The sequence below is a fragment of the Grimontia sp. THUN1695 genome (assembly GCF_059704325.2).
This window is the reverse complement of the sequence record NZ_AP046577.1, coordinates 1441785-2364530: the sequence shown is the minus strand read 5'-3', so window position 1 is coordinate 2364530 and position 922746 is coordinate 1441785. Positions and strand designations below refer to the sequence as shown.

Here is a 922746-nt window from a genome sequence, read left to right as displayed (position 1 = left end):
ACCTGGGTATCAATTTGTATTGATTCCGTTTTGGAAAAGAACTTGTCACCGATGCGGGTCACAATCAGCTTTTCGTTGGCACTTTTAGGCTGTACCAATTGAGTGAACAGGCCGTTTTCATCGAACCCTAAATGGATTTCGTCACCCACCTTCAAAGACGCTAAAGACTGGGTGTTTTTATCACTGTTGATCAGGCGGTAAAGGGTTGTTGGGCTGATCCCAACACGGTTAAAGATGACCGCCAGACTATCCCCGGTCTGCACTTTGAATTTGTGCCATTCCAGCGGCGCAAAAGCGGTCACCGGCTGTTGCTCGCTTTCGGGCGGCAGTAATGACAGGGTATCTAAGGGGATCGGGTATTGTTTACCTACTTCAAACCTGGCTTCCGGGTGTGGAACCGGTGTTTCTGAGGGGAGCAAAATCAGCAGTACTATAAAAGCACTGATCGCCATAATCGAGACTTGGTGTAGTCTGGGTAGCGCAACAATATGTTTAACAGGCATTAAAAAAATAGTCGTTAAGAAAATGGATTGTGTTGGGATGTGCCAATTCCCTTTAAAAATAGATATGGCGTAGTCATCCCTTTTGCTTCTATATCCTGAAACGTCAGGGAGTTCTGATATATCAAGTCTAACTGGTTTCAAAAACCATCGCTATTCAAGTAGTATGTCTGCTTACGAAAAAATGCCGATTCTGTGGGAGCGTTAAAATATGGCAAGCATTGAAGCCGCGCTGGCTGAAATTAAGCGTGGTGTTGAGGAGTTGATTCCTGAAGAGGAACTGATTGCAAAACTGAAAGAAAACCGACCTCTTCGTATCAAGTTGGGCGCGGATCCAACTGCACCGGACATTCACCTGGGTCACACTGTGATCATGAATAAACTGCGTGCTTTCCAGGAGCTGGGCCATGAAGTGATTTTCCTGATCGGCGATTATACCGCGATGGTGGGTGATCCAAGTGGTAAGAACACAACACGTCCACCGCTGACCCGCGAACAGGTTCTGGCAAATGCTGAAACCTATAAAGAGCAGATCTTCAAGATTCTGGACCCGAATAAAACCCGCGTCGAGTTTAACTCAAGCTGGCTGGGTGAACTGGGTACAGATGGCATGATCCGTCTGGCAGCAAGCTCAACCGTTGCTCGTATGCTTGAACGCGATGACTTTAAAAAGCGTTACAGCAACAACCAACCTATCGCGATCCACGAGTTCATTTATCCGCTCCTGCAAGGTTATGACTCTGTCGCGCTGGAAGCGGATGTTGAGCTTGGCGGTACCGACCAGAAATTCAACCTGCTGATGGGCCGTGAATTGCAAAAGCAAAACGGTCAGCCACAACAGGTAGTGATCACCATGCCTCTGCTGGTGGGTCTGGATGGCGTGAAGAAGATGTCGAAATCGGCGAACAACTATATCGGTATCAGTGACGCGCCAAATGAAATGTTCGGCAAAATTATGTCGATTTCTGACGATCTGATGTGGAACTACTACGAACTGCTGTCTTTCCGTCCACTGGAAGAGATTGAAGGTCTGAAACAAGAGATCGCCAATGGCCGTAACCCACGTGACGTGAAGATCTTGCTGGCAAAAGAAATCATTGCACGCTTCCACTCTGAAGCTGATGCTGACGCCGCAGAAGCTGACTTTATCAACCGTTTCCAGAAAGGCGCGATGCCTGACGAAATGCCAGAGTTCTCTTTTGCACAGGGTGTGGCAATCGCCAACCTGTTAAAAGATGCTGATCTGGTAGGCTCGACGTCTGACGCCATGCGTATGATCCGCCAGGGTGCGGTGAAAATCGACGGTGAGAAAGTGGATGACACCAAGCTTATACCGGCAGCAGGTACAGCGGTTTACCAAGTTGGTAAGCGTAAATTTGCCCGTATCACGCTGGCATAATCCCCAAAAAGGCGCCGATTTGGCGCCTTTTTTCTCTCTTCCCTTTATCTCCCTCTTCAAGCTGTTAAAGCAAATAGTCGTTACGGCTTTCGAGGGAATCGGTCAGGTATTCGATGAATTCCCATTCCATACCATCGCTATCGGGAAAATAAGCCCGCTTGCGGGCAGGGTGGGTTTTATCAAAAGAGACTTTCTGATAGCCGGCTTCACGTAGACGATTTGCTGCTTTTTCTGCATCTGCCACCACAAAACCGATGTGATTGACGCCAAGCTGGCGGTAAGGGATACGCTCGACCGCTTTGTTGATCACCACTTCCTGCAGGGCAATGTAAGAGGTGTCAGTACCTAGGTGGCACCAACCGTGATCGTCACTATAACCTTTCCCCCGGACGACAAACTCAGGCATGGCGGTTTGTAAAAACTGGATCGCATTGTCCAGATTGGTGACGGTGATGTTGGCGTGTTCGACATAACTGTTCATAGGGTACTCCCGATTGATATTTGTGAGATAAGTAAAGTTATTTGTTTACATAGTGGTTGAAGAGTTACTTAAGTAAACAAAAGGCTTTACTTAAAAAGCTGAAGGTATGATGGGATTTGGTAATCTGGAAGCAGTGTTGGCTTTTTAGTGAAACGGTGTGAGAAATTTGATGTGAGGATGAAAAGCGCACCAGTCGATGCGCCTAAACGTCAGTAGTGGTTTATTTGCCCGAGCTGAAGACGGGTAAAGAGAGGTGCCAGCGAATAGCCGCGAGGCGGATAAGCAGTGTGGTGATCATTCCGGCGACGGAAGCAAGCTCAATATCAATATTGGCCGTCAGCATCAAAGTATGCATTATGCCACCCGCAATACAGGCAGTCGCATACACTTCGGTACGGAAGATCATTGGAATTTCACGGGCAAGGACATCACGGATAATACCGCCACCGCACCCGGTGACGACCCCCATAATGACGGCGACCATTGGGGAGGCGCCATAACTCAGCGCCTTATCGACGCCAATAGCAACAAAAACCGCCAGACCAATGGCATCTGCCACCGGCAGGACGTACCAGGGAAGACGGCGGGGCTGTCGGATCAATAACATGGAAAGGGCACAGGTCGCGAGTATCACCCACAGGTATTGCGGTTGGTTGACCCAAAATACCGGCGTGGCCCCCAGTGCCATATCGCGGATAGTGCCACCGCCAATCGCCGTTACCATAGCCAGCACGACCATGCCGAAGGGATCCATCCGCAGTTTACTGGCTAGCAATATGCCTGATATCGCGAAAACAACCGTGCCAAACATGTCCAAGATATATAGAAGCATAATGCGCAATTTTATCCATAAAAAACACAGGGCAGCGCGATTCTACGTGAAAGTCGCAGCCTTACCATCCACCGTTTGGAAGCGGTGTCATTAATCGTGAGCGGGATCGTTTCTCACTTTATCCAAGGCGGCGCAGATCTGCTTCACTGCCTTCAGTGCACGTGGGGTGGGTCGGTTTAACCAGTCTCCGGTCACTGCGAAAATGGCGTTGTTTTTCACTGCAGGAATAAACGCTTGCCATTTTTGCCAGCTTTCCAGCGGCTTGGCTCTGTCAGCGGGATAGAAAATGGCTTTAGGTTTTCTTACCACAATCTGCTCCATGCCCACTTGTGGGTAGGGGGCGGCGCTGTCAGCAAAAATATTCTCTCCCCCGCACAGGCTAAACAGCGGCTGCGGCCAGTGCTCGCCGTTATTGGTTAATATCGGGGTCACACTGAGCTGGTAGAAATAAGGCACTTTGCTTTTTCCCTGCTGACTGGCTTCAATGCTCGCAAGTTCCTGCCTCACAGCATCAGCACGGGCTTTGGCAAGCGCCGGGTTGTCTGACCACGCGCCCAGCTTCTCTATGTTGTCCGCGGCATCATAAAGGGAGTGCGGATTGGAATAGAACACCTTGATGCCGAGCTTTTCCAGCTTGGCGAGCTCCTTATCCGGATTGCCTCCTTTCCAGGCAAGCACCAGATCCGGTTTCAGCGTTACTACCCGCTCTATATTAATTCCGCGATAGTTAGCTACCTGCTCCAGTTTCAGCGCTTCAGGCGGGTAGTCACTGTGTGCGCTGACTGCGATCAGGTTGTCGCCAAGACCTGCTTCGAAGGCAAGCTCTGTGGTATGCGGAGAAAGGCTGATCACCCGAAGTGGGGCAGCAGACGCCAATGCGGGCAGCAAAAGGAGCAGGAAAAAAAATCGGAACATCATAATAATCCGTGGGCAAACCACATCAGAAAACTTTGGATCACAATCCAGAGCAGGGCTTTTTGCCTTAGCGTCTGGTTCAACAGGGCGAGATGAAGGGAGGAAGGGCTGATTTCCCCACCGATACTTGGGCGGACGCATTTTTCATCGTCATAAATCGCCGGTCCTCCAAGGGCAAGCTGAAATTTGGCGCCGGATGCAGCGAGCAGCCAACCGGCCCCGTTTACTGACCAGTTTTGTCCCTGCTCCCGAATGGCGGTAAGTGCAGGCTGGAAGCGGTGCCCGGCAGCGATCAGTAAGGCAAAAAGCCTGGCAGGTAGCCAGTCCAGCATACTGAGCATGGCAGACGTCGGCAGGCCAAACTGTGTGTATTCCTGCTTTCTTGGTGGCCAGGTACGGGCAAGCTGGGCAACCAGGGCATAAAGAAATGCCCCAATGCCGCCTGCCACCGCATACCAGAACAGGATACCAATCAAGCCTCTTACATACCCGACCAGCAGGGTTTCACAGCCAGCTTTGGCAATGCCAACCGGGGAGAGTGAATAGGTTTGCCGGTTAAGGGCGGTCGCGAGTAGGGTTCGGGCCTGTGGTTTTTCGTCACGGGACAGGGCGCGCTCTACTTCTAGTGCCAGATTGGTTACCGGTTTCCAGCCAAGTGCCAGCCACAGCAGCAACAATTGAAACAGCCAGTCTACCCAGACCAGTTGTTTTAAGGCAACCAGCAACACCGCAACCGTCAGCCACATGATGGCGAGTGATAATGCACCGGCGAGCCGCTGCTGCTCGGGGGTGTCTTCGGCATGGTTGACTTTGTCGGAGATGGCATCTGCCACGCGGCGCCACAGGGTGAGGGGGCTGATATCGCTGGGGACAGGAAAAAACCAGTGCAAAAGAAGGGCTCCCCACATCGCCAGCAAGGTGGTGTGTGCCAGTAAGGCATCCAGTGGTGTGAGGAGCTCTTTCATTACATTATGCGTTCAGCAGGTCGACCATCTTCTCCACCATGGCGCTTGAACTTTTCGCTGCCAGCGGCAGGAACTCGTCAAACGTCATCGGTGATTCTTTATCGGCCACATCAGAAATGGCACGGACAACCACAAACGGTACCTTGAACTGGTGACAGGTCTGGGCAATCGCTGCCGCTTCCATTTCAACTGCAATCACTGACGGGAAGTGTTCACGGATGTAGTTCTGGCGCTCTGCGGTGCAGACAAACGCATCGCCTGTGCAGATAAGGCCTCGGACGGCATGTGGCGCAGGGTCCATCGCCGCCAGCGCCTGCTCTGCCACGTCCATCAGTTTTGCATCAGAGGTAAATGTTGCTGGCTGGCCTGCCATCTGGCCCATGGTGTAACCAAACGCGGTCACGTCTGCATCGTGGTAGGCGACATCGGTAGAAATGACCACATCACCTAGGTTCAGGCTGCTGTCAAAACCGCCGGCAGAGCCAGTATTGATCACGGCGGTTGGCTTGAAGCGTTCAAGCAGAATGGAGGTGCCCACTGCTGCGGCGACTTTCCCAATGCCTGATTGCAGTAGCACCACATTCACGCCATTGAGATCACCCGTATAGAATTTACTGCCACCGATTTCCTGGAGTTGGCAGTTGTTCATTTTGTTTTTCAGCAGGGTTACTTCCTGCTCCATGGCACCGATAATACCGATTTTCATCTCGTCGCTCTTAAAGAATTAGGGAATAGTCAGAGTGTATCACGGGCAAAAAATGGGGCGAAAAAAAAGTGCCTTTGCAGGCACTTTTCTGTCGGCTTGGAGGCCGCTTAGACTTCAAGGTAATCGAGGATACCTTCCGCCGCTTTGCGGCCTTCATCAATGGCGGTGACCACCAGATCGGATCCGCGTACCGCATCACCACCTGCGAAAATTTTTCTGTTGGTGGTCTGGTAGGCGTACTCTGATTGCGCCGGCGCTTTGATGCGTCCCCATGGGTCGAGCTCAACGCCAAACGGTTCCAGCCATGCCATTTTGTGAGGCTGGAAACCGAACGCCATGATCACCGCATCGGCTGGCAGGACATGTTCACTGCCTTCGATGGGCTGTGGACGGCGGCGACCGGCTTCATCTGGCTCACCCAGTGCTGTTTTCACCACCTTGACGCCGCTGACTTTACCGCTGCTATCCACTTCTATGCCAAGGGGCTGTAGGTTGAACATAAAGTTCACCCCTTCCTCACGCGCGTTTTTCACTTCGCGGCGGCTGCCCGGCATGTTGGCTTCGTCGCGGCGGTAAGCACAAACGACGTGCTTGGCGTTCTGGCGGATAGAGGTGCGGACACAATCCATGGCGGTGTCACCACCACCCAGAACAACCACCTTCTTACCTGCCATGTCGATGTATTCCGGCGGGTTTTCCTTCAAATCCATCACCCGGTAGGTGTTGGCGATTAAAAAGGGCAGGGCATCAAACACACCCGGCGCATCTTCATTTTCCAAGCCTGCACGCATGGACTGGTAGGTGCCGACACCGAGGAATACCGCATCGTATTCATCAACCAAAGACTGCAATTCGACATCTTTACCCACTTCGGTATTGAGCCTGAACTCGACCCCCATTTCGGTAAACACGCGCTGGCGGTTGCGCATCACCTCCTTTTCCAGTTTGAAGGAAGGGATACCGAAGGTAAGCAGGCCGCCGATTTCCGGGTAGCGGTCAAACACCACTGGTTTGACGCCGTTGCGCACCAAGATGTCTGCACAGGCAAGCCCGGCAGGGCCCGCACCGATGATAGCGACTTTCTTGTCGGTCCAGGTGACGCCTGACATATCCGGCTTCCAGCCCATCTCGAATGCTTTGTCGGTGATGTATTTTTCCACATTACCAATGGTTACCGCACCAAAGTCTTCATTCAGGGTACAGGAGCCTTCACAGAGCCTGTCCTGCGGGCAGACCCGGCCACACACTTCCGGCAAGCTGTTGGTCTGGTGAGACAGTTCAACGGCCTCCAGAATGCGTCCTTCCTGTGCAAGCTTCAGCCACTGTGGGATGTAGTTGTGTACCGGGCACTTCCACTCACAGTAGGGATTACCGCAATCGAGGCAGCGGTCAGCCTGTGCAGAAGCCTGCTTGTGGGTGAACGGTTCGTAGATTTCCACGAACTGGTTTTTACGCGTTTTGATCGGCTTTTTTCGCGGATCAATACGCTGCACATCAATAAATTGGTATACGTTCTGGCTCATAGGGTCTTCCGTTACTGTGCCTGGACACGCAGCTCTGCTGCGCTCCGGCTTTGGTGACCCAGCAGGGAACGCACGTCCGCCGCTTTTGGTTTCACCAGGTAGAATTTACAGATCCATTGTTCAAAGTCGGCGAGGATCTCCTGCGCTCGGCACGAGCCTGTCAGCTCTAAATGTTGATCAATCAGACCACGGAGGTGTTCCTGATGAATCGGCAGCTTGTCGAGTGACAAAGCCTCCACCAGTTCTGGGTTGACGCGGCCGGCAAAATCGCCCGCTTCGTCGAGGACATAGGCAAAACCACCGGTCATGCCGGCACCAAAGTTAACCCCGGTGCGACCAAGGATCGCCACAATACCGCCTGTCATATATTCACAGGCGTTATCGCCCGCGCCTTCGACCACGGCCTGTGCTCCGGAGTTACGTACTGCAAAACGCTCACCGGCCTTACCGGCCGCAAACAGCTTGCCGCCTGTTGCGCCATACAGACAGGTGTTACCAATAATGGTGGACTCTTCAGGTTTGAAGGCTGACCCCACCGGCGGTTTGATCACGATATTACCGCCGGCCATACCCTTCCCGACATAGTCGTTAGCATCTCCGGTCAGGGTCAGGTTCACGCCGCCTGCGTTCCACACGCCAAACGACTGGCCAGCAGTACCTTGCAGGTGAATATCAAGTGGCGACGCCACCATGCCCTGGTTGCCATAGCGTTTGGCGATTGCTCCTGAAAGTGATGCGCCCACAGAGCGATCCGTGTTGCGGATGTCGAGGTAGCAGCTTGCAGGGCTGCGCGTTTCAATGGCGCTTTCAAAGGTCTCCAACAGTTTCCGGTTAAGCTCCGCTTTATCAAACGGTGCATTCGGCTCGCTCCAGTAAACAGTTTTCCCCGGTTTGGGCTGCGGGCTTTCCAGAATGCCTGAGAGGTCAAGTTTTAGCTGCTTGGCCGTGAAACCTTCCACCGCTTCCAGCAAATCGGTGCGGCCTATCAGGTCGGTGAGTTTTTCAACGCCAAGCTGTGACATCAATTCACGCACTTCCTCGGCGAGGCCTTTGAAAAAGTTCATCACCTGCTCTGGCAACCCTTTGAAATATTCGCGGCGCAGGGTGTCATCCTGGGTGGCAACACCGGTGGCGCAGTTATTCAGGTGGCAGATACGCAGGTATTTACAGCCCAGCGCGACCATAGGCGCGGTGCCGAAACCAAAGCTTTCTGCACCCAGAATAGTGGCTTTAATGATATCGAGGCCGGTTTTCAGGCCGCCATCCACTTGCAGGCGGATCTTGTGGCGAAGGCCATTAGTCACCAGCGCCTGCTGGGTTTCCGCCAAGCCAAGCTCCCAGGGGCTACCGGCATATTTCACCGATGTCAGCGGGCTTGCGCCTGTACCGCCGTCATAACCTGAAATGGTGATAAGATCTGCATATGCTTTGGCGACACCGACGGCGATAGTGCCTACCCCCGGCTCGGACACCAGCTTCACTGAAACCAACGCCTCCGGATTGACCTGCTTCAAATCGAAAATCAGCTGCGCCAAATCTTCAATGGAGTAGATGTCGTGATGTGGCGGCGGTGAAATCAGGGTTACGCCCTGCACCGAGTGGCGAAGACGCGCGATTTCTGCCGTGACTTTATGGCCTGGCAGCTGACCGCCTTCACCCGGTTTCGCGCCCTGTGCTACCTTGATTTGCAGCACATCAGCGTTGGTCAGGTAGTGCGGAGTGACACCAAAACGTCCTGAAGCAATCTGTTTGATGCGCGAGTTACGCTCGGTATTGAAACGGCGTGGGTCTTCGCCGCCTTCACCGGAGTTGGAGTTACCACCAAGGCGGTTCATCGCAATCGCCAGCGCTTCGTGCGCTTCGGGGCTCAGGGCACCGATTGACATAGCCGCAGAGTCAAAACGTTTGAAGAGCTCCGTCGCCGCTTCTACTTTCTCAAGAGAAATAGGCTTATCGGCGAATTTCAGCTTCATCAGGTCGCGCAGTGACGAGACCGGGCGTTTGTTTACGGTGTCAGCATAGGTTTTATAGTCCATCGCTTCGCCGGAGCGAACCGCTGATTGCAGGGTGCTGACCACATCCGGGTTGTAGGCATGGTATTCGCCGCCATGGACATATTTTAGCAACCCTCCATGTTCGACAGGTTTGCGCTTTAGCCATGCACGACGGGCAAGATTGACAAGATCTTGCTGGAAATCATCAAAATCTGCACCCTGGATCCGGCTTGCCACGCCTTTAAAACAGAGGTCGACAACCTTGTCGCTCAGGCCGACCGCTTCAAAAAGCTGGGCACAGCGGTAAGAGGCAATGGTCGAGATGCCCATTTTGGACATGATCTTGAACAAGCCTTTGTTGATCCCGTTGCGGAAATTCAGCATGGCATCGGGCATCGATTGCTGGATGACGCCTTTTTCCACCATCTTAGCAATGGATTCGTACGCCAGATATGGATAAACCGCCGTGGCACCGAAGCCAAGCAGTACCGCAAACTGGTGCGGATCCCGGGCGGATGCGGTTTCTACTACAATGTTGGCATCACAGCGAAGCTGGGCATCGACCAGACGTTTCTGCACAGCACCGACGGCCATCGCTGCAGGAATGGGGAGCTTGCCTTTGGCGATACCACGGTCAGACAACACGACCAGCACGGTTCCGTCACGTACCACACGCTCAACCTGATCGCAGACATCTAAAATCGCCTGTTCGAGATGTTTATCGTCCGGATTGAAGTTGATGTCGATGATGCTGTTGCGGTAGTGCTCATCGTCCAGTTCCAGAAGCTGAACCATGTCGGAGTACAGCAATACCGGGCTCTTGAACGCGACGCGCTGCGCATGACCATCGGTTTCCGAGAACACGTTCATCTCGCGGCCAATACAGGTTGCCAGTGACATGACGTGATTTTCGCGCAGCGGATCGATAGGTGGGTTGGTGACCTGGGCAAATTTCTGGCGGAAATAATCAGCGACATGGCGCTCTTTTGATGAAAGTACCGCCATTGGGGTGTCATCTCCCATAGAACCTGTGGCTTCCTGCCCGATATCGCCCAGCACCCGCAGCACCTGATCCTGCTCTTCGTTGGAAATGCCGAACAGCTTTTGATAAACCAACAGCTCGTCATCATCCATGCTGCGTTGGCCAGCGTTGTCATCGGTCTTACGCTCTTCGAATGGTGTCAGCTGCTTCACGTTGTTTTCGAGCCACTGTTTGTAGGGGTGGCGGCATTTCAGTTCATTGTCGATATCTGCCGAATGCCACACTTCGCCTTCGAATGTGTCGATAACCAACAGTTCGCCTGGCCCGACACGGCCTTTTTCTGCCACTTCATCCGGGGCATAGTCCCAGATCCCGACTTCAGAGGCCAGGGTGATGAGTTTGTCTTTGGTCACCACATAGCGGGCAGGGCGCAGGCCGTTGCGGTCAAGATTACAGGCAGCATAGCGGCCATCTGACATTACGATGCCTGCAGGGCCATCCCACGGCTCCATGTGCATGGAGTTAAAGTCGTAAAAGGCGCGCAAGTCCGGATCCATGTCCGGATGGTTTTGCCAGGCGGGCGGTACCAGCATGCGCATCGCACGGAAGAGATCCATGCCACCGGCGAGAAACACTTCCAGCATGTTATCAAGGCTTGAGCTGTCAGAACCGGTTTCATTGACAAAAGGCGCTGCTGCTTTCAAATCGGGCAGCAGGGGTGAATTGAATTTGTAAGCACGGGCCCGCGCCCACTGACGGTTTCCTTCAATGGTGTTGATTTCGCCGTTGTGGGCAAGGTAGCGGAACGGCTGTGCCAGCGGCCATTTTGGTGTTGTATTGGTAGAAAAACGCTGGTGGAACAGACAGATAGATGCTTCCAGCCGCAGGTCTGCCAGATCCAGATAAAAGCGTGGCAGATCGGCCGGCATGCACAGACCTTTATAAACGATGGTGCGCGTTGACAGACTGGTGATGTAGAAATCGCTATCTTCAGCAAGTGTTTTCTCAGCGCGGCGACGGGCGATATAAAGACGGCGCTCCAAATCGCGTGCCCGCCAGCCGGCAGGGCCGTTGATAAACACCTGCTCGATATGCGGGACGCTGCTGGCGGCGATTTCGCCCAACACGTCCTCGTTAGTGGGGACTTCGCGCCAGCCCACAATAGACAGGGTTTCAGCGGCAATTTCCTTTTCAAACACCGCTTTGGCATGTTGCGCTTTCGCGGGGTCTTTACTGAGGAAAATCATCCCTACACCATAGAGTTTACTGAGGGTCCAGTTATTCTCTTCAGCGATGATTCGGAAAAAGTTATCGGGCTTTTGAAGTAATAAGCCGCACCCGTCACCGGTTTTCCCATCGGCGTTAATCGCGCCGCGATGGGTCATTCGGTCAAGTGCGGAAATCGCGGTCCGGACAAGCTTGTGGCTGGCTTCACCCTCGGTATGGGCAATAAGGCCAAAGCCGCAGTTGTCTTTCTCCAGCGTCGGATCATACAGCGACATTGAAATTCTCCCTTGCGACTGCCCCAGGCAGTGACTGCAGTTTTTCTTGCCTTCCTGGCACCCAATTATCCGTGTCCTCCTTCCTGGAAGTATGTTTTAGCGGAAAATCAGGTTCGAGTTAGCTCGGTTAATTTATACCGACCTTTCACGTTATCGGTTAATGGCGAAGAGGTCAAACTTTGTCATATTGCATTAACTTTGCAGACTAATAGGTATATATGTCGAAAACTCTGTCTGCATACAGCATTTTGTGGCGGTTCTTTTCACTCAGTCGCAAAGATTAATGGGGTTCTTCTGAAGGGTTATTTGAAAAAAGTTGTTAATTTTTGGTCGGTGAGGCTTTGATGTGAGTTCAAAGTGAAAAAAGCCAGCCGCAGAGGGCTGGCAAAACGGGAAGATCACACTTGTTATTGTTACGCGGAAAGCATCAGTGAATCTGCTTTGGCTTCAAGATTGGTGCTGCCCATCAAGTAAGCATCGATAGCGCGGGCACATTCGCGACCTTCGTTGATACAGCGTACTACCAGAGACTGACCGGTTCGCATATCACCGGCAGCGAATACTCCTTTCTGGTTGGTCTGGAAGTCCTGAGTAGCCACATTGCCACGGTCATCCAGTGCGACATCAAGCTGTGCCAACACGCCATGCGGTTCAGGATGCAGGAAGCCCATCGCCAGAAAAGCCAGATCGCAGGGGATGTCACGCTCAGAGCCCGGCACTTCTTCAAACGTTGGACGTTCGCCCGGCGCGGCATCTTTCCACACGATGTCAGCCATGCGCAGTGCTTTCACATTACCGTTATCGTCGCTGATAAATGCTTTGGTCAGGATATTCCAGTGACGCTCACAGCCTTCTTCGTGAGAGGTCGAGGTGCGCAGGAGCATCGGGTATTGCGGCCAGGGCATGTTGGCGGGGCGCTTCTCCGGTGGCATCGGCATGATTTCAACCTGGGTAATGCTGGCTGCACCGTGACGGTTGGAGGTACCGACACAGTCAGAGCCGGTATCACCACCACCAATCACCACCACATGTTTGCCTTTGGCATGGATCTCTTCAGTTTTCAGATCCATGTTGTTGGCACGGCGGTTATTCTGCCCCAGAAATTCCATCGCGAAATGAACGCCTTTCAGCTCACGGCCCGGGATAGGCAGGTCGCGTGGCACGGTAGAGCCGCCGGTGAGCAGCACCACATCGTAGTCCTGACGGATTTGCTGGGCGTTCACGTCGATCCCCACATGGGCATTGACTTTAAACTCGATACCCGCTTCAGCCATCAGGTTGATTTTACGGTCAATCACATCCATGCCGAGTTTGAAGTCCGGAATACCGAAGCGCAGCAGACCACCGACTTTTTCATCACGCTCAAACACGGTCACGGTATGCCCTGCGCTGTTGATCTGTTCGGCTGCCGCAAGACCGGCAGGGCCTGAACCGATGATCGCCACCTTTTTGCCCGTGCGGGAGGTGGGTGTTTTCGGCTTGGCATAGCCTTCACGGTATGCGGTTTCGACGATGGTTTTTTCAATATTACAGATAGTGATTGGATCCTGGTTGATCCCAAGGACACAGGCACTTTCACAGGGAGCCGGGCAAACCCGGCCTGTGAATTCCGGGAAGTTATTGGTCGAACTCAGGATGTTCCACGCTTCTTCCCAGTTATCGCGGTAAACTGCGTCGTTAAACTCAGGAATGATGTTCCCGATTGGACAGCCGTTGTGACAGAAAGGCACACCACAGTCCATGCAACGGGCCGATTGCTGGTTAATTTTCTCACCGAACTCGTCATTCAGCACAAACTCCTTGTTGTCCTGAATACGAACGGCAGGGTCCTTCTTGGCCGGCAGCTCGCGGCCAAATTCTAGAAATCCGGTTGGCTTACCCATTTACAGCCTCCACTTCTTCCTTGTTAGCGGCTTCTTCTTTGCGCTGTAGCAGCACAGCTTTGTAATCTCGCGGCATGACTTTGACAATGAACTTGAGGTTTTCCTCAAGATTTGCCAAAAACGTTTCCGCCACAGTACTGCCTGTTAACGCATGATGTTTGGTGATCATCGCTTTCAGCAAGGTAACGTCTTCTTCATCCAATGGATCCAGGTCGACCAGCTCAGGGTTGAGCTTGGACTCGAAGTCGTTGAACTGATCCCAGACGTATGCCACACCGCCACTCATACCGGCGGCAAAGTTTCGGCCCGTCTGACCCAGAACAATCGCAACACCACCGGTCATGTATTCACAGCCATGGTCACCGATGCCTTCAACCACCACTCTCGCGCCGGAGTTACGCACACAGAAACGCTCACCAGCCACGCCGCGGATGAAAGACTCGCCCGAAGTCGCGCCGTAGAAACAGACGTTACCGACAACAATGTTGTCTTCGGCGATGATGTCGCTCTTCGCATCTGGGTAAAGCACCAGCGTACCGCCGGACAGACCTTTACCCCAGTAGTCATTCGCATCACCTTCAACCGTGAACGTCACGCCTTTTGCGAGGAAGGCACCAAAGCTTTGACCGGCAGAGCCTTTGAACTTCACGCTCATTTCTGCCGGCAGACCTTGGTCTTTGTACACTTTCGAAATTTCGTTCGACAGCATGGTACCGGCGCTACGGTCGGTGTTGACAATCGCGAATTCAGCGTCGACCTTACGGCCCTCTTTGAGTGCGCTGGAAGCCGCTTCAATCAGACGGCGGTCAAGAACCGTTTCCAGACCGTGATTTTGCTCGCGCTGGCAATACATGGCATCGCCTTCGCGTGGCTCTTCTTTGTGAAGTACTACGTTAAGATCCAGATTCTGGTATTTCCAGTGACCGACATCAGAGCGCACTTTCAGGTGCTGTGACTGACCGACCATCTCGTTGATGGTGCGATACCCCAGCTCTGCCATGATTTCACGCAGACCTTCCACCATGTAGGTGAAGAAAGTCACAATGTCTTCCACGCGGCCGTCGAAACGCTCACGCAGGGTCTTGTTCTGCGTTGCGATACCGACCGGGCAGGTATTGAGATGACACTTACGCATCATGATACAGCCTTCAACCACCAGTGCTGCTGTTGCCACACCCCATTCCTCTGCACCCAGCAGGGTTGCGACAGCGAGGTCACGTGGAGTTTTCATCTGACCGTCTGACTGAACCACAATGCGGTTACGTAAGCCGTTTTTCAGCAGCGTCTGGTGCGTTTCTGCCAGACCCAGTTCCCATGGCAGACCCGCGTGCTTGATAGAAGACAGTGGTGATGCGCCAGTACCGCCGTCGAAGCCTGCAATCAAAACCACGTCGGCTTTTGCCTTGGCAACGCCGGAGGCGATAGTGCCGACACCCGCTTCAGAAACCAGCTTCACGTTAATACGTGCTTTGCGGTTGGCGTTTTTCAGGTCGTAGATAAGCTGCGCCAAATCCTCGATAGAGTAGATATCGTGGTGTGGCGGTGGCGAAATCAGGCCAACTCCCGGCGTGGAGTGACGGGTACGGCCAATCCAGTCATCGACTTTGTGACCGGGCAGCTGACCACCTTCACCTGGCTTTGCGCCCTGTGCCATCTTGATCTGAATTTCATCAGCATTGGTCAGGTAGTAAGACGTGACACCGAAACGGCCAGATGCCACCTGCTTGATGGCAGAGCGTTCCCAGTCGCCGTTTTCTTTTCTCTCGAAGCGTTCTGGGTCTTCACCGCCTTCACCAGAGTTTGATTTCGCGCCAATACGGTTCATGGCCACCGCCAGCGTAGAGTGCGCCTCGTAAGAGATAGAGCCAAAGCTCATTGCACCGGTTGCGAAGCGCTTCAGGATGCTTTCGACAGGCTCGACCTCTTCCAGAGGAATGCTGCCTGCCGGGTTTTTCACAAAGTCGAATTGGCTGCGCAGAGTCGCGGCGTTATCGCCTTGACTGTCTACTGCATGGCAGTATTCTTTAAACTGCTTTTTGTCCTTGTTGCGGGTGGAGTTTTGTAACAGATGGATAGTTTCAGGGTTGAACAGGTGTTTCTCACCACGCTGTTTCCACTGGTAAACACCACCGACATCCAGCATCTGAACCGGAATTTCACGCGTCGGGTAACCCAGACGGTGACGGATCAACACTTCTTTGGCGATGTCATCAATTGACAGACCCTGAATACGGGAAACCGTGCCGGTAAAGTATTTATCGACCACCGTTTTGCTGATACCCAGCGCTTCAAAGATCTGCGCACCGTGATAAGACTGCAGGGTAGAAATGCCCATTTTCGAGAAAATTTTCAGCAGGCCGGCGTTGATGGACTTGCGGTAGTTTTCAAACAGCGCGTCGACATCGGCTTCTGGATCCAGCTTCTTGGTGCGCTGTAAATCGACCAGCGTTTCGTAGACGAGGTACGGGTTAACAGCATTCGCACCGTAGCCAACGAGTGTGGCGAAGTGATGGGTTTCACGCGCGTCACCGGTTTCGATGACGATGTCGGCTTTTGCACGCAGGCCTTTGCGGATAAGGTGGTGGTGAACCGCACCGACGGCCAGCATTGCAGGGATAGCGGCGTGGTTCGAGTTCACGGCACGGTCGGTCAGCAGAATAATAGAGTAACCATCAACAACTGCATCTTCCGCGTACTGACAAATGCGCTTCAGCGCACGCTCCAGTTTGCCAGGCTCGCCACTGGCTCGGAACACGATATCCAGGGTTTTGGCCTGAAGATGATCGTTGTCGATCGCGCGCAGTTTTTCCAGCTCGCCGTTACTCAGAACCGGTGACTCCAGCTCAACCTTGCGGCAATGCTCCGGCGATTCGGCCAACAGATTCTGATCTTTACCCAGATAGGTTTTCAGCGACATCACCATGCGCTCACGGATTGGGTCGATGGGCGGGTTGGTGACTTGGGCAAACAGTTGCTTGAAATAGTTAGACAGGTGCTGCGACTGGTGCGAAAGCACTGCCAGTGGCCAGTCTGCCCCCATCGCGCCAAGCGGCTCTTTGCCGTCTTTGGCCATAGGCACAATAATTTCGTTCACTTCTTCTGAGGTGACGCCAAATGCCTGTTGGTGATGCAGCAGGCGATCAGGAGATGGTTGTTGGTGTTTGGAATCGGATTCCGGCAGCTTGTCCAGTTGCAGCAGGTTCTTTTCTACCCACTCCTGATAAGGCTGCGCAGAGGCGATCTCGTTTTTCACTTCTTCATCAGAAATGATGCGGCCCTGCTCAAGGTCAGCAATGAAGATACGACCGGGTTGCAGGCGGCCACGGAACTGGATGTTTTCCGGCTCGATGTCTACGACGCCGGATTCCGATGCCATGATGAGGTAATCATCTTTGGTCACGGTGTAGCGGCTGGGACGCAAGCCGTTGCGGTCAAGGGTTGCACCGACTTTCACGCCATCGGTGAAACAGACAGACGCTGGGCCGTCCCAGGGTTCCATAATATTGGCATGGTACTGGTAGAACGCGCGCAGTTTCGGATCCAGCTTGGCATTTTCCTGCCAGGCTTCCGGTATCATCATCATCAGTACATGTGGCAGGCTGCGGCCGCTGAGCACCAGAAGTTCCAGCGCCATATCAAAGTTTGCGGAGTCTGAAGCCCCTTCCTGACAAACCGGCAACAGCATCTTCAGCTCCTGCTCAGAAAACAGTTTGGATTCAAGCAGGGCTTCACGTGCCTTCATCCAGTTCAGGTTGCCACGTACGGTGTTAATTTCGCCGTTGTGGGCGATATAACGGAAAGGCTGGGCTAGACGCCAGCGTGGGAAAGTGTTGGTTGAGAAACGTGAGTGAACCAGCGCCAGCGCTGTGACCATTGATGGGTTTTGCAGGTCAAGGAAGTATTGTGGCACTTGCTCTGTGGTTAATTGGCCTTTATAGACCAGTGTCTTGGCAGAGAATGAATTGATGTAGAAATCGTCGCCGATATTGGAAACGCTTTCCAGACATACGCGGACAGTGTAGTTGCGCAGTACAAACAGTTTGCGCTCAAGTTCGTCAAGGGACAGGTGGTCACCACCGGTCACAAACGCATGTTCAAACTGTGGCTCAGTGCTGAGCGGGTCTGCACCGATCATGGAATTGTCAGTTGGCAATACACGGTAGCCAATCACTTCCAGATCCAGGCGTTTGGCATTGCGCTCGAAGATATCACGGCATTGATGGCGCTTGTTCTCGTCTTTCGGGAACAGCATGACGCCGACACCGTATTTGTCTGCTGATGGCAGCTGAATACCCAGTTTGCGGGTTTCTTCGAGTAAAAATTCGTGGGGTTTTTGTAAAAGAATACCGGCACCGTCACCACTGCATGGGTCGCAGCCTTGTCCGCCACGGTGCTCCATGCGTGCCAGCATATCAAGTGCCTGGCTCACAATCGCGTGGGACTTTCTGTTCTTCAGGTGGGCGATGAAGCCGATACCACAGGCGTCGTGTTCCATTTCGGGCACATAAAGCCCCTCTGTGCGTAGCACTGAATCAGTCATGTTTACGTCCTTCCAGTTGACACAAATGCCTGGGAGGCATTTGTCTTCCCTTGTTGTACCTGTTGCGGGCACAACTGAGCGGTCGCCAAGTTTAAATCAACAAAAATGTATGTATTCGCGGCAACCAAACCCGGTTGCTGTTTAACAACAGCGACCCTCTCTATCTTTGCAATCCTATGCAAAAATGCTGCGCTTTCTTTTATTGGCCAGATAACGCACTAAAAAAGAGGCTTATATAGCAAATATTATTGCTCACAATTTAGGCGAAGCTGTTGCTATCCTACATATTCGGAAAATTAATTACCATAAAAAGTTAACGTTAACGGCATGGTAGTTAAGTCTAAAAGGATTTGTTTCGCGATTATTTTGAATAGAAATGCAAATATTGGTGTTTGTGGTGAATGAGGAGAAAATCCTTCGTAGACAACAGGTTTGTCGCGGTGAAAGAAATGTAATTTATTTTCAGTGGGGTGATAAAAACTTAAACCAACATTGATTTGGGCGAGGTTTTCACTGCGGGTTTGATGCTAATATTGCGCGCCTTTTTCTTTTACCCAGAACTTCAGGCGGTCGGTGATGGAACTTCATCAATTGGTGAATACCTTTGGTCAGGATCTACAACGCAGGTATGGCGAAAAAGTACACAAACTGACATTGCATGGCGGTTTTAGTTGTCCAAACCGGGATGGCACACTGGGACGGGGAGGCTGTACCTTTTGCAATGTGGCGTCGTTTGCAGATGAGAGTGCCCAACAGCTTTCGGTGACCTCCCAGCTGATGCAACGGGCCTCAGAGGTGAACCGGGCCAGACGCTATCTGGCATATTTTCAGGCTTACACCAGCACCTACGCGGAAGTGGAAAAGCTGCGCATCATGTATGAAGATGCGTTGAAACATGCAGATATCGTCGGCCTTTGTGTCGGCACCCGTCCGGATTGTGTGCCGGATACCGTGCTTGAACTGCTGGCGGGATATCAGCAACAAAGCTACGAAATCTGGTTGGAACTGGGACTTCAGACCGCCAATGATAAAACCCTGCAACGCATCAACCGTGGGCATGACTTTGCCTGTTATGATGCTATCACCCGAAAAGCCCGAGCGTTAGGGCTGAACGTCTGCACCCACCTTATTGTCGGCCTGCCGGGCGATACCAAGGCTGATCACATTACTACTATTGAGCGTGTGATTGAGACCGGCACGGATGGTATCAAACTTCACCCACTGCATATTGTCGAAGGCTCTGTCATGGCGAAAGCATGGCGGGCTGGGAGGCTAGACGCGATGTCGCTGGAAGCGTACGTAGACAGCGCGTCAGAAATGATCATCCGGACACCGGCAGAGGTGGTTTACCATCGTGTGTCAGCCAATGCCCGAAAGCCGACACTGCTTGCACCAGAGTGGTGTGAAAACCGTTGGCTGGCAATGACCGCAATCGCAAAGGCACTGAACGAGAAAGGACCACAAGGTAGTCTGACTGAGCGTTGTTTTTATTTCCATCAATAATGTGACTCACGTTTGATACCTCGAAAAATCAATGAGGTCTGTTCGTTTTCTTTCATAACCGTGTGGCAAGATGAAGCGTGATGTTTATACAAAAAATGATTGCTTCTTCAAGGATGTCGGGCAAAAGGTGGAAGGATGAATGAGTGGTTACCAATCGCAGCATTGTTGCTTTTGGTAGGGTTTCTGTTGGGGATGGTTTGGGTGTTTCATCGCCGTGTCATATCGATGAAAACCTGGCAGCTTTACTTATCGAACCTTCATTCCCCCAAGGCGATAATCAACCACAGTGACGGCAGTATTCTGTATGCTAACAGAAGCTTTGTACGTCTGTTTAATGTCGATGTACAAGGTTCACGTTACCGTATCCGTGGCAATCGCGAAAAGGAAACCATTGGTGCCTTGCTAGCTTCCCGCCAATGGCCACACCCATTTGTTGAAATGACAGCAGACTTCCGAGCGGTGTCTGATCACCGTACCCCACGGCATGCACGTTTTTCCGGTTTGCCAGTCTGGTCGAGTGGCAAGCGGGTCTGGATTGTGTCGCTGGAGCCAAAGTCTGAAGCGGTTTATAGCGAGCCCTTTGCCAATAACGACAGCCAGATCTTTCGCAGCGTGATTAACTCGCTGGCCGAGCTTGTCTGTTTTCAGGATAAAGAGGGCCGGATCGTCGGGACAAACCTTGCCTATGACCGCTTCTGGAAAGGCCGAGAGCAGGAAGGGCTGATTTTTTCTGCCGATGAACATGCCCGTGGCAGGCGCACCCAACAAAGCTGGACCACCAACCCTAATGGCGACAGTTGCCTGCTGGAAACCAATCAAACGGTTTTGCTGGATGATGAGAGTGAGGTTTTCGGTACCCTCAGTATCAGCCATGATGTGACTAACTGGCACATGATGCGTCAGTCGCTCGAACAGGAGATTAAAGCGCGCCAGGATGTTGAGCAACAACTGAAAAAGCACAGCAATGTACTGACCTCGATTTTTAAAGCCAGCGTGGATCCTATCGGTATCTATAACAAGGATTATGAGTTTTTGGGCGGCAATGCTGCGTTTGCCGAAGCCATGGGGGTGCCCCATGATGATTTGGAGGGGGAGCTTGCCGATGATCTGATGGAGCCGGAAGTACTGGCACAACACAAGAAGACTGATTTACCGGTGTTGGAAAAGGGTGACACCATCAAATACGAAGATTTGGTGATGAAGCGAGACGGGTCCATGGTGTGGTACGAGCTGACCAAAACCCAGTTCAGCGATTCCACGGACGATACTATCGGGGTTTTGGTCATCGCCCGCGATGTGACAGAGCGTAAGGCAACACAGCAACAATTGGCTGATGCGATCATGGAGCTGGAAGAGCTCAGTTTCGTTGATGGTCTGACTAAGGTGGCAAACCGCCGTAGTTTTGATGAACAACTGGTTAAAATGTGGCACGCCCATATCCGTGAGAAAGAGCCCCTTTCCTTAATCTTCTGCGACATTGACTATTTCAAGCCTTACAACGACAACTATGGGCATCAAAAGGGGGATGAAGCATTGAGACAGGTTGCAGATGTGTTCCAACGCGTGACCCGCCGTCCCTTGGATGCAGTGGCCCGCTATGGTGGTGAAGAGTTTGCTATTCTGCTGCCGAATACTACCGAAGAGGGTGTATTGGTGGTTGCGCAGAATATTGCGGAAGAATTGCAAAAGGCGGCTATTCCACACGCGTTTTCAAAGGTGGCTGACCGGATTACTCTCAGCCAGGGTATTGCCACCTTGCGTCCGGTAGCGGGCCAGGATTACGGCGATCTGGTGTCACTGGCGGATCAGGCACTCTATTGCGCGAAAAATGCAGGGCGGAATCAGATAGTATCGGGTGGAGCCCTCATCGAAGCATAAAAGGCAGGCATCGGGTGGCGGTGTCGAAATACTTTGTCGGGGGCAGGGGAATGCGCCCCTTTTTCTTTAGCTTCCTTTGCGGCAACGTTATTATTTTGCCTGACTGACCCGCTGTAGCAGGAAACGATACAGCCTCCTCCTTTTACGTTGATCTGGAAGTTCAATGAAACACATAAAACTCTTAGCGCAGTACTACGTCGATCTGCTGGTCAAGCTTGGCTTGGTACGTTTCAGTATGCTGCTTGCACTGGCATTGGTCGCGCTGGCAGTGGTCGTTCAGGTTGGCATTACGCTGGTATTAAATGGCACCGTGCATGATGCGGATATCGTCCGCTCTGTCTTCTTTGGTCTGTTAATCACCCCTTGGGCAGTGTACTTCCTTTCTGTGGTGGTAGATCAGTTGGAAGAATCCCGCCAGCGTTTGACTAAACTGGTTGTTAAGCTGGAAGAAATGCGGGCCCGTGATATGGAGCTGAACCGTCAGCTTACCGAAAACATCAACCAGTTGAACCTTGAGATTGAAGAGCGTAAGCGGGCAGAAGAAGCGCGTGAAGAAGCCATGGTCGATCTGGAAAATGAAGTCTATCAGCGTGAAAAAGCCCAGGTTGAACTGGCAGAGCAGACGGCCCTGTTGCGGTCCTTTATTGATGCCTCTCCCGATCTGATTTACTACCGCAATGAAAAAGGTCAGTTTTCCGGCTGCAACCGGGCCATGGAGGATTTGACCGGCAAGAAAGAAAAAGAGCTGGTGGGGCTGACACCGTGGGATGTTTATCGTGAAGACATCGCCAGTAAGGTGGTAGAAACTGACCAGCAGGTGTTCGATAACAATGTGTCGCTGACATACGAACAGTGGCTGGAATACCAAGATGGCCGCAAGGCGTACTTTGAACTGCGTAAGCTGCCTTTCTATTCCAGAGGTGGTCGACGCTTGGGGCTGGTCGGTTTTGGCCGCGAGATCACTGAACGCAAGCGTTATCAGGATGCCCTGGAGAAAGCCAGCCGTGATAAAACCGCCTTTATTTCCACCATCAGCCATGAACTTCGTACTCCACTGAATGGGATTGTCGGGCTGAGCCGTATGCTTCTGGAAACCCGCCTGTCAGAAGAACAGTTGGGTCATCTCAGGACTATCCATGTCAGCGCCATTACCCTTGGAAATATTTTCAACGATATTATTGATTTGGATAAGTCTGACCGACGCCGTTTAGAGTTGATGCCACAGCCGGTAGACCTACCAGACTTTGTCTCTGAGATTGAGAGCATCAGTGCCCTGATGGCACAGCAAAAAGGGCTGCGTTTTACCCTGGACAGGCTTACTGACCTGCCGCCAGCAGTCAAAGTCGATGCCACCCGCCTTCGCCAAATCCTCTGGAACCTGGTGGGTAATGCGGTGAAATTCACTAAGCAGGGGGCGGTGAACGTCACGGTAAGCTGTGACGTGGAAGAGGACACTGCGCACCTGCAATTCGAGGTGGAAGACAGCGGTATCGGTATCCCGCTGGAAGAGCAGGACAAGATTTTTGCCATGTATTATCAGGTAAAACAGGGAGAAGATAACCTCCATGCTGTGGGTACAGGGATTGGTCTGGCTGTGTCGCGCAAGCTGGTACGCCTGATGAACGGGGATATTACGGTTGACAGTGAAGTGGGTGAAGGCAGTATTTTTACCGTGACACTGGCGGTGCCGCTGTGCGAAGCGAAAGCGAATAAAGATAAAGTGACAGCAGAGCAAAGCCCGTTGCACATCTTGCTGGTGGAAGACATTGAGCTGAACATTACGGTGGCTACCAACCTGCTGGAAAGCCTTGGGCACAGTGTGGTCGTGGCAAGGAGTGGCAGGGAAGCCCTAGAGCTTTTCCCGCAGGCGCAATACGACATGTTGTTGCTGGACATTCAGTTGCCGGACATGACGGGCTTCGATATTGCCAACCAGCTCCGTGCGAGCGGGGAAGCACTGCCACCACTGGTCGCACTGACCGCCAATGTGATTAAAGACAAAACTGAATACTTCAACAACGGCATGGATGACGCGATCAGCAAACCTATCAGTGTGTCTGCGGTGAAAGAAGTGATTGAGCGTCTGGCACTGCAATGCCCGGTTGCGACTGAAGCTGCGGAAGTGAAAAAACAGAAAAAGCCGGGTAATGAGATGCTGGACACCTTGCTTGACTTGGATATGTTGACGTCTTATGTCGATATTGTCGGACCGGAGCCAGTTTTCCAGAGCATTGCCATGTTTGAAGAGCTGATGCCTGAGTACCTCCATATCCTCGACAGCAACATGACCGCCAAAGATCAGGATGGCATTGCCAGTGAAGCCCATAAAATCAAAGGTGCGGCAGGCTCGATTGGTCTTAAACATATCCAAAAGGTGGCGCAGAAAGCGCAATCCCCGGAGCTACCGGCATGGTGGGAAAATATTGCTGACTGGGTGGATGAAATCAAAGAAGGCTATGTGAAAGATTTGGCCGTGCTCAAGCAATGGCTTGAGGATTACAGCAAACAATAACGCTTGGCATCCATCGATTGATGGTCGTTTAGCTCAGACAACAAAAAGGCCTGCAATGCAGGCCTTTCAACGCATCATGGTGTGGAGAAAGGAGAAATCAGATTTCTTCCAGTTCACCACAGAAGCGGTAGCCTTCACCGTGAATGGTCGCGATGATTTCCGGTGTGTCACCGAAAGATTCAAAGTGCTTGCGGATACGGCGGATAGTGACGTCTACCGTACGGTCGTGTGGTTTCAGCTCACGACCAGTCATCTTCTTCAGCAGGTCTGCACGGGTCTGGATTTTGCCCGGGTTTTCACAGAAATGCAGCAGCGCACGGAATTCAGAGCGAGGCAGCTTGAATTGCTCGCCACCTGGGCTGATCAGCGAGCGGCTGTTGATGTCCAGCGTCCAGCCATTGAATACATAACGGTCAACAGAGCGCTTATCGTCTGGCATTGCACCTTGGCTCATTGCACGGGTCAACAGGTTACGGGCACGGATAGTCAGTTCGCGAGGGTTAAAAGGTTTGGTGATATAGTCATCTGCACCGATTTCCAGACCCAGGATCTTGTCAACTTCGTTGTCACGGCCTGTCAGGAACATCAGCGCCATGTCGCCTTGTTCACGCAGTTCGCGTGCCAGCAGCAGGCCATTTTTGCCAGGCAGGTTAATGTCCATAATAACCAGGTGAACCTGATTGTTAGAAAGCACTTGATGCATTTCTTCGCCATCATTCGCTTCCAGGACGGTATAACCTTCAGCTTCGAAGATGCTTTTCAGCGTGTTACGAGTTACGTGTTCGTCTTCAACAATCAGAATGTGAGGGGTTTGCATTGGCGTTACCTAATTTCTTTAAGGATTCTGGTACTGGGAAGCGAGCGTTCTTGGCGGGCTCCCAATCAATCACAACGTCTGTTGACTTTGTGAAGAAAATTTACAAACAGGAAAAGTATATCAAAGGTGTTCTTCATACTTACGGACATACTTTCCTGATACAAACGCCATCCCTAGAGAAGCTAGTTGCAGATGCGAGTTGCCGCCCTGCATGTTACTGGCCAAGTCAATTTGACCAGCTAATCCTTTGGATAGCGTTGATTGTATTCATTTAACAGCGTGCTAACAATATTTAGTAATAAATCAACGCAACTTTTTTCAATTTTTATTGATATACGTCAATCCCAATTTCCGTGGTCGCAAAACATGGAAATTTGCCGGAATTTCCGTGCAGGATATTACAAAGATACATTAACCTTTTCGTACTATTACCACAGGTGTGAAAATTATGTAAAAACACTTTATCAGACCATGTTGCTTCACGTCGGTCAACTCGCTGAATCCTGCATTTTCAGGTTGTTTGGGTATATTGTGACTGAGAGTTTTTTTTAATTCGATCTGATGTTTCCTTTTATAACAGGGGAACAGCTTGTTTAATCAGATAAAAATACGATTAATTACACCAAAGTTTGAGTGAGCCATGCCTACTTTATGAAAGTTGGTAACGCTGAAATGACGGGATCTTGCTAGGTTTATAGCCAAGAAATGAGATGCTCAACAGGCTGGTGGATGTCATCAGGATTTAACGCAAGGTGACAGTGGTTAAATTTCAAACAAAGGAGCGAGCATGGAAGATTTACTGCCAGATATCAGTGATGCACATGGTGATGACGTGTTGTGGATCCCCGTGCAATGGCGAGACTTTGGTGGGAAAACTGTGTTTTCCGGTCGGGTGGAAACCTTGCGTTGTTTTGAAGATAACTCCAAAGTGCGCGACATTCTCGGTAAGCCCGGCGCTGGGCGGGTGCTCGTGGTTGATGGGCACGGTAACTTGAACAAGGCACTGCTGGGGGATCTCCTGGCAGAGCGTGCGGTAGAAAATGGCTGGGAGGGTATCGTGGTTTATGGTGCAGTGCGCGACGCCTGGGCGTTGGGCAAAATGAACCTAGGGGTAAAGGCCTTGGGTGTTTGTCCAATAAAAACCGAAAAGCGTGGGTTGGGGGATGAAGATGTTCAACTGCGTATTGAGGGGATACCGATTTCGCCTGGCGATTATCTGTTTGCTGACCTTAATGGCGTCATGATAAGCCAGCATCCGATAGAGTTTGGTGAGCAACCCTAAACACAAAAACCGCCTGATGGTGGTTTTTTCTGGGAAATGGCAAGTGAAACTTGTGTCAACAGACGTTAGAAACGAAAGCCTACGCCAAGCTGATAGGTTGTAGACGCGGCAGGCGTCTGGTTCAGGTTATAATCGACCTTGGCTTCAAGGTTGAGTTTGTCGGTAAGCCTGAATTGGCTGCTCATACCCACCACACCAATGGTTTCCTCGTTTATCCGTTCTGCCTGAACAGTACTGCCAATGCTGAGGGTATCAGTGAAGTTGTATTGGATGCCACTCAACAGACCTTTGCTGCTGGCGGTATAGGCTGTTTCTGTTGTCATCTCGGTGCCAAGGTACACGTTAACATTTTTCAACAGTGGATAATGATAGCCTGAACTGATCGTCCAACTGTCGAACCCCTGGTTTCCGGTCGTTATCGAGTTAGAAAACCAGGGTTTCTGATCTCCTTCATAATATTCATACAGCGGTAACGAACTCTGCGCGAATGCGATAAAAGCCACTGATTGCAGGGTGACGGCGATAAGGATGTTTTTCATTGTGCCACCTTCCCTGATTCGTTCTTGTTGGACTGAATGTTCAGTCTAGCCCATCTGTTTTATTTTTGAGAAAGCAGAAATGGGATTTTTCGACTCCTCTTTCAGGTCCCATCATTCAGTGGCAACGGTTTACCGCTGAATGGATTGGTTGAAATTTAAGCAAATGGTGTGCCCAATGTATGGCAAAGTTTTGACGTCAGCGTGTCGGGATCACACTTTCACTGATTGGTAAACCGATAGGCCTCACTGTAAGGGAAGACATCATTAAATTGTCCTTGCTGGATATTTTCCTGCAGGCCTTTCCAGTAGTCCGGCTCAAAAAGATCGGAATGCAACTCATCAAACAGCGCCCGGATTTTGGGGTTGATCAGCAGGAAGGTACGAAATTCTTCCGGGAATACGTCATATTCACCCACGCTGTACCAGGGCTCTGCCGCCATTTCATCTTCTGGTGTCCGCGGGGGGGGGATACGGCGGAAGTTGACTTCCGTCAGGTAGGAAATCTCGTCATAATCGTAGAAGATCACGCGGCTGTGTCGGGACACGCCAAAGTTTTTAAACAACATATCGCCAGCAAAGATATTCGCAGCAGCCAGTTGTTTGATGGCATCGCCATATTCCTGAACGGCATTTCTCAGCTCTTCATCGTCAGCCTGCTCAAGGTAAATGTTTAGCGGGATCATGCGGCGTTCCATGTAGAGGTGGCGGATGTGGACTTCTCTGCTGGTAATCTTGATGTTTGACGGAGCGACGTCGAGCAATTCCTCGATCAGCGCATCACTGAACCGCTCTCTGGGAAAGATAAAGTTGCGGTAATCCAAGGTATCGGCCATACGGCCTACACGGTCATGCTCTTTAACCAACTGGTACTTCTCTTTGACCATGGCATGGGTAATGTCTTTTTGCGGGGCGAACCTGTCTTTAATGATCTTAAAGACAAAACCATAGGAAGGCAGGGTGAATACGGACATCACCATCCCTTTTATCCCTGGTGCAATAATAAACTTGTCATCTGATGTTTCGAGGTGATACAGAAACTCGCGATAGAGTTCAGTCTTACCATGTTTTTGACACCCGATGGCGGTGTAAAGCTGCGCCGGAGTTTTATGGGGCATCAACTGATTGAGGAAATCGACCAATGCCGCAGGCACCGGGGCATACACCATAAAATAAGAGCGGGCGAAGCCGAAAATCACACTGAGTTCGTCTGCATCAGTGATACAGGCATCAACATAGAGTTCATTTTTTGAGTTCACCAGAATAGGCAAAACAAGAGGACGAACCTGGTTTGCCATGTCGATTCGGCCAATCAGGTAAGCGGCTTTGTTCCGGTAAAACGGTTCCCGAACCATGTCGATGGTGATTTCATCGGTTAACTGTGGGCCTAGCCTGCGTTGCATCGCTTCGACAATCCGATGGATATCCCGGGTCTTGTTCACCCAAGAGAGAGTAAGGGGGGTGTCATCCAGGATCCGCGCAATGGTGTGGATAAGAGATGGGTTGGAAGCATAACGTTTCAGCAGGGGCGTTGGGTATTTCGGGATACGCCCGCCCTGTGAGCTATTGACGAACAGTTTTTCTCGCCGGATATTACGGTGATCAAACATGCGGCAGTAAACCGAATTAAAGAAGCTTTCTGCAATATCATAACGTGGGTAGTCATCCAGCAACCGACTGTATTCCGCTTTTACTGCTTTGAGGAAGGTCCGGGTAGCATGCTGTTTATCCAGCATGGTTTTTAATTGTTGGCTGACAAGGCCGACATGGTGATCATAAAAGTTAATGCGGGTTCTTAGCGCCTTTTGCACACTTTTCCAGTCGCGAGCCTCAAAACGCTCCTGTGCCCCAGCGGTGACATCCAAAAAACGGCCATACATCGCATCAGAACCTTGCAATATGGTCTGGGCGACTAATTCCTCCATTGCAACTGCCATGGTTCCCTCCTTCGCGGTTGCTGAATTTCTGTTCAATTCAAGTCACTATGTCCTGCATATGTAAACGGTGCAAGAAGTAAGCGTTGGAATATAGGGGTTTCTCATCTTTTGATTCCATGAGTTAAGAGTTGCGAATAGCCGCGTTTTTTGAGGGATAACTTAAATTTTTGTTGACCTTGGTACCTATGTTCGGTAAAGGTTATAAAAACGCAGCACGTAAGGTGAAAAAGCCATGCTTAAAACAGCCGGCACCACAACCATTATCACCATTATTACCAACACCACTGGTGCGGGTGCGGGCTGATATGCACTGAATTTAGAAGAAGAGCCCGTACCCTACAAGGTACGGGTTTTTTTTACCCATTTATGACTGAATTGACGAGTTTTGAAGGAGTTGGAGGAAAGGATGCGAGTTTTAAAGTTTGGTGGTACTTCGCTGGCAAATGCTGAAAGGTTCAGCCGTGCCGCAGAGATCATCACTAGCAATACCTGTCAAAGTGAGGTGTCGGCAGTTTTGTCCGCCCCGGCCAAGATCACTAACCTGTTAGTCGATGTGATTGATAACACCGTCAAGAACGGAGAAGCTGATCGCCAGGTTGAGGAAATCAGGAAGATTTTCTCAGCGCTGTTTGATGGCCTGGAAGCGATGGAACCGGGCATTGATAAAGCCGCGCTGTATGAAAAGCTTGAACGCTCGCTAAACCAGCTGAAGCAATACATTCATGGCATTGCGCTGCTTGGGCTATGCCCTGACAACATTTACGCCCGTATCATCAGTAAAGGCGAACGCCTTTCTATTGCAACCATGTCTGCGCTGCTAAACGTGCGTGGATACAAGACGTTCGAAATCGACCCGGTGGAATACCTGCAAGCAAAAGGGGATTACCTGGAAGCGATGGTGGATATTGAAGTGTCCTCTGAACGTTTCGAAAAAGCCCCTATCCCTGCTGCACATATCGGCCTGATGCCTGGCTTTACTGCCGCCAATGAACAGGGTGAACTGGTTACGCTTGGCCGCAATGGTTCGGATTATTCTGCGGCGGTGCTGGCTGCCTGTGTCCGTGCGGAATGCTGTGAGATCTGGACTGACGTTGACGGTGTTTATAGCTGTGACCCGCGTCTGGTGCCAGATGCAACATTGCTGAAATCCCTGAGTTATCAGGAAGCGATGGAACTCTCCTACTTCGGCGCGAAAGTCCTCCATCCAAAAACCATTCTTCCCATCGCACGTTTCCATATTCCATGTCTTATCAAAAATACCGCCAACCCTCAGGGTGCCGGTACTTTGATTGGTAATGACAGCGGTGAGGACAATCTGGCGGTAAAAGGCATTACGACCCTGAGCAAGCTGAGCATGGTGAACGTATCCGGTCCCGGCATGAAAGGCATGGTTGGTATGGCTGCAAGGGTATTCGGAGCCATGTCTTCTGCCGGTGTTTCTGTTGTGCTGATCACCCAGTCCTCTTCTGAGTACAGCATCAGCTTCTGTATTGAAGCGGAAGATAAGCCGATGGCGCAGCGCGCCCTGCAGGAAAGCTTCGAGCTGGAGCTGAAAGATGGCTTGCTTGAGCCGGTAGAGTTTGTTGATAACGTCGCGATTGTGTCGCTGGTCGGTGATGCGATGCGCACCTCGAAAGGCGTTGCTTCCCAGTTCTTTACGTCTTTGGCGGAAGTGAACGTCAATATCGTGGCTATCGCGCAGGGATCGTCTGAGCGCTCCATCTCTGCGGTTATCCCGGATGACAGCGTGTCAGAGGCCGTGAAGGCATGTCATGAAAACCTCTTTAACTCCAACTACTATCTGGATGTGTTTATTGTTGGCGTCGGCGGAGTTGGTGGTGAACTGGTTGAGCAAGTAAAACGCCAGCAGGCGAAATTGGCTGGACAGGGCATTGTCATCCGTGTCTGCGGTCTGGCGAACAGCCGTGGCATGTTGCTCAACAGCAAAGGTGTGGATCTCAATAGCTGGCGTGACGAGCTGGCGAAAGCAGACGAGCCTTTCAGTCTGGAACGTATGGTGCGTCTGGTTCAGCAGAACCACATTATCAACCCGGTGTTCATTGACTGTACCTCTGAACAGGCGATTGCTGACCAATACGCCGATTTCCTTTCGGCCGGCTTCCATGTGATCACCCCAAACAAGAAAGCCAATACAGCAGGCATGGCGTATTACCAGCAGCTTCGCAAGGCGGCGCGTGCTACCCGTCGTAAGTTTATGTATGACACCACGGTAGGTGCAGGCCTGCCGGTGATTGAGAACCTGCAAAACCTGATTGCAGCGGGTGATGAGCTGGAGAAATTCAACGGTATTCTGTCAGGGTCGCTGTCTCATATCTTTGGCAAGCTTGATGAAGGCCAGAGTTTCAGTGACGCCACGACAGTTGCGCGTGAAAGCGGCTTTACCGAGCCGGATCCGCGAGACGATCTCTCCGGGATGGATGTGGCACGTAAGCTCCTTATCCTTGCGCGTGAAGCCGGGATGCATCTGGAGCTGGAAGATGTGGAAGTGGAGCCAGCGCTGCCACCGGGTTTTGACGCCTCCGGTGATGTAGAAAGCTTTATGGCAAAATTGCCACAGGCAGATGCGTATTTTGAAAAGCTGGCCGCTGATGCCCGGGCCGAGGGTAAAGTGCTGCGTTATGTTGGTAGTATCGAGAACGGTCAGTGCTCGGTGAAAATCCAGGCGGTGGATGCTGACGATCCGATGTTTAAGATCAAAGAGGGTGAAAACGCTCTGGCATTCTACAGCCGCTATTACCAGCCAATCCCTCTGGTGCTGCGCGGTTATGGTGCGGGAACAGCAGTGACAGCAGCCGGTGTTTTCGCTGATCTGATGCGCACACTGGGTTGGAAACTGGGAGTATAACAATGAGTGTGGTTGTTTACGCGCCGGCGTCTATTGGTAATGTGAGTGTCGGCTTTGACGTACTGGGCGCGGCGGTGTCCCCAATTGATGGCTCCTTGCTCGGAGACAGGGTGAAAGTGGAAGATGGCGGCACTACGCCATTTACCCTGAACTGTGTCGGCGGATTTGTTGATAAGCTGCCTGAAAATCAGGAAGACAACATTGTTTACCAAAGCTATCGGGTATTTTGCCGTGAAATGGAAAAGCGCGGCCAGCCGGTGCACAACGTTGCCATGACCCTGGAAAAGAACATGCCTATCGGTTCAGGGCTGGGCTCCAGCGCCTGTTCAATTGTGGCAGCGCTCGATGCACTGAATAAATTCCATGGAGAGGCATTGGATGAAACTACCCTGCTGGCCCTGATGGGAGAAATGGAAGCGGCGATTTCCGGTAGCCTGCACTATGACAATGTGGCGCCATGCTACCTTGGCGGCCTGCAACTGATGGTCGAGCAAATGGGGATCATCAGCCAGCAGGTGCCGTGTTTTGATGAATGGTACTGGGTGATGGCGTATCCGGGGATTAAAGTCCCGACCGCTGAGGCCCGTGCTATTTTGCCCGCACAATATCGCCGTCAGGATGTGATTAACCATGGCCGACATCTGGCGGGCTTTATCCATGGCTGTTATTCTGGCCAGCCACAGTTGGCGGCAAGCATGATCAAAGACGTGGTGGCAGAACCGTATCGCGAAAAACTGCTACCCGGCTTTGCCGAAGCAAGACATTACGCTGAAGATGCCGGTGCTCTGGCAACCGGGATTTCTGGCTCAGGGCCAACGCTGTTCAGCATCACAGATGATATGGCTGTGGCTGAGCGTGTCGCCAGATGGCTACAGGACCATTACGTTCAAAACGAAGAAGGATTTGTCCATATCTGTCGATTGGATGTGAAAGGATCGACAGTGACAGGAAGTGAACTATGAAGCTTTACAACATCAAAGAAAACGACGAGCAGGTCTCGTTCGGTCAGGCAGTAAAACAAGGTCTTGGCCGTAACCAGGGGCTGTTCTTCCCAAGCGAACTGCCAACATTTGACGACATTGATGCGTTGCTTGAAAAAGACTTTGTCAGCCGCAGCAGCGACATTCTTTCGGCCTTTATCGGTGATGAACTGACGCCGGACACTGTGCGTAGCATGGTGGAAAATGCGTTTCAGTTCCCTGCGCCAGTAGAGAAAGTGACGGACCGGATCAGTGCCCTTGAGCTGTTCCATGGTCCAACACTGGCGTTTAAAGATTTCGGTGGCCGTTTTATGGCCCAATCGCTGGCAGCGGTGTCAGACGGCGGTAAAGTGACCATCCTGACCGCGACCTCCGGTGATACCGGCGCAGCAGTTGCCCATGCTTTTTATGGCATGGAAAACATCAATGTGGTGATCCTGTATCCGAAAGGCAAAATCAGCCCGTTGCAGGAAAAGCTGTTCTGTACTTTGGGTGGCAATATCCACACTGTGGCAATCAATGGCACCTTTGATGACTGTCAGGCGATGGTGAAAAACGCCTTTGATGACGCGGAGCTTCGCGCCGCTATCGGCCTGAACTCAGCGAACTCGATTAACATCAGCCGCCTGATGGCACAAATCTGTTACTACTTTGAAGCCGCTTCCCAGCTGACTAAAGCGCAACGTGAGAATCTGGTGGTGGCGGTACCGAGTGGGAACTTCGGAAACCTGACTGCCGGACTGCTGGCCAAAGCCATTGGCTTGCCAATTAAACGTTTTATTGCTGCCACCAATGTCAATGATACGGTGCCACGTTACCTGCAAACCGGTGAATGGACCCCGGAGCCAACCATTCCTACCTTGTCTAACGCTATGGATGTAAGCCAGCCCAACAACTGGCCGCGAATCGAAGAGCTGTGCAAGGTAAAAGGTTGGGGCCTGAATGAACTGGGTGCTGGTGCGGTGACAGATGAACAGACCGCTGAGACGCTGAAAGCCATGTTTGATGCCGGTTACCTGTGTGAGCCGCATGGTGCGATTGCTTATCGTGTGCTGGATGAGCAGCTCCAGGACGGTGAATATGGCCTGTTCCTGTGTACGGCACATCCGGCGAAATTTAAAGAATCGGTGGATGATATTCTGGGACAGGACATTCCGCTGCCGGGCCCCCTGGCGAAACATGCGGCGATGGAACTGCTTTCTGTTGAGCAAGACGCGGGTTTCGCCCAGCTTCGCGAATACCTGATGAAAGTGGCTGTCTAACAGCCCAGAAAAAACAAAAACCGGCCATCAGGCCGGTCAGATTGCTGACTAACCCCGCTTTTTCAAGCGGGGTTTTCTTTTGTTAGTGGCCGAAGGCCGCGATCGCGCTATTTTTCCATATTGTTATGTTCAGGCTGCTTTTAGCCCATAGACGCTAAATTGCGTCACTATCTGGACTATTTGCCGTGTATTGAGCCCGATTTTGCGAAGATAAGCCTCCAGTAAGGCTATCTTCTTGATGTTTTGCGCTGCTGCCGCCAACCAGCATTGGATTTGTACTTTCAACAGACCACGGAACCTCGCATAGCGATGGCCATGATGTTGTTTGGCATCTGCGAAGCTTCGCTCCACCGTCTCTGCCCGTCGTCGGTACACTTTCTTTCCCCAGGCTGTCAGCCTCAAGGCATTGGCATTCTCTACCGATTTCTCGAACAGGTGCCGGGTTATCACCCGTTTGTGATTCTTGCTCTTGGTGCAATCATCGCGCAGCGGACAGGTTTTGCATATCTGTGGGTCAGAGTGATACTCGCGGTATGCCTGACGGTTGGTGGTCTTGTAAACCAGCTCCTGTCCCTGAGGACAGAGATAGCGGTCCGTCTCTTTGTCGTAATGAAAGTGCTTTTTCTTGATAGGATTCTTCGTACGGTGCGGCCGGCGGTATCCCATCACCGGCAGGATTTGGCGCTGCTCCAGTTCATGGCAGATAGTCGCGGTGAAGTAACCGGCATCAAGCCCGGCGGCAACAGGCGAGAGCGTAAAGCGCGCTAACGTGGTATCCAGACGGGCGATATACGGTTGGGCGTCATTCACATTGCCTGGCGTGACATGGGTGTCGAGGATGATGCCGTGTTTGCCGTCGACGGTGCGATGGTCAAGGTAGAAGAAGCCCTGTGGTTTTTGGTCCCGTGTCATGAACCCGCTGTCTGGGTCGGTGGTGCTGACTTTGGTGTTTTTCTCAATGTGACCATCTTTCGGTTTGAGTGGGCGTTTTCCTTCTGCTGCACGGTCAGCGTCAACCGCTTCATCTAACAGCTCGGCATAAGCACTGACGTTTTGTTTCACCAGTTCGTTACGGTATTTACGCTTGTTGGCATTGGCTTTCAGGTGAGTGCTGTCGGTAAATAAGACGCGTCCCTCGACCATGCCTTTGTTCATCGCCTGCTCGACGATGCGGATGAAGATGCGCTCGAACACGTCGGTATCGTTGAAGCGACGGCGGCGGTTCTGGCTCAAGGTGGACGCATCAATCACCTTTTCGGTTAGCGACATGCGAAGGAACCAGCGGTAAGCGACGTTGACCTCGATATCTTTGACGAGCTGGCGTTCACTTTTAACACCGAAGAGGAAGCCTAGGAGCAGGATTTTGAACAGGCGAACGGGGTCTATCGCAGGACGGCCATTGTTGTGGCAGTAGAGATGGGCGACTTCGTCGCGGATAAACTCAAAGTCGACGGCAGCATCGATTTTGCGAACAAGATGGTTTTTGGGAACCAACTGTTCGAGTGTCACCATCTCGAATTCATATTGCTGAGGGCCAGGGTCTTTAAGCATGTCACCACATCCATGATTGATTTGCTTATCCCTTATTAGATCAAAGCCCCAGCCAAATGGCCAGGGCTTTGTCAGCAGTCTGACCGGCCATCAGGCCGGTTTTTTTATGTGTTTTTAACTTTCGATTACAGAGAGTTAGTGAAAGTACGAGCGATAACGTCGCGTTGTTGTTCTGGGGTCAGCGAGTTAAAGCGTACTGCGTAACCTGATACGCGGATAGTCAGCTGAGGATATTTTTCTGGGTGCTTCGCTGCGTCTTCCAGCGTTTCGCGCTTCAGTACGTTCACATTAAGGTGCTGGCCACCTTCAATCTTTGCAGGTACTTCGATTGCGACTTCACGGCTCTCGTATTCGCCGAGATCTGCCGCAGGGATAACCTGATCTGCTTCGAAACCGGCTTTCGCTGCAACACAACGTGCCTGGTTGGTTTCGCTGTCCAGCAGCCAGATTGAGTTCAGCAGGTCATCATTGGCCGCTTTAGTAATTTGAATACCAGTGATCATTGTATTTCCCCTTTTTGATAGGCGTGTTGATGTTAATTTTCCATCAATAGATGAGCTGGGTACTTATATACCTTACTGCCTGTGAGGGTATTTTGATTTTAGTCAAAATACAATCAAAATGTGCGAAAATAACCCTGGCTATTTCTTGTTTTGAATCAAAGAATTATTAACTATTTGGTTTTGAGTGTTTTTTAAAAAAATTAGTCTTAAGTTAAAAATTACAAATGTAATTTTATTACTACATTTCCGGTGTTTGATCTGGTGATGTAAAGCGGTAACCTGGGGGAGCGATTGTGCTGGCCCAGCCAGTGCCCTGACGTGAATTGACCGAAATTAGGGGACAACACCCAAACCAGTAACCTACTATGTTGTCGGTTACGGCTTTTCAAAAGGAGAAATGATGAAGTATATCGGGGCACATGTGTCTGCATCTGGCGGCGTAGAAAATGCACCGGTGAATGCAGCGGCAATCGGTGCCAATGCATTTGCGCTGTTTACCAAGAACCAGCGCCAGTGGCAGGCCAAGCCGCTTGACGTAAAAAACGTGGCAGCGTTTAAAGCTAACTGCCAAAAATATGGCTTTGTGCCGGAAGCAGTATTGCCACATGATTCTTACCTTATCAACCTTGGCGCACCGGAAGAAGAGAAACTGGAAAAATCCCGCGCAGCCTTCATTGATGAGATGGCGCGTTGCCAGATGCTCGGGCTGCCATTGCTTAATTTTCACCCCGGCAGCCACCTGAAGAAAATCAGCGAGGAAGCCTGTCTTTCCCTGATTGCAGAGTCCATCAATCTTGCCCACCAGTCAGTGCCCAATGTTGTTGCCGTGATTGAAAATACAGCCGGGCAAGGCACCAATTTGGGATGGTCGTTTGAACAATTGGCAAGCATCATTGCGCAGGTGGAGGATAAATCTCGGGTGGGAGTCTGTATTGATACCTGTCATGCTTTCGCTGCTGGGTATGATCTCCGTACTCACACGGCGACAGAAGCGACGTTTGCGGAGTTTGATAAAACCGTTGGCTTTCAATACCTGCGCGGTATGCACCTCAATGACGCCAAAACTGCGCTTGGCAGTCGGGTTGACCGCCATCAGGCATTAGGGGAAGGAGAGATTGGGCTGGCCTGTTTTGAGGTCATCATGCAGGACAAGCGCTTTGACGGTATCCCCTTGATCCTCGAAACCATTAAGCCGGAAATGTGGGCTGAAGAAATCCGCCTGCTGCGGCAGTTTGAAGTCACAGCAAGCGGGCCTATTTCTGCGTAGAATAGCGTCCAAAGAGAATGATGAGGACTGGGAATTAAGATGACAAGCGCAATGACCTGGCATGATGTGATTGGCCAGGAAAAGGAACAAGACTATTTCAAGTACACCATGGCGTATGTTGCTAAAGCGCGTAAAGAAGGTAAGGTTATCTACCCCCCCAAGGAAGATGTGTTTAATGCCTTCCGTTACACCCAGCTGAATGAGGTGAAAGTGGTGATATTAGGGCAGGACCCTTACCACGGGCCGAATCAGGCACATGGTCTCTGTTTTTCTGTGTTGCCGGGCATTAACCCTCCCCCATCGTTGGTGAACATATATAAAGAGTTAGCGCAGGATATTGAAGGCTTCACCATTCCCCAGCACGGTTACTTGAAAAGTTGGGCAGAGCAGGGAGTTCTGCTGCTTAATACTGTGTTAACAGTAGAGCAGGGCAATGCACATTCCCATGCCCACCTCGGCTGGGAAACATTCACCGATCGTGTGATAGAAGCGGTTAACCTGCACTGTGACGGGGTGGTATTCTTGTTATGGGGCTCTCATGCGCGGAAAAAAGGGCGGGTGATTGACCGCCAGCGTCACCATGTGCTGGAAGCGCCGCATCCTTCGCCGTTGTCTGCTCACCGGGGCTTTCTGGGTTGTAAGCACTTTTCAACGACCAACCGGATTTTACGTCAGGCAGGTAAGACACCAATTAACTGGCAACCTGAACTGGACTGAACCCATGGCATTTTTGTCATTTCTTACGCCCGTGACACTGGTCGCGGGCTTTTTCTTTTTTTTGGCACACGTGGTGGAAATGCACAAAAAATGACCATGCTCAATTTAAGTGACATTTTGAGGGGTAGACTGAAGTTAAGGTAGGATTAATGAAGAAAGGGAGGCGCTATGTTAGTAGCCAGCATTCGTAGGGATCACCGGAACATCAGTCAGCTACTTAAGCTGCTGTCGAGAAAACTCAGGGCAATTCAGCAAGAGAAGCCGGTGAATTACGGCCTGATTAAGGACACGATGCTTTATTTGCAAGAGCATGCAGAAAAATACCACCATCCAAAAGAAGACCTGATTTACCACTACTATCTACAACATTATCCTGATGCGGAAGGCGTTGCCCGCCTTGATGATGAACACCAAGCATTGGCAGACCTGACAGCAGAGTTTGCCGACACGGTTGAGATGATTCTGATGGACGCTGTGATCCCATTGGACTTGTTTGTCGAAAAACTTAACCGTTTTGTCGGCTGCCAGAAAGCGCATTTGGATCTGGAAGAAAAAACCATTCTGCCATTATTGGAGCAGACCTTGACCACAGGAGACTGGACCTACCTGCAAAGCCAGTGGGAAGAGGAAACCGATCCCTTGTTTGGCGAGCAGGTGGCAGATCGCTTTAAGGAGCTTGCTGCTGCACTGTAAAAAGAAAAGACGTATTCGCAGACAAAAAAGGCATCTAAACGGATGCCTTTTTCAGAATTCCAATGTTGTTTTTGTCAGTGAACCTGATGGTTAACCCTATTAGCGAGTGCGTTAAAAATCGAAATCGCTGTCATTGACGTCGCCGAGCATATCAATGTCCTGAAGCTCTTTACGTAGGCGTTGTCTGTCTTTTAACGCCTCAATTTCTCTCCATTTACGTTTTACTGGTTTGGCTCGTCCACCGCGTTGTGGTCGCTCTTGATCTAGTACATCATCAAAGGCAAAGCTATCCATAATTCACCTCATTTTACCGTTGCGGTCGATATTTAAATATCAAACCTCCGACAAAATAAAATTGATGTATTTCTCATTTGTTGCACTTTGGTGAAGTTTTTATGGAGGAGAAATCACTTTTATTTTAAAGGTACTGAAAATATGTGCAGTTGCAGTACGTTAGATATCAAGACAGAAAGATCATAGCTTCTTACGGCCAATGTTTTCATTTAACCCTTGTCACAGCAATGGACCAGGGATTTTCAGGTTTTTTATTTCACCTTGAATAAAACATATTACCAGCAGCTACTGGGGTAAACAGCATGTTTACGTCATGTTGTGAAAAAAATTGTCGCCGATGATTAATCTACGGAGTGAGTGAAAAATAAGCACATTATTATGAACTTTGTTTCATATTGATTTTTAAAGTGGCTACCTGCATCATTTTGAAGAAATTTGCGGAATTAGCCGCAATACCGACACAATATTGGGATTTTCGCGACGTATTCTTCTCTGCGAGTTCCACATCCACTTTCGGCAGACGCCCTGTTTGCGTCAGTCGCATCTAATCGCATTTTCCCTGATTCGGGAACGTAGACATGGCGCATAAGTATATGCGCACAGAGAGGTAGGCTTGGTTAGTCTAATCAATTTTTTAAATGATCTGATCTGGGGATCAGTGCTGATCTATCTTCTGATCGGTGGTGGGATATTCTTTACCTTTCGCCTTGGTTTTATTCAGATCCGCCATTTTGGCCATATGTTCAACGTCATGAAAAGCAGCCGTCAGGCAGACAACGAGGGGATCTCTTCATTTCAGGCGTTGTGTACCAGTCTTGCCGCGAGAGTTGGCACGGGTAACATGGCTGGCATTGCTGTCGCCCTGACCCTCGGTGGTCCTGGTGCTATTTTCTGGATGTGGCTGGTTGCCATACTAGGTATGGCAACATCGTTTGCCGAAAGCACTCTGGCACAGCTTTACAAAACCCGCGACGATGATGGTAACTTCCGGGGCGGCCCTGCTTACTACATGGAGAAGGGGCTGGGGATGCGCTGGATGGGCGTGCTGTTCTCCGTACTGCTTATCATTGCATTTGGCCTGGTGTTTAACTCTGTACAGGCTAACTCCATTACCCAGGCAGCCTACGTGGCATTCGGTTTTGATCCCCTTTACGTGGGTATCGTTTTGGTTTGTTTGTCTGCGTTTGTCATCTTTGGTGGCATTCGCAAAATTGCCCGCACGGCAGAGATTATCGTGCCCGTCATGGCGCTGCTCTATTTGGGCTTGGCGATGTTTATCATGTTCACTAACCTGGAAAAGGTACCGGACGTTCTGATGCTGATCTTTCGTAGTGCCTTTGGCCTGGAAGAGGCGGCATCCGGCGCCTTGGGTTATACCGTGGCCCAGGGGATGGTTCAGGGGATCAAACGCGGCCTGTTCTCAAATGAGGCGGGTATGGGCTCTGCACCGAACGCCGCTGCCAGTGCGACACCGTATCCGCCACACCCAGCATCACAGGGGTATGTTCAGATGTTGGGCGTATTTGTCGACACCATTGTGATTTGCTCAGCGACGGTAGCCATCATCCTGATGTCCGGTGAATACATGCCAGGCAGTGATATCACTGGTATCGAACTCACTCAGCGTGCGCTGTCGAGTGCAGTGGGTGAATGGGGAGGAATTTTTGTGGCTGTGGCGATTTTCTTTTTCGCTTTTACCTCCATCATTGCCAACTACTCTTATGCGGAAACCAATCTGATTTTCCTCGAACACAACCATAAGGCCGGTCTGACTCTCTTCCGTTGTGTGGTACTCGGTATGGTGATGTTCGGTGCAATGGCTGAGTTGCCGGTGGTGTGGGTTATGGCAGATACTTCTATGGGCCTGATGGCTATCGTCAATATGATAGCGATCCTGTTACTTTCCGGTACAGTGGTCACACTGACGAAAGACTATAACCAGCAACGGGCAGGCGGCAAGGTGCCGTCGTTTAACAGCCGTAACCATCCTGATCTGTTGAACCAGATTGAACCCGGCGTTTGGGGGAAACCTGAGGTGGGTGAACCGGAAAACCGCCAAACTTTACAGTAGGTCATTCGGTTTCACCTATGGCAGTTATCGAAAAAAGCCACGTTTCATCGCGTGGTTTTTTTTCGTGTCAATGGTAACCTTTGAACCAGATAACAGATTGAAAGGAATGACACTATGTTGATCGTGGTTTCTCCGGCAAAAACATTGGACTACCAATCACCGCTGGCGACGGAGCGTTACACGCAACCTACGCTCACGGCGCATTCAGCTGAACTTATTGAGGTTTGCCGCCGGCTGACACCCGCGGATATTAGCAGTTTGATGAAGGTCAGCGATAAAATTGCCGGCCTGAATGCTGCCCGGTTTGCAGAATGGTCATCAGAGTTCACGACCGACAACGCGCGGCCAGCCATCCTTGCATTTAAGGGGGATGTCTACACCGGCCTTGAAGCCGAAACCTTCAGTGAGGAGGATTTCGACTGGGCGCAGGATCACCTTCGCATGCTGTCAGGACTCTATGGCTTGCTTCGTCCGCTCGATTTGATGCAACCGTATCGTCTGGAGATGGGCACCAAGCTTGCTAACGCCCGTGGAGCCAACCTCTACCAGTTTTGGGGGGATATCATTACAGGTGAGTTGAATGCGGCATTGAACGCACAAGGCGACAATGTGTTGATCAATCTGGCATCGAACGAGTATTTCAAGTCGGTGAACCCCAAACTGTTGGATGGACAAATCATTACGCCAGTGTTCAAAGATCAGAAAAACGGGCAATACAAGGTGATCAGCTTCTTTGCCAAGAAAGCCCGCGGTATGATGGCTCGCTACATTATCGATAACCGCATTGATTCGGTTGAAGCGCTGAAAGCGTTTAATATGGCAGGATACGGGTTCTGCGCAGAAGAATCGAATAGCAAGGAACTGGTGTTTAAGCGCGAAGAGCAGTGATCATCGTCTTGTAGCGGAAAAAGAAAAGGTTAGCCGCAGCTAACCTTTTTGTTTTTTGAAAAGTTAGGTTTACATGGTTGGGTTAACCGGTCTGCCAGACACCTCATCGGATGTTTCTTTATCCTGAGCGCGACGTGCTAGACGATGCTCCCAGTAATCGGCATTTTTAATGCCAAGCTTCACCGGATCAAAGGTGTATTCTTCCACGCCTGCCTTCTGCTGACGTTCATAGTCGAGCAACGTTTTCAGGGCTGGCTTGCTCAGGAAGAAGATGATGATAAGGCCAACGATGTTCAGCCATGCCATCAGACCAACGCCGATGTCACCCATTGCCCATGCCAGATTTGCTGTTTTTACCGTGCCGTAGAAAACAGCCGCCATCAGCACCACTTTCAGCACAAACATCATACCAGGAATATTCACTGTGCGGCGCAGGTACGCCACGTTGGTTTCTGCGATGTAGTAGTAGGCGAGAATGGTGGTAAAAGCAAAGAAGAACAGTGCAATCGCAATAAACGGCTTGCCCCATCCCGGCATCGTGCTTTCAATCGCCATCTGGGTGAATACCGGGCCGTTAGCTGCGATCTCTGCCGACACGTTCTGGATGATAAAGGCCTCACCCGCACCGTGAACGTTGTAGGCACCAGTGATGAGGATCATAAATGCCGTCGCTGAACATACCAACAGGGTATCAATATAGATTGAGAAAGACTGAACCAGACCTTGTTGAGCCGGGTGCTGGACGTTTGCAGCGGCTGCTGCGTGGGGACCTGTACCCTGACCGGCTTCATTGGAGTAAACTCCACGTTTAACTCCCCAGCCGATAGCGGCACCGACGCCTGCCATGGGGGTGAATGCATCACCGACGATCATGGCAATAATGCCCGGGATTTCTGTGATGTTAAGTGCAATGATAGCGAAAGCGATGATAATGTACGCCAGTGCCATAAAGGGCACCACAACCTGGGTGAAGCTTGCAATTCGCTTCACACCACCAAAGATGATGAAACCAAGCAAAATGGAGATAAAGGTGCCAGTGATGATTTTTGCCACACTGTAAGTACCCAATGCGGTTTCAATCATTTGACCAGAGCCGAAAGCTGTCTCAAATGCGTTACCGATACTGTTTGACTGGACACCAGGCAGCAAAACACCACAGGCAAAAATGGTGGCGATAGCAAAGATCCACGCATACCACTTGTGGCCCATCGCTTTTTCAATGTAGTAAGCCGGACCGCCCCGGAACTCGCCGTTGTCTTCCTCCTTATAGATTTGTGCAAGGGTGGATTCGGTGTACGCAGTTGCGGCGCCAAGGAAGGCTACCACCCACATCCAGAACACTGCGCCAGGGCCACCAAAGCCGATAGCGGCAGCAACACCGGCAATGTTACCGGTACCCACTCGCCCAGACAGGGAAACCGCCAGTGCCTGGAAAGAGGAAATGCCTTTCTCAGAACTTTTGCCGGAAAACAGCAGGCGAGTCATTTCTCTGAACTGACGAACCTGAACAAAGCGTGTCACGATGGAGTAAAAAAGGCCAGCACCCAGACAGGTATATATCAGGACTGGACTCCAGATAATGCCGTTCAAAAAATCTACAACAGATTGCATTACAAGATCCCTCTAAATAACAAATATTGGATAGATGATTTTTATCCAATGGCAGGATAATCCGAAATTTAAATAAATTGTTAATAATTTGTTTCATTGATGCGGAGGATTGTGAGCTTGATCTTTTGCCAACCATCCCTTGGCTGAACAAGATATTTATACCTAAACGACCTGAATTCGAGCGTCTTCAAGCGGTTTGAGGATATCTGGAAAGCATCTCAGGTAAATGAAAAAGGAGGTGTTACCCTCCTTTTCTAGCGTTATTGGACCAAAGAATCCAATAAAAGCGTGACTAAGTAGATTTCTTTGCTGCTTTTTTCGTCGCTTTCTTGGCTTTACCTTTTGCGACTTTGTTAGGGCGCTTTTTCTTTTTCTTCTTAAACTCTGGCTTTTTATGTTTAGGTTTCAGACCATCAATAAAGCGTTCTTTCACGTCTTCTTTCATGTAGCGGCAAATACGATCCATCATCGGTTGATCGTGTGCTTCTACCAGTGAAATCGCATTCCCCTTTTTACCGGCGCGGGCAGTGCGGCCAATACGGTGGAGATAGACGTCTGCCTTGCGGGGCAGATCAAAGTTGATCACGTGGTCGATGTCCGGCACGTCGATGCCACGTGCTGCTACGTCTGTGGCCAGTAACACGTTGATTTCACCTCGGGTGAAACGTTCAATCGCGTAAGTACGTTTTGCCTGTGGCATTTCTCCTTGCAACCAGGCGCATTTAATTTTTTCTGCGGTCAGGTACTCGCGCAGTGCCGCCAGACGCTCTCGGGTTTTCACGAAAATAATGGCGCGTTTTGCCTGTTCGGTCAGGATAGACTTCAGTAGGACATTTTTATGGGCCATGTCATCACAGCGGTAATACCACTGGGTGATTTTTTTACGCTCGCGGCGTGGTGGCTCCGCTTCCACTTCGACAGCATCGGTGAGCAGGGTCTTTTTGAAGCCTTCAATGCCACGACCTTCCAGCGTTGCTGAGAACAACATGCTTTGCTTACGCCAACGACATTCGCTGGAGAGGCGATCAACGGCTGGGCCAAACCCCATGTCCAGCATCCGGTCGGCTTCATCCAGTACCAGGCTTTCAATCGCGCGGCAGTCAAAACGCTCCGCTTCCACGTACTCCATCAGGCGGCCCGGGGTAGCCACCACGATGTCCTGGGTTTTCCCCAGGATTTCTGCGTGCTCCTGATAGGAGATACCGCCGGTGATGGTGATGATTTTCAAACCGGTGTATTTCGCCAGTGCGCGAGCCTGATCTGCTATCTGCATAGCCAGCTCGCGGGTTGGTGTCAGGATCAGGGCGCGTGCAGGACCCGGTTTCTGGCGGGGGAAGTCGATAAGGTGTTGCAGCAGTGGCAACACAAAGGCTGCTGTTTTACCTGTTCCCGTCGGCGCGGACGCCAGAATATCACGGCCATCCATACCATGAGGGATCACGCCAGCCTGGATCGCTGTTGGTCGCTCGAAGCCCATGTCATCCAGCGCTTGTAGCAGTTGAGGATCCAGTTCCAGTTCAGCAAAAGTTCGCACGCGTTGTCTCTCCACTCAAAGTTAGGGGGCGAATTATAGAGACTAATTCAGGTACGATCATCACATCTTGAGGTAAAAATCTTTGGTGAGCGCAATAAACGCATCGGTATACCCTGTCATCCCTTGAATCACCAGTGTTTTCTCTTCAACGTCAGCAGGACGGTTTTTTGATAGCGAGATCAGAAGGCGACTAACCGGTTTGCGCTCTGTCGGCTTGACCTGTACTTTCCGACAGCAAAACAGTTGGTGTGTTTGTGCCTTGGTGATCAGGCTTTCCCCTTCAACTGAAGGTAAGATCAAATGCGCTTCTCCATGGAGGGAAAGTCGCGCTTTTATCACGTTTAATAAGGTGTCGTGAGACAGGGTGTTGGTGTGACGAGCCTTTGCACGGCGTGCATCGTTGGCTTGCTCACCCGTCGTAAAATAGGGGGGATTACAAACAATGGTGTCAAACTGCGCGCTGCTTTCCCATGTACAAATGTCTTGATGATAGACATCAATGCGGTCATGCCAAGCGGACTGTTCTGCATTGAAACGGGCGGTCTCTGCCGCATGAGCATCAATGTCCAGTGCTGTAATCCTGGCGGTTGGAAACCGCTGTGCCATCATCAGGGCCAGCAATCCGGTACCGGTACCGATATCCAAAATGGTATGCCCATCTTTCGCCTCAGCCCACGCGCCAAGCAGCACACCATCTGTGCTGACAGGCATACCACAGCCCTGGTCTTCCACAGTAAAGTGTTTGAATCTAAAACCTTTCCCCACGATACCTCCAAGTGTCGTTTTCGCTGTTATTGTTGACAATTGCTCAATAAATGGATGGCTGTGTTGCATCAATGTTAACAACAAGTGAGTGGTGAATCTTCCTCATATGTTGTTTTTTGTTTTAATTGTGGTTTTAAATTCTGATTTTTAGTTTTAAATTGAATTTATAATCTATTTCTATTTGCACTATTGTCTACGTAGTGAAACTTCGTCATTATTCTGCTTAATCGGAAATGCACAGTAAAAACAACTAAAAGGCTAACCGATTGATTACATATTAATAAGCAAACACACATAGGTAATACGAAGTGAAAGAAAGTTTAAAGGTTAGCGATATACTCGCGCTAGGGTTTATGACCTTTGCATTTTTCCTCGGGGCCGGAAATATCATCTTTCCACCTCTGGCGGGCTTTCTGGCGGGAGAGCACACTTTTTCTGCGATGCTGGGCTTTTTGATCACTGCCGTTGGGCTTCCCCTGATTGGCATTGTTGCTGTTGCCCTTGCGGGCGGTGGCTGGAAAGGCCTGACAAAGGATTTACCCACATCGGTCGCTACCCTGATGGCAGTGCTGATTTTCATTATTATCGGCCCGGCATTTGCTGCACCCCGTGCAGGGCTGGTGGCGTATGAAATGGGCTTTAAGCCATTTTTTGATGCGCCCGGCCAGTTTGAATTGTCGCTATTCTCGGTAGTGTTTTTTGCCATTGCGATGTTCTTTTCGCTGTCTCAGGGCAAGCTCATTGACACCATCGGTAAACTGCTGACGCCTGCGCTGTTTGCCGCTCTGGTCGTACTGGCGATTGCTGTTGTGGTTAATCCACAGGGGGAGATCACTGCGGCGCAAGGTGCGTATGTTGGGCAAGCCTTTACCACAGGTTTTCTTGAAGGTTACAACACCATGGATACCTTTGCGGCGCTGATGTTTGGTATGCTGATTGTGGATGTGATCCGCAAAAAAGGGATCACCCACCAGGCAAAAACCTGCCAATACCTGATTTATGCTGGCATTATTGCGGCGGCAGGTCTGGCATTTGTGTATGTGTCGCTCTTCTACCTCGGGGCAACGGCAACGAGTGTTGCAGCAGGGGCGACAAATGGCGGCGCTATCTTGTCGGCTTATGTGCTGTCACTGTTTGGTCCAGCTGGCCAGATCATCCTGTCAACCATCATTGTGTTGGCGTGTCTGACCACGGTAATCGGTCTGGTATCTGCGTGTGCGGATTACTTCAGCACTCTGACTAAAATCACTTATCGTCAATGGGTAGTGATTCTGTCCATTGCTTGTGCAGTAGTGGCGAATGTGGGCTTGACCCAACTTATCGCGATCTCTGTTCCTGTACTATTTGCGCTGTATCCGGTGGCAATTGCGCTGATAGCATTAACGTTTGTTCGTCGCTTTTTGCCAAATCCACAACTGTCTTATCGTGTGGTGCTGGCGGTGTCTCTGGTATTTGCGCTACTGGATGCGGCAAAAGTGGCCGGTTTGGATGTGTCTGCGCTCGATGCTTTGCCGCTGTTTAATTACGGTATGGCATGGTTGCTGCCAACCGTCATTGCATTGTTTGTGGTGAGTTTTGCGGGGAAGCGTAAAAGCGAGACGGCGCACGCGTAAGTGAACGAAGATTAAAAAACCACCGGAAACGGTGGTTTTTTCTGTCTGGCGTTAAGTTAAAGAGTTTCCTGATATTCCAACAGTACCTTTTCACACCAGGCGGCAATACGCTTATCACTCAGTTCGTACTGGCTGTCTTCATCCAGTGCCAGACCCACAAAGTATTTTCCATCGTCGGTCAGTGCTTTTGAGGCTTCAAAGGTGTAGCCTTCATTTGGCCAATAGCCGATAAACTTCACGCCTGTTGGCAAAAGCGCATCATGCAGTAACCCCATGGCATCGAGATACCATTCGGCGTAGCCTTCCTGATCGCCAAGACCGAACAGCGCCACCACTTTTCCCTCCAGTTTGAGGCCGTTAAGCTGCGACCATACGGCTTCCCAATCCTCCTGTAATTCGCCAAAATCCCAGGTGGAGATCCCCAGCAACAGCAAGTCGTACTGGTTCATTTTTTCGACCGGCGTTTCTTTGATGTTATGAATATCCACCAGATCTTCACCCATAATGTCGCGGATTTTCTCAGCCGCCATTTCGGTATAACAGGTGGTGGAGCCGTAAAATAAACCTATTTTCATGTACTTTTCCTGCTGTCATGTCGCAATACTTAACCCAAGCTAGCAACGTATACCGTTGTGGCCAGGGCTTGAATTCTACCTCTCGTTGTGGCCTATCTCTACCCTCGGAAATCGCGGGGAGCTGGCGCTTTTTGCTGCAGTTGCTTTGTGCGGTGAGGGTAAACCTTGCATTCAGGCGAGGCTGAGGTAGTTTGGGAGCAGCAACAATCCATGTTAAGTGAGTAAATCGTGCAACAAAATACAGCATTGGTGGAACAGTTTCTGGATGCAATGTGGATGGAGAGGGGGTTATCTGAGAATACCCTGGCATCGTACCGCAACGATCTGACCAAGCTTTGCCTGTGGCTGGATAAAGATGGCGAGCTTTTGGTTACGGTGGCCTGTTATAAACTTCAGGATTACCAGCATTGGCTGTTCGACCAGAAGTATAAGCAAAGCAGCCGTGCCCGCATGCTTTCGGCCATGCGTCGCCTTTTCCAGTATTTGTACCGTGAAAAGCTGCGTGAAGATGATCCCACGGCGACGCTCATCAGTCCTAAACTGCCTAAGCGTTTGCCGAAAGACTTATCTGAAGCGCAGGTCGAAGCATTGCTGGATGCGCCCAATGTGGAAGATGTGATTGAGCTACGGGACAAAGCCATGCTGGAGCTGTTGTATGCCACAGGCCTGCGAGTTACGGAACTTATCAGTCTGACCACTGAAAATGTCAGTTTGCGTCAGGGGGTGGTGCGGGTGATTGGTAAGGGTGGCAAAGAGCGACTGGTGCCAATGGGAGAAGCCGCCATTGAATGGCTGGAGCATTATATGGCTCACAGTCGGCCGGCCTTGCTTGGGGAGCAAAGCTCGGATGTGTTCTTTCCGAGTCGCCGTGCTCGTATGATGACCCGGCAGACCTTCTGGCACCGCATTAAATTCTATGCAGCACTGGCAGGGATTGACGGTGAGATGTTGTCCCCCCACGTGTTGCGACACGCCTTCGCGACACACTTGCTAAACCATGGTGCCGATTTGCGTGTGGTACAGATGCTGCTGGGGCACAGTGACTTGTCGACCACACAAATTTATACCCATGTCGCGACGGAGCGATTAAAACAGTTGCATCAGGAGCACCATCCTCGGGCATAATGCAACCGAACGGACATTTTTAATGTGCTCGGGATTTTTTCTCTTTTTGACCGGTCTGAGTGTGTGACAATTTGTCCGCAACCCATTTTCAGGATTAGAACACTATGAATTTTAAACAACTGATGGCGCGTATCTTGATGGCCTCAGCCATGTTGTCATTCGGCGCCCAGGCCTCTGAAGATGCTGACAAAGCTTCCATTGCTGGCGTGCTGGCAAAATATCGCCTGAACATTGAAACTATTGAAAAAGCGCCCATTGATGGCTTGTATGAAGTGGTCACCAACGGTGGTGTGGTGTATTCAAATAAAGACGGTTCATACATTGTTATCTATGGCCAGCTGTTCCATACGACACCCACAGAATCGATTAACTTGACCAAAATCGCCCTGGCGAAACGCAATAAAAAACTGTTTGATGAGGCAGGCGTTGAAAAAGAGTTGATTGTCTATCCGGCGAAAGATGAAAAGTTTGTGGTGAATGTGTTCACCGATACCACCTGCGGTTTTTGCATGAAACTGCACAGTGAAATGCAGGACTATAACGATTTAGGGATCACTGTGCGTTATCTGGCATTTCCGCGCTCCGGTGAGCGTTCGCCAAACATTGGTCAGATGAGCGCAATTTGGTGTGCTGATGACAAGGCTGATGCCATGAATAAAGCAAAAACGGGTGAGTTTAGCCAAGAAGATAACGCGTGTAAGGATATTATTCGTCGTCATATGGCGCTTGGTAACGCGATGGGGGTGAATGGCACGCCGGCTATTATGCTGCAAGATGGCACCTTGTTACCCGGCTACATGCCAGCACCACAACTGCTTCAAATACTGATGCAAAAACAGCAGGGTTAATCTCTGCTACGATAGGATTCATGGGCGCTGGCGAAAGCTGGCGCCTTTTGCATTCGGCAAAAACAGGACGTGGGCTTTCCCTTTACCGGCCAGCCGCTACAATACAGCGTCAATCCGCATTCATTATCCAGGTAGCGAAGCTGCCGGACACAGGTTCATTCCATGATTGAGATTAAACGTCGCCATGCAGTACAGGGCGCTGTATTCCCTGCTTCTATTCCGCCGCTTCTTCAGCGTATTTACGCCAACCGCGGGATCACCAGTGAAAGAGAGCTGGAGCGAAGCGCGCGTGGTCTGCTCAATTACAGTGAACTGCACGGTATTGAACGTGCAGTGGCGCTGTTGGCATCAGCAATGGCTGACGGGCGACGCATTATTGTTGTCGGTGACTTTGATGCTGATGGCGCAACCAGCTCGGCGCTTTCTGTGACCGCGTTTCGTATGATGGGCTGTACCAATGTGGATTACCTGGTGCCAAACCGTTTCGATGATGGCTACGGCCTGAGTCCGGATGTGGTCGAGCAGGCCGCCGCAAAAGGCGCAGAGCTGATCATGACGGTGGACAATGGCGTGTCATCGATTGAAGGGGTTGCAGCGGCCAAAGCGCGGGGCATTCAGGTGGTGGTTACCGATCATCACTTGCCGGGCGAGGTGCTACCGGATGCCGATGCCATGGTAAACCCCAATCTCAATGAATGCGGTTTTCCCTCGAAATCGCTGGCTGGTGTCGGTGTGGCGTTTTACCTCATGCTGGCCTTGCGCGCCCACCTTCGCGACAGCGGCTGGTTTGCCAGTCGCGGTATTCCTGAACCCAACCTTGCGGAGTTGCTCGATTTGGTGGCGCTGGGCACCGTAGCCGATGTGGTGTCGCTGGATACCAATAACCGCATTCTGGTACATCAGGGATTAATGCGTATCCGGGCAGGTAAATGCCGTCCGGGCATTCAGGCGCTGATTGAAGTGGCTAACCGCAACATGGCAACACTGGTGGCCAATGATTTTGGTTTCGCCCTTGGGCCGCGTATCAATGCGGCTGGGCGTCTGGATGATATGTCTTTCGGTATCGAATTGCTGCTTTGCCAGAACCTGCAGGCAGCACGCCAGATGGCAAGCGAGCTGGATGCCCTGAACCAGAGCCGTAAGGAAATCGAGCAGGGCATGAAAGAAGAGGCGATGGCGATTTGTGAACGCCTCCAGTTCGGTGAAGGCAGCAGCCTGCCATGCGGCCTTTCCCTGTTCCAGCGTGAATGGCACCAGGGGGTGATTGGTATTCTGGCCTCACGGATTAAAGATAAATTCCACCGTCCGGTGATTGCGTTTGCCGATGGCGGTGAGGGCATGATCAAAGGCTCTGCCCGCTCCATTCCGGGACTGCATATGCGTGATACCCTGGATTTGATTGATACCCAGAACCCGGGGCTGATTAAGAAATTTGGCGGTCACGCCATGGCGGCGGGACTGACCATTGCCGAAGCCGACTTTACGCGTTTCTCCAAGCTGTTTGATGAGGCGGTCAGAAACACCATCAGCGAAGAGGAGCTGAAAGGCGTGCTGCTGTCAGACGGGGAGTTGCTTTCCAATGAAATTACGCTAGACGTTGCTGAAATGCTGCGCTCGGGTGGCCCATGGGGACAAGGGTTCCCGGAACCTCTGTTTGATGGCAAATTCAAGTTGCTGCACCAGAAGCTGGTGGGCGGTAAGCACCTGAAAATGATGCTGGAACCTGTCATGGGCGGCCAAATGGTCGATGCCATTGCCTTTAACATTGACCTGCGCCGCTGGCCGGATCCTTCAGTGCAAATGGTAGAGATTGCCTATCATCTTGATATCAATGAATTCCGGGGCAACCGGACAGTTCAGCTGATGGTTGAACATATGGCGGCGGTTTAGGGAAGGAAGAGCAGCCCTAGGAGGAGCAAGAGCTTTAGGTTCAGCCAAACAGTTCAAATACTGTAGGACCTAGGACCTTGAGCCTTTTCTCTCACTTTTATCCCAAAATTTCCCCTTTGATCCTCATCACACTCTGTATATTCCGTCCGCAATTCTGTAGAATTCGGCGGTCAAAACCCATTCCGAACATAAAAAGTGACCCATGTTTGAAATCAATCCGATCAAAAACCGCCTAGCGGACATTGCCGAGCGTGCCAATGTCCTTAGGGGGTATCTTTGACTATGACGCCAAGAAAGAGCGTCTAGAAGAAGTCAATGCCGAACTTGAACAACCTGACGTGTGGAACGATCCTGAACGTGCACAGGCACTGGGACGTGAGCGCGCATCGCTGGAAGCAGTGGTAGAAACCATCGACCAGTTGGCTCAGGGCGGCGAATACATCACCGAATTGCTGGAACTGGCCGTAGAAGAAAGCGATCAGGAGACTTTCGACGAGATCGAACCTGAACTGAACGATTTGGAAGACAAACTGGCGAAGCTGGAATTCCGTCGCATGTTCTCGGGTGATCACGATGCCTCTGACTGCTACATCGATTTGCAGGCAGGCTCTGGCGGTACGGAAGCGCAGGACTGGACATCTATGATGCTGCGTATGTACCTGCGCTGGGCGGATGCGAAAGGCTTCAAGACTGAAGTGATCGAAGTGTCTGAAGGTGATGTGGCTGGATTGAAATCTGCAACTGTCCGCATCAGCGGCGAATATGCTTACGGCTGGCTGCGCACCGAAACCGGCGTCCACCGTCTGGTCCGTAAATCGCCGTTTGATTCTGGCGGTCGTCGTCACACCTCCTTTGCTTCTGCGTTTATCTACCCGGAAGTGGACGAGAACATTGATATCGATATTAACCCGGCGGATTTGCGTATTGACGTATACCGTGCATCCGGCGCGGGTGGTCAGCACGTAAACACCACTGAATCTGCGGTACGTATTACTCACATACCCACCAATACCGTGGTGCAGTGTCAGAATGACCGCAGCCAGCACAAGAACAAAGATCAGGCGATGAAGCAGCTTCGCGCAAAACTGTTTGAACTGGAGCTGCAAAAGCAGAATGCAGAGAAGCAGGCGAACGAAGCCGCCAAGTCTGATATCGGTTGGGGCAGCCAGATCCGTTCTTATGTTCTGGATGACTCACGCATTAAAGATCTGCGTACCGGTGTTGAAAACCGTAACACCCAAGCGGTGCTTGACGGTGATCTCGACAAGTTTATTGAAGCCAGCCTGAAATCTGGTTTGTAATTTTTCACGTTTAATCAAAGGTTCACTTATGACTGACCAGTTACAAGACGAAAACAAGCTGATCGCGGAGCGTCGTGCAAAACTGAACCATATTCGTCAACGCTGTAAAGCAAACGGCCACCCGAACGATTTTCGCCGTGAGCACAAAGCGGCTGATCTTCAGGCTGAGTTTGGCGACAAGAGCAAAGAAGAGCTGGAAGCACTGGATCATAAAGTCAGCATTGCTGGCCGTATCATGGCAAAACGTGGCCCATTCCTTGCGCTGCAAGACGTGAGTGGCCGCATTCAGGCTTATGCATCAAAAGATGTACAAAAAGTGCTGAAAGAACAGTACCAGGGTCTGGATATCGGTGACATCATCGGGGTCAAAGGCGCGCTGCACAAATCAGGCAAAGGTGACCTGTATGTCAATATGGAAGAGTACCAGCTACTGACCAAAGCACTGCGTCCACTGCCAGAAAAATTCCATGGCCTGACCGATCAAGAGCTGCGCTACCGTCAGCGTTACGTTGATCTTATCGTGAATGAAGATTCTCGCAATACGTTCAAAGTGCGATCCAAGTTGATCTCTGCTATCCGCCGCTACATGGAGTCTAAAGACTTCATGGAAGTAGAAACGCCAATGATGCAGGTGATCCCTGGTGGTGCGGCGGCACGCCCATTCATTACCCACCATAACGCGCTGGATCAGCAAATGTTCCTGCGTATTGCGCCAGAGCTGTATCTGAAACGTCTGGTGGTAGGCGGTTTTGAGCGCGTGTTTGAGATCAACCGTAACTTCCGCAATGAAGGTCTGTCTCCGCGTCACAACCCGGAATTCACCATGATTGAGTTCTATATGGCGTACGCGGATTACAACGACCTGATTGATCTGACCGAAGACATGCTGCGTACTGTGGCACTGGAAGTGCTGGGCCAGACGTCAATGCCTTACGGTGAGCATACAGTGGATTTTGGTGGTAAGTATGCGCGCATGACCATGCTGGAGGCCATCAAGCATTACAATCCTGATCATGCCGATATTCAGGCGTTGACGGAAGAAGATGTGCAGGATCGCGATAAGCTGGTGGCTATCGCGGAGTCGCTGAAAATCTACGTTGAGAAATTCTGGACCTGTGGCCAGCTATTAGAAGAAATCTTCGGTGAAACTGCAGAACCGAAACTGATCCAGCCAACCTTCATCACGGGCTACCCGGCAGATGTCTCGCCGCTGGCACGCCGTAGCGATGACAACCCGTTCTTTACTGACCGCTTTGAGTTCTTCATTGGTGGCCGTGAAGTGGCAAACGGCTTCTCGGAGTTGAACGATGCGGAAGATCAGGATGCACGCTTTAAAGCGCAGGTAGACGCGAAAGATGCGGGTGACGATGAAGCAATGTTCTACGATGCAGACTACATCACTGCACTGGAGCACGGCCTGCCACCGACCGCGGGGCAGGGTATTGGTATCGATCGTCTGACAATGTTGTTCACCAACACCCACACGATTCGTGACGTGATCCTGTTCCCGGCAATGCGTCCACAAAACCAGAAGAAAGACTGAGTTGACTGGTTTTTAAACGAGCCTGAGAGGTTTCTGATAGATAAAAACACTGGATATGTCCGGTGTTTTTTTATGTTTGCTATCTATCTCGAAATCGTTTGCTCAATGTCACAACTTTTGCGACATAAAGCACGTTTTTGTTCCCGTTTTTACCCTGAGCGAAGATGATGCTCGTGACATCACTTGCTGCCTTTAACGGAAGATGACCATGTTGAAAAAAACATTTTTTTCTGCCGGTGTTGCCTTGGCAACGCTGGCCTCCCCTGCAGCGTTTGCCGCTGAGACTGCTGATTTGCTGATCAAAGATGCGATTGTGTTGACCATGAATGCTGACAAGACCGTTTACCCAAACGGTGTTGTTGCGGTGAAGGGCAACAAGATTGTTGCTGTAGGCGATGAAACGCTTGCCCAAAAATATCAAGCAAAGACGGTTCTGGATGTCGACGGTGATATTGTGATGCCAGGCCTGATTAACTCGCACACTCATGCATCTATGACCGTCTTTCGCTCTTTAGGTGATGACGTGCCGGATCGCCTGCACCGTTATATTTTCCCGCTGGAAAAGAAGCTGGTAAGCCGTGATATGGTGCGTATCGGTGCACAATTGGCGAATGTTGAAATGTTAAAAGGCGGTGTAACGACGTATGCGGATATGTATTATTTCGAAGATGAAGTCGCAAAGACCGTGGATAAGATTGGTATGCGTGCCGTATTGGGAGAGACGGTGATTAAATTCCCGGTGGCTGATGCGGCAAACGCCGAAGAGGGGATACAGTACGCGCTGAATTTTATTGACGCATATAAAGATCATCCGCGTATTACCCCAGCGTTTGCACCACATGCCCCATATACCAATACCACGGAAGTATTGCAGAAAATCACTCAGCTTTCGCTGGAGCACGATGTACCGGTAATGACGCACCTTGCGGAATCTGACCGTGAAAACGAGGTAATTGCAGAACGCAGTGGTGGCAAGTCTCCTGTGGCTTACATGGCAGAGATTGGTGCGTTGACCCCTAACCTTGTGGGTGCACACGTGATTAATGTCGATGAAAACGACATTGCGTTACTTAAACGCAATGATGTAGGTATCGCACATAACATGAGTGCAAACATCAAATCTGCCAAAGGTGTGTCTCCGGCACTTAAGATGTTTGACGAGGGGCTGCGCATTGGTCTTGGCACCGATGGCCCAATGTCGGGTAATACGTTAAGTACGATTGATGAGTTTAACCAGGTGGCGAAAGTGCATAAACTGGTGAATAAGGATCGTGCCGCTATGCCACCTGTGAAAGTCATTGAAATGGCAACCATAGGGGCTGCGCGTGCGTTGCATATGGAAGATAAGATTGGCTCATTGGATGTGGGCAAACTGGCGGACATCATCGTTATTGATACCAAAGCGCCCAATATGGTACCGATATATAATCCCTATTCAGCACTGGTGTATTCTGCGTATGCATCGAATGTTAAACACGCTATTGTAGATGGCCGCCTCCTGATGCAGGAACGAGACATCCTGACCGTAGATGAGGATGCCATCCGTGATGAAGCGTTGCAGTTTGCAGACAAAGTGCGTCAAACTGTGTTAGCCAGTGGTGAAGAGATACGTTGACTTTCCGTCACAACTTGCCTTAATCCAAAGACCGCGTCTTAACAGGACGCGGTTTTTCTTTTACCTGCATTGTGATGACTTCAAGAAAACGGATCATAGTCTATGATCTAAGAAAAATTAGAGAGAACTTAATTTTCTCAATAATAAGATATGCTCGAAGTGTTAGCCATTTTGAATTTTTTTTTTAGGCAATTTAAGGCGATCTATCCTATTAATATTAATAATGATTCTGTTAATTGGTTGATGTTTTTATTGTCAGTAAACCAAACAGCAAAAGTGTCTGATATGGGAATGATGCTGAGTTGAGAGCTACTTTGTATCTGTATTGAGACAAACCTGCTTGTCTTACTAAATATAATGATACTCACAACATTTTGAACACATGTCGTTAATGGATGACTTAAGGCAGGCATTATGGGTATGCAATTCAGATCTGAGGCAGTTCCAAGCTCTCTTGTTGTAGTGGGTGGGACCTATGAACCATGGTTGGCTACGTTGGAACAGGCTGGCTGGCGTTGTCACCGTTGCTATGACCTTAGGGCAGCACAATCCCTTCTTCAGGACATCGGTCCTTGTATCGGTATCGTGGACATCAGTCATGATGATTTCAGCCTTAACGGTGTCGCATCACTGGTTAATCGAAATAAGCAGGTACGCTGGTTGGCGCTGATCCGTGAAGATCAACTCAATAACGATGCCATTTGTCAGTTCATTGTGAGCTTCTGTATCGACTACTTCACTTCGCCAATTCCTGACAGCCAGTTGATGAGTACCATTGGACACCAGTTGGGTATGTTGAAACTTGAGCGTCATGTGTGGCCACAACTGGGCGATCATAGCGACATGGGCCTGCTGGGCAAAACGTCGGTGATGAAGAAGCTGCGCGATCAGGTCCGTCGTGTTGCACCGACAGATGTGTCCGTGCTTATCAACGGTGAAAGCGGTACCGGTAAAGAGCTGGTCGGTATGGCAATTCACAATGCGTCTACCCGCGCTAAAGGACCGTTTGTTTCCGTAAAATGCAGTGCACTGCCAGAAAGGCTTATCCAGAACGAGCTGTTTGGTGATGGTGACACAGAAGGTAAAGTGCAGCAGGCGCATCAGGGGACGCTGTTTTTGGACGAAATTGGCGATTTGCCATTGAATCTGCAGGCAAATCTCTTGCACTTGTTGCAAGATGGCACAGTCGAAACCCACGATGACAAATACTCGAAAGAAATCGATGTACGTGTGATTGCAGCGACACACATGGATCTGGAAAAAGCAGTATCAGAAGGCCAGTTTCGTGAAGATCTGTTCTACCGGTTGAATGTACTGCGTATTTCTGTACCGTCACTGAAAGAGCGCAGTGCTGACATTCCAGAGCTGGCTGAACACTTCCTGCTGAAGTTTGCACGCCAGTACAACACACAGGCCCGCACTTTCTCTGAGGAAGCAAACAAGATCCTGACCAACTACAGCTGGCCGGGTAATGTGCGTGAGCTGATTAACCAGGTAAAACGTGCCGTGCTTCTGGCGGATAATCTGGTGATTGAGGCAGAACATCTGGATTTGCCTCGTCAGGGGGATTACAAACAAAGCCTGCGTAAGATCCGTGAAGAATCAGAGCGTGATGCGTTGCTGGCAGTTCTTGAGAGCAACAACGGTCAGGTATCTGCTGCAGCGAAGGAGCTCGGAGTTTCCCGTGCCACTATGTACCGTTTGCTGAACAAGCACAGTTTGATCCCGGCGCCGCGCAGTTTTCGATAATACTCGCTAAGTTAGATAAAAACCGCCTGCACACTCAGGCGGTTTTTTGGTTTAGGGCTTATTCAGTTGCCAGTTTCCCTTCGGAGACAGGAAACAGTTTGTCGTATGCCAGATTATAGATATAGGCATAAACAAGATAGAAAACCACCATGCCGATATCCATCAGAAACGCTTGCCACAAACTGATGTTCAGCCACCAGGCTATCGCGGGTAGTGTCACCCACAGCAAACCAAGCTCAAACAGCACGGCATGGCTTTTGTTTTTTCTCGGTAGTACCGGTCAACTTCACCATGGCTTTGTCAAACCACAGGTTATAGATATAGTTCCAGCCCGTTGCGATGACAGAAAACGCAAGTCCCAGTACACCAGTGTGTGCAGCATCAAAACCAAACAGCGACAAAATGCCCACGATAAGAATTAGACCAATCACTTCAAAAGCGATAGCGTGTCGAATTCGGTCAGCAACAGATCTCATGGTGTATTTCTCTCAATCAACAGCGACATGATAACGAAAAATGGTGATTCTAGCCTTCATCATCGTGATGGTGGTATGAGATATGTGGATTGACCTGCCGATAATCAAGGAGTCAGAAAAAAGAAAGTCGGATTACCAACTAAAAGCAATATGTCCTTCAAAATAGGCAAAAAATAACCAGAAAACGATGAAAAATCGCACATACTGTTGGATTAAGCATATGACACTGAATTTGTGGCTATATCAAATAATACGTTGATATATTGATCCAGATTATTAGTGTTAACAATGACTTTGCAAGTGCGGAGCCCTCCGCAGGTTAACGTAGACAAGGAGACAAAAGATGACACATCAACTGTTTACATCCGTCATGACGATTGTCTCCGATCTGTGCGCAGATGTGCGAAAACCTGTACAGTAATCCGCCCCCTTTAGCAATGGGCCGCAGATATGACTGCGGCTCTGAGCGACACACTCCCTATCGATCTCTCACCTGCACTCTATCCAAGGCCTCCTGATACTCACAAGGAGTCCATCATGAACCAATCTGTTTACCTGCGCCTGGCTCTGTTTTTTGTCCGTATAGATATCAAACGTGAAGAAACTGCCTGGAGAAAAGCTCATCGTCGTATCCGCTACGCGGGTAAGCCGATGTCAGAACACCTGATGCGGGATATTGGCTTTGAAAAAGACGTTTTTTCTATCGGCCACACTGTTGCTCCTCAATTCAAGGCACAACGCGAAGTGGCCCGAATGCGCAGAAAACTCAGGATGAACCTCACGACGTAATGCTACTGGGAGCCATTTTTTGATGGCTCCCGGTGCATTGTGCAGACGAGGGGTAAAAAAGAAAAGCGTCGTTTGGCGCTTTTGCTTTGTTTATGAACGGTGGGCGTTATGGGCAGGGATTGGAATACCTTGCTCCAATCTCTTCAATGCGAATCAACAGCTCTTCTGGTAGCTCTACATGAATCGAGTCAATGTTGTTTTTGAGTTGCGTCAACGTGGTCGCACCAATGATGTTACTGGCCACAAACGGACGGGTGTTCACGTAGGCCAGTGCCATTTGGGCAGGATCGATGGAAAATTCGTTTGCTAAATCGACATAGGCCTGAGTGGCTGCCTGTCCTTGTTCAGTAAAGTAGCGGGCAAAGCGCTCCCAACGGGTGCAACGTGCACCTTCTGGTCTTGCGCCATTAAGGTACTTGCCAGACAACGCGCCAAATGCGAGAGGGGAGTATGCCAAAAGCTCGACCCCTTCCTGATGGCTGATCTCTGACAGGCCCACTTCAAAGCTGCGGTTGAGAAGGTTGTACGGGTTTTGGATCGAAACAATGCGCGGCAGGCTGTGCTTTTCTGCCAGACGGAGGTAACTCATTACCCCCCAAGGGGTCTCGTTCGACACACCGATATAACGGATTTTTCCTTCGCGGACCAACTCTGCCAGTGCATCTAAGGTATCAAGCAAGGTGACACCAGAGTTCTCCTCCTGGTGCTGGTAATTGAGCTTGCCGAAACTGTTGACGTGGCGTTGCGGCCAGTGTACTTGATATAAATCTATATAGTCTGTTTGTAACCGGGTCAGGCTATCGTTTATTGCTTGTCGGATATTGCGGCGATCCAGTGACATGTTTTCACGGAGATAGGGGACGCCACGGGGACCGGCAACTTTGGTGGCGATGATCACTTTTTCCCGCTTGCCGGATTTGCTGAGCCAGTTTCCAATGTATTGCTCGGTTAACCCTTGCGTCTCTGGTGTTGGTGGCACTGCATACATTTCGGCGGTATCAATGAAATTCACGCCATGATCAAGGGCGACGTCAAGTTGCTGGTGGGCATCGGCTTCTGTGTTCTGTTGACCAAATGTCATCGTGCCCAAGCAAATCTTGCTGACTTCAAGGCTGGTATGGGGAAGAGTGTGGTATTGCATCCTTTCTCCTTGGCTGCATCTCAGAATAGCTTCAATAAGATGTGCGGGGGTTTATTTTCCATCTTAGGATTTTTTCAGATCGGCACAAGGGAAAATTGCTGCAGAGCGGGGTAACCAGGAAGGCATTGAAATGTTGCCGCTGAAATTCGTGGACGCGATCAGAAATATCAATTTTAAACCTCCCACGTACTGCTGACACCTTATACTGAGGTTAACATTTGATTAACGAAATGGGTGGCAGATGAAATTAAAGCAATTGAAGAGCTGGATCCAGGCTCATCCCGATAATGTGCCCCATTGCTATGTGATTGCGCATGCCGGTGGTGCGCAATATGTTGTTGAAGTCGACGTCAAGCAAAAGTTGGAGCCACTCAAAGAAGACCACACGGATGAAGTGATGCACTTTGACAGTCTGGATCAGGTATCAGAAAAATTGCGTAAAATTGGCGTGAAACAGGCCACGTTACGACTGATGGATCCTTACGACGAGTTTGGCCCTGCAGAGGCTTCCTGCAAAGAAGACATGGACATCACCCTTTAAGAGGTTGTGCCGTCTGGTAACATAAAGTGACGGGCAAGGATCTTGCCGGTAAACTGGGGGCGTAGGTAAAAGCCGCGGGGGAGAGTTTTGATCGGCTGCCCATTCGCACCATAGGCTTCGGTTTTCGCTTTGCTGTTGGCGGCTTTGGGACGAAGCTGCAGGTATTCTCCATGTTTAGCGTTTATCTCGTGCACTTTCCCCAGCACGATAAACTCCATCAACTCTTCCCAATCCGCTTTCAGTTGCGCTTCTTCTTCAGCAGAAGGTTGCCACAGAAGGGGCATACCGATGTGACGTTCACTAACTGGGATTTCCCGCTCTCCTTCTACCGGGATCCACAGTACTTTCGACAGTTTGTTGCGGATATGGCTTTTTTCCCATGTCAGGCCATGAACGCCGGTAAGGGGAGCGACACAAACAAAGGTGGTTTCCAGTGGTTTACCGGTATGGCTGACGGGAATTGACTTCAGCTCGATCCCTAATTCTTGAAAATCCTGTTCAGGTTTACTGCCTGCCACGGCGCCCAGACACGTTTCCAATAACATACCGACCCACCCTTTTTCCCGACGGAGATCTGTCGGGCATTCGAGGCCATGTTGTGCAGCCAGCTCTCCCAGGGTAAATCCGGCAAGGGCGTAGGCGCGTTCAAGTAGTTCAGGCTCTGAGGTTGGGGCTGGGATCATAAGTTATCTTCATGGTTTGTCGCTAAGAGTGAACGCTATCAGCCAAACTATTTTGGATCCAGCCATTTTACAGGATGAGATGAGTTATCCACAATGATCATTCTGGATAGGGTATAAAAATAGATCATGGATGCTTGTACAGTGGTTACTCTTACAAAAATAGGCGGTTTATGGATCGTTGCGGTTGTAAAATGCACAAGTCGTGTGAGTAACTTTGTTTTTGATGGATCTTTGACCACTTTAAGATCGTTCTCTTTTCCAGTACAACTGCCTCATATTCTTATTACACTGACTTGGTTTATCTTATTGATATAAAAGAAATAATTAAGGAGATGGGACATGGGGAAATAATATAAAGAACGAAGGAGACGCAAGTTTTATCCAGTTAATCGTCTGTTCTGCACAAATCTATCCACAGAAAGCGTGAATAAATGTGCGCCTAGTCTCACTTGACTGTTTATAACTCTGGGTCGGGAATGGAATTATCCCTAAAGGCGGTTGAAGTCCCCAAAAAATGCGATTCATACACAATGTTTGTTTACCACTGTGCACATAGTGTGAAAAAATCACTGGTAATAGAGATTTATATTTGAGGTCGTCCAGTGATAGATGACGATGGCTACCGTCCCAATGTCGGGATAGTAATTTGTAACAGCCACGGTCAGGTTCTCTGGGCTCGTCGATACGGACAACATTCCTGGCAATTTCCTCAAGGTGGCATTGATGACGGTGAAACACCTGAACAAGCCATGTACCGTGAGCTTTATGAGGAAGTCGGGCTCACGAAGAAAGACGTCAGAATTCTGGCAACCAGCCGACACTGGTTGCGCTATAAACTGCCTAAACGTCTGGTGCGCTGGGAGTCCAAGCCAGTGTGTATCGGCCAAAAGCAGAAATGGTTTTTGCTGAAACTGGAATGTGACGAGTCAAAGGTGAACATGTTACGCGGGGGAACGCCGGAATTTGATGGTTGGCGATGGGTCAGCTACTGGTACCCTGTTAGGCAGGTGGTGTCGTTTAAACGCGAAGTTTACCGACGCGCAATGAAAGAGTTTGCGCCAATGGCTATGCCGTTTCGTGAACGAAAAACGAAGCGTAAAAGTAAACGGGGTTCAGCGAAAAATTAGAGGGATACGTTGGGGACGCGAATGCTGACGAAACTTAAGGATATCGTTAACCATGTTGCGTCGTCCACCGACGTCAAGCAGGCACTCAATACGTTGGTGCGTGAAACCTGTTCTGCCATGGAGACAGAGTGCTGCTCCGTCTATATCGCAGACCATGAGCGTAAACAATATGATTTAATGGCGACGCAAGGGCTGAATGCCCGGGCCCGTCGTGTTTCACTCTCTTTCAATGAAGGTTTGGTCGGTCTTGTTGGCCGTCGCGCCGAACCCATAAACCTTGCCCAAGCCAGTACTCATAGCGATTTCAAACATTTTCCGGATATTGGAGAAGACATTTTTCACGCCTTTCTGGGCACCCCTATTATTTACCGCCGCCAGGTACTTGGTGTTTTAGTGGTGCAGCAGCGCGATTCGCGCCAGTTTGATGAAAGTGAAGAGTCTTTCCTGGTGACGCTGGCGGCGCAGCTAGCGGTTGTGTTTGCCCATGCCAAAGCGCAGGGAGTTTGGCCGAATAACACCCAAGGTACGCTGCTTTTGGAAGGGGCAGCAGCATCTCCTGGCATAGCGATTGCCAAAGCCTGGTGCGATGTCTCTCAACCCAGTCTGGATCTAGTGTTTCCTGCCTCTTGTCTGGATATTCAAACAGAACGAGACCGTCTAGAGGGGGCGATCAGTGGCGCTATCACTGAATTTCGCCGTCTCAGAAAACGTTTTGACAGCGAACTTAATCAAGATACGTTGGCGATCTTCGACCTTTTTATCCACCTGCTAAACGATCCTATGCTGCGCAAGGCGATGAACGAGCATATCCAGGATGGTGATTTGGCAGAATGGGCCGTGAAGCAGACCATTGATGCATTTGTTGGGCGCTTCCAGAATATGTCGGATCCTTACCTTCGCGAGCGTGCGAATGACATCAACGAATTGGGTCAACGCCTGCTTTACTTTCTTGAAAACCAAGAAATAAAGCAGTGGAACATTGAGGAGCCAATCATTCTCTTTGCTCGGGAGCTGACGGCTGTGATGTTGGCTGCTATTCCCCGCGACTGTCTTGCTGGCGTTGTGGCGGAAGAAGGGGCCGTGAATGCGCATGCGGCGATTCTTGCCCGAGCTTTGGGCATTCCAGCGGTGATGGGGGTCGAGTTCAGTGCGCAACTGGTTCATCGAAAGCCGATTGTGCTGGATGGCTTTAAAGGCCAGTTGTTGGTTGATCCGACACCACAAGTCCTGAAAGAATACGAACGCTTGCGTGATGAAGAGCTTGAGTTGCAACAAGAGGTGGAAAATGCGTTCACCAGGCAAACAGCGACAGCTGATGGTGTGAGGGTGGAAGTGCACCTGAATGCAGGGTTGAGTGCTGATACCAGTATCGCCATTAACCGTGGTGTTGATGGGGTAGGTCTTTATCGCACAGAGGTCCCTTTCTTGATGCAACGTAGCTTCCCGTCGGAAGACGATCAGGTTAACCAATACAGCGCTATTCTCGATTGTTACCCCAATCAACCGGTAGTGATGCGAACCCTGGATATTGGGGGGGACAAACCATTGCCTTACTTGAAAATTGAGGAGGACAATCCGTTTTTAGGCTGGCGGGGGATCCGTTTCACTTTGGATCATCCTGATATCTTCCTGATACAGGTGCGTGCAATGCTGCGGGCAAGTGTGGGCCGGAACAACCTTGCTATTTTACTGCCGATGATTTCAGGCCTGTCTGAGTTGCTTGAAGCCAAAGCCTTAGTGGACAGGGCTTTTTCTGAAGTTATGGATATTTCCTGTATGCAGGGAGAAACACTGAAAAAACCGCGACTCGGCATCATGGTGGAGGTACCATCGGTGCTGTATCAATTGGATGCTATCGCTCCGCATATTGATTTTCTCTCTGTCGGTACCAACGACCTGACACAGTATTTACTGGCTGTAGACAGGAACAATGCCCGTGTTGCAGACGTCTATGACACATTCCACCCATCCGTGTTGGCGGTATTAAAGCATATCCTTGATACCAGCAAGCGCTTGAAACTTCCAGTGAGCGTCTGTGGAGAGTTTGCCGGTGACCCGATTGGAGCAGTATTGTTGGTAGGCATGGGTTATCGTCACCTTAGTATGAACACCCGGAGCGTGGCAAAAATCAAATATGTACTTCGCCATATTCCCTGCACGGCACTGGTAAAACACCACACAGCTGTTCAGCAACTGTCATTGGCGCGGGATATCAGGAACACGTCTGAAGCCTTTTTGGAGCAATACAAGCTTGGTGGTCTGATCCGGGTAGGAAAATAATTTGGGCTTCACAGACCCTCGTGGTTAAGTCAATGATTAACCAGTCAGGTCGCTTGGGTATATTGGGATTTTCTCACGCAACGTGCAGGTTAAATAGGAACTTTTTCATGTTTGAAGCCACATTGTGGTTGTTTGGTGTTTGTCTTTTAGTGGGGGGCGTTGTTGGGCTGTTGGCCGGTTTGTTGGGGATCGGCGGGGGCTTGATTGTGGTACCTGCGCTGAGTGTTTTACTCCCCTTGGCGGGAGTGTCTGACAATTTAGTTATGCCGATGGCGTTAGCGACGTCGCTCGCCAGTATTGTTATCACCTCCGCCTCCTCGGCGTTCACCCATTACCGGCTTGGTAATGTCCAACCATCGGTTATCCGATCCTTGCTGCCGGGCATTTTGGTCGGTGGTATGCTTGGCAGTGCGATTGCCGATAAGATGCCAACCCAGTATCTACCGAAAGTGTTTGGGGTGATTGTATTGATATTGGCACTTCAAATGGCGCTGTCCCTGCGCGTCCGGCCTGCCAGATCCCTACCGTCTGCTATTGGTAGCATGACCAGTGGCACCATGATTGGTATGATAGCGAGCCTGGCCGGTATTGGTGGCGGTTCGTTGACCGTGCCCTATCTCAATTATCACGGTGTTGAGATGCGAAAAGCCATCGGCTGTGCCTCCCTGTGCGGGGTGTTTTTGGCCTTGTCCGGCGTGGCGGGTTTTGTTTTTTTCGGGTTGAACCAACCGGAGACGCTACCTGTCTATAGTGTCGGTTACGTTTACTTACCTGCGCTGATGGGCATTGTCATCACGTCAGTAATGACAACACGTTACGGTGCAAGCCTTGCCACCCGGTTACCGACGCCGATCATCAAGCGCGTATTTGCCGTGTTTTTGCTTCTGGTAGGGGCAAGCATGTTTTTTAGCTAAGGAAGACGAATACATGTCTCTGACATTTCCCCAGATTGATCCCATCTTGATTGAAATTGGCCCTCTGGCGATTCGCTGGTACGGATTAATGTATTTGGCCGGTTTTGCGTTTGCCCTCTGGTTGGCTAATCGCCGTTCTGACAAACCTGACAGCGGCTGGACGCGAGATGAAGTGAGCGATCTGCTTTTCGCAGGCTTTCTGGGCGTTGTTTTAGGTGGGCGGATAGGTTATGTGCTGTTTTATCAGTTTGACGCTTTCCTCGCCAACCCTCTTTTCCTATTTAAAGTATGGACCGGGGGGATGTCGTTTCACGGTGGCCTGCTGGGTGTGATTGCAGCGATGGCATGGTATGCGCGTAAAACCAAGCGTACCTTCTTTGTGGTTTCTGACTTTATTGCGCCCTTAGTTCCTTTTGGTCTGGGGGCTGGCCGTTTAGGGAACTTTATCAATGGTGAACTGTGGGGACGTGCGACCGATGTGCTTTGGGGGATGGTCTTCCCAACCGGCGGGCCAGTTGCCCGTCACCCATCACAACTCTATGAGTTTGCGCTGGAAGGTGTGGTATTGTTTCTGATCCTTAACTGGTTTATTAAAAAGCCGCGCCCGGCAGGTGCCGTCTCAGGCCTTTTCCTGATAGGCTACGGGGCTTTCCGCTTTATCGTTGAGTTCTACCGCGAGCCTGATGCTCACCTTGGCCTGTTTGGTGATGCGATCAGCATGGGGCAGATCCTCTCCACCCCGATGATTATCGTGGGTGTGCTCATGATGGTTTGGGCGTATCGCCGCAACCCAGGCACGACACACTCAGCCTAAGCGTTGCACGTTAAGCCGCAGAACCCTGCGGCTTTCTTTATATTTTTGATTTGTCCTCCCGGTTTAGCGGGAAAAACGTAAGGAAAAACCATGAAGCAGTATCTTGATTTAATGCAGGATATCCTTGATAACGGCACAGACCGTGGTGACCGTACTGGTGTCGGCACACGTTCCGTCTTCGGGCGCCAGATGCGCTTTGATCTCAGTGAAGGCTTTCCGTTGCTGACCACCAAAAAGCTCTACACCCGTGCAATTATCCATGAACTGCTGTGGTTCCTTAACGGCGATACCAACATCAAATATTTGCAAGACAACAAGGTGACTATCTGGGATGAATGGGCGACTGAAAGCGGTGATTTAGGCCCGGTTTACGGGGCACAGTGGCGTTCATGGGCGTGCCCGGATGGTTCTACTGTTGACCAGATTGCCGAGTTGATTGAGCAAATAAAAACCAAACCAAACTCCCGTCGTCACATTATTACTGCGTGGAATCCGGCGGACTTACCGGATGAGAGCATCAGTCCGCAAGCCAATGCAGAGCAGGGCAAAATGGCACTGGCGCCTTGCCACTGCCTGTTCCAGTTTTACGTGGCTGATGGCAAGCTTTCCTGCCAGCTTTACCAGCGCAGTGCCGACTATTTCCTGGGCGTGCCATTCAATATCGCAAGCTACGCACTGTTTACCCATATGATTGCGCAGCAGTGTGATTTGGAGGTAGGAGAGTTTGTGCACACCTTTGGCGATGTTCATCTGTATCACAACCATCTGACGGATGATATCGTCTACGAGCAGCTCAAGCGTGAGCCGGGTAAACGTCCAACCCTGAAGATCAAACGTAAGCCTGCGTCTATCTTTGATTACAAACTTGAAGATTTTGAGATTGAAGGTTACGAGGCGCAGCCTACGATTAAAGCGCCGATAGCGATTTAGGGCTTAGGAAGAGCTGGTCCTGGGGAAAGCGAAGAGCGGTCCTAGGAATTTAAAAAGCGGTCCTAGGAAGAGCAAAGAGCTTGGCTTTCTCCAAGCGCGATCCAAAATCCTGCAGTACCCAGTACCTTCTCTATATCCCAAACACAAAAACGCCCATTAGCGGGCGTTTTCACATCAGTAGGTCAGCATTGCTTATTGCGTTATCAGCATGACCAGCGAAGGAATGGCGAGAAATACCAGACCCAGGTAAGCAGCAACGGCCAGTTTGCTTTTGGCTGCTGCGTTGCCCAGCATCTCTGCACATTTCAGTGGAATATCACGCAGGAACGGTGTGCCAAAGATCAACAAGGTAGCCAGTACGTTAAACGACAGGTGTACCAGTGCGATTTGCAGGGAAAAGACCGCGTTCGGACCGGTGACTGCCGTGGCTGCCAGAAGCGCAGTGATACAGGTACCGATGTTAGCACCCAGCGTGAAGGGGTAAACGTCACGTACTTTCAGTACATTGGTGCCAACCAGAGGAACCATCAGACTGGTAGTGGTTGAAGAAGACTGAACCAGAATGGTGACCAGAGTTCCGGACATAATGCCGTGAATAGGACCGCGACCGATCGCTTTGTGCAGCATCTCTTTAGCACGGCCAACCATCAGCGCACGCATCAGTTTGCCCATCATAGTGATTGACACAAAGATCAGCGCGATACCCAGCAGAGCCAGTACAATACCTCCCCAGCTACCAGGCAGGACAGATAGCATCTCTTTGGTGCCATTGACTAACGGCTTGGTCATTGGACCCATAAAGTCCAAGCCTTTCATGCTCAGGCTGCCTTCAAACATGAAAGGAGCAACCAGCCAACTAGAGATTTTGTCGAGCAGGCCGAACATCATTTCCAGCGGCAGGAAGATAGCGACAGCAATCAGGTTGAAAAAGTCATGAACTGTTGCACAGGTAAATGCGCGGCGGAACTCTTCTTTGCAGCGGGCGTGACCCAGGCTTACCAGAGTATTGGTGACGGTTGTCCCTATGTTTGCCCCCATCACCATCGGGATAGCTGTTTCAACAGGCAGGCCGCCAGCAACAAGACCAACAATAATAGACGTTACAGTACTGGAAGATTGGATAAGTGCAGTCGTTACGATACCAATCATCAAGCCTGCAATTGGATGGGATGCGAATTCGAACAGGTTTTTCGCTTCGTCGCCCGCAGCCCATTTGAAACCACTTCCAACCATGGACACTGCAAGCAGCAGAACATAAAGCATCAGCGCCAGGTTGACCCAACGTACCCAATTCTTAGAGCTGTTAATCGGTGCAGCAGTAGAAACTTGGGAAGTCATAAAAGGAATCTCCGTGACAAGTAAATGTCAGATTTGTGCCAGTGAAAAATTTGTCGCGGATATTAGGTAGGAAATATTTCACTAATATGACAGCTTGGATATTGTGTCACCACCCACGATAGGAAAGGATCTGAAATACCTCTTCCTTTTATTTCATCTCTTTAAAAATCATTGTATTACGATGTATTTGTTGAGTGGGCCAGTACAGAATAGAAAATCGCTACTTGAACCCTGTTAACGCTTATTGCAGGCTGTGAAGGTGAGTATTGTAACGAAGGTGTCGATTTTTGTTGCGAAAAAAGTAACTATTTTTGTTTTATAATTCGGTTATTCCGATGTTTAATCTCTGAAGAACCGATTTTTCTTTATCAATGTTCGGTGCCTAGACTAGTAGGAACCAATTAATGTTATGGAGTGCTATAAATGACTGATGCGATTCGTCAGTTTATGAAGATGGAATCAGCGGGCGGTTTAGTACTGATTGTTGCTGCAGTCCTGGCAATCATTATTGCCAACTCACCTTTGCAGCCATTGTATGACGGCGCGCTTCACAGCTATATAGCTGGTTTGTCTGTTGCACATTGGATCAACGACGGCCTGATGGCCATCTTCTTCCTACTGATAGGACTTGAGGTAAAAAGGGAACTGATCGAAGGGGCCCTGAATACCAAAGAAAAAGCGATCTTCCCTGCAATTGCAGCAATAGGTGGTATGTTGGCCCCCGCGCTGGTTTATCTGGCTTTCAATGCCGGTGACCCAATTACCCAAGCGGGCTGGGCAATCCCAGCTGCGACAGACATTGCTTTTGCTCTCGGTGTGATGGCGCTGCTGGGTAAGCGTGTCCCGCTGGCACTGAAAGTATTCCTGTTGGCACTGGCGATCATTGATGATTTGGGTGTGATCGTGATCATTGCGCTGTTTTACAGTAGCGATCTGTCGGTAACGGCACTGATTGTGGCCTTTATATCAACTGCCGTTCTTTTCCTCTTGAATGCAAAAGGTGTGACATCAACCAAATGGTATCTGTTGGTCGGTGCAGTACTGTGGTTCAGTGTGCTGAAATCTGGCGTACACGCGACACTTGCCGGTGTTGTACTCGGTTTTGCTATTCCGCTGGAAGGGGACAAAGACGATAAATCACCGCTCAAGAAACTTGAGCATGCCCTTCATCCCTATGTGGCATTCCTTATCCTGCCCATCTTTGCGTTTGCAAACGCAGGTGTGTCACTTGAAGGTGTTTCTTTTAACAGCCTGACCAATGCGTTGCCATTGGGGATTGCCTTTGGCCTTATGATTGGTAAGCCATTGGGTATTTTTACCTTCAGTTGGGTGTCAGTGAAACTTGGTGTGGCTCGCCTGCCTGAAAATGTTAACTTTAAACATGTCTTCGCGGTGTCTTTGTTGTGTGGTATCGGCTTTACCATGTCCATCTTCATTTCGTCGCTGGCGTTTGTGGGTGTAGACGAAAGCTACATTACCTTCTCTCGGCTGGGCATCCTGATTGGTTCAACGATATCGGCTGTTATCGGTTACACCTTGCTGAGTATGGTATTGCCGAAATCGAATGAGGAAGAAGACGGCGATGGGAAGAAAGTGAGTATTGACTATTAGCGCAGTTCTTTTCTCTGTGCCGACGTTAGCATTGGAGCAATACGCACACTGTTTCGAAGGCAGCTCAACAGCAGTGTGCAAAGCCTTTCTTGCGGGATTGGACATAACCCAATCCCGGCCTGAACGGGTTTAAAGAGCAGTGCAGGAATGCTCATCGAATGTCGATAAAGACACGCTTTTAGGCAGGGCGTTGGAACAACGCGCCGGTGGCCGGTATAAAACATCCACCATGACCCATAAAGATTAATCCATAACCCTGAACGCCAGATGCAATTCTGCATCTGGCGTTCTCCTCCATGAGTTCACATGTCACATTTAAACTATAACCACCTTTATTACTTCTGGATGGTCTGTAAGCAAGGCTCAGTCTCTAAAGCCGCAGATGCACTTTTTCTTACGCCACAAACTGTCACAGGACAGATCAGGGCACTTGAAGAACGGCTCAATGGTAAATTGACTAAACGCGCGGGCCGTACTGTTGAGCCTACAGAACTTGGTCAGCTTGTTTTCAAATATGCCGATAAGATGTTTGGCCTCAGCTATGAGATGCTGGATATCGTGAATTATAGCCAGCGGGAGAACCAGCTGTTTGATGTTGGGGTTGCCGATGCGTTGTCCAAAAGCTTGGTGAGTCGGGTATTATTAAAAGCTCTGCCCGCAGATGAAGGTATTCACCTACGTTGTTTTGAGTCGACCCATGAGCTGCTTCTTGAGCAATTAGCCCAACATAAGTTGGATATGATCCTGTCGGATTGCCCGGTGGGCTCTGCGCAAAATCCGGGGCTTTTCAGTGTCAAAATCGGTGAAAGCATGATGAGTTTCTTCTGCTCTGGAGAGGTGTCCAATAAACGCTTTCCTGCAGTGATTGAGGAGCACAAATTGTTGATCCCAAGCACGCGTACGGCGATGGGACGTAAGTTAATGCACTGGTTTGACAGCCAGGGGATCACGCCTACGATTTTGGGAGAATTTGATGACGCGGCACTGATGAAAGCCTTTGGCTCATACCATCAGGCCATGTTTGTCGCTCCCACGTTTTACTCGTCGGATGTACTGGAGTTACCCAATGTCCGTGAAGTGGCCAAAGTCGAAACATTGAAGGAAGAATATTATGTGATTTTTGCTGAACGGATGATTCAGCACCCTGCGGTAAAACGTATATGCGAGGCGGATTTCAGTAAGTTATTTCACTAATATTCAACATCTTTGCAGCATTCTTGCATGCAAACCATTGTGACTGCCCTGAACAGTGATAAACTTAAGTTAATAAACACAAACAAACCTTTAGACGTATTTTTGTAGCAGGCAGTCAATATGGAATTAACACAGATGCAAGAGGCTGGACCTAAAGCTGTGCAGTTGCTGAAAGCCATGGCGAATGAGCGAAGACTCTTCATACTCTGTTATTTGCTGGAAGGGGAAATGTCAGTCGGTACACTGAGTGAAAAACTTCAACTCAGTCAGTCTGCATTATCTCAACATCTGGCTTGGTTACGACGTGATGGTTTAGTGGCGACAAGAAAAGAAGCGCAGACGGTTTACTACTCGCTCAAAAGTGTAGAAGTACAAACTATCATGACAACATTACACCAGCTGTATTGCAGTAAGTAGTAATAATAGCAATAAAAAACCGGCATTAAGCCGGTTTTTTTATTTCAAATCGGAGCACTATTACAGCGCTTTGATTTGAGCAGCCAGAGCAGCTTTATGACGAGCAGCCTTGTTCTTGTGGATCAGGCCTTTAGTTGCCATGCGGTCCAGGATAGGTTGCGCTTCAGCAAATGCTTTAGTAGCCGCTTCTTTGTCGCCTGCAGCGATAGCTGCAAGGGTTTTTTTCAGGTAAGTGCGCATCATTGAGCGACGGCTTGCGTTGTGCTGGCGACGCTTCTCAGATTGGATTGCACGCTTCTTAGCAGATTTGATATTCGCCAAGGGTCTAACTCCCAAATCTTATATTCGGTGACAATTTAAGGCCGAGGAATATGCCTCGTTTTACCCGAATTGTCAATTCATTTGTGCAAATATCCGCCGCATTCACCGTAGGATTGGCGTGCTGCGAACATCGCGGTTAATATGGCGGCAGATTCTACCAGCATTCTTTACCTGAAGTAAGCCCCTTATCTTTGCTTTTGTTGCGATTCAAGGTGCCTTTTCGCGTTTTATAACCACAGAGGTTATGGGCGATACGGTGATAGGTTTACTTCCTTTTGTTTTTTAAGGGGATATCGGTGTCAAAGCGATTACTTCGCTCAGGATTGATTGTCAGTGCCATGACCATGGTTTCACGGGTAATGGGCTTGGTACGTGATGTGGTCATAGCCAATTTGATGGGGGCGGGAGCCGCTGCAGACGTCTTCTTCTTCGCCAATAAGATCCCCAACTTCCTGCGCCGTCTTTTTGCAGAAGGGGCTTTTTCACAGGCGTTTATACCGGTACTGGCGGAATATCAGGCCAGTGAAGATAAATCAAAAACCCGGGAGCTGATTGCTTACGTATCAGGGACGTTGGGGCTGTTAGTTACCCTGGTGACCCTGATAGGCGTCATCGCTTCACCGGTGATCACCGCACTGTTTGGGATGGGGTGGTTTCTGGATTGGGTAAACGGCGGCCCTTCGGCGCATAAGTTTGAGCTGGCGTCACTTATCCTGAAGATCACGTTTCCGTATCTGTGGTTTATCACCTTTGTTGCCTTGTCGGGGGCTATCCTCAATACCCTTGGCCGTTTTGCCGTATCGTCGTTTACACCGGTGTTTCTCAATATTGCCATGATTTTGGCGGCGATCTGGATTTCCCCCAGACTGGCACAGCCGGAAATCGGGTTGGCGATAGGTGTTTTTCTTGGCGGTTTTATCCAGTTTGCTTTCCAGATCCCGTTCCTTTTCCGGGAGGGAATGCTGGTGCGTCCGAAGTGGGGCTGGTCGCATCCTGGCGTGGCAAAAATCCGGACGCTGATGATCCCAGCACTGTTTGGTGTGTCTGTCAGCCAAATCAACCTGTTGCTCGACACGTTTATTGCCAGTTTCCTTGCTACCGGCTCTATCAGTTGGCTGTATTACTCTGATCGCTTGCTGGAGTTTCCGCTTGGCCTGTTTGGTATTGCGATTGCCACGGTGATCCTCCCAGCACTGTCAAAGAAACACGTTGAGCAGTCAGCCGGCCATTTTGCTTCCACCATGGATTGGGGGGTGCGCATGGTATTGCTATTGGGTGTGCCAGCCATGGTCGGCATGATTGTGCTCGCCAAGCCGATGCTGATGGTACTGTTTATGCGTGGCGAGTTTGGGGCGGACGATGTAACCGCCGCATCCATGTCGTTGATTGCCTATACCTTGGGTCTGCTGAATTTTATGCTGATTAAGGTACTTGCGCCGGGATACTTTGCCCGCCAGGACACCAAAACACCGGTGCGTTACGGCATTATCGCCATGGTGAGCAATATGGTCTTCAACCTTATTTTTGCTTACTTCTATGGGTATGTCGGGCTGGCGATCGCCACGGCATTGTCGGCGCTGGTGAATGCGGCCCTGTTGTATCGGGGGCTGCACAAACAACAGGTATACCGGGTGAGCCGGGAAACGGTGATCTTTACCCTGCGCTTGGTGTTAGGGGTTGCCCTGATGGGGAGTGTACTTTACTACCTGATGCCTGCCTTCGAGCAATGGCTGGCCATGAGCTTGTGGCAACGGGGGTATACGTTGGCAGGGTTAATTGCTGCGGGTGCAGGTACTTACGTCATCGCGTTGGTGATTTTGGGTCTGCGTCCGCACCAACTTCGTGCAGAAGGCTGATTGAACAGCAGGATTAGTATATAATCCGTCGGTTTTTAAGGGGAAAGCAGTGTTACCGCTATGGAATTGATTCGGGGTATCCATAACATCCGCGACAGGCACCGTGGTTGCGTGATGACAATTGGTAACTTTGACGGTGTCCATCTGGGGCACCAGGAAGTGCTGCGCCGTGTAGTGGAAAAAGCGGGCGAACTTGGATTACCTCCTACGGTGATGTTGTTTGAACCCCAGCCGCGGGAGCTTTTTGCAGGTGAAAAAGCGCCGGCGCGACTCACAAGGTTACGCGATAAGTACGTTCAACTCGCCAAATTGGGTGTTGAACGCCTTGTCATGGTGAATTTTAACGCTAAATTCGCTGCCATTACCCCCCATGACTTTGTTCATCGCTTGTTGGCTGAACAATTGGGTGTTAAGTTTCTCGTGGTTGGCGATGATTTCCGCTTTGGCGCAAGGCGTCAGGGCGATTTCTGTTATCTGCAAAATCAGGCTGCATTGGCCGGTTTTGAAGTGGTCAGCACCGACAGCTTCACTGTGTCTGAGCAGCGTGTCAGCAGCACAGCAATCCGTGAAGTGCTGGCCGCCGGGCAACAGCATGAAGCTGAACAAATGCTGGGGCGGCCTTACAGCATCAGTGGACGGGTTTCTCACGGCAAGAAGCTGGGGCGTACTATCGGTTTTCCTACAGCCAATGTGCCATTAAAACGCCGGGTATCCCCGGTGTCAGGTGTTTATGTGGTTCGTGTTGGCGGCATAGATAGTGGACAGTGGCAGGGAGGCGTGGCGAATGTTGGTACGCGTCCTACCGTCAATGGGGTGCGCCAGCAACTGGAAGTACACCTGTTCGACTTGGAGAAAGATCTCTATGGTCGCCAAATTGAAGTGCAGCTTCTCCACAAGCTGCGCGACGAAATGAAATTCAGCTCGCTTGATGAGCTGAAAGCCCAAATCGAAATTGATGCCCAGACAGCGCGTGCGTGGCTAGCTGGGCATGATATGAAATAATGTCTAAACGTCCATATACGGAATGAACAATCAATGAGTGACTTTAAAGATACCTTAAACCTGCCGGAAACCGCGTTTCCGATGCGAGGTAATCTTGCACAGCGTGAGCCACAAATGCTCAAGCGCTGGTATGACGAAGATCTTTACGGTGAAATCCGTAAAGCGAAGAAAGGCAAAAAATCTTTCATCCTGCATGACGGCCCTCCGTATGCAAACGGCAATATTCACATTGGTCACTCCGTAAACAAAATTCTTAAAGACATTATTATCAAGTCCAAAACCCTTTCGGACTTCGACGCACCTTACGTACCTGGTTGGGACTGTCACGGCCTGCCTATTGAACTGATGGTCGAGAAAAAAGTTGGCAAGCCAGGTCAGAAAGTGTCTGCGGCTGAATTTCGCGAAAAATGCCGTGAGTACGCCGCGCAGCAAGTTGAAGGCCAGAAGGCGGACTTTAAACGCCTGGGCGTACTGGGTGAATGGGACAAGCCATACCTGACCATGGACTTCGACACCGAAGCCAACATCATCCGTGCGCTGGGCAAAATCGCCGGTAACGGCCACCTGCACAAAGGCTTCAAGCCTGTTCACTGGTGTACAGACTGTGGTTCTGCGCTGGCAGAGGCCGAGGTGGAGTACTATAACAAGGTGTCCCCGTCGATTGACGTGATGTTCCGCGCGGTTGATGAGGCGGCGGTGCTGTCTAAATTCAACCTGAAAGAAGGCCATGAAGGCCAGGGTGAGGTGTCTATCGTTATCTGGACCACCACGCCTTGGACCTTGCCAGCTAACCGTGCTGTTGCTGTCTCTGATCACCTGGAGTACGTGCTGGTTCAGGTCGAAGGTGACACACCACGCCGTCTGATCATGGCATCAGAGTTGGCGAAAGAGGTGATGGACCGTGCCGGTATTGAGCATTTCCATAACCTTGGCTTCTGTAAAGGTGACGCGCTGGAACTGCTGCGTTTTCACCACCCATTCTACAGCTTCGATGTTCCTGTGATCCTGGGCGATCACGTGACGACCGAATCCGGTACCGGTGTAGTTCACACCGCACCTGGCCATGGTCAGGAAGACTTCGCGGTTGGCCAGAAATATAACCTTGAAGTGGCTAACCCTGTGGGGAGCAACGGTGTTTACCTGCCAGACACCGAACTGTTTGCCGGCCAGCATGTACTGAAAGCCAACGACAATGTTGTGGACGTGCTGAAAGCACACGATGCGTTGCTGCACTATCACGCTTATGAGCACAGTTACCCACATTGTTGGCGCCATAAAACGCCCATCATCTTCCGAGCAACTCCGCAGTGGTTTATCTCGATGGAGAAAGCAGGCCTGCGTGCCAAGGCGCTGGAAGAGATCAAAAATGTACAATGGATCCCTGAGTGGGGCCAAAACCGCATTGAAGCGATGGTGGAAGGCCGTCCTGACTGGTGTATCTCCCGTCAGCGTACTTGGGGTGTGCCCATTGCCCTGTTCGTTCACAAAGAAACGGCAGAATTGCATCCTGACACGGTTGAGCTGATTGAAAAAGTGGCGCAGAAAGTGGAGCAATCCGGCATTCAGGCATGGTGGGATCTTGATCCCGAAGAGCTGCTTGGCGCAGAAGCAGCAAATTACGAGAAAGTGCTGGATACCCTGGACGTATGGTTTGACTCCGGTGCGACGCACTACGCAGTGGTTAATCAGCGTGAAGAGTTTGCCGGTCAGGAAGCAGACATGTATCTGGAAGGCTCTGACCAACACCGTGGCTGGTTCCAGTCGTCCCTGATGACATCGGTAGCGATTAAAAACCATGCACCGTACAAGCAGGTTCTGACCCACGGCTTCACGGTTGATGGTCAGGGTCGCAAGATGTCGAAATCTATCGGTAACGTGATTTCGCCTCAGGACGTGATGAACAAGCTGGGTGGTGACATCCTGCGCCTGTGGGTCGCATCGACTGATTACACTGGCGAGATGACGGTTTCTGATGAAATTCTCAAGCGCAGCGCTGATGCATACCGCCGTATCCGTAACACCGCCCGTTTCCTGTTGGCAAACCTGAACGGTTTCAATCCGGAAACTGATCTGGTGGCAGCAGAAGATCTGGTGGTAGCAGACCGCTGGGCAGTCGGCAAAGCGCTGGAAGCACAGGAAGAGATCGTCAAAGCATATGATGAGTGCAACTTCCACGCAGTGACGCAGCGCCTGATGCAATTCTGTTCGGTAGAGATGGGCTCGTTCTATCTCGACATTATCAAAGACCGTCAGTACACCGCAAAAGCGGGTGCCCATGCGCACCGAAGCTGCCAGACTGCACTGTTCCATATCGTAGAGGCACTGGTTCGCTGGATGGCGCCAATCATGTCGTTCACAGCCGATGAAATCTGGAACGAAATGCCAGGCAAACGCAACAAGTTCGTGTTCACTGAAGTGTGGTATGACGGCCTGTTCGGTCTGGGCGAAGACGAACAACTGAATAACGCATTCTGGGCTGAATTGCTTCGCGTCCGTGGCGCAGTGAACAAGGTGCTGGAATCGGCGCGTAACGAGAAGATCATCGGTGGTTCACTGGAAGCAGAAGTGACGCTTTATGCAAAACCTGAGTTTGCAGCCAAACTGCAGGCCATGGGTGACGAACTTCGCTTCGTGCTGCTGACCTCGAAAGCTGACGTAGTTGCAACTGACAGTGCACCGGAAGTCGCGGTAGCGACGGAAGTGGAAGGCTTGTCTGTTGCTGTTGCCAAGTCAGGCGCTGAGAAGTGCGAGCGCTGCTGGCACTATGTTGCAGATGTGGGCACCATCGAAGGTCACAAAACCATTTGTGGCCGTTGCGTGAGCAATATCGATGGCGAAGGCGAAACGCGCCAGTTCGCGTAATGAGCAACGATAGGAAAGCTGGATGAAAGATCTGACAGCGAAACAATCAGGACTGCGCTGGCTGTGGCTGGCGCTTCTGGTGTTCGTGCTGGATATCGGCAGTAAATTGCTGGTGATGAATACGATGGGGTATGGCTGGCCAAACCGTATCGAGATATTGCCGTTTTTTAACCTGCTGTATGTCCATAATTATGGTGCCGCATTCAGTTTTCTGAGTGATGCTGGCGGCTGGCAGCGCTGGTTTTTTGCCATCATTGCCCTGAGTGTATCAGGCTTGCTGATGTACTGGATGCGTTCAACGCCTGCCAGTAACCGGATCCTGAACATTGCCTATGCGTTGGTGATTGGCGGTGCGATTGGCAATCTTTTTGATCGCCTGGTGCATGGTTTTGTGGTCGATTTTCTTGACTTTTATCTCGGGAGCAACCACTGGCCGGCGTTCAACCTTGCCGATACCGCGATCGTGGTGGGGGCGGGGTTGATTGTGTTGGAAAGCGTGATTGCCTCAAAAAAGCCGCAGGCTGAAGCGGAATAAACACCCTTCAGCACGATAAATAAAAATTTGGCGCTGGCTGCTCTGTGGCCGGCGCCAAGTCGTATAAAAAACGTGATAACCCAAATATATTTGGGGAGTTGGGGCGAATCCGCCCGATAACATAGGATGTGAGCCAATGTCGCAAATTAGCGCCAACAGTGAAGTGATCATGCATTTCACCATTAAACTCGAAGACGGTTCGGTGGCAGACAGTACCAAAACGTCAGGTAAACCTGCCAAGCTGGTAATGGGCGATGGCAGCCTGACACCGAACTTTGAAAAATGTCTGCTCGGTTTAAAAGAAGGTGAAGCCGCCAGTTTTACGCTGGAACCGGAAGATGCATTTGGTCACCCTAATCCAGACAATGTCCAGCACATGGACAGGCGCCAGTTTGCCAGTGATGCCCCTGCCGAGGAAGGCACGATTATTGCGTTTTCGGGCCCGGGTGGCCAGGAGATCCCTGGCTTGATCACCGATGTGACAGGCGAATCGGTCACCGTGGATTTCAATCACCCGCTAGCGGGCCACCGTGTTATCTTTGATGTTGAAATTGTCAGTGTTGCTTAAAAGGCTACCCCATGAAAATCATGCTCGCTAACCCCCGTGGGTTTTGTGCCGGTGTTGATCGCGCGATCAGTATCGTTGAACGTGCCCTGGAGTTATACCAGCCACCTATTTATGTCCGTCACGAAGTGGTGCATAACCGTTTTGTGGTGGAAGGACTGAAAGCACGTGGTGCCGTTTTTGTTGAAGAACTGAATGAAGTGCCGGATGACAGCATTGTGATTTTTTCGGCGCACGGCGTTTCTCAGGCCGTTCGCAACGAAGCGAAAGCGCGCAAACTGACTGTCTTTGATGCCACCTGCCCGCTGGTCACCAAAGTCCATATGGAAGTGGCTCGGGCGAGCCGCCGTAATATGGAAGTGATACTGATTGGTCATGCTGGTCACCCGGAAGTGGAAGGGACCATGGGACAATATGCCAGCGAAACCGGTGGCATGTATCTGGTTGAAAAGCCGGAAGACGTCTACAAACTGAACGTGAAAGACCCATCAAACCTCCATTTTGTCAGCCAGACAACCTTGTCGGTAGATGAAACCGCAGAAGTGATTGAAACACTGCGTAAGGTCTTTCCCGATATTCAAGGGCCGCGCAAAGATGACATTTGCTACGCGACTCAAAACCGTCAGGATGCGGTGCGCGATCTGGCAACGCAGAGTGATGTGCTGGTGGTAGTCGGCTCGAAAAACAGTTCCAACTCAAACCGCTTACGTGAGCTGAGTGAAAAGCTGGGAACGCCAGGTTATCTCACCGATTGTGCGGAAGATGTGAAGCCAGAGTGGTTTGAAGGTAAAAGCAAAGTGGGTGTGACGGCAGGGGCGTCAGCACCGGAAGAGCTGGTGAACCTTATCATTGCACGAATAGAGTCGCTGGGAGGCACGTCGGTGGAAGAGCTGAAAGGCCGTGAAGAGAACATGGTCTTTGAGGTTCCTAAAGAACTTCAGGTGAAACACGTAAACTGAACCCATGTTTGACTTTTGAGGGAGCCAAGGCTCCCTTTTCTATGCCTTGATGTTGATTCACATCACGCTTTGAAAAGGGTACAGTGGAGACAAAGTAGTGTTATCTCGCAGCGAAGGCTGCGTTGACAGGAAGTTAAAAGGGGAAAAAGATGGTTCGCATTGCAATTGCGGGTGCTGCTGGTCGTATGGGCCGACAGCTTATTCAGGCTATCGACACGATGGATGGTGCGGTATTGGCTGCCGCGAGTGAACGCCCAGAGTCCAGTTTGATTGGTACCGACGCAGGGGAGCTGGCCGGTATTGGCAAGCGTGATGTGTCGATTGTTGATGATCTGGCAAAAGTCGCCGATCAGTTTGATGTCATCATTGATTTTACTGCGCCGGTTGCCACACTGGCTAACCTTGAGCTGTGCCGTGAATATGGCAAACGTCTGGTGATAGGCACAACAGGTTTTACAGATGCGCAGCGCGCACAGATTGATGCTGCTACCAATGTGGGTATCGTCATGGCGCCTAACTACAGCGTAGGTGTGAATCTGGTGTTTAAGCTGCTGGAGAAAGCTGCCAAAGTGATGGGCGGTTATTGTGATATCGAGATCGTAGAAGCGCACCACCGTCACAAGGTTGATGCACCTTCAGGAACAGCAATTGGCATGGGTGAGGCAATTGCAGGTGCTATGGGCAATAAATTGAGTGATGTTGCCGTGTACGCGCGAGAAGGCATTACCGGCGAGCGTAGTCGTGATGAGATCGGTTTTGCGACCATTCGTGCGGGTGATATCGTCGGCGAGCACACAGCCATTTTTGCTGATATCGGTGAGCGCGTGGAAATTACCCACAAAGCCTCTAACCGTATGACCTTTGCCAACGGTGCTGTACGTGCGGCGATCTGGCTGGCATCAAAAGAAGCCGGTTTCTACACCATGCAAGATGTATTGGCGTTGGACTCCCTCTAAGTCTCGGTATTTCTTTTAGACGAAAACAGTATAACTATGCAGTGTGATGTTTTCTGCTGCATAGTTTTCCCTCCTGAATGTTCATTTCATTTATATCTTCATTTGCCTCAAAAAAAGCTGAAGTTAATTGGTGTAAAAATGTCACTGGGGCATTTTTGTGTTTATGCTGCGCAAAAGTATAGTTAAAGTGTTTCAGTAAAACGGTTGCGTGATAAGTTATCTGCATGTCTGTACCTTTAAATACAGGTGCAGGCGAAGAGATAACCTGTTTTAGGTTATTTAGGATCAATTTCAAGAGATAACCCTGATTTTTACCCCTTTGAATGATGAAATGGCAGCTTGTGCCTATAAGTAACATTCAATTTTGAAACGCTTATTGACAGGGATCGATTCGATCTCTAGAATGCGCGCAATTTGTCAAAAATCTGCTTTCGCATAATGCGACATAGATATGGAAAGCTTTAATGCAAAACTATATGCCTTTTTTGCATTTTTATTTATCTGGAGGTTATCTTGAGCAAGTCTGCGCTCTTAGTCCTGGAAGACGGGACTGTCTTCCACGGTGAATCCATCGGTGCTGATGGAACTGCTGTTGGTGAAGTCGTTTTTAATACCTCGATGACGGGGTACCAAGAAATTCTCACCGATCCTTCCTATTCCCAGCAAATCATTACCCTGACTTATCCCCACATTGGCAATACCGGTACTAATACCGAAGACGAAGAATCCTCCCAAATCCACGCCCAAGGCCTGGTCATCCGCGACCTCCCCCTTATCGCTTCCAACTTCCGAAATCAGCAATCCCTTTCTGATTATCTGAAAGCCCAAAATATCGTTGGTATTGCTGACATTGATACCCGCAAACTGACCCGCCTGCTGCGCGAGAAAGGGGCGCAGAATGGCTGCATCGTGGCAGGTGACAATATTGATGAAGCGCTGGCACTGGCAAAAGCAAAAGATTTCCCGGGCCTGAAAGGCATGGATCTGGCGAAAGAAGTGACTACCGCTGAAGCCTATGAGTGGAAACAAGGCTCATGGACACTGGAAGGCGGCTTGCCAGAAGCGAAAAGCGATAGCGAACTGCCATATCATGTGGTGGCTTACGATTTTGGTGCCAAGCGCAATATCCTGCGCATGCTGGTAGACCGCGGCTGCCGCCTGACAGTTGTGCCCGCACAGACATCAGCAGAAGACGTGCTGGCAATGAACCCGGACGGTGTGTTTCTGTCAAATGGCCCTGGCGACCCAGAGCCCTGTACCTACGCGATTGAAGCGACCAAAGTGTTCCTGGACAAAGGCCTGCCGATTTTTGGCATCTGTCTGGGTCACCAGATTCTGGCACTGGCAAGCGGCGCTAAAACAGTCAAAATGAAGTTCGGCCATCACGGTGCCAACCACCCAGTAAAGGATCTGGACCGCAATGTGGTGATGATCACCAGTCAAAACCATGGTTTTGCTGTAGACGAAGAAACGCTTCCTACAAATCTGCGCGCGACGCACAAATCTCTGTTCGACGGATCATTGCAAGGTATCCACCGCACGGATAAGCCTGCTTTCAGCTTCCAGGGACACCCTGAAGCGAGTCCGGGTCCGCATGATGCGGCACCGCTTTTCGACCATTTTATTGAACTGATCAAGCAACACAGCGCGTAAACCGGAGTAGCAGAGAATGCCAAAACGTACAGATATCCAAAGTATTCTTATCCTTGGCGCAGGCCCGATTGTTATCGGTCAGGCGTGTGAGTTCGACTATTCAGGTGCACAGGCGTGTAAAGCGCTGCGTGAAGAGGGTTACCGTGTCATTCTGGTGAACTCTAACCCTGCAACCATCATGACCGACCCGGAAATGGCTGATGCGACCTACATCGAGCCTATTCAGTGGGAAGTGGTCCGCAATATTATCGCCAAAGAACGCCCGGATGCGGTGCTGCCGACCATGGGGGGCCAGACGGCACTGAACTGTGCATTGGATCTGGAAAAACACGGCGTGCTGGCTGAATTTGGCGTGGAAATGATTGGCGCAACCGCGGATGCGATTGACAAAGCGGAGGACCGTTCACGCTTTGATAAAGCCATGAAGTCTATTGGCCTGGAATGTCCCCGTGCCGCTACGGCGAAAAGCATGGAAGAGGCATACAAAGTCCTCGATATGGTCGGCTTCCCTTGTATTATCCGTCCCTCTTTCACTATGGGAGGCACCGGCGGCGGTATCGCCTATAACAAAGAAGAATTTGATGAAATCTGTCGCCGCGGACTGGATCTTTCACCGACCAACGAACTGCTGATTGACGAATCCCTGATCGGCTGGAAAGAGTACGAAATGGAAGTGGTCCGTGATAAGAACGACAACTGCATTATCGTCTGCTCTATCGAAAACGTCGATGCCATGGGCATCCACACCGGAGACTCCATCACGGTGGCTCCGGCGCAAACCCTGACTGACAAAGAGTACCAGCTGATGCGTAATGCCTCGCTGGCCGTGCTGCGTGAAATTGGCGTAGAAACCGGTGGCTCTAACGTGCAGTTTGGTATCAACCCGAAAGATGGCCGTATGGTTATCATCGAAATGAACCCGCGTGTATCACGCTCTTCCGCACTGGCATCAAAAGCAACCGGCTTCCCGATTGCAAAAGTGGCAGCAAAACTGGCAGTCGGTTTTACCCTTGATGAGCTGATGAACGACATCACAGGCGGCGCAACCCCAGCGTCGTTTGAACCGACCATCGATTACGTGGTGACCAAAATCCCACGCTTTAATTTCGAAAAATTTGCCGGTGCGAATGATCGCCTGACTACTCAGATGAAGTCTGTCGGTGAGGTGATGGCGATTGGCCGTAACCAGCAGGAATCGCTGCAAAAAGCCCTGCGTGGTCTGGAAGTAGGCGCGACCGGTTTCGACGAAATGGTGGATCTGGATGCGCCGGATGCACTGACCAAAATCCGCCACGAGCTGAAAGATGCCGGTGCAGAGCGTATCTGGTACATCGCAGACGCATTCCGCGCAGGCATGTCTGTAGATGGCGTATTCAAGCTGACCAATATCGACCGTTGGTTCCTGGTTCAAATCGAAGAGATTGTGAAGCTGGAAGCCGAAGTCAAAGAAGGCGGCTTTGCCGGCTTAAATGCCAAGGTACTGCGTAAACTCAAGCGTAAAGGTTTCTCTGATGCACGCCTGAGTAAGTTGTTGGGTGTAGGCGAAGGGGAAATTCGCAAACTGCGTGACCAGTTCGATATCCACCCTGTCTACAAGCGTGTGGATACCTGTGCGGCAGAATTCTCCTCTGATACCGCGTACATGTACTCTACGTATGATGAAGAGTGTGAAGCGAACCCGTCAGACAAAGAGAAGATCATGGTGCTGGGTGGTGGTCCAAACCGTATTGGTCAGGGTATCGAGTTTGACTATTGCTGTGTTCATGCATCGCTGGCGCTGCGTGAAGACGGCTATGAAACCATCATGGTTAACTGTAACCCTGAAACGGTTTCCACGGACTACGACACCTCTGACCGTCTGTACTTTGAACCAGTCACGTTGGAAGATGTATTGGCTATTGCACGGGTTGAAAAGCCCAAAGGGGTTATTGTTCAGTATGGCGGTCAGACGCCACTGAAACTGGCGCGTGCGCTGGAAGCGGCCGGTGTGCCTATCATTGGTACCAGCCCGGATGCGATTGACCGCGCGGAAGACCGTGAGCGCTTTCAGGCAGCTGTTGAGCGTCTGGGCCTTAAACAACCCGCAAACGCCACAGTAACAGCGTTAGAGCAGGCAGTAGAAAAAGCACGTGAAATTGGCTATCCACTGGTGGTGCGCCCGTCTTATGTGCTGGGTGGCCGTGCTATGGAAATCGTCTACGACGAAAGCGATCTGCGCCGCTATTTCAACGAAGCAGTCAGTGTATCGAACGAATCGCCAGTTTTGCTGGATCGCTTCCTGGATGACGCAACCGAAGTCGACGTTGATGCGATTTGTGACGGTGAGCGTGTGGTGATTGGCGGTATCATGGAGCACATCGAGCAAGCGGGTGTTCACTCCGGTGACTCGGCATGTTCATTGCCTGCTTACACCCTGAGTCAGGACATTCAGGACGAAATGCGCCGTCAGGTTGAGAAGCTGGCTTTTGAGCTTGGCGTCCGTGGCCTGATGAATACCCAGTTTGCCGTGAAAGACGGTGAAGTGTACCTGATTGAGGTTAACCCACGTGCAGCGCGTACTGTACCTTTCGTGTCGAAAGCGACCGGTGCGCCACTGGCGAAAATTGCGGCTCGGGTAATGGCAGGCCAGTCTCTGGAATCACAGGGCTTCACCCAGGAAATCATTCCGCCTTACTACTCTGTGAAAGAAGTTGTTTTGCCATTTAATAAGTTCCCGGGCGTTGACCCACTGCTTGGCCCAGAAATGCGTTCAACCGGCGAAGTGATGGGGGTGGGCGATACCTTTGCAGAAGCGTTTGCAAAAGCGGACCTGGGTTGTGGTAAAACCTATACCGAACAGGGCCGTGCGCTGCTGTCTGTACGTAACAACGACAAGCAACGTGTAGTAGATCTTGCGGCTAAGCTTATCAAACTGGGCTTTGAGCTGGATGCGACTCACGGTACGGCGGTCGTGCTGGGTGAAGCAGGTATTAACCCGCGTCTGGTGAACAAAGTGCATGAAGGGCGTCCTCATATTCTTGACCGTATCAAGAATGGTGAATACAGCTACATCATTAACACCACCGAAGGCCGTCAGGCGATTGAGGACTCAAAAGTCCTGCGTCGCGGTGCGCTGGCTGAGAAAGTGAACTACACTACGACATTGAACGCGGCATTTGCAACCTGTATGGCGCATGCGGCCGCAGACCTGTCGAAAGTAAACTCTGTTCAGGAGCTGCACGCGCGCGTGGCAGAAAAATACGGCAAGTAACAGATAAATATGCCCAGACCACCTGGTTTCAGTTGGAAAGGGCATAAATCAATGAGCCGGAATCCAGATAAGCATCACACCCGCCTTCGTGGCGGGTTTTTTATTAATTTCCTGTCAGCGCATAGTGAGGCTTGATGTCAAAAGCGCCTGATACAATTCCCTCTCAAACTGGGTGATAGGGCTGGCGACATTGTCAGGACGTTCCTCAGAGTCCGGTATGTGGTAGTTGGTGACCAGTTGGACCACCAGCAGATCCTTCCCGAGATCGGTTTTTAATACGCCGGCAAGGTTATAACTGCCATACAGCGAGCCAGTTTTGGCGATTAGCCTTTGTTTAAGCGGCGCATGACGGACGCTGGCACGGTACTTCAATGTGCCATCAACGCCCGAAACTGGCAGCATAGCAAGCAGGCCAAGTTGGGGATGAGCATAAACATATTGGAGTACGTCCATCAATTGGGATGCCGTCATCCGGTTATTCCGCGACAGCCCTGAGCCATCCACAATCACTGCATGGGTCAAATCTATGCCTGTTTTCTCCAGCAAAATGGCTTTTATTGCCGCTGCTCCATTGGCAAAGGTCCCCGGTTGGTTGTAATAGCGGTGGCCAATTATTTTCAGCAGGTTATCGGCAATCAGGTTGTCCGAGCGTTTCAACATGGTTTCCAGCAGGGCATCGCGGTTGTCGGATCGGTGTTTTGCCAGTAGTGTGCGTGTTCCTGTAGGCGATCCAGTTTTTATTTTTCCGTCAACGATAATGGCGGCGGTTTTAAGTTCAGCCTGAAGGGTATCCTGCACATATTTTTGTGGATTCTGGATAGCAAACTTAAGCGGGAGGGGAGCACTGCGGTGGGCCAGACAACCGCTGAGCTGATAGTGATTGTTACTGTCATAATGCAACTCCAAGTCACACAGGTTTTGTTCCTGTTGTGATTGGGTGACCGCCATGGCGTCAGTGGTGACCTTAACAGGTTGGTGTTCAGGGACGAACACCCGGGTATGTGGCTGGTTTTTTTCGCTGTAGATTGCGCCCTGAACACAGTTTCGCTCCAAGGCAATCGCGCTGGATGGGGCGCTGTAGCACACGCCCAGAATATCCCACGGCCAGCCGATGGCACGTTCATAGCCACTGAATATGCTGCCATCCAACCAGATATCGCCACGAATATGTTGGATGCCTTTGGCTTTTAAGGCGCTGATCAGAAGGCGTATGTCGTTGCGGGTCAGGGTAGGGTCGCCACTGAAAGTGAACACCAGATCCTGACCAACTTGCTCCAGAGTAGTATCAAAGGTGAAATCTGGTGGTAAAGAAAGCGTCGCAGCCAGTGCTGTGACCACTTTTTGGGTACTGGCTGGGGGTAACAGGATGTCATTGTCTGCTGAGATAATTTCTGTGCCGATACTGACGTCATACACCGATAACGCTAATTGGCTGCCTGCCGGGAGCATGGCTTTGATTTTATTGAGTGGCACTGCGCTGGCAGCAAAAGAGAGAGGCAGCAACAAGAGGAAAATAAGCACTTGCACCATGGTGTCTCCGAGAAAGAAGGCCGATCCAGTATGGTACAAAAAACGCCTACACAGAGGTAGGCGTTTTCGGATCCTTATTAAGTTTTTAGCTTAACAGGGAATTAGAAGTCGTAACGCAGACCGAATACCAGCTCGTCTTCTGCATCAAGTTTGTGAAATACCTCTTTTTCGTCAAGCAGGTTGAAGTTGTAAGAGGCGTAGGCGCGGAAGTTGTCGTTGAAGAAGTGAGTCGCATCAATTGCGATTTGATCAACCGTATTTTGCTTGATACCTGATTTTTCTGCTTCCTGGTAGTTGTAGGTAGCAGTGAACTTAGTTTGGTTCATGGTGTAAGCTGCTGCCAATTCAAAGCCAGCTGCTTCTGCACGGTATACACCTTGGCCTGCTTCTATATCTGCGATCAGACCTGCAAAGTAGAAATCACCTACAGTGTAAGAGGCAGCAAGCATTACCTGGCTCTCTTCAGTGTTATTTTTACCTTGCTCAGCGTAGCCTAAACCCAGTGCCAGGCCAAAATCAAAGTTATAGATTGCAGATGCAGAGTAGCCGCCAACACGGTCAGTAATAACTGTGTTGCTAGAGCCTTCGCTCACAGTATCAAATACATAGTTGGCTTTAACGGTCAGACCACCGAACTCGCCCATGTAAGCTAAGTTGTTATCAGTACGGTCTGCAACAGCGATTTTAGTGCCTGCACCGTTACCGTGGTACGCCATGATATCGGTAAAGTCAGTGATTACACCCAGAGAGCCATCGTTTTTACCGTAGGTAACCAGGCCGTAGTCAGAGCCAATACCTGCAAACAGGTAACGGGTTTCATCCTTATCACCATTAAGAACAGCATCGTTAGTGGTGAACTCTTGTTCAAAGAAACCAATACCGTATGCGCCTTCTGAGATTTGGGTAGTACCCATAACATTCAGACGAACACGACTGTTGTCAGTTACATCACCGTCTTTGATAGCTGCACGTGCTTCAGCACGGCCACCGATAGCCAGAGATGAAGTACCGTCGTTAAAGATTTCAGCAGCAGATACAGAGGTAGACGCTACTGCCGCTACTGCAAGAGCAATCAACTTTTTGTTCATTATGTTGTCCTTTATATAAATGTGAGTGTCGGGACGTTGCCTCCAAACGTCGCGATGTCTTGTTTGTAACCGCTACCGATTTCTTACTGTTAGTAAAACAATCAAAAAACAAGTAGAAAACGGTGTTTTTTATATTTTTATGTATGTTTTTTCTGTTTTAAAACATGGTGATAAGTTTTTCTGCTGAGGTTCCGTAAGAGGTGATACTTTTATAAATTTTTATGTTTGTCGGCGATGGAAATATTCTTGCATTCTTTGGTTTGTGTGATTTGCGTTGGAGAAATGTTTTTGGGAATATGGTCGTCGTAATAAGGAAGTAGGAAGGTATTTCGTCAGAATGAATTCGTTGATGATCTAAACGGATAACTTGTTTACACTGAGATGAAACTTATTCGTCTGCTGCGCTCAAGCTTTGTCTGGGCGTGGCTTTGTTTTTGCCAAAACCTATGGTTTTGGTCACAGAGGTAATGTCATTTATGGATAAAGTACCAATGACTGTGCGTGGCGAGCAGCTGCTTAGAGATGAGCTGGACCGCCTGTTAAAACGCCGTCCGCTCATTACACAAGCAATTGCAGAAGCACGAGAGCTTGGTGACCTTAAAGAAAATGCCGAATACCATGCAGCCCGCGAAGAGCAAGGCATTTGCGAAGCGCAGATTCGTGACATTGAATACAAGCTTTCTGTGGCTCAGGTGATCGATATTGCAAAGATGCCAAACAATGGCAAAGTGATTTTCGGCGCGACTGTCACCCTGATTGATGCTAACACTGATGAAGAGGTGACCTACCAAATCGTGGGTGATGACGAAGCGGATTTCAAAAAGAACCTGATTTCCGTCAACTCACCCATTGCCCGTGGCCTTATTGGTAAAGAAGAAGGTGATGAAGTGGCGATCACTGTACCGGGCGGCGTCAAAGAGTTTGAAATCGAGAGCGTCAAATACATTTGATGATGGATGTCTGTTTCAACAAAAATGTTAGCGATTGTTACAGTCACCAAGGATAAAAAAGGCCGCTGAGCGGCCTTTTTTACTTCCGTGGCAATTCGATTTTGCGCTCTTCGCTTTGGCGGTAAAGTACCAGGATCTTGCCGATAACCTGTACTTTCTCCGCGTTCGTTTCACGAACGATTGCCTCTACAATCAAGTTCTTAGTGTCACGATCTTCTGATGCCACTTTCACCTTGATTAATTCGTGATGATCGAGAGCGATTTCAATCTCCGCAAGCACGGCTTCTGTCAGGCCATTTGCCCCCATAAGAACAACCGGTTTCAGGTTGTGCGCAAGGCCTTTCAGATACTGCTTTTGTTTTGTGCTTAGATTCATTGATGACTCGATTTATTGTTTTATCGGGGTTGAAAACGTGACATTCTACCGCCATCTCTATTCAAACTGAACAAATATCCCCCTGAGATTCGCCGTAAGACATTTTCGGCAGTGTTGTGGGTCAGGTAAAACATGAGCAAAAAGAAACACTCAGCGAGCTCTAGTCGCTGGTTGAAAGAACATTTTGATGATAAATATGTTCAGGAAGCCCAGAAAAAAGGCTTTCGTTCGCGAGCTATTTTTAAGCTCGAAGAGATACAAGGTAAGGATAAACTGCTGAAGCCTGGTATGACGGTGGTGGACTTGGGGGCCGCACCAGGAGGCTGGTCTCAATACGCCGCAGAGCAAGTCGGTGATAGTGGACAGGTGATTGCCTGTGATATTCTACCCATGGACTCGCTTCCCGGTGTCGCATTCCTGCAAGGTGATTTTCGTGAAGAGGCGGTGCTGAATGCGTTGCTTGACCGTATCCAGCCAGACATGGTGGATGTGGTGATGTCAGACATGGCACCCAATATGAGCGGCAATCTGGTTTCCGATCAGGCACGTGCCATGTACCTCGTTGAGCTTGCATTGGACATGTGTCGTGAAGTGCTAGCACCCAACGGTTCCTTTATTGTCAAAGTGTTCCAGGGAGAAGGCTTTGATCAGTACTTGGCCGAAGTGCGTAAGATGTTTAAAGCGGTTAAAATCCGCAAACCTGATTCCTCCCGTGCACGTTCGCGTGAGGTCTACATTGTGGCTACAGGGTATAAACTGTAGTACTCTACCATTATTAATATAGTTTTTGCGGGGCTAACACCTTGAGTGACATGGCAAAAAACTTGATTTTATGGCTGGTGATCGCTGTCGTATTAATGTCTGTTTTCCAAAGCTTTGGACCAGGCGACAGTGCTGGCCGTCAAGTCGACTACACTTCGTTCGTCCAAGAAATAGGACAGGATAAAATACAGGATGTACAGTTCAACAATCGCGAACTGAAGGTGACGCGTCGTGATGGCACCGGCTATGTCACCTACATGCCTGTGATGCAAGATCCTAAATTGCTGGACGACCTGATCAACCATAAAGTTCAGGTGCGCGGTACACCACCTGAAGAACCCAGCATTCTTGCGTCTATTTTCATCTCTTGGTTCCCGATGTTGCTGCTTATCGGTGTGTGGATTTTCTTCATGCGCCAGATGCAAGGCGGTGGCGGCAAAGGAGCGATGTCCTTTGGTAAGTCCAAAGCACGCATGATGAGTGAAGAACAAATCAAAACCACCTTTAACGACGTTGCTGGCTGTGATGAAGCCAAAGAAGATGTGAAAGAATTGGTGGATTACCTGCGCGATCCAAGCCGTTTCCAGAAGCTCGGCGGTAAAATTCCGACCGGTGTTTTGATGGTGGGTCCTCCAGGTACGGGTAAAACCTTGCTGGCAAAAGCCATTGCCGGTGAAGCAAAAGTACCGTTTTTCACTATATCAGGTTCTGACTTCGTTGAAATGTTCGTCGGTGTGGGTGCATCCCGTGTTCGCGACATGTTCGAACAGGCGAAGAAAGCCTCGCCCTGCATCATCTTCATTGACGAGATTGATGCGGTAGGTCGTCAGCGTGGAGCAGGCCTTGGTGGCGGGCACGATGAACGTGAACAGACACTGAACCAGATGCTGGTTGAGATGGACGGTTTTGAAGGTAACGAAGGCATTATCGTTATTGCAGCAACTAACCGCCCGGATGTACTGGACCCTGCGCTTCTGCGCCCTGGCCGTTTTGACCGTCAGGTGGTAGTAGGTCTGCCAGATGTTCGCGGCCGTGAGCAGATTCTTAAAGTTCACATGCGCAAAGTCCCGCTGGGTAGCGATGTTGAAGCATCACTGATTGCTCGAGGTACGCCGGGTTTCTCAGGCGCCGATCTGGCTAACCTGGTGAACGAGGCCGCCCTGTTTGCTGCACGTGGTAACAAGCGCGTTGTTTCTATGGTTGAGTTTGAACTTGCCAAAGACAAAATCATGATGGGCGCTGAGCGTAAGTCGATGGTGATGTCGGAAGAGACCAAAGAGTCGACGGCTTACCACGAGGCGGGACATGCGATTGTTGGCCGACTGGTGCCGGAGCACGATCCGGTATACAAAGTGTCTATCATCCCACGTGGCCGCGCGCTGGGTGTGACGATGTATTTGCCAGAGCAGGATCGCGTGAGTATGTCGCGTCAGCATCTGGAGTCGATGATTTCAAGCTTGTATGGCGGCCGTTTGGCGGAAGAGCTGATTTACGGCCCTGACAAAGTGTCTACCGGTGCGTCCAATGACATTGAGCGCGCAACCGATATTGCCCGTAAGATGGTGACGCAATGGGGCTTCTCTGAAAAGCTGGGGCCACTACTTTATGCAGAAGACGAAGGCGAGGTCTTCCTTGGCCGCTCAGTGACCCAGAGCAAACATATGTCTGATGAGACTGCGCGTCTTATTGATAGCGAAATTCGCGAACTGATTGACCGTAACTACACCCGCGCACGTAAGATTATCGAAGAAAATATGGACATCATGCACGCAATGAAAGATGCATTGATGAAATATGAGACAATCGATGCCGCGCAGATTGATGACCTGATGGCACGTCGTCCAGTTCGTGAACCTGCTGGCTGGAGCGCGAACGATAATTCAGACAACACGCCGAGCACGCCAAATGCAGAAGCCAGCACTGATGTGCCGCCATCCTCTTCTGGCGAAGTGGAAACAGGCAATAAGCCTGTAGATCCAGACGGCAAGTCGGAAGCGTAATTGTACGTTGAATATAACAAACCCCGGGATAACTCGGGGTTTTTCTTTTGCCAATAGAAATTTTTCACTTCGAACAAAGCCTTCTCATGAAACTTTTTAATCAATCCAAAATGCTTGATCTGTCATCACCTCAGGTGATGGGAATCCTTAACGTCACGCCGGATTCATTTTCTGATGGCGGTAAGTTTAACCAGCTGGATGCGGCATTGCGCCATGCGGAAAGCATGCTTGTATCCGGTGCCACTATTTTGGATATCGGTGGGGAGTCGACGCGACCCGGGGCGGCCGATGTGGCGGAACAAGATGAGCTGGACCGTGTCATCCCTGCGATAGAAGCCATTCGCTCCCGCTTTGACTGTTGGATATCGATTGATACAAGTAAAGCCTCAGTCATGCGTGAAGCCGTATTGGCCGGGGCAGATATGATTAACGATGTCAGGGCATTGAGGGAGACGGGGGCGTTAGAAACAGCTGCAGAAACAGACGTGCCAGTCTGCCTTATGCATATGCAGGGGCAGCCCCGTACCATGCAAGCAAATCCTACCTATCAAGACCTGTTTGGTGATATTTTCAGCTTCTTTGATGAACGGATAAAAGCATGTGAAGAAGCAGGGATTAACCGGCAAAAGATAGTCCTAGATCCCGGCTTTGGTTTTGGCAAAACCCTGACCCATAACTACCAGCTACTGGCTCAGCTAGACGCATTTCACCGTTATGGACTGCCTGTACTGGCCGGTATGTCAAGAAAGTCTATGATTTTTAAATTATTAGAAAAATCCCCGACAGATATTCTCGGGGGAAGTTTAGCTTGCGCCACTATCGCTGCAATGAAAGGGGCACACATCATCCGCGTCCATGACGTGGCTGAGACCTCTGATGTTATCCGTGTTGTACAGGCAATGCGGGAGGCGGCGGAATTTTTGGGAGAAACACAATGACAGAACGTAAGTACTTTGGCACCGACGGTGTTCGCGGTAAAGTGGGTCAATTTCCTATTACTCCGGATTTCATGCTCAAACTGGGCTGGGCTGCTGGTCGCGTACTGAGCCAACAGGGCACCAAGAAAGTACTGATTGGTAAAGATACCCGTATCTCAGGTTATATGTTGGAATCTGCATTGGAAGCTGGCCTGTCTGCTGCGGGTCTTCAGGCGGCATTTACTGGACCTATGCCGACGCCGGCTATTGCTTACTTGACACAAACCTTCCGTGCAGAAGCCGGGATTGTTATTTCTGCATCGCACAATCCTTATTATGACAATGGCATCAAGTTTTTCTCCTCTGAAGGCACCAAACTGCCGGACGAGATTGAGCTGGCGATTGAGGCCGAGCTTGAAAAACCCCTGACTTGTGTAGAGTCGTCGCAACTGGGTAAAGCCAAACGTATCGTGGATGCGGCTGGGCGCTATATCGAGTTTTGTAAAGGTACTTTCCCGTCAAGCATGAGCCTGAAAGGGTTAAAGATAGTACTCGATTGTGCTCACGGTGCCACCTATCACATCGCACCTTCTGTGTTTCAAGAGTTGGGTGCCGACGTGATTACCATGGGCGTTGAGCCAAATGGTACCAACATCAATGACCAGGTGGGCGCCACCGACGTACGCGCGCTGCAGAAACGTGTTGTTGAAGAGCAGGCGATGCTGGGGATCGCGTTTGATGGCGATGGCGATCGTGTGATCATGGTTGACCATGAAGGTAATAAAGTCGATGGTGATCAGATAGCCTATATCATTGCCCGTGAATCGCTTCGCCGTGGTGAACTGAAAGGTGGTGTCGTTGGGACGTTAATGACTAACATGGGCATGGAAGTGGCACTGAAAAACCTCGGTATTCCGTTTACCCGCGCAAAAGTGGGTGACCGCTACGTGATGGAGAAACTGTTGGAAAATGGCTGGACCATTGGCGCAGAAAATTCCGGCCACGTGATCTTGCTGGATAAAGTCACCACCGGTGATGCGATAGTAGCGGCATTGCAGGTCCTGGCGAGTGTTGTGGGCACTGGCATGTCACTGAAAGAGTTGTGTGATGGCATGAGCATGTTCCCGCAAGTGCTCGAAAATGTGCGTTTTAGCGGTGAAGCGGATCCACTTCAGTCTGATGCAGTCTTGTCAGCCAAAGCTTCAGTAGAAGCCAAATTGGGCGATAAGGGTCGCGTCCTGCTGCGTAAATCTGGCACCGAACCTCTGATCCGCGTTATGGTGGAAGGTGAAAACGCAGAAGCAGTTCAGGCATATGCACTGGAAATTGCAGAAGCTGTGAAGTCAAGTTGTTAAAAGCCTGACGGAGTCAGGCATTACACTGGAGCGGGAACGCTGGTTTGGTTACAAGATGTGCAAACGGAATGAAAAGTCCTGTTTTTTTCCATTTTCTACTTGTTTCACCTGCTGGCTTTGGTTAGTATTCTCCCGCTCCCAACGATGGGAGTTGCGCTAGTGAACTGAAACGATCATCTGGCTCAACAATTTGGAACATAGGTGGAACCCATGTACGAAATTCTACTTGTGATTTATCTGTTGGCTGCGCTTGGTGTCATTGGCCTGGTTCTGATTCAACAAGGTAAAGGCGCAGATATGGGAGCCTCATTTGGGGCTGGAGCATCAAACACAGTGTTTGGCTCTGGCGGCTCTGGAAATTTCCTCACCCGAATGACTGCAATTTTCGCAACAGTATTTTTTGTTCTCAGCCTCGTTTTGGGTAACTTGACTGCAAAGCAAACCGAAGTGGGCGGAGAATATGACGACTTGAGTGTGCCAGTAGAGCAGATTCAGTCAGGTGATGTGCCAGCTGCTGGTAACAACAGCGACATCCCGAACTAAAATTTTGCTGAGGTGGTGGAATTGGTAGACACGCTGTCTTGAGGGGGCAGTGCCTTAATTGGCGTGCGGGTTCAAGTCCCGCTCTCAGCACCAGTTGAAAAATCCTGAATAAGGTCATGGCACTTGAATTAGTGCGTGAGGCGACGATATAATGTGCGCCGTTCGGACGCGGGGTGGAGCAGTTTGGTAGCTCGTCGGGCTCATAACCCGAAGGTCGTCGGTTCAAATCCGGCCCCCGCAACCACTTTTAGATGATTGTTTATTGAGACCAAAACAGTCATCAGCCATGAGAAGTCGTGGCAATAGGGTCCAGTTACATTAAACCCCGACGTTCGGGGTTTTTTGTTATCTAAAGATGACCATTCGAATGGATAACTGGGCTTTTAGGCCCTTTTTTTATTTCTGGGGTTTGTATGACCGGACTAGAAAAACAGCTTCTTGCCTTGCTGGAAGCGCCTGTGAAAGCACTGGACTACGAATTGGTCGGGCTTGAGTTTGTTCGTGCAGGACAACACTCTACCCTGCGTATTTACATCGATCACGAAAACGGCATCACAGTAGAAGACTGTGCAGAAGTGAGTCGCCAGGTCAGTGCAGTGATGGATGTAGAAGATCCGATCACTGTGGCTTACAACCTGGAAGTGTCGTCGCCAGGTCTAGAGCGACCACTGTTTAAAGCTGAGCATTATCAGCGCTTTGTTGGCCATGAAGTCACGATTGTACTGAAAATGGCCATGCAGAACCGCCGCAAGTGGAAAGGTGAGATCCTTTCTGTCGAAGGCGAGACCGTCACCATTAAGGTCGATGGCAACGAAGAAGCGTTCGCCCTGAGCAATATTGCCAAGGCCAACCTGGTTCCTTCATTTTAAGGTTAAATGAGGCATTAGTTCATGAACAAAGAAATCTTGGCTGTCGTAGAAGCGGTTTCCAACGAAAAGGCAGTTCCGCGCGAGCGCATTTTTGAAGCACTGGAGACAGCGCTGGCTACAGCAACAAAGAAAAAATACGATGCTGACATCGACGTGCGTGTGGCTATCGACCGCAAAACCGGCGAATTTGATACATTCCGCCGTTGGTTAGTGGTAGAAGAAGTTACCCTTCCAACACGTGAAATCACCCTTGAAGCGGCCCAGTTTGACGACGAAACCCTGGAGCTGGGAAGCTATGTTGAAGACCAGATTGAGTCAGTAACGTTTGACCGCATCACCACACAAACTGCGAAGCAGGTTATCGTACAAAAAGTGCGTGAAGCTGAGCGCGCGCAAGTGGTTGAACAATTCATGGAGAACGAAGGTGAGCTGATCACCGGTGTGGTGAAGAAAGTAAACCGTGATGTGGTTATCGTAGATTTGGGTAACAACGCTGAAGCGGCAATTCAACGTGACGATCAACTGCCACGTGAAAACTTCCGCCCAGGCGACCGCGTGCGTGGTTTATTATATGCTGTACGCCCAGAAGCGCGTGGTTTTCAGCTGTTTATGACCCGTTCTAAGCCAGAAATGCTGATCGAGTTGTTCCGCATTGAAGTGCCAGAGATCGGCGAAGAAATGATTGAAGTGATGGGGGCGGCGCGTGACCCGGGCTCTCGTGCAAAAATTGCGGTTAAGACCAATGACAAGCGTATTGACCCTGTCGGTGCGTGCGTGGGAATGCGTGGTGCGCGTGTTCAGGCAGTGTCTGGTGAGCTGGGTGGCGAACGTATTGATATCGTGCTTTGGGACGACAATCCGGCACAATTCGTGATCAACGCGATGGCACCGGCTGATGTCGCATCCATCATCGTTGATGAAGATACCCACACCATGGATATCGCCGTAGAAGCAGACAACCTTGCGCAGGCTATCGGCCGAAACGGTCAGAATGTTCGTCTGGCTTCTCAGCTCACTGGCTGGGAATTGAACGTGATGACAGTGCAAGATCTGCAGAAAAAACATCAGGAAGAAGCGGGACAGTCAATTGAGCTGTTCAGCAAGCACCTGGACATTGATGAAGACTTCGCAGCCGTATTGGTTGAAGAAGGCTTTACCACACTTGAAGAAGTGGCCTACGTACCAGCAGCTGAACTGCTGGAGATTAACGGTCTGGATGAAGATACCGTAGAAGAATTGCGTAGCCGCGCGAAAGAAGCGCTGACCACCATTGCGTTGGCGAAAGAAGAAATCCTTGAAGGTGCAGAGCCCGCAGAAGACCTGTTGGGTCTGGAAGCTTTGGAGCGTGATTTAGCGTTCCGCCTGGCGGCGAAAGGCATCTGCACTCTGGAAGATCTGGCTGACCAAGGTACTGACGATCTTTTGGATATCGAGGGAATGGATGAAGTTAAAGCGGGTGAGCTGATTATGGCCGCGCGCAATATTTGCTGGTTCAGCGACGAAGCTTAAGCGCAGCAAAGGAGGAGCAGAATGTCAGAGGTTACAGTTAAAGCGCTGGCGAACGAAATTGATACGCCGGTAGAACGTTTGCTGAAGCAATTTCAAGATGCAGGCATTCAGAAATCGGCAGACGACAATGTAAGCCAAGATGAGAAACAAACCTTGCTGTCTCACCTCAAGCGAGAGCACGGTGATGATGGTAGCGCTCCAACTCGACTGACGTTACAGCGCAAAAAACGCAGCACGCTGAGTGTTTCTGGTGCTGGCGGAAAGAGTAAGGATGTTCAGGTAGAAGTACGTAAAAAGCGTACCTACGTGAAGCGCAGTGAATTAGAAGAACAGCGTGCAGCACAAGAAGCTGCACAACGTGAAGCTGAAGAAGCAGCGAAGCGTGAGGCAGAGGAAAAGGCCCGTCGCGAAGCTGAAGAAGCAGCGAAACGTGAGGCTGAAGAAAAAGCAAAACGTGAGGCTGAAGAAAAGGCCAAGCGTGAAGCAGAAGAAAAAGCACGCATTGCGGCAGAAAAAGCAAAAGCTTCGAACGAGACAGCTGAAGAGACGGCTGCTCGTCAAGCAGCTGAGGCGCAAGCGAAGAAAGAAGCTGATGAACTCAAGCGTCGCCAGGAAGAGGAAGCCAAGCGTAAAGCTGAAGAAGAAAGTCAGCGCCAGCTAGAAGAGGCACGCAAAATGGCAGAATTGAATGAAGAACGTTGGAGTCAACAAGAGGCTGCAGTTGTTGAAGTAATGGAAACAGCAGATCATCACACCACCACATCAAAATATGCACGTGAAGCGGAAGACGAAGCAGATCGTCGCCAAGAAGCTGCGCCACGTCGCCGTAAGAAGAAAAAATCAGCGCAAGAGAAAGACGAGGTGTCTTCTTCCCGTAGCCGTGGTGGTAAAGGCGGTAAATTAAAAGGCCGTATGGCGAAACCAACCTCTATGCAACATGGCTTCCAAAAGCCTGCGCAGAAAGTGACCCGTGATGTAGAAATTGGTGAAACTGTCACTGTTGCTGAACTGGCTAACAAGATGGCTGTGAAAGCGACCGAAGTGATCAAAACCATGATGAAGATGGGCGCCATGGCAACCATCAACCAAGTGATTGATCAGGAAACAGCGCAGTTGGTTGCGGAAGAAATGGGCCACAAAGTGGTTCTTCGCAAGGAGAACGAGCTGGAAGAAGCGGTGCTGTCAGATCGTGATGGCAACGCGAAGCTGGAGCCCCGCGCACCGGTTGTCACCATCATGGGTCACGTTGACCACGGTAAAACGTCGCTGCTGGACTACATCCGTAAAGCACACGTTGCATCGGGTGAGGCGGGCGGTATTACCCAGCATATCGGTGCATATCACGTTGAAACCGAAAACGGTATGATCACCTTCCTGGATACTCCGGGACACGCAGCGTTTACCTCGATGCGTGCACGTGGTGCGAAGGCAACGGATATCGTGGTACTGGTTGTTGCTGCAGACGATGGTGTAATGCCACAGACTATCGAAGCCATCCAGCACGCGAAAGCGGCGGACGTTCCTCTGATTGTCGCCGTGAACAAAATTGATAAAGATACGGCGAACCCGGATCAGGTGAAAAACGAGCTGGCACAGCACGATGTTATCCCTGAAGAGTGGGGCGGCGAGAACATGTTTGTTCACGTTTCTGCGAAGCAAGGCATCAATATTGACGCATTGTTGGAAGCTATTCTGCTGCAATCTGAAGTGCTGGAACTTCAAGCTGTTCGTGACGGTATGGCAAGTGGTGTGGTTATCGAATCACGCCTGGACAAAGGCCGTGGTCCGGTAGCAACGGTGCTGGTTCAGGAAGGTACGCTGAAGAAAGGCGATATCGTTCTGTGTGGCTTAGAGTATGGCCGTGTTCGCGCTATGCGTGACGAGAACGGTAAAGAAGTGGATGAAGCTGGCCCGTCTATTCCTGTGGAAATCCTGGGTCTGTCAGGTGTACCACAAGCAGGTGACGAAGCGACGGTTGTCCGTGACGAGCGTAAAGCACGTGAAGTAGCCCTGTACCGTCAAGGCAAGTTCCGTGATGTGAAACTGGCTCGTCAACAGAAAGCGAAGCTTGAGAACATGTTCTCTAACATGGCTGAAGGCGAAGTATCTGAACTGAACATCGTACTGAAAGCGGACGTTCAAGGCTCGGTTGAAGCGATTGCTGAATCACTGGTGAAACTGTCCACTGACGAAGTGAAAGTGAAGATTGTTGGCTCTGGTGTAGGCGCAATCACTGAAACTGACGCAGTACTGGCCGCGGCGTCTAACGCTATCCTGGTTGGCTTTAACGTACGTGCTGATGCCTCTGCACGTAAGACCATTGATACTGAAAGCCTGGATCTGCGTTACTACTCCGTTATCTACGCATTGATCGACGAAGTGAAGCAGGCAATGAGTGGTATGCTGGCGCCTGAGTTCAAGCAGGAAATCATGGGTCTGGCTGAAGTACGTGAAGTGTTCAAGTCACCGAAACTGGGCGCAATTGCCGGTTGTGTGGTGTCTGAAGGTACTATCAAGCGCAACAACCCAATCCGTGTACTGCGTGACAACGTGGTTATCTATGAAGGTGAGCTTGAGTCGCTGCGTCGCTTTAAGGACGACGTACAAGAAGTGGCAAAAGGCTACGAGTGTGGTATCGGCGTTAAGAACTACAACGATGTCCGCGTTGGCGACCAAATCGAAGTCTTTGAAGTGGTCGAAGTCAAGCGTACTATCGACTAATAACCGACGGTAACCGGTTGTTTATAAACACCATGGGGGGAAGTGCGTGGCACTTTCCCCCCATTTCTTATGAGAGAAGAGCGTTATGGCAAAAGAATTCAGCCGTACTCAACGCGTATCGCAGCAGCTGCAAAAAGAAATTGCACTGATCCTGCAACGCGAGATAAAAGACCCACGCATTGGTATGGTGACTGTTTCCGGCGTAGAAGTGTCACGCGACCTTGCCTATGCCAAAGTATTTGTGACTTTCCTGACCATGGGGGATCAAACCCCACAAGGCGGCCTGGAAGCACTCCAGGAAGCGACGGGCTATATCCGTAGCCTGCTTGGTAAAGCAATCCGACTGCGTGTTACGCCTGAAATTACCTTCTATTTTGATGCGTCACTGACGGAAGGTATGCGTATCTCCAACCTGGTTTCACAAGCGGTGAAATCAGATGAAGCGCGCCGCGGTGATGTGGATGGAGAGGAAGAGTAATGGGTCGCCGTCCACGTCGTCGCGGACGTCCTGTTGATGGGATTATCCTGCTGGATAAACCCACCGGCATTACGTCAAACGCAGCATTGCAGAAAGTTAAAAGCATCTACTTTGCGGAGAAAGCGGGTCACACAGGGGCGCTGGATCCACTGGCTACCGGTATGTTGCCGATTTGCTTTGGTGAAGCGACCAAGTTTTCCCAGTTCCTGCTGGACTCAGATAAACGTTACCGTGTGATCGCCAAGCTCGGCGAGCGCACCGATACGTCTGATTCTGATGGTGAAGTGGTAGAAACCCGTGAAGTGAAAGTCAGCCTTGGCGATCTGGAGCGTGCTATTGCCTCTTTCCGTGGCGAAACCATGCAGGTACCTTCGATGTTCTCGGCATTGAAGTACGAAGGTAAGCCGTTGTACGAATACGCCCGTAAAGGCATTGAAGTACCGCGCGAAGCCCGCAAGATCACGGTTTACGATATCTCATTGCTGCGCTTTGAAGGCCATGAAGTGGAAATGGAAGTGCATTGCTCGAAAGGCACTTACATCCGTACTATCGTGGATGATCTTGGCGAAATGCTGGGCTGTGGTGCCCATGTGACCATGTTGCGTCGCACCGGCGTCTCCCGTTATCCGTATGAAAAAATGGTGACGCTGGAACAACTGGAAGCATTGCTTGAACAAGCGCGTGAACAAGGTATCCAGCCACGTGAGTTGTTGGATCCACTGCTTCTGCCACTGGATACTGCGGTACAGGACCTACGTGAAGTGAACCTGTTACCGGTAGTAGCAAGTTATGCCCTGCAGGGCCAGTCGGTACAAATTCCGAATGCGCCTGCAGAAGGGGAAGTGCTTCGCATGACCGTAGGGGATGACCACACGTTTATCGGTGTTGGTGAAATCGATGCTGATGGCATGTTGAAGCCCCGCCGTCTGGTGCGTACGTCCCAGCAATAAATTTATGGTGTGATGAATACAACAGCGGTTGCCTTAACAGGGGAATCGCTGTAGAATTCGCCGCCTCGGGTGTTGGCTGAATCAGAGATTGGCTGACACAAATTAAAACCTTTTACATTTAGGAAATGACTATGTCTCTGAATGCAGAAACTAAAGCAGCAATCGTTGCTGAATACGCACAAGGCGCAAACGACACGGGTTCTCCAGAAGTACAGGTAGCTCTGCTGACTGCTTCTATCAACCACCTGCAAGGCCACTTCGCTGAGCACAAAGGTGACCACCACAGCCGTCGCGGCCTGCTGCGCATGGTTTCTCGTCGTCGTAAGCTTCTGGACTACCTGAAGCGTAAAGACGCTGACCGTTACCTGGCACTGATCGCTCGTCTGGGTCTGCGTCGCTAATAAGCCGCTGGCTTTTAAGCATCGCAATCTGAGAAGGAGCCTTGCGGCTCCTTTTCTTGTTTTATGTCTTGCCCGGTTTCCCTGCAATTCAGACTACAGTGTCAGCGTGCTTGTCACGTTCCCCGCATTGGCGGATAAACCACCAGCATCAAACGGATTATTGGGTTTTTGCGCACGAAACTTTCTGTCGCAAGTTAACGAAAATCAGATAGCCGTGTATAATGTTGGCGCTTTCATCGGACTCACAGTCAACCACGTCGACCATCAGGTCGCGACTATTGAGAAAGCTCTTCAACACCGTGAGAACTTTGTCATTAGTCGCGATTGGTGAGCCCGTTGAACGTTAAGTAATTCAGCGCAACCGTGCGCGCAACAACAAGGAATTTCTCGTGAATCCAATCGTAAAAACATTCCAGTACGGTAACCACACCGTAACGTTGGAAACCGGCGTAATGGCGCGCCAGGCGACTGCTGCCGTGATGGTGAGCATGGACGATACTTCTGTATTCGTATCAGTCGTTGGTAAAAAAGACGCGGTAGAAGGACAGGACTTTTTCCCGCTGACGGTTAACTACCAAGAGCGTACTTACGCGGCAGGTAAAATCCCAGGTGGCTTCTTCAAGCGTGAAGGTCGTCCTTCTGAAGGCGAAACCCTGACTGCACGTCTGATTGACCGTCCAATTCGTCCTCTGTTCCCAGATCACTTCAAAAACGAAGTTCAAGTGATTGCGACCGTTGTTTCTGTTAACCCGAACGTTAACCCAGACATCGTTGCGATGATTGGTACCTCTGCGGCGCTGTCTATCTCTGGTATCCCATTCAATGGCCCAATTGGTGCGGCGCGTGTGGGGTATATCAACGATGAGCTGGTTCTGAACCCAAGCAACAAAGAGCTGGAAGAGAGCCGTTTGGATCTGGTGGTTGCCGGTACTGACAATGCCGTTCTGATGGTTGAGTCTGAAGCTGACCGCCTGAGCGAAGAGCAAATGCTGCAAGCAGTCGTGTTCGGTCACGACCAGCAGCAGGTTGTTATCAACGCGATCAAAGAATTCGCAGCAGAAGTGGCGACACCTGCATGGGAATGGTCTGCACCTGAAGTTAACACTGAGCTGAAAGCACGTGTGGCTGAGCTGGCAGAAGCACAGCTGACAGAAGCGTACCAAATCACTGAAAAAATGGCGCGTTACACCCGAGTGGGTGAAATCAAGTCTGCGGTTGTTGAACAACTGCTGGAGCAAGACGAATCTCTGGATGCACGTGAAATCCAGGGTATGTTGAGCAGCCTGGAGAAGCAGGTTGTCCGTAGCCGTATCATCGCGGGCGAGCCTCGCATTGACGGCCGTGAGAAAGACATGGTGCGCGCGCTGGATGTCCGTACCGGTGTTCTGCCACGTACCCACGGTTCAGCGCTGTTCACCCGTGGTGAAACCCAGGCACTGGTTACCGCGACGTTGGGTACCCAGCGTGACGCGCAAATCATTGATGAAATCACTGGTGAGCGTACTGATAACTTCCTGTTCCACTACAACTTCCCTCCATATTGTGTGGGTGAAACCGGCTTTGTAGGTTCACCGAAACGTCGTGAAATTGGCCACGGTAAACTGGCGAAGCGTGGTATTGCGGCTGTTATGCCATCTCAGGAAGAGTTCCCGTACACCGTTCGTGTAGTTTCTGAGATCACTGAATCTAACGGCTCTTCTTCAATGGCTTCTGTGTGTGGCTCATCGCTGGCGCTGATGGATGCAGGTGTGCCCATCAAGAAATCTGTTGCGGGTATCGCAATGGGTCTGGTGAAAGAAGGCGACGATTTCGTGGTTCTATCTGACATCCTGGGTGACGAAGATCACCTGGGCGATATGGACTTTAAAGTGGCGGGTACTGACGATGGTGTGACTGCACTGCAGATGGACATCAAGATCGAAGGTATCACCAAAGAGATCATGCAAATTGCCTTGAACCAGGCGAAAGGTGCGCGTCTGCACATCCTGAATGTGATGGATCAGGCCATCTCTTCTGCGCGTGACGATATTTCTGAATTTGCACCACGTATCCATACCATCAAGATCAACCCAGAGAAGATCAAAGATGTGATTGGTAAAGGCGGCGCAGTGATTCGTGCCCTGACAGAAGAAACCGATACCACCATCGAAATCGAAGATGATGGCACGGTGAAGATTGCCGCGACCGACGGCGAGAAAGCAAAAGCGGCTATCGCACGTATCGAAGCGCTGACCGCAGAAGTGGAAGTGGGCCGTATTTACACCGGTAAAGTGACCCGTATCGTTGACTTCGGCTGCTTCGTGTCGGTGATCGGCACCAAAGAAGGTCTGGTGCACATTTCACAAGTGGCAGACAAGCGCATTGAAAAAGTGTCTGACTACGTAGAAATGGGACAGGAAGTACAGGTTAAAGTGCTGGAAATCGATCGCCAGGGCCGTATTCGCCTGTCAATGAAAGAAGCGGTAGAGCAAGCGCCGGACGCTTCTGAATCTGACGTACAGCCACAAGCTGACGCATAATAACGGTTTACGCTGTAGCGTGAAACACGGTATAAAAAGGGGGCGATGCCCCCTTTTTGTTTTTCAGGAGAAAAGCACACATGCGAAAATTTAACTGGCTGCCACTGACTATATTGGGATCGGCACTGCTGCTGTCTGGCTGTGCGGCCCCGTCGTCAGTGAGTAACAACCAGCCATGGCATATGTTGCCGATGGCGGTGCCTTTGCAGCCAACTACGCAGCAGGAAGTGCAACTCGCGCGCATCGACCAGATCTTGCTCAGGAACGATCTGACAGAAAAAGACCGGGCGCTGCTTTACTATGAGCGTGGCCTTATCAATGACAGCCTGGGACTTCGCGATCTGGCGCGTCTTGATTTTAATCGTTCCCTGTCCTATAACCCGGCACAATCAGATGTGTTCAATATTCTCGGGGTATATTTTACCCAAAGCGGTATGTATGACGCCGCCTATGAAGCGTTTGATTCCAGTCTTGAGCTGAATGAAAAACACCAGTTTGCTGAGCGTAACCGCGGTATTGCCCTGTATTACGGTGGCCGTTATGAACTGGCTATTCGGGATTTGCGCAAACATTTTCATGACGACGAAAATGATGCCTACCGTGCCCTTTGGTTATATCTGGCAGAGCTTGAGTATTTTGGGCCAGAGAAAGCAAAACAAGAACTGAGAGAGCGCTACAATCGCTCAGATAAACTCGACTGGGGCTGGCTGTTGGCCCGCATGTATCTCGACGATATCAGTGAAGAAGCGTTTTTCCAGAAAGTGATGAACGACAGTACAGACAACGCCCAGCTGGCGGGAAGGCTGTGTGAAGGGTATTTCTACCTCGCCAAGCGTTATCAGGCCCAGGGGGACATCAGTTCTGCTGTGGCGTTGTATAAACTTGCCATGTCCGGCAATGTGTATGACTTTGTCGAACATCGTTACTCGATGCTGGAGCTTAGTCGTATTGCCTATGAGCTGAACAACCCGTCCTGATTCGTCTTTTCCTGTTGATACAAAATGTTTTCCCATTGATAGAGAAAGAAAAAGCCGCAATGCGGCTTTTGTTGTTTCAGTGCGCAGGTTAAGACTGTATCGCCATACCTTCAATGCTGTGCCAGTAACCATTACAGAAATGGTTTTTGGGGGCGAAACCGGATTCGCCGCGTTTGAAACCGGCCAGTACATCCAGAGTTTGCATGCTTTGTGGGCTAATACGTATGACATCGACCAAACCCTCCATTGAGGCGATGTCTGCGCTGAGGTCATAACAATACCCGGATTGGGTCTGAATGCCGTTCAGGGTAAAGACGGGTTGGCCTTCCTGGCTTTTTACCTCCAATCCTTGTGGGTAGTTGATGCAGCAGGTTTCGCACTTGTCTTTCGGGCGGTTTTCTGCCCGGGCACTGAAGCAACGGGCAGAGTAGGCCAGCGGTAAGTGACCATAAGAGAACACTTCCACTTCAAACTGGTTGCGGATACCCATCGCATCAGCCTCAGCCAGCACTTTTTGCAGCCACTCACGGGACAGCTCTACTGGCATACACCAGCGGGTCATGCCTTTTTTGAGCATCACCTGCAACGCTTGTGCGTTGTAAAGGTTCAGCGCTGGGCCTGCGACAAACGGGATGCCTTTCTCGTGGGCAAGCTGAATGGCAGACACGTCGTTGGCTTCAATGATGAACTCCCCGTTGTCGATATAGGTCTGCATCACCCTGACTTCGCTCGGCGCTTCCAGCAGCGCCATGGTCGACAACACCACTTGCTTGCCGCTGGCAGCCAGTTCACGACCGAGGTTCATCCAGTCAGCAGGACGCATTTCACGGCGCTTCGAACAGACGGTTTCGCCCAGGTAGACGATATCAGCGTCGCTGCCTACCGCGGTTTGATAGAAGGTTTCAACATCGTTTTTAGGCCAGAAATAAAGAAGTGGGCCAAGTGAATATTTCATGGGTTACTCCCTTATTGCCATTGACGGTGATAGGCGCCAAGTGTGGTTTGTGCACCTTCAGAAACGCTGTCAAGGCACTGGTTCCATTGTGGCAGTACCTGATAGTTATCCGGATTGCGCTTGTAGCTGTCGATAGCCTGCCGCCAAGTGCGGGTGACCTGCTCAACATAGGCAGGGCTGCGCTGGCGACCTTCGATTTTCACCGAGGCAATATTGGCTTCAAACAGCTCCGGTAATATAGAAAGGGTATTCAGGCTGGTTGGTTCTTCAAGAGCATGGAAGGGCTCTCCATCCGTCACGAAACGGCCTTTGCACAGGGTGGGGTAGCCAGCATTTTCGCCTGCTTTATAGCGGTCAATCAAAATGTTATTCAGTCGCGATTCCAAACCGTCAGGGGTTTCCTGCCAGCGAACGTATTTGGCCGGCGAGCAGGCGCCTACTGTGTTCGGGGATTCACCGGTCAAGTAAGAGGAAAGATAACAGCGCCCTTCAGACATGATGCACAGGCTGCCAAATGCAAACACTTCCAGATCCACTTCCGTGGTGCGCGCCAGTTGCTTGACCTGATGGATAGAAAGTACACGTGGCAGTACCACGCGTTTGACATTGAAATGATCTTTGTAGAACTGGATAGCGGCACTGTTGGTGGCAGATGCCTGTACCGACAGGTGGATTTCCATGTCCGGGTGTTTGCGCTCAGCGTAATCGAGCACGGCGAGATCGGCAATGATCAGTGCATCTACGCCCAGATCGACCGCCGCATCGACGGCGTCCGTCCAGCGCTTGAATCCATCAGGATGTGCAAAGGTGTTCAACGCGACGTGAATGTGTTTGTTGCTATCCCGGACGTAAGAAACGGCTTTTTCCAGTTTCTTGCCATCAAAGTTCAGGCCTGCAAAATGGCGGGCATTAGTGCCGCCTTTGAAGCCAATATATATTGCGTCAGCACCGTTATCGATAGCAGTTTTTAAGGCAGGGAGGTTCCCTGCAGGACAAAGCAATTCCATATTTCTCCCCACGAAACGTGGTCAGCATCAAGCTGGTTGGGTGTTGAGATAAACCTCGGATTGTAAGGAGAGGTGACGGTATGGGTTTTGATATAAGGCAGGTTAAGGTAAAAAATTTGAGCTGGAGGTGAGAAAAAGGTGCGTGTTGCACCTTTGGGATTAAGAAGCCACTCTGGCTTTATGGTTATTAATCAGTAACGTCTCAAATTCGGCCTTTGGCATCGGTTTGTAGAAGTGAAAGCCCTGGATAGTGTCGCATTTCAGGTTAGCCAATACGCTGGCCTGTTTGCCTGTCTCGACCCCCTCAGCGACGACTGACATATTCAGTGAGCGGCCAAGGGTGATGATGTTCTCTATTAAGGTGACCTGTTTAGGGAAGGTTTCCATGTCACTGATAAATGCACGGTCGATTTTTATCTCATCGAGTGGGAATTTTGCCAGGTAGGAGAGAGACGAATAGCCTGTACCAAAGTCATCGATAGAGAGAGCGAAGCCCAGATCTTTAATGGCATTCAGCATTTGGATAGCATGCTCACCATCATTCATAACAGCACTTTCTGTCAGTTCAAAGGTAATGAGTGACGGAGCAATTTCTGTTGCTGCCTGCAGCTTTTTCATGTGTGAAGTGAGATTAGGATTGCGGAATTGTTGGGGTGACAAGTTGATAGCCACACGCCCCAGTAATATCTTCATATTTTGCCACCGTCGCACGGTTTGGAACACTTCGCGCATCACGTTGCGACCCAGCAGTTCAATCATGCCCGAGCGCTCTGCGACCGGAATAAAACGCCCTGGGGTGATGTAGCCTTCAACGGGGTGTTTCCAGCGCACCAGTGCTTCAGCACCATTGATGGTGTAATCCTTGGCGTTGACTTTGGGCTGATACCAGACTTCCAAGCCATTATTTTGCAGGGCTTTTTGCAGCTCTATTTCCAGCCATAGGCGCATACGTGCTTCTTTGTTCATGTGCTGGTTATACGTCACCAGGCGGTTTCGGCCTCGTTCCTTGGCCTCGTACATCGCAGTATCGGCGTTTTGCAGCAGACTGCGTGCATCTTTGCCGTCATCAGGGTACCTCACCATGCCGATGGAGCAGGCGAGGTATTTGCTGAAATGGTAAAGGTCAAACGGCTGGCTGATAATATCCACCACACGGCGTGACAGCTCATTGGCGACTTCATCGCTGCTGTGTTCTGGCAGTAAAATGGCGAACTCATCACCACCAAGATGACCGAGAATGGTGTCTGGCGGAAGTCGTTTTCGAAGACGCTGAGCAATGTCTTGAAGCACACGGTCGCCGATGTGGTGTCCCAGGGAATCATTGATGTTTTTGAAGTTATCAATGTCGAGATAAAACATCAAAAGGGGAGTGTTGCTGTTGATGAGTTGTACCAGACGGCGGGAAAATCCGTGGCGATTGTACAGTCCGGTCAGGGCATCAAACTGGGCCAGTTTTTCGAACGTTTGTTGATGATCTGGCACCGCTGCCGTGCGGGAGAGTGTGATAATGGCACCACTGCCACCAAGCAGGCTTACAGCACCGTAAGAGACATTCAGTGCCTGATTGCTGTCGGCCCCTCTGGCCTGACACACCAGTTGTTGTCCGGGCTTTAATGCATTGAGCGATGCCATCACGGATTGTCCCTTTACCGGAGAAAACAGCAGGTTTTCAATGTCTTCACCCAGGATTTCGTTATGGCTGTCAAAGCCGAGCAGCTTGCCTGCAATGTGGTTGGCACTCAGCACTACACCATCAGCAAGCACACAACACCCATCACCTACCAGTTGGCACAGGTTTTCAAACCGGCTCTCTGACGATTCCAGTGCACTGGTCAGTACCTGACGTTCTGAGGTATCTGCAGCGTGGAAAATGATCGCATCTTCTGGCCATTCACTTTCAGCCAGTGGCGTCACACTGAAGTGGAAACTTGAATCGTGTATCCCGTCGTTAAGTACAATCTCTCCCTCTGAGCTGTCACCACTGAAGGCACGCTCGTAGTGAGGTTTGAGTGCCTCGTAAAAATGGGCGCCGAGAATGTCCTTATCGTGTTTGCCGATCAACTTGTCATGTTCCAGCCCGCTTATTTCGCAATAGCGTTGACTTACCCAAAGGTAATGGTGATGTTTGTCCAGGACGGCAAAGAGAAACGGACTGTTTTGGGTAAGACGTGAGAACCAATAGGTCAACTGCTCAACGGGCATTTAGGCACCATACATCATAGCTTGTGTGGCTATATTCAATTTCGACTCCATGATTGAAACAACACTATATAATCTGAGGGCTCAGTGATAAACCTTTCTGGAATAGAGCTTTGTTTTTTTGACACAAGGCATGAAAAAAGACGCGAGCAGTGTCATACAATGTCGGTTACCTTCGACTGACTCTCAATTAGGATCCCACTTTGTTCGATAAACTTCATTCAATGCTGGTTCAACAGGCCCCCAATTTCCTGCGCTTTCCCGTTAAGCTTACGCCTGTGTCTGTCCAACAAAAAGTGATGTTGGAAGCCCTGAAACGTGTTTTTCGTGAGGCGCTGGATGATGGTGAGTTTGAGTTTCTTGAAGATCGCTGGTTGGAAGTGCATGTACGCGATATCGGCTTTAAAAGCTTTATCAGCTATGAAAATGAAAAGCTGGTGGTGTGCCATGACATTGAAACACCGGATGTACGCTTCAGTGGCGATATCAACGACCTGATCCTGATTGCTGCACGTAAGGAAGATCCTGATACCTTGTTTTTCCAGCGCCGTTTGGTGATCGAAGGGGACACTGAGCTGGGATTGGAAGTCAAAAACTTGATGGACAGCGTGGATCTGGAGTCGTTGCCCACCGCGATGCGCCAAGTTCTGTTTTCATTGGCAGATTTCGTGCAAAAAGGGCTACAATCGCCCCCTTCTGTTAACGAGGTCCATTATGCTCATAAGATCTGAAGCGCTTGCTGATCAGCTAGCTATCGACAGGTTGCTCAAACAGGTTTTCCCGACCGACGCTGAAGCGAAATTGGTGAAAGCGCTGCGTGAAAATGGCCACAATACCTTGTCTCTGGTTGCCTGCAATGATGAAGGCGAGGTGGTAGGACACCTGATGTTTAGCCCCGTATTGGTTGGTGGTGTAGATACAGGCATTCAGGGGCTGGCTCCGCTCTGTGTCCATCCAGATTACCGGGGGCAAGGCATTGCAGCTCACCTGGTTCGTGAAGGCTTTGATACCCTGAATGAGTTTGGTTATCCGGCATGTGTGGTGCTGGGCGATCCGGCTTATTATTCCTGTTTTGGCTTTAAACCGGCGGAAGAATTAGGCCTGAGATGTAAGTGGGATGTACCAGCTGGCGCTTTTATGGCGTTTGAATTTGTAGAGGATGCTTTCAATACCGCCCAAGGTCTGGTTTCCTATTGTGCAGAGTTTGACGCGTTATAACCTTCAACAATAAACCCCCACATTTTATAAAGGGCTGCATGTGCGGCTCTTTTACTTGGTGTTGTTTATTGCTGTGGTTTGATAGCATCTCTCCCGGATGGAAGTGAGTGAGACTGGCATGAACGATCTGCAACGATTAAAGGAAATGGGCATTACGGTTTGGGATATCCGCCGACCGGAATGTTTTCCAGATGTCACCCCAAAAACCATTTCATTGCCTGAAAGCTGCCAATTGTTGCTGGTGTCTGAGCATGTGCCTTCCGGGCAGGACGCCTGGTTGTTTGGTAAAGTGCTTGCCAGCATGAAACTGACACCGGAACAGGCGCTTCATTTACCGCCACAGGCACTTGGACTGCTGGGGGAACATCAATTAGTGTGGTGTTGGTTTGCCGGGGTAAGTGCGGTGAATCTGGATGGAGTGAACACCCTGACATCGCCTTCACTGGCTGTACTTGATAAAGATCAGGGGGCGAAAAAATCGCTTTGGCAACAGATAAAAAGATATGAATCCTGACATTCTTCCTATGGACAGCCAGTGGCTGGATGACGTCGTGCGCATCGAGCAGGCGGCCCACAGCCACCCTTGGGCTGAAAGCCTGTTAAGAAAACCGGAATCCAAGTTTGGTTGTAACCGTGTGCTGGTGGTTAACCAGACGCTGGTAGGGTATTTCTTTGCCCAATGTGTCGCAGGAGAAGCCTCTTTGCTCAATATTGCTGTCTCACCGGATTATCAGGGGCAGGGATATGGCAAAATCTTGCTGCAAGCTTTCCTCGATTGTATGAAAGAGATGGGTGGGGAGGAAGCCTGGCTGGAAGTGCGTGAAAGCAACAAGGCAGCCATCAGGTTATATGAATCGCTTGGCTTTAATGAATTTGACCGGCGGTATGATTATTATCCCTCGGCCACTGGTCGCGAGGATGCGCTCATTATGAGTTACTGGTTTGAGTAGAAACCGGATGAGTGAACGAAAGAAAACCCGCTGGATTGCGGGTTTTCTTCATTAGGCCGTTTGCTCGTGTTGCGGCAAAACGCACGGCGGGTGGATAAACCCCTGGTAAGCGTCGATGACATCAATATTGATTTTTGTCTTACTTTCTTCATCTTTCACGCCAGTGGCAATTACGGTGATATCCTGTGATTCTGCGATGTTGGCCAGCATGTCAATAAAAAGGCGACTTTGGGCATTCTGATCTTGGCTGAACGCGTGATCCAGTTTGACGTAATCCGGCTTCAGTGCGGTCAGGTATTCGACTTCCTGCAGGTAGCGGCCAAAGTGGTCAATGCCAATCTTCGCGCCGGCTTTTCGGATCCCTTCACTGAAGGCAATGCAGGCGCCCAGGTTGTTGCGTGCGCTCGCTTCGCTGATTTCAAAGCAGATCTTGTTCGCTGGCAAAGTGGTTGTCAGCAACGTCTGTAGCCAATTGAGAAATTCGCGGCTTTCCATACTGTCATTGGTCAGATTGAGGGCGACAGTTTCTGTGATGGGGAATGCGTTATGTAAATCTACCAGATGCTCAACGATGAGGCGGTCAAACTCTGCGCCCTTTTTGAATAGCTGGATATAAGGCATTAGGCGTCCGCCGGATTGCCAGTTTCCTTCGATATTTGCCTGAGTAAAAATCTCCCGGTGAAGTGCAATATTTTTGTTGCCAGACAGGGGGTAAACCGGTTGTGCCAGCAAGCGTATCGCCTTGTTTTTCAGTGCGTCATTGAGCAGTGAACGCCAGGTTTCACGGTCAATCACTTGCTCCTCGGAAGCGCGGTTAAACACGAATACATCATGCTGCTTGATTGCACGTTGCAAGGCATTGTCAGCAAGGGACAGCAACTGTGAGCCGGGAAGCCCATGACCATGCACTACGCCAATGTGGAAACCTTCATTGGTATTAAATCCTGCCATGGTGACTTCGTTATTCAGGGTGCTGATCAGGGTGTGCAGGCCTTGTTGGCATTGTTCTTCACTGCTTTGCGGCAAAATCAGGGCGATTTCGGTGTCACTGAGGCGGGCGATGCAGGCATTGGGATAAGCACGGAATGCCGATTGCAGTGAACCAGCCAACAGTTGCCAGGTTTCATCGCGTGCCACATAGCCGTAACGACGGTAAATAATATCCAGCCAGGACATGTTAGCGATAAAAACGGCGCCGGGAACACCGTCTTCCTCTGCCATCCAACTGCCCAGTTGGTGGATAAAGTACTGGCGGTTGGGCAGGCCTGATACGGGATCATACATCAGGCTGTTATTCAGGGCTTTCAACTCTTTATGTAAGGACAGTATCATCCGTTGGATGTGGCTTGCGAGGTTATCCAGTGCCATATCCAGCGATTTAACACCAGAACGTTGCTTTGCCTGCGGTGATGTAAAATCTTGCTCGGAGAGCCTGTCGAGTGTTCTGGTAACGCGTTTAATTGCCCTCTTGCTATGGTTAAACATAACAGTGAAAGCGATCAGCAAAATCACAACAGCCATCCCAAGTATCAGGGAAAACTGGTTAACCTCTCTGGCAACAACCTAGCTGGCGGCATGTGGTGAAAACGTCAATGTCAGTGAGGCAATGTCTGAGCCTTCATGAACCAGGGGAAAGGTACGTTTGACAGGCTGGATACCCATCACTGCTTCAAACCAGAGGGTGTTTACAGACGTTTCTGGGCTGGACCACTTGGTTTTCTCTGCAGTAACAAGGTCGGTGATCGCAATGGTGTTGAGCTCATTGGATAGGCTAGCTTTCACAATCCTTTGAATCGAATCCGTATCGTAGTAAGCAACAAAGGCAGGAAGCACTTGGGTCAGTTGGGTTTGCGCAGCATCTGCACGCAACGAAAGCTGCTTTTGCTGTTCATTTACACTGACAGTTATCTGAGCAAGCACCGACAGCAATATCAGTAGTAGGGCAAAGGCATAAATCCACACATTGGGCAGGCGTTTTTCAAACATAGAGCGTCTCTTGTTAGCGCACGATAAAAAGAGGCCGGTCGGTAAGACCGGCCTATACCGTTTATTCGACCGTAAAGATTGTCCAGCGCATGTCTGTCGTGCTGTAGCTTCCTGACAGGGTTGCCATGACGCGGCGGTTTACATCGTGTGCATATTCAGAGTCTTCATCAATCAAAGGCTCTGTGTCCCCATAACCAATGGCATCGACACGGGATGGTGCAATGCCGAAGTCGTTAATTAATGCCCGGGCGACGGCATTTGCACGGCGCTGTGATAGCGACAAGTTGTAGTCTGGATTACCCACCTTGCTCGCATGCCCTTCAATAGTGACATGGGCATCTCGCTGGTCATCCAAAAAGTCCGCCAACTGTTCGAGTTTTGCGTAGTTGCTGGGACGCAGGGCGGACGAGTCGTTGGCAAATGCCACATTCAGGCGAAAGCTTTGCTTCACCGTCTTATCGCGAGGGCAACCATCGTTGTCGACTGCTGCGCCACGAAGTGTTTCGTTACACTTTTCGCGGGCATTGATGACGCCGTCATAATCCAGATCACGAAGGTCATTCACCTGGGGAGAGGTGTCCTGCATTGTGACAATGTCTTGTGAGCTACAGCCTGCCAGCAGCAGAATAGAAACAATAGCGAGTGTCTTTTTCATTATTGAACACCTCCTTCGTCGTTTTCGTCTCCTTGCCAAACCTCAGGGGTAGTGACGCGCAATGATGCCAGTAATTGGCCTGTTGCATTCAGCAACCGGTACTGAGCAATAAGATCGTCGTATTCTGCCGTGAGATACTCGCGGCGTGCCTGGAACAGTTCGTTTTCAGCATCCAGTACATCAATCAGTGTGCGCTGGCCTAGCTTGAACTGATCTTCATAGGCATTTCGGGTTTCAGTTGCCGCCTCAACGTGCTGGCGAAGGTACTGCATTTGCTGTTTCAGGAATACGCGGGCATTCCACGCCAGCGTGGTGCCTTCTTCAATATCGCGATAGGCATTGAGCTGAATCGCTTTTGATTCATTGATGTTATAAGCCGCTTCGCGCTCACGGGCTTTGTCTGCACCGCCAGAGAACAGGTTGTAGTTGACACGTACCATGGCGAGGATTTCGTCATTGTTGCCGCCGACATCCAAACTGCTTCCTGGGGAGGTGCCATCGTTACCGTCAAGGTTGTCATCCCAGCTTGCAGAAAGATCAAAAGAGACCTCTGGGTAATAATTACCTTTTGCTGCTTCACGCTGGGCGTTGGCAGCACTGATATCACTGTCGGCAGCTTTCAATGTTGGATGGGCAGCTTTAGCCATTTCCATCGCCGATTCCAGCGAGGTTGGCAACATCACGGCATCTGGCACTGGGATACGGGTGTCTTCCGGTGTGCGGTTTACGATACGCTGATAGGAAATTCTGGCATCAGACAGGTTATTTTGTGCAGAGATAAGGTTTGAATGCGCGCGGGCGAGGCGGCCTGTCACCTGAGAAAGGTCTGCAGTTGAGCCTAGCCCTGAATCGGTTTTCTGTTTCACCTGCTCATAAATGATCTGGTGGCTTTCGAGGTTACGTTCGGCAAGCACTACAATCTGTTCAGCTCGCAGGAATTCAAGGTATGCGCGGGCAACTTCCAGGGCTAAATCTTCCGCTGTGGCGTAAAGCGCCCATTGGTTAGCGCTTGCTTCGAATGTCGTGCGTTTAATTTCATTGGTGGTTTGGAAACCGCTGAAAAGTACCTGCTGAAGCGATACGCCGATTTCGTGCCGGGTCATTTCTATTTCTTCGTCAGTATCAAAATTGGCAGCATCCCGTCTGGTTGAAGGGCTCTCTGTCCATTCACGGCCAATACCGGCATCAAAATCGATGGTTGGATAATAACCTGCACTGGCTTGATGAATCTGTTCTTCGCTTGCCTTAAAACGATTGAATGCCTGCCGGATTTTCGGGTTGGTATCGAGGGCTGTTGCTACTGCCTGCTCGAGTGATTGAGCAGCCGCTGCTGTAGGAAGTAAAGTCGCCGCGACTGCCAGGGCAGCGACACTTCTTCTGAGCGAATGGCCAACACTGTTTTTCATTACTCTCTCCTTGTTATTATCAGCGCTCTCGAAGCGCAGACTCTTTCGCTCTCAGTATCGGATTCAGTAAATATTCCAGCACTGTCCGCTTACCGGTAATGATGTCGACAGAAGTCAACATGCCCGGGATGATTGGCAGTTCACTGCCATCTTTTTTCTCCAGACTGGATTTTTCTGTCCGGATCCTCACCAAATAAAAACTGTTACCCTCTTCATCCTGCGTGGTGTCCGCGCTGATATGTTCCAATGTGCCATTAAGGCCGCCATAGCGCGTGAAATCGTATGCTGTTACCTTGACAACAGAAGGCAGGCCGGCGTGCAGGAACGCGATATCCTTCGGTGCGATCTTGGCTTCGATAAGAAGCTGAACCTCGGCAGGGACGATTTCTATCAAATCAACACCCGGTTGTACGACGCCACCAAGGGTATTGATGTGAATGGTTTTGATGGTGCCAGTGACAGGAGCGGTGATAACCGCTTTGTCTACCTTATCCTGTGCCCCGACCTGGGCCTGTGACAGGCGGGAAAAACGGGTTTCCAGCTCACTCATTTTGGCCCGGGTTTCATTGCTGAAAGCAAGTACAGCCTCGCGGCGTTTTAATATGGCCTCATCAACGCTTGCTTTGATTTTTGGTTGTATCAGGCGAAGGGAGTCCAATTCTCCTTTGAGGTCATTGACCTGGCGTTCGAGTTTGAGCAGATCAACTTCTGAAACGATGCCTTTTTTCGCCAGTGGAATAGTAATTTTGAGTTCACGCTTTATCAGGCCGAAGCTGTCTGACAGGGTGCGGATTTTCGATTCAACTTCCTGGCTTTCTTGCTGCTTTTGCAAAATCTGACGAGCCAGAATTTCGAGACGGTTTTTGAGATCCAACAGACGGCCTTCGTATTCCTGACGCTGACCTTCAATTAATGCCGGCTCTGACTCTTCAAGTTCGGAGGGAAATTCAAGTGGCGACAGGGTGATGGCAATTTGCTCCCGCCAGTTTGGGGCTGCAGGAGACAGCTTAATACTGCGTAGTTCTGAGCGCATGCGAATGATATTGGCACGTAGACTGGAGACCTCTTCTTCCTGCTGGGCAAAATCGGAGCGGAAACGGGTGTCATCGATACGTGCCAATGGCTCTCCCTGCTTCACCAACTGGCCTTCCTGCACATACATAGCCTGCAAAATGCCGCCATCCAGACTTTGTATTAATTGCACCTGGGAAGAAGGAATAACTTTGCCTTCACCACGTGTAACGCGATCTAGGGAAGCAAAAGCAGCCCATGTAATGATGGCTATAAAAAAAGCAAATACCCCCCAGATAACCAAGCGGTAGCGCACTGGTGCATCAGCCAGCATGGCACCGTAGACGTCATCGGTCATTTCAATGTCATCATGCTTGAGCGCATTAGTCATTCTGCCCTCCAGCATTAGCATTCAGACGCTCCAGCACCTTATCCCTTGGTCCATCCATCATAATACGCCCCTTATCCATCACAATGACGCGGTCAACCAATTGAAGCAGCGGCATTTTGTGGGTGATCATCACCAAGGTGCGCTCTTTTGAAGCGAACTTCATGGCATGGATAAACTGGTTTTCTGCGTGGGCATCGAGGCTCGCGGTGGGCTCGTCCATGATTAACAGGGGCGGGTCATTGAGCAGTGCACGGGCAAGGGCAACCGACTGTCGCTGGCCCCGGGAAAGGGCTTCTCCGCGCTCACCGACTTGCTTATCGAGTCCTTCGCTGTCCTGAGAGGTGAACGTTCCCACCCCAGAAAGTTGCGTAGCACGTATTAATTGATGCTCTGTCACCTGTCTGGTACCGAACATAATATTTTCGCGTATCGTACCGTGGAAAAGCGTTACATCCTGCGCCAAATAACCCACATTGCGACGCAGATCTGCTGGGTGGATCTGTTTTGCATCCACGCCGTCGAAACGTAAGCTGCCAGTTGTTGGTTGGTAAAGGCCTGCCAGCATTTTGATAAGGGTGCTCTTGCCAGTACCGTTTTTGCCCAGAATGGCAATTTTTTCACCGGCATTGATGGTAAAGCTGGTGGGGTGAAGGGTCGTTTTTTCAGACTCCGGATAGCGAAAGCCAATGTTGTCAGCGTAGATATCGCCTTTTAAACGCTTACGACTGATCAGGTGGCCTTTATCTGCAAATTCATCTTCCTGATCCATCATGGCATTAAGCTGGCGCATACCTGATTGGGTCTGGTTCCAGCGGCTCATAAGGCCTGCCAGTTGCGCCATTGGTGATACAGCGCGGCTGGAAAGCATCACAGCAGCAATAATCCCGCCCATGGTAATTTGGGCGTCAGCGACGCGATAGACACCCAGGACAACCACGGCAACTGACGTTATCTGGACAATGAAAGACGCAAAATAGGAGACTGAGTTGGTGATTTGCTTCACCTTGAGGTTCCAGTTTGCTGTGTGTGCGGTCATCTGTTGCCAGCTTTTCTGAACGATACCTTCCGCCACATTGGCTTTTATGCCTTCGAGTGCGGAGAGGCTTTCAATTAAATGTCCGTGCTTTTGGCTGGCGTATTTGTTTGATTCTTCAATGGCTGCTTTAAGTTTTGGCTGAACAAACAGGGCATAGCCAATAATCAGGATACCTGCCACGACCGGGACAACAGCGAGATCTCCGGCAAAGAGATAAATGACAAACAAGAAAAAGAGAGCAAAGGGTAAATCGACCAAGGTGGTGATGGTGGCAGAGGTCAGCATGTCCCGGATGCCATCAAACTCACCCAGTTGCTTAGCCATGCCGCCAACACTTTTGGCACGTTTTTCCAGTGGAATCCCCATCAGACGGGCAAACAAACGTGATGACACGATGATATCGACTTTCTTACCTGCAATATCAATCAGATAAGAGCGCATCTTTTTCATCAGAAAATCAAAGCTGAAGGCAATTAGCGCACCGGTTGCCAGTACCCACAGGGATTCAAAGGCGAGGTTAGGCACTACCTTGTCATACACATTCATCACAAACAGCGGTGAAACCAGTGCGAAGATATTCACCAGCACTGACGCTATCAATGCATCGCGGTAAATCGGAGAGGCATCTTTCACTGTTTGCCAGAACCAATGGATTTTTGTGTCGTGAAGGTGCAGATCGACGCTGTTGTCACCACGATACTGACGTTTAACTAAAAACGTATAACCGGTATACATGGCTTCAAGATCTGCCAGTGGCATGTCTTCCTCACCACCGGTTTCAGAGGTTTGGATGAGTGCCGTGCCTTCTTCGGTGCTAACTTCCCTGAGAATACAGGCTTTTTTATCAGTTAAAAGAAGTATGCAAGGCAATAAAAGCGTTGGCAGTGCCTTCAATTGTCGGCGGGAAAGTTTGGCGGTCAACCCTGCACGGGCTGCCGCCTGAGGAAACAGATCCGGTGTCAGCAGGGCGTCAGTCATCGGGAGACCTGCTGTTAAGGCATCCCCCGAGCACGGCGAACCATAGTGCTCAGTCAAAAATACCAAGCAATCTAACAACGGGTCGTCCACCGCTTGCGTTGACGCACTAATGCGCCACTGCTGCGGCTTGCGTTCGGCAATTGCTGCGTCAGTCACCTATTTCTCTCTATAAAAACGTAAACAATTAATAACAAAAGCCAAATAAGACATCGGCCGAATGGCCGATGTCTTTAGGGCTATTGTTAATCTTGTGGTTCTTGCTGTTCAACCAGTGGTTGGAAAGTAATTGAAGAAGTTTCACCTGACTGTGTCAGTGTCAACGTGCCCTTACCTTCAGAGTAGAGTGTGTTGATTTGCACTGAACCGTTATCCAGTGATAGGCCATCCAACACAATCTTTTGGTCAACACTGCTATCACCGTTCAGGTCGAGATTCAGAACGAGTGACTTATTGCCGTCTTCTCCGACTTCCTCAAACGAAACGATCTTACTGATATCAACAGCATCACCGCTTTCTTTGACGAGAAGGTCGGTCAAATGTAGTTTGTCTTCTGACGTGTTGAAGTCTTTAACGGTATCAACCCACAGTTCTCCTTCGACCGAATCTGCACTTCCCCAGACAAAAACATCTTCGCCAGCACCACCGATTAGCGTGTCATTACCTGCATCGCCGCGGAGCCAGTCATTGCCTGTGCCTCCATCTAAGATGTCATCGCCGGAGCCGCCTCTCAAAGCGTCGCTACCAGAGCCACCAAACAACCGATCTTCGCCTGTACCACCAGAGATGATGTCCGTTCCATCTTCACCAAAAATGGTATCGTTGCCTTTACCACCTTGTGCGACATCCGCCCATGCTTGGTACGATGCGTTTAACGTACCATCTTCCAGCTCCGCTGAGCTTGAGGATAGTGTGAAAAGCTCGGACTCTGAAGCTGCGACAAAACCAAGCATTTCCTCTTCGCTATATCCGGCGTTATCGCCGCTGTCGCCAAGATAAATCCAATCATCGCCCGCGCCACCTTCAACATGGTCATTGCCACCATAGGTGTAAATAGCATCGCTGGAATTTGAAACAAATTGCTCGCCCTCTGGCAGTTTATCCAGAGCAGGGTTGGTCAGTCCGGTTACGCCATTGAGTTGGTCCACTGAAATTAGCCCTGGGCCGGCGCCGTCAAAGATAACGTGGCCATTGACTTTGATTGGTGAACCACTTCCTGTGTCAATCATGTCTATGTTTCCATAGCCAGAGTGCAGCTTGACCGTGTCGTTGGAATCACCCGTTTCAATCTTATTGCTGGTGCCTGCAGGGACAATCGTCACCGTAACATCATCGGTATCATTGTCTCTGTCACTGGCCACCACTTTGAAGTTCAACTCCTCAGTAATTGGCGCAAGTTGTTCGAAACTCCAACTGCCAGAGGTGTCAAGCTGCAAATCGCCGACAACTATCGCCGCAGCGCCTGAGCCTAAGGTTACCTGCCAGTGAGTGTTTGAAACTTGTGAGAAGCTATAGATACTAGTGTTGCCTTCGATTGAGTCGAATTGAGTAATAGCAGGCGAAGCGCCCGCACCGTCAGCACCGTATTGAACATCGATTTGACCACTGGCGTGGGCGTAGATGCTCCCATCCTGCGTCATATCAACATCGACACCTTTAATAGTGAAATCACTGCCTTGGGTTGGAGTAATTCGGAACTCATCAAATCCTGTAGGTACATCAAAGTGCACATCGGCAGCTTGAGGACCATGGTAAGTTACGTCTCCTTTGTCGAAAGAGTATGACGCGACAGGTACCCCTTCTTTGTAGAAAGTCACAATGCCGAAGACAGGCTTACTGCCATGCATCAAGGCTGTGCTGTCATTGAGCTTGTAGAGTGAGAGCGACAAGTTGTATGCAACATCATCCTGAGCCAAAGAGCCAATAAGCGTTTCAGCTTCAGCAGAAGTAGATTGGATCTCGTGCTTGTTGTTTGTCCCCATCGAACTTGCAACCCCGAGACCTTGACCATTGTTCCAAGATGGTGTGACATCGTCTCCCGGTCCTTCAGCGCTAAAGCTGATGGTGGTCTTGCCGTTCAGGTCATAAATGTGGGTGCTGTCATCATAGTTTTGGAAGACGTTAACAGTCCCATTTGTTTGTGCTTGAGTTAATTGAGCGGTCACTGTGGTTTGGGAGGCTGACATATCCACCATATCGTCATGAATGCTCACTGACAGTGACGCATCAGTATTTGCTGTCACTTTGCCCGCAAGTTCATTTTGCCCCTCAACAACGATTTGCGGCTTGAGTGCGCCTAACGTATCTTCGCTATTGGTATCAGGGTGATCAATCGGCTTGTGAAGTATAACGCTGTAGGACGGCATTACTGATCCTACGCCTTGTGTCAGTGAAATGGTGAGCGCATCGCCTTCACTCGTAAAGCCAATCAGTGTTGTGTAGTCATCGCCATTTTGGCCACCAAATTTCCATTGAACCACTTCACCACCTGAAATTAGGCGGCCAATAGTATTGTCGCCGGTAGCGAAAACAGGTTGATTAGCGCCATCCACTTGGACGGACGCGAAGCTAACCTTGATGTCTTGGTATCCTGTGAATCCATCGATGAGCTCAACGTCAGATACAATGATATCGATGTTAGTTTGCTGAGCCGTCGGATTTTCTCCCGCTTCAACATTAGCGCCAGTAAGGCCTTCTTCACTCACTTCAGTGTGAACGCCAGATACTGTTAATACCTGCGGTGGCGTAGTGACAATATCCTTCACATTAATAGTGACGGTTGCGGTGTCTGTGTCTCCGCGCTCATCTTTGATGGTGTATTCGAACGAGACTTCATTGTTAGCACCCACTTCATCTGGAACGAACTTGAATTCACCATTTGGTTTGACATACAGGGTGCCACCCTCAATGTTATCTATTTTGTAGTAGCCACCAAATTCCTGATCAGATGCTGGTTCGGGGGTGAGTCCAGAGATAGCGGTTGTACTGATATGGGTGATGGAAAAATCATCGCCTTCAGGGTCAAAATCAGCATTCTCTCCACCCCAAAGCGTACCCGTAATAACGTCCGTTTTATTCGTCGTGAAACTATCATCGCCAGCTATCACCGCATTCACGTAGATATGGATGTTGGCTGCGTTAGACTTAACACCACCGTCTTCTACCTGATAGGCGATTTTTACAGGACCAGCAAAATCCTCATTTGGCGTGAACTTCACGTAATAAATTTCACCTTCCTGCACAATTTCAACGCTTCCATCTCCATCAATAACGCTAAGAGCACTTTCTATCATCTTGATGGAGGTGCTGTTGGTTGGGTCAAAGTCATTGTCAAATATCTCGCTGAGAGGAATTTTGATGTTGGCGTCATCCTCATTCATCGAGTAAGGGGTTACCTTGTCAACAGATATATTGTCAATGTACCCGCCATAAGTGTTGTCATTGGTGTTATCGCCATTGGCAAATGTAAGCTCAATGCCGCTCTCATCCTCTGTGTTGTATTCCGCAGTGATGGTGTACCAGCCGTTTGTTGATTCAGATATCAACACTGTTGGTGAGTTTGGTTGTTCGCTGTGAATACTAATCACGCCTGACGCATCCACAAGCACGGAATAGGTGTAGTTGCCAAAAGTAAATTTTATATCACTGTCAGCCTCGTGGTTTGGACGAGGTTTGAAATCAAACGATAGGGTATAAGTAGAGTCAGTCTCGCCATCTAAGGTTCGGGTAATGGTTGTACCTGTATTAACGCTTCCATGGCTATCTAACTCTGCATGGTTGTTCCCATGAGATGGACTGCTTTCACCCACGTTGCCGGTTTGAATTTCTAGGCCGTTAGTTACTTCCCAGTCATTGTAGGTGTTTTCTACAACGATCCACTTCCCTTCTTTTCCAATCCCCTCTGCTGGCGTGCCTTCCAATTCGAATGACTCGGTGAACAGGTTTTGCTTGCGGCTGTCATCGTAATCATCTCGGGCAACAGGCGCTGTGTCGTTATCAATGATTTCAGCCGTGGCAGAGGCTTCACCGGCGACAGGGCCGTTTTCCGTCAACTGACCTTCCAGAATGGATTCAAACTGGCCTTGGTCATTGATAACGGTGATGTTGGCGGTGAGCGACTCTATGCCTTCATCAAAGAGGTCATCTTTGACCGTTAAAACAATTTCTTTAGTTGGATTGTGGGCATTCAATGTCACAGAATCCGGAAGCGTCGGAATGACTGCAAAGTCATCAGAAGAAAGTGAGCCAGGATCTCCCAAATTCCAATTTAGAGAAATGACCACATCTTTTGGTATATCCAAAACTGGGGCCCCACTCGCATCAACCAGTTTTACGGTGTAGGTGATGGTGGGCTCTTGACCTTCCTGACGGGAGGTTTGAGAGACGTCAATGACGACGAAGGCGGTGTCTTCCGGCCCTGGAGGCGGTGTGGTGCCGGTGCCTTCATCGCTGACGTTGGCGGTCGCGGTGTCGCTACCTTCGCCGGACTCGTTGCCCGCCTTGTCGGTCTGGGTTGCGGTGACCGTGATGCTCTGGCCGTCAGCCGGCGTGTTCTCGGTGAAGGAGATGGTGCCGTTGTCGTAGCTGAAACGGTCATCACTCAGGGTGTTGCCGTTCAGGGTCAGCTCGACGTTCTCGATGGTGCCGCCGTTGTTGATGGTCAGGTTGACCTTGCCGCCATCGACCAGGTCGTCATGGTTCACAGCCACTTCAACCTGAACGTTGTCATTACCAATCTCGTCCTTGGTGAGCAGCGCATCGCCTGGGTTGCCGTCATCGACGATGAGCACGGTTGGTGCGGACGTCGCCGTGGTGTCGCCGACGGTGACCGTTACGGTGCCGGAGTTGCCTTCGGCGTTGGTGTACGTGAAGGTGTCTTCCCCAACGAAATCCGGGTTCGGCGTGTAGGTCACGGTGCCGTCGCTGTTGATGGTCACGGTGCCGTTGGCACCCTGGGTGACGGTCTCCACGGGCGACTTGCTGTCGACATCGGTGTCGTTGGCGATAACGTCAATGACAATGGCGGTGTCTTCTTGAGTGGTGGCGGTATCGTCGACCACGACGGTCGGGTCGTTCTCCGGGGTGACGGTGACGGTCACGTTGCTGGAGTCACTATCCTCACGTACCTCACGTGCAGTGAAAAAGCTTCTTTCTGCTGCTTCTGTCTCAAACCCTGCCTGGGCGATGGTTTCATCACCCGTGCGGCTAATAGATTGGAATCCCCATGAGCCTGCACCGGATGCAGCGTTTCCACCAGCAGCAGTGGCTTCTAATACTTCCGTCGGGTCAGCGCCGCCTTCAATCAATGCCTGAATAGCCGCGATTTCATCGTCGATGGGGGTGTCGAAAATATCTTGCGCAGGAGAGTCTTGTTCACCGACTGGCAGCAGGCTTCCATCTTCGAGAGATAGAAGTGCGTTGGCACCTTCAGGGAGAAAGATTTCAGTGCCGGCGTTCAGAGCTAAAGTGTCAGTGATAGGAATATCTTTCCCGTTCACTTTGACGAATGCGTCGCCGTTTGCCGAAATGACTTTTGCAGCCTGTTTGGTGATAATCGAATCCATGAATCTCTTCCTGCGAAAGGTAAAATAAATAATCTGCATCAATCATGATGCATATACATCATCCACAATACTATGCAATTGAGCTCACCATGTAGTTTGATGTTAAATAAAATTGCTAAAAAAGTGATGCAAATTGTAATTTTGCTATATTTCTCAACACTAAAGATCTGAACTAAGATCAATATTTTATTGCTTCCTGATGAGTTCTTGTTCAAAAAGCGACCAAGGGTGATGGGTTGATGTACCATTATTTAGATATTGGCAATGGTCCAAATGGGCACTTGTTTTTCTTGGAAAATTTTCTTCTGGGGTGATGGAATAAGGTTTTTTCCGCCTGGCGTTGAGTCTTAACCAGAGATCGTACAAAATACCTGCCGATCTGAATTCATCTATACTGCGTGCGGTCTTCCCTTTTTAACCGTTCGCTGTTTAACGCGGAAAAGCTTAAGCATGTCAAACTCTCCACTTCAGCAAGAAGTCGGCAAACGTCGTACGTTTGCGATTATCTCGCACCCGGATGCCGGTAAAACCACCATCACTGAAAAAGTGTTGTTATTTGGACGCGCAATCCAGACAGCCGGTACGGTGAAAGGCCGTGGCTCTAACCAGCATGCCAAGTCTGACTGGATGGAGATGGAAAAAGAGCGTGGTATCTCGGTGACCACCTCGGTCATGCAGTTCCCTTATAACGACTGTCTGGTGAACCTGCTCGATACCCCCGGGCACGAAGACTTCTCCGAAGATACTTACCGTACCCTGACAGCCGTTGATTCTTGCCTGATGGTCATTGATGCGGCGAAAGGTGTTGAGGATCGTACCCGTAAACTGATGGAAGTTACCCGTCTGCGTGACACGCCGATCGTAACGTTTATGAACAAACTTGACCGCGACATCCGTGACCCTATGGAGTTGATGGATGAAGTGGAAAGTGAGCTGAATATCGCGTGTGCGCCGGTATCATGGCCAATTGGCTGTGGTAAAGAGTTCAAGGGTGTTTATCACATTCACCGCGATGAAACGATTTTGTACCAAACCGGTCTGGGTCATACTATTCAGGACTCCCGCATCATCAAAGGTCTCGATAACCCGGAGCTGGATGAAGCGGTGGGCGAGAGCTTGGCAGAGCAATTGCGCGAAGAGCTGGAGTTGGTGCTGGGTGCATCGCACGAGTTCGATCAGGAACTGTTTCTGAAAGGCGAGCTGACACCGGTATTCTTTGGTACGGCGCTGGGTAACTTCGGCGTTGATCATATGCTGGATGGCTTGACCGAGTGGGCACCTGCTCCACTGGCGCGTCAGGCTCATGAGCGCGAAGTTGAAGCCGGCGAGGATAAATTCTCTGGCTTCGTATTCAAAATCCAGGCGAACATGGATCCGAAACACCGTGACCGTATTGCTTTTATGCGTATTGTGTCGGGCAAATACAGCCAGGGTATGAAAATGAAGCATGTTCGTATCGGTAAGACGGTATCGATTTCTGATGCGGTAACCTTCATGGCGGGTGACCGCTCACGTGCAGCGGAAGCCTATGCCGGTGATATCATTGGTCTTCATAATCACGGTACTATCCAGATTGGTGATACTTTCACCCAAGGCGAAGACCTGAAATTCTCGGGCATTCCAAACTTTGCGCCTGAACTGTTCCGCCGTATTCGCCTGCGTGACCCGCTGAAACAGAAACAACTACTGAAAGGGCTGGTACAGCTGTCTGAAGAAGGCGCGGTACAGGTGTTCCGCCCAATGACCTCCAATGACCTGATTGTAGGTGCGGTGGGTGTGCTGCAGTTTGACGTAGTGGTTGCGCGCCTGAAGTCGGAATACAACGTTGAGGCGATTTATGAGCCTGTTAACGTGGCAACGGCGCGCTGGGTGGAATGCAGTGATGCGAAGAAGCTGGATGAATTTCAGCGTAAGAACCAGACCAACCTGGCACTGGATGGGGGTGATAACCTCACTTACATCGCGCCAACTATGGTCAACCTAAGTCTGACCCAAGAGCGCCATCCTGATGTAATCTTCCGCGCAACGCGCGAGCACTAATACCTGCAAGGTGATAAAGAAAGCCGTCTTTCGGGACGGCTTTCTTGTATTCTCTATAGAGAGGCTAAGTTCAGGCATTAATACTATGATTGATACCCATTGCCATTTTGATTTCCCGCCTTTCTCCGATGATCCGGCCTACTGGGTTCAGCGATCAACCGATGCTGGTATCCAGCACCTTATCGTGCCTGCAGTAGCAAGGGAAAACTGGGACAGAGTGGCAACATTGGCAGCGTCATTTCCAGAGGTGTCTTATGCAGTTGGGTTGCACCCTGTCTGGATGGCGTCGCACCACAAAGACGATATTGAAAAGCTGGATGCGTTTTTGTCAGAGTCGCCTAAAGGCTGTGTGGCCATCGGGGAGTGCGGCCTGGATTTTGCCATAGAGAATGCCGATCCAGAGCGCCAGACGTGGTTTTTAACCGAGCAGCTCAAGCTGGCTGAAAAGTACCAGTTGCCGATAATTCTACATTGCCGGAAAGCTCACAATGAACTGCTGCAAATCCTGAATCGGTTTTCTGGTGTAAAAGGGGTGTTACACGCATTCAGTGGCAGTGAACAGATAGGACTCAGCTATATTCGGCGGGGCTTTTTGCTGGGTATTGGGGGCACTATTACCTATGAACGGGCGAACAAAACACGGAATGCAGTGAAAAACTTACCCTTGAATGCATTGGTGTTAGAAACAGATGCACCAGATATGCCTGTTTTTGGCTATCAGGGAGAGCCTAATTTGCCGGAAAGAATGCTACTTATTGCACAAACACTGGCTCATCTCAAACATCTGCCTGTCGAAGAAATTATTCATGTAACATCACAAAACTCGACAAGATATTTTGTCTTAGATGCTGATTATGCAGCGCTTGACTGAGCGGTTTTGTCGTGCATAGGTCACAAAAATAGACCATTGTCACCTTTTTGAGTGAATTACACCGAATTTTTCACATTAAGTGTGATTCATGCATTCCTTCGCAACCTGTCCCATGCGTATAATCGCCGCCGGAATAACACTCCCAATTTGTCGAGACGCCAAGATTTTTTTAGGAACCCCTTTTATGAGCCTGATTATGAGCATTGTAGGGATGGTTGTGCTGCTGGGTATCGCAGTGCTGCTATCTGACAACCGCAAAGCGATAAACCTACGTACCGTTGGCGGTGCGTTTGTCATCCAGTTTGTTCTGGGTGGTTTCATCCTGTTTGTACCTGCTGGCCAAGCCATTTTGAATGGCATGTCAAACGCGGTACAGAACGTCATTAACTATGGTAAAGATGGTATCGGCTTCCTGTTCGGTAGCCTGGTGAACTTTTCTGTTGAAGGTATCGGTTTTATCTTCGCGTTTCAGGTTCTGCCTACCGTTGTGTTCTTCTCTGCGCTGATCAGCGTGCTGTACTACCTGGGTATCATGCAGTTTGTTATCCGTATTCTGGGTGGTGCACTGCGTAAAGTGCTGGGTACTTCTCACGCGGAATCTATGTCTGCAACGGCAAACATCTTCGTTGGCCAGACTGAAGCGCCACTGGTTGTACGCCCATACGTGCCAAAAATGACCCAGTCAGAGCTGTTCGCAGTAATGTGTGGTGGTCTGGCATCAGTAGCCGGTGGTGTACTGGCGGGTTACGCAGCGATGGGTGTTCCTCTGGAGTACCTGATTGCAGCATCGTTTATGGCGGCACCGGGTGGTCTGCTGTTCGCGAAAATCATCAAGCCAGAAACGGATGAGCCCATTGAGCAATTCGGCAAAGACGCTGATGAAGAAGAAGACAAGCCTGCGAACGTTATCGACGCAGCAGCGGGCGGTGCATCTTCCGGTATGCAATTGGCACTGAACATCGGTGCAATGCTGCTGGCATTTATCGGTTTGATTGCACTGATCAACGGCATGCTGTCTGGCATCGGTGGCTGGTTTGGCATCGAAGGCCTGACACTGGAGTGGTTGCTGGGGAAAGCGTTTGCGCCGCTGGCATTCTTGATCGGTGTGCCATGGGCTGAAGCGGATCTGGCGGGTTCTTTCATCGGCCAGAAACTGGTGGTGAACGAATTCGTCGCTTACCTGAACTTCGTACCTTACGTTGGTGACGCACCACAAGTGGTTGCGGCAACCGGTGAAGTAATGAGCGCGAAAACTGCTGCAATCATCTCGTTTGCACTGTGTGGCTTCGCTAACCTGTCTTCTATCGCAATCCTGCTGGGTGGCTTGGGTAGCATCGCGCCAACGCGCCGCCACGACATCGCACGTTTCGGTGTGAAAGCAGTATGTGCAGGTACCCTGTCTAACCTGATGAGTGCAACTATCGCTGGTTTCTTCCTGACTCTGGCTGCGATGTAAGCATCAAGTAAAAGAAAACCCAAAAGCCGCCTCCCTGTGAGGCGGTTTTTTTTCGCCTCGACGTTATGTACTCAAACAACCTGAATCCGGCCCTGCAGGTTGGTTGATGGATATATGATCGACGAGGTGAAGCCAGCTCTTCAGGAAATAAGACATAGCTTTGGTCAGGCGCGACATATAGTGTGTCTGGAAAACTGATAGTGTTGCCAAGGTTTCCAGAGCAGGGAACAAAGTATTTTCAACATAAATAGTTAACGTCTGGTTTGGCTCTGGGAAGATTGATAAAATTGGTGAATGCTGTCAAAGTTTCAGTGATGGCCTTTCACTAATTTCATTACTGTTTCACAGGCAGCGGAAAGTGAAACATCAAACCTGACTCGAAGAGCAACGTAGTGCTTCCTGTCAGGTTGGCACCCGGCGAGATGCCAAAAGGGTGTGCGGCCAACAAGGAATGTTGATTGGTGCTGACAACGCAAGGCACCAAACTTCAAGGAGCCAAGTCCGCTCATCAGGTTATGTCGATCAACGCGTCGCATAGCCTGTTACTTGGTTTTGAATATTTACGACTGGAGAAAGTCATGAGCGATCTAAAAGCAGCAGCGCTTCGTGCCCTTAAACTAATGGATTTGACCACCCTGAACGACGACGACACAGACGCGAAAGTGATCGAACTGTGTAAGAGCGCGAAAACCCCGGTAGGTAACACTGCTGCTATCTGCATCTATCCACGCTTTATCCCTGTTGCGAAGAAACAGCTTCGTGAACAAGGCACACCTGACATCAAAATTGCAACTGTCACCAACTTCCCACACGGTAACGACGACATCGAGATCGCCGTGGCTGAAACTAAGGCGGCAGTGGCATACGGCGCGGACGAAGTGGATGTGGTTTTCCCATACCGCACCCTGATCGCAGGCGATGAAAAAACCGGTTTTGAGCTGGTGAAACAGTGTAAAGCTGCATGCGGCGACGTTTTGCTGAAAGTGATCATCGAAACCGGTGAGCTGAAAGACGCAGCACTCATCAAACGCGCATCTGAAATCTCTATCGAAGCGGGCGCAGATTTTATCAAGACCTCTACCGGTAAAGTGCCCGTCAACGCGACCCCAGAAGCCGCAGAAATCATGCTGACCGTTATCAAAGAAATGGGCGTTGCAGACAAGGTTGGTTTCAAACCGGCTGGCGGCGTGCGCACGGCAGAAGATGCAGCAGCGTACCTAGCGATGGCAGATCGTATTCTGGGTAGCGACTGGGCAGACAGCGCACACTACCGTTTCGGCGCATCAAGCCTGCTGGCGAACCTGCTTCACACGCTGGGTGAAGGCGAAAAAGCGGCGGAAGGTGGCTACTAGGCACTTTCCCTAGGGGGGGCTGACTGTTCTGGTTCCCCCTGTTTTTGATACCCAGTTTGTGAGGTCGATTATGTACCTTCCCCAGGAAATCATCAGAAAGAAGCGCGACAACATTGCGTTGACGTCTGAAGAAATTAACTTCTTTATCCAGGGCATTGCGAAAGAGACGGTTTCTGAAGGACAGATTGCCGCATTTGCCATGGCAGTGTACTTCAATGACATGACCATGGATGAGCGTGTGGCACTGACCTGTGCAATGCGTGATTCAGGCATGGTGATTGATTGGTCACACATGCATTTTGATGGTCCTATTGTCGATAAACACAGCACCGGCGGTGTGGGCGATGTGACGTCCCTGATGCTTGGGCCAATGGTCGCCGCATGCGGGGGCTATGTACCCATGATTTCAGGCCGCGGTCTGGGTCATACCGGCGGTACGCTGGATAAACTGGAAGCGATTCTGGGTTATAACATCACGCCGACCAACGACGTTTTCGGCAAGGTGACCAAAGAGGCGGGTGTAGCGATTATCGGCCAGACCGGCGATCTGGCACCGGCGGACAAGCGCGTGTACGCGACCCGTGATGTGACTGCGACCGTCGACAATATTTCCCTGATCACTGCTTCCATCCTGTCGAAGAAACTGGCAGCAGGTCTGGAGTCGCTGGTGATGGACGTAAAAGTCGGCTCAGGTGCCTTTATGCCGACGTACGAAAAATCCGAAGAGCTGGCGAAAACCATCGTTGCTGTGGCGAACGGTGCAGGCACCCGGACCAGTTCACTGCTGACTGACATGAACCAGGTGCTGGCATCAAGTGCGGGTAATGCACTTGAGGTGAAAGAAGCCGTACAGTTCCTGACAGGCGAATACCGTAATCCTCGCTTGTATGCTGTCACTATGGCGCTTTGCGCAGAGATGTTGATCATCAGTGGCCTGGCGAAAGACAAAGACGAAGCCATGAACAAACTGCAAGCCGTGCTGGATAACGGCAAGGCGGCAGAGTGTTTCGGCAAGATGGTAGCAGGCCTGGGCGGCCCGCTCGATTTCGTTGAGAACTATAGTAAATATCTGGCAACAGCAAACGTAGTGAAACCTGTGTTTGCCAGCCGCGCGGGGTTTGTCTCCGCGATGGACACCCGTGCGATAGGCATGGCTGTCGTTGGCCTTGGCGGTGGACGCCGTGTTGCAAGTGATATTATTGATTATTCTGTGGGCTTTAGCGATGTTATCCGTTTAGGGATGCACGTTGACAGCACCACGCCGTTGGCGGTAGTACATGCCAAGGATGAAGCAGCATGGCAACAGGCTGCAGCAGAACTTCAGGCTGCGATGCGCATCGAAGATGAAGCGCCACAAGCCACCCCTGAAGTGTACCGTCAGATCGGCCCACAAGACGTCTAAGGAGGCGATCATGAAACGAGCGATTATTTTGGTACTGGATTCTTTTGGGATCGGTGCAACTGAAGATGCCCACAAATTTGGTGATGTGGGCGCAAACACTCTGGGTTCTATCGCGAAAGCGTGTGCAGCGGGTAATGCAAACAATGACGACCGCCAGGGCCCGTTAACGCTGCCCAACCTCAATGCACTGGGGCTGGGTAAAGCGTGTGAAGAGTCATCAGGCTACTTCCCGGAAGGTCTGGATCCAAACGCTGAGATCATCGGTGCCTACGGCCACGCGGCTGAGCTTTCTTCCGGTAAAGATACGCCATCCGGTCACTGGGAAATTGCCGGTGTCCCTGTGCTGTTTGACTGGGGTTATTTCACCGACAAAGAAAACAGCTTCCCGAAAGAATTGACCGACCGCATTCTGGCGCGCGCCGGTTTGCCGGGCTTTTTGGGTAACTGCCATGCATCAGGCACCCAGATCCTTGACGATCTGGGTGAAGAGCACATGAAAACCGGCCTGCCGATTTTCTACACATCAGCAGACTCGGTATTCCAGATTGCCTGTCATGAAGAAACCTTCGGTCTGGATCGCCTGCTGGAGCTTTGCCAGATTGCCCGTGAAGAGCTGGAAGACTACAACATTGGCCGTGTGATTGCGCGTCCGTTTATCGGTCCGGGTAAAGGTCAGTTTGAGCGTACCGGCAACCGCCGTGACCTGTCTGTTGAGCCACCTTCAGCGACCGTGCTGCAAAAGCTGGTTGATGAAAAAGGCGGGGACGTGGTGTCTATCGGTAAAATTGCCGATATTTACGCACATTGCGGCATCACCAAGAAGGTGAAAGCAACGGGTCTGGAAGCCCTGTTTGACGCAACAAAAGCAGCAATTCAGGAAGAGGGTGACAACCAAATCATCTTCACTAACTTCGTTGATTTCGACTCACAGTATGGCCACCGTCGCAACGTGGCCGGCTATGCTGCCGCACTCGAGTATTTCGACAAGCGCTTGCCTGAGATCATCGAGATGCTGCGTGATGACGATATCCTGATCCTGACGGCAGACCACGGCTGTGACCCAACCTGGACAGGTACCGATCACACCCGTGAGCACATTCCTGTGCTGGTGTATGGTAAGCAAGTAAAAGCAGGCTCTCTGGGCCGCCGTGACACCTTCGCAGACATTGGCCAGTCTCTGGCGGCGTACTTCGGTACGTCTGACATGGAATACGGAAAATCTTTCCTGTAATTCCCACATTAAATTCCGGTCGCAGCCTGACGAAGTGCGCTGCGACCCGATAAGCATCGGTTACGGCCGACATTTGATCAAAAGGAAATAAAAAATGGCAACTCCACATATCAATGCCGAAATGGGTGATTTTGCAGATGTAGTTCTGATGCCAGGCGATCCGCTGCGCGCAAAATACATTGCAGAAACCTTCCTGGAAGACGTAAAGCAAGTTTGTGATGTTCGCAACATGTTCGGCTTCACCGGTACCTACAAAGGCCGTAAGATCTCTGTTATGGGCCACGGTATGGGTATCCCGTCTTGCTCAATCTACGCGACTGAGCTGATCAAAGACTTCGGCGTGAAGAAAATCATCCGCGTGGGTAGCTGCGGTGCAGTACGTGAAGACGTAAAACTGCGTGAAGTGATCATCGGTGTTGGCGCGTCTACAGATGCGAAAATCAACCGTACCCGTTTTGGCGGCCACGATTTCGCAGCGATTGCAGACTTTAACATGACCCGCAACGCGGTAGATGCAGCGAAAGCAAAAGGCATCAACGTACGTGTGGGTAACATCTTCTCAACAGACCAGTTCTACTCTCCAGAACCAGAATTCTTCGACACCATGGCGAAGTACGGCATCCTGGGTGTGGAAATGGAAGCCGCAGGTATCTACGGTGTGGCAGCGGAATACGGCGCGAAAGCACTGACTATCTGTACTGTGTCTGACCACATCAAAACTGGCGAGCAAACGACCTCTGAAGAGCGTCAAACCACGTTCAACGAGATGATTGAAATCGCACTGGAATCTGTTCTGCTGGGTGACGCAGAAGAAGCGTAAAGCCTGCTGACAGACCGCAATGAAAAAGGATGGCTTTGGCCATCCTTTCAGATTGCTGACTAACCCCGCTTTTTCAAGCGGGGTTTTCTTTTGTTAGCGGCCGAAGGCCGCGATCGCGCTATTTTTCCATATTGTTATGTTCAGGCTGCTTTTAGCCCATAGACGCTAAATTGCGTCACTATCTGGACTATTTGCCGTGTATTGAGCCCGATTTTTCGAAGATAAGCCTCCAGTAAGGCTATCTTCTTGATGTTTTGCGCTGCTGCCGCCAACCAGCATTGGATTTGTACTTTCAACAGACCACGGAACCTCGCATAGCGATGGCCATGATGTTGTTTGGCATCTGCGAAGCTTCGCTCCACCGTCTCTGCCCGTCGTCGGTACACTTTCTTTCCCCAGGCTGTCAGCCTCAAGGCATTGGCATTCTCTACCGATTTCTCGAACAGGTGCCGGGTTATCACCCGTTTGTGATTCTTGCTCTTGGTGCAATCATCGCGCAGCGGACAGGTTTTGCATATCTGTGGGTCAGAGTGATACTCGCGGTATGCCTGACGGTTGGTGGTCTTGTAAACCAGCTCCTGTCCCTGAGGACAGAGATAGCGGTCCGTCTCTTTGTCGTAATGAAAGTGCTTTTTCTTGATAGGATTCTTCGTACGGTGCGGCCGGCGGTATCCCATCACCGGCAGGATTTGGCGCTGCTCCAGTTCATGGCAGATAGTCGCGGTGAAGTAACCGGCATCAAGCCCGGCGGCAACAGGCGAGAGCGTAAAGCGCGCTAACGTGGTATCCAGACGGGCGATATACGGTTGGGCGTCATTCACATTGCCTGGCGTGACATGGGTGTCGAGGATGATGCCGTGTTTGCCGTCGACGGTGCGATGGTCAAGGTAGAAGAAGCCCTGTGGTTTTTGGTCCCGTGTCATGAACCCGCTGTCTGGGTCGGTGGTGCTGACTTTGGTGTTTTTCTCAATGTGACCATCTTTCGGTTTGAGTGGGCGTTTTCCTTCTGCTGCACGGTCAGCGTCAACCGCTTCATCTAACAGCTCGGCATAAGCACTGACGTTTTGTTTCACCAGTTCGTTACGGTATTTACGCTTGTTGGCATTGGCTTTCAGGTGAGTGCTGTCGGTAAACAAGACGCGTCCCTCGACCATACCTTTGCTCATCGCCTGTTCGACGATACGGATGAAGATGCGTTCGAACACGTCGGTATCATTGAAGCGACGGCGGCGATTCTGGCTCAAGGTGGACGCATCAATCACCTTTTCAGTGAGTGACATGCGAAGGAACCAGCGGTAAGCGACATTGACCTCGATGTCTTTGACGAGCTGGCGTTCACTTTTAACACCGAAGAGGAAGCCTAGGAGCAGGATTTTGAACAGGCGAACGGGGTCTATCGCAGGACGGCCATTGTTGTGGCAGTAGAGATGGGCGACTTCGTCGCGGATAAACTCAAAGTCGACGGCAGCATCGATTTTGCGAACAAGATGGTTTTTGGGAACCAACTGTTCGAGTGTCACCATCTCGAATTCATATTGCTGAGGGCCAGGGTCTTTAAGCATGTCACCACATCCATGATTGATTTGCTTATCCCTTATTAGATCAAAGCCCCAGCCAAATGGCCAGGGCTTTGTCAGCAGTCTGAAAGGATGGCTTTGGCCATCCTTTTTGCGTTCTGGGGAAAATTTCTTCTAGAACCTAGAACCTAGAACCGCTCTTCGCTCTGCTAGTCGTTACTCTTCAACAGAAACGTCGAGCGCCATAAATCGCGGCGGTTGGCAAAGGTGAAAATCAGCAGGGCACCGGTGGCAATGGCCACCAGTATCATCGCGCGCACCAGATTAATGCTTTGTTCAAGGCGGTTTGAGGCGGCCTTGATCACTTCCCCATGTTCCAGCGTGATCCGGATAAAGCCGGATATATTGCCGTTTTCGGCAATAGGTTCCACCAGTTGCTGGCGGCCAATGCTGGCGACTGATAGTGGGGTATTCAATCCAGTAAGCTCTTCCAGTGGCATCGCACTAAGCGAGCTTGCCACCCGTTTCCCCTTGATATCATAAACCGCTGCATCCAAGATCAACGGCTCGCTTTGCAAGTGGTTGACTAACGTCTGGAGTGACGCTACGTCGTCACTGACAAGTGCCGTGTGCGCTGTTGCCGCAGCCTGACGGAGAATGACGCGGGACAGTGATTCTGTCTGGTCATAAAGCATTTTGTAATTGCGGTTATTTAATTGATTACTGTACATAAACAGCATCATTACTGTGGAAAAACAGGCGACCACAACAATGAATTGCCAAAGCCTTTTTAGGCGTTTTCTATTTATTTGAAGCATAAACTGTCCAAGCTAAGGCGGTATCTAACGTGTCACCACAACAAAAAGAGTAGGGTGCTACACGCTCTGGCTCAGTTTGCGGTTCTGACTGGAAAAAAGCAAGCTGCCGCTGTGCTGTGATCACTGGCACTCTTTGTTATAGTAAGGTCATCTCTTAAAAAGGACTTTATGCAATGGGTGCACTATCTGCTTATCCGATCAAAAAGCACGTTAAATTGTTGAACCGATTTCCCGCTATCCGGGATTTTCGCACTTCCGATTGCCGTCTGGCGGGGTGGATCCTTTATGGTCACCATATCAGCCCGGGTGCACTGGAAGATCTGTCGTTTTTCCTTGGCGAAGACGTATTACCGCTGACAGGCTGGACAGTCGGTCCCTATGACGTATTGCTGATGCGCGGCCCGTTGACTCCAGAGGTGGTGAAGCTTTGTGATGTGCTGGCACTGGATTGTGCCGGGCTTGATAACATTCCGAACCTGTACGAGCCGGGACTGGCGCTGTTTGATATGGACTCGACCGCTATCCAGATTGAGTGTATTGATGAAATCGCCAAGCTGGCCGGCGTCGGCGAGCAAGTCGCTGAAGTGACAGAGCGGGCAATGCGTGGGGAGCTCGACTTTGAAGAGAGTTTGCGCCAGCGTGTTGCGACACTCAAAGGCACCGATGTTTCTGTACTTGAGCAGGTACGTGACAACCTTCCTTACATGCCAGGCATGAAATCGTTGACGGCCTCATTGCAAGCCAGAGGCTGGAAAGTCGCCATTGCCTCCGGTGGCTTTACCTGGTTTTCTGACAAGCTGAAACAAGACTTGTCACTGGCCTATGCCGAATCCAACCAACTGGTTATTGAGAATGGCAAGCTGACCGGAGAAGTAGCTGGCCGTGTGGTTGATGCCCAGCGTAAAGCGGATATTCTGGTCGATTTAGCAGAATGCTATGAACTGATGCCTGCCAATACCCTTGCGGTGGGGGACGGCGCGAACGATTTGGTGATGATGTCCGCAGCAGGCCTTGGTATTGCCTATCATGCTAAGCCGAAAGTGCAGCAGGCGGCGCAGGTAGCTATCCGCCATGCGGATTTAGGGGGCGTGCTTTGTGTGTTGTCGACGTCCTTGCTGCCTCAGCGCCTCGGATGGTAAGCACGTTTTGATGCAAAGCGGAAGGGATGTAGCGAGACATCTCTTTTTATCCCCAACGATGTGTTATCCGCCGATCTCCAGGCGGCGCAACACTTCATCAGTAATGTCGCTCATCTCGCCGTAGGCACAGAGAGCGGTGAATTCCACTTCAAGTTGCCGTGCCCGTTGTGTCGAACGGCGCAGCAGTGGTTCTAACGTTTCCGGTGTCAGCCATTGGTTGCCGTTATCCAGAGGTTGTAGCCAGTTTCTTACCGCAAAAAACTTACCGCGTTTTCTCGCCTGAGAGATAAATATCTTACGTGCTTCCGGCGAACTGAAGCTTTCCAGTGGGCGGGAAGTTATGTCAACCATGGTTCCGTCAGTAAACGTCGCCGCAATATAGAACTCATGGCATACCTGTGTCTGGCGGTTGCGCAGACGGGTTACTGGGGTAGCATATTTTGATAGATGCTCGCCAAGCACCGCGCTCAGCGACATCATGCCGGAACCTGCACTTTTTTGCAGAAGACGGCTTAACTCATTACCCGGGAAGTTTGCGCCAATGGCAGAGACGTGAAGTGTCTCGTTGCGGCGGGCGATAAAATACGGCGTGGCAGACAGGCGTGTCAGCAGCATCTGGTGCATAGCATGCAGCAGCGGCGCATCCGGCAGGTGTTCATTGTCAAGCAGCAGTTTGTGCTGGTTATGTTCAATCAGCCTTTGCAGGTAATGACTGCGGTGTTTGCTGTACCTGTCTTTTAACAAGGCCAGTTTGATATTGATTCTGTCTTCACTGATCTGCACGACTTTGTATGGCACGTTTCCGAGCGGTGCCGCTGGATCGACGCGTTTCAGTGCGGTAAACGTTACCGACACTTCCTGGAGTTTGCTGCCGGTGAACGGCTTGTCGAGCTCGACATTGAGGCCTAGGGTGGAAAAGTCGATGGTTTGTCCTTGCAACTCTCCGCTCAGATGATGAAGAAGGGTAATTTTAGTCCGGTGTTGATAGCGTGGTTCTTTACGCTGTGGCGCCAACATTGAAGGCATTGCCTCAATGGGCAAAATCGGGTCGCGTGGGTGCACAAACGGGTTGAGTTGTTTGGCAGAAAGTTTGGGTTTTACCGGGATACGGAAATCGCCGTTTATCGACGACAGGGTCAGATCCTGGATGGTCGCGATATGGGTCATTTCATCAATTTGTTGAATGTGTGCCGGTGAGGTTTCCTGTAAGCGGCGTGCATCTTCTTCGCTGATCCTGGCCATGGTCACACGAAGCACGCGCCATGACGGACGTGAACTGCCCACATGCCAGAAAAGGTGTCGCAGTTCTGTGTTCAGCTCTGTCGGACAGGCAGAAAAGAAGAAGAGTTTCTCCCCTTGCTGATGGCTAAAGCAATACACCAGGGTTTCACAGCTGGTCAGGCCATCCAGTGCAAGGTATTGCAAGCGCTTTTCAGAGAAAAGTTTGTCTATAACCGGTTGGTTACGTTCATCGTGCCAATAATCCCAAATCGCCCGATTCTGGTCGGTCAGCAGGCAGTATCTTAGCGTGTTACCGCCAAAAAACAGGGGCAGAGAAGGGGTCTGTTCCAGAAATACCTGCTCATACGCATGGGAGCGGGTTGTCAGGAACTTGTCTTCATTTTCAGTGCGCGAGGCCAAATTGCTCGTCAGGGACTTAATCTCAATGGCCCTTTTTACTGCGTCCGTACTGCTCGTCAAACGCAGGCGAAGCCGCTGAAAGCTGTCACCATGGAGATTCAGTTCAATCCCTACTACACGGTAATTCAGCCCGGTAAACAGCTCATGTAGTTGACACTCATCACCCAACTGTGGGAAATAGACCACCAGCATTGATCCGATTTCATAGTGGAAGGATGCGGGCAGTTTGATTTGCATGCCGGAGTTAGAGATATCAATTGTTGCACCGTTGACATCGGTACCATCCGGCAAAAAGGCTTGGATGCGGGTTGAAAGCTGGAGCCGGCTTTCACTGCGTGAGAGATAGTGACCAAAACGCAGCGGCACAGCAGCAAGGGTATTGGGTGACTCCAAAACCCGCATACTATTCTGGCGCTGGAGCTCGCGGTAGCTGTTTGGGGTGTTGTGGAGTTCTTCCCAAAGCCCCATTACCATTTTGCCTTGATAAATATCGACACGGCGGTGATACAGGTTGATGGCGACATCGTCCATCCAATGATTGATGCCATGCAGGAAATAACGGCGGCATTCGCCTACCACTTTCCCCCTCAGATCGACAGGTTTACGGCAAGGGGACATCAGGCGATATACTTCCATTTTAATGATTAGACGTTCGGAAGCGTTTTTATTGGGGGTGAGTTTTGACAGCATGGCATCAAAAGCTCCTTGCTCATACAGGGGGAGTAGCTGGTCAAACAACGCCTTATCGTGGTCCTTCATCTCATTAAAGTCTGCTAGAATCTTGCCATATTTAACGGCAAGCAGTGCCTACAGTTTACCCCTTTTCCCTTCTGGGACGTGAAGTTATGCGCAAATTTGTGTGCAAGACACGTATGAATTGATAACAGGAGACGTCATGGCGAAGACAAAACGTGCTTACGTGTGTAACGACTGCGGGGCGGATTACCCACGTTGGCAGGGGCAATGTTCCGCCTGTGGCGCATGGAATACCATCACTGAAGTACGTTTGGCTGCGTCCCCTACAGTGGCACGCACTGAAAAATACGCCGGTTATGCCGGGGCAACAGAGGCCAAGGTGCAGACGCTGGCGGCGATTGACCTGCAGGAAGTGCCGCGCTTTACCAGTGGTTTCAAAGAGCTTGACCGTGTGTTAGGCGGCGGCATTGTGCCTGGGGCTGCCATCTTGATTGGCGGTAACCCGGGGGCAGGTAAAAGTACGCTCTTGCTGCAAACTATGTGCTGGCTTGCCAGCCAGATGCCAGCGCTGTATGTCACCGGTGAGGAGTCGCTCCAGCAGGTGGCAATGCGTGCCGAGCGTCTCGGGTTGCCCAAAGACAAGCTCAAGATGCTGTCTGAAACCAACGTTGAGACCATCTGTTCGATTGCACGTATTGAGCAGCCGAAAATCATGGTGATTGATTCGATTCAGGTGATGCATTGCGCCGATATTGCCTCGGCACCGGGCAGTGTGGCGCAGGTGCGTGAATCGGCAGCGGCGTTAACGCGCTATGCCAAGCAGCACAATGTGGCGATCTTTATGGTGGGTCACGTGACCAAAGACGGTACTCTGGCTGGTCCGAAAGTTCTAGAGCACTGCATAGACTGCTCCATTTTGCTTGACGGTTCCAGCGACAGCCGTTTTCGCACCCTGCGCAGTCATAAAAACCGTTTTGGTGCAGTCAATGAACTGGGGGTGTTTGCGATGACTGGTCAGGGGTTGCGTGAAGTGAGCAATCCTTCGGCAATCTTCCTTTCGCGGGGAGAAGAAGCCACCTCTGGCAGTTCTGTGATGGTGCTGTGGGAAGGAACCCGCCCGCTGTTGGTTGAACTTCAGGCGCTGGTTGATTACAGCCAGCTTGCCAACCCACGTCGTGTGGCTGTCGGTCTTGAACAAAACCGTTTGGCGCTGCTTTTAGCGGTATTGCACAAACATGGTGGGCTGCAAATGTCAGATCAGGATGTGTTTGTCAACGTGGTGGGTGGCGTGAAAGTCACGGAAACCAGTGCCGACCTTGCGCTTTTGCTGGCACTTATATCAAGCTTTCGGGACCGGCCGTTGCCGCGTGATTTGGTGGTGTTTGGCGAAGTTGGCCTTGCCGGTGAAATCCGTCCGGTGCCCAGCGGTCAGGAAAGGTTGATGGAAGCGGCCAAGCATGGTTTTCAGCGCGCGGTGATACCGATAGCGAACGCACCGAAAAAAGAGATACCGGGCATGAAGGTATATGGCGTGAGCAAGCTTTCTGACGTGCTGACCGTGCTTGATGAAATGGACTAACCCATAACAGAAAGCCAAACGGGAAAAGTGCCATGTCAGATAGCACTTTTCTGGTTTTGCCGGTTACTCGGCTGATGCAATGGCCATGGTGGTGTTTTCGTCTCTTTTCGTGATCACAGTGCCTGTTTGGGTAGCCGCACCGGCAGCGAGTTGTACTTGGGTGGCAACCAGACTTTCTACGATCTTCACCAGGTTGGTCCACGTCACTTTTTCTTCTTTTTTGAACAGGGACTCGAAGCTATCCGGCGTCCAGGCAATAAAGTGTCTTGGGTCCAGCGCACGGCCCAGAAAACGGACCTCATAGTGAAGGTGAGGGCCGGTAGAGAGGCCGGTATTGCCTGACCAACCAATCAGGTCGCCTTTTTTAACGAACTGACCGGTATTGACGTTGAACTTATCGAGGTGCGCGTAAAGCGTCATAAAGCCAAAAGCATGGTCGATTTTCAGAAGGTTGCCATACCCTGTTTTGCGGCTGGGGCGCTTGTATTCCACCACGCCATCAGCAGGGGCATAGACCGGTGTGCCAATGTCTGCGGTTAAGTCCAGACCCAAGTGAAATTTTTTGTTGCCGGTAACAGGGTGGGTTCGCGAACCGTAGCCCGATGAACGGCGATAGCTTTCAATCGGTTTACCGCTTGGGATCAGTTGCAACATAGTGGCACGTACAGCGGAGTTGATAGCTGCGACATCCAGACGCTCGGCAAGCGGCAGTAGTCCATCACTGTCTTGTTCCAGCCCCAGTACTTCTTCCACAGAAGAGACGCGTAAGGTGAGGTAACTCAACTGACTGTCTTTTTCCTCGATGGTTTGCGCGTATTCTTCTTCTTTGTTGTTGATCAGTTGCTCAAGTTGTTGTCGCTGTTGTTTCAGATCTTCTAACTGACCGACGAGCTCAGAGCGCTTCTCCTCCATGTCTTTCAGTGTTACTTCGGCAGTGGTTGAACGGTAGTTGAGGTAATAAATGGCGGCAATACTTGCCACAATGCCCGCCAACAGGGTAACGAAAAGTGAAAGCAACACTTTTTTCAGTGATGGGGAAAGTACAAAGTGGCGGGAACCATTCGTATGAGAAATAGCAATTCGGATATTATGAGGCATGGTACGACTACTTCATGTCTATGCGCGTTGTTTGATCGCCGGGTTATACGGTATCTTTCAGGTCTGTCAGTTGCGCCAGTTCACGATGGAGCAAACTGTCATTGCCGACGTTGAGTTCAACCAGGCGTTTAAGGTGGCTGGCACTGTCGATATCAATGTGGTCTATCTGGAAGCTCAAGTATTCACCTCTCTCCTGGACCAGCTTGAGATCCATCTCCAGCTCGATATCTGATTCATGCAGCCTAAAGCGCACATCGTAGTCTTGATCGTTTCCAGCTTCCCAGTCTTTTGGCATAGCAAGCAGCGCCCCTTTCAGAGAAAGATCGAGTACATTACTTTCCCATGTTTGGTTGCCCTGACTGATGGTGGCCGGTGTACGGTATACCACGCGGGAATATCTACGACGTTCTGTCATCTCATTTATCCTTAAATCCATTTACACCAAGTGTAGGAGAGTCGGCGATATATCTCTACTTCGACGTTTCGTCTCCATGATGTTTTGCGTGTCTTAATGGTAAGTCGGCAGCGATGGGGTAGTGTCTCACTGATGTTTAGAAATAAAAAAGGGTCGAGAGAAACGACCCTTTTTAACCCGATGATCTTTATTTGGTCACGCGTTTGTATTTGATACGGTGTGGTTGTGCTGCCGCTGCGCCCAGGGTTTGTTTCAGCCACTCACTGTATTCAGCGTAGTTACCTTCGAAGAAGTTCACTTTACCTTCGTCACGGTAGTCCAGAATGTGGGTTGCGATACGGTCAAGGAACCAGCGGTCGTGCGAAATCACCATGGCACAGCCAGGGAACTCAAGCAGTGCTTCTTCCAGTGCACGCAGAGTTTCTACGTCCAGGTCGTTGGTTGGTTCGTCAAGAAGCAGTACGTTACCGCCTGCTTTCAGCAGTTTCGCCAGGTGAACACGGTTGCGCTCACCACCGGACAGCTCGCCGATACGTTTTTGCTGGTCACTGCCTTTGAAGTTAAAGCGTGAGCAGTACGCACGGGCAGGGATCTCAAAATTGTTGATGCGGATGATGTCGGCACCTTCTGAGATTTCCTGGTAGACGGTGTTGTTGTCATCCATATTGTCGCGGAACTGATCAACGGAGGCCAGTTGTACCGTTTCACCCAATTCGATCGTACCGCTGTCAGGCTGCTCAGTGCCGCTCAGCATCTTGAACAGGGTTGATTTACCCGCACCGTTGGCACCGATGATGCCGACAATCGCTCCTTTGGGTACGCTGAACGACAGATCATCAATCAGAACACGGTCGCCGAATGACTTGGTCAGGTTTTTCACTTCGATTACCTTGTCACCCAGACGGTTACCTGGCGGAATGAACAGTTCGTTAGTTTCGTTACGGCGTTGGTATTCCGTGGTGTTGAGCTCTTCAAAGCGCGCCATACGGGCTTTTGATTTTGCCTGACGGCCTTTCGGATTCTGACGAACCCATTCCAGCTCTTTTTCAATGGTTTTCTGGCGGGCTCTTTCAGACGCCGCTTCTTGTTTCAGGCGCGCTTCTTTTTGTTCCAGCCAAGAAGTGTAGTTGCCTTCCCATGGGATACCTTCACCACGGTCAAGTTCCAGGATCCAGCCAGCGGCGTTATCCAGGAAGTAACGGTCGTGCGTAATGGCAACCACGGTACCGCTGTAATCGACCAGGAAGCGCTCCAGCCAGCCTACAGATTCGGCATCCAGGTGGTTGGTCGGTTCGTCCAGCAACAGCATGTCAGGTTTTTCAAGCAACAGGCGACAGATAGCGACACGGCGGCGCTCACCACCGGACAGATGCTTAATTTTTGCATCCCATTCTGGCAGACGCAGTGCATCGGCGGCGCGCTCCAGCGCATTATCAAGGTTGTGGCCATCTTTCGCCTGGATCAATGCTTCCAGTTCACCTTGCTCTTTTGCCAGCGCATCGAAGTCTGCGTCAGGCTCTGCGTATGCGGCGTAAACGGCGTCAAGGCGCGCAAGGGCATCAACCACATCAGCCACTGCTTCTTCGACGGTTTCACGCACGGTTTTCTCTTCGTCCAGTTTCGGTTCCTGAGGCAGGTAACCCACTTTGATGCCCGGTTGGGCGCGGGCTTCACCTTCAATATCGGTGTCGATACCCGCCATGATGCGAAGAAGGGTGGATTTACCTGCACCGTTCAGACCCAATACGCCGATTTTGGCTCCAGGGAAAAAACACAGGGAGATGTTTTTCAGGATCTGACGCTTCGGTGGCACAATTTTGCCAACGCGCGACATGGTATAAACGTATTCAGCCATTCTGCTCGCGTTCTCTTGTCACTAAATGGAAATAATCAGCCCATTATTCTACCTGCTTCGCTGGCGCATTGTAACAGTGCAGGCCTTCAGTACTCACTGGATGTGGTTGAAGTATAGTTTTTGGGAACCATTTGCCAGGAAGATAAACAAAAGAGAGAGAGCTGTGTTTCAATATCCTATACCTAATGTCCAACTTGTTACTTTTTGGTTTTGCTTCAGGGGGATACATAAAAGAATGGGTCATTTGACGGGGAGGCCCCTAAATTCCGGTCGAATCAGGCACATTAGGTATAAGCTTTACCCTAACCGCAAAGGTCATCAGGCCCTTATAGAAAAACCAATAACGAAGAAGTGTATAAAAAGTCAGTGGATAGAATTTACCGTTCAGTGCCCATCGGTGTGGTGTTGTTTCTTGGCAGCATTGCTCCGGCATCGGCGCTCTCGGTTGATGAGCAGCGCACCCATTATGAAAAAGCCATTGCCGCTATTGAAAGAAATGATATAGCCACCTTTTCCCGTTTGAAATCCGACGTTACCGATTACCCGCTTTATCCGTATCTCGACTACCGCGATTTCATGCGTGACATTAACAATGTCAGCAGCGAAGAGGTGAATGCATTTTTGGCGAAATATCAAGACTTGCCTTTTACCAGCACGGTCAGGGCGCGGTATATCAGTGCGTTGGCATCGGAGGGGAAATGGTCGCAGCTGTTGGCTTTCCAACAGGATGCACCGCGTGGTGAAAGCTATCAGTGTCATTATTATTATGCCCACAGTCAGGCAGGAGATAAGGCGCTGGCGCTTTCCGGGGCAAAATCCCTCTACCTGTCAGGCTCTTCGGTTGACAGCGCATGTGACAAATTATTTGAATACCTCGATGATAACGGCAAGCTGACCGATAACCTGATCCTGGAACGCATGCTGCTGGCGTTTGAGAAGCGAAACAACGCCCTGATGCGTTATCTTGAAAAGACGTTGGGCAGTGCATCTGCCAAGCGCCGGGCTCAAGATGTAATCGCGCTGTATGACAAACCACAGGGCGTGGCGGATTTTTCCAAGAAAAGCAAAGTGACGGCGTTTAACCGCCATCTGACCAAAATCAGTTTTGAGCGCCTGGCCAACAGTGATCCCGAAGAAGCCGTCAGGCAGTTTACGCGCACGGTGGAAGGGCAACATTACGACAGGCATGAGCGTCAGAAGATGGCGGATTATCTTGCCGGCCGTTTGATGTCTACTGATGACAAAACACTGGCTGCATGGCGGGACAAGCAGCTTAAGCAGTCGGTGAACCCATCCCTGCTTGAACGCCGGGTAAGGGCGAGTCTGGTAGAAGCGGACTGGGATGAAGTCGGCCGCTGGATGACGGTGATGCCTGAGAAACAACGCGCTCAACTGAAGTGGCGTTACTGGCAGGGGCGAGTGTTATTATCACAAGGCAAAACGTCGCAAGCGAATGCTTTGTTTGAATCTATGCTGGGGGCGCGTAATTTTTACAGCGTTGCTGCTGCCATACAGCTGGACCGGCCTATCGATATTCCCTATCAAACTACGCCCTTGAATGTTGATGTCCTTGCGCCATTTAATGATGCCCTGATGCGCGTCGGTGAACTGTTAAAGCAGGACAAGCTGACTGCCGCTAAACGGGAGTGGCATTACATGCTCCAGCGTGCCAACCTGGCGCAGAAAGCAAACCTTGCGGCTTATGCGTCTGATAAGCGGTGGTATCACTTGTCTGTGCAGGCCACGATTGCCGGTAAGCTTTGGGAGCACCTGGAGTATCGCTTCCCTGTTGCACACCGTTGGTGGTTTGAGTTTTTCAGCAAAGAGCGAGAGCTGCCCCTGACAACCCTGCTGGCACTGTCACGTCAGGAAAGTGCCTTTTACACCGGTGCAGTGTCTCCGGTGGGGGCCCGTGGCCTGATGCAATTGATGCCGGCTACCGCCAAAGAAACGTCCAAAAAACTGGGTGTTCGCTACTTGGGGATACCGACTCTGCACGATCCTGGGGTCAACATCCGCCTCGGCAGTGGTTATTTGCGCATGCTGCTAGATGAGTTTGACCAGAACCGTATCCTGGCATTTGCTGGGTACAATGCCGGCCCACACCGCGCTAGGCGCTGGTTGGAAGAATCTGGCGGTAATCTCGATGCCATTGCGTTTATTGAATCGATTCCCTTCCGGGAGACCCGTGGTTACGTCCAGAATGTGCTGATGTATGACATTTACTACCGAAAACTGCTGGGGTTGCCATTGCAGTTTCTGACAGAAAGTGAGGTCAAGCGTCGCTATTAGCACACGAAAGCTAAGACTCTGACGTAGATAGGATATAATGCGCAGGTTGAGTAAACCTGATCCCCATGAGGTGACCATGAAAGCAACCCCGGAGTATTCTGACTGGCAAGACGTGCTGGATTTGATCCACAGAGCAAGTGAAACCGGGCGCGAAGCTGAATTGCTGAAAATGCTGCTGACCCAAGACGAACGTAATGCGTTGATCGCACGGGTGAACATCGTTAATGAGTTACTGAAAGGGGAAATGAGCCAACGCCAACTCAGCCAGATGCTGGGTGTGGGTATCGCCACTATCACACGCGGATCGAACGAGCTGAAACAGCTGGATGATACGCAAAAGCAATGGTTGCAGAAGCTGTTGGATAAGTAAAGTGCAGGAAGAGAAGGCCCTAGGAAAAAGAAAAATGCGGCAACTGTCTATTAGCAGTGTCGCTTTTTTATTCAATGTCGTCTGCAGGACCCAGGACCCAGGACCCAGGACCCAGGACCCAGGACCCAGGACCCAGGACCCAGGACCCAGGACCCAGGACCCTTGAGGTCTATTAGTGCTCTTCCGTTGGAAACAACCCCGGATTCATAAACGGAATCAATGCCAGGATCAGCGCCTGGTGGTAGACCGAACTTCGGGTCAGCAGGTGACCGGTTAACATGCCAATAGCCCCGCCTTTCTGTTTTACGTTCTGTTCATTGAACATTTCATCCATTACATCGCCGAGTTCTTTTCCTTCTTCCAGCATTTTCAGGGCGGCCGGTGGCAGGGGAACTGACGCTGAACGTGACTCGCCCACCCGGTTGGCTGATTCCACCACCACCCAGGCAAACGTGTAAGGGGCGTCTAAACCTGCTTCGACACCGACATAGAAGTTGCCGTCTATGACCTGTTTGGCGTTATGAATACGGTTACGTGCGCCCGCCAGCGTCTCTTCGCTGGTCATGGGCTGGTCGGCAACACCGCTGGGTACTGACACACCTTCGAAGGTCATGTCATTGTTGGGAAACACATCTTTGAAGGCAGCTTCAACGGCGGCGATTTTTGCTGGATTCAATGACGTGACGATCACTTTAGTCATGGGATTGTTGTCCTGGTTTCTCGTGTTGTCCGTTTTTCGGGGAATAGCTGAATAGCCGAAAAGGCAGCGCCAGCAAACCTGTCAGCCACACCACATGCTTTTCTTCCTGCTGGCTTTTTATGCCAATGGTCATGCTGTCGTGGCCGTCTTTGGGCTGTGCGCGGTAAGTGTTAAACAACCTGTCCCAGACAGCAAGATTAAAGCCGAAGTTGGAATCGCTCTCGTAACGATGGATAGAGTGGTGCACCCGGTGCATGTCAGGCGTCACGACTACTTTCCTTAGCCAGCGATCAACAGAAAGGGGCAGGGCGACATTGGCGTGGTTGAATAGCGCCATGCTGCTTAAGATTACCTCAAACAGGATCACCGCTACCGCAGGCACCCCCAGTATTGCGATGGCAACAAATTTGATCACCATGGAAAGCAGGATTTCGAGCGGGTGGAAGCGCGCGCCGGAGGTCACATCCAGATCGCGATCGGCGTGATGAACGGCGTGAAGCCGCCACAGTACCGGAATGGTGTGAAACAGTTTGTGTTGGAACCAGATAAGGCCATCCAGCAGCACAATGCTGAGGATCACTGACAGCCACAGCGGCAGGGGAACCAAGTTGAAAAGGCCGATTCCCTGGTCTGAAATCCAGACAGCGAAGCTGGCAGCCGCCACTGGAAAAATGAGGCGGACGGCCGCGGTATTCAGCATCGTCAGTGCAAGGTTATTCAACCAGCGCTTTGCCTTACTGACCGTCAGGATACGTTTGGGAAACAGCCATTCAACACTGGCCATCACTCCGAAGATGATAAGAAAGGTTAACAGCCTGAAAACAGCTTCTTGTGATTCAATAAAACTTAGCACGGATGTACCTGCGTTTGGATATATTGGGCAGCTTAACACAGATACAGGAACGGAAAACAAAACGGGTATTTTCGTCCGTGGCGTTGGTGATTTTGACATCGATATTGGCGGCATGCGCAGTGAGTGCGGTGCTCATTACCCATCAGAGTAGTCAGTTTTTCATTTTTTGCGCAATTGGGTCTGGCTGCTGTCTAAGCCTTCCTGGAGGCACGTCAGCTCAACATGGGTGACGACACGGTTCCGGCCCTGTTTTTTCGCCAGATATAGAGAAGAATCTGCGGCCTCTATCAGTGCTTCGACGGTGTCAAACTCCGGAAAAGTAGCTATCCCGGCGCTGAGTGTGGCGTAGAATGTTTCTGGGCCATTGGAAAACGGTGTTTTTGAGAAGGTGTTGCGGAATTCATCAATCAGGCGCAGGGCGATGTCTGCCGGAGTGTCAGGCAAGATCAGAGCAAATTCTTCACCGCCGTAGCGGGCACTGGTATCGGTTTTCCGGAAGCGATAGTTGAGCAGACGGGCTACCCCTTTGATCACTTTGTCACCAACCGGGTGGCCGTATTGGTCATTGATTGATTTAAAGTGGTCAATATCAATCATCACAAAGCTTATCGGTTTTTTATGCCGGCACGCACGGGACAGTTCCCGTTCAAGCGCCATTTTCAGGTTGGAGTGATTCAATAATCCGGTCAGGCTGTCCCTGTCCATCATTGCGCTTAATGCGCGGAACCGGCGCGCCCGGATAGAGACCGCCTGGGCCAGGTGGAGGTCATTGATGGGCTTGGTGAGAAAGTCATCAGCCCCGACCTGTAAGGCTTTCATCTGTAGTTTCAGATCCGTTTCGCCGGAAAGGTACACAATAGGCACATTGGTGTGTACGGCATGCTGGCGTATCACACTTGCTGCTTCCACTCCGGAGCAGGTCGGCATGTACAAATCCATCAGCACCAGATCGGGTTGGAATTCACTAAGCGCATTCAGCAGGTGCTCCGGATGGCTGACAACGCTGGTTTTTATACCAGCGCCTTGCAGCACTGTTGCGTAATGTTCCGCCAGTATGTGGTCATCCTCCACAATCAGCACCCGGTACTGCTCGTTGTGGGTGTCCCAAAGCGAGTCGAGAATGCTCAGTATGTCATCGTATTCCACCGGCTTTTGGAAGAAGGTAAATGCCCCTGCACGTGCTGCCTGGAGACGACATTCCCAGCAATCGTTGGCACTCAACACCACCAGCGGAATACCGCTGCTTTTTCGCCACACTCTAGTGACGGCATCAAGCAGGGTGAAGTCGTCCAAATCCACAATCAGGACGGAAGGCAGTACCTGGTCGAGTGCCTCTTTGAGCGCCTCGGCGCTGTCCAGAAGCAGTACGTCGTAATCGATATATTGCAGTTGCTCTGCCATTTCCCTTGCATTTTCAGGGGTTTCGGCGACCACATAGATACGTTGCCTGGCGCGTTCTTGCTCATGGATCAGGGTGACTTCGCCATAGGTGAGATTTTCCGGGTAGTTAGGTTCGATTTTCGCGATGTCATCCATACTGTTAATCAGTCGGGTGAGGTGGTTGGCTTTCTCTGGATGAATAGGTAAACCGTTGTCTTCGATATGCTGTTTAAGCAAGACTTCAATATCACGGCTACATTCGCCAAGGTCGACAAACCCAAGGGTGGCAGCGGTGCCAGCCAGCGTGTGGGTTTCTATCAACAGCGCTTCAAGTGCATTACTGTGGGGATCGTCAGGGTATTGGATTTTTTGCCATAAGGTTTTGATCCGATCGGTCCGTTTGGTCACTTCCCGGGCAAACTTGGCTTGCTGGTTCTGAAACTTTTTTATCTGGGATGGTTTCATACACTGTGCCCTGCCATGAGGTTTTTAATGTCTTCTGCCAGTGACATAGGATCAAACGGCTTGCTGATTATGCCGATAGCACCGCAGTCATGGTATTCCGCCATTTCAGAGGATTGTACTTTTGCTGTCATGAAAATCGCTGGTGTGCTTTCAAGGTGTGGTATTTCCCTGAGGTATTTCAACGTGGTGGGGCCATCCATGTCCGGCATCATTACGTCCAGCAATAACAAATCCGGGGCCGAGAGTGCCGCCTTTTCGATGGCTTCATTGCCACTCACACAGGACAGCAAGACGAAGCCATCGTCTTCCAGTGCCATTTCGGCAATGTCGCGGATGTCTTCGTCATCTTCCACGTAAAGCACGGTTATTGGTTTATCCATCACATTGCCTTTCTGGGAACTGTTTTCTTAATTATAAGACGGAGTTCTGACTTGAGTTGGTTAAAGTTAAGTGTTTGTTTTTCATAACAGGCCATCACAATGTCGGGCAGTGAGATATCTACCTCTTGATCGGTGAGTAATACTGTGGGTATCTGTTTGTTTTGCAGAAGATTCAAGGGGTTTTTCACTGCTTCCACAAAGGGATATTCGACGAAGGCGACATCAAAGGTCTGTTGCGTCATTGCGTGTTCGGCTTGAGAAAGGGTATCAACCCCTACAATATCCGCATGGTGCCTGAACTGTGTCCTGAGCATTGCCAGCAGTGTGTCATCTATACCGATAAAAAGGATTTGTTGTGCATTGAACTTGATGGTGCCTTCTGGCCTTATCTTTTCCGTAGCATGGTTCTCATTCGGCAAGGTGAAGAAAAACGTTGCGCCCTGTTTGGGGACAGAAAAAAAGTGCAGTTGTCCTTTATGTGCCTCAATGATGGATTTTGCGATGGCTAGCCCTAATCCTGTCCCACCCACACGGCGAGTGTCTGAACTGTCAGCTTGAGAGAAGCGGGTAAAAAGGTGTTCATGAAACTCGGGGGGAATACCGGCGCCGTGATCTGTGATCTCAACGCGAAAACTGCTCCCTTTGTTCGCCAACGTGACGTCAACTTCTCCGCCGGGCTTAGAGTACTTAATAGCATTAGACAGTAAATTAGCCATCACCTGTTGCATACGCGTGGAATCCGCGTTGATATAGGCTGTTTCGGTGTCGCTCTCAAAGGTGATTGTGATCTGGTGATGTTTGGCATACCCGGTATTGTCTTCGATAGAGCGGGCAATGATGGAGTAGAGGTTGCAACGGTTAAAGTGATATTGCATGGCGCCGGACTCCAGCTTTTCGATATCGAGGATGTCGTTGATAAGCAAGGTCAGACGTTCACAGTTACGCAGCGCCAGGGTCAGCATTTTCTGGGTTTTATCCGGTAATTCCCCGCTGAATTTTCCGAGGATGATTCCGAGTGCTCCACGGATAGAGGTTAAGGGGGTGCGCAGTTCATGGCTGACGGTAGCAACGAATTCATTCTTCATGGCTTCGTCTTTTTTACGCGACGTGATGTCACGAATGATGCCAGTGAACATGGGGTTCCCTGAGACCCGCATTTCACTGACAGACAATTCAGCAGGAAACGTGGACCCATCTTTTCTCATGCCAACCACTTCACGACCGATCCCGATGATTTTTGCCTGTTTGCCATTCATAAAACTTTCGAGGTAACTGTCATGCTCGCTGGCAAAAGGGGGAGGCATCAATATGTTGATTTTCTCGCCAATGACTTCTGTTGCGCGATAACCGAAAAGGCCTTCTGAGGCGGGGTTGAAGGTGGCGATGTAGCCATGGGCATCAATCGTAATAATGCTGTCTACAACAGTGTCAACGATGGCCTGTACCTGACTTTGGCCTGAGAGGCGCTCCTCTTTGATGTTCTGTTCATTGATACGGTTTATTTCCTGTGTCGCCAGGTTGAATGCATCAGCCAGTGTGGCGATCTCCTTATCAGCCTGAAGTGTGTTGATAGGATAATGTCCTTCTTTCACTTCTCTTGCCAACGCGACAATTGGCCATGCCATCTTGTTTCCAAGACGACGGGTGATAACGACAGCAGGTATCAGGGCAATCAGAGCCAGAATGCTGAAGCTGGTCAGCCAGGATAAGGTTTCTTTCAGCAGGGCGGAATAGGGTTCGCTGAGTGTAACGGAAATACCAAACGGGCTTATAATCAGTCCGTCGGGTGGGTGTTTTGATACCTGAATGCCCGGTTTCGTCATGTCGCCACCTGATACCATCCAGCTCTCATTGATTACGATTTGGTAGTTGTGGTCGATATTTTCCAACACTGGGGCCGTGAGGGCTGCCATGTTGATTCTTGCGATAATTCCTCCTTGCACGGCGCCGTAATAGACAATGGGCTCAACAATATAGAAATTGTCATTTTGGAGCATGATTTCACCGGTTCCCATCGACAGGGTATTTGAGACCATCAGGGCATTAAACCACTCGGCTTGTTGAGCGCTTTGAGAAAGGAAATTTCCGGCGTAATCGAAAAGGTGAGCTTCCTCAATGGCAGTATGCAAGGTGAGATCTTCAAGAGCATGTTCGAAGTAGTAACCGCCACCATTAATATCAATCAGGCTGTTAATTGATAACTGGCTTTGTGCAGTGCGTGAGACAGCACGTTGCTGTGTTGAAAGTTGAAAGTTGAGTAACTGTAACGTATTGGAGGCATCGGCATTCAGATCCTGTTCGAGCTGGCGCTGAATCCGAAACAGCTCTATCACTGTTGTTGCCCCTACAACCAACAACAAAAAGGTCACCAAAAGTGACAGGATAAGTTGTGAAAAGCGTGTTGAGATGCTTGGGTTGGCCGACATCAGCGAGAGGACTCCAGAGGATGTAAAGTCCCGTTTTTGTAAAACGCAAACAGGTAGTCATCTTTAGTCAACGCATCCTGGGTGCGTTTAAACGGAGAGTGGTAGGTTTTCATCACCCCTTGGTAATACTCAAGCTGGGTCATTTCCTTTTGTATCTCAGCCATGTCCGTTGAACCGGCCTTGTTGGCTGCGATGGCCAGCATGTGCATCAGATCGTAAGCATGCGCGGTGCCGGATGGGGCAAAGATATCTGTGCCTTTCGTTGTGCCATAACGGTCGTGGTAGCGCGCCATTAAGGCATGAGCGGCGGGGTTGTCATTACCGATAAAGGAAAAGGTTTGTAAGACCCGAAGATCTATCTTTTTTAGGGCATTGGCAGAGCGTTCTGCAAACGTTGAGCCAGTGATCCCCCAGTGGGAATAAACCACCGGAGGATTTTCATACCTGGCTAATGCCGTCACAAATTTTTCACCTTCCACGGCATTTCCCACAAAAATAATGGCCTTGGCACCTCTGTTAATCAGGTTTCGTACTTTGGTTTCCATGTTCTTTTCTCCCCAGTCGAACCACTGGACTCCTGTCGGCTGGTGTTTTCGTTTTTCCATCTCTTTTGAAAGCCCCTTGAAATTGCTGCGTCCCCAGCCGTTATTGACTAAGAAAAAACCCACTTTGTCAGACGCTTTTAAGGCACCTTCAAGTAAAAACTGCGCGGCATATTCGTCTCTTACTGAGACACGAAAAACAAAATTGGGAGCATATCCATTACTGACAATTGGGGTTGCTGCAGCCCAGGGGACAAGCATCAGCATTTTTCGCTCATGCAGAAGATTGAGCTCGGCCAATACCACAGGGCTGCTGATGCCGCTGAATACCGCAAGCACATTGGGGGCCTTGGAAAGCAGCGCAATGTTGTCGAGGCCACGGGAAGGAACCATGGAGTTGTTTCTGACCATCAGCCGGACTTCCTTTCCGAGAATGCCGCCTTGCTGGTTAATTTCCTCTAAGGCGAGTTCAATACCCCGGCGGATAGCCAGTCCTGATAAGGCAGCGCTGCCAAGCATGTCGGCATCAAGGGCAACAATCAGGTTGTCAGGGGGGAGGGTTTCCCAGTCTGTTTTTGCCTGAATGACTTGCTCTAGCATCGCAGTACCAAACTGCATTCTCTGGTGTTCAATCACATGGGCAGAAGCGGTTTTCATCCAGGCCAGCAGTGCGTTGGAGGGGACATTGATGACACCGTCTTCCCTCAGGCTGAGCAGTGCCAGTTTTTCTTTCTGGTGCGCGATGTCGTACTGGAACGTTGATGCAGCCTTCGCGGCATTGTCGATGATATGAAACAGCTGTTCGGGAAGCTTATTTTTCGTTTTGGAAGACATCATCAGCAGAAGCGTTTGGTGCCCATGGCGGGTTAAATTCACCTGCAGATTTGACTTTCGATGGGCGGACAGTTGGGACAGCGTTATTTCCTCGCCATCTAAATCCCCATTGGCATAGGCTTCGCTGACCCTTGCTTTTGAAATGGGTAGGGTAAGCCCACCCCAGCTACTGAACTGCTCGCGAAGTACGGTACTTTCCACGATCCTGAAGCGTTTGTTCAGAAACTGATCTTTGCTGCTGAGGGGGACGTTGGTGACGAGTTGCTTGAATCCACCGTCCCAGAAAGCTAGCCCAACCAGGCCGTAATCCTGGAGTTTGGCCAGCATTTGGCGGCTGGCGTTACTGGCGTAGACACGTCGAACTTGATGATGTTCGGTGAAGAAAAAAGGCAGATCAAACAGCTCAATGGCCGGATACAGGTGCGACACCTTGGCGCTGGGGACGACGGTGAAATCAATGTCCCCTTTCTTTAGTGCAGCAATCCGTTCACGCTGGCCTAATGTTGCTTTGCCGCTCAGCACATTGAGGACAAGTTGTCCGTTGGATTGTTTTTCTATCAGTGACGCAAAATAGTTGACGGCTTCGTATTCGGCAGCGGCGGAAGTCGATGATAACGCAATGGTTAATCTGTGTTTGGTAGGAAGTGCTTGTGGCGTGTTTGAGCCCGGTTTCGTTCGGCTATCGCAACCTGTTAATAATATCAACAGCATGATCAGGGTGAAGATGCCTTTCCCCACGGCGATGTTTTTCATGCCATACCCTCTGATGGTTGCGCACTCAGAAATTGTTCAATTTTTTATCAAAGATTAGAAATGAGGCAGATGTTTTTCCAGTGAGGAAGATTGAACGCGGTACGGTAAAAATTGGCGCTGGCTGGTGTTTCCATATATTTCCTGCATTGCAGGTGCATCCCTTATCACAAACCTGTGAACGGTGAGATCTGGGCTAGTATGTAAATGGGTGATTAGTCATTAACCCATGGCGACTGTGAAATCACCCTTAGTCAGATGAAGGGGTGATGTATGCTTTACCAACTGAATGCGACTTACATGGATGCTATTAAACCACTGAATTCTTGGGTGAAATTCATCCGAGATGTGAATGCGGCGCCATGGAATATCCTACGGACATCTTCCGTTACCCGCACACTGGATGCGTCTATGGAGCTGGTGGAACGGCTCACCGACTGCTATGACGAACCTGCCTGGGAGCTGGATACCACGGTCATCAATGGCGAAAAACTGGCAATCCAATACAATGTCATTGCGAATAAGTCTTTTTGTAACCTGCTGCATTTTCGCCGCAGCAAAGCCCAGCCCAACCAGCCTAAAGTCTTGTTTGTCGCACCACTGTCCGGTCACTTTGCCACTTTGTTGCGGGGCACCATCGACGCTTTCCTGCCGGATCATGATGTGTATGTGACAGACTGGCGAAACGTTCGCGATGTGCCGTTATCGCAAGGGGCGTTCCATTTTGATGATTATGTGGATTATCTGGTGGAGTTTTTGGAACTGCTGGGGCCGGATACCCATGCCATTGCTGTTTGTCAGCCCTGTGTGCCACTGATGGTAGCCACCGCCTTGATGTCAGCAAAGAATAATCCTGCTGTACCGACAACCATAACCTTGATGGGTGGTCCGATAGATACCCGCATTAATCCGACTGACGTGAACGATTATGCCAGCGGTAAGGATTTGGAATGGTTTGAGTCCAACGTGATATGTACTGTGCCGGAACAGTACCAAGGGGCAGGACAGCTTGTTTATCCCGGCTTTGTTCAATTGTCCGGGTTTATGTCGATGAACCTGGATACTCATGTGCAAAAGCACTTTAGGTTTTTTGGTGATCTGGTGAAAGGGGATGGGGAGAACGCCGAAGCGCACAGAAAGTTCTATAACGAGTATCTCGCGGTGATGGATTTGCCTGCCCACTATTACCTTGACACCATCCGCAAGGTGTTCCTAGAACACAAGCTTCCCAACAAAACCATGCTGTACCGTGGTGAGCCTATCGATTTGGATGCCATTACCCGCACCGCTATGTTGACCATTGAAGGTGAGCTAGATGATATCACAGGACGTGGGCAAACCTCCGCGGCACTGGATCTTTGTACCAAGCTGTCGGCATCGAAAAAAGTCCATTATGAGCAGAAGGGCGTAGGGCATTACGGCATCTTCAATGGCCGCCGTTACCGGGAATCGATAGCGCCAAAAATCAAAGGGTTTATCAAAAAGTACAACCCAAAAGTGGTGAAGGCGGCATAGCCTATTTTCGTCTGTCGGTGAGGAAAACACTTTTGCTTCAGGCGTGATTCTGTTCCTTCCTGATCGTCGTTATAAAGAAACGAAACGGTTAGAGAAGGAACAGCGGATGTTACGAAAAATACTTCCCGTCATCGTGATGTTGACAGGCTTTGTTGGCATATCTACGGCCAATGCCCATGGGCCATCAAGACTTAAAGTCTCCGAGTCTGTCACCATCAATGCTTCGGCAGGCAAAGTGTGGAAAACGGTGGGCGCGTTTGACAGTCTTTCCTGGCTGCCACCGGTGACGAAAGTCGTTATGGAATCGGGAAATCCAACCGAAAAAGGTGCCGTTCGTGTGGTGTATGTGGGCGATCAAAGTGTGACGGAAGAGATCAAAGGCTACAACTCTGATGCCATGATGATCAAATACAAAATCACCAAAGACAATACTGCCTTGTTGCCTGTTACCAATTACCAATCCACGATCAAGGTGAAGCCGGAGGGCGATAAGAGCGTGGTGACCTGGAAGGCAGGTTTCTACCGTGGCTACCCTAACAATGATCCACCGGAAAACCTCAATGATGCTGCTGCGATTGCCGCAATCTCTGGCCTCTACAAAGCCGGACTGGATAACCTGAAAACAGAAATGGAAAAGTAACGCTCACCCAATCTAACCCCATCCTGGCTTTCCTTTTTCAAAGGCGTCGATAACAAAGTCTTGGTGCATTGTCTAAAGGAAAAGGCGAGGAAGGGGCTAACTTTATATATAACCTGACATGGAACCTGTCAGCTCAGCTCTTGCGAACCGCCACCGCTCACTGTCAGTATCTGACCGCTCACCCATGATGCTGCTGGCGAGCACAGAAACAGTGCGGCCATGGCAATGTCGTCTGTTTTACCGAGACGTCCAAGCGGCGTGTGTTTCAGCATTGCGGTTTCGATATCCGGTGTCAGAACTTTCTCAAGAGCGGCTGTGCGAATGGCACCCGGCGCAATGGCATTGACGCGGATGCCTTTGCTGCCAAGGTCGAAGGCCACGTTGCGGGTCAGGTGATTAACGGCGGCTTTTGATGAGCCATAAGAGGCCATCATCCAGTTTTTGTTTTCTCCTGCCATGGAACTGATGTTCAGCACGGCACCGCCTCCGGCTTTTTCCATTTCCGGTGCGCAAAGCTGCATCAGACGGAATGGGGCGAAGACATTGAGCTGGTATGCCCATTCAAAATCAGACATTGGCATGTCAAATGGCTTAGGACCGCCACCACCGGCGTTGTTGGCAAGGATTGTGACTTTGCCGAAAGCAGCAATCGCCTGCTCTACCAGCGCAATGCGATCGTCTTCTTTGGTCACATTGCAGGCCACGGCAATGGCGTGTCGCCCGGTGGCGTTAATGGCAGAGGCCACTTCGTTGGCGGCGTCCAGATTCAGGTCACTGACCACGACCCTGGCACCGGCTTCGGCAAACACTTCTGCGATACGGCAGCCGATACCGGCTGCTGCACCGGTCACGATAGCGACCTGATCATTAAGGCTGAATTGATCAAGAATAGACAAGGGACTGTCCTCCTTCAGTTAAGATGGAATGAGCCTAGTTGCACCTACAACTTAACGCTGGTTCTTTCTTGATACAAGATTAAATAATGCATAGCGGCTTATAAAAACCGCTATATATTAACAAGTTAGGTTAGTGGTGTGTTAACTGGCGTAGCGAAAGTAATCCAGTCCTTCAACATTGCTGGTGATATTGTTACCGATGATTTGTGCCAGAAGATGACCGGAACCACAGGCCATGGTCCAGCCCAGTGTGCCGTGTCCGGTATTGGTGAACAGGTTGCTAAACGGCGTTTTACCGATCAGCGGTGTGCCGTCTGGCGTCATTGGCCGAAATCCTGTCCAGAACTCTGCCTTGTCGAAATCACCGCTGTTCGGGAACAAATCTTTCACCACCATAGAAATCGTCGCTTTGCGCTTTTCCGGAATAGATGGGTCGAAGCCTGCCAGCTCTGCGGTGCCTGCAACACGGATACGATCGTCAAAGCGGGTCAGCGCGACTTTATAGGTTTCATCCATCACGGTGGACGTCGGTGCCTGTGTTTCGTCCGTGATTGGCACCGTCAGTGAGTAGCCTTTTACCGGATAAACCGGGATGCTGAGACCAAGACCGGCCATAAACTGGGTGGAGTAGCTGCCCATCGCGACAACGTAAGCATCAGCTTCCAGCTCGCCCTTGTTCGTCACGACGCTGACTATGCGGGTGCCTTCGCGTTTTACCTCTTTCACGTCGGTGTCGAACATAAATGTTACACCGTGGGCTTTGGCAAGTTCGGTCATTTGCTGGCAAAACAGGTAGCAATCCCCGGTTTCATCATCTGGCAGGTACAGACCACCGGTGAGCTTATGGCTCACTGCGGCAAGCCCGGGCTCCTGTTTAATGCATTCTTCGACGGTCATGCGCTGGTAACGGGTGCCGCTTTGCTCCAGCAGGGCGATGTCTTTTTCCACCGCATCAAGCTGTTTTTCATTACGGAAGATTTGCAGCGTGCCTTTCTGGCGGCCCTGATATTCAATATTGTGTTTGTCGCGAAGCGCTATCAGGCACTCTCGGCTGTGATTGGCAATGCCCAGCATGCGGGATTTATTGAGCTTATAGCGATCAAGCTGACAGTTTGACAGCATTTGTGTTGCCCACTTAATAAGCTGCGGGTCGAGGGACGGTTTTACTTTCAGCGGCGCATGTTCTTCGAGCAGCCAGCGCACCGCTTTTTGTGGAATACCCGGCGCAGCCCAGGGAGAGGAGTAGCCATAGGAGATTTGCCCGGCATTGGCGAAACTGGTTTCCTCCCCCGCTTTTGACTGACGATCCACAACCGTGACTTGATAGCCTGCCTGCTGTAAATACCAGGCGCTCATCAGGCCAACCACACCGCTTCCCAACACCAATGCTTTCATGTTTGCTCTCCCTGTGATTAATGGCGCGAGTTTGCGGTGTTTACATAGTGATAACAATCGATATAAATTAATCGCTGTATATAGAATTTCTAAAGGCAGATATGCAAATACTCAAAGGCCAGCACCTTGGCGCGCTGTATACTTTCGCAGAAGTTGGCAAGCACAATACACTCACTCATGCAGCTAAGGTCCTGCACCTTACGACAGGGGCGGTGAGTCAGCAGCTGCTACAACTGGAGCAACAATTAGGTTTTGCCTTGCTTGAACGTCATTCGCGGGGTATTCGCTTGACTGAAAAGGGAAGACAGCTTCACCAAAATGTGAGTTTCCATTTAGCAGAGATTGATACAGAAATCACCAGTTTGCAGAAAGGAAGCGGTAAAAAACAGGAAATCCGCCTTAAGCTTACGCCTTCATTTGCGTTCAAATGGCTGGTGCCAAAACTCGAAAGCTTCCATCAGGTTTACCCAGATATTCAGGTGCAGATTTTTGCCGAAGGCGCACTGGTGAATGCCGAAACGCGGGACTTTGACCTTGCTATCGACTACCGACCACACCCTTTTAGACACCCCAGCGCCGAACTCTTGTTGGATGAATACCTGTTGCCGGTAATGAGCCCCAGATATCTGGCCCGTCACCCCTGGTTACAAAATGATGCCGGGAATACGGCGCACTGGCAGGCTGTCACCCTGCTGCACGATGCCATGCCATGGGAAAAGGCCGGAAAAGATTTGGAATGGCGAAACTGGGCAAAGGAAATGCAGCTTTCAGTGTCGACTGAGCGCGGCCATTTCTTCAACCGTACCGACATGGCAATGTCTGCTGCTGAAGCCGGTGTCGGGATTGCCATGGCCCGTATGGCGCTTATCGACAATGAACTGGAAACCGGAAGATTGGTTTCGCCGTTCTCGCCAATAAAAGCCAATGCTGGGTATTACCTTATCAGCAGCACCCAGAGTGACAGTAACGAAAAGTTCGTGGGCTGGCTGAAGCAAAATGCGTGTTCCTAAGCCTGTTGAAAAGCAGGGGGCAGGGCATATGTTGAACCTGTAATATGTCAGTTGCCATGATATGCAGGAAACACCTTAGTCTTTCTCATTGTCTTTTTGTAGCTGGGGCCACTCTTGGCTGTCGGTATCATGAGGGCCCGCCAGCCAGAGTTTCAGCATGTACAGCAAACGCTCTGCATTGAGCGGCTTGGTCATGTATACCCATTCAACTTGAAGATGCAGGATTGAGCACTTGAAAATTATCATTTATACGAGACGCTAAAGAGCCTGCGATTTGTGGAAGGATCACAGTGAAAAATCGGCCAATAGCCGCTTCAAAATCCCGTTTACTTTTGAAGTAGACATTGTTCCTTACCTGCTTGTTCATCACTTTCCAAAGCCGCTCTATCGGATTGAGGTTGGGACTGTAGGGCGGTAAATAGTGAAGCTCGATATTCAGCACAAAGGCGGCGTCTTTTACTAAGTCGCTTCGGTGATACCCTGCACCATCCAGAATGAGGTGGAGCTTATGCGTCAGTGGGTAGCTTTCTCTCAGCTTGCACAAAAACCTAACGATGTTTTCGCTGTTGATGCTCTCGTAATTATCGATAACAGTGCGGCCAATCTCAGAGAGATTTAATGCCCCCACAATGTTGAGGCGACTGCGGCTTCCCGTGGTTTCAATCGCTTTGTCCTGCTCAGTACGTATCCAGCCATGAGAGAGTTTGGTGGCCTGAGTGGGATGAACCGCATCCATGAACAGGATAGTTTCCTCTTTGCCGCAGCTGGACTTAAGTGCCTTGTAGGCTTCGACAAATTCTTGCTGTTTAGCCTCATCAAACCTGTGAGGGACACCTTTAGGCTTTTTATAGCGAAAACCTTGGTGATGCAGCCACTTGTTCATGCCAGCGACGGTATAGCAGACGCCGAATTGCGCCAGAACATAGGCAACAATCTGGTGAGTATGGTGATAGGTCACCTCTGTTAAGTGCTCGATGAGCCCCATCGTCTGTGAAGCCGATAAGCGACTGCTGGACCCACCATTTTCAGGTTTGAGTTTCTCGGACTGCGCGTAATCGTGAAGGTGACGGAGAACGGTGGTTTCGTGAATACGCAAGGCTTGAGAAATCATGTCAGTACTCCAACCTTCAGAAGCAAGCAGTACCGCTTTAATACGGTCACGCACTCGACCATCACGCGTTTTATCGTGCTGGTTTTCGAGTTCATGTTTTTGCTTGTAGGTCAGAGTCACTTTCATGGGGCGTAGCATGATCCTCATACCGATGAAAATCAAGCATCTTCAATGATCACGGGTATAGTTATGCTTTACTGGTAAATATAAATATACTGTAACTATCTTTAGATAAGGGGCTGCGATGCAACCCTCTGATAAATCACTTTATTCTTAAGAAGCATGGTTTACAAATTTCTAGCATTTTTGCTCTCAGATGTTCAACTTCTTTGAGAGTTAGAATTTGACTGTCTTCATGATTAGTTAAATTTAAAAGTTCCTTTCCATGCTGTTGGAGGTCTGAAATTGCATTCCTTACGACTTTTACATATTCATCTGCCACAAGATATTTAGTGTTTTTTTCTGTAAAAGACAGAATGCTTGAAAAGTCAGAATGGCGCTCTTTATATTGTCTTTTTAAATCTTCAAACTTATTATTTTTTTTGATTAGAACCTTTAGAGTCACCTCTAGAATCGCTCTTATCATAAGAGAAGATGAATATAAGTTTGTTTTAAAATTTAGTTTTTGTGCTTCTTGGCATAGGTTAAGTAATTTAACATTTCCATTTGGAGTTATTATTTCTGTAGGAATTAATTTTTCATAATATCTTCTAGGTGTATTTTTGATTTTATTTTCTTTTTCCCCGGTTTTATCCTCGGTTGAGTTACTATTTTTTCCGCTAGAAGTAGTGTCCCTTTCCGGATCTTTAGACTTTTTTGATTTAGTACTGAAAATAATATCTGTATTATCTGCCGAAATGTTAGAGAACTCAGCATTAAGAATTCCAATTATGTTGTCTATATACTCTGACATCATTTTTTTGTCTTCTTGACGAGTATTTAGTTTGTTTCCTAATAATGCATCCCTAGCTAATATTTCAAGTAATCGATCGAGAGAATCTTCAGTAAGTGGAGTCTTGGATGTATCTTTTACTGAGATGTTTAACGTTGCATTTTCAGATATCTTTATATCGAAAACAAAATTAATGAAATAGGAAGAGGATACTAATCTTATTATTGCGCCAATATTTAACTTGTCTACTTCGGATGTAAGGAAGTCAATTTCTTGCTCATTCCAACAATCCAGAGTGAATATTTTCTCTGCGATAAGATATACCATTATCCTTTTTCTTATGTCAGATTTACTAATCGAATTATTTAGTATATATTTTACAGCAGATATGGTTGAAAATTCTTCAATGAAGCTATATAAATATGCCCCTTGAGTATATGGACTCCATCTTTTAATTGAGTCAGAAGTATGTTTTGAGGCTAAGTAAGAAGCTGCGTCATATCTACTTTTTAAGGTTACGACTGATAGTCTATCAATAGATTTCAATGCTTCCAAATAATTATCATGCTTAATTAGTCTTTGAATTTTATTATAGTGGGGAGTGCCTTTTAAAATATGCGGCTTTTGAAGAATTTTACATGCGGAAAGCCTGCGGTTACCCTCAATTACAGTAACTCTATTTTGTTTTCCTTCTTCATTATCAATGACGATTAACACTTCATCTGGATGAAATCCATTCTGTACAATAGACTGGCATAAAGATATTATTTCTGCATTTTTTGCCAGTGCAATGATAGCTTCTTTTTGGCTTGTTATATCGTGTCTCTTAATAACTCCAGCAAGGCGAGGGTTTTTGAGATCCAAATCAATTGATTTCACTGTTCTAGTTGATTTTTTAAATTGAACGTTCACGGAATAACCGCCTCAATCAGAATGTATGACTTTCTAGCTATTCTATGGTTTTTAAGCATGCTGTAAAAGAGATTACACGTCAAAGTTTCAATAATTCAGAGTTCAATCACTATAATGATCATGATATAATCTGAAGCATAACTTTATAGACTGTTTTATGTTGATATGCGTTTTCTGACACCCCTACGTTACCCCGGTGGTAAGGGCAAACTGGCGAGTTATGTTAAAGAAACATACAAAGCTAACAACATTTGTGATGGTCATTATGTGGAGCCATACACCGGAGGTGGGGCCGTAGCGCTTGATCTGCTGCTTAGTGGATTAACCGAGCATATTCACATGAATGATATTGATCCAGCCATCTTCTCCTTTTGGCACTCAGTTCTTCATCAAACAGAAGAACTCATCGAGCTTATACATACTACAGATGTGACAATAGATGAATGGCTAAGGCAAAAATCCATTCTTGAGGAGATAAAAACTAGTCCGGGAGAGGCTTCTCTATTATTGGGCTTCTCTGCGTTCTTTTTAAATAGGACGAATCGTTCTGGGATTCTCAAAGCCGGTGTTATTGGGGGTAAAGCTCAAAGTGGACATTGGAAATTAGATGTAAGATTTAACAAAGAAGATCTAATTAAAAGGATAAAAAGAATATCTTTATTTTCAGATAGAATATCCTTATATCAACTTGATGCAGTTGAGTTAATTAGAGTCCTGGATGGAGTAATACCTTCACAATCTTTACTTTATTTGGATCCACCCTACTATATAAAAGGGCAAGGTTTATATAGGAATTACTACTCTCATGAAGATCATATAAAAATTAAAGATGTACTTTGTGAGTCTGGTTTTAAAAATTGGCTAGTATCTTATGATAATGCTGAAGAAATAAGAGATATATACAAAAATTTCAATCAAGAAGCATATTCTTTGCAATATACAGCTCAAACCAAAGCTGTAGGATCAGAAATTATGATTTTTTCTGATGGCATAATTAAGCCTGAAACAAAACTAGGTAAAGCGGCATAAAAAAGCGCCAACCCTTTCGAGTTGGCGCTTCCCAAACGTTTGGTGGAGCTGGCGGGAGTTGAACCCGCGTCCAAAATCAGTCTAACTAATGGCGCTACATGCTTAGTCTATCTTTAATCTCGCCAGTGTGCTGCGGGTAGACACGCCACACAAAGACATACCCGAATTATCTTTAGCGCTTCAGCTCTCGAGTCAAAGCATCCACGCGATCCTGTTTGGGTTTGACTGCCCTTGATCCCCGTCCTACAGGCGGAGGCTAGGGAGGGCAGGCTCTGAGCAGGTTATTAAGCTGCTAGTGCGTATTTTTCGTCGTTTGCGACTATTTTTTTGCGGCTTTTTACGAGGCCAACCGCTCCTCGGCATGCTCCACGAGCCTTCTTGATCCTGTCGAATCCTAGATCAGCCCCGGAATGTGGACGCAGATACTAGCATAACATGCTGCTGCGTCAATGATTATCTGGCTGCGTTCTTCATGATTCGCGCTTTGTCGCGCTGCCAATCGCGATCTTTGGAGGCATCGCGTTTGTCATGAAGTTTTTTACCCTTCGCCAGACCAATCTTAAGTTTAGCCCATGACTTTTTCCAGTACAGGGACAGTGCGACCACAGTGTAACCTTCACGGTTCACTTTGCCGATCAGGGAGTCGAGTTCACGACGCTTGAGCAGCAGTTTTCGCACACGTGTTGGATCCGCCACAACATGTGTGGATGCAACGTTCAGTGGGGTAATAGTGGCGCCAGACATGTAAGCTTCGCCATCACGGAAGAACACGTAGCTCTCACTGATGTTGGCTTTGCCTGCACGAAGCGATTTCACTTCCCAGCCTTGTAGCTCCAGCCCGACTTCAATATCGTCTTCGATAAAGTATTCGTGGCGAGCCTGGCGGTTCTGAGCAATGGTATTGCTGCCCGCCTTATTCTTTGCGTTTTTCTTTGCCATAGTGGCGCCATTATACGTAGTGGTTATGGTGGACGAAACAAGTTTTTACCGTATTTTGAGGCCGTTGGGCAGCCAATGCGCGATTGGGCGATATTTGTTCAATGAAGCTGGCTTCAAGTCGATGCAAAATCGCAGGAGAAGGAAGGTGTTTGGGGAACAATGTGGTCTGGTGATATGATGCCGCAATCGACCTGAGAGGAGACGCTATGCCGCGAATTACCCGTTCTGCGTTGGTGCCGTATAGTGCAGAGCAGATGTTTAACCTTGTTAATGATGTAGAAGCTTACCCTTCGTTTTTGCCGGGGTGCGCTGGTTCTCGCGTGCTGGAAGCCAATGATAACTCCATGACAGCGTCAGTGGATGTGTCAAAAGCGGGCATCCGGAAAACCTTCACCACGCGCAATGAGCTGGTGAATGGCCAGGCTATAAAAATGGAGCTGGTGGATGGTCCATTCCGTAAGCTGGTCGGTGGCTGGCATTTTACCTCGCTGGATGTAAATGCCTGTAAGATTGAGCTGAACCTGGATTTTGAGTTTACCAACAGTCTGGTAGAAATGGCATTCGGTAAAATCTTTAATGACCTGGCTGTTAACATGGTGAAGGCATTCACTGACAGGGCGAGAGCAATTTATGAGTGATGGTAATTTGCTGCACATTGAGGTGATGTATGCGTTGCCGCACGAGCAGCGTGTTTTTAAAGCGATTGTGACACCGGATACGCCAGTGGAGGAGATTATTTGCCACTCTGGCATTTTGGATGCTTATCCGGAAATCGACTTGAAAAAAAACAAGGTTGGTGTGTTCAGTCGTCTGGTGAAGCTGGATGCTACGGTGCATGATGGTGACCGCATTGAAATTTACCGTCCGCTGGTGGCCGATCCGAAAGAGATCCGCCGCCGCCGCGCCGAGCGCATGAAAGCGGAAGGCAAATCTGATCCAGTGACAGGTGGGAAAGTGAACCCACTTCGAAAAGGCGAATAAAGAAAGAGCAGGCAACAGACCTGCTCTTTTTTGCAATTTCCCACTTTAAAAGTATTCAGTTGGAAAGCATTAGCGCCCAAGCGCCGCAACAGTCGCTTTAATTGTCTCTGGATTGGTGATTGTGATGGCAAAATCACTCTCGCCGTTGCCCATGGTGGCGTTCTCGTTGCGAAAATCCATCAGCGAGTTGCGGGTGGTTTTTCCGGAAAGGTGAATTTCAGAAACACCTGTAGCGGAAACTATAGATTGCGCATTGTGAGGAGAAACTCCTGCTCCTGGCATAATGCTGAGCCGTCCTTGGGTGAAGGCAACCATTTCTTTTAACGTGTTAATACCGTCTTCTGCGCGTTTGGCAAGGCCAGAGGTCAGTACACGTTCCACTTTGTTGGTCATCAGGAACTCCAGCGCATCAAAAGGCGCTGAGCAATGGTCAATGGCGCGGTGGAAGGTTATACCCATGCCAGAGGCTGCCTTGATCATATCGCTTACTGCCGTTTTATCGATTTTCCCGTCTGCCTGAAGGGCACCAATCACCACACCATCAAGGCCTGCCTGTTTTGCGGTGTAAATGTCTTCCAGCATGATCTCTATGTCTTCACCGGTATAAAGGAAATCACCTTCGCGGGGGCGGATAATGCCATAAACCGGAATCCCCGAAATGCGCGCCGCAGTTTTCATGTAACCAGTACTGGCGGTCAGCCCGCCTGTCGCCAGGGAGCTGCAAAGTTCAATCCGTCTGGCGCCCGCTTTTTCAGCAACAGGTAGGGATTCAATACTGTCGATACACACTTCAACTAACACAGACATACAACACTCCTTGCGAATGGGATGCTTCATCATCAATGAGTTGCCGCTACATGAGAAGGCAGAAAAGTGTAAAAGTTTGGTAAAAGTTGGGGGGGGGGGGAGAAGGAAGTGCGGACCTAGGACCTAGGAATAACGAAGAGCGGCGCTTGGCCCTGGGAAGAGCGGGTGGAGCAGAAGCGAGAAAGCGCAGACAAAAGCAAACAAGAGCGGAGAAAATAAGGGTATAGAAGCAGATATATGCGGACAAGGAACTAAGAATGTGGAGGCAACTGAAGCAGATTCAAATAGATGATGCGAAGCTTTTCCCAGGTCCCAGGTCCCAGGTCCCAGGTCCCAGGTCCCAGGTCCCAGGTCCCAGGTCCCAGGTCCCAGGTCCCAGGCCCCAGAACCCAGAACCCAGATACAAAAAGGGCCCGGTGGTCCGGGCCTCGTTTTTTTTTATCGCTGACTTTTGGCTTTACGCTTACGCGCTGGGGGAAACGGCTTGCGCAGTTAACCTGTTATTACAGGTCGTCAGAGTGCTGAGACAGGAATGCTGCAACACCTTTTGGTGATGCGTCCATACCTGCTTTACCTTCTTCCCACTGAGCAGGACACACTTCACCGTGCTTCTGGTGGAAGTTCAGTGCGTCAACCATGCGCAGCATTTCATCGATGTTACGACCCAGTGGCAGATCGTTAACCACTTGGTGACGTACCATACCGTCTTCGTCAATCAGGAAAGAACCACGGAAAGCAACACCTGCTTCTGGGTGCTCAACATCATAGGCTTTACAGATTTCGTGTTTCACGTCTGCAACCAGCGGATATTTAACCTGACCGATACCACCGTTTTCTACAGCAGTGTTACGCCATGCGTTGTGAGAGAATTGAGAGTCGATGGAAACACCGATTACTTCAACGCCTTTAGCTTGGAAGTCAGCGAAACGCTTGTCGAAAGCGATCAGCTCAGAAGGGCATACAAAGGTGAAGTCCAGAGGGTAGAAGAACAGAACCGCTTTCTTACCTTTGGTGAACTCTTTGAAGTTGAAGTTATCTACGATTTCACCATTGCCCAGCACTGCTGCTGCAGTGAAATCTGGGGCTTGACGGCCTACTAGTACCATTTCTAAGCTCCTAAAATGTTTAGTTATCAGGCGAAAATGCCTTGATTCATCTATGAACGAGACAAACTATAATGGAACTGATAGATTGGAAAAAGTGAATTTAATAGATTAACCTAATCGGAAAAATCGATGACAAAATTCCCTTCTCTCAAACAGCTCCACTATTTGGTTACACTGTATGAAACGCGCCACTTCGGTGAAGCAGCGAAACAGTGCTTCGTTAGTCAGTCTACACTAAGTTCTGGAATTCAGAACCTCGAAGAGCTAATTGGATCTCAGCTTATCGAGCGCGATAACAAAACGCTGGTGTTTTCGGCGGTGGGGGAAGATGTAGTTTCCCGAAGCCGGGAGATTCTTGCTCGAAGCCAGGATCTGATGGAACTGACACAAATCAGCGAGAACCCGATGCAAGGAAAGCTGCGGGTTGGCTGTATTCCGACCATTGCTCCATTTTTGCTCTGTGATTTGGTGCAGGCAGTGAACCAGCGCTTCCCCGACCTCGACTTGCTGCTACGTGAAGACACCACGGCCAATCTGCTAATGGCCCTGAAAAGTGGTGAAATGGATGTGCTGATTCTGGCATTGCCTGTGGATATCGGCGGAATGCAAAGCCGTATCGTCGGTAAAGATGCCTTCAAGATGGTACTGAGCAGTGCGCAGGCGAAGGGGATAAGTCTCCCTGTCCATTACTCAGACCTGCCGGATGAATCGGTGTTCCTCCTTGAGCGTGAACACTGCCTGACCGACCATGCGGTGTCTGCCTGCCAGCTGACAAGCTCGGAGAAAATTAACCCGTTTTCTGCCACCAGTCTTCACACTCTGGTCCAGATGGTTGCCAACGGGCTTGGGACCACATTTATCCCGCAAATGGCAATCAATCATGGACTTATCGATAACCTCGATTTGGTGGTGATGGAACCACCCGGTCGTGAGGCATACCGCGAGATAGGCTTGGTGTGGCGGCCTACTTCGAGCCGCAAATCGACGTTTGAAGCGTTGGCTGATTTGGTAGAAACCCTGCTTTAGAGGTTCTTTCTGTTGCCAAAATCCGGGCGAATATTCATCGCTGACACGTGCACAGGCGTAGAAAACGATGAAATTCCCTCTGATTTTTGAAGATTCTTTACCTCTCATTAGGTTTATTAATAACTTTGGTTATATATTCCGGACATGGATTCATAATTGGTTATATCTTCTGTTTACAATTTGGTAACCCTCCTGCATTTCTGAAATTAAATTCTGTCGGTATCTGTACATATTTCTCGTAAATAATTAAGTAGTTAGCCTGAATAGTGGCTGATTTAAATTAGTATTACATCTATTAACACTCTGTTGTAAAAAGATTTTGTGCGGAAATATGTATTGACTGCTACGTTTAAAACGCATGGTATTTATATTTCTTTGATTGCACCTTTATGTAATTTAATTTCGTAAGTGGTTACAAAAATGGTGCCATTAGACAATAAAACCACAAACGGAAGAACAATCTGATAATCGTTTCAATTTAGTGTTTTGAGTTAAAACTCTATATTTTTTAACTTATTGATATTTATCTATTTTTATGATTTTAGACTTAAGTCTAACACTTTAGGAAGTGTTGACGGACCCAAATAAATGCGCCAGTTTAGTGGGGTGTTTCGGCGAGTAGAAAGCAATCGAAGCAGTAAAAGATTAATTGATATTGTTGTGATTAAGTTACAAATGGAATTGGAGGCTTTTTATGGAATCACAGGCACAACATACGTTAAAGGAACTGACATTTGTTCCGCCGATCACTGAGACGGAATCTGATGTCCTGACCGATGAAGCGCTCTCCTTTATCCATAAACTGGCTACCCGCTTTGCCCACCGAGTGCCTGAACTTTTAAACGCCCGTGAAGCTCGCCAGGCCAAATTTGATCAGGGCGAATTACCGGACTTCCTGCCAGAAACCAAAGCTATCCGTGATGGAAACTGGCGAATCCGCGGTATTCCTGAAGACTTGCAGGACCGCCGTCTGGAAATTACCGGTCCACCTGAGCGTAAAATGGTGATTAACGCCCTGAATGCAAATGTAAAGGTGTTCATGGCTGATTTTGAGGATTCTTTTTCACCGGTATGGGGGCCTGTTCTGCAAGGGCAGCGTAACCTGACCGATGCCATCAACCGCACCATTTCCTACAACAACCCGGCGACAGGTAAGCATTATACGCTGGGCGAAGACCCTGCCGTGCTGGTTTGCCGTGTACGCGGTCTTCACCTGAAAGAAAAGCACATCCTGTTAGATGGCACGCCGATTCCGGGCGCCTTGCTGGATTTTGGCCTGTACTTCTTCCGTAACCACAAGGCGTTGCTGCAAACCGGCTCTGGCCCGTACTTTTACCTGCCGAAACTGCAGGCACACCAGGAAGCAGCGTGGTGGAATGATGTGTTCTGCTTTGCTGAAGATGAATTTGATCTGCCGCGTGGCACTATCAAGGCAACAGTGCTGATCGAAACCCTGCCAGCGGTGTTTGAGATGGATGAAATTCTCCATGCACTGAAAGATCACATTGTGGCGCTCAACTGCGGTCGCTGGGATTACATCTTCAGTTACATCAAAACGTTCCGTAACCATCCTGATCGCGTATTGCCAGATCGTCAGGTGGTGACCATGGACAAACCTTTCCTAAATGCCTATTCGCGCCTTCTGGTGAAAACCTGTCACCGCCGTGGGGCGATGGCAATGGGCGGCATGGCGGCGTTCATTCCGTCGAAAGACCCAGAACAAAATGCCAAGGTGCTGGAAAAAATTAATGCTGACAAATCGCTGGAAGCCAATAACGGACACGATGGCACCTGGGTAGCGCACCCGGGCCTTGCGGATACAGCAAAAGCGGTGTTCGATGCAGCGCTCGGTGCGCGTAAGAACCAACTTGATGTGCTGCGTGAGCAGGATGCGCCTATTACGGCGGCTGAACTCACAGAGCCCTGTGACGGTGAGCGAACCGAAGAGGGCATGCGCCACAACATCCGTGTAGCGGTGCAATACATCGAAGCCTGGATTTCTGGCAATGGCTGTGTGCCGATTTATGGCCTGATGGAAGACGCGGCGACGGCGGAAATATCTCGCGCGTCTATCTGGCAGTGGATAAAACACGAAAAATCGCTCAGTAATGGCAAGACGGTTACCGCTGATTTCTTCCGCCGCTGCCTGGCTGAGGAGATGGCGGTGCTGAAACAGGAACTGGGGGACACTGTATTCAACGGCGGAAAATATCAGCAGGCGGCCAGTTTGATGGAGCAACTGACCACCAGTGATGAGCTGGCAGATTTCCTGACGTTATCTGGATACGAATTGCTGGACTAACTACCGATTTAACAAACATTGAGAGAGGGAAGCACAATGACGATGACAAGACAGCAACAAATCGAAGCATTGGAAAAAGACTGGGCAGAAAATCCACGCTGGAAGCACGTGAAGCGCCCTTACACCGCGGAAGAAGTGGTTGCCCTTCGTGGCTCGTTCGTACCAGAGCAAACCATTGCCCAGCGCGGCGCTGACAAATTATGGGGACTGGTGAACGGCAGCGCCAAAAAAGGCTACGTGAACTGTCTTGGTGCACTGACCGGCGGTCAGGCTGTCCAGCAAGCAAAAGCAGGAATTGAAGCCATTTATCTCTCTGGCTGGCAGGTAGCGGCAGATAACAACACTGCCTCTTCCATGTACCCAGACCAGTCGCTGTATCCGGTAGATTCTGTCCCGGCTGTGGTTAAGCGTATTAACAATGCCTTCCGCCGTGCAGACCAGATTCAGTGGTCAAAAGGGGCAACGCCGGAAGAAGGTACTGACTACTTTCTGCCTATCGTTGCGGATGCAGAAGCCGGCTTTGGCGGCGTACTGAATGCGTATGAACTGATGCGCCATATGATTGAGGCGGGGGCAGCTGGTGTACACTTTGAAGACCAGCTGGCGTCAGTGAAAAAATGCGGCCACATGGGCGGCAAGGTACTGGTTCCAACTCAGGAAGCGGTTCAAAAACTGGTTGCAGCGCGCCTTGCGGCTGATGTTGCAGGCACCACTACCTTAGTGATTGCGCGTACAGATGCAAATGCGGCGGATCTGCTCACGTCCGACTGCGACCCGTACGATAAAGACTTTATCGAAGGCGAGCGCACCGCAGAAGGGTTCTACAAAGTGCGTGCAGGTATTGATCAGGCGATTGCCCGTGGCTTGGCTTACGCGCCGTATGCTGACCTTATCTGGTGTGAGACAGCGACGCCGGATCTGGAAGAAGCGCGCCAGTTTGCAGAAGCGATTCATGCTCAATATCCGGATCAACTGCTGGCGTATAACTGCTCGCCATCGTTCAACTGGGAGAAAAACCTGGATGCTGACACCATTGCAAGGTTCCAGCAGGCACTGTCAGACATGGGCTACAAGTACCAGTTCATCACCCTCGCGGGTATTCACAACATGTGGTACAACATGTTCGATCTGGCCCATGCGTATGCGCAGGGCGAAGGCATGCGCCACTACGTTGAGAAAGTCCAGCGTCCTGAGTTTGAAGCGGCAGAGCGTGGTTACACCTTTGTTGCGCACCAGCAGGAAGTGGGTACCGGTTACTTTGACAAGATGACCAATACTATCCAGGGGGGCAACTCGTCAGTCACGGCACTGACCGGCTCTACGGAAGAAGACCAGTTCTGACCTACGCTAGATAACATGCAATAACCTAGCTCTTCGGGGCCAAAGAGCCCCAATATCCACGCTTTCAGCGACCTTCGGGTCGCTTTTTTTATCTTTGATTTTCAGTTTGTTGCTGTCGGTGATGAAAAAGGTAAGCTGCATCAAGCACATCCTCATAGATGGAAGGGAAGGCTTCTAAAAGGGTATGGCGATGGGTCAGCAATGTATCGGCCGTCTCTGCAAGGGGCGCCATCCTAGGGCTGCGGGAAGACATCCGTTTGAGGGCAAAAGGCAGGGTCTGGATATCTGCATAAGACGGGATCCAGCCTTCACGCCACATTTTATCAGAGAGGTATAGGTATCTTTCCGGTAGAGGGTTAGGCTCGCCCTGGGTTTGTTGCCGACAGGTTGTTTCAGCCTTCGCCAGGAATTTCTCAAACGGCAGCCTGTTGAATCGCTCCCAGTGAACCACCAGAGCATGATCCCAGAACATGTCTAAGGCTATCGCACTGAAGCGGTATAAATGGCGGGGGAAAAGTACTCTGTAGGGTTTTATGGCGTCAAGGCTATCGATATAGCCGTCAACAAAGCGGTGAAGGTAGATTGCCCGGGTTGTTTCTGGCAGGAATTTGTTATCCGGTTTTCCCCGTACAAAATCAGCCATTAGGTTTCCCATCAATTGGCTGTTGCAGTGTGTGGCGATGTGTAAATGTGCCAGATAGTTCACGCGTCCTCGGTGTCATTCCTCTCAAGCAGAAGGCATAGCCTAACGCAGCTGCATTCACTTGTCGCAAGGTTTCTCGGACTCAGACACTATCCTCGTCCTGTTCCATCGGCTCGGTTTCTTCCTGAATTTCGAGCAGAGTGATGGCGATAGCGACAAAATCACTGTCAGTAATAATGCCAACCAGTGTGTCATTGTTAATTACAGGCAGACAGCCAATCTTGTGCTCTTGCATATACAGTGCTGCGGCTTTGAGCCCCGCGCACGGTGACACTGTATACAGGGAACGTTGGAGGAAGCGTGAAAGCGGTGTCATCATCGGATCATTGTCACCTACAGCCTTTTCCAGGCTGGACGTTTGCGCCGCAAGTACATCTCGCTGGGTGACCAGTCCTTCCAGCTGACCTTGCTCATTAACGATAGGAACATGCCGGATCCGGTGTGACTCCATCAGGCACTTTGCGTCAGATATCGTATTCTTAGAAGTGAGAGTGATGACATGGGTACTCATCATATCTTGAACGGTAAACATATGGCCTCCAGAAACACACGGAATGATTAAGGCTATATACCGAATGTAGCGAAAAAAATCGGTAGTTTAGGTGACCGCACTCAAACTTCCACTTGTGAGACAGAAACGGTTTCACTTGCGTTTTGTGCAGTAGAAACATGCGGATGTGTAAGCATCACAGTGCGCATCATGGTTAAACGGAGATAAGCGCGATGGGTAAGACACTTGTTGTTACACTTTTTATGCTGTTTTCTGCATTCAGTCAGGCTTTAGAGCTTTCGCCCCGTGTAGTGGGTGGGACCAATGCAAGCATTTCTGACGCCCCCTGGCAGGCGTTTGTTCGTGTAGGAAGTTTATTTTGCGGTGGGGTAGTGATTGCCAATCGTTGGATCCTGACAGCCGCTCATTGTCTGGATACGGCAGGGGATAATGAAGCTTTCTCACTGGTATCGGCGGGCTCTGTGTCGGTGTATACGGGGACGGCTGAACTTGCTGGCGTAAACCTCCTTGATTTCCGCTCTGCCGTTGAGTCGGTTTACGTGAACAGTAATTATGATAAAAACGCCTTTACCAATGATATTGCGTTGGTAAAACTCTCTACAGATGTCCATCCCAACGCGGTTGTAATAGCGTTAGCCAGCAGCAGCGATCAGGCAACAGTGGATGCGGGCGCCAATGCGGGCAATAATGATCTTCTGCTCAGTGGCTGGGGATTCACAGATACAGACCGGACAGTGGATACGAACACATTACAAAAAGCCAACCTGTCGGCAGTGTCTGATGCGACCTGCGGTTCTTTATGGGGAGCAACGGTCACCAATGTTTCTGGCTATCAGGGAAAATATCTCTGCGCACTGGAAAGTGGCATTGGTGCCTGCAACGGTGATTCTGGTGGCCCGTTAGTCTGGTTTGATCCGTCAAAAGCCGGTGATGCTGATGGCGGGGCAAGGTTGGTCGGGCTGGTGAGTTTTGGAGTGGCCTCCCAGTGTGCCTCTCCCATCTATCCCGATGTATATACCCAGGTCGCCAGTTACCTCAGCTGGATAGCCAGTTGCCAGCAAGGAAATTGTGTCGCACAGGCTTCTACTGTGATAGGGGAGACGAGTGGTGGGGGAAATGTGTCCTTGTTATTTTACATATTGCTGGCGGTCATCTTTCGCCATCTATTTGTGTTAAAAATAAAATATCCCCGCAAATATCAAGCATAAATTATTGCCTCAAGTTTGACACTTTTACTGCATATTTATCTTGAATTACTTTGCCAGCCAGACTGAATGAGATACGGTTTCGCTAACTCAATAACAAAGGGTTGGCAAAGGATATGTCTAACAATAAATACGCAATGACTGCGGTCATTCTCTTTGCAGGATGGGCGTCATCTGCAAGTGCCGGAAATGAAATCAGTCCTCGGATTGTGGGCGGGCAGGATGCCGCGCTTTCAGACGCTCCCTGGCAGGCTGCTATCACTATCCGGCGTTCCGGCAGCGCGGCTTTTTGTGGCGGTGTCGTGATAGGAACCCGCTGGGTACTGACGGCAGCGCACTGTCTGGATTTGGCCAGCGATAACGCGGCCTATTCTCTGGCTCCCGCCAGTGCCGTTTCTGTTTATACCGGCACAGCCATGATCAATGGCGCTGATTTCGGTGATTTCCGCTCTGGTGTCGCAACCACGTTTGCTCACAGGGACTACAACAAATCTAATTTTTCTAATGATATTGCGCTGATACAACTGAGCAGTGACATCCATGCTAATGCTTCAACAGTGCCGTTGGCAAACACGACAGATCAGGCGGTTTTAGATAGCAATGCCGGTAACAATATCCAAGATCTCCAGTTAAGTGGCTGGGGATTTATCAATACATTTGGGACCGTTAATACCGATGTTCTTCAAAAAGCGACCCTGACAGCCGTTCGTGACGATGTATGTGCAACTAACTGGGCGACAGAGACAAATTTGGATATTTCTACCGTGGATGGCTATGAAAACCATCATCTCTGTGCAGAGCAAAGTTTTACCACCGTGTGTAATGGTGACTCCGGTGGCCCCTTGGTTTGGAATGATAATGGTGTTTCAAAACTTGTTGGAATCGTGAGCTTTGGTGTGAGGACCGAGAACGAACGTTGCCCGATCAGTCATGTGCCTGATGTGTTTACACAGGTTTCCCATTATGCAAACTGGATTGGCCGTTGCCAGGCTGGCGATTGCTATAGTTTTACGCCACTCGTCATCAATGAAGGTAATGGCGGCGGGTCACTCGGCTGGCTTTCTCTTATCCCATTCGGGGCTCTGGTATTGCGGCGCAGGCTGCGATAACGCCTCACCATTTGTTTGCTGTTTTGCAGCCGGCAAGCCCCATCCTGCTTGATATTGCAGCACAGCAGCCTATACTAGCGGGCTGCTGTAGAATGGGGCTTTTTCAATGCAAGTATCCGATTTCCATTTTGACCTGCCAGATTCACTGATTGCGCGTTATCCGCAGCCTGATCGCACTGCGAGCCGTTTGCTGCAACTGGATGGCAATACCGGTGAACTGAGTCACAGGCAATTCACTGACATTCTTGACCTTGTCGAGCCTGGCGATCTGATGGTGTTCAATAACACCCGTGTTATTCCTGCACGCGTGTATGGCCGCAAAGCATCCGGTGGCAAGATTGAAGTGCTGGTGGAGCGTATGCTGGATGAAAAAACCATTCTTGCGCATGTACGCTCATCGAAATCCCCTAAACCAGGCACCCAGCTTTTCCTCGGTGAAAATGATGAATTTGAAGCGGAAATGGTGGCTCGCCATGATGCCCTGTTTGAAATCCGGTTCGCCGGTGAACTGGCGGTTCTCGATATCCTGAACCAGGTTGGGCACATGCCGTTGCCGCCGTATATTGACCGTCCGGATGAAGACTCAGACAAAGAGCGCTACCAGACGGTTTACAACGAAAAACCGGGCGCGGTAGCTGCCCCGACAGCAGGTCTGCATTTTGATGAAAAGCTCTTGGCAGCTCTGAAAGAAAAAGGGGTGGAAACCGCCTTTGTCACCCTGCATGTAGGGGCGGGTACTTTCCAGCCTGTGCGTGTCGATAACATCAACGATCACGTAATGCATGCTGAATATGCCGAAGTGCCACAGGAAGTGGTGGATGCGGTTCTGGCGGCCAAAGCGCGTGGTAACCGTGTGATTGCGGTGGGTACAACGTCAGTACGTTCGCTGGAAAGTGCATCGCAGCATGCGAAAAAAGAAGGCACCGGCCTTCAGCCTTTCTTTGATGATACCCAAATCTTTATTTATCCAGGTTATGAATGGCAACTGGTGGATGCGCTGGTGACCAACTTCCACCTGCCAGAATCGACCCTTATTATGCTGGTCTCTTCGTTTGCCGGCTATGACCATGTCATGAATGCTTACAAAGAAGCGGTCAGCAATGAATACCGCTTCTTCAGTTACGGTGACGCGATGTTCGTTACCCGTCAGGCTGAGGTATAATCAAGGGCTTGCATGATGACACTGCTGTTGTTTATGGCAGGGTGGCTCCAATTTTAACTGGCTGTCGACGATAGAGCAGACAGCCAGTTTTGTCTCTGTGTAACAGGCACATTAGCGCCAGACTGTTTCTCTGGCATCTCGGAGGTATTGTGAAATTCGAACTGATCAAAAAAGAAGGCCGTGCGCGTCGTGGCCGTCTGGTTTTTGAACGTGGTACCGTAGAAACACCGGCATTTATGCCTGTGGGGACTTACGGCACCGTAAAAGGTATGACGCCGGAAGAAGTGGCCGATACCGGTGCACAAATCCTGTTGGGTAACACTTTCCACCTTTGGCTGCGCCCCGGTCAGGAAGTGATGCGCGCCCACGGTGACCTGCACGATTTTATGAACTGGCAGGGCCCTATTCTGACAGACTCCGGCGGTTTCCAGGTATTCAGTCTGGGCAAAATGCGCAAAATCACCGAAGAAGGCGTACATTTCCGCAACCCGGTTAACGGTGACAAGATTTTCATGGACGCAGAAAAGTCGATGGAAATTCAATACGATCTGGGCTCTGATATTGTGATGATCTTCGACGAATGTACGCCTTACCCGGCGACACACGAAGAAGCGAAGAAATCGATGGAAATGAGCTTGCGCTGGGCACAACGCAGCCGCAACCACTTTGACAAGCTGGGCAACAAAAACGCCCTGTTTGGTATTGTTCAGGGTTCTGTATACGAAGACCTGCGTGATATCTCTGTCGAAGGCCTGACCAAGATCGGTTTTGATGGTTATGCCGTGGGCGGTCTGGCAGTCGGTGAGCCAAAAGAAGATATGCATCGCGTTCTGGAACATACCTGTCCAAAACTGCCGGAAGACAAGCCACGTTACCTGATGGGGGTGGGTAAACCGGAAGATCTGGTGGAAGGCGTACGCCGTGGTATCGACATGTTCGACTGCGTGATGCCAACGCGGAATGCGCGCAACGGCCACCTGTTTGTGACCGGTGGTGTGATCAAGATCCGTAATGCGAAGTATAAAAACGACACAACTGCACTGGATCCAGAGTGTGACTGTTACACTTGCCGCAACTACAGCAAGGCGTATTTACATCATCTTGATCGCTGTAACGAAATTCTGGGCGCTCGCCTTAACACTATCCATAACCTGCGCTACTACCAGCGCCTGATGGAGAGTTTGCGTAACGCTATCGACGAAGGTAGATTAGAGACCTTTGTGAAAGAATTCTATGAACGCCGTGGCCGGGAAGTGCCACCGCTGAAAGAAGACTAAGACTGTTCACCCTCCGCGGCGTTGTTTGCGGGGGGCGACAATCTGGAAAATGTTCAAATTGATACGAGGACGTTACTGAATGTTTATTTCTCAAGCGCATGCAGCAGCAGAAGGCGCACCACAAGGTGGCGGTATGCAGCTATTTATCATGCTTGGCCTGTTTGCCGTTATCTTCTATTTCATGATCTACCGTCCACAGGCGAAACGTGTGAAAGAGCACAAAAACCTGATGGCATCGATGGGCAAGGGCGACGAAGTGCTGACTGGTGGCGGCCTGGTAGGTAAAATCACCAAGATTTCTGACGACAATGATTTCATCGTTATCGCACTGAGCGACAACAACGAAGTGACCATCAAAAAGGACTTTGTGACTGCTGTTCTGCCAAAAGGCACTATCCAGTCGCTGTAAATCCACAACCATAAAGGATCCTAGCAGTGCTAAACCGTTATCCTTTGTGGAAGTATATTATGGTGGTGTTGGTACTTTTTGTCGGCGCCCTGTATGCACTTCCCAATATTTACGGTGAAGATCCAGCGGTTCAAATCACCGGGGCGCGAGGCGCCTCGGTTGATCTCTCCACTCTGGACACCGTCAAATCTTCCCTCGAAAAAGACAAGATTCCTTACCAATCCATTGCGCTCGAAAACGGCACTGTACTGGTTCGTTTCTCTGATACCGATAATCAGATTGAAGCCCGTGACGCTTTAAACGACAAACTGAAAGACAATGATCTGGTTGTGGCGCTTAACCTTGCGCCTGCAACGCCTGACTGGCTGGAAGCGATTGGCGCCAACCCAATGAAACTGGGTTTGGACTTGCGTGGTGGCGTGCACTTCCTGATGGAAGTGGATATGGATGCCGCGATGGAAAAACTGCTCACCCAGCAGGAAGACACCTTCCGTACCGAACTGCGTGAAGCCAAAATCCGTTATCGTGGTATCCGTGTGGGTGGCAATGACAATATTGAAGTGATGTTGCGTAATGACGCGGATATGGAAAAGGCAGAACGTGAACTGGCAAGACTGCATCCTGATATGGTGTTCACCACTGACAGCGCCCGTTTTGCCGTTTCCGGAAAATTTACTGAAGAGCGTTTTCAGGAAATCCGAAACTATGCCGTAGAGCAGAACATCACTATCCTGCGTAACCGTGTTAACGAACTGGGTGTTGCTGAGCCATTAGTCCAGCGCCAAGGCGCAAGCCGTATCGTGGTTGAGCTGCCGGGTGTTCAGGACACTGCACGTGCGAAAGAAATTCTCGGTGCGACAGCAACGTTGGAGTTCCGTGAAGTCGATGACAGCGCTGACTTGGCGGCAGCTGCCGCAGGCCGTGTGCCACCGGGAAGCGAAATCAAATACACCCGCGACGGCCGTCCGGTTGTGTTGAAAAAGCGTGTGATTCTGGGTGGTTCAAGCATCACGGATGCGAGCTCTAGCTTCGACGAGTACAGCCGTCCGCAGGTTAACATTTCGCTGGACAGCGACGGCGGCAGCAAGATGGCAGCGTTCAGTAAGAACAATGTCGGCAAGCTGATGGCGACCGTGTTTGCGGAATACAAAGACAGCGGCAAGCGTGATGAAAACGGCAAGGTGATCCTCTCCAAGCATGAAGAGGTGATTAACCAGGCAACGATTCAGACTGCACTGGGCCGTAACTTCCGTATCACCGGTATTGACTCACAGGCGGAAGCACACAATCTTGCCCTGCTGCTGCGTGCCGGTGCTCTGATTGCGCCAATTTCTATTGTTGAAGAGCGCACTATCGGTCCATCTATGGGTCAACAGAATATTGATATGGGTATCAAAGCCTGTATCTGGGGTCTGCTGGCAGTTATGCTGTTTACGCTGGTTTACTACCGTCGCTTCGGTTTGTTTGCGAACTGTGCGCTGGCGGCGAACATTGTGCTGATTATTGGTGTGATGTCGATGATCCCGGGCGCAACCATGACGCTACCGGGCATTGCCGGTATCGTCCTGACCGTCGGTATGGCCGTTGATGCTAACGTGCTTATCTTTGAGCGTATCCGCGAGGAGCTCAACGAAGGGCGCAACCCGCAGCAAGCGATTCATCAGGGATACGCGAACGCATTCAGTACCATTGCCGATGCGAACATCACCACACTGATCACTGCCATCATCCTGTTTGCAGTGGGCACCGGTGCGGTGAAAGGCTTCGCGGTGACCTTGTCTATCGGTATCCTGACGTCTATGTTTACTGCAATTATCGGTACCCGTTGCCTGGTTAACCTGGTGTATGGCGGTAAGCGCATTAACAAGCTGTCGATTTAAGGAGGCATTGATATGTTTCAACTCTTAAAGCCTGACCTTAGCATCGACTTCATGCGTTGGTCTAAACCGGCATTTTTTCTGTCGGCATTGATGGTTGCTGCCTCTATTTTCAGCCTCTCGACTAAGTGGCTAAACTGGGGCCTTGATTTCACCGGCGGTACGCTGATTGAAGTGGGTTTTGAACAGCCAGCTGATTTGCCACTGATCCGTGAGTCTCTTCAGGCAAAAGGCTTTGGTGATGCCATCGTCCAGAACTTTGGTACGGCACGAGATGTCATGGTGCGCCTGCGCCCCCGTGACGATGTGCAGGGGGAATTACTGGGCAACCAAATCCTTGATGCGATCAAGGCGGGTACCGGTCAGGCAGTCGAAATGCGCCGTATTGAGTTCGTGGGCCCTAACGTCGGTGACGAACTGACAGAAGCGGGTGGCCTGGCAATTCTGGTGTCGTTGCTCTGTATCCTGCTGTACGTTTCCCTGCGCTTTGAATGGCGTTTGGCGGCGGGTGCTGTGGTTTCCCTCGCACATGACGTCATTATCACGCTTGGCATCTTCTCTTTCCTGCAGATTGAAGTGGACCTCACTATTGTAGCGGCGCTGTTGACGGTTGTTGGTTATTCTCTCAACGATACCATCGTGGTGTATGACCGTATCCGTGAGAATTTCCGTAAGATGCGCAAAGGTGATGCGTCCGAGATCGTGAATGCATCGGTATCGCAAACATTGAGTCGTACTTTGATCACGTCCGGTACCACCTTGTTTGTGGTGATCGCTCTCTTCTTACAGGGGGGGGCGATGATCCACGGCTTTGCGACTGCGTTGCTGATTGGTATTACTATCGGTACCTACTCTTCTATCTATGTGGCATCTGCGCTGGCACTTAAACTGGGTATTACCCGGGAGCACCTGCTACCACCACCTCCAGCGGAGAAAGAAGGCGAAGATTTCGATGCAATGCCATAATGGCAAGTTGAAATGATGAAATAGAAAACGGAGCTGAAAGGCTCCGTTTTTATATTTGCGGTTTTGGGGACGGGAAGGGCGGTCCTGGGCATTTAAAGAGCGGTCCTAGGTCCTAGGTCCTAGGAAGAGCAAAGAGCTTGACTCTATTCTGGCACCATCCAAAATCTTGCAGTCCCCAGTCCCCAGTCCCCAGTCCCCAGTCCCCAGTCCCCAGTCCCCAGTCCCCGGCTCTTCCAACCCAAACAAAAACGGCGTCCCGAAAGACGCCGTTTTCTTGATCCCGAAGATACTTATTTTTTCATCGCTTCATTCGCGTTGTCGCGAATTTTTGCCAGAATACCTTTCAGTACCCGTGGGTTAGCAGCAACGATATTGCCTGACTGAATGTAATCAGTACCGCCGGTGAAGTCTGTACACAGCGCGCCAGCTTCACGGGCGATAAGTTCACCGGCTGCGATGTCCCAAGGCTTCAGGCCCAGCTCGAAGAAGCCATCCACACGACCCGCAGCGACGTAACACAGATCCAGCGCCGCAGAACCGGTGCGGCGGAAGTCTGCACAGTCGATGAACAGTGCGCTAAGCACTTTCATAAAACCTTCTGAATGTTGCTTCGCTTTGAATGGGAAACCGGTTGCCAGAATGGTGCCGGACAAGTCTTTTGCTGTACCTACACGGATACGTTTGCTGTTCAGCTGTGCACCTGCGCCACGCTGGGCAGAGAACAGTTCGTTGCGGATAGGGTCGTAAACACACGCAATTTCAGTGCGGCCCTTAATGCGCAGGGCAATAGACACTGAGAAGTGCGGGAGGCGTTTAACAAAGTTAGTGGTGCCATCCAGTGGGTCGATGATCCATTGGTAATCTTTGTCTTTACCTGTAACCACTCCGGCTTCTTCCGCTACGATGTTGTGTTCAGGGTAAGACTTCTTGATGACGTCGATGATGATTTGTTCAGCGGCTTTGTCGATATTGGTAACAAAGTCGTTAGAGCCTTTCTGAATGGTTTCAACGTTATCAGCGTTTTCAGCAGATTTAGCGATAAAGTCGCCCGCCTTTCGCGCAGCGCGAATGGCAATGTTTAGCATAGGATGCATACGATTTTCCCAACGGATGTTAAAGAACGAAAAGCGGCGGGGAGTATATCAGAGCTGGGCTAAAAGGGAAGTGGTTATTTTTTGCCCGTCTGTGTTTGTTGCTGCGTGTAAAAAGGGCAAAACAAAAGTGGTTATGTTAGAATCCGGCCGCTTTATTTCCAAACCACAGCGTAACGCGGTTTGAATCCCTTTTCTTCGATGAAAATTAGCGATAGTTAAATGTTAGAAAATATTCGTATTGTGCTGGTAGGTACCACGCATTCGGGCAACATTGGCTCTGCCGCTCGCGCAATGAAAGTGATGGGGCTTAAACACATGGTGCTGGTTGCCCCTGAGTGTAAAGTGGACGGGCAGGCTATCGCGCTCGCTGCCGGTGCCAGCGATATTGCTAACAACGCACGAATTGTCGATACCGTGGAAGAAGCGGTGGCTGACTGCGGTCTGGTTATTGGTACCAGCGCGCGTAACCGTTCACTTGAATGGCCAATGCTGGATTCGCGTGAGTGCGGTATCAAGGCGATTGAAGAAGCCCCACAGCACCCGGTGGCCTTCGTGTTTGGTCGTGAGCGAACAGGCCTGACCAACGAAGAGTTACAGGCGTGCAACTTCCATGTTGCGATTCCAGCAAACCCGGCATACAGCTCACTGAACCTGGCGATGGCGGTACAAACGCTCTGTTACGAAGCGCGCATGGCTTGGCTCGACAGTCAGGCCTATAACGGTGAGGTGAAAGAGCAGTCCTATCCGCTGGCCGAAGATCTGGAACGTTTTTACGTGCACCTTGAGCAGGTATTGGACAAGACGGGGTTTATCAATAAATCCCATCCCGGCATGGTGATGACCAAGTTGCGTCGCCTGTTCAACCGGGCAAGGCCGGAAAGCCAGGAGTTGAATATTCTTCGTGGCGTACTTTCTTCGGTTGAAAAACAGATGAAAGAGGCGCAAAAATAACCTTTTTCACTCTGAGGTTAAAAGCCTGACTAAAATGGTAGGGTAAATACTTGACCATAATGGTCGGGTATGTCAGACTCTGAACATTACTCGCTCACAGGTAGGATGTTATGAGACTGACTTCCAAAGGTAGATATGCCGTTACTGCGATGCTCGATGTCGCGCTGCACTCCGAGGCGGGGCCTGTGCCTCTTGCTGATATTTCAGAGCGTCAGGGGATCTCTCTGTCATATCTGGAGCAACTGTTTTCCCGTCTTCGTAAAGCGGGTTTGGTATCCAGTGTGCGTGGTCCCGGTGGCGGTTACCGCTTAGGCGTCAGTGCCAACGAAATAGCCGTTGGCATGGTGATTGCCGCTGTTGATGAATCGGTCGATGCGACCAAGTGTCAGGGGAAAGGCGATTGCCAGGGGGGAACCCGTTGCCTGACTCACACACTATGGCGTGACTTGAGCGCCCGCATCAGCAGCTTTTTAAATGACATCACGCTCGGTGAACTGATGCAAGACAACGAAGTTAAGCAAGTGGCCGATCGTCAGGACTCTTCACTGGAGTCCCCTACGATTGTTAGACATGGTTTGAACGCCAATGGCAGCACATTGCCAACTACCAATCTGGGTGTGAATTTTCGCTCTTGATCTGTCGTGCCGGAGTACTTGGAGACACAAATGAAATTGCCAATCTATTTTGACTATTCAGCAACTTGCCCAGTGGATCCACGTGTTGCTGAGAAAATGATGCAGTACCTTACACTTGATGGTGTTTTTGGTAACCCAGCATCTCGCTCGCACCGTTTCGGCTGGCAGGCGGAAGAAGCCGTAGACACAGCCCGTGAGCACATCGCCAACTACCTGAATGCTGACCCACGTGAGATAGTGTTCACCTCAGGCGCGACAGAATCAGACAACCTGGCAATCAAGGGTGTGGCGCATTTCTATGGTAAGAAAGGCAAACACATCATTACCTGTAAAACTGAGCACAAAGCGGTGTTGGACCCATGTCGTCAGTTGGAGCGTGAAGGGTTTGAGGTGACTTACCTTGAGCCAGAATCTAACGGCATTATTGACCTGAATAAGCTAGCGGATGCGATTCGCGAAGACACCATTCTGGTTTCTATCATGCACGTGAACAACGAAATTGGTGTGATTCAGGATATTGCCGCTATCGGTGAACTGTGCCGCGAGCGCAACGTGGTTTTCCATGTAGACGCTGCCCAGTCTGTGGGTAAACTCCCGCTGGATACCCAGGAAATCAAAGTTGACCTGATATCAATGAGCGCACACAAAGTTTACGGTCCAAAAGGCATCGGCGCACTGTATGTCCGCCGTAAACCACGTATCCGCCTTGAAGCGCAAATGCACGGTGGCGGTCATGAACGTGGTTTCCGCTCCGGTACCCTGCCAACCCACCAGATCGTGGGTATGGGTGAAGCATTCCGTATCGCCAAAGAAGAGCTGGAAAAAGACATGGCGCACGCGCTGGCACTGCGCAACCGTTTCTACGAAGGCGTGAAAGATTTGGAAGCGGTTTACGTTAACGGCGATCTTGAGCAGCGTGTGGCATCGAACCTGAATGTAAGTTTTGCCTTTGTTGAAGGTGAATCGTTGCTGATGGCATTGAAAGATCTGGCAGTTTCTTCTGGTTCTGCATGTACATCTGCAAGTCTGGAGCCTTCTTATGTGCTGCGCGCCCTGGGTCTGGATGATGAACTGGCACACAGTTCAATTCGCTTTTCGTTTGGCCGCTTTACCACTGAAGAAGAAGTGGATCATGCGGTAGAGCAGATACGTAAAGCGGTGACCAAGCTGCGTGAAATGTCGCCCCTGTGGGACATGTACAAAGAAGGTATTGATTTGAGCACTGTTGAGTGGGCACACCACTAAGCGGTTTCAGGATTTTGAGGATAAGATCATGGCTTACAGTGAAAAAGTAATCGATCATTATGAAAATCCACGTAACGTGGGTGCGTTTGACAAGAACGATCCAAGCGTAGGTAGCGGCATGGTTGGCGCGCCGGCGTGTGGTGACGTCATGAAGCTGCAAATCAAAGTGAACGATCAGGGCATCATTGAAGATGCGAAGTTCAAAACTTACGGTTGTGGTTCTGCGATTGCGTCAAGCTCTCTGGTCACAGAGTGGGTGAAAGGCAAGTCTCTGGATGAAGCCGCAGCAATCAAAAATGCGGAAATCGCCGAAGAGCTTGAACTGCCACCGGTAAAAGTTCATTGCTCAATCCTCGCTGAAGATGCTATCAAAGCAGCAGTCAGCGACTACAAGAAAAAACACCAAGCTTAATACGTAAAAAAGGGTTGTTGTACATATGGCCATTACTATGACTGACGCGGCGGCATCTCGCGTTCGCACTTTCTTGGAAAATCGCGGAAAAGGCATCGGTCTCCGCCTTGGGGTTAGGACTTCAGGGTGCTCAGGAATGGCTTATGTATTGGAGTTCGTTGATGAGCTTCAGGAAGAAGACCAGGTCTTTGATCACGACGGGGTGAAAATCATCGTCGACAGCAAGAGCATGCTGTATCTTGATGGTACTGAGCTGGATTTTGCTAAAGAAGGCTTGAATGAAGGCTTCAAATTCAACAACCCTAACGTAAGTAGCGAGTGTGGTTGTGGCGAGAGCTTTAACGTTTAACTCGTGAGATGAAATGAATCATTTCGAACTATTCGGGCTATCATGTCAGTTTGAGCTGGATGGTAGCTCTCTTTCTTCGCAGTACCGCGAACTCCAGCGACGTTTTCATCCCGACAAATTCGCTACAGCATCCGAGAAGGATCGCCTGCAGGCGGTACAAAAAGCTGCGCAAATTAATGATGCTTACCAGACACTGAGTGATCCGGTGCGCCGGGCAGAATACCTGCTTTCCCTCAATGGCATTGAGCTTCGTGATGAGCAGCAAACCATGCAAGATCCCGAGTTTTTGATGCAGCAAATGGCACTGCGTGAAGAATTGGAGGAGATTGCAGACAGCGACGAGCCGGATGTATTGTTGTTTGACTTCGAACAGGGCGTGGAGAAACTCCACCGGGCGCTGCTGGCTGAACTGACAGAACAGCTTAACGGTAAACAATGGCCGGAAGCCGCAGTCAGTGTTCGCAAGCTCAAGTTCTTGGTCAAACTTAAGCGAGAAATCGAACGAATCGAAGATCGGCTGCTGGGTTAACAAGCGCGGCTGGTCAGGCTACAGGAACCAACATGGCACTGTTACAAATCGCAGAACCCGGTCAGAGTGCTGCGCCGCATCAACACAAGCTTGCGGTCGGTATTGATCTGGGGACAACCAACACGCTGGTGGCTTCTGTACGAAGCGGCACGGCGACGACCCTGAACGATCTGGATGGACGCGCGCTGATCCCGTCTGTTGTGCACTATGGCGAAAAAACCACGGTCGGTTACGATGCCAGGGCAATGTCTGAAACAGACAGCGCAAACACCATTTCTTCGGTAAAACGCATGATGGGACGCTCACTGGCAGATGTTCAGTCGCGTTACCCCAATCTCCCTTACTCACTCTCAGCGTCTGAAAATGGTCTGCCGCTGATCTCTACGCGTGCGGGCAAGAAAAACCCCATCGAAGTCTCCGCCGATATTCTGCGTGCTGTGAACGTACGGGCAGAAGAAGCGCTGGGCGGAAAGCTGGAAGGTGTGGTGATTACCGTGCCGGCTTACTTTGACGATGCACAGCGTGCTGGCACCAAAGATGCGGCCAAACTGGCTGGCCTCAATGTAATGCGTCTGCTGAACGAACCGACGGCAGCGGCGATCGCCTATGGCCTTGATTCGGGACAGGAAGGCGTGATTGCTGTTTATGATCTGGGTGGTGGCACGTTCGATATTTCAATTCTTCGCTTGTCCAAAGGTGTGTTTGAAGTGCTGTCAACGGGCGGTGATTCCGCACTGGGTGGTGATGACTTTGACCATCTGGTGGCTGACTGGATTATTGAGCAAGCGGGTTTCGGTGCGCTATCCGGTGATGACCGTGCGCGACTGATGAATGCTGCCAACAGTGCGAAAGTGGCGTTGAGCGACGGTGACAGTGCAGAGATTGAGGTGCTGGGCTGGAAAGGCTTATTGGGCCGTGCGCAGTTTGATGACTTGATTGGCGCCTTAGTGAAGAAAACCCTGCTGTCTTGCCGCCGCGCGCTGAAGGATGCTGGCGTTTCTGCTGAAGACGTGTTGGAAGTGGTGATGGTGGGTGGTTCAACCCGTGTACCTCTGGTGCGTGAAAAAGTGGGTGAATTCTTTGGCCGTACACCACTGACCAGTATCGATCCGGACAAAGTGGTGGCGATTGGTGCTGCGACGCAGGCGGATATCCTGGTGGGTAACAAGCCAGATGGCGAAATGTTGCTGCTGGATGTGATCCCACTGTCTCTTGGCATTGAAACCATGGGTGGTCTGGTAGAAAAAATCATTCCACGTAACACCACCATTCCTGTGGCCCGTGCGCAGGAGTTCACTACCTTCAAAGATGGCCAGACTGGCATGAAAGTGCACGTGGTTCAGGGCGAGCGTGAAATGGTGGATGATTGCCGTTCACTGGCGAATTTCACCCTGAAAGGCATTCCGCCAATGGCGGCGGGCGCGGCACATATCCTCGTGACCTATCAGGTTGATGCTGACGGCTTGCTGTCTGTCACCGCGATGGAAAAGAGCACTCAGGTGCAGGCATCGATTCAGGTAAAACCGTCTTATGGCCTGAGTGATACCGAAATTGCTGACATGATCAAATCTTCTTTTACCCATGCCAGGGAAGACAAAGACGCCCGTTATCTGGCGGAGCAACGTGTTGAAGCGGACCGCGTGATAGAAGGTTTGCTGGTCGCCATGCAAGCTGATGGTGAAGCGCTGTTGTCCGAACAGGAACAGCAAGAACTGGTAAAAGCGATTGAAGCGCTGATTGCCCTGCGTAACGGTGACGATGCTGCAGCCATAGAGCAAGGCATTAAAGATACAGATAAAGCGAGTCAGGAATTTGCCTCACGCCGTATGGACAAATCCATCCGTGAAGCGCTGGCTGGCCATTCGATTGACGAGGTGTAAACATGCCAAAGATTGTTGTTCTGCCACATCAGGATCTCTGTCCAGAAGGCGCAGTGCTGGAGGCAAAGACGGGTGAAACTGTGCTGGATGTTGCGTTGCGCAACGGCATTGCGATTGAACATGCGTGTGAGAAATCGTGCGCTTGCACGACATGCCATGTGGTTATCCGTGAGGGATTTGACTCACTGGATGAGAGTGATGAGCTGGAAGACGACATGCTGGATAAAGCCTGGGGACTGGAGCCTGAGTCCCGTCTTGGCTGTCAGGCGAAAGTGGCAGATGAAGATCTGGTTGTTGAGATCCCGCGCTACACGCTGAACCACGCTGCTGAAAACCACTAAGCACGAAAACAAAACGGAGTAGATACGATGAGCCTGACATGGACTGATTCGCGGGATATCGCGATTGAGCTGGTAGAGAAATTTCCGGATACTGACCCAAAAACCGTGCGTTTCACTGACCTGCACCGTTGGGTGACAGAGCTTGAGGATTTCTCTGACGACCCAAATCGCTCCAACGAGAAAATCCTGGAGGCAATCATCCTGTGCTGGATGGAAGAAATGGATTAAAGCGCTTGTCTTAGGGCTTTAATACAGGCAAATTGCAGTTATCCAAGCGGGCGTTATGCCCGCTTTGCTTTATGGCTCATATCACTGTTGTCCCTGATGACAAGGTGATGGAACCTTTCTGATAAAACGTCATAACGATGGCGTAGTCTAAAAGAAAATATCAGCCTAAATTTTATGCCTCGCAACGAAGCCGGGGTGACAGGAAAAAGGAGTTCAGCATGACTGACAAAATGCATGTGATGTTATCCCACGAACCAGCCGGTGATGTCTGGGGGACGAATGCGGTGGTTTCATTTGATCAGCACGGTGCCGTTGTTCATGCCACGGGGGATGACCGGCTGACGCTGGTACAGCAAGCTGCACGTAAGTTGGATACGCAGGGCATTCGCAACGTGGCTCTGAAGGGGGATAACTGGGATTTGGAAACGGCCTGGGCATTTTATCAGGGATTACGCGGACCGAAACCCGGCTTTGAGTTCACGGCGCCAAGTCTGGATGAAGCGGCGCAGAAAACACTGAACGACCGCATGACGATCACTGATTGGGTCCGCCAAATCATCAATGAAACCGCAGAGGACGTCGGGCCGCAACAACTCGCGGTCCGTGCCGGTGAGTTTATCAAGTCTCTGGCGCTCAATCCTGAGCATGTCACGTATAAAATTGTGTCCGGTGCTGATCTGCTGGAGCAAGGATGGGTGGGCATCCATACAGTTGGCCGTGGCTCGGCACGCAAGCCGGCAATGTTGCAACTGGATTATAACCCAACCGGCGATGAAAACGCGGAGGTGTTTGCCTGTATCATTGGTAAGGGTATCACCTTTGACTCTGGCGGTTATAGTATCAAACAATCCAGCTTTATGGATGCGATGAAAGCAGACATGGGCGGGGCGGCCATGGCAACCGGCGGTCTGGGACTGGCCGTGGCGCAGGGCCTGAACAAACGCGTGAAACTGATCCTTTGTTGCGCAGAAAACATGATCTCCAGTAATGCCTACAAGTTGGGCGATATTATTACTTACAAAAACGGGGTGACCGTGGAAGTGCTGAACTCGGATGCGGAAGGCCGACTGGTGCTGGCAGATGGCCTGCTTTACGCGAACGAGTTCAAACCGGCGTTGACCATTGATTGTGCAACCCTGACCGGTGCTGCGAAAATGGCGTTGGGTAACGATTACCACGCCCTGTTCAGTTTTGACCAGGCACTGGCGCAGCGTTTCCTGAAAGCGGCAGAGGCGGAAAACGAAGGCATGTGGCAACTGCCACTGGCGGAATTCCACCGTCAGATGTTGCCATCAAATTTTGCCGATCTGGCGAATGTCGGTTCGGGGCAATATTCACCGGGTGCCAGCACGGCGGCGGCATTCCTGTCATATTTTGTTGAGGATTATCATAAAGGCTGGGTTCACCTTGATTGCTCCGGCACGTACCGTAAAACCGCAAGCGACAAGTGGGCGGTGGGCGCGACTGGCATGGGTGTGAAGACGCTGGCACGTATCCTGATAAATGAATCAAGCTTGTCGTCGTACTAAAAGTCAGGTGTTTTATCAACACAGTTAACGGTTACGCAATGCCAGTATGGGGTCTGGCATTATGCTCTGATAGGCTACCTTTGCGAATACAAATAGATAGCCTCTAAAACTGGCAATCTGATATAGAAAGATAATAAGGAAGATAGAATGACTGTTGAGCGCACTTTTTCGATCGTTAAGCCTGATGCCGTGAAACGCAATCTGATTGGCGCGATCTATCAGCGCATAGAAACCGCAGGACTGCAAATTGTCGCCGCAAAAATGCTGCATTTGACCAAGGAGCAGGCGCAAGGCTTTTATGCCGAGCATGAAGGTAAACCTTTCTATGAAGGGTTAGTGGCATTTATGACTTCGGGCCCTGTGATGGTACAGGTGCTGGAAGGAAGAGATGCCATTATCCGCTACCGTGAACTGATGGGGAAAACCAATCCGGATGAAGCCGCATGCGGTACCCTGCGTGCGGATTTTGCTGAAAGCATGAGTTTTAACTCGGTACATGGTTCAGACAGCCCGGCATCGGCAGAACGTGAGATTGCCTACTTTTTTTCCGCTGATGAGATTTGCCCACGTACAGCGTAATCGTCTCACGAACATGATAAAAGGAGAGCCTTGGCTCTCCTTTTGCGTATCTGGTACTGATAATGACAACAAAACCCTGTCGGTAACAGGTGGAATCCAGATCACAAAGGCTGTACAATTTCGCGCCTTGATTTGAGGCGAATCGCCATTGACCAGTCAAATAAAGTGAGAGGCTGGTGTGATTCCTGATTTACTGTTCACGAGGCAATCTGATGACAACAGAAAAAATCAATCTGCTGGATTTCGATCGACAGGCGCTGCGTGCGTTTTTCGCCGAAGAGTTAGGCGAAAAGGCGTTCCGTGCCGATCAGATCATGAAGTGGATGTACCATTTTGGTGTTGATGATTTCGATCAGATGACCAACATCAATAAAGTGCTTCGTGAAAAACTCAAAGCGCGTTGTGAAATCCGTGCGCCGGAAGTCAGCGCTGCCCAGTATTCTGCTGATGGCACCATCAAATGGGCAATGCGCGTTGGCAACCAGGACGTTGAAACGGTGTATATCCCGGAAGATGATCGTGCCACCCTGTGTGTCTCTTCCCAGGTCGGTTGTGCGCTGGATTGTAAATTCTGTTCAACCGCACAGCAGGGTTTTAACCGCAACCTGAAGGTGTCTGAAATCATCGGACAGGTTTGGCGCGCGGCAAAAGAAATTGGTGTGGAAAAAGAGACCGGCCGCCGTCCTATCACCAATGTAGTGATGATGGGCATGGGTGAGCCGTTGTTGAACATGAAAAACCTGATCCCTGCTTTGAACCTGATGCTTGATGATCTAGGTTATGGCCTGTCCAAACGCCGAGTCACCGTATCAACCTCTGGTGTGGTGTCAGGATTGGAGCAGATGATTGGCAAGATTGACGTTGCACTGGCGATTTCGCTGCATGCGCCGAATGACGAACTGCGCAGTCAAATCATGCCTATCAACGATCGCTATGATATTGAAACGTTTTTGGCGTCGGTTCGCCGCTATATTGCATCATCAAATGCCAACCGTGGTCGCGTGACGGTTGAGTATATCTTATTGGATCACGTGAACGATGATATGGAGCATGCGCGTCAACTCGCAGAGCTGTTAAAAGATACGCCGGCGAAGATAAACCTGATTCCTTTTAACCCTTATCCTGGGTCACCATATAAGAAGCCGAGTAATTCCCGCATTGACCGTTTCCAGAAAACACTGATGCAATACGATTACACGGTCATCGTTCGTAAGACCCGTGGCGACGACATCGACGCGGCATGCGGCCAGCTTGTCGGCGATGTGATTGACCGAACTAAACGCACGCAAAACAGACTGAATATTGAGGAGAAAATTCCTGTCAAATCAGTCTGATTGCACAGATTGACAGGATGGGATGATGGCAAGGACGCTTAGCGCTCTGTTATTGATGGGATTATTATCTGGTTGTGTCACAGTAACGGAGAAGCAAAACAACACGAAGTTTGATAGCATTGATGCAGCAGAATCCAGAATTACGCTTGGGTTGGCCTATTTGAAAGCCGGTCAATGGGAGCGGGCAAGGCAAAATCTTGAAACAGCCGTACAGTTTGCCCCTAAATACTATCGCTCCCGTATCAGTTTTGCCTACTATCTTCAGGAAGTCGGCGAACATGACCAAGCGGAAGAACAATACAAAACAGCGTTGCGTCATTCGCCACAAAATGGTGACGTTCGGAATAATTACGGCGTATTCTTGTGTCGTCAGGAACGTTATGACGAAGCGCAACGGGCGTTTGCCAAGGCTATTGAGCAGCCATACTATTACAAGTTATCCGGCAGTTATGAAAATGCCGCCCTTTGTGCGTTGAAAGAGGGGGATCGCGATAGCGCTAAAGTGTGGTTTGCTAAAGCCATTGATCATGAGCCGAACAGGCCTTTGTCTTCTGTAAAACTCGCCCAAATGGAAGTGGAAGATAATCAACTCAACGAAGCCAGAATTCGTTTATTCCATTTCCATAAACGCTACGGCTATAAGCCAGCGACGCTGTTAATACTGACTGAATTGGAAAATAAAGCAGGACGGCCAGGCCAGGCGGAGCGTTATGCAAACCTGTTGGCCAACACGTTTCCCGAATCAAGAGAATATAGACAGTACCTAACGAATGAATAATGAATACAACGAAGAACTGCCGATAAACGTAGAATCCACGCACCCAGGTATGGCCTTAAGAGAAGCCCGTGAAGCGATTGGGCTGTCTGATCAGGATGTCGCAGATCGCTTGAGACTTCGTGTTTCCGTTATTCAAGATCTGGAAGAAAATTGCTGTGATGACGAGAAGATCACAACGTTCACACGTGGGTACATCCGCTCCTATTCCAAACTTGTCGGTCTGAATGCCGATGAATTGCTGAGCACGTTTAATCCCGCCCCCGATGCGGAAGACAGTACGCAGAAAATGCAAAGTTTTTCGCGTAAAACCCGTCGTGACCAGCATGACAGCCGGGTAATGGGGCTGACCTGGGTGATCTTGGCCGCTGTGATAGGATTGACGGCTTTCTGGTGGTGGCAGAACCAGCAAAATGACCTTTTACTTCCTCTGCCGGAAAGCAGTGGTCTGCCGGTGTCTTCGAACACTGAAGCCGCCCCGGCGGTAGCGAAGGCCGATGAAGATACACCTCAGTCCGCATCGGCAGCAGAAAGCACTGATGCGCCAGCGTCGGCTCCTGATGTGATGTCCCCCGAACCTACTGACGTTATTGTTGAAAACACGGCCCCTGTTGTGACAGATGCAGAGCCGATGGCGGCAGCACAGGTTAATGTCGATGAACTTTCACAGCCGGAAACTGCAGTAGTGGAAGATCCCGTTACTGCGTCATCCAACATGACGTTGTCATTCAGTGGTGATTGTTGGGTGGATATCCGTGATGCCAGTGGCAAACGCCTGTTGACAGGGATAAAATCCAGTGGTGAAACCGTTGAACTGTCCGGTGAAGCGCCGTTTAAGTTGGTGCTTGGTGCACCAGCGGCAGTAAATCTTGTCTACGATGGCGAGAAAGTTGATCTGAGTGGCTACCCATCAGGGCGGGTAGCGCGTTTGAGCCTTCCGAAGTAATCCAGAGTACACCGAATGCATACCGAATCTCCCATTAAACGTCGTCCGTCTACGCGTATTTATGTGGGCGACGTGCCCATTGGCGATGGCGCGCCAATCGCAGTCCAATCGATGACCAACACGCGCACTACCGATGTTGAAGCAACGGTTGCGCAAATTAAGGCGCTCGAAAAAGTCGGTGCAGACATTGTCCGTATCTCTGTGCCCACGATGGATGCGGCTGAAGCGTTTAAACTGATCAAACAGCAATGCACCATTCCTTTGGTTGCCGATATTCATTTTGACTACCGTATCGCCCTGAAAGTGGCGGAATACGGCGTGGATTGTCTTCGCATTAACCCGGGTAACATTGGCAACGAGCAGCGTATCCGCTCTGTGGTTGATGCTGCCCGTGATAGAAACATCCCTATCCGCATTGGCGTGAATGGTGGCTCACTGGAGCGTGACCTACAGGAAAAATATGGTGAGCCGACCCCTGAAGCGTTGGTTGAATCTGCAATGCGCCATGTTGATATCCTCGATCGCCTGAATTTCGACCAGTTCAAGGTCAGTGTGAAAGCCTCGGATGTTTTTCTGGCTGTCGAGTCATACCGCCAGTTGGCAAAACGCATTGACCAACCGTTGCACCTTGGCATCACTGAAGCCGGTGGCGCACGCGCTGGGGCTGTGAAATCAGCCGTTGGCCTTGGCATGCTGCTAAGTGAAGGTATTGGTGATACCCTGCGTATTTCCCTGGCGGCAGATCCGGTCGAGGAAATTAAAGTCGGTTTCGATATTTTAAAATCACTGCGCATCCGCTCGCGTGGTGTGAATTTTATTGCCTGTCCGACATGCTCCCGTCAGGAGTTTGATGTGATAGGCACCGTAAACGCACTGGAACAGCGTCTGGAAGACGTTGTTGTGCCGATGGATGTGTCAGTGATTGGTTGCGTGGTCAACGGACCGGGCGAAGCGGAAGTGTCACACATTGGCGTAGCAGGTGGTAACAAGCGCAGCGCGTATTATGATGATGGCAAGCGCCAGAAAGAACGTTTTGACAACGACAACCTGATCGATCAGCTGGAAGCAAAGATCCGGGCGAAAGCGGCAATGCTGGATGAGAACAACCGCATTGACATCAAAACACAAGGGTAAGCGCCTGCTTACTGATAGCAAGAACAAACAGATCGGTGACGAGAGTTAACGTGGCAAAAACTATTCAAGCAATCCGAGGCATGAACGACTGCCTTCCCACACAGTCTCCACTTTGGCAAAAAGTCGAAGGCACGGTGAAAGACGTGATCAGTGCATACGGCTACAGCGAAGTGCGCATGCCGATCGTGGAAATGACCCATTTGTTCAGCCGCGCCATCGGTGAAGTGACCGACGTGGTTGAAAAAGAAATGTACACCTTTGAGGATCGCAATGGCGACAGCCTGACCCTGCGTCCTGAGGGCACCGCAGGTTGCGTGCGTGCCGGTATCGAAAATGGCCTGTTGTACAACCAGGAACAGCGCCTGTGGTACCTTGGCCCTATGTTCCGTCACGAGCGTCCCCAAAAAGGTCGTTACCGCCAGTTCCATCAGTTTGGCGTGGAAGTCTTTGGTCTCAATGGCCCTGACGTTGATGCAGAGCTTATCATGATGACCGCTCGTCTGTGGCGTAAGCTGGGTATCCATGAGCATGTGCGTCTTGAGCTAAACTCAATTGGTTCACTGGAAGCACGTGCAAATTACCGTGAAGCATTGGTTGACTTTCTGATGCAACACGAGGCGATTTTGGATGATGACTGCAAACGCCGCATGCACACTAATCCATTGCGGGTGCTGGACACTAAAAACCCAGACATTCAAGCGGTTCTGAGCGATGCACCTAAGCTGTCAGCCTATCTGGATGAAGAGTCTAAACAACATTTTGCAGGTCTTTGTGAACTGTTGGACGCAGCAGGTATCCAATACACGATAAATGAGAAACTGGTTCGCGGTCTGGATTATTACAACCGCACTGTTTTCGAATGGATCACCGACAGTCTGGGGGCCCAAGGTACAGTCTGTGGCGGTGGCCGCTACGATGGTCTGGTTGAACAGCTGGGCGGTAAAGCGACACCGGCAGTTGGTTTTGCCATGGGTGTTGAGCGTTTGGTGCTTCTGATGGAAACCCTGGCGCTGGATGAAACCCGCCCTGCGGTTGATGTATATATGGTGACTGCAGGTGAAGGCACACTGATTGCAGGCATGAAACTGGCAGAGACATTGCGTGAGCAGGTGCCGGGCCTTCGTGTCATGACTCACTTTGGTGGCGGTAACTTTAAAAAGCAATTCAAACGTGCAGACAAGGTTGGTGCGTCGGTGGCACTGGTATTGGGCGAAGATGAAGTCGCCAACAACCAGGTGACTTTTAAAGATCTTAAAGGTGGCGAACAGCTAACTATTTCTCAGGATGAAGTAGCTGACAAACTGGCTCAACGAGTTTAAGAGAGGACAAAACGTGGACGTCTACACCACAGAAGAACAACAAGTTGAAGCGATTAAAACGTGGTGGCGGGACAACGGCAAGGCCGTTGTCCTCGGCGCAGTAATCGGTTTGGGTGGCCTGTACGGATGGCGTTATTATCAGGCAGAAATGGAAACCAGCCGTGAACAAGCTTCAGATGCGTACACCCAAGTAGTGAGTGCCTTGGTTGCAGGCGATGCGCAGGCGGAAGAAAAAGCAGCAACGTTTATCAAAGACCACGAGGGCGCGTATACATCCCTGTTGGCGTTGCAGCTGGCGAAATCGTTTGTTGAAGCGGGTGATTTAACCCAAGCTGCTGAACAACTGCGTCGTGTACAGTCATCAAAAGACGACACACTGAAAACACTGGCAACGGTTCGCCTGGCTCGTGTTGAAGCGGAGCTTGGCAACTACGATGCCGCACTGTCACAGCTTAATAGTGTGACTGCAGACAGTTGGAAAGCCCAGGTTGAAGAGTTGCGTGGCGATATCGAACTGCGTCGAGGAGATGTGGTTGCAGCACGTTCTGCCTATGCCGCATCCATTGCCGCAGCGACTAATCCTGTTGTTCAAATGAAACTGGACAACCTGTCCCAATAAGGCCTGACTATGATTCACAAGGGATGGAAACGTGTTGGTGCAGTGGCATTGCTGGGAGTACTTCTGACCGGTTGTGCCGGTGAGGAGGATTCTATCCAGATGGCGCCTGTACCAGCGGTAGACAGTGAGTTTACGCCTGCACAGGTTTGGAAAACCCGCGTAGGTGATGGCGTCGGAAACTATTTCACTAACCTGTCTCCGGTTGAGGCATACGGTAAGATTTTTGCAGCAGATCGCGAAGGTGTGGTTCAAGCCATCAACATCGAAGAGGGAGCCTTACTTTGGCGTGTTGATTTGGGTGATGTTACTCCGGCACTGCTTTCTGGTGGATTAACGGCAGCATACAGCAAGGTCTATGTCGGTACTGAAACCGGGAATCTTATCGCTCTGGATGAAGAAACCGGTGAGACAGTGTGGCAGGTCAATGCAGGTGGGGAGATCCTTTCCAAACCACTGGCTGATGAAAGCCTGGTGATCGTCAACACCAGCCGTGGTGAGTTAGCGGCGTTTGACGCAGAAAGTGGAGAAGAGCGTTGGCGTATTTCCAGTGACGTACCAAACCTGACGTTGCGCGGTGACAGCTCTCCGGTATCTACAGCTGGTGGTGTGTTCTGGGGCATGGCAAATGGCCGCCTTGGGGCAGCATTTATTGAAAACGGTAACATTATCTGGCAACAGCCTATCGCGAGCCCGAAAGGGGCAACCGAGATTGATCGGTTGGTGGATGTTGATGCGACACCTGTGATTGACGGCGCATTGCTTTATGCGGTGGGGTATAATGGCCAGTTGGTGGCTATCGATCTGCGTTCAGGTCGTGCGGTCTGGAAGCGTAATTACAGCTCATCGACAGATTTTCTGGTGGCGGGTAGCTACCTTTTCCTGATTACTGATAAAGACCACGTGATCGCCGTGGATGCGCGCAGCGGCACTGAGATTTGGCAAAACCGCGAACTAGAGTATCGTCAGCTGACTCCGCCTGCTTCGATTTCAGGATACGTGGTTGTTGGCGATGCAGAAGGTTATCTGCATTGGATGGATCCCAGCTCTGGTGAATTTGTCGCTCAGCAGAAAATAGACAGCAGCGGTATCGCCGTAAGCCCACTCAATGTGGAGGAAGGCTATATTGTGATTACACGTGACGGCACAATAAGTAAAAATCAAACACTGTAATGTCAGTTGTTTGCCCATTATTCGGCTCCTGAACCTGATAGGTCAGGAGCCGCTGTTATTAATGAATTTGAGATGTTAAGAGGTCAGTATGATTCCTGTCGTAGCCCTGGTTGGGCGTCCTAATGTGGGGAAGTCGACACTCTTTAACCGGCTGACAAGGACGCGCGATGCGCTCGTTGCCGATTTTCCAGGTTTGACCAGGGATCGTAAGTACGGAAAAGCGTTACTGGGTGAACACGAGTTTATTGTTGTTGACACCGGCGGTATTGATGGCACCGAAGAGGGTGTGGAAACCAAAATGGCAGAACAGTCGCTCGCTGCAATTGAAGAAGCAGATGTGGTGCTGTTTATGGTGGATGGCCGCGCAGGCCTGACTGTTGCCGATGAAGCGATTGCCCAGCACCTTCGTAGTCGCCAGAAGAAAACGTTCTTGGTGGTAAACAAAGTTGACGGTATTGATCCGGATGCTGCCAGTGCGGAGTTTTGGCAATTGGGTATGGAAGAGATGTACCAGATTGCAGCGGCTCATGGCCGTGGTGTACTGGCATTGATTGACCGCGCCCTGAAACCGTTTGCCGAAGAATTGGCCGGTAATGAGGAAGGTGACGGAAAAGAAGGCCTGGTTGACCTTACCGGTGAGCAGGACGATGACAAAGACGAGAAAGATCTGACGGAAGAAGATGCGGAATCTGCGTTGGAGCGTCTGCGTAACCTGCCGATTAAATTCAGTATCATTGGCCGCCCTAATGTGGGTAAATCAACGCTGACCAACCGCATTCTGGGTGAAGAGAGGGTGGTGGTCTATGACATGCCGGGGACCACGCGCGATTCTATTTATATTCCAATGGAACGTGATGGTCGCGAGTACGTCATTATTGATACTGCGGGTGTCCGTCGCCGTAAGCGCGTGAATGACAAAGTGGAGAAGTTCTCGGTCGTCCAGACACTGAAAGCGATTGAAGATGCAAACGTTGTGCTTCTGGTTATCGATGCGCGGGAGAACATTTCCGATCAGGATTTGAGCCTGCTGGGTTTTGCATTGAACGCTGGCCGTTCAATCGTTATCGCGGTGAACAAGTGGGACGGTCTGGACAGCGACGTCAAAGAGCGTGTGAAGTCGGAGCTTGACCGCCGTCTTGGTTTTGTGGACTTTGCCCGAATCCACTTTATCTCTGCGCTGCACGGCACTGGTGTGGGCCACCTGTTTGAGTCAATTCAGGAAGCCTATGAGTCAGCGACCCGGCGTATCAGCACCTCCATGCTGACCCGTATTATGAAGATGGCGCAGGATGATCATCAGCCTCCGATGATCCGTGGCCGACGCGTGAAGCTGAAATATGCACACGCGGGTGGTTACAACCCGCCGATTATCGTGATCCACGGTAACCTGGTACGTGAACTGCCAGATTCATACAAACGCTATCTGATGAACTACTACCGTAAATCACTGGAAATCATGGGAACACCGATCCGCATCCAGTTCCAGAATAGTGAGAACCCGTTTGAGGGCAAGAAAGAGAAGCTGACCATTTCTCAGGCACGTCAACGCAAGCGATTGATGGATATGGTGAAAAATCGCGGTAAGAAGTCATAGTTCACGGATAGGTGTCAATATACTTCAGGGCAGATACTGAACAGTTAAGACCCGGATCCGTTGAAGACCTTACTTAGAGAGTGAATAATGCCCTCAGTACATCAAGGACTGAGGGCATTTTTTATGTGGGCGCATTGATGCCGATGACTTTGCCGTCCTCTCTACTCGTTATCCAGCCGTAACCTTGTGTGCACTTTTCCCGCGGCTGTTGTTGATGCATTTAATAGCACACTACATAACGGTCGGGCCTGTGATTCATGGCTAACACCAAATTCAGAACAAAGGCACCAACGACAGAACAAGCGAGAAGCCAGGGGGATACGTAGAAAAAAGAGGCCAGCAGGATGGTAATGTCGATTCCCATCTGTACGTTACCGGCACGGATACCAAATTTATCCTGACAATACAGTGCCAGCACATTGAAGCCGCCAAGGCTCGCGTTGTGACGGAAGATCATTAGCATCCCCACCCCCATCAGCAGACCACCAATCAGGCCGCAGTAAAGGGGTTGTAGCCACCCGATAGTGAACACGTGTGAGATATGGTCGACAATCAATGACACCATGCCGCCAGCTAAGACACTGCGAAGTGCAAACTGGGCACCAAAACGCTGCCACCCCATCACGTAGAAAGGTATGTTAAACAGGAAGTACAGCGTACCGAAAGAGAGATCTGTAAATTGGGTGATCAAAAGGGCCAGACCTGTCGTACCGCCTGTGAGCAGCCCTGCTTGCTGGAGAAAATAAACACCCTGCGCCACAACGAACGCGCCAGACAAGATAGCAACCATGTCTTCAAATGGTGAGTGTCGGGGTTGGTGATTCAATGAAATAACTCCTGAAATAGGTGGCGTTTTTACATTTGATAATGACGCAACCAACGGTAATTGAAAATAAAAAGCAAGGCATCTTAATGAGATTCTGTTGCTGGCGAAAGAGGTCGTGTTAACTGGGGTTTGTACCTGTGTCAGCAAGTGCGTACGGTGTGTAAATATGGCGGGTTTACAGCGTTTGAAAATAGCACCGGCACGCCAAAAATTGGCGAGTGTGGCAACATGTGACACAGGTCAACGTGAATTCAGTTCATGATTGGAATGAGAAAAGACCATGTCCGATCAGGCAAAAAAAATGTGATTGCTACTACCTGTTGCGCAACAAATTTTGTAAAATTGCTACCATTAATAAGTTAATGACGAAAACGTTTGCGTCCGCATGGATACTGGTGTTTTCGATGTGGTAAAAATCAACCCAACCAGGTTGACCCGGTAATTTGCCTCCACGAGTTATCTGGTCAACTTGGTACCCAGGGAACTATCTGAGTCAGGAGATACAGATGCTAAAGCGTGACATGAACATCGCTGATTACGATCCGGAGCTGTTTGCCGCGATCCAGGAAGAAACTGCGCGTCAGGAAGAGCACATTGAGCTCATCGCGTCAGAAAACTACACCAGCCCTCGCGTAATGGAAGCGCAAGGTTCCCAACTGACTAACAAGTATGCGGAAGGTTATCCAGGCAAGCGTTACTATGGCGGTTGTGAATACGTAGACAAAGCCGAAGCACTGGCGATTGAGCGTGCCTGCCAGCTGTTTGGCTGCGAATACGCAAATGTGCAGCCTCACTCTGGCTCACAGGCAAACAGCGCGGTTTATATGGCACTCCTTCAACCGGGTGACACGGTTCTGGGGATGAGCCTGGCACATGGTGGTCACCTGACACACGGTTCACCGGTTAACTTCTCTGGCAAGCACTACAATGTCATCCCTTACGGCATTGATGAAGCAGGCCAGATCAACTATGACGAAATGGAAGCATTGGCGCTGGAACACAAGCCTAAGATGATCATCGGTGGCTTCTCTGCGTATTCCCAAATCGTTGACTGGGCACGTATGCGTGAAATCGCGGACAAAGTGGGCGCATACCTGTTTGTAGACATGGCACACGTTGCAGGCCTGATTGCTGCGGGTGTATACCCAACACCAATCCCTCACGCTCACGTTGTGACAACGACGACCCACAAAACCCTGGCGGGTCCACGTGGTGGCCTAATCTTGTCGAACGCGGGTGAGGAAATGTACAAAAAACTCAATTCTGCCGTATTCCCGGGTGGTCAGGGTGGTCCTCTGATGCACGTTATCGCGGCGAAGGCGGTGGCATTCAAAGAAGCGATGGAGCCAGAATTCAAGGCGTACCAGCAGCGCGTTGTTGATAACGCCAAAGCAATGGTGAGTCAGTTCCAGGAGCGCGGCTATAAGATTGTTTCTAATGGCACGGAAAACCACCTTTTCCTGGTTGACCTGATCGACAAGAACATCACAGGTAAAGATGCAGACGCCGCACTGGGTGCAGCGAACATTACCGTCAATAAAAACAGCGTGCCAAACGATCCACGAAGCCCGTTTGTGACCTCGGGTATCCGCGTGGGTACACCGGCAATCACCCGCCGTGGTTTTACCCAAGACGATGCGAAAGCACTGGCGAACTGGATGTGTGACGTGCTGGATAACATCGACAACCCAGACGTTATCGAAGCGACCAAAGCCAAGGTACTGGAAATCTGTAAACGCCTGCCAGTATATGCATAATCTGTGTTTGGTTTAAAAAAGCACCTTCGGGTGCTTTTTTTATACCTGTTTTCACCACTTTCGCGGTTTATCAGGTCTGCAAATCAGGTACACTGTTTACCTATTGTTTAAGGAGGCGAGATGCACTGTCCATTTTGTGGTGCGAATGACACCAAAGTCATTGATTCACGGCTGGTCGCTGACGGTCACCAAGTGCGTCGTCGTCGCCAGTGTTTAGCCTGTAGTGAACGTTATACCACGTTTGAAACAGCAGAGCTGGTGATGCCGCGTATCATCAAAACCAATGGTAACCGTGAGCCATTCAACGAAGATAAACTGCGTGGCGGTATCCAGCGGGCATTGGAAAAGCGACCGGTAAGCACCGACGATATAGAAAAGGCGATCAACGCCATCAAATCGACAATTCGGGCGACGGGTGAACGTGAGGTGTCATCAACGCTGGTAGGCAACCTGGTGATGGACGCGCTGAAAGAGCTCGATAAAGTGGCTTATATCCGTTTTGCATCCGTCTATCACAGCTTTGAAGATATCCGGGATTTCGGTGAAGAAATTGCCCGCCTGGAAAAATAAGCGGTTACATGTTCTCAATTTTTGATTCCCAAATGATGCTGCGGGCCATTGAACTGGCAAAACGCGGCATTTATACCACCGCCCCTAACCCAAACGTTGGCTGTGTGATCACCCAGGGGGATGATATTGTCGGTGAGGGTTTTCACTTCCGGGCCGGTGAGCCTCATGCAGAAGTCTATGCTTTACGCGCCGCTGGCGAGAAAGCCTGCGGCGCAACTGCCTATGTTACCCTGGAGCCCTGCTCCCATCATGGCCGCACTCCTCCCTGTGCAGATGCACTGATTGCCGCCGGAGTCAGCCGTGTGGTTTGTTCCATGGTTGATCCCAATCCGAAGGTGGCCGGGCGCGGTATTCAGCGCATGCGCGATGCAGGCATTCAGGTCGATGTCGGCTTGATGCAGGCACAGGCAGAAGCACTTAATCCCGGTTTTATCAAAGTGATGAAAACTGGCTTGCCATATGTCCAGTTAAAGCTGGCTTCCAGCATTGATGGCCGCACTGCATTGGCCAATGGACAGAGTCAGTGGATCACCGGGGCAGAAGCCCGTGCCGACGTTCAGGTGTTCCGGGCACAGGCGGGGGCGATTCTCTCGACCAGCCAGACGGTATTGGATGACAACCCGTCCCTGAATGTACGCTGGGCGCAACTGCCGGAAACGGTAAAGTCTATGTATCGACAGGATGATGTACGCCAGCCGGTCCGTGTGATTTTAGATACCCACAGAAAGGTCAGTGAAAGCGCAAGGCTGTTTTCGCTCGATGGGGATGTCATTATCGTGACGGCAAAAGATGATAAGCCATCTGCGAATGAGTCAGTTACGGTACTGACCGTTGAACAACAAGACGGACACCTGAATCTTAATAGCACATTGCGTGCGCTGGTGGCGAAGGGCATTCATCACATCTGGGTTGAGGCGGGTGCGACGTTGGCGGGGAGTTTGCTCAATGCCGGTCTGGTGGATGAAGTGATTGTCTATCAGGCACCTAAACTGATGGGCAGTGACAGCCGGGGTTTGGTCAAGCTTGAAGGGTTGACCAGTATGAGTCAGGTGCCAACCTTTACGTTGACTGACGTCACCCGGATTGGCGACGATGTGCGGTTTCACATGCAAAAGCCGCAGCCCGACTGATATTGGAAGCGAAAAATTATGTTTACAGGAATTATCGAAGCGGTTGGCCATATCCAGAAAATCACCCCTAAAGGCGGTGATATTTCACTGACCGTCGATAGCGGGAAGCTGGATTTGTCTGACGTGAAGCTGGGTGACAGTATTGCTACCAACGGTGTCTGTCTGACGGTTGTTGCACTGACAGGTAATGGTTATGTGGCAGACTTGTCAGGGGAAACGCTCAAGCGTACTGCCTTTGCAACGTACAAAGCGGGCCACAAAGTAAACCTGGAAAAAGCCATGTTACCCACCACACGCTTTGGCGGTCACATGGTGTCTGGCCATGTTGATGGGGTGGCTACAGTGGTTTCCCGTACCCAAGCCGGACGGGCCATTGAGTTTTGGCTGGAAGCCCCGGCAGGGCTTGCCAAATACCTGGCTGAAAAAGGTTCAGTGACCATTGATGGCATCAGCCTGACCATCAACGCGGTAGATGGCAACCGCTTTAAACTGACCATCGTGCCGCACACGGCACTGGAAACCACCATCGAAGGTTTCACTATCGGGCATCAGGTCAACATTGAAGTGGATGTGATTGCCCGCTATCTGGAACGACTTATGATGGGCGATCGCGCTGCACAACAATCGGGTGCAAGCGGTTTGACCATGGCAAAGCTCGCTGAGTCGGGCTTTTTGAGATGACCGAACTGAAAACGGTAAAAACAGGGACAGAACGATGCCAATCAGCAGCGCAGAAGAGATCATTGAAGATATCCGTCAGGGCAAAATGGTCATCCTGATGGACGATGAAGACCGTGAAAATGAAGGTGACATCATTATCGCCGCCGAACGGGTCACGCCGGAGGCCATTAATTTTATGGCGACGTATGGACGGGGCCTGATTTGTCTCACCATGACCAAGGAGTGCTGCCAGCGCCTCGGGTTGCCGTTGATGGTAAGGGAAAACAATGCTCAGCATTCCACTGCATTCACTGTGTCGATAGAGGCTGCGAGGGGGTAACGACCGGCATTTCAGCGGCAGACCGTGCCCGCACTGTGGAAGCGGCGGTTGCACCGGATGCGGTAGCCGCTGATCTGGTACAGCCGGGACATATCTTCCCATTAATGGCTCAGGACGGTGGTGTGCTGACCCGGGCAGGCCATACGGAAGCAGGCTGCGATCTGGCACGCCTTGGCGGATATTCCCCTGCCGCAGTCATTGTCGAAATCCTGAATGAAGATGGCACCATGGCGCGTCGCTCGGATCTGGAAAAATTCGGCGAGAAACATGGTATCAAGCTTGGCACTATTGCGGATTTGATTGAGTACCGTAATAACAACGAGACCACGATTGAGCGTGTGGCGGAATGTAAGCTGCCGACAGAATTTGGTGAGTTTGACCTTATCACTTACCGCGACACCATCGACAATCAGGTGCATTATGCGCTGCGCAAAGGGGAAGTGAATAACCAACCGACGCTGGTGCGGGTTCACCTTCAGGATACCTTTACCGATTTGCTGCACTCCGACCGCTCTGCCGAGCGCAGTTGGTCACTCAGTGATGCGATGAAGCGCATCAATGCCGAAGGCGGGGTGCTGGTGATCTTGGGTAAAGAAGAATCGTCTGCGTCGATCATCGACAAGGTTCGCCGTTTTGAAGCCCAGGATAAGGGCGAGCAGCCAGCAGCAGCGAAATGGCAGGGCACCAGCCGTCGAGTCGGTGTAGGTTCACAAATCCTGGCAGATCTCGATGTTACCGATATGCGCCTGTTGTCATCGGCCAACAAACGCTACCACGCGCTCTCGGGGTTTGGCCTTAAAGTGGTTGAATACGTTGTCGACTAAACGAAAACCTGACGCAAGGGAAATGTAGCCCTCCGCAGCGTTTTTCTTTCTAAACAGGCATGGGCCTGAATCACCTGCCCGCAAGGTTTAATCGCTGGCGGCTTTGCAGAAAAGTGTGATAGAATCCCGCAGTTTCTCAATCCGGATAAAATACGTCACAGGAAGGCCCATGAAGGTAATTGAAGGTGCGTTCGCAGCACCCAATGCGCAAGTTGCAATCGTTATCTCCCGTTTCAACAGCTTCATTAACGAAAGTCTGCTGGAAGGTGCTATTGATGCACTGAAGCGTCAGGGCCAGGTAAGTGAAGATAATATTACCGTAGTACGTTGCCCAGGTGCTTATGAGTTGCCACTGGTGGCGCAACGTGTTGCAAAAAGCGGCCGCTACGACGCTATTATCGCGCTGGGATCAGTGATCCGAGGCGGTACGCCACACTTTGACTATGTGGCCGGAGAATGTAACAAAGGTCTGGCACAGGTTGCACTGGAGTTTGATACGCCTGTGGCATTTGGCGTGCTGACCGTAGATACCATTGAACAAGCCATCGAACGCGCGGGTACCAAGGCTGGTAATAAAGGGGCAGAGGCTGCACTAAGCGCGCTTGAAATGGTAAACGTACTGTCCCAAATCGAATCCTAAACGGGGGTTATCGTGAAACCAGCCGCAAGGCGCAATGCGCGCCATTTTGCATTGCAAGCCATTTACTCTTGGCAACTGACGAAAGACAACGTTGCTGATATCGAAGCGCAGTTCCTTGCTGCAGATAACTATGAAGAAGAAGAGCACCAGGCAGAGGAACCACGTCTGCGTCAACCAGAAACGGATGTGGAATACTTCCGCGATCTGCTGTCTGGTGTTGTGCTGAACTACCAGGAACTGGATAGCAAAATGCGTCCTTATCTGTCCCGTCCCCTACAGGATTTGGATGAAATGGAGCACGCAATTCTTCGCCTGTCTATGTATGAACTGTGCAAGCGTGAAGACGTTCCTTACAAAGTTGTTATCAACGAAGCGATTGAACTGGCGAAGCGTTTTGGTGCGGAAGACAGCCACAAGTTTGTGAACGGTGTGCTGGACAAAGCAGTACCAACGCTGCGTAAAAAGTAATCGATATTAGGATTTGAAAGGCCGGCCTCGCTGGCCTTTTTTCTTAGGAAAGAATCATGGCCGGTAACGAATTTGAATTGATAAACCGTTACTTTAAGTCGCAGCCTGTCACGCGCCGCGATGTGGACTTGGGCATTGGTGACGATGCTGCGCTGATCACTGTCCCGGAAAACTGCCAGTTGGTGGTTACCACGGACACCCTGGTCGCCGGCAATCACTTTTTGGCAGATGCTGACCCGGTGATGGTGGCGCATAAAGCACTGGCGTCTAATCTCAGCGATCTGGCTGCGATGGGGGCAATACCTGCCTGGTGTTCCCTTGCCCTGACACTGCCTGAATCCAATGAATCCTGGATCGCGGCTTTCTGTGAGGGGTTCTACAAGTTGGCTGAATACTATCAGGTACAGTTAGTCGGTGGTGATACCACTAAAGGGCCGCTCAGTATCACGGTAACCCTTCAGGGATTTGTGCCATCGGGTAAGGCAATACGCCGTGATACCGCAAAAGCCGGCGACTGGCTGTATGTCACGGGTAAACTCGGTGACAGTGCGGCAGGGCTGGCCGTGATTTTAAACGGCAATGCGCCGAGAAATGACGTGGAAAATACCTTGTTGCACCGTCACTATTACTCTGAACCCCGGGTTCTGGCTGGGCAGGCACTGCGTGGAATTGCCTCTTCTGGGCTTGATATCTCTGATGGTCTGGTGGCCGATCTGCGCCATATTTTGAAAGCCAGTGGTGTGTCGGCGGTGATTCATGCCGATGCGATTCCTGTCTCAGATGAACTGCTGGCCTTCACCGGCAGTGCAGAAGCCGCGGCAAAAATGGCGCTGTGCAGCGGTGAAGAGTATGAGCTTTGCTTTACCGTACCGGAAAGTCACCGCGGGGCGGTGGATGCTGCACTTTCCCACACCAACACGCCCGTCAGCTGTATTGGGCAGCTTCGTCACGGTGAAGGGGTGACCGTCATGTGGCAGGGGAAAGCTGTCGATTGGCCACTGAATGGTTGGGATCATTTTTCAGAGTGATGTATGGATAATCCAATTAAAAAAATCCGTTTGGGCAATCCGGTGCACTTGTTAGCGACGGGGTTTGGTGCCGGTCTTTCGCCCTGGGTGCCGGGCACGGTGGGAACTCTGGCTGCGGTGCCTTTTTATTTTCTTTTCATTTCCCTGTCGAGCTGGGCGCTGCCTGTGGCGGTGGTGATCGGGGCATTAGCGGGTATTTTCCTTTGTGGGCGAACATCATCAGACATGGGGGTTCACGATCATGGTGGCATTGTCTGGGATGAGTTTGTCGGCTTTTGGATCACCATGTTACTGGTGCCGTCAGCAGACTGGCAGGTGGTACTGGCCGGTTTTGTGATTTTCCGCTTTTTTGACATGGTGAAGCCGTGGCCAATCAGTTGGCTGGACAAGAAAGTTCACGGTGGGCTCGGCATTATGCTGGATGACATCGTGGCCGGTGTGATGTCGATGTTGGTGTTGTGGGCCGGGATTCGTTGGTTAAACGGCGCCTGAGGCGCCGTTGTTTTAAGGTAGTTTAGTTGGCAAGGTAACGGCGGATTTGTGCTTCAATGCCTTTTCCGTCGATTTCCAGCTCGGCGTGCAACTCTTGTTGGGTGCCTTGGTGGATAAATTTATCCGGCAGACCAATTTGCAACACCGGTTTGATTTGACGGGATTTCATCAGGTATTCAATGACCCCTGATCCCGCACCGCCCGAAATGGCGTTTTCTTCTACGGTCACCAGCACGTCGTGGGTTGCAGCCAGCTCATCAATCAAGGCTTCATCCAAGGGCTTCACAAAACGCATGTCTGCGACGGTGGCGTTGAGCTTTTCTGCTGCCTCCATGGCGTAGGGCATCATGGTGCCGAAGTTCAGGATGGCGATTGTCTCTCCCTGGCGACGCAGTATACCTTTGCCGATAGGGAGTGCAGTCATGGTTTTTTCTACTGTCGCACCACAGCCTGTGCCTCGGGGATAACGCACTGCACTCGGACCTTGGTGGAGATGGCCGGTATAAAGCATCTGGCGGCACTCGTTTTCGTCGCTTGGGGCCATGATCACCATATTAGGGATACAGCGCATAAAGCTGAGATCGAACGCGCCCTGATGGGTCTGACCATCAGCGCCGACAAGCCCCCCGCGGTCGATAGCAAACATCACCGGCAAGTTCATGATGGCAACATCATGGATAAGCTGGTCGTAGCCCCGTTGAAGGAAAGTGGAATAAATGGCGACGACAGGATGGTAGCCACCAATGGCCATCCCCGTTCCGAGTGTCACGGCATGTTGTTCAGCGATAGCCACATCAAAGTAGCGGTCAGGGAAGGCTTTCGAAAATCTCACCATACCTGAGCCTTCACGCATGGCTGGAGTGATGGCGAGAAGCTTGTCATCTTCCGCTGCCATGTCGCACAGCCAATCCCCAAATACCTGTGAGAAAGTAGGCCCAGAAGATTGCGATTTAGGAAGAGTGTGCTCTGCTGGGTTGAATTTAGGCACGGCGTGATAGCCAATCGGGTCTTTCTCTGCTGGTGCGTAGCCTTTGCCCTTTTTGGTCATTACATGTAGAAATTGCGGGCCTTTGAGGTTTCGCATGTTCTTGATGGTCTTGACCAGCTCCTCCACATCATGGCCGTCGACGGGGCCGATGTAATTAAAGCCCAGCTCTTCGAACAGGGTACCCGGAACCACCATCCCTTTGAGGTGCTCCTCGGCACGGCGAACCAGCTCTTTGATTGGCGGTGCGCCAGACAGCACTTTTTTGCCGCCTTCACGGATTGAGGTATAGAAATTGCCGGAGAGCAACTGTGCCAGATGGTTGTTCAGGGCGCCTACGTTTTCCGAAATCGACATTTCGTTGTCGTTGAGGATAACCAGCATATCCGCATGTACATCTCCGGCGTGGTTCATGGCTTCAAATGCCATGCCTGCGGTAATAGCGCCATCGCCGATAACGCTGACCACTTTACGGTCACGGCCTTCTTTTGCCGCCGCAATCGCCAACCCCAGTCCTGCACTGATAGAGGTTGAGCTATGGCCAACAGAAAGCACGTCATATTCGCTTTCTTCGCGCCACGGGAAGGGGTGAAGACCGCCTTTTTGGCGGATAGTCGGCAGCTTTTCGCGGCGGCCGGTCAGGATCTTGTGAGGGTACGCCTGATGGCCGACATCCCAGATCAGGTGATCAAATGGCGTGTTATACACATAGTGAAGCGCCACGGTCAGTTCGACCGCACCAAGACCAGATGCAAAGTGGCCACTGGAATGGCTAACTGAGTTGAGGAGATAGGTTCTAAGTTCGTCGCACAGCTTTGGCAGGACGTCGCGGGGCAACGATCTGAGTTCGTCAGGCGTGTTTGCCAACGCGAGCGTTGGATATTTTGCTATATCGAGAGTCATAAATTCGTTTTGGCGCTGCTTATTTTAATTCTTGCGCTCGATGATATACCGGGCGAACATTTCCAATTGCTCTGTATTGTAGGGGATTGCATCCAGCGCTTGTAGTGCTTCTTGATAAAGAAGCATTGCTTTCTGTTGCGCGCCCTCCAGCCCCAACAGTGCAGGGTAGGTGCTTTTCTCCGCTGCGATGTCGGAACCTTGCGGTTTTCCAAGTGTTTCCGTGTCACTGATGATGTCAAGAATGTCATCTTGCACCTGAAACGCAAGGCCAATGGCGTTGGAGAAGGTATCCAGTTGTGAAAGGTATGTGGCACCTTGTTTACCGGCAGCCAATGCCCCGAGTCTCACGGCGCAGCGGATCAGGGCACCGGTTTTATTGCGATGGATGGTTTCCAGTGTGTCCACATCGACCTTTTTGCCTTCAGCAGACAAATCGAGCGCCTGACCCAGACACATACCCGCGGCACCGGAAGCGGCCGCTAGTTCTTTGACCATCTGGATTCGGTACGCCTCACCTTCTGGTGAGAGATCACCTTCAGCCAGAATGGTAAACGCCAGAGTTTGCAGCGCGTCACCTGCAAGAATGGCGCTGGCTTCATCGAATGCCACGTGGCAGGTCGGCTGGCCACGGCGCAGATCATCGTTATCCATGGCTGGAAGATCGTCATGGATTAACGAGTAGGCATGGATGCACTCGACGGCAGCGGCTGGGGTATCCAGTGCCTCGTCAGGTGCACCAAACAGCTTTCCGGTCATGTAGGTCAAAAACGGCCGTACCCGTTTTCCGCCAAGCAGGGCGCCGTGCTTCATGGCTTGAACTAGCGGTTGTTCCTGATGCCCGAGTGAGGCAAGCCAGTAGGCCAGCTTGTCATTGTTTCGCGTTTGGTAATGAAGAAGAGTGGAGGTTAGGGCGGTATCACTCATCGCGCGTATCTTCAAAAGGTTCCAGGGGAGCATTGTCGTCTTGTGCAAGCAGGATTTCGACGCGCTGCTCTGCATCGGACAGGGTCTTCTGTCCTTGACGCGCGAGAGAAATTCCGCGTTCAAACTGTTTCAGCGCTGTGTCCAGAGGCAGGTCACCACTTTCAAGGCCATTAACAATCGTGTCCAGCTCTTTGAGGGTTTCCTCAAAGTTCATGTTTTCAGGTTTTTTTGCAGCCATGATAATCCCAGAGTTATCAGAATGCGGGAGAAGTTAACTCAGCGCCTGTTAGGGGTCAAACGCTTGAGTGAAAATCTGCGCTGCCGGGGAGATTTTCCCGGGCTTTCGACGATTTCGGCTTGATTTTTGTCTGTGTTTCTGTCGGTGACATGTCTCTGACTGCCAAGGGTTAGCCGCTATAGAATTCACGAAACCGGATATTGGACTTAAACTTGAGACATAAATCCGTACCTTGAGAAGAGTTACGTATAAAATCTAAGAGATGCGCTAAATCTATCGCTGTTGCTGCCGTTAACGGAAAGGCAGGTAGCGAATTCATTGATACCTATACCTACATACTGTTTAGGTATCCGACTCTTCTGGCTGGAAAAATTTTAAGGGGATCGTTCTGTGGATCTGGCGACACTCATAGGCATTTTGGGCGCCTTTGCCTTCATCGTGATGGCGATGTTGCTTGGTGGCACCATCAGTATGTTCGTAGATATTCCATCTACCCTGATTGTTTTCGGCGGCAGTTTGTTTGTTGTGTTGATGAACTACACCCTCAGCCAGTTTTTTGGGGCATTTAAAATCGCCGGCAAGGCGTTCATGTTCAAAGCTGACGATCCGGAAGACCTGATTGCCAAAATTGTTGAAATGGCAGACGCTGCGCGTAAAGGGGGTTTTTTGGCCTTGGAAGAGATGGAAGTGCCAAACACCTTCATGAAAAAAGGGGTGGATATGCTGGTGGATGGCCACGATGCGGAAGTGGTGAAAATGACCTTGCAAAAAGACATTACCATGACCGATGAACGCCATGATGCCGGCGCGCAATTCTATACGGCACTGGCGGATGTTGCACCCGCCATGGGGATGATCGGTACCCTGATAGGTCTGGTTGCCATGCTGTCGAATATGGATGATCCGAAGGCCATTGGCCCTGCAATGGCTGTCGCCTTGTTGACCACCTTGTATGGCGCCATGCTCGCCAACATGGTCGCTATTCCCATCGCCAATAAACTCCGCTTGCGTAAAGATCAGGAAAAAATGAACCGCCGGTTGATCATGGATGGTTTGCTGGCGATTCAGGACGGCCAGAATCCACGCGTTATTGACGGCTATCTGAAGAACTACCTCAACGAGAAGAAACGCTCTGTTGACGTAGACGGATAAGGAGTCAGGTATGGATGAAGAATGCAAATGTCCCCCCCCCGGCTTGCCAGCCTGGATGGGAACATTCGCCGACCTGATGTCATTGTTGATGTGCTTCTTTGTACTTTTGCTTTCCTTCTCGGAAATGGATGTTCTGAAGTTTAAGCAGATTGCAGGCTCGATGAAATTTGCGTTTGGTGTACAAAATCTGCTCGAAGTAAAAGACATCCCGAAAGGAACCAGCGTGATTGCACAAGAATTCCGCCCAGGACGGCCGGAGCCGACACCGATTGAAGTGATCATGCAACAAACCATCGATATGACTCAGCGTACCCTCGATTTTCAGGAAGGAGAATCAGATCGCGCTGGTGGTGCACAACGTGATTCTGCTGAACTGGAGGGAGGGTCAGCAGCCAGTGAAGCCTCCATGCAAGAGATGGAACAGGATACCGAACAGATGTCCAGTGTCGCTCAGATGGTGGTACAGGCGCTCGAACGAGAAGTGGAAGAAGGGGCCGTAGAGGTTGAAAATCTGGGTCAGCAACTGATTATCCGCATCCGTGAAAATGGTGCTTTCCCAGCGGGCTCTGCGTTCTTGCAACCTAAATTCCGGCCATTAGTACGCCAGATTGCCGATTTGGTGAAAGATGTGCCGGGAATAGTTCGCGTTTCCGGCCACACGGATGACTCGCCGCTAGACTCGGAGCTTTACCGCTCAAACTGGGATTTATCCGCACAACGCGCTGTGTCTGTGGCTCAGGAGATGGAAAAGGTCGAAGGCTTCGATCCGATGCGCATGCGCGTTGAAGGTTTGGCAGGGTCATCGCCACGTGTGCCTAACGACACACCGGAAAACCGTGCACAGAACCGACGGGTAGAGATTGCCATCATGCAGGGTAAGGCCCGTGAGTCTGATGAGTTGTCAACCAATGCGCCAGTCGCACCTATTCAGGAAAATTAATACTGCTATTTTAAGTTAACCCTCAGAAAGATAAGGCAGTGCAACGGCACTGCCTTTTTGCATGTAATGTGGGGTTATTTCGCATACTGCCTGCTTGAGGTATAATCCGCGCCTTTGTAAGAGCCGCAGCGAAACCTGTTATGAAATTTATCGTCAAAATTCACCCTGAGGTGATGGTTAAAAGTGAATCTGTACGGAAGCGCTTCACGAAAATTCTGGAATGTAACATCCGAAATATTCTTAAGCGAAAGTCAGACGCGATGGCGGTATTCAACCGTCGTGACCATATCGAGGTTTCGCTCAAAGATGATGCTGAGCGAGATATTGCACTCAGCGTGCTGACGGCAACGCCCGGTATTCACCATGTTCTGGAAGTAGAGCAAACCCCTTTTACTGACTTGCACAGCATCTATGAAATTGTGTTGCCTGCGGTACGCGAACAGATTGAAGGTAAAAGTTTCTGCGTGCGCGTTAAACGCCGTGGCTCTCATGACTTCACGTCGATTGATGTTGAGCGCTATGTCGGTGGGGGCCTGAACCAGAGTGTGGAATCTGCCCGTGTTCAGCTGCGGAACCCTGAAGTCACCGTTAACCTGGAAGTTGACCGTGAAAAGGTGAACGTTGTACGCCAGCGTCATAAAGGTCTGGGTGGTTTTCCTCTGGGGACTCAGGAAGATGTGCTTAGCCTGATCTCGGGCGGTTTTGACTCAGGGGTATCTAGCTACTTGCACATTAAACGTGGCAGCAAGGTACATTACTGCTTCTTTAATCTGGGCGGTGCAGCGCATGAGATTGGCGTGCAACAAACCGCTTATTATCTGTGGGAGAAGTACGGCTCTTCTGCCAAGGTGAAATTTGTCAGCGTCGATTTCGAGCCGGTAGTGGCAGAAATTCTGGAGAAAGTGGATGACGGCCAGATGGGTGTGATCCTCAAGCGCATGTTTATGCGCGCCGCCTCCATGCTGGCGGAGAAGTTTGGCATCCAGGCGCTGGTTACCGGTGAAGCACTGGGCCAGGTCTCCAGCCAGACCCTGACTAACCTGCGCCATATCGACAATGTGTCTGACACCCTGATCCTGCGACCGCTGATCAACTGGGATAAAGAGGACATCATTAATCTGGCCCGTGAAATTGGTACCGAAGACTTTGCCAAAACCATGCCGGAATACTGTGGCGTGATTTCACGCAAACCGACCGTGAAAGCGGTGAAAGAGAAGCTGGAAGCGGAAGAAGCCAAGTTCGATTTCAGCATTCTGGAGAAGGTGGTTTACGACGCACGTATCATCGATATCCGTGATATTGAAAAACAGAGCAAAGAAAAGGCACCCGAAGTTGAATTGGTGGATGAAATCGCCAAGGATGCCGTGGTGCTGGATATCCGCAGCCCGGAAGAAGAAGATGACAACCCGCTGGAAATCGACGGCGCGGAAGTGGTTCACATTCCTTTCTTCAAACTGGCAACCCAATTCGGTGATCTTGACCAGAGTAAAACTTACCTGCTCTATTGTGAACGAGGTGTGATGAGCCGGTTGCAGGCGCTTTACCTGCAGGAAAATGGCTATGCCAACGTCAAGGTTTATCGCCCGTAAGGCCGATACCAGAGCGAGCCGTGACGAGGCTTGAGATGCCAAAAACCGACCTTCTTAGGTCGGTTTTTTCGTTTCTCAGAGAATGGATAGTCGACAGGCTTGAATGCAGTGATTTGCTGTGAAATCAGCTCGCATCTCGCTATGCAAATTTCTTCTCATAGTGAAGGTTTGGGATGATCACCATCGGTTCCACCACTTCACGGGCTTTGTCTTTTCCTGCCAGTTGGTACACGATTTCTACCGCAAACTCTAAGGCTGTACCTGGGCCCTGACTGGTGATGAGCTTATGGTCATGGTCGGTAAATACCCGGCGGCTGTTTTGTTTTTCTGCCGGAATGCAGTCGATAAAGGCTGGGTGACAGGTTTTATAAGCATCTGGGAACAGTTTGTTCTTTTCTATCACCAACGCCGGGGCGGCACAAATCGCTGCAACCCATTTTCGGTCGCATTGCTGTTGGCGGATCATTTCAACCACCAGAGCACTTTCTCCCAATCGCGTTGCACCCTCGACACCACCGGGGATCACAATACAGTCAAACTCGTCATCGGCCACGTTGACCAGTGGAATATCAGCTGTCAGTTTCACCCCACGGGAACAGGTGAGGGTCAGTTGCCCGTCTTCGGCAGCGCTTGCGGTAGTGACGTTAAAACCTGCCCTGACCATCACATCAATGACGGTCACCGCTTCGATTTCTTCTATGCCCGGTGCCAGGCAGACCAATATGCTAGGCGTTATCATAGGATTGCTCCAGATCTTTGATTGCTTGATACAGCGCCCGGTTTTCCGGGACCGCAATATCGTGGAATTCTGCGCGGCTGATAAGGTAGCCGGTAATAAAGTCAATTTCTGAGCGACGCTTAAAGTGTACATCCCGGTTCATTGAAGAATGGTTTTCCGCTGTTGCTTTTGCCACTTGTAGTGCCTTCTGTAAAACCTCTTCCGGTGATGTTGCTAAGCCTTCGGCCAGCATCACCTTGGCGATTTCATCACTTAATCTTGTGAGCTGCGTTTGTCGGTGATCTGAAAGCAGTGCACCATTTTTGCATTGATGCAGCGCCGTGATGGGGTTGATCATACAATTGACGGCAAGTTTATTCCAAAGTGCCGTTTGGATATTCGTTTCCCAGTAGCACGGGGCAAGGGCGTAGTTGAACACGTCCGCCATAAACCTGCATTGCTTGCCGGTTGTGTTGATCCCCCCAAGCCGTGTTTCACCGAGCCCGGTATGGCGGATCCATGATTCAGTGAGTCTCAGGCTGCCGTGTGACGTGGTCGCGAGTAACAGGGGATTATGTCTGAGCAACTCCAGTGCTACCGCCGCGGCCCCCATGCCGTTGTGCATCAGTATAACGGGGGTGTCAGGGTGCAGATGGCATTTTACGAGTTGGATGGCATCATTAACCTGAAAGGCTTTTACACATACCAAGAGGCAATCACTTTCCTCGATAAGTACGGGTCGGTTGGCGGGAAAAGTGTGGAGGTTTTGATGTTCGAAACCAAGCGCAACCTTAGAGACGTCCTTGCGGGTGACAACATGGACCTGATGGCCAGCTTCAAACAGCTTGAGTCCCCACAACGAGCCGATCGCACCGGCACCGACAAGCGTAAAACGCATGTTTCTTCCTTTATTGGTTACGTGCTGAAAGCATACCATTGCTGCGTGGGTAACCGAATGGGAAACAGCAAAAAGGCAGCCTTTGGGACTGCCTTTATCATTTATACTCAATATACGTTCAGCAATTAGAACTTATAAGTCACGGCGAAGTAGTGGCCAATGCCTGAAGACTCTGCAATTGGTGAATTAGGGCCAAATGGCAGTGCTACGCCATCTTCAAAACCGTAAACATTGTGGTAGGCCTTCAGGCCATAGCCAACAGCGTAGCGATCTGAGTGCCAGTAGATACCGTTAAACATCGCGCCACCGTGGCTTGCAGTTGCACCTAGCTCTTCTTTCATACCAAACTGGTAATCAATGTAACCCTGGTAAGAAATGAATGAACCGTTGTCGAAGAAGTAGAAAGGTTTAAACCAGTTAGTAGAAACTTGGTAACCGTTCCAGTCTTTATTATTGCTGTCGTAAGTTGCGTAGGCGTTCAGGCCAACAGTACCAAACCAAGGCAGTTCAACGTTTGAACCCAGACCGATCTTTTGTGTGTTGACACCGCTGTTACCACCCCATTCAACGACAGAAGCAACAAACAGTTCCTGAACTGGGCCAAATGACAGATCAACGCCGGTCATTGCATCCAGAGAAGCACGTGGTGCAAACTTCATGAACATTTTCTCGGCGCCAGCTTTATCACTGCCTGGATCAGAAGTCAGGTTAAATACATCGACATAACCGTACAGGTCGAAGATACCTGAGCGGCCACCGAATTCCATTTCAAGATAGTCGTGAGTTGACTCAGTCGTGCCTTTTTCGTTGACCGCAGCCATCAGGTTGAACTGCAGGAATTTGAAATCATTCTTGTGGATGTCTCCGTCTGAGTAATCAGCAGCCATTGCTGGGGCAGAAGTAGCAGCCATTAGACCTAGAGCGAGAAGTGATTTACGCATTTTTCTGTTCTCTTTATATCGTGAGAAAGGAGTGGCAAAGACATTCATTGGTTGGACCTCCGCCGGAACGAGCGCTATTTTATGGAAAAGTTCAAAAAAGAAAATGCAATGAAACTGAAATCATTTTCCGATTGTGATTTTGATCTCTTTGAAATGGATTACATTCGAGATGAATGTTTTAAAAGATGATCCGGGAAAGGGTTTAAACAGAATATGTGTGAATAATCCGCGACATTGGTCGCGGATTAAACAGAAGTTAGGCGGTCTCTTGCCTATCCTGAAGCATTTTAAAGTGCTTTCTGAGCCCGATAATCATGGCAAGGCTTGGGAGCACCATTATGGTGGTGAGGATAAAAAAGAAAGACCAGGGATCGAGCCAGCTTACCTTGTGTATCCACTCAAACTGCTCAATCCAGTCAACCAATGACCCGCTGAATGACGAAAGCGTGGTTCGACCAAGGTTACCGAGAGAGGCCAAAAGTGCATATTGTGTTGCTGAAAATGCCCGTCCGGTCAGGAAGGTCAGGAAGGAGACAAAAGCAATGGTGGCGAAGGCGCTGGTGAAATTATCAACAATAATGGTGGCAAGGAACAGGTTTTCATTCGGCCCTACGTGTGCCATCAGGGCAAACATCAGGTTGCTGGCTGCCATCGCGATGCCACCAATCAACAGTCCTTTCACTACGCCAAAGCGAACATTTATCGCGCTGCCAATCAAGGTGAAAGCAACAGTCGCTCCCCAACCGATCAGTTTGGAGTATTGGCCAATTTGTTCATTACTGAATCCCACTTCTTTGTAGAAGACAATAGACATGCGCCCAAGGAAGGCTTCACCAACTTTAAACAGGAAGACAAACAGAAGCAGGGTAAGTGCGACTTTGATACCATTGCGCCGGAAAAACTCGGCAAAAGGTTCCACAATGGTGACAGAAAACCACACGAGAATACTGTTTTCGCCCTGATTCAAACGCCTGGCATAGCGGGATTCTGCTTCCGCCTGGAGTTTGTCCCGTTTCGAATCTGGCTCTCCAACAAACAGTGTAAACAGGATCAGAAGCCCAATAAAGGCCGCCATTCCGTAATAGACGCCGTTCCAACCGATAGTGTCGGCATTGATAAAGGCAAAATAGCCCGGCAGGCTGTAACCGGTCCACCAACCCATCACTGCCATAGCTGCCGCCTGGGGCATCTTGGATTTTTCCTGTTCTCCAAAACTGTCGATACGGAATGCATCAATAGCAATGTCCTGAGTGGCTGAGGCCAAGGCGATAGTGAGAGCAAACATGGACGTCAGCCAAAGGTTAAACGAGGGGTCAGTATTGGCAATAAACAGGGTACAGACCAGCATGATCACCTGCATCAACAAGATCCAACTGCGGCGCTGGCCTAAGGTACGGTGAAGCACAGGTAGTTTTACTCGGTCAATCAGAGGGGCCCACATCCAGTTAATGGCATAAACAGCAAAAATCGAACCAAACAGGCCAATCGCTGTTCGGGTGAGACCTGCGTCCTTGAGCCAGCCGGACATGTTTGAGCCAATCAAAAGCCATGGGAAGCCGCTCGCGCAACCGAGGAGAAACACCCAAAGAAGCCTGCGGTCAAGATAACTGGTCAGTGTTTCTCGCCAGGAAGGAGTGGAAAGTTGGGACATGGAGCGACGCCCTTGTTATTGATGTAAGGTAAACAATGCTACCGTGCTTCAGGGGCGAATACCACGTGCAAAGTGTGGGAGTTTTCCTTTGTTGATCAAATAACAAGCGCATTCTTTGAGACGTCGGTACACAAACCGGTTGCCAATTAATTCGTCTTCACGGCGGGATTCGATGAGGTAGACCAAATACCAGTATACCGATTCATAATCATCATCGGGGGAACCACTGGGAAGCGACGATTTCCACCATTCAAGAAACTGATTGCGGCAGGCGGTGTTGAGCTCTTCATAGGAGGATTGTCGTAGGATAAAACGGATAACTTGTGCAGCAAACGCCGGGGCATGCGTTTTAACATGCTCTCCGACGAGTTCGTTGTGGTGCTGTTCGGTGTTGTCTACAACGAGTTTTAGCATCCCTTTCAGCCTGCTACTTACTGGTAATGATAATCTTCTCGATAAGTATAGGTTGCTGGGGGACATCACGCATGCGCGTTTCCGGTACTGTGACGGTTTTAACCTTTGCCATCTTCTCGACGGTGTTAAACCCTTCAATGACTTTCCCAAAAACGGTATAGCCATATTTATAGCTATTGCCATTCAGGTTACTGTTATTTTCGAGGTTAATGAAGAACTGGCGTGTCGCTGAATCTGGTGCTTGTCGGCGTGCCATGGCAATCGTGCCCCGTTCGTTACCAAGGCCGTTTTTCGATTCGTTTATGATCTCGCCATAGGTGTTAGGGCGAGGGTGGAAGGAGGCATCGTAGCCACCACCCTGAGCGACAAAACCTGGGATCACTCGGTGAAACTGGGTACCGACATAACTGCCATCTTCCACATACTTAAGAAAGTTTTCGACGGTTTTGGGCGCTTTTTCCGGGTACAGCTCCAGTGTGAAATCGCCGACACTGGTTTTAACACTGACAACTGGGTTGGCGGCCATGGTATTGGCCGCAAACAGGGAAGCAGTAACAAGTATCGTTTTGAAGAAGGTGTTCATCAGAAGTTCTCGTTCATGAAGGTCATCAGTTGCTGGTCACGGGCAATATCCTGAAGTACGGCTTCAAGCAGGCTGTTCAGGGCCAGCTCCATGTCTTCAACCGATGCACTGGTCGCCCCTTCAGTAGTGGACTTCCCGGTATAGCGTTTCACAAATTTATGCTGGCCGTTTTCTGCCACCAACTGGATTTGTACGTTGGTGCTCATGGTATGTGAGAACACGCTGTGATCCACTTTTACTAATGCATCAAGCAGATCCATACGCAGTTTGCCTTTGCTGTCCGCCACCACTTTATAGCCTTGGGCGTTAAGTTGTCGGATCAGTGCATCTTCCAGCACAACGCGTACATTTGACGTAGCCTGAATTGGTTGGACATTCTTGCGGCCATTGTCTACCACGGCGACAAACTGGGCAGTTCGCAGGTCGCGGCTTTCCACCGTTACAGGTTTACTTTGTGCCACTGGCACCGATAAAATCGCAGGTCGTGGTGCGATTGTTAACTGGGGTTCACGGGGTGATGAGCAAGCACTCAGGCCCAGGACCAGTCCGGAAACAAGCAGAAGTTTTTTCATGAGTTAATGCATCCCTTTTAAATCAGGCTGTTTATAAGCTTCGACAATAACAAACTTACGGTTAGAAGCAATGACTTGCGCATTACCAAAAAGACGTTTCAATTTAGCATGATAGCCGAGGTGACGGTTACCAATCACCACAATGCGTCCCTTGGGCTCAAGAACCCGTCTGGCATCACAAAACATTTGCCAGGCGATGTGATCTGTCACCGTATTCATTTGATGAAACGGCGGATTACACAATACAAGGTCGGCACTGTCTTTATGAAAGCCGTCTAGACAATTATTCACCTTACAATGTATGCGCGCAGGTTCAATCCCATGGCTGAGCAAATTGGTTGTGGTGGAGGCGACAGCCATATGGCTTTCATCCACAGATGTAATAGTAGCTTGCGGGTTACGCCGGGCGGCTTCTACTGATAACACTCCGTTACCGCAACCCAAATCGATAATGTGTTTTATCTCTGGAGATGCTGGAATGTGCTTCAACATTAAGTATGCGGCAATATCCAGGCTTTCTGATGAGAAGACATTGGCGTGGTTGTGAAGTGTCATTCCAAAATCAGGAACTTCAAAGGAGGTGGTTTCTATTGGTGCTGCATCAAGTTGCTTTTCCTTGCTGCAAAAAATCAGACGGGCTTTTTTCTTCGCCAGGGAAGTGTGCGTTGCACCAAGGTGCTTCTCAAAAAGTTTAAGTGTTGATGTATGAATATCTTTCACTTTTGCACCGGCGATAACCTGTACACTCATCGCACCATGCAAGGCGATTTGTTGTAATTGCCACACTAAGAACCGATTGTTCTTTGGTAGCTTCATGACCACAATGTCCGCATCGGTCGGTAGTGTTTCCATGGATGAAAGAAAAGTAACGCCGGACAGGTTGTTTTCCTTGAGGTTAGCGTTGAGGCTGAGGTGAGAGAGGTGTGAGTCACTCATGGTTGTGACCCGGTAGTCTCTTGCTGCCGCCCAGCAACTTAATGCACCAAATCCATCATTGAGGATAAGGATGTGCGCCCCTTTGGGGAGATCTGAATCTTCTAGCTGCTGTATCAGGTATTCATCTGCCGCATCCCATGCTTGCAGAGTCTCGTTTTTCTGAATGGGGTAGCGGCGCAAAGAAAATATCTTACCGCCTAGTTCTAATGTTGTTTTCATGGGAAGTATCAGCGAATTGCTTGCGAGAATAGCGTATATTGGCGCGGATAATATACTGAAAAAGACGCAAGATGCAGACTGTCGAAGCATTTATTTGTCATAACTTGCTTGAGCCTGGCTTCTTGATAGGTCATAACTGTATGCCTTGATTTGAATACGTGGGCCATTTGGACCGAGTCACATTTTGCGTTATGGGCAGAGGAAAGCATGAGTGTTCAAAAAATCATAGAGCAAAAGCTCAGTTCCACATTTTCACCGATATATCTGGACGTGAAAAACGAAAGTTACATGCATAATGTTCCGGAAGGAGCAGAAAGCCATTTTAAAGTGACTATCGTGAGCAGGCAGTTTGAAGGTCAACGTCTGATCGCCCGACACCGTGCGGTAAACCAAACCTTAAGTGATGAGTTGCAAAATGCTATCCATGCACTCGCTATTCATACTTATACTGAGGTGGAATGGCGCGACCTGAATGGACAGACGCCATTGTCACCACCGTGTCATGGCGGATCGACACTGGATAAGTAACGTTATGATAACAGCCTGTTTAAAACGACCTTTTTAATGCGTAAGAAACTCTGGTAACCGAGGCAGGGCACAGCCCGCCATCAAAAGAGGAAGCATAAATGTTAACAAAAATAAGCACTAACTCCGTGAACGGTGTGTCCTCTTTATGATCATGATGTTGGCGTTATAACAATTATTCGACATTATGTTTGCATTATAAATTGTGCTCCGGTTCATAGTTATTGGTTACAATTGGGCATAGTTTGCCCAGTTGCTGAAAATTGAGGGTGTATCACGGTGATTGCCGTGGAATAGCAACTTTGGTTGATGGTAGAATCCACCGCTTGAAAACTGACCCCAAGCCTTGAATTGTTGCGGGTTGGTAATGAGGACGTTGCGGAGGTGGGTGGAAGTGTCGCCCACTAGACAGTGGAAGGTCGTATTAAACTGCGCAATAACAGAATTTTTTCCCGTTAATGTAGTGCAAGTGCGTATGATTACAATAAAAAAGGGTTTGGATATCCCAATTGCCGGGACTCCAGCTCAGGTGATAAATGATGGCCCAGCTATCAAAAAAGTCGCCTTGCTTGGCGAAGAGTACGTTGGCATGCGTCCAACGATGCATGTTCGTGTTGGGGATGTAGTGAAAAAAGGTCAGATTCTTTTTGAAGATAAAAAGAATCCCGGCGTGAAATTTACTGCACCTGCAGCCGGTACTGTGGTTGAAGTCAACCGCGGTGCAAAACGTGTTCTTCAGTCAGTTGTCATCGAAGTAGAAGGCAACGAGCAAGTCACTTTCAACAAATATGAAGCCTCAGAGATCGCAGGTCTGGATCGTCAAGTGATTGTTGATCAACTTGTTGAATCCGGCATGTGGACTGCGCTTCGCACCCGACCATTCAGTAAGACGCCAGCCGTTGATGCTAGTCCAGCAGCTGTCTTCGTCACCGCAATGGACACTAACCCACTGGCTGCGAATCCTGAACTGATCATTAATGAACAGCAAGAGGCGTTTGTTGCAGGTCTTGACGTAGTATCCCATCTGACCGAGGGTAAGGTGTTCGTATGTAAAGGCGAATCCAGTCTGCCGCGCAGCAAGCAATCCAACGTCGAAGAGCATGTGTTTACAGGTCCTCACCCAGCAGGTCTGGTGGGTACCCACATTCACTTCCTCCGTCCAGTTGGTCTGGGTGTTCAGGTTTGGCATCTGAACTATCAAGATGTTATTGCATTCGGCAAGCTGTTCCTTACTGGTGAGCTTTTCACTGACCGTGTTATTTCCCTGGCGGGCCCGGTTGTCAATAACCCACGTCTCATTCGTACACAGATCGGTGCATCGATTGCTGAACTCACTGACAATGAGTTGATGCCTGGTGAAATCCGTATCATTTCTGGCTCCGTACTAAGTGGTACCAATGCTGGTGGTGTTCATGGTTATCTCGGTCGTTTCCATCTTCAGGTAAGTGCACTTCGTGAAGGTCGTGAGAAAGAGCTGTTCGGTTGGATCGCACCGGGTAAGAACAAGTTTTCTGTTACCCGCGCATTTTTAAGCCAGTTCTTTAAAGGCCAGCTGTTCAACATGACAACCACTACCAATGGTAGTGAACGCTCCATGGTGCCAATTGGCAACTATGAGCGTGTGATGCCTCTGGACATCGAGCCAACACTGTTGCTGCGTGATATCTGTGCAGGTGATCTGGACAGCATGTCTCAGATGGGCGCACTGGAACTGGATCCTGAAGATCTGGCTCTGTGCACATTTGTTTGCCCTGGCAAGTACGATTTTGGCCCTATGCTCCGCGAGTGCCTGGATCAAATTGAGAAGGAAGGGTAAGCAATGAGCCTGAAGAAATTTCTTGAAGATATCGAACATCACTTTGAGCCGGGTGGTAAGCACGAAAAGTGGTTTGCACTGTATGAAGCAGCGGCAACCTTGCTGTACACCCCTGGCACAGTAACCAAGCGCGGTGCGCACGTTCGTGACAGTATCGATCTGAAACGCATCATGATCATGGTGTGGTTCGCGGTATTCCCTGCCATGTTCTTTGGCATGTACAACGCGGGTGACCAGGCGATCATGGCACTGAACGCTCTGTACGGTGCTGAGCAACTGACAGGTGTTATCGGTAATAACTGGCATTACTGGCTAACAGAAATGCTAGGTGGAACCCTGTCGGCAGATGCTGGCTGGGGCAGCAAGATGTTGCTGGGTGCGACTTACTTCCTGCCTATCTACGCGACGGTCTTTATCGTTGGCGGTTTCTGGGAAGTGCTATTCTGTATGGTGCGCAAGCACGAAGTTAACGAAGGCTTCTTCGTCACTTCTATCCTGTTCGCACTCATCGTTCCACCGACACTGCCACTTTGGCAAGCTGCACTGGGTATTACCTTCGGTGTGGTTGTTGCAAAAGAAATCTTTGGTGGTACAGGCCGCAACTTCCTGAACCCGGCGTTGGCTGGCCGTGCATTCCTGTTCTTTGCATACCCTGCACAGATTTCAGGTGACCTGGTTTGGACTGCTGCTGATGGCTTCTCTGGTGCAACGGCGCTAAGCCAATGGGCACAAGGTGGTCAAGGTGCGCTGGTGAACAATGTTACAGGCCAGACTATCACTTGGATGGACGCATTTATCGGCCATATTCCAGGTTCGATTGGTGAGGTCTCTACGCTGGCGATCCTTATCGGTGGTGCAATGATTGTTGCGATGGGCATTGCTTCATGGCGTATTATCCTTGGCACCATGATTGGTCTGGTGGCAACGGCAACGCTGTTCAACATCATTGGTTCTGATACCAATCCGATGTTCAGCATGCCGTGGCACTGGCACCTGGTTCTGGGTGGCTTTGCATTCGGTATGATGTTCATGGCGACCGACCCGGTTTCTGCTTCGTTCACGAATAAAGCAAAATGGTGGTACGGTATCCTGATTGGTGCGATGGCAGTAATGATTCGTGTGGCTAACCCCGCATACCCAGAGGGTATGATGCTGGCTATTCTGTTCGCGAACCTGTTTGCACCGCTGTTCGACAACCTGGTAATCCAGGGCAACATCAAACGGAGACTGGCTCGTGTCAAGCAATAACGATAGCATTAAAAAAACGCTGACCGTAGTTATCGCGCTGAGCCTGGTGTGTTCAGTTGTGGTATCTTTCGCGGCTGTTTCTCTGCGTCCTATGCAAGAGAAGAATGCCGTGCTGGACGTACAGCGTAACATCCTTTCTGTTGCTGGTATCGATGCAAACGGCAACATCACGGAGACCTTTGACAAATTCATCGAACCACGTCTGGTTAGCCTGGAAACAGGTGAACTGGTTGGCACCGTTGAAGAAGCAAAGGTTTTTGACCAGCGCATTGCATCTTCTGATCCTTCCCAGTCGCAGAAACTGCCTGCCGACAAGGACATTGCGAAGATTGGTCGTTTGGCAAACACTGCCAAGGTTTACCTGGTGAAAAATGCAGCGGGTCAAACTGAGCGCCTGATCATGCCAGTATATGGCAGTGGTCTGTGGGGCATGATGTACGCGTTTGTCGCACTGGACACAGACGGCAAAACGATTTCAGACATCGCTTACTACCAGCACGGTGAAACCCCGGGGCTGGGCGGCGAAGTAGAAAACCCTCGCTGGCGTGCACAGTTTGAAGGCAAAATGCTGTTTGATGACCAGGGTAACCCCGCTCTGAAAGTCGTTAAAGGCGGCGCACAACCTGGAGACGTTCACGGTGTTGACGGTCTGTCAGGTGCGACACTGACCTCTAATGGTGTACAGCATACCTTTGACTTCTGGTTTGGTGACAACGGCTTTGGCCCATTCCTGAAGAAAGTTCAACAGGGAGAGCTGATCAATGGCTGATACTAAAGAACTGAAAAAGAATCTTTGGGCGCCAGTACTGGACAACAACCCGATTGCCCTTCAGGTATTGGGTGTGTGTTCTGCGCTGGCAGTAACCACCAAGCTGGAAACGGCGTTTGTAATGACCCTTGCGGTAATTTTCGTAACGGCATTCTCGAACCTGTTCGTTTCGCTTATCCGTAACCACATTCCAAACTCTGTACGTATCATCGTGCAGATGGCGATCATCGCATCGTTGGTAATCGTGGTAGACCAGATCCTGAAGGCATTTGTGTACGACATCTCCAAGCAGCTGTCAGTATTCGTTGGCCTCATCATCACCAACTGTATCGTTATGGGTCGTGCAGAAGCGTACGCAATGAAGTCTGCGCCACTGCCATCATTCATTGACGGTATCGGTAACGGTCTGGGTTACGGTTTCGTACTGATCTCTGTCGGTTTCTTCCGTGAACTACTGGGTTCAGGCAAGCTGTTTGGTGTGTCTATCCTGCCTTTGACATCAGAAGGCGGCTGGTATCAGCCAAATGGTCTGATGCTTCTGGCTCCATCAGCGTTCTTCCTGATCGGCTTCCTGATCTGGATTGTGCGTACCTTCAAACCTGAACAAGTAGAAGCGAAGGAGTAAGGACGTAATGGAACATTACATTAGCCTATTGGTTCGTTCGATTTTCATCGAAAACCTGGCACTGTCTTTCTTCCTGGGGATGTGTACTTTCCTGGCAGTGTCCAAGAAAGTCAAAACCTCGTTCGGCCTGGGTGTTGCGGTTACCGTAGTACTGTCTGTATCCGTTCCGGTTAACAACCTGATTTACAACTTGGTACTGAAAAACGGTGCAATTGTTGAAGGCGTGGACCTTAGTTTCCTGAACTTCATCACTTTCATCGGTGTTATTGCGGCGCTGGTACAGATCCTGGAAATGGTTCTGGACCGTTTCTTCCCGCCGCTATACAACGCACTGGGTATTTTCCTACCACTGATCACGGTTAACTGTGCGATCTTCGGTGGTGTCTCTTTCATGGTTCAACGAGACTACAACTTTACGGAGTCTGTGGTTTACGGTTTCGGCTCTGGTGTGGGCTGGATGCTGGCGATTGTTGCGTTGGCAGGTATCCGTGAAAAGATGAAATACTCTGACGTACCGCCTGCACTTCGTGGTCTGGGTATTACCTTCATCACTGTAGGTCTGATGGCGTTAGGCTTCATGTCTTTCTCCGGTGTTCAACTGTAAGTCGGGTAAACCGCGAATTAAGGAATAGTCAATGGACATTATTCTTGGTGTAGTGATGTTTACTCTTATCGTACTGGCACTGGTTTTGGTGATTCTGTTCGCCAAATCCAAGCTGGTACCATCAGGTGACATCACCATCTCTGTAAACGGCGATCCAAATCTTGCGATCACCACTCAACCTGGCGGTAAGCTGCTGGGTGCGCTGGCGGGTGCCGGTGTGTTCGTTTCATCTGCGTGTGGCGGTGGTGGTTCATGCGGCCAGTGCCGTGTGAAAGTAAAATCAGGCGGCGGTGACATTCTGCCAACTGAGCTTGATCACATCACAAAAGGTGAAGCGCGAGAAGGTGAGCGTCTGGCATGTCAGGTTGCGATGAAAACTGACATGGAAATCGAACTGCCTGAAGAAATCTTCGGCGTGAAGAAGTGGGAATGTACTGTTATCTCTAACGATAACAAAGCGACCTTCATCAAAGAGCTGAAGCTGCAAATTCCTGATGGCGAGTCGGTACCGTTCCGTGCAGGTGGTTACATCCAAATCGAAGCGCCACCTCACCACGTTAAGTATGCAGATTACGATATTCCAGAAGAATACCGTGAAGACTGGGAGAAGTTTAACCTGTTCCGCTACGAGTCCAAGGTTAACGAAGAAACCATTCGTGCATACTCAATGGCGAACTACCCAGAAGAGTTTGGCATTATCATGCTGAACGTACGTATTGCAACACCGCCACCTAATAACCCAGACGTACCACCGGGCATTATGTCCTCGTACATCTGGTCTCTGAAACCAGGTGACAAGTGTACAATCTCTGGTCCGTTCGGTGAGTTCTTTGCGAAAGACACCGATGCTGAAATGGTATTTGTGGGCGGTGGTGCAGGTATGGCACCTATGCGTTCTCACATCTTTGACCAGCTCAAGCGTCTGAAGTCTAAGCGTAAGATGTCTTTCTGGTACGGTGCGCGTTCTAAGCGTGAAATGTTCTACGTTGAAGATTTCGACATGCTGCAAGCAGAAAACGAAAACTTTGTATGGCATTGTGCGCTGTCTGATCCGCTGCCAGAAGACAACTGGGATGGCTACACCGGCTTCATCCACAACGTGCTGTATGAGAACTACCTCAAAGATCACGAAGCGCCAGAAGATTGTGAGTACTACATGTGTGGTCCTCCGATGATGAACGCAGCTGTGATCGGCATGCTGAAAGATCTGGGTGTTGAAGATGAAAACATCCTGCTGGATGACTTCGGTGGCTAACCGCCCCACACTCTGAAAGAGAATGGCTGGCCCACGGGCCAGCCATTTTGCATTTCATCAGACAGAATCACTGTTTTCTCAAAGGGCGTTTTGTTCTTTTTGTGTAGAGAGTGATTCTTTCTGATCCCTTTTATCATCAACTGGATAATGCAATGAAAAAATTCCTGTTGCCGGTCTGTCTTCTTCTAGGCAGTTTGTTGACCCTGGCAGGTTGTGAGCAAGCACCGGTGCAAGTGCACCTCACAGGGTCAACCATGGGTACGTATTACTCAGTGAAATATATTGCTGAGGGTGATATCCCGAATCAGACAGCCATTCAGTCAGAGATTGATGCCCGTCTTGAGTTGGTCAATGATCAGATGTCCACTTACCGGAAGGACTCAGAATTGAGCCGGTTTAATCAACTGACTGACAGCCATCCTTTTACTGTTTCCAAAGACACAGCAAACGTGGTGAAAGAAGCGATTCGATTGAACCAGTTGTCTGGAGGGGCGCTTGATGTCACTGTTGGCCCTTTGGTCAATCTGTGGGGATTTGGTCCCGAAGGTCGCCCAGACCGCGTTCCAACCGATGCGCAAATTGCAGAACGTCGGGCGTTGACCGGCATTGAGTTTCTTACGGTTGAGGGCAACAACCTGATTAAGACCAACCCGGGCCTGTATGTCGATTTATCATCGATTGCTAAAGGGTTCGGTGTCGATGTGGTTGCGGAGTACTTGGCGTCATTGGGTATCGACAATTATCTGGTGGAAATTGGGGGAGAGCTGCAACTGAAAGGCGTAAATGGTGAAGGGCATCCATGGCGCATTGCGATTGAAAAACCGAGCAATGAGCAGCAAACTGTGCAGGAAATCATCGCGCCGGGCGATATGGCGATCGCAACATCTGGCGATTACCGTAACTACTTTGAAGAAAATGGGGTGCGCTACTCCCACACGATTGACCCAGCGACAGCAAAACCGATTAATCACCGTCTGGTGTCGGTCACTGTACTGGATAAATCCTGTATGACCGCAGATGGTTTGTCGACGGCTTTTATGGTGATGGGGCCGGATAAAGCACTGACCTTGGCGAATCAGGAAAATATCCCTGCATTTTTCATCGTAAAGACGGATAATGGTTTTCAAGAAGTCGCATCGGATGCGTTTAAACAATACCTAACACAATAAGGGTAATAAGATGTCTGTGTACCTGATTACGTTTGCCGTATTTATGCTTGTGATTGCCGGTATGGCAATCGGCTTTATTATTCAGCGAAAAACCATCAGCGGTAGTTGTGGGGGGCTAAGTTCGATCGGTATCGAAAAAGAATGTGATTGTCCTGAACCTTGTGACGCGCGTAAAAAGCGTGAAGCGCGCGCTGAAAAAATGCAAGAGTGGAAAAACAACCAAATCGTTTAATTCTTGTTTACATTTTCTACCTAAAGGCCAGTCTCTGACTGGTCTTTTTGTACTCAGCCTTTGTTCATGAAGACGTTGACATACCATATAGATGCTGTATATATAAACAGTATTTGTGTGGTGTGAACGAGTTTATGAAAAAGATAATCCACATTGACATGGATTGTTTTTTTGCCGCAGTGGAGATGCGTGATAACCCGGCATTGCGTCATATTCCTTTTGCTGTTGGCGGGTCTGAAAAGCGCCGTGGTGTGATTTCGACCTGTAATTATATCGCCCGCGAGTTTGGTGTCCGCTCGGCTATGGCGACTGCCCATGCATTGAAGCTTTGCCCAAAGCTGACAGTGATCAGCGGTGACATGGGCAAATATAAACGCGTTTCGGACCAAATCCGCGCTATCCTTGAGCGCTACACCGACAAAATTGAACCCCTTTCCCTGGATGAAGCTTATCTGGATGTCAGTGACTGCTCACTGTTCAAAGGTTCTGCCACGATGATTGCTGAAGACATCCGGCGGGCTATTCGCGATGAGCTTGGCCTGACCGCCTCGGCGGGTATTGCGCCTGTGAAGTTTGTGGCAAAAATTGCCTCTGATCTCAACAAACCCGACGGTATGTATGTGGTGACACCGGAAGAGATTGATGCGTTTGTGAAAACTTTGCCATTGGAGAAAATCCCGGGGGTGGGCAAGGTGACCTTAGGTAAACTTCATCAGTTAGGATTATACAAGGGTGAAGATGTTCAGCGGTTTGACAAACATGTTTTGCTACAACGGTTTGGGAAGTTGGGGCAGACGCTCTGGAAACGCTGCCACGGAATTGATGACAGAGATATTGAAACTGAACGGGTTAGGAAATCTCTCGGTGTTGAACGTACACTGCCCGAAGATCTCCAGACAGAGGATGAGTGCCTTGAAGTGATGGTTTCACTGTTTGGGGAATTAGAAGCCAGGTTAAAACGGGTATCACCCAATATGGAAATAGCCCGGCAGGGTGTGAAACTCAAGTTTTCAGATTTTCAGCAAACGACAGTGGAACACCGGCAATGGCGCTATGACAATGCCATGTACCCGGTGTTGCTGCGGGAAGCATTAGCACGGCAACAAGGACGGGGAATCCGGTTAATTGGTCTTTCTGTGGGATTGAAGTCGGAAGAGAAGGACAAGCCATCCCAACTCAGTTTTGAGTGGTAGATAAAGTAAGAGCGCCAACTGGCGCTCTTACTGATATCAGGCTTTTTCCGGAATTGCTTTCAGGATGGCAATCATCTGCTCCCAGAACAGGCCAACTGTGGCAATGTCCACTTTTTCATCCGGCGAGTGTGGGAACTTGATGGTTGGGCCGAAAGAGATCATATCCATGTTCGGATAGGGTTCTTTAAACAGGCCACATTCAAGCCCAGCATGGATTACCATGATGTTAGGGATCCGGCCGTAAATATCTTCATAGGTTTTTCTGAATACATGCATAATTTCAGAATCAGGGTTCGGCTTCCAGCCCGGGTATGCACCGGAGAAAGTCACGTCAGCGCCGGCCAGTTCTCCTAACGATTCCAACATGCTTTCCACATAGCTGCGACCACTGTCTGCCAGTGAGCGGATAAGGCAAAGCAATGTCATCTGATCGGCTTCTGTGGTGATAACCCCAAGGTTGAGTGAAGTTTCTACCACACCTTCAATATCATCACTCATGCGGATCACGCCATTTGGACAGGCATTGATGGTTGCAATGATACGGTGTTGAACCTCAGGCTTCAGTACCTGTGGCTCCAAGCCTGAATCAATCATAGAGAGTTCGATAGACGTTTCAATTGCACCCAGTTCTTCTTTTAGTAAAGATTCGAAATGGTTAAACAGGCTGGCAAGCTTTTCCTCATTTGCCACTGGAACGGCAAGGTGAGCAAAAGCTTCGCGTGGAATCGCATTGCGCAGTGTGCCCCCACGGATTGAGAACACACGAAGGCCCAACTCTTCTGCGTGACCCGCCAGAAAGCGGCCCAGCAGCTTGTTGGCATTGGCACGGCCAGTATGAATATCGCAACCCGAGTGTCCACCCTTCAGTCCTTTGATTTGCAGGGTTTTACCCACATATCCTGCACCCAGAGCTTCACGTTCCAGCGTAAAGGTGAGGGAGGCGTCGACGCCGCCGGCACAACCCATATAGATTTCACCCTCCTGCTCGGAATCCGTGTTCAGGAGAATTTCGCCTTCCAGCCAACCCTCTTTCAGGCCAAATGCACCGGTCATGCCAGCTTCTTCATCAATGGTCAGCAGCACTTCCAGTGGGCCATGTTCGATATCGTTAGCGGCCAGAACGGCCAGGCAGGTTGCCATGCCTATGCCGTTATCCGCCCCCAGCGTGGTACCATCTGCTGTGACCCAGTCGCCATCAATGTACGGGCGGATAGGATCGGTAGTGAAATCATGCTCGGTGTTTTCGTTTTTCTGCGGCACCATATCGATGTGTGCTTGCAGAATAACACCTTTACGGTTTTCCATCCCCGCTGTCGCTGGCTTCTTAATGATGATGTTGCCAACTGCGTCCCGGCGAACAGCAAGACCTTGTTCAGTGGCCCAGTCAACGATGTACTGTGCCAGTTGCTCTTCGTGCTTGGAGGGATGGGGGATAGAACAAATCTTATCGAAAAATTGCCACACAGGTTGTGGCGAAAGTTGGCTGATTTCTGACACAGGCTTTCTCCAGAAGACTAGGAATGAAAAGGCATGCAAGACTGCATGCTGTTAAATTACCAGAACTTGTGACGTAAAAGTATGCTTAGTTAAATACATACTTCTGGTTAGAGCATGGATGGCTACATATTAAGCTGGCCAATATCACTTTTTTGTATTTCTTCTTCAAAGAGCAGATTGTGTTGGGCTTTGACTGGCTTGTTACCCAGAACTCTTGCTATGCCCAGAGTGTGTGAAGAGATACTCAGGAGAGTAGTTGTTCATTGGGTGCACTACCATGTTTTAAATATGAAAGTAATTAAATTACAAAAAAAAGGCTAAATTCGAATTTTTGCTGCATTTTTCGCTGTGAATATTGTAATTAAATAACGTTTTGAGTACTATTTCACCGTCTTCAGGAATGGGTGACTCCTCCGGGACATGGCTATGCGCTTTCATTGGTTTACGGATAAGCCCGAAATCTATTCGTCTCCACGGAACCGAGCTTTTAACGAAGCTGCATCCCTTTCGAATTTTTTGAGGTATAGGCTGATGAAAGGTTGTTCTGCGAGCCGCTACTGGAACAGTGGCTCTGTATACACCACAAATTTTCGTTATCCGGCTACGTTCGGATACAGGCGTAAGTAATCACGACGTTTGATTTCTCTTGGGCATTTCGCCCAAGAGAAATTCCTGCTTTAACAGATGTTTCTTTTCTTCTGTTTGGAAAGGTGGCTTGTATCTAGTGGCATGTTAAATATGGTGTTTTTTGTCCTCCACTTGTCGAAATACTGTGTACCTCCCTCCTTTTTTCAGTGTCGTTTTTTATTTATCTCCCAGAATTTGCATGACACAGCTATTCACCGCTGACTGGCTCTACCATGGTAGAAAAACGCAACGGGAGGTAGAAGTAGCGTGATTCCGGCCTATTCGCCACCATTTGAAGATCTTACACAGCTATTCTCGCTGGAAATTTTGTTATGTGGCGGGTAATATTCGCGTCAAATTTTTACGCAAACGTTTACGACAAACGATTGCGCAATCAACCCACACACTTCCCAAGGAACCGAAAGCCATGCTTGAGCGTCTTTTTAAACTGAAAGAGCAAGGTACAGATATCAGAACCGAAGTCATTGCCGGGTTTACCACATTCCTGACCATGGCTTATATCATTTTTGTTAATCCGGCTATTCTGTCAGAAACTGGCATGGATCGCGGTGCAGTCTTTGTTGCAACCTGTTTGGCGGCGGCTATTGGCTGTTTCATCATGGGGCTGGTGGCCAATTACCCGGTGGCCCAGGCGCCAGGAATGGGACTGAATGCCTTCTTTACCTATACCGTGGTATTCCAGATGGGTTACTCCTGGCAGGTTGCACTGGCAGCGGTATTCCTGTCTGGCCTTTGCTTTGTTGCGCTGAGCCTGTTTAAAGTCCGTGAATGGATCATTCATTCCATCCCATTGTCCCTGCGTACCGGTATTTCTGCCGGTATCGGTATGTTTCTGGCACTGATTGCCCTACAAAATGCCGGTATTGTGGTAGACCACTCTGCAACTTTGGTTTCGATGGGCGATTTGTCTTCTTTTGGTCCTGCAATGGCAGCACTGGGATTCTTCCTGACCATTGGTCTGGTTAACAGAGGAATAAAAGGTGCGGTCATGATTGCCATCCTTATCGTAACTGCACTGGGGGTGTTGTTTGGCGATGTGCAATATGGAGGGATCATGTCTGCTCCACCAAGCCTTGCGCCAACGTTTATGCAACTGGATTTCGCCGGTGCCATGGAAGTGGGCTTGATTTCAATCGTCTTTGCATTTTTGTTTGTTGATTTGTTTGATACTGCAGGCACCTTGGTGGGGGTGGCACAAAAAGCTGAGCTTTTGGACAAAGATGGCAAACTGCCACGACTGAACCGTGCATTGCTTGCAGACAGTACTGCCACGACAGTGGGGGCAGTTCTGGGTACGTCAAATACGACCTCATACATCGAGAGTGTGTCGGGGGTTGCTGCTGGCGGTCGTACAGGCCTGACTGCGGTGACCGTTGGTGTCATGTTCATGCTGGCTCTGTTCTTCTCGCCACTGGCTGGTATGGTACCGGCTTACGCGACAGCCGGTGCTTTGTTCTATGTTGCTATCCTGATGATGTCAGGTCTTGTCAGCGTTAACTGGCGTGATCTGACAGAAGCAGCACCTGTGGTCGTGGTGTGTTTGCTGATGCCACTGACGTACTCCATCGCTCATGGTATCGGTCTGGGCTTTATCTCCTACTGTGCTATCAAGGCGTTCAGTGGCAAAGGACGTGATATACCTATCAGTATTTGGGTTCTGGCCGCACTGTTCTTGCTGAAATTCGTTATGTAAGACAAAATACGCCGCAATCTTTTGAGTGCGTTAAATTTGGCGTCCATCGCCTGAGGTTTTTTAAAATGAGCAACAAGTTTGTTATCACCTGGGACAACATGCAAATGTACACCCGTCAACTGGCTGAAAAACTGCTTCCGGCAGAGCAGTGGAAAGGCATTATCGCGGTAAGCCGTGGTGGTCTGGTTCCTTCAGCGATTCTGGCGCGTGAACTGGGTATTCGGTATGTTGACACTGTATGTATCTCTAGCTATGACCATAATCACCAGCGTGATATGCAAGTTCTAAAAAAAGCAGAAGGTGATGGCGAAGGTTTTCTAATTGTTGACGATTTAGTGGATACAGGTGGCACAGCGGAAGCTATTCGCAAAATGTACCCGAAAGCGAAATTTGTGACCGTATGTGCAAAGCCTGCAGGTAAACACCTTGTTGATGATTACATTGTTGATATCGCTCAGGACTGCTGGATTGAACAGCCTTGGGATATGGCTGTCACCTATGTTGACCCTATTGCCAAGCGTTAGTATGGCATTGTCGAAGAAAAGCCCCTGATGGGGCTTTTTTTAGTTCATCACGGATTTGCATGGACAGGAAATGAAAACGGTTGGAGAGTTATTGTTTAGTCGCCAAACAAAAACACTAACTCAACACAGCCGTTATCAATGTCGCAGCTTACTTTTCCTTTTGCGCTGTGGGAAGGCTTTAAAGCCATTCACACTGAGCAAAACAATCAGACCCTCACAATCCATCTGAACCTACCCGCAATGGCTCTCCCCTATTCACGCCAGACAACGCGGTTGCTTGAGCATGTAGAAGGGCGTTGTTGACTAAATGCCGGGAATCTTTTGCCCGCTCATCGTTCAGTTCCAGTGAGTATCTTCAAGGACCGGTACAGAGGAAAGACGTACCTGGCGCAAGCTCCATCGAATTACGCAACAAAGCCTCTCTAAGATTGGATTTATTTGATTCGTAATCTGAATAAGTGAATCAAAGAAACACCCTGTTCAACAATGTGACAAAACAACGCAGTTTGCACCACTCAGTAAACGAGAAATCCGCGAGCAGCACGAGCTTGGCGAGCTCTGATGGTTTGATGTTTTTTTATGATCCTCATTGTCAGAGTTGAACGAGGGCTTTTATTTAAGCAATTGTTTATGTTGAATTTTTTTTACTTGATTGGATTGTTGTGTGTATTGTTTTTTAGTCTTTTTGTGTATGGAAAATCTAGATAAAGACTTTTGCTGATTGTCTGGCGGACCCGATAATTGTTATTCACTCACGGGCTTTTTTTTCGCTGGGTATAGTGCGCCTCGAAAAGCGGTAGTGCTGTGGGAGATTTGGTAACCGGTAAAAATAACCGCTTAGCGAGTTTCACTATGCTAATGAGTGGATAACATTCATTAACATAATGTGAGAAATAACACGGCGACTAAAAGCTACTAAAAATGACAGTTAATGAAAGATAAGAGGTGAAAAATGAAAGCGTTTGAATTTTTCAGCGCGAAACGTCAACAATTTGCTCAGCGTGCGCAAGCAGCGTTTGCACAGTATAAAGAAGCTCAAAAACAGCGTGGTATGACCCTGCTCGAGGTGATTATCGTACTGGGTATTATCGGTACTATTGCAGCGGGTGTGGTGGTGCTGGCACAACGCGCATTTGATAGCCGAACTGTATCTGAGGTGGTACAAAACACGAATACTATTCGTGTGGCTATTAAAGATGCGTATGCAAGTACAGGGAAATATCCTAAAGGTCAACAAGCAGCGGTTTTGACTCTGAACAACACAAATATCCTTAATACTGATGCTGGTGCAACATCCGCATTAGTGCAGCTTGGTAAAGTCAGTATTGAAGAAATGCGAAATAAGATTTCTGGTGATTTTTATGCAATTACATCTGGCCATACTGCTGCAGGTGTACAAAATAATAAAGGTTATGTCATATCTGTAAATGGCTTAACAACTGAGCAATGTAGGAATATTCTTGGACAAGTCGGTAATAATTGGGATTATGTTCAGGTTGTAAATGATGCCGCTGGTTCATATGCTAATTTGACGGATGATGGTGTTGATATGACTGCACAAACGACAACAGATATTTTACGTTCATTAGCTGACACCAATGTAATCGATCCCACAAAAATTGTTGGAACATGTCGCCAGCCGGGGGCATCTAACGCGATTCTACTCGGTTCACGTTAATTCTTAAAAAACAAAATAAGCGGGGATATTCCCCGCTTTTCCAGGCATGTTATGACTATCAAAAAATACCGTAAAGGTAGCGCTGGTTTTACCTTATTAGAAATATTGGTCGTGCTCGCGATTATTGGTTCTGTCAGTGTCGTGATGGTTAGACAGCACCAACGAGACGCCGAAGCCGCCATTATTCGCGCCACGGCTGATGCTATGGCGGATGAAATGCTAGATCTTGCACGATTGGCACAGAAAACAGAGTTAAAATTAGATAACGGTAATAAAACTAATAACCCCATGTATGGTTCTCAGAATAGTAATCATCCACAAGGGAGAAGGGCAACTAATTTTGCTATAGAAAGTACATTCACAGTTTCAGACTTATATGATTGGAAAAACACTACAAATGGTAGAACCTTATTTACAGAATATAGATGTAAGGCTAATAGTTCAACAGTGGGCTTACCAAATCTAAATGAAGAGTTTTTAAGCTGTATATTGCCTAAATTGGCTGATAATGCTTTTCAGCTAAATTATGTTGGTGTTGTCGGTACCCATGATCATATTCAGCGTATTGATTACTATTGGGAATATATTCCAGAGACTAGCGACAAGAATCGTTATGCAACACTGCTCAATTATGTAGATTCAATAGAAAAGGCATTTTCTAAGAAACAGGCTGCTGTTCCTCGCCTAGCATTAATTAAAAAAGAAGCGAATAATGATTGGAGTTTTGCTTTAACGGGAACTGGGGTGGGAAATAATCAGAATAAACCCATATTTATCAATGATGGCTCATCGGATGCTATGGGGCATTTACTGTGGTCTGCAGGGCAGAGCTTTAATGCTACCCGAAAATACGGCATTCGTGTTTCTGTTGATATTTGGTCAGGTGAGTATTTAAAAGCCGATGGTTCTGTCCGCACCGAGAAATTGTGCTGGAATGCTCAAACGGGTCAGCAAGGCCCATGCTTCTATACAGCATCTACAACAGATACTACAGCCATTGAGCTGCGTTCTGAGGGTAATGATCGAACTACCTCTCTTTGTTGGAGTGCAGGTTCCAATAAACCTACATTATGTTTGAAAAATGAGGGGCAAGAATCATCAAGATATCTAGAGCTTAAGCAGAAAGGAGTTAATGGACAACAGGATACAACGGGTACACTTGTTGCAAATATAGTCAATAAGCAAAAATTGGGTAATAGTACGCTTTACACAACTGCTCCCATTACAACATATGAGGTATTTGATGGGGGGCGTTCATTAACATTAGACACATTAGATTGCCCTATTAATCCTGAGTTCCAGAATGGTAGTAAGCTTGTAAATAAAATCGCTGTATCCCTGGCTTCATTTGCTGCAGATGTAGAAAAGGGAATTAATTTCACTACCCTGGATAAAGGTGTTACTCATAATAATGCTAAACCTCTTCATAGAACGGCAGGTGTCTTTGTTTCGGCAAAAGAGCAGAACGGTAAATGGATAATTGAGGCAAATAATGTTTCCCATAGGGTTACTGATGGTAATCAAACAGGCATTAACTCTGACAATGCAAAAAATCCAGATTCAGTTGCATTAATTGTTCAACGTTGGTGCAGTAATAAATAAAAGGTAAACGTCGCAATGAAAAAAGTGGTATTTGGACTTTTGTCCTTATCGTTATTGGCTGTTCCTGCGATGGCCGACGAGAAAGATAATATTGACATTTATACTGATCAACCTATTGAACAGGTTACCGCACCCGTCTCTGTTGTAATGAAATTGCATGAGCGGCAGTTATTAAGCCGAAGCATTACACAGTGGGCTGAAAATATGGGCTTCAAAGTGAAGTGGGCGAGCAGTAAAGATTTTCGTGTATTTCGTGATGTTGAGCTTACCGGCGAATCTGTTGATGATGTATTGATCCAATTGGCCAATATTTTAAGTAGTCCTGATTATGGCTTGCAAATTAAGTTGTACGCCAAAAACCATGTACTGGTTATTGAGGAGTGGTAATTCATAATGAAACTAAAAATCCTTACCATGATGATGGGGTTAGCCTTATCGGGCTGTACGACCATTGATGAAAAGTACAATTATGAGAACTTTGTAAATACACTCCCTGAAATGATCGAGAGTGATGAAGTCAAAGATCAGCCTTTTGTTAAATTAGACAGTGCTTATTTGGGGGATGAGCTGAGCTATAACCCAATTAATGGTGAAATGCTAGAGAAGCCAATCATCTTTACCAGTCATCAAGCTGTATCGGTACAAACCGTATTGGCGGTAATTGCGGAGCAAACGGGCTTAGCTTATCGCATTAACACTGCAATTCCGGCTTCTGTCGAAGATGCGAGCGTGGTGAAAGATTGGAAGCGTAATCATAAAATCCATTTTGAGGGGACATTGAATGATTTTCTACCATACCTCACCTCGCTCTACAATATGCACTTTGAGTTAGATGAGAATAACGTACTGGTTGCCAGTGTTTATCATCGTTACACGATCGCACTCGATTACTACGGTGAGAACAAAAAATTTGAAACGGGTATGGATATTTCCGGTAACGAGGCAACATCTGGCTCAGGTATTACTGGTAAATCCGAAACCAGTTTTGAATCCAGTTTTTGGGATGATGTGGAAACCATTGTTGAGCATTATCTGACTTCAGGACAGTATTCATTGATCAAGGATTCATCACTGATTGCGATTAATGCACGTCCATCTGAGTTTGCGGAAGTGAGTAAGATCCTGAAAAAGTTCAAAGAGGATAACCAACGCCAGTTTGTGGTGACGTACAAAATTTTTACTCTTGATAAGAGCAAAGAGCAGAGTTTAGGTGGTGGAGTAAACTTGAGCCATCAAGTTCCAGGCACGACAGTAGGCATTACCACTGGCATGCTTTCTAGCCTAGGTAACGGTATTAATTTCGATCGCCAATTCTACGGTGATGGTGCAAAGCTCAATATGACAGGGCAGCTTGAGGCACTGTTTAAATTGACGGGTAGCAAACTATTACAAAGTGGTAGTTTCATCACCCGTAATAACAGCCCGATTCCGCTGAACTTAACGAATTCGAAGTATTTCGTTTCTGGTCGTACGCAAACCAAAAATGATAACAATACAGTGACGGACTCGTCTGTAGAAACTTCGCAGATAGTAACGGGTACCAGTTTTATTTTGACGCCGCGCGTGCTTTCAGATGGCAAGATCGAAGTGCTTAGTGGTTTTACTAAGAAAACTTTAAATTCGATCGATCTATTCGAAAGCGTTCAACTGCCAAATGTTACAACAACAGAGATGTTTAATACATCAACCGTGACACCGGGCAGTTTATTGATGGTGGCACGTTACGACAGTGCGGAAGAAAGTGAACGTAATGGCTATGAAGTATTGGGTGCAACTCATGATGATAACGCTAACAACAATACGGTTGTGATGGTTGTGGGTATCGATTATTACCGTGTTCCGTTGAGACTGTAGTATGGAACGTTTAGAACTTTTTCAAACGGTTGATACAGTCAGTTGGTTTCATAGTGATGATTTGAAACTTCAAAGTATACGTGATGCTTTTGATTTGGCGAAAAAGAGAGGTCGAGTTCATGAGTTTAAAGATGAACAAGATCAGAAATTTTTCGGAGTCTGTGTAGATCGAACAACCAATGAATTGATTGCTATACATTTTAAAGAGCAATTTGGCAATGGTATTTATTATCGTCAAATGCCAAATGGTGAAGATGTCTATTTTCTAGTTATTCACCAAGGCTGTGTAGTTTCAGGTACGGATAAATTAATTAATCATAAGATGTTGGAAAGTATTTTGCCTTTATTTCATCAACGCTTTCCAGATCTCAAAGTAAAAAAACTCACAACCTCTGACTTTGATGAAATGGTTAATATTGAGAATGAGAGAAAACAAGCTTCATTACGACGTAAGCGTAAATGGCTAATTATTTCTGTACTGCTTTCTTCGTTTACTATTGGTATGATTGGTCTGATTATTGCAGGTTTGATAATGAAATGAAGCTCGATAATCTGAAATTAAATGTCCACAATTTAGGAAATATCAAACAAGCTATTGTTGGAAGTGAGCGAAAAATATTTTACATCGCTCTGTCTGTATGTGGTTTATTAATTGCAGGTGCTGTAAGTGGTTATTGGTATTACCAAGATCAACAAGAGAAGGAACGATTGGCTGCTGAACAACGAGCAGCTCAACAAAAAGCGCAGAAAATTAGCTCAATTCGTAAATTTTACTCCTCATCCTTTAATGGGGGAGATCTGGGTTCATTGGTAAAACAGCATGATGCATTGCGTAAACAACAATTGTTATTGCGTAATACAGGGCTGAATCCTTCGGCCGCTAATTGTGATGGTGGACAATGTAACTTACAATTTATCTTTGAGCCTGGTAGTATTTTTAATGTTCCTGTGATAACACAAGATAAGCAAGATTTTCTTGGTTCATTTAGTGAGGAAGGGATTGAATATACTGGTCTACCAAGTTATTTAAATCAGCATCCTTATTTGGAGAAATATCAAGATAATAAAGAGATAGCAGCTCCATCTTGTAATGATGTCATTAACTATGTTTACAGTTATAACTCGATAAATTCTTATAAGTTGGAAATGACAGCGCTGCCTTCATCCTCAGTTATTGATGAAGAAATTAAATACACTGAATTAAAACCTTATGGATTGCTAGTAGGGGATTGGCAATTAAGTGTTCCTGGTTCATCTGAACTGTTGTCTTTTACTGCATCATGGCCATATGGTGAGAACCTTTTAATTTCAAACATGGAATGGGCACCTGACAATATTACTGTTAAAGGTAAATTAGTATGCAAAAAGTAAAACTGAATAAGCTGTCTTTTCTTGCCTTAGCTTTGCTAAGCACATCAGCCTTAGCTTCGGAGGGTGCAAGTCATTCTGACGAAGCAACTGTTGCAGGAAATGAAACTGTCGAAAAAGTTCAAGAAAGCCCAAGCCAGGCTTATATGCGTGATTTGTTAAATGATAGCTTACAGTTCAACCAGGCCAAGCTCAAACTTGAGCAAGAGCTGCAGCTAGAAGAGCTACAGCTAAAAATTTTAGATGTTCAACAACGTAAACAAGAACTTCGCGGTCAATTATATACGCCCCCTCCACAACCAACAGTACAGGTGCCGACTACACCTACCGCTAAGCCGCGCCCTTATGTTGCGCCTAAACCTCAGTTAGTTCTAACGACAGATCTTGGCGGTATTACTAAAGCTGGGGTAAAGGTAGGTAGTCGTTTGGAGTTTTTCAACCTTGGAGAAAAATTCCGCTCAGGTGGCGTGATGTATATCATCGCTAAAAGTGGTGAAGGTAAAGTCGTAATCAATAGGCTGTAATATGACGCTAAAGTTGCTCGATGTCGGTTTTAAAGATCTGCAACGTAGCCACTGGCACTCAGTAAAGCTAGAAGAAGAATTTATCGTTGCATCGAACGATGTTCATAACGCACTTGTACTTGGCTTAACCACAGAACAGGATCTGGATCTGGTCTATATTCAGGTTCAGACCCTGAAGGCTAAGTATCAATATAAAATGGATATCGATTCCGTTATTGCGCTTAGCAACGACGAGTACTTCAATTATGTTCAGAATGCTCGTGATGCAGAAGATGAACAAGATGCTGATACGACTAGTGATATTCAAGTTCAATTAGAAAAGCTACTGTTGCATGCTGTCGATCAGGGAGCGAGTGACCTGCATATTACACGAGGTGATACGGTTGCCAAAGTTGAGCTACGTATAAATGGGGTTCTGTTTGTTGACTCCTATATGACAGCGAAGAAGTGTGATGAGTTGGTGTTTGTGTTGTACAACGTACAAGCAACGACTAAGGAAACTACTTGGAACCGAAGTATCGCTCAAAATGCGAACATTCTTTATACATTGGGCGGCAGAAGTTATCGCTTCCGTTATGCTCATTACCCTGTGTTTGGTGAAACGGATGGTTGTTATCACTGCGTACTGCGGATTATCCCTTCAGGTTTAAGTACTACTATCGTGCCGGATTTAAACCGCATTGGCCTCTCTGAAGGCGAAATTGAGGATGTAAAGCGGATCCTAAGTAACCCATATGGTGCGTATATCATTGCGGGTACGACTGGCTCAGGTAAATCAACCACTCTGAAGAATTTGATGGAGTGGATGCAAGTTAACCGTTACGACGATAAAGGGTGCTTCCTAACGGTTGAGGATCCTGTTGAATACCAAATTTATGGTGCCAAGCAGAGTAGTGTGTTGGATGTCGATGGTGGTGGTTTCCATTCTGCGATCAAGTCGGCATTGCGACGAGATCCTGATGTGCTCATGGTGGGAGAGATTCGTGATCCTGTTTCTTCAAATGCACTTGCTGGTGCTGTAGAGAGTGGTCACTATTGTTTTACTACCGTTCATGCAGGAAACATTGTAACCCTACTACAACGTTTGACGGCATTAGGTATTCCAGCCGATAAGCTTTCAACACCAGGCTTTATTGCGGGATTACAGTGCCAGAAGCTAGTGCCTGTACTTTGTGAACACTGTAAAGAGCCAAAGCAAGTCACAGTATGTGGCCGTGAAATGACGGTTTATACCTCTTCTTCGGAAGGTTGTATGAAGTGTAATTTCCGTGGTGTTGCTGGTCGCCAGCTAACTGTTGAATACATTCTCCCGACACAAGATGAATTAGAGGCATTGGCCAACCATGCATTTTTAAAGGTATACCAGCTCTGGCGTAATAAACGCCGAGCCACTACAACGATGCGTGAAGGGTTCTCTATACGAGAAAAAGCCTTCGCTTATTCGTTGCAAGGGCGAGTTTGTTATGACTGGTTCCACCTAGAGTTCGGTGCCTTACCTGAAGAAGACGTGGAGTATATCCTTGAAAAAATTTAATAAACAACAGCGGCTTTATCTATACAAATTCTGTGCAGATATGATTAATGCACAGCTACCTGTGTATGACTCAATTGTAAAACTACGGGACAGTGGAGGGGCCATCCTTGGCCGCTCCTTTGTCAAAAAGCTAGAAGTATTAACCACAAAGATGACTAGCTCTAACTCAATTACTTCCGCATTTGAAGGATTGATCCCCCAAGAGGAATTGAGTTCGATCCATGCTGCTGAAAAGAGTGGTGCGTTAGCAAACGGTTTCTCTGGCCTTGTTGATGTGATTAATTACAACGATAAGTTGAGTAAAAAGCTCATTTCAGCGGTGAGCTTTCCATCGATCATGTTTGCGTTATCACTTGTTGTTATTGCAGGTTATGCTGTAAAGGTTTTTCCTGCCTTTGAAACAGTATTAGATGTGAGCCAGTGGCCGGGAGTAACAGCACTGCTGTACCAGTTCGGTACAGCACTTTATCACGGTCTATGGATCAATATCCTTATTGGTATAGCAGCATTGGTTTTTGGTATTCGTACCGTCATGTTCAACGTTTCAGGTGATATAAGAAACCGTTATCTTGACCGTATCATTCCGTTCAATATCTATAAGAAGTTGGTTTCATCTATCTTTTTAAATACGTTAGCGATGATGCTTAAGAACCATATCCCGCTACAAGAAAGTATTGTGATTATTGAACAGAATGGTAATCGTTGGTTCAAATCACATCTCAAAAAAATGCTTGAGCGAATGGCACATGGACTTGACTACAGTGAATCCCTTAACACGGGACTGCTAGGAGGGACAGAACTACTCAACATTGCTTTATACTCTGGTCTTGGTTCTTTCAACGATGTTTTGGATTCAGTAGCAACTAAAACTAAGGAAGATATTGAAGAAAGTATTACTAAACTAGCAGGTATGCTTAAATCAATGGCAACCTTAACACTAGGTGGCTGTGTTGTTTGGGTATTTATTGCCCTGTTCTCTCTTTCTGATCAACTCTCAAAGATGACAGGTTAAATGATGGACTTGACTCCTTTATTTATGTTTTATGTCATGGTATTGGGGTTATGTATTGGCAGCTTCTTGAATGTTGTGATTTATCGGCTGCCAGTCATGATCCTTAATCCAGAAAGTGGGATAAACCTTTGGTGGCCCCACTCTTTTTGTCCAAGTTGTAGAAAAACCATATTGAAAAGAGACAATATACCGATTTTTTCTTGGATGTGGTTAAAAGGACGATGTCGCCATTGTCAGAATGTTATACCGATACGCTATCCATTATCTGAGTTTTTTATAGGAATAGCTTTTACAGGGATCTTTGTTCTTTGTGATTATCGTTGGAGTATAGAGTTATTTATCCTTCTTTCATTGATAGTGCATATTTATTGTATAGCAATTATTGACTATAAATATAAGATTATTCCAGATGCACTGCTAATCTCTTTATTTATCACTGGGTGTGGCTATCATTTTTTTGTTAGTGACATAGCATGGTATGAAGTAGTAAAGTCACTATCTTTTACACTCATTGTTATAGGTTTGACCTATGTGTTTTGGAAATGTTTAGAGATTCCTATGGTTTTGGGATTTGGGGATGTGAAATTATTTTTAACATTAAGTTTTTTTCTGAGGTTTAATGAGTTTTTGTTGCTCATTCCATTGTCTGTTTTTATTTCAATTTTAGCTTATTATGTTGAGAAAAGAGTTAATTCTTCTGGGATGTTGGTTATTCCTTTCGGGCCTGGTATCTGTTTAAGCTTTTTGTTTTTGTTTTTTGTTTAAAAAAGCTGATATTGATATTGTGCTCATCAGTTTTTTTCTTTTAAAATCTCCCCTACTTTACCCGTACTCATTGAAGATGCTGGATTTTTAGCAGTATGAGGATCATGCTACGTCCCATGAAAGTAACTTTGACCGACAAGCAAAAACATAAACTCGAAAACCGGCACGATAAAACGTGTGATGGTCGAGTGCGTGACCGCATTAAAGCGGTACTGCTTGATTCTGAAGGTTGGAGTACTGCCATGATTTCCCAAGCCTTGCGTATTCACGAAACCACCGTTCTCCGTCACCTTCACGATTACGCGCAGTCCGATAAACTCAAACCTGAAAATGGCGGGTCCAGCAGTCGCTTATCGGCTTCACAGACGATGGTGCTTATTGAGCTCCACTATTTACCGCCCTACAGTCCCAATCTTAATCCGATAGAACGGCTTTGGAATGTGATGAACGAGCAGGTAAGGAACAATGTCTACTTCAAAAGTAAACGGGATTTTGAAGCGGCTATTGGCCGATTTTTCACTGTGATCCTTCCAAACATCACAGGCTCTTTAGCGTCTCGTATAAATGATAACTTTCAAGTGCTTAATCCTGAATCTTCACGTTGAATGGGTATATAACAATAGAGGGGAGTATGAATCTATTCTTAATTGAAAACCTGTTTATAGATCTGGATACGGGAAATATAGGCAGAAATAGCCAAGAGATCATTGAGGTGAAACAAAAGGCCACTCCTAAACAGATCGAGTTGATTTCCTTATTGATTGAGCGTTTTCCCCAGTATACTTCACGCTATGAGATTCAGGAATCTTTATGGCGAGGTGGAAATATATCTGTTGAGAGTATCACTCAGTTAGTCAATAGAACTCGTAATCTACTTTCTGATAAAGATAAGAAGATTTTAATTAACAACCATGGATTAGGATATAAGTTTTCAAATGTAGTAAAGGTTGAAAGCTTGCAGGAAGTAGATAGTTACATATTAGATGAGCCTGTTAACTCAGTAGTTGATGACACATTAAAGAGCTCAAATCCTCTAAATGGTAATATTTCAGAAGTTCTATACTACTTGTATGAAAATAATAAAAGACTTTTAAAGCTCAGTGTGCTGGGACTATCATTTTTTATGATGGCATTTCAGTTGTTTAATGTGTGTTATAATAATTATTTGTCATGGGCTTTCGATAAAAATATAAGAAATTTATCTATAGAAACAAAGTTTGTAACGGTTGATGAAGATAAAACAGTCGTAAAATTAGGCGACACGGAGTGCTACAATGAAAAAGGTACTAACCTATTTGTCTGTCGATAGTAGCTATTTTAAATTTCTTTTACTAACAAGCGTGTTTATGAACTTACTATTGCTATTGGCATTCCAATGTTTAAATAAGAATGAATATTCTTCAATTAGAATTTTACCTAATGGACAAAGTGATCAAGTTGTAGCAGTTCAGTTTTCAAAAAAAATTGCGTTGACGTTGGTAGGTGGCCAATCATTCTCTCTTAAACCGACAGAGTTTGGTGTATTTGAGTATGATTTAATTTCAGGTGATACACTAAAGTTGATAGACAAAAAGGGTGCGGTTTTTTTCTATAGTATTCAGAGGATTAATGAACAATGTTATTTATTAAAAAGAGCGGGGACGGAAGTAGATTTAAATACAACCGCATTTCTCTGTAATAACTATACCCATTCAACTTGAAGATGCAGGATTGAGCACTTGAAAGTTATCATTAATACGAGATGGCGTTGTTGCCTAAGTCAGATTGAACCATCCTAGGGAAGGTGCGAATAAGTCCTGCAATTTAGGTCTTGATCAAACCTTTCTCTTTACCAGCCTAAATTTTAAACGCTAAATTTCGAATTTAAGCCAATTAATGGGTGTTTTAGGCCGGATTTTAGCCCTATTCCGGGCTATTCCCGGATTTCAGACAGATCTTGGCTATCGTCGCAACATCTGGTCTACTTTAAACAGGTTTGCCAACGTGAATAACATAGCTAACTGTGAGTCATTTTTCATCAATCCCTTATAACATAACGCGTTTTGATGAACCCTAATTGGCACTTGATGATGCGAATGGGTGTTCCACTTTTGCACGGATACTGGCTTTCAGGTATTCAATCTTGATGGCAGTTTTGTTCTTACGGGGATGCTTTTTCAATGCGCGAACTTTGCTGGGGCGCTCGGCGATTAACCATTCCACATCAGCGTCTTCTAGCTCTTCCCGTTTCTCTGCCCCCTGATAACCGGCATCGCCGGAAACGAATTCCTCTTCACCGTGCAGCAACTTATTCAATGGGTTCAGGTCATGTTCGTTGGCGGCAGTGGTGACTAGCGTATGGGTGAGACCGCTGTTGGCATCCACGCCAATATGGGCTTTCATGCCGAAGTACCATTCGTTGCCTTTCCTGGTCTGATGCATATCTGGGTCACGCTCATTGTTTTTATTCTTAGTGGAGCTCGGTGCTTCGATTGTGGTGGCATCAACCAAGGTTCCCAGCGTCATCATCACGCCGCAGTCCGACAGCCATTGGTTAACGGTTATTGAATAATTTATGCGTGAGTTTGTGCTTTTCCAGCGAGAGCCTAAAGTTCATGATGGTGGTGCGGTCTGGGATCGCTTTATCCAGTGATAATTGTGCAACCTGACGCATTGAAGCAATTTCGTATAACGCATCTTCGGTCACTTCGTCACCAAGACGGCGTTGTTGAACAAAAGCATAACAGCGCATTTTACAGTAACTTAACGATATTTTATGTGCATGTTATATTTTTCATCAAATAAGAATCAATATGTTACGCGATAATCAAGACATCTCTGATGTATGAGGTAGCGAATAATTCTTTTAGGAAACAACGCCCACCAAGACTGTACCATTGCTGCATACAATGAATGTGGAACATTGTCTCAAGTAGATACGGGCTGCGGCCGTTGCTGGCTTTGGGGTAAAAGGGTTCAATCACTTCGAGCAGTTGAGACCACGGCAACAGGTTGTCCATCCGGGATAAAAAATCTCTTTGCGAGTTTGGCGGCGTTTGCTGGAAAACTCACTATCGGCAAAGGTTAATTGTTGGCTCATGGGTCGTCGGTGCTCTGTGATTTGCCGTGCCGCTATGATCTCATATCAGGGACTTGTTCGCATCTTCCCTAAAAATCAGCAACGTCAATGACTTCATGTATATATAACTATATGTTTTGTTATATTTGTCCATTATTTGATGTTGTTTATATAGAATAAAGGCTTAACCATTAAAGAGGAAGTCTGCATGAAGTTATCTGCCATTGCCCTTGCTTTAATGTTAGCCTCTGCTTCTGCTTCTGCTTCTGCTAACATTACAACATTTGGAACAAAGAATAATACGTATACACCACCAGCACCAACAACCAATAATGTCCCTGAAGAGTTAAGGAAAAGGTTTGATACATGTCCGACAATTTACAATCCTTTACCGATCCGTATTATGACTGGAAATACTGGATCATATGTACGAATGAATTTATTAGTAGGAAGATTTGGTGATACAATTAATGATCCACTTCCTTACGGAAAAGTGGTTCAAGACACATCAAAGTCATATCGTGAGTATGCGCATAAAAATGCTCGACTTTTCGATCCTAAGTTTAACTACATGTCACAAACAGAAGAGTTTAAGCCATATTTAGTTGGAGGGGGGTATGCATCTACTATAGAGTATGGTGAGTCGATGTATTGGCGGCGTCTCCATATTGGCGAACATAATAACATTCTTCCTGTTTATGTAACGCCTACATATGAGTTGAAAGCTGCAAAGTTTGATAAAAATATACTGCTACCTACTCGAGATATTGATATATTTGAGGTTTTGATATTCAACCAAGCTTGGAATATACATACAAAACCTAGTATTCAAAAAATTACAGATGTATTGCAAAGTTCAAGACATCCATATATTGAAGCACGTATCACTTTTTACCGAAATAAAGGAGATAGTTTTACGTGGAATTACTCAATAGATAATCCGGCAGGTGTAACATTTGGGCCTATTTATGGAAATAATATGAGTGGTAGTGGATCTTTTGATATAAGAAAGGTAAGAAGCATTCAATTTAGGGTGAACGAGATGACATCGTTGGCAGGAGGCGGGACAAAGGTGGATACAATTATTAATGAATATGGTCAACGAGCATGGAACTTTACAGAAACTGGACGGACTTTTGATCCATCAGTATCCGATGCATTAGCTGCTGCTGAAAACCGAGTTTATACAGAAAATAATTGCTTTTATCAATAAAAGTTTAAGTAAAAAAGAAGTGGCAACGCCACTCAGAGTGCTGACAAAGCCCTGGCTATTTGGCTGGGGCTTTGATCTAATAAGGGATATACCCGTGATCATTGAAGATGCTTGATTTTCATCGGTATGAGGATCATGCTACGCCCCATGAAAGTGACTCTGACCGGCGTTGTTTCCTAAAAGAATTATTCGCTACCTCATACATCAGAGATGTCTTGATTATCGCGTAACATATTGATTCTTATTTGATGAAAAATATAACATGCACATAAAATATCGTTAAGTTACTGTAAAATGCGCTGTTATGCTTTTGTTCAACAACGCCGGTATACACTACAACAAGGAGAGGTTCTGTGAACGCAGCCGAATCCGAAAACCTTTCAATTAAGCTCTTCAAACAGCATAAACACGCCAAAGAAACATCAACCATTGTAGGTTCAGTTAACCAGCCCCGAAACGGTTTGCACAATGCTATTGATGGTGACAGTCACAGCAACTGGTACCGTATTCTTCGACGTCCGCAATGGATATGGCAAGGCGTCGACCCCCTTGAAATGGAAGCTTTGCTATCACGTATTGCTGGCTCTCCCAACAACCGCAGCAGCGAAGCCTTGTTGGACACGGTGGTGGGGTATCGTCCGGGTAATTGGTCTTATGAATGGACCCAGGCTGGGATGGTGCATCAAAAGTGCGCGGTTGGGTGTGAAGAAAAGGGCAACCGGATAGAGGCCGTTGAACACTGGTATCGCGCCTGTACTTACTTCAGCATTGCCGCTTACCCTCACTTGAAAGGTGATCCCTTGTCTTTACAGGCAGAGGTGTTGGCAAACAAAGCGTTTCATGCGGCAATTGAAAAATCCCCGTTTAAAGTCAAAAGCCTGGTAACACAAGTGGATGGGCGTGCCTTAGAGGGCTTCCTCTATTTGCCACACACAGATGCACCGTTGCCTACGGTGATCATCAGTGGTGGTCTGGATGCGCTGCAGACTGACATGTGCCGGCTCTTTGAAACCTACTTTGCCCCTGCCAATATAGCGATGTTGACGCTAGATATGCCATCTGTTGGCCGAAGCAGTCATTGGGCACTGACGCAAGACACCAGTAGATTGCATCAGGCGATGTTAAACGAGCTTTCCTCTGTACCCTGGGTAGATCATCACCGTGTGGGATGTATGGGCGTCAGGTTTGGTGGTAACGCTGCTGTCAGAATGGCGTTTGTTGAGCAGAACCGGGTGAAGTCCTGTGTCTCTATTGGTGGCGTGTTACACGCGATGTTAAGCGATATGCAGCGTCTTAACCGTATTCCGCCAATGTATCTGGATGCCATGGTATCACGGATGGGGAAAATGCAGGCGTCGGCATCATTTTTGACTCAACTGCAAGCACTGTCACTGAAAAACCAGGGGTTATTGGCAGGACGTAAAACGAAAGTGCCAATTCTGGCGATGAGCCTGGAAGGAGACCCGGTTTGCCCGGAATCAGACAACCAACTGGCGGCACTTTACAGCCAGGGTGGAAAGGTGAAGACCCTACCGAACAAACCACTTCATGATGGGTATCACAGAATCATGTCAGAGGCAGTGAAATGGTTTAGGGAAACCTTGTGATTTATATCTCCTTAATGTCCAGAGTCTGGGTGAAAATCGCGAAAGCGCCGTGCATTAGGACGAAATTGCAACGGTTGCATGTTATACAAACAGTGTTTGCTGGCTAATAAACACATAATAAAACAGGGGCTTTAAGATGGGCACCAGATTAGTCAGCAATATTGATTGATAAAAAAACCGATTGAATCTCGTCTTAGGGAGCTTGCTATGACCGATGAAACCAAAACGCTTTCTCATGGACGATTGCTGACGCGCTTCGCCCAGCTTGGTCCTTATTTGCGTCAAAATAAATGCACGGAAGACAGGTATTTCTTCGATTGTCTGTCTGCTTGTGTCAATGCCAAAAAGAGTCCGGATAGCCGGGAGTTCTGGGGATGGTGGATGGAAATTAACCCGAAAGAGGGGGGGTTTGAATATGTCTACACGTTTGGCAAATACAATACAGAGGGTGAATGGAAAGAGGTGAATGTGCCAAATAAATCCTCTGATGAAGTTAAAGCCTCGTTAGATGCCTTTTACAGTAAGATTACTGAATTTGTAGAAGGCGAGCTTATACTTGAAATTACTGCCAAACCTTCCCTTAAACAACCCAAACTGGGTTCAGCAGCCTGATTTAACGGAAACAGTGATTATTCACGAACAGATGCTTTAATCACTTGTTATCTTGGTCTGGGATTGATAAAAGAAAGGCTTAATCGCTTTTATATTGTCAATGTCATGTCAGGCCAAGAAAACGTTTCATCTATCAATTCCGGTGCTAGCGATATAGCTAATCGCCAGACCATTGTCGTCAAACTCGGTACCAGTGTACTGACTGGCGGCTCCAGAAAAATCGACCGCGCCCATCTCGTTGAATTGGTACGTCAGTGTGCCATGCTCATTCGTCAGGGACACAAAGTCATCATCGTGACGTCAGGCGCGATTGCCGCCGGTCGTGAACATCTCAACTATCCTGAACTTGCTAACACTATCGCTAACAAGCAGATGCTGGCTGCTGTAGGGCAAAGTCGCCTTATCCAGGAGTGGGAAAGCATGTTTGCCATTTATGGCATTCATATCGGCCAAATGTTGCTGACCCGTGCAGATCTGGATGATCGTGAACGCTATCTGAATGCACGTGATATGCTGCAGGCACTGCTGGCGAATAATATCGTTCCTGTCGTGAACGAAAATGATGCGGTGGCGACAGCTGAAATCAAGGTGGGGGATAACGATAACCTGTCTGCACTGGTAGCAATTTTGGCAGAAGCCGACAAGCTTTTGCTGCTGACGGATCAACCTGGCCTGTTTACTGCTGATCCACGCAGTAATCCAGACGCAGAACTTATCCGTGAAGTCCACACCATTGATGAAACCCTGCACAAGCTTGCTGGTGGCAGCGTGAGTGGCTTGGGAACCGGGGGAATGGCGACAAAATTACAGGCTGCAGATGTGGCACGCCGTGCAGGTATTGAAGTCACTATCGCGGCAGGCAGCCGTCCTGAAGTGATCCAGCATTTGGTGGATGGCAAAGAAGCAGGCACCCGTTTCCTGCCCCTTGAGTCGCCACTGGAGAGCCGCAAACGCTGGATCCTGGCAGGACCACCACCTGCGGGCAACATCATCATTGATGATGGCGCGGCGAAAGCAGTGGTTGAGCGCCATAGCAGTTTGCTATCAAAAGGCATTACCGGTGTAGAAGGCCATTTTGACCGAGGAGCAGTCGCGCGTATTTGCGACCAGAAAGGCAAGTTGCTGGCACGCGGTATTTGCCGCTATTCAAGCAAAGATCTGAGTGCGATTGCAGGCCGGCACAGCCAGGAGATCCAGGATATTCTGGGCTACGCCCATGGCGCGGTTGCGGTACATTGCGACGATTTGGTCGTTATCGATTAATCAGGCAGTGGCATTTGCCACTGTCAATCAGGAAGAGCAATAGAGGCTGAAATGAGTCTTCAACAAATGGGACGCGCAGCGAAGGACGCTGCCTATATTCTGGCAACAGCGCCTACCGCACAGAAAAACAGAGCGCTGGCGGTGATGGCTGATGAGCTGGAAGCAAATGCAGCAACCATTCTTGCTGCCAACGCAAAAGATATTGAAGCAGGTCGCAAGGCGGGGTTGCCGGACGCGATGCTCGACCGTCTTTTACTGAATGAAGCGCGATTGGCTGGCATTGCGGCAGACGTTCGCAATGTGATTTCGCTTTCTGATCCGGTGGGCAGCGAGATCGACTGCAAGGTGCTGGAAAACGGCATGACATTGAGCCGTCGCCGTGAACCTATCGGCGTCATTGGCGTGATTTATGAAGCCCGCCCGAATGTCACCATTGATATTGCCTCTTTGTGCCTGAAAACCGGTAATGCCAGCATTCTGCGTGGTGGTCGCGAGACCTTTCACTCTAACGTTGAGCTGGTCAAAGTGATCCAGACGGCACTGGAGAAAGCAGACTTGCCTGCGGCATCGGTTCAGTACATTGAGAAACCGGACCGTGAGTTGGTGGGTGAATTGCTTCGCCTTGACAAATATGTCGACATGATTATCCCCCGTGGCGGCGCTGGTCTTCACAAAATGTGTAAGGAAAACAGTACGATCCCAGTAATCATTGGTGGTTTTGGTATCAGTCACCTGTTTGTTGATAAAACGGCGGACTTAGAGCGTTCACTGGATGTGATCATCAATGCCAAGGTTCAGCGTCCGTCTGCCTGTAACGCGCTGGATACCCTGTTGGTGCACGAAGCAGTGGCTGAAGATATCCTGCAAAAGCTGACGCCACTGTTCAACGATAACAACCTCGACATTGTGGCGGATAAAACGGCATTACCCCTGCTGGATGGTGTGAAAAAACTGCGTGAAGCCGGCGAAGGCGACTTTGATACTGAGTGGTTGGGTTATACCTTAGGTGTTGCCGTGGTGGCGGATGTACATGCTGCGCTTAAACATATGCGTGATCATAACGCGAGCCATTCAGATGCCATCCTGACCAATGACCTGACCTCGGCAGAAGCCTTTATCAATGGTGCGGGCTCTGCGGCGGTTTATGTGAATGCATCGACCCGCTTTACTGATGGTGCACAGTTTGGATTAGGCGCAGAGGTGGCAGTGTCTACCCAGAAACTCCATGCCCGTGGCCCAATGGGGCTGGAAGAGTTGACCACCTACAAATGGGTGGGTAAGGCAGATTACCTGCCCCGCGCATAGCTGACCACATCACTGACCAATAACAAAGGCAAGGCGCTCATTGAGCGCCTTGCTTTTTGATAACAGAATACAGTGCTATCGGTTTTATTTGACTTCGACACCTTGCGCTTGCAGGTCAGCATGGTAAGACGAGCGCACGAATGGTCCACATGCGGCATGGGTAAACCCTAAATCCAGCGCGATTTGTTTCAGCTCGTCAAACTCTTCTGGCGGCACGTAGCGTTCAACCGGTAAGTGATGGCGGCTTGGGGCCAGATACTGGCCAAGGGTCAGCATGGTCACACCGTGTGCGCGAAGATCTTTCAGCACATCGATGATCTCTTCTTTGGTCTCACCAAGGCCCATCATCAGACCCGATTTGGTTGGGACATCCGGGTGCATTTCGCCAAATTTCTTCAGCAATTCCAGCGACCACTTGTAGTTCGCCCCTGGGCGCGCTTTACGGTATAGACGTGGTGCGGTTTCTAGGTTGTGGTTAAACACATCCGGTGGGTTGTCTCTTAGAATATCCAGCGCTGTCTCCATGCGGCCACGGAAATCAGGAACCAGGGTCTCGATGCGGATATCAGGGTTTAGTGCACGGATCTCACGGATACAATCAGCAAAATGTTGAGCTCCCCCATCACGTAGGTCGTCACGGTCTACCGAAGTGACAACAACATACTTGAGTTTCATGTCACGGATAGTCTGGGCCAGTTTCTGCGGCTCCTGTGCATCCGGTGCCAGTGGGCGGCCATGGGCAACGTCACAGAATGGACAGCGGCGGGTACAGATAGCCCCCAGAATCATAAAGGTAGCTGTACCGTGGTTGAAGCACTCTGCCAGGTTCGGGCAGGATGCTTCCTCGCACACCGAGTGCAGATTGTTCTTACGCATCGCGGATTTAATGTCCTGAATGCGTTTGCTGTCCGCAGGCAGCTTGATCTTCATCCACTCAGGTTTGCGCAGCATCTCTTTTTGTTCGGTCGGCATGTTCTTGACCGGGATGAGCGCCATTTTGTCTGCGTCGCGGTACTTAACTCCGCGTTCCATCTGGATCGGTTTGCTCATAGTTGATTGCTTTCTGTTAGGGACTCGACCTGATCATAGCCCAGATGCGAAGTCAGTTTTTCTACTAGCACAGGGTATAACTCGGCAAGTGATGCCGGGCCCCCTAAATCGACGGTTTGTGTCATGGTCATGCCTTCATAGCCACAAGGGTTGATACGAAGGAATGGTGACAGGTCCATATTGACGTTAAGCGCTAGCCCATGGAAAGAGCAGCCTCGTCGGATTCGAAGACCCAACGAGCAGATTTTGTCATCGCCCACGTAAACACCCGGCGCATCAGGACGCGCACGGGATTTGATACCGTAATGGACGAGGGTATCGATCACAATGTTCTCAATCGCGGTGACCAGCTCACGAACGCCCATTTTTTTGCGTTTCAGATCGATCAGGAAATAAGCCACCTGTTGACCCGGACCATGGTAGGTCACCTGTCCGCCGCGGTCACTCTGGACAACAGGAATATCACCAGTTGCCAGAAGGTGCTCAGCCTTTCCTGCTTGCCCCTGAGTAAAGACAGGTTCGTGTTCGACTAACCATACTTCATCCGTGGTATCGCCATTGCGCTCATCGGTAAAAACATGCATGGCTTTCCATGTTGGCTCGTAGGGGCGCAGTCCAAGTTGTCTGATAATGAGGCGGTTCTGCTGCAAGTTACACCTACCAGGATTGAAAAATGATGGGGTGAGTGGTTTCAGTCACGACATTATAATGACAGACGGCTGAAATAACAGCCGTCTGTTTGTATGGGTATTGGCGTTTTGCTGTTAGCGAAAAGGAAGGTTATAGCACCATGCGTACAATGTTTATCTCACCCAGCTCTTTGTACAGGGTTTCAACTTGCTCGATAGATGTGGCTGTAATAGTGACAGAAACGGCGTTATAGGTCCCTTTTCCGCTTGGTTTCACACTTGGGCTATAGTCGCCCGGCGCGTGGCGCTGGATCACTTCCAAAACCAGATCTGTCAGCTCTGGCTTCGCATATCCCATCACCTTGTAGGTAAACTTACAGGGGAATTCCAGCAGGTCTTTGAGTTTTGGTTGCTCTTGCATTTGTTACTCCAGAACAGGTCACAACTGAGATGCTGTGAACCCAGAATAGTTGTGCGAGTGATCACGCAATTTGTTGGGAATGAATACTAATCGTCCTGTAGGGAGAAAACAAGTTGGCGACATGATCCTCGAGGTGTGAGCCATACGTGAAAATAAACAGGGCAGCGACTGGCTGCCCTGAATAGTGCCGATTCTGGTTTAAAACAAGCTCTTTAAGAACATCATGATATAGTCCAGAAGACGGCTGAAAAGACCGCCTTCCTGAACATCAATTAAAGCAACCAGCGGGTATTCTGCGATGTCTTCACCGTCAATCTGGTAGTAAAGCTTACCGACAACATCCCCTTTAGCAATAGGCGCTTCCAGAGTCTTCTCGAGCACAAAACTGGCTTCCAGATTTTTTGCTTTACCTCGTGGTAATGTGACATAAGTGTCTTTAGCAACGCCGAGTGCGACCTGATCTGTGTCACCCATCCACACCTTCTCTGTCACAAATGTTTCGCCTGCTTTGTGTGGTGCAACCGTTTCGAAGAAGCGGAAACCGTAGTTCAACAATTTCTTGCTTTCTGCTTTACGCGCATTGGCGCTTTCCGTGCCCATTACCACGGCAATCAAGCGCATGTCGCCTTCAGTGGCAGAGCTGACCAGGCTGTAACCGGCTTTCTCGGTATGGCCGGTTTTGATGCCGTCCACGTTCATGCTTTTATCCCAAAGCAGACCGTTACGGTTGTATTGGGTGATGCCGTTATAGGTGAACGATTTTTCGTTATAGATACGGTATTCTTCCGGTACGTCACGGATCAGTGCCTGACCGAGAAGTGCCATATCATAGGGGGTAGAGTACAGACCATCGTCATCCAGGCCATGGGAGTTGGAGAATTTGGTGTTGTTCATGCCCAGGGTTTTTGCCCAGCCGTTCATTAGATCAACGAATGAATCTTCAGAGCCGGCAATGTGTTCTGCCATCGCCACACATGCGTCGTTACCGGACTGGATGATGATGCCACGGTTCAAGTCTTCCACTTTAACTGTGGTGCCGACCTCGATGAACATTTTTGAACTGCCCGGGAAGTTTTTCGCCCAGGCGTTTTTGCTGATGACAACGTCGTCATCAAGACTGATGTTACCGCGCTCGATCTCCTGTCCGATGACGTAGCTGGTCATCATTTTGGTCAGGCTGGCCGGATTAAGACGTTCATAGGCGTTGTTTTCGGCCAGGATCTTACCCGAATTATAATCCATTAAAACGTACCCTTTTGCCGCGATTTGAGGCGCATCTGGTACAACGGTTGGGGCTGCAACAACTGCAGCAGATGAGAAGACAGCAGTCGAGAGGACTAAAGAGCGCAACAATGAGGGTGATTTATTCATAGGTATAAGTACTTACTTGGTATTTCTTCAGTCAAAAACTGTCGACACTATATCAGATAGCCAGTGCAGTGTCAGACGAGGTTACAACAACTTACTAAAGACGATGTTTAGTTACTGACACTGGATTTCTGCGTCGGTTCATCAGAAATCGGTTCAACAACGACAAAGGCCCCGTTTATTTGTTTTTCACGGGCAAGCAAGGCGGCTTGCTGGGTTTTGTCGTAGTCATAAAATGGCCCCAGTCGGACGCGGTAAACACTGCCGGATTGACGGATGTCGGTGGGCAGTTCAAATTGCTTGTTGAATGTGTTTGCAGCCTGCTCGGCTTTCTCACGATCGGAGATGGCGGCCAGTTGTATAAAATAGCGGTTTAGCCGCGCACTTTGCCATTCATTATTGTCCTGGGGTTTATCAACCTTGAGTAGCGTCACTTTTACCGGTGCGGTACCCGTTTTTATGATGTCGAGTTTTGACGCTGCGGCATAGCTGAGATCAATGATACGACCTTCGTGGAATGGTCCCCGATCATTGACACGGACGACCGCTTTTTTGCCATTGGCGGTATTTTCTACTTCTACATAGCTTGGCAGCGGCAGGGTTTTGTGCGCAGCTGACATAGAGTACATGTCATAAATTTCCCCGTTCGAGGTTTTGTGACCATGAAACTTTTTGCCATACCAGGATGCGATGCCTTCCTCGGTATAGTTCTCAGGATGCTTCAGTATCTGATAGTTTTTTCCCCGTACCGTATAATCTTTATTTCCGGCCCGGCTGTAGGGTTCATAGCGTGGTTGTGCATTCTCAACATGGGCGAGAGTTGGCAACGCTTCCGGCGCTTTGTCGTGTTCCAGGCTGTAGCGGTCGTCACTTTGTGTGGCGCAGCCAGCAAGAAAAAGAGCGATGATCACCAGTATTTTTTTCATTAGAGAGCCTTAGAAAGCATTTTTCTATGAGTATGGATAGACATTAAGATGCCAAAACCTGCCATCAGAGTCACCATGGATGTGCCACCATAGCTCACCAGTGGCAAGGGGACACCAACAACCGGAAGGATGCCGCTGACCATGCCGATGTTGACGAAGACATAAACAAAAAAGCTGAGCACAATACTGCCTGTCATCATGCGTCCAAAGGGGGTTTGTGCACGGCCAGCGAGCAGTAGGCCACGACCAATAATAAACAGATACAACGCCAGCAGGCAGGCGACACCAATCAGCCCCCATTCTTCTGCGATGACTGCGAAGATAAAGTCTGTGTGCCGCTCTGGCAAAAACTCGAGCTGTGACTGGGTGCCTTGCAGCCAACCCTTACCGGATAGCCCCCCTGAGCCGATGGCAATTTTTGACTGGATGATGTGATAGCCTGCACCCAAAGGATCTGACTCGGGATCGAACAGGGTACGTACACGTACGCGCTGGTATTCACGCATCAGGAAGAACCAGAGCACAGGCAGAAAAGCGGCGACCAAGGCGGCGGCAGACAGAGTGATCCGCCAGCTGATGCCGGATAAAAATAACACAAAAATACCGGAGGCAGCGATCAGGATAGAAGTCCCCAGATCCGGTTGTTTGGCGATAAGAATGGTGGGAACAAACACCATCACAAGGCCAATCACTAAGGTCTGGAACCTTGGCGGTAATGGCTCTTTACCGATAAACCTGGCGATCATTAATGGTACAGCCAGTTTGATAAGCTCCGACGGCTGAAAAGTGATGATCCCCAAATCCAGCCAGCGTTGCGCCCCTTTGGCGGTTTCACCAAAAAGGAGCACGGCAACTAACATCATCAAGCCAGTAACGTACAGATAGGGCGCCCAGAACTCATAATGTCTGGGAGAAACCTGGGCGAGGACAAACATCACGCCCAATGAGAGAAAGATGCGGATAACCTGCCGCTCCATCATAGCAATGCTTTGGCCGCTGGCACTCCACATGACTATCAGGCCAAACCCCATCAGGGCAAGGATCCCCAGCAGTAAAGGGAGGTCAATGTGCAAACGTTCGAACAGGGTTTTCTTTTGGCCTGTTGATGCCAATAAGCTCATTGAACTGGCTCCTTTTCTGCTTTCCCTTCGTGTTTTTCAATCAGCATGTGATCGAAGATGCGACGTGCAATAGGAGCACCGTTGCTCGAGCCACCGCCAGCATTCTCCAGTACCATAGAGACAATCACTTTCGGGTTCTCAAAGGGTGCAAAGCCGGTGTACAGGGCGTGGTCACGAAGGTGCTCGGCAAGTTCATCGGCATTGTACTTTTCATCTTCACCCAGCCCAAACACCTGTGCGGTACCAGATTTACCGCCGGTGTCATATTCGGTGTTGGCAAACGCACGGCGTGCGGTGCCTTTTTTACCATGGTTGACCAGACGCATTCCTTCCAGGGCCGCATCCCAATACTTTCTATTCACACCCGAAATAGGAGGGTAGGGTGTCAGCGCCACTTTTTTCATTACGCCCCCGTCTCCGATACTTTGCAGCAGGTGGGGAGGATTGACCACGCCACGGTTTACCAAAACAGCAGTGGCTTTGGCAAGTTGCATTGGGGTTGCTGTCCAGTAGCCCTGGCCGATACCAACAGGAATGGTGTCCCCTTTGTACCAAGGCTGGCGGTGACGCGCCATTTTCCACTCGCGGGTTGGCATATTTGCCCGGCTTTCCTCGTGAATATCAATACCGGTGTAATCACCAAAACCAAAACGACTCATCCAGGTTGATAATTTATCGATCCCCAAATCATAGGCTATTTGGTAGAAGAAAGTATCGACGGATTCTTCTATGGACTGAACAATGTTAACCCGACCATGGCCCCATGGAAGCCAGTCACGGAAAGGACGGGATGTGGAGTTTGGCAGGCGCCAGTAGCCCGGATCGTTTCGCGTCGTGTTCAGCGTGATTGTTTTCTCTTCCAGTGCAGCCACAGCAATAAAAGGTTTGACGGTAGATGCGGGGGGATAGATACCCAGTGTCGCCCGGTTTACCAGAGGCCGGTTTTTGTCGTTCAGAAGCTCCCGGTAGTCTTTGCTGGAAATGCCATGGACAAACAGGTTAGGGTCGTAACTTGGCGTGGACACCATCGCCAGTACTGACGAGTCTTTGGGATCCAGCACCACCACGGCACCGCGACGCTCGCCGAGGATATCGCGGATATAGAGCTGTAGATCGACATCCAGGTTCAGCACCAAATCCTTTCCTGGCTCAGGCGGCACGTATTTCAGGGTACGGATAATGCGGCCACGGCTGTTGACCTCCACTTCCTGATAGCCAGCAGTACCGTGCAGCTCAGATTCGTAGAAACGTTCAATCCCAAGTTTGCCGATATCACGTGTCGCCTTGTAATTGTTAATGACCCCCTGGCGTTCCAGGCGGTTGATGTCTTTGTCGTTGATTTTTGCAACATAGCCCAGTACGTGTGTCAGCGCATCACCATAGGGGTAATAGCGTTTCAGGTAACCTTTGATTTCAACGCCGGGGAATTTGTGTTGGTTGGCGGAGAAAACCGCGACTTCATCTTCTGTCATCTGGTTTTTTAGCGTAACAGAGTTAAAGCGGCGGGTTCGCTTTTTATCCCGTTCAAAAGCCTTCAGTTCACTCTCTGAGATAGGCAGCAGTTCTTTTAGGCGTGCAATGGTGTCAGGAATATCTTTGACCTGTTCCGGGGTAATTTCCAGTGCATAGACCGGACGGTTTTCTGCCAGCAGTTTGCCGTTGCGGTCGTAAATCAGGCCGCGGTTTGGCGCGACAGGCACGACTTTGATGCGGTTGTCGTTGGAACGGGTGATGTAATCATCATGGTCTTCCACCTGAATGTTATACAGGTTGAGGAGCAGGACACAGACAAGAACGAAAATACCGCCGAAAGCCACAACGGCCCGGCGGAAAAACAGTGAAGATTCAGCTTGGTGATCGCGTATCGGACTACGCTTGTGCTTCATGAATTATTCCCGGTGGTAAGGGTGATTTGCCGTGATACTCCAGGCGCGATAGAGGCTTTCAGCCATCACCACACGAACCAGCGGGTGAGGGAGTGTCAATGGCGACAGGGACCAACTTTGGTCAGCAGCGGCTTTGCATGCCGGCGCCAGCCCCTCAGGGCCCCCAATCAGAATAGACACGTCGCGACCATCCAATTTCCAGCTTTCCAGCTGTTCTGCCAGTTGCTCGGTATCCCAGCGCTTGCCCGGAATATCCAGCGTAATGATGCGGTTGCCTTTGGGAATGGCGGCCAACATGGCTTCCCCTTCTTTTTGCAGGATGCGTGGAATATCGGCATTTTTTCCACGTTTGCCTGCGGGGATTTCAACCAGTTCCAATGGCATGTCTTTCGGGAAGCGGCGACTGTATTCTTTGTAGCCTTCCTCTACCCATTTTGGCATTTTTGTGCCAACCGCAATCAGTTGTAACTTCATCGTGTCAGTTCCACAGCTTTTCTAGCTGGTACAACTGACGCTGCTCTTCTTGCATGATATGCAGCATCACATCGCCAAGATCCAGCACTACCCATTCGCCTTCGTTTTCGCCTTCCATGCCCAGCGTATGTATATTGGCAGCACGGGCTTCATCGGCGACATGCTCTGCGATGGAGGAAACATGGCGCTTGGAATTGCCTGTGCAAAGCACCATAAAATCGGTAATGCTGCTTTTGTCGCGGACATCCAGTGTGACGATGTCCATGGCTTTCATATCATCTGCTTTATCGACAACAAAGTGTTGAAGTTGTTCCGGAAGCAATGTGTTCCCCTTATCGGTGTTTGGTACCTTACTCTGCAAACAAATGCAGGATAAACCTCAAAATTATACCATTGGTCATGGCGAAAGAAATCAAGCACAGTCTAGGTTTGACGCATCCCTGACAGGTATTTATGGCGCCAAATGGACAGGATGACCGCACATGTCGAGACAAAACGCTGACAGCGCAGGCCAGGGCTGGCTGTCAAAGTCAGTTTTCACCATGACCTCTATCTCGGCAAGGCGTTGTAGCAGGTGCATCAAGGTTGGTTGCGTCAGCCGGTGTAGGGCTGCAGTCATCACCGGACGGCGTGCTTGCCAGACCCTGAAATGATCAAAAATCTTACCCAGCCCCATACCGGATGCCCCGAACTCCTGCATTTTGCAAAGCTGGACCAGCTCTTTTTGGATCACCCGCAGCAGGAGGGTGATTTCCACGCCTTCCGCTTCAAGCTGCCGTAGGATACGCACGGCACGTTTAGCTTTGCCCTCAACCAGTGCGTCAGTTAACTGGAACGGCGTGTAGTGATTGTGGCGGGAAAGCGCCTCCTGGAGTCGCAGTAACGTCAATTCGCCGTCCGGGTAGAGGAGTTGGAGTTTCATCAGGCTTTGCGAAAGGGCCAGCAGGTTGCCTTCGTGCCATTGCGCCAGCAGCATCACAGATTCGTGATCGGGATGCAGGCCAAGGCGGTGACAACGGTTCTCAATAAAATGGGGCAATTGACGCGAGTCCGGCGTATTGCAGGGCACATACAGGCCAGTTTGCTGGAAGGCAGTAAACCACTTTGTTGACTCTTGCTTCTTGTTCAGGCGCGGGCCATCCAGTATCAGCACCAAATCTGGGTGAAGCAGACGTTGTAATTCTTTAAGCGCAGTGGCCTGCGTGGTGGTCAGCGGGTTTTCCGGTAATGTCAGGATGATCACCTGGCGGCTGGCAAACAGGCTCAGAGCCTGACAAACGTCATACACGTCCTGCCAGTTCAGCTGGTTGTCAACCACAAAGCGGTGTTTTTCATCGAATCCCTGTTTTTGGGCGGTGTCAATAATGGCCTGCTTGGACTCTTCTTTCAGCAACGGTTCATTGCCAAAAATCAGGTAGGTTTGATACAGCCCCTGTGAAAGGCGCTGTGTCAGTTGTTCCGGGTAAATCCTCATTGCGGTGCTTCTTCACCGCCGGTGGTAAAACTCGACAAGGGCTTACCTTTTCTTTCGTCATCTTTCCCGTCAAAACGGGTTTCGACACTGATCGCTGACTTGTCGCTTTCTACGCCCTGATAAAGCTCACGCAATGCTTTTTCTTCGGCTTCCTTACGTTCGAAGTTCTCAATGTGTGCAGTCAGGCGGGCAAGCTGTCGCATGATTTGTTTCGTGGCTTCCACACGCATTTCCTGTGCCAGCATTTCCTCCTCGACTGACTTAGCCAGGGCCGTCAGTGGGTTGTCGAGGTAAGTACGACTCAGTGACGTTGAAAAGTTATAGCTGCCTTTTTCCGGTACTGTCACAGAATAGCTGACAGTATAAGCAAATTGCTTTTCTGCCACACGGCTGTTCTGGTAAAGCGACAGGGTGTTTTCACCATAGCTTTCGCTTTTTAGGTGCAGGTTGGCGATCGACTGGGCTGGCGGAATGACATCAATGTCATGAAGACGCAGTTGGGTCTTCATTTCCCGGGTGAGCTTACCGTACCTGTCGAAGCTGGTGACGGACAGTTTTTGGATTTCGTCTGGCAGGTTGTAACTACCGCGAAGATGGAATCCGCAAGACGCGGTGGCCAATGCGGCCACCACGACAAGCAGGGTTCGGAGAGAGCGAAACATCGATTTCACCGAATACTCCCTGTGTTAGTTTGCAACGATATTAACCAGTTTACCCGGCACGTAGACCACTTTACGGATGGTTTTGCCTTCCGTGAACTTCACGACATGCTCGTCATTTTGAGCCATCGCTTCAACGTCCTCTTTGGCTGCATCAGCAGCTACAGTGATTTTCGCGCGAAGTTTGCCGTTCACCTGAACGATAATCAGCTTCTCGTCTTCCACCATCGCTTCTTTGTCTGCTACCGGCCATTCGGTATTGTCAATGTCGGTCTGGCCCAGTGCCGTCCACAATTCGGTACTGATGTGCGGTGTGATTGGGTACAGCATGACTACAATGGCTTTCAGCGCTTCATCCAGGATAGCGCGATCAGTTTCTGTGTCCTGAGGCGCTTTGGTCAGGCGGTTCATCAGCTCCATCACTGCGGCAATCGCGGTGTTGAAGGTCTGACGGCGGCCGATATCATCGCTTACTTTGGCAATCGTTTTGTGTACTTCACGGCGCAGTGTCTTCTGGTCAGCATTGAGTGCTGTTGTATCCAACGCAGAAACATCACCTTTTGATGTGTGCTCGTAAACCAGCTTCCAGACACGTTTCAGGAAGCGGTTTGCCCCTTCCACACCGGACTCTTGCCACTCCAGGGTCATGTCCGCCGGAGAGGCAAACATCATAAACAGGCGCACAGTGTCGGCACCGTATTTATCCACCATCTCCTGCGGGTCGATACCGTTGTTTTTCGACTTAGACATCTTGGTCATACCGGCATGAACCAGTTCATGACCTTCACTGTCGACAGCTTTGGTGATGCGGCCTTTCTCATCACGCTCAACGGTCACCTCGGTGGGAGAAACCCATACCTTCGCGCCTTTGTCGTTGTTGTAGTAGTACGCATCAGCCAGCACCATGCCCTGACACAGCAGGCGTTTGAATGGCTCGTCGCTGTTGACCATGCCTGCGTCGCGCAGCAGTTTGTGGAAGAAACGTGAGTACAGCAGGTGCATCACAGCGTGCTCGATACCACCGATATACTGGTCAACCGGCAGCCAGTAGTTTGCTGCGTCTGAGTCCAGCATTTTATCTGCTTTTGGCGAGCAGTAGCGCGCGTAGTACCAGCTTGACTCCATAAAGGTGTCAAAGGTGTCAGTTTCACGCAGTGCAGGTTGGCCCTTGTAAGTGGTCTCAGCCCACGTTTTGTCCGCTTTGATCGGGCTGATCACGCCATCCATCACCACATCTTCTGGCAGGATCACCGGAAGCTGGTCTGTCGGTACCGGATGCACTTCACCGTCTTCGGTAGTCACCATTGGGATTGGCGTGCCCCAGTAACGCTGGCGGGAAACACCCCAGTCACGCAGACGGAAATTCACGGTCTTGCGACCTTTGCCTTCTGCTTCCAGCTTTCCGGCAATCGCGTCAAACGCCTGTTCGAAATTCAGGCCATCAAATTCACCAGAGTTGAACAGCACACCTTTCTCGGTGTAAGCCGCTTCAGAAATATCCGGCGCATTGCCGTCCGCATCCAGGATGACCGCTTCGATACCCAAGCCATATTTGGTGGCAAACTCGAAGTCGCGCTGGTCATGCCCCGGTACCGCCATAACGGCACCTGTGCCGTAATCCATCAGGACGAAGTTGGCGATGAAGATAGGCACTTCGCGGCCATTAAGAGGGTGGATTGCCTTAAGGCCAGTATCCATACCCTTTTTCTCCATGGTTGCCAGCTCTGCTTCAGCAACTTTGGTGTTTTTACATTCGTCGATAAACGCTGCCAGCACAGGGTTGTTTTGCGCAGCTTTGGTCGCCAGAGGGTGACCGGCTGCGATGCCCACGTAGGTCACACCCATCAGGGTGTCAGGGCGGGTGGTGTAGACGTCCAGATCGTTTTCGCCAGGCACCTGGAATTTCAGCTCAACACCTTCAGAGCGGCCAATCCAGTTGCGCTGCATGGTTTTCACCTGCTCAGGCCAGCCATCCAGTTTATCCAGATCGTCCAGCAACTCCTGCGCATAAGCAGTGATCTTGATAAACCACTGCGGGATCTCTTTTTGCTCTACCGGGGTATCACAGCGCCAGCAGCAGCCGTCTTCGACCTGCTCGTTTGCCAGTACGGTCTGGTCATTTGGGCACCAGTTGACGGAAGACGTTTTCTTGTAAACCAGGCCTTTTTCGTACAGCTTGGTGAAAAACTCCTGCTCCCAGCGATAGTATTCTGGCGTACAGGTCGCAAACTCGCGATCCCAGTCATAGCCGAAGCCCAGCAGTTTGAGCTGGTTCTTCATGTATTCGATGTTTTCGTAAGTCCAGGGCGCCGGTGCGGTTTTGTTTTTTACTGCGGCGTTTTCTGCCGGCAAGCCAAACGCATCCCAGCCAATCGGCTGCATCACGTTTTTCCCTTGCAGGCGCTGGTAGCGGGAAATTACATCACCGATGGTGTAGTTGCGCACGTGACCCATGTGCAGACGACCACTTGGGTACGGGAACATGGAAAGGCAATAAAACTTTTCTTTGCTTGGGTCTTCTTTCACCACGAAGGTTTTGTTGTTGTCCCAATTGGCCTGAACTTTAGGCTCAATGTCTTGTGGACGATATTGTTCTTGCATCGATGACATCCGGGAATTTGTGAGATAGGTATAAAATGAACCAAAATAATCGACATAGAATAACTAAAGGTAGAAGACGCAACAACCGTTGAATGCAGAGGTGGCCTATGTCAAAGCAAAAAGCAGAGTACAAGGTGCTGATCGAACGGATCAGCGAAGCACTAAAGCACAGCCCGGAAGCGCTCCAACGTTGGCTGGATGTGTCCGAACGGTATGTAAAAGCGGCGTCAGACATGACAAAGGATGAATTGGCACTGATTGAAGCCTATTTCCAGCGTGATGTGCAGGAGTTTGGCAATCGCTACAGTGGGCAGGAAGCGCACAACGGCGAAGATGGCCTGTTTCGGGACCTGATCGCCAATACCCTCTGGGAGCAATTGGCGGAGATCACTGACAAAACCCAGCTGGAGTGGCGCGAAGTGCTGCAGGATATCCAGCACCACGGCGTCTACAGCGCCGGGGAAGTGGTTGGCCTAGGCATCCTGGTTTGCGAGAAATGCGGAAACCAGACCGAACATACCCATGTGGATGTGCTGACACCCTGCATCAAATGCGGCCACAAGCAGTTTAGCCGTAAGCCGTTTCCTGCATAGATTGTCGTAAAGGGGGATGCAGGTATTATAGGACCCAGGACCCAGGACCCAGGACCCAGGACCCAGGACCCGCTTTCCCTAATTCCCCAATGGTTCGATATTGAATTTCTGCCCAGCAAGTGCAGCTTCGACCATCAAACCGCCTTTGGCCTGAGTGAAGATGGCTATCCCATTGATGTAATAGGCTTTTGATTGGGTATTGCTGGCACTGGCCGAGGTGCCTGTGGTGCCTACGTGCGCCGCCGCGCCTTCTGTCAGGGCTGTGGCTGATGCCTGTGCCCCCAGCTCAAAGCGCCCGGACAAAAAGTTATCGAAAGTGCGCTTATCTTCGAAAAATAGAATTTCGCTGAATGCCTGTCCCCCAAATGTCAGGCCGACAGAAACCTGAATCAGCTCCGCCTGAGCTACTGTCTGTTTTCCCCGATACACTAACCCATTGCCGTAAGCGCCACCGATCCAGAATCCGCCTTTGCCCACGGATGGAAACACTGCGTAGCCGTATGCATTTTCGAAGAAGGGTTTTACCTGCGCATAGCGATTAAAGTTTGCCAGAGCGGCCCGGGCATCTGCGAACAGCTTGGCATCCTGTTCAGCGTGAGTGAAAGGGGTAAACAGGGATACGATAAGGATAACAACAGAAGATACGATTCGGGCGACGGCACGCATAAGACTCTCCATAGCAAAATCAAACAAAATCAGGTCTGGGGAATGGCTCCCCAGACCTGATTAAGACATGACCATATGGCGCTTGTACACTCTTATTATTGCGACGCAGCGACACTTGTTGTGTTTTGACGCCGGGTTAACACAACCAGCACAAACCCTGACAAAACAATCCAGAGGTAAAGCGGCCAGTCACCAAAACGGGTATAGGGTGTTTGCCCTGACGTAGTCGGTACATTCGTACGCAGAACCTGAGTTTCAAACTGCGGAATTTGTGCAATCAGGTTGCCCTGATACCCAATAGCGGCAGTTAAGCCCGTATTGGTGGCACGGAGCACGGGTTTGCCGTTCTCCAGCGCACGCATGCGGGCAATTTCCAAGTGCTGGTGCGGGCCGATTGAGGTGCCAAACCAGGTGTCATTGGATAGCGTCAGGATAAAATCGGATGTCTCGGTGAGGCTGTTACGCACCTGATCGTTAAAGGCAATCTCATAGCAAATTGCCGGTGCAAGCTGGTAACCCTTGGCATGGATGTTGGGCTGGGTGTATTCCCCGCGGCTGAACGATGACATCGGCAGGTTAAACAAGGGCGCGAGCGGGCGCAGAATATCCGCAAACGGCACAAACTCACCAAAGACCAAAAGGTGGTGCTTGCTATAGCGCTGCGCAGCCGGGTAGGTATAGCCGCTTTCGCCATTGTCACCCAGAGTGATCACATTGTTGTAGAACTGCCCATCCGCATTCTGGTCGAGTACGCCGGTAATAACCGCGGTACCGTTGTGGGTGGCTGCGGCATCCAGACGTGCCAGAAAGTCGGGTAAATCGCGCTCTAGCGCAGGGATGGCCGCTTCTGGCCAGATCACAATATCAGCCCCCCAATTCTGGCGTGTCATATCTTGATAAGCCAACAGGGTTGGCCAGCGTTGGCTGGGCAGCCATTTGAGTTCCTGTGGCACATTGCCCTGAACCATGGCGATATCTGCCTGCTTGCCTGTTTCTTGTACCCAGGGGACAAACGAAGACATTATGCTAACCAGTGCAACAGCCAGTACAGGCAGCAGCGCCTTGGCGTTTCGGTTAATCAGGGTGATAGCAATAGAGCCTGCAATAATCATCAGCGCCAGCGTAATGCCTTGCACGCCGAACATAGGGGCCAGCGGTGCCAGCGGCCCGTCTATCTGGCTGTAACCCGGCCACAGCCAGGGAAAGCCAGTCAGGAACCAGCCGCGGAACCAGTCAATCAGCAGCCAGAGTGAGGGGGCCAGTAACAGGTAAGCGGGAGCGAGTGGGAGCGTGATCCTGCGCATCACATAGGCAAACAGCGCCGGAAAGAGTGCGAGATACAGCACCAATAGGCCAATCAATGCCAGTCCGACAGCGGTGGGTAAGCCACCGAATTTTTCGATAACCACATACACCCAGCTGACGCCGGTGCCAAATTGGCCAAGACCCCAGCTCAGGCCGATAAAACCGGCGCGTTTGGATGACTGCCCATGAATGAGCAGGAGCAGTGCCACCAGAGAGACCGGCATTGCCGGCCAGAATGAATATGGCGCGAATGCCAGGGTGGCAAGCGCACCAGAAAAAGCGGCCCCAAAGATCCGCATGAATGCTTGGGGCCGCTTATCTGTTTCGATGTTTAGCATTTGACGTTTAAGCCATTTCCTCTGCAGTCGTATCTGGAATAGTAACCTGCAACTGGATGATGCGTCGACTGTCTGCTGCGGTGACTTTGAAATGGAAGTTGTCGATGTCCACTTCTTCGCCACGTCCCGGTAGATGACCAAAGCTGGTCATGACCAGACCGCCAATGGTATCAATGTCGTCATCACGGAACTGGGAACCGAATTTCTCATTGAAGTCCTCCAGCGTGGTCAGCGCTTTCACCGCAAAAGTGTGTTTGCTGAGCTGGCGGATCTCCTGCTCTTCTTCGTCGTCGTATTCGTCTTCGATATCGCCAACGATTTCCTCAAGGATATCTTCAATGGTTACCACGCCAGACACGCCGCCGAATTCGTCGACAACAATCGCCATGTGGTAGCGCTCTTCCTGAAATTCTTTCAGGAGCCGGTCAACACGCTTGCTCTCCGGTACAACCACGGCTGGGCGGATTACTTTGTCGATATCGAACGGTTCGCTGTCAGGCATCAGGTAGCGCAGCAAGTCTTTTGCCAGCAATATGCCTTCTACATGGTCTTTGTCATCGCTGATCACCGGATAGCGGGAATGCTGGGCGTCATTGATAATAGTGATGATTTTTTCAAGAGGCTGTGAGCGCTCAATGGTCACCATCTGCGAACGCGGAATCATGATGTCTCGAATACGCATTTCAGAAATCTGCATAACGCCTTCGAGCATATCCCGTGTATCGTGGTCGATCAGATCGTTCTGCTCCGAGTCACGGAATACATCTACCAGTTCCTGACGATCTTTCGGCTCACCCTGAAAAATCTGTCCTAAACGTTCGAAGAAGGTCTTTCTACTCGGACCTTCAGAGCTTTGTGAGTTGTCTTCGTTCATTGTCTCATTATTTACAACGTTGATATTAGATGAAGTCCGCCGCGTAAGGGTTATCAAATCCCAGCGCGTTCATGATAGAGATCTCAAGGGATTCCATCTCTTCGGCTTCTTCATCGTTAATATGGTCATAACCTAGCAGATGGAGACTGCCGTGTACAACCATGTGTGCCCAGTGGGCGAAGAGATCTTTGTTCTGTTCTTTGGCTTCTTTTTCGACCACCTGACGACAGATGACCAGATCACCGAGCAGATCCAATTCAATTCCCGGTGGTGCATCAAACGGAAACGACAGCACATTCGTCGGTTTGTCTTTTCCCCGGTAGTCGCGGTTAAGAGACTGACTCTCATCTTCGTCTACCAGGCGAATCGTCACTTCCGCCTGTTCGCGGAATGATTGCACCGCCTGTTCAAACCACTGCTGGAACTGCGCGTCAGTTGGCAGATTATCAGTGTTTTGTGTTGCAATTTGAAGGTCAACAAAATAGTGCATTTACGATTGCTTCTCTTCTGACAGTGGCGCAGCATTTAGTGCCGCTTCGCGTTCCTGGCGACGGCGCTCTTCCGCTTGTTTACGTGCACGGGCATCTTCCGCTTCCCATGCGTCATAGGCCTGCACAATACGTGCAACCACAGGGTGGCGAACCACATCATCAGCCTGGAAGAAGTTGAAGCTGATTTCGTTGACATCTGCTAACACTTCAATCGCATGGCGAAGGCCTGATCTGACGTTACGCGGCAAGTCAATCTGCGTCACGTCACCGGTGATCACCGCGCGGCTGTTGAAACCGATACGGGTGAGGAACATTTTCATTTGTTCCACAGTGGTATTCTGGCTCTCATCAAGAATAATGAATGCATCATTTAAGGTACGGCCACGCATATAAGCGAGCGGTGCCACTTCAATCACGTTGCGCTCAATCAGCTTTTCTACGCGTTCAAAGCCGAGCATTTCAAACAAGGCATCGTACAGTGGACGCAGGTAAGGGTCGACTTTCTGGCTGAGATCGCCAGGCAGGAAACCCAGTTTCTCACCAGCTTCAACCGCAGGGCGGGTCAGCAGGATACGGCGGATTTCCTGACGTTCCAGAGCATCAACGGCGGCGGCCACGGCCAGGTAGGTTTTACCTGTACCGGCAGGGCCAATCCCGAAGGTAATGTCATGGGTGACCATATTGGCGATATATTGCGCCTGATTTGGCGTACGTGGTTTGATCACCCCTTTTTTGGTTTTGATATTGATCTCTTTACCATACGGGATCGATGACTCGATATTCTGCTCAAGTACACCACTTTCTTTGATTGCCAGATGTACCTGCTCAGGTTCAAGATCAACAAAACGGCCTTTGACCGGTGCAGTTTCCACATACAGACGCTTGAGAATGTCGATGGCTGCCGTGGCAGTGTGAGGTCTGCCAACCACAGAAAAGTGGTGGCTACGGTGATTGATTTCGACACCTAAACGGCGCTCAAGCTGTTTGATGTTGTCATCGAATGGGCCGCAGAGGCTGGCCAGGCGTGTGTTATCAACTGGTTCCAGTGATACTTCTAACGTAATGACTTTATTCAATGCTTCCTCGCAATGGTTATCGGCGTCTGTATAGGACGCCGATAACAGTGATTACCCCGCTTTCGCAGGGCTTGGGATGGCTTATTGGCCTCCGGGTATTTACGGAGTATACACGCCTACGCCAAGATCATCTTCTTTGCGTGTCTTCGCCATCATTTCCGCAGGCGATACCGCCACGCGCAGGTTCATGTCTTTTTCTGTACGTACTAGCTCGCCACGCAGGGAGTTTGGCAGTACTTCTGTGATTTTTACATCAACAAACTGTCCGATCAAATCAACAGCGCCTTCAAAGTTCACTACGCGGTTATTTTCGGTACGGCCACGCAGTTCCATCAGGTTTTTCTTCGATGGGCCTTCCACCAGAATACGCTGTTCGGTACCCAGCATCTGGCGCGAGTAGATCATCGCCTGGGCGTTGATTTGCTGTTGCAGCTCATACAAGCGCTCTTTTTTCACCTGCTCAGGGGTGTCATCCGGCATGTCTGCCGCTGGCGTTCCCGGACGCGGTGAATAGATAAAGCTGAAACTCATGTCAAAATTCACGTCACGGATAAGCTTCATGGTCGCTTCGAAATCGGCGTCAGTTTCACCCGGGAAACCCACAATGAAGTCAGAGCTGATTGCAATGCCAGGACGCGCTTCACGTAGCTTGCGGATCTTCGATTTATATTCGATCGCCGTGTGTGGACGTTTCATCATGGTCAGGATGCGGTCTGAGCCGCTCTGAACAGGCAGGTGCAGGAAGCTCACCACTTCCGGGGTGTCTTTGTACACCTCAATGATGTCATCGGTGAATTCAATGGGGTGGCTGGTGGTGTAGCGGATACGGTCGATGCCGTCGATAGCCGCGACATAGCGCAGCAGTTCTGCGAACGAGCAAATCTCACCATCGTGCATTTCACCACGGTAAGCGTTAACGTTCTGGCCCAGCAGGTTAACTTCACGTACGCCTTGCTCAGCCAGTTGCGCAATTTCATACAGCACGTCATCCAATGGGCGGCTGACTTCTTCACCACGGGTGTAAGGCACCACGCAGAAGGTACAGTATTTCGAGCAACCTTCCATGATAGAAACGAAGGCGGTTGGCCCTTCTGCGCGAGGTTCTGGCAGACGGTCGAACTTCTCGATTTCCGGGAAGGAGATATCCATCACCGGTGCATCGTCCTGCTGGGACTGTTTGATCATCTCTGGCAGACGATGCAAAGTTTGTGGGCCGAAAATGACATCAACATACGGCGCACGTTCACGGATGTGGTCGCCTTCCTGTGTTGCCACGCAACCGCCAACACCGATCACCAGGCCTGGCTTCTGATCCTTGAGGTTTTTCCAGCGGCCCAGCTGGTGGAACACTTTCTCCTGGGCTTTTTCACGGATAGAACAGGTGTTGAGAAGCAGCACATCTGCTTCTTCAGGATCCTCGGTCAGCTCGTAGCCGCCGGTCGCATTGAGCAGATCTGCCATTTTTGATGAATCGTATTCGTTCATCTGGCAGCCCCAGGTTTTGATCAGCAGTTTCTTAGCCATGTAACTCATTGCTCATGTTGATGTTTTACGTATTCCAGCAGGGAAAGTGGGGGAACATCACGGGCCATTTGCCGCAGAAATCCCAGCCGGAAATCATGGTGTTCTACACAGCAGGGCATGACGATAAAGGTGGCCCGGCCGTTAATAAGCCGCGTATTGTACTGCTTTAGTCAATCTGTGACCAGATCACGTTCTCCCCAAATTTTTTAGTGGATTTTAGGGCATTGCTCAGGTGGAGAGTCGCATTTGATGGGGTTAACGGTAGAATACCTCCAGCATTGTAAGAGATTGTGTTATGAAACAATTTGATATTATCGTTGTCGGCGGTGGCATGGTGGGTGCGGCGGTGGCGCTGGGTCTTGCCAGACAGGGAAAACGTGTTGCTATGGTTGAGCGACGTGCACCGGAAGCTTTTTCCCCTGACCAGACTATGGACTTGCGTGTTTCCGCGATTTCACCGGCGTCCGTTTCCCTCCTCCAATCCCTTAAAGTATGGAATGACGTGCTCGCCATGCGTGTTTGCCCGTACCGACGTCTTGAAACCTGGGAACACCCAGAATGCCGTATCCGGTTCAGTGCCGACAGCATGGACCTGCAACAGCTGGGTTTTATCGTTGAAAACCGGGTTCTCCAGCTGGCACTTTGGCATGCCTGTGAGGCCCAGGAAAACCTGGACATCTTTTGCCCAGGCAATATTCTTGCTATGCGCCCTGAGAATCATGGACACAGTGTTGAGCTTGATGATGGCTCGATACTTTATGGTCATTGGCTGGTGGGCGCGGACGGGGCAAACTCCCATGTTCGTGATTACGCCAAGATTGGGGTAACCGTCTGGGACTATCGCCAGCATTGTATGTTGGTGAATGTGAAGACTGAGCTGCCGCAGCAGGATATTACCTGGCAGTGGTTTACGCCGGAAGGGCCGCGTTCCTTTTTACCATTACCGGGACATCAGGGATCGTTAGTGTGGTATGACAGCCCGGCGCGTATCAAATCCCTGTGTGCCATGTCTCCAACGGCGCTCAGGGATGAAATCCTGATGCATTTTCCCCGTGAGCTGGGTGATATTGAGGTGCTCCAGCAAGGCGCATTCCCATTAACCCGCCGCCATGCCCAGCGTTACTACAACCAACAGGTCGTGTTGCTTGGTGATGCCGCTCATACCATCAATCCGCTGGCCGGACAGGGCGTGAACCTAGGGTTTAAAGACGTGGATGCATTGCTGGATGTCGTCGCTGATGCAGGGGCGGACTGGGCGAATGTCAGCGTGCTGACAGCCTATGAGCGTAAGCGCAAGCCAGATAACCTTATCATGCAGACCGGTATGGATGTGTTCTATGGTGGCTTCAGCAATGACATTACACCGCTTAAACTGCTGCGAAATGTAGGGCTGAAGCTGGCTGAAAACAGCGGCCCGGTTAAGCAGCAGGTACTGAAATACGCCATGGGATTATAGCGAACCAATGGCGATTGGGTGTCTTGCCTATCGCCATTTATCCTGCGTCAGCGTAGCTTGTGTCAACGTGACTAGGTTCCGCAGAACGTTCTCAGGACGCGTTCTTCCGGGTTTGGTGGCGCTTGTAAATCGCGGTTTTCTTTACTCACGGCGTAAGGCGTTTTCAATGCCTCAGCCAATCGATTGAAACGTGAAAAGTCGTTCCTCTCCATCGCATCGTCAATCGCTTTTTCTACCTGATGGTTCCTTGCAATCAGTGCCGGGTTAGCCTGTCGCATTGCGTTCAATGCCTCTTCACTGTCATCTCTCAGCGATTGCCATTCACTGAGCCAGCGCTGGCCTTTTTCCTTGTTGTCGAACAGAGACAGCAATTCAGATCCTTCACTTCCGTTTGCGACTCTTGTCAGCGCATCAAAAAACAGGGTGAAATCAATGTGCTCGGATTCCAGCGTTGGCAAGGTGTGATTGACAAGCTCATCTGCTTTTTGTGAACCGGACGGAATCGCCAGTTTGGTCATCAACCCAGTCTGGAAGGCGTCCTGAAAAGTTGATACATAGGTGTTGAGTTTGTCTTCGGCAACCTTTATCGCCTCGTCTGAGTCATCAGCAAACAGTGGCAGCAAGGTTTCAGCAAGCCGCGACAGGTTCCAGTAGCCGATATTGGCCTGTTGGTCCCAGGCATACCTGCCATCACGGTCGATGGAGCTGAAAACTTTGCTGGCTTTGAACGCATCCATAAATGCGCACGGGCCAAAATCAATGGTTTCACCCACCAGTGACATATTGTCGGTATTCATCACGCCATGGATAAAGCCAACCAGCATCCACTTTGCAATCAGGTGTGCCTGTCTGGTGGCAATCGCCTCGAGCAAAGCAGGGTACTTGTCATCATGCCTGGAAAGATCCTGGAAATGATGGGCGATCAGGTGATCGGCCAGCGCTTGTACGCCGCGCTCTCCCAGTTTGGCATACGCATACTGAAACGAACCGACACGGATATGGCTGGCGCCGGTACGCACCTGAATGCCACCCGGCACCATTTGGTAGTCACGCATCACGGATTCGTCGGTGCCTAAAATGGCAAGGGTGCGGGTGGTTGGAATACCCAGACCAGCCATCGCTTCGCTGATAAGATATTCACGGATAACAGCGCCGACGGTTGCGCGTCCATCGCCGCCACGGGAATAAGGTGTTCTGCCTGAGCCTTTCAGCTGGACATCCACATACTCGCCTGCCTTGGTCTGACATTGACCCAGCATATGGGCGCGTCCATCACCCAGTAAAGGAGAGTAGTAGCCAAATTGGTGGCCTGCATATGCCATCGCAATGGGGTGGGTGGTTTTATAGTTGCCGTTGCCTGCCAGAAAGTGGATCCCGGCGGCATCTTCAAACCAGTCGGGGGAGAGCCCGTACTCATCGAGTAAGTCATGGTTGAGAGCAAGCAGGGAAGGGGCGTCTACCCGGCTTGGCGCGAGAGGGGTATACATCTCTTCAGGTAATGAAAGATAGCGCTGGTGTTTGATCGGGGTTTCAGTGGTCGCCATGACAGCATCATTCCTTGGTGAGCGAGATCCTAAGCCTACAAGGTTCAGTATGGCTTTCAACCACGTAAATATCAGGGAGATAAAAACGAAAAAAGCCCGCACTAAGCGAGCTCTTGAATATGGCTGGGGTACCTGGATTCGAACCAGGGAATGACGGGATCAAAACCCGTTGCCTTACCGCTTGGCGATACCCCAACAGTTACTTTGCTGTCTGTCAGCAAAGATTTTGGTGCGAAGGGAGAGACTTGAACTCTCACGTCCGTAAGGACACTAACACCTGAAGCTAGCGCGTCTACCAATTCCGCCACCATCGCATACCGTATTGTTTGTCAGTTTTTAACCTTGTCTGACGCTCATATCGAGCAAGGGGATTGGTGCGAAGGGAGAGACTTGAACTCTCACGTCCGTAAGGACACTAACACCTGAAGCTAGCGCGTCTACCAATTCCGCCACCATCGCATACCGTATTGTTTGTCAGTTTTTAGCCTTGTCTGACTCTCTATTGAGCAAGGTATTTGGTGCGAAGGGAGAGACTTGAACTCTCACGCCCGTAAGGGCACTAACACCTGAAGCTAGCGCGTCTACCAATTCCGCCACCATCGCAAATTTTTCCCCAGACTGGAAGCCTTCGCTTCCCGAGATTTGGCAGTTTCTCTTATCTGGCTGAAAGTCTCAAGACCTTCAGGATTAATGGTGGCTACGACGGGATTTGAACCTGTGACCCCATCATTATGAGTGATGTGCTCTAACCAACTGAGCTACGTAGCCAACCCGAAATATGGCTGGGGTACCTGGATTCGAACCAGGGAATGACGGGATCAAAACCCGTTGCCTTACCGCTTGGCGATACCCCAACAGTTACTTTGCTGTCTGTCAGCAAAGATTTTGGTGCGAAGGGAGAGACTTGAACTCTCACGTCCGTAAGGACACTAACACCTGAAGCTAGCGCGTCTACCAATTCCGCCACCATCGCATTGTTTTACACAGGAAAGGAGATGGTGGCTACGACGGGATTTGAACCTGTGACCCCATCATTATGAGTGATGTGCTCTAACCAACTGAGCTACGTAGCCATCTAAACTTTCCGGGGATGTCCCCCAAGTGCGGGGCGCATTATGCGAAGAAGCTCGGATGACGTCAACTTTTTTTCTTGGATTTTTTATCAATTCAGCGACTTCGCTGTGAAAATGAGCAGGATGAGCGGATTTATAACCATTCTTGGTGGTGAAAGCGGCTGTTTTTACGCTTTCTGAAGATAAAAAGCTGGTAAAAACCAGCTTTTTAACATTTTAGAGGTAGGCTGTTACACATTAAAGCGGAAGTGGATAACGTCGCCGTCCTGAACGATGTAGTCTTTGCCTTCCAGACGCCATTTCCCCGCCACTTTTGCACCGGCTTCACCGTTATGTTCGATAAAATCGTCATAACCGATGATTTCTGCCCGGATGAAGCCTTTCTCAAAATCAGAGTGGATCTTGCCTGCTGCTTGTGGTGCAGTTGCACCGACAGGGATAGTCCACGCACGCACTTCCTTCACACCGGCAGTAAAGTAAGTTTGCAGGGTTAAGAGCTCGTAACCAGCCCGGATAACGCGGTTCAATCCCGGTTCTTCCAGCCCCATTTCTTCCAGGAATACTGCTGCTTCTTCTGCGTCCAGTTCAGACAATTCGCCTTCGATTTCTGCACAAACCGCCACCACGGTAGCGCCTTCTGCTTCTGCAATCTCGCGCACCTGATCCAGGTAAGGGTTATTTTCAAAGCCGTCATCGTTCACGTTGGCGATGTACATGGTTGGCTTCATGGTCAGGAAGTTCAGGTAATCAATGGCTGCTTTTTCTTCTTTGGTCAGCTTCACAGAACGCAGCATTTTGCCTTCTTCCAGCACCGGCAACAGCTTTTCCAGTACTGAGATTTCAAACTTTGCATCACGGTCACCGCCTTTGGCTTTCTTCGCCTGACGCTGGATGGCACGTTCACACGCTTCCATGTCAGCCAGTGCCAGCTCGGTGTTGATCACTTCGATATCATCGGCTGGGTTAACTTTGCCCGCAACGTGGATAATGTTGTCATTTTCAAAACAACGGACAACGTGGCCGATAGCATCGGTTTCACGGATGTTTGCCAGGAACTTGTTACCCAGGCCTTCCCCTTTGGATGCGCCGGCAACCAGACCCGCGATGTCGACAAATTCCATCGTGGTTGGCAGTACGCGCTGGGGGTTCACGATCTTTGCCAGTGCGTCCAGACGCAGATCTGGCACGGGCACCACACCTGTGTTTGGTTCGATAGTACAGAACGGGAAGTTAGCCGCTTCGATACCGGCTTTGGTCAGAGCGTTGAACAGAGTTGATTTGCCGACGTTTGGCAGACCAACGATACCGCATTTAAAACCCATGAGATGGTAACCTTTCGTTGTAGAAACAGAATGATACCAATCAGATGAATACTCACTCATTAATCTGATTGGTACGCACGCATAGCCTTTGGCTTACTGCGCTTTAAATGTATGCAGGCGATTTTGCGCCTTAGCCAAATCGTCTTTCAGCAAAATGTCGATGCAGCGGACGGCTTCATCAACGGCCTGCTCGATTTGGCTGTGTTCATTGGCAGGCGCTTTGGTCAGCACATAACCTGCCACTTTGTCTTTGTGTCCCGGATGCCCAATCCCAACACGAAGACGATAGAATTCTTTGTTGTTGCCCAGTTTGCTGATGATATCACGCAGGCCGTTGTGCCCACCGTGCCCACCGCCTTTTTTAAATTTGGCAACCCCTGGTGGCAAGTCAAGTTCATCATGTGCGACCATGATTTGTTCTGGCTTAATTTGGAAAAAGTTCGCCAGTGCCGACACGGATTTGCCTGACAGGTTCATAAAGGTGGTGGGGATAAGCAGGCGCAGGTCTTCACCGCCTACACTGATTCTGGCTGTTAACCCGAAGTACTTTTTGTCTTCTTTGAGTGACACGTTATGGATGCGTGCTAACTCTTCCACTACCCAGGCGCCCGCATTGTGACGGGTTTTTGCATATTCCGGCCCTGGATTTGCCAGACCCACTAAAAGACGAATTTGATCGCTCACGGTGAGATTCTCGTTGTTCGGTGTTGACAGTCACTGGCACCACGGTAAAACTACCCAGTGCCAAAAGCGGCTTATCCTACCATTATCTGCGTAAAACAAAAATGCCCCGCAAAAGCGAGGCATTTTCGTTGCGAAAAGGAACGATTAAGAATCGAACATTGCAGAGATAGACTCTTCGTTGCTGATGCGACGGATAGCTTCAGCCAACATGCCAGATAGCGTCAACTGAGATACGCGACCGGTTGCCTGCATTTCTGCAGTCAGTGGGATGGAGTCAGTCACAATCACTTCATCAATCACAGAATCTTTGATGTTTTGTGGCGCGTTGCCAGAGAACACGGCGTGCGTTGCGTATGCAAATACACGTTTCGCGCCACGGTTTTTTAGCGCTTCTGCGGCTTTGCACAGGGTGCCACCGGTGTCGATCATATCATCAACGATGATGCAGTCACGGCCTTCAACGTCACCAATAAGGTGCATCACCTGAGAAACGTTCGCACGTGGGCGGCGTTTGTCGATGATTGCAATGTCAGTGTCGTCTAGCAGTTTTGCGGTTGCACGTGCACGTACAACGCCACCGATGTCTGGAGAAACCACCACAGGATCTTCCAGTTTCTTCGCCAGCATGTCTTCCAGAAGAACTGGTGTACCGAAGATGTTGTCCACAGGCACATCGAAGAAACCCTGGATTTGCTCGGCGTGTAGGTCAACAGTCAGAACGCGGTCAACCCCCACGTTTGACAGGAAGTCTGCGATAACTTTCGCAGTGATTGGCACACGCGCTGAACGCACACGGCGATCCTGACGCGCGTAACCGAAGTAAGGAATAACAGCAGTGATTCTGCCAGCTGATGCGCGACGCAGTGCGTCGATCATCACAACCAGTTCCATCAGATTGTCATTGGTTGGCGCACAGGTCGACTGGATAACGAATACGTCGCTACCCCGTACGTTTTCATTGATTTGTACACACACTTCACCATCAGAAAAACGGCTGACGGTAGCGTCACCCAAAGACATGTATAGACGATTCGCGATACGTTGGGCGAGTACAGGCGTTGCATTACCAGCAAACAGCTTCATATCAGGCACGGTGGAAAACCTCGGGGTTGCATCCATTGAGTGTTGTCTGTCTCATTGCGCTTTGAGTGTCGACAGTAGTGGAGAAGTATTCACACCACGTGCGACAAAGCCAGTGAGCCAGTCGGGCAATTTGTTAAACGTGGATCGCGCGTCCTGTTCGTCTTCAAATTCAGCAAAAACGCAGGCGCCGGTCCCAGTCAGTCTCGACGGCGCGTATTCTAGCAGCCACGAAAGAGCCTTATCAACCTCTGGAAACAACTCTCTGACTATCTTTTCGCAATCGTTTTCGTATTTTGTTGACAACAGCGCATTTAATGTGCGCTTAGGCGTATTTCGGGTCAGATCAGGGTGACCAAAAATTTTTGCAGTAGCGATGCTCACATCCGGTTTGGCGACCAGATACCATTTTTCTTCCGCTTCAGTTGGTTGCAGTAATTCGCCAATCCCCTCAGCAAACGCGGTGGTGCCGCGCACGAATACTGGCACATCTGCACCGAGTGTCAGGCCTATATCCGCCAGTTCATCAACCGATAACTGGGTTTGCCAAAGGTGGTTCAGGGCTACCAGCGTTGTCGCTGCATTGGATGAGCCACCACCCAGACCACCGCCCATTGGGAGCACTTTTTCCACGTGGATATGAGCGCCAAGCGAACAGCCGGTTTGGTTTTTGATAGCCATCGCCGCGCGGTAAATGAGATTTTCTTTAACTGTCACGCCGTCTATTTTCGGTGACAGGGTGACGTTACCGCTGTCATTGGGGGTAATCGAGAGCGTGTCGCCATAATCCAGAAACTGAAAAAGGGTTTGCAGGTCATGGTAGCCATTGTCACGGCGTCCTGTGATGTAGAGAAAAAGGTTGAGTTTGGCGGGGGCTGGCCAGGTCGTGGTGTTGTGCATCATTGCGGATAAACCCATTCAGAGATCACCAGGTTCACTTTTTGTTGGTTGAGTGTCATTTTAATTTTGGATGGCAGCAGGTTGTTGGTGTCCGCATCATAAGCGGTGTAATCCAACTGCCAACCCTTTTGGAGAGTATCGGTCTTGTTTTCACTGAGAGAAGCCAGCCGGTTATCTGCACCCAAGGTGTATGCGTTTTGCTCTGCAGGCAGGCCTTTTACCCAACGCATCATTTCATCAACAGGTAAGGCAATGCCGGTCAGCCGTTTCAGAAGACTGGCGGCGTTTCGGTCAACGTAGCGTTTGCCGTCACCATCAACCAAGACGGCGGCATCCGGTGTGGCATCAAGCTTGAATAGGGTACTGCCAAGGAAATTGCTCAGGCGCAGTGACAATTTATCCCCCTCCTGTTCCCAGACAAAATGGGCAGAGACCCGTTGTTCGGGGCTGATCAGTGCCACTTTGCCTTTGGCAGTAAAACGGGTGATGGCGGATAGCATTGCTTGGTGGGTTTGCCATTCAGTTTGGGGAATTGGTTGGGTGGAACATCCGGTCATCCCCACAAGGGTCAGTAAAAAAAGTACCAAGATGTGGTGATGTCTGAACATAAGCAAACTCCATATTTATTTTCTCTGCGCAGAGCAGAGAAGGGCAATGATTATATCGATGTAATGTTTAAAAATCTCTCTGATCAAGGTCAGTTATTGGGTATAAAGACCCTGAACGTGACTTGTTGAAAATAAGAACGAATAGCTTGTTAAGAAAGTGGGAAAGTCACACTTCTGCTTGTTATCGAGGATAGGAAACTAATGTTATCTTTTATTCGACGGGCCCATAAAGTAAAATTCACGGCTCGGATTTCACCTGGTGCTGTCGGTAATCTTGCTTAATGAGCTTGTTAGTTCTTGGAATTAATCACAAGACCGCTACGGTCGACTTGCGTGAGAAAGTCGCTTTTTCTCCGCAGCAACTTCGCGATGCCTTGCTCGATCTTAAAGAAAAGCAGGTGGTGCAGAGCGGGGTGATTGTGTCTACCTGTAACCGCACTGAAATCTACTGTGAAATCGACCAGCCCGGCCCCGGTGCGTTGGTCGATTGGCTTTGTGAATTCCATAATCTCGACAGTGAAGCGCTTCTTCCGTGTCTTTATACCCATCATGATCAGGCCGCCGCCCAGCATTTAATGCGTGTAGCCTGTGGGTTGGATTCTCTGGTGTTGGGAGAGCCGCAAATTCTGGGGCAGGTCAAGCAGGCGTATGCAGAGTCTGTCGAGCAAGATGCCGTGATGGGTTCGCTGGAACGCCTGTTCCAAAAAACGTTTACAGTTGCTAAACGCGTCCGAACTGAAACGGATATTGGTGGCAATGCCGTATCTGTTGCCTTTGCTGCTTGCTCTCTGGCACGCCAGATTTTCGAATCTCTGGAAACGTCTACAGCTCTGTTGGTCGGGGCGGGTGAAACCATTGAATTGGTCGCCAAGCACCTTTTTGAGCACAAGTGCCAGAATATTATTGTCGCCAACCGAACCCGGGAACGGGCAAAACCTTTTGCCGAAGCATTTGGTGCAGAGATCATTTCGTTGGAAGAAATTCCAGAGTATATGCACAAAGCTGATATTGTGATCAGCTCGACCGCCGCTCCTCTGCCAATCATTGGTAAAGGCATGGTGGAAAAAGCGATTAAAGCACGCCGTCACCAACCGATGCTGCTGATTGATATTGCAGTGCCAAGAGATATCGAAGAAGAAGTAGGCGAGCTGAACGACGCTTACCTGTATACTGTCGATGACTTGCACTCGATTGTGGAACGCAACCGCGACCAACGCAAGGCGGCTGCCATTCAGGCCGAGGCGATTGTTGACGAAGAAAGTGTCGGCTTTATGACATGGATGCGTTCCCGCGGGGCAGTGGACAGTATAAAACAATACCGCGCCCAGTCAGAAGCACTCAAAAATGAATTGCTCAGCAAGAGCTTACAAGCCCTCGCCAGTGGTGCAGACCCCAAAAAGGTGGTTATCGAGCTGAGCAATAAATTGACCAATAAACTGATCCATGCGCCAACTCAGGCCATGCAGGAAGCTGCCAGAAATGGCGACGAGCGTATACTGGAAACGCTCCGTCAGAGCTTAGGTCTGGATCCCCTGAAATAGTTTTTTAAATTGATATGAAACCATCTATTCTTGCCAAACTGGAAGCGCTCAGTGAGCGTTACGAAGAAGTGCAGCACTTGCTGGGCGATCCCAGTGTTATCTCTGATCAAGACCGGTTCCGCTCGCTTTCCAAAGAGTACAGCCAGCTGGAAGAAGTGATCAAGTGTTTCTCTGCCTACAAACAGGCGGAGAGCGATCTGGAAGCCGCTCAGGAAATGGCGAATGAAGACGATCCTGAAATGCGCGAAATGGCGCAGGAAGAAGTGAAGGCGGCGAAAGAAGACATCGAACGCCTGACGGATGAACTTCAGGTGCTGTTGCTGCCCAAAGATCCGAACGATGAGCGTAATTGCTTCCTCGAAATCCGTGCGGGTGCGGGCGGCGATGAAGCGGCGATTTTTGCGGGTGATCTTTTCCGTATGTATAGCCGTTTTGCTGAATCCAAAGGATGGCGCGTAGAAGTGATCAACGCCAACCATGGTGAACATGGCGGTTACAAAGAGATGATTGCCAAAGTGAATGGCGATGGTGCCTATGGCGTGATGAAGTTTGAGTCAGGCGGTCATCGCGTTCAGCGTGTTCCTGCGACTGAATCCCAGGGCCGTGTTCACACCTCTGCGTGTACCGTGGCCATTTTGCCGGAAATTCCGGAAGCTGAAATCCCGGAAATTAACCCGGCTGATCTGAAAATCGACACCTTCCGTTCGTCGGGCGCTGGCGGCCAGCACGTTAACACCACTGATTCTGCTATTCGTATTACCCACTTGCCAACGGGCACGGTAGTCGAGTGTCAGGACGAGCGTTCACAGCACAAAAACAAAGCCAAAGCTATGGCCGTTCTTGCCGCTCGCCTGATCAAAGCGGAAGAAGAAAAGCGTGCTGCTGAACAGGCGAGCACCCGCCGTAACCTGCTCGGTTCCGGTGACCGTTCAGACCGCATCCGCACCTACAACTATCCACAGGGCCGGGTGTCTGACCATCGTATTAACCTGACAGTGTATCGCTTGGATGAAGTAATGGAAGGCGATCTGGATTCACTGATCCAACCCATCATCCACGAATTCCAGGCAGACCAACTGGCGGCACTGGCTGAGCAACACTGATGCCCGTCACCATTGAAAATGCGCTGCGTGATGCAGCGCTTTTGTTAGCAGAACACCAAAGCCCCTCTCCGCGTATTGATGCGTCTGTGCTGCTTTGCCATGTCCTCGATAAACCCAGCAGTTACCTTTACACCTGGTCGGACAAAGTGCTGACGGAAGACGAGGAGGCGGCCTTCAATACGCTGCTGGAGCGCCGAAAATCCGGTGAACCTGTTGCCTATATCATTGGCTACCGTGATTTCTGGTCACTGCGCCTCAATGTTGAGCCGAGCACCTTAATCCCACGCCCTGATACTGAACGTCTGGTTGAGCTTGCCCTTGAGCGTTTGCCACAAGGTGACGGTGCGGTGCTGGATTTAGGCACCGGCACCGGCGCTATAGCCCTTGCCATCGCCAGCGAGCGAAAAGACATTGTAGTGACCGGCGTGGATCTTCGCGCCGAAGCCGTGGCACTGGCGGCAAAAAATGGGCTTGAAAATGGCATCAAAAATGCCCAATTTATGCAAAGCAGCTGGTTTAGCAATGTGCCGGCACAGCGCTTTTCCATGATTGTCAGCAACCCGCCGTATATCGACCCGGAAGACCCGCATCTGTCGCAAGGTGATGTGCGATTTGAACCGAAATCGGCGTTGGTTTCTGGTGAGCACGGTTTGGCCGATATCTGGGTTATCTGTCAACAAAGCCCGGAATACCTGGTTGATGGTGGCTGGCTACTGATTGAGCATGGATACGATCAGGGGAAAGCGGTACGCACGCTTTTTTGTGGTGCAGGATTCATCGATGTTGAGACGCAGCACGATTATGCTGGTCTCGATCGTGTTACCTTAGGGCGTTTTGTTCGCTAATACCAAAGGTCAACAGACCTATAACAACAAATCTAAAAGAGAGACTTACGGAACTATGTACATTGCATTGAAGCATACTCACCTGATGTTCATCGCCCTGAGCGTAACCCTTTTCATCATTCGCTTTGCATGGCGCATGATGGACAGCAAAATTCTGGAGAAAAAGTGGGTTAAAGTAGTCCCACACGTTATTGATACCATTTTATTGGGAACCGGTGTTGCTTTAATATTTATCACTGGTTTCTACCCGTTCACACCACAAGGGGTGTGGATGACTGAAAAACTGACCTGTGTCCTGGCATACATTGCCCTTGGTTTTGTCGCCTTGAAATACAGTCAGGGAACCATGTTCCGGTTGTTTGCTTTCTTTGGTGCTTTAGGTTGGGTCTATGCGGCCGCAAGCCTTGCTATGACCAAAACACCACATCTGTTGGGGTAAAAATGATCGCGTTTACGGACCAGGAATTAGATGAGCTGACATTGGTAGAGGGTGCGTTGGCATTGAACGCTGCCATTGATCCGGCGACATCCATGCATTGGGTTCGGGCGGAGCTTGAACTGCTGGCGAAGGATGCTGAAAATTTACTGGCAGGAGAAGCCAATGACGAACTGAGGTTGGAAGGCCTGCTGAGACTTTTCTATAAAGAATGGGGCTTTAAAGGTGACTTCGAGCAATACTTTTCCTCTGAAAATGCGTTTGTGGAAAAGGTGCTTAAGCGCCGTAAAGGGATTCCGGTGAGTCTCGGTGCGTTGTTTCTGTTCTTTGCTCATCGTCTGGATCTGCCGGTAGAACCTGTCGGGTTTCCGACGCAGTTGATACTCAAAGTCAGCTGGCACCACCGAGACGCGCAGTACATTAACCCGTTTGATGGCGAATTTCTGTCCGATCGGATCTTGCGAGGCTGGCTGGTGGGCAAAGAAGGGCCAACGGCAAAGCTGTATGCCGAGTATCTGAAAGTGACAGATAACCCAACATTGATTGGTCGTTGGTTGGCGGTGATCAAAAGCGCGCTGCTGCGTGAAGAAAATTACGCCATGGCGCTGCGTTGCAGTGAACTTGCGCTTTCTTTCCGCCCGGATGATCCGTATGAAATCCGTGACCGTGGCTATATTTTCCAACAATTGAATTGCGACTGGGTGGCGGCGGAAGACTACGAATATTTTATCGCTCACTGTCCGGACGATCCGGCGGCTGAGCTTTTGAAACTGCAGGTCAAAGTATTGACCGCACAGGCCCCTATTTTCCATTAATCAGGAACTCACCATGACAACACAAAAAACGGTTCAGATTGGCGATATTCAAGTTGCAAATGACAAGCCATTTGTTCTTTTTGCCGGGATGAATGTGTTGGAGTCTCGAGATCTGGCGATGCAGATCTGTGAACACTACGTGGAAGTGACCCAGAAACTGGGGATTCCATACGTGTTTAAGGCGTCTTTTGACAAAGCAAACCGTTCCTCTGTGCACTCATACCGTGGCCCAGGCATGGAAGAGGGTATGAAGATTTTTCAGGAGCTGAAAGAGACTTTCGGCGTGAAAATCATCACCGACGTACATACCGAAGCACAGGCGCAACCGGTGTCTGAAGTGGTGGATGTGATCCAGCTTCCTGCGTTTCTGGCACGCCAGACAGATCTGGTTGAAGCCATGGCGAAAACCGGTTCTGTGATCAACGTGAAAAAACCACAATTCATGAGCCCTGGCCAGGTTGGTAATATCGTTGATAAGTTTGCCGAATGTGGCAACGACAAAGTGATCCTGTGTGAGCGTGGTTCGTGCATGGGATACGATAACCTGGTTGTCGATATGCTTGGCTTTGATGTGATGAAAAAAGCCAGCAACGGCAGCCCAATCATTTTTGACGTGACCCACTCACTGCAGTGTCGCGATCCAATGGGCGCAGCATCCGGTGGCCGTCGTGAGCAGACCGTCGATTTGGCGCGTGCAGGTCTGGGAACCAAGATTGCGGGTCTGTTCATTGAAGCGCACCCGGATCCGGATAAAGCGCGTTGCGACGGTCCATCAGCGCTGCCTTTGGATAAACTGGAGCCATTCCTGACGCAAATGAAAGCGCTGGATGATTTGGTGAAAAGTTTCGACGATCTGGATATCCGCTAAGCGCCATCGCAAGGACAAAGGAAAGCCGGCGAAAACGCCGGTTTTTTTTCATCTATAGGATAGATAGCATGTAGTGGGGTTAGTCTCCAGAGCAATATGGGCACAGTGAACAATGATTCTCTCGATATATTTAGCGGACGTTTAGACGTCTAGATGTTGACGACTTTCTGCTTTAGCATTACCCTGCGTTTCACTCCATAAAAAATATGCAATACAACATGACAAAGAAGCAAACAACCATTACGCCATCGGCGATCGCACTCTTGCCCTTCGGGCTTTTCCTGTGCCTGTTTATTGGTACGGGCATTTACTTTTCGGCCCAGAATGTCGATTTTGCCTTTTATCAACTTCCTGCCCCCATTGCCGTGTTGCCTGCCATTATGCTGGCAATACTGATGAGCAAAGAAACGCTCAATGGTGCTATTGGGCAGTTTATTGAGGGGGTTTCCCATCGCGATATTACCGCGATGTGTTTGATCTACCTGCTTGCGGGTGCATTTTCTGCCGTGGCGAAAGCGACGGGGGGGGTTGATGCCACGGTGAATCTGGGGCTGGCTATTCTTCCCTCCAGCTTTATTCTGCCAGGCCTGTTTTTAATTTCAGCATTCATTGCGACAGCGATGGGTACTTCTATGGGGACGATTGCTGCAGTGGCGCCAGTTGCGTTGGGTATTGCCGATACCACGGGCATTGATGCTGCTTTAATGGCGGGGGTTGTGCTAAGTGGCGCTATGTTCGGTGACAACCTTTCCATCATTTCAGACACCACCATTGCAGCGACACGATCCCAAGGCTGTCATATGAAGGACAAGTTCCGTGAAAACATCAAGATCGCGTTGCCAGCGGCGCTGGTGGCATTGGTGATTTTTTTCTTTGCCAATGAAGTCACCGACGCCCCTGTCGCCGGTGACATTGATTGGCTGGCGGTATTGCCCTACCTGACTATCCTGGTGCTGGCGGTTTATGGCATGAATGTGTTTGTGGTGCTCACCATTGGTATCGTGTTTGCGGGTTTGGTGGGGATGGCGCAAACGGCAGACTATGATGTGATGGCATTCAGCCAGGATATCTACAAAGGTTTTGGCAATATGCAGGAGATCTTCCTGTTGTCATTGCTGATTGGTGGTCTGGCAGAGTTGATGCGTCAGCAAGGGGGCTTGGCCTTCGTTACTGACAAGCTGAGTAAGCTTATCCTTACCCGGGCAGACAAAGAGACAGAAAAAGGTTCTCCGCGTGCCAGCGAAGGCGGTATTGCAGCTTTGGTCAGTATGACTAATCTGTGTACGGCGAATAACACGGTGGCGATCATTGTTGCCGGTGGCGTGGCAAAAGAGCTGGCCACTCAGCATGATGTCGCCCCCAAGCGAAGTGCGAGCCTGCTGGATATTTTCTCTTGCGTGGTTCAGGGGCTGTTGCCTTATGGCGCCCAGGCATTGCTATTGGGATCCATTTTCGAACTGTCGCCATTGAACGTTGTCAGTCAGTCCTACTACTGTTTCCTGCTTGCGATTTCAGCAGGGTTGGCGATTATCCGCAGCAAAGGGCAACAGTTGCCGGGATAAATGTTGTAAGCACTTCAATTTCGGCTGATTTGTTCGCAGTTGGAGTGTTTTTCAGTGATCCGGATGGCACTTTCTTGAAAGTTCTATGTGATGTTCAGTGTAACTATTTAGACTACTTCATGAAATTGTTAGCAGTCTAGGGGCTGTTGGCCGCGGCCTCTAGGTTAAACCCCGGACAAGGCGGAGGCACAGTCTTCCGCCTTGCCGCACAGATAATAGGTATCACCATGAAGGAACGCCTCTCTCTGAAAGCAGCCATCAGCGCTGCATTACTTGCCACATTGGCAGGCTGTTCAACCACGAGTGAAATGACAAAAGTGGTACCGGGTTGGCAACCCGATACCACTTATAAAGTGACCATACTCCACACCAATGATAACCATGGCCGTTTCTGGCATAACCGTCACGGCGAATACGGTATGGCGGCACGTAAAACGTTGATCGACAACCTGCGTGCCGAAGCAGAAGCTCAGGGCGCGGCTGTGCTTTTGCTATCTGGTGGTGATATCAACACCGGTGTGCCTGAGTCTGATCTGCTGGACGCAGAGCCTGATTTCAAAGGCATGACCATGATTGGTTATGATGCCATGGCATTGGGTAACCACGAGTTTGATAACCCACTGGACGTGCTTGATCTGCAGATGGAGTGGGCAGATTTCCCTATGCTGTCTGCCAACATTTATGACAAAGCGACCGGTAAGCGAAAATTTCAGGCATACCAGATGTTTGAGCGTAACGGTCTGCGCATTGCGGTTATTGGTTTGACAACGGAAGATACCGCGAAAATTGGTAACCCTGAGTTTATTGGTGAACTGGATTTTCGCGATCCGAAAGAAGAAGCGAAAAAGCTGATTGCCGAACTGGAACAGACTGAAAAGCCAGACATCATCATCGCGGCGACACACATGGGCCACTATGAAGATGGCAACCGTGGTGTGAATGCGCCGGGGGATGTTGAGCTGGCCCGTTACCTGAATGAAGGTTCGCTGGACATGATTGTGGGTGGTCACTCACAAGAGCCTGTTTGTATGGAAGGCCCGAACATGTATAACAAGTCGTTCAAACCGGGAGATGAGTGTAAGCCTGACCACCAGAACGGTACCTGGATTGTTCAGGCGCATGAATGGGGAAAATATGTCGGTAAAGCGGATTTTGAATTCCGCAATGGCGAGTTGAACCTGGTTTCTTATGATCTGATCCCTGTGAACCTGAAGAAGAAAATTGAGGTTAACGGTGATTCAAAACGTGTGTTCATCCAAAACGAAATCCCTAAAGACAAAGCACTGTATGATTTCCTGAAACCGTATCAAGAGAAAGGACAGGAAAAACTGAACGTGAAAATTGCAGAGACCAACGGTCACCTGCAAGGTGACCGTAATGTGGTGCGTTTTCAGCAAACCAACCTAGGTCGCTTGATTGCTGCAGCGCACAAAGAGCGTGCGAAAGCTGATTTCGCGGTGATGAACTCAGGCGGTGTCCGTGCCTCGATTGGAGCAGGCGATGTGACTTACAAAGATGTGCTGACTGTACAACCGTTTGCCAACATGGTGACCTATACCGATATGAGCGGCGCTGAAGTGTTAGATTACCTGAATGCAGTGGCGACCAAACCAGTGGATTCAGGTGCCTATGCGCAGTTTTACGGCATCTCGATGACAGTGTCACCTGATGGCGTAAGCGATGTGGTGATTGGCGGTGAGCCTTTGGATCTCAATAAAACTTACCGCTTTACCGTACCTAGCTACAACGCAGCAGGCGGTGATGGTTATCCGAAACTGACAGACCACCCGGGTAACGTGAATACGGGATTTGTGGATGCGGAAGTGCTGAAAGACTTCATGGAGAAAAATTCTCCTCTTGATGTGAACAAGTATGCGCCAAACGGCGAGATCACTTACAAGTAAGCACCGCATACACTGGCGTACAACCTCACGTCAGAGACACAAGGCACTGGTGACAGTGCCAGATTGCTGACTAACCCCGCTTTTTCAAGCGGGGTTTTCTTTTGTTAGCGGCCGAAGGCCGCGATCGCGCTATTTTTCCATATTGTTATGTTCAGGCTGCTTTTAACCCACAGAAGCTGATTTGCTTCACTATCTGAGCTATTTGGCGCGTATTAAGCCCAATTTTGCGAAGATAAGCCTCCAGTAAGGCTATCTTCTTGATGTTTTGCGCTGCTGCCGCCAACCAGCATTGGATTTGTACTTTCAACAGACCACGGAACCTCGCATAGCGATGGCCATGATGTTGTTTGGCATCTGCGAAGCTTCGCTCCACCGTCTCTGCCCGTCGTCGGTACACTTTCTTTCCCCAGGCTGTCAGCCTCAAGGCATTGGCATTCTCTACCGATTTCTCGAACAGGTGCCGGGTTATCACCCGTTTGTGATTCTTGCTCTTGGTGCAATCATCGCGCAGCGGACAGGTTTTGCATATCTGTGGGTCAGAGTGATACTCGCGGTATGCCTGACGGTTGGTGGTCTTGTAAACCAGCTCCTGTCCCTGAGGACAGAGATAGCGGTCCGTCTCTTTGTCGTAATGAAAGTGCTTTTTCTTGATGGCATTCTTCGTACGGTGAGGCCGGCGGTATCCCATTATCGGCAGCATTTGCCGTTGTTCCAGTTCATGGCAGATAGTCGCGGTGAAGTAACCGGCATCAAGCCCGGCGGCAACAGGCGAGAGCGTAAAGCGCGCTAACGTGGTATCCAGACGGGCGATATACGGTTGGGCGTCATTCACATTGCCTGGCGTGACATGGGTGTCGAGGATGATGCCGTGTTTGCCGTCGACGGTGCGATGGTCAAGGTAGAAGAAGCCCTGTGGTTTTTGGTCCCGTGTCATGAACCCGCTGTCTGGGTCGGTGGTGCTGACTTTGGTGTTTTTCTCAATGTGACCATCTTTCGGTTTGAGTGGGCGTTTTCCTTCTGCTGCACGGTCAGCGTCAACCGCTTCATCTAACAGCTCGGCATAAGCACTGACGTTTTGTTTCACCAGTTCGTTACGGTATTTACGCTTGTTGGCATTGGCTTTCAGGTGAGTGCTGTCGGTAAATAAGACGCGTCCCTCGACCATGCCTTTGTTCATCGCCTGCTCGACGATGCGGATGAAGATGCGCTCGAACACGTCGGTATCATTGAAGCGACGGCGGCGATTCTGGCTCAAGGTGGACGCATCAATCACCTTTTCGGTTAGCGACATGCGAAGGAACCAGCGGTAAGCGACGTTGACCTCGATATCTTTGACGAGCTGGCGTTCACTTTTGACGCCGAAGAGGAAGCCTAGGAGCAGGATTTTGAACAGGCGAACGGGGTCTATCGCCGGACGGCCATTGTTGTGGCAGTAGAGATGGGCGACTTCGTCACGGATAAATTCAAAGTCGACGGCGGCATCGATTTTGCGAACGAGATGGTTTTTGGGGACCAACTGTTCGAGTGTCACCATCTCGAATTCATATTGCTGAGGGCCAGGGTCTTTAAGCATGTCACCCAATCCATGATTGATTTGCTTACCCCTATTAGATCAAAGCCCCAGCCAAATGGCCAGGGCTTTGTCAGCAGTCTGACTGGTGACAGTGCCTTTTTTTATGTCATTATCGGCGGAAGAATCACCCTGATATCCTGATGGTTTCAGGTTGCACCAATACAGAGAGATGGATATGACACCGGCAATAATCCTGGCGGAAAAATCAGGCATCAGTTTTAACGTGCACAGCTACGCACATGATCCCAACAACACCCAGTTTGGATTGGAAGCCGCCAGTGTAATGGGGCAGGATCCTGCCCGTGTTTTTAAAACCCTGTTGTTTGCTATGAATGGCGATCCCAAGAAGCTGGCAGTAGCAATCGTACCGGTTTCAGGTCAGTTGGATTTGAAAGCAGCGGCAAAGGCAACTGGCGCGAAAAAGGCTGAAATGGCGAACCCTGCGATTGCTGAGAAGACCACGGGGTATGTGGTAGGGGGAATCAGCCCGCTTGGACAGAGAAAACGCCTTCCGACACTGCTTGATAATAGTGCACAAGCCTTTGAAACTATTTATGTCAGTGCAGGAAAACGTGGCCTTGAGATTGAACTTTCTCCATCAGATTTACTCTCACTGACACAAGGAAAATTTGCTGCTATTGGCAAGGAGGGGTAATCAATGTGCAAGAGTTGGTGGGGAGGCATTTTGTTAGGTTTACCTTTAACTGCCTTTGCAGGAAAAGAATACTCGGCATTGATGTCTTGCTACAAAGCATCTGAAACACACGTTGAAGTGACAGCCTGTCTCGACAATCGCTGGAACGTTTCCCAGGATGCACTCAATAAAACAGAAGCGGCGCTTAGGGAGCATTTCATCAAGCTGGATGCCCTGTCTTCATTGCAACATGGTGTTCCCGTGTCGACACAGGCATTCTCTGCTTTTCGTGATTGGCGGGAGGCACAATGCAAAATGGTTGAAGCCAGCTATGCATCAGGCTCTGGCAGCGGGCAGGGATACCTGAACTGTATGATTGAAATAACCAATGAACAAATCACGCGCCTTAACAGCCTGATGGGTGTGAAAGGAGAGGCCAAGTGACTGTTTCTGTCTGGTTGGGGCTTGCGCTGGTATGCCTGCTGGGCGCCATCTCTCCGGGGCCGAGTTTGGCAGTGATGATGCGTCACAGTCTGGCAGGCGGTCGTGTACACGGTATTGTTGCAGCCTGGGCACATGCATTGGGCGTTGGCTTTTATGCACTACTGACATTGCTTGGCCTGGCCGTGATCCTCAAAGAGTCTCCAACGCTTTTTACCGCCATTGCCTATGCTGGTGCGGCCTATCTGGCTTGGCTTGGCATCAAATCGTTACGGGCGAAAGGCGGTGTCGCTGCCAAACTGGAAAAAGGCGAAAAAACAACACTGTGGGAAGCGGCGCGTGACGGTGCAATGATTTCCATGCTAAATCCTAAATTGGCGCTGTTCTTCCTCGCATTGTTCAGCCAGTTTGTGGCGGTGGGTACTGATACCTTCAGCCGTGTCGTGATTGTGATAACACCGTTTGCGATTGATGGTCTGTGGTACACCCTGCTGGCCCTGATGCTTTCCTCGTCACGTATGCTGGAAAAACTTAAACAAAAAGCAGTCGTTATCGACAGGCTATGTGGCGTGTTGCTGATAGGACTGGCTGTGCGGGTTATTGTCACGATCTAGCCAAAAGGTGCATTTGGACAAAAACAGGAGCCGATGGCTCCTGTTTTCGATTCAGGTCTTCTTCCCACTCAACCGCGCCGGTTTAAATGGCGTTCACGAGTTTCAAGCTTCTTTTCCTGGCTCTTCTTGATCATCACGTATACCGCACCGGTTCCCCCCTGATGACGTTGTGCAGAATGAAAGCACTGAACATCTATTATCTGCTCCAGCCACTGGCATATATAGCTTTTCATCAATGCCTGAGGATTAGAGCGTTCGCCTTTGCCGTGCACAATGATCACTGAGCGTATGTCCATACGCTGGCATTGCTTCAGGAAACGAAGCATTTCATCGCGTGCATCTTTCAAGGTGTATTTGTGTAAGTCCAGCCGGGCGTGGATGTCATACTTACCGAGGCGTAATTTGCGAAACACGCCATCCTGAACGCCTGGGCGCTTGAACGCGACAATATCGTCTGGTTTCACCATCTTGGCATAATCTAACGACAGGTATTCAGGATCACTCTCTGAAAGGGATTGTGCCGCCAACTGACGAGCCAGTTGTGCATCCGTAGGTTGGTGTGATTGCTGGGTTCTCTCGACCGTATCGTGTTTGATAGGCGCGACATCTGCCATCATCTCCCGAAATAAGTCGAACTCGTTGTTACCGTTCATAGTTGTTACGGGGTTGTTGGTGCGTTGTCTGAGTATAACGGTAAACTATTCCGAGATCTCGTTTGATGTGATTTCTGACCCCAAGTCGGCATTAATACGTGAATGATACCTGCTTCAGCGTAGTGAACTGCATAGGGAATAGGGAACGAAAAAAAGCGCAGAGCGTGTAAAACGCTTTGCGCTGTGAATAAAAAGAAGCCGAAATGCGTTGCGGGCTTCCGGCGTAAGCAACCAAGTTTAACGTTAACTGGTTTTAGGAAACTATTGCGTTCCTGGCGTTTTCATCGCCTTGTAGACAAAGAAGCCAGCCATAAAACAGATCATGCCCAAGGCAACAAAAATGACGATCATTGAGGAGAGGCCAATGGCATTACCGAAAAGTAGGTCTAACCAAAATTCCATTTTTGTGCTTCCTGTGTCTGTGAACGTTAAGACTAGGTTGCCAATGGGTGAATGCGTTAACGATGATCTGGATCAAGTGAACATCTTGTTAGTGGCACGTGATAATTCAAATGTGTTTGCAGTCGCAAAAAACGTTGGACTGGCGATCCTTTAAGCGAACGGTTCGTAACACGCAAAAATCGCGATAAAATGCTTGAGTCTTAAGCGCGGATGCGTAATATAAGCCACCTCTGAGGCGTGCAGCGGATCAGCATTGTCGGTGAATAGCGCAGTTTGGTAGCGCATCCGGCTCTTGGGAATAGCGGACCAGAGGACGACCCTCTGACAGCGAAATCTCGAGACAAAAAACACATGTTCGGTGAATAGCGCAGTTTGGTAGCGCATCTGGTTTGGGACCAGAGGGTCGGGGGTTCGAATCCCTCTTCACCGACCACGTATTTAAATCATCTTGGATAATCCAAGATGTTGTGATGGTGAGCCAGAGGGTAACCTCTGACAGCGAAACCTCAAGACAAAAAACACATGTTCGGTGAATAGCGCAGTTTGGTAGCGCATCTGGTTTGGGACCAGAGGGTCGGGGGTTCGAATCCCTCTTCACCGACCACGTATTTAAATCATCCTGGATAATCCAAGATGTTGTGATGGTGAGCCAGAGGGTAACCTCTGACAGTGAAACCTCAAGACAAAAAATATATGTTCGGTGAATAGCGCAGTTTGGTAGCGCATCTGGTTTGGGACCAGAGGGTCGGGGGTTCGAATCCCTCTTCACCGACCACTCTTTGAAGCCTCGCAGTAACGCGGGGCTTCTTTTGTTATGCTGTTTGTAACAAACTTTCTATCCCCGCTCTTCACTGTCCCCGGAATGCGGTAGACTACGCTGTCACCCAGGCTTTATTGCAGTAAGGATTCGGTATGAGAAAGTCCGTCATTATTTGGTTTATTTTGTTGTTTTTTGTCTCAATGATTGTTACCCAGGTGGTGGTTAACGGTTAAGTTTTGAGAGAGGCCGGGATCTCACAGCTGATGTTTTCCCCCTGAGTCAATAGCGTGACTTCAAACCCGGCGCTTTCCAGTAACGCCAGTAAGCCTTGCCTGCCATACAGGTGTAGCGCCCCAACCACCATGGCGTAGTTTCCCGTTGAAAAGCGATTTGGATCAGCCAGTGCTTTGAGCCAGTTGTGGTTTCGTTTATCGATCAGTTTACGCTCAAACTCCCCGGCTCCGCTCATAAAGCCTACTATTTCAGCCATTTTCTCGCTGTCTCCAGCTTGCCAGGCCTCAATGAGGCAGGGCATAAAATCCCGGGAAAGCGCCCAGTAGTCGATAGTGTCTGTCAGCAGTTCCAGGCCATCTTGGGGAGACTTTGCCAGTAAGTCGATTTGTTGTTGTACTGTTTCAAGGGGGATCACTGGAATGCCCAATTCCTGGCTATGTGAGAGGAAAAACAGGTCGACCCCCAACTCTTGTTGCAAGCCTATCTGATTGATTTGATACAGCTGTAGAGCCATCGCCGCTTGCCAGGGAGGCAGGTTCAACAGCACGCTGCTTGATGTACCCGTTTCTGTGGCGATTTTTTTAAGCTTGCGGGTTTGTGCTTTGTCGAGGTAACTGGAAGACGGAGAACCGTTGGGAAGTGTAATGGATGTATCCTTGATAATGTCCGCTTCCACAATCAGACCATCGCTGTCTTTAAAGCGATCAACCATGACGTTGGGTAAAGGGTAAAACGCGGGTTTACCGGCATGAACTGAGCCCATGATAGTGAAAGTGAGTTTCCCTTTTTGTGCTTGCCAGACCTGTGGGGAGGCAACAGAAAAAGCGCTGAATAAAAGGGAAAAAAGCAGGGCGATAATGCGGTTCATGAAGCCTCCATACTGTCGAAGCAACAGTATGGAGGTTCGGTAGTCAATTGTCAGTCTTTGTTGTGGCTGTTAAACACCATGGTCATGCCGCTTTTGGTGAAACCAATCACGTCATAAGGGTCTTTCTGGTCGCCGTATTCCATACCCGGTGAACCGACAGGCATGCCAGGAACGGCAAGACCTGCTAGCTTGGGTTTTTGCTCAAGGAAGGCTTTTACATCACTGGCTGGAATGTGACCTTCAAACAGGTAGCCATCAATCACGGTGGTGTGGCAAGACGCCAGTTGCGGTTTGATGCCGAGTTTCATCTTGATGGGGTTCATATTGACATGGTCTTCCGAGGTCATTTCAAAGCCATTCTCTTCCATGTGTTTTACCCACTCTTTACAGCAGCCACAGTAAGGGGATTTGTAGGTCACACCTGATGCAGCGAAGACGCTGGTCGACAGTAGCGCAAAAGACAATGCAGCAAGTTTCGGGATGGATTTCATCATTCTCTCCTCGGTGTTTGTATCTTGTTGCAACAATGGGGCTCATGACGGGCACCATCGGCAATGTTTTGATCTTTAAAGGCATAGAGCTTGCGTAGAGCCCTTTGCCAAAGCGAGTCAGTCAGCGGTAATTCCACAGCGCGCAATAGTGATGTCAGGCTATATTGGCTGGCATCGTAAGTGAGCAGCAGTTGATTACCGCATTGTTTCAGTGTGAGAATTCCATGCTCATAAAGCGCCGTCTCCAACTCCTTGCTAAGCGGCGTTATCAGTGTAAGCTTTCGTTGCACAATAAACGCGTTGGCGTTCATTTACTGCCCTTTGTGCCCGACAGCCAGAACCACCATACGATGGCAGCAATCAACCCAAACCCAATAATATTAACCAGCATGGTTTTCTCCTTTCGGTGGTTTGAACCAGCGCAGGCGATTTGCGTTACTGACCACTGTGATGGACGATAATGCCATGGCAGCTCCCGCAACAACTGGGCTCAGCAGCGCGCCGGTGAGGGGGTATAGCACACCTGCGGCGATGGGTATACCCAGGGAATTGTAAATAAATGCACCAAACAGGTTTTCTTTCATATTACGAAGCGTTGCTTTGGCAAGGGTTAACCCGTCTGTCGCAGCATCAATGGAGTGGCGCATCAATGTCATCTGGGCGCTTTCAATCGCCACATCACTGCCTGAGCCAATGGCAATACCCACCTCAGCTTTGGCAAGGGCCGGTGCGTCATTAATGCCGTCACCAATCATCGCGACCCGCTTACCTTCGCGTTGTAAACGGCTGACTACATCGGCTTTGCCGTCGGGTAGTACGCCGGCGATAACATTATCAATGCCAGCCTGTTTGGCGATGACTTTCGCGGTGTCCGGGTGATCGCCGGTCAGCATGACCACGTGATAGCCCAATGCTTTCAATCGCTTGATCGCGTTGGCTGAGTCAGCGCGAAGTGGATCACTTATCCCAATCAGGCCAAGCAATTCCTTCTCATTAGCCAGGTAGATGGCGGTTTCACCACATTCAGCGTGTTGTCTGGCAGCATCCTGCCCTGATGTCAGGGAGATACCGCGCTCTTCCATCAGCCGGGCATTACCGAGCAAATAGGTGTTGCCTTCGATTTGTGCGCTAAGGCCCTTTCCGGGGATCCCTTCAAATTTTGAAAGCGGTGACAGTGTCAGTACTTTTTCTCTGGCGGCATCAAGCACAGCTTTGGCCAGCGGATGCTCTGAGCCTTGTTCCAAACTTGCCGCAATCTGAAGCAGTGCAGTTTCCGGCATCGAAAGGCTGACAATTGATGTCACCTGGGGTTTGCCTTCGGTCAGTGTCCCTGTTTTATCCAGCACAACCGTATCGACACTTGCTGCGTGTTGCAAGGCTTCAGCATCGCGGATCAGCACGCCAAGCTCGGCAGCACGGCCAACCCCGGTAGTGACAGACATCGGCGTTGCCAAACCCAGCGCACAGGGGCAGGCGATGATAAGAACTGTCGTGGCGGTTACCAACATAAAACTGAGCTTTGGATCTGGCCCAAAGTTATACCAGCCAAGTGCAGTGAGGATGGCGATGATCATCACTGTGGGGACAAAAATCGCCGAGATAGAATCGGCCATTTTAGCCAGCGCCGGTTTGCTGCTTTGCGCCTGACGTACCAGCTGGATAATCCGTGACAACATGGTGTCACTGCCGATACCGATGGCTTTAAACAACAGGCTACCGTTTTGATTCACTGTACCGGCATGCAGGGTGTCACCCTGTTCTTTTCGTACTGCCAGGGGCTCACCGGTCAGCATGGATTCATCGACAAAGCTTTCGCCGTCTTCTACAACGCCGTCCACCGGGATTTTGGAGCCGGGTTTCACACGGAGCATCATGCCAGCCTGTACCTGCCCAAGCGGCACTTCACGCTCTTGACCGTTTTCAACAACCAGTGCGGTTGGCGGTTGCAGATCGAGAAGTCTATCCAGTGCTTTTGACGTCGATGCCCGGGCTTTGGCTTCAATAGCATGGCCGAGGGTCACCAACCCCAGAATCATCGCGGTGGCTTCAAAATAAACATGCCGCGCCTGCGCCGGGAAAAGCTCGGGGGCAATGACCACGGCGACAGAATAGAGCCATGCTGAGCCGGTACCCAGCGCAACCAGAGTATCCATGGTCGCGCGATGGTGACGGGCCGCTTTCACGGCATTGACAAAGAAATGTTTTCCGGCGGTGCAAAGCAGGGCCAATGTCAGCAACGCAACAACGCCCCAGCCAATCTGGCTGGCGGTGCTGTCGATGGTCATAGAGCCGCCTAGCAAGCCCCAGAGCATCAGCGGTGCACCTAAACCGAGTGATAACCAGGTATGACGTTTGTGCTCAGCCAGCTGCTCTGCGTGCATAGCAGCTTGCCGTTCACGGCGGGTTTCTTCGCTTTCACTGATCTCAGCACCGTAGCCGGCATTGGTGACGGCGTTGATGATGCTTTCTGTCTCTGCATTGCCAACAACCAATGCAGTACGCTCAGCGAGGTTAACGTTGACCGACTCTACGCCCGGCACCTGTTTCAGGGCACGCTCAACCGATGCCACACAACTCGCACACGTCATGCCGGAAAGAATAAATTGCCGAGATACAGTCCCCGGTTCAGGGGCGGAGGCTGGTGCTTCTGCGTGGTTCTCATTTGCCTGTTGTGACTGGGGCGGTTCATCGGTTTCTCCTTGTGACGAAACCTGATAACCCAGCGACTCGACGGCAGAGATAACCTCACTGACAGGGGCATCCGCATTAATGGTCAGGCTGGTTTTATCCGCCTTCGCCTGTTTCACGCCTTCTATTGCTTCTACCGCCGCCATGACTTTGCGCGCGCAGCCCATGCAGTTTAGCCCTGAGAGGGGAAGTGTGATTTGCATAGAATCTGTCGAGCCTTTCTGGGGAATGTCCAACTCTGTATCTGTCATCACGATACCTTTAAATCTGCTTGAAGTTCCCAGTGGGGAATGTTCATAATTCAGGAGAATAAACCTTCCATCAACTGTAAGGTCAAGCATGTTTTCAAAACCAAACAATTTTCAAGGCAGTGGGGTGTAAATGAAGATCAATGACATTGCGAAAGTGACAGGGCTGACACCGAAGACAATCCGTTTTTATGAGCAGAAAGGGATCATCAGTGAGCCTGCACGCCTTGAAAACGGTTACCGGGCCTATAGCCAGCAGCACATCAATGAGCTTCAGATGATACGCCGCTCAAGGCTGGTGGGGTTTAGTCTAGAAGAGTGCAGGACACTGTTGGATATGTCGCGCAACCCAAACCGCCGCAGTGCTGATGTCAAACAGAAAGCACTGGATAAAATCGCAGAAATAGATGAAAAGATTCAGGAGCTTCAGGCGATGAAAACCTCGTTGAAATCCCTCGCCAGTGCATGCCCCGGCGACGACAGTGCCTGCTGTCCAATCATTGAGGCGTTATCCTCGGCTGATGGGAAATAAAAAAGCGCCGGAGCGCTTTTTTAACTGGGGTATCAATAGAGCAGCGAATACAACAGGCGACGATAGCGGCTAGCCAGTTCGTTGCCTTGGCCCAGTGCCGCCAGGATATCCATCATGGTTTTCTTCGCGTCACCGTCTGCAAAGTTCAGGTCTTTGCGCAACAGACCAATCAACAGCTCCAATGCCTCTTCCTGCTTGCTCACCTGACTGAGTTTGACTGCCAGTTCGAAGGCAAGCTCGTTGTTGTCAGGATCCGCATCGTAAGCGGATTGCAGCTCACGGATTTCTGGCGTGTCAGCGGCCTGTTTGTGTAGCTCCACTTTGGCAACCAGCGCTTTATATTGTGCATCCTGATCTTGCATCAATACCGTTGCCAGTAAGGTTTCGGCGTCATCGAACTGCTGCGCTTCCACATAACACTCAGCCAATGCAAGCTTGTGTGCGCCTGTTTCACCCAGCGTGGCTTCAACTGATTTCAGCAATGGCAGCGCTTCAGCATGATTGCCTTCTGCCATCAATGCCTGCGCCTGTTTGAAGGTCATTTCGTCCTGACTTGGCAGGTGGCGGACCAGCATTTCGCGCACAGTATCTTCGGTTTGTGGCCCGGCAATGCCGTCCACAGGCTGTCCTTTGCTGAACAGGGCAATAGTTGGTAGAGCACGCACACCAAATTGTGCTGCCAGCATTTGTTGCTGTTCACAGTCCAGCAATGCCAGGGTAAATGCGCCTGCATATTCGTGTGCCAGCTTCTCCAGAACCGGAATAATCTCGGTACTCTCTGGACTCATTTGTGCCCAGAAATGAATGAGTACCGGTGTCTCTGCTGAACCTTCCAGGATCTGTTGGAAGTTCTGCTCATTAAGTTGAACAATGTAATTTGGTTGCATAGCGTCGCCTGATCTGTAGAAGTTCTATTACTGCGTAAAAGTAAAGGTGGGGGGGACGGTATGAAAATTCAAGGCATTATCAGGCAAAGCAGTGACAATTATTGAATCTTGCTGGCTCAACTCACTGATCTGAACAGAAACCCGACGAAAAAGGCCACAGGAATACCCGTGGCCTTCATTCATTTGCGCTCGCTGATGTGAAACGCTGGGTTAGAACACAAGCAATATTGCCAGCGTTACACTCAAACAGAGCCAGTTCAGTTGACTTAAGGACATAGTCCGGCTCCTTTGGGATAATTTGTTCTTTTTTTAGTCTCCCCGTTCACGGCCTGATCCGACACGCATCACATCAAAGTGGAAGTGGAGGCAGGTGTTTCACGGTACTGGAGAAATATTAGCGAGGCTTTGTGACAAAAAAATGAACAAAAAAATTACTTTGAGTGTCACATTTTGTAGATAAACGAACAAAAACAGTTTGTTACGAAAAAAATAACAATATAAACAAAGAGTTATTCATCTATCCAACACATGAATAGCAGCCGGTGATCAACATTGCCTTGGCTACCTGTCGTTTTATCCTTGTTCTTTGAGGTATGGGCGCATTTGTTCTGCCATAAAACCGGCAATCCATGGCTGGGCAATATCTTTCGGGTGCAGACCGTCAGGCATCAGCCAGCCCTCGGTTAAAACCACCTTTTCCATGAAGAACGGAATGAGTGGAATTTGCATTTCTTTACTCAATGCCGGATAGATATCTGCAAACGCCTTGCTGTATCGTTGACCATAGTTAGGTGGGATCTGGATCTGCATTAACATCACCTGTGCACCACTTTCCCGGCTTAAACTGATCAATTGGGCTAGGTTGTTGCGTATCTGATCGGGTGGAAAGCCACGCAAGCCATCATTGGCACCGAGCTCAATCAGTATATAGTCGGGCGAATGCTGCTCAAGTAACGCCGGCAACCTTGCTAAGCTGTTGCCAGAGGTATCACCGGAAATACTGGCATTAACGACAGAGGTGATGTCACTGGTTTCAGTCAGTTTGGGGGCTATCAGACTGGGCCAGCTTTTCTCTATCGCCATCTGGTAGCCAGCGCTAAGGCTATCACCAAGTACAAGCAGCGTCTGCGCTGCAGCGCTATGACTGATAATCAAAAGACAAAAAGAAAGGATGCGAATCATGAAAACTCCAGTGATCAGGGCCAGTAACGTGTCAAAAACCGTGACAACGAATGCGCAGTCTCTGACCATTCTGCAGGATGTTTCCCTTCAGGTCGAGCAGGGGGAAAGCATTGCTTTAGTTGGGGTTTCAGGGGCAGGCAAATCCACCCTGATGACATTGCTCGCAGGGTTGGATACTCCCTCAGCGGGTGAAATCGAGCTTTTGGGTAAGCCGTTAAGCCAGCTGGATGACGATGCAAGGGCGGCACTTCGCGCCGAATCCATTGGCTTTGTGTTCCAAAGTTTCCTTCTGGTGCCATCACTGACCGCGCTGGAAAATGTGTTGCTGCCATGCACTATTCGTGGTGATGACGAAGATGAAGACAGGGCGCTGGAACTTTTAGCCTCTGTTGGGCTGAAAGGGCGCGAAACGCATTTACCTTCCCAGCTGTCAGGCGGCGAACAACAGCGAGTTGCTATTGCCCGGGCCTTTATGACGCGCCCGAATGTGCTGTTTGCCGATGAACCGACCGGTAACCTTGACCAACACACGGCTGCCACGGTGATCGATCTTCTGTTCTCCCTAAACCGCGATCATGGCACCACGCTGATTTTGGTCACCCATGATCCGGCACTGGCTGAGAAGTGTCACCGAACCCTGCACCTGAATGCAGGCGAACTGGCGGGGGCAGCATGAGGAAGAACCTTGTCTGGCGCTGGGCATGGCGTGAACTTTTTCATGGTCAGTTATGGCCGGTGGTAGCAGCCCTTGCGCTTATCATCGCCTGTGTGTTTGCGTTGTCGGCACTGGCCGGTCGCATTGAATCCGTCTTGACCCAGCAAGGCCGCTCCATGCTGGCTGCCGATTTGGTGCTTCGAAGCAACCAACCGCTCTCGCCGCAAACATTGCAGGGCTTTGAGACGATGAACGTTGAGCGTTCAGACCAGACCCGGTTTGGCACCATGGCGTTCAGTGACAACAAGATGCAGCTTATCAGCGTAAAGGCGGTAGAGAGTAACTACCCCTTGCGCGGTGCATTGGAGCTGGAAAGCGCCGATGCCATGCATAACCGCGTCCAACCCGGCGAACTGTGGCTGGAAGAGCGGCTGTTTACCCTGCTTGATGTGGGGTTGGGTGACGAGGTCGATGTCGGTGACCTGACCCTGACAGTCAGCGGGAAAATTGTCTCTGAACCTGAGCTTTCCTTTAATCCTTTCAGCCAGATGCCTGCTGCCATGATGCACTTGAGTGACGTTTCTGCCGCAGGGGTTGTCCGTCCTGGCAGTCGTGTCAGCTATCGCTATTTCTTCCGCGGTGGCGACAGTGAGTTAGAGGCGGTGAAAGCGGCCTATACCCCGATAGAAGGACAACGCTGGATAGATGAAAATACCGGCGACCGCACAGGGGACATGCTGGACAGGAGCCGGGGATACCTCTCCTTGACCGTTGTGCTGGTGATCATCATGGCGGCGGCAACCTTGTTGCTCACCTGTCAGCACTATGTGGACAGCCGTACCCAGACCCTGGCGATGGTGAAAAGCCTTGGCGCGCAGCGCAACTGGGTAAGGCGCTGGCTTGGCAGGCAGCTGTTGATGCTGATGTTGATGGCAACCGTGCTCGGCCTTGGCTTTGGTGCACTCCTTGAATACCTGCTTCGCCTGCCGCTGGCGGATGTGTTGCCCTCGCCGCTGCCAAGCTATGGCTACCTTCCGTGGGTACTTGGGCCTCTGGTCGCCTTGCTGGTGGCACTGCCAGCACTTGGCATTCCGCTTATCAGGCTGATCGAAGCGCCAGCCATGAGCGTGCTTCAGGAGCAAAGCGCAGTGCGGGCAAGAAAGAATCCGTGGAGCTGGCTGCTGGCATCGGTGCCTGTGCTTGCCCTGATCGCCTGGTCTTATGATAACCGCCTGCTTTGGCTGGTATTGGCTGCGTTGGTGGTCATGCTCAGTCTGCTGGCTGCAATTGGCGTAATGGTGTTGAAAGTAGCGCAAAAACGGGTGCGGCAACCGGCGTTCAAACTGGCGCTCAGCCGTATCACCCGTAATCCTGCATCAAGCGGTGCCCAGCTTGGTGCGCTGGCCACCTCCTTTATGTTGCTTTCCATTATCTGGCTGCTTCGCACTGATTTGCTGGAGGATTGGCAACAAACCCTGCCGCCGGATGCTCCCAATGTGTTTGCACTGAACATTGCCAAACACGAGCTGGATGGGTACGTCGGCAGGCTGGATGCGAACGAGCTTGAGCGTTCGGAAGCGTATCCGATTGTGCGCGGCCGCTTGGTGGCATTGAATGGACAACGCTATGCGGCGTTAACGCCAGACAGGGAAGAGCGTGACGAAGCACTGCGTCGCGAACTTAACTTTACCTGGCGTGATGAGCTGCCAAGTCACAATGAACTGCTGGAAGGTTCATGGCCAAGTGACGGTGGCGTGTCGGTGGAGTCCGGGATTGCAGAGAGACTTGGCTTGCGTCTTGGGGATCGGCTGACGTTTAACGTCAACAGTCAGGAGTTTGATGCGGAAGTGAACTCCATCCGTGAGGTGGAATGGCGCAATATGAAGCCGAATTTCTACTTTATTTTTGACCCGGCGCTAATGGAAGAATTACCTGCCAACTGGCTGGTTAGCTTCCGTCTGGAAGACAGCCAGAGCGATATTCTCAACCAACTGGGGCGCGACTACCAGACCGTGACGTTGCTGGACTTGCGCACCATGAGCGGACGGATACAGGTGATCCTGAAGCAAATCAGCCTGTCGCTGTCGGTATTGGCCGGACTCGCGGTTGCCAGTGGTTTGTTGCTGTTGCTGACATTGCTGCGGATTACACTTGCAGAGCGGCAACGGGAGATCATGCTTTACCGGACACTGGGTGCGAGTAAAAAACGTATCAACACCACGCTGTGGGCGGAGTACGGCATCATGGCGCTGGTGTCAGGCTGTATGGCGGTCGGTGGTGCAGAGCTGGCGATGGCAGGATTGCTGAAATGGGGCGTTGAACTGCCGGTGCGTTTGCATCCGGAAGTGTGGTTGAGCCTGCCGACACTCGCGGTTGGACTGGTGTTCCTGACCGTTGCCTGGATGCTGCGCGGATTGCTTGAACCGCTTAAGCGGTAATATTTTTTCTGGCGAGACGTGAAAGGCACGCTGTGATGCGTGCCTTTCTTTTTACGTCACTTTCTTATCCGCGAAGCAGGTTTTCCAGTGCAGGCTCTACGGCAGGAAACTCAAACGCATAGCCGCTGTTTTCAAGCGCTCTTGGTACTACACGTTGGCTGTCGAAAAGGAGCTGGCCTGCTTCACCCAACATCAGGGAGATGGCAAATTTGGGCGTAAACAGGAAGTGGGGGCGTCGCAATGTGGCGGCCAGAGTTTGGCTGAACACCTTGTTGGTAACCGGATGTGGTGCAGTCATATTGAAAGGGCCACGGGTCTCTGCATGTTCCAGTAAATGAATAATGCCGCCTACCATATCGTTGATATGAATCCAGGGGAAATACTGGTTACCTTCCCCGATAGGGCCGCCCATGCCGAACTGGTATGGCAGCAGCATTTTTTTCAGCGCTCCTCCATGTTTGCTGAGCACGATGCCGGTTCGCAGCAGGCAGACGCGGGTTTTATCCGAGTCGGCACGCAGGGCAATTTTTTCCCAGTTGGCGCAGACAGAGTGGGCAAAATCGGTGGCATCGACAGTGAGCGACTCATCGATAATCATGTCACCCTGATCGCTGTAGTAACCCACCGCTGATCCGCTGATAAAGGTGTGGGGAGGATTGTCAGCCTCTAAAATCCGCTGCACCAGCTTTTCGGTGATCTCCCACCGGCTGGCACAGATAATACCTTTCTGCTTTTCGCTCCAGCGCTTGTCGACAATCGGTTCACCGGCCAGGTTAATGATGGCGTCAAACTGGCTGATATCGGTAATGTCGTCGATGTCTTTGATCAAATGCACTTTGGTGGGCAACACCTCCCGTGCTTTTTCTGGCGAGCGGGTCAGTACCGTAATGTCATGGTGTTCAAGCTTTGGGATCAGGCTGCGTCCAATCAACCCGGTTCCACCTGTCACGAGAATTTGCATGCGAAAAATCCAATATGGGCTTGTTACTCATCAGTATGCATTTAATCGGTTATTTGATCAGCCTACTGATAGCGCTGGTGTCGTATTTCTTTAAAACCTTGTTAGCTTTATCACTCTATCGGCTTTTTCAACTGATTGTATTGCAACAACCGCAGCCGGACTGGATTTCTAGCATGGTGGCCTATCCACCGCCTTATTATCGGGGGTTACATTCGGATGGTGATCATGACAGCATTTGCACCACGTGACATCATCGGCTTGTCCTTGTTCCTGATAGGACTTGAAATGGTATTGTTTCCGCTGGGCGAATCGATGGCTACCCAATTAACCGTGCCCGCTTTCCTGTTTGGGGAAGGAGAACAGATCTCGGCTAACTTTACCTGGGATAATTACTGGGTTTACATCTTCGCTGCCGCGATTGGTTTCAGTACCACAGTAGCCGAAGCCATTCACATTGTCAGAGACAAAGAGGTGAAGGCGCTGATCGTGAAAAAGCGTGATGACAATGACGAGTTTGGCCTGGTGAGCTATAACAGCATTGTGATGTATGGCATGTTGGCAGATTGATGAAAAATGGCAGTCTAAACGTCTTGATAATTTGATGGTATGGCATTCAGAAAGTAGAGGGATTTCCGATGTGCTACATGTAACTGATTCATTTGTTTGAGCAATATTGGTGAATTTCAAATCACCTCTTTTCATTTTTCTGTGAGGTCAGGATATGGCATGATAAAAGAACGTCAATAACACTCTATGTAAATGAGGTGATTTTATGAGCGCAGCTGCATACGTAGCATCAATAAGGGTTTCTACTCCACCTTCTATGCCAGCACCTGTCTTACCTGAAATGAAGGTTGAAATTTGTTCGATTTCACAGCAGGCACCATCTGAAAAATCGAAATCAATATCTGAAAAGATTGCGAGAATGTTCAGCTTTCTTGCGATGAAGTAAGAAGTGTAAAGGGCGGGGAAACCCGCCCTCAGCGTACGTGGATTATTTGACGGCACTGTATTTGCTAAACACATCAAACGCTTCACGGCTTGAAAGATAGTCATAAAACGCGCGGGTTTCTTCATCCGCATCATCACGCACAATGACATTGATCCCGCGATAGGTGACGCGATCAGGTTCGATAGGCACTAAATCAACAAGATTCTGATTCGCGTGATACCATTCCGGCCAGGTGATCCAAGCATCTGCTTTTTCGTCCCCGTTACTGCCGAGAAGTGCTTTCGCTGCAGCGCCACTGCCAGGTGCTTGGTAAACTATTTTTGAGCGGAATTTTTCCAGATCCTGAATGTTGCCCTTTCTGCCGACAATATCCTCCCACAGAGCGGTAGACGAGGTTACACTGTTAAGTAACTGGTTGTTGACAACAAGACGAGATACGTCCGGGTTATTGATGAGATCCTCAATGCCCCGAATGTTTTTAGGGTTTCCTTTCTGCACCAGAATCACCGCAGGTCGTAGGAAAATGACCTTGGAATGATGCTGGTTGAAGCCAAAATCTTTAAACTCATCCAATAAAACAGCAGAATAGTTTTCTGATGTTCCCCAAAGAATGTCTGCTTTTCCGGTTGTGCAGTTTTTCCCTATCCCTTTAGCACAAGCTTGCCAGGTATTATATGGTCCAGGGTTGATGTTTATCTCCAGATCTTTAAATTTGCTGTCTTTTTTGAAGTTTTCAACAATCTCTTTTAATGCATGGTGTGGTCCACCTGCGCCATACAAATTTATTTCCTTTGCGTGTAAAAGGTTGCTGACAAATAGGCTGGATATTGCCAAAGCAAGGAGTTTTTTATTTTTCATTTCACTTACCTTTAATATGGTGAATCTAGACGGCAATTTTATGTTAATGAATTTTGTGTCATTTGTGAGGATGAGAGATGGTTGTTATTTTCATGTTAAGTGGAGTAAAAATAGCATTAAGCCAGAAGACGCTCTGGCTTAATGCATGTTATTTTACATCATTGTAGTTATTTCAGAAAATCCAGCACTTCTAACTAGAATAGCATTACGACTATTGATTTTTTGCTGAAGTTTTTCAATTTCTCTGTTTTTTGTTTTCAACTCGTCGGAGTATTGGGCGATAGAAATTAATGGGATAGGGCGGTTTTTAATATCTCTTATTTTTCCCTGATCACGATAATTTTTTATTTTTATACAAACCCTTGCGAACTCCTTATCGCCTAATTTTATTGCAGATCGCACAGACATGCAATGTTGCATTTTAAAGCAATGATATGAATGGCTGACTTTATTCATGGCTATATGGCTAACTCCTAGTCTTTTTATTTACGTTATCATTCCATGAGGTGACCAATGAGAGAAGTGAAAAAAAGAAGAAAAGGAATAAGTTTTTTTCACGAATCATTTTTATGCGATGTGATGAAGGGTCTTACGGCTGAAAAAGATGGATTTTCATTTTGTTACGCCAACCTATCCAAGCAACCTGAAGAGAACGTATGACTGGCGTTGTGGAGATTGCGCCAGTCAACGTGCTAACAGGGAGATCTCTGAATCACTCTGGGTTTGTTTAATTCTCCTTGAAAAAGAAAACGTGTTCCTATAGGCATCCGCTTATACATGAAAAAAGAGATGTCTTATTTTGGGGCTTAGGTATATTGAATCTTACGGTTGTGTTTTTCTTACAATCAATTGTTTGCAGGCTTAATTCATAGTTGTAAATACAAGTTAAGTCTCTGCGAGTTTCTCTAATGCCCTCTTGGGTTATTATCATCTTTATGTATACATTTGATTCTTGCTTATATAGACCATTAAAGCGACACAACAATCTCAAATCTTTTAGTTCCCTTAATTTTGTTAAGTCATTCTGATGTTTTACGCGTAGGATCTTTTTGGCCAGTTCTACATCACCCGATTTAAGTGCAGACTGACATTCACGGTTTGAAACCTGATGGCATAACGTCTCTATCTTTTTCATTGTTTTTATCCTAAATGGCTACAACATAATTATTGTCTTATTTTTGAAACACGAATTTAAAATGAATAAAATGGACATTTATTGTTTGTTTTTTCATGTGCTCTTCTTGTATGTACTCAGGATAAAAGAAAAAGCCTGTGGCATTGCACAGGCTTTAGGTTGGTATTTACTTCGTTACTGAACCTGTCGGTTACCAGCCTTTAACCGCACCCCCATCGAAAATTTCCAATGCGGCGTTGTAGACTGTGTCCGTCTGGTATGACTGAACGAACTGTTTTACGTTCTGTGCATCCACGTTATCTTTACGGGCAACAATCAGATTCACATACGGTGACTCTTTGTCTTCGACTAATATGCCATCTTTTTCTGGAGAAAGATTTATCGCACTGGCATAGGTGGTGTTGATGACTGCCAGGGTTACGTCGTCCAGGGAACGTGGCAATTGTGCGGCTTCCAATTCAACAATCTTCAGGTTTTTCGGGTTGCTGATAATGTCGAGGACTGTGGCTTTCAGGCCCGCTTCGTCTTTCACATCAATCAGTCCCTGTTTCTCAAGCAGCAACAGTGAACGGCCAAGGTTGGTTGGATCGTTGGGCACGGCGATTTGTGCGCCGTCTTCAATTTGCTCAACAGACGTAATTTTGCTTGAGTAACCTGCGATAGGGTAAACCAGCGTGTTGCCAGCAATTGCGAACTTATAGCCACGGTCACTGATTTGCTGATCCAGATAAGGTTTGTGCTGGAAGGCGTTGGCATCAATAGCGCCTTCTTCCAGTGCTGCGTTTGGCGATACATAATCTGTGAACGTAACCAGTTCAACATCAAGGCCGTATTTCTCTTTTGCGACTTTTGCAGCGACTTCTGCCACTTGTTCTTCAGCGCCGGCCATGACACCGATTTTCACCTTGGTCAGGTCAACGGTTTCTTCCTGTCCACAGCCGGTCAGTACCAATGTAGAAGCCAGGCCAACGGCAGCGGCGATTTTCTTGAGCGTAAACGTCATCACATATCTCCTTAAATTTTTTATATCCATGTAGGCGCGGGAAGCGCCTTGTTATCTGTGGTCAACCCGTTTTACAAGGTAGTCACCGGCTGACTGGATCAGTTGCACCATGATCACCAGCATCACCACGGTGATCAGCATGACAGTGCCGTCAAAGCGCTGATAGCCATAGCGAATACCGACATCGCCAAGGCCACCACCGCCAACAGCGCCCGCCATTGCCGAATAGCTCACCAGCGTCACCAGGGTGATTGTCGCGCCGTTCAAAATGCCGGGCAGCGCTTCTGGCAGCAGCACCTTGCGGATGATTTGCAGTGGGGTTGCCCCCATGGCCTGTGCGGCTTCCACCAGACCGGATGGCACTTCCAGCAGCGCACCTTCCACCAGTCGGGCGATAAAGGGAATAGCGCCGACAGTCAGCGGCACGATAGCGGCACCGGTGCCAATCGAACTGCCTACCACAAAGCGGGTAAACGGAATAATGGCAACCAGCAGAATAATGAAAGGGATCGAGCGGCCAATATTGACGACGATGCCGATCGACTTGTTCAGCGCCGTATTTTCAAGCAGGCCACGCGGTTTGGTCAGGTGCAGCAACACACCCAGCGGAATACCGAACAGGAAACCAATGGCGCCAGAAACAAACACCATGGTCAGAGTTTGGCCCAGTGCATCAATCAACAGGCCAACGAGTCGTTCATTTTCGGCAAACCAGCCTGAAACGGCAGCAATATTAAGCGACATAGCCTAGCACCTCGACGTTGATATTGTGTTCCCTGAGATCAGTCAGCGCCTTGTTGACGTTGTCTTCCTCACCGAAAAATTCTGCCAGCATCAGGCCAAACTTCACGCCTCCGGCATAATCCATATCTGAGCTTAAAATACTGATGTCGATATTGAATTTTCTTGAAACCTGGCTGATCACCGGGGCATCGACACTGGCGCCGGTAAATTCAAGGCGAACCAAAGGCGGTAAACCTCTGCTGTTTTCCGGTGTGAGGCGCTCGGCATAATCACGGGGAATGGATAAATCCAGGGTAGAGCGGATAAAGGTGCGCGCCAGTTCAGATTTCGGGTGGGCGAAAATATCACCGACCGCCCCTTTTTCAACCAGCTCACCGTCACCGATGATTGCCACTTCATGGCAAATGCGCTTCACCACATCCATTTCGTGGGTGATCAGTAAAATGGTTAATCCCAGCTTCTGGTTGATGGTTTGCAGAAGGGTCAGGATTGATTGTGTGGTGGCAGGGTCCAGGGCGCTGGTGGCTTCGTCACACAGTAGCACTTTTGGATCGCTTGCCAGCGCTCGGGCAATCGCGACGCGTTGCTTTTGTCCTCCACTGAGGTTTGACGGATAGCTCAGGTGCTTGTCATTAAGACCTACCAAATCGAGCAGCTCGGTCACTTTGGTCTGGATATATTGGCGATCCTTGCCTGCAAGCTCCAGCGGTAAGGCCACGTTGTCAAACACGGTGCGGGAAGACAGCAGGTTGAAGTGCTGGAAGATCATCCCGATTTTCTGGCGCTCCCGTGTCAGGTCAGATTGGGAAAGGGCGGTAAGCTCAACACCATCAACTAAAACCTGGCCGGATGTTGGGCGTTCTAACAGGTTAACGATACGTATCAGCGTACTCTTGCCCGCGCCCGAGGCGCCAATCACGCCGAAAATCCTGCCCCGTGGAATGTGAAGATTAATCTCGCGCAGGGCGTGGATCGTCAAATCCCCTTGTTTGAATGCCTTATTAACCTGTTTTATTTCGATCATACGCCTTCCTGGACAAAATCGTGTTAATGAGAGGTGGCAAAGATAGTGGTTGTTATTGAGTTTTTGTTTTTATTTAGTGTTTATTACTATCTGATGCTATTTATTGTCGCAAACTAAGTCAATAGATATTTTTACGTCTAGACGTCTAAATTAAGGTCGGTGTCTGAGAGGCTGCTTGGCAGGTAAAGTGATGTGAGAAATGCTTCTTTTTGCCGATCCAATTCGTCTGGCATCACCAAAGGAACAGTATCGTGTCCTTACCCACCGGCTATGATTTTACTCATTGGGGCTGTATGCAAAAAAGCGAGAGGTTATTCTGTATTTTACACACTAAATAGCGTTACCTACTCCTGCTCCAGTTTTTAGTGGCACGCTACTCTGAAGTCACAGAGTGCTTTATCTATCAGGTGGTTACTCTCAATTCAGTTCATTGTTTGACCAACTTCAAACAACCTTGAGTTGCTGCTATTTGCGAGGGCGCAGAATGAGTAGAGTTATTGCAACATCTTATTAACCGTAAGGTTAGTGAGAGTGACAAGGACTGAACAGGCAGCATGCACTTATTTTAGGCGATCTTTCCTGCTGCTTGTTGTTATCGCTATTTCAAGCAAGGAGACTGAAATCATGTTGAAACGTCGTTCGTTCCTCGCCACTGCTGCCGTTGCACTGAGTGTGTTTCTGGCTGGGTGTGGTGAACAGAAGCAGGAAGCGGCTGCAGAAGCTGCACCCGCCGCGCAGGAAAAAATCACTTGGAAAATGGTCACCACCTGGCCGAAGAACTTCCCTGGTCTGGGAACCGGTGCCAATAACCTGGCTGAGTTGATCACTGAAATGAGTGATGGCCGCCTGGAAGTGAAAGTCTATGGTGCCGGTGAACTGGTTGGGGCGCTTGATGTGTTTGATGCGGTTTCCCGCGGTACTGCTGAAATAGGCCATGGTGCTGGTTACTACTGGAAAGGGAAAGCGCCGGCAGGACAATTCTTTGCGGCAGTCCCTTTTGGCCTCACTGCACAGGAAATGAACGGCTGGATTTATAGTGGTGGTGGCCTGGAATTGTGGGCGGAAGCCTATGAACCTTTCGGTATCATTCCTATGCCCGCCGGTAACACAGGTGTGCAAATGGGTGGCTGGTTTAATAAGGAAATCAATGAAGTCAGCGACCTTGAAGGCCTGAAAATGCGTATCCCCGGGTTGGGTGGCGAAGTGCTGAAACGTGTAGGCGGCACACCGGTACTGTTACCGGGTGGTGAAATCTTCCCATCACTGCAATCCGGTGCGATTGATGCCACTGAGTGGGTTGGCCCGTACAACGATTTGGCGTTTGGTCTGCACAAAGCGGCGAAATACTATTACTACCCAGGGTGGCACGAGCCAGGTACAACGTTGGAAGCGCTGATCAACAAAAACGCGTTTGAAGCCCTGCCGAAAGATTTACAAGCTATCGTGCTGGCGGCAACCCGTGTCGCTAACGCCGACATGTTGGCTGAGTTTACCGCACGTAACAACGCGGCACTGGAAAGCCTGATTAACGAGCACAAAGTAGAACTGCGCCCATACCCACAAGAAGTGTTAAGCCAGCTTCAGGCTGTCGCGGATGACGTGGTGGCAGAGCAGGCTGAAGTGGATGAGATCAGTAAGAAAGTGTACGACTCTTACAAATCATTCCGCGATCAGGCGATCGACTGGCACGCCATCTCTGAGCAAGCCATGCTGAACGCCCGTAATCCGCAATAAGGTTGATAGGGCAGTGCCGCTCAGGTGCTGCCTTTTACTCTCCCCATAAAAATACAGCCTTCGGGCTGAAGTAAGAGTTGTCGTATGGAAAACGCTTCTCCTTTTTTGATTGCCCTCGTCCGTGGGATCAATCGTTTTAGTGATTGGACAGGTCGCTTCGTTTCCTGGTTCGTGTTGGCCATTGTGCTTATCACCTTCGTAGTGGTGGTGATGCGTTATGTGTTCAACATGGGCTCGGTGTTTATGCAAGAGTCCGTTCTCTATTTTCATAACTATGTGATTATGCTTGGTGCAGCTTACGCGCTGCTGAAAGGTGCTCACGTCCGCGTGGATATTTTTTACCGCCCCATGTCTGACAGGAAAAAAGCCTGGGTGGATTTGATGGGCTTTCTGCTCCTGTTGTTGCCGACTTGCGCCTTTATTTTCTATATCGCGTGGGACTATGTCGCTGCGTCGTGGGCTATTATGGAAGGTTCGCAGGAAGCCGGGGGTGTGGATGCCCGCTATATCTTCAAAACCAGCATCCTGTTGATGCCAGCACTGGTGATCATTCAGGGATTGGCTGAAGCATTAAAAGCCCTTTTGACGTTGACCGGCCATCAGGTACTGGCAAAACAGCTGGAAGACCATGATGAGGAGCACGCGCTATGACCGAGTTCTTTGCATTGTTCCTGTTTTTGTTCACTTTCGGCGTGTTGTTGCTCGGCTACCCGGTGGCATTTTCGCTCAGCGGTTCAGCGCTGTTATTCGCCTTTATTGGTTCGGTAACCGGTACGTTTGATCCGGCATTCCTGGAGGCGATTCCTAATCGTATTTCCGGCACCTTGTCTAACGAGCTGTTGGTGGCTATTCCGCTGTTCGTTTTTATGGGCGTGATGCTGGAAAAATCGAAAATTGCGGAAGATTTACTCGATACCATGGGGCAGGTGTTTGGCGGGCTTGCCGGTGGGCTCGGTATTTCGGTGACTATCGTTGGCATGCTACTGGCCGCCAGTACCGGTATTGTGGGTGCGACAGTGGTCACCATGGGCTTGCTGTCGTTACCTTCCATGATGAAGCGAGGTTATTGCCCACGCATTGCGACGGGAACGATTTGCGCGTCGGGGACATTGGGGCAAATCATTCCGCCATCAATCGTCTTGGTTTTGCTGGGGGATGTCATTTCATCGGCTTACCAGCAGGCGCAGCTCGATCAGGGGATCTATTCACCGGAAAGTGTCACTGTGGGTGACCTGTTTCTGGGCGCGCTGGTGCCGGGCTTTGTGCTGGTGGGGCTGTATATCGTGTATTTGATTGGCATTGCGATGTTCCAACCGCACCGTGTGCTGCCAATTCCGGCAGAAGACCGTAAGGTCAGCAACGAGCTGTTTATTCAGGTGATGACGGTGCTTATCCCGCCGGTGCTGCTCATTGTATTGGTGCTTGGCTCGATCCTTACTGGTATTGCCACGCCAACCGAGGCGGCATCAGTTGGTTCTGTTGGTGCGATCATCCTTGCGGCCAGCAAGCGGATGTTTAACGTCGCTATTTTGAAAGACGTGATGCGTACGACCACGGAAGTGACCGCCATGGTCTTTTTGATCCTGATTGGTGCTTCGCTGTTTGCCCTTGTATTCCGTGGATTTGGTGGTGACGATATTGTTCGTGACTTCCTGACCAGTCTGCCGGGTGGTGTCTTTGGTGCCATGTTATTGGTGATGCTGGTGCTGTTCCTGTTGGGCTTTTTCCTCGATTTTATTGAAATCACCTTCGTGGTGATCCCTATTGTTGCACCAATCCTGCTGACCATGGGGGTTGATCCTGTCTGGCTTGGGATCATGATTGCCTTAAACCTGCAAACCTCTTTCCTGACGCCGCCATTTGGTTTCTCGTTGTTTTACCTTCGGGGGGTGGCACCGGATTCAATTTCAACCCTCGATATCTACCGGGGAGTCACGCCATTTATTGCCATTCAAATTCTGGTGCTGGTGATGCTGGCTTACTGGCCGTCACTGGCGACCTGGTTACCGGAACTGGTTTATGGTTAAATGACATTGAGCCTGTGTATAAGCCTCCGAATCCGGAGGCTTTTTTCGTTTTCGGATTACCGCTTGACGGGATGCCTCTGTCGGTTTTAATTACGTTTCTTCGCGCTTGATTTGTCTGGAGATGATGTGGCACCTGCAATTGATTTCGCCATGCTGGCAGTGTTTATACCTACTTTCTTTTTCGTGTCGGTAACCCCGGGGATGTGTATGACACTGGCGATGACGCTCGGCATGAGTATCGGCGTTCGCCGGAGTTTGCACATGATGTGGGGAGAGCTCATTGGCGTGGGGCTGGTTTCGCTGGCGTCGGTGATTGGCGTAGCAGCAATCATGCTGAATTATCCTGAGCTGTTTCTGTTCCTTAAGTATGTTGGTGGGGCTTACCTGTTTTACCTTGGTGTGCAGATGTGGTTATCGAGAGGGAAGATGGCGATCCCGGCAGACTTATCTTCCAGTGCAGATACATCGCCGCTGACGCTTGCTATGCAAGGGTTTGTGACTGCCATTGCCAACCCGAAAGGGTGGGCGTTTATGATCTCTCTGCTGCCACCGTTTATTAACCCGTCTCTGGCATTGCCTCCCCAGCTTTCGGTGCTGATTGGTATTATCCTGCTGACGGAATTTGGCTGTTTGTTGCTTTATGCCAGTGGTGGCCGCACGCTGCGCCATTTCCTACAAAAAAGTGGCAATGTGCGCATGATGAACCGCATTGCAGGCTCGTTGATGATGGGGGTCGGAGTTTGGCTGGCTGTTGGCTAAGGTTAACTGACCCTAATCTTTGTATGTCTCAGCAATCCGAATAAATGCGTTTTTGGCATTAAACATGATGTCGACCAGTTGGGGGTCAAAGTGCGACCCCCTGCCTTCCCGAATAATATCAAACGCTTCATCATGGGTCATCGCGGCTTTGTACACGCGCTTACTGACCAAGGCATCAAAAACATCGGCCACCGCCATCAAGCGTGCACTCAAGGGAATACCTTCTCCGGACAGGCCTTGCGGGTATCCCGACCCATCCCATTTTTCATGGTGACCGTAAACAATTTCCTTGGCGGTACTTAGGAAAGAGTAGTGTGCGCCGACTTCTTCTTCTGCTTTGACGATCGCTTTATAACCCAGTTTGGCGTGGGTTTTCATGATCTCAAACTCTTCTGAGGTCAGTTTGCCGGGTTTGAGTAGGATGGAATCGGGGATCCCCACTTTGCCAATGTCATGGAGCGGCGCAGTTTTGAATACCATGGTGATGTATTCCGGTGTCACCAAATCGGGATATTTTCCACGAAGATAGAGTTGGTCGGCCAGGATCTTCACGTAATACTGGGTACGGATAATGTGGTTTCCTGTATCCTGATCGCGCGTTTCGGCGAGGCTTGCCAGCGCGTTGATGGTAACATCCTGTATGACGCTTAACTCTTCCACGCGACGTTGCACTTCAGCTTCGAGATACTCGTTTTGGTTATGCAGGAAATCTTTGGATGCTTTGTTTTCTAAATGAATTTTGATGCGCGCTAGGGTAATGGGTGGACTGAGCGGCTTTTTGATGTAATCTGCCGCACCAACAGAAAAGCCGTATTCTTGATCTTCAGATTTGTATTTTGAGGTGAGGAAAATCACCGGAATGTCACTCGCCCCTTTTTTGGCTTTGATTTGCCGGCACACTTCATACCCGTCCATCCCGGGCATGACGACATCCAGCAAAATCAAATCAATCGTAAACTTCTCGACAATCGCCAGGGCGGTTTGACCATTGGTTGCCGCTTTGACGTCGTAATTGTCTTTGAGCATTTCACTGACAAACACGAGGTTTTCAGGCGTATCGTCGACGACCAAAATAGTTGCCCGTTTTTTGGGGGTATTCTCCGGTGATACCATCAAGAGGATCCTGAATCACTTTCCACTTATTCAATCCTAGGTCTACTCTTAATATTGTTCCAATTGTGAGCGGCATTATTTTATATGAGACATACGCTTAGATGATAAGGCAGGTTCTAACATGCCCCTAAGTGCATCACCAAATGGTGGGGAAACCTATAGACTTTGGATTGCTACGGGTAAAAGTGACTGAATGGCTAACAAAAACAGTGCTCAGCGTTACAGTCTCGGGTAATAGTGGCTCTGCAGAATGACAACCCAGTAAACCTCGGGAAACAAAAAACGTATCGCGACCGATATCGCTGAAGCTGAACGGATTCAGAGGAGAGCCAACATGGAATACGACGACACAATGTTTGATCTGATGGTTAATAGCATCCCGGGCATCAATCTTGGGGAAGGCGTTCAACGCCTTGGTGGTAACAAGGCCAAATATCTGAAAATTCTCTCCTTGTTCTTAACTTCCCAACGGACTGCCATAGAACAGCTTCTGTCAGATATCGATAACAGTGAAAAGGCGATTGTGGCGCATTCATGCAAAGGTGCCGGTAGCAATATTGGTGCTGATGCCATCTCGAAGGTTGCTTCCGGGCTGGAAGATAAATACAACGCAGGTGATGTTGTCAGAGATGCGGAAGTGAATGCACTGAAAAACCTGATCATTGAGGCGATGGATAAGTTTGATGAAATCGCACTGAGTGCTGTATCGACAGATATGAAGCCTGCCGTCCAGGAGGAAATCAAACCACTGAATGCGTACCTGATGGAACAAATTAATGTGTTGCAAACCAGTTTGCAGGAATTTGATATCGAGGTGCAGGACAAGCTCTCCTCGTTGTCAAAAGATTTGCCGCAATGGTGTAACCAGCTTGATGAGTTTAAACGCCTTCAGGAGGCGGTGAACCAGTTCGATTTCCTGATGGCAGAGGAGCACCTCAAAGCGTTGAAGAAAAAAACCGGGTGACCGGGAAATTTGCTTGCCGGATAAACAGAAAAAGCCGACGCAATTGGCGTCGGCTTTTCAGTGCGGGATGCGGGCTTATTGGGCCGCTTCTGCTTCTTCGGCTTGTTTTGCCTGAATCGCAGTCAGCGCAACGGTGTAAACGATGTCGTCTACCAGTGCGCCGCGGGACAGGTCGTTAACAGGCTTGCGCATACCTTGCAGCATAGGACCGATAGAAACCAGGTCGGCGGAACGCTGTACCGCTTTGTACGTGGTGTTACCGGTGTTCAGGTCTGGGAACACGAATACAGTCGCTTTACCTGCCACTGGTGAGTTAGGCGCTTTAGATGCTGCCACGTTCTCCATGATAGCGGCATCGTACTGCAGAGGACCGTCGATCATCAGATCAGGACGTTTCTGCTGGGCAATCCGTGTCGCTTCACGCACTTTCTCAACGTCTGCACCCTGGCCGGATGTACCGGTAGAGTAAGAGATCATGGCAACGCGAGGTTCAATGCCGAATGCTTTCGCAGAATCCGCAGACTGGATAGCGATTTCCGCCAGTTGTTCTGCGTTTGGATCTGGGTTGATTGCGCAGTCACCGTATACCAGAACCTGGTCAGGCAGCAGCATGAAGAACACAGAAGACACCAGAGATGCGTTTGGCGCCGTCTTGATGATTTGCAGCGGTGGACGGATGGTGTTCGCCGTAGTGTGAACCGCACCGGAAACCAGACCATCAACTTCGTTTGCTTCCAGCATCATGGTACCCAGTACCACGGTGTCTTCCAGTTGCTCACGCGCAACCACTTCGGTCATGCCTTTGTTCTTACGCAGCTCAACCAGACGTGCAACGTATTTCTCACGCACGGTGTCTGGGTCGATGATTTCTACACCTGCGCCCAGGGTCACGCCCTGTTGCTCAGCAACACGTCTGATTTCGTCTGGGTTACCCAGCAGCACACATTCCGCAATTTTACGTTCAGCACAGATGGCTGCCGCTTTCACGGTGCGTGGTTCATCACCTTCAGGCAGCACGATACGTTTGGCCGCTTTACGTGCCAGCTCAGTCAGCTGGTAACGGAATGCCGGTGGGCTCAGGCGACGCTCGCGTGTAGAGCCTTCAGACAGTGATTCGATCCAGTTGCCGTCAACGTGTGCTGCAACGTGGTTTTGAACGAATTCAACACGCTCTTTATCGTCAGCCGGTACTTCCAGGCTGAAGCTTTGCAGGTTCAGTGACGTCTGCCAGGTGTTACCTGCAGTGGTGAACACTGGCAGGCCAGCTGCGAACGCACGCTCACACAGGCTGTGCAGCTGTTCTGGGATGCTGTAGCCGCCGGTTAGCAGCAGGGCACCGATTTCCAGGCCATTCATTGCTGCCAGACAGGCCGCAACGATAACGTCAGGGCGGTCGGCAGAGGTTACCAGCAGGGAGCCTGCGCGGAAGTGTTCAATCATGTTAGGGATTGAACGCGCGCAGAATGTGATGCTCTTGATGCGACGGGTGTTGATATCCCCTTTGTTGATGATTTCAGCATTCAGGTGTTTCGCCAGATCGCTTGCACGGGTGGCGATCAGGTCAATGCTCCAAGGCACACAACCCAGAACGCGGATAGGACTGGAGTTGAAAATCTCCATCACTTCAACATTGCTGCCTTTGGCAGTATTGTTGTCATCGAAGATATCAGACAGGTCAGGGCGGGTACGGCCTTGTTCGTCAACCGGTGCGCCATGTTTGTTGATCATAACACCCGCAATGTTCGGGTTCTTGATACCACCGAAGTTAGAGACAGCAACCTCGATACGCTCTTTCAGTTGCGCAGGGTTATCGGTACCTGGGGTGGTGACGAATACGATTTCCGCGTCCAGTGTTTTTGCGATTTCGTAGTTGACCTGATTCGCAAATGGGTGGTTGCGGGTTGGTACCAGACCTTCAATCAGCGCCACTTCTGCTTCTGCGGTTGCTTCTTTAAAGCGGGCAATGATCTCTTCCATCAACACGTCTGTCTGATCAGTACGGATCAGCGCTTCAGCGTTTGCCATGGTCAGTGGCTCTGCCACTTTCATGTCGCTGTTGGCTTCGATGATGGTGGTTGTCAGGTCAGGTTGGTCGCCGCCGTGGCGAGGTTGGGCAATGGGTTTGAAAAATGAAACTCGAAGGCCCTTTTGTTCCATCGCACGCAGTACGCCCAGGCTAACGCTGGTCAGACCGACACCTGTGCCGATGGGAATGAGCATAATAGTACGGGACACGCTTGATTCCTCTTTACTATGTAGGAAGCAAAACCCACAGGATGCAGGTTTTGTTAATTATTCAGTTTGGCAGAACATCAGATCACTTTGCCAAATTGAAACGGCTGATCACCTTGATCAGCCGCATGTTTGCATCGAATGGTGATTAGATTTCAGCCAGACGTGCAGTGTCTTGTGCGATAACCAGCTCTTCGTTGGTTGAGATAACCATGGCTGGAACACGGCTGTTGTCAGTTGTGATAACACCTTCACCGCCGAAACGGGCTTTCAGGTTGCGCTCCTGGTCAACTTCAACACCCAGCAGACCCAGACGGTTCAGTACTTGCTCACGGATTGGACCAGAGTTCTCGCCGATACCGCCAGTGAACACGATCGCGTCCAGACGGCCATCCAGACAGGCAGTGTAACCTGCAACGTATTTCGCCAGACGGTGACAGAATACGTCCATTGCGCGGGTTGCTTCTTCTTTAGAACCGTAGTTGTCTTCAACAAAACGGCAGTCAGACGTCACTTCAGTCAGACCCATCAGGCCAGACTCTTTGGTCAGCATGTTGTTGATTTGCTCAACGCTGTAGCCCAGTGCATCGTGCAGGTGGAAGATGATGGCAGGATCCAGGTCACCAGAACGGGTACCCATTACCAGACCTTCCAGTGGGGTCATACCCATAGAGGTGTCGACAGATTTACCGTTCTTGATGGCACAAACAGACGCACCGTTACCCAAGTGGCAGTTGATGATGTTCAGTTCTTCAACCGGTTTGCCCAGACGCGCTGCTGCTTCTTGCGCGATGAAGTAGTGAGAGGTACCGTGCATGCCGTAGCGGCGGATACCGTGCTCTTTGTACAGCTTGTATGGCAATGCGTATAGGTATGCTTCTTCAGGCATAGTCTGGTGGAACGCGGTGTCGAAAACGGCGACGTTTTTCAGGTTAGGGAAGGCAGCTTTCGCCGCTTCAATACCCACCAGGTGCGCAGGGTTGTGCAGAGGTGCGAAACTTGCTGCGTTTTCGATACCTTTCAGTACGTCGTCGGTGATCAGTGCAGACTGAGTGAACTGCTCGCCGCCGTGTACAACACGGTGGCCGATCGCGCCCAGGTTTTCTGCCAGTTCTGGTTTAGAAGCCAGAATTGTTTCAACGATGAAGCTCAGCGCTTCTTTGTGCGCTGCGCCTTCGCCCAGCTGCGCTTCGTGTTTACCGTCCAATTTCCACTTAATACGTGCTTCTGGCAGGTGCAGGCACTCAGCCAGACCAGACAGGTGTTCATCACCTGTTTGCGCATCAACGATAGCGAATTTCAGCGAAGAGCTGCCGCAGTTAAGAACAAGAACCAGCTTAGACATTTGAGACTACCTATTCATGTAAAGTAGAGGGTGTTTACTCATCGGAGAAGGATAGTTGATTAAGGTCACATTCACCTTCCCAGAAAAACGTTTAGCAAAATTTGTCGCGGAATAGACACATCGCTCATCAGTCCATGATAGATACCCTGTGTATTGTGATACGGCCGCTTCAAAAACAAAGCCAGAAACCTCTTTCTGCCGTTTCGTGTAATATCAACGGGTATGCAACGAAAAACGCCAGACAGACTTACCCGCAGGCTCACCGTCATTGGTGATTTGTTGCGCTGCCGGCCATCCATTTGGCGTTTCAGTGGTTGCGAGATAATCAAATCCGAGCAACAATTGATTTAGGTCGGCTAAGTCTAGCGATACTTGCGACAGATAACAAAAATTTTTGAGTCATTCTTGATTTGAATTAAGGTTTATCAACTTTATTTTAAAAATTGCAGCAAGTTTTTAGCCGATAATACAGTGACATCGCTTGAGAGGTATGCGCCGTATGAGTAATAAGACGATGTGGGACGCTTTCCGTGATGGTCAGAAGTACATGACGGAATGGCCGGTCCGAAAAGAGTTGGCACCGATGTTTCCGGAAAACCGGGTGATCCGTGCCACCCAGTTTGCGATCAAAGTGATGCCGGCTGTTGCTGTAATCAGTGTATTGATGCAAATGGCCTTCAATAACTATTCGGGCCTGCCTCAAGCCATGATTATGGCATTGTTTGCATTGAGCCTGCCGCTACAGGGGTTGTGGTGGCTGGGGAAGCGACGCGAAACACAACTGCCTCCTGCATTGGCCGGTTGGTATCGTGAATTGCACGAAAAAATTGTCAGCGAAGGTGGGGCCGTTCAGCCAATGAGAAGCCGCCCCCGTTATAAAGAACTGGCCCACACTCTGAACCGTGCGTTTAAGCTGCTTGATAAGGCATCGCTGGAGCGTTGGTTCTGATATACAACGAGGGAAAAAACGCCCCGGTTTTGCGCTGGGGCGTTTTTGTTTGTGTATTGGATTGTCAGCTTGGGAATGGCCCTTACTCACAAGTGGTTTCTTTCGCTGCGTTTGTGTGGCGCATGGTTTTTAGTGCAGCACGCATTTCTTCATCTGTCAGCCACTGCGGCGGCAGTGGGAACACCACCAAACGGAAATCTTTCACGTCAGTCCCAAGTGGCGCGTCTTCAGATTGAGGGGAGATAATGGCAATCTTGAGGTCAGGATTTCTGGCCGAGATACGTGCAGCGATACCAAGCCCCTCTTCAACGTGGAAAGCGCCGGCAATGTGCATCACCTTGTAACCGGGGTTGTCAGCAAGAAAGTGCACAATACTTTCCGCCATGGTGTCGTCCCACGCCAGCTGTGCCAGATACTGATTTCCGTTTTTTTCTTCATCGCCATGGAACAGGGTCGCAAGAAACTTCTCTTTGTAAGGAGACTCACCGTCATGAAGTGTGTCTGCTACCAGACGCCGTTTTTCAGCAGGTAAGCGCTCAAGGTAGCCTTTGCCTTCCCTGGCGATGCAGCGAACAATCTCAGTTGGTGCGTTAGCTGCAACCACTGGCAGGGAGTGGGCTTTGGCATATTCCACCAACGGGCGGTAGCTCCCTTCATAGTTTGGCCATTGACGGGTTTTGCCCAGCAGGCTGCTTTCACCGAACTCACCGGCAAGGTAACCGTCAATCACGCTTTGGTCCTGGCGCGTGAACTGTTCCATAGAAAGGGCGGTGTTGGGATGGCGGGAGGTGAGCGCTGCCAGAAGCTGGGTTTGAAATAGGTGTATGCCGGGGTGGGAGTGCCATTCCCCAACCAGCACAACGTCGGCGTCAGTAACAGCATCAGCAAGTGCATTGAGTGAATAAGGGACGCCTGCGGGGGATTCTATGCGGTAGTCGTACAGAGTGCCGGCAGAAGAAGGGGGCGCCTGCGTCGCAACGGAGTGGGCACACCCGGCTAGGGCAAATGTCAGTAAGGTAGCGGATAAAGCGCGTATCGGCATGGCAAGTCCCTAAAGTCAACAGACCCCAATAGAAATCCTTAGATACGCTCCATTATGGTGTAACAGCTCCGTTATGCAATGCGACTAGCTGGCTTTTCTGTATACCCGCAACGTGAAATCTGCTTCACATTCAAACTGTTTGGCGTCTTTCAGGGCTTGCCACAGGCTTTCCGGTGCGCGCCAGGCAAACGGCGTCATTTGCAGCAGGGTAGTGGCGTCCGTGCTGTTCAGCGTCATCAGGTAAGCGACACTCTGCTCGGTTTCGAGGGTAAACCCCGGCAAGTTTTCAACCGGCACATCATGCAAGCGCACTTCGTCATAAATACCGGCCTTCAATTGGTAAAGGTGACGCGGTCCCGGTGTGACAGTAACCACCACACCATTGTTTTTCACCGTACGTGCCAGCTCATCGCCATTGCAGGGAGCATAAATGCGCACCACGGCATCCAGTTGGTTGTCTGCAAAGGGCAGGCGCTGGCTGGAGGCAACCAGAAAATCCACGTTCGGGTAGCGTTTGGCACCATAGCGGACCATCACCTTGGAGATATCGAGACCATAAACCTGTGTTTCAGCCAGTTGCCCGGCCAAGAAACTGGTGTAATAACCCTCCCCGCATCCGATATCCAGAAGCTCGGCACCGGTTTTGCCCGCAAGCAGGGATGTCAGCATTTCGCCGACAGCATCACGCATAGGCTGATAGTGGCCGCCATCAAGGAACTGGCGACGCGCCTGCATCATCTCTTTGTTGTCACCGGGATCTTTTGAACGTTTGTGTTGCACAGGCAACAGGTTCACATAGCCTTCTTTGGCCAGATCGAACTGGTGGTTACTGGCACACTTGTAAGTGCGGCCGGAAAGATTCAGTGGCTGTTGGCACAGCGGACAAAGGTAAGATGGCATAGCGGTGTGTCGACAAGGATCAATGAGCGCAAAGGATACGGGGACAGACACCGCGTATCAAGTGATTGTGGCCTGATGGGACCTGTACTTCGGTTAATGGTTCTCTCCGGGGGGATGATTTTCTTTAAAAAGCTGAACAGGACGTTTAGCTTTTTTGTGTAGATAGGTTTCCCCGTCCCCTTAAGCAGACGGGGAAAGCGCAAACCGGCTATTTATTTTTTCGGTTCGCTGCCCAGACATACAACAGTTCAGTGGCAATTGTAGCGGCCGCTAGCGAGGTTAACTCTGCGTGATCGTAGGCCGGTGCTACTTCTACCACATCCATCCCAATCAGGTTGACGCCTTGCAGAGCACGGATAACCTTCAGGATTTTGTCCGTGCTCAGGCCGCCACATACTGGTGTGCCGGTGCCCGGCGCATAGGCGGGATCCAGACAGTCAATGTCAAAGGTCAGGTAAACCGGGCGGTTGCCAACGCGGGTTTTGATTGCCTCGACAATTTGTTCCACTGTCCAATCGTTTGCTGTTGCGGCATCTACCACCTGATACCCTAATTTGTCGCTGTGTTCGGTGCGGATCCCAATCTGGATAGAATGCGCAGGGTCAATCAGCCCTTCGTTTGGCGCGTGATAGAACATGGTGCCATGGTCGTATTGGCTGCCCATGTCATAGGTGTCGGTATGGGCATCAAAATGCACCAGTGCCATCTTGCCGAATTGCTTGGCATGTGCGCGCAGCAATGGCAGGGTCACAAAGTGGTCACCACCAAATGTCAGCAGGGTTTTACCCTCAGAAAGTAGGCTGGTTGCGTGAGCTTCGAGGCGCTTACACATTTGTGCCGCATCACCACAATCAAACACCAAATCGCCACAATCAGCGATCTTGATTTCTTTGGTCAGGGAAAAATCCCATGGCCATTTTTTACTTTCCCACGCCAGGTTGGTGGATGCCTGGCGAATAGCACTCGGCCCCATTCGTGCGCCAGAGCGGCCTGTGGTCGCCATATCAAAAGGGACACCGGTGATCACAACGTCTGCATCACAGCCTTGTGGGTTAAACACCAAAGGTTGGCGCAGGAAACCAAACGCATTGGCGTACAGGGAATAATCGGGATGGTTGGCGAGGGTTGCCATAGTAGAATCCTTATAAAATGGCAGCCTGCTGTGCAGACTGCCTGAATGTTTAACAGTTGTGGCTGATGTCTTCGAGGTAGGTGTAACCTTTCAGACCCTCTGCCAGCTCAAGCAGGATCGCATCCTGCTCTTGAGCTGGCAGGGTTTTCACCATTTCCTGATATTGGTTTAAGAACGTATCAGCTTCCAGGTGCACATAGCGCAGAACATCACCCACGGTGTCGCCATGGTGAATTGATTCAATCTCATAGCCGCCTTCTTTCTTGCAGCGGACCACAGCGGAATCGGTATCCCCAAACAGGTTATGCATATCCCCCAGAATTTCCTGATATGCGCCTACCATGAAGAAACCGAGGCGGTAGGGCGATTCATTGTTCCAGGTTGGCACGGCCAATGTGCTTTCAATGCCCTGGCCTTCCACATATTGCTCGACTGCCCCGTCAGAGTCACAGGTGATATCAAGCAACACGGCGCGGCTTTGAGGCTCTTTGTCGAGTCTGGACAGCGGCAGGATAGGGAACACCTGCTCAATTCCCCAGGCGTCTGGCAGTGATTGGAACAGTGAGAAATTGACGAAGAACTTGTCTGCCAGACGGCTGTTCAGTTCGTCCAATACCGGGCGGTGTGCGCGGTTCTTGTGTGACATCTTGCGGGACAGTTCATAGCAGATACGCAGGCTGATTTGCTCTGCCCATGCACGCTCCGCGAAGTTCACCAGTCCCATCGTGAACTGCATGTGTACTTCCGCCAGATCGTTCTGGTTATCGTGGTAGATCTCAACCAGTGAACGCTGATCCGTCGACTGGCTGAGGTCTTTGAATGAACGCCACATGTTATGAAGGATTTGCGACGCGTTTTCAGCAGGCGCAAACACCTCTTCCCGCTTATAGCTTTCCACGCCCATCACATCGGTGATCAGCACAGCATGGTGTGCCGTAAGGTTACGGCCGGATTCAGAGATAATGCGTGGCATTTTGATATTGAATGCCTTACATACGTCGCCGATGGTAAACACCACATTGTTCGCATATTCGCGCTGGCTGTAGTTCATCGAGCAACTGCTTTGGCTGCGGGTGCCCTCATAATCAACCGCGAGACCACCACCGACATCCAGCGTGGTGATGCCTGCCCCCATTTGATAGAGCTCAGCAAATACGCGTGCTGCCTCGTTCACGCCGGATCGTACATCGCGGATATTGGCGATTTGGGAGCCCAGGTGGAAGTGCAGCAGTTGCAGGGTGTCCAGCATGTCCAGCTCACGCAGACGGTTCATCACCGTCATTACCTGAGAGGCGGAGAGGCCAAATTTTGACTTTTCACCACCGCTGGCCTGCCATTTCCCTTTGCCTTGGGACGCCAGTCGCGCACGCAAGCCCAGACGCGGTTTCACGCCCAGCGCCTTGGCTTCAGTCAGCACGGTATCAAGCTCTGAAAGCTTTTCCAGCACGATATAGACTTCGTGGCCCAGCTTTTCGCCAATTAATGCCAAGCGGATGTATTCGCGGTCTTTGTAGCCGTTGCAGACAATCACTGAGCTTGCCTGTTGTGCCATAGCGAGTACAGCCATCAATTCTGGCTTGCTACCCGCTTCCAGGCCTAACTGACGTTTTTGGCTTGCATACTGGCTTTTCAGGATTTCGCCAACCACTTCTTTTTGTTGGTTCACTTTGATGGGGTAAACCAGCAGGTATTCACCTTCGTAACCGTATTCGGCAATGGCATCATTGAAATGGGCACACAGGCTGTCAACACGGTGGTGCAGGATCTCTGGGAAACGCACCAGTACAGGCAACGACGCCCCTTTCGCGATCAGCTCATCAGCCAGTGCCGTCAGGGATATCGTGGTTTCTGGCTGGTTGGTATCCGGGCGGGCAACGACTTGACCTTGTGAATTAATATCAAAATATCCCTGGCCCCAATAAGATGTGTTGTAGACATCGCGGGCATCATTAATAGACCAATCACTCATGTTCATTCCTCAGTGGTGATTGGGTACAGGTCACCCCGGTGAGACAAGTAATAGAGATCGCCACCGGTGCACTGTACCAAATAAAAATAAAGGATAGTGCAGGTAGACCTTATTCAGGCATGTGTAGCGATAAATCGAGAAGCACGGCGTCCGCGCTGCGTGTTCGCTTGAGTGATGCCCGTTTCCTGCGGGAAGGTACCGACAGGGGTTGAGGGTTGTGTTGCGGATGGATGTTCGCTGCGGTGTCGCAAAGGGTAGTCAAGCCGGAAGCCTGAGTGTCGTGGTTTGCGATAGATTTCATTGCCATTCCTAAAAAGGCCGTGCCCATTACTGCACGGTATGACATAAAAACCGGCGGATTTTGACCTGCTGTGAGGCAGGCAATCGCCCGTATACACCTCGACGGCATTATTAAAACCGGTGGGTGCGAGGCGATTAGACAACCGATTATTCTTATGTGCAAATAAATTAATTTTGCGATGATAAGTGAAATATTCCATCAATAACCAGGCGCCATATTGTCTGGTTTTTCAAGAATAGTGAGAAAAAACAAAGCCGCTTTGGCTTGGGGCTGTTTATCGTTTGAACTTATGTTGACAGCCCCTGGCGGCTTTTATCAAGGCGTTAATAACATTATGCGTTAAAGATTTGGCACAGCTCGTTAGCACTCAGGTGGTACTGACGGGGACAGTTACGCCATACTTGTAGCATACGTTGATATTTTTCCAGCATCGGTGTCTGGCTGTTGAAGTGATGTGAACCTTTGTCGAATTGTGGGTACAGGCCTTCCACCTCCGTCAGGAAGCGTACGTAGTTCACCAAATGAGCTTCTGTCGCAGCATCAAAGCCCCAGAACTGCAGGCGGCGCGCATCCACATCGCACTCACAGCGCGTGTCATTCTCCAGCATGCGGTAAGATTCCTGCAGTGCGTGGTACATTTCCATGATATCAACAACCTGGCGGCAAAGCGCTTCTGACATGTCGCCAAAGTCCTTATTCAGTTCGCGCATTTGCAGGGCATAGCCACGCTCTACAATAATTTGTAGGCGGCGATATTTTTCTGCGTTTTGTGGATCAAGCTGGGACATTAGTGTGTATTGATTAGATAGGATAAGACGCTGAGCGTGTGTCATTTCCATAGTCGTGACCTCGAAAGATAAAAATTTTTATCCAAACAAACTCTTAGTTGTATTTTTAGGTGAGGGGATTGGCAATTCATGTGCCACAGATTAGCAGTTGAAGCCCGCCATTTTTTTGATCTGGATATAGATTAGTCACGTTTTTTTAACTTGAAAATTTACGCATTTTTATCGCGTAAAACCCAAAGAGAACAGGACGAGGATGATTTACTGGCAAGGAGTTGGATGGGGGTGTTTTCTGGTATCGCTTTGGCTTTGCTGGACGCCTATTGGTTGGCAGAAAATGCGTTCAGAAAAAGAATACCAACATTTGGTGTTTGCCAGTGGGATCGTCTTGTTTTGTCTGTGGGCGTTAAAGGCCGGGATCAGTGAGGGGCTGGATATTCACTTTCTTGGCATGACAGTTCTGACGCTCTGCCACGGCCCACGCATCGCCATCTGGATTTCCTTTATTCCGCTCATCCTGATGGTGGCCTTCGGCTTGTTGCCGTTTGCGGATGTCGGGTTGTATGCATTGACCACAGCAGTCATTCCGGCTCTGGTCAGTTATGTGGTATTTTACCTATCCTATCGTTACTTCAGCCATCACCTGTTTATCTATATCTTTATTGCTGGCTTTTTTAATGCCATCTTCACCATTATTTTTCATCTTTGTGTGGTTTCTATAGGCTACTGGGTGTCAGGACTTTATGGGTGGGAAACGATTGTCGACAACTACCTGTCACTGGCGCTGCTGATTGGATTTCCTGAAGGATTATTGAATGGGATGGCTGTGACTTTGATGGCGGTATATCGGCCACATTGGCTAAGAACGTTTTACGACCGTGAGTATTTATCGCCAGACCGATAAAGGCGCAAAAAAAACCAGCTTGAAGTCAGCCGGTTTTTATTTGTTCTTCAGTAAACCACTTTGTGTCCGTAGCCTTCGAGGAGGGTTTTCAGCCTCTCCATCGTCTCTTTTTTCGGAGGTTTGACATCTTTCAGCGCATACTCGAGGCCCAGTGCTTCCCATTTGTGTGCACCGAGTTGGTGATACGGCAGCATTTCCACTTTTTCGATGTTATCCATGTCTTTGATAAACTCGCCAAGACGGTGCGCGGACTCATCGTCGTCGGTATAGCCCGGGACAACCACATAGCGAATCCAGGTTTTCTGGCCTCGTTGGTGAAGGTAGCGGGCAAAATCCAGTGTCCGGTGGTTGGACACTCCCACCAGATCTTTATGAATATCGTCGTTCAATTGTTTGAGGTCAAGCATCACCAGATCGGTGGCATCCAGTACTTCATCAATCACATCTGTGTGTTTGCGGATATAGCCGTTTGTGTCCAGACAGGTGTGGATCCCCTCTGCTTTGGCGGCGCGGAAAAAGTCTCGTACAAATTCCGGTTGGAGCATGGCTTCTCCCCCGGATGCCGTCACGCCGCCACCTGAAGCATTGATAAAGTGACGGTAGGTGACCACCTCTTTCATGATTTCTTCGACGGTCACCTCTCGGCCATCATGTAGATCCCACGTATCACGGTTGTGGCAGTATTTGCAGCGCATCAGGCACCCTTGCATGAACACGATAAATCGAATGCCTGGACCATCAACGGTTCCACATGACTCAAAAGAGTGAATACGGCCAATCACCGACATGATCATCTCCAAAATACTGTAAAAAGTAAGGGGTGTTATTTTATGACAGAAATGAGGTGACCTAAAGGAATTCCGGTGTATTAACCATTTGGTTTGGGATAAAAAAACACCTCCACAAGGGAGGTGCTTTTGGCAATGAATCGACTACAGGGATTCAGTGAATGTACGTGCGATGACGTCTTTTTGCTGCTCTGCAGTCAGCGAGTTAAAACGTACTGCATAGCCAGAGACACGGATTGTCAGCTGAGGATATTTCTCTGGATGCTTAACCGCATCTTCCAGTGTTTCACGGTTCAGCACGTTAACGTTCAGGTGTTGTCCGCCTTCAATACCTGATTCATGGTGGAAATAACCATCCATCAGGCCTGCCAGGTTCGCTTTCTGGGTTTCTGCATCTTTACCCAGTGCATTTGGCACGATAGAGAAGGTGTAAGAAATACCGTCTTTCGCGTGAGCGAATGGCAGTTTACCGACAGACGTCAGAGACGCGACAGCCCCTTTCTCGTCACGCCCGTGCATTGGGTTCGCACCCGGCGCAAATGGAGCTCCTGCACGACGACCGTCTGGCGTGTTACCTGTCTTCTTACCATATACAACGTTAGAGGTGATGGTCAGGATAGACTGGGTTGGGATCGCGTCGCGGTAAGTTTTCAGCTTACGAATCTTGTTCATGAAGCGTTCAACCAGCTCGCAGGCGATGTCATCCACACGCGCGTCGTTGTTACCAAATTTCGGATAGTCACCTTCGATGTCGAAGTCGATAGCAATGCCGTCTTCGTCACGGATAGGTTTTACTTTCGCGTACTTGATTGCCGACAGTGAGTCAGCTGCAACAGACAGACCTGCGATACCACACGCCATGGTACGGCGAACATCGCGATCGTGCAGGGCCATCAGTGCGGCTTCGTAGCTGTATTTGTCGTGAGAATAGTGAATCGCGTTCAGTGCAGTGACGTATTGTTTTGCCAGCCAATCCATGAAGCTGTCCAGACCTGCCCAGACTTTGTCGAAGTCCAGTATCTCGTCGGTCATTGGTGCCTGTTTAGGACCCACCTGTATCTTCAGTTTTTCGTCCACACCGCCGTTGATAACATACAGCAGGGTTTTCGCCAGGTTCGCACGCGCGCCGAAGAACTGCATGTGCTTACCGACAACCATAGGTGACACGCAACATGCGATAGCGTAGTCATCGTTGTTGAAGTCTGGGCGCATCAGGTCGTCGTTTTCGTACTGGATTGAAGACGTATCGATAGACACTTTCGCACAGAACTTCTTGAAGCCTTCTGGCAGTTGTTCAGACCACAGAACCGTGATGTTTGGCTCTGGAGAAGGCCCCATGGTGTACAGGGTGTTCAGGAAGCGGAAGTTAGTACGGGTAACCAGTGTACGGCCATCAATGCCCATACCACCCATAGACTCTGTCGCCCAGATTGGATCGCCAGAGAACAGCTCATCGTATTCTGGGGTACGCAGGAAGCGAACCATACGCAGCTTCATGACGAAGTGGTCGATGAGTTCCTGCGCGTCTTCTTCGGTGATCTTGCCAGCAGCTAGGTCACGTTCAATGTAAATGTCCAGGAACGTAGAGGTACGGCCCAGAGACATTGCTGCACCGTTTTGGGATTTAACCGCAGCCAGGTAACCGAAGTACAGCCACTGAACCGCTTCTTGCGCTGTTTCTGCAGGACGGGAGATGTCAAAGCCGTATTTGGCCGCCATCTCTTTCATTTGCTCAAGGGCACGGTATTGCTCTTGAAGCTCTTCACGAAGCTGCATCGTCATTTGCAGGTCTTCACCTGATTCCAGTTTCTCTTGCAGAGAGTGGAATTGCTTCGCTTTGTCCTGCATCAGGAAATCGATACCGTACAGGGCAACACGACGGTAGTCACCGATGATACGGCCACGGCCATAGGCATCAGGCAGGCCAGTCAAAATACCAGACTTGCGGCACTTCAGGATATCAGGGGTGTAGATATCGAATACGCCTTGGTTGTGGGTTTTGCGGTATTCCGAGTAGATTTTTTTTACCGTTGGATCCAGCTCACGACCATAAGCCTTACAAGAACCTTCAATCATGCGGACGCCACCGTTAGGCATGATTGCGCGCTTCAGGGGCGCTTCAGTTTGCAGGCCGACGATCTTTTCCAGATCTTTGCTGATGTAACCCGCGTCGTGAGCAGTAATGGTAGAGATAACAGAGGTATCGAAATCCAGAGGGGCATGCGTGGCATTCTCAATCTTGATGCCTTCCATGACTTTATCCCAAAGCTGTTTGGTTGCTTCAGTACCTTCCGTCACTAGGAAAGACTCATCGCCCTCATAAGGGGTGTAGTTTTTCTGAATAAAATCACGAACGTTAACTTCGTTCTGCCATTCGCCGTCAGCGAAACCTTCCCATGCTTTAGCAAATTGCTCAGACATGTTGTACCTACCTTTTTAGTAGAAGAAAACAAGTACTTAGCGACTTTCTTGTCGCCCCACCGTTGAGCCAGTGGCCGTACACGATCATTAGAAAAAACAGTAAAAGCAAAAACAGTCTTCCAAACGCGTTTGATTTTACGCTTTCTCTTCCCAAGATAAACCGTTTTTCGGACAGCTAAAAATAGCTGCCCTGTTTGAACGTTACATCAGCGCAGGGATACCAAACTTACTCTCAAGCATACCCACTGCCAGCATAGCAACCAGACAGATAAGCAATACTGATCCTGGAATCACAATACGGTCTACAAAAGACAGTTTTTTTGCTCGCGCTTTGTTACCGATAAGGCCATTGTTATCAAGCAGCATTGCCAGCGCCCAAGCCAGTACAGGGTTAGCAACCATGGAGGCAAAGATACAGATACCAGCAGACTGCGAGTCTTTGGTTTCACGTACCATTTGTACACCCGCTTCCAGCAGTGGCAGGAATACACCGACCAGCAGGGCAATACGCATCACTGGTGGCCATACCGCTACGTCCATAGGAAAACCCAGGATTGCAATGAACATCACCAAAGAGCCTAACAGGATGGCACCGGCAGGAATGGGACGCTTTGCAATCGCGGCAGGGATCATATAAGTGCCCCAGGAAGAGGTGATGTTACCACCACCCACCGCAGTACCTACCATTTGGCGGACAGAGCACATGGTCATGGTGTCATCCACGTCCATCAGCACTTTTTCTGTCTTCGGTGGGTAGTTCAGTTCCTGGAAAATACGGTGGCCGAGAAAATCCGGTGACCACATGGCAACCGCCAGAATCGCAAACGGCAGCGATGCAATAAAGTGCTGCAGGTTTGGCAGACCCAGCATCCACCCTTGTTCAGTGCTGCCCCACCAGTAAACCGGGTTCAGGTTTGGCAGGCCCATTTCGGTGGTGAAGGTCAGGTCAAAGCCTGCGCCCAGGGCAAGGGCTGACATCAGACCGGTAAATGCACAGGCAGGAATGGCCAGCCAGCGCTTGCCGATACGAGCAAGGTAGGCGTAAAGGATGACGTTAATTGCCAATACAACCAAACCGACGTACCCCATGTTGCCTTTGGCAATGGTGGCTGACTCTAGGCCTTTCGCCCAAGTCTGGATGTCTGAGATTTGACTCATGGCACCGGTAAAACCCAGAAAAATAAGTAAGCCTCCGGCAACCCCTTCACTGGTGAGGTTGACAAGCTTGGAACCGCCTTTGAAGTAACTGAGCATCAGGCCGAACATACCCAGCAGAAGGGCAAGGGCAAGAGGGTGAGCACCGGCCAGGGCAATCGTGCCAATCAGGGGGATCATTGGGCCGTGGTTACCGGCAAGGTTCGCGCGGGGATTGATAAAGCCAGAAGCAAGAACACAGAACAGCAGGGCGGGGATAAGCATTTCTACTCGGGCGACTTCGATCGCAAACTCTTTGCCGAGGTTGATGTGATCCCAGGATTGGGTCAGGCCATCAGCCCAGGACATCATGACGGCTGAGTACATGGCAATAATACCGATGGTGCCTGCCAGAGCGGGGACGAGGTCTTCGAGTTCGAATCGAAAGTCACGGCCTGGCAGATTGAGTTTCCAACGTCGTGGATTCATGATCTGAAGTTCGTGATCCAGATACTCTGAGCGGGTGGCGAACGCGGAGGCAGGTTGATGCTTCGCTTGGTATTCGCTTTGCACCTCCTCGCCGATATGCTCTAGGGGAGCTTGTGTTGACATAAGGTCCTCTTCATATAAAAGCAAACAGATTTGTTTACGCCCCCCGCTTGTTGACGCTTTTATTCAGCAATAATGTGCTGCTGAGAGGAATGTTGCCGGGAGCCAAAATTCGTTATCAGCATACTAACAAACCTCTTTTAGGTAGATTTGATTTAGATCATTTTCATGAAATTAAATTACAGAATGAGACAGAGATCAGAAACTAAAATCCACTTTATTGGCAGGAGTATTGCTGGATTTATCGAATTCAATTCACATTTTGAAATAAAATTACCAGTAATGGTGCGAGGTACGTGCCACAAAACGACACTGACTGGTTAATAAAGAAGTGGCGCTTGTCGCTTTTTTGCACCGTGCTGTTGAACTCAAAAAAGAAGCCTGCACGACTGTTCGGGCAGGCTGGTAGTTGAGGTAGGTATCGAAAAAATCAGGTGACTGGGTGAGCTTTCGCTCGTTGCAGCTTTTTATAGGAGGCCAACAGTTTTTGATGAGCACTGAATGCCGTCAAATCAGCATTTTCCAGCTCCAGGCCATAGAAACGGACATCGCCACATATGGATGCCCAAACTGCGTCAGTGATCGCCTCGCCATACACAAAACCAAAGGCATGACGGTATTCAACCGCATCGCGGTTGTTGTCCTGTGCCAGTTCAAGGCTGGCAATCAGGCAACGCATAAACAGGGTGCGGGCCGGGCTGTAAATGGTAGCGTTGTATTCCAGACTCCAGGTTGCCAGATCCTGTGCCGTTTCCAGATCGCCCATCGCCAGTGCCAGCAGACATTTCAGCTCGCCGATAGTGAGTGTTTTCCACGCAGTGTCGGCATCTGGCAAAATGCCCATCAGTTCACATACCATGTAGCTGTCATCGAAGTCTGATATTTCCAGCACATCGAACAGGGACTCAACGGCTTCATCGCTGAATCCGGTGGCCAGTAGCATCGCCATGGCGTTACGCAGCTCGGTGCCCCGGTTGTTGTTACAAAGTTGCACTTCTTCCGGTGGGTAGATTTCTGACCAGCCTGGCACAATCACACGGCAGCAATTCACACCAAGGTGTTGGTAATCGGCAATGTAGGCATCAGTATCTTCAGCGTGCAGTTTGCCCAAAAGCCATGCCACTTCTTCTTCTGACGAGCCTTCAAAGTTCCATTCGGTAAATGCATAGTCCGGAGTAGATTTAAACATGTCCCAGGACACTGTACCGGAAGAGTCAATGAAATGAGTTTCTAGATTATGGTGATCAGCCACCTCTTCATCATGGAAGGAGGGTGCTTCAAACACATCGAGATCTTTCAGGCTGCGTCCCTGAAGCAGTTCAGTTACCGTGCGTTCAAGTGCAACCTGAAAACGTGGATGTGCGCCCCAGGAAGTAAAACAGGTGCCATTGTGGGGGTTAAACAGGGTGACGCATACCACAGGATACTGACCGCCCATCGAAGCGTCGTAAACCGTGATAGGGAAGCCTTCTGCTATCAGAGCATCTATTGATGCTTTGATGCCGGGATAGCGGGCGATGACTTCCTGCGGAATTTCCGGCATGCTGATGCGCCCGGCGATGATGCGGTTTTTTATGGCGCGTTCAAAGACCTCAGACAGCGCCTGGCTGCGTGCTTCCGTCACCGTGTTGCCTGCTGACATCCCATTAGAGACATACAGGTTGCCGATAATATTCATCGGTATATAAACGGTCTGTTGATCTGTTTGGCGGACAAACGGCAGGGCGCAAATCCCCCGTGTTTCATTACCCGACTGCAGATCAATCAGATCGCTCGCCATCAGGGTCTCATCCTGATCGTAAAACGCACGCATCCTGTCATCGAGCAAGCCTTCGGGCAGGGTGTCGTCATCGGTGAGCGGGAACCATCTTTCATTGGGATAATGCACAAACGGTGCATCCGCTATTTCTTGACCGAGGTAGAAGTCAGCATAGAAATAGTTGCAGGAGAGGCGCTCAAAATATTCACCCAGCGCAGATGCCAACGCGGCTTTTTGGCTTGCTCCTTTACCATTGGTAAAGTTCATGGGGGCATCCACATCACGGATGTGCACAGACCAAACGTTGGGGACAGGGTTTAACCAGGAAATGGGTTGCACGTTAAAGCCTGCTTCCTTCAGTTTGGTTTCAAAATGGTTGATAGACTCTTCTAGGGCAGCGTCTTTACCGGGGATATAGGTTTTCATGGCATTCTCAGTCTCGTTGGAAGGCTCGGAGTATATACCGAAACGACCCTAAACCTGCACTTTGGGTGTTTTCCCCTTTGCGCAGGAAAGTCAGGCAATGTTTGGGAGATAAGGATATGCTGCTTGTCTGCAAAAAATAGACGCTTTTGCAAGCGAAGGATGACTAATCTGCGTTATAGTCGAGATATCAAACCGTTATTGGCTGAAGGATATGAACGTTTTTGGTGTTGGCATCGTGTTGTTTTGTGCAAGTTTACCGGCGTATGCCAGTGATCCGGATTTTGCCCGACATCTCAACCGAATTGAATCTCTGTTATCTGAAGATGCCTTAGATAAAGCCTCGGAGCTGGCCAAGACCATTGTGGCGGACAACGAAGAACAAGCCGCCCTGCACCAGAGGTTGCTCGGTTATATTTATCTTCATGAAGGGGATTATGACCGGGCCTATGTCGCCTATACCCAAGCCCTTTCCTACCGCAAGCTACCCCAAAGCCTGAGGCAGGATGTGTTGGGTGCATTGGTCTCTCTTTCCATGAAGCGGGGCAAGCCGGATGTGGCTGTCCGTTATGGCAAAAAATACATTGACGAGTTTCCACCCTTCCAACCGGTTGAACAGCTTTACACTCGCGCCCTTTTCAGTGAAAAACATTATACCGACGCGTTGGCTCAGGCGAATGCCATGATTGCCCGTTATGCCGACGTGCCGAAGTTTATCTGGCAAATTAAGCTACTCAGTGAAGAACAGCTGCAACAAGACCGTGCCCTGATAAATACCACCCGTGTGCTGCAACAGAAATTTGGTCATGATCTTCGCTGGCAACGAAAAAAAGCGTCCGCTTACGCCAGACTGGGAGAGGTCAGGCAGGCTCTGAAAATCCTTCAGGAAGAAGAAAAAGCCGGGGCGGCGCTGACCGGGCAGGATTATCTTGATATGTCTCAATACGCTAGCTTGCTTGGAAACACAGAGCAGGCAATGGCGCTGTTAAATCAGGGCATTAAGGATGAAAAGATTGCCGTCGACCGTGAAGTGCTGAAACGTAAGTTGCAATACCATATGCAAGCGATGCAATGGTCGGATGCTTGGGAAGTGGCATCTGTTTTGAACAAAGAGCCCGAGCTTTCCCTGTTGAAAGTGCAAACCCGCATTGCTTCCCAGCTCCAGCGCTGGTCGGACGCTGCTGAACTGGCTCAGCAGGCCATTGATATGGGCGGGAGCCGAGATACCTTCCTGTGGGAAATGCTGGGGTACAGTGCCATGAAAACCAACCAGTTTGAACGTGCCCGCTCAGCGTATGAACGCCTGAAAATGCTCGACCCTTCCAGTGATGCAGACGTTTGGCTGGACACACTGGAGCTGATGCAAAAGGATAAGCCCTAATCCGTATTTTCAGTTGGTGTGAGTTCCAATAATTGCATTAACCTTGGCCGCTCAGTGTTCCAAATTGGCGGGACATTTGGGCTGCCGTCAGCATGTTGTCTCCAGCCTTTAAAGCGCGTGGTCGTGAACTCGACCATTTCCAGCTTGTAATAGAGTGGGACGGTGACTTGTTGCTCTGATATACGCAGATGGAGCTGGTTTATCAGTTTCCGCTGCTTTTGGGGATCGGTTTGCAGTAAAAACTCTGACAGCAAGTTGTCGATACGACGGTCCTTAAAATAATGCTTGGCATAGCGCGGTGATGTAGGTTGTTGATAGTGGCTGTTGAACGCAGTATTCAGGTAATTAAACGGTGTCAGACCCGAAAAATAGTTAGTAATGCTGATGTCATATTCAGCCTTTGTCATTCTTGATTCATACTCAGGGAAAGGAATGTCTTCGGTGCTGACGCGCAAACCCACTTTGGCCAACATTTCTGCCACCATATTGGCAACAGAGATAAAATCACTCCATCCTGTCGGAGCAATGATCCGCAGGGTAAAAGGCTTGCCAGAAGGCAATTCGCGGTATCCATCACCATCCATGTCTTTTAAATCCAGAGTGTCCAAAAGGCGTGATGCTACCTGGGGATGAAAGCGAATATAATAAAGATGCTGCTCTGCGGCCGAATTGTCTATCCAATCCTCAAATTTCGATTCCAGTCCACTGGCAAGGGTGGCTTTTTCGCCTTGCCCAAAAATGGCAACATCAATCAAGGTTTTCCGTGTAATTCCCATGGAAACCGCACGGCGAAAGCGCACATCCTGGATAATTTTGCGCATTTCTTCATTCGGGTGCCTGAAGTTGAACATCAGGCTGACGATAGTCGATGGTTTATGGTGATAATGATAGTCGCGTGAGTAGGCGGCATAATTCCGTTCGATGTCAGGAATAAATGCACTGGCCCAGTCAAACTCCCCATTGCTGAGGCGGGAGATCAGTTCGTCATTACTTTTCACCTGGGGGTAACGGATACAATCGACATTCAGCGTGCTTTGCTGCCAGTAATGGGGATTACGGCACTGGACAATATTATTGCTGCTGAAGGCTTTAATATCAGTAAACGGTCCGGTGCCAACTGGATTAGGGTTGAGAAAGAAACGCTTGTTGGAAATACCTTGCCACTGGTGTATAGGGACAATGATCGCCTGTTGTAAATAGTAGGCAATTTGTGCGTTAGGACGGGTTAACGAGATGTATACCTCATTTTTACCATGTTTTTCGATGTGTTTAATCCAGTCGCCGAGTGAATTGTAATCCAGTTCAGGTTCTTTTTTGAGCAGTGACAGGCTGTAGACAACATCATCTGCACTAAAAGGGGTACCGTCAGACCACATAATGCCATCACGCAGGGTCAATATGATGCCTTTCAGATCCGGGGTGAGTGTGTAACTTTCAGCAAGACGGAAATGCACGCCATCATCTTCAAACACCATCAGAGGTTCGAAGATAAAATCACGCGTGGTGGCTAAACGGTCTACTCGGAAGGGATTGTAGTTCCTGACAAAACCGCTCGACAGATCTGGAATGATAGTTAATGTGTGGGGTGATGCTGTGCCGGCGAAAGAGACAAGCGCAATACACAGGGTCAGCAATCGTGACAACATAGCTCTCTCAATATTGATCTATAAGCATATTTTTATCGAAATACACCCTACACTAAGCCTCGCCAACCATCAATCAATTCAAACGATTGATAAATACCCCCAATCTGTTTAATTATGCATTAAAAATGACTTAATTTTTACTTGCTTAAAGGTTAGCAAATTGTTGCTGTGTAAACTGATGGATGTTATTTTCACATAAACGGGCAACTGTAGTGAATTGTGTTGTGGCACGGCAAAAAATCACAATTTATGTCAAAACCATGCTGGGCTTTGACATTCCCAACTGGTAGATATTTCCCAACTGGTAGATATAAGGCACGACGTGCTGACAGAAAGACAGGAGTCAAGCGCATGACGGAAGCAGTAGCGCTACAAGTCAAAGATCTTCACAAGACCTTTGGTCAACACGAGGTACTAAAAGGGATTTCACTGGACGCACACCGTGGCGATGTCATCTCTATCATCGGTTCATCCGGTTCAGGGAAAAGTACGTTTCTTCGCTGTATCAACTTGTTGGAGACACCAACGGCAGGCGAGATCCTGGTCAATGGTGAGCTGATTGAAATGAAAAACGGCCGCCACGGCGAAGCCATACCTGTCAGTGACAAGCAGGTTCAACGTATTCGCTCACGCCTTGCCATGGTATTTCAGGGCTTTAACCTCTGGTCCCATATGACAGTTATCGAAAACGTGATTGAAGCACCTATTCACGTTTTGGGTGTGCCTAAAAAAGAGGCGCTGGAGCGCGCAGAAGCGTACCTGCAGCGTGTTGGTCTCTGGGAGCGCCGTGATTATTACCCCGGTCACCTTTCAGGTGGCCAGCAACAACGTGCTGCCATTGCCCGCGCACTGGCGGTTGAACCGGAAGTATTGCTGTTTGATGAACCCACCTCTGCTCTCGACCCTGAACTGGTTGGGGAAGTGCTGAACGTGATGAAAAGCCTCGCCGAAGAAGGACGTACTATGTTAGTGGTGACCCACGAAATGGCTTTTGCGCGTGACGTATCCAACCATGTGATGTTTTTACATCAGGGATTAGTGGAAGAGCAGGGGAACCCCGCTAAGCTTTTTACAGATCCTGAATCGGAGCGGTTACAGCAGTTTATTTCTTCGATTTACTAACAAACCCCCAATGCGTTTAAACGCATACAGCAGATGGCAAGGGAGTATCGCCATCTGGATAAAATATCCATAAGGAGACGGAAAGATGAAAAAATGGTTAGTGGCTGCTGCAGTTACTGCTGCACTGGGTGCGACAGCTGTTCAGGCAAAAGAGTGGAAAGACGTACGCATCGCTGTGGATGTACCTTATGAACCTTTCGAATATAAAGCGCCAGACGGTACGCTGACAGGGTTCGAAGTGGATCTGGGTAACGCTGTATGTGAAAGCGCAAAACTGAACTGTAGCTGGGTTGTTCAGGCGTGGGATGGCATTATTCCAGGTCTTCAGGCCCGCAAATACGACGTGATCTTCTCATCAATGTCCGTGACGGAAGAGCGTGCTAAACAAGTGCTGTTTTCTGAACCTTACTACAACACCCCAAGCGGCTTTTTTGCACCAAAAGGTTCAGGTCTGAACCCTGCTGATGTTGATTCCCTGAAAGGGAAACGTATTGGCGTTCAGCGCGGCACTATTCAGGACAATCACGCCACAGACACCTACAGCAAGGTTGCAGAAGTGAAGCGTTACACCACCGGTGATGATCTGGTGCTGGATCTTCAAGGTGGCCGTCTTGATATCGTGCTGCTGGATTTCCCGGTAGGTGAGTCTTCCATCCTGGCCGCTAAAGACGGTGACCGTTTTGAAGCCGTAGGCGATAACGTGCAACTGGGCAACGGTGTCGCAGCGGCATTCCGTAAGCGTGATAAAGCGCTGGCAGCGATCTTCAATAAAGCACTGGCGGAAGTCAAAGCTGACGGTACGTATGATGAGATACGTAAGAAGTATTTTGCCTACGACATCAAAATGTGATCCTGCTTCTTAGTTGGAGCGATAGCGGCGTTGCTTGCGCGCGCTAACCCCAATCACATAGGAAACCTATACTCATGGGGATTCACGTGCTCGGCGCCTTGCTCTAGCTCCAACTACGTTGCAGTATCTGCTAGCCGTAATTAACGGTTATCAGCAGATAGTACGGCCTTGATTCGTTAGGGTTCAAGGCTGGTGAAGCGATAGGGTCTGTTGACCTTTGGGGGAGCAGGACTCGCTCCCTTTTGACTGATACGCGAAGGCTGGATACAACAATCCATAAAGCGGTAGTGTCGCTATCGGTTTATTCGTGCAGGAGGAAAGGATGTTAGATCTGCATGGTTACGGCCCCTCTATTTTTATGGGCGCAATTCTGACCGTCGAACTGGCGGTGCTTTCTGCAGTGATTGCCGTATTACTGGGATTGGTAACGGCAATGGCCCGCCTTTCAAAAAACCGTGTTGCCCGGGGCGTGGCGACGCTCTATTCCACCGTAGTCAGGGGAGTGCCTGATCTGGTGTTGATGCTGCTGATCTTTTTCGGCGCACAAATCATGATGAACAATGTCTCTGACTGGCTGTATGAGCAGTATGAGATTGACGTATTTTTCAATATCGACGAGTTCACGGCCGGTGTCTCGACGATTGGCTTTATTTTTGGCGCCTACATGGCAGAAACTTTCCGTGGTGCGTTTCTGGCGGTTGACCGCGGTCAGCTTGAAGCAGGAACGGCGTATGGCATGAGCCCCTGGATGATCTTCCGCCGCATTATGTTTCCGCAAATGATGCGACATGCCCTGCCGGGAATTGGTAACAACTGGCTGGTGTTGGTAAAAACCACGGCACTGGTGTCCGTGATTGGTCTGGCAGACATGACCCGTCTTGCCAAGGAAGCGGCGGGTGCGGTGAACGAACCGTTCAAATTCTTTATTCCGGTAGCGATTGTCTATCTGCTGATCACCTCGGTGTCTGAGCTTGGCCTCAAACGCCTGGAGCGTAAGTTCAGCGCCGGTGTAGTGAGGGGCTGAGGAGACGCGGAATGTTAGAATCTATCTATGCTTATCTCGATCAAAACGACATCTTTACCTCGACCACCATTCTCCATTACTGGAGTGGTCTGACCGTTACCGTACAACTGGTGTTCCTGTCGCTGGTGCTGGGGCTTATTGTCGCCGTGCCGCTGGCAATAGCAAGAACGTCAAAAAATCCCTGGATTAACCGTCCGGTCTGGTTCTTCGTGTATATTTTCCGTGGCACTCCGCTGCTTATCCAGCTCTACCTTATCTACTATGGTGTGGCGACGATTGAAGGGATCCAGCAGTCAATGTTCTGGGCGGTGGTCGAAGATGCGTTTTACCCCTGCCTACTGGCGTTTGTACTTAATACCGCAGCTTACACTATAGAAATACTGCGTGGCGCGATGGTTGCCACCCCGGCTGGGGAAATTGAAGCTGGCAAGGCGTATGGCATGTCGCGCTTTACCATCTTGCGCCGCATTATTCTGCCGTCTTCCTTTCGTCGGGCATTGCCAGCGTACAGTAACGAAGTGATTTTTATGCTGCACGCCAGCTCAATTGCCTCGGTGGTGACCATTATCGACCTTACAGGCGCTGCACGTGATATCTATGCGCGTTTCTACGCCCCGTTTGATGCTTTCCTGTTCGTGGCTGCCATTTATTTGTGCCTGACATTTGCCATTGTGTACGGCTTTAAACGTTTAGAGCATCGCTGGCACAGGCATTTGAGGCCGTTGGAGAGTTAATTAAGAGCTGGCCCTGGATCCTAGGAAAAAAAGGTCCTAGGAAGAGCAAGAGCCTCAGAGTAAGTAAATTCTTTTCGTTTCTAGCTTTTAAGCTCTACGCCTTTCTAGGACCCAGAACCATCTCTTCCTAGGTCCCGCTCTACTTGAATGTGGCCCAGATCGGCGCGTGGTCAGACGGCTTTTCAATGCCCCGCAATTCATAATCAATACCGGTATCGATGCAATCGGCCGCCAGGGAAGGCGTTACCAGGATCACGTCAATACGCAGACCACGGTTGTCATCAAAGCCGCGTGAGCGATAATCAAACCACGAAAACTTGTCATCCACATCCGGATACTGTTGGCGGAAGGTGTCAACGAATCCCCAGTTCATCAAAGTTGCCAGCATTTCGCGCTCTTCTGGCTGGAACGAACACTTGCCGGTTTTCAGCCAGCGCTTGCGGTTGACTTCACCGATACCGATATCCAGATCGAGAGGGCTGATGTTAATGTCGCCCATCACAATCAGCTTCTCGTCATTGGTGTGCGAGGCGTTCAGGTAGGTCATCAGATCCTGATAGAACTTGCGCTTGGCCGGGAACTTGGTTTCGTGTTCGATGTTCTCGCCTTGCGGGAAATAACCGTTCAGCACGGTCAATTCACTGCCGTCTTCTTGCTTGAAGGTTGCCATGATCATACGGCGCTGGGCATCTTCCCCATCGGTCGGGAAACCTTTTTGCACCTGTACTGGTGTTTGTTTACACAGCATCGCTACGCCATAGTGGGCTTTCTGGCCGTGGAAGTAGACCTGATAACCCATGGCTTCGACGTCCTCGACCGGAAAGGCTTCGTCATGCACCTTGATTTCCTGCAGGCCAATCACATCGGGTTGGTGTTTTTCAATCAGCGCCTGAAGTTGGTGAAGGCGGGCGCGCAGTCCGTTGATATTAAAAGAAATAACTTTCATGCTGCTGTACTTCTCTGTTGTCTGACATGCGTTGAGTCGCACCAGTTTATCTGAAATATTCCACCGGCGCAGGACATTAGCGCCCAGCGCTGCGTACACCTTTGGATCACGTTGTTCATTCGAATTTTTAGAATGACTCTGACGACGGATGCCCGCCGACATCCCGGTATGGCTTACATATACTGGAACTAAACGCTGAGAGGAGATGGGTATGGGCAAGTTAGTGGAAGGCATCTGGCATGATGTCTGGTATGACACAGCGTCATCCGGCGGGAAATTTGTGCGTGAGGACGCCGGTTTCCGCTCATGGGTGACGGAGAATGGTGAGGCGGGACCTAGCGGAGAGGGTGGTTTCAAAGCTGAATCCGGCCGTTATCACCTATATGTGTCGCTGGCTTGTCCCTGGGCGCACCGCACCCTGATTTTCCGTAAGCTTAAAGGACTCGACTCCCACATTACGGTGTCTGTCGTTAGTCCGGATATGCTGGAAAATGGCTGGGAGTTCAGCGAGCCTGAGCCGCTATATAGTTTTCGCTACATGTATCAGGTGTACACCAAAGCCAAACCGGACTACAGCGGTCGCGTGACGGTGCCTGTGCTTTGGGACAGGAAAACAGAAACCATCGTCAGCAATGAATCGTCTGAAATCATCCGGATGTTTAACTCTGCATTCAATGCACTGACAGGTAACAACGATGATTATTACCCGAAAGCGCTGCGTGGTGAGATTGATGCATGGAATGACGACATCTATCCCAATATCAACAACGGCGTTTACCGCTGCGGCTTTGCCACCACCCAGGATGCGTACGAAGAAGCGTATGACAACCTGTTTGCAGCTCTGGATAAAGTAGACGAGCACCTTGCGACCCACCGCTATCTGGTTGGCGATCAGATCACTGAGGCGGACTGGCGTTTGTTCACTACTTTAGCGCGTTTTGATCCTGTTTACGTGAGCCACTTCAAATGTAACCGTCAGCAGATTGCGCAGTATGATAATCTCTTTGGTTACCTGAAAGAGTTATATCAGGTTGCCGGCGTGGCGGAGACAGTAGACATTCACCATATCAAACGTCATTACTATTACAGCCACGCTACTATCAACCCCACACAAGTGGTGCCGAAAGGGCCGGTGCAGGATTTAACCTCGCCACATGGCCGGGAAAGTATTGGTCGTTAACGTGATGTTCCTGAAACAAAAAAATCCAGCTCAATGAGCTGGATTTTTGAATGATGGTGGTGGGAGAAGGATTCGAACCTTCGAAGGCTGAGCCGTCAGATTTACAGTCTGATCCCTTTGGCCACTCGGGAATCCCACCATGAATTTTGTTTGCCTGACTGCGGAAATCTTATTGAACATCGCCGCCGGGCTGAATAATGGTGGTGGGAGAAGGATTCGAACCTTCGAAGGCTGAGCCGTCAGATTTACAGTCTGATCCCTTTGGCCGCTCGGGAATCCCACCACGTTTGCGGGGCGCATATTATCAGACGAGAGAGGGCTGTAAAGCATTTTTCTTTAAAATACCGCACGTTTGCTGGTTTTTTCGGCGCTAAAACTGATCATGGAAGGGAAAACGGAGATAACAGAGGATATACACCGTTAACGGATGTGTAGCGGCACAAATCTTTTATCTCATTTACATTTCTTTACCGTACTCAGGATAAGCATGGAGTAGACTACTCCAGGTTGTTATTCATGGTGAATAAAATGAAAAATAAAGTGCTTTTCACTGTCGTTGTGCTTCTTGGCACTGCAAGCTTTTTTGCTTTGCAGGGGCGAAGTGGTGCAGCAGATGAATCTTCATCGCGCCCGGTAAGACCAGCGATTGCTGTTGCCACCGCTGAGGTGGAATCCCGCCCGGTAGCGCGAAGCCTCTCGTTGATAGGAAACCTTAAATCTGAAAACTCGGTGGTCATTGCTTCTGAAGTGGTGGGTAAGATAGACGCTATCTACGTTGAAGCTGGTCAACAGGTCAAAAAGGGCGATCTCCTATTGACGCTTGATAGTGCTAAATCTGAAGCAGCGGTTGCCGAAGCAAAAGCATTTTATAACGACGAAGTGCGCAAGCTCGGTGAATTTTCCAAATTGCATAAACGCGGCGCGTTAACCAAAACGGAGCTTGATGCCCAACAGGCGAGTGCTGACATTGCCAAAGCCCGTCTGGACGCTGCCAAGTCGGAGCTTGACGATCGTTTCATTAAAGCGCCGTTTAGCGGCACAGTGGGCCTTGTTGATATCACCCGAGGACAACTGGTGTCAGTCGGCGAGACCCTGCTTCATCTTGATGACCTGTCGAACATGCAGTTGGATGTCAATGTGCCTGAGCAGTATCTGCCTGAACTCAGTAAAGAAATTAAGGTCGTCGCCCATGCCAAAGCGTGGCGAGGAAAAGCGTTTGAAGGCCAACTGACCGCTGTAGACTCCCGCGTGAGTGACGACTCGCTCAACCTTCGTGCCCGCATCGATATTAACAACGAAGAACGCTTGCTGCGCCCCGGTATGCTGATGGAAGCCACCATGGGCTTTGCACCTGCGGTGAGCGCGGTGATACCTGTTCAGGCCATTGAATATTCTGGCACCAAGCGTTTTGTCTACCGGGTGGATGAGCAAGGCGTTGCCCACCGCACAGAAGTGAAACTGGGGGCCCGTATCGACAATCTGGTCACGGTGGAAAGTGGTCTTGAGATTGGCGATCGCATCGTGGTGCAGGGGCTGGTCAGCATGCGCGATGGCATCAAAGTGAACGATTTAACTGCGAAGGGTGAGGGCAAATAGATGTGGCTCTCAGATGTCTCTGTTAAGCGACCGGTTGTCGCGATTGTCCTGAGCTTGTTGCTGCTGGTGTTTGGTATTGTCTCTTTCAGCAAGCTGGCAGTGCGCGAATACCCGGATATCGACAGTCCGGTAGTGTCAGTGATGACCCGCTATGCCGGTGCCTCAGCCAGTATCATGGAAAGCCAGATCACCCAGGTGCTGGAAGATGAACTTTCCGGTATCAGCGGCATTGAGGAAATCACCTCGGTGAGCCGCAATGGTATGTCGCGCATTACGGTGGAGTTTGATATCGACTGGGATCTGACCGAAGGGGTCAGTGATGTGCGTGATGCGGTGGCGCGTGCACAGCGGCGCCTGCCCGATGAAGCCGACGAACCTATCGTGTCTAAATCCAATGGTTCTGGTGAAGCGTCTATTTATATCAACCTTGCGTCACCGGAAATGGACCGAACCCAGCTCACTGAATATGCCCAGCGGGTGTTGGAAGACAAGTTCAGCCTGCTGAGCGGGGTCAGTTCGGTGGAGCTTTATGGCGCGCTCTATAAAGTGATGTATGTGCGCCTTGACCCGGTATTGATGGCTGGACGCGGCGTAACCACTTCTGATATTACCGACGCACTTCGCCGTGAGAACCTGGAAAGTCCGGGCGGTGAAATCCGCAACGACGTAACCAAAATGACGGTGCGCACCGAGCGTCTCTACCAGACCCCGGAAGATTTCAATTATCTGGTGGTGCGTACCGCAAACGATGGCAGCCCGATTTACCTCAAAGACGTGGCGGATGTTTACATTGGTTCGCAGAACGAGAACGCGACCTATAAAAACAATGGCGTGAACAACCTCAGCCTCGGGATTGTGCCCCAGTCGGATGCCAACCCGCTGGATGTGGCCGTCGCGGTCCGACAATTGGTGGAGGAGTTCCAGCCTTTCTTGCCAGAGGGGACATCGCTCTGGATTGATTATGACTCTACTGTGTTTATCGAACGCTCAATCGATGAGGTTTACAGCACCCTATTTGTGACCGGCGCGCTGGTGGTGTTGGTGCTGTATATCTTTATCGGTCAGGCAAGGGCGACCTTAATTCCTGCGGTGACCGTGCCGGTATCCCTGATTTCCGCGTTTATTGCAGCGTACTTCTTTGGTTTCTCGATTAACCTGCTGACCTTGATGGCATTGATCCTGGCTATCGGGCTGGTGGTTGATGATGCCATTGTGGTAGTGGAAAACATGTTCCACCATATCGAGAAGGGCGAGACCCCGCTGGTTGCCGCATTCAATGGTACGCGCGAAGTCGGCTTTGCGGTAGTCGCCACCACTGCTGTGCTGGTGATGGTGTTCCTGCCTATCTCTTTTATGGAAGGCATGGTCGGTAAATTGTTTACTGAGTTTTCCGTTTTGCTGGCGATGTCGGTGATTTTCTCCTCAGTGGTGGCGCTCACGCTTACCCCTGTGCTAGGCAGCAAAATTCTCAAGGCCAATGTAAAACAAGGTGCGTTCAACCGACTGATTGACAACGTCTTTGACCGTCTCGAGAGGAGGTATCGCTCTCTGGTGACGGTAGCGGTGAATGCGAGATTTGTTGCGCCGCTGATCATCCTTGCCTGTATTGGCGGTAGCGTCTACCTGATGAAAAACCTGCCTGCGCAGCTGGTGCCCCAGGAAGATCGGGGTGTGCTGATGGCATTTGTCAAAGGGGCAGAAGGCACGGCTTACAACCGCATGGTCGGTAACATGGAAGAGATAGAACGCCGGTTGATGCCGTTAGTGGAAAAAGGGCTGCTGACATCCATCAGCATGCAGGCTCCGGCGTTTGGTGGTATGGCTGGCGATCAGACCGGTTTTGTCATCATGCAGCTTGAGGACTGGGACAACCGTGACCAGACCGCAGAGCAAGTATTGGGGGAAGTACGTAATGCCTTGAGCGGTATTCCTGATATCTTTATGCGTGCCTTTATGCCGGGCTTCCGCGGTGGTTCGAGCGAGCCAGTCCAGTTTATTCTGGGGGGGGCTGACTACCAGGAGCTGAACAAATGGGCCCAGGTGATGCTGGATGAAGCCAAAGCCAGCCCCATCTTCCAGGGCGCGGATCTGGATTACGCCGAAACCACCCCCGAACTGGTTGTCCGCGTTGACCGCAAGCGTGCTGCGGAATTGGGCATCAGTGCAGACGAAGTGTCTAACACCATGGAAATCATGCTGGGTGGCAAGAGCGAAACCACCTTTGTCGACCGGGGTGAAGAGTTTGATGTTTACCTGCGGGGTGATGAAACGCGCTTCAACAGTAAAGACGATATCAGCCAGATTTATATGCGTACCCGAAACGGCGATCTGGTGAGCCTTGATACCCTGGCTGATGTGCAGGAAATCGCTTCAGCGCAAACGCTACGCCACTTCAACAAGCAAAAGTCTATTACGCTGACGGCGAATATTGGTGAGGGCTACACGCTTGGCGACGCGTTGAACTTCCTTGATGCCAAAGCGATTGAACTGCTGCCTGCTGATATTTCGATTAGCTATAGCGGTGAATCGGCAGAGTTTAAGGATAACCAGAGCAGCATCCTGATTGTATTTGGTCTGGCATTGCTGGTTGCCTATCTGGTGTTGGCGGCACAGTTTGAAAGCTTCGTCAACCCGCTGGTGGTGATGCTGACGGTGCCGATGGGGATTTTCGGGGGCTTTATCGGCCTGTGGCTGACCAGCCAGGGGCTCAATATCTACTCGCAGATTGGCATGATCATGTTGATTGGTATGGTGACCAAAAACGGCATTCTAATCGTCGAGTTCGCCAACCAGCTCCGTGACCGTGGCGAACCGTTTGAGAAAGCGATTATCGACGCATCTGTGCGCCGTCTTCGCCCCATTATGATGACAGCGTTTACCACCATTATCGGCGCAATCCCGCTGATTATCTCAACCGGGGCAGGTTATGAAAGCCGCGTGGCAGTAGGTACGGTGATTTTTGCCGGGATGACATTTGCGACGACAGTGACCCTGTTTGTGATTCCGGCGATGTATCGCCTGTTGTCTGTGAAGACCCACTCTCCGGGCTATGTGGAAGCGCAGCTCAATGCTGAGCTTGAGAAATGCAAACCTCACCGCCCGGGGCATGGTGATTTTGAACCGCATTAATGAAAACACAGGAAGAGCAGGCCCTAGGTCCGCTCTTTTGTTTTCAAGCATCCGTTGGTATGTTTTAAGACCATAACTACACAACAAAATAAAGGAAGGAAGTCATGTCGGATAAACTGACCCCGGAACAACAAGACCAGTTGGATGCAGCGACGTTTCGCCGTTTGCTGTCTCACCTTGATAGCCACAAAGAAGTGCAGAACATCGATTTGATGATCCTGGCGGATTTTTGCCGTAACTGTCTGGGTAAGTGGTACAAGGCTGAAGCCGATAAGCTGGGTGTAGATGTCAGTGATGAAGAAGCCCGCGAGCGTGTTTATGGTATGCCTTACAGCGAATGGAAGGAAAAGTACCAGTTACCAGCGACTGATGAGCAAATGGCGGCCTATAATGCACGCCAGAAAGCCAAAGAGGGCGAGTAAGCCATCACTATCACAGCAGAAAGCGCCGTTTGGCGCTTTTTTATGCTGTTTCATCAGGAAAGCATCCCGGCTTAACCGCTGTGGATGCCGTTATTTATGCATGTCCAGTTTTGGTGTGATCACCTAGCGACAAAAAGGCTTTTGTGGTCCAGTGATGCCATCACATTCTTTTTGTCACTGAGATAGCCATCCAAGCCTTTCTGGCGAAGGTCACAGGCTGGGCAATCGCCGCAGCCTCTGCCAATCACGCCGTTGTAGCAGGTCAGGGTGTTGTCCCGCACATATTCCAGCTTGCCGTATTTGTCTGCCAGTGCCCAGGTTTCTGCCTTGTTCAGCCACATCAGGGGTGTGCGGATTTCAAGCTCACGGTCCATACCAAGCACCAGTGATTTATTCATCGCTTGCACAAAGTCATTACGGCAATCTGGGTAGCCAGAAAAATCGGTCTCGCACACGCCGGTGATCACAGTCTGTGCGCCCAACTGGTAAGCATAAATACCAGCCAGTGTCAGGAACAGGATGTTGCGTCCCGGTACAAACGAGTTCGGCAGGCCGTTTTCCTGCAATTCATGGGAAACCGGGATATTGTCCCGGGTCAGAGAACTGATCGCCAGTTCGTTTAACAGGCCCACATCCATCACTTTGTGCGATGCAACGTCCAGGGTTTTGGCAACGTCACACGCAACCTCAATTTCCTGTCTGTGGCGCTGGTTGTAATCAAACGTTATGCAATGTACCTCGTCAAACTCAGACAGCGCCTGGATCAGGCAGGTGGTCGAGTCCTGTCCACCGCTGAATACGACAACCGCTTTTTTCATGGCAATATCCTTTTCCGGAATTCTGTATCTTGGGCGGGGAGTTTAATACCAATCAAAGCAAATATCTTCACAATATCTTTCTGATCTGAGGTCAGAGCAATCACTGCAATCGAAAAATGAGCGATGATTTCTCGAATGGGCTTTTATTGTGTGTGGAGGTGTTTCAGCGTTTCCTGATGGGGCGTCGGAATCTTGTCGTGAGTGACCCCATACTTATCTCGCATACTTTTGCTTTTTCAGTCCCTACCTCTAAAGAGTCACATTTATCATCAAAATCAAAACAACCACCCAGTGTTATGGAGGGTGGCTGTTCTGATTCATCAATTAGATGAACTCAGAGGCCAGATAGTTATCAACCAAACTTCTTCAGGTACGCCAGCGTTGGTGTGATATCACCAATATTGGCCTTCACCCATTCCCCATCAAAATAGGTATCAAGGTAACGCTCACCGCTATCGCAAAGCAAGGTAACGATCGAGCCTTTCTCACCGCGTGATTGCATTTCTTCTGCCAGCATCAGTGCGCCATAAAGGTTAGTACCTGTCGAGGCACCCGCTTTGCGCCCCAGCATGTTTTCCAGCCAGTGGATGGTGGCAATGCTGTCGACATCCCTGATGGTTTCCATACGGTCAATCACGCCGGGAATGAAACTGGGCTCAACGCGTGGGCGGCCAATGCCTTCAATGTTTCCGCCGCAATTGAGGGTGATTGCGCTGTCGCCGGTTTTGTAGCAATCGTGGAACACCGAGTTTTCCGGGTCTACCACCATCAGTTGGGTCTGGTGGCAGCGGTAGCGGATAAAACGGCCAATTGTTGCAGATGTCCCGCCTGTGCCGGGGCTCATCACAATCCAGCTTGGCACCGCATAGCGCTCATACTTCATCTGGCTGAAAATGCTGTTGGCGATGTTGTTGTTGCTGCGCCAGTCTGTCGCACGCTCGGCGTAGGTGAATTGGTCCATATAATGGCCGTTCAGCGCTTGTGCAAGGCGACGGGATTCCGCGTAAATCTCATTAGAACGCTCAACAAAGTGTGCTTCGCCGCCGTAAAACTGGATTTGTTCGATTTTCTTCTTCGCGGTTGAGCGTGGCACCACGGCAATAAAGCGAAGACTAAGCAAGCGGGCAAAGTAGGCTTCTGAAATGGCTGTGCTGCCGGATGATGCCTCGATGATGGTGGTGTCTTCTTTAATCCAGCCGTTACACAGGGCGTAGAGGAAAAGTGAGCGTGCAAGGCGGTGTTTCAGGCTACCCGTTGGGTGGGTGCTTTCATCTTTCAGGTAGATGTCGATCTCCGGAAAGTAGGGAAGATCAAGCTTGATCAGATGGGTGTCCGCAGAGCGCTGGAAATCGGCTTCGATTTTTCGAATTGCCTCGCAAACCCAATGTGAAGAACGAGCAGGGACAGTTACTTCAGTCATTATTGCCACACTTTTTGATTTGGATACCCACATGATGCCGTGTCCGGGTGTATCCCATGGGTATAGTTACCTGATTACTGACAATATAATCGGTAGCTGGAAGGAAAGTTTTGCCATTTTTTGTCTATTTATCGTTTATTTTAGAAAAATAATTCTATTATCGACGACATAGAGGAAAAATATTCTCCTGCTTTGAGTGTGGGAGAATGTTTAACCTAATTTTGCGGAAATGGTAAAAAATCATGACAATTTCACTGGATAATATCGATCGCCAATTGTTAGATTGGTTACAGCGTGATGCATCGTTGTCACTGTCAGATCTGGCAGAGCGGGTTAACCTCACCACCACACCTTGTTGGAAGCGCCTGAAACGTCTTGAAGACGGCGGTATTTTGCGAAAGCGTGTTGCCCTTTTAGACCCTGAAGCGCTGGGACTCTCGTTCACTGCCTTTGTCCAAATTAAAACCGCTAACCACTCTGAAGTTTGGTACCGCAAGTTTGTGGATGTTGTCACCCCGTTTGCTGAAGTGATGGAGTGCTATCGCCTGGCGGGAGAGTATGACTACATGCTGAAAGTGCAGGTTGCGGATATGGCGGCCTTTGACCGCTTCTATAAAAAACTGGTGAACAGTATCGATGGCCTCACCAATGTGACCTCAACTTTCGCAATGGAACCGTTGAAGTACACCACCGCTTTACCGCTTTAAACAGATCTCGCCGGGTAAAGGCCGGGCGGGAAACGATTGACCAGTTCACCCAGCGAACTGGTGCAAAGGAAAGACCTGGCCTGCCAGCTCTATGTGCCGGGATACCAGTCTGCGAGGCAGAGGTATCTCAAGGCTCGTCAGCCACTTACCGGCGTGCAAATCTCGACCAGATAGCCATTCAGGTCACGCACATACGCGATGGTTTGTCCCCACGGCATGTGCTCAGTGTCTTGTACCAACTCAGCGCCGGCTTCAAGTGCCTTGGCAAGGTGTCCAGCGACATCCCCGGTTTCAAACGCGATTTCGAAATTCGGGGATTGTGCGTTGCCGGAACTTGGGTGTTTGCCAAGCGAGGTCATCAGTTCAAGGGAAGAAAATGCCAGCTTGGTTTCGCCGGTATCCAGCTCACCATAATCGCCGCTTTCGTGCAGGAAAGCCCGCGTGAACCCAAACGCTTTCTCGTAAAACGCCAGCGTTTGTTCCACGCTGGGCACATAGAGAATGGTGTATCGAAATTTCATCGTCTGCTCTCCTTGTCAGTGTTGAATCTAAGTCAGTATGAACCAAAGGGCGGGGGGGAGGGGCTTGAAGATTCCCTACAGCCACCCCACTGCAACGGCGGGTTACCCTTTCGGGGTCTGGCGCATCAGGCCTTCCTGAATGGCGGAGGCCACCAGTTCACCTTTCTGGTTATAGATCTCACCGCGCACTAAACCGCGTGAACCACTGGCAGATGGGCTGTCGATAGCAAACAGCAGCCATTCATCCATACGGAATTCACGGTGGAACCACATGGCATGATCAATGGTGGCGACTTTCAGCCCCGGAGTCATCAGGGTAACGCCATGCGGTTGCAACGCGGTGACCAGAAAACCCCAGTCAGAGGCATAGGCCAGCAGATACTGGTGAACCCGCAAATCGTCATCCATCTTGCCATTGGCACGAATCCACAGGTATTGCTTCGCTTCCTGTTTTCCAGGCGCAAGGGGATTAATCACCACCGCTGGGCGAACTTCAATCGGGCGCTCACCGCCAAAGGTTTCCAGCACTTTTTTCGGCAGATGCTGGGCAATTGAATCCACCAGTTGTTTTTCTGACATCAGCCCTTCCGGCCCCGGCACCTGAGGCATCGTAAACTGGTGTTCGAAACCCGGTTCGTTCATGTGATAAGAGGCGGTGAGGTAGAAGATGGGTTTACCAAACTGCACGGCTTTTACCCGCCGGGTACTGAAACTTTTCCCGTCGCGCAGGTTTTCCACGTCATACACAATGGGCTTTTCCGGATCGCCAGGACGTAGGAAGTAACTGTGGAAAGAGTGAACGAAACGGTCGCCCGGCACAGTGCCTTTGGCGGCAGAAAGTGCCTGGCCAATCACCTGTCCGCCATACACCTGTGGCAGGCCGAGATGTTCACTTTGCCCGCGATAAATGCCTTCTTCGATTTGTTCAAGCTTCAGCAGCGCTAATAATTCTTCCAGTTTTGTGCTCATTGTTTTCCCTTGGTCGATTTAGTGTGCAGTTAGCCACGTTCTTGACAGAAAAATAACAGATTCCTCGCATTTTGCCGCTTATAACGAACTTTATCAGCGGCTATGCTCTCTAAGGCGTATGAAGGCAAAACAAAAAAACGGTTTTACCTTGCTGCGAACGAGAAACGTGTGATTTTAAATCCACAAATTATGAATGGTTTACCGTGCGACAGTGTTAAACTATTGCGTGTTTTGTCAGTACAATTGAAGCGTATACCCTTGGGAGTTTTACCATGAAAAAGGCCTTTTTTGGATTTTTTGCAGCGTTAACGGCGTTAGCCTTTACTGCCTGTACTGACATTATCAGGGACCCAGACATGGCGACAGTGACCGGTGAAGTATACTACCTACAGCGTATCGCGTTGCCAGACAATGCAAAACTGACCGTCACTCTTGCAGACGTTTCCCGCGCGGATGCGCCGATGGAAGTGATCAGCAGTCAGTCCTACATGACAGAAGGCCGTCAGGTGCCGTTGCCATTCAGCCTGAGCTATTCACCGTCTGAGATCAAATCCGGCCATACTTATAACGTCAGCGCACGCATTGAAATCGACGGGAAACTTGTTTTTATCAGTGACACCGCCACTCATGTGATTAACGACCCGGCCCAGACTCAGGATGTGAAGGTGCAGGTAGTCAGCGCGGCGCGTTAACCCTCTTTAGGCAGGTTCACCATCCCAACGGAAACGGCGCAAGGAAACGGCGCCGTTTTCTTTTACCTCAACGCCATCATCCAGCAGCTTTTCTCTTTGCCTTTCAAACGCTTCACCTTTCAGAGAAATCCGGCCACTGCCATTAATCACCCGAAACCAGGGCAGCTTGGAATCCTTGGGCAGTGAAGAAAGCAACTTACCGACATGGCGCGCATGGCGGGGAAACCCGGCTATTTTTGCGACATCACCGTAAGTTGTTACTTTTCCTGGGGGGATTTGAATAAGCACTGCATAGATTTGGTCATCAAAATTGGGCATATTGAAACGAATAGAGACATAATCATTAATACCCAAGATACCTGAACGAAAGGGTTTCGGCGAGGGAAAGGGATTCCAACGTCGGCATAATGCGCAGGAGGTGCTTTATGTGGTATGCAGTAACATTAACGGTAACGGCCGCCGTAATGGTGATGGGAGCAGCCCTGTCATCTGCCTTTGCAGACGGAGATATTCCCCTGCTGGCTTTTGCTATTCCCGCCCTCTTTTTTGCTGGCGCAGGCGGTGTTGCAGTCTGGATTCTTGCCCTTGGTTTACTCGGCTTTGGTGCCATGATGCCCTACCAGCCTATTGCGATTTCACTCAGCCTTTGGATGATTCTGCCTGCCTTGGTGCTTATCACCGGTGAGCGCCGCAACTTGCAGGTTTCCCTGTTGGTGCTCTCGGTCGTTATAGCGATGGAATGTGGCGTGCTGGCGCTGCAAGGGGACGAGAAACTGGGCGGCGCTATCGGCTACACCCTGATTCAGATTCTTTGTGTGACGCTGGTCTGGGTTGCAACCTACTTCTGGAAACCGGTCAGGAAACTTACCTGGTGGCCGGTATTGCTGATTCTGGCCTTAGTGGCAGGGGGAGAAACACAGGGGGCTATGTTCGCGTTCTGTGGCAGTGCACTTGTTATCGCCCTTCAGGAGCTGCAACGCATCAGCCGTGAACCACGCAGCGACAAGCTCAGTGTTGTCCTGCCTGCTATCGCGTTTGCAACCATTGTGGTTTTCCCACAGTTTTCGGTGCCCAATCCCGTGTTCGTCGCCTGGTTATTGCTGCTGACCACAGCCTGGCTGGGGGATTACCTTCTTAACACCGAGCATGAAGAAGAATAGGGCGGGCAAATTCTCGCCACTTGGTTGCTGAAAGCCGGATAACCCCTTGCATTAGGCGCTACCATCCCACATAATGCGCCCGAACCAACGGTTTCTTTATCAAGAGATTTTTGGTGTATCAAATCTATGGAGGCCTCCTTGGTCCTCCCGCAACACTAACTTGTGAACTGGGTCAGGTCCGGAAGGAAGCAGCCCGCGCTTGGGACGTGTGTGCCGGGATGTGGCTGGGGAGGCTTCCACCCATCTGGCGTTCTTGTTTCTGACACCATAAGTCTGCAAACTAGCACCACAAGCTTGCAAATTGACACCATAAGATTGCACAACTACATTTATTTGTAACAAAACAACATGCGGTAAACGCCCATGTATCGTCGCAATCTTAAGCATTCTCGCGTCAAAAACCTCTTTAAATTCTCTAGCTTAAAGAACAGTACTGTTCTTACCGTTGAATCCGCCTTAGAGTTCGATACCTGCTTTCACCTCGAATATTGCAAAGAAATTGTGTGTTTCGAGGCTCAGCCAGAAGGCTTTTACTATCAATTTGAAGGTAAAAAGCTGCCTTATACGCCAGATTTTCGGGTTAGCTATGAAGACGGACGTGAGGTATTTCTGGAGATAAAGCCTGCCAGTAAAATTGACGGGGATGAGTTTCGTCGGAAGTTTGTCTGCAAAATGGAAGTGGGAAAATCTTTGGGGTGTCCCCTGTCATTGGTAACCGAGAACCAAATCAGAGTTAATCCAGTCCTATACAATCTGAAGCTATTGCACCGCTATACAGGTATCGTCGGGGTAAATGCTATCCAGATGCAGTTGCTCAAAGTGGTGAAAGCAAGTGGGTTAGTCTCCATCAACGACCTATCACAACGAATTCATGTGTCTAGCGGAGAGTTAAAAGCCAACGCCCTGGCGTTAATTTCACGTGGGCAATTGCAGGCAGAATTGAATAAAGAGAAATTTGGTATGCACAGCGTAGTCTGGGTTGGCGCATGAACTCCAGCGATGACGACAATAGCTTCCCACTGTTCAGCAATGAATTTTCCCCGTCATCGAATCCAGAAATTAGACCAAATAGTTCCCCACCTAAAGAACCACAAAAGCTGATAGAAAGAGATCTTGATAGCTATCCTGCACATTTGAAAGAAGAAGCTATCCAACGCTTTCGACTACTCGCCTTTATCTATAAAAACCTCAATGGTGGCTGGACACCTAAAAACCTTAACCCGCTCATCCAGCAGCATTTTGAAGAAACAGGCCAATCAGACCCACCAAAAAGCCGAGTAGTGTGCGATTGGCGGAAAAGCTATGAATTGTCGGGTGGAAAGATCACAGCGTTGGTTCCAAAGCATCATCGAAAAGGTAATTACGAATTAAAAAATACCGGTGATGGCGCAATTTTTCATGATGCGCTGGAGCGATTCTTAAACGCTCGTAGACCTTCAATGACAACGGCCTATGAATATTACAAAGATCAGGTGTTGCTCAACAATGAAGGAGTAGTGGAAGGAACAATAAAGCCACTGTCCTATTCTGGCTTCAAAAAACGCATTAAGCAGCTTCCTCCCTATCAAGTCGCTGTCGCAAGGCATGGCAAATTCATGGCAGACCAGTGGTATGGATATTTCAGTGCTCACAAGCCCCCAACGCGCATTTTAGAAAAGCTCGAAATCGACCACACGCCACTCGATCTCATTTTGATTGATGATGAGCTTCTTGTTCCGCTCGGTCGTCCTTACCTAACGTTGCTTGTTGATGTGTTCAGTTCCTGCATTATTGGTTTTCATCTTGGCTACAGACCACCAAGCTATGATTCTGTCAGTAAAGCTATTGTCCATGCGACAAAACCTAAGGATTACCTCGGTAGTATTGCCAGTGACTTTCAGCATGACTGGCCGTGCAGCGGAAAAATCGAGACGTTAGTTGTCGATAATGGCGCAGAGTTTTGGAGTGAGAGCCTTGAGCAAGCATGCTTAGAATCGGGTATTAATATTCAATTTAACCCTGTTAGAAAGCCGTGGCTCAAGCCATTCATCGAACGGCTTTTTGGTACTATCAATAAGAAATTTCTCGACCCTTTCCCTGGTGCGTATTCCGATTTACTTGAACAGCCATTCCGGTTTTATTTGAACACCTCAGATCAACGCATCGTTGGCTAACCGATTTTTAACTTAAGTGTTCAAGTGGCGTCAACGGTCGCCAGTATTTTCCTCATTGACTCTCCTTTCAGTTTTATCCGGTGTGCATTGTGCATCAGGCGATCGAGGATGGCATCGGCCAACGTGTTATCACCGATGGATTGATACCATTGGTCGGTGGGGAGTTGGCTGATGAGGAGGGTTGAGCTACTGCCATGGCGGTCATCCATGATCTCCATCAGGTCGTTGCGCTGCGCGGCTTTTAGCGGTTCTAGTCCCCAGTCGTCCAGGATGAGCAGGTTGAGTTTAGCCAGGCTTTTCAGCTTCTTGCTGTAAGTGCCATCGGCTTTGGCCTGGGTGAGTTCCATGAGCAGACGACTCACCCGGTAGTATTTCACCGTGTAGCCTTTCAGGCAGGCGGTGTTAGCAAGCGCACAGGCGATATAGGTTTTCCCGGTGCCGCATGGCCCGGTCAGTAACAGGTTTTGCTGCCGCTGTAGCCAGTCGCATTGAAGCAACCCTGTCATGACACTTTTTTGCAGGCCGCGCGGGTGCTGATAATCGATGTCCTGGGCGGTTGCCGCAAGTTTTAGTTGGGCCTGTCTGAGCAGGCGCTGTTGTTTACGGTTATCCCGTTCATGGATTTCCTGGTCGGCCAGCAGTTGCAGCCGCTCAGCGAAGCAGAGGTCCTGATACTGGCCCGGTTGTTCGAGTTGCTGGCTCAATGCTTTTGCCATGCCACTCAGTTTGAGTTGGTGCAGTTGGGAGAGTGTGGTGTTTACCATGGGTTTTCTCCTTAATGGAAGCTCTGTGGGCCACGGATATTTTCGTGGTGCTGAGGGAGTGTCAGTGTTTCCTGGCTGGATTCACTGATGAGCTTGTCCTGATTACTGTTTAAGATGTCTTTGAGCTGTTGCAGGCGATAGAGCTGATGTTGATTAGCCAGTTTACAGGCGGTATTGAGCCGCTGCGGTGGATACTGGCTGGCTAATCGCAATGCGCCCAGACAGACGCGGAACGCCTGCTGTGGATGCGGTTTGCGTTTAAGCTGCGCTTTTACCCAGACAAGCACGTCATCGCCGATGTCCTTCGCCCAGTTCATCAGACTGCCCTCACTGACTTTGTGGTAATGCTGGTGCTGTACAGGCATGTGCTGCGGTGTAGTGGTAAACCCGTAGCGGTCATTACGGGGGTGGCTGGCAACGCATTTACCCTGGAAGTAGATTTGCACTAAGCGCGGCTTCGCGTGAAGCTCAACCCGCTCACCAACCAGTTGATGCGGTACTGAGTAAAGATGGCTCTCATACTGCACATGGTAATCAATGTTCACTTTAGCCTGGCGGATGTCAGTGTATTCATAGGCATGACACGGTAGCGGTTTTAAGGCGGGTTTATCCAGTTCGTCGAACCACTGCTGACGGGTTCCAGCCATTTGTTTGAAGGGCTTACTGTTTACTTCTATCAGTAACGCGCTGATGCACTGATTCAGCTCATACAGTGAGAAGAAAGTGTGATGGCGAAGCCGGGCTAATATCCAGCGCTCAATGATTTGTACACCCACTTCGGCCTTGGCTTTATCCTTCGGCTTATACGGTCTGGCCGGCACGATGGCCGTATCATAGTGAGCCGCCAGTTGCTGATAGGCCGGGTTGATATCTGGGTCGCTTTTACAGGCTTTGGTGACGGCACTTTTTAAGTTGTCCGGCACCACCATAGTGGGGACGCCACCGAGATAGTCAAAGGCCCGAACGTGGCTGCCCAGCCAGTCTTGTATACCTTGCGTCCAGGTCGCTTCGGCGAAGTAATAGCTGCTCGCTCCCATGGCCGCCACGAAGATTTGGGCGTGCCGGATCTCGCCAGTCTGTGGATTCACAACAGGCATGGTTTGCCCTGCGTAATCGACGAACAAGACGTCACCTGCCCGGTGATGCTGACGCATGGAGCGGCGCTGTTTCTTCAGCCAGTGCAGATAGCGGTCGCAGAACTGGGAATAACTGTAACAGCGGTTGGGGTATTGCTGAGTGTATTCCTCCCACAACAGCAGCTTCGTCACGCCCTTACGGCTTAGTTGCTTACGTAAGTCTGCCCAATCCGGCTCTTGGAATCGCTTGGCATGGCGGGTATCGGCTTGCGGATAAAAGCAGCGGGCCAACTGCGCATCATCCAGTTCACCCGGCAGTGGCCAGGATAAGTTCATGCTCTTGGCTTTGCTGAGCAGTGTTTGAATACTACCGACACTGACTTTGGTGCTGCGGTGGATCTCTCGGATACTCAATCCTGCCGAGAAATGCAGCCTTAAAACCTCTCTGATTTTACGCATTGTGATCCTTTTCAAACCTACCCCTCACTCGCCAACGAAAAGTCAGTGGTTAAGTTATCAAATTAATTGTTATTTCAATGCGTTGAGAAAATTCCGGTGTACTTGAACACCGATTCCGGAAATGAGCACAAAACTGTACTAAATAAATCCGGAATCAGAGTTCAAATGATTCCAGAATAGGTGTTCAAGTGTTTCCGGAATTACTGTTCAGATCCGGCCGGAATACGCACCTGGTAAGACATTCTCGAACGTATTGGAAAAAGAAGAGTACAACCCAGAGAAAGACGCGGTGATACGCTTCTCTACGTTCATTGAGTTATTTCATCGTTGGATAATTGATGTATACCATCAAGATTCAGATTCTCGACACTCCCGTATTCCGGCCAAGTTGTGGCAGCAAGGTTATGATGACTTTCCTCCACTTGCGATGACGCAAGAGGATATCGACAAACTCACTGTTGTTATGGGAGTGAAATGGCAGCCGACACTTACTCGGCTCGGTTTCAAAATCAAGCATCTGCGATACGATTCACCTGATTTGTCTGAGTATCGAAAGCGATACCCTCAAACCGAAAGCAGCCGCAAGAAATTGGTCAAAATTGACCCTGATGACATCTCCCGAATCTTTGTTTATCTCGAAGAATTAGAAGGGTATTTGGAAGTGCCTTGCGAAGATCCAATTGGCTATACCAAGAACCTTTCATGGCACCATCACCAAGTCATTTCTCACGCTCATCATAAATTCATTGAAGGCAGTGTTGATGTGCTGAGCCTAGCGAAAGCGCGACAGGCGATTCACCAAAGAGTGCTTCAAGATCAGGAAACTTTCCAATTAATACCCAGCAAAAAGAAACGAATGAAAGGGCAGCGAAAGTTAGCCGAGTTCTCGGGCGTTGGCAGTGAAGGGAAAGCGAGTGTCGCGTTACCTAATCCTGAAAAAGCTGACGCTAGCCAAAAAGAAAAGGATCAGACGCTGTTTGACAATTGGGATGACATGATCAGCGACTTAGATGGGTATTAACGTGAAGCGCATGACGGAAGAGCAAAGCATCAAACTCAAAGCCTTCTGGGATTGCTTTGTTGAATATCCGCTGCTGAAAGAAATCATGAGTGATTTCGATAGGTTGAGAGAGAATCGACTGCTTGGTGGTGATCAGCAATGCATGTTACTGACGGGTGATACTGGCTGCGGCAAGTCCCACCTTATTCGTCATTATCAAAGCCGACTTCAATCTGACCCCATCAGTAAGTTTGATTCTTTGCCAGTGCTGGTCAGCCGCATCCCAAGTAAGTTCACGCTGGAAGAAACGGTTTTGCAACTGCTCAAAGATCTTGGGCAATTCGGAACCACCGCCAGAGGTCGTTCAAGGATCACGACGGATTCCAGCCTGACTTACTCGCTTGTCGAGCTGCTTAAAGTGAAGCAAGTAGAACTCATTATTATCAATGAATTCCAAGAGCTTATCGAATTCAAATCAGTAGAGAAGCGACAAGCGATTGCGAATCGCTTCAAATACATCTCAGAGGAAGCTGGCGTACCTATCATTCTTGTCGGTATGCCGTGGGCTGAGATGATAGCTGAAGAGCCTCAGTGGTCGTCTAGGTTAGTTACCCGCCGATCTATTCCTTACTTTAAGCTTTCGGAAGACCCCATTCACTTCATTCAGTTTCTAAAAGGCTTGGCTAAGAAAATGCCGTTTGATACTCCACCAAAGATAGAAGCCAAACAGATTTCCGTTGGACTATTTGCGGCGAGCAGAGGCGAAATGAGAGCGTTACGGCATTTGATAAACGATGCAGTGAAAGACGCGGTGTTTGACGGAGAGCGTGAGTTTGACATGCAGCGACTGCGAAATTCTTACGCGAAGCTTAACTCGAAAAAGCTGAACCCGTTTGATATTCCTTTCAATGAGCTGAGACTTTCTGAAATTGAACGATACTCAGGTTACAACCCCAAAGCATTGAGCAGTGACGAGGCTTTGACCGACAGGGTGTTCAGCAAAAACATTCCAATAAAAGAGCTTCTAAAGAAAAAGGCGTAGTGCTGGTCTTTTAAACCTAAGTAATCCTTAGTACATTTGTTGACGTGATACTAAGAGAATCTTAGTTACTTATCCTAAGTAGCTGAAGATTTATGGAATCACCTTTCCCAACTAGACTGCGTGCTGCGCGTAAAGCCGCAGGTATGACTCAACAACAGTTAGGCATAAATCTCGGTATGGATCCCAACACAGCCAGTGCGCGCCTCAATCAGTATGAAAAAGGTAAGCATGCACCAGATTACCAAACAGCCAAGAGACTCGCTGATGAGCTTGGTGTGCCTGTTGCTTACTTGTATTGTGACGATGATATGTTGGCTGCTTTGCTACTAGCAGCATCTAAACTCTCCCCAAATAAACAGCAGGAGCTGCTGGATAAAATTCGGGCAGACTTCTGATCATTGCCTGCTAGAGTTGAAAAATTTGATGGCTTAAAATTGGACAGAAGTGAGTTGGCGGTTGTGCTCAAAGGCGAAGACTTCGGATAAGTTTTATTTGGGGAACCTTGGATTTTCATTAGTAGGGCTGATAGGCCTAAAACCTATGCTTGCGCGCTATCAGTGAAGAGGTCAAAAAATCGATATACAGTTTTCGACCATTGCCAGATTTCACCTATCCATTGAAGCATCTGTTTGACTAACATAAATAGTGATATTAAACAGAGGTATTTGTCTCGCCAAACTAAGGCAGTAATACTCCTCGCACCGAAACCGCCTTAATGGTCTCCAATTTCTCAGCCAACAGGCAATACCGACCACGGTAAGTTGCCTGTCACTTTGAACAATGTCTTTCTAGTGAGACAAACTCAACTTGTATGAGTCAAGAGCCGCACTGGTTAAATTAGTGTGCTACTGTTTATATTCCCCCATCGCTTAGTGGGGACCTCTTGTACCCTCCCGAAATGACGCATCGGCCTGCACTCGTCGCCCCCTAAGCCTAAAACCAACAAGGCTTATTATGTCCATGTTATCGCTCCCCGAGCCCCCCGAGACTGACACGCTTGACGTTCAACTGGTAAAACAGTTTTCGAAATTGTATTTAATCCAATCAGGGTACGAAACGTTGCCCACGGCCATTGTTTACTGCGAGGCGAACTTTGGAAAAATTGACGGGAAAACTGCAAATGGCCTTGTTCGCCTTTCCCCAAATTTCCGTATCCTAGCGGTGATAGATAGCGAGAAATCAGGCTTAGATTCTGGCTATGTGCTCGATGGTGAGTGCAACGGCATTCCAGTTTGTGCCAGTTTGAAGGACGCAATTGACAATGCCGATGGCATCCCCGATTACTTTATTTTCGGTTTGGCACCATCAAGTGGCATGTATTCAGAGTCTGAGAAATCACTCATCCTTTATGCTATGCGACTAGGTATGAATATTGTGAACGGTTTGCATGAGTTTCTAAATGATGACCCTGTTTTCATTTCTTCTTCCGAAACCCTCAATGTCACCATTCTTGATATTCGAAAACCTCATGCGAAGAAAGACTTACAAACGTTTAGCGGGATCATTCATCGGGTTGGCTGCCCTCGAATCCTTGTGGCAGGCACTGACTGTGCGATCGGGAAGCGCACCACAGCGACAATCTTAGCCAATGCGTTGCGTGAGCGCGGCCTGAATGTGGTGCTCATTGCAACAGGACAAACTGGCATCATGCAAGGTGCACGCTATGGAGTTGTTATGGATGCCGTGCCATCGCAATTCTGCGCGGGTGAGCTGGAGTCACTCATTGTGGGTGCATATGAAACCGAGCAACCTGACGTCATTATCATAGAAGGGCAAGGTGCACTCAGTCACCCCGCCTTCACCACGAGTGCTGCCATTCTTCGGGGCTGTGCACCAAATGGGGTCATATTGCAACATGCTCCTAGAAGGGCACATCGAAGTGATTTTGAAAATATGCCGATGCCTTCAGTTCATTCAGAAATCGACCTCATTGAGCTATTTGGTGAAGTTCCGGTGCTGGGTATCACGCTTAATCATGAAGGAATGAGTGCGCATGACATCGAAGAAACAATCAAGGAGTATCATAAGGAGTTTGAACTGCCTGTGACAGATGCTCTCTCTCTGCCTGCTGAGCGTTTGTGCCAGATGGTCTTCAAGACTTTCCCTGCGCTAAATAAACAGCTTCCAAGTATCACGCAATGATATCCCCCCGATTGGAGATAGATTGCCAAAAACTTAAGCACAACGCGCAACGCTTAATAGGAAGACTCTCTCAGCTTGGCATATCAGCCACCCCTGTGATGAAGGTGACTCAAGGGGATCCCTATTTGGCGAAGCTATTTATCGAAGCTGGGGCAACTATGCTGGCGGATTCCCGCATCGATAACATTGAAAGAATGCGTAGTGCAGGCATTCATGTGCCCATTCTGCTAATGCGCACGCCAATGTTAAGTCAGGTCGAGCGGGTCGTCGAACACTGTGAAATTAGCTTGAATACGGAGATAGCGGTGATACATGCCTTGTCGCTGGCGGCAGAAAGGACAGGGCGAACCCATGGCGTGATCATCATGGTTGAATTAGGGGACTTACGCGAAGGGGTCATGCCCAATCTGCTAGAAAAGGTGATGAGATATACCCTGAGCCAGCCCAATATTACGCTTGAAGGGATAGGCGTAAATTTAATGTGTCGTCATGGCGTCTCGCCGGATAAAGAAAAAATGTCGCGTTTGTCTGAGTTGGTACAGGCTCTGGAAACCATTTTGTCTGTTTCACTCCCTGTTATTTCGGGCGGAAACTCAGCGAATCTTCTCTGGGCAACGGGTGAGTATAAAGCCAGTCGGGTTAATCACTTGAGGCTAGGAGAAGCTATTTTCCTTGGAAGAGAAACGCTCAAGCAAACAAGGATGATGGATCTGCATGTGGATGTTTTCTCGCTCTATGCCGAAGTCATTGAAGTAAATAGAAAGCCTTCGCTGCCCTGGGGAGAAATACGTAATAATGCCTTTGGCGAATATAAGAAATGTCATGATCGAGGAGAGGTCAATCAAGCGATACTCGCCATTGGCCGACAAGACGTTTACCCACAAGGGCTCACACCGCCAAAAGGCATCAAGCTACAAGATGCGAGCAGTGACCATCTTATTGTAGAAACCACCGATGATTCTTTGTGCGTAGGAGAAGAGGTGGCGTTTTCCATGGATTATGCTGCTCTCCTTTCTGCCATGACATCGCCATACATAACAAAGGTTTACGCGTAATACACACCAACATTTGGTCTTTAGGCTAACAGCACTCATTCAAGTCAATGAATGGAGGAGCAAAAGATGCCAGACAATAATCAACCATCCAATAATCCTTGGGGTGGGAATAAATCGCCCCCTGATCTCAACGAATTTATCGAAAAGATACGCAATGTTAAAAAGTTACTTCCCGGAGGTAACCCATTTAATTTCGGCATTATCCTGATTGTGTTGCTTATCGCTTTATTAATCAAAAGCGCCATATATACCGTGCCTAGCGACTCTGTGGCTGTCGTTCAGCGTTTTGGTGAATATGTCTATACGGTGTTGCCGGGTTTGCATTTCAAACTTCCCCTTGGCATCGACTCGGTCGAAATTGTCCCAGTCAAGCGTCAGCTCAAACAGGAGTTCGGTTTTTCTACCCCAGAAGCGAATAACCCCTACCAAAGTGCCCGGCTCTTCGACCAAGTGAGAGAAACGCAAATGGTGACGGGCGATCTGAACGCCGCTTTGGTCGAATGGGTTGTGCAGTATCGCATTTCAGACCCCGTTAAGTTTCTGTTTGAAGTACGGCAACCTAGCGCAACGTTGCGTTATGTCTCTGAATCGGTGATGCGCGAGGTCGTTGGCGATAGAACCGTTGATGAAGTGATTACCGTTGGTCGCCAGGACATTGAATCCGAAGCACTGATAAAAATGCAGGAGCTATCCAGAAAATATGAGATGGGCTTTAGCATCGACCAGGTGCAATTGAAAAACATTAATCCCCCTGTGCCGGTTCAGGCCTCTTTCAATGAAGTAAATCAGGCGCAACAAGAAAAAGAGAAGTTAATCAATGAAGCCCGCAGGGATTACAACAAAATCATTCCCCTCGCGCTCGGTGAAAAAGACCAACAGATCCGGCAAGCCGATGGTTACCGGTTAAAACGCATTAACGAAGCAGAAGGTGACGTTTCTCGATTCAACGCACTTTATGCGGAATATCTGAAAGCGCCAGCGGTCACTAAACGAAGGGTTTATATCGAAACCATGCAGTCTGTACTGCCAAAAATTGATGGCAAAATCATCATTGATAACAACTTGGAAGCGATTTTGCCGCTGCTCAACATTAAAGACAGACAGGGAGAGGGACAATGAAAGTCAAAACCGTTGGGGGCGTCGTCGCCCTTATCTCTGTCGTGGCGCTGGTCTTATACAGTGCGCTTTACACGGTGGATGAAGTGGATCAAGTGATCATTACGCAGTTTGGTAAGCCCGTCGGTTCACCCGTGGTAACGCCTGGGTTAAACATCAAGGTGCCATTCATACAGAAAGTCAATGTGGTTGAAAAACGGGTGCTGGAGTGGGATGGCGCCCCTTCTGATATGCCAACAAAAGATAAGCTATATATCTCTGTTGAATTATTTGCCCGATGGAAAATCGTCGACCCGCTGCAGTACTACCTTCGCCTTAGAGATGAGCGCAGTGCCCAATCGAGGCTTGATGACATACTCGGCAGCGAAACCCGAAATGCAATTGCAAAACATGAATTGATAGAGGTGATCCGCACAACGAAAGACAGAGTGCCAGTGCGAGACGGCTTAATAGGCGACATGGAAGAGACGATAAAAATTGGCACGCTTGTGCCTATTTACAAGGGAAGAAAACGGGTTGAAGAAGAGATCTTTGCCTCGGCAGCCCAAAAAATACAGGTATTTGGCATTGAGCTGCTTGATATCCGCTTCAAACGCATTAATTACAATGAAAGTGTCCGTCCAAAAATCTATGAACGCATGATCAGTGAGCGTCGCCAGATCGCTGAACGTTTTTTATCTGAAGGTAATGGCGAGTCAGCAAGAATCCGTGGTGACAGGGTGAGAGAGCTGGACAAGATTCAGTCTGAAGCTTATCGCGAAGTGGAAGAGATCAGAGGGGCGGCGGACGCTAAAGCCGCCGAGATCTACTCACGGGCATACAATCAAAGTGATGAGGCGGTTGAGTTTTTCGAGTTTGTCAGAACATTAAGGTCATACGACGCTGTTTTTTCCGACAATACGTCGGTCATCCTCTCGACCGATGGGGCACTATTTCGGTTTCTGAATGGCTTTGAGACACTTTCGCCGCAGAACAAGACCCTTCAATTAGAAGAGTGATACCTAGTAACCCACACAAATTTTGAAATTCAAGGAGGAAAGACGTCGCCTTTCTGACCGGGCTGTCCCCTTATAAAAGGTCAAACACGAAAAAAAGGAAATAAGTCATGATTCCTAATAATGAAAAAGGACGGTACCAAACGTATCAAAAGGCGCTCAATGTCAAAGGCGTTGAGTATAAATACTGGTCACTGAGAAAAATCGCTCAGGATTATCAGGCAGTTCTGTCAAAAACGCCCTTTGCTAAGCGCTTGCTTATTGAAAACGTAATGCGGCAAACCACTGATTTAAATGCGTCATCTCGAATTATTAAAGCATTGCTCTTTAAAAATACGACACTCGATTCAGAGCGCATTAGTCAGTCAGCAGAGTTCAGTTTCTACCCTAGCAGAGTGCTGATGCAGGACTATACCGGGATACCGGCTTTGGTCGATCTTGCCGCTATCAGAGATGCAGTTGCACAAGCTGGCGGGGAGCCAAGCCACGTCACGCCTAAGTGTCCGGTCGATCTCGTCATAGATCACTCGCTAATTGTTGAACAGTCTGGCTCAGAATCTTCAATAAACACGAATCGTGCACTTGAAATGGCGCGAAATAAAGAGCGCTATACCTTCCTAAAATGGGCACAAAAGAATTTCCGTAACCTGACCGTGATACCGCCCGGTAAAGGCATCTGCCATCAAGTGAATCTGGAGTATCTATCACACGTTGTTCGCGTAGATGAAAATGGAGTGTTAACACCAGATACTGTGGTCGGAACCGACAGTCACACCACGATGGTAAACGGATTAGGCGTGCTTGGTTGGGGAGTGGGCGGTATTGAAGCCGAAGCCGCAATGTTAGGTCTGCCGCTCACTATCGCTGTCCCACGGGTTGTCGGCGTGCGTCTTGATGGCCAATTACGTCCATGTGTGACGGCGACTGATTTGGTTTTGACGATAACAGAAAGGTTACGATCACACGGGGTGGTCGGCAAATTTGTTGAATATTATGGTTCTGGCATCGCGCATTTATCTGTGGCTGACCGTGCTACGCTTGCCAATATGGCCCCAGAGTACGGTGCGACATGTGGTATTTTCCCGATTGACGAAAACACTATTTCCTATTTAACGCTGACAAACCGCCCCTCCTCACTGGTCGATCGAGTGCGTGCTTACGCACAAGAGCAAGAGCTATGGTGGGACACGAACACGGTTTCACCTGAGTATGATGAAGATGTCGTCGTGGATTTATCTGAAGTTGTCCCTTCAATAGCTGGCCCCAAACGACCTCAAGACAGGCTTAACATCAGTGCAATTAAGCAGGCAACTCTTGACCAATGTTCAATTGAAGGTGCCTCAACCTCGAGTTCTCGACCAGGACGCTTGGAATCAGGTGCTCACTTAGATCATGGTGATGTTGTCATTGCAGCCATCACCTCATGCACTAACACATCGAACCCTGCTGTTATGCTGACTGCAGGCTTAGTTGCTATGGCAGCAGTGAAAAAAGGGCTGACTGTTCCTGACTACGTCAAAACATCTCTCGCCCCCGGGTCCTTAGCTGTCGCTCGATATCTCAATGATACAGGCTTACAACATTACCTCGATCTATTGGGATTTCATCGCGTTGGATACGGCTGCACTACATGCATTGGTAACTCTGGGCCTCTGAAAAACAATCTCGAAGCAGAGATCTTAGAGAGAAGCCTTAACGTGTCGGCCGTGTTATCGGGCAATCGCAACTTTGAAGGCAGAATACACCCCGCCGTTAACCTGAACTGGCTTGCTTCACCACCATTAGTGGTGGCGTTTGCGTTAGCGGGCACGACCTGTATTGACTTAGAAAACGAACCCATTGCTTTGAACAGCAATAATGAACCAGTCTATCTCAGCGATCTTTGGCCAAGCCAAACCATGCTCAATGAAATGCTGAAACTCGTGCATGAGAGCCACTTTAGGTTGAGCTACGACGATATCACTGAGGGTGATGAAGATTGGGAGCAATTGTCGATGAAAGACAGCGCTTGTTACCCATGGGATGAGAACTCCACCTACATACAACGCCCTCCGTTTTTGGAATTACTCCCCCCCACTTTTCCTATTGAATCAGCACGCGTACTCGCCATTTTGGGGGATTCGATCACAACCGACCATATTTCACCCGCAGGGCGCATTTCTGAACATAGTCCGGCGGGTCATTATTTGCTTTCAAAAAACATTCGCCCAGAAGCGTTCAATAGTTTTGGTGCACGCAGAGGAAATCATCACGTCATGGTTCGCGGGACATTTTCAAATCTGCGCTTGGAAAACAAAATCGCCTTCCCGATCAGAGGCGGTTTCACACGATGTTACGGCGATACCAAACTGGATGACTGTAACATGTCGACGACTGAGAAAGTGCCTCCTGTCATACCTATTTTCGATGCCAGCAAAAGGTCACTCGAGTTTCAAGTGCCTTTGGTTATCTTTGCCGGTAAAGACTATGGTTCAGGCTCCAGCCGGGATTGGGCGGCGAAAGGATGTTTGCTACTAAACGTAAAAGCGGTCATCGCGGAATCATTTGAACGGATTCATCGCAGTAATTTGGTCGGTATGGGCGTTTTGCCACTTCAGCTAATGCGACCCGGTGAGTTGAGAGCATTCGCGCTGGAAGGGAATGAGACGGTTTTTATCGCGCCCAATGAACCTCTTAAGCCCTTACTAGAGCTAAATATTATCATCGTAACCGCTCAAGGTTCGGAGCATACCATTCCCGTTATTGCACGCATCGATAATCCAAAAGAGCTGGAGTATTTCAACTCGGGTGGCATTCTCAAGTATGTCCTCAACCAATTGGAAATGGATATGCGGTAGCCTCTAAAAGCACTAAACCGTTAGCGCCAGATAAGCTACGTTTAAGAAAACGTACCAGACGATTTTATGGCTTGAGCGCTATGCAATGCAGGTACATCTCGGCCTGTTTGCTTCAATCGATGATCCGCGGCGCAGCCAACCGCTTCACCATGTTTACCTTGATGTGATCCCGGCTTCGCTGCTGGCACTTAAACGCTATTTTTCGCCATGGCATGACGGGGAGCTTAAGTTTTGGTTAATCCGAACTGAATCGCATAACTCCCCCCCCCCACGGGATGAATATCAAAAGGACACAGTATGACGACACAGGCATTCAGAACTGAAAAAGACAGTATGGGAGAGGTCTGCGTCCCCGTTAGCGCTCTGTACCAAGCCCAGACCCAGCGCGCGGTAAACAATTTCCATTTCAGCCGTCACACCATGCCTGTTATGTTCATTAAGGCGTTAGCGCATATCAAACAAGCGGCGGCCATTACCAATGCACAGCTGGGATTGCTGCAAGGCGACATTGCCGATGCAATCGTTGAAGCGTCACAGCAGATCATAGATGGTCAGCACCTCGATCAGTTCCCTATTGATGTGTTTCAAACCGGCTCTGGCACTAGCTCAAACATGAACGCCAACGAGGTGATCGCGACGATTGCCGGTGCCCTTCTTGGTGATGCCGTCAGCCCAAATGATCATGTCAACATGGGACAGAGCAGCAATGACGTGATCCCTACTGCCATTCAGGTTAGCGCCGCGTTGATGATAGAGAATCAACTGCTTCCGGCACTTACTCACCTTTCCCATACCTTACAAACGAAGCGAGAAGAGATTGGGGGTGTGGTAAAAACAGGACGAACCCATCTGATGGATGCAATGCCCGTCACTTTTGGTCAGGAGCTCGGCGGCTGGCAATTCCAAGTGAACCACGCCAAGCAAGGCATAGAAAGCAGCCTCGACGTCATCAAAGCGTTAGCCCAAGGTGGCACAGCAGTCGGAACCGGTATTAATGCAGATCCGCGTTTCGCCTCAGCTTTCGCACCGCACCTGTCGCAGGCAACAGGTTTAACTTTCAGTATCAGCGAGAATTTCTTCTTTAATCTCAGCAGCCAGGACGCCATGGTTTCGCTATCCGGCCAGCTCAAAACCGCCGCAGTCGCCATCATGAAGATTGCCAATGACCTGCGTTGGATGAACTCGGGTCCATTGGCTGGTTTAAGCGAGATTGAGATTCAAGGCTTGCAACCTGGGTCGTCCATCATGCCGGGCAAAGTGAACCCGGTAATTCCCGAAGCGGCGGCAATGGCAGCGGCACAGGTGATCGGCAACGACACCACAGTGACAGTGGCGGGACAGTCAGGCAACTTCCAGCTTAACGTGATGTTGCCCGTGATTGCCCACAATGTGTTGGAAAGCATTGAACTGATAAGCAATAGCGCCCGCGCACTGGCTGATAAGGCGATTTCCACATTCATCGTAAAGAAGGTCAATCTTGATGCGGAACTGGCTAAAAACCCGATTCTGGTGACAGTACTTAACCCAGTGATTGGTTATTTGAAAGCGGCGGAAATCGCCAAAAAGGCTTACAAAGAGGGACGTGCAATCATTGATGTTGCGGAAGAGGAAACCGATTTAGACAGAGAAACACTAAAGCGCTTACTCGATCCAGCCAAACTCACGCAAGGTGGATTAGCCGAGAATAACAACCAAGCTGGAGACGACCACAACAAAAGCATTGGCCATTCAATCGGAAGATGAACCAGTACCGGGTTGACCGATACTTTAACGATTGCTGAGCCGTCAGTGATTGGATGGTATCGTATTAAGGTAGGTAAATTTAAAACGATCAATGGAAATCACTCTGAGTCTATGCGTTTTTTCTGGTGTTTCAACTTTATACGTAAGGTGTCCAAAAGCTGGGAGGTCGACTGCCCTACGTGTGGGGAGCGTCGCTTGGTCTGCGTAGGCGTAACACGACCGAGATAGCCGAAAGGCGAACAGAATAAGGAGAATGGCGACCATTTAGACGAAGGAGAAAACGCAGAGAAAGAGACACACAATCACGTAACCCATTGAAGTTATGCAATACCTGATAACTTCCTGGCGGCGCTCGCCTGTCAATCAGTGACGGGCGTACATCCACACTGTGCTCATCCGAGCAATTTACTTAATAAAGCAGCGACGGGCTTGTTCAACACCCAAATAAAGTGTCGGCTGCGCGACACTTATTCTTATTTGTTAAATGCGTACTTAACCTTGCTTTTGTCCAGATGGTGGGGCTGGACGTGGTTTTTGTGGCGGCGGGTTTGTATTACCTTTTTTCACAACGCCTTCATTCACTATAACTTTTTTCTCACTCATATCTATTTCCTCATTTCTATTACTATTTTAGTTCTGTCTAATGATAAATACTGAGAATCGACAGTGTACATTTGCTCCGCTGTGTCATTTTTATAAACGACAACATCGCTCAATAAGATCTCAGCTTCCTTTGAATCATCAGAAAATGCCTGAATCCAACCGTCATACATTAAGTTGTTCTCAAGATCTCGAACAGTTACCCATGTTACGTCTGGCGAATGGCGTTGTTTCCTAAATCATTGAACTAATCATCGGTGCCGCGATCAGATCATCAGAACCTGAAAATGAGTGACGATGATGGGCAAAGCCAAGTACAAAATCAGCAACTGGAAGCAATACAATCAAGCATTGATTAATAGAGGTTCAGTCACCTTTTGGGTTGATGAAGCCGCTATCCAGAGTTGGCACTGCAAAAAGCACCATGGGAAACGGGGAAGAGGCTTTACGTTTACCGATGGTGCCATTGAAACGGCGCTGATGATTAAAGGCATTTTCAAGCTCCCTTTACGCGCCCTTCAAGGCTTTCTCGACTCGATATTTGTCCTGATGGATGTACCGCTGAAATCACCGTCCTACAGCTGTATCAGCAAGCGCGCCAAGACCGTTGAGGTTCAGTATCGCTTACCAAGTCGAGGGCCTGTAGCGCATGTCGTTATTGACGCCACAGGCTTAAAGGTCTTTGGCGAAGGTGAGTGGAAAATGCGGAAACACGGCAAGGAAAAGCGCCGTGTTTGGCGAAAGCTACACCTTGCGATTGATGCCAGTACGCATGAGGTCATTTCAGCTGTCGTCAGCTTGGAATCAGTAGGCGACAATGAAGTGTTACCGACGTTGCTCAATCCGTTACGCCGAAAAATCACACAGGTCAGTGCTGACGGGGCCTACGATACAAAAGCTTGCCATCAGGTGTTAAGGAAAAAAGGTATAAAGCCGACTATTCCGCCGCGCAGCAATGCTGGCTTTTGGGAGGATGGTCATCCTCGAAATGAAGCCGTGAGTGCCTTGAAATCAGGTCACTTGGAAGAATGGAAGCGAGAAGCGGGATATCATCAACGCTCCCTTTCAGAGACTGGGATGTATCGGTATAAAAAGTTACTCAGCCCACAATTGGCACTGCGTGATTACAATGCACAGGTTGGTGAGGCATTGGCGAATGTCAAAGCGATGAACAAAGTCATAAGACTAGGTATGCCTAAGAGTTACCGAGTTGGATAACTGATATAACTCGCGGTGGATCAGTACGTTAAGTGACTGATTTGATCAACAACGCCGGGTTTGATGATAAAAAATCAAGAACATAGCCACCTTCTTTTGGCTCTTGTACAAGTAGTTCTACCTCCGAATAGAATTCTTGTCGCATTTTTGCAAATTTCCATAGCTGCCCATGATGCTGTTCTAAATAGGCTCTATCCATTGAATTTTGCAGATGGGTAAGCGTTTTACCCAAAGTTCTCATACTTACTTGGTGGTTTACCGCTATATCACCATCAAAATGAATTTGAACAAGACTCAAATTAACCTCCTGTTTTAATTGTTAGAAAGTACCTTTACTCATTAACATATAACGCCCGGTTAAGGGGCAACCAACGCCACTACCAAGCTTCAGCACAACACCGTAACCACAAAAACCAACGCATGATAAAAATGCCACGCGTTGGTTGTCCCTCTTGAACCGTTTGTTGAACGAAGCCGCTACGCGGCAGAATGCCGCCTGACCGCCTACGTTTCTCCCAACCCTGCCCATCACCAGCAGACAGGAGAAACACCATGAACCCGCAACAACAACAGCACTTCGAGGCCCTTTACCAACAGCACCTCAACAACTTAACCCTTCAAGGCAAACGTCCCGCCACCATTGACGCCTATGCCCGCGCTGTCCGGCGTATTGCCGCCTTCTTCGATTCTCCCCCCGACAACCTCTCTCAGCAACAGCTCAAAACCTACTTCGTGCGCCTTATCGCATCCCATTCCTGGAGCACCGTGAAGCTCGACCGTAATGGCCTGCAGTTCTTCTACCGCTATACCCTCAATAAGCAGTGGGAATGGCTCGATATCGTCAAGCCCCCTCAGGTCAAACGCCTGCCAGATATCTTAACCCCCAACGAAGTCGGGCTGCTCATCACCTTTACCCGACAACCCCGCTATCAACGCTTCTTCTACACCCTTTATTGTCTCGGATTGCGTCTGGGCGAAGGACTGCAACTCACTGTCGGGGATATCGACAGTGCCCACCATCAAGTGCATATCCGCAATGCCAAGGGCGGTAAAGACCGCTTGGTGCCGCTGCCCGACAACACCCTCACGGTGTTGCGTCAATACTGGTGCACCCATCGCCACCCAACCTTGCTTTTTCCCGGTATTGGCAATGAAGGGCCGATGGACCGCGGCGGCGTGCAAAAAGCCATGAAGCAGGTCTGTCGGGACGTCGGTATTCATAAGGCCATCAGTCCTCATTCCCTGCGCCATTGTTATGCCACCCACCTGCTCGAACAAGGCTTGGATTTACGCTCTCTGCAACGCCTGCTCGGTCATGCCAGCCTCACCACCACGGCGCGCTACACCCAACTCACTGACGTGAAGCACGCCCAACTTCATCAGGCAGTCAATCAACTCGCGTCTGGCCTCACCATCATGTGGGAGGCGCCATGAGTGCCTTTATCCAACTGCTGCAACAGCATGCAGGAACCCTAGATACTCGACACCTTACTCCGGATATCGGGCGGGCTATCTTTGCCATGACCCGTTGTCGGACCGGAGCGTTGGGAACATCACAATGGGCATGTCAGGGCTGTCACCATGACGAGCGAACACCGCTCTCGTGCGGGCATCGCCACTGCCCCCAATGCCAACACCCTCACACGGTGCAATGGCTCCAACGACAGGCGGCTAAGCTGTTGCCGACCTCGTATTTTATGGTGACCTTCACGCTGCCTGCGCCAATGCGTCACCTGGCCCGTACACAGGCCAAACCCTTGTATGCCTTGATGTTCTCGGTCGCAGCGTCTGTACTCAAGGCGTTTGCCCAGCGCAAACATGGCGGCGACAGTGGCTTTACCCTGGTGCTCCACACCCACAACCGACGGCGGGATATGCACCCGCACCTGCATGCCATTGTGCCTGCCGGGTTTTACCACCCCACGCGCCGCCAGTGGCATAAGGGCAATAAGCAGTTCCTTTACCCTCACGCGGCACTGGCGTCGGTCTGGCGCGCTCGGCTGTTGGCCGCCATCAACGCCCATCCCACCTTGACCTTGCCACCCTCGCTGCCTGCGCAATGGGTCGTGGACTGCCGCGCCGTGGGACAGGGATTACCCGCCCTCAAATACCTCTCTCGGTATCTGTATCGTGGGGTTTTACCGGATAGGGACATTCTCGATATCAGCGATAATCAGGTGACCTTCCGCTACACCGACAGCCAAACTGAGCAATCGGCGACGCGCACCTTGCCGACTCAGCGCTTTTTGATGTTGATCCTTCAGCATGTATTACCCAAAGGGCTACAACGGGTACGCGACTATGGCCTGTTGCATGGCAGCGCCAAGCAAAAACGGCTCACGATCCAGCTGATGCTGCTTCATGTGGCACATTCGACCTTGCCGCAAGAGGCGCCCACCAAACACCACACTGTCCGGGGTTGCCCTACCTGCGGGGAGCGTCGCCTGGTCTGTGTGGGCGTAACACGACCGAGATAGCCGAAAGGCGAACAGAATAAGGAGAATGGCCGCCATTTAGACGAAGGAGAAAACGCAGAGAAAGAGACACACAGTCACGTAACCCCTTGAAGTTATGCGATACCTGATAACTTCCTGGCGGCGCTCGCCTGTCAATCAGTGACCGGCGGGCTTCCTCTCTATGCGCATCCGAGCAATTTACTTAATAAAGCAGCGACGGGCTTGTTCAACACCCAAATAAAGTGTCGGCTGCGCGACACTTATTCTTATTTGTTATAGCGCAACTCAAACTTCTCACTTGACGTAACAACGATCCAATTGTAACATTGTTACACCCAATCAATGCTACGCTTCAAGGAGATATTATGAGCAAAGTATTAAGACTCACTGTTGATGTTTTCAACCGCTTAGAAACTAATGTTGCAGGGTTTGAATCACCATCAGAAGTTACAAACCGAATGATAGATAGCCACGAGGAGTATGAAGTATTTCAATATGTGGCTCGTGCGATTATCAGTGCAAAAGACTTTATCGATGAAACTGGCTCTCGAGAAAAAACAGTATTGCTACATCACCCCATAGAAGCCATTGATAAAGCGATGTTATTTGCAAAGGAAGTTTTCCCTCAATACACAATAACCTATAGCTATGAGTCGCCTGGATTAAATCTGAAAATAGTTTCTAAATAGTCCTTAGTACAGTGGCATTGATTCGATGTCACTGCGCTATAACAATTTATTAGATCCCACAGTGGGGTAATTAAACACCCCACTTTGGGATTTTTTGCGCATCCGCCGGACACTTGGACTTAGAATAAGCGCATGTTTTGAATAGAGTATCATCATATGCAACAAAATCGAGAACGAGAAAATACGACAAAATGGGATATTTCCACACACCTCACGATTGGCATTAGAAAATCTATCGAAAATTCTCGGGATGAGATGGGTGCCGTTAGCTTTCGCTAGCAAGAAAGCGGGCACTCCCACACCAACTCCCTCCAATTCTCGCTCCCACTAAACGACTTCACCCAAAACACGAACCTGCCCAGCTTAATCCGCCTTTGTACTCGAAGGGGCGGTTTGCCCGGTGTAGACTGCACGGTGAACTAACCCGTTGAAATGAGGCTCCCCATGCAAACAGGCTCCGCGTATCTACAGACACTCCATCAGGTTTTTGGCTTTGAAAGCTTGCGGGGCGGTCAACAACGGGTGGTGGAAGCGGTGCTGGGCGGGCATTCGGCGGCGGCGATATTTCCGACCGGTTCGGGGAAGTCGCTGTGCTATCAACTGCCGGCGCTCCATCTGCCTCACCTTACGCTTGTTATTTCCCCGCTGCTGGCGCTGATGAAAGATCAGCTGGATTTCCTGCGCAGCAAAGGGATTGCTGCCGCGTCGATTGATTCTTCACTGACTTATGATGAATCCCGCGAGGTGATGCTTTCGGTGAAAGCGGGTGAAACCAAGATCCTGATGATTTCTGTCGAGCGGCTGAAAAACGAGCGTTTCCGCCAGTTTATTGCGTCGGTACCGATTTCCCTGCTGGTGGTCGATGAAGCGCACTGTATTTCCGAATGGGGGCATAATTTTCGTCCTGATTACCTCAAATTGCCGGCTTACCGCACCCAGCTCAATATTCCCCAGGTGCTGTTGCTGACAGCCACGGCGACCCCGCAGGTGATTGAAGATATGCGCAACAAGTTCGGCATTGCGCAGGAGAGGGTGGTGGTAACAGGCTTTTACCGCCAAAACCTCGACCTGAACGTGATCCCCTGCGCGGAGAACAACAAAGCCGCAGCACTGCTTGAACTGCTCCAGCGTGCGCCGCAGTTCCAGCCGACCATTGTGTACGTGACGTTGCAGCAAACGGCCGAAAGCGTGGCAGCCATGCTGGGGACAAATGGCATCGCGGCGCAAGCCTACCATGCGGGAATGGCGAGTGAGGATCGCCAACGCATCCAGGGCGGGTTTATGCGCGGTGACATTCACTGCATTGTGGCGACTATCGCTTTTGGTATGGGGGTGGATAAAGCCGATATCCGGGCGGTGATCCATTACGATTTACCCAAATCGATTGAAAACTACAGCCAGGAAATCGGGCGGGCAGGGCGTGATGGCCTGCAATCGGTCTGTACTGTGCTTGCCAACCGGGAGTCCGTCAGTGTGCTGGAAAATTTTGTGTATGGCGATACGCCGGATCGCATTGCCATCCGTGCCGTGATTGATGACATCGGCGCAACGCCGCCGGGAAGCACATGGGAAGTGATGCTGACCCGCCTTTCCAAAGAATCCAACGTGCGCCAATTACCGCTGAAAACCCTGTTGGTGTATCTGGAGCTGGCGGGCATTATCGAGCCGCAATACAGCTATTTCGCTGATTACCGCTTCAAAATGCGGGTAGATGCTGGGCAGGTATTAAACCAGTTTGAGGGTGAGAGACGGCAATTCGTTGAAGCGATTTTCCACTGCTCGCCCAAATCGCGCACCTGGCACAGTGTGGATTTTGACGCACTGTGGCAGGGATATCAGGGTGACAGAAAGCGGGCGGTGACGGCGCTGGATTATTTTGCGGAAAAAGGCTGGATCGCGCTTGAAAGCAAGCAGATGACCGATGTGTACCGGGTGATCAATCCTGCGCGCTGTCAGGAGGCTCTGGCGATTGAGCTGTGCCGTGAGATGCACAGCTTGTTTCTGTCCAAGGAGGCGTCTGAAATCGGGCGTGTTCATGCCATGTTATCCCTGTTTGAGACAGACACCTGTTTGAGCCACCGGCTGGCAGAATATTTCGCTGATGAACATGCGCCGGCGCAATGCGGGCATTGCTCGGTATGCCGGGGGAACATTGCGCTGTTGCCACGTGCCGGTGTTCAGGAAAATATTGTTCCGGCTGAACTGCAACGCCTGCTGCAACCTTTGTTGGAGGCGGCGTCTAAAGAAGGCGTAGCGGTTTCTGCTGAAGCTGCGACACGGTTTTTGTGTGGAATTGCCACACCGCTGACCGGGCGTTTACGTGCAGGGAAAATGGAAGGGTTCGGTAAGCTGGCAGCGTATCCGTTTGCACAAGTGAAAGAGCAAGTGGCGGCAATGGGTGTTTAACTCGTTTGGGCGTGCGCCCAATCTGGCTTAAATGGTATGATTCGGCCATTAATTCGGGAAAATAGCGCCCACTACGGAGTCAAAATGGCAAAACTAACCCTACAAGAGCAAATGCTTCAGGCGGGTCTTATCGACAAAAAGAAAATGAAAAAGGCCAGTAAAACCTCGAAGAAATCCCGCACCCTGGCGAAAGAGGCCAAAGCAGCCGTTGAAGAAAAACGCGCGGCACAAGTGGCACAGGATCAGGCGCTGAACCGCCAGAAGCAGCAGGAAGCCGAGAAAAAGGCGATTGCCGCGCAGGTAAAACAACTGGTTGAGATGAACAAAATCGACCGCAAAGATGGCGACATTGGCTACAACTTTACCGACGGTACGCTGGTGAAAAAGATTTATGTCAATAAGGAAACCCAGCAGCAACTGGTGAATGGCCGTCTGGCGATTGCCCGTTATCAGGATGGGTATGCGATTGTGCCGGGTGTGGTTGCGGACAAAATTGCCCAGCGTGACGAATCAACGATCGTCCTCAATAACACCGTCGATGAGCAGACGATGGATGAGGACGATCCGTATGCGGACTTTAAGATCCCGGATGATTTGATGTGGTAAGCCGCGTCATGGCTGAATAAAGTCGCTGACGTCCACCCACTGGTTGTGTCTGGCAGAGGTGAGCATGGCATCAATGGTGCACTGCACCTCGTAACCTTCACGAAAACCGGTGTAATGGGGTTTGCCTTGTTTGATGCAGTCGATCAGCTCGGCAACCTCAATCACTTTCAGGTCATTAAATCCCAAATGGTGACCGGGCGCAGGGCAGAACTGGCCATACGGCGGATGGGCCGGGCCGGTTTCGATTTTCCTGAATCCCCCATTTCCCGGGCCGTCTTTGTCTGTCCACACCAGTAACTCGTTCATCCGTTCCTGGGTAAACTGCAACGCCCCTTTGGTGCCGGTGATTTCGAAAGAGAGATCCATGGTCTTTCCTTTCATCATCCAGCTGACATCAATACTGCCCGCCGCCCCATTTTCAAACCGCAGCAGGGCATGGGCAACGTCATCGGTTTCTACCGGCTTGCGCACCGTGCTGCCCGGCCTTTCTGGGCGGGTTTTGTGCACGGTTTCTGTCATGGCGTTTACCTGGGTAATAGGGCCAATCAGGAAACGGGCCATAGAGACGATATGGCTGCCAATATCTGCCAGTGCGCCCCCGCCATCCACGGCTGTACGGAAAGAGTGGGGAGTATCCGGGTCTCCCATGTAATCTTCCGCGTGTCGGCCACGGAAACTGATGATGTCACCAAGCTCGCCGCGTTCAATCAGCCCCTTGGCATAGTGGACTAAAGGATTTCTCAGGAAATTGAAGCCAACCAGGGTAGTGGTGCCTGCCTGCTCGGCGGCGTCTGTCATACGTTTGGCAGATTCACAGGTGGTAGACAGCGGCTTTTCACAGTAGACATTTTTTCCGGCATTGATGGCCGCAAGGGTGATGGCTTCATGCAAGGCATTGGGGGCAGTGATTGCCACCAGATCGATGTCCGGGTTGTCGATAAGGGTATGCCAGTCACCGGTTGCATGGGCAAAACCCAGTTTGCGCGCCTGTAACGTGGCGGTGTCATCGTCAATGTCAGCAAGGGTATGCAGGTGAATGTCTACCGGCAGGTCAAAAAGCCCACCGACTGCGCGGAATGCATTGGCATGGCAACGCCCCATAAAGCCGGAACCCACAAGGCCGACGTTTAAAACTGGTTTGGTCATGATGGTTCTCCGTTTACGCCAGGTTGCGCAGTGATACCGCGTTGATCAGGTTTTCTTCTGTCATGTCATCGCCACTGAATTCTCCTGCCAGCCGTCCTTCGGCAATGGTCAGGATTCGGTGACTGACACCAATGACTTCCGGCATTTCAGATGAAATCACAATCACAGCCAGCCCTTCTTCTGCCAGTCCGGCAATCAGTTCATGGATGGCAGATTTGGAGCCCACATCAATGCCCCGGGTCGGCTCATCAAGGATGATGAGCCTGGGGTTGGCGCAGAGCCATTTAGCTAACACAAATTTTTGCTGGTTCCCGCCGGAAAGGTCGGACACCGGTTGTGCCGGCCCGGTGGTTTTGATTTCCAGCAGCGATTTATAGCGTTGGTAGAGATCGGCTTCGTGGTCGGCGTTCATTACCCCGGCGTTTGACACCATTTTCAGGTGGGGCAGGGTAATGTTGTCCAGGCCGCCCATGTTGAGTACCAATCCCTGTTCTTTGCGGCTTTCAGGAACCAGTGCCAGCCCCTTGTCGATGGCTTCGCGGGGAGATTTGAAATTCACCTTTTCACCACAGAACAGTATCCGGCCCTGATCGCTTTTGCGGATGCCAAACACGGTTTCAACAATTTCAGTCCGGCCAGCCCCGATAAGGCCATACAGGCCGACCACTTCCCCAGCACGCACTGAGAGGCTGATGTTTTCAAACAGGCCATTGACGCCCAGTTGCTCAAGGCGGAGCACTTCCTCACCAAAGTTTTCTTTAGCCCGGATGAAGTATTGGTCCAACGTGCGACCAATCATCTTGCTGGTGATTTCATGGGCATCGGTGTCAGCGGTGATCAGGGTGCCCTGTATCTGTCCGTCTTTCAGCACCGTAATGCGGTCAGTGATCTGGAAGATCTCGTCCATTTTATGGCTGATATAGACAATGCCGACCCCTTGCGCCTTGAGGGTATTAATGGTGGCAAACAGTTGGTCTTTTTCTGAATCGGTCAGCGATGCCGTCGGTTCATCAAACACCACCACGTTGGCGTGAAAGGCGTGGACACGCGCAATTTCTACCATCTGCTGGCGGGCAATTGTCAGGTCACCGACCCGGGTGTCGGCACTGAAATCACAACCCAGCAGGTCGAGCGCTTGCTGGGCCTCCCGGTTGAGCTTCCCTTTCTGAATCACGCCAAAGGTATTGGTCGGCCAGGTGCCAAGAAAGATGTTTTCTGCCACCGACAGCTCTGGCGAGAGCGACAATTCCTGATGGATAAGCAAGATGCCGCGTTGCAACGCATCACGCGGGGAAGGCAGTTTTATCACGTCGCCCCGGTGGCGGATTTCGCCTTCCTCCGGCTGGTAAATCCCAGACAGGATTTTCATCATGGTGGATTTGCCGGCACCGTTTTCCCCGACCAGTGCGTGCACTTCGCCGGCATTGATGGTGAAGCTGATATCGTCAAGCGCAGTGACGCCGGGAAAGCGTTTGGTGATTCCGCTGAGGCTGAGAAGGGTTTCCATTTCCGTCATCACACAGTCCTTTATGTTCTTGTCAACATGACGCGGTCAAGCAGCAGCGCCAGCACCAGCACACTGCCCATGACCATCAATTCAATGTAATTGGGGGTATTGAGCAGGCGCAGTCCGTTTTGCAACACCGCCAGGGTTAAGATGCCGCCCAGGGTTTTCCACAGGCTGCCGTAGCCGCCCTGAAGACGTGTACCGCCAAGTACCACAGCGATAATGGCCCAGAGTTCCCAGATTTTTCCGGCGTTAGGCTCTGCCGTACCCAGCCGCATGGACAGCAAAATACCCGCAATCGCCGCTAAGGTGCCGCAGATAACAAAGTTGATAACTTTGTGGCGTTTGACGCGGATACCGGCTTCGTGGGCAGCCTCAATGTTGTCACCAATGGCGTAGGTTTCGCGTCCGTGGCGGGTATGGGACAGCATCCATTGCAGAGCAAAGGTGAGACTGAGAAAGATGATGGCAGTGATCGAAATCGGACCGAGATAAATTTCCGGGTATTCGGTGTAAGTGAAATCTTCCACCATCAGAGCGTTTTCCCCGGTGTAGATAAACACCAGCCCACGGATACCAATCAAACCACCCAGCGTGACGATAAAAGAGTGCATGCCGGAAAGAACCACCAGGGTTCCGTTCAACAGCCCAAGGGCTGTGCCGGAAAGCAAGGCGACGAACACCGCAGGCCAGATACCGATATGCGGCTGCAAGCCAATAGCCAGCGCTCCAGCCAGGGCGAGAATGGCGCCAACGGAAAGATCGATTTCCCCGTTGATCATCACCAGTGTCATGCCGACAGCCAGAATGCCGATAAACGCCGACTGGGTCAGGACATTGCTGAGGTTATTCACCGTCAGGAAATAGGGCGACGCCAGCGAAAAGGTGGCAATGGCCAGCAATAAAAACAGCCAGATATGGTTGCGGGCCAGCATCCTGCCGGCAGCCGCAAAGTGTTGTTGCTTCATGGGGGCATCTCCGTTTCGTGCCTGGGTTTTGGATGAAGTCGTGGTGTTGGTCATGCCAGTACCCTCCCGCGTTGTGCAGCCAGATCTGCCCAGACTGCAAAAATGATCACCGTCCAGGTCACCAGCCACTGTACGTAGTAAGGAAAACCAAGCAGCAACAGGCCGTTTTGGATAAAGCCGAGCATGGAAATTCCTATCACGGTGCGCCAAATACTCCCTGTGCCGCCCATCAGTGAGGTGCCGCCAAGGATAATGCCGGCCAGTACGGTTAACTCGTAGCCCTGACCAATGGTGTTCTGCGCCCCCATGACCCGGCTTCCCATGATGATGGCGGCAATGGCAGTCGCTAGTCCGGAGATCACATAGGTGCTGAAGACTGTCAGAGAGGCACGGACACCGGAGTAGACGCTGGTAGTTTCATTGCCGCCAACGGCAAACACTGTTCGGCCAAAGTGGGTACGTTTGAGCACAAACGCAGCGATGGCGCCAAAGATCAGGAAAATCCATACCGGCACCGGAATGCCCAACAGGTCACTACGGCCAAAAAAGGCAAACCAGGTGTCCTGTGCATTGGTGACGTTGACATTGGAACCGCCAGAGTAGAAAAGGGTGACACCCTGTAAAAACGAGAGCATGGCGAGCGTGACGATCAGGGCGTTCAGTTTGAGAAAACCGACTAAGGCACCGTTGACGGCACCGATAAGCATGCCGGTTAACAGGGTGACCAGTATCGCGCCGGTTGGCCCAATCTGGTTGTGTAAATCGACGACTATTACCGTCAGTAAGGTCAACATGCTGCCTACGGAGAGGTCAAGACGTCCGGTGATCACCACAAACGTAACGCCAATGGCAATCATGCCAGTGATCGAAACCTGTCTGATGACATCAAGGATGTTGCCGGGCGTGAGAAAGCTCGGTGCGCTGAATGCAACAGCGACGAGAAAAAAGACAAACGCTATCAGCAGTCCGTTTTTCCTTAACAGATGAGATGACACTTTCTGTGTCATAGGCAATCCTCCCTGTGCCTGAGTTGAGATCATGTTTTTAACAATCTACTTATAATGTATTCAACAATCTGTTGATGATGTTATGACAAGTAAGCACGGGGAACAGGCCAAAAAAATCCATTTTGGATATTGGCAGGATAGGCCAAGAATCTTCAGTTTGGATATTTCTTTGGTTGTAAAACAGCAGTGGCAGGTAAAAGGTTAATAGCGAGTCCGGCCAAACATTTGACGTTCACCTTATGCCGGAATCCAAGCCATTTCCTGGCTTTGGAACAGTCAACAATGGAGGTTTTATGACTGTAAAAACGCTCAAAACGCGTCTGCTCTCTGCGAGCATGCTCCTTCTTCCTTTCGTCGCGGTGTCTGTCTCAGCACAGGAAGCACCGGAATGGTTGGGAGGAGAGCTGAAAAAGCCGCTATCAGAAACCCGGATTGGTATTACAGTGCTTTATCCCGGTTCAAATGCGTATCAGGCTAAGTATGCAGAGACTGCGGAAAAGTACACCAAAGAACTGGGGTTGAAAGCCACGGTAATGGATCCTCAAGGTGACCCGGCTACCCAGTTTAACCAGATTCAGGACATGGTTTCCCAGAATCTTGATGTCATTGTGCTTTGGCCTACCTCGCAAAACGCACTGATCCCGGCTGTCCGACAGGCGTCATGGTCAAACATCCCGGTGATTACCTCTAATTCGCCCATCGGTGAGAGTGGCAGGCGTTATATTGCCGCGCATACTGGCCCGGATGATTGTGCACAGGCCGAACAGGCGGCAGAAATGCTGGGTGATTCGCTGGAAGAGAAAGGCAATATCGTCGTGGTTGAAGGCACACCGGGTTACACCGTGTCTATCCTGCGCAAGAACTGCTTTTTAGACAGGATGGAAGACCAGTACCCTGACATCAAGATTCTGGCGAGCCAGACAGCGGAATGGAACCGGGAAAAAGCACAGACAGTGATGGAAACGTTCCTTACCAAATATGGCAATGACATCGACGGCGTTTATGCGTTTGACGACGGTATGGGGCTGGGTGTGATTTCAGCTCTGCAAGGGGCGGGCAAAAAGCCGGGTGATGTGAAAGTGGTGACGTGCAACCTGTTCGGTGAAGGATGGGATGCCATTAAAGCCGGTTGGGAGACCGGATCCAACAAACAGTCACCGGTCGACGATGCCATTCTTGCCATCCAGACCGCGGTGAAGGTGGCCAATGGGATTGATGTGCCTGCACTAAACCAGATAGAAACGCCGAAAATACAGTCGGATAATGTCGATCAGTTTGCGCGTCCTGATTGGTAAACCGCTTCCCAATCAATGATGCTTAGTACGGGCCCTTCGGGGCTCTTTTTCATTTCAGGGACTTTCATTACAGGGACAGACCCTAAAAAAGGAAAAGAGAAAAGGGAAAGGAGAAGAGAAAAGAAAAAAGCGCCAGACGGGGCAGTCTGGCGCGGGTGGTTGCGGGATAAGTCAGGATGCCAGCGCTAGGCTCTTACCTAGCTCAAACGACGCCTGACAGGTCTGGGCGATTTTCAGTGCATTCAACCCATCTTCCAATCCGGCGCAGGGTGGTGTGCCCTGCTGGACCGCGCTGACAAAATCATCCACCTCCCGGCGGAATGATTCGGCGTAGCGTTCAAGGAAGAAGTACTGCAACGGCGGCTGGCTGTGGGTAGACGCTGCAGAAAAATGTTGCACCGTCTGCTCGGTATGGTTCAGGGTTTGCAGCATGCCGCCATCACCAAAGGCTTCAATACGCTGGTCAAACCCATAGACAGCCCGCCGGCTGTTGTTGATATGGACCAACAGGCCGCTTGGCATACGCAGGGTGGTCATGGCGGTATCGACATCCCCCAGCTCGCCAATCGCCGCATCGACCATACAGCTGGCTGCGGTATACACCTCTACCGGCAATTCACCGGCTATCCAGCAGGCAAGGTCAATATCATGGATGGTGCTGTCACAGAAATAACCGCCAGAGTGCTTGAGGTACTCCAGTGGCGGAGGCCCCGGATCACGGCTGGTAAGCAGCAACATGTTGAGACGGCCGATATCGCCGCGCTGAACCCGTTGCCTTAGGTGGTCAATGGCCGGATCAAACCGGCGGTTAAACCCCACGGCAAATGTTACCGGGTTTTCAGCCAACACACTCTGGCAGGCCAGAACCCGATCGATACTCAAATCCACCGGTTTTTCACACAGGATGGGCTTACCTGCTCTGGCAGCGAGGCTGATGTATTCAAGGTGTGTAGACGTCGGGGAGCAGATGATCACGGCATCTGCTCCCTCATCAGCAATCGCTTGCGGAATATCGTCACTGGGCTGACCGCCATAGCGGTCAGTCAGGGCGGTTGCCGAGCCCATAGAGCGGCTGGCGATAGTACGGATACGGGCGGTTGGGTGCTGGGCAACGATTTGGGCGTAGATTTCTCCCATACGCCCTGCACCGACAATGGTGATGTTCATCATGTGCGCCTTACCTCCCTGCGGCCTGCATTGGGATAGACGCCCAGTCTTCCAGCACCATTGCTGCCCCTTTTTCACCAATCATCATGGTGGCGGCATTGGTATTGCCGGACACAATCGTCGGCATGATAGAGGCATCAATCACGCGCAGGTTTTCGACACCATGTACGCGCAACCTTGGGTCGACAACCGCCATGTCATCGATCCCCATTTTGCAGGTGCCGACCGGGTGCAACAGCGACAGGCCGGATTCCCGGCAATGTTCAAGCAATTGCTCGTCACTTTCGTAGTCGGGCCCCGGGTTGATTTCACTGTCGACAAACTGCTTCATCGGCTGTGTTGCGGCGATTTTTCTTGCGTGGCGAAGCCCTGCAATGGCGGCCTCCCGGTCATACTGGGTTGAGAGGAAGTTAAACTGGATAGCCGGGGCATCGCCGGGATTGGCCGATTTGGTATGTACAAATCCCCGGGATTCCGGACGGATATGTTCCGGCAGAATAGTAAAGCCGGAAAACTTGCGCGGCTGCAGATCTTCGCCGGTACACCAGGCCATAAAGGTGATCATCATATCCGGGTGTTCGTCATCCCCGGTTGTGCTGATAAAGGTGTTGGAGTAGTTACCATTGCTGGCCATCGGCCCGGTCCGGAACAGGATGTATTGCGCCATGGCGAGGGCGCCTTTTAGCGGGTTGTTGGCCAGATCATTGACCGTCAATGGCTGAGTCGACTTGTATTCCAGACCAATACCGAAATGATCTTGCAGGTTGTTGCCGACGCCTGGCAGGTGATGTGTTGGCGTAATGCCGACACTTTCCAGATGCTTGCTGTCGCCAATGCCGGAGAGCTCAAGCAGTTGTGGCGAATTAAAGGTGCCACCACAGACAATCACTTCTTTGGACGGGGTGACAGTATTGGTCACGCCGCGCTTGTCGCGGTATTCAACCCCTGTTGCCTTGCCGTTATCCAGAAGGATGCGCTGTACCGTGACATGGGTGCGTATATCTATGTTTCTGCCAAGGTTAGAACGCAAATAGGCGGCTGCTGTGCTCCAGCGACGGGCATCTTTGGTGTTGACCTGCACATAGCCGGTGCCCAGTTGGGATTTACCATTAAAATCAGGGTTTTCCGGTGCACCAAGGTTCACCGACGCCTGATTGAACGCATCTGCAATCGGGTGGGTGGATGGCAGATCAGACACCCAGACCGGGCCGTTGATGCCGTGAAACGCGTCAGCCCCTCTCTCCTGATGCTCGCTTTTTTTAAAGAAAGGCAGGACGCTGTCAAACCCCCAGCCTTCACAGCCTTCGGTTTCCCACCGGTTGAAGTCCTCTGGCTGCCCGCGCACATAAATCATGCCATTGATAGAGCCAGTGCCGCCCAGTACTTTTCCCCGTGGCTGGTGGAGCCTGCGGTTGTGCATGTTGGGCTCCGGTTCACTGGTGTAGCACCAATTGACGTTGGGATTGGCGTAGAGTTTGGCATAGCCTAAAGGAATGTGAATCCAGGGGTTGCTGTCCTTCCCTCCTGCTTCCAGCAATACTACATTGTAACCGGCGTCGCTGAGCCTCCCTGCGACAACACAGCCTGCAGAGCCTGCACCAACCACCACAAAATCCGTCTGTTCCTGCGACATCTCTTTCCCTCCGTGAGAAATGGTTCTGAAACCCTTTGAGTTTTTCACAACCGGGGAAAAGGCTGGGGCACGTTTGTATCCAAAATGGATATTCTTTCATGATCGAGAGGCGGTGGTTTTGCCACCGTGTCTATACTCACTGGATATGCAGTACAGAGGGACAAGGATGACCCGGGAAGAACTCTTGAGGATTCTGGACTTTACCGAATCAACACGGAAGTTGGTAGAAGATGGCAACAACCTTTCACTGACCGATGCACGCTGGAACATTATCGCGTTTGTTATCCGGAGGCATTTTGAAGGGAAGTTGCTGACCATTACCTCGATTGCCATGGCCTCTAATGTGCCCTATGCCACGGCGATGCGCAGGATTGGCGAACTGGTTGATGAAGGCATGCTGCTAAAACGTGCCCGCACCCGCACTGGGAAGTCATTCTCCCTGCACCCGACAGAGAAGATGATTGCTGAGTTTGAAAATTACGCCCACCAGCTGAAATCACTGGTGGGACATACGTTTGGTTTCAGTCAGCGGGGCTATGGCAAAAACCGGGAAGAAAACGACTATTACTTCGGGGCGTCCTATATGGGCTCGCGGCTTATTCCTTACCCCAGTGTGATGGAGGAAGGGATAGGTTATGACCGGGTTGTGCGTATTCTCTGTCCGTCTGATCCGACGTTTAAAACCTTGAGTGACATGTCGCGAAACCTTAATGAGCTTTGTGGCGGGAAACTGGAGGTGGTTAATCTGTCGCTGGATGCGCTGCACGATGAAGTGATAGAAAATGCGGCTCTGCCCTCGTCCAAATACGACATTATGGCAGTAGATTTACCCTGGTTTGGTGAGTTTGTTGAGCGGGGGGCCATCACACCGCTGACGGCGCTGATTGAAAAGCACCGCTACCGGTTCAGTGATTATCATACCTCCGCCTGGAAAGGGTCGTCCTACCGGGGAGAGCAGTATGGTATCCCCATCCAGCCCACAGTCGAGCTGTTGTTTTACCGCAAAGATCTTTTCCAGTCGCTGGGGTTGCCTCCACCATCGAGCACGGAAACCCTGTTGAGTTGCGCCAAAGCCTTGCATAACCTGAAGCCGGAACTTTATGGCATTGTGCTTAACTGCGGGCAGGGAACACCGGTGGCCCAAACCTTTTTGCAGACCATGGCGGCATTCGGTCAGCCTGTGATTGACTTGCCCAAAATCGGGGACGAGTACACTGTTGAAGGCATAGAAAGCCAAAAGCTGCACCCCAAAGTAAACAGTGAGGGGGGACGGGCTGCGGCAGAATTCCTGCTGGCTTTGTTGAAATATTCCCATCCTGCCAGCCTGCATTGCAACTGGGATCAGCGTATTCGCCTGTTTTCGGAAGGAAAGGCCGCCATGACTTATGGCTGGTCTATCCGGGCGGCCATGATTGAAATGGATGAAAGCTGCGAGGCGCATGGCAAAGTGGGGTACACGGTCAGTCCGCCGGGACCGGGGGCTAAACCGGTTTCGCCTATCGGGGGATTTTCGCTGGTGATCCCTGCTAACCTTGCAGATGACAGGCTGGAGAAAAACTGGCAGATGATGACTTACCTGAGTCGTCCAGACCTGATGAAGTGGTACACCCTGAACGGCAGTTTTTCCAGTCCACGTTTTTCAACCAGTGCCGACCCGGAAGTACAGCAGTTCAGCAGCATTTTTGAAACCGTGGATGAGCTGGAGCGAAAAGGGGAAATCCACAACTGGCCGAGGCCGCCAGTGCCTGAATTCAGTGATATTGTGGCAATACTGGGTGAAGAAATTCACAAGATGTTGCGCGGGATCCTGACCGTTGATGATGCCCTGTCCCGCGCCCAGAAGCGCATTGAAGCATTGCGGCGTTAGCTTCGTGCTTGCATCAGCTCTGCCTGCCGTTTCTTCCTGCGGTCTTTGGGGTGGTTAACTGGTACGGCAGACAAAAGCGTTTGGGAGTATTCGTGTTGTGGTGAGGCATACAGGGTTTTCGTGTCGCCGTATTCGACCACATTGCCGAAATACATCACTGCGATGTTATCGGATACCTGACGCACAACAGAAAGATCGTGGGAGATAAAAATCATCGCCAGGTTCATTTCCTGTTGCAGCTTTAAAAGCAGGTTCAGAATTTGCGCCTGCACTGACACATCCAGCGCCGAGACAGATTCATCACAAATCAGCAGTTTAGGCTTAAGTGCAATTGCACGGGCAATGCCGATACGCTGGCGCTGGCCGCCGGAAAACTCATGCGGGTAGCGACTGACGGATGCTGGCGGTAACCCGACTTTTTCCAGCAATTCCCTGACCCATTGCTTGCGTTCACTGCGTGTGCCGACGCGGTGGATCTCAAAAGGCTCTTCCAGAATCATGCCGACGGTGTGGCGCTGGTTGAGCGATTCCAGCGGATCCTGAAACACGATTTGCATCTCTTTGCGCAGCGGGCGCATGGCGCGCGGGCTGAGGTCAGTGATGTCTTGGCCTTCAAAGAAAATCTTGCCACCGGTGGGCTCGTAGAGCTTGAGAATCGTGCGCCCAAGGGTGCTCTTGCCACAGCCGGATTCGCCAACAAGGCCGAGGGTTTCGCCACGTTTTACACTGAAAGAAACACCGTCCACCGCTTTGATGGTGTAGCCCTTTTTGAAAATGCCTTTGCCGGAGACGAAGTGTTTGCAAAGGTTGTCGATGCTTAGCAACGTTTCCATGGTTAACCTCGATATTCCGGGAACAGGTCAGGGTCGATATCAGGAATATCGATCAGCTGTTTGGATTCACTGGACAGGTTTGGCATCAGGCCGAGCAAGCGCTGGGTGTAGGGATGCTGGGGATGGTCAAACAGGGTGAAGACATCGGCATTCTCGACAATTTTGCCGCCATACATCACGGCCACATCGTCACAGATTTCCGCCACCACGCCCAAGTCATGGGTGATAAAAATCATCCCCATGCCGGTTTCTTGCTGAAGGTCATTCATCAGGTCAAGGATTGAGGCCTGCACGGTCACATCAAGCGCCGTTGTCGGCTCGTCACAGATGAGAATGTCTGGCCTGCAGGCAAGCGCCATCGCAATCATCACCCGTTGACGCATCCCGCCGGAAAGGTTGTGCGGATATTCATCCAACCGCTTTTGGGGCATCGGGATTTGGACTTTTTCCAGCATATTGAGGGCCTCGGCCCGTTGTGCTTTCCTGTCCATAGCGGGGTTGTGCAGCGCCAGCACTTCCATAAGCTGTTTGCCGATGGAATGCACCGGGTTCAGGGCGGTCATCGGATCCTGGAAAATCATCGATATCCGGTTGCCGCGCATACGGTACATCTCTTCCGGTGGCAGGTGAACCAGATCGGTGCCGCGATAGCGGATCTCGCCGGTAGTAACCTGTCCATAAGGTTTAGGGAGCAGGCCCATGATAGACATAGCGGTCACACTCTTGCCGCTGCCCGATTCGCCCACCAAGCCCAGCGTCCGGCCAGCCATGACATCTAAGTTCGCGCCACGAAGGATTTTCACCACTCCGTCATCGGTGGTGAATTCGGTTTCCAGTCCGCGAACGCTGAGAATCGGTTCTGCCATCTTTTCTGCCTTATTGCTTGTAGCGATCATCAATCACTGTCACGGGGGCGAATGCCTTGTCACTGTCCATGGCATCGAGGGTTTCTTTTTTCATGTCTTCGTCAATCCAGAAGGTACTGTCGCCTATCGCACCGCCGACAGTGAGAAGGGTACCTGTCCATTTTTGCATAGGATTCTCTGGGTATCTGATCCAGCGCCAATGACCTTGTCGTGTCCATGGAACGCTATAACTTGGGGCGACAACAGCGGCTTCTTGAATGATGCGTTGCATCGCTTGTGACAACTGATGCTTTTTACTGACGTCGAATTCAGCCCGATACTGGTCAATCAGCTGATCAAGCTCGGGGGTGCTGAAGTTGGTAAAGTTGTTGGTTTGTGGTTTATTGGCGTTGTCAGAATGAAAATATTGCCAATAGCCAGGGGTTTCATTTGCCCCCATATTGATAAATGCAATCTGGTGTTTTTTCTCCGATACGTATTTAAAGCCAGTGGCACCATCAATGAGCTTCAGTGAAAACGCCAGACCTGCCAATTTTGCCTGTTCTTTAAGGTAGGCCATACGTTGCGTAAAAAACGCGAGAGGGTATACCAACTCAAACGAAAGCCGCTCACCTTTATCATTGACCCGAATACCGTCTGAGCCGACTTTTTCAAACCCTGCTTTGACGAAGTATTCAATGGCTTTATCTATGTTGAAGTCCGGTGCTTTGGCATCAGGCCAGGAATAATTACCATGCCCTGAACCTATTGCGTGGGGTTTACGCTGGTAGTCTCCACGAATAAGCTTCTCAATCAGTCCATCAAAATCGGTGGCATGGAGAATGCCGCGACGCACGTTGATGTCGTCCAGCAGCGGTATGGCTGTATTCAGCCACAATCCGCCTCCTCCTTGCGGTGTTTCATTGAAACCCCAAAACCTATGAATATAACCCTTCTGGTAGGCTTCCCCGTTGGTTTTCTCATGCCAGATTTCCGGGAGGGTGAGGTCATAAGTATCCAGTTTTCCTTTTTCGAAATGTTGTCTGGCGACATCGGTATCACGAATCACGGTGATTCGGATTTTGTCGACATTGTAGCGGTTCTGGTAGTACTTGTTACCATATCCCCACCAGTCATCACCCACGTGTTTGAACGTCACGCTTTTCCCTTTTTTGATGTTGTCGACAAAGTAGGGGCCTGCGGTGGGCTCAGGCTTAAAGTTGTATTTGCGGACAAAGTTATCGTCTACGCCGTCCCCGTTATTGTCTTTACCTGACTGGTAAAAATGCTGGGGGCGTGGAACCAGTCCGCCAACTGTGCGCATGAGTTCCTCCGGATTTTTCTCGTCCACGGTGCTGGCCGCGATAGTATGGTCATCAATTTTCACCACATCAGCGATGGTCTTAGTGTAGTAGTCGTTGTACCAGGGGGCGACGATATCCTTTGAGCGGTAGAACTGGAGCATAAACACAAAGTCATCTGCGGTGAGCGGCTCACCATCGTTCCATTTGGCCTTTGGGTCGAGCTTGAAATAGAGCGTTTTGTTGTCCCACGCGTAAGCCCATTCCGTGGCGATGGATGGGATCCAGTTGAGCGTGTCCGGGTGGCGAGTTACCAGTCCCGGTACGTTATCGAGAAAATAACTGCGAAGGCCAGCATTGGAATCGGGTCCTATGCTTCGCAGCGTCAGCGGAAAACTGGCTAAATGGGTGCGCAATATACCACCACGCTTGGCGTTATCAGAAGCAAAAACCGGATCGTCCCAGTTTGTCTGCCAGTTCAGGTTGGCAGGAAGCTCGGCGGCGTGCGTGGTGAAGGTGAGTGCGGTAAAGGCGGCAAGTGTGATTGGTTTTAACATCGTCAATGTAAACATGGTCACTTCCTTGTCAGACATAGCGGGTGAATTTTTTCGGGTCGAACGCGGCGCGCACCGCATCGCCAATAAAGGTCACCATGGTGAGCACCAACACCGTGGCGGTCACCACTGAGGTAACAATCCACGGGCTGTCGAGATTTGATTTTCCCTGTTGCAGCAGCTCCCCCCAACTCGGTGTCGGAGGTGCAAGGCCAAGACCGAGATAATCCAGTGCGGTCAATGCGGTAATGTTGGCCACAACAGTAAAGGGAGCCAGGGTGATCACCATTACCATGGTATTGGGCAAGATATGTTTCAGCAGGATACGGAGGGTGGAGGCGCCAAGTGCGCGGGCCGCCATCACGTATTCCCGGGCAGATTCTTTGTACGTCATGGTGCGCATATACCAGGTGATGCCCATCCAGCCGAATATCACGTTGATGGCGACAAACAGGGTGAAGGTCGGTTTGGTGATGGAGACCAGTATCATGATGACGTAGAGAAAAGGGATCATTGACCAGACTTCAATCAACCGCTGGCTGATAAGGTCGAACTTGCCGCCGAAAAAGCCCATGGCACAACCAATGACGGTGCCGATGGCAAAGCAGACGGTCATGGTGGTGAGGGCATACATCATGGCGATGCGAAAACCATAGAACAGGCGGGCCAGTACATCACGGCCAATCACATCCGTGCCGAGGTAGTGCTGGGATTCAACACTTGGTGCGTAAGGCGGAAACTCCCCTTCGATAAAGTCCTGCTCATACGGGTTCCACGGCACCAAGGGCATGATAACGAAATTACCTTTGTCTTCTTGCTCAAACAGGACTTGCAGCTCGCGGTAGTTGGCTTCGCTTTGGTAGTCCTGTCCAAACTCAGTACCAAGGCGCACATCACTGACCACCGGGAAGTAAAACTCGCCGTTGTAGCGCACCATCAGGGCTTTGCTGTTGATGAAAAACTCGGCAAACAGAGACAGCACCAGCAACGTAGACAGGACAAGAAAAGACCAGTAGCCGGGTTTGATTTCCTTGAAGCGTGTGATCTTCTTTTGCGTAAGGGGGCTGAGGGTCATCATCATTCACCAAACCTTACCCGTGGATCAACGAGTGCCACACAGATGTCTGAAACGATATTGCCGACCAGCAGCAAGGCGGCGTTCAGGGCTACGATGGCCATTACTACCGGGTAATCCCTTTCCATAATGGCTTCATAACCAAGCAGGCCAATACCGTCGATATTGAACACCACTTCAATCAGGAAAGAACCGGTCAGGAAGAACAGCAATGAGTTACCGAAATGGCTCGCCAGCGGAATGAGGCTGTTCTGCATCGCGTGTTTACGTACCGCATCTTTAAACGGCAGCCCCTTGGCAATCGCGGTACGGATGTAATCGGCAGACAGGTTTTCCATCAGGTTGTTTTTCATGGTGATGGTCAGGGTGGCAAAATCCCCGATGACGTAACAAATCAGCGGCAATACGGCATGCCAGAGAACGTCTTTGATCATCGCCCCTTTGGTGTCGAGATCGTCAAAATCATCCGAGGTAAACCCGCCCATCGGAAACCAGTCGAGGTGGAAGGAAAACACGCTTAAAAGCAAGATACCGACGACATAACCGGGCAGGGCATAACCCACGAAAATCAGCACCGAAGAGGCATTGTCGAAGGCGGTGTTGTGTTTTACCGCTTTATAGTAACCGAGCGGTATCGACACCAGATAGGCAATCAGGAACGTCATGCCGCCGTAAAACATCGACACCGGCAGACGCTCGGCAATCATGTCCAGCACCGGTTCGTAATAGCGGGTAGATTCGCCAAAATCGAGCACCAGTAATCGGTTTAGCCACTCCCAGTAAGCATCTATGACCGGTTTGTCGAGGCCGTAGAAGGCGTTCAGTTCCTCTAACTGGTATTCATCCAGTGCAGAGTTGTCCTGAAAGCTCTGGTTTTGGTCTGCCCCTTCCTGCATAAACTGGGTTTGGGCGAGCATGCGTTCAACCGGGCCGCCCGGCACAAAGCGGGTAATGGCAAAGATCACCAATGTAATGCCAAGGAATGTAGGAACGACGAGTAATAACCGCCGTAGTAAATAGGCTAGCACCGAACGACTCTCTCCTTGTCTGTGGGCAGGGGGGGCTGTGTCTGCAAAAAAGAATGGCCAACAATCAACAGACCTTAAAGTGTTGTGGCACTTGGCATTACTTCACAAGCTCACTGCGTCAGAAATGTGTGAGTGCTCTGATTTGTGTCCCTGGATCTGTACTTTCTTTTTGCTGGAAAGTGAAATGTGCAGAAAATCATCACTCTTTCATAGCCAGTTCCACTTACTTTGTTTCGAACCTTTTGGGTCGATGAAGGTTCACATTTTTCTGCATGAAACAGGATGAAATTACCCCTTGAAAAAATAAGGAAATAGAGAGATTATCCGCGCCCTTCCTGTTCATACAAAGTGCTATTAACCATGAATTTTATTCAGTTTGACTCTCTGCCACCGCCGCAGATCGCGGAGCGTGCTGTAGAAATTGGTGTGGCGAAAGCAACCAAAGACCCATTCAAATCGTTTCTTCTGGCGATTTCTGCCGGTATCCATATCGGTATTGCCTTTATTTTCTACACGACCGTGACAACCGGTGCCAGTGATATACCTTGGGGCATGAGCCGTTTTGTCGGTGGTATTGCATTCAGTCTGGGGTTAATCCTGGTGATCATTACTGGTGGTGAGCTATTCACCAGTTCGGTACTCACATTAGTGGCACGAGCCAGTGGAAAGATCACTTGGGGGGCTTTGTTTAGAAACTGGCTGGTGGTCTATGGTGGTAATCTGGTGGGGGCTATCCTGCTGGTGGCTTGTATGTTGGTCGCACAGCAGTATATGTTCGATAATGGCCAGGTGGGTATTAACACGATGAAGATTGCAGAGCACAAACTGCATCACGGCTTCTTACAGGCAGTGGCGCTTGGCATCATGTGTAACGTGCTGGTGTGTATTGCTGTGTGGATGACCTATTCAGGCCGTACATTGACGGATAAAATTCTGGTGATGATCCTGCCGGTGGCAATGTTTGTGTCAGCAGGCTTTGAACACTGTATTGCCAACATGTTTCAGGTACCGATGGCGATGGGTATTAAAACGTTTGCCCCGGACACATTCTGGGCGATGACGGGCATGAGTGCCGCAGACTTTGCAGGCCTGAATATGACCGACTTTATTCTGAATAACCTTATTCCTGTGACTATAGGGAATATCATCGGCGGCGGTATGTTTGTAGGCATTTGGTATTGGATGATTTACCTGCGCGACTGATTGGCGAGGGAAGTTAGCTAAATATGCTTTCAGGCGGTCTGAAGGCAGGCACAATTAAGTAAGGCCAGTGGTGATACCCACTGGCCTTTTTGGCGTGTCGCCTAGAGAAAGATCAGCCAGACCGTGTTTCTGACTGCAAGGTGTTGGCACATCTTATCTAAAACCGAAGGGTAAGGGGTGCGCCTTATGTCAATGAGCGAGTGTCTTAGTTGGTGTAGTTGGTGCCGCTGTCATCTGGCAGCTGGCATTCCGGTGCGTCTGAACCTTCTGGGCAGTCAGTTGTCGATTCACTGGCAAGTGCCAAGCCTGAGAAAAGTACCGCGAAGGCTAACATCAACGTTTTAAGCATGTTCATTTCTATTGCTCCTTTTTCCATTGGAGTTAAGTTAATTAGTTCAAAAGGTCGTTGGACCCTAGTTGATTTTGCTGCAGCCCATATACTGTGGCTCATAAATCACTGGGTTCTGTTAGCATTAGGTAATGGTTGTGTAAGGGCGGTGGATTGTCTGAACTGTTGGACAGGTGGTGATAAAAATGATGAAATTCCGTTCCGTAAAGGTGTTTTATGGCGATTACCGGGGCGCAATCTCGTTCAATTGAACTGAAAACGAGCTAAATTGTGCGTTTTAGCCTTGACCCGATCAGGGTTTTCCCTGATAACGCAGGTTGACGAATTTATTTTTATTAATTGCTGATTATGGATACTGATCTTTTACGCACGTTTTTGGAAGTGAACAAAACCCGACACTTCGGCAAGGCGGCGACCAATCTCTATTTAACCCAGTCAGCGGTTAGTTTTCGTATACGCCAGCTTGAAATAAAACTGGGCACGCCTGTCTTTACCCGCAAACGCGGTGATTTGCGATTAACGCCTGCAGGAGAGCGTTTTGTCCCTTATGCGGAGAGTATTTTGCAGACTTGGGGGCGTGCCCGTCAGGATGTTGCGTTGACCGGCGCCTATCAGCAACAGGTGACGGTCGGGGCAACGTCCCTTATCTGGGAAATGGACAGTTGCAGCGACTGGCTGGAGCGTATTGAATCAGCCCGGCCAGATTGGGCACTGCGTACAGAATCACTCAATCGTCAACAGGTCTCCACGGCATTGCTTGAAAAACAGGTAGATGTGGTGCTGACCAGTGAACCGCCAAAACTGGCGGATTTACAGCAACACAGGATCACATCGTTTGAACTGTTTCTGGTGTCAAGTGAGCCCGATCAGGACATGGACAGTATCAGTGAGTTGCCCATGGTCTATCTGGACTGGGGGACGCGTTTTGGTTTGGAGCACAGCCGTATTATGACGTTACAGCGTACGCCGATGCTGCACAGCCATGCCTGCCAGCCAGCGCTGAAGTTTCTGTTAAACCGCGGTGGGGTTGGCTTCCTGCCATCGACCCTTGCTCAGCCCTGGATTGACGCGGGTGCTTTGCATAAAGTGAAAGATAGCCCTGCGATGGCCAACGATCTGTATATGGTGTGGTTATCGACCAGCGATAAGCATGAAGACATTGAAGAGTTGGTGGGTGTTTTAAATGAAGCCTGAAGGATGCAGCCCGCTGCATCGCTGACGGGTTTCACCATCACTGCTTAGAAACCTACCCGCCGGATTGGCCTCGCGCTGATCCGGTTTTGCCTCTGCCATTCCCGTTTGTATCGCCAAGTGTTGGTTTTTTTATACACATCCTGTCCTTAATTCTTTCTTTTCCCATTAATATATGGAAAAACCATTGAGCACAAAATGTTCTAAAAGTTTTGTTTATTGTTATTTTATTGTTTAAATCTTTGTTTTTGTGTTTTTAAATGTGTGACGGGATGCGTAAAAGTAACTAAACGCCATGAAAAGGGCATACCTAATACCGTCACTCCGCTGCTAATCTCCTTTCCCCTGAATGTGACAAGCACGTTACGAATTGAAAAGGAGTATTCGGTGATGAATGCGAAAACCAACAAGATGTCCCTGACGACCCGTGTTCTTATCGGCATGGTGCTGGGTATTGTGAGCGGGTTTGCTATTCGTGTTTTGTTTGGCGAAGACGGCTTCGTTAACGAATATATCGTCAATGGCCTGTTTGACGTGGGTGGGCAGATTTTTGTCGCCAGTTTGAAAATGCTGGTTGTGCCGTTGGTATTTGTGTCTCTGGTCTGTGGCACCAGTGCGCTGAAAGACATTGCGACACTGGGACGATTGGGGGGGAAAACCCTGATTTTCTATCTGGGTACCACCGCGATTGCCATTACTCTGGCCATGAGTCTGGCATTGTTGTTTGGCCCGGGTAAAGGTGCCGATCTTTCTGCGGCCTCGGCATTCCAGTCAACGGAAGCGCCTTCCCTGGGGAATGTTATTGTAGGCATGTTCCCTACCAACCCAATAAGCTCAATGGCAGAAGGCAACACCCTGCAAATTATCATTTTTGCCTTACTGTTTGGTATCGCGATCAGTGCTTCCGGCCAACCGGGTGAGCGTGTTGCTGCGTTCTTCCGCGATTTAAACGAAGTGATCCTGAAGCTGGTTGCCTTGCTGATGAACCTGGCACCGTACGGTGTGTTCTGCCTGATGGCTAAGCTGTTTACATCGCTGGGATTGTCAGCGATTGTGAGTCTGGCGGAATACTTCTTCGTTCTGGCGGGTGGACTGGTATTGCATGCGCTGGTGACGTATACCACCTTGCTGAAAGTATTCAGTGGTCTGAGTCCGGTAACATTTCTGAAGAAAATGGAAGACGCCATCATGTTTGCGTTCTCTACAGCGTCTTCCAATGCCACCATTCCGGTGTCAATGGAAACCACAACCCGTCGTATGGGTGCTGATAATAGGGTTGCTGCATTTACTATCCCATTGGGAGCTACCATCAACATGGATGGTACTGCGATGATGCAGGGGGTTGCTACCGTATTTATCGCCCAGGCGTTTAATGTCGACTTGACGATGGCCGATTACATGACGGTGATCATGACTGCAACATTGGCGTCTATCGGCACCGCGGGTGTACCGGGCGTTGGCCTTGTAATGCTGGCAATGGTGCTGAACCAGGTGGGGCTGCCACTGGAAGGTATTGCCCTGATTATGGGGGTTGATCGCTTGCTGGATATGATCCGTACTGCGGTTAACATTACCGGTGACTGTGCGGTGACCTGTATTGTGGCGAAAAGCGAAGGGGCGTTGGATGAAAAACGCTTCAACGACATGAAAGCGGCAGAAGAAGACGAGAAAATCGTGTTCAAACCCCACGCGCAATAACACACACTTTGCGAAGAAAAATGCCAGACCTGAATGTCTGGCGTTTTTTTGATCCCTCACTTTCCCGTGTCGTAATGCATACTGTTGTTAGAAAACAGAAATGGCTGCGAATCAATGACCCAGTTTCACACCTTAAGACTCATTCTTGGCGACCAGCTTAATGCCAGCCACTCTTGGTATAGCAAGCCTGATGATGGCGTTTTGTACCTGATTGCTGAACTTAGGCAGGAAACTGACTACGTGCGCCACCATGTCCAGAAAGTGTGTGCCTTTTTCGCCGCGATGGCTGGGTTTGCCGATGCGCTTTCGTCGGCGGGACATCATGTTGAACACCTTACGCTGGATGATGCCCAGACATTCAGTGGGCTGGATGAACTGCTGGCATGCAAGATTAACCAATATGGTGTTACGCATTTTAGTTACCAGACGCCAGATGAATACCGGCTCCGTGAACAGCTTCGGACGTTTGCCGGTGCAGTACCCATTTCTTCATCCGAGGTAAGCACTGAACACTTTTTGTTGCCAGACAGTGATATCAACACTCTGTTTACCGCCGGGAAGCATCACTTGATGGAATCTTTCTACCGCAAGATGCGCCGCCGCTTTGGTGTGTTGATGGATAGCGACAAGCCGGAAGGGGGAAAGTGGAATTACGATAAAGAAAACCGCGCCAAACTGACAACGCAAGATCTGGCGGCTATTCCGCAGCCTCTGGCCTTTGCCAACGACGTGTCTGATATTCTTGAGCGGCTTACCCGCCATGGCGTTCAAACCATAGGAAAGCCCGAAAACACTTTGCTTTGGCCAGTAACCCGGCGGCAGTCCCTGTCGTTGCTCGATTATTTTTGTCGCCATCTTTTGCCGCAATTTGGCCGCTTTCAGGATGCGATGACCTCACATTCTCCCCATGCCTGGAGCCTTTACCACTCCCGGCTTGCCTTTTCTATGAACAGTAAAATGCTGCACCCGATGCAGGTGATTGAGGCGGCGATTAAGGCATACCGTACGCCGAACAGTGGCATTACCCTGAATCAGGTCGAAGGGTTTGTCCGCCAGATCCTTGGCTGGCGGGAATTTGTCCGTGGTCTTTATTGGGCAAACATGCCAGCGTATGAAACCATAAACAGGTTGAACGCAGAGCGCCCGCTGCCAGACTTTTTCTGGACGGGCGACATCCGGATGGCCTGCATGAAGCAAGCGATACAACAGTCGCTTGACTACGCCTACGCGCACCATATCCAACGCCTGATGGTAATCGGCAACTTTGCCCTCCTGACGGGGCTGGATCCCAAAGAGGTTGATAGCTGGTACCTCGGCATTTACATCGATGCGATTGAATGGGTGGAGTTACCCAACACCCGTGGTATGGCCTTGTTTGCTGACGGTGGCTTACTGGCGACCAAGCCTTACAGTGCAAGTGGCAACTATATCCAGAAGATGAGCGACCATTGCGCAAGTTGCCACTACAAGGTGAAAGAAAAAGTGGGGGAAGCTGCCTGTCCGCTCAACAGTCTTTACTGGCGCTTTATGGAAAAGCACCGTGACATCATTGCCGTCAATCCAAGAGCCGGCATGGTCTATCGAAACTGGGACAATAAGCCGCAGGAAGAACGGGATGCGGTACTGGCACAAGCCGACACCTACCTTCTTCATCTTAATTGGATTTGATGTGTATTTTTCTTTGCATTTTTGAAAATATATATTTTTGGTCTGAATGTTGAAGATTGTAAGTGCTCTCTGAATATTTTATATCATTAAATCAATTGGATATAATAAGATATTTTTGTTTTACCTCACTATCCAAAACTGTGATAGTGCGCGTTTAACTAGGCACGAACTGTGCCTTATGCCTATCAAAAAATGGAGTTGTCGTTGTGAGTGATAAAAGTCACGATGAATTAATGTCGCCGGATGGTGCAGTGACGCCTATCGATACTGATTATCAGGTAGGCCAGGACAATATCGCGCTGAAAATTGGCCCCTTTGGGTTGGACATCCACAACCGGGTATTTGTGGTCTCAGGTGGGATGATTGCACTGTTCGTGTTGATCACTTTGTTGTTTCGTCACTCTGTTGGCCCGCTGTTCAACGCAATGCGAAACACTCTCACCGCCCAGATGGACTGGTTCTTCATTGGTGCCGGTAACCTGTTTGTTATCCTTTGTTTGCTTTTAATCTTTAGCCCCCTTGGCCGTGTTCGCTTGGGCGGTACGGAAGCGACGCCCGATTACACCTATGTTGGTTGGTTTTCCATGCTGTTCGCCGCAGGCATGGGGATTGGCCTGATGTTCTACGGTGTGTCTGAACCTTTGTCCCACTATGCGTCTTCTTTTGGTGGCGTAGCTGAGGCGAATGGCGTTCGCACTGACTGGGCACCTTTGGGTGGCGCTGCGGACGATATGGCTGCAGCGAAAGATCTTGGTATGGCGGCAACTATTTACCACTGGGGGCTTCATCCTTGGGCCATTTATGCCCTGATCGCCTTGTCGCTGGCATTATTTTCCTTCAATAAAGGTTTGCCTTTGACCATCCGCTCCATTTTCTATCCTATCTTTGGTGAGCGTATCTGGGGGTGGCCGGGCCACATTATTGATATTACTGCCGTGGTTGCGACTTTGTTTGGTCTGGCAACGTCATTGGGTTTTGGCGCATCTCAGGCGGCGGCAGGCCTGAACTTCCTGTTTGATATTCCGGGCGGGATCACCACGCAGGTCGTGCTGATCATTGCGATTACCGGACTGGCTCTGGCTTCTGTGGTCGCGGGGCTGGATGCCGGTGTGAAACGCCTGTCTGAGTTCAACATGGGTATGGCAACGCTGCTGATGGTGTTTGTGATCATCGTTGGGCCGACCCTGTCGATTTTCACCAGCATTGGCACCAACATGATGGCGTATTTAGAGAACCTGCCTGCGCTTTCCATGCCATTTGGCCGTGAAGATACCAACTACTCCCAAGGCTGGACGGCATTCTATTGGGCATGGTGGATGTCCTGGTCGCCATTCGTAGGGATGTTCATTGCCCGCGTTTCCCGTGGTCGCACAGTGCGTGAATTCATTATCTGTGTGTTGTTGATCCCAACTTCAGTCTGTGTGCTGTGGATGACAGCCTTCGGCACCACAGCAATTGAACAGCTGCAGGACGGTTACCGCGCAGTTGTGGATGCTGATTTGCCGCTGCAACTGTTTAACATGCTGGATGGTCTTCCACTGGCAAGTATCACATCGCTGATTGGGATTATTCTGGTGGTGGTGTTCTTTGTCACCTCATCGGACTCTGGCTCACTGGTGATCGATACCATTTCTGCGGGCGGTAAAGTGGATGCGCCGGTACCACAACGCATCTTCTGGTGTTCGTTTGTTGGTCTGGTGGCGGTTTCCCTGCTATTGGGGGGCGGCCTTGGTGCGCTGCAGGCGATGGTAGTATCTACCGGCTTGCCGTTCTGTATCGTTCTGCTGATGTGCGCGTTCTCCCTGGTGAAGGGACTGATGTCAGAACCACGCAAATAAGCCTTCCTCTATCCGGGTGCATGCGCCCGGATTTTTCTTTTTAGAATCTCAATAGTTAGAAGTCAACAATGGTAAACCGATCGACAAAGGCCCGGTAGCGACGCATTTATAACGCTGAGGCGTTCGACAAAGGATAGAAATAGCAGGCCACTGCATAACGTTAATGTTTAGGGTTCAATGTTTAATTGCCTCGGCTGTCTGCAGGGTTTACACAAGAGAATGAGTAATAGTTCATTAATAACAGCAGTTAACTTGATGTGTCTCCCATTGTTGAAGCATTGAGCACGAAGGATATGTTAGAGTATTATTGGTCTTTAGGGCCAAACAGGCCCAAAACCTGAAGTTAGTGAGCGTTCAATATGCCTGATGATGGAAAACGTGGTTTTCCGCGATCTCACCCTGCATATTCAACGCCATTAGCTACTTAATTCGCTAAACGGACAAGGAGTTTACTGTGAGCGATAAAAGTCATGATGAGTTAATGAGGCCAGACGGTAACGTTAACCCCATAGACACAGATTATCAGATTGGACAGGACAATATTGCGCTGAAAGTGGGCCCATTTGGGCTTGATATTCACAACCGTGTTTTCCTGATTTCTGGTTTGGCTGTTGCGCTGTTTGTATTTATCACCCTCGCCTTCCAAAAAGATGTCGCCCCGTTTTTGGGTGACCTTCGCAGTTGGTTAACCTCAAACCTGGATTGGTTTTTCCTTTCAGCAGGCGATATTTTCGTTATCACCTGTCTGGCTCTGGTTGTCAGTCCGCTCGGTAGGGTGCGTCTCGGTGGAACCGAAGCAACCCCGGATTACACGTATGTTGGCTGGTTCTCCATGCTGTTCGCCGCAGGCATGGGGATTGGCCTGATGTTCTACGGCGTGTCTGAGCCCATGTCCCATTATGCTTCTTCCTTTGCGGGAATTACCGCTGAAAACGGCATCCGTACTGACTGGGCACCGCTTGGTGCGGCGGCGGGCGATGTGCAAGGTGCAAAAGAGCTGGCGATGGCAGCCACCATTTATCACTGGGGTTTGCACCCTTGGGCTATCTACGCAATTCTGGCGTTGGGACTGGCGCTGTTTTCTTTCAATAAAGGGTTGCCGCTCACCATGCGCTCTGTGTTTTACCCACTTTTTGGCGAGCGCGTTTGGGGCTGGGTAGGGCATGTGATTGATATTCTGGCTGTGGTTGCCACCCTGTTTGGTCTGGCTACATCGCTCGGTTTTGGCGCTTCGCAGGCTGCTGCCGGTTTGAACTACCTCTTTGGGGTGCCACTTGGGACAACAACGGAAATTGTGTTGGTAACCTGTATTACGGCATTGGCTTTGGTTTCCGTCATGGCTGGTCTGGATGCTGGGGTTAAGCGTCTGTCTGAAATTAACATGATGCTGGCCATTGCTCTGTTGCTTTTTGTGATTGTTATGGGGCCGACCTTGGCTATCCTTGGCGGCTTTTTTGGCAATCTGGCATCGTATGTTGAACACCTCCCGGCGTTAGCGAACCCATTCGGGCGGGAAGATGCTAATTTCACTCAAGGGTGGACAGCATTCTATTGGGCGTGGTGGATTTCATGGTCACCATTTGTGGGTATGTTTATTGCGCGTGTATCCCGTGGCCGCACAGTGCGTGAATTTATCGTATGCGTACTGCTGATCCCATCGCTGGCTTGTGTGCTTTGGATGACGGCGTTTGGCGGCACGGCGATTAGCCAACTGGTCAATGATGGTTACACCGCAGTGTCTGAAGCGGACTTGCCGGTGAAACTGTTCGCGATGTTGGATGCCCTGCCTTTAGCATCTATCACCTCATTCATTGGTATCATCCTGGTGGTGGTATTCTTTGTCACCTCGTCGGATTCCGGTTCACTGGTAATTGATACCATCTCTGCGGGTGGTAAGGTAGATGCACCGGTACCACAGCGTGTTTTCTGGTGTACGTTTGAAGGGCTGGTAGCCATTGTACTGGTGCTCGGTGGTGGTCTGGTCGCTTTGCAGGCGATGGCCGTATCAACCGGCTTTCCGTTCACCCTTGTGTTGCTGGTTGCCTGTGTTTCGGTGATAAAAGGCTTAATGTCTGAACCGAGAAGTTAGATTGGTAAATCGCTAAAACGGGGCAGACAAAACGTCTGCCCCGTTTTGTCTGGTATGTAGTTTAAACGTCGGTCCCTTTGGGAATGATGTATTGATAGATTGAGAAGTCATGGAAGCGGAACAAATAGAAATCGCAGCGTTTCTCAAACAACATCCTCCATTTGATGAACTGCCTGTTGAGGAAGTCGATAATGCTGCCAAGCAGGTGGAAATATCTTATTTCCGTGCTGGTACCCAGATTTATGAATACGGCCAAGCGGTTCAGGATTTATGCATTGTGCGCAGTGGGGTGGTGGAAATTTATCGCCGCAAAGGGGAGCTGTTCAACCGGTTGTCAGAAGGAGGAACATTTGGTCAATGGGGCCTGATGAGAAGCCGTCGTGCGCGTTTCCCGGCCAAAGCCATTGAAGACAGCCTGATTTACTTTCTTCCTGATACTGTGTTTGACGATCTTTGCGATCGCTTTGAATCTTTCTCTGACTTTATGGAAGTAGAGGATGGTTTGCGACTGCGTAATGCTGTGGAAAGCCATCGCGATAGCAGTGACCTGGCCACATCGAAAGTCACCAATCTTATTCTTCGCTCCCCTGTCACTGTTGATTGTGAATCTTCCGTTCGCTATGCAGCGCAAATCATGACAGACGAAGAGGTTTCTTCTTTGCTGGTGATGACGATGGAAAGCGACGAAGACGGTGTTGAGCAGGAGCGTATAGCTGGCATTATCACTGACAGTGATTTACGTTCCCGCGTGGTGGCGGATGGGCTGGCGTACGAAACGTCGATCAGTGAAATCCTGACGCCGCAAATCATCACCCTGGATCACAATGCCTACGTATTTGAAGCCATGTTGACCATGCTTCGCAATAACCTGCATCACCTGCCTATCCTGAAAAATCAAAAGCCGATTGGGGTGGTAGCCCTGTCTGACATTGTTCGATACGAATCGCAGAGCAGCTTGGTGATTGTGAGCAGCATTTTCCGCCAGCAGACGGTGGATGATCTCGAAGTGCTGTCGAAAGATGTGCCTGCCTGTTTCTCGCGTATGGTGTCGGAAGATGCCAATTCTCATATGATTGGCTCAGCCATGGCGGTCATCGGCCGCAGTTTTAAACAGCGCCTGCTGGAACTGGCAGAAGAGGCGCTTGGACCACCGCCGGTGCCTTATTGCTTTCTGGCGCTTGGCTCCATGGCCCGTGATGAGCAGTTGATTGTGACTGATCAGGATAACGCCATTATCCTTGACGACAAATATGATGAAGTGGAGCACGGTGAGTACTTTGCGGCATTAGCGACGTTTGTCTGTGATGGTCTTGCCCGATGCGGGTATAGCTATTGTACCGGTAATATCATGGCAACTAATCCGCAGTGGCGTAAAACCCGCACTGAGTGGGAAGAGACGTTTGCCGACTGGATTGATCAACCGAATCCGCAATCTTTACTTAACAGCAATATTTTCTTCGATTTGGATGGCGTTTACGGTGCAACTAACTGGGCGGAGACGCTCAAAGCCTTTATTTGCCGTCGCGCAAAGCGCAACAACCGTTTTCTGGCATGTATGGCACGAAATGCCCTGAACCGCACGCCACCACTGGGCTTTTTCAAAAACTTTGTGATGGAACAGGATGGCCGCCATAAGAACTCCATGAATCTGAAACGCCGGGGAACAGCGCCATTGGCTGATTTGATCCGTGTTCATGCGTTGGCGGTCGGTTCCCGTTCACAAAACTCCTTTGAACGTCTGGACGACATCATTGAGGCAGGCATTTTGCCGAAAGGACGGGGTGAGGACATTCGCGATGCGATGGAATTTATCTCTATGGTCCGCATTCGTCACCAAGCATTTGATGTGGCGCAGGAAATTGACCCGGACAACAACATCGAGCCGGAAAACCTGTCTGAATTTGAGCGCCGGAATCTCAAAGATGCCTTCCAAATCATGAGTAATGCGCAAAAGTTCCTGAAATACCGTTACCAGCCAAACCGCAGTAACTAGGAGCGCAGCATGTTATTCCTTGAACCGAATAAAGGGGCGCCGCTGGTAGAAGCGGGCCCTGACTGGCCTATCCTGATAAAACGGTTGGAGCAAAAGGCGAAGGTGCCACTGCTTAAGCGTTTTTACCAATGCGGCGTAGTAAGCGGCGATACCCCGGTTTCTGACGTGCAGTTTGTTGCACTGGATCTGGAAACCACGGGGTTGGATCCCAGCCAGAACGACATTATCAGTATCGGATTGGTCCCGTTTACCCTTGACCGTATTTACTGCCGCGACGCCAAACACTGGATTGTGAAACCAAGAAGGCCGCTTGAAGCTGAGTCTGTGGTTTTTCACGGTATTACCCATTCTGATGTCAGTGACGCACCGGACCTGCGCCGTATTCTGGAAGAAGTGCTGGCCTCACTGGAAGGGAAAATCGTGGTGGTGCATTACCGCTGTATCGAGCGTGATTTCCTAGAAGCTGCCGTGAAAAGCCGGCTCGGGGAAAGCTTGTTGTTTCCGGTAGTGGACACGCTTGAGATTGAATCCTGGTACTATCGTAAGCCTATCCAGAAATTTTGGTCCCGTGTGTTGAAAAAGCCGCTGACGTCTATCCGGCTTGCGGACAGTCGCCGCCGCTACAACTTGCCTTTTTATCAAGGACATAATGCGTTGACCGATGCCATTGCAACTGCTGAATTGCTGCAGGCCCAAATCGCCCATCGCTTTCGCAGGGATTACCCGATAAAGGCGCTGTGGCGTTAATTTTCAACCATTAAAATCAATGAGATCGGTCTGAGTTCACGTTTTTAGGAATCAAAACGCTGCAACGGGGCCGATTTTTTTAGTGCTTTGCTCACTGTGTTACAGTCAGAGAGATGAACGGGTATCTGTCTGTGGCGTTCTGTCCTTGACACTCTTTCGGGTCGATTTTCCGGCTTAAAGATACGATACATAAATTCGCTGCCGACAAAGGATGGCAAGATGATTGAAGAAAACAAAGTCGTAAAAATTGACTACACGGTAAAAGACGAAGACGGACAGCTGATTGATACGTCGGAAGGTCAAGATCCTTTAGCGTATTTGCACGGTGCGGGTAACATTATTCCGGGCCTGGAACAGGCGCTTGCCGGTCGCGCAGAAGGTGAAGAATTTTTTGTTCAAATCCAACCTGACGATGCGTATGGACAACGTAATGAAGCCCTGATCCAAAAGGTTGAACGTGGGGTGTTTCAGGGCGTAGAACAACTGGAAGTGGGCATGGTGTTTAACGCACAGGGGCCACAAGGCAACATTCAGGTGACCATCGTTGCGATTGACGGTGACGAAGTGACCATTGATGGCAATCACCCACTGGCAGGTGTGGTATTGTCATTTGACGGTGTGATCCGTGAAGTGCGTGACGCCACTGCTGAAGAGGTTGAGCACGGTCACGTGCACTAGTTTTTCTTTCTCACACACAAGCTCAAAGCGAGCTGTCCGGCTCGCTTTGTTGTATCTCAACTGATTAAACAAAAGGCGCTTTCTAAATACGACACATTCTTCCGTTGGTGTGTCGAGACGGATCTGTGATCGGGTGGGATATGTTTTGTCCAGAATAGATTGGTGATAATACCTACTTAGGGGAGGGGGCTAGGTTAGCGCTTCCAATTCTGTCAACACCTTAATGGCATACTGGTTGGTACAGCCACAGATATCCCGGTCGGCTTTGAACTGGTGGCATACTGCCGGGCGCTCAGGTTGGCCAAAAATCTTACAAAGATTTTGATCGCTCAACTGGATACAGCGCACTCCGGCGGGCTTGCCGTTTGGCATGCCTGGAATAGGGGAGGAGATGCTGGGTGCGATGCAGCAAGCACCACAGCCTAAACGGCAACTTATTGTAGGTTCACTCATTTCTTACCTTTGATTGCGAAGTGATAATCCAGTCCTCATAGTGGGTGCGCACAGTACCACTCACATCCTGTGAATGCAAAGTATTGCGGGTCGATGCATATAACCCTCTGACAAGCAGTTGTAAAATGAAGAGATTTTGTCTGATGCTTGCACTTTTTGTACTGGGTGGTATAACGGGCGCCTTTCTTAACATTGACTGGTAGGTACGGGGAAGTATGGCAATGGCTTTCTGGGAACAAAAATCACTGGCCGAAATGACAGATGCGGAATGGGAATCGCTGTGCGACGGCTGCGGCAAGTGTTGCCTTCATAAATTGATTGATGAAGATACTGAGGAGTTGTATTACACCAATATCGCCTGCAGCCTGTTGGACGACAAAACCTGCTCATGTAAAGATTATCCTAACCGCTTTAGCTATGATGAAGATTGCCTGAAATTGACCCGCGATAAAATTGAAGAGTTTTACTGGTTGCCGGATACCTGCTCATACCGTTTACTGGCAGAGGGTAACATGCTGCCAAAGTGGCACCCGCTGATCACTGGCTCAAAAGAAGCCATGCACGCTGCGAATCAGTCTGTGCGTGAGAAAGTAGTGTATGAAATCGACGTGATTGATTGGGAGGATCATATTCTGAATCACCCTAACCGGAGATGAGGTTTTAGCAGTTTTTCTGAATATTATGAAATGACCCCTACCCACAGGGTGTCCGCATGAATGGCTAAATCCCAACTATTTATGTATATGCCATGTTTAGAGTGTTAGTAAATTATTCAGATAGCATGAAAGTATAGTCAAGAATTATAATTAATCACCAATAATTTAATCTAACCGTAATATACTAGCACCATGAAATGGTGTGTTTTTTATATTTGAAGATTAATGAATACATGTGAAACATCCAGCCACCACCATTGTTTATCCAATAGGCTAAGATAACTTTATTTTTCATGAAATAACTAGTGTAATGTATTGTTATATATGTCTTTTTAAATAAGAATGAGGAGTTGTGTCGTGATGGGCATGTGAATAAATTGTATTGTTTGGCAAGTGTGTTTTTTTCTTTGAATACTAAGCCTATCTGTGGGTTTTGGGGATGAGTTTATATTTTGGAGGTTTTGAAATATGTAATGCATAAACACCAACAATAACTTGATGAAGTTATATTTTTAATTTGCATGATAACAATAAAGTGGTTTATGAATAAAAAAAACGCAACAGTTTGGTTGTTGAGTGCAGGGTTACTGACATATTTTGGTTCTGTTTACAAAGTTAACCAAGATGATACTCAACTGGCTCAAAAGAATCTGGCACAGTTTAGTTCACTAGATCCATCGACACTTGACTATCAAGCAATGAAAGTCTTGGCAGACAAAGGATGTACTTACTGCCACTCGCCAAATAGTGAAATGCCTTTTTACTACCAAGTGCCTATTGCAAAACAACTTATGGAAGCTGATGTACGAACTGCAATGCGTCACTTTGACATGACAAATTTTTTGGATGATGTCAAGCGTGGTGGCCCAATCTCAGAAGTGGCATTAGCTCGTATTGAAAAGGTGCTCAACGATGACTCAATGCCCCCTTCGCTTTATTTGACGATGCATTGGGCTGCAAATATTTCTGATGAAGAAAGGCATATTCTGTTGCAGTGGATTCGCACGAAGCGTGCTGAGCAACATCGCCAATCACCGGTCTCAGATGAGCGAAAAAGCGATGTTCTACAACCTATTTATACAATGTTTGAAACGGACGCAGATAAAGTGACATTGGGGAAAGTTCTCTATCACGACACGCGACTTTCAGCAGACAACAGTATTTCATGTGCATCATGTCATAGCTTAACAACAGGCGGTGTAGATCGACGTGTTTCGTCTGTGGGTATTCATAATCAAATTGGTGGTATCAACGCACCGACAGTATTTAATGCTGTGTATAACAAACTGCAATTTTGGGATGGGCGAGCAGACAACTTGCAAGAGCAGGCAGGTGGTCCTCCATTTAATCCTGTTGAAATGGGTTCAGAAAGCTGGGAACAGATCATTGATAAACTCCGTCAAGACCCAGCTGTAGTAGCAATGTTTGACGAAGTTTATGATGGTGAAATCAATGGAAACACCATTACTGATGCGATTGCTGAATTTGAAAAAACATTGATTACACCTAATAGCCGATTTGACCAATATCTGTTGGGTAATGTTGATATATTGAGCTCTGAAGAGAAGCGTGGTTTAGCATTATTCAATAAGTACAATTGTCAAACTTGTCATGCAGGTGAAGCCATGGGAGGTGGTAGCTTTGAAACTATGGGGATGAAAGCTGACTACTTTGCAGATCGTGGTAAAGGAATAACTGAAGCAGATCTTGGCCGATATAATGTTACCGGCAAAGAAGAAGATAAATATAAATTTAAGGTTCCTACCCTACGTAATATTGAACTCACATCTCCATATTTCCATGATGGCCAAGCAGATACATTAGAGAAAGCGATTTATGATATGGGTAAGTATCAGGTTGGCATAGAAATTTCAGACGAAGAAGTGAGAGCGATAAAAGCATTCCTAAAGACCTTAACAGGTAACTATGGAGAGAATGCTTTGGGTTAATTTAGATAGTTACTGGAGATAAAATCAATTAGTTATCTACATAATTATTTCTATACTTTAATATATCTCTACCGTAACTGTAAATTTAAAATGCCCTCAGTTCTCCTGTTGACTGAGGGTATTTGAAGTCTAGTTGAATTTATTAAATAAAATTTAGTTCATATGCTTATTTATAATAGTTTGACTTTCTTCCATATGGCGAGTATGTGTAGTCATCAATACAACTAGAAATATTTTGTATGAGATAAAAGGGAAAGTGTGCCTTTTAATATTCATTATTAATTTTCATTGTTAAAATAAACATCATACGTCTATTTTTATATGTTTTCAGGAAAAGAAAATGCCAATTACTCGAATGCACTCATTATCTAGAAGAACAGTTAAAAGCATAATATCTCAGGAAGCCCATACCACATTTGAGTGTAAAAAAATTTCCAGTAAAGTAGTTGAAGAGTCTGCAAATAAAACAATAAAGATAGCCAAAAACAGTACATCATCATGTAATCAAGAGAAGTATGGAATATTAAAGAATTATCTGTCATTTATCTGTAACTATGAAATCAATAAGAATTTATTGGAAAAATCAACTGTTATTCGTTGTAAGAGTGTAATTGATGAGAAAAAAGATGCTATTCATAAAAAGGTTCAGATTGGCATGAAAATGGATAGTTCAATGTGTTCAGCACCATTGCTGCACTATTTTACATCATTACTTGATAAGAATAGTGAGATGAAAAGTCTATCAGCATCTGATAGAAATGAAGTTCTCAGAGTGGCTTATGAATATTTAGATAATAAAATAGATGAGAAAATTATTGATAAAAACTTAAAAATGCCAACCATCCGTCAGGCAAGGGCATTAATATCTGTTATCTGCAAAGAGGAGTTAGAAGGTGATGATAAAAAAAGTGAAGCAAAGAAACGTCTATCCGCATTGCTTTTAGAAAATTTTGATATGGAGTTTGATATTGAAAATTTCAAGGATGAAGTGATTGGTGATATTAATAGTGTTTTTGAAAAATACTGCTGACCACGTATTTATTAGTTAGGGTAATATGTTTTTTTGGGAGTGACTTGTTCTCCGTCTTATTTGTTTTAGTAAATGCAAACATCAAAAGAAATCAAATTTCCTCTTGATGAATCTGATTATTTTTACTGAGAGGAATGTTATATGAAATATGCTAACACAATGAATATCGGAGGTTTTTAATGTTTAGTGTTAACCATTCGTGCTTTCATGCATCTCGTGTAACGACTCAGCCTAGCAGTGGTACTTCTACTTCTGCGCATTTACCGGTGCTATCGGTTAGGCAACTGTCTAGCGAAGAGAAAAATCAAAAGTGCATTGAGATCTTACAAGGGAAAGCAGAGTTGTTTGAATTGGTTATTAATGGTGAGGCGGTATTGGCTGTGAAGCCAGCTAAGCCCACTAAATCGCCAGCCGAAGTAATGCGAGAGAAAAGTGCTGCCATCTTGCAGGAAAGAGAGAAGCTATTTGAAGTTTTGAATGAGGGTACGGATAAGGTATATGGCCGAACTCGGCCAGGGGTAACTAAAGAGCAGGTGAGTGCTTACGTTTGTATGGTTCAAGAGCTTTGTGAGCTGAATGGTAACAAACCCTATGGGCACCATTCAGGACCTATCTTTGGTGATATGAGAGCGCTTCAAGAGGGCAGAGAAGTGCCTGATCTGATTTACAATCGAGGCGAATTTCAGGTTGGTTGATACACGTTTTTTTATTAATGCAATAAAATCATACTCTTATAGTCTATGAAGCGTTTCCACTTTGCATTATTCATGAGGTGGGGTGGAAAGCTGAGATTGCCATTGATGGTGTGCAAGACTAATAGCATTGTATCAATATCATACTGTTCAAGAGATAGCGGTTCAGCCAGATGAACCGCTATCTTTATATTAAACGTGTGATTATCGGTGGGTTGGCAGGTAAGATATACTGCCTGTCCAGGCGATGACTTTTCTCTGTTGCCATTTTTTCCATAAAGAATAATTTATTAACCATTTGATATAAATGAACCGTTTCGCTTTAAATGCCCATATCATGCATCATATTCACTGGGGTTAATGCCTGTGAAGTTGATATTAGGCCCGATGGAGGGTGTACTAGACCCGCTGATGCGCCAAATCCTGACAGAGATTAACCCTTATGATCTCTGTGTGACGGAGTTTTGTAACCCTCCCCATTTTAGTGACAGTCTAAATTAGAGCTTTTCCTGCTTTCATACTTAGCCAGATATTCCCAAGGGGTTAGGTCATTGAGAGAGTCATGCGGTCTCTCGTTGTTGTATTCCTTCATCCAGTTTTCGGTGATTTCTCGGACTTCGGACAGCGTTTTAAAAACATACATGTCGAGAACTTCAGTTCGATAGGTTCGGTTAAAGCGTTCAATGTATGAATTTTCTGTTGGCTTGCCTGGTCGGATAAATTCAAGCTCAACGCGGTTCTCTTCCGCCCACTCGGCCAATGCCGTTGAGACAAACTCAGGGCCGTTGTCCATGCGTAGTTTTTGAGGCGCACCGCGCCAAGCAATAATACGCTCTAGGACTCGGATAACTCTCGGTGCGGGGAGGTTCAAGTCCACTTCAATGGCCAACACTTCTCGATTGAAGTCATCAACAACGTTGAAGGTGCGAAAACGCCGGCCACAGACAAGGGCATCGCTCATAAAGTCGATAGACCAACAACTGTTCGCCCAATCAGGACAACAAAGCGGCACTGGTTCTCGCTTAGGGAGGCGTTTCTTACCCTTTCGCCTCAAATTGAGTTTTAGCGAACAATACACGCGATATACCCGTTTATGGTTCCATGCGTGCCCCCAACGTTTAAGGACTTTAAAGAGTTTTCCAAAGCCATACGCAGGGTAACGTTCTACTGCTTCCTGCAGCTTGGCAATGACTTCATCATCACGATGCGGGTCAGGACGATACCGATACACTGAATCACTGATGCCAACCACGCGGCAGGCCATCCTTAAGCTGGCCTGAAAGTGTTGCCGAACGTATTCCACAAGTTCACGTTTAACCGCTGGCGTTACAGCTTTTTTTCTAAGATATCTTTGACAATACGATGCTCGAGGCTGAGATCTGCAAACATCTGTTTGAGCCTTCGATTTTCGTCCTCTAGCTCTTTCAGTCGTTTAACATCAGAAGCTTCCATGCCGCCGTACTTGGATTTCCAGTTGTAGTAAGTTGCATCGGAAATGCCGTATTCACGGCAGACTTCGTTCACTTTTCGACCCGCTTCCACTTCTTTGAGGATCTTGACGATTTGCGATTCCGTGTAGCGTGATTTTTTCATCAGACGTTCTCCGTTCGTTTCAGTGTAAACGGAAAAACTCTAATTGCTAATGACCCGCTTTTCGGGGAGGGTTACAGTTTGTCCGGGTGATTGATGCTAAGCTGCCGCCACGCGTTTTCTATAAACTGAGTCCGGAGTTACAAAACGGTGGTAAAACCTCTTCCGGTATACCCGTGCGTGTGCAGCTTTTAGGTCAGTCGCCGCAATACATGGCTGAAAACGCTGCACTGGTGGCAGAGCTGGGCTCATCAGGGGTTGATATCAACTTCGGCTGCCCTTCTAAAACGGTGAATGGTAATAAAGGCGGGGCGGCGTTGCTCAAAGAACCAGAGTTGATGTATCAGGTGGTGAAAGCGGTGCGTGAAGCTGTGCCATCTGATCAGGTTGTCAGTGCCAAAGTGCGTCTGGGGTTTGACGATGTCTCCGCTTATCGGGACATTGCCGATGCCGTACATTCAGGCGGCGCCAATGAAATTGTCGTCCATGGTCGCAGTAAAGCGGATGCCTACAAAGCGGGGACCATCCGCTGGGATTTGATTGGCGATTTGGCAAAGCACCTGTCTATTCCGGTGGTTGCTAATGGGGATATCTGGTGCCGTGAGGATGCGCTGAAATGTGCTGAAGTCTCTGGTTGTGAATCTCTGATGGTTTGCCGTGGCGCACTCAACATGCCAAACCTTGCTACCCACATTAAAACCGATGCTGCCCCTATGTCCTGGCATCAGGTGCTGGTGCTTCTTGTTCGCTATTCCGAATTTGAAACCCGTGGCGACAAAGGGCTTTATTATCCGAACCGTGTGAAGCAGTGGTTCAGGTACCTACAGGCTCAGTATCCGGAAGCGAAAGCGCTGTTTGTGCGTATCCGCCAACTAAAAGACAAGCAACAAATCCTTGGTGAAATCGTCGGAGCGCTCGATGAAATTGAGCGAAGCAGTCACGCTGTAAATCCCGCTCAATATTGCTAATTGATTTTAATATCAATGGCTTGCTCTATTGGTTACATTTAGTTACATCTTGCTGGATTGCCGATATCAATACCTTATGGTGAACTGTCGGCTCATTCTAACCAAGAGGTACAAAAACGCTTTATATGGACGACCCCTCGAGTTGTTTCATTTCATTCCGCTCCTTTAACAAGGAGTCCGCAACATGCTAGACCTGTTTCTGCAACCTGAATCTCTCGTTATCCTGGCGACCCTGTTTACCCTTGAAGTGGTGTTGGGTGTCGATAACGTCGTTTTTATCTCGGTACTTTGTGAAAGACTGCCCGCGCACCAGCGTAAACTGGCGCGAAACTTGGGTATCGGTCTTGCCGTTCTGGCGCGTATCGGTCTGGTGTTTTCGATCAGCTGGTTGATGTCATTGACCAAACCGCTGATGACATTTGGTGATTTTTCGCTGACCGGCCGTGGCCTTATCATGATTGGTGGCGGTGCCTTCCTGCTGGCAAAAAGTCTCAAAGAGCTATGGGCGTGGCTGACCCATACTGAAACCCAGCATGGCAGCAAAGTGCGTGCCGGCATTGCTCTGATCCTGCTGCAAATCGTGGCAGTAGATGCGGTGTTCTCGATGGATTCAGTGATCACTGCGGTTGGCATGACCGATGAAGTGCCTTTGATGATTGCAGCGATTCTGGCCTCTGCGGCTGTGATGTTGGTGTTTGCTGAGAAGATCAACAACTGTGTGATCCGCTATCCGGGCTTTAAAACGCTGGCGCTGTTGTTCCTGGTGTTACTGGGTGGGCTTTTGATGGCGGAAGGTGTGGGTATCCATGTCAACAAAGGTTATGTGTACTTCGCGATGGCATTTGGACTGATCATGGAAGCGTGCGATATTGCACTAAAACGCAAGAATAAACGGTCCTTCAAACGTATTTATCCAATGAAGAAAGGATGGGCACTGAAGCCCCATTCCCATTAATCTTCTGATCAAAAAGGCAGACCGTAGTCTGCCTTTTTGCTGTTGGTTGTGCCTGTTAATATTGGTTAAGAACTCGGCCGGAAAGGATTCGGTAATCAATGCGTCCGGGCCAGTTATTCTCTGAAAGGGTAGAAATCATCGCGCGTGCAACCCGCACCGCTTCAACCGGTTCGAAATCCGCCAATGGGCCTGAAAGAAAGGGGCGAAATGCCGGCATCAGGCGTTGCAGTATTTGCTCGTCCTTACGTGGCGTTTCACGCTCACCGAGTAAAGGGCCAGGCCTTGCAACCAACAGGCGCTCAAAACCCATTTCCGACAATGCCCGCTCCATTTTTCCCTTGCAACGAAGGTAATGGGAAGGCGACCACGGGTGAGCCAACATGCTGGAAACCACAGCCAGATGTTTCACACCAACCACCGCCATCATTCTGGCGACTTTGACCACCAGGTGATAATCCACCTCTTCCCGTGCCTGTCTGGAACCAGACTGCTTTTTCGTTGTACCAAGGGCAATATAGCCTTGTATTGGAACAGGCCATTGGGGTTGCCAGTGAGTGACAGACAGATCTGGACTCTGGTGCACGACAATCTTTTCAGAGACCAGAGCAAACGGGCGCCGGGTGACCACGTGAATGTGTGAAACATCCGGATTGCCCAGTAATTGGTGCAATAACTCGTCACCAACCAAACCGGTTGCGCCTGCAATAATGACACTTCGAGACGATGGCACTGATTGAATTTCCCCAGTTATCAATTGCGGCTAAGACTACCACGATTTGCAAATGAGGATTCAACGCCTTAAACCATTTGTTTGATGAATCACGGAAATCTGGATGCAAAGGCCTTGGCCTGAATGCTGTGTCGTTTGAGGAAAGACGAAATACGGTGTCACCCGTTGTTTTGGGTTATGATCCTTTTTTTGGTAATTAGAGAAGCAAAATGATATCCATGGTCGAACTGCAACCTGACTGGGAGGGTATGCCCGCCACGTTTATTGAGGGCGCACTGTTGGCAGCTAACCTTTCTCCCGCCCCTTTGGACCTTGGAAGCTGGCTGCCTGTGTTGGTCACGGGTGGTGTGGATGAAGACGACCCTGAGCCCATTCCTTCAGTGCAGAAAAAAGCCATCATGCAGCATTTTGAGCAGCAGTACGCAGCATTAATGAAACACGCTTATGCATTGCCTTCTGCGTTAGCACTGGATGCTTCACGCAATGAAAATCACCAGGCGTTTGCAGAGGGTTTTCTGGCGGTCTGGCCTTATATTGAACCTGCCTGGCAGGAAGTGACGGTGTCTGATGGCAGCCGGCGTATGCTTTCTGCCCTAGTGACAACCATGCTTTTCCTGCATGATGAGCAGGGAACGCTGGATCAGATGAAAGAGGCTGGGCTTGCAGCATTGCCTTCGCCTGAAAAGTACTACCAGCAGTTGCCCCTGATGATCAATGAAGTTGCGCTGGCGGCAGATGAAGTCCAGCAAGGTTCAGGGGCGCGGGCTGTAAACCCCTATAAATCCATAGGCCGTAATGATCTGTGTCCTTGTGGCAGCGGCAAGAAATTCAAGAAGTGCTGCGGTAGGTAAGATGTCCAGTGACGTAATTCTGGTGGTGGCAGGCGTGATCACTGATGGCGATAAGGTTCTCATTACTCAACGCGCTGAACATGAAGGTGGTCTTTGGGAATTTCCCGGCGGCAAAGTGGAGCCCGGTGAATCAGAGCCAGAAGCATTGGCCAGAGAGCTTTGGGAAGAGTTGGGCGTGAAGGTGAGTGTGGACGAATACCTGATAGAAACGCTGCACCACTATCCTGCCAAATCGATCTTGCTCAAAAGTTATCGATGTAAGCGCGAGGAAGGTGAAATCACTTTACATTGCCATCAGAACATGGCTTGGGTCACCAAGGAGCAGCTGGATGACTACACATTCAGCGAGGCCGACAAACCTTTGGTTGCATTGCTAAGGTCGACAGACCCTAAAAAATAAATAACAAAAATCCCAGCGCAGGCTGGGATTTTTACACGCTATCAGCGTATTTTGTCGATGCTAGAACAGGCGACGTTCACGCTTGCCAAATAGCTGGGACAGCACGACGATTGCCAGCACAACCAGCATCGCAGCAAAAATCACTACCAGCCACTGCGGCATGGAAAGGGTGAGGAACTGCCACACAATCTTGCTGCAATCACCGCTTGCTTCAAACATCCAGGGTACCCACTGGTTCAGCGGTGCCCAGGATGGGAAGGAAACAAAAATGTCACAGGTCGCACCAAACAGATCGTTCGGATCCGGGAATTGATAGCCAACGTGCTCAATGGAAAGTTTCAGGCCCCAACTGGCAGCAACCCCCCAGGCCACCAAGCCTGACCAACGGATCAGGGCATTTTGTGGGGCAATCATGCCAATAAGGCCTGCACCGACCACGCCAAGCATGGCCACGCGTTCATAGATACACATAACGCAGGGGGCCAGATGCATCACATGTTGGAAAAACAGGGCGCAGCCTTCGAGGATTAACCCCGACAGCATCAGCAAAAACCAGGCGCCACGTCCGCGGGAAATTTTGTTGAAATACGACAACATATAGCACGAATCCGTTGTAAAAGACAAAGCCCCACAGTGGGTGGGACTTTGTTATTCAAAAATGTAATCAATTGAAAATCAACCTTTAATGTCCGGCACTCACCGCACCAACTGCATCTATGGATCCAAGTGAGATCCAACCTGCATCATAGAACCAATCCGTCATTGGGATCAGCAGCAATTCGACACCAGCCAGACCGACAAGGCCCATCACAATGGTATAAGGCAATGCCATGTACACCATCTTGCCGTATGAGAGGCGCAGCAAGGGTGCCAGTGTTGATGTCAACAGGAACAAGAATGCCGCCTGACCGTTTGGTGTCGCCACTGAAGGCAGGTTGGTGCCGGTATTGATTGCAACAGCCAACAGTTCAAATTGTTCACGGCTAATTACCCCATCCATCAGTGCTGCTTTGACCTCATTGATGTAAACCGTACCGACGAACACATTATCTGACACCATGGAGAGCAAACCGTTCGCAATGTAGAACATGGTAAGTTGTGCGGCTCCTTCAAATTCCAGAACGGAGCTGATAACCGGTGTGAACAAACCTTGATCTACGATAACCGCAACCACCGAGAAGAAAACGGCCAGTAGCGCGGTAAATGGCAAGGCCTCTTCGAACGCTTTACCAATGTGGTGCTCGTCTATCACGCCGGTAAAAGAGGTAGCGAGAATAATGACACTCAGACCAATCAGACCCACCGCAGCCAGGTGCATTGCCAAACCAATGATCAGCCAAACTGCAATCAACGCTTGAACAATCAGCTTTGCGACATCGTAATTAGTACGTTTTGCACGCTCAGCTTTATCAAACTCAATCAGGATTTGGCGTACGTTTTCAGGCAGTTTTGCACCGTAGTCAAATAAGCCGAACTTCTCAACCAGTATACAGGTGAGCAGGCCACAGATGAGCACTGGCAAGGACACTGGCAGCATGCGGATAATGAACTCACCAAACTGCCAGCCTGCTTTTTCTGCGATGATCAGGTTTTGGGGCTCACCCACCATGGTCATCACACCACCGAGGGCAGTACCGACACCAGCATGCATTAACAGGCTGCGCAGAAAGGCACGATAATTCTCGAGGTCGTCACGGCTCAATTCATCACGTACAGATTCGTCGGAGGTATGGTCATGGTTGGCTTGAAAGTCCTTACCGGAAGCGACGCGGTGATAAATTGAATAGAAACCGACAGCAACACTGATAACAACAGCAATGACGGTCAGGGCATCAAGGAATGCGGAAAGGAATGCCGCTGCTGAGCAGAAAGCCAAGGAAAGCAGTATTTTTGAACGAATGCTAAGCAATATTTTTGTAAAGATAAACAGCAATAACTGCTTCATAAAGTAAATGCCCGCCACCATAAAGATAAGCAGCAGCAACACTTCAAAGTTCGCAATCAACTCGTGTTTCACTGTTTCCGGGCTCGTCATGCCAATGGCAATGGCTTCAATGGCCAGTAAGCCACCGGGTTGCAGCGGATAACATTTCAGTGCCATCGCCAGTGTGAAAATGAATTCCACCACCAGCAGCCAACCTGCAACAAACGGATCAATAATGAAAACGATGGGGTTGATAATCAAAAAGGCAATAACTGCCGCTTTGTACCAGTCGGGTGCTTTACCGAGAAAATTCTTGATGAAAGCATTCCTGAGCGTAATGGCCATGTTTATGTCTCTATTTCTTATGTATGCAAGTGTTTCTAGAGGCTTGAAATGTAGATGTAAATGCTCTGTTGCAAAAGTGGGGTAAATTACGCTAATTCAAAAATGTTGAAATAGCGGGTATCTGACCCTTACACACCGTGTAATCGACGAAAAGCGCCGATGAAACCTAATGCATAATCGAGCTTGAGCACACGATACAGCGACTTTTCAAACAGTCAATAACCCTTTACATGTTAATTAAATTATTGGAGTGTGTTACGGAAAACGCAACTCTAATTCAGGAGTATTGAAATGTTTTGTAACATTTTTGGCGTGCCCATTCTATTCCTGGGAGTGCGTGTGTACAGTGATAATGATCAAGATTGGTGTGTGTTAGCGCACAATGTACCCAGTTGAACAGTATCGTTAGGCGACTTGATGAGCTTCTGTTTAATCGTAACAACATGCAATCAAGTTGAAGATTTGCCGCAGGGTGGAGGATACAGTTAAGTGTGTGTGGAAAAGCGCAAGTTGTTGCAATGAAACCTCGGTGATGCAGTGTTTTAAAGAACACCAAATTTAATTAACTGTGATATTAGCCCGTTAAATTGCTGTCAATAACCTATAAACAAAACCTTTCTTAGGTTTCTAGGTGGACTTGATAAGTGGTATGATGAGTTATTAATCCAAGATAAGAAGCAACCTGGAAACAACACTAAATGGTGATTAAGGCGGATAGCCCGGCAACTTTTGCTGAGAAATATATTATCGAGAGTATTTGGAATAATCATTTTCCTCAAGGCTCAATACTTCCCGCAGAACGCGAGTTGTCAGAACTGATTGGTGTCACGCGTACAACCCTTCGTGAGGTGCTCCAGCGCCTTGCACGCGATGGCTGGCTGACTATTCAACATGGTAAGCCAACCCGAGTGAATGACTACATGAACACCTCTGGTCTCAATATTCTGGATACCCTTGTGACCCTAGAGGGTGAAGATGTTCAAGGTGTTTTAGAGAACCTGCTGGCCGCACGCACCGATATTAGCGGTGTTTATATGCGTTATGCTGTAAAAAATAACCCTCAAGCCTGTGCCGATCTGATAGAAAAAGTAATTGGACGTTGTGAGTCATTGCTGGCAAGCGATAGCTTTAGCAGCTTTATCGAAATGGCAGAAGAGAAAGAGGCCATTCAACAGGACGTCAAGAAAATCTACGATACTTTTGGTAAAACAGACTTAGAGATCTGTGAAGCTGTTTGCCGTGGACGTGCGTTTAACCACTTTGACTACATGCTGTTTCAGGGCATGGCCCAGTGTTCTGGTAATAAAGTCTATGTGCTGACCATGAATGGCATGCGAAAAATTTACTCACGCGTGGGTGGTTATTACTTCATGGATAAGCGTGCCCGTGAGCTGGCTATTCAGTTTTACCGAGACCTGCTTGTGATTGCGAAAGAAGGCCGCCATCTGGATGTGGCTGATCGAATTAAACAATATGGCCGTGAATGTGGTGCGATTTGGTTTTCTAACCGAGAGACCATTGCTAGGTTGATGGAACAAGAGGAAGCGTAACCGCTGATACTGTGAATGAAAAACCGCCAAAAATGGCGGTTTTTTTATCGGTTTTAGCTACCTGGTATAAAGTCTGGATCAAACTGTGGACGCTTCGGGCAGGTGGCGATGATCTTGCTTTTGCCGTCCGGGAGCTCCTCCTCCAATACCACTTCAAACCCCCATAAGCGGTGCACATGTTTAAGCACTTCTTGGTAGGAATCGCTCAATGGGATGCGGTTGTGGGGAACATAACATAAGGTCAGTGAGCGGTTACCACGTAAATCGACATCAAACACTTGGATATTGGGTTCGTGATTGCTGAGGTTGTACTGCGCTGACAGCTTTTCGCGTATCTGACGGTACCCTTCTTCGTTGTGAATGCTGGTTACCTCAATAAAGTTCTGTCTGTCATCGTCGTTGATAGCAAAAAACTTCATATCCCGCATCACTTTAGGTGACAGGAACTGGCTGATGAAGCTTTCGTCTTTAAAGTTTTGCATGGCGAAGTGCAGGGTTTCGAGCCAGTCGTTGCCAGCGATGTCAGGAAACCAGTGTTTGTCTTCATCGGTAGGGTTTTCACAGATGCGCCGGATATCCTGGAACATCGTAAAACCCAGCGCATACGGGTTGATACCACTGTAAAAGCGGCTGTTATAGGGTGGTTGTGCCACGACATTGGTATGGCTGTGTAGGAATTCCATGATGAAACGGTCTGTGACCAGACCTTCATCATAGAGATGATTGAGAATGGTGTAATGCCAGAATGTAGCCCAACCCTCGTTCATGACCTGAGTCTGCTTCTGTGGGTAGAAGTATTGGCTGACCTTACGGACAATACGGATAATCTCCCGTTGCCAGGGCTCAAGCAACGGAGCGTGCTTTTCGAAAAAGTACAGGATATTTTCCTGTGGTTCTGAGGGGAAGCGCTCAACCTCTTTTTCCCGAACTTTTTCACTGTTTGGAATCGTGCGCCAAAGTGCGTTGACCTGACTCTGTAAGTAATCTTCACGCGCTTTCTGGCGGGCAACTTCTTCAGCAATGGAGATTTTTTGTGGCCGCTTGTAACGGTCGACGCCATAGTTCATCAGTGCATGGCAGGAGTCGAGCAGCTTTTCCACCTCATCGACACCGTATTTTTCTTCACACTCACTGATGTACTTTTTTGCAAATAGCAGGTAATCAATGATAGAACTGGCATCGGTCCAGGTCTGGAACAGGTAATTGCCTTTGAAGAAAGAATTGTGACCATAACAAGCATGTGCCATGACCAGTGCCTGCATCGTGATGGTATTTTCTTCCATTAGATAGGCGATACAAGGGTCGGAATTGATCACAATTTCGTACGCAAGACCCATGTGACCATGTTTGTAGCCGCGCTCTGTCTCGATAAATTTCTTGCCGAATGACCAGTGATTATAGTTGATGGGCATACCTACGCTGGAGTAGGCATCCATCATCTGTTCGGCTGTAATGATTTCTATTTGGTTTACGTAAGTGTCCAGACGATAGTGTTCTGCCACACGCTTGATTTCCCGGTGGTACTTGTCGAGTAAATCAAACGTCCAGTCAGGACCGTCACTGAGCATTTTGTTCTTTTTCTTTGATGCGACCGCCATGTCGTCCTCCTTGGATTTTTATCCGCGAAAAAGTAAGCCCTAACTTACCTGCTTTTTAAACAACTCCCGGAAGACAGGGAAAATGTCATCGGCAGAGCGAATATTCTGCATGGCAAAATTGTCGTAGTTTTCTGCCACAGACTCATACTCGCGCCACAGTGTTTGGTGGGCGCGGCGGGTTATTTCGATATATGCATAGTAACGGGTAACCGGCAGTAGTTGTTTCTCCAGCAGCTCACGACAGCCTGGGGAGTCATCTGCCCAGTTGTCACCGTCTGAAGCCTGTGCGGCGTACACGTTCCATTCATTGGCGGGGTAACGTTCCTTGACGATGTCATTCATCAGCCTGAGAGCACTGGAAACAATAGTGCCGCCGGTTTCCTGAGAATAGAAAAACTCATGCTCATCCACTTCTTTGGCTTGCGTGTGGTGGCGGATGAATACCACTTCTACATTTTTATAAGTACGGGTCAGGAACAGATACAAAAGAATATAGAAACGTTTTGCGATGTCTTTGGTGGCCTGATCCATAGAGCCTGACACATCCATCAAACAGAACATCACCGCTTGGCTGCTAGGTTGTGGGCGTTTTTCGTAGTTTTTGTAGCGCAGGTCAAAGGTATCGATAAAAGGAACTGCCGCAATTTTTGCTTTCAGTTCATCAATTTCTTCTTGAACACGTTTTTCTTCAAGCGGCTGGGCGGGTTCTGTACTTCTCAGTGACTCCAGTTCTGCTTCCAGTTCACGCAGTTTCCGGCGCTTACCGGCTGACATTGCCGTGCGGCGAGCCAATGAGTTTTGTAAAGAGCGCACAATGGCGATATTAGCGGGCACACCTGTTGCTTTGAAACCGGAGCGGTGGGTCTTCCATTCCACCAGCTTGGTCATCTGATTCTTTTTCAGATTTGGCAGTTCCAGATCTTCGAACAGTAAGTCCAGGTATTCGTCTTTTGATATCTGGAAAACAAAATCGTCCTGTCCTTCGCCATCCGGACTTGCCTGACCTTCACCCGCGCCGCCACCTGCTCCGCCTCCTGGCGGGCGTTCAATACGATCGCCGGGGATGAACTGGTCGTTACCCGGATGGACAGCATCACGCTGTCCGCCCTTACCTTGCCGGAATACAGGCTCTCGAATATCACGGGAAGGGATAGTGATGCTTTCACCGCTATCCACATCGGTAATCGACCGTTTATTGACAGCATCAGCAATCGACTCTTTGATCTGTCGTTTATGACGTCGCAGAAAACGTTGACGGTTTACCGTACTCTTATTTTTCCCGTTGAGCCTTCGATCAATAAAATGCGCCATAAGCCCCCCGTAAGTTTCACTTTATCCCTAGATAGACTGTTTACGAGGATTTACGCACACGCAGGTACCATTCTGACAGCAGACGGACTTGCTTGCGGGTATACCCTTTTTCCATCATACGGGCGACGAAGTCATCGTGTTTCTTCTGCTCTTCCGTGGATGTTTTCGCATTGAAGGAAATCACTGGCAGCAGCTCTTCGGTGTTTGAGAACATCTTCTTCTCAATAACGGTGCGAAGTTTTTCGTAGCTTGTCCATACTGGGTTTTTGCCTTCGTTGTTGGCACGGGCACGAAGCACAAAGTTCACGATCTCATTACGGAAGTCTTTCGGGTTACTGATGCCTGCGGGTTTCTCAATTTTCTCCAGTTCACTGTTGAGCGCTGAGCGGTCAAACAACTGTCCGGTGTCAGGGTCACGGTATTCCTGATCCTGGATCCAGAAATCAGCATAGGTCACGTAACGGTCAAAGATATTCTGACCATATTCGGAGTACGATTCGAGATAGGCTGTCTGAATTTCTTTACCGATAAACTCAACATATTTCGGGATCAGGTAGCCTTTCAGGTTTTCGAGGTATTTCTCAGCGCTCTCCTGCGGAAACTGCTCACGTTCTATCTGCTGTTCCAGTACATAAAACAGGTGGACTGGGTTTGCAGCGACCTCTGAGTGGTCGAAGTTGAATACACGGGAGAGGATCTTGAAGGCAAAACGGGTTGAAAGACCATTCATACCTTCGTCTACCCCCGCATAGTCGCGGTACTCCTGATAGGACTTGGCTTTGGGATCTGTATCTTTCAGGGTTTCACCGTCATAAACACGCATTTTCGAGAAGATACTGGAGTTTTCTGGCTCTTTGAGCCGTGAAAGCACACTAAAACGGGCAAGAATGTCGAGCGTGCTTGGTGAACAAGGTGCATTCGACAGCTCACTGTTTTCCAGTAATTTTTCGTAGATTTTTATTTCTTCGGAGACGCGTAGGCAATAAGGCACCTTCACGATGTAAACACGATCAAGAAACGCTTCGTTGTTCTTGTTGTTACGGAAGGTTTGCCACTCTGACTCGTTCGAATGCGCCAGGATCATGCCATCAAAGGGGAGGGCAGAGAGCCCTTCTGTACCGTTGTAATTGCCTTCCTGTGTGGCAGTAAGTAGTGGGTGAAGCACTTTAATCGGTGCTTTGAACATCTCTACAAACTCCATCACGCCTTGGTTGGCTTTACACAGTGCGCCGGAGTAGCTGTAGGCATCAGGATCATCCTGGGCAAAATGCTCGAGCTGTCTTATGTCAACTTTACCGACCAGAGACGAAATGTCCTGATTGTTTTCATCGCCGGGCTCGGTTTTTGCGATGGCGACTTGCTCAAGGATAGATGGCCGGACTTTTACCACTTTGAACTTGGAAATATCACCGCCAAATTCGTGCAGCCGTTTAGCCGCCCAGGGTGACATAATACTGCGCAGGTAACGTTGCGGTACACCGTATTCACTTTCCAGCAGTGCACCGTCCTCAACAGCATCAAACAAACAAAACGGATGATCATTGACAGGACTACGCTCGCCGTTGGCAGTCAGCACATAAATCGGCACTTTCTGCATCAGGCTTTTGAGTTTTTCGGCCAGTGATGATTTACCGCCACCGACAGGCCCCAGAAGGTACAGGATTTGTTTGCGCTCTTCCAGACCTTGCGCAGCATGCTTGAGGTAAGACACAATTTGCTCGATAGCATCTTCCATGCCGTAGAAGTCTTCGAATGTTTTGTAACGTGAAATTACCCGGTTGGAAAATAGGCGGCTTAAACGGGGATCGAGTGCAGTGTCGATCATCTCCGGTTCACCAATAGCCATTAACAACCTTTCTGCCGCGTTGGCATATGCACTGCGGTCTTCCCGGCAAAGGTCCAAAAACTCTTGAAGGCTCAGCTCTTCGTCTTTTGCTTCTTCGTAGCGCTGACGATAGTGGTCGAAAATACTCATGGTCCTGCCCCCTAAATCGTGCTGTTATCAAGTAGAAAGGATATCGGCGCAGTTGCTTTCATACCCTCACTCTTTTAAGACTAGTCGCAACTGATCAATTTGCTTGGTTGAATTACTTGTTTTTTCGATATTTTTCCCTTTTGTTATTCGGTGTTGTATTCGCGCTACCATGGTTTGGTTGTGTGAATATCTCTACTTAACCGTTTATACACAGGAAATTCATCTAACGATTCGTTCCTCGTGGAAAATTCTCATCATCGAGACGCTTTGCTGGCATTTTCAATGTCTGTCACAATTAAACCTGAAACACTGGGTGTTTGGCGGTCTCTATCATTCGGTTTTTTCTGGACTGAACAGTAAGACTTTCCTCACTGTGGATTTCGACACTTGTTGGCGAGCGATTTCTTATGTCTTTGTGAACCCTGTTTTAAAGATGCCAGACAAGGAAAAAGCCGAAACACTGAGGTTCCGGCTTAGGTGATGGTTGTTTAATGCTTAACGGCTTATCTGCAAATTATCTCGGTTGAGAGGGTATGCTGCTCGCCCGGTTGGAGTGTCACACTTCTGTCGTACACGGCCGACTCGGTACAAACCATGGTTAAGAATCCATCGTTTTCCATGTCGGCTATGCTCTCAGCCAGTGCTTGCCATGGATTCCAGACCACTACGCAGTTGTTGCCTCTGTTGGCCACGGCAATGCGTCGATGGTTGACCGTGTCTTCAACGATGATGCGCTCAGACGCTTGGGTATAGATGCGATCTACCTCGCCTTTGAAGGTGACGTTGCCAGGGCTGGGTTTACGCTCACCCTTCTCAATGTACTCATTGCCTAGCCCGGAAACGGTGGTTTGATGAATATCACCGATGTTGAGGTAGGTATGCAGCGCGCCGCCAATCTGGATTGGGCTTTTGCCAGTGTTGGTTGAAATCAGGCTGACTTTGAGTGTTTCGCTCACCTCAACCTGCAATTCAGCATGAAACGCATGTGGCCAGATAGTGCGGGTTTCTGGTGTGTCTGACAGTGTAAGGCTGACAATGACACCGTGGTCATTTTCGCGGTGTTCATTGAGCGTCCATTCATGGATGCGGGCAAAACCGTGTGAAGGGGCGGCCGCCTTGCCAAACCAGGGCCAGCATACCGGGATGCCTCCTCGAATGGCGTTGTTACCGGTGAAGTCTGCGTTTTTACTTACCCAGAGCATTTCTTTTTTACCCGTGGGTACGAAGCTGAGTACATGACCACCGAATAAGGAAATTGCCGCTGTGGCTTTGGGGTGAATGATGCGAACAATGTTGATACCGCCCAGTTCGCAGATAGTGACGCAATCTGAAAGTACGGCAAGGGTAGGGAGCTGTTTAACGTCCATGAAGGCACCTTTTAAACGTTAGATACAAAACTCAGGTACAAAAAAGGCGGCCAACCAGCCGCCTTTTGTCACTCATACCTTAAGGGCAATCCGGGAGATTACTTAGAGATGTGAGCAATCAGGTCCAGAACTTTGTTTGAGTAACCGATTTCGTTATCGTACCAAGATACAACTTTAACGAATTTGTCAGTCAGTGCGATACCTGCTTTCGCATCGAATACTGACGTATTCACTTCACCGATGAAGTCTTGAGAAACAACATCGTCTTCGGTGTAACCCAGAACGCCTTTCAGTTCACCTTCTGACGCTTCTTTCATTGCTGCACAGATAGCTTCGTATGATGCGCCTTCTTTCAGGTTAACAGTCAAGTCAACCACTGAAACGTTCGCAGTAGGAACGCGGAAAGCCATACCAGTCAGTTTGCCGTTCAGCTCAGGCAGGACAACGCCAACCGCTTTAGCTGCACCGGTTGAAGATGGGATGATGTTCTGAGAAGCACCACGGCCACCGCGCCAGTCTTTCGCAGAAGGACCGTCAACCGTTTTCTGGGTTGCAGTGGTTGCGTGAACGGTGGTCATCAGACCTGATTCGATACCGAATTTGTCGTTCAGTACTTTCGCGATTGGCGCCAGGCAGTTTGTGGTACAGGACGCGTTAGAAACGATGTCTTGACCTGCGTATGAGTTGTGGTTAACACCCATAACGAACATTGGTGTTGCGTCTTTAGATGGGCCAGTTAGAACGACCTTCTTCGCCCCAGCAGTGATGTGCTGGCGAGCTGTTTCATCAGTCAGGAAGATACCCGTTGCTTCTGCTACAACATCAACACCTACTTCGTCCCATTTCAGGTTTGCAGGGTTGCGCTCAGCGGTAACACGAACAGTTTTACCGTTAACGATCAGGTTGCCGCCTTCAACTTCAACGGTACCGTTGAAACGGCCGTGAGTTGAATCGTACTTCAGCATGTATGCCATGTAGTCAACGTCGATCAGGTCGTTGATTGCTACAACGTCAATGTCGTCACGTTCAACAGACGCACGGAAAACGAAACGGCCGATACGGCCAAAACCGTTAATACCTACTTTGATAGTCATTATGTTGCTCCACAACTTAATATCTAGTGAAAGAGAATTGGTAGTAAAATTACAGAATCAATATCACCCATGCAAGCAAAAAACCCATCTAAATTGCTTAAAGTCAAAAAACAGTACGGATTATTATTACAGCGCCTAAACAATATTTGAACATACTACAAAATATTTGAAATATTCTTGCGAAGTTGAGTTGTTTGATATTTGTTCAATAATGCTGCTATACGCCAGCAGGCGCATATTTGTTTTGAATATTAAGTATGATGGCAATAGAGGGCTGGGTCAGTGCGAAAATTGAGACTTAAAAACGAGTTTGGCTGCGGTGGCTGTAACACATTGTTGAAACGACAAAATGCCTTTGAACATTAGCGCGTTGACTCTGCAGGTAAAGCGCTTTTTGATCGCGGGTATTAGGTGTAATAGGACGACGGGAAGACGTGCTTATTATGTCCTAACGGTAGTTACTGCAAGCAATTTGGCGGTTAAATAACTTCCCTTATATAAAGAGGACGTGATGCAATCAGATAAAGAGTGGAAAGCAGAACTTTCTGAAGATGCTTATAAAGTGTGCCGTCTTGGACACACTGAACCACCATTTAGTGGTGCTTTATTACATAACCATAAAAAAGGGACATATCATTGTGTCTGTTGTGGTGAGTACTTATTTGATTCAGACACAAAGTTTGATTCTGGTTGTGGTTGGCCGAGCTTTGACTTTGCGGTGGAAGGGGCTATTCGTTACCTGCCAGATCACAGCCACGGGATGATGAGAACGGAAATCCGTTGTCGGGCATGTGGCAGTCATCTGGGTCATGTGTTTGATGACGGACCGACAGCGACGGGAAAACGCTATTGTGTCAACTCTGTGTCGATGACATTTAAAGATCAGAGCTGACCGCTTTCTGTTTCACGGGCGAAAAGTGCACATTATTCACATTCTGTGGCTTTGATGCAGGAGATTATCAAGATGGGTTGCCAAGCGCGGACAGTTGCTTTAGCAAGCCTTTTTCAAAGTCACCGTCTTCGATTTCTGAAGCAATATCGTTAGCAATATCTGCAATGGCTGCCCTGCGAGCATCTGCCATGGGGTAGAGCAATTTCAGTTGCGCTTCTTTAGCGATAGGCAGTCCCAACTTTCCGCCAACCAGTGCCCAAAAGTATGCATTGTCTAGTTTGCCCAGTGAGTGATTTGCCGTTGCAAGAGACTTGATCACTTCAGGAATGACCTCTTCACGGGTCTTGCCTGCGCGGCCATCGTAAAAACTCAGTGCTTTTAGCAGCAGTTCAATCGTGTGAGTTTTGTCTTTGTCGACATAGTAAGTCGCCAGCCCCAGTTGCAGTTCGGGAGTATCTAGGTATTCGGTTTCTTCCAGTTTCAGGAACTGTTCCAGTGCCTCGTTATCACCTTGTGTCCAACGATAGTAGATAATGGAAGGTTGATAGGAGTTTTTCAGATCATTTTCCAGCATTTCGATGGCGTCGTAAGCATGGAAAAGGGCTTCTGTGCGCAAGGTTTTCTTGGCTTTCAGTGTCGTTGTTTCGATTTGGGCAGCAAGCTCCATACACTTGGCATATTTTTTGGTCAGCAAAAGTTCATCAAACTTGTTGAGGTCGGAGCCTTTCTTTACCACATCATAACGTTGCCAGATAAGGTCGGTACGTTCATGCCGGCATTGCCCATCCCGGATGTTGAGCTTATAGCAGATCTGCGGATAATTCTCACACAACTGGGCAGTGCTTCGGTTGCTCTCGAAGCATCCCACAATAAAAAATGGGATGGTGGCAATGAGGGCCAATTTAATCGGGTGGTTCAGTAAGCCTGTTTTCATGGTCTTTGTGGCTCTGTCTCTTTATGCATACAAATGACTTATAACATAAACACTACCTTTCAGTTTATGCGCATTTCACGACTTTTGCGTGAGTCCACAGAGATAAAAAAGACCTGCTACATGAGCAGGCCTTTCGTTTTTGCGTCCCCAGATGGGTCAGAGAAGATCCATTCCCTGATAGGTAATGCTTTCTGCATCCGTCCATATAGTGACCTGAGCATCACTGTAGATGTTATTGAAGACAAATGCCTGAAGCTGTGATGCTTGGGTGGTTGTCAACGCCATCTTTTCAAGCATAGCTGGCGTAATGTCAGCATTGGAAATATCAGCTGCATCGTATTGCCAGTGACTTCCTGTCAGGTTGAGGGTATCTTCCCCTTCACCCAACCAGGTAACAAAGCCCTGCCAGTCATCATTGTCTGTGGTGTCGGACTGAGCATTGATTCCATAGATATTGATTGTAACGGTCTGATGACTGCTGTCACCAATAACCGACTCGATGCCAGCAATGACATTGCCTGTAATGTCTGGATTATTCTGATAACTGTTACCGGTAAAATCTACATGTACAGAGCCTGATATCCTCAGGGTGTCAAAGCCGGTTGAAGCATCATAGATATGTTGGTTAATGACTCTGCCGTCTGATGTTGTTTCCGTTTGTCCCTGAAAATCGTTGAGATCAAAAATCAATGTGTCTGAGTGGGTGCTACCGATAAGGATATCTTCGCCGCTTCCGCCATCGAGCAAGTTGTCATGGCTGTTCCAGCCTGCTAACAGGTAGTCGTCACCGTTTCCACCCAGTAATGTGTTACTGCCGAGGTTACCGAATATCCAGTCATTACCCTCACCACCGTCCAGGTAATCATTCCCGGCATTTCCACGAAGGATATCGTCGCCTCCTTCGCCATAAATGATGTCGTCTCCGCTGTTACCGCGAATATCATCATCCCCGCGACCACCGAGGATTTGATCATTCCCGGCGCCGCCAAAGAGCAAATCATTCCCGTTGCCGCCTTCAATGTAATCGGCCCCCTGATCTCCCCGGATTATGTCGTCGCCGTTGTCACCCCAGAGTTCATCGTCACCAGCACCACCTCGGATAACATCATCACCATTCTGGCCACGGACAAAGTCTGCACCTTTACCTGCCAACAAGGTGTCATTGTCGCGGCCGCCATAAAGGCTGTCATTTCCGGCGCCTCCCTCAAGTTTGTCGATACCGTTTTGGCCTTGTAGAATGTCATCGCCATCCCCCCCGTGTAGGTGATCATCACCATTTTCGCCCCAGAGAACGTCATTGCCCTCTCCACCGGACAAAATATCATTGCCTTGACCGCCGATAAGAAAATCATCTCCGCCTTCTCCAAACAGCCTGTCGTCACCGTCATAGCCATAAAGGTTGTCGTTGCCATGATTGTTGGTGGTGCTGATTTCCTCAACGGTGATAGTAACATTGGACGGCGGTATATTTGTGTTGACTGCATTGAGATCAAGTGGTCGCCATGCGAATCCAGAACGCTCGGAGGAAGGCAAGGTGAAAAACACCAGACTTACGCCGTTTCCAACATTAATATCAATGGCCGAGCCACGTTCCGCGGTGTTTGCATCATCAACAATAATCTCGCGACTTAATATCGTGCCTGACGCGTCGAGAATGGCATAACCGAGGCTTTGCGCTTCAGTGGGTGGAAAATTAAACTGAGACAAGGTCACCGAAATAAAGGTGTCATGTTGAATGGCATAGCGGCCGTCTGTACCGGGCGTCAGCGTTTGTATTTCGGACGGAGGCGTGTCGCCGTAGAGGGAGTCATTGCCTCCATATCCCAGTAAGGTGTCATTGCCAAGCAGGCCGTAAATGTTGTCATCATCGCTCATGCCAACGAGGTTATTGTTTGAATTGGTGCCTGAAATCGAGGTCATAAGACGTACCTACTCTCGGTAATCGTGGATACATGGTTAAGCCACGGATACAGCATCGTGGGTCGGGGAGACCGGGCGGGCAGACTTTACTACAAGGCGTCTGGTTTTGGTTCGGCTTGCTCCTTGCTCTCGTGTAACTATGTCCGTTTGCCGAGCTTCGTCGCCTAAAATTGGCAAAAGGCTAAGGATCTCTCAAGGCATAGGGTGCGTATTCAGATGAAAATCAGTAGTATTGCGGGCATTGGGAAATTAAAACAGACACTAAAGTGCTAAAAAAGACTGACACCCTCGGTGAGAACAAGCCGGGCTTTCATTTTTCTATAGTGGTGAAGTGATTTATTGTTTAACGTGAATGACTTAGCCCTGAAATGTCAAGGAACACAGAGGATCTATCATGGATATTGAGCAGCTATTGTCCACTGTCACCCCAGACGTTTATGAACGTCTCATGTTTGCTGTTGAAACTGGGAAATGGCCAGAAGGGACACCGCTGACCCAAGAGCAGCGCGATCATGCCATGCAGGTGGTCATGCTTTATCAATCCCGCCATAACACCAATCCACAACACATGACAGTGGGCGCAGGCGGTGAGATCACACTGAAGTCTAAAGCGCAGCTTAAGCGTGAATTTGCTTCCAATCAGGAAACCATCGTTCAGACCAGGGTTAACGACAGCGACTAAAGAGATGTTCTGAACGATAAAACAGGCCAGTGGGTTGCTGGCCTGTTTTGATCCAGAGGTGTTTTACAGTGTCAGTTCTCCACGCAGGTCTTGCTGGAGTTGCGTGCGAACCGCGTCCATAGGTAAGTCTTGGCTGAGCAGGAAGTGCAGTTTCGCCAATGCAGCTTCCGGCGTCATGTCGTAGCCGCTCAGTACGCCAGCTTCAGCCAATGCGCAGCCTGTTGCGTATCCGCCCATGTTCACTTTACCAGTCAGACACTGCGTCAAGTTCAATACCACCACGCCCCGGCTGGTTGCTTCACGCAGCAGCCCCAGCAGTTCCTGATTCTGCGGTGCATTACCTACGCCGAAAGTCAGCAGAATCATGGCATTTACCGGTTGTTTCAGCGCATTTCGGATCACTTCCGGAGAAATACCCGGGTACATCATGATAATGGCGACCGGCTGCTCAGTGATGGTGTGGACCTTGAATTTACCCTCAGGTTTCTTGTCAATCTCAGCGCCATGCAATTGGATGTTGATACCGGCTTCCAGTAGCGGTGGCAGGTTAGGCGAGGTAAACGCATTGAACCCGTCCGCGTGGGATTTGGTACTGCGGTTACCGCGCAGAAGCTGGTTGTTGAAAAACAGGGTAACTTCGTTGATCGGGTAGTTTGCCGCAATATGCAGCGCATTTAGCAGATTTGCCTGACCGTCAGAGCGTAGCTCTGCCAGTGGGATTTGTGACCCTGTTACGATAACTGGCTTATCAAGGTTCTCCAGCATGAAAGACAATGCTGATGCTGTGTAAGCCATGGTGTCTGTGCCGTGGAGAATGACAAAGCCATCGTAGTTGTCGTAGTTGTCACGAATATCGTCTGCAATGCGCTGCCAATCTGCCGGCGTCATGTCTGAAGAGTCAATCAGGGGGCTGTATTCATGGATAGTGAATTCAGGCATCTCTGGACGATGGAATTCCGGCATTCGTTTGAGTTGTTCTTGCATAAAACCAGACACAGGGATGTAACCCTGTTCGGATTTTAGCATGCCGATTGTGCCGCCTGTGTAGGCGATATAAATGTGTTTTCTTTCCATCTTCACAACTTAAATGTAGACGAGGTAGTGGGCGCATTATACGGGGTGGATTTGCGAAAAAAACCCCCGGCAAATGCCGAGGGTGATGGGGAGATCTCAGTTTTCATAATAACTGCAATTTGGGCATAGCGCATATTGCCCATTTGGATCATTGAAGTTATTTAGGTTGTTTATCTCGGTAATTGCCGCGTTAGCAAATTGTTGTGCTGCTTTTGGCAGGGTAACTAATGGCTGAATATCCAGCATGACCATCGTCTGGCTGATCAGGTTATAGATCAACTGTTGCGCTGGGGTCAGTGGTTCTTCCATCCAGTTCAGGGAATATTCTTCTATCTTGGCCAGCTCTGCCGCGACAGCAATGGCATCATCAAAGTCCCCCATCTGGTCGACAAGTCCACGCTTCATGGCATCGTAGCCTGTCCAGACGCGCCCCTGTGCTACTTTGTCTACGTCTTCCAACGAGAGGTTGCGTTCACTGGCGACCAGACCGATAAAGCGCTGGTAGCCGTTTTCAATACCCAGTTGCATGATATCGCTGATGTCATCGGGCAATGCACGTGTCACACCTACACCAGCAAATGGCGTGGTACCGATACCGTCGTTATACACACCATATTTTGCCAGCACATCCTCAAACGTGGTCAGGATGCCGAAGATACCGATAGAGCCCGTGATCGTGGTCGGCTGCGCCAGAATGCGGTCAGCGCTGCTGGAAATCCAGTACCCGCCGGAAGCGGCCACACTCGACATAGAGACAACCACAGGTTTGCCCGCTTTCTTTAGGGCATCCACTTCGTTACGGATAACTTCTGAGGCAAATGCGCTGCCTCCGGGGCTGTCTACACGCAGTACCACGGCTTTAATGGCATCGTTCAGGCGGGCATCGCGAAGCAGTGCTGCCGTTGTATCGCCGCCAATAGTGCCTTCCGTTTCAAAGCCATCAATGATGGCGCCACTGGCCACTACAACCGCAATTTGGTTGGCTTTCGGGTAGTCGAAATTCAGTGGCACATAATCGTAAATGCTGACGTAATTGAAACTGTCTTGGCCATCGCTGCCAAGCATATCGGCAAGACGGCGACGGATTTGCTGACGGGTCAGCAGTTCATCAACCAGCCCCATGTTTTGTGCCAGCTTCGCAAAATCCCCCCCGGCTTCTTTCAGCTCAGCGATCAGGCTCGGTGCATCTGGCGTAAGCACAGCAGGGTCGATCTTGCGGTTTGTTGCCACATCATCCACAAAGGCCGCCCAAAGCTGGTTCAGCCAGACAGAGTTCGCTTCACGGGCCTCTTCCGACATGCCGGTGCGGGTATATGGTTCAACAAAAGACTTGTAGGTACCGACGCGGAAAACATGGGTGGTCACATCGAGCTTTTCTAATAAGTCTTTGAAGTAAAGGGTATAGCTACCATAGCCACGAAGAAGCACTGCCCCATCTGGCGCCATAAATATCTCGTCAGCATAACTGGCGAGGTAATACTGGCTTTGGTTGTAGTGATCACCGATTGCCACGACAGGTTTTCCGGTTGCCTTGAACTCATTGATCGCTTTGGCGATATAGCGCAGCTTGGTCAGGCTGGTTTCTGACATATCAGAAAGGCTCAGCACCATGCCATTGATCTTGTCGTCTTTCGCGCCTGCGCGGATTTGATCAACGATGTCGAAGAGCACATTTTCGACATGCATTTGCTGACCGAAAAGGTTTCGGGTGGCGAAATCGTAAGGGTCGATACGGCGCCGTTTTTCAACAATGGGTCCGGCAATATCAATCAGCAGCGCCCTTTCGGGCTGTTCAACCGGTTTGGTTTGTGTTTCATGCTCCATAGTGAACATAAAATAAATCCCGACCAAAACGACAATGAACAGGATGTTCAAAATTAACTGACGGGCAAAACTCAGTGCCTTCCAGCACCCTTTTAAGAAGGTACCGATAAATTTAAAAAGCGTTTTCATTTGGTTATCCAGCGTCTTTACCTGACGTTAATCGTATCGAATCCTACCCAAATAGAATAGTGGTGATTGATGTTGTAGAAATGTAAACAAACGTTTGAAACTTTTATTTGCCTGACTTATCTTGGTCTGACCAGAACGAATAATAACAATGGAAGCGCTTCATGAATTCGCCGTACCCACACTTACTCGCGCCGTTAGATCTTGGCTTTACGCAGTTAAAAAACCGTGTATTGATGGGGTCGATGCACACGGGACTGGAAGAATCAAATGACGGGTTCAAAAAGCTCGCCGCTTTTTATGCGGAGCGGGCAAAGGGCGGCGTCGGCCTGATTGTAACTGGCGGTTTTTCCCCAAATTTCCGGGGCCGTCTCCATCCCCTGAGTGCGCAATTCAGCAGCGGTCGTGCTGCCCGAGCGCACCGCACTATTACCGATGCAGTGCATCAGCATGGCGGCAAGATAGCGCTGCAGCTTCTGCATGCCGGTCGTTATGCGATGCATCCGTTTGCGCTCAGTGCCTCAGATATGCGATCGCCGATCTCAACGTTTTCTCCATCAGCGATGAGTGAGCGCCAGATTCTCAATACGATTAAAGACTTTGCCAAAAGCGCAGAGCTGGCACGAAAAGCGGGTTATGACGGCGTCGAAATCATGGGGTCGGAAGGTTACCTGATTAACCAGTTTATCTGTGCACGCTCAAACACCCGTTATGACCGCTGGGGCGGTAGTTATGAAAACCGCATGCGTCTGGCAGTGGACATTGTTAAAGCCGTACGTGAGCGGGCAGGGCAGGATTTCATCATTATTTTCCGCCTTTCTATGCTGGACCTGGTAGAGCAGGGCAGTACCCATGAGGAAGTGGTAATGCTTGCCAAAGCGTTGGAAAGTGCCGGTGTCACTATCATCAATACCGGTATTGGCTGGCATGAAGCGCGGATCCCGACTATAGCCACGCAAGTGCCGCGTGCTGCGTTTGCATGGGTCACCGAGCGTCTGAAAGGCGAAGTGAACGTACCGCTGGTGACCTGCAACCGCATTAACACACCGGACGTCGCAGAAAATATCCTGGCTTCCGGGCAGGCAGATATGGTGTCGATGGCACGTCCATTCCTTGCCGATGCCGCTTTTGTTGCCAAAGCAGAGGAAGGCCGAGCCGATGACATTAACACCTGTATCGCCTGTAACCAGGCGTGCCTTGACCATGTGTTTAAGGGCAAGCGTGCCAGCTGTCTGGTGAACCCGCAGGCCTGTTATGAAACGGAACTGGTGGTGACGCCAGCTGCCAATAAACGTCGTATTGCTGTGATTGGCGGCGGAATGGCAGGAATGGCTTTTGCCACTACCGCGGCTGAGCGAGGCTTTGAGGTGGTGCTGTTTGAGAAACGCGAAACCCTTGGTGGGCAGTTTAACCTGGCGATGCAAATTCCCGGCAAGGAAGAGTTCAGGGAATCGATTCGCTATTTTACCCGCAAGGTTGAGCAGTCAGGCATTGATGTACGCCTGAACACAGAGGTTGATGCCGGCACGCTAAAAGGATTTGATGAGGTGGTCGTCGCGACTGGCGTGAAGCCTCGTATCCCCAATATTCCGGGCATTGATCATCCCAAAACCATTGATTACCAGACTTTTATCCGTGAAAAACCTGAGCTTGGTGGGCGCGTCGCAGTGATTGGTGCTGGTGGCATCGGTATCGACGTGGCGACCATGATCACTGAACCTGAAAATCACTCGCTGGGAGATTGGCTCAAAGACTGGGGTATCGACCAGAGCATCTCGTATGAAGGTGGTCTGCACCCACAGCCGCATTTTGTTGCCCAGCGTCAGGTATGGTTGTTGCAACGCAGGCCGGGGCGTGTTGGCAAAGGCCCAGGGAAAACGACAGGCTGGATCCATCGTAAAACGTTGGAAAAGCGGGGCGTAGAATTGCTGGGCGGCGTCAGCTACGAAAAAATAGATGATGCAGGTTTACATATCTCTCTGGAGGGTCAGCAGCATGTTTTGCCTGCTGACCATGTGATTGTGTGTGCGGGGCAGGAGTCAGTGAATGGCCTGGCTAAGACGCTTGAAAGCCAAGGGATGAAAACCCATGTGATTGGTGGTGCCGAGCATGCCGGTGAACTTGATGCCAAACGGGCGATTCGTCAGGGCGTTGAACTGGCGCTGTCACTCTGAGCAGTCATGTGAAAAACCACAAAACCTGCGTGGAATCCTTCCCTGGGTTTTGTGGTATTTTCAGGGAATAATATTTTCTTCGATTTCAGGATACGTTATGGACGCCATTACCCTTTTGACCCAGCGTCGCTCAATTCCCCGTTTACTTGCGCCTGCACCTTCTGGGGAAGCGCTTGAAAACATGCTTGCAGCGGGCCTTCGTGCCCCGGATCATGGTGCACTGACACCCTGGGAATTTGTGGTTGCCACCGGTGAAGGGCTGGATAAGCTGTCTGAGATATTGAGACGTGCTGCAGAGGCGGACAATGAAGACGACGCTGCGGTTGAAAAAGCACGTACTGCACCGTATCGCGCCCCAATGGTTATCACGGTTATTGCCCGAACCAAGCAACATGACAAGGTGCCGGTGATTGAACAGCATATTTCGGCAGGATGCGCTGCCCAGGCAATGCAAATGGCCGCGGTAGCCCTGGGCTTTCAGGGTTTTTGGCGCACCGGTAAGTGGGCTTATCACCCGGTGGTACGTGAAGCATTTAATGTCTCTGGTGATGATGAAATCGTCGGTTTCCTGTACGTGGGTACGCCTGATTGCACGCCTGCCAGTGTACCGAAGCGCGATACTGCCAGCTATGTGACCTACCTATAAATCCTTCTTTATACCAACAATTGACTGGATGGATATCCAGTTAATTGTTGTTAACCCCTTTTAATTTCGATAAATTGTTGGCTAATGACTCCTTGGTTTTGTATTTCATGACCCGACTTTTTATCGCAGAGAAACCCAGTCTCGGCCGCGCCATTGTTGCGGCGCTTCCCAAGCCCCATAAAAATCACGAGGGATATGTTGTTGCCGGCAATGGTGACACCGTGACCTGGTGTATTGGCCATTTGCTTGAGCAAGCTGAGCCTGAAGCCTATGACGAGAAATACAAAACCTGGCGGCTGGATGATTTACCTATCCTTCCTTCGCAATGGATCCTTAAGCCGCGAAAATCGGCCGCCAAGCAATTGGGCGTGGTGAAAAAACTGCTCAAGCAGTTTGATGATATTGTCCATGCCGGTGACCCTGACAGGGAAGGGCAATTGCTGGTGGATGAAGTGTTCAGCCATGCCAAACTTCCTGACACCAAGAAGAAACGCATTCAGCGTTTGCTGATCAACGACCTGAATACCTCTGCGGTGAAAAAGGCGTTGTCTGCACTGCGCAGCAACGCAGAGTTTATTCCGTTGTCAGTTTCTGCGCTGGCACGCTCAAGGGCAGATTGGTTGTATGGCATGAACATGTCCCGTGCTTATACCTTGCTGGGTAAACAGGCTGGGTATCAGGGCGTGTTGTCTGTCGGCCGTGTCCAGACCCCGGTTCTTGGTCTTGTTGTCCGTCGTGACCGTGAAATTGAAGCCTTCGTGCCAAAGCCTTTCTATCAACTGGATGCGGTGATCCCCTATCAGGGCAGCGATATCCTTGCCCGCTGGCAACCGAGCGAAGCGTGCCAGCCCTGGCAGGATGAAGAAGGGCGGGTGTTGGCGAGAAAGCTGGTTGAAAATGTGGCCCGCCGGATTGAAGGCCAGCCTGCAACAGTGGTGAAGTCTGAACGTAAGGGCACCAAACAATCTGCCCCGCTGCCCTATAGCCTTTCTGCGCTGCAAATTGATGCGGCCAAGCGGTTTAATATGAGTGCTGCTGATGTGCTCGCATGTTGTCAGGCACTCTATGAAAAACACAAGGTGATCACTTACCCACGTTCAGATTGCCGCTATCTACCCAAAGGCCACTTCAACGAAGCGCAAAATGTGGCGGCAGCGATTGGCAAAACCGCAGATGCCTTGTCAGAGGCAGTGAAAAACGCCAATTTCTCCCTCAAGTCGAAAGCCTGGAATGACAGTAAGGTAGAAGCACACCACGCCATCATTCCAACCTCAAAAAGCAGCAGCGCATTGAGTGGGCGGGAGCGGGATGTCTACGAGCTGATTGCGCGCCAGTACCTGATGCAGTTTTATCCGCCAGCGGAATATGCCGAAGCCAAACTGGATTTCGATATCTCAGGTGGTGTGTTTATTGCCAAGGGTAAAAAACTGATGTCACCGGGTTGGCGTGCGCTGCTGTCCCGCGACAAAACAGCGCAAAATGAGGACATCGACAGCCTGGTGCCGCCGCTTGATAAAGGTACAGTGCTCACCTGTGCCAGAGGGAATATTAAAGATTGTATGACAGAGCCGCCAAGGTATTTTACTGAAGCCACCCTGCTGCAGGCGATGACGGGAATTGCCCGGTTTGTGAAAGATCCTTCGCTGAAGAAAATCTTGCGTGATACTGACGGATTAGGAACAGAAGCGACGCGTGCCGGGATTCTGGATCTGTTGTTTAAGCGTGGCCTGCTATCTCGGGAAGGTAAGAAGATCCGCTCGACAGTATCAGGGAAAGGGTTGATAGATGCCCTGCCCGAAAAGGCCAGTTATCCGGATATGACCGCCCACTGGGAGCGCCAGTTGCAGGATATGGCGGAGAAAAAGGGGGCATACCAGCCGTTTATGGCGGCATTGGAGTCTGAGTTGTACATGCTGATGGAAACCGTCCGCCAGGGGCCAGTGCCTGACAGTTTACGTTCATTGCCTGCCCAGCCAAACCGATTCAAAAAAGGTGCAAGGCGAGCTAAGCCTTCCAAGCGTCGCCGTTAAAACACGAAGGCCTGATTCTTTCCAGCGCTTTTTGCCTCATAGAGCGCCACATCTGCATCAATAAAAAGTTGTTGCTGGTTGTTCGGTTTATCAGGAATAGTGGTTTTGCCACCAATACTGATGGTCACTATGGGTGCGATCGGTGAGCCACCGTGAGGGATTGCTAAGTTTCGCACAGCATCTAGGGCGCGATTTGCAACACACAATGCGTTTTCACGGCTGCTGCCCGGCAGAAGAAACACGAATTCCTCACCGCCGAAACGAGCTAGAAGGGCTCCGGCCCGGCGCTCAACATTGCTGAGGGTTTCGGCGACTTTAGTCAGGCACTGGTCACCAAGTGCATGGCCGTATTTATCGTTGTATTGCTTAAAGTGGTCGATATCGACAATCAGAATCGAAAGTGGTGTTTGGTAGCGCAGCGCCCGACGCCACTCTTCGTCCAGTTTTTCATCCAGCATCCGGCGGTTAGGTACTTGGGTCAGGCTATCCTCGCGGGAGAGCTGATTTAGGCGCTTATTGGCTTCTTCAAGCTGTGCGGTGCGCTCCGCAACGCGATGTTCAAGGGACAGGTTCAATGCCTTTAGATCATCTTGCGCCCGACGCTGGATAAGGTGTTGTGACATGGTGACACCCAGTAACTTGAGCAGTTCACTGTGGTAGCTTTTCAGCGGTGTTCGGGTGATGAGGTTATCACAGGCAATCCAGCCGATAGGCTCATCACCGTCCCATAAAGAAATCGTGGCATTCCATCCGATACCTACTTGTTGGTTGTTATGATAAAGCGGCGTATCGTCATGGATAGTGATGTGTTGTTTCTTATCCAGAGTGGTTTTCGCATGGTGATGTTCGTGAATGGCTGTGCAGTACCCTTGCTCGTTGGTTACCCTCCCATTGATGTCGGTGCCATAAGTTCCACGCATCAAGCCTGTGTGGCTGTTGAGCAGGAATATTGCCATCCGGTCGAAATCAAGCGCGTGAATACACTCGTAAACCGCAGTATGCAGCATATTGTCCAATGAGTGAGCATGCCAAAGACGCAGCGAGATTTTATGCAGTATATGGAGCTGCTCTAACAGGCCTTTTTGTGCGCTGACTTCCTGCACCAGTTTTCTCTCTGTTTTCTGGTGGTCAGCTTTTTCGTGGTTCAATAATTGATGCTGCAGATGGCTGTCTAGTGCGCCGGATAGCAGCAGTGCTAGCATGTTCTCTGCATGTAGGTCAGATTTGACAGGCTCAGCGGTGCTAATTACCAGACAGCCAAACTCAGTGCCACGCATCATCAACGGCAACAGTAGATGACATTGGTCGCGTTGAAGGCGGTAATCATCGGCTTTTAATAATGTTGTTAGTAAATGTAGATCGGTGTCATTGAGATCGACAGTGGGCAGGGAAATACGGTGACTGCCTGACTGGATATCTGCCAGTTGTCCCCAGCCATTGCTGTCTTCCGACTTGAGCAGGAGCTGGCAACGGCATTTAGGGGCCAGTTCGTCAAAAATAAGGCCTAGAGCCAAGCAAAATCCATCAAGATCTTTTTGAGGGAAAATCGCCCTACCTGCTTTCAGGCAGAATGCGTAATCCAAAGCAATCATGCCCCTGACTCCCTATGACTGAAAAATAAAGAAAATGTGATGTTAGTTCTAATCTTTAGGCATCAGTATGACAGCAAATAACACTGTCAATATCTGATTTTATTTCATCTTCGACAGACTTCACAAGGGAGTTTAATGCTGTGTGATACACGTAATGTGTTTGCTTTATATAAGGTTATTTACTTGATATAACGGTAAAATTCAGGATGTTTTTTGTTAGAAGACCTTTACCGAGGAAGGCCTGTTAACCCTAGACGCTATAAGCAAAAACCACACCGACTAACGTCATCAAAAACAGAAACCATTTGAGCAGTTTAGGATCTGCTTTGATAGCAAATTTTACAGCTATCCAGGCACCAACCATTGCACCCACAGCCAGCAACAATCCGGGTAGCCAGAGAACCAAATCCTGCCAGATGAAAATGGCTAAGGAAACCGCAGTAAAAGCGAGGGTGCAAACAAGTTTTAAGGCGTTTCCCCGTACCAAATCGTACCGCAGGGTGCCACAAAGCGCAGCGATAAGGACGAATCCCACACCGGCCTGTACAAACCCACCGTAGAAACCTGCAATGCCCAGACCAATCCAGGACGAAGGTGTTTCACTGACTTTGCGCGCGCTTTCTCCCTCATGGGGTATGACGGCTTGTGGCTTGACCAGCATAATAAAAGCCATCAACAACATGGTGCCAAGCAACAGGGGTTTAATAATGGATGATGGCAGCCAGGCAGCGGATGCTGCACCTATAGCACCACCGACCAGAGAGGGGATCAGGATAGGGAGTAGGTCGGTATTGTCGAGGCGTTTATGATGGCAAAAGCCGGCAACGCCAGACACGCTTTGCATAAATACGCCTACACGGTTGGTCGCATTGGCTACTTCGGCAGGCATGCCGAGTACAATCAGTGCCGGAATGGTGAGGTTTGACCCGCCACCGGCGAGTGTATTGATAATGCCTGCTACGAAGCCGAGGATCACCAGCAACGCACCAAACTCGATAGAGACATCCATTTCGCTATCCAATTCATTGAATTAAGGAACTGAATATTAACCAAGAAATCAGAAATGAAAAAGACAACATTCAGAAATTAATCATTATGCTTGATGCTGTCAATAATATTTTTATATAATTTTGAGCAAAATTACAAACTCATGTATGCAGGTTAACAAACACCTTTATAAGCAAGCAGTAACGGTTTTGTTGTTGCATATGGGCATCTGGTATTGGATCTGAGGTCCTGTCTTTCAGCGATAATTTTAACATTGATACAGCGTTGGCAATAGTTTTGGGAATAGTATTTTAGATAAATTCTATACATATCTTTTTCTTTACTAAGCAGATTCATTGATGGAAATAGATAAAATTACTTATAAAGATGTAGAGGTTTATCATGTTGAGTAATATTCGTTTCTCTCCTGATGTTAAGAGTGTAGCGGTAAAAGAGTCTGATGAAAAAAACGCAGAAAGCACCGCAAATATTGATCCTGAAAGGATTATTCTACTTGGAGAAAAAAATAACAATCCTAAAGCAATTGCGGAGGCGTTACAGCAGTCGTTATCGGTGTTATCAACATATTCTACCGTTAGTACAAAACCTACAGAAAACACCGAGCAAAACATTACTAATTCGTTACAAGATGCCATTGTTGATGCGGCTTATGAATTGGAGTTTTATCAGGCGTGGACGGACGGCGGGACTCGTGTTGTTTCTCCAATCCTTACCATGTTGGTAGATTCTATTCTGACTGATGAAACGAATAAGAATCAAGCCGAAGATTTAATGCAGATTATGGTTTTTGACCTGTTATTACATCAGAAGGAATGGGGGCTTAATTTTGATGAGTTAAGATTCAATGGAAACGTTAATATAGATCCTAGTAAGTATTTTGGATATATCACGGAGAACTTCGGTTCTGGCATGCATAATAATTATGCTGGTATGAACACTGATCCGCCCAAAAAAGTTATCGGTTGGTTTATCGGGGCTGTACTTCCTTGGGCTCAAAACGCTATGAATAATGGCAAGATTCCAGAAAACTCAATCACAGCAAAAGTTCTGAAATATTTTGATGATGATAAAAATAAGAACACACTTTGGGGTTTGGCCAATAATTATGATGTAACAGATTCCATCAGCTATCAGGGAGACACGACGAAGGTATCATCTGGTACCGATCCTTCCACATCAACACATGTTTCTCCTGCATTAAAATTATTCTTCTTAGGTCAAGCTGCATATTCTGGAAAAATATCAGCTGATCAATGGGATGCTTTTATTGTCTCTGATATCAAAGAAATGAAGAAAATGCTTGGGTTACAAGAAAGTAGCAATAACCGAGACTTGGCTCAGTGGCTTGTTGATCAGAACATTGGTTGGAATTTTGACACCTCTGGTCAGCTAGATTTCAATCAAGGGAAGGAAGGTGGGATCCCGGTTGATATCTTGAATCAATTTTTTAATAAATTTCCGCCGCGTGTTTTGACCGATGAAGAATTAAAAGAGATCAACCGCATCGGTGATAACGTAAAAATGATCCAGCAAACATTGAAGTATTGGATACAAATTCTTCGGGATGCACGCGTTGCGATAGCCAGAAATATTTAAACTTTGATGGTGATGAACGGTTATCGGAACAGGAAAACAAAAAATAAGGAAGGTTCTTCACTGAGCCTTTCACTACTCGCAGGGGTGGGTTTCTATGAATATGCGTAGCCTGTGCGCCATTTAGTGGCATTGTGCGTGTTTCCAAACAGCAAAAAGCCCGTAGGCATAACCTACGGGCTAAAATAATGGTCGGTCTGACTGGATTTGAACCAGCGACCCCTGACACCCCATGACAGTGCGCTACCAGGCTGCGCTACAGACCGACTCTACGGGCGCTATGTTACGAGTACACGCTAAAGGTGTCAATTGTCTTTCTTTATTAAATCCGCGAATTTCAACCGTTTGGCTAAAAAGAAGCCATCTCGTGGTGGCTGCCTTTATTCAAGCTCTTCTGTTTTGTAAAACCGTTTCATTTCATGCATAACCTGCATGAGCACGGAGAGTTGGGGTTTTCCCTCTGGCTGGAGCTTGTAATTGCTGTCATAAACACGGTAGTTCCCGAATTTATCGACCACTGTGGTTTTGTCTGGCTGAACAACGACGATGTCGCGGCTGTCTCCAGCGATGACCCAACGTCTTGGTTTATCAGGCAGTTCAAACAAGTTATGGCCACTGGTGTAGTTGGCCGATGGGCTGTCTACGGCCAGCATAGATTCCAGCAGTGTAGGTACGATATCCAGATGTGAGCTGTAGACATCAAGTTCACGTGGTCCTTGGTTTGGCCAGTGGATAACCAGTGGTACCTGAAGCTGGTATTTGCTGTAATTGGTGTTTGCCCCCCAGCTGTTTGATCCGGTTTCGTTAAACTCAGCACCATGATTAGAGGTAATGATCACTACCGTGTTTTCAAGCTGGCCGTTTTCTTCCAGCGTATTGAATATTTCCCCCAGCAGGGTATCTACATAGTAAGCAGCATTGCTGTAGCTGTTTTTCAGTACTAGTGCGGTCTGTTCCCCCACGCTTGCTAACTCATTGTCAAGGGAAGGCTGGAACGGACGTTCATAGTCACCACCCTGCTCGAAGTCAGTGACACTTTTCAATTCTAGGTAGGCAAACCACGGCTTGGTATCACCCTTTTGAATCCAGTCATTCAAGTTGTCAGCTACAATATGGTCAGCCACCCAGGTTTCTGATGCCTGGTTTTTTGGGGCTTGTTCAAGGTGCTTACCAAAAATGCTCTGGTAATAGATTGGGTTGGCAAAGTTATCTGCACTGAAGAGGCCGAAACGGTATTGCCGCTTCTCCAGTGTATCTATCAATAGTGGGCTTAACCCTTCTGTGCGGGCACTTTGGGCATAGCTGCCGGGCAAGCCGTAAAACAGGCCGAAAATACCCGCCATGGCATCGTTGCTTGAGCTGTAGTGATGGATAAAGTTCAGGTTGCTGTTAGCAAACTGGTTCAGGTTAGGCATCACGACAGGGTCAAGCATGTCGGCACGCAGGTTGTCCACCATAACCATCAATAAGTTTGGATTAAAGCTACTCGCCGTTGCCGAAAATGAAAGCTCTTCAAGTGGATAGCGAATAACCTCGCTTTTTTGATCGCCCATGGCGTCTTTGCGGCGCTGGTATTCCTTGCGATCCAGCAGCCCATATTTTTCCATGAATGTCTTTGCCGTCATCGGGTAAGACACCGGAAAATTAGCGCGCTGGGCCGTCACAGGGCTGTACAGGAAGGCATCTGCCCAGATGTGGATCAGGTGGCTGGCGATAAAACAGATTGCAAACACAGTGGCGATAGGCACGCCTACACGCTTGCGCGATAGTTTACGCAATTTGCGCCAAACCCACTCTGAGATAATAAGCTCAAGCAGAAAAATCGCAGGCACGACCACAAACAGATATTGCCAGTGGGCATTCATGTCTGTCTTTTCACCACTGAGTAACAGCTCCCACACTAAAGGGTTGAGGTGCAGGTGCATGGTTTCGTAGGCGTAGATGTCGAGCAGCAGCACTGTCATGCCGGCGGTGGCAGCCAAAACGGCAAACAATCTCATCAAGCGTTGGGATGGGATCAGAAAACTCGCCGGGAAGATAACCAAAATATAGACGGCAAAAACCAAAAAACCGAAGTGTCCAATCCAGGTGAGTAGTTGGTAGGTTTGGCCCAGTAGGGTCTCCGGCCAGCCCGAATGGGCCATATAGCGGGTGCCCAGCAACATGGCTGCGATAATGTTAAAAAAGCTGAACCAGTGCCCCCAGCTTACAAGCTGTGACACTTTATCCTTATAGGTGTTTCCGCTGTCTACCATATAGGGTCAATTCTTCTCTTTATTCCACTGCGCGTAACTTGTTGGCGCGGTTTATTTACTCTGTATCGATAGAAGACAGCAGAGCTTGAGCAAATTTTTCCGCAATCACTTTGCGTTGTGCGGCAGGTAAGTTGTTGTTAATGATATTGGTCGCGATATTGCCAACCACCATCAACGACAGATCAGTAGAGACTTTGTGCTTTTCAAGAACATTGACCACATCTCCCAGGATCTGTTCAACGTTTTTATCTTGATATTTAGAAGTAACAGGCATAGAAAATCTTGTCTTGTGTCAATAGAAGCTGCGTATAATACCCCACACTCTAGTCTGACGAAAAATGTTTTCAATTATGAGCCTCACGCTTTCAAACGTAATTCTTCACCAAATCAAGAAAGAGGGTGAAGACACGCTGGTTGTTCAACTGAGAGATCAACTGTTAACCCATTCACCTTCCACGGAAAATCTTATCAGCGAAATCCACCGCGTGTATAACGCGAAAGCAGGAAAAGGCTTTGGTCAGTTTGCTGAGGTGAGTGAATTCTGTGGGTGGTTGAAAGCTTGCCGCAAACAGGAAATGACCTTTCTGGATTTCTCTACACAGTCAGCTGGGCGCCTGAAGGATGAATTGTCAAAATACCCTTTCGCACAGGAAGGGGTGCTGGTGATTGCAGAATATCGCTCGTTGGCGACGGAATATCTTTTTATCGGCTTATTAGAGTCAAAAGCCAGCATGAAGGTCACTGACGATCTTGAAATCAGCAATACGGACTACCTTGACGTCGCCAAAATGGATATTGCTGCACGGATCGATTTGTCAACCTGGGAAAGTGACGCAGACTCGAACCGTTACCTTACGTATATCAAAGGTCGTGTAGGCCGCAAAGTGGCAGATTTCTTTCTGGACTTTATGCAGGCAGAAGTAGGGATGGACGCAAAGCAACAAAACCTTGTGCTGATGCAGGCCGTGGAAGATTATTGCGCAGATTCACGCCTGGATAAAGAAGAGAAACAACAATACCGCAAACAGGTCTATGACTACTGTAACGGTCAACTTCAGTCGGGTGATGAAGTGGTGGTGAAGGAGCTTGCCAGCGAATTGCCACCTAATGCTCAAGGTGTTGACTTTTACCAGTTTGCGACCGAACAGGGGTATGAGTTGGAGGAAAGCTTCCCGGCAGATCGCACATCGATGCGTAAGCTGACCAAATTTGTGGGTGGTGGTGGTGGCCTCTCAATCAACTTTGACAGCATGCTGTTGGGCGAGCGCATTTTCTATGATCAAGAGACCGATACTTTGACTATTAAAGGTACGCCGCCAAACCTTCGTGACCAATTGACACGCCGTTTGAACACTGACGAGTAAGGTTTTGCAAGCGCCATGAAACAGGTGTGCGGTGTTTCATGGTGCGTTTTTTATATGCAACTTTGCAAAAGTGTGTTTGCAAACTAAGACAAATTGCCTAAGTTAAAAGAAATTGCTGTAAAACTTTTGGACATTGTATTCCGTCCCTTCGTCCCGAAACTGTATTTCAACCCAAAGGACTGACTGTGATCCCACCGCTTCAACAGCTTGGATTAAACCAACTTTTACATTCAACCGAGCGATTTCATCACCGTGTTAATGGTCTGCTCCTGTTACTTTGGGGTGGGTTTGTGGCTGCAGTGATCTTTGCGTTGTTTTCCTATTCCAACATGAACCATACCCGTGTCCATGCCGGGCACATCGTCACGCTAAACAATGCTGCTCAGCAACTGCGCCAGACGGCGTCTGCGTCAATGATTAACCAACACAGTGAGCTGGTTCAGCTTGAGAAAGAAGTGCAGCACTTCCGTTATCTATTGCTGCGCGCTAAATCCTATGCCATTGAAGACCACTGGGATGATATACAGGCAACGTTGCTGGAAGCGGATGCTTTTGTTGAAGATGTCGATAATCTGCTGGCATCTATTTACTCCATCTCCGTTGTAACGGAACAACTCAAACAACTCAATGACAGCGCCCGCGATCCAGCGTTGAAAGGTTTGCTACAAGGCATAAGCAGTTACCTCTTGTTCGAATTGCAAGGTCTCAATGATGTCGAAAGCCAAAACCGGACTGCCCGGTTCAACAATTTTGTCGGGGAACTCGAAAACGCGTTTTCCCAAATGCCAGATGGAATGAAACAAAGTGCACTTTTTGAGTTATACGCTGGGCTTGAGCGCCTGAGCCGGCAACTGGAAAGTGTGGATGCAGTAACTAACCACCAATTTGCCCGTTCTATCACCCAACAGCAAAGTTACTGGACGACCCGGACACTGCTACTGCTCGATCAAACCATGACATCTATGTTTATTGCGTTTGGTTTTCTTATTGGCCTGCTTTTTTTCTCTTTCCGCCATGCCAAGGCCGGTACACAAACTGTCGCCACCACACACGAAGACAGTCCTGATATGAAAACACGTGACGGTACAGAAGGGTTTACGTTTGTTGAACCTCTGGAGCCAGTGTTTGAACCCGCGGTGTTGAAAGAGCAGTTGGAAGGTGATAACGATGCCATGGAAGCGGTGTTGACCATGTTTGTGGCTGAGCACCAAAATGATGCCAAGACACTGAGAGAGCATGTTAATGCTGGTGAACTGGCCCGTGCCCGCACCCTTATTCACAATATCAAAGGTGTTGCCGGGAATATTGGCGCAGGGGCACTTAAGCAGAGTTGTGTTCAGGTAGAGAACCGGTTACGCAACGGCGAATGGATTGGAGAAAATGACATAAAGCAGTTTGAAAAGCTCCTTTGTGTCACGATTCAGACCGTGCAGAAAGAGATAGAAAATGCCAATAAAATAACGGCACCTTAAGGATAGGACATGTTTGAAAAGGATGTTCCATTCTATAAAACCATGAGTTTCAAAGCTCTATGGATTCTGGGCATGATGCTGGCTGTTGTTGTTGTCACTATTGTTTACGTGTTGGATACCACAGGTAACAGCATGGTGAGGGAGAGTGCCAACCAGCGAGTGGAAGCACAGGTGGAAACGGTCGCACAGAGTCTCGGGCAGTTGTCCAACAGCGTGAGTACCGTGGCGCTGTCGTTGGCGGAATCCCTGTCACTGGATGACAGGGATGTGGCGATTGAGCAAAAACTGGCGAACATGTTAAGTAACCCAAATATACGGGATGTAGTTGCCAGTGGCGGTTTTTGGCCAGAACCCTACCTTTACGATGATAAGAAAATCAAAGCGTCTGTCTTTATTGCCCTTGATGACGAAGGCGTGTTTTACCGTATTCACGATTACAATAAACCCGAAGCGATCCCCTACCAATTGTCAGAATGGTATGCCCCTGTTCGATATGCCCGCGACAGTGCGTATTGGTCACGTTCTTATATTGACCCATATACCAACGAACCCATGGTGACGTGTGCTGTCCCCATGTTTACGGAAGGACGTTTTGTTGGTGTGGTGACCATTGATGTAAAGTTGGCGCGGTTGCAAACCTTCTTGACCCGGAGTGGGGAAAAGCTAGGTGGCTACATGCTGATGCTGGATCGGAGTGGCGCCATGATGTCTTTCCCCGAAGCAACATATGCAGCAACCCCTTTATTGAGCCCATTACCCAGCATGAAGGACATCGCCACTACGGTACCGAATTTTGCTGAGCTGGCTCTGGTGATCAGTCAGGCAATACAAGTTGAACGCCTGCTTGGACAGGGTAATCCTAATGTGGTGAGTCTTGCCAAAGCCATCGCGTCGGCATCACCGGAAATTGACTTAGGATATGCCGTTTCTGTTGCTTCGGGCCTTATCCCGAACCCCTCTGTGTTCCGAAGCACAGAAAGACTTTTTATTCACCGGTTGGAAGACGATCCCATTCTTGATGAAACGGCTCTGGTCTTCGGGCGTACCTTGCCTGATAGCAACTGGACACTGGTGGGATCATTGCCCGAGAGGCTTTTGCTGGTGGAAGCTACCCAGTTGAAAAACGACCTCTTCTTTGCCATGGCATTGGTGGCCATTGTCTTGGTCTGTATTACCTATGTTTCCATCCATATCCAAATTGTCCGGCCAATGGCACGGGTCCGTAATGCCCTGACTCAAAAGAATCCGGATGAGCCTTATTCACCGATTGATTATCGGGAAAAAGATGAGCTTGGCATGTTGGTGTCAGCGTTTAATCAGCTTAGCGCGAGCCTTGTCGATGCAAGGGAGCGGGCGATTGAGGCTGCACGGGCCAAGCAGTTGTTCTTGGCCAACATCAGCCATGAAATACGAACCCCAATGAATGGCATCCTCGGGGCGGCTTCATTGATGCAGGATGAGCCTATGTCTGCCAGGCAGGCGGAGTATTTGTCAGTGATTGCCCACTCTTCCAGGGGGTTAATGGCATTGATCAATGACCTTCTTGATTTCAGCAAAATGGAATCTAACCACTTGAAGCTTGAAGAAGCGCCCTTTGATCTGGAGAAACTGGGAAAATATGTCCATGACCTGATGCTGCCGACTATAAACAATAAACCCCAGCTAGCCTTTGAATTCTGTTATGAGGATACCTGCCCCCGGTGTTTTCTTGGCGATGCGCATCGCATTGAGCAGGTTATGCTAAATCTGGTCTCCAATGCGCTCAAATTTACTGAAAATGGGGTGGTCAGTTTCAGTGTTTCCATGCAAAAAGAGCAGGGAGGATACACAGGTGTTTGTCTTCGTGTTTCTGATACTGGGGTGGGGATTGCGCCGGAGAAGCACAACATGATTTTTGATGAATTCCAGCAAGCAGACACGTCGACGACACGTCAGTTTGGCGGTTCTGGACTGGGGCTGGCGATCACCAAGCAGTTGGTCGACCTGATGGGGGGCACCATTTCTGTTGAGAGTGAATTGGGGCGGGGTAGTGTATTTAACGTTTTTCTTCCGCTGCAAATAGAAAAAGACAGTGCTGACGTAAAAGGCCGCGAATTGCTGAAGCAACACAACAATGCGTTTGCCGGGAAACACTGTCTTCTGGTGGAAGATAACACCATTAACCTGATGATTGCTGAAAAGATGTTGGCAAAATTTGGCTTTACTGTTGATAAAGCGACCGATGGTGTATCTGCTGTTGAAAAAGCGTCGACTCACGGTTATGACATTATCTTTATGGATATCCAGATGCCGATGATGGATGGCCTTGAAGCGACCCGGCAAATCCGAGCAAGTGACAATTTCAACCAACGCACACCTATTGTGGCGATGACGGCCAATGTATTGAAAGATGATATTTGGCGTTGCATCAGCAATGGAATGCAAGGGCACATTGGTAAACCACTGCGCGAGAGCGATATTTATAGTGTCAGTTTTAAGGCATTGTCGGCGGAAAAAGAGATATTAGTGCCGTGACAGTTATCACGCCTCATGTCACGAATGTTATAGACAGTGTTATCCCACAGCCAACCGTTTGACGATTAACCATATTGTCCGTCGTGCTGAGCCCAAGATACGCTGGCGTAAACCTATTTTTGTTGCACGTTACGTTGTCCAATCCTTGATGAACCAGTCTGGTCGTTTCTTCACGGCTCCCATTTCCCGAGCTTATTGACAGTTTCCGGCATTGCAATGTGGGGAGTGCGTTTGGGCATTTATTTATTCTCCCGGGGAAACGAGCGCATGGGTGGATTTTCACCCATTTGATTCTGGTCATGTCTCACTTTTGTTTTTTATTGTTAATTTATTGTTTTTGTTTGAGTGCTTTTCTTTTTCCTAAACTAGACCTTAAAAGGCAAATGTCCCGATGTTGTGTTTGGGGCATAACGACACAAGGAATGAAGAGGAAACGCTATGAAAAAGCTCTCGACGATGTTTTCGGTGCTGGTACTTTGCGCAGGGATGGCCGCAGGCGTCCAGGCCGCACCGGATACCATCAAGTTTTCACATGTGGTTGCTGAAAATACGCCAAAAGGACAAATGGCGTTGAAATTCCGTGATCTGGTTGCAGAGCGTATCGGCGACAAATATGTGGTCGAGGTGTATCCCAATTCACAGCTTTTCGGTGACGGCAAAGAAATGGAAGCCCTATTGCTTGGAGACGTTCAATTTATCGAGCCTTCTCTCTCCAAGTTCTCAAAATACACCAAAAAGCTTCAGGTATATGATCTGCCATTTCTTTTCAAGGATATGGCAGCCGTTGACCGTTTCCAACAAAGTGCGGCTGGTCAGGCACTGCTTTCATCAGTTAACAGCAAAGGTCTGATTGGTTTGGGTTACCTGCACAATGGCCTGAAACAGCTTTCTGCCAACGACCCACTTCGCGTCCCCGGCGATGCTGACGGCAAGAAGTTCCGTATCATGAGTTCTGATGTGTTGGCGGCACAATTTGAAGCGGTTGAGGCTGTACCGCTGAAAAAGCCGTTTTCTGAAGTCTTTACTCTGTTGCAGACCCGTGCAATCGATGGGCAGGAGAATACCTGGTCAAACATTTATTCCAAGAAATTCTTCGAGGTACAGCCATATATCACCGAATCCAATCATGGTGTACTGGATTACATGGTGACCACGTCGATGGAATTCTGGGATACGCTGCCGGATGAAGATCGCGTCGTGCTGAAAAAAGCGCTGGATGAATCTGTCGCCTATGGCAATGCTATCGCCAATGACAAGGTCATGAAAGATCGCCAGAACATTCTGGACTCTGGCCGCAGTGAAATCATCACTCTGACAGATGCAGAGCGTCAGCAATGGGTGGAAGTGATGAAACCGGTTTGGAAACAATTCGAGGAAGAAATCGGCGCAGAGGTGATTGAAGCGGCCATCGCTGCGAACCAGTAAATGTTGTAGCCCGGCCTGGGAATTCCGGTCGGGCTTTTTATTTGGGAGTAAGAAATGGCTAGGTTATTACACCGTTTTGAAGAAGGGGCGATAGGGCTTCTTCTGGTGACTATGACGCTGCTGGTGTTTTTTGAAGTAGTACTGCGTTTTTTCTTCAATGAGGGCCTGCTTTGGGCGCAGGAGCTGACCCTTTACCTTTCAGCTTGGCTTGTATTGATGGGCGCATCCTGGGGACTCAGGGAAGGGGCACATATCGGTGTCGATGCTGCTATCAAACACCTTTCGCCAACTGCGCAAAAAGCAGTCACCCTGCTTGCGCTCGCACTGTGTCTGGTTTATTGCGGACTGTTTATTTATGGCTCATGGGTTTACCTGAGCAAGATGAAAATGATCGGCATAGAGATGGAAGATTTGCCGGTTGAAAAATGGAAGGCGATGTCTTGCCTTATCCTCGGCTTTGGTCTGCTGACCCTGCGGGTACTTACCATTGGCTATGAGGTACTGAGTGGTTCCCGTGCCGGTTTTGGGCTGGTGGATGAAGCGAAGGAAAGCATGCACCTCGCTGAAGAGGTGACCAGGGAAATGGAAAGCCGAGAGGAGCAAAACAAATGACCATTGCCGTACTGTTTGGGTTGTTGTTCCTTTGCATGTTCATGGGCATGCCGATTGCCATTGCACTGGGATTGTCGAGCGTGGCAACCATCCTGATGTTTTCCAACGATTCGCTGGCATCGATTGCACTCAAGCTTTTTGAAGCAACCAGCGAACACTATACCTTGCTGGCTATCCCGTTTTTTATTCTCTCCTCGGCGTTTCTGTCGACAGGAGGCGTGGCGCGCAGGCTGATCAATTTTGCCATTGATTCGGTTGGTCATGTCCGCGGTGGGTTGGCGATGGCATCGGTGATGGCCTGTATGCTGTTTGCTGCTGTGTCAGGCAGTTCGCCTGCAACTGTTGCCGCGATTGGTTCTATTGTGATTGTCGGCATGGTGAAAGCGGGTTACCCCAAAGCCTTTGCGGCTGGCGTGATCGCCAATGCTGGTACGCTCGGGATCCTGATCCCCCCTTCCATCGTGATGCTGGTGTATGCCGCAGCGACAGAAGTCTCTGCTTCCCGTATGTTTATGGCAGGCTTTATTCCGGGCCTGATGATGGGCGGTATCCTGATGCTGGCTATCTACATTGTTGCCCGTATCAAAGGGTTGCCATCGCAGCCTTTCCCAGGAGTGGGGGCTCTGGCTCGCTCGGGTCTGCGCGCACTTGGTGGTCTGATGCTGATTATTATCGTGCTTGGCTCGATTTACGGCGGGGTAGCCAGCCCTACTGAAGCAGCGTCTGTGGCTGCAGTCTATGCCTGGCTGGTGAGTGTCTGGGGGTATCGTGACATTGGGCCACTCAAGCATGCCCCATGGCGCAAAGAAGGCGAAGGGATAATTGCAATGCTTATACGTAACATTGCAGCGTTACCTGTGGTGATGGTGAAATCGTTCACTGATAAGGAAGTGAACCATGTGGTTCGTGATGCAGCAAAAGTCAGCATTATGCTGCTGTTTATCATCGCCAATGCCATGTTGTTTGCCCATGTGCTGACCACTGAGCGTATCCCGCATACCATTGCTGAAGCGATTGTTGCCTGGGGATTACCGGCCTGGGGTTTCCTGATTGTGGTGAATATTTTGCTGCTGATCGCGGGTAACTTTATGGAGCCGTCAGCCATCTTGCTGATCATGGCACCGATCCTGTTCCCTATAGCGACACAGCTGGGTATCGACCCGATCCATTTGGGCATTATCATGGTGGTGAACATGGAAATTGGCATGCTGACGCCACCGGTTGGCCTTAACCTGTTTGTGACCGCCGGGATCACAGGTGAAAGCATGGGCTGGGCAATCAAGGCGGCGCTGCCCTGGCTTGGCCTGTTGCTGATCTTCCTTATCCTTATCACTTACATTCCGCAGATTTCGTTGTTCCTGCCGGATTATCTCGACTCGTTACGCGGGTACAATTCGTGATAAGGCAATAACAGAGCCTGATAAGACGCTGAAAGGGCGCATTTGCGCCCTTTATTTATGTCCAACGTACCATTAAGCCAGTTTGGTGATCACGCGCTTTAGCAGCTCGATGCGCGGGGCAATAGAATCCAGTTCCAGATATTCATCGTCACTGTGGAAACCAGCACCGACAGGGCCAAGGCCGTCCAGCGTTGGAATACCCAAAACCGCTGTCAGATTGGCGTCTGAACCGCCGCCAACGGCTTGCCAGGTAATGTCGATACCCAGTTCACGACCCGTTTCTTCAACCAGTGCTATCAGGGCTTCGGTTTTATCGCTTGGCACCATAGAAGGTTTGTACGCTTCGCGCTCGAGCACGATGTTTACGCCATCAATAAACGGCGTTTCCGTCATGGCGTGGATTTTCTGGTTGATAGCATCGTACTCATCGTTATCCCAGAAACGGACATCAACGATGGCTTCTGCATGTTCAGGAACAATGTTTGCGCCTGCGCCACCGTTTACCACGCCCACGTTCAGTGTCGTGCCGGATTCATAGTTGGTCATTTCATTGATAGCGACAATCCAGTGCGCCATCTCTGAAATTGCGCTGCGGCCTTTCTGTGGCTCATTGCCTGCATGGGCCGCTTTACCGTTAAAGGTCATTTTATAACGGGCCATGCCTTTGCGAGCCTTGACTAACGAACCATCCGCACGGGCGGCCTCGGCAACCAGCACTGTACGCGCCTTTTCTGCCACAGATTTTAACCAGCTTCCTGAGTGCAGGGAGCCAATTTCCTCATCGGGGTTCATGCACACACAAATCGACATTTTCTCCAATACCGCTGGATCGATATCGCGAAGGGCATAAACGATGTTCAGCAAGCCAGATTTCATGTCTGATACGCCCGGGCCATAGGCACGTTTTTCATCAAACGTCATTGGGCGTTTTGCTGCCGTGCCGACCGGGAAAACAGTGTCCATGTGGCCAATCAGCATCAGGTCAATCACGTCGCTATCCGGCTTGTTGCGGATCTCAAGGCCAGAGCCAGCAATGCCACAGTCAACGCGCTTGATATGCCAGCCACCCATCTCTTCATATTTGGCGGCCATCATATCGGCAACTTTCTCGATACCCTCAATAGTCAGGGTGCCGCAATCCAGGTCAATCAGTGGACGCAGTTCTTCAAGATACGCATTTACATCAAACTTCATTCTAATTCTCGCTTTCCTTGATGGAAAAAGGGCACCCCTTGGCAGCAGTGCCCGATAAAAAGGTTATACCAGAACATTCATTACGAACATTGCGCCAAAGGCGTTGATCACAGAGATCAGGATCATGACGGGGATATAACGGCCTTCAGTACCAATTGGACCAAGGATTCGGCCCAGATACTGAACCTGTGAACCCATCAGGTAGATAGCGGGTGCCAGAATCGCGATGTGCTGGCCATTGAGGATGCCTTGGTCAAACAGGGTGATCACCACACCGACTGCGCCGCCCATCGACATCCATGCGCCAATGAGTACCGCTGCGGCTTCGCCGGGCAGGCCGAATACCGCCATGATAGGAGAAAACAGGGTGCCCATAGCATCCAGTGCACCGGTGATTTGCAGTGCTTTGATGATCACGAATGCCATCAGGACGTTGGGTACAGTTGACAGGGTGGCAATGTTCCAGCCTTTCTTCGCACCTTCAACGAAAATGTCGGTGATCATAGGTTTTTTGGCTACGCTCATTGTGCTTTCTCCTCAGTCAGGGCCTGTGCAGTTTTGTCTTCTTTGCCTTCGGTGATGTTCAGGTAGATGCGGAAAAGGTTGGCACCTACGATTTTGAAAATGAACATCACACCCACAGCAAGGCCAATCGAAGAAGTCACAGCCATTGAGCCGTCAGTAAGGGTCAGGGTGAACAGCACCGCGCCGGAAGAGAAAAAGTTCACGATAGTGGCACCTGCAGAGAACTGGAACATGGTGAAAATGTCAGTTTCGCGTTTGGTGAGCTGGCCTTCATCTTTGAGCTGGCGGGTCATCGCTGCGCCTGCATCAGTACTTTGCAGTGATGCGATCAACGCAAGACCGGTGTTGCCGGGAATATTCATTAGTGGACGCAGTAACGGCGTGAGCAGCTTACGTGCGGCATCCAGTGCGCCGTAGTGCTCCAGAACGTTAATCATCCCCAATGCGAACATCACCGTCGGGATCAGTGTCAGTGCAAACAGAAAGCCGTCGCGTGCACCGTTACCTCCTTTTCCGCGCATGGAAGTTGTAACCGCTTCCACGCCGTCTGCCGTTTCTTTAACGTCATAAACAACGCTGCCGAATGAACCGTTCAGGGTGGTGAAATCGAAGATACCGTACCATTGGTTCGATTGAAGCAGGCCGGAAAAAAAGACGACGGCAAAGGCAAGGGCAATATAGCTGCCAACAGTGACTTTGCGAGCCTGTTGCTCAGGAGTGGACATGGTAATTCCCCAAAATATTTCGATAAAAGAACGCATTGATTTTGCTTATGCAACAGAGTTAAACGTTGATTGGTGTCAATCCGCATGCCAGAAAGTGATAATGAGATGAGGTTTTGCAAGGATGCGAGATCTAGATCGATATTTTATGTTGCTATCCTGTTTTAAAATGGTTGTGTTCAGTCATGTATTTTATTTATCTAGTGATAAATAGTCTGAAATATGCTGGTGGCGGTTTTTCAGAAGGAAGGAATAACAAAAAGGTGCCCAGAAAAGGCACCTTCATTTTGTGAGGGTAATTAGGCTTTTTGTGCAATAGCGTTAACGGGCACAGCATCTTCTTTGTTAATCGTTTCAGCTTGCGGTGGGCAACGGTCAACAAACCAACCCATGTAGGATGTCAGAATTGTCACAATAATACAGACGAAGCTCAGCCACATAAACGGCGCGTAGGACAGTGTTGCTACACCCAGGATGCTCGCCATGTAGATACCGTTGTCACTCCAAGGCACCATACCTGACGTCAGGGTGCCGCCGAATTCGGCATTTCGTGACAGGTTTTTACGCTGGTAGCCCAGGCGGTCGTAGTTTTTGGCGCAGATTTTTGGCGTCAGGATCAATGATACATACATTGCTGAACCAAATACGTTACCCAAGAACGCAGTGCCTATGGTTGATGCAGCCAGGCTGCCTGCAGACTGTACTTTGCGCTCAAACAGTTTGGCGATAGTTTCCAGCACGCCTACTTTATCAAGCAGACCACCGAAGCCCAGACCAAAGACGATAACTGCGACAGAACCCAGCATGGATTCCATACCACCACGGTTCAGGATAGCATCGATAAACGCGACACCGGAATCGATAGAGTAAGGTGCCCAAGCGGTGTTGAAGGCATCCAGCGGTGCCATATCCTGTACCATCACTGCCCATACAATACCCAGGACAGAACCGAGCGAGATGACTGGGAATGAAGGCAGACGCATTGCCAGCAGCACCAGTACAATCACAACCGGAACAAAGCTCAATGGAGAGATCACAAACTGCGCTTCCATTGCCACGATGACATCGTTCACCTGAGCCATATCGACGTTTCCGGCGTAATGCAGTCCAAGTGCGGTGAACAGGATACCTGTAACGACATAGCTGATCAGCGCAATAGGCAGCATGCCTTTGATATGTTCCATGATTTCCACACCAGACATCGAAGATGCCAGGATCACGGAGTCTGACAATGGAGAAAGCTTATCGCCAAAGTAACAACCAGACAGTACGGCACCGGCTGTTACCGGAGCGGGTACGCCCAGCCCCTGGCCAATACCCATCATTGCAATGCCAGCAGTACCCGCTGCACCCCAGGAGGTACCGGTAGCGAGGGCCGTCAACGAACAGATGATCATTGTTGCTGCAAGGAAGATTGAAGGGTGAATCGCTTTCAGGCCGTAATAGATGATAGTTGGCACAATACCTCCGGCAATCCAGGTACCGACCAGTGCACCAACCGCAAGCAGGATCAGTACCGCACCTAATCCGTTAGCAATGCCTTGCGTGGCGGCTTGTTCTAGGTCTTTGTAAGAATGACCTAACTTGATACCGAGGCCGATAATGATAAACCAGCCGATATAAAGCGCGAGTTGAATAGGCAGGTCCAGTTTGGCTGTAAAGGAAAACGCCAGTAACAAGAATAGACCTAGCGCTGCAAATACTTGAAAAAAAGAGGGGAGTTGCACCGGATGTCTTAGCATAGTTCAAACCTTTGTTGAGTTTGGCCCTTTAGCTCCTTGCTATGGATACCTGCAGCCACTTGGCTTAGGGTAAAAAATTATCATTGTATTTGGGCTCGAAAAGCTACCTTCCTGGCGGCGTCGAGTACTTTATCCAAAGACGGATAATTCGGGGAACAAGTATTTTGTTTTCTGTGACCTTTGCGCACTTGGTGTTACGTGACGTAATTGAAGGTAAGCATTGTGTGTATTTTCTGTTGGTGTATATGGCGTGCTACTGTTTTTGCCTGTTTTACTGATGTTTATGTGTTTGTTATATTGAAGGCCTTGGTATGACGTAACAGAGTTAAGCGTTCGTCGCGATGTGATGCCCGAAGTGCTGAAACAGTTACTTTTATCCCACCATTGTCCGAAAGCAAATTGCATTAAAAGAGAGTCCTGTCTGCTTTCTGCGCATCTTACCTCTGATCCGTTATGCCGCTTGTCTAATTTGGTTTTGCGTTTTCTTTGCCTCCACGAATACCCGCAGTTTTTGCTTGTTATTTGTGTCGTTAATTTTCAAGATAGGTGAAGAGTTTTATAACAAGGAGTGTGAGTGATAATGAAAAGAGTAGGTTTGGTCGGCTGGCGCGGTATGGTAGGTTCTGTGCTGATGCAGCGCATGATAGAAGAAGGTGATTTCGACGTTATCGAGCCCGTATTCTACAGCACCTCTCAAGTGGGCATCCCTGCGCCGAATTACGGCAAAGATGCAGGTATGCTGCAAGATGCATTTGATATCGACAGCCTGAAAACGTTGGATATCGTGATTACCTGTCAGGGTGGCAGCTACACCGAAGCAGTATATCCAAAACTGCTGGAAGCTGGCTGGAAAGGCTTCTGGATTGATGCAGCCTCAACCTTGCGTATGAAAGATGACGCAATCATCACGCTGGATCCGGTGAACTTCAAACAAATTCAGGAAGGCATTCACAAAGGTACCAAAGCCTATGTGGGCGGTAACTGTACCGTGAGCCTGATGTTGATGGCGGTCGGTGGTCTTTATCAGGAGGGGCTGGTTGAGTGGATGACAGCACAAACCTATCAGGCGGCGTCTGGTGCGGGGGCGAAAAATATGCGTGAGCTGATCGCCCAGATGGGTACGATCAACGACGCTGTCAGTATGGATTTGGCAAATCCAGCCACGTCTATTCTGGATATCGATCGCAAAGTGGTAGAAACCATGCGCTCAGGCGATTTTCCTACCTCTGAATTTGGCGCGCCACTGGCGGGCTCATTGATCCCCTGGATTGATGTGAAGCGTGACAACGGCCAAAGCAAAGAAGAATGGAAAGGCACGGTAGAAACCAACAAAATCCTGGGGATTCAGGATAATCCGGTACCTATTGATGGCACTTGCGTGCGCATCGGTGCCATGCGTTGCCACAGTCAGGCGTTAACGCTGAAACTGAAAAAAGATGTGCCGATGGATGAGATTGAGAGCATCATTGCCTCCCATAACGACTGGGTGAAAGTGATCCCAAACGAGCGTGATATTACGGTTCAAGAACTTTCACCGACCAAGGTAACCGGTACCCTGTCTGTGCCTGTCGGCCGTCTGCGTAAGATGGCAATGGGTAATGATTTCCTTAATGCCTTTACGGTCGGTGACCAATTGCTTTGGGGAGCAGCAGAACCCTTACGCCGCACACTGCGTATCATCCTTTCTGAAGTGGCGTAACCTACTTCGGAAACTTAAAAAACCGCTGATAACCAGCGGTTTTTTTGTGTTTGCGAGTCAGTGAGCAGGCGAAAAAATACCCCGACGAAGCGGGGTATCTATCAATGCTTAAGCGTTAAATCTGAAATTAAGCAGCCAGGTTTTGTGCTACGAATTCCCAGTTAACCAGTGCCCAGAATGCGTTCATGTAGTCTGGACGTAGGTTGCGGAAGTCGATGTAGTAAGCGTGTTCCCACAGGTCAACAGTCAGAAGTGGTGTGACACCTTCTTCAGTCAGAGGGGTGCCAGCGTTAGACGTGTTAACGATGTCTAGAGAACCGTCAGCTTTTTTCACCAGCCAGGTCCAGGAAGAACCGAAGTTGTTGATGGCGGAATCAGTGAACTTCGCTTTGAACTCTTCGAATGAACCGAAAGATTTTGCGATTGCGTCTGCCACATCACCGGTTGGCTCGCCGCCGCCATTTGGGCTCAGGCAGTGCCAGTAGAAAGTGTGGTTCCAGATTTGTGCTGCGTTGTTGAACACACCGCCAGTAGATGTTTTGATGATCTCTTCCAGAGATTTGTTCTCAAGCTCAGTACCTTCGATCAGGCCGTTCAGCTTAACAACGTAAGTGTTGTGGTGCTTGCCGTGGTGGAATTCCAAAGTCTCTTGGGAAATGTGTGGCTCAAGCGCGTTTTTCTCGTAAGGAAGAGCTGGTAGTTGAAATGCCATTACTCGATTCTCCATGATTGGCGGGGTTGCCCCCTGACATTATTGCTTCCTGTAGATTTGTCGTACACTTTAGGTAGTACCAGTCAGTGAACGAATCTACTTATAGACTGACTGCGCAACAGTTTAGCAAGTTTTTACTTTATTAAAAGAATAATTTTCAAAATTTCAGCGGAATTTGACCCTAAAGATTTTAGGCGTTTTTTTCCAGTCTGTTCCCAGTTAGAATCGGGAAATTCCCAAGCGACTTCAAGATGATCGCGCAGGTAACATTCCAACCATCATCTTGAGGTCGTTTGAGTCAAAGTCATCACACTTGGTGTTCGAGGAAGTAATGGAAACTATTGATAAAATCAAACAGCAGATTGACGAAAATCCAATCCTGCTTTACATGAAAGGCTCGCCGAAGCTGCCTAGCTGTGGCTTCTCTTCTCAGGCAAGCCAAGCGCTGATGGCGTGTGGTGAAAAATTCGCCTATGTTGATATCCTGCAAAATCCGGATATCCGTGCGGAGCTGCCAATCTACGCACAATGGCCAACTTTCCCTCAATTGTGGGTTGAAGGTGAGCTGATTGGCGGTTGTGACATCATTCTGGAAATGTTTCAGAAAGGTGAGCTTCAGCCGCTAATTAAAAATGCAGCAGCACGCCGCGATATGGAAGATAACAACTGAGTTTTCTTTTCTACATAACAAAAAGCCTCTGAATTCAGAGGCTTTTTGTATTTTTCTTGTTACTTATACATTTATAAGATCATTGCTGCCAGCCAACCAAAGCCGATCAGCGGTAGGTTGTAGTGGATAAATGTCGGAACGACAGTGTCCCAAATATGTTCATGTTGCCCATCGGTATTCAGACCTGATGTCGGGCCTAATGTTGAGTCAGAAGCTGGTGACCCTGCATCACCCAATGCAGCCGCTGTGCCAACCAACGCCACTGTTGCCATCGGTGAAAAGCCAAATGCCATGGCTAAAGGTACATAGATGGTGGCGATAATCGGAATGGTGGAAAACGATGAGCCAATGCCCATGGTTACCAACAACCCCACGACCAGCATCAGTAGGGCTGCCAGTGGTTTATTGTCGCCAATGGTTGATGACAGTGATGCTACTAGCGTTTCTACGCCGCCTGTTGCCTTCATAACTGCAGCAAAACCGGCTGCTGAAATCATGATAAAACCGATCATGGCCATCATGTGTACGCCGCGGGAAAATACGTCCTGGGTGTCTTTCCACTTGATCACACCACCGAAGGTAAAGACCATAAAGCCAACCAGCGCCCCCACGATCATTGAACCTGTGTAAAGCTGCACGCCTAATGCTGCTGCAATGGCAATCACGGCAATTAGAATATTCTTCGGTTGGAACTCTGTTTTCTCCGGCTCAGCCGCCAGGATCATTTCTTCTGAGTATTCACGGGGTTTACGGTAGCTGATAAACGTAGCAACCAACACACCAAATATCATTCCTGCTGCGGGAAGTAACATGGCTTGTGGTACCTGGCTGGCAACAATATTCAATCCATTATCATGGAGATTCTTTAACAAAATATTGTTCAGGAAGATACCGCCAAAGCCAATGGGCAGTACCATATAGGGCGTGATCAAACCAAATGTCAGCACACATGCGACTAACCTACGATCCAATTTGAGCTTGGCAAACACATGCAAAAGGGGAGGGATCACAATAGGAATAAAGGCGATGTGTACAGGAATAACATTCTGTGAGGAAACTGCCAACAGCCCAAGAGCCACAAGCACCATGTATTTTAGGGCTACAGAGGCATTTTCACTCTCTTTACCGTGGATTTTTCTCACCACAGACTGCGCAAGCAAATCGGTGATACCGGAACGGCTAAGCGCAACGGCAAAAGCGCCCAGCATGGCATAACTCAGTGCGATAGTCGCACCGCCACCCAGTCCCCCTTCAAACGCAGAAATGGTTTCTGGCAGTGACATACCGCTGATAACACCGCCTAAGACGGCACTGAAAGTTAGCGCAACGACAACGTTTACCCGTAACAGGGCCAACGCCAGCATGACGCAAACTGCAATAACAACTGGATTCATACTTTTCTTATCCCTACAACAGCCCCAACGGAGCAAAACCTATCCCCAAAAGATGAAGATCACAGTTTGCTGATATTTTTGATGTTGTCGAGGGGAAATTGAAAGGAATTGGAGTGAAAAGCCAAAAGACCAGCGGAGCTGGCCGTTTGTAGTGGAATATGATGCCGGTACTATTCAAGCACGCTTGTATCAGCGACAGCAAAGTCTTCCATTGCACCACTCAAGAATTGGACAAGTTGAGACTGCATTTCCACTGTATGGTTTACATCACTTAAATCATTATTTTGCGGTGCGATAACTGAACTGTGTTGACCTACGTTATTGAATTTGGTGATGTTGCGTCCACCGCTGGTAGCTTGCGAGCCACTGTTTACAATGGTTAAATTCAGAGCTGTTGCGAGAGGGTGTGTGCCAGCAAATGGTGCATCCTCAACAGCATTGGGTACTGTATTGTCGTTTTTGACTTGCTGCATATAAATTGGCAAGCCGCTTAAAACGTTTGTTTCTGTATAATCGTTCAGGGTGATAAGGTTGAAGGGATCAACAGTATCCAAAACGGTTTGTGCCGCATAAGCAAACTGATTCAAAATGTTCGCTTGTTCTGCTTGAGAGACACCTGCCGTGACAGTATCTCTAATGAGTGGCCCAAAAGTGTCTGATCCAATCAGAAGGTTCACGATTTGGCCCCCGGTGTTTGCTGCAGCGATCCGTGAGAATGTAAATAATGCGTCAGCACTACTATTGTCTATGTCGGCACTGCTCAGGGTATTATTCGCCGTTACGATTGTACCAAACCCAGTAATGCCACCCAGCGAGTGACCAAACAGTGATGGTTTTTGGGCTGTGGTATCATCCAGCAGTGCTAAGGGCGTGCCTGAAAACAAGCCAGCCCCTTGTGAAAGGGTGACCGCAGCGCGAAGACCGAGATTGTCTAAGACACTTTGTCGTAAATTGTCTCGCCCTACTGGCAGGTAAGCCAGATTCAGGTAGTTTGTCGCATCAACATTCGCAGATCGGGTTGAATCAAGACTGCGCTCACCATGGATAGGCTGGTCGATAGCCAAAATGGCGAGATTTTTACCTAGTCCCTTCGCGCCATTAATCAGGTTGGCAGCGAAGGCATACGCATTTTCTTTCGCTGAAGTGATACCATGCTGGTAAATCACCAGCTCCATGGCGCCTGTTGGCGTTGTCGGGGTAAATAAGATAAATGGCACATCATCCAGAGATTTTACCTGCGGGATTGGGCTGTATCTGGTGATGATTCGCTCAGCGTCTAACTGTTCACCCGTACTGTCTGCCAATGTCAGGCCAACGAGTTTGAGTTGCTCGCTGATATTGTCTGCTAACGTTGAAACATCAATGCCAGCTTCGACAAGTTGCTGGGCTACTGTGCCAGCATGACGGCTGTCATTCAAAGCATTCGAAATGACTGCAAGACTTGGCATGCCGGATTCAAAAGGTGTGCTGTTCCATAATGAAGCACCTTTTTCAAGGAAGTAGGGCAGTTTTACCGTACCTTTGGTGACAGTGACTGAGTCTGCAAGGTATGAGCCAACCAAGAGTGGCGTTGCTGTTCCGTCCGGATCAACATACGTAGCAAAGTTTGAATCGGCCTGAATGGCTGTCGCATAGTCCTGTCCTGATGCCGGTACTGACATTAAATAGGCCTGGGACATGTCCACATTGTTCGGATTTGCCGACCCTTTCCAAACCGCACCGAAACTTCCTGCACTCACGCCTGTCGCGATAGCGGCTTTGGTCGCATACAACGTATCTCCGACAGATTGAGTGGTAAACCAGGTACTGTATATGATGTCTTGGTTATCTACGCCTAATTGACCAAAGATTGCATTAATGCCTTTAGTGACAGCGGCCGCCTGGGCAATTGCGTCATTGACAATGGTATTGGACTTTGTGACCAGGGTGGCGTACGAAGACGACATACCCAGTGAGTCACCGTTTCTGTCAGTCAGAGCGTTGGTGAGAGCGACAATATACTCGCCTTTTTCTTCAAGCGAACGGCTGAATTGAATAACCAAGCGATCATTTTTTGCGTCTGATATCACGCGATAGTCAACGCCATTGACTAACTGTTTTTTCAGGTTCGGCGAGCCAGTTACCCCCTCCGTGAGTTGGGCAATCATGACACCAGACGTAACAATGCCATTGGCAAGACCAGCCCCGTCAAATGGCAAAATAAAAGGCATAGAGACTGGCCAGCCATCCATGGTGTTCATTGCGGCGCGCGGATCGGCGAGGGTGTTTGATAATGCGGCGCGTTTTGATGACTGTGATGCCTGAGTGTTTTCGGCCGTTGGAATGTTCAATGTTCCATCACGTGTGTCCATCAGCACAAAACTGGGACCTGGAACATTGGCATCATCACCAGATAGGTGAAAATTGATCTTCGTCGGCGCTTTCAGGCTTTGCTGGATATATTGCTCTTCAAAGAGAGAATCGCTATTACTACCGCTCAACTCAGTGTCACCACAAGCGGATAGTCCCAGCACCGCGGTCAGCATAAGAGAGAGTTTGGCTTTTTTCACATTAAGTAGGTTCATACATTCTTCCCTGTGTCACTGACCTAGAATATGTAGTTTGCTTGGAATGCGGCTAGGTATGCAGCCCCTTTGCCATCGAAGGTATAGTCAATACCAGATACACTGCTGCTTTCTTCAAACGAACTGGATTTGCTATGGATATACGTCACACCAGCGTCAAAAGAGAGTGTTGGAGAATACTGGTATGTTACGCCAGCGGAGAACCAGTAACGGTCTGTATCCGGGATGCTGAGGGTTGACTTACCTGCCTGTTCATCAAATGCAAAACCGGTACGTAGTGTCCAATCTTCATCCAGTGTGTATGTTGTCCCAATAGAATAGCGAAATGCATTGTCATACTGTTCGTCTTTGAAAAAGCAAATGCCATTTGTCTGTGAGCAGCCGTCCCCCGTTGCTTTCAATTCTGTAAAATTACGCCATTCTGACCACAGCACACTGTAATGAATTGCCCAGGTTGTATTTAGCTGGTGGAATCCTGATACTTCGAGAATGGCAGGTAGTGGTACTGTTAGGTCGCCTTTAACCTGACCGCCTCCAGGAACAATGCGGCCGGAGTAATCAGTGAAATCACCTTCAAAGTCCAGTTCAATCTCAGATCGGTAAGCAATCCCGAAGCGATTGTTAGCGTCTGCTTCATACAATGCACCCACATTCCAACCCAATCCCCAAGTATTCCCCTCCATACTGACCAGCTTGTCGCCAGCAGATTTTGAGGTGGCGACGGAAGCGATACCAAAATGTCGATTAAGTTCAGCGATTGCGTATACGATATTCAGACCACCGCCGATACTGACCTGATCATTGATGCGATATGACACAGCGGGATTGAGATTGACTGAGATAAGGGAAGTATCACCGGCAAGATCTCCGGCATTGAAGGCGTCAGGATAGTCTGTAGCAACACCATAAACGGTATACAGCCCCAACCCTAAAGCCCAGTTGGAGTCTATGGGGTTAACATAATACGATGCGGGAACTAGCTGTATTGGGGCCACATCAGAGGCTTTTTGGTTAGTTGTTGTATCGGTTATGTCTATTTCTGGATTGATAATATGCAGCGCCCCAGAAATCTGTGTTTCTGAAAACAGCGCCATTGAAGCTGGGTTACGTGCCATTACCGAAGCATTGTCTGCCATCGCTGCATCACCCGCATAGGCACGGCCTAGTCCACTAGCTGAATGCTCTGATACCTGAAAACCTGCACTCCATGCTGTTGGTGCAGTAAGGGCAATGGTGACCGCCAGGGCGCTTCTTGATAATTTTTTTGACATACAGCCTCTCGTCCATCTGAGTGCTTGGTTAACAATTGACCAAGCAAAATCCAATATATTCAGTGCGTTGGGAAAACCGTTCAGCCTATATCAAATTGATATGTCTGCTGGTCGGATCTTTGTGCTGGTTACTATGTCACGTTGCGCAGTCATGTTAAATAGGTGTTAAATGCGGCATGAGAGAATGGTTTTTCGGCACTTTGTGTCTAGGTAGAAAACTTGTGTTTTAAGTAAAAGCACTAATCATTACTTGGTGATGCCAAACTACCTGTAACTGTTCGTTAATAACGTGAAAAGACTTGATTGAAAAATGAACAGGTGTTTAAAAGTGCCGCACAATAACCGAGAATGGTTGTCACCTGTGTAACAGTGAAATGTTACTTTTGTGATTGAAAACAAAAAAAGCCGATTGAAAAAAATCGGCTTTTCTCTTTTTTGTAATGGTTGATTAGAAGGTATAGTTTGCACTGAGAGCGTAAATGTAAGCATCTCCGCCTACTGTGAAGTCATAGCTAGCGACAGCTCCACCAGGTAGGTTTTCACTTTCAGCACCCTTTACATCATCGCCGCTTAAATAAGCAAAGCCTGCATCAATGCTCAGGTTATCAGTTGCGAAGTAGGTTGCTCCAAATGTGTACCAATCGCGCTCAGTATCCGGAATGCTGAGAGTACGGTGTGAATTGGGCACTGGGCTTTCATCTTTCGCATAGCCAGCTCTCAACTCCCATTGGTCATTGAGGAAGTGCGTCACACCAACTGCATAACGCCATGTGTCGTCCCATTTTTCGTCTTTCTGAAGGCACACACCTTGACCAGCAAGACTAAGACATTGAGAACTCGTTGCTCTTAACTCTTGGAAACGGCTCCAACCTATTCGCATTGCGCTGTAGTGAACAGCCCACTCATTGCTGAGTTTATGGAAACCAGAAAATTCAAAAATATCAGGAAGGTTTAGTTCTAACTCTCCAGGCACTGTGCTAGTTGCAGAGGTACCTTTATAATCGCCTTCAAGGGTGATATCTACCTTTGAACGGTAACCAACACCAAGTCGATTATCTTTATTGAATTGCCAAAGTGCACCAACATTCCACCCAAAACCCCAACCATCACCGGCTAGGTAAGAAATTTCATCGGTCGCAGAGCCACCTAAAGCAAAACTGCTACTCAATATGCCTTTTTGTCGCTTAAGTTCCGCGTCGGCGTATACCGCATTAAGGCCAGCCCCAAGACTCAACTGATCGTTAATCTCATAGGCAAAGTTGGCATTGAAATCTACCGTCAACAATTCAGTCTGCCCGCCGATTGCTCCCGCTGGCGAATCTGTTGGGTATTCGGTTGACAAACCAAAGTTAGAGAAAGCTGAGAATCCCAAAGCCATTCTATCGTTCAATGGACGAACGTAGTGGAAATTAGGTACTAGGGCATCTGGTGCAACATCGTTATGTTCGTCAGCCCCCAATGTCGTTCCATTTAGTGCAGCATTTTTTACTGTTACATCGACATCTGGCTGTACAAACGACAAACCACCTGACACCTGTGCGGAATCAAACATCGTCATCGCTGCTGGGTTGCGGGCAGCGACAGCAGCGTTGTCTGCGATTGCAGCCTCACCGGCAAACGCGCGGCCTAAACCGCTGGCAGAGTGTTCACTGATTTGGAAGCCTGCGCCATGGGCCTGAAAGGCGGCCAGCGCGATGGCGGTAGAAAGTAAGGTACGTTGCGTTACACGTTTCATCTATAAATGCCTCTCTGTCACTGCCTTATCAATCCTAACAACCTGCAACTTACCGCTGGATAGGGAGATTGTTGTAATCAACGTCATTAACCACATCCTATTCCGTTGATGGGACGTGTTAATTGTTTCTAAGACAGTATAAGTAGCAATTTGGAAAATGTTGCTTTCTTGTTATCAATAGTTTGCGCAAGATCTTGTTGATGATTTGTGCTAACTGAGATTGATTTCAGACTTTTGTTTAAAACGCTGGAGAGAGTGAAAGTGGATAATGACGAAATGCCTTTTATTTTGTGCGATTCCGCCATGTTATACACGTAAGGGAGGAGAGTGCTATTCGTCTGATTGTTGTTCGGACTTTTCTTCCGGCATTAAAACCGGCCAACCGCCTAATTTCTTCCACCTGTTTACAATTTCACAAAACAGCTCGGCTGTGCGCTCTGTGTCGTAAAGGGCGGAATGTGCCTCGTTGTTGTCGAAAGCAATACCTGCGGTTTTACATGCTTTTGCCAGTACAGTTTGCCCCAGGGCTAAACCACTGAGTGCGGCAGTATCAAAAGTCGCAAACGGATGGAATGGGTTGCGTTTAAGGTTGGCGCGCTCAGAGGCTGCCATGACAAAGCTGTGATCAAAGTTGGCGTTGTGGGCGACCATGATTGCTCGCTGACAGCCTGATGCCTTTTGCTCTTTTCTGATCAGCTTGAAGATCTCTTTCAGGGCATGTTCTTCATCAACCGCGCCACGAAGCGGGCTGAAAGGATCTTTAATGCCGTTAAACGCCAATGCTTCCTGTTCCAGGTTGGCACCTTCAAATGGCGTAACGTGGAAGTGAATTGTTTTGTCTGGAGAAAGCCAACCATCCTCGTCCATCTTTAATGTCACGGCGCAGATTTCCAGCAGCGCATCGGTTTGCGGATTGAAGCCTGCTGTTTCAACGTCGATAACGACAGGAAAATAGCCACGAAATCTTGCTTTTAATGCGTTCAGGTCGGTCTCTTGGGTCATGCTTCAGATAACTTAAAAAAATCAGGTGGGCATTATGGCAGAAGCGTCCCGCTTTTTCATTTTCTAGTTTGGATGGGAAGGGTGAAAATAACACTAAAGATACGTGTCAGCTGTCCGATAAGATAAGCATCCCCCTTTTTCATTGTCGCAACAGGAATTGCCATCGTGATGAAAAACGCATCGCTGTTGACATTGTGCATCGCCGCCAGCCTTGCTCCGTTGTCGGCGAGTGCAGGTAAATACTACGTGGCCAAGCCTACCGAGTCAGTGTGGACAGTAACGGTGGATACCCCGATTGAATGTCGTATTGAACACGCTATCCCTAACTATGGCATGGCGATGTTTTCTTCCCGTGCCAGTAAGAAAATTAATCTGGATTTTGAGCTGGAAATGCGTCGCCCTATGGGACAAACCCAGAACGTGTCCTTAGTGTCTATGCCGCCAGTTTGGCTGCCTGGAGAGCCTGCGGAGTACATTGATAGGTTGCGTTTCTTCAAACAGTTTAATGGGTTTGTGGATGGGCAGACGGCGTGGAGTATGTTGTCTGAGCTCGAAAACGGACGTTACCCTACGTTCAGTTTTAAAGAGTGGCAAAGCCGTGGCAAACGCGTAGAAATCGCACTGTCATCGGTGTCATTCCAGCAGCCATATAACGAGTTCAGCGGCTGTATCTCGCGCCTGCTTCCGTACTCGTTTGAAGACATTGCTTTTACCGTGCTTCACTATGATGAAAACGGTGCTGAGCTGAATAAAGCCTCGATGGCGAGACTGGCGCAAATTGCTGAGTTTGTGCGTTACAGCCCGGACATTGATCTGGTGTTGATGGCGACATACACCGATAACCGAGGTGCAAAGGTGGCTAACCAGCGACTGTCAGAGATCCGTGCGCAAAAGTTGGAAGCGTATTTTATGTCGCTGGGTTTGCCAAAAGACCGGATACAGGTTGAAGCATACGGTGAACGCCGTCCTATTGCGGAAAACGAAAGCCCGATTGGTAGAAACAAGAACCGCCGGGTGGTGATATCACTGGGCAGAACCATTATTTAATCTCGGTTCAAAAAATCTGGAATAAAAAACGCCCGGCTTTATTTGAAGCCAGGCGTTTTTTGTCCTTCTCTGGGTTAGTTACCTAAACCTTCAGAAGCACTCTTATTCTGGATCAATTCGATTTTGTAGCCGTCAGGATCTTCGACAAACGCGATTTCCGTGGTGCCGCCTTTTACTGGGCCTGGTTCGCGGGTGATGTTTGCGCCTGCTGCACGCAATTTGTCGCAAGTCGCGTAAATATCGTCAACACCAATGGCGATGTGACCAAACGCTGAGCCATGCTCATATTCCGTGGTGCCCCAGTTGTAGGTCAGCTCAATCACTGCACCTTCTGATTCATCACCGTAACCAACAAACGCCAGCGTGTACTCGTACTGCTCATTTTCGCTTTTGCGCAGCAGTTGCATACCCATTACGTTGGTGTAGAAGGCAATGGAACGGTCCAAATCGCCAACGCGGATCATGGTATGCAAAATACGACTATTGCTCATGACATTCTCCTTAATTGTGTCTGCACGCCTAGTTTATCAGTTAATGACAGAGAAAGGGTCAGTGATTATTCGTCCGGATAAACCTTGTCTTTGAATTCACAAAGATCTTCGATAATGCAACTTCCACAGCGTGGTTTACGGGCCACACAGGTGTAGCGACCGTGCAGGATTAACCAGTGGTGCACATCGACTTTGAACTCTTTGGGTACCACTTTCAGCAGTTTCTGTTCTACCTGATCGACATTTTTCCCCATCGCAAACTTGGTGCGGTTAGACACGCGGAAAATGTGGGTGTCTACTGCAATCGTTGGCCAACCAAACGCGGTGTTCAGCACCACATTGGCGGTTTTGCGCCCTACACCCGGCAGGGCTTCCAGCGCTTCCCGGTTTTCCGGTACTTCACCGCCATGTTGCTCTATCAGGATTTTGCAGGTCTTAATGACGTTTTCCGCTTTGGAGTTAAACAAGCCAATGGTTTTGATGTATTCCTTTACGCCTTCAACACCAAGCTCAAGCATGGCTTGTGGCGTGTTGGCAACAGGGTACAGCTTATCCGTAGCTTTGTTCACACTGACGTCGGTGGCCTGTGCTGAAAGCAATACCGCGATAAGCAGCTCAAACGGCGTGCTCCAGTTGAGTTCAGTCTGGGGGTGCGGGTTTTCCGCTCTTAATCGTTCCAGTATCTGAATGCGTTTTTCGTTATTCATTTGTTATATCTTCATCCGTTGAAGTCACGTTAGTCAGCAGAAGTGACGCGGACACGCTCAATGACAACTTTTTCTTTAGGTTGTTTTTTCGCCTGTCGGGCATCGATAACGTTTTTCGCCGCAATCAGGAAACCGACGGCCAGAAATGCACCCGGTGGCAAGATAGCCAGCAGGAATGGGCTGTCAGTGTGGAATATCTCAATGCGCAATCCTGCTGCCCAGTCACCTAAAAGTCTGTCTGCACCATCAAAGAGCGTGCCATTACCCAGAATTTCACGGATAGCGCCCAGTACAAACAGGGCGGCGGTCATGCCCATGCCCATCCAGAAGCCATCTAAAACAGAAGGCAGGGGCATGTTTTTGGAAGCGAAGGCTTCTGCACGGCCGATGATAATGCAGTTGGTCACGATAAGCGGAATAAAGATACCCAAAGACTGGTACAGGCCAAATGCATAGGCGTTCATCAGCAGTTGCACGCAGGTCACCAGTGAGGCAATGATCATCACGAAAATAGGGATGCGGACGTCTTTAGGCACCCACTCGCGCACCAGGGAAACCGTCAGGTTGGAGCCCATCAGTACCAGCAGTGTCGCGATGCCCAGACCCAATGCATTGGTCACAGTGGCAGAAACGGCGAGCAGGGGACAAAGGCCCAGCAACTGCACCAGTGCCGGGTTATTGGCCCACATTCCCTCTTTCATTAGCGCTTTGTTCTGGCTCATGATTCGGCTCCACAATTCTGGGGTTGGCGAATAATGGTGTCTTTGTTCTGCATTGCGTACCACGCGGCCTGACGCGCGGCATTTATCACTGCACGCGGTGTGATGGTCGCGCCCGTGAACTGGTCAAACTGGCCGCCATCTTTATAGACCGCCCAACGCTTATCTTCTTCACTCTCTATGCGTTTACCGCTGAATGAAAGCACCCAGTCAGACACATTGAGATCGATTTTATCGCCCAGCCCCGGTGTTTCATTGTGGTTCAGTACGCGAACGCCCAGCACGGTATTCTGGGTATCGACACCTACCAGTATTTTTATTGCGCCGTTGTAACCATCAGGTGCGATGGCTTCGATCGCCATGGCAGTCGGTTCACCGTTTTTCCTGGCGATATAAACAGGCATTGGCTCATTTGTTCCAAGGCTTGGACTTGTTACCAGCGTACAGGTCTTGGCCAGTGGATTGTCATGCAGCTCTTCAGGGATCACCTGATTCAACACCTTGAGAAGCTGGAGGCGTTGCTGCTCAGCAATGGTGTCTTTCGTCAACGTATTGGTCACGGCAACTAAGCCTGTTGAAAGCAGTGCCGCCAGCGCAAGGATTGCGCCATTGTTTCTCATCGCGCGGATCATTTGCTTTCCTTCCTGTGGCCGTATGTGGTCGGCTTGGTGTAATAGTCAATCAAGGGCACACACATGTTTGCAATCAGGACGGCGAAGGCCACGCCGTCAGGAAACCCGCCAAAAGTGCGGATCAGGTAAACCAGCGCCCCAATCATGGCGCCGAAAACCAGTCGTCCGCGTTCTGTGGTCGAGGCAGAGACCGGATCGGTGGCGATGAAAAATGCCCCCAACATGGTCGCGCCCGATAAAAGATGCATAAGTGGAGACGCCACGCCATCAGGACTGATGGCATAGCCCACCAGACTGAATACAAACAGCGTACCCAGCATGGCGACTGGAATGTGCCATTGGATGGTGTTTTTCTTCAGCAGGACAAGACCACTAAACAGGAAGGCGATATTCACCCAGCCCCAGCCGATACCAGCAAAGCTTTCAAACACTGGCTTTTCCAGAGCTTCGGAGACAGTCTCACCGGCCAGCAGTGACGTTTTGATGGTGTCTAAAGGCGTTGCCATGGTACTGCCATCAACGGCAATACGAAGCTGGTTGACGCTGAACCCGTCTGTCGTCAGGCCTGTAAAAATGGCGGCAACGCTGTCTGTAAAACCCATCGACTGGGCCACCAGCTCAGAGGGCGGCAGCCAGGTGGTCATTTGAACCGGGAATGAAATCAGCAGTACGACATAAGCAACCATGGCGGGGTTAAACAGGTTTTGCCCCAAGCCGCCATAAAGCTGCTTGGCAATAACCACCGCAAACAGGGTACCGATAACCACAATCCACCATGGAGCAAAAGGGGGAATGGCAATACCCAGCAGCACACCGGTCAGCAGGGCTGAGTTATCTTTCAGGTAACGTTTAACCGGACGACCGCGCATTTTGACAATGGCGGCTTCGGCAACCAAGGCAGTTAACGACGCCAGGGCAACCTGGATAAGCACACCCCATCCGAAGAAATAACAAAGCGCAGCGATACCGGGCAAGGTGCAGAGTATCACTGTCATCATGATATCGCTGGTACTTTTGCGACTGTGGCTATGTGGGCTACTGGCAATAAAAAAGGCCACGGTTAGTCTTCCTCGCTATTGTTTTTCATCTGCGCCGCTTTGCGCGCTTTGGCGCGGGCGATAGCCGCCGCGACAGCTGCTTTTTTGGGATCGTCTTCTACCGGTGCTGCTTTCTGGGCAGGCTCTGCCTCTGGGGCGCTGGCCTCTGCCTGCTGCGCCGCTTTGCGCGCTTTAGCACGGGCAATAGCGGCAGCAACGGCGGCTTTCTTAGGATCCTTAGGATCGTCCTCCGTTTGAGCTGCCTCTTGTACCGGTTCTGCTTGCTGGGACTCCGCGTCCGCCTGCTGTGCCGCTTTGCGTGCTTTGGCGCGGGCAATGGCAGCAGCGACAGCAGCTTTCTTAGGATCGTCCTCCGTCTGAGCAGCCTCTTGTACCGGTTCTGCTTGTTGGAACTCCGCGTCCGCCAGCTGCGCCGCTTTGCGTGCTTTGGCACGGGCAATGGCCGCCGCGACAGCATCTTTTTTATCATCAGAGGCGCTTTCCGCCTGTGATTCTGCCGCTTTCTGTGCTTTGCGCTCACGTGCCTGACGTTTGCGCTCTTCACGCAATTTAGCCATTTCACTGTTGTCAGGTTCAGCCTGGCCTTTGGCCGCAGCTTCTGCCTGTTTGGCTTTCGCCCTGGCGATGGCGGCGGCTACTGCAGGTTTAACAGCAGTGGCGGCACTGTCCTGCTCGGTCTTGGCTTTAACACGCGCAATGGCAGCTGCGATAGCGTCACCATCACCGGATTTCTCCATGGCTTTGCGACGGTTTTCGGCCGCTTGCTTATGGCGTTCTTCACGCGCTTTTTTGTCACGTTCCATCCGCGCTTTTTTCGCTTCAAAACGCTCTTTGGCGCGCTCTGCCGCCTGCTGTTCAGCATTGCGTGCGCGGATTTCAGATTTTGCCTGGCGGTAGTACTGCACCAGCGGGATTTCACTGGGGCAGACATAGGCGCAGGCGCCACACTCAATGCAGTCAAACAGGTTGTATTCTTCGCACTTGTCAAAGTCCTGATCTTTGGCATACCACTGCAGTTGCTGGGGCAGCAGAGATGCCGGACAAGCCTCAGCACAGGCACTGCAACGAATACAGGCTACTTCACCTTCTGATGGTGCAATTTCACGCCGCGATGGCACCAATATGCAGTTGGTGACTTTGGTGATAGGAACATTCGGGTGTGGAATGGTGTAACCCATCATAGGGCCGCCAATGATCACACGCTCCAGTTTCTTATCAGGCTGGTAGCCATGCTTATCAAGCAGGAAGGAAACCGGTGTGCCTAACAGCGCCCAGCGGTTGCGTTGTTCTTTGAGGGTCGTGCCTGTCAATGTGACGACGCGTTCAATCAGGGGCTCACCGTCGATCACTGCGCGTTTGATGGCAAACACAGTTCCCACGTTTTGCATCATCACACCGATAGCCGCCGGGATCCCATTGGTGGGGACTTCTTTTCCAGTGATCAGTTTGATCAGCTGTTTTTCGCCACCTGATGGATATTTGGTTGGCACAACCTGAACCACGATATCCGTTTTATCGCGGGTGGCGCGTTTCAGAGCGTCTATCGCTTCAGGTTTATTGTCTTCCAGGGCAATGACTGTCAGCTTGGGGTTGACGATGTGCTGGAGGATTTCAACTCCCTGGACAATCTCTTCTGCGCGCTCTTGCATCAGGCGATCGTCTGCCGTGATGTAAGGTTCACATTCTGCACCGTTAATGATCAGGATTTCAGTGCGGGCAATGCCGGTTTGCAGTTTTCTGGCGGCAGGGAAGCCCGCGCCCCCCATACCTGAAATGCCCATCAGGCGGATATGGTCAATCAGCGCTTCGCCTGACTCCTTGTGAAAATCAGCCAGAGCAACTTTGTCTCCCCATTTGTCCTCAAAATCGGGACGAATGACGATACAGGTATCGGTCAGGCCTGAAGGGTGCGCAATGGTGCGGGGCTCGATGGCAACCACCTCGCCGGATGTTGGCGCGTGAACAGGGCAGCACTGAATAGCATCGGATTTTGTCAGTGGCTGGCCTTTCAGCACCTTGTCGCCCACGTTAACCAGTATCTGTCCTGCGGTACCGATATGCTGTTTAACTGGCAGTACAATTTCATTGGGAATGGCAACCGGCAAGATACTGGTTTCGCTTGACTGGCGTTTGTTTTCCGGTGGGTGGATACCGCCGTGGAAATCCCAGACCTGTCCCTGTTTAATTTGCTCAATTAAGGTGATCATGCTTGTTTGATCTCCTTCTCTGAGTCATCGTGAATGTGTACCACTGGAATTTGGTCGAGCTGCCATTTCCAGGTTTCAGGGGTCGTTTGAACTGGGATCATTTCAATACAATCAGTCGGGCAGGGGGCAACACAAAGATCGCACCCGGTACATTCATCTTTAATTACGGTATGCATGGCTTTGGTGCTGCCAACAATGGCATCGACCGGGCAAGCCTGGATACATTTGGTGCAACCGATACAGTCGTCTTCATGAATGAAGGCCACTTTTTTGAGGCCTTTCTCTTCATCATGGGCGGACTCGGTGGCTTCAACGCCCATCAGGTCAGCCAGCTTTTCTATGGTCGCCTGACCACCCGGAGGGCATTTATTGATGGCATCGCCATTGGCAATGGCTTCTGCATAAGGTCGACAACCCGGGTAGCCACACTGGCCACACTGGGTTTGGGGAAGAATCGCATCTATCTGGTCGACGATAGGATCGGCTTCGACTTTAAAACGTACAGACGCAAAGCCTAGCAAGATCCCGAATACGGCCGCCAGAACAGCGATAGCAATAATCGCAATCAAAATTCCAGTCATTACAGTTTCACCAACCCTGTAAAGCCCATAAATGCCAGTGACATCAGTCCTGCCGTGATCATGGCAATCGATGCTCCCCGAAACGGTTGGGGAACATCCGCTGCGGCAATACGTTCACGCATCGCCGCAAACAGAATCAGTACCAGCGAGAAGCCTGCAGCCGCACCAAAACCGTAAATGATGGACTCGATAAAGTTGTGCCGTTCATTGATATTCAGCAGGGCGACACCCAGCACGGCGCAGTTGGTGGTAATGAGGGGCAGGAAAATCCCCAGCAGGCGATAAAGGGTCGGGCTGGTTTTGTGCACAACCATTTCAGTGAATTGCACGACGACCGCGATCACCAGGATAAAGCTCAGGGTACGTAGATACCCAAGCCCCAGCGGTGCCAGAATATAGGTTTCGACCAAATAGGCACTCACTGATGCGAGTGTCAGTACGAATGTGGTCGCAAGCCCCATCCCAATGGCGGTTTCGAGTTTTTTGGAGACACCCATAAATGGGCACAGGCCAAGAAACTTAACCAGCACAAAGTTGTTAACCAGGACGGTGCCGACAAGAAGCAGTAAATACTCAGTCATGCCATTCTTCGAAAATTTTAAAGAGATCTATGTATTATCGGCCTTTGACGCCGCTATAACAACAGATAGGGGAAAGGGTTTTTCATCAAAATTGCCAAGATGGTCAAACTTTATCCTGTTTGGAGTGTTTGCTTACCGTCCGGAAAACAGGCAAAAACGGTGAGGGCGCAGTATTTACAAATCAAAAGTAAAAACAGTGACATATTGATACTAAGCACCAAATCACAGACGAAAAAAAAGCCCTGTCTTTCAACAAGGCTTTGATATTTGGCTCCCCCTGCTGGACTTGAACCAGCGACATACGGATTAACAGTCCGCCGTTCTACCGACTGAACTAAGGGGGAACAGAATTTTACTGATTCACCGCATTCGCGATGTCTCGAAATTTGGCTCCCCCTGCTGGACTTGAACCAGCGACATACGGATTAACAGTCCGCCGTTCTACCGACTGAACTAAGGGGGAACAGAATTTTACTGATTCATCGCATTTGCGATGCCTCGGAATTTGGCTCCCCCGACTGGACTTGAACCAGTGACATACGGATTAACAGTCCGCCGTTCTACCGACTGAACTACGGGGGAATCGCTTGAAAGCGGGGCGAATCTTAGCTATCGCCTTCGTGGGTGTCAACACCCGATCTACGACATTTTGCCGAAATTAAATCATCTGCTCAATGTGTGATCATGGTTGGCTGGTTTTTTGTTCTCTCTGCCCTTTATAACGTGTCTTGTTGTTCTTGATTGACTCAGGATGTACTTTTCTTTGTGTGTAAGACAATGTAATAGCTTGCATTGCAAAGAGGGAGTTGCTGCAAAAATCATCACTAAAGGTCAACAGCCCCTAGTGTGATCTATCTCTCGTTCGATGATTTGGCGTGTGATCACTCGATTTAATGGCGAAATGGACAAAAAGGGTTTGACTTTGGGGAACGCTTTTCCTGTTTGCGCTAGCGAAGGTTACCCACAAAATCTGTGGATAAGTGTGTTAATCAACAGCATCAACCCCCTGAACGTTTCATAGTAACGTAAAATCACCTCCTGGCAGCAAAGTGCGCTATTTTACCTGTAGGGACACACTATTTAACCGGTTATTTGCCTGCCGTCTACAAATAAGACAAGCTGGGCTATCAGGAAAAAGAGAAAGGAAGCCAACGTGGAAGCATTGCCGACACTGAATTTGAAAGGAAAAGTGAGTGATATTGAATGGGAGCGCCGTATCGACTTAGCCGCCTGCTACCGGCTTGTCGCACATATGGGGTGGGATGATCTGATTTATACCCATCTCTCGCTGCGTATCCCCGATACGGATACGTATTTAGTTAATGCCTTTGGGGTGGCCTTTGATGAAGTTACTGCCTCCAACCTGGTCAAAGTGGATTTGGACGGCAATATTCTGGATGACACGCCGTTCACCATTAACCCAGCCGGGTTTACCATCCACAGTGCGATTCATGAAGTGCGCAATGATGCCCACTGTGTGATTCACTTGCACACTAACGAAACCATTGCAGTGGCCAGTCAAAAAGAAGGACTGCTGCCATTAAGCCAGTATTCGATGTTTTCTCTCTCATCGCTGTCTTACCACGCTTATGAGGGATTGGCGGTGAATGATGAGGAAAGGAAGCGCCTGCAAGACGATTTGGGGTCAACCAACCACATGTTACTGGTGAATCACGGTGGCCTGACACTGGGACCGACAGTAGGCGACGCATTCATGCTTTTCTATGACATGCAGCGGGCCTGTGAAGTGCAGTTGATGCTGCAATCTGCAGGAAAAGAGGTGACCTACGTCCCGCAGTCGATTCAGGACAATATTTTTGCCCAGACCAACATTGTCCATTCTGGTGCGACAGGCGGACAGCTGGCATGGCCTTCGCTGCTACGCAAAGCATGGCGACTCGACCCCAGCTTTATGGAATAAAACAAAAAGACAAATTGGAGTACATGGATGAAAGTCACATCAGTCGAAGTTTTTGATATTCATTGTCCGGAGCGTCCGCCGTGGAATCCGGTGTTTGTGCGTATTCATACTGATGAGGGCATCAGTGGAGTTGGTGAAGCAGGCCTCGCTTATGACTTGGGCCATAGCGCGGCCGCTAACATGATCAAAGAAATGGCCGAGGCATTTTTGATTGGCCATGACCCCTTCCAAACCGAAAAGCTTTGGTCACGCATGCTGCGTGAGAGCTTCTGGGGATTGGGTGGCGGCCCGGTGGTTTACGCGGCAATGAGTGCCATCGATACTGCGCTTTGGGATATCAAGGGCAAAGCGCTGGGGTTGCCGGTGTACCAACTTCTGGGTGGCAAGGTGAATGACAGGCTTCGTACTTATGCATCACAGCTGCAGTTTGACTGGGACAAAGAATTCAAAGCCTTGTCCCAGCCAGAAGAGTATGCTGAGGCGGCGCTGAAGGCATTGGCCGAAGGGTATGATGCGGTCAAAGTGGATCCCATCATGTATGACAAGGATGGGAACACCTATTACGAGCGCACCAAGATCATTTCACGCGCCGAAATGAAGCTGTACCGAGCGCGTATGGCTGCCATTCGCGAGGCCGTGGGTGATGAAGTGGACATTATTTTTGAATGCCACAGCCTGCCGGGGGCGACAACAGCGATTCAGCTGGGTGAGATTGCTGAAGAGTTCGATTGCATGTATTACGAAGAGCCGGTTAATTACCTCAACCACTCCCTGCATAAGAAAGTGGCAGAGTGTGTTGATGTGCCAATTGCCGGTGGCGAGCGCCTTTACAATCGATGGGGCGTACGGCCGTATCTGGAAGATCAGAGTGTGGATGTGTTGCAGCCGGATATCGGTCTGTGCGGTGGATTTACCGAAACCAAGAAAGTGTGTGATTACGCTGATATCTTTGATGTGCGCATTCAGGCCCATGTCTGTGGTGGTCCTGTTGCGACGGCGGCATCCCTGCATCTTGAAACGGCGATCCCTAACTTTCTGATCCACGAGCACCATACCTATGCGATTAAATCCTGGAACCGTGAGTTGTGTATTCAGGATCCTCAGCCGGTCAATGGCTTCTTTGAGGTCTCTGAAGCGCCGGGCATTGGTATTGAACTCAATGATGAAGTGGTAAAACGTTCACCACACATGCTCATCAAATAGGCGCACTTTCACTTGGAAACAACCCGCCTTCGTGCGGGTTGTCTGGTTTTGGTTTCCGGCTAAAAGCGGTAGAAGCGACAGGCGTTTTGGTAACAGAGTTTTTCCTGTACTGTGTGAGGGAAATCGAGAGACAAATACGCCTGCCAGAGCGATGCGTAAGGCGTCCTGAATAATGTTAAAGGAAAATTACTCGCCAGCATCACACGGTCTTCACCGAAGGTGTCCACCAGACTCTGAATGCGATCAGCCATGGCTGGGAGCTGAAATTCCCGGTCTGACATTTCCCAGCCTGACGCTTTCACATACAGGTTGGGCAAGCTGGCGATCTTTTTACCATTCGCTTTCCAGTTCTCATCTTCTGAAGACGGTGGAAAACCGCCGTGGTTCAGGGCGATATTCAATGCAGGCAAACGCTGCATTGCCCGGAAGAAAACGTCAACGGCTGCGTCGTTGTTGGCGTCAAACTGGGCTTCAAAAATAAGGCTTTCTTTCTCCAGCGTAGCGAGGTTCTGGAGCACCTGAGCATTGCTGAGCAGGGCGATGGCATCGTTATCGAGAATGTGGCGGACGCCAACCAGCGATTTATACTCTGTCAATGCTGCGATTTGTGTGTCAAACGCGCTTTTTGGCAGCGTGAGATCGACACACCCAATGGTGCGCAAAGGCGTTGTACAGGCCTGTTCCAGCCAGGCAATTTCCCGCCAGGGATTATCGTTATCAAAGCCCGCCTCGATATGGACAAAACCGCCCAGTGTTACCGAACTGGGCAATACCAAATCCTGCTCTGAAAAATCCCGGCAGATAAGGGGTTTGTCGTCCCAATAGGGTGGCTTTTCCGGCTGGAGCCAGCCATATTGGCCTTCCGCCAGGTTGAACAGGTGCAGATGCGGGTCAATGATTTTCATGGTTATTGTGCCGTGTAGCCGCCATCTGCCGCATGCAGACTGCCGGTGATGAAGCTGGCTTTATCGCTGGCAAGGAAAACCACCAGGTTGGCAATTTCCTCTGGTTGTGCGATGCGTCCCAGCGGTTGCAGGTTGCCTTCTTCTTTGTGCACGTCGGCTTTGTCGGCACCGGAGCGGGCGCAGTAAGCATCAATGGCCTTGTGGTACAACGGGGTTTCGGTTGTACCTGCACATACCGCATTTGCACGGATATTGTATTTTGCGTAATCGATGGCTGTGGTTTTGGCCATAGAAGCAATCGCATGCTTACTCAGGTTGTAGGCAAATGAGTTAGGCTTCGCCACCGTGCACTGATCCGATCCCAGAAGCACAATGCTGCCGGATTTCGCCGCTTTCATCGTGGGCAGGCAGGCCCGGATTGCGTAGTAGGCGCCTTTGACATTGATGTTCATGACTCGGTCAAAGTCTTCTTCACAGGTGTTTTCAATGGTAGAGCTGAAATGGACGCCGGCATTGCACACCAGGGCATCGACTCGACCTTCGTTATCGACAACCTGCTGGACCGCTGCCTGAACCGCTTCTGTCTGGGTAACGTCGCACTCAATCCACTGGCCGCGGGGGCTTTGCTGAATGTCCAGACTGTATACGGCGTATCCTTGTGCGATAAAACCATCTATGACCGCCAATCCAATTCCCGCTGAACCACCGGTTACCACCGCGACTTTTCTCATTGTTTTCCCCGAATTATGTTTGTGCCAGCTCAGGTCAACAGACCTTGAGCCCATCTTTTCAGTATGGGTGGGATCTTCTGCGCAGGCGTCCAAAGTGTCAACTGCTGTGATATTGTCAGCATCTTGTCAGTTGACTTGAACCAAGGAGAGGGGAAAATGAGCTCTTTACTGTGTCAGCCACGGAAGTGATATGGGCAAGACGTTTCAACTCCATTCCCCGTTTAAACCTTCGGGTGATCAACCTACCGCGATAAACCAGCTACTGGAAGGTCTGGATGCTGGCCTTGCTCACCAGACACTGTTAGGCGTGACAGGCTCCGGGAAGACCTACACCATGGCCAATGTGATTGCAAAGGCCGGTCGTCCTACCATGATACTGGCACCAAACAAAACGCTGGCGGCGCAGCTTTACGGTGAAATGCGGGCGTTTTTTCCTGAAAATGCCGTCGAGTATTTCGTCTCTTATTATGACTACTACCAGCCGGAAGCCTATGTGCCAGCGTCTGATACCTTTATTGAGAAAGACGCCTCGATCAATGAGCACGTTGAGCAGATGCGTCTGTCGGCAACAAAAGCCCTGATGGAGCGCCGTGATGTGGTGATTGTGGCGTCAGTGTCGGCGATTTATGGTCTGGGCGATCCGGATTCGTACCTCAAGATGATGCTTCACCTGCGCCGTGGGGACATGATTGAACAGCGTGCCATTTTGCGAAGGTTGGCTGAACTGCAATACACCCGCAACGATCAGGCGTTTACCCGTGGTACGTTCCGGGTGCGTGGTGAAGTGATTGATGTTTTCCCGGCCGAATCTGACCGCGATGCAATTCGTATCGAGCTGTTTGATGATGAGGTAGAGTGCATCAGTGTGTTCGACCCGCTGACCGGGGCGATTTCTGAGCGTAATCTTCCACGTTGCACGATTTACCCCAAGACACACTATGTCACGCCCCGGGAAAAAATCCTCGATGCTATCGAGAAGATCAAAGAAGAGCTGGCTGACCGCAAGAGAGTCCTGCTGGAGAACAACAAGCTGTTGGAAGAACAGCGTATTTCCCAGCGCACAATGTTCGATCTGGAGATGATGCAGGAGCTGGGCTATTGCTCAGGCATTGAAAACTATTCCCGCTACCTCAGTGGACGGGAAGAAGGTGAGCCACCACCGACCCTGTTCGATTACCTGCCAGCTGATGGTTTGCTGATCATCGATGAATCCCACGTAACCGTGCCGCAAATCGGTGCCATGTACAAAGGCGACCGCTCACGGAAAGAGACGTTGGTGGAATACGGTTTCCGATTGCCTTCAGCGCTGGATAACCGGCCATTGAAGTTTGACGAGTTTGAAGCCCTAGCTCCGCAAACCATTTATGTCTCGGCAACACCGGGTAAATATGAGCTGGAAAAATCGGGTGGTGAAGTGGCTGAGCAGGTCGTTCGACCAACCGGGTTGTTGGATCCCGAGGTGGAAGTCCGCCCTGTGGCGACACAGGTAGACGATTTATTATCTGAGATCCGTATCCGCACCAAGTTAAATGAGCGGGTGTTGGTCACCACCCTGACCAAGCGGATGGCAGAAGATCTGACTGAGTACCTGGAAGAACACGATGTGCGGGTGCGTTACCTGCATTCTGATATTGATACGGTGGAGCGTGTAGAAATTATCCGTGACTTGCGTCTGGGGGAATTTGATGTGCTGGTGGGGATTAACTTGTTGCGAGAAGGCCTTGATATGCCGGAAGTGTCATTGGTGGCGATCCTTGATGCGGATAAAGAAGGCTTTTTGCGCTCGGACCGTTCATTGATCCAAACCATTGGCCGTGCAGCGCGAAACCTGGCAGGTAAAGCGATTCTGTATGGTGATACCATTACCGGGTCGATGCAGCGTGCGATAGAAGAAACGGAACGCCGCCGTGCCAAGCAACAGGCGCATAATGAGAAGCACGGTATTGTGCCACAGAAGCTGAGTAAAAAAGTTGCCGATGTACTGGAGCTGGGCGGTAAACGCCGTTCTCATAAACCTAAGGTGCAAGCGTCACTTAAGGCGGTGGCAGAAGACGATGCTGCTTATGTTGCCCAATCACCGCAGCAAATCGAAGCGCAAATCCAGAAACTGGAAGCGCAGATGTATGAGGCGGCACAAAATCTGGAATTTGAAACGGCGGCAGGGCTTCGTGATGAAATAGCCGCGCTGAGGACGTTGTTTATAAAAAACAGCTAAAAAAAAGCCAACCGCAAAAAAAGGTCGGTTGGCTATCTTGTTTCAGTGAACAAAGTGCTCACAAACAACGTCAGTTGGCTAGGTGACCCTAGAAGGGTCATTGTACTGAACGCATTAAATGTGCCAATATTACTGAAACGTTCAGAATGTTATTTGGGTTATTGGTTATTCACCTATTTGCATTTTCTTTTGCAAATTGCAATGCAAAACGCATTGTTTGCCCTGTGCAGGTGGAAAACAGCGTTATACTGAGAACAGACGTTCTAATAAAAAATAGATTTATTTAGGGATAGATGGCGGGGGTTTAATGCTAGGTTCTGGTGCTAAAAAGCGCATCTTGATGGTGGAAGATACCGCCTCAGTAGCCGCTCTGTACAAGTCTTACCTTAACCCTTTAGATGTTGAGGTAGAGATTGCAAGTACCGGTCAAGAGGCGATTCAACGCTTTTCTACTGGCAGCACGTTTTCGTTGATTCTGCTGGATCTGCGCTTGCCCGACATTTCCGGCTTCGATGTGCTTTCTGACATCAGGCAACATCATCCGGATATTCCGGTGGTGATCATGACCGCGCATGGTTCGATTGATGCCGCTGTGGAAGCGATGCGCTACGGCGCAAGTGACTTTCTTATCAAGCCTTGTGAGGCGGATTTGCTACGGGTAACGGTTAATAATGCACTGAAACCCAAGAGTAAAATCGGAAATCAGTCACCAGAAGGGGCGTACTACGGTTTTATTGGTCGCAGCGTGCCAATGCAGGCTGTTTACCGTGTAATTGATTCGGCTGCGCCAAGCAAAGCAACGGTGTTCATCACCGGTGAAAGTGGTACAGGTAAAGAAGTGTGCGCGGAAGCCATTCATGCGGCAAGTTCCCGTGCGAAAAAACCGTTTGTGGCGATTAACTGCGCTGCTATTCCCAAAGACCTGATTGAAAGCGAGCTTTTTGGTCATGTGAAGGGGGCGTTTACCGGAGCGGCATCAGAGCGTGAAGGGGCAGCAGAGCTGGCTGATGGCGGCACGTTGTTTTTGGATGAAATCTGTGAAATGGATTTGGAGTTGCAGTCCAAGCTGTTGAGATTCATCCAAACTGGGACGTTCCAGAAAGTGGGATCTTCTAAGATAAAACACGTTGATGTCCGGTTTGTGTGTGCAACAAACCGTGACCCGTGGGAAGAGGTGCTGAAAGGTAATTTCCGTGAAGATCTCTATTACCGTCTGCATGTCATTCCGTTGGCTCTCCCTCCACTGCGGGAGCGTGGCGAGGATGTGGTTGAGATCGCGCAATCCCTGTTGCTGATGTTTGCCATGGAAGAAGGAAAGGATTTCCGTACGTTCAATCCTGAAGTTACCCACCGCTTGCTTAGCTATGAGTGGCCAGGAAATGTGCGTCAGTTACAGAATGTTATCCGTAATATTGTTGTATTACACAATGGACGGGAAGTCGAAGAACATATGCTGCCTCCCCCTTTAAATGCGGTTTCTGGTGTCAAAATTGCATCTATCCCTGAAAGAGCGACTTCGCATGATGCGACTGCGCCTTTCCGCGACAATCACTTTTCCGTCGCGAAAGAAATGTTAAACCAAGGGGCAGTGACAAAAGCTGACATTGAGCCCTTGTGGTTGGTAGAAAAGCGGGCAATACAAATTGCAATTGATGCGTGTGACGGCAATATTCCACAAGCCGCAGGTTTGTTAGAAGTCAGCCCGTCCACTATTTATCGCAAGCTACAGAGTTGGCAAGAATCACAAGAAAAAAGGAACTAAGTTATGGCGTCGAAGGTAAATCATGAGACGTTGCGGCGGCTGACAGTTGAAGTAGGTGAAGAGACCGTATCTTCACTTCTCGTGGTATTTAGTGATGAACTGACTCGATATTCCGATCAACTTTCAGAAGCTCCCAGTGCGATGCAAGTGCGTGAAATCAGCCACGCCATCAAAAGTAGTGCCGCCAGTTTCGGGGCTGACGAGCTGGCTGAATTTGCACGTGAATGTGAGAACCGCGTGAAGCAAGGACAGGAGTCATGGGTGCATGACCAACTGCCCCGCTTGACGTCTTTGTTAGAAGGTACAGCAATACAATATAAAGCATTAGCAGGTCAGCAGGATCTGCTCGATCGCCTGGGATAATTTATCCCTGTCATGTCGCCACTGGTGGTTGGCAGACGCCAAATCTGTCGCCACCTGTTGGTAAGTATTCGTCAAGGTTTCATCGACATCCGGCCCTAACAGCATATCGATTCTCCTTCCACCCATGGACCGCTCGCACCAGTTGAGCATTGTCTCCAGTGACATCTGGCCTGCGGGGCCGAATTCCTTACCTAGGTTACGGATGAACATGACTTTTGCGCGGGTTTGTTTCAGTGCCCGGCTGATCTCTGGCAGTAGCAAAGGTGGCATGACGCTGGTCAAAAAGCTGCCCGGTCCCAGTATCACCAAATCTGCGTCATGAATAGCCATAACGGCTTCTTTGGTGGCAGGTACAACAGGCTCCAACATCAGACGTGACGGTGGTTCTGGAAGCTCGTCAATATCGGTTTCGCCTGCAATGATTTCGCCGTTCCTGGTTTGGGCAGCAAGATCTGCCGGGTGCTCAGACATCGGTACGATGTGGGTCGAGACTTTCAGCATATCCCGGATAAGATTGATGGCTTCTAGTGGCCGTATGGAGAGATTGTCCAAGGCAGTCAGCATAAGGTTCCCCAGGTTATGCCCGTCAAGCTCGCCATTCCCTTTGAAGCGGTATTCGAAAATCATTGAACCGATAGAAGGTTCAGTGATCAGTTGGTTGATGCAATTACGTGTATCTCCCCAGGCGATACCTCCCTGACAGGCACGGATCCGCCCTGTAGAGCCACCGTTGTCTGTAGTAGTCACAATACCGGTCACTGATTCGCCATGGTCACGTAGCGCAGAAAGAACACGCCCCAAGCCGTGTCCGCCGCCAATGGCAACAATATGTTTTTGTGGTGTCATCGCGTTTTATTTTTGTCGGTTTCTACAGCGTTATGCATAAATAATACGGCACAGCTCGAAAAAGGATTCGGATTTTCTCTTTTTCTTTTTCTTTTTTAGGTTTTTGATCACGCAAAACACAAAAAAGACCATAATTTCTGGTCTTTTTGACTGACATTGGTGGCTGTGCCTAATGAGGTTCTTTCATTAAGCTCAGCAAATACTCTGCTGTATCGCTACAAGTATGTGCAGCCATCAGTACCTGTTTTTCACTGGCGGGTATGGGCAGGAGCTCTAACCATCGCTGGCACAGCCAACTTAAATCATCAAAGTTAGGCTTTTTGTGTAAAGAACTGAGCTCGGGATAGCGCTCGAACATAATGAGCAAGCGCTCTGCCAGTGGTTGAGCATCGTTGCTTACAGCCCGTTCGGGCCAGGCGGGCAGGGTTTGGCAAACGGCTTCAACTACGCCCACGTCATTTTCCTTGATGGTGTCTATCACAAAGCTCTCATGTCCGCAGACAGTGATAGTAAGCGCACCGCTATCCGGTGCAACATTGAAATCTTCTATGGTGACTCTTGTACCGATGCCTGCACCAATAGGGCTGGTGTCATCCATACAAACGCCTATGTCCATGCCATTGCTCATTGCGTACTTCACGGTGTTCAGTTGTTCTCCTGGAGAGACCCGCAGGGGGAGCCGACCAGAAGGAAGAATATGGCGGTTGTTGAATAGAATTGGCAACGTGATTGTCATATTAGCTCCCGGTTTTACTGATGGCTTGGCATTGCTCATTTGGGCCATCTTTTTATTGGATTAATATCGGAACTACTTAGATACCTGAGTGTTATCCCCAAACTGAATACTGCTCCTTTAGGTAGCTTGGGTATACAACCGACAGTGCAAATTCAATGCCTAGATACTACATGACTGATTTTGCATACATTTGACGACTGATGTTGCAAATTGCAATTCAAAATTGCGGTTTACAACAATGCAAAATGCAATGTGAGACCTGATTTTGCCTGTTTGAGTATGGTTAGGAATCCCGTATTTAGCCGGAATTTTTATTCACCATTTTTCACAGTTTGGTTGTGGAGAAATTGTGCTTGATGGTGCCTGAATGATCTGTTTTCGTTTTTAGACAGTGAAAAGAAAGTTAAATTATCAACAATTCTGCACGAGGTTTAAGGAGATTTCTTGTTTGCTGGGTACAAGGTTTGCTAAATTATGTGCGAAGCTCCGGTTACAGAGAAACCGGATACAGATAACTCCGAAGCCTGTTTCGCTAAGTTTGACAGAATACGCGATTTAGGCCGTGACCCAGAGTCACCAGGGCGGCTATAGAAATGTGCCCGTCTCCCGTATTTGGAAAGGTGTTTTGTGGCTGTTCAATTTGAAGACTCCTTCAATCGCAAATTTTATTATTTGAGATTGTCTATCACTGATGTTTGTAACTTCCGTTGTACCTATTGTTTGCCGGATGGTTATAAACCTGCACACAAAAATTCCAGTTTCCTGACGTTGGAAGAGCTGCATCGTGTTGTGGCGGCATTTGCTGATTGCGGTACATCAAAAGTACGCATTACGGGTGGTGAACCTACCTTGCGCAAAGATTTCACCGATATTGTAGCCATGATTGCAGCACAAGATGGTATCAAGAAGGTGGCAATGACCACTAATGGCTATCGCCTCGAAAAACATGCGCAGGCGTGGCGTGACGCGGGACTGACCAATATCAATGTCAGCGTCGACAGCCTTGATCCCCGAATGTTTCACCAAATCACCGGTGAAAATAAATTACATCAGGTCATGCGCGGTATTGATGCGGCATTTGACGCGGGGTTTGAGCAGGTGAAAGTCAATGCGGTTTTGCTTAAAAACCTGAACAGCAGTGAATTACCTGCATTTCTTCGCTGGATTAAAGATAGGCCAATCCAGTTACGTTTTATTGAATTGATGCAAACCGGAGAGATGGATCGCTTTTTTGAGCATCATCACCTGTCTGGTGTGTCGATTCGAAACCATCTGATCGCCAATGGCTGGCTGATGAAAGTGAGAAGCCAGAGTGATGGTCCTGCTGAGGTATTTTGCCATCCAGATTACCAGGGCGAAATTGGGCTTATCATGCCGTACAAGAAAAATTTCTGCGATTCTTGTAATCGCTTGCGTGTTTCGGCGCTTGGCAAATTGCACCTGTGTTTGTTTGGTGATTATGGCGTCGAGCTTCGCGATCTGTTACAGGATGATTCTCAGGAAGAAGCGCTAATAGCCCGTATCCAGTCGGCATTAGGTGACAAGAAACAAAGTCATTTCCTAGACCAGGGGCATACCGGTATGACACCGCACCTGGCTTCTATCGGCGGTTAACGCTGTATCAGACATTAATCTGTTGAGGTTCAATCTTATGGGTCACGCTGTTACTGAATTTTCTCCGGCCAACATCGCCGTCCTTACTGTCTCTGACACCCGTACTGAAGAAAACGATACGTCAGGCAAGTTTCTTGTAGATGCGTTGCAGGAAGCTGGGCATATTCTGGCAGACAAAAAAATCGTGATTGACGACGTTTATAAGATCCGCGCTGTTGTGTCCCAGTGGATTGCGGACGAAAACGTACAAGCCGTTGTGATCACTGGTGGCACCGGATTTACTTCACGTGACAGCACGCCAGAAGCACTGAAGCCACTGTTTGATAAAGAAGTGGAAGGTTTCGGCGAATTGTTCCGTGCAATTTCTTTCCAGGAGATCGGCACGTCGACCATCCAGTCCCGTGCGATTGCCGGTTTTGCTAACCACACTGTTATCTTTGCGATGCCGGGTTCGACCGGTGCTTGCCGCACTGGTTGGAATGGCATCATCAAGCAGCAACTGGATGCAAGCCATCGCCCATGTAACTTCATGCCTCACCTGGGTAAATAATCCATGGGCGGCTTTACACATATTAATGCTTCCGGTGAAGCAAACATGGTGGATATTTCCGGTAAAAATGACACAGTACGTGAAGCCAGGGCTGAAGCTTATGTCGATATGGCGCCAGAAACACTCGAACTGATTGTTTCAGGTAAACACCACAAAGGAGATGTGTTTGCAACAGCCCGTATCGCAGGTATTCAGGCGGCGAAACGGACATGGGATCTGATTCCATTATGCCATCCGCTGATGCTGTCCAAAGTGGAAGTGTCATTGGAAGCGTTACCGGAAACATCACAGGTGCGTATTGAGTCTGTGTGCAAATTATCCGGTAAAACCGGTGTGGAAATGGAAGCGTTGACCGCGGCATCTGTTGCGGCGCTGACGATTTATGACATGTGTAAAGCCGTGCAAAAAGACATGGTGATCGGTCAGGTCAGGCTGTTGGAAAAAACAGGCGGTAAATCAGGGCATTTTAAGGTGAAACAATGATTCAGGTACTCTTTTTCGCACAAGTGAAAGAACTGGTAGGCACCGCTTCTATAGAACTGGAAGGGGAGTTTTCCTCCGCTGAAGAGATCCGCCAGCACTTGGTTAAAAAGGGTGACAAGTGGGCGTTGGCGCTGGAGCAGGGAAAACTGCTGGTGGCGATCAACCAAACCATTTCTGATCTGTCTTCACCGGTGAAAAGCGGTGATGAGGTGGCTTTCTTCCCACCGGTGACCGGAGGCTAAGTCATGATCTCGGTACAAGAACAGGACTTCTCGGTTGCAGAAGAGTACGAACGGTTGAATGATCACGCCGGTGACGGTGCGATAGTGACTTTTGTGGGCAAGGTGCGTGATATGAACCTTGGCGATAATGTAACCGGTCTGACTCTGGAGCATTACCCAGGCATGACGGAAAAATCGCTTTCTAACATTGTCGAGCAAGCCAAAGGGCGCTGGCCTTTGACCCATGTGCGTGTTATTCACCGTATTGGTGCATTGGACATTGGTGATCAGATTGTGTTTGTTGGCATTTCCAGCGCACATCGCAAAGCGGCATTTGAAGCATGTGAATTTGTGATGGATTACCTGAAAACTCAGGCACCATTTTGGAAAAAAGAAAGGTTGGTAGCAAATGAACGCTGGGTAGAAGCCCGTGACAGCGATCAGGAGGCTGCGAAGCGCTGGTAAGTGGAACAATAAAAAGAAGAAAGGGATGCTCGATGCATCCCTTTTAAGTTTCTGGCTTGTCAGTGTTTATTGGCAGGTCGCTGGACCAAGCTCCTTCCAAACACCCCATTGGCCGGTAGTGCCGGGTTCTTCATTAGTCGTCCACCACTTGGCTTCATACTCTTTGCCTTGGTGTGTTACGACATTGCCACCGGTATACACCTGACCTTTTTGCCATGCGTTGTCACAAACGGGATCAACTGGGTCAACAACGTCTTTTTTCAACACAGTCACAGTAGTCGTTGCACTGTCTTGCAGTTTGCCGTCAGATACAGTGACCGTGAAATCAAACGCAGTATCAGCTGTAAACTCACCGGCAACAAAAGACAGTGTTGCGCCATTCTCTGTTGCGTTAATGCTTGGTGGATATGACCAGGTATAAGTCAGCGAGTCATTTTCCGCATCGGAAGAGCCGCTTGCGTCAATCAGTACAACGTCGCCGGCTTTTGCTGTCGCAGGAGCGCTAACCACGGCTTTAGGTGCAGTATTTACAGGATCAACCGGTTCGGTTTTCGCTTTTGCGTTAACAACAACCGTATCTACTGAGGTTGCCCCTTCGTTGTCCGTAACAGTCAGTGAAAACACAAATTGTGTATCCACGGTCACTGCAGGAATATCAGCAGAGGCAGACGCCGCATTGGCGCCGGTCAGGGCAACTGTTGGGCCCGCTGTCTGTTTCCAGCTGTAAGTAACAACCTGACCGTCTGTGTCTTTTGACGCTGAACCGTCCAGTGCGACTGCGCCTGCAACGTTAACGGTGATATCCGCACCCGCATTTGCGATTGGGGCTTTGTTTACAGGGGGGACAGGATCACCAGCAAGAGATTCTTGCATTGCATTAAGGATATCACCGTTGTCAGCGTCAATTTCCCATGCAAACAGACCGGCAAAGTTATTCTGGCGAACATAGGCACCTTTTGCCATGACAGAACGTTTGTCATCATAAGTGATCAGATCGCCATTTGATGGGTCATATACCCAAGGGGCATCTGCCTGCTCATCATAGCCTTTGATCACGTTGGGGTTGTTGATGTATTTGGTAACGATATCTTTGTAATCAATAACGCCTGCTTCCCAGGAGCCTGCAACCTTACCGTTACCGACACCTGTCATTGGATTGGTCGGATCGGACATGCTCGCTTCAGTGACGCCTGTCCAGCCGCGACCATACATGGCTGCACCGACGACCAGCTTCTCAGGTGGTACGCCTTTTTCAAGAAGCAGGTTGACACCGTTTTTCGTGGTATACGCAGGGCCTTTGCGTGGTTTGCCTTCTGCATCAACCCCTTTGCCTGCACATTCGTCTGCGGACATATGGCTGCCACAGTCAAGCGCTGTCTGGTGACCAAGTACATTGTTCCAACCGCCGTAGTAGTCGTAAGTCATTGCAAATATATAATCCATGTAAGGAACAGCATCTGCATAGTTCACGTCTTCAATCTTGTCATAGCCCACACCTACCGCGGATGTCAGCTCATAGGTACGGCCAGTTTCTGCAGAAAGTTCGTCAAGCATGGCACGCAGGTCCTGCATTAGGATTGCGTAGGTGTCGCCGTCTTTTGCTGGGTCGCCAAGGTTAGGGTTTGCCCCTGAGCCGCCTGGATATTCCCAGTCAATATCGACACCATCATAGAATTTCCAGGTTTGCAGGAAGCGCTTCACAGAAGCTACAAATTTGTCACGCTTTGTTTTATCGCCAAACTCGTAGAATGGGTCAGACAATGTCCAGCCGCCGATGGAAGGCAGGATCTTCAAGTCAGGGTAGCGCTGTTTAAGCGCCATGATCTGGCCGTATGTGCCTTTGTAAGAGGAAGAGAAGGTTTGTCCAGATTGGGGGTGTGCCATTTGAACGGCTGCCCATGGGTCGTGGATAACGACTTCATAATCTGGCAGGCCTGCACAGGCCCGGTTCAATGCGGCGAGGGGACCATCATCAAGAGAAGGGTTGTTGCCACAAATGGGCACGAAGCCATAAATGATATGCGTCAGGTTTTGAGCCGGGATTTTATCAACAGGGAATTTACGTCCGTAGACGCCCCATTCAACGAAGTAAGCGCCTACAACCGTATTTTCTGGCGTGGTGTAGTTACCATTGTTCGGGTCGACATTCATTGGCAACGGGTCAAGGTGGCTACCATCTGTGTCAGCGACGACAATTGGTTTTGGTTCACTTTGCGTACAGGATTGTGCAGCACCGGTGCCACTACATAGTTCAACCACCATGTCGTATTTGCCACCTTTGGCAACGTGCAAAATGGTGGATTCTTTCTGACTTGCTGCTGGTGTAACGGCAGCTTCATGTACCACGTCACCATTCAGTAATACGCGCCAGGTATCCCCCGGCTCACCTGACCATCTATCCCAGGTGACGGGGACTTCGGCATACGGTTTTACCACGACCAGATCTTTATACGCCGTGGCGGCATCGTTTACTTCAATGATGGAAAAATTTGTTTCCATCCAAGAAATAATGGGAGTACCAGGCGCTGCCATTGCTGGTGCAACAGATACACCTGCTAGAGAGGCAGTTATCAACCCCTTCAGAAAAACCCGTTTGTTCATCTTAATATCCCTCGAAAATTTATTGCGAGAATTATCTGTTCGCCGCATGAATAGAAGCCGATCTATGCCGACCCAGCTCAAATGGTTGGTAATAAATAGAAATGAAGCAAAAACAAAGAGTAAGTAATTAGAGGCACAGAAGAGAAAAGAAGATGCGTGTGTTGCATTGCGCGTGATTTTTTAACACAGCATCACAAAAAACCGTTCTCTTTTTCGTTATCGAGAAAAAAGTGGCGGGCAAAAAATAACCTCTCAAGTGAGAGGTTATTCGTTTAAACCACGAAACTGTGTATCAACGGGTGCCTTTCGCTTTTTCTTCTTCGTTTGCCGGCTTTTTGGCAGAAGGGATAAAGCCATGTCGGACGCGAGAGCACAGAGGTCTGGAATTAGAGCCAGCAGGTCTCATTATCTTGATCGTCTCTTTTTATATGTTAAACACGAGAGTTTGCACCTCAGTGCCGATAAAACTGACTTCATTACATCGGTACAGAGACATAGTGCTCAAAAATTAATATTTTAACAATTGAATGTGAGTCATATCTGGAATTAAAGCAAATAAAATATAACCAGTGTTATTTTTATTCCTTCATGTTATTAAAAAAGCAAAAATTAATGTTTTTAGTAGGTTGGAGCACAGTGTTCCCAGGGCAAGATCATGAATATTTTTTGTCCAATTCGAGGTCAAAATTGACCTGACGAGTCGACTGTGATCTTATGCTCCTCTTTTGAGGAGAAGCCATGAATTTAGATACCATCAAAGCGTATTTCAGCATCATCCGTGACGAGCGGCAAAGCGCAAAAGTAGACTACCCACTGTTTGATATTCTATTTGGTTCAATCTGTGCCGTTATCGCTGGAGGCCAAGGCTGGACTGATATTCGCGAGTACGTTCTTGGTCACCATGAGTGGTTCCTTAAACAGGGCTTGTTTGAAAAAGGGGTGCCCGTTGATGATACCTTTGCTCGTCTGATTTCAAATATTGATCCCGCTGAATTCCGCGATTGCTTTCTAGCCTGGATGAAAGCCGTTCACAAGCTAACCTGTGGTGAAGTGGTCGCCATTGACGGCAAGACCTTACGCGGCTCTTATGACAGAAACGACAGGCAAAGCACCATCCATATGGTGAGTGCCTATGCCAGCGCCAACCAACTCGTATTGGGCCAGCTTAAAACCGATACTAAGAGCAATGAAATCACCGCGATACCCGCATTGATCCAGATGCTCGACTTGCGAGGCGCCATCGTGACGATTGATGCGATGGCCTGCCAGACCAAGATAGCCAAGGCTATCACGCGCAAAGGCGGCGATTATTTATTGGCGGTTAAGGGCAATCAAGGCAAGTTAGCGGCAGCGGTACAGGCCGCTTTCAGTCCACATCGACGCGCTCCGATTGACAGAGGCACATGTCAAATTGAGAAGCAGAAAGGCCGGATTGAAGCGCGTACTTGTCATGTCCTGAGTGCATGTGAGTTGGACGGTGACTTCTCCATCTGGAATGGGCTAACCAGTATTGTGATGGTCGAAAACTACCGGGCAGCAAAAGGCAAAGAGCCAGAGTTGGAGTATCGCTACTACATCAGTTCAGCCGAGCTGACCCCAGAGCAGGCAGGAGATGCAATCCGGGCTCACTGGGGCATTGAGTCCATGCATTGGATTTTAGATGTCAGTATGCGGGAAGATGCTTGCCAGATTTACCGAGCAAACGCCGCTGAAAACTTGGCAGGGTTAAGGCACATGGCACTTAACATGCTCAGGGCAGAACCCACCAAGATTAGCGTACCGATGAAACAGAAACGTTGCATGATGAAACCCGCCTTCTTGGAGCAGGTCCTTATGGCCGGATTGACGTCAATGGCTAAATCCTAACCATTCATGCGGACGCCCTGGGTGTCACGGTCGGTACTATCGCCGCGTTGCGGCAAAACAGTTGGGTGGACTATCTCATTATGTCCACATCGATGTTTGGGGTCGTTTTGCCTTCCTTCGTACTTGCCCCGGTACTGATTTATATCTTCTCAATTGGTTTGGGCTGGTTGCCGGCAGGTGGCTGGAATGGCGGTGCAGTCCAGTACATGATCTTACCGATTGTCGCGATGTCCTTTCTTTATATCGCTACGTTTGCGCGGATCACCCGTGGAAGCATGATTGAAACCTTGAATAGTAACTTTATCCGTACCGCGAAAGCGAAAGGCCTGAGTATGCGATACATCGTTATCAAGCATGCACTGCGTCCAGCGCTTCTCCCCGTGGTCTCATATATGGGCCCGGCATTTGTCGGCATCATCACCGGCTCGGTGGTGATTGAAACCATTTTTGGTCTGCCGGGTATCGGAAAGCTGTTTGTAAACGCCGCCTTTAACCGTGATTACTCGCTGGTGTTGGGGATCACTATCCTGATTGGTGCGTTGTTTATCATCTTCAACGCCATTGTTGACATCTTGTTGGCCTGGCTGGATCCGAAGATTCGTTATTAAGGTTTGAATTATGTTGTTAAAAAGAGAAGAAAATAACGAAGCGATCGAGAATTTTTCAGCCAAGCTCGAGGTAGAAGGTCGCAGTCTTTGGCAGGATGCACGCATCCGTTTTATGCGGAACAAAGCGGCGATGACCAGCCTTCTCATCTTGCTATGTATCACCACTTGGGTATTGATTGGCCCATGGTTTGCTACTTATGCATTCGATGATACCGATTGGTATGCGATGCACGCAGCGCCTTCGTTCGGTGAAGGTGGACACATATTTGGTACTGATGCGCTGGGTCGTGATCTCTATGTCCGTACCCTGATGGGCGGTCAGATTTCCCTGATGGTCGGCCTGATGGGAGCACTGGTTGCGGTGGTAATTGGGACTATCTATGGTGCGACCTCAGGGTATATCGGCGGTCGTACTGACCGCGTGATGATGCGTATTCTCGAAATTCTCAACGCCATCCCCTTTATGTTCCTGGTGATCGTTTTGGTGACCTTCTTTGGCCGCAACATCTTCCTGATTTTCGTGGCGATTGGTGCTATCGCCTGGCTGGATATGGCACGTATTGTACGTGGCCAGACGCTCAGCCTGCGGAACAAGGAATTTATCGAGGCGGCACATGTGTGTGGTGTCAGCACCAAAAATATTATCCTCCGTCATATCGTGCCAAATGTGCTGGGTATTGTGGCGGTTTACTCCACCCTGCTTATTCCAACCATGATCCTGATTGAGTCATTCCTCAGTTTCCTGGGCCTGGGTGTGCAGGAACCAATGACAAGCTGGGGTGCATTGCTGCAAGAAGGTGCCCAAACCATGGAATTGGCTATCTGGCAACTGGCTTTCCCGACCCTGTTTATGGTCACCACACTGCTTTGCTTTAATTATGTAGGTGATGGTTTGCGCGACGCGTTGGATCCAAAGGATCGATAAGGAGGAAGTATGAGCCTGTTAGATGTAAAAGATCTGCGCGTTGAATTTAAGACCCAGGATGGGGTGGTCACCGCAGTCAACGACCTGAATTTTTCCCTTGATCGTGGTGAAACTCTCGGGATCGTCGGCGAGTCTGGTTCGGGCAAAAGCCAGACCGTGTTTTCCATCATGGGATTGTTGGCAAAAAATGGCGTTGTCTCTGGTAGCGCAAAGTTTGAAGGCAATGAAATCCTGAACCTGCCCGAAAAGGCACTGAATAAAATCCGTGCAGAACAAATCGCGATGATTTTCCAGGATCCTATGACATCGCTGAACCCGTTCATGAAGGTGAGTGATCAGTTGATGGAAGTGCTCATGTTGCATAAAGGCATGGGAAAAGCGGAAGCATTTGAAGAATCAGTCCGCATGCTGGAAGCGGTGAAAATCCCCGAAGCACGTAAGCGTATCACCATGTATCCGCACGAGTTCTCTGGCGGTATGCGCCAGCGTGTAATGATAGCCATGGCGTTATTGTGCCGGCCGAAACTGCTGATTGCTGATGAACCGACAACGGCACTGGATGTGACCGTCCAGGCGCAAATTATGGAGCTGTTGAATGAGCTGAAATCAGAGTTCAACACCGCGATTATCATGATCACCCATGATCTGGGCGTCGTTGCCGGCTCTTGTGACAAAGTGCTGGTGATGTACGCAGGCCGAACCATGGAATACGGCAAAGTAGATGAGATTTTTTACACACCGAGCCACCCATATACAGAAGGCCTGTTAAAAGCGATCCCACGCTTGGACACGGAAGGAGACGTTTTGCCGACCATTCCGGGTAACCCGCCAAACCTGCTTAAACTGCCACCGGGCTGTCCCTATCAGGACCGCTGTCATCGTATGAGTGACCGCTGTAAGAAGGAATCACCGGTCCTGAAGCCATTTGCTGATGGTCGTTTACGGGCATGTTTTTCTGATCAGGAGGCTTGGTAATGGGAGCGATGGATAAAAAACTGCTGCTTGATATTGAAGATCTGAAAGTGCATTTCAGCATTGCGGCGAAATCAGCCTGGCCTTGGGCAAAGCCTGCTACCTTGAAAGCGGTGGATGGCGTTAATATCAAGCTTTATGAAGGTGAGACGTTAGGTGTTGTCGGTGAGTCCGGGTGTGGTAAGTCTACGTTTGCCCGTGCTGTGATTAGCTTGGTTCAAGCAACGGAAGGTCAGGTAGTGTGGTTGGGTCAGGATCTGACCAAGCTGAATGGCAACAACCTGCGTGAGAAACGCAAAGAAATCCAGATGATTTTCCAGGATCCTCTGGCGTCGTTGAATCCGCGTATGACGGTTGGCGATATCATTGCTGAACCTCTGCATACCTTCTACCCAGAGCTTTCCAAGGAAGAAGTGAAACAGCAGGTACAGGCAATGATGACCCGTGTGGGCCTGTTGCCAAACGTCATCAACCGTTACCCGCACGAATTCTCCGGCGGCCAGTGCCAGCGTATCGGTATTGCCCGTGCGCTGATCCTGAAAACCAAGCTGGTGATTTGTGATGAACCGGTGTCTGCGCTCGATGTGTCGATTCAGGCACAGGTAGTTAATCTGCTGAAAGAGCTGCAAAAAGAGATGGGCCTGAGCCTTATCTTTATCGCGCATGATCTGTCGGTGGTGAAACACATCTCTGATCGCGTGCTGGTGATGTATCTGGGGAATGCGGTAGAGCTGGCAGAAGGTAAGGAGCTGTTCGATAACCCACAGCACCCTTACACCAAAGCCTTGATGTCAGCGGTGCCGGTGCCGGATCCTGAAAAGGAGCGCAATAAGGAAATACAGCTTTTGGAAGGGGAGCTGCCTTCTCCCATAAACCCACCATCGGGCTGTGTGTTCCGTACCCGTTGTCCCCAGGCTAATGAGGCTTGTGCACAGCAAAAACCAACACTGGAAGGAACCGATTTCCACGCCGTTTCCTGCCTTCAGGTTCTCCGATAACGGGGAAACCGATATAAAAAGCCTTCCAAACGGAAGGCTTTTTATCGCGAAAATTCGGTGGTTTAGGCTTGTGGATACCAAAGTCCCTGATTGCAAAGATCCAGCAACAGTGCCAGTAGGGCAGGGTTGTGAGCGATGGCACCCAAATCCTCGCCTGAGAAATATTCCTGGTTACAGAAGACGTTCGCTGCGGCTTCACAGCCTTCTGGCAGTTCAATTGTTTCGCCGTTGATAAAAATCACCGAAGGGTTGGTCTCGTGATATAGTGCCTTGAGGCCAGACACTTTCTCCAGATACAGACCATCTTCCAGAAACTGTTGAAGCTCGTCCGACTGCCAGGGTGGATCGGCCGGCATGATGTCGAGCTCATGGCGCGACTGGCTAAGCTGTTCACCCATCCAGCGTGCTTTGGCCTCTTCATCATTGATAAGTTTCATCAGCATGTCGTTAAGCGCGTTATATTCCGCGGTTGGGATCATGCCGTGTTCATTACGGGTTTGCAGGTTTGGCTCGCAGTAGTGCTTGTCCCCCAACTCGTTGGTCAGCACATAGTCGGCGAAGCCATTCAGCAGCTCTTGTTTTTTCGGTGAACGGTAGCCGATTGAATAGCTCAATGACACCTCAATAGTGTTTCCTTCATGCGGAAAACCCGGCGGAATGTAGAGAATGTCACCCGGCTCCAGAATTTCATCAATGATGGGGTCGAATCCTTCAATTTGACGAAGTCCGGTATGGTGGTTGGCATCTTTGTATTCGCCTTTTTCGCCCACACGCCAGCGACGCTTGCCCATCCCCTGACAGATAAACACGTCGTATTGGTCGATATGTGGACCGACGCCACCTTCCGGCATCGACAGGCACACCATCACATCATCAAACAACCAGTTCGGCAGGCCACGGAAAGGCTCTGCCAATGCGCGAGGACCAGGGTGCCAGTGGTTGGCTGCCTGGACAATCAGCTGTGAGTGAGTGTCCGGGAAGCTTTCAAAACTCTCAAAAGGCCCATGCTGGACGTTCCATTCAGCGTTTAGGTTGGAGACAAAGCGGGAGTCGATCTCTTCTTCCATGGCAAGGCCTGCCACTTCATCCGGGGTGATAGGGTCTTCAAAGTCGATAAAGCCGTTTTTTATCACTACCGGCTCTTTGTGCCAGAAGCGGGTAAGGAATTCGTTCAGGTCGAAATTTAACTGATACATAGAAAGAGTGCTGTTTCTCAAAGTTAGAGGCAATTATATACCCTTGCCAATGTCACGTCAGAACACGGTGAAAATAAAAAGCCCGAACACTGGTGTATTCGGGCTTTTTAACTGAAGTGCTGAATTACAGCGCGTCAGTCAGCTTGATTGCATCGCCAATATAGTTTGCTGGCGTCATTGCTTTCAGACGTGCTTTTTCGTGCTCTGGCAGTTCCAGGCCGTCGATGAACGCGCGCATGCCTTCGCCGTCCACACGCTTGCCACGGGTCAGCTCTTTCAGCTTCTCGTAAGGTTTTTCAATGCCGTAACGACGCATCACGGTTTGTACTGGCTCTGCCAGCACTTCCCAGTTTCTGTCCAGCTCTGCTTCCAGCGCTTCGCGGTTTACTTCCAGCTTGCTGATCCCTTTCAGGGTAGAGGTGTAAGCGATAATGGCATAGCCTACGCCCACGCCTAGGTTACGCAGAACAGTAGAGTCAGTCAGGTCGCGCTGCCAGCGGGAAATTGGCAGTTTTTGCGCCAGGTGGCCGAATACGGCATTCGCCAGACCCAGGTTACCTTCTGAGTTTTCAAAGTCGATCGGGTTGACCTTGTGAGGCATGGTTGAAGAGCCGATCTCACCTGCAATGGTCTTCTGCTTGAAGTGACCCAGTGCGATGTAACCCCACACATCACGATCGAAATCAATCAGGATGGTGTTGAAACGGGCAATTGCGTCGAACAACTCTGCAATGTAATCGTGCGGTTCGATTTGCGTGGTATACGGGTTCCAGGTGATGCCAAGGGATTCAGTGATGAATTCTTCGCTGAACTTGTGCCAGTCCACATCAGGGTAAGCAGACAGGTGGGCGTTATAGTTACCGACAGCGCCATTGATTTTACCCAGGATTTCTACGTTTTCGATTTGCCTGTACTGACGTTCCATACGGTACGCCACGTTCGCCATTTCTTTACCCATGGTGGATGGGGAAGCTGGCTGGCCGTGAGTACGGGACAACAGTGGGACATCACGGTATTCCGCTGCCAGCGCCTTGATAGCGTCAATCACGTTGCGGATTTCTGGCAGGATAATGGTGTCACGCGCTTCTTTCAGCATCAGGGCGTGAGAAGTGTTGTTGATGTCTTCAGAAGTACAGGCAAAGTGAATGAACTCGTTTACTGCATGCAGTTCAGCATTATCTGCGACTTTTTCTTTCAGGAAATACTCAACCGCTTTCACGTCATGGTTGGTGGTACGCTCAATCTCTTTGATGCGCATAGCGTCTGCTTCGCTAAACTCGGCAGCGATTTTGTCAAGCAGTGCATTGGCTTCTGCACTGAATGTCGGTACTTCCTTGATAGCATCTGTTGCTGCCAGCTTTTGTAGCCAACGGATTTCTACGATAGTACGGTATTTCAGTAAGCCAAATTCACTGAAGATAGAACGTAACGCAATCGTTTTCGTCCCGTAGCGGCCATCAACCGGTGAAATAGCTGTCAGTGCTGACAGTTCCATGGGTTTTCTCCTGAATTAAATATTACGAATGTCTGGCTAGGATGATTTTGGCCTGCTCGATCATTTGTTTGCGGCCAAAGATGAGATGACGGCGCTTGCCACCTACCTGACGCCACAGGACAGCAGCGCGGATCCCAGCAAGCAGCAGGGCGCGTACTTTATGTTGCACGCCGGTTTGCTGAAGCTGAGCAGGGTTGCCGGTAACCTGGATTCTCGGGCCTAATGGGCTGATAGTATCGAGGTAAATGCTGGCAAGGTTGCTGATCATTTGATCATCGAGCAGTTCAAAGTGTTGAACCTGACGCTGGACGGTTTCGATACGGTCCGAAAGCTGGGCAAGACTGTCACGGCGACCGGACAGTTTGCGCTCCAGCGCGAGGAGGTTAATCAGATAACGGGTGAGCTCACTGCCTCCGGGGCTGTTATCCAATTCATTAATCAAGGTATTCAAACCGACAGTGAGGTTTTCTTCGTTGCCGAAAACCTCCAGGGTTGAAGAGGGATTCGTGAGGATAATACTGTTCAAGCTGGCACTCAGCGCGTCGTAATCACAACTTCCCTTGCGTGCTATTTCCTGAACCAGTTTGACGGATTGACAGATACCTGCGAACGCGATGGTACGATCAAACAAAGTATTAGCCACAGATGAATGCTCCTTAAATACGCTGTTCGATGATGCCGCCACCCAGGCAAACATCACCGCTGTAAAATACCGCTGACTGACCAGGGGTCACCGCCGCTTGCGGTTCATCAAAGATCACTTTGATCTGATCGCCATCAATGGGCTCGATGGTACATGATATGTCTTGCTGGCGATATCGCGTTTTTACGGTGCACTTCAATGGATCGGTCATTATTTTACGATCTACCCAATGCAGCTGTGCGGCAATCAGACCTTTCGAGAAAAGGCGCGGATGGTCATGACCCTGCGCAACAATCAGAACGTTGCGCTCGACATCTTTATCAACCACGTACCAAGGCGCCTCGTTGCCGTTACCGCCTTTTTGGCCTCCAATGTGCAGACCTTTGCGCTGACCCAGAGTGTGATACATCAAGCCCTGGTGCTCTCCAATCTTTTTACCATCAACGGTTTCAATAATACCCGGTTGCGCAGGCAGGTACTTAGACAGGAAGTCAGTAAACTTGCGTTCCCCGATAAAGCAGATGCCTGTGGAGTCTTTCTTTTTCGCGGTGACCAGCCCTTGTTCTTCTGCGATACGGCGTACTTCCGGCTTTTCCAGGTCGCCGACCGGGAACAGGCTACGGGCAACCTGATCGTGGCTTAATGTATAAAGAAAATAGCTCTGGTCTTTGTTACTGTCGAGACCGCGGAGCATTTGTGCCTTTTCGCCTTCCTGTGTAGGGAAAGTACGGCGAACATAATGGCCCATCGCAATGTAGTCTGCTTCCAGTACTTCGTCAGCAAACTCCAGGAATGCTTTGAATTTAATCTCTTTGTTGCACAGGATGTCCGGATTCGGCGTGCGACCGGCTTTATATTCGGTCAGGAAGTGCTCGAACACATTGTCCCAGTACTCTGCGGCAAAGTTGATGGTGTGAAGCGGGATCCCTAACTTGTCGCAAACGGCCTGTGCATCGGCCAGATCTTCCGCCGCCGAGCAATACTCGTCGTTATCATCTTCTTCCCAGTTTTTCATAAACAGGCCTTCTACCTGATAGCCCTGTTGCTTCAGTAAATAAGCGGACACTGAGGAGTCGACGCCGCCGGACATACCGACAATAACTTTTTTGCTGCTGTTATCTGACATGACGAAATTTCTAGCTCCAATAAAATCGGGGGCAGAGTTTAACAGAAACCTTTACGCGGTTACAGATGGGATATGAGTCACAAATTAATGGCGTGCAGGTGGCGGTACTTCACGCCATTCACCGGGTAGCAGTCCATCAACGGTCCAGTTGCCCATTTGGTAACGCACCAGACGAAGTGTTGGGTGACCTACCGCTGCTGTCATCCGCCGGACCTGACGGTTTCTTCCCTCAGTCAGTGTAATAGAAAGCCAGGTGGTCGGCACAGAAGGGCGGTGGCGGATAGGTGGATTACGATCCCAAATCGTCGGTTCATCCATGATTTCAACGATAGCTGGCAGTGTCCAACCGTCGTTCAATTCTACACCGTCACGGAGTGCATTCAGTGCGCTTTTTGAGGGGATGCCTTCCACTTGCACCCAATATGTTTTGGCCGATTTCGACTTAGGTTGAGTCAGGCGCGCCTGCAAAATGCCATCGTTAGTCAATACCAGCAGTCCCTCACTGTCTTTATCCAGACGGCCGGCAGGGTAGACATCTTTGACCGGGATAAAGTCCGACAGTGTGGAATCACCGGGCTCACCGGTGAACTGCGTCAGGGTATTGAAAGGTTTATTGAATAGAACAACCTTTGTTGGCCCCTTTGGACGCGAAGGTTTTTCATTACGACGGCGTGAAGTGCGTCGAAAGCTTGGTTTCGACGATGGCGTTTTCGCGCCGCGTTTCTGGGTGGTTTTAAACGTCATTAGGTTGTGTCAATCGGGTCGGGTAACAAATGAGACCTTAGTATTATACATGGAATAATGTGATTGGCGTGTTGCTGGAATTACAGTATTCTTTTGCCCGCATGTTATACCAGACAGAACCATTAACTGACGTGCTACAAAGGAAAATCAGTCGATCGGGTGTGGCAGAAAATTGTTCTGTTGGGTCAGCGCAAAATAACAAATGGACGCTAGGAGAATTAAATGGAAAGTAAAGTAGTCGTACCAGCTGGTGAAAAAATTGCGGTAGAAAACGGCAAGCTGGTCGTTCCTAACAACCCAATCATCCCTTACATTGAAGGTGACGGTATTGGTGTTGATGTTAGCCCTGCAATGCTCAAAGTTGTAGATGCGGCAGTCGAAAAAGCTTACGGTGGTGACCGTAAGATCTCCTGGATGGAAATCTACACGGGTGAAAAGTCGACGCAAGTCTATGGTGAAGACCAATGGCTGCCAGCGGAAACACTGGATTTTATTCGTGAATACAAAGTGGCAATTAAAGGCCCTCTGACTACCCCTGTTGGCGGTGGTATTCGTTCTTTGAACGTTGCACTGCGCCAAGAGCTGGATCTGTATATCTGTGCGCGTCCAGTGCGCTATTTCGATGGTGTGCCAAGCCCGCTTAAACACCCAGAATTGACAGACATGGTTATCTACCGTGAAAACTCGGAAGATATTTACGCAGGTGTTGAGTTCAAAGCTGGCACGCCAGAAGCTGACAAAGTGATCAAATTCCTGCGAGACGAAATGGGCGCAACGAAAATCCGTTTCCCACAAGAGTGTGGTATCGGTATTAAACCGGTCTCTGAAGAAGGGACCAAGCGTCTGGTTCGCGCAGCTATCCAATACACGATCGATAACGATCGTGCGTCGATGACACTGGTGCACAAAGGTAACATCATGAAGTTTACCGAAGGTGCGTTTAAAGACTGGGGTTATGAAGTCGCGAAAGAAGAGTTTGGCGCAGAGCTGCTGGATGGCGGCCCATGGATGAGCCTCAAGAACCCGAACACAGGCAAAGAAATCATCATCAAAGACGTGATTGCTGATGCCTTCTTACAGCAAATCTTGCTTCGTCCTGCGGAGTACGATGTGATTGCCACCATGAACCTGAACGGTGACTACATCTCAGATGCACTGGCGGCACAGGTAGGTGGTATCGGTATCGCTCCGGGGGCAAACATTGGTGACGGCGTTGCACTGTTTGAAGCAACGCACGGTACTGCACCTAAATATGCAGGTCAGGATAAAGTGAACCCTGGCTCTCTGATCCTGTCTGCAGAAATGATGCTGCGTCACATGGGTTGGACTGAAGCGGCCGATCTTATTATCAGTGCAATGGAAAAAGCGATCAGCAACAAGACGGTGACCTATGACTTTGAGCGTCTGATGGACGGTGCAACACTGCGTAAGTGCTCAGAATTCGCCCAAGACATGATCGACCAAATGTGATTTGGTTTTTTGGTTAAGGAAGAACCCGGCTCAGGCTGGGTTTTTTTATGCAAAGTGTCCGGTAAGAAGTAGAAAGGGGGAACTTAACGGATAACATTCAATAAGTCTCTATCGAGAAATCACAGGGGGATACTGCTGAAGACTGAGGATTGATAGGGGAACGTTAAGAAGCAAGAGAAGTGCACCGGTGAGAGGTGAACAAAAAGAGCGAACCCAACGTCCACTCTTTCTATTTTAAACCTTCCGGCAGCAAAAAAGCTTTTAGCAACACGGTTTATTTTAAGGCATCGCTCTCGACAGGAACAATTTGGCTGGCGTGGTAACCTTTCGGACCTTCCTGCACTTCATAATTCACTGTTTGGCCCGCTTTCAGTGTGCGGTATCCATCCATTTGGATCGTTGAATAATGAGCGAAGATATCGCCTTCTCCTTCATCAGGGCAGATGAATCCAAACCCTTTAGCGTTGTTAAACCATTTAACTGTACCAGTTGCCATGCGAAACATCCCTCTTGCATTCAAATTGCATAATTATGAGTAAAACCAACATGTGCAATCACGTTACTCAGAAGTAATTGATGCTGTATGTTTTTACTTCAACTCCCACTCTAGTAGAAAGATTTAGACAGTCAAGCCTGTGAGTGTTCATATAACAACATTTTAATAAAAATGGCTATTGTTCTGACAGAAGGATGATTGTGGTATCATTTTTGTAAACAAAGTTTCATTAATGACGCAAAAGTTGTCTAGGTAAAACTTTGATATGTTGGGATTATTTATAGGGTAGTCAATGATTCCCTGTTTCATTGGTGTATGTGTTCTGGGGTGACTTTTATTTTATTTCAATAAAACTAATACATTGCGGTCAATACAGTACATTGTGAATTGATATGTTAATACACTAGGTGCTAGATATATGTAAAAGGTGATATGAAATCACCAAACATTCATCTTGGAAATTAAGTTGTTTGAGAAAGAGACAGCTCCGCTATAAATGAGACGATGGGATGTTGAATTGTTGTGTATGGAATTTTCTACATGCCTATGGGTGTAAGTGCCCGAATTTGAAGTGAAACTTTATTGATATGATCTTAGCCGGATGAGAGTGGATAAAAAAAAGCCAATTTTCTAAGAGGAATGACATCCGATAGATACCTTCCATAGCAATGAAGCGGTTGCTGGAATACAATCTGTGCATTACGTTTTAAAGAGTGGTAGGGATTCTTGTGTTTGACGTCTCAATCTAGGATTCTGGCGTATAAATAATTGTTTTGTAAGAAACACTTGAGCTACCTTAAAGATTGTAAGCCCTTATGAGCAAAAAGTACGAGTGGATAGTTCCGGATTCTGACGTTAAAGAGGCGGAAGAAACCAAATTAAAACCGCCATCGTTATATAAAGTGGTATTGAATAACGATGACTACACCCCCATGGAGTTTGTTGTGGAGGTGTTGCAACGTTTCTTTTCAATGGACATTGATAAAGCAACACAGTTGATGCTGACGGTGCACTACGAAGGTAGAGCTGTTTGTGGCATTTACACTGCGGAAGTTGCCGAGATGAAAGTCGCACAAGTCATGATGTATGCAAAAGAACATCAACACCCACTGTTGTGTACTATGGAGAAGGCCTGAGCAGGGAAACCGGTTTTTCTTCAGCGCACCATAATGTGGTATTTGAGGGAGGTGCCTTATGCTAAATAAAGAACTCGAAGCAAGCCTTAACGGGGCATTTGCAAGAGCACGTGAAAAACGTCATGAGTTCATGACAGTTGAACATCTGCTATTGGCGCTTCTGGAAAACGTGGCAGCCCGGGAAGCATTACTCGCTTGCCGCGCCGATCTTGATGCTCTGCGCAAAGAGCTGGAAGCATTCATTGAACAAACCACACCGCTTATTCCCGTCGACGATGACAATCGAGAGACTCAGCCGACCCTGAGCTTCCAACGTGTGCTCCAGCGTGCTGTGTTTCACGTTCAGTCCTCTGGCCGCAGTGAAGTAAGTGGTGCAAATGTCCTGGTGGCCATTTTCAGCGAGCAGGAGTCCCATGCGGCGTACCTTCTCAAAAAGAACGATATCAGCCGGCTGGATGTGGTTAATTACATTTCACATGGCACGACAAAATCCTCTGTCAGTGATGAAGAACTGCCTGGTTCCGATCTGTCTTCAGATGAAGCAGCTGTTGAAGGTGGGGAAGAGCGCCTTGAGAATTTTGCGACCAATCTTAACCAATTGGCACGTGTCGGTGGTATAGACCCGCTTATTGGACGTGAAAAAGAACTGGAACGCACGATTCAAGTGCTGTGCCGTCGTCGGAAAAATAATCCGCTACTGGTGGGTGAAGCTGGCGTAGGTAAAACAGCCATTGCTGAGGGACTGGCATGGCGTATTGTTGAAGGACAAGTGCCTGACATTATTCAGGACTGCGTGATTTATTCACTGGATATTGGTTCACTGCTTGCCGGTACCAAGTATCGCGGTGATTTTGAAAAACGCTTCAAGGGCATCCTGAAGCAGTTGGAAAAAGAAGATCATGCCGTGTTGTTCATCGATGAAATCCACACCATTATTGGTGCAGGGGCAGCGTCCGGTGGTCAGGTTGATGCGGCAAATCTGATTAAGCCTTTATTATCAAGCGGTAAGATTCGCTGTATTGGATCAACCACCTATCAGGAGTACAGTAGCATTTTCGAAAAAGAGCGGGCGTTGGCACGTCGCTTCCAGAAAATTGATGTGGTTGAACCGTCGCTGGATGACACCACCAAGATCCTGATGGGACTGAAACCCAAATATGAAGCGCACCACGAAGTTCGTTACACCAATAAGGCGATTCGTGCTGCGGTGGAATTGTCGGCAAAATACATTAACGAGCGACACTTGCCTGACAAGGCCATTGATGTCATTGATGAAGCAGGCGCGCGTTGTCGTCTTGCACCAGCCAGTAAGCGTAAGAAAACGGTTGGTGTGGGTGATATTGAAGCCATGATCGCCAAGATGGCGCGTATCCCTGAGAAATCAGTGTCTTCGACAGATCGCGATGTGCTGCAATCACTTGAACAGAAGCTGAAAATGCTGGTGTTTGGGCAGGATGACGCCATCAGCGCATTGTGCGAGGCGATCAAGCTCAGCCGTGCAGGGTTAGGGGCAGAGAATAAGCCTGTGGGTTCATTTCTGTTTGCCGGTCCTACGGGCGTCGGTAAAACGGAGGTAACGGTGCAGTTAGCCCGTGCGATGGGAATCGAGCTTCAGCGCTTTGACATGTCCGAATACATGGAACGCCACACGGTGAGCCGTTTGATTGGTGCCCCTCCGGGTTACGTTGGTTATGATCAGGGCGGTCTGTTGACGGATGCGGTGATCAAGCACCCCCATTGTGTTGTGCTGCTGGATGAGATTGAGAAAGCACATCCGGATGTCTTTAACCTGCTGTTGCAAGTGATGGATAACGGTACGTTGACAGACAATAATGGCCGTAAAGCCGATTTCCGTAATGTCATCTTGGTGATGACGACTAATGCGGGTGTGACTGAAACCGTTCGTAAGTCGATTGGTCTGATCCAGCAGGATCACAGCCATGATGCGATGTCGGAAATCAAGAAAGTGTTTTCACCGGAATTCCGTAACCGTCTGGATAATATTATCTGGTTCAATCACCTCGACAAGAGCATCATCCTGCAGGTTGTTGATAAGTTTATTGTCGAACTGCAAGCGCAGCTTGATGCGCGTGGTGTATCGCTTGAGGTGACTGATAAAGCGAAACTCTGGCTGTCAGAGAAGGGCTATGACAAGTCCATGGGTGCCCGCCCAATGGCGAGGGTGATGCAGGAGCACGTTAAAAAGAACTTGGCAAACGAGCTGTTGTTTGGATGTTTGGTCAATGGTGGAACGGTCAAAGTTGGTGTAAAAAACGACAAACTGACTTTCAGTTTCAGCGATGAAATGGAACCTGCGTAATACGTAATAATTCTGTATCCGGGTGTTTTGCACCCGGATCAGCAAAACGACAAAAACCCGGCAATCGCCGGGTTTTTTGTGTTTCGCGAGACGTGAGGATTAGCGCGCGCGGAAGATGATACGACCTTTCGACAAATCGTAAGGTGTCATCTCAACGGTAACTTTGTCACCGGTCAGGATACGGATGTAGTTTTTGCGCATCTTACCTGAGATGTGAGCTGTAACTACGTGACCGTTCTCAAGCTCTACGCGGAACATGGTGTTTGGCAGGGTGTCCAGGACAACACCTTGCAATTCAATTACGTCTTCTTTTGCCATTTAATCCTCTTGGGCTACCGATCAGCCAAATTTTGACCGGCAGATAATGCCTTGATTGATTGAGTCTGTAAAGATTAGGGGGCGAATTTTACCCCTTTGCTCCCGTACTGACCAGTAAAAATCGGTGAAAGGTTATGCTTTGCACGTATTTCCGTTTCAATAGGCAGAATAAATTGAAGGCAGTAGCAGGTTTGTATACGACCCGTTGCTCAACGCCGATATCTTTCGCCCTCTACCCATACGCCTGCGATATACCTTTGGTGAGGGACGAATTTCTGTTTGTAGTTCATGGCACTGCAGGCGTCGATTTGAAAGCCGAGATAGAGCCAGGGAATGTTGTTTTCACGGGCTTTCTGGATTTGGGCTAGAACGCACAGTGAGCCGAGAGACCAACTATGATCCGGTTCGAAAAAACTGTAGATGGCGCTGTAGCCATTCTCAAGCACATCGGTAACGGCAATAGCAATAAGCTTCCCGTCTTCGTAAAGGTGCAGGTATTGAGACGTTTGCCAGTCACTTTGCACAAAGGAGGAGAAATCGTGTTCATTCGCCGGATACATAGAACCATTGGCATGGCGGGCAGTAATATAACGTTCGTACAATGGAAACCAGTCATTGTCCATTGTGTCTTTCATCACCACATCCAATCGTTTGAGTTGGCTTAGGTGGCGTTTTTGGCTTCTGGAAGGGGTAAAGTTGTAGGTGTCCACACGAAGTGAGTGACAAGCGGTACAGGCTTGGCAATAGGGACGGTAGATATGGTTACCACTGCGCCGGAAGCCACTTTTTACCAGAAGGCTGTATCCGCTCACCGTATGCATTTCCGGGGTTAACACCAACGCCACAGACTCTTGCTGGTCTGGAAGATAACTGCAGGAAGACGGTGCCATCACCCCAATATTTATCGTCTGGTTAGTCATGGGTGATATCAATCCATTGTGAACGGAACAGTGATGCATCCGTCACCTGATTTTTCATGTCCTCAACAAGTTGGACAAAGGTGTCCCTTGGCATCGGTTTTGCCCCAAGCGATGCAAGGTGATCAGTCATCATCTGGCAGTCAATCATCTGGCCGCCTCCGCGTTTGAAATGCTCACAGAAATACCATAGCGCGGTTTTTGAGGCGTTGGTTTTCAGGGAGAACATGGATTCGCCGCAGAAAAGGGTTCCGACGTTCACACCGTACAAGCCGCCTATCAGCTCACCTTCTTGCCATACCTCCACGCTGTGGGCTGAACCTAACTGATGAAGCAGGGTATAGGCTTCCCGCATTTCCGGTGTGATCCAGACCTGGTGTTCACCACGGATCAGTGCGCAATGCTGGATAACCTGTTCGAATGCCTGATTGACCGAGACCCTGTAGCCTTGCTTTCGGACAAACTTCTTCAGGCTACGGGCGGGAACGAATGTCGATGGGTCAATGACAGCACGCTCAGCCGGTGACCACCAGAATAAAGGCTCGTCAACACCAAACCAGGGAAAGATGCCTCGGGAATACGCGGCCCGCAGGCGTTCCGGAGAAAGATCACCGCCAATCGCCAGCAGGCCATCTGGTTCATCTAAGGCTGATGAAACAGGTGGAAAGCGTTCGGGGTTGTTGTCATCCAATGGCGGAAGGTAAATTGTCATGTCTCAATCATTAACGTGAAAAAGGGAGCAATATTCCTTTTATTGCCACATAACCAGAAGTTCATCAACTTCTGGTTATGAAGGTATAGATAAATGGCTTACTGAATACGCTGAAGCAACTGGCTGTATCGCCCGTTTGCAGTTTTCAGTGATTCATGTGAGCCTTGTTCGATGATTTGGCCTTCATCCATCAGACAGACCTTGTCCATGTTTGCCAGCCCGACCAGACGGTGAGTAATAAACAGCACTGTTTTATCTTCTGCATGATTCAGCAGCAACGAAAGGATTTGCTGTTCAGTCTGAACATCCAATCCTTCTGTGGGTTCATCCAGCAGCAGGATAGGCGCATCCCGAAGCAAGGCTCGGGCGATGCCCAGACGGCGACGTTCACCTCCTGAAAGCTGGCGGCCACCGTCACCCAGCCAGGTATCCAGCCCCGGTCCTTCCAGCAGGGCTGAGAGGCCAACCTGTTCGATAACTGAGATCAGCTCTCCATCGGTTGCGGTGGGTTTGGCCATGGTCAGATTATGGCGCAGCGTACCGTTAAATACATCAACACGCTGGCTGACAACGGCAATCGAGCTTCGTAATGCAGACTCGCGCCAGGTATCCAGTGCAACACCGTCAACACTGATTGAACCTGATTGCGGATCCCAGGAACGGGTGATCAGCTGTAGCAGGGTTGATTTACCGCATCCTGTACGACCCAGCAGAGCCACTTTTTCCCCGGCTTTGATGTTCAGGGAAACCTCGTTGACCGCGGGTTTTTCTGCCCCGGCGTAAGTAAAACTGACATTATCGAAACAGATATCTCCCTTAGCTGTGTTGTTGTAGCCCATCGGGTCAAACGGGGTTTCCGGTTTGGCTTCGATAATCTCGTTCAAGCGTTTAGCGGACGTAATGGTTTGGCTCAGGTACTGGAATGCACCGGCAACTGGCATCATCAGCTCAAAGCTCGCCATCGTGGCAAACGCTACCATAGCTACATAGGGATTAGGCAACTCACCACCGACACCATCCGCCGCTATCCAGAGCATAAATACCAGAGTCAGTCCGTTGGCTGATAACAGTACACCGTTCGCCAGGCCGGTAATACCCGCCATCTGGCGTTGTGCCCCTAGTAGACGCTGCTCCGCTTCTTCCGCATGTTCGCGGTAACGGTCTGCGGCGCCAAAGATCTGCAGTTCGGCATGTCCCTGTAACCAGTCAAGCAGGGAGACACGCAGTTCTGATTTCGCTTTGGTGATCTCTGCACCGTGCGGCTTACCCAAGCGGTAAAACACCACAGGCAGCACTAACATCAGAGACAGCAGGATGATACCCAATGTCAGGCCTAGCACTGGATCAAACCAATACAGAAACCCGCTGATACACAAAATCCCCAGCACACCGACAATCAGCGGACTGACCAGACGCAGATAGACGTGGTCCATGGCATCAACATCAGCCACAAGTCGGTTCAGGATGTCGGCATCGCGAAGGTTGCCCACTTTGCCCGGAATCAGCGGTGTCAGTTGGTTAAAGAAGAAAATACGCAAGTCTGCCAAAAGCTTGAAGGTAGCATTGTGGCTGACAACACGCTCACCCCAACGGCCTGCGGTACGTGCAATTGAAAACCCTCGGACACCGGCTGCCGGAAGCATATAGTTAAAGTTCTGGGTGGCGAGCAGGCCAGCGACAGCCGATGCGGCAATAAACCACCCGGAAAGGGTCAGAAGGCCAATCGCCGCTGCCAGGGTGGCAAACGAAAGCAACATGCCCAGAGACAGGCCAAACCAATGCTTCTTATAAAGTTTAAGAAAGGGGATCAAATCACGCATCGAGATCGCTCCTGTCTACTGCCTGGATCATCTCTGCGAAGATCCCTTCATGTTTCAGTGCCTCAAAGGTGCCCTGTTGCACCAATCTGCCTTTTTGCATCACCAAGATATTGTCACAGCCGCCCAACTGATCGATACGGTGGCTGACTAACAAGGTCGTGGTGTCTCTGGTTGCCCGCTCAAGGCTTTCCATCACTAAGCGTTCACTGGCAGCGTCCAGACTGGCGGTTGGTTCATCAAGCAACCAAAAGCGTCCATCCTGAAGCAGTGCACGGGCAACAGCAATACGCTGAGCCTGACCAACAGAGAGGCCAGCTGCCCGGTCGCCTACAGGGTGAGCCATACCTTTTTCCAGGCGCTGGATGAACTCGTCCGCGTATGCTGCCTTCGCGACACGCTGAATTTGTTCGTCCGTTGCCATGGGAACTGCCAGGCTAATGTTGTCTTTGATGGTGCCATGAAAAAGTTGCGGGTTCTGGCCTACCCAGCTGATCTGTTTACGCCAGTACGCCAGATCGGCGGCATTCAGCTCTACACCATTGATGGTCAGGCTGCCACGATAGGGGAGAAAGCCGAGAATCGCGTTGATAAGGCTGGTTTTACCTGCGCCACTTTGCCCTACCAGAGCAACTTTTTGTCCAGATTGAATCGTAAAGCTGACAGGACCAGCCAGCACGACGCCATCAGGGCTGAGCACTTCCAGATTATCGGCGCTGATTGAGATGGCATCGCTCGAAATCTTAACGTTACCTGATGCCTGATGTTCTGGGGTTGCTTCCAGAAAATTCACGATTGATTCAGCGGCGCCAATGGCCTGTGCTTTGGCATGGTAAAACGTGCCCAGATCACGCAGGGGCTGATAAAACTCAGGAGCCAATACCAGTACAAAGAGACCGATAAACAGTGAGATTCCGATACCATAATGGCCGAAGTTCAGCTCTCCAATGTAGCTGAAACCAAAGTAGACGGCGGTAACCGCAATGGAAAGTGCGGTAAAGAATTCCAGTACGGCAGAAGAGAGAAACGCCAGACGCAGCACTTCCATGGTGCGCTTTCGAAAATCATCGGACGCGACGCGAAGGTGATTGCTCTCTGCGTCAGCCTGATCAAACAAACGGATTGTTGACAGACCACGGAGACGGTCATAAAAGTGGCCCGACAGGCGTTGCAGTGCTTTGAAGTTGCGGCGGTTGGCGTCTGCGGCACCCATACCGACCAAGGCCATAAAAAACGGTACCAGCGGAGCTGTGAGAAGGAAGATCAGGCCTGCAGCCCAGTTAAGCGGAAAAACAGCAATCAGGATAATAAAGGGAATTAATACTGCAATTGCCATCTGTGGCAGATAACGGGCAAAGAAATCCTGCATTTCCTCCACTTGCTCAAGTACCAGACTGGCCCAGGTACCCGCTGGTTTCCCCTGAATAGTAGCAGGGCCAAGTGTATGAAGTTTATCGAGGATCAGTCTGCGAATATGCAGGCGGACGGCTTCCCCGGCACGGTAACCTGCCTGCTCTTTCCCCCAACTGCATAGTGCACGGATACAGACAACAATGCCAAGCGCAACAAAAGACAACCAGAGGTCAGCTTTGTTGGCATTATCGATGATCAATTGATGAAGGATGTCAGCGAGTAAAGCGGCCTGAGCGACCAAAAAAAGGCCGGATAAAAACGCCAGTCCAATGGCTGTCATTAGCCAGTTTTTTCCTAGCTTGCTTTGCCCCTTGAGCCATTGGGCGAGCGAGCGCTGTTTCTTTTTATCCATAGTACTTCATAGGTATTGTTATATTTCCGATACAGTCAGGCGTGGTTGCTTTCCTTGGTTCGTATCGGATCTGGAAGGCTGATATGACAAAAATACAGGCCCAACCAAAAGTGGGCCTGATAAAGATGGATTACTGTTTTTTCTCAAGTGCATCCAGGTAGCGTTCGGCATCCAATGCCGCCATACAACCTGTACCTGCGGAGGTAATTGCCTGACGATAGATGTGGTCCATCACGTCACCTGCAGCAAAGACACCTTCAACACTGGTTTGTGTTGCATTGCCTTCAAGACCTGACTGAACTTTGATATAACCGTTGTTCATTTCCAGTTGGCCTTCAAAAATATCGGTGTTCGGCTTATGACCAATGGCGACAAACACGCCCATTACATCCAGCTCTTCAGTTGCGTCTGATTGGGTATCTTTAATACGAACACCTGTGACACCCATGTCATCACCCAGCACTTCATCGAGAACACGGTCAGTATGCAGAATGATGTTGCCGCTCTCAACTTTGTCCATCAGACGGCTGACCAGAATTTTTTCTGCACGGAACGTGTCGCGACGGTGAATCAGATGTACCTCTGAAGCGATATTGGACAGATAAAGTGCTTCTTCAACTGCGGTGTTTCCACCACCGATAACCGCCACTTTCTGGTTGCGGTAGAAGAAACCGTCGCAAGTCGCACAGGCTGAAACACCACGACCTTTGAAGTTTTCTTCTGATTCCATGCCCAGATATTGTGCCGATGCGCCGGTTGCGATGATCAGTGCGTCACAGGTGTACTCGCCGTTGTCGCCTTTCAGGCGGAAAGGGCGCTGGGTCAGATCGGTTTCGTTGATGTGGTCGAAAATGATTTCAGTGTCAAATTTTTCAGCGTGTTCTTTCATACGCTCCATCAGCGCCGGGCCAGTCAGACCTTCAGCATCACCCGGCCAGTTTTCAACCTCTGTCGTGGTCGTTAGCTGACCGCCCTGTTGCATACCTGTCACCATAACAGGCTTCAGGTTAGCACGCGCTGCATATACCGCAGCAGTGTAACCAGCAGGGCCAGAACCTAAGATTAGAAGGCTTGCGTGCTTTACGTTGCTCATTATTTCTCCGGGTGGACTTAGTGTTATGCAATGGAAGAGATTGTAGGGAAAATGTAGCGCTAAAGAAAGGGCACCATGCGGTGCCCTGTAGCGAAAAATGTTATCTGTTATTACCCGTTTATTATAAGGGAGTTAGGCCAGTGTTCTTCTTGGGTCAACATATTCCAGCCCGAACGCTTCTGCGACTTCTTTTATCGTCACCTTACCATCAATCACATTCAGACCATTCATCAGGTTGGGATCCGATAACAACGCCTCCCGGTAGCCGAGGTTAGCCAGTTTTACAATGTAAGGTAATGTGGCGTTATTCAGTGCAAATGTCGAGGTGCGAGCGACAGCGCCGGGCATGTTCGCTACGCAGTAGTGGACGACGTCATCCACGATATAGGTAGGATCTGCATGTGTGGTTGCTTTAGATGTTTCGAAACACCCTCCCTGGTCGATAGCTACATCAACAACGGCTGAACCCGACTTCATGCGTTTGATGTGGTCTGCGCTAACCAGTTTTGGGGCGGCAGCACCGGGGATTAGCACTGCTCCGATGACTAAATCTGCGGCGAGAACGTGTTTTTCAAGAATTTCTTCTGTCGAATATAAGACTTTTGCGCGACCCTGAAACTCTTCGTCTAATGCACGAAGGGTGTCGATGTTACGCTCTAATATTGTGACCTCTGCACGTATGCCAACGGCTATCCGGGCAGCATTCGACCCGACAACACCACCGCCCAACACCACGATTTTCGCTGGTTCAACCCCGGGGACGCCTCCTAACAGCATGCCTGCGCCACCGCGTGATTTTTCCAGCGCTTGTGCGCCTGCCTGGATGGACATTCGTCCTGCCACTTCCGACATGGGTGCCAAAAGTGGCAATCTGCCCTTAGAATCTGTTACGGTTTCATAGGCTATACAGACAGCGTTGCTCTTGATAAGGTCTTGTGTCTGTGAAAAATCTGGTGCAAGGTGCAAATAAGTAAACAAAATTTGTCCTTCGCGAAGCATGGCACGTTCAACAGCCTGTGGCTCTTTAACTTTGACAATCATTTCAGCAGCAGCGAAAACGTCTTCTGCCGTTGGAAGAATTGATGCACCAGCCTTGATGTAATCATCATCGCTGAAGCCGATGCCCGCGCCTGCCTGCGATTGGACGTGAACAGTGTGGCCATGGGATATCAGCTCGCGAACGCTTGCAGGGACCATACCTACACGATACTCGTGGTTCTTGATTTCTTTAGGTACACCAATGATCATCCTGATTCCTCGCTTCTTTGTAGAGTTATTGGCTGTTGTTCTGTTGTATTGTTGTGTTTAAAGCTAGTATAGTTCGCCGAAAACCGGATTTGATGCTAAATATATAAAACATGTTAGGAATGATGGCATTTAACGTTGCAAGGAAGTAAAAAGGTGGAATAAAAAATGGTTGAAGCCAAAAAGAAACCCTCCAAGGAATTGGACCGTATTGACAGAAATATCCTTAACGAACTTCAAAAAGATGGCCGCGTGTCAAATGTTGAGTTGTCGAAGCGAGTAGGATTGTCGCCAACCCCATGTCTTGAGCGTGTTCGTCGTCTTGAGCGACAAGGGTATATCTCCGGGTATACAGCACTTTTGAACCCTCAGTTTCTTGATGCGTCGCTGCTGGTATTTGTGGAAATTACCCTGAACCGGGGAGCGCCGGATGTGTTTGAACAGTTTAACAAGGCGGTTCAACAGCTTGAAGATATCCAGGAGTGTCATCTTGTGTCGGGTGATTTCGACTATTTGTTGAAAACCCGGGTATCAGATATGTCTGCTTACCGTAAATTGCTCGGTGAGACGTTGTTGCGTCTTCCGGGTGTGAACGACACCCGCACCTATGTGGTGATGGAAGAGGTGAAACAGACTAACCATCTGGTGATCAAAACGCGTTAACATGCTCACAGCTCCCGGACAAAGAGCGTGCTGATAAGTGTTATATTGTGCAAACCGAGCAGCTTGCTGCTCGGTTTGTTTTTTTGTTTGGTGTACACTTTTGCAAAAGCATGGGTATTAACCCAGTAGTTGCCTGAAATCGACGCGTTTTTCGCCAGATGACTCGCGTAATAACATAAAAGAACAAAACTGCTACAACGATTTCACGGCTTAACGTTAGTAAAGATAGGTGATAATGGAGTTCTTTTTGCGTCAGGAGCAGAAACAGACAGACACCTCACGTCGACTTGACGGCGTGCAACGTTTGAAAGAGAGCGCACTGATCCTTGCGCTGTTGTCTGCTGTGTTTATCCTTGTTTCTCTGCTCAGTTATGATTCTTCCGATCCTTCATGGTCTCAAACTGCTTGGGATGGTCCAGTACGAAATGCGGCAGGCAATGCCGGCGCATGGGTCGCTGACACCCTGTTTTTTACGTTAGGGACACTTGCATACCCTCTGCCATTTTTATTGCTGCTTGGTGGCTGGGTATTTTTCCGTCGTCGTACCGAGTCTGATCCACTCAATTACACAATTCTTGCCACCAAGATTCTTGGCGTTGTGTTGCTGTTGCTGACCAGCTGCGGGCTGGCGGATCTTAACTTTGACGACTTCTGGTTTTTTTCTTCTGGTGGCGTGGTTGGCGATGTGCTGACGGAACTGTCGATGCCACTGTTCAACCTGCTTGGCACCACTCTGGTGCTGATGTTCTTGTGGGCGGCGGGGTTCACCTTGTTTACCGGCATCTCCTGGCTAACCATCGTGGATACGCTTGGCGAGAAAACGCTTACCGCAACAACCTGGTTGGTTAACCGTGTTCGTGGTGACCAGCCGCAGATGATTGGTTCTACCGTTGATACATCAGATCTTGAAGAGAGTATGGATGACAACGATCCATTATTCACCAAACCTGCCATAGAAAAACGGGAACTGGCTGATGTATCCCTATTGAATAAAGTGCAGCGTGTTGGTGCTGAGAATGATCATCCGGTTCAATCGGCACCACCGGTTATTCATGCGGCAAGACCGGCAGAACGTAAAGAGCCGGTAATGTCTTTTGAGCCGATTAACGAGCCGGAAATTGCACCCGATCCAATGCCTGTTTTTGCCAATGCTGACCATAAGGCGAATGCCGATGAAAGTGCGGAAATCTATGAAGCGCCAGAGTTAACTCAACCGGTTATCCAGACTGTTGACTCACAAGATCCAGCTTTGGAAGAAGATGTCGCACCTTGGGATGACGACGTTAGCTTTGGTTCAACGGAAGGGGTGGATATTGAAGAATCCCGTGAAGAGATTGTCATTGGCAATACTGACGGCTTGTCTGAACTGGATCGTGCCCAGGCTGAATCTGTGATCCCCGATGAAGACCCATTCATGGAAACAATCCGTGAGGCGCAGAAAAATGCAGCGCGAGCCGTTCACCCATTCTTAGTGAAAGACGAACCTAACCTGCCGAAGCCAACAGAACCCTTGCCAACCATCGATTTGCTGGATCCGCCACGCAATACGGCAACCCGGGCATCGGATGAAGAGCTGCAATATCAGGCGCGCCTGATTGAAACCCGCCTTGAAGAATACAAAATCAAGGTAACGGTGAAAGGTATCTTCCCCGGACCTGTGATCACCCGCTTTGAACTGGAATTGGCGCCGGGTGTGAAAGTCAGCCGCATCATGGGTCTGTCCAAAGACATCGCCCGTTCGCTTTCCACCAGTGCTGTTCGCGTGGTGGATGTGATTCCGGGTAAACCTTATATCGGTCTTGAGCTGCCAAACGCCAGCCGTGAAACCGTGTTTATGTCAGAAGTAATTGCCAGCGAGCGCTTCCAGTCCTCAAAATCACCGCTCTCAGTGGTGCTGGGTAAAGACATCGCAGGCGAAGCTATTGTGACAGATCTTGCTAAAGCGCCGCACTTGCTGGTGGCCGGTACAACGGGTTCCGGTAAGTCGGTCGGTGTGAACGTGATGATCGTCAGTATGCTTTATAAAGCGGGGCCTGAAGATGTCCGCTTCATCATGATTGACCCGAAAATGCTGGAACTTTCTGTTTATGAGGGTATCCCACATTTGTTGACCGAAGTGGTCACCGATATGAAAGATGCCGCCAACGCGCTTCGCTGGAGTGTGGCGGAAATGGAACGCCGCTACAAACTGATGTCAGCGCTGGGCGTGCGTAATATTGCCGGTTATAACGATAAAATACGTGAAGCGGCGGAAGCAAACCATCCAATCCCTGATCCGCTTTGGAAACCGGGTGACAGCATGGATGAAACTGCGCCGGTGCTGGAAAAGCTGCCGTACATCGTGGTGATTGTCGATGAATTTGCTGATCTGATGATGGTGGTGGGTAAGAAAGTGGAAGAGCTGATTGCCCGTCTTGCCCAAAAAGCGCGTGCAGCAGGTATTCACCTGGTGTTGGCGACGCAGCGCCCATCGGTGGATGTCATTACCGGCCTTATCAAGGCTAACATTCCAACGCGTATGGCGTTTACCGTATCGACCAAGACTGACTCCCGGACCATCCTGGATCAGGGCGGTGCAGAATCCCTGTTGGGTATGGGAGACATGCTGTTTATGCCAAACGGTTCCAACCATCCAGCCCGTGTGCATGGTGCTTTTGTCAACGATGATGAAGTGCACCGTGTTGTCAGCAACTGGAAGGCGCGTGGTAAGCCACAGTACATTTCAGAGATCACCAGTGGCGATCAGGGCAGTGATGGCCTGTTGCCGGGTGAAGCAGCAGAAGGTGGTGACGGCGACGAGCTGGACCAGCTGTTTGATCAGGTGGTTGAGTTTGTGACGGAATCACGCCGAGCATCGGTCTCAGGCGTACAGCGCCGTTTCAAGATTGGCTATAACCGTGCGGCACGTATTGTTGAGCAATTGGAAGCCCAGGGAATCGTAAGTCCTCCGGGACATAACTCGAACCGGGAAGTACTGGCTCCACCACCGCCACCGAGAGATTGATTGGAATAAGAATGAAAAAGATGTTGTTGTCACTACTGCTGGTTGCACCGGCAGTATTTGCTAACCCCCAGCAGGAGCTGAACGCCCGACTGTCGAAGCTGAACAGCTTTACAGCGAGTTTTGAGCAGACCGTCACCAGTCCTGACGGTGAGGTGATCAGCGAAGGGGAGGGGAAACTTGCAGTAAAACGCCCGAACCTGTTCAACTGGGAAACGGTGACACCAGATGAAAACTACCTGATTTCGGACGGTAAAACCCTTTGGTATTACAGCCCGTTTATTGAGCAAGTGACCGCCATGTGGCTGGATGATGCCACCTCGCAAACGCCGTTTGTCCTGCTTACCCGTAACAATCCGGATGACTGGGGCAACTACAACGTGAAGCAGGATGGGGATACGTTCACCTTGTCTCCCAAGGAAGCGTCAAACCATGGCGAATTTGTTGTCAGTGTGAAACCGGATGGCAAGATCACCGAATTTGCTGTTATCGAGCAGGATGGGCAGCGAAGCCGGTTCGAGCTGGAAAATGTGCAGAATGTGTTGCCAGCCGCATCGACCTTTACCTTTACCATTCCTGATGGTGTCGAGCTGGATGATCAGCGCCAGTAAATTGAGATAGCCGATTTGAGTAACTTCAGTCTGGATTTTGCGGACGATTTTCGTCCCCTGGCCGCGCGTATGCGGCCAACTAACCTGAAAGAGTATATCGGGCAAAAGCATCTGCTTGCTGAGGGTAAACCGCTTCGCCGCGCACTGGAAAGTGGTCAGTTACACTCCATGATACTTTGGGGGCCGCCGGGCACGGGAAAAACCACGTTGGCTGAAGTTGCTGCGGGTTACGCGAATGCGGAAATCGAACGTGTTTCAGCGGTGACCTCCGGGGTGAAAGATATTCGCCTTGCGATCGACAAGGCCAAAGAAAACCAATTGGTGGGGCGTCGAACCATTTTGTTTGTAGACGAGGTGCACCGCTTTAACAAAAGCCAGCAAGATGCATTCCTGCCACACATCGAAGATGGCACGATTACGTTTATCGGTGCGACCACCGAAAACCCCTCATTCGAGCTGAACAATGCACTGCTCTCCCGTGCCCGTGTCTACAAGCTTAAGTCCCTCGACAGGGAAGATATCCTTGACGTTATCGAACAGGCACTGTCTGACCGTGAACGTGGCCTTGGGAATGAAAATCTGGTCTTTGCTGATGGCGTAAAAGACCAACTGGCCAGTTTCACGTCGGGCGATGCGCGGATGACACTCAACTACCTTGAGTTGTTATCTGATATGGCAGAGCCTGATAGCGACGGCAAAAAAACGATTACATTGGCACTTCTGGCTGAAGTGGCCGGAGAGAAGATTGCCCGATTCGATAACAAAGGCGATCTTTGGTATGACCTGATTTCGGCGTTCCATAAATCGGTACGCGGATCCGATCCTGACGCTGCACTGTATTGGTATGCTCGGATTATCACCGCGGGCGGCGATCCGCTTTATGTGGCGCGTCGGCTGCTTGCAATTGCCTCAGAAGACATTGGTAACGCTGACCCAAGGGCGATGGAAATCGCCGTTAACGCCTGGGATTGCTATACGCGGGTAGGACCGGCTGAAGGGGAGCGTGCGATTGCACAGGCTGCGGTGTATATGGCCTGTGCGGCGAAAAGCAATGCGGTTTACACTGCGTGGAAAGCCGCGCTTTCTGATGCCAAGATGCATCCAGATTATGAGGTGCCCAACCATCTTCGTAATGCACCAACAAACCTGATGAAAGAAATGGGCTATGGTGATGGCTATCGATACGCCCATGATGAGCCCAATGCTTATGCTGCTGGCGAAAGCTATTTCCCTCAAGAGATGAAAGGCACGCGCTATTACCATCCGGTCAACCGTGGTATGGAAATCAAAATTGCCGAAAAGCTGGCGTTTCTTGAGCAATTGAATGCAAATAGCCCTCGAAAACGCTAGGAAATATAGGGCAATTTGGGTATTGTTTTATCCAATAAATGTGGTGATAAAAGTCATTCACTACGGGAAGAAAATCCTTTCAATTTGACGTTGCCGTAATAGTGCGTGGCAGCGTCAACTTCTTTTAAGGCACTGTTTAACGATTCACAGGATTAACATGCTGGATTCAAAACTACTTCGTACCGAGCTGGACGCAACAGCTGAAAAACTGGCACGTCGTGGCTTCAAGCTTGACGTTGACACTCTCCGTAATCTGGAAGAAAAGCGTAAATCGCTGCAAGTACGCACCGAGGAGTTACAAGCTGAACGTAATGCGCGATCCAAATCCATTGGCCAGGCGAAGGCAAAAGGTGAAGATATCCAGCCACTGCTGGCAGCAGTAGAAAACCTGGGTGATGAACTGGATAAAGCAAAAGCGGAACTGGCTGAGCTTCAGGAACAGTTGAACAGTATCATCATGGGTGTGCCAAACATTGCTGATGATTCAGTGCCTGTTGGCAAGGATGAGACAGAGAACGTTGAAATCTCCGTTTGGGGTGAACCTAAAACGTACGATTTTGAAGTGAAAGACCATGTTGATCTGGGTGAGCTGACCGGCGGCCTGGACTTTGCGAGTGCGGTGAAACTGTCAGGTTCGCGCTTTATTGTAATGAAAGGCCAGATGGCGCGCTTACACCGTGCAATTGCACAGTTCATGCTGGATTTGCACACCACAGAACATGGTTATACAGAGATGTATGTGCCTTACCTGGTGAACGCAGACAGCTTGTTTGGTACTGGCCAGTTGCCTAAGTTTGGTGAAGATTTGTTCCACACCAAACCTGCGACTGAAGAGGGCGTGGGGATGTCTTTGATCCCGACGGCGGAAGTACCGTTGACCAACATGGTGCGCGACACCATCGTAGAAGAGGCCGACCTGCCTATCCGTATGACGGCGCACACGCCGTGTTTCCGTTCAGAAGCCGGTTCTTATGGCCGTGACACCCGTGGTCTGATCCGTATGCACCAGTTCGATAAAGTTGAGCTGGTTCAAATCGTGAAGCCTGAAGATTCCATGGCGGCGCTGGAAGAACTGACCGGCCATGCAGAGAAAGTATTGCAACTGTTGAAGCTGCCATACCGCAAGGTGATCCTGTGTACCGGTGACATGGGCTTTGGTTCAGCGAAAACCTACGATCTGGAAGTCTGGGTACCTGCACAAGGCACCTACCGTGAGATTTCTTCATGCTCAAACATGACTGACTTCCAAGCGCGCCGTATGCAGGCACGTTTCCGTCGTAAAGGCGAGAAGAAACCTGAACTGCTACACACCCTGAACGGTTCTGGTCTGGCTGTAGGCCGTACCATGGTCGCTATTTTGGAAAACTATCAGTTGGCAGATGGCCGCATCGAAGTGCCAGAAGTATTGCGACCTTATATGGGCGGTTTAACCCATATTGGTTGATACTGTCCATTCGAAGAAGACCGGTCCCCAGTGGCCGGTTTTTTATTTAATACACCTGTGTCGATTGACTATTTTGCATTCGCAAGATAGGACAACACAACGATACAAATCAAAAGGTTAAAGTATTACTAAATAATGCGTGGTTGTAGGTTAACGGCCTTTTTATTTTATTCTGTTTTAATCGTCTATTATTACTTATTAGAAAACGTCGCAACTAATAAGGGTAGTATCGAATGCGAGTCAATCAGCCTGTTACGGATAAAGAGATAAAGTTTCCTGCTGACTATAATTTGCTTTCCACAACGGATACACGTGGTATCGTGAAATACGCCAGCAAGGATTTTTGTGAGGTTGCCGGCTACACACTTGATGAGATTGTTAGTCAGCCACACAATTTAGTTCGTCACCCAAGCATGCCACCTGCGGCGTTTGAAAATATGTGGACTTTTATTAAAGCCGGCAAAAATTGGATGGGGCTGGTAAAAAATAGAACCAAAGATGGCGATTACTATTGGGTAAATGCATTTGCTTCACCAATTAAACAAAATGGAAAGATTGTAGAGTTCCAGTCAGTTCGCACCACGCCTGACCGCCAAGCTGTGAAGCGTGCTGAACATGTGTACCCACAATTACTCGCAGGAAAGAAGCCTTTTGCTCTAAAAATGCCCCGAACGCGCATGTGGCAACGTGCGGCAATATGGCTGGCACTGGGCGCAGTTGGTGCAGGGATTGCGGGCTTTTTTGCGGGTTTTGTCGCTGCTATCACGGTGCAATTTGTGCTCTCAGTGGTTGCGATGTTCATGCTCACACGCAGGCTTGAACGTGTTACTCAGGCTGCGAGGAAAGTCTATGACAACCCATTGATGGAGTACCTTTACAATGGTGCAGTTGATGACATTTCCGAAATTGAACTGGCGTTGAAAATGAGCGCGGCCGAGATTAACGCGGTAGTAGGACGTATTCTCGACGGCAGTGATCAGGTACTCAATGCAGCCAGTAATGCGAAGACGAACGGTGAACGCACTGCAGGCAATATTGAAAATCAAAATGCGGAAACCGAACAAATTGCCGCGGCGATCAACGAGATGTCGGCAACAGCAAAGGAAATGTCCGGAAACACGCAAAGCGCATCAGATGCTGCTGTCCAGGCGCAGGACGCAACACTGGCCGGAATGGAAACGGTGGGACAAACTGTCGATGCCATACAGAGTCTCGCAAAACAGCTCAGTGATGCATCTAATGTCATTGCTGAGCTCGAAGAGCACGGTAAACGCATAGGCTCTGTGTCTGATGTTATTCAAGGTATAGCTGAGCAAACCAACCTGTTGGCACTGAATGCCGCAATAGAGGCCGCGCGAGCCGGTGAGCAGGGACGTGGCTTTGCGGTTGTGGCCGATGAAGTCCGTGCGTTGGCACAACGTACCCAGGAATCTACTTCTGAGATCCAGGACGTCATTTCTCTAATCCAAAATGGCACAGAGCGAGCAGTTAATGCAATGGCACGGGGAACCACGCTCTCAGAAGAGTGTGTATCCAGCGCAGAAAAGGCAGGTGATGCACTGCGACGCTCTCAAGAGCTTGTGTCTGATATTAATGACAGAAACCATCAGGTGGCGACGGCAGTAGAAGAGCAGGCTGCCGTATCCAATGAAATGAACAGCAGTATTCAGTCCGTTTCCGAGCTTTCCTGTCAGTCTCTTAATATTGCTAAAGAAACGGTAGAGGAAGCGGAGAGCTTGGTTGGCGCATTGATAGCGCAAAATCAGTTGGTGGCGCAATTCCGGCGTGTTGGTTGATAGCCTAACCGACAGGTGCAAAAAAAAGGTCAGCTTGCTGACCTTTTTTACTCTTATTACCTCATCAGTACCATATTGCCGAGGTGAGGACATTTAAGATAAGTGCTGACTATCCAGTTTTCACAGGTAGCGCCTTTACTGCTTCCGGTTGTGACGCCGATAGAGCCGGCTTCGTTTCTGTGGTGCGCAATATCAACTCGCGATCAAACAGGTGGAGAAGGATCACACTGAGATCCTGACTGATCTTGAGCAGTGAAGAGGCTGGAATTTCTTCCTCGACCGCTCGAATAACAGAATCGAAACGGTTGTCCACGCGGTCAAAAGCCAGGGTTGCTTCGCCACTGGACATCAAAGACACCTGATGCATGCGTTTTTGGAGAATACGGCTTTGCAGGTTTACTGATTGCCAGGCTGCGGTTTTCCCTTCCATTAAGCGCATTACGGCTTGCTCAAAACGTAGCTGGGCTTCTTTGGTATCAATCCAGGTTTGCCAAAATGCCTGATATTCGTCATAAGATGCATCGAGGGTATTTTCCGATAAATAAGATCGCGTCACTTCATCAATTATATAGATAAGATGATCGGATGCTCTGTGATGAATGGCATACCAGCCAGGTTTGGATTGATTTGGCAATGAAGAAAGCACTTGCTCCATGCGAGATTGGAGTACACGGAACAACGGGCGCTGTGAGTGGTGACATCCTTTTAGCAATTCGCCACAAAACACCTTGATTTCTTCGCGGGCTGTGCTGGCTTGTGGTGACTGTGGGCACCGTACGTAGCGGGTGTTATGCTCATGCAGCATCCAGAGTAACGCGCGCAGATCGTTGATTTGGGTGCAGTAATGTTCACGACGTGAGTCTTTGGTGCTGGAAAGCCCCTTCGAAATACGGATCAACCAGTTTGGGGTGATCATGGAGAGCAGTGCCATAATGTGTTCCTCTTTCCTGAGTGCCTGAACACGTCGTGCAGTGCATGTGCCAACTTATAAGTTCATTAAAAACAGAGAGATAGAATTTAACACTGGATTTTATGAGCTGCGATGATGCATAACTTCACCATTGTGGTGCAAAAAGTGTGATGAATATCTGTAAAAAATGCCATTAAGCACATAAAAAAAAGGAGCCATCAGGGGCTCCTTTCGCATGGATGTTGCGCTTTACATCACGCGCATACCAGCTTGTGCACCTTCGTGTGGCTCCAGTAGCCACAGATCTTTACCGCCAGGGCCTGCCGCCAGGATCATGCCTTCAGACATGCCGAATTTCATCTTGCGTGGCTTGAGATTCGCAACGACCACCGTGTACTTACCAATCAAATCTTCAGGGTTGTACGCAGATTTGATACCTGAAAATACCTGACGGGTTTCGCCACCAATATCCAGCTGGAACTTCAGCAGTTTGTCAGCCTTTGGCACCGACTCGCATGAGATGATTTTGGCAATGCGCAAGTCAACTTTTGCAAAGTCAGCAAACTCAATCTCATCGGCAATCGGTTCATCAGCCAGTGGACCTTTGGCTTTTTCTGTTGCCGCTTTCTCGGCAGCCGCTTCTTCTTTAGAGGCTTCAACCATCTCTTCAACCTTCTTCGGATCGATACGGCTGAACAGCGCTTTAAAGGCCTCAACTTTATGAGCAGTCAGTGGTGTCGCAATGCCTTCCCAAGTCAGGGTTTCATTCAGGAATGCCTCTGAGCGTGCTGCCAGCTCAGGCATAACAGGCTTCAGATACGTCATCAATACACGGAACAGGTTGATACCCATGGTGCAGATAGCCTGAAGTTCAGCGTCTTTGCCTTCTTCTTTTGCCACAACCCATGGTGCTTTTTCGTCCACATATTGGTTTGCTTTGTCAGCCAGCGCCATGATTTCACGGATAGCACGGCTAAATTCACGCTTCTCATACAGATCGCCAATACGCTCCGCTGCTGATGCAAACTCTTCATACAGCGCCGGTTCAGCACATTCCGCAGACAGTATGCCGTCGAAACGTTTGTTAATGAAACCTGCGTTACGGGATGCCAGGTTAACCACTTTGTTGACGATGTCTGAGTTCACACGCTGGACAAAGTCTTCCAGGTTCAGGTCAAGGTCGTCGATGCGGTTGTTCAGCTTCGCCGCGTAGTAGTAACGCAGGCATTCTGGATCCAGGTGCTTCAGGTACGTGCTCGCCTTAATGAAAGTCCCTTTGGATTTCGACATTTTCGCGCCGTTCACTGTCACATAACCATGAACGAAAACGTTGGTTGGTTTGCGGAAACCGGCACCTTCCAGCATGGCTGGCCAGAACAGGCTGTGGAAGTACACGATGTCTTTACCGATGAAGTGGTACAGCTCCGCGTCACTGTCTTTCTTCCAATACTCGTCAAAGTCCACATTGCCGTTTTTGTTACAGAAATTCTTGAATGAACCCATGTAACCGATAGGTGCATCCAGCCATACGTAGAAGTACTTGCCTGGCTCACCCGGGATTTCGAAGCCGAAGTAGGGTGCATCACGGGAGATGTCCCATTGCTGCAGACCAGACTCGAACCATTCGTTCATCTTGTTCGCCATCTCTTCTTGCAGCGCGCCGGATTTGGTCCAGGCTTTTAGCATGTCACCAAACTGTGGCAGGTCGAAGAAGAAGTGGACAGAATCTTTCATCACAGGCGTTGCACCGCTGACCGCTGATTTAGGATTGATCAGGTCAGTTGGGCTGTAAGTTTCGCCACAGTTGTCGCAGTTGTCGCCGTACTGATCTTCAGACTTACATTTCGGGCAGGTGCCTTTCACGAAACGGTCTGGCAGGAACATTTCTTTTTCAGGGTCGAACAACTGTGAAATGGTGCGGCTGTTGATGTAGCCGTTGTTCTTCAACTGGGTGTAGATGTATGACGCCAGCTCACGGTTTTCGTCACTGTGAGTGCTGTGATAGTTGTCAAAGCTGATGTCAAAGCCCGCGAAGTCTGCTTCATGCTCTTTTTGCATGTCCGCGATCATGGCTTCAGGTTCGATACCCAGTTGCTGGGCTTTCAGCATGATAGGTGTACCATGCGCGTCGTCTGCACAAATGAAGTTGACAGTGTTGCCACGCAGGCGCTGATAACGCACCCATACGTCTGCCTGAATATGCTCGAGCATATGACCCAGGTGGATAGAGCCATTCGCATAAGGCAGGGCACAGGTAACCAGAATTTTACGTTGGTTTGCAGCCATAATGTTGATAGTTCGCTTTTGACAATTGAATCGGATGAATGCCGCAAATCTTACCTGATACCGCTTGGAAAGCATAGGGTGTGATGCGCCTCATGCCTTGCGAAAACCTGCTCAAATGAGAGTCCTGCAATATTTGGAATATCCCCACATGCAAAAGGGTGTGAAATACCTAAATTTTCATTAGGCTAGAGGGGTATTCATTGAGGAGAAGTTCCCTATGTTTTTTGGCCGCAATAAAGATACTCAACCCGATCTCAGTGCCGTTATCACTTTCTTGAATCAGTTTGTCCATCCTTCCCTCATTGATGGCTGGGCGAGCAGGCCGAGGATAGTCAGCCAATCGAAAACTGGCGAAGTGACCGTGACGTTTCCATTCGCCGCAGGTGATGTAATTAAAAGCTTGACCGGATGGATGGAATCGCAAAAAACGGCCGGTGAGGATATTCCCCCTATGGTAATCAACCAGCGGGTATCACCCCTGAAAACAGGAGACAAACCGCTGATTAAAGGGGTGAAAAACATCCTTGTTGTGAGCTCAGCGAAGGGCGGCGTTGGCAAATCGACCACATCGGTTAACCTGGCACTGGCACTCCATTCCCTGGGAGCCAAAGTGGGCATTCTGGATGCCGATATTTACGGCCCATCGTTGCCAATTATGCTCGGAACCAAAGGCAAACAACCCACGACCCTGGATGGTAAAACCATGGAACCGATCGAAGCGCATGGTCTTTTCAGTAACTCCATTGGGTATCTGGTGCCGGATGAAAATGCCATGGTGTGGCGTGGTCCTATGGCGTCAAAAGCGTTTGCTCAGCTGGTGAATGAAACCCATTGGCCGGATCTGGATTACCTGGTGATTGATATGCCACCGGGCACGGGAGATATCCAATTGAGCCTGGCCCAACAGTTTCCGGTGACGGCGGCGGTTGTGGTGACAACCCCTCAGGATCTGGCACTGGCGGATGCGGTTAAAGGGGTGGCGATGTTCGAGAAAGTCGCGGTGCCAGTGCTCGGGGTGGTGGAAAACATGAGCTACCACATTTGTAGTCAGTGTGGACACCATGAAGCAATATTCGGTCAGGGCGGGGCGGTGAAGATGGCACAAGACCATAAACTGTCTTTGTTGGCACAAGTGCCGCTTCATATCAGCATCCGGGAAGACATTGATGCAGGCGCGCCGACCGTTGTGGCAAAACCAGAAAGTGAACATGCCTTGGTTTACCATGCGTTGGCAGGAAAAGTCGCCAGTCAGCTTTACTGGCAGGGGGAGCCTGTGGCTGAGCAAATCTCAATCACTACTGTGAGTGAATAGCAATAGATTGAGTGAGAAGCCTCACATGGAAGCCGAGAAATGACGCGCAAATCGTATGCACAATGATGAAACAGTGTTCATCTTGCTTTTATTTGAGATTTTGGTCACAGAATTAGATGGCATGTGCGGTATCAACTCCCTATAATCAGGCGGTTTATTTATCGCCAAAATCTCTGGGTATTCATTTATGAGTGACAACAACCAATGTGTCATTATCGGTATTGCAGGGGCATCTGCATCCGGTAAAAGTTTGATCGCAAGCACAATATATCAAGAACTTAAAGAGAAAGTTGGCGATCATCAGATCGGTGTTATCACGGAAGACCGCTACTACCGCGATCAAAGTCACCTCAGCATGGAAGAGCGTGTTAAAACCAACTACGACCATCCGCAAGCCTTGGATCATGACCTGCTGTGTCAGCACCTGAAAGCGCTGATGGATGGCCATGCGGTAGACGTTCCTCAGTACAGCTATGCAGAACACACCCGCATGGCAGAAACGACCACTATGACGCCGAAGAAAGTGATCATTTTGGAAGGAATTCTGTTGCTGACGGATCCGCGTCTGCGTGAGTTGATGCACGCGAGCATCTTTATGGACACCCCCTTGGATATCTGTTTGCTGCGCCGTATGAAACGTGACGTTGCGGAACGTGGACGCACCATGGAATCTGTGCTTGAACAGTACCAGAAAACAGTCCGTCCCATGTTTATGCAGTTTATTGAGCCATCAAAACAATATGCAGACATTATCGTTCCGCGTGGCGGTAAAAACCGAATAGCGATTGATGTATTGAAAGCACACATCGCCAAATTGTTAAAAGCATAAGAGAAAAAGCCGGCTAACCGGCTTTTTTTACACCTGAATTTGGGTATAACACAGTGGGGTAGCTTTTATCTAATGGCATCTTAGGTTGTCAGGTGGAAAGAATATGGCTTTTGATTCTAACGAGGGAACGCCCGATGAGATTGAGTGACAAACATATCCGGGAATATCTGGATGACGGCATGATTGCTATCGAACCAAGACCCAGTGATGATGCGATTTCTGGTGTCACTGTCGATGTGACTTTGGGAAACCAGTTTCGTGTCTTTACTGAACACTGTGTACCATTTATTGATTTGTTAGGACCACGGGAAGACGTGTCCGCTCAGCTCGATAAAGTTATGAGCGATGAAATTGAACTTGCTGATGGAGAGGCATTTTTCCTGCACCCCGGCCAACTGGCCTTAGCGGTGACCCATGAAGTGGTGACTTTACCGGATGATATCGTCGGGTGGTTAGATGGCCGTTCATCATTGGCAAGGCTGGGACTGATGGTGCATGTTACTGCGCATCGCATCGATCCGGGTTGGCAGGGCAGAATTGTGCTGGAGTTTTATAACAGCGGCCGACTGCCTTTGGCATTAAGGCCCGGCATGCCTATCGGCGCATTGAGCTTTGAAATTATGTCGAGTGACGCTGAAAGGCCGTATCATAAACGCCACAACGCCAAATATAAAAACCAACAGGGAGCGGTAGCATCAAGGATTGGTGAAGATCACATGAATGGGAAATGACTGATTTTGTTTGATTTAATGCAGGAATTTTCCCGTTTTTGGGTTACTCTCAACCGCATCTCAAAAGGAAATGTACATCATCATGAAAAAGCTTCTCTCTATTCTGCTTGGACTGTTGCTGTTAGTCGTGGTGGCTATCGGCGCCATCATAGCTTTCATTAATCCCAATGATTTTAAGCCGCTTATCGCTGATGAAGTCAAAAAAACGACCGGACGCGAACTGGTGATTGACGGTGACATCAGTTGGCGATTCTGGCCAAGTCTGGGGTTGTCGGTTGAACAACTGGCATTCAAAAATCCCCAGGGCTTTGCAGAGCCAGATATGTTGAAACTGGACAAAGCAGAGCTGTCTGTCGCGGTGATGCCGTTGCTGTCTGATACGCTTGATATTGGTCTTGTCAGCCTGCACGGTGCCCGTATATTTATCCAAACCTTGCCAAATGGTGTCAGTAACCTGGATGGTTTATCCGGAGAGACAGCAACAGAAACTGCGCCTGCTGAAACCCCGGAACCTGCGGGCGAAACTTCATCTCCGGCGCAAGCGTCAGCCTCAGACTGGACAATCTCAATTGGTGGCCTTGAACTGCTGGATGCCAGCGCGACAGTACGTGATGACAACGCCGGCACCCAGAGCGAAATCAGCAAACTGAACCTGACTATCGGAAAGCTTGAAACCGGGGTTTGGGTGCCGATTGTGTTTGATATAGAAGGCAAGCAGAACGCTCTGACTTTTTCAGCCAGAGGTGATGCAGAAGCCATGATTGATAAAGAAATCATGAAATCGCAGCTACGTACCCTGACTCTCGTAGCGACAGCAAGTGATGCGCAAACCCAGCTGGAAAGTTTTTCCCTGAAAGCTGACCGCCTTGGGCTGGGTATTCCCATGGTGTTTGATTTTTCAGCCAAGGGTAAGGCCAGTGACATGGTATTTGACGCATCCGGCAAGACCACTGCACAGGTTGATGAGGCCGTGTCACTGATCACCGCCAGCGGTTTGTCTCTTGAAACTACGGTATCTGGCTCAAGCCTTCCCCGCCCGGAAATGAAAATTAGCGTGGGTGGCGATGTGGCTTTTGATAATAAGGCCCAGACCCTGGCTGTAGAAAAACTGAAAGCGGCTGTCGATGAACTGGGTTTTGATGGCAAGGTTTCGGTTGCATTGGCAGAGATTCCGGCTATCCGGTTTGATGTTCACAGCCCAAGCATCAATCTGGACACCTTCCCGGGAGGAAGCGCTGAAAGTACAGAAAAACCTGTATCCACTGGTGGTGATAGCAATGGCGGTGGAGAAAAAGCCGGTGCAAAGCAACCCCTGAGTGATGTTGAGCCGGATTTGTCTGCGCTGAAAGGACTCGATGTTGCTGGAAAAATCACCATTGACGACTTTGTTGCCAGCAATGTATTGGTGACAGGTGTAGTGGCCGATTTCGCCGTAAACCGTGGCAAAGTTGCCCTTCGTCAGTTTGATGCCAAGCTTTATGACGGCACAATCAACGCCACTGGCTCTTTGGATGCGACCGTTTCCCCAGCGCGTTACCAGGTCAAAAAAGACATCCAAGGTGTCAATGTCCTTCCGTTGCTGAAGGCGGCGGCAAACCAAGACATGTTGTCTGGCCGAGGCAGCATTGATGTGAGTGTCAGCGGTGTTGGACTTTCTGAAAAACGCCTGCGTACTGGTATTACCGGTACAGTCGCCATCAATTTTGCCGATGGTGCGGTCAACGGGATCAACATTCCTGAGATGATCCGTGAGGCGAAAGCCACCCTAAAAGGCCAACGTGCGGAATACGTGGAAGAAACGCGGAAAACGGACTTCAGCGCCCTGACGGCAACCTTTAACCTTGGTAAAGGTATTGCCTCTACCCGTAACCTGAAGATGGAAGCGCCAGCACTTCGCGTACGCAGTGAAGGCCAGACCAATCTGGTGAAAGAAGATCTGGATTTTGACGTGTTTGTCTCTGTGGTGGGCACCAGCAAGGGACAGGGCGGTAAAGATATCGATGAACTGAAAGATATCACTATTCCGGTCAACATTGGCGGTAGTTGGGCTGAACCAAGCTATAAGCTGGACGTCAAATCCCTGCTGACCAGCAATAAAGTATTGGAAGAGAAGGCGCGGAAAGAAGCCGAGCGTGGCCTGAAGAAGCTGCTGGGTGACAAGGCAGAAGATGACAAGGTGAAACAGGTGGCGGACCAGTTATTGAAAGGGTTGTTTAACTGATCTTCTCTCTGAATAAACGGAAAGCCGCGTTGCATTGCAATGCGGCTTTCTTTTTTTGGGAATGTCGTTCGGCTTAGGTGCGGAGCTTTTTCTGGCTCTTTTCCTGTTTAAGGATGTCTTGCAAAGCCGCCAGCAAGTCAACGGCGGAAAGCATGCCCACCAGATCGCCGGTTTTATCCAGCACAGGCATTGCCCCAATATTGTGATCGAGCAGTTTCTGGTTTGCTTTTGACAGGGTTTCGTAGGTGTGGCAGGTGATGATGTCTTTGATCATTACATCCCCGACGGTTAAGTCATCAGACAGCAGGTAAGGGTGTTCGATATCTGGCGATTCATCGGCCCAGTTTGGGCGGCGGAGCTGTCGGTCACTGATGATGCCAACCAACGCATCGTTTTCAACCACGGGAAGGTGGCGAATGTCTCTGTCTCTCATCAGAAAGTAAGCTTCCCTGACGCCCTTTTCAGGGCTGATGGTGATCAGTTTGCGCGTCATATAATCGGACACTTTTCCTGGCATTGTATCGACCTCTCCTCATTGTTGGCTTGACTCTTTTAAACCTACAAAAAGTACGAAAGTAATGTTGGGAGACAACGCCCAGAAATCCAGCAGGGAGAGATCTGTCCCCCCACAGTTATTCGTTTCAATTTGTGTATTTGCTTTCTCAATTTTCTCACTGGGTTAGAATCTGGTTTTCCCATAACAAAAATAAACAGCCTTAAATAAAAGGAAATACACGTACATGGACTCTATTTCCCAGGCAGCACTCGGTGCTGCTGTTGCAGGACTGGTTGCCGGTAAACGGTGCTCGCCCAAAGTACTTCTCGCTGGTGCGGCATTGGGCACTGTGCCTGATCTTGATGTCGTTCTGGATTATGGCGACCCCATTTCCAATATGATTAAGCATCGTGGATTCAGCCATTCATTGTTTGTGTTGATACCTTTCGCCACCCTGCTGGCCATGTTTTGGAAAAGGCTTATTGCCAAAACATGGCCGCGTTGGCAGTTGTGGCTGCTGTTCACGGCAGTGTTGGTGACCCATCCACTGCTTGATGCGTTCACTACCTATGGGACTCAACTTTTCTGGCCCCTTGATACGCCTCCGGTGGCAATATCCAGCATCTTTATTATTGATCCGTTATACACGATTCCCCTGCTGATTCCTGTGCTTGCTGCGTTTATCTGGCGTCACCGTGCTGCCAAACTCTGTGGGGTAGGGGTGGCCATCTCTACCCTTTATCTGGCCTGGTCGTTGGTTGCGATAGGTATGGTGAAAGAAAGGGTAGAGAGTAATGTGGCAGGTACCCCTCTGGAAGGGCTGCCGGTATTTATCGGGCCAACGCCGTTTAATACGGTGCTTTGGCGTGTGGTGGTGCTTGACGAGGGCAGGTACTGGGAAGGGCTGACATCGTTGTTGGATGAAGAGCCTGCTATTGACTGGATACCGATAGCCCGCGGTGACTGGACGGTTTTGGGTAAGCCGGTGTTGCTGTCAGATTTTGAGCGGTTTACCCAAGGATTCGTGCGTTATCACCAAGAGGGCAATGTACTGACAGCAACGGATTTGCGTCTGGGAATGGCGATGTATCATCCCTTCCGTTTTGTGGTGGCAGAACGGGGGGACAATCAGGTATGGCAAGTCGTAACGCCTGTGCAATTGGATCCCGGCCCAGTGCTGCCACGTCAAATTCCAGCACTTTGGATGCGGCTGCTCGGCGCACAAACCATTGATGCGATGCTTTGCAACGCCAATGACTGCTTTCGCGATGATGAGCCTTCTTAACTAAGACGATGAAGCACTAGGACAATGAAGCCCAGCCGTTGCTGGGCTTTCTTATCCTGAAGATGAGCAAAACGGGTATGGGTTACCAGTCGATGCCCTTTCGTACCTTGATGCCAGCATCAAATGCATGTTTCACATTACGAACCTCTGACACGGTATCTGCCATGTCAGTCAGGGTGCGGTGGGCAGCACGACCAGTGATGATCACTGACTGCTCACTTGGACGGTTTTCCAGTGCCTCGACCACTTCTTCCAGATCGATATAGCCATAGGTGACCATATAGGTCATTTCGTCCAGCATCACCACATCATAATCCGGGTCTGCCAGCATGCGTTTGCATTCTTGCCACACAGCCTGCGCGGCGCGGGTATCGGCGGCTTTATCCTGGGTATCCCAGGTAAAGCCGGTTGCCATCACATGGAATTCCACACCACACTTTTCAAGAAGGTTGCGCTCGCCGCACTCCCACGTCCCTTTGATAAACTGGGCCACACCGCATTTCTGTCCATGGCCGGTAGCACGGGTGATCATACCAAAGCCGGAGGTGGACTTTCCTTTACCGTTGCCAGTAATCACTAACAGTAAACCTTTTTCAATTTTTGCAGCGGCGACGCGCTCGTCGACCTGTTGTTTCACTTTTTGTTGCCGGGCTTTATAGCGCTCGTCGCTCATTCGTTTTTCCTTTTTTCTTTGTGGCTGACTGGCAGCAAAACGGGATCACAACATACCAAAACCCTTGTCAGATGGAAGTCTCCAAACTTAAAACCAAGTAAATTACTCTGGTATTTAATTCTCCCCGCTACCGGGAAAGGCGGATAAACGTTCATGAGGAACCTTCGGTACGTTCCTTTAGCAAAATTTCTAAGCTATCTTGCCTCTGACTTTGCTCTCCATTCCCCGATTGGTTAGAGTGTTGACGTTTACGATAAGCAATGGAGCGCGAATGTCTGCTAACCCACTAAAAATACTCGTCGTCTGTATGGGCAATATCTGTCGTTCGCCTACCGGGGAAGCAGTGCTTCGTGCCAAAGCGCAGGTCCGTGGTTTGGATATCGTGATCGATTCAGCAGGGACCATAGGCTATCACACCGGCGCAAAACCGGATGAACGCGCTAGGAAAGCGGGAGAGGCGAGGGGGTACGATTTTACCGGCATTTACTCACGTCAGGTCAACGCATCAGACTTTGAAGCGTTTGATTACATATTGGCATCGGACAAGGCTAACCTGGCTGATTTGCTTGACCGTTGTCCGGATAAATACCGGAACCGTGTGTCACTTTTTTTGAGTCACGGGACGTCGCCTGTGAAAGAAATCCCTGATCCCTACTATGGGGGTAACCAAGGATTTGAGCACGTATTGGATCTGATAGAAGAAGCCAGTGATGCGGTACTGGACCTTTGCCAATCCCGACGCTGACCTGTAGAGCCTGTGTTGGCAGGCTCAAACACCCTACCGTCTTCTCAAACTTTGTTGTCTCCAGCCAAATTTCCCCGGTTTCACTTGTGTAAAAAGGTTTGCTCTTATAAATTTAAGTTCTAACGCTGACATCGTTGAATGGAGTGAGGGATTGAAACTTCAGCAGCTTAAATATTTAAAAGCGATCAAGGACAATAATCTGAATGTGTCTGCGGCTTCGCAGTCGCTTTTTACTACCCAACCAGGGGTGAGTAAGCAAGTTGGCCTGCTTGAAAAGGAACTGGGTGTCAGGATCTTTGAACGTCGCGGTAAAAATTTGAGTGGTATTACGCCAATTGGTGAGCGTATCCTTGAGCAGGTTGAGCGCATGCTGGCGCTTGAACAGAAGATCAAGGCCCTTGCCAGCGAGCATCTTGACCCCAGTGTCGGCACGCTGAACATCTATACCACTCACACGATTGCACGTTATTTGCTGCCAAACAGTGTGTCGTATTTCACCAAAAAATATCCAAACATCAATTTCCACCTGCACCCTACGTTACCCCTGCAAACCAAAGGTGTGATCAGTAAAGGGCATTCAGATTTCTCGATTGTTGCCCATGACATTGGTGCGGATAATGACCTGATCCAGCTGCCTGCCTATCGCTGGACAATGGGATTGGTCGTACCGGAAGATCATCCGTTAGCCGTCGTGAGAAAGCCGACGCTCAAACAGCTTTCTGAATATCCTATCCTGAGTTATGAACCGGGTTCGACCGGACGCCAGGTTCAGGATGAAACTTTCCAACGTGCAGGTATTACCCCTAATTACTTTATGACAGTGATGGATGCTGATGTGATCAAGCGATACGTACAGCTGGGCTTTGGCATTGGCATTGTTTCTACCCTGGCAGCCAAAGATATAGAGAACAGTGGCCTGACGTACATTAACCTTGATCACCTGTTCGAGCCTTGCAACGCCTGGATTTGCTTTTCAAAAGACATTTTGCTGCAGAACTATATGTATGATTTTCTGACGTCGTTTTCACCGCACCTGACCAAAACCTTGATGGAAAGTGTGTTGATGCAAAACAGCAGCGATAAGGTAGATAAGTTGTTTGAGGGGCTGGAACTCCCGGTTTACTGATGACACCGCGATTCTGATAGAAACGCCGGCGTTTCCTTCGCCAGTTTTATTATTTAAAGAAAAGGGGCTGGTGGTGAGCCAGCCCCTTCGCTTACCGTCTCGATAATCTCTGTTTTTGTCAGCTGCATGCGATGCGGATAAAGATCTGCGCACCGATCAGCAGAAAGTCGTCATCCACGTAGTAAGGATTTGAATGCAGGTAGTTACAGATACCTGCTTCTTTGTTACCACTGCCCAGGAAGAACATTGCACCTTTGCAATCTTCTGCCGCGTTTATCATCAGACTGAAATCTTCAGAGCCTGTCATGGGGTTACCGTTCGGATCGAGCCGGTCTGCCGGTACGGTAGCGCGCGCTGCGTCCACCACACGCTGATACGCATCCGGGTGGTTGATCACCGCAGGGTAGCCTTCGCATACCATGGTGGTTTTAAAACCACGGATTTCACTTTCCTTCACGAAGGTTTCAAAGCTGTTTTTCAGGATCTGGTCCGTTTCTGCATCCATTGCGCGGATAGTACCGCGTGCCTGCGCGTAATCTGCAATGGCATTTGGAATGCTACCGCCATTGAACATGCCGCAACCGAATACCGCCGGGCTGAATGGATTGGTGCGCTTCGCAACCACATAGTCCATATCCATAATGATACGGCTGGCTTCGCGGATAGCATCCAGGCCTTTCTGTGGCGTTGAACCGTGTGCAGATACGCCGTGTACTTCCAGTGTCCATGCCGAGCCATAAGAAGACATAATACCGTTGTTGATTTTCACAACGCCGTATTCCAGCGCCGCATCGTTGTGCAGGGCATATACTTCCGCCACACCGTCCATGCAGCCAAGCTCAACCATTTTGCTGGCACCCGGTACCCGCATGTCTTCTTCTGCCATCTGGAAGATAAAGCGCACGTTGTGTTTCAATTCGCTTTGGTTTTCAGCCAGATATTTCGCTGTGGTCAGGGCAATCGCCATGTGGGTGTCGTGACCACAGTTGTGTGAACGCCCTTCATGGGTTGAACGGTATTCGTTGTCGGTCATATCGTTCATTTCCAGTGCGTCCATGTCTGCACGGAAGCCAACACGTTTCCACGTTGGGTTTACAGTTAAATCTGCGATAAAACCGGTGAACCCCTCGTACGTGGTCAGGGTGTAGCCCATTTCACGCATCAGCGCCTGACAGTAAGCTGTGGTTTTAAATTCTTCACCCGAGAGCTCCGGGATCTGATGCAGGTCACGACGGGTTTTAACGCTGAATGCATGCAGATCCAACAGTTTGCTGTCCAGGTTGAAAGTAGAATATTTCGCTGACATTTAGATGATCCCTTTCATTTGGAAACCGATTTGCGCAATTACAGATGCACCGAAGAAACAACTGGTGGCAACGACCAGGAAGATAACGATAACTTTCCAGGACATTTTTTTCAGTTCTTCCATCTGACCGCCGACAGACAGGCCGGCGAACGCCAGTAGCGGCACACAAACAGACAAGAACTGGATTTTACCTACAGACTCCAGGAAGTCAGTACGCACAGGTGTCTCAGGCAGACAGATCAAGATGCCGATAATGGTTGCGTAAGCAAACGTTGGCAGGGAGGACGGAATGTACTTCTTCGCCACCAGAGACAGGAACACAATCACGGACATGGCTATAAAGCTGTGAACCATTTCAGTTGGCGCCGTGCCATTAGTCAGGAACTGGGTAAAGCCAGCCAGTACAATCGCAAGCGATACCAACTTCATGTCATTCATAATTGCTTTCATGACTTAGTTACCTTTATTGCAAAGTTTGTAAACGCATTCAGCCAGTGGCAGACCCAGGAAGGTCAGCGACAGTGCACCCAAAACAGAAGACAACAGGTTAGATGCCGCCGCAATACTCAGGACTTGTTGTGCCAGTGCTGGCTCAAGGCCGGAGACCAGCGCACCGGATGCCGCACTCAACATAGAGCCAGAGCCGACGCCGGAGCCCGTGGATAATGCCAGTGGGTGCAGACCAGTCAGCGGGGCGATACTGCCTAACACAGAGAACCACAGGGTACCGATCACTGAACCGCACAGGTAAATTGCCAGCACGCCGACATATTCAGGACTACCAGTACCAAACTTGCCCTGGATAACAGCGATAGAAGGCTCGCGGCTGATAGACGAGCATGCACCAATTGCTTTGCGGTCAAACTTGAATTTCACTGCCAATGGAATGGCAACCAAGATGGGAAGCAGGTTACCCAGTTCCTGGAATAACAGGGGAATGCCGGCATCAATGATCATCGCCAGGTTGGGAATAATCATGCCTGCGTATTGGGTACCCAATACCAACAGGCAGTAACCGACCATCTTGCCGCAAAAGCTTTCTTCTTTTTCGGTGAAGATGTTGCCTCATGCCTTGATTTTGTTTTTGGTCCAGTTCACCGACAGCGCCATACCGAACATCACTGCAAACAGCATTGGCAGGATAGAGAGAGTGGCAAAGCCCAGATCTATTTTCTGGGTACCGATAACAAACTGGGATAGGAAAATCAGTGCGGATACCGCGATAACACTGGTCACGACAACACGTGCCTGACCGACTTTGTTTTCTTCTATGCTCATGTTTATTCAACAGTAAAAGTGGAAATCCTCGCCGATTATAGGGATAGAACAATCGCGAAATGTGAATGAGATCAACCCTCGTAACCGGTGTCTAGATGAAAACTAACTATGATATTCCCCTAGGGAATTAAGGGTTATAGGGGTGTAAAATAGGCACAGGTTTAGTGTTGTCACTGTTGGTTTTCTGTGTTGTTTGGTAACGGTGTTAACCGTTTAGCGTCGGTGGGATAACACGAGGGTATAACGTTCGGAGAAGAAAAATCCCAGCGTAAAAACAGCGCTGGGATTTTTTATAAACAACGAGGGGTGAGGTTTACCATTTTTTCTTTGGCGCAAACAGCTCGTCCAGCTCATCGCTTTCTTTGTCTTTTGGTTTTTGTGCCGCAGTGCTTTCATTCAAGGCAGCATTGACATCTTCCAGCATCGCAGAAAGGTTTTCTTTTGCTGATTGGCAATAAGGATCATTTTTGGCGCTAACAACATCCAGTGCTTTCTTCAGAAGCTGTTGTGCGGTCCCCATCTGGCCTTTGATTTTGGCATCGTTAACGCGCTTCAACACATTCTCGACGTTTATCTTCATTTGCATCTGTTCAAGGCGCGCATTTTCGGCCACAAAGGCTTGTGTTTGTAAACGACCCTTAGTGTGTTCTGCTTTGATCACTGCGCGTAAGCGTTTTACCAGTTTCAACATGGAAATCGCTTCACGGTCACTGTCAGGTACACGGAATGACGTAGATTCTTTATTCTGATAGCTTTGCTTGATCTGGTTGATTTGGTTTTGCACATCGGTGATTCGCTGTGGCAAAGAGCGATCGCTTTTATCGATTTCATGCATGGTTTTTAGCGCATCCAGAATTTTCTGGTTTAGGCAAATAAGCAGAGCGCCACTGTATGGAAGGTTGTGCGCGTTTCCGATCAGCTCTTCGGTGGCATCAATAACGGCGATATATTTAGCCATTTCCTGGCGCTTGGTAGACTCTACACGCTGTCGTTGCTGAGCCATAATGTTGTAGCCAACAATAAGACCAAGCAGAATGACGCATAAGCCAACAACTAAGGCGATATTCATAAGTGAGCGTCGATATTCCCTGTTAAAACGATGATTGCCTAAGATACACGATCTACAGGTAGGGTCATAGTTTGTTCGTACTATTCTCGATCTTAGCTAAATTTTGGCGTGTCGTAATCCTTTTCTCTCATTTACTGCGCATAAATGCATGTTTATTCACAACGTGATCATGACGTTATCAATAATCATTGTTGTGGATATTTCATCTTATCCAGCGGTCTATTTTGGGCGCTGGGTACAGGTTAAGAATGATGGCACTACGCCTTCATCAAAATTCACGCTATAAAATCAGTACTCCTGTTATTTTTTTGCTGCAACATTATGAAATTACAACAACTAAAATATATCGTCGAGGTCGTAAATCACGACTTGAATGTTTCGTCTACAGCGGAAAGCCTTTACACCTCCCAGCCCGGTATCAGTAAGCAGATCCGCGCGTTAGAAGATGAGCTGGGCGTGCAGATATTTGGACGAAGCGGCAAACATTTGACCAAACTCACCCCAGCAGGCAGCCAGATTGTCGATATCGCCAGAGATATTTTGTCCCGGGTCGACAGCATTAAGTCTGTCGCGCAGGAGTACACTCATCCAGGGTGTGGGCAACTTAATATTGCGACGACACATACTCAGGCGAGATATGCACTGCCAGAGGTTATCGCCGGTTTTGTAAAACGTTATCCAAACGTATCACTGCACATGCATCAGGGGGCACCGAGCCAGATTGCAGAGTTTGTATTGAAAGGTACTTCTGATTTTGCGATTGCGACTGAAGCCTCTTATTTGTATGAAGATCTGTTGATGTTGCCTTGTTATCACTGGACCCGTGCGTTAATTGTCCGAAAAGACCATCCTCTTGCGCGGCGCCCTTCAATTTCCATTTACGATATCGCCCAATTTCCCTTGGTGACCTATGTGTTTGGTTTTACTGGACGCTCCAGTCTTGATACGGCTTTTAACAAGGCTAAATTGAAGCCAAATATTGTGTTTACCGCGACAGATGCCGATGTAATTAAAACGTATGTGCGTTTGGGGGTAGGGGTTGGTGTGATGGCTCGCATGGCGTACGATAATAAGCTGGATGACGATTTGGTGGCTATTGATGCCAGCCATATTTTTGATGCCAGCACGACCCGAATCGGTTTCCGCCGCGGTACAGTACTTCGTAACTATATGTATGACTTTATCGAAAGTTTTGCGCCGCACCTGACACGTGAAAACATCGATACCGTGGTGCAGATGAAAGATGCGGATGACGTTGAGAGGTTTTTCGAACAGTTCGAATTACCGGTAAGGTAATTCACTGTTTAGCGATACCCTAACTGCCTGCAATTTCTGGTAGGTTGGGTATATACTTCGCCAGTTTTTCCGGTGTTTCCGCGATGCGGGAGAGGTGGTTGTTTGTTCCTTTCATATGAAGATCTTGCTGATCGTTTTTCGCAATTAGACACTCTGTTGTCAGCACATACGTCGTTGTGGCAGGGCATCCCGTTTGATTGCATGGCATTGCCTTGGCAGGAGAGTCATCCTGGGCTTTGCGATTGGTTGGAACAACAATCTCTGGCATCATTACAGCAATGGAAGGCTACGCCTGAAAACCTGGCCAAAGCGGTAAGCGAGTGGATCCCTGATGCTGGAAGATTACAGGCACTATGTGATGTCGAAACGCGGGACGTAGAAAACCTAGGATGTGATACGTTCTGGTCTACGGGTATTCCCGGTCGCAAATGGGCACAAATCAACGCATTCACAGCTGCCCTCCCGGGGGGCGAGGGGCAATGTTGGCTGGAATGGTGTGCCGGTAAAGGGTATCTTGGTCGCATTCTGGCGGTGACAAAACAAGCATCGGTAACCAGCCTGGAGTGGCAAAAACCACTTTGTGATGACGGCCAGGCATATGCCGATAAGCATCAGTTGCCGATGGCATTCGTTCAGGGGGATGCGTTTGCTATAACGAGCCAAGCGCTGGTGGAGAGGTGTGATCATGCGGTTGCGCTTCATGCCTGTGGGGATTTGCATGTTACCTTGCTTAAGCACGCTGTCGCGGTAAAACCTACGTCACTTGCGGTTTCCCCTTGCTGTTATCATCTTATTCATGATACGCACTATCAACCCTTATCCTGTTTGGCAAAAGCATCGGCATTGTCGTTAAGCAAGCATGATTTGAAACTGCCATTGCAGGAAACGGTGACCGCAGGGCAGACGGTGAAAAATAAACGCTTTGTGGAAGTAAGCTTTCGGTTGGGTTTTGATGCGTTGCAGCGGTATCTGATTAACAGTGGGCGGTACTTACCGGTTCCTAACGTACAAAAGTCGTTGTTGGGTGAAGGCTTTGAGGCATTCTGTCGCTGGGCTGCACATCAAAAAAACATGACCTTACCGGCGGGTATCGATTATGGGTATTTCCAGCGGCAAGGTGAATCACGTTTTCTGATGGTAGAGAAAATAGAAACGGTACGTACCCTTTTCCGCCGTCCGCTGGAGATCTGGTTGGTATTGGATCGTGCGCTTTACCTGACAGAAAACGGTTACCAAACAGATATATCGACGTTTTGTCCTCGTGAATTGACGCCGAGGAATCTGCTTATCCACGCCAAAAGGAAATGAATCATGGCTGTGAGCATGGAAGCACTCATTCTGATCATGCTGGCATTGAGTGCTGGTGCCTTTGTGCAAAGCCTGATTGGTTTTGGGCTTGCGATTGTCTCTGCCCCTATACTGATGTTTATTGAGCCGTCACTGGTGCCTGCCGGTTTGACGCTGGTGACACTGGGGCTTGCGATTGTGAACACTTGGCAGTATCGCAGCCAGCTTTCCCTCAAAGGTATTGGATGGGCCTTTGTGGGACGTTTGCCTGGTACGCTTGTCGCGTCTGGATTGCTTTATTACCTTTCCGCCAGCGCACTTGAACTTCTCATGGGGGGAGCGGTGCTGATCGCTGTTGTTGCCAGTGTATTTAAATTTGCCGTAGAGCCAAATAACAAGAATATGTTCTGGGCGGGATTTGCTGCGGCTATTATGGGGACGACTACCGGGATTGGTGGGCCGCCGATGGCGTTGGTGTTACAGAAAATGGATGTGATCAAACTCAGGGCAACGCTTGCTGCCTATTTTATTTTCAGCTGCACTATCTCGCTCGTCGCCCAGAGCATGGCGGGATACTTTACGCTGTGGCATGTAAAAGTGAGCCTTATCTGTCTTCCCATGGTTTTGGCATCTTCTATGTTGGCGCAGAAATTGGCGCCTCGGGTTCAAGCAGAATGGGTCAGGTACGGACTTCTAACCCTGTGTGGTTTTGCGGGCATGGCATTGTTGATCAATAGTTTTTCCTAAGATTTCGTTACGTAAACGAAAAAAGCCAGCATGTGTTGCTGGCTTTTTGCTGACTGAAGTCGTTATCAGAATTTTAGGCTGACCTGCATACCAACAAACTGGCTGTCATAGGGAGCGCCTACATCCGCCGCGTACTTTGCAGCATCTTGATTGTTAAACCAAGGATCGTAGTTCATCCGGACTTCAGTATCACCTTGCCACAGGTTAGCAACCCAACCATGAATGTGGCCGACTGGGTTCAGGAAAAATAGGCTGACGTCACCTAATGTTTCAGACCCTATCACTTCCCCCCCATTTGCGACGATATTTTGCTCGGTCAAGTACATCCATTCACCCACTGCTGCACCGAACAATGGCGTTACGATAATGTCCTGAATGGAAGGGATTTCCGCAAATGATTCTACGCCATATTCCCAGAAAAACGTCGACATAGTGAACGAGTAGAGGAATGACTCGAACTCGTTAAAGCCGGAGTGGCGTGCCGCGGTATAATAAACCCCCCCAAAATAAGGGTGCATCACATAGTTCAGGTAATGGTCATCTTTATCCCACACTGGCCCTTCAGAGACGTTATCCCACCACTTGCTACCCAAGTTGGAGAGGTCGCGATCTTCTGCAGTCCAATTAGTCACACTTTCCGGCAGGAAGGTCATCAACCCAACGGTTGCCACACTCAACCCCAAAATGGTGTAAGTCTGGCTCATCAGATAATCCCAGTCTTTTTCTGGAGACGTTGTTAAATAGCGTGGTAAATGGTGTGCACGTGGCTCGTTGAAACGCTGTGAATAATCATTTGGTAGGGGTTGCCCCACCTCCAGTGATGACAGCGTATAAGAATAGGCCGTGTTGTATTGGTATGCCTGCTGTTCGAAATTGATAGTGGACGCATCGAACGCAGAGACAGATTGAGTCACAAATAAAGCAGCCGCAGCGATTGTAGAGCAAAAACGCACGTAGGATCTCCCACTAAAATGCCAAATTTCATCACAATGCCGGGTGTGTGGATTGGCACAAAAAAGTATTGTTGTCGATAGCCTCACATCAGTGGGTACAATTCGCTTCGTCCGGTTAAGAAAAACACCAAACGGTTAGCTACTGACCAAAGACGTGTACTAATTGTGAGGCAATCACACAAAGGCCACTAATCATAGCAATGGAAAGGGCGGCTTTTCCACCAGAAACTTGATATCGATCGTGGTTTAATCCGAGTTGGCGTACTTTTTGGACCATCAAAACAGGAAGCACAACAGCCAACATAACCAGTGCGAGTGAAGCAAAGCCAAGTGCGGTGATGAATCCTTGTGGGTAGTAGAGTGCGACCAGCATAGGTGGCAAAAATGTCACTAATCCGGTTTGAATGCGTCCCTTGGGAGAGGCGGGGCGTTTTAGCATATCAGCCATAAAATCAAACAAACCAAGACTGACACCCAAAAACGATGTCGCCAGCGCTAAATCAGCAAACAGGGAGATTGCGTTTGCTATCCGGGTTGAGTTTACTGCGTCGCTGATAGACTGAATAAACATACCCAGGTTGCTGTTTTCTGCCAATGTCTCTGCGCCAAGCACACCAAAGCTTGCTGCTTGCCAAAGAATGTAGATGAACAAAGGCAGCGCCGAGCCAACCAGCATCACCTTCCTCAGTACCTTGATATTTAAGCCTGTGTACACCACAACCGATGGAATACTGCCGTGGAAGCCAAACGAGGTAAACATGACAGGAATGGCAGAAATCAGAAGCCCTTTTTCAAGGGGCAGTGTGACCAGATTCTCTCCTTCTCCGAGCGGTAATAGCAGTGCCAAAGACAGCCCAAGCAGAATGATTTTCAGCGCAAACAAGCCACGGTTGATGACATCGACTTTATGGGTACCGAGGATAACAACCGTGGCGACCAGCGCGGTAAATATCAATGTGCCAACACGTTGCGGTATGTCGTCAGTGAACCCTAAGGCATTCAGCTTTACATAGAACTGACCGCCGCCACCGGCAATGTAGGCTGCACAGAGTGCGTAAAGCAAAAACAGGGTTGATGCGCTTGCAACCCACTGTCCTTTTTTACCGAGGAACTGGCGTGCGAGGCTATTCAGTGTGGCACGTTCCGGGGCGTGCTGGTGCACCTCAAGCATGAGTAAAGCGGTGTAGCTCATCAACATCCACATGGCAATCATCAAAATGATCGAGTGGGTAAAGCCAAGGCCCGCGGAGGCCAGTGGAATAGCGAGCATACCTGCTCCAATGGTGGTGCCCGCAATAATAAGCGTGCTCCCTAAAATTTTACTGCGCATAGTGGTCTTCTTGTAATGAATTATTTACGTTTCTGAGGCATTTTGGTGAGTAAAAAACGGTGTTGCATCCAGAATATAGAATTATATTTGGCTGTAAAGTGGGCTGTAATTTAAGGATTACATTTGGTGTAATTAAATGTTTACAATTTTGGTGGGCATTTAGGTTACGGCTGTTATCCCATGAGATGATGTTTTTTTGTGCTTGACGCCGCTTCCTGATAACGTTTGGCTATTATTTCAAGCCGAACAGGGAGATATCGGTGGAACACAGTAAACTTCGGGTTGCAATGCTGAGCACTGGCGAAGAGGTGCTTCACGGAGACATCACCGATACCAATGCCGCCTGGTTGTCCAGACGTTGTTTTGAGGAAGGCTTTGCAATGCACCGCCGTGTTACGGTGGGTGATGCGCTGGATGATATTGCCATTGAGCTGGTGCGTTGCAGTCAGGTGTCGGATGTGGTGATAGTCAACGGTGGTCTGGGCCCAACAACAGACGATTTAACGACGGAAGCCATGGCGATGGCGATAGATGTCGATCTTGAGCTTAACGGCCATTGGCTGTCAGTACTGAAAGACCGGTTTGAAAAGAACGGTAAGACGATGCCGAAAAGCAATATCAAGCAGGCGATGCTGCCACAGGGCAGCGAGCTGGTTGATAACCCGGTCGGCAGTGCCTGTGGCTTTTCAGCGATATTTAATGATTGTCTGTTCTTTTTTACTCCGGGTGTGCCAAGTGAGTTTAAGCAGATGTTCGATAATGAAATACTGCCGAGACTACAGACGCGTTACCCCAATACGTATCGCCGTGACATTACCCGTTTCTATACGTTTGGCTTTTCCGAGTCCCTGCTGAATGACAAATTGGAATCTCTGGCTCTGCCAGAGGATTTCGAGCTTGGTTACCGTTCAGTCTTGCCATTTATTGAAGTGAAGGTGTTTTCTCCCAGACAACATTCTGACATATCTCTTGTGACAGACGGGGTGCGCAATATATTGGGCGATCTCATGGTGGGTGACGGCAAGCCTATGTTGGATTCTGTGGGAGAATTGCTGGCAAGAGACGGGGTATCCCTGGCTGTGGCAGAAAAATTCTCTGGCGGCTACTTGGCGAACTGGCTTCACCAAAATGATGATACGCGCCATGCATTGCTTCAGGCCTGGGTATTGAGTGAAACCACACTGACAGCAGAAGGGAATTACAATCCCTTGGCGGCTGTTTTGGCGATGGCGGCAGCGTCGCGCGAAAACGCCGGTGCGCATATTGGGCTGGCTTGTGGCAACTTCGAAGCTGGCCGTGTTGCATTGGGCTTGTCGAGTGCTGACGGCGACTGGGGAGTGATTGTTAAAGCCCGGCGCAGCCAGACACAAGAAAACCTCAGGGTGTACTGCGGTACGATGCTGCTTGACCTTTTGAGGCGCTACCTGACAGGCCAGAATATGTTCCCTGAAATTGCGTCACTGGTCACGCTGGAGTCGCTGCATATTCCAGTTGAGGAAAACCAGGAACCGCAAGAATAGATCATAGCCTGAATGCACTTTCCCTTCAGGCTATCAACAATGTTCTGTCGAAGCAGGGACAAGATGTACAAAAAGTAATAGGAAAAAAGTGACAGCACAAAAAGATCGCCGCGACCGAGTCAGAGGTTCGCGGCTTTTTTTGCTACAAAAGAAACCTGATAATCGAATTCCAGCGAGACATCTTCGCTGGGGGTTGCGCTGCATGTCAGGATTTCACCGGCGGCAAGGTATGCCATGGTATCTGCCTGTGACACGCGGCCTTTGTCCAGTTTGCAGCGACAGGCGCCACACACACCGTTGCGGCACTGGAATTCGGGTTGTAACCCGGCCTGCTCAAGTTGCTCTAGCAGGGGCTGGTGGGTGTTTCCCACCAGCGTGTGTCCGTTCACGGTAATCGCGATTCGGCTCATAGCTCGAAATCACCCAAATCGTCGATATCAACGTCGTTGTCGATTTGACCCACCAGATACGAACTAATTTCTGCTTCCTGCGGGGCGACCTGCACGTTGTCTGATGACAACCAGGCATTGATCCATGGGATTGGGTTCTGGTTTGCGCCCTGATAAGCAGGCTTCAGGCCAACAGCAGCCATACGCAGGTTAGTGATGTATTCCACGTACTGGCACAGAATGTCTTTGTTCAGGCCAATCATAGAGCCGTCTTTGAACAGGTATTCCGCCCATTCTTTTTCCTGCTCAGCGGCGTTTTTGAACAGATCAAAACAAATTTGTTCACACTCTTTAGCGATCTCTGCCATTTCCGGATCGTCATCACCAGAACGCAGGATATTGAGCATGTGCTGGGTACTGGTCAGGTGCAGTGCTTCGTCACGGGCGATCAGCTTGATAATTTTAGCGTTCCCTTCCATCAGCTCGCGCTCGGCAAACGCAAAGGAGCAGGCAAAGCTGACGTAGAAGCGAATCGCTTCCAGCGCGTTGACTGACATCAGGCAGATGTAGAGTTTTTTCTTCAGCTCGCGCAGGGACACCACCACAGTTTGACCGTTCACCGTGTGCTCGCCTTCACCAAGGCGGTGATAGTCGCTGGTCGCCTGAATGAGGTCATCATAGTAACCCGCGATATCATTCGCACGTTTGATAATGTGCTCATTCACTACGATATCATCAAACACCAGAGACGGATTGGTTACGATGTTACGGATGATGTGGGTGTAGGAGCGCGAGTGTATGGTTTCTGAAAACGACCAGGTTTCAATCCAGGTTTCCAGCTCAGGAATCGACACCAAAGGCAGCAGGGCAACATTGGGGCTGCGACCCTGAATAGAATCCAGCAATGTCTGATACTTCAGGTTGCTGATGAATATGTGTTTTTCGTGCTCGGGCAGTTTGTTGTAGTCGATGCGGTCATTGGAGACATCCACTTCTTCCGGGCGCCAGAAGAAGGAGAGTTGCTTTTCAATCAGCTTCTCGAAAATTTCATATTTCTGTTGGTCGTAGCGAGCAACATTAACCGGCTGACCAAAGAACATAGGTTCTTTGAGTGCGTTGTTATTGATTTTAGAAAAAGTGCTGTAAGCCATTGCCGTAATTTTACCGATTAGTGGAAACTTCAAAGAGGGAGCAGTTGCTCCCTCCGTTATTGGGGTTAGATCTTGCAAGCACCGCCTGCGCAATCGTCATCTTGTATTGCAAGATCTTTCTGCGCGTCATCTGCACCATCACGAGTATTGTGGTAGTACAGGGTTTTCACACCCAGCTTGTATGCCGACAACAAATCCTTAAGAAGCAGCTTCATGGGCACTTTGCCGCCGGGCTGTTTGCTTGGGTCATAGTTGGTATTGGCAGAGATAGCCTGGTCGACAAACTTCTGCATCAGGCCAACCAGTTGCAGGTAACCGTCGTTGGATTCGATGTTCCAAAGCAGCTCGTAGTTGTCTTTGTACTTGTCATACTCAGGGACAACCTGCTTCAGGATGCCATCTTTCGACGCTTTGATTGACACAAAGCCACGCGGTGGCTCGATGCCGTTGGTCGCGTTCGAAATCTGTGAAGACGTCTCTGATGGCATCAACGCAGACAGCGTGGAGTTACGCAGGCCGTATTCCATGATCTCAGCACGCAGAGCATCCCAGTCATAGTGCAATGGCTCGTCGCAGATAGCGTCAAGATCGCGCTTGTAAGTGTCGATAGGCAACAGGCCTTTTGCATAGTTGGTTTCGTTAAACGCCGGACATGCGCCGCGTTCTTTCGCCAGACCAACCGATGCCTTCAGCAGATAGTACTGAATCGCTTCGAACGTGCGGTGAGTCAGGCCATTTGCACTGCCGTCAGAATAACGCACACCGTTTTTCGCCAGATAGTAGGCAAAGTTGATCACACCAACACCCAGAGTACGGCGGTTCATGGTGGCTTTGCGCGCTGCAGGCAGTGGGTAATCCTGATAGTCCAGCAGGGAATCCAGAGCGCGGATAGTCAGGTCTGCCAACTCTTCCAGCTCGTCCAGCTCTTTGATAGCTCCCAGGTTGAATGCAGACAGTGTACACAGTGCAATCTCGCCCTGATCGTCTTCCACATTGGTCAGTGGTTTGGTTGGCAGGGCGATTTCCAGACACAGGTTGGATTGACGAATTGGCGCCACCTGCGGGTCAAACGGACTGTGGGTATTACAATGGTCAACGTTCTGGATATAGATACGACCGGTTGATGCACGCTCTTGCATCATCAGCGAGAACAGCTCTACCGCTTTGCGCGTTTCACGCTGGATAGACGGATCGTTCTCGTACATGACGTACAGACGTTCGAATTCTGCCTGATCGGCGAAGAAAGCGTCATACAGCCCCGGTACATCTGAGGGTGAAAACAGGGAGATGTTCTCACCTTTAATCAGGCGGGTGTACATCAGTTTGTTGATTTGAACACCGTAATCCATATGGCGGACACGGTTTTCTTCAACGCCACGGTTGTTCTTCAATACCAGTAGACTTTCCACTTCACGGTGCCAGATAGGGTAGAACAGAGTTGCTGCTCCACCACGCACACCGCCTTGTGAACAACACTTCACGGCAGTCTGGAAGTATTTGTAGAAAGGAATACAGCCGGTATGGAAGGCTTCGCCACCACGAATTGGGCTACCCAGTGCGCGGATACGGCCTGCATTGATCCCGATACCAGCACGCTGGCTAACGTAACGGACAATGGCACTCGCCGTTGCGTTGATAGAATCCAGGCTGTCATCGCACTCAATCAGTACGCAAGAGCTGAACTGACGGGTAGGGGTGCGCACGCCAGACATGATTGGCGTAGGCAGTGAAATCTTAAACAGGGACACCGCATCATAGAAGCGGCGGATATAATCCAGGCGTGTTTCTTTCGGGTAATTAGCAAATAGACATGCAGCTACCATAATGTACAAAAACTGTGCACTTTCGTAGATTTCACCAGTAACACGGTTTTGTACCAAATATTTACCTTCCAGCTGCTTTACAGCTGCATAGGAAAAGTTCATATCACGCCAGTGGTCGATATAGGAGTCGAGAATATTTAGCTCTTCCGCCGTGTAGTCTTCAAGCAGATGCTTATCATATTTGCCCATCTCAACCATTTTGTTGACATGGTCGAGCAGTGTAGGCGGCTCAAATCGACCATAAGCCTTTTTGCGCAGGTGGAATACCGCCAGGCGTGCAGCAAGGTATTGGTAATCAGGGGTCTCTTCAGAGATCAGATCTGCTGCTGCTTTGATGATGGTTTCATGAATGTCTTCAGTTTTGATACCGTCGTAAAACTGGATGTGAGAACGGAGTTCGACTTGTGAAACAGAGACATTGTCGAGGCCTTCTGCGGCCCAGGTAATGACACGGTGGATCTTGTCTAAATCAATGTTTTCCTTGGCACCACTACGCTTTTGGACGGTAATTTGTTGGTTCATTTATCTTGTTCCCGGTATTTCCTTGCCTGAAGACCTGTTTTTGCAAGATTTCACAAATTGCAAGGATGATTTGTGATCAATATTGGAAATTGTGGTGTAGTCACCAAAACACTATATATGGGGTCTACGCTCGCATTGGGTAACAAGATAGTGGTGAGGGGCTGATAATGCAAGTTCACCAAAAAGTAGCATTCTGTGGATATCATGGGGATGGGAATTGCTATGTTAGTGCTCACTCACTGCATTATCCTAATTGAGACAATGGTATAGAAAAAAGCAATATTTTTTGCCGTGTGAAATTAAATAAAAAAAAATATTCTGCTTGATCGCAGGCGAGTTCAATGCATCATTTTAACTTGCTGAATAATGGTCATTTTATAAACTGCATCGGTGTGACCATGATCAGAATAATGACAGTATTTTTTCGGGCGTATTAAAAATCTGATCTGCCTCCCACTGCTCGGGCCGATCGTCCTTTCCAATGTAACCCCACGCTGCGACGGCGGAATACATGTTGGCTGCTTTGGCGGCGATAATGTCGTTTTGTATGTCCCCGACATAGAGGCACTGAGCCGGTTCAACTGTCAGAATAGATGCACCATGTAACAGTGGAGCGGGGTGTGGCTTTGCATGGGGAGTAGTGTCTGCACAGACAATGGTTCTGGCTTGTAAAAGTAGTGGAAAGTAGGGGAGCAGCATACCGGTGAGAAAACCGGGCTTGTTGGTGACAATACCCCATGGGACGCCCTGGTCCGACAATTGTTCAAGCAGCTCTTCGACACCTCGATAAAGTGTGGTTGAGGTGCAAATATTATCGGCGTAATGCGTCAGAAAAGAACGTCGCAGCTGATCGATATCTTTGCCCTTTAGTGCGTTGCCAAATCCCGCCCGGAGAAGCCCACGGGCACCATGACTGGTATTGGCCTGAATTTGTGCTTCAGAAAGGGGAGGGTATCCATACTCATTTAGGACACTGTTTGCCGCATTTGCCATATCAGGGGCGGTGTCGAGTAAGGTGCCATCCAAATCAAACAGCACGGCTTCTACGCTTCCTTTCATTTATTTTTCTTCTGGGCAAAATTAAACTCGGATTACACCGGGTTCTGGGTATGTACGATGTAGTTAACATCTACATTTCGAGGGGACAACCAATACTGGCCTGTTAATGGGTTGTAATGTAGCCCAGTCATGTGTTGTTCCTGTAGCGGTGTGCTGTCGATCATTTTAAGCAGTTCTGATGGACGGATGAACTTGTTGTGGTCATGGGTCCCTTTGGGCACGATTTTCATCAGGTGTTCTGCGCCGACAATGGCAAACAACCAGGATTTGGTATTCCGGTTCAGGGTCGAAAAGAATACGTGCCCACTCGGTTTTACCATTTTGGCGCAAGATGCGATGACTGAGGCCGGATCAGGTACATGCTCCAGCATTTCCATACAGGTGACAATGTCGTAATAGCCCTGGTGTGTGTCGGCGTGCTCCTCGGCGGTTGACTGCACGTAAGAAACGGTTGTGCCTGTTTCAAGGGCATGCAGACGGGCAACGGTTAACGGTTCTTTGCCCATATCTAGGCCTGTCACCTCCGCACCTTCCCGCGCCATGCTTTCTGCCAGAATACCGCCACCACAACCCACATCGAGGATCTTTTTCCCGAAGATGCCCTGGCTACGCTCAATAATATAGTTGAGGCGAAGTGGATTGATCTGGTGCAATGGCTTGAATTCGCCTTCCAGATCCCACCAGCGGGACGCCACGTCTTCGAATTTCTGAATTTCCGCCGGATCGACGTTGAGTGGGGTTGTCATCTACATCTTATTCCTAAAAATTTTTGCTCATTATACCCGTTTTCATGGCCTTTGCAGGAGGAAGATCACAGGGGGGTAAGACTGACTTCCGATAAAGGTAGGGCTCAGCATAGTTCGGCAGATGATATAGAAAGGAAGGTTGGCAGTATTCAAAGCCGGAGGCCTGCCCCCCGGCTAGATGGGATAAATGATAGCGATTTTATTGGATAAAGGTTAAGCGGCATTTGCCACGGCTACTGCCGCTAATAGCCCCAATAAAGTGTATTTTCCAACAATGATTGCCATACCTACTGCGTTGATCGCTTTGTATAACATAGCACCTCCCCCGACTTTTCTCGGCGACACATCATTGTGTCGGGGATATTGTCCGTCACCTAAATAGAGGATATTGGGAGCAGGCTCCCATTGTATTTCCCCTTCTTTTATTACATCAGGATCCGTGAACTGGATGATGTGTTGTCTTCCAATATGCTTGGTGACAACGGTAACGGAAAAAGACCCCTGAGCGCCACAGCGCCTTTTTCTGGATTTTTGCTGGTTCTACCCTGAGGTTGCATGTTTTTTCGCCCTGTCGCGTGTTAGAGCGCCAAAATAAGAGTAATTCGTGATTTATCTCGGGTTTAAGCTGTGACTCTTGCCCTGCTTTTATGGTATTCTCCCCTGTCTTGCACGTAGTCATTTTTGACATACTTACCTGAGGGATATTGGCTCCATGAGCGATCTTGCTAAAGAGATCACGCCTGTCAACATTGAAGAGGAGCTGAAAAGCTCATACCTCGACTACGCGATGTCCGTTATCGTGGGTCGTGCTCTTCCTGATGTGCGTGATGGTCTGAAGCCTGTACACCGCCGTGTTCTTTTCGCGATGAATGTACTGGGCAATGACTGGAACAAAGCATATAAAAAATCTGCACGTGTTGTCGGCGATGTGATCGGTAAATACCACCCACACGGTGACAGCGCAGTTTACGACACCATTGTTCGTATGGCTCAGCCGTTCTCACTGCGTTACATGCTGGTCGATGGCCAGGGTAACTTTGGTTCGATTGACGGTGACTCCGCAGCGGCAATGCGTTACACCGAAGTTCGTATGGCGAAAATTGCCCACGAACTGTTGGCGGATCTGGATAAAGAAACGGTCGATTACGTTCCTAACTATGACGGTACAGAGCAGATCCCAGAGGTGATGCCAACCCGAATCCCCAACCTGTTGGTGAATGGCGCATCCGGTATCGCTGTAGGTATGGCGACCAATATTCCTCCACACAACCTGACCGAAGTGGTGAATGGCTGTCTGGCTTATATCGAGAATGAAGACATCACGATCGAAGAGCTGATGACCCACATCCCTGGTCCGGACTTCCCGACTGCGGCGATGATCAACGGTCGCAAAGGTATTGAAGATGCCTACCGTACCGGTCGCGGTAAAATTTACCTGCGTTCTAAAGCGGATATTGAAACCGACAAGAACGGCAAAGAAACCATTGTTGTTACTGAGATCCCTTATCAGGTCAACAAAGCCCGCTTGATCGAAAAGATCGCCGAGCTGGTGAAAGATAAGAAGATTGAAGGCATCAGTGCATTGCGCGACGAGTCAGACAAAGACGGCATGCGCATTGTGATTGAATGTAAGCGTGATGCGGTGGCAGAGGTTATCCTCAACAACCTGTACGCCCAGACTCAGCTGCAAACCTCTTTCGGTATCAATATGGTTGCGTTGGATAACAACCAGCCACGCCTGTTCAACCTGAAAGACATGCTGAAGTGCTTCGTGAACCACCGCCGTGAAGTGGTGACACGTCGTACTATTTTCGAACTGCGTAAAGCCCGTGACCGTGCCCATATCCTGGAAGGTCTGGCAATTGCGCTGGCAAATATCGATGAAATCATCGAGCTTATCCGTAATGCCCAAACTCCGGCGGTTGCACGTGAAGCGCTGCAAAACCGTGGTTGGGATCTGGGCACTGTGGCTGTCATGCTGGAAGCGACCGGCGTTGATGCAGCACGCCCTGAGTGGTTGGAAGATGAGTTCGGTGTCCGTGATGGTAAGTACTACCTGACCGAACAACAGGCCCAGGCTATCCTGGATCTGCGTCTTCATAAACTGACCGGCCTTGAGCACGAGAAAATTCTGGATGAATACAAAGAACTGCTGACACTGATCGGCGAGTTGATGTTCATCCTGTCCAGCCCTGAGCGTTTGATGGAAGTGATCCGTGAAGAGCTGGAAGCGGTGCGTGATGGTTATGGCGATGAGCGCCGCACTGAAATCACCGCAGCAAGCGCTGACATCGATATCGAAGATCTGATCAACCAGGAAGATGTGGTTGTTACCCTGTCGCACGAAGGTTACGTGAAGTATCAGCCTCTTACCGATTACGAAGCGCAGCGCCGTGGCGGTAAAGGTAAGTCAGCGACCCGCATGAAGGAAGAAGACTTTATTGAGCGTCTTCTGGTCGCGAACACTCACGATACTATTCTGTGCTTCTCAACCCGTGGCCGTATGTACTGGCTGAAGGTTTACCAGTTGCCGCTGGCATCACGTACTGCACGCGGTAAACCTATCGTTAACCTGTTGCCGCTGGAGCAGGATGAGCGCATCACCGCGATCCTTCCAGTGAAAGAATACGAAGATGACAAGTTTGTCTTCATGGCAACCAGCGACGGTACCGTGAAGAAGACCCCACTGACTGACTTCAGCCGTCCTCGCAGCGCCGGTATCATCGCCGTAAACCTGCGTGAAGGTGATTCACTGATCGGTGTTGATATTACCTGGGGTGACAACGACGTTATGTTGTTCTCGAAATCAGGTAAGGTGGTTCGCTTCCATGAAAGCCAGGTCCGTGCGATGGGCCGGACGGCGGCAGGTGTCCGCGGTATCAAACTTGCTGAAGGTGACAAGGTTGTTTCACTGATTGTTCCTCACAACGAAGGTGATGTGCTGACTGTGACTGAGAACGGTTACGGTAAGCGTACTGAGCTTTGTGAGTACCCAGCGAAGAGCCGTGCAACCCAGGGTGTTGTTTCTATCAAAGTCTCTGAGCGCAATGGCTGTGTTGTTGGTGCGGTACAGGTAGACACTGGTTACGAGTTTATGATGATCACCAACGGCGGTACGCTGGTACGCACTCGTGTAGCAGAAGTCAGCCAGGTGGGGCGTAACACCCAGGGCGTTCGATTGATTCGTACCTCAGAAGGGGAGCGGGTAGTTGGCCTTCAACGTATTGAAGAGCCAGAAGAAGAATTGCTTCCATCAGAGGAAGACGGCGAACTGGCAAACCAGACCGTGTCTGAGGTGCCTGCAGAAGATGCTGCAAATGATGAAACCAGTGACGAGTAATATGTAGCATTGCCTTCATAAATCTGAAAAACGCAGCGTTCGCTGCGTTTTTTTTATCCCCTTTTCAATTGTGGAGGAAATAGATTGTTGTTCCCCGTTCCAATCGAATAAAAAAGGTGATAAAACAAAATAACAGCAATCCACCATGGCTTGTTATCGTCCCCATTATTCGGCGCTATCGGGATTACGCTTCTCGATTAATACAATAGAAAGCCATAAATACGCGATTTAATGCAGGAGCATTCAAAAATCATGGAAAAGGTCTATAACTTCTCTGCTGGCCCGGCGATGTTGCCGGAAGCGGTTCTGGAAAAAGTACAGGATGAGCTGACTAACTGGAATGGCTTGGGTTCATCCGTCATGGAGATTTCTCACCGCAGTAAGGAGTTTCTCTCTGTCGTTGAAGAAGCCGAGAAAAACCTCCGTGAACTGCTGTCTATTCCTGACAACTATCATGTTCTCTATGCGCAGGGCGGTGCCCGTGCGCAGTTTGCAGCTGTTCCAATGAACTTGCTGGGCAGTAACACCATCGCCGATTATGTAGACGGTGGATACTGGGCTGCAAGCGCGGTGAACGAAGCGAAGAAGTATTGCACACCGAATGTCATCAATGTGAAAACAGACATCGGTGGTAAGCGTGCCATTCTTCCTGCTAAAGACTGGAAGCTGAGTAGTGACTCGGCGTATGTTCATTTCTGTCCGAATGAGACCATCGACGGCATCGAGATCCGGGATTTGCCTGAGACAGACAAGCCTATCGTTGCTGACATGTCTTCGACCATTCTTTCACGCCCAATTGATGTATCAAAGTATGGCGTCATCTACGCGGGCGCACAGAAAAACATCGGTCCCGCGGGTATTACCTTGGTGATCGTCCGTGACGATCTGCTGGGCCGAGCGAAAGATTTCCTGCCAAATGTGTTGGATTACACCACACTGGCCAATAAAGAATCCATGTTCAATACGCCGCCGACCTTTGGTTGGTATCTGGCTGGAGAAGTCTACAAATGGCTGAAAGAACAGGGCGGTGTGGAAGCAATGCAACAGAAGAATGAAGAAAAAGCCGCACTACTTTATGACTTCATTGATGACTCTGACTTCTATGTGAACAACATCTATTCTGATAACCGTTCGTTGATGAATGTGCCCTTCCAGCTGGCAAACCCCGAGCTGGATGCCAAGTTCCTGCAAGCGTCTGATGCTGCGGGCCTGAAAGCACTGAAAGGTCACCGTGATGTGGGGGGCATGCGTGCTTCCATTTATAACGCAATGTCGCTGGAAGGCGTTCAGGCATTGGTTGCGTTTATGCGAGATTTTGAAGCCAAGAACGCTTAACTTTGTTTTCAAAAGGAAAGCCGCCGTAAATCGGCGGTTTTTTTGTTCGTTTTTGAACAGCTCGAAGCGTGTTTTAAATAGGTGTGCTTCTATATTTTCTTTCCAGCCTTTGAAGCATGCTCTTCTTAGCCTGTTTTTTCGTCTTCCCATGATGGTGTTAAATTGGAACAAAAGTTGACCGCTTAGTGTAAACATTGTGCGCAAACGATTGCTTTTGTGTTTTTCCATTATAAAATGGCGCCCAATTTCCTTCAGCCCAATCACTTAACTGTTTGAATGCTCTGAGTAACAGCAATCACAGAGGAATGTATTCAAACAACTGCACTACCCATTCAGCGTATTGCAGTAAGTGAGTTTTAACAGGTAGATACAATGAGCATGTCGCGCAACCCTGGAAACATCCGCCCTTCGGAACTGGTATATCGTCTGGATGATAGGCCACCGCTTCCACAAACACTTTTTGCTGCTTTTCAGCATCTTTTAGCGATGTTTGTGGCGGTCGTTACCCCTTCATTGATTATTTGCCAGGCGCTTGGTTTACCGGCATCGGACACCAATACCATCGTCAGTATGTCGCTTTTTGCATCGGGCATCGCTTCTTTTATCCAAATCCGCACGTTTGGCCCGCTTGGCTCTGGATTGCTGTCTATCCAGGGTACCAGTTTTAATTTTCTTGGTCCCATTATCGGCGCCGGTTTGGCGATGAAGGCTGGTGGTACGTCAACGGAAACTATGATGGCTGCTATCTTTGGGACCATTATGGTCGCCTCGCTGACAGAAGTGTTTTTGTCCCGTGTACTGGAACATGCTCAACGTATTATTACGCCTTTGGTTTCCGGTATCGTCGTCACCCTGATTGGCTTGACTCTGATCCAGGTCGGATTAACATCAATGGGCGGAGGGTATGCGGCAATTGAGGACGGCACATTTGGTGACCTGAAAAACCTTTTGCTGGCCGGTTCTGTACTGGCAGTAATTGTGTTGCTGAACCGCATTGATAACCCTTACCTACGCGTCTCCTCCATTGTGATCGCAATGACAGTCGGCACCCTGATTGCTTTCGCCTTGGGTATGGTGAACACTGCACCGGCACAGGACGTGGCACTTTTTGCTATCCCACAGCCAATGCAATATGGCATCTCTTTTGATTTTGCGTTGCTCATTCCGCTTATCATTGTTTTTCTTGTGACATCACTGGAAGCGATTGGTGATATCACTGCCACGTCTGAAACCTCAGAGCAGCCGGTTGCTGGCCCTGTTTACATGAAGCGTATCAAAGGCGGTGTGTTGGCAGATGGTGTCAATTCGGCGCTTGCTGCAGTGTTGAACAGTTTCCCTAATTCTACCTTCAGCCAGAATAATGGCATTATTCAGCTCACAGGTGTCGCAAGCCGGTATATCGGTTACTTTGTCGCAGGAATGTTAGTCATTTTGGGGCTCTTACCCGGCGTGGCGACATTGGTACAACTTATCCCTGAGCCTGTGCTTGGTGGAGCAACTATCGTGATGTTTGGTACGATAGCAGCTTCTGGGATCCGCATTATTTCGCGTTGTGAGTTGAACCGCCGAGCGATTCTTATCATGGCGCTTTCTTTCTCGATGGGATTGGGTATCGCACAGAAGCCGGAAATCCTGCAATTTATGCCTGAGTGGGTGAAAAATATCCTTTCTTCCGGCATGGCTGCCGGTGGTTTAACCGCCATTATACTGAATATAGTGCTGCCGCCGGAATCCCCCTCAAAGCATAACTAACGGAACCTTCCCAAAAGGGTGGTGGGGATGCAACAGTCGCCGCTACCCTTTCTTTAAATCTCTAACCTTACAACGCTCGGGTATGGAGATAGGCGTGTCGGGATTGGTTGCCGCTTCAGAAGTATTCACTGATAGCTTTACTATTGCCCTGTTCGTTGTGGTTTTTGTGAAGAAAATGATCCGTTAAAGCATTACTTTGAAATTGATGTTTAGACGCCGCAAAGGGTAGCCCCCGCGCGGCTTTTTCGTTACTCTCGGGAAACGAAAAATTAAGGATCTATGTTGTTCAGATGGAGCAGTTAACGTTACAACCCATTTCTAAAATTCATGGTGAAGTAAACCTTCCTGGTTCGAAAAGTGTGTCAAACCGGGCGCTTCTCTTGGCTGCCTTGGCAAAAGGGACGACCCGCTTAACCAACCTGTTAGACAGTGATGACGTTCGCCATATGCTCAATGCACTGGGAAAACTCGGAGTGTCTTACCAATTGTCAGAAGACAAAACAGAGTGTGTGGTTGAAGGTTTGGGCGGGCCATTTAAAACCTCTGAACCGATGGCGCTGTTTCTGGGGAATGCTGGTACAGCGATGCGACCATTAGCCGCCGCACTATGCCTGGGTGAGGGCAGCTATGTGTTGACGGGTGAACCGCGTATGAAGGAGCGCCCCATCGGGCACCTTATCGATGCGATGCGTACCGTGGGTGCAGATGTTACCTATCTCGAAAATGAACACTATCCGCCCCTCAAGATCACCAGTAAAGCGATCGAAGGGGGCAATGTGGAAATTGATGGCTCTATTTCCAGTCAGTTCCTAACCGCGCTATTGATGGCCGCGCCGCTTTTCAGTGGTGATACCCATATCCGTATCAAAGGTGACTTGGTCTCCAAGCCATACATTGACATTACGTTGCACATCATGGCGCAATTCGGTGTGCAAGTGGTAAACAATGACTACAAGACTTTTGACGTAAAAGGAAATCAAACTTACAGCGCACCGGGTGATTTTCTGGTTGAAGGAGATGCATCTTCTGCTTCCTATTTTCTCGCTGCCGCAGCCATTAAAGGCGGTGAAGTTAAGGTAACCGGTATTGGAAAGAAAAGTGTACAGGGCGATGTGAAGTTTGCTGATGCACTGGCCGCGATGGGAGCAGACATCGAATGGGGTGATGACTATGTGATTGCCCGTCGCGGCAAACTGAAAGCGGTTGATATGGATTTTAACCATATTCCGGATGCGGCGATGACCATCGCCACCACGGCACTGTTTGCACAAGGCACCACTGCTATCCGCAACGTGTATAACTGGCGTGTGAAAGAAACTGACCGTCTTTCCGCCATGGCCACAGAACTGCGTAAAGTCGGTGCTGAGGTCGAAGAAGGTGAGGATTACATCAAGATTACACCCGCTGCGAACCTGAAACATGCCGCGATTGACACTTATGACGATCACCGCATGGCAATGTGTTTTTCGCTGGTGGCGTTGAGTGATACGCCGGTGACCATCAATGATCCGACGTGTACCTCAAAGACGTTTCCGGATTATTTCGACAAACTGAGCGCATTGTCGGAAAGTTAACATCACATTGAACGGAACAATGACAGAGCAGGTCAGCGTGTTGCTGACCTGTTTTTTTTACCCAGACTTCCCTATAATACGCCACCGATTCTATGGAGTAGTTTGCTCGCTTTGGCAGAATTGCCGCACAGTAATCTACTCTATTTTCTAACGTTTTGGAGAATTGTATGTCTACCCATGCGCCCGTAATTACCGTTGATGGCCCAAGTGGTGCCGGAAAGGGGACCCTTTGTATGCTGTTGGCGGAAAAGCTGGGCTGGCATCTGCTTGATTCCGGTGCGATTTATCGCGTACTGGCACTGGCAGCGATTCATCACGGTGTAGACCCCGATTCTGAAGAGGCGCTGGTACCATTGGCTGCCCATCTAGATGTCCAGTTCAAAGCCGAGGGCGAGTTAGTGAAAGTCATCCTGGAAGGCGAGGATGTCTCGGGCGAGTTGCGTAAAGAGGAAACCGGTATGGCTGCATCGAAAGTTGCCGCGCTGCCGCGTGTCCGCGAAGCGTTATTGCGCCGCCAACGTGCGTTTGCAGAAGCGCCTGGACTGGTGGCAGATGGCCGGGATATGGGCACCGTGGTTTTCCCCAAAGCCGAGGTTAAAATTTTCCTTGATGCCAGCGCGGAAGAACGCGCCCAGCGCCGCATGAATCAGTTGCAACAAAAGGGGTTAGATGTTAACTTTGACCGCCTTTTAAGCGAAATTCAGGAACGTGATGATCGTGACCGCAACCGAGCTGTCGCACCATTGCGTCCCGCGGACGATGCATTGGTCCTTGATTCCACCTCTCTCAACATTGAGCAGGTTTTCGAGCAAGCATTGGCCTATATTGAAAGTAAACTTACCGCTGCTCCCTGAAAGCAGCGGGTTTAACCGTTGGTCGCAAGGATGATGACTGACATTACTATCAACCCCACGTGGTAGGACACCCGTGGCAGTTTAAATATTGAAGATTAAATTAATGACTGAATCTTTTGCTTCACTCTTTGAAGAATCTCTGAAAGAGCTAGAAACCCGCCCAGGTGCTATCGTTAAAGGTACTGTAGTTGCTATCGAGAACGGTTACGTTCTGGTTGACGCAGGCCTGAAATCTGAATCTTCTATCCCAGCAGAGCAGTTCAAAAACGCTGCTGGCGAGCTGGAAATCGAAGTTGGTGCTGAAGTAGACGTAGCACTGGACGCGATTGAAGACGGTTTCGGTGAGACTCAGCTGTCTCGCGAAAAAGCGAAGCGCCACGAAGCTTGGATCCAGCTGGAGAAAGCTTACGAAGAAGCTGAGACTGTTATCGGTATTATCAACGGTAAAGTGAAAGGTGGTTTCACTGTTGAGCTGAACGGTATTCGTGCGTTCCTGCCAGGTTCACTGGTTGATGTTCGCCCAGTTCGTGACACTGCTCACCTGGAAGGCAAAGAGCTGGAGTTCAAAGTTATCAAGCTGGACCAGAAGCGCAACAACGTTGTTGTTTCTCGTCGCGCAGTTATCGAATCTGAAAACAGCGTTGAGCGTGATGAACTGCTGGCTTCTCTGCAAGAAGGCATGGAAGTTAAAGGTATCGTTAAGAACCTGACCGACTACGGTGCATTCGTAGATCTGGGCGGTGTTGACGGCCTGCTGCACATCACTGACATGGCTTGGAAACGCGTTAAGCACCCATCAGAAATCGTTAACGTAGGTGACGAGATTCTGGTTAAAGTTCTGAAGTTCGATCGTGATCGTACTCGCGTATCTCTGGGTCTGAAGCAACTGGGTGAAGATCCATGGGTTGCTATCGCAAACCGTTACCCAGAAGGTCACAAACTGACTGGTCGTGTAACTAACCTGACTGACTACGGCTGCTTCGTTGAAATCGAAGAAGGCGTTGAAGGTCTGGTACACGTGTCTGAAATGGACTGGACTAACAAGAACATTCACCCATCTAAAGTGGTTAACGTGGGTGACGAAGTTGAAGTTATGGTTCTGGACATCGACGAAGAGCGTCGTCGCATCAGCCTGGGTCTGAAGCAATGTAAAGCGAACCCATGGCAGCTGTTTGCAGAAATGCAAAACAAAGGCGATCGCGTAACTGGTAAGATCAAGTCTATCACTGACTTCGGTATCTTCATCGGTCTGGAAGGCGGTATAGATGGTCTGGTTCACCTGTCTGACATTTCTTGGAATGTTGCTGGTGAAGAAGCCGTTCGCGACTTCAAGAAAGGCGACGAAATCTCTGCAGTTGTTCTGCAAGTAGATGCTGAGCGTGAGCGTATCTCTCTGGGCATCAAGCAGATGGAAGAAGACCCATTCAACAACTACCTGGCTGACAACAAGAAAGGTGCAATTGTTAAGGGTAAAGTGATTGCAGTTGACGCGAAAGGCGCAACCGTTGAGCTGATCGAAGGCGTTGAAGGTTACCTGCGTGCTTCTGAAGCATCACGTGACCGCGTTGAAGATGCAACGCTGGTTCTGGCTGTTGGCGACGAAGTTGAAGCGAAGTTCACCGGTGTTGATCGTAAGAACCGCGTAATCAACCTGTCTGTTCGCGCGAAAGACGAAGCTGAAGAACAAGAAGCGATGGCAACACTGAACAAAGCTGATGAAGCTGCGTTTGGTAATGCAATGGCTGACGCGTTCAAAGCTGCGAAAAGCGAATAATTAATGTGAAGTGGGGGGAAAGTTTCCCCCTCTACAGTTATACTGTTGAGAAACATACTAAAGCGGGGTGAATATGACGAAGTCTGAGTTGATCGAAAGGCTGTGTAGTCAACAAACCCATCTTTCTGCCAAACAGGTAGAAGATGCCATCAAGGAAATCCTTGAGCACATGGCCACTACACTCGAAGAAGGTGACCGAATCGAGATTCGTGGTTTTGGTAGTTTCTCTTTGCATTATCGCGCTCCTCGTGTTGGACGTAATCCAAAGACTGGTGACAAAGTTGAGCTTGACGGCAAGTACGTTCCTCACTTTAAACCAGGCAAGGAGCTTCGCGACCGGGTCAACATTCGCTGATTCGATTTCGGATAAAAAAACGGCATGCCATTCGTATGCCGTTTTTTTTATGTCTAATGCAATGGTCTGACAAGCCAAATTACTGCATAATCACAGATATACCCAAACCTCTTTATGTACGCTGGGTGCGTATCGAGGCGGTTTTGGTATAAGAGTTCGGTAACCATTTGATTGGACGCCTTTGCGCATCATCATTCGGAGAAAAATAAGGGAGTGACCGTGAAGATTATTGGTATCGTACTACTCGTCCTGTGTTTTCTTATCACACTCGCCCTTGGTGCACAGAACCAGGAAGTCGTGAATTTTAACTATCTGGTTGCACAGGGAGAGTTTCGATTATCTCTGCTTTTGGGCGTAGTATTTGGCACTGGCTTTGCGCTTGGCTGGCTAATTTGTGGCATGCTTTACCTAAAAGCGCGTATGTCGGCAGCTATGCTGAAAAAACAGGTGAACAAACAGCGCCAGGAGCTAGATAAACTGCGAATGGACCCTGTTAAGGAATAAGCGTAAATGCTAGAGCTGCTGTTTCTGTTGCTGCCAATTGCTGCCGGCTATGGCTGGTATATGGGCAATAGGAATGCTCGTCATCGTCGGCAGGACCAGTCTCACCATCTATCACGACAATATGTCGCGGGTCTGAACTTGTTGTTGTCGGATCAATCCGACAAAGCCGTGGACTTGTTTATAGAGTTGCTTCAGGTCGACAACGAGACGATTGATACACACCTTGCTCTCGGCAACCTTTTTCGGTCCCGTGGAGAGGTCGATCGTGCTATTCGTATTCACCAGAATCTGATCGCTCGTCCTAATCTCACGCTGGATCAACGTAACCTTGCACTACAACAGCTCGCTAAGGACTACATGGTTGCTGGCTTCTTTGACCGTGCCGAGAAAATTTTCCATCAATTGATTGAAGAGCCTGATTACAAAGAGTTCGCCCTTCAGCAGCTTCTGGCTATTTATCAGCAAACCCGTGAATGGGATAAGGCGATCGATACAGCGACCAAGCTGGTGAAAAGTGGAAAGAGCAAACTTAAGCGTGATATTTCGCATTTCTATTGCGAACTCGCTATGCAAGCGATGGGTGACAGTGATGAGAAGGGGGCACGCCAGTTATTAAAGAAAGCATTGGCGACAGATAAATCCTGTGTTCGTGCATCGTTGATGTTGGCGCGTCTCGACATTGCAAATGAAGAGTATAAAGATGCTACAAAGGTACTGGAACAGGTGCTGGAGCAAGATCCGGACTTTGTCAGCGAAGCATTGCCATTACTGGAACAATGCTATAACCAGATGAACAAGGAAATGGCGTTAGTCCGTTTTCTGAGAAATTGTATTGAAAAGAATGCTGGTGCTTCAGCCGAGCTCATGATGGCTGATATTATCAGTGACCATGAAAACCCCGCCATGGCGCAAGGTTTCCTCACCCGTCAATTGACCAAAAACCCTACAATGAAAGGGTTCCACAAACTGATGGAATTACACGTTGGACAGGCGGAAGAGGGGCGGGCAAAGACCAGCCTGAATACACTCAAGCAATTGGTTGAAGAGCAGCTTAAAGTAAAGCCTCACTACCGATGTCGTAAGTGTGGCTTCTCGACACACTCCCTTTACTGGCATTGCCCGTCTTGTAAAGGTTGGGGTTCGATAAAACCGATACGAGGCTTAGACGGAGAATAATTAGGAATGCAGGATCCGAAAGTAATTGTTGCATTGGATTACCCAAATATTGATCAGGCGTTGGCGTTTGTTGACCGTATAGAGCCAGGCAGTTGTCACCTGAAAGTAGGTAAGGAGATGTTTACCCTTTATGGTCCTGACTATGTTCGTCAGCTGCATGAGCGTGGACACACTGTCTTTCTGGACCTGAAATTTCATGACATTCCAAACACGTGTGCCCGTGCTGTGGCTGCGGCTGCAGAGCTTGGTGTGTGGATGGTGAATGTTCACGCCAGCGGTGGTGAGCGTATGATGGTGGCAGCCCGTGAAGCGCTGGAACCGTATGGCAAAGACAAACCACTGCTTATTGGTGTCACCGTACTGACCAGTATGGAACAGAGTGATCTTGTCGGTATCGGCATCAACCTTGAGCCCCAGGAACATGTGATGTCCCTAGCGACATTGACCCGTAACAGTGGCCTTGATGGTGTTGTTTGCTCTGCCCATGAATCCGCTTTATTGAAAGGTGCCTTGGGGCAGGACTTTAAACTGGTGACACCGGGTATTCGCCCAGCAGGCAGTGACGCCGGTGATCAGCGTCGTATTATGACGCCAGAAGAAGCGGTTGCAGCAGGTTCAGATTATCTGGTGATTGGCCGTCCGATTACCCAGGCTGCAGATCCGATGGCGGTGCTGACAGCGATCAATGCTTCTCTGGCTTAGCTTCTAACCGGAAATGAAAACCAAGACAACGCCCTGTAAAACTGCAGGGCGTTTTTGTTGTAAGTGTTATGCCGAGTGGTATCGGGCGCGCCTGTCGAGTGTGGGTGCGGTAAAGTGGCTTTCAATCAGGCGCTGGGTCAGCGCATGCTCCGGCGCTGTAAATATCTGTTGGGTGGCGCCGGACTCCACCACTTCGCCGCGTTGCATCACCATCACCTTATCGGCGATGTGCTTTACCACTCCCATGTGCTGAGACACATACACATATGAAAGGCCCATCAACTCCTGCAATTCCAATAAGAGGTTAAGGATTTGGGAGCGCATAGACATGTCCAGTCCATTCAAGGCTTCATCCGCCACAATCACAGACGGTTGCAGGATGAGCGCCCGTGCAAGCGACACCCGCTGTTTCTGGCCGGTAGCCAGCATCTGTGGGTAAAAGTAAGCATGTTCAGGCAAAAGTCCGACCTGACGCAGGGTGTCAACAACGCGTTTTTCACGCTCTTGCGGCGTCATGTTAGTATTTCGCTTTAGCGGTGCTTCCAGGATCTGGCCTATCTGGTTTCTTGGGTTCAAGGACGTGTTGGGGTCCTGGAAAATCATCCGGATCAGTTTACAGCGTGTTTTATAATCGCTGGGTTGCAGCACGTCACCGTTTACCCGGATTTCCCCTCCGGTTGGTGCAACAACGCCTGCAAGCATTTTTGCCAGCGTTGACTTACCTGAGCCATTTTCACCGATGAAAGCGATAGTTTCGCCCGCATCCAATGAGAAGGACACCGGTTTTACTGCTTCAATTACCCGTTTGGTAAACAGGCCGGTACGGTATTGGTAGTTTTTGCTTAAGCTATCCACTTCAAGCAGTGCGGTCATGCTCTTTGGCTTCCATATTTAGGGGGAAATGACAGGCAAATTTATGGTTTTTCACTTTACGCGTGCGGGGTACTTCCACACATTTACGCTGTGCATAAGGGCAGCGAGGGCCCAAGCGACAACCAATAGGCAAATTCTGTAGCGGTGGAATAGAGCCCGGCAACGTTTCCAGTTTACTCTTGTGGGCGATGTCTTTGCTGAAATCGGGCATGGCACGGAGCAAGGCATCGGTATATGGATGGTGGGGGGACTGGAGAATTTGGTCCCGTCCAGCCGATTCCACAGACTGGCCGCAATACATCACCGTAATACGGTCAGCCCATTGGGTCACCATGGTCAAGTCATGGCTTATCAGCAAAATCGTAGTGTTTGCCAGTTGATTGGTCCGGCTCAGCAGGCGGAAAATCTGGGCCTGGGTAATTGGATCCAGGTCGTTGGTCGGCTCATCAGCAATTAACAGACGAGGGCGGTTGGCGATGGCCATCGCGATCATCACTTTCTGGCATTCGCCGTCGGTCAACTCATAGGGGTAGCTTTTCATCACCCGTTTGTGATCTTTTATACCGACTTTGTGGAGCAAGGCGATAGACTGCTGCTTACGCCAGGAAAGGCGTTGCCACCAACTGCCAGTGAACGAACTGGATGGAATGGCTTCTTCCAGTTGGTAACCTAACTGTTCTGAAGGGTCGAGACAGGTTGAAGGCTCCTGGAAAATCATCGCAATGTCTTTACCTACCACATGACGCCGCTCCCTGGCAGGCAGGGCAAGCAGGTCAATGTTACCCAGACGAAGACGGTCAGCAGTAACACGCCAATTATCTTTGGTGACACCACAGATAGCTTTTGCCACCAAACTCTTGCCCGAACCGGATTCTCCCACCAAGCCACGGATTTCCCCTTCGTTGATGGTCAGGCTCATGCGATCAACGGCTTTCACCATGCCCTGAGGCGTTTCAATTTCTATTGTCAGGTGTCGAATATCTAACAACGGCATTATTCAGTCCCCGCATTAATTGCCTGCGTCAGGCCATCACCGACAAGGTTTACCACCAGCACACTGATCATGATAGCGAGTCCGGGCAGTGTGACTGTCCAGGGGGCAGTAAACACCAGCTCAATGGAATCTCCTAACATTGCGCCCCATTCTGGAGAGGGTGCCTGAGCACCTAAACCAAGGAAACCCAGTGCTGCGATATCCAAAATCGCCACCGAAATCGCACGGGTAAGCTCAGTACTGAGTGTCACTAATATATTTGGCAACACTGAATGGTATAGAAGGTAAAAATTGTTCGCGCCATCTAAACGGGCAGCGAGAATATACTCTTTCTCCATTTCAGCATGTACGGCGGTATAAACGGCACGGATAAAACGGGGAATAAGTGCCAGCCAAACCGCTAACAGAATATTGAGCTCCCCCGGTCCCTGAAACGCCACAACGATGATGGCCAGCAGCAGCGATGGGATTGTCAGCACCGTATCCAGAAGGTGGTTGAGGAAACTGGATTTTAGACCAGATGTCATGCCGGCAAGAATACCGATAAGTACCCCAATAATGCCAGCGGCAAGGGCCACCAATACTGCATAACCAAACGTGAGGCGAGAGCCTTCAATCAGGCGCGATAACATGTCACGGGTGAGGTCATCAGTCCCGAGAAAGTAATCAACAGAGCCTTTTGTGTCCCACGAGGGCGGCATTAACAATTCACCGGTCGGGTATTGGGCATCGAATGGCGCAATCCAAGGGGCAAGTAGGGTGACCAGTACCAACAGACATAGGCACCAAAAGCCAAACACAGCCAGAGTATTTTCCCGGAAAGCTTTCCAAGAGCGCTCTATTTGATTGGGAATATGCGCTTCCTGATACACACTATTTGAGGGCATACCATTCCTTCCTTGCCAGTGGGCTGATGGCTGCGCCGGCCAGATCTGAGAAGATATTCGCCAGCAATACCACACTGCCGACAACCAATACGCCGGCCTGGACAGCAACATAATCCTGGAAGCTCAACGCATCCAATAGCCAGGTACCGATCCCCGGCCAGTTGAAAACAGATTCAGTAATAATGGCAAATGTCATCATGGTAGAAATCTGGATACCAAACTTGGGGATAATCGGTGGCAACGCATTTTTAATCACATGGCGCATCACGATTTCTGATTTAGACAACCCCTTGGTTGCCGCCGCCTTGATGTAATTCTGGTTCATAACTTCACCCACTGAATCACGCAGTAATTTGATGATTTCTGTGGTTGGGGCAACCGCCAATACCAGAGTTGGCATGATAAGGTGGCGAACAATGTCTTCTAGTGCCTGGCTGCGTTGTGGGTGGTTGGAAAGCAGCACATCGACAAAAGCAAATCCCGTGATAGTTGGGATCTCAAAAAGTAGGTTGTATCGTCCAGATACTGGCAGCCAGCCTAGATAGAGCGAGAACACCATGATCATCAAGAGCGCCATCCAGAAGATAGGCATTGAGAAAGTCAGCAGTGTGATAGAGGAAATCATCACGTCTGTGGATGAGCCACGACGTATACCTGCCAGGGTGCCAAAAGGGATCCCCAACATCAATGCTACCAAAAAGGCAAAAAAGCACAGCTCAAGGGTGGCAGGAAAAACGCGGGCAAGTGATTCAGTCACCGGCTCTCCATTGGTAGCAACGCCAAGATTGCCGTGTATCAGCTCGCGAAGGTATTGCAGCCAACCAACCCAATATTCATGCTGGTTATAGACTGAAAGCGGGTCAAGCTTAACGATGTTATAGCCAATCATCGTCAGGATCAGCAAGGTGATGATGAAAAGATTGAGCCGTCGAATAGCGTAGATCAACATAGATCAGCGGCTCCTGGATACGTTTGCAAAGGATTTGTCTCCAAATGGACTTAATATAATGCCCTGAAGTGAGGCATTACGCGCCTGATAATGAACGCCATGTGCCAGAGGGATCACCGGCATCCGGTCATTGAGAATTGACTGTGCCTGCGAATAGAGCGCACGGCGCTGGTTACGGTCATCAATCGCAATGGCGGCGTCAAGGAAACGGTCAAAGTAGCGGTTACACCAGCTTGACAGGTTCCAGCCGGTAAACTTGGCATTGCAGGAAAGCAGTGGGCGCAGGAAGTTATCGGGGTCACCGTTGTCAGCAATCCAGCCGGTTAACACCATGCCCAAGCCAGAAATATCGTCCCGCAACAGCTTCCGGTTAATGTCTCCCAGCGTAATAATATTCACCTTGATGCCAATCGGCGCAAGGTTAGCTTGGATCAGTTCCGCCGTTTTTCGCGGGCTGGGATTATACGCTTTTGGTGTCAAAGGAACGACTAAATCAATCTCAAAACCATGACGGTATCCGGCTTTGGCCATCAAGCTAATCGCCAGCTGAGGGTCATAGGCGACATAAGATTTTTCATTATACGCCCAGGACATGGGGGGTAGCATGCCATTGGCCGGTGTGCCTGTGCCATAATAAACCGACTGGATCAGGGCATCGCGGTTGATGGCAAGGCTGATTGCCTGCCGTACTTCCAGTTCAGAAAGCGCAGGGTGTCGGGTATTCAAAGCAAGAAATGCCACATTCATCCCTGTTTGCGAGGCCAGCACAAAGTCGGGATTATTTTCAATCACTGACAATTGGCTGGCAACCGGTGACGAGAGCACATCGCACTCGCGGGTGATAAGTTTACTCAGCGACCCGGTCCCCCGGTTGCTGATGTCATACACTATCTGCCCCATAGGGGCTGCACCGTTCCAGTAACCCCAGTGACGCTTGAGGCGAATGTAACGATGTGGCTCATACTCATCGAGATAAAATGCCCCTGATCCCACGGGATGAGAGTCTAACTTTTCTGGCATTCCTTTTTTCAGCAGATGCTCAGCATACTCTGCGGAATGGATCACTGCATACGTAGTCGACAAGGTCGACAGGAATGAGACATCTGGCCGGGTGAGGGTAAATTTGACGGTGTATGTATTCAGTGCTTCGACGTTTTCCACCAAACTGGAAAAATCCATACTGTCAAACCAAGGGTATTCTCCACCAGAGACCCAGTTGAACGGGTGCATAGGGTCAATCAGGCGCTTAAAGCTGAAAACCACGTCTTCTGCGTTAACGCCACGCTGGGGAATAAACCAGTCTGTGACCTGAAAGCTGGCACTGTGGCGAAGGTGAAAAATATACTCTTTACCATCAGGACTTACCTCCCAGCGTTGCGCCAACATAGGTTTGGGTTGATAGGTATTGGGGTCCAACTGTAGAAGACGGTCGAAAATCTGGCTTGAGAGCGCATCAGCAGTCAGGCCTCCGTCGGTCAACTGAGGGTTGAAAGTATTGGGTTGACCCGGACCACAGTAAATGAAACCACGATTACGTGCCGCGTTGTCTGAGAACGGGTCTTCACATCCAGCTAAAAGAAGGATGGTAACGCTTGCAATAAACAAGCGGCCTAGAGCGCTCATAAGCCAATGATTAGGTGATAAAGTTAAGTGTTTTAATCTACCACTGATGCAACAGAGTGACCAAGTGGTGGCGCAAATATCTGGTGTATTTCAGAACAATTGGCGAAAAACTCAAACCGGGTCGGTGTTTTCATCACCCACGAGATGATATTTCCGCAGCAAGCCCCTTATTTGATGGTAGCTTAAGCCAAGCAAATCTGCGGCACGCCGTTGATTAAATCGCACCAGCTCCATCGCTTTTTCAACAATCGCCTTTTCCTGTTCCTGCTGCCACTGGCGTAAATCCATAGGGAAGGTGAATGGCGTCTGGGTGGTTGTTTTTTCTATTGGAGGTTCTGTTTTCCACGGTGCTTTAAACGGGTCGAGCTGGATATCATCAGCATCGACCTGGCTGTTTTCGTCAGCATGGCGATAAATGGCGCGCTCCACCACGTTTTTCAGTTCCCTGACGTTGCCTGGCCAGTGATAGGTATTTAATGCCTCAATGGCGCGATCACTAAAGCCGGAGAAATAACGGTAACCCAATTCACGGCACATCTTCACCGCGTAATACTCTGCCAACAGTAGAATATCACCCTGACGCTCACGAAGCGGCGGCAAGTGGATGACATCAAACGCCAGACGATCGAGAAGATCGGCGCGAAATACCCCTTTTTCTGCCAGTTGTGGCAGGTCTTCATTGGTGGCACAGATCAATCGGACATCGGCGCTCAGCACGTCGCTGCCACCCACGCGCTCGTATTCACCATATTCAATCACGCGAAGCAGTTTTTCCTGCACGCCAAGGGGGGAAGTAGCGAGTTCATCCAGAAACAGGGTGCCACCCTCTGCCCGTTCAAAACGGCCTTTATGGCGGCCTTTGGCGCCACTGAACGAGCCCGCTTCGTGGCCGAACAGCTCGGAATCAATTAATCCCTCACTGAGCGCAGCACAATTGAGGCTGACCAATGGTCCATCCCAACGACGTGACAAATAATGAAGACGTTTCGCGATAAGCTCTTTACCTGTTCCCCGTTCGCCAAGGATAAGCACTGGGCGGTCGAGAGGGGCAAGGCGGGATATGTGATCCAATACGGAAAGAAAATGATCGGATTCACCAATAAGATTATCAGGTTTGTGCATGGTTAAATTTGCCAACTGTTAGTTTATTTCATCATACGCTAGAAGGTGAGAATTGCATAGTTTCATTTAACTATTTGTATTTAAAAGAAAATAAAAATTGGCACGCCACTTGATATATAACCGGCAAAGCGCACAGCGCGCATTCGGAAAAAGGAGTATCACCATGGGTATTTTCTCTCGCTTTGCAGATATTGTTAACGCTAACGTCAATTCACTGTTGGATAAGGCTGAAGACCCACAAAAAATGGTTCGCCTGATCATCCAGGAGATGGAGGACACACTGGTTGAGGTCCGTACCTCTTCGGCACGGGCGCTGGCAGACAAAAAAGAGCTGGCGCGTAAAATTGAAGGTATTGAGCGCCAAATGACAGATTGGCAGGAAAAAGCGACGCTGGCGCTGCAAAAATCCCGGGAAGATCTGGCGCGTGCAGCCTTGATTGAAAAACAAAAAGTGCACGATATCTTGCTGACGCTGAAAGAAGAGTACACGTTGGTCGAAGAAACCATCAACAAACTGGGTAACGAAATTGCAGAGCTTGAAACCAAGCTGGCAGAAACTCGTGCCCGCCAGCAAGCGTTGGTGATCCGCCGTGAAGCAGCAGGCAAACGTCGTGACGTTCGTCGCCAGTTAGACACCAGCCGTACCGACGAAGCGTTGGCAAAGTTTGAGCAATATGAGCGCCGCATTGATGAACTGGAAGCCGAAGCGGACAGTTACAGTATCGGCAAAGGCAGACGCCTTGAAGATGAATTTGCCGACCTGCAAGCGCAAGATGAAATTGAAAAAGAACTCGCGCGCATGAAAGCAGAACTTAAGGACAAAGAATAAGCCCTCGCAAAGGTAAGGAGTAGGCATGTCAATGGCGTTTCTTTCAATTCCACTGGTGGTGTTTTTTGTCTTTGTGGCACCCCTGTGGTTGTGGCTCCACTACCGCAGTAAACGACAAGTCGGTCAGGGCTTGAGTGGTGATGACTACGAGCAACTGCAAGCCCTGGCTGACCGCGCGGAAGCATTGCAGGATCGCATCCATTCGCTGGAGCGTATTCTGGATGAAGAAGCGCCAAACTGGAGACACAGACGATGAACAAAACGTTATATCGTGATCCTGTAAACGGGAAGATCGGCGGCGTTTGTGCAGGTGTCGCCGATTACTTTGGCGCAGAAACCTGGCTGGTAAGGATCCTGACAGTAACAGCATTCCTGATGGGGTTGGGTTTTTTTGTCATCGTGGCGTATATTGCTGCCATGCTGATACTGGAAAAAATGCCGCCAGAGGAAGCCAAGCGCACGTTTCATTACAAAGAACACCAGGTGAAACAAAAGCCTTGGCAACAAGGAAAATCAGCAAGCCAGTTGTTGGCTGATATCGATAGTGAAATGGGAGAGATGGAGCGAAACGTCGCCAAGATGGAAGCGTACGTGACATCAAAAGAGTACGAGCTGAACCGACAGTTCAAGACACTCTGAATCCCAGCAAACGATATCAACATGTCCTCGTCCCCTGCCTTAACTGGCAGGGGATTTACCTTTTGGGGGGTACTGTAATTCATGAAATCCGTGAAGCGTCAGGTCAATAAATGGGTGAGCCGGGGTCTTGACAGACATGTGCGTCTTGCTGTCACGGGCCTTTCCCGCGCCGGCAAAACGGCCTTTATTACCTCACTTATCAATCAATTGCTCCATAGTGCAACCAACCCTCGCATGCCATTGTTTGCACCCGTCAGGGAAGGGCGCGTATTGGGTGCGCGACGTGTTCAGCAGAGTCAGCTTCATATTCCGGCATTTGATTACGATCTGGGTATCCAATCGTTGCATTCATGTCCGCCGACCTGGCCTGCCCCGACGCGTGATGTCAGTGAAATCCGCCTGGAAATTCGCTACCGTCCGGAAAAAGGCGCGATGAAACTGTTGCAAGATACCGCGACACTGTATCTCGATATCGTGGACTATCCCGGAGAATGGCTGCTTGACCTGCCTTTGCTTTCCATGAGCTTTGATGAGTGGTCACGTAAACAAAACGGCATTTTGACTGGGAAACGGAAAGAACTCGCGGACGAATGGCTTCAAGCTGTCGACAGTTTTGACCCTTTCGCCGATGCCGATGAGAAATTTATTGGCCAGATCGCGGAGAAATTTACCGCTTACCTGCACGCGTGCAAGCAAGAAGCGGGGCTGCACTGGGTACAACCGGGCCGGTTTGTGTTACCGGACGAGTATGCTGGCGCGCCAGTACTGCAATTCTTTCCGTTGGTTGGCAACCAATATGGAGAAGGTCAACTGGCGAATGCGCCGAAAACCAGCAACTATGCCATGTTAAAGCAGCGCTACGATTACTATTGCCAGCATATTGTTAAAGGGTTTTATCAGGAGCATTTTTCCAAGGTTGACCGCCAGATTGTGCTGGTGGATACGTTGCAACCGTTGAACGCTGGCCCCGCATCATTTAACGATATGAGAATGGCATTGGAGCAGCTTATGCAAAGCTTCCGCTATGGTAAAAGCGGATTGCTGCGTCGCCTGTTTTCGCCGCGTATTGATAAGATTCTGTTTGCTGCAACCAAAGCGGATCATGTGACGCCGGACCAGCACTCGAATCTGGTGTCCTTACTGCAACAACTCATTCATGAAGCCTGGCAAACCGCAGCCTTTGAAGGGATTGATATGGAGTGCATCAGCCTGGCGTCTATTCAGGCGACAGAGCCGGGGATGGTCAACCATCAAGGAGAATCAATGGCAGCGTTGCGTGGCACACTGGAAAGCGGTGAGCCGATATTAATGTATCCGGGGGATGTTCCTGCGCGATTACCGAATGACTCTTTCTGGCAAAACAACCAGTTTGAATTCCGTCAGTTCCGGCCCATGCAAACGGATGTGGACGAGCCATTACCGCATATTCGTGTCGACAAGGCATTGCAGTATTTGCTGGGTGATAAAGTCAGGTAGGAGGTGACATGAACGATTACAAAAAAGCTGTGGTGTTTGAAGATCCCGCGAAACCGCAGAATGAAGCGCCTGAGCTGACTCTACAGCGCCAGTTTGAGCAGGATGCTGTCAATTTCGCGGTCACTAACATTGAAGATGAAACCCGTGCAGAGCAAGCGCTTGAGGCAACGCTGAAAACCCCCGGGAAAAAACGTTGGGGATGGCGCGCGCTAGCTGTTGTTGGCATCGGCCTTGTGGGTTGGCAAACGGTGGATACAGTCGTCACTGCTGTGCAGGCTGGTGACTGGCTGGCTGTTGGCTGGAGCGGTTTTGTTGCCGGGATTGCCGCAATGGGGATTGGTGCAATTGGTCGTGAGTTTTTAGCACTCCGTCGCCTGAAAGGGCGTCAGGATGAACGTGATGAGGTCATGGCTATTCTGGCAGCCGAAGGCATTGGCAAAGCCAAAAGTGTCTGTGAAAGGCTTTCCAGACAATCCGGCGTTGAGCTGACAGCGGGCTATGACAAATGGCAAACCTCGCTCGCTGCGACGCACAATGACCGTGAAGTTTTTGAACTTTACGACCGTATGGTGGTAACAGAGCAGGACGCCCGCGCCCGGAAAATGGTCACGAGATATGCCTCAGAAGCCGCAGTGATGGTGGCGTTAAGCCCGCTTGCGATTGCGGACATGCTGCTGGTGGCTTGGCGCAGCTTCCGGCTACTGGAGCAAGTGGCAAACATCTATGGTGTTCAGCTTGGCTACTGGTCTCGTATCCGGTTGCTGAAGTTGGTATTGGCAAACATGGCTTTTGCCGGGGCCAGTGAGGTGATCGCGGACATGGGGACAGATCTGCTTTCTGTGGATTTGGCCGGGAAGTTATCCACCCGTGCTGCACAGGGGCTGGGAGTAGGATTATTGACGGCAAGGCTGGGTTACAAAGCGATGTCAGTCATGCGCCCATTACCCTATATCGGTGCAGCTGCCCCGAGGTTGTCGGATATCCGCAAACAATTACTGGGCAAACTGACGTCCGGGAACAAATAACCGCCCTCTTTAGTGCTGTTCCTCCCTTTGTTCTTACTCACTGCGCTTCTCACGTTTTCAATCGCACAGCTTGACTCGCTGTCGTGAGAGGCGCACACTTCTTTCACTGTCAACAATTCCTGACACTTTATGGACGCGCTATTCATTCACGTCATGCAGGGATTGCGGGAGTTATCCCAGACAACCTTCATATCAACAAGGCTGGCTTCGGCATTCAGGATGTAGCCAGCCCTTTGCATACAGGACACAACCGTGAGATTACAGGTCTTTTGCGAAGATCGACTTGGATTAACCCGCGAGCTCCTCGATATTCTGGCCCGCCGTAACATTGACTTACGTGGCATTGAGATTGACCAGATTGGGATCATTTACCTCAACTGCCCAGAGGTGGACTTCGACGAGTTCAGGCAACTGATGTCTGAAATCCGTCTGATAAGTGGCGTGACCGATGTGCGAAAAATTCAGTTCTTGCCCGCTGAAAGGGAGCACCGAGAATTGCGCGCTTTGCTAGAAACCCTGAGCGACCCGGTTTTCTCGGTGAACCTCAGCGGCAAGGTCGACATGGCAAACAAAGCGGCTTTCCGTCTAATGGGTAGCGAAGCGTCTGGGTTGATTGGTGAATCTGCCAACCATATTTTTCCTGATTTTAACTTTTCTCACTGGCTGGAGCGAGACAACGCTGGACAAATCTGTCGTCAGGTAGTGATTGCCGGTATGGATTACCTGATGGAAGTCATGCCGGTTTACGTCACCGACAGCGAAGATAAAGATCTGCTGGCAAGCGCTGTTATCCAGCTAAAACAGGTGTCGATGAACCACTTGCCAACCACCCTGTACCGTACGCCGGGTGAGCATGGCTTCGAGCACCTTGTCGGGCAATCCAGCAAATTCCGTACTCTGGTTAATCAGGCGAAGAAATTTGCGACCCTGGATGCGCCACTGCTTATTCAAGGAGAGACCGGTACAGGAAAAGAGATGCTGGCGAAAGCCTGCCATCAACGCTCCCACCGGGCAGAACATCCTTTTCTGTTGGTGAACTGCGTGTCTATGCCAGACGATGCTGCGGAAACTGAATTATTTGGCTGCGCGCCAACGGAAGGGCGGGAAGGCAAAAAAGGCCAGCTTGAACAAGCAGACGGGGGCACCGTTTTCCTGTATGAAGTCGGCGAAATGAGCCCGCATCTTCAGATCAAACTACTACGCTTTATGCAAGATGGCACCTTCCGCCGTGTGGGTGAAGAGAAAGAGATCAAAGTGGATGTGCGGGTGATTTGTTCCACGCAGAAGAACTTGTCTGAGCGGGTAGCAGCGGGGCAGTTCCGTGAAGATCTCTATTATCGCCTGAACGTACTGTCGCTCATTGTGCCACCACTGCGTGAACGGCCTTCAGATATCCAGCCCTTGGCAGAGTTGTTTCTCAACCAGTTCTCTTCAGAACTTGGTCAGGAAAGGCCAATGCTTCAGCAAGGCGTATTGGATCTCCTGACGCAATATTCATGGCCGGGAAACGTGCGCCAGCTTCGCAACGTGTTGTTCCGTGCTATGACACAAATCGAAGAAGGCTGCCTGACAAAAGACGATGTTCAGTTGCCAGAAACGGAGCAAAGCGCTTTCCTGACCGAAGAAACCATGGAAGGCTCACTGGATGACATAATGAAGCGCTATGAATCAGGTATTTTGTCAAACCTTTACCGCAGCTATCCGTCAACACGCAAACTGGCAAAACGGCTGAACGTGTCACACACTTCAGTTGCCAATAAGCTGCGTGAATACGGTATTGGTAAAAGGTAATAACAGTTGACGGTGTTATCTGCCGCTATCTTTTTCCATGGCCAGGAGCTTTTGTTTGATCTCCAGGCCGTAACGGTAGCCGGTCAGTTCTCCATCGCTGCCAATGACGCGATGACAGGGGATGACCAAGGGAATAGGATTCACATTGTTCGCCATCCCGACTGCACGATACGCTTTTGGATTGCCGATTTCCCTGGCAATGTCAGCATATGACCGCGTTTCCCCATAAGGAATAGTGCGCAGAGCTTGCCAGACTTTATGTTGGAATTCGGTGCCATCTGGTGCCAGGGGAACATCAAAGTGGGTGCGTTTTCCGTCGAGAAATTCGAGGATCTGTTTTTTGTAGAGAGTGAGCTGTTTAGGTGAATGTTTCCATTCCTGGCAGGGTTCGAAAGGGTGATGGAGACATAAGGTCAATTGTCTTAGACCTGACTCATCAGCCAGTAAGTGAATTTTCCCCAGCGGTGATTCAAAGCTATCGTAGTACATAATCAACGGCACAATTGGACAGGAGGCGAATTGTCTGTCGAAATTATAACCCCTTTTCCTCAATTACGTGTTGATAATCTTGTTATTCGTGCGATCCAGATGACGGATGTTTCCGCTATCGTGGATTATTTTCAGGAGAATCGCCAATTTCTTTCGCCTTGGGAGCCTTCCAGGCCAGATGGTTTTTTTACCTATCAAGGCTGGGAGAGACGTGTTATCCAACTGACCGAATTGCAACGCCATGGTCTTGCTTACTATTTTTTGATTTTTGAGCAGGATAAAGAGGAAGTGTGTGGGGTGATTACCTATAGCAGCATCATCCAGTTTCCCTTTCACGCTTGCAACGTCGGTTATTCACTGGCGGAAAATGCGCAGGGCAGGGGCATTATGCGGCGCGCCCTGAAACAGACAAACCAATGGCTGTTTGATAATTTGAATATGCACCGGGTAATGGCTTCGTATATGCCCAGAAACAAACGCAGTGCCGCAGTGCTGAAAGCCGCTGGCTTTGTGAAAGAGGGCGAAGCGAAGGATTACCTTTTAATTAATGGAAAATGGGAAGATCATATTCTGACTTCTGTGATTAATCCGCACTGGGTAGCGTCAAACAATGAGTGATATCCGTTCTTTTGAAAGGCTTGAAAAGCAATTAGCCTTGATTGTTGAAATTGACCAATTGAAGGCAGTATTGAGGCGAACCCGCGTTAAAAGCGATAGTGCGAGGCTGGAAAATTCTGCCGAGCACAGCTGGCAAGTGGCGTTGATGGCATTATTGCTTGAAGAACACGCCAATGAACCTGTCGATGTGGCAAAAGTGGTGAAGATGTTGTTGATCCACGATGTGGTTGAAATTGATGCCGGTGATACCTTTGTGTATGACCTAGAAGCTGCAAAACAACAACACCAGAAAGAGCTGAAAGCCGCTGAGCGTATTTTTGGCATGCTACCGGAAGACCAAAGGGACACCCTGATGACACTCTGGCTAGAGTTTGAAGAAGGTGAAACCCCGGAAGCTCGCTACGGTAAAGCGCTGGATCGTATGTTGCCCATGTTGTTGAACTACCACAATGAAGGACAGAGCTGGAAAGAGCATGGTGTGCGTTATGAGCAGGCACTGACGGTAAACAGCAAGATTGAAAAAGGTTCTGCACTGCTGTGGCAAAAGGTACAGGCCATGCTATCAGAAGCAGTTAAAAAAGGCTGGCTAAAGAAATAACAACGCCCCGCCCCGGGAAGGGCGCTGTTTGAGAAGGCAGGCTTTCCCCGATCAGGTTACGGTGATCATGCGCATGGTGTTGGTGGCGCCGACATACCTCATTACATCTCCTTGAGTGAATATCACCACATCCCAGGGTTTGAGGTATCCTTTCTCTTTCAACAGGGCAATGGCTTTGTGCGCAACGTCGGCACCTGCACCGGTATCACTGTCAAAGTAAACAGGTGTGACGCCGCGGTACAATGCTGCACGCGAGAGTGTTGAATCATGACGTGATAGCGCAAAGATAGGCTTGCCCGAACTGATCCGTGACATCATGAGAGCAGTCTTGCCAGATTCTGTCAGGGCGATCATTGCCTTCACTTTGGGCATATGGTTCGCCGCATACATGGTTGCCATCGAGATGGTTTCTTCAATCAGCTCAAACTCTTTATTGAGGCGGTGATTGGAAACATTGATAGAAGGCATCTTTTCCGCGCCGATACAGACTTCTGCCATGGCTTTCACGGTTTCCAGCGGGTAATCACCGGCAGCAGTTTCTGCGGAGAGCATCACTGCATCCGTGCCATCCAATACGGCATTTGCTACGTCCATCACTTCAGCGCGGGTTGGCATGGGGGACTTGATCATCGACTCCATCATCTGGGTAGCGGTGATCACACAGCGATTCAATGAACGGGCACGGCGGATAAGTTTCTTTTGCACACCCACCAGTTCCGGATCGCCAATTTCCACACCTAAATCGCCACGGGCGACCATCACCGCATCAGAGGCTTCGATAATGTCATCGATATTCGCGTCAGAAGCCACCGTTTCGGCGCGTTCCACTTTCGCCACCAAACACGCATCCAGGCCCGCTTCCCGCGCCAAAGAGCGTGCAAGGCGCATGTCATCACCATTGCGTGGGAAAGAAATCGCCAGATAATCGACATTGATCTTTGCCGCTATCAGAATGTCTTGCTTATCTTTGTCAGTCAGGGCTGGGGCCGATAAGCCGCCGCCTTTTTTGTTGATCCCTTTGTTGTTGGAGAGGGGGCCACCCACAGTCACTTCTGTGTGGATTTGGGTGCCTTCAACTGACATGACTTTGAGCTGTACGCGACCGTCATCAAGCAGCAGGATGTCGCCAGCCTTCACATCATTTGGTAGGTTTTTGTAGTCTATACCGACACGCTGGTTGTCGCCTTTACCCGGTTCCAGAGCAGCATCCAACACAAAATGGTCACCAACAGTAAGTTGGACTTTTCCCTCTTTGAATGTCGATACCCGGATTTTAGGCCCTTGGAGATCACCGAGGATGCCCACATGGCGCCCCAGCTTCGCAGCGATTGCACGGACTTTATTGGCGCGGTTTATATGATCTTCCGCTGTACCGTGTGAAAAGTTCATCCGCACCACGTTTGCGCCAGCTGCAATGATTTGCTCCAGCATGTCACCTTTGTCGGTAGCGGGGCCCAATGTGGTTACGATCTTTGTTCGTCGTAGTGTCTCAGACATGCAAGTCTCCTGAGTGAAAATGCTTACGAAACAGAAAAAGAGAGTGTGAGTAAACGTGTCGTGAGCGGAAAAAACGAAAAAAGGGTAGACGCTACGCCCCCCCTTTCTCTGCTAAGTCAGTGATTCTTTGTTGAATCGAGAGTCTTTTATCGCTTCTTTGACGCGTTTGAGGTTTTCACGGAAGCCTGGGCCTCGGCGCAAGGTAAAACCGGTTGCCAACACATCAATCACTGTCATTTGTACAACGCGGCTTGCCATTGGCATATAGATGTCAGTGTCTTCCGGCACATCCAGCGTAATGGTCAAAGAACACACTTTGTCGAGCGGTGAGCCTTTCTCTGTGATACCGATAACAGTTGCGCCATTCTCTTTCGCCAATGTCGCGACATCCACCAGCGACTTGGTACGGCCGGTGTGGGAGATCACAACAACCACGTCGCCATCTGTGCAGTTAATACAGCTCATACGCTGCATCACGATGTCGTTAAAGCAGACGATAGGGATATTAAAGCGGAAGAATTTGTTCTGTGCATCGTGAGCTACAGAGGAAGAAGCCCCCAAGCCGAAGAACGAAATTTTCTTGGCTTGGGTGAGCAAATCAACAGCACGGTTGATTTGGTGGGGATCGATGCTGTTTTTCGCCACATCCAGACATGCCATGGTGGATTCGAAAATTTTCGACGTGTAAGCGTCTGCACTGTCATGTTCTTCAACATTACGGTTCACATATGGGGTGCCGTTTGCCAAGCTTTGTGCCAAATGCAATTTGAAATCGGGGAAGCCTTTCGTGTCCAACCTGCGGCAGAAACGGTTCACAGTCGGTTCACTGACATCGGCCATTTTGGCCAGTGTCGCGATACTGGAGTGAATAGCTGTCTGTGGAGAGGCGATAATAACTTCAGCGACTTTCCGTTCAGACTTACTAAAGTTTTCAATATTTTTTTGTATTTTTTCTAGGGTGTTCATTCCGATTACCGCGTTGCTTCCGCTGTCTAATTTGTCAGCGGCAGGTGTCTTAAAAATCACATATCGCATGCTGACTTAAAATTGGGTGAAATAATGCAATGTCCAACAATGTTATAGTTGAGTGTAACGGTTGGATTCTCTGAAAGGCATTCTAACCAAAAATACCTTGGAAAAATTTGTATTCATTCACGCTTTTGGTTGCTTAATTACACAATATAGAAGCTTTTTTTCACCAAACGAGAAATAGGTTGGATTTCTTGTGGCACGTCTCGAAGCTATTGGCATGACAAGTGAAAAACAATTACAAGGCGGTGTTGATGTCGAAACCTTATAAAACAGTATCAATATGTGGGTGTGGTTGGCTTGGCCTTCCACTGGCAGAGAAAATGCACAAAGCAGGATACGTTGTCACGGGAAGCAAACGTAGTCATGACTCATTGGCATTGCTGGCTTCGAAGCATATTGATGGGGTCGTTTTCGACATTTTTAGTGATGAATACGCACCAGAATCAATACCGCTATTCGAGAGCGATGTCTTCGTTGCCAATATTCCCCCGGGCCGCCGTACTGTGGATAGCGCAGTGTTTGTCCAGGCTATGAAGAAACTGGTCGACACGGCCAAATCGGGTGGTGTGAAACAGTTCATCTTTATCAGTACTACATCGGTTTATGGCAATGTGAAAGGCAAAGTAACCGAAAGCACGGTTTGTGAACCTGATACGGCTTCCGGGAAAGCGCACCGGGAAATCGAAGAATATGTGCTCGCCCAGTTTCCCACAGGAGGGATTGTTTTAAGGCTTTCTGGTTTGGTGGGAGGAGACAGGCATCCGGGGAAATACCTTGCTGGAAGAAAAGATATCAGCGGTGGAAAGGATCCCGTTAACCTGATTCACCGTGATGATTGTGTTGAGGCGATTATTGCTATCGTCAAAAAGCAAGCAGGGGGGGAGATCTTCCACCTCAGTGCGCTGGAACACCCATCGCGATCGGCGTTTTACTGTTGGGCTGCCGGGGCAATGGGGTTAGATGAGCCTTCCTTTGTTGAAGAAGGCGGGGAAGGCAAGTATATCGCTCCTGAAAACACCCTGGACCAGTTAGGTTTAACACTGGTTTACCCGTCACCTTTTGATATGCCTGTACCGGCGTTGCACTGACACCAGACATAAAAAAAGCCCGCTTCATTCTGAAGCGGGCAACATAAATGTTTTTAAGCAGGAGTAAGAAAAAGCAGCAGCATGTAGCGATAAGGATGAAATCATGTGTGGCGGCCAGCTATACATGGAAGGCACTTATTCGCTATCTACACAATGTCAGACTGACTCCTGTCAGATAAGTTCAAAAATTTCGAAAAAAAATTCTCTTCCTCTAAAAACGGTTCATTCGGCCGCTGTCAGACACTAGGGCGAAAAAAAGCCCGTACGCAATTCAGTGTACGGGCTTCAGAAGAATAAAAACTTCTAAGAAAAAGCAGTGGCACTATATGTGACCTGATGAGCCAGCAATTGTTCCCCAAAACGCAAAATTTTTTCTCAATAGTGAGCGTAATCTTTTCGCATTGCGCCAAATAACACCGATTTACAGTCAGTTACGGTGATCGAATTTTTTACTGAAAAAAGGGTAGATTTTTATGGATGTTTAGGGGTTGTTATTAATGCTAACGGGATGTAAAGTTAAACAAGTGTTTAATACAGGTGAATGAAAATGGCAGGGAAAGGCGAAACCAAAAGAAAAATTCTCGATGCCGCTGAGCAATTATTTGCTGAGCATGGTTTCAAAGAGACCTCTCTTCGTACCATTACGAGTAAAGCTGGCGTAAATCTGGCGTCAGTTAACTATCATTTTGGTGACAAGAAATCGCTGGTGCGTGCAGTGTTAGCCCGGTATCTGGAACAATTCATGCCACAACTGGCACAAGAATTGACGTTACTGTTGTTGAAAGACGAGATCTCAATGGTGGAGGTTTTTGCCTGTACCAAACGTCCTCTCCTCGGGCTGGATACATTTAAACGTGATGGTGCGTCAACATTTATGCAACTGATTGGGCGCGGTTACACCGATGTTCAAGGTCACCTGCGTTGGTTTATCACCACCCGTTACGATTCCGTCCTCTCTTTGTTCACCCAAGCTGTTGCGAAAGCCAACCCGGCACTGAAGCCTGAACATGTGTTCTGGCGGCTTCACTTCACCCTTGGTGCCGTTATTTTCACCATGGCGTCAAACGTTGCGCTAAGCGAGATTGCCGAGAATGATTTTGGTCATAACGTGACGACAGAAGACATTCTCGACCGATTAATTCCTTATCTGGCGGCAGGTGTGGATGCGCCGCTTGGCAAGGAACTGTCACTTGTAACCAGCGGTTTTCCGCGCAGTGCAGGTTAAAAAATAATAAAAAATTAACGTGTTACAAATACAAGGATCTGAATCATGAGCTCTCAACCATCACTTAGAAGACGCTACTTGAGCGACCCGGCGTTCACGTTTTTCAAAAAGGTTCTTCCTCCCCTGTCTGAGACCGAGCGCGAGGCAATGGAAGCAGGCAGTGTATGGTGGGACGGCGAATTGTTCGCTGGTAGTCCCGACTGGCGTAAACTGCTGCAATACCCAAAACCCCGCCTGAACGATGAAGAGAAAGCGTTTATGGATAACCAGCTTGAAACCTTGCTGGCTATGCTTGATGATTTTGATATCGTGCAGGAGCGTAAAGATTTACCGCCGGAAGTCTGGGAATTCCTGAAAAAAGAGAAGTTTTTCTCGCTGATTATTCCTAAAGAATACGGTGGTCTTGCGTTTTCAGCCTACGCTAACTCAACCATTGTATCGCGCATTGCGACGCGCAGTTTGAGTGCGGCAGTGACAGTGATGGTGCCTAACTCACTCGGTCCCGGTGAGCTGCTGACCCATTATGGTACTGATGAGCAAAAGAATTATTGGCTGCCACGTCTTGCCAATGGTGAGGAAGTTCCTTGTTTTGCACTGACAGGCCCGGAAGCCGGTTCTGACGCAGGCTCTATTCCCGATAAAGGCGTTGTCTGCATGGGCATGCATGAAGGCAAAGAAGTGCTGGGTATCAGCCTGACCTGGAATAAACGCTACATTACCCTTGCGCCTGTGGCTTCGGTGCTGGGATTGGCGTTCAAACTGCACGATCCTGATGGGCTGTTAGGCAAAAAGGAACAACTGGGTATTACCTGTGCATTGATCCCGGCCGATCATCAAGGCGTTGAAATTGGAGAACGCCATAACCCGCTTGGCCTGGCGTTTATGAACGGTCCAACCCGTGGGGAAAATGTCTTCATTCCGATGGAATGGGTCATTGGTGGACAGGATTATGTCGGCAAAGGCTGGCGTATGCTGGTGGAATGTCTGTCCGCAGGGCGGGGTATTTCACTGCCTGCACTCGGTACGGCAGTGGGGCACCTGACTGCGCGCACGACCGGTGCTTATGCCTACGTGCGGAAGCAGTTTGGCATGCATATCGGTAAATTTGAAGGTGTGGGCGAAGCCATGGGGCGCATTGGCGGTTACACCTACATGCTGGAAGCGGCGCGCACCCTGACAACAACCTCTCTCGACATGAAAGAGAAGCCGGGGATTGTCACCGCCATTGCCAAATATCACATGACCGAATTGGCACGTACCATCCTCAATGACTCGATGGATATCCACGCTGGTCGTGCTATCCAGTTAGGGCCTTTAAACTACGTGGGTCACCACTATTTTGGTATGCCGGTCGCCATTACGGTGGAAGGGGCGAATATCCTGACCCGTAACCTGATGATCTTTGGTCAGGGGGCGACACGCTGTCATCCTTATGTACTTCAAGAGATGGAAACGGCGGCGGAGAAAGATGATGCGAAAGGTGCTGCAGCATTCGATGCATTACTGATTAAACATATCGGTTTTGCTACCAAAAACGTTCTGATGTCTTTTACCAACGCATTTACCCGTTCACGCTTAAACAGCGCTCCGGTATCCGGTGAAACCGCCAGTTATTATCGTCATTTGTCACGCATGAGCCGTGCGCTGGCGGTGACAGCAGATGTGGCCATGTTGACACTGGGCGGTGAACTCAAGCGCCGTGAAATGTTATCAGCCCGTCTTGGTGATGTGCTGAGTCATCTGTATCTGGCGTCTGCAGTGTTGAAGCGTTATGAGGATGAAGGCCGCCAGCAGTCTGATTTGCCCTTTGTTCATTACTCATTGCAGCATTGTCTGAACAAATGCGCTGAAGCGTTTGATGGTGCGTTCAATAACTTCCCACAAAAAGGTGTCGGGTTCTCGCTGCGCGCGATCCTGTTCCCGCTGGGTATGCACTACAACGCACCGTCTGACAAACTGGCGACCCAGATTGCGGACTTGATGATGACACCGGGCGCGCACCGTGAACGACTGACCCACCTTTGTTATGTCGGTGATAAGGCCGACGATCCGGTAGGCATCATGGAACGCGCGTTTGAAGCGATGGTTTCAGTGAAACCCTTGGAGAAGAAAATGGCACTTGCAGCAAAAGCGAAGCAAATTCCGGCCAAAGGCCTGCTGGCTGATCGCCTCGCCGCTGCTCTTGAGCAAAATGTCCTGACGCAAGAAGAAATAGACAATATCAAACATGCTGACGCACTTCGCTATGAAGCCATTCAGGTGGATAATTTCGACCCGTCTTGGTTTAAAAGTGACAAAGTGCCGGTGGCTGGAAACGGTAAGAAAGGGAAAGCCGCCTAACCGCTGATATGTTCTCAAAAACGCCGCAACAGCGGTGTTTTTTCTTGCTAACACCTCCAACCACTGCCCGAAAACCGGCTTTTGCGACAAAAATAAGTGCCAAAACAAGATGAAGTATTTATCCTAGGCCCAACTTTGAAAGGAAGGTTGAATATGATCATCAAACCGAAAATTCGCGGATTTATCTGTACGACGACCCATCCAAAAGGATGTGAAGCTAACGTAAAAGAGCAAATCGAATACACCAAAGCCCAAGGACCTATTGCCAATGCACCCAAACGCGTGCTGGTTGTTGGCTCTTCAAGTGGCTATGGCCTGTCATCGCGCATTGCTGCTGCGTTTGGCGGCGGTGCAGCGACCATCGGTGTGTTTTTCGAAAAGCCGGGCACAGAGAAAAAGCCGGGCACAGCAGGTTGGTACAACTCTGCCGCGTTTGACAAGTTCGCGAAAGAAGAGGGGCTGTATTCCAAGAGCCTGAATGGCGATGCGTTCTCTGATGAAGCGAAAAAGAAAACCATTGAACTGATTAAACAAGATCTGGGCCAGATCGATATGGTGGTTTACTCACTGGCATCGCCTGTCCGTAAACTGCCAAAAACCGGTGAAGTGGTGCGCTCATCGCTGAAGCCAATCGGTGAGGTTTATCGTTCAACTGCGGTAGACACCAACAAAGACGAAATCATTGAAGCAACGGTTGAACCGGCCACTGAGCAGGAAATCAAAGATACCGTGACTGTTATGGGCGGTGAAGACTGGGAACTGTGGATTCAGGCGCTGTCTGATGCCGGCGTACTGGCAGCTGGCTGTAAAACCGTGGCATACAGCTACATCGGTACAGAGCTGACCTGGCCTATCTATTGGGATGGTGCGTTGGGCCGTGCGAAAATGGACCTGGACCGCGCAGCGGCTGCCCTTAATGAGAAACTGTCAGCGACTGGAGGTAGTGCAAACGTTGCTGTACTGAAGTCTGTTGTCACCCAGGCAAGCTCGGCGATTCCTGTGATGCCTCTTTACATCGCGATGGTCTTCAAGAAAATGCGCGAGGAAGGTGTTCACGAAGGCTGCATGGAACAAATCTACCGCATGTTCAGCCAGCGTCTATACAAAGCAGATGGCTCAGCACCGGAAGTGGACGATAAAAACCGCCTGCGTCTGGATGACTGGGAACTGCGTGATGATATCCAACAGCATTGCCGTGACCTGTGGCCACAGATCACCACAGAAAACCTGAAAGTGCTGACCGACTACGTGGAATACAAAGAAGAATTTCTGAAACTTTTCGGCTTCGGTATTGAAGGGGTGGATTATGATGCCGATGTCAATCCGGAAGTGGATTTCGACGTTCAGTCTATTTAACGCCAGACACTTGTCCTAACGATGAAAAAGCCAGCGAGAAAATCGCTGGCTTTTGGTTTTTCACTCTTCGGGCATTAAGCGCTTTGATGAAAAAGATCAGATGTTTTTGCTAAAACTTTGATCAATATGGCTGATATTTATCAGATTTGCTTGATAAAGAAGCAAACGAACCAAAACTCTTAAATTTCTGCGTGACAGCATAAAAAACTTATGTAGAATGCCAACCCGTACCGCAGAGGAAGGCAACTTACTGAAGCGGAGTTAACGAAGGCGCGTTGGCAGAGTGGCTATGCAGCGGATTGCAAATCCGTGGACCTCGGTTCGACTCCGGGACGCGCCTCCATGATGCGACACTAGCTCAGCTGGTAGAGCGCAACCTTGCCAAGGTTGAGGTCACGAGTTCGAACCTCGTGTGTCGCTCCAAATACTTGTTGACGACTTGTTCGGTAACAAAAAAGTTGACATCGTACTTTAAACGATGAATCGGACGCGGGATGGAGCAGTCTGGTAGCTCGTCGGGCTCATAACCCGAAGGTCGTTGGTTCAAATCCGGCTCCCGCAACCACTTTTAATTATTCGGTAATGCCGGGTAATGTGCGACACTAGCTCAGCTGGTAGAGCGCAACCTTGCCAAGGTTGAGGTCACGGGTTCGAACCCCGTGTGTCGCTCCAAATTATTTGCAGATGGTGCCTGCCGTCGCAATCACAGAATTGCGTGCCCTGGTGGTGGAATTGGTAGACACAAGGGATTTAAAATCCCTCGGCGTTCGCGCTGTGCCGGTTCAAGTCCGGCCCGGGGCACCATTAAAAACAACGGCTTACAGGCTTGTGCGTGTGAGCCGTTTTTCTTTTGGTAATATTTGGTAATATTTCGGCGGTTAAGAGAGGGCACTTGCTCCACTTTTCTGTCGTAAGTTGCCACCTGTCTCTCGGTCTTATGACCTGAAAAAATTTGCTTCTCTCTCGCACTTCCCTCGTAATCTGAAATCCTTTGGCCTTCAAATCATGAAAGGTGAAATCCAGGAGAAGCCCTGTTTCTTTTCTTGCCTTTTCCCGCGCTTTTCTCTAACGAGAATTAAACCCATCACGTGTAAAAGAAGAGCCCGTCGCTTGATGGATGACATACAGGCTATTTACGCCATAGACATTGTCACACTCTTTCACCGCTTCCCTGAGCTCTGGGCTTCATAGCTTGATTTGTTTCTTCCCGGTTTTGCCTTGCTGGATAAAGATCCCGTCATCCAAAATTTGGTCTTTACGCAAAGAGAGAACATCTTGTTGTTTGGTGGCGCAGAGATAGCTGATTTGCATCGCAGCGCGAGTGGCTGTTTCAACGGGCGGTGGCGAGGTTTTCTGAGGGGCATGATGCTGTTTTGCGGAAGTTGAGGGAGTGCCTCTGGGGACAGGTGTCTTAGACTCAATATTGGACAGAATCATGCCAGTGAACTTACTAAATTTGCAATTATTTTTAAATTACCTCAGGTATGGAAAAGTCACGTAACTCAGAGTCTAGTATTGATCGTGCGGATCTAGTCTGAACTAATAAATATTAGACCATTGCTACAGTATCGTAAGAGTGGTGACCGCCAAGCTGAGATCATAACAAGCTCCATGAGTCTTTTAGCCCTAAACGGCTAATTCCCAGCTATTAGCCTAAAATGGCTAAATTTGTATTATTAGCCATAAGTGGCTAAATTGATGCTATTAGTCATAAACGGCTAAATCAGCATCTGAGTCAGGGCAAGATCATGAATATTTTTTGTCCAATTCGAGGTCAAAATTGACCTGACGAGTCGACTGTGATCTTATGCTCCTCTTTTGAGGAGAAGCCATGAATTTAGATACCATCAAAGCGTATTTCAGCATCATCCGTGACGAGCGGCAAAGCGCAAAAGTAGACTACCCACTGTTTGATATTCTATTTGGTTCAATCTGTGCCGTTATCGCTGGAGGCCAAGGCTGGACTGATATTCGCGAGTACGTTCTTGGTCACCATGAGTGGTTCCTTAAACAGGGCTTGTTTGAAAAAGGGGTGCCCGTTGATGATACCTTTGCTCGTCTGATTTCAAATATTGATCCCGCTGAATTCCGCGATTGCTTTCTAGCCTGGATGAAAGCCGTTCACAAGCTAACCTGTGGTGAAGTGGTCGCCATTGACGGCAAGACCTTACGCGGCTCTTATGACAGAAACGACAGGCAAAGCACCATCCATATGGTGAGTGCCTATGCCAGCGCCAACCAACTCGTATTGGGCCAGCTTAAAACCGATACTAAGAGCAATGAAATCACCGCGATACCCGCATTGATCCAGATGCTCGACTTGCGAGGCGCCATCGTGACGATTGATGCGATGGCCTGCCAGACCAAGATAGCCAAGGCTATCACGCGCAAAGGCGGCGATTATTTATTGGCGGTTAAGGGCAATCAAGGCAAGTTAGCGGCAGCGGTACAGGCCGCTTTCAGTCCACATCGACGCGCTCCGATTGACAGAGGCACATGTCAAATTGAGAAGCAGAAAGGCCGGATTGAAGCGCGTACTTGTCATGTCCTGAGTGCATGTGAGTTGGACGGTGACTTCTCCATCTGGAATGGGCTAACCAGTATTGTGATGGTCGAAAACTACCGGGCAGCAAAAGGCAAAGAGCCAGAGTTGGAGTATCGCTACTACATCAGTTCAGCCGAGCTGACCCCAGAGCAGGCAGGAGATGCAATCCGGGCTCACTGGGGCATTGAGTCCATGCATTGGATTTTAGATGTCAGTATGCGGGAAGATGCTTGCCAGATTTACCGAGCAAACGCCGCTGAAAACTTGGCAGGGTTAAGGCACATGGCACTTAACATGCTCAGGGCAGAACCCACCAAGATTAGCGTACCGATGAAACAGAAACGTTGCATGATGAAACCCGCCTTCTTGGAGCAGGTCCTTATGGCCGGATTGACGTCAATGGCTAAATCCTAACCATTCATGCGGACGCCCTGGGGGTGCAAGTATCTAAGTAACTAGACGATGAAATAAAACTGTGAATTATATTTTCATCCAAAGGTGGCTCGATACCCTCCTTGTCAAGTGCATCGACTAATTCTCCGACCTCAATTACACATTTGTATTTGGCTTCCAAATGGAAAACGAAATCTTCACCAATGCCCATGAAATCGACTAGCAACATGACTTTGTTCATATTCATACTTTCCATAGAAACTATCCTTTTTAGCCCTAACGCCCGCTTAAGGGGCAGCCAACGCCACTACTACGCTTCCGCATAACACCATAAACACACAAACCAACGCATAGTAAAAATGCCGCGCGTTGGCTGTCCCTCTTGAACCGTTTGTTGAACGAAGCCGCTACGCGGCAGAATGCCGCCTGACCGCCTACGTTTCTCCCAACCCTGCCCATCACCAGCAGACAGGAGAAACACCATGAACCCGCAACAACAACAGCACTTCGAGGCCCTTTACCAACAGCACCTCAACAACTTAACCCTTCAAGGCAAACGTCCCGCCACCATTGACGCCTATGCCCGCGCTGTCCGGCGTATTGCCGCCTTCTTCGATTCTCCCCCCGACAACCTCTCTCAGCAACAGCTCAAAACCTACTTCGTGCGCCTTATCACATCCCATTCCTGGAGCACCGTGAAGCTCGACCGTAATGGCCTGCAGTTCTTCTACCGCTATACCCTCAATAAGCAGTGGGAATGGCTCGATATCGTCAAGCCCCCTCAGGTCAAACGCCTGCCAGATATCTTAACCCCCAACGAAGTCGGGCTGCTCATCACCTTTACCCGACAACCCCGCTATCAACGCTTCTTCTACACCCTTTATTGTCTCGGATTGCGTCTGGGCGAAGGACTGCAACTCACTGTCGGGGATATCGACAGTGCCCACCATCAAGTGCATATCCGCAATGCCAAGGGCGGTAAAGACCGCTTGGTGCCGCTGCCCGACAACACCCTCACGGTGTTGCGTCAATACTGGTGCACCCATCGCCACCCAACCTTGCTTTTTCCCGGTATTGGCAATGAAGGGCCGATGGACCGCGGCGGCGTGCAAAAAGCCATGAAGCAGGTCTGTCGGGACGTCGGTATTCATAAGGCCATCAGTCCTCATTCCCTGCGCCATTGTTATGCCACCCACCTGCTCGAACAAGGCTTGGATTTACGCTCTCTGCAACGCCTGCTCGGTCATGCCAGCCTCACCACCACGGCGCGCTACACCCAACTCACTGACGTGAAGCACGCCCAACTTCATCAGGCAGTCAATCAACTCGCGTCTGGCCTCACCATCATGTGGGAGGCGCCATGAGTGCCTTTATCCAACTGCTGCAACAGCATGCAGGAACCCTAGATACTCGACACCTTACTCCGGATATCGGGCGGGCTATCTTTGCCATGACCCGTTGTCGGACCGGAGCGTTGGGAACATCACAATGGGCATGTCAGGGCTGTCACCATGACGAGCGAACACCGCTCTCGTGCGGGCATCGCCACTGCCCCCAATGCCAACACCCTCACACGGTGCAATGGCTCCAACGACAGGCGGCTAAGCTGTTGCCGACCTCGTATTTTATGGTGACCTTTACCCTGCCTGCGGCTCTGCGCCCGCTGGCCCGCACACACGCGCGGACACTGTACTCGCTCATGTTCTCGGTCGCAGCGTCTGTACTCAAGGCGTTTGCCCAGCGCAAACATGGCGGCGACAGTGGGTTTACCCTGGTGCTCCACACCCACAACCGACGGCGGGATATGCACCCGCACCTGCATGCCATTGTGCCTGCGGGGTTTTATCACCCCACGCGCCGCCAGTGGCATAAGGGCAATAAACAGTTCCTTTACCCTCACGCGGCACTGGCGTCGGTCTGGCGCGCCCGGCTGTTGGCCGCCATCAACACCCATCCCACCTTGACCTTGCCACCCTCGTTGCCAACGCAATGGGTTGTGGACTGTCGCGCCGTGGGACAGGGGCTACCCGCCCTCAAATACCTCTCCCGGTATCTGTATCGTGGGGTGTTGCCGGACAGGGACATTCTCGATATCAGCGATAATCAGGTGACCTTCCGCTACACCGACAGCCAAACTGAGCAATCGGCGACGCGCACCTTGCCGACTCAGCGCTTTTTGATGTTGATCCTTCAGCATGTATTACCCAAAGGGCTACAACGGGTACGCGACTATGGCCTGTTGCATGGCAGCGCCAAGCAAAAACGGCTCACGATCCAGCTGATGCTACTTCACATGGCGCACCGGACATTACCGATTGACGTCCCCGTCAAACAGCACACTACGCGATGCTGCCCTACGTGTGGGGAGCGTCGCTTGGTCTGCGTAGGCGTAACACGACCGAGATAGCCGAAAGGCGAACAGAATAAGGAGAATGGCGACCATTTAGACGAAGGAGAAAACGCAGAGAAAGAGACACACAATCACGTAACCCATTGAAGTTATGCAATACCTGATAACTTCCTGGCGGCGCTCGCCTGTCAATCAGTGACGGGCGTACATCCACACTGTGCTCATCCGAGCAATTTACTTAATAAAGCAGCGACGGGCTTGTTCAACACCCAAATAAAGTGTCGGCTGCGCGACACTTATTCTTATTTGTTGAACGAAGCCGCTACGCGGCAGAATGCCGCCTGACCGCCTACGTTTCTCCCAACCCTGCCCATCACCAGCAGACAGGAGAAACACCATGAACCCGCAACAACAACAGCACTTCGAGGCCCTTTACCAACAGCACCTCAACAACTTAACCCTTCAAGGCAAACGTCCCGCCACCATTGACGCCTATGCCCGCGCTGTCCGGCGTATTGCCGCCTTCTTCGATTCTCCCCCCGACAACCTCTCTCAGCAACAGCTCAAAACCTACTTCGTGCGCCTTATCGCATCCCATTCCTGGAGCACCGTGAAGCTCGACCGTAATGGCCTGCAGTTCTTCTACCGCTATACCCTCAATAAGCAGTGGGAATGGCTCGATATCGTCAAGCCCCCTCAGGTCAAACGCCTGCCAGATATCTTAACCCCCAACGAAGTCGGGCTGCTCATCACCTTTACCCGACAACCCCGCTATCAACGCTTCTTCTACACCCTTTATTGTCTCGGATTGCGTCTGGGCGAAGGACTGCAACTCACTGTCGGGGATATCGACAGTGCCCACCATCAAGTGCATATCCGCAATGCCAAGGGCGGTAAAGACCGCTTGGTGCCGCTGCCCGACAACACCCTCACGGTGTTGCGTCAATACTGGTGCACCCATCGCCACCCAACCTTGCTTTTTCCCGGTATTGGCAATGAAGGGCCGATGGACCGCGGCGGCGTGCAAAAAGCCATGAAGCAGGTCTGTCGGGACGTCGGTATTCATAAGGCCATCAGTCCTCATTCCCTGCGCCATTGTTATGCCGCCCACCTGCTCGAACAAGGCTTGGATTTACGCTCTCTGCAACGCCTGCTCGGTCATGCCAGCCTCACCACCACGGCGCGCTACACCCAACTCACTGACGTGAAGCACGCCCAACTTCATCAGGCAGTCAATCAACTCGCGTCTGGCCTCACCATCATGTGGGAGGCGCCATGAGTGCCTTTATCCAACTGCTGCAACAGCATGCAGGAACCCTAGATACTCGACACCTTACTCCGGATATCGGGCGGGCTATCTTTGCCATGACCCGTTGTCGGACCGGAGCGTTGGGAACATCACAATGGGCATGTCAGGGCTGTCACCATGACGAGCGAACACCGCTCTCGTGCGGGCATCGCCACTGCCCCCAATGCCAACACCCTCACACGGTGCAATGGCTCCAACGACAGGCGGCTAAGCTGTTGCCGACCTCGTGTTTTATGGTGACCTTCACGCTGCCTGCGCCAATGCGTCACCTGGCCCGTACACAGGCCAAACCCTTGTATGCCTTGATGTTCTCGGTCGCAGCGTCTGTACTCAAGGCGTTTGCCCAGCGCAAACATGGCGGCGACAGTGGGTTTACCCTGGTGCTCCACACCCACAACCGACGGCGGGATATGCACCCGCACCTGCATGCCATTGTGCCTGCGGGGTTTTATCACCCCACGCGCCGCCAGTGGCATAAGGGCAATAAACAGTTCCTTTACCCTCATGCGGCACTGGCGTCGGTCTGGCGCGCCCGGCTGTTGGCCGCCATCAACACCCATCCCACTGTAACCCTCCCCATTTTAGTGACAGTCTAAATTAGAGCTTTTCCTGCTTTCATACTTAGCCAGATATTCCCAAGGGGTTAGGTCATTGAGAGAGTCATGCGGTCTCTCGTTGTTGTATTCCTTCATCCAGTTTTCGGTGATTTCTCGGACTTCGGACAGCGTTTTAAAAACATACATGTCGAGAACTTCAGTTCGATAGGTTCGGTTAAAGCGTTCAATGTATGAATTTTCTGTTGGCTTGCCTGGTCGGATAAATTCAAGCTCAACGCGGTTCTCTTCCGCCCACTCGGCCAATGCCGTTGAGACAAACTCAGGGCCGTTGTCCATGCGTAGTTTCTGGGGAGCACCGCGCCAAGCAATAATACGCTCTAGGACTCGGATAACTCTCGGTGCGGGGAGATTCAAGTCCACTTCAATGGCCAACACTTCTCGATTGAAGTCATCAACAACGTTGAAGGTGCGAAAACGCCGGCCACAGACAAGGGCATCGCTCATAAAGTCGATAGACCAACAACTGTTCGCCCAATCAGGACAACAAAGCGGCGTTGGTTCTCGCTTAGGGAGGCGTTTCTTACCCTTTCGCCTCAAATTGAGTTTTAGCGAACAATACACGCGATATACTCGCTTGTGGTTCCATGCGTGCCCCCAACGTTTAAGGACTTTGAAGAGTTTTCCAAAACCATACGCAGGGTAACGTTCTACCGCTTCCTGCAGCTTGGCAATGACTTCATCATCACGATGCGGGTCAGGACGATACCGATACACTGAATCACTGATGCCAACCACGCGGCAGGCCATCCTTAAGCTGGCCTGAAAGTGTTGCCGAACGTATTCCACAAGTTCACGTTTAACCGCTGGCGTTACAGCTTTTTTTCTAAGATATCTTTGACAATACGATGCTCGAGGCTGAGATCTGCAAACATCTGTTTGAGCCTTCGATTTTCGTCCTCTAGCTCTTTCAGTCGTTTAACATCAGAAGCTTCCATGCCGCCGTACTTGGATTTCCAGTTGTAGTAAGTTGCATCGGAAATGCCGTATTCACGGCAGACTTCGTTCACTTTTCGACCCGCTTCCACTTCTTTGAGGATCTTGACGATTTGCGATTCCGTGTAGCGTGATTTTTTCATCAGACGTTCTCCGTTCGTTTCAGTGTAAACGGAAAAACTCTAATTGCTAATGACCCGCTTTTCGGGGAGGGTTACACACCTTGACCTTGCCACCCTCGTTGCCAACGCAATGGGTTGTGGACTGTCGCGCCGTGGGACAGGGGCTACCCGCCCTCAAATACCTCTCCCGGTATCTGTATCGTGGGGTGTTGCCGGACAGGGACATTCTCGATATCAGCGATAATCAGGTGACCTTCCGCTACACCGACAGCCAAACTGAGCAATCGGCGACGCGCACCTTGCCGACTCAGCGCTTTTTGATGTTGATCCTTCAGCATGTATTACCCAAAGGGCTACAACGGGTACGCGACTATGGCCTGTTGCATGGCAGCGCCAAGCAAAAACGGCTCACGATCCAGCTGATGCTGCTTCATGTGGCACATTCGACCTTGCCGCAAGAGGCGCCCACCAAACACCACACTGTCCGGGGTTGCCCTACCTGCGGGGAGCGTCGCCTGGTCTGTGTGGGCGTAACACGACCGAGATAGCCGAAAGGCGAACAGAATAAGGAGAATGGCCGCCATTTAGACGAAGGAGAAAACGCAGAGAAAGAGACACACAGTCACGTAACCCCTTGAAGTTATGCGATACCTGATAACTTCCTGGCGGCGCTCGCCTGTCAATCAGTGACCGGCGGGCTTCCTCTCTATGCGCATCCGAGCAATTTACTTAATAAAGCAGCGACGGGCTTGTTCAACACCCAAATAAAGTGTCGGCTGCGCGACACTTATTCTTATTTGTTATGTACGTGCGCTTTGTTCCAGCGAAACAAACAACGGCTTTACAAACTTTGCTTCTTCTTGATAACGATTTCTCGTATCCCAAAGATCAACTGCATGTTGAATGTTAAGCCAAAATTCTGGTGTATTACCTAATGCCGCGGCCAACTTGATTGCTACCGGAGCTGTTAACACTCCACCATTAATCAAATTACTCACCGTATTTCTGTGTACGCCCATAGCTTCAGCGAGCGCTTTTGATGTGATGCCCATTGGTTCAAGAAATTCAATTTTTAACATTTCCCCAACGCTAACTGGACGACGTTTTGTCTTACGCATAGTCGTTACCTCAATACTTATGTGGGTCTAAGTAAGTATTTAGTGCAACACCATCAACCCACTGAAAAATCAAACGATACTGTTTGTTCACTCGAATTGAACACCAACCTTTAAGATTTCCTTCAAGATGTTCAAAACGATTACCCGGTGGAATTCTTAAGTCTGATTCAGCTTGAGCTGCATCTAAGATTTCCAGCTTCCGAAATAGAGCGTTCTCTATGCTACTTGGAATTAAACGATGTCGTTTATCATCCTCGTAAAACTGCTCTAACCACTTATCTTTAAATTCTAATGCCATTGCAACTTGCACTGTCTCATTGTGCATCCATAAACAAAGACTAACGCATAATGACACTGTGCACAAGTTTGATTTGTAGGAAGGATTTCAGAAAAGTACATAACGCCCAATTAAGGGGTGAACAACGCCTCCACTCAAACCTAAAGCATTGTGCCATAAGCACTAAATTTGAAGTAAAAACAAAAATGCCAAGCGTTGTGAATCCGTCTTAAATGCTTTGTTGAACGAAGCCGCTACGCGGCAGAATGCCGCCTGACCGCCTACGTTTCTCCCAACCCTGCCCATCACCAGCAGACAGGAGAAACACCATGAACCCGCAACAACAACAGCACTTCGAGGCCCTTTACCAACAGCACCTCAACAACTTAACCCTTCAAGGCAAACGTCCCGCCACCATTGACGCCTATGCCCGCGCTGTCCGGCGTATTGCCGCCTTCTTCGATTCTCCCCCCGACAACCTCTCTCAGCAACAGCTCAAAACCTACTTCGTGCGCCTTATCACATCCCATTCCTGGAGCACCGTGAAGCTCGACCGTAATGGCCTGCAGTTCTTCTACCGCTATACCCTCAATAAGCAGTGGGAATGGCTCGATATCGTCAAGCCCCCTCAGGTCAAACGCCTGCCAGATATCTTAACCCCCAACGAAGTCGGGCTGCTCATCACCTTTACCCGACAACCCCGCTATCAACGCTTCTTCTACACCCTTTATTGTCTCGGATTGCGTCTGGGCGAAGGACTGCAACTCACTGTCGGGGATATCGACAGTGCCCACCATCAAGTGCATATCCGCAATGCCAAGGGCGGTAAAGACCGCTTGGTGCCGCTGCCCGACAACACCCTCACGGTGTTGCGTCAATACTGGTGCACCCATCGCCACCCAACCTTGCTTTTTCCCGGTATTGGCAATGAAGGGCCGATGGACCGCGGCGGCGTGCAAAAAGCCATGAAGCAGGTCTGTCGGGACGTCGGTATTCATAAGGCCATCAGTCCTCATTCCCTGCGCCATTGTTATGCCACCCACCTGCTCGAACAAGGCTTGGATTTACGCTCTCTGCAACGCCTGCTCGGTCATGCCAGCCTCACCACCACGGCGCGCTACACCCAACTCACTGACGTGAAGCACGCCCAACTTCATCAGGCAGTCAATCAACTCGCGTCTGGCCTCACCATCATGTGGGAGGCGCCATGAGTGCCTTTATCCAACTGCTGCAACAGCATGCAGGAACCCTAGATACTCGACACCTTACTCCGGATATCGGGCGGGCTATCTTTGCCATGACCCGTTGTCGGACCGGAGCGTTGGGAACATCACAATGGGCATGTCAGGGCTGTCACCATGACGAGCGAACACCGCTCTCGTGCGGGCATCGCCACTGCCCCCAATGCCAACACCCTCACACGGTGCAATGGCTCCAACGACAGGCGGCTAAGCTGTTGCCGACCTCGTATTTTATGGTGACCTTTACCCTGCCTGCGGCTCTGCGCCCGCTGGCCCGCACACACGCGCGGACACTGTACTCGCTCATGTTCTCGGTCGCAGCGTCTGTACTCAAGGCGTTTGCCCAGCGCAAACATGGCGGCGACAGTGGGTTTACCCTGGTGCTCCACACCCACAACCGACGGCGGGATATGCACCCGCACCTGCATGCCATTGTGCCTGCGGGGTTTTATCACCCCACGCGCCGCCAGTGGCATAAGGGCAATAAACAGTTCCTTTACCCTCACGCGGCACTGGCGTCGGTCTGGCGCGCCCGGCTGTTGGCCGCCATCAACACCCATCCCACCTTGACCTTGCCACCCTCGTTGCCAACGCAATGGGTTGTGGACTGTCGCGCCGTGGGACAGGGGCTACCCGCCCTCAAATACCTCTCCCGGTATCTGTATCGTGGGGTGTTGCCGGACAGGGACATTCTCGATATCAGCGATAATCAGGTGACCTTCCGCTACACCGACAGCCAAACTGAGCAATCGGCGACGCGCACCTTGCCGACTCAGCGCTTTTTGATGTTGATCCTTCAGCATGTATTACCCAAAGGGCTACAACGGGTACGCGACTATGGCCTGTTGCATGGCAGCGCCAAGCAAAAACGGCTCACGATCCAGCTGATGCTACTTCACATGGCGCACCGGACATTACCGATTGACGTCCCCGTCAAACAGCACACTACGCGATGCTGCCCTACGTGTGGGGAGCGTCGCTTGGTCTGCGTAGGCGTAACACGACCGAGATAGCCGAAAGGCGAACAGAATAAGGAGAATGGCGACCATTTAGACGAAGGAGAAAACGCAGAGAAAGAGACACACAATCACGTAACCCATTGAAGTTATGCAATACCTGATAACTTCCTGGCGGCGCTCGCCTGTCAATCAGTGACGGGCGTACATCCACACTGTGCTCATCCGAGCAATTTACTTAATAAAGCAGCGACGGGCTTGTTCAACACCCAAATAAAGTGTCGGCTGCGCGACACTTATTCTTATTTGTTATGCTTAAGCTTCAATGAGTTACGTTTTACCAAAACCGAGATTAACTCAGCTTTAACTCACAAACAAAAGCCAAAAACTAAAAAACTGAAATGACTCATAATTTTTGAAAATCAGACTTTGAACTTTGGCAGATAAAACCGAAAAACCTAAGATCAAACTTCTGATTGAGCCAACCGCCCTAGACTCGTGCTTGCCCGAAAATTGACTGAGGCAACGCTCTGAATTTCCAGCGCCAAAGAACAAGTGTCCGGAAAACAGCGCCCAATGGAGCCAACTTGCCGACAAACACAAAACTGAAAAGCCAAAGGAACAAAGAAGAACCATAACTCACTGATTTTGCGTGATTAAGCATAACAATTTATTAGATCCCAAAGTGGGGTAATTAAACACCCCACTTTGGGATTTTTTACGCATCCGCCAGACACTTGGACTTAGTATAAGTGTATGTTTTAAATAGAGTATCATCATACATCGCAAAATCACGAACGAGAAAATACGACAAATTGGGGTATTTTCTACACACCTCACGATTTGCATTAGAAAATCTATCGAAAACTCTCGGGATGAGATGGGTGCCGTTAGCTTTCGCTTGACGAAGTGCAGAGAAGATAGTCCTCAAAGTCACTGAAGCCATGCGTAAGGGCTGACAATGAATGATAATGCGTCTGCTATTACCTATAGCGCTTCCGCTGTGACAACTAAGGCAAGCTATCGTCCCCGTGTCGGTTGGGTTGCTTAGCCGAGAGCAGGTGAGTTATGTGGGTAATAAATGTTATAGGGGTTATCGAATCTTTGCTAATTTGAAAAAAACACTTGAGTTCAAAAAAGCGGCCATGTTACCTTGCGCGACAATCTCGAACAAAGAGCTTTTCGGGACACACGCGGCGCAATGTTGAAGAAGTTGTTGCCGCAACGTAGGTATCAGGGAATGGTTCCCTGATAGAAGGGCATTAATAGTGCTGTCTGGCTTCACCGAAGCTGGGGCATATTGAGGAACCCAACTGTGATTAAATATTACCACCACTTCAGCTTCGTCTTACCAGACTGCAGTATTATTACTGAGCCTTGATCCTTCCGGTTAAAAGAGACGCATTCCATATGTTTAGGGCGCGATACCCCACGACATGATCGTGACGCTTTGTCGCCTTTGTTTTGCGTGCTCGAACACACTCAGGTTTCCGTCAATCTCGCATGACGCGGCTTGACGGGTAATTCCCGACACTCTCGGGGGTGTGCACGCCATTTAACTGCCGAGTGAGCCCATTGATTGCATCGTATTGTTGCAGGGGACACTACACACAAATTTGCAGAGAATGGTGGGTAAACATGGAAGATCAAAAACAATGATTAACTTTCCCACTGAAACACAGGATGTGTTGAAAACCAGCCCAGTACCTGTGATGCAAGGCCTTCATGATCTGACGCCTGATGAATTGCTACTCAGTCAGGAGCATTACGAATCAGAGGTCCGTTCTTATCCCCGTCGGTTGCCAGTTGCCATCGCCAAAGCTCATGGTGCTCTGGTCGAAGACAGTCGAGGCCAGGTATATCTGGATTGTCTGGCAGGTGCAGGCACCCTGGCGCTGGGGTACAACCACCCTGAAATCAATCAGGCATTGATTGAACAGCTTCATGCCGGTATTCCTTACCAAACCCTGGATATCACCACACCTGCCAAAGATGCCTTCATCCGTGAGTTGATGGCGTTTCTGCCGCAAGATTTTGCAGAAAATGCCAAAGTCCAGTTTTGTGGCCCGTCAGGCGCTGATGCGGTTGAAGCGGCCATTAAACTCGCCAAGCAAACCACGGGGCGCAACACAATTGCCGCTTTCCATGGTGCGTATCACGGCATGACCAATGGCACGATGGCATTGATGGGTAACCTCGGCACAAAAGCGCGCCGGCAGGGTTTGATGGCAGATGTTCACTTCCTGCCTTTCCCTTACGATCTGCGCTGCCCATACGGCCTTCATGGTGAGCAGGGCGCGCGTCAGGGACTTCGCTACATCGAACGTATGCTGGCCGATGATGAAAGTGGTGTGCAGAAGCCTGCTGCCATTATCGTTGAGCCCGTGCAGGGTGAGGGGGGCGTGATTCCCGCACCGGCGTTTTGGCTCAAGGAGCTTCGCCGCATTACCGAAGAAAACGGCATTTTGCTGATCTTTGATGAAATCCAGTGTGGTATCGGCAAAACCGGATCCCATTTCGCGTTTGAAGAGGCGGGTGTCACGCCAGATATTCTTTGCCTTTCCAAAGCGGTTGGCGGCGGTCTGCCGATGTCACTGCTGGTGTTTGATAAGTCTATTGACACCTGGCTGCCGGGCGAGCACACAGGTACATTCCGTGGCAACCAGCTCGCGATGGTCTCTGGGGCAAAAGCGATGGAAATCATCCGTCGCGACAACCTTGCCCAGCAAGCCCAAATCACCGGGGACTACCTGCGCCGGGGCTTGGAGAAAATTGCAGATAACACCACCTGTATTGCGGAAGTGCGCGGAAAAGGCCTGATGCTGGGCATAGAAATTTGCGATCCCAAGGGCATTAAGAACAAATTTGGCGAGCCGCAATCTGCCCCTGAACTGACGGTGGCTATCCAGCGTGCAGCGCTTGAACGCGGTTTGATCATCGAGAAAGGCGGACGTGATGGCTCGGTGCTTCGTTTTCTGCCACCCATCATTATTACCTTCGAACAAATCGATTTTGCGCTGAACGCACTGAAAGACGCCATTGAATCCCTGGTTGAACCCAAACAGGTTTCTCAGCCAATGGACAGCATCCAGCAAAGCTGGCGCAATCACTTCATTCACGTTGGCAAGCATGGTGCCGATGGTTTCGAATCTGCAATGAACCAGAGCACACAGGCGTTGAAGAAACTGTTTGAGAGCGCTGATTCGCCTTATAGCGGTCTGGAACCCATGATGTTGCAATCGCAAATCCGTCACGCTCAGTTGGGTGAGAACCCACAGCCACTGAGCGAGGTGATCGATGAAACAACGGCGCTGATTGGTAAAAACTCAATCATTGTCCAGCACCCGCACTGTATTGCACACCTGCATACGCCCCCTATGTTGCCCGCCGTTGCGGCAGAAGCCTTTATCACGGCATTGAACCAGTCAATGGATTCCTGGGATCAGGCAAGTTCTGCGACATTTGTAGAACAGGAAGTGACAGACTGGCTTTGCAAGCGCTTTGGTTTTGATGACAACGCCGACGGTGTTTTCACCAGTGGTGGCACACAAAGCAATCTGATGGGCCTGCTGATGGCCCGCGACCACATCATCCGCCAAACCAGCGGACACGACGTACAGAAAGACGGTTTGCCGCAGTATGCCGACAAGCTTCGTGTGATCTGTTCGAAGAACGCCCATTTCACCATGCAAAAATCGGCTTCCCTATTAGGGCTTGGCGAAAATGCGGTGGTGTGTGTCGACACCTACAGCGACGGCACCATCAGCACTGAATCTGCGGAAGAAGCCATTGCATCGTTGAAAGCAGAAGGCCTGATCCCGTTTGTGATTGCCGGTACAGCGGGCACCACAGACAACGGCTCGATTGATGATCTGGATGATGTTGCCGATCTAGCTGGGAAACATGGTCTTTGGATGCATGTCGATGCCGCTTATGGCGGGGCATTGGCACTCAGCCGTCATCATGCCCGTCTAGAAGGGATTGAGCGCGCAGATTCTGTGACTGTCGATTTCCACAAAATGTTCTTCCAGCCCATCAGCTGCGGTGCTTTGTTGCTGAAACATAAAACGTACTTCGACGTTATCCGTCATCATGCCGACTACCTGAACCGCGAAGAGGATGTTCTGCCAAACCTAGTGGACAAATCCATCGCCACGACACGCCGTTTCGATGCACTGAAAGTGTGGATGACGCTGCAAAATGTTGGCCCGCAGGCGCTGGGCGCGATGGTTGACCACCTGCTGAACCAGACACAGCAAGTGGCAGATATGATCAATCATCGTCCCGATTTTGAATTGCTGGCGGTACCTTGCCTGTCCACCGTGTTGTTCCGTTACACCGGCGTTGATACCACGCTGGATCTGGACGCGCTCAATAAGCAAATCCGTCTGGATGCGTTGGTGCAAGGCCGTGCTGTTGTCGGCGAAACCATTGTCGATGGCAAGGTTGCACTCAAACTGACACTGCTCAACCCCTGCCTGTCTCTGACAGATTTTGAGCAACTACTTACAGCACTTGAAGGGCTGGGAAGCGATATTGCCAAACAGGCTTCTCTTTAATGGTTGATTGGGCGTTGGAACCCGAATTTTATAAAGGAATTTAACATGGCAGTTTTACAAATTGGTGCAGGTGGTGTTGGCTGGGTGATTGCGCATAAAGCCGCGCAAAACAACGATGTATTCGGGGATTACACCATTGCATCGCGCACTGTCAGCAAGTGTGAGGCGATCATTGCATCTATCAAAGGCCGCAATAACCAGAAAGATACCCGCTACAAACTGGAAGCCCGTGCGGTCGATGCCGATGATGTGGAAGCGCTGGTGGCAGTGATCAACGATGTGAAGCCAGATTTAGTTATTAATGCCGGACCTCCTTGGGTCAACATGGCCATTATGGAAGCCTGCTACCAAACCAGGACGTCGTATCTGGATACGTCAGTGGCGGTGGATCTGTGTTCTGAAGGGCAACAGGTGCCACAAGCCTATGACTGGCAATGGGCGTATCGCAACAAGTTCGAGGAAGCGGGTATCACCGGTATTCTGGGGGCAGGCTTTGACCCCGGTGTGGTGAGTGTTTTCGCAGCGTACGCCTATAAGCACCTGTTTGATGAAATTGACACTATCGACGTGATGGATGTGAATGCCGGTGATCATGGCAAGAAGTTTGCCACGAATTTTGACCCTGAAACCAACATGCTGGAAATCCAGGGTGATTCTTTCTACTGGGAAAATGGCGAGTGGAAGCAAGTCGGTTGTCATACCCGCATGATGGAGTTTGACTTCCCGCTGGTCGGCAGCCACAAGGTGTATTCCATGGCGCACGATGAAGTGCGTTCGCTGAAAGAGTTTATCCCGGCAAAACGCATCGAATTCTGGATGGGCTTTGGTGATCGCTACCTGAACTATTTCAACTGCATGCGCGATATTGGCCTGCTAAGCCCAGATCCAATCACACTGCAAGACGGCACCGTGGTTGAGCCGCTGAAAGTGTTGAAAGCGCTGCTGCCTGACCCAACCTCTCTGGCGCCGGGTTACACCGGCAAGACCTGCATCGGTACCTGGGTTCAGGGCAAGAAAGATGGCAAACAGCGCAGCGTGTTCGTATACAACAATGCAGATCACGAGGTGGCCTACAAAGACGTGGAGCACCAGGCGATTGCTTACACCACCGGAGTGCCAGCGATCACCGCGGCTCTGCTTTACTTTAAGGGTGAGTGGAATGGTAAGGGCGTGTTTAACATGGAGCAGCTTGATCCAGCTCCGTTCCTGGCGCTGATGCCTTCAATCGGTCTGGATTGGAGCATTGAAGAGCTGGAACCCGGCGAGCCGGTTATCAATATCCTCAAATAAGCACAGCCTTAATGAAGGCCTGCATAACAGTGCCTGTTGTGCAGGCTTTTCTGTAGAGAAAAACCATGAATCCAACAGAATTAAAAACCCCTTATTTTCTGATTGAAGAAGATAAGCTGATTGAAAACCTCGAGAAAGCGAAGCGCCTTAAAGAATTGTCCGGCGTGAAACTGGTGCTGGCACTGAAATGCTTTTCAACCTGGGGCGTGTTCGACATCATCAAACCCTACCTTGATGGCACCACCAGCAGTGGCCCTTTTGAAGTAAAACTGGGCTACGAAACCTTTGGCGGTGAAACCCATGCTTACAGTGTCGGCTACAGCGAAGATGATGTGCGCGACGTTGCTGATATCTGCGACAAAATGATCTTTAACAGCCAATCCCAGCTCACTGCCTATCGCCATCTTGTAGAAGGGAAAGCATCGATTGGCTTGCGCCTGAATCCGGGCGTCAGCTACGCCGGGCAGGATCTGGCGAATCCGGCACGTCGGTTTTCCCGTCTGGGTGTGCATTTCGACCAGATTGATCCCGAGATCTTTGCGACGCTCAATGGCGCCATGTTCCACATGAATTGTGAGAACAAAGATGTCGATGCCTTTATCTGCCTGCTGGATGCAATCTCTGAAAAATTTGGCAGCTACCTCAATCAACTGGAGTGGGTAAGCCTGGGGGGCGGGGTGTTTTTTACCTGGCCGGGCTATGACATTGAAAAACTGGCATCAGCCCTGAAAGCCTTCGGTGAGCGCCATGGTGTGCAACTGTATCTGGAACCGGGGGAAGCCATCATTACCAAGACAACGGATTTGGTCGTGACGGTGGTGGACATTGTCGAAAACGAGGTAAAAACAGCGATTGTAGACAGTGCTACTGAAGCCCATCGTCTGGATACCCTGATCTACAACGAACCGGCCTCAATTGCTGAAGCGAGTGATACCGGTGAACACATATACGTCATTGGCAGTTGTTCTTGCCTGGCTGGCGACCAGTTCTGTGTGGCGAGCTTTGATGAGCCGCTTAAAGTTGGTCAGTGCCTGCACATTATGGACAGTGCTGGTTACACCATGGTGAAGCTGAACTGGTTTAACGGTCTGCGAATGCCGTCTGTGTATTGTCGCCGGCGCAACGGTGAGGTCCAGCTGCTGAATGAATTTGATTATCAGGATTTCAAACGCTCGTTGTCTCTATGGTCTGTAAGCAATGGTCAGTAAAGTAATAAATGGCCAGCGAAGTGATAGGTGAGAGAGCTCAGGCTCCCTTATCCACTGTGGTCTGGTTAGGGGGTCTGATGCCGGTCAGGTAGTGTTGCCTTTCTTCTGGCGTCATTTTTTCTATGGCATAACGCAACATAGTACGCGGCATGTCTTTAACGTGTTGGTCTAAGAATGCCTTTAACTGCGTGGGGCTACGCTTGCCTATTTCCCGCAGCATCCAGCCACACACTTTATGAATTAAATCCTCTTTATCATGCAGCAGTTGTTCAGCCAATTTCAATGTGTCCTCAAACTGGTTGTGCCGAATAAACGTGAAGGTTGCCATCATGGCGATACGCCGCTCCCAAAGGTTGTTTGATTCAGCCAACGTATAGAGAATCGAGCGGTCTTTATCGCGAAGATACCCCCCAACGATGTGATGCGCAGAGCTGTCTACCAAATCCCAGTTGTTCACTAACCTGGTCCGGGAAAGGTAGAAGTCAAAGATCACTTTTTGGAACTCGGCATCTGCTTTTTTAAATTGCTCTGACAAGATCACCAGCGCTAGCAACCGAACTTCATGCCACTCACTTTCCAATAAGATGGAAACAGTTTTTAGCGATGTCGTTTTGTACTTTTTGGCCAACTCTCTTACAACGGGTACACGAATACCGAGAAACTTATCCCCTTCGCCATACTCCCCAGGGCCAGTTTTAAAAAAGCGGGCTGAGTGTCCAGCAATATTATCGTCACCCAGCTGTTTCGCTTCGCCAATGATTTGTTGTGCGTGTTCCATGTATTACCCTACCAGACACAGAATAACGATGGTTTTTTAGAGTCTACTGATGCATTCTACGCCATCCACTTTCGCCAAGAACTCAGGACAATATACAGCCAGGGCATCACGGGGATGGGGCTGATAACATTACGTCAGGCTCAACCCACCATCAATCACCAGCGTGTGGCCGACAATATATTTTGCCTTGTCAGAGCTTAGCCAGAAGATTGCGTCGGCGATCTCTTGAGCTTCAGCAAACCGTTGACAGGGTACCTGGCTTTCCACAGTCTGGCGCAGTGAAGCGCCCATTTCTGTTTGCTTTTGTTCCCAACGGGGTGTCCAAGTGACGCCCGGCGCGACACCGTTAACGCGAATGCCTCTGCGGATGGCCTCAATAGCCACTGAGCGGGTGAGGCCCTCCAATCCGTGTTTGGTGCCTGAATACATGGCGGCATTCGGGGTGGGGCGAATACCATTCACTGAACTGACATTAATAATCGACGCTCCTTCTTGCATGAGTGGCAGTTCGTAGCGAAGGCAAAGGGCAGGCACCCAATAATCGCTGATCATGGTGCTGTAAAGCGCGTCGATGGGCAGGCCAGCGTAGTCACCACGTGATTCTAGCAAGGGAGAGGCATTGTTAACGGCGATATCCAAATGGCCGTAATTTTCTCGGATGTATCCGAAAAAACGATCCACCTGATGTACGTCTTTCAAATCCAGCGGGAGGTAATCGACCGCCGAGAGTTGCGGAAACCTTGCCAGCGCCTGATTCCATTTATCTTCGTTTCGGGAGCAGGTGATCACTTTGTAGCCTGCCTGATGGAAAGAAAGTACGACCTCAAGGCCAATACCACTGCTGCCGCCGGTGACGAGAACTATTTTCATGTGTGCTCCGGTTCTGCGTGGGTGTTGCCTGGTTAGCGGTGCTTGAAGATGTCGTCCACCATGATGCGTTGTGTTGTGCGGACATGACGTTGCTCTTCGTGCTCGTCATTGAATTGTTGCTCGCCAAGCATGATCAGAATGTCAAAGAAATACCGTACGCTACCTCTTTGATTATTCATTGTTTTAAGCATAGCATCGCAAAAAACATCTGGCGCGGAATGGGTCAATTCGGACGCAATTTTACCGATTTGCTGGCAACAATAGACTGTCCGGGTTCGGTCTGCGGTATGGGCATAGCTGATGCATAACGACCATGGTTCGCTGCGCAGCGCATCCCAGATCCCGTTGGCGACCTCCAACCTGGTGTCCAGGGGAGTATTGGCCAGCGCCCGAAGATAAAACCGGTGCTTTTTCCGTTTCATTTTCTTCATTACCCGCTCTGAGGTGACATAGGACTTGGTCAGCATGGGCATGGTGATCAGATAGATCAGCAGCGTGGCCGCCAGTGTGGCGATAAAGAAAATGTCGTCGGTTAAGCCAAAGTAATAACAGGAAAGGGTTGTAATGGTCGCAAACAGCATAAATGCACCGGAGATAAGCAGACGTGCATACCATTTTGCTGTAGAGACATAGCTCGGTGCCTGTTGTTTGATGGACGAAAACGACACCCCTTTGAAGGTAAGTTCCGGGTGTTCAGGGATAGGGAATTGTTCTTGGCGCATGACAATCCTCCATCAGCCAATTCAATATAATTAACACCTTACTGTCTTTGGTGATAAATGCGTGACTTTAAGTTAAAAAGTGAGAAGAGATACTACGAAAAACCGCTGGTTTAACTTATTCAGGTTTAACACTTTTCTTGCGCAGTGCATCCAGTTTCGTTGCCGCTTTGTGTAGCACAGTGTCAGATTTAAACCGCCCTTTGCTGTCAGGCTTACCAGCTACCAGCCCGGTAAAGAGCTCAACCGCTTCGTTCACGTGGTCAATCGCATAAATGTGGAACTTGCCTTTTTCCACCGCATGGATGACATCTTTTCGCAACATCAGGTTATGCACATTGGCACGGGGGATAATCACTCCCTGACTCGATTTTGGCCCCTTGATGGTGCAGACATCGAAAAAGCCTTCAATTTTCTCGTTCACACCGCCAATGGGCTGCGCCTGACCAAACTGGTTCATGGATCCGGTAATCGCTAAATCCTGACGCAGCGACACACCGGAAATGGCGGAAATAATGGCGCAGAATTCAGCCATAGACGCGCTGTCGCCGTCCACGCCGCCATAGGACTGTTCAAAGGTAATTCTGGTTGTCAGCGGAATTTTGGCCTGTTTGCCCAGCAGCGAAGAAAGATATGCGGTCAGTATCATCACCCCTTTGGAGTGAATACTGCCGCCGAGCTCAACGCTGCGCTCAATATCCAGCACGTCACCGTCGCCAAACGCCGTGGTTGCTGTAATTCGGTTTGGCGCACCAAAACTGAAATCATTGGTGGCCAGCACTGAAAGCGCGTTGACCTGACCCACGGCTTTGCCTTTGGTGTCAATCAAGGTCGTGCCAGTAGTAAAGCCTTCCATGACATGGTCTCGAAGGCGGCTGACCCGCATATCACGGCTTGCCAGTGCTTTTTCTACGTGAGAAGCCCTTATGATATTGGCGTTACTGACTTTGGCCTGATAGTTGGATTCACGCAGCAGGTTGGCTATGTCTGCCGAGTGCAGGGACAACTTGTCCTGATCGCCTGCCTGACGGCTGCTGTGTTCAATGATGCGGCCAATCGCACCCGGATCGCAGTGCAGCAGGTTGTTGTCATGACAGATACTGGAGATAAATTTAGCGTACTTCATCTCGCTGTCATCGTTGCGTGGCATGTCATCTTCAAAGTCTGCAGTAACGCGGAATAGTTCACTGAATTCAGCGTCATAGTGTTGCAACAGCTTATAGGTTTGATAGTCACCAAACAGGATGATTTTGACATCCAGAGGAATAGGCTCCGGCTCAAGTGAGATTGTGCCACTGAGTGTGACCTCGCGCTCCAGTGAGCTGAGGCTTGCTTTGCGGGAGCTGAGCGCACGTTTCAGGCCATCCCACACGTAGGGACGCTCCAGCACTTTCACTGCGTCAATCAACAACACCCCGCCATTTGCACGGTGGATACTGCCGGGGCGGATCAATGAGAAATCGGTAAAAACCGTGCCTTTATAGGTGGCATTTTCCACATAGCCGAAAATGTTGTGGTAGGTCGGGCTGTCTTCCACCACCACGGGCGGCACATTTTTGTCCTGGCTGACTAATACATTGACCTGATAACGCCGGGGCAGCTTTTTGTCGAGTGCGGCATAGGCGAGGGCAGCCTGTTCTTCGCTTTCTTGCAGGAAGATATCAAGATTTTCGAGAATATCGGCCTGCATTTCTTTGAGGTATTTCTTCACTTGGGGCAGATCAGAATAGGCATTTACCAGCTTATCCATATGGTGGGAAATGGCCTCGTTGGCAATTTCCTCGTCCAGTTTCTGCTGTTTCTCGGCATAGGTTTCTTCCCATTCTGTCAGCTTACGGACCAGCCCACGTAACTGGATTTCCAGATCGCGTATCGCGGCATCGAATTGCTGCTGCTCTCTGGTGGAGAGTGCATCGAACGTATCTTCGGTATGGGGCTCTTCACCGTTCAGGGCAATAAATTGGTAGTCGCCGGACGTGGTAATCGACAGACTGACACTTTGCTGTTTGGCTTCCTGGCTCAATTGTGCCAGCGCCCCCTCCTGCATTTCGGCCAGACGGTTTTTCAATGCATCTGCACGGGAATAGTACATTTCATTGTCGAAAGCGAGTTGCAGCGATTTACCGAGACGTCCCATCAGCTTTTCGATGTCTTTTTTCAGTTTAAGGCCAGTACCAGCGGGGAGTTGCAGCACCTTGGGAACACGGGAGTCCTGGAAATTGGCAACATAACACCAGTCGAAAACAGGGTGGGTATACTGCCAGTGACGGTTGAGGTAGCGCATGACCATGGTGCGCTTGCCAAGACCATTCTGGCCGACGGCATAGATATTGTACCCCTTTTCCTTGATAGACATGGCAAACTCAACGGCCTGACGGGCACGATCCTGACCGACGATTTCATCAAGTGGCTCAAGGTGTTTGGTAGAGGAAACGTTAAGTTTGCTCAGTTGTGAAGTGCGATAGAGCTTGTCACTGGTTAAAGGCAAATGTGGCATTACGCTCTCCTTACACTGTATGGCTCAATAGATCCTAGTGTAGCGCTGATAACTTACTGATTTTGAGATAAAGAATCGGGGAGATGTTGGCAATGTGGGCTGGCGCACTTTATTTATGGGAGTGTAGTGAACAAGTGCGCAAAAAATAAACAATATGCCGGGGTTTTTGTTTACAGGGATTCAGTGTGCTGTCCAGCCACCGTCAATAGCAATTGCTTGGGCTGTGATGTTCTTCGCCGCAGGAGAAGCAAGGAAAAGCGCCGTTTCCGCAAGCTCACTGAGAGCGATAAAGGCTTTTTTCGGCATTGGTTTGAGCATGATGGTGTTGATCACCTCTTGTTCAGAAATACCGTGGTTCTCGGCCTGGGCCCTGATTTGGTTTTCTACCAAAGGGGTTTTGACATAGGAAGGGCAAAGGGTGTTGATGGTGATATCATGCCCAGCACTTTCCAGCGCAATGGTTTTCGCAAAACCCAGCAGACCATGTTTGGCAGAGACATAGGCCGATTTATACGGCGAGGCGACCAGACTGTGGATGGAGCCGACATTGATAATACGTCCAAAGTTACGCGCGTACATAGTGGGCAGAAACGCTTTGGTTAACATGGCGGGGCCGCACAGCAAGATATCAATGATCAGGCGCCATTTGTCTTCGGGAAACTGTTCAAGCGCAGAGACAAACTGGATGCCGGCATTGTTTATCAATATGTCGACAGGGGCATCAACACGGGAGGGGGCAGAGGCCAGTTGCCCCGAATCGGTGACATCCAGTTCGAGCCCTTTTATGTCAACATCAAACTGGTTTTTGAGGGTATTAACGGCATTTTCCAACGCTTCGCTGTTGATGTCGGAAAGCGTGACCTTATACCCCGACTGGGCGAAGCCCTTCGCCATGCCAAACCCAATCCCACTTGCTCCACCTGTCACAAATACATGTTTTGCCGACATTTACGCTTTCCTTGTTCGTTGGTTGTATTCCCAGCGTTAAGCGTAGACAAGGTTGTGGCAATTTGTCTTCGTGCGTAAATCCAGCTTAGGGCTTAGCAGGCCTGAGTTTGTTGAATAAGTCCATAAAGCTAACGAGGACGAGGCCTGCAATCAAGCCAATCAGTCCATTGAGCAGCGTGGGAACCAGTGCGGAGATCACCGCGCCAATGCTGGGGATTAGGGCTGTTTCCTGAACGGCATCGGTGATGAGTTCCGATAACACATGCACCCCGTGGGTGAGTATACCGCCGCCGACCAAAAACATGGCGATAGTGCCAACAATGGAGAGCCCTTTCATCAGGTATGGCGCAAAAGAGAGTAACCCCCGGCCAATGGCTTGTTTAACACGGCCTGCTTTCTGGCTCAGGTACAGACCGGCATCATCAATCTTGACGATGACCGCCACCAGACCATATACGCCGATGGTCATCAGGAAGGCGATGCCAAACAGGGTAAACACCTGGGTCAGGAAACTGCTTTCAGAGACCACGCCAAGGGTGATGACGATGATTTCAGCAGAGAGAATAAAATCGGTCCGGATAGCGCCTTTGATTTTTTGCGCCTCATATTCGGCGGCGTCCAGTGTGACGGCATTGAAGTCCTCATCGGGCTTTTCAGCAGGCTGGCCGTCTTTTTTATGGAAGAAGGTGTGCAGCACTTTCTCTGCCCCTTCGTAGCAAAGAAACAGACCGCCGAGCATCAGGAGTGGCGTAATCAGCCAGGGGGCCACTGCACTGATGGCCAGCGCACCAGGTACCAGTATCAGCTTATTAATAAAGGAACCTTTTGCGACTGACCACACCACAGGCAGTTCGCGGTCTGCGTTTACCCCGGTGACCTTTTCGGCATTTAACGCCAAATCATCACCGAGCACGCCGGCGGTTTTCTTTGCGGCGATTTTGCTCATCACGGATACGTCATCGAGAATAGTCGCAATATCGTCAAGCAGGGTTAATAAACTTGCGCCAGCCATGGTTACTGTTCTCCCAATAATAAACAAAAGCAATAAACAGAGGCGGATAACCGCCCCTGATCCCCGGTAATGCGTGCTTTATAGCAACCCATCGATAGCCGTTAACAGTGTGTCGATATCTGACTTTGTCACATCTTTGTGGGTCACGAACCGCATGGCTTTGTGCGAGGGTGACACCAAAATGCCTTGTTCTTTCAACGCGGTTGCGATGGCATGGATATTAATGTGTGGTGCGACATCGGCATAAACAATGTTGGTTTGAACCGGATAGATAAAGGTGTTGAACCCTGGGACTGTTCCGAGATTTTCAGACAGATAGCGTGCGTTGTCGTGATCATCTTTGAGACGTTCTACATTTTCAGTGAGGGCAATCAAGCCTGCCGCTGCCAGAATACCGGCCTGCCGCATACCGCCACCCACCATTTTACGCAGGCGCCGCGCACGCTGGATGTAGTCAGCATCGCCCAATAGCAGGGAACCGACGGGCGCGCCCAGACCTTTCGACAGGCAGATAGTCATCGAATCAAAGTGTTGGCTGATTTCTTTGATGTCGACGTCCAGTGCGACAGCGGCGTTATAGACCCGAGCACCATCAAGGTGGAGTTTCAATTGGTGGGTATCCACAAACTCGCGGGCCTTGGCCAGATACGCCAGTGGCAGCACTTTTCCGCCAATGGTATTTTCCAGGCTGAGTAGCTTGGTTCGGGCAAAATGTACATCATCAGGTTTGACGGCGGCCGTCAGTTTTTCAAAGCACAGTGTGCCGTCTTTATTGTTTTCAATGGGCTGTGGCTGGACTGACCCCAGTACCGCTGCGCCGCCAGCTTCGTATTTATAGTTATGTGCCTGTTGGCCGCACAAATATTCGTCACCACGGTCGCAATGTGCCAGAATACCCAGCAAGTTTGCTTGGGTGCCTGATGAGGTAAATAGTGCTGCGTCGAATCCGTGGCGCTCAGCAGCCCATTGTTCCAGTTCATTGACCGTTGGGTCGTCGCCATAGACATCATCCCCTACGGGGGCAGTCGCCATGGCTTCGCGCATTTTCTGGTCAGGTTGTGTCACGGTGTCTGAGCGGAAATCAATCATTCTTATCTGTCCTGATTACGTCTATGATCGCATGGGTGAACCTAAGAGGTTACTCTTCATTGGCGAAAAAGTAATAACAAAACATCATCAATCATTACGTCGTCTATAACTCGAGTACAGTTTGGCCGACAGTAAAATAGGGGTTTCCATGGAATGGTCTTGGCTTTTTATCTCCCTTGCTTGTCTGGTGACAGGGTTTTCCAAATTTTCAATTGGCGGGCTGGGTCTCATCATCCTGCCACTGATGATGCTCGCCTTCCCTGGGCCTGAGGCACTGGGTGTGATTGTGCCACTTTATTTGCTGACCGATGTTATTGCGGTGTTGACTTATCGCAAGAACATCAATTGGCCGGTGCTGTTCAGGCTGATCCCGTTTGGTGCTGTTGGCGTGGCGCTGGGCACAGTGGTATTGGGCAGTATTGATGCCAGTACCTTTATGACGGTGCTTGGCGTATTGATTTTGGGTTTGCTTGGCTTGTCTATCTGGCTTGATTACCGCCCACTTCCTATTTTTACCAACCGGTATGCCGCCAGTGTGGCCGGTATGCTTTGCGGGTTTGTCGGTGTGCTTGCAAATGCCGCGGGCCCGTTGATGGGGTTGTTTCTCCTTGAACAGAAAATGGACAAATCTGCCTACGTGGCAACACGTGTCTGGGCGTTTATGACACTCAATATGATGAAGCTGGTAGGGCTGGTCAGTCTGGGGCTGGTGAATGCAGAAACCTTGCAGGGGAGTGCCGTAGGATTACCGGCGTTGTTTGTGGGGATGTTTATTGGTTACAAGGTGTTTGCCCGTATTTCTGCTGATCAACTGAAAGTGATTGTACGCGGTGCGATTTCATTGAGCGCGGCACATATGCTGTTCTTTAAATCCAACTGATCCTGGCGTTTAGATGTCGAAACCGCAGTAATTGCCGCGGTTTCTCTTTGGGGAATCAGCTCTTCAGCAACTGCCAGTAATGGTTGTAGATACTGACGGCTTCGCCCACATCGTTGGTGAATTCGCCTTTTTCAACCTCTTGAACCTCTTGGTCAGACGGGAAAATTACGTTGTTGTCTGTGTATTCCGCTGACAGTTTTTCTTTCGCGCGTTTGCTTGGTGCTGGATAACCCAGTTCTTCTACCATCGCCGCCTGGTTTTCAGGGCGATACAAGAAATCGATGAATTTATGGGCCAAATCCACTTTTTCGGCGCCTTTGGGAATAATAAAGTTGTCCATCCACAGGATAGAGCCTTCTTCCGGGTAAACAAACTGGATGTTGTCCATTTCAGCCTGCGCCAGATAGGCATTCCCGTTCCACTGCTGGCCAATACCAACTTCGCCGGTAACGAAAGGAACGTGCGGTGCGTCTGAGTTATATACCACGACATTCGGGCGCAATGCTTTCAGCATCTCATAGGCTTCTTTGATTTCTGCTTCGTTGGTGGTGTTAATGCTGTAACCCTTGGCTTTCAGTGCCATCCCGAAGACATCACGCACGTCGTCCAGCAACATGATATGGCCCGCGAATTCAGGCTTCCACAGATCGGCCCATTTGGTGACCTTGCTGCCGTCAACGATATCGCCGTTGTAACTGATCGCCGTCACACCCCATACATAGGGCAGGGAATAGTTGTTGTTTTTATCGAAGGGCTGGCCCATTAGACCAGGAATAATGTCCTTAACATGCGGGATCTTCGATTTATCGATTTTCGCCAGCATGCCTTCGTTGCTCATTCGCTGGATAAAGTAGGTCGACGCAAACGCCAGATCATACCCTTTACCATCAAGCAACTTCAGCTTGGTATACATGGATTCATTGTTTTCAAACGTTGAATAGTTAACTGTGACACCGTACTCCTTTTCAAACGCCTGAATCACGCCCATTGGCATGTACTCAGCCCAGTTGTAGATGTTCAGTACTTCATTGTTTGCGGAAACGTTGAAAGAAACTGTTGCGGTAAGTGCGATGCTTGCCGCTTTCACCCCTTTAAGATATTGGTTCATTCGTTTTTATCCTTAAGTGGCATACCCAAACTACCTTAAGGCGCAAGCCGCGATTTCTGTCGGGGCGGAAATTTATGAAAACAGCCCGGTGATCAAGCTGGAGAAAGGCGCAGACTTCAATACGGTGAAAACCGCAAAAGGCAGCGTAAAAGCCAAGCAGATACTACTGGCATGCAACGCTTACCTTGATGGCTTGCACAGCAAAGCGCAATCAAAAGTCTTGCCTGTGGCTTCGTATATCGCGGTGACCGAGCCGCTTGGTGATCGCCAGCCAATCAGTAATAAGATGGCGATGTCTGATTTGAACAACTGTCTGGATTATTACCGCCCGACGGCGGATGGGCGCATCCTGTTTGGTGGGGTGAATCATCCGTTCAACGGTGAATACCCGGACAGCAAGGAGCGCCTTCGCCAGCGCATGCTGAAAGTGTTTCCACAACTGTCAGACGTGAAAATGGAATACCACTGGGGTGGCCTGTTTGCCGTTACCCGAAGCTACATGCCCGAAATCTCGCATTTGGGCAACGATATCTACACTGCGCATGGTTACACTGGTCATGGCGTTGGTTTAACCAACATTGCTGGCCGTGTTGTGGCAGAAGCGATGGCAGGACAGGCGGGGCGTTTTGATGTGTTCTCCCGCATTCAACATGGCTGGATTCCGACGCCGAAAGTGCTACGAAAACCTGCACTGGCGCTGGCGATCTGGAAAGCCAAAATCGAAGATGCGCTCGCCAGATAATTGCCCATCCAATCACGATGAGATTTTTAAATTCTTTCCATTAATTCTGTGATTTGAAGCGGCGCACAGACAAGGGGTAGAGTCACTGCCCCTTGTATAAAAAGGTGCTGATAATGAACACAGAAACGCTTATAGACGCACTTCATACCCAGGGTTGGTACGTGTGGGATGACTTCCTAAGCGCAGAAGAAGTCAAACAACTTCGCGAAGCGATTCCTGAAAACATGAAACCTGCTGGCATTGGACGACATCAGCAGCACCACACCAACACACAAATACGTAGTGACAAAATTTCCTGGCTGGAACGCGGCAAACATCCTGCCTCGGATGACTTTCTTTCTCGAATGGAAGTGATAAAGAATGATGTTAACCGCCACTTCTTTTTAGGGTTGTTCGAATATGAAGCACACTTTGCACGGTATGACATCGGTGATTTTTATCAAAAGCACCTTGATACGTTCGGTGGTCGCTCCAACCGTCGTTTGACCACGGTCATGTACCTGAATGATGACTGGGCCGATGAAGATGGTGGTGAGATTGTGATTTACGACAGTAACGACAATCACCTGACTACACTCTGGCCAAAGGCCGGAAGACTGCTGGTTTTCCTGTCGGAAGAGTTTCCGCACGAGGTGCTGCCGACCAACCGGGAGCGTTACAGTATTGCTGGTTGGTTCCGTGTCAACGGTATGCGTGATAACCGGGTTGACCCTGCTAACTAAGCCTGCCTTAATGTCGTTTTGCCTCGTTGTGATACGTGTTGGGGCAAAACGATATGTTTCATCATGTTCCCTTTCATCAAGGAGGATTGTGTGCGTCAGGGCGATCTTTTTCAGGAAACCGGTTGGATAGACCTGCCCGGCGCGACGTTGTTTTGGGCGCCTGATTTTTTCCCACCCTCGCAAGCTGAATCTATCTTCCAGCAATTGCACCGGTCTTTGCCCTGGCAGCAGCTCCCCATCAAAATGTACGGTCGTGACGTCCTTCAACCCCGTTTGCAGGCATGGTTTGGTCATGCGTATACCTATTCTGGTTTGCAGTTGAAGGCTGCACCGATGCCTCCTGCGCTTGTTGCGTTAAAATCCCGGTGCGAACAGGTGGCCGGTATTGAGTACAACTCGGTATTAGCAAATCTTTACCGAGACGGCGCGGATTACATGGGATGGCATCAGGACAATGAAGATGAGTTAGGTCAGGAACCCAGTATTGCTTCACTCAGTTTTGGTGAAACACGGCGCTTTGTCTTACGTCATTTAGATACGGGAGAAAAGCGGGAATTTGAATTAGGATCCGGTTCTCTGCTGATTATGGCAGGTAAAACCCAGATTTCTTGGCAACATGCTGTGCCTAAAACTGCAAAATCAAGGGGAGCGAGAATCAACCTTACTTTTCGGAATATTAAATTCTCAGCGAGATCCTGACCAAATAAGGCTAAATATGGTCGATTTATGTCGGCTTTGCCGTGATTTTGAGCGAATGAACTTTTTTTTCAAAAATAGTGTTGACTAGATCACGCGAATCCGTAGAATGCGCACCGTACCACGACGTAAGGTAACTTACTGAAGTGGAGGAAACAAAGGCGCGTTGGCAGAGTGGCTATGCAGCGGATTGCAAATCCGTGGACCTCGGTTCGACTCCGGGACGCGCCTCCATGATGCGAATCTGGCGCAGTTGGTGACAACCTTATCAAGATTGAGGTCACACCTAAGCATTAGAACATCGGGTTGCATCATGTGTCGTTTTAAATGCTTGTTAACGTTTTGAACGGTAACAAGAAAGTCGACACCGTACTTTAAACGGTGAATCGGACGCGGGATGGAGCAGTCTGGTAGCTCGTCGGGCTCATAACCCGAAGGTCGTTGGTTCAAATCCGGCTCCCGCAACCACTTTTAATTATTCGGTAATGCCGGGTAATGTGCGACACTAGCTCAGCTGGTAGAGCGCAACCTTGCCAAGGTTGAGGTCACGAGTTCGAACCTCGTGTGTCGCTCCAAATACTTGTTGACGACTTGTTCGGTAACAAAAAAGTCGACATCGTACTTTAAACGATGAATCGGACGCGGGATGGAGCAGTCTGGTAGCTCGTCGGGCTCATAACCCGAAGGTCGTTGGTTCAAATCCGGCTCCCGCAACCACTTTTAAAAGCCTAGTCTTCGGACTGGGCTTTTTCGTTTTTCACATCCGCACTTTGATTGCACTGATATCGACATCCTACGAGATCGTTCTTCACAATACCCTGCAGGATACTGTTTCTCCCTCCAAGTTGCACAATCGAGCATTCGTCTTATTCTTAATAAATATTGAATGACAAGAAAACCATCAAGGGGTGAAGACCCCTTTTGCGGGAGTATGGTTATGCCAGAAAGACTATACCGTCTTATCACGAGAAGTGACTTCGACGGACTTGTGTGTGCGGTACTGTTAAAGCACATTGACTTGATTGATGACATCAAGTTTGTGCATCCAAAAGATATGCAAGACGGGGTGATTGAAATTACCGAATACGACATCACCACTAATTTGCCCTATACCCCGAATGCACACCTGTGTATTGACCATCATGCCTCTGAAATGATCCGAAATCAGGCGCTGAATACCAACCACATTATCGATCCGGATGCTCCCTCCGCTGCGCGTGTGGTTTGGAAACACTTTGGCGGTAAAAACACCTTCCCAAGTGACTGGGATGAGATGCTGGAAGAGGTCGATAAAGGAGATTCGGCACAATACACCAAAGACGAAGTGCTGTATCCCACAGGGTGGTGTCTGCTGAACTTTATTATGGACTCTCGGACCGGTCTTGGCCGTTTCAAGAACTTCCGGATCTCTAATTATGATCTCATGATGGATTTAATCGATTACTGCAAAGATAAATCTATTGATGAAATCATGGCGCTGCCGGATATCAAAGAACGTGTTGACCTTTATTTCAGCCATCACGAAAAATTTCAGGAGCAAATCCGGCGTTGCGCGTCAGTATGTGGGAACCTCGTGCTGCTGGATCTTCGCCGGGAAGAGACAATATGGGCAGGTAACCGCTTTGAAATCTACGCACTTTATCCGCAGTGCAACATTTCTATCCATGTACTGTGGGGATTCCAAAAGCAAAATACCGTCTTTGCATGCGGTAAGTCGATCTTTGATAAATCTTCCCAAACTAACATTGGTGAGCTCATGTTGAAATATGGCGGCGGTGGTCACGAAAATGCAGGCACCTGTCAGGTTCCTAATGAGATGGCTGCCCGGGTAGAAGACGAACTTATCGTCAAAATTAATCAGGACGGTTAATCTACCTCAGGCTTTTTGGGGAAAAGAGGGAGCTTTTCGAAAGACGCCTTTCCATCCGTTGTGGATGAAGTTACGGATCTGTGACGTTGCCAAACTCTGTTCAAAAAAGGAAAAGCCGGGGTGTAAACGTTATAAGGTTCGAACATATTCTTTGGGCGAAAGTCCAAACACTTCTTTAAAGCGGCGAGAAAAACGTGCTTCTGATTGATAACCACATGCCAGCGCCACATCGAGTTGGGAGCGGGATTTTTGCATCAGTGACAGCGCATAGGTCATGCGTGTATGAGTCAGTATATGACGGAATGATGTGTCTTCAGCTGCAAGCTTACGCTTTAGCGTTGCTGGACTCATCGAAAAATGAGCCGCCACGACCTCAATGTGATGTGTATCACCGGGGTTAGCGCTGAGATAGCGGGCAAGTTTTTCCTTCATTGAAGTCTCTGCGCCGGGAAATAGCAGATGCAGAGCATTTACTGCTTGTAGCTCGGCGTAAAACCCCAGTAAAAACTGTCTTTGAGCGGCTTCTGACAGTGATTTTCCCGCCATGTCATATAAGGTCTCAAAGCAATAAGCCAGTTGCGGGGTCACTGCTAACCTTGGTTCCTCGATGACTGACATTGGTCGGCTTTCTGCTAACCATTCACGCGGCGGTGGTTCCAGGAAAGTTAATGTGTGCGAACAGAAATCCGTTTGAGCTGGTTCATTAACGAATGTAAGGGAATGACTGGCTGGAATCACCAGCCAATCTTGGGATGAATATTGATATGAGCGATCGTGCCACCAAAGTTGTTTAAAACCGCGGCGGACCCAGATAATTGTCGGAGCGTAAACCGACACATTACGCAGTGGCTGTTTGGCAATACCACGAAACAGGCCTGTACGCACTAACGCTCTCGTCATAGAGTTTCCTTATTCGCTGACATAGGTTGCGGTCAGTGTTGCTTTATCCAACGCCGTGGCATTTAGCATGTAACCAATCAGTGCATTGGATGGATTCTCGGGTAAGGCCAGTTTTTCCGTAGGCATTGCCCATACTGTAAATTGATAGCGGTGCATACCGTGTCCTTTGGGTGGGCAAGCCCCGCCGTATCCAATGGCACCATAATCATTTTCCATTTCGCGCGCCTGTTTTAATTTGCCGGAGGCGCCCTGTGGCACATAGGTTGTAGCAGCAGGAATATCCAGAGCGACCCAGTGCCACCAACCGCTGCCTGTTGGTGCATCGGGATCATAGGCGGTGATCGCATAACTTTTGGTCCCTTCGGGGGCATCTTTCCAGCTGAGTTGTGGTGACAGATTATTACCGGTACAACCAAAGCCCTGAAATGCAAAGGTGCCAGCCATGCGTGAACCTTCCTGAATATCGTGACTTGTCAGGGTCAATGCTTGGCTGTTAAATGCAGCCGCAGCGAGAAATGGAATGAAAACAGTAAATTTCATTTTGGTTCTCCTCTTCTTTAAAGTGAGCACCATCATATCGATCGCCAATAGGGGTGAATTTACCAAAAAGCTCATAATAACACTAAAACACTTATAAATTGAGCTTTGTGGATTTATAATTGAGTATGAGCTGGACCAAGCCCGGTGACAAACGCGCTACCTTGCTGCACTAAAATGCCTGGCCTTGTCTGTGGTGGTGTGAAATGCTCCCTGAGGGAACCGTCATCAGTTAGTTGTTCTGATGCGATATGTCAGCCTGTCCTTCAATAACTCCCCGGATAGTAAACGTTCTTCATCTATCTTCTTGATCTTAAAGAAAGTGAAAAGTCAGTGCCAATTGGTACGTGATTCGATATGACTTTTTTTTGATTTTTTTTCACATGAAATTTTCGTCATCTTAGAGGAGTATTGTTTACGTTTCTGGGCATGCTCTGTTTGTTTTTCTGATCATGTCCCTTAGATATTTATCGCCAATAGAGGACGAATATGTTTAAACAGTCTTTAGATCCAGTGTACGTAACGATGAGCCCTGTAAAAGCTGAGGGCAATTATGTCGAAATGGACGACATGCCACCGCCGCTACCAGCAAAGAGAGTTAGGAATGTGTCACCGGTGATCCCTCCTCTTAACCCGCAGATACTGGCTATTCCAGAAGATGAAAGACAGGGTTTATATAAGTTGTTGAATTCTTGTTCTCTCTATCTTAAAGAAAATGGGTGTTACGAATCGACGGTATCTCAGACTCCAAAATTTCCTGTTTCATAACTCGCCTAAAATCAGGGCTGTTGATCTTTTGCAAAACAACCTTGAAACGTCAACAGGCCTTAATCAAGCAGCTGGATATTTTCAGGCCTGACCCATCTGGCTTTTCTGATGTTGGTGTAGCTTCTCAGTTGGCGGAGGTTATCTCTTGTTACTGGCGTTTGTGAAAAAAGCCGTTTAGTGGCATTGTCGGCGGGAAACACTAACGCGGCTGAAACATTATAGCCGGGGAAGGCGGGATCAATTCAGCCCGGCCTGCTGCAAACGTGGCCAGTTCCTCTCTGGGGAATGGTGTTCGTAATGCCCGTGTTGCGGCCGCTGGATAGGCGGGATCCAGACAGTTTGTGTCGATTGCCGGCTTCCTTGTGGTGAGGCGTGAATTTCCGGTGTGTTGCGCCAGGTCCGCCTTGCCTCATCTTGTGTGGCTTCCTGCTGGGTATAGCGAAAGACCAGCAAGGTACCCATTTGTCGGTGCTCACTCCGGTAGGTTTCCAGTGATGCCCACCAATGCTTCTTCTACGCGCTGCTGCTGAATGTAATCATTGATTTCATTGAGGATAAAGTTAGCGCCCATAAATGCAATGGTGATCCCTGCGCCGATGGCTTCACCGCGCGCCGAAGGTCCACCCACATTCAGGCCCGACATGTTTGGCGTTCCGATGGCGGCCGTGGTTCCATCCCCGGCCGGCGCCCTTCTGGCTGGTGGGGCGCGATACAGTGGGGCATACCTGACCAGCCTGACTCGTGGCATATCCGTGCGTTGCGATCCCATTGCGGCGGTGCGTGGTCGCACTGTTCGTGTGCCACGTTGTGCCTGGCGTTCTGGCAACAGGACTTCCAATCCCACACCTAACTCTCTTGCCGTCGTTCGTAGTGTTTGCATGCAGTTTGCGCTTCCTGGTCCACAGGGGACCTGATCAAGAACGACCACTAATCTGCCGCCCTGAATATCGGCACCATGTGGTATGGCCTGTCTCAGTGCCGATGTTGCGCCCTGTTCAGCGTGTGGTGCACGGTATTGGGGGTGTTCACCGTAACTGAGCGCTACCTGATTGCCCTGAGCATCTATGAGCTGCATGGAGGCAAAGACGGTTGAACCGGCAGGTCTCGATGCCCGGGGAACGTGAGCAGGTCTCCCTGTGGTCGCCGGGCCGACTCCCCGGCCAACACCGGCTGGGTCTTCAATTACCTGACCTCTCCCTGGGCTGAAATGCCATGCCCGCTGGTCGGTAATGATGCGAAACATTTCCTGGGGAGTGAGGGGTGTTCTGGTTGGGCCTGACCCACTTCCTCCGCTGCTTACCAGCGTCATGGTTGCAATCTGCGGTGTAGAGGCTGGCGTCGAAGCACTGGAAGCGGGCAGGCGGGGAGGTTGGGCAGGCGGAGGCTGGGGCGGCGTGGGTGGCTCTGTACTCAGCTCACGGCTTTGCCGTTCATACTCCATCATCTCAAGGTATTAACGCAAATGATGGTGTTCTTCTGAATTGGTTTCCTGACTGTTCAGCCATTCCAGCAGCAATTCGATTTGAGTGTTGAGTTCGGCCGTTGTCATGGTTTCTACGTTTTGCCGGGAACGCAAAGAGGCAGGTAATGCCGATACTCTTCCCTGACGTTGCTGAACAACATGGGCCAGTTCATGGGCGATGAGTGATTGCCCTGCGCGGGTATGGGGAGAATATTCTCCGCGACCAAAAGCGATATGGTTGCCTATGGTAAATGCCCGTGCGTTCAGGGTTTGAGATGCGGTGTGGGCTGCCGGGGAGTTGTGAATTGTTACCTGTGAAAATGGCTGGTGAAAGTATCGGCACATTGCTGACTGTAAAGAGAACGGTAATGGCGCACCCTGTCCTGATAAGTAATTGGGCGTAGGCAACCGGCGCCGGTCTGACTTTGGTGTCGATGGGGTTTCCTGACCGGTTTTTTCTGTCACGTGATGGTGGAACAATTCACCGGCTGTTTTTGCTTCAGCTTCCCCTGTTTTTTTACGGGTAAATTGCGTGGAAAGGCTAAAAGAAGAGAGCTGTGTTTGGGGGGAAAACCGCTGAACCGGTGAATGTGAGTCTACACCGCTTGTTCCCGAAGCCTGAACCTTGTTTTGAGATTTCGTTTTTACGGTTGTTTTTTGTGCTGCGTACATGGGAAGATCTTTGATCCGGGCGTTACCTCAATGTTTAAACGTAGGCCCGTTGTGTTTATTTCGCCGTATTGGATCTGATAATCCGAAGCACACGTTTTTTCTTCCGGTTGGCGTGAAAAAGCAGAGCAGCGTAATGCTGCCCTGTGTTTTTGTTATCCTACGTCCGGACGCGGTGTTTGCGGGCCAGACGGTGGGAGGTTGGGTACGGTAATCTGAGGCATTTCGCCACTCAGGGATTTCAGGAATTCGACCACTTTATTGGCTTCTGCATCTGTCATTTTAGAGTTAAGCTGAACGTCAGCCTTGATTTTCACTGCGTCTTTCAGATCCCATACAGAGCCATCGTGAAAATACGGGTAAGTGCGCTCAATCTTGTATGGCTCATGCTTTACGTGCGGTGCTGCAAGGCGGAATTTAAGAGGAAAAACACCCAATCGATTTTCACCTCTTTTAAGATGAAAATCTGACTGTGGCTACAAACTGATAGCCATTATCTTCAGTGCTGAATGCCCAATGCATCCGTTCGCAGATACGCTGCACGATAACCAGGCCACAACCGTATCCTGCATTATAGGTTTCATGGCCGTTATGCCGGTTGGTGATAGTAAGGGTGTGCGTGGACAGAGAAATGTCGATATCACCAATGCTATAGCTGAACGCATTTTTGATCAGGTTGTTGATGATGATTGAGATAAAGCTTGAAGGAGCATGAACGGTGGCAGGAGCAGAGATAGAAAGCTGATAGTTGGTCCCTTGTTTGGCGAAAAGTGGTGCCATTTCTGTCAACTGTTGGGTGAGCGAATCATTCAGGCGTTGGGTTGAAAAATGGTGATCTTCAATGTGTGCTTTGCCAAGCAGTAAAAACGCTTCTGTTAACACACGCATTTGAGTGCTGGCTGCTTGTAGCCGTATTACCGCCTTTTGGGCAACAGAAGGCAGTGTGGGTATTTGAGCCAGTAAATCTGTTGAACCTTGTATCACCATAATAGGCGTGCGTAATTCGTGTGATGCAAACCGACTAAATTCCTTTTCTCGTTGAAAATACGCCGAGATATCATTTTTTGAATCGAGCAGGGCCTGCTCAATCAATCGTGTCTCTTCGTATGCTGTGTCTACACCAAAAACGGGTTCATTCGGAGGCATCTGCATAATTTTTTGTTTTATTCGGGTTAAAGGGCGTGCCAGTGAATACACCACATAACTGCCATAAAGGGCCATCAATAAAGACGAAACCGCCCCGATCAGTAGCGTATTGGTGTGTAGGCTTGATTCATACTCATCCAAATAGTCGTCAGCATCATCCTGAAAAACGATATACATCAGATCGTGGCCAGATGGGTGAGGGGCAACAAGAAAGTGTTTATCTTCTGTGCCAAGCACATGCTCGAAAAAGCCGGGTGTTTGATATGCTTTCAACCAATCGGGTGCGGATTGTTGACTCAAGTATGTTGAAAATTCAGACGGGTTTGGCAGCGCGGCGGCGTCTCCGACTTTCAAGTATTCTGTTCGATACTGTTTGGCTTCTGTATCCAGCCAGTGATGAAGGCTTATTACTTCCATCTGGTTTTGTGCCTGATAGATAACCATGCCGAAAACGGTGAAAGTGATAATGATGAAAAAGCCAAAACTTAAGAGTATCTTCCAATAAATACTTGGGTAATGTTTAGGCTTTGAGTCGATAACCTTGTCCATGAATGGTCTCTAAACGTGATTGTTCAAAACCGCGATCCAGTGCGTTGCGAAGTCCATAAATGTGACTGCGTAGTGCGTCACTGGGTGGGGAATCCTCTCCCCATACCGATTCTATCAAGAGTTGTTTACTGACAATCCCCGGTGCATGGCGTAACAACACCTTAAGTATTTTCAGCTGAATCCGGCTGACTTTGATCGGTTTATTGTCCCGTGTGACTTCTTCAGTTTGGTTGTCGAGACAAATATCGGCGAAGGTGAGTTTTCCCACATCTTTTCTGGGGCCCCGATTCGCCAGAGCGTGTAACCGCAGGCAAAGCTCTTCCATGCTAAAGGGCTTTAATAAGTAGTCATCACCACCGGCGTTGAATGCAGCAACCTTGTCCTCAATGCGATCTTTGGCTGTGAGAAACAGGATCGGAGTTTGGCAAAGGATCTCTTCACGTAGCTTTTTTACCGCAGATATGCCATCGGTCTTGGGCATCATGATATCCATAATAATGACATCATATTCATTCTCTTGAGCCAGACGAACCGCGGCTTCCCCATGATATGCATGATCAGTCACCATGCCCTGAAGCTCAAGATAGTCCGAGATGGTTTCAGCAACATGATGACTGTCATCGACAACGAGAATTTTCATTGTACCACTGCCTTTCTTTACGAACGCTTCACGTTTGGCTCTCTATGATACAGGAAATGAATTTGGATATTGTCAATCAGAGGGCTCATAAGTGAAAAAGTTAGCAATGATTTCAGTCGTTAGTTTAACCCTGACAGCATGTGGCGGGGGCTCAGGCGGCGATCAACCTGTTAACGCAACCGTTAATCCGGCCGCAGTGCAAGGAACAGTCGATGCTGTATCCGGCAACACAATTACAGTGAATGGTTATACCTACCCTGTGGCGAATGTGAGTTATGCTGGGCAAGATGTTGTACTTGCTGATGTTAAACCTAACATGTTGGTCTCTGTCTCCAGTGCGAACAATTTGGGACGCGCCGCAGGTGATGTGCAGGTTACGTTGGAACCCACGATTACTGGTGTTATCAGTAATATCGACAGAACCAAGGGAACATTTACTGTTAACGGCGTGGATCTGACATTTTCTTCACTTCCTGCACATATTCAGGATGGTGATTGGGTGATGGTCTCCGCATTGCCAACAGCGACTGGCAGTTATCAAGTCCTTTCAGTGGTGGAGTTTGAAGACTCTTCTTTACACGGATTCTATGAAGTGGAAGGCGTGGTATCGAACCTTGATGCGAACAACCGGACATTTACCCTGGGGGCCTCCTTGAACGTGGATTACGCAAATGCCTTCATTGAAAATGGTGCAATGCTATCGAATGGACTGTGGGTGGAAGTGACAGGTGAATTTACCGCTTCAACACTGAATGCCACAGAAGTCGAAGTAGCCGACTATGATGACATCAACGATGGCACCGAAGTTGAAGGACTGGTGACCTGGGTAGCGAACGATCAGTCTTCGTTTGAACTCAATTACCGTGGTCGCTTTATTGTTAATAATGGCACACGTTTTGAGGATGGCTTTAAAGGCTTATTAAAACAGGGAGCCCGCGTGGAAGTGACATCACGTCGTTCGGGTGGCAGCAACATTGCGACAGAGGTTGAGTTTGAAAATGATCGCTATGACAACGATTGGGCTGAAAACGATCGTGACATAGAAGGGGTTGTTCAAAGCACTGATGTCAACACGCAAAGCTTTGTGGTAGGTGGTGTTACCGTATATACAAACCACAATACACGCTATGAAGATGGCTTATCGTTTGACGCACTTAATGGAAAGCGTATCGAAGTCGAGGCTTATGTCGTTAATGGTGACTATATCGCCAGTGAGATTGGCGTAGAAGATGGCGACGACTAATATCTAATATATCTAGGCGTTTAAAACCCGTTTTAAACCGTTTTAAATTTATCTAAAATTAAGCATCCCCGCTGCATGTCATATTTTGTAACGGGGATTTTCATGTATCTTGTTTTGGGGAATCACCAAACGCAGTAGGATTGACTAACGATATATTGTCCTGGGATTAGGAATATTGAAAAAAACAATAAAAATCACCGCATTATTGCTTGGTCTTACACCTTTGTGTGCTCTGTTTCTTGCATTCAATCCTCTTGTTGCCTTGGTTCAGTCAACCATGCAGGAATCTAAAGCCCAAGAACTGAACGAGTATGTTGAGGCGCGCTCTGATCATATCAATAATGTGATCATGCAACAGTTGTTGAAATTTAACTACGATTGTTCTGAGGACGATATTCAAACCTTGCATAACCCTGAGTTTTATAACCACTACGTCCGATTCGTGGGTATGTATACGGCTGATGGAAAATCCTGTTCAACTCTGGGAGACTTTATCGGTATCAAAGAGTTACAACATGATGAATCTACACATTTGCCTATAGGGTTTCGTGTAGGGTTAACGTCAAACAAACATGCGGAATTCTTTATTCAATACTCATTGAATGGACACCATCTCTATTGGGTGCTTGATAACAGCTGGGTGAGCGAAAAAATCAACGCTCGATGTAAAGACTGTTATTTTGTTAAATTCTACTATAACGATAAAGAACTTAGTCAACTTTCTGTTGTTCGTGGTAACGAAAACATTCCTTTAGAGGATGAATCTTTAGAGTATAAATTAAAAAATAGTGATCTAAATATTGATATAGAGATTTTTACTGGAGTAAAAGCGCGTGAATTTGCAACGCACTTATTATTGATCGGCGGCATTCCTATATCTGCTTTATTAGGTCTTATTTTTATTCTGATATATCTTGTTTTTCAAGGGAAAAAAGAATCGATTACTGAACTGATACAAAGAGGGATAACACACAATCAGTTTATTCCTTACTACCAAGCTATCATTAATATTACAACAGGTAAGGTCGTCGGTTATGAAGCATTATTGCGCTGGAAAAAACATCATGAGATTGTGCCTCCTGGTATGTTTATTGGTGCCGCTGAAGAGAGCGATCTTATTGTTCCCATTACTGAACAAGTGATTCGTAAAATCATTAATGACTTGCAAAAATTGCCAAAAGAAGTTTGGGTGAGCATCAATATTGTGCCGTCTCATTTGGAAACGTCGTCACTATCAGAGTTGTTGGCAGAGCTGAATTGGCCGAGTCCACAACGGATAAAGTTTGAAATCACTGAACGGATGCCGTTTAAAAATCTAGAACGAGCCCAAAAAGAGATTTTATATCTGCAAAATAAGGGATATGAATTTAAAATTGATGACTTCGGCGTCGGTTTTGGTGGTTTTTCGTATCTACATACCTTGGGGATTACAAGCATCAAGATTGATAAATTGTTTGTAGATACCATTGGTTCGAGTGATGGAAAGCGAAAAATACTCGACTCTATTATTAAGTCAGGTAGTGATATTGACTGCGAAATAATAGCCGAAGGTGTTGATGATGAAGCCCAAGTAGCTTATCTCAAACAGCGTGGAGTCAGGCTGATTCAAGGCTTCTTTTTTGCTAAACCTGAGCCTTTGGAAAATCTCATCTAGATTCATTTTGAGCATACTATGCACATACGCACTGTACTATGCAGCCTAAAGCAAACGTAGGCTGCATAGATGTTAAGTGTTGAATTAACGCGAACAGTTAGTCATGAATTGAATTAATACACTGCATGTGGAATCATGTTCACATATAAATACTAGCCGTATCATAATCTAGAAATATCTGGTATTTCTTTAAATTTCTCGATATTATTTTTATCCCTAGGGTGTATATTAAGAACCCTCAACACTCTTGTTCTGAAACTGTTTCCGCTAAGTGTGGTCTGTTTATAGGTATCTGGTTTCCACCATTTTTTATTTATGATGTCAAGCCACGGAGACACTTGTCTTTCTAAAAACTCTTCGAAAAAAACCCTAGCCTCATTAAATACCTCTTCATTGAATGGTTGTTCTCTCACTTTTTTCATTGCATCGAAGAACTTACTTTCTAGCCTTATTATTTCTTCATTCTGTGAGGCAGAGGCTCGATCTTTTAGTTCTTTGAAAAAGAAAGAAACTTCTTTTGATAACGCACTGTCTTTATCAGCCATGTTTTTGAAAAGATCTACATAACTGAGTTTATTTTTTTCAAAGAAATGCTTCCATTCATCATTGTCTATTTTAGACCCGTTGTTTGTATAAGCATGGTTGAATCGAGCAATAGTATATGTTAAATCGTGAGTGCCAATGTGTTCTTTACTTATTTTTGTTTTACTTTCGCTGGCACTTAAACTAGCGCCCAAAACAACACCCGCACCACCAGATGCACTTATACTTCCTCCTAGGTTGGTTGCTACCGCTGTACGGGTAAACTGTTTTCTCCATCCTTTATCCCCAGGGAAGTTATCATGTTGACTATAATTAGGCTTAAACCATCGAGAGACATGTGAAAGCGTAACACTGCCGCTCATGTCAGGGGTAAAACTCACCGAACCAACAATACTATTAAGACCTTGTTCTGTCAGTATTTCATTTATTTTTTCATTCAGTGTATTGATGTTTAGCATGCTGAGTGCTGCAGAAGCCTGGCCACTTACAATAACATCAATATATTTGCCATCCCTTACTCGGCTGCAATGCTTAAAGTCTCGGTGATTGATCTCCAGTTTTCCGGAGAAAGGGCCTACTGATAATCCAAAACTGGATTTATTATCTGTTATTTTCAACTTCAATACTTTAGGCAGCGTGGTTAATTTTCTGAGCTTCACTGCTGAGCATGCGAAATCTGGGTTATATATTAACGCTTCACACCTATCGATGGCATTCATATCGTCAAAGTTAGCATCAATAAGAAGCTTACTGATATATGCATGGCCGGCTGCTGCAAATTGTAAGAATTGATGCCGGCCTATTGCTGACCATCGATCTTCGATGGCATGCTTTTCTGCCTTCAGAGCATTTTTCAAAGCATTATTGGCGTTATTGTTTAACTTTTCACCATCGTATCTCTTTACAATACTGTTATAATCAGAAACGTCTGCTTCCAGCATACTTAACAGCTTTAATAAATTTTCTTTGCTGCTATCTAGATCAATTTCATCTTTTATTCTAACGTAGAATTCAGAGGGCAGTTCACTGACTCTTTTTAGATCTTCTACAAATTTCTGATATCCTTCTGCTTTAATATCAATTAGGGTTAGCGATTGATTGGCTGATACACCTATACCCACGCTTAGATTTCTTAGCCCAGCATTCGTTTTTCCGCCTATATCGGCTGAAGTCACATTTATATTTGCTTCATTAGGTGCAGTGATAGAGGGTTTTATACAAAAAACATCTGCATTCAAACCTAGCACAGAATGCATTAATTGATTAAGCCTGATTGATGTGTTGCACGCATCTCGTTGTGCTTGATGTAAACTTTTAGTTGAACTTGATGAAAGCTTGTCAACAAAAGAGTTTTTCATTTTCCGTAACGAAAATCTAATATCCTCATACCTAGCAAAATTTTCCACAGAAGAGAACTCTTTCTGTAGAATTTTTTCTTTTTTAACTTGACCTTTAACGCCTAAGTTAGCCACGGTAAAATCACAGTCTGCTCCACCATTTAGAGATAATCCTTTTGAATGCTGTTCAAATATAGTTTGGTCATCGTCAACAAATACGTTTCTCACCATGTCAGCGCTTAATCCCGCTGTAACACTCTTAATGATGCCTGTTGAATTGGCTTTAGCACCAAATCCATAACCAACACTTCCGCCTACACTAACAGTGTTCTTGAATGCAGCGCCAGCTTCTTGCATAAATCGTAACTCAGAAATTCTTTTCAGAAGATGCTGGTCACTTTTCATTTTTACCCAGCTGCATTCCATTTGCAAATTAATTAATTTAACAAGTTCTTTTATATTCCCTTTAGGTAATAATCCTGAGAGTTTATCTAGATATAGCGCTAGCAATGCTAACTCATCCAAAGTAAATTCGTCATTGCTACTGTTATTTACAATCTTACTGATATTACTCAATGTAGCGTTTAACTTGCTGCTTGATGTTAATGTTCTAATTTTTGTTTCAAGATTTTCTAGAACAACTTTGATGTCTTTTCTTAAAACACTACCATTTTCATTATTGACTTTAATTAATGGTTTTTCAGCATGTTGTTCACTTTCTATTTGTGAAACATGACTGTCTAGAGATGTCGTTCTATTTTTATTGTTCGATATCTTCCGTACTTCTAGGTTTACTTCGTTACTGTTAGATAAATCTTCTTCATTTATTCTGCCAGAATTGATATTTGAATTAGATGTAATAATAGGCATTTAACTATCCTTTTTGTTGAGTAAGACCTAGAAAATTATATGAATTTAAATAGGCATTAACGTGATTCATATTCAAGAAAAATTTTTTTTGTTAAGTTTTTATCTTTTGCTCCATGTGTGAAAATAATATGTTTTTTTATGAACTAAATCGTAATTGTATGACTGCAAGGAAAGCTGACTCATGAGAATTTATGATAAATCCCAGTTGCTACTCTAAGGCATTTTAATCGGCGTTGTTTCCTAAATCATTGAACTAATCATCGGTGCCGCGATCAGATCATCAGAACCTGAAAATGAGTGACGATGATGGGCAAAGCCAAGTACAAAATCAGCAACTGGAAGCAATACAATCAAGCATTGATTAATAGAGGTTCAGTCACCTTTTGGGTTGATGAAGCCGCTATCCAGAGTTGGCACTGCAAAAAGCACCATGGGAAACGGGGAAGAGGCTTTACGTTTACCGATGGTGCCATTGAAACGGCGCTGATGATTAAAGGCATTTTCAAGCTCCCTTTACGCGCCCTTCAAGGCTTTCTCGACTCGATATTTGTCCTGATGGATGTACCGCTGAAATCACCGTCCTACAGCTGTATCAGCAAGCGCGCCAAGACCGTTGAGGTTCAGTATCGCTTACCAAGTCGAGGGCCTGTAGCGCATGTCGTTATTGACGCCACAGGCTTAAAGGTCTTTGGCGAAGGTGAGTGGAAAATGCGGAAACACGGCAAGGAAAAGCGCCGTGTTTGGCGAAAGCTACACCTTGCGATTGATGCCAGTACGCATGAGGTCATTTCAGCTGTCGTCAGCTTGGAATCAGTAGGCGACAATGAAGTGTTACCGACGTTGCTCAATCCGTTACGCCGAAAAATCACACAGGTCAGTGCTGACGGGGCCTACGATACAAAAGCTTGCCATCAGGTGTTAAGGAAAAAAGGTATAAAGCCGACTATTCCGCCGCGCAGCAATGCTGGCTTTTGGGAGGATGGTCATCCTCGAAATGAAGCCGTGAGTGCCTTGAAATCAGGTCACTTGGAAGAATGGAAGCGAGAAGCGGGATATCATCAACGCTCCCTTTCAGAGACTGGGATGTATCGGTATAAAAAGTTACTCAGCCCACAATTGGCACTGCGTGATTACAATGCACAGGTTGGTGAGGCATTGGCGAATGTCAAAGCGATGAACAAAGTCATAAGACTAGGTATGCCTAAGAGTTACCGAGTTGGATAACTGATATAACTCGCGGTGGATCAGTACGTTAAGTGACTGATTTGATCAACAACGCCATTTTAATCTGGCGGCTATAGGGTGATTGTCCATGCAGCTTAACGTATTTGATGAGTACGTCAGGCTGCATGGATATTTAAGAGTTGAATAGAATTTAATAGTTAATACTGATAACTCAGTTTATAGTATTTCGCTATTGTTAAATCAGTCATACTTTATCGTTTATGGACTCCTATTTTTTTCATTAATCTTGTTTTTTTATCAAGGGCAGAATTTAGACTTTTACTAATATCAAGCTCTTCCCACTGACTTTTATGCTCTTGCAACCAAGGTTCGACAAGTAAACTGAGAAAATATTCAAACTGTTCTCTAGCCTTTCCAAAATTGGTATCGTTCATCTCTTTAGTATAGTCACCAATGGATTTTTCAAAATCTGCTTGAAACTGCTCTATTTCTGATGTTTTTTCTTCATTGGTTGCTTTTTTCTTTAACTCGTCAAAAAAATGCATTGATTCTTTATGAATTTTTGTATCAGGATTTGTCAATTTTTTGAACATAGTTCCATATTCAATAGAGTGTAAGTTAAAAAAATCGTCCCATTGCTTATTGTTTGCACTATTTTTCGCACTTAAATAGTACCGATTAAATCTTGTCATTGTGTAAGAAAGATTGTTAGTACCGATTTTTTCACGGATGAACTTATTTTTCTGGTGATCAATATTTGTACTAAAACCAATACTGACGCCTGGGGCGATAGATCCTGATAATTCAATACTTGTATTTGCAAATATAGACTGAGTATCCCGGGTAAACCATTTTTCGAGTCCAGCAAAATCCGTTCCTTTTGCATATGATGGTTCGAAATAACAAACCATTCTTGTATGCGTGGTGCCCGCGCCAATATCTGGGACAATGTCAATATCTGCGGGGAGTGATATCCCTTGCTGTTGAGCAGCATCTACAATCATAGAGTTCAGAGCTAGGCTATCTATCACATCTTGAAATGAAGACGATACAGTACCCGTTACAGAGATATTTGTGTATCGTCCATTCCTTACTCTGCTAGGATGCGAAAAATCTCTTTGTAAAATGTTGACCTTCAGTGATACAGATTCCGCTGAGACAGAAAATGATGTTGAAAGATCACTCATTTTTAGAGGGATGCGGCTCTTAAAACCCGTAATATCATATCTTCTTTCGCGAGAATGATGTATTTTAGGATTTTCTATTAAACTTCTCGTCCTATCTAATGTACTCATGATATTTTGATATTCTTCATCACATATCATTTTTTTATCATTTTCAATAATTAAACCACTTAAATATGCATGTGATGCAGATAAAAATTGAATAAACTGGTGTCTTCCTATTACTCCCCATCTATCTTCAATTTCGTGTTTTTCATTTCTTAAACTTTTTATTTCGCTATCATTTCTATATTTGCTGTGTCTTTGCCAATCATATTTTTGCACAACTTCATAATATTTTTCTATATCAGATTCTAAGAGATTAAGACCTGTTAGTATTGAATTAAAAGTAGTATTTCCTTGAGTGTCTTTTACAATATTTTTGGCATGTTTAGTTAAGCTAGTTGGAAGTTTATGTAATTTACCTGGATTGGATTCTATAGCATTAAAAAAACTTTCTCTTGAAAATGCACTGATTGTTTTTATACTTTTAAAATAAGATCCATCTAGTGATAAATTTGTATTAACACTTAATGAATCATTAAACTTTGTGTTTAGAGCAAGTTTTGTTTTTGCCTTCACTTCCCCCGAGATTGTAGTTGCAATCGCCTTGTTTGGTACTTTAATGCTAGGACCAGGGGTATAAAAATCTGTACAGATACCCAATTGACTATTAAGTAATTCGTTTAATCGATAACTACTGTCGCTAGCTTTCTGAAGTATAAATGATCGTTTGTTTTGCTTAACCTTCAGATTTTTGTCTTGTTCTTCTATTTTGTTTACACTTAAATAATGATCTAAATCATTATATTCTTCAATCTTGGTTTGAGAGTATTGGATTTCACCACAAAAATCTGCTCCAATATTTAATGTATCAGAAATGTCAACAGAAATTACCCCCTTCAAACCTAATATACCGCTTACATTTTTTTCCTTAAAGAGCATTGCCTCATCATTAGGCGCTAAGGAAACGCCACTAGATGCTTTTAAAGAGATGTCTAAAGATGGACCAAATGATGCTAGAGTATCATTTAAAGAACAAAGATCTACTCCTGCTGATAATCCTAGGGTAACATTTTTAGTCTTGGATGAGCCTGGATCTTTGAGATAACTGTATGTTTTTTTTAAGATATCATACTCATGACTAATTTTATTTTTAATAATAATGGATTTCATGTGTAATGATAATAATATAACCAGCTCTTTAAATTCGTTTTTCTTTATGTTGTCACTTAATTCTTTATATTTTTCACAGATCGTTTTTAGATCATCAATTGATAATTTTTTATTACCTTCTTCAATTTCATCAATTATGTCACTAACACTTTCTAAATGTTTTAATGATGCTTCTTTTTGTTTAAATATTTTATCATTTTTATTGATGTTTTCTATTATGGCTGAATTTATCAACTTCAAATTATGCATGGAAATATGAGAGTTAGATACATAAATCTCAGTTTTTTCTGCTTTATCTGACTTTATAGTGTATGCTTTTTTACCACTCAAGTCCATATGAGATATTTTTTTAATTTCAACATTTGAACCATTTTTATTTGATTCACTCTTCTTTCCGTCGTTATAAAAATTTGCACTTTGACAATTCGACATTATGCCTTTCATAAAATACTTTCCTCACTGACATCCTTGGAGACAAATGAAAATTAATTTATTTTTCGTTATATAGAAGAAGCAGTGAGCGTTCTGCTTCCTCTTTGTATTATAAAATTTAGTAAATCATTATTTCTTTAAAATTCGAATTGAGCTGATTTTGTCATTGAACATATCAGCATTTCCTTTCATGCTACTCCTTGTATAATAGTCTCCTTGATAGTTTTCATGTTCATAAAAACGCACTTCCCAGTTTGATGGCATTTCCCATGACGACATAATGTCATTGAATTCATTGCCTACATACGGCATATCATTAAAAACTGCTAAGCTTTTCCCTTGTTGGTCGTTGTGTTCATAAATAATTAAACTTTTAACCTTCGACTTTCCATTTGACTGAATAATATTGTCGACTAATCGACCGCCTGGAAAATCCATAACAACAATGCCAAGATGTTGGGGAAGTTTAGCTTCTTCAATCCATTTATTTGTTAACTGGTTTGTACCTGAAAAATAAATACTGCAAAGATCACCTAAGCAAGAGCGTCTTGGAAAGTCAGGATACTTCTTTGCATTTGTGGTTGATATGCCAGTCCACAATTTTGGTGCATGAGACTGAGGACTAGATTTTCCACTTGCAACAAAATAGGGAAATGAGCCTACTGAACCTGATAGGTAATTCAAGGATAGTCTATTTTTATCTATTGAATAAAAATGTTGCTTTACTAATTCCCATTTTTATATAGATCCCAGTTCGTTGTGAGATGGTATTCATCTTATATATTTAAACTTGATCTTTCTATACTAATGTGACTTCCAAAAACATTAAAGTCCCGTATAAATACAAATTTACCTCTCACATCGTCTAGCAGTGGATTATTAGATTTTGGGATAGCGTTGTAATGTTTATATTGCTCTAAAACTTGGTTAAATCGGTTGAAAAATTAGTGTTCGTGATCACTTGCTCCACCTTCGTTTTGTATTCTAATTAAGGCTGTTTCCGACGGGTTACGGGCTAAAAAATTTGCTACTTTGGAAAGCAGTGAATCAAATGTCTGATGTTGGGAAATCGGACCATGATAAGCCCATAGATCATTATTTCGATACTTAAAATGGACATCAAGATAGCGGATCCCCATCTCTAGCTGATCTGCAACATCTAGGGTTTGCGTTGCAGTAATATCTCCACCATGCATTGATAATGAGTTATGTGTGCCGGGTATGGAGATTTCACTCAGCCTTTTATTTTCATCGATTGCGCGCATCCAATCTTGGTTTGTATAGCCAGCATAGTTATCCCAAAGATATGGAAGGTCATAGCCTGGAACCATTTCACCATCTAAGGGAGAAGATATGGCACTTGATGAAAAAAAGATCATAGATAAAGAGAGCAATAACGTTTTCTTCATATTTTTTCTCTGCTTTAGATATGGTAATTACATTTTGTTTTTATGGGTTTGTTAATTAATCACTGCCAGCGTGTCTACATGCTGATAAGTGATTTAATTTCCTGTGAAATCTCATTTCACCGTAAAGTATTATGAATGAGTCGCAATGAAATATTTTTGATAAAATGTGATAATATATGAAAAAGCAGCGTCAGCCTGAGAATATTTGTGAGTTTATTGAATAAATAGAAATTGTATTTGCGGGGTTCTTTCAGGGCGTCCGCATGAATGGTTAGGATTTAGCCATTGACGTCAATCCGGCCATAAGGACCTGCTCCAAGAAGGCGGGTTTCATCATGCAACGTTTCTGTTTCATCGGTACGCTAATCTTGGTGGGTTCTGCCCTGAGCATGTTAAGTGCCATGTGCCTTAACCCTGCCAAGTTTTCAGCGGCGTTTGCTCGGTAAATCTGGCAAGCATCTTCCCGCATACTGACATCTAAAATCCAATGCATGGACTCAATGCCCCAGTGAGCCCGGATTGCATCTCCTGCCTGCTCTGGGGTCAGCTTGGCTGAACTGATGTAGTAGCGATACTCCAACTCTGGCTCTTTGCCTTTTGCTGCCCGGTAGTTTTCGACCATCACAATACTGGTTAGCCCATTCCAGATGGAGAAGTCACCGTCCAACTCACATGCACTCAGGACATGACAAGTACGCGCTTCAATCCGGCCTTTCTGCTTCTCAATTTGACATGTGCCTCTGTCAATCGGAGCGCGTCGATGTGGACTGAAAGCGGCCTGTACCGCTGCCGCTAACTTGCCTTGATTGCCCTTAACCGCCAATAAATAATCGCCGCCTTTGCGCGTGATAGCCTTGGCTATCTTGGTCTGGCAGGCCATCGCATCAATCGTCACGATGGCGCCTCGCAAGTCGAGCATCTGGATCAATGCGGGTATCGCGGTGATTTCATTGCTCTTAGTATCGGTTTTAAGCTGGCCCAATACGAGTTGGTTGGCGCTGGCATAGGCACTCACCATATGGATGGTGCTTTGCCTGTCGTTTCTGTCATAAGAGCCGCGTAAGGTCTTGCCGTCAATGGCGACCACTTCACCACAGGTTAGCTTGTGAACGGCTTTCATCCAGGCTAGAAAGCAATCGCGGAATTCAGCGGGATCAATATTTGAAATCAGACGAGCAAAGGTATCATCAACGGGCACCCCTTTTTCAAACAAGCCCTGTTTAAGGAACCACTCATGGTGACCAAGAACGTACTCGCGAATATCAGTCCAGCCTTGGCCTCCAGCGATAACGGCACAGATTGAACCAAATAGAATATCAAACAGTGGGTAGTCTACTTTTGCGCTTTGCCGCTCGTCACGGATGATGCTGAAATACGCTTTGATGGTATCTAAATTCATGGCTTCTCCTCAAAAGAGGAGCATAAGATCACAGTCGACTCGTCAGGTCAATTTTGACCTCGAATTGGACAAAAAATATTCATGATCTTGCCCTGGGGGTTCTTTGAGGCTGTCATTAAAAGGAAATATCTGCGAGTAAAAGAAAGGATGGCAGGAAGAAAAAAGCCAGTCAGAATGACTGGCTTGGGGAAGAAAAGGGCCTTTGGAATCAGACCATGTTAGCTATTGTACGTGGTCGACACTGTGTCACCGCCCTTACCGGTCCAGTTGGTGTGGAAAAATTCACCACGCGGACGGTCAGTGCGCTCGTACGTGTGTGCGCCGAAGTAGTCACGTTGTGCCTGAAGCATGTTTGCTGGAAGACGGGCTGTGGTATAACCATCCAGGAAGGTTAGTGCCGATGACATACCCGGAACTGGCAGGCCAATTTCGAACGATTTTGCGACCACTTTACGCCATGAGCCCATGCAGTTTTCAAGAATGTTCTTGAAGTATTCATCAGAGCCCAGGAATTTCAGGTCTGGGTTCTTCTCGTACGCATCTCGGATATTGCCAAGGAAAGCACTGCGGATGATACAGCCGCCGCGCCACAGCAGGGCAACGTTGCCGTAGTTCAAATCCCAGTTGAATTGCTCAGACGCTTCGCGGATCAGCATAAAGCCCTGTGCGTAAGAGATGATTTTCGCTGCCAGCAGCGCTTTGCGCAGGGCCTCCAGCCACTCATTACGGTCGCCTTCTACAGGACCAATTTTGTGTTGGAACAGGGCTGCCGCTTCTTCTCGCTCTTCTTTACGGGCAGACAGTGCGCGGGCAAAGACAGACTCGGTGATCAGTGTCAGTGGAATGCCAAAATCCAGTGCGTTGATGCCGGTCCATTTGCCGGTGCCTTTCTGACCTGCGGTATCCAGAATTTTCTCCAGCACGATCTCGCCGTCTTCGTCGCGGTAACCCAGAATGTCAGCACTGATTTCCATCAGGTAGCTGTCCAGCTCCGTTTTGTTCCACGCCTTCATGGTGGCCTGCATTTCATCGTGGTTCATGCCCAGACCTTCTTTCATGAAGTGGTAGGCTTCACTGATTAACTGCATATCGCCGTATTCAATGCCGTTGTGAACCATTTTCACAAAGTGACCTGCACCTTCACGTCCAACCCAGTCACAGCACGCTTCGCCGTTGTCGGTTTTTGCAGAGATTGCCTGGAAAATAGGTTTCACTGCTGGCCAGCCAGCAGGGTTACCGCCCGGCATGATAGAAGGTCCGAAACGCGCGCCTTCTTCACCGCCGGAAACGCCAGCACCGATAAAGATCAGGCCTTTTTCTTCCAGCGCTTTCATACGGCGGGTGCTGTCAGGGTAGTTAGAGTTACCGCCATCAATAATGATGTCGCCTTCTTCCAGCAAAGGTGTCAGTGCATCGATGAACTGATCAACAACCTCACCCGCGCGCACCATCAGCATCACTTTGCGTGGTTTTTCGAGCTTTTCTACCAGATCTTCCAGTGAGTATGCGCCAATGATGTTGGTGCCTTTCGCTGGACCTTCCAGAAATTCATCGACCTTAGAGGTTGTGCGGTTGTAAGCAACAACGTTAAAGCCGTTGTCGTTCATGTTCAAAATAAGGTTTTGGCCCATTACCGCCAAACCAATGACACCGATATCGCCTTTCATTTATTTCTCCTTACGCCAATGCCTTCGCGGCAGCAGCATCTAAATACCATTCAGTTTTGCCGTGTGTTGATTGAATATGTGCAGCCGGGTACGGCAGGTCAGTCTGCGTGTTGTCACCATGAATAGCGCTAATCATCTCTGCTTTGCTTTCCCCCAACACCAGATAGCTGATGCGATCGGCATTGTTCAGCAGGCGCGCGCTTTTCGAAACGCGAAGTTGACCAGATTGTGGGTGTGCCGCCACGACGGTCAGGGCGGGTTCATCATAATCAGTTTGCCCCGGGAACAGTGACGCTGTGTGGCCGTCGTCGCCCATGCCTAGCAGGATCCAGTCAAACGCGGGCAGGCCATTTTTTTCGGGTACTGTGGCGTTGATTTCGTCTGCCAGACGCTTTGCTTCGTGCTCTGGGTCATCTTCACCACGAATACGGTGGATGTTCTCTGCCGGAATTTGAATGTGGCGAAACAGCAGGGTATTGGCTTCGCCGTAGTTGCTTTGTGCATCGTCTGGCGACACGCAGCGTTCGTCGCCCCACCAGAAGTGGAGGTTCTGCCATTGGATGCTGTCAGCCCATTCTGGCTGGGCTAAAAGTTTAAACAGCAGTTTGGGAGTACTGCCGCCGGAAAGTGAGATATGAACCGGACGTCCTTCTTCACTCAGGCTTTTCATTGACGACGCCAGTTCAAGGATCACGGCGTCAGCATTGTCGAGAATGCGGAATTCCTTCATATCACAGCTCGCAATATTCTGTATTTGTGAGGTTTTTACAGGGATAGCGCCATTCGCGTCCATCGCGCTTTAATAGCTCGTCGGCCTGCTCTGGGCCCCAGGTTCCGGCTGCATAGCCAAACAGGGCGTCTGGGTTTTCCTTGTAGCGCAGGATGGGCTCTACAAATTCCCAGCATGCTTTTACGGCATCGGAGCGGGCAAACAGGGTAGAGTCCCCTTTGATCGCATCCAGCAGCAGACGTTCATACGCGGTCAGCAACTGGGCTTCCTGAAGGCTTTGATAGTGAAACTCCATGGAGACTTCTTTGGCTTCAAACCCTGCGCCCGGTTTTTTCAAACCAAAGCTCATCAGGATACCTTCGTCCGGCTGGATACGGATGATAAGTTTGTTTTCCGGTGCGTTTGCACCAAATACCGGGTGCGGGGTTTTCTTGAAGTGAATAACCACTTCTGTCACACGGGTAGGTAGGCGCTTACCGGTGCGCACGTAAAACGGCACGCCATTCCAACGCCAGGTGTCGACGAACATCTTAAGACCGATGTAGGTTTCTGTGCGTGAATCATCGGCGACACCGGGCTCTTCACGGTAACCGGGCAAGGCTTCACCACGCACGTTGGAGGCGGTGTATTGCCCTAACACCAGATTGTTTTTCAAATCTTCGTCACTCAGCGGACGGAAGCTTTGCATCACTTTGGTGACTTCATCACGGATGGAGTCGGAACGGATCGCTGCGGGTGGTTCCATCGCCACCATACCCAGTACCTGTAACAGGTGATTCTGGAACATGTCGCGCACTGCGCCTGAATGGTCGTAGTAGCCGCCACGGCCTTCTACGCCAAGAAACTCGGCGCCGGTGATTTCAACGTAATCGATGAAATTGCGGTTCCACAGCGGTTCAAACATGCCGTTAGAGAAACGGAAAACAAACAGGTTCTGTACCGTTTCTTTACCCAAGTAGTGGTCAATGCGATAAACCTGGTCTTCGGCAAACTGGTGATGCAGGCTGTCGTCCAGTGCTTCCGCGGATGCCGTATCGTAACCGAAGGGTTTTTCAACGATCAGCCGTTTCCAGCCATTTGTCTGGTCATTTAACTGGTGGACGGCCAGACACTCAGGGATGACGCTGTACAGACTTGGCGGTGTTGCCAGATAGTAGAGGTTGTTGTGCCCTGTGTTGTGTTTTTCGCTCAGTTCATCTAACTGGGTAACCAACTGTGCGTAATCGCTCGATTCGGCAGGATCAATAGGAAGATAGTAAAGGTGTTGGCAAAAACGTGAGAGCGTTTCTTCGTTGACCTTTTCGTTTTCCGTTAAAAACGCTGCCAGTTTCTCGCGGAATGCTTCATCTGAATAGTCGGTGCGGCTCACACCAAGGATCGTGAAGTTTTCCGGCATCATGCCATTCGCATAAAGGTGATAGAAGGCTGGGATCAACTTACGCTTGGTAAGATCACCGGAGGCACCAAAAATCACGATATTATTGTTTTCTTTCGCCATATGGACTTCCCTACGATGGGCGATAATTTGGACGTAAATTGACAAAAGTTAAAGGGTCATCAGGCCCTTAAAATCACGGGATAACATAGCAGTATTTTTCATTGTTAATGATTGGTTTTACCTATTCTTTTGATAGGTTTTTCTTGAAATACCAATCAAACTTAGCGCCAGTTCAACAATGTCTGGATAAATGAACTGTTTATGGTCACTTTTCTTTCTTTCTTTATTTTACCACTGAACCCGTAAGAAAAGTTGAGTGAGGAAGAAAGGGAGGCGCAATGTCACCCCCAATCACGGTCATTTGTATAATTTTACGTGTGCTTCCATCTCTTCGCCGATCTGCTTGCGCATGTTCATCAACCGAATCGCGGATTGCTCCAATACTTTGTCTTCTTCGGTTTCCGGTATCCATTTCGGGATAGATGTAGGTTTACCTGTTTCGTCAACGGCAACCATGATGACGATACAGTGTGTGGTAAGACGGTTTTTCATCTCTTTGGGGTCACTGGCCTGTACATCGATGGCAATGTGCATTGAGGAATTGCCGGTGTAAATCACCTTGGCGCTGACTTCAACCAGATTACCAACATGGATGGGTTGCACGAAACGAATGCCACCGGCATACGCTGTGATGCAGTACTTTCCGCTCCAGGCCGCCGCGTTGGCGTAAGCGGCAAGGTCAATCCACTTCATCACCGCACCACCGTGAACCTTCCCACCGAAATTGACATCTCCCGGCTCTGCCAGAAAGCGCAATGTCATGTCCCTTTGTCCTGTACCCATTGTTTCCATCCTTACTGCTTGGGGTTGATATCTTATTTATAATACACCTAAACAACCTGAAGATGCCTGAATTCAGAGGTTATCAATGCCATAGGCAAACCCGTCTTCCAGTGTGATAATGCGTATCCCCATCTATGGGGATACGGCTTGGTATTTTTTATTTTGTGGTGCGAGATGTTGTCTGAAAGACGCGCTTCCTTGATTTTGCTTGCTGCAACGGTATTGGCAGCCTGGGGTTGGATTTTTTCGAAAGAGGCGATTCAGGGCATGCCGCCGTTTGGTTTCGTCGGCCTTCGTTTTATTGCTGCCTCTCTGTTTCTTGTTCCTTTTTGTTTTAAGGCGCTGAAACGCGTTGAGAAGAGCGATTTTATTCGTGCCGCCGGTGTTGGCAGCTTGCTTTCCTGTGCGTTGCTTTCCTGGATTTATGCCATGTCGGTGAGTGCCTCACTTGGTGAGGGGGCGTTTATCATGAGCCTTTCTATGCTGTTTGTGCCGCCGATTGCCTGGGTGCTTTTCAAACAAAAGCCGCCACGTATATTCTGGGTGTCGATGCCGATTGCCGTGTCTGGTTTGTCGCTGTTATCACTCGGTGGTGTGGGGTGGCAATTGTCAGCCAGCCAAATCTGGTTTTTGTTAGCGGCATTGAGTCTTGCCATCCATTTCAATGTCAATAACCGCTATGCGCAGCGGATCCCTGCGCTGGTGTTGACCTGTATCCAGCTTTTTGTCACCGGTGTAGTCGCTTCGGTTGTGTCATTGCTGACAGAGACCTGGCCAGAGCAAGTGCCGTCGAATATCTGGGTTTGGTTTGTGCTGAGCGTTGTTGTCGCCACCAGTCTTCGCTATTTAATGCAAACGCTGGGACAAAAGGGGGCGAGTGCGGCCAATGCCGCCATCATTATGATCCTTGAACCGGTCTGGACAGTGGTGCTCAGTGTTGTGTGGTATCACGAAGCCATGCCCGCCCATAAAATCGCCGGTTGCTCGTTGATCCTGGCGTCATTGCTGATTTACCGGGGGATAGCGCCCCTTCAACGGTGGCTCCGGAGAACGTCATCATGATCACTGCTTTAAAGTTTGCATACATGGGTGAGCTCTATGGCATCGCATTTTTCCGGTATTTTATTGACAATCGGGAAGACGGTGATAAGCAGGGCACATGGCAACGTCTGCTGGACATTGAGCAGTTGACCGCCCAGCAATTACGTCAGGGATTAGAACTGCTTGGTGAACAGGTGCCAGAAACGGATGAAGCTATGACATTCAAGGGGATGAGTGATGCCAAAAAATGGGCCAATTTACCTTGGCCGCAATTGATTGACACCATGGTCGATTGGGTCGCACCCTACCAGCAACGTTATCAAGCCAACACTGACGCAGCGACGGAATATCTGGATCTGTTTACGCTTGTCAGTGACCACGAAAACGCGATTTATGACTTCCTGTTAGCAGAGAAAAATGGTGCGGCAAATCCCGGTGCTATTCTCGATGGTTTTTTAGCTCACTATTCAGTGACAGCATGAATTTTCACGGCGATTCCAATCAGTGGCTTCGCTATCCAGTCAGACACGCGGTGGGCAACGCTAGCAACTGAATGCCTAACGCCGCGGTTTGTGACCCTCTTCTCTTTTTGTTGTCACAAAACGGCCGTGTTACCGTACTGCTTCCGCTTTAATCAATATATTTTGTATGAACAACTCAACTGCCCCTTTTGATGTGATGTCAGTGCTGGGGGCGGTATAACAAGGAAAGCGAGTAGGAGTACCCAATGCAAAATTCCTTTGACCATACACTGCCTGATGCACAGGGATATTTCGGCGAATATGGTGGCAGCTTTATCCCGCCGGAATTGGAATCCATCATGATTGAAATTGCGGCTGCCTATGAGGAATGTCGCAAGGATCCGGCATTCAGGGCTGAGCTGGCACGTCTGTACAAGCATTTCGTCGGCCGGCCAAGTCCTATTTTTCATGCAGAAAACCTGTCTAAAAAGTACGGTGCAGATATTTATCTAAAGCGTGAAGATCTCAATCATACGGGGGCGCACAAAATTAACCATTGTCTGGGTGAAGCGTTGCTGGCAAAAAAAATGGGCAAGAAAAAGCTGATTGCTGAAACCGGTGCCGGGCAGCATGGCGTAGCGCTGGCAACGGCTGCCGCGTTGGTTGGGCTGGAATGTGATATCTACATGGGGGAAGTGGATATTCGCAAAGAGCACCCGAATGTGGTGCGCATGCGTATTCTTGGTGCCAATGTTATCCCGGCAACCCACGGACGCAAGACACTGAAAGAAGCAGTGGATTCAGCCTTTGAAGCCTACATGAAAGATCCGGTAAACCAACTGTATGCGATTGGTTCTGTGGTGGGGCCACACCCATTCCCGATGATGGTTCGTGATTTCCAATCCATAATTGGCAATGAAGCAAAAGTTCAGTTTAGGGAAATGACCGGTGGCTTGCCGAGGAATCTGGTTGCCTGCGTAGGCGGCGGTTCGAACGCGATGGGGTTGTTTACGGCATTTCTGGACGATGAAGGCGTCGCCATTCATGGTTGTGAACCTGCGGGACGGTCGCTGAATGTTGAAGGTGAACATGCCGCCACGCTGACGCTGGGTGAGCCGGGCGTTATGCACGGTTTCAAATCTTACATGCTGAAAGATAAAGACGGAGAGCCGCAGGAAGTGTATTCGGTGGCAAGTGGCCTGGATTATCCATCCGTCGGCCCGCAGCACAGCTACCTGAAAGATTCGGGACGCGTGAGCTATGGCACGGTCAGCGATGATGAAGCGATTGATGCGTTTTTTGAACTGTCCCGCCTTGAAGGGATTATTCCGGCCATTGAATCGTCACATGCTGTGGCGTACGCCTTTAAATTGGCAAAGCAGGGTGAGAAAGGTTCTATCCTGATCAACCTATCAGGCCGCGGTGATAAAGATATCGATTTTGTCGTTGAAAATTACGGAAAGGAATACGGTATTGGGTCCCTGACTTGATTTAAGGTAGGTTGAATAACCGAAAACGACGCCCAGCATCTGCTGGGCGTCCTCATTTAGAAAGGGGCCGCAAGGCCAAGGCTTAGTTGTAGGCGCGTGCAAAGGTACCGTCGCAGCTCACTAGGTATTCGCCCACATAGGCAGGAATGAATACTGACTGGCCTTTATCCAGATTAAGGCACTCACCGCTGGCGTGTGATACCGTGAGGGGTGAATCAACGGCAATCAGGATTTCTGCACTTTCAGTGCTCAGGGATTCGTTTTGGGTGTTGCGGTAAACACTGAACTTGAAATCTGGCACAGGCACAGGGTAATGCTGTGCGTTGCCATCAATAGTTGGCGCCAAAAGAACGTTGCCCTTTGACATGGGCACGCAACGGGTGCAGGCAATCAGTTCAGCCACATCCATATGTTTCGGTGTTAGGCCTGCGCGCAAGACGTTGTCTGAGTTCGCCATGATCTCAAGTCCTGTGCCTTTGATGTATGCGTGCGGCGTACAGGCATCCAGGAACATCGCTTCACCTGGCTGAAGGGTCAGGGTGTTCAGGATAAGCGGCGAGAACAAACCAATATCGCCTGGGTACTGCTCTGACAGGGTCAGCACCAGCGCAAACAGTGTGTCCGCTTGATTGGATTGCGCGAATGCCAAGAGCTTTGCGACGGCAGCGTCCTTGGTTTCGCCGTTGAGTGAAAGCAGAGCGCCAAAGAAATCACTAAGGCCTTGCTCGCTCTGGTTTGCTTCAAGCGCATCAACCATCGCCGACAGTTCTTCGATGTTGATCCGGTGGAAAAAGCCCAGAATTTCGCTGTAATCGCGGAAACCATTCATTGCCTGATAGGGCGTGAGCGCAAACACCAACTCTGGTTTATGGTTGGCGTCTTTGTAATTACGAACGCTGGCTGAAAGAGGAATTCCCGCTGCGTCTTCTTTGGCAAATCCTGCTTCTGCCTGTGCTTTGCTTGGGTGTACTTGTACCGACAACGCCTTCTCTGCGCACAGCACTTTGAACAGGTATGGCAGCTCGCCAAACTGTTTTGCGGTGTCCTGGCCCAAAATGCTTTCCATGTCCGAGCGGATAAAGGCTGACAGCAGGGTCTCTTTGCCATCGACAAGGATTTTGGAGCAGCCGTTTGGGTGGGCGCCCATCCAGATTTCAGCTTGTGGTTTGTTTTCCGGATTTGGCATGTTGAAAAGTTCGGTTAGCGCGGTACAACTGCCCCAGGCATAATCCTGAATTGCATTTTTCAGAGGGAAAAAATGTGTTGTCATTGTTCTTCTTTGAGCTGTTAATATTCTAGAAAAGAGTCTACCAGATCCTGATTGTTACTTACTGATCCTGCACAATTTAAAACATGTCCCTCACCCGATAACGTTACTTGGTTATATTGGCGGTAAAACTGCGTCATCGGTTAGGATAGGGGTGTCTTCGTGATTATGCCCGCATTTCTATAACTTGATGATCAGGATTTTCCATAAGGGCAATGCCTGCAACCATTGCCACAGCAAGAACCACGCCTTAAGTGATACCACGCAGAGAAGACATAACGTCCTTTTTCTATGGTGTAATCCAATCCTTCAACCAAGGTTTTCTGATCCCGGTAGGGCTTCGCCAGACGAATCAAATCATTGGTAGTGTATTGCTGATAAAGGCTTTCCAGTTTTTCGTTAATACGCTTGGCAAGACACTGTTGGCACAGGCATGACAGACTATCGCGCTTTGGGGTTGGGAAAAGGTTTGGATACTGCATACACCAGCATTGGCCGGTTTCAGCGGTGCAGGAAAGTGCGTTTCCGCACTCAGGACATTGGCTCATGGGAATATCGTGATTTGAAACAAGGGCGTCATTATGGTCACATCTGCGATGACGATGCAATTTCGTTGCAATCGGTACGACCCTAATGCAAGCCGTGACGCCCTCAGCGTTCTTTGGTTTTAGGTTTACTGGCTGAATTTTGGGACGAACCAAGCTATCAGGATTGCCAGCAATGCAAAGCCAACGGTTGTAATTGCCAAAATGTGAATGCTGGAGTTTGACAGCTGCGTGGCTACTCCCACCGCTGCCGCAATACCTGAAACACCAACAAGCGACAACACAAACCCTCTTTTACCCAATGGCTGCGACACGCGGGTTGCGTGCTTTTCCATCAATAACAGCACAGAGGCAAAGACGAGGGAAAACGCCAGACAATAAAGGAAAGTCGGTTGAATCTGTGTCGCTGCCAGTGGCAAGGCGATAACCCCTATTCCTAACCAAAGCCTTGGTGTTGCAATCCATTCCTTTTGTGTAAAAGACTGCGCCGCGGCGGCAATGAGTGTGCCCACGACGGCGCCGGCCACTACATCCGTGACATAGTGCACCCCAAGATAAACCCGGCTGAGTGCGACCAGTACAGATGGTACCAGCCAAATTGCCAGGGAGTTCCTGCCAGCTTGTTTCAGCCAAAAGTAAATCAGTCCCCACACGGCAAAGGCAGTGGCGGTGTGCCCGCTGGGAAACGCAAAGCCAGAGGCACTTGCCAGCTGTAAATCTGGGTAAAGATAGAATGGGCGCGGCACCGCAAAATGCAGTTTGGCAAATCCGACCACTAACGTGACGGCGACAGTGGCAAATAGCACTTGCGAAGCGCGTTTAAACCCGCCTGTTGCCATTGCAAAAGGGATCAGGATAAAGAAGAGGACACCGTTACCCAATCCTGACGAGGCTTTTAACACGGTGCCGACCAGAGATGGTAACGTGTTAATGATGTTCTGGACGCCATGGTTCAAAGACGCATTCCAACGATTAAATTCACTGCTGAGATGGTGGAAATCCTTATAGTGCTGGGTTTCACTGGGCGTGGTGACATGGAGTAGCGTAGGAAACATATCAACCTGCTCCGGAAACCTTGCTGCCTTTCGCATCTTGTCATCAGGTGCCATCATGTACACGGCCCGCACTTCGCGGCCAAAGTGTTCGGCCTGCCAGCTCGCTACCGTTGCGTTGCCGTCTTTTTGGTTGTGAATGGGGATAGGGGAGAGCGCCCGACAGTCAAATAAAATGGCCTGGCCAGGTCTTGCGATTTCTTTTACTACCTCAACATCGATACCTGTTTCCTCCTTCGTTTCTCTGATAGCGGCATCGGCGGGATTATCGTTATCGATATAACCACCAGGTATTGAGATGCGGTTATTGAGAATATCCCGGGTTACCAGTATCCGGCCTTCGATATCAGAAACCAGACAGGCAGCGCCTTTGATGCTTGTTTCCTCTTCGGCAGCATATGCTGGTGAAAAACTGATAATTGAAAGAATGAAAATGAGGAGTATTTTTTTCATTGTCGTCGTTGAATCGTTTCTATTGTGGGGTATTGTAGCAGTGTGGTTCAGGGAGATCGCGCCTACCAAAAAAATGTTTGATGGATATATGACGCTAAATTCGCAATTTCAAGATGTTGACTATTCGGATTTTATGCAGGCATTCAACAATGCCTTTGATTGCTTTTTGAGCATTCAAATAAGAACACACAAAAAGGGGGTTTACAGGCGGAAAAGACCCCAGTATTATTCGCCGCACTTACGGAGAGATGGCTGAGTGGTTGAAAGCACCGGTCTTGAAAACCGGCATACGTTAATAGCGTATCTAGGGTTCAAATCCCTATCTCTCCGCCATATTAGGAAAGCCCGCTGAAGTCAGCGGGCTTTTTTGTATCTGAAACAAACCTTTGGAGATAGGGAGGCAGAACCCTAGACCCTTGGGGTTCAGCCGAGCGAAGCGAGACAACGTTGCCCGGCGAAGCCGAAAAGGCAACGGCCCGAAGGGCAAGGGAGCTTGCGACCGAGTAAATCCCTATCTCTCCGCCATATTAGGAAAGCCCGCTGAAGTCAGCGGGCTTTTTTGTATCTGAAACAAACCTTTGGAGATAGGGAGGCAGAACCCTAGACCCTTGGGGTTCAGCCGAGCGAAGCGAGACAACGTTGCCCGGCGAAGCCGAAAAGGCAACGGCCCGAAGGGCAAGGGAGCTTGCGACCGAGTAAATCCCTATCTCTCCGCCAAATTAGGAAAGCCCGCTGAACTCAGCGGGCTTTTTCGTATCTGGAACAAACCTCTATATAAACAAGGCCGCTGCGTATTCAGCGACCTTTTCAGTACTATAGCTTGATGCTCTTCACCATACCGGCTTCGGCGTGGCCTGGGATATTACAGGCAAACTCGACATTTTTGTCGCCGTGGAAGTGCCACAGCAGCTGTTTGGCTTTGCCTGGCTTGACCGTGACCGTGCTGCCTGAATCGTGCTCATGGTGGCCTGTCATGGTTTTCATCATTTCGCGGTGTTTCAGTTGTTCTTCCATTGACCCGATGGAAAACTCATGGTCAATTTTACCCACGTTCATCACCACAAACTGCACCACGTCATTTGGCTCGATTTTTACTTCTTTTTTGAAGTTGATACGCATGTCATCAGTCAGGAGAACGTGAACCACCTTGTCAGGTTTGGCGCCTTTTGCCGGCATACCCACTGCAGACATGCCTTCCATGTTCATCATGCCTGAATGGTCCATCTTGGAATGGTCCATGTCACCGTGGCCCATAGCGCTGTGATCCATCTTGCCATGATCCATTTTCGAATGATCCATCGCGTCAGCGAATGCGCCTGTAGTAACCAGTGCCAGAGAAAGTGCCAGTAATGTCTTTTTCATGGTGTTTTCCTTTTTAAAGTAGGTATCACTGGGCCTTTCAGCCCAGTGTTTTCGTTATGTGTGTTGAGTAATTTCTTTGTTTTTCCAAAGCTTAAAGATGGCTGGCAATACCAGCAGGGTTAGAAGCAGTGCGGATGCCATGCCGCCAATCATTGGTGCGGCAATACGCTGCATCACTTCAGAACCCGTGCCTTCCCCGTACATGATGGGGATAAGGCCGATAATAACGGTCAGTACGGTCATCATGACCGGGCGGACACGCAGGCCTGCGCCCTCGCGGATGGCGTCGGTCAGGTCAGTCATGGTCAGGGGCTGTTTTTCTTCCCTGGCATGTAGCTTCTTGTAGTGCCACGCCTGGTTGAGATAAACCAGCATGATGACGCCGATTTCCACAGCAACACCAGCAAGGGCAATGAAACCAACGCCCACAGCGACCGAGAAGTTAAAGCCCAGGTAATGCATCAACCACAGGCCACCGACCAGAGAAAGTGGCAGGGTTGCCATGATGATCAGTACCTCGCCAACACGGCGGAAGCTCATATAAAGAAGCAGCATGATGATGGCGATAGTGATGGGAACCACCACACTCAAACGCTCTTTTGCACGCTCCATATATTCGTACTGCCCTGACCATGCCAGTGAATAGCCCGCAGGTAGTGACAGCTGCTCGGCAACGGCCTGCTGTGCTTCCACCACATAGGAGCCCAGATCGCGCCCGTCGATATCGACAAATACCCAGCCGTTCGGACGTGCGTTCTCGGTTTTGATCATCGGCGGGCCATCTTCATAGCGAATATCTGCGACATCTGCCAGCGCAATACGCGCACCATTGGGGGTCACCAGTGGCAGGTTTTGCAGCTTCACCACCGAATCACGATAGTCCTGCGGATATCGAACGTTGATGGGGTAGCGCTCCAGACCTTCAATGGTTTCCCCGACGTTCATGCCGCCAATGGCGGTGGTGATAACCTGCTGGACGTCTTTAATGCTGAGGCCATAGCGAGCTGCAGCGCGGCGCTTGATGTCGATAGTGACATACCGGCCACCCGCCACACGCTCAGCGTAAACAGACGCCGTGCCTTTAACGCCATGGAGAATGGGTTCAAGCTCTGCACCAATGGTTTCGATCACGTTAAGGTCCGGGCCGGCAATCTTGATACCAATCGGTGTTTTGATACCTGTTGCCAGCATGTCGATACGGGTTTTAATCGGCATGACCCACGCATTGGTCAGGCCCGGGAACTGCACCAGATTGTCGAACTCTTTGCGCAGCGAGTCCGTGGTAACGCCTTCACGCCATTCTTCACGGGGTTTCAGCTGGATAACCGTCTCAATCATGGTCAGCGGGGCAGGGTCAGTCGCGGTTTCCGCGCGGCCAATCTTGCCCCATACGGATGCTACTTCCGGTACGGTTTTAATCAGCTTGTTGGTCTGTTGCAAAAGCTCCCGCGCTTTACCGATGGATATGCCGGGATAAGTGGTCGGCATGTACATCAGATCGCCTTCATCCAACGGAGGAATGAACTCACTGCCCAGTTTGCTGGTGGGGTAATACGCTGATGCCATCAGGGCAATAGCGACCGCAATCATGGTTTTTGGGAACTTAAGACTGAGGTTCAGCAGCGGCCGGTAGAGTGCGACCAGCCCTTTGTTCACCGGGTTTTTGTGCTCAGGCAATACCTTGCCACGGATGAAATAACCCATCAGCACCGGCACCAATGTAATGGCAAGGCCAGCGGCGGCGGCCATTGCATAGGTTTTGGTGAATGCGAGCGGCGAGAACATCTTGCCTTCCTGACCTTCCAGCGCGAAGACGGGCACAAAACTCAGGGTGATGATCAGCAGCGAGAAGAACAGGGGCGCACCCACTTCTTCCGCTGCTTTACCGATGACCTGCCAGCGGTTTTTGTCTGTCAGTGGCGTGCGCTCTATGTGCTTGTGCACGTTTTCGATCATCACGATCGCCCCGTCCACCATGGCCCCAATCGCAATCGCAATACCGCCCAGTGACATGATGTTGGCGTTAATGCCTTGCCAGTGCATCACGATAAACGCGGAAAGAATACCGACAGGCAAACTGATCGCAATCACCAGCGAAGAGCGGATATGGAACAGGAACAGGGCACAGACCACCGCCACCACGATGAATTCTTCCGCCAGCTTCTTCCAAAGGTTCTCCACCGCCGCATCAATCAGGGTTGAGCGATCATAGGTTGGTACGATTTCGACACCTTCCGGCAGGCTGCGCTTGAGTTCTTCCAGCTTGGTTTTGACGTTAGCAATCACTTCGCTGGCGTTTTCGCCAAATCGCATAACGATGACACCACCCACCGCTTCACCTTCGCCGTTGAACTCGGAGATACCGCGGCGCATCTGTGGGCCAATGTTGATGTCTGCGATATCACCCAGCAGTAAAGGCGTGCCTTTCTCTGTGACGGTAATTGGCAGTGACTGGATATCTTCCACGCTGGAGAGATACCCTGTTGTGCGCACCATGTGTTCGGCTTCGGCAATTTCAATTACCGATGCACCGGCTTCCTGATTGCCGTTTTGGATAGCCATGTTGACCTGTTGCAGCGTCAGGTTATAGGCACGCAACTTGGCAGGATCAATCTGCACCTGGTATTGCTTCACCATGCCGCCGACAGTGGCAACTTCCGATACACCTTCTACCGTTTGCAGTTCGTATTTCAGGAACCAGTCCTGAAGGCTGCGAAGCTCAGACAAGTCATGCTGGCCGGTTTTATCCTGAAGTACATAGCTGTAAACCCAGCCCACACCGGTAGCATCCGGGCCAAGGGTTGGCTTGGCGTTTGGCGGCAGTTTGGGAGCGACCTGGCTCAAGTATTCCAGCACACGTGAGCGCGCCCAGTACATGTCGGTATCATCGTTAAAGATGATGTAAACGTAAGAGTCGCCAAAAAATGAAAAGCCGCGCACGGTTTCAGCGCCCGGCACCGCCAACATTGCTGTTGTAAGCGGGTAGGTAACCTGATCTTCCACAACCTGCGGGGCCTGCCCCGGGTAACTGGTTTTGATGATCACCTGGACATCAGATAAATCCGGAATGGCATCTACCGGTGTGTTTTTGACACTGTAGAGACCACCCAGCGTAAGGAACAGGGTCGCCACCAACACCAGAAAGCGGTTGGCGAGCGACCAGCGGATAATCGCGCCAATCATGGGTTACCTCCGTCCAGCTCCAGCGCTTTCAAGGTGTATTCAGCGCCGTTTTTCTCTACCTGGAAGCGGACTGTCTGACCCTCGGCAAAGCCGCTGAGATCCACGTTGCCGTCGACAGAGAAGTTCATTTCCCCCGCGTCCCAGCGCCATGCTTCGACAGGCTGGTGGGCAAGGGTGATCATGCCGAAATCTGCCATCAGCATCGAAATGTTTCCTTCAATCCATACGTCATTTGGCGTTGCACTTTCACTGATGCTGTAATCGACAATTTCGTACTGGCCGGATGCACTTTTCTGCATTTCAAAGTCAATCGCCTGACCGACATCGAAATCACCCATTTCCACGCCATCTGCAAACGTGAAATTCATCACCATGCCCGGCCAACCCCACTCTGGAACCGGCTCGTGGTTGATGGTCAGCATGCGGTGATCCATCATCACGTCGGTGATTTCACCTTTGGTCCATTGGGTTTCCGGTGGAGGCTCAACGCCCGTCTCTTGAGACGAAGAGATGCGCGCTAAATCTGCTGACTGGCTGGATTCTGAATCAAGCATAAAGTGTGCGGAGGTCACCACGCGATCCTGCTGGGTGAGCCCCTGCAGGACTTCGATTTGATCATCCGCTTCACGTCCCACTTTAATACGGGCAGAACGGTATTTACCGTTACCCTCAGCCAGTACCACACGGGTCATGCCCCCGGAACGGATCACTGACGATTTCGGGATGGTCAGCACCGCATTTTCAGTCACAGGCTGCAAGGCGATATTGGCGAACATGTTTGGCTTAAGGTCGCCTTCGGCATTCGGGAACTTCAGGCGCACACGAAGGGTACGCGTTTTCGGGTCAAGGATTGGGTAGACATAATCAACTTCGCCTTCCCAGGTCTGGCCGGGGATAGAGTCCAGTGTCATCACTGCCTTACTGCCGGCTTTTACCCAGTGAGCCTGTCGCTCAAACACTTCTGCATCGACCCAGACCTCATCCAGTGGACCAGCACTGATAACAGCTTGCGCCGGTGACAGGTAGCCGCCTTCACGTATGTTCAGGCTAGCGATAACACCGTCTGCGGGTGCTTTGACCTCAATGGTCTGGGACGCTTTGCCGCGTTGGGTAATTTGCTCGATTTGTTCGCGGTCAACCCCGAGGGAGAGCAGGCGCTCAGTTGCCCCTTTTACCAAGCCTTTGCGGCCTGTACGGTGCGCGTTCAACAACTCTTCCTGCGCTTTCACCAGCTCAGGCGAGTACAGGGTAAACAGGACGTCATTCTCACTGACTGTTTCACCCACGGCGTTGATGTTGAGCTTCTCAACCCAGCCTGCGACACGGACATTGGTTTGCCACAGATGGCTTTCATCAAAGGCGATATAGCCGACCGTTTCGATGCGGGGAGACAGTTTTGAAAGCACAACAGGCGCAGTTTTTACGCCAAGGTTGTTTTCAACCGCCGGGTCGATAGTCACAGTGCCGGGCTTGTCGTTACCGCCCGCCAAATCTTCGGCATACACCGGGATGAGATCCATACCCATCGGTGATTTACCGGGTTTGTCCCGGCGATAATTGGGATCCATCGGCGCCACCCAGTAAAGTGGCTCATTATTGCTTGCTGCTGATGTGTCAGCCATGGCGGACATATCGTGCCCTGAGATAAATTGGTTAGCGCTGTACCCGATAACACCACCAACCAGTAACGCCAGCGTGGCGACTTGCATTGTTTTCATTGTTCTTTCCTCGCTTACCGATCAGTGTTTTCTGGTCGTCGGTTGTGGGATATCCGGTGTCGTTGCCTGATAGTCGAAACCACCAAGCAGCGCCGCCAGGTTGCTGTTAACCAGATTCAGGTCAGTGATTAGGCGCTGCTTCTCAAGGGACAGCGTCAGTTCATCACTGGCTGCGGTAATGACGTCGCTGAACTGTGCGGTGTTGTTCTGGTAGCCCCGTTCAACGGCCTGGGTGCGAGCCTTGGCTTGCTCCAGCAAGGTGTGTTGGTAGTGTTCAAGTCGCTGATTGAGGTTTTCCCTGTCCACCAGCAAGGCATTCACCTTGGCGTTCATCTGCGCAAGAAGAAGGTCTCGCTGGGATTTGGCGGCACCGACCTGATATTGGGCGGCACTGCGGTTTTTATCCTGACGGTTGTCAGTGAACAGAGGTAAATCCATCGTCAGGTAGGCGCTGACCAGATCAGAGGCAGGCTGGCCGTTCATACCATTGGCCTGACGGTAGGCATACATCACTTCAACACCAAATTGCGGTGTATATGCCTGCTCAGCGATTTCGACCTGAGTTTCACTTGCGGAAATCGCCGCTTCGGTCATTTTCACCATCGGATGATTGACCAGCAGGGCGTAATGTTCAGTGGTGCCTGAATGGCTCAGACGGGTATCCAGGGTATTCCACGAAAGCTGGTTTGACGCCATCAGGTGGCTGTTCTGTGCCAGCCATTCTGTACCCAGCCACTCCGATAGCTGGGAGGTGATGCGTCGCTGCATTTGCGCATTGGCCTGAAGTTTCTCGTCCAGTTTGCTTACCTGCAGTTGGGCATTCAATAAATCCTGAGCTTCGTTCTTACCAATCGAGTAGTTGGTCTGGATGAAGTTGGCGAGTTCGCGCATCAGGCGCTGGTTTTCTTTCAGGATGATTTCAGCCTGTTGCTGATAGCCGAGTTCCAGCCAAAGCTGGGTAATACTGTTGGCCACTTCACGCTCGCGGGCGGCAACCTGCAATGACATGCCATCGGCCTGTTGGTTGGCTTTTTTCTGTTGAAGTGAGAGGGTGTCCCCACGTTCAAATTGCTGCATCAGGCCCACAGAAATATTGGTCATGGGATCCTGATCGAATTGGAAACTGTCAACGGGTAGGCCACCAAAGCCCACTTTGAGTTTGGGATCCATTAAGGTTGCACTGGCAATGCCGGTTTCACGCATGGCTTGGGATTGCGCGTAAAACTGTTTGCGGCTGGCATCATAAGCCAGTGCCTGTTCTATAAGCTGGGTCAGCGTATTCTGGTGCATGGCAACCTGGGTCTGCGCTGCTTCAGTGTGTGCAAGAGCAGGCACAGCCACGGAGACCAACACACTGACTGACAAAGCCGGTAAGCTTGGTTTGAATGTCATAACTAAATCCGTTTTTTGCGCCGAAAATGACGCGAAAATACACTCAGCGCCTTTTTTGCGGCGCAATAAGGTCAGGGGACGGATTTAGCGTATTGGCGGACGGAAGAGGGATTGGGGCTGATAAACCACAGCAGAAGACGGTTCGGCACTGATCAGGGCCAATTTAGCCAGATGAAGAGAGGGTGTTTGCGTGTCAGAAAACAGGGCAACCGAGGAGAAGCAGGTTGCCGGACAGCAGTTGTGGGCCATGTTGGTCTGCGAGCTGCAATCAGGGGCAGAAGCTGTCGCCATGACGCTGTGGTGGTTACCGTGAGGGTTTGAGCTCTGTTCTTTCATTTCGCAAGGGAGGGGGGGTTGATGATGCTCGATCATCATCTCGTTCATTGGCGAAGCAGATGCAATAACCGACAACAGCATGGCGAGCAGGCTGATGATGGATATCCAGTATTTTCTGAACGTAGAAATACGCATCTGGCTTACATTGCGAAACAACATGAATAAAGTCTAAACCTTTACCTAGCAGTAAGGTCAACACATTTTCATCGATACCGGATTTGATTGGTCTATTTTTCAGCAGACCTCTGAATTCGGGTATCTGCAATTTACTTGAGTATGAGGTGATTGCGCTTTTAACCAATCTTGTTAGTATCAAACACATAGTCGGGGAGCCCCCAGGCTGAGAACGCAATGCGTGACCCGTTGAACCTGATGCAGTTAGCACTGACGTAGGGAACTATGTTTAAGTTGGATATTGTTCACCTTTCCTCTTTATTCCGCTTACTCACGTTCCCCTTATTAATAAGGGACTTCCATGAAATCTTTTCCACATTCCACCCCCATTGTTCTCACCATTGCCGGATCTGACAGCGGCGGCGGGGCAGGTATTCAGGCAGATATCAAAGCCATTTCGGCAACGGGCGGGTATGCCTGCTCGGTAATCACGGCCATCACTGCCCAAAATACCCAGGGCGTGTCCGCAATCTTTCCAATCCCTATCGAACATGTTGCGCACCAGTTGGATGCGGTGTTTTCAGACCTTGACGTGATTGCGGTTAAGGTGGGCATGTTGGCCGATGCAAATATCATCAGGGTAGTCGCGGAAAAAATCCGCCACTACAGGCCGAGACATCTTGTCGTTGATCCCGTGATGGTCGCCACCAGTGGTGATTTGCTGCTGGCGCAGGACGCTATCAGTACACTGAAAAATGATTTGTTGCCGCTTGCCAGTGTGGTAACGCCAAACTTACCGGAAGGCGCTGCGCTCACCGGCAGCGTGATACCTCAAAATCAGGCTGAAATGACCGGGATGGTGGCAGGCTTGCGTGCATTGGGGGCGGCGTCGGTATTGCTGAAAGGTGGGCATCTTGAGGCGGACGAGAGCAGCACTGATTTTCTGATCCTGAAGGCGCATATTGAGCGCTTTTCAGCAAGACGGATCCCAACCAACAATACCCATGGCACCGGTTGTACACTCTCTGCTGCGCTTGCGTCTTATCTTGCGCAGGGACACGATCTTTACAGTGCGGTTTGGTCAGCGAAAGCTTATATCTCTGAAGCGATTGCCCATGCTAATGAACTGAATGTGGGAAAAGGTAATGGCCCGGTGAACCACTTTTTTAATGGATACCAGACGCTTCGGTGAGCAAGACAATGGCTGAATAGCGGATCAGCCCATCAAACCGATCACTTCTTTCAGGGTTTTCAGGTAACGGCGGCTGATAGGAATTTTCAAGCCGCTACAGGTAACGACTTCTCCGACACCATTTTCTAACAGCTTGATTTCGCGGATGTGATTGACGTTGACCAGATACTGGCGGTGACAACGAAGCAGCGGCGTTTTTTCTTCCAGCGTTTTCAGGGTGAGTGGAGTGGTTGGGGTTTGATCCGGGGTATGGACATGGACGCCTCTGATATCACTGTATATGCTTTCTACTTGGTTAATCGGCACCAGTAAAATACGGTTGTATCCAGTGCACGGGATTTGAGTTAGCGTTTCTGGTGCCAGTGCCGACAAGTTTTGAGGCGCAGACTGCTTTTTCACGGTCCGTGTCAACTTCTGTACCGTTTTTATCAAACGGTTGGGTTCAACAGGTTTGAGTAAATAGTCGAACGCACTCTCTTCGAAGGCTTCGATGGCGTACTGGTCGTAAGCGGTAACGAAAACGACGAAAGGCATGTTGTCAGGATCGAGCATAGAGAGCAGCTCAAGGCCCGTTACCTTTGGCATTTGGATATCCAAAAACACCACATCCGGCTTCAATTCGTTGATTTTCTTCAGGCCAAGAATTGCGTTCGGGGCTTCACCGATGATTTCAATGTCGCCTGTTTCTACCAGTAATGTGATAAGTTCTTCGCGAGAAAACTGTTCATCGTCAATGACCAGTGCAGTTAACATCTTACATGTGCACCTGTGCTTACTTCGGAAACCGGAATGATAAACGTCATTCGGGTAAATTGTTCATGCTTGGTTTCAATTTTAAGTGATGAATCACGCCCAAAGTGATGTTCAAGCCGTTTTGTCACAATTTCCAGTCCCAACCCTTCGTGGTTCTTCGACGGTGGTACGAAACAGCCTGCGTTATCTTCAACGGAAATGGCATAACCGTCTGGAACGGGGGTGCTGAAAATGTGTACTTTCCCGCCTTCAAGCAGATTGGAAATACCGTGCTTAATGGCGTTTTCTACCAGTGGCTGAAGGGTGAAGCTCGGGATCTGCACATCCAGCAGACAGTCATCGATTTGAATTTCCACATTTAGCCTGTCCGTGAACCGTGCCTTTTCGATACTCAGATACGCATTGACATGTTCGAGTTCATCGCGAAGCGATACCAAGTGCACATTTTGTTTGAGGTTACTGCGGAAAAACCGGGACAGGTTTTGGATAAGCTCACGGGCTTTGTCTGCATCGCGGCGTACCACAGCACTGATGGTGTTGAGGGCATTGAACAAAAAATGCGGATTGACCTGTGCATGCAATAATTTTACTTCAGCCTGTGTCAGCAACGATTTTTGTTGCAAGTACCCACTGAACAGGATTTGGCTGGAAAGGAGTTGGGCAATTCCCTCTGCCACTGACATATTGATGGTAGAGAACAGCTTATGTTTACGTTCATAAAGTTTAATGGTGCCAACCACGTCTTCCCCTGAGCGCAGTGGGATGATCAGTGCGGAGCCAAGTTTGCAATCTTGTGAAAGTGAGCACTGATAGGGCTTTTCTGCACCATCAAGGTATATGATGGTATTTTTTGCAATGGCATCCAATGTGCTTTGTGAGGAAATTTTAGTTGCAGGCAGATGGTGATCATCGCCAATGCCGACATAAGCGAGGATCTTTTCATTATCGGTGATAGATACGGCGCCCACTTGAGTTTCTTCGTAAATAATACGGGCAATTTTTCCTGCTGAATCGCCATTCAATCCATTATGAAGAATGCCTATGCATCGGTCAGCGATAGTCAATGCGCGACGTGAAAATGAGGCAGAGTATTTTTCGAAGATGGTTTTCCTGTCTTGTAAGATGCTCATAAACAGGGCAGCACCGAAAGAATTGGCAATGATCATGGGAGCTGCAATCGTTGACACAAGGGCATAAGATTCATCAAAGGGCTTGGCCACCAGTAGCAGGATGATCATTTGCAACGCCTCGGCGACGAACGTTATCCCAAACACCACTGCGGGGTTAAACAGCTGGCCGATACGGTTACGCTTCACAAAGTAAACATGCATCAGGCCGCCAATGAGTCCTTCTGCAGTGGTGGATATGCCACAGGCGAGATCCGTAAACCCCCCTAGGGAATAGCGATGAATACCGCCGGTGAAGCCAACGAAAAAGCCCACCACCGGCCCGCCGAAAAGGCCACCCATGACGGCACCAATTGCTCGGGTATTGGCAATTGCATCATTAATATGAAGGCCAAAATAAGTCCCGAGAATGCAAAAGCCAGAGAAAAGGACATAACAGATAAGTCGGTGGCTTAAACGTGAAGATATGTTTAACAAAGGCAGAATGATGGGTGTTTTGCTGAGCATATAAGCCAGCACCAGATACACACACATTTGCTGCAGCAGCGAGACAATCAGTTCCATGGTGGACCTTTGCTTTCTTTTTTCTCATTGTATCTGTGACGGGAAATGAAACAAATAGAGCCTGCGAAGGCAGGCTCTATTTTAACATTTTGTTATATTAGGCTGTTTTAGTTTCTGCCTGAGGGATCTCTTCATCATCGAGTTCTGTTTCACCTTTCCCTTTCGACGTTTTTATCACGTAGGCTGCTACCATCAGGGCAAAAAGAACACCGGCACCTGTTGAGATATTCATGGGCAGGCCAAAGCCCAGTGTGGCGTTGTTCAGGATGAAGGTCACGCACACTGATGTCATAAACATTGCTGGAACGGTAGTGATCCAATGAAGCTTGTTATGGCGCAGCAGGTATGCGGATGCTGTCCACAGCATCATGACTGCCGTGGCTTGGTTTGCAAACCCAAAGTAGCGCCAGATAATGCCGAAATCTACCTGGGTCAGGATGCCACCGATGACAAAGAGTGGCATTGCCATCAGCAGTCGGCTGCGCAGCGATTTTTGCTCCATATTGAAGTATTCAGCGAGGATAAGGCGGCTTGAACGGAATGCAGTGTCGCCAGAAGTGATAGGCAGGATAACCACACCCAGGAACGCAATGATGCCACCGAACACACCCAACAAGCCGAATGAGGCACTGTAAACCACATTACCCGGACCGCCACTGGCCACAGCATCATTCAGTGCCTCCAGCGAACCGAAGAAAGACAAGGCAACGGCACACCAGATCAGGGCGATGATACCTTCACCAATCATGGCTCCGTAGAACACAAAGCGACCGTTCTTCTCATTTTCCACGCAGCGTGCCATCAGTGGAGATTGGGTTGCATGGAAGCCTGAAATCGCGCCACACGCAATGGTGATGAACAGGGCTGGCCACAGTGGCATATCGTTTGGATTCAGGTTGCTGAACATGTCGCTTACTGCAAAGTTGCCCATGACAGTGTGCTCATCAGAAAAGCCAATCGCTGTCATCAGACCCACAGACATAAAGATCAGCAGGGCACCGAAGAACGGATAGAAACGGCCGATGATTTTATCTATTGGAACGATAGTCGCAATGATGTAATACGTGAAGATAATTACGACCATGCTGGTCATTGTTACTGTCAGACTGGTTTGTTCGTTGATCAGGTTGGTGATCATACCTGCAGGTGCAGAAACAAAAACCACACCAACCAGCAGCAACAGGATAATGGCAAAAATGTTCATAAAATGTTTTGCGCCGTTACCCAGATAGTGGCCAGTAATGCTTGGCACGGAAGCGCCACCATTACGGACTGACAACATGCCAGAGAAGTAGTCGTGTACTGCACCCGCAAAGATACATCCCACCACAATCCAAAGCATCGCCGCCGGGCCATATAGCGCACCCATGATCGGACCGAAGATTGGGCCCACACCGGCAATGTTCAGAAGCTGAACCAGATACACCTTAGGCGTCGACATCGGAACATAATCAACACCGTCGGTTTTAGTATGTGCTGGGGTTTTCCGGAGTTCGTTTACGCCGAACACCTTTTCAATAAACGCCCCATAGATGAAGTAGCCGCCAATCAGCGCAGCGACACAGGTGAGAAACCACATCATAGCCATTGTCCTTATTGAATTGATTCACAGTGCTAACTCTATGGCTTCTCGTGCAATAAGGCATTCACTCAGTGGTTAAGTGGTGGAATAGAAATTTAAGCGGTTGTATGACGCATTAAGAGGCAGGCGATAGGCAATCAATTGTCTCGGGTGTGAAGCGTAGCACTAAAATTGCGACTGGCCGTTCATCCTGCCTCTGTAAAGGCTACGCTGGGTGCAACATATTCAAAGAAAACCCGATTATTAACTACCGCTAAAAAGGAAAGATGTTTGAGTAAGCCAAGCAAAACAAAAACCAGTTTCTACCGACGTTTGCTGATTGCACACCTTATCGACAATGGCGTGAATACAGTAATAAGGGTGGCGGCTTCGCGCCACCACACCTTGGGTTATGGGCGGAGACTCATCAAGGCGTTACAGCCTTTCTTCGAGATATTTGTCGTAGTCTGGCACTTCAATGTCGACTTCGTGCGTCATCATCGGAGATGAAATGAGGTAGTTGGCCGACGCCCGGTTAATTGCCACCGGAATATTCCATACTGCGGCAATGCGAAGCAGCGCCTTCACATCCGGGTCGTGCGGTACGGCACTTAGCGGATCCCAGAAGAAAACCAGCACATCGATTTTCTTTTCACAAATCATCGACCCCAACTGCTGATCACCGCCCAAAGGACCGCTCATTAGTGACGTGATCGACAGGCCCGTCTCCCGGCTCAGGATATTACCCGTCGTGCCGGTCGCAAACAGCGAATGGTGCGAAAGTGCATCTTTGTTTTCCTTCACCCAGCGCAGTAATTCAGATTTGCAGTGGTCGTGGGCAACCAGAGCGATTTGTTTACGTGGACTGAGGGTACGGGTAGTTAATTTCATCTCTAGCTTCTTATCCATATATAGAAAGACTCATTTTGAAGTTTTTAATTGAAACGGGCGATACGTGGATGGGTAAATCCGGACGTAGATCGTTAATTTTTCCACTTCGGGTAAGATCTTTTGTTGTAAAAACAACCTCAAAATATCAACAGGCCTAATAATTCCGACACATTGAGCTTGTCATTTCAACCGACTTTATTCACGTCAATACGTTGCTCGGGAGAGAGGTTTTACATCAAAGGTTCATAAGCGAGATACTTCTCATGTATTGGTGCATTTTTCAGCCAATATTTAATGAAGGCTGCAATGTTAGCAGATTGGTTCAGGTCGAGCGCGGGTAATCCTGAGTGATCGAAACCGGTGGGTTTCTCGTCATAGGCGACAGCAATAATGTGTTTGTCCTGATTGTACAGGGTGGGTTTTCCATAGCGTGGACGGTGAACTTCTATTTTGGCGAATTTTTCATCGCGAAAGCCTTCCACCAATACAACATCCAGCCGAGCGTGATCCAGTTGTGCCAAGCACTCTTTCAGCGAAGGCTCCCGATTCTCCTGATCATGATATTCAAAAAAAAGCATGTGGCGTTTTGAGGTTGCCAGCAGCAGTTGATCGCTGCCCGCATAGCGCAGGCGATAGCTGTCTTTTGAGGGTTTATCCGGCTCAATATCGTGGTGACTGTGTTTCAGCAGGCCGACTTTTAAGCCCGCGGTTTTAAGGTGGGGAATGACGGCTTCGAGCAGCGTGGTTTTTCCGGCACCGCTGTACCCGGCAAAGCCAAGTACGGGCGTTAACTGTTTACTGGGCATAGATCATCACTATCGTTTGTTGGCATGTGCATAGGCACCTTTTTCTAAAAAATGATAAAGCGCTGTGGAATATCCATTACGGGTCGGGTTTTGCCGTGCAGAAACACGCATAGGCGCTACATTTATTATGCATAAAAGCGCATTTATCTGTTGCATAGCATAGCGATTGCGTTTCTCTAGCCGAAAAGTGTGAAAGGACCACTGGATGGGATAAACTTCTCCTCTTTGGCCTGAATTCCCACAAAGTTTTCAGCTGAGGTATAAAATCACTGCGAAATACAGTCGCCTTGAGTCTGGATCGTTTATAGGGCAAACAGGATGTGCCCGTCACTAACGCTCCAAGGTTGGCTTGTTTTTCGCTATTTTCAATGAACACAACATTATCATGGAGCGATAATATGTGGGTTACCCTTGATTTTGAAGCCTCTGGTTTAACAGAAGCCTCATATCCGATAGAAGTGGGCTACAGCTTGCCCGATGGGACCAGTATCAGCTTGCTGATTAATCCTGAATCTTCTTGCGAGAGCTGGCAATACTGGGATGAATTTGCTGAAACGGAAATTCATGGTATCTCCCGTCATAGTCTGAAAGCGGAAGGGCTTTCTGTCACCGACGTTTGTTCTCATCTTAACAGTGCATTGTGTTATTACGATGACGTTCTGTGTGACAGTCAGTGGGATCTGTTTTGGTTGGGGCGATTATATAAGGCTGCCCATATGCGACCGACATTTACCCTGACTGAAGTCGGGCACTGGTTGTTGAACCATGACAGTATCAGCCGGGGGGATTTCCTGTCCGCCCTCGATTCGCTTGGTCCTGCGCCACACCGGGCTGAAGCCGATGCCAAGTATATTCGTCAGGCTTTGTCGATGATTCTCAGTCAGGAGCGTTGTTCCTAGCCTACCCGAAAGGTTAACATTGTGCTTTGGGTACAGACTGAGTAGTGATAGTGGGTTCTGACAACAAGGTGCTGAGGTTTGCGACGTTTAATGTTGCCATGTCAGCTGACGCGCCCGGCGATATTTTCCGTGAACTTAAAGCAGGCACGCATCGCCGTTTCAACCATATCGCCGCCATCATCCAACATATACAGCCTGATGTCCTTTTATTGTGTGAGTTTGACCATCCTGGGCACGGCGGCGATGACGGCATGTTGGCGTATTTCCAGCTTGCTTATCTTGAAAAGCCCCAGTGTGGGCAGCCTGCCATTCATTATCCTTTTCAGTATGCTCCGCCTACCAATACCGGGCTCGCTGTGTGCAACGGGGAAGACGTTGCGACATCACCGGAACGGGCGCATGGCTTTGGCCGGCACCATGGGCAGTATGGTTTTGTCGTGTTGAGCCGATACCCCCTTGATTTGGAAAACCTGCGTTCCTGGCAAACCCTCTGCTGGGCATCATACCCTGACAGCAAAATGCCACGCGCGTATTTCGCTGAGAAAGGGCTGGGATCTTTGCGTTTGTCCTCGAAAAACCATATCGCCTTGCCTGTTATCGTGCATGACAAAGTGATTCAGCTGGTTACCTGTCATCCCACTCCACCTGTTTTTGATGGCGTGGAGAAACGTAACTATAAACGCAATGCTGATGAACTCCGCCTGCTGCATGACATTGTTCGGGGGGCAGATTTTTTGGTTGATGACGCAGGAAAGGCAGGAGGACTTACGCCTTCACAGCCATTTGTGGTGATAGGGGATCTCAATGCGGATCCGGTCAATGGTGATGGGGATCGGAATGCAATACGCCAGCTATTGGATGATGCAAAGATTCAGGATGTACAGCCGGAAAGTGACGGCGCCGAAGCTACGTTATTACGCGTCCATACCCGGCGAAAACGCCAGGCAACTCACCACCGTGGCCTGCGGTTGGATTATGTCTTGCCATCTATCCACTTTAACGTACTGGATGCTGGCGTATTCTGGCCCAACCCAGACAATCTGATCGGGCATTTGATCCACAATCACAAGGGTAACGCTGTGGCTTCGCACTCCTCTGATCATCGCCTGGTGTGGGTTGATCTCCAACTGCGATGACCCCAGCTAACAGACTGCCACTCAAAAACCGCCAATGAATACACAGACAACAAGGTGGTGTGTGAAAGTATTCAAAATTTCATCGCCTTAAGGTCGATATTTGTCCGAGGATCTTCGGTCGAATGTTAATTTATTGAACGAACGTATGGATCTCTTCATTAAATGGAGTAGCACGGATGAAAACCATCACCTCACTGGCTGCAGCAGTAACCCTTGGTTTTATGTCTGCATCCGCCTCAGCTGCACAATTCAAACCCTCCATCATTTTCGACATGGGCGGTAAGTTCGACAAATCATTCAACCAGGCAGCTTACACCGGAGCTGAGGCTTTTAAGAGTGAAACCGGTATCCGCTACGGTGAGTTTGAAATCACTAACGAAGCCCAGCGTGAGCAAGCTATGTTGCGTATGGCCCAGCGTGGTTTTAGCCCGATTGTGGCGGTGGGATTACTGCAGGCACCGATCATAGAAAAAGTGGCGAAACAGTTCCCCAAAACCCAGTTCGTGATTATTGATGCTGTGGTTGATCAGCCAAATGTGCGCTCGGTGGTATTTAAAGAGCACGAAGGTTCATTCCTGGTGGGTGTACTCGCCGCGATGAAAAGTGAAAGCGATAAGGTCGGCTTTGTTGGGGGAATGGACATTCCACTGATCCGCAAGTTTGCCTGCGGTTACGAGCAGGGCGTGAAGTATGAAGCGGAAGGCGCGGAAGTGATCCAAAACATGACCGGATCAACGCCCGCAGCGTGGAATAACCCAACCAAAGGTGCTGAGCTGGCGAAATCGCAGTTTGATAAAGGTGTAGACGTCATTTATGCCGCTGCGGGCGGGACCGGTATAGGCGTTTATCAGGCAGCAGCAGACGGTGGAAAGTACGCGATTGGCGTTGATTCAAACCAAAACTATCTGCACCCGGGTGTGATGCTGACGTCGATGGTAAAACGTGTTGATGTTGCGGTCCAGGATGCATTCAGCGATGCGAAAAACGGCGAATTCACACCGGGTTTGCAGGTGCTGGGCCTGAAAGAAGGCGGTGTTGACTGGGCATTGGACGAATATAACCGTGATCTGGTTACCCCTGAAATGGAAGCGCGCGTAACGCAAGTCCGTGACGACATCATTGCGGGTAAGGTCGTGGTTCACGACTACCTCAGCACTGATTCTTGCGAATATTGATTCCGTTATTTTCGCCCCCGTCGTCCGACTGGCTATCCGGGGGCGTTTTGCTCACACAGGTCTTCACCGCATTTGTTTTTCAGGGTTGCATTTGCATATGGCCTGTGTCCATCGTGTCTGTTTTCTTTTTCCGTAACAGATACCAAAGCGGCAGTATTCCAATGCTGATCACTGCCAGTGCCACCAGACCATTGTTTGCAGCACCCAGATATAGCACGATCTGGCTACCTAACAACGCACCCGCACCAATTCCTACATTGAAAATGCCAGAGTAAATGGCCATGGTGATATCCGTTGCCCTGGATCCATATTCAAGTGCGCGGGTTTGCATGGCGAGCATGACCATCATCATTACTGCTCCCCAGATAGCGACGCCGGGGAAGAGTTGTAATGGGGAAACATTTGACACGGATAGCAGTGAAAGGCATAGCGCCAGCGTACCAAACCCCAGCACCAACATGACGTTAGGATAGTGGGGTTGCAGGCGGCTGAATAACAGACTGCCAACAGTACCGGCGGCACCGTAAGTCAAGAGTGCCCAGGTAGTCACATCAGGGCTTAAATGCCAAACCCGTTGGATCAACGGCTCAAGGTAGGTATAAGCCGTAAAGTGGGCGGTGACCACAATCACCGTCAATAGATAAAGGCCCAGTAACGGCTTATTTCGGCCTATTTCCGGCAGACTTGAAAGGTTGCCTGAGTTGGAAATCGGCAGTGCCGGTAGCCATCGCCACAGCGCCAGCATTAACAGGGCGGAAATCACACTGATACTGCCGAATGTGGCTCGCCAGCCAAACCATTCGCCAATAACGCGGCCTAGCGGTACACCCATTACCATGGCCAGCACTGTCCCCGTTCCAAGCAGGCCGATAGCCACAGCGCTTTTACCTTCTGGTGCCATTCTCACAGCGATTGCTACGCTGATTGACCAGAAGACTGAGTGGGCGAATGCGATACCAACGCGAGATACCAGTAACATGTTGTAACTGTTTGCCAAAGCAGAAACGACATGGCTGACAACAAACAGGACAAAGACGCCCAGCAGCAGGCGGCGGCGTTCAACATTGGCCAGTAGCAACATCACAGGCAATGATGACAGTGCAACAATCCAGGCATAGATGGTCAGCATTGGGCCGACTTCTGCCGGACGCATACCAAAACTCTCACCAAGGTTTGCTAACATCCCGACAGGAACAAACTCTGTGGTATTGAAAATAAATGCGCTTAACGCCATCAGAATGACTCTGAGCCAGGGCAATAATTTTTCTTGTTCTGGGTGCATGATTGGACGTGACAGACTAAAGGGATCAAAGTGTAAGGCAGGCCTGAGTGAGAGGCAACAACAAAACCGCCAGGCCAACACCACATGTTTGCCCTCTGTTGCGATGAAGAAAAAGGCGCCGAAGCGCCTTTTAAGGAAAATGGGGGTTAATCCCCGATAAATCCGCCGGTCTGGTGCTGCCAGAGCTGGGCATAGATACCGCCACTGGCAATCAATTCCTTGTGGGTGCCTTGTTCAACAATTTGCCCCTGATCGAGCACAACCAGTCTGTCCATTGCGGCAATGGTGGAGAGGCGGTGTGCAATGGCGATAACCGTTTTTCCTTCCATCAATTGGTAAAGACTTTCCTGAATCGCAGCCTCTACTTCTGAGTCCAGTGCTGACGTGGCTTCATCCAAAATCAGGATGGGGGCATCTTTTAACAGTACCCGGGAAATAGCCACACGCTGGCGTTGTCCGCCTGACAGTTTTACACCACGTTCCCCGACCTGTGAATCATAGCCACGATTACCGTGTGGGTCACTCAGGGTTTCAATAAAGTCATGTGCCTGCGCTTTCTTGGCTGCCTCAAGCATCGTCTCTTCGCTGGCAGACGGGTTGCCGTAAAGGATGTTTTCACGGATTGAACGGTGAAGCAGGGACGTATCTTGCGTCACCATACCGATGTTGGCACGCAGTGAATCCTGCGTCACTTCAGCAATGTTCTGGCCATCGATGCGAATTTCACCGCCTTCCACATCATGGAAACGCATCAGCAGGTTTACCAGCGTTGATTTACCTGCACCGGAGCGGCCAACCAACCCAACTTTCTCACCCGGTTTAATATTGAGGTTCAGTTTTTCAATCACCCCTTTGCCTTCACCATAGTGGAAGCAAACATCAGTAAAACTGATGGCACCTTGCGGCACGTCAAGCGCAGGTGCGTTTGGCTTGTCCATAACTTCGACGGGTTTGGACAGCGTCGACATGCCATCAACCACAGTACCGATGTTTTCAAACAGGGAGCCAATTTCCCACATGATCCATTTCGACATGCCGTTTATGCGCAAGGCAAGACTGACAGCAATAGCGATAGCGCCAATCGTGATGGCGGAATCTAGCCACAGCCAGATAGAAATGGTGCCAATGGCGAAGACCAACGCATAGTTAGCGATTTCTACGGCGATGTTGAAGCCGGTGGCAAGGCGCATCTGTCGGTAAACGGTATCCATAAACACACTCATGCCTTCTTCGGCATATTCGGTTTCACGATCTGTGTGTGAGAAAAGTTTAACGGTGGCGATGTTGGTATAACTGTCGACAATCCGTCCGGTCATCAGCGATCGGGCATCCGCTTGCTCGGTCGATACGGCTTTCAGCTTAGGCACAAAGTAAATCTGGATACCGATGTAGGCAACAAGCCAGAGGATCAAGGGGATCATCAGGCGAATATCGGCTTGCCCGACCATAAACAGCATCATGGCGAAGTAGACCGAGATATACACGGCAACGTCCAGCAGCTTCATGACGGTTTCCCGAATGGAGAGCGCGGTCTGCATCACCTTGGTAGCAATGCGCCCTGCAAAGTCATTTTGATAAAAACCAATGCTTTGTCTGAGCAGGTAGCGGTGTGCCATCCAACGGATTGACATCGGGTAGTTACCGAGAAGGGTTTGGTGTATCACCAGCGAATGCAGGGATACCAACAGCGGCATTCCAATGAGGATCAACAATCCCATGCCAAGCAGTGTGTTCCCTTCGTCGGCAAGAAACGTTGTTCTATCCTGATTAGCCAGCCAGTCAACCAGTTGCCCCATAAAGCCAAACAATGATACTTCTGCAATCGCGATCAGTGCAGTCAGTAATGACATGGCGAGTAAGGGGCGTTCGAAACCTTTGGTGTAGTGTCGGCAAAACGCGAGCAGATTATTGGGTGGCTGCTCCGGCTCGGAAGGAGGAAAAGCCAGCGTAATACGCTCAAACAGTTTGTAGATCATGAAAACTTCCGGATGTAGTGGCTCACAGTGAATGATTGAAGCAAAAAACAGATACGGGCTTCATCGTGAGTAAAGTAAGGGACGGGGGAATTCTAACAGGTTTCATGCCGTGGATAATGTCAATGTTTCCAACGAAATCATTCAAATTTTCTGAACAGTTTTTATTTTGATGTCAGAAAAATAAAAAGAATAAGCCGGCTCCATAGAGCCGGCTCAGATTCACCGAGAGGATTAGCCACACACTTTTGACCAGCTGCCATCGCTGCCCGGTACCGTTGATGTCCACCAGTTGGCTTTGTATACCGCACCTTCGTGAACCATTTGATCACCCGCGGCTGCGTGGGTTGGCGTACCTGCCCAATCCGTTTGTGGCCAGTCAGGGTACACATTAATACCCGTAGTGTCACAGGTGCCTGGGTCAGGGTTACCTGGATCCGTTGGCGTCGACAGATCGGCCAGTGGCAAGTCGCTGTACTCAAATGCAAATGCGTAGTCAACACCGTTAATGTTCACAGTGTAGTTAGCAGGGCCAGAGATTGGCAGGTAATAAACCATGTCAAGTTCATATGCTTCGCCTGCTGGCAGTGATTTCCACGCTGGCAGTGAGAAAGCGACACGGTGCATGTTGCCTTCCAGACCGCCGATGTTATCAGCACGGGTGTGACCAGATGCAATCACCTCCAAGCCGCCGCCGGATTGGTCTTTCGCATTGTCAGGGGCTGATGTCGGAATGTCGAACTCGAATTGGGTGCCACCTGGGATATCAACGCCGGTGTTATTGGTGAACGTGAGAGTCGGGTTGATCGGGTAGTTTTGGTCACCCACTTTAAAGCCACTTACGCTCACTGCAATATCAACCGCTTCGGTTGGCATTGGTGTGTCAGACAACTTGGCACCGTAAGGTGTTGCGGCTGCAAACTTGTCGTAAATGGCTTTGGTCATGGTGTTACCCATGTGGTATTCACCGTTACCTGTCTTACACGCATTCTCGGTTGCATCGACCACGTCGGTGCGGTTGCCATTGGCATCTAACTGATAACACGCATAGTCACCCGCCAGTTCCCAGAACATGATACCGCCAATGCCTTTGTCGATAACGTAATCAGATTTTACCTGAATTGACGCTTCGTCTTCGGTAGACAGAAATACCTGTTTTTCCGCGTTCCACAGCCAAGGAGCAACAGCAACTGCGTCGTAGTTACGCGTGTATTTGCCCTTCAGTACATCTTGTGGATCGTTCGCTGGGTCTAAACCGTAAGTAGCAGCATAAGTACCGAAGATACCATTTTCCAGGTTTTTGGCATGCCACATTGGGTTAGAGCCTGCGCCCATTTCGTTACCCTGTGGATCCTTGTCATGCCACATGTTGTCGATGCCCATTGCACCGTAGCCACAGTTGTTTTTTTCACCTTCGCCGGTGCCGGGTTGACATTCTGCCTGGTTCGGAAGGGCCGCTTTACCCCACAGGCCGTTTTCACCGCCTGTCACGCCTTGCCAGCCACGGGTGTAGTAAGGAACACCAATGTTGATGCGACCTGCAGGCATTGAACCGCGGAAGTAGTGGTAAGCCCAATCAGTGTTCAGGTAACCGATACCACCGTACTGGCTGGTGCCGTATACGTTCCAGGCAGCCAGTTCAGAGTCTTTTCCGGTATCGAACAGTGCTGCGTTGTGGCCTACGTGATCATTCCATGCGCCGTGCAGGTCATAGCTCATGATGTTGACGTAATCGAGGTACTTGGTGACATCGAAAGTTTCCATACCGCGCAGCAGGTAGCCAGAAGAAGGCGCCGCAATGGTCAGCATATAGTGGTGGCCATCTTGCTCAGAGGCAATATCGATTTTCTCACGCAATACACGCATCAACTCTTGATACGAAGCCCACAGGTATGGGCGGCGTGGTTCCATGAAGTCTTTATCATATGGGTTACCGGCGCCAGCCATTGACGTGGGGTATTCATAATCGATATCGAGGCCATCGAATTTGTACTTACGCATCATTTCAACCGCAGAATCGGCAAACTTCTGGATGCCGGCATGGTTGATAGAACCGTCAGCATTGGTGGTCATGGTGTAGAAGCCACCATCAGCTACGCGTTCACCGTCAACACCGAAGTGCCCCCCGGTTTCTGCCCAGCCACCGATAGAAATCAGGGTCTTAACGTCGTGTTTCTTCTTGTATGTTGCCAGTGCACCGAAGTGGCCTTTAAAGCCAAGTGCAGGGTCAACTTCGACGCCTGGCCATTCTTTACTGACTGCGGCGTTGTTAGGATCGTTCACATCACCAATGTTGACTTTACCGTCAGCCCCGATGCTGACAAACGCATAGTTAATGTGGGTCAGTTGTTCCCAAGGATTGTCTTTCACCAGATAGGAGGATTGCGGATCGTCTCCTGCACGCCAGCTGGTGAAGTAACCGATAATACGGCGTGGGTGATCGGCTCCCATGTCTTCACGGCCTTCGGCATCGTAAATCGTACAGTAAGGCACATTCACGCCCGGCGTCTGGTAAAGGCCTTCTGGGCGACAGTTTGAAACAACAGGCGTGCCTTTCACGTTCACTGTAATCACGGCAGAGTCTGTTGATGCACCTTTATCATCCGTTGCTTTCGCGTAGATACTGATGTTGCCGGCAGTTGTGGCGGTGTATTTCACGGTGAATGGTGAGGCTGTTGCGGAGTCGATCAATTGGCCTGCGGCATAGAAGTCAACTTTTGCAACCGTGCCATCAGCGTCTGCTGCATCTGCGGTCAGGGTGATGACCGCACCTTGATCGACTGCGGTTGCCGAGGCAGCGACAGCCACGGTCGGCGCTTCGTTATCAGGCTCAACAACGCCGGGCTGGACTGTGATGTCCATAGGGGCGCTTTCAGTGACTGCGCCTTTATCGTCGGTGGCTTTTATTGTAATGGTGTGTGGGCCTTCTGCGGCAGTCCAGTTCACAGAGTATGGAGCAGCGGTTGATGATCCTACTGCTGCGCCATCGACAAAGAATTCCACGCTTGTTACAGCGCCATCAGCATCCGCGGCTGTTGCACGGAGTGAGATAATGTCACCACTTTTGATGACATCTGTCACGCTTGGTGAATCCAGTGACACTGTCGGTGCTTGGTTGTCCGGAGGGGTGACGTTACCGGAATCACACTGGTCTACCCGTGTCCACTCCTGATACTCGCCTGAAGAAGTGGCGGGGTTGGCATTATTCGTCCACCAGTTAGCGGTGTAGACATTCCCTTCGTGCTGAACGGTTGAGCCTCCGCCATAGGCTTGACCATCCTGCCATTGCTCAATGTCAGAGCAGTCGATAGCTGCCTGCGCATTGAAAGCAAACATACATGCTACGGCAACCGCCGAGAGCGTGAACCCTTTGCTCTTACCTGTCACATCCATTGGATATTCCTCGAAAATAAAATTTATCTATTGATTTATATGTAATTAGCGCCACTTAAATCGCGCAATGAATAAAGTAGAGGAGTTACAAACACAGGACATCTGGGTTTTAGCCAGATTTAGATCTCTAGTCAGTATCTGAAAAAAAAGGTTTGTGCTCTTGGTATCGATTCACAGTTTCAATGCACAAAGTTTCATTTTTCTGCATGAATTTTGTGCAGTTGATAATGGCTAGGCAAATATGGAGGGATAGACCAATGTCTAATACAAATTGTCGACAATTATTGTTGTAATTTACTTGAATTCTGGTTTTAAGTGATTAAACAATTAAATATTGTCGACAATTGTCGGAGCTTACAGGAATCAGCAATGAAGGATGTGACCAAATCGGAAGGAATGACGGAATGGCTGGTTGAAGCCATCGTCAGCGGACGTTTTCCTTCTGGCGGCAAAATTTCGGAGCCTGAATTATCCCGGGAACTAGGCGTCAGCCGGGGGCCATTACGTGAAGCCATTATGCGTGTTGAGTCAATGGGATTGATTGAACGCATCCCCCATGTAGGCGCAAGAGTAGTGACCATCAGCGCCTCACAATTGGCGGATATTTATGCGGTTCGTGAAGCGTTGGAAGGCATGGCTATCAGGCAGGCATGCGCCAATATTTCTACCGGTGAGCTTGAATCCTTAAGGCAACTATTAAACCGTCACCAACAACATATCGACAATGTCGATGGTGCGACCTATTTCCACCAACAGGGTGATTTTGATTTTCACTACCGCATTATCCAGGCAAGTCGCAATACCAAGTTGATCAGTTTGCTTTGTGACGAGCTCTATCATCTGGTCCGCATGTACCGGAAACAATCTGCGCAAACACAATCTCGACCAGAGCGGGCATTGGATGAGCATGTTCAAATCCTCAATGCATTGGAAGAAAGGGATGAAGAACTGGCGGAAATGTTGATGCGACGACACATCCGCCGTAGCGGCCAGTTAGCAGAAAAAAGACTTAATTCAGACAGGGAGAAAGCATCATGAGTGCAGGGAAGACGTTTCGCCTGGCAGTAGAAAGCCAAAAACCATTGCAGGTTATGGGTACCATTAACGCATACACGGCGATGCTGGCTGAACAAGCCGGTCATCATGCTATTTATCTCTCCGGCGGCGGTGTCGCCAATGCGTCATTTGGTCTTCCGGATCTGGGTATTACGACACTGAATGACGTGCTGGAAGATGCCAGACGCATCACCGCTGCATCCGACCTTCCTTTGTTGGTTGATATTGATACCGGTTTTGGCGGCGCTTTCAGTATTGCCCGCACCGTGAAAGAGATGGAACGTGCCGGTGTTGCGGCCGTTCATATTGAAGATCAGGTGTCGCAAAAGCGTTGTGGTCACCGGCCAAACAAAGCGATTGTCAGTCAGAGTGAAATGGTTGATCGCGTAAAGGCGGCGGTAGATGCCCGTCAGGATGACAATTTTGTAATCATGGCGCGTACCGACGCACTGGCGGTGGAAGGTTTGGAATCGGCGCTTGAACGTGCCATAGCGTGTGTAGAAGCCGGGGCAGACATGATTTTCCCGGAAGCGATTCACACGCTGGAGCAATATCAGGCGTTTACTGACGCATTAGATGTGCCTGTGCTGGCGAACATTACTGAGTTTGGCGCAACACCGCTGTTTTCCGTGCAGGATCTGGGGGAGGTTGGTGTCGGTTTGGTGCTTTATCCGCTCTCAGCGTTTCGAGCAATGAACAAAGCGGCGCTCAATGTGTATGAGCAGGTCAAAGCTGATGGTCATCAGCGCAACGTAGTCGATACCATGCAAACACGTGAAGAGCTTTATCACTATCTCGGTTACCACCAGTACGAGCAACAGCTCGACAAGCTGTTCTCAGGAAAGTAATCCGCATTATTTCTTAGCAGTACCGAAAGGAAAGTAAAGACACATATCACACAGAATCAGGCATAGGGAGCATACCATGGCGGACAAGAACAAGCCGTTGGGCGGAGAAGGACTTCGTGGACAGAGTGCAGGTACTACCGCGCTTTGTACGGTGGGTAAGAGCGGCACTGGATTAACCTATCGGGGTTATGACATCACCGATCTGGCAAATTACGCAGAGTTTGAGGAAGTCGCCTACCTTCTGCTGAAAGGCAAACTGCCAAATGAAGCGGAGCTGAAACAATACAAAACCACATTGATGGGTAAGCGTGGCCTGTCTGCCCCTTTGCGCGCGGTGCTGGAGCAAATCCCGGCTGATGCACACCCGATGGATGTCATGCGTACGGGCTGTTCAATGCTGGGAAACCTTGACACAGAACTGGATTTTTTCGAACAAGGTGACAAAACAGAGACGCTACTGGCTCAACTTCCTGCGATGATTTGTTACTGGTATCGCTACTCACATGATGGTGTGCGCATTGATACCCGTGCAAGCGAGCAAGACAGCATTGGCGGTTATTTCCTTGATATGTTGTTTGAGGATGCCCCGTCTGACTTGCACACCCGTGTGATGCATTGTTCTCTGGTACTCTATGCCGAGCATGAGTTTAATGCCTCAACATTTGCTGCCCGTGTGTGTGCATCCACCCTGTCTGATCTCCACTCTTGTGTGACTGCCGCGATTGGCACGCTCCGTGGTCCTTTGCACGGTGGCGCGAACGAAGCAGCCATGGAGATGATTGAAAACTGGCGCACGCCAGATGAAGCCGAAGCGGCGCTGATGCAGATGCTGGCAAACAAAGAAAAGATCATGGGCTTTGGCCACGCAATATACCGCGAATCGGATCCGCGTAATGCGCTTATCAAAGCCTGGTCGAAAACGCTTTCTGAAAACTCACCGAAAGCTTCGCTTTATACGGTCTCTGAGCGTGTCGAGCAGGTCATGAAACGTGAAAAAGACCTGTTCCCGAATGCTGATTTTTTCCACGCGTCTGCCTATCACTTTATGGGTATTCCCACCAAGCTGTTTACCCCCATATTCGTAATGAGCCGGGTCACAGGCTGGTGTGCACACGTGTTTGAACAGCGTGCCCACAACCGGATTATCCGTCCAAGTGCGGATTACATTGGCCCAGAACACCAGGATTGGTTACCACTGGAAAAACGCCAATAACCCTTTATTTGCCCAAGCAAAAGAATAACGAGAAAGGAGTCTGAAACATGTCAATGAACGTCGATGTAAACCAACGCCCTGAGCCGGATGCATTGCTGCAAACCCTCGCAGACTACATCTGTGAAAAAGAAATCACCTCTGCTGAGGCGTACAACACGGCACGTAACTGCCTGATGGATACCTTGGGTTGTGGCTTATTGGCACTGCGTTTCCCTGAGTGCACCAAACACATGGGGCCATTAGTGCCGGGCATCACCGTTCGAAATGGTGCGCGTGTTCCGGGAACATCCCATGAGCTTGACCCTGTCACTGCCGCATTCAATATCGGCTGCATGATTCGTTGGCTGGACTTTAACGACACCTGGCTGGCGGCAGAGTGGGGACATCCGTCGGATAACCTTGGCGGCATCCTGGCAACGGCAGATTATCTGAGCCGGGTGGCGGTTTCTGAAGGTAAGTCAGCGCTGACGATGCAGGATGTGCTGACAGCAATGATTAAAGCACACGAGATTCAGGGCGTACTGGCGCTGGAAAACAGCTATAACCGTGTTGGCCTTGACCACGTATTGCTGGTGCGTGTTGCCTCAACCGGTGTCGTTACCCGCATGTTAGGGGGTAACCGTGATCAGGTGATAGACGCATTGTCACAGGCCTGGGTGGATGGCTGTGCGCTGCGTACCTATCGTCATGCACCGAATGCCGGGTCGCGTAAATCGTGGGCGGCGGGTGATGCGACATCCCGTGCAGTTCGTCTTGCCATGATCACCATGAAAGGTGAGATGGGACTGCCTTCCGTGCTCACTGCAGAAAAATGGGGTTTTTATGATGTGCTGTTTAAAGGAGAAAGCTTCCGTGTTAACCAGCCGTTTGATGCCTATGTGATGGAAAACGTGCTGTTTAAGATTTCCTTCCCGGCAGAATTCCATGCCCAGACAGCCGTGGAATGCGCCGTGGCACTTCATGGGCAGGTGAAAGATCGCATCAATGATATCGAGCGCATTGAAGTCACCACTCACGAATCGGCAATCCGCATTATCTCGAAAGTCGGTGATCTGGCGAACCCTGCTGACCGTGACCACTGTCTGCAATATATGATTGCGGTGCCTTTGCTGTTCGGTGATTTGGTGGCCGAGCACTACGAAGATGATTTCCACCGCAACGAGCCGCGTATTGATGCCCTGCGCGAGAAAATGGTGATCAACGAAGACAAGCGCTACACCGACGACTATCTCGATCCGGATAAGCGTTCGATCGCCAACGCCATCCAAATTTTCTTTAACGACGGTACATCCACGGAAAAAGTGGAAGTGGAATATCCCATCGGACACCGCCGTCGCCGCGAAGAAGGTATCCCGGTACTTGAAAACAAGTTCAGGCGTAATCTCCTGACCCGTTTCCCGGCAGCACAGGCACAACGTATTTACGACCTGTGTTGCGATCAGGAAACCTTGATGAAGACACCGGTAAACACCTTTATGGAGATGTTCAGCATCAACTAAGTTTACTTATTACTTGGTAGTGGAAGATGTGACATTACCGCTGCCAAGCTTTTTCCCCAGTGCTTTCTGGAGAGAAAGCCTACTGCTCCAACAGGCAAGGAGTTGGATTATGTCAGCCTATCAAAACGCCTATCAACAATCCGTCAGTGACCCGGAAGGTTTCTGGCTTAAACAGTCCCGTCAAATCACTTGGTTTACCCCGCCAGAGACAGCACTGGCCAATGATGAAAATGGCATTGAACGCTGGTTTCCTGATGGTGAGCTGAACACCTCATATCTCGCGCTTGATTATCATGTTGAACAAGGAAGGGGCGACCAGACGGCCCTGATTTATGATTCACCGGTAACGGGTAAGAAAGTGCAATACAGCTATTCCGTGCTGCGTGACCAGGTTGCCAAATGTGCCGGCATGCTGGCCGGACTGGGTGTGGAAAAGGGCGACAGGGTGATCATCTACATGCCGATGATCCCGCAAGCGGCGATAGCAATGTTAGCGTGTGCACGCCTTGGCGCAATTCATTCTGTGGTCTTTGGTGGTTTCGCACCGAATGAACTGGCCGTGCGCATTGAAGATGCTGAACCCAAAGTGTTGCTGACTGCATCGTGCGGTATCGAAGTCAGCAAAGTGATCCCTTACAAACCCATGGTGGATCAGGCGGTGATGGACAGCCGCTGGAAGCCGGAAAGGGTGGTGATGTACCAGCGTCCGGAGCTGCTGGCAGCCTTGGAGCATGAACGTGATGCGGACTGGGCGACTTTGTTTGAACGCGCAACACCGCACGGTTGTGTGCCGGTGAAAGCGACAGACCCGCTCTATATCCTTTATACATCAGGGACGACCGGTAAGCCCAAAGGTGTGGTGCGTGACAATGGCGGTCATGCGGTGGCGATGAAATACAGCATGTCAACGGTGTATGACGTCAAGCCGGGGGAAGTGTTCTGGGCGGCCTCGGATGTGGGGTGGGTCGTTGGGCACTCTTACATTGTGTATGCCCCGTTAATTCACGGTTGCACCACCATCATGTTCGAAGGTAAGCCAGTGAAAACACCTGATCCCGGTTCATTCTGGCGGGTGTGCAATGAATACAAGGTGGCCATTTTATTCTCGGCGCCGACAGCTTTTCGTGCCATCAAGAAAGAAGATCCTGACGGGCTGGAAATAGGTAAGTATCCCATGGAATCGCTCCGGCATATCTTTATGGCCGGCGAGCGGCTTGACCCGCCAACACTGGAGTGGGTCGAACAACATACCGGGAAACCAGTGATTGACCACTGGTGGCAGACAGAAACCGGCTGGGCGATCTCCTGTAACCCGATTGGCCTTGAGAGTTTTGCTACCAAACCGGGTTCCTCCACCCTGCCAACACCGGGTTTCGACGTAAAAATCGTTAACGAGCTGGGCGAGCCTTTAGACGCGAACCAGCAAGGTTATATTGCTGTGAAACGTCCCTTGCCACCCAGTTGCCTCACCACGGTCTGGCGTAACTATGACAGGTTTGAATCTGGGTATCTGCAACAGTTTCCGGGGTATTACGTATCCGGCGATGGCGGTTATATGGATGAAGACGGCTATCTGTTTGTCATGGGGCGGATTGATGATGTGATCAATGTGTCCGGTCACCGTCTTTCTACCGGCGAAATGGAAGAAGTGGTCGGTGCCCATGAAGCTGTTGCTGAGTGCGCTGTTGTGGGGGTTTATGACGATCTGAAAGGCCAGTTGCCGTTGGGGCTGGTGGTGTTGAAAGATGGCTACCATTCCAACAACGGTGACATCGAAAAAGCGCTGGTGGCAAAGGTGCGCAATGAAATTGGCCCTGTGGCCTGTTTCAACAAGGCAATCATTGTCGACCGGTTGCCCAAAACACGCTCAGGAAAAATTCTGAGAAGGATCATCCGGCAAATCGCGGATGGAGAGAGTTACTCTGTGCCATCAACCATCGATGATCCGGCCAGCCTGGATGATATCAGTCGCGTGTTGCGTTGATGCATCATTCTGGGTGAAAGCAATACGGCCGCCTTTGTGGGCGGCCGTATTGTCAGGGTTTAACGCTTGTTTATAAAAGCTTTGAAGCGGGCTTTTGTTTCGGCATCTGCTTTCTCATACCAATAATGCAACTGATACTCGGCTTCGTTCAGTGCATCATTACTGACAACCACTTTTGTGCGGTTTGGTGTCGCGGTCCGCTCGGCTGGTTTTTCCGCAACACTCACGTCGGTGAGACGCAATGACGCCGGTGCATCAGTCTGGTTGAAGCGTTGTATTTCAGAAAGATAATCGCGGCTTAGCTGGAATCCGGATTTCAATAACTTGTTTTGCTCAAACGCGATGGGCGCGTTGTCACTGTTCACGAGAGAGAATTCTGGCTTCTCATTGAACTGGCGCACTTCGCGTCTGTTTTTGTGCTCCGGGAACTCAAAGAAGACGTCAGTATCCGTGGCATCGAACTTCACGATGATCACATCCGTGCTGGCAAATGAAACGTCTTTGCCTTCTTCGAAACGCTTTACATAACGAAATGCTAATTGTTGTGTACCATCTTCCAGTACAACGGGCTCTTCAGCGCCAAACACCGGAGAGCTGTGGGTCTGCCCATTATAGGCCAGCAATTCAACATTGTTATTGAGGTGGAGTGTCACATCGGCATTCGCACTGAATGGAAGCAGTGCGGTCAACACGGATGCGAGAAAGCGCTTTCTTCTCATGATTATCCCCTGAAAAATGTGTCTAGGTCCGGCGTATAGCCTGACGTTTTTAACTTTTTACTGCACGTGGCAGGCAAATCCCTTGAGGTAGAACCCTTCTGGGTAGGCTGAGTCTATGGGGTGATCTGCTGCCTGCTCAAAACGTTCAATAAACTGGACATTACGGTTCGCATCCAATGCTGCATCAGCAATGATCTTCTGAAACAGGGCACTGTCCATTAAACCTGAGCATGAATATGTCAGCAGTGTACCGCCGGGCTTCAGGATTTGCATCGCCAGCATGTTAATGTCTTTATAGCCACGGCAGGCACCGGCCAGCTGCGACTTTGATTCTGCAAATTTGGGCGGGTCCATGATAACCACATCAAACAGCTCGCCTGCATCGCGATATTCGCGCAGCAATTTGAATACGTCAGCATTAACAAACTGGGTGTTGGAAAGGTCGTAGCCATTCATTTCTGCGTTTGATTTGGCGATATCCAGTGCAGGTTGGGAGACATCAATGTTGATCACCTCTGCCGCATTACCTTTCAGCGCATACAGACCAAAACCGCCGGTGTAACAGAAGCAGTTCAGCACGCGTTTGCCATTGACGTATTTCACTGCTGCTTCACGGCTGTCACGTTGGTCAAGATAGAAACCGGTTTTATGGCCACCGGTGATATCAACGCTGATTTTCACCCCGTTTTCTTCGATCACAACAGATGCTGGAGGCATGTCACCATGCAGGACACCTGTGCGCTCTTTCAGGCCTTCTTTTTTGCGCACTGATACGTCTGAGCGCTCATAGATACTGCATGCCGGATACAGGTCGACCAGCGCTGCAACTAGGTTGTCTTTCTGCGCTTCGGCTCCTGCGCTTAATAATTGGCAGACAAGGAAGTTGTCGTAACGGTCGATGGTGATACCGGGCAGGCCATCAGATTCTGCTGCAATCAGGCGATAGCCGGTCAAGCCATCACGGGCGGCGAGCACATCACGGAGCCCTTGAGCCTGCTGTAGGCGTTTTTTAAAGAAATCGACATCAATGTCTTCCTGTTCAAACGTCCACACACGGACACGGATTTGAGAATTAGGAGAAAACGCCCCACGTGCCAGCCACTGGCCCTGATGGTCGTATACATCCACTGTCTGACCGAGGGAAGGTTTGCCCTCAACACGTTGAATACCACGGGAGAAAATCCATGGGTGGCGACGGCGCAGAGACTTTTCACGGCCTTTAACCAGATAAACAGACGGATTCATTGGTGTTTCCTAATTTCACAAATATGTCAGCCCACGATGTAAGCTGGGGACAGGTAAAAGATGCTGTATTGTCTTGGATGAATGCAGAGATTGCAAACGGCCGCATAGGGAGCGGCCGCTTTTTTTTTTGGAGAAGACCACTTTATTCGGTACGAAGGCCCTGTACCAGTGAAGACAGGCTGGATGACTGTTTCTGGAGATTGGCAACATCCTGAGAGGTTTGCTGAATCATCTCACTCACTTGCCATGCCTGTTGGCGCACCTGTTCGACATCTGCGGAAATGGTGCCCGCCACGCTGCCTTGCTGGTTTGCGGCTGTGGCAATTTCAGTGCTGCGGTCAGTAATGCGTTGGCTGCGCTCAGAAATTGAGCTGATTTCCAGCTCGATATTCTGCATCAGCGATTCGCTTGCGGCAGCGTTATCCACTGTGCCTTGCATCACGCCACGCAGGTGTGCGGTGTTGTTTTCCAAATCCTGGATCATACGCTGGATTTCTACCGTCGCCTGTTGGGTGCGTCCTGCTAGTGTACGTACTTCATCGGCAACGACGGCAAAGCCACGACCTTGTTCGCCAGCACGGGCTGCTTCAATCGCGGCATTGAGGGCGAGCAGATTGGTTTGTTCTGAAATCGCGCTGATGGTTGAAACCATGCTGCCGATTTCAGCGGAATTGTGCTCAAGAGATGCGACCGCCTGAGAGGCGGCTTCAATTTCAGCGCTCAGGGCCTGAATGGCATGCAGGGTCTGGGCAACCTGGGAGCGGCTCTGCTGTGACGCTTCACCGGACGCGGTAATTTCGTCTGATGTTTGTTCTGCATGGGAAGCGACGTCACGGATTGAGCCTGCCATTTCCTCTGTGGCGCTGGCTAATGAATCAAGATAAGAGCGTTGTTCGGTAGAAAGATGCTCACTGTCTGCGCTGCGACGGCCTAAATCAGCGGATAACTCTTCCATCAGTTGTGATGCATTTTTGATGGCTTTAACCAGACTGTGTTCTCGATTGGCAACGTTGTCGACAGTTGTTGCGATGATGCTGAACTCATCGCGTACCGGAAAGAAGCTCATACGGCTGGTCAAATCACCGTCTAACATACGCTGCAGGGCGTGGTTCATGGTGTACATGGCACCGCCGATAAAGCTGGACACATAATGTAACGTCATTATGCCAAGCACAAACAACACCAGCAGCACACCCCATGACATTGGGCTGATTTGGGCCCAGAAACCGGCACTGGCTGCTTCATAAACAGCCGGTGCGCCATACGCGGATATTTGGTTAACGCCATGTTGTGCCAATACTGATGCAGCCTCTGTTGCGCTGATGTCATAGTGAGACAATACGGCGCTCAGTGCTGCACTATGCTTTTGTTGTACCCCGTTGATTTCAGCGAGTGAGGCTGAATAGAAAATAAAGCCCGTTGCGATGGCAAGGGTAAAAATGAAGGCATAAAGGGCATAGAATTTCTCTTTCAGACTGAGTTTGATCAGATACTGATCAATCCAGCGGAATGGGGTTTCTTTCATGATGTGGGCTTCTCTAATAACTGTGAGCATGTGCAAATATACCGTATGTCATATTACACTGTTACATATGTATAACACTAATGCAGGAGTGGTATATATGTCACATATATGCGTCAAAGCGACTGTTTCTGGTCGTGTTCAGAGAGTTGGGTTCAGGTTTCACACGGCGCATGAGGGATTGAAGCTCTCCCTTACTGGCTATGCACGTAACGAGGCTGACGGCTCGGTCACTGTGTTGATGTGTGGTGAAGAAAGGAATGTTGAAGCACTGTTGGCTTGGCTTGCCCAAGGGCCACCAACGGCAAATGTGATTCAGCTGGTTCATGAGCACGTGGACTGGCAAGCAATTGATGGCTTTTCTATTCAATAGCTGAATAGATCAGTAGCGAATATAAAGGAGGCGCCTTTGGGCCTCCCATTAAATGCATTTTACCGGTTTTGGCAGGCCTGCCAGCTTGGTGGCTTGTTTTGCCGGGCCTTTCGGAAATAGCTTGTACAAGTAGCGGCTGTTGCCTTTTTCAGGGCCATATTTCTTTTCCATCGATTTCACCAGCAGGCGAATAGCGGGCGACGTGTTAAATTCTTTGTAGAACGCCTGAACAAAGTAAATTACTTCCCAGTGCGCATCAGTCAGGGTGATGTTTTCCTGCTCTGCCAGCAAAGGCACTAATGCTTCCTGCCAGTCAGAGACGTTTTTCAGGTAGCCCTGTGCGTCGGTTTCGATTTGTTTACCGTTTAATTCCAACATGGATCACCTCGTGTTTCGGACGCGCCAAGAATAATGCCTCTGCAAAAACAAAAAAAGCTCCCGCAGGAGCTTTTTTCTCAACAACCGTTTCGGTTAATCGTCGCCGCCGAAAATGCCAAGCAGTTGCAGCAGGCTCAGGAACAGGTTGTAGATTGACACATACAGGGTGATGGTCGCAGAGATATAGTTGCTTTCACCACCACGAACAATTGACTGTGTGGTCAACAGGATTGCACCGGTTGAGAACAATACAAAGATACCGCTCAGTGCCACAGAAATCATGGGCATTTGCAGGAAAATGTTCGCAATCATACCGACGATGATCACCACAAAACCTGCCAGCAGCATACCGTTCAAAAACGACAGATCACGTTTAGTGGTCAGTGCATAGGCAGACGCTGCCATAAAGGTCAGCGCGGTACCACCCAGCGCAGGTGCGATTGCCCAACCCATGCCTGCGCCTACATACATGTTTAGGATCGGCCCTAAGGTGTAACCGGTAAAGCCTGTGAACAGGAAGGTGAACACCAGGCCCATCGAATTGTTTTTGTTCTTTTCAGTTAAAAACAACAGGCCATAGAAACCAACCAGTGTAATGATAATGCCAGGGTAGGGCAGGTTTGCTGCCATGGATACACCAGCAACAACAGCGGCCCACACTAAGGTCAGTGACAACAAAAAGTAAGTGTTACGGAGTACTTTGTTTGTTGCCAACACACTCTGTTGTGTTTGACTGGCTGAAACAAAACGTTCGTTCATAGGTTTCTCCCAATGGGGTACATTCAATATCTATTACGACATTAATGGCGGTTTTGGCTTCGTTTTTCAAGTCACAAACGTTGCACTAGTGATAATAATGCGGCTTAGCCTCTGAAAATACTAATATATCGTGCCACATAGTTATGTCACAGATTGTAAATGAATGTTAATAAACCGCCATGTTGCTAAAACATAACGGCTTTGAGTGAGGGTTTAATGGCGCAGGATCTGGCTCAGGAATAGCTGGGTGCGGTCAGATTGTGGAGTGTTCTCATACTGACCTTTGGGAATGGCCTGCAAGCCACCACGCACCACTTCCGCCATGTACGCCGACGCGAACATCACCACACCAATCAATGCGCGCACTAACTTGTTGCTTTCAGATTCGCCAGACATAAACAGCGGCAGCATGACTGATGCCATGAAAAGTACGGTGATAAGCGGAACACCGCGCCACACTTCAATGTAAACTGTCGACAGGCTGCGGATAATCGGCATGTCTGAACGGCGGCCAAGTGCCATGGCCGCTTCTGTCTGTCCATGGCTGACGGCATTGATTCCCGAGCGCACGATTTCTGCGATAAAGGAAGCCGTGTAGATAGACAGGGCGAGCACAAGGGCTGCCAATTCTGGAATGATGGATATACCGCCACGGAAGTTGAAGCCTTTTAGCTCTGGGTATTCGAGCGATACCGGCATGCCTGCAACAAAAAAGGCAATCAGTGGCAAACTGATAATGGCCGCCAGTGAAACAGTAAATATCGGTGTTTGTTCCCCCGTCGCTTCCTGCTTCTTCTTTGCCCATCTGGCGAAGATAAAACTGAAAACCAGCGCGACCATCAGTGCAATGAAAATCAGGTGTGAACCCTCCTCAAATACCGGGCGGGTCATATAAAGACCACGCACATTGATAAACAGGGAGTCACCAATACTGATACTTGCTCTTGGTGAAGGCAGTGCCTGTAGGACGGCGAAATACCAGAAAAAAATTTGGAGAAGGAGCGGGATATTGCGGAAGGTCTCAATGTATACCGCTCCAAACCTGCCTACCAGCCAGTTACTGGACAGGCGGGCGATACCCATGAGAAAACCAATGATTGTCGCAAAAATGATGCCTAACACAGAAACCGGTGCCCCAGCATGCGTTTATTCAACGACCAATTAATTAGCGGATAGGTGGCGCATACAGAATGCCGCCTTCGCTCCAAAGGGCATTTACGCCTCGTGAAATTTGCAAAGGGGAATCAACCCCAACCGTACGCTGGAAGCTTTCACCGTAGTTGCCCACTTGCTTAATCACCTGATAACCCCAGTCATCGTTCAGGCCAAGGCCTTTCCCTTTTGGTCCATCCTGGCCGAGGATACGGCGGATATTAGGATCTTTTGAATTCACCATCTCATCAACGTTGGCTGAGGTGATACCGAATTCTTCACCGTTGATCATGGTATTGAGTGTCCACTTAGCGATGTTGAACCAGTTGTCATCACCTTGGCGGACAACAGGGCCCAGCGGCTCTTTGGAAATGATTTCTGGCAGCACCACCGCACTGTCTGGATCAGCGAGTTTAATGCGTGATGCATACAAGCCGGATTGATCGGTAGTCAGGATGTTACAGCGGCCAGACTCAAAGCCTTTCACCGCTGCATCATACGTATCGTAAACCACCGGCTTGAATGACATGCCGTTGGAACGGAAGTAATCAGAAAGGTTCAGCTCAGTCGTTGTTCCTGACTGCACGCATACAGATGCGCCATCCAACTCAAGGGCACTTTTCACACCAAGGTCTTTTTTCACCATAAAGCCTTGGCCATCATAGTAGTTAACACCAACGAAGTTCAGACCAAGCGTACCGTCGCGTTGTAATGTCCATGTTGTGTTACGTGACAATACATCAATTTCGCCAGATTGCAGGGCAGTAAAACGCTCTTTCGCCGTCAGTGGAACATATTTAACTTTGGTTTTGTCGCCCAACACCGCAGCTGCCAGTGCTTGACAGTATTCGACATCGATACCTTCCCAGTCACCGTTTGAATTCGGATTTGAAAAACCGGGCAGGCCCGTGCTTACACCACAGCTGATTACGCCCGTTTTCTTTACTTTTTCCAGTGTCTTTTCACCTTGGGAAGAAGGAGTAGGTGTCTGAGCAGTACTGGCTTTCATTTCAGACAGTTGCTTCTCTAATAAGGCAACTTGTTGTTGAAGACCGTCGATTTTCTGCTGACTTTCAGCGCTATTTCCACCGCTGTCACAGCCTGCAAGCAGTAAAGCTGAGAACACTGCAAGCCCCAGTGTCGACTTTTTATTAACCATACCTATCAATCCTTTATGGGTTTGTTTCTTACGGACAAGCCTCATTAGAGGCAAGCAGCCTAAAAATGATGTGAACCTCGTAAAACCAGCAATATTTATCCATTAACACGCAGTTAACAATCTAAGTATAGGAGGTGACTGGATGACTGCAAATTGAACAGGTTATGGTTGTGACTCAGACATTGAGCCTTGGATAAATGAGATGAATTTCATCAGAAAATATGAAGAAGTTGGAATCCTAACGTACTGTTTTTATATAGATGGGAGATGATATTGTTTAACGAACAATCAATAGATGACAACATTATTATTACCTGATTATTTTTAGGATTTATGTCTGATTTGAATATGTTATCAGTGCTGGGTGTTTATGCACTTTTGAATGGAAGGTTTGGATAGTTTAAGTGTGACTGATTGAATATAAGCTGGGGGAGTGTTTGTGATTTGTACATGCTGGTGTAAATATATGCATTTAAACGAAAGTGCATAAATAATGGGTTTACAGCATCGAATTCGCGCATTAGTATACGCAGCAATTACGGAGAGATGGCTGAGTGGTTGAAAGCACCGGTCTTGAAAACCGGCATACGTTAATAGCGTATCTAGGGTTCAAATCCCTATCTCTCCGCCACATTGAAAAGCCCGCTGAACTCAGCGGGCTTTGTCGTATTTAGAATTGCCAACCCGCTGATTACTTATATTGCTCAACCAGACCGTCGATTACTTTCAGCACAAATTCCTGACAGTGTTTAGCTGTTATGGCATAACTCTAGTCTTACGCGTATTTCATGATGTTAGCCAAAAAGGTTGATCTGTCTCCATAGTGGGTGTGGTTCATATGTTCGCCTTTTTCCGCAGGTGTACAACTCACACCCACAGACCTAGAATCATAGGATCTTTGCTACTTTGCATTTTCTAAATATTTGATATCCTATTGAACATTTTTAATTTAAACAAATAGTTACATTTGTGAAATAACTGAAACATTTATAAGAAATCACAATGCACATCAAGTCATTACATTTTAGCTCTAATAAAAAATTAATATTGTTATTTTAAGCAGGTTTTCAAATGTTAAATACCAAAAAATATCATATTAGCCATGATTTCAATAGGGGTCATATAAAATTAAATAGGTGTGATAAAAATAATAAATTACCATTTAAAGTTTCAGATATAAATATTTTGAATTCATTTAAAATTCATATATCAGGTGTTTTTCTTTCTATATTAGAGAAGAAGGGTAATGAAATAAAAAACATCAAGGAATGTACGCCTAGTACTCTTTTTCCACAGTTACCATTGCCGGATGATGTGATTTGTACGTTGTCTAAGATAAGTCATGATGCTTATTTAATTACACCACTAGATGGTTCTTCACCTAAGATTCCGACTGGAAAGGTCAATTTTGCTATTCTGGAGGAAGACCCTCAGACTGTTCTATGTTTTGAACAAAATGAGGTTTATAGAAGAAAAGAGCTAAGAGAGCAGGTACAAGGGATAATCAAATATGGACATTCTTCTTTAGCTTATAAAAAAGATGGTATTAATATTGTATTAAATAGAAATCTTTCACTTTCAGAAAGAACAGCATTGTCCACTAAACCAGTATTATTATCAGGAACAATGATCTTTCCTGAAGAAGAAGAGCCTTGTTTGGACGGAGGAGTATTGCTTTCATGGAGCAATGATAGTGGACACTTTAAACCCTCTAATGAACATGCGATACAAAATAGAATTGGTTATGTAAAAGAGCTTCTACCATTAGATAAATACCATAGTTACGATAGAAGATGTTAGTGTTTTGTAATGGCGCTTTTAAAAGTAACATAAATTAAGCAAGAACTAGTAAATTCATATAGAAAAGCCGCTTAATTATAAACGGCTTTAAAAAATAATGTGAGGAATATTAAAAATATTTAAGTTTGTTTTGTGTATAAATTGACTAATCCAGTGGATTTGTTAAAGTGACACGTACATTAGAACGACGGGTAGTATTAACCGCTGGTATTTCTAAACTTCTCAAATGTGTTTGTGGAAGAATGTCTTCTTTGGAAGAAACAAAAACACCATTTCCATGATAACCACTTACAGTGACGTCAGTATATCCTCTAGACCAAATTTCCTTGCTAATACATTCAGTTAAAGATTGCTTTTCACCGGAAAGAATTTTTTCAAATGTACCGCTTTCTTTTTTAGCACTTTCAATGTCTTTTGGAGAGAAAGACACGAGTTTTCGTTTGTCTGCAGAACCACATGATGTGAGACGAATATCTTTGATTTTTTCGAGAATGCCTGAAGTATCGAGTGCATCAACAATCTCTTGCACAGAAAAAAGCTGAGAACCAGAACCTATACAATCTAGCCCTGCATTACCATGACCTGAAATATACAGCTTTCTATAGCTAGATAAATCAGCTTCTTCAATAAGTAGCGTTTTTTGTTTTAGTGCTGAGTATTTCAATATTGCAGCGAGAGCGTTATCAAAGCTTTTATCTTGGAGAGATAACTTCGCATCCCTGAAGTTTTGGCACGTTTTTTCATATTCATCATGTGCTTCCTTGTGTAAGAAAATAATATCCCTAAGTGGTTTGTCTTTAACAGCTCTTGGGACTTGTTGTCCTGTTATTCCTACAGCATCTATTTCACGAATACCTGATTTTGCAATAACAAGAATAGCTCCCTCTTTTGGGGCACAATTCTTTATCCCTTTAACTTGAAAGGCTTGGACATAGTTTTGTTCAGAGCCTCTAATGTTTGAGGTAGCTCCTGCAGATATTTTAAACATAACATTTCCTTAAAAAAGATAACTAAATTGTTCTTTTGGTGACAACTGATGGTGATTTTTCATCAATATTGAAATCAATACATTTTTCTAAATAACACTTGGCCCAATTCCCTTTTTTCCAGTTCTCACCATAAGCCGCATCTCTCGCACTTATGATATTTTCAGGATGTAGTGTTAAGTGCTTATAGACTACATATAATACATCCAAAGTATATTTTGTTGCCAAAGACATAGCCTCGTGACTATCGACATCAGACAACTTTTCAAATTCAGACAGGGCTGTTTTCAATACGGCAGGTAAATATGTCGGCGCCTCACATTCTTTACTATTTATTACATTATCATACATCTTTTTAAGATTATCTTTTTTGTTGCCACCAAAACTTTCATAACCAGATATAATATTGGATATTATTTCGTTAGTAGGATTTTCAAAATAACTGATTAGCTGACAAATGATTTTTCTATCTATATCGTCAAACATTGAGTTTGATAATTTATCATCTAGATGATAAATTGAACACAGATGTTTATAATATTTTTCTTGAAAATCAAGGACGTTAATTTTTTTCTCTTTTACGTCTTCAACCAGGTTGAAAATGGTTTGCATCCTTTGATAGATACACTCTGTTATGCCATATCCATTACGATCAAATGCACACAAATCAGATATCCAGCGAGCTTTCCATATATTGATATCATTTTCTAATAAATTGTTTACTCCTTGTATTAGCTCTTTTGTGGTACTTTCCTGGAAAAGAATATGCCTTAAATGTGCATACTCGGGATAAGCCTTAGCAAGTAATGCATCTTGATTAGCATTAAATTTTGATGCTCCAGGAATAAACTTTCGTCCCTCTGCATTTATCTGTGTGATTTTTGACAGCATTAATTCTGCATCGCTAGGGAAGTTCGGTGACAAATCTTTATAGCTTTCGATCAGTGAGCGAGAAGGCTTCAAGATAGCAGTTAATCTGAATACCTTTCTTTCTTCTTCAGTTAGCGTTTTACAGAAATTCCTTAAATGTTGGAAAGACTGAAAGCTTAACTTGGACTCATCTGGTTGAGTCTTAATGAATTTAGTGTATGCCGAAAACTCACTTTGATCCTGTTCAATAAGTAATTGAACACGATAAAGTCGCAGAAGACTTCGTTCAGATTCAAACCCCAATGAAAAAGAACTTTTATCTGAACATTCTGGTGATAGTTGAGTGTTCTCTGTATTTGTTAATATTTGAGCAATCTCATCATCACTTAACATTAACGTATAAAAATCAAATCCGTTTTTCTTAGAAATATTTTTCAAGGCATCTAGCACATGCCCATCAATTGTTTGTTTATTATAAACAGGCTTATAACTAATATTCTCTTTTGACGGAGAGTGTTGGATTTTGTTTGCCATCAATGGCTGACTATTAGTGGCTGAATGAGGCCCTTGTTGGATATGAAAAGAAGAATTTTGTATTTTTATCATAATCTTTACTTGTATTGCCTTGATTTTCTTACAATGAGACTATGTCATATGTTTTTATTCCTTCCTAGTGAAAACTTATCACTTTCAACATTTATCATGCGGTAAGTGACATTTTTACTAAAAAAGAAGAATGAAATAATTGAGTGAGGAATATAAAAAAACTGCCCGATAGGGCAGTTATATGATGTATCTATATTGAAGGTCAGCATTAAGATAAATAATTAATATTGCTTAATAATGCTCGTCCTTGTTTTTGAGCAATGTTCACGAGTTCGTCAAGTTGACCGGCCGTTTGTACCATAACACCATTACGGCTTAAGCGCATTTCTGCTACCACATCTTCCACGCTTAAATGGTCGTTGGTTTGTTCGTTCATTGCCATACTTCCAATCACCAACCCGGTACGGCCAACACCCGCCCGGCAATGTACGACGGGCAGTAACTTATTACAGTCTCCTACCGCTGAACTGCCTGCCCTGTAATACATTGCTACTTTGTCCTGCATGTGTTTTTCGATCAGTGAAGAGATTTCACTGACGGCCTCGGTACCCAATGCTGACTTATCTGGCCAATCGCTTACGTGAACAACAGGTATAACAATGCCTTTTTTACCTGAACCCTGTTGAGTCAGCGCCATTTGATATATATCAGCATGAACACCGCCTGGGAGCTCAATGGTTTCAGCAAGTGTAGACTTTACATTCATCGAGCCATAACAGCCATTTTGGCGGAAATAATCAGGCATTTTATTTTTTGGTGTTGCTATTTCCGCAGAGGATGCGAGCACAGCTAATACCGGTGTACGGTTGTCAAACAACATTTTTAAGTGCTGTTCCAGTTGTGCTTCTTGCGGGTATTGGCAGGCGATAGAACGGTGCGTGCCAACTTGTACATAGTTTGCGTTTAGCTCTGGATGTACAGCAGTTAATTTGTTTGCCTGAATATCACGAAAGCGATTGAGGCAACTCCCTTGTTGATAGCGATCAGGGCAATTGCAGGGTTTAAGTTGTTCTTGTAATTTTTTTAATCTACCGAAAAGTTCTTGCTTTTCATTATCAGAATTAAAGTTGGAAGTTAAACCAGTTTGTTCTACCGGTGATTTATCTTTGTACGTGCGTGGCGGAAGCGACGGTGCTGCCTCTTCAGTATGCTGAGCGGGAGGCATTAGAGGAGCCATCGATTTTCTTTTTTCACTGTTAATCCGCGCATTACATTCCATATATTTGTTACGCTTATCCATGCATTTGTTGAGCTCATCCGTTTGTCGGGTAGAAAGGGAACTCTTCCCGAGTAGGAAAAGGATTCTTGTCTCGTTCTTTTCCTGTTTTATACGGATAATTTGGCTTGCCAGATCCAGATTCCCGATTCTTACTGCTGCACTCGAGTGACTCAAAACATGGGCTCGAAAATGATCTACTAATTTCATATTAGTCGTTCCTTAGACAGTTAATAACATCATCGAAAACATGCTTACATAATGACAGTTAAGGATGAAAAAGAATTATTATGAATTTCGGTGAGACAAGTTGAATTAAGGTATCTATTTGAGGGGGTAAATGATGGTTTTTTGTTGCAACAAGTCTGGTTTTTTATGAATTGCTTATCTTTGATGTATGGAATATTGGATGTTGTTATTCTTGTTTTATCTCTTCAAGGATAAAAAATCGACATCCTTGTCGTAAAAAACACCGGATCCCTTTAGGTACATAGAGTTGACGATGTAGTTAGGATGCATGAATTAATGATTCTATCCATACTGACGTGTTGCGTGTTTACCATGTGTAAACATCAGCGTTATCTAAGCTTACGCATAATCAAGATCATATTAGTAAGTCAGATACTCAATCACGTTTATTTTATTTTCAGTTAAGAAGAGTGATTTTAAAAGTGAATAGTTTTGTTGTTTTATGACAGAGAGAGCATGGGGGATGATAACGGAATTTCTTGAAGCGCTTTTCCTCTTAATAAATCTTACAAATTCTGACATTTTTGTGTGGTAGAACCCTTGCAAATGATCGGTTTTTATGTATTAGTTTCCTTATGTCTATGTCTTATTTTCCGTCACGCATACCCTTGGCACGGATAGAATGTTAAGAGAAAAAAGAAGTAGATTCTAATACGTTAGAATTTGTTTATTTTTTCAAGCAAAAATATGAAACAGAAAGAATGAAATAAATGACAAGGGCATTGAATAAGTTAATATCATAAAAAAGCCCCAATGGAGGGGCTTGGTTTAAAAACAAAGCACTATTTTAACCAGCCAGTTTGGCAAGTTGTGCTTCCAGTTTCGCCAGTCGAGCTGATAAACCTGTAAACGTATAGTTTGAGAAACCGTTCGCCAAGTTATCTTTCATAAAGTTGGCAATATCATCTTTTGCATTATCGCCCGCGGAAACGGCTGCAAAGAAAGCACTGCGCAGTGCATTGCAAGCTGCCTTACCATTTTGCGTTTCGAAGCCTTCCATCCAAGGCAGTTCACAAAGAATGTTAAATGTCGCTTGCTTGACGTTATCGGCCATCAGTGCAGATTTTTCGTTATCAGTCATTGCAGCACGTGCGGCTTTAATCGCCGATTCCAATATAGCTTCACCCTTCTTCAGTTCTCTGGCACCTTTTTGGTTCTCGGTACTGAACAAGCGTGAACGACCACTTTCAAGGCGCTTGATCGCGACATCGATTACCGAAGTCTTCGGTCCTTTCGGCGATTCAGGGGAAATGATGTCAGCTTCTTTATAGCAATCCGCATATTTCAGGAGTTCTTCGCAAAACGCTCGTACATACCCAGATTCATATTGTAGCCCTGTTTTCAATATATCCACATGAGTGAAGTGACGTGTTGCATCGCTGACCACTTGCTTAATGTCAACTTCCGCGGCTGTCACCAAATAGTTGGCAGCAGTCTTTGATAAGGCATCAAGCTCATCTGCACTTAAGTGGATGCAGGTTTGAAGCAAATCATCACTCAACAGCAGTTCGCCAATATTGGCATGTTGCTTCGATTGGTTGGCAGGATTACTCATAGCCGCAGTATTGGCGTGTTCAGCTTTTCCTGTTTTACGTAAGCGGCTTTTGTCGAAAGTCCCAATTTCTGACAGCAAGGCATTACGGCCACCTTCGGATTTCGCTGTGTCCGCCATCGGCAATGGTGGTGGTAGCGGAATGTCTTCACTTGATGTTTTTCTCAGCTTTGTACTGTTTAACAGCTCTTGCATTAGCTGGGCATGCGTGTCAGTAGGTGATTTTTTAGCCGACGATGCCGATACTGGCTTCAATGTAACGCCCGCACGGATTTGTTCCATCAGTTGTGAACGGGCATCGTCCGTGTGCGTTGTTACCGCCATTTTTACCTGCACAGTTTGCTGAGGCAGTGGTGGTGCTACAGGGATTGATGCAGATGGCAGAGGTGGGGCAGGAGGAATATCCCCTGATTGTTCCGAGACAGCAGAGAGCGAGGTTGGAAGTGGTGGTGCAGGAGGAATAACCACAACCGACTTCGTAACAGATGTTGAAGTTGCTTCAACATCGATAAACACTGAGTCGCTTTCGTTTCCGCTGAGTGATGACAGATCTTCTTGTGATGAAGTGCGGCTGCTCATCTCACTGGATACTGACGATTGGCAAGATTCTGAGGCAGTATTGCTGTGGGATCCTTGTCCTTTTTGCGTCGTATTAGTTGAAGATTCTGGGTGCGTTTCCTCACTGACAGAAGAAGAGGATGAGCGACGCGTCGTAGATGAGATCCCTTTCACGGTATCGCTGAGACGACGGTATCTCTCGGCAAGCGCATGCAGTTTTTCAGTCAATGGTTTTGCTGATACTGTTTTAATCGAAATTTTTAACGTACTACGATGATTCTGCTCGTTAGCATTAGTAGAAGAAGATGCTGACACACTGATGTGTGCTTGCGTTTGTATGGGGAATCTAAACATTCCAACTCCTTGATTTAACAAGTATTTTACGGGTGAGCTATAAAACTAAGACGGGCGATAACTCTTTTCTGCCCTTTTAGTTAATAACACGTCTGATCACACATTGAACATACGTGCGTACATATCGCATGTATCGAATCAATCAGAATGCTTTTAGATGAGAATGAATCAGCAGTGTCTTGGCCCTGATTGCTTGCACAGTTTATCCCCGTAATATTTGTATAATCATCATACTTTTTGTGATTTAGTGCTGGAGCAAAAAATCGCGGATACACTGGCATAGCTAATATAGAGAAAAAGGGGAATGCCAGCATAAAGGTCGGATCAGTTCAACAACAAAACTGTTTGACTTTCAGGATGTTTCATGAGTTTTGCTCAAAATGTGGGTGTAGAATGTCCGCGTAAAGGAGAAAAATGCTCCACATTCTTCAGATATAAAGATAATGGATACGTTATGAAAGTTTCACAACAGTGCATAGAAAGCACGAGGCCAGAGAATAGGATGGGTGAAAAGCAACCAAATTTAAATATAAAGGCGGTAGAACATAAATCAAAACGGTTGCATTTTCCTTTTTCTATGGTTAGGCGATGCTATGATCCCCAACAACAAGAGCCTGAGAGCACCAGAGTGTATGCCTTGATTGAAGAGGCGGCTATTTATGAATCAAAAGCGGCCCAAAAAAGTATACCTAACGTTGATGTGAGGGCGACGCCTGCGGCATTTTCACCTACACCTGCTGAGTTAACGACCAAAATTGTTACACAGATTTGTTCGCAATCCGCCTATTGTAATGATGGTGTCATTGGTATTAAAGGCTCACTATTGCAAGCGGCGGTAGCCGTTAATAGAAAAGAAAAAGAAATTGTGCTGGTGTTAAATCGAGAACAAAAAGAAACAGGAATTAAACATATTTTTAACGGATCTTCGCGATCGCAATCTGATTACCTCTATGCAGCTAACATAACAAAAGCATTGGTCATGCTACGTGATCGAGAGTATCAAGAATATAGCATTACGATTACAGGGGACCATAAAGAATCCAAACTGATCAACTATGCATTAGAAAATTGCAAATAAAAGCAAAATCTTTGGTTCATTTAATTTTTTAAACTCGCAATATATTTCAATGTGAAATAAAGATTAAGTGGTGTATCTCGATAGGGCATCTCAAGCCATGGAGCGAGTTAGGGATACACCATCAGCCTTACAACACACGTATTTACCACATTTATTATCGTTGAAAAGGCCAAGCAATGGTCAACGTTGGTGTCCGTTGTTTGAATTACCCGCAAAAACGGCCATCTTCTCTTCGCTCAGTGAATGCGGCTTACCATGTGTCGCCGCCGCTTACGCAGTTATTTCCAAACAATTCAGACACAGCTAGACACAATAAAGAATCATAACGTACGGAAAAAGCAGGCTGAATAAATGGCGCTTCAGTTTGATTCACCTTTTCTCATTAGAGGGGTGACGAATGTTGAAGTAACGTGGAGTAAGTCATAAACCCAATATCGATGAGGTAACAGTGTTTAATTTTAACATTTCAAGTATTGATGCACCTAAACCATCAGTGCTGGAAAAAACGTACAACAGTGTAGGGGAAAGTTTCGAACAGATTCTGGCGACCATTGATGCCATTCAGTCAGGCGGCATGTCAGCTGCTGATGCCTTACGTTTACAGCAAGAAGTGTTTCATTACTCCATTTACCAGGAAACGGTCACCAAGATAGCTGCAAAAGCGGCAACGGCCATTAACGAAGTGATGAAGGCGCAATAAAATGAAAAAACTACTCCTGCTGGCATGTGCACTATTTCTGGCTGGCTGTGGTACAACAGGAATGACACAGGTCGCCAAGTTTGAATCCGCCGATCTTTCAAACAAAGTGGTGGTGCTGCTGAACAAAAATAACGTCAAAGCGAAGTTGACATCGTTAAAAGATGGTTATGGCGTGCTAGTTGACGATGAACAAGAAATGCGCGCCCGCGAGTTGCTGGCTTATTACAACTTCTATTTTGAGCGTGAAGATCTTAATGACCTGCTTGAATCAAAATTCGCGAGCCTGAGTAAACTTGAGAACATAAAGAGTAACTTTCTGCAAAGTCGGGAGTTGTATAACAAGCTCAGTATCATGCCGAGTATTTTGCGCGTTAGTGTTGTGGTTACCGGTGAAAAGGCTAAACGAACGTCTGTCCTTATCATTAGCCTGAGTGAGATCTCGCCTGAAAATAAAAGCAATATCGAGAGATTCCTGAAAGGCGTATTAAACGAAGAAGATAAGTTGACCATCAGCTACTTTGTACAGGCGGTGTGAGTTGAAAAGATCTGAAAAATGGTACTTCAGGCTTAAACATCACTGTTTGGCGAAAGAGCGTTTAACAAAAGAACAATTTGAGTCATTGACACAGCTCTCTGACGAAGAAGTGGATGCCTTCTTCCAACAGTCTAGCCGACATATTAAAAAGCGTATGTCATGCCTTGGAAAAGTCGTGCGTTACCAGAATGCCAAAAAGGCAGAAATCAGCCATGAGTGGCCGAAACTCAGGCAAGAACTGGGACAAAAGCTTTGTTTGTGGTCTGATGCGCTGGGAATAAAACCGGTTAAAGGTCATGCGGATGACATTACGCTTGGGTTGGCTATGCTGGCAAATACAGACAGAAAAAAAGCCATGATCTGGTCAATTCGGCTGAAGAAGTCCTTGCCTGACTTTTTGGTTGAAGTAAAAAGTGTTTCTCGACTACAACAACTATTACTTCAAATTAACAAAGATTAATACCAAAAAAATTTAGGTACAGTAGAGATGAACGAGTTTGATGTAGATATAAAAAATATATCTGACGACTTTTTTGATTTACTTGATGGCAAAGTAATAGAAGCGCACATCAATAAAATCAAGAAAGAGAAGAAAATCACCATCGAGATCCTTCAAGAACTGCTGGAACTGGGTGATTCTTTTTATAACAAATATCAACTAAAAGAAGCGGAGATTATTTATCTCTCTTATACCGGGTTATGTCCGTTTGATCACCGTGGCCCGGCAAGTCTTGCGGCAATATATCTGGAACAGGCACAGTTTCAAAAAGCGTTGGATATGTTGAATATTGTTAAAACCTACCCAACAGCTGATTTTGATGAAACGTTGATCAACATGGCACTTTGTCATTATAAGTTAAAACAATATATTGAAGCTGCAGCAGTTTTTATCATTATACATGAAGAAAAACTGAACGACTTTTATTTACAGCGTTATTCATTTCTGCGAAAGCAGTTAAACCCCTACCTTCAATAAAAAGGAGCTTGAAATGTTAGTGAATAACCATACACTTTCCCATCAGCCTACCCCCGTGTCCCCACAGGCCGAGGGTAACCGGGGAAGTGAACAGGATGATGCTGTCATTAATTTGTTGCTTGAAAGTCAACCTTCGCGCCAGAACAGCGCCAAGTTACGAGCGGCTGTCGGAAACGTTGCGACAACCAACAAAGAGCAAGAAATTTTGAATTCTATGCTTGGTGCGGTTGAGGATCATACCATTCAACTGGAAGCGATTTCCAACTGGACGGACGGTGGGATTAATGCCTTTAAAGGTGCGATTGAAATGATCGCGCAACATATGATGGCAAATAAACCAGAAAATGGCACCTATGGCAGTTATTATGAAGATCTCTTTCAATTGGCTATGATGGATGTGTTGGCCAATGCGAAGGACTATGGTGTAGAAAGCGATCCTGTCTTTATGCAGTTTCTTTCCTGGTCAATGGAGTATGTAGGAACAGGGCAGCATAACTCTTGGGTGGAAACGTTACCAAATCCTGAAAGTTGTTCCCCTGGACAAAAACCAACTCCTGGTAGTGGAGGAGGGAATGCAGGAAATCACCTGGTAAAGATTGCAAATAAAGTATGGGAAACGCTTGTCGAGAAAATAAAGAATAATAGTATTCCTTCAGACTCTCTTACTGCGAGATTAATGTTATTTATTAGTAATAATGGAAATAGTGGTAACACCAATAATCTATCTGAACACCTACCAAAATCTATTTACGATAATTTATATACAGCAGACCATAATGGTAATGTAGTTGCTGAGGGACAAGGATTTTATAACTCCCAAAGTGGGGGTTGGATAACAAATAATAATAACCATATGAGTCCGCTAATGCGAGTCACATTATTGAGCTATATTCTAAAAGATAAAGGAGAGCTTTCAACTCCGCATGTAAATACGATTATGTATGGTTCATTAAAGGAGATAGATGAACTATATAAACAACTGTTTAATGTGTCAGGGAACCCTCAACAACCAGACAATGTTTACTTGTATATTATTCGCTGGAATAGGAATAGTTCAACAGGTTCAGGTTCAGGTTCAGGTTCAGGTTCAGGTTCAGGTTCAGGTTCAGGTTCAGGTTCAGGTAATAGCCAAGGTTTGGAAGAATATAAAAATGGTTGGCAAAACTCTGCTGCTGGTCATGACGGAAATAATAGACCAAATGGTGTAACAATTAGCTTGGACTTTGCCGGTGAGCTTGATTTTAATTGGTTAAAAGACTTATCTCAGAACTACCCACAACGTATTCTCGGTGATGAAGACATCAAAGAAATTAACCGTTTGGGGGACTCCGTTAAAATGCTGATGCAAACAATGAAGTACTGGTTACAGATTATGCGCGATGAGCGCACGGCAATTGCAAGAAACATATAATTTCATAAAAAATCATTATTTCTCACTGATGACTTGGTGGAAGTGAGGTATAATAATCCTGTCAGCATGCATTGTTTTCTTTAACATTAAAGGTATGCGAAGACAGTGATAAACGGCAGTCGTATTATCTGGTCGTTATTGGTTTGATGCAGTGTTGGTGGATTGCGACGTATTGAATAGATAAAACCACCAATAAAAAATAACAGAATTCGCGCACTTGTCGGCGTGCGCCACACGTTGTAAATAAGCAAGGTGTTATTCGCGGAAACAAACAGAGATTGTTTCGCAAACAAGCCGACACCTATTAATTATATGTAGGAATTGATGATGAACGTATCATTAGTAAAGATCTCAGAGAACCAGGAATCTCTGTGGAGTGAGGCGAATCGAGAGATCGAGAAAAAGCAGACCCAGACTCAGCAACAGGCTGAGCAAGGCGCAGCCATTCCAGGGCAGCCTCTTCCTGGCAGTTCAGTGAACCTGAACGATTTGTGGCGTTTAATTAAAGAGAGTGCAAAGCAAGTCGCGGAAGCTGTGTCTAGCGGTGGCCAGGATAAAGTGGCCACCAAAAAAGGGCTGATTGCGCTGCAAAAAGATTCGCGAATTCAAATGCTTAACGAGCGTGCACAAAAGCTCGAAGAGCAGCAGAAAACGCAAAAAACCCAGGGTATTTTAGGCAAAATCGCGATGGCACTGGGCTTTGTGGCAGCACTTATTATGGCACCTTTTAACCCTGTGATGGCAGCAATCATGATTGGCGGTATGATTGCAGGATTAGTGATCCCAAAAATTGCTGATGAAATCATGAAAGCCGCAGGGGTTGCGGAGAGTATCCGCGACAAAGTGAAAATGGGGCTGGAAGTTGTTATTGGTCTTGGCAGCATGATCCTCAGCTTTAACCCAGCCAATATTGCGTCTTCAGCAGGTAAAGCGATCGCAAGTGGTGCGATGAAAGCGGCGGCTGTAGTGAAAAAAGGCGTTGATGCGGCTAGAACGATGCAATCTTTGGCCTCTATTTCCTCGAAAGTGGGCAGCTTGGCAGACAAGGTGCGTAAAACGGCGCAGCCATTGCTGGATAAACTTCAGGAGTTTGCCAAAGGTGGCCAGTTGAGTGCAGCACGTATTGGTCAGGCAAGCTCAGTCGGGTCTAATGTCACCGCTGTGGTAAGTACCGGTTACGGCATTAAATCGGCAGATATCGCCAAGCAACTGGAAGTAAAACAAGCGGAGCAAGACGAATTGCAGTCGCGTATTGAGCAAGTGCTGAAGATGCTGGAAGAAGCGTTTAGAGCAGTGAGTCGTTCATTGGAGTCACTGGCAGACGTTAATTCAGCGCACCGCAGCTTTACTAAAACCATCAACGCAATTCATATGTAAGGAGAACTGTTTATGCCTATTCATGCTGTTAACCACGCGCATTCCTCACAACCGATTGACGCTGCGGGTTCCGCTGTTGCTGGTGCATCTGTTGATGTAGCCAAATGGCAAAAACTGGACGAGAAGGTTAAGGGACTATCTTTGAATACTCCTACTATGGCTGAGCTTTTAGCATTGCTGGAGGAAATTTTAAAAGCCAACCGTGAGCTGCGTTCACAGGTGATGCAAGAGCGAATTACTGAGGCTAAAGCAACCACTCAGTTGGCGGTTCTCCTTGCTGAAGACCGTAAGCATGATGCCCAAGTGAGGTTTGGGGTTCAGCTGGCTGCCGGTGTGATGACTATGGCGCTTCAGTCAGCTGTATCTGTTCGCATCGGTCAACAAAAAGTACTGCAAGACAAACACCTGAGAGCTATGACGGGTGACACTGGTGCGAAGGTTTCAGATCTTTCCATGAAAGATCTGAACAAATTCACTGCAGGTTTGCAGCAGGGACGTACTGCCAAATACAACACGGTTGGCCAAACCGGTAATATGGCCAACACTATGGTTGGTCATATTAATGACATGCAAAACGCGGAACAAGTGAAGCATCAGGAAGAAGGTACTGCCAGCAAGCAGCTGAAGGAAAAAGTGGACCAGACGCTGGATACCTATGTGCAAAACCTGACACAGGCAACTAAGCAACTCAATGACATTCTGGAAGCGATGCAGAAAGCAAGTGCGGTAACGAACCGTTAATCAGCGTAAAGGACGAGCGGGTGTGAAGCCCGCTCTATTTTTGTATGCGTAATGTATCTTTTGTTATGCCACTTAGGGCTGAGCGGGTTTCCGATGTTTCCAGCCCTAAAAATGTTCGGGAGGAAGAACAAACCAAACGCGTCCGGGATGTCAGCGGTTCGGAAAAGCAGGAGAAAAAACGCCACCGTATTTTCCGTATTCAGAAAACCCCGATGACGCCGCAGCAGCAGCGTCAGTTTGCTCGATTATTGAACAGCTATCAGCTTCGAGCGATGCGCGATTGGTACAGTTTTTCCAGCCAAATCGATACAAACTCGCTGAACGATGCACAGTTATGGATATTACAGGCGGCGAACCAGAGTCAGCATTTGTACCCAAAGTCTGTTCGAAAGCAGATAAAACAATTTCTGGCCTCTGCCAATATTGATACAGCACAATTAGAGAGTCAGCCAGACAGTGACGCCGTACAGCAATTGATTGCTTACGAGCATTATCTTGAGGGGCTGATTTCTATGCTTGTGTTGTGTCGCCGTTTCGATGAGCGAGAGAAAAAGAACCGAAAGAAACTGAAGCAACATTTTATTGACAATGAAGCATTTCAATCTGAAGCAGACGACGATGGATCCCTACCAGATTCTGAAGAGCAAATCGAGCAGGATCAGTTGGAATGGTCTGTCTGACAGCCAGCAATATATAGATAAAACCGCGGTCATAGACTGGTTTGGTGAGCTGCGTGAATACTCAGAAGAGTTGGTTCAAGATATTGTAGTTAAAGGTATTTTAGAAAGTGAATTCCATAAAATCACCTTTATTATAAATATTGTTCAGAACCCTGAGTTTCAGTCAATGAGCTCTATGCAAGTTTATCAACTACTTTATGACTTTGTGTGTAAAACACCACAAAGCATTCTTGGTTGGATCGATGAGAAAGATTTTGCGATGAGCCGGGATGTATTGGCTATTCTGGCAAGAAATCGTTAAAGGTACGTATAATGAGTTACTCGAGCGGCACGATTGTACCAGCGTATAGTGTTTCTGAAGATGTGTATAGAACAGTAAACGATATAGCGGGTGCAGTATTTGATAACAATATAATCAGTTTGTCTTTCAATGGAGGGGTAACAAAATACACTTCCAGTTCTCATGCTTTAATTAAGTGTCAGTTAAAGACTGCCTATTTAGAAGCAACATTGTATGTTGATAAATCAGAAGTTGAACGTTTAACGGGATTTGAATTCTGTTACATGGATGAGAAGTATCTTTCCTATCTTATGTCACAGCACTTATTGAAATATGGGCTTTATTTTGAATCCATTAATGTTGGCGGGCGAGAATTAGAAGAGAGCTTATTGGCAAAAGCATCACTTACTCTTGATCATATAAAGATGGATGTGATGGTAGAGATAGACAGTTTGCTTGTGGATAACGCCATGTTGATGCACAGGCATGCACAACTGCCAGGCACATTGTCATTCAATACATCACTGAGTCTTTTGGAGACAGTGTTAGATAGCAATGAAATACTGTCACTGAGTACTGAAGATGTCATTCTTGTTTATCCCAAGTAAACCCCATGAAGTTAGATGACATAGAACAATTTCTTCTCAAACTAGAACAGAATGAGGAAGTGGTTTTCAGAGATTGTCAAGATGATCTGATATTTCCCCTCATTCCGTTTTTTCAGCTGGTTCATGTGTTGAATTTGGATGAAATTATACGGTTTATTATTTCCATAGAGCACAGTCAGAATGGAAAACTAGTAAGATTGGACAACACAATCATGATAACAATCCCAGAAGATAGTTATGATGAAGAACTATTGAGAAGGTTAAACATTCAGCTTCTGGAAAGAATGAGGTTCTGATATGCCGCAGAATATATCGCTAAATAGTACCGCTCCCATTTCAGCTCCTGATTCCCGTCAGGAGCTTTCTGATATATCCGTATCAACTACTGCGAGTGCGTTATCTCGCGTTGATTCTCAGCGCAGTACGGTTGACTTGGAACTGCCACAAGAGGTTTCTGCGTCTGGTAGTTGTTTAGAAAGCGAGGAGACATCGCGCACTGAACAATCAGAGGTGAAAAACGAGAACGCAGACAAAAAGAAAAAAGTAAACAAAAAATCAAATAAATATAGCAATAGTAAAAAAGCGAAAGGGCATTTGGCCGCCATTGCCGGTGCGACCACGCTGGGGGCGGTTCTTGCGCCGTTTACCGGTGGTTTAAGTTTATTGCCAACCGCATTTATCGTGTTGTTTGGTAATGCCGCTGCCCTGGCGATGTACGGTGGTTCTGAGTTTGTTGTTGGTCAGCAAGGGCAAAAGGATCAGATTGAGGATAAAAAAGAACCGGAAGATAATAAGCCACCTCAGGATCTTGTACCTGTCCGGGACCCTCAATCTAATTCTCATCGTTTTCAATTTGGCTTTGATGATGTCGATGCCCCTCGTCGCAGACCCGATGACAATGGACCTGGCGAGAACGGGCCTGGTGCGCATGGAAATTATTCTTATACCTTTGCGCCAGTGTTGAATTTTAATATTGGTGATCTGCACTTTTCGCAATATAACACGCAGAATAACAATACACAGAACAATACACAGAACAATACACAGAACAATACACAGAACAATACTCAAAATAACTACAACGGCGAGAATAATGGCCGTCCATCAACGCTGATCGAGCGTACGATTGAGAGATTTGGTCAGATCCCCGTTAGCAATGTGCTTGAAATCGATCGTGAGACATTGATCAGGGAAATCCGTGAGCAAGCACCAATCATTGGTCCTGAGCCACAAGTTGAGGAAATGGTTGATGCGCTGGTTGCACATCACGAGAAAGTGGGTGAGGCGAAACTCATCAGAGTTGATTTCGAAGGCGGTCATAAAGCTTATATTGGCGGTATTCCTGAATCTGGCGATCTTGAAACTGTTAAACCGGTTAAAGCTGAAATCGTTGTAGAAAAAATCAATAAGCACTGGCCTGAAGTTAAACCCGCGCAACGTCTTATTACTACCAGTGGCAATGCAACAGTTGGTACGTATTCGGGGTATCACAGCGCGAAAGTTGTGCATCAAGGGCATACAATGGGGTATGCCAATGTTGAAAACGTAGCGAACCCTCCGCAGTTTGCTCAGGGTCTTTCAACTTCACAACGTGGCAAAAAAGAGATTGCCACTCAGACAGACGTTGAACATTCATCGGTATCGACCCAAACCACGGTTGAGCAAGGCACACAAACAGAGTCAGGCCTTGTTGAGGCCCAGTTCACCCAGGAACGTGTCGGTCATGCGGTGAAAATGCAGCAGGGCACAGCAGCACAGGATGCGGCACAGGGCACTGATCCAGAGCCAGAGTCAGGCTTTGTTGAGGCCCAGTTCACTCAAGAACGTGTCGGTCATGCGGTGAAAATGCAGCAGGGCACAGCAGCACAGGATGCGGCACAGGGCACTGATCCAGAGCCAGAGTCAGGCTTTGTTGAGGCCCAGTTCACTCAAGAACGTGTCGGTCATGCAGTGAAAATGCAGCAGGGCACAGCAACGCAGGATGCGGCACAGGGCACTGATCCAGAGCCAGAGTCAGGCTTTGTTGAGGCCCAGTTCACCCAGGAACGTGTCGGTCATGCGGTGAAAATGCAGCAGGGCACAGAGAAGGTTGATGCTGAGCAAGGGACCCAGACTGCATCCATGTACGCTGTGAAAGCAGAACTGGTGACAGAGCGTGTTAACGTTGAGCATGCGACAAGCAGCGACGTGAAAAAATGGCCAGAAGTGGCGGCGCCTCAACGCGTGATCACCACATCCGGTAATGCCAAGGTCGATGGTAACCCGGGGTATGTGAACGTACGTGTAGAACGTAATGGCCATACAACCGGCTATGCACGTAGTGAGCGTGTGGGCAGTCAGTCACAAGTGGCTGAAACCGTCAGTATGGTGCAAGGCAGCGGGGGCAAGGTTCAACACGACCAGTCAACACAGGGCAACCCGGGTGGGAAATCGATTGCGACGCAGACAGGCGTTGAACATTCATCGGTATCAACCCAAACCACGGCTGAGCAAGGCACACAAACAGAGTCAGGCTTTGTTGACGCCCAGATGACCACGGAACACGTTGGTTATGCGGCGAAAATGCAGCAGGGCACAGCAGCGCAGAATGCGGCACAGGGTACTGAGCCAGAGCCAGAGTCAGGCTTTGTTGAGGCCCAGATGACCACGGAACACGTTGGTCGTGCGGTGAAAATGCAGCAGGGCTCAGAGAAGGTTGATGCTGAGCAAGGGACCCAGACTGCATCCATGTACGCTGTGAAAGCGGAACTGGTGACAGAGCGTGTTAACGCTGAGCATGCGGCAAGCGGCGACGTGAAAAAATGGCCAGAGGTGGCGACAGCGCAGCGTGTGATCACCACATCTGGTAATGCCAAGGTCGATGGTAACCCGGGTTATGCGAACGTACGTGTAGAACGTAATGGCCATACAACCGGCTATGCACGTAGTGAGCGTGTGGGCAGTCAGTCACAAGTGGCTGAAACCGTCAGTATGGTGCAAGGCAGCGGGGGCAAGGTTCAACACGACCAGTCAACACAGGGCAACCCGGGTGGGAAATCGATTGCGACGCAGACAGGCGTTGAACATTCATCGGTATCAACCCAAACCACGGCTGAGCAAGGCACACAAACAGAGTCAGGCTTTGTTGAGGCCCAGGTGACCACAGAACACGTTGGTCATGCGGCGAAAATGCAGCAGGGCACAGCAACGCAGGATGCGGCACAGGGCACTGAGCCAGAGCCAGAGTCAGGCTTTGTTGAGGCCCAGGTGACCACGGAACACGTTGATCGTGCTGAGAAAGCACAGCAGGGGACAGCAACGCAGGATGCGACACAGGGTACTGAGCCAGAGTCAGACTTTGTTGAGGCCCAGATGACCACGGAACACGTTGGTCATGCTGAGAAAGCACAGCAGGGGACAAAGACAGTCAATGTTGAGCGCGAGCAAAACAACGGAGTAAGAAAGTGGCCTGAGGTTATTATTCCCCAGCGCGTGATCACCACAGGAGGTAATGCAAAGGTTGACGGTAATCCCGGCTATACAAATGAAAAAGTCGAGATTTCAGGTGCAACACGTGGTTATCAACGTGCGCAACGTTTGTCTAGCCAATCATCTGAGTTTGCTGGGATAGATGCGCTGACAGCCTCGGCGACGACTGAGCGTAAAAAAGTGGTGTCAGATATCACCAAATTGGTTGATATTGGTCGTCTGAAAACCACGACACTGAGCCAGTCTGACTCTGCGCCCCGTTATGTGTCGAAGCTTCATATCACTTTAAAAGGAAGTCAAAGCCATGACGCATCAAAAGCCAAGGGCATGAGTGATGGATGGCAATCTTGGTCTTCGACGCTGATCAAAGAAGGAGTCGGTGTTAACCATGCAACTAAGGTAACGGTGAGCAACGCTGTTGAAGGTCATAATGTGGCTGGCGCATCAGAAAACACTGAGGCTGCAAACTCAGCTAGCGTGCAAAGTAAAATTACAGGGAAGAAATGGACCGTTACAGTGCCTCAACCTGTACTCACAACACAAGGTGCGGCTAGTGCGAGAGGAAAAAACTTCACTCGGGGGCTACTTAACAATATGAAGGATCTCCAGGTAACTAAAAGCAACATTGAAAAGACATTACCGTCAGGTGATATCACTAAGGCAAAACCGGTGTCTATCATGCTAGTGGGTGAACGGGCGCTTTTTATGAAGCCCATTGATCTAAGTAATCTGAAGGTTGCTTCGTGATGGCATAACCTCATATAAAATGAAAAAAGACTAAATCAACATCGTTCAGATTTAGTCTTTTTTTTTCTTTTGAAGGGGGGGGGCAGGGATAGATAAAATCTGAAAAAATTTGAATGAAAGGGTGAATTCCTTGTATATCGAATTAGATGCATCGCAAAAAGCGATTCCTCGTGTGGGCTTCGTGCGGCCACGCCATTCTAATCTGATCAAGCGTTCTGAAATAGCAACTTATCAGGAGTCTAAAGCCCTGATTATGGCGTTAGAGGAGAAGGTAAAGGAATATCAGGCATTGCTTGAAGAGCAAGTGCTTGTGATGTTGGAAGAGAAAGAACAACTGCTAAATAACGCTATAGAGGAAGAGTATTTAAAACTGTCCGATGCTTGGCAAGAACAGCAAATTGAGTGGTTCAATATTGCTGAACAGGAACTTGCCCGTCATTTAAAAGAACAAGAAGAAGCTGTCTCGGATATTAAACGAGAGCTGAAGCATCAGATAGCCAGGGAAGTTCAGGTGCGTTTAATGAAACTCACACACAGTGAGAAGCTGATCTCGCATTTGATTGAGGTATTACACAGTGAAATGGATGATGTGTGTAAAGAGCTGCAAGTAGAGACGAAGCAACAGGAAGAAGGTGTAGTTCTGACTATTGAGAACGAGGATCGAATTATCTCTATTGATAGCAAAACAATCGTTGAAGAATTGAAGCGAGGATTAGACGCAATATGATAGCGAAGTTCCGTCTATCATCACTGAAATTACGTAAATCATCGCTGCTATTTAACCCCAGTAGTGTTCTGATTGCCTTTTTATTGCCGACAATCATCTTAGTAACACTACCTGGCGTGGTGATTGATTTCTTTTTGATGATAAGTTTTGTTAGTTCAGCATTGCTATTGGTCATCATGTTAGAAAACGATGAACCGTTAAAGGTGACGTTTTTGCCTACCATGGTACTGCTGTTGACCACATTTCGACTTTTGCTTTCGATTGCGACGACACGAAATATTATCGCAAACGAAGATGTGGGACAGGTTATTGAAACTGTGGGTCAGTTTGTTATGGGGGGGAACTTACTCTCAGGGCTGCTGATATTTATCATTATCACTATTGTACAGTTCCTGGTGGTAACCAAAGGGGGCGAGCGTGTGGCCGAAGTAGGTGCGCGTTTCTCTCTGGATGCGTTGCCAGGTAAACAGATGACCATCGATGGTGACTTAAAAAGTGGCTTGATCACAGGTGAACAGGCACAGAAATTACGTGCAGATCTGGGGACAGAGAACAAACTGTTTGGTTCGTTAGATGGCGCGATGAAGTTCGTAAAAGGCGACGCAATCGCGGGTATCTTAATCAGCTTAGTGAACCTTTTTGGCGGTATCTATGTTGGGATCAACCAGTTTGACCTGTCTCTGGCAGACAGTGTAAGTCGGTTCTCTGTATTGACAGTAGGTGACGGTCTGGTTTCACAAATTCCCAGTTTGTTGCTGTCTATGGCGTGTGGTGTATACCTGACGCGTATTAAAGGCACGGATGATGAGTCCACCTCGTTTATGGCGCAATTAATGACACAGATCCGGACATTCTGGAAAAGTCTGCTGGTGATCGGTGTGATTATTATTGTGTTGGGTGCTGCAAACCCTAATTTGCTGTACATTTGTATACCGCTGGCCTTACTTTGTGGTGGCTTGGCAATATGGCTTTGGAAAAAAGACGATAACCAAGTTGCTGTCAGCAGCTTTGAACCGAAAGGCCATGGTTTATTTGAATCACTGAAGTTTGTATTTCGTGATAGCCAATACCAGAGCTTGGTTCAACGCAATGTTGAGAACAAAGAAAAAGTATTATGGGGGCAGGCATTGGGATCACCTGCAGTGCTTGTTGATCCGACACTTGAAGATGATCTTAAGGTCTATGTTTCTGATATTGAAATGTACAGCTACAAACATGCAGAAGCAGGTAGCGTAGTAGAGATTCAGAACGATGAATTGTTCGTGGCTTCTGCGGATGTCGCCAGTAATTTGAATAACATCATCAGTTACTTTATTCATCACCGCTTTATTGAAAAGTACAACCTTCAGTACAGTAACAACATTGTTGCCGGCTTGGCACAGCAAAGTGAGATCATGAAAAGTGAAATCGACTCTGCGGTGGGGTTGAATCGCGTGCATGATGTGTTGAAACAAATGATCCGCTCTCCAGAATTTTATCTGGATCGCATCAGCTTCTTCGAAGCACTAATTTACTGGTCTCGTGTTGAAAGTGATCCGAGAAATTGGTTAACTCGCATTCGCAGCCAGGCTAGGTATGACATTACCGCGAATTTGTTAAACCATGAAGGCAAAGTCAATGTTGTCTTGTTAACCCCTGAGCTAACTGAAGAGATATCAGGGTTTGTTGCCGGTGAATTTGATGATGTTGATCGTTTGATCGCGGTACAAGCAGCGCTTCGTAATGAAATAAAAAGACAGCTTGTTCAGTATGGTGTTAAGCCTGTGGTTGTCGTGAATGAAAATGAACTCAATGTTGTGAAAGCCTTTTTCCAACAAGTCATGAGTACCTTGGTTGTTTGCAGCCATGCAGATATTGTTAACTCTAACTGTATTGAGAACTCGGAGACAATTAATATATAAGTAATGATTCTCGGAGGGCATGATGGAGGAATCTACAGAACCCAAGAAATACCCGCCCACAGAAAAGAAATTACGAGACTTAAAACAAAAAGGTCAATTTCCTAAAACAGAGTTGGCTGAGCCAACATTAGAGTTGGTCGTATTCACACTGATCATTATATTTGCGTTGTATTATTTGTTTGAGTACTCAAGCGAATGGTTTTCGGCAATACTGCAAGCAGATATTCAAGTTGGGTTAGACAGTGGCTATGACGTGCTATGGTGGTGTATTGGTGGTTTAGCTCTGTTAAAATTAGTGATGGCGGCATTCGAATGGGTAATGATCAATAAAGCGGTTGTCAGCACCGAAGCATTAGGGTTGAAAATGGATAAAATAAACCCAGTCAACGGTGCTAAGAATATATTTGGTATTGAGGCAATTTCCCGTTCACTCAGAAAAATACTAGAGCTTTTATTTTTATTGTTTTTGCTAAAGTATGTGGCGGATGTATTGGGGAGTAAGTTATATCAGTTACATGAAATTAACAATTACCCATATTTTATTTACCATTTAATGCTGTCAATTGTAGCTGCATCAGTATTTTATTTAATCTTTGGTGTATGTGTCGGCACGGTCGATTTTATGGCAGAAAAATATCATTTTATGCAGAAAAATCGCATGACATTCACCGAAATGAAAAACGAGTTGAAGGAAACCGAAGGATCACCAGAAATAAAGTATGAGCGAAAACGGCGGATGCGTGAGGTAATGGAAACACCAATAACGCAAGGTCGAAGGCCGAACTTTGCTTTAGCAAACCCAACGCATATCTTGGTGCCTATTTGTTATGATCCCAAGATTGAGCGTGTGCCAGTGGTATTAAAAATATGCACGGAGTCGCTTGCGTTGGAAGAGAGAAGCAGACTGGAAAAAATGGATATTCCGATCATCGAGAATGTTCCATTGGCGCGTGCTATCTATACAAAAATGAAGCAAGGTGAAGATTTTCTGCCACCAGAATTTTTCCGTGATGTCGCAATCATTATTTCTCGATTAAAAAGGCAAAATAATGTTTAAAAAATCACTACTTGTTAGCTCTTTTGCATTGGCATTGCTCTCTGGCTGTAGCAACCAAGTGAAAGACAATAACCTGATTTTAGATCAGGAGTGGCAGCCTGATATTTATAATATTGTTGTTTCTCATGTGGGTGATGTTGATAACGTGAGATTTTGGGTAAGACGCACCCCGTCGTATGAAGATGGTTATCCTCATGCATTGGCTTGTGTTGAGGTTGCTCAACCGTTAGAGCCAAACCGTTTTTATATTGCGAATCTTAATACCTACGGTTTAAATCAGGTTTACAACTGTGAAGAAGATTATTGGCGTTACAGCAACTTGGTCGATCCGTATGCTAGCCGCGAAGTGGATTTGAGTGCTTGGGATCCTAAAGCGGCGCAGCGTCGCTATGCGAGTTATCCCGTTAATATGAACACCAATATAGAGGGTGTTCAAGGCATGTTAACCGGTCATGGTCAACTGCGTTTGGTATTCAGTGATTTATTCCCAGTGAATGAATACCAACTGACCAATAAAGGTGTGCAAACTCTGTTTGAAGTGATCGATAACCTGAAGCATCTTCCGGTTGATGAGATGACCATTTATGGTGTTGCTGATTCTTCCGGTAATTATAAAAAGAACCAAGTGTTGGCGGATCGCCGAGCTCAGTCTGTGAGAACCTTCTTAGTTGAAGAAGGCTTGAATTATATGCCGATGAAACTGCGTGGAACCGTTGAAAATGGGCTTTCTACGCCACAACAACGTGTGTTGCAGCGTCGATTCGTCATCGAAGTGAGGTTCCGTACCGATGAAAAATAGGAAGTTTGCCTTATTGGTGAACGAATTTGCTCAAATGATTGGACAAAGCATGGTCTCTTTGGAAATGGATCAGGGGCTCATCTGTCATTATCAAGGGTGTGATCTCCGAATTGAAGATGGCCTGCGTATTGGATTACCCAATCAGCTTGTGGTGCTCGCGGTGGTAGGCCAAAAAGTGGCCAGTAAAACACAAGTGGAAATTAATGGATCGTTTGCCCTGAGTAAAGATGGCTACCTTGCCGAGATAAAAAAGCTGGGATGCTGTTTGGTGCGCCATATACCGATGCCGGAGCATCCAAGAACCTTACTGGAAGAGGTCAACAATAGCCTGACGCTTGCAGAGCAAATTCGACAAGAGATAGAAAGCAATGTGGCTCGTTGAATTTTTTAGCGGATGTATTAACGGCGTAACGCTACCGATTGAAAATAAACTGGTGTTGGTCGGGAGCACTGAAAGCTCGGATGAAAATCGAATCCCTTTACCGGAGTTTTTATCTGCGGATGAGCACGTTGAATTGGAAGAGCAAGGTGGAATTATTCTGGCGAAAGGATTGTCGAAAAAAACGCTGAAGCTGACAGAAAATAAACTCTATCGCTATAAAGGATTAACGTTGTGTGTGTATCGTCAAGGTAAGCGCAACCCGTCGCTAAAGCGTTTTCGACTGAAACAGTTCCAGCCTATTCTTGTGGTAAGCGTAGGCGTACACCTAGCGTTGGCGTTGGGGGGGTATGCGCTGAATGAAGAGAGACAAGCTCAGCTATTTGGCAAGTATATACAGGTGCTAGGCAGCGGTTATATCAAGCAAGGCCACTTATACACATTGCAAAAGCCTGATTTCAGCGAGTTACCTAACGCATGGGGGAAGCATATTCAAACCATTGAACCCAAAGGGAATTTACAGGCTAGCCAGTTTAATTTGGAGCTGATTTCAAACTACTCCGGCAAGCCGGTAAAGGGGGAAGTGGTCAGCTTGTCAGAACACGATCAGATCCGAGTAGAAACGTTTGAACTTGACAATTTGGTCATGGCTGCACTCGGGAAGCACGCGATCAGCTTTTATAAAGATGGCGATCACTGGTTTGTGTCTGATCCGACCCGCGCAAAGCAGGTACTGACAGACAGTGGATTAAACCAGATGATCTCGAAGTTGAAATCCCGTGCTGATGGCGCTGAATTGATCACGGATGCGGAGTTTCCTTATTCCATTTTTTACACCTCCCATTCAGGTAAATATCTCTACGATGATTCAGGCCGTTATTGGGAAGGTAGCCGTGTCCCGAAATTGGGTGTGATTCAGGAGATCAGTGAAGATAGGGTCGTTTTCTTTGATGGAAAGCAAACACGTGCGTACTTAATTCATGCTAAGTAGGAGAAATGACGATGCAAAATGTAACTGTAAATCAAATCGGCAGTGCGGGTGGTGCGAATCCCCTTGATCGCCAAGCTGTTGCACAACAATTGACAGAGCAACATCCCGTTATTCAAAAAGCTCAGCAACAAACCCCACCGCCTAAAGCCACAGGGGCTACTAAAGATCCTTTGGATTTGATTGATGATTTGTTAAGTAAATACCTGGATGGCCAGACCCAACGGGCTGAAGACCTGGCAGACAGTGTAAAGGTCCGCTCCAATGCCATTACTGAAGTCAGGCGTTTATGGGGATTGGTGATGCAGGACACCATGAGTAAAACCGATCCAAACAAAAATGATAAGAAGGCTGCATTTAGTGAGGCATCTAAAAAACATCTTGAAGAGATAGATAATATCATTAAAAACCAACTTAAGGATAAGCGCGGTATTTCGGCCATTACTGGTAAAGATCTTTCAACCACACAAAGCATGCAAGTTAGCTACACTGACCTGCAATCACTGGATGCCACGGTGACCGCATTTACCGATACGGTTCAGGTTGATATTGATACTGAGCAACAGCGTTTTAAAAACGTGATGACCGAAATCACCTCCGCCCAGGATGAAATCCGTGATGTGCGTCAGAACATTATTCGACTTTCACAGGCGGTGTAATCATGAAAATAGCGTTAGATGTTGTTATTGCCCACTGTAACCTAACGTTGGATGAACTGAATCAACTCAACAAAGGCAAGATGTTGAAGATTGATGACTTTGTTCAGTCAGAAGTTATGTTAAAAAGCGGTAATGAGCTTGTTGCAACGGGTAGGCTGATAAAGGTTGATGACCAGTATGCAGTAACCGTTGATTTTGTGAATGAGGTGAAGCAGTAAAGGGGTGTGCACCCCTTTTATTTTATAAATGTTTCAGTGTTTTTTATGGTTTTTCATCATTTAATCACAACTTCATGTTGCTGATAGGTGACAATTCTCCACCATGATAAAAGATGCTGAGTGATGCCATCTTCAGTCATATGAAAGGATAATTGTCCGGTATAACAATAATAAAACAAACAAAGTACAGAGTGATTAGGTAGACGATGTTAAGAAATTACTTACTTGGCAACCAAGTTATTTTTGACACCCTGAAACGGGAAGTGCTAACCACAGATAAAATCATCAGCCTGGGAGGTCGAGAAGCGGCGATTCTTAAACTTCTGTGTGAAAACGCCAATATGGTTATCACTAAAGAAGAAATTAATGACAAAGTCTGGGGTAAGGTTTTTGTCAGTGAAACATCATTAACGAAAGCGATTTCTAATTTAAGAAAGTCACTACAGTTAATTGATGGCGTGATGTGCGAGATAAAAACCATTCCTAAAGAAGGCTATATGCTGATCCTAGAGGGAGAAAACCTTGGCTTGATGGTGACTGATGACGAGCCACCGCTAGAAGTTAAGCGTATTGAATCGAAAGATCTGGCAATGATCAAACCCCCTTCAACAAATAACCGAATACTGCCATCAACTGTTGTTGGCCAGAACCAGCATCCATCGAACAGTGTCTTGATTAAGCCCAGTTGGTTTCTTATGACGATACTGTCAACAGTATTGCTCTCCTCTATCACCAGTAGCGCCATCGTGTTACTGCTTAAATAAAGTAGGATAAAAAAGCAAAGCAAACAGCTTTGCTTTTTTACATCATAACATGCGCTATTTTTAGCTAAACAACCTGAAGATGCTCGTATCCTGCATCTTCAGGTTGTTTGGCTATAGCCCCTCATTTACCTATCGTTCTCAATCTGGGTGAATTCTCTCCTTACTCTCGACTGACTCATGAAGTATCTGAGGTTCAAGGTACTTTTTAACCGTCTTTCGACCCCTTATTTCCCGTTATATGCATGCTAAATGTCGATAGACAAACCGTATTTCCAGTATATATCTGCTAAAAAAATTATCAATCAACATAATAACTTGTAAAGCACTGAAATTTATATAAATTTTTGTAATGTGAATAAATGTGAAAATGGATTCGTAACTTGTGCGGAAGGATGGTGTGAATAAAATTCCGCCATCCCAAATCGGGAGAAATTTTCTATCAAGTTTAAGAGGTGCTATATGAAAACGAGAATGATCTTATTAGCATGTCTATCCACACTCATAGGTAATCTATCTTTTGCTGAGGAAAGTAGTGATAGCCAAGATCTTACACCGAGCTTTGTAAACCACATTGTAGATACTGAGATACTCGATACAGAAAATGACAGTATTTTCTCGTTTGGTGTCAGTACACACAGAATAAAAGCGGGACGTGCAAACGGTTTGTATGTTTCAGGGTTGATCCCTATTGGTGATACAGACTTCGGTGTTTATGGCCGAGGAAACATCATATCAGACAAATATAAAACTGGGCATTTCTGGTCTTGGAATATGGCTGTGGGTGCCGGTTACTATTTAAATGATTCTGTCATCCCTCTGGCGACGGTAGGTAAATGTTTTTCAAATTACTCAACATGTTATTTCAATACACGCCATCCTACTGCAAATGATGATGATATTGATGCCATCTACTATGGTCTGGGTGCATATATAAAGGATCCCATTTTTAATGGGATGTTTGAAATATCTGGCGATTGGAGCCCATACAAAGGCTATAACGGGATGTCGCTATACATCGGTTATGGAGTGAAATTCTAGTATGAACGCGAAACCGATGTTATTGCTAATGGCCGTGTTTCCTTTAGCAAGCTATGCCACAATCTCTGATTTTGATTTGAATATTCAAGATAAAGACAGGGTTTATCATCTAGATAATAATCAGTTATACGTGGATTCTATAGAAGGATCATATAAGGTTGATAGCCAAAAGCATGCAATAAAATCAGAAGAGCATTTGTATGATGCGGCTAACTATTACTATATACCATCGGTGACCGTCTCTTCACAGATACAGCAGAAAATGGATAGACCAGGTCATCCTACTCCAAATACAGAGTTTTCGTTGGAGTTGTCTGCAAGGTTGAAAATGTGGAGCGACACTGTCGCTGATCAAAAAAATGCCGCTTACTATAATTTGCTATCAGCGAAAGAGGCATATAACCAACGCGTAAATGAAGTATACAGTACTGTTCACCAAAACCTGGTCAAAATTGAAGCCGCAAGAACGTTCTTAGAGCGTTCAAAACACTACAAAGCGAAAATGGATTTATTGCTTTCTCGAATGGATGTTTCCAGTAAGGCGGGTATTTTAAAAAAATCCGATCGTGTTTTTGCGGACGTGACACTGAAAAAATTTGATGAATCTGTTCTTAATATTCAATCTCAAGTTGAGCAGTATAAAAGTTTAATCAATAACTTAACACCAAACTCACTCTACAAAGATGGGTACGGTCTTTCTAACGCATACATTAAGGAGTACATCAAGTTAAGTGATGATCTTTTTGATTTTGATCGAGTGGTAAGCCGTAATTTTAAAATCAGATCAAAAAGAAATAGCTTGATGGCTGATAAATATAATATGGAGGCGACTAATGAAAACTTTAAAGTTGAAATAGTCACTCAGCATTATATTAAAGAAAATAAAAAATCCAGTATAAAAAATAAAGATAATGTGGCAACTGAAGGTTATACCTATGATAATGAAGGAAACTCTTATATAGGTGTTCAAGCTACATTTACTGGGATTAATTATGCGAATCACAAGAATAAAAAAAGTGAGTTAGAGAAATTCATTCAAAAATCCATTGAGTATGATGAGTTTCTTCACACAACAAGAGTTGAACTTAACACATTGAAAAAACAGTCAAAGTTGATTTATGAAAGAATGGCAAGTGTTGAGAATCAAATAAACTTGACGACAAATGTCATTAAAAATCAGCTGAATGAAATGTCAGTTGACGAATCAAGTGCAATGGATATTTTTAGAAATATATCATCACTTTTGGATTTGGAAATTAATAAGCTAACTATTCTTAATGAGTTGATCGATCTTTCAACTAAGATTAATGAATTTAATGCGAATATTCCAAATGAATACGTTGTTAAATAAAATTGATGACAAGTTAACATCATCTGATGGCTTACTTAACACATCATTGAGTAAACTAATAAAGGCATCTATCTTAGCGGCATTTTCGGTAATGATGTTTTATTTGGTCTTTTTGGCCAGGTTCGACATTGTATCAGAGGGAGAAGGTATTCTTGCTATTAATGATAGTAATGTGAATATCCTTTCTCCTTCTTCGGGGATCATTAAGTCTATTAATGTCACCCGTGGTGATTCGGTAAAAGTCGGTAGTACATTGCTATTGATCGAAAACATCGAAGATGGTCACAAAAAGGAATTGTTAACTTTCAATACTGATTTTTATAAAAATGAAGTAGAAAGGCTATCTAATGACCTTCAATTTTTGAAAAAAACAATAAAAGATGGAAAGCCTGCTGCTTTTAATGGTGATAAATCGGTTGCTGTATTGAAAGTGGAAAGTAAGTATGACACTTATGTTAATAAAAATAATGACTTTAATAAGAAAAGTGAAAACTTCAAACTGAAGAAAGAAAACTTAAATGATCAGGAGGAATTGCTAAAACGTAAGAGTGAGTTAATTTACAAGTCATTGGGAGAAACAGTCAGGTATTTAGATTCAAGACTGGAAGTAGAGAAAATAAAACTGCAAGTTTTGGAAAGCCAGTTACTATTGGATGAAGCAAAAAGCTTAGCGGATACGGCTTACAGTGACTTTACACAAACCACATTAGACTTAACAGAGCAGACTGAAGATGAGCTGTTAAAGTCTCAAGAGCAACTGGCAGCCAATATCTCTGAATACAACACGGTGACAGATAGGATTGATTCTACTGTGATTAACTCAACTGTAGATGGTTCTGTTCTGTCAATTAAAGATGGGTTGGCAAAAGGCGTTTTCATAGAACGCAATGCTGAAATACTGACGCTGAAACGTAACGACGATGGAATCTTTGTAGACGCAAAATTTGACTCCAAGTTTAGGCCGTACATTTCTACGGATAGCTTGGTGAAAATGAAAGTTGAAGCGCCCGGGATTAAGAATGTGTTCTATGGAAGAATTTCCGATGTCAGTGTCGATAGTTTCGCGTACGAAGAATATGCTAAAGAGGGAGGGCGATACTATAAAGCCAGAATAGCATTTGAGAAATCAGATGAAAATGTGAAAAAGTTAAAGGCATTTATTGGATTAAAAATGAAAGTCTATGCCATTAACGACGAAATGACATTTATTGAGTATGTTCTTTCAGTGTTCAATAAAGAATTGGATTTTTCTGTATGGTAGGTTTTATTGGTGCGCTCTCTTCATCTTTATGTATTTTAATTCTTGTTTTTATTACGTTGGTGGTTGGGTATATTGATTCTTTAATTCCCAGCTCAGTAATGCAAAAAATAGATGAAAACACATATAGATATCCAGTAAAAACATATTATGTTTCAACAGATATTATCGATGAAGTCGATCAAAAAATAATTGAGTTAAAAGAAAAAGAAAAATTTGAAACGGGCTATCTACAGGTTGGCTGTGAAGGAGGGTTCGATATCGATTTGAAATCAGCAGATAACATCATGGTTTTTAATACGATAAAAATGAATTCTCATCAATATAACATACCTGTAATTATGTATGACGGACCTACGGTATCTGAACATAGTTTAAATTACTGCTATATAGACTTCAAAAGAGAGTGACGATAGATGGATGAAGAAAGTGATGAAGTAATGGCCCCCATGGTGGATGCCTTAACAGGAGCAATGTCTGCGATATTGTTGGTCAGTATCTTTCTCATGATCAGTACAATATCTGTTGTTCCAGAGTCGGTAAAAGAATACGGGAAAATAGCCTTAACAAAGAACAGTAAACTTTTTGAAGATATTTTTGATAGGTCGCCACCGATACTCGACGTCAAGAACTTTAAAATATCATTTTATAAAATATATAAGTTTACAGATGATCAACTTATCATATTGAAAAATGAATTTTCAGATCCGCCATCTTCAATAGACGTTTACTCTAGTGATAAGAGTGAGGTTGTGACGTATAACCTACTAAGTTTTATGTCCCAAGTTGGACTGATTGAAGATTATGACAATATTACCATTAGCTTTCATGAAGCAAGAGAAAGTGGTTTAACAGAAATTGTTTGGAGTAGATGATGAAATACATTGGTTTCGCACTTTATGTGTTAATTTTTATATTGGTTGGTTTCTTTAAACCAGCACAAGATTTTTTCAACTCATCCTATGACCTGGCACCGGAAATCACTATTCTGGTTTCCATATTTTATACATATATTGTTATTTTGTGCTTGGGCTTGTCCTTGTTCCCTAATGCTGTTTCAAACAGGGCTATGATGTTTGAAAGCCATTTGAAAATGGCAAGCTCCGTGATGGTTTCATTGGGTCTCGTGGGGACATTCCTTGGTCTGGTAGACATGATTTCTGGTATCGCAGCTGCGCTATCGGGAGGGGATGCAGATTTCGCTGCACGTATGGAAGGGCTTCTAAGCGCGATTTCTACGTCTCTGGGCGCGATGTCATTCGCGTTTATGACCTCGATTCTGGGTGTAGGTATCTCTGCATATTCACTGGTTGCGGGTGTTTTCATTATCTCTGCCTTTAAAGAAGAAGACAAAAAGAAAGCGAAAAATACACAGCCAGAAAAAGACGGTCATATTGTTCAACCATCAGATATTCATAAACGTATTGAAGAATTAGAAAAGATCGTTTCATCAAATAGATTAAAAAATCTAGAAGATGAAGTATCTCCGGTTGTATTCCTGAATGATATCAAGTCTACATTCGATGAGCTCTCTGCACAGGTCAAAAACTCAAATTACTATCAAGCAGAGATTTTGAATGAACTGAAGACCTTGGTTGCACATTCAAAAGGTAACGAACAACTGCTTTCTAAAATGGCGAGCGATTTATCACAGTTAGAAAATCTCGCAACACGCAATCAAGTCAATGGCTTACAGGCTGAAATTTCAGTTATTAATCAGGGTGTTTCTGAAGTAGGCAGTAAATTGATAGCGGCAGAAAAAAAAGCAGAGCGAGTTATTGATAATCTGAAAAAAGTTTTCGGGTGATTTTTATTGAATTTTGAACTGCAACGTTAAGTTATTTAACCTTTAATATTTATTAATTAGATGCTTATCTATTATTTTAATTGACGAGAGTTATTGTAATGCAAGATATTAAAATTAATGGTACTGACAGTATTCAGGTTTCTGGGTTTGATATTCGAGTAACGGATGCAAGTGGTAATGTCACCGTTTATGAGGGCGGTCTTCAAGACCTTCTCCGTGGTAAATTGACATTTACATCAGATGATGGTTCTAGAATTTCTAACTCGGCAATACTATCTGGCATTAACCTGGATGGTATGTCTGGTCATATCATTCCAGAAGTCATCTCTAACGATAAAAACGAAGACAATAAAAAATCCTCTCAAAATAATAAAGAGAAAACACAAGAACAGCTCAAGGAAATTCAGAAACAACTGGCTGAATTAAAAGAACTGAAGAAGAAATTAGAGGAAGAGCAAAAAGAAAAGAGTAAATCAGAAGAAGAGCAGCAGCCTGTTAATGAAAATGTAGAACTGCTTCATCAAATGATTGCGCAGTTGTCTGCACAGGCTCCAATGCAAGCGATGCAGCAGGAGCAAACGTCTGAAGAAGAGGTGAATGATAATATCAGCACTAAAAAAGCAGACTCTGATGCAATTTCTATGTCTTCAAGCTCAGGTTCTTCAAATGCACCCGCTGATGCAGAAGTGCCTGCCGAGGATCAAGACAAATCGGATATCTTTGTTGAAGTTAAACTTTCTAATCGTAGTGATAGTGGTGAGAAAGGTGACTTCATCACCAATGCTAATAAGCCTACGTTTGAGTTAACAACGTTACCAGAAGCGACAGTTTCTATTGAAATCAACGGTGTAATCTATGAGACAAAAGCCGACAGTAACGGTGCTGCGATCATTTCCATTACAGAAGAATTAGCTGATGGTGAGTACAGCATTAAGGTGGAAGCGAAAGACGAAGCCGGCAATGTTGCGACTGTTAATCAGCAATTGGTGATTGATACCGTTGCACCAGAAATTACTTTTGATCTGGCAACAGATTCGGGTGTTTCAGACGCAGATGGCCTCACCAATGTGAATAAGCCAACCTTTACGGGGAGCATTTCAGGTGACCCAGTCTCTGTGTACATCCAGGTGGGTGATGTTAAATATGATCTGTCAGCTAAAAATGGTCAGTTCTCATTTACTTTCCCGATTGAGTTTCCTGACGGTGAATACGAATTCACACTGCATGCTGTTGACTCTGCGGGCAACGAATCGGTTATTCCACAAAAAGTGACCATTGATACTGTTAATGATTTTAAAGTATCGATGTCAGATATTTCAGACTCAGGCGTGAAAGGGGACTGGATCACAAACAGTGATAAGCCTGTTTTCCGTTTTGATCACGAGCCAAATTCTACTATTCAGGTGATCTATAACGATCAAGTGATCAATGTAGACTCACAAAACTCACCGACCATCTTCCAATTTGATCAGCCTCTGGAAGAAGGTGAGCACATCATCACTTTCGTTTCTACCGACGCTGCGGGTAACAAATCTGAGATCACTCAGACAGTTGTCATCGACCAAACAGCACCAGATTTCTCTATTGAAGGTCTGACCAACGAAGCAGATACCGGTAATGATGGCGATAACATTACCGCTGACAATACACCAACCTTCCACGGTAAAGCTGAAGCAGGCTCTACGGTCTACCTGGAAATTGATGGCGATGTGTATGAAGCCGTTGTTGGCGAAAATGGCCGTTGGTCAATTGATGTCACCAATGAACTGAAAGACGGTAACTATACCGTGGTGTCATATGCAAAGGACGCTGCAGGCAATGTGTCAGAAAAAGCAGTAACTAACGTAACCATCGATACCATTGGTCCTGAGATCACAGGTGGTTTTGACGAATCTACGGATACCGGTTCATCAACAAAAGACGGCATTACCAATTCTGAAAAATTGGTGTTCAAAGGGACTACTGACGCCTATGCGAAAGTAACCCTGACCATTGAGTCTTTGGGTATCACTCAAGAAGTGACGGCAAATGCGAATGGTGAATGGTCATTTGAGCTGACTGATGTTCCAGAAGGTAGTTACTCTTATGTGATTTCTGCGTTTGACCTTGCAGGTAACGCAAGCATTAAGAATATTGAAGGCACCGTGGTGGTTGACCGTTCAATCAGTGATTTCTCAGCCAATATGAGCGCAGAAACGGATTCTGGTGAATCTCAAGAAGATGCGCTGACCAATTCAAAAACACCGACCTTTACCGGTACAGCAGAACCTGGTTCAAAAGTACAGGTCACTATCCGCTCAGAAGGCGACGGCAAAGAGCTGCCGACTTACGCACCAGTAACTGTGGGGGCCGATGGTAAGTGGTCTTATACTGTTCCAGATGCACTGGAAGACGGTAAATATACCGTATCGTTTAACGTTACCGATCTGGCAGGTAACGAGAAAACCGTTGAATTGCCGATTGAAATTGATACGCAAATTTCACTGACAGCACAATTCGACACCCATTCCGATTCTGGTGATAGGAATGACTCTATCACCAACATCGCGACACCTAAGATTCAGGGTACAGCCGATGCAGGTGCATTGATTAAGCTTACTTTGACGCACGCTGAATCTGGCAAGCAAATTGAGCTGGAAACCCGTGCAAATGCATCGGGACAGTGGTCTATCACTGTGCCTAAAGAATTTGCACTGGCAGATCAAGGTGAATGGTCTTGGACGGTGAATGCGACAGATGTTGCGGGCAACAAAGCGGAACCAGTTGAAGGTAAATTCACGTTCGATAATGTACCGCCTGAAGTATCTGTAGAGCTGGCATCTGAAACCGGTTTTAACCCAACCCACACTAATGACAAGAACCTAGACTTGGCAATTACCACTGAGCCTGGTACCAAAGTCAGCGTCACTGTATATAAAGTTGAGAAAGGCGGCGTGATCAGCTCGACCCCATCTTACTCAACAGAAAATCCTGTTGTTGTAGGTGAAAACGGTCAACTTTCATATGCGGTGAAAGACTTGGCTGATGGCGAATATGTGTATCAAGTTACCGTCACTGATGTGGCAGGTAACGTCACCAAAACAGAACAGCAATCAGTGACGATTGACACTAAGGTGCCAGAACTGGGTAACATCACCCTGACTGACAGCTCTGATTCAAACATCAACAGTGATGGTATTACCAATGTTAAAGCCTTGAGCCTGAAAGGGGTGGGTTCTGAGGTAGGTAGCCGCATTTATTTTACCGTTGAAAATAAAAAGACCGGCGAAAAAGTTACGTTAGAGCCTGACTTTATCGAAGTGAACAGCACTAACTGGGTGTATAAACTGCCTGCTGAATTGGCAGATGGTGACTATGACATTTCGTTTTTTGCGGTTGACTCTGCCGGTAACCAATCACCCGAGAAAAGCATCGATGTCACTGTTGACACTGTGGCCCCTGAAATTTCAGGTGTGGCGCTGAAAGCAGAATCGGACACAGGCGCGAATAATGATGACTTTATCACCAAAGAAAAAAGCCCTGTGTTTGTGGGTAATGCCGAAAAAGGGTCAGATATTACGATAGCGATTTATCGTGGTGAAACGCTGGTTAAAACCGTCACGACTAAAGTGACCAGCGAAGATGGCCGCTGGGAAGTGAAGGTTGATGGCCTCAATGATGGTGATTATAAGTGGGTTGTTTCAGCGAAAGACCTGGCAGGTAATGAAACCGTTCTGAATGACGCAAACCAAACGCTGAAAATCGACACGGCGTACGTAGGCGCGTCCGGCAAACTGGATGATGAAACTAACTCAGGTTCACAAGCGGACAACATTACCAACGTACGTGATGCCAAATTGTCTGGTAAAGGTGAACCAGGATCGAACGTTAAACTGCTGAATCTGACTGGACCTGATGGAAAAGCCATCGATGTGTCTGCAGTGAAGGCCGTTACGATCAATGAGGCTGGTGAGTGGGCATTGGATTTACCCACATTGGCTAATGGTGATGGTAAGTATAGTTGGACTGTTGAGTTGACCGATATTGCCGGTAACGTCACTACAGTATCAGGTAATATCGTTCTTGATACGGAAACAACAGTGACTGCGTCACTGGAATCTGATTATGGTCATTCGGCTGTTGATGGTATCACTAATGATGCAACACCGACATTCGCCGGTACCGCGGAAAAAGGCAGTACTGTTGAGCTGATCATTCTTGATTCCAATAACCAGAAAGTTGAAGGCATCCCAACTACCGTAGTGGGCGCGGATGGCACATGGAAAATTACTGCGCCGGAGCTCACCCTGCAAGGTGAATATACCTGGTATGCCAAAGTGACCGACGTGGCGGGTAACACGGCATCAACCAAAGAGTCTAAATTTACTCTGGACACCTCTGCGCCAATCATTGTTGACGCAAAGCTGGATCCGGCTAGTGATGCAGGCTTTGAATCAGAGATCCCACAAACCAATGTAGATACCCCAACCTTTACAGGTCAGACTTCAGAAGGCTTAGCTTCTGTCGTCGTGAAGCTTTACAAAGTGACCAATGGGGTGCCAAACGGTGTAGCTGCATATACTTCTGATGTAGTAACGGCTGATGAAGATGGCTTCTTCAAAGTACAGATGACAACGGCTGTCGCTGAAGGTGAATACGTTTGGGTGGTTGAAGCCACCGACGTGGCGGGCAACAAAGCGGTTTCTCAGCAACAACCGTTGATCATTGATAAAACCAATCCGTCTTTGAGCGAAGTGAAGCTTTCTGAAGAAAGCGATACTAGCTTGGAGCCAGGTACTAACTACTCCAATGACAACACACCAACTCTGGTAGGTAAAGCTGAGCCGGGTTCACGTGTGTCTATTAGCTTGAAAAAAGCGGATGGTTCATCAGTCGAACTCAAGCCCGATTTTGTTGTTGTAAAACCTGATGGTACTTGGTCATTTACACCAATTACAGCTATTGAAGATGGTGAATATACCTGGACTGCCCAAGCCATGGATGCTGCGGGTAATATAACAATCAGTGAAGAGATTGCGCTGAATATTGACACCAAAGATCCAGTCTTGAGTGATGTAAGGCTCGATAGTAGCAGTGACAGTGGAAGTAACACTGATGACAGCATTACTAATGACACTACACCGACATTCTCTGGTGTTGCAGAAAAAGGCAACAAGATCGAGCTGAAGTTGTTTGACAGCAACAACCCATCAGCACCTGCTTATGTATTTACAACCACTGTAACCGACAATAACGGTTCATGGACAATTAATACATCAGCGTTGCCTGAAGGTGCTTATAGCTGGACAGTTGTTGCGATAGATGCTGCGGGCAATACCACAGAGCATAACAGTGAAAAGAACGTGATCATCGATACGTCTATTGATCAATTCACTGTAGGTTTGGATGCTGCGACAGACAGTGGTGACCGCAATGATGATGCGATTACCAACCAGAAACAAATTACCCTGAGCGGTAAAGGTGAAGTTGGAGCTACTGTCAAACTCACATCTCTTGTCAATAAAACAACAGGAGAGGAAGTCTCTTTGACTGGTGATTTGACAGTGACAGTTGATGAAGATGGCAACTGGGCGCTAAACGCACCAGCACTGGGTAAAGATGGTACGTATGAGTGGACCGTTGAACTGGTAGACATTGCAGGTAACAAGTCAGAAGAAACCGGTTCATTTGAACTTGATACTACCATTGCCGTAGAAGGTCGCCTGGATGCTGAATCCGATTCAGGCGCGTCCGATGATGACAACATCACTAACAACACCAAGCCAGTGTTCTCAGGTACAGGGACTGACGGTGACAAGATCAAAGTGACATTGACTGGCCCAGATGGCTACCGACATGTTATGGAGACCACGGTTGTCAATGGCACATGGCAAGTAACCGTTGATCCTGCCTTGGCGAATGATGGTCAATATGTCTGGGTGGTTGAATCCACAGATATTGCAGGTAACACAGCCCGCGATGAAGGTAAATTCACTCTGGATACCCAAGCGCCAAGTGTTAATGTGTCGTTAGAAAATGATTCTGGTATCAATGCTAAAGATGGCATTACTAATGAAGATGAATTGCAAATTAAGGCAGTTACATCAGGTGGTGCATCAAAAGTTGAATTAGTGGTGTGGAAAAAAGGTGAATTAACAGAGAAAGCCTTCACTGCAACACATGACTTTACCGGTGATAGCAAAGAGCACACTTTCCATGTTTCGCATCTAGAAGATGGGGAGTATGAGTATCAAATCATTGTTACTGACGTCGCAGGTAATGTGGCGAAGTCAGATGTTCAACAAGTGACTATTGATACTGTTGCGCCAGACATCGGTGAAGTGTCTCTAGAAAACACTCAAAATGAGACCTATGTCAGTGATGCATCACTGAGCTTTACTGGTACCGCAGAGGAAGGCTCGCGCATCTATCTGACATTGACAGACAGTGCAGGCCAGCCTGTTGATATTCAACCAGCTTATGTTCAGGTGAACAGTGATGGTTCTTGGACTTACAACTTGTCTAAGCAAACCGCTGATGCACTAGAAGATGGTACTTACACTTGGTCGTTTGTCGCAGAAGACGTGGCGGGCAACCGCTCGGATGCGAAAACAGGCACTGTAAACCTTGATACTAAAGGTCCAGAAGTAACCTTTGAGGGGATAACAGAAGACACAGACACCGGTAGTGTTCGCGATGACATGCTGACGAATAATGAGAAGCCTGTCTTCACGGGTACAGTTTCTGAAGCGTCAAAAATTACTGTTACCTTAACGCCGGCAAATGGTGGTAATTCGTATACCTTCACTACCTCTGAGTATGTCAATGGTCACTGGTCAATCACACCAAATGTTGATCTGGCAGATGGTCAATATATGGTCACCATTACTGCGACCGACATGGCGGGTAACGTCAGCAACGCGGTGGTGAGCGAGAAACCACTGGTGATTGATACGGATGTATCAGGTGGTGAGGTGTTTGGTTTAACCCAAGATACGGACTCGGGCATTGACGGTGACAACATCACCAATCAGCAGTCACTTAAACTGTCAGGTAATGTTGAGCCGGGTACAACGGTCACCCTGATTGGATTGAAGAAACCGAACGGTGAATCTATCACTGTTGGACAGGTATCAGCTGTCGCGAGAGAAGACGGTTCGTGGGAACTGAGTATCCCTAACTTCGGTACTGATAATGGGGAATATACCTATACACTGCAATACACCGATGCAGCAGGTAACGTTAAAGAGGTTGAAGGTCACTTTACCTTTGATAACCAGATTGATCTGAGTGCGAAATTCGCATCAGAAACAGGTAAAGATCAGGATGTTATTTACACCAATAACAAGCAGCCAGTAATCAATGGTACCGGTAATGCAGGCGATAAAATCACTGTCGTGATTAACGGCCCTGCGGGTAGTCAAACTCTGACAACTGAGGTTGGAACAGATGGACAGTGGACGATTACCGCTAATGAGCTGGACGAAGACGGTGAGTACACCTGGAAGGTGACAGCGACGGATGCAGCAGGCAACACCAAAGAGGTGAATGGCGAATTTACGCTGGATACTGAGGCGCCGAGCGCAGAAGTAACGTTGGAAAATGACACTGGCTTTGAAAGCAATGATGGCCTCACAAGCGAAAAAGCACTCAAACTGAAAGTTGATACTTCGGGAGCAACTAAAGTACAGCTGCTGGTTTGGAAAACAGGTTCAGAGAAATCTCCTGTTGTGAATGAAACGGTGGATTTGAATGATCAATCCTCTCACACATTCACTACAACGGCGTTGGACGACGGTAGCTACCAATACAAAGTGGTCGTGACTGATATTGCCGGTAACACTGCTGAATCAAAAGTAGGCTCGGTCACAGTCGATACAACCGCACCAGAAATCCAAAATGTGGTTGTGAATGGTGTTGAGAACCAGTATTTCCTGAATGATTCGGCGTTGTCATTCTCTGGCTCTGCAGAAAAAGGAGCCCGGATTAGCCTGACTCTGACGAAGAAAAACGGAGAGGAAATTGAGGTTCGTCCTGCCTATGTTGAAGTTAACAAACAAGGCAAATGGACATATACACTCGATCCAGAGATCGCTTCTCAGCTTGCAGATGGCGAATATACGTGGGCATTTGTTGCTACAGATGCGGCGGGTAACCAGTCAGAAGCTGTGACAGGACCGATTGTTATCGATAAAACAGCTCCAGAACTGACAGTTGAAGGTCTTACAACTGAATCAGACAGCGGCGTTCAAGATGACAACATCACCAATAACTCGCAACCTACCCTTACTGGTACAGTGGGTGAGTATGCCAAGATCAAAGTTGTGATCACACCTGTCAACGGTGGGCGTCCGTACACCTATGAAACGGATGACTTTGTGAATGGTGAATGGGCGCTGAAAGTTGGCGATGAGTTAGCTGAAGGTCAGTACACCATTGAAATTACTGCAACTGACTTAGCGGGTAATGAAAGCCCAGTTAAAAGCAGTAACTTAACGATCGATAAAACTGTTCAAGGTGGTGAGGAAGGAACTTTTGGTCTTGCTGATGAGAGTGATTCGGGCTCGTCTCAAGATGATAACCTGACCAATAAAACGGACCTGAAATTGAGCGGCAAGGTTGAAGCAGGTACGACGGTTTCACTGGTTTCGCTGACAGGGCCTGGTAGCCAGTCAATTGCGGTGGAAAACATTTCTGTTACTGCAGACAAACACGGTAACTGGACACTAAACCTGCCAATGATCGGCGGTGAAAACGGCGTATACAGCTATACCCTGAAATATGTTGATGTGGCTGGCAACGTTAAAGAAGTGAACGGTCAGTTTACTTTTGATGACAAGATCGATCTGGAAGCGACATTCGCCTCTCAAACAGGTAAAGATCAAGATGTTATCTATACCAACAATAATCAACCAGTGATCAATGGTAAGGGTAATGCTGGCGACAAGATCACTGTGGTGATTACAGGGCCTGCAGGTATCCAGCAGACGTTGACAACGGAAGTTGCTCAAAACGGAGAGTGGTCTGTAACGGCTAAAGAACTAACCGAAGACGGCGAATATACTTGGACAGTAACAGCAACAGATGCAGCAGGAAACACCAAAGACGTTGAAGGTAGCTTCACACTTGATACTCAAGCGCCAAGTGCAGAAGTATCGCTGGAAAATGATACCGGCTTTGATAATGGTGATGGTCTGACCAACCAAAAATCACTGCAATTGAAAGTTGATACGACTGGTGCTGCAAAAGTTCAGCTACTGGTGTGGAAAGTTGGTTCGCAAGGTAGCCCTGTTGTAGATGAAACGGTGAGCTTGAATGGTAAGGAGTCACACCTCTTTACGACCAAAGAGCTAGAAGACGGTAACTATCAATATAAAGTTATTGTCACTGACATCGCAGGTAATACCGCAGAGTCAACGGTTGGCGCTGTGACAGTTGATACCTCCGTACCGGCTATCGACGACATTATTGTTCATGGTGTTGAAAACCAATACTTCACCAGTGACTCAGCATTGTCTTTCTCTGGTTCGGCGGAGCAGGGTTCGCGCATCACGTTGACACTCACGAAAAAAGACGGTGAGAAGGTTGTAGTGAGCCCTGAGTATGTTGAAGTGAATGCTCAGGGGCAGTGGACGTACAAGCTTGATGCTGATATTGCAGCCAAATTGGCAGACGGTGAATATACCTGGTCATTTGTAGCGACTGATGCGGCTGGCAATGAGTCCAAGGCTGTGACTGGCCCAATTGTCATTGACAAAACCGAGCCGACACTAACTGTTGAAGGTATTACAGAGGCATCAGACAGTGGCGTTAAGGACGACAACATCACTAATCATGAACAGCCAACCTTTACGGGTACTGTGAGTGAGTATGCCAAGATCAAGATTGTGATCACGCCAGTTAATGGTGGGGCTGCGCATACCTATGAAACAGCGGATTTTGTAAATGGAAAATGGCAGTTGCAAGTAGGTAATGCATTGCCAGAGGGCGAATACTCAGTCGCAATTACTGCAACCGACTTGGCAGGTAATGAAAGCCCAGTTGAAAACAGTAACCTGGTTATTGACAAGACCGTAGAGGGGGGGGACACAGGATCGTTTGGCCTTGCAGATGAGAGTGACTCAGGTTCATCGCAAGATGACAACCTGACGAACCAAACTGCTCTGAAACTGAATGGTAAGGTTGAAGCAGGCACAACTGTGTCACTGGTATCACTGACAGGACCAAATAACCAAACCATCCCGGTTGGTGACATCTCTGTGAAAGCGGACGAGCATGGTAACTGGACACTGAACCTCCCCACACTCAATGGAGACAACGGTGTTTATCGTTATACCCTGAAATATGTAGACATAGCAGGCAACGTCAAGACTGTTGACGGTCAGTTGACGTTTGATAACAAGATTGATCTGGATGCAACATTCGATTCTGAAACAGGTCAACATCAGAACGTTATCTACACCAATAACAACCAACCTGTTATCAAGGGTACTGGTAATGCGGGCGATAAAATCACAGTTGTGATTCACGGTCCGGCAGGTAGCCAAACTATTGAAACAGAAGTTGGACGTAACGGTGAGTGGTCTGTTCAAGCAGATGTGCTTGCTGAAGATGGAGTATATACCTGGGAAGTAACAGCAACCGACGCAGCAGGTAACACCAAAGAAGAAACAGGTAGCTTTACACTGGATACTCAAGCATCGAGCGTGAAAGTTACATTGGAAAACGATACAGGTCTCGATAAGAAAGACGGTATTACCAACAGTGATCAACTGCAGATCAAAGCTGTTGCTACGGGTAATGCGGCCAAAGTTGAACTTCAAGTTTGGAAGAAAGGCGAATCTTCAGTCAACGTCTTCACTCAAAGCTATGAGTTCAACGGTACTGAGAAAGAACATACCTTCCAAGTGTCACACCTTGATGATGGTGAGTATGAGTATCGTGTAATTGTCACTGACGTAGCTGGTAACGTTGCGAACTCAGACGTTCAGCAGGTCACGATTGATACTGTTGCACCGAATCTGAGCTCAGTTTCTCTTGAGAATACTGAGAATGACAATTACATCAAAGATGCGTCTTTGAGCTTTACTGGTACTGCAGAGAAAGGTTCACGTGTTTACCTGACATTGAAAAACAGCTTGGGTGAAAAAGTTGAAGTCCAACCAGAGTTTGTTCAAGTGAATGACAATGGCACCTGGACATATAACCTGTCTGAAGAAACTGCGAAAGCGCTGAAAGATGGTGAGTATTCGTGGTCATTTGTTGCGGAAGACACGGCAGGTAACCGTTCGCCTGAACAAACCGGCACGTTTAATCTGGATACTAAAGGTCCAGAAGTGACTTTCGGTGGCATTACTGACGAGACCGATACAGGTAACGATACCGACGACATGGTGACCAAGAACGATCAACCTGTTTTCGCTGGTACTGTTACAGAGTCATCGAAAATTACCGTTACATTGACGCCAGTTAAAGGTGGTGAGTCGTACACCTTTACGACACAGACTTATGTCAATGGTAACTGGACGATCACACCTGACGTGAAGCTGGCTGAAGGCAAGTACACCGTAACTGTCACTGCAACTGACATGGCAGGTAACACCAGCGCATCTGTAGTGAGCCAGAAACCTCTGGTAATTGACACTCACGTGGAAGGTGGCGAGCAGTTTGGGTTGACCCAAGATACCGATACTGGCACTGCGGGAGACAACATTACCAATAAACAAACGATCAAGCTGTCTGGCAACGTAGAGCCGGGTACGAAAGTCACCTTAACATCACTCACTAATCCAAATGGTGAGGCTGTTCAAATTGGTGAAGTATCGGTTGTTGCTAACAGTGATGGTTCATGGTCGTTGAGTATCCCAGCATTCGGTGATGTGAACGGCAAGTACACTTATAAGCTGCAATATGAAGACGCCGCAGGCAACATCAAAGAAGTTGATGGACATTTTGTGTTCGACAACAAGATTGATCTGACAGCGGAATTTGCATCTGAAACAGGGACAGCCAAAGACATTGTCTACACCAATATCAAACAACCTGTAATTAAGGGTACGGGTAATGCAGGAGATAAAATCACTGTAGTGATTGAAGGCCCAGCAGGAACTCAAACGTTGACAACTACAGTAGGTGATGATGGCAACTGGTCTGTCACTGCTAACGAAATCAACCACGACGGCGCTTACACTTGGAAAGTCACCGCGACTGATGTGGCAGGCAACACGACGGAAGTAAATGGCAGCTTTATGCTGGATACGCTTGCACCTACAGCAGAAGTGTCACTGGTTAATGACACGGGCTTTGAGAGCAATGACGGTATCACCAATAAAAAAGCGCTGGAGCTGAAAGTCGATACGTCGGGGGCAGTGAAAGTGCAACTGTTGGTATGGAAAGCTGGCACAACAGATACAACCGTGGTTGATCAGACAATTGCTCTGAACGGACAAGCGTCTTACACCTTCACAACGGATGAACTGGCTGACGGAAACTACCAATATAAAGTGGTTGTGACTGACATCGCAGGCAACACTGCAGAGTCAGAGGTCGGTGCGGTGACAGTTGATACAGCGGCACCAGATGTTCCAGAAGTCGAAGTAAATGGCGTTGAGAACCAGTACTTTGCGAAAGACGCAGCACTGTCATTCTCTGGTGCAGCCGAGGCAGGTTCACGTATCAGCTTGACACTCATGACGAAAGATGGGGTGAAAGTAGACGTTAGCCCAGCTTACGTTGAAGTGGACGAACACGGACAGTGGACTTACACGTTGAACTCTGCGTCAGCATCTAAACTGGCTGATGGTGAGTATGTTTGGTCGTTCGTTGTAACTGATGCCGCTGGTAACCAGTCAGACGCTGTTTCGGGTCCTATCGTTATCGATAAAACGGCACCGGTTCTGACAGTTGAAGGCATTACCGATGCGACAGACAGTGGTGTGGAAAACGACAACATCACTAACAATACGCAACCAACCTTCACCGGTAATGTGGGTGAATATGCCAAGATCAAGATTGTGATCACACCGGTTAACGGTGGAGCATCGCACACTTATGAAACGGCTGGTTTTGTTAACGGTAAATGGGAGTTGCAAGTCGGTAATGCGTTGACCGAAGGTCAATACACCATTGCGATTACTGCAACGGATTTGGCGGGTAACGAAAGCCCTGTTCAAAACAGCACGTTGACCATTGATACTACTGTTCAAGGTGGTGATGCTGGCTCGTTTGGTCTTGCAGATGAAAGTGATTCAGGTATATCACAAGATGACAACCTGACTAATAAAACTGACCTCAAACTGAGTGGTAAAGTTGAAGCTGGTACGAAAGTCACTCTGGTATCTCTGATTGGTCCGGATAACCAACCGGTTGATATCAATAACATTACTACGGATGCAGATTCGAACGGTGATTGGACGCTGGAACTGCCAACACTTAAAGGTGTGAATGGCGTATACAGCTATACCTTGAAATACGTCGATGTGGCAGGTAACGAAAAAGAGGTTAAAGGCCAGTTTACCTTTGACAATGAAATTAACGTGACAGGACAGTTTGACTCTCAAACGGGGGCAGCTGACGACATCGTCTATACCAATGACAATACACCCGCATTCTCTGGCTCTGGTACTAAAGGTGATGTGATTCGTCTCACTATCACTAACAGTAATGGGTATAACGAGACCTTTAATGCAACAGTGGGTGAAAATGGCCAGTGGTCAATCGTATCTGGGCAGTTGCCTGAAGACGGTGAATATTCTTGGTCAATTGTGGCAACTGATGCCGCAGGTAATAGACAAGAAAATATCAACGGCACATTCACGCTGGATACTACCGCGCCAGAAATTGAAGAAGTTGGACTGGATGCAAACTCAGACACCGGCTTTTCTGCGAACGACGGTATTACCAACGACACAACACCTAGCTTCAGTGTGAAAGGTGAGCCTGGCTCAAAAGTGGTATTGAAACTTTGGAGTGGAACGTCAACTACCGGTACACCGAAGTGGACGTCTCAAGAAGTGACTATTTCAGACACGGGTACTGTGACTATTGGAGGTATCAGTGCGCTTGAAAATGGTACTTACAGCTGGACAGTTACGCTAACTGATGTGGCTGGCAACGAGACTGTGTCCGCGGTTCAAACGTTGAAAGTTGATACACAAGCGCCAAACGCGGGTGATTTTGACTTGGCAACAGATACCGGTGCATCTCCGACAGACAATATCACTAACGTGGAATCGCCTTTATTCACAGGTAAAGGCGCAGAAGCGGGAGCGCGTGTTTACATCACCATTAAGGATGCAAAAGGCGTTGAACAAACAGTGTCACCTGAATACGTCACTGTTGGAAATGACGGTACTTGGCGTTATCAGCTCACGAATGCGTTGATAGACGGTAAGTACACCGTTCAGGCACACGTAGTTGATGCCGCAGGTAACGTGAGCAGCCTGGCTGAACAGAGCCTGGAAATTGATACAACCGCGCCTGTCGTAACTGATGTGGCGTTGGCTGATGGCAGTGATTCCGGTGAAAACAAAACTGACAACATAACGAATGTTAAGAAGCCAGTATTTACTGGTGTGTCAGAGAAAGGCACAACAATCACATTAGTGATCAGTAAAGGCAACAAAGCACTGCACACGTTGACGACTACCGTTACAGAAGAAGATGGCTCATGGACTATCTCCAATGTGCCGGAGCTTGCTGACGGCGAGTATTCTTGGAGTGTTACTGCAACAGACGTTGCGGGCAACGTTTCAGAGGCCGTTGCGGGTGTGGTGACGATCGATACTACGATTGATCGCTTTACGGTTCAGTTGGCAAGTGATGACGATACTGGTCATGCGAATAATGACGGTATCACGAATCAAAAAGATGTTGTGCTGAAAGGTTCGGCAGAAGCTAATGCGAAAGTGACCCTGAAAGCACTCTCGTTCAACAACGAGACTATCGATGTAGCATCAGTAGCTGCGGTATCTGTGAAAGATGGCCAGTGGTCTATCTCGCTACCTGAGCTGAATAAAGGTGATGGTGTTTATACTTACGTAGTAGAGATAGAAGACGTTGCAGGTAATACTCAACAACTGACCGGTACTATCAAGCTTGACACAGATTTGCCAGAGCTTGTTGCTGATCTGGCAACTGACTCAGACAGTGGTGCAGTGAAAAACGATGGCATTACTAACAACAGGCTGCCGGAGTTCAAAGGTAGTGTTGATGAGCCTTCGAAGATCAAGTTAGAGATCTTCAAAAATGGTACACGCGTGGATGTTTACGGCCCAATCCAAGCCGAAGGTGACTGGACGATTAAAGTGACCAAACCGTTGGCGGATGGTGAGTACACTTGGAAAGTTACTGCGGAAGATGTAGCTGGTAACTTACAAGAGGTAGAGAAAAACATCACGATTGATACAACACCGCCGACACTTACCGCTCGCTTGGATGCAGAGTCAGATACTGGTGAATCTGACAATGATGGTATTACTAATGACACATCATTGAAGATCTCGGGTACTGTTGGTGGCGCAGGTAAACATGACATCAGTATTCGTCTGGAGTTTGGTCCGTTAAATGGCCAGATGCAGACGCAAGAGACTACAGCCAAAGATGGGGCATACTCGTTTGACGTGAATGTTGACACTGATGGCACTTATACCTGGAAAGTGATTGCTGTTGATATTGCGGGTAACGAATCTGTCAGAACCGGTACAGTCGTTGTTGATACTCAACTGCAAGAGTTCTCTGCAGATACAGGACTGGTGGATGATTCTGATTCAGGAACATCTAATCAGGACAATATCTCGAACGATAAAACGCCGACGTTCTCCGGTAAAACAGAGCCAAATGCAAAAGTCACACTGACACTGCAACTGAAAGATGGCACAGGGACACCGGTAGTTGTTGAAGCGCAGGCGAACAACCTGGGTAATTTCACGATCACTGTTCCGGGTAATAAGCAACTGGCTGCTGATGGTATATACACCTGGACAATGGTTGCTAAGGATCTGGCAGGCAACGAAAAAACAGTGAAAGGTGAATACACCCTGGATACTACTCCACCGGCGATCACGTTCGACATCAATGATGACACCGGAGAAGATGAGGATTGGATCACCCAAGATCAGACTGTGTCCTTGAGCGGTAAGACGAATGACAAAGACTCTGCCATAAAAGTGACGCTAATGTCTGGTGGCAATATCATTGATACCCAAACAGTAAGTGCGAATGATAGCGGTCATTGGACCTATCAATATGCGCAGGAGCTGGAAGACGGTACATATGTCATCAAAGTAGAGTCGACAGACGTTGCAGGTAATACCTATGTGTCTGAAAAGACAATGGTGATTGATACTCAAATCCAGAACGAATTTGAGTTAACGTCGGATTCAGGTTCATCAGACAATGATCGCCTAACCAATGTTGAGCATCTGGAGTTCAGTGGTCAAACAGACAAAGATGCGACGCTAGAGCTGGTGGTTAAGTCTGAAGATGGTAGAGATGTACTCCATACATATCGACCAGAAGTGAACCCAACCACAGGACAGTGGAGCTTCGAGCTGCCAGATGTGTTGGATGAAGGCAAGTATGTAATTGTGGTGACAGCCACGGATGTGGCGGGTAATACCAACACCAGTGAAGATTACACGGTAGAAATTGACCGTACACCGCCAACACTGTCTGATATTACATTGGATAGTGATGACGATAGTGGCGTGATTGGTGACTGGGTGACAGAGCACAATGAAGTTTCTATTAGTGGTCAGACTGCACTTGGTGCGAGCGTTAAGATCCTGATCAGTGGCGTGAATCAAACCATCACAGCGACGGTAGGAGCAGATGGTAAGTTCAATGCGCAGCTACCATCGTTGGGTTATGGTGACTACACGTTGACCATTATTGCAACCGATGCTGCGGGTAACTCAGCACAGGTGGAACAGAAACTGACGGTTAGTCCTGATGTGTTGCCATTTACGGTATCGCTGGATGAAAACAGTGATAGTGGTGTCAAAGGAGATAATGTCACCAACGTAACCAAACCTGTGATCAGTGGTTCTGGTACACCTGGCTACAAAGTCGAAGCGACAATTAATGGCAAGGTTTATACCGCAACCATTAACAGCAAGGGCGAGTGGTCGTTCCAGATTGATGACGTGCTGCCAGAGGGCACACACACCATCAGCTTTGTCATCAAAGATGAATCAGGTGCGCAGGTTGATACTGAAAGCTATCAATTTACTGTTGATACTTCCGTTTCGACAACCATTGCACTTGATAACTCGACTGATAGCGGCGTGAAAGGTGACTTTATTACTAACGCTCAAAATGTGTATCTGACCGGTACAACTGAAGTAGGTGTTACTGTCGTCATCAAGGAAAAAGACTCGGGTAAAGTAATCACTGAGTTTGTGACGACGGGAGACAGCTGGGGTTACATGGTAACTGGCTTAGGAGAAGGCACTCATAACTTTGTTATTGAGTTGACGGACAAAGCGGGTAACACCAATACCCAGGAAGTGGAAGTTGAGGTTGACCGTTCGGCACCGGTACTGACAGTGCAAGTAAACGGCGGAGATGACAACTCAATTGTGACCAACCAGACAACGCATACCTTCTCAGGTACCGTTGAAGCAGGCGTTCACTCGCTGGTGTTGATTGTGAACGGTGTTGAACACCAGATCACACCAGAAGCTGATGGCGATTGGTCTATTGCGTTGGATCTGCAAGAAGGCTTTAACAACTATACCGTTAAAGCAACGGATGTGGCGGGTAACGTGACCACCAACCAGGGCACGATCAACATCAAGACCTCAATCCGTTTCACCATGGAAGTGGAAAACGACAATGGTCAGTTTGCAACGGATAAGATCTTGAATGGTCAAAAAGTGGTTGTGGGAGGGTCAGGTAGCCCAGGTGATGTTGTGACACTTGTCTTGACAGACAGTCAGGGTCAGAGAACAACACATGAATTCACGGTTAATGACAGTGGACGCTGGAGCCATGAATTCACCGGGTTGAACGATGGAACCTATACCGTGCACGCCACCATTCGTGATGATGCAGGTAACGTAGCGGAACGTGAAATTGATGAAATCGTCATTGACAATACCAACGCGAACTTTGACGCGTCGCTGGTTGATGAGGACGGTGCAACGGATGACAGGGTTGTAGCGGAAAAACAACCGACATTCAGCGGTCGTGGTGAAGTGGGTGCGGAAGTAGTGTTGGTGATTAACGATGTTACCTACACCACGAAAGTAAGCTCGACCGGTACATGGCAGTTCCAGTTGCCGACAGCATTGGAAGACGGTGATTATACCGCCACGATCCACTCAGTGGATTTGGCCGGTAACAGAAGCCAAACACAAACGATTGAGTTTGAAGTAGACAGCACGGCAGCAACCGTTGAACACCACATTGAAGGGGTGTATGAGAATAACGGTAAGCAGTATGTCAACAGCGAACAAGGAAAACTGGTATTCAAAGGCACGGCCTCTGAAGCGGGTAAAATTATCTTGCAAATCAATAACCAGGAGTTTACTCAGGTGCTTGAGCAAGGTGGAGACTGGACCATTGATGTTGGCAATATTATCGAGCGTGAACATTCGTACACCTTGATCTTTGAGGATGTCGCGGGCAACAGAACCACCCAAACTGGCGAAGTGATCGTTGATAAAACCATCAACACTTTTGTCGGCTTGAGTTGGGATTCAGATACCTATGGTAACGATAGCCAAACGTTCGATAACCGTACTAATGATAAATCACTGAGGTTTGAATTTAACCGCAACACTTCGACGACAGATAAAGATGTGATTGCGGCGGTGAAAGTGACAGGGCCAGATGGAACAAGCTACACGTATACCAACATTCAAACGTCGAATGGTCATTGGGATATGCCACATGAGCTGACCGGTGGCGACGGTGTGTATAAGTTTGAGTGGTCGTTTGTGGATGCGGCGGGTAACACCCAAAACAGCACCATAAATGTAACACTGGACACCACCATTGAGGATCTGGATATCACTGATATTCAGGCAAATGGTGAAGCACTGGTACAGGATAAAGAACTGTTTACCAATAAAGACACCCTGTCTATGGTGTTTAAACCTGACAACGGTCACGAATATGTGAAAGTGGTTGTAGAGGTTAATGGTGTCACCATTCAGGCAACCAGGACCAGTGAAGGCTTTACTTTCTACGGTATTCCGTTGAACAAAGGTGATAACCAATTGACCTTTAAAGCATGGGATGCGGCGGGTAACGTGACCACCATTACGCATACTGTGGTCCAGAAAACAGAGATCCATATAGAAGAATTCTCTATTGAAGGACATCAACAGGATGACGTAAATAACATTGGTGATTACTACAGCAACGAGACAGATAAAACGATCAGTCTGGCGGGTAAAGTCGATGTGGGTTCTTCCTTTACTATCTTTGTCAATGGTAAAGAAGTTCACAGTGCCGATGTTGGTGAGGATGGAAGCTGGAAACACGATGTTGTTCTGGAAGAAGGCACGAACCGTATTCAGATTAACTTTGTTGATGCAGCGGGTAACGAAAAAGTTCTCAGCTTTAACACAGTTATCGATACTGTTGCGCCAATCATTACGGTTGACAGCATTGCTGAAAATGACAGTGAGCCGTCAAACGACAATGATAAAGACAATGTTGTGACAAAAGACTCGATCACCCTGTCAGGCCGTATTGATAACGGTTCGACCATCACTCAAATCACCGTCAATGGTGTTGTGATTGATAATTTGGGTAAAGCGTTAACCTTTGATGGTGGTAAATGGACCATTGCGGTTGAAGGTTTAAAAGAAGGTGACAACACCATCGTCATCAGTGCGGTTGATAAAGCGGGTAACACCTACGATCACACGATGACGGTTGTGATGGACTCGAAAGTAACCGACTTGACCGCAACAGTGTCTGAGGATCAATCTGCTATCGTCGGTACGGTTGAAGCGGGTTCAAAAGTGGTAGTGGAATTTACCAAAGCCAACACCACAGAGAAATCGGCTGAGACAGTACAGGTTGAAGCGGTTGTTGACTCAAAAGGTAACTGGACAGCCGAGCTGCCAGAGGAACTGACAGAAGGTGAATGGTCATGGACCGTGACAGCCACCGACGCCGCAGGTAACACTGCCACTAAACAAAGCGAAAGCAACATTGTGGTTGGTGGTAACACAGGTGGAACTGGTGACAATGGTTCAGGTACGCCAGAGGATGAGAACGAAGCGGTAACACTGCCTTCATTCCCTGATCAGGAAGATGAGGTAACCCCATCACTCCCTGAGCATGATGCAGTGATACTGCCATCATTCCCAGATAGGGAGCCAGAAGTGTTACCAGAGCTGAAAAATTCTGACAAAGAAGTGAATGCGCCTATCAAGGAAGAAACGGCACAAACCGTGAAACACATTGATAACCAAGGTGAAAAAGTGTCAGAAGATGAAGGATCACTCTTGTTTACCCAAGAGTTGATTGAAACAAAAGTCTTCAGCGGTGAATCTATGCCTGATACCAGTGTTACCCTCGAAATTTCTGGTAAAGTGTACGAAACCGACGCAGACGAAGATGGCGATTGGTTAATCAAAGCGGAATTCAGTAGCCAAGGTGCTTATGACTATCAACTGACTTACACCGACCTAAACGGTGAGGTGAAAGTGGAAACAGGGTCTGTTGATATCAAACAAGTCAACCTGGACATGAATGAAGCAGCAAACCAAGCGGAATCTGACGCCGCAGCGACAGAAAGCGCGTCGTCTTCAAACATGGCGACTGCTGACTATGCATCAAGCTATAGTCATGACTGGAGCGTACCAAACCACGACTACTACTAATATAGTCAGTCCATAAACGGGGTGTTGCCGCAGGTAAAGCGGCAACACCAAACCGGAAGGAAAACGAATAACACTAGGCCAATGGAAACATTGGCCTAATTTTTGAGGCCTTAAGAGAATGAAAAACGTCTTTATTAGCCTGATTGACGAATTAGAAATTAATTGCCCAAGATCGCTTGAAAAAGAAATCCTTCATGCAGCAAGTGAAGAGCTTATTATTAAGCACATTGAAAAAGGCTTAGACAATAATCTTTTTACCTATAAATTCTTTATTGGACAGATCACACAGAATGTCTCTATTTTGTCCCACTTCGTTATCAGCTACGAAGATGGGTATAAATTAATTAAATACATTAATGGTGCGTATTATGACAGTGCCGGAGCGGCGGTTAATCTGAATGACTTTTTAGGGTGTCGTTATTTCGAATTACGTGAAACGGCAAAAAAAGTCACGTCCGATGATCTGATCACAGAGATATACCATTTAACGCCACTGTGGTCAGTGCTGTTATTATTACTGACGCCATTTGCGTTGGTCACGCCGTTATACACCAATATATTCAATACCCGATTGGTGTATTCTAATGCGGTTACTACCTTATTTGTGGTCAGTGCTTTCTTCTTGCTGATGTATATCGGCGAGTTTTTTGCAAAACGTAAAATCAAAGAAGAATGTTTTAAAGCCAATAAGAAATCATCAAAACTGTTTGAACGTTATCTGTTCTCGTTCTTCCCTTATTTTAATGGATTTTCATATGCCAACAGTTTAAGAACGGTAGAGCAATACAGAAAGATGGTGTGGGACAGCATCCCGATGATCGCCTCTGATGCGCTGTCATTTATCTTGCTGTTTATCGCCATGAGTGTGTTCCTGTCGTGGCTCAGCGTCTACTTCCTGATGTTTTATGCGGTGATCTTTTTTATTTTCTTTGTCTACCGTTCAAAACTGTATAAGAAAATGGCCGACAACGAAAATGCGGCTAACGACATGTTGAAATTGCGTCTTTCTTATATTGATAACCGTGACAGCATCCGCTTTGTCAATAAATTCAACCTATTGAAGAAATACTACAACACTTACAATATGTCGTTGCATTACGATGAAAAAATTTCTTCCTTCAACTTCTATTGGGATGAATTAACAAAACTGGTGTCCTTTTTGGCGCTGACACTATTGTTTGTGCTGTGTTTTGCCGGGATCAGCACCTCGACATTAAACCCCGCGTATATGATTGTGTTATTTATTATCAGTTCGCGGTTGTCGGGGTTAATGGCCCAAATCGTTACGCGTCTGTCGCATTTAAAAGCTGGCCTTTATCACCTGAAACAATCCCTGGATATGTTGATGGGGGATAACATCACCAAAGACACCATGGATGATGTGGGTGTAAAAGCCGAATCGATAGATAAAATTAAACTGACAGGGTTAACCATTAAACATGATGAAACCAGTATTCTGGAGAATGTGTCGCTCAAATTGAAAAAAGGCATTCTTTATGGCCTGAAAGGGGGCGTTGGCAGCGGTAAATCCACCCTGATGAAAACATTAATTGGCAGCCACCATAACTATAAAGGGAAAATTGAGTATGCCGGTATTGATCTCAATATTCTCGATAAATCCATGCTGGAATCGAAAGTCAGTTATCTCTCGGCAGACATGAGTTTCTTCTCCGGCACGCTGTACGATAACTTTGTGTTCAGGGGCTGTAATGCACCCAAAACCATGGACGCGATATTAAAAGAGTGTTTCCCGGGGCGGAACTTTGACTACCAGAACCTGTATGTGGATGACATTGACCATATCCCGATGTCTACCGGCCAGAAACGGAAACTGCTGTTCCTAATGGCGATATTGAGCAATGCCGATGTGTATGTGTTGGATGAATCTTTGGTCAACCTGTCACCTGAAGACGTGATGAAATGCCTTGGCTTGCTGAGAAAATACGCGGCGCAATCGATTGTGATCCTTTCCAGTCACAACGATTCGGTGCTGTCAGCGTGCGATGTGGTGCTGGAAATCAAAGACAAAACCATTATTGAACACCAATAAAGCAGGCAAGCTGGAGATGTTTCTGTCTAATCCTTTGTTATTGTTGGTTTATTTTTTGAACGGGTTTCTGTGGCAAAAATTGACAAAAGACACAGAAATTCTGAATTGCCTAATTTTATAGGCTTTTATTGTGGTTGAAGATACAGTTAACAAGACACGTCTGTCTGGTGTGGTAAAGCTTCAACCAAGCCAGGTGGTACAAGGTGCGATTGGGATTTTGTGCCAGTGATTGAAGGGGTTATCAGTCAGGATGGAAAAATATTCTCCGAGTTTTGTCGCGTTTTTTCACTGTTTATTTTTCTTGGAGGTATATAGATTTTAAGGGAGAGAGCGGAGTCGTCTTTCGGAGTTAAAAAACTTTCACCAGAGACAGAGACTGTTCATTAGTTATAAGTTGAGCGACATGTCGAAATTGTTGCATCTGCTCTCTGTATAACTAACATCAATATTTGTAGAATTAACCATTTTGGAATAATTAAAGGTAAAAAGTATGTCTATAGGTTCTATGTCTAATACCAGAGCACATAGTCACACTACTGTGATTCAAGAAGATAATGCACTTAAGACGACAGAGGTAGGAAAAGAATTTGAGTCGATGGTAAAAGCGGCCGATGGTGCTGTTGAGGCGTTTATTAAAGCAAATAGCTCAGCGGCCGGTTTATCTCTGTCTGCAAGCCAATCACTGGAGCTACAACGCCTGATGGGTGACCAAAGCATTGCAACGCAAACTGGCACGTCAACGTTGAAGGCAATTAAAGATTCTATTTCATCTGCAGCACGTAATATCTAATTAATTTAATGAATCACAACGCCGGGGTATTCCGGCGTTGATGTCGTGGTGAGAAAAGGCATGGTTGAATTATTAAGTCCTGACAACGCCTATGCGGGGGTTAACCTGGTCACCTTTCTGGTGCTGGTGTTGCTCTCTGCGGTGGTGTTTATCTGTTTTAGCGGCTTTGTCAAATATTCCATTGTGCTGAATATTATTAAAAACGCCGTGGGTACCCAGCAGATCCCGCCGGCGATTGTGGTTAACCTGTTGGCGGCACTGATGGCACTGAACAGCATCTGGCCGCAGGTGCAACCGGGCATTGAACGGGTCAAACCCTATTTTTCCCAGCAAACCCAGGAGGAGTTGAATAAGCGGATTGATGAAGATCTGCCCAAAGGGGTCACCATGTATACCCTGGTCAGCCACTGGGCGGAATTTTTTCCGGAAGTACTGGAAAACGCCAAGCAGAAAACGGAAAAACTGACGGAAGTGATCACCCTGCCGTTTAATTTTGATCAGGAACATGACACCTTTAAATACTTTATCGGCAGTTTAATCTGGGATTTGTATAAAGGGTTTGAGCTGGGGCTGAAGCTCTATATTGTGTTTGTCAGTATCGACTTTTTAATTGCGGTAATATTAAGCGGCGTGGGGATGACCATGCTGTCGCCCACCGTGATATCTACGCCGGTTAAACTGGCGGTATTTTATTTTTCAGACAGCTGGACGATTTTATTTAAAGCCCTGGGGTAAACCGCATGTCAGTAAGCATGGATCAGATCCTTTTTCCTAACTGGCTGTTATTTGCGGGTTTTTATCTTTTTTTGAGAATTTTTAATCCCACGCGGCTTTATTTAGATAACACCAGTTGCCTGGCGATTGCCATTATGCTGGCGATCGGGTTAGAACAGATGCATATTCGCAGCCCTGTCACCTTTTCGTGGGTGGTGGGCTGTGTTATTTTTGCGTTCGTCTGCTCGGTGCCCTATTGGCTAAGCGGTATGGTGGGCGGCGTGTTACAGCAAATGTTGCTGCTGAATGAACAATCGGTGCAGGACCAGCGTTTTACCGAAGAATCAGAAGCGCTGGCCAAACTGTGCAGTTTGGTATTTGTGGCATTTGCGCTGGAAAACGGGGCAGTATTTAAACCGCTGTTAGATTTGATCACCAATCAACATATCACCCTGAGCGAGGTGTCGTTTTCCAGTCTTTATCATACCGTGGTGGAACACATGCAGATGATTGTCATCATCACCGGAAAATATATTATTCTGATGCTGGTGATCACCATGTGTTGCGGTTATTTGGATTTGTTTTTTAAAAAGGCGTCGCTGTCTATGTTTGTGACGCCCAATATAAAATCGATCGTGATTATTGTGCTGTTAAATATCTGGCTGTTTCATGATCAGTTCTATGTGTTTGATAAGATGATGCAGAGTTTAGGCTATGAGTAGTATTTCCCCCATCTCAGTCAGTTCCATGGCGCTACATGCGCCACAAAACATTGAATTTGAAGACGTCCTGTCACAGGAAACGCAGCGCATCGCAAAAAGTGAATCCGTGGATGGAGGCGACGTTGTTTACACTGATGATCAAATCGCAGACATGATCATTGCGAATGGGATCATCAACGAGTCCATCCGGCAGATGCGGGAAAACGAAGAAAAGCTGAAGGAGATCCTCGATGAAGCTTAGTCGGCTGTTGCTGATTTTTTGCTGTTTGTCGTTTACTGCCTCGGCCGATGTGTTGATCAAACAACAGGACATGGATTTGAGGCAGGCGCTGGATGCAATCGCCAAAGACATGCAGCTGAAACTGGTATCAAACATTGACAGCAAAACCGGATCGCAACCCATTACCCAGACCATTTCAGGGTCAGGGCCGGCGTTGCTGGCCGAACTGTCTGCTGTGTTTGATTTCGACTGGTACACCTTTGGTGGCACCCTGACTGTTCAATCCGGTCAGCAGTACCTTAATTACACCTATAAACCGAAGAACATTTCGCCTTCGCAACTGTTGGCTGAAATGAAAACAGCGTTTAAAACCAATACCACCACCAAAATCAAGCTGGTGGAACGCGGTCATTCCCTGCTGTTTTCTGGTACCCGCAGCTTCGTGACCGATGCTATGGGTTATGCCTCAATGGTGGATAAAAACCAATTCCTCGAAGCGGGGAATAACCTCGAAGTGGCTCGTATCGAGTTCAACTACATCTCAGTGTTGGATCGCAGTATTGCCACTTATGACGGTGCAGTAAATTTCCCGGGTGCGCAATCACTGATTGCGGCTGCCATTACCAATATCGGTCAATTTACTAACCTGACGGATGAGGAAATGGCGACCCGCGCGTACCGCGTAAAGCTGAGCCAGGGAGAAAAGCAGGCACTGGAAGAAGATGAAAAATCAACCAAGGTGCAGGCACTGCCCGGACCGAATGCGCTGTTAGTGCGTGGTACACAAGAAGAAGTCAAACTGGCGAAACGCATCGCAGCCCTGATTGATGTGAAGCGTCGCCAGTTGCTGTTTTCGCTGAAAGTGTATGACATCGCCACCGAGCGCAAAGAAAACCTGGGTATTGACGGTGGCTGGGTGAACGGCAGCCGGGGTATTTACGACATTGTGGTGCCGCCTTTTACTACAACGAAGGACTTCCTCAAGAATTTTCAGGCGCTTTACAGCAACGGTATTGCACGCAGTGTGTATGAAACTAACCTGTTAGTGCTGGAAAACCAGCAAGGGCAGTTTGGTAAGAAACAAACCGCCACATTGGCACTGGTGTCAAACAAGCAGATCCAGACTGAAAAAATTGAAGCGGATAACAGCTTGTACGTGACAGGGCGTTTGTTGCCATCCGGTCAGGTGCAGGCGCGTGTTCAGTATGTTGAAGAAGCACTGGATGACGAAGGTGAAGACAGAGAAAATGGTGAAGGTAGCCAACGTCCACCACGTGTAAGCTCACAATCACTGACCTCGGAAGTGTATATCAAACCGGATCAAACCGTGATTCTGGGCGGTTTTGATAATACGGTGACTGAACAACGCATCACGGGTGTGCCGCTTATTTCGCGCCTGCCGCTAGTTGGTAACTTGTTCAAATATACCTCGGAAAGTAAGCACAAATATAAGCGCTATGTGTCTATTTCATTTCAGGTAATTGAGTGATGCTGAAATGTTATTTTAAGGTAAAAGAGTCGTATCAGGATACGGTGAAATGCCGTGTCAATATTGATACGTTTGTCGGACAGGAATGTTTTGTTTACACCGTCGATGATGAGCGTATCCGGGGCGAAATTGTGAAGGTGATTGGCCCGGATCTTGAGATAAAATTGCTTCAGCCTGGTGCGGTGCAGCGGGGCGGAAAAGTGGAGATCACACCTCGGCGTTTCTGCTTCCCGTTAAATGAAGAAGCGTTGGTCGGCAAGGTCATCAACTGCTATGGCGAAAGTTTGTATGGCGACAGCTATCTCGAACAGCCGGGCGAGTTTATTGACTTGCCTATCGCGGTGGAGCCGATCCCCCTGCAAATGCGGGCACCGATTGAAACGGTGTTCCCGACCAAACTGAAGATCATCGATGGGTTGTTTACCATCGGCGAAGGGCAGCGACTGGGTTTGTTCGCGCCGGCGGGGGCGGGTAAAACCACCACGGTATCGATCATGGCGAACAATATGGACGCCGATGTGGTGATTTTTGCCATGATCGGTGAACGTGCGCGGGAAGTGGTCGAATTTCTTGAAGGGGAAATCGGCCCTGAGGTGATCAAAAAATCCATTACTATTGTGTCGACATCCGAAGCAAACCCACTGGAAAAAGTGCGTTCAGGGCTGGTGGCGGTGTCGATTGCCCGTTACTACATGGAGCAGGGCAAGAAAGTGGTGCTGTATTTCGACTCACTGACCCGTTTTGCCCGTGCCCAGGCGATGCTGGATGGCACTCCTATCAAAGGCGGGATCCCGATTGGTGTGTCACTGGCGTTGTCCCGTTTGGTGGAAAGTTGTGGTAACTCCATTCGGGGATCGGTGACCGGGATCTTTACGGTGCTGATTGAACGTGAGATTGATGATGACCCGATTGCCCATGAAGTTAAATCATTGATTGATGGACACCTTGTTTATTCCACCACCATCGCGGCGACAGGACGATATCCGGCGATTGACGTATTAAAAAGCAAAAGTCGTCTGCAAAACAAAGTGCAGGACAAGCATTACGTGCGTCTTTCAGAAAAAATCAAAGATATGGTTTATCGCTATTTCAATGTTGAGCTGTTGATCCGGGTTGGTGAATATGAAAAAGGCAACGATTTAGAAACCGATGAAGCGATCGAGTTGTATCCAAGGATCATGGAGTTCCTGAAACAAGGTTTTGAAGGCGTTGAGTATGAAGAAACCCTCCAAGAAATGGAAAGAATTTGGTCAAATTATTGAAATCGTTGATATCAGGATAGAAAAACAAGCAAGGAAGCTGGATAAGCTACAAAAAAAAAGGGCAGAAATTAAACAGGTATTATTAAGTAAATGGGATGAAATAGAGGCATTGCAACATCATTTGCAATCCATGGGAATGCAAAATGAACAAGATGGGTTGAAACGCCTCTTTATGCGACGGGAAAGCATTCGATCGAAAATAGAGTCAGCCTTCTATGATGCATCAGTGATCAAGCAAGATATGGATGAAGTCATGATTGAGATCCAGCAGGTGCAGCTAGAAAAAAGGAATTTAGAGAAAAGAAAAGATCGGCTAGTCGAAATGCGAGAACAATTAATGTATGAGTAGCACTGATAATTTTGTGTCGTTTTATCATGTTGATTCTATCGATGATCACTCTGATGAAGTGATGCCCACTCTCGTCAAAGAAGAACATGAATTTACAAAAATGCTGCAGCGGGTAGAAAAAGTTGAAACTGACGTGGGGGAGGGAGAGATAGATATAGAGGAAGAGGATGAGGATAGCGACACAGATTTATCAGAAAAAAAAGGATTTATAGAGAAAATTGAAGGAAAGGAGGATCTGGATTTCTTATTGAGCCATCAGTTCAGTTCATACATAGATTCAGAAGGATGCGATGCTCCTGGAGGATGTCAAGGAGCATTGCCACAATTTGAACAAGGCTCGTACTGCATACAATATAGACTTGTACAAGTAAATGGAAAATATGTTCGATTTGACAATAGAATAGATGAAATTAAAAACTTCAATACAATTCATTTTGAAATTGAGAGTGAGTGTTACAAGTTAGACGAAGCCATCGAGCCTGTAATGTTAGATTTTTCTAACACAATAAATGAAAGTAGCCACAATAACCATCATGAGCAAAGGGTGTACAATGATAGTCATGGTGGCGGCGGCAGTAAAAACAGTGGCGATAATAACGGTAACAATAGCGGTAATAACGAAAGCGAAGTGAATAGTTTGCAGCAAACAGAGTTCAAAGTGTCTGACAACTATTTAAACCAGATGAATGGTTTGGTTCGATATCGCGTATTTTATAAGAAAAAGTATTATATATTTGAATTTAATAACGGGTGTCTGATACAGTTGAAGCGAGGAGTCGATGACGGTTCTTGATGTGACTGCCGCCAGTCTAAGTATTTTAACAGATTCGATTATATTATTTTCAGCCGCATTTGTAATCACCGGCGTATTAGTGGGTCTTCTGCAAACAGTATTCAGTATTCAAGATCCAGGTTTGCCAATGGCAGCAAAATTGGTCGTGTTTATGGTACTGCTTACTCAATTTGGAGGCGGTATATATGAACAATTTCATCTATTATTCAAAGAGCTATAGTTAGGAGTAGGTATGAAGTCACTTCGAGAAATTGTATATAAAACTTTGGTTGAAAATTTAAATGTTTCACCAGGTTTGTTGTCTCGTATTGAGACAAATGAACCTATCAGCATTGAGTTGATGGGTGGAGAGGAAATTTTTATCCATGTAAATGATTCTGTATTGCAAACATTCATTGAAATTCCGTTGAAGGATGCTAGAAGTTTGCGATACAAGGCGCCAAAAATCATCGAGCTAATTCAGGAAGATCCTGAAATGTTCATGAATATTCAGAAAGAAAAGATGGTGCTGGTGACAGAAATTGATAAGAACAAGGTTAGCATAGAAAAAGATCTTTCAGATAAGTTGACACTGTTCAACCGTATGGCATCTGAAATTAAAGTAAATTAATGACCTTCTAAAATAAGAATTTGACCATCATAGAAGAAAAACTTCACTACAATATATTCGTTAGACCAGTGAAGTACTTCTAGAGGATTATAGTTCTCGATAAGCGTTTGAGTTATATTCTTATGGTTGAATAGTTTTAGATTGCTCTCATTGCTTCCTTTATACACATCAATATTGTCAAATGTAAAGTAGTATTGATGTGTGTTTTTTGTTATAATTTCGCCTTCGCCCAATACTTTATAGTAATTTTTTTCATTTCTTCTATCGAGTTCTCGTACAATTATTTCAGTGTTAAATTTATTGTTATCTATGGCAAAATTTATCGCTACATCATGTCGATAACTTTTGTCTAAAGAGACTAGCTCATAACTTGCATCGAAAAAGTGAACATCTCTTTTGTGATTGGTGTAAAAAACAAAAAACAATGTCAACACTGTGATTAATGTTGTAACGGCGTGTATCTTATTAAGTGTGAATTTCATTAACAATAATCTCACTAATTGTTTTCATATCTTTGTTTTTATTTGCTTTAATTACGTAATTCCTACTAATGTTATCACTGGTAATATAGCTAAAAGAGACCGTCTCACCATTCAGCATTATATATAATTTTCGTAATGATATACCCTTAATGCTTAGGGCTGTTAGTACATCATTACCCAGTGCCTCGGCAAATGAAAAATCTGAAGAATAGACATAGATATATTCTTCCTGAAAGCCTAGCCCAGGATAATATTTTTCATTTTTTACAACAAGTGAGGGAAATGCGATCACACTGAGCTGGTAACAGATAAAAATAACTTGTACGGCTATACTAGTCATTATGAGAAACGTTTTGATATTATACTTTTTAGTTTCTAACGTAAATTCATTATGTGTTAAAGAGGGTTGTGATGTTGAGGGAAGATATTGAATGGTGTCAATCACCTCTACAAATTCGCTTTCTAACAGATAACCTTTTTTAGTGATTGTCTTGATGTGCTTTTGACTCTTTCCATCATCATTCAGATAAGCACGTATATTACGAATAGCCTGAGTCAGTGAACTGTCGGACACAAACTTGCCGGGCCAGCCTATTTCCAAAAGCAGATTTTTGTCTATTACTTTCCCCGGATTTTCACATAAGGCAAGTAACACCAAATGCTCATGTGTGCCTATTTTAAGACGTTTTTGTGAGTCTATATCCAGCATAAAGGGGGAATCAACCTCAACGATCTTCCTGTCAATCCTGTACTGTTGCGGTTTCAGATGTGATTTATCCATTATACGTGGCCATTTTTCATAACATCATCATGTTAACATAGTTTAGGAGATCTGGTATTAAAACTTCAATGCGTTGCCGTGTTTTGTTCACAAGAAATTGCGGCAACAATTTTATGAATACGGGTGTTTTTTTGTGGTGAAATGCTGCGCATTCTGAGGCGTTTATTTTCATTGGTGGTGTATTATCACTTGTAGGCACGAAGGAAACTGGCTGGTTAATTATGCGGCGATGCTTTGTGGGTGGGTGTGCCTGGTGAAAATTAGAGAATCAATATGATTCTTTTGCTAAAAAATTTCCTTTCGTTAACATATCTAGAGTTATTGACATAATTGTCTGATATTAGATAATGCGGTTCCTATCCTATGTTCAACTGAATAAACTAAACAGGAGCAACTATGTTACGTATTGCTTTAAGACCTCAAAATTTGACTGCTGTTTGCCAGGCAACAAAGCAAGCAGTACAGAATAAGTTTAATTTTGGATCATCGGTTTCCACAGTGAAAAATTGTTGTAGTGAACGACTTGCAAGTACGCAGCCAATGGCTCAGAACGTTCCTTCTATTGTTGATCGTCTAAAAGCTGCTGTGGAAAGTCATGAAAGAAAGGTTGCCGTAGCCAACCATTATGGTCCGGAAGTTTTGTACCTCTGCGGTAAATTTGAAAAAAATTATCGTTAAGAGTAGTTATAAAAAGGCCAATATTACATCATATTGGCCTTTTATTCTCTCTATACTACTCATGAAAATGCTTTCAGAATCTCACCGTTGAATCTTTCATCTTGCTCGTAATATTTCATATTATCTAACTGGTTGTTCATGCTATTGCTATTTAAGCTGTAAAGATGAACCTTCAGTTTTTAGACGTTATATGATCGGCCCTATAAAAGTTACAACACCAGTACGAATGTCAAATATGATCATTTCTAGTTTGACAAGATATAAGAAGGCATTTAATGTAGTCCGGATTGTTAATTTTAGAAAGCAGGATAAGAAATCTGACTTTTATTCTAAAATAAATTTTGTGAAGACGAAAGGCAAAGAATCTGATGCTCTTACATTTCGTCAGTGCTTAAACCTTCAGAAAAAGGTTGCTCAACCTAGACCACCAGAAACTGCAAAAACATCAGATGTTAGCGCTCTTGCTCGTGAAGCTGCATTTTCCGGTTTGAATCGGGCATTGCAGGCTGGAAAGTTTGATGCAGATACATTTAAAGACCAGTTTGAGTTTTTTTCTACAGGCAGTGGCTCCCTTCGGACCATGATTACAGCCTTACAAGGAACCCGTCAATTTGAACAAGGGTATATGAAAAAAATTGCGGATGAATTGTTATCAACCGAAATATCGGGTGTTAAATTTTCTCAATTTGGTACCTATCCAGGCCCAGCTTCAGATTTGATTTCAGCTGCCTCAAAAAGTGAAATGGAACATATTTTATCAGCGATCGAGACGATATATAAAAGAGTAGAAATGAATCTGATCGGCACTGAAGTTTAATAACCTATAGCAAAAAATCTAATATTCGTTATGAAGCAGTGATTAAAAACCACCCATTGAGGGTGGTTTTTCTGTTACTCACAAATGCTGCGTTGACGAACAAGCTTGGGGCGGCTTGGTTTCTCCGGTGTTTGCGATGCAGCCGGAGCCGTGGCATCCTTCCCATTTTTGCTGGTTTTCTCTACTTTAACCTCAAACTCTGCACCGAAACCAAACACTTCCGCATCCAGGCAAATATTGCGCTCTTTGCCTTCTTTGTGTACGCCAATACCTGCGCCACCAAACGGTGTTTTAATTTTAAATCTACATGCTTTAAACTTAATGCCGTCAATTTCATCAAAGGCAGGGAAATTATCATTGATATTTTGCGAAGAGGTATGCCTTACGCACATTATATCTATACATGTACTTTCAACGACGATTGAACTGTTATTTTGTGTTGTTGAGAGTTCAGGGAGTGATACTGAACGCGGTAACATAAATCTATCCTTTTGGCTATGGTTTATCTGTTTAATTCTTGCATGAAGTCATCTTTCTTTATTCTACTCATTACTATTCATAAAGCCAATGAAGGTGATTGAATCCTGATTCAATAATTATCATTTTAGTGATATCTAATGGTGTGGTAGATCTAGAGCAGGATTTGATGGCGTTTTCCCAATATGATCGAACTTCCAAAAGTTAACATTATTCATACAACAAGCTCCGCATTGAAAAGCGGAGACTTAATCTTTGCTCAGAAAATAGCAAAAATTAAAGTAGAACAATCAAATGAAATATCGAAATATCATTGTTCCTTAAAAAAACTTGATAAAATAAATAAATATAGAGAGGAGAGAGAGGCAAAACTTGCGCTTGTTAACACCCTCATCGAATACGATGCAAACTACCATAGTGAAAAGTTTCTTTTTTGTGATTCCTATGAGAGATTGGTGAAGAACCTTAGACGTGAATTTGATGGTTTATCATTGGATTATATTAATCGTGATTTATGTCTTGAGAAGAAATCTGGCACTATATCGAGTCATGACATGGAAAGTCTGATAAAAATTGTTCGTTCTTCAGATTTTAAGAAGCGCCATATACTGTCAAAGATGGTTACTGTCAATAAGGCGTCTAACATTGATGAACACGCACGTAAGTTAGTGATCAAAGAGCTTGATAAACTTCCTGCTTCATTGATTTTTGAGGCCTATAATCAAGGTATGACAGTGGTGATCACCCATGATGATGTGACAACTTATCGAACTGATTTATTAGATGAGTCTGTTCCTGGTCATGATAGAAGTTCCTGGATAGGTGTGCCAGGTGTTGGTGCATATGATAATAAGGAAACAGTTATCGCACTTAAATTTAATATTAGTAATAAATGCTGGGAAATTCCTGACAATCATGGCTCTTGCAATTTGATACTTCATGAGTTTGGTCACTCGGTAGATAGAATTTTGGGGGTAGCGAGAACAGGAATGATAACCAGCGAAACGAAGAGTTTTTATAGGGCATGGTATGCTGATTTTAACTTACTTGATGGTGATTACTATCAAGGTAATGAGAGTGATGTGGACTTCTATAGACCTCTTGCAGAAAGTTATGCTGAGGCATTTGCATTGACATTTAATGATAATAATGAAATAAAGTGGCCACATATACAAAATTATATAAGAGAGAAATTTATTTGAATTTTACGTGTTATGTATGCCTTCACTATTTTTAATTACACCCAAGCTATTTTATCGTGTTTGATTCAGTAAGGTGACGCCTCTTCGTGTAATTTACTTGGTAGCTTGGGCATATCTAAATTATTGATTAATGTCGCATTAAAAAATCAAGAATGATTTTATTGATTTCCTCATGATGTGTTAAACAGATTCCATGTTTCCCATTTTCGATAACATGTAGTGTTGCGTTATTAATTAATTTTTCTAACGTATAAGCAGCATCAAGAGGGATCCCATCATCACTATCACCATGAATAACAGATACTGGGCACTGTATTTCGCTTAACTTATGGCAAAAATCTTCTCTTTCTATCATTGCTTGCATGGCCAAAGAAATATCTTGTGCATCATAGCTTAACCAAACATCTCGCCATTCATTAGAAACTGCCACATTGTCACCGAAGAACACCTTCAACAGGTATTCAATAGCCTCACGCCTAGATTGATTGGAATGCCAGTTTTTTATCAACTCTTTATAATGCTGTATAATTTCTGGGTTATCTTTGTTTGACTGTGTGGAGATAAGTATCATCCCTTTTACTTTTGGTGAGCTTAATATTGAAAGTCTCTGGGCTATGTATCCTCCCATGGACATCCCGACAACATAATATTCATATATTTCATTTTTTTTCAATATTTCAACAATATCATCAACAAGATCATCAAGTGTGAATGAATGATCACATTTTTTTGTTTTTCCAAAACATCTGAAATCTGGGCATATTACTCTATAGTGATCTGATAATGCATCTATTTGGTGCTTGAACATTCTATGGTTCATGAAAAAACCATGAAGAAAAATAATAGTAGGCTTTTTGTTTTTATCTTGTGGATCACTATCAAAATAAAATAATTTCTCTAACATATTAACTCTAATTGAAATGCACAACAGAAATAACAGTTTTTTGCTGCTAGCTGGGTTTTGTCAAATTATTTTAACTGAAATATTATTATTTAAGTGTCATTTAAATTCATTTGTTGTTCTGTTAATGAAAATATAATTTTCTTGCTGTGTAATGTATTTCATTTTGCGTGTGCATATACACATTTTGTTTGGTAGATCTAGTTCCGTATTTGCTATTTGTAGGTAAACGATAATGCTCAATAATGTAAAGAATAATTTTCGGGCTTTTGGCGTTGATGGTGGTTTTAAAAGTTCTCTTAGTGGTACAGATTGGAGGGCATTTGTTAAAAGTGTTCGTAACACTTGCCTTAAATGTCCTTGGATATTCACGCTTTGCACCAAAAACACAAAGAAAAACGTAGAAAAAGTGGTTTGTATACCTGAAGATTCAAAAAAGAACATCAGTTCCTTTTTGCAATCAAGGGAGAAGATGGACTTCTTTGTTGGTAGCATGGAACTGGATCTTTTACGTGCAAATTATAAGGTTAGCATTGTTGACCATGAGCTTTTCTCTCATCGTGTTGAATCTTCGTTGTGTGAAAGTGAGGCAAATACTCAAAAAGAAAATACAATAGGTGTTTTAAAACAAATTCTTTCCAAGAATCAATATGACTTATTATCAAAGATCGCATGCCAAAATTTAGTGACATTTCTTATTAACAATAAAGGGTTTGAGAATAAATTCTTTGAAAATGGGTGTTTCTTTCTTCCCGATCTTTCAAGTGCAGAAGCAGCGGGTAGATTTATTAGCTCCTCACAAAAATTTGTGATAAATGTTCTTGAAGATAAAACGGTGAATGTAGAATGTAGTTTTAACAGTCGGGATGCAGATATAGAGTATATAGAATCAGTAGCAAATCTGTTGGAATTGGACAATATAACCGGCTTGGATGTTAAAATTTCATTGAATATAAGTAATGAAGCAAGGGTTAAAATTAATGATTTTGATTTAGTTGTTTATGATCTGATGAAAAGGTGATAGTGCGTTGATAACGCTATTATTGTGTATAGAAAGCCTGCTTTTTTATCATAGAGAAGCAGATTTCTTGATAATGGCGTAATATATTGATTCTTATTTGATAAGAAATATGACACTAACATAAATTATCGTTAACGAGATCATCAAGTACGAATGAATTATCACCTTTCTTTGTTAAATAAAATCGAATGTAAGGAGTGTGTTTTTTATTATTTCATTGATCTGTTTTTATAGATATATTTTACGTGTAGAAATATTTTTCTCTCATTATAAAAATAATTAATTTTGATAAAGTTTAATAAATTTTAGCGATGGCTTTGAGGTAAATTATTATGTTCAGTGCTTTAAAAAAAAATGTAGCAAGTGGATTTAATGAGATTGTTAGAATGGGGGAATCTAATAGTAAGAGCATTAGTGAGCTTACAGGAAAAATCATTAGCGTTAAAAATGAACTGAGAGAGACCATTGTAAATGGTGTTGGTTTTATTGATATGAAGATAAGATCAGAGAGATGTATTTATATATCAGAGGAATCAAAGAAAAATATTTGTGAATTTTTTGAATCCTCCAAAAGGGAGGATTTAGTTGGATGTTTTGAAAAGGATTTATTACGTGCGAATTATAAGATTAATGTTATTGGAGAGCCTCTTTTTTCTTGTGAAGTTGGCTCTTCTTCTTGTGAGAATATAAAAAAGAAAGAGGATACCCTAGAAATTTTACAACAACTTCTTTCAGCTGAACAGTATCATTTATTGTCAAAGTTAGCATGTCAAAACTTAGTGACATTTATCATTAACAATAAATCTTTTGAAGATAAAATCGCATCCCAAAAACCCTTTTTATTGCCAGATTTATCAAGCTCAGAAGCGGCAGGAAAGTATATTAGTCGTTCACAAAAATATTTTATAAACATTCTTGAAGACAAAAAAGTAGAATTAGAATGTAGTTTTGATAGTCGAGGTGCAGATAGAGAACATATAGCATCCATAGCTGAATCACTGAAATTGAATAATATAACAGGTTTAGACGTTAAAATTTCCATCACTATTGATGAGATGGCAAAAATTAAAATAAATAATTTTGATTTAAGTGTATATGACCTGCTAAGAAAACAATAACTTTCTATTCTGCCTGCTTCCCCGGTAGCGGCGAAGCAGGCTTTTCTGTATCAGACCATGATATATCTTGCCAATGTTGGAAGCTTAACCAATCAGGCTAAGTGTTGTCTGCAAAATCACAAGGTTAACGATATCAATAAAAAACGCCCCGACGATAGGCACCACCATGAAGGCCTGTGGCGAAGGGCCAAACCGGTTTACTACGGATCCCATGTTCATGACGGCCGTGGGTGTTGCGCCTAAGCCAAAGCCACAATGGCCGCTGGCAATTACTGCGGCATCGTAATTTTTACCCATGACCCGGTAAGTCACGAAATAGGTGAAAAGTGCCAGTATCAGAGACTGCACCATCAAAATTACCAGGAATGGTAGTGCCAAATCCAGGATGTTCCAGAGCTTCAGACTCATTAAGGCCATGGCCAGAAACAGCGCCAGTGATACTGTACCCAAAATATCGACAGTTTCGATATCCATTTTTCTTGCGTTGGTAACTTCAAGCACATTGGTGATGACCACGCCAATAAAAAGGGCATAAACAAAATCTGGGATCATCAGCCAGCTGATCTCGAAGCTGCTTACCCACTGTTCAAGGTATTTTGCGCCACCCACACAGATTAACAGGACAAACAGGGTTTCGATCACTTTCTTCGCCGTCACTTTTTCCTGTTCATTTTCGTTGTAAGTCACCAGCTCCGGAAATTGTTCATGTGAGTTTTCAGTACTACCGTACTGGGACGTGAGTGTGTTCTTTTCGATCAGCCGCTGGGCCACTGGTGTGCCGATAATGCCACCCATGACTAAGCCAAAGGTCGCCGATGCCATGGCAACTTCCAGGACGTTTTCCAACCCGTAAACATCCTGGAAAGTCTGGGACCAGGCTGCACCTGTGCCGTGGCCACCGGATAAGGTAATGGACCCGGCAATCAACCCCATCAATGGATCAAGACCAAACGCGGTCGCCATCGAAATACCTATGCCGTTTTGCACGACGATATACACGGAGGCAATGGCAAGAAAAATAAAGACTTTTGCACCGCCTTTTACAAGCTGGGTGTAGTTGGCTGCCAAACCTACAGTGGCAAAGAACATCAGCATAAACGTATGTTGCAGTGGTAAATTGAACTCCAGGTCAATGCCCTTGAAATGGAGCACAGTGATACCTGCGGCGACAACTAAGCCACCTACAATGGGTTCAGGAATGTTGAATTTCTTAAATGTGGGTATCCAGGCGTTGATAACATGCCCAAGTAAAAGAACAAAAATGGCAATCAGTAAGGATTCAATGACGCCGACAGAAATGAGTTGATTCATACAGCCTCTGTGGTTCCATCATCTCCCAGAACGCAATACGGGTCCTTAACCGCTGCGCTGGGGGGCTACGACATGATCGACGTTATCGCATATTGTTGAACAGGATGACAAGTCTATCCGATGAAAATTATTGCGCTTTTTGTGTCTTACTGGAGAAAAGTAAGCGGACAATGCATTCGCTTGTCCGCGTTGGATCTCTGGTTTGTTTAATCAGTGCTTATGGGGAATAAGCCCGGCAATCATCATGGTGTGTGATGCTAATTTTTGGCACAGTTTGGATTCAGCGCAGCTTTGCACAGCGGCTTGGTCGCCAGCTTTGGTGTAAATCATCTTTCCGTGCTTGATGGTGGCTAACACGGAGATATCTGCCAGCTTGAGTGGATCGATCTTGAGAGGGTTGTCTGAAAGTAATACCAAGTCGGCCACTTTTCCAACTTCGATAGATCCTTTGGTCGTTTCCTCAAAATGTTGATAGGCTGACCAGATAGTCTGCGCTTTCAATGCCGTCATTGCGGAGACACGCTGATCTTTACCCAGAACACGACCACTGCGTGTAATCCGGTTTACTGTCGCGGAGTAAACGCGCATCGAATCCGGGAAGGCAACAGGGGCGTCGTGATGAGAGGTGAATATCATTCCTCGATCCAGTGCCCAGCCCGTCGGAGAGATGTTTTCAGCCCGCGCATCCCCAAGTACGGATTGCGCATGCCAATCTCCCCAATAAAAGGTGTGCATGGGGAAAAACGAAGGGATCACGTTGAGTTCTTTAAAGGCCTGTACCTGATCTTCACGTGCAGTTTGGGCATGAATAGCAACAAAACGGCGCGCTTTCGGACCAAACTTTTCTGTCGCCTTTCGCATTGCACGGATGTATTGATCAAGTGAGGCATCGCCATTGGCGTGTGTTAACAATTGCCAGCCATTTTCCATCGCCATACTGACATACTTTTCTGCCTCTTTATCAGACATGACGGGATAACCGCGGTAGTCTGCATTTTGTCCGTCAGGCGGCACTTTGTAGGGTTTGGTCAGCCAGGCGGTTTTCCCTTGTGGCGAGCCATCCAGGGTGAGTTTCGCGCCGCCCAGACGGAAACCGTTGGTGTAATACTTACTGAGATAAGGCGGTTTTAGGATGTCAGTACCCATCTGGATGTCGGTGTACGCGACGACATCGATAGGCAGGGGAGATTTCTGGGCAATCTCATACATGGTCTTGACGCTGTCTGACATGGCGCGCCCTTCCTGTGCGGTGGTGTAGCCGTATTTGGCATACAACTTCATACCGGCACGGAATAGCATTTCATTGTCTTCAGGACTTATTTGGTTGAACAAGGGGATCAGCGCGCTGAAGTAGGCCGATTCTTCCAGCACACCATTTGGCTCATCACTGCCTTTTTCACGGCGGATCATGCCACCCGGCGGGTTTTTGCTCTTGGCCGTGATGTTCATCATTTCCAGCGCTTTGCTGTTCATGACCCCAATATGACCAGACTGGTGAATAATCAGTACGGGCATGTCGGTGGACACCTTATCCAAATCAAAGCGGGTGGGGTGCATTTTCTCTTTCAGCTGGGAGTCGTCGTAACCAAAGCCGATAATAAATCCCTGTGCTTTGTTTACTGGGACTTCCGCCCATTTTCTCAGTGCCTCCTGCAATGTCACGATGTCGGTTACGGGACCATCCGGCGGGGAGAGCAGGTTGGCAGACACCGCCTGCAAACCGGTATTCACCACGTGGCCATGGGCATCGATAAAGCCAGGGATCATCGTCAGCCCTTTCAAATCGACCACCTTGGTTCTATCGCCTTTCAGGCGCAATACATCATTATTTTCACCCACGGCCAGAATCTTGCCATTCGCTATGGCAACCGCCTGTGCTTCAGGTTGGGCATCATTGACGGTGATGATCTGCGCGTTGTGATAAATGGTATCAGCAAAAGGCTTGGTGGGGCTGGTCGCGGAGACGTTAAAGGCGATGAGTAACGCAGAAAGGGGGAGGATTAAAACTTTCATGGAGACTCCTTAGTAAAACGAAGCGGGAAATGCCCGCCTCGTGTATGCAACCGGTTGGAATCAGTGTATGTGCTGTTTTCGCGAAGCGTCGTCCAGAATTTGCACCATTCCCCTTTTTATATCGCTCAGGCGCCAATGAATCTGGCAATAAAGCCCTGCACGTTGCCTAAACTTGCAATCGCCATGATAACCACGATGATTGCGCCAGTGACAGTCAGGTATACCGGGTGTTTGTATTCGCCGACAATGTCTTTGCGTCGGGTCGCGGCAAGAACAAAACCTAATACCACGGGAAGAATGATGCTGTTCACCAGACCTGCCAGCATCAGCAACAGGATAGGCATGTCCATCAGTACGGTGCCAACACTGGTCAGAATGATAAAGCCACAGCACCACGCTTTCTCATTGCGTGCAACGACCGGGAACAGGGTTTTGATAAGGGAAATGGCCATGTAGGAGTTGCCGACCACAGAGGTAATTGAGGCCACAAAAAGCACCAGCCCAAAGATAAAATAACCCACTTCACCTGCGCCCTGGCGGAAAGCGTCTGCTGCCGGGTTTGAGGTATCCAGAACAGCACCGGCTGCAATCACACCAAATACAGCCAAGAACAGCAGAATACGGATAATCACTGCAATAGAAATCCCTGCCCATGCCGCCTTATTGATGTGGGGGACATTCTCTTTGCCCTGTAAGCCAATATCGACCAGACGTTGTGCACCTGTGTAATAACCGCCTACTGCGCCGCCGACAATGGTCAGTGTTGGCAGCAGAAGATTGCCCATATCAGAAGGCATCACGGCAGCAGTGAGGGTTTCCCCCATTGGTGGCAGGCTGGTCATGGCAACATAGGCAATCAATATAATCATAAACAAGCCAAGGTACCGGGCCATCTGGTCCATGCGTTTTGAGGCGTTGTGAACGACGAACAGCAGGCATCCTGCCACGCCGGTAAACAGGGCACCCCAGGTAGTATCAACGCCAGTCAATACGTTAATCCCCAGCGCAGAACCACTGACGTTGCCAAAGTTGAAGGCAACTGCTCCTAAAGCCAGCAAAATACCGATGAAGTAACCCGCTCCCGGCGCAATTTTATTGGCTATGTCTTGGATACGAAGGCCAGATACACCCACGATTCGCCACAGGTTCATCACGATGCCGAAAGTGATGAACATGGATGCGAATACAGGAAACGCCATGTCGACGTTGTAGATGTTGGTGAATACTGCGGTTTGCGTCAGAAAGCCTGGGCCAACGGAAGTGGTTGCCATCAAAAAGGCAACGCTGAAAATAGCTTTTGATTGCCAGTTTGTTGAGAGGTGGGTGTGTACTTTTGCTGTCATGCCGAATCCAGATTTTGTTGTCTTCCTACTTATAAAAAAACAGAAAAACAACTGACCGAGATCAGCTGAGTGAAAGCCGTTAAGCTCTTGAAAAGTATCGCCCTTGTGAGCGCTCTTTTTTGCTGGGCGCGAATATTAATGGTAAGGCAAAGCCAAGTCAATCACCGAATCGCATAAATTTCACAGGCAGCCCATTGAAAGCAATATTCTGTGTTGTCAAAATGCCGGGCACCAGGTGTACACCGTGTTCACATCTGTCGCAGGCATCCTCAGTACGTTGTTGCTGCACCGAATATTATTTTGCCTGAGCGCGGCATTGACCGTCTCACTTACGGGCAATTCAGCGAAATCAAGCACCCGGGCAATGGTCTGATCTGGTGCGCTGACAAAGTCTTCATACTGGATAGTCAACACATCCAGATCCAACTCAGACGCTTCACGTTTGGCAGTTTGGAGCAGTTTGTTTAACTGGAACGCTGTCCCTGCCACCGGGTGTCCCCTGAGTTGGTCATATTGGGCCAATTCCTTGAGTGAATAGGCGCCTCGCCACCATAGCAAATGTTTGCTCTGATACTCCCATTCTTCGTTAGACAGCATGGAGTGCACAGTTGATGCAGGGTCGCGGCTGATATAAATGAACTTGGCATCCGGAAAAAGGCTGTGCAGGAAACAAAGGCGGGCAGGGCCGGTAAATTTCAGCGCCAGCCGACTTTTTTGAGAAAGTGCGACCCGCTTGCCCAGGATGTCGCGTAGGGTGGAAATTTCCAACGGTGTTGCATGTTTTCCCCGGGCAAATCCACTATAGAAATCGATTTCATCTCGGGTGTTTTCGTCCCAGAAATGTGTTGCTTCTGAGGGGGATGGTGAAAACTCCCTGACCAAGTCGCCAAGAAAAGAACGGATGTTCAATGCGTTGTTTCGACATTGACATTTGTGCCTGAACAAACGGTGTTCCAGCCCAGATTTAGGATGCTTGTTAAAACGCTCATCAAGCCAGCAAAATGCCTCGTGATAGAAAATAATGTCAGAAATCAGAGTCACTCCGGAACGCGGAGGACCAAGAAAAATAACGGGTTGGTTCAACGACGATACGTGGCGCATAACAATACTCCTTCTCTCATTTAATCAAGAAAGAGCAATTACAATGCCAATGCAGTTAACGCATTAATTCATAGAGATAGAGCGGTATGTCGTACGGGGTGTCATCTTGGGTTGCAAAATGAAAAGCCTTGCGTCATGTCGGATTGTGCGCTTTGCGATGATGAGTTTTTTAACAGGGTAGGCGAAAAAGTGAACCCAAGAGGCAGATTTCTCTGCTCAATGTGTCATCAAACGATAATGACAGACTTAAAAAAGCATAAAATATGACGATTGAGAACATCTTGATGTTGACGTTTTCAGACATCAGTCCGGGGCGATGGCATTTAGATTTATGAACCAGGATTTTGTGTTTTTGGAGAAATTTTCTCCTTTTTTCATGCGGTGACGTAAATTAAGACATCGGACTGATTGATTTATTGCAGGTTGGCTATAAAAACATGCACTCTTACACAGAATCAATGTGTTCGGTCTTTTATTGTTAGGTTAAACTCAAGTAAGATGCATCAAAAGTCGAGCGCCATCCCGGCGCATGGCGAGCCAAAATCATAGTGGAGATACAAGCTTGATTAGTGTTTTCCTTGTAGATGATCACGAGCTGGTTCGCACAGGGATACGTCGTCTTCTCGAAGATGAACGTGGTGTAAAAGTGGTAGGGGAAGCCGAAAGCGGTGAGGAAGCTGTCAAATGGTGTCGCAGTAATCATGCCGACATTATTTTGATGGACATGAATATGCCTGGTATTGGCGGTTTGGAAGCAACACGAAAGCTTCTTCGCTATAACCCAGATGCGAAGATAATTGTCCTGACAATTCATACTGAAAACCCATTTCCAACCAAGGTGATGCAAGCTGGTGCAGCTGGATACCTGACTAAAGGTGCTGGTGCAAACGAAATGGTGAATGCCATTCGTGCGGTGAGCAGTGGCCAACGCTACATTTCGCCTGAAATTGCACAGCAAATGGCCCTGAGCCAGTTTTCTCCAGCACAGGAGAACCCTTTCAAAAACCTGTCTGAACGTGAACTTCAGATCATGTTGATGATTACGAAAGGACAAAAAGTGACCGACATTTCTGAGCAGCTGAACCTGAGCCCTAAGACGGTAAACAGTTATCGCTACCGTTTGTTCAGTAAACTGGGTATCAATGGTGACGTTGAACTGACCCATCTTGCTATTCGACATGGTATGCTAGACACAGAAACACTTTAATAACGCCTGTTAGCTGTGTTTGACGCCAAAAACTTCCTAAAAACAGTCTCCGACAAGCCCGGTGTCTATCGAATGATGGACGCCTCAGGAGAAATTATTTACGTCGGCAAAGCCAAATCTCTCAAGAAGCGGCTTTCCAGCTATTTTCGTGCCAATGTCTCGGGTGAGAAAACGCGTGCTTTGGTGAAAAATATCGCCAATGTGGAAGTGACGATCACCCACACTGAAACAGAGGCGCTGATCCTTGAGCATAACCTCATCAAACAGCATTTACCGCGCTATAACGTGCTGTTGCGTGATGATAAGTCCTATCCGTACATCTTTCTTTCTGCCAGCAAGCACCCAAGACTTTCGGTTCACCGTGGAGCGAAAAAGCGTAAAGGAGAATATTTCGGGCCATTTCCCGATGCCGGTGCGGTAAGGCAAAGCCTTTACCTGTTGCAGAAAATCTTTCCTGTTCGCCAATGTGAAGACTCGGTTTACGCCAACCGTACCCGTCCGTGCTTGATGTATCAAATCAAGCGCTGCGCGGGCCCGTGCGTGAAAGGCATTATCACTGATGAAGAGTATGCAGAACTGGTGAACTTTACTCGTTTGTTCTTACAGGGCAAAGACAGACAGGTGATTGCGACGTTGGTGGAGAAAATGGAATCCGCCAGCCAGTCACTGGCGTTTGAGAAGGCAGCACAGTATCGCGACCAGATCCAGGCATTGCGCCGTGTCCAGGAGCAGCAGTTTGTATCGCAGGACAGCGATGACGATCTGGATGCCATTGGTGTGTCGATTGAAAATGGTATCGCCTGTATCCATGTGCTGTTTTTACGTCAGGGTAAGGTATTGGGCAGCCGCAGTTATTTCCCGAAAATGCCGACCGATACCGGTGTGAATGAATTGGTATCGAGTTTTATTGGCCAGTTCTATATCAAACAGGCAGAGGGAAACACGATACCTTCCAGCATCCTGATCAGTCAGGACTTGGGGGAGGAACTGCATTCGCTGGCAACGGCCCTGTCAGAGATCGCAGGCCGCAAAGTGAGTGTGCAATGTAAGCCACGAGGTACACGTGCCCGATTCCTTAAACTGGCGCAAACCAACGCCGCGACGGCATTGACCAGTAAAATTAACCACAAAATGACCATCCATAACCGTTTTTCTGTGCTTTCAGACACTCTGGATCTGGAGCCAGTGAAACGGATGGAATGTTTTGATATCAGCCATACCATGGGTGAGCAAACCGTGGCATCGTGTGTGGTGTTTAATCATGACGGACCGCTCAAACAGGAATACCGCCGTTACAACATTACCGGCATTACCGGCGGTGATGATTATGCCGCCATGGCACAGGTGCTGGAGCGCCGTTACAGTAAACAGGTCGATCCGGATAAGATCCCGGACATCATTTTGATTGATGGCGGTAAAGGCCAGTTAAACCGTGCGTGGGAGGTGGTGAAGCCCCTCATGGCCGACTGGCCAAAACATCCGTTAATGTTAGGGGTAGCAAAAGGAACCACGCGGCGTCCCGGCCTTGAAACTCTGATCAAAGTGTCTGGTGAGGAATTTTCGCTGCCTTCTGACTCCCCGGCACTGCACCTTATCCAACATATCCGGGATGAAAGCCACAACCATGCAATTTCAGGACACCGTGCTAAACGCGCCAAAGTGCGGAAGAGCAGTGTGTTAGAGGAGATTGAAGGTGTCGGGCCCAAACGCCGTCAGGCGCTGTTAAAATACCTCGGTGGAATTCAGGAACTTAAACGGGCTTCTGTTGAAGAAATCGCCAAAGTGCCTGGTATCAGCCGTGTTTTAGCCGAGAAGATTCATTCGTCATTGCAACAGCTGTGACTTTCAAGCAACATAGGCCGTTACTCACAAAAAATTATAATTATGCGACTGAATATCCCCATTATCCTGACCCTGATACGTATTGCGCTCATTCCCGTTTTTGTCATCGCGTTTTATCTCCCTTACCCATGGTCTGCGTTCGCTGCTGCCCTGATTTTTGTTATTGCCGGAGCTACGGATTGGCTGGATGGTTACCTTGCCCGCTCCCTTGGACAAACTACCCGTTTCGGTGCATTTCTAGACCCGGTAGCCGACAAGGTGATGGTCGCGATTGCATTGGTGCTTATCGCTGAATATTACAGCTCTATTTGGGTCACTATTCCTGCGGCCACGATGATTGCCCGAGAAGTGATCATCTCCGCGTTGCGTGAGTGGATGGCGGAACTGGGTAAGCGCGCCAGTGTGGCCGTTTCCTGGGTGGGGAAATTTAAAACTGCTGCGCAAATGTTTGCACTGACCATGCTGCTTTGGCGTGAGAATGAGTGGATCATTTATGTCGGTTATACTGCCCTTTATATTGCCACTGCACTGACCTATTGGTCGATGTATCAATATTTGCTGGCGGCGAAAGATGACTTGCTGAACTCGGACGACGATAAGTCTTAGCGTGAACCGGACAAAGATGAAAAGGCCAGCAATATTCCATTGTTGGCCTTTTTTGCATTGGTTATTGGGTCTGTTGACCTTTAGCAGAACCCTTCGGGCAGCGTTTGTGGGAACTTTCTCCTGCGTTTTCATTCAATTGGGGAAAATATTATCTCAATGTGGTCAGGTTACCAATAATGCCCGCCAACGGTGTTCGTAGATCGTGCGACACAGAGAGAAGGATCTGGTTTCGCAATTGAACCTGTTTTAACTCGTTTTGTTTATTTTGGTATCTTTGCGCGAGTGTGTTGATTGAAAACGCAGTGATGATAAACACACAAAGGTTGGCGATATCTTCCGCGTGAAACATCTGGAAAGAATAGCGCGGCTGGGTAAAGAGTAAGTTAAAGCATAACGCTTCAGCCAATGTGCCGTCATAATAAGAAACACTACAACTTATCAGGAGTGGAAACTCTAGCAGAAGCAATCTGGGGATGCGCGTAAAAAATGCGTAAAAAAGCTCTGTGAGAACAGGGCTTTTAAGGAGGGGTTATCGCTGTGGCGGGAAGGTCATCATAAAGGCTGCGCCTTCTAAATCTTGTGAGTCAATCACACGGATCTTACCGCCATAACTGGCGACAATCTCATCGCAGACAGCGAGACCAATGCCTGTTCCCGGATTGAGTTGGTCAGCACGTACGCCGCGTTGGAATATCGACTCTTTGTGGGCATCAGCCACACCCGGCCCATCGTCTTCTATGATAAGCATATAACCGTGGTCTCCCTGTTGGGCGGTGATCCTGATGGTTGTCAGGGTAAACCGGTATGCATTTTCCAGCAGGTTGCCCAACAGCTCCGTAAGGTCAGATTTGTTCAGCGGCAGTGATGGTGACCCTTCAAGCTGGTAACGCACATCGACCTGCTTATTGTCGTATATTTTGGCGAACATTCCCGTCAGGCTGTCGAGAACCGGGCGAAGTTCGGTTTTTTCCCTAACCAGACCAGATTGTCCTAGCAGTGCCCGCTTAAGCTGATATTGCACCATGTCATCCATCTGGCTGACTTGCTCTATAATCCGTTTGCTCATCGCTTCGCGGCTCAGGCTGGCATCATCCAAAAGTGCATTGGTTGCGGCTAAGCGGCTTTTCAGACTGTGCGCCAAATCGTCCATGGCGTGCCGGTAGCGTTGGGTTTGTTCTTCGCGCAGCGTTATCATACGGTTCAGGGCATCTGTCACTTCGCCCAACTCTTTGGGGTAGTTATCGCCCAGTTTTTCGCGGCGGGATTCTGCAATCTCATTGAGTTCCCCAGCCAGTTTACGCAAAGGACTAAAGCTCCAATAGGAGGCGGCATAGAGTAACCCCGTTGCGATGGTAAAGAGCAAGCCCATATAGAGCCAGGTCTTCCGTTTTATTTGGGCAAGGTTTTCCAGTTGCTTACTGACTTCGCGCAAAACGAAAAAGGACTCTTCGGTTGAATAGGTTGCTTCTGAGATCACATGAACAACGTATGGAAAGCCTTTGTAGTCAATCAGATCGGGGCCTTTTAGGCCGAAAGGGACGATGTTACACACATCCCCCATGTTGTTGTTGCGTGCCGCGGAGGACATCCAGGAGGTGGTGCCATTTTGCCCGCAGATAAAAGCAAGGTATTTAGAAGGCTTGCTGACAGTGACAGGCGGGTCTTTAGGTGGGGTATTATCGTTGTTGAGCATCAGCATATTATCACGCTGGAGTTCGCCAATAATGCTTGGGACTTCGGTCACTAGATTCGTCGAATACATGGCGATATAGTTTTTGACATATATTTCATTGATCACAACGCCCAACGCCAGGGAAAACACCATAATGATGCTAATAGAGGTGACGATGACCCGCTTGTGGATTTCGGGCATCATTTTCCGTGCCATACTAACTGACCTGCAGTTCGAAAATATAACCCTGACCGCGTACGGTAGAAATCGGATTTTCCTGACCGGCCTGTGTCAGCTTTTTACGTAGACGGCTCATCATCACTTCAATGGTATTCGGGTCGCCTTCCTGATCCTGATACAGCACGTCCAGTAAGCGTTGCTTTGATACTACCTGTCGGTTATAGCGGACCAGATACTCCAGCAAGTCATATTCAAAGGCCGTGAGCTCGACAGACTGTCCGTCGATAGACACCTTTTTAGCAAGCAAATCGATAGTAATCTTACCGGCACGGATTTCCGGTTTTACAAAACCCGCGCTGCGGCGAACCAGCGCATTAAGGCGTGCAACCAGTTCTTCTTTCTGGAACGGCTTGACCAGATAATCATCAGCCCCGGCATCCAGCCCGGAGACTTTATCCTGCCAGTTGGCACGGCCAGTGAGGATCAGAATGGGCATGCGAATGTCTGCGCGGCGAATGTCGCGGATAAGGCTAAGCCCATCTCTGTCGGGCAAGCCCAAATCCACAATGGCGATATCGTTAGGGTATTCTTTGGCAACGAACAGGCCTTCATAGGCTGTTTGTGCGCAATGCACCTGATGACCAAGTTCTGATAACTCGGTTTTCAAATGATGACTGAGCAGTGGGTCGTCTTCGACAATAAGAATGCGCATTAACCGTGACCTTCTACGACTGTTTCGTTCTGCTTCCCAGCCCAATGAAACTTGCACTGATGCAAACCACTTACGGGGGTGTTTCCAACCCATCAGCAAGAGGGGCTGGGAATAATAGTTGGATGATTTAGCAGCCAGTGTAATCCCTGTTCGCTGAATCTATGCTGACTGCCTTGCCGGTTATGTGACAAGGCAGGGATGATCAAGCCAGAATAGGAGGACTAGGTCAGGATAACCAAAAGCGTACCGGCAAACGTGAGCAGAACGTTGGCGATGGCATAAGTACCAGCGTAGCCCAAGGCGGGAACAGTACTGCGGGCATGTTGGTTAATCATGTCCATGGCGGGTGCACAGGTCCGGGCGCCAATAATAGCACCAAACAGCAGGGCACGGTTCATATTCAGAATGTATGCGCCCACCAGATACGCCAGAATGACAGGCAAGACACTCACCGCCAGCGCGCCGAACATAATGGTGAAGCCCATTTGCTGGAGATATTCAACCAGGTTGCTGCCAGCGCTCAATCCGACACCCACCATAAAGGTCATCAAGCCCAGCTCTTTGAGCATATTGATGGCACCTTGCGGTACATAACCGAAAGTCGGGTGGTTGGCCCGCAAGAAACCCAGCAGAATACCGGCAATCAATAGGCCTGATGCGTTACCCAACCCAATCGTCATTTGGCCAAAGGTCATGGTAACCAGACCGAAAAGCAGACCAAAGATAAAAAAGGAACAAAACGCCAGCATGTCAGATACCTGGCTGTGAATCGAGATAAAACCGATGCGTTCTGCCAGTCCCATCACACGGCGTTTTTCACCACTGACCTGAAGCACGTCCCCTTTGGAAAGCAGGATGTTGTGATCCATCGGCATTTCAATCTGGGCACGGATGACACGGTTCAGGAAACAACCGTATTCTGCCAGGTTCAGGTCAGACAGACGTTTGCCGATAATCGCATCGTTCTTAACCACAATTTCCTCTTCCACGACGCGAAGGTCGAGCAGGTCGCGGTCAAACACCTCTTTTCCGTTGCGGAAAGAGGGGTCAAGGCGAGCATGGCTGTCTGGGTATCCCACCAGGGCAATTTCATCACCTTCCTGCAAAATGGCATCGCCATCCGGGTTGGCAAGAATGCCGTGGCGGCGAATACGCTCAATATAGCAACCGGTCTGGCGGTAAATGCCCAGTTCACGCAGGTTGCGGCCATCAACCCAGTTAATCAGTTCCGGCCCCACACGGTAAGCCCGGATGATGGGCAGGTAGACCTTGCGCTGTGAAGAATTGCCGAGTCCGCGTTCCATAGCAATTTTCTGCGCTGAATGCTCAAGGTTTTCCTTTTGCAGTTTTGGCATAAAATTCGCGAGCACAATCAGGCTCACCAGACCGACCAGGTATGCCAATGCATAGCCAACACTCAGGTTGTCAATCATGCCTGCCAGTTGATCTGGCGTGAAATCACCGGCCAGACCGGCATTCAGAGCATCTTTTGCGCCAACAAGGACTGGTGTGGCGGTCATTGCCCCTGCCATCATGCCGGTAGCGATACTGCCATCAACACCGAATTGGTAGCGCATCAGCAAGGTAATACCCACAGAGGCTGTGAGCACTGTGCAGGCGAGCACCAGATATGACTTGCCATCACGGAAGAAGATACCGAAGAAGTTCGGACCGGCTTCAATACCCACGCAGAAAATGAACAACATAAAGCCGATGTTCAGCGCTTCCGGGCTGAACGCAAACCCTGCGTGTCCAAAAGACAAGGCGGTGATGAGAACACCAATGGAATTACCAAACTGGAAGCTGCCTATTTTGACTTTGCCAATGGCCAAGCCGATCGCCAACACGACAAACAGGAGAAGGATATCGTTATTAACAAGCAGGTTATAAACGTCGATGTTCACTGAACAGTTATCCGCGCACGGGTCAAGAAAAATTCTGGGGCGCCATTATACGTATTTGCCATGAAATGTAATAAAAAGTTGCATGAAAAATAATATTAGATTTCACCGATTTTTCTAATGGATAGAATAAAGGATTGTTTGAATTCTATCTCTTTGTTTTTACTGCAATAAAAAGCCGGCAACTTTGCCGGCTCTGTCGGAAAGCGTGTAGAAATTACTGGTAGAGGCCCAGGTTTTCTTTTGCATATGCTTCAAAATCAGTGAAGCCACCAACGTGCTCCTGATCAACGAAGATTTGTGGCACGGTTTCAACAGGTTTGCCGACGGTTTTTTCAAGGTCTGCTTTGCTGATGCCTTCGGCATGGATATCGACGTAGCGGTAGTTGAAATCGTCACGTTCTTCTTTCAGTTTTTCAGCAAGATCTTTCGCACGAACACAAAACGGACAGCCAGGGCGACCAAAGATAACCACGAACATATTCAATTTCCTTACTTATTTAATTTTACGGGATGGTGCCGGTGAACGAAGGTGCGTCCCGGACGGATCCACCCTCTGACTGTTTCTAACTATGCCTTAAGCACTTGGCAGATAAAAGAAGGTTTTGTCTTTTAATTCAATCGAAATTATCTATCAATATGGCAGGCTCATTGACGGTGATGGTCCAGCCTGGTCTGTATGCGGCACAACGTTTCGTGCCCCGGTTTAAAGGGAAGGTGGGCTTTTCCTATTATGTGTGAGTGGAAGATTCGTGTTGTTAATGACCGAAAACTCACCGTTCGATACATTTTTTAATGATAAACAAAAGTAGATGGTGATCACAGTCTCATTCCCTGCTAGACTCCGCGCGCTTTTGTCGTTCTCATCAAATTTGAAGAATACAAAAAATTATTGATAACCCAGATCATCTAAAGGCTTATGTCACTGTTACAGACGCTTTTAAGTGATGTGGAGGTGTGGTGGGTGGCGCAGTAGGGGGCTTTTGCCAGCGACACCTTTCATTTGTGAATTTATTGAGTCGTAACATGAATAAACTGAACAAAGCTACTGGCGTTCTCGCTGCTGGTTTCTTTATCAATATGTGTATCGGCATCTTGTATGCGTGGTCTGTGTTCAAGCAGTCACTGGTAGAACAGGGCTGGTCAAACGCTGATGCATCGATGCCATACACCGTCGCAACCATCTGTTTTTCACTTTCTTTGCTGGTGGCGGGTAATCTGCAGGATCGCATGGGGCCGCGTAAGGTATTGATTCTGGGTACCATCATGGTAGGTATCGGTATGATCATTTCCAGCTTTGCTTCATCTCCGATGACACTGTTGCTGAGCTTTGGTTTGATCACCGGTTGTGGTATCGGCATTGGTTATGCGTGCTTGGCACCTGCGGCAATGAAGTGGTTCCACCCTTCTAAAAAGGGCATGGTTAACGGTTTGATTGCGGCAGGCTTTGGACTGGCGGCAGTTTACCTGGCCCCCCTGACATCAACCCTGATTGCAAACTATGGCGTTAACACCAGCTTCCTGATCCTGGGTGTCGGTGTCTTGGCTATCGCAGTGCCTCTGGCATGCACCATCAATAACCCGCCAGCGGATTACGTCCCGGAAGCTCCTGCGGGCTATGTGGCGAAGAAGGGTTCTGGTAGCGTAGACATGGGCTGGCGTGAAATGGTGAAAACGCCTCAGTTTTACTCACTGTGGCTGATGTACGCGCTGGCGTCTTCTGCGGGTCTGATGATCATTGGTAACATTACGTCTATCGCGATCAATCAGTCTGATCTGACTCAGGTAGCGTTCCTGGTGGTTGTGCTGTCTATCTTCAACTCTGGCGGTCGTGTAGCTGCGGGTCTGTTGTCTGACAAAATTGGTGGCATTAAAACCCTGATGCTGGCATTCATCATGCAAGGTATCAACATGATGATGTTTGCCACCTACAACACTGAATTTACCCTGATGGTGGGTGCAGCGGTGGCGGGTGTGGGTTATGGCACACTGTTGGCTGTATTCCCATCTATCACTGCCGATTACTACGGCCTGAAAAACTACGGTGGCAACTACGGTGTGCTTTACACCGCATGGGGTGTGAGTGGTTTCATTGGTCCTGTGGTTGCTGCAACAGCAGTAGATATGACCGGTAACTATGTGATGGCATACTCTATCTGTGCGGCGATGCTGGCGGTAGCGGTTGTGCTGACTTTCGTGACTAAACCTGTGAAAGCCGCTTCTACTGATAAACAACAATCTACTGATAAACAACAAGCCGCTGCGTAACTGACTTAGCATAAGATGTCTGAGCCCGCTTCATGCGGGCTTTTTTGTTGTGAGACAGTCTAGGTTATGAATCATGTTGCTGACGGGGATCTTAACCAATCTCTTACATTTTATACCTTCAAAAAAAACCATCACCCTGCCTGCTTTTCTCGTGACCTTCATCCATGCCGGGTAGTCAGCCTTTGTACCCGGTTTTGCATTACGGGAGGAGAAAGCCACGCATTGTGGCTATCAACATCACTTCCAATTTAAAAAAATCAGGATGACTTTATGAAAAAGCATGTGCACTCATTGATTGCGACCGGTATTTCGCTTTCATTTGCGCCTCTCGTATTCGCCGAGACTCCGGTTACGATGTATGACTATGATGAGGCGACATCTGCATATGAAGATGCTTATCTGGATATGCAATTCAACCTCAATGATGGAAACCAGGATCAATCCAGTTATAACGGTTATATCAACCTTGATTATGAGCAAGTTTTTGACTCTGCCGACCGAAACACCAAGATAGATTTCACGGGGACAGGGTCTCGCTCCCGGGGGCCAAACGCCACGGATAAAAGCGTGTCTAATTACCAGGCTGTTGGTGCCCTTACCAACGACATGTACTTCCAGCCGAATAGCAACGGTTTGTTCTGGTATGGCAAAGGCGAAGTGGGTGTTCAGAAGGGCATGAAAGACCCCTTTACTAAACTTACCGTCGGCTTTGGTTATGGCCGTGTGGTGAATGCGACACCGATGGCAAAATCGATTCGTCTTATCGAAGCTTTGCAAGAGCGGGCGATCTTGAGTGGGATGGATCGTCAAACCTATATTGCTGTTGCTGATGTTATTTCCCGAGAAGAGGAGTACATCAGCAGATACGGTTCGGATGAATATCTGGAATACTGGATTGAAGATATTGATGCATTGCTCGGTGATGTTGGCGCCCGTGGTGCGATACGTTCCTATGATGTGTTGGAGAACGAGCGCATCTCGACAAGGAAATATGGGTGGTTAGTGCGTGGCGGTGTCGGCTCTGTGATTTCCAATTATGATGGCTCGAACAGTAAACCTGTGTTGGAGCTGGGCGCTGAATACCATCTGCCCATTAACAACCTAACCCAGTTTTCAGAAGAAGCAATCATGACAGCCATTCTTGATGATGGTGAAAATGGCTATGTGCTTTCAAACGATTTGTCATTGACTTATGAGCTTTCAGACAACATTGATTGGGAAAATGGCTGGTTGCTGACGCACTCTGAGTACGAGAAAAGCAACGACATTACCACCAACAGTGTGGCCTCCACATTCCGTTACTACATTTCAAACTCGTTAAGTCTGTCCCTCACCGGATTGCTCGAAGATACTGAAGACAATATTGATGGAAACGGTAATGATGAAATTGATCGCTCACTCTTGTTCGGTATGACTTACCGCTTGAAATAACCTGTTAAGAAAACCCTTCATTACGGAGGGTTTTTTATTCTGCTGTCATGATCCCCGTGTGTTATTGATTCATTCCTGAGACACGGTGGAAAATAAATAGGGGGTTAGTGTTGCCTACAATAAAACGCTGTTTTTAATTTTTGGTTGTAACCCAATGATAATCGCCGTGTTTTTTATGTTATCCAGGCTTTCCGGGTTCTTTTGAGGCCAATTTAGCCTTCTTGCTGAATAGAAAACACTGTTTGATTGTTTGGTTTTCATTGGCTAGGTTGAGTTCACCACTCGAATACCAGGAGGGTATTAACATGCATTCAGTGGATTCAACCTGTATTAAAAACAGTGAGCGTGAACAGATTGCTAAGATTCAAGCGGGGCACCCGTTAGCCCGCAATTATTTCGACCAATTGGTTGCGAGCTATCTGTCACCATTACATCGTCGATGCATGGCTTGGTTAGGTTGTCCTTATGACGCAGATGATGTGTTGCAAGAAACCTTGGTACGGAGTTACCGCTACATCCACGCCTATCGCGGCGAAGCAGCATTTAGAAGCTGGTTATATGCGATTGCAGATAATCAGTGCCGGAGCTATTTGAAAAAACGCGCAATGTATTCGCAACGTTTTGTCTCGGATGAGTTTCAAGAGGAAATTAGTGTGGAAGAGCCGTGCCCGGTGACATCCGAGCTGGGGATTGCCCAATCGGTGCAGTCATTGGCAAAAACCGCACAAGAAATCCTGGTGTTGCGTTTTGAACATGATCTCTCGCTTGAAGAAATCAGTAACGTGTTAGGGCTAGGCCTGAGCGCGACGAAAATGCGCCTTTATCGTGCCATTGATGCCGCAGGGAAGCATGTGCTGAATAACGGGGAGGAATTACTCGCAACTGCTTGAGATTCAAAACCTGCACAGAGAGGCTGGATAAAAGAAAACCGCCGGCTTGGGCGGTTTCCTTTTTCTGCATGAGGGAGGTTTAGCAAAGTACTTTGATGGCCAGACCGCCCTGAGACGTTTCACGGTATTTGGCGTTCATGTCTTTACCTGTCTCCAGCATGGTTTCAATGACCTTATCCAAAGACACACGTGGCTCAGAAGAGCGGCGTAGTGCCATACGGGTTGCGTTAATGGCTTTCATTGCTGCAATACCGTTACGTTCGATACAGGGAACCTGTACCTGGCCGGCAACTGGATCACAGGTCAGGCCCAGGTTGTGCTCCATACCGATCTCAGCAGCGATACAGACTTGTTGTGGGCTGGCACCCATCAGCTCCGCCAGACCGGCTGCCGCCATAGAGCATGCAACGCCCACTTCACCCTGACAACCCACTTCTGCACCGGAAATAGACGCATTTTGCTTATACAGGCCACCAATGGCACCGGAAACAGCAAAGTAACGGGTGTATTCACGTGGCCCCACGTTTTGAATGAACTTGTCGTAGTACGCCAGAACCGCAGGGATAATGCCACATGCACCATTGGTTGGTGCCGTAACCACACGGCCACCGGCGGCGTTTTCTTCGTTAACCGCGAACGCGAACATATTAACCCAGTCAACCACGGCCATTGGGTCATTGTTTGATTTCTCAGACGCGATCAGTTGTTGACGAAGGGCGGCCGCGCGGCGTGGAACACGCAGAGGGCCCGGCAGCACGCCTTCGTTGCTCATGCCACGATCCAGACACTCGCGCATGGTGCGCCATATATTGCCGAAGTACGTCTGGATTTCATCTTCCGAGTGCATGGCCCGCATGTTTGCCATCACAACCGCACTGATAGACAAACCGGTCTCAGTACAGTGCTTCAACAGTTCTTCAGCGCTGCTGAACGCATAAGGCACTTTGATTTTGTTTTCGTCTTTCTTGCCGAAGTTTTCTTCATCAACAATGAAGCCACCGCCGATAGAGTAGTAAGTTTTTGAGTAAACCTTCTCTTCACCCATCCAAGCGTGGATTGACATGCCGTTTTCGTGCAAAGGCAGGTTAGTGGTATGGAAGTTCATGCCACCATCACGGGGGAAATCGACGGTGTGGCAGTGCATACCTACCGGCAGCCGCTCGGTTTCTTCAACGCGTGCGATAAAGCCCGGAATGCTGTCAATATCAACATGCTCTGGTGTGTTACCTGCCAGGCCCATAATGATAGCAATATCCGTGTGATGGCCTTTACCGGTCAGAGACAGTGAACCGTAGACGTCAACGGTAATTTTGGTGACATCACGGAGTTTGTTCATACTGCGCAGATCGTCGATAAATGATTTACCGGCTTTCATTGGGCCTACTGTGTGTGAGCTTGAAGGGCCTACGCCGATTTTATAGATATCAAAAACGCTGATCATTTGTCATACCTCAGTCAATGCCCGTGGTTTACCGAAACGGGCATTTGGATTAATTCGTTTCTATCCATCCTTGGAGGTGACGCTTTGCTGAGCTGTTGCTTGTCTTCATGGCTCAGGAAGGGAAAGCAAAAAGAGCAAGATGCGTCACAAGCATCCTGCTCTTTCTATAGCGCTAGTCTACACCATTTATTATGCGATGAAACTGTACAAAATAGCTGAAATTGCTACCAGTCCCATCACCGTGACGAAGACATTGCTGAACTTGCCCGCGTACTTCTGCATGGCGGGTACTTTCTTGATGGCATACATCGGCATAATGAACAGAATCGCAGCGATGATTGGGCCACCCAGTGATTCGATCATTCCCAGAATACTTGGGTTAATGGTTGCCACAATCCAGCTGGTAACGATAACGAATACTACCGTGAACATATCCACTTTCTTGGTGTCCACTTGCTTGCCGCGAGAGCGAAGCTGTTTGATGATGATACCGTTCAGACCTTCACGTGCACCCAGATAGTGGCCAAAGAAAGACGAGACGATAGCCACAAACGCAATGATTGGGCCCAGATAAGAAATGAATGGGCTTTCATGTTTGTTAGCCAGATAAGAAAGTACAGCCAGGTTTTGTTCTTTGGCCTCTGCCAAATCAGCAGGCGTTAGGCTCAGAACGCAAGAGAACACAAACAGCATGACAAAGCCAAGCAGCATGCCCGCAGTGCGGAACAGGATTTGCTGTGCTTTGCGCTCTGCGTTGTCGCTGTGGTCTCGTGATTGTGCCATAGAGAAAGCAGAGATCGCTGGGCTGTGGTTGAACGCGAATACCAATACAGGAATTGAGATCCACAGGGTGGTCATAAAATCACCGACTGAAGGGATTTGCTGCATGGCAGACGTATTCCAATCCGGGATCAGGTAAACCGACAGGAACAGCAAGATACCAACCAGTGGGTAAACCAGGAATTGGGTCACTTTCAGCATCAGTTTCTCGCCTGCCAGCATGACTGACATCATGCCCATGATCAGGATGATTGACAGGACAGAGCGTGGCAGAGATTCCATGCCCAGTTGATTAACCATAAAAGAATCAACGGTGTTGGTGATACCAACGCCATAAATCAGAACGATTGGGTAAATCGCAAAAAAGTAAAGCAAAGTGATGAGTTTACCCGCTGTTGCACCGAAGTGCTCTTCTACAACCTCAGTGATATCACTACCTGGTTTCTTGGAAGACAGGACAAAACGTGCAAGACCACGGTGAGCCAGATAAGTCATTGGGCCGACGAGAATGGCCAGCGCAAGCAGTGGCCAGAAACCGTTCAAGCCAGCATTGATAGGAAGAAATAGAATACCTGCGCCTACGGCTGTACCAAACAGGGACAGCATCCAGGTGGTGTCTTGGGCAGACCACTTCATTTTGTCTGCGCTCGAAGTCATGGTTGACTGTGTTTGCATCGTTTAATCACCAAAATAATTACGGAACGATTCGGAAATCGGTGCGTATTGTTTACATTTTTGCATTATAAACCGTGATGGGGATCATTTTTGTGGCAAGAAAATTTCGTGCGACGGCATTATTTTTTCGCAGTACTTTTACATTTTTTATGGTTTAAAAATACAGTTTAAACACTCTTAAAAAATTTGAGATATTAAAAATTAGTTGAGAGAAATTTGCTGGCTTAGGGCATTAAGTATCTGGGCTGTTACCCCCCAGATAAGGTGATTTTCATAGCTCATAGCGTAAATGTGATAGGTATTGCCACGTACCAGGAAAGGTTGCTTGGTGATAGCATCTTGTCTTAAAAATTGAGCGAGTGGCACCTCAAAAAGCGTATGCACCTCGTTTTCATCGAGCACCGGGGTGTAGTTGGCTTCAATGAATGCGATAACGGGGGTGACAAGGTAACCGCTCACCGTTGGGAGCGGGGCCAAACAGCCCAGAAGATGCTGCCTGTCCGTGGTGACACCAATTTCTTCTTCCATTTCGCGAATAGCGGTTTCGACGATATCGGTGTCCGAGTCCTCGACTTTCCCGCCGGGAAAGCTGATTTGGCCCGGGTGGTGTTTCAGGTGTGTTGCGCGCTTGGTGAGTAAAAGGTGCAATTCGCCATCTCGCTCTGCAAGGGCGATCATCACGGCTGCCGGCCTGAGCTCTGATATACCTTGTTGGCGCATGGTATCGGTCGCGCGCTGAATAACGCGCCTGTCATAATGATAACTGGGGCTTAGGCTGAAACGTTGTACGAACCAGTGACGAGAGAGCGGGCGCATCGGACTCTGGCGGATATGTCGAAAGAGGGAGGTTGGTGTTTGTAGCGGGTTGTGAACCCTCCTTGGTGTTTTTAACATGCGTCCTTCCTACTTATCGATGCGCTGTGTTATCTGCCTTTACGCTGATAACACAGGAAGAATTCTACTTAACTTGTCGAGCGTTTCCTGATATTCCGCCGTCACATCACTGTCTGCTACCACACCGCCGCCCGCCCAGGCGTAAATATGCTGCTGGTAACAGACCAAGGTGCGAATAGTAATGCTGGTATCCATTGTGCCACAGCGGCTTAAGTAACCAATGCTGCCACAGTAAACACTGCGCCTGTGTGGTTCGAGCTCTTCGATAATTTCCATGGCGCGCACTTTCGGTGCGCCGGTAATCGAGCCGCCCGGAAAACAGGCACGAAGCAAGTCTTCGCCGTATTTACCCTCCGAAAGGGTACCCGTTACGGTACTGACCATGTGATGGACAGCAGGAAACGTCTCAATATCAAAAAGTTTAGGTACATTTACTGAACCTGGCGAGGCCACACGACCAATATCATTACGAAGAAGGTCAACAATCATCAGGTTTTCCGCCCGATCTTTGTCTGCATTTTTCAGGCTTTGGATGTTGGCTGCATCTATCGCTGCATCTTGGTGCCGCGGACGTGTTCCTTTGATGGGTTTGGTTTCAATTTCTCTGTCATGCAGTTGCAGGAAGCGTTCTGGTGAGACAGAGACGATGGCTGTATTTTCTAAACGGATAAAGGCGGAAAAGGGTGCGCCATTGGTTTGTGCCAGCTTTTGGTAAGCCTCCCATTCACTGCCTTGATACGGTGCTTCAAAACGTTGAGCAAGGTTGATTTGATAGCAATCCCCGGATTTCAGGTAGGACTGAACACAATTGAACTTATCTTTATAGGTTTCAAATGTCATGTTTGCCTGCCAATCCCCAGTCAATGAAAACGCCGGTCTGGCTTTTTCCTGAAAACCTTCCAACCATGCTAAGCGGTTTTCACCTTCGGGTTGCACCAGTGCCAGTTTCTTTTCTTTGTGATCAGCAATCAGAGCCCAGTCATAAATGCCGACAGCCATATCCGGAATGTCAATATCCCGGGTAGCCAACGCTGGGAGGGTTTCTACCTGACGGCCAAGATCATAAGCAAAATAGCCGAGTGCCCCACCAAGGAAAGGCCAGGGTGCAACAGGCTTAATCTGCGGTAAAAGAGAAAGCTGTAACGCACGCAAGGCTGCAAATGGGTCGCCTTTGCTGGAAGTGTTACGCCCATCACGATAGGTAATGTGGTTGGTTTCTCCGTCACTGCAGAGTGTGGCAATAGGATCAGCCACCAGAATATCAAAGCGGTTATCCGGGTGATTTTCCGCTGCAGATTGTAGCAACATCGCCCAAGGGTGGGATTCAATATGGGAAAAAAGAGATATGAGTGCTGATGGTGAGTACTCAATATACTGCAAGGTGATTGGCTTTCGTTTCGATTCGGTCATTTTCGTGTTTTTGTGATCGGTATTGGAGCATCTGTTAGCGCAAAATCGACCGTAAGAGTATCATATCCGTGGCTTTTAAAGCGAAGTTTGGACAGTGAAAATCACTCGGTGAAATGTCATTCGCCTACTCAAGGATCTGAGAAAGTCGCTTCTCTGGCAAAGCTGCCTGAATAAGAGAAAGCGGCCTACTATTTTGTAGTATCAACTCGACATATAACGCTAGACTGGAAGCACTGTTTAGCCTGCATTGATAAGCAAGCGAACAGCGCCAAGGAATCATAAAAATTCAAAGAGGCAACTATGACTGTCATTCGTAAGGAAGATGTCATCGACAGTGTCGCTGACGCCCTACAGTACATCTCCTATTACCATCCCCTCGATTTTGTTAAAGCCCTGGAAAAAGCTTACGAAAAAGAGCAGAGCCAGGCCGCGAAGGACGCCATTGCGCAAATTCTGATCAACTCCCGCATGTCGGCAGAAGGCAAGCGACCCATCTGTCAGGACACCGGGATTGTTACCTGCTTTGTGAACATTGGCATGAATGTTCAGTGGGAAAGCGACATGACCGTGCAGGAGATGGTTGATGAAGGCGTTCGCCGTGCTTATAACAACCCTGATAACCCGCTTCGCGCATCGGTGGTGGCAGATCCTGCAGGCGCGCGTAAGAACACCAAAGACAACACGCCGGCAGTGGTTCACATCAACATGGTGCCGGGCGATAAAGTGGAGATTCAAATCGCAGCGAAAGGCGGCGGTTCAGAAAACAAAACCAAGATGGTGATGCTGAACCCATCGGACGATGTGGCGGCATGGGTAGAGAAAATTCTGCCAACCATGGGAGCCGGCTGGTGCCCACCGGGTATGCTGGGTATTGGCATTGGCGGCACGGCTGAAAAAGCGGCGGTATTGGCAAAAGAATCCCTGATGGAGCACATCGATATTCAGGAGCTGATTGAGCGCGGCCCACAAAATGCCGAAGAAGAACTTCGTCTGGATATCTTCAACCGTGTCAACAAGCTGGGCATCGGCGCTCAAGGTCTGGGCGGTTTAACCACCGTTGTTGACGTGAAAATCAAAACCGCGCCGACACATGCGGCTTCAAAACCGGTATGCCTGATCCCGAACTGTGCGGCAACCCGTCACGTTCACTTTACGTTGGATGGCTCCGGCCCGGCTGAACTCAAGCCACCAAAACTGGAAGAATGGCCAGAAGTGACCTGGGAAGTGGGCGATAACGTTCGCCGGGTGAACCTGGATGAAATCACCAAAGAAGACATTCAGGAATGGAAGACCGGTGAAACCGTGCTGCTTTCTGGCAAAATCCTGACAGGTCGTGATGCCGCGCACAAACGTATTCAGGAAATGCTGAACAACGGACAAGGGCTGCCAGACGGCGTGGATTTCAACGGCCGCTTTATCTATTACGTTGGCCCTGTTGATGCAGTAGGCGATGAAGTGGTTGGCCCTGCAGGCCCAACGACCTCAACCCGTATGGACAAGTTCACTGACATGATGCTTAGCGAAACTGGCCTGATGGGCATGATAGGTAAAGCGGAGCGTGGTCCTGCTACGGTTGAATCCATCAAACAGCACAAAGCCGTTTATCTGATGGCAGTGGGTGGCGCCGCATATCTGGTAGCAAAAGCCATCAAGAAAGCGCGTGTTGTTGCATTTGAAGACTTGGGTATGGAAGCGATTTACGAGTTTGAGGTCGAAGATATGCCTGTCACCGTTGCTGTTGATTCACGTGGCGGCAACGCCCACCAAATTGGCCCTGACACCTGGAAAGTGAAAATCGCTGAAATGGAAGGCTGATTTTTCTAACACGCCTCGAACAAAAAACCGCAGCTCGTGTAGCCCGCCGCGCCGCGTAAAAAAGTAAACCGCCTAACCTTGGAAGCCCCGCAGGTGATATCGCTTCTCAGTTTAGGCGGTTTCTTTGTGTGATTTATCAATTTAAACGGTTTTATATAAAGAGGGTTTAAACGCTGGTTATACGTATCCCACCATCAGTTCGGTTGGTGGTATTGCATCGTCCCACCCAAACACTCTCGCATCATCATTCACGGCTTTCAAGGTGACTTTATTAGTACCGTCTGGTGTTATGTCCTGAACCAATGCAGGCAAACGCCAGTTAGTCTGCGTGCCAAACATAAAGTAGGGCGGTTCCATGGTGCCATCAAAGCAAGGATCAAAGTCCAGCTTGTCTCTAATAATCACCTCTCCAACACCTGCACCTTTCTCTGCGTTTACAGGCCCAAACGTCGTGCCATCAGGTCGACGCAGTGAGATCACATGCTGCTGTCCTTCCTGCCACTCCAGCTCTGCATTGGTGCGAATAAGCGAATAGCTGGTGCGCTGCAGGATAATACTTACTCGACCTGAGTTGCCGTAACTTGGCACGGGCCAGCCTAGATCTGCACGGCTTAGGAATGTTGAGTTCAAACCGTCCAGTTCCGTGCTCCACGTGTAGGTCTTGCGGCGGTAACGCATCTCTGCAGCACGGCGCATACCCCATTGATAAGCCTTGATGCGGTTCTTAATGCCAAACGCCTTGAGCTTCTTGGGCTTGTACCCTTGCGAATCTGGCAGCTTGCAGAGTATGGTGGCGGGCTTCCATGTGTTCTCATCGAAATATTCCACTTCAACACAGTCATGCTCGTCAATAGTGTGGTTAGCAATCGAGATCTTCAGTGGCGAAGTCATATTGTCGGGACCGTACATATAAGCACGACCAGAGCGTGGTTCGTCACGCACTGCGATAAGCTGTCCAAAGTCGAGCGTTGGTTGAGCAAAGCCACACGACATCACACGGCGCTGTGCTTCAAAGTGGGTGGTTGAGCTGTCAAACAGGGCATGAAACTCATCGCCCCTGGCTCCCCAGACATCATGTAATCTAAGCAACGACTGCTGATTAATCATGTGATCTGTAAAGTCACATTCTTTGGCTATATAGCGGATAACCGGAGCAATATCGTTGGTTGGATGCAAGTCATTTGTCCAACCGCCTTTGCCGTCTGGCACTTCCAATTTCCGCGTTGGCACACCGGCAAACTTTTTCTCTGCGGTATGGCTGAGGGCATTGGTGCCACGAATACGCAGAGCAATCGTCGTCATGTCCTTGTAGCGGATTGGGGTGCGAAGCTCACTCTTCACACGAACGATTTCTACAGTATCAAGGTAACGCGCATCAGTTTCTTTATTAGTGACGCGGTAACAACGAAACTCAGGCTCGCATTGCTTACCCAAATCAATCTCGATGGTGTTGCCCAGTTCGTCACGCGTTGCGCCCGTGCGGGCAAATGAAACTGGCTTCCAGGTACTCGAACCCACTTCACGCCATTCGAGCTTAATCTCAACGGTAATGGCGCTCATGTTACCTGAATCGTTGGTATAACCGAGTCCTTTAAATCGCACATCGACCATTATCTTGTTGGTGGTCTGCTTGGGCGGGGTAACACGAATAGGGCCAACAATCTTGCCTGAGAAGGTGTTCAACGAGCGAAATGACGCACCCTTATACTCACCATTATGAGAGAACCCACCCCAACTGCTTAATGGTGTGCTAGCGTTGGGATGCAGTTTTTGCAGCGTCGCGCTTGAAGGTGTGATTGAACTGATTTTGTAGTAGCCATTGTCGCGCCCTAACGCCTTGAATGGCTGATTACGATAAGCACTCGGGATGCTTGCGATATCGAGTCGATTGCCGCTTGAATCCAGAATTCGAACTGCATAAAAACGCGTACTGTTTACATAACCATAAAAGATGGCATCCACGGTGCCAACACGCCAAACGAGGGTGTTGTCTTGGCCGCTTTGAGGATAAAGAACATAATCACCCTTTCGACATGTATGAAGTTGTGACTCGTTCTGCGTCCAGTAGTTGAGTGTGGAAGTATCTGCTTCACCGCGCCATTCTCCTCCATATAGAGTGAATGCACCTGGCATCCCTTCGATCTCGATTCGTTGCCCGGGCTCCCATTCCGTGGGCCAGTAAGCGACGGTAAATCCATCCAAGTCCTGGTAAAGCTCTACCGATTTCCCCGCAAACACTGACTTAACCGGCGAGATGTTATTGATAGGGCCTTCAAGCTCAATACCGGATGTGCCCGCTGTCGCGCCAATCTCAGGACTGGTGTACGTGTTTTTGTGGGCAGGGTGAGAGGTCACCAGTGAATTTGGCTCGAACACTTCGACATCAACATCACCGGCGTAAGCTGAAAGGGGCGTGTTTCCGATGGTGAGCTTGTCCATTGGAAGGTGGTAGTGACCCTTACCAACGCAACAGAACATCATCAAATACTCGTCGTCGTTCGAGTAGTACCAGTGCGGGGCGGAGAGCATATCGAAATAGGTTTTGTGGGTGCCAAAAATCTGAGGGATCACACCCATCAGTTTTGGACGGTTGCCCTGCACATTGGCTTCATAAATAGAAGACCCTTTGGGCACAGAGGAGTTGTAGTTATCTGGCAGGCTTTGCTGTGACATCACCACGGCAGTCACTGCTGCTGTAGCGGCCAACAGGTAAATAACTGTGGGAGTAATGAAGTCTTTGGGTTCGTGGATGAATGCGACCTGATCACCTTCGTTTAATACCAATGTCGACCACGCCATTGGCAACACCAGCTCACCATTGAGCATCACTGAAATTGGATGAGGCCCATCGGGGTTATACGTTGAAACTTTCGCCTTCAGCCAGCTTTCCAGAGTAATACCTGGTTCGCAGTGCTCAGTTTCGAGCGGGGTGAGCGAAAACTTATTGGGATAAAACGCCAGCGTCGGCATAGCGGTACTCCGTGCGTGTAAAGCTTCTGTCAAAGTAACTGAGTGGGGTGATATGGGGGCCAAAGCTTGCGCTTGTATGCAGCACCGCAAGCTGTGAGCCGTCAGGAACCACGGTGCCAATGTGCCAAAGTCGGTTTCCCTTGAAGCCCAGCGCCAGTGAAAGGGGTTGTATCTGAGCAATTGGGAAGCTTGCGCTCAACTCATGAAAAGCGGCTGTCATTCCAGCTTTATCAGAAGCTGGCACCGCGCCAAAAGTGGGTAGGGCAGTAGGTTTTACGCCAGTGATGATTTGCACCTCTCGCGCCATGCCCCAGCAATCAAACTCAGTTGGGCCTCGACCGCCATCAACAAAAATGGTCTCCAAATATCGGTCGATAAATGAAGACCATGCTTGAGGTTCCCGTGTGTTTAAACAGGGTTTAAACATCATCCCATCCAGAGCAGGCCAGGTGCGATGTCCTGCGTGAATCGGTCTTCTGCCCGTGGAAATGGCGTGTTAACCAGATCGTTAAAGCTTGCGCTGATTCGTACCTGATTGCCTTCCATTTCAGTGGCAACGGCAGACATGCGAATAGGTGGCTCAGCGGGTGCAGATAGATCCAGGTGGCTGTACTTTCGCAGCGTGAGCCATACCTTCTCATTGGCTTCCAAGCAGTTGTCGACCATGATGGCAACTTCACCGGTGACGTTATCCACGTTGAAGTTAATGTCCTGGCGACCTTTCACCGAGCGGGCAGGTAGGCTCAGTGCAAAAGCCGCTGCTTGGTGGTGTAGCTGTTCGCCTTTTTCTGATGTCACTGTGACATCGTTGTAACCCAGAACGAGTCGATAAGCCCCGTTTGGTATAGAAGGCGCAGCAAACTCCAAGCAATAGAGCGGTATGTCTCCACTGTTGCTGGCGTAGGCGATTTCGAGGGATTTCATTAAATAGTGATCCCGCGTTTCGACATTTGCAGTTTTGCTGCCTGATAGATGTCATCAATCTCATGGCCGCTCTTGGCTTCATGATAAACGCCAAGCACCGCAAACTCTCCCTCAAATAGTCCGTAGTTCGATGACTGACCCGGAATATGTCCACCAATCGTGCCAATGTTAAAAAAAGCATTTGGCGCTATCTCTGGTGCCATCTCGACCACGTTATCGATGTTCTTTCCGGCTTGCGGACAAAAATAACGGTAATGACCATCACCATATGACAAGCACGAAAACACCCACACACCCTGCATGGTGGAACCTTCGACTGCCGACGTTGACGCATTGAGCGTCTTGAACATCGCATCATTGCCTGCATAGTAAAGTTGGTCATCTCGAATGGCGGAATCACCACCATAGAATGACCACACAAAACGGTATTTCATCGCGTCCGATAAACCCGAGGAAAGCACATCCATGCGGTGCACGGCAAAGACGGTCAATCCTCGTGCATCTGGTCTGATAGGCGTGTTGATATAGCCCTTATTCAACCTCAGCCCCTCGTTCACCGCTTCCACGGACTCAAACGCAGTGCCATGATTGCCATTGCCGGACGAATCCTGCACCGTTTTGCCGATAAGAGTGTCCATCCGGTAAAGCGCTGCCAGCCCTTCAGTCGGATAATCCATCGGAATCACCGGCAGGTTGGGGTTGGTGAATCGAATGCCTTTCAATGTAATGACCAAGCTCATGCCTGTACGTCCTCTTTGAATGTTACACAATAGTTGTACTGGGCATAATGTTGCCCGCTTTCATCGGCATAGACCGACAACGTTGGATCGCTGTCGCGCAAGTTTCCGCGCGCACCGGTTAACCGTCCCGAGGCTGCGCCTGGTTGATTGTGGTAGGCATAGGCGAGACGTGTCACTGCTGGCAAAGGCTGTTCAGTAGTCAATCTGACTGTATTACCAACGCCCAGCGTGACACTGGAAATCGCTAACGGATCTCCATTGTTGTCCAGCACCTCAAAGCCGAAATCGCCTGGGTTGACAACCTCGCTTTCATCCAACACCAACGGCGGATACCTCACCAGAAACTCGGCCGTAATTTCTCTCTCTCCGGTCTGAATAATGCGGATGGGTCGCAAGGGTTGCCAGTCGCCATCATTTTCCACCGCCAACGCGGCCTGCATCATCTTTTCTCCGAGGCGGCGGCTGCTTTTGTTATCCAAGTGCGTATGATCAACCACATCATATTGATAGATAGGCCCAGACATAAAAATCAGCGGATGACGTATAGCCGCAGTCAATTGCCCCAATGCCGTTAATGGATACGTGTACTGATAGCGGTGGTTCGTCTGGTACGTAATTAACGGCAGGGTCACGCGCGGGTTTTCCAACGCTTTACGCATGTCAGTATTGTGATCGTCAATCAGGGTTTCCAGAAGAACGGCATAATCTTCTGGGGATGTGCGGTCTCGCTCGTTCGCTTCACCTTGCACCCAGAAAATCGCCCCAACCTGATAGGTCAGACCCATTTGCTCTACGAGTGACTTTGCGGCTTTCGCCCCCTCCTGCGTGCTGAGATACGTGGGCTTTCCTTTGGAAAGATATTCAATATTCACACCAGGCGCAGAGTGTATAGACATCAAGGCGGCGGGATATCCTTTTGATAAATCGGTATCACGATAAACACCTACGGCAGCGCGACGATAAAAACCCGCCGCACCGGCCGAAGGCGTCTCGCCATAAACACCGGCGTCCACTTCGATAAGTGGGGAAAGGTCACTAAAATCGGGAGAATCCGGTCGGTAACCGAAAGAAAGAGCGGATATGTCTGCGTTTTTTGTCAGTGCTGGCTGGGATTTATAGCCCATAGACAACGATTGACCACGGATAAAGTAATGGCGCACCACACTAGACTGAATAGCTGATTCGCTAAAATATAGACTTCCATCAAGCCCCACGCGCAACGCCACGCGACCTTGCTCATCAGCAAGCAAGAAAGCAACATCAAATTCATCGGGTAGTGTAGTATTTTCCACCCCTAGCGCAGATAAAACGCGGCCGCTCGACTTTTCATCTAGATCAACAATCAACTTTCCAGTTTCACGTTCAATGGCGATGACTGCATTACCTGCCTCATCCACGACCAAAGGAATGGGATGCGCATCAAATTCATGTCGTTCTCGGTCAGAAATACCTACATTCGGCAAGGCGCTGGCGATAGCTGTTGCATTGCTCTGTAGTTCAGGCTCTAAGACCGCCAATACGTCAAATTTTGATTTTGACCAGCCAACGCCATCCCATCCGTATAAGCCATTATTATTTTTTACTGGATCGTTCCACACATCCGCCAACGGCTTATCCGACGGTGGCGCGCCTGCCGCATCAAGCTGCGCTTTGGTTTCATAAGCGACACGGCCATTAACCATCGCCTGCAAAGCACCAAACCGATCCGCAAAGCTCTTCTCATTCGACGGCTTGAACACACCCTCATGCCAAAAACCATCATTCTCGCCACCCAAAACAATGACGTTCAGCCATTCAATCAGCTGGCGCAGCTGTTCGTTTAGGTGGATTGGGTTGTTGCTGTTCATGATGTTGGCTCCGTGTAATACATGTTCACGCTGGTCATCAGGTCGCTGACATAGTCGGCATAACTGACTGGGGCGAGCATCCACTCGAAAGTTTCTGCAGCGGTGTAAGTGGCGAATTCTTCAATTTCTACTTTGGCGCGATATTCCCAATAAAGGGCAGAGATTGGGCGGCGGTTCAGCAGAGGGCTCTCAAGGAATTTGACTCGGTGCTTTCGCAGCCCCAATGGGGTGTGAATCATGTCCTCAAACTGAATGCTCGCGTCGTTTATCGCGTGTTTAATCCAGCCCTCAAACTGCGCCGCCTTGTTTTTATGCACTACATAAACGGCCTCCTTGTGTGTGGGTGGATTCAACAACGTTCTTCGCGTTCTTGTGTAGCCAGACTCCATGGGCGTTTTCGCCACGTTGGAGACTTGAGCGTAAGTAAGATCGCGCAAGGTAGGGCGCGGAAGCACATCGGGATATACAATCATTGTCCAATCCTCTGCCAGCCATATTTCGATTCACCGGCAGCGGAAATCTCGCCACCGTTTAGCAAATCTTCCTGCACGGCTTTTTTCGCTGCAGCGAGATACACCTTAAGGCGCTGGCCTTCGCTGTCTTCTTGCTGTTCGACGCGGGTGATGGTCATGGTGTCGCCGCTTTGCTGGATGATGTCGAAGTAGATGGGCTGACGCTGACCGGATGCCGGTGCGGCTTGTTGGCTGCTGCTCTGATTCGCCTGCATTTGCTGCATCATGCCGACCATCCAATGGAAGTTATCGGCTTGTGATTCGTTCAAAACCATCTCATTGGCCTTGAGTAGCCACGTACCCTCATTCGCTTTTGGCACGCGTCCAATACCGTCGTGCGCCATCCCCGCAAAACCTGCAGCGGCAGCCGCTGTTGCACTGGCGGCCATTGGCATGGTCACGGCCATGGCGGCAGCCATTGCGCCTGGGGCTGCAGCGGGGCCGACGATTGGGATCGCTGCCGTGGATTTAAACGCATGAATACCGGCAAGCATGGCGGCAGACGTACCCTCAGCGGTTACCTGGGCCACGTTGCCAGCCTGATCACTGGCAAAGATGGTTTTCTCTAACGCCCAGAGCACCATCTTTTGGGCGATGATTTCGCCAATGGCCTGCAGCATGGATTTACCCATGGCAGCGGCCATGTTCACCACCGCATCTTCGAGTGAGGTGGTTTGGGTAATGGCATCAGCAAAGGCACGGCCAAATCCGCTGGTGAAGTTATCGAAGGTGCTGGCCCACAGTGCATCCGTGTTCTCAGCAGAAGCCCGCATCGACTCGGTGTAACGCTCCCAAAAGCCCTGCGTGGTTTCTTCCTGGGTGGCGAGTGCATCGAGCTTTTCCGCTTCCAGCAAGATATTGCGCTGCAGCTCTTCGTTAACGTTTCTCAGTGCACCGTGTTCAATTTCCCAGCGCACGCGGGCGGCTTCACCGGTTTCACCGTGAAGGGCCACCGAACGGCGCAGACGATCTAATTCCTCTTCGGCATTCTCGCGCTGGGCATTGGCTTCTTTTTCCTGCTCCAAGGCTTCGCGGCGTTTATCCAGCTCTTCCGCTGTCATACGCAGCTTTTCAGCCAGTGCCGGTGTCAGGTCGGCAATCGCGCCAGATTCAATTTCATAGTTAATGCGGGCCAACTCGCCCGTTTTACCCAGCAGGGCCGTTTGCTGCTGCAGCTGTGCCAGGCGCTTGTCACCGGCAGAGAGGGCTTCCTCATCGCTGCCGTCGTCGTCTTCGGTATCCGGCGTCTGTTTAAACTGAGGTAAACCGGCATTAAACACCGCCTGCTGCTTGGCGCTGGCTTCGGTCAGCGCGTTCTTGTAGGTGGTGATTTGGTCTTCGAGTTCCTGAATGCGGGCGCGGGCATCGCTTCGGCCACCGGCATCAAGGCTCGACATGCTCGCTTTCAGACCGTCGATTTGTTGGGTGGTCTGCACAATGGCCGTGCGGGTTTCACTCATTTCCTGGTTGAGCTGAGTGATAAGGATCGAACGTTCCTGACGGTTCAGGTTATCGAAGCTTCCGGCAAGGCTTGCAACTTCATCATCGAGGTTTTTGGTTTTTACGCGGGCGTCACTAGCTTTGCTGGCATAGAAGGCCAACGCACCGGCAGCGAGCATTGCCACACCGACAGGCCCACCCAGTAGCGCCATGCTGGCGGCACCAGCACGCGAGACCGCATTGAGGCGCAGCTGTGCGCCGGTGAGTGTCTGGGTAGCAGCGGTCAACTGGCCGCGAGCAGCAGCCAGCGCCTTTTCTCCGCCGGTAGAACGGAAAACAAAAGCATTGCTCACCTGCAGCGCTTCCAAGCGGGCAATCTCTGCGGATGTCGCGGCAATGGTGGCCGTGGTGCTGTCGACCGTTGCCTTGAGTTGTGTGCGTGTTGCCAGCGTGTCTTTCACCCTTGCCGCTGACAGGTTAGTAAGACCTGCCGCGCCACGGGCCAATGCCAGCACCAGCGAAAGCTCGACCACATTGCTCACGGTGTCGGCATTGTCTGCCAGCAGCACCAGGCTTGCTGATGCGGTATCGAGCATTGGCGTCAGGCTGTCGCTGATAGGCTCTTCGAAAGCCACCACGGCCTGCTGATAGCTGTTGGTCAGAGAAGCAAAGCGGGCGTTGATGTTATTTGCGGTACGCTCTGCAGCACCGTCATAGTCATCCAGCGCTTTAATCAGCGTGTCTTTGAAAAAGTCGCTGGTGATTTCACCATCAAGCATCATCTGGCGGAAACCGCCTGATTGAAGCCCTGCGGCTTTATCCAGTTTATTCAGAAGACCAGGCAGCGGCTCGACAACCTGGTTCAATTCTTCCGCACGAACAATTGGCGAGGCAAGCGCTTGTGATAAGCCATACATGGCTTGTTCGAGCTGGACAGTGTCTGCGCCGGTCTGGCTTTGTGCGTTGCTCATGCCCTCGAAAATCTGGCGCATTTCGTCAACAGACAGCAAACCGGCTTCTTGCAGTGAAGCGAGGCGGGCATAGTTCCCCGCCATCGATGTCAGCACTTTATTGTGCTCGGATGCCGTGGCAATCAGGTATTGCTCGGTCTCAATCCATTCGCGCTGCCCGCCCACCAAGGCGGTGATTTGGGTGCGCATGTCCTGGTACTGTCCCAGCGTGCGGGTTGCATCACCGGCAGCGGCAAGAAGGGAGAAACCACCGGCTACCGCCAGCACTTGATTTCGCAGGCTGGAAAACTGATCACTGAGCACATCAGATTGACGGCTCAGCGTATCGACCTGTTTACCGGTTTGAACACTCTGCACGCCAAACCGGTCGAGGGCCTGATCACCGGCGCGGACGTTCGCCACGAACTGGCCGGTTTCAGCATCAAACTTTAGGGCGAAGCGTAAGTTCTGGTTCATCGTGTCTCTTTCTTGGCGTTCAGCTCACTGGCTGCCGTCATGGCAATGGTTTTCAGTCGCTGGTAATCCTCGGGGTCAACGTCGCGACCACTCAGGTCTGCGTCAGCTTTAACGGCGATCACATTCATGCCCAGGCACACGCCGTTTTCGTATCGCAGAAAGTCGGGAATGGTCAGCCACCATTCGATGGCGGCCACGTTCTCGGGCCACAGCTCAACCGTTTCCGGTTCGGGGTCAATGTCAAAGGGAAAGTCCGTGACGCCCCAGGCTTCGAGCTCAGCCTGAAATTCTGTGTCTTGCGCAGTATCAGGCCGCGCATTCAGCGCAGCCCGTACCGCGTCGGTCAGTTTTTTGTTGCGGCCTGCCCGGATGCCAGTTGCAGATAAGCACGCATTACTGCAGCACCAAATAGCGGGTCTTTGCTCACAGCAGCAAGGTTTTCGGCGGTGAAGGGCACTTCGTGGCCCGCTTCATCACCGACACCAGACCAGCCTTTCACCACGCGGGCCATAAAGGCTGCATCACCTTGGCGGGAAAGGGTGGTAAAGGTGTCGGTGTCCACCACTTCCACATCGAGTTTGATGTCAAAGCTCTCGGTCTTGCCGCCTTCTGCTGGCACCACCACTTTCACCGGCCAGTGTTTAACAATGCGAGATGTCACGATCTTGAACATGGGCTTACGTCCTTTTTAAACTGGGTTTAAACGCGGTTTAGGCGTTGAAAAAAGCATCCGCATCTTCGAGAGGGCGAAGCGGAATTGAGTAAGTTTGCGTGCCATCCTGGTCGCCATAGGTGGCGCGACCTAGCTGGATGCGTGTTGATTGCCAGCCAACCTGATTACCCACAGGGCCATTGGTAAAGCTCAGCGTGTGTTCGCTGCCAGCCTCAGCCAGTGCGAACGGGTCAAAGTCGCCCAGTGCCGGTGCTTCAATCACCAGCGTGGCCGTCGGCACAAAGTCAGTGATCAGCACTTCTTCATGGCCCACATATTCTTGATGCGTCACTGCGTTCGCCTGGTCGTATTCCAGCGAAATCATCTTGAAAGGCGCACCGTCGATAGTGAAGGCTGAGTTCTCCACGCCCACCTTGAGCGGGGTTACCCATTCCGCAAACGTCGGCGGTTGATGCACCGAATTCGCCACAGGCACAAACAGGCCAGTAAATTTGAATTTCAGTGTCGGGAATGCCTTGGCTTTGGCAGACATGGAGACCGAACCACGTGCGCCGGTCAGCTTGTGCAGCGTGCCGGATTGGATGAAATAGAACGTCAGCGAGCCTGTCGCGTTCTCATCGATGGCATAGGTGGTCGTGCCTGCCTGTGCATCTGTGGTCACATCACGCAGACAACCTTTCATCAGGTCAGCCCACGGCGCGGCGGCACCTGCGGTTTTGCCTGGGGCAAAATCCACACCGAATTCGATTTGGACATAACACTCGGTCATCACTTCGGCAGAGTTGCCAAGTTTGCCGGTGTCATATTCCAGTGATTGGCTCTCACCTGCTTGCGGGGTGACGGAAAATTCACGCCCCAGCACAAATGAAAGTGGGTTTGCCTCGGTCACTGGGTCGACGCCGTACTGCGTTTCGACCGCAAAGCCGAGGATCTTCTGTTTACTCTTGCGGGCCATAATTGAGCTGATCCTCTGTGTATTCAGTTACGAAGTTATCCAGCCAGCTTGCGCGGCCTGAATTCATACCAAGCAGGCGACCATTGCCGAGCCAGAATGGCTCATAGTCTTCTGCCGGTGCTTGACCAAACAGGCGCTGCTTGACCGCTTTTCGCAGTTCGGTGAAGTCCTGGTGCTGGCCGTTGATGGATTGGGTCACAATCACCACGCCCACGGTTTCGGTGACCGACTGCAGATAAGCCCCGGTGCCGCGCACATCGGGCTTGGGGTTGCTTGCCATTTCGATCACAAACAGGGCAGGGCAATGAATGACGGTCGTGCTGGAAAGCTCCGCCAACGACAGCAGCTTTTGCACGCTGCGCCATGGCGGATTGTTTTTCTGCAGCAGGGCGACGGTGCCATCAATCATCGACATCAGATAAACCCTTTACTGCGGTCACGGGCAAACACGCTACCTGCGCTTTGAATAATGGCGGTGTTGTTGCTGGCCGGACTGGTGTTGTCCGGCAGCTGCAGGGCAAGCACCCCTTTGCCAACTTGTTCGAGATAGCGCACCGCCTCTTTATAACGACGCGCTGCCTGGTGCTCTTCGGGCAGCTGGTCATCATAGAGAGACCAACGCGCAATATCGGCGCAGATTTGCACCAGCACATCAGGACGGCTGGCAAGCGGCAGCTGATAACGGCCCGAGAGATAGCTGTTAATCTTTGCCGTGGCATCGCCAATTGCCTGATTGAGCTTGGTCTCTTCCGGTGCGGTGGTGCCTCCGGTTAACGCGGTAAGCTCATGCGCACCAAATCGGCTTTCCATGTCGGCAGGGGTGCAATACATCATGCGTCTCCGCGTTCTTTCTGCAGGGCTTCCCAAGCCTCGTCACGCTCTTTGGCTGACAGGGTTTGGCCCATCAGTGCAGAAAGTGCCGCCACTTGCGGTTTACCTGAGCTAGTGAAGTGTTCAGCATTGGAAGCATCAAGCTTTGCCACAGCGTCAGCGAAGCTTAAGCCGTTAGCCATACCGTCTGGCTCCAAAAGCTTTTCCGAACCACCACCCTGATTTGCTTCACCGTCGCCTTGGCCTTCGCCCGACTTAACCACCAAACGCGGGTCAGCCTGAATTTGAGCCAGCTGGGTTGCTGAAACTGCATCAGCATCGAACGTGTTTTCACCTTTAGTGAATTGAACGCCAGCGCGACGGTAGCCAGTATGCGCTTTACAAAGGACAACAATTTTTTCCATAACATGGGTTCTCCTTATTTACCCAAACCGAGCGAGGGCCAGCGCCCCCGCTCAATTAACATCGAGTTACGGCAACCAAGGCACAACCAGCACTTCAACCGCTTTGAAGTTGGTGTTGCTTTCGCCCTGGGCTTTGTTTTCGGCTTCCACCACCTTCTTGGCGGCAGCGCGGTTTGATGGGCCAACAATCAGCAGGTCAGGCATGATGCCCAGCGGGCGGCCTTCGTCTGATTTGAACTCCATCATTTTCTGCATTGCTGCATCGAAGTTCGCATCATTCAGCTCAGCTTTAGAGCCAAACGCCTGCTGCCAGAAACCAAAGCCCCAGTTGCCACGGCCATCGACGCCATACAGATATTCATCAGCCATGAAGACATGATCGCTTTGACCGGCATCGGTCTTAGCGTTGATGTCGTAATCACGACGGCGCTGGAAGATAAACGGCTTCAACGGTCGGCGGGTATCCAGCAGGAACCATGCGGCGCTTGAACCAGCCTGCATGTTGGATACAGACGTGTCTTCGCCAGTCTGTGGGTCTTTGACTGGGTGGTCCGCATCAAAGAAGTTCTGGCCGTCGTAACAAGGCGTAGTAAATCCAGCGGCCATCAGGGCGAAAAGCTCTTCGTCTGGGTGGGTTGACGCGGCATAGCCCATTTCCTGCATCAGCGGCATGTAAACGCCATATTGGTCGTCTTCAATCGCGTCACGCGGAATGCCCACTGTGCCTTCGAACTTCTTGTTCTTCAGCGAGTAGTCATGCAAAGCCATTTGCTTGACCTGGCGCTCTCCAATCCACTCACGCAGACGCGGGAACTGGCCGAGCCACGCATAGGTTTCAGTGCCGGTGGTTGACGGCACCAGTGTTGCCAGTCGCGGCCAAATCGGGGTGTAGCTGCCGCGTCCGGTGTTAAAGGCCGTTCGAACGGCGGTATAAATGGCACGTAGGCCGTTTGCAGAAATCTGCATGGTTTACACTCCTGAGCTTACCCACACGCCGTCTTCATCCACTTGGATGATTTTTCCAGCTGGCACGCGGGTATTGGTGGCGGAATCGGCAGACACTTTGTTTGCCGCTGAGAAAAAGGCATCGCTGCCCACATCGGCAATCGTGATATCACCGGCGTTCGCGAACTTGGTTTCGGCGCTGTCCACTTCGATGAACACAGAGCCATCAGGTTGGTCGGTGGCATCTGCGCCCAGGGTGGCGGTGCCGACATACAGCGCGGCTGGGGTGGCATCGGCAAAGCCGACAGCAAGACCGCTAACCAGGAACACTGGTAAAGACGCAGCGATCAATTGGTTGGCTTTCAGGCCATGGGCACGTTTCGTGCCGTATCGTTTGGCTGACATCAGTTACGCTTCCTTGTTTTTCAGGTAGGTTTCTTTGTCCAGACCACACGCGCTCAGCACCGCCAAATCTTCATCAGTCAGATCAGGGTCTTGCTTGCTGGCAGGTTGGGTGGTTTGGGTTTGCTGTGCAGACAGGGCCGCGATACGTGGGCGCTTATCCAACATGGCGGACAGTGCAGCCACGCCGTGCTGTTTGCCAAAGCCAGTCAGGTATTCGACTTCCGCTTCAACAATGCGGCCTTCGGATTTGGCTTTGTCGATGGCCTGCGACACCGCGCCGGTTTCGCTTTCTGCGCTCAGAGCAGCAACGCGCTCGGTCACGCCGTTATAAGCGGTGGTCAGGCTTTGTTTTTCAGCGCTTAGCGCGGCGACCTTGCCTTCGAGTTCACCGGCTTTTGCGGCCGTCGTCTTCATCGTATCGAGGGCAGACAGCGCAGCGGTTGCCTGCTCCTTCGTCGGTTCGCTACCTTCCGCAAGCTCGATACCAAGCTTGCCCAGCAGCTGCATAAGCAGTGTATTCACGAGGTTATCCTCCGTTGTGCCATAGAGATTGATGGTGCTATTGGGTGTGTGGAAACTGAGGTTGAAATCTGCACTCAGCGCAGCCAGTGGCTCCATGCCGAGAACAGCGGGTTCGTTTGTGAGTGCAGCCATACGCAAATACAGCGGACGGCCTTGCTCGTCGTAGGGGAACACTGCCGAAAGGTAGGCATATTCCTTGTTGTCGATAAGTTCGCGGGCTTTGTCTGTCCAGTCAGGCTTAATAAAGAGGCCCTGACCTTCACGCCATTCCATGTCAGTCGGCGTCAGCCATGCTGCAGCAGGAACGGGGCCACTGTTCTCACGCGCTTTTAATGCCTGGTGTTCGTAGTCGATAAGAATGCGTGGCGCGATTGCGCGGGTGGCAGAGATAAACGCCGCTGCAATGGATGCGTCTAAATGCCATTGGCCGTCAGCCGTATCATGGGGGCGACCATCCCGTGCCTTGAATGCACCGGCTGGCAGCAGCTGAGCCCAACCGTCAGCCTCAATGACGATTTCGGCAGACAGTGACGCCCATTGATGGGTGCCAACGTCGGCGGACAGGACAGCGATTCGAGGCGAAGTAAATGTTTTCATAGCGCCATGATGGCGCTATGAAGTAGGGGTTAGGATTGGAAGGGGTTCTGGATTAGCTTTCTTTTATTTCAATGACTTCAGCGCGGGTAATGGTAGCACTTTTTATTTCGCCTTCCGCCATACGTGCGTTGATGTGAAGACGAACAGGTTGTTGTTTCCACTCTGCGTCCTGGATGATATCAAAATGCTTGTCGAGCAATGTCTTTTCAGAAGCGATGGTGGTGAACACTTCGCCCGTATCCAAGCTGCGGATTTTTACTTTGAATACGCCTGGCTTGGATGAGTCGACACCCAGAATGCGGTAAGAACCGTCCAGATACGCTTCTTCCGACACTTTGCGGGCGTTCTTGGTAAGTGCAATGGCATCTTCACCGGCCAATGAGACGCCTTGGATTTCCACTACGTTTGCAGAGCCTGAGCGCTTCAACAGTTCAGTGGTTGCATCACCGTGGTATTGCTGAATGGTTTTCAGCCTTGGTGATTCCTTAATGACGTCTGTGAGCATTTCCATGCGCTTGGTTTCTTGCTCATCAGAGAAACGCAGCTGCTCAAGCGCCAATCGTTGCTCTTCGCTTTTAACCTCAGCCAGACGGATTTCTTTGCGTTGCTCAAGATGCGCGTTATAAGTCGAGTGTCCGCCATAAATGACGGCAACACCCAAGATCAAGTACATCAGATGTTTGCTTTCCATTTTCCCCACCAAGTCACCGGATAGCTTTTCAATAATCTGTTGGAAGTCGACCTGAAAAAGCGAACTACCTTCAAGTACCTTTACCTGCAGCTCCAGTTGTTTTTTCTCTTGCGCTGACAGGTGCGTAATTTTCGGCGAATTATATCGGGCTATTGCATACGAGCGATAGATAGCCGCCTGCATTTCCAAAAAACCTTTCATCAGGCTTGGCGTAATCGTTGAGTGATAGCCTTCGCCTTCTAACCGCATCGTAAATACCGGCCAGTTCTCAAACTTCACGTCGAGCTCTTCGGTAGATAACTGGTCGTTTTGAATGTTGCTGAGTAATTCGAGTAAGTCATCCTCGTTGGAGATAACTATGGTGTTCATAAAATACATCGCCTATCGAAAATCTTGGAGTAACGATAAAGACTTAGAGGCGTTAGGCAATAAAAAGTGACACACGATTACAATATTTGAGACGACGCTCATCCCACCCCTGTTTAAAACCCGTTTAAAAACGCTGTGGCGTGTTTAATAGGTTTTCACTCATGCAACCGGATTGTTTTGCGTTTGCGTCGCTGTGAGCGTCTCTGAGCGCGTCAGGCTGTCATTAGGTGGTCAGCAAGGATGTTGGCGATTTCTTGCAAATCTTCGTCACTGGCACCGAGCCAGGGACGGGCAGGGATAGCGGCATTCTGTGGGCGCATCTCTGGCGAACCACCAAAGTGATGAATCGCGCCGTACTCATAGTTAGTACCAAACTCAAAGCCTTGCTCGCTCACGTCGTACACCAGTTCGCGTGAAAGGTGGCGGTTTAATACCAGGATAAGGTCGCTGTTTCGCTTCTTGCGCTTGGCGTAGTTGTCAGACAGTGGCACCCACGGCGTACCGTCTGGGCTTTCCTGCCGTGTCCAGCGTTCATCGTGCGACAGCAGCAACAGCTCGCCAATGTCGCGAAAGGCAGGGCGCAGGTCTTGGCCCTGGGCAACAAAGGCACTCATCCTTTCGCGGATTTGCGCCAGCCCTTTCTCATCAACAGTAAGGCGAACGCCTGCCATTACAGCAGACCTTCTTCTGCAGCCGCTTCAATCAGGGCATCATCAGCACTGGCGTAGACCGCTTCCCACAAATCCCCGATTTGCTCCGCTTCTTTGCCGCTGGCTTGCTTTTCGAGTGCGTCTAACTGGCGCAGGCTTTCCAGCGTTAAACCTTGTTTAAACAAGGCTTGAGCTTGTTGTAATAACATTTTTTATCCTTGTGCTTTGGCGACAGTGTCGCTGATAAGGTCGAACACGGCAGGTTGTGCGCTGCGCAGAGCATCAGGCGTTAACAGCCAGGCCACGAAATGCTCAGCGAACCATTCGTTCTCATTGGTGGAGCCATAACCCGTGAGCGATTGCGTTCTCGCTTCCGGCCAGCGCATGGGAGCGCCTGCTTTGTGGTGTACCTGGTGGCCCATCTCATGCACCCAGGTAATGAACACCTGCGCCGGTTCGCTGACTTGCTCACTGGCAACGGTTGAGAAAGACCAAGGGCGATCACTTCCACCTTTCACCGCATTGGCAATCGCGTCACGCAGCTGCTGCGCGTCGACCTTCTTTAAATTATGAGCCGCTTTGGCTTTCACCACCACATGCGACCAGCTCGGAGAGGTGAAACCTCTGGTGCGGCTCACACGTCGCGTGACAAAGGGCCAGCGGTTTGCATTCTCCAATCCAAGGTATTCAGTGATGGTTGGCGCGAGCGCGGCGGCTTTCTTGTTCACGCTCATCTCACCCGCTTTCAATATCACGGTTTTTAACTGGTGCTTTTGCATCACGGCTTTAAACGCCGCCAGCTCGTCACCGTCAAAGGCAGCAAGTAAGGTGCTGAGCGATTGGGCATTCACGCCCGCCACGGTAGAGAACGCCGATTCAACCAGGCGCTCGGGTAAACGTGCTTCGAGCGGTGGCTTTTTGGCGATCACCTTTTTCACATGCTCGGTCAGCTCTGCCGAACTGCGGGGCGTGTAGTCAAAGCCAGGGTCGATACCTTTGGGTACGTCGTGAACTTCCCCTGTTACGGTATCAATCCATTCGTAGGTTTCAACGGTGGGCGCTTTGCTCACCTCCAGCCCCATGCGCTTAAGGTCGCGTTCGCTAAGCGTGAGCTTTTTGCAGGCGCAACCATAGCCGTTTATCGGGGTGTGGGTTTTCCACCACGGGTCATCCAATGGCAGCACCAAGTTATTCCAGGAAAGATGATCAAGCCGTGGATGCTCTGCGCCAGAGTGGCGATACAGGCCATAAGGTCGGGTGCTTTTCACAGCATCAATCTGCTGCTCACGGCCTGCGGTGTAGCTTTGGCGAATGTTGGTTTCATAAATCACATTGGCACGCCATTCGGCGCTGCCTTTGTGAGTCCAGCCGTGGCGGGCGACGATGTCGTTAAACTGGGCTTTAAACCAGCCAAGGCTTTTGCCTTCGCTGATGGCCTTGTCTACCGCTCCGCGAAAGTCAGCGAGTAAATCCTCTTGCATGGCACCGGCAACCATAAAGGCGCGGTCGTGGGCCTGCTTCCAAATGTCGGCCCAGCGTTCAGAGGGCAGGTTGGTTTTCTGGCGAAAGAAGGCGATCTGCTGTTTAAACGGCAGACTGCCATACTCGGTGCCAATCATTGGCCGTCCTCCACGTCAGCCATGCCCGCCAGTTCTGCGGCGGCAAAGGCCAGTGCCAACACGTTGCCAAGGTCTTCGGTTTTGATCACGCCCTTAAGCTTTAGGATGTCCTCGCGCAGCTGCTCCAATGATGTGGCGTTCTCGACCAGTTCGCGCACGTCATCCACCATTAAATCCAGCAGGCCACCGGCTTCTTTGCGCAAGGTGTCTGCCTGTGTTTTGGCAATGTCGGTCTCTTCTTCTGCGCTCAGGGCCGCTTCGCCTTTGGCCTTTGGCGGTGTCGGCTCGGGCTTTGGTGCTTCGCCCAATACGGCTTCACCGTCTTTTGCCTGCGGGATTTGGGTTTTCTCATGCGCCCAGGAAAGTGGAATACGCATCCCAAGCTGCACCAGCGAGGGCAGCGACTTGCTCAGGTACTCAATGTCTTCGGCTTCGGTGAGGTCAAACTCAAAGCGTGGGCAGCGGTGCGGGCTTTGGTAGCTCTTACCGTTTAAGGCATACAGCGGGTAAACCAGATCGCGTGTCAGCGTGGCCGCAATGCGCTTAAGGTCAAAGTCGCGGATTTCCTCACGCACTTCGTTATGCACATTGCCAAGGGCGTTGGTGCTGGTCTTGCCGTCAGCCTGACTGGTTAACGTACCGCCAAGAATGGCTTTACTCATCGACTTCTCAGACCAGGCAATCATTGCCATGAATGGGTCAGCGCCGCCTTCTGCCGCCTTCTCAAAGTCAATTTCCATGCCCTTCGGAATGATACCGCCCGCATTGTGGCCGATACTCATCACCGCACGCAGCAGGGTCAGCTTCTCGCGCTCGCTTGCGCCGTCTGGGTACTTACCAATGCGAAGCGGCAAGCCATAGATTTCCAGAAACTCCGCCAGGTCACGCACGCTGTAGTTCTTGAACAGGAACGGCCACGCCAGCACACGAATCAGGCCACGGCGTTGAATATAGCCAGACTTGGCTTTTGCCAGGTGCGAAATCCAGCCGAACGGGCGAAGGGCTTCGCCTTCATAGCTGCCATCTCGCAGGCGCAACTCGTTGCGGTTGTCGGGGTTAGTGGTAAACCAGGCGGTATCACGCCAATCGTAACCGTTGACGACATGAGTTTTGTCCTGGTAGGCCCATTGCAGCTCAAGGTTGGAAAAGCCTTTTAAGATTGCATCGCTCATATCGAAAATGGCGTCATCGAGCCAGGTGGCATCTTCCAACACTTCCTGCAACATCTCGCAGTCGCGCTGCTCAGCGGCGGTGGCATTACGCGGCGGCACAATGCGCCAGTCCTGACCGAGTAGCGACATCTTGCGCTTGGAGAGTTCCGACTGCAGGTGCGCGTCTTTCTCTTCCATGTCTTCGGCCAGCTCGCTTTGCCCAATCAAATCATGGTGCTCTGCGTTGCGAAGAATGCCTGCCAACTTGCGCGGGTTCAGGCCGCTGGAAGGGTGATCAGAATAATGGCGCTGCAGTTGCGCCAGTTTTGAATCCAGTTCGGTTTGCTGCTCGGTCAAATCTTGCGAAGAGAGCGGGCGGCCATACATATCAACAATCATATTCGTTCTTATGCCTCAATAGTGTCAGTGCTGATTTGAAGCTTGATAGTGCAGTCTGGATTCTCGCCGCCACTTATCGCATCCATGTCCAGCTCATCAAGGTTGATGATGTTGAAAGCAAACTCAACGCCCTTTGGACGTTTAGAATCAATCACCGCCGCAACAACTACGTTGAATGCTTCCAAGGTATCGTCCAGTCCCGTCACTTTTGCCTTACCGGTTGAGAGGGTTACCTGTCCGTTCTGGGTGACGATATCGATAACCTGTGGTGTTCCTTTCAGCACTTTCTCTGCCAATTCGTCAAACAAGCCCTGAAACGAAGGTAAGAATTTTTTGCCCATCAATGGCCTCCAATAAAATTCAGTCAATTCAATAGCAGCCGCTTTCCAAGCCGGAAAGCAGATCGTCATCGTCATCCAGTTCGCGGGTTTTCGGCAGTGGCGTGTATTCAATCGCGCTGCCGGTCATCCAGCTGGCTCGCACGGCCATCGCCAGTGCTACCGCAAAGTCACCGTGGCGCTGTTTACCGTCTTGCCCTTTGGATTTGCCTTTCTCGATTTTCGGAATGCCGTTGATCACCTGAATGTGGTGCAGGTCGTCTTTGCAATCCTCATGTTTGGGAATGGTTAGCGTCTGGTCTTCAAACTCGGCTTTAAGCTTTGGCATCCATTCGCGATACCAAGGGTCGTTGAGCGAGACCTGGTCAACCATGTCTGTCCCGTAGCGAAGGGCAGCTGCTTCTGCCAGAAAGCCGCCGTTACCGGTGGCATCGAAGGCCATGCCGCGTTTGCGGGGCAGGGCATCACACAAGGCAATCATGATCTGCTTTTGCGCGTCGTAGGTGAGGTTTCTCAGCTCCACCACAAACGGCACGCGCTTGCTCAGGTCTTTAGCAATGGCAAGCGGCACGAAAACTGACAAGTCACCCTTGCGGGCAAAGTCTTCGCCAAAGCTGTGTGAAAGGGCGGGGTCGAGCTTATCCAGGTGCGGTTTTAAAACGTGTTTAATCCAGCCTTCAATCTCGGTTTTACGCTGGCCGTCTGTCCATTCCATAAAGCCGTCTGGTGCTTCGCAGGTCAGCACCGGAATGCCTGATTGCATGGCCGCTTCAATCAGCACGCTTGGAATGTATTGGCCTGCGCTGGCCTTCGGCACGCAGTAATATTCCTCAAGCGCATCGTCTTCGGTGGCGGTGTCTTTCAGCAGGTTGGCTTTCCACTCGTCCTCTTTTTCCTGCGTCCATTCTTCGCCGCTACGCTGGCAAATGCGCTTATACAGGCCCTGACGACACGCATCATCGAGCGTGATGGTGTGAATGGAATAGCGCTTCTTACCGGCGCGGCTGTCATTAATCAGCTGGTTGAACAGGTTGCCGACGCCGTTGTGGGTGCTGATAAGACGAACTTTTGAGCCCCACATGGTAAGCGCCAGTGCCGCTTTCAGCACTTCCGCAAGACGGTCATGGAAAGCCGCTTCATCAATGATCACATTGCCTTGCATACCGCGAAGGTTTGAAGGGTTACTGGATAGCGCCTGAACTTTAAAGCCGGATGCGAAGTACACCACGAAGGTCAGGATGTCTTTGTCTTCGTCCTCCAACACCTCTTCGCAAATATCGCCAGCGGCCTTGTCGAAGGCTTTGGCCCACATCGCCACCGCATCAATAAACTCGCGGGCCATCTCCTTATTTGAGCCGACATAAAACACATGACAGCCATTGGCGGCTTTGCTGGCACCGGCGGTAAGTGCAGCGTCTGCCGCCTCTGCCCAGGTGATACCTGTCCGGCGTGACTTCTCGGCAATCTTAAGCACGCTGTCATCGGCTATCCAGTACCGCTGATACGGCAATAGCAGCTCGTTCTCGTCATACTCAAAATGAAGATGCGCCACGGGTTTTGCCAGTGGCGACATAGGAACATTAATCATGCGATACCTAAGATTTCATTCTTGATGGCCTGCACACCGGCAGCGGTCATGCCTGCTGCTTTGGCGGCGCTTTCGGCCACATTGGCCGCGTCTTCCATCGCCTGCTTGCGGATTTCCTTCTCAAGCTTCACCGATCCGGTTTGGGCTTCCTGCAGACGTTTGATTGACAGCGCCAGCGCAGACAGGGTTTTCGGGTCGAGCGGTTTATCCGCTTCCAGTGCGTTCATCTGGATTTCGAAAATCTGGCTTTTGCCTATCTCAATCAGAGAGCGGGAAATGTCGGTTTGCGGCATTTCGCCAAACTGCTGCACCCATTGCTTGGTCAGCTGCTGCGCTTGCTGGTAACGCTCCATGCCTTTGTGAAAGCTCTGGCTGTAGCGGCTCAGACCATTGCGGCTTAGCTTCTGGTCTTCGGGCAAGCCGAACTCATCAATCAGCTGGTTGATCTGCTCGCGGATTTCAGTCTGTGGCATCTTGCCCTCGCGCAGCAGAATGTTGAGCTGGGTTTTGATGTCATCCGGCAGCTGGTCAACTTTGCTAATGCGGTTTTTGGTGTGGGCCTTCTCTGCCATGGCTTACTCTCCTGGACGCGGACGTTTCACGCCTGGGTGGGTGGCTTGGCCGGTCGCAACATCAATGCCGCGCTGGGTGACACGAGCGACTTGCGTACCACCGACATCGCGCAGCGTCACCAGCCCTTGCTCTTTCAGCCAGTGCAACTCAGCAATCACCAAATCACGGCTGACTTTATGGCCGTAGGCATCCAGCGACGCATCGAGAATACTGTCGTTGGCTTCATAGCCGGGCATCTCGTTGAGCACGCGCACCATCACCAAACGGCGGTCTTGTTGTAATAGTTCCTGCAGTGCCATCAGTTCTTATCCTTTAATTCGTTTTCCAATAGCAGGTTGCTGATGCGGTCTAGTCCGTCCAGCTTGGGGCGAATCTCGCGAATATCGCCGCGCAGCTGCTCCATGGTGAGTTTGAGATCGGCCACTTCTTTGTGATCGGGAAGGTTAGCGACTTGCTGCTCAAGCGATTCGTGCTTGCGTTTCAGCTCTTCCACTTCTTCCTTCTTTGCAAAGGTTTTCACCAGCGCCCAAATCACCAGAACAAAGCAACCGTTGAGTATGAAAGCCAACACCGGCCACCATGCTCGGACTAGATCCAACGTCATTTGCGTTCCTTCACTTCCTTAATGTGTTGGCATTCCACGCAGCGCACTGCATGGGGTTCTGCCTCAATGCGTGCCTTGGCGATTTGCTCACCGCACGACAGGCAATAACGGTTGCCGTTTTCGTCCTCATCCGGTGTTTCCCTGGGACGGTTTACATGAGCGCTTATCATCGCGCTTTCATACACTTCCGTGCTGGACTGCGCACGGTCGACAATGTCGGTCATTTTGTGCCTCTGCTAAGCGTGGATAAAACGGGATTTAAACCCTGTTTAACCTTGGCTTTGATGGTGCTGGCATGGCTGAACTTGTCAGCGGTGCGCCAGCCTTGATAAGCGAGAAAAGGCCCAATCAGCACGCCCAGAATGTAAGCGTCTGCGCCGTCGCCTTTGCTGAATGCAGAAAGCAGCTCAAACAGAAAGACGTAAGCGACAGAGGAATAAAGCGAAATGCGAGCGCCTTTGGGGCGCGTGCGTCGCACATATTCATCTTCCGCCTGATCACCAGCGCGGATGGTGGTCTGGGTTTCGTGGTGCTCGGTTTGCTGATCGTTTAGTTCAAGCTCCAAGCGGCGGTTCTTCTCCCGCTCCAGCTCTACCTTGATTTTCTCCAGCTCCACCAAGGCTTCTGGGGGCAACTCAGCCAACAGGTTTTCAATCTTCTGCTGCTTCTGCGCGGGGTCTTTGAATGCCTTTTCGATGGTTTCCACACCATCAGCAATATCCTCGGCCACGTCCTTGGTCTTCCCACCAAACAGCGAGGCAATGCCACGAAGTACAGAGGGGCCAAATTCAGCGGCGAGTGTGCCAACCGTGGCGATAGTGGTGAGTAATGCCATTACCGTTTTCCTTCCATGATTTGCTGAATGCGAGGATGGAACTGCTGATCGCGCTTTTGGCGCTGAAAAGCAATGTGCTCAGGGCGAACGCTTTTCCAGCCTTTCTCAAACAGGCTTTGATAGGTTTTGCTGTAGCTGTACAGCGGGGGCTTGGCGGGCAGTTCGTCTTTCAACGCGAGCTGAATATGCTGCTGGCGGCCAGCCATGAAGATGGAGCGCCACCGAGCGTTTTTCAGCTCGGGATACATGACGATTAAAGGGTCTCTGCTCATTGTGAGATCACGAGTTTCCACTCGTCCCCGCCCAAGTATTCCATCAGCTTGTCAAAGGCGGCTTTAGAGTTGACCACGCCCCATTTGCCTTTCACCACACCAAAGCCCATGCCGGGTGCCAAACAGCCTTCCAGTTGTTCTGGCAGGTTGGCGACATGGAAAAGAATATGGGTGCGAAGTGAAGGGCCTTGGATGGTGACACCTAAAGACGGGGCAACCACGGCATAGCAATCACCAAAGCGGGGGCTATGGTGCGGCACCAAGGTGTATTCGCCTTGCGGAATACAGCTGATGTTGGGTTGGTTGTTGTTCCATTCGCGCTCGACAACCGCGCAAAGCTGCTCACCTTCTGGCGAATAGAGGTAACTGAACGTGCCGTGTTCAAAGTAACGGCGTTGCAGGAAAAGCGTTCTCATCACAGAGCTCCAGGTTGGGCAATGTGTTGAGGTTATGGCGTATAGATTCTGGCTTGGATTGGAACCGATTCGGGATCAAAAGGCAGGAAGAAAAAAGCCCCGAGGTCGCTATTTTGCGGCACTCGGGGCAAGCTGGCAAGGCGGTGTGGCATTAAAAAAGCTGTCGTTGCCTGCGTTGTACTTCGGCTTTGCGCTGTTCTTTGATGATGGACGTGATCTGCCGTTCGGTAAGATTGTGCTGCGCGGCCAGCTGCTCAATGTTACGCCCGTTAAAGTCACGCCAGATTTGAATATCACGCAGGCTGGCTTTGAGCGTGTCGCCTTTGGGGATGTAAATATCACGCCCGCCAAAGTAGATTGCGAGTGAGGTGGTCAGCTTTGCCGCCACACCCGTTGCATTGGGAATTTTTTCGCGTTCCAGTTCAACGCGCAGAAGCTCGACAAGGCTCTGCAGGGTACTCGGCCAACGTTGGCGGTCAAAGTCCACCACGGTTTCGTTTTCAGGTGCTGCCAGCAGGTCTTCCCATTGTTCTGCAGACATGTCGAACAGGTCTAGTGCTGTATTGTCCATGTTGCCTCCAACGTTTAGTTATTAACCTAATATTGACGGGCAATTCCCGTTTTCAGTCAAACGCTTATTTCCCACTTAGCGTGGGAATAGGGCGCGAAGCCAGACGGGACAAGGGCTAGAAATTTTCGGCAGGAAAAGAAAAACCGCCCGAAGGCGGTTCTTTTTAAGCTTTCATATATCCTGAGTCATCTATGGGCTTAAACTCCACAGCTTGGGGTTTTCTACCGGATAACGCTAAACGTTCCTTGTAAGAAAGCTCAGAGTTTTTTGATTTGGTTAGTGAAGAACGACTTTTGAAGTTCCTTTTCGCAAAGTTGTTTTTCTTTTCCATAGCTATCCCTTATTTGAAGAGGGGAGGCTAAATCTTCTGTTTCAGAAAAGCCTGAATCTTACGATTACTAATTCTGTCCAGCGTGTATTCGTTGATGTTAGTTCGCCTTGTTTGGCTTACTTTGTAAGCGATCGACTTACCATGTTCGTCAACCTCTAGACAGTATAGTAGTCCCGTGGAACTTTTTTTGGACCATTTTCGCCCTGTCCCAACAAGCTCATATTGCCAATCGAGCATGTTCATATCAACGTCACAGATTGCGTTAATGACATCTAAAGCAGCTTCAGGACGATCATCAGGATCGACGTTTAAACATGCTTTGATTATATTTTTAACCTTACTGTGTATATGTACAGGAATCAAGTCTCGATCTGGGAATGTTCCATCGTTGAGGTCACTTACAAATCGAGCTTCATCAAATTGTGGATTAAAATAACCTTTCCACTGCTCATTGAACGCATCGGGACCGACACACATGCGATACATTGTTAGGCCAGCTTGATAAATATCAAAAGCAGTAGTGAAGTCACGCGTCCAATTCCCTTCTGGTGGGAACTGCTTGACATAAAGCAAGTCTGGGCTGCTAAATCCATACTCGTCCATGTACTTTGCGAGTCCAAAATCTGACAACATCGCTTCTTTTCGATCTGACAACAAAATGTTATCAGGTTTTAGATCAAAGTGAAGTAGACCATTTGAGTGGATATGGTGAAGACCACTTAGAAACTGCACTGAGAACCTGATAATTTCTCTGAGAGTTAGAAACCTTGTTGCCATCAAACTACTTAGAGAGCCATTTTTGTAGAATGGCATAGTCAAATAAACGAAGTCACTGTCCTGGCATCCATAGTTCACCTCAACTACATTTGGATGTTGGTGATGGTACAGGATTCGTGCTTCATCAAAGTATTGGTCAGGGTTTTGAAACTTTGTCTTTGCTACTCGCTTCAAAACCATTTCTGCATTTAAGGCACTATCTCTTATCTTAAAAACGTCAGAGTTCTTGCCTTCAGCGCCAATGTCTTCCAAAATATCAAAGTTTACTTCTGCAACCATGTTATTAGACATTCTGCGCCCCCATTGCGGTTAAGATTGCTTCTCTAGACTTCTCTGAAAACTCATTCCAACCCTCAATGTCAGGCTGTTCACGCTCTCCCTTAATTCGCCTTTTAAATTCAGCAGAAGGAATGCCGACTTTAGATGCAATCGTAGCCATTGCGCCCTGATAGTAGGATTCCAACATGCTTGAGGCGAAAGCTTCTTGTATGACACCTTCGACTTGGATGCGGGGAATGCTTAAAGTTCGAGAGGAGGGTTCGGTTAGCCGAATGCCCGCTTTTTGGATTTTATATTCGCGCAGAACATCCAAAATTGTCGCTCGGATGTATTTAAGCTGCTCGGGTGTGTTCAGAGCGTTGGGAATGCGAATTTCCTCAACGTTAACTAAAGATTGTGCATCGGCATCATAAACGCAAAATGTGATCTCCGATGGTGACGCTCGTAAACCTAGTGTATTCATAATTTGACCAAATTTAATGAAGAGTACAGATTATAATACTTTTACTTGGTTTGAGTAAGTTCTTCTTAATCAAACAATTAAGATCATTAAAGCGCCTCAGAAAATTATTTGGGCTTCATTTTTCTCATTGTTTCACGGTGGTGCCATCTCTTAAGGCTTTCTAGTACTGTTCGTTTTTGTACGTCACTGAGCCATGCCACCGAGCTAACACCTATACCATTGTTACGTGAAGTCATTCGTCGAACATACGCATCCAATGCCGTTTCTGAGTAGTCACGAACAATGCCTTGCTTTGCCATTGTGATCCAAAGGGCGCGAATCTTTCCAATCATGGTGCGCGTCCCTTTGGATTTCGGGCTGTAGCGTTTTCCGCGGGCAAGCGTTTTGCCTTTCTTCTGGCGCTTAAAGCCTTGGCGTTCCATCGCAGCCAGTACCTTATCCAGTTCCGCGATTTTCATGGTTGAACAACTGGCCTTGCCCGTTTCGCGGGAGAGCAGGGCGCGGTAGGTGTCGTCGTCCAGCTGCAGCTCGCGCTTGCCAACGTGGATCAGTTGAATCAGACGTTTGCGGTTGTCACTCATCAGCCACCTCCAAGCAATTAGCCTTCACCAGTTTCAGCCCTTCGAGCTTTTTAAACTGGCGGCAGAGGACAGAGGCTTTGTTGAAATAAGGTTCTAACCAGGTGTGCTTTTCGTCGATGTCAGGAAACATCTCTTTTAACCTTCTAACGCCAAGCTTTTTCTTTACCTCCTTAACCCTCGAAGGTTTGTATAATGCACGGCTTCTGGTATTCCAGACTTCGTCCAAGATTGCTGGCTTATCTCTGGTCTCATCCAAAAGCCACGCGCCTTTGATTTCATCGTCGATATAAACGCCTAAAGCCGTCTGGTTCTCTTTGACGCGAACGCGCTGAATGGTCAACTCATGGCCTTTGTAGCCAAAAATGACTTGTACGAAATGCTGCTGCATTTCCTCTTCCAGCTTCTTCCACATTTCCGTAGTGATCATTTGCCAATCTCCTCAGTGGTGACCTTTTCTGGCGTGACGTACTTGAAGAAAGCATCGTTGCAGTTTGGACATATGGTCATTGAGTCCCATACAGCAAGCGCGACGCTCGGCGCGAGCGTCATCAACTCCACTTCGCAACATGGGGCTTTGTAGGTCAGTACATTGGCACCGCGCTCGATTGCGTTTTTGAAAAAGGCGCGGTGGTTTTCCATGCTAGTTACTTCCATTTGCTGTCTCCTTTACCCACCACTCTGACACCGTCAGCAGCTGCACCAACTCGACAGCCAGCACTTCACCTTTCTTGCTGTAGGTGTAGATATCTGCACAACCGCATTCGCTGGTGAATACTTGCTTGCATGTCATGTCTTCGACCTGACACAGCGCCAGCGCCTCGCGAGTTGATACCTGTTTAAAGCCCTTTAAAGGCGGGTTAAATGGTGGTTTTTTCATCGTTTACTCAAAATTTGGGTGTAAAAAAGGCCCCGCCTGCGAGTCAGTGCATTTGGGGCCAGTCTTGCTGCTATTAAGCGTTTATCGCGTCGCTGGTTGGTGGCGGCACCTTACCAAGTAACCAGCGGATAGTTTCCGTCACGCCGTCTTCATAGGTAGCGTCGGGGTAGGCCGTGCCCTGGTCATCAATCAGGGCTTCGGCGTTCTCCAACTCTTGAAGCAGGGCGCGAAGGCTATGCACAGAGATAAACGGTTGGTTTTCGTCTGCCATCGGCCCTCACTTATGCTCAATCACAGGCGGGGTTTTGGTGATACCCAGCAGGTACTGCAGGGTGTCTGCCACGCCTTTTTTGTAAAGACTTCCGCTGTTAGCCGCGTCACGCTGAACCGTGGTAAGCAGCAACATCAGGTCTTCTGGTGTGTGCTGCTTCAGGTTCTCGCTAAGGAATCGCAGGCGTTCTTCACCAAGGGCCATATCCAAAGCACCGCGCGTATTCGGGGCAACAATGTCCAACTGGTTGAAACGTGGGTTTGTTCTCGCTTCCATGCTGCCTCCTTAAAGCTTCGCGATATCGAGTGGAATTTGAACGTAACAACCATCGCCCTTGCGCTCGTAAAGGCGCAGGTAAGCACTGGTGCCGGTCACTTGGATGGAATCGGCAATGGCATCCATCGCTTCGTTCCACTCCGCATCATCGATATCCAGCTGGCGCAGCGAAAGCACCTGGTTCACATCGATACGGCCTTGCTTGTTAACGCGAAACGCATGGTCAACCAGGGCTTTAATCTGGTCGTTTGCGCCTTCGCTCCAACGGTTGATGCAGCTATCAATCAGCGTTTTGGCTGCCTGAATGCGTTCATCAAACACGCGGTGTTCACCCTTGGCGCGAACCAGTTTGTAACGGCCATCGAAGCTCATCAGCGTCACGTTGCCTTTGGTGCCGCCGTATTTCACGTCGTACTCTTCGGCAGAGAGGTCAACGAAATCGCTGATTTCATTCATCGCGCCCACTTTGAAAATCGCCATGATTTTCTGCAGGTCGCGTGCATCTGCTACCACACGCTGCACCAGGTCATCACGCAGCAGGTCAATCGGTTTAATGTGGCTTTCTGGCACCATGTGGCCTTGAGCGTTTTGGCGGTAACCTTGAATTGTGTCAGTCATCTTATGCCTCCCAGACAACACAGCAGCCAGAGTGACGCGCCGCACGAATGCGACGGGTCAGGCCATTAACGTTTTCAGTAATTTCAATGCTGTGGCCTTCCAGTTCTGGCACAGGTGCATCAACTAACACCATCAGCATTTTTTCTTTTTGCGTGGTTCGGATTACACGGCAGTTCATGCCCTGTAGCGTTTTTAAAAGGCGTTTAGCCTTGTATTGCACATTCGAATTTTCCATTTTGAATGTCTCCGGTGAGCCGTGGCTCACTTCTTTATCTGTCGGTTGTAGCGGTTACCCAGGGCAACCAGTTCACGCTTTAGCAAGTCGATGTAGAGGCGGTGAAAACTCCCCGCCATGGTTTCTGCATCTGTCTTGGCTTGCCGCTCAAGGCGGGCGCAGACAGCTTGTGCGTCGTAGGCGCGTTCTGTGCTGCGTTCCGCGTTGGGCATACGCTGCACCCGTGAGGGTGTTTGCGTTAGCCGAACTGGCTGGCTTAACCGTTCCTCAAGCTGGCTGTGCTGGCACCCGCTGCGGCAGGCTTTCCACAGGCGAATCGCCTGCGGAGAGCTGCCAACGTGCGTGGCGGCTTGGTGTGCTGCGCATTTGTGCTTCGGGATTTCCCCGAGCACAGGGCACTCAACCGTGTGTCCCATGTACATGCTTTCCACCAGACCTTGAACACGTTCGAGGTTGCCAGGGTACTTGCCATTAATGACCTGAGAGATCATCGTTTTAGAAACGCCCATCGCATTGGCGACACTGCTGAGCGAAGTGCTTTCCACTTGCCTTTTCAGTTCATCGAGCCATGACATGGGCTATCTCCTTGCTTGGCGAGTTCCGAACTTCGTTTTTGGTTTCCGACTCGGAACGGTAGGGATAAAACGTCTTTTCGTTTTGATCCCAGAGTCCACTTCTGCGCCCTTTTGGAGCGAGGCGACCAGTGTCGCGAACCAGTAACCAGACAGCTTCATATCCGTTGTTCAGCACTTTGGCCTGTTGTCCCCGCACTTTAAACGGGGCCAGATAGCCAGCCCTGTTCAGTGCATTGATAAAACGTTCTGCAACCTGCGGCGTTACATCAATGGACGAAAGAAGGTCGGTAACGGTGAATTTCCGTGTGATCTTCATGTTGTTCCAAAGCATTTGCCTGTCGCTTTTTGAGAACTTCCGTTTGGCCTTAAGCTTGGCGCGTTTGTTACCAAAAACTGGACGCGCAAACGGTGTTTTCTCATAACGTTTTGGGTCTCCTGGAATGCCCTTGCCGCTGACATGGACAAGAAAACCTCTGTTCGCAAATCGGCTGAGATTGACACTCACCAAGTCAGCCGAAATGCCCGTGTGTTTCGCTACTTCTGGGGTTGTCACCGAATCGCATGTTCGGATATAGGCCCAAATTCGTTCACACTTGTATTCCCTGCTCATAGGGGCCTCCGCTAGTTACGAGAAACCGTCATGAACAGGTCGAGGCCAGCAATGTCTTCCATTGTTACGATGCCATCTGGCGGCGGGTTACCGTTTACAGCACGTTCAATTTTGCTCAGTGAAGAGAGGATGGTGCGCACCACGCCGCGAGATTTCACGCGGATATGGTCGAGCACGGCATCTTCGAGCTGGATATGCTCGTCGATTTCCATCAGCTCGTAAGCGAAGGTGGCAACGTCCTGCAAGTCAGCAGGCTTGAACTCCACCCACTCGCTGATGCGGTTGAACAGCTGCTTACGGTGCTGGATGCGACGCGCAATGTCCTCCATGCCAACCAACACTACTGGCTGCTCCGTGTTGTCGTAGATATCACGGAAGGATTCCATGATCTTTTTGTTACCCACCACGTAGTCTGCCTCGTCAATAAACAGGCTGAATTCTTGGCGGCGAACTACATCAATGATGTCGTCGAGGGTTTTGTAAACACGGCCTGCGGGGATAATGCCGCACTCTTTGGCAATGCGCTCGAGCACTGAGGTAGGCGTATCGTTGGCATTGCAGCGTACATACACCCCGTTGGTGGTCTCCAGGTTGAACAGGTACTGCAATGCAGTGGTTTTACCAAAGCCTGATTCACCATGAATCAACCCCATACCCGGCACAATTTGTGAGCGGGTGATCAAGTTTTCGAGCAGTGCCATGGCAGCTGACACGTTTTTTACGTCGACAATTTTGTTTCTCATGTCTATTATTTCCTTTATTCCTAATGCTCATTTAATGAGCGCTTAATAGGGCTCACATCCATGCCAGTGGTTGTGGGCCTTTCCTTTTTCTGGCGTTGGCGAATAGCCAACCCCTGAAACTACTTTGCCTTTCGGCTCTCTTTTCCGGATTCGATGTACTTCCGGATTCGTGGCGCAGTGAGTTGGTGCGTTCGCATGTACTCGTTGAACCACTTGGTTTGGCGTTCATCCAACTCCTCACCATTTTTCAGTTTTTCCGCCATGTCCCAGGCAATTTCACGCTCACTTTTCAGCATTCGTGCTTCTTGCTCTGCGGTGCGCTCGCGTTGTTGGCGACGCTGTTCACGGCTGCGTTCAATGGCTTCCAGTTCGGCTGCACTGCGCTCGGTGGAAGGTTTTACACCTGCTTTTTCCAGTGCCTTAATCACTGGGTTGCTGTGCTCTTCGGTCTCGCGAGGGAAGGGCAGCATGTTGTTGCGGCGTTTCGCCTGAGCAATCTGCTCGGCGGCCAGCTCATCAATCCCCAGCTCTTCGGCGTATCGCTTCATGTCGCGTTTAAATGCCCTGAGTGACTTCTCGGTTTTCCTGCGTACCGCAATAAACTCAGCAGGGCTTATCTCTCGGCCAATCAAGTCAGCGTTCACCGCTTCTATACATTCGCCACTGCCATCCATTGGGTAGATGTAGGCTTTAGCCACGTCGCACGGGTCTAAGTACACATTCACACGCTGGCGCATATAGCGTTCTTCTTGCAGCTCCGGTGCGCGGTAAATCAGGTTGTTCACCTGAACACCACCACGGCGCACTGACTTCTCACCAACATGGTTGAGCAAGGTGTCTAACGCTCTCGGGTCTGAGATCACCACGGGTTTATATTTCGCATTCCCGTATTGCTGATACGGGCTGATATCCCCAATGCCGCCGTGCGGTTTTTGGTGGTAGCAGTGCTCCAGCCAGTCATCCATAAACGCTTGGAATTCCTCTGGCGTCATGCCGATGTCTAACGCATCTTCGTAACGCTTTTTCTTTCCATCACCGATTCGGGCCGCGAACTCATGACGCGCCTCTATCAGCTCGCGGTCTTGCACGTTATGGCCGATGTAGTTGGGCATCACTTCCACAATGCCGCCCTGGAACGTGCCAAAGAATCGCTCTATGTAGGGCTTTTCCCAGCCAGAGAACGGGGTGGCTTTTACATGCTTCACACCCAGCGCACGGATTAAGGTGACCGTTTTCTTCGCAACGTAATCCGAGCCGTTATCCGTCTTTATCTGGCCGTCTTCGTTTGGCAAACCCCAATCAAGGATCGCTTTGCGAAGGCACAGGCCAACCGCTTCGGCGGTAGAGGTGGACGCCAGAATCAGCTTCACCCGACGGGTAAACACATCGATACAGCCAACAATGGAGTAACGAACCAGCTTGTCGTTCACGCGCAACATGATGTCGGTTGGCGTTGAATCCAGCTCCCACAGGTCATTCGGTTGTGAAACCCATGCCTCGTGCTGCTGAATCAGGCCACGTTCTTTGCCATAAAAGCCTTTATGGTCTGTCGCCAGTGTGAATTTCCCTTGGTTCTGTTCTACCCATTGCTTTATCCAACGGCCAAAACTGGAAGCACCTGGAATTTCCCAATTCGCGCCCTTTTTCTCTTTTTGCACAATTGCATATTCACGCATTTTGTTAGGCTGCGATTTAAAGTGCGGCCGTGCGATCAAAAGGGTGATACAGAACTGCTCAAAATCCGGCTGGTTCGCGATAACGCTGTCACCACGACGCGGGCTTCTTTTCGTCACCAACGACATGATCCCGCCTTCACGAAGTAGCCCATACCAGCGGTCAACCGTTGCACGGCTGATGGACTTCACCGCGCCATAAACGCTTTCATCCAACGGCAACGTTTGGTTTTTAAACGCCTCAAGAAACTGGCGATGCCCTTCCGAAATTCGCCCCTCAAAGGCACGCAAAAACCCGTCTCTCACTTCCACAATCGAAAGCCTTGCCAGTGCAAGCACGCGGTCTTTCTCCGGCATCATGTTGATCTGCCGCATCGCCTCAGTGGAAACAGAAAACACGGCTCGCTTCTCTGCGGCTTCCTTCGCTTCAAGTTCCGCGACCAGCTCCTTGGCGGCACGCTCACCTTCGTTTTCCAATACGGCGTTTTTGGCTAATTCCGCGATGGTTTCAGAAGGCAGAGAGCTGATGTGGTATTCCCATCCTTTTCCCTGTTCCCGCTTTCGTTTTTGCCAATCCTCTTTGTCTGCTTTTAGACGCAGATTGTTTGCGGCTGATGGAAGGCCAGGCAAACCGATCAGCTCTTGAACTGAAAACCAGTGCTTACTCATGGTCTGTCCTTAATTCCTCAGCATTAAGTGTCTTGCCAAGTTCATTCATGATTTGCTTGGCAAGCTTACGGCGCGGTTTCTTTTTACACTCAGGTGCGAAGTTTTTTATGCAATGGTGAACCGTCCTAGGGTGAAACCCCTTTTCATTCGCCCACGCGGCTACGCTATATCCCTGAGCTTTTAGAGCGCCGCATATTTCATAGGCAGTATCTACCTTCATGACTATGCTCCGTGTTAATCTACTGTCCGACTCGGTAACTTACCGAAAGTGACAATAAGACTTTAGACTTCCCAATAAGACTTTTCAACGATCTTTTGGGGCGCTTGCATGCATTGTGCGATCAATCGCACATGTGGTTTTTTTTAATCTTTAAATATCAATCGGTTATTTAATGTCGAAAATAATGGATGAAGGTTGTTTTCCAGAGGAAGGTATTGAGTCTTTTCCAAATAGACTCAAGGAGATTATTGGGACTGACACACTGAAAGAGTACGCATCAGCTGTTGGTATCTCTGAGGGGGGGTTGCGAAAGTACTTACCCCCATCTAGATCTCTTCCTTCTTTCGATAAGGTAGTAAGGTTTGCAAAGTACTCAGGCGTTAGTATTCAGTGGTTAGCCACTGGTGAAGGACAAAAGTACGTTTCTGAGTCCAATTGTGATGATGACGTTTCATCCGAATTTGCATTGATTGACGGATTTCACAGCACAATAGAGCAAATCGACAACTGTAATGACGTAGGGGAAGTTCGTCGACGGCTTGCGTTTCGTAAAAAGTGGTTGTCCTGGCGTGGCCTTAATCCCGAAAATTTAAAAATATTTTTTGTGAAAAGCACTGTTGAAGGAGGGCTAATCAGTAGCGGTGATACCGTGATGATAGACTTTTCAGATAAGTTAATTTCCGATGGCGCATTCGCTTTGAAACTGAAGGATGCGACGGTCGTTCGCTGGCTGATTGTGAAAGCTGATGGTGGAGTGGATGTTCATGCTGATAAGCAAAAGCCTCCAATTGAAACTCTCTCTGAATCTGAAGCGAGTAATCTGTGTGTGTTAGGGCGGGTTGTATGGCTTGGTAAAGACCTGGTTTAACCTGCGACATTAATCACAATAGAAAAGTACGTCACCAGCGTACTTTTCTATTGCTTATATTTCCGCCGCAAAAATTGCTATCACTCCGTCAGCACTGGCTTCAGGAAGAGTTAGTGAAAAAGTACGTTGCGTACTTTTCTCAATCCGCATAACTTGGAATGCTTATATACAAAAAACGGCTTAACCCCGCATCACACCTTGGTTAAACCGCATTTAAACAAAAACACCTTCTCAAATTATCCGGTTCTTAAAATCCGCCTGGATACCGAACCCCCCCAAAAACCCGTTTCAAACTATCCGGTTCGACCCCTCGCGATTTATCGCGCCAAATTCGCCTCAATCCCTTGGTATCACTGGATTCGTCCCACCAAATCCCAACCGATCCCATTTAATCCCTATTTCTCATTCTATTCGGTGCCTTACAGCTCGCCTGCGGTTTTGTTTCCCTAATGCTCTAATATGGCACGCAAAAAAACTCCCTTTCAAACCCTACTTATTGCCCGATTTATTAGAATCTAGCCCTGTAGAGATACTGGGTTGATTTACCAGTGGCGGTAGCGTGCTTTTCGCTCAAGTTAGATGTTAGAGAGGGGGCTTGCTACACCCATTGCGCCATTTTGCAGTATATGCGTGTAAATCTGAGTTGTTCTTACATCTGAGTGGCCTAACTGTGCTTGCACGGTTCGGATATCGGCACCCGATTGAAGAAGATGTGTTGCAAATGAATGGCGAAGTGTATGTGGTGTAACGTGTTTCTTGATATCAGCATTCCTAGCTGCAGTGTTCACCGACCGTTGTATTTGTTTTTCATTAATATGGTGTCTTCGGATAGCTCCTGTCTCTGGATCTCGGCTTACCTTGTGGGAAGGAAACAGATACTGCCACGGTAAACTCTTGCTCTGAGATGCGTATTTATCACGTAACCGATGGGGCATCCAAACACCGACATAGTGTTGATGATACATATCTCGGTTAAGAATAGCTTCAACGTGATTGATTTGCCTTTTTAGCGAATCAAACAATTCAGGCGCCAATGTGACAATCCTATTTTTTGCCCCTTTACCATCGAAGATTTTCAGGCACTGATAGTCGAAATCGATATCTTTGACCCGCAACCGCACCGCCTCCATCAGGCGCAGCCCGCTGCCGTACATCAATGCACAGGGTAAATAGTGTTGTGGAGGGACGAGTTCCAATACCTTTCGCATCTCGTTCCGTGTTAACACAACCGGAAGCTTTTGCTTTCTTTTCGTCATTGCAAAATCGAGAGAGATAGAAAGCGGCTGACGAACTATTTCCCTATAGAGGAAAACCAAGGCGTTTAGCGCTAGAGCCTGCGTTTTGGGTGAAACATCTCGAACATTGGCGAGATGACTCAGATATGCTTCGACGTCGGTATCGCCCATTTCTGCTGGGTGTTTCATGTTGTGAAAGCGAATAAACGCGGCAATCCAATGAAGGTATGCCTCTATTGTTTTTTTAGCATATCGCTTGCGATACATAAGCTCTTTAATGGATTGCAAGAAGAGAGATTTCATACGCCACTCAGAGATAAATTTTACTGTGTATATGTACAGTTATCACCTCGTTGGTGGTTAGCGCAAGAAATACCCCAAAATGGGGTGTTTTCACATCTTAGTTTTGTGAGCACCATTGTTAAACTGTGAAAACAATAAGTTACTTAGTGGTGTAGAATGTGTGCATCACAAAATTGGACAAAATGGGGTGTTTAAACACCCCATTTTCAGATTGCTGACTAACCCCGCTTTTTCAAGCGGGGTTTTCTTTTGTTAGCGGCCGAAGGCCGCGATCGCGCTATTTTTCCATATTGTTATGTTCAGGCTGCTTTTAGCCCATAGACGCTAAATTGCGTCACTATCTGGACTATTTGCCGTGTATTGAGCCCGATTTTTCGAAGATAAGCCTCCAGTAAGGCTATCTTCTTGATGTTTTGCGCTGCTGCCGCCAACCAGCATTGGATTTGTACTTTCAACAGACCACGGAACCTCGCATAGCGATGGCCATGATGTTGTTTGGCATCTGCGAAGCTTCGCTCCACCGTCTCTGCCCGTCGTCGGTACACTTTCTTTCCCCAGGCTGTCAGCCTCAAGGCATTGGCATTCTCTACCGATTTCTCGAACAGGTGCCGGGTTATCACCCGTTTGTGATTCTTGCTCTTGGTGCAATCATCGCGCAGCGGACAGGTTTTGCATATCTGTGGGTCAGAGTGATACTCGCGGTATGCCTGACGGTTGGTGGTCTTGTAAACCAGCTCCTGTCCCTGAGGACAGAGATAGCGGTCCGTCTCTTTGTCGTAATGAAAGTGCTTTTTCTTGATAGGATTCTTCGTACGGTGCGGCCGGCGGTATCCCATCACCGGCAGGATTTGGCGCTGCTCCAGTTCATGGCAGATAGTCGCGGTGAAGTAACCGGCATCAAGCCCGGCGGCAACAGGCGAGAGCGTAAAGCGCGCTAACGTGGTATCCAGACGGGCGATATACGGTTGGGCGTCATTCACATTGCCTGGCGTGACATGGGTGTCGAGGATGATGCCGTGTTTGCCGTCGACGGTGCGATGGTCAAGGTAGAAGAAGCCCTGTGGTTTTTGGTCCCGTGTCATGAACCCGCTGTCTGGGTCGGTGGTGCTGACTTTGGTGTTTTTCTCAATGTGACCATCTTTCGGTTTGAGTGGGCGTTTTCCTTCTGCTGCACGGTCAGCGTCAACCGCTTCATCTAACAGCTCGGCATAAGCACTGACGTTTTGTTTCACCAGTTCGTTACGGTATTTACGCTTGTTGGCATTGGCTTTCAGGTGAGTGCTGTCGGTAAACAAGACGCGTCCCTCGACCATACCTTTGCTCATCGCCTGTTCGACGATACGGATGAAGATGCGTTCGAACACGTCGGTATCATTGAAGCGACGGCGGCGATTCTGGCTCAAGGTGGACGCATCAATCACCTTTTCAGTGAGTGACATGCGAAGGAACCAGCGGTAAGCGACATTGACCTCGATGTCTTTGACGAGCTGGCGTTCACTTTTAACACCGAAGAGGAAGCCTAGGAGCAGGATTTTGAACAGGCGAACGGGGTCTATCGCAGGACGGCCATTGTTGTGGCAGTAGAGATGGGCGACTTCGTCGCGGATAAACTCAAAGTCGACGGCAGCATCGATTTTGCGAACAAGATGGTTTTTGGGAACCAACTGTTCGAGTGTCACCATCTCGAATTCATATTGCTGAGGGCCAGGGTCTTTAAGCATGTCACCACATCCATGATTGATTTGCTTATCCCTTATTAGATCAAAGCCCCAGCCAAATGGCCAGGGCTTTGTCAGCAGTCTGAAAATGGGGTGTTTAAACACCCCATTTTGGGATCTAATAAATTGTTAGGGAGCTCATTTGGCTCCTGTTACGCAAGTTATGGTATAGTTCGACAATCTTCATCAACAGTACGAATCATATGAACAAATACGGCATCCAAGTTTCAAAATTCACCAATGGTTTAGAAGTGTTAGACTCTGGTGTTGTACATATTTCAACTCCAGATATTGAGTTTCGTGTTGATAATCTGACAATTAGATTTTTATTTGAACAAGACAGTGGTTCTTCGAGATATGAAGGGCAAGTTGAAGAGGGGATATTGGTGTTTAGGCTTTTTAACTTTCAAAATCCCCTTGGCGAAGGTTTAGATGAGCCCGTTCCTATTGCTTCTATCAAAGGTAGAGAGCTGTACTTGCAATTTTATGTAAATTCGAATCTGCGAGGTGCGAATGGGCAAAAAGCTTTCCGAGAGTTCAAATACACGTTTTTGTTAGGAGGGGCTAATGAGCAATAGAGATAATGGAGAATTCACGTTTGTTCAAAGCTCAACTGATAAAAAGAACTCTCAGGCAAGAATAAATGAAAAGCATTTAGTCGGAAAAATAGCGAGCCAAATTGGTACTGGACAAAATGCTAAAGACTCATTTATATGGATGACGATTACGTGGAGTTTTTATATTTCTACTGGTTTATCAGCCGCTATATTTCTCAAGCATTGCTTTATTACACCCAGTGATAATGGCGACTTTATGACTTATATTAAAGATATTTGGTCAATATTCACGCCAATAATCACTTTGGCATTAGGATATGCTTTTGGTAAAGGCCAGTAGTTTCTGAGCGCCCTAACAAATAAGAATAAGTGTCGCGCAGCCGACACTTTATTTGGGTGTTGAACAAGCCCGTCGCTGCTTTATTAAGTAAATTGCTCGGATGCGCATAGAGAGGAAGCCCGCCGGTCACTGATTGACAGGCGAGCGCCGCCAGGAAGTTATCAGGTATCGCATAACTTCAAGGGGTTACGTGACTGTGTGTCTCTTTCTCTGCGTTTTCTCCTTCGTCTAAATGGCGGCCATTCTCCTTATTCTGTTCGCCTTTCGGCTATCTCGGTCGTGTTACGCCCACACAGACCAGGCGACGCTCCCCGCAGGTAGGGCAACCCCGGACAGTGTGGTGTTTGGTGGGCGCCTCTTGCGGCAAGGTCGAATGTGCCACATGAAGCAGCATCAGCTGGATCGTGAGCCGTTTTTGTTTGGCACTGCCATGCAACAGACCATAGTCGCGCACCCGTTGCAGCCCTTTGGGTAACACATGCTGCAGTATCAACATCAAAAAGCGCGGGGTTGGCAAAGAGCGCGTCATCGACTGTTTTGTCTGGCTGTCGGTGTAACGGAAGGTCACCTGATCATCGCTGATGTCGATAATATCTTTGTCTGGTAACACCCCCCGATACAGATACCGAGAGAGGTACTTGAGGGCGGGTAATCCCTGTCCCACGGCGCGGCAGTCCACGACCCATTGCGTTGGCAACGAGGGTGGCAAGGTCAAGGTGGGATGGGCGTTGATGGCGGCCAACAGCCGGGCGCGCCAGACCGACGCCAGTGCCGCGTGAGGGTAAAGGAACTGCTTATTGCCCTTATGCCACTGGCGGCGCGTGGGGTGGTAAAACCCCGCAGGCACAATGGCATGCAGGTGCGGGTGCATATCCCGCCGTCGGTTGTGGGTGTGGAGCACCAGGGTAAAGCCACTGTCGCCGCCATGTTTGCGCTGGGCAAACGCCTTGAGTACAGACGCTGCGACCGAGAACATCAAGGCATACAAGGGTTTGGCCTGTGTACGGGCCAGGTGACGCATTGGCGCAGGCAGCGTGAAGGTCACCATAAAATACGAGGTCGGCAACAGCTTAGCCGCCTGTCGTTGGAGCCATTGCACCGTGTGAGGGTGTTGGCATTGGGGGCAGTGGCGATGCCCGCACGAGAGCGGTGTTCGCTCGTCATGGTGACAGCCCTGACATGCCCATTGTGATGTTCCCAACGCTCCGGTCCGACAACGGGTCATGGCAAAGATAGCCCGCCCGATATCCGGAGTAAGGTGTCGAGTATCTAGGGTTCCTGCATGCTGTTGCAGCAGTTGGATAAAGGCACTCATGGCGCCTCCCACATGATGGTGAGGCCAGACGCGAGTTGATTGACTGCCTGATGAAGTTGGGCGTGCTTCACGTCAGTGAGTTGGGTGTAGCGCGCCGTGGTGGTGAGGCTGGCATGACCGAGCAGGCGTTGCAGAGAGCGTAAATCCAAGCCTTGTTCGAGCAGGTGGGTGGCATAACAATGGCGCAGGGAATGAGGACTGATGGCCTTATGAATACCGACGTCCCGACAGACCTGCTTCATGGCTTTTTGCACGCCGCCGCGGTCCATCGGCCCTTCATTGCCAATACCGGGAAAAAGCAAGGTTGGGTGGCGATGGGTGCACCAGTATTGACGCAACACCGTGAGGGTGTTGTCGGGCAGCGGCACCAAGCGGTCTTTACCGCCCTTGGCATTGCGGATATGCACTTGATGGTGGGCACTGTCGATATCCCCGACAGTGAGTTGCAGTCCTTCGCCCAGACGCAATCCGAGACAATAAAGGGTGTAGAAGAAGCGTTGATAGCGGGGTTGTCGGGTAAAGGTGATGAGCAGCCCGACTTCGTTGGGGGTTAAGATATCTGGCAGGCGTTTGACCTGAGGGGGCTTGACGATATCGAGCCATTCCCACTGCTTATTGAGGGTATAGCGGTAGAAGAACTGCAGGCCATTACGGTCGAGCTTCACGGTGCTCCAGGAATGGGATGCGATAAGGCGCACGAAGTAGGTTTTGAGCTGTTGCTGAGAGAGGTTGTCGGGGGGAGAATCGAAGAAGGCGGCAATACGCCGGACAGCGCGGGCATAGGCGTCAATGGTGGCGGGACGTTTGCCTTGAAGGGTTAAGTTGTTGAGGTGCTGTTGGTAAAGGGCCTCGAAGTGCTGTTGTTGTTGCGGGTTCATGGTGTTTCTCCTGTCTGCTGGTGATGGGCAGGGTTGGGAGAAACGTAGGCGGTCAGGCGGCATTCTGCCGCGTAGCGGCTTCGTTCAACAAACGGTTCAAGAGGGACAGCCAATGGATACCATTTTGCTGTACGCCTATGAGAAGATGCTCTGGTAAATTTTCTACTTTCATCTCGATCAGATTGTCGATTCTACATAAACCAAGGAGGGGGCATGTTATCACGGAAGAATACGGGGCTTGTTGTCGTGGATGTTCAGGGCAAGCTTGCCCGCTTAGTCCATGACAGTGAACGAGTCATTGCCAACTGTGAGACGCTAGTGAAAGGAGCAAGGGCGCTCGGACTGCCGATTATCCTGCTGGAACAAAATCCCGACAAATTAGGCTGCACAGTTGATGAGCTTAAGGCTCACCTTGATGGTGTCGATCCTATATCCAAATTCACGTTTAATGCCTGTGAAGCACTGGGGTTTCTTGAAGCCGTTAAGGCGATGAAAGCAGATACCTGGTTAATCTGTGGTATTGAGGCGCATATTTGTGTGTATCAAACAGCAAGAGGCTTGGTGGATGCCGGTTTTAATGTTGAGCTTGTCAGCGAGTGTGTTTCTTCACGTACATTGTCCAATGTGCAGCTTGGTATAAATCGCTCGAAAGACAATGGTGTTACGATCACGGGGTTGGAAATGTGCCTTTATGAACTGGTGCAAGACTGTCGTCATCCTACGTTTAAACAGATACTCAGGCTCGTTCGCTAGTATCAGGTCTGAGGCCTTATAATGCAGTTCGCAAAATCCCGGCTCAGATATCAAAAGGGCACCATGTGGTGCCCAGGGTGCCTAAAGCCAACAGGCCTTGGTTATTGAGAGCGTAATTTTATACTGTATGGGAAGCCGGTTTGGCTTCTTTCATGCGCTCTTCTTTGTTCAATGACTTTTCGTATTGGCTGTATTTCCACCAAGCGAAGCCAAGGAAAATCACAATACCGCCAACGTTGTAGAAAATGATGGTCATGATGTCAGCACCTGTCGGGAAGGTGGACGCCAGGAAACCAACCGTAAAGATAGCGATCAACACGGAGACGGTGGCGATGCCCATCTTACGTGAACCCATTTTAAAATCGCGCTCTAGGTGATCCAGTTTTAAGCGTAAGTTCAGGTAAGCCAACATAATGAACAGTGGTGGTAGCATCGATGCTGCTGCAGTCATATTGATGACAGTGTTCATCAGATCTTGAGCGGTATCTGAACCGAGTGTTGGGATGATCATCAATGGAATGACGATAAGGAACTGGTACAAAAACATGGCGTACAAGCCATCTACTTAATTGAAAAAATTCGCAATTGCAATACCTTAGATGCGTTAGTGGCGTTAACACCGTTGCGCCAATCGGTATTTGAGGCGATGGTCGAAGCGTGTATGCCCGCGCAGACTGTTGGTCAAGTGCTGACGATGATTTACGATGTGTTTACCTCTCAATTGCTGAAAATGGCTGAACAGGCCATTGGCAAGCCACCTTGTCGCTACGCCTGGATCGTTGCAGGATCGCATGCAAGGTCGGAAGTGCATTTAGGCTCAGATCAGGATAACGCTTTGGTGCTCGAAGATTGCGCGACAGAAGAGGATAGGATCTACTTTCAACATTTCGCCATGTTTGTCTGTAAAGGGTTGGCAGCCTGTGGATACTCACTGTGCAGTGGGCGTTTTATGGCTGCGACGTCAAAATGGAATCAACCACTTTATATTTGGCGGCAATATTACCGAAAATGGGCGAACAACCCCGAATATGACATGTTGCTCAACCTGAATGTGTTTTTAGAAATACGTTTGATCGCGGGAGATGAAAGCCTGTTTGAGCAATTAGAACAACATCGTCACCAGTGCGTGACACACAACCCGCGTCTGATGTTTGCTCTGGTTAGAAACCTACTCAGAGAGCGACCACCGCTTGGCATATTCAATAACTTAGTGTTAGAGAGGGATCGGAGTGATGGAAAAATGCTCAATATCAAAAAAGCAGCGATTGGTTTGCTGGTAGATATGGCAAGAATTTATGCGCTCAGTAAGGGGGGAGAAATGAATTCGACGGAGGAGCGAATTCAATTTGCCTATGACCAAGGACTCATCAACGAAAGCTCTTATCAAGATTTGATCGGCGCTTACCGCTATGTTACGCAACTGCGGTATACACATCATCTCCACTGTATTAGAGAAGGAAATGGTGTCAGCAACGCGATTTATCCTGAGCGATTTGGCAGTTTTGAACGTCAACATTTGAAAGATGCGTTTCGTATTATTGGTGGTTATCAAGACGCATTAAAAATGAAGTTTGGGTCTTAACATGTTTAAGAGAAATTCATGGAAAACGGAAGGGTTAACCAATGAGCGAATTTGCGCACAGCATCATTACCTTACAAGGGAACAGTGGCCATCTTCGTTGAGTGCGTTGATTGATATGCCACTACCAAGTGCATCTTCAGATCTTAAGGCACTTGACACGCTGGTATTGGACTTCGAGACCAGTGGTCTTGACGCAGAGCAAGATAAGGTCCTGAGTATGGGCTGGGTTGAGATCCGCCAGAGCCAAATCCGCTTGAGCAGTGCTCGCCATATATTGGTGAATCAGCCTGTTTTGAACGGATATGATTCGGCAAGAATTCATCACCTAAGGCCAGAAACACTGCGTGATTGTGGCGTGAGTGAGCACCATGCGTTTTCGCAACTGTTTGATGTAATGAAAGGGAAAGTTATCGTGGCTCATGGTAGCGTAATAGAAAAACGCTTTTTAGCGCGTTATCTCACTCTGCACTATGGACAAATCAATTTACCATTGGTTTGGCTCGATACATTAAAAATCGAACAATATCGTGAGCAGTTAAGACAGGTGAGCCGCGATTGGCGTTTGAGCTCGGTAAGAGCGGCACACGGTTTACCGGATTACCAAGCACATAATGCACTCAATGACGCGATTGCCACAGCGGAGTTGTATTTAGCGCAAGTTCACCGTTTATTTAGCCATAAACGCGCACCGTTGCATGTTTTGGCCAGTATTTCGAGTTAAGTACAGTGGGCTAAACTGAATTTCTACGCACTAATGTTGGGCTGAAGATTGCCGTTTCTGCCTCGATTTTTTCTCCGCCCGCCAGTGCTAACGCTAATTTTGCCGCACGTTCTGCCATCATTTCGATGGGATAACGAATAGTGGTTAACCCAGGATGGACGAAGCGTGCAATTAAACCGTCATCAAAGCCCACCAAGACCATATCCTTAGGTACGTTAATGCCATTTTCCTCCAACACAGCCAGCGCTCCGGCGGCCATATAGTCGTTATAGGCAAACACGCCTGTAATGGCTAACGATTTGGTGAGAAGCCGAGTCATTGCGATTTCGCCGCCATCACTGTTTGGTTCACCATATTCGATATAACTTTTGGGCAGTTCAATACCGTGTGCATCCAGTGCAGCTTGATAGCCTTGCAAGCGTTGATGGGTATCTTCGATATCATGCGACGATGCAATATGGGCAATGTTTTTGTGTCCGTGCCGTATTAAATACTCGGTCGCGATGAAGGCGCCTTTTTCATTATCGAGTGAAATACAACGTCCCGCCAATTGAGGAATATGGCGGTTGATCAGTACCATCCCCTTGACTTCATTCGCGTAGCCGACCAATTCTTCATCTGACAGTGCTTTGGCGTGAATGACCATCGCATCACACCTGCTGTGGATCAGCAACTCAAGAGCACGACGTTCATCGTCGGCGTCATGGTATCCGTTACCGATTAACAAGTGCTTTCCCTGTTTATGTGCAATGCGATCTACTGACTTGATCATCGTACCAAAAAAGGGGTCGGAGACATCACCGACCAACACACCCATGGTATTGGTGCTTTGGCTAACCAGTGCTCGTGCGGCTGCATTGGGTCGGTAGCCTAATTTACTCATGGCTTTAGTGACCGAGTCGATAGAGGCTTGGCTCGCTTTAGGAGATTTATTGAGCACTCGGGAAACCGTCGCGACGGAAACGCCTGCTTCCTTTGCAACATCTTTGATCGTCGCCATAGCACGCCCTTACTGGCTAAAAACTTAAACGAGAAGTATTGAACACTTACTGTGTAACGATGACAAATTGATAAACAGCCTGTCAGCGAAAAGACACATTATTTCGCTTGTATGCAGAGATAGTTAATCAATGTATACGTTTACAGCACTGGGAGAGTACAGCACGTCGTTATTTGCTTCAAGGTGTATACTGTTTTTCGCGTTTTCTGTTTTAGGTGAATGACTTCACTTTCCAACGGATATTTTCACCGGCACGGATTGGTACGACAATATCCTGTCCAAATGGCATGGTGGCAGGGACCGGCCACGCTTCTTTCGTCAGGGTGACGGTGTCGGTGTTACGCGGCAAGCCATAGAAATCCGGTCCATTAAAGCTGGCAAAGGCTTCCAGATTCTCCAGCTTTCCTTCCTGCTCAAACACTTCAGCATAAAGCTCCAGTGCGGCGTGCGCTGTGTAAGACCCCGCGCACCCACAGGCTGATTCTTTCGCGCCTTTCGCGTGTGGTGCTGAGTCTGTACCGAGGAAGAACTTCTTGCTGCCACTGGTTGCCGCTTCAACCAGTGCTTCCTGGTGCGTGTTGCGCTTCAGGATGGGCAGACAGTAGAAATGGGGCTTAATACCACCGACCAGCATATGGTTGCGGTTATACATCAGGTGGTGCGCAGTGATGGTAGCCGCTACGTTTTCATTGGCATTTTTCACAAAGTTTGCGGCATCGGCTGTGGTGATGTGCTCAAGCACGACTTTTAAACCTGGGAAGTCATTCACGATGGGTGCCAGAACCGTATCGAGGAAGGCTTTTTCACGGTCGAAGATATCCACGTCATGATGGGTCACTTCGCCGTGTACCAGTAGCAGCATGCCCACGTCCTGCATGGCTTCCAGAACAGGGTAAATGTTCTTCGCGTTGGTGACACCGGAATCTGAGTTGGTTGTAGCACCCGCAGGATAAAGTTTCGCTGCGACTACCGCACCGGAGGCTTTCGCTTTGCGGATTTCGTCAGGGGAGGTGTTGTCGGTCAGGTACAGTGACATCAGCGGTTCAAATTGTGCGGAGGGCTTTTGCGCCATAATGCGTTCGCGGTAAGCCAGTGCCATGTCAGTATTGATCACAGGAGGAACAGTGTTTGGCATGATCAGCGCGCGGCCGTTATAACGGCTGATATCGCGGACGGTATCAACCAGTACATCGCCATCACGAAGGTGGACATGCCAGTCGTCAGGGCGAGTAATTGTAAGTGTGTTCATTAAGGCGTCCCTCCATAGCTAAAAATCGGATTGGCGCCTGTTGGCAAGGTATATGAAATAAAAAAGCAAACGCTTGCGCTCAGGCGGCAGGATGATAGTGGAAAAGGGCTTTTATTTCATCTTCTTTCTCTCATTTTCGGGGCGTGGTGACGTTTTGTATGTTGGCTGCGTACCCATAGAAGGTTGTTTGTTTCCCCTGTTTACAGAACACTTTTTTGAGCGTGCTTTGAAATCAATATGCATATTGATGTATTTATTGTTTGAAGGCATCGTCAAAATGATGCCTTATTTATCAGGCAATGGATTGTTTTGATTTATGGTTTGGTGTCACTGAATGTTTAACAGCCATCTGGAGAAAAGGACTGAGATATGGAAAAACTGGATTTCGCTGAGTGGCTGGGGATAGATATCCCCTTGGTTCAGGCACCGATGGCGGGTGTACAAAACAGCCGGTTAGCCATTGCTGTTAGTGATGCCGGAGGGCTGGGTTCGATTCCCTGCGGGATGTTATCTGCAGAGCAAATTGTCGATGAAATCGAACAGTTTCGGGAGGCCAGTAGTAATCCTTATAATCTCAATTTCTTCTGCCATCTTTCACATCCTTTTGATGAGATTCGTCATCGCCGCTGGCGGGCCGAGCTCAAACCTTTCTTCACGCGCTATGGTATTGATGAAAGTACGCTGGATAACCGCGCCAGCCGATTGCCATTCAGTTACGAGATTGCCGATGTGATTGCACCTTATGCCCCGCCTGTTATCAGTTTTCATTTTGGGCTGCCGGAGCCGTCTTTACTTGAACGGGTGAAAGGCTGGGGGGCGAAAGTGTTCTCTACTGCTACCACGGTGGAAGAAGCTGTGTGGCTGGAACAGCATGGGTGTGATGCTGTGATTGTACAGGGTGTGGAAGCGGGTGGTCACCGGGGAATGTTTCTCACCGAATCACTGGACTCCCAACGGCCGACGTTTGATTTGCTTCAGGATGTGATAGCCGCGGTTGGTTTACCTGTCATCGCCGCTGGTGGTATCGCTACACGGGAGCATGTTGAGCATGCGCGCTCTCTGGGTGCTGCCGCTGTACAGATAGGTACGGCGTATCTTCTCTGCCATGAAGCCGACACCTCAGCGCTTCATCGTCAGGCGTTAACATCCAGTGCGGCGCAGCATACGGCATTGACCAATGTCTTTTCAGGACGTCCGGCACGGGGCATTGTTAACGGCGCGATGGCATCGCTCGGTTGCATCAACACATGTGCGCCTGTATTTCCCTATGCATCGATTGAAATGGCCCCATTACGCGCCGCCGCAGAAAAAGAGGGTAGGGATGATTTCACGCCCTTATGGTCTGGCACCAATAACGCCTTTTGTGAGGAAGCCAGTGCGGCAGACATTACCCGGAGGTTGATGGGCATGTAAGAGGGAAGAAACCAGAAAGCGGATGACACCTCCGCTTTCTGGTCTGGGGAAGGATCACACCGTGAACTTATGTACCAGTTCGTTCTGGTTAACGGCTTGCTGGTCCAGTCGCTCACTGGCACCCGCGACATCTTGCATAGCGGAATAACTGCTGTCTGCGATCACGCTGATATGCTCGACGTTGCGAGCAATATCCGCAGACGTTGTGCTCTGCTCAGAGGCGGCATCGGCAATCTGGCTGCTCATATCGCTGATCATCAGAATGATGGCTTCAATTTCTTCCATGGCAGAGTTGGCGTCAGATGCCTGAGTGACACTGTTCCCCATTTCTTCAACGCATTCCTGCATCACCTGAACCGCTTCGCGGGATTGTGATTGCAGCTTGCTGATCATCTCTTCGATTTCAGATGTTGAGTCTGACGTGCGTTTTGCCAGCACACGTACTTCATCGGCCACAACCGCAAAGCCTCGTCCTTGCTCACCGGCGCGTGCTGCCTCAATAGCGGCGTTGAGGGCAAGCAGGTTGGTCTGGTCTGCAATGTTGCTGATCACGTCAAGAATGCTTTCGATATTGGCGGTCATCTCCTGCAGTGAAGACACCACGGCGACCGAATCATCCAGACGGCTTGAAAGCTGGTGGGTGGTGCTGATATTGCGAGTCATAATTTCACGGCCTTTTGATGCCGCTTCGCCCACTTCCATCACTTTTTCCATGGTCTGGCGGGCACTGTTGGCGACATCCTGAACGGAATGCTCCATCTCAGTCATGGCAGCTGCGACGGCTGTGGTCTGCTGGCGCTGTTCGTTAAGCTGTGCTTTTGCATTCTGGGTGGTGGACTGGTTTGCCGCGGCGACTTCTGCCTGTTCCTGCGCGGCATCCCGAAGTTGTCGCAAAATGCCTTGAAGGTTGGATGCCAGGGTGTTGATGTGATCGGCCAGCTGGCCAAATTCGTTGTGTTCTTTTACATCGATACGTTTGGTCATATCACCGTCAGTGATCGCTTCCAGAACTTGTAGCGTGCTGCTCAGGGGCTTGCGGACACTGCGTGCAATATGCCAGCCAATAAACGCGGTTATCGCCAGGATCAGCGCGCCGATAACAATGGTCTGTCGAACTCCATTCTGGAAGGTGTTGTTGGCATCCTGAATAGAGGTTGCCATTACACTCTCTGCTTCGCTACGGAACTGATCCAGAATTGCCATGGCGTTATCGACTTCCGCAGCCAGGTTGCCGATATTGGTGTAGAGCTCGTTGGTGGCGACAAGATACGCATAATGCTGGTCAAGCACACCACCTTCACGGCTGACATCACGGGTGAAGGCATCAATGTCTTTCTGGAACTTCTCTTTCAGCTCTGGCAATTGTGCCGTCAGGGAGCGGAACGAATAGTTCAGCTGTTTGACACTACGGCGGTTGCCGTTCATCGCTTTTTCTACGTCTTCCAGTTTGTCACTGGCAAGAGCATCAGAGGTGTGGGTTTCGGTTTCCTGGAGCTTCTTAAAGTAGGTTTTGGAAATGATCTTGAGGGTGGTTGAGCCCTTGTTGGCGACAAAATCTTGCATACCCAAAGCCAGTGCGGTGTTCATACGCTGGAACTGGCGGGCGGCTTTTATCCCATTTTCTTTTGCAGTTTGCTGACGCTGGTAATTGCCAATGGCTTCAGAAGCTTCGGAAAAATATCGCTTTTCGATGCCACGCAACGCTTCCAGTTTTGCCGCCAGGGCAACCTGACCTGAGGCCGCCTGATTCAGGTTGTTCACGGCGGTATCGAATTTTTGCCGTGCCACGTCGAAGTTTTCAAGTACCAGCTCACTCTGCGCCACGTTGCTGCTGGTCAGGTAGTCTTTGAAGATCTTGTCGGCAGTCAGCAGGCTCACGCTGGCTTCATTCGATAAAGAGACGAGGGGAAGGGCTTTTGACGTGACTACCTCAAGTTGTTCGTGGATGTTCTGAGAGCTATTAAGGTTAAGTGTATTGGTTGCAACCAGACTCACGGCAAGCACCGTAAACCCGGCATACATGCGACGAATGACGGAGCTTTGTCGTTTTTTAGCCATTGATATTCCTCCCACCGGCAGGTATCCGGTGTCTCCCTAAATGCAGGGTCAACATAAAAAAGCAAGAAACCCGCTGAATGATGCCGCCAAAGGGTATTTTTCTAACATGTCTATCACTGGCGGATGTATTTCGCAGCAGACTCGTGTGGTTAAACGCGTTACTGATCTTGTCATCCGCCAGTATTTCAAAAACTTTACAGGTAAAAAGGCCAATACTTTCTAACCTTTGAAGTGAGACGCAAATTTCCTGAGAGAGTGGTTAATAAACAACTGGGTGCTGATAGATGGTGTCAAAAGCTGTTCTGAATTTGGGGCAAAACTGTTACCAAAAATGAATATTTCAGATAACAGCCACTAACCACGATAAAAAACACCGTTCATTATTGCTCATATCCTTTCTGTCTAGCATACTTACAGCTTCGTATATCTTTCATTTGGAGTTGCCCGTGGCTGAAGAGACCATTTTCAGTAAAATCATTCGCAAGGAAATCCCTGCTGATGTGGTTTACCAAGACGATCTTGTGACTGCATTCCGTGACATTAACCCCCGTGCTCCAAGCCATATCCTTATCATTCCCAACAAGCTGATCCCGACCGTGAATGACGTGGAAACAGAAGATGAGCTGGCATTGGGCCGCATGTTTACTGTTGCGCGTAAACTGGCTGAGCAGGAAGGAATTGCCGAAGATGGCTATCGCTTGATCATGAATTGCAATAATCATGGTGGTCAGGAAGTGTATCACATCCACATGCACCTGGTTGGTGGCCGCCCTCTGGGACCTATGCTGATCGGTTAATGGTTCGATATGATTTTCCGGCCCTCGCTGACCGGCGCAGGGCCTATTCGTCTGTTTTAAAAAAACTGGTGGCGTGTTGCCTGGGGGTCAGCCTGGTTGGATGTGCCAACCTGTCTGCGCAGGGCCTGTTCAGCCACTATTCGGCTGCACTTCAGCAACCGCACACATTGTTGGCGCACGGCGAGTATCAGCAGGCACTGGCGTCGTTACCTGAACAGCCTGATGGCGAGATCCTTGATGGCATGGAAAAAGGGCGGCTTGCGCTTCTTGCCGGTGACACTGCGCTGAGCAAAACCTCGTTTGAGCGGGCAGATATTGCTGCCACAAAACAGCAAGAAGCGGCCATCATCCAGTTGTCCCAAGGCGTAGATCAACTCGGTGCCTTGATCACTAACGACAACATGATCCGCTATACACCGCCGGATTACGAGTTGGGTTTCCTGCACCTTTACCTGGCACTGGGCTATCTGCAAAATAATGACGTGCAAGGCGCTTTGGTTGAGGTGCGCCGGGCAAACCTGGTTCAGGAGCGGGCACGAAAAATCCGGCAAGATGAACTGGAGAGTGCCAACAGAACAGCGCAGCAAAATGGCATAAATGAAAACCTTGGCGCAGTGCTGTCCCGCTATCCGGATGCCGGTCAAACGCTGGGTTTTGTGCAAAACGGGTACCTGTTCTATCTTTCTGCCCTGCTTTATGAAGCAGAAGGAAACCTGAACAGCGCTTTTATTGACTACAGCCGTGCGCTGGCCGTTGAACCTGATAATAAATACATTGCGGAAGCGGCCATGCGTATTGCGTTCAGGCAGGGTCGCCGGGATGAACTCAGGTTATTGGAGAAACAGTACGGGAAGTATCAACGTCCTGACCGGTCAAAAGGACAGTTAGTCATACTGAGCGAGCAGGGCGTGGTCAATGCCCGGGATTTCTGGCGCTTGCCTTTATGGCTACCGGACAGCCATGGTGATCTGGCAGCACATACTGTCAGCTTGCCGTATTACCGCTCATACCAAACGACGCCGCAAAGGGCTTTGACTGTTGACAGTCAGGTTGTACAGCCACAGCAACTGGCAAACGTCAATGGCATGGCACAACAGGCACTTAATGAGGCAATGCCTGCTATGGCGGTAAGGCAAATCCTTAGGGTTGTGGCAAAAAATGAGCTGCGAAAGTCTCTGGCAGAGAACGATGAAAGTGGCCTTGGCAACTTCGTGGTCAACGTATTTAATGTGCTGAGCGAACAACCGGATACCCGCAGTTGGCAGACATTACCCGAAAGTGTCGGTGTTTATAGCGGGTTTTACCCACAAGGTCAGCGTCAGGTAAATGCTGATGGACAAACCATTAACGTAAACGTAGAACCAGGAAAAACCACATTGGTCTGGCTATCCAGACAGGGAGGCAGGGTGGTTCATTGGCAGGGGATATTAGGAGGCATATGATGAAATATGCAGCAATGTTGTTTTCAGCCACCATGCTGTTGACAGGTTGTGCTAACACCACCACTGGTCTCAGTATCGATAGCAGCAACCAGAATGTGGTGCTCGGCAATTCGGTACTGGCGCAAAATCTCGAATTTGGTAATGCGAAAAGCAGTATGGTGAATGGAAGGCTGCTGGCCCAGGTCATGGTTACGAATAAGAGCGATAAATCGCAAAACCTGCAGTACCGTTTCAATTGGTATGATGCTCAGGGGCTGGAGGTTGACAGTGGCAGATCACCATGGCGGCAGTTTGTCGTTTATGGCGGTCAGTCGGTGATACTTCAGGGCGCTGCCCTGAATCCCGACGCCAAGAATTTTCGTGTTTCGCTCAGAAATATCAGTGATAACAACTAAACAGGTATACCAATGAAAAAAAGCCTAATTGTACTGATGGGTGCTGCACTCATCTTGGGAGGATGTGCCAGGCAGGTAAGCTATGGTGATGCTCAGGAAGTGGAAACCACAACTATCGATTTTGGTTCGACGGACTTGCAAAAAATCGCGGCAGACATGACAGACAGCATGCTGTCTTCCGGTTCTGTTACAGCCATTACCCGTGACAGCCGTCCGATCGTCTTTGTTGAATCCATCAAAAATAAAACGGCCGAACACATTGATACTGAATCTATCACCGACACCATCAGCACCCGCCTGATCAACTCTGGTCGGTTCCGTTTTGTTGACATGACCCGCGTTGAAGCTGTCCGTGAACAATTGGACTTCCAAAACAACGATGCATTGGTTAATCCGGGAACCGCAATCCAGTTCGGTAAAATGGTGGGTGCGCAATATATGCTTTATGGCAACCTGTCTAGCATCAACAAGCGCGATGGCAGCGACCAAGACGTTTACTACAAAATGACCATGCGCCTGATGGATCTTGAAACCGGCCTGATAGAGTGGGCAGACGAAACAGAAATTCGTAAGAAGCTGTCCAAATCCTTGATCGGATGGTAAATGTTGCTTACGCAAGAAGATAACGACAAGGCCGCAGTGATTGAAACGCTGCGGCCTGATTTTATTATTGTCGATGCCACGTATCTCTCCGGTGGCCTCAGCAATCGCTGCCTGAAACTGACTGCTGAGGATGGACGCCGTTTCGTCTGGCGGCCAGAATCGGCGTCTGCCAGAGCATTTGGCCTTTCACGAAGCCATGAATTTAATGCATTGAAAACGGCCTCAGAACAGGGGTTAGCTGCGCCGCCGGTTAAATATTTCAATAATGGCTTATTAAACCCCTGGATTGACGGTTCTACCTTGGAACATGTGTCAATCGAGACCATGGCTGAACTTCAGGCCCGTGTTCATGGGCTGCCGCCGCTTACTAACCACATTGACCCTTTTGATAAAGGGGTTGTGTACTTCGACAGCCTGGATGAAGAATTCAAAAGCCCACGTCTTATTGCTTTACACCGGCATTTTCAGGAGAACCGTTTTTCGAGCGGCCTTGAATTAACCACCTGTCACTACGATCTGGGTTATTACAATTTGGTGCAGGAAAAAAGCGGGGAGATAAAAATTCTTGACTGGGAATATGCTGCCTTGGGTGATCCAGCATTAGATTTGGTGATGACCTCACTTGCAAATGGGCTGGATCTTGAAACCTTAGTGGATCGCTATTGTCATATAAGACGTATCAAATCGGTCGGAATATGGCATCGTGCCTGTGTGCGGTGGCAACCTGTCGCGGACTATTTAGGTGCGTTGTGGTATGCCCTTGGATTCCAACTGTATGGCGAACCGCTGTATCAGAAACGCAGAGATGATTTCCTCGCAAAGGCGGAGGCGTCTTTGCCACGGTAAGTAGGCAGCAGTAAGCAAACCTTAGGAGCGAAACCGCAATGAAACTGGTGAGATCACGGATAAAACCCCTCCTTCTTTCTGTTACTGCGGTTATCATTCTTTCCGCCTGCACTAACCAGTTTGCTTACAACACACTGCCGTTCTGGATTGACTATTACCTCTCTGATTATGTTGACTTGAATGCCAGCCAGCAAAAGCGACTGGATGCAGATTTGGCCGCTTTCCATCAATGGCATCGCCAATCTGAGCTTCCCAAGATTCAGCGACTATTGAACAAGCTGGAAACGGACATGGCGACCCCCCTGTCTTACCCTCAAATTCGTGAATACCACCAGCAGGTAAATGCAGTGATTTATGATTCATTGGCTGGCCTGACACCGGCATTGACAAACCTGATTTCATCACTCAGTGATGAACAGGCGAAAGTCTGGCTAGATACAGTAAATGAAAATATTGAAGAAGCAGTAGAAAAAGCCAATGAGGGGGATCTGGAAGCACAGTATCAACGTCGGCAGGAAAAGCTGATAGAGCGCGCGGAGTTCTGGGTCAAGTCAGTCAACGACAAACAGCAACGGCAATTTCTTGAAATGGCAAGATATCAAATCGAAATGCGTCCGGTGTTTTATTCCATCAGGAATACGTTGGTGGCTGAATTAGAAGGGATTTTGATGAACAGGAATGCACCGGATCTGGCACAGCGAATCAATACGTATTTTACTCACCTTCTCGCGTTCGACAGTGAGCAACACCAAAATGATATGGCGATTTACTATGCCCGCCGTTATGAATTGCTACAGCGCCTGGATCGCCACCTGTCGGATAAACAGCGGGCTGCATTCCGTGACAAATTGGCCTCATACAGCGCGGATATCACTGATGTATTAAACTGATTGCTGCTTTATGCACCTGCGGGGCTTGAAAACCTTGAGCCACACCCGTGTTTCAGCTTAAACCCTGACTAAAATGTGTGATTGGGTGATAGTATTTTCGTGCCCAAGCCACGTGAAAGGGCTGTCTTCAGCAATGTGCAAATGGCATGCCCTTAGCGTTTCAACGCGATTTGCTTGGGTAAGATAACAAGCTGGAAAAACCAGTGATGAATAAGAGGGATTTTCTGTGATTATTTATCTTCATGGCTTTGACTCAACCAGCCCAGGAAACCATGAAAAGGTCATGCAACTTCAGTTCATTGACCCGGATGTTAGATTTATCAATTACAGTACTCTGCATCCAAAACATGACATGCAGCACCTTTTGAAAGAGGTGAATAAGCAAATGTCACTGTCTGATGACAAGGCTCCATTGATCTGTGGTGTCGGTTTGGGGGGCTTTTGGTCGGAGCGTATTGGCTTTCTGAGTGGTATCAAACAGGTGATCTTTAATCCCAACCTGTTTCCACAGGAAAATATGGAAGGCCGCATCGACAGACCGGAAGAGTATGAGGATATCGCCACCAAGTGTGTTGACAACTTCCGTGGCAAGAATGCAGGACGTTGCATGGTTGTGCTCTCGAAGGCGGATGAAATATTGGACAATGCACGTTCAGCGGCCGTGTTGAGTCCGTATTATAACATCGTCTGGGATGACACCCAGACCCACAAGTTTAAGAGTATTTCCCATCATCTTCAGGCAATGAAAGCGTTTAAAAACGCGTAACTCGTAGTGTTAAATATCATGAGCATCGGTTGTTAAAAGCCGATGCTCTTTCGTTTTCAAACGTTGTGGAATGAAGGACGTATTTTTACATCTGGCTGATTTCGCTGTCCTTGGCGTGGCTTGTAGATTTAAAAATTGATTGAGATCAAGTGAGCTGTATAATGGTTCAACGAAAAGTGGTATCACGTCATAAATTTAATGATGTCGGCATGCAACAAATAAAATACAAATGAAAGATGCATGCGTTTAACGCTGAAACAACGGCGCTTTACCTCTCCCTTCCAGAGCAGAGCTCATACCAGAAAAGCGACCGGATTTGTCTGACCTAATCTTCATCCTGCGACATGAGATACGCGGGGTGTGACAATTTTTTTCGAATTTAAATTATGGTAAGGAAGTAATTGTGACCAAGATTATTGTAGTCGGTGGTGGTGCGGGTGGCCTTGAATTGGCAACCAAACTGGGACGCACACTTGGACGTAAAGGGCGCGCCAAGGTCACTCTTGTCGATCGTAAATCCAGCCATCTCTGGAAACCACTTTTGCATGAAGTGGCAACCGGTTCTCTTGATGAAGGCGTGGATGCAATCAGTTATCGTGCCCACGCTAAAAACCACTATTTCGATTTTCAGTTGGGTAGCTTGTCTGGTATCGATCGTGATAATAAAACGATTACATTAGCGGCATTGCACGATGGGGACGACGGCGAACTGCTGATGCCTGAACGGAAGCTGAACTATGACATTTTGGTGATGGCTATTGGCTCAACCTCAAATGACTTCAATACTGCCGGTGTTCGTGATAACTGCATCTTCCTTGATACACCAGAGCAAGCTCGCCGTTTTCGCAATGAAATGAACAACGAGTTTCTTAAGTTGCATGCAAAATCGGGTAACGGCACTGTCGATATCGCGATTGTTGGTGGGGGAGCTACGGGTGTTGAGCTTTCTGCCGAGCTTCACAATGCGGTTAAAGAGTTGCACAACTATGGTTTCCAGGATCTGGACAGTTCCAAGCTGAACGTGACGCTGGTAGAAGCGGGTGAGCGTATCCTGCCTGCATTGCCGCCACGTATTTCAGGGGCCGCGCAACAGGAACTGATTAAGCTGGGTGTGAATGTACGTACGGCAACCATGGTGGTGAAGGCAGAAAAAGATGGCCTGACCACCAAAGATGGCGACAAAATCCCGGCACAAATCATGGTTTGGGCTGCTGGAATCAAGGCACCGGACTTCCTGAAGGATATTGCAGGATTGGAAACCAACCGCATTAACCAGCTTGTCGTTAAACCAACGCTACAGACCACCCGTGATGATGACATCTTTGTTATTGGCGACTGTGCCGCTTGTGAACAACCGGATGGCTCCATGGTGCCACCACGCGCTCAATCTGCGCACCAGATGGCGAGCTGTTGTTTTTCAAATATTGTGGCAAAAATGACAGGCCGTGCACTCAAATCTTATGTTTATAAAGACCATGGGTCATTGGTTTCACTGAGCCGCTTCTCTACAGTGGGTAACCTGATGGGCAACCTGACCCGCGGTTCAATGATGGTTGAAGGCCGTCTGGCACGCATAGTCTACATTTCGCTGTATCGTATGCACCAGATTGCTTTGCATGGCGTGATTAAAACGGGATTGATGATGGTGGTGAGCCGCATCAACCGTGTGCTTCGCCCTTCGCTTAAGTTGCATTGATCACATCTGTAAAAGGGTATTAGAAAGCTGCTATTGGCAGCTTTTTTTTTTTACATTATTACGTCTTCAGGGATAAGACTATAAACCAAACCTTCGCGGGCTTTGCCATCGTACATATAGCGGTTTCGTGCACGGCACTCGAAGGTAGCGCAGAGCTTTTCGGCAATGCGGATACTGGCTTGATTAGCAGGGTCCATCACCAGTTCCAGGCGGGTTAGCAACAGGTGACTGAAGGCGAGGTTCGTGGCGACTTCTGTTGCCTCGAGTGCGTATCCACATCCTTGATACTTAGTGGCAATCCAATAACCCAGGTTTGCCATGTTGGCGACGCTGTCAATGCTGGACACATAGACACAGCCGATCAACGCGCCAGTCTCACTCTCAAAGGCAGCAAGCTCATAGCTTAATCCGGTCAACCATCCCTGACGACTCCGGTTGATCCAGGCTTCAGCATCCAGAGTGTCGAATCCTTCGTGACACCAATCCAGCCAGGGGCTGATGGTATCTGCTGACTCTGAAATGGCCGTTTTGAGCGGGATGACATCAACCTGCTTTAACGCCCGGAGAGTCAGTCGGTCGGTTTGGAATTCAAGGTTTGCTTGCATCATCGTCCCGGCCTAGGGTTATCGGTTTGAGTATACCTAAAGTACACGTAACATCAGGTGGTTTGGGTATAAAATATGAAAATAACGCCCTCAAATGAGGGCGCTGGATGAAAACGGCGACATATTGGAAGACATTAGTCGACGCGGGTAACCTTAATGATCAGGCCCATCAGTGGATGGTCGAGATAATGGACCTCGCCGCTGCGCATGCGACGTTTTTGTTCGAAATGGTAAGATTTCAGGTATTTCTCAACAGAGTAAGTACGCTCCAGTTTCTGCAGACCGGTCAACGCACTGCCTTCGGTATCTGATATCGCGTTATCTGCCACGATACTTTCGACATCCGTTATTGTCGGGTTTTCCAAGGATGTTGGTACCACCTGCACTTCTTCCAGTACTTTTCGCTCGCTAGGCTCACGCAGTGCCAGATCGGTTTCAATGAACAGATAGTGCTGCACATAAACACGGATAAAACCATCCAGCTCGTACATTGGGCCGCTGATTTTTTCGGTTGGCTGGTCACTGTCAGGTGCATACTCACTGGTCGTGATGAGCGCATCCTTGGATGTGCCATCTGTATAGAAGCTGTCACCAAAGTTCCGGCCAGCGGTAAAGCGCAATTTTGGCATCATACCACGCCCGCCGTCGTTCTGGCGCCAGGCAACATGAACCAGAGGCTTGAAGCCGGCATGGTTTGCCAGGCGGTCATATTCTGCATTTAATTGCCATTGACTCTTTGGCAGTACCTTCAGGCCACGTGCTGCAAGGGCTTGGGAGTCGAACACTGATATCGCATTATTCAGGTTAATGTCCGGCTGTGCATCGGGCCAGTTTTCCTGAACCGCATCTGGGTTTTGGTTACGCTTAAATACGATGACTTCAACATCAAACAAGCGTTCTGCAAAAGAAGGCCAGCTTATGGCACAAAGCAGCAGGATAATCAGCTTTTTCAAAGCATTACTCCGTTTTAAAAGCCGGTTGCCTGTTCAGGCAACCAATAAATTTTCAGCAAACTGGTTTAAAAGTGTTTCGATGAACGCAACCCGCTCTCGGCGATCAGTGAGTGATTCGGCGATTTTGAGTTTAGTCGGTCCCTCGAATCGATAACGGCTCGGGTGGGATTGTAACAGACCCACCAGGAAGCCGGGATCAATTTGCGCGTTTTGAGTAAACTCGATCACACCGCCTCGGTCATGTGCGTCTATCTTACGTATACCCAGTTTCGCCGCGTGTAGTTTGAGCTGTTGTATTTTGAGCAAGTTGCTTGCCGCATCTGGCAGCAAGCCAAAGCGATCAATAAGCTCAACACGCAACTCTTCGATATCGTCAGGCGTTTTGGTGCCCGCAATACGTTTGTACAGTGACAGTCGTGTATTCACATCCGGAATGTAGCTGTCTGGCAATAGCGCGGGAATACGAAGCTCGATATCTGTCTGTTGATTAAGCAGATCGTCAAGTGACGGTTCTTTCCCTTCTTTCAGTGCTTCAACGGCTTGCTCAAGCATTTCCATATAAAGGGTAAAGCCAATCGACTGGATTTGTCCGCTCTGCTCATCACCAAGTAATTCACCGGCACCGCGAATTTCCAAGTCATGGGTTGCCAGCGTAAAGCCTGCGCCTAAATCTTCCAGTGATGCAATGGCTTCCAACCGCTTGACGGCGTCTTTGGTCATTCGCTTAGGGTGCGGTGTCAGAAGATAAGCGTAAGCCTGATGGTGGGAACGGCCAACACGTCCACGCAGTTGGTGAAGTTGGGCTAAGCCCAAGTGGTCGGCGCGATCCATGATGATGGTGTTGGCCGTTGGCACGTCGATGCCAGTTTCGATAATGGTGGTACACACCAGCACATTGAAACGCTGGTGGTAGAAATCGGACATGATACGTTCCAGTTCTCGTTCTCGCATCTGTCCATGGGCGACAGTGATCCGTGCTTCCGGCACCAGTTCAGCGAGCTCGTCTGCTGTTTTTTCAATCGAATCAATGTCGTTATGCAGGAAGTAAACCTGCCCACCGCGCATGATTTCACGGAGCACGGCTTCACGGATGAGTGAACTCTCGCGTTCACGGACAAAGGTTTTTATCGCCAGACGACGTGAAGGTGGAGTGGCGATAATAGACAGGTCGCGCATACCACTCATGGCCATATTCAGCGTTCGTGGGATTGGCGTTGCCGTCAGCGTGAGGATATCGACGTTTGCACGCATTGCCTTCACTTTTTCTTTCTGGCGGACACCAAAGCGATGCTCTTCATCGACAATCAACAAACCGAGATCGTGGAATATCACGTCGCTTTGTAGCAATTTGTGGGTACCGATAAGGATATCGACTTTCCCTTCCGCTACATCAGCAAGGATCAGTTTTTGTTCTTTGGCCGATTTGAAACGGGAAAGCACTTCGACACGAACGGGCTGGTTGGCAAAGCGATCGCGGAAGTTTTCAAAATGTTGCTGGGCAAGCAGGGTAGTAGGGACCAGCACCGCGACCTGTTTGCTGTTGTTGACAGCAAGGAAGGCTGCGCGCATGGCGACTTCTGTTTTACCGAAGCCCACATCACCACACACTAAACGATCCATCGCAATCGGCTGGCACATGTCAGACAGGACAGCATTGATTGCCTGTTTCTGGTCGGCTGTTTCTTCGAACGGGAATCCGGCACAGAAATCGAGGTATGCCTCGCGGTCATGCTTGAAGGCAAAGCCTGGCTTTGTTGCCCGCTTGGCATAAACGTCCAGTAACTCAGCCGCTACGTCGCGGACTTTTTCAGCCGCCCGTTTTCTGGCTTTCTCCCACGCTTCGCCACCCAGTTTGTGCAAGGGGGCTGATTCTTCTGCGCCGCCGCTGTAACGGTTGATCAGATGCAGGGAAGCAACAGGCACATAGAGCTTGGCCCCTTGCTGGTATTCCAATGTCATATATTCAGTGGTGATACCGCCGGCTTCGAGAGTTTGCAAACCCAGATAGCGACCGACACCATGCTCCAGGTGAACAACTGGCTGGCCGATTTGCAGCTCGGCAAGGTTACGGATAATGGTGTCTGAACTGGTGGCGGCTTTTTTGTTGTCGCGGCGGCGTTGTTGTACAACGCGCTCACCCAGCAGGTTACTCTCACAAATCAGTGCAAAGTTGGGGTTTTCACATTGAAAACCGATGTCTGCCGGGCCGACCACCATCGAAAAATCTGTCGGCGAGTCGAGCGCTTCACTGAGCGAACCACAAACCATAGGGCGGATTTTAATGCGTGCCAGCAAATCCAGCATGGCTTCACGGCGGCCTTCGGTTTCCACGGAGAACACAATCTTGCCGGTAAACGCTTCGGTAAATTGGCGAAGCGCGCCGAGTGGTTCTTTCAGTTGCTGGTTGATAGTCAGCTCAGGCAATGCTGAAACTGGCGCATTGGTGCGGCCTGCTTTTAATTCGGTCTGGTCAAACTGCACCTTAATGCGTGGGTAGCGTTTGAATGCACCAAACAGCTCATCAATGGTTTGCCAAATCTCGTTGGGTGGCAGCAGGGGACGCAGCGGGTCAACGCGGCGCTGGTCGTAACGGTAATCTGCGTCTTTCAGGAACTGTTTGGCAGAGGCTTCTAAATCCCCTTTGGTGACCAACAGCGTGTTTTGCGGCAGGTAATCAAACAGGGTTTCAGTTTCATCGAAAAACAGCGGCTGCCAGTATTCAATACCGGCCGGCCAGGTTTTCTTGCTGACTTGCTGGTAGATAGACTCGGGTTCCCGGCGTGCATCAAAGCGTTCTCGCCACCTAACACGGAACTGTTCAACGGCGTCGTCATCGGTTGGAAATTCATGTGCCGGGAGCAGGTTGATGCTGTCCAGCTCCTGGGTAGAACGCTGGTTTTCAGGATCGAACTCGCGGATGGTGTCCAGTTCGTCATCAAAGAAGTCGATACGATACGGTTGGTTTGCCCCCATCGGGAACAAATCAAGGATTGATCCACGGCTGGCGTATTCGCCATGCTCAATCACCTGATCAACATGACGGTAACCGGAAAGCTCAAGCTGATGACGCAGTTTTTCCAGAGAAAGGCGGTCGCCTTTTTTTACCATCAGTGCGTGCTGTACCAGGAAAGAATGGGGCATCACACGCTGCATCAGGGTGCTGACCGGGATCAGCAAAATTCCTGAGGTCTGCTGCGGCAACTGGTAAAGGCGGGCGATACGATCAGAGATAATGTCCTGATGCGGAGAAAAGTTGTCGTAAGGCAGCGTCTCCCAATCGGGGAATACGTGACATTCCTGACCGGTAAACTGCTTGATTTCAGGTTGCAGTTTCAGGGCAGTCTGGTTGTCCGGCACCACCATCAGGATAAAACGGTTTTGCTGTTCGGCGAGTGTCGCGACGGTTAATGGAAGGGAAGCGCCATGCAGGTTGGCGACGACACGGATATCTCCTGCTTTTTCAGGAGCAGATAAATTAAATAAGGTGTTGTTAGTCATGAATTCTGGGGCTTAGCTGTTTCTTTCCAATGCGCGTTGTCGGAGCAACTTCTGTTGCTGGTGCAGAGCGGCACGTATCAATACGTCTCTGTCTTCTTCTTGCAGGCGAATGTATTTCACGCCAACAGCAAACTTACCGTTCTTTTCTTTGCAGCCATAGACGCTACCGTAACAGTAAATCGCTGAAGGAGGGTTCTCAAGAAAGAGTTTCAGGCGAACATGCTGCCCCTTCTTGAACGCTTTTCGGGCGATGAATGTCAGGCTGCTGGCACCAAATGTTTCGGTTTGATACCGCAAGTTGGGATCATCCTGTTGTGACAGCATAAAACCGAGCAGCAAGTTGATTTTCTGGTTTTGTGCATGCAGGAATTTGGTCAGCGCGTGCCCTTCATCATGATGGAGGGCTTGGATCTCTTTTTCAACGCTGCTGTCGAGGTCGCCACATTCACTGGCGATGCGAAATGCGAGAGGAATTTCCCGGCCAAATTCCGCTTCTGAAGGGATATGTTCATCGTCAGGCAGCACATCGACGTTGATCTTCAGGTGCGCATGTACGGAAAAGTATTCATCCTGGCTCATTGATATTCCCGGGGCATCAAACCCTAAAATCCTGCTTAGTTATTGATTATACCTGTAGTGACGGCATTTACCCAATCAGACGGGTAAAGAAGTGTTTATTTTTACTGCACTTAGATGCGTCAGGTAGTTGTGGGTATTCAATTTATGGAACGTTTCGTCGCCAAAAGCATCTGATTACCGGGTTCAGCGTGTGGTTTCGTAGCAATTGGCTGACCTTAAAGGTATTCTTCATGCCACAGATTAGTTTCCATTTAGGCTGTGCATAGCGACAGGCTAACAAGGTATTGAGATCTCATTTATGTTTCACCCTTTACCGGTGTTTATTGGTATTCGCTATCTTCGTGGACGCTCAGGGGACAAATTTGGTCGTTTTGTCTCTTACATGTCGACCGCAGGTATTACCATTGGCGTGATGGCGCTTGTCACGGTCCTTTCTGTAATGAATGGGTTTGAGGGACAACTGAAGCACCGTATCCTTGGCGTGATCCCTCAAGCGATTGTCGTGGGAGATGCGCAACATGCGCCGGATGTCAACACGCTAGCCAGCCTCGAAGGCGTGACGGATACCGCGCCAATTGTCAGTACTGATGCTGTGGTACAAAGCGCCAAATCCATTTCTGCGGGACGTCTACTGGGTGTCGATGCTGGTAGCCATGAGCCGATCCGTGAATTTATGGCCCGTGGCGATTTTAATTCGCTGAAACCAGGGAGTTACAACCTGGTTCTGGGGAGAAAAACAGCCAGGGAACTGGATGTTTCAGTGGGTGACAAAGTGCGCGTTATGATCACCAGCGCCAGCCAGTTTACCCCGGTAGGACGCATTCCTTCGCAGCGTAACTTTACGGTAACCGGAATTTATGACACGGCAACGGATGTCGATGCACAACTGATGTTTGCCAATCTCAATGATGTTGCCCGCCTTATGCGCCTGCCGCGCACACAACCCGCAGACTTGCGCCTGTTTGTCGCGGAACCTTTTGATGTGCCTGAATTGCAAAAAATCGCAGAAAGCATGGGCTATGAATGGTCAGACTGGCGCGCACTGCGGGGGGAGCTTTTTCAGGCAGTCAAAATGGAAAAGAACATGATGGGCCTGATGCTGAGCCTGATTATTCTGGTGGCAGCCTTTAACATCATTTCTGCACTCATTATGGTGGTGATGGAAAAACAATCTGAAGTGGCGATTTTGAAAACCCAAGGGATGCCCCATAAAAGTATTGTTGCGCTTTTTGTGGTGCAGGGTGCCAGCAGCGGTGTGATTGGTGCGTTGCTGGGGGGCGTAGCTGGGTCGTTTCTTGCCCTGAATATCAATGAAATCATGGCCGCATTGAACCTCAGCATGTTGGGCGGTGGAATGTTGCTCCCGGTGGTGCTCAATCCTAGTCAAGTCATGTCTGTCATTGCCGGTGCTATTGCACTGAGTCTTCTTGCAACCCTTTTCCCGTCGTTGAAGGCGGCATCCGTTCGTCCAGCCGAGGCGCTTCGTTATGAGTAATGCATTATTAACCTGTTCCAACGTCACTAAAACCTATCAGGAAGGGGCGTTGGAAACCCATGTTTTGAAAGGTGTATCATTTTCAATTGAAAAAGGCGAATTGGTCGCCATCGTCGGTGCGTCTGGGTCGGGCAAAAGTACCTTGCTACACATATTGGGCGCGCTAGATACCCTGACGTCAGGGAATGTCTATTTCGATGGTAAAGACCTGATGACCATGCGCGCTTCTGAACAGGCTACCCTGCGCAATAAAAGCATTGGCTTTATTTATCAGTTCCACCACCTGCTAGCAGATTTCACTGCGCTGGAAAATGTTGCCATGCCCCTGATGATTGGCGGCGAAAAACCAGCGGAAGCCAAACGTCGTGCGATGGAAATGCTTGAAGCCGTGGGAATGGGACACCGGGCTGAACACCGTCCTTCTGAGTTGTCTGGTGGCGAACGCCAGCGAGTCGCCATTGCCCGCGCCGTGGTGAACCGACCTGCATTGGTTCTGGCCGATGAACCTACTGGCAACCTGGACCATAAAACTGCGCTCGACATTTATGATTTGATGCGTGAACTTAATAAGGCGTTCAATACCGCGTTTCTGGTGGTCACCCATGATCGCGAACTGGCACAAAAGCTGGATCGCCAGTTGTCGATGCTGGATGGCCAGTTTGTGGAAACACGGGCAGAGGTTGTGGCGTCATGATCGATTCCCTGGCACTGTTTATCGGGCGCAGATTCAGCAAGGCAAAACGGCGCAACAAGCTGGTATCGTTTATTTCTGTTTCCTCAATGATCGGGATCTCTGTAGGAGTCATGGTGATTATCGTTGGCCTGTCAGCGATGAATGGTTTTGAACGCGAACTCAATAACCGGGTTTTAGCGGTGATCCCTCATGCGGAATTAGAAGGGGTAGATGCGCCGGTGAAAGCCTGGCAAGAGATGAAAGCCACAGCGGAAGCAAACCCCAAGGTGTCGGCTGGGGCACCGTATGTCACCTTTACAGCACTGCTGGAAAAAGGTGCAAACCTCAAGCCTGTTCAAATTCGCGGTGTTGATCCCGTGCAGGAAAGCTATGTCAGTAACATTGGCGACTATGTATTGGACAATGCCTGGTCAACGCTCAGACCAGGTAGCAAAGCTGTTGTGCTTGGAAAAGGCATCGCTGACAATCTGGATGTGGTCGTGGGTGACTGGGTGACGGCGTTGGTGCCATCTCCTGATCCTGAGTTGAAGCTTCGGGCTCCACAGCGCATCCGGCTTCAGGTTTCCGGGATTTTAAGTTTGGGTGGCCAAGTCGATCATGGGTTAGCCTTGGTACCGATTCAGGATGCCCAACAATATCTGGATATGGGGGAAGCGGTGTCCGGTGTGGCACTGCGGGTAATTGAGCCTCTGGAAGCAAGGGCAATCGTTCGTGAAGTCGGGCAAACGCTGAAAGAATATGTGTACCTAAAAAACTGGACACAAGAATATGGTTTCCTCTATCGCGATATCCAGATGGTGCGTGCCATCATGTATCTGGTGATGGTGCTGGTGATTGGTGTGGCCTGTTTTAATATCGTTTCTACCTTGATGATGGCGGTAAAAGATCGTGCCGCCGATGTAGCAGTACTCCGGACTATGGGGGCGAAGGACGGGCTTATCCGCGCTATCTTTGTCTGGCACGGATTCCTTTCCGGGTTGATGGGGAGCCTGATCGGTTCGTTGGCGGGGTGTCTGATTGCATTGAACCTGACTACAATCATTGGGGGAATTGAGACACTGACGGGGAAAAACTTCTTGTCGGGCGATATTTATTTCGTTGATTTTCTGCCCACACAATTACGGATGGCGGATGTGCTTCTGGTGTCTGTCACCGCGATTGTATTAAGCCTTCTGGCTACCTGGTATCCGGCACAGCGTGCCTGCAAGCTGCAACCGGCATCAGTATTGAGCGCAAGGTAACAGTGACAATCTCCACGATTACATTTTCAGTTGGAAAGGGCGTTTAACGGCTCGCAACCTGAACCTGAAAGAAAAAATACCCTGCCAAAGCAGGGTATTTTTTTAGCCATCTGTTTATTTCGTACTTCTTATTTCTTTTTGAGCGCTTTGATTTTTGGCAGGCGCAGGCGACGTTTTTGCCAGCTTCTTACGACAGAATAGCGCCAGATACCCTGTACGCCAAAATAGCCAATTACCGCAGATACCACACCACAGACAAAACAGCCCAGAAGGAAAGGGGGACCAATCTGATTCATCTGGTTAAACAAAAATTCCCACGTCAGTTCGAATTGGAAGTGCTGGCTGGGCGCACCCATCAAAAGAGTGCCTACTTTATACGCCCCCCAAAAAATCAACGGCATGGTTATGGGGTTGCTGATCCAGACCAGTGCCACAGAGAGAGGGAGGTTGACGCCCAGCAGAATAGCGAGACCAGCGGCCATGATCATCTGGCTGGGAAGGGGAACAAAGGCCATAAACAGGCCAACAGCAAAGGCACCAGACGCCGAACGACGGTTCAGACACCAGAGGTTTGGGTCATAAAGCAGGTTGCCGAAGACGGCAAGTGCCTTTTGTTTCCGGATCACATCGTGTCTGGGGAGAAATTTTTTAATTATTTTTCTTGGCATAGATCTTCAATTCACACGAAACGGCTGCCTACATGAAGGTGATGTTCGGCATCGTAGTGGCTATTGTCTCGCTTAGAGGGTGGCTAGTGCTCCCAGAACCCTTTGTTGTGTTGGGATTTCTTGTTGTCACCCTTGCCCAACGCAAACGCATTCCCCGATTTTTTATCGGTCTTACCATGGGGTGTTTGGTTGCTTTCAGTGCTGCGACACTGCACATGTATAAAATTAGTCACGCGTTAACAGTGACTCAGAATACTACCATAGCAGGCAAAGTTGGCAGTCTTTTTACCGGGGAAAATCAGCAAACAAGTGTAATCTTTGATGTCGACACGGTGAATGGGCAAAAACTGACCCTATTTGAACGGTTCAGGATCCGGCTGTACTGGCGCAGTGAATCACCGGTGAAGCAAGGGCAGCGATGGGAAATTACTGCCCGGGTCAGGGAACCTTATGGCAGGGTAAACGAAGCGGGTTTTGATGCAGAGACCTATTTCCTGTCCAAACATATTCATGCTAAAGGTTCTGTGCTCTCGGCCCGGTTACGTGATGAAACGGTTTCTGTCAGGCAATCTTTGTTCGATCGTGTGCTCCCCAGTATCAAACCGTTAGAGAGTGCCCGCTTTCTTGTTGCCCTTGCGTTCGGGGAAAGGGCAATGCTGACAAGCGAGGACTGGGCGAGATTGCAAAACAGTGGATTGGCCCACCTTCTTGCTATTTCAGGTCTTCATATCGGCCTTGCTTTTCTGTTTAGTTACACTGTCACAAAATGGGTGAGGCCATTAATCACCCAATCGGATCACAGTTTGTGGATCCCTGCTTTCGTGGGGCTGGTGACGGCGGTGTGTTATGCCTGGCTCGCCGGCTTCAGTCTCACCTCGCTGCGGGCACTGGTTGCTTTGTCCGTTTACACAGCAATCAGGTTATCCGGTTACAGTGTGAGTCCTTTCAATACATTGTTATTGGTGTTAACCGTTGTTCTGGTGATCGATCCGCTTTCCGTTTTCTCCATCAGTTTCTGGCTGTCATTTGGTGCCGTATTCGTGCTTTGTATGATGACCTTTTCCGGACAAATGAATAACGCTGAAGGTATCCGGGGTTACATCTGGCAACTGTTCAGAATGCAATGCTATTTGCTGGTTGGGATGCTGCCGGTGATGTGGGCAGGGTTTGGTGGTGTCAGTTTCTTATCCCTGTTTTCTAATCTGATAGCGGTGCCTATCGTCAGCTTACTGACGGTGCCTTTGATTCTGATAGCGCTGGTAATGGAATGGTTTCCCGTTGCTCCGCTGTTCTGGCAAATGGCGGATATGTCACTGTGGCCGATCGCTCAAATACTGGACAAGGCCAATATGGGCTGGCTGGATATCCAGAATATCTCTTTGGTTTTTGTACTGGTTGTCGTTGTTTTTCTCTACGGGGTAATCAAGGTCAAGCTAATCCGGATCCCGGTACTTGGTGTGATTGTAATGATCACCTTACTGTCATGGCGTCAACATCAGCAGGCGGCTGACAGTTGGCAACTGGATGTGTTTGATGTCGGGCACGGCCTCGCTGTTCTGATTGAAAAGAATCACCACGCGATACTTTATGACACGGGCGCAGCATGGCAATCCGGCACTATCGCCCAGTCCGTGCTTGCACCAGTGCTGTCCCGTCGCAGGACATCGCTGGATGGTTTGGTGCTAAGCCACAGTGACAATGACCATGCCGGTGGCGCGCAATGGGTGATTGAAAACCTTAAACCTGATTGGATAAGGGCCGCTGATGGTTCTTTTCGTGCATTGCCCTGTGTGAAAGGCGAGCAATGGGAATGGCAAGGGCTCAGGTTTGATGTTCTGTATCCCTTAACCCGCAGCAGCGATGCCGGAAATGAGAGTTCCTGCGTGATTCGGGTATCTGATGGCTTACATACGGTGTTGCTGACCGGTGACTTGCCAAAAGCACAGGAAAATGGCTTGGTAGACCAAAACGCAGAGGTACAGGCGGATGTGCTTATCGTTCCCCATCATGGCAGCAAGACATCGTCATCGCCGTCATTTCTTGATGCCGTAAACCCCAGCGTGGCCATTGCGTCCACCGGGCGTTATACACCCTGGAACTTGCCTAATCCCGGTGTTGTCGACAGGTATCATGAACGTAATATTTCTTGGTATGAAACCGGACAACATGGTCAGGTAGGTGTACATTTCTCAAACAAGGGATGGTGGGTAAGTAGCCAACGTCTTGATCTCGAGCCTTTTTGGTACAGGAAGATGTTTGGACCACCCCAAATAAAAGAGTAGAATGCCGCTACTTGCAAGAAGATAAGCCAATAAAATGTCATCAAACTACCAAGATAAAACCACCTGGGAAACCTTCAAACAGCTTTGGCCATACATTTCAAATTACAAAATAGGTCTGGTGGTTGCCGTCATCGCACTGGTTGTGAATGCGGCGAGTGACACATTGATGGTGTCTATGCTTAAGCCACTTCTCGACGAAGGCTTTACCTATGATGCCGTCGACAGTGATTTTCTTACATGGATGCCGCTGTATCTCATTGGCTTGATGCTGGTGCGTGGTATCTCAAGCTTTGTTTCTGCATATGGCCTGTCCTGGGTATCTGGAAACGTCGTGATGACGATGCGTCGCCGTATGTTTAACCATTTTATGAATATGCCGGTCAGTTTCTTTGATAAAGAATCATCCGGTGCGCTACTTTCCCGCATTACCTATGATTCAGAACAGGTGGCCAATGCTACCAGTGGTGCCTTGGTCAGTCTGGTACGTGAGGGGGCGTCGATCATTGGCCTGATGATCCTGATGTTCTATAACAGCTGGCAGCTTTCGGCGATCTTGTTGATCATTGCTCCCATTGTGGCTATTGCCATCCGTGTTGTCTCCAAACGGTTCCGTCAAATCTCATCCAACATGCAGGAAGCGATGGGGTCGGTGACTTCTTCGGCAGAACAGATGCTGAAAGGCCATAAGGTGGTACTGAGTTTTGGTGGACAGGACGTTGAGAAAACACGTTTTGAAGCAGTCTCAAACCGCATGCGCCAGCAAACCATGAAGCTGGTATCGGCACAGGCGATTGCCAACCCGGTCATTCAGTTGATAGCGTCTTTTGCGCTGGTGGCTGTTCTGGTGCTGGCAAACACCGATGCTATCCGCAGCGAACTGAGTGCGGGTACGTTTGCGGTTGTTTTCGCCGCCATGTTTGGAATGATGCGTCCCCTCAAAGCGCTGACGAACGTAACATCCCAGTTCCAGCGCGGTATGGCAGCGTGTAACAGCCTGTTCGAACTGATGGAAATGGACACCGAGAAAGACAACGGAAAACACGTTGCTGAGCGCGTGAAAGGCGACATTAAAGTGAATGATGTTGTGTTCACGTATCCAACCAAAGATGCGCCAGCGCTGAACCACGTGACCTTTGATTTGCCGGCAGGGAAAACACTGGCACTGGTGGGCCGTTCCGGTTCCGGTAAGAGTACCATTGCCAATCTGCTGACCCGCTTTTACGACATCGATAGCGGTGAGATCCTAATTGATGGCGTAAAAATTGAAGATTACACCTTGAGTAATCTGCGTGAGCAGGTGGCGGTTGTTTCCCAGAACGTTCACCTGTTTAATGACACCATCGCCAACAACATCGCGTATGCCGCAGAAGACAAATATACCCGTGAAGAGATCGAACGGGCGGCAGATTTGGCTTACGCTTCTGACTTTATCCGCAGTATGGATAACGGTTTTGATACGGTCATTGGCGAAAATGGCGTAAGTCTGTCTGGTGGCCAACGCCAGCGTATTGCCATTGCCCGTGCACTGCTGCGTGATGCGCCGGTATTGATTCTTGACGAAGCGACATCGGCACTAGATACCGAGTCTGAGCGTGCTATTCAGGCGGCGTTGGATGAACTCCAAAAAGATCGCACCGTGCTGGTGATTGCACACCGACTTTCAACCATCGAAAACGCCGATCAAATTCTGGTGGTTGACGAGGGTGAAATTGTTGAGCGTGGCACCCATGCTGAACTGCTCGCGAAAGAAGGGGCTTACGCCCAGTTGCACCGCATCCAGTTTGGAGAATAAAGCTTTTGGCAGGGTTGGTCGAAAAAATCTGGTTTGAAAACCACCCGCTAGGCTGGGTAGGTGCGCCACTTCTGTGGCCTCTCAGCAAGCTGTTTGGCGCGATTGCAAAAAAGCGCCGCGCGGCGTATCTGGCTGGAACCAATGGCGCGTACAAGGCCCCTGTGCCTGTGATTGTGGTGGGTAACATCACCGTCGGTGGGAACGGTAAGACACCGGTGGTGGTTTGGCTGGTTGAACAGTTGAAAGCCAAGGGTTTTAATACCGGTGTGGTGTCCCGCGGCTACGGTGGCAAGGCAGGCAGTTATCCATTTATTGTCGATGAAAACACAGGCACTGACCAGGCGGGGGATGAGCCTGTCCTGATTTACCAGCGTACCCGGGTTCCTGTTGCTATTTCGCCAGTCCGCAGCGATGCCGTGAAAGCATTATTGCCATTGGGTGTCGACATCATCATTACCGACGATGGTCTCCAGCATTACAAACTGGCCCGCGACATTGAACTTGTGATTGTTGATGGCGAGCGTCGTTTCGGGAATGGGCATTACATGCCTTTTGGCCCACTCCGCGAGCAGACAGACAGGTTAAGCAGTGTTGATTTTGTGGTTTGCAACGGCGGCGAGGCGCACCCCGGTGAAGTGGCGATGACGCTGAAGCCTGCAGAATTTATCAACCTCAAAACCGGCGAACGGGTTTCAGCGCAATCACTCAAGGCCCCCGTTGCTTTCGCAGGCATCGGCAACCCCCAACGCTTTTTTAATACGCTCCATACGCTGGGTATCACTCCGGTGCATTGCGAGCCTTTTGCCGATCATAAAGCGTTTGAATATGCGCAATTGGACGCGCTGGCAAAGAAAGGCCAGAATCTGCTGATGACTGAGAAAGATGCCGTGAAATGCCGAACCTTTCTCAACCAGCACCCAGACATTGAAAATTGGTGGTATCTGCCGGTAGATGCTGATTTCAGCGATACAGATACGGCCAACATTTTGAACAAAATCATGAAAGTGAAGGATGGATATGGATCACCGACTGCTTGAAATTGTGGCTTGCCCTGCGTGCAAGGGAAAGCTCAACTACAACAAAGAAAAAAACGAGTTGGTCTGCAAGTTTGACCGCCTGGCTTATCCAATCCGTGAAGGCATTCCTGTCATGCTGACCACAGAAGCGCGCGAAATGTCTTCTGACGAGGTTAAACAATGAAATTCACCGTGGTGATCCCGGCGCGCTATGCGTCGAGCCGTTTACCGGCAAAACCCCTGGTCGATATCGGAGGCAAGCCGATGATCCAGTGGGTGTATGAGCAGGCCATTAAATCCGGTGCTGAGCGGGTCATTATTGCAACTGACGACCAGCGTATTGTGGACGCTGCCAATGCCTTTGGTGGTGAAGTGTGTATGACACGGGAAGATCACCAGTCAGGTACCGAGCGCTTGGCGGAAGTGGTTGAGAAATACGGTCTTGAGGCCGACGAGATCATCGTTAACGTGCAGGGTGACGAGCCGCTTATTCCGCCCAGTGTGATCCGTCAGGTGGCAGAGAATCTGGCGCGCAACGATGCGCCTATGTCGACACTGGCGGTGAATATTGATCACCAGGATGAAGTGTTCAACCCTAATGCCGTTAAAGTAGTCACGGATAAGGACGGCTATGCACTGTATTTTAGTCGTGCAACCATCCCCTGGGATCGTGACAACTTTGCCAAAGTACCGGCAGAAATTCACCAGAACCTGAAACGTCACATTGGTATCTACGGCTACCGGGCAGGCTTTATCAAGACGTACATCAATTGGGCACCCAGTCCGATTGAACATATTGAGAGCCTCGAACAGCTCCGCGTGCTTTGGTACGGCGAGAAAATCCATGTTGATATTGCGATTGAAGCGCCACCACCCGGGGTAGATACGCCGGAGGATTTGGACGTAGTAAGAAAGCGGGTTGTTTCCCAGTAAGCCTCAGCGACCACGGATAAGAAAAACGCCTTGAGATGCATCAAGGCGTTTTTTTGTGCTTTTTAGTATCAGTTCAATGGGTAGGAGCGCATCTACGCATTGAAGGGGGCGTTTCTATTTTGTCCATGACAGCTTATTCACCCGATGAGGGAGATGTCACAGGATCGCCTTGCATTACCGCTTCTTGCTGTGAGACTTTGTCACGAAGGCGTTGCCAGATCTGTCCCAGGTTTTCTTGCCAGTAGCGTTCAAACTGCTCAAGGTACTGCGCCCGGGGCCCATATTTAATCCAAGGCTGGCGGATCTCTTTTTGCGCCATAAAGTTGGTGGGGGCCGGGATGGGATTCAAACCTGCGTTTTGAAATTCATATACGGCACGTGGCATATGATTGGCGGAGGTCACCAGTACTAAATTGCTGTCACCGACTACAGACGCTGCCTGAAATGCTTCTTCCCACGTATCTTTAGCGGTTTCCAGCAGCAGAATGTTGTTCTTGTTAACCCCCATTGCCAGCGCGACACGCGCTAACATACGGGCGTGACTGACTTCATAACCACCATCGTAGCCTGACAGGATCAATTTTGAGGTCGGGTACATAAAGTGAATGCGGATACCTTCCATCAATCTCATCAAAGCCACACGTGACAATTCTGATGTAGGGGGAAGCTCATCATCAACAACATGCCCGTGGCCCAGTACCATCACATAGTCAACCGGCTCTTTCGTTGGCAGGAAAGGTTGATATTGTCTTTCGAGCTTGATCAGCAGTGACGATGTGAATGGTTGGAAAGACGTGAGGAAGATTAACAGCAACGAAACAAAAACCAAAAAAGAGCCGAAACCTTTTCGCTGCGTAAACCAGATCAGAAAGAGGCCGAAGAATCCAATAAGCAGTAGCGCAGGCAAGGGCATCAGTAAAGTTGATATAAGTTTTTTTAGTTCAAACATGAAATGTCGCCCGAAATATAGTCAAACAGGGGTCAGAAAGTGCATCAGGCCTTTATTAACGGCAGCCTTGTGCGAAAATAACCCCCTTAGCAGACAATGATAACGAAGGCACTGTGACAGAGGATAGAAATTTCGACGACATTGCCCACAAATTTGTTAAAAACATCTATGGCTCAGGCAAAGGAGAAATCCGCCAAGCCGTTGTTTGGCAAGATCTCGAATCCATACTTAACCGTTTGGGCGAAGCCAGTTCACTAGACATTTTGGACGCTGGAGGCGGTTTGGCGCAATTATCGCAACAAATCGCACGTCGGGGGCATAACGTCACCTTGTGTGATCTTTCTTCACAGATGCTTGCTCTGGCGGAAAAAGGCATCGAAGAAGCGGGCCTTCTGCCGCAATATCGCTTCGTTCATGCGCCGGTACAGGAAATCGCACGGCATGTTGATAAACAGTTCGATTTGATGCTTTTCCATGCTGTGATGGAATGGCTTGCGGAGCCACGTCACGCGCTGGATGTTGTATTGTCACAAGTTAAGCCGGGCGGTGTTGCGTCAGTCATGTTCTACAACCAAAATGGCCTACTGTTTAAAAACCTTATTTGCGGCAACCTGACCCACGTAGAAGAAGGCATGCCGTATCGTAAACGCTTTAAACTCCAACCTCAGAAAGGTCTCCAGCCGGAAGACGTTTACCAATGGATAGAAGAAGCAGGTTTTACTATTTTTGGGAAAAGTGGTGTCCGCACGTTCCATGACTATATGAAAGACACAAGAACGGGTGAATTTACCTTTGAACAGGTCGTGGCGATGGAGCAAAAGCTCTGCCGCCAGGAACCCTTTATCTCGTTGGGCCGCTACATTCATGTGTACGCGCAGCGTCCCCTCGAAGCATAACGATTATAAGTAGACAACAAGGAAAACGGATGAGCGAATTCTCTCAGACTGTTCCTGAGTTGGTCGGTTGGGTGAAAACGAACGACTTCTCTCTCAATCTACCGCCGGAACGGCTGGCATTTCTCCTTGCCGTTGCTGTGCTCAGCAGCGAGCGCTATGAGGAGGAGCTAGGGGAAGGGGAGCTGATTGATGCATTCCGTATCGTCAGTGACCAATTCGATCAAGCTAGCGAAACTATCGCGTTCCGCGCGAACAATGCCATCAACGACTTGGTACGCAGTCGCCTGCTGAGCCGTTTCACCAGTGAAATGACAGACGGCGCGAGTATTTACCGCCTCACACCGTTGGCGCTGGGGATTAGCGATTATTATGCGCGTCATCGTGAGTACAGTTCCCTGAAACTGTCAATTCAACTGTCCATGGTCGCAGATGAGATTGATAAAGCGCTGGGTGCCGCCGAAGAAAACGGTGATGCAGAGTTCTGGCGAAAAAATGTTTACGGTGTGTTGAAGTATTCTGTGGCGGAAATCTTCGATCGCATCGATTTGAACCAGCGCACCATGGATGAACAACAACAGAAAGTGAAAGACGATATTGCAGCACTGCTGAACCAGGATTGGCAGGCCGCCATTGCCAATTGTGAGCATCTCCTGAACGAAACCTCCAGTACATTGCGTGAACTTCAAGACACCCTGCAATCCGCGGGAGACCAATTGCAATCCCAGTTGTTGAACATTCAAGAGCAGGTTCAGGGCCGTGACGATTTAGATTTCGTTGATGCCATGATTTACAACCTGCAAATGAAGCTGGACCGCATTGTAAACTGGGGGCAGCAGGCGATTGACCTATGGATAGGCTACGACCGCCACGTGCACAAGTTTATTCGTAATGCCATCGACATGGACAAGAACCGTGCGTTCAGCCAGCGCTTGCGCCAGTCGGTGACAGAATATTTTGATAACCCATGGTTCCTGACCTTTGCCGATGCAGAGCGTCTGCGCGATATGCGCGACGAAGCCCTTGTGCTTCGTGACGATGAAGTGACAGGTGAAATGCCGGCAGAGGTTGAATTTGAGGAACTGACACTGGTTAACGACCAATTGAGTGACCAAATTGCAGACATGCTTTCCCGCCACCGCGCAACAGGTGAAGGCATTGATTTGGGCGTGGTACTGAAAAACTATCTGGCTCAACACCCAAGAGCCCGCCATTTCGATTTAGCGAGACTCGTGATCAATCAGGCGGTTCGCCTCGGTTACTCGCAGTCTGATATGAATGCAATCCAGCCGGACTGGCAGGCAATTAACGATTACGGAGCCAAGGTACAAGCAAATGTCATCGATAAATATTGAAGAATTTATGCCGGAAGAATTGGCCAAGGCGATTGCCAATCCGTTGTTTCCGGCGTTGGATAGTGCATTGCGTGCTGGCCGCCATATTGCCAGCGAAGATTTGGACAATCACGCCTACCTGATTGAGTTTGAAACGCCCCTGCAGCATTTCTATCAGCGCTACAACACAGAACTGGTTCGTGCGCCTGAAGGTTTCTTTTACTTGCGACCTCGTTCGACGTCACTGATTGGCCGCAGTGTACTGTCAGAGCTCGACATGCTGGTGGGCAAGGTGTTGTGTTTCCTTTACCTGAGTCCAGAGCGGTTGGCACAGGAAGGGATTTTTACCACCCAGGAGCTGTTTGATGAGCTGCTGACACTGGCAGACGAAAAGAAACTGATGAAACTGGTGACGCTGCGTGCGTCAGGTTCAGATCTTGATCGTGAAAAACTGTTCGATAAAGTGAAGACCTCCCTGCGCCGTCTTCGCCGTATCGGGATGATTGTGCCCATCGGTGAGAACGGTAAATTCCGTGTCAGCGAAGCGACTTTCCGTTTTGGCGCGGATGTGCGTGCTGGCGATGATATCCGTGAGGCGCAGCTTCGCCTGATCCGCGACGGTGAAGCGGTGATCCATCCGCAAGAACACGTGCAAACCAGTCTACTAAAAGATGAAGAGTTCGATGAAGAAGGTACAGAGCACGATCAGGAGGCACAGGCATGACCCAGCGCGGTAAATTTCAATCGCTGACCATGGTCAACTGGAACGGTTTCTTTGCCCGTACGTTTGACATCGATAACCTGGTCACAACCTTGTCAGGGGGTAACGGTGCAGGTAAATCCACCACCATGGCAGCGTTCATCACAGCCATGATCCCAGACCAAAGCCTGCTGCACTTTCGTAATACCACTGAAGCAGGAAGCTCGTCTGCATCACGTGATAAAGGCCTGCACGGTAAACTGAAACCGGGCGCCTGTTATGCGGCGCTGGATGTGGTCAACTCACGTAACCAGCGCATCTTGTTTGGTGTGCGTTTGCAGCAGGTTGCCGGTCGTGACAAGAAGGTGGATATCAAGCCCTTCATCGTTCAGGGTTTGCCATCCGGCGTGAAGCCAACCGACATTCTTATCGAGACGGTATCTGCCAATCAGGTGCGCGTTCGTCAACTGAATGAAGTGAAAGACGCACTGGCGGACTACGACACGGCACATTTCAAGGCGTTCAATTCCGTCACCGACTATCATGCGCAGATGTTTGAATTCGGTGCACTGCCGAAAAAACTGCGTAACAGCAGCGATCGCTCCAAGTTCTACCGCCTGATTGAAGCGTCGCTGTATGGGGGCATTTCAAGCGCCATTACCAAGTCCCTGCGTGACTATCTGCTGCCTCAAAACGGCGGGGTGAAGAAAGCCTTCCAGGATATGGAAGTGGCGCTTCGCGAAAACCGTATGACGTTGGAAGCGATCAAGCTGACCCAACGTGACCGTGACCTGTTTAAACATCTGATCACTGAGTCCACCAACTATGTGGCGTCAGACTACATGCGCCATTCAAACGAGCGTCGTAAGAAGCTTGAACTGGCCCTGCAACGCCGTGGCGAGCTGCTTGGTTCCCGTCGCCAGCTGGATGACTTCCAAGCCACGTTTGGTCGCATGACGGATGAACTGGATGCGTTGACCGAAAGTCAGACTCACTTGGAGCAAGACTATCAGGCGGCATCGGATCACCTGCAACTGGTGCAAACAGCAGTGCGCCAGCAAGAGAAAGTAGAGCGATACCAGGAAGATCTGGAAGAACTGGCAGTCCGTCTTGAAGAGCAGATGATGGTGGTGGAAGAAGCCACTGAACAGCTCAGCATAGCAGAAGAGCTGGCGCACCTCAGCGAAGAGGAAGTGGACAGCTTGAAAACCCAGCTGGCAGATTACCAGCAAGCATTGGACATGCAGCAAACCCGCGCTCTGCAATACCAACAGGCGGTTAAAGCGCTGGAAAAAGCCCGTGAGTTGACAGGCAATGATGCGCTGTCACAAGAGAATGCCGCTGAATATCTGGCGTCACTGAAAGCGCAGGAAGAAGCACAAACGTCTGAGCTTCTCAGCCTGAAGCACAAGCTGGATTTGTCTTCTGCTGCCGCGAAACAGTTTGATCGTGGTCTTGAGTTGGTTCGCAGCATTGCTGGCGAGGTCAGCCGTTCTGATGCTGGTGCGAAAGCGCGTGAAGTGATTGCCAAAGGCCGCGAATTTGCCAACCTGGCGGCGAATGCTGAACAGCTGACTTCACAACACCGCGATCTCGAACGCCAGATGCGCAGTCTCCAGCAAGCAAAAGCCCTGTCTGAGCAATACCAGCGCCAGTTCAATGAAACCGTAGAATCTGAAGAAGCGGTAGAGCTGGAAATGGCCCGCCAGCAGGCGCGTTTGGAATCAGCGGAAGACGTAGTGGGCGAGCAAGCCGAGAAAGTTCGGGAACTGCAACGCAGTGAAAACGACATCAACGCAAAAGCTGCCCAGTTTGAAAAAGTGGCACCGGCCTGGATTGCCGCACAGGAAGCACTGGAAAAGCTTGCAGAGCAAACCGGCGAAGAGCTGTACGACAGTCAGTCGGTGCTGGATACCATGCAGCGCGTGATGGCGGATGAGCGTGAAACCATCACCACCCGCGACAAGCTGCAAGCAGAGAAACAGGCGCTGGAAGCAGAAATCGAACGTCTGGCACAGCCAGGCGGCAGCGATGATGCGCGCCTGCAATCTCTGGCTGACACCCTGGGCGGTACGCTGCTGTCTGAAATCTACGATGACATTACCCTCGATGACGCGCCGTATTTCTCTGCGCTTTATGGCCCAGCACGTCACGCGATTGTGGTGCCGGACCTGAAAGGCATTAAAGACAAGCTGCTGGATCTGGATGACTGTCCGGAAGATCTTTATATCATTGAAGGGGATGCAGACGGCTTTGACGACAGCGTTTTTGACGTTGAAGAGCTGGAAGATGCGGTTTGTGTTCACCTCAATGACCGCCAGCTTCGTTATTCACGTTTCCCGAAAATTCCGCTGTTTGGCCGGGCGGCGCGTGAGCACCGTTTAGAAACCCTGCGTGAAAAACGTGAAGAGCTGGTCGAGAACTACGCCAAAGCTTCATTTGATGCCCAGAAGCTCCAGCGCCTGACCCAAAGCTTCAACCAGTTCGTGTCTAACCACATGAATGTGGCGTTCAACGAAGACCCAGAAGCGGCGCTGAAAGATCTGCGCGAGCAACGTAGCAACGTCCAGCGCCAGCTAGTACAGTTGCGTGAAAGCGAACAGCAGGTTCGCAGCCAGTTAACCGGTGCAAAAGAAGCGATTGCGCTGCTGAACAAGCTCCAGCACGTCGTGAACGCGCTGGAAGATGACACGTTGGAAGCGCGTCTGGAAGAAGTGGAAAGCCGTTTGTCTCAGGCAGACGAAGCGCGTCACTTCACCCGTGAACACGGCAAAGCGCTGGCGGAGCTGGAGAATCTGGTTTCAACACTGGACGCTGACCCAGAGCAGTTTGATGCCTTGAATGCAGCCTACCAGCAAGCTGACGAAACCCTGCAAACCCTGAAAAAGACACTGTTTGCCTTGTCTGATCTGGTTGAGCGCCGTCACCACTTTGGTTATGCCGATGCGGTAGCGCTGCTGGATAAAAGCAGTGAGCTGAACGAGCAGCTGAAAGCGAAACTGGTTGATGCAGAGCGTGCGCGTACCCGTTCACGCGAACAGGTGAAGCAGGTGCGTGAGCAAGTGAACCAGTACAATCAGGTGCTGATCTCCCTGAAGAGCTCGCATCAGGCGAAACAGGAAACTGTCGCGGAATTCAGACGTGAGCTGGCAGAACTGGGTGTCCGTGCTGACGTAGAGGCAGAAGAGCGCGCACGCATCCGCCGTGACGAACTGAATACCCAGCTTTCCCAGTCCCGCAACCGTAAGAGCGAACTGGAGAAAGGCCTGACCTCGATTGAGCTGGAGATGAAATCTCTGGTGAAAACGCTGAAAAAAGCAGGCAAGGAATACACCGATCTGCGTACCTTTGTGGTCAACGCAAAAGCGGGCTGGATGGATGTGCTGAAAATTGCGCGCAGCAGCAACGTTGAGAAGCAACTGAATCGTCGTGAAATGGCGTACATGTCCGCTGAAGAATTGCGTTCGCTGTCGGATAAGTCACTGGGAGCGCTGCGTCTGGCGGTGGCGGACAATGAAACCCTGCGTGATGCCCTGCGTGCTTCTGAAGACATAGCAAGACCAGAGCGCAAAGTGCTGTTCTACGTGGCGGTTTACCAGCACCTGCGTGAGCGTATCCGTCACGATATCATTCGTACTGACGATCCGGTCGAAGCGATTGAAGAGATGGAAGTGGAGTTGGCGCGCCTGACTGAAGAGCTGACCCAGCGCGAGAAACGTTTGGCGATCAGCTCTGAGTCTGTGGCTAACATCATCCGTAAGACGATTCAGCGCGAGCAAAACCGTATCCGCCTGTTGAACCAAGGCTTGTCTAATATCGCCTTTGGTCAGGTAAAAGGGGTGCGCCTGAATGTGTCGATTCGCGAAACCCACGCCCAGTTGCTGGAAGGGTTGGCAGAGAAAGCGGAACAGCATCAGGACTTGTTTGGGAATAACCGTTTGACCTTCTCGGAAGCAATGGCGAAGCTGTTCCAGCGTCTGAACCCGCATATCGATCTGGGTCAACGTTCGCCGCAGGTTCTCGGTGAAGAGCTTTTGGATTACCGCAATTATCTGGAGCTGGGTATCGAAGTAAACCGTGGTACAGACGGTTGGTTGCAGGCAGAGTCCGGCGCACTGTCAACCGGTGAGGCGATCGGTACCGGCCAGGCTATCCTGCTGATGGTGGTACAGAGCTGGGAAGAAGAGTCCCGACGCTTGCGTGGTAAGGACGTGATCCCATGTCGTCTGCTGTTCCTTGATGAGGCAGCGCGTCTGGATGCGAAGTCAATTTCGACTTTGTTCGAGCTTTGTCACCGTCTGGATATGCAGCTTTTGATTGCTGCGCCTGAAAACATCAGTCCGGAGCAGGGCACTACCTATAAGCTGGTACGTAAGATCTTTAACGATAAAGAGCACGTGCACGTTGTTGGGTTGCGAGGCTTCGGTGACATGGCGAAAACCAGCAGTCCCATTCAGGAAACGTTGGAAATCGCAGAGTAACGGATAACACCCAAAGTTGAGGCCAGCAGATGCTGGCCTTTTTGCGTTTCAGGTGTCTTCATCAGGCAATTTTGAATATGCCAATTTGCTCGGTCAGTTTCTTCGCCTGTTCATTGATGCTAAGCGCGGTATCGTCTGTGCTGACGGTGCGTTCAGAGACGTTTTCTGACGAGCGGGCAATGTTGGTGACATTCTCTGTGATCTCTTCTGTTACGGATGACTGCTCAGTAGCGGCAGTGGCGATCTGGGTGTTCATATCATTGATGTCCGCCATCATGTTCGTGATTTGCTCAAGCATGTCATTGTTACGGTTACAATTGTCTACACTGCTCGCCACGAATTGGTTGGCACCATGGATACCATTGACCACTTTCTTGGTTTCAGCCTGAAGTGATTCTACTTTCGCCCGGATCTCTTCGGTTGAGGTTTGTGTGCGGATCGCTAAAGAGCGCACCTCATCGGCGACGACAGCAAACCCCCGACCTTGTTCACCTGCCCGTGCCGCTTCTATCGCTGCGTTGAGCGCCAGTAGGTTAGTTTGTTCGGCGATGTCTTGGATCACATCCAATACCGAGCCGATCGAATGACTCTCAGAAGAAAGTCGCTCCATCGATTGTGTGGCTTCATTCATCTTCTCTGAAAGGGACGATATTTCATGCACCAGTTGTTTTCCTACGTCAGCACTTTGCTTCACTGATTGCATGACATCTTCGGAAGACACGGAGGCGGTGTTGGCAAAGTGAGCCACTTCAGAGATAGACGCACTCATCTCGGTTGCCGCCGCTGCTACCTGGCTTGAGTTGGCCGCTTGCTGGTCGACTTCATAGCGCATAGAGCTGATATTTTCCTGAATATCGGAAGAAGCGATGCCCAGAGACTTAACCGTGCTGTCTGCACCTTTAATCAAGTGCATAAAGTCATCAAGCATAGCATTCATTGATGATGACAGCTGTGCGATTTCGTCCTTTCCTTTTGTATTTAGCCGCACAGTCAGATCATGGTGGGTGGCGATAGTCGTAATATGATGTGTTAGTGCCACAATGGGTCTGCTGATGCTGGAAGCCATCAACCAGGCACAAATGATCGCGATAGCGATGATGACAACGCCCGTGATGCCAGCAGCCTGATGTAAGGTAGATTGCAAAGCATGAACATTCGCCAGTGCTTCTTGCTTGCTGATTTCTGCGATCAGCCCCCATTGTGTGTCAAGAATTTTAATGGGTGTGTAAGCCGCAAATACAGTACTTCCAAGATGGTTTTCAGAGGTAACAAATCCTTTCTTACCATCGAGTGCCTGGTCAGCATGTTTAGAGTTTACTGGTTGCTGGCCTGTTGATGAATTTGTGGTTGATATGCGTTCGATGACGTTGGGTGAAACCCCTGCATCTCCGAGGTGTTTTAGGTATTCATCTTTGTTGTCTACCAGCATCCGAGCTTGAGACCGCATTAAACCATCAGAACCCACTAAAAACAGTTCGCCGGATTCACCCATGCCGTTCTCACGCCACTTACCATTAGATGTCATGATGCTGTTAATGGTGTCGATGGGCATTTGGAACGCTAACACACCCACATGTTTACCCTCCTTGATCACCGGGGTACCAATAAACGACGCTGGGCTGTCGTATGACGGATAGTAAGGTTTAAAGTCGACGAAGGCGAACTCACCTTTATTCAAATCCTTCGCACCGATAAATGCCTCTGCGAGCCCACTGTTTTTATAAGGGCCAGTTTGCAGGTTGGTTGCGTAGTCGAGTTCTTTAAACACGGAATAAACCACATTACCGGCGTTGTCGATCAGGAAAATATCGTAATAGCCAAAAGATTCCAGGAAGGTACGGTAGTTATTATGGAACACTTCATGTACTTCACTGTATATCGTGCCATCGTTAGCTTTATCCAGTAGATGTTTGCTACCGAGAGGGTTTTTATTCAGGCCGATATACGCCTGTTGGAGCAATAATCCATTTAGGTCAATATCGTTGAGGTTGGTCAGTGCATTTGTTGGTTCGTTGTTGGTCTCCTGATAGACAGCGGCAAATGCATTCTGGTAATAGTCTTTCAATATCGCGGCCTGATTGGATTTAGGAAACGTTTCTGTCGCGACGCTATTGAAGCCTTGTGAAAATTGCACCATGGCGTCTTCTGTCATGGTCGAGTTTGCCAAATTTATTAGCTGTTTACTGATATTGGTGAAGTAGTTTTCTACTTCTGACTTTTTCACTTCCCGCACCGAAAGTAATTGATTCTCTATCTGTTTTTCCATGGCATTTGTTGATGCATCAATGGCCGTGGTAGCGAGTAGTCCCGCTGTGGCTATTACCGCTGTTGCGCTGATAGCAACAAACGCCATTTTTATTTTTGATGAAATATTCATGTCGACATTGCCCTACGATAAATCCCGAAAATAAGAATCCTTGTAAGTGTAGGAAACAATTGACGTTAAAAGGGGGGACTTTGACGGTAATATTATTGGGTTAACTATTAATACCATGAATTTAAAAGAAATTTAAATTAACCTTTAAAGGTCATTGGGATAGACGAACGTCTTTATGTAAGCCGATACGTGAATCAAAAGGGATTGTCTGTATTATCAGTCTTTCGGTGAGGTTTGATTCTGTATTAAATGTCAGGCGATCTTCATTCGAAAGGCCACCTGATGTTTAGCATGTAGATTAACGGTGTTGTACCTGATTTTTTGTCATAACGTTATTTTTTCCAACATGGCGACGGAGTGGAACTGTCCAAATTTGTATCCAACATCTGTCAAGATACCCACTTGTTTGAAGCCAAATTTCTCGTGCAGTTTCATCGAGGCTGTGTTGGGTAAGGTGATCAAGGAATAGGCGCGACAGATTGGTGATGATGCTATCTCTTCCAAAAGCGCTGCCATTAATTCAGAGCCTAGCCCTTTAGCCCTGCGCTCAGGATGGAGATAAATGGTAATTTCACTGCTGACGTTAAACGCCTGTTTTTCACGGAACTCACTGTTATAGGCAAAACCCACAATTTCACCGCTCTCACTTTCTTTAACCAGTACATGATAATACCCATTGCTGCGTTGGAGTTTGTCCAGCCAGCGTTGACGACGCTCGAGTGTCCAGGAGGCGTAGTCGAAAGTAATACAGGTTTGTGTAACGTAATGGTTGTAGATCTCATTGATCGCAGGTAAGTCAGCATGTTGCGCTTTTCTGATGGTCATAGTGCTTCCCAGCATTCCTTGTAATCCCTTGAATATATACCGAACAGGTTAACGAAAGATATGGGTTAATCCGTTTCCAATGGCCTGTTTCCTTCGTAAAAAGTGGCAGGGTTTAGTGTTAGATTGGTGCTTTTGTGTTACGCCATCCTAGAAAACCGCTGCCCATTGTCGTTTTTGGTAAAATTGAGCGTGTGAAGTCAGCAGTAAAAGCGATGTCGTTATTGCTCAGTCGCGAGCAGTGGTGTGGCAAGCAAAGGTCACGGTGTGCCTTAGGCCGTTTGATAAGGGGTTAGTTAAGCACCAAGCAAAGAAGAGCCCGGCTGGGCTCTTCTTATTTTAATGATTCTGTTCTTCGCGTCTTTTCTCGGCAGAGGTCAGGGAAGTGACCTCGAGCAGTGGGGCCGCATCGATACTGTCGGCATTCATCATCGAAGAGATCCGCTGCACAGACGAAATCAATAATGACTGCTCCCATTCTTCCAATGCCTGAAAGCGGGAAATAAAGCTCTCTTGCAAAGGTTTGGGGGCTTGTTCAAGGGCCGCTAAGCCTTCGGGCGTCAGGTGCGCATGAACTTTTCGTTTGTCCAGATTGCTTCTGACCCGCACAATGAGATTGCGACTTGCTAATCTGTCAAGAATAGTTGTCGCTGTGGCCTGGCTCATGTTGGTGTGGCTGGAAAGCTTACGGATGGTGACTTCACCCAGTTCCTGAATGGCCCTCATCAAGACCAGTTGGGGGCCAGTCAAGCCTGCTTCTTTATTTAGTTTTCTAGAGTGCAGGTCGATGGCGCGAATGATTTGTCTGAGTGCAACCAGCACCTCTTCGTGCTTCTCCATAGAAGCCTCTCCTTTGTACTGCAGGATGTAAAATGTCGCCGGAATTATCTGTATAAAAGCGCAACATTTAAAGCCCTTTTAAACAGGAATATGGTGACGCAAATTGGGTATACATCTCAAAGAAACCAATAAGAATTCATTTGATATAAAAACAAAGCTTCATCGAATACCCGTCATTGCTTCTCACTTTAGGACAACCTTACACGTTATGGATAACCCGTCTCAAGATATTTGACGTAAAGCCGTCACCGGTGTCATTGATTCTTCTTGCCAGTAGACCGTTATCAACCCCAGAGACATTTCAATATCAGGTAACTCACAGTAAAAACGAGGATTATTGATTTCTCATTAACTTAAATAGTAAAAGCTCTCAATATCATTTGTATTTGCATTGATCTGGGTGTAATAATTGTTACCTCTTGCAATGAATTGTTACAACTCTACATATTCAAGGAATGATTATGACCCGTTTATCACTGGGCATTGCCTGCTCGATATGGATTTTGTCTTCTAACGTTAATGCTGCAACACCCACACCCAATGATGTCGTCTCACATTATGCTGATTTGGCCCACGCGGTATTTGTCGATGCGCACACTTCCGCCAAGCAACTAGATGTCGCCATCGACGAACTGATTAAAAGCCCATCAAATGCCTCTCTGGCGTCGGCGAAAAAAGCTTGGTTGGCAGCGCGTGTGCCTTACCAACAATCTGAGGTATTCCGGTTTGGCAACGCTATTGTTGATGACTGGGAAGGGCAACTGAATGCCTGGCCACTTGATGAAGGCTTGATAGATTATGTCGCGGAGGGTTACCAGTACGAGTTGGGTAACCCTGGTGCTGTTGCCAATATCGTTGCCAATATGTCGTTAACCGTAGGCAGTGAAACCTTGGATGTGTCTACTATTACGCCTGAGCTGATTGCATCGCTTAATGAAATTGGTGGCTCTGAGGCCAATGTGGCCAGTGGCTACCATGCCATTGAGTTTTTGCTTTGGGGACAAGACCTCAACGGGACGAATGCGGGGGCGGGAAACCGTGCATACACGGATTTTTCCTATGGTGAAGCCTGTACCAACGGAAATTGCGAGCGCCGCCGTGATTACCTGAAAGCAGCGTCAGAGTTACTGGTTGAAGATTTGGCCTGGATGGCAAACCAGTGGGCTGCGGATAAAAAAGATAACTACCGCGCCGAACTGATTGCAAACGATGCTAAGCATGGTCTTCGTAAGATGCTATTTGGTATGGGCTCTCTGTCACTGGGAGAGTTGGCGGGGGAGCGGATGAAAGTGGCGCTGGAAGCCAATTCAACAGAAGATGAACATGATTGTTTCTCTGACAATACCCACAATTCGCATTTCTACAATGAGTTGGGCATATACAACGTTCTGACGGGTTCTTACCAACGCATTGATGGCTCTGAACTCTCTGGTCCTTCTCTGTTAGACATGGTGAGAGCGAAGAATGATAAGGCCGCGACAGACATTAAAGCCAACTTCGACAGTGCACGCTCAGCGGTATATGCGCTGGTGGAGTCTGCGGAAAAAGACAATGTTTATTTTGACCAGTTGACTGCTTCTGATAATGCAGTGGGACACAAGCTGGTTAACAACGCCATTTCTGCGCTGGTTGATCAAACCCGAAGCATTGAACAGCTGGCCGGTGAGATTGGTATCAGCAACCTGAATCCAGATACTGCTGACCACGAGTTCTGATCCTTGTTTAACGTGCCGAAGTGTCGCCTCCGGTTTTGGAGGCTTTTGTCATTCCAACAACATCTACGGATTATGGATATTGCGATGAAGTTATCCCGTCTTTTTCCGTCATTGATGCTCATGGTTGCTGCTCAGGTATCAGCGGCAGATATCAAATCCGGTGGTGACACGACAACCACCAAGCAGGGGCCAAACGCTTTTTCCCAGCCCGCGACAAACCTTCCTATGACTGAGCGCATAAACTTTAGCGTCGGTAACAGCTTTTTCCGCAACCCATGGGTCAGCGCCCCGGCGTCAACCGATGCCCGCGATGGCCTTGGGCCACTTTTTAACACCAATGGCTGCCAGAATTGTCATATTAAAGATGGGCGAGGTCACTTGCCTGAACCCGGAGACGTCAATGCCGTATCAATGCTGGTGAGATTGAGTATTCCTGCTTTAACTGACGAACAGAAAAAATCGCTGACCGTCGGTGGGAAAATTCCAGAACCCACTTATGGCGGCCAATTGCAGGATTTTGCATTACCCGGAGAAAAGGCTGAAGGGCAGGTGAGCGTTACCTTTGAAACGTACATGGAAACTTTTGTGGATGGGTATACCGTTGAGCTCAGAAAGCCAATATTGACCATTACTCATCTCGGTTATGGTGAATTGCATCCTCAGGTACAGACATCAGTACGGGTTGCACCGCCCATGATTGGGTTAGGCCTTTTGGAAAATATTCCGGAAGAAACATTGAAAGCCATTGTTGCCGAGCAAGCGTCAGAAGGGAAGGGGATCTCTGGGCGGTTAAATCAGGTATGGGATGTGGCAGCTAACAAAACCGTGTTAGGGCGTTTTGGCTGGAAAGCTGGCCAACCGAGCCTGATGCAGCAAAATGCTGCCGCATTTAACGGTGATCTGGGGCTGACCAGCCATCTATTCATGAGCGAAGATTGCACGTCAGCGCAAGATGTTTGCGAAAGAATGCCAAATGGTGGCCACCCGGAAGTGAGCGAAAAAATCCTGAACTTTGTCGAGTTTTATACCCAACATATTGCGGTGCCAAAGCGGCGCAACCTTGACGATCCCAAGGTCCAGCAAGGTGAACAACTTTTTGCGGAAGCAGGTTGCGGCAGCTGTCATCAACCCATCCTAAAAACCGGGAACAATCCGGCGCGGCCAGCGTTGAGCAACCAGGTTATTCATCCTTTCACGGATCTGTTACTTCATGATATGGGCGAGGGATTAGCGGACAACAGCGGAGAGTTTATTGCCAGCGGTAAGGAGTGGCGAACCCCGCCGCTTTGGGGGCTTGGTTATACCGAAGAAGTCAATGGACACACCCAGTTCCTGCATGATGGACGAGCCAGAAACGTCCTTGAAGCCGTGCTCTGGCATAGTGGTGAAGCGGAGCTGAGCAAGCAGCATGTGCTCGGCTTTGACCAAGAAAAACGAGAAGCACTGGTTGCTTTCCTCAACTCACTCTAAATGGAAAGCCTATGTCATTGAATACATGTAGCACATCAATCTGGTGGCGTTGGGGTTTGGCTGTGACAATGTCACTGTTTACGGGGTGTCATAGTGAGACGAATGACAGGAGGCATAGCGATCCACTGTGGTTAATCCAACGACAAGCTTCTTCTGCGTTTTTGACATCAACATTGGCATTGCAGAAAAGTGTTGTGTCGTTATGCAAAGACATTAACCAAAGCAGCCTGAAAAACGCTCAAGATGACTGGATACAAGCCATGCATGACTGGCAGCCTTTTGTCGGTGGTAATGCGGGTAATGAACAGGCAATGTCAGTGAGCTGGAGTCTTCAGTTTTATCCAGACAAGAAAAATACCACAGGACGCCAACTGAACCAGCTGATCAAAAGTAAGGAGTCTGTCAGTGCGGAAACCCTGTCTGGGAAAAGCGTAGCGGTTCAAGGGCTTGGGGCGATGGAATGGCTTCTTTTTGACCAGGCAAGTGTTGGGGCTATGTCCTCGCGCTGCCCTTTGGCCCAAGCCGTCGCTGCACGTGTGTACCAGTCAGCGCAAGAGATGCATAGAGCATGGAAAAACAATCCTTGGCAGGGCGTTGATAGTAAGCAACATGAGGCTGCAATATTGTCAGGCATGACAACACAATTGGATGCGATTGCGAAAACCTTGTTATTACCCATGGGGAAACCTGGCTTTCCCAAGCCTTACCAAGCGCAGGCATGGCGGTCTGGACAGTCCCTTAGTCTTTTAAAAACGGGACTGGTTGCTTTGCTGCAACGTAACCAGAAAACACTACAACCGCTACTGGCTCAAAAAGGCCACCAGTTGCTTTCTGATCGCGTTACAAAGCATCTATTGCAGGCGATTGAAAGTGTGCCAGATTCGAAGGGAATAGCCCCTTTGCTCGAAGAAAAAGCGGAGTACCAGACGTTGATGGTAACAGTCAATCACCTTCATTACCTCCAGGTCGCGTTGAGTGATGAAGTTGGGCCAAGTCTTGGCTTGGTTGTCGGCTTTAATGCAACCGATGGAGATTAACCCGTGACGGTGAGCGTAACGAGGCGGCGTTTGTTATTTTCCTCGCTGGGCATTTTTTCTGCTGGTGTGTTTGGATGGCTGAAATACCGCCAACATAACAGTGGCCTCCCCGTTTATATAGGTTGCTCTAAAACGATTGCTGGAGATTATGCTGTAACCGCAATCAATGCTGCCGGGGATGTGTGCTACCAAACGCCCTTACCCGATCGTGGATATGGCTTAGCCATTAGCCATGACAAAGCGCATGGGTATGTTTTCTCGCGCAGGCCCGGTAGCTTTTTGCTTGTTTTCGATATTCAATCCGGTCAAATATTGCATGCAATGCCTCCTCCGGAGGGGAAATTCTTTTATGGGCATGGAGATACGGTCCGAAATCATCTCTTTGTGGTGGAGGGGGAACAAGCTTCCAGTGAGGGAGTCATCGGTATTTATTTAAACGAGCCTTCAGGTAGGTTGGTGAGGCAGGGTGAAATGACGGGCTTTGGTGTGGGCCCCCATGAGCTTAAAGTATTGGATGACAAGACACTGGCAGTGGCTGTCGGCGGCATTCTTACTAAAGGCAGGAAACCAGTCAATCTCGATACCATGCAACCTTCACTGGTATTGCTGGACATTAAATCAGGACATGTGAAGGAGCGGTACTATTTACCTGATCCCAAGCTTAGTATCCGTCATCTGGCGATAAGCCGCACAGGAGCCCTTGTTTTTGCCCAGCAATATAAAGGTGAAACCGACAACATTTCCCCATTGTTGGCAATAAAGCGAAAAGGACGTGAAATTACCCCTTTGAAGGCCGGTGTGGAAGAATGGATGCGGTTTAAACAATACATCGGTAGTGTTGCATGTACAGATTCGCAAATCATTGCAACGTCGCCGAGGGGAAATTGTTTTGGCGTTTGGGATCTGGCGTCAGGGGCATTGGTCGAGATGGGAGCATTGGTTGATGCTGCTGGTGCAGCAGGGGCAGGTGAACATTTCGCCTTGAGTTCAGGAAGTGGCCGCGTGGTCATTAAAAAAGAAAGAAAAAGTCTTTTATATCAATCATCTGATATTAATTGGGATAATCATTGGGTCATGCTTTAGGGTGAAGTATTTCTAACTCTTTGTTTTCTAATATTCATAAAAAAACCGTCAGCGAAAACTGCGTTATTTGCCATACTAAGATCTCTATCTCGGAGGTTGCGCATGTTTTTCTCCCATACGCTTTTTTTGACATTGTTTGTATACATTGCTGTTCCAATGTCAGTCGTTGCTTTGGAAATGACAGCGTTGCCAAAAAGCACCTCAGAGCCAGCTATAATGTGGGTCCAGCAAGTTGAGCCTGAGCCCGGTGTTATCGCATATACTGACGATGTTGCCAGAATCTACGAATACTTTTCGTTTACCCCAATCTGGCATGATTACCGCGCGAAAGACGAACTCGAAACCCAGATCAACATTATCTCCCTGGCAGGGATAAGCCAGGATTTTGAATGGCGTGCTGTGCTCCTTCGTGAATTACGAACAAATGGTGATTGGCGAGCCTATGATGTGTTTGCCACCGACAGCCTTCTGGCACTGATCAGTTACATCGAGTCGATACCTGAATTCGGCAAAAGCTGGTATTTCGGTACAGATATCACCCAACCCTTACCAAGCCCGACACTCACACAGTCCAACAAGCTGATCGTTTATGCTGGCAGAAACCGACTTTACGATTTTGTGTATGATCTCCGTCCGGATACCTCACAATATCGCAAGATGGCTAGTGCGATCGTGTCGCTACAGGACAACAAATCAACGAATTGGTTGAAGTTTGCGCAGGGTGGACTGGTTCGGCTGGGAGATAGGCTGGAAGATCCTGACAGCCTGATCACCAATTTGGAACGCCAAGGAGCGCTCAGTGCGTACGATGCCCAGCGTCTGAAAATAGATCAGGTCAACCATTACAACGCCACGCTGGTGGAGGCAGTTAAACGCTTTCAGGAAAACCATGGCCTGAAAAAAGACGGTGTGATTGGTAATAACACCCGCCGGTGGATGAACATGTCCCCGTCATCCCGCATTCAAATACTTGCCCTTAATATGGAGCGCCTTCGCCTTTGGCCGACAGAGCGTGAAAAGATCATATTGGTCAACATTCCAAACTATGAAATGGAGTTTTGGCTTGATCGTAAATTGATTCTTGACAGTAAAGTGGTTGTCGGAAGACCAAGCCGGCGCACCCCCCTGTTTGAATCACGCCTTGATTCGGTTGTTTTTAACCCAAGCTGGAATGTACCGGTAAAGATCATGCGCGAAGATATCTTACCTAAAGTGCAACAAGACAATGAATACCTGAACAAACATTCCTATACCGTGCTGAGTAGCTGGGTCAATGGTTCAGTGATTTCCGCCGAAGAGATTGATTGGGAAACCGTCAGTCCCAATAGCTTTCCATACCGCTTGCAGCAATCCCCCGGCAGCTTTAATGCTCTGGGGCGCTACAAATTCAATACGCCTAATGGCAATGCGATTTATCTTCATGATACGCCGGCAAAAGAACTGTTTAACAAATCCCGCCGGGCTTACAGCTCCGGTTGTATTCGCGTGCAGAAAGCAGAAACCCTGGCTGAAATACTGCTGAACAAATCAGGTAAACGCCTCGGGGATTATGAATACTACCAACGTATTCCGGAAACCAAATGGGTATCACTGCGTCAGAAAATCAGTGTTCACACTATCTACCAGACCGCATGGGTAGAAGAGGGGAAAATACAGTTTAGGGAAGATGTGTACCGCTATGATACGCGCCCAAAGAGAAAGATTAACCTCTCTCTGACCGCCCAAAACCATTAGCCCTGGGGCTCGGCAACATTGCTTGCATTCCCAGTTCAAGACGGGTCAGCGTGACCCACACCTCAGTTACACACTTTTACAAAGCTCTGACAATCTCAAAAACCAACTAAAAATCATTGTTAAATGTCGATTTGGACAACATGCTTCTCATATTTGATACGCATATGGGTTTGATAAACGTTTTCATTCTCGCTAGATTCGGTCGTCTGAATAAATACACCAGAAAAAAGCGCATATTTTACACAAGTAACATTCTTTTATTTTAATTTATAGGTTTTTGGGACACAGTGGGTTGTAATGGATGATTTGGATACACAACGCCGCCGCCTTTTGTTAGGTAGTGCGGCGTGTTTAGTCACGGCGGCTTTACCGCAGGCGGCATTTGCTCTGCCGCTGGCTGCAGGGAAACCTCGTAATTTGGATATGTTCAGCATTAATACGCGTGAACACGTCGATGTTTGTTATTTCAATGGTAAAACTTACCTTGAATCTGAGTTGGGATCATTGAACCATCTGTGCCGGGATCACCGGCGCAACGTTTCTACTGACATGGATCCACGGCTATATGATCAACTGGCCGCAATTTACGACTTCGTAGATGCCAGAAATCCCATCACGATGGTGTCAGGCTACCGTTCTCCGGTTACGAATGAAACGCTGCGTAAACGTGGTGGTGGTCAGGCGAAGAAGAGTTATCACATGACAGGGCAAGCCATCGATTTCTTTATTGAAGATGTTCCTTTGCCAAAATTGCGTAAAGCCGCAGTTGAGCTTCAGGCCGGTGGGGTAGGTTACTACCCGAAAAGTGGCTTTATCCATGTGGATACCGGACCTGTACGGAGTTGGTAACAAGCATTGAACCGAGAAAAGCGTCTCCATAACTAAAAGGCTTTCTTTGAACAGGATCTCCTGCCGACGTCTCCTTCACCGTCTCTTGCTTTAGAAGAAAACGACGCCCGTTAAAATGAAAACGTGAGCGTGATATGCTTTCGTAGATTTTTGCATTTATACGGATTTTCTTATGGCTCTGAAGTACGAAATCGTCCCCGTGACAGGGTTTCAACAAAACTGTTCTATCATTTGGTGTGATAAAACCCACGAAGCTGCATTGGTCGATCCGGGGGGGGATGTATCCAAGCTGGTAGCCAAAGTAAATGATCTTGGCGTGAAAGTGACGAAAGTGCTGTTGACCCATGGCCATCTGGATCATGTTGGCGGTACTGAAGAGGTGCGCTTAGCGTATAACGTGCCTGTGATTGGCCCGGAAAAGCAGGATGCATTCTGGCTTCAGGCGTTGCCAGCCCAAAGCGAGATGTTCGGTTTTGCCCGAACTGAAGCGTTCGAACCCGACCAGTGGTTGGAAGATGGGGATGAAGTGACAATCGGTGAGAGCACATTGAAAGTGATTCATACACCGGGCCACACGCCGGGGCATATTGTATTGTTCAGCGAAGAAGACCGTATCGCATGGGTTGGGGATGTACTGTTCAATGGCAGTATCGGTCGCACGGATTTTCCGAAAGGTGATCACGCTACACTCATCAGTTCCATCAAGGATAAGCTTTTCCCCTTGGGGAATGATATTACTTTTGTGCCGGGGCACGGGCCGACGTCGACATTTGGTATTGAGCGCCAGCAGAACCCGTATGTTGCTGACAATATGCCTATCTGGTAACAGAATCAGGCAATAAACAGGTGTTTAACCCGCTGCGGGCTCGCTGCCCGCAGATGCCAGATATTGACGTGTCAGGCCAACAAAATCTTCCAGCGGCCTGTCCAGCAAGTCTGCACTGACAAAAATATCGTATCCCAATAATTCCCGCGTGTATTTCATCCGGTTAGCCAGCATGGCAACCAATCCTTTGTATACTTTGCCACGGGACGACACATACGGAGTGTCATCAAACATCATATCTTCAAGCTTATTGCTCATTGGTTCTTCAGCCCTGCGATAGGCACTGAGAAGCAACCCACGTTGCTCCATAATGATGTGTCCTGCCAGGCGATAACTGATCCCCTCTAGGAATGGCTCATAATCCTTCAGCTTTATACCGAACCAAGGCAAGGGCTGATGCCAGCCTTCATGAGACACGGAAGGAACACCTATCTGATTGATATTATGCCACTTTACGCTCCACCCTCCCTTTGGGGTATGGTGCTGGATATGCATGGCAGAGAGAGAGAAAGAGAGCCGTTGCTGGTCGATGATGTAACCGATATACATACCGAGTGAGCCAAGCAAAAACAGGCCGATAAGCGCAGGCACGGGTTTTACCTGCGGATTCATAAGAATAAGTGTGACGACCACCATCGCCAGTAACAAGACAGCAATGCGGAAAAACTTACCCACAGGTTGGTGCGGAGGATAGATCAGCAATCGTTTACTCACTGTGTGCTATATTTCCTGTAGTACATTCGTAAAGCTTAGATCGATCACGCCGAGCTATCCTAAATTCCTTGGTCGAAATGCAAACAAAATAGTACAGAGTTTCTGATAGTTGGCTCAACTTTGTATTGCCGATTCCGGTTAGTGCTACAAAACGGCATGGAATTTTGATATAAGACGCGCTTTGTTTTTAACCCTGCTGTATACCGGATTAAAGAGTACAGGCCAGTTTCGGAAGTCAACGCATTCCTAAACAGGCTTTTTTCAGCAATTCGCTTTTGATTGCTGTCGGTATATTGCCATGCATTACGTCGGAGTAGGACGATTTAATGAAAATCTCTCATAAACGCAAAGTTCAGCTTAAGCTTCAAAAACATATCAAAGCAGGTAAATCTGCCGCCGTTGTTGAGAAAAAAGACGTCCCGGTGAAAGCCACTAACACAGCTAAACCGGCAGTTGAGCAGAAAAAAACGGAAGCCGCACCAAAAGCTGTGAGCGTTTCACTGACGCCAAAGCAGCAACAAGTTCTGGACATCGTTCGCCAGAATGCTGACGGCATCAACCCTAAAGCCATTGGTCTGGCAGCCGGCCAAGAAGAAGCGAAAGCCGCTTCATGGGCAACCGGTGCACTGAAGAAATTGAGCGAAGAAGGGATTGTTGAGCGTGTTCAGACAGGCAACAAGGTGTTGTACAAAGCGCTGTAACAGTTCGCCCACCAAACATTTTATCAACCAGCTTTCGGGCTGGTTTTTTCCAAACGAAGCATTCATGCCTTCAGTAACACGCTCGTTGTCTTCAATCTACAGTGACGTGTCAAATATCATCACACTGGTGGAAGAAGCCAGAAAACAGCATATTGTGGTGCTGCATGTTTTTCTTCCTTATGCGCTGGATGTTGATGAACTGGAGAAAATCCGACATAAAACCAGCGCGATCATTACCCCATTTCGGGGAGATCAAGACTTCCTTCAGGTTAGCTTTTGAATCTGTGCGAATTTAAGCCTAAACGCCATCCCCAAAGAGCTGCTTACCGTCATCATTAATGCAGTTGTTCAGGAATACCAGAAATCACAAAACTTGGGGTATGTGGTTCCGGTTGATTGGCAATGATATTGGTAAACTGACTGAAATGACCAAAACCAATGACAGCAGCCGACGTGTCAGACTCCAGAGCTTTTGCCATCAATGCCGCCGCATTATGGGAAGCGGTTGGGCGCGCAATTCGGATCTGAGATTGGTCAATACCCGCTTGGGTAAAAAGAGACAATGAAAAATTTGCTGGCGGTGCGATCAAGGTGATCCATTTGTGATTCTCTGACAAAGGCTTTAGCAATCTCAACAGATACGCCAGCTCACTCAGGTTGTTCTGGTAGACATTCACCGAAATTAAATCATAGGAAACCTGTAAATGATCCACGGTACTTTTGCGTGCTTGCCTGTAACACCGTGTTCCAGTAGCTAAACGGGCATAGTGTGTCCTGACAATCGAGCAATTCGTGTTGGGGTGGCTGGCGGATTGGTTGAATGCAAAAGACGGTTTCATCATTATTTCCTGTATGAACATCCAATACTGTGTTTGTATACAGTAATTATGAACTCGTCAAAAAACAATAGAAAAGTGAAAAACATCGCGAAGTTGATCACGGAAATGATTGGTTGAGGGGAGAAGCAAAAGAGGTTTTTCCTTGGCGAATCGGTTGCTAAGATGCCACCTTGGCTTAAGGTCAACAGACCCTATTGATAGAGAATAAAAGATGGATCACGAATTCTGGCACAGCCGATGGGCAGAGAACCGTATTGGCTTTCACCTTACCGATACCAATCCGTTATTGGTTAAGTACTGGCAGCAACTGCGCCCCAAACGGGATGAAACTGTGTTTGTCCCCATGTGCGGGAAGTCGATAGATTTAAGCTGGTTGGCGTCCAAGCATGATGAGGTGGTGGGGGTGGAGCTGAGCGAAATTGCGGTGCGCGCTTTCTTCTCAGAGCATCTGTATACACCAACGGTGACAACCCTCGGGCCCGCGATGAAGTTGTACCAGTTTGATGAAGTGTCTATTTACAGCGGCGATTATTTTTCTGCGCCTTTGGGCTCTTATCCGTTGATTTATGACCGCGCAGCGCTGATCGCCATGCCTGCGTCAATGCGCCAACAGTACGCGGAACGCCTGTTGTCTTTACTTGCTCCCGGTGGTCGCATTTTACTGGTGACGATGGATTATCCGCAGGAACAAATGGATGGACCTCCTTTTTCTGTGCCTGAAGAGGAAGTTCGCCAGCTATTCGATGGCTATAAGATCACACGTCTGGATCGGAACGAAGATTGCTACAGACCTTCAAGCGCAAAAGACATGCGTTTCTGTGCTGAAGAAGTTTGGCTAATCGCATCAGAATAAGAATATTAAAACGCCACCGGAGAAAAACGGTGGCGTTTATTTTTTCAGGCTAACAGAGTCTAAAAATCAACCTGAACTGCGCCTGCAACAGCAATTGCTTTATTGATGGCTGAATCAATGCTGTTATCGCGTGCCAGCGCCACACCCATTCGGCGGCGGCCATTGATGTCCGGTTTGCCAAACAGGCGAATTTGGCTATCAGTATGGCGTAACGCTTCAGACAATCCCTGGTAGCTGACATTCGTTGATGTCCCCTCGGCGAGAATCACTGCGGAAGCGGACGGGCCGAATTGACGGATAGTGTTGATGGGCAATCCCAGAAATGCGCGGACATGCAAAGCAAACTCAGACAAATCCTGTGAAATCAGCGTGACCATGCCGGTGTCATGTGGACGTGGAGAGACTTCGCTGAACATCACCTCGTCGCCTTTGACAAACAGTTCGACCCCGAACAGGCCATAACCACCCAATGCAGTGACGACTTTTCGGGCAATACCCTCGGCAGCTTTACGTGCTTTTTCGCTCATCGCCTGGGGCTGCCAGGATTCACGGTAATCTCCGTCTTCCTGACGGTGACCGATGGGGGCGCAGAAATGAATGCCGTCAATGGCACTGACCGTCAGGAGCGTAATTTCGTAATCGAAATCGACAAATCCTTCAACGATGACTTTTCCCCGTCCTGCGCGGCCACCTTCTTGTGCATATTCCCATGCGCTTTGGACATCTGAGAGAGATCTTACTACGCTCTGGCCTTTACCTGAGGAGCTCATTACCGGCTTGACAACACAGGGGAAGCCGACATTTTCAATGGCTTTTTCGAAGTCTTCCCGGGTATCCGCGAACGCATACGGAGAGGTTGGGAGATCGAGCTCTTCTGCGGCTAAACGGCGAATACCTTCACGGTTCATCGTTAACTGAGTGGCACGGGCAGTCGGCACCACGTTGACACCGGTTTTCTCTAAAGCAACCAATCGATCAGTTGCGATGGCTTCGATTTCGGGGACGACATAATCTGGCTGCTCCTGGGCGATAATCTGGGCCAGCGCATCGCCGTCCAGCATATCTATAACATGGCTGCGGTGCGCCACTTGCATTGCGGGCGCATCGGGATAGCGGTCGCATGCGATCACTTCAATGCCTAAGCGTTGACATTCAATGGCCACTTCTTTGCCGAGCTCACCAGAGCCCAATAACAGAACGCGGGTTGCGCCGGGGCGGGTTGCAGTACCAATCATGACTTTCTTCCATTTATTCCAATGACTGGACAATTCTACTTAAAGCAAACGATTGCGCAATCGTTTGTTTGTGGTGTGAAGGTATACAGAATGCGCATTCGTAAGAGGGAGGAGATAATAAAAAACCGCCCGGGACCGGACGGTTTAAAAAGAGGGTATACCGTGTGATTTAGCGTTTTGACGGTCTGCGCGTTTCCCAGTGGGTAATAAAGAAAACCGCGGCAATAATGATAGCCGCACCAAGCCACAGACGCCCCGGCGGCACCCAGCCGAACACCAGAAAGCCAAACAGCACGTTCAGCGGCAGTTTCGCATGGTCAAAAGGTTGGACAAATGAGGCATCGGCAACCGCATACGCTTTGGCTATCGCCCACTGTGCCAGCGCGGTCAGCAGACCGGCGCCCAACAGCATTAACCACACTGTCTGCCCATTGGGTAACGTCCATTCCGGCGCAGCCAGAAGCAGGTTGAAGGGGGTAATGAGCAGCAGTAGATAAACCACCATGGTGGTGGGCGAGTCGTGGTGGGAAAGCTTTTTCACCATCAAGGAATAAGTTGCCCAGAAGAAAGCGGCACCGACGGGCAGCAGCGTCGCCCAGTTGAAGTCGTCGGCCCAGGGTTCAAGAATGATCATGGCGCCGACAAAACCGCTTAGTGTTGCAAACCAGCGCGCACCGCCTACGCGTTCACCCAGAAAAAGACCAGAACCAATGGTTGCAAAAAGGGGAGAGGTCATTAACAGCGCAATGCCTTGCCAGATAGGTACGGGATAAGCCAGAGCCCAAAGCCAAAGCTGAATACCAATCACAGAGAAAAAGACCCGCAGGCAGTGCATACCAAAATGCTCTGTTTTGAGCGCCTGGCGAATCCCCATGGTTTTTAACCAGGGAAACATGGCAATCAACGCAGTAAAGTACTGGATAAAGGCGACTGTTGTTGAAGGCAGTTGCATCTTGAAACTGACGTACTGGGCAAGGCTGTTAACCATCGCAAAGCATAAGCCGGCTGTTAACATCCAGCTTGCGCCTAAAAGAGGGTTGTGATTTTGGCTCATGAGCATTCAGGAAAGAGAAAAAGTGTTCAGATACTAGCGAAAAAATTGCACATGGGAAGAAGAAAACGCAAAAACGCTGGGAATATCCAGCGCTTTCTTGCTATTTCACCGCTGTCAGAGGGTTAAAGCGCCAGATAACTCAGCGGAATATCGGGGTTTATTGCTTCCAGCATGGCCTGTGTGTCTTGCAGGTGACTGATGCTCGCGTTGGCGGTTTCGACCAATACCGCGTCTTTAATCTCGCTCAAGGGCACATTGGCCAGATTCATGATGTTCAGTGCTACTTGAAGCGGAGGCAGGCTTGGGTTGAATGCGGCATTTTCCGCGTACATCCCGCTGTAGATGTTGCCCTTGTTATCACGGATAGCTGCACCACTGAGGTTACGGGTATAAGGCGCATGACTGTGGTTGGTTGCTTCAACCGCCGCCTTCACCAGTTCATCGGCTTCTTCGGTAACCAGCCCATGGTTTACTTGGGTGAGCAGTGGCTGGTCGATGCCTAAATCTGTCGGGCCAAATGCTTCAGGCAGATAGGCATGGAGCAGTTTAGGATCGCGCTCCGGCAGTTGGATCTCCAGTTTGTCCGCGCCTTTAAGCTCATTCATAAACTGGCGGCAATGACCGCATGGGCTGTAGTTGATGGTGATGTCGGTCAGGCCTTTTTCACCTTTCGACCAGGCATGGCTAATGGCGGATTGTTCGGCATGAACGGAAGCATTCAACTGAACACCTTCAAATTCCATGTTCGCCCCCAGGTAAAGACGGCCAGACTCACCGCGTGCAATAGCGCCGACGTAAAACCTTGAAATAGGGGCAACAGAATACGCAGCTGCGATAGGAAGCAGGGCAACACGCGCCTCTTTGTCTGACAGGCCGGTTTCTTCCAACAGGGCGGCAAAGTCTTGCGCGCTGATAGTGGCATCAAATGTTGGTGCAGAGACAATCTTTGTCACTGCTTCTTTCAGTGGAGAGGGGAAAGCTTGAATGGCTTCCTGAACGCTAGCTCGCATGATCGCTCCAATATTCGTTCTATGGGAGAGTATTCTAATGTGAACGCAAGATGTGTTAATGTGACTTTAATCACTTAATTGGTGTAACTTGAATAGCCATTGCATAAATTAGAGTGAACTCACATGATTTCGATTTCATTTGAAGTCAGTCATATTGTGGTGTGACCAATAACCAGTTCAATAAGCGTGAAAACGAAAGGCGCCAGAATCGTGGTAATAATGCCGCATATCACCAGCGCCAGCGAGCTCATCGCCCCTTCCTGATAATTGGATTCTGCGGCCTTTGCGGTGCCAATCGCATGGGATACTGCACCAATCGACAGCCCCCGTGCCAGTGTTGATTTCACGTTTAGAAGATTAAGAAGGGGGTATCCAATCAATGCACCGAACAAACCTGCCACCACAACCAGTGCTGCAGTTACCGCGGGTATTCCTCCAATGTTCGCGGCTGTGCTCAATGCAAAAGGTGTGGAGATAGATTTTGGCAGTACAGAAGCAGCAATTTGCATGCTTCCTCCTGTCCAGAGCGCGAAAAACACGCCAGCTATCATCGAAGCCAAACTTGAACACGTACAGGCGACAAGGATGGTTTTCCAGTGTCTTCTGATGACATGGAGTTGCTCATAAAGTGGATACGCCAATGCAATGACTGCCGGGCCTAACATGAAGTGGATCGCTTTGTTTTGTTCGAAGTAGGTTTGATAACTGTCGCCGCTGTAAATGACCCAGGGCATTAACACCATCAAGCTCATCAATAATGGGTTGAATATCGGGTGGCGGAACCTTAGGGCAATCTGTCTGACCAGAAAATAGACAATGAGGGTGGCTAGCATCCACATGGCTTATTGATCCTCCTTCGGTTTATCCAGCAGTTTTGCCATCACCACCAGAACCAAAATTGAACTAACGATGGTTGCACCAAGCAAAGGCAGGGAATCAGAGAGAACAAGCTGGAAGTGGTCCATCAATCCCATGCTGGCCGGAATAAAAAACAGTGGCATGATCATGATAAGGATTGTGCAGGCCTCTTTGACCCACCTTCCCGGAACGATGCCCGTAGTGAGACTAACGAAAAGCAACAGCATGCTCAGGATACTACTCGGAAATGGGAGGTGAAGCAGCGAGGTCAGAACGCTGCCGATTGCGTAATAACATGCAATCAGTACAAAGCCGATAAAGTAGTTCACTTGACGTACCTGCAATGTTTAGAAAGCCGATAGGGGGATTATTTTACTACGAGTTAGGTGACGATGCTTTGAAAAACTTGAAGAAGATCACACGTGAGTATGATCGGATAGGTTGAAATTTAATTATGTTTACCGGTGGAGACTACAGGTAGGCATTACAGGAAATAAACAGCGCTGCCTGCAATGGTAATCAGTGCTGCTAATGCACCAATAAAGGCGAGGTGTGTTTTTGAATTAGACTCGCTGCCAGCCACAATATCGTCGATGTTGATGTCCAATTCGTCAGGCGTAGAGGGATCCAGTGGTAATTCTTGCTGGCGTTGATACGTTTTTTGAGGTAACGCTATGCGGTACCCGTGGTCACCAACGACGTCGAGCGGCAGTACTTTTTCACCCTGCAGGTATGCTTTCGCCAGCAGTGAGCAAATACTGTTCTGGTGTTGTGAAAAAGAAGAGTCGGGCAGGGAGGTTGCAGTGTATAACACCCGGGCCGAAAGCACTTCACCTGCATGATAACAAAGCATTTCCAGTAAACGGCACTCTTCATAAGTCAGGGTTGTCACACTGCTGTCCCGCCAATACAACGAGCGGCTTTCTGGCTCAAAATCCACCTCTGAAAACCGGTAACAGCGACTGTTGACTTTTGTGACCATTTCATCATCCACACTGCGATCTCTTATAAGAAAAGTGTGGACTCAAATCACAAAAGTTCAACTCGAACTGGGTTGAAATTGCGCTTGTTTTTTGCCGAATACCACTCTGTAAGCGGGCTTAGGGCTTATCAAGCTTAAGACACCAGCGATTCGATGTAATGATAAACCGACTTCAGTATGGCGAATTTTTTCTCGTCGTTTTGGTTCGCTTCAGCCAGTGCTTCGAGATTTGCCATGTACGCGGGCAGCTCCGCTTCAAAATAGTCGCGGCGGTGTATATGCCATTGTTTCTGCTCGCTGTCAGTCAGTGTCCAAGGGAAATTGCGGGCACGATAGCGAAACAGTAGGGGTTTGATTCGCGGATCGGAAACCTGAATATCCAGCGCCGCCAGGTTTTCTGGCTTGGTCTGGCGGATGATATCCATGGTTGAGCGATCTGCTGGTGAAAAGAAGCCATCATAAAGCGCTGCATCCACATTGCCGGAGGAAGCATGTTCAGGTTTTTCAGCATAAAGGGCGACCAGCTTTTCGCGAATTTCCGGGTGTGCCTGAAGTTTCTTTAGGTTTTCCAGACATTGTTGCCGGTCAATACCAAGCCGTGCAGCATCTTCCGGACGCAAGGTCTTGGCATCAGCCAGAACCGGGCATTTATTGATGTGAATGAGCTTAACCGGTACCGGCAGTTCATCAGGCGCCAGATCAGCGTGTTTGGTGTAGAGGCGTTCACGCAGTGCATCTGCATCTAAATCAAACAGGGGAGAGGGATCGCGCCCCAGATCAATCGCTATCACTGCATTTTTGTTGTCTGGGTGCCAGGCGACAGGCACAATCCAACTGGTGTTCCCGCGTTCAATACCAAACATACCGGACACATGAACCAGCGGCTTCATTGAAACCACATCAATCAGCGCTGTCAGCTTGTTTTTATTGCGGTGGGTATAAAGATAATCAAACAGGCGCGGCTGTGCTGCTTTCAGTTTTTTCGCCATTTCAATGGTCGCATGGACATCGGCCATCGCATCGTGTGCGTTGCTGTGTTCGATGCCATTGGCCACAGAAAGGTGCTCGAGCTTAAAACTGATGTTGCCTTCATCATTCACGGGCCATTCAATGCCATCCGGCCGCAGTGCATAAGCTGCACGCATCACATCGAGCAAATCCCAGCGCGAATTGCCGTTTTGCCAGCTACATCCGTAAGGGTCAAAGAAGTTGCGATACAAGGTGTACCGGGTAACTTCATCATCAAAACGGATATTGTTGTACCCAACCGCACAGGTTCCCGGCATTGAAAGTTGCTCGTGGATTTTCATGATAAATTCTGGCTCAGGCAAGCCACGTTTAACTGCTGTTTGCGGCGTAATGCCTGTGATCAGACAGGCTTCAGGCTGCGGCAGGTAGTCGCTGGGTGGCTGACAGTAAATTACCAGCGGTTCCCCAATGATATTGAAGTCTTTGTCTGTCCTGACGCCTGCAAACTGGCAAGGCCGGTCAAGGGCAGGGCTGGTACCAAATGTCTCATAATCAAAGAAGAAGAATGTCGGTTGCTCGGTATGATTCATACGTGTTCTATATTGTCCAAGGACTCATGATTTAGTCCTTTAAATTCAGTATCGTTGTCGCTTTACTGGTGCGAATAAACGATTTTGTATTGGCAAGTATCCGACAACCACTCTAAAGAACGCAAGGCAAATCAACAAAAGGGAAGTGGGCAGATACCATCCAGGATGTCCTTAATCCAAAATCAGGCAGCTGATCCCGACTTCAAAAAGCGGACACTCGCCGGATTGTTCTTGTTATCTATTGAATTTCAATCAGATATAGCAATGCTTTTTTGTTACCCATTAACATGTATAATTTATGCATGTTAAAGCTGTGAGATTGTCCGCACCATGATCAACATTGTCGATAAAGCAAAAGAAGAGCGCATTCCGCCTGTGTTGCGTTTGGGGTTCCGTCCTTTCTTTCTGATGGCATCCGTGTATGCCGTGTTTGCCGTTTCGGTATGGGTATGGATATTTTCTACCGGTACCACGACGTCACTCAATGTTCCGCCACTTTGGTGGCACGTGCATGAAATGTTATTTGGTTTTGCGCTAGCTGTAGTCGCGGGTTTTTTGCTGACAGCAGTTCAAACCTGGACGGGTGTGAAAGGGACCTCGGGGTGGAGGCTCTGTGTCATTGTCTTCTTATGGTTATTGCCAAGGATACTGTTCTGGACAAATACGCCTTTGTCTGTCATCGCATTGATTGACGGGGCATTCTTGTTGGTGGTGGGTTGGGAAGTCGGTTTACGGGTGGTGATCGCCAAACGTTGGCGTAACCTGTTTTTCATCCCAATGTTGCTGGTGGCAATGATGGCTAACTTTGCCAGTTATGCCACGGTGAAAGGCATGCCACCTTTTTCCTCAAGCGCGCTTTGGGAAGCCATGATCTGGTGGTACATGTTGTTGATTTCCATTATGGGTGGCCGGGTGATTCCGTTCTTCACCGCGAAACGCTATCAACTGGTGCAGGCAAAACCTATTTTGTGGCTGGATATTCTGGCGAACCTGCCTTTGGTTCTGCTTGCTGTACTGTGTTTCTTCCCGTTGGTTAATACCAACATTCAGCTGGCGCTGCTGTTGGTTGCCGGTGTTGCACAGTTGGCCCGTTTGTGGCGCTGGCAGGGTGTGAAGTCATTATCTGAGCCTTTGGTGTGGTCACTTCATCTGTTCTACCTTGCGCTGCCTCTGGGGCTGCTTTTCAAGGCCTTTACACTCACCAATCCCTGGGTATCGCACACCTTAATCCACCTGTTTGCCATTGGCGCAATGGCGGGCGTTATTCTGTCGATGATTGCCCGCGTGACGATGGGACACACTGGCAGGGCAATCTACCACGGGCCGCGCTTCGCCTTTGCGTTTATCTTGCTGGCAGTATCAACCATTGCACGTGTTGCAGGTGTTGCATTGTGGCCAGAATACCTGAGCACTATGGTTATCATTGCAACGATTGGCTGGGGGATGTCTTTCGGTGCATTTGCGTTGATCTTTGGCCCAATGCTGTTCAAAGCAAGAGTGGATGGGCATCCCGGCTGATAAAAACAATAACCGTGTGATATTAAAAGGCAATTTCCCTGTTCTGGGTCATACTAAAAATCATCACCAAAGGTCAACAGCCTCTAATAAGGAGATTACCGTGTGTAGGTGGTTAGCGTATCAGGGAGTGCCTTGTTTTTTGGATGAGATGTTGCATCAGCCCAACCATTCATTGGTGATGCAAAGTATGGAAGCCAGTAAAGCTGTGACAGCAGTAAATGCAGACGGCTTTGGCGTGGCTTGGTATGGGGAAAAAGAAACCCCGGCACTTTATCGCGAGGTGCTTCCTGCTTGGTCTGATGCTAATCTTCATTCGCTGTCAAGACACGTGAGATCCCACCGTTTTATGGCCCATGTCAGGGCATCTACCGGTACCAACACGTCACGGGAGAATTGCCATCCGTTTAATGTCGATCAGTGGCTGTTTATGCACAATGGACAAATCCCGGCGTTTGAGCGGGTGAGATTCAATCTTGAGAGGCAACTGGAAGAGAAATATTACCTGAAACGGAAAGGGACAACGGACAGTGAACTTGTCTTCCTCTTGCTGTTGCAAGATGGGTTGGCAGCGTCGCCCAAAGGCGCATTGAAGAGAGTTATCGCGCGAGTTGAGGCTGAATTGCGGGCAAAGGGAATTGTTGATCCCTTTAAGGCCTCCTTATGCATGAGTGATGGTACAAAGTTCTGGGGACTACGGTATGCGTCGACTGGCGTGCCCCCCACCTTGTTTTTTAAACCTCTTGACGGTGGGGTAGTGTTAGCCTCAGAGCCCTATGAGTCAGACATACAACATTGGAACAGTGTGCCCGCACAGAGTTTTGTTGAACTCAATGGTGAGCATGTCGACATCACGCAGTTTGATATGTACTGATCAATTCAACCAGCCATTAAAACGGTAAAAAGGGCGGATGAACCGCCCTTGGCTGTTTAGACCACCATACCCAGCGGCTGGTATTGCGCCCATGCCAATTGGTACATCTTTCGTGACTCGGCACGGAGCTTCTCAATTTTTACCACTTCGATGTCATTCAATGCACGCCCTTCTGATGCTGCATGACGTTCAATACTTTGAATTTGTTCATAGATATAATGCTCGGGGCCATTTTTGATTTCAGAGATGGCACGAAGGTGAAATTGAACTTCGGCAATGAGTTTGCTTTCTGGCAAGGTGACCAACACTTTGAGGTCGCGATAACCAGAAGGTTGAGGGAAGTGAAAACGGTTAATCACTTCCACCGTCTGGGTATTTGCAGCTAAATGCTCATAAGCCTTGTTCAGTGAACCGATAGAGTCTGTTTCCACAGTAATGCGGACGATATCTGTTAGCAACGACGCATCGCCCCCAAGCTCTTTCATCACTTTTTCTGTTGCGCGCGCTTTGCCTTTCAGCCCAGTACTCAGCACGTTGCCGTTAACTGATTGGGCAATCTTCGCAGCCAGTGTTTCTAGCTCTTGCTGTGCGTCAGGTGCAGCCTGGTACAAGGCATCAAGATCAGAAAAAGGTTGCGCCACATGGCTGGCCCGGAATGAAGGGATCGCGAGCAGTTCCGCTAGTGCTTGGTGAGGCTGAGTTTGCTCATAGGCTAAGCGTTGGTGTTCAGGGAGGGGCTTTACGTCAGGCTGATCGGCATATGCTGGAACACGAATAGCCAGAATTGGAACAATAATCAGCGCCTTAAACATTCTTCCCATTTACTTACCTCTTGGTTGTCTTTAGGGGCGCCCACAACAATAGAATACCTATGGAACATGAATGTTAGCTGAATGAAAGCGTTAGGTTCGTGTACAACCTCTCAAGTTAGGTTTTGGTAATTTGGTACAGATCAAATAACACGAGATTTTATGCTTTAAATTCTCTTAATGCGGTTTATCTGTGCGTGTTTTGGTTTTGTGGTGTTCATATAATCTGCAAAAGTTTGTCAAAAATGATGATCATGCTGTCTGGCACAATGCTAACCCGATAAGGCCGCTGAACCTCACAGAACATGAGTATCTGGATCTCTTAGTTTTAACTGCGGGAAAACACTGATCGCAAATGAGAAACGATGAATGCCAAGAGGATAAAAAGAGCCCTTGATGTTGCAAACCTAAGGGCACCCTATATAGGACATTTAAGTTAGCAGTAGAGTGTAAATCAGGAAACCAGCGCCATCAGCTCGTTGGTCGCTTTCTCCATCGATGCTTTTGCAAGTTCTTCGCCCATGGCGAGCGCTTCCGCGTACACAAACTGCACGTCGGTAATACCCACAAAGGCCAGTACTGTTTTCAGGTAACCTGTGATGTGATCACTGGACTGGCCGACATGCATCCCGCCACGGGTGGTAACGATGATCGCTTTCTTGCCAGTCAACAGGCCTTGCGGGCCGTTTTCTGTGTAGGAAAACGTCACACCGGCACGGGCAATAAAATCGATCCAGTTTTTCAACTGGGTGGGAATGTTGAAGTTGTACATCGGCGCGGCAATCACCAGCGTATCGCTTGTCTTGATTTCATTAATCAATTGATCAGACAACGCTAATGCGTCCAATTGTCGTGGCGATGGGTTTTCTGCGCCGCGTAGTCCCATCGCTAATTCACCATCTAAAACAGGAATAGGATGCACAGCGAGATCGCGCTCAATGACAAAGGTGTCATCGCTGAATTGTTCTGTCATCAGGTCGATCAGCTTTGTTGAAGAAGAGTACTCGCCAAGGATGCTTGATTTCAACACCAGAACATTCGCCATTATTCGCTCCTAAATTATATGATTTTCACGTGTTTTATCGTGTTGGAGCAGAGTATAGAAGGTTGGCTAAATCTAAAATAGCAGAAAAAACTGGGGTGATTATTCGAAAAAGTTGAACGAGGGAATGATAGGAAACAAAAAGGCTTCCACCGGGAAGCCTTCAATCGATAACGTCGGCGGGTTAACCGCACTTAGAATCACCGCAGTTTAGACAGGTCTGGCAGCCGTCTTTCACGATCACGGCTTTGTTGTGGCATTTATAACAAAGTGTTGCGCTTGGCGGGAAGCCGGTATTTTCTGGCGCTTCTTCTTTCACGCTTTCTTTAGCTGCGTTTTCTGCACGTTTGGCTTCAAGAAATGCTTTCTGGTGCTCGTCCATCTCAGGGTTTTTCAGCAGGCCGATTTCCATCAGGTGCTGCTCAATCACATTGCCGATTTCAGCAATCAGGGATGGCACATATTTCCCTTTGTTCCAGTAACCGCCTTTCGGATCGAACACTGAACGCAGCTCTTCTACCAGGAAGGTGCAGTCACCGCCTTTACGGAACACCGCAGAAATGATGCGGGTTAACGCGACAATCCACTGGTAGTGTTCCAGACTTTTACTGTTGATGAAGATCTCGAACGGGCGGCGCACTTCGTGATCGGTGCCTTCGTTAAGGACCACATCGTTGATGGTGATAAACAGCGAGTGCTCAGAAACATGCTCAGGTGTCTTCAGCTTGTAGGTTGACCCCAGCAGTTTTTCCGGGCGTGGCATTTCTTCGTGCATGGTTTCAAGCATAGGTGTTTCAACAACAGGGGTTACCGGAACTTCCTGTGCGGCTTCTTTGCTTTTTACTTTGTATGCAACGATTTTGCTTTCAATTTTACGTGTCATAACGAATTACTTCTTTGTTTCAAGAGGTGGCGGTATCACCACCTCTTTTCATGTCTATTGGCGGTTAGAACTTACCGTAGTAGCCTTCTTTCAGGGCATCATAAAGGTTGGCTGCGGTGTGTACTTCGCCGTCGTACTCAACCTTTTCATTACCCTTGGCTTCAAAAGTGCTGCCATCTTCCAGCGTGAAAACGTACGTGGTGTTTTCCAGATCTTCTTCTTTCACCAGCACGCCCTGGAAGACTTCAGGGTTGAAGCGGAACGTCGTACAGCCTTTCAGTCCCTTGTCATAGGCATTCATATAGATGTCTTTGAAGTCCTCAAACGGGAAGTCAGTCGGAACATTGGCTGTCTTCGAGATAGAAGAATCAATCCAACGCTGCGCGGCTGCTTGAACTTCAACGTGCTGGCTTGGCGTGATGTCGTCAGCAGTGATGAAGTACTCCGGCAGTTGTTCCTCTTCTTTGGTGCTGTATGGCATCGCCTTCTCATTGATAAGCTCGCGATAGGCCAGCAACTCGAAGCTGAACACGTCAACGCTTTCTTTTGACTTCTTGCCCGGCTTGATCACGTTACGGGTGTAGTGATGGGCAAAGCTAGGCTCGATGCCATTACTTGCGTTGTTCGCCAGCGACAGCGAAATTGTGCCTGTAGGTGCGATTGAGCTGTGGTGGGTGAAACGGCCACCGGTTTCAACCAGCTTCTCAATCAGGTCAGGGCGCACTTCGCCGATTTGCTGCATATAACGGCTGTATTTGGCGTGCAGGACTTTCCCTTTCACTTTGTCACCCACCTTGATGCCGTCTTTGGCCATTTCAGGGCGCTGGCGCATCATCTTAGGTGTGACTTCGAACTCCTGTTCCATCACTGGCGCTGGGCCTTTTTCAGCAGCCAGTTCAACCGCCTGCTCCCAGCCGGTGATCGCCATTTCCTGTGCAATCTGCTCGGTGAAAGCGATAGATGCCGCACTGCCGTATTTGTGGCGCAGCATGGTCAGGGTTGAACCCAGGCCCAGGAAGCCCATGCCGTGACGGCGTTTGGTCTGGATCTCTTCACGCTGCTTTTCCAGTGGCAACTGGTTGATTTCAACCACGTTGTCCAGCATACGGGTGAAAATAGCCACGACTTTGCGGAACATCTCCCAGTCGAAGCGTGCATTCTCAGTGAACGGATCGCGAACGAATTTCGTCAGGTTCACCGAACCCAGCAGACATGCGCCGTAAGGCGGCAGAGGCTGCTCACCACATGGATTGGTTGCGCGAATGTCTTCACAGAACCAGTTGTTGTTCATCTGGTTCACTTTATCGATCAGGATAAAACCAGGCTCCGCGTAATCGTAAGTGGACGACATGATCACGTTCCACAGGTTACGTGCAGGCATGGTGCGGTAAATCTTACATGCAACGCGGCCTTGGTCGTCTTCTACCAGACCTTCTTTGCTTGGCCAGTCAGCCCATACGATGTTGTTATCGTTATACAGGTCGGTGCCATCCTGACGTGCTTCTTTCTCGGTAACAGGGAAGATCAGTTGCCATTCGCCGTCATTTTTTACGGCTTCGATGAACTCTTCAGTGATCAGCAGTGACAGGTTGAACTGACGCAGACGGCCATCTTCACGCTTGGCACGGATAAATTCCATCACATCAGGGTGACGAATATCCATGGTGCCCATCTGCGCGCCGCGACGGCCACCAGCAGAAGAGACGGTGAAGCACATCTTGTCGTAGATATCCATGAACGACAGTGGGCCCGAGGTGTAAGCACCAGCACCTGAAACGAATGCACCGCGTGGACGCAGGGTAGAGAAGTCATAACCGATACCGCAACCGGCTTTCAGGGTCAGGCCAGCTTCATGGACTTTACCCAGAATGTCGTCCATTGAATCTTCAATGGTACCGCTCACTGTACAGTTGATGGTCGAGGTTGCAGGCTTGTGCTCGAAAGCGCCAGCGTTAGACGTGATACGACCCGCTGGAATAGCACCGTGACGAAGCGCCCACAAAAACTCGTTGTACCATTTTTCGCGTACAGTTTTTTCTTCGAGATCAGCAAGTGCACGGGCAACACGTTTGAAGGTATCATCCAGTGTCTTATCGATTGCTTCACCGTGTTTGCTTTTCAGGCGGTATTTACTGTCCCAGATTTCCATCGACGTAGCTTGGTAGGGAATGGCGAGAACGCCTGTGGATTCGATATCAGAAGCTGACTTGGTTTTAGCCATTATGAATTGCACCTCGAAAGTATTGCCGTCTTTTTGAGCGAAGGCCACTATGTTGTGTCCCGATTTGGCAGGGCGCAGATCAAACCACTATATCCTGTGATCTTCAAGTCTTGACAGACACTCTTTTGACGACATTTTTTTCTCTACATAAAACATGTTGTAATGGGTTTCCAACTATGCTCAATGTGGCACTTTCTAGCATTGAATCGCACAATTTTCTATCGGAGTGATCACATCGGTTATCTCGTTATAGTTATCAAAATTTCACCTCTGTCTATGATAGGGAGGGCGTGTCATCAACAGCCATCCCTACGTCACAATTCCGTGTTACCCTGTGCGCTATTGTTGATGTGCGTCTACTATCTCTAGATATCAACAATGAATGTTGTTTGGATGTTGTGTTTGTAAATACAATGTTCGCATTGCGCGGGAGGAACCGCCGAGCGCAAATTCAAATCAGCCTTGAGGTTGTGTCTGTATCCCGGATTTGAGGAATAGCGCTAATGAACCTGTTTATGTTGGATGTCGATGGCACACTGATCGACAGCTATGATTTTGACTCTGATTGTTTTCGCTCAGCCATAGAAGAAGTGATGGGCATCGAGTTGACGGATGATTGGGGGGCGTTTACCCATGTTACCGATGTTGGCGTGTTGGAAGAATTGATTGAACAGCAGGGTGTGCGTCAAGATAGAATGCGCATCTTACGCGAAGTGAAATCATTGTTTTTGCAAAAACTGCGCGTATATATTTCGTCAAACAGCAATGGCTTAGTTGCCACACCCGGTGCCATCGAGTTTGTAAATGATATGAAAGCACATCCCAATGTCGTGCTGGCAATAGCCACCGGTGGCTGGGAAGAATCGGCAAAAATTAAGCTCAGGGCAGCAGGCTTTGATATTACTGGCGTGAGCTTTGCGTCGTGTTCAGATGCGATAACACGCAGTGAGATTATGGCGCTGGCGGCTTTTCGGGCCAAACAGGATTCGGGGGCAACGTTCAGTCGACGTGTTTATTTTGGTGATGGCGAGTGGGATAAGATGGCAACCAGTACCCTGGGTTATGAATTTGTTGCCGTTGGCACCAAAGTACAGCACCACACCCGGATCCCTAATTTCGTCCATTATGACGCGATTTTCGGCAAGCTGGGGTTGAGTGATATGTTAAGAATCAAGTCCGCGTAAAGTAAATTATTGCGACACAAAAACAGCGCCAAAAACTGGCGCTGTTTTTCTTGGTGGGGCATATGGTTAAGCGTTTGTCGTACTCGGTACTTTTGATGATGAAACTGCATTTTTAAGCGCTGAAAAGTAGAGGTTGGTTTCCTCGGCAACGACGTGGCGCAGAAGAATAAGGCCAATCAAGTTGGGGACGGCCATCAACCCATTCACAATGTCAGCAATCAACCAGATCATATCGAGCTTGATAAAGGCACCGGACAGGATCAACGCCAAAAAGATAATTTTATAGGCCATAACCGCACCATTTCCAAACAGATAAACGACACAGCGCTCACCGTAATAATTCCAACCCAGAATAGTGGTGAAGGCAAAGAACACCAGGCCGATGGCGACAATCATTGGGCCAAATCCTTCACTGAGGCCAAGAGCGAAGGCTTCCGTGGTCATTTTCGCGCCTTCAATGTCCATGGACCAGACACCGGTCAGTACCAGTACCAGGCCAGTCATTGAACATATCACGATAGTATCCAGGAAAGTCCCGACCATCGAGATCAATCCTTGGCGCACACAAGAATTGGTCTGTGCCGAAGCGGCGGCCATCGGCGCGCTGCCAAGACCTGATTCGTTAGAGAATACGCCACGAGCGACACCTGCCTGAATCGCAATCATGATTGAGGCACCCACAAAACCGCCTGTCGCGGCCTGGCCAGTAAAGGCAGACTCGATAATCAGGCTGATGGCAGAGGGGATGGCACCGGCATTGTTTACCAAAATGCCTACACACGCACTGACATACACAACTGTCATAGTAGGGATGATTTTGCTGGCAATGCCGGCGATTGATTTGATACCACCAATGGTGACCGCAGCAACCAACAGTGTTAAAGCAACGGCTGTGATTTCGTGCGGAATGTTAAAAGCGATATGGCTGGCATCAACAATGGCATTCACCTGGGGGAAAGTGCCGATGCCAAAGCAGGCGACACCGATGGTGAATAAAGCAAACAGGCGCGCCAGCCATTTCTGGCCCACGCCTTTTTCTAAATACAGCATGGGACCGCCAAGCATATTGCCTTGGGCATCTTTCCCGCGGTATTTCACTGCCAGCAAACATTCTGCGTATTTGGTTGCCATGCCAAACAGGGCAGCCATCCACATCCAGAACAATGCCCCCGGACCGCCCAGTTTCAATGCTGTTGCGACGCCTACAATGTTGCCAGTGCCGATGGTCGCAGAAAGGGCAGTGCAAAGTGCCGCAAAGCTGGATACATCCCCTTTACTGCTCACACCTTCTTCTTTTTTAAAAACGTAAGACAGCGCGAGAGGCAATTTAGAAAACTGGATTGCGCCTAAACGGAAGGTGAAATATACGCCGGTACCAACAAGCAGGAGTAGAAGTGGCGGGCCCCAAACAAAATTATCAATGGATTGTAGAAACTGGTGAAGCGAATGGTTCATTTATCCCCCTTTAGATTAAAAGGAGGAGAATAGCCGCAAAAAAACAACAAAAAGATCGCCGTTCAATGCGGTTATCTCCTCTGTCCTTTTGCCTGAGAGTTTCACTCTAAACTATCCAGAAATGGATTGTTAGCTTGCTCCTTCGGCGTCCGATTTAACGGATCTCTCCAGAGTCCCCTCGAGCTACTGTCCTTACTCAAACGCTAAAGAGAGCGTTAATGAGTGCCTGAAAGATTTACTTCTTCGGCGGATGACAAATGTCATCTCTCTCCAACAGCCTTCATCGGGTCATCAAATTTTCAAATGCATCATAAATCACGTAATGGCGAATGCAATGAAAAATAACACGTTTGATTGAAATGACACCAAAGATGGCTATAAGGATAATTTCATTGTTAATGAAACGTTTCTTTCTGAGGGTGTTAAAAAGAGAAGTAGGACAAACATTGAACAATTGTGCTGCTGGCGTAAACGCGTTGGGCTATCTTAATTCAGAGGGATAAAGAATATGCAACAAAGAGATGCGATTCAGTACTCAAACATCGACAGCTGAAGCCGATAAATTTTCACCTAAAATGAATTAACACCTCAAAATGACCACGTTTAATGAGATCCTTGGAACCCAATCTGGTGATTCAGAAGCGACGGTAAAACAGCGTTACAAACTGCTATCTATTCGTGTTCACCCAGATAAAGGCGGATCCAAGGCACTCATGCATCTTGTCCGTCATTCTTACGAAAATGCTATCAAGGGGAAGGGTGACCATTCGCTGGCAATCCCTAAGTCTTCCTCTGGTCCTCACAAGGGGGCGCTTGAGCGTGAGCTGGCAGCAGTCAAAAAAGATCGAGATGAACTGTCGGCATTAAATCAGCTTTTAAAAGCCCAGCTTGCTCAGTCCAAAAAAGAGAACAGTTCGCCAAACCGTATCGATTATCCCCGGAAAGTTGCTCAGCTTGAGGGCGAAATGGTGTTGTTGAAAGAAGAGCGTAACCGGTTTAAAGCGCAGAAAGAGTGCGCGGTGGTAGAACAAGGAAAACTGGCAGGGGAGTTACGAAAAGCGTTATCAGAAAAAGAGATACTGGAGACATAAGTAGATCGGTTCTCAGGCACTAAAATGCCGGGTGTCCCGCCCTGGATACTAAAGCTCTGGCTGCCTGCGATGGCAATGTCTTCACTGGTGGTGGTACTTGCCCTTGGTGCCAGCATGGTGGATTGGCAGGCAGTGACGGGCTGGTTCAAAGGTCAGAAGACCGTCGCTATTCCACCGTCAGTAAGGGTTATTCATGCGAGCTCAGACAATCAGGATGCAATCACCCAAACGCCTTCAAAACAGCTGCTGCCACCGATTGTTGCAGAAAATAAGCGGCTACCGTTTTTGCAGCTGACCAACCAAATCGGTATCTGGTCTTTGGCATCCTACACAGAATCTGACAAGCCTTATATTGCAATCAGAAGTGCCAATGGTTCGTATGTGGTGAATGACTGTAGTGGGGAGTTTAAACTTTACCTGAATGAACCGTTTAAACCTTTGCGCGTTGCTGCCAACCTCATCTATTTACACCAAAACCAGTATTTCCATGTATATAAAATACCGTATGGACAAGGTGCAAGCGCCCAAAGCTGGCATCAGAGTCGCAAATTGGAAATTAACGATGAGTTTTTTACCAGTGAAGCATTTCGTGATAGCTACGATGCCTTGCTCGAAAAATGTAGAAACTTCACGTTATAACTTCGCCCCTTGTGTATTCAATAACCTGAATCTGGCATCTTCGGGTTGCCTGGATATAACACTTTCGTTTCAGACCTGAATTTTCAACCGTCAGTCTCATTTTTCTCAGTCATGATAGCGTCGTGTAACACGGTGATATGCAAACAGTTTGTTCGACATCTAACTATCGATTTTTATCGAATTCTGGCTACCTATTTCGGCATCATTTTTGGTTTGTAGGTCAAGAAAAATTTATTTTTTCTTCAAAATGGTATTAATCATCTGATTATAAAAGAAAAAATAAGGTTTGGCCTATCGTGAACCTATCAACAGAATCTGTGGATAACCAAGTGAATTAGTTGGGGTGCGGATTTTTTAACTTATTGAATTATAAGGATAAATTTTGAATTTTCATGTGGTTTTGAAATGATTCACTGGTTGTGAATGTTGTTTGTTACAGACCTATTATATGGCAGGACCCTGATTGTTTTAAAATTATCCATCATTTGCGTATTCCGGCCGGATCTGAACAGTAATTCCGGAAACACTTGAACACCTATTCTGGAATCATTTGAACTCTGATTCCGGATTTATTTAGTACAGTTTTGTGCTCATTTCCGGAATCGGTGTTCAAGTACACCGGAATTTTCTCAACGCATTGAAATAACAATTAATTTGATAACTTAACCACTGACTTTTCGTTGGCGAGTGAGGGGTAGGTTTGAAAAGGATCACAATGCGTAAAATCAGAGAGGTTTTAAGGCTGCATTTCTCGGCAGGATTGAGTATCCGAGAGATCCACCGCAGCACCAAAGTCAGTGTCGGTAGTATTCAAACACTGCTCAGCAAAGCCAAGAGCATGAACTTATCCTGGCCACTGCCGGGTGAACTGGATGATGCGCAGTTGGCCCGCTGCTTTTATCCGCAAGCCGATACCCGCCATGCCAAGCGATTCCAAGAGCCGGATTGGGCAGACTTACGTAAGCAACTAAGCCGTAAGGGCGTGACGAAGCTGCTGTTGTGGGAGGAATACACTCAGCAATACCCCAACCGCTGTTACAGTTATTCCCAGTTCTGCGACCGCTATCTGCACTGGCTGAAGAAACAGCGCCGCTCCATGCGTCAGCATCACCGGGCAGGTGACGTCTTGTTCGTCGATTACGCAGGACAAACCATGCCTGTTGTGAATCCACAGACTGGCGAGATCCGGCACGCCCAAATCTTCGTGGCGGCCATGGGAGCGAGCAGCTATTACTTCGCCGAAGCGACCTGGACGCAAGGTATACAAGACTGGCTGGGCAGCCACGTTCGGGCCTTTGACTATCTCGGTGGCGTCCCCACTATGGTGGTGCCGGACAACTTAAAAAGTGCCGTCACCAAAGCCTGTAAAAGCGACCCAGATATCAACCCGGCCTATCAGCAACTGGCGGCTCACTATGATACGGCCATCGTGCCGGCCAGACCGTATAAGCCGAAGGATAAAGCCAAGGCCGAAGTGGGTGTACAAATCATTGAGCGCTGGATATTAGCCCGGCTTCGCCATCACACCTTCTTCTCACTGTATGAGCTGAATCAGTGCATCAGCGCGTTACTGATAGAAGTAAACAGTAAGCCCTTCAAACAAATGGCTGGAACCCGTCAGCAGTGGTTCGACGAACTGGATAAACCCGCCTTAAAACCGCTACCGTGTCATGCCTATGAATACACTGACATCCGCCAGGCTAAAGTGAACATTGATTACCATGTGCAGTATGAGAGCCATCTTTACTCAGTACCGCATCAACTGGTTGGTGAGCGGGTTGAGCTTCACGCGAAGCCGCGCTTAGTGCAAATCTACTTCCAGGGTAAATGCGTTGCCAGCCACCCCCGTAATGACCGCTACGGGTTTACCACTACACCGCAGCACATGCCTGTACAGCACCAGCATTACCACAAAGTCAGTGAGGGCAGTCTGATGAACTGGGCGAAGGACATCGGCGATGACGTGCTTGTCTGGGTAAAAGCGCAGCTTAAACGCAAACCGCATCCACAGCAGGCGTTCCGCGTCTGTCTGGGCGCATTGCGATTAGCCAGCCAGTATCCACCGCAGCGGCTCAATACCGCCTGTAAACTGGCTAATCAACATCAGCTCTATCGCCTGCAACAGCTCAAAGACATCTTAAACAGTAATCAGGACAAGCTCATCAGTGAATCCAGCCAGGAAACACTGACACTCCCTCAGCACCACGAAAATATCCGTGGCCCACAGAGCTTCCATTAAGGAGAAAACCCATGGTAAACACCACACTCTCCCAACTGCACCAACTCAAACTGAGTGGCATGGCAAAAGCATTGAGCCAGCAACTCGAACAACCGGGCCAGTATCAGGACCTCTGCTTCGCTGAGCGGCTGCAACTGCTGGCCGACCAGGAAATCCATGAACGGGATAACCGTAAACAACAGCGCCTGCTCAGACAGGCCCAACTAAAACTTGCGGCAACCGCCCAGGACATCGATTATCAGCACCCGCGCGGCCTGCAAAAAAGTGTCATGACAGGGTTGCTTCAATGCGACTGGCTACAGCGGCAGCAAAACCTGTTACTGACCGGGCCATGCGGCACCGGGAAAACCTATATCGCCTGTGCGCTTGCTAACACCGCCTGCCTGAAAGGCTACACGGTGAAATACTACCGGGTGAGTCGTCTGCTCATGGAACTCACCCAGGCCAAAGCCGATGGCACTTACAGCAAGAAGCTGAAAAGCCTGGCTAAACTCAACCTGCTCATCCTGGACGACTGGGGACTAGAACCGCTAAAAGCCGCGCAGCGCAACGACCTGATGGAGATCATGGATGACCGCCATGGCAGTAGCTCAACCCTCCTCATCAGCCAACTCCCCACCGACCAATGGTATCAATCCATCGGTGATAACACGTTGGCCGATGCCATCCTCGATCGCCTGATGCACAATGCACACCGGATAAAACTGAAAGGAGAGTCAATGAGGAAAATACTGGCGACCGTTGACGCCACTTGAACACTTAAGTTAAAAATCGGTTAGCCAACGATGCGTTGATCTGAGGTGTTCAAATAAAACCGGAATGGCTGTTCAAGTAAATCGGAATACGCAATCATTTCGGTACATTCTTCCTGATACCTTGGCTGGGCTTTTTCTTTAGGTCTGGGCTACGCTGATTGTTAAAGATAACAATAAGGAAAACAGTGATGGGAAGCGCAGCAACCATGCCTGAAAACATGAAGATACAAGTGGTATGTCGGTTGGAACCGGGGTGTTTGGGGCCAGAGGGGGCAAGCAAAATAGATGATTTTTGCCAGTATATTCTCGATGACATAAGCACCCTGAACACAGGGTTTATCACCCTTGCCGTGGTCCCCAGAAACGACAAATCTTTGCCTGAAATGCAGTTTAACGTCTTAGGGAAGAAGATGAACCGGGAGCAGGCGGGCACGTATTTACAGGGCTTTGGAAAAAGCCTCGACGACTTTGAATCTGAGTTGGAAGAAAAGCTCGAAGTGTTGATTGAAAAGTTTATGGGGTATTGATATACCCCATCGATTCTCTGGCTTGTATCACCTACCTTGTTGGGCGCTTGCTGCTGAAACGTGTTATACCAGCCACTTGGTCAACGTTTTCAACAATTGCTGTTTGGTAATTGGCTTTACAAGGTGGTCCTGCATGACATTCTTGATGGCCACAGTTATCTCCTCGCTGTACTCGCCGGAAAGGGCGATAATAGGGAGCGTGCGGTCGAGGCTGCTGATTTCCAGCGCGGTTTGAATACCATCCTTACCTGGCATATGGATATCCATCAAGATAAGGTCATAGTGTTCATTTTTCACTTTATCAATGGCTTCCTGTCCCGACGTAGCTTCTTCAACGTCAATGCCTTCACTGACCAGGTAGGCTTTTACCAGCATGCGGTTAACTTGCATGTCATCGACGACCAAGACGCGTTTTCCAATCAAGTTGCCCAGTTTCGCGAGCTTTCCTTCGTTTATCAGCATGTCGAATGCTCTTAGAAAAGCTAACCTGTTGGGAATCCCCCTAATTTCTCCCTGAACGGCGTGTTCGAAAGCGTGAGTGTGCGGGGTGTCCGTGTCTGAGTCGCCGAATGCCAGTATTGGGGTGATCTGTGCATGATACCCAAAATCGCCGGCTCGCAGGGCGTTCACCAGACTGATATCACGTTTTAGCAAGAACTTCTCGGCCACGATAAAGTCCACCGGTGCTTTCAGCTTCTGGTAAAACGCAGTATTGACGTCCGCCGTATGGTCTACACAGATCCCGAGTGATTCAAGCACTTGTGACAACCAGCTTCCTGCTGCGGAAGACGTAACAAGCAGGCAAGACTTGCCTGTAACATATTGGCAGATACGTTGCTTGATTTCCTGATCATGTTCTTGTTCATCAACGGAAGGAAACGTTAGGACAAACTCGGTATATTTCCCTTCCTCTGAATGGCAGGTGATAGAACCGCCGAAAGATTGCATTACGCGCTTGCAATAAGAAAGGCCTAAGCCATTTCCTTGCTTTTTACCTCGGGTGTAAAACTCGTCAAAAATGTATCCGATCTGGTGTGCAGGAATACCTGGACCTGTATCCATCACGTGTAGGGTATTGTTATCACCGGTTTGCGAAAAACGAATGCTCACCCGGCTTTCAGGATAGGTATCAAAGTAATAAACTGCATTTTTCAGCAAATTCAGCAGGAGGAAGCTGTACAAGGTATCACTACCGTGAAACAAAAAATCGTTCTCTGTGTTGAGGTCAACACGCTTGCGGTGCGCATCGCTGCTGAAGTTGAAATCTTTCAGGGTTTGTACAGTCAATTCACCCGCAGAGTAATAGGAGAACAGACGAGGGCTGATGTCTTCCCCGCGCAACTCATCGAGAATCGCATCGATAAAACGGGTTCCGAGCTGTACCGCTTTTTTACCTTCAGACAACTCTTGATATAACTTTTGCATGTCCTTGGAAGCGAAAGGGGACAGCGTGCCGTTTTTTACACCAAACATGTCCGCATCGATACGTTCAAAATGGTATTTGATTTTTGTTAGCGGATTGCGGATTTCATGGGCAATAGAGCCAGCCAGTACCTGAGATTTCCGCACTTTGTCTTCGGTGACGATAAAACGGTTAGCCTCATCAA

General features: G+C 49.0%; 790 protein-coding genes, 30 tRNA genes, 4 other RNA genes, 16 pseudogenes, 3 riboswitches and 1 other annotated feature (2 of these 844 running past the window's edge). Of the genes and pseudogenes, 444 read left to right on the top strand and 396 right to left on the bottom strand.

The annotated features are described in order from the left end of the window. Positions 1-503, bottom strand: the 5' portion of a protein-coding gene (gene shyC, locus AC6IB1_RS14255) for a peptidoglycan DD-endopeptidase ShyC (protein ID WP_497567208.1). Its footprint begins 817 nt before the window's first position; only the first 503 of its 1320 coding nucleotides appear in the window; it begins with the start codon at positions 501-503; its stop codon lies beyond the left edge, outside the window. 208 nt (positions 504-711) lie between these two features. Here shyC and tyrS point away from each other — a divergent pair, with 208 nt between their 5' ends. Continuing rightward, a complete protein-coding gene (tyrS, locus tag AC6IB1_RS14250; protein WP_497567207.1) occupies positions 712-1899 on the top strand; it encodes a tyrosine--tRNA ligase in 1188 nt (395 codons plus the stop codon). Between the two features lie 64 nt (positions 1900-1963). Here tyrS and AC6IB1_RS14245 read toward each other — a convergent pair whose 3' ends face one another. The 9 genes from AC6IB1_RS14245 to gltB (AC6IB1_RS14205) form a co-directional block, all read right to left on the bottom strand. Then, complete coding sequence (locus AC6IB1_RS14245) at positions 1964-2380, bottom strand: VOC family protein (RefSeq protein WP_497567206.1); 417 nt, start codon at positions 2378-2380, stop codon at positions 1964-1966. 220 nt (positions 2381-2600) lie between these two features. Next, the gene (locus tag AC6IB1_RS14240) at positions 2601-3212 is read right to left on the bottom strand and encodes a TRIC cation channel family protein (protein WP_497567205.1); all 612 of its coding nucleotides are present in this window, start codon (positions 3210-3212) and stop codon (positions 2601-2603) included. 90 nt (positions 3213-3302) lie between these two features. After that, entirely contained in the window at positions 3303-4127 is an 825-nt protein-coding gene (btuF, locus tag AC6IB1_RS14235; protein ID WP_497569145.1) for a vitamin B12 ABC transporter substrate-binding protein BtuF, read from the bottom strand. After that, positions 4127-5092, bottom strand: a complete 966-nt coding sequence (locus AC6IB1_RS14230; RefSeq protein WP_497567204.1) for a cobalamin biosynthesis family protein — start codon at positions 5090-5092, stop codon at positions 4127-4129. The genes btuF and AC6IB1_RS14230 overlap by 1 nt, the downstream gene beginning before the upstream one ends. Positions 5093-5096: 4 nt before the next feature. Next, a complete protein-coding gene (mtnN, locus tag AC6IB1_RS14225; RefSeq protein ID WP_497567203.1) occupies positions 5097-5798 on the bottom strand; it encodes a 5'-methylthioadenosine/S-adenosylhomocysteine nucleosidase in 702 nt (233 codons plus the stop codon). Between the two features lie 107 nt (positions 5799-5905). Further along, positions 5906-7321 carry a glutamate synthase small subunit GltD family protein gene (locus tag AC6IB1_RS14220; protein ID WP_497567202.1) on the bottom strand — a complete coding sequence of 472 codons (1416 nt, stop codon included), beginning with the start codon at positions 7319-7321 and terminating at the stop codon, positions 5906-5908. Positions 7322-7332: 11 nt separating this feature from the next. Beyond that, positions 7333-11799, bottom strand: coding sequence for a glutamate synthase large subunit (gene gltB / locus AC6IB1_RS14215; protein WP_497567201.1), 4467 nt, complete (start codon positions 11797-11799; stop codon positions 7333-7335). A 413-nt stretch (positions 11800-12212) separates the two neighbouring features. Then, a complete protein-coding gene (locus AC6IB1_RS14210) occupies positions 12213-13682 on the bottom strand; it encodes a glutamate synthase subunit beta (protein ID WP_497567200.1) in 1470 nt (489 codons plus the stop codon). Beyond that, entirely contained in the window at positions 13675-18222 is a 4548-nt protein-coding gene (gene gltB / locus AC6IB1_RS14205) for a glutamate synthase large subunit (RefSeq protein ID WP_497567199.1), read from the bottom strand. Before gltB (AC6IB1_RS14205) ends, AC6IB1_RS14210 begins: the two co-directional genes overlap by 8 nt. A 576-nt stretch (positions 18223-18798) precedes the next feature. On the opposite strand from gltB (AC6IB1_RS14205), the gene mnmL reads away from it, so the two are divergent. The 3 genes from mnmL to arcB all read left to right on the top strand — a co-directional run bounded on the left by mnmL (position 18799) and on the right by arcB (position 24115). Next, positions 18799-19725, top strand: a complete 927-nt coding sequence (gene mnmL, locus AC6IB1_RS14200; RefSeq protein WP_497567198.1) for a tRNA modification radical SAM protein MnmL/YtqA — start codon at positions 18799-18801, stop codon at positions 19723-19725. Between the two features lie 135 nt (positions 19726-19860). Then, positions 19861-21603, top strand: a complete 1743-nt coding sequence (locus tag AC6IB1_RS14195; RefSeq protein ID WP_497567197.1) for a sensor domain-containing diguanylate cyclase — start codon at positions 19861-19863, stop codon at positions 21601-21603. A gap of 163 nt (positions 21604-21766) precedes the next feature. After that, entirely contained in the window at positions 21767-24115 is a 2349-nt protein-coding gene (gene arcB, locus AC6IB1_RS14190; protein ID WP_497567196.1) for an aerobic respiration two-component sensor histidine kinase ArcB, read from the top strand. Between the two features lie 97 nt (positions 24116-24212). On the opposite strand, the gene arcA is transcribed toward arcB, so the two are convergent. Next, positions 24213-24932, bottom strand: a complete 720-nt coding sequence (arcA, locus tag AC6IB1_RS14185) for a two-component system response regulator ArcA (RefSeq protein ID WP_005503932.1) — start codon at positions 24930-24932, stop codon at positions 24213-24215. Positions 24933-25719: 787 nt separating this feature from the next. Here arcA and AC6IB1_RS14180 point away from each other — a divergent pair. After that, the gene (locus AC6IB1_RS14180) at positions 25720-26214 is read left to right on the top strand and encodes a putative 4-hydroxy-4-methyl-2-oxoglutarate aldolase (RefSeq protein WP_497567195.1); all 495 of its coding nucleotides are present in this window, start codon (positions 25720-25722) and stop codon (positions 26212-26214) included. Between the two features lie 65 nt (positions 26215-26279). Here the strand turns inward: AC6IB1_RS14180 and AC6IB1_RS14175 are convergent, their stop codons facing one another. Beyond that, positions 26280-26753 carry a hypothetical protein gene (locus AC6IB1_RS14175; RefSeq protein ID WP_497567194.1) on the bottom strand — a complete coding sequence of 158 codons (474 nt, stop codon included), beginning with the start codon at positions 26751-26753 and terminating at the stop codon, positions 26280-26282. Between the two features lie 218 nt (positions 26754-26971). Continuing rightward, positions 26972-28687 (bottom strand): bifunctional isocitrate dehydrogenase kinase/phosphatase, encoded by a 1716-nt coding sequence (gene aceK / locus AC6IB1_RS14170; protein WP_497567193.1) that lies wholly within the window; start codon positions 28685-28687, stop codon positions 26972-26974. A 242-nt stretch (positions 28688-28929) separates the two neighbouring features. Next, positions 28930-29047, top strand: a sequence feature (Thr leader region). A gap of 46 nt (positions 29048-29093) precedes the next feature. Between aceK and thrA the strand changes: the two genes are divergently transcribed. The 3 genes from thrA to thrC are packed head-to-tail and all read left to right on the top strand — an operon-like array spanning position 29094 to position 33795. Further along, a complete protein-coding gene (thrA, locus tag AC6IB1_RS14165) occupies positions 29094-31553 on the top strand; it encodes a bifunctional aspartate kinase/homoserine dehydrogenase I (protein ID WP_497567192.1) in 2460 nt (819 codons plus the stop codon). A gap of 2 nt (positions 31554-31555) precedes the next feature. Then, on the top strand, positions 31556-32515 hold the full coding sequence (gene thrB / locus AC6IB1_RS14160; RefSeq protein WP_497567191.1) for a homoserine kinase: 960 nt from the start codon (positions 31556-31558) through the stop codon (positions 32513-32515). After that, positions 32512-33795, top strand: coding sequence for a threonine synthase (thrC, locus tag AC6IB1_RS14155; protein WP_497567190.1), 1284 nt, complete (start codon positions 32512-32514; stop codon positions 33793-33795). Before thrB ends, thrC begins: the two co-directional genes overlap by 4 nt. 129 nt (positions 33796-33924) lie before the next feature. On the opposite strand, the gene AC6IB1_RS14150 is transcribed toward thrC, so the two are convergent. Next, positions 33925-35346, bottom strand: a complete 1422-nt coding sequence (locus AC6IB1_RS14150; RefSeq protein ID WP_497567189.1) for an IS1182 family transposase — start codon at positions 35344-35346, stop codon at positions 33925-33927. A gap of 125 nt (positions 35347-35471) precedes the next feature. Next, complete coding sequence (gene grcA, locus AC6IB1_RS14145) at positions 35472-35849, bottom strand: autonomous glycyl radical cofactor GrcA (protein WP_005503922.1); 378 nt, start codon at positions 35847-35849, stop codon at positions 35472-35474. Between the two features lie 400 nt (positions 35850-36249). Between grcA and nfo the strand changes: the two genes are divergently transcribed. The 3 genes from nfo (at position 36250) to AC6IB1_RS14130 (ending at position 38526) form a co-directional block, all read left to right on the top strand. Beyond that, positions 36250-37116 carry a deoxyribonuclease IV gene (gene nfo / locus AC6IB1_RS14140; protein ID WP_497569144.1) on the top strand — a complete coding sequence of 289 codons (867 nt, stop codon included), beginning with the start codon at positions 36250-36252 and terminating at the stop codon, positions 37114-37116. A 39-nt stretch (positions 37117-37155) separates the two neighbouring features. Continuing rightward, on the top strand, positions 37156-37833 hold the full coding sequence (ung, locus tag AC6IB1_RS14135; protein WP_497567188.1) for a uracil-DNA glycosylase: 678 nt from the start codon (positions 37156-37158) through the stop codon (positions 37831-37833). Positions 37834-38001: 168 nt separating this feature from the next. After that, positions 38002-38526, top strand: coding sequence for a hemerythrin domain-containing protein (locus AC6IB1_RS14130; protein WP_497567187.1), 525 nt, complete (start codon positions 38002-38004; stop codon positions 38524-38526). 111 nt (positions 38527-38637) lie between these two features. Here the strand turns inward: AC6IB1_RS14130 and AC6IB1_RS14125 are convergent, their stop codons facing one another. After that, positions 38638-38820: a DUF3545 family protein gene (locus AC6IB1_RS14125; protein ID WP_497567186.1), complete on the bottom strand. Its 183-nt coding sequence runs from the start codon at positions 38818-38820 to the stop codon at positions 38638-38640. 613 nt (positions 38821-39433) lie between these two features. Between AC6IB1_RS14125 and AC6IB1_RS14120 the strand changes: the two genes are divergently transcribed. Together AC6IB1_RS14120 and yaaA are read left to right on the top strand one after the other, a co-directional pair. Continuing rightward, entirely contained in the window at positions 39434-40891 is a 1458-nt protein-coding gene (locus AC6IB1_RS14120) for an alanine/glycine:cation symporter family protein (RefSeq protein ID WP_497567185.1), read from the top strand. A 114-nt stretch (positions 40892-41005) separates the two neighbouring features. After that, positions 41006-41779, top strand: coding sequence for a peroxide stress protein YaaA (yaaA, locus tag AC6IB1_RS14115; protein WP_497567184.1), 774 nt, complete (start codon positions 41006-41008; stop codon positions 41777-41779). A gap of 69 nt (positions 41780-41848) precedes the next feature. Here yaaA and AC6IB1_RS14110 read toward each other — a convergent pair whose 3' ends face one another. The 3 genes from AC6IB1_RS14110 to AC6IB1_RS14100 form a co-directional block, all read right to left on the bottom strand. Next, positions 41849-43390 carry an alanine/glycine:cation symporter family protein gene (locus AC6IB1_RS14110; protein WP_497567183.1) on the bottom strand — a complete coding sequence of 514 codons (1542 nt, stop codon included), beginning with the start codon at positions 43388-43390 and terminating at the stop codon, positions 41849-41851. A 292-nt stretch (positions 43391-43682) separates the two neighbouring features. Next, entirely contained in the window at positions 43683-44924 is a 1242-nt protein-coding gene (gene srmB / locus AC6IB1_RS14105) for an ATP-dependent RNA helicase SrmB (protein ID WP_497567182.1), read from the bottom strand. 60 nt (positions 44925-44984) lie between these two features. Continuing rightward, on the bottom strand, positions 44985-45689 hold the full coding sequence (locus AC6IB1_RS14100; protein ID WP_497567181.1) for a tRNA1(Val) (adenine(37)-N6)-methyltransferase: 705 nt from the start codon (positions 45687-45689) through the stop codon (positions 44985-44987). A 308-nt stretch (positions 45690-45997) separates the two neighbouring features. Between AC6IB1_RS14100 and brnQ the strand changes: the two genes are divergently transcribed. Beyond that, positions 45998-47302 carry a branched-chain amino acid transport system II carrier protein gene (gene brnQ, locus AC6IB1_RS14095; RefSeq protein WP_497567180.1) on the top strand — a complete coding sequence of 435 codons (1305 nt, stop codon included), beginning with the start codon at positions 45998-46000 and terminating at the stop codon, positions 47300-47302. Positions 47303-47358: 56 nt separating this feature from the next. Here brnQ and fldB read toward each other — a convergent pair whose 3' ends face one another. After that, a complete protein-coding gene (gene fldB / locus AC6IB1_RS14090) occupies positions 47359-47877 on the bottom strand; it encodes a flavodoxin FldB (protein ID WP_497567179.1) in 519 nt (172 codons plus the stop codon). 228 nt (positions 47878-48105) lie between these two features. On the opposite strand from fldB, the gene xerD reads away from it, so the two are divergent. The 7 genes from xerD to AC6IB1_RS14055 all read left to right on the top strand — a co-directional run bounded on the left by xerD (position 48106) and on the right by AC6IB1_RS14055 (position 57948). Further along, complete coding sequence (gene xerD, locus AC6IB1_RS14085) at positions 48106-49002, top strand: site-specific tyrosine recombinase XerD (RefSeq protein ID WP_497567178.1); 897 nt, start codon at positions 48106-48108, stop codon at positions 49000-49002. Positions 49003-49106: 104 nt separating this feature from the next. Further along, entirely contained in the window at positions 49107-49850 is a 744-nt protein-coding gene (gene dsbC, locus AC6IB1_RS14080) for a bifunctional protein-disulfide isomerase/oxidoreductase DsbC (RefSeq protein ID WP_497567177.1), read from the top strand. Between the two features lie 162 nt (positions 49851-50012). Further along, positions 50013-51740: a single-stranded-DNA-specific exonuclease RecJ gene (gene recJ / locus AC6IB1_RS14075; RefSeq protein WP_497567176.1), complete on the top strand. Its 1728-nt coding sequence runs from the start codon at positions 50013-50015 to the stop codon at positions 51738-51740. A gap of 202 nt (positions 51741-51942) precedes the next feature. Then, a protein-coding gene (gene prfB, locus AC6IB1_RS14070) for a peptide chain release factor 2 (protein ID WP_497567175.1) occupies positions 51943-53041 on the top strand; the annotation gives its coding sequence in 2 pieces (ribosomal slippage) (positions 51943-52017 and positions 52019-53041; 1098 coding nt in all). A gap of 28 nt (positions 53042-53069) precedes the next feature. After that, complete coding sequence (gene lysS, locus AC6IB1_RS14065) at positions 53070-54584, top strand: lysine--tRNA ligase (protein WP_497567174.1); 1515 nt, start codon at positions 53070-53072, stop codon at positions 54582-54584. Positions 54585-54792: 208 nt separating this feature from the next. Beyond that, positions 54793-56199 carry an amidohydrolase gene (locus AC6IB1_RS14060; protein WP_497567173.1) on the top strand — a complete coding sequence of 469 codons (1407 nt, stop codon included), beginning with the start codon at positions 54793-54795 and terminating at the stop codon, positions 56197-56199. A 414-nt stretch (positions 56200-56613) separates the two neighbouring features. Then, a complete protein-coding gene (locus AC6IB1_RS14055; protein WP_497567172.1) occupies positions 56614-57948 on the top strand; it encodes a VpsR-related response regulator in 1335 nt (444 codons plus the stop codon). 58 nt (positions 57949-58006) lie between these two features. On the opposite strand, the pseudogene AC6IB1_RS14050 reads toward AC6IB1_RS14055, so the two are convergent. Beyond that, a pseudogene (locus AC6IB1_RS14050) lies at positions 58007-58424 on the bottom strand (PACE efflux transporter). Positions 58425-58961: 537 nt separating this feature from the next. Here AC6IB1_RS14050 and AC6IB1_RS14045 point away from each other — a divergent pair. Next, on the top strand, positions 58962-59213 hold the full coding sequence (locus AC6IB1_RS14045; protein ID WP_497567171.1) for a hypothetical protein: 252 nt from the start codon (positions 58962-58964) through the stop codon (positions 59211-59213). Between the two features lie 106 nt (positions 59214-59319). Here AC6IB1_RS14045 and AC6IB1_RS14040 read toward each other — a convergent pair whose 3' ends face one another. Then, entirely contained in the window at positions 59320-60354 is a 1035-nt protein-coding gene (locus AC6IB1_RS14040; protein WP_497567170.1) for an NADP(H)-dependent aldo-keto reductase, read from the bottom strand. Between the two features lie 241 nt (positions 60355-60595). On the opposite strand from AC6IB1_RS14040, the gene AC6IB1_RS14035 reads away from it, so the two are divergent. Then, entirely contained in the window at positions 60596-60895 is a 300-nt protein-coding gene (locus tag AC6IB1_RS14035) for a DUF6482 family protein (RefSeq protein ID WP_005503901.1), read from the top strand. Here the strand turns inward: AC6IB1_RS14035 and mutH are convergent. Further along, positions 60892-61578, bottom strand: a complete 687-nt coding sequence (mutH, locus tag AC6IB1_RS14030; protein WP_497567169.1) for a DNA mismatch repair endonuclease MutH — start codon at positions 61576-61578, stop codon at positions 60892-60894. The genes AC6IB1_RS14035 and mutH overlap by 4 nt on opposite strands. A 602-nt stretch (positions 61579-62180) precedes the next feature. Here mutH and rppH point away from each other — a divergent pair. The 5 genes from rppH to AC6IB1_RS14005 all read left to right on the top strand — a co-directional run bounded on the left by rppH (position 62181) and on the right by AC6IB1_RS14005 (position 67643). Further along, positions 62181-62705: an RNA pyrophosphohydrolase gene (gene rppH / locus AC6IB1_RS14025; RefSeq protein ID WP_005503899.1), complete on the top strand. Its 525-nt coding sequence runs from the start codon at positions 62181-62183 to the stop codon at positions 62703-62705. 21 nt (positions 62706-62726) lie between these two features. Beyond that, a complete protein-coding gene (ptsP, locus tag AC6IB1_RS14020) occupies positions 62727-64985 on the top strand; it encodes a phosphoenolpyruvate--protein phosphotransferase (RefSeq protein ID WP_497567168.1) in 2259 nt (752 codons plus the stop codon). Positions 64986-65092: 107 nt separating this feature from the next. Then, entirely contained in the window at positions 65093-65899 is an 807-nt protein-coding gene (locus AC6IB1_RS14015) for a sulfite exporter TauE/SafE family protein (protein WP_497567167.1), read from the top strand. A gap of 13 nt (positions 65900-65912) precedes the next feature. Continuing rightward, positions 65913-66713 (top strand): prolipoprotein diacylglyceryl transferase, encoded by an 801-nt coding sequence (gene lgt, locus AC6IB1_RS14010; protein ID WP_497567166.1) that lies wholly within the window; start codon positions 65913-65915, stop codon positions 66711-66713. A gap of 90 nt (positions 66714-66803) precedes the next feature. Then, entirely contained in the window at positions 66804-67643 is an 840-nt protein-coding gene (locus AC6IB1_RS14005) for a thymidylate synthase (RefSeq protein WP_497567165.1), read from the top strand. A gap of 192 nt (positions 67644-67835) precedes the next feature. Here AC6IB1_RS14005 and AC6IB1_RS14000 read toward each other — a convergent pair whose 3' ends face one another. Next, on the bottom strand, positions 67836-68981 hold the full coding sequence (locus AC6IB1_RS14000; RefSeq protein WP_497567164.1) for a Na/Pi symporter: 1146 nt from the start codon (positions 68979-68981) through the stop codon (positions 67836-67838). Between the two features lie 423 nt (positions 68982-69404). Between AC6IB1_RS14000 and nhaA the strand changes: the two genes are divergently transcribed. From nhaA to AC6IB1_RS13985, 3 genes are all read left to right on the top strand, one after another. After that, positions 69405-70592 carry a Na+/H+ antiporter NhaA gene (nhaA, locus tag AC6IB1_RS13995; protein ID WP_497567163.1) on the top strand — a complete coding sequence of 396 codons (1188 nt, stop codon included), beginning with the start codon at positions 69405-69407 and terminating at the stop codon, positions 70590-70592. A 306-nt stretch (positions 70593-70898) separates the two neighbouring features. Further along, positions 70899-71786 carry a transcriptional activator NhaR gene (nhaR, locus tag AC6IB1_RS13990; protein ID WP_005503889.1) on the top strand — a complete coding sequence of 296 codons (888 nt, stop codon included), beginning with the start codon at positions 70899-70901 and terminating at the stop codon, positions 71784-71786. 120 nt (positions 71787-71906) lie between these two features. Further along, on the top strand, positions 71907-72203 hold the full coding sequence (locus AC6IB1_RS13985) for an ArsR/SmtB family transcription factor (protein WP_040528595.1): 297 nt from the start codon (positions 71907-71909) through the stop codon (positions 72201-72203). Between the two features lie 60 nt (positions 72204-72263). Here the strand turns inward: AC6IB1_RS13985 and rpsT are convergent, their stop codons facing one another. Next, positions 72264-72524, bottom strand: a complete 261-nt coding sequence (gene rpsT / locus AC6IB1_RS13980) for a 30S ribosomal protein S20 (protein ID WP_040528593.1) — start codon at positions 72522-72524, stop codon at positions 72264-72266. Between the two features lie 296 nt (positions 72525-72820). Between rpsT and murJ the strand changes: the two genes are divergently transcribed. From murJ to carB, 9 genes are all read left to right on the top strand, one after another. Beyond that, the gene (murJ, locus tag AC6IB1_RS13975) at positions 72821-74380 is read left to right on the top strand and encodes a murein biosynthesis integral membrane protein MurJ (RefSeq protein ID WP_497567162.1); all 1560 of its coding nucleotides are present in this window, start codon (positions 72821-72823) and stop codon (positions 74378-74380) included. 60 nt (positions 74381-74440) lie between these two features. After that, positions 74441-75382, top strand: coding sequence for a bifunctional riboflavin kinase/FAD synthetase (gene ribF / locus AC6IB1_RS13970; protein ID WP_497567161.1), 942 nt, complete (start codon positions 74441-74443; stop codon positions 75380-75382). A 33-nt stretch (positions 75383-75415) separates the two neighbouring features. Further along, entirely contained in the window at positions 75416-78244 is a 2829-nt protein-coding gene (ileS, locus tag AC6IB1_RS13965; protein ID WP_497567160.1) for an isoleucine--tRNA ligase, read from the top strand. A gap of 22 nt (positions 78245-78266) precedes the next feature. Then, on the top strand, positions 78267-78779 hold the full coding sequence (gene lspA / locus AC6IB1_RS13960; RefSeq protein ID WP_005503884.1) for a signal peptidase II: 513 nt from the start codon (positions 78267-78269) through the stop codon (positions 78777-78779). 136 nt (positions 78780-78915) lie between these two features. Then, entirely contained in the window at positions 78916-79347 is a 432-nt protein-coding gene (gene fkpB, locus AC6IB1_RS13955; protein WP_497567159.1) for an FKBP-type peptidyl-prolyl cis-trans isomerase, read from the top strand. A gap of 11 nt (positions 79348-79358) precedes the next feature. Next, entirely contained in the window at positions 79359-80303 is a 945-nt protein-coding gene (gene ispH, locus AC6IB1_RS13950; protein WP_497567158.1) for a 4-hydroxy-3-methylbut-2-enyl diphosphate reductase, read from the top strand. Positions 80304-80452: 149 nt separating this feature from the next. Further along, positions 80453-81259, top strand: a complete 807-nt coding sequence (gene dapB, locus AC6IB1_RS13945) for a 4-hydroxy-tetrahydrodipicolinate reductase (RefSeq protein WP_497567157.1) — start codon at positions 80453-80455, stop codon at positions 81257-81259. A gap of 513 nt (positions 81260-81772) precedes the next feature. Beyond that, a complete protein-coding gene (gene carA / locus AC6IB1_RS13940) occupies positions 81773-82912 on the top strand; it encodes a glutamine-hydrolyzing carbamoyl-phosphate synthase small subunit (protein WP_497567156.1) in 1140 nt (379 codons plus the stop codon). Between the two features lie 16 nt (positions 82913-82928). After that, entirely contained in the window at positions 82929-86162 is a 3234-nt protein-coding gene (gene carB / locus AC6IB1_RS13935; protein ID WP_497567155.1) for a carbamoyl-phosphate synthase large subunit, read from the top strand. 114 nt (positions 86163-86276) lie between these two features. Here the strand turns inward: carB and dacB are convergent, their stop codons facing one another. Continuing rightward, positions 86277-87692: a serine-type D-Ala-D-Ala carboxypeptidase gene (dacB, locus tag AC6IB1_RS13930; RefSeq protein ID WP_497567154.1), complete on the bottom strand. Its 1416-nt coding sequence runs from the start codon at positions 87690-87692 to the stop codon at positions 86277-86279. Positions 87693-87793: 101 nt separating this feature from the next. Next, positions 87794-88780, bottom strand: a complete 987-nt coding sequence (locus AC6IB1_RS13925) for a porin (RefSeq protein WP_497567153.1) — start codon at positions 88778-88780, stop codon at positions 87794-87796. Positions 88781-89256: 476 nt separating this feature from the next. Here AC6IB1_RS13925 and greA point away from each other — a divergent pair, with 476 nt between their 5' ends. Next, on the top strand, positions 89257-89730 hold the full coding sequence (gene greA / locus AC6IB1_RS13920) for a transcription elongation factor GreA (protein ID WP_497567152.1): 474 nt from the start codon (positions 89257-89259) through the stop codon (positions 89728-89730). A 79-nt stretch (positions 89731-89809) separates the two neighbouring features. Here the strand turns inward: greA and yhbY are convergent, their stop codons facing one another. Then, the gene (yhbY, locus tag AC6IB1_RS13915; RefSeq protein WP_497567151.1) at positions 89810-90106 is read right to left on the bottom strand and encodes a ribosome assembly RNA-binding protein YhbY; all 297 of its coding nucleotides are present in this window, start codon (positions 90104-90106) and stop codon (positions 89810-89812) included. Between the two features lie 132 nt (positions 90107-90238). On the opposite strand from yhbY, the gene rlmE reads away from it, so the two are divergent. The 15 genes and pseudogenes from rlmE to nlpI all read left to right on the top strand — a co-directional run bounded on the left by rlmE (position 90239) and on the right by nlpI (position 106107). Continuing rightward, positions 90239-90868 carry a 23S rRNA (uridine(2552)-2'-O)-methyltransferase RlmE gene (gene rlmE / locus AC6IB1_RS13910; RefSeq protein ID WP_005503872.1) on the top strand — a complete coding sequence of 210 codons (630 nt, stop codon included), beginning with the start codon at positions 90239-90241 and terminating at the stop codon, positions 90866-90868. A gap of 50 nt (positions 90869-90918) precedes the next feature. Beyond that, a pseudogene (ftsH, locus tag AC6IB1_RS13905) lies at positions 90919-92743 on the top strand (ATP-dependent zinc metalloprotease FtsH); the annotation flags it as partial. A 211-nt stretch (positions 92744-92954) separates the two neighbouring features. Then, a complete protein-coding gene (gene folP / locus AC6IB1_RS13900) occupies positions 92955-93806 on the top strand; it encodes a dihydropteroate synthase (RefSeq protein ID WP_497567150.1) in 852 nt (283 codons plus the stop codon). After that, positions 93803-95140 carry a phosphoglucosamine mutase gene (gene glmM, locus AC6IB1_RS13895; protein WP_497567149.1) on the top strand — a complete coding sequence of 446 codons (1338 nt, stop codon included), beginning with the start codon at positions 93803-93805 and terminating at the stop codon, positions 95138-95140. Before folP ends, glmM begins: the two co-directional genes overlap by 4 nt. Before the next feature lie 210 nt (positions 95141-95350). Beyond that, positions 95351-95683 carry a preprotein translocase subunit SecG gene (gene secG / locus AC6IB1_RS13890; RefSeq protein WP_005503868.1) on the top strand — a complete coding sequence of 111 codons (333 nt, stop codon included), beginning with the start codon at positions 95351-95353 and terminating at the stop codon, positions 95681-95683. A gap of 6 nt (positions 95684-95689) precedes the next feature. Further along, positions 95690-95776, top strand: a tRNA-Leu gene (locus tag AC6IB1_RS13885). A gap of 74 nt (positions 95777-95850) precedes the next feature. Beyond that, positions 95851-95927, top strand: a tRNA-Met gene (locus tag AC6IB1_RS13880). Positions 95928-96096: 169 nt separating this feature from the next. After that, the gene (gene rimP / locus AC6IB1_RS13875; protein WP_005503867.1) at positions 96097-96552 is read left to right on the top strand and encodes a ribosome maturation factor RimP; all 456 of its coding nucleotides are present in this window, start codon (positions 96097-96099) and stop codon (positions 96550-96552) included. Between the two features lie 21 nt (positions 96553-96573). Next, positions 96574-98061, top strand: a complete 1488-nt coding sequence (gene nusA, locus AC6IB1_RS13870) for a transcription termination factor NusA (protein ID WP_497567148.1) — start codon at positions 96574-96576, stop codon at positions 98059-98061. Positions 98062-98082: 21 nt separating this feature from the next. Next, complete coding sequence (gene infB / locus AC6IB1_RS13865; protein WP_497567147.1) at positions 98083-100782, top strand: translation initiation factor IF-2; 2700 nt, start codon at positions 98083-98085, stop codon at positions 100780-100782. Between the two features lie 85 nt (positions 100783-100867). After that, positions 100868-101260: a 30S ribosome-binding factor RbfA gene (gene rbfA, locus AC6IB1_RS13860; RefSeq protein ID WP_497567146.1), complete on the top strand. Its 393-nt coding sequence runs from the start codon at positions 100868-100870 to the stop codon at positions 101258-101260. Beyond that, complete coding sequence (truB, locus tag AC6IB1_RS13855) at positions 101260-102210, top strand: tRNA pseudouridine(55) synthase TruB (RefSeq protein WP_497567145.1); 951 nt, start codon at positions 101260-101262, stop codon at positions 102208-102210. The genes rbfA and truB overlap by 1 nt, the downstream gene beginning before the upstream one ends. Before the next feature lie 131 nt (positions 102211-102341). Continuing rightward, a complete protein-coding gene (gene rpsO / locus AC6IB1_RS13850; protein ID WP_497567144.1) occupies positions 102342-102611 on the top strand; it encodes a 30S ribosomal protein S15 in 270 nt (89 codons plus the stop codon). A gap of 389 nt (positions 102612-103000) precedes the next feature. Continuing rightward, positions 103001-105130 (top strand): polyribonucleotide nucleotidyltransferase, encoded by a 2130-nt coding sequence (gene pnp, locus AC6IB1_RS13845; protein WP_497567143.1) that lies wholly within the window; start codon positions 103001-103003, stop codon positions 105128-105130. 80 nt (positions 105131-105210) lie between these two features. Beyond that, a complete protein-coding gene (nlpI, locus tag AC6IB1_RS13840) occupies positions 105211-106107 on the top strand; it encodes a lipoprotein NlpI (protein ID WP_497567142.1) in 897 nt (298 codons plus the stop codon). 88 nt (positions 106108-106195) lie between these two features. Here the strand turns inward: nlpI and AC6IB1_RS13835 are convergent, their stop codons facing one another. From AC6IB1_RS13835 to AC6IB1_RS13825, 3 genes are all read right to left on the bottom strand, one after another. Further along, positions 106196-107062 (bottom strand): U32 family peptidase, encoded by an 867-nt coding sequence (locus AC6IB1_RS13835; protein WP_497567141.1) that lies wholly within the window; start codon positions 107060-107062, stop codon positions 106196-106198. A gap of 11 nt (positions 107063-107073) precedes the next feature. Then, positions 107074-108069 (bottom strand): ubiquinone anaerobic biosynthesis protein UbiU, encoded by a 996-nt coding sequence (ubiU, locus tag AC6IB1_RS13830; RefSeq protein WP_497567140.1) that lies wholly within the window; start codon positions 108067-108069, stop codon positions 107074-107076. Positions 108070-108228: 159 nt separating this feature from the next. Further along, complete coding sequence (locus AC6IB1_RS13825; protein WP_497567139.1) at positions 108229-110271, bottom strand: sensor domain-containing protein; 2043 nt, start codon at positions 110269-110271, stop codon at positions 108229-108231. 200 nt (positions 110272-110471) lie between these two features. Here AC6IB1_RS13825 and ubiT point away from each other — a divergent pair, with 200 nt between their 5' ends. The 4 genes from ubiT to rimI all read left to right on the top strand — a co-directional run bounded on the left by ubiT (position 110472) and on the right by rimI (position 112436). Then, complete coding sequence (ubiT, locus tag AC6IB1_RS13820) at positions 110472-110999, top strand: ubiquinone anaerobic biosynthesis accessory factor UbiT (RefSeq protein ID WP_497567138.1); 528 nt, start codon at positions 110472-110474, stop codon at positions 110997-110999. Next, a complete protein-coding gene (locus AC6IB1_RS13815; protein WP_497567137.1) occupies positions 110983-111486 on the top strand; it encodes a GNAT family N-acetyltransferase in 504 nt (167 codons plus the stop codon). The genes ubiT and AC6IB1_RS13815 overlap by 17 nt, the downstream gene beginning before the upstream one ends. A 118-nt stretch (positions 111487-111604) precedes the next feature. Beyond that, positions 111605-112000 (top strand): DNA polymerase III subunit psi, encoded by a 396-nt coding sequence (locus AC6IB1_RS13810; RefSeq protein WP_497567136.1) that lies wholly within the window; start codon positions 111605-111607, stop codon positions 111998-112000. Continuing rightward, on the top strand, positions 111990-112436 hold the full coding sequence (rimI, locus tag AC6IB1_RS13805; RefSeq protein WP_114995917.1) for a ribosomal protein S18-alanine N-acetyltransferase: 447 nt from the start codon (positions 111990-111992) through the stop codon (positions 112434-112436). Before AC6IB1_RS13810 ends, rimI begins: the two co-directional genes overlap by 11 nt. A 51-nt stretch (positions 112437-112487) precedes the next feature. Here rimI and AC6IB1_RS13800 read toward each other — a convergent pair whose 3' ends face one another. The 7 genes from AC6IB1_RS13800 to AC6IB1_RS13770 all read right to left on the bottom strand — a co-directional run bounded on the left by AC6IB1_RS13800 (position 112488) and on the right by AC6IB1_RS13770 (position 125460). After that, positions 112488-113957 (bottom strand): EAL domain-containing protein, encoded by a 1470-nt coding sequence (locus AC6IB1_RS13800; protein WP_497567135.1) that lies wholly within the window; start codon positions 113955-113957, stop codon positions 112488-112490. Positions 113958-113999: 42 nt separating this feature from the next. Then, positions 114000-114422 (bottom strand): hypothetical protein, encoded by a 423-nt coding sequence (locus AC6IB1_RS13795; RefSeq protein ID WP_497567134.1) that lies wholly within the window; start codon positions 114420-114422, stop codon positions 114000-114002. 61 nt (positions 114423-114483) lie between these two features. Further along, positions 114484-115077, bottom strand: a complete 594-nt coding sequence (locus tag AC6IB1_RS13790; protein WP_497567133.1) for an OmpA family protein — start codon at positions 115075-115077, stop codon at positions 114484-114486. After that, positions 115077-116483, bottom strand: coding sequence for a TolC family outer membrane protein (locus tag AC6IB1_RS13785; RefSeq protein ID WP_497567132.1), 1407 nt, complete (start codon positions 116481-116483; stop codon positions 115077-115079). Before AC6IB1_RS13785 ends, AC6IB1_RS13790 begins: the two co-directional genes overlap by 1 nt. A 19-nt stretch (positions 116484-116502) precedes the next feature. Continuing rightward, positions 116503-117885, bottom strand: a complete 1383-nt coding sequence (locus AC6IB1_RS13780; protein ID WP_497567131.1) for an HlyD family type I secretion periplasmic adaptor subunit — start codon at positions 117883-117885, stop codon at positions 116503-116505. Continuing rightward, on the bottom strand, positions 117878-120055 hold the full coding sequence (locus AC6IB1_RS13775) for a type I secretion system permease/ATPase (protein WP_497567130.1): 2178 nt from the start codon (positions 120053-120055) through the stop codon (positions 117878-117880). Before AC6IB1_RS13775 ends, AC6IB1_RS13780 begins: the two co-directional genes overlap by 8 nt. A gap of 86 nt (positions 120056-120141) precedes the next feature. Further along, positions 120142-125460, bottom strand: a complete 5319-nt coding sequence (locus AC6IB1_RS13770; RefSeq protein WP_497567129.1) for a retention module-containing protein — start codon at positions 125458-125460, stop codon at positions 120142-120144. A 450-nt stretch (positions 125461-125910) separates the two neighbouring features. Here AC6IB1_RS13770 and prfC point away from each other — a divergent pair, with 450 nt between their 5' ends. The 7 genes from prfC to deoD all read left to right on the top strand — a co-directional run bounded on the left by prfC (position 125911) and on the right by deoD (position 134632). Continuing rightward, positions 125911-127500: a peptide chain release factor 3 gene (gene prfC, locus AC6IB1_RS13765; protein WP_497567128.1), complete on the top strand. Its 1590-nt coding sequence runs from the start codon at positions 125911-125913 to the stop codon at positions 127498-127500. Positions 127501-127585: 85 nt separating this feature from the next. Beyond that, positions 127586-128371, top strand: a complete 786-nt coding sequence (locus tag AC6IB1_RS13760; protein ID WP_497567127.1) for a TatD family hydrolase — start codon at positions 127586-127588, stop codon at positions 128369-128371. Between the two features lie 184 nt (positions 128372-128555). Next, the gene (locus tag AC6IB1_RS13755; protein WP_497567126.1) at positions 128556-129827 is read left to right on the top strand and encodes a NupC/NupG family nucleoside CNT transporter; all 1272 of its coding nucleotides are present in this window, start codon (positions 128556-128558) and stop codon (positions 129825-129827) included. Positions 129828-130405: 578 nt separating this feature from the next. Next, complete coding sequence (deoC, locus tag AC6IB1_RS13750) at positions 130406-131179, top strand: deoxyribose-phosphate aldolase (protein ID WP_497567125.1); 774 nt, start codon at positions 130406-130408, stop codon at positions 131177-131179. A gap of 70 nt (positions 131180-131249) precedes the next feature. Beyond that, positions 131250-132581: a thymidine phosphorylase gene (deoA, locus tag AC6IB1_RS13745; RefSeq protein WP_497567124.1), complete on the top strand. Its 1332-nt coding sequence runs from the start codon at positions 131250-131252 to the stop codon at positions 132579-132581. A 10-nt stretch (positions 132582-132591) separates the two neighbouring features. Next, positions 132592-133812, top strand: coding sequence for a phosphopentomutase (locus AC6IB1_RS13740; protein WP_497567123.1), 1221 nt, complete (start codon positions 132592-132594; stop codon positions 133810-133812). A 94-nt stretch (positions 133813-133906) separates the two neighbouring features. Continuing rightward, the gene (deoD, locus tag AC6IB1_RS13735; protein ID WP_497567122.1) at positions 133907-134632 is read left to right on the top strand and encodes a purine-nucleoside phosphorylase; all 726 of its coding nucleotides are present in this window, start codon (positions 133907-133909) and stop codon (positions 134630-134632) included. 140 nt (positions 134633-134772) lie between these two features. On the opposite strand, the gene AC6IB1_RS13730 is transcribed toward deoD, so the two are convergent. Both AC6IB1_RS13730 and AC6IB1_RS13725 read right to left on the bottom strand, forming a co-directional pair. Continuing rightward, positions 134773-136194, bottom strand: coding sequence for an IS1182 family transposase (locus AC6IB1_RS13730; protein WP_497567121.1), 1422 nt, complete (start codon positions 136192-136194; stop codon positions 134773-134775). A 164-nt stretch (positions 136195-136358) separates the two neighbouring features. Further along, positions 136359-136967, bottom strand: coding sequence for a YtjB family periplasmic protein (locus AC6IB1_RS13725; protein WP_005503833.1), 609 nt, complete (start codon positions 136965-136967; stop codon positions 136359-136361). A gap of 173 nt (positions 136968-137140) precedes the next feature. Here AC6IB1_RS13725 and serB point away from each other — a divergent pair, with 173 nt between their 5' ends. Next, the gene (gene serB, locus AC6IB1_RS13720) at positions 137141-138106 is read left to right on the top strand and encodes a phosphoserine phosphatase (protein WP_497567120.1); all 966 of its coding nucleotides are present in this window, start codon (positions 137141-137143) and stop codon (positions 138104-138106) included. Positions 138107-138169: 63 nt separating this feature from the next. Here serB and AC6IB1_RS13715 read toward each other — a convergent pair whose 3' ends face one another. Then, positions 138170-140506, bottom strand: a complete 2337-nt coding sequence (locus tag AC6IB1_RS13715; protein ID WP_497567119.1) for a PilZ domain-containing protein — start codon at positions 140504-140506, stop codon at positions 138170-138172. A 136-nt stretch (positions 140507-140642) separates the two neighbouring features. Here AC6IB1_RS13715 and radA point away from each other — a divergent pair, with 136 nt between their 5' ends. Beyond that, a complete protein-coding gene (radA, locus tag AC6IB1_RS13710) occupies positions 140643-142022 on the top strand; it encodes a DNA repair protein RadA (RefSeq protein WP_497567118.1) in 1380 nt (459 codons plus the stop codon). 63 nt (positions 142023-142085) lie between these two features. Here radA and AC6IB1_RS13705 read toward each other — a convergent pair whose 3' ends face one another. The 3 genes from AC6IB1_RS13705 to ettA all read right to left on the bottom strand — a co-directional run bounded on the left by AC6IB1_RS13705 (position 142086) and on the right by ettA (position 145390). Next, positions 142086-143120 (bottom strand): M23 family metallopeptidase, encoded by a 1035-nt coding sequence (locus tag AC6IB1_RS13705; RefSeq protein ID WP_497567117.1) that lies wholly within the window; start codon positions 143118-143120, stop codon positions 142086-142088. A 43-nt stretch (positions 143121-143163) separates the two neighbouring features. After that, a complete protein-coding gene (locus tag AC6IB1_RS13700) occupies positions 143164-143535 on the bottom strand; it encodes a PilZ domain-containing protein (protein WP_497567116.1) in 372 nt (123 codons plus the stop codon). Positions 143536-143722: 187 nt separating this feature from the next. Continuing rightward, a complete protein-coding gene (gene ettA / locus AC6IB1_RS13695; protein ID WP_497567115.1) occupies positions 143723-145390 on the bottom strand; it encodes an energy-dependent translational throttle protein EttA in 1668 nt (555 codons plus the stop codon). Positions 145391-145756: 366 nt separating this feature from the next. Between ettA and sltY the strand changes: the two genes are divergently transcribed. Continuing rightward, complete coding sequence (gene sltY, locus AC6IB1_RS13690) at positions 145757-147682, top strand: murein transglycosylase (protein WP_497567114.1); 1926 nt, start codon at positions 145757-145759, stop codon at positions 147680-147682. A gap of 76 nt (positions 147683-147758) precedes the next feature. After that, positions 147759-148052: a trp operon repressor gene (trpR, locus tag AC6IB1_RS13685; RefSeq protein ID WP_497567113.1), complete on the top strand. Its 294-nt coding sequence runs from the start codon at positions 147759-147761 to the stop codon at positions 148050-148052. A gap of 172 nt (positions 148053-148224) precedes the next feature. Here trpR and yjjX read toward each other — a convergent pair whose 3' ends face one another. From yjjX to dctP, 7 genes are read right to left on the bottom strand one after another with little or no spacing between them, the layout of a single operon-like run. Further along, positions 148225-148752: an inosine/xanthosine triphosphatase gene (gene yjjX, locus AC6IB1_RS13680; RefSeq protein WP_497567112.1), complete on the bottom strand. Its 528-nt coding sequence runs from the start codon at positions 148750-148752 to the stop codon at positions 148225-148227. After that, on the bottom strand, positions 148745-149605 hold the full coding sequence (locus AC6IB1_RS13675) for a sterol desaturase family protein (protein WP_497567111.1): 861 nt from the start codon (positions 149603-149605) through the stop codon (positions 148745-148747). The genes yjjX and AC6IB1_RS13675 overlap by 8 nt, the downstream gene beginning before the upstream one ends. Then, a complete protein-coding gene (locus AC6IB1_RS13670) occupies positions 149589-149741 on the bottom strand; it encodes a hypothetical protein (protein WP_497567110.1) in 153 nt (50 codons plus the stop codon). The genes AC6IB1_RS13675 and AC6IB1_RS13670 overlap by 17 nt, the downstream gene beginning before the upstream one ends. A 23-nt stretch (positions 149742-149764) precedes the next feature. Further along, positions 149765-151450 (bottom strand): diguanylate cyclase, encoded by a 1686-nt coding sequence (locus tag AC6IB1_RS13665; RefSeq protein WP_497567109.1) that lies wholly within the window; start codon positions 151448-151450, stop codon positions 149765-149767. After that, a complete protein-coding gene (locus tag AC6IB1_RS13660) occupies positions 151447-151830 on the bottom strand; it encodes a response regulator (protein WP_497567108.1) in 384 nt (127 codons plus the stop codon). Before AC6IB1_RS13660 ends, AC6IB1_RS13665 begins: the two co-directional genes overlap by 4 nt. Then, a complete protein-coding gene (locus AC6IB1_RS13655; protein ID WP_497567107.1) occupies positions 151830-154256 on the bottom strand; it encodes an ATP-binding protein in 2427 nt (808 codons plus the stop codon). Before AC6IB1_RS13655 ends, AC6IB1_RS13660 begins: the two co-directional genes overlap by 1 nt. Continuing rightward, positions 154256-156385 (bottom strand): TRAP transporter substrate-binding protein DctP, encoded by a 2130-nt coding sequence (dctP, locus tag AC6IB1_RS13650; RefSeq protein WP_497567106.1) that lies wholly within the window; start codon positions 156383-156385, stop codon positions 154256-154258. The genes AC6IB1_RS13655 and dctP overlap by 1 nt, the downstream gene beginning before the upstream one ends. 270 nt (positions 156386-156655) lie before the next feature. Between dctP and AC6IB1_RS13645 the strand changes: the two genes are divergently transcribed. Both AC6IB1_RS13645 and AC6IB1_RS13640 read left to right on the top strand, forming a co-directional pair. Continuing rightward, complete coding sequence (locus tag AC6IB1_RS13645) at positions 156656-157897, top strand: polyhydroxyalkanoate depolymerase (protein ID WP_497567105.1); 1242 nt, start codon at positions 156656-156658, stop codon at positions 157895-157897. A gap of 106 nt (positions 157898-158003) precedes the next feature. Then, complete coding sequence (locus AC6IB1_RS13640; protein WP_497567104.1) at positions 158004-158537, top strand: SRPBCC family protein; 534 nt, start codon at positions 158004-158006, stop codon at positions 158535-158537. Between the two features lie 128 nt (positions 158538-158665). Here the strand turns inward: AC6IB1_RS13640 and hdhA are convergent, their stop codons facing one another. Next, positions 158666-159433 (bottom strand): 7-alpha-hydroxysteroid dehydrogenase, encoded by a 768-nt coding sequence (gene hdhA / locus AC6IB1_RS13635; RefSeq protein WP_497567103.1) that lies wholly within the window; start codon positions 159431-159433, stop codon positions 158666-158668. 141 nt (positions 159434-159574) lie between these two features. Continuing rightward, entirely contained in the window at positions 159575-160828 is a 1254-nt protein-coding gene (locus AC6IB1_RS13630) for a D-amino acid dehydrogenase (protein WP_497567102.1), read from the bottom strand. Positions 160829-160929: 101 nt separating this feature from the next. Here AC6IB1_RS13630 and AC6IB1_RS13625 point away from each other — a divergent pair, with 101 nt between their 5' ends. Next, positions 160930-161838, top strand: coding sequence for a LysR substrate-binding domain-containing protein (locus AC6IB1_RS13625; RefSeq protein ID WP_497567101.1), 909 nt, complete (start codon positions 160930-160932; stop codon positions 161836-161838). A 205-nt stretch (positions 161839-162043) separates the two neighbouring features. Here AC6IB1_RS13625 and AC6IB1_RS13620 read toward each other — a convergent pair whose 3' ends face one another. Then, positions 162044-163075 carry an IS630 family transposase gene (locus AC6IB1_RS13620; protein ID WP_497567100.1) on the bottom strand — a complete coding sequence of 344 codons (1032 nt, stop codon included), beginning with the start codon at positions 163073-163075 and terminating at the stop codon, positions 162044-162046. Positions 163076-163211: 136 nt separating this feature from the next. Continuing rightward, positions 163212-164753 carry a hypothetical protein gene (locus AC6IB1_RS13615; RefSeq protein ID WP_497567099.1) on the bottom strand — a complete coding sequence of 514 codons (1542 nt, stop codon included), beginning with the start codon at positions 164751-164753 and terminating at the stop codon, positions 163212-163214. A 165-nt stretch (positions 164754-164918) separates the two neighbouring features. On the opposite strand from AC6IB1_RS13615, the gene AC6IB1_RS13610 reads away from it, so the two are divergent. Then, entirely contained in the window at positions 164919-165782 is an 864-nt protein-coding gene (locus tag AC6IB1_RS13610; protein WP_497567098.1) for a DNA adenine methylase, read from the top strand. 40 nt (positions 165783-165822) lie between these two features. Here the strand turns inward: AC6IB1_RS13610 and ssrA are convergent. Continuing rightward, positions 165823-166189: a transfer-messenger RNA gene (ssrA, locus tag AC6IB1_RS13605) on the bottom strand. Between the two features lie 46 nt (positions 166190-166235). Beyond that, positions 166236-166721, bottom strand: a complete 486-nt coding sequence (gene smpB / locus AC6IB1_RS13600) for an SsrA-binding protein SmpB (protein ID WP_005503787.1) — start codon at positions 166719-166721, stop codon at positions 166236-166238. A 206-nt stretch (positions 166722-166927) separates the two neighbouring features. Here smpB and AC6IB1_RS13595 point away from each other — a divergent pair, with 206 nt between their 5' ends. Both AC6IB1_RS13595 and AC6IB1_RS13590 read left to right on the top strand, forming a co-directional pair. Next, positions 166928-167359 (top strand): SRPBCC family protein, encoded by a 432-nt coding sequence (locus tag AC6IB1_RS13595; protein WP_005503786.1) that lies wholly within the window; start codon positions 166928-166930, stop codon positions 167357-167359. Continuing rightward, positions 167352-167702 carry an RnfH family protein gene (locus AC6IB1_RS13590; RefSeq protein WP_497567097.1) on the top strand — a complete coding sequence of 117 codons (351 nt, stop codon included), beginning with the start codon at positions 167352-167354 and terminating at the stop codon, positions 167700-167702. Before AC6IB1_RS13595 ends, AC6IB1_RS13590 begins: the two co-directional genes overlap by 8 nt. Positions 167703-167771: 69 nt before the next feature. Here the strand turns inward: AC6IB1_RS13590 and AC6IB1_RS13585 are convergent, their stop codons facing one another. Then, on the bottom strand, positions 167772-168509 hold the full coding sequence (locus AC6IB1_RS13585) for a copper homeostasis protein CutC (protein WP_497567096.1): 738 nt from the start codon (positions 168507-168509) through the stop codon (positions 167772-167774). 503 nt (positions 168510-169012) lie between these two features. Further along, complete coding sequence (locus AC6IB1_RS13580; RefSeq protein ID WP_005503783.1) at positions 169013-169615, bottom strand: peroxiredoxin C; 603 nt, start codon at positions 169613-169615, stop codon at positions 169013-169015. A 129-nt stretch (positions 169616-169744) separates the two neighbouring features. Here AC6IB1_RS13580 and AC6IB1_RS13575 point away from each other — a divergent pair, with 129 nt between their 5' ends. From AC6IB1_RS13575 to aceA, 3 genes are all read left to right on the top strand, one after another. Next, a complete protein-coding gene (locus tag AC6IB1_RS13575) occupies positions 169745-170641 on the top strand; it encodes a hydrogen peroxide-inducible genes activator (protein WP_040528579.1) in 897 nt (298 codons plus the stop codon). A gap of 694 nt (positions 170642-171335) precedes the next feature. After that, positions 171336-172943 carry a malate synthase A gene (gene aceB, locus AC6IB1_RS13570; RefSeq protein WP_497567095.1) on the top strand — a complete coding sequence of 536 codons (1608 nt, stop codon included), beginning with the start codon at positions 171336-171338 and terminating at the stop codon, positions 172941-172943. 36 nt (positions 172944-172979) lie between these two features. Then, entirely contained in the window at positions 172980-174284 is a 1305-nt protein-coding gene (gene aceA / locus AC6IB1_RS13565; RefSeq protein ID WP_497567094.1) for an isocitrate lyase, read from the top strand. A gap of 88 nt (positions 174285-174372) precedes the next feature. Here aceA and AC6IB1_RS13560 read toward each other — a convergent pair whose 3' ends face one another. Both AC6IB1_RS13560 and AC6IB1_RS13555 read right to left on the bottom strand, forming a co-directional pair. Beyond that, positions 174373-174990, bottom strand: coding sequence for an ACP phosphodiesterase (locus tag AC6IB1_RS13560; RefSeq protein WP_497567093.1), 618 nt, complete (start codon positions 174988-174990; stop codon positions 174373-174375). A 79-nt stretch (positions 174991-175069) separates the two neighbouring features. After that, positions 175070-175519: a CBS domain-containing protein gene (locus tag AC6IB1_RS13555; RefSeq protein ID WP_497567092.1), complete on the bottom strand. Its 450-nt coding sequence runs from the start codon at positions 175517-175519 to the stop codon at positions 175070-175072. A 191-nt stretch (positions 175520-175710) separates the two neighbouring features. On the opposite strand from AC6IB1_RS13555, the gene AC6IB1_RS13550 reads away from it, so the two are divergent. The 7 genes from AC6IB1_RS13550 (at position 175711) to secF (ending at position 183503) form a co-directional block, all read left to right on the top strand. Next, positions 175711-176706 carry a S1 family serine peptidase gene (locus AC6IB1_RS13550; protein WP_497567091.1) on the top strand — a complete coding sequence of 332 codons (996 nt, stop codon included), beginning with the start codon at positions 175711-175713 and terminating at the stop codon, positions 176704-176706. 113 nt (positions 176707-176819) lie between these two features. After that, the gene (locus tag AC6IB1_RS13545; RefSeq protein ID WP_497567090.1) at positions 176820-177812 is read left to right on the top strand and encodes a trypsin-like serine protease; all 993 of its coding nucleotides are present in this window, start codon (positions 176820-176822) and stop codon (positions 177810-177812) included. A gap of 106 nt (positions 177813-177918) precedes the next feature. Continuing rightward, complete coding sequence (queA, locus tag AC6IB1_RS13540; RefSeq protein WP_497567089.1) at positions 177919-178974, top strand: tRNA preQ1(34) S-adenosylmethionine ribosyltransferase-isomerase QueA; 1056 nt, start codon at positions 177919-177921, stop codon at positions 178972-178974. Positions 178975-179123: 149 nt separating this feature from the next. Further along, the gene (tgt, locus tag AC6IB1_RS13535; RefSeq protein WP_114995885.1) at positions 179124-180251 is read left to right on the top strand and encodes a tRNA guanosine(34) transglycosylase Tgt; all 1128 of its coding nucleotides are present in this window, start codon (positions 179124-179126) and stop codon (positions 180249-180251) included. A gap of 79 nt (positions 180252-180330) precedes the next feature. Then, positions 180331-180660 carry a preprotein translocase subunit YajC gene (gene yajC / locus AC6IB1_RS13530; RefSeq protein ID WP_002536925.1) on the top strand — a complete coding sequence of 110 codons (330 nt, stop codon included), beginning with the start codon at positions 180331-180333 and terminating at the stop codon, positions 180658-180660. A gap of 26 nt (positions 180661-180686) precedes the next feature. Then, entirely contained in the window at positions 180687-182540 is a 1854-nt protein-coding gene (secD, locus tag AC6IB1_RS13525; protein ID WP_497567088.1) for a protein translocase subunit SecD, read from the top strand. Between the two features lie 12 nt (positions 182541-182552). Beyond that, positions 182553-183503, top strand: coding sequence for a protein translocase subunit SecF (secF, locus tag AC6IB1_RS13520; RefSeq protein ID WP_497567087.1), 951 nt, complete (start codon positions 182553-182555; stop codon positions 183501-183503). Between the two features lie 290 nt (positions 183504-183793). Here secF and suhB read toward each other — a convergent pair whose 3' ends face one another. After that, positions 183794-184597: an inositol-1-monophosphatase gene (gene suhB / locus AC6IB1_RS13515; protein ID WP_497567086.1), complete on the bottom strand. Its 804-nt coding sequence runs from the start codon at positions 184595-184597 to the stop codon at positions 183794-183796. A 219-nt stretch (positions 184598-184816) separates the two neighbouring features. Here suhB and trmJ point away from each other — a divergent pair, with 219 nt between their 5' ends. The 19 genes from trmJ to der all read left to right on the top strand — a co-directional run bounded on the left by trmJ (position 184817) and on the right by der (position 202166). Next, positions 184817-185548, top strand: coding sequence for a tRNA (cytosine(32)/uridine(32)-2'-O)-methyltransferase TrmJ (gene trmJ, locus AC6IB1_RS13510; protein ID WP_497567085.1), 732 nt, complete (start codon positions 184817-184819; stop codon positions 185546-185548). A gap of 110 nt (positions 185549-185658) precedes the next feature. Then, entirely contained in the window at positions 185659-186183 is a 525-nt protein-coding gene (iscR, locus tag AC6IB1_RS13505) for a Fe-S cluster assembly transcriptional regulator IscR (protein WP_497567084.1), read from the top strand. A gap of 30 nt (positions 186184-186213) precedes the next feature. Continuing rightward, positions 186214-187428 (top strand): IscS subfamily cysteine desulfurase, encoded by a 1215-nt coding sequence (locus AC6IB1_RS13500; protein WP_497567083.1) that lies wholly within the window; start codon positions 186214-186216, stop codon positions 187426-187428. Between the two features lie 28 nt (positions 187429-187456). Next, entirely contained in the window at positions 187457-187840 is a 384-nt protein-coding gene (iscU, locus tag AC6IB1_RS13495) for a Fe-S cluster assembly scaffold IscU (protein WP_005503761.1), read from the top strand. Positions 187841-187865: 25 nt separating this feature from the next. Further along, complete coding sequence (iscA, locus tag AC6IB1_RS13490) at positions 187866-188189, top strand: iron-sulfur cluster assembly protein IscA (protein ID WP_497567082.1); 324 nt, start codon at positions 187866-187868, stop codon at positions 188187-188189. A 13-nt stretch (positions 188190-188202) separates the two neighbouring features. Continuing rightward, entirely contained in the window at positions 188203-188718 is a 516-nt protein-coding gene (gene hscB, locus AC6IB1_RS13485; protein WP_497567081.1) for a co-chaperone HscB, read from the top strand. A gap of 32 nt (positions 188719-188750) precedes the next feature. Then, positions 188751-190598, top strand: coding sequence for a Fe-S protein assembly chaperone HscA (gene hscA, locus AC6IB1_RS13480; protein ID WP_497567080.1), 1848 nt, complete (start codon positions 188751-188753; stop codon positions 190596-190598). A 2-nt stretch (positions 190599-190600) separates the two neighbouring features. Continuing rightward, positions 190601-190939 carry an ISC system 2Fe-2S type ferredoxin gene (fdx, locus tag AC6IB1_RS13475; protein ID WP_005503756.1) on the top strand — a complete coding sequence of 113 codons (339 nt, stop codon included), beginning with the start codon at positions 190601-190603 and terminating at the stop codon, positions 190937-190939. A gap of 33 nt (positions 190940-190972) precedes the next feature. Further along, complete coding sequence (iscX, locus tag AC6IB1_RS13470) at positions 190973-191167, top strand: Fe-S cluster assembly protein IscX (RefSeq protein WP_172465037.1); 195 nt, start codon at positions 190973-190975, stop codon at positions 191165-191167. Positions 191168-191385: 218 nt separating this feature from the next. Further along, positions 191386-192696, top strand: a complete 1311-nt coding sequence (gene pepB / locus AC6IB1_RS13465) for an aminopeptidase PepB (RefSeq protein ID WP_497567079.1) — start codon at positions 191386-191388, stop codon at positions 192694-192696. 147 nt (positions 192697-192843) lie between these two features. Beyond that, on the top strand, positions 192844-193275 hold the full coding sequence (gene ndk / locus AC6IB1_RS13460) for a nucleoside-diphosphate kinase (protein WP_005503753.1): 432 nt from the start codon (positions 192844-192846) through the stop codon (positions 193273-193275). Positions 193276-193487: 212 nt separating this feature from the next. Next, positions 193488-194609: a dual-specificity RNA methyltransferase RlmN gene (gene rlmN / locus AC6IB1_RS13455; RefSeq protein ID WP_497567078.1), complete on the top strand. Its 1122-nt coding sequence runs from the start codon at positions 193488-193490 to the stop codon at positions 194607-194609. Between the two features lie 25 nt (positions 194610-194634). Then, on the top strand, positions 194635-195387 hold the full coding sequence (gene pilW / locus AC6IB1_RS13450) for a type IV pilus biogenesis/stability protein PilW (RefSeq protein ID WP_497567077.1): 753 nt from the start codon (positions 194635-194637) through the stop codon (positions 195385-195387). Continuing rightward, a complete protein-coding gene (gene rodZ / locus AC6IB1_RS13445) occupies positions 195380-196330 on the top strand; it encodes a cytoskeleton protein RodZ (protein ID WP_497567076.1) in 951 nt (316 codons plus the stop codon). The genes pilW and rodZ overlap by 8 nt, the downstream gene beginning before the upstream one ends. A gap of 15 nt (positions 196331-196345) precedes the next feature. Further along, on the top strand, positions 196346-197464 hold the full coding sequence (gene ispG / locus AC6IB1_RS13440) for a flavodoxin-dependent (E)-4-hydroxy-3-methylbut-2-enyl-diphosphate synthase (RefSeq protein ID WP_497567075.1): 1119 nt from the start codon (positions 196346-196348) through the stop codon (positions 197462-197464). Between the two features lie 50 nt (positions 197465-197514). Then, on the top strand, positions 197515-198783 hold the full coding sequence (gene hisS, locus AC6IB1_RS13435) for a histidine--tRNA ligase (protein ID WP_497567074.1): 1269 nt from the start codon (positions 197515-197517) through the stop codon (positions 198781-198783). Between the two features lie 13 nt (positions 198784-198796). Continuing rightward, entirely contained in the window at positions 198797-199402 is a 606-nt protein-coding gene (locus AC6IB1_RS13430) for a YfgM family protein (RefSeq protein ID WP_497567073.1), read from the top strand. Positions 199403-199411: 9 nt separating this feature from the next. Further along, positions 199412-200572 (top strand): outer membrane protein assembly factor BamB, encoded by a 1161-nt coding sequence (gene bamB, locus AC6IB1_RS13425; RefSeq protein WP_497567072.1) that lies wholly within the window; start codon positions 199412-199414, stop codon positions 200570-200572. 88 nt (positions 200573-200660) lie between these two features. Beyond that, the gene (der, locus tag AC6IB1_RS13420) at positions 200661-202166 is read left to right on the top strand and encodes a ribosome biogenesis GTPase Der (protein WP_497567071.1); all 1506 of its coding nucleotides are present in this window, start codon (positions 200661-200663) and stop codon (positions 202164-202166) included. A 220-nt stretch (positions 202167-202386) separates the two neighbouring features. Here the strand turns inward: der and AC6IB1_RS13415 are convergent, their stop codons facing one another. Next, positions 202387-202956 (bottom strand): DUF6198 family protein, encoded by a 570-nt coding sequence (locus tag AC6IB1_RS13415; protein WP_050778546.1) that lies wholly within the window; start codon positions 202954-202956, stop codon positions 202387-202389. A gap of 542 nt (positions 202957-203498) precedes the next feature. On the opposite strand from AC6IB1_RS13415, the gene glyA reads away from it, so the two are divergent. The 9 genes and pseudogenes from glyA (at position 203499) to pgpA (ending at position 210901) form a co-directional block, all read left to right on the top strand. Next, the gene (gene glyA, locus AC6IB1_RS13410) at positions 203499-204749 is read left to right on the top strand and encodes a serine hydroxymethyltransferase (RefSeq protein WP_497567070.1); all 1251 of its coding nucleotides are present in this window, start codon (positions 203499-203501) and stop codon (positions 204747-204749) included. Positions 204750-204869: 120 nt separating this feature from the next. Next, positions 204870-205319, top strand: a complete 450-nt coding sequence (gene nrdR / locus AC6IB1_RS13405; protein ID WP_005503739.1) for a transcriptional regulator NrdR — start codon at positions 204870-204872, stop codon at positions 205317-205319. Positions 205320-205327: 8 nt separating this feature from the next. Beyond that, positions 205328-206449 carry a bifunctional diaminohydroxyphosphoribosylaminopyrimidine deaminase/5-amino-6-(5-phosphoribosylamino)uracil reductase RibD gene (gene ribD / locus AC6IB1_RS13400; RefSeq protein WP_497567069.1) on the top strand — a complete coding sequence of 374 codons (1122 nt, stop codon included), beginning with the start codon at positions 205328-205330 and terminating at the stop codon, positions 206447-206449. An 18-nt stretch (positions 206450-206467) separates the two neighbouring features. Further along, positions 206468-207130: a riboflavin synthase gene (locus AC6IB1_RS13395; protein WP_497567068.1), complete on the top strand. Its 663-nt coding sequence runs from the start codon at positions 206468-206470 to the stop codon at positions 207128-207130. Between the two features lie 34 nt (positions 207131-207164). Beyond that, a pseudogene (gene ribBA / locus AC6IB1_RS13390) lies at positions 207165-208273 on the top strand (bifunctional 3,4-dihydroxy-2-butanone-4-phosphate synthase/GTP cyclohydrolase II). Between the two features lie 169 nt (positions 208274-208442). After that, positions 208443-208913 (top strand): 6,7-dimethyl-8-ribityllumazine synthase, encoded by a 471-nt coding sequence (gene ribH, locus AC6IB1_RS13385; protein WP_005503735.1) that lies wholly within the window; start codon positions 208443-208445, stop codon positions 208911-208913. Between the two features lie 12 nt (positions 208914-208925). Beyond that, on the top strand, positions 208926-209381 hold the full coding sequence (gene nusB, locus AC6IB1_RS13380) for a transcription antitermination factor NusB (RefSeq protein WP_005503734.1): 456 nt from the start codon (positions 208926-208928) through the stop codon (positions 209379-209381). A gap of 56 nt (positions 209382-209437) precedes the next feature. Beyond that, positions 209438-210409, top strand: coding sequence for a thiamine-phosphate kinase (gene thiL / locus AC6IB1_RS13375; RefSeq protein ID WP_497567067.1), 972 nt, complete (start codon positions 209438-209440; stop codon positions 210407-210409). A gap of 3 nt (positions 210410-210412) precedes the next feature. Then, the gene (pgpA, locus tag AC6IB1_RS13370) at positions 210413-210901 is read left to right on the top strand and encodes a phosphatidylglycerophosphatase A (protein ID WP_497567066.1); all 489 of its coding nucleotides are present in this window, start codon (positions 210413-210415) and stop codon (positions 210899-210901) included. Between the two features lie 22 nt (positions 210902-210923). Here pgpA and dxs read toward each other — a convergent pair whose 3' ends face one another. From dxs to xseB, 3 genes are read right to left on the bottom strand one after another with little or no spacing between them, the layout of a single operon-like run. Beyond that, positions 210924-212789, bottom strand: coding sequence for a 1-deoxy-D-xylulose-5-phosphate synthase (gene dxs / locus AC6IB1_RS13365; protein WP_497567065.1), 1866 nt, complete (start codon positions 212787-212789; stop codon positions 210924-210926). A 24-nt stretch (positions 212790-212813) separates the two neighbouring features. After that, positions 212814-213713: a (2E,6E)-farnesyl diphosphate synthase gene (gene ispA, locus AC6IB1_RS13360; RefSeq protein ID WP_497567064.1), complete on the bottom strand. Its 900-nt coding sequence runs from the start codon at positions 213711-213713 to the stop codon at positions 212814-212816. Further along, positions 213706-213951: an exodeoxyribonuclease VII small subunit gene (gene xseB, locus AC6IB1_RS13355; RefSeq protein WP_497567063.1), complete on the bottom strand. Its 246-nt coding sequence runs from the start codon at positions 213949-213951 to the stop codon at positions 213706-213708. The genes ispA and xseB overlap by 8 nt, the downstream gene beginning before the upstream one ends. Before the next feature lie 390 nt (positions 213952-214341). Between xseB and pomA the strand changes: the two genes are divergently transcribed. The 3 genes from pomA to thiI all read left to right on the top strand — a co-directional run bounded on the left by pomA (position 214342) and on the right by thiI (position 217632). Continuing rightward, positions 214342-215103 carry a flagellar motor protein PomA gene (gene pomA, locus AC6IB1_RS13350; protein WP_497567062.1) on the top strand — a complete coding sequence of 254 codons (762 nt, stop codon included), beginning with the start codon at positions 214342-214344 and terminating at the stop codon, positions 215101-215103. 10 nt (positions 215104-215113) lie between these two features. After that, positions 215114-216043 carry a flagellar motor protein MotB gene (locus AC6IB1_RS13345; RefSeq protein ID WP_005503725.1) on the top strand — a complete coding sequence of 310 codons (930 nt, stop codon included), beginning with the start codon at positions 215114-215116 and terminating at the stop codon, positions 216041-216043. 140 nt (positions 216044-216183) lie between these two features. Beyond that, positions 216184-217632: a tRNA uracil 4-sulfurtransferase ThiI gene (gene thiI / locus AC6IB1_RS13340; RefSeq protein WP_497567061.1), complete on the top strand. Its 1449-nt coding sequence runs from the start codon at positions 216184-216186 to the stop codon at positions 217630-217632. A gap of 139 nt (positions 217633-217771) precedes the next feature. On the opposite strand, the gene AC6IB1_RS13335 is transcribed toward thiI, so the two are convergent. From AC6IB1_RS13335 to AC6IB1_RS13300, 8 genes are all read right to left on the bottom strand, one after another. After that, positions 217772-218371 carry a DJ-1 family glyoxalase III gene (locus AC6IB1_RS13335; RefSeq protein WP_497567060.1) on the bottom strand — a complete coding sequence of 200 codons (600 nt, stop codon included), beginning with the start codon at positions 218369-218371 and terminating at the stop codon, positions 217772-217774. Continuing rightward, entirely contained in the window at positions 218358-219248 is an 891-nt protein-coding gene (locus AC6IB1_RS13330; protein WP_497567059.1) for a 2-dehydropantoate 2-reductase, read from the bottom strand. The genes AC6IB1_RS13335 and AC6IB1_RS13330 overlap by 14 nt, the downstream gene beginning before the upstream one ends. Before the next feature lie 125 nt (positions 219249-219373). Beyond that, complete coding sequence (locus AC6IB1_RS13325; RefSeq protein WP_497567058.1) at positions 219374-220189, bottom strand: nucleoside-specific channel-forming Tsx family protein; 816 nt, start codon at positions 220187-220189, stop codon at positions 219374-219376. A 256-nt stretch (positions 220190-220445) separates the two neighbouring features. Further along, positions 220446-221840 carry an AmpG family muropeptide MFS transporter gene (locus AC6IB1_RS13320; RefSeq protein WP_497567057.1) on the bottom strand — a complete coding sequence of 465 codons (1395 nt, stop codon included), beginning with the start codon at positions 221838-221840 and terminating at the stop codon, positions 220446-220448. Between the two features lie 48 nt (positions 221841-221888). Then, the gene (locus AC6IB1_RS13315; RefSeq protein ID WP_497567056.1) at positions 221889-222254 is read right to left on the bottom strand and encodes a hypothetical protein; all 366 of its coding nucleotides are present in this window, start codon (positions 222252-222254) and stop codon (positions 221889-221891) included. A gap of 13 nt (positions 222255-222267) precedes the next feature. Continuing rightward, the gene (locus AC6IB1_RS13310; protein ID WP_497567055.1) at positions 222268-222837 is read right to left on the bottom strand and encodes a peptidylprolyl isomerase; all 570 of its coding nucleotides are present in this window, start codon (positions 222835-222837) and stop codon (positions 222268-222270) included. Next, on the bottom strand, positions 222837-223409 hold the full coding sequence (locus AC6IB1_RS13305) for a YajG family lipoprotein (RefSeq protein WP_497567054.1): 573 nt from the start codon (positions 223407-223409) through the stop codon (positions 222837-222839). Before AC6IB1_RS13305 ends, AC6IB1_RS13310 begins: the two co-directional genes overlap by 1 nt. Before the next feature lie 3 nt (positions 223410-223412). Further along, entirely contained in the window at positions 223413-224564 is a 1152-nt protein-coding gene (locus AC6IB1_RS13300; protein WP_497567053.1) for a methyltransferase, read from the bottom strand. A gap of 207 nt (positions 224565-224771) precedes the next feature. Between AC6IB1_RS13300 and AC6IB1_RS13295 the strand changes: the two genes are divergently transcribed. The 10 genes from AC6IB1_RS13295 to dinB all read left to right on the top strand — a co-directional run bounded on the left by AC6IB1_RS13295 (position 224772) and on the right by dinB (position 234000). Beyond that, positions 224772-225092, top strand: a complete 321-nt coding sequence (locus tag AC6IB1_RS13295; protein ID WP_497567052.1) for a BolA family protein — start codon at positions 224772-224774, stop codon at positions 225090-225092. 472 nt (positions 225093-225564) lie between these two features. Next, positions 225565-226905, top strand: coding sequence for a Na(+)-translocating NADH-quinone reductase subunit A (locus tag AC6IB1_RS13290; RefSeq protein WP_497567051.1), 1341 nt, complete (start codon positions 225565-225567; stop codon positions 226903-226905). 3 nt (positions 226906-226908) lie between these two features. Further along, positions 226909-228153 carry an NADH:ubiquinone reductase (Na(+)-transporting) subunit B gene (locus tag AC6IB1_RS13285; protein ID WP_497567050.1) on the top strand — a complete coding sequence of 415 codons (1245 nt, stop codon included), beginning with the start codon at positions 226909-226911 and terminating at the stop codon, positions 228151-228153. Continuing rightward, positions 228140-228922 (top strand): Na(+)-translocating NADH-quinone reductase subunit C, encoded by a 783-nt coding sequence (locus AC6IB1_RS13280; RefSeq protein WP_005503705.1) that lies wholly within the window; start codon positions 228140-228142, stop codon positions 228920-228922. The genes AC6IB1_RS13285 and AC6IB1_RS13280 overlap by 14 nt, the downstream gene beginning before the upstream one ends. Next, complete coding sequence (locus AC6IB1_RS13275) at positions 228915-229547, top strand: NADH:ubiquinone reductase (Na(+)-transporting) subunit D (protein ID WP_005503704.1); 633 nt, start codon at positions 228915-228917, stop codon at positions 229545-229547. The genes AC6IB1_RS13280 and AC6IB1_RS13275 overlap by 8 nt, the downstream gene beginning before the upstream one ends. A 7-nt stretch (positions 229548-229554) precedes the next feature. Then, the gene (gene nqrE, locus AC6IB1_RS13270) at positions 229555-230151 is read left to right on the top strand and encodes an NADH:ubiquinone reductase (Na(+)-transporting) subunit E (RefSeq protein WP_497567049.1); all 597 of its coding nucleotides are present in this window, start codon (positions 229555-229557) and stop codon (positions 230149-230151) included. A 31-nt stretch (positions 230152-230182) separates the two neighbouring features. After that, positions 230183-231406, top strand: coding sequence for an NADH:ubiquinone reductase (Na(+)-transporting) subunit F (gene nqrF / locus AC6IB1_RS13265; protein WP_005503702.1), 1224 nt, complete (start codon positions 230183-230185; stop codon positions 231404-231406). A 152-nt stretch (positions 231407-231558) separates the two neighbouring features. Beyond that, positions 231559-232575, top strand: coding sequence for an FAD:protein FMN transferase (locus AC6IB1_RS13260; protein WP_497567048.1), 1017 nt, complete (start codon positions 231559-231561; stop codon positions 232573-232575). Positions 232576-232585: 10 nt separating this feature from the next. Then, the gene (nqrM, locus tag AC6IB1_RS13255) at positions 232586-232807 is read left to right on the top strand and encodes a (Na+)-NQR maturation NqrM (protein ID WP_497567047.1); all 222 of its coding nucleotides are present in this window, start codon (positions 232586-232588) and stop codon (positions 232805-232807) included. A 122-nt stretch (positions 232808-232929) separates the two neighbouring features. Continuing rightward, entirely contained in the window at positions 232930-234000 is a 1071-nt protein-coding gene (gene dinB, locus AC6IB1_RS13250) for a DNA polymerase IV (protein ID WP_503692996.1), read from the top strand. A 36-nt stretch (positions 234001-234036) separates the two neighbouring features. On the opposite strand, the gene AC6IB1_RS13245 is transcribed toward dinB, so the two are convergent. Next, the gene (locus AC6IB1_RS13245; RefSeq protein ID WP_497567045.1) at positions 234037-235497 is read right to left on the bottom strand and encodes an aminoacyl-histidine dipeptidase; all 1461 of its coding nucleotides are present in this window, start codon (positions 235495-235497) and stop codon (positions 234037-234039) included. 1054 nt (positions 235498-236551) lie between these two features. Between AC6IB1_RS13245 and AC6IB1_RS13240 the strand changes: the two genes are divergently transcribed. The 15 genes from AC6IB1_RS13240 (at position 236552) to AC6IB1_RS13170 (ending at position 250399) form a co-directional block, all read left to right on the top strand. Next, entirely contained in the window at positions 236552-237838 is a 1287-nt protein-coding gene (locus tag AC6IB1_RS13240) for an NCS2 family permease (protein WP_005503691.1), read from the top strand. A gap of 65 nt (positions 237839-237903) precedes the next feature. Then, positions 237904-238362 (top strand): xanthine phosphoribosyltransferase, encoded by a 459-nt coding sequence (gene gpt, locus AC6IB1_RS13235; protein WP_497567044.1) that lies wholly within the window; start codon positions 237904-237906, stop codon positions 238360-238362. A 952-nt stretch (positions 238363-239314) separates the two neighbouring features. After that, positions 239315-240040: a type IV pilus major pilin gene (locus AC6IB1_RS13230; RefSeq protein WP_497567043.1), complete on the top strand. Its 726-nt coding sequence runs from the start codon at positions 239315-239317 to the stop codon at positions 240038-240040. A 51-nt stretch (positions 240041-240091) separates the two neighbouring features. Further along, a complete protein-coding gene (locus AC6IB1_RS13225; protein WP_497567042.1) occupies positions 240092-241642 on the top strand; it encodes a type II secretion system protein in 1551 nt (516 codons plus the stop codon). Between the two features lie 15 nt (positions 241643-241657). Further along, on the top strand, positions 241658-242029 hold the full coding sequence (locus AC6IB1_RS13220; protein WP_497567041.1) for a TcpQ domain-containing protein: 372 nt from the start codon (positions 241658-241660) through the stop codon (positions 242027-242029). A 6-nt stretch (positions 242030-242035) separates the two neighbouring features. Then, entirely contained in the window at positions 242036-243496 is a 1461-nt protein-coding gene (locus tag AC6IB1_RS13215; protein ID WP_497567040.1) for a type II and III secretion system protein, read from the top strand. A gap of 1 nt (position 243497) precedes the next feature. Next, entirely contained in the window at positions 243498-244037 is a 540-nt protein-coding gene (locus tag AC6IB1_RS13210; RefSeq protein ID WP_497567039.1) for a hypothetical protein, read from the top strand. Then, on the top strand, positions 244034-244867 hold the full coding sequence (locus tag AC6IB1_RS13205; protein WP_497567038.1) for a pilus assembly protein: 834 nt from the start codon (positions 244034-244036) through the stop codon (positions 244865-244867). The genes AC6IB1_RS13210 and AC6IB1_RS13205 overlap by 4 nt, the downstream gene beginning before the upstream one ends. Next, positions 244855-245388 (top strand): hypothetical protein, encoded by a 534-nt coding sequence (locus tag AC6IB1_RS13200; protein WP_497567037.1) that lies wholly within the window; start codon positions 244855-244857, stop codon positions 245386-245388. Before AC6IB1_RS13205 ends, AC6IB1_RS13200 begins: the two co-directional genes overlap by 13 nt. 1 nt (position 245389) lies before the next feature. Next, on the top strand, positions 245390-246922 hold the full coding sequence (locus tag AC6IB1_RS13195) for an ATPase, T2SS/T4P/T4SS family (protein ID WP_497567036.1): 1533 nt from the start codon (positions 245390-245392) through the stop codon (positions 246920-246922). Continuing rightward, entirely contained in the window at positions 246909-247934 is a 1026-nt protein-coding gene (locus AC6IB1_RS13190) for a type II secretion system F family protein (RefSeq protein ID WP_497567035.1), read from the top strand. The genes AC6IB1_RS13195 and AC6IB1_RS13190 overlap by 14 nt, the downstream gene beginning before the upstream one ends. Further along, positions 247935-248699, top strand: a complete 765-nt coding sequence (locus tag AC6IB1_RS13185) for a prepilin peptidase (protein WP_497567034.1) — start codon at positions 247935-247937, stop codon at positions 248697-248699. 116 nt (positions 248700-248815) lie between these two features. After that, a complete protein-coding gene (locus tag AC6IB1_RS13180; RefSeq protein WP_497567033.1) occupies positions 248816-249304 on the top strand; it encodes a transposase in 489 nt (162 codons plus the stop codon). A 26-nt stretch (positions 249305-249330) separates the two neighbouring features. Further along, positions 249331-250008 (top strand): winged helix-turn-helix domain-containing protein, encoded by a 678-nt coding sequence (locus AC6IB1_RS13175; protein WP_497567032.1) that lies wholly within the window; start codon positions 249331-249333, stop codon positions 250006-250008. Further along, complete coding sequence (locus tag AC6IB1_RS13170) at positions 249974-250399, top strand: hypothetical protein (RefSeq protein ID WP_497567031.1); 426 nt, start codon at positions 249974-249976, stop codon at positions 250397-250399. The genes AC6IB1_RS13175 and AC6IB1_RS13170 overlap by 35 nt, the downstream gene beginning before the upstream one ends. A gap of 240 nt (positions 250400-250639) precedes the next feature. Here AC6IB1_RS13170 and AC6IB1_RS13165 read toward each other — a convergent pair. Further along, positions 250640-251778: pseudogene (locus AC6IB1_RS13165) on the bottom strand (IS5 family transposase). Between the two features lie 187 nt (positions 251779-251965). Between AC6IB1_RS13165 and AC6IB1_RS13160 the strand changes: the two are divergent. From AC6IB1_RS13160 to AC6IB1_RS13140, 5 genes are all read left to right on the top strand, one after another. Next, positions 251966-252970, top strand: coding sequence for a hypothetical protein (locus AC6IB1_RS13160; RefSeq protein ID WP_497567030.1), 1005 nt, complete (start codon positions 251966-251968; stop codon positions 252968-252970). Between the two features lie 353 nt (positions 252971-253323). Then, positions 253324-254577, top strand: a complete 1254-nt coding sequence (frsA, locus tag AC6IB1_RS13155; RefSeq protein ID WP_497567029.1) for an esterase FrsA — start codon at positions 253324-253326, stop codon at positions 254575-254577. Between the two features lie 207 nt (positions 254578-254784). Then, a complete protein-coding gene (gene crl, locus AC6IB1_RS13150; RefSeq protein ID WP_497567028.1) occupies positions 254785-255189 on the top strand; it encodes a sigma factor-binding protein Crl in 405 nt (134 codons plus the stop codon). Positions 255190-255294: 105 nt separating this feature from the next. Then, positions 255295-256452, top strand: coding sequence for a glutamate 5-kinase (gene proB, locus AC6IB1_RS13145; protein ID WP_040528555.1), 1158 nt, complete (start codon positions 255295-255297; stop codon positions 256450-256452). 51 nt (positions 256453-256503) lie between these two features. Continuing rightward, positions 256504-257757, top strand: a complete 1254-nt coding sequence (locus AC6IB1_RS13140) for a glutamate-5-semialdehyde dehydrogenase (RefSeq protein WP_497567027.1) — start codon at positions 256504-256506, stop codon at positions 257755-257757. An 84-nt stretch (positions 257758-257841) separates the two neighbouring features. Here the strand turns inward: AC6IB1_RS13140 and lipA are convergent, their stop codons facing one another. From lipA to leuS, 12 genes are all read right to left on the bottom strand, one after another. Then, the gene (gene lipA, locus AC6IB1_RS13135) at positions 257842-258807 is read right to left on the bottom strand and encodes a lipoyl synthase (RefSeq protein WP_497567026.1); all 966 of its coding nucleotides are present in this window, start codon (positions 258805-258807) and stop codon (positions 257842-257844) included. After that, positions 258804-259457 carry a lipoyl(octanoyl) transferase LipB gene (gene lipB, locus AC6IB1_RS13130; RefSeq protein WP_497567025.1) on the bottom strand — a complete coding sequence of 218 codons (654 nt, stop codon included), beginning with the start codon at positions 259455-259457 and terminating at the stop codon, positions 258804-258806. Before lipB ends, lipA begins: the two co-directional genes overlap by 4 nt. Before the next feature lie 130 nt (positions 259458-259587). Next, positions 259588-259857: a DUF493 family protein YbeD gene (gene ybeD, locus AC6IB1_RS13125; RefSeq protein WP_497567024.1), complete on the bottom strand. Its 270-nt coding sequence runs from the start codon at positions 259855-259857 to the stop codon at positions 259588-259590. 198 nt (positions 259858-260055) lie between these two features. Then, on the bottom strand, positions 260056-261228 hold the full coding sequence (locus AC6IB1_RS13120; protein WP_040528549.1) for a serine hydrolase: 1173 nt from the start codon (positions 261226-261228) through the stop codon (positions 260056-260058). Between the two features lie 107 nt (positions 261229-261335). Continuing rightward, positions 261336-262151, bottom strand: a complete 816-nt coding sequence (locus AC6IB1_RS13115) for a septal ring lytic transglycosylase RlpA family protein (protein ID WP_005503674.1) — start codon at positions 262149-262151, stop codon at positions 261336-261338. Beyond that, positions 262151-263272 carry a rod shape-determining protein RodA gene (gene rodA / locus AC6IB1_RS13110; RefSeq protein WP_497567023.1) on the bottom strand — a complete coding sequence of 374 codons (1122 nt, stop codon included), beginning with the start codon at positions 263270-263272 and terminating at the stop codon, positions 262151-262153. Before rodA ends, AC6IB1_RS13115 begins: the two co-directional genes overlap by 1 nt. After that, the gene (gene mrdA, locus AC6IB1_RS13105) at positions 263269-265158 is read right to left on the bottom strand and encodes a penicillin-binding protein 2 (RefSeq protein ID WP_497567022.1); all 1890 of its coding nucleotides are present in this window, start codon (positions 265156-265158) and stop codon (positions 263269-263271) included. The genes rodA and mrdA overlap by 4 nt, the downstream gene beginning before the upstream one ends. Before the next feature lie 3 nt (positions 265159-265161). Beyond that, positions 265162-265632 carry a 23S rRNA (pseudouridine(1915)-N(3))-methyltransferase RlmH gene (gene rlmH / locus AC6IB1_RS13100; protein WP_005503670.1) on the bottom strand — a complete coding sequence of 157 codons (471 nt, stop codon included), beginning with the start codon at positions 265630-265632 and terminating at the stop codon, positions 265162-265164. Positions 265633-265636: 4 nt separating this feature from the next. Next, positions 265637-265954 carry a ribosome silencing factor gene (gene rsfS / locus AC6IB1_RS13095; protein ID WP_040528546.1) on the bottom strand — a complete coding sequence of 106 codons (318 nt, stop codon included), beginning with the start codon at positions 265952-265954 and terminating at the stop codon, positions 265637-265639. A gap of 129 nt (positions 265955-266083) precedes the next feature. Beyond that, positions 266084-267106: a DNA polymerase III subunit delta gene (holA, locus tag AC6IB1_RS13090; RefSeq protein WP_275873626.1), complete on the bottom strand. Its 1023-nt coding sequence runs from the start codon at positions 267104-267106 to the stop codon at positions 266084-266086. After that, a complete protein-coding gene (locus AC6IB1_RS13085) occupies positions 267103-267777 on the bottom strand; it encodes an LPS-assembly lipoprotein LptE (RefSeq protein ID WP_188009374.1) in 675 nt (224 codons plus the stop codon). Before AC6IB1_RS13085 ends, holA begins: the two co-directional genes overlap by 4 nt. A 15-nt stretch (positions 267778-267792) precedes the next feature. Continuing rightward, positions 267793-270366 (bottom strand): leucine--tRNA ligase, encoded by a 2574-nt coding sequence (gene leuS, locus AC6IB1_RS13080; protein WP_497567021.1) that lies wholly within the window; start codon positions 270364-270366, stop codon positions 267793-267795. 107 nt (positions 270367-270473) lie between these two features. On the opposite strand from leuS, the gene AC6IB1_RS13075 reads away from it, so the two are divergent. Next, a complete protein-coding gene (locus tag AC6IB1_RS13075; RefSeq protein WP_497567020.1) occupies positions 270474-270959 on the top strand; it encodes a zinc ribbon-containing protein in 486 nt (161 codons plus the stop codon). Positions 270960-271037: 78 nt separating this feature from the next. Here the strand turns inward: AC6IB1_RS13075 and AC6IB1_RS13070 are convergent, their stop codons facing one another. The 6 genes from AC6IB1_RS13070 to miaB form a co-directional block, all read right to left on the bottom strand. After that, positions 271038-271625: a lipid-binding SYLF domain-containing protein gene (locus AC6IB1_RS13070; RefSeq protein WP_497567019.1), complete on the bottom strand. Its 588-nt coding sequence runs from the start codon at positions 271623-271625 to the stop codon at positions 271038-271040. A gap of 95 nt (positions 271626-271720) precedes the next feature. Beyond that, the gene (gene lnt / locus AC6IB1_RS13065; RefSeq protein WP_497567018.1) at positions 271721-273268 is read right to left on the bottom strand and encodes an apolipoprotein N-acyltransferase; all 1548 of its coding nucleotides are present in this window, start codon (positions 273266-273268) and stop codon (positions 271721-271723) included. 7 nt (positions 273269-273275) lie between these two features. Beyond that, positions 273276-274142, bottom strand: coding sequence for a CNNM family magnesium/cobalt transport protein CorC (gene corC, locus AC6IB1_RS13060; protein ID WP_497567017.1), 867 nt, complete (start codon positions 274140-274142; stop codon positions 273276-273278). A 25-nt stretch (positions 274143-274167) separates the two neighbouring features. Beyond that, on the bottom strand, positions 274168-274632 hold the full coding sequence (gene ybeY, locus AC6IB1_RS13055) for an rRNA maturation RNase YbeY (RefSeq protein ID WP_497567016.1): 465 nt from the start codon (positions 274630-274632) through the stop codon (positions 274168-274170). Beyond that, positions 274633-275709 (bottom strand): PhoH family protein, encoded by a 1077-nt coding sequence (locus AC6IB1_RS13050; RefSeq protein ID WP_497567015.1) that lies wholly within the window; start codon positions 275707-275709, stop codon positions 274633-274635. A 99-nt stretch (positions 275710-275808) separates the two neighbouring features. Continuing rightward, positions 275809-277233, bottom strand: coding sequence for a tRNA (N6-isopentenyl adenosine(37)-C2)-methylthiotransferase MiaB (miaB, locus tag AC6IB1_RS13045; RefSeq protein ID WP_005503653.1), 1425 nt, complete (start codon positions 277231-277233; stop codon positions 275809-275811). A 14-nt stretch (positions 277234-277247) separates the two neighbouring features. Here miaB and AC6IB1_RS13040 point away from each other — a divergent pair, with 14 nt between their 5' ends. Further along, positions 277248-277403, top strand: a complete 156-nt coding sequence (locus AC6IB1_RS13040; protein ID WP_497567014.1) for a hypothetical protein — start codon at positions 277248-277250, stop codon at positions 277401-277403. Between the two features lie 125 nt (positions 277404-277528). After that, positions 277529-278689: a 2-octaprenyl-3-methyl-6-methoxy-1,4-benzoquinol hydroxylase gene (locus tag AC6IB1_RS13035; RefSeq protein WP_497567013.1), complete on the top strand. Its 1161-nt coding sequence runs from the start codon at positions 277529-277531 to the stop codon at positions 278687-278689. 71 nt (positions 278690-278760) lie between these two features. On the opposite strand, the gene AC6IB1_RS13030 is transcribed toward AC6IB1_RS13035, so the two are convergent. The 14 genes from AC6IB1_RS13030 to lolB all read right to left on the bottom strand — a co-directional run bounded on the left by AC6IB1_RS13030 (position 278761) and on the right by lolB (position 285900). Then, entirely contained in the window at positions 278761-280233 is a 1473-nt protein-coding gene (locus AC6IB1_RS13030) for a protein adenylyltransferase SelO (protein ID WP_497567012.1), read from the bottom strand. Between the two features lie 120 nt (positions 280234-280353). Further along, a tRNA-Gln gene (locus AC6IB1_RS13025) sits at positions 280354-280428 on the bottom strand. Between the two features lie 32 nt (positions 280429-280460). After that, positions 280461-280547: transfer RNA gene (locus AC6IB1_RS13020), tRNA-Leu, on the bottom strand. Positions 280548-280605: 58 nt separating this feature from the next. Continuing rightward, positions 280606-280692, bottom strand: a tRNA-Leu gene (locus AC6IB1_RS13015). A 57-nt stretch (positions 280693-280749) separates the two neighbouring features. Next, positions 280750-280836, bottom strand: a tRNA-Leu gene (locus AC6IB1_RS13010). Between the two features lie 88 nt (positions 280837-280924). Continuing rightward, a tRNA-Met gene (locus AC6IB1_RS13005) sits at positions 280925-281001 on the bottom strand. Between the two features lie 11 nt (positions 281002-281012). Beyond that, positions 281013-281087, bottom strand: a tRNA-Gln gene (locus AC6IB1_RS13000). 32 nt (positions 281088-281119) lie between these two features. Further along, a tRNA-Leu gene (locus AC6IB1_RS12995) sits at positions 281120-281206 on the bottom strand. Positions 281207-281229: 23 nt separating this feature from the next. After that, positions 281230-281306: transfer RNA gene (locus AC6IB1_RS12990), tRNA-Met, on the bottom strand. Between the two features lie 230 nt (positions 281307-281536). Beyond that, positions 281537-282628, bottom strand: coding sequence for a redox-regulated ATPase YchF (gene ychF / locus AC6IB1_RS12985; RefSeq protein WP_497567011.1), 1092 nt, complete (start codon positions 282626-282628; stop codon positions 281537-281539). Positions 282629-282721: 93 nt separating this feature from the next. Continuing rightward, complete coding sequence (gene pth / locus AC6IB1_RS12980; protein ID WP_497567010.1) at positions 282722-283312, bottom strand: aminoacyl-tRNA hydrolase; 591 nt, start codon at positions 283310-283312, stop codon at positions 282722-282724. Positions 283313-283456: 144 nt separating this feature from the next. Further along, positions 283457-284404, bottom strand: coding sequence for a ribose-phosphate pyrophosphokinase (locus tag AC6IB1_RS12975; protein WP_005503641.1), 948 nt, complete (start codon positions 284402-284404; stop codon positions 283457-283459). A 42-nt stretch (positions 284405-284446) separates the two neighbouring features. Continuing rightward, entirely contained in the window at positions 284447-285310 is an 864-nt protein-coding gene (gene ispE, locus AC6IB1_RS12970) for a 4-(cytidine 5'-diphospho)-2-C-methyl-D-erythritol kinase (RefSeq protein ID WP_497567009.1), read from the bottom strand. Beyond that, positions 285292-285900, bottom strand: a complete 609-nt coding sequence (gene lolB / locus AC6IB1_RS12965; protein WP_497567008.1) for a lipoprotein insertase outer membrane protein LolB — start codon at positions 285898-285900, stop codon at positions 285292-285294. Before lolB ends, ispE begins: the two co-directional genes overlap by 19 nt. Before the next feature lie 281 nt (positions 285901-286181). On the opposite strand from lolB, the gene hemA reads away from it, so the two are divergent. The 8 genes from hemA to ushA all read left to right on the top strand — a co-directional run bounded on the left by hemA (position 286182) and on the right by ushA (position 294974). Then, positions 286182-287441: a glutamyl-tRNA reductase gene (gene hemA, locus AC6IB1_RS12960; protein WP_497567007.1), complete on the top strand. Its 1260-nt coding sequence runs from the start codon at positions 286182-286184 to the stop codon at positions 287439-287441. Positions 287442-287455: 14 nt separating this feature from the next. Then, positions 287456-288544 carry a peptide chain release factor 1 gene (gene prfA, locus AC6IB1_RS12955; protein ID WP_005503637.1) on the top strand — a complete coding sequence of 363 codons (1089 nt, stop codon included), beginning with the start codon at positions 287456-287458 and terminating at the stop codon, positions 288542-288544. Continuing rightward, a complete protein-coding gene (gene prmC, locus AC6IB1_RS12950) occupies positions 288544-289389 on the top strand; it encodes a peptide chain release factor N(5)-glutamine methyltransferase (RefSeq protein ID WP_497567006.1) in 846 nt (281 codons plus the stop codon). Before prfA ends, prmC begins: the two co-directional genes overlap by 1 nt. A gap of 55 nt (positions 289390-289444) precedes the next feature. Next, positions 289445-289828, top strand: a complete 384-nt coding sequence (locus AC6IB1_RS12945) for a SirB2 family protein (RefSeq protein ID WP_497569143.1) — start codon at positions 289445-289447, stop codon at positions 289826-289828. A gap of 2 nt (positions 289829-289830) precedes the next feature. Then, positions 289831-290640 (top strand): SirB1 family protein, encoded by an 810-nt coding sequence (locus AC6IB1_RS12940; protein WP_497567005.1) that lies wholly within the window; start codon positions 289831-289833, stop codon positions 290638-290640. 13 nt (positions 290641-290653) lie between these two features. Further along, positions 290654-291508, top strand: a complete 855-nt coding sequence (gene kdsA / locus AC6IB1_RS12935) for a 3-deoxy-8-phosphooctulonate synthase (RefSeq protein ID WP_497567004.1) — start codon at positions 290654-290656, stop codon at positions 291506-291508. A gap of 218 nt (positions 291509-291726) precedes the next feature. Beyond that, positions 291727-293070, top strand: coding sequence for a Na+/H+ antiporter NhaC family protein (locus AC6IB1_RS12930; RefSeq protein ID WP_497567003.1), 1344 nt, complete (start codon positions 291727-291729; stop codon positions 293068-293070). 227 nt (positions 293071-293297) lie between these two features. Further along, on the top strand, positions 293298-294974 hold the full coding sequence (ushA, locus tag AC6IB1_RS12925; protein ID WP_497567002.1) for a bifunctional UDP-sugar hydrolase/5'-nucleotidase UshA: 1677 nt from the start codon (positions 293298-293300) through the stop codon (positions 294972-294974). 151 nt (positions 294975-295125) lie between these two features. Here ushA and AC6IB1_RS12920 read toward each other — a convergent pair whose 3' ends face one another. Then, the gene (locus AC6IB1_RS12920) at positions 295126-296547 is read right to left on the bottom strand and encodes an IS1182 family transposase (RefSeq protein WP_497567001.1); all 1422 of its coding nucleotides are present in this window, start codon (positions 296545-296547) and stop codon (positions 295126-295128) included. Positions 296548-296722: 175 nt separating this feature from the next. Here AC6IB1_RS12920 and ybaK point away from each other — a divergent pair, with 175 nt between their 5' ends. From ybaK to AC6IB1_RS12905, 3 genes are read left to right on the top strand one after another with little or no spacing between them, the layout of a single operon-like run. Further along, positions 296723-297202, top strand: coding sequence for a Cys-tRNA(Pro) deacylase (gene ybaK, locus AC6IB1_RS12915; RefSeq protein WP_497567000.1), 480 nt, complete (start codon positions 296723-296725; stop codon positions 297200-297202). A 3-nt stretch (positions 297203-297205) separates the two neighbouring features. Next, a complete protein-coding gene (locus AC6IB1_RS12910; protein WP_497566999.1) occupies positions 297206-297625 on the top strand; it encodes a lysozyme inhibitor LprI family protein in 420 nt (139 codons plus the stop codon). Next, entirely contained in the window at positions 297622-298236 is a 615-nt protein-coding gene (locus AC6IB1_RS12905) for a LysE family translocator (protein WP_497566998.1), read from the top strand. The genes AC6IB1_RS12910 and AC6IB1_RS12905 overlap by 4 nt, the downstream gene beginning before the upstream one ends. A gap of 68 nt (positions 298237-298304) precedes the next feature. Here AC6IB1_RS12905 and smrA read toward each other — a convergent pair whose 3' ends face one another. Together smrA and AC6IB1_RS12895 are read right to left on the bottom strand one after the other, a co-directional pair. Then, the gene (smrA, locus tag AC6IB1_RS12900; RefSeq protein ID WP_158160895.1) at positions 298305-298889 is read right to left on the bottom strand and encodes a DNA endonuclease SmrA; all 585 of its coding nucleotides are present in this window, start codon (positions 298887-298889) and stop codon (positions 298305-298307) included. A gap of 261 nt (positions 298890-299150) precedes the next feature. Further along, a complete protein-coding gene (locus AC6IB1_RS12895; RefSeq protein WP_005503623.1) occupies positions 299151-299291 on the bottom strand; it encodes a DUF3149 domain-containing protein in 141 nt (46 codons plus the stop codon). A 356-nt stretch (positions 299292-299647) separates the two neighbouring features. Between AC6IB1_RS12895 and AC6IB1_RS12890 the strand changes: the two genes are divergently transcribed. From AC6IB1_RS12890 to AC6IB1_RS12880, 3 genes are all read left to right on the top strand, one after another. Next, positions 299648-299724: transfer RNA gene (locus tag AC6IB1_RS12890), tRNA-Pro, on the top strand. A 94-nt stretch (positions 299725-299818) separates the two neighbouring features. After that, positions 299819-299895 (top strand) — tRNA-Pro (locus tag AC6IB1_RS12885). A gap of 94 nt (positions 299896-299989) precedes the next feature. Then, a tRNA-Pro gene (locus AC6IB1_RS12880) sits at positions 299990-300066 on the top strand. A gap of 214 nt (positions 300067-300280) precedes the next feature. Here AC6IB1_RS12880 and AC6IB1_RS12875 read toward each other — a convergent pair. From AC6IB1_RS12875 to AC6IB1_RS12860, 4 genes are all read right to left on the bottom strand, one after another. Then, positions 300281-301153 (bottom strand): TraB/GumN family protein, encoded by an 873-nt coding sequence (locus AC6IB1_RS12875; RefSeq protein WP_497566997.1) that lies wholly within the window; start codon positions 301151-301153, stop codon positions 300281-300283. 50 nt (positions 301154-301203) lie between these two features. Beyond that, positions 301204-301644, bottom strand: a complete 441-nt coding sequence (locus AC6IB1_RS12870; protein WP_005503620.1) for a DUF411 domain-containing protein — start codon at positions 301642-301644, stop codon at positions 301204-301206. Further along, positions 301644-301955 (bottom strand): hypothetical protein, encoded by a 312-nt coding sequence (locus AC6IB1_RS12865; protein WP_497566996.1) that lies wholly within the window; start codon positions 301953-301955, stop codon positions 301644-301646. Before AC6IB1_RS12865 ends, AC6IB1_RS12870 begins: the two co-directional genes overlap by 1 nt. Before the next feature lie 69 nt (positions 301956-302024). Next, positions 302025-304535 carry a heavy metal translocating P-type ATPase gene (locus tag AC6IB1_RS12860; RefSeq protein ID WP_497569142.1) on the bottom strand — a complete coding sequence of 837 codons (2511 nt, stop codon included), beginning with the start codon at positions 304533-304535 and terminating at the stop codon, positions 302025-302027. Between the two features lie 178 nt (positions 304536-304713). Between AC6IB1_RS12860 and cueR the strand changes: the two genes are divergently transcribed. Beyond that, on the top strand, positions 304714-305112 hold the full coding sequence (gene cueR / locus AC6IB1_RS12855) for a Cu(I)-responsive transcriptional regulator (protein ID WP_497566995.1): 399 nt from the start codon (positions 304714-304716) through the stop codon (positions 305110-305112). Between the two features lie 32 nt (positions 305113-305144). Here cueR and AC6IB1_RS12850 read toward each other — a convergent pair whose 3' ends face one another. Continuing rightward, positions 305145-305999 carry a tetratricopeptide repeat protein gene (locus tag AC6IB1_RS12850; protein WP_497566994.1) on the bottom strand — a complete coding sequence of 285 codons (855 nt, stop codon included), beginning with the start codon at positions 305997-305999 and terminating at the stop codon, positions 305145-305147. Between the two features lie 573 nt (positions 306000-306572). Continuing rightward, positions 306573-307181 (bottom strand): GDSL-type esterase/lipase family protein, encoded by a 609-nt coding sequence (locus AC6IB1_RS12845; protein WP_497566993.1) that lies wholly within the window; start codon positions 307179-307181, stop codon positions 306573-306575. Positions 307182-307281: 100 nt separating this feature from the next. Here AC6IB1_RS12845 and AC6IB1_RS12840 point away from each other — a divergent pair. Both AC6IB1_RS12840 and AC6IB1_RS12835 read left to right on the top strand, forming a co-directional pair. Then, a pseudogene (locus tag AC6IB1_RS12840) lies at positions 307282-307857 on the top strand (ABC transporter ATP-binding protein); the annotation flags it as partial. Then, positions 307854-310274, top strand: a complete 2421-nt coding sequence (locus AC6IB1_RS12835) for an ABC transporter permease (protein ID WP_497566992.1) — start codon at positions 307854-307856, stop codon at positions 310272-310274. The pseudogene AC6IB1_RS12840 and the gene AC6IB1_RS12835, both read left to right, overlap by 4 nt. Positions 310275-310338: 64 nt before the next feature. Here the strand turns inward: AC6IB1_RS12835 and AC6IB1_RS12830 are convergent, their stop codons facing one another. Then, a complete protein-coding gene (locus AC6IB1_RS12830; protein WP_497566991.1) occupies positions 310339-311235 on the bottom strand; it encodes a TIGR01777 family oxidoreductase in 897 nt (298 codons plus the stop codon). 249 nt (positions 311236-311484) lie between these two features. On the opposite strand from AC6IB1_RS12830, the pseudogene AC6IB1_RS12825 reads away from it, so the two are divergent. Next, positions 311485-311802: pseudogene (locus AC6IB1_RS12825) on the top strand (DUF1538 family protein); the annotation flags it as partial. Between the two features lie 147 nt (positions 311803-311949). Here the strand turns inward: AC6IB1_RS12825 and AC6IB1_RS12820 are convergent. The 6 genes from AC6IB1_RS12820 to metN all read right to left on the bottom strand — a co-directional run bounded on the left by AC6IB1_RS12820 (position 311950) and on the right by metN (position 316951). Continuing rightward, entirely contained in the window at positions 311950-312243 is a 294-nt protein-coding gene (locus tag AC6IB1_RS12820) for a hypothetical protein (protein ID WP_497566990.1), read from the bottom strand. Continuing rightward, complete coding sequence (locus AC6IB1_RS12815; RefSeq protein WP_497566989.1) at positions 312230-313045, bottom strand: substrate-binding domain-containing protein; 816 nt, start codon at positions 313043-313045, stop codon at positions 312230-312232. The genes AC6IB1_RS12820 and AC6IB1_RS12815 overlap by 14 nt, the downstream gene beginning before the upstream one ends. Before the next feature lie 153 nt (positions 313046-313198). Beyond that, positions 313199-313501, bottom strand: coding sequence for a hypothetical protein (locus AC6IB1_RS12810; RefSeq protein ID WP_497566988.1), 303 nt, complete (start codon positions 313499-313501; stop codon positions 313199-313201). Between the two features lie 869 nt (positions 313502-314370). Further along, positions 314371-315183: a MetQ/NlpA family lipoprotein gene (locus AC6IB1_RS12805; protein WP_497566987.1), complete on the bottom strand. Its 813-nt coding sequence runs from the start codon at positions 315181-315183 to the stop codon at positions 314371-314373. Between the two features lie 51 nt (positions 315184-315234). After that, positions 315235-315927: a methionine ABC transporter permease gene (locus AC6IB1_RS12800; RefSeq protein ID WP_497566986.1), complete on the bottom strand. Its 693-nt coding sequence runs from the start codon at positions 315925-315927 to the stop codon at positions 315235-315237. Then, the gene (metN, locus tag AC6IB1_RS12795; RefSeq protein WP_497566985.1) at positions 315917-316951 is read right to left on the bottom strand and encodes a methionine ABC transporter ATP-binding protein MetN; all 1035 of its coding nucleotides are present in this window, start codon (positions 316949-316951) and stop codon (positions 315917-315919) included. Before metN ends, AC6IB1_RS12800 begins: the two co-directional genes overlap by 11 nt. A 624-nt stretch (positions 316952-317575) precedes the next feature. Here metN and AC6IB1_RS12790 point away from each other — a divergent pair. The 4 genes from AC6IB1_RS12790 to AC6IB1_RS12775 all read left to right on the top strand — a co-directional run bounded on the left by AC6IB1_RS12790 (position 317576) and on the right by AC6IB1_RS12775 (position 321471). After that, a complete protein-coding gene (locus tag AC6IB1_RS12790; protein ID WP_497566984.1) occupies positions 317576-318685 on the top strand; it encodes a TRAP transporter substrate-binding protein in 1110 nt (369 codons plus the stop codon). A gap of 84 nt (positions 318686-318769) precedes the next feature. Beyond that, positions 318770-319336, top strand: coding sequence for a TRAP transporter small permease subunit (locus tag AC6IB1_RS12785; RefSeq protein WP_497566983.1), 567 nt, complete (start codon positions 318770-318772; stop codon positions 319334-319336). After that, on the top strand, positions 319333-320712 hold the full coding sequence (locus AC6IB1_RS12780; RefSeq protein ID WP_497566982.1) for a TRAP transporter large permease: 1380 nt from the start codon (positions 319333-319335) through the stop codon (positions 320710-320712). The genes AC6IB1_RS12785 and AC6IB1_RS12780 overlap by 4 nt, the downstream gene beginning before the upstream one ends. A 138-nt stretch (positions 320713-320850) precedes the next feature. Further along, positions 320851-321471, top strand: coding sequence for a LysE family translocator (locus AC6IB1_RS12775; protein WP_199249694.1), 621 nt, complete (start codon positions 320851-320853; stop codon positions 321469-321471). Positions 321472-321483: 12 nt separating this feature from the next. Here the strand turns inward: AC6IB1_RS12775 and AC6IB1_RS12770 are convergent, their stop codons facing one another. After that, positions 321484-322584, bottom strand: coding sequence for a response regulator (locus tag AC6IB1_RS12770; protein ID WP_497566981.1), 1101 nt, complete (start codon positions 322582-322584; stop codon positions 321484-321486). Between the two features lie 334 nt (positions 322585-322918). Here AC6IB1_RS12770 and AC6IB1_RS12765 point away from each other — a divergent pair, with 334 nt between their 5' ends. Then, positions 322919-323548, top strand: coding sequence for an Hpt domain-containing protein (locus tag AC6IB1_RS12765; protein WP_497566980.1), 630 nt, complete (start codon positions 322919-322921; stop codon positions 323546-323548). Positions 323549-323623: 75 nt separating this feature from the next. On the opposite strand, the gene pta is transcribed toward AC6IB1_RS12765, so the two are convergent. Both pta and AC6IB1_RS12755 read right to left on the bottom strand, forming a co-directional pair. Next, a complete protein-coding gene (gene pta / locus AC6IB1_RS12760) occupies positions 323624-325768 on the bottom strand; it encodes a phosphate acetyltransferase (protein ID WP_497569141.1) in 2145 nt (714 codons plus the stop codon). 160 nt (positions 325769-325928) lie between these two features. After that, positions 325929-327125, bottom strand: a complete 1197-nt coding sequence (locus AC6IB1_RS12755) for an acetate kinase (protein ID WP_497566979.1) — start codon at positions 327123-327125, stop codon at positions 325929-325931. 499 nt (positions 327126-327624) lie between these two features. Between AC6IB1_RS12755 and yfbV the strand changes: the two genes are divergently transcribed. Continuing rightward, complete coding sequence (yfbV, locus tag AC6IB1_RS12750; protein ID WP_497566978.1) at positions 327625-328074, top strand: terminus macrodomain insulation protein YfbV; 450 nt, start codon at positions 327625-327627, stop codon at positions 328072-328074. Positions 328075-328156: 82 nt separating this feature from the next. Here yfbV and AC6IB1_RS12745 read toward each other — a convergent pair whose 3' ends face one another. The 6 genes from AC6IB1_RS12745 to AC6IB1_RS12720 form a co-directional block, all read right to left on the bottom strand. Next, positions 328157-329116: a ChaN family lipoprotein gene (locus tag AC6IB1_RS12745; RefSeq protein ID WP_497566977.1), complete on the bottom strand. Its 960-nt coding sequence runs from the start codon at positions 329114-329116 to the stop codon at positions 328157-328159. An 84-nt stretch (positions 329117-329200) separates the two neighbouring features. After that, entirely contained in the window at positions 329201-330016 is an 816-nt protein-coding gene (gene rlmA, locus AC6IB1_RS12740) for a 23S rRNA (guanine(745)-N(1))-methyltransferase (protein WP_497566976.1), read from the bottom strand. Between the two features lie 208 nt (positions 330017-330224). After that, positions 330225-331148 (bottom strand): agmatinase, encoded by a 924-nt coding sequence (speB, locus tag AC6IB1_RS12735; protein ID WP_497566975.1) that lies wholly within the window; start codon positions 331146-331148, stop codon positions 330225-330227. 49 nt (positions 331149-331197) lie between these two features. After that, positions 331198-333117, bottom strand: a complete 1920-nt coding sequence (gene speA / locus AC6IB1_RS12730; RefSeq protein ID WP_497566974.1) for a biosynthetic arginine decarboxylase — start codon at positions 333115-333117, stop codon at positions 331198-331200. 109 nt (positions 333118-333226) lie between these two features. Then, the gene (locus AC6IB1_RS12725; RefSeq protein ID WP_497566973.1) at positions 333227-333418 is read right to left on the bottom strand and encodes a hypothetical protein; all 192 of its coding nucleotides are present in this window, start codon (positions 333416-333418) and stop codon (positions 333227-333229) included. 332 nt (positions 333419-333750) lie between these two features. Then, on the bottom strand, positions 333751-334257 hold the full coding sequence (locus tag AC6IB1_RS12720) for a YfbU family protein (RefSeq protein ID WP_497566972.1): 507 nt from the start codon (positions 334255-334257) through the stop codon (positions 333751-333753). Positions 334258-334459: 202 nt separating this feature from the next. Between AC6IB1_RS12720 and AC6IB1_RS12715 the strand changes: the two genes are divergently transcribed. Continuing rightward, positions 334460-335107, top strand: coding sequence for an energy-coupling factor ABC transporter permease (locus AC6IB1_RS12715; RefSeq protein ID WP_497566971.1), 648 nt, complete (start codon positions 334460-334462; stop codon positions 335105-335107). A 47-nt stretch (positions 335108-335154) separates the two neighbouring features. Here the strand turns inward: AC6IB1_RS12715 and pflA are convergent, their stop codons facing one another. The 4 genes from pflA to ycaO all read right to left on the bottom strand — a co-directional run bounded on the left by pflA (position 335155) and on the right by ycaO (position 342244). Continuing rightward, entirely contained in the window at positions 335155-335895 is a 741-nt protein-coding gene (gene pflA, locus AC6IB1_RS12710) for a pyruvate formate lyase 1-activating protein (protein ID WP_005503564.1), read from the bottom strand. A gap of 144 nt (positions 335896-336039) precedes the next feature. Then, the gene (gene pflB / locus AC6IB1_RS12705; RefSeq protein ID WP_497566970.1) at positions 336040-338316 is read right to left on the bottom strand and encodes a formate C-acetyltransferase; all 2277 of its coding nucleotides are present in this window, start codon (positions 338314-338316) and stop codon (positions 336040-336042) included. Positions 338317-338517: 201 nt separating this feature from the next. After that, positions 338518-340062 carry a DUF3360 family protein gene (locus AC6IB1_RS12700; RefSeq protein WP_115659986.1) on the bottom strand — a complete coding sequence of 515 codons (1545 nt, stop codon included), beginning with the start codon at positions 340060-340062 and terminating at the stop codon, positions 338518-338520. 427 nt (positions 340063-340489) lie between these two features. Beyond that, a complete protein-coding gene (gene ycaO / locus AC6IB1_RS12695; protein ID WP_497566969.1) occupies positions 340490-342244 on the bottom strand; it encodes a 30S ribosomal protein S12 methylthiotransferase accessory factor YcaO in 1755 nt (584 codons plus the stop codon). A gap of 211 nt (positions 342245-342455) precedes the next feature. Here ycaO and AC6IB1_RS12690 point away from each other — a divergent pair, with 211 nt between their 5' ends. Next, a complete protein-coding gene (locus AC6IB1_RS12690; protein ID WP_497566968.1) occupies positions 342456-343622 on the top strand; it encodes a tetratricopeptide repeat protein in 1167 nt (388 codons plus the stop codon). Here the strand turns inward: AC6IB1_RS12690 and AC6IB1_RS12685 are convergent. Next, positions 343619-345268 (bottom strand): ABC transporter substrate-binding protein, encoded by a 1650-nt coding sequence (locus AC6IB1_RS12685; RefSeq protein ID WP_497566967.1) that lies wholly within the window; start codon positions 345266-345268, stop codon positions 343619-343621. The two genes, AC6IB1_RS12690 and AC6IB1_RS12685, sit on opposite strands and share 4 nt — an antisense overlap. A gap of 351 nt (positions 345269-345619) precedes the next feature. Here AC6IB1_RS12685 and AC6IB1_RS12680 point away from each other — a divergent pair, with 351 nt between their 5' ends. The 4 genes from AC6IB1_RS12680 (at position 345620) to AC6IB1_RS12665 (ending at position 348998) form a co-directional block, all read left to right on the top strand. Beyond that, positions 345620-346390, top strand: coding sequence for an ABC transporter ATP-binding protein (locus tag AC6IB1_RS12680; protein WP_497566966.1), 771 nt, complete (start codon positions 345620-345622; stop codon positions 346388-346390). 85 nt (positions 346391-346475) lie between these two features. Then, entirely contained in the window at positions 346476-347240 is a 765-nt protein-coding gene (locus tag AC6IB1_RS12675; RefSeq protein ID WP_497566965.1) for a transporter substrate-binding domain-containing protein, read from the top strand. Positions 347241-347562: 322 nt separating this feature from the next. Beyond that, positions 347563-348264: an ABC transporter permease gene (locus tag AC6IB1_RS12670; protein ID WP_497566964.1), complete on the top strand. Its 702-nt coding sequence runs from the start codon at positions 347563-347565 to the stop codon at positions 348262-348264. An 11-nt stretch (positions 348265-348275) separates the two neighbouring features. Further along, positions 348276-348998 carry an ABC transporter permease gene (locus tag AC6IB1_RS12665; protein ID WP_497566963.1) on the top strand — a complete coding sequence of 241 codons (723 nt, stop codon included), beginning with the start codon at positions 348276-348278 and terminating at the stop codon, positions 348996-348998. Between the two features lie 139 nt (positions 348999-349137). Here AC6IB1_RS12665 and xthA read toward each other — a convergent pair whose 3' ends face one another. Beyond that, the gene (gene xthA, locus AC6IB1_RS12660) at positions 349138-349944 is read right to left on the bottom strand and encodes an exodeoxyribonuclease III (protein ID WP_497566962.1); all 807 of its coding nucleotides are present in this window, start codon (positions 349942-349944) and stop codon (positions 349138-349140) included. Between the two features lie 211 nt (positions 349945-350155). On the opposite strand from xthA, the gene AC6IB1_RS12655 reads away from it, so the two are divergent. After that, the gene (locus tag AC6IB1_RS12655; RefSeq protein WP_497566961.1) at positions 350156-351124 is read left to right on the top strand and encodes a glutathione S-transferase family protein; all 969 of its coding nucleotides are present in this window, start codon (positions 350156-350158) and stop codon (positions 351122-351124) included. Positions 351125-351178: 54 nt separating this feature from the next. Here AC6IB1_RS12655 and AC6IB1_RS12650 read toward each other — a convergent pair. After that, positions 351179-351263, bottom strand: a tRNA-Tyr gene (locus tag AC6IB1_RS12650). Between the two features lie 59 nt (positions 351264-351322). Further along, a tRNA-Tyr gene (locus tag AC6IB1_RS12645) sits at positions 351323-351407 on the bottom strand. A gap of 245 nt (positions 351408-351652) precedes the next feature. Here AC6IB1_RS12645 and AC6IB1_RS12640 point away from each other — a divergent pair. The 3 genes from AC6IB1_RS12640 (at position 351653) to AC6IB1_RS12630 (ending at position 356271) form a co-directional block, all read left to right on the top strand. Next, complete coding sequence (locus AC6IB1_RS12640; protein WP_497566960.1) at positions 351653-352720, top strand: efflux RND transporter periplasmic adaptor subunit; 1068 nt, start codon at positions 351653-351655, stop codon at positions 352718-352720. Next, positions 352721-355849 carry a multidrug efflux RND transporter permease subunit gene (locus tag AC6IB1_RS12635; protein ID WP_497566959.1) on the top strand — a complete coding sequence of 1043 codons (3129 nt, stop codon included), beginning with the start codon at positions 352721-352723 and terminating at the stop codon, positions 355847-355849. Between the two features lie 104 nt (positions 355850-355953). After that, entirely contained in the window at positions 355954-356271 is a 318-nt protein-coding gene (locus tag AC6IB1_RS12630) for a DUF1244 domain-containing protein (RefSeq protein WP_497566958.1), read from the top strand. Between the two features lie 119 nt (positions 356272-356390). Here AC6IB1_RS12630 and queC read toward each other — a convergent pair whose 3' ends face one another. Both queC and AC6IB1_RS12620 read right to left on the bottom strand, forming a co-directional pair. After that, a complete protein-coding gene (gene queC, locus AC6IB1_RS12625) occupies positions 356391-357089 on the bottom strand; it encodes a 7-cyano-7-deazaguanine synthase QueC (protein WP_497566957.1) in 699 nt (232 codons plus the stop codon). A 352-nt stretch (positions 357090-357441) separates the two neighbouring features. After that, a complete protein-coding gene (locus AC6IB1_RS12620; RefSeq protein ID WP_497566956.1) occupies positions 357442-358509 on the bottom strand; it encodes a PLP-dependent cysteine synthase family protein in 1068 nt (355 codons plus the stop codon). A gap of 242 nt (positions 358510-358751) precedes the next feature. Here AC6IB1_RS12620 and AC6IB1_RS12615 point away from each other — a divergent pair, with 242 nt between their 5' ends. Continuing rightward, positions 358752-359216 (top strand): Lrp/AsnC family transcriptional regulator, encoded by a 465-nt coding sequence (locus tag AC6IB1_RS12615; protein ID WP_497566955.1) that lies wholly within the window; start codon positions 358752-358754, stop codon positions 359214-359216. 137 nt (positions 359217-359353) lie between these two features. On the opposite strand, the gene AC6IB1_RS12610 is transcribed toward AC6IB1_RS12615, so the two are convergent. Further along, positions 359354-359737: a VOC family protein gene (locus tag AC6IB1_RS12610; protein ID WP_497566954.1), complete on the bottom strand. Its 384-nt coding sequence runs from the start codon at positions 359735-359737 to the stop codon at positions 359354-359356. A gap of 102 nt (positions 359738-359839) precedes the next feature. Beyond that, complete coding sequence (tesB, locus tag AC6IB1_RS12605; protein ID WP_497566953.1) at positions 359840-360706, bottom strand: acyl-CoA thioesterase II; 867 nt, start codon at positions 360704-360706, stop codon at positions 359840-359842. A gap of 272 nt (positions 360707-360978) precedes the next feature. Here tesB and AC6IB1_RS12600 point away from each other — a divergent pair, with 272 nt between their 5' ends. Next, complete coding sequence (locus AC6IB1_RS12600; RefSeq protein ID WP_497566952.1) at positions 360979-361398, top strand: YbaY family lipoprotein; 420 nt, start codon at positions 360979-360981, stop codon at positions 361396-361398. A gap of 6 nt (positions 361399-361404) precedes the next feature. Here AC6IB1_RS12600 and AC6IB1_RS12595 read toward each other — a convergent pair whose 3' ends face one another. After that, positions 361405-361716 (bottom strand): MGMT family protein, encoded by a 312-nt coding sequence (locus AC6IB1_RS12595; protein WP_497569140.1) that lies wholly within the window; start codon positions 361714-361716, stop codon positions 361405-361407. 107 nt (positions 361717-361823) lie between these two features. Between AC6IB1_RS12595 and AC6IB1_RS12590 the strand changes: the two genes are divergently transcribed. The 4 genes from AC6IB1_RS12590 to AC6IB1_RS12575 all read left to right on the top strand — a co-directional run bounded on the left by AC6IB1_RS12590 (position 361824) and on the right by AC6IB1_RS12575 (position 364711). Beyond that, a complete protein-coding gene (locus AC6IB1_RS12590) occupies positions 361824-362558 on the top strand; it encodes a VP0952 family biofilm-associated protein (RefSeq protein WP_497566951.1) in 735 nt (244 codons plus the stop codon). A 136-nt stretch (positions 362559-362694) separates the two neighbouring features. Next, positions 362695-362791: signal recognition particle sRNA small type (ffs, locus tag AC6IB1_RS12585), an RNA gene on the top strand. 130 nt (positions 362792-362921) lie between these two features. Continuing rightward, on the top strand, positions 362922-363548 hold the full coding sequence (locus AC6IB1_RS12580; RefSeq protein WP_497566950.1) for a TnsA endonuclease N-terminal domain-containing protein: 627 nt from the start codon (positions 362922-362924) through the stop codon (positions 363546-363548). Continuing rightward, positions 363545-364711: a TnsB C-terminal domain-containing protein gene (locus AC6IB1_RS12575; protein ID WP_497566949.1), complete on the top strand. Its 1167-nt coding sequence runs from the start codon at positions 363545-363547 to the stop codon at positions 364709-364711. Before AC6IB1_RS12580 ends, AC6IB1_RS12575 begins: the two co-directional genes overlap by 4 nt. A 20-nt stretch (positions 364712-364731) precedes the next feature. Here the strand turns inward: AC6IB1_RS12575 and istB (AC6IB1_RS12570) are convergent, their stop codons facing one another. Both istB (AC6IB1_RS12570) and istA (AC6IB1_RS12565) read right to left on the bottom strand, forming a co-directional pair. Beyond that, positions 364732-365475 (bottom strand): IS21-like element helper ATPase IstB, encoded by a 744-nt coding sequence (gene istB / locus AC6IB1_RS12570; protein ID WP_497566252.1) that lies wholly within the window; start codon positions 365473-365475, stop codon positions 364732-364734. 11 nt (positions 365476-365486) lie between these two features. Next, entirely contained in the window at positions 365487-367010 is a 1524-nt protein-coding gene (istA, locus tag AC6IB1_RS12565; protein ID WP_497566251.1) for an IS21 family transposase, read from the bottom strand. 253 nt (positions 367011-367263) lie between these two features. On the opposite strand from istA (AC6IB1_RS12565), the gene AC6IB1_RS12560 reads away from it, so the two are divergent. The 10 genes from AC6IB1_RS12560 (at position 367264) to AC6IB1_RS12515 (ending at position 380758) form a co-directional block, all read left to right on the top strand. Further along, the gene (locus tag AC6IB1_RS12560) at positions 367264-368031 is read left to right on the top strand and encodes a Mu transposase C-terminal domain-containing protein (protein ID WP_497566948.1); all 768 of its coding nucleotides are present in this window, start codon (positions 367264-367266) and stop codon (positions 368029-368031) included. 10 nt (positions 368032-368041) lie between these two features. Further along, entirely contained in the window at positions 368042-369052 is a 1011-nt protein-coding gene (locus AC6IB1_RS12555) for a TniB family NTP-binding protein (RefSeq protein WP_497566947.1), read from the top strand. Positions 369053-369144: 92 nt separating this feature from the next. Next, positions 369145-369447: a helix-turn-helix domain-containing protein gene (locus AC6IB1_RS12550; protein ID WP_407332545.1), complete on the top strand. Its 303-nt coding sequence runs from the start codon at positions 369145-369147 to the stop codon at positions 369445-369447. Positions 369448-370012: 565 nt separating this feature from the next. Then, on the top strand, positions 370013-371194 hold the full coding sequence (locus AC6IB1_RS12545) for a DUF1611 domain-containing protein (RefSeq protein ID WP_497566946.1): 1182 nt from the start codon (positions 370013-370015) through the stop codon (positions 371192-371194). Beyond that, complete coding sequence (locus tag AC6IB1_RS12540; RefSeq protein WP_497566945.1) at positions 371191-372249, top strand: alanine/ornithine racemase family PLP-dependent enzyme; 1059 nt, start codon at positions 371191-371193, stop codon at positions 372247-372249. The genes AC6IB1_RS12545 and AC6IB1_RS12540 overlap by 4 nt, the downstream gene beginning before the upstream one ends. A gap of 66 nt (positions 372250-372315) precedes the next feature. Beyond that, a complete protein-coding gene (gene hflK / locus AC6IB1_RS12535) occupies positions 372316-373368 on the top strand; it encodes an FtsH protease activity modulator HflK (RefSeq protein ID WP_497566944.1) in 1053 nt (350 codons plus the stop codon). After that, positions 373365-374363, top strand: coding sequence for a protease modulator HflC (gene hflC, locus AC6IB1_RS12530; RefSeq protein WP_497566943.1), 999 nt, complete (start codon positions 373365-373367; stop codon positions 374361-374363). The genes hflK and hflC overlap by 4 nt, the downstream gene beginning before the upstream one ends. 107 nt (positions 374364-374470) lie before the next feature. Continuing rightward, positions 374471-377197 (top strand): aconitate hydratase AcnA, encoded by a 2727-nt coding sequence (gene acnA, locus AC6IB1_RS12525; protein WP_497566942.1) that lies wholly within the window; start codon positions 374471-374473, stop codon positions 377195-377197. A gap of 297 nt (positions 377198-377494) precedes the next feature. Continuing rightward, positions 377495-378940, top strand: a complete 1446-nt coding sequence (locus AC6IB1_RS12520) for a class II fumarate hydratase (protein WP_497566941.1) — start codon at positions 377495-377497, stop codon at positions 378938-378940. A gap of 900 nt (positions 378941-379840) precedes the next feature. Beyond that, positions 379841-380758, top strand: a complete 918-nt coding sequence (locus AC6IB1_RS12515) for an IS5 family transposase (RefSeq protein WP_032475470.1) — start codon at positions 379841-379843, stop codon at positions 380756-380758. 28 nt (positions 380759-380786) lie between these two features. Here AC6IB1_RS12515 and AC6IB1_RS12510 read toward each other — a convergent pair whose 3' ends face one another. Beyond that, positions 380787-381056 carry a hypothetical protein gene (locus AC6IB1_RS12510; protein WP_497566940.1) on the bottom strand — a complete coding sequence of 90 codons (270 nt, stop codon included), beginning with the start codon at positions 381054-381056 and terminating at the stop codon, positions 380787-380789. Between the two features lie 254 nt (positions 381057-381310). Between AC6IB1_RS12510 and AC6IB1_RS12505 the strand changes: the two genes are divergently transcribed. The 5 genes from AC6IB1_RS12505 (at position 381311) to AC6IB1_RS12485 (ending at position 386915) form a co-directional block, all read left to right on the top strand. Continuing rightward, complete coding sequence (locus AC6IB1_RS12505; protein WP_497566128.1) at positions 381311-382192, top strand: tyrosine-type recombinase/integrase; 882 nt, start codon at positions 381311-381313, stop codon at positions 382190-382192. Beyond that, a complete protein-coding gene (locus tag AC6IB1_RS12500) occupies positions 382189-383235 on the top strand; it encodes an IS91 family transposase (RefSeq protein ID WP_497566939.1) in 1047 nt (348 codons plus the stop codon). Before AC6IB1_RS12505 ends, AC6IB1_RS12500 begins: the two co-directional genes overlap by 4 nt. Before the next feature lie 344 nt (positions 383236-383579). Next, positions 383580-383903 carry a hypothetical protein gene (locus AC6IB1_RS12495; protein WP_057620207.1) on the top strand — a complete coding sequence of 108 codons (324 nt, stop codon included), beginning with the start codon at positions 383580-383582 and terminating at the stop codon, positions 383901-383903. A gap of 444 nt (positions 383904-384347) precedes the next feature. Continuing rightward, the gene (locus tag AC6IB1_RS12490; RefSeq protein ID WP_497566938.1) at positions 384348-386309 is read left to right on the top strand and encodes a RecQ family ATP-dependent DNA helicase; all 1962 of its coding nucleotides are present in this window, start codon (positions 384348-384350) and stop codon (positions 386307-386309) included. An 84-nt stretch (positions 386310-386393) separates the two neighbouring features. Then, complete coding sequence (locus AC6IB1_RS12485; protein ID WP_497566937.1) at positions 386394-386915, top strand: DUF2058 domain-containing protein; 522 nt, start codon at positions 386394-386396, stop codon at positions 386913-386915. 6 nt (positions 386916-386921) lie between these two features. Here the strand turns inward: AC6IB1_RS12485 and AC6IB1_RS12480 are convergent, their stop codons facing one another. The 4 genes from AC6IB1_RS12480 to AC6IB1_RS12465 are packed head-to-tail and all read right to left on the bottom strand — an operon-like array spanning position 386922 to position 391543. Continuing rightward, the gene (locus AC6IB1_RS12480; RefSeq protein ID WP_497566936.1) at positions 386922-388061 is read right to left on the bottom strand and encodes a Gfo/Idh/MocA family protein; all 1140 of its coding nucleotides are present in this window, start codon (positions 388059-388061) and stop codon (positions 386922-386924) included. Between the two features lie 13 nt (positions 388062-388074). Continuing rightward, positions 388075-389577 carry a sugar ABC transporter ATP-binding protein gene (locus AC6IB1_RS12475; protein ID WP_497566935.1) on the bottom strand — a complete coding sequence of 501 codons (1503 nt, stop codon included), beginning with the start codon at positions 389575-389577 and terminating at the stop codon, positions 388075-388077. Positions 389578-389588: 11 nt separating this feature from the next. Then, positions 389589-390536 carry an ABC transporter permease gene (locus AC6IB1_RS12470; protein ID WP_497566934.1) on the bottom strand — a complete coding sequence of 316 codons (948 nt, stop codon included), beginning with the start codon at positions 390534-390536 and terminating at the stop codon, positions 389589-389591. Between the two features lie 50 nt (positions 390537-390586). Beyond that, positions 390587-391543 carry an ABC transporter permease subunit gene (locus AC6IB1_RS12465; RefSeq protein ID WP_497566933.1) on the bottom strand — a complete coding sequence of 319 codons (957 nt, stop codon included), beginning with the start codon at positions 391541-391543 and terminating at the stop codon, positions 390587-390589. Between the two features lie 293 nt (positions 391544-391836). Here AC6IB1_RS12465 and AC6IB1_RS12460 point away from each other — a divergent pair, with 293 nt between their 5' ends. After that, on the top strand, positions 391837-392838 hold the full coding sequence (locus tag AC6IB1_RS12460) for a sugar ABC transporter substrate-binding protein (protein ID WP_497566932.1): 1002 nt from the start codon (positions 391837-391839) through the stop codon (positions 392836-392838). Between the two features lie 171 nt (positions 392839-393009). Here AC6IB1_RS12460 and iolG read toward each other — a convergent pair whose 3' ends face one another. Both iolG and AC6IB1_RS12450 read right to left on the bottom strand, forming a co-directional pair. After that, complete coding sequence (iolG, locus tag AC6IB1_RS12455) at positions 393010-394008, bottom strand: inositol 2-dehydrogenase (protein ID WP_497566931.1); 999 nt, start codon at positions 394006-394008, stop codon at positions 393010-393012. A gap of 7 nt (positions 394009-394015) precedes the next feature. Next, positions 394016-395638, bottom strand: a complete 1623-nt coding sequence (locus AC6IB1_RS12450) for a GMC family oxidoreductase (protein ID WP_497566930.1) — start codon at positions 395636-395638, stop codon at positions 394016-394018. Positions 395639-395804: 166 nt separating this feature from the next. Between AC6IB1_RS12450 and AC6IB1_RS12445 the strand changes: the two genes are divergently transcribed. Next, on the top strand, positions 395805-397505 hold the full coding sequence (locus AC6IB1_RS12445) for an extracellular solute-binding protein (protein ID WP_497566929.1): 1701 nt from the start codon (positions 395805-395807) through the stop codon (positions 397503-397505). On the opposite strand, the gene AC6IB1_RS12440 is transcribed toward AC6IB1_RS12445, so the two are convergent. The 5 genes from AC6IB1_RS12440 to AC6IB1_RS12420 are packed head-to-tail and all read right to left on the bottom strand — an operon-like array spanning position 397502 to position 403141. Then, positions 397502-398338: an ABC transporter ATP-binding protein gene (locus tag AC6IB1_RS12440; protein WP_497566928.1), complete on the bottom strand. Its 837-nt coding sequence runs from the start codon at positions 398336-398338 to the stop codon at positions 397502-397504. The genes AC6IB1_RS12445 and AC6IB1_RS12440 overlap by 4 nt on opposite strands. A 2-nt stretch (positions 398339-398340) precedes the next feature. After that, on the bottom strand, positions 398341-399204 hold the full coding sequence (locus AC6IB1_RS12435) for an ABC transporter ATP-binding protein (protein WP_497566927.1): 864 nt from the start codon (positions 399202-399204) through the stop codon (positions 398341-398343). Between the two features lie 10 nt (positions 399205-399214). Next, positions 399215-401041 carry an ABC transporter substrate-binding protein gene (locus AC6IB1_RS12430; RefSeq protein ID WP_497569139.1) on the bottom strand — a complete coding sequence of 609 codons (1827 nt, stop codon included), beginning with the start codon at positions 401039-401041 and terminating at the stop codon, positions 399215-399217. 28 nt (positions 401042-401069) lie between these two features. Further along, positions 401070-402116 carry an ABC transporter permease subunit gene (locus AC6IB1_RS12425; RefSeq protein WP_497569138.1) on the bottom strand — a complete coding sequence of 349 codons (1047 nt, stop codon included), beginning with the start codon at positions 402114-402116 and terminating at the stop codon, positions 401070-401072. Beyond that, complete coding sequence (locus AC6IB1_RS12420; RefSeq protein WP_497566926.1) at positions 402116-403141, bottom strand: ABC transporter permease subunit; 1026 nt, start codon at positions 403139-403141, stop codon at positions 402116-402118. Before AC6IB1_RS12420 ends, AC6IB1_RS12425 begins: the two co-directional genes overlap by 1 nt. A gap of 360 nt (positions 403142-403501) precedes the next feature. On the opposite strand from AC6IB1_RS12420, the gene focA reads away from it, so the two are divergent. Continuing rightward, positions 403502-404344 carry a formate transporter FocA gene (gene focA, locus AC6IB1_RS12415; RefSeq protein WP_497566925.1) on the top strand — a complete coding sequence of 281 codons (843 nt, stop codon included), beginning with the start codon at positions 403502-403504 and terminating at the stop codon, positions 404342-404344. Positions 404345-404549: 205 nt separating this feature from the next. Here the strand turns inward: focA and AC6IB1_RS12410 are convergent, their stop codons facing one another. Beyond that, entirely contained in the window at positions 404550-404699 is a 150-nt protein-coding gene (locus tag AC6IB1_RS12410) for a hypothetical protein (protein ID WP_005503497.1), read from the bottom strand. A 342-nt stretch (positions 404700-405041) separates the two neighbouring features. Between AC6IB1_RS12410 and hdfR the strand changes: the two genes are divergently transcribed. From hdfR to AC6IB1_RS12370, 8 genes are all read left to right on the top strand, one after another. Beyond that, positions 405042-405887 carry an HTH-type transcriptional regulator HdfR gene (hdfR, locus tag AC6IB1_RS12405; RefSeq protein WP_497566924.1) on the top strand — a complete coding sequence of 282 codons (846 nt, stop codon included), beginning with the start codon at positions 405042-405044 and terminating at the stop codon, positions 405885-405887. A 387-nt stretch (positions 405888-406274) separates the two neighbouring features. Further along, complete coding sequence (locus AC6IB1_RS12400) at positions 406275-407582, top strand: dicarboxylate/amino acid:cation symporter (protein WP_497566923.1); 1308 nt, start codon at positions 406275-406277, stop codon at positions 407580-407582. A 114-nt stretch (positions 407583-407696) separates the two neighbouring features. Next, positions 407697-409250 carry a cryptochrome/photolyase family protein gene (locus tag AC6IB1_RS12395; protein ID WP_497566922.1) on the top strand — a complete coding sequence of 518 codons (1554 nt, stop codon included), beginning with the start codon at positions 407697-407699 and terminating at the stop codon, positions 409248-409250. Positions 409251-409456: 206 nt separating this feature from the next. After that, on the top strand, positions 409457-411088 hold the full coding sequence (locus AC6IB1_RS12390; RefSeq protein ID WP_497566921.1) for a BCCT family transporter: 1632 nt from the start codon (positions 409457-409459) through the stop codon (positions 411086-411088). Positions 411089-411569: 481 nt separating this feature from the next. Next, on the top strand, positions 411570-413177 hold the full coding sequence (locus AC6IB1_RS12385) for a BCCT family transporter (RefSeq protein ID WP_497569137.1): 1608 nt from the start codon (positions 411570-411572) through the stop codon (positions 413175-413177). Between the two features lie 109 nt (positions 413178-413286). Beyond that, entirely contained in the window at positions 413287-415170 is a 1884-nt protein-coding gene (locus tag AC6IB1_RS12380; protein WP_497566920.1) for a DUF294 nucleotidyltransferase-like domain-containing protein, read from the top strand. 9 nt (positions 415171-415179) lie between these two features. Next, entirely contained in the window at positions 415180-415917 is a 738-nt protein-coding gene (locus AC6IB1_RS12375) for a 3'-5' exonuclease (protein WP_497566919.1), read from the top strand. A 219-nt stretch (positions 415918-416136) separates the two neighbouring features. Then, positions 416137-416595 (top strand): FKBP-type peptidyl-prolyl cis-trans isomerase, encoded by a 459-nt coding sequence (locus AC6IB1_RS12370; RefSeq protein WP_497566918.1) that lies wholly within the window; start codon positions 416137-416139, stop codon positions 416593-416595. A 189-nt stretch (positions 416596-416784) separates the two neighbouring features. Here the strand turns inward: AC6IB1_RS12370 and AC6IB1_RS12365 are convergent, their stop codons facing one another. Beyond that, the gene (locus AC6IB1_RS12365; RefSeq protein WP_497566917.1) at positions 416785-417048 is read right to left on the bottom strand and encodes a YkgJ family cysteine cluster protein; all 264 of its coding nucleotides are present in this window, start codon (positions 417046-417048) and stop codon (positions 416785-416787) included. Between the two features lie 215 nt (positions 417049-417263). Here AC6IB1_RS12365 and AC6IB1_RS12360 point away from each other — a divergent pair, with 215 nt between their 5' ends. From AC6IB1_RS12360 to AC6IB1_RS12340, 5 genes and pseudogenes are all read left to right on the top strand, one after another. Further along, positions 417264-417704, top strand: coding sequence for a YcgN family cysteine cluster protein (locus tag AC6IB1_RS12360; RefSeq protein WP_040528496.1), 441 nt, complete (start codon positions 417264-417266; stop codon positions 417702-417704). A gap of 542 nt (positions 417705-418246) precedes the next feature. Further along, entirely contained in the window at positions 418247-419653 is a 1407-nt protein-coding gene (locus AC6IB1_RS12355; protein WP_497566916.1) for a cytochrome c peroxidase, read from the top strand. A gap of 340 nt (positions 419654-419993) precedes the next feature. Continuing rightward, a complete protein-coding gene (locus AC6IB1_RS12350) occupies positions 419994-420683 on the top strand; it encodes a conjugal transfer protein TraA (RefSeq protein ID WP_497566915.1) in 690 nt (229 codons plus the stop codon). A gap of 179 nt (positions 420684-420862) precedes the next feature. Next, a complete protein-coding gene (locus AC6IB1_RS12345; RefSeq protein WP_497566914.1) occupies positions 420863-421378 on the top strand; it encodes a hypothetical protein in 516 nt (171 codons plus the stop codon). 363 nt (positions 421379-421741) lie between these two features. Further along, positions 421742-421840, top strand: a pseudogene (locus AC6IB1_RS12340) (tRNA-dihydrouridine synthase); the annotation flags it as partial. 16 nt (positions 421841-421856) lie between these two features. Here AC6IB1_RS12340 and AC6IB1_RS12335 read toward each other — a convergent pair. Then, positions 421857-422968, bottom strand: a protein-coding gene (locus AC6IB1_RS12335; RefSeq protein WP_497566314.1) for an IS3 family transposase whose coding sequence is annotated in 2 segments (ribosomal slippage) — positions 421857-422716 and positions 422716-422968 — 1113 coding nt in all. Because the reading frame shifts where the segments join, the coding sequence is not laid out codon by codon here. Positions 422969-423054: 86 nt separating this feature from the next. Between AC6IB1_RS12335 and AC6IB1_RS12330 the strand changes: the two genes are divergently transcribed. Then, complete coding sequence (locus tag AC6IB1_RS12330) at positions 423055-423933, top strand: tRNA-dihydrouridine synthase (RefSeq protein ID WP_497566913.1); 879 nt, start codon at positions 423055-423057, stop codon at positions 423931-423933. A gap of 184 nt (positions 423934-424117) precedes the next feature. Further along, positions 424118-424888 carry a TerC family protein gene (locus AC6IB1_RS12325; protein ID WP_497566912.1) on the top strand — a complete coding sequence of 257 codons (771 nt, stop codon included), beginning with the start codon at positions 424118-424120 and terminating at the stop codon, positions 424886-424888. 55 nt (positions 424889-424943) lie between these two features. Here AC6IB1_RS12325 and AC6IB1_RS12320 read toward each other — a convergent pair whose 3' ends face one another. Beyond that, positions 424944-425618: a Rossmann-fold NAD(P)-binding domain-containing protein gene (locus AC6IB1_RS12320; RefSeq protein WP_497566911.1), complete on the bottom strand. Its 675-nt coding sequence runs from the start codon at positions 425616-425618 to the stop codon at positions 424944-424946. A gap of 209 nt (positions 425619-425827) precedes the next feature. Here AC6IB1_RS12320 and AC6IB1_RS12315 point away from each other — a divergent pair, with 209 nt between their 5' ends. Both AC6IB1_RS12315 and AC6IB1_RS12310 read left to right on the top strand, forming a co-directional pair. After that, the gene (locus tag AC6IB1_RS12315) at positions 425828-426469 is read left to right on the top strand and encodes a YecA family protein (RefSeq protein WP_497566910.1); all 642 of its coding nucleotides are present in this window, start codon (positions 425828-425830) and stop codon (positions 426467-426469) included. A gap of 1 nt (position 426470) precedes the next feature. After that, positions 426471-426869, top strand: a complete 399-nt coding sequence (locus tag AC6IB1_RS12310; protein ID WP_497566909.1) for a (deoxy)nucleoside triphosphate pyrophosphohydrolase — start codon at positions 426471-426473, stop codon at positions 426867-426869. Between the two features lie 60 nt (positions 426870-426929). Here AC6IB1_RS12310 and dsbB read toward each other — a convergent pair whose 3' ends face one another. Together dsbB and nhaB are read right to left on the bottom strand one after the other, a co-directional pair. Further along, positions 426930-427466, bottom strand: a complete 537-nt coding sequence (gene dsbB / locus AC6IB1_RS12305; RefSeq protein WP_497566908.1) for a disulfide bond formation protein DsbB — start codon at positions 427464-427466, stop codon at positions 426930-426932. Positions 427467-427551: 85 nt separating this feature from the next. Next, on the bottom strand, positions 427552-429138 hold the full coding sequence (gene nhaB, locus AC6IB1_RS12300) for a Na(+)/H(+) antiporter NhaB (RefSeq protein WP_497566907.1): 1587 nt from the start codon (positions 429136-429138) through the stop codon (positions 427552-427554). A 698-nt stretch (positions 429139-429836) separates the two neighbouring features. Between nhaB and fadR the strand changes: the two genes are divergently transcribed. After that, a complete protein-coding gene (gene fadR / locus AC6IB1_RS12295) occupies positions 429837-430688 on the top strand; it encodes a fatty acid metabolism transcriptional regulator FadR (RefSeq protein ID WP_497566906.1) in 852 nt (283 codons plus the stop codon). Between the two features lie 53 nt (positions 430689-430741). Here fadR and AC6IB1_RS12290 read toward each other — a convergent pair whose 3' ends face one another. The 5 genes from AC6IB1_RS12290 to gap form a co-directional block, all read right to left on the bottom strand. Further along, positions 430742-432286: a SpoVR family protein gene (locus tag AC6IB1_RS12290; RefSeq protein WP_497566905.1), complete on the bottom strand. Its 1545-nt coding sequence runs from the start codon at positions 432284-432286 to the stop codon at positions 430742-430744. A 39-nt stretch (positions 432287-432325) separates the two neighbouring features. Further along, a complete protein-coding gene (locus AC6IB1_RS12285; protein WP_497566904.1) occupies positions 432326-433597 on the bottom strand; it encodes a YeaH/YhbH family protein in 1272 nt (423 codons plus the stop codon). A 40-nt stretch (positions 433598-433637) separates the two neighbouring features. After that, entirely contained in the window at positions 433638-435572 is a 1935-nt protein-coding gene (locus tag AC6IB1_RS12280) for a PrkA family serine protein kinase (RefSeq protein ID WP_005503435.1), read from the bottom strand. Positions 435573-436075: 503 nt separating this feature from the next. Further along, entirely contained in the window at positions 436076-436939 is an 864-nt protein-coding gene (locus AC6IB1_RS12275; protein WP_497566903.1) for a D-hexose-6-phosphate mutarotase, read from the bottom strand. A 98-nt stretch (positions 436940-437037) separates the two neighbouring features. Continuing rightward, a complete protein-coding gene (gene gap / locus AC6IB1_RS12270; protein WP_005503431.1) occupies positions 437038-438033 on the bottom strand; it encodes a type I glyceraldehyde-3-phosphate dehydrogenase in 996 nt (331 codons plus the stop codon). A 511-nt stretch (positions 438034-438544) separates the two neighbouring features. Between gap and msrB the strand changes: the two genes are divergently transcribed. After that, positions 438545-438925: a peptide-methionine (R)-S-oxide reductase MsrB gene (msrB, locus tag AC6IB1_RS12265; RefSeq protein WP_497566902.1), complete on the top strand. Its 381-nt coding sequence runs from the start codon at positions 438545-438547 to the stop codon at positions 438923-438925. Positions 438926-438992: 67 nt separating this feature from the next. On the opposite strand, the gene AC6IB1_RS12260 is transcribed toward msrB, so the two are convergent. Together AC6IB1_RS12260 and AC6IB1_RS12255 are read right to left on the bottom strand one after the other, a co-directional pair. Then, positions 438993-439859, bottom strand: coding sequence for a DUF2989 domain-containing protein (locus tag AC6IB1_RS12260; protein WP_497566901.1), 867 nt, complete (start codon positions 439857-439859; stop codon positions 438993-438995). A 156-nt stretch (positions 439860-440015) separates the two neighbouring features. Then, a complete protein-coding gene (locus AC6IB1_RS12255; RefSeq protein ID WP_497566900.1) occupies positions 440016-441779 on the bottom strand; it encodes a calcium-binding protein in 1764 nt (587 codons plus the stop codon). Between the two features lie 394 nt (positions 441780-442173). Between AC6IB1_RS12255 and AC6IB1_RS12250 the strand changes: the two genes are divergently transcribed. Further along, the gene (locus AC6IB1_RS12250; protein WP_497566899.1) at positions 442174-442461 is read left to right on the top strand and encodes a YeaC family protein; all 288 of its coding nucleotides are present in this window, start codon (positions 442174-442176) and stop codon (positions 442459-442461) included. Between the two features lie 63 nt (positions 442462-442524). Here the strand turns inward: AC6IB1_RS12250 and ansA are convergent, their stop codons facing one another. Further along, a complete protein-coding gene (ansA, locus tag AC6IB1_RS12245; RefSeq protein WP_497566898.1) occupies positions 442525-443535 on the bottom strand; it encodes an asparaginase in 1011 nt (336 codons plus the stop codon). 96 nt (positions 443536-443631) lie between these two features. Beyond that, positions 443632-445488 (bottom strand): signal peptide peptidase SppA, encoded by a 1857-nt coding sequence (gene sppA, locus AC6IB1_RS12240; RefSeq protein WP_497566897.1) that lies wholly within the window; start codon positions 445486-445488, stop codon positions 443632-443634. Positions 445489-445649: 161 nt separating this feature from the next. Between sppA and AC6IB1_RS12235 the strand changes: the two genes are divergently transcribed. The 3 genes from AC6IB1_RS12235 (at position 445650) to AC6IB1_RS12225 (ending at position 450335) form a co-directional block, all read left to right on the top strand. Continuing rightward, entirely contained in the window at positions 445650-447659 is a 2010-nt protein-coding gene (locus tag AC6IB1_RS12235; RefSeq protein ID WP_497566895.1) for an oxidoreductase, read from the top strand. Between the two features lie 97 nt (positions 447660-447756). After that, positions 447757-448305: an NAD(P)H nitroreductase gene (locus AC6IB1_RS12230; protein WP_497566894.1), complete on the top strand. Its 549-nt coding sequence runs from the start codon at positions 447757-447759 to the stop codon at positions 448303-448305. 107 nt (positions 448306-448412) lie between these two features. Continuing rightward, positions 448413-450335: a DNA topoisomerase 3 gene (locus AC6IB1_RS12225; protein ID WP_497566893.1), complete on the top strand. Its 1923-nt coding sequence runs from the start codon at positions 448413-448415 to the stop codon at positions 450333-450335. Here AC6IB1_RS12225 and AC6IB1_RS12220 read toward each other — a convergent pair. Together AC6IB1_RS12220 and AC6IB1_RS12215 are read right to left on the bottom strand one after the other, a co-directional pair. After that, entirely contained in the window at positions 450332-451927 is a 1596-nt protein-coding gene (locus AC6IB1_RS12220; protein WP_497566892.1) for a GGDEF domain-containing protein, read from the bottom strand. The genes AC6IB1_RS12225 and AC6IB1_RS12220 overlap by 4 nt on opposite strands. Positions 451928-452177: 250 nt before the next feature. Continuing rightward, complete coding sequence (locus AC6IB1_RS12215) at positions 452178-452936, bottom strand: sulfite exporter TauE/SafE family protein (RefSeq protein WP_497566891.1); 759 nt, start codon at positions 452934-452936, stop codon at positions 452178-452180. A 380-nt stretch (positions 452937-453316) separates the two neighbouring features. On the opposite strand from AC6IB1_RS12215, the gene AC6IB1_RS12210 reads away from it, so the two are divergent. After that, positions 453317-454531, top strand: a complete 1215-nt coding sequence (locus AC6IB1_RS12210) for a molecular chaperone (protein ID WP_497566890.1) — start codon at positions 453317-453319, stop codon at positions 454529-454531. A 186-nt stretch (positions 454532-454717) separates the two neighbouring features. On the opposite strand, the gene AC6IB1_RS12205 is transcribed toward AC6IB1_RS12210, so the two are convergent. The 3 genes from AC6IB1_RS12205 to AC6IB1_RS12195 all read right to left on the bottom strand — a co-directional run bounded on the left by AC6IB1_RS12205 (position 454718) and on the right by AC6IB1_RS12195 (position 457057). Further along, a tRNA-Pro gene (locus tag AC6IB1_RS12205) sits at positions 454718-454794 on the bottom strand. Between the two features lie 114 nt (positions 454795-454908). Further along, entirely contained in the window at positions 454909-456783 is a 1875-nt protein-coding gene (locus AC6IB1_RS12200; protein ID WP_497566889.1) for a DUF3413 domain-containing protein, read from the bottom strand. Between the two features lie 55 nt (positions 456784-456838). After that, positions 456839-457057, bottom strand: a complete 219-nt coding sequence (locus tag AC6IB1_RS12195; RefSeq protein WP_005503409.1) for a DUF1414 domain-containing protein — start codon at positions 457055-457057, stop codon at positions 456839-456841. Positions 457058-457133: 76 nt separating this feature from the next. Here AC6IB1_RS12195 and yejK point away from each other — a divergent pair, with 76 nt between their 5' ends. The 7 genes and pseudogenes from yejK to AC6IB1_RS12160 all read left to right on the top strand — a co-directional run bounded on the left by yejK (position 457134) and on the right by AC6IB1_RS12160 (position 465570). Beyond that, complete coding sequence (gene yejK / locus AC6IB1_RS12190) at positions 457134-458147, top strand: nucleoid-associated protein YejK (protein ID WP_497566888.1); 1014 nt, start codon at positions 457134-457136, stop codon at positions 458145-458147. 185 nt (positions 458148-458332) lie between these two features. Then, complete coding sequence (locus AC6IB1_RS12185) at positions 458333-459619, top strand: Hpt domain-containing protein (protein ID WP_497566887.1); 1287 nt, start codon at positions 458333-458335, stop codon at positions 459617-459619. Positions 459620-459628: 9 nt separating this feature from the next. Next, on the top strand, positions 459629-462133 hold the full coding sequence (locus AC6IB1_RS12180; RefSeq protein WP_497566886.1) for an ATP-binding protein: 2505 nt from the start codon (positions 459629-459631) through the stop codon (positions 462131-462133). Positions 462134-462155: 22 nt separating this feature from the next. Beyond that, positions 462156-462332: pseudogene (locus tag AC6IB1_RS12175) on the top strand (hypothetical protein); the annotation flags it as partial. Between the two features lie 239 nt (positions 462333-462571). Next, a complete protein-coding gene (locus AC6IB1_RS12170; protein WP_497566885.1) occupies positions 462572-463558 on the top strand; it encodes a TRAP transporter substrate-binding protein in 987 nt (328 codons plus the stop codon). 54 nt (positions 463559-463612) lie between these two features. Continuing rightward, entirely contained in the window at positions 463613-464170 is a 558-nt protein-coding gene (locus AC6IB1_RS12165) for a TRAP transporter small permease (RefSeq protein ID WP_497566884.1), read from the top strand. After that, positions 464167-465570: a TRAP transporter large permease gene (locus AC6IB1_RS12160; protein ID WP_497566883.1), complete on the top strand. Its 1404-nt coding sequence runs from the start codon at positions 464167-464169 to the stop codon at positions 465568-465570. Before AC6IB1_RS12165 ends, AC6IB1_RS12160 begins: the two co-directional genes overlap by 4 nt. Before the next feature lie 72 nt (positions 465571-465642). On the opposite strand, the gene AC6IB1_RS12155 is transcribed toward AC6IB1_RS12160, so the two are convergent. From AC6IB1_RS12155 to nhaC, 4 genes are all read right to left on the bottom strand, one after another. Next, positions 465643-466764, bottom strand: a complete 1122-nt coding sequence (locus tag AC6IB1_RS12155) for a M20 family metallopeptidase (RefSeq protein WP_497566882.1) — start codon at positions 466762-466764, stop codon at positions 465643-465645. A gap of 63 nt (positions 466765-466827) precedes the next feature. Then, a complete protein-coding gene (locus AC6IB1_RS12150; protein ID WP_497566881.1) occupies positions 466828-467289 on the bottom strand; it encodes a YjiG family protein in 462 nt (153 codons plus the stop codon). Continuing rightward, positions 467286-468014, bottom strand: coding sequence for a nucleoside recognition domain-containing protein (locus tag AC6IB1_RS12145; RefSeq protein WP_497569136.1), 729 nt, complete (start codon positions 468012-468014; stop codon positions 467286-467288). The genes AC6IB1_RS12150 and AC6IB1_RS12145 overlap by 4 nt, the downstream gene beginning before the upstream one ends. Positions 468015-468310: 296 nt before the next feature. Next, positions 468311-469753, bottom strand: coding sequence for a Na+/H+ antiporter NhaC (gene nhaC / locus AC6IB1_RS12140; RefSeq protein WP_497566880.1), 1443 nt, complete (start codon positions 469751-469753; stop codon positions 468311-468313). 580 nt (positions 469754-470333) lie between these two features. On the opposite strand from nhaC, the gene asd reads away from it, so the two are divergent. Continuing rightward, on the top strand, positions 470334-471452 hold the full coding sequence (gene asd, locus AC6IB1_RS12135) for an aspartate-semialdehyde dehydrogenase (protein WP_497566879.1): 1119 nt from the start codon (positions 470334-470336) through the stop codon (positions 471450-471452). 127 nt (positions 471453-471579) lie between these two features. On the opposite strand, the gene sodB is transcribed toward asd, so the two are convergent. Then, positions 471580-472164: a superoxide dismutase [Fe] gene (gene sodB, locus AC6IB1_RS12130; RefSeq protein WP_005503393.1), complete on the bottom strand. Its 585-nt coding sequence runs from the start codon at positions 472162-472164 to the stop codon at positions 471580-471582. Positions 472165-472495: 331 nt separating this feature from the next. Between sodB and AC6IB1_RS12125 the strand changes: the two genes are divergently transcribed. Continuing rightward, on the top strand, positions 472496-472834 hold the full coding sequence (locus tag AC6IB1_RS12125; protein ID WP_497566878.1) for a Grx4 family monothiol glutaredoxin: 339 nt from the start codon (positions 472496-472498) through the stop codon (positions 472832-472834). Positions 472835-472905: 71 nt separating this feature from the next. On the opposite strand, the gene AC6IB1_RS12120 is transcribed toward AC6IB1_RS12125, so the two are convergent. The 5 genes from AC6IB1_RS12120 to rnt all read right to left on the bottom strand — a co-directional run bounded on the left by AC6IB1_RS12120 (position 472906) and on the right by rnt (position 480800). Beyond that, positions 472906-474228: a Na+/H+ antiporter NhaC family protein gene (locus AC6IB1_RS12120; protein WP_497566877.1), complete on the bottom strand. Its 1323-nt coding sequence runs from the start codon at positions 474226-474228 to the stop codon at positions 472906-472908. A gap of 170 nt (positions 474229-474398) precedes the next feature. Beyond that, positions 474399-476792, bottom strand: a complete 2394-nt coding sequence (locus tag AC6IB1_RS12115; RefSeq protein WP_497566876.1) for a VolA/Pla-1 family phospholipase — start codon at positions 476790-476792, stop codon at positions 474399-474401. A gap of 23 nt (positions 476793-476815) precedes the next feature. Beyond that, positions 476816-478063 (bottom strand): outer membrane protein transport protein, encoded by a 1248-nt coding sequence (locus AC6IB1_RS12110; protein WP_497566875.1) that lies wholly within the window; start codon positions 478061-478063, stop codon positions 476816-476818. Positions 478064-478511: 448 nt separating this feature from the next. Further along, positions 478512-479798 (bottom strand): outer membrane protein transport protein, encoded by a 1287-nt coding sequence (locus AC6IB1_RS12105; protein WP_497566874.1) that lies wholly within the window; start codon positions 479796-479798, stop codon positions 478512-478514. Between the two features lie 330 nt (positions 479799-480128). After that, a complete protein-coding gene (gene rnt / locus AC6IB1_RS12100) occupies positions 480129-480800 on the bottom strand; it encodes a ribonuclease T (RefSeq protein WP_497566873.1) in 672 nt (223 codons plus the stop codon). 168 nt (positions 480801-480968) lie between these two features. Between rnt and motY the strand changes: the two genes are divergently transcribed. Further along, the gene (motY, locus tag AC6IB1_RS12095) at positions 480969-481847 is read left to right on the top strand and encodes a flagellar protein MotY (RefSeq protein WP_497569135.1); all 879 of its coding nucleotides are present in this window, start codon (positions 480969-480971) and stop codon (positions 481845-481847) included. A gap of 74 nt (positions 481848-481921) precedes the next feature. Here motY and gloA read toward each other — a convergent pair whose 3' ends face one another. The 11 genes from gloA to AC6IB1_RS12040 all read right to left on the bottom strand — a co-directional run bounded on the left by gloA (position 481922) and on the right by AC6IB1_RS12040 (position 489405). Further along, on the bottom strand, positions 481922-482338 hold the full coding sequence (gene gloA / locus AC6IB1_RS12090; RefSeq protein ID WP_497566872.1) for a lactoylglutathione lyase: 417 nt from the start codon (positions 482336-482338) through the stop codon (positions 481922-481924). A 65-nt stretch (positions 482339-482403) separates the two neighbouring features. Then, positions 482404-483045 carry an endonuclease III gene (gene nth, locus AC6IB1_RS12085; RefSeq protein ID WP_497566871.1) on the bottom strand — a complete coding sequence of 214 codons (642 nt, stop codon included), beginning with the start codon at positions 483043-483045 and terminating at the stop codon, positions 482404-482406. A 29-nt stretch (positions 483046-483074) separates the two neighbouring features. Then, on the bottom strand, positions 483075-483767 hold the full coding sequence (locus AC6IB1_RS12080) for an electron transport complex subunit E (RefSeq protein ID WP_497566870.1): 693 nt from the start codon (positions 483765-483767) through the stop codon (positions 483075-483077). Next, the gene (gene rsxG, locus AC6IB1_RS12075) at positions 483764-484396 is read right to left on the bottom strand and encodes an electron transport complex subunit RsxG (protein WP_497566869.1); all 633 of its coding nucleotides are present in this window, start codon (positions 484394-484396) and stop codon (positions 483764-483766) included. Before rsxG ends, AC6IB1_RS12080 begins: the two co-directional genes overlap by 4 nt. Beyond that, entirely contained in the window at positions 484393-485454 is a 1062-nt protein-coding gene (gene rsxD / locus AC6IB1_RS12070; protein ID WP_497566868.1) for an electron transport complex subunit RsxD, read from the bottom strand. Before rsxD ends, rsxG begins: the two co-directional genes overlap by 4 nt. Before the next feature lie 2 nt (positions 485455-485456). Then, on the bottom strand, positions 485457-487661 hold the full coding sequence (rsxC, locus tag AC6IB1_RS12065; protein ID WP_497566867.1) for an electron transport complex subunit RsxC: 2205 nt from the start codon (positions 487659-487661) through the stop codon (positions 485457-485459). Then, complete coding sequence (gene rsxB / locus AC6IB1_RS12060; RefSeq protein WP_497566866.1) at positions 487658-488242, bottom strand: electron transport complex subunit RsxB; 585 nt, start codon at positions 488240-488242, stop codon at positions 487658-487660. The genes rsxC and rsxB overlap by 4 nt, the downstream gene beginning before the upstream one ends. Then, positions 488242-488823 carry an electron transport complex subunit RsxA gene (gene rsxA / locus AC6IB1_RS12055; protein WP_497566865.1) on the bottom strand — a complete coding sequence of 194 codons (582 nt, stop codon included), beginning with the start codon at positions 488821-488823 and terminating at the stop codon, positions 488242-488244. Before rsxA ends, rsxB begins: the two co-directional genes overlap by 1 nt. 268 nt (positions 488824-489091) lie before the next feature. Continuing rightward, a tRNA-Asn gene (locus tag AC6IB1_RS12050) sits at positions 489092-489167 on the bottom strand. Positions 489168-489210: 43 nt separating this feature from the next. Beyond that, positions 489211-489286: transfer RNA gene (locus AC6IB1_RS12045), tRNA-Asn, on the bottom strand. Positions 489287-489329: 43 nt separating this feature from the next. Further along, positions 489330-489405, bottom strand: a tRNA-Asn gene (locus tag AC6IB1_RS12040). 571 nt (positions 489406-489976) lie between these two features. Here AC6IB1_RS12040 and AC6IB1_RS12035 point away from each other — a divergent pair. Both AC6IB1_RS12035 and AC6IB1_RS12030 read left to right on the top strand, forming a co-directional pair. Then, a complete protein-coding gene (locus AC6IB1_RS12035; RefSeq protein ID WP_497566864.1) occupies positions 489977-490744 on the top strand; it encodes a class II aldolase/adducin family protein in 768 nt (255 codons plus the stop codon). A gap of 27 nt (positions 490745-490771) precedes the next feature. After that, positions 490772-491947: a mandelate racemase/muconate lactonizing enzyme family protein gene (locus tag AC6IB1_RS12030; RefSeq protein ID WP_497566863.1), complete on the top strand. Its 1176-nt coding sequence runs from the start codon at positions 490772-490774 to the stop codon at positions 491945-491947. 59 nt (positions 491948-492006) lie between these two features. On the opposite strand, the gene AC6IB1_RS12025 is transcribed toward AC6IB1_RS12030, so the two are convergent. Further along, positions 492007-492852: an amidohydrolase family protein gene (locus tag AC6IB1_RS12025; protein ID WP_497566862.1), complete on the bottom strand. Its 846-nt coding sequence runs from the start codon at positions 492850-492852 to the stop codon at positions 492007-492009. Between the two features lie 2 nt (positions 492853-492854). Then, positions 492855-493583, bottom strand: a complete 729-nt coding sequence (locus AC6IB1_RS12020; RefSeq protein WP_497566861.1) for an SDR family NAD(P)-dependent oxidoreductase — start codon at positions 493581-493583, stop codon at positions 492855-492857. A gap of 190 nt (positions 493584-493773) precedes the next feature. On the opposite strand from AC6IB1_RS12020, the gene uvrB reads away from it, so the two are divergent. The 3 genes from uvrB (at position 493774) to AC6IB1_RS12005 (ending at position 497923) form a co-directional block, all read left to right on the top strand. Beyond that, positions 493774-495798: an excinuclease ABC subunit UvrB gene (gene uvrB / locus AC6IB1_RS12015; protein ID WP_497566860.1), complete on the top strand. Its 2025-nt coding sequence runs from the start codon at positions 493774-493776 to the stop codon at positions 495796-495798. 307 nt (positions 495799-496105) lie between these two features. Further along, positions 496106-497560 carry a quorum-sensing sigma-54 dependent transcriptional regulator LuxO gene (gene luxO / locus AC6IB1_RS12010; RefSeq protein WP_497566859.1) on the top strand — a complete coding sequence of 485 codons (1455 nt, stop codon included), beginning with the start codon at positions 496106-496108 and terminating at the stop codon, positions 497558-497560. 3 nt (positions 497561-497563) lie between these two features. Continuing rightward, positions 497564-497923, top strand: a complete 360-nt coding sequence (locus tag AC6IB1_RS12005) for an Hpt domain-containing protein (RefSeq protein ID WP_497566858.1) — start codon at positions 497564-497566, stop codon at positions 497921-497923. On the opposite strand, the gene yvcK is transcribed toward AC6IB1_RS12005, so the two are convergent. Together yvcK and AC6IB1_RS11995 are read right to left on the bottom strand one after the other, a co-directional pair. After that, positions 497885-498769, bottom strand: coding sequence for a uridine diphosphate-N-acetylglucosamine-binding protein YvcK (yvcK, locus tag AC6IB1_RS12000; protein WP_497566857.1), 885 nt, complete (start codon positions 498767-498769; stop codon positions 497885-497887). The two genes, AC6IB1_RS12005 and yvcK, sit on opposite strands and share 39 nt — an antisense overlap. Positions 498770-498938: 169 nt before the next feature. Beyond that, positions 498939-499544, bottom strand: coding sequence for an LON peptidase substrate-binding domain-containing protein (locus AC6IB1_RS11995; protein ID WP_497566856.1), 606 nt, complete (start codon positions 499542-499544; stop codon positions 498939-498941). Between the two features lie 464 nt (positions 499545-500008). After that, a riboswitch (molybdenum cofactor riboswitch) is annotated at positions 500009-500144 on the top strand. Here AC6IB1_RS11995 and moaA point away from each other — a divergent pair. The 5 genes from moaA (at position 500133) to moaE (ending at position 502838) form a co-directional block, all read left to right on the top strand. After that, positions 500133-501119 carry a GTP 3',8-cyclase MoaA gene (gene moaA, locus AC6IB1_RS11990; RefSeq protein WP_497566855.1) on the top strand — a complete coding sequence of 329 codons (987 nt, stop codon included), beginning with the start codon at positions 500133-500135 and terminating at the stop codon, positions 501117-501119. It overlaps the preceding riboswitch by 12 nt. 37 nt (positions 501120-501156) lie before the next feature. Next, the gene (gene moaB / locus AC6IB1_RS11985) at positions 501157-501669 is read left to right on the top strand and encodes a molybdenum cofactor biosynthesis protein B (RefSeq protein WP_497566854.1); all 513 of its coding nucleotides are present in this window, start codon (positions 501157-501159) and stop codon (positions 501667-501669) included. 3 nt (positions 501670-501672) lie between these two features. Continuing rightward, the gene (gene moaC / locus AC6IB1_RS11980; RefSeq protein ID WP_497566853.1) at positions 501673-502152 is read left to right on the top strand and encodes a cyclic pyranopterin monophosphate synthase MoaC; all 480 of its coding nucleotides are present in this window, start codon (positions 501673-501675) and stop codon (positions 502150-502152) included. Beyond that, complete coding sequence (gene moaD / locus AC6IB1_RS11975; RefSeq protein ID WP_005503353.1) at positions 502149-502394, top strand: molybdopterin synthase sulfur carrier subunit; 246 nt, start codon at positions 502149-502151, stop codon at positions 502392-502394. The genes moaC and moaD overlap by 4 nt, the downstream gene beginning before the upstream one ends. 3 nt (positions 502395-502397) lie before the next feature. Beyond that, positions 502398-502838, top strand: coding sequence for a molybdopterin synthase catalytic subunit MoaE (gene moaE / locus AC6IB1_RS11970; RefSeq protein ID WP_005503352.1), 441 nt, complete (start codon positions 502398-502400; stop codon positions 502836-502838). A gap of 66 nt (positions 502839-502904) precedes the next feature. Here the strand turns inward: moaE and AC6IB1_RS11965 are convergent, their stop codons facing one another. Next, the gene (locus AC6IB1_RS11965) at positions 502905-505439 is read right to left on the bottom strand and encodes a glycosyl hydrolase family 18 protein (protein WP_497566852.1); all 2535 of its coding nucleotides are present in this window, start codon (positions 505437-505439) and stop codon (positions 502905-502907) included. Positions 505440-506177: 738 nt separating this feature from the next. On the opposite strand from AC6IB1_RS11965, the gene AC6IB1_RS11960 reads away from it, so the two are divergent. The 5 genes and pseudogenes from AC6IB1_RS11960 to oppF all read left to right on the top strand — a co-directional run bounded on the left by AC6IB1_RS11960 (position 506178) and on the right by oppF (position 510808). Continuing rightward, positions 506178-507305, top strand: a complete 1128-nt coding sequence (locus AC6IB1_RS11960; RefSeq protein WP_497566782.1) for an ISAs1 family transposase — start codon at positions 506178-506180, stop codon at positions 507303-507305. A gap of 17 nt (positions 507306-507322) precedes the next feature. After that, positions 507323-507913: pseudogene (locus AC6IB1_RS11955) on the top strand (ABC transporter permease subunit); the annotation flags it as partial. Positions 507914-507926: 13 nt separating this feature from the next. Beyond that, a complete protein-coding gene (gene oppC / locus AC6IB1_RS11950; protein WP_497569134.1) occupies positions 507927-508838 on the top strand; it encodes an oligopeptide ABC transporter permease OppC in 912 nt (303 codons plus the stop codon). 9 nt (positions 508839-508847) lie between these two features. Next, a complete protein-coding gene (locus AC6IB1_RS11945) occupies positions 508848-509813 on the top strand; it encodes an ABC transporter ATP-binding protein (protein WP_497566851.1) in 966 nt (321 codons plus the stop codon). After that, positions 509813-510808, top strand: coding sequence for a murein tripeptide/oligopeptide ABC transporter ATP binding protein OppF (gene oppF, locus AC6IB1_RS11940; protein ID WP_497566850.1), 996 nt, complete (start codon positions 509813-509815; stop codon positions 510806-510808). The genes AC6IB1_RS11945 and oppF overlap by 1 nt, the downstream gene beginning before the upstream one ends. A 62-nt stretch (positions 510809-510870) precedes the next feature. On the opposite strand, the gene AC6IB1_RS11935 is transcribed toward oppF, so the two are convergent. From AC6IB1_RS11935 to AC6IB1_RS11915, 5 genes are all read right to left on the bottom strand, one after another. After that, positions 510871-512004 (bottom strand): ribosomal protein uL16 3-hydroxylase, encoded by a 1134-nt coding sequence (locus AC6IB1_RS11935; protein ID WP_497566849.1) that lies wholly within the window; start codon positions 512002-512004, stop codon positions 510871-510873. Between the two features lie 124 nt (positions 512005-512128). Further along, positions 512129-513499, bottom strand: a complete 1371-nt coding sequence (gene purB / locus AC6IB1_RS11930) for an adenylosuccinate lyase (RefSeq protein WP_497566848.1) — start codon at positions 513497-513499, stop codon at positions 512129-512131. Positions 513500-513521: 22 nt separating this feature from the next. Then, positions 513522-514142, bottom strand: coding sequence for a high frequency lysogenization protein HflD (gene hflD / locus AC6IB1_RS11925; RefSeq protein WP_497566847.1), 621 nt, complete (start codon positions 514140-514142; stop codon positions 513522-513524). A gap of 13 nt (positions 514143-514155) precedes the next feature. Continuing rightward, entirely contained in the window at positions 514156-515268 is a 1113-nt protein-coding gene (mnmA, locus tag AC6IB1_RS11920) for a tRNA 2-thiouridine(34) synthase MnmA (protein WP_497566846.1), read from the bottom strand. An 84-nt stretch (positions 515269-515352) separates the two neighbouring features. Further along, positions 515353-516012 carry a pseudouridine synthase gene (locus AC6IB1_RS11915; RefSeq protein WP_497566845.1) on the bottom strand — a complete coding sequence of 220 codons (660 nt, stop codon included), beginning with the start codon at positions 516010-516012 and terminating at the stop codon, positions 515353-515355. Between the two features lie 222 nt (positions 516013-516234). Between AC6IB1_RS11915 and icd the strand changes: the two genes are divergently transcribed. Beyond that, complete coding sequence (gene icd / locus AC6IB1_RS11910; RefSeq protein WP_005503337.1) at positions 516235-517482, top strand: NADP-dependent isocitrate dehydrogenase; 1248 nt, start codon at positions 516235-516237, stop codon at positions 517480-517482. A gap of 274 nt (positions 517483-517756) precedes the next feature. Here icd and cspD read toward each other — a convergent pair whose 3' ends face one another. Next, the gene (cspD, locus tag AC6IB1_RS11905; RefSeq protein ID WP_497566844.1) at positions 517757-517978 is read right to left on the bottom strand and encodes a cold shock domain-containing protein CspD; all 222 of its coding nucleotides are present in this window, start codon (positions 517976-517978) and stop codon (positions 517757-517759) included. Between the two features lie 815 nt (positions 517979-518793). Between cspD and clpS the strand changes: the two genes are divergently transcribed. After that, positions 518794-519114, top strand: coding sequence for an ATP-dependent Clp protease adapter ClpS (gene clpS / locus AC6IB1_RS11900; protein ID WP_005503335.1), 321 nt, complete (start codon positions 518794-518796; stop codon positions 519112-519114). A 58-nt stretch (positions 519115-519172) separates the two neighbouring features. Then, on the top strand, positions 519173-521434 hold the full coding sequence (gene clpA, locus AC6IB1_RS11895) for an ATP-dependent Clp protease ATP-binding subunit ClpA (protein ID WP_497566843.1): 2262 nt from the start codon (positions 519173-519175) through the stop codon (positions 521432-521434). A 99-nt stretch (positions 521435-521533) separates the two neighbouring features. Here clpA and infA read toward each other — a convergent pair whose 3' ends face one another. The 7 genes from infA to ald form a co-directional block, all read right to left on the bottom strand. Further along, positions 521534-521752: a translation initiation factor IF-1 gene (gene infA, locus AC6IB1_RS11890; protein WP_005503333.1), complete on the bottom strand. Its 219-nt coding sequence runs from the start codon at positions 521750-521752 to the stop codon at positions 521534-521536. A gap of 209 nt (positions 521753-521961) precedes the next feature. Continuing rightward, positions 521962-522672 carry an arginyltransferase gene (locus tag AC6IB1_RS11885; protein WP_497566842.1) on the bottom strand — a complete coding sequence of 237 codons (711 nt, stop codon included), beginning with the start codon at positions 522670-522672 and terminating at the stop codon, positions 521962-521964. Continuing rightward, positions 522665-523381, bottom strand: a complete 717-nt coding sequence (aat, locus tag AC6IB1_RS11880; protein WP_497566841.1) for a leucyl/phenylalanyl-tRNA--protein transferase — start codon at positions 523379-523381, stop codon at positions 522665-522667. Before aat ends, AC6IB1_RS11885 begins: the two co-directional genes overlap by 8 nt. Before the next feature lie 98 nt (positions 523382-523479). Further along, entirely contained in the window at positions 523480-525201 is a 1722-nt protein-coding gene (gene cydC, locus AC6IB1_RS11875; RefSeq protein ID WP_497566840.1) for a heme ABC transporter ATP-binding protein/permease CydC, read from the bottom strand. Then, positions 525194-526963 carry a heme ABC transporter permease/ATP-binding protein CydD gene (gene cydD / locus AC6IB1_RS11870; RefSeq protein ID WP_497566839.1) on the bottom strand — a complete coding sequence of 590 codons (1770 nt, stop codon included), beginning with the start codon at positions 526961-526963 and terminating at the stop codon, positions 525194-525196. The genes cydC and cydD overlap by 8 nt, the downstream gene beginning before the upstream one ends. Positions 526964-527093: 130 nt before the next feature. Beyond that, the gene (gene trxB / locus AC6IB1_RS11865) at positions 527094-528056 is read right to left on the bottom strand and encodes a thioredoxin-disulfide reductase (protein WP_497566838.1); all 963 of its coding nucleotides are present in this window, start codon (positions 528054-528056) and stop codon (positions 527094-527096) included. A gap of 132 nt (positions 528057-528188) precedes the next feature. Continuing rightward, positions 528189-529304, bottom strand: a complete 1116-nt coding sequence (gene ald, locus AC6IB1_RS11860) for an alanine dehydrogenase (RefSeq protein ID WP_497566837.1) — start codon at positions 529302-529304, stop codon at positions 528189-528191. Between the two features lie 165 nt (positions 529305-529469). On the opposite strand from ald, the gene lrp reads away from it, so the two are divergent. The 6 genes from lrp (at position 529470) to AC6IB1_RS11830 (ending at position 538166) form a co-directional block, all read left to right on the top strand. Then, positions 529470-529964: a leucine-responsive transcriptional regulator Lrp gene (gene lrp / locus AC6IB1_RS11855; protein ID WP_040528471.1), complete on the top strand. Its 495-nt coding sequence runs from the start codon at positions 529470-529472 to the stop codon at positions 529962-529964. Positions 529965-530199: 235 nt separating this feature from the next. After that, positions 530200-532968 carry a DNA translocase FtsK 4TM domain-containing protein gene (locus AC6IB1_RS11850; protein WP_497566836.1) on the top strand — a complete coding sequence of 923 codons (2769 nt, stop codon included), beginning with the start codon at positions 530200-530202 and terminating at the stop codon, positions 532966-532968. Between the two features lie 11 nt (positions 532969-532979). Further along, complete coding sequence (gene lolA, locus AC6IB1_RS11845; RefSeq protein ID WP_497566835.1) at positions 532980-533576, top strand: outer membrane lipoprotein periplasmic chaperone LolA; 597 nt, start codon at positions 532980-532982, stop codon at positions 533574-533576. Positions 533577-533591: 15 nt separating this feature from the next. Continuing rightward, positions 533592-534926, top strand: a complete 1335-nt coding sequence (locus tag AC6IB1_RS11840; protein WP_497566834.1) for a replication-associated recombination protein A — start codon at positions 533592-533594, stop codon at positions 534924-534926. Between the two features lie 157 nt (positions 534927-535083). Then, positions 535084-536370: a serine--tRNA ligase gene (gene serS / locus AC6IB1_RS11835; protein WP_005503320.1), complete on the top strand. Its 1287-nt coding sequence runs from the start codon at positions 535084-535086 to the stop codon at positions 536368-536370. 233 nt (positions 536371-536603) lie between these two features. Next, positions 536604-538166 carry a methyl-accepting chemotaxis protein gene (locus AC6IB1_RS11830; RefSeq protein WP_497566833.1) on the top strand — a complete coding sequence of 521 codons (1563 nt, stop codon included), beginning with the start codon at positions 536604-536606 and terminating at the stop codon, positions 538164-538166. Between the two features lie 109 nt (positions 538167-538275). On the opposite strand, the gene AC6IB1_RS11825 is transcribed toward AC6IB1_RS11830, so the two are convergent. Further along, complete coding sequence (locus AC6IB1_RS11825) at positions 538276-539097, bottom strand: hypothetical protein (RefSeq protein WP_497566832.1); 822 nt, start codon at positions 539095-539097, stop codon at positions 538276-538278. 228 nt (positions 539098-539325) lie between these two features. Further along, positions 539326-541362: a methionine--tRNA ligase gene (metG, locus tag AC6IB1_RS11820; protein WP_497566831.1), complete on the bottom strand. Its 2037-nt coding sequence runs from the start codon at positions 541360-541362 to the stop codon at positions 539326-539328. 217 nt (positions 541363-541579) lie between these two features. Between metG and apbC the strand changes: the two genes are divergently transcribed. From apbC to AC6IB1_RS11800, 4 genes are all read left to right on the top strand, one after another. Then, entirely contained in the window at positions 541580-542674 is a 1095-nt protein-coding gene (gene apbC / locus AC6IB1_RS11815) for an iron-sulfur cluster carrier protein ApbC (protein ID WP_497566830.1), read from the top strand. A gap of 187 nt (positions 542675-542861) precedes the next feature. Then, positions 542862-543503 (top strand): uridine kinase, encoded by a 642-nt coding sequence (gene udk, locus AC6IB1_RS11810; protein ID WP_497566829.1) that lies wholly within the window; start codon positions 542862-542864, stop codon positions 543501-543503. Positions 543504-543637: 134 nt separating this feature from the next. Next, positions 543638-544234 carry a dCTP deaminase gene (dcd, locus tag AC6IB1_RS11805; RefSeq protein WP_497566828.1) on the top strand — a complete coding sequence of 199 codons (597 nt, stop codon included), beginning with the start codon at positions 543638-543640 and terminating at the stop codon, positions 544232-544234. An 82-nt stretch (positions 544235-544316) separates the two neighbouring features. Then, positions 544317-546455, top strand: coding sequence for an AsmA family protein (locus AC6IB1_RS11800; RefSeq protein WP_497566827.1), 2139 nt, complete (start codon positions 544317-544319; stop codon positions 546453-546455). A 73-nt stretch (positions 546456-546528) separates the two neighbouring features. Here the strand turns inward: AC6IB1_RS11800 and AC6IB1_RS11795 are convergent, their stop codons facing one another. After that, a complete protein-coding gene (locus tag AC6IB1_RS11795; protein ID WP_497566826.1) occupies positions 546529-546972 on the bottom strand; it encodes a CBS domain-containing protein in 444 nt (147 codons plus the stop codon). A gap of 223 nt (positions 546973-547195) precedes the next feature. Here AC6IB1_RS11795 and AC6IB1_RS11790 point away from each other — a divergent pair, with 223 nt between their 5' ends. After that, positions 547196-548236, top strand: a complete 1041-nt coding sequence (locus AC6IB1_RS11790; RefSeq protein ID WP_497566825.1) for a metal-dependent hydrolase — start codon at positions 547196-547198, stop codon at positions 548234-548236. 82 nt (positions 548237-548318) lie between these two features. Here the strand turns inward: AC6IB1_RS11790 and cobO are convergent, their stop codons facing one another. After that, on the bottom strand, positions 548319-548909 hold the full coding sequence (gene cobO, locus AC6IB1_RS11785) for a cob(I)yrinic acid a,c-diamide adenosyltransferase (RefSeq protein WP_497566824.1): 591 nt from the start codon (positions 548907-548909) through the stop codon (positions 548319-548321). A gap of 271 nt (positions 548910-549180) precedes the next feature. On the opposite strand from cobO, the gene AC6IB1_RS11780 reads away from it, so the two are divergent. After that, positions 549181-549654, top strand: a complete 474-nt coding sequence (locus tag AC6IB1_RS11780) for a low molecular weight protein-tyrosine-phosphatase (protein WP_497566823.1) — start codon at positions 549181-549183, stop codon at positions 549652-549654. Positions 549655-549805: 151 nt separating this feature from the next. After that, positions 549806-550780 (top strand): LysR substrate-binding domain-containing protein, encoded by a 975-nt coding sequence (locus tag AC6IB1_RS11775; RefSeq protein WP_005503295.1) that lies wholly within the window; start codon positions 549806-549808, stop codon positions 550778-550780. Positions 550781-550898: 118 nt separating this feature from the next. On the opposite strand, the gene AC6IB1_RS11770 is transcribed toward AC6IB1_RS11775, so the two are convergent. From AC6IB1_RS11770 to AC6IB1_RS11755, 4 genes and pseudogenes are all read right to left on the bottom strand, one after another. Then, on the bottom strand, positions 550899-552086 hold the full coding sequence (locus tag AC6IB1_RS11770; protein ID WP_497566822.1) for a M20 metallopeptidase family protein: 1188 nt from the start codon (positions 552084-552086) through the stop codon (positions 550899-550901). Then, on the bottom strand, positions 552087-552536 hold the full coding sequence (locus tag AC6IB1_RS11765; protein ID WP_497566821.1) for a hypothetical protein: 450 nt from the start codon (positions 552534-552536) through the stop codon (positions 552087-552089). It lies immediately after the preceding gene. A 3-nt stretch (positions 552537-552539) separates the two neighbouring features. Beyond that, positions 552540-553364: pseudogene (locus tag AC6IB1_RS11760) on the bottom strand (DUF3100 domain-containing protein). A gap of 313 nt (positions 553365-553677) precedes the next feature. After that, the gene (locus AC6IB1_RS11755; RefSeq protein WP_497566820.1) at positions 553678-554433 is read right to left on the bottom strand and encodes a DNA repair protein; all 756 of its coding nucleotides are present in this window, start codon (positions 554431-554433) and stop codon (positions 553678-553680) included. 321 nt (positions 554434-554754) lie between these two features. On the opposite strand from AC6IB1_RS11755, the gene cysB reads away from it, so the two are divergent. The 3 genes from cysB (at position 554755) to AC6IB1_RS11740 (ending at position 557763) form a co-directional block, all read left to right on the top strand. After that, positions 554755-555729, top strand: coding sequence for an HTH-type transcriptional regulator CysB (cysB, locus tag AC6IB1_RS11750; protein ID WP_497566819.1), 975 nt, complete (start codon positions 554755-554757; stop codon positions 555727-555729). Between the two features lie 201 nt (positions 555730-555930). Beyond that, positions 555931-557037 (top strand): methyltransferase, encoded by a 1107-nt coding sequence (locus tag AC6IB1_RS11745; RefSeq protein WP_497569133.1) that lies wholly within the window; start codon positions 555931-555933, stop codon positions 557035-557037. 3 nt (positions 557038-557040) lie between these two features. Further along, on the top strand, positions 557041-557763 hold the full coding sequence (locus AC6IB1_RS11740; protein ID WP_497566818.1) for a sulfite exporter TauE/SafE family protein: 723 nt from the start codon (positions 557041-557043) through the stop codon (positions 557761-557763). Positions 557764-557828: 65 nt separating this feature from the next. Here AC6IB1_RS11740 and AC6IB1_RS11735 read toward each other — a convergent pair whose 3' ends face one another. Beyond that, positions 557829-558716 (bottom strand): DUF3943 domain-containing protein, encoded by an 888-nt coding sequence (locus AC6IB1_RS11735; protein ID WP_497566817.1) that lies wholly within the window; start codon positions 558714-558716, stop codon positions 557829-557831. Between the two features lie 139 nt (positions 558717-558855). After that, positions 558856-560046, bottom strand: coding sequence for an aromatic amino acid transport family protein (locus AC6IB1_RS11730; protein WP_497566816.1), 1191 nt, complete (start codon positions 560044-560046; stop codon positions 558856-558858). A 260-nt stretch (positions 560047-560306) separates the two neighbouring features. Between AC6IB1_RS11730 and AC6IB1_RS11725 the strand changes: the two genes are divergently transcribed. Then, the gene (locus AC6IB1_RS11725) at positions 560307-561566 is read left to right on the top strand and encodes a CinA family nicotinamide mononucleotide deamidase-related protein (RefSeq protein WP_497566815.1); all 1260 of its coding nucleotides are present in this window, start codon (positions 560307-560309) and stop codon (positions 561564-561566) included. Positions 561567-561685: 119 nt separating this feature from the next. Here the strand turns inward: AC6IB1_RS11725 and yfaE are convergent, their stop codons facing one another. The 5 genes from yfaE to ubiG form a co-directional block, all read right to left on the bottom strand. Further along, a complete protein-coding gene (gene yfaE / locus AC6IB1_RS11720; protein WP_497566814.1) occupies positions 561686-561976 on the bottom strand; it encodes a class I ribonucleotide reductase maintenance protein YfaE in 291 nt (96 codons plus the stop codon). Next, positions 561973-563106, bottom strand: coding sequence for a class Ia ribonucleoside-diphosphate reductase subunit beta (nrdB, locus tag AC6IB1_RS11715; RefSeq protein WP_497569132.1), 1134 nt, complete (start codon positions 563104-563106; stop codon positions 561973-561975). Before nrdB ends, yfaE begins: the two co-directional genes overlap by 4 nt. A gap of 65 nt (positions 563107-563171) precedes the next feature. Continuing rightward, entirely contained in the window at positions 563172-565451 is a 2280-nt protein-coding gene (gene nrdA, locus AC6IB1_RS11710; RefSeq protein ID WP_497566813.1) for a class 1a ribonucleoside-diphosphate reductase subunit alpha, read from the bottom strand. 402 nt (positions 565452-565853) lie between these two features. Next, positions 565854-566510, bottom strand: a complete 657-nt coding sequence (gene gph, locus AC6IB1_RS11705) for a phosphoglycolate phosphatase (protein WP_497566812.1) — start codon at positions 566508-566510, stop codon at positions 565854-565856. A 32-nt stretch (positions 566511-566542) separates the two neighbouring features. Next, positions 566543-567256: a bifunctional 2-polyprenyl-6-hydroxyphenol methylase/3-demethylubiquinol 3-O-methyltransferase UbiG gene (ubiG, locus tag AC6IB1_RS11700; RefSeq protein ID WP_497566811.1), complete on the bottom strand. Its 714-nt coding sequence runs from the start codon at positions 567254-567256 to the stop codon at positions 566543-566545. A gap of 712 nt (positions 567257-567968) precedes the next feature. Here ubiG and gyrA point away from each other — a divergent pair. The 10 genes from gyrA to pyrF all read left to right on the top strand — a co-directional run bounded on the left by gyrA (position 567969) and on the right by pyrF (position 580622). Then, positions 567969-570596 (top strand): DNA topoisomerase (ATP-hydrolyzing) subunit A, encoded by a 2628-nt coding sequence (gene gyrA, locus AC6IB1_RS11695; protein WP_497566810.1) that lies wholly within the window; start codon positions 567969-567971, stop codon positions 570594-570596. A 252-nt stretch (positions 570597-570848) separates the two neighbouring features. Further along, on the top strand, positions 570849-571931 hold the full coding sequence (gene serC, locus AC6IB1_RS11690) for a 3-phosphoserine/phosphohydroxythreonine transaminase (protein ID WP_497566809.1): 1083 nt from the start codon (positions 570849-570851) through the stop codon (positions 571929-571931). A gap of 372 nt (positions 571932-572303) precedes the next feature. Then, a complete protein-coding gene (locus tag AC6IB1_RS11685) occupies positions 572304-573683 on the top strand; it encodes a solute carrier family 23 protein (protein ID WP_497566808.1) in 1380 nt (459 codons plus the stop codon). Positions 573684-573973: 290 nt separating this feature from the next. Next, positions 573974-575257, top strand: a complete 1284-nt coding sequence (gene aroA, locus AC6IB1_RS11680) for a 3-phosphoshikimate 1-carboxyvinyltransferase (protein WP_497566807.1) — start codon at positions 573974-573976, stop codon at positions 575255-575257. 167 nt (positions 575258-575424) lie between these two features. Continuing rightward, positions 575425-576111 carry a (d)CMP kinase gene (cmk, locus tag AC6IB1_RS11675; RefSeq protein WP_497566806.1) on the top strand — a complete coding sequence of 229 codons (687 nt, stop codon included), beginning with the start codon at positions 575425-575427 and terminating at the stop codon, positions 576109-576111. Between the two features lie 103 nt (positions 576112-576214). Then, complete coding sequence (rpsA, locus tag AC6IB1_RS11670) at positions 576215-577885, top strand: 30S ribosomal protein S1 (RefSeq protein ID WP_497566805.1); 1671 nt, start codon at positions 576215-576217, stop codon at positions 577883-577885. A 73-nt stretch (positions 577886-577958) separates the two neighbouring features. After that, complete coding sequence (gene ihfB / locus AC6IB1_RS11665; protein ID WP_005503252.1) at positions 577959-578240, top strand: integration host factor subunit beta; 282 nt, start codon at positions 577959-577961, stop codon at positions 578238-578240. A gap of 219 nt (positions 578241-578459) precedes the next feature. After that, on the top strand, positions 578460-578744 hold the full coding sequence (locus AC6IB1_RS11660) for a LapA family protein (protein ID WP_040528464.1): 285 nt from the start codon (positions 578460-578462) through the stop codon (positions 578742-578744). A gap of 6 nt (positions 578745-578750) precedes the next feature. Beyond that, entirely contained in the window at positions 578751-579920 is a 1170-nt protein-coding gene (gene lapB / locus AC6IB1_RS11655; protein WP_497566804.1) for a lipopolysaccharide assembly protein LapB, read from the top strand. Positions 579921-579926: 6 nt separating this feature from the next. Next, the gene (gene pyrF / locus AC6IB1_RS11650) at positions 579927-580622 is read left to right on the top strand and encodes an orotidine-5'-phosphate decarboxylase (RefSeq protein ID WP_497566803.1); all 696 of its coding nucleotides are present in this window, start codon (positions 579927-579929) and stop codon (positions 580620-580622) included. A 66-nt stretch (positions 580623-580688) separates the two neighbouring features. Here the strand turns inward: pyrF and AC6IB1_RS11645 are convergent, their stop codons facing one another. From AC6IB1_RS11645 to pspF, 6 genes are all read right to left on the bottom strand, one after another. Further along, positions 580689-581495 (bottom strand): peptide ABC transporter ATP-binding protein, encoded by an 807-nt coding sequence (locus tag AC6IB1_RS11645; protein ID WP_497566802.1) that lies wholly within the window; start codon positions 581493-581495, stop codon positions 580689-580691. Beyond that, entirely contained in the window at positions 581479-582489 is a 1011-nt protein-coding gene (locus AC6IB1_RS11640) for a peptide ABC transporter ATP-binding protein (RefSeq protein ID WP_497566801.1), read from the bottom strand. The genes AC6IB1_RS11645 and AC6IB1_RS11640 overlap by 17 nt, the downstream gene beginning before the upstream one ends. After that, on the bottom strand, positions 582489-583376 hold the full coding sequence (gene sapC, locus AC6IB1_RS11635) for a putrescine export ABC transporter permease SapC (protein WP_497566800.1): 888 nt from the start codon (positions 583374-583376) through the stop codon (positions 582489-582491). Before sapC ends, AC6IB1_RS11640 begins: the two co-directional genes overlap by 1 nt. Continuing rightward, positions 583363-584325, bottom strand: a complete 963-nt coding sequence (locus AC6IB1_RS11630) for an ABC transporter permease (RefSeq protein WP_497566799.1) — start codon at positions 584323-584325, stop codon at positions 583363-583365. The genes sapC and AC6IB1_RS11630 overlap by 14 nt, the downstream gene beginning before the upstream one ends. Positions 584326-584328: 3 nt before the next feature. After that, positions 584329-585948 carry an ABC transporter substrate-binding protein SapA gene (sapA, locus tag AC6IB1_RS11625; protein WP_497566798.1) on the bottom strand — a complete coding sequence of 540 codons (1620 nt, stop codon included), beginning with the start codon at positions 585946-585948 and terminating at the stop codon, positions 584329-584331. Positions 585949-586059: 111 nt separating this feature from the next. Beyond that, complete coding sequence (pspF, locus tag AC6IB1_RS11620; RefSeq protein WP_497566797.1) at positions 586060-587070, bottom strand: phage shock protein operon transcriptional activator; 1011 nt, start codon at positions 587068-587070, stop codon at positions 586060-586062. Positions 587071-587233: 163 nt separating this feature from the next. Here pspF and pspA point away from each other — a divergent pair, with 163 nt between their 5' ends. The 6 genes from pspA (at position 587234) to tyrR (ending at position 592830) form a co-directional block, all read left to right on the top strand. Beyond that, a complete protein-coding gene (pspA, locus tag AC6IB1_RS11615) occupies positions 587234-587899 on the top strand; it encodes a phage shock protein PspA (RefSeq protein ID WP_005503242.1) in 666 nt (221 codons plus the stop codon). A 25-nt stretch (positions 587900-587924) separates the two neighbouring features. Continuing rightward, positions 587925-588155: an envelope stress response membrane protein PspB gene (gene pspB, locus AC6IB1_RS11610; protein WP_005503240.1), complete on the top strand. Its 231-nt coding sequence runs from the start codon at positions 587925-587927 to the stop codon at positions 588153-588155. Then, complete coding sequence (gene pspC, locus AC6IB1_RS11605; protein ID WP_497566796.1) at positions 588152-588538, top strand: envelope stress response membrane protein PspC; 387 nt, start codon at positions 588152-588154, stop codon at positions 588536-588538. Before pspB ends, pspC begins: the two co-directional genes overlap by 4 nt. Before the next feature lie 81 nt (positions 588539-588619). Next, entirely contained in the window at positions 588620-590014 is a 1395-nt protein-coding gene (locus AC6IB1_RS11600; protein ID WP_497566795.1) for a YcjX family GTP-binding protein, read from the top strand. A gap of 8 nt (positions 590015-590022) precedes the next feature. Continuing rightward, positions 590023-591039, top strand: coding sequence for a YcjF family protein (locus tag AC6IB1_RS11595; RefSeq protein ID WP_497566794.1), 1017 nt, complete (start codon positions 590023-590025; stop codon positions 591037-591039). A gap of 252 nt (positions 591040-591291) precedes the next feature. Beyond that, the gene (tyrR, locus tag AC6IB1_RS11590; protein ID WP_497566793.1) at positions 591292-592830 is read left to right on the top strand and encodes a transcriptional regulator TyrR; all 1539 of its coding nucleotides are present in this window, start codon (positions 591292-591294) and stop codon (positions 592828-592830) included. 15 nt (positions 592831-592845) lie between these two features. Here the strand turns inward: tyrR and AC6IB1_RS11585 are convergent, their stop codons facing one another. Continuing rightward, complete coding sequence (locus AC6IB1_RS11585; RefSeq protein ID WP_497566792.1) at positions 592846-593319, bottom strand: methylated-DNA--[protein]-cysteine S-methyltransferase; 474 nt, start codon at positions 593317-593319, stop codon at positions 592846-592848. 30 nt (positions 593320-593349) lie between these two features. On the opposite strand from AC6IB1_RS11585, the gene rimJ reads away from it, so the two are divergent. Next, positions 593350-593937, top strand: coding sequence for a ribosomal protein S5-alanine N-acetyltransferase (rimJ, locus tag AC6IB1_RS11580; protein ID WP_497566791.1), 588 nt, complete (start codon positions 593350-593352; stop codon positions 593935-593937). Further along, positions 593930-594535, top strand: coding sequence for an HD domain-containing protein (locus tag AC6IB1_RS11575; RefSeq protein ID WP_497566790.1), 606 nt, complete (start codon positions 593930-593932; stop codon positions 594533-594535). The genes rimJ and AC6IB1_RS11575 overlap by 8 nt, the downstream gene beginning before the upstream one ends. Before the next feature lie 51 nt (positions 594536-594586). Here the strand turns inward: AC6IB1_RS11575 and pyk are convergent, their stop codons facing one another. Both pyk and AC6IB1_RS11565 read right to left on the bottom strand, forming a co-directional pair. Beyond that, positions 594587-596032, bottom strand: coding sequence for a pyruvate kinase (gene pyk / locus AC6IB1_RS11570; protein ID WP_497566789.1), 1446 nt, complete (start codon positions 596030-596032; stop codon positions 594587-594589). Between the two features lie 111 nt (positions 596033-596143). Then, positions 596144-596998, bottom strand: a complete 855-nt coding sequence (locus AC6IB1_RS11565) for a MurR/RpiR family transcriptional regulator (protein ID WP_497566788.1) — start codon at positions 596996-596998, stop codon at positions 596144-596146. Positions 596999-597315: 317 nt separating this feature from the next. On the opposite strand from AC6IB1_RS11565, the gene AC6IB1_RS11560 reads away from it, so the two are divergent. The 9 genes from AC6IB1_RS11560 to AC6IB1_RS11520 all read left to right on the top strand — a co-directional run bounded on the left by AC6IB1_RS11560 (position 597316) and on the right by AC6IB1_RS11520 (position 603877). Next, positions 597316-598152 (top strand): NAD-dependent epimerase/dehydratase family protein, encoded by an 837-nt coding sequence (locus AC6IB1_RS11560; RefSeq protein WP_497566787.1) that lies wholly within the window; start codon positions 597316-597318, stop codon positions 598150-598152. Positions 598153-598699: 547 nt separating this feature from the next. After that, entirely contained in the window at positions 598700-599377 is a 678-nt protein-coding gene (gene psrA / locus AC6IB1_RS11555; RefSeq protein WP_497566786.1) for a TetR family transcriptional repressor PsrA, read from the top strand. 45 nt (positions 599378-599422) lie between these two features. Then, a complete protein-coding gene (locus tag AC6IB1_RS11550; RefSeq protein WP_497566785.1) occupies positions 599423-601717 on the top strand; it encodes an acyl-CoA dehydrogenase in 2295 nt (764 codons plus the stop codon). A gap of 153 nt (positions 601718-601870) precedes the next feature. Next, complete coding sequence (fabV, locus tag AC6IB1_RS11545) at positions 601871-603073, top strand: enoyl-ACP reductase FabV (protein WP_497566784.1); 1203 nt, start codon at positions 601871-601873, stop codon at positions 603071-603073. Positions 603074-603342: 269 nt separating this feature from the next. Next, positions 603343-603416, top strand: a tRNA-Cys gene (locus AC6IB1_RS11540). Between the two features lie 4 nt (positions 603417-603420). Beyond that, positions 603421-603496: transfer RNA gene (locus AC6IB1_RS11535), tRNA-Gly, on the top strand. Between the two features lie 65 nt (positions 603497-603561). Then, positions 603562-603638: transfer RNA gene (locus AC6IB1_RS11530), tRNA-Met, on the top strand. A 31-nt stretch (positions 603639-603669) separates the two neighbouring features. Further along, positions 603670-603745 (top strand) — tRNA-Gly (locus AC6IB1_RS11525). 45 nt (positions 603746-603790) lie between these two features. Further along, positions 603791-603877, top strand: a tRNA-Leu gene (locus AC6IB1_RS11520). A 381-nt stretch (positions 603878-604258) separates the two neighbouring features. Here AC6IB1_RS11520 and AC6IB1_RS11515 read toward each other — a convergent pair. Then, a complete protein-coding gene (locus AC6IB1_RS11515) occupies positions 604259-604510 on the bottom strand; it encodes a site-specific integrase (protein ID WP_497566783.1) in 252 nt (83 codons plus the stop codon). A 394-nt stretch (positions 604511-604904) separates the two neighbouring features. On the opposite strand from AC6IB1_RS11515, the gene AC6IB1_RS11510 reads away from it, so the two are divergent. Continuing rightward, the gene (locus AC6IB1_RS11510) at positions 604905-606032 is read left to right on the top strand and encodes an ISAs1 family transposase (protein WP_497566782.1); all 1128 of its coding nucleotides are present in this window, start codon (positions 604905-604907) and stop codon (positions 606030-606032) included. A gap of 4 nt (positions 606033-606036) precedes the next feature. Here the strand turns inward: AC6IB1_RS11510 and AC6IB1_RS11505 are convergent, their stop codons facing one another. Then, positions 606037-606267, bottom strand: a complete 231-nt coding sequence (locus AC6IB1_RS11505; protein ID WP_497566781.1) for a hypothetical protein — start codon at positions 606265-606267, stop codon at positions 606037-606039. 226 nt (positions 606268-606493) lie between these two features. Here AC6IB1_RS11505 and AC6IB1_RS11500 point away from each other — a divergent pair, with 226 nt between their 5' ends. From AC6IB1_RS11500 to AC6IB1_RS11485, 4 genes and pseudogenes are all read left to right on the top strand, one after another. Further along, on the top strand, positions 606494-607375 hold the full coding sequence (locus tag AC6IB1_RS11500; RefSeq protein WP_497566778.1) for a tyrosine-type recombinase/integrase: 882 nt from the start codon (positions 606494-606496) through the stop codon (positions 607373-607375). Next, positions 607372-608418 (top strand): IS91 family transposase, encoded by a 1047-nt coding sequence (locus tag AC6IB1_RS11495; protein WP_497566777.1) that lies wholly within the window; start codon positions 607372-607374, stop codon positions 608416-608418. Before AC6IB1_RS11500 ends, AC6IB1_RS11495 begins: the two co-directional genes overlap by 4 nt. Positions 608419-608758: 340 nt before the next feature. Then, positions 608759-609640 (top strand): tyrosine-type recombinase/integrase, encoded by an 882-nt coding sequence (locus AC6IB1_RS11490; protein WP_497566780.1) that lies wholly within the window; start codon positions 608759-608761, stop codon positions 609638-609640. Then, positions 609637-610248: pseudogene (locus AC6IB1_RS11485) on the top strand (IS91 family transposase); the annotation flags it as partial. The gene AC6IB1_RS11490 and the pseudogene AC6IB1_RS11485, both read left to right, overlap by 4 nt. A gap of 3 nt (positions 610249-610251) precedes the next feature. Here the strand turns inward: AC6IB1_RS11485 and AC6IB1_RS11480 are convergent. Continuing rightward, positions 610252-611363 (bottom strand): IS3 family transposase gene (locus AC6IB1_RS11480; protein WP_497566779.1). Its coding sequence is split into 2 segments (ribosomal slippage): positions 610252-611111 and positions 611111-611363, totalling 1113 coding nucleotides; the frame shifts between segments, so codons are not numbered across the junction. Positions 611364-611443: 80 nt separating this feature from the next. Here AC6IB1_RS11480 and AC6IB1_RS11475 point away from each other — a divergent pair. After that, positions 611444-611890: pseudogene (locus tag AC6IB1_RS11475) on the top strand (transposase); the annotation flags it as partial. A 252-nt stretch (positions 611891-612142) separates the two neighbouring features. Here AC6IB1_RS11475 and AC6IB1_RS11470 read toward each other — a convergent pair. Further along, entirely contained in the window at positions 612143-612460 is a 318-nt protein-coding gene (locus tag AC6IB1_RS11470) for a HigA family addiction module antitoxin (protein WP_026027241.1), read from the bottom strand. Between the two features lie 10 nt (positions 612461-612470). Continuing rightward, positions 612471-612758, bottom strand: a complete 288-nt coding sequence (locus tag AC6IB1_RS11465; protein ID WP_001162670.1) for a type II toxin-antitoxin system RelE/ParE family toxin — start codon at positions 612756-612758, stop codon at positions 612471-612473. Between the two features lie 308 nt (positions 612759-613066). On the opposite strand from AC6IB1_RS11465, the gene AC6IB1_RS11460 reads away from it, so the two are divergent. From AC6IB1_RS11460 to nspC, 5 genes are all read left to right on the top strand, one after another. After that, positions 613067-613948, top strand: coding sequence for a tyrosine-type recombinase/integrase (locus AC6IB1_RS11460; RefSeq protein WP_497566778.1), 882 nt, complete (start codon positions 613067-613069; stop codon positions 613946-613948). Next, positions 613945-614991 (top strand): IS91 family transposase, encoded by a 1047-nt coding sequence (locus tag AC6IB1_RS11455; RefSeq protein WP_497566777.1) that lies wholly within the window; start codon positions 613945-613947, stop codon positions 614989-614991. The genes AC6IB1_RS11460 and AC6IB1_RS11455 overlap by 4 nt, the downstream gene beginning before the upstream one ends. A gap of 1598 nt (positions 614992-616589) precedes the next feature. After that, positions 616590-619493: a pyridoxal phosphate-dependent class III aminotransferase gene (locus tag AC6IB1_RS11450; protein WP_497566776.1), complete on the top strand. Its 2904-nt coding sequence runs from the start codon at positions 616590-616592 to the stop codon at positions 619491-619493. 45 nt (positions 619494-619538) lie between these two features. Continuing rightward, positions 619539-620783, top strand: coding sequence for a carboxynorspermidine synthase (locus tag AC6IB1_RS11445; RefSeq protein ID WP_497566775.1), 1245 nt, complete (start codon positions 619539-619541; stop codon positions 620781-620783). Between the two features lie 65 nt (positions 620784-620848). After that, positions 620849-621991 carry a carboxynorspermidine decarboxylase gene (gene nspC / locus AC6IB1_RS11440; RefSeq protein ID WP_497566774.1) on the top strand — a complete coding sequence of 381 codons (1143 nt, stop codon included), beginning with the start codon at positions 620849-620851 and terminating at the stop codon, positions 621989-621991. Between the two features lie 37 nt (positions 621992-622028). Here the strand turns inward: nspC and AC6IB1_RS11435 are convergent, their stop codons facing one another. The 7 genes from AC6IB1_RS11435 to ltaE all read right to left on the bottom strand — a co-directional run bounded on the left by AC6IB1_RS11435 (position 622029) and on the right by ltaE (position 629904). Continuing rightward, entirely contained in the window at positions 622029-622769 is a 741-nt protein-coding gene (locus AC6IB1_RS11435; RefSeq protein WP_497566773.1) for a DNA alkylation repair protein, read from the bottom strand. A gap of 129 nt (positions 622770-622898) precedes the next feature. Further along, positions 622899-623639: an SDR family NAD(P)-dependent oxidoreductase gene (locus tag AC6IB1_RS11430; RefSeq protein ID WP_497566772.1), complete on the bottom strand. Its 741-nt coding sequence runs from the start codon at positions 623637-623639 to the stop codon at positions 622899-622901. 32 nt (positions 623640-623671) lie between these two features. Further along, positions 623672-624361 carry a hypothetical protein gene (locus tag AC6IB1_RS11425; RefSeq protein WP_497566771.1) on the bottom strand — a complete coding sequence of 230 codons (690 nt, stop codon included), beginning with the start codon at positions 624359-624361 and terminating at the stop codon, positions 623672-623674. A 115-nt stretch (positions 624362-624476) separates the two neighbouring features. Then, a complete protein-coding gene (locus AC6IB1_RS11420; protein WP_497566770.1) occupies positions 624477-626855 on the bottom strand; it encodes a Lon protease family protein in 2379 nt (792 codons plus the stop codon). 180 nt (positions 626856-627035) lie between these two features. Further along, positions 627036-627803 carry a 3-hydroxybutyrate dehydrogenase gene (locus AC6IB1_RS11415; RefSeq protein WP_497566769.1) on the bottom strand — a complete coding sequence of 256 codons (768 nt, stop codon included), beginning with the start codon at positions 627801-627803 and terminating at the stop codon, positions 627036-627038. An 85-nt stretch (positions 627804-627888) separates the two neighbouring features. Beyond that, a complete protein-coding gene (locus AC6IB1_RS11410) occupies positions 627889-628815 on the bottom strand; it encodes a DUF808 domain-containing protein (RefSeq protein WP_497566768.1) in 927 nt (308 codons plus the stop codon). Positions 628816-628893: 78 nt separating this feature from the next. After that, positions 628894-629904 (bottom strand): low-specificity L-threonine aldolase, encoded by a 1011-nt coding sequence (gene ltaE / locus AC6IB1_RS11405; RefSeq protein ID WP_497566767.1) that lies wholly within the window; start codon positions 629902-629904, stop codon positions 628894-628896. Positions 629905-630052: 148 nt separating this feature from the next. On the opposite strand from ltaE, the gene AC6IB1_RS11400 reads away from it, so the two are divergent. Further along, on the top strand, positions 630053-630784 hold the full coding sequence (locus tag AC6IB1_RS11400) for a sulfite exporter TauE/SafE family protein (RefSeq protein ID WP_497566766.1): 732 nt from the start codon (positions 630053-630055) through the stop codon (positions 630782-630784). Positions 630785-630839: 55 nt separating this feature from the next. Here AC6IB1_RS11400 and AC6IB1_RS11395 read toward each other — a convergent pair whose 3' ends face one another. Beyond that, positions 630840-631892, bottom strand: coding sequence for an ABC transporter substrate-binding protein (locus AC6IB1_RS11395; protein ID WP_497566765.1), 1053 nt, complete (start codon positions 631890-631892; stop codon positions 630840-630842). A 40-nt stretch (positions 631893-631932) separates the two neighbouring features. Between AC6IB1_RS11395 and AC6IB1_RS11390 the strand changes: the two are divergent. From AC6IB1_RS11390 to AC6IB1_RS11355, 8 genes and pseudogenes are all read left to right on the top strand, one after another. Further along, positions 631933-632634, top strand: a pseudogene (locus AC6IB1_RS11390) (NAD(P)/FAD-dependent oxidoreductase); the annotation flags it as partial. Positions 632635-632747: 113 nt separating this feature from the next. Then, positions 632748-633356 (top strand): 2OG-Fe(II) oxygenase, encoded by a 609-nt coding sequence (locus AC6IB1_RS11385; RefSeq protein WP_497566764.1) that lies wholly within the window; start codon positions 632748-632750, stop codon positions 633354-633356. Between the two features lie 90 nt (positions 633357-633446). Then, positions 633447-634055: an alpha-ketoglutarate-dependent dioxygenase AlkB family protein gene (locus AC6IB1_RS11380; protein WP_497566763.1), complete on the top strand. Its 609-nt coding sequence runs from the start codon at positions 633447-633449 to the stop codon at positions 634053-634055. Positions 634056-634212: 157 nt separating this feature from the next. Next, positions 634213-634286 (top strand) — tRNA-Cys (locus AC6IB1_RS11375). A gap of 157 nt (positions 634287-634443) precedes the next feature. After that, a tRNA-Met gene (locus tag AC6IB1_RS11370) sits at positions 634444-634520 on the top strand. Positions 634521-634551: 31 nt separating this feature from the next. Beyond that, positions 634552-634627: transfer RNA gene (locus AC6IB1_RS11365), tRNA-Gly, on the top strand. Between the two features lie 65 nt (positions 634628-634692). Beyond that, a tRNA-Met gene (locus AC6IB1_RS11360) sits at positions 634693-634769 on the top strand. Between the two features lie 220 nt (positions 634770-634989). Continuing rightward, entirely contained in the window at positions 634990-635922 is a 933-nt protein-coding gene (locus tag AC6IB1_RS11355; protein ID WP_497566762.1) for a DHH family phosphoesterase, read from the top strand. A 129-nt stretch (positions 635923-636051) separates the two neighbouring features. On the opposite strand, the gene AC6IB1_RS11350 is transcribed toward AC6IB1_RS11355, so the two are convergent. From AC6IB1_RS11350 to AC6IB1_RS11315, 8 genes are all read right to left on the bottom strand, one after another. Continuing rightward, on the bottom strand, positions 636052-636822 hold the full coding sequence (locus AC6IB1_RS11350) for a helix-turn-helix transcriptional regulator (protein ID WP_497566761.1): 771 nt from the start codon (positions 636820-636822) through the stop codon (positions 636052-636054). Between the two features lie 9 nt (positions 636823-636831). Then, a complete protein-coding gene (locus AC6IB1_RS11345; RefSeq protein ID WP_497566760.1) occupies positions 636832-637362 on the bottom strand; it encodes a YbhB/YbcL family Raf kinase inhibitor-like protein in 531 nt (176 codons plus the stop codon). Positions 637363-638364: 1002 nt separating this feature from the next. Continuing rightward, positions 638365-638589 carry a hypothetical protein gene (locus AC6IB1_RS11340; RefSeq protein ID WP_497566759.1) on the bottom strand — a complete coding sequence of 75 codons (225 nt, stop codon included), beginning with the start codon at positions 638587-638589 and terminating at the stop codon, positions 638365-638367. Positions 638590-638599: 10 nt separating this feature from the next. Next, positions 638600-639571 carry a hypothetical protein gene (locus tag AC6IB1_RS11335; protein ID WP_497566758.1) on the bottom strand — a complete coding sequence of 324 codons (972 nt, stop codon included), beginning with the start codon at positions 639569-639571 and terminating at the stop codon, positions 638600-638602. A 9-nt stretch (positions 639572-639580) separates the two neighbouring features. Continuing rightward, the gene (locus tag AC6IB1_RS11330; protein WP_497566757.1) at positions 639581-640261 is read right to left on the bottom strand and encodes an eCIS core domain-containing protein; all 681 of its coding nucleotides are present in this window, start codon (positions 640259-640261) and stop codon (positions 639581-639583) included. 152 nt (positions 640262-640413) lie between these two features. Then, complete coding sequence (locus AC6IB1_RS11325) at positions 640414-640695, bottom strand: cytochrome-c peroxidase (protein ID WP_503692967.1); 282 nt, start codon at positions 640693-640695, stop codon at positions 640414-640416. A gap of 16 nt (positions 640696-640711) precedes the next feature. After that, positions 640712-641953, bottom strand: a complete 1242-nt coding sequence (locus tag AC6IB1_RS11320; protein WP_497566756.1) for a sensor histidine kinase — start codon at positions 641951-641953, stop codon at positions 640712-640714. Beyond that, on the bottom strand, positions 641925-642593 hold the full coding sequence (locus AC6IB1_RS11315; RefSeq protein ID WP_497566755.1) for a response regulator transcription factor: 669 nt from the start codon (positions 642591-642593) through the stop codon (positions 641925-641927). Before AC6IB1_RS11315 ends, AC6IB1_RS11320 begins: the two co-directional genes overlap by 29 nt. 91 nt (positions 642594-642684) lie before the next feature. On the opposite strand from AC6IB1_RS11315, the gene AC6IB1_RS11310 reads away from it, so the two are divergent. Together AC6IB1_RS11310 and AC6IB1_RS11305 are read left to right on the top strand one after the other, a co-directional pair. Then, a complete protein-coding gene (locus AC6IB1_RS11310) occupies positions 642685-643836 on the top strand; it encodes a DUF5666 domain-containing protein (RefSeq protein ID WP_497566754.1) in 1152 nt (383 codons plus the stop codon). 175 nt (positions 643837-644011) lie between these two features. Next, positions 644012-645490: an EAL domain-containing protein gene (locus tag AC6IB1_RS11305; RefSeq protein WP_497566753.1), complete on the top strand. Its 1479-nt coding sequence runs from the start codon at positions 644012-644014 to the stop codon at positions 645488-645490. Between the two features lie 161 nt (positions 645491-645651). Here AC6IB1_RS11305 and AC6IB1_RS11300 read toward each other — a convergent pair whose 3' ends face one another. Continuing rightward, positions 645652-648240 (bottom strand): hypothetical protein, encoded by a 2589-nt coding sequence (locus AC6IB1_RS11300; protein WP_497566752.1) that lies wholly within the window; start codon positions 648238-648240, stop codon positions 645652-645654. A gap of 306 nt (positions 648241-648546) precedes the next feature. On the opposite strand from AC6IB1_RS11300, the gene AC6IB1_RS11295 reads away from it, so the two are divergent. Then, complete coding sequence (locus tag AC6IB1_RS11295; RefSeq protein ID WP_032475470.1) at positions 648547-649464, top strand: IS5 family transposase; 918 nt, start codon at positions 648547-648549, stop codon at positions 649462-649464. 212 nt (positions 649465-649676) lie between these two features. Here the strand turns inward: AC6IB1_RS11295 and AC6IB1_RS11290 are convergent, their stop codons facing one another. The 8 genes from AC6IB1_RS11290 to AC6IB1_RS11255 form a co-directional block, all read right to left on the bottom strand. Then, positions 649677-652268, bottom strand: coding sequence for a hypothetical protein (locus AC6IB1_RS11290; protein ID WP_497566751.1), 2592 nt, complete (start codon positions 652266-652268; stop codon positions 649677-649679). A 117-nt stretch (positions 652269-652385) separates the two neighbouring features. Next, positions 652386-652940 carry a peptidase inhibitor family I36 protein gene (locus AC6IB1_RS11285; protein ID WP_497566750.1) on the bottom strand — a complete coding sequence of 185 codons (555 nt, stop codon included), beginning with the start codon at positions 652938-652940 and terminating at the stop codon, positions 652386-652388. A 260-nt stretch (positions 652941-653200) separates the two neighbouring features. Next, complete coding sequence (locus AC6IB1_RS11280) at positions 653201-653665, bottom strand: phosphatidylinositol-specific phospholipase C domain-containing protein (protein WP_497566749.1); 465 nt, start codon at positions 653663-653665, stop codon at positions 653201-653203. 271 nt (positions 653666-653936) lie between these two features. Next, positions 653937-655064 (bottom strand): ISAs1 family transposase, encoded by a 1128-nt coding sequence (locus AC6IB1_RS11275; RefSeq protein WP_497566748.1) that lies wholly within the window; start codon positions 655062-655064, stop codon positions 653937-653939. 218 nt (positions 655065-655282) lie between these two features. Further along, positions 655283-656731, bottom strand: a complete 1449-nt coding sequence (gene gnd / locus AC6IB1_RS11270; RefSeq protein ID WP_497566747.1) for a decarboxylating NADP(+)-dependent phosphogluconate dehydrogenase — start codon at positions 656729-656731, stop codon at positions 655283-655285. Between the two features lie 10 nt (positions 656732-656741). After that, positions 656742-657461 carry a 6-phosphogluconolactonase gene (gene pgl, locus AC6IB1_RS11265; RefSeq protein WP_497566746.1) on the bottom strand — a complete coding sequence of 240 codons (720 nt, stop codon included), beginning with the start codon at positions 657459-657461 and terminating at the stop codon, positions 656742-656744. A 1-nt stretch (position 657462) separates the two neighbouring features. Next, positions 657463-658959: a glucose-6-phosphate dehydrogenase gene (gene zwf / locus AC6IB1_RS11260; RefSeq protein WP_497566745.1), complete on the bottom strand. Its 1497-nt coding sequence runs from the start codon at positions 658957-658959 to the stop codon at positions 657463-657465. Positions 658960-659256: 297 nt separating this feature from the next. Further along, a complete protein-coding gene (locus AC6IB1_RS11255) occupies positions 659257-659742 on the bottom strand; it encodes a hotdog domain-containing protein (RefSeq protein WP_497566744.1) in 486 nt (161 codons plus the stop codon). Positions 659743-659916: 174 nt separating this feature from the next. Here AC6IB1_RS11255 and AC6IB1_RS11250 point away from each other — a divergent pair, with 174 nt between their 5' ends. The 3 genes from AC6IB1_RS11250 to trpB all read left to right on the top strand — a co-directional run bounded on the left by AC6IB1_RS11250 (position 659917) and on the right by trpB (position 662734). Continuing rightward, positions 659917-660804, top strand: coding sequence for an EamA family transporter (locus AC6IB1_RS11250; protein WP_497566743.1), 888 nt, complete (start codon positions 659917-659919; stop codon positions 660802-660804). Beyond that, a complete protein-coding gene (locus tag AC6IB1_RS11245) occupies positions 660801-661265 on the top strand; it encodes a hypothetical protein (protein WP_497566742.1) in 465 nt (154 codons plus the stop codon). The genes AC6IB1_RS11250 and AC6IB1_RS11245 overlap by 4 nt, the downstream gene beginning before the upstream one ends. A 245-nt stretch (positions 661266-661510) precedes the next feature. Further along, positions 661511-662734 (top strand): tryptophan synthase subunit beta, encoded by a 1224-nt coding sequence (trpB, locus tag AC6IB1_RS11240; protein ID WP_497566741.1) that lies wholly within the window; start codon positions 661511-661513, stop codon positions 662732-662734. An 82-nt stretch (positions 662735-662816) separates the two neighbouring features. On the opposite strand, the gene manA is transcribed toward trpB, so the two are convergent. The 3 genes from manA to AC6IB1_RS11225 form a co-directional block, all read right to left on the bottom strand. Then, entirely contained in the window at positions 662817-664004 is a 1188-nt protein-coding gene (manA, locus tag AC6IB1_RS11235) for a mannose-6-phosphate isomerase, class I (protein ID WP_497566740.1), read from the bottom strand. Between the two features lie 191 nt (positions 664005-664195). Then, positions 664196-664549, bottom strand: a complete 354-nt coding sequence (locus AC6IB1_RS11230; RefSeq protein WP_497566739.1) for a DUF5522 domain-containing protein — start codon at positions 664547-664549, stop codon at positions 664196-664198. Positions 664550-664674: 125 nt separating this feature from the next. Then, positions 664675-666051, bottom strand: a complete 1377-nt coding sequence (locus AC6IB1_RS11225) for a phosphatase PAP2 family protein (protein ID WP_497566738.1) — start codon at positions 666049-666051, stop codon at positions 664675-664677. Positions 666052-666293: 242 nt separating this feature from the next. Here AC6IB1_RS11225 and AC6IB1_RS11220 point away from each other — a divergent pair. From AC6IB1_RS11220 to AC6IB1_RS11210, 3 genes are all read left to right on the top strand, one after another. Beyond that, positions 666294-666384: transfer RNA gene (locus AC6IB1_RS11220), tRNA-Ser, on the top strand. Positions 666385-666428: 44 nt separating this feature from the next. Next, a non-coding RNA gene (locus AC6IB1_RS11215) (RtT sRNA) lies at positions 666429-666576 on the top strand. A 44-nt stretch (positions 666577-666620) separates the two neighbouring features. Further along, positions 666621-666768: non-coding RNA, RtT sRNA (locus AC6IB1_RS11210), on the top strand. Between the two features lie 96 nt (positions 666769-666864). Here the strand turns inward: AC6IB1_RS11210 and copI are convergent. From copI to AC6IB1_RS11185, 5 genes are all read right to left on the bottom strand, one after another. Beyond that, on the bottom strand, positions 666865-667413 hold the full coding sequence (gene copI / locus AC6IB1_RS11205; RefSeq protein WP_497566737.1) for a copper-resistant cuproprotein CopI: 549 nt from the start codon (positions 667411-667413) through the stop codon (positions 666865-666867). A 54-nt stretch (positions 667414-667467) separates the two neighbouring features. Next, positions 667468-670596 carry an efflux RND transporter permease subunit gene (locus tag AC6IB1_RS11200; protein WP_497566736.1) on the bottom strand — a complete coding sequence of 1043 codons (3129 nt, stop codon included), beginning with the start codon at positions 670594-670596 and terminating at the stop codon, positions 667468-667470. Beyond that, the gene (locus AC6IB1_RS11195) at positions 670593-672314 is read right to left on the bottom strand and encodes an efflux RND transporter periplasmic adaptor subunit (protein ID WP_497566735.1); all 1722 of its coding nucleotides are present in this window, start codon (positions 672312-672314) and stop codon (positions 670593-670595) included. The genes AC6IB1_RS11200 and AC6IB1_RS11195 overlap by 4 nt, the downstream gene beginning before the upstream one ends. 21 nt (positions 672315-672335) lie before the next feature. Then, positions 672336-673706, bottom strand: coding sequence for a TolC family protein (locus AC6IB1_RS11190; protein ID WP_497566734.1), 1371 nt, complete (start codon positions 673704-673706; stop codon positions 672336-672338). Positions 673707-673790: 84 nt separating this feature from the next. Beyond that, a complete protein-coding gene (locus tag AC6IB1_RS11185) occupies positions 673791-674201 on the bottom strand; it encodes a hypothetical protein (RefSeq protein ID WP_497566733.1) in 411 nt (136 codons plus the stop codon). A 156-nt stretch (positions 674202-674357) separates the two neighbouring features. Further along, positions 674358-674455: riboswitch (TPP riboswitch) on the top strand. Positions 674456-674517: 62 nt separating this feature from the next. Here AC6IB1_RS11185 and thiD point away from each other — a divergent pair. Next, on the top strand, positions 674518-675348 hold the full coding sequence (gene thiD / locus AC6IB1_RS11180) for a bifunctional hydroxymethylpyrimidine kinase/phosphomethylpyrimidine kinase (protein ID WP_497566732.1): 831 nt from the start codon (positions 674518-674520) through the stop codon (positions 675346-675348). A 24-nt stretch (positions 675349-675372) separates the two neighbouring features. Here the strand turns inward: thiD and btsR are convergent, their stop codons facing one another. The 5 genes from btsR to mobB all read right to left on the bottom strand — a co-directional run bounded on the left by btsR (position 675373) and on the right by mobB (position 681050). Beyond that, entirely contained in the window at positions 675373-676101 is a 729-nt protein-coding gene (gene btsR / locus AC6IB1_RS11175; RefSeq protein WP_497566731.1) for a two-component system response regulator BtsR, read from the bottom strand. Further along, positions 676095-677792, bottom strand: coding sequence for a LytS/YhcK type 5TM receptor domain-containing protein (locus AC6IB1_RS11170; RefSeq protein WP_497566730.1), 1698 nt, complete (start codon positions 677790-677792; stop codon positions 676095-676097). The genes btsR and AC6IB1_RS11170 overlap by 7 nt, the downstream gene beginning before the upstream one ends. Positions 677793-677889: 97 nt before the next feature. After that, positions 677890-679374, bottom strand: coding sequence for a carbon starvation CstA family protein (locus tag AC6IB1_RS11165; RefSeq protein ID WP_497566729.1), 1485 nt, complete (start codon positions 679372-679374; stop codon positions 677890-677892). Between the two features lie 414 nt (positions 679375-679788). Beyond that, a complete protein-coding gene (locus tag AC6IB1_RS11160; protein ID WP_497566728.1) occupies positions 679789-680244 on the bottom strand; it encodes a methylglyoxal synthase in 456 nt (151 codons plus the stop codon). 230 nt (positions 680245-680474) lie between these two features. Continuing rightward, entirely contained in the window at positions 680475-681050 is a 576-nt protein-coding gene (gene mobB, locus AC6IB1_RS11155) for a molybdopterin-guanine dinucleotide biosynthesis protein B (RefSeq protein ID WP_497566727.1), read from the bottom strand. A 398-nt stretch (positions 681051-681448) separates the two neighbouring features. Here mobB and AC6IB1_RS11150 point away from each other — a divergent pair, with 398 nt between their 5' ends. From AC6IB1_RS11150 to AC6IB1_RS11140, 3 genes are all read left to right on the top strand, one after another. Next, positions 681449-681949: a 3'-5' exonuclease family protein gene (locus AC6IB1_RS11150; RefSeq protein WP_005503067.1), complete on the top strand. Its 501-nt coding sequence runs from the start codon at positions 681449-681451 to the stop codon at positions 681947-681949. A 50-nt stretch (positions 681950-681999) separates the two neighbouring features. After that, a complete protein-coding gene (locus AC6IB1_RS11145; protein WP_497566726.1) occupies positions 682000-683085 on the top strand; it encodes an endonuclease/exonuclease/phosphatase family protein in 1086 nt (361 codons plus the stop codon). Positions 683086-683261: 176 nt separating this feature from the next. Continuing rightward, on the top strand, positions 683262-684260 hold the full coding sequence (locus AC6IB1_RS11140) for a BMP family lipoprotein (RefSeq protein ID WP_497566725.1): 999 nt from the start codon (positions 683262-683264) through the stop codon (positions 684258-684260). 79 nt (positions 684261-684339) lie between these two features. Here the strand turns inward: AC6IB1_RS11140 and AC6IB1_RS11135 are convergent, their stop codons facing one another. The 3 genes from AC6IB1_RS11135 to AC6IB1_RS11125 form a co-directional block, all read right to left on the bottom strand. Continuing rightward, the gene (locus tag AC6IB1_RS11135) at positions 684340-685542 is read right to left on the bottom strand and encodes a sugar transporter (RefSeq protein ID WP_497566724.1); all 1203 of its coding nucleotides are present in this window, start codon (positions 685540-685542) and stop codon (positions 684340-684342) included. 146 nt (positions 685543-685688) lie between these two features. Further along, positions 685689-687518: an ABC transporter ATP-binding protein gene (locus AC6IB1_RS11130; RefSeq protein ID WP_497566723.1), complete on the bottom strand. Its 1830-nt coding sequence runs from the start codon at positions 687516-687518 to the stop codon at positions 685689-685691. A 231-nt stretch (positions 687519-687749) separates the two neighbouring features. Then, a complete protein-coding gene (locus AC6IB1_RS11125) occupies positions 687750-690908 on the bottom strand; it encodes a chitinase C-terminal domain-containing protein (protein ID WP_497566722.1) in 3159 nt (1052 codons plus the stop codon). A 369-nt stretch (positions 690909-691277) separates the two neighbouring features. On the opposite strand from AC6IB1_RS11125, the gene AC6IB1_RS11120 reads away from it, so the two are divergent. The 5 genes from AC6IB1_RS11120 to AC6IB1_RS11100 all read left to right on the top strand — a co-directional run bounded on the left by AC6IB1_RS11120 (position 691278) and on the right by AC6IB1_RS11100 (position 697508). Then, the gene (locus AC6IB1_RS11120; protein ID WP_497566721.1) at positions 691278-691946 is read left to right on the top strand and encodes a GntR family transcriptional regulator; all 669 of its coding nucleotides are present in this window, start codon (positions 691278-691280) and stop codon (positions 691944-691946) included. Next, complete coding sequence (prpB, locus tag AC6IB1_RS11115) at positions 691943-692812, top strand: methylisocitrate lyase (protein WP_497566720.1); 870 nt, start codon at positions 691943-691945, stop codon at positions 692810-692812. The genes AC6IB1_RS11120 and prpB overlap by 4 nt, the downstream gene beginning before the upstream one ends. Before the next feature lie 76 nt (positions 692813-692888). After that, positions 692889-694025 (top strand): bifunctional 2-methylcitrate synthase/citrate synthase, encoded by a 1137-nt coding sequence (gene prpC / locus AC6IB1_RS11110; protein ID WP_497566719.1) that lies wholly within the window; start codon positions 692889-692891, stop codon positions 694023-694025. 47 nt (positions 694026-694072) lie between these two features. Then, positions 694073-695524 carry a bifunctional 2-methylcitrate dehydratase/aconitate hydratase gene (locus AC6IB1_RS11105; protein WP_497566718.1) on the top strand — a complete coding sequence of 484 codons (1452 nt, stop codon included), beginning with the start codon at positions 694073-694075 and terminating at the stop codon, positions 695522-695524. A 109-nt stretch (positions 695525-695633) separates the two neighbouring features. Beyond that, positions 695634-697508 carry a propionyl-CoA synthetase gene (locus tag AC6IB1_RS11100; protein WP_497566717.1) on the top strand — a complete coding sequence of 625 codons (1875 nt, stop codon included), beginning with the start codon at positions 695634-695636 and terminating at the stop codon, positions 697506-697508. Between the two features lie 59 nt (positions 697509-697567). On the opposite strand, the gene AC6IB1_RS11095 is transcribed toward AC6IB1_RS11100, so the two are convergent. From AC6IB1_RS11095 to AC6IB1_RS11085, 3 genes are all read right to left on the bottom strand, one after another. Further along, positions 697568-698227: a YccT family protein gene (locus tag AC6IB1_RS11095; RefSeq protein WP_497566716.1), complete on the bottom strand. Its 660-nt coding sequence runs from the start codon at positions 698225-698227 to the stop codon at positions 697568-697570. A 57-nt stretch (positions 698228-698284) separates the two neighbouring features. Then, on the bottom strand, positions 698285-699472 hold the full coding sequence (locus AC6IB1_RS11090) for a class I SAM-dependent methyltransferase (protein WP_497566715.1): 1188 nt from the start codon (positions 699470-699472) through the stop codon (positions 698285-698287). Positions 699473-699614: 142 nt separating this feature from the next. Then, complete coding sequence (locus tag AC6IB1_RS11085; protein WP_497566714.1) at positions 699615-700997, bottom strand: methyl-accepting chemotaxis protein; 1383 nt, start codon at positions 700995-700997, stop codon at positions 699615-699617. A gap of 97 nt (positions 700998-701094) precedes the next feature. On the opposite strand from AC6IB1_RS11085, the gene yccX reads away from it, so the two are divergent. Beyond that, entirely contained in the window at positions 701095-701367 is a 273-nt protein-coding gene (gene yccX, locus AC6IB1_RS11080; protein ID WP_497566713.1) for an acylphosphatase, read from the top strand. A 48-nt stretch (positions 701368-701415) separates the two neighbouring features. On the opposite strand, the gene AC6IB1_RS11075 is transcribed toward yccX, so the two are convergent. From AC6IB1_RS11075 to AC6IB1_RS11060, 4 genes and pseudogenes are all read right to left on the bottom strand, one after another. Further along, entirely contained in the window at positions 701416-701745 is a 330-nt protein-coding gene (locus AC6IB1_RS11075) for a TusE/DsrC/DsvC family sulfur relay protein (protein WP_005503037.1), read from the bottom strand. A 93-nt stretch (positions 701746-701838) separates the two neighbouring features. Beyond that, positions 701839-702504 carry a Bax inhibitor-1/YccA family protein gene (locus AC6IB1_RS11070; RefSeq protein WP_114995737.1) on the bottom strand — a complete coding sequence of 222 codons (666 nt, stop codon included), beginning with the start codon at positions 702502-702504 and terminating at the stop codon, positions 701839-701841. A 213-nt stretch (positions 702505-702717) separates the two neighbouring features. Then, positions 702718-703638: pseudogene (locus AC6IB1_RS11065) on the bottom strand (ABC transporter permease subunit); the annotation flags it as partial. Positions 703639-703669: 31 nt separating this feature from the next. Then, positions 703670-704665, bottom strand: a complete 996-nt coding sequence (locus AC6IB1_RS11060) for a transporter substrate-binding domain-containing protein (protein WP_497569131.1) — start codon at positions 704663-704665, stop codon at positions 703670-703672. Positions 704666-705355: 690 nt separating this feature from the next. Between AC6IB1_RS11060 and AC6IB1_RS11055 the strand changes: the two genes are divergently transcribed. Together AC6IB1_RS11055 and AC6IB1_RS11050 are read left to right on the top strand one after the other, a co-directional pair. Next, a tRNA-Ser gene (locus AC6IB1_RS11055) sits at positions 705356-705446 on the top strand. Between the two features lie 440 nt (positions 705447-705886). Next, on the top strand, positions 705887-706615 hold the full coding sequence (locus AC6IB1_RS11050) for a hypothetical protein (protein WP_497566712.1): 729 nt from the start codon (positions 705887-705889) through the stop codon (positions 706613-706615). 145 nt (positions 706616-706760) lie between these two features. On the opposite strand, the gene AC6IB1_RS11045 is transcribed toward AC6IB1_RS11050, so the two are convergent. From AC6IB1_RS11045 to AC6IB1_RS11030, 4 genes are all read right to left on the bottom strand, one after another. Beyond that, positions 706761-707603 carry an OspB protein gene (locus tag AC6IB1_RS11045; RefSeq protein WP_497566711.1) on the bottom strand — a complete coding sequence of 281 codons (843 nt, stop codon included), beginning with the start codon at positions 707601-707603 and terminating at the stop codon, positions 706761-706763. A 22-nt stretch (positions 707604-707625) separates the two neighbouring features. Then, positions 707626-709077 (bottom strand): hypothetical protein, encoded by a 1452-nt coding sequence (locus tag AC6IB1_RS11040; RefSeq protein ID WP_497566710.1) that lies wholly within the window; start codon positions 709075-709077, stop codon positions 707626-707628. A 208-nt stretch (positions 709078-709285) separates the two neighbouring features. Then, a complete protein-coding gene (locus AC6IB1_RS11035) occupies positions 709286-710503 on the bottom strand; it encodes a protein-tyrosine phosphatase family protein (RefSeq protein WP_497566709.1) in 1218 nt (405 codons plus the stop codon). Between the two features lie 826 nt (positions 710504-711329). Beyond that, positions 711330-712967 carry a WH2 domain-containing protein gene (locus AC6IB1_RS11030; protein ID WP_497566708.1) on the bottom strand — a complete coding sequence of 546 codons (1638 nt, stop codon included), beginning with the start codon at positions 712965-712967 and terminating at the stop codon, positions 711330-711332. A gap of 403 nt (positions 712968-713370) precedes the next feature. Between AC6IB1_RS11030 and AC6IB1_RS11025 the strand changes: the two genes are divergently transcribed. The 39 genes from AC6IB1_RS11025 (at position 713371) to AC6IB1_RS10835 (ending at position 768374) form a co-directional block, all read left to right on the top strand. After that, positions 713371-714084: a hypothetical protein gene (locus AC6IB1_RS11025; protein ID WP_497566707.1), complete on the top strand. Its 714-nt coding sequence runs from the start codon at positions 713371-713373 to the stop codon at positions 714082-714084. Between the two features lie 448 nt (positions 714085-714532). Next, positions 714533-714784 (top strand): EscI/YscI/HrpB family type III secretion system inner rod protein, encoded by a 252-nt coding sequence (locus AC6IB1_RS11020; RefSeq protein WP_497566706.1) that lies wholly within the window; start codon positions 714533-714535, stop codon positions 714782-714784. A 1-nt stretch (position 714785) separates the two neighbouring features. After that, on the top strand, positions 714786-715319 hold the full coding sequence (locus AC6IB1_RS11015) for a type III secretion protein (RefSeq protein WP_497566705.1): 534 nt from the start codon (positions 714786-714788) through the stop codon (positions 715317-715319). A 1-nt stretch (position 715320) separates the two neighbouring features. Next, on the top strand, positions 715321-715779 hold the full coding sequence (locus AC6IB1_RS11010) for a hypothetical protein (RefSeq protein ID WP_497566704.1): 459 nt from the start codon (positions 715321-715323) through the stop codon (positions 715777-715779). A 27-nt stretch (positions 715780-715806) separates the two neighbouring features. After that, positions 715807-716295, top strand: coding sequence for a tetratricopeptide repeat protein (locus AC6IB1_RS11005; RefSeq protein ID WP_497566703.1), 489 nt, complete (start codon positions 715807-715809; stop codon positions 716293-716295). Between the two features lie 13 nt (positions 716296-716308). Beyond that, positions 716309-717706, top strand: coding sequence for a molecular chaperone (locus tag AC6IB1_RS11000; RefSeq protein WP_497566702.1), 1398 nt, complete (start codon positions 716309-716311; stop codon positions 717704-717706). Between the two features lie 327 nt (positions 717707-718033). Next, positions 718034-719083, top strand: a complete 1050-nt coding sequence (locus AC6IB1_RS10995; RefSeq protein ID WP_497566701.1) for a VspD — start codon at positions 718034-718036, stop codon at positions 719081-719083. A gap of 12 nt (positions 719084-719095) precedes the next feature. Next, entirely contained in the window at positions 719096-719824 is a 729-nt protein-coding gene (locus AC6IB1_RS10990; RefSeq protein ID WP_497566700.1) for a type III secretion system protein, read from the top strand. A gap of 44 nt (positions 719825-719868) precedes the next feature. Beyond that, positions 719869-720504, top strand: coding sequence for an ATP-dependent exonuclease (locus AC6IB1_RS10985; protein WP_497566699.1), 636 nt, complete (start codon positions 719869-719871; stop codon positions 720502-720504). Beyond that, positions 720413-720805: a hypothetical protein gene (locus AC6IB1_RS10980; protein WP_497566698.1), complete on the top strand. Its 393-nt coding sequence runs from the start codon at positions 720413-720415 to the stop codon at positions 720803-720805. The genes AC6IB1_RS10985 and AC6IB1_RS10980 overlap by 92 nt, the downstream gene beginning before the upstream one ends. A gap of 11 nt (positions 720806-720816) precedes the next feature. After that, a complete protein-coding gene (locus AC6IB1_RS10975; protein WP_497566697.1) occupies positions 720817-721392 on the top strand; it encodes a dimethyladenosine transferase in 576 nt (191 codons plus the stop codon). A gap of 297 nt (positions 721393-721689) precedes the next feature. Beyond that, the gene (locus AC6IB1_RS10970; protein ID WP_497569071.1) at positions 721690-725607 is read left to right on the top strand and encodes a hypothetical protein; all 3918 of its coding nucleotides are present in this window, start codon (positions 721690-721692) and stop codon (positions 725605-725607) included. Between the two features lie 121 nt (positions 725608-725728). Beyond that, positions 725729-726334, top strand: coding sequence for a hypothetical protein (locus AC6IB1_RS10965; RefSeq protein WP_497569070.1), 606 nt, complete (start codon positions 725729-725731; stop codon positions 726332-726334). Continuing rightward, positions 726331-728235: an FHIPEP family type III secretion protein gene (locus AC6IB1_RS10960; protein WP_497569069.1), complete on the top strand. Its 1905-nt coding sequence runs from the start codon at positions 726331-726333 to the stop codon at positions 728233-728235. Before AC6IB1_RS10965 ends, AC6IB1_RS10960 begins: the two co-directional genes overlap by 4 nt. A gap of 22 nt (positions 728236-728257) precedes the next feature. Further along, positions 728258-729292, top strand: coding sequence for an EscU/YscU/HrcU family type III secretion system export apparatus switch protein (locus AC6IB1_RS10955; RefSeq protein ID WP_497569130.1), 1035 nt, complete (start codon positions 728258-728260; stop codon positions 729290-729292). Beyond that, positions 729285-730091: an OmpA family protein gene (locus AC6IB1_RS10950; protein WP_497569068.1), complete on the top strand. Its 807-nt coding sequence runs from the start codon at positions 729285-729287 to the stop codon at positions 730089-730091. Before AC6IB1_RS10955 ends, AC6IB1_RS10950 begins: the two co-directional genes overlap by 8 nt. Continuing rightward, complete coding sequence (locus AC6IB1_RS10945) at positions 730081-730473, top strand: hypothetical protein (RefSeq protein ID WP_497569067.1); 393 nt, start codon at positions 730081-730083, stop codon at positions 730471-730473. The genes AC6IB1_RS10950 and AC6IB1_RS10945 overlap by 11 nt, the downstream gene beginning before the upstream one ends. Beyond that, positions 730460-731461: a hypothetical protein gene (locus AC6IB1_RS10940; protein WP_497569066.1), complete on the top strand. Its 1002-nt coding sequence runs from the start codon at positions 730460-730462 to the stop codon at positions 731459-731461. Before AC6IB1_RS10945 ends, AC6IB1_RS10940 begins: the two co-directional genes overlap by 14 nt. Positions 731462-731472: 11 nt before the next feature. Continuing rightward, positions 731473-732117 carry a hypothetical protein gene (locus AC6IB1_RS10935; RefSeq protein ID WP_497569065.1) on the top strand — a complete coding sequence of 215 codons (645 nt, stop codon included), beginning with the start codon at positions 731473-731475 and terminating at the stop codon, positions 732115-732117. A gap of 2 nt (positions 732118-732119) precedes the next feature. Then, positions 732120-732335, top strand: a complete 216-nt coding sequence (locus AC6IB1_RS10930; RefSeq protein WP_497569064.1) for a FliM/FliN family flagellar motor switch protein — start codon at positions 732120-732122, stop codon at positions 732333-732335. A 206-nt stretch (positions 732336-732541) separates the two neighbouring features. Further along, complete coding sequence (locus tag AC6IB1_RS10925) at positions 732542-733099, top strand: winged helix-turn-helix domain-containing protein (RefSeq protein ID WP_497569063.1); 558 nt, start codon at positions 732542-732544, stop codon at positions 733097-733099. 459 nt (positions 733100-733558) lie between these two features. Then, on the top strand, positions 733559-734137 hold the full coding sequence (locus tag AC6IB1_RS10920; protein ID WP_497569062.1) for a hypothetical protein: 579 nt from the start codon (positions 733559-733561) through the stop codon (positions 734135-734137). A 1-nt stretch (position 734138) separates the two neighbouring features. Further along, positions 734139-735488 carry a hypothetical protein gene (locus AC6IB1_RS10915; protein ID WP_497569061.1) on the top strand — a complete coding sequence of 450 codons (1350 nt, stop codon included), beginning with the start codon at positions 734139-734141 and terminating at the stop codon, positions 735486-735488. Further along, positions 735469-736749: an HlyD family secretion protein gene (locus AC6IB1_RS10910; RefSeq protein WP_497569060.1), complete on the top strand. Its 1281-nt coding sequence runs from the start codon at positions 735469-735471 to the stop codon at positions 736747-736749. The genes AC6IB1_RS10915 and AC6IB1_RS10910 overlap by 20 nt, the downstream gene beginning before the upstream one ends. Further along, positions 736743-737156 carry a hypothetical protein gene (locus tag AC6IB1_RS10905; protein WP_497569059.1) on the top strand — a complete coding sequence of 138 codons (414 nt, stop codon included), beginning with the start codon at positions 736743-736745 and terminating at the stop codon, positions 737154-737156. Before AC6IB1_RS10910 ends, AC6IB1_RS10905 begins: the two co-directional genes overlap by 7 nt. A gap of 6 nt (positions 737157-737162) precedes the next feature. Continuing rightward, on the top strand, positions 737163-737621 hold the full coding sequence (locus AC6IB1_RS10900; protein WP_497569058.1) for a hypothetical protein: 459 nt from the start codon (positions 737163-737165) through the stop codon (positions 737619-737621). After that, entirely contained in the window at positions 737621-738553 is a 933-nt protein-coding gene (locus AC6IB1_RS10895) for a hypothetical protein (RefSeq protein ID WP_497569057.1), read from the top strand. The genes AC6IB1_RS10900 and AC6IB1_RS10895 overlap by 1 nt, the downstream gene beginning before the upstream one ends. 98 nt (positions 738554-738651) lie before the next feature. Then, positions 738652-759375, top strand: a complete 20724-nt coding sequence (locus AC6IB1_RS10890; RefSeq protein ID WP_497569056.1) for an Ig-like domain-containing protein — start codon at positions 738652-738654, stop codon at positions 759373-759375. A gap of 118 nt (positions 759376-759493) precedes the next feature. Continuing rightward, positions 759494-761425, top strand: a complete 1932-nt coding sequence (locus tag AC6IB1_RS10885; RefSeq protein WP_497569055.1) for an ATP-binding cassette domain-containing protein — start codon at positions 759494-759496, stop codon at positions 761423-761425. Between the two features lie 490 nt (positions 761426-761915). Beyond that, complete coding sequence (locus AC6IB1_RS10880; protein ID WP_497569054.1) at positions 761916-762215, top strand: hypothetical protein; 300 nt, start codon at positions 761916-761918, stop codon at positions 762213-762215. 60 nt (positions 762216-762275) lie between these two features. Then, positions 762276-762950, top strand: coding sequence for an EscR/YscR/HrcR family type III secretion system export apparatus protein (locus AC6IB1_RS10875; protein WP_497569053.1), 675 nt, complete (start codon positions 762276-762278; stop codon positions 762948-762950). Between the two features lie 17 nt (positions 762951-762967). After that, positions 762968-763651 (top strand): type III secretion system apparatus protein VscT2, encoded by a 684-nt coding sequence (locus AC6IB1_RS10870; protein WP_497569129.1) that lies wholly within the window; start codon positions 762968-762970, stop codon positions 763649-763651. Beyond that, a complete protein-coding gene (locus tag AC6IB1_RS10865; RefSeq protein WP_497569052.1) occupies positions 763644-763892 on the top strand; it encodes a hypothetical protein in 249 nt (82 codons plus the stop codon). The genes AC6IB1_RS10870 and AC6IB1_RS10865 overlap by 8 nt, the downstream gene beginning before the upstream one ends. Then, positions 763882-765360, top strand: a complete 1479-nt coding sequence (locus tag AC6IB1_RS10860; RefSeq protein WP_497569051.1) for a secretin GspD/PilQ domain-containing protein — start codon at positions 763882-763884, stop codon at positions 765358-765360. Before AC6IB1_RS10865 ends, AC6IB1_RS10860 begins: the two co-directional genes overlap by 11 nt. Further along, positions 765360-766622, top strand: coding sequence for a type III secretion system ATPase VscN2 (vscN2, locus tag AC6IB1_RS10855; protein WP_497569050.1), 1263 nt, complete (start codon positions 765360-765362; stop codon positions 766620-766622). Before AC6IB1_RS10860 ends, vscN2 begins: the two co-directional genes overlap by 1 nt. Then, a complete protein-coding gene (locus AC6IB1_RS10850; protein ID WP_497569049.1) occupies positions 766576-766971 on the top strand; it encodes a hypothetical protein in 396 nt (131 codons plus the stop codon). Before vscN2 ends, AC6IB1_RS10850 begins: the two co-directional genes overlap by 47 nt. Next, positions 766964-767764: a hypothetical protein gene (locus AC6IB1_RS10845; protein WP_497569048.1), complete on the top strand. Its 801-nt coding sequence runs from the start codon at positions 766964-766966 to the stop codon at positions 767762-767764. Before AC6IB1_RS10850 ends, AC6IB1_RS10845 begins: the two co-directional genes overlap by 8 nt. Further along, positions 767751-767984 (top strand): flagellar biosynthetic protein FliQ, encoded by a 234-nt coding sequence (locus AC6IB1_RS10840; RefSeq protein WP_497569047.1) that lies wholly within the window; start codon positions 767751-767753, stop codon positions 767982-767984. Before AC6IB1_RS10845 ends, AC6IB1_RS10840 begins: the two co-directional genes overlap by 14 nt. 12 nt (positions 767985-767996) lie before the next feature. Beyond that, positions 767997-768374 (top strand): hypothetical protein, encoded by a 378-nt coding sequence (locus AC6IB1_RS10835; protein WP_497569046.1) that lies wholly within the window; start codon positions 767997-767999, stop codon positions 768372-768374. Here the strand turns inward: AC6IB1_RS10835 and AC6IB1_RS10830 are convergent. Together AC6IB1_RS10830 and AC6IB1_RS10825 are read right to left on the bottom strand one after the other, a co-directional pair. Next, positions 768371-768856 (bottom strand): hypothetical protein, encoded by a 486-nt coding sequence (locus AC6IB1_RS10830; protein ID WP_497569045.1) that lies wholly within the window; start codon positions 768854-768856, stop codon positions 768371-768373. The two genes, AC6IB1_RS10835 and AC6IB1_RS10830, sit on opposite strands and share 4 nt — an antisense overlap. After that, a complete protein-coding gene (locus AC6IB1_RS10825; RefSeq protein WP_497569044.1) occupies positions 768840-769637 on the bottom strand; it encodes a winged helix-turn-helix domain-containing protein in 798 nt (265 codons plus the stop codon). Before AC6IB1_RS10825 ends, AC6IB1_RS10830 begins: the two co-directional genes overlap by 17 nt. Before the next feature lie 396 nt (positions 769638-770033). Between AC6IB1_RS10825 and AC6IB1_RS10820 the strand changes: the two genes are divergently transcribed. After that, on the top strand, positions 770034-770315 hold the full coding sequence (locus tag AC6IB1_RS10820; protein ID WP_497569043.1) for a hypothetical protein: 282 nt from the start codon (positions 770034-770036) through the stop codon (positions 770313-770315). Positions 770316-770550: 235 nt separating this feature from the next. Further along, positions 770551-771132 carry a hypothetical protein gene (locus AC6IB1_RS10815; RefSeq protein WP_497569042.1) on the top strand — a complete coding sequence of 194 codons (582 nt, stop codon included), beginning with the start codon at positions 770551-770553 and terminating at the stop codon, positions 771130-771132. 74 nt (positions 771133-771206) lie between these two features. Here AC6IB1_RS10815 and AC6IB1_RS10810 read toward each other — a convergent pair whose 3' ends face one another. Continuing rightward, on the bottom strand, positions 771207-771611 hold the full coding sequence (locus AC6IB1_RS10810) for a hypothetical protein (RefSeq protein ID WP_497569041.1): 405 nt from the start codon (positions 771609-771611) through the stop codon (positions 771207-771209). A gap of 183 nt (positions 771612-771794) precedes the next feature. Between AC6IB1_RS10810 and AC6IB1_RS10805 the strand changes: the two genes are divergently transcribed. Beyond that, positions 771795-772811: an anthrax toxin lethal factor-related metalloendopeptidase gene (locus tag AC6IB1_RS10805; RefSeq protein ID WP_497569040.1), complete on the top strand. Its 1017-nt coding sequence runs from the start codon at positions 771795-771797 to the stop codon at positions 772809-772811. 127 nt (positions 772812-772938) lie between these two features. Here the strand turns inward: AC6IB1_RS10805 and AC6IB1_RS10800 are convergent, their stop codons facing one another. Continuing rightward, positions 772939-773715: an alpha/beta fold hydrolase gene (locus AC6IB1_RS10800; protein WP_497569039.1), complete on the bottom strand. Its 777-nt coding sequence runs from the start codon at positions 773713-773715 to the stop codon at positions 772939-772941. A 232-nt stretch (positions 773716-773947) separates the two neighbouring features. Between AC6IB1_RS10800 and AC6IB1_RS10795 the strand changes: the two genes are divergently transcribed. Together AC6IB1_RS10795 and AC6IB1_RS10790 are read left to right on the top strand one after the other, a co-directional pair. Next, positions 773948-774733 carry a hypothetical protein gene (locus tag AC6IB1_RS10795; RefSeq protein ID WP_497569038.1) on the top strand — a complete coding sequence of 262 codons (786 nt, stop codon included), beginning with the start codon at positions 773948-773950 and terminating at the stop codon, positions 774731-774733. Positions 774734-775065: 332 nt separating this feature from the next. Continuing rightward, positions 775066-775851, top strand: a complete 786-nt coding sequence (locus AC6IB1_RS10790) for a hypothetical protein (protein ID WP_497569037.1) — start codon at positions 775066-775068, stop codon at positions 775849-775851. A gap of 84 nt (positions 775852-775935) precedes the next feature. Here the strand turns inward: AC6IB1_RS10790 and gltS are convergent, their stop codons facing one another. The 4 genes from gltS to AC6IB1_RS10770 all read right to left on the bottom strand — a co-directional run bounded on the left by gltS (position 775936) and on the right by AC6IB1_RS10770 (position 781619). Then, positions 775936-777162, bottom strand: coding sequence for a sodium/glutamate symporter (gltS, locus tag AC6IB1_RS10785; protein ID WP_497569036.1), 1227 nt, complete (start codon positions 777160-777162; stop codon positions 775936-775938). A gap of 210 nt (positions 777163-777372) precedes the next feature. Beyond that, positions 777373-779175 carry an amidohydrolase gene (locus AC6IB1_RS10780; RefSeq protein WP_497569035.1) on the bottom strand — a complete coding sequence of 601 codons (1803 nt, stop codon included), beginning with the start codon at positions 779173-779175 and terminating at the stop codon, positions 777373-777375. A gap of 125 nt (positions 779176-779300) precedes the next feature. Beyond that, positions 779301-780518: a divalent metal cation transporter gene (locus tag AC6IB1_RS10775; RefSeq protein ID WP_497569034.1), complete on the bottom strand. Its 1218-nt coding sequence runs from the start codon at positions 780516-780518 to the stop codon at positions 779301-779303. 216 nt (positions 780519-780734) lie between these two features. Next, positions 780735-781619, bottom strand: a complete 885-nt coding sequence (locus tag AC6IB1_RS10770; protein WP_497569033.1) for a sulfotransferase family protein — start codon at positions 781617-781619, stop codon at positions 780735-780737. A 562-nt stretch (positions 781620-782181) separates the two neighbouring features. Here AC6IB1_RS10770 and uvrY point away from each other — a divergent pair. The 3 genes from uvrY to pgsA are packed head-to-tail and all read left to right on the top strand — an operon-like array spanning position 782182 to position 785274. Further along, positions 782182-782826 carry a UvrY/SirA/GacA family response regulator transcription factor gene (gene uvrY, locus AC6IB1_RS10765; protein WP_005502921.1) on the top strand — a complete coding sequence of 215 codons (645 nt, stop codon included), beginning with the start codon at positions 782182-782184 and terminating at the stop codon, positions 782824-782826. Between the two features lie 6 nt (positions 782827-782832). Further along, positions 782833-784668 carry an excinuclease ABC subunit UvrC gene (gene uvrC / locus AC6IB1_RS10760; RefSeq protein WP_497569128.1) on the top strand — a complete coding sequence of 612 codons (1836 nt, stop codon included), beginning with the start codon at positions 782833-782835 and terminating at the stop codon, positions 784666-784668. 42 nt (positions 784669-784710) lie between these two features. Next, a complete protein-coding gene (gene pgsA, locus AC6IB1_RS10755) occupies positions 784711-785274 on the top strand; it encodes a CDP-diacylglycerol--glycerol-3-phosphate 3-phosphatidyltransferase (protein WP_497569032.1) in 564 nt (187 codons plus the stop codon). A gap of 148 nt (positions 785275-785422) precedes the next feature. Here pgsA and AC6IB1_RS10750 read toward each other — a convergent pair whose 3' ends face one another. The 5 genes from AC6IB1_RS10750 to AC6IB1_RS10730 all read right to left on the bottom strand — a co-directional run bounded on the left by AC6IB1_RS10750 (position 785423) and on the right by AC6IB1_RS10730 (position 790220). Continuing rightward, on the bottom strand, positions 785423-785680 hold the full coding sequence (locus AC6IB1_RS10750) for a DUF4118 domain-containing protein (protein ID WP_497569031.1): 258 nt from the start codon (positions 785678-785680) through the stop codon (positions 785423-785425). 123 nt (positions 785681-785803) lie between these two features. Continuing rightward, a complete protein-coding gene (locus AC6IB1_RS10745; RefSeq protein ID WP_497569030.1) occupies positions 785804-787162 on the bottom strand; it encodes an ATP-binding protein in 1359 nt (452 codons plus the stop codon). Position 787163: 1 nt separating this feature from the next. Continuing rightward, positions 787164-787838 carry a response regulator gene (locus tag AC6IB1_RS10740; RefSeq protein WP_005502907.1) on the bottom strand — a complete coding sequence of 225 codons (675 nt, stop codon included), beginning with the start codon at positions 787836-787838 and terminating at the stop codon, positions 787164-787166. A 221-nt stretch (positions 787839-788059) separates the two neighbouring features. Next, positions 788060-789742, bottom strand: coding sequence for an aspartate:alanine antiporter (locus AC6IB1_RS10735; protein WP_497569029.1), 1683 nt, complete (start codon positions 789740-789742; stop codon positions 788060-788062). 214 nt (positions 789743-789956) lie between these two features. After that, complete coding sequence (locus tag AC6IB1_RS10730) at positions 789957-790220, bottom strand: GrxA family glutaredoxin (protein WP_005502905.1); 264 nt, start codon at positions 790218-790220, stop codon at positions 789957-789959. A gap of 545 nt (positions 790221-790765) precedes the next feature. Between AC6IB1_RS10730 and AC6IB1_RS10725 the strand changes: the two genes are divergently transcribed. The 3 genes from AC6IB1_RS10725 (at position 790766) to AC6IB1_RS10715 (ending at position 794328) form a co-directional block, all read left to right on the top strand. Continuing rightward, the gene (locus AC6IB1_RS10725) at positions 790766-792007 is read left to right on the top strand and encodes an L-lactate MFS transporter (protein WP_497569028.1); all 1242 of its coding nucleotides are present in this window, start codon (positions 790766-790768) and stop codon (positions 792005-792007) included. Between the two features lie 270 nt (positions 792008-792277). Continuing rightward, a complete protein-coding gene (locus tag AC6IB1_RS10720) occupies positions 792278-793438 on the top strand; it encodes a DUF481 domain-containing protein (protein WP_005502895.1) in 1161 nt (386 codons plus the stop codon). A 305-nt stretch (positions 793439-793743) separates the two neighbouring features. Then, positions 793744-794328 (top strand): RNA polymerase sigma factor, encoded by a 585-nt coding sequence (locus tag AC6IB1_RS10715; protein ID WP_497569027.1) that lies wholly within the window; start codon positions 793744-793746, stop codon positions 794326-794328. Between the two features lie 79 nt (positions 794329-794407). On the opposite strand, the gene AC6IB1_RS10710 is transcribed toward AC6IB1_RS10715, so the two are convergent. The 4 genes from AC6IB1_RS10710 to pabB form a co-directional block, all read right to left on the bottom strand. Beyond that, complete coding sequence (locus AC6IB1_RS10710; protein WP_497569026.1) at positions 794408-795769, bottom strand: L-serine ammonia-lyase; 1362 nt, start codon at positions 795767-795769, stop codon at positions 794408-794410. A gap of 189 nt (positions 795770-795958) precedes the next feature. Beyond that, the gene (locus tag AC6IB1_RS10705; RefSeq protein WP_497569025.1) at positions 795959-797224 is read right to left on the bottom strand and encodes an HAAAP family serine/threonine permease; all 1266 of its coding nucleotides are present in this window, start codon (positions 797222-797224) and stop codon (positions 795959-795961) included. Positions 797225-797425: 201 nt separating this feature from the next. Continuing rightward, positions 797426-798118, bottom strand: coding sequence for a CoA pyrophosphatase (locus AC6IB1_RS10700; RefSeq protein WP_497569024.1), 693 nt, complete (start codon positions 798116-798118; stop codon positions 797426-797428). Positions 798119-798157: 39 nt separating this feature from the next. Then, entirely contained in the window at positions 798158-799528 is a 1371-nt protein-coding gene (gene pabB / locus AC6IB1_RS10695; RefSeq protein ID WP_497569023.1) for an aminodeoxychorismate synthase component I, read from the bottom strand. A gap of 300 nt (positions 799529-799828) precedes the next feature. Here pabB and AC6IB1_RS10690 point away from each other — a divergent pair, with 300 nt between their 5' ends. After that, positions 799829-801343 (top strand): fumarate hydratase, encoded by a 1515-nt coding sequence (locus tag AC6IB1_RS10690; protein ID WP_497569022.1) that lies wholly within the window; start codon positions 799829-799831, stop codon positions 801341-801343. 177 nt (positions 801344-801520) lie between these two features. Here AC6IB1_RS10690 and AC6IB1_RS10685 read toward each other — a convergent pair whose 3' ends face one another. From AC6IB1_RS10685 to AC6IB1_RS10455, 47 genes are all read right to left on the bottom strand, one after another. Further along, a complete protein-coding gene (locus AC6IB1_RS10685; protein WP_497569021.1) occupies positions 801521-804313 on the bottom strand; it encodes a host specificity factor TipJ family phage tail protein in 2793 nt (930 codons plus the stop codon). Then, a complete protein-coding gene (locus AC6IB1_RS10680) occupies positions 804285-804743 on the bottom strand; it encodes a hypothetical protein (protein WP_497569020.1) in 459 nt (152 codons plus the stop codon). The genes AC6IB1_RS10685 and AC6IB1_RS10680 overlap by 29 nt, the downstream gene beginning before the upstream one ends. Next, complete coding sequence (locus tag AC6IB1_RS10675; protein WP_497569019.1) at positions 804740-805237, bottom strand: DUF1833 family protein; 498 nt, start codon at positions 805235-805237, stop codon at positions 804740-804742. The genes AC6IB1_RS10680 and AC6IB1_RS10675 overlap by 4 nt, the downstream gene beginning before the upstream one ends. Continuing rightward, positions 805237-805977 (bottom strand): hypothetical protein, encoded by a 741-nt coding sequence (locus tag AC6IB1_RS10670; RefSeq protein ID WP_497569018.1) that lies wholly within the window; start codon positions 805975-805977, stop codon positions 805237-805239. The genes AC6IB1_RS10675 and AC6IB1_RS10670 overlap by 1 nt, the downstream gene beginning before the upstream one ends. After that, the gene (locus AC6IB1_RS10665) at positions 805974-807824 is read right to left on the bottom strand and encodes a sialate O-acetylesterase (protein WP_497569017.1); all 1851 of its coding nucleotides are present in this window, start codon (positions 807822-807824) and stop codon (positions 805974-805976) included. The genes AC6IB1_RS10670 and AC6IB1_RS10665 overlap by 4 nt, the downstream gene beginning before the upstream one ends. After that, a complete protein-coding gene (locus AC6IB1_RS10660; RefSeq protein WP_497569016.1) occupies positions 807821-808297 on the bottom strand; it encodes a hypothetical protein in 477 nt (158 codons plus the stop codon). The genes AC6IB1_RS10665 and AC6IB1_RS10660 overlap by 4 nt, the downstream gene beginning before the upstream one ends. Continuing rightward, complete coding sequence (locus tag AC6IB1_RS10655; RefSeq protein WP_497569015.1) at positions 808294-811203, bottom strand: tape measure protein; 2910 nt, start codon at positions 811201-811203, stop codon at positions 808294-808296. Before AC6IB1_RS10655 ends, AC6IB1_RS10660 begins: the two co-directional genes overlap by 4 nt. Then, positions 811200-811400 carry a hypothetical protein gene (locus AC6IB1_RS10650; RefSeq protein WP_181816854.1) on the bottom strand — a complete coding sequence of 67 codons (201 nt, stop codon included), beginning with the start codon at positions 811398-811400 and terminating at the stop codon, positions 811200-811202. The genes AC6IB1_RS10655 and AC6IB1_RS10650 overlap by 4 nt, the downstream gene beginning before the upstream one ends. 146 nt (positions 811401-811546) lie before the next feature. Further along, a complete protein-coding gene (locus tag AC6IB1_RS10645) occupies positions 811547-811876 on the bottom strand; it encodes a phage-derived protein YdaY family protein (protein WP_497569014.1) in 330 nt (109 codons plus the stop codon). A gap of 37 nt (positions 811877-811913) precedes the next feature. Then, a complete protein-coding gene (locus tag AC6IB1_RS10640) occupies positions 811914-812831 on the bottom strand; it encodes a phage tail tube protein (protein ID WP_497569013.1) in 918 nt (305 codons plus the stop codon). Next, positions 812815-813246: a phage tail terminator protein gene (locus AC6IB1_RS10635; RefSeq protein ID WP_497569012.1), complete on the bottom strand. Its 432-nt coding sequence runs from the start codon at positions 813244-813246 to the stop codon at positions 812815-812817. The genes AC6IB1_RS10640 and AC6IB1_RS10635 overlap by 17 nt, the downstream gene beginning before the upstream one ends. Then, positions 813246-813665 (bottom strand): phage protein Gp36 family protein, encoded by a 420-nt coding sequence (locus AC6IB1_RS10630; RefSeq protein ID WP_497569011.1) that lies wholly within the window; start codon positions 813663-813665, stop codon positions 813246-813248. Before AC6IB1_RS10630 ends, AC6IB1_RS10635 begins: the two co-directional genes overlap by 1 nt. Then, entirely contained in the window at positions 813662-814066 is a 405-nt protein-coding gene (locus AC6IB1_RS10625) for an HI1506-related protein (protein ID WP_497569010.1), read from the bottom strand. The genes AC6IB1_RS10630 and AC6IB1_RS10625 overlap by 4 nt, the downstream gene beginning before the upstream one ends. A gap of 66 nt (positions 814067-814132) precedes the next feature. Then, the gene (locus AC6IB1_RS10620) at positions 814133-815032 is read right to left on the bottom strand and encodes a Mu-like prophage major head subunit gpT family protein (RefSeq protein ID WP_497569009.1); all 900 of its coding nucleotides are present in this window, start codon (positions 815030-815032) and stop codon (positions 814133-814135) included. A gap of 3 nt (positions 815033-815035) precedes the next feature. Beyond that, positions 815036-815416, bottom strand: a complete 381-nt coding sequence (locus tag AC6IB1_RS10615; protein WP_497569008.1) for a hypothetical protein — start codon at positions 815414-815416, stop codon at positions 815036-815038. Between the two features lie 3 nt (positions 815417-815419). Beyond that, positions 815420-816535 (bottom strand): phage protease, encoded by a 1116-nt coding sequence (locus AC6IB1_RS10610; protein ID WP_497569007.1) that lies wholly within the window; start codon positions 816533-816535, stop codon positions 815420-815422. A gap of 52 nt (positions 816536-816587) precedes the next feature. Further along, on the bottom strand, positions 816588-817595 hold the full coding sequence (locus AC6IB1_RS10605; RefSeq protein WP_497569006.1) for a hypothetical protein: 1008 nt from the start codon (positions 817593-817595) through the stop codon (positions 816588-816590). Positions 817596-817807: 212 nt separating this feature from the next. Further along, positions 817808-818266 (bottom strand): phage virion morphogenesis protein, encoded by a 459-nt coding sequence (locus AC6IB1_RS10600; RefSeq protein WP_497569005.1) that lies wholly within the window; start codon positions 818264-818266, stop codon positions 817808-817810. Next, the gene (locus AC6IB1_RS10595; protein ID WP_497569004.1) at positions 818266-818454 is read right to left on the bottom strand and encodes a hypothetical protein; all 189 of its coding nucleotides are present in this window, start codon (positions 818452-818454) and stop codon (positions 818266-818268) included. Before AC6IB1_RS10595 ends, AC6IB1_RS10600 begins: the two co-directional genes overlap by 1 nt. Before the next feature lie 3 nt (positions 818455-818457). Continuing rightward, positions 818458-819864, bottom strand: coding sequence for a phage minor head protein (locus tag AC6IB1_RS10590; RefSeq protein ID WP_497569003.1), 1407 nt, complete (start codon positions 819862-819864; stop codon positions 818458-818460). After that, positions 819861-821414 carry a DUF935 domain-containing protein gene (locus AC6IB1_RS10585; RefSeq protein ID WP_497569002.1) on the bottom strand — a complete coding sequence of 518 codons (1554 nt, stop codon included), beginning with the start codon at positions 821412-821414 and terminating at the stop codon, positions 819861-819863. Before AC6IB1_RS10585 ends, AC6IB1_RS10590 begins: the two co-directional genes overlap by 4 nt. 8 nt (positions 821415-821422) lie before the next feature. Further along, a complete protein-coding gene (locus AC6IB1_RS10580; RefSeq protein ID WP_497569001.1) occupies positions 821423-821755 on the bottom strand; it encodes a hypothetical protein in 333 nt (110 codons plus the stop codon). A gap of 28 nt (positions 821756-821783) precedes the next feature. Then, positions 821784-823340: a terminase large subunit domain-containing protein gene (locus tag AC6IB1_RS10575; protein ID WP_497569000.1), complete on the bottom strand. Its 1557-nt coding sequence runs from the start codon at positions 823338-823340 to the stop codon at positions 821784-821786. After that, on the bottom strand, positions 823337-823912 hold the full coding sequence (locus AC6IB1_RS10570) for a DUF3486 family protein (protein ID WP_114995277.1): 576 nt from the start codon (positions 823910-823912) through the stop codon (positions 823337-823339). The genes AC6IB1_RS10575 and AC6IB1_RS10570 overlap by 4 nt, the downstream gene beginning before the upstream one ends. A gap of 3 nt (positions 823913-823915) precedes the next feature. Beyond that, positions 823916-824212, bottom strand: coding sequence for a VpaChn25_0724 family phage protein (locus AC6IB1_RS10565; RefSeq protein ID WP_114995276.1), 297 nt, complete (start codon positions 824210-824212; stop codon positions 823916-823918). Then, complete coding sequence (locus AC6IB1_RS10560) at positions 824212-824517, bottom strand: DUF2730 family protein (RefSeq protein WP_497568999.1); 306 nt, start codon at positions 824515-824517, stop codon at positions 824212-824214. The genes AC6IB1_RS10565 and AC6IB1_RS10560 overlap by 1 nt, the downstream gene beginning before the upstream one ends. Further along, positions 824514-824741 (bottom strand): TraR/DksA C4-type zinc finger protein, encoded by a 228-nt coding sequence (locus AC6IB1_RS10555; RefSeq protein WP_497568998.1) that lies wholly within the window; start codon positions 824739-824741, stop codon positions 824514-824516. The genes AC6IB1_RS10560 and AC6IB1_RS10555 overlap by 4 nt, the downstream gene beginning before the upstream one ends. Further along, positions 824738-825352, bottom strand: a complete 615-nt coding sequence (locus AC6IB1_RS10550; RefSeq protein ID WP_497568997.1) for a hypothetical protein — start codon at positions 825350-825352, stop codon at positions 824738-824740. Before AC6IB1_RS10550 ends, AC6IB1_RS10555 begins: the two co-directional genes overlap by 4 nt. Beyond that, positions 825352-825624 carry a hypothetical protein gene (locus AC6IB1_RS10545; RefSeq protein WP_497568996.1) on the bottom strand — a complete coding sequence of 91 codons (273 nt, stop codon included), beginning with the start codon at positions 825622-825624 and terminating at the stop codon, positions 825352-825354. The genes AC6IB1_RS10550 and AC6IB1_RS10545 overlap by 1 nt, the downstream gene beginning before the upstream one ends. After that, positions 825621-826040 (bottom strand): DUF5675 family protein, encoded by a 420-nt coding sequence (locus AC6IB1_RS10540; protein ID WP_497568995.1) that lies wholly within the window; start codon positions 826038-826040, stop codon positions 825621-825623. Before AC6IB1_RS10540 ends, AC6IB1_RS10545 begins: the two co-directional genes overlap by 4 nt. A gap of 151 nt (positions 826041-826191) precedes the next feature. After that, positions 826192-826611, bottom strand: coding sequence for a Mor transcription activator family protein (locus AC6IB1_RS10535; RefSeq protein WP_497568994.1), 420 nt, complete (start codon positions 826609-826611; stop codon positions 826192-826194). 163 nt (positions 826612-826774) lie between these two features. After that, positions 826775-826942: a hypothetical protein gene (locus tag AC6IB1_RS10530; RefSeq protein WP_497568993.1), complete on the bottom strand. Its 168-nt coding sequence runs from the start codon at positions 826940-826942 to the stop codon at positions 826775-826777. A 27-nt stretch (positions 826943-826969) separates the two neighbouring features. After that, positions 826970-828010, bottom strand: coding sequence for a serine/threonine-protein kinase (locus AC6IB1_RS10525; RefSeq protein WP_497568992.1), 1041 nt, complete (start codon positions 828008-828010; stop codon positions 826970-826972). Further along, a complete protein-coding gene (locus tag AC6IB1_RS10520) occupies positions 828003-828461 on the bottom strand; it encodes a hypothetical protein (protein WP_497568991.1) in 459 nt (152 codons plus the stop codon). The genes AC6IB1_RS10525 and AC6IB1_RS10520 overlap by 8 nt, the downstream gene beginning before the upstream one ends. A 104-nt stretch (positions 828462-828565) precedes the next feature. Further along, positions 828566-829042: a gp16 family protein gene (locus AC6IB1_RS10515; protein WP_497568990.1), complete on the bottom strand. Its 477-nt coding sequence runs from the start codon at positions 829040-829042 to the stop codon at positions 828566-828568. Next, on the bottom strand, positions 829035-829469 hold the full coding sequence (locus tag AC6IB1_RS10510) for a hypothetical protein (protein ID WP_497568989.1): 435 nt from the start codon (positions 829467-829469) through the stop codon (positions 829035-829037). The genes AC6IB1_RS10515 and AC6IB1_RS10510 overlap by 8 nt, the downstream gene beginning before the upstream one ends. Beyond that, on the bottom strand, positions 829466-829696 hold the full coding sequence (locus tag AC6IB1_RS10505; protein WP_497568988.1) for a hypothetical protein: 231 nt from the start codon (positions 829694-829696) through the stop codon (positions 829466-829468). The genes AC6IB1_RS10510 and AC6IB1_RS10505 overlap by 4 nt, the downstream gene beginning before the upstream one ends. Beyond that, positions 829683-829919, bottom strand: a complete 237-nt coding sequence (locus AC6IB1_RS10500; RefSeq protein WP_497568987.1) for a hypothetical protein — start codon at positions 829917-829919, stop codon at positions 829683-829685. Before AC6IB1_RS10500 ends, AC6IB1_RS10505 begins: the two co-directional genes overlap by 14 nt. Before the next feature lie 73 nt (positions 829920-829992). Beyond that, complete coding sequence (locus AC6IB1_RS10495; RefSeq protein ID WP_114995264.1) at positions 829993-830190, bottom strand: hypothetical protein; 198 nt, start codon at positions 830188-830190, stop codon at positions 829993-829995. 6 nt (positions 830191-830196) lie between these two features. Beyond that, a complete protein-coding gene (locus AC6IB1_RS10490) occupies positions 830197-830466 on the bottom strand; it encodes a hypothetical protein (RefSeq protein ID WP_497568986.1) in 270 nt (89 codons plus the stop codon). Positions 830467-830475: 9 nt separating this feature from the next. Beyond that, positions 830476-831084, bottom strand: coding sequence for a DUF3164 family protein (locus tag AC6IB1_RS10485; protein ID WP_497568985.1), 609 nt, complete (start codon positions 831082-831084; stop codon positions 830476-830478). A gap of 1 nt (position 831085) precedes the next feature. Then, on the bottom strand, positions 831086-831319 hold the full coding sequence (locus AC6IB1_RS10480; protein WP_497568984.1) for a Kil protein family: 234 nt from the start codon (positions 831317-831319) through the stop codon (positions 831086-831088). A 26-nt stretch (positions 831320-831345) separates the two neighbouring features. Continuing rightward, complete coding sequence (locus AC6IB1_RS10475) at positions 831346-831894, bottom strand: hypothetical protein (protein ID WP_497568983.1); 549 nt, start codon at positions 831892-831894, stop codon at positions 831346-831348. Then, the gene (locus tag AC6IB1_RS10470; protein ID WP_497568982.1) at positions 831878-832504 is read right to left on the bottom strand and encodes a hypothetical protein; all 627 of its coding nucleotides are present in this window, start codon (positions 832502-832504) and stop codon (positions 831878-831880) included. Before AC6IB1_RS10470 ends, AC6IB1_RS10475 begins: the two co-directional genes overlap by 17 nt. Positions 832505-832515: 11 nt before the next feature. Further along, a complete protein-coding gene (locus AC6IB1_RS10465) occupies positions 832516-833247 on the bottom strand; it encodes an AAA family ATPase (protein WP_497568981.1) in 732 nt (243 codons plus the stop codon). Between the two features lie 119 nt (positions 833248-833366). Beyond that, entirely contained in the window at positions 833367-835589 is a 2223-nt protein-coding gene (locus AC6IB1_RS10460; RefSeq protein ID WP_497568980.1) for a DNA-binding protein, read from the bottom strand. Next, a complete protein-coding gene (locus AC6IB1_RS10455) occupies positions 835582-835809 on the bottom strand; it encodes a hypothetical protein (protein ID WP_114995256.1) in 228 nt (75 codons plus the stop codon). The genes AC6IB1_RS10460 and AC6IB1_RS10455 overlap by 8 nt, the downstream gene beginning before the upstream one ends. 172 nt (positions 835810-835981) lie before the next feature. On the opposite strand from AC6IB1_RS10455, the gene AC6IB1_RS10450 reads away from it, so the two are divergent. Next, positions 835982-836677, top strand: coding sequence for a LexA family transcriptional regulator (locus tag AC6IB1_RS10450; protein ID WP_114995255.1), 696 nt, complete (start codon positions 835982-835984; stop codon positions 836675-836677). Positions 836678-837252: 575 nt separating this feature from the next. Here AC6IB1_RS10450 and AC6IB1_RS10445 read toward each other — a convergent pair. Then, positions 837253-838215, bottom strand: coding sequence for an integron integrase (locus AC6IB1_RS10445; protein WP_497568979.1), 963 nt, complete (start codon positions 838213-838215; stop codon positions 837253-837255). Between the two features lie 299 nt (positions 838216-838514). Beyond that, complete coding sequence (locus tag AC6IB1_RS10440; RefSeq protein ID WP_497567121.1) at positions 838515-839936, bottom strand: IS1182 family transposase; 1422 nt, start codon at positions 839934-839936, stop codon at positions 838515-838517. Positions 839937-840136: 200 nt separating this feature from the next. Here AC6IB1_RS10440 and AC6IB1_RS10435 point away from each other — a divergent pair, with 200 nt between their 5' ends. Further along, positions 840137-840511: a DUF6864 domain-containing function gene (locus AC6IB1_RS10435; RefSeq protein ID WP_267769595.1), complete on the top strand. Its 375-nt coding sequence runs from the start codon at positions 840137-840139 to the stop codon at positions 840509-840511. After that, positions 840501-840830, top strand: a complete 330-nt coding sequence (locus tag AC6IB1_RS10430) for a hypothetical protein (RefSeq protein WP_267769597.1) — start codon at positions 840501-840503, stop codon at positions 840828-840830. The genes AC6IB1_RS10435 and AC6IB1_RS10430 overlap by 11 nt, the downstream gene beginning before the upstream one ends. 268 nt (positions 840831-841098) lie before the next feature. Here the strand turns inward: AC6IB1_RS10430 and AC6IB1_RS10425 are convergent, their stop codons facing one another. Continuing rightward, entirely contained in the window at positions 841099-842145 is a 1047-nt protein-coding gene (locus AC6IB1_RS10425; protein ID WP_497568978.1) for an IS91 family transposase, read from the bottom strand. Further along, positions 842142-843023, bottom strand: coding sequence for a tyrosine-type recombinase/integrase (locus AC6IB1_RS10420; RefSeq protein ID WP_497566128.1), 882 nt, complete (start codon positions 843021-843023; stop codon positions 842142-842144). Before AC6IB1_RS10420 ends, AC6IB1_RS10425 begins: the two co-directional genes overlap by 4 nt. 213 nt (positions 843024-843236) lie before the next feature. Between AC6IB1_RS10420 and AC6IB1_RS10415 the strand changes: the two genes are divergently transcribed. After that, positions 843237-843776: an isochorismatase family protein gene (locus AC6IB1_RS10415; RefSeq protein ID WP_497568977.1), complete on the top strand. Its 540-nt coding sequence runs from the start codon at positions 843237-843239 to the stop codon at positions 843774-843776. Between the two features lie 118 nt (positions 843777-843894). On the opposite strand, the pseudogene AC6IB1_RS10410 reads toward AC6IB1_RS10415, so the two are convergent. Then, positions 843895-844311: pseudogene (locus AC6IB1_RS10410) on the bottom strand (amino acid permease); the annotation flags it as partial. A gap of 72 nt (positions 844312-844383) precedes the next feature. Here AC6IB1_RS10410 and AC6IB1_RS10405 point away from each other — a divergent pair. Both AC6IB1_RS10405 and AC6IB1_RS10400 read left to right on the top strand, forming a co-directional pair. Further along, on the top strand, positions 844384-845358 hold the full coding sequence (locus AC6IB1_RS10405) for a DUF294 nucleotidyltransferase-like domain-containing protein (RefSeq protein ID WP_497568976.1): 975 nt from the start codon (positions 844384-844386) through the stop codon (positions 845356-845358). Positions 845359-845455: 97 nt separating this feature from the next. After that, positions 845456-846079, top strand: a complete 624-nt coding sequence (locus AC6IB1_RS10400) for an exonuclease domain-containing protein (protein WP_497568975.1) — start codon at positions 845456-845458, stop codon at positions 846077-846079. Positions 846080-846089: 10 nt separating this feature from the next. On the opposite strand, the gene AC6IB1_RS10395 is transcribed toward AC6IB1_RS10400, so the two are convergent. Beyond that, a complete protein-coding gene (locus AC6IB1_RS10395; RefSeq protein ID WP_497568974.1) occupies positions 846090-847079 on the bottom strand; it encodes a substrate-binding domain-containing protein in 990 nt (329 codons plus the stop codon). 211 nt (positions 847080-847290) lie between these two features. Beyond that, positions 847291-848328, bottom strand: a complete 1038-nt coding sequence (gene pyrC, locus AC6IB1_RS10390) for a dihydroorotase (protein WP_497568973.1) — start codon at positions 848326-848328, stop codon at positions 847291-847293. A gap of 369 nt (positions 848329-848697) precedes the next feature. On the opposite strand from pyrC, the gene AC6IB1_RS10385 reads away from it, so the two are divergent. Further along, positions 848698-849741 (top strand): NAD(P)H-dependent flavin oxidoreductase, encoded by a 1044-nt coding sequence (locus tag AC6IB1_RS10385; protein ID WP_497568972.1) that lies wholly within the window; start codon positions 848698-848700, stop codon positions 849739-849741. 54 nt (positions 849742-849795) lie between these two features. On the opposite strand, the gene AC6IB1_RS10380 is transcribed toward AC6IB1_RS10385, so the two are convergent. Further along, complete coding sequence (locus AC6IB1_RS10380) at positions 849796-851799, bottom strand: methyl-accepting chemotaxis protein (protein WP_497568971.1); 2004 nt, start codon at positions 851797-851799, stop codon at positions 849796-849798. A gap of 40 nt (positions 851800-851839) precedes the next feature. Between AC6IB1_RS10380 and AC6IB1_RS10375 the strand changes: the two genes are divergently transcribed. The 9 genes from AC6IB1_RS10375 to AC6IB1_RS10335 all read left to right on the top strand — a co-directional run bounded on the left by AC6IB1_RS10375 (position 851840) and on the right by AC6IB1_RS10335 (position 859234). Next, positions 851840-852022: a hypothetical protein gene (locus AC6IB1_RS10375; protein ID WP_497568970.1), complete on the top strand. Its 183-nt coding sequence runs from the start codon at positions 851840-851842 to the stop codon at positions 852020-852022. Between the two features lie 223 nt (positions 852023-852245). Further along, the gene (gene hinT / locus AC6IB1_RS10370) at positions 852246-852596 is read left to right on the top strand and encodes a purine nucleoside phosphoramidase (RefSeq protein WP_005505110.1); all 351 of its coding nucleotides are present in this window, start codon (positions 852246-852248) and stop codon (positions 852594-852596) included. Next, the gene (locus AC6IB1_RS10365; RefSeq protein ID WP_497568969.1) at positions 852596-854038 is read left to right on the top strand and encodes a COG3014 family protein; all 1443 of its coding nucleotides are present in this window, start codon (positions 852596-852598) and stop codon (positions 854036-854038) included. The genes hinT and AC6IB1_RS10365 overlap by 1 nt, the downstream gene beginning before the upstream one ends. Then, positions 854038-854433 carry a YcfL family putative periplasmic lipoprotein gene (locus AC6IB1_RS10360; RefSeq protein WP_497569127.1) on the top strand — a complete coding sequence of 132 codons (396 nt, stop codon included), beginning with the start codon at positions 854038-854040 and terminating at the stop codon, positions 854431-854433. Before AC6IB1_RS10365 ends, AC6IB1_RS10360 begins: the two co-directional genes overlap by 1 nt. Positions 854434-854445: 12 nt before the next feature. After that, positions 854446-855036, top strand: coding sequence for a penicillin-binding protein activator LpoB (lpoB, locus tag AC6IB1_RS10355; RefSeq protein WP_497568968.1), 591 nt, complete (start codon positions 854446-854448; stop codon positions 855034-855036). Next, entirely contained in the window at positions 855037-855882 is an 846-nt protein-coding gene (locus tag AC6IB1_RS10350; RefSeq protein WP_497568967.1) for a phosphotransferase, read from the top strand. Between the two features lie 38 nt (positions 855883-855920). Further along, on the top strand, positions 855921-856772 hold the full coding sequence (locus AC6IB1_RS10345) for a DUF6279 family lipoprotein (protein WP_497568966.1): 852 nt from the start codon (positions 855921-855923) through the stop codon (positions 856770-856772). A gap of 226 nt (positions 856773-856998) precedes the next feature. After that, complete coding sequence (gene ycfP / locus AC6IB1_RS10340; RefSeq protein WP_497568965.1) at positions 856999-857538, top strand: alpha/beta hydrolase YcfP; 540 nt, start codon at positions 856999-857001, stop codon at positions 857536-857538. A 403-nt stretch (positions 857539-857941) separates the two neighbouring features. Then, on the top strand, positions 857942-859234 hold the full coding sequence (locus tag AC6IB1_RS10335) for an NAD(P)/FAD-dependent oxidoreductase (RefSeq protein WP_497568964.1): 1293 nt from the start codon (positions 857942-857944) through the stop codon (positions 859232-859234). 50 nt (positions 859235-859284) lie between these two features. Here AC6IB1_RS10335 and AC6IB1_RS10330 read toward each other — a convergent pair whose 3' ends face one another. The 4 genes from AC6IB1_RS10330 to AC6IB1_RS10315 form a co-directional block, all read right to left on the bottom strand. Beyond that, positions 859285-859842: a GNAT family N-acetyltransferase gene (locus AC6IB1_RS10330; protein WP_497568963.1), complete on the bottom strand. Its 558-nt coding sequence runs from the start codon at positions 859840-859842 to the stop codon at positions 859285-859287. Positions 859843-859973: 131 nt separating this feature from the next. Continuing rightward, positions 859974-860792: a peptidoglycan binding protein CsiV gene (locus AC6IB1_RS10325; RefSeq protein WP_497568962.1), complete on the bottom strand. Its 819-nt coding sequence runs from the start codon at positions 860790-860792 to the stop codon at positions 859974-859976. A 33-nt stretch (positions 860793-860825) separates the two neighbouring features. Continuing rightward, positions 860826-864290 (bottom strand): transcription-repair coupling factor, encoded by a 3465-nt coding sequence (mfd, locus tag AC6IB1_RS10320; protein WP_497568961.1) that lies wholly within the window; start codon positions 864288-864290, stop codon positions 860826-860828. 12 nt (positions 864291-864302) lie between these two features. Further along, positions 864303-864869, bottom strand: coding sequence for a PilZ domain-containing protein (locus AC6IB1_RS10315; protein WP_115659855.1), 567 nt, complete (start codon positions 864867-864869; stop codon positions 864303-864305). 298 nt (positions 864870-865167) lie between these two features. On the opposite strand from AC6IB1_RS10315, the gene lolC reads away from it, so the two are divergent. Genes lolC through lolE form a run of 3 tightly spaced genes read left to right on the top strand, consistent with a single transcriptional unit; the run spans position 865168 to position 868299 of the window. Continuing rightward, positions 865168-866364 (top strand): lipoprotein-releasing ABC transporter permease subunit LolC, encoded by a 1197-nt coding sequence (gene lolC / locus AC6IB1_RS10310; protein WP_497568960.1) that lies wholly within the window; start codon positions 865168-865170, stop codon positions 866362-866364. Then, entirely contained in the window at positions 866357-867058 is a 702-nt protein-coding gene (gene lolD, locus AC6IB1_RS10305; protein WP_497568959.1) for a lipoprotein-releasing ABC transporter ATP-binding protein LolD, read from the top strand. Before lolC ends, lolD begins: the two co-directional genes overlap by 8 nt. Next, positions 867055-868299 (top strand): lipoprotein-releasing ABC transporter permease subunit LolE, encoded by a 1245-nt coding sequence (lolE, locus tag AC6IB1_RS10300; protein WP_497568958.1) that lies wholly within the window; start codon positions 867055-867057, stop codon positions 868297-868299. The genes lolD and lolE overlap by 4 nt, the downstream gene beginning before the upstream one ends. A 128-nt stretch (positions 868300-868427) precedes the next feature. On the opposite strand, the gene AC6IB1_RS10295 is transcribed toward lolE, so the two are convergent. After that, positions 868428-868967, bottom strand: a complete 540-nt coding sequence (locus tag AC6IB1_RS10295) for a DUF2062 domain-containing protein (RefSeq protein WP_497568957.1) — start codon at positions 868965-868967, stop codon at positions 868428-868430. A gap of 32 nt (positions 868968-868999) precedes the next feature. Here AC6IB1_RS10295 and AC6IB1_RS10290 point away from each other — a divergent pair, with 32 nt between their 5' ends. Genes AC6IB1_RS10290 through kdsB form a run of 5 tightly spaced genes read left to right on the top strand, consistent with a single transcriptional unit; the run spans position 869000 to position 874990 of the window. After that, on the top strand, positions 869000-871249 hold the full coding sequence (locus AC6IB1_RS10290) for a DNA internalization-related competence protein ComEC/Rec2 (RefSeq protein ID WP_497568956.1): 2250 nt from the start codon (positions 869000-869002) through the stop codon (positions 871247-871249). A 34-nt stretch (positions 871250-871283) separates the two neighbouring features. Further along, positions 871284-873041, top strand: coding sequence for a lipid A ABC transporter ATP-binding protein/permease MsbA (gene msbA, locus AC6IB1_RS10285; protein ID WP_497568955.1), 1758 nt, complete (start codon positions 871284-871286; stop codon positions 873039-873041). Between the two features lie 5 nt (positions 873042-873046). Then, positions 873047-874078 carry a tetraacyldisaccharide 4'-kinase gene (gene lpxK, locus AC6IB1_RS10280; protein ID WP_497568954.1) on the top strand — a complete coding sequence of 344 codons (1032 nt, stop codon included), beginning with the start codon at positions 873047-873049 and terminating at the stop codon, positions 874076-874078. Continuing rightward, positions 874059-874241: a Trm112 family protein gene (locus tag AC6IB1_RS10275; protein ID WP_005505130.1), complete on the top strand. Its 183-nt coding sequence runs from the start codon at positions 874059-874061 to the stop codon at positions 874239-874241. The genes lpxK and AC6IB1_RS10275 overlap by 20 nt, the downstream gene beginning before the upstream one ends. Next, entirely contained in the window at positions 874238-874990 is a 753-nt protein-coding gene (gene kdsB, locus AC6IB1_RS10270) for a 3-deoxy-manno-octulosonate cytidylyltransferase (protein ID WP_497568953.1), read from the top strand. Before AC6IB1_RS10275 ends, kdsB begins: the two co-directional genes overlap by 4 nt. A gap of 133 nt (positions 874991-875123) precedes the next feature. Here the strand turns inward: kdsB and elyC are convergent, their stop codons facing one another. Then, entirely contained in the window at positions 875124-875939 is an 816-nt protein-coding gene (gene elyC, locus AC6IB1_RS10265; protein ID WP_005505133.1) for an envelope biogenesis factor ElyC, read from the bottom strand. Positions 875940-876052: 113 nt separating this feature from the next. Here elyC and cmoM point away from each other — a divergent pair, with 113 nt between their 5' ends. The 4 genes from cmoM to mukB are packed head-to-tail and all read left to right on the top strand — an operon-like array spanning position 876053 to position 883347. Next, a complete protein-coding gene (gene cmoM, locus AC6IB1_RS10260) occupies positions 876053-876835 on the top strand; it encodes a tRNA uridine 5-oxyacetic acid(34) methyltransferase CmoM (RefSeq protein WP_497568952.1) in 783 nt (260 codons plus the stop codon). A gap of 29 nt (positions 876836-876864) precedes the next feature. After that, entirely contained in the window at positions 876865-878187 is a 1323-nt protein-coding gene (gene mukF / locus AC6IB1_RS10255) for a chromosome partition protein MukF (RefSeq protein WP_497568951.1), read from the top strand. Beyond that, positions 878168-878890: a chromosome partition protein MukE gene (gene mukE, locus AC6IB1_RS10250; RefSeq protein WP_497568950.1), complete on the top strand. Its 723-nt coding sequence runs from the start codon at positions 878168-878170 to the stop codon at positions 878888-878890. The genes mukF and mukE overlap by 20 nt, the downstream gene beginning before the upstream one ends. Continuing rightward, on the top strand, positions 878887-883347 hold the full coding sequence (gene mukB, locus AC6IB1_RS10245) for a chromosome partition protein MukB (RefSeq protein ID WP_497568949.1): 4461 nt from the start codon (positions 878887-878889) through the stop codon (positions 883345-883347). Before mukE ends, mukB begins: the two co-directional genes overlap by 4 nt. 61 nt (positions 883348-883408) lie before the next feature. On the opposite strand, the gene AC6IB1_RS10240 is transcribed toward mukB, so the two are convergent. After that, positions 883409-885724: a methyl-accepting chemotaxis protein gene (locus AC6IB1_RS10240; protein ID WP_497568948.1), complete on the bottom strand. Its 2316-nt coding sequence runs from the start codon at positions 885722-885724 to the stop codon at positions 883409-883411. Positions 885725-886048: 324 nt separating this feature from the next. After that, positions 886049-886549, bottom strand: a complete 501-nt coding sequence (locus AC6IB1_RS10235; RefSeq protein WP_497568947.1) for a GNAT family N-acetyltransferase — start codon at positions 886547-886549, stop codon at positions 886049-886051. Between the two features lie 122 nt (positions 886550-886671). On the opposite strand from AC6IB1_RS10235, the pseudogene AC6IB1_RS10230 reads away from it, so the two are divergent. After that, positions 886672-886822, top strand: a pseudogene (locus AC6IB1_RS10230) (aldo/keto reductase); the annotation flags it as partial. A gap of 63 nt (positions 886823-886885) precedes the next feature. Here AC6IB1_RS10230 and AC6IB1_RS10225 read toward each other — a convergent pair. Next, complete coding sequence (locus tag AC6IB1_RS10225) at positions 886886-887386, bottom strand: MarR family winged helix-turn-helix transcriptional regulator (protein ID WP_497568946.1); 501 nt, start codon at positions 887384-887386, stop codon at positions 886886-886888. A gap of 461 nt (positions 887387-887847) precedes the next feature. Here AC6IB1_RS10225 and AC6IB1_RS10220 point away from each other — a divergent pair, with 461 nt between their 5' ends. The 7 genes from AC6IB1_RS10220 (at position 887848) to AC6IB1_RS10190 (ending at position 896100) form a co-directional block, all read left to right on the top strand. Next, positions 887848-889101 (top strand): imelysin family protein, encoded by a 1254-nt coding sequence (locus tag AC6IB1_RS10220; RefSeq protein WP_497568945.1) that lies wholly within the window; start codon positions 887848-887850, stop codon positions 889099-889101. A gap of 84 nt (positions 889102-889185) precedes the next feature. Beyond that, positions 889186-890571 (top strand): di-heme oxidoredictase family protein, encoded by a 1386-nt coding sequence (locus tag AC6IB1_RS10215; protein WP_497568944.1) that lies wholly within the window; start codon positions 889186-889188, stop codon positions 890569-890571. An 11-nt stretch (positions 890572-890582) separates the two neighbouring features. Continuing rightward, entirely contained in the window at positions 890583-891608 is a 1026-nt protein-coding gene (locus AC6IB1_RS10210) for an imelysin family protein (protein WP_497568943.1), read from the top strand. 3 nt (positions 891609-891611) lie between these two features. Further along, a complete protein-coding gene (locus tag AC6IB1_RS10205) occupies positions 891612-892691 on the top strand; it encodes a DUF1513 domain-containing protein (RefSeq protein ID WP_497568942.1) in 1080 nt (359 codons plus the stop codon). A 102-nt stretch (positions 892692-892793) separates the two neighbouring features. Beyond that, positions 892794-894425, top strand: a complete 1632-nt coding sequence (locus AC6IB1_RS10200) for a L,D-transpeptidase family protein (protein WP_497568941.1) — start codon at positions 892794-892796, stop codon at positions 894423-894425. A gap of 306 nt (positions 894426-894731) precedes the next feature. Continuing rightward, positions 894732-895274 carry a peptidoglycan L,D-endopeptidase MepK gene (gene mepK / locus AC6IB1_RS10195; RefSeq protein WP_497569126.1) on the top strand — a complete coding sequence of 181 codons (543 nt, stop codon included), beginning with the start codon at positions 894732-894734 and terminating at the stop codon, positions 895272-895274. A gap of 172 nt (positions 895275-895446) precedes the next feature. Next, a complete protein-coding gene (locus tag AC6IB1_RS10190; protein WP_497568940.1) occupies positions 895447-896100 on the top strand; it encodes an MBL fold metallo-hydrolase in 654 nt (217 codons plus the stop codon). A 24-nt stretch (positions 896101-896124) separates the two neighbouring features. On the opposite strand, the gene AC6IB1_RS10185 is transcribed toward AC6IB1_RS10190, so the two are convergent. Further along, positions 896125-896814 carry a DUF2982 domain-containing protein gene (locus AC6IB1_RS10185; protein ID WP_497568939.1) on the bottom strand — a complete coding sequence of 230 codons (690 nt, stop codon included), beginning with the start codon at positions 896812-896814 and terminating at the stop codon, positions 896125-896127. Positions 896815-897140: 326 nt separating this feature from the next. Between AC6IB1_RS10185 and AC6IB1_RS10180 the strand changes: the two genes are divergently transcribed. After that, complete coding sequence (locus tag AC6IB1_RS10180; protein ID WP_497568938.1) at positions 897141-897515, top strand: MarR family transcriptional regulator; 375 nt, start codon at positions 897141-897143, stop codon at positions 897513-897515. 64 nt (positions 897516-897579) lie between these two features. Beyond that, a complete protein-coding gene (locus AC6IB1_RS10175) occupies positions 897580-897795 on the top strand; it encodes a hypothetical protein (protein ID WP_497568937.1) in 216 nt (71 codons plus the stop codon). A gap of 55 nt (positions 897796-897850) precedes the next feature. Here AC6IB1_RS10175 and AC6IB1_RS10170 read toward each other — a convergent pair whose 3' ends face one another. Beyond that, on the bottom strand, positions 897851-898357 hold the full coding sequence (locus tag AC6IB1_RS10170; RefSeq protein WP_497568936.1) for a hypothetical protein: 507 nt from the start codon (positions 898355-898357) through the stop codon (positions 897851-897853). A gap of 208 nt (positions 898358-898565) precedes the next feature. Between AC6IB1_RS10170 and AC6IB1_RS10165 the strand changes: the two genes are divergently transcribed. Then, a complete protein-coding gene (locus AC6IB1_RS10165) occupies positions 898566-899207 on the top strand; it encodes a thiopurine S-methyltransferase (RefSeq protein ID WP_497568935.1) in 642 nt (213 codons plus the stop codon). A 59-nt stretch (positions 899208-899266) separates the two neighbouring features. On the opposite strand, the gene purT is transcribed toward AC6IB1_RS10165, so the two are convergent. From purT to sbcB, 7 genes are all read right to left on the bottom strand, one after another. Further along, positions 899267-900442, bottom strand: a complete 1176-nt coding sequence (gene purT, locus AC6IB1_RS10160) for a formate-dependent phosphoribosylglycinamide formyltransferase (protein WP_497568934.1) — start codon at positions 900440-900442, stop codon at positions 899267-899269. Between the two features lie 169 nt (positions 900443-900611). Then, positions 900612-901496, bottom strand: coding sequence for an EamA family transporter (locus AC6IB1_RS10155; RefSeq protein WP_497568933.1), 885 nt, complete (start codon positions 901494-901496; stop codon positions 900612-900614). A 122-nt stretch (positions 901497-901618) separates the two neighbouring features. Further along, positions 901619-902506, bottom strand: coding sequence for a cytidine deaminase (gene cdd, locus AC6IB1_RS10150; RefSeq protein WP_497568932.1), 888 nt, complete (start codon positions 902504-902506; stop codon positions 901619-901621). Positions 902507-902655: 149 nt separating this feature from the next. Further along, on the bottom strand, positions 902656-903345 hold the full coding sequence (locus AC6IB1_RS10145; RefSeq protein WP_497568931.1) for an LrgB family protein: 690 nt from the start codon (positions 903343-903345) through the stop codon (positions 902656-902658). Between the two features lie 3 nt (positions 903346-903348). Next, positions 903349-903693, bottom strand: a complete 345-nt coding sequence (locus AC6IB1_RS10140; protein WP_497568930.1) for a CidA/LrgA family protein — start codon at positions 903691-903693, stop codon at positions 903349-903351. 155 nt (positions 903694-903848) lie between these two features. Then, positions 903849-904358 (bottom strand): winged helix-turn-helix domain-containing protein, encoded by a 510-nt coding sequence (locus AC6IB1_RS10135; RefSeq protein WP_497568929.1) that lies wholly within the window; start codon positions 904356-904358, stop codon positions 903849-903851. A gap of 122 nt (positions 904359-904480) precedes the next feature. After that, the gene (gene sbcB / locus AC6IB1_RS10130) at positions 904481-905905 is read right to left on the bottom strand and encodes an exodeoxyribonuclease I (RefSeq protein WP_497568928.1); all 1425 of its coding nucleotides are present in this window, start codon (positions 905903-905905) and stop codon (positions 904481-904483) included. A gap of 330 nt (positions 905906-906235) precedes the next feature. Here sbcB and AC6IB1_RS10125 point away from each other — a divergent pair, with 330 nt between their 5' ends. Next, on the top strand, positions 906236-907423 hold the full coding sequence (locus AC6IB1_RS10125; protein ID WP_497568927.1) for an NnrS family protein: 1188 nt from the start codon (positions 906236-906238) through the stop codon (positions 907421-907423). A 100-nt stretch (positions 907424-907523) separates the two neighbouring features. Beyond that, on the top strand, positions 907524-908294 hold the full coding sequence (locus tag AC6IB1_RS10120; protein ID WP_497568926.1) for a class II glutamine amidotransferase: 771 nt from the start codon (positions 907524-907526) through the stop codon (positions 908292-908294). A 56-nt stretch (positions 908295-908350) separates the two neighbouring features. On the opposite strand, the gene AC6IB1_RS10115 is transcribed toward AC6IB1_RS10120, so the two are convergent. From AC6IB1_RS10115 to AC6IB1_RS10100, 4 genes are all read right to left on the bottom strand, one after another. Further along, positions 908351-909115: a nucleotidyltransferase family protein gene (locus AC6IB1_RS10115; protein ID WP_497568925.1), complete on the bottom strand. Its 765-nt coding sequence runs from the start codon at positions 909113-909115 to the stop codon at positions 908351-908353. 442 nt (positions 909116-909557) lie between these two features. Further along, entirely contained in the window at positions 909558-910148 is a 591-nt protein-coding gene (locus AC6IB1_RS10110) for an FMN-dependent NADH-azoreductase (protein ID WP_497568924.1), read from the bottom strand. A 181-nt stretch (positions 910149-910329) separates the two neighbouring features. Continuing rightward, positions 910330-911028, bottom strand: a complete 699-nt coding sequence (locus AC6IB1_RS10105; RefSeq protein WP_497568923.1) for a TSCPD domain-containing protein — start codon at positions 911026-911028, stop codon at positions 910330-910332. A 64-nt stretch (positions 911029-911092) separates the two neighbouring features. Then, on the bottom strand, positions 911093-913249 hold the full coding sequence (locus tag AC6IB1_RS10100) for an adenosylcobalamin-dependent ribonucleoside-diphosphate reductase (protein ID WP_497568922.1): 2157 nt from the start codon (positions 913247-913249) through the stop codon (positions 911093-911095). A gap of 503 nt (positions 913250-913752) precedes the next feature. Between AC6IB1_RS10100 and AC6IB1_RS10095 the strand changes: the two genes are divergently transcribed. Further along, on the top strand, positions 913753-914433 hold the full coding sequence (locus AC6IB1_RS10095) for an HAD family hydrolase (protein ID WP_497568921.1): 681 nt from the start codon (positions 913753-913755) through the stop codon (positions 914431-914433). A 66-nt stretch (positions 914434-914499) separates the two neighbouring features. On the opposite strand, the gene AC6IB1_RS10090 is transcribed toward AC6IB1_RS10095, so the two are convergent. After that, entirely contained in the window at positions 914500-915888 is a 1389-nt protein-coding gene (locus AC6IB1_RS10090; protein WP_497568920.1) for an alanine/glycine:cation symporter family protein, read from the bottom strand. A gap of 70 nt (positions 915889-915958) precedes the next feature. Then, a riboswitch (glycine riboswitch) is annotated at positions 915959-916069 on the bottom strand. A 412-nt stretch (positions 916070-916481) separates the two neighbouring features. Here AC6IB1_RS10090 and AC6IB1_RS10085 point away from each other — a divergent pair. The 5 genes from AC6IB1_RS10085 to AC6IB1_RS10065 all read left to right on the top strand — a co-directional run bounded on the left by AC6IB1_RS10085 (position 916482) and on the right by AC6IB1_RS10065 (position 921139). Next, on the top strand, positions 916482-916979 hold the full coding sequence (locus AC6IB1_RS10085; RefSeq protein WP_497568919.1) for a J domain-containing protein: 498 nt from the start codon (positions 916482-916484) through the stop codon (positions 916977-916979). A gap of 24 nt (positions 916980-917003) precedes the next feature. Further along, the gene (locus AC6IB1_RS10080; protein ID WP_497568918.1) at positions 917004-917618 is read left to right on the top strand and encodes a hypothetical protein; all 615 of its coding nucleotides are present in this window, start codon (positions 917004-917006) and stop codon (positions 917616-917618) included. Between the two features lie 715 nt (positions 917619-918333). Next, a complete protein-coding gene (istA, locus tag AC6IB1_RS10075; protein ID WP_497566251.1) occupies positions 918334-919857 on the top strand; it encodes an IS21 family transposase in 1524 nt (507 codons plus the stop codon). A gap of 11 nt (positions 919858-919868) precedes the next feature. After that, entirely contained in the window at positions 919869-920612 is a 744-nt protein-coding gene (gene istB / locus AC6IB1_RS10070; protein WP_497566252.1) for an IS21-like element helper ATPase IstB, read from the top strand. A gap of 188 nt (positions 920613-920800) precedes the next feature. Next, a complete protein-coding gene (locus AC6IB1_RS10065; RefSeq protein WP_497568917.1) occupies positions 920801-921139 on the top strand; it encodes a hypothetical protein in 339 nt (112 codons plus the stop codon). A gap of 63 nt (positions 921140-921202) precedes the next feature. On the opposite strand, the gene AC6IB1_RS10060 is transcribed toward AC6IB1_RS10065, so the two are convergent. Further along, positions 921203-922746, bottom strand: the 3' portion of a protein-coding gene (locus tag AC6IB1_RS10060; RefSeq protein WP_497568916.1) for a hybrid sensor histidine kinase/response regulator. The gene runs 1339 nt beyond the window's last position; the window shows 1544 of its 2883 coding nt (coding positions 1340-2883); its start codon lies beyond the right edge, outside the window; its stop codon occupies positions 921203-921205.

Coding starts and splice junctions, on each gene's coding strand:
- tyrS (WP_497567207.1), top strand. CDS start 712: ATGGCAAGCATTGAAGCCGCGCTGGCTGAAATTAAGCGTGGTGTTGAG.
- AC6IB1_RS14245 (WP_497567206.1), bottom strand. CDS start 2,380: ATGAACAGTTATGTCGAACACGCCAACATCACCGTCACCAATCTGGAC.
- AC6IB1_RS14240 (WP_497567205.1), bottom strand. CDS start 3,212: ATGCTTCTATATATCTTGGACATGTTTGGCACGGTTGTTTTCGCGATA.
- btuF (WP_497569145.1), bottom strand. CDS start 4,127: ATGTTCCGATTTTTTTTCCTGCTCCTTTTGCTGCCCGCATTGGCGTCT.
- AC6IB1_RS14230 (WP_497567204.1), bottom strand. CDS start 5,092: ATGAAAGAGCTCCTCACACCACTGGATGCCTTACTGGCACACACCACC.
- mtnN (WP_497567203.1), bottom strand. CDS start 5,798: ATGAAAATCGGTATTATCGGTGCCATGGAGCAGGAAGTAACCCTGCTG.
- AC6IB1_RS14220 (WP_497567202.1), bottom strand. CDS start 7,321: ATGAGCCAGAACGTATACCAATTTATTGATGTGCAGCGTATTGATCCG.
- gltB (WP_497567201.1), bottom strand. CDS start 11,799: ATGTCGCTGTATGATCCGACGCTGGAGAAAGACAACTGCGGCTTTGGC.
- AC6IB1_RS14210 (WP_497567200.1), bottom strand. CDS start 13,682: ATGGGTAAGCCAACCGGATTTCTAGAATTTGGCCGCGAGCTGCCGGCC.
- gltB (WP_497567199.1), bottom strand. CDS start 18,222: ATGACTGATTCAGTGCTACGCACAGAGGGGCTTTATGTGCCCGAAATG.
- mnmL (WP_497567198.1), top strand. CDS start 18,799: ATGGAACTTCATCAATTGGTGAATACCTTTGGTCAGGATCTACAACGC.
- AC6IB1_RS14195 (WP_497567197.1), top strand. CDS start 19,861: ATGAATGAGTGGTTACCAATCGCAGCATTGTTGCTTTTGGTAGGGTTT.
- arcB (WP_497567196.1), top strand. CDS start 21,767: ATGAAACACATAAAACTCTTAGCGCAGTACTACGTCGATCTGCTGGTC.
- arcA (WP_005503932.1), bottom strand. CDS start 24,932: ATGCAAACCCCTCACATTCTGATTGTTGAAGACGAACACGTAACTCGT.
- AC6IB1_RS14180 (WP_497567195.1), top strand. CDS start 25,720: ATGGAAGATTTACTGCCAGATATCAGTGATGCACATGGTGATGACGTG.
- AC6IB1_RS14175 (WP_497567194.1), bottom strand. CDS start 26,753: ATGAAAAACATCCTTATCGCCGTCACCCTGCAATCAGTGGCTTTTATC.
- aceK (WP_497567193.1), bottom strand. CDS start 28,687: ATGGCAGTTGCAATGGAGGAATTAGTCGCCCAGACCATATTGCAAGGT.
- thrA (WP_497567192.1), top strand. CDS start 29,094: ATGCGAGTTTTAAAGTTTGGTGGTACTTCGCTGGCAAATGCTGAAAGG.
- thrB (WP_497567191.1), top strand. CDS start 31,556: ATGAGTGTGGTTGTTTACGCGCCGGCGTCTATTGGTAATGTGAGTGTC.
- thrC (WP_497567190.1), top strand. CDS start 32,512: ATGAAGCTTTACAACATCAAAGAAAACGACGAGCAGGTCTCGTTCGGT.
- AC6IB1_RS14150 (WP_497567189.1), bottom strand. CDS start 35,346: ATGCTTAAAGACCCTGGCCCTCAGCAATATGAATTCGAGATGGTGACA.
- grcA (WP_005503922.1), bottom strand. CDS start 35,849: ATGATCACTGGTATTCAAATTACTAAAGCGGCCAATGATGACCTGCTG.
- nfo (WP_497569144.1), top strand. CDS start 36,250: ATGAAGTATATCGGGGCACATGTGTCTGCATCTGGCGGCGTAGAAAAT.
- ung (WP_497567188.1), top strand. CDS start 37,156: ATGACAAGCGCAATGACCTGGCATGATGTGATTGGCCAGGAAAAGGAA.
- AC6IB1_RS14130 (WP_497567187.1), top strand. CDS start 38,002: ATGTTAGTAGCCAGCATTCGTAGGGATCACCGGAACATCAGTCAGCTA.
- AC6IB1_RS14125 (WP_497567186.1), bottom strand. CDS start 38,820: ATGGATAGCTTTGCCTTTGATGATGTACTAGATCAAGAGCGACCACAA.
- yaaA (WP_497567184.1), top strand. CDS start 41,006: ATGTTGATCGTGGTTTCTCCGGCAAAAACATTGGACTACCAATCACCG.
- AC6IB1_RS14110 (WP_497567183.1), bottom strand. CDS start 43,390: ATGCAATCTGTTGTAGATTTTTTGAACGGCATTATCTGGAGTCCAGTC.
- fldB (WP_497567179.1), bottom strand. CDS start 47,877: ATGAAAATAGGTTTATTTTACGGCTCCACCACCTGTTATACCGAAATG.
- dsbC (WP_497567177.1), top strand. CDS start 49,107: ATGAATTTTAAACAACTGATGGCGCGTATCTTGATGGCCTCAGCCATG.
- recJ (WP_497567176.1), top strand. CDS start 50,013: ATGATTGAGATTAAACGTCGCCATGCAGTACAGGGCGCTGTATTCCCT.
- lysS (WP_497567174.1), top strand. CDS start 53,070: ATGACTGACCAGTTACAAGACGAAAACAAGCTGATCGCGGAGCGTCGT.
- AC6IB1_RS14060 (WP_497567173.1), top strand. CDS start 54,793: ATGTTGAAAAAAACATTTTTTTCTGCCGGTGTTGCCTTGGCAACGCTG.
- AC6IB1_RS14055 (WP_497567172.1), top strand. CDS start 56,614: ATGGGTATGCAATTCAGATCTGAGGCAGTTCCAAGCTCTCTTGTTGTA.
- AC6IB1_RS14045 (WP_497567171.1), top strand. CDS start 58,962: ATGAACCAATCTGTTTACCTGCGCCTGGCTCTGTTTTTTGTCCGTATA.
- AC6IB1_RS14040 (WP_497567170.1), bottom strand. CDS start 60,354: ATGCAATACCACACTCTTCCCCATACCAGCCTTGAAGTCAGCAAGATT.
- AC6IB1_RS14035 (WP_005503901.1), top strand. CDS start 60,596: ATGAAATTAAAGCAATTGAAGAGCTGGATCCAGGCTCATCCCGATAAT.
- mutH (WP_497567169.1), bottom strand. CDS start 61,578: ATGATCCCAGCCCCAACCTCAGAGCCTGAACTACTTGAACGCGCCTAC.
- ptsP (WP_497567168.1), top strand. CDS start 62,727: ATGCTGACGAAACTTAAGGATATCGTTAACCATGTTGCGTCGTCCACC.
- AC6IB1_RS14015 (WP_497567167.1), top strand. CDS start 65,093: ATGTTTGAAGCCACATTGTGGTTGTTTGGTGTTTGTCTTTTAGTGGGG.
- lgt (WP_497567166.1), top strand. CDS start 65,913: ATGTCTCTGACATTTCCCCAGATTGATCCCATCTTGATTGAAATTGGC.
- AC6IB1_RS14005 (WP_497567165.1), top strand. CDS start 66,804: ATGAAGCAGTATCTTGATTTAATGCAGGATATCCTTGATAACGGCACA.
- AC6IB1_RS14000 (WP_497567164.1), bottom strand. CDS start 68,981: ATGACTTCCCAAGTTTCTACTGCTGCACCGATTAACAGCTCTAAGAAT.
- nhaA (WP_497567163.1), top strand. CDS start 69,405: ATGACTGATGCGATTCGTCAGTTTATGAAGATGGAATCAGCGGGCGGT.
- nhaR (WP_005503889.1), top strand. CDS start 70,899: ATGTCACATTTAAACTATAACCACCTTTATTACTTCTGGATGGTCTGT.
- AC6IB1_RS13985 (WP_040528595.1), top strand. CDS start 71,907: ATGGAATTAACACAGATGCAAGAGGCTGGACCTAAAGCTGTGCAGTTG.
- ribF (WP_497567161.1), top strand. CDS start 74,441: ATGGAATTGATTCGGGGTATCCATAACATCCGCGACAGGCACCGTGGT.
- ileS (WP_497567160.1), top strand. CDS start 75,416: ATGAGTGACTTTAAAGATACCTTAAACCTGCCGGAAACCGCGTTTCCG.
- lspA (WP_005503884.1), top strand. CDS start 78,267: ATGAAAGATCTGACAGCGAAACAATCAGGACTGCGCTGGCTGTGGCTG.
- fkpB (WP_497567159.1), top strand. CDS start 78,916: ATGTCGCAAATTAGCGCCAACAGTGAAGTGATCATGCATTTCACCATT.
- ispH (WP_497567158.1), top strand. CDS start 79,359: ATGAAAATCATGCTCGCTAACCCCCGTGGGTTTTGTGCCGGTGTTGAT.
- dapB (WP_497567157.1), top strand. CDS start 80,453: ATGGTTCGCATTGCAATTGCGGGTGCTGCTGGTCGTATGGGCCGACAG.
- carB (WP_497567155.1), top strand. CDS start 82,929: ATGCCAAAACGTACAGATATCCAAAGTATTCTTATCCTTGGCGCAGGC.
- dacB (WP_497567154.1), bottom strand. CDS start 87,692: ATGGTGCAAGTGCTTATTTTCCTCTTGTTGCTGCCTCTCTCTTTTGCT.
- AC6IB1_RS13925 (WP_497567153.1), bottom strand. CDS start 88,780: ATGAACAAAAAGTTGATTGCTCTTGCAGTAGCGGCAGTAGCGTCTACC.
- greA (WP_497567152.1), top strand. CDS start 89,257: ATGGATAAAGTACCAATGACTGTGCGTGGCGAGCAGCTGCTTAGAGAT.
- yhbY (WP_497567151.1), bottom strand. CDS start 90,106: ATGAATCTAAGCACAAAACAAAAGCAGTATCTGAAAGGCCTTGCGCAC.
- rlmE (WP_005503872.1), top strand. CDS start 90,239: ATGAGCAAAAAGAAACACTCAGCGAGCTCTAGTCGCTGGTTGAAAGAA.
- folP (WP_497567150.1), top strand. CDS start 92,955: ATGAAACTTTTTAATCAATCCAAAATGCTTGATCTGTCATCACCTCAG.
- glmM (WP_497567149.1), top strand. CDS start 93,803: ATGACAGAACGTAAGTACTTTGGCACCGACGGTGTTCGCGGTAAAGTG.
- secG (WP_005503868.1), top strand. CDS start 95,351: ATGTACGAAATTCTACTTGTGATTTATCTGTTGGCTGCGCTTGGTGTC.
- rimP (WP_005503867.1), top strand. CDS start 96,097: ATGACCGGACTAGAAAAACAGCTTCTTGCCTTGCTGGAAGCGCCTGTG.
- nusA (WP_497567148.1), top strand. CDS start 96,574: ATGAACAAAGAAATCTTGGCTGTCGTAGAAGCGGTTTCCAACGAAAAG.
- infB (WP_497567147.1), top strand. CDS start 98,083: ATGTCAGAGGTTACAGTTAAAGCGCTGGCGAACGAAATTGATACGCCG.
- rbfA (WP_497567146.1), top strand. CDS start 100,868: ATGGCAAAAGAATTCAGCCGTACTCAACGCGTATCGCAGCAGCTGCAA.
- truB (WP_497567145.1), top strand. CDS start 101,260: ATGGGTCGCCGTCCACGTCGTCGCGGACGTCCTGTTGATGGGATTATC.
- rpsO (WP_497567144.1), top strand. CDS start 102,342: ATGTCTCTGAATGCAGAAACTAAAGCAGCAATCGTTGCTGAATACGCA.
- nlpI (WP_497567142.1), top strand. CDS start 105,211: ATGCGAAAATTTAACTGGCTGCCACTGACTATATTGGGATCGGCACTG.
- AC6IB1_RS13835 (WP_497567141.1), bottom strand. CDS start 107,062: ATGAAATATTCACTTGGCCCACTTCTTTATTTCTGGCCTAAAAACGAT.
- ubiU (WP_497567140.1), bottom strand. CDS start 108,069: ATGGAATTGCTTTGTCCTGCAGGGAACCTCCCTGCCTTAAAAACTGCT.
- AC6IB1_RS13825 (WP_497567139.1), bottom strand. CDS start 110,271: ATGCCCGTTGAGCAGTTGACCTATTGGTTCTCACGTCTTACCCAAAAC.
- AC6IB1_RS13815 (WP_497567137.1), top strand. CDS start 110,983: ATGCTCATAAGATCTGAAGCGCTTGCTGATCAGCTAGCTATCGACAGG.
- AC6IB1_RS13810 (WP_497567136.1), top strand. CDS start 111,605: ATGAACGATCTGCAACGATTAAAGGAAATGGGCATTACGGTTTGGGAT.
- rimI (WP_114995917.1), top strand. CDS start 111,990: ATGAATCCTGACATTCTTCCTATGGACAGCCAGTGGCTGGATGACGTC.
- AC6IB1_RS13800 (WP_497567135.1), bottom strand. CDS start 113,957: ATGGCTGTTGTGATTTTGCTGATCGCTTTCACTGTTATGTTTAACCAT.
- AC6IB1_RS13795 (WP_497567134.1), bottom strand. CDS start 114,422: ATGTTTGAAAAACGCCTGCCCAATGTGTGGATTTATGCCTTTGCCCTA.
- AC6IB1_RS13790 (WP_497567133.1), bottom strand. CDS start 115,077: ATGAAAAAGACACTCGCTATTGTTTCTATTCTGCTGCTGGCAGGCTGT.
- AC6IB1_RS13785 (WP_497567132.1), bottom strand. CDS start 116,483: ATGAAAAACAGTGTTGGCCATTCGCTCAGAAGAAGTGTCGCTGCCCTG.
- AC6IB1_RS13780 (WP_497567131.1), bottom strand. CDS start 117,885: ATGACTAATGCGCTCAAGCATGATGACATTGAAATGACCGATGACGTC.
- AC6IB1_RS13770 (WP_497567129.1), bottom strand. CDS start 125,460: ATGGATTCGATTATCACCAAACAGGCTGCAAAAGTCATTTCGGCAAAC.
- prfC (WP_497567128.1), top strand. CDS start 125,911: ATGTCAAACTCTCCACTTCAGCAAGAAGTCGGCAAACGTCGTACGTTT.
- AC6IB1_RS13760 (WP_497567127.1), top strand. CDS start 127,586: ATGATTGATACCCATTGCCATTTTGATTTCCCGCCTTTCTCCGATGAT.
- AC6IB1_RS13755 (WP_497567126.1), top strand. CDS start 128,556: ATGAGCCTGATTATGAGCATTGTAGGGATGGTTGTGCTGCTGGGTATC.
- deoC (WP_497567125.1), top strand. CDS start 130,406: ATGAGCGATCTAAAAGCAGCAGCGCTTCGTGCCCTTAAACTAATGGAT.
- deoA (WP_497567124.1), top strand. CDS start 131,250: ATGTACCTTCCCCAGGAAATCATCAGAAAGAAGCGCGACAACATTGCG.
- AC6IB1_RS13740 (WP_497567123.1), top strand. CDS start 132,592: ATGAAACGAGCGATTATTTTGGTACTGGATTCTTTTGGGATCGGTGCA.
- deoD (WP_497567122.1), top strand. CDS start 133,907: ATGGCAACTCCACATATCAATGCCGAAATGGGTGATTTTGCAGATGTA.
- AC6IB1_RS13730 (WP_497567121.1), bottom strand. CDS start 136,194: ATGCTTAAAGACCCTGGCCCTCAGCAATATGAATTCGAGATGGTGACA.
- AC6IB1_RS13725 (WP_005503833.1), bottom strand. CDS start 136,967: ATGCTTCAAATAAATAGAAAACGCCTAAAAAGGCTTTGGCAATTCATT.
- serB (WP_497567120.1), top strand. CDS start 137,141: ATGGGTGCACTATCTGCTTATCCGATCAAAAAGCACGTTAAATTGTTG.
- AC6IB1_RS13715 (WP_497567119.1), bottom strand. CDS start 140,506: ATGAAGGACCACGATAAGGCGTTGTTTGACCAGCTACTCCCCCTGTAT.
- radA (WP_497567118.1), top strand. CDS start 140,643: ATGGCGAAGACAAAACGTGCTTACGTGTGTAACGACTGCGGGGCGGAT.
- AC6IB1_RS13705 (WP_497567117.1), bottom strand. CDS start 143,120: ATGCCTCATAATATCCGAATTGCTATTTCTCATACGAATGGTTCCCGC.
- AC6IB1_RS13700 (WP_497567116.1), bottom strand. CDS start 143,535: ATGACAGAACGTCGTAGATATTCCCGCGTGGTATACCGTACACCGGCC.
- ettA (WP_497567115.1), bottom strand. CDS start 145,390: ATGGCTGAATACGTTTATACCATGTCGCGCGTTGGCAAAATTGTGCCA.
- trpR (WP_497567113.1), top strand. CDS start 147,759: ATGAAAGCAACCCCGGAGTATTCTGACTGGCAAGACGTGCTGGATTTG.
- yjjX (WP_497567112.1), bottom strand. CDS start 148,752: ATGACTAAAGTGATCGTCACGTCATTGAATCCAGCAAAAATCGCCGCC.
- AC6IB1_RS13670 (WP_497567110.1), bottom strand. CDS start 149,741: ATGAGCACCGCACTCACTGCGCATGCCGCCAATATCGATGTCAAAATC.
- AC6IB1_RS13665 (WP_497567109.1), bottom strand. CDS start 151,450: ATGAAACCATCCCAGATAAAAAAGTTTCAGAACCAGCAAGCCAAGTTT.
- AC6IB1_RS13660 (WP_497567108.1), bottom strand. CDS start 151,830: ATGGATAAACCAATAACCGTGCTTTACGTGGAAGATGACGAAGACATC.
- AC6IB1_RS13655 (WP_497567107.1), bottom strand. CDS start 154,256: ATGTCGGCCAACCCAAGCATCTCAACACGCTTTTCACAACTTATCCTG.
- dctP (WP_497567106.1), bottom strand. CDS start 156,385: ATGAAAAACATCGCCGTGGGGAAAGGCATCTTCACCCTGATCATGCTG.
- AC6IB1_RS13645 (WP_497567105.1), top strand. CDS start 156,656: ATGCTTTACCAACTGAATGCGACTTACATGGATGCTATTAAACCACTG.
- AC6IB1_RS13640 (WP_497567104.1), top strand. CDS start 158,004: ATGTTACGAAAAATACTTCCCGTCATCGTGATGTTGACAGGCTTTGTT.
- AC6IB1_RS13630 (WP_497567102.1), bottom strand. CDS start 160,828: ATGAAAGCATTGGTGTTGGGAAGCGGTGTGGTTGGCCTGATGAGCGCC.
- AC6IB1_RS13625 (WP_497567101.1), top strand. CDS start 160,930: ATGCAAATACTCAAAGGCCAGCACCTTGGCGCGCTGTATACTTTCGCA.
- AC6IB1_RS13620 (WP_497567100.1), bottom strand. CDS start 163,075: ATGAAAGTGACTCTGACCTACAAGCAAAAACATGAACTCGAAAACCAG.
- AC6IB1_RS13610 (WP_497567098.1), top strand. CDS start 164,919: ATGCGTTTTCTGACACCCCTACGTTACCCCGGTGGTAAGGGCAAACTG.
- smpB (WP_005503787.1), bottom strand. CDS start 166,721: ATGGCAAAGAAAAACGCAAAGAATAAGGCGGGCAGCAATACCATTGCT.
- AC6IB1_RS13595 (WP_005503786.1), top strand. CDS start 166,928: ATGCCGCGAATTACCCGTTCTGCGTTGGTGCCGTATAGTGCAGAGCAG.
- AC6IB1_RS13590 (WP_497567097.1), top strand. CDS start 167,352: ATGAGTGATGGTAATTTGCTGCACATTGAGGTGATGTATGCGTTGCCG.
- AC6IB1_RS13585 (WP_497567096.1), bottom strand. CDS start 168,509: ATGTCTGTGTTAGTTGAAGTGTGTATCGACAGTATTGAATCCCTACCT.
- AC6IB1_RS13580 (WP_005503783.1), bottom strand. CDS start 169,615: ATGGTACTAGTAGGCCGTCAAGCCCCAGATTTCACTGCAGCAGCAGTG.
- AC6IB1_RS13575 (WP_040528579.1), top strand. CDS start 169,745: ATGACAAAATTCCCTTCTCTCAAACAGCTCCACTATTTGGTTACACTG.
- aceB (WP_497567095.1), top strand. CDS start 171,336: ATGGAATCACAGGCACAACATACGTTAAAGGAACTGACATTTGTTCCG.
- aceA (WP_497567094.1), top strand. CDS start 172,980: ATGACGATGACAAGACAGCAACAAATCGAAGCATTGGAAAAAGACTGG.
- AC6IB1_RS13555 (WP_497567092.1), bottom strand. CDS start 175,519: ATGTTTACCGTTCAAGATATGATGAGTACCCATGTCATCACTCTCACT.
- AC6IB1_RS13550 (WP_497567091.1), top strand. CDS start 175,711: ATGGGTAAGACACTTGTTGTTACACTTTTTATGCTGTTTTCTGCATTC.
- AC6IB1_RS13545 (WP_497567090.1), top strand. CDS start 176,820: ATGTCTAACAATAAATACGCAATGACTGCGGTCATTCTCTTTGCAGGA.
- queA (WP_497567089.1), top strand. CDS start 177,919: ATGCAAGTATCCGATTTCCATTTTGACCTGCCAGATTCACTGATTGCG.
- yajC (WP_002536925.1), top strand. CDS start 180,331: ATGTTTATTTCTCAAGCGCATGCAGCAGCAGAAGGCGCACCACAAGGT.
- secF (WP_497567087.1), top strand. CDS start 182,553: ATGTTTCAACTCTTAAAGCCTGACCTTAGCATCGACTTCATGCGTTGG.
- suhB (WP_497567086.1), bottom strand. CDS start 184,597: ATGCATCCTATGCTAAACATTGCCATTCGCGCTGCGCGAAAGGCGGGC.
- trmJ (WP_497567085.1), top strand. CDS start 184,817: ATGTTAGAAAATATTCGTATTGTGCTGGTAGGTACCACGCATTCGGGC.
- iscR (WP_497567084.1), top strand. CDS start 185,659: ATGAGACTGACTTCCAAAGGTAGATATGCCGTTACTGCGATGCTCGAT.
- AC6IB1_RS13500 (WP_497567083.1), top strand. CDS start 186,214: ATGAAATTGCCAATCTATTTTGACTATTCAGCAACTTGCCCAGTGGAT.
- iscU (WP_005503761.1), top strand. CDS start 187,457: ATGGCTTACAGTGAAAAAGTAATCGATCATTATGAAAATCCACGTAAC.
- iscA (WP_497567082.1), top strand. CDS start 187,866: ATGGCCATTACTATGACTGACGCGGCGGCATCTCGCGTTCGCACTTTC.
- hscB (WP_497567081.1), top strand. CDS start 188,203: ATGAATCATTTCGAACTATTCGGGCTATCATGTCAGTTTGAGCTGGAT.
- hscA (WP_497567080.1), top strand. CDS start 188,751: ATGGCACTGTTACAAATCGCAGAACCCGGTCAGAGTGCTGCGCCGCAT.
- fdx (WP_005503756.1), top strand. CDS start 190,601: ATGCCAAAGATTGTTGTTCTGCCACATCAGGATCTCTGTCCAGAAGGC.
- pepB (WP_497567079.1), top strand. CDS start 191,386: ATGACTGACAAAATGCATGTGATGTTATCCCACGAACCAGCCGGTGAT.
- ndk (WP_005503753.1), top strand. CDS start 192,844: ATGACTGTTGAGCGCACTTTTTCGATCGTTAAGCCTGATGCCGTGAAA.
- rlmN (WP_497567078.1), top strand. CDS start 193,488: ATGACAACAGAAAAAATCAATCTGCTGGATTTCGATCGACAGGCGCTG.
- pilW (WP_497567077.1), top strand. CDS start 194,635: ATGGCAAGGACGCTTAGCGCTCTGTTATTGATGGGATTATTATCTGGT.
- rodZ (WP_497567076.1), top strand. CDS start 195,380: ATGAATAATGAATACAACGAAGAACTGCCGATAAACGTAGAATCCACG.
- ispG (WP_497567075.1), top strand. CDS start 196,346: ATGCATACCGAATCTCCCATTAAACGTCGTCCGTCTACGCGTATTTAT.
- bamB (WP_497567072.1), top strand. CDS start 199,412: ATGATTCACAAGGGATGGAAACGTGTTGGTGCAGTGGCATTGCTGGGA.
- der (WP_497567071.1), top strand. CDS start 200,661: ATGATTCCTGTCGTAGCCCTGGTTGGGCGTCCTAATGTGGGGAAGTCG.
- AC6IB1_RS13415 (WP_050778546.1), bottom strand. CDS start 202,956: ATGGTTGCTATCTTGTCTGGCGCGTTCGTTGTGGCGCAGGGTGTTTAT.
- glyA (WP_497567070.1), top strand. CDS start 203,499: ATGCTAAAGCGTGACATGAACATCGCTGATTACGATCCGGAGCTGTTT.
- nrdR (WP_005503739.1), top strand. CDS start 204,870: ATGCACTGTCCATTTTGTGGTGCGAATGACACCAAAGTCATTGATTCA.
- ribD (WP_497567069.1), top strand. CDS start 205,328: ATGTTCTCAATTTTTGATTCCCAAATGATGCTGCGGGCCATTGAACTG.
- AC6IB1_RS13395 (WP_497567068.1), top strand. CDS start 206,468: ATGTTTACAGGAATTATCGAAGCGGTTGGCCATATCCAGAAAATCACC.
- ribH (WP_005503735.1), top strand. CDS start 208,443: ATGAAGGTAATTGAAGGTGCGTTCGCAGCACCCAATGCGCAAGTTGCA.
- thiL (WP_497567067.1), top strand. CDS start 209,438: ATGGCCGGTAACGAATTTGAATTGATAAACCGTTACTTTAAGTCGCAG.
- pgpA (WP_497567066.1), top strand. CDS start 210,413: ATGGATAATCCAATTAAAAAAATCCGTTTGGGCAATCCGGTGCACTTG.
- dxs (WP_497567065.1), bottom strand. CDS start 212,789: ATGACTCTCGATATAGCAAAATATCCAACGCTCGCGTTGGCAAACACG.
- ispA (WP_497567064.1), bottom strand. CDS start 213,713: ATGAGTGATACCGCCCTAACCTCCACTCTTCTTCATTACCAAACGCGA.
- xseB (WP_497567063.1), bottom strand. CDS start 213,951: ATGGCTGCAAAAAAACCTGAAAACATGAACTTTGAGGAAACCCTCAAA.
- AC6IB1_RS13345 (WP_005503725.1), top strand. CDS start 215,114: ATGGATGAAGAATGCAAATGTCCCCCCCCCGGCTTGCCAGCCTGGATG.
- thiI (WP_497567061.1), top strand. CDS start 216,184: ATGAAATTTATCGTCAAAATTCACCCTGAGGTGATGGTTAAAAGTGAA.
- AC6IB1_RS13335 (WP_497567060.1), bottom strand. CDS start 218,371: ATGATAACGCCTAGCATATTGGTCTGCCTGGCACCGGGCATAGAAGAA.
- AC6IB1_RS13330 (WP_497567059.1), bottom strand. CDS start 219,248: ATGCGTTTTACGCTTGTCGGTGCCGGTGCGATCGGCTCGTTGTGGGGA.
- AC6IB1_RS13325 (WP_497567058.1), bottom strand. CDS start 220,189: ATGCGTAAATCACTTCTCGCTCTAGGTCTAATGGCTGCTACTTCTGCC.
- AC6IB1_RS13320 (WP_497567057.1), bottom strand. CDS start 221,840: ATGTCCCAACTTTCCACTCCTTCCTGGCGAGAAACACTGACCAGTTAT.
- AC6IB1_RS13315 (WP_497567056.1), bottom strand. CDS start 222,254: ATGCTAAAACTCGTTGTAGACAACACCGAACAGCACCACAACGAACTC.
- AC6IB1_RS13310 (WP_497567055.1), bottom strand. CDS start 222,837: ATGAACACCTTCTTCAAAACGATACTTGTTACTGCTTCCCTGTTTGCG.
- AC6IB1_RS13305 (WP_497567054.1), bottom strand. CDS start 223,409: ATGAAAAAACTTCTGCTTGTTTCCGGACTGGTCCTGGGCCTGAGTGCT.
- AC6IB1_RS13300 (WP_497567053.1), bottom strand. CDS start 224,564: ATGAAAACAACATTAGAACTAGGCGGTAAGATATTTTCTTTGCGCCGC.
- AC6IB1_RS13295 (WP_497567052.1), top strand. CDS start 224,772: ATGAGTGTTCAAAAAATCATAGAGCAAAAGCTCAGTTCCACATTTTCA.
- AC6IB1_RS13290 (WP_497567051.1), top strand. CDS start 225,565: ATGATTACAATAAAAAAGGGTTTGGATATCCCAATTGCCGGGACTCCA.
- AC6IB1_RS13285 (WP_497567050.1), top strand. CDS start 226,909: ATGAGCCTGAAGAAATTTCTTGAAGATATCGAACATCACTTTGAGCCG.
- AC6IB1_RS13275 (WP_005503704.1), top strand. CDS start 228,915: ATGGCTGATACTAAAGAACTGAAAAAGAATCTTTGGGCGCCAGTACTG.
- nqrE (WP_497567049.1), top strand. CDS start 229,555: ATGGAACATTACATTAGCCTATTGGTTCGTTCGATTTTCATCGAAAAC.
- nqrF (WP_005503702.1), top strand. CDS start 230,183: ATGGACATTATTCTTGGTGTAGTGATGTTTACTCTTATCGTACTGGCA.
- AC6IB1_RS13260 (WP_497567048.1), top strand. CDS start 231,559: ATGAAAAAATTCCTGTTGCCGGTCTGTCTTCTTCTAGGCAGTTTGTTG.
- nqrM (WP_497567047.1), top strand. CDS start 232,586: ATGTCTGTGTACCTGATTACGTTTGCCGTATTTATGCTTGTGATTGCC.
- AC6IB1_RS13240 (WP_005503691.1), top strand. CDS start 236,552: ATGCTTGAGCGTCTTTTTAAACTGAAAGAGCAAGGTACAGATATCAGA.
- gpt (WP_497567044.1), top strand. CDS start 237,904: ATGAGCAACAAGTTTGTTATCACCTGGGACAACATGCAAATGTACACC.
- AC6IB1_RS13230 (WP_497567043.1), top strand. CDS start 239,315: ATGAAAGCGTTTGAATTTTTCAGCGCGAAACGTCAACAATTTGCTCAG.
- AC6IB1_RS13225 (WP_497567042.1), top strand. CDS start 240,092: ATGACTATCAAAAAATACCGTAAAGGTAGCGCTGGTTTTACCTTATTA.
- AC6IB1_RS13220 (WP_497567041.1), top strand. CDS start 241,658: ATGAAAAAAGTGGTATTTGGACTTTTGTCCTTATCGTTATTGGCTGTT.
- AC6IB1_RS13215 (WP_497567040.1), top strand. CDS start 242,036: ATGAAACTAAAAATCCTTACCATGATGATGGGGTTAGCCTTATCGGGC.
- AC6IB1_RS13210 (WP_497567039.1), top strand. CDS start 243,498: ATGGAACGTTTAGAACTTTTTCAAACGGTTGATACAGTCAGTTGGTTT.
- AC6IB1_RS13205 (WP_497567038.1), top strand. CDS start 244,034: ATGAAGCTCGATAATCTGAAATTAAATGTCCACAATTTAGGAAATATC.
- AC6IB1_RS13200 (WP_497567037.1), top strand. CDS start 244,855: ATGCAAAAAGTAAAACTGAATAAGCTGTCTTTTCTTGCCTTAGCTTTG.
- AC6IB1_RS13195 (WP_497567036.1), top strand. CDS start 245,390: ATGACGCTAAAGTTGCTCGATGTCGGTTTTAAAGATCTGCAACGTAGC.
- AC6IB1_RS13185 (WP_497567034.1), top strand. CDS start 247,935: ATGATGGACTTGACTCCTTTATTTATGTTTTATGTCATGGTATTGGGG.
- AC6IB1_RS13180 (WP_497567033.1), top strand. CDS start 248,816: ATGAAAGTAACTTTGACCGACAAGCAAAAACATAAACTCGAAAACCGG.
- AC6IB1_RS13175 (WP_497567032.1), top strand. CDS start 249,331: ATGAATCTATTCTTAATTGAAAACCTGTTTATAGATCTGGATACGGGA.
- AC6IB1_RS13170 (WP_497567031.1), top strand. CDS start 249,974: ATGAAAAAGGTACTAACCTATTTGTCTGTCGATAGTAGCTATTTTAAA.
- AC6IB1_RS13160 (WP_497567030.1), top strand. CDS start 251,966: ATGAAGTTATCTGCCATTGCCCTTGCTTTAATGTTAGCCTCTGCTTCT.
- crl (WP_497567028.1), top strand. CDS start 254,785: ATGACCGATGAAACCAAAACGCTTTCTCATGGACGATTGCTGACGCGC.
- proB (WP_040528555.1), top strand. CDS start 255,295: ATGTCAGGCCAAGAAAACGTTTCATCTATCAATTCCGGTGCTAGCGAT.
- AC6IB1_RS13140 (WP_497567027.1), top strand. CDS start 256,504: ATGAGTCTTCAACAAATGGGACGCGCAGCGAAGGACGCTGCCTATATT.
- lipA (WP_497567026.1), bottom strand. CDS start 258,807: ATGAGCAAACCGATCCAGATGGAACGCGGAGTTAAGTACCGCGACGCA.
- ybeD (WP_497567024.1), bottom strand. CDS start 259,857: ATGCAAGAGCAACCAAAACTCAAAGACCTGCTGGAATTCCCCTGTAAG.
- AC6IB1_RS13120 (WP_040528549.1), bottom strand. CDS start 261,228: ATGAATAAATCACCCTCATTGTTGCGCTCTTTAGTCCTCTCGACTGCT.
- AC6IB1_RS13115 (WP_005503674.1), bottom strand. CDS start 262,151: ATGAAAAAAATACTGGTGATCATCGCTCTTTTTCTTGCTGGCTGCGCC.
- rodA (WP_497567023.1), bottom strand. CDS start 263,272: ATGAGCTTATTGGCATCAACAGGCCAAAAGAAAACCCTGTTCGAACGT.
- mrdA (WP_497567022.1), bottom strand. CDS start 265,158: ATGAAGCACAAGCGTAGTCCGATACGCGATCACCAAGCTGAATCTTCA.
- rlmH (WP_005503670.1), bottom strand. CDS start 265,632: ATGAAGTTACAACTGATTGCGGTTGGCACAAAAATGCCAAAATGGGTA.
- holA (WP_275873626.1), bottom strand. CDS start 267,106: ATGAGGATTTACCCGGAACAACTGACACAGCGCCTTTCACAGGGGCTG.
- leuS (WP_497567021.1), bottom strand. CDS start 270,366: ATGCAAGAACAATATCGTCCACAAGACATTGAGCCTAAAGTTCAGGCC.
- AC6IB1_RS13075 (WP_497567020.1), top strand. CDS start 270,474: ATGTCAAAGCAAAAAGCAGAGTACAAGGTGCTGATCGAACGGATCAGC.
- AC6IB1_RS13070 (WP_497567019.1), bottom strand. CDS start 271,625: ATGCGTGCCGTCGCCCGAATCGTATCTTCTGTTGTTATCCTTATCGTA.
- lnt (WP_497567018.1), bottom strand. CDS start 273,268: ATGCTAAACATCGAAACAGATAAGCGGCCCCAAGCATTCATGCGGATC.
- corC (WP_497567017.1), bottom strand. CDS start 274,142: ATGAACGAAGACAACTCACAAAGCTCTGAAGGTCCGAGTAGAAAGACC.
- ybeY (WP_497567016.1), bottom strand. CDS start 274,632: ATGCACTATTTTGTTGACCTTCAAATTGCAACACAAAACACTGATAAT.
- miaB (WP_005503653.1), bottom strand. CDS start 277,233: ATGGCTAAGAAACTGCTGATCAAAACCTGGGGCTGCCAGATGAACGAA.
- AC6IB1_RS13040 (WP_497567014.1), top strand. CDS start 277,248: ATGTTGATGTTTTACGTATTCCAGCAGGGAAAGTGGGGGAACATCACG.
- AC6IB1_RS13035 (WP_497567013.1), top strand. CDS start 277,529: ATGAAACAATTTGATATTATCGTTGTCGGCGGTGGCATGGTGGGTGCG.
- AC6IB1_RS13030 (WP_497567012.1), bottom strand. CDS start 280,233: ATGGCGACCACTGAAACCCCGATCAAACACCAGCGCTATCTTTCATTA.
- ychF (WP_497567011.1), bottom strand. CDS start 282,628: ATGGGTTTTAAATGCGGTATCGTTGGTCTGCCAAACGTCGGCAAATCA.
- ispE (WP_497567009.1), bottom strand. CDS start 285,310: ATGGGTTTATCCGCAATGATGCACAACACCACGACCTGGCCAGCCCCC.
- lolB (WP_497567008.1), bottom strand. CDS start 285,900: ATGTTCAGACATCACCACATCTTGGTACTTTTTTTACTGACCCTTGTG.
- hemA (WP_497567007.1), top strand. CDS start 286,182: ATGAGCTTGTTAGTTCTTGGAATTAATCACAAGACCGCTACGGTCGAC.
- prfA (WP_005503637.1), top strand. CDS start 287,456: ATGAAACCATCTATTCTTGCCAAACTGGAAGCGCTCAGTGAGCGTTAC.
- prmC (WP_497567006.1), top strand. CDS start 288,544: ATGCCCGTCACCATTGAAAATGCGCTGCGTGATGCAGCGCTTTTGTTA.
- AC6IB1_RS12945 (WP_497569143.1), top strand. CDS start 289,445: ATGTACATTGCATTGAAGCATACTCACCTGATGTTCATCGCCCTGAGC.
- AC6IB1_RS12940 (WP_497567005.1), top strand. CDS start 289,831: ATGATCGCGTTTACGGACCAGGAATTAGATGAGCTGACATTGGTAGAG.
- kdsA (WP_497567004.1), top strand. CDS start 290,654: ATGACAACACAAAAAACGGTTCAGATTGGCGATATTCAAGTTGCAAAT.
- AC6IB1_RS12930 (WP_497567003.1), top strand. CDS start 291,727: ATGACAAAGAAGCAAACAACCATTACGCCATCGGCGATCGCACTCTTG.
- ushA (WP_497567002.1), top strand. CDS start 293,298: ATGAAGGAACGCCTCTCTCTGAAAGCAGCCATCAGCGCTGCATTACTT.
- AC6IB1_RS12920 (WP_497567001.1), bottom strand. CDS start 296,547: ATGCTTAAAGACCCTGGCCCTCAGCAATATGAATTCGAGATGGTGACA.
- ybaK (WP_497567000.1), top strand. CDS start 296,723: ATGACACCGGCAATAATCCTGGCGGAAAAATCAGGCATCAGTTTTAAC.
- AC6IB1_RS12910 (WP_497566999.1), top strand. CDS start 297,206: ATGTGCAAGAGTTGGTGGGGAGGCATTTTGTTAGGTTTACCTTTAACT.
- smrA (WP_158160895.1), bottom strand. CDS start 298,889: ATGAACGGTAACAACGAGTTCGACTTATTTCGGGAGATGATGGCAGAT.
- AC6IB1_RS12895 (WP_005503623.1), bottom strand. CDS start 299,291: ATGGAATTTTGGTTAGACCTACTTTTCGGTAATGCCATTGGCCTCTCC.
- AC6IB1_RS12875 (WP_497566997.1), bottom strand. CDS start 301,153: ATGAACCGCATTATCGCCCTGCTTTTTTCCCTTTTATTCAGCGCTTTT.
- AC6IB1_RS12870 (WP_005503620.1), bottom strand. CDS start 301,644: ATGAAATCCATCCCGAAACTTGCTGCATTGTCTTTTGCGCTACTGTCG.
- AC6IB1_RS12865 (WP_497566996.1), bottom strand. CDS start 301,955: ATGAACGCCAACGCGTTTATTGTGCAACGAAAGCTTACACTGATAACG.
- AC6IB1_RS12860 (WP_497569142.1), bottom strand. CDS start 304,535: ATGCAAATCACACTTCCCCTCTCAGGGCTAAACTGCATGGGCTGCGCG.
- cueR (WP_497566995.1), top strand. CDS start 304,714: ATGAAGATCAATGACATTGCGAAAGTGACAGGGCTGACACCGAAGACA.
- AC6IB1_RS12850 (WP_497566994.1), bottom strand. CDS start 305,999: ATGCAACCAAATTACATTGTTCAACTTAATGAGCAGAACTTCCAACAG.
- AC6IB1_RS12845 (WP_497566993.1), bottom strand. CDS start 307,181: ATGATTCGCATCCTTTCTTTTTGTCTTTTGATTATCAGTCATAGCGCT.
- AC6IB1_RS12835 (WP_497566992.1), top strand. CDS start 307,854: ATGAGGAAGAACCTTGTCTGGCGCTGGGCATGGCGTGAACTTTTTCAT.
- AC6IB1_RS12830 (WP_497566991.1), bottom strand. CDS start 311,235: ATGCAAATTCTCGTGACAGGTGGAACCGGGTTGATTGGACGCAGCCTG.
- AC6IB1_RS12815 (WP_497566989.1), bottom strand. CDS start 313,045: ATGAAAAATAAAAAACTCCTTGCTTTGGCAATATCCAGCCTATTTGTC.
- AC6IB1_RS12810 (WP_497566988.1), bottom strand. CDS start 313,501: ATGAATAAAGTCAGCCATTCATATCATTGCTTTAAAATGCAACATTGC.
- AC6IB1_RS12805 (WP_497566987.1), bottom strand. CDS start 315,183: ATGACGTTTACGCTCAAGAAAATCGCCGCTGCCGTTGGCCTGGCTTCT.
- AC6IB1_RS12800 (WP_497566986.1), bottom strand. CDS start 315,927: ATGTCGCTTAATATTGCTGCCGTTTCAGGCTGGTTTGCCGAAAATGAA.
- metN (WP_497566985.1), bottom strand. CDS start 316,951: ATGATCGAAATAAAACAGGTTAATAAGGCATTCAAACAAGGGGATTTG.
- AC6IB1_RS12790 (WP_497566984.1), top strand. CDS start 317,576: ATGTTGAAACGTCGTTCGTTCCTCGCCACTGCTGCCGTTGCACTGAGT.
- AC6IB1_RS12785 (WP_497566983.1), top strand. CDS start 318,770: ATGGAAAACGCTTCTCCTTTTTTGATTGCCCTCGTCCGTGGGATCAAT.
- AC6IB1_RS12780 (WP_497566982.1), top strand. CDS start 319,333: ATGACCGAGTTCTTTGCATTGTTCCTGTTTTTGTTCACTTTCGGCGTG.
- AC6IB1_RS12770 (WP_497566981.1), bottom strand. CDS start 322,584: ATGGTATCACCGGAGAATACCCCCAAAAAACGGGCAACTATTTTGGTC.
- AC6IB1_RS12765 (WP_497566980.1), top strand. CDS start 322,919: ATGGAATACGACGACACAATGTTTGATCTGATGGTTAATAGCATCCCG.
- pta (WP_497569141.1), bottom strand. CDS start 325,768: ATGCTCATTCCCATCGGCACAGGTGTCGGTCTGACCAGCGTTAGCCTG.
- AC6IB1_RS12755 (WP_497566979.1), bottom strand. CDS start 327,125: ATGTCTAAGCTGGTTCTTGTTCTTAACTGCGGCAGCTCTTCGCTGAAA.
- yfbV (WP_497566978.1), top strand. CDS start 327,625: ATGAGTAATAAGACGATGTGGGACGCTTTCCGTGATGGTCAGAAGTAC.
- AC6IB1_RS12745 (WP_497566977.1), bottom strand. CDS start 329,116: ATGCCGATACGCGCTTTATCCGCTACCTTACTGACATTTGCCCTAGCC.
- rlmA (WP_497566976.1), bottom strand. CDS start 330,016: ATGCCATCTTACCTTTGTCCGCTGTGCCAACAGCCACTGAATCTTTCC.
- speB (WP_497566975.1), bottom strand. CDS start 331,148: ATGGCAACCCTCGCCAACCATCCCGATTATTCCCTGTACGCCAATGCG.
- speA (WP_497566974.1), bottom strand. CDS start 333,117: ATGAGTGATTGGTCTATTAATGATGCCCGCGATGTCTACAACACATCT.
- AC6IB1_RS12725 (WP_497566973.1), bottom strand. CDS start 333,418: ATGAAATCTATCGCAAACCACGACACTCAGGCTTCCGGCTTGACTACC.
- AC6IB1_RS12720 (WP_497566972.1), bottom strand. CDS start 334,257: ATGGAAATGACACACGCTCAGCGTCTTATCCTATCTAATCAATACACA.
- AC6IB1_RS12715 (WP_497566971.1), top strand. CDS start 334,460: ATGATTTACTGGCAAGGAGTTGGATGGGGGTGTTTTCTGGTATCGCTT.
- pflA (WP_005503564.1), bottom strand. CDS start 335,895: ATGTCGGTGATTGGCCGTATTCACTCTTTTGAGTCATGTGGAACCGTT.
- pflB (WP_497566970.1), bottom strand. CDS start 338,316: ATGTCTGAGCAATTTGCTAAAGCATGGGAAGGTTTCGCTGACGGCGAA.
- AC6IB1_RS12700 (WP_115659986.1), bottom strand. CDS start 340,062: ATGTCAACACAAGCTCCCCTAGAGCATATCGGCGAGGAGGTGCAAAGC.
- ycaO (WP_497566969.1), bottom strand. CDS start 342,244: ATGAAAACCTATATCCCCGGTAAAGACGCTGCCCTAGAAGAGTCTATC.
- AC6IB1_RS12690 (WP_497566968.1), top strand. CDS start 342,456: ATGAACGTTTTTGGTGTTGGCATCGTGTTGTTTTGTGCAAGTTTACCG.
- AC6IB1_RS12685 (WP_497566967.1), bottom strand. CDS start 345,268: ATGTTGTCACGATTGCTGACCCTGTGTATTGCGCTTGTCTCTTTCGCC.
- AC6IB1_RS12680 (WP_497566966.1), top strand. CDS start 345,620: ATGACGGAAGCAGTAGCGCTACAAGTCAAAGATCTTCACAAGACCTTT.
- AC6IB1_RS12675 (WP_497566965.1), top strand. CDS start 346,476: ATGAAAAAATGGTTAGTGGCTGCTGCAGTTACTGCTGCACTGGGTGCG.
- AC6IB1_RS12670 (WP_497566964.1), top strand. CDS start 347,563: ATGTTAGATCTGCATGGTTACGGCCCCTCTATTTTTATGGGCGCAATT.
- AC6IB1_RS12665 (WP_497566963.1), top strand. CDS start 348,276: ATGTTAGAATCTATCTATGCTTATCTCGATCAAAACGACATCTTTACC.
- xthA (WP_497566962.1), bottom strand. CDS start 349,944: ATGAAAGTTATTTCTTTTAATATCAACGGACTGCGCGCCCGCCTTCAC.
- AC6IB1_RS12655 (WP_497566961.1), top strand. CDS start 350,156: ATGGGCAAGTTAGTGGAAGGCATCTGGCATGATGTCTGGTATGACACA.
- AC6IB1_RS12640 (WP_497566960.1), top strand. CDS start 351,653: ATGAAAAATAAAGTGCTTTTCACTGTCGTTGTGCTTCTTGGCACTGCA.
- AC6IB1_RS12635 (WP_497566959.1), top strand. CDS start 352,721: ATGTGGCTCTCAGATGTCTCTGTTAAGCGACCGGTTGTCGCGATTGTC.
- AC6IB1_RS12630 (WP_497566958.1), top strand. CDS start 355,954: ATGTCGGATAAACTGACCCCGGAACAACAAGACCAGTTGGATGCAGCG.
- queC (WP_497566957.1), bottom strand. CDS start 357,089: ATGAAAAAAGCGGTTGTCGTATTCAGCGGTGGACAGGACTCGACCACC.
- AC6IB1_RS12620 (WP_497566956.1), bottom strand. CDS start 358,509: ATGACTGAAGTAACTGTCCCTGCTCGTTCTTCACATTGGGTTTGCGAG.
- AC6IB1_RS12615 (WP_497566955.1), top strand. CDS start 358,752: ATGACAATTTCACTGGATAATATCGATCGCCAATTGTTAGATTGGTTA.
- AC6IB1_RS12610 (WP_497566954.1), bottom strand. CDS start 359,737: ATGAAATTTCGATACACCATTCTCTATGTGCCCAGCGTGGAACAAACG.
- tesB (WP_497566953.1), bottom strand. CDS start 360,706: ATGAGCACAAAACTGGAAGAATTATTAGCGCTGCTGAAGCTTGAACAA.
- AC6IB1_RS12600 (WP_497566952.1), top strand. CDS start 360,979: ATGAAAAAGGCCTTTTTTGGATTTTTTGCAGCGTTAACGGCGTTAGCC.
- AC6IB1_RS12595 (WP_497569140.1), bottom strand. CDS start 361,716: ATGCCCAATTTTGATGACCAAATCTATGCAGTGCTTATTCAAATCCCC.
- AC6IB1_RS12590 (WP_497566951.1), top strand. CDS start 361,824: ATGTGGTATGCAGTAACATTAACGGTAACGGCCGCCGTAATGGTGATG.
- AC6IB1_RS12580 (WP_497566950.1), top strand. CDS start 362,922: ATGTATCGTCGCAATCTTAAGCATTCTCGCGTCAAAAACCTCTTTAAA.
- AC6IB1_RS12575 (WP_497566949.1), top strand. CDS start 363,545: ATGAACTCCAGCGATGACGACAATAGCTTCCCACTGTTCAGCAATGAA.
- istB (WP_497566252.1), bottom strand. CDS start 365,475: ATGGTAAACACCACACTCTCCCAACTGCACCAACTCAAACTGAGTGGC.
- istA (WP_497566251.1), bottom strand. CDS start 367,010: ATGCGTAAAATCAGAGAGGTTTTAAGGCTGCATTTCTCGGCAGGATTG.
- AC6IB1_RS12555 (WP_497566947.1), top strand. CDS start 368,042: ATGACGGAAGAGCAAAGCATCAAACTCAAAGCCTTCTGGGATTGCTTT.
- AC6IB1_RS12550 (WP_407332545.1), top strand. CDS start 369,145: ATGGAATCACCTTTCCCAACTAGACTGCGTGCTGCGCGTAAAGCCGCA.
- AC6IB1_RS12545 (WP_497566946.1), top strand. CDS start 370,013: ATGTTATCGCTCCCCGAGCCCCCCGAGACTGACACGCTTGACGTTCAA.
- AC6IB1_RS12540 (WP_497566945.1), top strand. CDS start 371,191: ATGATATCCCCCCGATTGGAGATAGATTGCCAAAAACTTAAGCACAAC.
- hflK (WP_497566944.1), top strand. CDS start 372,316: ATGCCAGACAATAATCAACCATCCAATAATCCTTGGGGTGGGAATAAA.
- hflC (WP_497566943.1), top strand. CDS start 373,365: ATGAAAGTCAAAACCGTTGGGGGCGTCGTCGCCCTTATCTCTGTCGTG.
- acnA (WP_497566942.1), top strand. CDS start 374,471: ATGATTCCTAATAATGAAAAAGGACGGTACCAAACGTATCAAAAGGCG.
- AC6IB1_RS12520 (WP_497566941.1), top strand. CDS start 377,495: ATGACGACACAGGCATTCAGAACTGAAAAAGACAGTATGGGAGAGGTC.
- AC6IB1_RS12515 (WP_032475470.1), top strand. CDS start 379,841: ATGGGCAAAGCCAAGTACAAAATCAGCAACTGGAAGCAATACAATCAA.
- AC6IB1_RS12505 (WP_497566128.1), top strand. CDS start 381,311: ATGAACCCGCAACAACAACAGCACTTCGAGGCCCTTTACCAACAGCAC.
- AC6IB1_RS12500 (WP_497566939.1), top strand. CDS start 382,189: ATGAGTGCCTTTATCCAACTGCTGCAACAGCATGCAGGAACCCTAGAT.
- AC6IB1_RS12495 (WP_057620207.1), top strand. CDS start 383,580: ATGAGCAAAGTATTAAGACTCACTGTTGATGTTTTCAACCGCTTAGAA.
- AC6IB1_RS12490 (WP_497566938.1), top strand. CDS start 384,348: ATGCAAACAGGCTCCGCGTATCTACAGACACTCCATCAGGTTTTTGGC.
- AC6IB1_RS12485 (WP_497566937.1), top strand. CDS start 386,394: ATGGCAAAACTAACCCTACAAGAGCAAATGCTTCAGGCGGGTCTTATC.
- AC6IB1_RS12480 (WP_497566936.1), bottom strand. CDS start 388,061: ATGACCAAACCAGTTTTAAACGTCGGCCTTGTGGGTTCCGGCTTTATG.
- AC6IB1_RS12475 (WP_497566935.1), bottom strand. CDS start 389,577: ATGACGGAAATGGAAACCCTTCTCAGCCTCAGCGGAATCACCAAACGC.
- AC6IB1_RS12470 (WP_497566934.1), bottom strand. CDS start 390,536: ATGAAGCAACAACACTTTGCGGCTGCCGGCAGGATGCTGGCCCGCAAC.
- AC6IB1_RS12465 (WP_497566933.1), bottom strand. CDS start 391,543: ATGACACAGAAAGTGTCATCTCATCTGTTAAGGAAAAACGGACTGCTG.
- AC6IB1_RS12460 (WP_497566932.1), top strand. CDS start 391,837: ATGACTGTAAAAACGCTCAAAACGCGTCTGCTCTCTGCGAGCATGCTC.
- iolG (WP_497566931.1), bottom strand. CDS start 394,008: ATGATGAACATCACCATTGTCGGTGCAGGGCGTATGGGAGAAATCTAC.
- AC6IB1_RS12450 (WP_497566930.1), bottom strand. CDS start 395,638: ATGTCGCAGGAACAGACGGATTTTGTGGTGGTTGGTGCAGGCTCTGCA.
- AC6IB1_RS12445 (WP_497566929.1), top strand. CDS start 395,805: ATGACCCGGGAAGAACTCTTGAGGATTCTGGACTTTACCGAATCAACA.
- AC6IB1_RS12440 (WP_497566928.1), bottom strand. CDS start 398,338: ATGGAAACGTTGCTAAGCATCGACAACCTTTGCAAACACTTCGTCTCC.
- AC6IB1_RS12435 (WP_497566927.1), bottom strand. CDS start 399,204: ATGGCAGAACCGATTCTCAGCGTTCGCGGACTGGAAACCGAATTCACC.
- AC6IB1_RS12430 (WP_497569139.1), bottom strand. CDS start 401,041: ATGTTAAAACCAATCACACTTGCCGCCTTTACCGCACTCACCTTCACC.
- AC6IB1_RS12425 (WP_497569138.1), bottom strand. CDS start 402,116: ATGATGACCCTCAGCCCCCTTACGCAAAAGAAGATCACACGCTTCAAG.
- focA (WP_497566925.1), top strand. CDS start 403,502: ATGAATTTTATTCAGTTTGACTCTCTGCCACCGCCGCAGATCGCGGAG.
- AC6IB1_RS12410 (WP_005503497.1), bottom strand. CDS start 404,699: ATGAACATGCTTAAAACGTTGATGTTAGCCTTCGCGGTACTTTTCTCA.
- hdfR (WP_497566924.1), top strand. CDS start 405,042: ATGGATACTGATCTTTTACGCACGTTTTTGGAAGTGAACAAAACCCGA.
- AC6IB1_RS12400 (WP_497566923.1), top strand. CDS start 406,275: ATGAATGCGAAAACCAACAAGATGTCCCTGACGACCCGTGTTCTTATC.
- AC6IB1_RS12395 (WP_497566922.1), top strand. CDS start 407,697: ATGACCCAGTTTCACACCTTAAGACTCATTCTTGGCGACCAGCTTAAT.
- AC6IB1_RS12385 (WP_497569137.1), top strand. CDS start 411,570: ATGAGGCCAGACGGTAACGTTAACCCCATAGACACAGATTATCAGATT.
- AC6IB1_RS12380 (WP_497566920.1), top strand. CDS start 413,287: ATGGAAGCGGAACAAATAGAAATCGCAGCGTTTCTCAAACAACATCCT.
- AC6IB1_RS12375 (WP_497566919.1), top strand. CDS start 415,180: ATGTTATTCCTTGAACCGAATAAAGGGGCGCCGCTGGTAGAAGCGGGC.
- AC6IB1_RS12370 (WP_497566918.1), top strand. CDS start 416,137: ATGATTGAAGAAAACAAAGTCGTAAAAATTGACTACACGGTAAAAGAC.
- AC6IB1_RS12365 (WP_497566917.1), bottom strand. CDS start 417,048: ATGAGTGAACCTACAATAAGTTGCCGTTTAGGCTGTGGTGCTTGCTGC.
- AC6IB1_RS12360 (WP_040528496.1), top strand. CDS start 417,264: ATGGCAATGGCTTTCTGGGAACAAAAATCACTGGCCGAAATGACAGAT.
- AC6IB1_RS12355 (WP_497566916.1), top strand. CDS start 418,247: ATGAATAAAAAAAACGCAACAGTTTGGTTGTTGAGTGCAGGGTTACTG.
- AC6IB1_RS12350 (WP_497566915.1), top strand. CDS start 419,994: ATGCCAATTACTCGAATGCACTCATTATCTAGAAGAACAGTTAAAAGC.
- AC6IB1_RS12345 (WP_497566914.1), top strand. CDS start 420,863: ATGTTTAGTGTTAACCATTCGTGCTTTCATGCATCTCGTGTAACGACT.
- AC6IB1_RS12325 (WP_497566912.1), top strand. CDS start 424,118: ATGCTAGACCTGTTTCTGCAACCTGAATCTCTCGTTATCCTGGCGACC.
- AC6IB1_RS12315 (WP_497566910.1), top strand. CDS start 425,828: ATGATATCCATGGTCGAACTGCAACCTGACTGGGAGGGTATGCCCGCC.
- AC6IB1_RS12310 (WP_497566909.1), top strand. CDS start 426,471: ATGTCCAGTGACGTAATTCTGGTGGTGGCAGGCGTGATCACTGATGGC.
- dsbB (WP_497566908.1), bottom strand. CDS start 427,466: ATGTTGTCGTATTTCAACAAAATTTCCCGCGGACGTGGCGCCTGGTTT.
- nhaB (WP_497566907.1), bottom strand. CDS start 429,138: ATGGCCATTACGCTCAGGAATGCTTTCATCAAGAATTTTCTCGGTAAA.
- fadR (WP_497566906.1), top strand. CDS start 429,837: ATGGTGATTAAGGCGGATAGCCCGGCAACTTTTGCTGAGAAATATATT.
- AC6IB1_RS12290 (WP_497566905.1), bottom strand. CDS start 432,286: ATGGCGGTCGCATCAAAGAAAAAGAACAAAATGCTCAGTGACGGTCCT.
- AC6IB1_RS12285 (WP_497566904.1), bottom strand. CDS start 433,597: ATGGCGCATTTTATTGATCGAAGGCTCAACGGGAAAAATAAGAGTACG.
- AC6IB1_RS12280 (WP_005503435.1), bottom strand. CDS start 435,572: ATGAGTATTTTCGACCACTATCGTCAGCGCTACGAAGAAGCAAAAGAC.
- AC6IB1_RS12275 (WP_497566903.1), bottom strand. CDS start 436,939: ATGGACGTTAAACAGCTCCCTACCCTTGCCGTACTTTCAGATTGCGTC.
- gap (WP_005503431.1), bottom strand. CDS start 438,033: ATGACTATCAAAGTAGGTATTAACGGTTTTGGCCGTATCGGCCGTTTC.
- msrB (WP_497566902.1), top strand. CDS start 438,545: ATGCAATCAGATAAAGAGTGGAAAGCAGAACTTTCTGAAGATGCTTAT.
- AC6IB1_RS12260 (WP_497566901.1), bottom strand. CDS start 439,859: ATGAAAACAGGCTTACTGAACCACCCGATTAAATTGGCCCTCATTGCC.
- AC6IB1_RS12255 (WP_497566900.1), bottom strand. CDS start 441,779: ATGACCTCGATTTCAGGCACCAATTCAAACAATAACCTCGTTGGCATG.
- AC6IB1_RS12250 (WP_497566899.1), top strand. CDS start 442,174: ATGGATATTGAGCAGCTATTGTCCACTGTCACCCCAGACGTTTATGAA.
- ansA (WP_497566898.1), bottom strand. CDS start 443,535: ATGGAAAGAAAACACATTTATATCGCCTACACAGGCGGCACAATCGGC.
- sppA (WP_497566897.1), bottom strand. CDS start 445,488: ATGAAAACGCTTTTTAAATTTATCGGTACCTTCTTAAAAGGGTGCTGG.
- AC6IB1_RS12235 (WP_497566895.1), top strand. CDS start 445,650: ATGAATTCGCCGTACCCACACTTACTCGCGCCGTTAGATCTTGGCTTT.
- AC6IB1_RS12230 (WP_497566894.1), top strand. CDS start 447,757: ATGGACGCCATTACCCTTTTGACCCAGCGTCGCTCAATTCCCCGTTTA.
- AC6IB1_RS12225 (WP_497566893.1), top strand. CDS start 448,413: ATGACCCGACTTTTTATCGCAGAGAAACCCAGTCTCGGCCGCGCCATT.
- AC6IB1_RS12220 (WP_497566892.1), bottom strand. CDS start 451,927: ATGATTGCTTTGGATTACGCATTCTGCCTGAAAGCAGGTAGGGCGATT.
- AC6IB1_RS12215 (WP_497566891.1), bottom strand. CDS start 452,936: ATGGATGTCTCTATCGAGTTTGGTGCGTTGCTGGTGATCCTCGGCTTC.
- AC6IB1_RS12210 (WP_497566890.1), top strand. CDS start 453,317: ATGTTGAGTAATATTCGTTTCTCTCCTGATGTTAAGAGTGTAGCGGTA.
- AC6IB1_RS12200 (WP_497566889.1), bottom strand. CDS start 456,783: ATGGTAGACAGCGGAAACACCTATAAGGATAAAGTGTCACAGCTTGTA.
- AC6IB1_RS12195 (WP_005503409.1), bottom strand. CDS start 457,057: ATGCCTGTTACTTCTAAATATCAAGATAAAAACGTTGAACAGATCCTG.
- yejK (WP_497566888.1), top strand. CDS start 457,134: ATGAGCCTCACGCTTTCAAACGTAATTCTTCACCAAATCAAGAAAGAG.
- AC6IB1_RS12180 (WP_497566886.1), top strand. CDS start 459,629: ATGTTTGAAAAGGATGTTCCATTCTATAAAACCATGAGTTTCAAAGCT.
- AC6IB1_RS12170 (WP_497566885.1), top strand. CDS start 462,572: ATGAAAAAGCTCTCGACGATGTTTTCGGTGCTGGTACTTTGCGCAGGG.
- AC6IB1_RS12165 (WP_497566884.1), top strand. CDS start 463,613: ATGGCTAGGTTATTACACCGTTTTGAAGAAGGGGCGATAGGGCTTCTT.
- AC6IB1_RS12160 (WP_497566883.1), top strand. CDS start 464,167: ATGACCATTGCCGTACTGTTTGGGTTGTTGTTCCTTTGCATGTTCATG.
- AC6IB1_RS12155 (WP_497566882.1), bottom strand. CDS start 466,764: ATGAAGTTTGATGTAAATGCGTATCTTGAAGAACTGCGTCCACTGATT.
- AC6IB1_RS12150 (WP_497566881.1), bottom strand. CDS start 467,289: ATGAGCGTAGCCAAAAAACCTATGATCACCGACATTTTCGTTGAAGGT.
- AC6IB1_RS12145 (WP_497569136.1), bottom strand. CDS start 468,014: ATGTCCACTCCTGAGCAACAGGCTCGCAAAGTCACTGTTGGCAGCTAT.
- nhaC (WP_497566880.1), bottom strand. CDS start 469,753: ATGCTAAGACATCCGGTGCAACTCCCCTCTTTTTTTCAAGTATTTGCA.
- asd (WP_497566879.1), top strand. CDS start 470,334: ATGAAAAGAGTAGGTTTGGTCGGCTGGCGCGGTATGGTAGGTTCTGTG.
- sodB (WP_005503393.1), bottom strand. CDS start 472,164: ATGGCATTTCAACTACCAGCTCTTCCTTACGAGAAAAACGCGCTTGAG.
- AC6IB1_RS12125 (WP_497566878.1), top strand. CDS start 472,496: ATGGAAACTATTGATAAAATCAAACAGCAGATTGACGAAAATCCAATC.
- AC6IB1_RS12120 (WP_497566877.1), bottom strand. CDS start 474,228: ATGAATCCAGTTGTTATTGCAGTTTGCGTCATGCTGGCGTTGGCCCTG.
- AC6IB1_RS12115 (WP_497566876.1), bottom strand. CDS start 476,792: ATGAACCTACTTAATGTGAAAAAAGCCAAACTCTCTCTTATGCTGACC.
- AC6IB1_RS12110 (WP_497566875.1), bottom strand. CDS start 478,063: ATGTCAAAAAAATTATCAAGAAGCGCCCTGGCGGTCACCATTGCCCTT.
- AC6IB1_RS12105 (WP_497566874.1), bottom strand. CDS start 479,798: ATGAAACGTGTAACGCAACGTACCTTACTTTCTACCGCCATCGCGCTG.
- rnt (WP_497566873.1), bottom strand. CDS start 480,800: ATGACCCAAGAGACCGACCTGAACGCATTAAAAGCAAGATTTCGTGGC.
- motY (WP_497569135.1), top strand. CDS start 480,969: ATGAAAAACGCATCGCTGTTGACATTGTGCATCGCCGCCAGCCTTGCT.
- gloA (WP_497566872.1), bottom strand. CDS start 482,338: ATGAGCAATAGTCGTATTTTGCATACCATGATCCGCGTTGGCGATTTG.
- nth (WP_497566871.1), bottom strand. CDS start 483,045: ATGAATAACGAAAAACGCATTCAGATACTGGAACGATTAAGAGCGGAA.
- AC6IB1_RS12080 (WP_497566870.1), bottom strand. CDS start 483,767: ATGAGCCAGAACAAAGCGCTAATGAAAGAGGGAATGTGGGCCAATAAC.
- rsxG (WP_497566869.1), bottom strand. CDS start 484,396: ATGATCCGCGCGATGAGAAACAATGGCGCAATCCTTGCGCTGGCGGCA.
- rsxC (WP_497566867.1), bottom strand. CDS start 487,661: ATGATCACCTTAATTGAGCAAATTAAACAGGGACAGGTCTGGGATTTC.
- rsxB (WP_497566866.1), bottom strand. CDS start 488,242: ATGACTGGAATTTTGATTGCGATTATTGCTATCGCTGTTCTGGCGGCC.
- rsxA (WP_497566865.1), bottom strand. CDS start 488,823: ATGACTGAGTATTTACTGCTTCTTGTCGGCACCGTCCTGGTTAACAAC.
- AC6IB1_RS12030 (WP_497566863.1), top strand. CDS start 490,772: ATGAAAGTCACATCAGTCGAAGTTTTTGATATTCATTGTCCGGAGCGT.
- AC6IB1_RS12025 (WP_497566862.1), bottom strand. CDS start 492,852: ATGAAAATCATTGACCCGCATCTGCACCTGTTCAACCTGGCGGAAGGC.
- AC6IB1_RS12020 (WP_497566861.1), bottom strand. CDS start 493,583: ATGAGAAAAGTCGCGGTGGTAACCGGTGGTTCAGCGGGAATTGGATTG.
- uvrB (WP_497566860.1), top strand. CDS start 493,774: ATGGGCAAGACGTTTCAACTCCATTCCCCGTTTAAACCTTCGGGTGAT.
- luxO (WP_497566859.1), top strand. CDS start 496,106: ATGCTAGGTTCTGGTGCTAAAAAGCGCATCTTGATGGTGGAAGATACC.
- AC6IB1_RS12005 (WP_497566858.1), top strand. CDS start 497,564: ATGGCGTCGAAGGTAAATCATGAGACGTTGCGGCGGCTGACAGTTGAA.
- yvcK (WP_497566857.1), bottom strand. CDS start 498,769: ATGACACCACAAAAACATATTGTTGCCATTGGCGGCGGACACGGCTTG.
- AC6IB1_RS11995 (WP_497566856.1), bottom strand. CDS start 499,544: ATGAGCAATGCCAAGCCATCAGTAAAACCGGGAGCTAATATGACAATC.
- moaB (WP_497566854.1), top strand. CDS start 501,157: ATGGGTCACGCTGTTACTGAATTTTCTCCGGCCAACATCGCCGTCCTT.
- moaC (WP_497566853.1), top strand. CDS start 501,673: ATGGGCGGCTTTACACATATTAATGCTTCCGGTGAAGCAAACATGGTG.
- moaD (WP_005503353.1), top strand. CDS start 502,149: ATGATTCAGGTACTCTTTTTCGCACAAGTGAAAGAACTGGTAGGCACC.
- moaE (WP_005503352.1), top strand. CDS start 502,398: ATGATCTCGGTACAAGAACAGGACTTCTCGGTTGCAGAAGAGTACGAA.
- AC6IB1_RS11965 (WP_497566852.1), bottom strand. CDS start 505,439: ATGAACAAACGGGTTTTTCTGAAGGGGTTGATAACTGCCTCTCTAGCA.
- AC6IB1_RS11960 (WP_497566782.1), top strand. CDS start 506,178: ATGAATTTAGATACCATCAAAGCGTATTTCAGCATCATCCGTGACGAG.
- AC6IB1_RS11945 (WP_497566851.1), top strand. CDS start 508,848: ATGAGCCTGTTAGATGTAAAAGATCTGCGCGTTGAATTTAAGACCCAG.
- oppF (WP_497566850.1), top strand. CDS start 509,813: ATGGGAGCGATGGATAAAAAACTGCTGCTTGATATTGAAGATCTGAAA.
- AC6IB1_RS11935 (WP_497566849.1), bottom strand. CDS start 512,004: ATGTATCAGTTAAATTTCGACCTGAACGAATTCCTTACCCGCTTCTGG.
- purB (WP_497566848.1), bottom strand. CDS start 513,499: ATGGAACTGTCAGCACTGACAGCTATTTCACCGGTTGATGGCCGCTAC.
- mnmA (WP_497566846.1), bottom strand. CDS start 515,268: ATGTCAGATAACAGCAGCAAAAAAGTTATTGTCGGTATGTCCGGCGGC.
- AC6IB1_RS11915 (WP_497566845.1), bottom strand. CDS start 516,012: ATGACGTTTAAAACCACCCAGAAACGCGGCGCGAAAACGCCATCGTCG.
- icd (WP_005503337.1), top strand. CDS start 516,235: ATGGAAAGTAAAGTAGTCGTACCAGCTGGTGAAAAAATTGCGGTAGAA.
- cspD (WP_497566844.1), bottom strand. CDS start 517,978: ATGGCAACTGGTACAGTTAAATGGTTTAACAACGCTAAAGGGTTTGGA.
- clpS (WP_005503335.1), top strand. CDS start 518,794: ATGAGCAAAAAGTACGAGTGGATAGTTCCGGATTCTGACGTTAAAGAG.
- clpA (WP_497566843.1), top strand. CDS start 519,173: ATGCTAAATAAAGAACTCGAAGCAAGCCTTAACGGGGCATTTGCAAGA.
- infA (WP_005503333.1), bottom strand. CDS start 521,752: ATGGCAAAAGAAGACGTAATTGAATTGCAAGGTGTTGTCCTGGACACC.
- AC6IB1_RS11885 (WP_497566842.1), bottom strand. CDS start 522,672: ATGACTAACCAGACGATAAATATTGGGGTGATGGCACCGTCTTCCTGC.
- aat (WP_497566841.1), bottom strand. CDS start 523,381: ATGACAATTTACCTTCCGCCATTGGATGACAACAACCCCGAACGCTTT.
- cydC (WP_497566840.1), bottom strand. CDS start 525,201: ATGCGTGATTTGATCCCCTTTCTTAAACTTTATAAGAAGCATTGGTTT.
- cydD (WP_497566839.1), bottom strand. CDS start 526,963: ATGGATAAAAAGAAACAGCGCTCGCTCGCCCAATGGCTCAAGGGGCAA.
- trxB (WP_497566838.1), bottom strand. CDS start 528,056: ATGAGCAACGTAAAGCACGCAAGCCTTCTAATCTTAGGTTCTGGCCCT.
- ald (WP_497566837.1), bottom strand. CDS start 529,304: ATGATCATTGGTGTACCTAAAGAAATCAAGAACCACGAGTATCGTGTA.
- lrp (WP_040528471.1), top strand. CDS start 529,470: ATGGTTGAAGCCAAAAAGAAACCCTCCAAGGAATTGGACCGTATTGAC.
- AC6IB1_RS11850 (WP_497566836.1), top strand. CDS start 530,200: ATGGAGTTCTTTTTGCGTCAGGAGCAGAAACAGACAGACACCTCACGT.
- lolA (WP_497566835.1), top strand. CDS start 532,980: ATGAAAAAGATGTTGTTGTCACTACTGCTGGTTGCACCGGCAGTATTT.
- serS (WP_005503320.1), top strand. CDS start 535,084: ATGCTGGATTCAAAACTACTTCGTACCGAGCTGGACGCAACAGCTGAA.
- AC6IB1_RS11830 (WP_497566833.1), top strand. CDS start 536,604: ATGCGAGTCAATCAGCCTGTTACGGATAAAGAGATAAAGTTTCCTGCT.
- AC6IB1_RS11825 (WP_497566832.1), bottom strand. CDS start 539,097: ATGGCACTGCTCTCCATGATCACCCCAAACTGGTTGATCCGTATTTCG.
- metG (WP_497566831.1), bottom strand. CDS start 541,362: ATGGCTGCAAACCAACGTAAAATTCTGGTTACCTGTGCCCTGCCTTAT.
- apbC (WP_497566830.1), top strand. CDS start 541,580: ATGTTTTTTGGCCGCAATAAAGATACTCAACCCGATCTCAGTGCCGTT.
- udk (WP_497566829.1), top strand. CDS start 542,862: ATGAGTGACAACAACCAATGTGTCATTATCGGTATTGCAGGGGCATCT.
- dcd (WP_497566828.1), top strand. CDS start 543,638: ATGAGATTGAGTGACAAACATATCCGGGAATATCTGGATGACGGCATG.
- AC6IB1_RS11800 (WP_497566827.1), top strand. CDS start 544,317: ATGAAAAAGCTTCTCTCTATTCTGCTTGGACTGTTGCTGTTAGTCGTG.
- AC6IB1_RS11795 (WP_497566826.1), bottom strand. CDS start 546,972: ATGCCAGGAAAAGTGTCCGATTATATGACGCGCAAACTGATCACCATC.
- AC6IB1_RS11790 (WP_497566825.1), top strand. CDS start 547,196: ATGGACTCTATTTCCCAGGCAGCACTCGGTGCTGCTGTTGCAGGACTG.
- cobO (WP_497566824.1), bottom strand. CDS start 548,909: ATGAGCGACGAGCGCTATAAAGCCCGGCAACAAAAAGTGAAACAACAG.
- AC6IB1_RS11780 (WP_497566823.1), top strand. CDS start 549,181: ATGTCTGCTAACCCACTAAAAATACTCGTCGTCTGTATGGGCAATATC.
- AC6IB1_RS11770 (WP_497566822.1), bottom strand. CDS start 552,086: ATGTCAGCGAAATATTCTACTTTCAACCTGGACAGCAAACTGTTGGAT.
- AC6IB1_RS11765 (WP_497566821.1), bottom strand. CDS start 552,536: ATGAAAGCAATTATGAATGACATGAAGTTGGTATCGCTTGCGATTGTA.
- AC6IB1_RS11755 (WP_497566820.1), bottom strand. CDS start 554,433: ATGAATATCGCCTTAGTTGTTGGCTTATGCGTCATTCTGCTTGGTCTT.
- cysB (WP_497566819.1), top strand. CDS start 554,755: ATGAAATTACAACAACTAAAATATATCGTCGAGGTCGTAAATCACGAC.
- AC6IB1_RS11745 (WP_497569133.1), top strand. CDS start 555,931: ATGGCATTGCCTTGGCAGGAGAGTCATCCTGGGCTTTGCGATTGGTTG.
- AC6IB1_RS11740 (WP_497566818.1), top strand. CDS start 557,041: ATGGCTGTGAGCATGGAAGCACTCATTCTGATCATGCTGGCATTGAGT.
- AC6IB1_RS11730 (WP_497566816.1), bottom strand. CDS start 560,046: ATGCGCAGTAAAATTTTAGGGAGCACGCTTATTATTGCGGGCACCACC.
- yfaE (WP_497566814.1), bottom strand. CDS start 561,976: ATGAGCCGAATCGCGATTACCGTGAACGGACACACGCTGGTGGGAAAC.
- nrdB (WP_497569132.1), bottom strand. CDS start 563,106: ATGGCTTACAGCACTTTTTCTAAAATCAATAACAACGCACTCAAAGAA.
- nrdA (WP_497566813.1), bottom strand. CDS start 565,451: ATGAACCAACAAATTACCGTCCAAAAGCGTAGTGGTGCCAAGGAAAAC.
- gph (WP_497566812.1), bottom strand. CDS start 566,510: ATGAAAGGAAGCGTAGAAGCCGTGCTGTTTGATTTGGATGGCACCTTA.
- ubiG (WP_497566811.1), bottom strand. CDS start 567,256: ATGACAACCCCACTCAACGTCGATCCGGCGGAAATTCAGAAATTCGAA.
- gyrA (WP_497566810.1), top strand. CDS start 567,969: ATGAGCGATCTTGCTAAAGAGATCACGCCTGTCAACATTGAAGAGGAG.
- serC (WP_497566809.1), top strand. CDS start 570,849: ATGGAAAAGGTCTATAACTTCTCTGCTGGCCCGGCGATGTTGCCGGAA.
- AC6IB1_RS11685 (WP_497566808.1), top strand. CDS start 572,304: ATGAGCATGTCGCGCAACCCTGGAAACATCCGCCCTTCGGAACTGGTA.
- aroA (WP_497566807.1), top strand. CDS start 573,974: ATGGAGCAGTTAACGTTACAACCCATTTCTAAAATTCATGGTGAAGTA.
- cmk (WP_497566806.1), top strand. CDS start 575,425: ATGTCTACCCATGCGCCCGTAATTACCGTTGATGGCCCAAGTGGTGCC.
- rpsA (WP_497566805.1), top strand. CDS start 576,215: ATGACTGAATCTTTTGCTTCACTCTTTGAAGAATCTCTGAAAGAGCTA.
- ihfB (WP_005503252.1), top strand. CDS start 577,959: ATGACGAAGTCTGAGTTGATCGAAAGGCTGTGTAGTCAACAAACCCAT.
- lapB (WP_497566804.1), top strand. CDS start 578,751: ATGCTAGAGCTGCTGTTTCTGTTGCTGCCAATTGCTGCCGGCTATGGC.
- pyrF (WP_497566803.1), top strand. CDS start 579,927: ATGCAGGATCCGAAAGTAATTGTTGCATTGGATTACCCAAATATTGAT.
- AC6IB1_RS11645 (WP_497566802.1), bottom strand. CDS start 581,495: ATGACCGCACTGCTTGAAGTGGATAGCTTAAGCAAAAACTACCAATAC.
- AC6IB1_RS11640 (WP_497566801.1), bottom strand. CDS start 582,489: ATGCCGTTGTTAGATATTCGACACCTGACAATAGAAATTGAAACGCCT.
- sapC (WP_497566800.1), bottom strand. CDS start 583,376: ATGCCCTCAAATAGTGTGTATCAGGAAGCGCATATTCCCAATCAAATA.
- AC6IB1_RS11630 (WP_497566799.1), bottom strand. CDS start 584,325: ATGTTGATCTACGCTATTCGACGGCTCAATCTTTTCATCATCACCTTG.
- sapA (WP_497566798.1), bottom strand. CDS start 585,948: ATGAGCGCTCTAGGCCGCTTGTTTATTGCAAGCGTTACCATCCTTCTT.
- pspF (WP_497566797.1), bottom strand. CDS start 587,070: ATGCACAAACCTGATAATCTTATTGGTGAATCCGATCATTTTCTTTCC.
- pspA (WP_005503242.1), top strand. CDS start 587,234: ATGGGTATTTTCTCTCGCTTTGCAGATATTGTTAACGCTAACGTCAAT.
- pspB (WP_005503240.1), top strand. CDS start 587,925: ATGTCAATGGCGTTTCTTTCAATTCCACTGGTGGTGTTTTTTGTCTTT.
- pspC (WP_497566796.1), top strand. CDS start 588,152: ATGAACAAAACGTTATATCGTGATCCTGTAAACGGGAAGATCGGCGGC.
- AC6IB1_RS11600 (WP_497566795.1), top strand. CDS start 588,620: ATGAAATCCGTGAAGCGTCAGGTCAATAAATGGGTGAGCCGGGGTCTT.
- AC6IB1_RS11595 (WP_497566794.1), top strand. CDS start 590,023: ATGAACGATTACAAAAAAGCTGTGGTGTTTGAAGATCCCGCGAAACCG.
- AC6IB1_RS11585 (WP_497566792.1), bottom strand. CDS start 593,319: ATGTACTACGATAGCTTTGAATCACCGCTGGGGAAAATTCACTTACTG.
- AC6IB1_RS11575 (WP_497566790.1), top strand. CDS start 593,930: ATGAGTGATATCCGTTCTTTTGAAAGGCTTGAAAAGCAATTAGCCTTG.
- pyk (WP_497566789.1), bottom strand. CDS start 596,032: ATGTCTGAGACACTACGACGAACAAAGATCGTAACCACATTGGGCCCC.
- AC6IB1_RS11565 (WP_497566788.1), bottom strand. CDS start 596,998: ATGAACACCCTAGAAAAAATACAAAAAAATATTGAAAACTTTAGTAAG.
- AC6IB1_RS11560 (WP_497566787.1), top strand. CDS start 597,316: ATGTCGAAACCTTATAAAACAGTATCAATATGTGGGTGTGGTTGGCTT.
- psrA (WP_497566786.1), top strand. CDS start 598,700: ATGGCAGGGAAAGGCGAAACCAAAAGAAAAATTCTCGATGCCGCTGAG.
- AC6IB1_RS11550 (WP_497566785.1), top strand. CDS start 599,423: ATGAGCTCTCAACCATCACTTAGAAGACGCTACTTGAGCGACCCGGCG.
- fabV (WP_497566784.1), top strand. CDS start 601,871: ATGATCATCAAACCGAAAATTCGCGGATTTATCTGTACGACGACCCAT.
- AC6IB1_RS11515 (WP_497566783.1), bottom strand. CDS start 604,510: ATGATTCTGTCCAATATTGAGTCTAAGACACCTGTCCCCAGAGGCACT.
- AC6IB1_RS11510 (WP_497566782.1), top strand. CDS start 604,905: ATGAATTTAGATACCATCAAAGCGTATTTCAGCATCATCCGTGACGAG.
- AC6IB1_RS11505 (WP_497566781.1), bottom strand. CDS start 606,267: ATGGAAAGTATGAATATGAACAAAGTCATGTTGCTAGTCGATTTCATG.
- AC6IB1_RS11500 (WP_497566778.1), top strand. CDS start 606,494: ATGAACCCGCAACAACAACAGCACTTCGAGGCCCTTTACCAACAGCAC.
- AC6IB1_RS11495 (WP_497566777.1), top strand. CDS start 607,372: ATGAGTGCCTTTATCCAACTGCTGCAACAGCATGCAGGAACCCTAGAT.
- AC6IB1_RS11490 (WP_497566780.1), top strand. CDS start 608,759: ATGAACCCGCAACAACAACAGCACTTCGAGGCCCTTTACCAACAGCAC.
- AC6IB1_RS11470 (WP_026027241.1), bottom strand. CDS start 612,460: ATGCGTAAGACAAAACGTCGTCCAGTTAGCGTTGGGGAAATGTTAAAA.
- AC6IB1_RS11465 (WP_001162670.1), bottom strand. CDS start 612,758: ATGGCATTAGAATTTAAAGATAAGTGGTTAGAGCAGTTTTACGAGGAT.
- AC6IB1_RS11460 (WP_497566778.1), top strand. CDS start 613,067: ATGAACCCGCAACAACAACAGCACTTCGAGGCCCTTTACCAACAGCAC.
- AC6IB1_RS11455 (WP_497566777.1), top strand. CDS start 613,945: ATGAGTGCCTTTATCCAACTGCTGCAACAGCATGCAGGAACCCTAGAT.
- AC6IB1_RS11450 (WP_497566776.1), top strand. CDS start 616,590: ATGATTAACTTTCCCACTGAAACACAGGATGTGTTGAAAACCAGCCCA.
- AC6IB1_RS11445 (WP_497566775.1), top strand. CDS start 619,539: ATGGCAGTTTTACAAATTGGTGCAGGTGGTGTTGGCTGGGTGATTGCG.
- nspC (WP_497566774.1), top strand. CDS start 620,849: ATGAATCCAACAGAATTAAAAACCCCTTATTTTCTGATTGAAGAAGAT.
- AC6IB1_RS11435 (WP_497566773.1), bottom strand. CDS start 622,769: ATGGAACACGCACAACAAATCATTGGCGAAGCGAAACAGCTGGGTGAC.
- AC6IB1_RS11430 (WP_497566772.1), bottom strand. CDS start 623,639: ATGAAAATAGTTCTCGTCACCGGCGGCAGCAGTGGTATTGGCCTTGAG.
- AC6IB1_RS11425 (WP_497566771.1), bottom strand. CDS start 624,361: ATGCGCCAAGAACAATTCCCTATCCCTGAACACCCGGAACTTACCTTC.
- AC6IB1_RS11420 (WP_497566770.1), bottom strand. CDS start 626,855: ATGCCACATTTGCCTTTAACCAGTGACAAGCTCTATCGCACTTCACAA.
- AC6IB1_RS11415 (WP_497566769.1), bottom strand. CDS start 627,803: ATGTCGGCAAAACATGTATTTGTGACAGGTGGAGCAAGTGGGATTGGG.
- AC6IB1_RS11410 (WP_497566768.1), bottom strand. CDS start 628,815: ATGGCTGGCGCAAGTTTATTAACCCTGCTTGACGATATTGCGACTATT.
- ltaE (WP_497566767.1), bottom strand. CDS start 629,904: ATGATTGATTTCCGCTCAGACACCGTGACACAACCTGACCAGAAAATG.
- AC6IB1_RS11400 (WP_497566766.1), top strand. CDS start 630,053: ATGGAATGGTCTTGGCTTTTTATCTCCCTTGCTTGTCTGGTGACAGGG.
- AC6IB1_RS11395 (WP_497566765.1), bottom strand. CDS start 631,892: ATGAACCAATATCTTAAAGGGGTGAAAGCGGCAAGCATCGCACTTACC.
- AC6IB1_RS11385 (WP_497566764.1), top strand. CDS start 632,748: ATGAACACAGAAACGCTTATAGACGCACTTCATACCCAGGGTTGGTAC.
- AC6IB1_RS11355 (WP_497566762.1), top strand. CDS start 634,990: ATGCCAGAAAGACTATACCGTCTTATCACGAGAAGTGACTTCGACGGA.
- AC6IB1_RS11350 (WP_497566761.1), bottom strand. CDS start 636,822: ATGACGAGAGCGTTAGTGCGTACAGGCCTGTTTCGTGGTATTGCCAAA.
- AC6IB1_RS11345 (WP_497566760.1), bottom strand. CDS start 637,362: ATGAAATTTACTGTTTTCATTCCATTTCTCGCTGCGGCTGCATTTAAC.
- AC6IB1_RS11340 (WP_497566759.1), bottom strand. CDS start 638,589: ATGGGTACCTTGCTGGTCTTTCGCTATACCCAGCAGGAAGCCACACAA.
- AC6IB1_RS11335 (WP_497566758.1), bottom strand. CDS start 639,571: ATGATGGAGTATGAACGGCAAAGCCGTGAGCTGAGTACAGAGCCACCC.
- AC6IB1_RS11330 (WP_497566757.1), bottom strand. CDS start 640,261: ATGTACGCAGCACAAAAAACAACCGTAAAAACGAAATCTCAAAACAAG.
- AC6IB1_RS11320 (WP_497566756.1), bottom strand. CDS start 641,953: ATGGACAAGGTTATCGACTCAAAGCCTAAACATTACCCAAGTATTTAT.
- AC6IB1_RS11315 (WP_497566755.1), bottom strand. CDS start 642,593: ATGAAAATTCTCGTTGTCGATGACAGTCATCATGTTGCTGAAACCATC.
- AC6IB1_RS11300 (WP_497566752.1), bottom strand. CDS start 648,240: ATGCCTATTATTACATCTAATTCAAATATCAATTCTGGCAGAATAAAT.
- AC6IB1_RS11295 (WP_032475470.1), top strand. CDS start 648,547: ATGGGCAAAGCCAAGTACAAAATCAGCAACTGGAAGCAATACAATCAA.
- AC6IB1_RS11290 (WP_497566751.1), bottom strand. CDS start 652,268: ATGAAAGGCATAATGTCGAATTGTCAAAGTGCAAATTTTTATAACGAC.
- AC6IB1_RS11280 (WP_497566749.1), bottom strand. CDS start 653,665: ATGAAGAAAACGTTATTGCTCTCTTTATCTATGATCTTTTTTTCATCA.
- AC6IB1_RS11275 (WP_497566748.1), bottom strand. CDS start 655,064: ATGAATTTAGATACCATCAAAGCGTATTTCAGCATCATCCGTGACGAG.
- gnd (WP_497566747.1), bottom strand. CDS start 656,731: ATGAAAGGCGATATCGGTGTCATTGGTTTGGCGGTAATGGGCCAAAAC.
- pgl (WP_497566746.1), bottom strand. CDS start 657,461: ATGAAGGAATTCCGCATTCTCGACAATGCTGACGCCGTGATCCTTGAA.
- zwf (WP_497566745.1), bottom strand. CDS start 658,959: ATGGCGAAAGAAAACAATAATATCGTGATTTTTGGTGCCTCCGGTGAT.
- AC6IB1_RS11255 (WP_497566744.1), bottom strand. CDS start 659,742: ATGGGTACAGGACAAAGGGACATGACATTGCGCTTTCTGGCAGAGCCG.
- AC6IB1_RS11250 (WP_497566743.1), top strand. CDS start 659,917: ATGTTGTCTGAAAGACGCGCTTCCTTGATTTTGCTTGCTGCAACGGTA.
- AC6IB1_RS11245 (WP_497566742.1), top strand. CDS start 660,801: ATGATCACTGCTTTAAAGTTTGCATACATGGGTGAGCTCTATGGCATC.
- trpB (WP_497566741.1), top strand. CDS start 661,511: ATGCAAAATTCCTTTGACCATACACTGCCTGATGCACAGGGATATTTC.
- manA (WP_497566740.1), bottom strand. CDS start 664,004: ATGACAACACATTTTTTCCCTCTGAAAAATGCAATTCAGGATTATGCC.
- AC6IB1_RS11230 (WP_497566739.1), bottom strand. CDS start 664,549: ATGAGCCAATGTCCTGAGTGCGGAAACGCACTTTCCTGCACCGCTGAA.
- AC6IB1_RS11225 (WP_497566738.1), bottom strand. CDS start 666,051: ATGAAAAAAATACTCCTCATTTTCATTCTTTCAATTATCAGTTTTTCA.
- copI (WP_497566737.1), bottom strand. CDS start 667,413: ATGAAAAAGACATTACTGGCACTTTCTCTGGCACTGGTTACTACAGGC.
- AC6IB1_RS11200 (WP_497566736.1), bottom strand. CDS start 670,596: ATGATTGGCGCGATTATCCGCTGGTCGCTCGCCAACCGCTTTCTGGTG.
- AC6IB1_RS11195 (WP_497566735.1), bottom strand. CDS start 672,314: ATGAAAACAATGCAAGTCGCCACGCTGGCGTTACTGGTTGGTGGTGTT.
- AC6IB1_RS11190 (WP_497566734.1), bottom strand. CDS start 673,706: ATGACATTCAAACCAAGCTTACCGGCTTTGTCAGTCAGTGTGTTGGTC.
- AC6IB1_RS11185 (WP_497566733.1), bottom strand. CDS start 674,201: ATGTTGTTTCGCAATGTAAGCCAGATGCGTATTTCTACGTTCAGAAAA.
- thiD (WP_497566732.1), top strand. CDS start 674,518: ATGAAATCTTTTCCACATTCCACCCCCATTGTTCTCACCATTGCCGGA.
- btsR (WP_497566731.1), bottom strand. CDS start 676,101: ATGTTAACTGCACTGGTCATTGACGATGAACAGTTTTCTCGCGAAGAA.
- AC6IB1_RS11170 (WP_497566730.1), bottom strand. CDS start 677,792: ATGGAACTGATTGTCTCGCTGCTGCAGCAAATGTGTGTGTATCTGGTG.
- AC6IB1_RS11165 (WP_497566729.1), bottom strand. CDS start 679,374: ATGATGTGGTTTCTCACCTGTGTCGCTGCGCTGATTGGCGGCTACTTC.
- AC6IB1_RS11160 (WP_497566728.1), bottom strand. CDS start 680,244: ATGAAATTAACTACCCGTACCCTCAGTCCACGTAAACAAATCGCTCTG.
- mobB (WP_497566727.1), bottom strand. CDS start 681,050: ATGCCCAGTAAACAGTTAACGCCCGTACTTGGCTTTGCCGGGTACAGC.
- AC6IB1_RS11150 (WP_005503067.1), top strand. CDS start 681,449: ATGTGGGTTACCCTTGATTTTGAAGCCTCTGGTTTAACAGAAGCCTCA.
- AC6IB1_RS11140 (WP_497566725.1), top strand. CDS start 683,262: ATGAAAACCATCACCTCACTGGCTGCAGCAGTAACCCTTGGTTTTATG.
- AC6IB1_RS11135 (WP_497566724.1), bottom strand. CDS start 685,542: ATGCACCCAGAACAAGAAAAATTATTGCCCTGGCTCAGAGTCATTCTG.
- AC6IB1_RS11130 (WP_497566723.1), bottom strand. CDS start 687,518: ATGATCTACAAACTGTTTGAGCGTATTACGCTGGCTTTTCCTCCTTCC.
- AC6IB1_RS11125 (WP_497566722.1), bottom strand. CDS start 690,908: ATGGATGTGACAGGTAAGAGCAAAGGGTTCACGCTCTCGGCGGTTGCC.
- AC6IB1_RS11120 (WP_497566721.1), top strand. CDS start 691,278: ATGAAGGATGTGACCAAATCGGAAGGAATGACGGAATGGCTGGTTGAA.
- prpB (WP_497566720.1), top strand. CDS start 691,943: ATGAGTGCAGGGAAGACGTTTCGCCTGGCAGTAGAAAGCCAAAAACCA.
- prpC (WP_497566719.1), top strand. CDS start 692,889: ATGGCGGACAAGAACAAGCCGTTGGGCGGAGAAGGACTTCGTGGACAG.
- AC6IB1_RS11105 (WP_497566718.1), top strand. CDS start 694,073: ATGTCAATGAACGTCGATGTAAACCAACGCCCTGAGCCGGATGCATTG.
- AC6IB1_RS11100 (WP_497566717.1), top strand. CDS start 695,634: ATGTCAGCCTATCAAAACGCCTATCAACAATCCGTCAGTGACCCGGAA.
- AC6IB1_RS11095 (WP_497566716.1), bottom strand. CDS start 698,227: ATGAGAAGAAAGCGCTTTCTCGCATCCGTGTTGACCGCACTGCTTCCA.
- AC6IB1_RS11090 (WP_497566715.1), bottom strand. CDS start 699,472: ATGAATCCGTCTGTTTATCTGGTTAAAGGCCGTGAAAAGTCTCTGCGC.
- AC6IB1_RS11085 (WP_497566714.1), bottom strand. CDS start 700,997: ATGAAAGAAACCCCATTCCGCTGGATTGATCAGTATCTGATCAAACTC.
- yccX (WP_497566713.1), top strand. CDS start 701,095: ATGTCACATATATGCGTCAAAGCGACTGTTTCTGGTCGTGTTCAGAGA.
- AC6IB1_RS11075 (WP_005503037.1), bottom strand. CDS start 701,745: ATGTTGGAATTAAACGGTAAACAAATCGAAACCGACGCACAGGGCTAC.
- AC6IB1_RS11070 (WP_114995737.1), bottom strand. CDS start 702,504: ATGAACGAACGTTTTGTTTCAGCCAGTCAAACACAACAGAGTGTGTTG.
- AC6IB1_RS11060 (WP_497569131.1), bottom strand. CDS start 704,665: ATGAAAGCCAGTACTGCTCAGACACCTACTCCTTCTTCCCAAGGTGAA.
- AC6IB1_RS11050 (WP_497566712.1), top strand. CDS start 705,887: ATGTTAAATACCAAAAAATATCATATTAGCCATGATTTCAATAGGGGT.
- AC6IB1_RS11045 (WP_497566711.1), bottom strand. CDS start 707,603: ATGTTTAAAATATCTGCAGGAGCTACCTCAAACATTAGAGGCTCTGAA.
- AC6IB1_RS11040 (WP_497566710.1), bottom strand. CDS start 709,077: ATGATAAAAATACAAAATTCTTCTTTTCATATCCAACAAGGGCCTCAT.
- AC6IB1_RS11035 (WP_497566709.1), bottom strand. CDS start 710,503: ATGAAATTAGTAGATCATTTTCGAGCCCATGTTTTGAGTCACTCGAGT.
- AC6IB1_RS11025 (WP_497566707.1), top strand. CDS start 713,371: ATGAGTTTTGCTCAAAATGTGGGTGTAGAATGTCCGCGTAAAGGAGAA.
- AC6IB1_RS11015 (WP_497566705.1), top strand. CDS start 714,786: ATGAAAAAACTACTCCTGCTGGCATGTGCACTATTTCTGGCTGGCTGT.
- AC6IB1_RS11005 (WP_497566703.1), top strand. CDS start 715,807: ATGAACGAGTTTGATGTAGATATAAAAAATATATCTGACGACTTTTTT.
- AC6IB1_RS11000 (WP_497566702.1), top strand. CDS start 716,309: ATGTTAGTGAATAACCATACACTTTCCCATCAGCCTACCCCCGTGTCC.
- AC6IB1_RS10995 (WP_497566701.1), top strand. CDS start 718,034: ATGAACGTATCATTAGTAAAGATCTCAGAGAACCAGGAATCTCTGTGG.
- AC6IB1_RS10990 (WP_497566700.1), top strand. CDS start 719,096: ATGCCTATTCATGCTGTTAACCACGCGCATTCCTCACAACCGATTGAC.
- AC6IB1_RS10985 (WP_497566699.1), top strand. CDS start 719,869: ATGCGTAATGTATCTTTTGTTATGCCACTTAGGGCTGAGCGGGTTTCC.
- AC6IB1_RS10980 (WP_497566698.1), top strand. CDS start 720,413: ATGAAGCATTTCAATCTGAAGCAGACGACGATGGATCCCTACCAGATT.
- AC6IB1_RS10975 (WP_497566697.1), top strand. CDS start 720,817: ATGAGTTACTCGAGCGGCACGATTGTACCAGCGTATAGTGTTTCTGAA.
- AC6IB1_RS10970 (WP_497569071.1), top strand. CDS start 721,690: ATGCCGCAGAATATATCGCTAAATAGTACCGCTCCCATTTCAGCTCCT.
- AC6IB1_RS10960 (WP_497569069.1), top strand. CDS start 726,331: ATGATAGCGAAGTTCCGTCTATCATCACTGAAATTACGTAAATCATCG.
- AC6IB1_RS10955 (WP_497569130.1), top strand. CDS start 728,258: ATGGAGGAATCTACAGAACCCAAGAAATACCCGCCCACAGAAAAGAAA.
- AC6IB1_RS10950 (WP_497569068.1), top strand. CDS start 729,285: ATGTTTAAAAAATCACTACTTGTTAGCTCTTTTGCATTGGCATTGCTC.
- AC6IB1_RS10945 (WP_497569067.1), top strand. CDS start 730,081: ATGAAAAATAGGAAGTTTGCCTTATTGGTGAACGAATTTGCTCAAATG.
- AC6IB1_RS10940 (WP_497569066.1), top strand. CDS start 730,460: ATGTGGCTCGTTGAATTTTTTAGCGGATGTATTAACGGCGTAACGCTA.
- AC6IB1_RS10935 (WP_497569065.1), top strand. CDS start 731,473: ATGCAAAATGTAACTGTAAATCAAATCGGCAGTGCGGGTGGTGCGAAT.
- AC6IB1_RS10930 (WP_497569064.1), top strand. CDS start 732,120: ATGAAAATAGCGTTAGATGTTGTTATTGCCCACTGTAACCTAACGTTG.
- AC6IB1_RS10925 (WP_497569063.1), top strand. CDS start 732,542: ATGTTAAGAAATTACTTACTTGGCAACCAAGTTATTTTTGACACCCTG.
- AC6IB1_RS10920 (WP_497569062.1), top strand. CDS start 733,559: ATGAAAACGAGAATGATCTTATTAGCATGTCTATCCACACTCATAGGT.
- AC6IB1_RS10915 (WP_497569061.1), top strand. CDS start 734,139: ATGAACGCGAAACCGATGTTATTGCTAATGGCCGTGTTTCCTTTAGCA.
- AC6IB1_RS10910 (WP_497569060.1), top strand. CDS start 735,469: ATGAATACGTTGTTAAATAAAATTGATGACAAGTTAACATCATCTGAT.
- AC6IB1_RS10905 (WP_497569059.1), top strand. CDS start 736,743: ATGGTAGGTTTTATTGGTGCGCTCTCTTCATCTTTATGTATTTTAATT.
- AC6IB1_RS10900 (WP_497569058.1), top strand. CDS start 737,163: ATGGATGAAGAAAGTGATGAAGTAATGGCCCCCATGGTGGATGCCTTA.
- AC6IB1_RS10895 (WP_497569057.1), top strand. CDS start 737,621: ATGAAATACATTGGTTTCGCACTTTATGTGTTAATTTTTATATTGGTT.
- AC6IB1_RS10890 (WP_497569056.1), top strand. CDS start 738,652: ATGCAAGATATTAAAATTAATGGTACTGACAGTATTCAGGTTTCTGGG.
- AC6IB1_RS10885 (WP_497569055.1), top strand. CDS start 759,494: ATGAAAAACGTCTTTATTAGCCTGATTGACGAATTAGAAATTAATTGC.
- AC6IB1_RS10880 (WP_497569054.1), top strand. CDS start 761,916: ATGTCTATAGGTTCTATGTCTAATACCAGAGCACATAGTCACACTACT.
- AC6IB1_RS10875 (WP_497569053.1), top strand. CDS start 762,276: ATGGTTGAATTATTAAGTCCTGACAACGCCTATGCGGGGGTTAACCTG.
- AC6IB1_RS10870 (WP_497569129.1), top strand. CDS start 762,968: ATGGATCAGATCCTTTTTCCTAACTGGCTGTTATTTGCGGGTTTTTAT.
- AC6IB1_RS10865 (WP_497569052.1), top strand. CDS start 763,644: ATGAGTAGTATTTCCCCCATCTCAGTCAGTTCCATGGCGCTACATGCG.
- AC6IB1_RS10860 (WP_497569051.1), top strand. CDS start 763,882: ATGAAGCTTAGTCGGCTGTTGCTGATTTTTTGCTGTTTGTCGTTTACT.
- vscN2 (WP_497569050.1), top strand. CDS start 765,360: ATGCTGAAATGTTATTTTAAGGTAAAAGAGTCGTATCAGGATACGGTG.
- AC6IB1_RS10850 (WP_497569049.1), top strand. CDS start 766,576: ATGAAGAAACCCTCCAAGAAATGGAAAGAATTTGGTCAAATTATTGAA.
- AC6IB1_RS10845 (WP_497569048.1), top strand. CDS start 766,964: ATGAGTAGCACTGATAATTTTGTGTCGTTTTATCATGTTGATTCTATC.
- AC6IB1_RS10840 (WP_497569047.1), top strand. CDS start 767,751: ATGACGGTTCTTGATGTGACTGCCGCCAGTCTAAGTATTTTAACAGAT.
- AC6IB1_RS10835 (WP_497569046.1), top strand. CDS start 767,997: ATGAAGTCACTTCGAGAAATTGTATATAAAACTTTGGTTGAAAATTTA.
- AC6IB1_RS10830 (WP_497569045.1), bottom strand. CDS start 768,856: ATGAAATTCACACTTAATAAGATACACGCCGTTACAACATTAATCACA.
- AC6IB1_RS10825 (WP_497569044.1), bottom strand. CDS start 769,637: ATGGATAAATCACATCTGAAACCGCAACAGTACAGGATTGACAGGAAG.
- AC6IB1_RS10820 (WP_497569043.1), top strand. CDS start 770,034: ATGTTACGTATTGCTTTAAGACCTCAAAATTTGACTGCTGTTTGCCAG.
- AC6IB1_RS10815 (WP_497569042.1), top strand. CDS start 770,551: ATGATCATTTCTAGTTTGACAAGATATAAGAAGGCATTTAATGTAGTC.
- AC6IB1_RS10810 (WP_497569041.1), bottom strand. CDS start 771,611: ATGTTACCGCGTTCAGTATCACTCCCTGAACTCTCAACAACACAAAAT.
- AC6IB1_RS10805 (WP_497569040.1), top strand. CDS start 771,795: ATGATCGAACTTCCAAAAGTTAACATTATTCATACAACAAGCTCCGCA.
- AC6IB1_RS10800 (WP_497569039.1), bottom strand. CDS start 773,715: ATGTTAGAGAAATTATTTTATTTTGATAGTGATCCACAAGATAAAAAC.
- AC6IB1_RS10795 (WP_497569038.1), top strand. CDS start 773,948: ATGCTCAATAATGTAAAGAATAATTTTCGGGCTTTTGGCGTTGATGGT.
- AC6IB1_RS10790 (WP_497569037.1), top strand. CDS start 775,066: ATGTTCAGTGCTTTAAAAAAAAATGTAGCAAGTGGATTTAATGAGATT.
- gltS (WP_497569036.1), bottom strand. CDS start 777,162: ATGAATCAACTCATTTCTGTCGGCGTCATTGAATCCTTACTGATTGCC.
- AC6IB1_RS10780 (WP_497569035.1), bottom strand. CDS start 779,175: ATGAAAGTTTTAATCCTCCCCCTTTCTGCGTTACTCATCGCCTTTAAC.
- AC6IB1_RS10775 (WP_497569034.1), bottom strand. CDS start 780,518: ATGACAGCAAAAGTACACACCCACCTCTCAACAAACTGGCAATCAAAA.
- AC6IB1_RS10770 (WP_497569033.1), bottom strand. CDS start 781,619: ATGCGCCACGTATCGTCGTTGAACCAACCCGTTATTTTTCTTGGTCCT.
- pgsA (WP_497569032.1), top strand. CDS start 784,711: ATGCGACTGAATATCCCCATTATCCTGACCCTGATACGTATTGCGCTC.
- AC6IB1_RS10745 (WP_497569030.1), bottom strand. CDS start 787,162: ATGGCACGGAAAATGATGCCCGAAATCCACAAGCGGGTCATCGTCACC.
- AC6IB1_RS10740 (WP_005502907.1), bottom strand. CDS start 787,838: ATGCGCATTCTTATTGTCGAAGACGACCCACTGCTCAGTCATCATTTG.
- AC6IB1_RS10730 (WP_005502905.1), bottom strand. CDS start 790,220: ATGTTCGTGGTTATCTTTGGTCGCCCTGGCTGTCCGTTTTGTGTTCGT.
- AC6IB1_RS10725 (WP_497569028.1), top strand. CDS start 790,766: ATGAATAAACTGAACAAAGCTACTGGCGTTCTCGCTGCTGGTTTCTTT.
- AC6IB1_RS10720 (WP_005502895.1), top strand. CDS start 792,278: ATGAAAAAGCATGTGCACTCATTGATTGCGACCGGTATTTCGCTTTCA.
- AC6IB1_RS10715 (WP_497569027.1), top strand. CDS start 793,744: ATGCATTCAGTGGATTCAACCTGTATTAAAAACAGTGAGCGTGAACAG.
- AC6IB1_RS10710 (WP_497569026.1), bottom strand. CDS start 795,769: ATGATCAGCGTTTTTGATATCTATAAAATCGGCGTAGGCCCTTCAAGC.
- AC6IB1_RS10705 (WP_497569025.1), bottom strand. CDS start 797,224: ATGCAAACACAGTCAACCATGACTTCGAGCGCAGACAAAATGAAGTGG.
- AC6IB1_RS10700 (WP_497569024.1), bottom strand. CDS start 798,118: ATGTTAAAAACACCAAGGAGGGTTCACAACCCGCTACAAACACCAACC.
- pabB (WP_497569023.1), bottom strand. CDS start 799,528: ATGACCGAATCGAAACGAAAGCCAATCACCTTGCAGTATATTGAGTAC.
- AC6IB1_RS10690 (WP_497569022.1), top strand. CDS start 799,829: ATGACTGTCATTCGTAAGGAAGATGTCATCGACAGTGTCGCTGACGCC.
- AC6IB1_RS10685 (WP_497569021.1), bottom strand. CDS start 804,313: ATGCCGACGCTGGCGTTTTATCCCAATAAGTTTTCGCTCACCCCGCTC.
- AC6IB1_RS10680 (WP_497569020.1), bottom strand. CDS start 804,743: ATGATGTTTAAACCCTGTTTAAACACACGGGAACCTCAAGCATGGTCT.
- AC6IB1_RS10675 (WP_497569019.1), bottom strand. CDS start 805,237: ATGAAATCCCTCGAAATCGCCTACGCCAGCAACAGTGGAGACATACCG.
- AC6IB1_RS10670 (WP_497569018.1), bottom strand. CDS start 805,977: ATGAGCTTGGTCATTACATTGAAAGGCATTCGATTCACCAACCCCAAC.
- AC6IB1_RS10665 (WP_497569017.1), bottom strand. CDS start 807,824: ATGAACAGCAACAACCCAATCCACCTAAACGAACAGCTGCGCCAGCTG.
- AC6IB1_RS10660 (WP_497569016.1), bottom strand. CDS start 808,297: ATGATTGTATATCCCGATGTGCTTCCGCGCCCTACCTTGCGCGATCTT.
- AC6IB1_RS10655 (WP_497569015.1), bottom strand. CDS start 811,203: ATGAACCAGAACTTACGCTTCGCCCTAAAGTTTGATGCTGAAACCGGC.
- AC6IB1_RS10645 (WP_497569014.1), bottom strand. CDS start 811,876: ATGTTCAAGATCGTGACATCTCGCATTGTTAAACACTGGCCGGTGAAA.
- AC6IB1_RS10640 (WP_497569013.1), bottom strand. CDS start 812,831: ATGGCCCGCAAGAGTAAACAGAAGATCCTCGGCTTTGCGGTCGAAACG.
- AC6IB1_RS10635 (WP_497569012.1), bottom strand. CDS start 813,246: ATGTCGATGATTGATGGCACCGTCGCCCTGCTGCAGAAAAACAATCCG.
- AC6IB1_RS10630 (WP_497569011.1), bottom strand. CDS start 813,665: ATGATGTATTGCACCCCTGCCGACATGGAAAGCCGATTTGGTGCGCAT.
- AC6IB1_RS10625 (WP_497569010.1), bottom strand. CDS start 814,066: ATGGAAAAAATTGTTGTCCTTTGTAAAGCGCATACTGGCTACCGTCGC.
- AC6IB1_RS10620 (WP_497569009.1), bottom strand. CDS start 815,032: ATGCAGATTTCTGCAAACGGCCTACGTGCCATTTATACCGCCGTTCGA.
- AC6IB1_RS10615 (WP_497569008.1), bottom strand. CDS start 815,416: ATGTCAGCCAAACGATACGGCACGAAACGTGCCCATGGCCTGAAAGCC.
- AC6IB1_RS10610 (WP_497569007.1), bottom strand. CDS start 816,535: ATGAAAACATTTACTTCGCCTCGAATCGCTGTCCTGTCCGCCGACGTT.
- AC6IB1_RS10605 (WP_497569006.1), bottom strand. CDS start 817,595: ATGAACACCATAGTTATCTCCAACGAGGATGACTTACTCGAATTACTC.
- AC6IB1_RS10600 (WP_497569005.1), bottom strand. CDS start 818,266: ATGGCAGGCGTTCGCCTTACTGTTGATGAGAAAGGGCTGGCGCAAATC.
- AC6IB1_RS10595 (WP_497569004.1), bottom strand. CDS start 818,454: ATGTTATTACAACAAGCTCAAGCCTTGTTTAAACAAGGTTTAACGCTG.
- AC6IB1_RS10590 (WP_497569003.1), bottom strand. CDS start 819,864: ATGATTGGCACCGAGTATGGCAGTCTGCCGTTTAAACAGCAGATCGCC.
- AC6IB1_RS10585 (WP_497569002.1), bottom strand. CDS start 821,414: ATGATTGTTGATATGTATGGCCGCCCGCTCTCTTCGCAAGATTTGACC.
- AC6IB1_RS10580 (WP_497569001.1), bottom strand. CDS start 821,755: ATGGGCAAAAAATTCTTACCTTCGTTTCAGGGCTTGTTTGACGAATTG.
- AC6IB1_RS10575 (WP_497569000.1), bottom strand. CDS start 823,340: ATGATTAATGTTCCTATGTCGCCACTGGCAAAACCCGTGGCGCATCTT.
- AC6IB1_RS10570 (WP_114995277.1), bottom strand. CDS start 823,912: ATGGCAGAGAAGGCCCACACCAAAAACCGCATTAGCAAAGTTGACCAG.
- AC6IB1_RS10565 (WP_114995276.1), bottom strand. CDS start 824,212: ATGGCACTGCAGGAACTATTACAACAAGACCGCCGTTTGGTGATGGTG.
- AC6IB1_RS10560 (WP_497568999.1), bottom strand. CDS start 824,517: ATGACGTTGGATCTAGTCCGAGCATGGTGGCCGGTGTTGGCTTTCATA.
- AC6IB1_RS10555 (WP_497568998.1), bottom strand. CDS start 824,741: ATGACCGACATTGTCGACCGTGCGCAGTCCAGCACGGAAGTGTATGAA.
- AC6IB1_RS10550 (WP_497568997.1), bottom strand. CDS start 825,352: ATGGCATTACTCACCACTATCGCCACGGTTGGCACACTCGCCGCTGAA.
- AC6IB1_RS10545 (WP_497568996.1), bottom strand. CDS start 825,624: ATGAGCAGAGACCCTTTAATCGTCATGTATCCCGAGCTGAAAAACGCT.
- AC6IB1_RS10540 (WP_497568995.1), bottom strand. CDS start 826,040: ATGAGAACGCTTTTCCTGCAACGCCGTTACTTTGAACACGGCACGTTC.
- AC6IB1_RS10535 (WP_497568994.1), bottom strand. CDS start 826,611: ATGGACAATACAGCACTAGACCTGTTCGACATGTCTGCAGAACAATGG.
- AC6IB1_RS10530 (WP_497568993.1), bottom strand. CDS start 826,942: ATGGAAAAGAAAAACAACTTTGCGAAAAGGAACTTCAAAAGTCGTTCT.
- AC6IB1_RS10525 (WP_497568992.1), bottom strand. CDS start 828,010: ATGTCTAATAACATGGTTGCAGAAGTAAACTTTGATATTTTGGAAGAC.
- AC6IB1_RS10520 (WP_497568991.1), bottom strand. CDS start 828,461: ATGAATACACTAGGTTTACGAGCGTCACCATCGGAGATCACATTTTGC.
- AC6IB1_RS10515 (WP_497568990.1), bottom strand. CDS start 829,042: ATGAGTGACAACCGCAAACGTCTGATTCAACTGATCCACGTTGGCAAG.
- AC6IB1_RS10510 (WP_497568989.1), bottom strand. CDS start 829,469: ATGATCACTACGGAAATGTGGAAGAAGCTGGAAGAGGAAATGCAGCAG.
- AC6IB1_RS10505 (WP_497568988.1), bottom strand. CDS start 829,696: ATGGAAGTAACTAGCATGGAAAACCACCGCGCCTTTTTCAAAAACGCA.
- AC6IB1_RS10500 (WP_497568987.1), bottom strand. CDS start 829,919: ATGAAAAAACCACCATTTAACCCGCCTTTAAAGGGCTTTAAACAGGTA.
- AC6IB1_RS10495 (WP_114995264.1), bottom strand. CDS start 830,190: ATGGCAGACGAAAACCAACCGTTTATCTCTGTGCATAGCCTTCGCGCC.
- AC6IB1_RS10490 (WP_497568986.1), bottom strand. CDS start 830,466: ATGGAAGCGAGAACAAACCCACGTTTCAACCAGTTGGACATTGTTGCC.
- AC6IB1_RS10485 (WP_497568985.1), bottom strand. CDS start 831,084: ATGACTGACACAATTCAAGGTTACCGCCAAAACGCTCAAGGCCACATG.
- AC6IB1_RS10480 (WP_497568984.1), bottom strand. CDS start 831,319: ATGGAAAATTCGAATGTGCAATACAAGGCTAAACGCCTTTTAAAAACG.
- AC6IB1_RS10475 (WP_497568983.1), bottom strand. CDS start 831,894: ATGTCATGGCTCGATGAACTGAAAAGGCAAGTGGAAAGCACTTCGCTC.
- AC6IB1_RS10470 (WP_497568982.1), bottom strand. CDS start 832,504: ATGAGCAGGGAATACAAGTGTGAACGAATTTGGGCCTATATCCGAACA.
- AC6IB1_RS10465 (WP_497568981.1), bottom strand. CDS start 833,247: ATGAGAAACAAAATTGTCGACGTAAAAAACGTGTCAGCTGCCATGGCA.
- AC6IB1_RS10460 (WP_497568980.1), bottom strand. CDS start 835,589: ATGAGTAAGCACTGGTTTTCAGTTCAAGAGCTGATCGGTTTGCCTGGC.
- AC6IB1_RS10455 (WP_114995256.1), bottom strand. CDS start 835,809: ATGAAGGTAGATACTGCCTATGAAATATGCGGCGCTCTAAAAGCTCAG.
- AC6IB1_RS10450 (WP_114995255.1), top strand. CDS start 835,982: ATGTCGAAAATAATGGATGAAGGTTGTTTTCCAGAGGAAGGTATTGAG.
- AC6IB1_RS10445 (WP_497568979.1), bottom strand. CDS start 838,215: ATGAAATCTCTCTTCTTGCAATCCATTAAAGAGCTTATGTATCGCAAG.
- AC6IB1_RS10440 (WP_497567121.1), bottom strand. CDS start 839,936: ATGCTTAAAGACCCTGGCCCTCAGCAATATGAATTCGAGATGGTGACA.
- AC6IB1_RS10435 (WP_267769595.1), top strand. CDS start 840,137: ATGAACAAATACGGCATCCAAGTTTCAAAATTCACCAATGGTTTAGAA.
- AC6IB1_RS10430 (WP_267769597.1), top strand. CDS start 840,501: ATGAGCAATAGAGATAATGGAGAATTCACGTTTGTTCAAAGCTCAACT.
- AC6IB1_RS10425 (WP_497568978.1), bottom strand. CDS start 842,145: ATGAGTGCCTTTATCCAACTGCTGCAACAGCATGCAGGAACCCTAGAT.
- AC6IB1_RS10420 (WP_497566128.1), bottom strand. CDS start 843,023: ATGAACCCGCAACAACAACAGCACTTCGAGGCCCTTTACCAACAGCAC.
- AC6IB1_RS10415 (WP_497568977.1), top strand. CDS start 843,237: ATGTTATCACGGAAGAATACGGGGCTTGTTGTCGTGGATGTTCAGGGC.
- AC6IB1_RS10395 (WP_497568974.1), bottom strand. CDS start 847,079: ATGGCGACGATCAAAGATGTTGCAAAGGAAGCAGGCGTTTCCGTCGCG.
- pyrC (WP_497568973.1), bottom strand. CDS start 848,328: ATGAACACACTTACAATTACTCGCCCTGACGACTGGCATGTCCACCTT.
- AC6IB1_RS10385 (WP_497568972.1), top strand. CDS start 848,698: ATGGAAAAACTGGATTTCGCTGAGTGGCTGGGGATAGATATCCCCTTG.
- AC6IB1_RS10380 (WP_497568971.1), bottom strand. CDS start 851,799: ATGGCTAAAAAACGACAAAGCTCCGTCATTCGTCGCATGTATGCCGGG.
- AC6IB1_RS10375 (WP_497568970.1), top strand. CDS start 851,840: ATGCAGGGTCAACATAAAAAAGCAAGAAACCCGCTGAATGATGCCGCC.
- AC6IB1_RS10365 (WP_497568969.1), top strand. CDS start 852,596: ATGGTTCGATATGATTTTCCGGCCCTCGCTGACCGGCGCAGGGCCTAT.
- AC6IB1_RS10360 (WP_497569127.1), top strand. CDS start 854,038: ATGAAATATGCAGCAATGTTGTTTTCAGCCACCATGCTGTTGACAGGT.
- lpoB (WP_497568968.1), top strand. CDS start 854,446: ATGAAAAAAAGCCTAATTGTACTGATGGGTGCTGCACTCATCTTGGGA.
- AC6IB1_RS10350 (WP_497568967.1), top strand. CDS start 855,037: ATGTTGCTTACGCAAGAAGATAACGACAAGGCCGCAGTGATTGAAACG.
- AC6IB1_RS10345 (WP_497568966.1), top strand. CDS start 855,921: ATGAAACTGGTGAGATCACGGATAAAACCCCTCCTTCTTTCTGTTACT.
- AC6IB1_RS10330 (WP_497568963.1), bottom strand. CDS start 859,842: ATGATGCAAGCAAACCTTGAATTCCAAACCGACCGACTGACTCTCCGG.
- mfd (WP_497568961.1), bottom strand. CDS start 864,290: ATGACTAACAACACCTTATTTAATTTATCTGCTCCTGAAAAAGCAGGA.
- AC6IB1_RS10315 (WP_115659855.1), bottom strand. CDS start 864,869: ATGAGCCAGGATGAATACTTTTCCGTACATGCGCACCTGAAGATCAAC.
- lolC (WP_497568960.1), top strand. CDS start 865,168: ATGTTTCACCCTTTACCGGTGTTTATTGGTATTCGCTATCTTCGTGGA.
- lolD (WP_497568959.1), top strand. CDS start 866,357: ATGAGTAATGCATTATTAACCTGTTCCAACGTCACTAAAACCTATCAG.
- lolE (WP_497568958.1), top strand. CDS start 867,055: ATGATCGATTCCCTGGCACTGTTTATCGGGCGCAGATTCAGCAAGGCA.
- AC6IB1_RS10295 (WP_497568957.1), bottom strand. CDS start 868,967: ATGCCAAGAAAAATAATTAAAAAATTTCTCCCCAGACACGATGTGATC.
- AC6IB1_RS10290 (WP_497568956.1), top strand. CDS start 869,000: ATGAAGGTGATGTTCGGCATCGTAGTGGCTATTGTCTCGCTTAGAGGG.
- msbA (WP_497568955.1), top strand. CDS start 871,284: ATGTCATCAAACTACCAAGATAAAACCACCTGGGAAACCTTCAAACAG.
- AC6IB1_RS10275 (WP_005505130.1), top strand. CDS start 874,059: ATGGATCACCGACTGCTTGAAATTGTGGCTTGCCCTGCGTGCAAGGGA.
- kdsB (WP_497568953.1), top strand. CDS start 874,238: ATGAAATTCACCGTGGTGATCCCGGCGCGCTATGCGTCGAGCCGTTTA.
- elyC (WP_005505133.1), bottom strand. CDS start 875,939: ATGTTTGAACTAAAAAAACTTATATCAACTTTACTGATGCCCTTGCCT.
- mukF (WP_497568951.1), top strand. CDS start 876,865: ATGAGCGAATTCTCTCAGACTGTTCCTGAGTTGGTCGGTTGGGTGAAA.
- mukE (WP_497568950.1), top strand. CDS start 878,168: ATGTCATCGATAAATATTGAAGAATTTATGCCGGAAGAATTGGCCAAG.
- mukB (WP_497568949.1), top strand. CDS start 878,887: ATGACCCAGCGCGGTAAATTTCAATCGCTGACCATGGTCAACTGGAAC.
- AC6IB1_RS10240 (WP_497568948.1), bottom strand. CDS start 885,724: ATGAATATTTCATCAAAAATAAAAATGGCGTTTGTTGCTATCAGCGCA.
- AC6IB1_RS10235 (WP_497568947.1), bottom strand. CDS start 886,549: ATGACCATCAGAAAAGCGCAACATGCTGACTTACCTGCGATCAATGAG.
- AC6IB1_RS10225 (WP_497568946.1), bottom strand. CDS start 887,386: ATGGAGAAGCACGAAGAGGTGCTGGTTGCACTCAGACAAATCATTCGC.
- AC6IB1_RS10220 (WP_497568945.1), top strand. CDS start 887,848: ATGACCCGTTTATCACTGGGCATTGCCTGCTCGATATGGATTTTGTCT.
- AC6IB1_RS10215 (WP_497568944.1), top strand. CDS start 889,186: ATGAAGTTATCCCGTCTTTTTCCGTCATTGATGCTCATGGTTGCTGCT.
- AC6IB1_RS10210 (WP_497568943.1), top strand. CDS start 890,583: ATGTCATTGAATACATGTAGCACATCAATCTGGTGGCGTTGGGGTTTG.
- AC6IB1_RS10200 (WP_497568941.1), top strand. CDS start 892,794: ATGTTTTTCTCCCATACGCTTTTTTTGACATTGTTTGTATACATTGCT.
- AC6IB1_RS10190 (WP_497568940.1), top strand. CDS start 895,447: ATGGCTCTGAAGTACGAAATCGTCCCCGTGACAGGGTTTCAACAAAAC.
- AC6IB1_RS10180 (WP_497568938.1), top strand. CDS start 897,141: ATGAAAATCTCTCATAAACGCAAAGTTCAGCTTAAGCTTCAAAAACAT.
- AC6IB1_RS10175 (WP_497568937.1), top strand. CDS start 897,580: ATGCCTTCAGTAACACGCTCGTTGTCTTCAATCTACAGTGACGTGTCA.
- AC6IB1_RS10170 (WP_497568936.1), bottom strand. CDS start 898,357: ATGATGAAACCGTCTTTTGCATTCAACCAATCCGCCAGCCACCCCAAC.
- AC6IB1_RS10165 (WP_497568935.1), top strand. CDS start 898,566: ATGGATCACGAATTCTGGCACAGCCGATGGGCAGAGAACCGTATTGGC.
- purT (WP_497568934.1), bottom strand. CDS start 900,442: ATGATTGGTACTGCAACCCGCCCCGGCGCAACCCGCGTTCTGTTATTG.
- AC6IB1_RS10155 (WP_497568933.1), bottom strand. CDS start 901,496: ATGAGCCAAAATCACAACCCTCTTTTAGGCGCAAGCTGGATGTTAACA.
- cdd (WP_497568932.1), bottom strand. CDS start 902,506: ATGCGAGCTAGCGTTCAGGAAGCCATTCAAGCTTTCCCCTCTCCACTG.
- AC6IB1_RS10145 (WP_497568931.1), bottom strand. CDS start 903,345: ATGTGGATGCTAGCCACCCTCATTGTCTATTTTCTGGTCAGACAGATT.
- sbcB (WP_497568928.1), bottom strand. CDS start 905,905: ATGAATCATACCGAGCAACCGACATTCTTCTTCTTTGATTATGAGACA.
- AC6IB1_RS10125 (WP_497568927.1), top strand. CDS start 906,236: ATGATCAACATTGTCGATAAAGCAAAAGAAGAGCGCATTCCGCCTGTG.
- AC6IB1_RS10115 (WP_497568925.1), bottom strand. CDS start 909,115: ATGGGAAGAATGTTTAAGGCGCTGATTATTGTTCCAATTCTGGCTATT.
- AC6IB1_RS10110 (WP_497568924.1), bottom strand. CDS start 910,148: ATGGCGAATGTTCTGGTGTTGAAATCAAGCATCCTTGGCGAGTACTCT.
- AC6IB1_RS10105 (WP_497568923.1), bottom strand. CDS start 911,028: ATGACACGTAAAATTGAAAGCAAAATCGTTGCATACAAAGTAAAAAGC.
- AC6IB1_RS10100 (WP_497568922.1), bottom strand. CDS start 913,249: ATGGCTAAAACCAAGTCAGCTTCTGATATCGAATCCACAGGCGTTCTC.
- AC6IB1_RS10095 (WP_497568921.1), top strand. CDS start 913,753: ATGAACCTGTTTATGTTGGATGTCGATGGCACACTGATCGACAGCTAT.
- AC6IB1_RS10090 (WP_497568920.1), bottom strand. CDS start 915,888: ATGAACCATTCGCTTCACCAGTTTCTACAATCCATTGATAATTTTGTT.
- AC6IB1_RS10085 (WP_497568919.1), top strand. CDS start 916,482: ATGACCACGTTTAATGAGATCCTTGGAACCCAATCTGGTGATTCAGAA.
- AC6IB1_RS10080 (WP_497568918.1), top strand. CDS start 917,004: ATGCCGGGTGTCCCGCCCTGGATACTAAAGCTCTGGCTGCCTGCGATG.
- istA (WP_497566251.1), top strand. CDS start 918,334: ATGCGTAAAATCAGAGAGGTTTTAAGGCTGCATTTCTCGGCAGGATTG.
- istB (WP_497566252.1), top strand. CDS start 919,869: ATGGTAAACACCACACTCTCCCAACTGCACCAACTCAAACTGAGTGGC.
- AC6IB1_RS10065 (WP_497568917.1), top strand. CDS start 920,801: ATGGGAAGCGCAGCAACCATGCCTGAAAACATGAAGATACAAGTGGTA.